At 65.8% G+C, this 922,746-nt stretch carries 751 protein-coding genes, 6 tRNA genes, 2 other RNA genes and 4 pseudogenes (1 of these 763 only partly in view); 395 read left to right on the top strand and 368 right to left on the bottom strand.

Annotated features, from left to right (window positions below):
* Positions 1-74: 74 nt before the first annotated feature.
* From BLU04_RS05900 to BLU04_RS05890, 3 genes are all read left to right on the top strand, one after another.
* A complete protein-coding gene (locus BLU04_RS05900; RefSeq protein WP_093283430.1) occupies positions 75-6,164 on the top strand; it encodes a DUF3857 and transglutaminase domain-containing protein in 6,090 nt (2,029 codons plus the stop codon).
* Positions 6,165-6,572: 408 nt separating this feature from the next.
* The gene (locus BLU04_RS05895) at positions 6,573-9,257 is read left to right on the top strand and encodes a glucosidase (RefSeq protein WP_093283427.1); all 2,685 of its coding nucleotides are present in this window, start codon (positions 6,573-6,575) and stop codon (positions 9,255-9,257) included.
* A gap of 395 nt (positions 9,258-9,652) precedes the next feature.
* Positions 9,653-10,828 carry an HD domain-containing phosphohydrolase gene (locus BLU04_RS05890; protein WP_162274646.1) on the top strand — a complete coding sequence of 392 codons (1,176 nt, stop codon included), beginning with the start codon at positions 9,653-9,655 and terminating at the stop codon, positions 10,826-10,828.
* A 4-nt stretch (positions 10,829-10,832) separates the two neighbouring features.
* On the opposite strand, the gene BLU04_RS05885 is transcribed toward BLU04_RS05890, so the two are convergent.
* Positions 10,833-13,211, bottom strand: coding sequence for a PAS domain S-box protein (locus tag BLU04_RS05885; RefSeq protein WP_093283422.1), 2,379 nt, complete (start codon positions 13,209-13,211; stop codon positions 10,833-10,835).
* An 85-nt stretch (positions 13,212-13,296) separates the two neighbouring features.
* On the opposite strand from BLU04_RS05885, the gene BLU04_RS16325 reads away from it, so the two are divergent.
* Positions 13,297-13,449, top strand: coding sequence for a hypothetical protein (locus tag BLU04_RS16325; protein ID WP_157895154.1), 153 nt, complete (start codon positions 13,297-13,299; stop codon positions 13,447-13,449).
* 18 nt (positions 13,450-13,467) lie between these two features.
* Entirely contained in the window at positions 13,468-13,659 is a 192-nt protein-coding gene (locus BLU04_RS05880; protein WP_093283420.1) for a hypothetical protein, read from the top strand.
* Positions 13,660-13,686: 27 nt separating this feature from the next.
* On the opposite strand, the gene BLU04_RS05875 is transcribed toward BLU04_RS05880, so the two are convergent.
* From BLU04_RS05875 to BLU04_RS05850, 7 genes are read right to left on the bottom strand one after another with little or no spacing between them, the layout of a single operon-like run.
* The gene (locus BLU04_RS05875) at positions 13,687-15,135 is read right to left on the bottom strand and encodes a glycoside hydrolase family 130 protein (RefSeq protein WP_093283417.1); all 1,449 of its coding nucleotides are present in this window, start codon (positions 15,133-15,135) and stop codon (positions 13,687-13,689) included.
* On the bottom strand, positions 15,132-17,468 hold the full coding sequence (locus BLU04_RS05870) for a glycosyltransferase family 4 protein (protein ID WP_093283415.1): 2,337 nt from the start codon (positions 17,466-17,468) through the stop codon (positions 15,132-15,134). The genes BLU04_RS05875 and BLU04_RS05870 overlap by 4 nt, the downstream gene beginning before the upstream one ends.
* Before the next feature lie 6 nt (positions 17,469-17,474).
* On the bottom strand, positions 17,475-17,699 hold the full coding sequence (locus BLU04_RS05865; protein WP_093283412.1) for a hypothetical protein: 225 nt from the start codon (positions 17,697-17,699) through the stop codon (positions 17,475-17,477).
* 4 nt (positions 17,700-17,703) lie between these two features.
* Positions 17,704-17,919, bottom strand: coding sequence for a hypothetical protein (locus BLU04_RS05860; RefSeq protein WP_093283409.1), 216 nt, complete (start codon positions 17,917-17,919; stop codon positions 17,704-17,706).
* 8 nt (positions 17,920-17,927) lie between these two features.
* Positions 17,928-18,065 carry a lmo0937 family membrane protein gene (locus tag BLU04_RS16320; RefSeq protein WP_157895153.1) on the bottom strand — a complete coding sequence of 46 codons (138 nt, stop codon included), beginning with the start codon at positions 18,063-18,065 and terminating at the stop codon, positions 17,928-17,930.
* 8 nt (positions 18,066-18,073) lie between these two features.
* A complete protein-coding gene (locus BLU04_RS05855; RefSeq protein WP_093283406.1) occupies positions 18,074-18,721 on the bottom strand; it encodes a hypothetical protein in 648 nt (215 codons plus the stop codon).
* Positions 18,714-18,914, bottom strand: a complete 201-nt coding sequence (locus BLU04_RS05850) for a hypothetical protein (protein WP_093283403.1) — start codon at positions 18,912-18,914, stop codon at positions 18,714-18,716. Before BLU04_RS05850 ends, BLU04_RS05855 begins: the two co-directional genes overlap by 8 nt.
* Before the next feature lie 158 nt (positions 18,915-19,072).
* On the opposite strand from BLU04_RS05850, the gene BLU04_RS05845 reads away from it, so the two are divergent.
* From BLU04_RS05845 to BLU04_RS05825, 5 genes are read left to right on the top strand one after another with little or no spacing between them, the layout of a single operon-like run.
* Positions 19,073-19,333, top strand: a complete 261-nt coding sequence (locus BLU04_RS05845) for a hypothetical protein (protein ID WP_157895152.1) — start codon at positions 19,073-19,075, stop codon at positions 19,331-19,333.
* Entirely contained in the window at positions 19,330-20,268 is a 939-nt protein-coding gene (locus BLU04_RS05840) for a sensor histidine kinase (RefSeq protein WP_093283398.1), read from the top strand. Before BLU04_RS05845 ends, BLU04_RS05840 begins: the two co-directional genes overlap by 4 nt.
* Positions 20,269-20,285: 17 nt before the next feature.
* Positions 20,286-20,963 carry a response regulator transcription factor gene (locus BLU04_RS05835; protein WP_093283396.1) on the top strand — a complete coding sequence of 226 codons (678 nt, stop codon included), beginning with the start codon at positions 20,286-20,288 and terminating at the stop codon, positions 20,961-20,963.
* 30 nt (positions 20,964-20,993) lie between these two features.
* A complete protein-coding gene (locus BLU04_RS05830; RefSeq protein ID WP_093283393.1) occupies positions 20,994-22,550 on the top strand; it encodes a PAS domain-containing protein in 1,557 nt (518 codons plus the stop codon).
* On the top strand, positions 22,547-22,990 hold the full coding sequence (locus tag BLU04_RS05825) for a response regulator (protein WP_093283390.1): 444 nt from the start codon (positions 22,547-22,549) through the stop codon (positions 22,988-22,990). Before BLU04_RS05830 ends, BLU04_RS05825 begins: the two co-directional genes overlap by 4 nt.
* An 18-nt stretch (positions 22,991-23,008) precedes the next feature.
* On the opposite strand, the gene BLU04_RS05820 is transcribed toward BLU04_RS05825, so the two are convergent.
* A complete protein-coding gene (locus BLU04_RS05820) occupies positions 23,009-23,242 on the bottom strand; it encodes a hypothetical protein (protein ID WP_157895151.1) in 234 nt (77 codons plus the stop codon).
* 94 nt (positions 23,243-23,336) lie between these two features.
* Here BLU04_RS05820 and BLU04_RS05815 point away from each other — a divergent pair, with 94 nt between their 5' ends.
* From BLU04_RS05815 to BLU04_RS05740, 16 genes are all read left to right on the top strand, one after another.
* The gene (locus BLU04_RS05815; RefSeq protein WP_093283385.1) at positions 23,337-25,112 is read left to right on the top strand and encodes a fumarate reductase/succinate dehydrogenase flavoprotein subunit; all 1,776 of its coding nucleotides are present in this window, start codon (positions 23,337-23,339) and stop codon (positions 25,110-25,112) included.
* A 155-nt stretch (positions 25,113-25,267) separates the two neighbouring features.
* Positions 25,268-25,438 carry a 4Fe-4S binding protein gene (locus BLU04_RS17225; protein ID WP_093288483.1) on the top strand — a complete coding sequence of 57 codons (171 nt, stop codon included), beginning with the start codon at positions 25,268-25,270 and terminating at the stop codon, positions 25,436-25,438.
* 3 nt (positions 25,439-25,441) lie between these two features.
* Complete coding sequence (locus BLU04_RS05805) at positions 25,442-26,389, top strand: HEAT repeat domain-containing protein (protein WP_093283383.1); 948 nt, start codon at positions 25,442-25,444, stop codon at positions 26,387-26,389.
* Positions 26,390-26,480: 91 nt separating this feature from the next.
* Positions 26,481-27,446: an aliphatic sulfonate ABC transporter substrate-binding protein gene (locus BLU04_RS05800; RefSeq protein ID WP_093283380.1), complete on the top strand. Its 966-nt coding sequence runs from the start codon at positions 26,481-26,483 to the stop codon at positions 27,444-27,446.
* Positions 27,447-27,474: 28 nt separating this feature from the next.
* Positions 27,475-28,476 (top strand): aliphatic sulfonate ABC transporter substrate-binding protein, encoded by a 1,002-nt coding sequence (locus BLU04_RS05795; protein ID WP_093283378.1) that lies wholly within the window; start codon positions 27,475-27,477, stop codon positions 28,474-28,476.
* A gap of 18 nt (positions 28,477-28,494) precedes the next feature.
* A complete protein-coding gene (locus BLU04_RS05790; RefSeq protein WP_093283375.1) occupies positions 28,495-29,346 on the top strand; it encodes an ABC transporter permease in 852 nt (283 codons plus the stop codon).
* Positions 29,347-29,352: 6 nt separating this feature from the next.
* A complete protein-coding gene (locus tag BLU04_RS05785) occupies positions 29,353-30,129 on the top strand; it encodes an ABC transporter ATP-binding protein (RefSeq protein ID WP_093283373.1) in 777 nt (258 codons plus the stop codon).
* Positions 30,113-31,000, top strand: coding sequence for an ABC transporter permease subunit (locus tag BLU04_RS05780; protein ID WP_093283370.1), 888 nt, complete (start codon positions 30,113-30,115; stop codon positions 30,998-31,000). The genes BLU04_RS05785 and BLU04_RS05780 overlap by 17 nt, the downstream gene beginning before the upstream one ends.
* A gap of 24 nt (positions 31,001-31,024) precedes the next feature.
* Positions 31,025-32,203, top strand: a complete 1,179-nt coding sequence (locus BLU04_RS05775) for an LLM class flavin-dependent oxidoreductase (protein ID WP_093283367.1) — start codon at positions 31,025-31,027, stop codon at positions 32,201-32,203.
* Positions 32,204-32,221: 18 nt separating this feature from the next.
* Complete coding sequence (locus tag BLU04_RS05770; protein ID WP_093283365.1) at positions 32,222-33,418, top strand: acyl-CoA dehydrogenase family protein; 1,197 nt, start codon at positions 32,222-32,224, stop codon at positions 33,416-33,418.
* Between the two features lie 130 nt (positions 33,419-33,548).
* Entirely contained in the window at positions 33,549-34,547 is a 999-nt protein-coding gene (locus tag BLU04_RS05765) for a GlxA family transcriptional regulator (protein WP_093283362.1), read from the top strand.
* 65 nt (positions 34,548-34,612) lie between these two features.
* Complete coding sequence (locus tag BLU04_RS05760; protein ID WP_093283360.1) at positions 34,613-35,263, top strand: HD domain-containing protein; 651 nt, start codon at positions 34,613-34,615, stop codon at positions 35,261-35,263.
* A 65-nt stretch (positions 35,264-35,328) separates the two neighbouring features.
* Positions 35,329-36,285 (top strand): aldo/keto reductase, encoded by a 957-nt coding sequence (locus tag BLU04_RS05755; RefSeq protein WP_093288480.1) that lies wholly within the window; start codon positions 35,329-35,331, stop codon positions 36,283-36,285.
* A gap of 29 nt (positions 36,286-36,314) precedes the next feature.
* The gene (locus BLU04_RS05750; protein ID WP_093283357.1) at positions 36,315-38,354 is read left to right on the top strand and encodes an FUSC family protein; all 2,040 of its coding nucleotides are present in this window, start codon (positions 36,315-36,317) and stop codon (positions 38,352-38,354) included.
* The gene (locus BLU04_RS05745) at positions 38,344-38,538 is read left to right on the top strand and encodes a DUF1656 domain-containing protein (protein ID WP_093283355.1); all 195 of its coding nucleotides are present in this window, start codon (positions 38,344-38,346) and stop codon (positions 38,536-38,538) included. Before BLU04_RS05750 ends, BLU04_RS05745 begins: the two co-directional genes overlap by 11 nt.
* Positions 38,535-39,425 carry an HlyD family secretion protein gene (locus BLU04_RS05740; RefSeq protein WP_197673042.1) on the top strand — a complete coding sequence of 297 codons (891 nt, stop codon included), beginning with the start codon at positions 38,535-38,537 and terminating at the stop codon, positions 39,423-39,425. The genes BLU04_RS05745 and BLU04_RS05740 overlap by 4 nt, the downstream gene beginning before the upstream one ends.
* Positions 39,426-39,438: 13 nt before the next feature.
* Here BLU04_RS05740 and BLU04_RS05735 read toward each other — a convergent pair whose 3' ends face one another.
* Both BLU04_RS05735 and BLU04_RS17095 read right to left on the bottom strand, forming a co-directional pair.
* Positions 39,439-39,846: a response regulator gene (locus BLU04_RS05735; RefSeq protein ID WP_093283352.1), complete on the bottom strand. Its 408-nt coding sequence runs from the start codon at positions 39,844-39,846 to the stop codon at positions 39,439-39,441.
* A 6-nt stretch (positions 39,847-39,852) separates the two neighbouring features.
* Entirely contained in the window at positions 39,853-39,984 is a 132-nt protein-coding gene (locus tag BLU04_RS17095; protein ID WP_255360058.1) for a hypothetical protein, read from the bottom strand.
* A gap of 269 nt (positions 39,985-40,253) precedes the next feature.
* Here BLU04_RS17095 and BLU04_RS05730 point away from each other — a divergent pair, with 269 nt between their 5' ends.
* The 6 genes from BLU04_RS05730 to BLU04_RS05705 all read left to right on the top strand — a co-directional run bounded on the left by BLU04_RS05730 (position 40,254) and on the right by BLU04_RS05705 (position 46,142).
* Positions 40,254-42,929 (top strand): ATP-binding protein, encoded by a 2,676-nt coding sequence (locus BLU04_RS05730; RefSeq protein WP_157895150.1) that lies wholly within the window; start codon positions 40,254-40,256, stop codon positions 42,927-42,929.
* The gene (locus BLU04_RS05725) at positions 42,926-43,348 is read left to right on the top strand and encodes a response regulator (protein ID WP_093283347.1); all 423 of its coding nucleotides are present in this window, start codon (positions 42,926-42,928) and stop codon (positions 43,346-43,348) included. The genes BLU04_RS05730 and BLU04_RS05725 overlap by 4 nt, the downstream gene beginning before the upstream one ends.
* On the top strand, positions 43,345-43,710 hold the full coding sequence (locus tag BLU04_RS05720) for a response regulator (RefSeq protein ID WP_093283344.1): 366 nt from the start codon (positions 43,345-43,347) through the stop codon (positions 43,708-43,710). Before BLU04_RS05725 ends, BLU04_RS05720 begins: the two co-directional genes overlap by 4 nt.
* Positions 43,711-43,749: 39 nt before the next feature.
* On the top strand, positions 43,750-44,382 hold the full coding sequence (locus BLU04_RS05715; protein ID WP_197673041.1) for a response regulator transcription factor: 633 nt from the start codon (positions 43,750-43,752) through the stop codon (positions 44,380-44,382).
* Between the two features lie 45 nt (positions 44,383-44,427).
* The gene (locus tag BLU04_RS05710; protein ID WP_093283341.1) at positions 44,428-44,889 is read left to right on the top strand and encodes a hypothetical protein; all 462 of its coding nucleotides are present in this window, start codon (positions 44,428-44,430) and stop codon (positions 44,887-44,889) included.
* Positions 44,890-44,969: 80 nt separating this feature from the next.
* Entirely contained in the window at positions 44,970-46,142 is a 1,173-nt protein-coding gene (locus tag BLU04_RS05705) for a hypothetical protein (protein WP_093283338.1), read from the top strand.
* 226 nt (positions 46,143-46,368) lie between these two features.
* Here the strand turns inward: BLU04_RS05705 and BLU04_RS05700 are convergent.
* Positions 46,369-46,441: transfer RNA gene (locus BLU04_RS05700), tRNA-Ala, on the bottom strand.
* A 159-nt stretch (positions 46,442-46,600) separates the two neighbouring features.
* Between BLU04_RS05700 and BLU04_RS05695 the strand changes: the two genes are divergently transcribed.
* The 12 genes from BLU04_RS05695 (at position 46,601) to BLU04_RS05645 (ending at position 58,230) form a co-directional block, all read left to right on the top strand.
* Positions 46,601-47,701 (top strand): transglutaminase-like domain-containing protein, encoded by a 1,101-nt coding sequence (locus BLU04_RS05695; RefSeq protein WP_157895149.1) that lies wholly within the window; start codon positions 46,601-46,603, stop codon positions 47,699-47,701.
* A gap of 15 nt (positions 47,702-47,716) precedes the next feature.
* Positions 47,717-49,513, top strand: coding sequence for a tetratricopeptide repeat protein (locus tag BLU04_RS05690; RefSeq protein WP_093283333.1), 1,797 nt, complete (start codon positions 47,717-47,719; stop codon positions 49,511-49,513).
* Positions 49,510-51,780 (top strand): tetratricopeptide repeat protein, encoded by a 2,271-nt coding sequence (locus tag BLU04_RS05685; RefSeq protein WP_093283331.1) that lies wholly within the window; start codon positions 49,510-49,512, stop codon positions 51,778-51,780. Before BLU04_RS05690 ends, BLU04_RS05685 begins: the two co-directional genes overlap by 4 nt.
* 109 nt (positions 51,781-51,889) lie before the next feature.
* Positions 51,890-52,159, top strand: a complete 270-nt coding sequence (locus BLU04_RS05680) for a hypothetical protein (RefSeq protein WP_093283328.1) — start codon at positions 51,890-51,892, stop codon at positions 52,157-52,159.
* Between the two features lie 95 nt (positions 52,160-52,254).
* Complete coding sequence (locus BLU04_RS16920; protein ID WP_231964902.1) at positions 52,255-53,136, top strand: fumarate hydratase; 882 nt, start codon at positions 52,255-52,257, stop codon at positions 53,134-53,136.
* Between the two features lie 19 nt (positions 53,137-53,155).
* Positions 53,156-53,755 carry a FumA C-terminus/TtdB family hydratase beta subunit gene (locus tag BLU04_RS16915; RefSeq protein ID WP_231964901.1) on the top strand — a complete coding sequence of 200 codons (600 nt, stop codon included), beginning with the start codon at positions 53,156-53,158 and terminating at the stop codon, positions 53,753-53,755.
* Between the two features lie 14 nt (positions 53,756-53,769).
* A complete protein-coding gene (locus tag BLU04_RS05670) occupies positions 53,770-55,119 on the top strand; it encodes a hypothetical protein (RefSeq protein ID WP_093283325.1) in 1,350 nt (449 codons plus the stop codon).
* A 43-nt stretch (positions 55,120-55,162) separates the two neighbouring features.
* On the top strand, positions 55,163-55,879 hold the full coding sequence (locus BLU04_RS05665; RefSeq protein ID WP_093283323.1) for a radical SAM protein: 717 nt from the start codon (positions 55,163-55,165) through the stop codon (positions 55,877-55,879).
* Entirely contained in the window at positions 55,879-56,325 is a 447-nt protein-coding gene (locus tag BLU04_RS05660) for a hypothetical protein (protein ID WP_093283321.1), read from the top strand. The genes BLU04_RS05665 and BLU04_RS05660 overlap by 1 nt, the downstream gene beginning before the upstream one ends.
* Positions 56,322-57,074, top strand: a complete 753-nt coding sequence (locus tag BLU04_RS05655) for a 2-phosphosulfolactate phosphatase (protein WP_093283319.1) — start codon at positions 56,322-56,324, stop codon at positions 57,072-57,074. Before BLU04_RS05660 ends, BLU04_RS05655 begins: the two co-directional genes overlap by 4 nt.
* Entirely contained in the window at positions 57,071-57,763 is a 693-nt protein-coding gene (gene trmB / locus BLU04_RS05650) for a tRNA (guanosine(46)-N7)-methyltransferase TrmB (RefSeq protein WP_093283316.1), read from the top strand. The genes BLU04_RS05655 and trmB overlap by 4 nt, the downstream gene beginning before the upstream one ends.
* Entirely contained in the window at positions 57,760-58,230 is a 471-nt protein-coding gene (locus BLU04_RS05645; RefSeq protein WP_093283314.1) for an HAD hydrolase family protein, read from the top strand. Before trmB ends, BLU04_RS05645 begins: the two co-directional genes overlap by 4 nt.
* 9 nt (positions 58,231-58,239) lie before the next feature.
* On the opposite strand, the gene BLU04_RS05640 is transcribed toward BLU04_RS05645, so the two are convergent.
* The gene (locus BLU04_RS05640; protein WP_157895147.1) at positions 58,240-60,006 is read right to left on the bottom strand and encodes a right-handed parallel beta-helix repeat-containing protein; all 1,767 of its coding nucleotides are present in this window, start codon (positions 60,004-60,006) and stop codon (positions 58,240-58,242) included.
* Between the two features lie 135 nt (positions 60,007-60,141).
* On the opposite strand from BLU04_RS05640, the gene BLU04_RS05635 reads away from it, so the two are divergent.
* From BLU04_RS05635 to BLU04_RS05615, 5 genes are read left to right on the top strand one after another with little or no spacing between them, the layout of a single operon-like run.
* On the top strand, positions 60,142-60,951 hold the full coding sequence (locus BLU04_RS05635; protein ID WP_093283309.1) for a histidinol-phosphatase HisJ family protein: 810 nt from the start codon (positions 60,142-60,144) through the stop codon (positions 60,949-60,951).
* 21 nt (positions 60,952-60,972) lie between these two features.
* Positions 60,973-61,539: a hypothetical protein gene (locus tag BLU04_RS05630; protein ID WP_093283306.1), complete on the top strand. Its 567-nt coding sequence runs from the start codon at positions 60,973-60,975 to the stop codon at positions 61,537-61,539.
* Between the two features lie 50 nt (positions 61,540-61,589).
* A complete protein-coding gene (locus tag BLU04_RS05625) occupies positions 61,590-62,489 on the top strand; it encodes a ParA family protein (RefSeq protein WP_093283304.1) in 900 nt (299 codons plus the stop codon).
* Positions 62,490-62,499: 10 nt separating this feature from the next.
* Positions 62,500-63,123, top strand: a complete 624-nt coding sequence (locus tag BLU04_RS05620) for a hypothetical protein (RefSeq protein ID WP_093283301.1) — start codon at positions 62,500-62,502, stop codon at positions 63,121-63,123.
* Positions 63,107-63,589, top strand: coding sequence for an endonuclease NucS domain-containing protein (locus tag BLU04_RS05615; protein WP_093283299.1), 483 nt, complete (start codon positions 63,107-63,109; stop codon positions 63,587-63,589). Before BLU04_RS05620 ends, BLU04_RS05615 begins: the two co-directional genes overlap by 17 nt.
* A gap of 16 nt (positions 63,590-63,605) precedes the next feature.
* Here the strand turns inward: BLU04_RS05615 and lpxA are convergent, their stop codons facing one another.
* Entirely contained in the window at positions 63,606-64,376 is a 771-nt protein-coding gene (lpxA, locus tag BLU04_RS05610; protein ID WP_093283296.1) for an acyl-ACP--UDP-N-acetylglucosamine O-acyltransferase, read from the bottom strand.
* A 40-nt stretch (positions 64,377-64,416) separates the two neighbouring features.
* Entirely contained in the window at positions 64,417-65,733 is a 1,317-nt protein-coding gene (locus BLU04_RS05605) for a bifunctional UDP-3-O-[3-hydroxymyristoyl] N-acetylglucosamine deacetylase/3-hydroxyacyl-ACP dehydratase (RefSeq protein WP_093283294.1), read from the bottom strand.
* 57 nt (positions 65,734-65,790) lie between these two features.
* On the opposite strand from BLU04_RS05605, the gene BLU04_RS05600 reads away from it, so the two are divergent.
* The 8 genes from BLU04_RS05600 to BLU04_RS05565 all read left to right on the top strand — a co-directional run bounded on the left by BLU04_RS05600 (position 65,791) and on the right by BLU04_RS05565 (position 71,627).
* Complete coding sequence (locus tag BLU04_RS05600; RefSeq protein WP_093283292.1) at positions 65,791-66,636, top strand: ABC transporter ATP-binding protein; 846 nt, start codon at positions 65,791-65,793, stop codon at positions 66,634-66,636.
* Positions 66,637-66,640: 4 nt separating this feature from the next.
* Positions 66,641-67,465, top strand: coding sequence for an ATP-binding cassette domain-containing protein (locus BLU04_RS05595; RefSeq protein ID WP_093283290.1), 825 nt, complete (start codon positions 66,641-66,643; stop codon positions 67,463-67,465).
* A gap of 4 nt (positions 67,466-67,469) precedes the next feature.
* Positions 67,470-68,420, top strand: a complete 951-nt coding sequence (locus BLU04_RS05590; RefSeq protein ID WP_093283288.1) for a class I SAM-dependent methyltransferase — start codon at positions 67,470-67,472, stop codon at positions 68,418-68,420.
* 82 nt (positions 68,421-68,502) lie between these two features.
* A complete protein-coding gene (locus tag BLU04_RS05585; protein WP_093283285.1) occupies positions 68,503-69,036 on the top strand; it encodes a cyclic nucleotide-binding domain-containing protein in 534 nt (177 codons plus the stop codon).
* 120 nt (positions 69,037-69,156) lie between these two features.
* A complete protein-coding gene (locus BLU04_RS05580; protein ID WP_157895146.1) occupies positions 69,157-69,663 on the top strand; it encodes a cyclic nucleotide-binding domain-containing protein in 507 nt (168 codons plus the stop codon).
* Between the two features lie 24 nt (positions 69,664-69,687).
* Complete coding sequence (locus BLU04_RS05575; RefSeq protein ID WP_093283280.1) at positions 69,688-70,626, top strand: permease; 939 nt, start codon at positions 69,688-69,690, stop codon at positions 70,624-70,626.
* Entirely contained in the window at positions 70,611-71,360 is a 750-nt protein-coding gene (locus BLU04_RS05570) for a hypothetical protein (RefSeq protein WP_093283278.1), read from the top strand. Before BLU04_RS05575 ends, BLU04_RS05570 begins: the two co-directional genes overlap by 16 nt.
* Before the next feature lie 9 nt (positions 71,361-71,369).
* Entirely contained in the window at positions 71,370-71,627 is a 258-nt protein-coding gene (locus BLU04_RS05565) for a hypothetical protein (RefSeq protein WP_093283275.1), read from the top strand.
* Positions 71,628-71,927: 300 nt separating this feature from the next.
* Here the strand turns inward: BLU04_RS05565 and dcd are convergent, their stop codons facing one another.
* On the bottom strand, positions 71,928-72,497 hold the full coding sequence (gene dcd / locus BLU04_RS05560) for a dCTP deaminase (RefSeq protein ID WP_093283272.1): 570 nt from the start codon (positions 72,495-72,497) through the stop codon (positions 71,928-71,930).
* A gap of 162 nt (positions 72,498-72,659) precedes the next feature.
* Here dcd and BLU04_RS05555 point away from each other — a divergent pair, with 162 nt between their 5' ends.
* Positions 72,660-73,283 (top strand): hypothetical protein, encoded by a 624-nt coding sequence (locus BLU04_RS05555; protein WP_093283270.1) that lies wholly within the window; start codon positions 72,660-72,662, stop codon positions 73,281-73,283.
* 36 nt (positions 73,284-73,319) lie between these two features.
* On the opposite strand, the gene BLU04_RS05550 is transcribed toward BLU04_RS05555, so the two are convergent.
* Positions 73,320-74,492 carry a DnaJ domain-containing protein gene (locus BLU04_RS05550; RefSeq protein ID WP_093283267.1) on the bottom strand — a complete coding sequence of 391 codons (1,173 nt, stop codon included), beginning with the start codon at positions 74,490-74,492 and terminating at the stop codon, positions 73,320-73,322.
* 121 nt (positions 74,493-74,613) lie between these two features.
* Here BLU04_RS05550 and pheT point away from each other — a divergent pair, with 121 nt between their 5' ends.
* From pheT to BLU04_RS05535, 3 genes are all read left to right on the top strand, one after another.
* Positions 74,614-76,932, top strand: a complete 2,319-nt coding sequence (pheT, locus tag BLU04_RS05545; RefSeq protein ID WP_162274645.1) for a phenylalanine--tRNA ligase subunit beta — start codon at positions 74,614-74,616, stop codon at positions 76,930-76,932.
* 74 nt (positions 76,933-77,006) lie between these two features.
* A non-coding RNA gene (gene ssrS, locus BLU04_RS05540) (6S RNA) lies at positions 77,007-77,189 on the top strand.
* A 16-nt stretch (positions 77,190-77,205) separates the two neighbouring features.
* On the top strand, positions 77,206-78,582 hold the full coding sequence (locus tag BLU04_RS05535) for a mechanosensitive ion channel domain-containing protein (RefSeq protein ID WP_093283262.1): 1,377 nt from the start codon (positions 77,206-77,208) through the stop codon (positions 78,580-78,582).
* A 552-nt stretch (positions 78,583-79,134) separates the two neighbouring features.
* Here the strand turns inward: BLU04_RS05535 and BLU04_RS05530 are convergent.
* The 3 genes from BLU04_RS05530 to BLU04_RS05520 all read right to left on the bottom strand — a co-directional run bounded on the left by BLU04_RS05530 (position 79,135) and on the right by BLU04_RS05520 (position 82,359).
* Positions 79,135-80,457: a hypothetical protein gene (locus tag BLU04_RS05530; protein ID WP_093283260.1), complete on the bottom strand. Its 1,323-nt coding sequence runs from the start codon at positions 80,455-80,457 to the stop codon at positions 79,135-79,137.
* 163 nt (positions 80,458-80,620) lie between these two features.
* Positions 80,621-81,133, bottom strand: a complete 513-nt coding sequence (locus BLU04_RS05525) for a response regulator transcription factor (protein WP_157895145.1) — start codon at positions 81,131-81,133, stop codon at positions 80,621-80,623.
* Between the two features lie 248 nt (positions 81,134-81,381).
* Entirely contained in the window at positions 81,382-82,359 is a 978-nt protein-coding gene (locus BLU04_RS05520) for a deoxyhypusine synthase family protein (protein WP_093283257.1), read from the bottom strand.
* A gap of 166 nt (positions 82,360-82,525) precedes the next feature.
* On the opposite strand from BLU04_RS05520, the gene BLU04_RS05515 reads away from it, so the two are divergent.
* Entirely contained in the window at positions 82,526-83,008 is a 483-nt protein-coding gene (locus tag BLU04_RS05515; protein WP_093283255.1) for a septal ring lytic transglycosylase RlpA family protein, read from the top strand.
* Positions 83,009-83,012: 4 nt separating this feature from the next.
* Here the strand turns inward: BLU04_RS05515 and BLU04_RS05510 are convergent, their stop codons facing one another.
* Positions 83,013-85,064: an O-antigen ligase family protein gene (locus tag BLU04_RS05510; RefSeq protein WP_093283253.1), complete on the bottom strand. Its 2,052-nt coding sequence runs from the start codon at positions 85,062-85,064 to the stop codon at positions 83,013-83,015.
* Between the two features lie 122 nt (positions 85,065-85,186).
* Between BLU04_RS05510 and rnpB the strand changes: the two genes are divergently transcribed.
* Positions 85,187-85,639: RNase P RNA component class A (rnpB, locus tag BLU04_RS05505), an RNA gene on the top strand.
* A 22-nt stretch (positions 85,640-85,661) separates the two neighbouring features.
* Here the strand turns inward: rnpB and BLU04_RS05500 are convergent.
* The 10 genes from BLU04_RS05500 to BLU04_RS05455 form a co-directional block, all read right to left on the bottom strand.
* Positions 85,662-86,303 carry a cytochrome c gene (locus BLU04_RS05500; protein WP_093283250.1) on the bottom strand — a complete coding sequence of 214 codons (642 nt, stop codon included), beginning with the start codon at positions 86,301-86,303 and terminating at the stop codon, positions 85,662-85,664.
* A complete protein-coding gene (locus tag BLU04_RS05495) occupies positions 86,300-86,791 on the bottom strand; it encodes a hypothetical protein (protein WP_093283248.1) in 492 nt (163 codons plus the stop codon). Before BLU04_RS05495 ends, BLU04_RS05500 begins: the two co-directional genes overlap by 4 nt.
* Positions 86,788-87,828, bottom strand: coding sequence for a hypothetical protein (locus tag BLU04_RS05490; RefSeq protein WP_157895144.1), 1,041 nt, complete (start codon positions 87,826-87,828; stop codon positions 86,788-86,790). Before BLU04_RS05490 ends, BLU04_RS05495 begins: the two co-directional genes overlap by 4 nt.
* Positions 87,829-87,927: 99 nt before the next feature.
* The gene (locus BLU04_RS05485; RefSeq protein ID WP_093283243.1) at positions 87,928-88,359 is read right to left on the bottom strand and encodes a hypothetical protein; all 432 of its coding nucleotides are present in this window, start codon (positions 88,357-88,359) and stop codon (positions 87,928-87,930) included.
* A gap of 74 nt (positions 88,360-88,433) precedes the next feature.
* On the bottom strand, positions 88,434-88,766 hold the full coding sequence (locus BLU04_RS05480; protein WP_093283240.1) for a tetratricopeptide repeat protein: 333 nt from the start codon (positions 88,764-88,766) through the stop codon (positions 88,434-88,436).
* A gap of 6 nt (positions 88,767-88,772) precedes the next feature.
* On the bottom strand, positions 88,773-90,311 hold the full coding sequence (gene cobA / locus BLU04_RS05475; protein ID WP_093283238.1) for a uroporphyrinogen-III C-methyltransferase: 1,539 nt from the start codon (positions 90,309-90,311) through the stop codon (positions 88,773-88,775).
* The gene (gene hemC, locus BLU04_RS05470; protein ID WP_093283235.1) at positions 90,308-91,237 is read right to left on the bottom strand and encodes a hydroxymethylbilane synthase; all 930 of its coding nucleotides are present in this window, start codon (positions 91,235-91,237) and stop codon (positions 90,308-90,310) included. The genes cobA and hemC overlap by 4 nt, the downstream gene beginning before the upstream one ends.
* 18 nt (positions 91,238-91,255) lie before the next feature.
* Positions 91,256-92,455: a glutamyl-tRNA reductase gene (hemA, locus tag BLU04_RS05465; protein ID WP_093283233.1), complete on the bottom strand. Its 1,200-nt coding sequence runs from the start codon at positions 92,453-92,455 to the stop codon at positions 91,256-91,258.
* A complete protein-coding gene (ccsA, locus tag BLU04_RS05460) occupies positions 92,452-93,261 on the bottom strand; it encodes a cytochrome c biogenesis protein CcsA (protein ID WP_093283230.1) in 810 nt (269 codons plus the stop codon). Before ccsA ends, hemA begins: the two co-directional genes overlap by 4 nt.
* Before the next feature lie 20 nt (positions 93,262-93,281).
* Positions 93,282-93,749 (bottom strand): GatB/YqeY domain-containing protein, encoded by a 468-nt coding sequence (locus tag BLU04_RS05455; RefSeq protein WP_093283227.1) that lies wholly within the window; start codon positions 93,747-93,749, stop codon positions 93,282-93,284.
* A gap of 137 nt (positions 93,750-93,886) precedes the next feature.
* On the opposite strand from BLU04_RS05455, the gene BLU04_RS05450 reads away from it, so the two are divergent.
* Positions 93,887-95,464 (top strand): hypothetical protein, encoded by a 1,578-nt coding sequence (locus tag BLU04_RS05450; protein WP_093283225.1) that lies wholly within the window; start codon positions 93,887-93,889, stop codon positions 95,462-95,464.
* Positions 95,465-95,743: 279 nt separating this feature from the next.
* Here BLU04_RS05450 and BLU04_RS05445 read toward each other — a convergent pair whose 3' ends face one another.
* The 6 genes from BLU04_RS05445 to BLU04_RS05420 are packed head-to-tail and all read right to left on the bottom strand — an operon-like array spanning position 95,744 to position 100,416.
* A complete protein-coding gene (locus BLU04_RS05445; protein WP_093283222.1) occupies positions 95,744-96,556 on the bottom strand; it encodes an ABC-2 family transporter protein in 813 nt (270 codons plus the stop codon).
* 14 nt (positions 96,557-96,570) lie between these two features.
* Entirely contained in the window at positions 96,571-97,419 is an 849-nt protein-coding gene (locus BLU04_RS05440) for an ABC-2 family transporter protein (RefSeq protein WP_157895143.1), read from the bottom strand.
* A gap of 2 nt (positions 97,420-97,421) precedes the next feature.
* A complete protein-coding gene (locus BLU04_RS05435) occupies positions 97,422-97,784 on the bottom strand; it encodes a dihydroneopterin aldolase (protein ID WP_093288472.1) in 363 nt (120 codons plus the stop codon).
* On the bottom strand, positions 97,747-98,820 hold the full coding sequence (locus BLU04_RS05430; RefSeq protein ID WP_093283216.1) for an NUDIX domain-containing protein: 1,074 nt from the start codon (positions 98,818-98,820) through the stop codon (positions 97,747-97,749). Before BLU04_RS05430 ends, BLU04_RS05435 begins: the two co-directional genes overlap by 38 nt.
* A gap of 24 nt (positions 98,821-98,844) precedes the next feature.
* The gene (locus BLU04_RS05425; protein ID WP_093283214.1) at positions 98,845-99,312 is read right to left on the bottom strand and encodes a L,D-transpeptidase; all 468 of its coding nucleotides are present in this window, start codon (positions 99,310-99,312) and stop codon (positions 98,845-98,847) included.
* Between the two features lie 12 nt (positions 99,313-99,324).
* Entirely contained in the window at positions 99,325-100,416 is a 1,092-nt protein-coding gene (locus BLU04_RS05420) for a TIGR00730 family Rossman fold protein (protein ID WP_093283212.1), read from the bottom strand.
* Between the two features lie 133 nt (positions 100,417-100,549).
* Here BLU04_RS05420 and BLU04_RS05415 point away from each other — a divergent pair, with 133 nt between their 5' ends.
* From BLU04_RS05415 to BLU04_RS05400, 4 genes are all read left to right on the top strand, one after another.
* Positions 100,550-102,406 (top strand): bifunctional homocysteine S-methyltransferase/methylenetetrahydrofolate reductase, encoded by a 1,857-nt coding sequence (locus BLU04_RS05415; protein WP_231964900.1) that lies wholly within the window; start codon positions 100,550-100,552, stop codon positions 102,404-102,406.
* Between the two features lie 88 nt (positions 102,407-102,494).
* Complete coding sequence (locus BLU04_RS05410) at positions 102,495-103,544, top strand: DUF2157 domain-containing protein (RefSeq protein WP_093283209.1); 1,050 nt, start codon at positions 102,495-102,497, stop codon at positions 103,542-103,544.
* Complete coding sequence (locus tag BLU04_RS05405) at positions 103,541-104,641, top strand: DUF4401 domain-containing protein (RefSeq protein ID WP_157895142.1); 1,101 nt, start codon at positions 103,541-103,543, stop codon at positions 104,639-104,641. Before BLU04_RS05410 ends, BLU04_RS05405 begins: the two co-directional genes overlap by 4 nt.
* A gap of 19 nt (positions 104,642-104,660) precedes the next feature.
* On the top strand, positions 104,661-105,140 hold the full coding sequence (locus BLU04_RS05400; protein ID WP_093283207.1) for a GDYXXLXY domain-containing protein: 480 nt from the start codon (positions 104,661-104,663) through the stop codon (positions 105,138-105,140).
* Positions 105,141-105,166: 26 nt separating this feature from the next.
* Here BLU04_RS05400 and BLU04_RS05395 read toward each other — a convergent pair whose 3' ends face one another.
* The 3 genes from BLU04_RS05395 to ppk1 form a co-directional block, all read right to left on the bottom strand.
* Positions 105,167-106,195: a hypothetical protein gene (locus tag BLU04_RS05395; RefSeq protein ID WP_093283205.1), complete on the bottom strand. Its 1,029-nt coding sequence runs from the start codon at positions 106,193-106,195 to the stop codon at positions 105,167-105,169.
* Between the two features lie 23 nt (positions 106,196-106,218).
* A complete protein-coding gene (locus BLU04_RS05390) occupies positions 106,219-107,280 on the bottom strand; it encodes a hypothetical protein (RefSeq protein WP_093283203.1) in 1,062 nt (353 codons plus the stop codon).
* Between the two features lie 109 nt (positions 107,281-107,389).
* On the bottom strand, positions 107,390-109,684 hold the full coding sequence (gene ppk1 / locus BLU04_RS05385) for a polyphosphate kinase 1 (protein ID WP_093283200.1): 2,295 nt from the start codon (positions 109,682-109,684) through the stop codon (positions 107,390-107,392).
* 371 nt (positions 109,685-110,055) lie between these two features.
* Between ppk1 and BLU04_RS05380 the strand changes: the two genes are divergently transcribed.
* Positions 110,056-110,568, top strand: a complete 513-nt coding sequence (locus BLU04_RS05380; protein ID WP_093283196.1) for a hypothetical protein — start codon at positions 110,056-110,058, stop codon at positions 110,566-110,568.
* 281 nt (positions 110,569-110,849) lie between these two features.
* Here BLU04_RS05380 and BLU04_RS05375 read toward each other — a convergent pair whose 3' ends face one another.
* The 3 genes from BLU04_RS05375 to BLU04_RS05365 are packed head-to-tail and all read right to left on the bottom strand — an operon-like array spanning position 110,850 to position 112,649.
* Positions 110,850-111,263, bottom strand: coding sequence for a hypothetical protein (locus tag BLU04_RS05375; protein WP_093283193.1), 414 nt, complete (start codon positions 111,261-111,263; stop codon positions 110,850-110,852).
* A complete protein-coding gene (locus BLU04_RS05370) occupies positions 111,260-111,676 on the bottom strand; it encodes a phosphoribosyl-AMP cyclohydrolase (protein WP_093283189.1) in 417 nt (138 codons plus the stop codon). The genes BLU04_RS05375 and BLU04_RS05370 overlap by 4 nt, the downstream gene beginning before the upstream one ends.
* A 13-nt stretch (positions 111,677-111,689) precedes the next feature.
* On the bottom strand, positions 111,690-112,649 hold the full coding sequence (locus BLU04_RS05365) for an NAD-dependent epimerase/dehydratase family protein (protein ID WP_093283186.1): 960 nt from the start codon (positions 112,647-112,649) through the stop codon (positions 111,690-111,692).
* Between the two features lie 99 nt (positions 112,650-112,748).
* On the opposite strand from BLU04_RS05365, the gene BLU04_RS05360 reads away from it, so the two are divergent.
* The gene (locus BLU04_RS05360; protein WP_093283183.1) at positions 112,749-113,315 is read left to right on the top strand and encodes a hypothetical protein; all 567 of its coding nucleotides are present in this window, start codon (positions 112,749-112,751) and stop codon (positions 113,313-113,315) included.
* Positions 113,316-113,331: 16 nt separating this feature from the next.
* Here the strand turns inward: BLU04_RS05360 and BLU04_RS05355 are convergent, their stop codons facing one another.
* Both BLU04_RS05355 and BLU04_RS05350 read right to left on the bottom strand, forming a co-directional pair.
* Positions 113,332-114,327: an aldo/keto reductase gene (locus BLU04_RS05355; protein WP_093283181.1), complete on the bottom strand. Its 996-nt coding sequence runs from the start codon at positions 114,325-114,327 to the stop codon at positions 113,332-113,334.
* Between the two features lie 32 nt (positions 114,328-114,359).
* Entirely contained in the window at positions 114,360-115,166 is an 807-nt protein-coding gene (locus tag BLU04_RS05350) for a hypothetical protein (protein ID WP_093283178.1), read from the bottom strand.
* Between the two features lie 163 nt (positions 115,167-115,329).
* Here BLU04_RS05350 and BLU04_RS05345 point away from each other — a divergent pair, with 163 nt between their 5' ends.
* Together BLU04_RS05345 and BLU04_RS05340 are read left to right on the top strand one after the other, a co-directional pair.
* Positions 115,330-115,836: a DUF5069 domain-containing protein gene (locus BLU04_RS05345; protein WP_093283175.1), complete on the top strand. Its 507-nt coding sequence runs from the start codon at positions 115,330-115,332 to the stop codon at positions 115,834-115,836.
* The gene (locus BLU04_RS05340) at positions 115,833-116,105 is read left to right on the top strand and encodes a hypothetical protein (protein WP_093283173.1); all 273 of its coding nucleotides are present in this window, start codon (positions 115,833-115,835) and stop codon (positions 116,103-116,105) included. The genes BLU04_RS05345 and BLU04_RS05340 overlap by 4 nt, the downstream gene beginning before the upstream one ends.
* Before the next feature lie 11 nt (positions 116,106-116,116).
* Here BLU04_RS05340 and BLU04_RS05335 read toward each other — a convergent pair whose 3' ends face one another.
* The gene (locus BLU04_RS05335; RefSeq protein WP_157895141.1) at positions 116,117-117,259 is read right to left on the bottom strand and encodes a serine/threonine protein kinase; all 1,143 of its coding nucleotides are present in this window, start codon (positions 117,257-117,259) and stop codon (positions 116,117-116,119) included.
* Positions 117,260-117,446: 187 nt separating this feature from the next.
* Here BLU04_RS05335 and BLU04_RS05330 point away from each other — a divergent pair, with 187 nt between their 5' ends.
* The 12 genes from BLU04_RS05330 to BLU04_RS05275 all read left to right on the top strand — a co-directional run bounded on the left by BLU04_RS05330 (position 117,447) and on the right by BLU04_RS05275 (position 129,237).
* Positions 117,447-119,438 carry a hypothetical protein gene (locus tag BLU04_RS05330; RefSeq protein WP_093283167.1) on the top strand — a complete coding sequence of 664 codons (1,992 nt, stop codon included), beginning with the start codon at positions 117,447-117,449 and terminating at the stop codon, positions 119,436-119,438.
* 48 nt (positions 119,439-119,486) lie between these two features.
* Positions 119,487-119,888, top strand: coding sequence for a hypothetical protein (locus BLU04_RS05325; protein ID WP_093283165.1), 402 nt, complete (start codon positions 119,487-119,489; stop codon positions 119,886-119,888).
* Between the two features lie 131 nt (positions 119,889-120,019).
* Positions 120,020-121,111 (top strand): ATP-binding cassette domain-containing protein, encoded by a 1,092-nt coding sequence (locus BLU04_RS05320; protein ID WP_093283163.1) that lies wholly within the window; start codon positions 120,020-120,022, stop codon positions 121,109-121,111.
* Positions 121,112-121,120: 9 nt separating this feature from the next.
* Positions 121,121-121,942, top strand: a complete 822-nt coding sequence (locus BLU04_RS05315) for an ABC transporter permease (protein ID WP_093283161.1) — start codon at positions 121,121-121,123, stop codon at positions 121,940-121,942.
* A gap of 8 nt (positions 121,943-121,950) precedes the next feature.
* On the top strand, positions 121,951-122,619 hold the full coding sequence (locus BLU04_RS05310) for an SCO family protein (RefSeq protein ID WP_093283158.1): 669 nt from the start codon (positions 121,951-121,953) through the stop codon (positions 122,617-122,619).
* A 19-nt stretch (positions 122,620-122,638) separates the two neighbouring features.
* Entirely contained in the window at positions 122,639-123,199 is a 561-nt protein-coding gene (locus tag BLU04_RS05305) for a DUF420 domain-containing protein (protein ID WP_093283156.1), read from the top strand.
* Complete coding sequence (locus BLU04_RS05300; RefSeq protein ID WP_093283154.1) at positions 123,196-123,444, top strand: hypothetical protein; 249 nt, start codon at positions 123,196-123,198, stop codon at positions 123,442-123,444. The genes BLU04_RS05305 and BLU04_RS05300 overlap by 4 nt, the downstream gene beginning before the upstream one ends.
* Positions 123,445-123,450: 6 nt before the next feature.
* A complete protein-coding gene (locus tag BLU04_RS05295; protein ID WP_093283152.1) occupies positions 123,451-125,052 on the top strand; it encodes a sodium/solute symporter in 1,602 nt (533 codons plus the stop codon).
* Between the two features lie 54 nt (positions 125,053-125,106).
* A complete protein-coding gene (gene gltX / locus BLU04_RS05290) occupies positions 125,107-126,456 on the top strand; it encodes a glutamate--tRNA ligase (RefSeq protein WP_093283149.1) in 1,350 nt (449 codons plus the stop codon).
* Positions 126,457-126,464: 8 nt separating this feature from the next.
* Entirely contained in the window at positions 126,465-127,046 is a 582-nt protein-coding gene (locus tag BLU04_RS05285) for a CDP-alcohol phosphatidyltransferase family protein (RefSeq protein WP_093283147.1), read from the top strand.
* A 2-nt stretch (positions 127,047-127,048) separates the two neighbouring features.
* Positions 127,049-128,491, top strand: coding sequence for a ribosome biogenesis GTPase Der (gene der, locus BLU04_RS05280; RefSeq protein WP_093283145.1), 1,443 nt, complete (start codon positions 127,049-127,051; stop codon positions 128,489-128,491).
* Between the two features lie 17 nt (positions 128,492-128,508).
* Positions 128,509-129,237 (top strand): CPBP family intramembrane glutamic endopeptidase, encoded by a 729-nt coding sequence (locus tag BLU04_RS05275; RefSeq protein ID WP_093283142.1) that lies wholly within the window; start codon positions 128,509-128,511, stop codon positions 129,235-129,237.
* Here BLU04_RS05275 and BLU04_RS05270 read toward each other — a convergent pair.
* On the bottom strand, positions 129,200-130,129 hold the full coding sequence (locus tag BLU04_RS05270) for a 2-dehydropantoate 2-reductase (RefSeq protein WP_093283140.1): 930 nt from the start codon (positions 130,127-130,129) through the stop codon (positions 129,200-129,202). The genes BLU04_RS05275 and BLU04_RS05270 overlap by 38 nt on opposite strands.
* A gap of 88 nt (positions 130,130-130,217) precedes the next feature.
* Between BLU04_RS05270 and BLU04_RS05265 the strand changes: the two genes are divergently transcribed.
* From BLU04_RS05265 to allE, 3 genes are read left to right on the top strand one after another with little or no spacing between them, the layout of a single operon-like run.
* Complete coding sequence (locus tag BLU04_RS05265; protein ID WP_093283138.1) at positions 130,218-131,222, top strand: hypothetical protein; 1,005 nt, start codon at positions 130,218-130,220, stop codon at positions 131,220-131,222.
* 30 nt (positions 131,223-131,252) lie between these two features.
* A complete protein-coding gene (locus tag BLU04_RS05260) occupies positions 131,253-132,632 on the top strand; it encodes a hypothetical protein (protein WP_093283136.1) in 1,380 nt (459 codons plus the stop codon).
* Between the two features lie 29 nt (positions 132,633-132,661).
* Positions 132,662-133,414, top strand: coding sequence for a (S)-ureidoglycine aminohydrolase (gene allE, locus BLU04_RS05255; RefSeq protein ID WP_093283133.1), 753 nt, complete (start codon positions 132,662-132,664; stop codon positions 133,412-133,414).
* 88 nt (positions 133,415-133,502) lie between these two features.
* Here allE and BLU04_RS05250 read toward each other — a convergent pair whose 3' ends face one another.
* The 3 genes from BLU04_RS05250 to BLU04_RS05240 all read right to left on the bottom strand — a co-directional run bounded on the left by BLU04_RS05250 (position 133,503) and on the right by BLU04_RS05240 (position 137,511).
* On the bottom strand, positions 133,503-135,044 hold the full coding sequence (locus tag BLU04_RS05250; protein ID WP_093283130.1) for a methyl-accepting chemotaxis protein: 1,542 nt from the start codon (positions 135,042-135,044) through the stop codon (positions 133,503-133,505).
* A 134-nt stretch (positions 135,045-135,178) separates the two neighbouring features.
* Positions 135,179-135,805, bottom strand: coding sequence for a class I SAM-dependent methyltransferase (locus BLU04_RS05245; RefSeq protein ID WP_197673040.1), 627 nt, complete (start codon positions 135,803-135,805; stop codon positions 135,179-135,181).
* 20 nt (positions 135,806-135,825) lie between these two features.
* Complete coding sequence (locus tag BLU04_RS05240) at positions 135,826-137,511, bottom strand: FAD-dependent oxidoreductase (protein ID WP_162274644.1); 1,686 nt, start codon at positions 137,509-137,511, stop codon at positions 135,826-135,828.
* A gap of 96 nt (positions 137,512-137,607) precedes the next feature.
* Here BLU04_RS05240 and BLU04_RS05235 point away from each other — a divergent pair, with 96 nt between their 5' ends.
* The 5 genes from BLU04_RS05235 to BLU04_RS16315 all read left to right on the top strand — a co-directional run bounded on the left by BLU04_RS05235 (position 137,608) and on the right by BLU04_RS16315 (position 144,562).
* Complete coding sequence (locus BLU04_RS05235; RefSeq protein ID WP_093283125.1) at positions 137,608-139,497, top strand: sialate O-acetylesterase; 1,890 nt, start codon at positions 137,608-137,610, stop codon at positions 139,495-139,497.
* 76 nt (positions 139,498-139,573) lie between these two features.
* Positions 139,574-140,548, top strand: coding sequence for an Ada metal-binding domain-containing protein (locus BLU04_RS05230; protein ID WP_162274643.1), 975 nt, complete (start codon positions 139,574-139,576; stop codon positions 140,546-140,548).
* A 309-nt stretch (positions 140,549-140,857) separates the two neighbouring features.
* Positions 140,858-141,574, top strand: coding sequence for a hypothetical protein (locus tag BLU04_RS05225; RefSeq protein ID WP_093283121.1), 717 nt, complete (start codon positions 140,858-140,860; stop codon positions 141,572-141,574).
* Between the two features lie 678 nt (positions 141,575-142,252).
* Entirely contained in the window at positions 142,253-144,385 is a 2,133-nt protein-coding gene (locus BLU04_RS05220) for a PEP-CTERM sorting domain-containing protein (RefSeq protein WP_093283118.1), read from the top strand.
* 27 nt (positions 144,386-144,412) lie between these two features.
* Positions 144,413-144,562 carry a hypothetical protein gene (locus BLU04_RS16315; RefSeq protein ID WP_157895139.1) on the top strand — a complete coding sequence of 50 codons (150 nt, stop codon included), beginning with the start codon at positions 144,413-144,415 and terminating at the stop codon, positions 144,560-144,562.
* 72 nt (positions 144,563-144,634) lie between these two features.
* On the opposite strand, the gene BLU04_RS05215 is transcribed toward BLU04_RS16315, so the two are convergent.
* Both BLU04_RS05215 and BLU04_RS05210 read right to left on the bottom strand, forming a co-directional pair.
* Positions 144,635-146,803, bottom strand: coding sequence for a glutamine synthetase III (locus BLU04_RS05215; protein ID WP_093283115.1), 2,169 nt, complete (start codon positions 146,801-146,803; stop codon positions 144,635-144,637).
* 206 nt (positions 146,804-147,009) lie between these two features.
* Entirely contained in the window at positions 147,010-147,354 is a 345-nt protein-coding gene (locus tag BLU04_RS05210; protein WP_093283112.1) for a P-II family nitrogen regulator, read from the bottom strand.
* 472 nt (positions 147,355-147,826) lie between these two features.
* On the opposite strand from BLU04_RS05210, the gene BLU04_RS05205 reads away from it, so the two are divergent.
* From BLU04_RS05205 to BLU04_RS05195, 3 genes are read left to right on the top strand one after another with little or no spacing between them, the layout of a single operon-like run.
* Positions 147,827-148,918, top strand: coding sequence for a phosphate acyltransferase (locus tag BLU04_RS05205; protein ID WP_093283110.1), 1,092 nt, complete (start codon positions 147,827-147,829; stop codon positions 148,916-148,918).
* A 34-nt stretch (positions 148,919-148,952) separates the two neighbouring features.
* Entirely contained in the window at positions 148,953-149,663 is a 711-nt protein-coding gene (locus tag BLU04_RS05200; protein ID WP_197673039.1) for an alpha/beta hydrolase, read from the top strand.
* Positions 149,664-149,711: 48 nt separating this feature from the next.
* The gene (locus tag BLU04_RS05195) at positions 149,712-150,038 is read left to right on the top strand and encodes a zinc ribbon domain-containing protein YjdM (RefSeq protein WP_093283107.1); all 327 of its coding nucleotides are present in this window, start codon (positions 149,712-149,714) and stop codon (positions 150,036-150,038) included.
* A gap of 21 nt (positions 150,039-150,059) precedes the next feature.
* Here the strand turns inward: BLU04_RS05195 and BLU04_RS05190 are convergent, their stop codons facing one another.
* Positions 150,060-151,976 carry a penicillin-binding transpeptidase domain-containing protein gene (locus BLU04_RS05190; protein ID WP_093283106.1) on the bottom strand — a complete coding sequence of 639 codons (1,917 nt, stop codon included), beginning with the start codon at positions 151,974-151,976 and terminating at the stop codon, positions 150,060-150,062.
* 121 nt (positions 151,977-152,097) lie between these two features.
* Here BLU04_RS05190 and BLU04_RS05185 point away from each other — a divergent pair, with 121 nt between their 5' ends.
* On the top strand, positions 152,098-154,398 hold the full coding sequence (locus BLU04_RS05185; RefSeq protein ID WP_093283103.1) for a Tex family protein: 2,301 nt from the start codon (positions 152,098-152,100) through the stop codon (positions 154,396-154,398).
* Here the strand turns inward: BLU04_RS05185 and BLU04_RS05180 are convergent.
* The 5 genes from BLU04_RS05180 to BLU04_RS05160 form a co-directional block, all read right to left on the bottom strand.
* Positions 154,395-155,993, bottom strand: a complete 1,599-nt coding sequence (locus BLU04_RS05180; RefSeq protein WP_093283100.1) for a PEP-CTERM sorting domain-containing protein — start codon at positions 155,991-155,993, stop codon at positions 154,395-154,397. The two genes, BLU04_RS05185 and BLU04_RS05180, sit on opposite strands and share 4 nt — an antisense overlap.
* A gap of 181 nt (positions 155,994-156,174) precedes the next feature.
* The gene (locus BLU04_RS05175) at positions 156,175-156,726 is read right to left on the bottom strand and encodes a hypothetical protein (RefSeq protein WP_093283097.1); all 552 of its coding nucleotides are present in this window, start codon (positions 156,724-156,726) and stop codon (positions 156,175-156,177) included.
* Positions 156,727-156,795: 69 nt separating this feature from the next.
* Positions 156,796-157,185, bottom strand: a complete 390-nt coding sequence (locus BLU04_RS05170) for a hypothetical protein (protein WP_093283094.1) — start codon at positions 157,183-157,185, stop codon at positions 156,796-156,798.
* 81 nt (positions 157,186-157,266) lie between these two features.
* Positions 157,267-158,985 (bottom strand): methyl-accepting chemotaxis protein, encoded by a 1,719-nt coding sequence (locus BLU04_RS05165; protein WP_197673038.1) that lies wholly within the window; start codon positions 158,983-158,985, stop codon positions 157,267-157,269.
* Positions 158,986-159,038: 53 nt separating this feature from the next.
* Positions 159,039-160,223, bottom strand: coding sequence for a HAMP domain-containing sensor histidine kinase (locus BLU04_RS05160; RefSeq protein ID WP_093283084.1), 1,185 nt, complete (start codon positions 160,221-160,223; stop codon positions 159,039-159,041).
* Positions 160,224-160,423: 200 nt separating this feature from the next.
* Here BLU04_RS05160 and BLU04_RS05155 point away from each other — a divergent pair, with 200 nt between their 5' ends.
* Positions 160,424-161,989, top strand: coding sequence for a sigma-54 dependent transcriptional regulator (locus BLU04_RS05155; protein WP_093283081.1), 1,566 nt, complete (start codon positions 160,424-160,426; stop codon positions 161,987-161,989).
* Positions 161,990-162,366: 377 nt separating this feature from the next.
* On the opposite strand, the gene BLU04_RS05150 is transcribed toward BLU04_RS05155, so the two are convergent.
* From BLU04_RS05150 to BLU04_RS05105, 10 genes are all read right to left on the bottom strand, one after another.
* Entirely contained in the window at positions 162,367-164,583 is a 2,217-nt protein-coding gene (locus BLU04_RS05150; protein WP_157895138.1) for an adenylate/guanylate cyclase domain-containing protein, read from the bottom strand.
* Between the two features lie 13 nt (positions 164,584-164,596).
* Positions 164,597-165,268 carry a molybdenum cofactor guanylyltransferase gene (locus tag BLU04_RS05145; protein ID WP_093283075.1) on the bottom strand — a complete coding sequence of 224 codons (672 nt, stop codon included), beginning with the start codon at positions 165,266-165,268 and terminating at the stop codon, positions 164,597-164,599.
* On the bottom strand, positions 165,265-165,762 hold the full coding sequence (locus BLU04_RS05140) for an MOSC domain-containing protein (protein ID WP_197673037.1): 498 nt from the start codon (positions 165,760-165,762) through the stop codon (positions 165,265-165,267). Before BLU04_RS05140 ends, BLU04_RS05145 begins: the two co-directional genes overlap by 4 nt.
* Before the next feature lie 45 nt (positions 165,763-165,807).
* The gene (locus BLU04_RS05135) at positions 165,808-166,173 is read right to left on the bottom strand and encodes a hypothetical protein (RefSeq protein ID WP_093283070.1); all 366 of its coding nucleotides are present in this window, start codon (positions 166,171-166,173) and stop codon (positions 165,808-165,810) included.
* A 30-nt stretch (positions 166,174-166,203) separates the two neighbouring features.
* Positions 166,204-167,955 (bottom strand): methyl-accepting chemotaxis protein, encoded by a 1,752-nt coding sequence (locus BLU04_RS05130; RefSeq protein ID WP_093283067.1) that lies wholly within the window; start codon positions 167,953-167,955, stop codon positions 166,204-166,206.
* Positions 167,956-168,077: 122 nt separating this feature from the next.
* Positions 168,078-170,351: a molybdopterin oxidoreductase family protein gene (locus BLU04_RS05125; protein WP_093283064.1), complete on the bottom strand. Its 2,274-nt coding sequence runs from the start codon at positions 170,349-170,351 to the stop codon at positions 168,078-168,080.
* 23 nt (positions 170,352-170,374) lie between these two features.
* A complete protein-coding gene (locus BLU04_RS05120; protein ID WP_093283062.1) occupies positions 170,375-172,174 on the bottom strand; it encodes a DmsC/YnfH family molybdoenzyme membrane anchor subunit in 1,800 nt (599 codons plus the stop codon).
* A gap of 10 nt (positions 172,175-172,184) precedes the next feature.
* A complete protein-coding gene (locus tag BLU04_RS05115) occupies positions 172,185-173,924 on the bottom strand; it encodes a NirA family protein (protein WP_093283060.1) in 1,740 nt (579 codons plus the stop codon).
* Between the two features lie 6 nt (positions 173,925-173,930).
* Entirely contained in the window at positions 173,931-175,655 is a 1,725-nt protein-coding gene (locus BLU04_RS05110) for a sulfite reductase subunit alpha (protein ID WP_093283059.1), read from the bottom strand.
* A gap of 29 nt (positions 175,656-175,684) precedes the next feature.
* Positions 175,685-176,863 carry a CmpA/NrtA family ABC transporter substrate-binding protein gene (locus tag BLU04_RS05105; RefSeq protein ID WP_162274642.1) on the bottom strand — a complete coding sequence of 393 codons (1,179 nt, stop codon included), beginning with the start codon at positions 176,861-176,863 and terminating at the stop codon, positions 175,685-175,687.
* Positions 176,864-177,066: 203 nt separating this feature from the next.
* Here BLU04_RS05105 and BLU04_RS05100 point away from each other — a divergent pair, with 203 nt between their 5' ends.
* Entirely contained in the window at positions 177,067-177,975 is a 909-nt protein-coding gene (locus tag BLU04_RS05100; protein ID WP_093283055.1) for a LysR family transcriptional regulator, read from the top strand.
* A gap of 44 nt (positions 177,976-178,019) precedes the next feature.
* Entirely contained in the window at positions 178,020-178,550 is a 531-nt protein-coding gene (locus BLU04_RS05095; RefSeq protein ID WP_093283053.1) for a hypothetical protein, read from the top strand.
* 304 nt (positions 178,551-178,854) lie between these two features.
* Here BLU04_RS05095 and glmS read toward each other — a convergent pair whose 3' ends face one another.
* Entirely contained in the window at positions 178,855-180,696 is a 1,842-nt protein-coding gene (gene glmS / locus BLU04_RS05090) for a glutamine--fructose-6-phosphate transaminase (isomerizing) (RefSeq protein WP_093283051.1), read from the bottom strand.
* A 149-nt stretch (positions 180,697-180,845) separates the two neighbouring features.
* Between glmS and BLU04_RS05085 the strand changes: the two genes are divergently transcribed.
* Together BLU04_RS05085 and amrB are read left to right on the top strand one after the other, a co-directional pair.
* Positions 180,846-182,153, top strand: a complete 1,308-nt coding sequence (locus BLU04_RS05085) for a glucose-1-phosphate adenylyltransferase (protein WP_093283050.1) — start codon at positions 180,846-180,848, stop codon at positions 182,151-182,153.
* A gap of 288 nt (positions 182,154-182,441) precedes the next feature.
* Positions 182,442-183,419, top strand: a complete 978-nt coding sequence (amrB, locus tag BLU04_RS05080) for an AmmeMemoRadiSam system protein B (protein WP_157895137.1) — start codon at positions 182,442-182,444, stop codon at positions 183,417-183,419.
* On the opposite strand, the gene BLU04_RS05075 is transcribed toward amrB, so the two are convergent.
* The 8 genes from BLU04_RS05075 to BLU04_RS05040 form a co-directional block, all read right to left on the bottom strand.
* Positions 183,397-183,843, bottom strand: a complete 447-nt coding sequence (locus BLU04_RS05075; RefSeq protein ID WP_093283045.1) for a response regulator — start codon at positions 183,841-183,843, stop codon at positions 183,397-183,399. The genes amrB and BLU04_RS05075 overlap by 23 nt on opposite strands.
* A gap of 7 nt (positions 183,844-183,850) precedes the next feature.
* Positions 183,851-185,572 carry a GAF domain-containing sensor histidine kinase gene (locus BLU04_RS05070; RefSeq protein ID WP_093283043.1) on the bottom strand — a complete coding sequence of 574 codons (1,722 nt, stop codon included), beginning with the start codon at positions 185,570-185,572 and terminating at the stop codon, positions 183,851-183,853.
* Entirely contained in the window at positions 185,569-186,504 is a 936-nt protein-coding gene (locus tag BLU04_RS05065; protein WP_093283040.1) for a CheR family methyltransferase, read from the bottom strand. Before BLU04_RS05065 ends, BLU04_RS05070 begins: the two co-directional genes overlap by 4 nt.
* A gap of 130 nt (positions 186,505-186,634) precedes the next feature.
* Positions 186,635-187,606 carry an HlyD family secretion protein gene (locus tag BLU04_RS05060; RefSeq protein WP_093283038.1) on the bottom strand — a complete coding sequence of 324 codons (972 nt, stop codon included), beginning with the start codon at positions 187,604-187,606 and terminating at the stop codon, positions 186,635-186,637.
* A 6-nt stretch (positions 187,607-187,612) separates the two neighbouring features.
* The gene (locus BLU04_RS05055) at positions 187,613-187,804 is read right to left on the bottom strand and encodes a DUF1656 domain-containing protein (RefSeq protein WP_093283036.1); all 192 of its coding nucleotides are present in this window, start codon (positions 187,802-187,804) and stop codon (positions 187,613-187,615) included.
* The gene (locus BLU04_RS05050) at positions 187,801-189,903 is read right to left on the bottom strand and encodes an FUSC family protein (protein ID WP_093283033.1); all 2,103 of its coding nucleotides are present in this window, start codon (positions 189,901-189,903) and stop codon (positions 187,801-187,803) included. The genes BLU04_RS05055 and BLU04_RS05050 overlap by 4 nt, the downstream gene beginning before the upstream one ends.
* 302 nt (positions 189,904-190,205) lie before the next feature.
* Positions 190,206-190,574 carry a response regulator gene (locus BLU04_RS05045; protein ID WP_093283029.1) on the bottom strand — a complete coding sequence of 123 codons (369 nt, stop codon included), beginning with the start codon at positions 190,572-190,574 and terminating at the stop codon, positions 190,206-190,208.
* Complete coding sequence (locus BLU04_RS05040; RefSeq protein WP_162274641.1) at positions 190,571-193,039, bottom strand: ATP-binding protein; 2,469 nt, start codon at positions 193,037-193,039, stop codon at positions 190,571-190,573. Before BLU04_RS05040 ends, BLU04_RS05045 begins: the two co-directional genes overlap by 4 nt.
* A gap of 220 nt (positions 193,040-193,259) precedes the next feature.
* Here BLU04_RS05040 and BLU04_RS05035 point away from each other — a divergent pair, with 220 nt between their 5' ends.
* Positions 193,260-194,066 (top strand): sulfite exporter TauE/SafE family protein, encoded by an 807-nt coding sequence (locus BLU04_RS05035; RefSeq protein ID WP_093283023.1) that lies wholly within the window; start codon positions 193,260-193,262, stop codon positions 194,064-194,066.
* Positions 194,067-194,327: 261 nt separating this feature from the next.
* Here BLU04_RS05035 and BLU04_RS05030 read toward each other — a convergent pair whose 3' ends face one another.
* Entirely contained in the window at positions 194,328-195,035 is a 708-nt protein-coding gene (locus BLU04_RS05030) for a DJ-1/PfpI family protein (RefSeq protein ID WP_093283020.1), read from the bottom strand.
* 21 nt (positions 195,036-195,056) lie between these two features.
* Positions 195,057-196,037, bottom strand: a complete 981-nt coding sequence (locus BLU04_RS05025; protein ID WP_093283018.1) for a tartrate-resistant acid phosphatase type 5 family protein — start codon at positions 196,035-196,037, stop codon at positions 195,057-195,059.
* A gap of 172 nt (positions 196,038-196,209) precedes the next feature.
* On the opposite strand from BLU04_RS05025, the gene BLU04_RS05020 reads away from it, so the two are divergent.
* Complete coding sequence (locus BLU04_RS05020; RefSeq protein ID WP_093283015.1) at positions 196,210-198,162, top strand: GYF domain-containing protein; 1,953 nt, start codon at positions 196,210-196,212, stop codon at positions 198,160-198,162.
* A gap of 19 nt (positions 198,163-198,181) precedes the next feature.
* Here the strand turns inward: BLU04_RS05020 and BLU04_RS05015 are convergent, their stop codons facing one another.
* From BLU04_RS05015 to vccB (BLU04_RS04990), 6 genes are all read right to left on the bottom strand, one after another.
* A complete protein-coding gene (locus BLU04_RS05015) occupies positions 198,182-199,606 on the bottom strand; it encodes an MFS transporter (RefSeq protein ID WP_093283013.1) in 1,425 nt (474 codons plus the stop codon).
* Between the two features lie 39 nt (positions 199,607-199,645).
* Positions 199,646-201,055 carry an FAD-dependent oxidoreductase gene (locus BLU04_RS05010; RefSeq protein ID WP_093283010.1) on the bottom strand — a complete coding sequence of 470 codons (1,410 nt, stop codon included), beginning with the start codon at positions 201,053-201,055 and terminating at the stop codon, positions 199,646-199,648.
* 108 nt (positions 201,056-201,163) lie between these two features.
* The gene (vccD, locus tag BLU04_RS05005) at positions 201,164-201,805 is read right to left on the bottom strand and encodes a Verru_Chthon cassette protein D (RefSeq protein WP_157895136.1); all 642 of its coding nucleotides are present in this window, start codon (positions 201,803-201,805) and stop codon (positions 201,164-201,166) included.
* 34 nt (positions 201,806-201,839) lie between these two features.
* A complete protein-coding gene (vccA, locus tag BLU04_RS05000) occupies positions 201,840-204,593 on the bottom strand; it encodes a Verru_Chthon cassette protein A (protein ID WP_255360068.1) in 2,754 nt (917 codons plus the stop codon).
* A gap of 394 nt (positions 204,594-204,987) precedes the next feature.
* The gene (locus BLU04_RS04995) at positions 204,988-206,037 is read right to left on the bottom strand and encodes a hypothetical protein (protein ID WP_093283003.1); all 1,050 of its coding nucleotides are present in this window, start codon (positions 206,035-206,037) and stop codon (positions 204,988-204,990) included.
* A 7-nt stretch (positions 206,038-206,044) separates the two neighbouring features.
* Positions 206,045-206,488, bottom strand: a complete 444-nt coding sequence (vccB, locus tag BLU04_RS04990; RefSeq protein ID WP_093282999.1) for a Verru_Chthon cassette protein B — start codon at positions 206,486-206,488, stop codon at positions 206,045-206,047.
* Between the two features lie 159 nt (positions 206,489-206,647).
* On the opposite strand from vccB (BLU04_RS04990), the gene BLU04_RS04985 reads away from it, so the two are divergent.
* On the top strand, positions 206,648-208,921 hold the full coding sequence (locus BLU04_RS04985) for a sugar-binding protein (protein ID WP_093282996.1): 2,274 nt from the start codon (positions 206,648-206,650) through the stop codon (positions 208,919-208,921).
* 38 nt (positions 208,922-208,959) lie between these two features.
* Positions 208,960-210,348: a GH1 family beta-glucosidase gene (locus BLU04_RS04980; protein ID WP_093282994.1), complete on the top strand. Its 1,389-nt coding sequence runs from the start codon at positions 208,960-208,962 to the stop codon at positions 210,346-210,348.
* A 266-nt stretch (positions 210,349-210,614) separates the two neighbouring features.
* On the opposite strand, the gene BLU04_RS04975 is transcribed toward BLU04_RS04980, so the two are convergent.
* From BLU04_RS04975 to BLU04_RS04965, 3 genes are all read right to left on the bottom strand, one after another.
* Entirely contained in the window at positions 210,615-211,754 is a 1,140-nt protein-coding gene (locus BLU04_RS04975) for a glycosyl hydrolase (protein ID WP_093282991.1), read from the bottom strand.
* Positions 211,755-211,856: 102 nt separating this feature from the next.
* A complete protein-coding gene (locus BLU04_RS04970; RefSeq protein ID WP_093282988.1) occupies positions 211,857-212,687 on the bottom strand; it encodes a PEP-CTERM sorting domain-containing protein in 831 nt (276 codons plus the stop codon).
* Positions 212,688-212,805: 118 nt separating this feature from the next.
* A complete protein-coding gene (locus BLU04_RS04965) occupies positions 212,806-213,663 on the bottom strand; it encodes a helix-turn-helix domain-containing protein (protein WP_093282985.1) in 858 nt (285 codons plus the stop codon).
* Between the two features lie 121 nt (positions 213,664-213,784).
* Here BLU04_RS04965 and BLU04_RS04960 point away from each other — a divergent pair, with 121 nt between their 5' ends.
* Together BLU04_RS04960 and BLU04_RS04955 are read left to right on the top strand one after the other, a co-directional pair.
* Positions 213,785-214,945: a LacI family DNA-binding transcriptional regulator gene (locus BLU04_RS04960; protein WP_162274640.1), complete on the top strand. Its 1,161-nt coding sequence runs from the start codon at positions 213,785-213,787 to the stop codon at positions 214,943-214,945.
* A gap of 5 nt (positions 214,946-214,950) precedes the next feature.
* The gene (locus BLU04_RS04955) at positions 214,951-215,625 is read left to right on the top strand and encodes a hypothetical protein (protein ID WP_093282979.1); all 675 of its coding nucleotides are present in this window, start codon (positions 214,951-214,953) and stop codon (positions 215,623-215,625) included.
* 29 nt (positions 215,626-215,654) lie between these two features.
* On the opposite strand, the gene BLU04_RS04950 is transcribed toward BLU04_RS04955, so the two are convergent.
* Positions 215,655-217,652: an alpha-amylase family protein gene (locus tag BLU04_RS04950; RefSeq protein WP_093282977.1), complete on the bottom strand. Its 1,998-nt coding sequence runs from the start codon at positions 217,650-217,652 to the stop codon at positions 215,655-215,657.
* A 73-nt stretch (positions 217,653-217,725) separates the two neighbouring features.
* Here BLU04_RS04950 and BLU04_RS04945 point away from each other — a divergent pair, with 73 nt between their 5' ends.
* The 3 genes from BLU04_RS04945 (at position 217,726) to BLU04_RS04935 (ending at position 220,243) form a co-directional block, all read left to right on the top strand.
* On the top strand, positions 217,726-218,586 hold the full coding sequence (locus BLU04_RS04945; RefSeq protein ID WP_093282974.1) for an AraC family transcriptional regulator: 861 nt from the start codon (positions 217,726-217,728) through the stop codon (positions 218,584-218,586).
* 98 nt (positions 218,587-218,684) lie between these two features.
* The gene (locus BLU04_RS04940; protein WP_197673036.1) at positions 218,685-219,413 is read left to right on the top strand and encodes a D-lyxose/D-mannose family sugar isomerase; all 729 of its coding nucleotides are present in this window, start codon (positions 218,685-218,687) and stop codon (positions 219,411-219,413) included.
* Positions 219,414-219,520: 107 nt separating this feature from the next.
* Complete coding sequence (locus BLU04_RS04935) at positions 219,521-220,243, top strand: GntR family transcriptional regulator (RefSeq protein WP_093282969.1); 723 nt, start codon at positions 219,521-219,523, stop codon at positions 220,241-220,243.
* Positions 220,244-220,275: 32 nt separating this feature from the next.
* On the opposite strand, the gene BLU04_RS04930 is transcribed toward BLU04_RS04935, so the two are convergent.
* The 6 genes from BLU04_RS04930 to BLU04_RS04905 all read right to left on the bottom strand — a co-directional run bounded on the left by BLU04_RS04930 (position 220,276) and on the right by BLU04_RS04905 (position 232,201).
* Complete coding sequence (locus BLU04_RS04930; protein ID WP_093282966.1) at positions 220,276-223,002, bottom strand: hypothetical protein; 2,727 nt, start codon at positions 223,000-223,002, stop codon at positions 220,276-220,278.
* Between the two features lie 180 nt (positions 223,003-223,182).
* Positions 223,183-224,277 (bottom strand): LacI family DNA-binding transcriptional regulator, encoded by a 1,095-nt coding sequence (locus BLU04_RS04925; protein ID WP_093282963.1) that lies wholly within the window; start codon positions 224,275-224,277, stop codon positions 223,183-223,185.
* Positions 224,278-224,349: 72 nt separating this feature from the next.
* Positions 224,350-225,042: a hypothetical protein gene (locus tag BLU04_RS04920; protein ID WP_093282961.1), complete on the bottom strand. Its 693-nt coding sequence runs from the start codon at positions 225,040-225,042 to the stop codon at positions 224,350-224,352.
* Between the two features lie 15 nt (positions 225,043-225,057).
* On the bottom strand, positions 225,058-227,187 hold the full coding sequence (locus tag BLU04_RS04915) for an alpha-L-arabinofuranosidase (RefSeq protein WP_157895134.1): 2,130 nt from the start codon (positions 227,185-227,187) through the stop codon (positions 225,058-225,060).
* A 46-nt stretch (positions 227,188-227,233) separates the two neighbouring features.
* Positions 227,234-228,745 carry a PEP-CTERM sorting domain-containing protein gene (locus BLU04_RS04910; protein ID WP_157895133.1) on the bottom strand — a complete coding sequence of 504 codons (1,512 nt, stop codon included), beginning with the start codon at positions 228,743-228,745 and terminating at the stop codon, positions 227,234-227,236.
* Between the two features lie 198 nt (positions 228,746-228,943).
* On the bottom strand, positions 228,944-232,201 hold the full coding sequence (locus tag BLU04_RS04905; protein WP_093282953.1) for a glycoside hydrolase family 2 TIM barrel-domain containing protein: 3,258 nt from the start codon (positions 232,199-232,201) through the stop codon (positions 228,944-228,946).
* 153 nt (positions 232,202-232,354) lie between these two features.
* Here BLU04_RS04905 and BLU04_RS17220 point away from each other — a divergent pair.
* From BLU04_RS17220 to BLU04_RS04875, 7 genes and pseudogenes are all read left to right on the top strand, one after another.
* Positions 232,355-232,441, top strand: a pseudogene (locus BLU04_RS17220) (prepilin-type N-terminal cleavage/methylation domain-containing protein); the annotation flags it as partial.
* Between the two features lie 15 nt (positions 232,442-232,456).
* Entirely contained in the window at positions 232,457-232,996 is a 540-nt protein-coding gene (locus tag BLU04_RS04900) for a hypothetical protein (protein ID WP_231964898.1), read from the top strand.
* Positions 232,993-233,451: a hypothetical protein gene (locus tag BLU04_RS04895; protein ID WP_093282947.1), complete on the top strand. Its 459-nt coding sequence runs from the start codon at positions 232,993-232,995 to the stop codon at positions 233,449-233,451. The genes BLU04_RS04900 and BLU04_RS04895 overlap by 4 nt, the downstream gene beginning before the upstream one ends.
* Positions 233,452-233,485: 34 nt before the next feature.
* Positions 233,486-234,280, top strand: coding sequence for a prepilin-type N-terminal cleavage/methylation domain-containing protein (locus BLU04_RS04890; protein WP_093282945.1), 795 nt, complete (start codon positions 233,486-233,488; stop codon positions 234,278-234,280).
* Complete coding sequence (locus BLU04_RS04885; RefSeq protein WP_093282942.1) at positions 234,270-237,449, top strand: hypothetical protein; 3,180 nt, start codon at positions 234,270-234,272, stop codon at positions 237,447-237,449. Before BLU04_RS04890 ends, BLU04_RS04885 begins: the two co-directional genes overlap by 11 nt.
* A 5-nt stretch (positions 237,450-237,454) precedes the next feature.
* Positions 237,455-238,894, top strand: a complete 1,440-nt coding sequence (locus tag BLU04_RS04880; RefSeq protein WP_093282938.1) for an MFS transporter — start codon at positions 237,455-237,457, stop codon at positions 238,892-238,894.
* Positions 238,895-239,001: 107 nt separating this feature from the next.
* On the top strand, positions 239,002-240,288 hold the full coding sequence (locus tag BLU04_RS04875) for a sialidase family protein (RefSeq protein WP_093282936.1): 1,287 nt from the start codon (positions 239,002-239,004) through the stop codon (positions 240,286-240,288).
* A 28-nt stretch (positions 240,289-240,316) separates the two neighbouring features.
* Here the strand turns inward: BLU04_RS04875 and BLU04_RS04870 are convergent, their stop codons facing one another.
* Together BLU04_RS04870 and BLU04_RS04865 are read right to left on the bottom strand one after the other, a co-directional pair.
* Positions 240,317-247,150: a filamentous hemagglutinin N-terminal domain-containing protein gene (locus BLU04_RS04870; RefSeq protein WP_162274638.1), complete on the bottom strand. Its 6,834-nt coding sequence runs from the start codon at positions 247,148-247,150 to the stop codon at positions 240,317-240,319.
* 194 nt (positions 247,151-247,344) lie between these two features.
* Positions 247,345-248,232, bottom strand: coding sequence for a ribokinase (locus BLU04_RS04865; RefSeq protein WP_093282931.1), 888 nt, complete (start codon positions 248,230-248,232; stop codon positions 247,345-247,347).
* 288 nt (positions 248,233-248,520) lie between these two features.
* On the opposite strand from BLU04_RS04865, the gene BLU04_RS04860 reads away from it, so the two are divergent.
* Together BLU04_RS04860 and BLU04_RS04855 are read left to right on the top strand one after the other, a co-directional pair.
* Positions 248,521-249,978, top strand: a complete 1,458-nt coding sequence (locus BLU04_RS04860) for an MBOAT family O-acyltransferase (protein ID WP_093282928.1) — start codon at positions 248,521-248,523, stop codon at positions 249,976-249,978.
* On the top strand, positions 249,978-251,015 hold the full coding sequence (locus BLU04_RS04855; RefSeq protein ID WP_157895132.1) for a hypothetical protein: 1,038 nt from the start codon (positions 249,978-249,980) through the stop codon (positions 251,013-251,015). The genes BLU04_RS04860 and BLU04_RS04855 overlap by 1 nt, the downstream gene beginning before the upstream one ends.
* Positions 251,016-251,066: 51 nt before the next feature.
* Here BLU04_RS04855 and BLU04_RS04850 read toward each other — a convergent pair whose 3' ends face one another.
* From BLU04_RS04850 to BLU04_RS04825, 6 genes are read right to left on the bottom strand one after another with little or no spacing between them, the layout of a single operon-like run.
* On the bottom strand, positions 251,067-252,125 hold the full coding sequence (locus BLU04_RS04850; RefSeq protein WP_093282923.1) for a transketolase C-terminal domain-containing protein: 1,059 nt from the start codon (positions 252,123-252,125) through the stop codon (positions 251,067-251,069).
* 1 nt (position 252,126) lies between these two features.
* Positions 252,127-253,101 (bottom strand): thiamine pyrophosphate-dependent dehydrogenase E1 component subunit alpha, encoded by a 975-nt coding sequence (locus BLU04_RS04845; protein WP_093282920.1) that lies wholly within the window; start codon positions 253,099-253,101, stop codon positions 252,127-252,129.
* Between the two features lie 11 nt (positions 253,102-253,112).
* Entirely contained in the window at positions 253,113-254,057 is a 945-nt protein-coding gene (locus BLU04_RS04840; RefSeq protein ID WP_093282918.1) for an SDR family oxidoreductase, read from the bottom strand.
* Between the two features lie 25 nt (positions 254,058-254,082).
* Positions 254,083-255,627, bottom strand: coding sequence for an adenylyltransferase/cytidyltransferase family protein (locus BLU04_RS04835; protein ID WP_093282915.1), 1,545 nt, complete (start codon positions 255,625-255,627; stop codon positions 254,083-254,085).
* A 17-nt stretch (positions 255,628-255,644) separates the two neighbouring features.
* Positions 255,645-256,646, bottom strand: a complete 1,002-nt coding sequence (locus tag BLU04_RS04830) for a GDP-mannose 4,6-dehydratase (protein ID WP_093282913.1) — start codon at positions 256,644-256,646, stop codon at positions 255,645-255,647.
* Complete coding sequence (locus BLU04_RS04825) at positions 256,643-257,182, bottom strand: SIS domain-containing protein (RefSeq protein WP_197673032.1); 540 nt, start codon at positions 257,180-257,182, stop codon at positions 256,643-256,645. The genes BLU04_RS04830 and BLU04_RS04825 overlap by 4 nt, the downstream gene beginning before the upstream one ends.
* A gap of 167 nt (positions 257,183-257,349) precedes the next feature.
* Between BLU04_RS04825 and BLU04_RS04820 the strand changes: the two genes are divergently transcribed.
* The 3 genes from BLU04_RS04820 to BLU04_RS04810 all read left to right on the top strand — a co-directional run bounded on the left by BLU04_RS04820 (position 257,350) and on the right by BLU04_RS04810 (position 261,753).
* A complete protein-coding gene (locus tag BLU04_RS04820; RefSeq protein WP_162274637.1) occupies positions 257,350-258,939 on the top strand; it encodes a TIGR04372 family glycosyltransferase in 1,590 nt (529 codons plus the stop codon).
* Positions 258,940-259,010: 71 nt separating this feature from the next.
* Positions 259,011-260,819, top strand: a complete 1,809-nt coding sequence (locus tag BLU04_RS04815; RefSeq protein WP_093282906.1) for a thiamine pyrophosphate-binding protein — start codon at positions 259,011-259,013, stop codon at positions 260,817-260,819.
* Between the two features lie 73 nt (positions 260,820-260,892).
* The gene (locus BLU04_RS04810) at positions 260,893-261,753 is read left to right on the top strand and encodes an FkbM family methyltransferase (protein ID WP_093282904.1); all 861 of its coding nucleotides are present in this window, start codon (positions 260,893-260,895) and stop codon (positions 261,751-261,753) included.
* Between the two features lie 13 nt (positions 261,754-261,766).
* Here the strand turns inward: BLU04_RS04810 and BLU04_RS04805 are convergent, their stop codons facing one another.
* The 15 genes from BLU04_RS04805 to BLU04_RS04740 all read right to left on the bottom strand — a co-directional run bounded on the left by BLU04_RS04805 (position 261,767) and on the right by BLU04_RS04740 (position 279,461).
* Positions 261,767-262,750 (bottom strand): glycosyltransferase family A protein, encoded by a 984-nt coding sequence (locus BLU04_RS04805; protein WP_093282901.1) that lies wholly within the window; start codon positions 262,748-262,750, stop codon positions 261,767-261,769.
* A gap of 20 nt (positions 262,751-262,770) precedes the next feature.
* Positions 262,771-264,477: a TIGR04372 family glycosyltransferase gene (locus tag BLU04_RS04800; RefSeq protein ID WP_093282898.1), complete on the bottom strand. Its 1,707-nt coding sequence runs from the start codon at positions 264,475-264,477 to the stop codon at positions 262,771-262,773.
* 37 nt (positions 264,478-264,514) lie between these two features.
* Positions 264,515-265,549, bottom strand: coding sequence for a zinc-binding dehydrogenase (locus BLU04_RS04795; RefSeq protein WP_093282894.1), 1,035 nt, complete (start codon positions 265,547-265,549; stop codon positions 264,515-264,517).
* 101 nt (positions 265,550-265,650) lie between these two features.
* A complete protein-coding gene (locus BLU04_RS04790) occupies positions 265,651-266,304 on the bottom strand; it encodes a class I SAM-dependent methyltransferase (protein WP_093282891.1) in 654 nt (217 codons plus the stop codon).
* A gap of 35 nt (positions 266,305-266,339) precedes the next feature.
* Entirely contained in the window at positions 266,340-267,059 is a 720-nt protein-coding gene (locus BLU04_RS04785) for an ATP-binding cassette domain-containing protein (protein WP_093282888.1), read from the bottom strand.
* A 23-nt stretch (positions 267,060-267,082) separates the two neighbouring features.
* Complete coding sequence (locus tag BLU04_RS04780; RefSeq protein WP_157895131.1) at positions 267,083-267,835, bottom strand: ABC transporter permease; 753 nt, start codon at positions 267,833-267,835, stop codon at positions 267,083-267,085.
* Positions 267,836-268,086: 251 nt separating this feature from the next.
* Positions 268,087-268,887 (bottom strand): SDR family oxidoreductase, encoded by an 801-nt coding sequence (locus tag BLU04_RS04775; protein WP_093282882.1) that lies wholly within the window; start codon positions 268,885-268,887, stop codon positions 268,087-268,089.
* Positions 268,884-269,717: an SDR family NAD(P)-dependent oxidoreductase gene (locus tag BLU04_RS04770; protein WP_093282879.1), complete on the bottom strand. Its 834-nt coding sequence runs from the start codon at positions 269,715-269,717 to the stop codon at positions 268,884-268,886. The genes BLU04_RS04775 and BLU04_RS04770 overlap by 4 nt, the downstream gene beginning before the upstream one ends.
* A complete protein-coding gene (locus BLU04_RS16310; RefSeq protein WP_157895130.1) occupies positions 269,714-270,634 on the bottom strand; it encodes a hypothetical protein in 921 nt (306 codons plus the stop codon). The genes BLU04_RS04770 and BLU04_RS16310 overlap by 4 nt, the downstream gene beginning before the upstream one ends.
* Positions 270,635-270,646: 12 nt before the next feature.
* On the bottom strand, positions 270,647-271,417 hold the full coding sequence (locus tag BLU04_RS04765; protein WP_093282877.1) for an SDR family oxidoreductase: 771 nt from the start codon (positions 271,415-271,417) through the stop codon (positions 270,647-270,649).
* Positions 271,418-271,455: 38 nt separating this feature from the next.
* Positions 271,456-273,081 carry a TIGR04372 family glycosyltransferase gene (locus BLU04_RS04760; protein ID WP_093282874.1) on the bottom strand — a complete coding sequence of 542 codons (1,626 nt, stop codon included), beginning with the start codon at positions 273,079-273,081 and terminating at the stop codon, positions 271,456-271,458.
* The gene (locus tag BLU04_RS04755; RefSeq protein WP_093282872.1) at positions 273,074-273,892 is read right to left on the bottom strand and encodes an SDR family oxidoreductase; all 819 of its coding nucleotides are present in this window, start codon (positions 273,890-273,892) and stop codon (positions 273,074-273,076) included. The genes BLU04_RS04760 and BLU04_RS04755 overlap by 8 nt, the downstream gene beginning before the upstream one ends.
* A gap of 307 nt (positions 273,893-274,199) precedes the next feature.
* Positions 274,200-275,897 (bottom strand): TIGR04372 family glycosyltransferase, encoded by a 1,698-nt coding sequence (locus BLU04_RS04750; protein WP_093282870.1) that lies wholly within the window; start codon positions 275,895-275,897, stop codon positions 274,200-274,202.
* A 168-nt stretch (positions 275,898-276,065) separates the two neighbouring features.
* Positions 276,066-277,601 carry a TIGR04372 family glycosyltransferase gene (locus tag BLU04_RS04745; protein WP_093282867.1) on the bottom strand — a complete coding sequence of 512 codons (1,536 nt, stop codon included), beginning with the start codon at positions 277,599-277,601 and terminating at the stop codon, positions 276,066-276,068.
* 969 nt (positions 277,602-278,570) lie between these two features.
* Complete coding sequence (locus BLU04_RS04740; RefSeq protein WP_093282864.1) at positions 278,571-279,461, bottom strand: AraC family transcriptional regulator; 891 nt, start codon at positions 279,459-279,461, stop codon at positions 278,571-278,573.
* Positions 279,462-279,514: 53 nt separating this feature from the next.
* On the opposite strand from BLU04_RS04740, the gene BLU04_RS04735 reads away from it, so the two are divergent.
* The 3 genes from BLU04_RS04735 (at position 279,515) to BLU04_RS04725 (ending at position 285,334) form a co-directional block, all read left to right on the top strand.
* Positions 279,515-280,933 carry an ADP-ribosylglycohydrolase family protein gene (locus BLU04_RS04735; RefSeq protein ID WP_093282862.1) on the top strand — a complete coding sequence of 473 codons (1,419 nt, stop codon included), beginning with the start codon at positions 279,515-279,517 and terminating at the stop codon, positions 280,931-280,933.
* Positions 280,934-281,006: 73 nt separating this feature from the next.
* Positions 281,007-283,133 carry a glycoside hydrolase family 65 protein gene (locus BLU04_RS04730; protein ID WP_162274636.1) on the top strand — a complete coding sequence of 709 codons (2,127 nt, stop codon included), beginning with the start codon at positions 281,007-281,009 and terminating at the stop codon, positions 283,131-283,133.
* Positions 283,130-285,334, top strand: coding sequence for a hypothetical protein (locus tag BLU04_RS04725; protein ID WP_093282857.1), 2,205 nt, complete (start codon positions 283,130-283,132; stop codon positions 285,332-285,334). Before BLU04_RS04730 ends, BLU04_RS04725 begins: the two co-directional genes overlap by 4 nt.
* A 12-nt stretch (positions 285,335-285,346) precedes the next feature.
* Here BLU04_RS04725 and BLU04_RS04720 read toward each other — a convergent pair whose 3' ends face one another.
* The 4 genes from BLU04_RS04720 to BLU04_RS04705 form a co-directional block, all read right to left on the bottom strand.
* Positions 285,347-287,269 carry a hypothetical protein gene (locus tag BLU04_RS04720; RefSeq protein WP_197673030.1) on the bottom strand — a complete coding sequence of 641 codons (1,923 nt, stop codon included), beginning with the start codon at positions 287,267-287,269 and terminating at the stop codon, positions 285,347-285,349.
* 71 nt (positions 287,270-287,340) lie between these two features.
* Positions 287,341-288,411 (bottom strand): hypothetical protein, encoded by a 1,071-nt coding sequence (locus tag BLU04_RS04715; RefSeq protein ID WP_093282851.1) that lies wholly within the window; start codon positions 288,409-288,411, stop codon positions 287,341-287,343.
* 13 nt (positions 288,412-288,424) lie between these two features.
* Positions 288,425-292,012, bottom strand: coding sequence for a hypothetical protein (locus BLU04_RS04710; protein ID WP_157895129.1), 3,588 nt, complete (start codon positions 292,010-292,012; stop codon positions 288,425-288,427).
* A 104-nt stretch (positions 292,013-292,116) separates the two neighbouring features.
* Positions 292,117-295,875, bottom strand: a complete 3,759-nt coding sequence (locus BLU04_RS04705; RefSeq protein ID WP_162274635.1) for a hypothetical protein — start codon at positions 295,873-295,875, stop codon at positions 292,117-292,119.
* A gap of 369 nt (positions 295,876-296,244) precedes the next feature.
* Here BLU04_RS04705 and BLU04_RS04700 point away from each other — a divergent pair, with 369 nt between their 5' ends.
* A complete protein-coding gene (locus BLU04_RS04700; RefSeq protein WP_162274634.1) occupies positions 296,245-297,273 on the top strand; it encodes a LacI family DNA-binding transcriptional regulator in 1,029 nt (342 codons plus the stop codon).
* 32 nt (positions 297,274-297,305) lie between these two features.
* Here the strand turns inward: BLU04_RS04700 and BLU04_RS04695 are convergent, their stop codons facing one another.
* The 4 genes from BLU04_RS04695 to BLU04_RS04680 all read right to left on the bottom strand — a co-directional run bounded on the left by BLU04_RS04695 (position 297,306) and on the right by BLU04_RS04680 (position 303,281).
* Positions 297,306-298,136, bottom strand: coding sequence for a sugar phosphate isomerase/epimerase family protein (locus BLU04_RS04695; protein ID WP_093282842.1), 831 nt, complete (start codon positions 298,134-298,136; stop codon positions 297,306-297,308).
* Positions 298,137-298,166: 30 nt separating this feature from the next.
* Entirely contained in the window at positions 298,167-299,204 is a 1,038-nt protein-coding gene (locus BLU04_RS04690) for a Gfo/Idh/MocA family oxidoreductase (protein ID WP_162274633.1), read from the bottom strand.
* Positions 299,205-299,376: 172 nt separating this feature from the next.
* Positions 299,377-302,409 carry a hypothetical protein gene (locus BLU04_RS04685; protein ID WP_093282835.1) on the bottom strand — a complete coding sequence of 1,011 codons (3,033 nt, stop codon included), beginning with the start codon at positions 302,407-302,409 and terminating at the stop codon, positions 299,377-299,379.
* A 14-nt stretch (positions 302,410-302,423) separates the two neighbouring features.
* A complete protein-coding gene (locus tag BLU04_RS04680; protein ID WP_157895127.1) occupies positions 302,424-303,281 on the bottom strand; it encodes a carbohydrate-binding family 9-like protein in 858 nt (285 codons plus the stop codon).
* A gap of 220 nt (positions 303,282-303,501) precedes the next feature.
* Between BLU04_RS04680 and BLU04_RS04675 the strand changes: the two genes are divergently transcribed.
* Positions 303,502-306,261 (top strand): PEP-CTERM sorting domain-containing protein, encoded by a 2,760-nt coding sequence (locus BLU04_RS04675; protein ID WP_093282830.1) that lies wholly within the window; start codon positions 303,502-303,504, stop codon positions 306,259-306,261.
* A 9-nt stretch (positions 306,262-306,270) separates the two neighbouring features.
* Positions 306,271-308,319 carry a hypothetical protein gene (locus tag BLU04_RS04670; RefSeq protein ID WP_157895126.1) on the top strand — a complete coding sequence of 683 codons (2,049 nt, stop codon included), beginning with the start codon at positions 306,271-306,273 and terminating at the stop codon, positions 308,317-308,319.
* Between the two features lie 39 nt (positions 308,320-308,358).
* On the opposite strand, the gene BLU04_RS04665 is transcribed toward BLU04_RS04670, so the two are convergent.
* Genes BLU04_RS04665 through BLU04_RS04655 form a run of 3 tightly spaced genes read right to left on the bottom strand, consistent with a single transcriptional unit; the run spans position 308,359 to position 312,782 of the window.
* Positions 308,359-310,107, bottom strand: coding sequence for a sialate O-acetylesterase (locus BLU04_RS04665; RefSeq protein ID WP_093282825.1), 1,749 nt, complete (start codon positions 310,105-310,107; stop codon positions 308,359-308,361).
* Between the two features lie 12 nt (positions 310,108-310,119).
* On the bottom strand, positions 310,120-312,303 hold the full coding sequence (locus BLU04_RS04660; protein ID WP_093282823.1) for a secretin N-terminal domain-containing protein: 2,184 nt from the start codon (positions 312,301-312,303) through the stop codon (positions 310,120-310,122).
* Positions 312,300-312,782 carry a hypothetical protein gene (locus tag BLU04_RS04655; protein WP_093282820.1) on the bottom strand — a complete coding sequence of 161 codons (483 nt, stop codon included), beginning with the start codon at positions 312,780-312,782 and terminating at the stop codon, positions 312,300-312,302. Before BLU04_RS04655 ends, BLU04_RS04660 begins: the two co-directional genes overlap by 4 nt.
* Positions 312,783-313,096: 314 nt before the next feature.
* On the opposite strand from BLU04_RS04655, the gene BLU04_RS04650 reads away from it, so the two are divergent.
* From BLU04_RS04650 to BLU04_RS04630, 5 genes are all read left to right on the top strand, one after another.
* Positions 313,097-316,399 (top strand): hypothetical protein, encoded by a 3,303-nt coding sequence (locus BLU04_RS04650; protein WP_162274632.1) that lies wholly within the window; start codon positions 313,097-313,099, stop codon positions 316,397-316,399.
* 382 nt (positions 316,400-316,781) lie between these two features.
* The gene (locus BLU04_RS04645; RefSeq protein WP_157895124.1) at positions 316,782-317,243 is read left to right on the top strand and encodes a hypothetical protein; all 462 of its coding nucleotides are present in this window, start codon (positions 316,782-316,784) and stop codon (positions 317,241-317,243) included.
* On the top strand, positions 317,240-318,070 hold the full coding sequence (locus BLU04_RS04640; protein ID WP_093282813.1) for a hypothetical protein: 831 nt from the start codon (positions 317,240-317,242) through the stop codon (positions 318,068-318,070). The genes BLU04_RS04645 and BLU04_RS04640 overlap by 4 nt, the downstream gene beginning before the upstream one ends.
* An 88-nt stretch (positions 318,071-318,158) precedes the next feature.
* A complete protein-coding gene (locus BLU04_RS04635) occupies positions 318,159-321,383 on the top strand; it encodes a hypothetical protein (RefSeq protein ID WP_093282811.1) in 3,225 nt (1,074 codons plus the stop codon).
* On the top strand, positions 321,373-322,113 hold the full coding sequence (locus BLU04_RS04630) for a hypothetical protein (protein WP_093282809.1): 741 nt from the start codon (positions 321,373-321,375) through the stop codon (positions 322,111-322,113). Before BLU04_RS04635 ends, BLU04_RS04630 begins: the two co-directional genes overlap by 11 nt.
* 520 nt (positions 322,114-322,633) lie before the next feature.
* On the opposite strand, the gene xylB is transcribed toward BLU04_RS04630, so the two are convergent.
* The 3 genes from xylB to BLU04_RS16305 are packed head-to-tail and all read right to left on the bottom strand — an operon-like array spanning position 322,634 to position 325,675.
* Entirely contained in the window at positions 322,634-324,112 is a 1,479-nt protein-coding gene (xylB, locus tag BLU04_RS04625) for a xylulokinase (RefSeq protein ID WP_093282806.1), read from the bottom strand.
* 18 nt (positions 324,113-324,130) lie between these two features.
* The gene (gene xylA, locus BLU04_RS04620; RefSeq protein WP_093282804.1) at positions 324,131-325,456 is read right to left on the bottom strand and encodes a xylose isomerase; all 1,326 of its coding nucleotides are present in this window, start codon (positions 325,454-325,456) and stop codon (positions 324,131-324,133) included.
* A 15-nt stretch (positions 325,457-325,471) separates the two neighbouring features.
* Positions 325,472-325,675 carry a hypothetical protein gene (locus BLU04_RS16305; protein ID WP_157895123.1) on the bottom strand — a complete coding sequence of 68 codons (204 nt, stop codon included), beginning with the start codon at positions 325,673-325,675 and terminating at the stop codon, positions 325,472-325,474.
* Between the two features lie 48 nt (positions 325,676-325,723).
* Here BLU04_RS16305 and BLU04_RS04615 point away from each other — a divergent pair, with 48 nt between their 5' ends.
* Entirely contained in the window at positions 325,724-326,362 is a 639-nt protein-coding gene (locus BLU04_RS04615; protein WP_157895122.1) for an AraC family transcriptional regulator, read from the top strand.
* Here the strand turns inward: BLU04_RS04615 and BLU04_RS16910 are convergent.
* The 6 genes and pseudogenes from BLU04_RS16910 to BLU04_RS04585 all read right to left on the bottom strand — a co-directional run bounded on the left by BLU04_RS16910 (position 326,348) and on the right by BLU04_RS04585 (position 332,240).
* Positions 326,348-327,031 (bottom strand): GDSL-type esterase/lipase family protein, encoded by a 684-nt coding sequence (locus tag BLU04_RS16910; protein WP_255360067.1) that lies wholly within the window; start codon positions 327,029-327,031, stop codon positions 326,348-326,350. The genes BLU04_RS04615 and BLU04_RS16910 overlap by 15 nt on opposite strands.
* Before the next feature lie 54 nt (positions 327,032-327,085).
* Positions 327,086-327,390 (bottom strand): annotated as a pseudogene (locus BLU04_RS16905) (sialate O-acetylesterase); the annotation flags it as partial.
* A gap of 612 nt (positions 327,391-328,002) precedes the next feature.
* Positions 328,003-329,196: a sn-glycerol-3-phosphate ABC transporter ATP-binding protein UgpC gene (gene ugpC / locus BLU04_RS04600; RefSeq protein WP_093282793.1), complete on the bottom strand. Its 1,194-nt coding sequence runs from the start codon at positions 329,194-329,196 to the stop codon at positions 328,003-328,005.
* A 55-nt stretch (positions 329,197-329,251) separates the two neighbouring features.
* Positions 329,252-329,911 carry a ThuA domain-containing protein gene (locus BLU04_RS04595; protein ID WP_093282791.1) on the bottom strand — a complete coding sequence of 220 codons (660 nt, stop codon included), beginning with the start codon at positions 329,909-329,911 and terminating at the stop codon, positions 329,252-329,254.
* Between the two features lie 4 nt (positions 329,912-329,915).
* A complete protein-coding gene (locus BLU04_RS04590; RefSeq protein ID WP_093282788.1) occupies positions 329,916-331,031 on the bottom strand; it encodes a Gfo/Idh/MocA family oxidoreductase in 1,116 nt (371 codons plus the stop codon).
* Between the two features lie 99 nt (positions 331,032-331,130).
* Complete coding sequence (locus BLU04_RS04585) at positions 331,131-332,240, bottom strand: GntR family transcriptional regulator (RefSeq protein WP_162274631.1); 1,110 nt, start codon at positions 332,238-332,240, stop codon at positions 331,131-331,133.
* 406 nt (positions 332,241-332,646) lie between these two features.
* Between BLU04_RS04585 and BLU04_RS04580 the strand changes: the two genes are divergently transcribed.
* The 5 genes from BLU04_RS04580 to BLU04_RS04560 are packed head-to-tail and all read left to right on the top strand — an operon-like array spanning position 332,647 to position 339,591.
* A complete protein-coding gene (locus BLU04_RS04580) occupies positions 332,647-333,960 on the top strand; it encodes an extracellular solute-binding protein (protein WP_157895120.1) in 1,314 nt (437 codons plus the stop codon).
* Positions 333,957-334,856, top strand: coding sequence for a sugar ABC transporter permease (locus BLU04_RS04575; protein WP_093282782.1), 900 nt, complete (start codon positions 333,957-333,959; stop codon positions 334,854-334,856). Before BLU04_RS04580 ends, BLU04_RS04575 begins: the two co-directional genes overlap by 4 nt.
* Positions 334,853-335,674 carry a carbohydrate ABC transporter permease gene (locus BLU04_RS04570; RefSeq protein ID WP_093282780.1) on the top strand — a complete coding sequence of 274 codons (822 nt, stop codon included), beginning with the start codon at positions 334,853-334,855 and terminating at the stop codon, positions 335,672-335,674. Before BLU04_RS04575 ends, BLU04_RS04570 begins: the two co-directional genes overlap by 4 nt.
* Positions 335,675-335,687: 13 nt before the next feature.
* A complete protein-coding gene (locus BLU04_RS04565; protein ID WP_093282777.1) occupies positions 335,688-337,637 on the top strand; it encodes a hypothetical protein in 1,950 nt (649 codons plus the stop codon).
* A gap of 22 nt (positions 337,638-337,659) precedes the next feature.
* Complete coding sequence (locus BLU04_RS04560) at positions 337,660-339,591, top strand: hypothetical protein (protein ID WP_093282775.1); 1,932 nt, start codon at positions 337,660-337,662, stop codon at positions 339,589-339,591.
* Between the two features lie 254 nt (positions 339,592-339,845).
* On the opposite strand, the gene BLU04_RS04555 is transcribed toward BLU04_RS04560, so the two are convergent.
* From BLU04_RS04555 to BLU04_RS04530, 6 genes are read right to left on the bottom strand one after another with little or no spacing between them, the layout of a single operon-like run.
* Positions 339,846-340,520: a hypothetical protein gene (locus tag BLU04_RS04555; protein WP_093282773.1), complete on the bottom strand. Its 675-nt coding sequence runs from the start codon at positions 340,518-340,520 to the stop codon at positions 339,846-339,848.
* Positions 340,513-343,881 carry a hypothetical protein gene (locus BLU04_RS04550; RefSeq protein ID WP_093282771.1) on the bottom strand — a complete coding sequence of 1,123 codons (3,369 nt, stop codon included), beginning with the start codon at positions 343,879-343,881 and terminating at the stop codon, positions 340,513-340,515. Before BLU04_RS04550 ends, BLU04_RS04555 begins: the two co-directional genes overlap by 8 nt.
* Complete coding sequence (locus tag BLU04_RS04545; RefSeq protein WP_157895119.1) at positions 343,878-344,762, bottom strand: type II secretion system protein; 885 nt, start codon at positions 344,760-344,762, stop codon at positions 343,878-343,880. Before BLU04_RS04545 ends, BLU04_RS04550 begins: the two co-directional genes overlap by 4 nt.
* A gap of 8 nt (positions 344,763-344,770) precedes the next feature.
* Positions 344,771-345,289 carry a hypothetical protein gene (locus BLU04_RS04540; RefSeq protein ID WP_157895118.1) on the bottom strand — a complete coding sequence of 173 codons (519 nt, stop codon included), beginning with the start codon at positions 345,287-345,289 and terminating at the stop codon, positions 344,771-344,773.
* Positions 345,286-346,044 (bottom strand): prepilin-type N-terminal cleavage/methylation domain-containing protein, encoded by a 759-nt coding sequence (locus tag BLU04_RS04535; protein ID WP_093282763.1) that lies wholly within the window; start codon positions 346,042-346,044, stop codon positions 345,286-345,288. Before BLU04_RS04535 ends, BLU04_RS04540 begins: the two co-directional genes overlap by 4 nt.
* Entirely contained in the window at positions 346,037-348,241 is a 2,205-nt protein-coding gene (locus tag BLU04_RS04530; RefSeq protein WP_162274630.1) for a PEP-CTERM sorting domain-containing protein, read from the bottom strand. The genes BLU04_RS04535 and BLU04_RS04530 overlap by 8 nt, the downstream gene beginning before the upstream one ends.
* A gap of 391 nt (positions 348,242-348,632) precedes the next feature.
* Here BLU04_RS04530 and BLU04_RS04525 point away from each other — a divergent pair, with 391 nt between their 5' ends.
* The gene (locus BLU04_RS04525) at positions 348,633-349,796 is read left to right on the top strand and encodes a LacI family DNA-binding transcriptional regulator (protein ID WP_093282758.1); all 1,164 of its coding nucleotides are present in this window, start codon (positions 348,633-348,635) and stop codon (positions 349,794-349,796) included.
* Between the two features lie 50 nt (positions 349,797-349,846).
* Here the strand turns inward: BLU04_RS04525 and BLU04_RS17215 are convergent.
* A pseudogene (locus BLU04_RS17215) lies at positions 349,847-350,082 on the bottom strand (hypothetical protein); the annotation flags it as partial.
* An 8-nt stretch (positions 350,083-350,090) separates the two neighbouring features.
* Positions 350,091-350,162, bottom strand: a tRNA-Gly gene (locus BLU04_RS04515).
* Between the two features lie 96 nt (positions 350,163-350,258).
* Between BLU04_RS04515 and ruvC the strand changes: the two genes are divergently transcribed.
* From ruvC to BLU04_RS04480, 7 genes are all read left to right on the top strand, one after another.
* On the top strand, positions 350,259-350,768 hold the full coding sequence (gene ruvC / locus BLU04_RS04510) for a crossover junction endodeoxyribonuclease RuvC (protein ID WP_093288457.1): 510 nt from the start codon (positions 350,259-350,261) through the stop codon (positions 350,766-350,768).
* A gap of 22 nt (positions 350,769-350,790) precedes the next feature.
* Positions 350,791-351,390 carry a Holliday junction branch migration protein RuvA gene (gene ruvA, locus BLU04_RS04505; RefSeq protein WP_093282756.1) on the top strand — a complete coding sequence of 200 codons (600 nt, stop codon included), beginning with the start codon at positions 350,791-350,793 and terminating at the stop codon, positions 351,388-351,390.
* 19 nt (positions 351,391-351,409) lie between these two features.
* On the top strand, positions 351,410-352,414 hold the full coding sequence (ruvB, locus tag BLU04_RS04500) for a Holliday junction branch migration DNA helicase RuvB (protein ID WP_093282754.1): 1,005 nt from the start codon (positions 351,410-351,412) through the stop codon (positions 352,412-352,414).
* 22 nt (positions 352,415-352,436) lie between these two features.
* Positions 352,437-353,552, top strand: coding sequence for a winged helix DNA-binding domain-containing protein (locus BLU04_RS04495; protein WP_093282751.1), 1,116 nt, complete (start codon positions 352,437-352,439; stop codon positions 353,550-353,552).
* A gap of 24 nt (positions 353,553-353,576) precedes the next feature.
* Positions 353,577-353,885 (top strand): PLDc N-terminal domain-containing protein, encoded by a 309-nt coding sequence (locus tag BLU04_RS04490; protein ID WP_157895117.1) that lies wholly within the window; start codon positions 353,577-353,579, stop codon positions 353,883-353,885.
* 32 nt (positions 353,886-353,917) lie between these two features.
* On the top strand, positions 353,918-354,337 hold the full coding sequence (locus BLU04_RS04485; protein WP_093282746.1) for a secondary thiamine-phosphate synthase enzyme YjbQ: 420 nt from the start codon (positions 353,918-353,920) through the stop codon (positions 354,335-354,337).
* A 72-nt stretch (positions 354,338-354,409) separates the two neighbouring features.
* Positions 354,410-355,402 (top strand): LLM class flavin-dependent oxidoreductase, encoded by a 993-nt coding sequence (locus BLU04_RS04480; RefSeq protein ID WP_093282744.1) that lies wholly within the window; start codon positions 354,410-354,412, stop codon positions 355,400-355,402.
* Positions 355,403-355,419: 17 nt separating this feature from the next.
* On the opposite strand, the gene BLU04_RS04475 is transcribed toward BLU04_RS04480, so the two are convergent.
* Positions 355,420-355,926 carry a LytTR family DNA-binding domain-containing protein gene (locus tag BLU04_RS04475; RefSeq protein ID WP_093282741.1) on the bottom strand — a complete coding sequence of 169 codons (507 nt, stop codon included), beginning with the start codon at positions 355,924-355,926 and terminating at the stop codon, positions 355,420-355,422.
* A 185-nt stretch (positions 355,927-356,111) separates the two neighbouring features.
* Here BLU04_RS04475 and BLU04_RS04470 point away from each other — a divergent pair, with 185 nt between their 5' ends.
* Complete coding sequence (locus BLU04_RS04470; protein WP_093282739.1) at positions 356,112-356,786, top strand: response regulator transcription factor; 675 nt, start codon at positions 356,112-356,114, stop codon at positions 356,784-356,786.
* Here BLU04_RS04470 and BLU04_RS04465 read toward each other — a convergent pair.
* Positions 356,767-358,095, bottom strand: coding sequence for a HAMP domain-containing sensor histidine kinase (locus BLU04_RS04465; protein WP_093282736.1), 1,329 nt, complete (start codon positions 358,093-358,095; stop codon positions 356,767-356,769). The two genes, BLU04_RS04470 and BLU04_RS04465, sit on opposite strands and share 20 nt — an antisense overlap.
* 14 nt (positions 358,096-358,109) lie before the next feature.
* On the bottom strand, positions 358,110-360,308 hold the full coding sequence (locus BLU04_RS04460) for a TonB-dependent receptor (protein ID WP_093282734.1): 2,199 nt from the start codon (positions 360,306-360,308) through the stop codon (positions 358,110-358,112).
* 237 nt (positions 360,309-360,545) lie between these two features.
* Here BLU04_RS04460 and BLU04_RS04455 point away from each other — a divergent pair, with 237 nt between their 5' ends.
* Positions 360,546-363,749: a hypothetical protein gene (locus BLU04_RS04455; RefSeq protein WP_093282731.1), complete on the top strand. Its 3,204-nt coding sequence runs from the start codon at positions 360,546-360,548 to the stop codon at positions 363,747-363,749.
* 72 nt (positions 363,750-363,821) lie between these two features.
* On the opposite strand, the gene ilvC is transcribed toward BLU04_RS04455, so the two are convergent.
* Together ilvC and ilvN are read right to left on the bottom strand one after the other, a co-directional pair.
* Positions 363,822-364,847: a ketol-acid reductoisomerase gene (gene ilvC / locus BLU04_RS04450; protein WP_093282729.1), complete on the bottom strand. Its 1,026-nt coding sequence runs from the start codon at positions 364,845-364,847 to the stop codon at positions 363,822-363,824.
* Between the two features lie 39 nt (positions 364,848-364,886).
* Positions 364,887-365,381 carry an acetolactate synthase small subunit gene (ilvN, locus tag BLU04_RS04445; protein WP_093282727.1) on the bottom strand — a complete coding sequence of 165 codons (495 nt, stop codon included), beginning with the start codon at positions 365,379-365,381 and terminating at the stop codon, positions 364,887-364,889.
* A 304-nt stretch (positions 365,382-365,685) separates the two neighbouring features.
* On the opposite strand from ilvN, the gene BLU04_RS04440 reads away from it, so the two are divergent.
* Complete coding sequence (locus BLU04_RS04440) at positions 365,686-366,210, top strand: hypothetical protein (RefSeq protein WP_157895116.1); 525 nt, start codon at positions 365,686-365,688, stop codon at positions 366,208-366,210.
* A 352-nt stretch (positions 366,211-366,562) separates the two neighbouring features.
* Here BLU04_RS04440 and BLU04_RS04435 read toward each other — a convergent pair whose 3' ends face one another.
* The gene (locus BLU04_RS04435) at positions 366,563-368,251 is read right to left on the bottom strand and encodes a putative manganese-dependent inorganic diphosphatase (RefSeq protein WP_093282722.1); all 1,689 of its coding nucleotides are present in this window, start codon (positions 368,249-368,251) and stop codon (positions 366,563-366,565) included.
* 63 nt (positions 368,252-368,314) lie between these two features.
* Here BLU04_RS04435 and BLU04_RS04430 point away from each other — a divergent pair, with 63 nt between their 5' ends.
* Positions 368,315-368,887, top strand: a complete 573-nt coding sequence (locus tag BLU04_RS04430; protein WP_197673028.1) for an MgtC/SapB family protein — start codon at positions 368,315-368,317, stop codon at positions 368,885-368,887.
* Between the two features lie 44 nt (positions 368,888-368,931).
* On the opposite strand, the gene BLU04_RS04425 is transcribed toward BLU04_RS04430, so the two are convergent.
* Positions 368,932-369,906: a polysaccharide deacetylase family protein gene (locus tag BLU04_RS04425; RefSeq protein WP_093282720.1), complete on the bottom strand. Its 975-nt coding sequence runs from the start codon at positions 369,904-369,906 to the stop codon at positions 368,932-368,934.
* 56 nt (positions 369,907-369,962) lie between these two features.
* Here BLU04_RS04425 and BLU04_RS04420 point away from each other — a divergent pair, with 56 nt between their 5' ends.
* From BLU04_RS04420 to aroE, 6 genes are all read left to right on the top strand, one after another.
* Positions 369,963-370,241, top strand: a complete 279-nt coding sequence (locus tag BLU04_RS04420) for an acylphosphatase (protein ID WP_093282718.1) — start codon at positions 369,963-369,965, stop codon at positions 370,239-370,241.
* Between the two features lie 18 nt (positions 370,242-370,259).
* A complete protein-coding gene (locus BLU04_RS04415; RefSeq protein ID WP_093282716.1) occupies positions 370,260-371,165 on the top strand; it encodes an ABC transporter ATP-binding protein in 906 nt (301 codons plus the stop codon).
* The gene (locus BLU04_RS04410) at positions 371,162-372,049 is read left to right on the top strand and encodes an ABC transporter permease subunit (RefSeq protein ID WP_093282713.1); all 888 of its coding nucleotides are present in this window, start codon (positions 371,162-371,164) and stop codon (positions 372,047-372,049) included. Before BLU04_RS04415 ends, BLU04_RS04410 begins: the two co-directional genes overlap by 4 nt.
* Before the next feature lie 16 nt (positions 372,050-372,065).
* Positions 372,066-372,923 (top strand): hypothetical protein, encoded by an 858-nt coding sequence (locus BLU04_RS04405; protein ID WP_093282711.1) that lies wholly within the window; start codon positions 372,066-372,068, stop codon positions 372,921-372,923.
* Between the two features lie 484 nt (positions 372,924-373,407).
* A complete protein-coding gene (locus BLU04_RS04400) occupies positions 373,408-374,328 on the top strand; it encodes an HDOD domain-containing protein (RefSeq protein ID WP_157895115.1) in 921 nt (306 codons plus the stop codon).
* A 572-nt stretch (positions 374,329-374,900) separates the two neighbouring features.
* The gene (gene aroE / locus BLU04_RS04395) at positions 374,901-375,869 is read left to right on the top strand and encodes a shikimate dehydrogenase (protein WP_093282706.1); all 969 of its coding nucleotides are present in this window, start codon (positions 374,901-374,903) and stop codon (positions 375,867-375,869) included.
* A 24-nt stretch (positions 375,870-375,893) separates the two neighbouring features.
* Here aroE and dnaA read toward each other — a convergent pair whose 3' ends face one another.
* From dnaA to BLU04_RS04360, 8 genes are all read right to left on the bottom strand, one after another.
* Positions 375,894-377,426, bottom strand: coding sequence for a chromosomal replication initiator protein DnaA (gene dnaA, locus BLU04_RS04390; protein WP_231964897.1), 1,533 nt, complete (start codon positions 377,424-377,426; stop codon positions 375,894-375,896).
* A 30-nt stretch (positions 377,427-377,456) separates the two neighbouring features.
* Complete coding sequence (locus tag BLU04_RS16300) at positions 377,457-377,831, bottom strand: hypothetical protein (RefSeq protein WP_157895114.1); 375 nt, start codon at positions 377,829-377,831, stop codon at positions 377,457-377,459.
* A 249-nt stretch (positions 377,832-378,080) separates the two neighbouring features.
* Positions 378,081-378,329 (bottom strand): hypothetical protein, encoded by a 249-nt coding sequence (locus tag BLU04_RS04385; RefSeq protein WP_093282703.1) that lies wholly within the window; start codon positions 378,327-378,329, stop codon positions 378,081-378,083.
* Between the two features lie 19 nt (positions 378,330-378,348).
* Entirely contained in the window at positions 378,349-379,743 is a 1,395-nt protein-coding gene (locus tag BLU04_RS04380; protein ID WP_093282701.1) for a putative sulfate exporter family transporter, read from the bottom strand.
* 40 nt (positions 379,744-379,783) lie between these two features.
* Entirely contained in the window at positions 379,784-380,572 is a 789-nt protein-coding gene (locus BLU04_RS04375; RefSeq protein WP_093282698.1) for an ATP-binding cassette domain-containing protein, read from the bottom strand.
* Complete coding sequence (locus tag BLU04_RS04370; protein WP_093282697.1) at positions 380,569-381,420, bottom strand: ABC transporter permease subunit; 852 nt, start codon at positions 381,418-381,420, stop codon at positions 380,569-380,571. The genes BLU04_RS04375 and BLU04_RS04370 overlap by 4 nt, the downstream gene beginning before the upstream one ends.
* A gap of 18 nt (positions 381,421-381,438) precedes the next feature.
* A complete protein-coding gene (ssuD, locus tag BLU04_RS04365; protein ID WP_093282694.1) occupies positions 381,439-382,644 on the bottom strand; it encodes an FMNH2-dependent alkanesulfonate monooxygenase in 1,206 nt (401 codons plus the stop codon).
* 43 nt (positions 382,645-382,687) lie between these two features.
* Complete coding sequence (locus BLU04_RS04360) at positions 382,688-383,590, bottom strand: aliphatic sulfonate ABC transporter substrate-binding protein (RefSeq protein ID WP_157895113.1); 903 nt, start codon at positions 383,588-383,590, stop codon at positions 382,688-382,690.
* An 861-nt stretch (positions 383,591-384,451) separates the two neighbouring features.
* Between BLU04_RS04360 and BLU04_RS04355 the strand changes: the two genes are divergently transcribed.
* Together BLU04_RS04355 and recQ are read left to right on the top strand one after the other, a co-directional pair.
* The gene (locus tag BLU04_RS04355) at positions 384,452-385,444 is read left to right on the top strand and encodes a biotin--[acetyl-CoA-carboxylase] ligase (protein WP_162274629.1); all 993 of its coding nucleotides are present in this window, start codon (positions 384,452-384,454) and stop codon (positions 385,442-385,444) included.
* A gap of 75 nt (positions 385,445-385,519) precedes the next feature.
* Complete coding sequence (gene recQ / locus BLU04_RS04350) at positions 385,520-387,370, top strand: DNA helicase RecQ (RefSeq protein WP_093282688.1); 1,851 nt, start codon at positions 385,520-385,522, stop codon at positions 387,368-387,370.
* A gap of 276 nt (positions 387,371-387,646) precedes the next feature.
* On the opposite strand, the gene BLU04_RS04345 is transcribed toward recQ, so the two are convergent.
* The 3 genes from BLU04_RS04345 to BLU04_RS04335 are packed head-to-tail and all read right to left on the bottom strand — an operon-like array spanning position 387,647 to position 389,924.
* Complete coding sequence (locus BLU04_RS04345; protein ID WP_093282685.1) at positions 387,647-388,693, bottom strand: TonB family protein; 1,047 nt, start codon at positions 388,691-388,693, stop codon at positions 387,647-387,649.
* 7 nt (positions 388,694-388,700) lie between these two features.
* Positions 388,701-389,132: a biopolymer transporter ExbD gene (locus BLU04_RS04340; protein WP_093282683.1), complete on the bottom strand. Its 432-nt coding sequence runs from the start codon at positions 389,130-389,132 to the stop codon at positions 388,701-388,703.
* Positions 389,133-389,156: 24 nt separating this feature from the next.
* A complete protein-coding gene (locus BLU04_RS04335) occupies positions 389,157-389,924 on the bottom strand; it encodes a MotA/TolQ/ExbB proton channel family protein (protein WP_093282680.1) in 768 nt (255 codons plus the stop codon).
* Positions 389,925-390,011: 87 nt separating this feature from the next.
* On the opposite strand from BLU04_RS04335, the gene BLU04_RS04330 reads away from it, so the two are divergent.
* On the top strand, positions 390,012-390,869 hold the full coding sequence (locus BLU04_RS04330; RefSeq protein WP_093282678.1) for a hypothetical protein: 858 nt from the start codon (positions 390,012-390,014) through the stop codon (positions 390,867-390,869).
* Positions 390,870-390,912: 43 nt separating this feature from the next.
* A complete protein-coding gene (locus BLU04_RS04325) occupies positions 390,913-392,130 on the top strand; it encodes a J domain-containing protein (RefSeq protein ID WP_093282675.1) in 1,218 nt (405 codons plus the stop codon).
* 311 nt (positions 392,131-392,441) lie between these two features.
* Here the strand turns inward: BLU04_RS04325 and dusB are convergent, their stop codons facing one another.
* The 4 genes from dusB to BLU04_RS04305 form a co-directional block, all read right to left on the bottom strand.
* Positions 392,442-393,620 carry a tRNA dihydrouridine synthase DusB gene (gene dusB / locus BLU04_RS04320; protein ID WP_093282673.1) on the bottom strand — a complete coding sequence of 393 codons (1,179 nt, stop codon included), beginning with the start codon at positions 393,618-393,620 and terminating at the stop codon, positions 392,442-392,444.
* Positions 393,621-393,628: 8 nt separating this feature from the next.
* On the bottom strand, positions 393,629-394,435 hold the full coding sequence (locus BLU04_RS04315; RefSeq protein WP_093282670.1) for a TIGR00282 family metallophosphoesterase: 807 nt from the start codon (positions 394,433-394,435) through the stop codon (positions 393,629-393,631).
* Positions 394,436-394,504: 69 nt separating this feature from the next.
* On the bottom strand, positions 394,505-394,894 hold the full coding sequence (locus BLU04_RS04310) for an ankyrin repeat domain-containing protein (RefSeq protein WP_093282668.1): 390 nt from the start codon (positions 394,892-394,894) through the stop codon (positions 394,505-394,507).
* 7 nt (positions 394,895-394,901) lie between these two features.
* Positions 394,902-396,287 carry a replication-associated recombination protein A gene (locus BLU04_RS04305; protein WP_093282665.1) on the bottom strand — a complete coding sequence of 462 codons (1,386 nt, stop codon included), beginning with the start codon at positions 396,285-396,287 and terminating at the stop codon, positions 394,902-394,904.
* Positions 396,288-396,563: 276 nt separating this feature from the next.
* Here BLU04_RS04305 and BLU04_RS16295 point away from each other — a divergent pair, with 276 nt between their 5' ends.
* Positions 396,564-396,878 carry a hypothetical protein gene (locus BLU04_RS16295; RefSeq protein ID WP_157895112.1) on the top strand — a complete coding sequence of 105 codons (315 nt, stop codon included), beginning with the start codon at positions 396,564-396,566 and terminating at the stop codon, positions 396,876-396,878.
* A 159-nt stretch (positions 396,879-397,037) separates the two neighbouring features.
* On the opposite strand, the gene BLU04_RS04295 is transcribed toward BLU04_RS16295, so the two are convergent.
* From BLU04_RS04295 to BLU04_RS04280, 4 genes are all read right to left on the bottom strand, one after another.
* Positions 397,038-397,652 carry an NUDIX hydrolase gene (locus BLU04_RS04295; RefSeq protein ID WP_093282661.1) on the bottom strand — a complete coding sequence of 205 codons (615 nt, stop codon included), beginning with the start codon at positions 397,650-397,652 and terminating at the stop codon, positions 397,038-397,040.
* Between the two features lie 476 nt (positions 397,653-398,128).
* Positions 398,129-399,814 (bottom strand): DUF4173 domain-containing protein, encoded by a 1,686-nt coding sequence (locus BLU04_RS04290; RefSeq protein ID WP_093282659.1) that lies wholly within the window; start codon positions 399,812-399,814, stop codon positions 398,129-398,131.
* Positions 399,815-399,875: 61 nt separating this feature from the next.
* A complete protein-coding gene (locus tag BLU04_RS04285; RefSeq protein WP_093282656.1) occupies positions 399,876-400,178 on the bottom strand; it encodes a transcriptional regulator in 303 nt (100 codons plus the stop codon).
* Positions 400,168-400,863: a hypothetical protein gene (locus BLU04_RS04280; RefSeq protein WP_093282654.1), complete on the bottom strand. Its 696-nt coding sequence runs from the start codon at positions 400,861-400,863 to the stop codon at positions 400,168-400,170. Before BLU04_RS04280 ends, BLU04_RS04285 begins: the two co-directional genes overlap by 11 nt.
* A 454-nt stretch (positions 400,864-401,317) precedes the next feature.
* Between BLU04_RS04280 and BLU04_RS04275 the strand changes: the two genes are divergently transcribed.
* The 6 genes from BLU04_RS04275 to dnaN all read left to right on the top strand — a co-directional run bounded on the left by BLU04_RS04275 (position 401,318) and on the right by dnaN (position 410,211).
* On the top strand, positions 401,318-402,148 hold the full coding sequence (locus tag BLU04_RS04275; protein ID WP_093288450.1) for an alpha/beta hydrolase: 831 nt from the start codon (positions 401,318-401,320) through the stop codon (positions 402,146-402,148).
* Between the two features lie 83 nt (positions 402,149-402,231).
* Positions 402,232-404,106, top strand: a complete 1,875-nt coding sequence (gene mnmG / locus BLU04_RS04270; RefSeq protein WP_093282651.1) for a tRNA uridine-5-carboxymethylaminomethyl(34) synthesis enzyme MnmG — start codon at positions 402,232-402,234, stop codon at positions 404,104-404,106.
* Between the two features lie 70 nt (positions 404,107-404,176).
* Positions 404,177-404,791: a DUF2062 domain-containing protein gene (locus tag BLU04_RS04265; protein WP_093282649.1), complete on the top strand. Its 615-nt coding sequence runs from the start codon at positions 404,177-404,179 to the stop codon at positions 404,789-404,791.
* Positions 404,792-404,840: 49 nt separating this feature from the next.
* Positions 404,841-406,694: an ATP-binding cassette domain-containing protein gene (locus tag BLU04_RS04260; protein WP_093282647.1), complete on the top strand. Its 1,854-nt coding sequence runs from the start codon at positions 404,841-404,843 to the stop codon at positions 406,692-406,694.
* Positions 406,695-406,849: 155 nt separating this feature from the next.
* The gene (locus BLU04_RS16805; RefSeq protein WP_093282645.1) at positions 406,850-408,343 is read left to right on the top strand and encodes a PAS domain-containing protein; all 1,494 of its coding nucleotides are present in this window, start codon (positions 406,850-406,852) and stop codon (positions 408,341-408,343) included.
* Between the two features lie 773 nt (positions 408,344-409,116).
* A complete protein-coding gene (gene dnaN, locus BLU04_RS04250; RefSeq protein WP_093282642.1) occupies positions 409,117-410,211 on the top strand; it encodes a DNA polymerase III subunit beta in 1,095 nt (364 codons plus the stop codon).
* Between the two features lie 1,339 nt (positions 410,212-411,550).
* On the opposite strand, the gene BLU04_RS04240 is transcribed toward dnaN, so the two are convergent.
* Both BLU04_RS04240 and BLU04_RS04235 read right to left on the bottom strand, forming a co-directional pair.
* Positions 411,551-412,702 (bottom strand): TniB family NTP-binding protein, encoded by a 1,152-nt coding sequence (locus BLU04_RS04240; protein ID WP_093282637.1) that lies wholly within the window; start codon positions 412,700-412,702, stop codon positions 411,551-411,553.
* A 2-nt stretch (positions 412,703-412,704) separates the two neighbouring features.
* The gene (locus tag BLU04_RS04235) at positions 412,705-415,377 is read right to left on the bottom strand and encodes a Mu transposase C-terminal domain-containing protein (RefSeq protein WP_093282635.1); all 2,673 of its coding nucleotides are present in this window, start codon (positions 415,375-415,377) and stop codon (positions 412,705-412,707) included.
* 518 nt (positions 415,378-415,895) lie between these two features.
* Here BLU04_RS04235 and BLU04_RS04230 point away from each other — a divergent pair.
* Entirely contained in the window at positions 415,896-416,423 is a 528-nt protein-coding gene (locus BLU04_RS04230) for a hypothetical protein (protein ID WP_157895111.1), read from the top strand.
* A gap of 74 nt (positions 416,424-416,497) precedes the next feature.
* Complete coding sequence (locus tag BLU04_RS16285; RefSeq protein WP_162274628.1) at positions 416,498-417,061, top strand: hypothetical protein; 564 nt, start codon at positions 416,498-416,500, stop codon at positions 417,059-417,061.
* Here the strand turns inward: BLU04_RS16285 and BLU04_RS04225 are convergent.
* On the bottom strand, positions 417,058-417,816 hold the full coding sequence (locus tag BLU04_RS04225) for a metallophosphoesterase family protein (RefSeq protein ID WP_157895109.1): 759 nt from the start codon (positions 417,814-417,816) through the stop codon (positions 417,058-417,060). The genes BLU04_RS16285 and BLU04_RS04225 overlap by 4 nt on opposite strands.
* Before the next feature lie 283 nt (positions 417,817-418,099).
* Positions 418,100-418,447, bottom strand: a complete 348-nt coding sequence (locus tag BLU04_RS04220; RefSeq protein ID WP_093282628.1) for a hypothetical protein — start codon at positions 418,445-418,447, stop codon at positions 418,100-418,102.
* A gap of 636 nt (positions 418,448-419,083) precedes the next feature.
* On the opposite strand from BLU04_RS04220, the gene BLU04_RS04210 reads away from it, so the two are divergent.
* The 5 genes from BLU04_RS04210 to BLU04_RS04185 all read left to right on the top strand — a co-directional run bounded on the left by BLU04_RS04210 (position 419,084) and on the right by BLU04_RS04185 (position 428,841).
* On the top strand, positions 419,084-419,866 hold the full coding sequence (locus BLU04_RS04210; RefSeq protein ID WP_197673026.1) for a hypothetical protein: 783 nt from the start codon (positions 419,084-419,086) through the stop codon (positions 419,864-419,866).
* A 181-nt stretch (positions 419,867-420,047) separates the two neighbouring features.
* Positions 420,048-426,329 carry a hypothetical protein gene (locus BLU04_RS04200; RefSeq protein ID WP_157895107.1) on the top strand — a complete coding sequence of 2,094 codons (6,282 nt, stop codon included), beginning with the start codon at positions 420,048-420,050 and terminating at the stop codon, positions 426,327-426,329.
* 5 nt (positions 426,330-426,334) lie between these two features.
* Positions 426,335-426,673 carry a hypothetical protein gene (locus BLU04_RS04195; protein WP_093282616.1) on the top strand — a complete coding sequence of 113 codons (339 nt, stop codon included), beginning with the start codon at positions 426,335-426,337 and terminating at the stop codon, positions 426,671-426,673.
* A complete protein-coding gene (locus BLU04_RS04190) occupies positions 426,663-428,318 on the top strand; it encodes a hypothetical protein (RefSeq protein ID WP_157895106.1) in 1,656 nt (551 codons plus the stop codon). The genes BLU04_RS04195 and BLU04_RS04190 overlap by 11 nt, the downstream gene beginning before the upstream one ends.
* A 175-nt stretch (positions 428,319-428,493) precedes the next feature.
* Positions 428,494-428,841, top strand: coding sequence for a hypothetical protein (locus BLU04_RS04185; protein WP_093282611.1), 348 nt, complete (start codon positions 428,494-428,496; stop codon positions 428,839-428,841).
* Between the two features lie 258 nt (positions 428,842-429,099).
* Here BLU04_RS04185 and BLU04_RS16280 read toward each other — a convergent pair whose 3' ends face one another.
* Entirely contained in the window at positions 429,100-429,519 is a 420-nt protein-coding gene (locus BLU04_RS16280; protein ID WP_157895105.1) for a hypothetical protein, read from the bottom strand.
* Positions 429,520-429,607: 88 nt separating this feature from the next.
* Between BLU04_RS16280 and BLU04_RS04180 the strand changes: the two genes are divergently transcribed.
* The 5 genes from BLU04_RS04180 to BLU04_RS04160 all read left to right on the top strand — a co-directional run bounded on the left by BLU04_RS04180 (position 429,608) and on the right by BLU04_RS04160 (position 437,556).
* Positions 429,608-430,828, top strand: a complete 1,221-nt coding sequence (locus BLU04_RS04180; RefSeq protein ID WP_093282608.1) for a beta-ketoacyl-[acyl-carrier-protein] synthase family protein — start codon at positions 429,608-429,610, stop codon at positions 430,826-430,828.
* On the top strand, positions 430,825-433,305 hold the full coding sequence (locus BLU04_RS04175) for an ATP-binding protein (RefSeq protein WP_093282606.1): 2,481 nt from the start codon (positions 430,825-430,827) through the stop codon (positions 433,303-433,305). Before BLU04_RS04180 ends, BLU04_RS04175 begins: the two co-directional genes overlap by 4 nt.
* 101 nt (positions 433,306-433,406) lie before the next feature.
* Positions 433,407-434,927, top strand: a complete 1,521-nt coding sequence (locus tag BLU04_RS04170) for a hypothetical protein (RefSeq protein ID WP_093282603.1) — start codon at positions 433,407-433,409, stop codon at positions 434,925-434,927.
* A 23-nt stretch (positions 434,928-434,950) separates the two neighbouring features.
* Entirely contained in the window at positions 434,951-436,276 is a 1,326-nt protein-coding gene (locus BLU04_RS04165) for a sigma-54 dependent transcriptional regulator (RefSeq protein WP_157895104.1), read from the top strand.
* 11 nt (positions 436,277-436,287) lie between these two features.
* Positions 436,288-437,556, top strand: coding sequence for a phenylacetate--CoA ligase family protein (locus BLU04_RS04160; protein ID WP_157895103.1), 1,269 nt, complete (start codon positions 436,288-436,290; stop codon positions 437,554-437,556).
* Positions 437,557-437,567: 11 nt separating this feature from the next.
* Here the strand turns inward: BLU04_RS04160 and BLU04_RS04155 are convergent, their stop codons facing one another.
* Positions 437,568-437,888: a DUF3574 domain-containing protein gene (locus tag BLU04_RS04155; protein WP_093282595.1), complete on the bottom strand. Its 321-nt coding sequence runs from the start codon at positions 437,886-437,888 to the stop codon at positions 437,568-437,570.
* Between the two features lie 150 nt (positions 437,889-438,038).
* Between BLU04_RS04155 and BLU04_RS04150 the strand changes: the two genes are divergently transcribed.
* Positions 438,039-440,021 (top strand): TonB-dependent receptor plug domain-containing protein, encoded by a 1,983-nt coding sequence (locus BLU04_RS04150; protein WP_162274627.1) that lies wholly within the window; start codon positions 438,039-438,041, stop codon positions 440,019-440,021.
* 153 nt (positions 440,022-440,174) lie between these two features.
* Here BLU04_RS04150 and BLU04_RS04145 read toward each other — a convergent pair whose 3' ends face one another.
* Both BLU04_RS04145 and BLU04_RS04140 read right to left on the bottom strand, forming a co-directional pair.
* Entirely contained in the window at positions 440,175-440,639 is a 465-nt protein-coding gene (locus BLU04_RS04145) for a tetratricopeptide repeat protein (RefSeq protein WP_157895102.1), read from the bottom strand.
* A 447-nt stretch (positions 440,640-441,086) separates the two neighbouring features.
* On the bottom strand, positions 441,087-442,106 hold the full coding sequence (locus BLU04_RS04140) for a sensor histidine kinase (RefSeq protein WP_093282588.1): 1,020 nt from the start codon (positions 442,104-442,106) through the stop codon (positions 441,087-441,089).
* A 261-nt stretch (positions 442,107-442,367) separates the two neighbouring features.
* Between BLU04_RS04140 and BLU04_RS04135 the strand changes: the two genes are divergently transcribed.
* Genes BLU04_RS04135 through BLU04_RS04120 form a run of 4 tightly spaced genes read left to right on the top strand, consistent with a single transcriptional unit; the run spans position 442,368 to position 447,786 of the window.
* Positions 442,368-443,021, top strand: coding sequence for a prepilin-type N-terminal cleavage/methylation domain-containing protein (locus BLU04_RS04135; RefSeq protein WP_093282586.1), 654 nt, complete (start codon positions 442,368-442,370; stop codon positions 443,019-443,021).
* A 12-nt stretch (positions 443,022-443,033) separates the two neighbouring features.
* The gene (locus BLU04_RS04130; protein ID WP_093282583.1) at positions 443,034-443,582 is read left to right on the top strand and encodes a prepilin-type N-terminal cleavage/methylation domain-containing protein; all 549 of its coding nucleotides are present in this window, start codon (positions 443,034-443,036) and stop codon (positions 443,580-443,582) included.
* Entirely contained in the window at positions 443,579-444,529 is a 951-nt protein-coding gene (locus BLU04_RS04125) for a hypothetical protein (protein ID WP_093282582.1), read from the top strand. Before BLU04_RS04130 ends, BLU04_RS04125 begins: the two co-directional genes overlap by 4 nt.
* Positions 444,526-447,786: a hypothetical protein gene (locus tag BLU04_RS04120; RefSeq protein WP_093282579.1), complete on the top strand. Its 3,261-nt coding sequence runs from the start codon at positions 444,526-444,528 to the stop codon at positions 447,784-447,786. The genes BLU04_RS04125 and BLU04_RS04120 overlap by 4 nt, the downstream gene beginning before the upstream one ends.
* Here BLU04_RS04120 and BLU04_RS04115 read toward each other — a convergent pair.
* Positions 447,776-448,864, bottom strand: a complete 1,089-nt coding sequence (locus BLU04_RS04115) for a LacI family DNA-binding transcriptional regulator (RefSeq protein ID WP_157895101.1) — start codon at positions 448,862-448,864, stop codon at positions 447,776-447,778. The genes BLU04_RS04120 and BLU04_RS04115 overlap by 11 nt on opposite strands.
* Before the next feature lie 120 nt (positions 448,865-448,984).
* Between BLU04_RS04115 and BLU04_RS04110 the strand changes: the two genes are divergently transcribed.
* The 9 genes from BLU04_RS04110 to BLU04_RS04070 are packed head-to-tail and all read left to right on the top strand — an operon-like array spanning position 448,985 to position 466,359.
* Positions 448,985-449,983 (top strand): hydroxyacid dehydrogenase, encoded by a 999-nt coding sequence (locus BLU04_RS04110; protein WP_093282574.1) that lies wholly within the window; start codon positions 448,985-448,987, stop codon positions 449,981-449,983.
* Positions 449,984-449,995: 12 nt separating this feature from the next.
* Complete coding sequence (locus BLU04_RS04105) at positions 449,996-452,224, top strand: heparinase II/III family protein (RefSeq protein WP_093282572.1); 2,229 nt, start codon at positions 449,996-449,998, stop codon at positions 452,222-452,224.
* A gap of 19 nt (positions 452,225-452,243) precedes the next feature.
* Positions 452,244-454,484, top strand: a complete 2,241-nt coding sequence (locus BLU04_RS04100; protein WP_157895100.1) for a PEP-CTERM sorting domain-containing protein — start codon at positions 452,244-452,246, stop codon at positions 454,482-454,484.
* Positions 454,481-457,219 carry a carbohydrate binding domain-containing protein gene (locus BLU04_RS04095; protein WP_093282567.1) on the top strand — a complete coding sequence of 913 codons (2,739 nt, stop codon included), beginning with the start codon at positions 454,481-454,483 and terminating at the stop codon, positions 457,217-457,219. Before BLU04_RS04100 ends, BLU04_RS04095 begins: the two co-directional genes overlap by 4 nt.
* 28 nt (positions 457,220-457,247) lie before the next feature.
* Positions 457,248-459,872: a carbohydrate binding domain-containing protein gene (locus tag BLU04_RS04090; RefSeq protein ID WP_093282564.1), complete on the top strand. Its 2,625-nt coding sequence runs from the start codon at positions 457,248-457,250 to the stop codon at positions 459,870-459,872.
* Between the two features lie 16 nt (positions 459,873-459,888).
* Positions 459,889-461,298 (top strand): MFS transporter, encoded by a 1,410-nt coding sequence (locus BLU04_RS04085; protein WP_093282562.1) that lies wholly within the window; start codon positions 459,889-459,891, stop codon positions 461,296-461,298.
* Positions 461,299-461,304: 6 nt separating this feature from the next.
* Complete coding sequence (locus BLU04_RS04080) at positions 461,305-462,678, top strand: alpha-L-fucosidase (protein WP_093282559.1); 1,374 nt, start codon at positions 461,305-461,307, stop codon at positions 462,676-462,678.
* 2 nt (positions 462,679-462,680) lie between these two features.
* On the top strand, positions 462,681-463,955 hold the full coding sequence (locus BLU04_RS04075; RefSeq protein ID WP_093282556.1) for an SGNH/GDSL hydrolase family protein: 1,275 nt from the start codon (positions 462,681-462,683) through the stop codon (positions 463,953-463,955).
* A 58-nt stretch (positions 463,956-464,013) separates the two neighbouring features.
* Complete coding sequence (locus BLU04_RS04070) at positions 464,014-466,359, top strand: family 78 glycoside hydrolase catalytic domain (protein ID WP_093282554.1); 2,346 nt, start codon at positions 464,014-464,016, stop codon at positions 466,357-466,359.
* Positions 466,360-466,363: 4 nt separating this feature from the next.
* Here BLU04_RS04070 and BLU04_RS04065 read toward each other — a convergent pair whose 3' ends face one another.
* Positions 466,364-468,547 (bottom strand): beta-galactosidase, encoded by a 2,184-nt coding sequence (locus tag BLU04_RS04065; protein ID WP_093282550.1) that lies wholly within the window; start codon positions 468,545-468,547, stop codon positions 466,364-466,366.
* A gap of 125 nt (positions 468,548-468,672) precedes the next feature.
* Between BLU04_RS04065 and BLU04_RS04060 the strand changes: the two genes are divergently transcribed.
* The 8 genes from BLU04_RS04060 to BLU04_RS04030 all read left to right on the top strand — a co-directional run bounded on the left by BLU04_RS04060 (position 468,673) and on the right by BLU04_RS04030 (position 481,715).
* Positions 468,673-469,968 carry an ROK family transcriptional regulator gene (locus BLU04_RS04060; RefSeq protein WP_093282548.1) on the top strand — a complete coding sequence of 432 codons (1,296 nt, stop codon included), beginning with the start codon at positions 468,673-468,675 and terminating at the stop codon, positions 469,966-469,968.
* 537 nt (positions 469,969-470,505) lie between these two features.
* The gene (locus tag BLU04_RS16275; protein WP_157895099.1) at positions 470,506-472,887 is read left to right on the top strand and encodes a hypothetical protein; all 2,382 of its coding nucleotides are present in this window, start codon (positions 470,506-470,508) and stop codon (positions 472,885-472,887) included.
* Positions 472,888-472,900: 13 nt separating this feature from the next.
* On the top strand, positions 472,901-473,395 hold the full coding sequence (vccB, locus tag BLU04_RS04055; RefSeq protein WP_157895098.1) for a Verru_Chthon cassette protein B: 495 nt from the start codon (positions 472,901-472,903) through the stop codon (positions 473,393-473,395).
* 24 nt (positions 473,396-473,419) lie between these two features.
* Positions 473,420-474,373 (top strand): hypothetical protein, encoded by a 954-nt coding sequence (locus BLU04_RS04050; protein WP_093282544.1) that lies wholly within the window; start codon positions 473,420-473,422, stop codon positions 474,371-474,373.
* A 17-nt stretch (positions 474,374-474,390) separates the two neighbouring features.
* On the top strand, positions 474,391-474,975 hold the full coding sequence (gene vccD / locus BLU04_RS04045; RefSeq protein WP_157895097.1) for a Verru_Chthon cassette protein D: 585 nt from the start codon (positions 474,391-474,393) through the stop codon (positions 474,973-474,975).
* Complete coding sequence (gene vccA, locus BLU04_RS04040; RefSeq protein WP_093282539.1) at positions 474,972-478,508, top strand: Verru_Chthon cassette protein A; 3,537 nt, start codon at positions 474,972-474,974, stop codon at positions 478,506-478,508. Before vccD (BLU04_RS04045) ends, vccA (BLU04_RS04040) begins: the two co-directional genes overlap by 4 nt.
* Before the next feature lie 25 nt (positions 478,509-478,533).
* On the top strand, positions 478,534-481,107 hold the full coding sequence (locus BLU04_RS04035) for an MFS transporter (protein ID WP_093282536.1): 2,574 nt from the start codon (positions 478,534-478,536) through the stop codon (positions 481,105-481,107).
* Between the two features lie 5 nt (positions 481,108-481,112).
* Positions 481,113-481,715, top strand: a complete 603-nt coding sequence (locus BLU04_RS04030) for a DUF3592 domain-containing protein (protein WP_157895096.1) — start codon at positions 481,113-481,115, stop codon at positions 481,713-481,715.
* A 3-nt stretch (positions 481,716-481,718) separates the two neighbouring features.
* On the opposite strand, the gene BLU04_RS04025 is transcribed toward BLU04_RS04030, so the two are convergent.
* Together BLU04_RS04025 and BLU04_RS04020 are read right to left on the bottom strand one after the other, a co-directional pair.
* Complete coding sequence (locus BLU04_RS04025) at positions 481,719-482,546, bottom strand: polysaccharide deacetylase family protein (protein ID WP_093282531.1); 828 nt, start codon at positions 482,544-482,546, stop codon at positions 481,719-481,721.
* A 14-nt stretch (positions 482,547-482,560) separates the two neighbouring features.
* Entirely contained in the window at positions 482,561-483,415 is an 855-nt protein-coding gene (locus BLU04_RS04020) for a PEP-CTERM sorting domain-containing protein (RefSeq protein ID WP_093282529.1), read from the bottom strand.
* 174 nt (positions 483,416-483,589) lie between these two features.
* Between BLU04_RS04020 and BLU04_RS04015 the strand changes: the two genes are divergently transcribed.
* The 4 genes from BLU04_RS04015 to BLU04_RS04000 all read left to right on the top strand — a co-directional run bounded on the left by BLU04_RS04015 (position 483,590) and on the right by BLU04_RS04000 (position 491,266).
* A complete protein-coding gene (locus BLU04_RS04015) occupies positions 483,590-486,487 on the top strand; it encodes a hypothetical protein (protein WP_157895094.1) in 2,898 nt (965 codons plus the stop codon).
* Positions 486,488-487,166: 679 nt separating this feature from the next.
* Complete coding sequence (locus tag BLU04_RS04010; RefSeq protein ID WP_157895093.1) at positions 487,167-488,495, top strand: acetylxylan esterase; 1,329 nt, start codon at positions 487,167-487,169, stop codon at positions 488,493-488,495.
* Positions 488,496-488,523: 28 nt separating this feature from the next.
* Entirely contained in the window at positions 488,524-489,909 is a 1,386-nt protein-coding gene (locus BLU04_RS04005) for an acetylxylan esterase (RefSeq protein ID WP_093282521.1), read from the top strand.
* A 127-nt stretch (positions 489,910-490,036) separates the two neighbouring features.
* Positions 490,037-491,266 (top strand): argininosuccinate synthase, encoded by a 1,230-nt coding sequence (locus BLU04_RS04000; protein ID WP_093282519.1) that lies wholly within the window; start codon positions 490,037-490,039, stop codon positions 491,264-491,266.
* Positions 491,267-491,541: 275 nt separating this feature from the next.
* Here the strand turns inward: BLU04_RS04000 and BLU04_RS03995 are convergent, their stop codons facing one another.
* Positions 491,542-492,231 (bottom strand): HAD family hydrolase, encoded by a 690-nt coding sequence (locus tag BLU04_RS03995; protein ID WP_093282516.1) that lies wholly within the window; start codon positions 492,229-492,231, stop codon positions 491,542-491,544.
* Between the two features lie 237 nt (positions 492,232-492,468).
* Between BLU04_RS03995 and BLU04_RS03990 the strand changes: the two genes are divergently transcribed.
* The 3 genes and pseudogenes from BLU04_RS03990 to eutC form a co-directional block, all read left to right on the top strand.
* The gene (locus BLU04_RS03990) at positions 492,469-494,514 is read left to right on the top strand and encodes a PHP domain-containing protein (RefSeq protein ID WP_093282514.1); all 2,046 of its coding nucleotides are present in this window, start codon (positions 492,469-492,471) and stop codon (positions 494,512-494,514) included.
* A gap of 101 nt (positions 494,515-494,615) precedes the next feature.
* Positions 494,616-496,001, top strand: a complete 1,386-nt coding sequence (locus BLU04_RS03985) for an ethanolamine ammonia-lyase subunit EutB (RefSeq protein WP_093282511.1) — start codon at positions 494,616-494,618, stop codon at positions 495,999-496,001.
* A 55-nt stretch (positions 496,002-496,056) separates the two neighbouring features.
* Positions 496,057-496,770: pseudogene (gene eutC / locus BLU04_RS03980) on the top strand (ethanolamine ammonia-lyase subunit EutC); the annotation flags it as partial.
* A 36-nt stretch (positions 496,771-496,806) separates the two neighbouring features.
* Here eutC and BLU04_RS03975 read toward each other — a convergent pair.
* Entirely contained in the window at positions 496,807-497,700 is an 894-nt protein-coding gene (locus tag BLU04_RS03975) for a hypothetical protein (protein ID WP_093282506.1), read from the bottom strand.
* 107 nt (positions 497,701-497,807) lie between these two features.
* Here BLU04_RS03975 and BLU04_RS03970 point away from each other — a divergent pair, with 107 nt between their 5' ends.
* Together BLU04_RS03970 and BLU04_RS03965 are read left to right on the top strand one after the other, a co-directional pair.
* Positions 497,808-498,668, top strand: coding sequence for a helix-turn-helix domain-containing protein (locus BLU04_RS03970; protein ID WP_157895091.1), 861 nt, complete (start codon positions 497,808-497,810; stop codon positions 498,666-498,668).
* 116 nt (positions 498,669-498,784) lie between these two features.
* Positions 498,785-500,257, top strand: coding sequence for an FAD/NAD(P)-binding protein (locus tag BLU04_RS03965; protein ID WP_093282501.1), 1,473 nt, complete (start codon positions 498,785-498,787; stop codon positions 500,255-500,257).
* Positions 500,258-500,259: 2 nt separating this feature from the next.
* Here the strand turns inward: BLU04_RS03965 and BLU04_RS16270 are convergent, their stop codons facing one another.
* The gene (locus BLU04_RS16270; RefSeq protein WP_255360057.1) at positions 500,260-501,735 is read right to left on the bottom strand and encodes a glycosyltransferase; all 1,476 of its coding nucleotides are present in this window, start codon (positions 501,733-501,735) and stop codon (positions 500,260-500,262) included.
* A 60-nt stretch (positions 501,736-501,795) separates the two neighbouring features.
* Between BLU04_RS16270 and BLU04_RS03950 the strand changes: the two genes are divergently transcribed.
* The 6 genes from BLU04_RS03950 (at position 501,796) to BLU04_RS03925 (ending at position 507,784) form a co-directional block, all read left to right on the top strand.
* Positions 501,796-502,866 (top strand): 5'-3' exonuclease H3TH domain-containing protein, encoded by a 1,071-nt coding sequence (locus BLU04_RS03950; RefSeq protein WP_093282497.1) that lies wholly within the window; start codon positions 501,796-501,798, stop codon positions 502,864-502,866.
* Entirely contained in the window at positions 502,863-503,648 is a 786-nt protein-coding gene (locus tag BLU04_RS03945) for a sulfite exporter TauE/SafE family protein (protein WP_093282494.1), read from the top strand. The genes BLU04_RS03950 and BLU04_RS03945 overlap by 4 nt, the downstream gene beginning before the upstream one ends.
* Positions 503,649-503,753: 105 nt before the next feature.
* Positions 503,754-504,965, top strand: coding sequence for an acyltransferase (locus tag BLU04_RS03940; protein ID WP_093282492.1), 1,212 nt, complete (start codon positions 503,754-503,756; stop codon positions 504,963-504,965).
* Entirely contained in the window at positions 504,962-506,299 is a 1,338-nt protein-coding gene (locus BLU04_RS03935) for an alkaline phosphatase (RefSeq protein WP_093282489.1), read from the top strand. Before BLU04_RS03940 ends, BLU04_RS03935 begins: the two co-directional genes overlap by 4 nt.
* 9 nt (positions 506,300-506,308) lie before the next feature.
* Complete coding sequence (gene rsmA / locus BLU04_RS03930; protein ID WP_093282487.1) at positions 506,309-507,118, top strand: 16S rRNA (adenine(1518)-N(6)/adenine(1519)-N(6))-dimethyltransferase RsmA; 810 nt, start codon at positions 506,309-506,311, stop codon at positions 507,116-507,118.
* Between the two features lie 18 nt (positions 507,119-507,136).
* Positions 507,137-507,784 carry an SGNH/GDSL hydrolase family protein gene (locus BLU04_RS03925; protein WP_093282484.1) on the top strand — a complete coding sequence of 216 codons (648 nt, stop codon included), beginning with the start codon at positions 507,137-507,139 and terminating at the stop codon, positions 507,782-507,784.
* Positions 507,785-508,325: 541 nt separating this feature from the next.
* Here BLU04_RS03925 and BLU04_RS03920 read toward each other — a convergent pair.
* Positions 508,326-509,444 carry an LptF/LptG family permease gene (locus BLU04_RS03920; RefSeq protein ID WP_093282482.1) on the bottom strand — a complete coding sequence of 373 codons (1,119 nt, stop codon included), beginning with the start codon at positions 509,442-509,444 and terminating at the stop codon, positions 508,326-508,328.
* A 66-nt stretch (positions 509,445-509,510) separates the two neighbouring features.
* Positions 509,511-511,028: a glycosyltransferase family 2 protein gene (locus BLU04_RS16800; protein ID WP_197673024.1), complete on the bottom strand. Its 1,518-nt coding sequence runs from the start codon at positions 511,026-511,028 to the stop codon at positions 509,511-509,513.
* A gap of 113 nt (positions 511,029-511,141) precedes the next feature.
* Here BLU04_RS16800 and BLU04_RS03910 point away from each other — a divergent pair, with 113 nt between their 5' ends.
* The gene (locus BLU04_RS03910; protein WP_093282479.1) at positions 511,142-512,833 is read left to right on the top strand and encodes an AarF/ABC1/UbiB kinase family protein; all 1,692 of its coding nucleotides are present in this window, start codon (positions 511,142-511,144) and stop codon (positions 512,831-512,833) included.
* 20 nt (positions 512,834-512,853) lie between these two features.
* On the opposite strand, the gene BLU04_RS03905 is transcribed toward BLU04_RS03910, so the two are convergent.
* Complete coding sequence (locus tag BLU04_RS03905; protein ID WP_093282478.1) at positions 512,854-513,372, bottom strand: hypothetical protein; 519 nt, start codon at positions 513,370-513,372, stop codon at positions 512,854-512,856.
* A 371-nt stretch (positions 513,373-513,743) separates the two neighbouring features.
* Between BLU04_RS03905 and BLU04_RS03900 the strand changes: the two genes are divergently transcribed.
* The 3 genes from BLU04_RS03900 to BLU04_RS03890 all read left to right on the top strand — a co-directional run bounded on the left by BLU04_RS03900 (position 513,744) and on the right by BLU04_RS03890 (position 518,035).
* The gene (locus BLU04_RS03900) at positions 513,744-516,098 is read left to right on the top strand and encodes a TonB-dependent siderophore receptor (RefSeq protein ID WP_093282476.1); all 2,355 of its coding nucleotides are present in this window, start codon (positions 513,744-513,746) and stop codon (positions 516,096-516,098) included.
* Positions 516,099-516,104: 6 nt separating this feature from the next.
* Complete coding sequence (locus BLU04_RS03895; protein WP_093282473.1) at positions 516,105-516,797, top strand: Fe2+-dependent dioxygenase; 693 nt, start codon at positions 516,105-516,107, stop codon at positions 516,795-516,797.
* A gap of 122 nt (positions 516,798-516,919) precedes the next feature.
* Positions 516,920-518,035 carry a PepSY-associated TM helix domain-containing protein gene (locus tag BLU04_RS03890; protein ID WP_093282471.1) on the top strand — a complete coding sequence of 372 codons (1,116 nt, stop codon included), beginning with the start codon at positions 516,920-516,922 and terminating at the stop codon, positions 518,033-518,035.
* On the opposite strand, the gene BLU04_RS03885 is transcribed toward BLU04_RS03890, so the two are convergent.
* From BLU04_RS03885 to BLU04_RS03870, 4 genes are all read right to left on the bottom strand, one after another.
* On the bottom strand, positions 517,959-519,356 hold the full coding sequence (locus BLU04_RS03885) for a glycosyltransferase family 39 protein (RefSeq protein ID WP_093282467.1): 1,398 nt from the start codon (positions 519,354-519,356) through the stop codon (positions 517,959-517,961). The genes BLU04_RS03890 and BLU04_RS03885 overlap by 77 nt on opposite strands.
* A 67-nt stretch (positions 519,357-519,423) precedes the next feature.
* A complete protein-coding gene (locus tag BLU04_RS03880) occupies positions 519,424-520,203 on the bottom strand; it encodes an energy transducer TonB (protein ID WP_093282464.1) in 780 nt (259 codons plus the stop codon).
* A 54-nt stretch (positions 520,204-520,257) separates the two neighbouring features.
* Positions 520,258-520,674, bottom strand: coding sequence for a biopolymer transporter ExbD (locus BLU04_RS03875; protein WP_093282462.1), 417 nt, complete (start codon positions 520,672-520,674; stop codon positions 520,258-520,260).
* A gap of 25 nt (positions 520,675-520,699) precedes the next feature.
* Positions 520,700-521,338 (bottom strand): MotA/TolQ/ExbB proton channel family protein, encoded by a 639-nt coding sequence (locus BLU04_RS03870; RefSeq protein WP_093282459.1) that lies wholly within the window; start codon positions 521,336-521,338, stop codon positions 520,700-520,702.
* Between the two features lie 302 nt (positions 521,339-521,640).
* Between BLU04_RS03870 and BLU04_RS03865 the strand changes: the two genes are divergently transcribed.
* Positions 521,641-522,801 (top strand): putative zinc-binding metallopeptidase, encoded by a 1,161-nt coding sequence (locus tag BLU04_RS03865; RefSeq protein WP_093282456.1) that lies wholly within the window; start codon positions 521,641-521,643, stop codon positions 522,799-522,801.
* A gap of 9 nt (positions 522,802-522,810) precedes the next feature.
* On the opposite strand, the gene BLU04_RS03860 is transcribed toward BLU04_RS03865, so the two are convergent.
* The 10 genes from BLU04_RS03860 to BLU04_RS03815 all read right to left on the bottom strand — a co-directional run bounded on the left by BLU04_RS03860 (position 522,811) and on the right by BLU04_RS03815 (position 537,887).
* Positions 522,811-523,803, bottom strand: coding sequence for a glycosyltransferase family 9 protein (locus tag BLU04_RS03860; RefSeq protein ID WP_093282454.1), 993 nt, complete (start codon positions 523,801-523,803; stop codon positions 522,811-522,813).
* A 29-nt stretch (positions 523,804-523,832) separates the two neighbouring features.
* Positions 523,833-524,678, bottom strand: coding sequence for a metallophosphoesterase family protein (locus tag BLU04_RS03855; RefSeq protein ID WP_093282451.1), 846 nt, complete (start codon positions 524,676-524,678; stop codon positions 523,833-523,835).
* Positions 524,679-524,760: 82 nt separating this feature from the next.
* The gene (locus tag BLU04_RS03850; protein WP_093282448.1) at positions 524,761-527,946 is read right to left on the bottom strand and encodes an efflux RND transporter permease subunit; all 3,186 of its coding nucleotides are present in this window, start codon (positions 527,944-527,946) and stop codon (positions 524,761-524,763) included.
* Between the two features lie 90 nt (positions 527,947-528,036).
* Entirely contained in the window at positions 528,037-529,362 is a 1,326-nt protein-coding gene (locus BLU04_RS03845; RefSeq protein ID WP_093282445.1) for an efflux RND transporter periplasmic adaptor subunit, read from the bottom strand.
* A gap of 25 nt (positions 529,363-529,387) precedes the next feature.
* Positions 529,388-530,956 carry an efflux transporter outer membrane subunit gene (locus BLU04_RS03840; RefSeq protein ID WP_231964895.1) on the bottom strand — a complete coding sequence of 523 codons (1,569 nt, stop codon included), beginning with the start codon at positions 530,954-530,956 and terminating at the stop codon, positions 529,388-529,390.
* 44 nt (positions 530,957-531,000) lie between these two features.
* Positions 531,001-531,201: a hypothetical protein gene (locus BLU04_RS03835; RefSeq protein ID WP_093282443.1), complete on the bottom strand. Its 201-nt coding sequence runs from the start codon at positions 531,199-531,201 to the stop codon at positions 531,001-531,003.
* 77 nt (positions 531,202-531,278) lie between these two features.
* Positions 531,279-531,905, bottom strand: coding sequence for a TetR/AcrR family transcriptional regulator (locus BLU04_RS03830; RefSeq protein WP_093282440.1), 627 nt, complete (start codon positions 531,903-531,905; stop codon positions 531,279-531,281).
* Between the two features lie 611 nt (positions 531,906-532,516).
* Positions 532,517-534,769 (bottom strand): ATP-binding protein, encoded by a 2,253-nt coding sequence (locus tag BLU04_RS03825; RefSeq protein ID WP_093282438.1) that lies wholly within the window; start codon positions 534,767-534,769, stop codon positions 532,517-532,519.
* 407 nt (positions 534,770-535,176) lie between these two features.
* Positions 535,177-536,499: a (Fe-S)-binding protein gene (locus tag BLU04_RS03820; RefSeq protein ID WP_093282435.1), complete on the bottom strand. Its 1,323-nt coding sequence runs from the start codon at positions 536,497-536,499 to the stop codon at positions 535,177-535,179.
* The gene (locus BLU04_RS03815; RefSeq protein ID WP_093282433.1) at positions 536,496-537,887 is read right to left on the bottom strand and encodes an FAD-linked oxidase C-terminal domain-containing protein; all 1,392 of its coding nucleotides are present in this window, start codon (positions 537,885-537,887) and stop codon (positions 536,496-536,498) included. Before BLU04_RS03815 ends, BLU04_RS03820 begins: the two co-directional genes overlap by 4 nt.
* 145 nt (positions 537,888-538,032) lie before the next feature.
* On the opposite strand from BLU04_RS03815, the gene cls reads away from it, so the two are divergent.
* Both cls and BLU04_RS03805 read left to right on the top strand, forming a co-directional pair.
* Positions 538,033-539,538: a cardiolipin synthase gene (cls, locus tag BLU04_RS03810; RefSeq protein WP_093282430.1), complete on the top strand. Its 1,506-nt coding sequence runs from the start codon at positions 538,033-538,035 to the stop codon at positions 539,536-539,538.
* 64 nt (positions 539,539-539,602) lie between these two features.
* Entirely contained in the window at positions 539,603-540,430 is an 828-nt protein-coding gene (locus tag BLU04_RS03805; protein ID WP_093282427.1) for an AraC family transcriptional regulator, read from the top strand.
* Positions 540,431-540,466: 36 nt separating this feature from the next.
* On the opposite strand, the gene BLU04_RS03800 is transcribed toward BLU04_RS03805, so the two are convergent.
* Complete coding sequence (locus tag BLU04_RS03800; protein WP_093282425.1) at positions 540,467-541,813, bottom strand: GH1 family beta-glucosidase; 1,347 nt, start codon at positions 541,811-541,813, stop codon at positions 540,467-540,469.
* A 147-nt stretch (positions 541,814-541,960) separates the two neighbouring features.
* Between BLU04_RS03800 and BLU04_RS03795 the strand changes: the two genes are divergently transcribed.
* From BLU04_RS03795 to BLU04_RS03765, 7 genes are all read left to right on the top strand, one after another.
* Entirely contained in the window at positions 541,961-542,797 is an 837-nt protein-coding gene (locus BLU04_RS03795) for a prepilin-type N-terminal cleavage/methylation domain-containing protein (RefSeq protein ID WP_157895089.1), read from the top strand.
* Positions 542,798-542,845: 48 nt separating this feature from the next.
* Entirely contained in the window at positions 542,846-543,838 is a 993-nt protein-coding gene (locus BLU04_RS03790; protein ID WP_093282420.1) for a hydroxyacid dehydrogenase, read from the top strand.
* A gap of 72 nt (positions 543,839-543,910) precedes the next feature.
* Positions 543,911-544,948: a quinone-dependent dihydroorotate dehydrogenase gene (locus BLU04_RS03785; protein ID WP_093282417.1), complete on the top strand. Its 1,038-nt coding sequence runs from the start codon at positions 543,911-543,913 to the stop codon at positions 544,946-544,948.
* Positions 544,949-545,284: 336 nt separating this feature from the next.
* Positions 545,285-545,674, top strand: a complete 390-nt coding sequence (locus tag BLU04_RS03780; RefSeq protein ID WP_093282415.1) for a GntR family transcriptional regulator — start codon at positions 545,285-545,287, stop codon at positions 545,672-545,674.
* A gap of 31 nt (positions 545,675-545,705) precedes the next feature.
* Positions 545,706-546,683, top strand: coding sequence for an ABC transporter ATP-binding protein (locus BLU04_RS03775; RefSeq protein ID WP_093282412.1), 978 nt, complete (start codon positions 545,706-545,708; stop codon positions 546,681-546,683).
* A gap of 11 nt (positions 546,684-546,694) precedes the next feature.
* The gene (locus BLU04_RS03770; RefSeq protein WP_093282408.1) at positions 546,695-548,731 is read left to right on the top strand and encodes a hypothetical protein; all 2,037 of its coding nucleotides are present in this window, start codon (positions 546,695-546,697) and stop codon (positions 548,729-548,731) included.
* 39 nt (positions 548,732-548,770) lie between these two features.
* Positions 548,771-550,843 (top strand): hypothetical protein, encoded by a 2,073-nt coding sequence (locus tag BLU04_RS03765; RefSeq protein ID WP_157895087.1) that lies wholly within the window; start codon positions 548,771-548,773, stop codon positions 550,841-550,843.
* Positions 550,844-550,988: 145 nt separating this feature from the next.
* On the opposite strand, the gene BLU04_RS03760 is transcribed toward BLU04_RS03765, so the two are convergent.
* The gene (locus BLU04_RS03760; protein ID WP_093282403.1) at positions 550,989-551,309 is read right to left on the bottom strand and encodes a Rieske 2Fe-2S domain-containing protein; all 321 of its coding nucleotides are present in this window, start codon (positions 551,307-551,309) and stop codon (positions 550,989-550,991) included.
* A 106-nt stretch (positions 551,310-551,415) separates the two neighbouring features.
* On the opposite strand from BLU04_RS03760, the gene BLU04_RS03755 reads away from it, so the two are divergent.
* The 3 genes from BLU04_RS03755 (at position 551,416) to BLU04_RS03745 (ending at position 553,941) form a co-directional block, all read left to right on the top strand.
* Positions 551,416-552,333: an HAD hydrolase family protein gene (locus BLU04_RS03755; RefSeq protein ID WP_157895086.1), complete on the top strand. Its 918-nt coding sequence runs from the start codon at positions 551,416-551,418 to the stop codon at positions 552,331-552,333.
* A 54-nt stretch (positions 552,334-552,387) separates the two neighbouring features.
* Complete coding sequence (locus BLU04_RS03750) at positions 552,388-552,978, top strand: hypothetical protein (protein ID WP_093282398.1); 591 nt, start codon at positions 552,388-552,390, stop codon at positions 552,976-552,978.
* A 96-nt stretch (positions 552,979-553,074) separates the two neighbouring features.
* Positions 553,075-553,941, top strand: coding sequence for an A24 family peptidase (locus BLU04_RS03745; protein WP_093282396.1), 867 nt, complete (start codon positions 553,075-553,077; stop codon positions 553,939-553,941).
* Between the two features lie 303 nt (positions 553,942-554,244).
* Here the strand turns inward: BLU04_RS03745 and dxs are convergent, their stop codons facing one another.
* Positions 554,245-556,143: a 1-deoxy-D-xylulose-5-phosphate synthase gene (dxs, locus tag BLU04_RS03740; protein ID WP_093282394.1), complete on the bottom strand. Its 1,899-nt coding sequence runs from the start codon at positions 556,141-556,143 to the stop codon at positions 554,245-554,247.
* 160 nt (positions 556,144-556,303) lie between these two features.
* Between dxs and BLU04_RS03735 the strand changes: the two genes are divergently transcribed.
* Positions 556,304-556,903: a TlpA disulfide reductase family protein gene (locus BLU04_RS03735; RefSeq protein ID WP_093282391.1), complete on the top strand. Its 600-nt coding sequence runs from the start codon at positions 556,304-556,306 to the stop codon at positions 556,901-556,903.
* Between the two features lie 30 nt (positions 556,904-556,933).
* Here BLU04_RS03735 and dnaB read toward each other — a convergent pair whose 3' ends face one another.
* Entirely contained in the window at positions 556,934-558,427 is a 1,494-nt protein-coding gene (gene dnaB / locus BLU04_RS03730; protein WP_093282389.1) for a replicative DNA helicase, read from the bottom strand.
* A 441-nt stretch (positions 558,428-558,868) separates the two neighbouring features.
* Here dnaB and BLU04_RS03725 point away from each other — a divergent pair, with 441 nt between their 5' ends.
* Genes BLU04_RS03725 through BLU04_RS03715 form a run of 3 tightly spaced genes read left to right on the top strand, consistent with a single transcriptional unit; the run spans position 558,869 to position 560,696 of the window.
* Positions 558,869-559,609, top strand: a complete 741-nt coding sequence (locus BLU04_RS03725) for an RNA polymerase sigma factor (RefSeq protein WP_093282386.1) — start codon at positions 558,869-558,871, stop codon at positions 559,607-559,609.
* Entirely contained in the window at positions 559,599-559,895 is a 297-nt protein-coding gene (locus BLU04_RS03720) for a hypothetical protein (RefSeq protein ID WP_093282383.1), read from the top strand. Before BLU04_RS03725 ends, BLU04_RS03720 begins: the two co-directional genes overlap by 11 nt.
* Positions 559,896-559,922: 27 nt before the next feature.
* Positions 559,923-560,696 carry a hypothetical protein gene (locus BLU04_RS03715; protein WP_093282381.1) on the top strand — a complete coding sequence of 258 codons (774 nt, stop codon included), beginning with the start codon at positions 559,923-559,925 and terminating at the stop codon, positions 560,694-560,696.
* 43 nt (positions 560,697-560,739) lie between these two features.
* On the opposite strand, the gene BLU04_RS03710 is transcribed toward BLU04_RS03715, so the two are convergent.
* Positions 560,740-561,759, bottom strand: coding sequence for a Gfo/Idh/MocA family oxidoreductase (locus BLU04_RS03710; protein ID WP_197673022.1), 1,020 nt, complete (start codon positions 561,757-561,759; stop codon positions 560,740-560,742).
* Between the two features lie 112 nt (positions 561,760-561,871).
* Here BLU04_RS03710 and BLU04_RS03705 point away from each other — a divergent pair, with 112 nt between their 5' ends.
* The 4 genes from BLU04_RS03705 to BLU04_RS03690 all read left to right on the top strand — a co-directional run bounded on the left by BLU04_RS03705 (position 561,872) and on the right by BLU04_RS03690 (position 566,053).
* A complete protein-coding gene (locus BLU04_RS03705) occupies positions 561,872-562,933 on the top strand; it encodes a sugar phosphate nucleotidyltransferase (RefSeq protein ID WP_093282376.1) in 1,062 nt (353 codons plus the stop codon).
* Between the two features lie 146 nt (positions 562,934-563,079).
* On the top strand, positions 563,080-564,096 hold the full coding sequence (locus BLU04_RS03700) for a helix-turn-helix domain-containing protein (RefSeq protein WP_093282373.1): 1,017 nt from the start codon (positions 563,080-563,082) through the stop codon (positions 564,094-564,096).
* A gap of 92 nt (positions 564,097-564,188) precedes the next feature.
* A complete protein-coding gene (locus BLU04_RS03695) occupies positions 564,189-564,989 on the top strand; it encodes a hypothetical protein (RefSeq protein ID WP_093282370.1) in 801 nt (266 codons plus the stop codon).
* An 8-nt stretch (positions 564,990-564,997) separates the two neighbouring features.
* Positions 564,998-566,053: a tetratricopeptide repeat protein gene (locus BLU04_RS03690; protein ID WP_157895084.1), complete on the top strand. Its 1,056-nt coding sequence runs from the start codon at positions 564,998-565,000 to the stop codon at positions 566,051-566,053.
* Between the two features lie 310 nt (positions 566,054-566,363).
* On the opposite strand, the gene BLU04_RS03685 is transcribed toward BLU04_RS03690, so the two are convergent.
* A complete protein-coding gene (locus tag BLU04_RS03685; protein WP_157895082.1) occupies positions 566,364-567,014 on the bottom strand; it encodes a lytic transglycosylase domain-containing protein in 651 nt (216 codons plus the stop codon).
* A gap of 229 nt (positions 567,015-567,243) precedes the next feature.
* Here BLU04_RS03685 and BLU04_RS03680 point away from each other — a divergent pair, with 229 nt between their 5' ends.
* Positions 567,244-567,807 (top strand): DUF1003 domain-containing protein, encoded by a 564-nt coding sequence (locus BLU04_RS03680; RefSeq protein ID WP_093282363.1) that lies wholly within the window; start codon positions 567,244-567,246, stop codon positions 567,805-567,807.
* A gap of 7 nt (positions 567,808-567,814) precedes the next feature.
* On the opposite strand, the gene metE is transcribed toward BLU04_RS03680, so the two are convergent.
* Positions 567,815-570,211, bottom strand: a complete 2,397-nt coding sequence (gene metE, locus BLU04_RS03675) for a 5-methyltetrahydropteroyltriglutamate--homocysteine S-methyltransferase (RefSeq protein WP_093282360.1) — start codon at positions 570,209-570,211, stop codon at positions 567,815-567,817.
* A gap of 88 nt (positions 570,212-570,299) precedes the next feature.
* On the opposite strand from metE, the gene BLU04_RS03670 reads away from it, so the two are divergent.
* The 5 genes from BLU04_RS03670 to BLU04_RS03650 are packed head-to-tail and all read left to right on the top strand — an operon-like array spanning position 570,300 to position 573,670.
* Positions 570,300-571,211 carry a LysR family transcriptional regulator gene (locus tag BLU04_RS03670; RefSeq protein WP_093282358.1) on the top strand — a complete coding sequence of 304 codons (912 nt, stop codon included), beginning with the start codon at positions 570,300-570,302 and terminating at the stop codon, positions 571,209-571,211.
* A gap of 11 nt (positions 571,212-571,222) precedes the next feature.
* Positions 571,223-571,792, top strand: coding sequence for a YdcF family protein (locus tag BLU04_RS03665; protein ID WP_093282355.1), 570 nt, complete (start codon positions 571,223-571,225; stop codon positions 571,790-571,792).
* Positions 571,793-571,819: 27 nt separating this feature from the next.
* Positions 571,820-572,806: a VTT domain-containing protein gene (locus BLU04_RS03660; protein WP_093282352.1), complete on the top strand. Its 987-nt coding sequence runs from the start codon at positions 571,820-571,822 to the stop codon at positions 572,804-572,806.
* A gap of 24 nt (positions 572,807-572,830) precedes the next feature.
* Positions 572,831-573,286, top strand: a complete 456-nt coding sequence (locus BLU04_RS03655; protein ID WP_157895081.1) for a hypothetical protein — start codon at positions 572,831-572,833, stop codon at positions 573,284-573,286.
* A gap of 24 nt (positions 573,287-573,310) precedes the next feature.
* Positions 573,311-573,670 (top strand): hypothetical protein, encoded by a 360-nt coding sequence (locus BLU04_RS03650; protein ID WP_093282347.1) that lies wholly within the window; start codon positions 573,311-573,313, stop codon positions 573,668-573,670.
* A 276-nt stretch (positions 573,671-573,946) separates the two neighbouring features.
* On the opposite strand, the gene BLU04_RS03645 is transcribed toward BLU04_RS03650, so the two are convergent.
* The 3 genes from BLU04_RS03645 to BLU04_RS03635 all read right to left on the bottom strand — a co-directional run bounded on the left by BLU04_RS03645 (position 573,947) and on the right by BLU04_RS03635 (position 578,482).
* Positions 573,947-575,026 (bottom strand): acyltransferase, encoded by a 1,080-nt coding sequence (locus tag BLU04_RS03645; RefSeq protein WP_093282344.1) that lies wholly within the window; start codon positions 575,024-575,026, stop codon positions 573,947-573,949.
* Positions 575,019-576,773, bottom strand: a complete 1,755-nt coding sequence (locus BLU04_RS03640) for a hypothetical protein (RefSeq protein ID WP_093282341.1) — start codon at positions 576,771-576,773, stop codon at positions 575,019-575,021. The genes BLU04_RS03645 and BLU04_RS03640 overlap by 8 nt, the downstream gene beginning before the upstream one ends.
* A gap of 356 nt (positions 576,774-577,129) precedes the next feature.
* On the bottom strand, positions 577,130-578,482 hold the full coding sequence (locus BLU04_RS03635) for a methyl-accepting chemotaxis protein (RefSeq protein WP_162274625.1): 1,353 nt from the start codon (positions 578,480-578,482) through the stop codon (positions 577,130-577,132).
* A gap of 195 nt (positions 578,483-578,677) precedes the next feature.
* Here BLU04_RS03635 and crcB point away from each other — a divergent pair, with 195 nt between their 5' ends.
* Both crcB and BLU04_RS03625 read left to right on the top strand, forming a co-directional pair.
* The gene (gene crcB / locus BLU04_RS03630; RefSeq protein ID WP_093288445.1) at positions 578,678-579,082 is read left to right on the top strand and encodes a fluoride efflux transporter CrcB; all 405 of its coding nucleotides are present in this window, start codon (positions 578,678-578,680) and stop codon (positions 579,080-579,082) included.
* A 22-nt stretch (positions 579,083-579,104) separates the two neighbouring features.
* Entirely contained in the window at positions 579,105-579,998 is an 894-nt protein-coding gene (locus tag BLU04_RS03625) for a folate-binding protein YgfZ (RefSeq protein ID WP_093282336.1), read from the top strand.
* A gap of 68 nt (positions 579,999-580,066) precedes the next feature.
* Here BLU04_RS03625 and BLU04_RS03620 read toward each other — a convergent pair whose 3' ends face one another.
* Positions 580,067-581,578 (bottom strand): inorganic phosphate transporter, encoded by a 1,512-nt coding sequence (locus BLU04_RS03620; protein WP_093282334.1) that lies wholly within the window; start codon positions 581,576-581,578, stop codon positions 580,067-580,069.
* Positions 581,579-581,689: 111 nt separating this feature from the next.
* Positions 581,690-583,981 (bottom strand): primosomal protein N', encoded by a 2,292-nt coding sequence (gene priA, locus BLU04_RS03615; RefSeq protein WP_162274624.1) that lies wholly within the window; start codon positions 583,979-583,981, stop codon positions 581,690-581,692.
* Positions 583,982-584,045: 64 nt separating this feature from the next.
* Between priA and BLU04_RS03610 the strand changes: the two genes are divergently transcribed.
* Positions 584,046-584,696, top strand: a complete 651-nt coding sequence (locus BLU04_RS03610) for a LysE family translocator (RefSeq protein ID WP_093288442.1) — start codon at positions 584,046-584,048, stop codon at positions 584,694-584,696.
* Positions 584,697-584,712: 16 nt separating this feature from the next.
* Here BLU04_RS03610 and BLU04_RS03605 read toward each other — a convergent pair whose 3' ends face one another.
* Positions 584,713-585,240, bottom strand: a complete 528-nt coding sequence (locus BLU04_RS03605) for a cupin domain-containing protein (protein WP_197673019.1) — start codon at positions 585,238-585,240, stop codon at positions 584,713-584,715.
* Positions 585,241-585,325: 85 nt separating this feature from the next.
* Between BLU04_RS03605 and BLU04_RS03600 the strand changes: the two genes are divergently transcribed.
* Positions 585,326-586,726, top strand: a complete 1,401-nt coding sequence (locus BLU04_RS03600) for an MBL fold metallo-hydrolase (RefSeq protein WP_093282329.1) — start codon at positions 585,326-585,328, stop codon at positions 586,724-586,726.
* 7 nt (positions 586,727-586,733) lie between these two features.
* Here the strand turns inward: BLU04_RS03600 and ribF are convergent, their stop codons facing one another.
* The 3 genes from ribF to BLU04_RS03585 form a co-directional block, all read right to left on the bottom strand.
* Positions 586,734-587,690 carry a riboflavin biosynthesis protein RibF gene (gene ribF / locus BLU04_RS03595; protein ID WP_093282326.1) on the bottom strand — a complete coding sequence of 319 codons (957 nt, stop codon included), beginning with the start codon at positions 587,688-587,690 and terminating at the stop codon, positions 586,734-586,736.
* Positions 587,691-587,720: 30 nt separating this feature from the next.
* A complete protein-coding gene (gene truB / locus BLU04_RS03590) occupies positions 587,721-588,434 on the bottom strand; it encodes a tRNA pseudouridine(55) synthase TruB (RefSeq protein ID WP_093282323.1) in 714 nt (237 codons plus the stop codon).
* A gap of 98 nt (positions 588,435-588,532) precedes the next feature.
* Entirely contained in the window at positions 588,533-589,510 is a 978-nt protein-coding gene (locus BLU04_RS03585; protein ID WP_093282321.1) for a bifunctional oligoribonuclease/PAP phosphatase NrnA, read from the bottom strand.
* Positions 589,511-589,629: 119 nt separating this feature from the next.
* Between BLU04_RS03585 and BLU04_RS03580 the strand changes: the two genes are divergently transcribed.
* Positions 589,630-590,139 carry a hypothetical protein gene (locus BLU04_RS03580; RefSeq protein ID WP_093282318.1) on the top strand — a complete coding sequence of 170 codons (510 nt, stop codon included), beginning with the start codon at positions 589,630-589,632 and terminating at the stop codon, positions 590,137-590,139.
* A gap of 106 nt (positions 590,140-590,245) precedes the next feature.
* Here the strand turns inward: BLU04_RS03580 and BLU04_RS03575 are convergent, their stop codons facing one another.
* Entirely contained in the window at positions 590,246-591,349 is a 1,104-nt protein-coding gene (locus BLU04_RS03575) for a hybrid sensor histidine kinase/response regulator (RefSeq protein WP_093282316.1), read from the bottom strand.
* 179 nt (positions 591,350-591,528) lie between these two features.
* Between BLU04_RS03575 and BLU04_RS03570 the strand changes: the two genes are divergently transcribed.
* The 6 genes from BLU04_RS03570 (at position 591,529) to BLU04_RS03545 (ending at position 604,459) form a co-directional block, all read left to right on the top strand.
* Positions 591,529-593,757, top strand: coding sequence for an ATP-binding protein (locus tag BLU04_RS03570; protein WP_093282313.1), 2,229 nt, complete (start codon positions 591,529-591,531; stop codon positions 593,755-593,757).
* Positions 593,754-594,197, top strand: a complete 444-nt coding sequence (locus BLU04_RS03565) for a response regulator (RefSeq protein ID WP_093282312.1) — start codon at positions 593,754-593,756, stop codon at positions 594,195-594,197. Before BLU04_RS03570 ends, BLU04_RS03565 begins: the two co-directional genes overlap by 4 nt.
* 80 nt (positions 594,198-594,277) lie before the next feature.
* Complete coding sequence (locus BLU04_RS03560) at positions 594,278-595,873, top strand: YifB family Mg chelatase-like AAA ATPase (protein ID WP_093282309.1); 1,596 nt, start codon at positions 594,278-594,280, stop codon at positions 595,871-595,873.
* Positions 595,874-596,009: 136 nt separating this feature from the next.
* Positions 596,010-602,465, top strand: a complete 6,456-nt coding sequence (locus BLU04_RS03555; RefSeq protein WP_162274623.1) for a filamentous hemagglutinin N-terminal domain-containing protein — start codon at positions 596,010-596,012, stop codon at positions 602,463-602,465.
* A gap of 49 nt (positions 602,466-602,514) precedes the next feature.
* Positions 602,515-603,909 carry a hypothetical protein gene (locus tag BLU04_RS03550; protein WP_157895079.1) on the top strand — a complete coding sequence of 465 codons (1,395 nt, stop codon included), beginning with the start codon at positions 602,515-602,517 and terminating at the stop codon, positions 603,907-603,909.
* A gap of 43 nt (positions 603,910-603,952) precedes the next feature.
* Entirely contained in the window at positions 603,953-604,459 is a 507-nt protein-coding gene (locus BLU04_RS03545; RefSeq protein WP_093282301.1) for a carboxymuconolactone decarboxylase family protein, read from the top strand.
* 3 nt (positions 604,460-604,462) lie between these two features.
* Here BLU04_RS03545 and BLU04_RS03540 read toward each other — a convergent pair whose 3' ends face one another.
* Entirely contained in the window at positions 604,463-605,224 is a 762-nt protein-coding gene (locus BLU04_RS03540; RefSeq protein WP_093282298.1) for a dienelactone hydrolase family protein, read from the bottom strand.
* Between the two features lie 112 nt (positions 605,225-605,336).
* On the opposite strand from BLU04_RS03540, the gene BLU04_RS03535 reads away from it, so the two are divergent.
* From BLU04_RS03535 to BLU04_RS03520, 4 genes are all read left to right on the top strand, one after another.
* Positions 605,337-606,338: an aldo/keto reductase gene (locus tag BLU04_RS03535; protein ID WP_093282296.1), complete on the top strand. Its 1,002-nt coding sequence runs from the start codon at positions 605,337-605,339 to the stop codon at positions 606,336-606,338.
* Between the two features lie 62 nt (positions 606,339-606,400).
* Complete coding sequence (locus BLU04_RS03530) at positions 606,401-607,837, top strand: CHASE2 domain-containing protein (protein WP_093282293.1); 1,437 nt, start codon at positions 606,401-606,403, stop codon at positions 607,835-607,837.
* A 24-nt stretch (positions 607,838-607,861) separates the two neighbouring features.
* Positions 607,862-610,357 (top strand): DUF5703 domain-containing protein, encoded by a 2,496-nt coding sequence (locus tag BLU04_RS03525; RefSeq protein WP_093282290.1) that lies wholly within the window; start codon positions 607,862-607,864, stop codon positions 610,355-610,357.
* Positions 610,358-610,367: 10 nt separating this feature from the next.
* Positions 610,368-610,937, top strand: a complete 570-nt coding sequence (locus BLU04_RS03520; RefSeq protein WP_093282288.1) for a 3'-5' exonuclease — start codon at positions 610,368-610,370, stop codon at positions 610,935-610,937.
* 12 nt (positions 610,938-610,949) lie between these two features.
* On the opposite strand, the gene BLU04_RS17090 is transcribed toward BLU04_RS03520, so the two are convergent.
* From BLU04_RS17090 to BLU04_RS03505, 3 genes are all read right to left on the bottom strand, one after another.
* Entirely contained in the window at positions 610,950-613,055 is a 2,106-nt protein-coding gene (locus tag BLU04_RS17090; RefSeq protein WP_093282285.1) for a DUF4349 domain-containing protein, read from the bottom strand.
* On the bottom strand, positions 613,052-613,582 hold the full coding sequence (locus BLU04_RS03510; protein WP_093282283.1) for a sigma-70 family RNA polymerase sigma factor: 531 nt from the start codon (positions 613,580-613,582) through the stop codon (positions 613,052-613,054). Before BLU04_RS03510 ends, BLU04_RS17090 begins: the two co-directional genes overlap by 4 nt.
* Before the next feature lie 77 nt (positions 613,583-613,659).
* Positions 613,660-614,244, bottom strand: a complete 585-nt coding sequence (locus BLU04_RS03505; RefSeq protein WP_093282280.1) for a DNA-3-methyladenine glycosylase I — start codon at positions 614,242-614,244, stop codon at positions 613,660-613,662.
* 166 nt (positions 614,245-614,410) lie between these two features.
* Here BLU04_RS03505 and BLU04_RS03500 point away from each other — a divergent pair, with 166 nt between their 5' ends.
* From BLU04_RS03500 to BLU04_RS03490, 3 genes are all read left to right on the top strand, one after another.
* Positions 614,411-615,835, top strand: coding sequence for an FAD-dependent oxidoreductase (locus BLU04_RS03500; protein ID WP_093282277.1), 1,425 nt, complete (start codon positions 614,411-614,413; stop codon positions 615,833-615,835).
* Between the two features lie 103 nt (positions 615,836-615,938).
* A complete protein-coding gene (locus BLU04_RS03495) occupies positions 615,939-616,517 on the top strand; it encodes an MEDS domain-containing protein (protein WP_093282274.1) in 579 nt (192 codons plus the stop codon).
* Between the two features lie 75 nt (positions 616,518-616,592).
* A complete protein-coding gene (locus BLU04_RS03490) occupies positions 616,593-617,297 on the top strand; it encodes an amino acid racemase (protein ID WP_093282272.1) in 705 nt (234 codons plus the stop codon).
* A 20-nt stretch (positions 617,298-617,317) separates the two neighbouring features.
* Here BLU04_RS03490 and BLU04_RS03485 read toward each other — a convergent pair whose 3' ends face one another.
* The 3 genes from BLU04_RS03485 to BLU04_RS03475 form a co-directional block, all read right to left on the bottom strand.
* Complete coding sequence (locus tag BLU04_RS03485) at positions 617,318-619,576, bottom strand: SulP family inorganic anion transporter (RefSeq protein WP_093282269.1); 2,259 nt, start codon at positions 619,574-619,576, stop codon at positions 617,318-617,320.
* A gap of 721 nt (positions 619,577-620,297) precedes the next feature.
* Entirely contained in the window at positions 620,298-621,014 is a 717-nt protein-coding gene (locus tag BLU04_RS03480) for a DUF4272 domain-containing protein (RefSeq protein ID WP_093282267.1), read from the bottom strand.
* Positions 621,015-621,295: 281 nt separating this feature from the next.
* A tRNA-Ser gene (locus tag BLU04_RS03475) sits at positions 621,296-621,382 on the bottom strand.
* A 132-nt stretch (positions 621,383-621,514) separates the two neighbouring features.
* Between BLU04_RS03475 and BLU04_RS03470 the strand changes: the two genes are divergently transcribed.
* From BLU04_RS03470 to BLU04_RS03450, 5 genes are all read left to right on the top strand, one after another.
* Positions 621,515-622,054 (top strand): MarR family transcriptional regulator, encoded by a 540-nt coding sequence (locus BLU04_RS03470; protein ID WP_093282264.1) that lies wholly within the window; start codon positions 621,515-621,517, stop codon positions 622,052-622,054.
* Positions 622,055-622,141: 87 nt separating this feature from the next.
* Entirely contained in the window at positions 622,142-622,519 is a 378-nt protein-coding gene (locus BLU04_RS03465) for a hypothetical protein (RefSeq protein WP_093282260.1), read from the top strand.
* Positions 622,520-622,558: 39 nt separating this feature from the next.
* Positions 622,559-623,938: an MBOAT family protein gene (locus BLU04_RS03460; protein ID WP_093282257.1), complete on the top strand. Its 1,380-nt coding sequence runs from the start codon at positions 622,559-622,561 to the stop codon at positions 623,936-623,938.
* A gap of 32 nt (positions 623,939-623,970) precedes the next feature.
* Positions 623,971-624,942, top strand: coding sequence for a TIGR01777 family oxidoreductase (locus BLU04_RS03455; RefSeq protein WP_093282254.1), 972 nt, complete (start codon positions 623,971-623,973; stop codon positions 624,940-624,942).
* A 22-nt stretch (positions 624,943-624,964) separates the two neighbouring features.
* Positions 624,965-625,453, top strand: coding sequence for an SRPBCC family protein (locus BLU04_RS03450; protein ID WP_093282251.1), 489 nt, complete (start codon positions 624,965-624,967; stop codon positions 625,451-625,453).
* Between the two features lie 3 nt (positions 625,454-625,456).
* Here the strand turns inward: BLU04_RS03450 and BLU04_RS03445 are convergent, their stop codons facing one another.
* From BLU04_RS03445 to BLU04_RS03435, 3 genes are read right to left on the bottom strand one after another with little or no spacing between them, the layout of a single operon-like run.
* Positions 625,457-625,873, bottom strand: coding sequence for a cyclic nucleotide-binding domain-containing protein (locus BLU04_RS03445; protein WP_093282249.1), 417 nt, complete (start codon positions 625,871-625,873; stop codon positions 625,457-625,459).
* 9 nt (positions 625,874-625,882) lie between these two features.
* Positions 625,883-628,828 (bottom strand): Npt1/Npt2 family nucleotide transporter, encoded by a 2,946-nt coding sequence (locus BLU04_RS03440; RefSeq protein ID WP_093282246.1) that lies wholly within the window; start codon positions 628,826-628,828, stop codon positions 625,883-625,885.
* A 10-nt stretch (positions 628,829-628,838) separates the two neighbouring features.
* Positions 628,839-629,657 (bottom strand): transporter substrate-binding domain-containing protein, encoded by an 819-nt coding sequence (locus BLU04_RS03435; protein WP_093282244.1) that lies wholly within the window; start codon positions 629,655-629,657, stop codon positions 628,839-628,841.
* A 466-nt stretch (positions 629,658-630,123) separates the two neighbouring features.
* Here BLU04_RS03435 and BLU04_RS03430 point away from each other — a divergent pair, with 466 nt between their 5' ends.
* Both BLU04_RS03430 and BLU04_RS03425 read left to right on the top strand, forming a co-directional pair.
* Entirely contained in the window at positions 630,124-630,639 is a 516-nt protein-coding gene (locus BLU04_RS03430) for a hypothetical protein (RefSeq protein WP_093282241.1), read from the top strand.
* Between the two features lie 34 nt (positions 630,640-630,673).
* On the top strand, positions 630,674-631,192 hold the full coding sequence (locus tag BLU04_RS03425; RefSeq protein ID WP_093282239.1) for a hypothetical protein: 519 nt from the start codon (positions 630,674-630,676) through the stop codon (positions 631,190-631,192).
* Here BLU04_RS03425 and BLU04_RS03420 read toward each other — a convergent pair.
* Positions 631,164-631,895 (bottom strand): CPBP family glutamic-type intramembrane protease, encoded by a 732-nt coding sequence (locus BLU04_RS03420; protein WP_093282237.1) that lies wholly within the window; start codon positions 631,893-631,895, stop codon positions 631,164-631,166. The genes BLU04_RS03425 and BLU04_RS03420 overlap by 29 nt on opposite strands.
* A gap of 11 nt (positions 631,896-631,906) precedes the next feature.
* Positions 631,907-634,426: a U32 family peptidase gene (locus BLU04_RS03415; protein ID WP_093282234.1), complete on the bottom strand. Its 2,520-nt coding sequence runs from the start codon at positions 634,424-634,426 to the stop codon at positions 631,907-631,909.
* A 117-nt stretch (positions 634,427-634,543) separates the two neighbouring features.
* On the opposite strand from BLU04_RS03415, the gene BLU04_RS03410 reads away from it, so the two are divergent.
* From BLU04_RS03410 to BLU04_RS03400, 3 genes are all read left to right on the top strand, one after another.
* On the top strand, positions 634,544-634,870 hold the full coding sequence (locus BLU04_RS03410; RefSeq protein WP_093282231.1) for a hypothetical protein: 327 nt from the start codon (positions 634,544-634,546) through the stop codon (positions 634,868-634,870).
* Positions 634,871-635,063: 193 nt separating this feature from the next.
* Entirely contained in the window at positions 635,064-637,589 is a 2,526-nt protein-coding gene (locus tag BLU04_RS03405; RefSeq protein ID WP_157895077.1) for a chemotaxis protein CheA, read from the top strand.
* Positions 637,590-637,683: 94 nt separating this feature from the next.
* On the top strand, positions 637,684-638,979 hold the full coding sequence (locus BLU04_RS03400; protein WP_157895076.1) for a DUF1343 domain-containing protein: 1,296 nt from the start codon (positions 637,684-637,686) through the stop codon (positions 638,977-638,979).
* A gap of 8 nt (positions 638,980-638,987) precedes the next feature.
* Here the strand turns inward: BLU04_RS03400 and BLU04_RS16265 are convergent, their stop codons facing one another.
* Together BLU04_RS16265 and BLU04_RS03395 are read right to left on the bottom strand one after the other, a co-directional pair.
* Positions 638,988-639,485, bottom strand: coding sequence for a hypothetical protein (locus BLU04_RS16265; RefSeq protein ID WP_157895075.1), 498 nt, complete (start codon positions 639,483-639,485; stop codon positions 638,988-638,990).
* A 239-nt stretch (positions 639,486-639,724) separates the two neighbouring features.
* Entirely contained in the window at positions 639,725-641,032 is a 1,308-nt protein-coding gene (locus tag BLU04_RS03395; protein ID WP_157895073.1) for an outer membrane protein transport protein, read from the bottom strand.
* 204 nt (positions 641,033-641,236) lie between these two features.
* Here BLU04_RS03395 and gyrA point away from each other — a divergent pair, with 204 nt between their 5' ends.
* The 3 genes from gyrA (at position 641,237) to BLU04_RS03380 (ending at position 645,967) form a co-directional block, all read left to right on the top strand.
* Positions 641,237-643,888, top strand: coding sequence for a DNA gyrase subunit A (gyrA, locus tag BLU04_RS03390; RefSeq protein WP_093282221.1), 2,652 nt, complete (start codon positions 641,237-641,239; stop codon positions 643,886-643,888).
* Between the two features lie 37 nt (positions 643,889-643,925).
* The gene (locus tag BLU04_RS03385; RefSeq protein WP_093282219.1) at positions 643,926-645,179 is read left to right on the top strand and encodes an HD domain-containing phosphohydrolase; all 1,254 of its coding nucleotides are present in this window, start codon (positions 643,926-643,928) and stop codon (positions 645,177-645,179) included.
* A 95-nt stretch (positions 645,180-645,274) separates the two neighbouring features.
* A complete protein-coding gene (locus tag BLU04_RS03380) occupies positions 645,275-645,967 on the top strand; it encodes a lipid-binding SYLF domain-containing protein (RefSeq protein WP_093282216.1) in 693 nt (230 codons plus the stop codon).
* Between the two features lie 4 nt (positions 645,968-645,971).
* Here BLU04_RS03380 and BLU04_RS03375 read toward each other — a convergent pair whose 3' ends face one another.
* The 3 genes from BLU04_RS03375 to lpdA are packed head-to-tail and all read right to left on the bottom strand — an operon-like array spanning position 645,972 to position 649,521.
* A complete protein-coding gene (locus tag BLU04_RS03375; protein ID WP_093282214.1) occupies positions 645,972-647,321 on the bottom strand; it encodes a hypothetical protein in 1,350 nt (449 codons plus the stop codon).
* Between the two features lie 21 nt (positions 647,322-647,342).
* On the bottom strand, positions 647,343-648,089 hold the full coding sequence (locus BLU04_RS03370) for a hypothetical protein (protein ID WP_093282211.1): 747 nt from the start codon (positions 648,087-648,089) through the stop codon (positions 647,343-647,345).
* Positions 648,090-648,117: 28 nt separating this feature from the next.
* Positions 648,118-649,521, bottom strand: coding sequence for a dihydrolipoyl dehydrogenase (lpdA, locus tag BLU04_RS03365; protein WP_093282209.1), 1,404 nt, complete (start codon positions 649,519-649,521; stop codon positions 648,118-648,120).
* A 616-nt stretch (positions 649,522-650,137) separates the two neighbouring features.
* Between lpdA and BLU04_RS03360 the strand changes: the two genes are divergently transcribed.
* The 8 genes from BLU04_RS03360 to BLU04_RS03325 all read left to right on the top strand — a co-directional run bounded on the left by BLU04_RS03360 (position 650,138) and on the right by BLU04_RS03325 (position 658,142).
* Positions 650,138-650,887: a hypothetical protein gene (locus BLU04_RS03360; protein WP_093282206.1), complete on the top strand. Its 750-nt coding sequence runs from the start codon at positions 650,138-650,140 to the stop codon at positions 650,885-650,887.
* Positions 650,888-651,019: 132 nt separating this feature from the next.
* Complete coding sequence (locus BLU04_RS03355; RefSeq protein ID WP_093282203.1) at positions 651,020-651,868, top strand: MotA/TolQ/ExbB proton channel family protein; 849 nt, start codon at positions 651,020-651,022, stop codon at positions 651,866-651,868.
* Positions 651,869-651,908: 40 nt separating this feature from the next.
* Positions 651,909-652,403 (top strand): biopolymer transporter ExbD, encoded by a 495-nt coding sequence (locus BLU04_RS03350; protein ID WP_093282201.1) that lies wholly within the window; start codon positions 651,909-651,911, stop codon positions 652,401-652,403.
* A gap of 3 nt (positions 652,404-652,406) precedes the next feature.
* Positions 652,407-652,823 (top strand): biopolymer transporter ExbD, encoded by a 417-nt coding sequence (locus tag BLU04_RS03345; RefSeq protein ID WP_093282198.1) that lies wholly within the window; start codon positions 652,407-652,409, stop codon positions 652,821-652,823.
* A 21-nt stretch (positions 652,824-652,844) separates the two neighbouring features.
* Positions 652,845-654,191 carry a DUF4159 domain-containing protein gene (locus BLU04_RS03340; protein WP_093282195.1) on the top strand — a complete coding sequence of 449 codons (1,347 nt, stop codon included), beginning with the start codon at positions 652,845-652,847 and terminating at the stop codon, positions 654,189-654,191.
* Complete coding sequence (locus tag BLU04_RS03335; protein ID WP_093282193.1) at positions 654,191-655,981, top strand: VCBS repeat-containing protein; 1,791 nt, start codon at positions 654,191-654,193, stop codon at positions 655,979-655,981. Before BLU04_RS03340 ends, BLU04_RS03335 begins: the two co-directional genes overlap by 1 nt.
* A gap of 114 nt (positions 655,982-656,095) precedes the next feature.
* Complete coding sequence (locus BLU04_RS03330) at positions 656,096-657,568, top strand: sigma-54 dependent transcriptional regulator (protein WP_093282190.1); 1,473 nt, start codon at positions 656,096-656,098, stop codon at positions 657,566-657,568.
* 10 nt (positions 657,569-657,578) lie between these two features.
* Positions 657,579-658,142, top strand: a complete 564-nt coding sequence (locus tag BLU04_RS03325; RefSeq protein ID WP_093282187.1) for a hypothetical protein — start codon at positions 657,579-657,581, stop codon at positions 658,140-658,142.
* Positions 658,143-658,162: 20 nt separating this feature from the next.
* On the opposite strand, the gene BLU04_RS03320 is transcribed toward BLU04_RS03325, so the two are convergent.
* Positions 658,163-659,032 (bottom strand): phosphoribosylaminoimidazolesuccinocarboxamide synthase, encoded by an 870-nt coding sequence (locus tag BLU04_RS03320; protein ID WP_093282184.1) that lies wholly within the window; start codon positions 659,030-659,032, stop codon positions 658,163-658,165.
* Positions 659,033-659,213: 181 nt separating this feature from the next.
* Here BLU04_RS03320 and BLU04_RS16260 point away from each other — a divergent pair, with 181 nt between their 5' ends.
* From BLU04_RS16260 to BLU04_RS16255, 6 genes are all read left to right on the top strand, one after another.
* Complete coding sequence (locus tag BLU04_RS16260) at positions 659,214-660,134, top strand: LysM domain-containing protein (RefSeq protein WP_157895072.1); 921 nt, start codon at positions 659,214-659,216, stop codon at positions 660,132-660,134.
* A 10-nt stretch (positions 660,135-660,144) separates the two neighbouring features.
* Positions 660,145-660,888: a hypothetical protein gene (locus BLU04_RS03310; protein WP_231964894.1), complete on the top strand. Its 744-nt coding sequence runs from the start codon at positions 660,145-660,147 to the stop codon at positions 660,886-660,888.
* Positions 660,889-660,913: 25 nt separating this feature from the next.
* The gene (locus BLU04_RS03305) at positions 660,914-661,237 is read left to right on the top strand and encodes a hypothetical protein (RefSeq protein ID WP_093282182.1); all 324 of its coding nucleotides are present in this window, start codon (positions 660,914-660,916) and stop codon (positions 661,235-661,237) included.
* A 12-nt stretch (positions 661,238-661,249) separates the two neighbouring features.
* Positions 661,250-662,176 (top strand): AraC family transcriptional regulator, encoded by a 927-nt coding sequence (locus tag BLU04_RS03300; RefSeq protein WP_093282179.1) that lies wholly within the window; start codon positions 661,250-661,252, stop codon positions 662,174-662,176.
* 50 nt (positions 662,177-662,226) lie between these two features.
* Positions 662,227-663,504 (top strand): MFS transporter, encoded by a 1,278-nt coding sequence (locus BLU04_RS03295; protein WP_093282177.1) that lies wholly within the window; start codon positions 662,227-662,229, stop codon positions 663,502-663,504.
* A 524-nt stretch (positions 663,505-664,028) separates the two neighbouring features.
* Positions 664,029-664,694 (top strand): hypothetical protein, encoded by a 666-nt coding sequence (locus tag BLU04_RS16255; RefSeq protein WP_157895070.1) that lies wholly within the window; start codon positions 664,029-664,031, stop codon positions 664,692-664,694.
* Positions 664,695-664,780: 86 nt separating this feature from the next.
* Here the strand turns inward: BLU04_RS16255 and BLU04_RS03290 are convergent, their stop codons facing one another.
* Genes BLU04_RS03290 through BLU04_RS03280 form a run of 3 tightly spaced genes read right to left on the bottom strand, consistent with a single transcriptional unit; the run spans position 664,781 to position 666,528 of the window.
* Positions 664,781-665,155: a cytochrome c gene (locus tag BLU04_RS03290; RefSeq protein ID WP_093282174.1), complete on the bottom strand. Its 375-nt coding sequence runs from the start codon at positions 665,153-665,155 to the stop codon at positions 664,781-664,783.
* Between the two features lie 4 nt (positions 665,156-665,159).
* Complete coding sequence (locus tag BLU04_RS03285) at positions 665,160-665,573, bottom strand: DUF2231 domain-containing protein (protein ID WP_093282172.1); 414 nt, start codon at positions 665,571-665,573, stop codon at positions 665,160-665,162.
* Between the two features lie 4 nt (positions 665,574-665,577).
* Complete coding sequence (locus BLU04_RS03280; RefSeq protein ID WP_093282169.1) at positions 665,578-666,528, bottom strand: metallophosphoesterase; 951 nt, start codon at positions 666,526-666,528, stop codon at positions 665,578-665,580.
* 161 nt (positions 666,529-666,689) lie between these two features.
* Between BLU04_RS03280 and BLU04_RS03275 the strand changes: the two genes are divergently transcribed.
* The 6 genes from BLU04_RS03275 to BLU04_RS03250 all read left to right on the top strand — a co-directional run bounded on the left by BLU04_RS03275 (position 666,690) and on the right by BLU04_RS03250 (position 672,048).
* Positions 666,690-667,235, top strand: a complete 546-nt coding sequence (locus BLU04_RS03275; protein WP_093282167.1) for a sigma-70 family RNA polymerase sigma factor — start codon at positions 666,690-666,692, stop codon at positions 667,233-667,235.
* A complete protein-coding gene (locus tag BLU04_RS03270) occupies positions 667,232-668,032 on the top strand; it encodes an anti-sigma factor (RefSeq protein ID WP_093282164.1) in 801 nt (266 codons plus the stop codon). Before BLU04_RS03275 ends, BLU04_RS03270 begins: the two co-directional genes overlap by 4 nt.
* Positions 668,033-668,126: 94 nt before the next feature.
* Positions 668,127-670,142, top strand: coding sequence for a transketolase (tkt, locus tag BLU04_RS03265; protein ID WP_093282161.1), 2,016 nt, complete (start codon positions 668,127-668,129; stop codon positions 670,140-670,142).
* Between the two features lie 115 nt (positions 670,143-670,257).
* Positions 670,258-670,617: an Hpt domain-containing protein gene (locus tag BLU04_RS03260; protein WP_093282159.1), complete on the top strand. Its 360-nt coding sequence runs from the start codon at positions 670,258-670,260 to the stop codon at positions 670,615-670,617.
* 76 nt (positions 670,618-670,693) lie between these two features.
* Positions 670,694-670,768 (top strand) — tRNA-Asn (locus BLU04_RS03255).
* Positions 670,769-670,968: 200 nt separating this feature from the next.
* Positions 670,969-672,048 (top strand): tyrosine-type recombinase/integrase, encoded by a 1,080-nt coding sequence (locus BLU04_RS03250; RefSeq protein ID WP_093282156.1) that lies wholly within the window; start codon positions 670,969-670,971, stop codon positions 672,046-672,048.
* A 9-nt stretch (positions 672,049-672,057) separates the two neighbouring features.
* On the opposite strand, the gene arsB is transcribed toward BLU04_RS03250, so the two are convergent.
* From arsB to trxB, 6 genes are read right to left on the bottom strand one after another with little or no spacing between them, the layout of a single operon-like run.
* Positions 672,058-673,134 (bottom strand): ACR3 family arsenite efflux transporter, encoded by a 1,077-nt coding sequence (gene arsB, locus BLU04_RS03245; protein ID WP_093282154.1) that lies wholly within the window; start codon positions 673,132-673,134, stop codon positions 672,058-672,060.
* 8 nt (positions 673,135-673,142) lie between these two features.
* The gene (locus tag BLU04_RS03240; RefSeq protein WP_093282151.1) at positions 673,143-673,646 is read right to left on the bottom strand and encodes a DUF6428 family protein; all 504 of its coding nucleotides are present in this window, start codon (positions 673,644-673,646) and stop codon (positions 673,143-673,145) included.
* A gap of 26 nt (positions 673,647-673,672) precedes the next feature.
* Complete coding sequence (locus tag BLU04_RS03235) at positions 673,673-674,110, bottom strand: arsenate reductase ArsC (protein ID WP_093282150.1); 438 nt, start codon at positions 674,108-674,110, stop codon at positions 673,673-673,675.
* Positions 674,107-674,334 (bottom strand): hypothetical protein, encoded by a 228-nt coding sequence (locus tag BLU04_RS17210; RefSeq protein WP_093282147.1) that lies wholly within the window; start codon positions 674,332-674,334, stop codon positions 674,107-674,109. The genes BLU04_RS03235 and BLU04_RS17210 overlap by 4 nt, the downstream gene beginning before the upstream one ends.
* A 60-nt stretch (positions 674,335-674,394) precedes the next feature.
* A complete protein-coding gene (locus BLU04_RS03225) occupies positions 674,395-674,910 on the bottom strand; it encodes an arsenate reductase ArsC (RefSeq protein ID WP_093282144.1) in 516 nt (171 codons plus the stop codon).
* A gap of 15 nt (positions 674,911-674,925) precedes the next feature.
* Positions 674,926-675,855, bottom strand: coding sequence for a thioredoxin-disulfide reductase (gene trxB, locus BLU04_RS03220; protein WP_093282142.1), 930 nt, complete (start codon positions 675,853-675,855; stop codon positions 674,926-674,928).
* A 104-nt stretch (positions 675,856-675,959) separates the two neighbouring features.
* Here trxB and BLU04_RS03215 point away from each other — a divergent pair, with 104 nt between their 5' ends.
* Positions 675,960-676,304 carry a metalloregulator ArsR/SmtB family transcription factor gene (locus BLU04_RS03215; protein WP_157895068.1) on the top strand — a complete coding sequence of 115 codons (345 nt, stop codon included), beginning with the start codon at positions 675,960-675,962 and terminating at the stop codon, positions 676,302-676,304.
* Between the two features lie 17 nt (positions 676,305-676,321).
* On the opposite strand, the gene cadR is transcribed toward BLU04_RS03215, so the two are convergent.
* Positions 676,322-676,753 (bottom strand): Cd(II)/Pb(II)-responsive transcriptional regulator, encoded by a 432-nt coding sequence (cadR, locus tag BLU04_RS03210; protein ID WP_093282136.1) that lies wholly within the window; start codon positions 676,751-676,753, stop codon positions 676,322-676,324.
* Positions 676,754-676,838: 85 nt separating this feature from the next.
* Between cadR and BLU04_RS03205 the strand changes: the two genes are divergently transcribed.
* From BLU04_RS03205 to BLU04_RS03175, 7 genes are all read left to right on the top strand, one after another.
* Positions 676,839-679,118: a cation-translocating P-type ATPase gene (locus tag BLU04_RS03205; protein WP_197673017.1), complete on the top strand. Its 2,280-nt coding sequence runs from the start codon at positions 676,839-676,841 to the stop codon at positions 679,116-679,118.
* Between the two features lie 47 nt (positions 679,119-679,165).
* Positions 679,166-679,480: a hypothetical protein gene (locus BLU04_RS03200; protein WP_093282134.1), complete on the top strand. Its 315-nt coding sequence runs from the start codon at positions 679,166-679,168 to the stop codon at positions 679,478-679,480.
* A 115-nt stretch (positions 679,481-679,595) separates the two neighbouring features.
* The gene (locus BLU04_RS03195; protein ID WP_093282131.1) at positions 679,596-680,054 is read left to right on the top strand and encodes a hypothetical protein; all 459 of its coding nucleotides are present in this window, start codon (positions 679,596-679,598) and stop codon (positions 680,052-680,054) included.
* Positions 680,055-680,139: 85 nt separating this feature from the next.
* Positions 680,140-681,330 carry a TolC family protein gene (locus BLU04_RS03190; RefSeq protein WP_162274622.1) on the top strand — a complete coding sequence of 397 codons (1,191 nt, stop codon included), beginning with the start codon at positions 680,140-680,142 and terminating at the stop codon, positions 681,328-681,330.
* Positions 681,327-682,103 carry a hypothetical protein gene (locus BLU04_RS03185; RefSeq protein ID WP_093282126.1) on the top strand — a complete coding sequence of 259 codons (777 nt, stop codon included), beginning with the start codon at positions 681,327-681,329 and terminating at the stop codon, positions 682,101-682,103. The genes BLU04_RS03190 and BLU04_RS03185 overlap by 4 nt, the downstream gene beginning before the upstream one ends.
* 4 nt (positions 682,104-682,107) lie before the next feature.
* Positions 682,108-685,257, top strand: a complete 3,150-nt coding sequence (locus tag BLU04_RS03180; RefSeq protein WP_093282123.1) for a CusA/CzcA family heavy metal efflux RND transporter — start codon at positions 682,108-682,110, stop codon at positions 685,255-685,257.
* Positions 685,258-685,292: 35 nt separating this feature from the next.
* Entirely contained in the window at positions 685,293-686,057 is a 765-nt protein-coding gene (locus tag BLU04_RS03175; protein WP_093282120.1) for a hypothetical protein, read from the top strand.
* Between the two features lie 25 nt (positions 686,058-686,082).
* Here the strand turns inward: BLU04_RS03175 and BLU04_RS03170 are convergent, their stop codons facing one another.
* Genes BLU04_RS03170 through BLU04_RS03155 form a run of 4 tightly spaced genes read right to left on the bottom strand, consistent with a single transcriptional unit; the run spans position 686,083 to position 687,935 of the window.
* Complete coding sequence (locus tag BLU04_RS03170; protein ID WP_093282118.1) at positions 686,083-686,667, bottom strand: RNA polymerase sigma factor; 585 nt, start codon at positions 686,665-686,667, stop codon at positions 686,083-686,085.
* 13 nt (positions 686,668-686,680) lie between these two features.
* Positions 686,681-687,121, bottom strand: a complete 441-nt coding sequence (locus tag BLU04_RS03165) for a periplasmic heavy metal sensor (protein WP_093282115.1) — start codon at positions 687,119-687,121, stop codon at positions 686,681-686,683.
* A 1-nt stretch (position 687,122) separates the two neighbouring features.
* Complete coding sequence (locus BLU04_RS03160) at positions 687,123-687,446, bottom strand: hypothetical protein (protein WP_093282113.1); 324 nt, start codon at positions 687,444-687,446, stop codon at positions 687,123-687,125.
* 48 nt (positions 687,447-687,494) lie between these two features.
* On the bottom strand, positions 687,495-687,935 hold the full coding sequence (locus tag BLU04_RS03155) for a hypothetical protein (RefSeq protein WP_093282110.1): 441 nt from the start codon (positions 687,933-687,935) through the stop codon (positions 687,495-687,497).
* A gap of 138 nt (positions 687,936-688,073) precedes the next feature.
* Between BLU04_RS03155 and BLU04_RS03150 the strand changes: the two genes are divergently transcribed.
* The 6 genes from BLU04_RS03150 to BLU04_RS03130 are packed head-to-tail and all read left to right on the top strand — an operon-like array spanning position 688,074 to position 694,725.
* Entirely contained in the window at positions 688,074-688,472 is a 399-nt protein-coding gene (locus tag BLU04_RS03150) for a hypothetical protein (protein ID WP_093282107.1), read from the top strand.
* A 19-nt stretch (positions 688,473-688,491) separates the two neighbouring features.
* Positions 688,492-688,983: a DUF2231 domain-containing protein gene (locus BLU04_RS16730; RefSeq protein WP_162274621.1), complete on the top strand. Its 492-nt coding sequence runs from the start codon at positions 688,492-688,494 to the stop codon at positions 688,981-688,983.
* Complete coding sequence (locus BLU04_RS03145; protein WP_162274620.1) at positions 688,980-690,440, top strand: TolC family protein; 1,461 nt, start codon at positions 688,980-688,982, stop codon at positions 690,438-690,440. The genes BLU04_RS16730 and BLU04_RS03145 overlap by 4 nt, the downstream gene beginning before the upstream one ends.
* Positions 690,441-690,449: 9 nt before the next feature.
* Entirely contained in the window at positions 690,450-691,721 is a 1,272-nt protein-coding gene (locus tag BLU04_RS03140; RefSeq protein WP_093282102.1) for a copper oxidase, read from the top strand.
* Between the two features lie 57 nt (positions 691,722-691,778).
* Positions 691,779-692,339: a hypothetical protein gene (locus BLU04_RS03135; RefSeq protein WP_093282099.1), complete on the top strand. Its 561-nt coding sequence runs from the start codon at positions 691,779-691,781 to the stop codon at positions 692,337-692,339.
* Between the two features lie 49 nt (positions 692,340-692,388).
* Complete coding sequence (locus BLU04_RS03130; RefSeq protein ID WP_093282096.1) at positions 692,389-694,725, top strand: copper-translocating P-type ATPase; 2,337 nt, start codon at positions 692,389-692,391, stop codon at positions 694,723-694,725.
* Here BLU04_RS03130 and BLU04_RS03125 read toward each other — a convergent pair.
* Entirely contained in the window at positions 694,722-696,071 is a 1,350-nt protein-coding gene (locus tag BLU04_RS03125) for a carbohydrate porin (protein ID WP_157895066.1), read from the bottom strand. The two genes, BLU04_RS03130 and BLU04_RS03125, sit on opposite strands and share 4 nt — an antisense overlap.
* A gap of 168 nt (positions 696,072-696,239) precedes the next feature.
* Between BLU04_RS03125 and BLU04_RS03120 the strand changes: the two genes are divergently transcribed.
* The 8 genes from BLU04_RS03120 to BLU04_RS03090 all read left to right on the top strand — a co-directional run bounded on the left by BLU04_RS03120 (position 696,240) and on the right by BLU04_RS03090 (position 703,820).
* Complete coding sequence (locus tag BLU04_RS03120; protein ID WP_093282091.1) at positions 696,240-696,593, top strand: hypothetical protein; 354 nt, start codon at positions 696,240-696,242, stop codon at positions 696,591-696,593.
* 181 nt (positions 696,594-696,774) lie between these two features.
* The gene (locus tag BLU04_RS03115) at positions 696,775-697,173 is read left to right on the top strand and encodes a hypothetical protein (protein WP_093282088.1); all 399 of its coding nucleotides are present in this window, start codon (positions 696,775-696,777) and stop codon (positions 697,171-697,173) included.
* A 131-nt stretch (positions 697,174-697,304) separates the two neighbouring features.
* Positions 697,305-697,610 (top strand): hypothetical protein, encoded by a 306-nt coding sequence (locus BLU04_RS16250; protein ID WP_157895065.1) that lies wholly within the window; start codon positions 697,305-697,307, stop codon positions 697,608-697,610.
* A 2-nt stretch (positions 697,611-697,612) separates the two neighbouring features.
* Complete coding sequence (locus BLU04_RS03110; protein ID WP_157895064.1) at positions 697,613-698,083, top strand: periplasmic heavy metal sensor; 471 nt, start codon at positions 697,613-697,615, stop codon at positions 698,081-698,083.
* Positions 698,084-698,086: 3 nt separating this feature from the next.
* Positions 698,087-698,698: an RNA polymerase sigma factor gene (locus BLU04_RS03105; RefSeq protein WP_093282083.1), complete on the top strand. Its 612-nt coding sequence runs from the start codon at positions 698,087-698,089 to the stop codon at positions 698,696-698,698.
* A 20-nt stretch (positions 698,699-698,718) separates the two neighbouring features.
* Positions 698,719-699,108: a hypothetical protein gene (locus tag BLU04_RS03100; protein WP_093282081.1), complete on the top strand. Its 390-nt coding sequence runs from the start codon at positions 698,719-698,721 to the stop codon at positions 699,106-699,108.
* 172 nt (positions 699,109-699,280) lie between these two features.
* Positions 699,281-700,660 carry an efflux RND transporter periplasmic adaptor subunit gene (locus tag BLU04_RS03095; RefSeq protein WP_157895063.1) on the top strand — a complete coding sequence of 460 codons (1,380 nt, stop codon included), beginning with the start codon at positions 699,281-699,283 and terminating at the stop codon, positions 700,658-700,660.
* Positions 700,661-700,673: 13 nt separating this feature from the next.
* Positions 700,674-703,820, top strand: a complete 3,147-nt coding sequence (locus BLU04_RS03090; RefSeq protein WP_093282076.1) for a CusA/CzcA family heavy metal efflux RND transporter — start codon at positions 700,674-700,676, stop codon at positions 703,818-703,820.
* Positions 703,821-704,624: 804 nt separating this feature from the next.
* Here BLU04_RS03090 and BLU04_RS03085 read toward each other — a convergent pair.
* From BLU04_RS03085 to BLU04_RS03065, 5 genes are all read right to left on the bottom strand, one after another.
* Positions 704,625-705,050, bottom strand: coding sequence for a hypothetical protein (locus BLU04_RS03085; RefSeq protein ID WP_093282073.1), 426 nt, complete (start codon positions 705,048-705,050; stop codon positions 704,625-704,627).
* 75 nt (positions 705,051-705,125) lie between these two features.
* A complete protein-coding gene (locus BLU04_RS03080) occupies positions 705,126-705,359 on the bottom strand; it encodes a hypothetical protein (RefSeq protein WP_093282071.1) in 234 nt (77 codons plus the stop codon).
* Between the two features lie 20 nt (positions 705,360-705,379).
* Positions 705,380-705,958: a hypothetical protein gene (locus BLU04_RS03075; RefSeq protein ID WP_093282069.1), complete on the bottom strand. Its 579-nt coding sequence runs from the start codon at positions 705,956-705,958 to the stop codon at positions 705,380-705,382.
* Complete coding sequence (locus BLU04_RS03070) at positions 705,955-706,773, bottom strand: TrbI/VirB10 family protein (RefSeq protein ID WP_157895062.1); 819 nt, start codon at positions 706,771-706,773, stop codon at positions 705,955-705,957. Before BLU04_RS03070 ends, BLU04_RS03075 begins: the two co-directional genes overlap by 4 nt.
* Positions 706,774-707,046: 273 nt before the next feature.
* Positions 707,047-707,433 carry a hypothetical protein gene (locus BLU04_RS03065; protein WP_093282064.1) on the bottom strand — a complete coding sequence of 129 codons (387 nt, stop codon included), beginning with the start codon at positions 707,431-707,433 and terminating at the stop codon, positions 707,047-707,049.
* Between the two features lie 73 nt (positions 707,434-707,506).
* Between BLU04_RS03065 and BLU04_RS03060 the strand changes: the two genes are divergently transcribed.
* Positions 707,507-707,794 carry a hypothetical protein gene (locus tag BLU04_RS03060; RefSeq protein ID WP_157895061.1) on the top strand — a complete coding sequence of 96 codons (288 nt, stop codon included), beginning with the start codon at positions 707,507-707,509 and terminating at the stop codon, positions 707,792-707,794.
* 4 nt (positions 707,795-707,798) lie between these two features.
* Here the strand turns inward: BLU04_RS03060 and BLU04_RS03055 are convergent, their stop codons facing one another.
* Genes BLU04_RS03055 through BLU04_RS03015 form a run of 9 tightly spaced genes read right to left on the bottom strand, consistent with a single transcriptional unit; the run spans position 707,799 to position 715,587 of the window.
* Positions 707,799-708,695 carry a hypothetical protein gene (locus BLU04_RS03055; protein ID WP_157895060.1) on the bottom strand — a complete coding sequence of 299 codons (897 nt, stop codon included), beginning with the start codon at positions 708,693-708,695 and terminating at the stop codon, positions 707,799-707,801.
* Positions 708,674-709,327, bottom strand: a complete 654-nt coding sequence (locus BLU04_RS03050) for a hypothetical protein (RefSeq protein WP_093282055.1) — start codon at positions 709,325-709,327, stop codon at positions 708,674-708,676. Before BLU04_RS03050 ends, BLU04_RS03055 begins: the two co-directional genes overlap by 22 nt.
* 1 nt (position 709,328) lies before the next feature.
* Positions 709,329-710,441, bottom strand: a complete 1,113-nt coding sequence (locus tag BLU04_RS03045; protein WP_093282052.1) for a hypothetical protein — start codon at positions 710,439-710,441, stop codon at positions 709,329-709,331.
* 9 nt (positions 710,442-710,450) lie between these two features.
* The gene (locus BLU04_RS03040; RefSeq protein ID WP_093282050.1) at positions 710,451-711,251 is read right to left on the bottom strand and encodes a hypothetical protein; all 801 of its coding nucleotides are present in this window, start codon (positions 711,249-711,251) and stop codon (positions 710,451-710,453) included.
* A 3-nt stretch (positions 711,252-711,254) separates the two neighbouring features.
* The gene (locus tag BLU04_RS03035) at positions 711,255-711,533 is read right to left on the bottom strand and encodes a hypothetical protein (protein WP_157895059.1); all 279 of its coding nucleotides are present in this window, start codon (positions 711,531-711,533) and stop codon (positions 711,255-711,257) included.
* The gene (locus BLU04_RS03030) at positions 711,523-712,344 is read right to left on the bottom strand and encodes a hypothetical protein (RefSeq protein WP_093282044.1); all 822 of its coding nucleotides are present in this window, start codon (positions 712,342-712,344) and stop codon (positions 711,523-711,525) included. Before BLU04_RS03030 ends, BLU04_RS03035 begins: the two co-directional genes overlap by 11 nt.
* Complete coding sequence (locus BLU04_RS03025) at positions 712,341-714,962, bottom strand: hypothetical protein (RefSeq protein ID WP_093282042.1); 2,622 nt, start codon at positions 714,960-714,962, stop codon at positions 712,341-712,343. The genes BLU04_RS03030 and BLU04_RS03025 overlap by 4 nt, the downstream gene beginning before the upstream one ends.
* Positions 714,959-715,303 (bottom strand): hypothetical protein, encoded by a 345-nt coding sequence (locus BLU04_RS03020; RefSeq protein ID WP_093282039.1) that lies wholly within the window; start codon positions 715,301-715,303, stop codon positions 714,959-714,961. Before BLU04_RS03020 ends, BLU04_RS03025 begins: the two co-directional genes overlap by 4 nt.
* On the bottom strand, positions 715,303-715,587 hold the full coding sequence (locus BLU04_RS03015) for a hypothetical protein (protein WP_157895058.1): 285 nt from the start codon (positions 715,585-715,587) through the stop codon (positions 715,303-715,305). The genes BLU04_RS03020 and BLU04_RS03015 overlap by 1 nt, the downstream gene beginning before the upstream one ends.
* Before the next feature lie 133 nt (positions 715,588-715,720).
* On the opposite strand from BLU04_RS03015, the gene BLU04_RS03010 reads away from it, so the two are divergent.
* A complete protein-coding gene (locus tag BLU04_RS03010) occupies positions 715,721-716,620 on the top strand; it encodes an AAA family ATPase (protein WP_162274619.1) in 900 nt (299 codons plus the stop codon).
* A 52-nt stretch (positions 716,621-716,672) separates the two neighbouring features.
* Positions 716,673-717,272: a hypothetical protein gene (locus BLU04_RS03005; RefSeq protein ID WP_093282032.1), complete on the top strand. Its 600-nt coding sequence runs from the start codon at positions 716,673-716,675 to the stop codon at positions 717,270-717,272.
* A 15-nt stretch (positions 717,273-717,287) separates the two neighbouring features.
* On the opposite strand, the gene BLU04_RS16245 is transcribed toward BLU04_RS03005, so the two are convergent.
* Genes BLU04_RS16245 through mobF form a run of 3 tightly spaced genes read right to left on the bottom strand, consistent with a single transcriptional unit; the run spans position 717,288 to position 720,728 of the window.
* A complete protein-coding gene (locus BLU04_RS16245) occupies positions 717,288-717,641 on the bottom strand; it encodes a hypothetical protein (protein ID WP_157895057.1) in 354 nt (117 codons plus the stop codon).
* Positions 717,642-717,688: 47 nt separating this feature from the next.
* Positions 717,689-718,054, bottom strand: a complete 366-nt coding sequence (locus BLU04_RS03000) for a hypothetical protein (protein ID WP_157895056.1) — start codon at positions 718,052-718,054, stop codon at positions 717,689-717,691.
* Complete coding sequence (mobF, locus tag BLU04_RS02995) at positions 718,044-720,728, bottom strand: MobF family relaxase (RefSeq protein WP_093282027.1); 2,685 nt, start codon at positions 720,726-720,728, stop codon at positions 718,044-718,046. Before mobF ends, BLU04_RS03000 begins: the two co-directional genes overlap by 11 nt.
* A 454-nt stretch (positions 720,729-721,182) precedes the next feature.
* Between mobF and BLU04_RS16240 the strand changes: the two genes are divergently transcribed.
* The 6 genes from BLU04_RS16240 (at position 721,183) to BLU04_RS02975 (ending at position 729,377) form a co-directional block, all read left to right on the top strand.
* On the top strand, positions 721,183-721,557 hold the full coding sequence (locus BLU04_RS16240; RefSeq protein ID WP_157895055.1) for a hypothetical protein: 375 nt from the start codon (positions 721,183-721,185) through the stop codon (positions 721,555-721,557).
* Between the two features lie 20 nt (positions 721,558-721,577).
* Positions 721,578-722,279 carry a division plane positioning ATPase MipZ gene (locus tag BLU04_RS02990; RefSeq protein ID WP_197673015.1) on the top strand — a complete coding sequence of 234 codons (702 nt, stop codon included), beginning with the start codon at positions 721,578-721,580 and terminating at the stop codon, positions 722,277-722,279.
* Complete coding sequence (locus tag BLU04_RS02985; protein WP_093282021.1) at positions 722,276-722,776, top strand: hypothetical protein; 501 nt, start codon at positions 722,276-722,278, stop codon at positions 722,774-722,776. Before BLU04_RS02990 ends, BLU04_RS02985 begins: the two co-directional genes overlap by 4 nt.
* Positions 722,746-724,218, top strand: coding sequence for a TraM recognition domain-containing protein (locus BLU04_RS02980; RefSeq protein ID WP_157895054.1), 1,473 nt, complete (start codon positions 722,746-722,748; stop codon positions 724,216-724,218). The genes BLU04_RS02985 and BLU04_RS02980 overlap by 31 nt, the downstream gene beginning before the upstream one ends.
* An 81-nt stretch (positions 724,219-724,299) precedes the next feature.
* Entirely contained in the window at positions 724,300-724,563 is a 264-nt protein-coding gene (locus BLU04_RS16235) for a TnpV protein (RefSeq protein ID WP_157895053.1), read from the top strand.
* On the top strand, positions 724,509-729,377 hold the full coding sequence (locus BLU04_RS02975; protein ID WP_157895052.1) for a DEAD/DEAH box helicase family protein: 4,869 nt from the start codon (positions 724,509-724,511) through the stop codon (positions 729,375-729,377). The genes BLU04_RS16235 and BLU04_RS02975 overlap by 55 nt, the downstream gene beginning before the upstream one ends.
* Before the next feature lie 10 nt (positions 729,378-729,387).
* Here BLU04_RS02975 and BLU04_RS02970 read toward each other — a convergent pair whose 3' ends face one another.
* Positions 729,388-730,203 (bottom strand): hypothetical protein, encoded by an 816-nt coding sequence (locus tag BLU04_RS02970; protein ID WP_157895051.1) that lies wholly within the window; start codon positions 730,201-730,203, stop codon positions 729,388-729,390.
* A gap of 100 nt (positions 730,204-730,303) precedes the next feature.
* On the opposite strand from BLU04_RS02970, the gene BLU04_RS02965 reads away from it, so the two are divergent.
* Positions 730,304-731,035: a hypothetical protein gene (locus BLU04_RS02965; RefSeq protein ID WP_093282011.1), complete on the top strand. Its 732-nt coding sequence runs from the start codon at positions 730,304-730,306 to the stop codon at positions 731,033-731,035.
* On the opposite strand, the gene BLU04_RS02960 is transcribed toward BLU04_RS02965, so the two are convergent.
* Both BLU04_RS02960 and BLU04_RS02955 read right to left on the bottom strand, forming a co-directional pair.
* Entirely contained in the window at positions 731,022-731,846 is an 825-nt protein-coding gene (locus tag BLU04_RS02960; RefSeq protein WP_093282008.1) for a TIR domain-containing protein, read from the bottom strand. The two genes, BLU04_RS02965 and BLU04_RS02960, sit on opposite strands and share 14 nt — an antisense overlap.
* A gap of 493 nt (positions 731,847-732,339) precedes the next feature.
* Positions 732,340-733,101: a DUF3800 domain-containing protein gene (locus BLU04_RS02955; RefSeq protein WP_093282006.1), complete on the bottom strand. Its 762-nt coding sequence runs from the start codon at positions 733,099-733,101 to the stop codon at positions 732,340-732,342.
* A 583-nt stretch (positions 733,102-733,684) separates the two neighbouring features.
* On the opposite strand from BLU04_RS02955, the gene BLU04_RS02950 reads away from it, so the two are divergent.
* Genes BLU04_RS02950 through BLU04_RS02940 form a run of 3 tightly spaced genes read left to right on the top strand, consistent with a single transcriptional unit; the run spans position 733,685 to position 735,886 of the window.
* On the top strand, positions 733,685-734,377 hold the full coding sequence (locus BLU04_RS02950) for a transporter substrate-binding domain-containing protein (protein WP_093288428.1): 693 nt from the start codon (positions 733,685-733,687) through the stop codon (positions 734,375-734,377).
* Positions 734,378-734,381: 4 nt separating this feature from the next.
* The gene (locus BLU04_RS02945) at positions 734,382-735,149 is read left to right on the top strand and encodes an amino acid ABC transporter permease (protein ID WP_093288425.1); all 768 of its coding nucleotides are present in this window, start codon (positions 734,382-734,384) and stop codon (positions 735,147-735,149) included.
* Between the two features lie 8 nt (positions 735,150-735,157).
* Complete coding sequence (locus BLU04_RS02940) at positions 735,158-735,886, top strand: amino acid ABC transporter ATP-binding protein (RefSeq protein WP_093282003.1); 729 nt, start codon at positions 735,158-735,160, stop codon at positions 735,884-735,886.
* 29 nt (positions 735,887-735,915) lie between these two features.
* On the opposite strand, the gene BLU04_RS02935 is transcribed toward BLU04_RS02940, so the two are convergent.
* From BLU04_RS02935 to BLU04_RS02905, 7 genes are all read right to left on the bottom strand, one after another.
* Complete coding sequence (locus BLU04_RS02935) at positions 735,916-737,610, bottom strand: YHYH protein (protein ID WP_093282000.1); 1,695 nt, start codon at positions 737,608-737,610, stop codon at positions 735,916-735,918.
* A 597-nt stretch (positions 737,611-738,207) separates the two neighbouring features.
* Positions 738,208-738,696 (bottom strand): cyclic pyranopterin monophosphate synthase MoaC, encoded by a 489-nt coding sequence (moaC, locus tag BLU04_RS02930; protein ID WP_093281998.1) that lies wholly within the window; start codon positions 738,694-738,696, stop codon positions 738,208-738,210.
* Between the two features lie 3 nt (positions 738,697-738,699).
* Positions 738,700-739,980, bottom strand: coding sequence for a hypothetical protein (locus BLU04_RS02925; protein ID WP_157895050.1), 1,281 nt, complete (start codon positions 739,978-739,980; stop codon positions 738,700-738,702).
* A gap of 120 nt (positions 739,981-740,100) precedes the next feature.
* A complete protein-coding gene (gene glpX, locus BLU04_RS02920; RefSeq protein ID WP_093281993.1) occupies positions 740,101-741,174 on the bottom strand; it encodes a class II fructose-bisphosphatase in 1,074 nt (357 codons plus the stop codon).
* A gap of 71 nt (positions 741,175-741,245) precedes the next feature.
* On the bottom strand, positions 741,246-742,979 hold the full coding sequence (locus BLU04_RS02915; RefSeq protein WP_093281991.1) for a M56 family metallopeptidase: 1,734 nt from the start codon (positions 742,977-742,979) through the stop codon (positions 741,246-741,248).
* 3 nt (positions 742,980-742,982) lie between these two features.
* Positions 742,983-743,393 (bottom strand): BlaI/MecI/CopY family transcriptional regulator, encoded by a 411-nt coding sequence (locus tag BLU04_RS02910; RefSeq protein WP_093281988.1) that lies wholly within the window; start codon positions 743,391-743,393, stop codon positions 742,983-742,985.
* A gap of 78 nt (positions 743,394-743,471) precedes the next feature.
* Positions 743,472-745,610, bottom strand: a complete 2,139-nt coding sequence (locus BLU04_RS02905; protein WP_093281986.1) for a hypothetical protein — start codon at positions 745,608-745,610, stop codon at positions 743,472-743,474.
* A 102-nt stretch (positions 745,611-745,712) separates the two neighbouring features.
* Here BLU04_RS02905 and BLU04_RS02900 point away from each other — a divergent pair, with 102 nt between their 5' ends.
* On the top strand, positions 745,713-746,324 hold the full coding sequence (locus BLU04_RS02900) for an ATP-dependent Clp protease proteolytic subunit (RefSeq protein WP_093281983.1): 612 nt from the start codon (positions 745,713-745,715) through the stop codon (positions 746,322-746,324).
* A gap of 102 nt (positions 746,325-746,426) precedes the next feature.
* Here the strand turns inward: BLU04_RS02900 and BLU04_RS02895 are convergent, their stop codons facing one another.
* A complete protein-coding gene (locus BLU04_RS02895; RefSeq protein WP_157895049.1) occupies positions 746,427-746,831 on the bottom strand; it encodes a polymer-forming cytoskeletal protein in 405 nt (134 codons plus the stop codon).
* Positions 746,832-747,126: 295 nt separating this feature from the next.
* Between BLU04_RS02895 and BLU04_RS02890 the strand changes: the two genes are divergently transcribed.
* Positions 747,127-747,447, top strand: a complete 321-nt coding sequence (locus BLU04_RS02890) for a hypothetical protein (protein ID WP_093281978.1) — start codon at positions 747,127-747,129, stop codon at positions 747,445-747,447.
* Positions 747,448-747,559: 112 nt separating this feature from the next.
* Positions 747,560-748,534, top strand: coding sequence for a DUF6268 family outer membrane beta-barrel protein (locus BLU04_RS02885; protein ID WP_093281976.1), 975 nt, complete (start codon positions 747,560-747,562; stop codon positions 748,532-748,534).
* A gap of 425 nt (positions 748,535-748,959) precedes the next feature.
* Here BLU04_RS02885 and tsf read toward each other — a convergent pair whose 3' ends face one another.
* Complete coding sequence (gene tsf, locus BLU04_RS02880; RefSeq protein ID WP_093281973.1) at positions 748,960-749,604, bottom strand: translation elongation factor Ts; 645 nt, start codon at positions 749,602-749,604, stop codon at positions 748,960-748,962.
* 93 nt (positions 749,605-749,697) lie between these two features.
* Positions 749,698-750,465, bottom strand: coding sequence for a 30S ribosomal protein S2 (gene rpsB / locus BLU04_RS02875; protein WP_093281971.1), 768 nt, complete (start codon positions 750,463-750,465; stop codon positions 749,698-749,700).
* Positions 750,466-750,903: 438 nt separating this feature from the next.
* Here rpsB and BLU04_RS02870 point away from each other — a divergent pair, with 438 nt between their 5' ends.
* From BLU04_RS02870 to BLU04_RS02835, 8 genes are all read left to right on the top strand, one after another.
* Complete coding sequence (locus BLU04_RS02870) at positions 750,904-751,689, top strand: hypothetical protein (RefSeq protein WP_157895048.1); 786 nt, start codon at positions 750,904-750,906, stop codon at positions 751,687-751,689.
* A 4-nt stretch (positions 751,690-751,693) separates the two neighbouring features.
* On the top strand, positions 751,694-752,302 hold the full coding sequence (locus tag BLU04_RS02865) for a chromate transporter (protein ID WP_093281966.1): 609 nt from the start codon (positions 751,694-751,696) through the stop codon (positions 752,300-752,302).
* Entirely contained in the window at positions 752,299-752,826 is a 528-nt protein-coding gene (locus tag BLU04_RS02860) for a chromate transporter (RefSeq protein WP_093281963.1), read from the top strand. The genes BLU04_RS02865 and BLU04_RS02860 overlap by 4 nt, the downstream gene beginning before the upstream one ends.
* Positions 752,827-753,300: 474 nt before the next feature.
* Positions 753,301-754,650, top strand: coding sequence for a TolC family protein (locus BLU04_RS02855; RefSeq protein ID WP_157895047.1), 1,350 nt, complete (start codon positions 753,301-753,303; stop codon positions 754,648-754,650).
* A gap of 34 nt (positions 754,651-754,684) precedes the next feature.
* Positions 754,685-755,707, top strand: a complete 1,023-nt coding sequence (locus tag BLU04_RS02850; RefSeq protein ID WP_093281957.1) for an HlyD family efflux transporter periplasmic adaptor subunit — start codon at positions 754,685-754,687, stop codon at positions 755,705-755,707.
* 14 nt (positions 755,708-755,721) lie between these two features.
* Positions 755,722-757,716: an ABC transporter permease gene (locus BLU04_RS02845; RefSeq protein ID WP_093281955.1), complete on the top strand. Its 1,995-nt coding sequence runs from the start codon at positions 755,722-755,724 to the stop codon at positions 757,714-757,716.
* A gap of 56 nt (positions 757,717-757,772) precedes the next feature.
* The gene (locus BLU04_RS02840) at positions 757,773-758,534 is read left to right on the top strand and encodes a sugar phosphate isomerase/epimerase (protein ID WP_093281952.1); all 762 of its coding nucleotides are present in this window, start codon (positions 757,773-757,775) and stop codon (positions 758,532-758,534) included.
* A 68-nt stretch (positions 758,535-758,602) separates the two neighbouring features.
* A complete protein-coding gene (locus BLU04_RS02835) occupies positions 758,603-759,223 on the top strand; it encodes an FMN-dependent NADH-azoreductase (RefSeq protein ID WP_093281950.1) in 621 nt (206 codons plus the stop codon).
* A gap of 37 nt (positions 759,224-759,260) precedes the next feature.
* On the opposite strand, the gene BLU04_RS02830 is transcribed toward BLU04_RS02835, so the two are convergent.
* Both BLU04_RS02830 and BLU04_RS02825 read right to left on the bottom strand, forming a co-directional pair.
* On the bottom strand, positions 759,261-760,070 hold the full coding sequence (locus BLU04_RS02830; RefSeq protein WP_162274618.1) for a LytTR family DNA-binding domain-containing protein: 810 nt from the start codon (positions 760,068-760,070) through the stop codon (positions 759,261-759,263).
* Positions 760,067-761,266: a histidine kinase gene (locus BLU04_RS02825; protein ID WP_157895046.1), complete on the bottom strand. Its 1,200-nt coding sequence runs from the start codon at positions 761,264-761,266 to the stop codon at positions 760,067-760,069. The genes BLU04_RS02830 and BLU04_RS02825 overlap by 4 nt, the downstream gene beginning before the upstream one ends.
* A gap of 175 nt (positions 761,267-761,441) precedes the next feature.
* Between BLU04_RS02825 and BLU04_RS02820 the strand changes: the two genes are divergently transcribed.
* Together BLU04_RS02820 and BLU04_RS02815 are read left to right on the top strand one after the other, a co-directional pair.
* A complete protein-coding gene (locus BLU04_RS02820) occupies positions 761,442-761,630 on the top strand; it encodes a hypothetical protein (RefSeq protein WP_093281943.1) in 189 nt (62 codons plus the stop codon).
* Positions 761,631-761,674: 44 nt separating this feature from the next.
* Entirely contained in the window at positions 761,675-762,790 is a 1,116-nt protein-coding gene (locus BLU04_RS02815) for a hypothetical protein (protein ID WP_093281941.1), read from the top strand.
* Positions 762,791-762,799: 9 nt separating this feature from the next.
* Here the strand turns inward: BLU04_RS02815 and BLU04_RS02810 are convergent, their stop codons facing one another.
* Entirely contained in the window at positions 762,800-763,753 is a 954-nt protein-coding gene (locus BLU04_RS02810; RefSeq protein ID WP_093281938.1) for an HDOD domain-containing protein, read from the bottom strand.
* 323 nt (positions 763,754-764,076) lie between these two features.
* On the opposite strand from BLU04_RS02810, the gene BLU04_RS02805 reads away from it, so the two are divergent.
* Positions 764,077-765,231 carry an acyltransferase gene (locus BLU04_RS02805; RefSeq protein ID WP_093281937.1) on the top strand — a complete coding sequence of 385 codons (1,155 nt, stop codon included), beginning with the start codon at positions 764,077-764,079 and terminating at the stop codon, positions 765,229-765,231.
* Between the two features lie 10 nt (positions 765,232-765,241).
* On the opposite strand, the gene BLU04_RS02800 is transcribed toward BLU04_RS02805, so the two are convergent.
* From BLU04_RS02800 to BLU04_RS02790, 3 genes are all read right to left on the bottom strand, one after another.
* Positions 765,242-766,807 carry an SDR family oxidoreductase gene (locus BLU04_RS02800; RefSeq protein WP_093281935.1) on the bottom strand — a complete coding sequence of 522 codons (1,566 nt, stop codon included), beginning with the start codon at positions 766,805-766,807 and terminating at the stop codon, positions 765,242-765,244.
* A gap of 94 nt (positions 766,808-766,901) precedes the next feature.
* Positions 766,902-767,891, bottom strand: coding sequence for an HDOD domain-containing protein (locus tag BLU04_RS02795; RefSeq protein ID WP_093281933.1), 990 nt, complete (start codon positions 767,889-767,891; stop codon positions 766,902-766,904).
* A 140-nt stretch (positions 767,892-768,031) separates the two neighbouring features.
* The gene (locus tag BLU04_RS02790) at positions 768,032-770,071 is read right to left on the bottom strand and encodes a DUF2339 domain-containing protein (RefSeq protein WP_093281930.1); all 2,040 of its coding nucleotides are present in this window, start codon (positions 770,069-770,071) and stop codon (positions 768,032-768,034) included.
* A gap of 89 nt (positions 770,072-770,160) precedes the next feature.
* Here BLU04_RS02790 and BLU04_RS02785 point away from each other — a divergent pair, with 89 nt between their 5' ends.
* Positions 770,161-771,051, top strand: a complete 891-nt coding sequence (locus tag BLU04_RS02785; protein WP_093281928.1) for a LysR family transcriptional regulator — start codon at positions 770,161-770,163, stop codon at positions 771,049-771,051.
* Here BLU04_RS02785 and BLU04_RS02780 read toward each other — a convergent pair.
* On the bottom strand, positions 771,026-771,421 hold the full coding sequence (locus tag BLU04_RS02780) for a cupin domain-containing protein (RefSeq protein ID WP_093281925.1): 396 nt from the start codon (positions 771,419-771,421) through the stop codon (positions 771,026-771,028). The two genes, BLU04_RS02785 and BLU04_RS02780, sit on opposite strands and share 26 nt — an antisense overlap.
* Positions 771,422-771,818: 397 nt before the next feature.
* Between BLU04_RS02780 and BLU04_RS02775 the strand changes: the two genes are divergently transcribed.
* The 6 genes from BLU04_RS02775 to BLU04_RS02750 all read left to right on the top strand — a co-directional run bounded on the left by BLU04_RS02775 (position 771,819) and on the right by BLU04_RS02750 (position 779,520).
* Positions 771,819-772,514 carry a histidine phosphatase family protein gene (locus BLU04_RS02775; protein ID WP_093281923.1) on the top strand — a complete coding sequence of 232 codons (696 nt, stop codon included), beginning with the start codon at positions 771,819-771,821 and terminating at the stop codon, positions 772,512-772,514.
* A gap of 160 nt (positions 772,515-772,674) precedes the next feature.
* Positions 772,675-776,370, top strand: a complete 3,696-nt coding sequence (locus BLU04_RS02770; RefSeq protein ID WP_093281920.1) for a response regulator — start codon at positions 772,675-772,677, stop codon at positions 776,368-776,370.
* 78 nt (positions 776,371-776,448) lie between these two features.
* Complete coding sequence (locus BLU04_RS02765; protein WP_093288422.1) at positions 776,449-777,297, top strand: protein-glutamate O-methyltransferase CheR; 849 nt, start codon at positions 776,449-776,451, stop codon at positions 777,295-777,297.
* The gene (locus BLU04_RS02760; protein ID WP_093281918.1) at positions 777,294-777,875 is read left to right on the top strand and encodes a chemotaxis protein CheB; all 582 of its coding nucleotides are present in this window, start codon (positions 777,294-777,296) and stop codon (positions 777,873-777,875) included. Before BLU04_RS02765 ends, BLU04_RS02760 begins: the two co-directional genes overlap by 4 nt.
* Positions 777,872-779,059 carry an ATP-binding protein gene (locus tag BLU04_RS02755; RefSeq protein ID WP_093281915.1) on the top strand — a complete coding sequence of 396 codons (1,188 nt, stop codon included), beginning with the start codon at positions 777,872-777,874 and terminating at the stop codon, positions 779,057-779,059. Before BLU04_RS02760 ends, BLU04_RS02755 begins: the two co-directional genes overlap by 4 nt.
* 17 nt (positions 779,060-779,076) lie before the next feature.
* Positions 779,077-779,520 (top strand): response regulator, encoded by a 444-nt coding sequence (locus tag BLU04_RS02750; protein ID WP_093281912.1) that lies wholly within the window; start codon positions 779,077-779,079, stop codon positions 779,518-779,520.
* A gap of 171 nt (positions 779,521-779,691) precedes the next feature.
* On the opposite strand, the gene BLU04_RS02745 is transcribed toward BLU04_RS02750, so the two are convergent.
* Positions 779,692-780,288: a ferritin-like domain-containing protein gene (locus BLU04_RS02745; RefSeq protein ID WP_093281910.1), complete on the bottom strand. Its 597-nt coding sequence runs from the start codon at positions 780,286-780,288 to the stop codon at positions 779,692-779,694.
* A gap of 80 nt (positions 780,289-780,368) precedes the next feature.
* Complete coding sequence (locus BLU04_RS02740; protein ID WP_093281907.1) at positions 780,369-782,351, bottom strand: phospho-sugar mutase; 1,983 nt, start codon at positions 782,349-782,351, stop codon at positions 780,369-780,371.
* 61 nt (positions 782,352-782,412) lie between these two features.
* On the opposite strand from BLU04_RS02740, the gene BLU04_RS02735 reads away from it, so the two are divergent.
* The 3 genes from BLU04_RS02735 (at position 782,413) to BLU04_RS02720 (ending at position 786,416) form a co-directional block, all read left to right on the top strand.
* Positions 782,413-782,997, top strand: coding sequence for a nitroreductase (locus BLU04_RS02735; RefSeq protein WP_093281904.1), 585 nt, complete (start codon positions 782,413-782,415; stop codon positions 782,995-782,997).
* 8 nt (positions 782,998-783,005) lie between these two features.
* A complete protein-coding gene (locus BLU04_RS02730; RefSeq protein ID WP_093281900.1) occupies positions 783,006-784,286 on the top strand; it encodes a DUF1566 domain-containing protein in 1,281 nt (426 codons plus the stop codon).
* 516 nt (positions 784,287-784,802) lie between these two features.
* Complete coding sequence (locus tag BLU04_RS02720; protein ID WP_197673011.1) at positions 784,803-786,416, top strand: methyl-accepting chemotaxis protein; 1,614 nt, start codon at positions 784,803-784,805, stop codon at positions 786,414-786,416.
* A 12-nt stretch (positions 786,417-786,428) separates the two neighbouring features.
* Here BLU04_RS02720 and BLU04_RS02715 read toward each other — a convergent pair whose 3' ends face one another.
* Entirely contained in the window at positions 786,429-787,655 is a 1,227-nt protein-coding gene (locus tag BLU04_RS02715) for an MFS transporter (RefSeq protein ID WP_093281895.1), read from the bottom strand.
* 18 nt (positions 787,656-787,673) lie between these two features.
* Positions 787,674-788,705 carry an aldo/keto reductase gene (locus BLU04_RS02710; protein WP_093281892.1) on the bottom strand — a complete coding sequence of 344 codons (1,032 nt, stop codon included), beginning with the start codon at positions 788,703-788,705 and terminating at the stop codon, positions 787,674-787,676.
* Between the two features lie 202 nt (positions 788,706-788,907).
* On the opposite strand from BLU04_RS02710, the gene BLU04_RS02705 reads away from it, so the two are divergent.
* Positions 788,908-789,207: a helix-turn-helix domain-containing protein gene (locus BLU04_RS02705; RefSeq protein WP_231964893.1), complete on the top strand. Its 300-nt coding sequence runs from the start codon at positions 788,908-788,910 to the stop codon at positions 789,205-789,207.
* Positions 789,208-789,212: 5 nt separating this feature from the next.
* Complete coding sequence (locus tag BLU04_RS02700; RefSeq protein ID WP_093281887.1) at positions 789,213-789,986, top strand: penicillin-binding transpeptidase domain-containing protein; 774 nt, start codon at positions 789,213-789,215, stop codon at positions 789,984-789,986.
* 267 nt (positions 789,987-790,253) lie between these two features.
* Here the strand turns inward: BLU04_RS02700 and BLU04_RS02695 are convergent, their stop codons facing one another.
* The 3 genes from BLU04_RS02695 to BLU04_RS02685 all read right to left on the bottom strand — a co-directional run bounded on the left by BLU04_RS02695 (position 790,254) and on the right by BLU04_RS02685 (position 793,955).
* Positions 790,254-791,621, bottom strand: coding sequence for a CCA tRNA nucleotidyltransferase (locus BLU04_RS02695; protein WP_231964892.1), 1,368 nt, complete (start codon positions 791,619-791,621; stop codon positions 790,254-790,256).
* Between the two features lie 15 nt (positions 791,622-791,636).
* Positions 791,637-792,680 carry a lysylphosphatidylglycerol synthase transmembrane domain-containing protein gene (locus tag BLU04_RS02690; RefSeq protein ID WP_093281885.1) on the bottom strand — a complete coding sequence of 348 codons (1,044 nt, stop codon included), beginning with the start codon at positions 792,678-792,680 and terminating at the stop codon, positions 791,637-791,639.
* 75 nt (positions 792,681-792,755) lie between these two features.
* Positions 792,756-793,955, bottom strand: a complete 1,200-nt coding sequence (locus tag BLU04_RS02685) for an ankyrin repeat domain-containing protein (protein ID WP_093281882.1) — start codon at positions 793,953-793,955, stop codon at positions 792,756-792,758.
* Positions 793,956-794,315: 360 nt separating this feature from the next.
* On the opposite strand from BLU04_RS02685, the gene rpsU reads away from it, so the two are divergent.
* Positions 794,316-794,534: a 30S ribosomal protein S21 gene (rpsU, locus tag BLU04_RS02680; protein ID WP_093281879.1), complete on the top strand. Its 219-nt coding sequence runs from the start codon at positions 794,316-794,318 to the stop codon at positions 794,532-794,534.
* 93 nt (positions 794,535-794,627) lie between these two features.
* Here the strand turns inward: rpsU and BLU04_RS02675 are convergent, their stop codons facing one another.
* Positions 794,628-795,170, bottom strand: a complete 543-nt coding sequence (locus tag BLU04_RS02675; RefSeq protein WP_173862562.1) for a hypothetical protein — start codon at positions 795,168-795,170, stop codon at positions 794,628-794,630.
* 54 nt (positions 795,171-795,224) lie between these two features.
* Positions 795,225-795,578 (bottom strand): BON domain-containing protein, encoded by a 354-nt coding sequence (locus BLU04_RS02670; RefSeq protein ID WP_093281874.1) that lies wholly within the window; start codon positions 795,576-795,578, stop codon positions 795,225-795,227.
* A 215-nt stretch (positions 795,579-795,793) separates the two neighbouring features.
* On the opposite strand from BLU04_RS02670, the gene BLU04_RS02665 reads away from it, so the two are divergent.
* Positions 795,794-796,801 (top strand): sugar phosphate isomerase/epimerase, encoded by a 1,008-nt coding sequence (locus tag BLU04_RS02665; RefSeq protein ID WP_157895045.1) that lies wholly within the window; start codon positions 795,794-795,796, stop codon positions 796,799-796,801.
* 589 nt (positions 796,802-797,390) lie between these two features.
* Here BLU04_RS02665 and BLU04_RS02660 read toward each other — a convergent pair.
* From BLU04_RS02660 to BLU04_RS02630, 7 genes are all read right to left on the bottom strand, one after another.
* On the bottom strand, positions 797,391-797,798 hold the full coding sequence (locus BLU04_RS02660) for an EVE domain-containing protein (protein WP_093281870.1): 408 nt from the start codon (positions 797,796-797,798) through the stop codon (positions 797,391-797,393).
* 6 nt (positions 797,799-797,804) lie between these two features.
* Positions 797,805-798,296, bottom strand: a complete 492-nt coding sequence (locus BLU04_RS02655; protein WP_093281868.1) for a YajQ family cyclic di-GMP-binding protein — start codon at positions 798,294-798,296, stop codon at positions 797,805-797,807.
* Between the two features lie 33 nt (positions 798,297-798,329).
* Positions 798,330-798,584 (bottom strand): translation initiation factor IF-1, encoded by a 255-nt coding sequence (gene infA / locus BLU04_RS02650; protein WP_343124801.1) that lies wholly within the window; start codon positions 798,582-798,584, stop codon positions 798,330-798,332.
* A gap of 81 nt (positions 798,585-798,665) precedes the next feature.
* Positions 798,666-799,331 (bottom strand): hypothetical protein, encoded by a 666-nt coding sequence (locus BLU04_RS02645; RefSeq protein ID WP_093281864.1) that lies wholly within the window; start codon positions 799,329-799,331, stop codon positions 798,666-798,668.
* A 10-nt stretch (positions 799,332-799,341) separates the two neighbouring features.
* A complete protein-coding gene (locus BLU04_RS02640; protein ID WP_093281861.1) occupies positions 799,342-799,890 on the bottom strand; it encodes a DUF6580 family putative transport protein in 549 nt (182 codons plus the stop codon).
* A 99-nt stretch (positions 799,891-799,989) separates the two neighbouring features.
* Positions 799,990-800,886, bottom strand: a complete 897-nt coding sequence (locus tag BLU04_RS02635; protein WP_093281858.1) for a transglutaminase family protein — start codon at positions 800,884-800,886, stop codon at positions 799,990-799,992.
* A 60-nt stretch (positions 800,887-800,946) separates the two neighbouring features.
* Positions 800,947-801,843, bottom strand: coding sequence for an AraC family transcriptional regulator (locus BLU04_RS02630; protein WP_093281856.1), 897 nt, complete (start codon positions 801,841-801,843; stop codon positions 800,947-800,949).
* Between the two features lie 123 nt (positions 801,844-801,966).
* On the opposite strand from BLU04_RS02630, the gene BLU04_RS02625 reads away from it, so the two are divergent.
* Positions 801,967-805,125: a glycoside hydrolase family 2 TIM barrel-domain containing protein gene (locus tag BLU04_RS02625; RefSeq protein ID WP_093281853.1), complete on the top strand. Its 3,159-nt coding sequence runs from the start codon at positions 801,967-801,969 to the stop codon at positions 805,123-805,125.
* A gap of 250 nt (positions 805,126-805,375) precedes the next feature.
* Here BLU04_RS02625 and BLU04_RS02620 read toward each other — a convergent pair whose 3' ends face one another.
* The 8 genes from BLU04_RS02620 to BLU04_RS02585 form a co-directional block, all read right to left on the bottom strand.
* On the bottom strand, positions 805,376-806,329 hold the full coding sequence (locus tag BLU04_RS02620) for a hypothetical protein (RefSeq protein WP_093281850.1): 954 nt from the start codon (positions 806,327-806,329) through the stop codon (positions 805,376-805,378).
* Positions 806,330-806,352: 23 nt separating this feature from the next.
* On the bottom strand, positions 806,353-807,099 hold the full coding sequence (locus BLU04_RS02615; protein WP_093281847.1) for a hypothetical protein: 747 nt from the start codon (positions 807,097-807,099) through the stop codon (positions 806,353-806,355).
* Between the two features lie 54 nt (positions 807,100-807,153).
* Positions 807,154-807,564 (bottom strand): hypothetical protein, encoded by a 411-nt coding sequence (locus BLU04_RS02610; RefSeq protein WP_093281845.1) that lies wholly within the window; start codon positions 807,562-807,564, stop codon positions 807,154-807,156.
* Complete coding sequence (locus BLU04_RS02605; protein ID WP_093281842.1) at positions 807,561-807,854, bottom strand: DnaJ domain-containing protein; 294 nt, start codon at positions 807,852-807,854, stop codon at positions 807,561-807,563. The genes BLU04_RS02610 and BLU04_RS02605 overlap by 4 nt, the downstream gene beginning before the upstream one ends.
* A gap of 101 nt (positions 807,855-807,955) precedes the next feature.
* The gene (locus tag BLU04_RS02600; protein WP_093281839.1) at positions 807,956-809,695 is read right to left on the bottom strand and encodes an ABC transporter ATP-binding protein; all 1,740 of its coding nucleotides are present in this window, start codon (positions 809,693-809,695) and stop codon (positions 807,956-807,958) included.
* Positions 809,696-809,844: 149 nt separating this feature from the next.
* Positions 809,845-811,830, bottom strand: a complete 1,986-nt coding sequence (gene acs / locus BLU04_RS02595) for an acetate--CoA ligase (protein WP_093281836.1) — start codon at positions 811,828-811,830, stop codon at positions 809,845-809,847.
* 426 nt (positions 811,831-812,256) lie between these two features.
* Positions 812,257-812,598: an STAS domain-containing protein gene (locus BLU04_RS02590; protein WP_093281833.1), complete on the bottom strand. Its 342-nt coding sequence runs from the start codon at positions 812,596-812,598 to the stop codon at positions 812,257-812,259.
* Between the two features lies 1 nt (position 812,599).
* On the bottom strand, positions 812,600-814,240 hold the full coding sequence (locus BLU04_RS02585) for a response regulator (RefSeq protein ID WP_093281830.1): 1,641 nt from the start codon (positions 814,238-814,240) through the stop codon (positions 812,600-812,602).
* A 166-nt stretch (positions 814,241-814,406) separates the two neighbouring features.
* Between BLU04_RS02585 and BLU04_RS02580 the strand changes: the two genes are divergently transcribed.
* Positions 814,407-815,294: a hypothetical protein gene (locus BLU04_RS02580; protein ID WP_093281829.1), complete on the top strand. Its 888-nt coding sequence runs from the start codon at positions 814,407-814,409 to the stop codon at positions 815,292-815,294.
* 298 nt (positions 815,295-815,592) lie between these two features.
* Here BLU04_RS02580 and BLU04_RS02575 read toward each other — a convergent pair whose 3' ends face one another.
* Positions 815,593-816,288, bottom strand: coding sequence for a class I SAM-dependent methyltransferase (locus BLU04_RS02575; RefSeq protein WP_093281826.1), 696 nt, complete (start codon positions 816,286-816,288; stop codon positions 815,593-815,595).
* 107 nt (positions 816,289-816,395) lie between these two features.
* On the opposite strand from BLU04_RS02575, the gene BLU04_RS02570 reads away from it, so the two are divergent.
* Positions 816,396-817,136 carry a PHP domain-containing protein gene (locus tag BLU04_RS02570; protein ID WP_093281824.1) on the top strand — a complete coding sequence of 247 codons (741 nt, stop codon included), beginning with the start codon at positions 816,396-816,398 and terminating at the stop codon, positions 817,134-817,136.
* Between the two features lie 23 nt (positions 817,137-817,159).
* A complete protein-coding gene (locus BLU04_RS02565) occupies positions 817,160-818,431 on the top strand; it encodes a glycosyltransferase (RefSeq protein WP_093281821.1) in 1,272 nt (423 codons plus the stop codon).
* Here BLU04_RS02565 and BLU04_RS02560 read toward each other — a convergent pair.
* Positions 818,410-819,141, bottom strand: a complete 732-nt coding sequence (locus BLU04_RS02560; protein ID WP_093281819.1) for an LrgB family protein — start codon at positions 819,139-819,141, stop codon at positions 818,410-818,412. The two genes, BLU04_RS02565 and BLU04_RS02560, sit on opposite strands and share 22 nt — an antisense overlap.
* A complete protein-coding gene (locus BLU04_RS02555) occupies positions 819,138-819,584 on the bottom strand; it encodes a CidA/LrgA family protein (protein WP_157895044.1) in 447 nt (148 codons plus the stop codon). The genes BLU04_RS02560 and BLU04_RS02555 overlap by 4 nt, the downstream gene beginning before the upstream one ends.
* A gap of 97 nt (positions 819,585-819,681) precedes the next feature.
* On the opposite strand from BLU04_RS02555, the gene BLU04_RS02550 reads away from it, so the two are divergent.
* The 3 genes from BLU04_RS02550 to BLU04_RS02540 all read left to right on the top strand — a co-directional run bounded on the left by BLU04_RS02550 (position 819,682) and on the right by BLU04_RS02540 (position 821,244).
* Positions 819,682-820,623: a LysR family transcriptional regulator gene (locus BLU04_RS02550; protein WP_093281814.1), complete on the top strand. Its 942-nt coding sequence runs from the start codon at positions 819,682-819,684 to the stop codon at positions 820,621-820,623.
* 13 nt (positions 820,624-820,636) lie between these two features.
* Positions 820,637-821,131 carry a molybdopterin adenylyltransferase gene (gene mog, locus BLU04_RS02545; RefSeq protein ID WP_093281811.1) on the top strand — a complete coding sequence of 165 codons (495 nt, stop codon included), beginning with the start codon at positions 820,637-820,639 and terminating at the stop codon, positions 821,129-821,131.
* Between the two features lie 39 nt (positions 821,132-821,170).
* Positions 821,171-821,244 (top strand) — tRNA-Gly (locus BLU04_RS02540).
* A gap of 91 nt (positions 821,245-821,335) precedes the next feature.
* Here BLU04_RS02540 and BLU04_RS02535 read toward each other — a convergent pair.
* The 8 genes from BLU04_RS02535 to BLU04_RS02510 all read right to left on the bottom strand — a co-directional run bounded on the left by BLU04_RS02535 (position 821,336) and on the right by BLU04_RS02510 (position 835,737).
* The gene (locus BLU04_RS02535) at positions 821,336-824,311 is read right to left on the bottom strand and encodes a hypothetical protein (RefSeq protein WP_093281808.1); all 2,976 of its coding nucleotides are present in this window, start codon (positions 824,309-824,311) and stop codon (positions 821,336-821,338) included.
* Positions 824,308-825,459 carry an acyltransferase gene (locus tag BLU04_RS02530; protein WP_093281806.1) on the bottom strand — a complete coding sequence of 384 codons (1,152 nt, stop codon included), beginning with the start codon at positions 825,457-825,459 and terminating at the stop codon, positions 824,308-824,310. The genes BLU04_RS02535 and BLU04_RS02530 overlap by 4 nt, the downstream gene beginning before the upstream one ends.
* 4 nt (positions 825,460-825,463) lie before the next feature.
* Positions 825,464-826,834, bottom strand: a complete 1,371-nt coding sequence (locus BLU04_RS16230; RefSeq protein ID WP_157895043.1) for a glycine-rich domain-containing protein — start codon at positions 826,832-826,834, stop codon at positions 825,464-825,466.
* Positions 826,835-827,358: 524 nt separating this feature from the next.
* A complete protein-coding gene (locus BLU04_RS16890) occupies positions 827,359-827,640 on the bottom strand; it encodes a hypothetical protein (protein WP_231964891.1) in 282 nt (93 codons plus the stop codon).
* Between the two features lie 134 nt (positions 827,641-827,774).
* Positions 827,775-828,077: a hypothetical protein gene (locus BLU04_RS16225; protein WP_157895042.1), complete on the bottom strand. Its 303-nt coding sequence runs from the start codon at positions 828,075-828,077 to the stop codon at positions 827,775-827,777.
* Between the two features lie 12 nt (positions 828,078-828,089).
* Positions 828,090-834,200, bottom strand: a complete 6,111-nt coding sequence (locus BLU04_RS02520) for an RHS repeat-associated core domain-containing protein (protein ID WP_093281801.1) — start codon at positions 834,198-834,200, stop codon at positions 828,090-828,092.
* Between the two features lie 254 nt (positions 834,201-834,454).
* The gene (locus BLU04_RS02515) at positions 834,455-835,246 is read right to left on the bottom strand and encodes a hypothetical protein (RefSeq protein ID WP_157895041.1); all 792 of its coding nucleotides are present in this window, start codon (positions 835,244-835,246) and stop codon (positions 834,455-834,457) included.
* 200 nt (positions 835,247-835,446) lie between these two features.
* On the bottom strand, positions 835,447-835,737 hold the full coding sequence (locus BLU04_RS02510) for a hypothetical protein (protein ID WP_093281797.1): 291 nt from the start codon (positions 835,735-835,737) through the stop codon (positions 835,447-835,449).
* 359 nt (positions 835,738-836,096) lie between these two features.
* Between BLU04_RS02510 and BLU04_RS17085 the strand changes: the two genes are divergently transcribed.
* Positions 836,097-836,594, top strand: a complete 498-nt coding sequence (locus BLU04_RS17085; protein ID WP_093288413.1) for a methylated-DNA--[protein]-cysteine S-methyltransferase — start codon at positions 836,097-836,099, stop codon at positions 836,592-836,594.
* Here the strand turns inward: BLU04_RS17085 and BLU04_RS02500 are convergent.
* Positions 836,591-837,565: a nucleoside hydrolase gene (locus BLU04_RS02500; RefSeq protein WP_093281794.1), complete on the bottom strand. Its 975-nt coding sequence runs from the start codon at positions 837,563-837,565 to the stop codon at positions 836,591-836,593. The two genes, BLU04_RS17085 and BLU04_RS02500, sit on opposite strands and share 4 nt — an antisense overlap.
* Positions 837,566-837,710: 145 nt before the next feature.
* A complete protein-coding gene (locus BLU04_RS02495) occupies positions 837,711-839,102 on the bottom strand; it encodes a hypothetical protein (RefSeq protein WP_093281792.1) in 1,392 nt (463 codons plus the stop codon).
* 97 nt (positions 839,103-839,199) lie between these two features.
* Here BLU04_RS02495 and BLU04_RS02490 point away from each other — a divergent pair, with 97 nt between their 5' ends.
* On the top strand, positions 839,200-840,174 hold the full coding sequence (locus BLU04_RS02490; RefSeq protein WP_093281789.1) for a LacI family DNA-binding transcriptional regulator: 975 nt from the start codon (positions 839,200-839,202) through the stop codon (positions 840,172-840,174).
* Positions 840,175-840,187: 13 nt separating this feature from the next.
* Here BLU04_RS02490 and BLU04_RS02485 read toward each other — a convergent pair whose 3' ends face one another.
* On the bottom strand, positions 840,188-844,243 hold the full coding sequence (locus BLU04_RS02485; RefSeq protein WP_093281786.1) for an AAA family ATPase: 4,056 nt from the start codon (positions 844,241-844,243) through the stop codon (positions 840,188-840,190).
* Positions 844,244-844,535: 292 nt separating this feature from the next.
* Here BLU04_RS02485 and BLU04_RS02480 point away from each other — a divergent pair, with 292 nt between their 5' ends.
* The gene (locus BLU04_RS02480) at positions 844,536-845,699 is read left to right on the top strand and encodes an acyltransferase (protein ID WP_093281784.1); all 1,164 of its coding nucleotides are present in this window, start codon (positions 844,536-844,538) and stop codon (positions 845,697-845,699) included.
* A 17-nt stretch (positions 845,700-845,716) separates the two neighbouring features.
* On the opposite strand, the gene BLU04_RS02475 is transcribed toward BLU04_RS02480, so the two are convergent.
* Positions 845,717-846,331: an XRE family transcriptional regulator gene (locus tag BLU04_RS02475; RefSeq protein ID WP_162274617.1), complete on the bottom strand. Its 615-nt coding sequence runs from the start codon at positions 846,329-846,331 to the stop codon at positions 845,717-845,719.
* Positions 846,332-846,414: 83 nt separating this feature from the next.
* Positions 846,415-847,611, bottom strand: a complete 1,197-nt coding sequence (locus BLU04_RS02470; protein WP_093281778.1) for a M20 family metallopeptidase — start codon at positions 847,609-847,611, stop codon at positions 846,415-846,417.
* A gap of 101 nt (positions 847,612-847,712) precedes the next feature.
* Between BLU04_RS02470 and BLU04_RS02465 the strand changes: the two genes are divergently transcribed.
* Positions 847,713-848,504, top strand: coding sequence for a GNAT family protein (locus BLU04_RS02465; RefSeq protein ID WP_093281776.1), 792 nt, complete (start codon positions 847,713-847,715; stop codon positions 848,502-848,504).
* A 610-nt stretch (positions 848,505-849,114) separates the two neighbouring features.
* Here the strand turns inward: BLU04_RS02465 and BLU04_RS02460 are convergent.
* The 5 genes from BLU04_RS02460 to BLU04_RS16220 form a co-directional block, all read right to left on the bottom strand.
* Entirely contained in the window at positions 849,115-849,537 is a 423-nt protein-coding gene (locus BLU04_RS02460; RefSeq protein WP_093281773.1) for a SufE family protein, read from the bottom strand.
* A 29-nt stretch (positions 849,538-849,566) separates the two neighbouring features.
* Positions 849,567-849,875 carry a hypothetical protein gene (locus BLU04_RS02455; protein ID WP_093281771.1) on the bottom strand — a complete coding sequence of 103 codons (309 nt, stop codon included), beginning with the start codon at positions 849,873-849,875 and terminating at the stop codon, positions 849,567-849,569.
* Positions 849,876-849,959: 84 nt separating this feature from the next.
* Positions 849,960-850,412, bottom strand: a complete 453-nt coding sequence (locus tag BLU04_RS02450) for a hypothetical protein (protein WP_197673009.1) — start codon at positions 850,410-850,412, stop codon at positions 849,960-849,962.
* Positions 850,413-850,433: 21 nt separating this feature from the next.
* The gene (gene hpnH, locus BLU04_RS02445; RefSeq protein WP_093281768.1) at positions 850,434-851,528 is read right to left on the bottom strand and encodes an adenosyl-hopene transferase HpnH; all 1,095 of its coding nucleotides are present in this window, start codon (positions 851,526-851,528) and stop codon (positions 850,434-850,436) included.
* Between the two features lie 496 nt (positions 851,529-852,024).
* Positions 852,025-852,459, bottom strand: a complete 435-nt coding sequence (locus tag BLU04_RS16220; protein WP_157895040.1) for a hypothetical protein — start codon at positions 852,457-852,459, stop codon at positions 852,025-852,027.
* Positions 852,460-852,699: 240 nt separating this feature from the next.
* Here BLU04_RS16220 and BLU04_RS17145 point away from each other — a divergent pair, with 240 nt between their 5' ends.
* Positions 852,700-854,502 carry a DEAD/DEAH box helicase gene (locus BLU04_RS17145; RefSeq protein WP_093281765.1) on the top strand — a complete coding sequence of 601 codons (1,803 nt, stop codon included), beginning with the start codon at positions 852,700-852,702 and terminating at the stop codon, positions 854,500-854,502.
* A gap of 58 nt (positions 854,503-854,560) precedes the next feature.
* Here the strand turns inward: BLU04_RS17145 and BLU04_RS02435 are convergent, their stop codons facing one another.
* The 6 genes from BLU04_RS02435 to BLU04_RS02410 all read right to left on the bottom strand — a co-directional run bounded on the left by BLU04_RS02435 (position 854,561) and on the right by BLU04_RS02410 (position 863,253).
* Positions 854,561-854,887 (bottom strand): nicotinamide mononucleotide transporter, encoded by a 327-nt coding sequence (locus tag BLU04_RS02435; protein ID WP_093281763.1) that lies wholly within the window; start codon positions 854,885-854,887, stop codon positions 854,561-854,563.
* Between the two features lie 83 nt (positions 854,888-854,970).
* Positions 854,971-855,954, bottom strand: coding sequence for a hypothetical protein (locus BLU04_RS02430; RefSeq protein ID WP_093281760.1), 984 nt, complete (start codon positions 855,952-855,954; stop codon positions 854,971-854,973).
* Positions 855,955-856,399: 445 nt separating this feature from the next.
* Positions 856,400-858,256 (bottom strand): ABC transporter ATP-binding protein, encoded by a 1,857-nt coding sequence (locus tag BLU04_RS02425; RefSeq protein ID WP_093281758.1) that lies wholly within the window; start codon positions 858,254-858,256, stop codon positions 856,400-856,402.
* A gap of 19 nt (positions 858,257-858,275) precedes the next feature.
* Complete coding sequence (locus tag BLU04_RS02420) at positions 858,276-861,008, bottom strand: glycosyltransferase (protein ID WP_093281755.1); 2,733 nt, start codon at positions 861,006-861,008, stop codon at positions 858,276-858,278.
* Between the two features lie 754 nt (positions 861,009-861,762).
* Positions 861,763-862,650, bottom strand: a complete 888-nt coding sequence (locus BLU04_RS02415; protein WP_093281753.1) for a formyltransferase family protein — start codon at positions 862,648-862,650, stop codon at positions 861,763-861,765.
* 57 nt (positions 862,651-862,707) lie between these two features.
* Positions 862,708-863,253, bottom strand: a complete 546-nt coding sequence (locus BLU04_RS02410) for an NUDIX domain-containing protein (protein ID WP_093281751.1) — start codon at positions 863,251-863,253, stop codon at positions 862,708-862,710.
* Positions 863,254-863,299: 46 nt separating this feature from the next.
* On the opposite strand from BLU04_RS02410, the gene BLU04_RS02405 reads away from it, so the two are divergent.
* On the top strand, positions 863,300-864,025 hold the full coding sequence (locus BLU04_RS02405; RefSeq protein ID WP_093281749.1) for a hypothetical protein: 726 nt from the start codon (positions 863,300-863,302) through the stop codon (positions 864,023-864,025).
* Between the two features lie 27 nt (positions 864,026-864,052).
* On the opposite strand, the gene BLU04_RS02400 is transcribed toward BLU04_RS02405, so the two are convergent.
* Positions 864,053-865,495 (bottom strand): dihydrolipoyl dehydrogenase, encoded by a 1,443-nt coding sequence (locus BLU04_RS02400; protein ID WP_093288410.1) that lies wholly within the window; start codon positions 865,493-865,495, stop codon positions 864,053-864,055.
* Positions 865,496-865,583: 88 nt separating this feature from the next.
* Here BLU04_RS02400 and BLU04_RS02395 point away from each other — a divergent pair, with 88 nt between their 5' ends.
* Positions 865,584-866,447 (top strand): aldo/keto reductase, encoded by an 864-nt coding sequence (locus BLU04_RS02395; protein WP_093281746.1) that lies wholly within the window; start codon positions 865,584-865,586, stop codon positions 866,445-866,447.
* A 709-nt stretch (positions 866,448-867,156) separates the two neighbouring features.
* Here BLU04_RS02395 and BLU04_RS02390 read toward each other — a convergent pair.
* The 10 genes from BLU04_RS02390 to vccB (BLU04_RS02345) all read right to left on the bottom strand — a co-directional run bounded on the left by BLU04_RS02390 (position 867,157) and on the right by vccB (BLU04_RS02345) (position 886,507).
* Complete coding sequence (locus BLU04_RS02390; protein ID WP_093281744.1) at positions 867,157-869,355, bottom strand: sialidase; 2,199 nt, start codon at positions 869,353-869,355, stop codon at positions 867,157-867,159.
* A 15-nt stretch (positions 869,356-869,370) separates the two neighbouring features.
* Complete coding sequence (locus BLU04_RS02385) at positions 869,371-872,493, bottom strand: glycoside hydrolase family 38 C-terminal domain-containing protein (RefSeq protein WP_093281741.1); 3,123 nt, start codon at positions 872,491-872,493, stop codon at positions 869,371-869,373.
* Positions 872,494-872,562: 69 nt separating this feature from the next.
* Entirely contained in the window at positions 872,563-874,116 is a 1,554-nt protein-coding gene (locus tag BLU04_RS02380) for a tannase/feruloyl esterase family alpha/beta hydrolase (protein ID WP_093281739.1), read from the bottom strand.
* 7 nt (positions 874,117-874,123) lie between these two features.
* Positions 874,124-875,491: an MFS transporter gene (locus BLU04_RS02375; protein WP_093281736.1), complete on the bottom strand. Its 1,368-nt coding sequence runs from the start codon at positions 875,489-875,491 to the stop codon at positions 874,124-874,126.
* A gap of 90 nt (positions 875,492-875,581) precedes the next feature.
* The gene (locus BLU04_RS02370; protein WP_162274616.1) at positions 875,582-879,199 is read right to left on the bottom strand and encodes a glycoside hydrolase family 2 TIM barrel-domain containing protein; all 3,618 of its coding nucleotides are present in this window, start codon (positions 879,197-879,199) and stop codon (positions 875,582-875,584) included.
* Positions 879,200-879,314: 115 nt separating this feature from the next.
* A complete protein-coding gene (locus BLU04_RS02365; protein WP_093281731.1) occupies positions 879,315-880,445 on the bottom strand; it encodes a cellulase family glycosylhydrolase in 1,131 nt (376 codons plus the stop codon).
* Between the two features lie 236 nt (positions 880,446-880,681).
* Positions 880,682-881,308 (bottom strand): Verru_Chthon cassette protein D, encoded by a 627-nt coding sequence (gene vccD / locus BLU04_RS02360; protein ID WP_093281728.1) that lies wholly within the window; start codon positions 881,306-881,308, stop codon positions 880,682-880,684.
* The gene (gene vccA / locus BLU04_RS02355) at positions 881,305-885,021 is read right to left on the bottom strand and encodes a Verru_Chthon cassette protein A (protein WP_093281725.1); all 3,717 of its coding nucleotides are present in this window, start codon (positions 885,019-885,021) and stop codon (positions 881,305-881,307) included. Before vccA (BLU04_RS02355) ends, vccD (BLU04_RS02360) begins: the two co-directional genes overlap by 4 nt.
* Positions 885,018-886,040, bottom strand: a complete 1,023-nt coding sequence (vccC, locus tag BLU04_RS02350) for a Verru_Chthon cassette protein C (protein ID WP_093281723.1) — start codon at positions 886,038-886,040, stop codon at positions 885,018-885,020. Before vccC ends, vccA (BLU04_RS02355) begins: the two co-directional genes overlap by 4 nt.
* Positions 886,041-886,048: 8 nt before the next feature.
* A complete protein-coding gene (gene vccB, locus BLU04_RS02345) occupies positions 886,049-886,507 on the bottom strand; it encodes a Verru_Chthon cassette protein B (RefSeq protein WP_255360055.1) in 459 nt (152 codons plus the stop codon).
* Between the two features lie 97 nt (positions 886,508-886,604).
* On the opposite strand from vccB (BLU04_RS02345), the gene BLU04_RS02340 reads away from it, so the two are divergent.
* The 3 genes from BLU04_RS02340 to BLU04_RS02330 all read left to right on the top strand — a co-directional run bounded on the left by BLU04_RS02340 (position 886,605) and on the right by BLU04_RS02330 (position 892,168).
* Positions 886,605-887,681, top strand: a complete 1,077-nt coding sequence (locus tag BLU04_RS02340; RefSeq protein WP_093281718.1) for a LacI family DNA-binding transcriptional regulator — start codon at positions 886,605-886,607, stop codon at positions 887,679-887,681.
* Between the two features lie 77 nt (positions 887,682-887,758).
* On the top strand, positions 887,759-890,077 hold the full coding sequence (locus BLU04_RS02335) for a glycoside hydrolase family 5 protein (protein WP_093281715.1): 2,319 nt from the start codon (positions 887,759-887,761) through the stop codon (positions 890,075-890,077).
* Between the two features lie 222 nt (positions 890,078-890,299).
* On the top strand, positions 890,300-892,168 hold the full coding sequence (locus BLU04_RS02330; protein ID WP_162274614.1) for an autotransporter-associated beta strand repeat-containing protein: 1,869 nt from the start codon (positions 890,300-890,302) through the stop codon (positions 892,166-892,168).
* 407 nt (positions 892,169-892,575) lie between these two features.
* Here the strand turns inward: BLU04_RS02330 and BLU04_RS02325 are convergent.
* Positions 892,576-892,649 (bottom strand) — tRNA-Arg (locus BLU04_RS02325).
* A gap of 90 nt (positions 892,650-892,739) precedes the next feature.
* Between BLU04_RS02325 and BLU04_RS02320 the strand changes: the two genes are divergently transcribed.
* Entirely contained in the window at positions 892,740-893,306 is a 567-nt protein-coding gene (locus tag BLU04_RS02320) for a hypothetical protein (RefSeq protein WP_157895038.1), read from the top strand.
* Between the two features lie 6 nt (positions 893,307-893,312).
* Here BLU04_RS02320 and BLU04_RS17140 read toward each other — a convergent pair whose 3' ends face one another.
* The 4 genes from BLU04_RS17140 to BLU04_RS02300 all read right to left on the bottom strand — a co-directional run bounded on the left by BLU04_RS17140 (position 893,313) and on the right by BLU04_RS02300 (position 897,009).
* Positions 893,313-894,062, bottom strand: a complete 750-nt coding sequence (locus BLU04_RS17140) for a choice-of-anchor R domain-containing protein (protein ID WP_093281709.1) — start codon at positions 894,060-894,062, stop codon at positions 893,313-893,315.
* A 43-nt stretch (positions 894,063-894,105) separates the two neighbouring features.
* Positions 894,106-895,071 (bottom strand): helix-turn-helix domain-containing protein, encoded by a 966-nt coding sequence (locus tag BLU04_RS02310; RefSeq protein ID WP_093281707.1) that lies wholly within the window; start codon positions 895,069-895,071, stop codon positions 894,106-894,108.
* Between the two features lie 111 nt (positions 895,072-895,182).
* Positions 895,183-896,193: a hypothetical protein gene (locus tag BLU04_RS02305; protein WP_093281706.1), complete on the bottom strand. Its 1,011-nt coding sequence runs from the start codon at positions 896,191-896,193 to the stop codon at positions 895,183-895,185.
* Between the two features lie 63 nt (positions 896,194-896,256).
* A complete protein-coding gene (locus BLU04_RS02300; protein ID WP_093281703.1) occupies positions 896,257-897,009 on the bottom strand; it encodes a hypothetical protein in 753 nt (250 codons plus the stop codon).
* Between the two features lie 89 nt (positions 897,010-897,098).
* On the opposite strand from BLU04_RS02300, the gene BLU04_RS02295 reads away from it, so the two are divergent.
* The gene (locus BLU04_RS02295) at positions 897,099-898,430 is read left to right on the top strand and encodes a hypothetical protein (RefSeq protein ID WP_093281700.1); all 1,332 of its coding nucleotides are present in this window, start codon (positions 897,099-897,101) and stop codon (positions 898,428-898,430) included.
* Between the two features lie 7 nt (positions 898,431-898,437).
* On the opposite strand, the gene BLU04_RS02290 is transcribed toward BLU04_RS02295, so the two are convergent.
* Positions 898,438-899,526: an alkene reductase gene (locus BLU04_RS02290; protein ID WP_093281698.1), complete on the bottom strand. Its 1,089-nt coding sequence runs from the start codon at positions 899,524-899,526 to the stop codon at positions 898,438-898,440.
* A gap of 124 nt (positions 899,527-899,650) precedes the next feature.
* Between BLU04_RS02290 and BLU04_RS02285 the strand changes: the two genes are divergently transcribed.
* Complete coding sequence (locus BLU04_RS02285) at positions 899,651-900,211, top strand: glutathione peroxidase (RefSeq protein ID WP_093281695.1); 561 nt, start codon at positions 899,651-899,653, stop codon at positions 900,209-900,211.
* A 41-nt stretch (positions 900,212-900,252) separates the two neighbouring features.
* Here BLU04_RS02285 and BLU04_RS02280 read toward each other — a convergent pair whose 3' ends face one another.
* Both BLU04_RS02280 and BLU04_RS02275 read right to left on the bottom strand, forming a co-directional pair.
* On the bottom strand, positions 900,253-900,483 hold the full coding sequence (locus tag BLU04_RS02280) for a helix-turn-helix transcriptional regulator (protein ID WP_093281693.1): 231 nt from the start codon (positions 900,481-900,483) through the stop codon (positions 900,253-900,255).
* A 177-nt stretch (positions 900,484-900,660) separates the two neighbouring features.
* Positions 900,661-901,332 carry a gamma-glutamyl-gamma-aminobutyrate hydrolase family protein gene (locus tag BLU04_RS02275; protein ID WP_093281690.1) on the bottom strand — a complete coding sequence of 224 codons (672 nt, stop codon included), beginning with the start codon at positions 901,330-901,332 and terminating at the stop codon, positions 900,661-900,663.
* A gap of 127 nt (positions 901,333-901,459) precedes the next feature.
* On the opposite strand from BLU04_RS02275, the gene BLU04_RS02270 reads away from it, so the two are divergent.
* The 4 genes from BLU04_RS02270 (at position 901,460) to BLU04_RS02255 (ending at position 903,885) form a co-directional block, all read left to right on the top strand.
* Positions 901,460-901,846 (top strand): DUF2237 domain-containing protein, encoded by a 387-nt coding sequence (locus tag BLU04_RS02270; protein WP_093281687.1) that lies wholly within the window; start codon positions 901,460-901,462, stop codon positions 901,844-901,846.
* Between the two features lie 9 nt (positions 901,847-901,855).
* Positions 901,856-902,575: a DUF1345 domain-containing protein gene (locus BLU04_RS02265; protein ID WP_093281685.1), complete on the top strand. Its 720-nt coding sequence runs from the start codon at positions 901,856-901,858 to the stop codon at positions 902,573-902,575.
* A gap of 77 nt (positions 902,576-902,652) precedes the next feature.
* Positions 902,653-903,096, top strand: coding sequence for a MarR family winged helix-turn-helix transcriptional regulator (locus tag BLU04_RS02260; RefSeq protein ID WP_197673005.1), 444 nt, complete (start codon positions 902,653-902,655; stop codon positions 903,094-903,096).
* A gap of 42 nt (positions 903,097-903,138) precedes the next feature.
* Positions 903,139-903,885: a glucose 1-dehydrogenase gene (locus tag BLU04_RS02255; protein WP_093281684.1), complete on the top strand. Its 747-nt coding sequence runs from the start codon at positions 903,139-903,141 to the stop codon at positions 903,883-903,885.
* Between the two features lie 15 nt (positions 903,886-903,900).
* Here BLU04_RS02255 and BLU04_RS02250 read toward each other — a convergent pair whose 3' ends face one another.
* Positions 903,901-904,563 carry a DNA-3-methyladenine glycosylase gene (locus BLU04_RS02250; protein WP_093281682.1) on the bottom strand — a complete coding sequence of 221 codons (663 nt, stop codon included), beginning with the start codon at positions 904,561-904,563 and terminating at the stop codon, positions 903,901-903,903.
* 85 nt (positions 904,564-904,648) lie between these two features.
* On the opposite strand from BLU04_RS02250, the gene BLU04_RS02245 reads away from it, so the two are divergent.
* On the top strand, positions 904,649-905,542 hold the full coding sequence (locus tag BLU04_RS02245) for an NlpC/P60 family protein (protein WP_093281680.1): 894 nt from the start codon (positions 904,649-904,651) through the stop codon (positions 905,540-905,542).
* A 217-nt stretch (positions 905,543-905,759) separates the two neighbouring features.
* Here the strand turns inward: BLU04_RS02245 and BLU04_RS02240 are convergent, their stop codons facing one another.
* On the bottom strand, positions 905,760-906,317 hold the full coding sequence (locus tag BLU04_RS02240) for a hypothetical protein (protein ID WP_093281677.1): 558 nt from the start codon (positions 906,315-906,317) through the stop codon (positions 905,760-905,762).
* Between the two features lie 397 nt (positions 906,318-906,714).
* Here BLU04_RS02240 and BLU04_RS02235 point away from each other — a divergent pair, with 397 nt between their 5' ends.
* The 4 genes from BLU04_RS02235 to BLU04_RS02220 are packed head-to-tail and all read left to right on the top strand — an operon-like array spanning position 906,715 to position 908,066.
* A complete protein-coding gene (locus BLU04_RS02235) occupies positions 906,715-906,867 on the top strand; it encodes a DUF3309 family protein (protein ID WP_093281675.1) in 153 nt (50 codons plus the stop codon).
* Positions 906,868-906,911: 44 nt separating this feature from the next.
* Positions 906,912-907,229: an outer membrane protein assembly factor BamE gene (gene bamE, locus BLU04_RS02230; RefSeq protein WP_093281673.1), complete on the top strand. Its 318-nt coding sequence runs from the start codon at positions 906,912-906,914 to the stop codon at positions 907,227-907,229.
* A gap of 51 nt (positions 907,230-907,280) precedes the next feature.
* On the top strand, positions 907,281-907,781 hold the full coding sequence (locus BLU04_RS02225; protein WP_093281670.1) for a hypothetical protein: 501 nt from the start codon (positions 907,281-907,283) through the stop codon (positions 907,779-907,781).
* Between the two features lie 51 nt (positions 907,782-907,832).
* The gene (locus tag BLU04_RS02220) at positions 907,833-908,066 is read left to right on the top strand and encodes a YXWGXW repeat-containing protein (RefSeq protein ID WP_093281668.1); all 234 of its coding nucleotides are present in this window, start codon (positions 907,833-907,835) and stop codon (positions 908,064-908,066) included.
* Between the two features lie 65 nt (positions 908,067-908,131).
* Here the strand turns inward: BLU04_RS02220 and BLU04_RS02215 are convergent, their stop codons facing one another.
* Together BLU04_RS02215 and rnr are read right to left on the bottom strand one after the other, a co-directional pair.
* Positions 908,132-909,646: a SulP family inorganic anion transporter gene (locus tag BLU04_RS02215; protein ID WP_093281665.1), complete on the bottom strand. Its 1,515-nt coding sequence runs from the start codon at positions 909,644-909,646 to the stop codon at positions 908,132-908,134.
* A gap of 363 nt (positions 909,647-910,009) precedes the next feature.
* The gene (rnr, locus tag BLU04_RS02210) at positions 910,010-912,145 is read right to left on the bottom strand and encodes a ribonuclease R (RefSeq protein WP_093281663.1); all 2,136 of its coding nucleotides are present in this window, start codon (positions 912,143-912,145) and stop codon (positions 910,010-910,012) included.
* 106 nt (positions 912,146-912,251) lie between these two features.
* Between rnr and BLU04_RS02205 the strand changes: the two genes are divergently transcribed.
* Complete coding sequence (locus tag BLU04_RS02205; protein ID WP_093281661.1) at positions 912,252-913,520, top strand: hypothetical protein; 1,269 nt, start codon at positions 912,252-912,254, stop codon at positions 913,518-913,520.
* Here the strand turns inward: BLU04_RS02205 and BLU04_RS02200 are convergent.
* From BLU04_RS02200 to BLU04_RS02190, 3 genes are read right to left on the bottom strand one after another with little or no spacing between them, the layout of a single operon-like run.
* Positions 913,517-913,861 (bottom strand): hypothetical protein, encoded by a 345-nt coding sequence (locus BLU04_RS02200; RefSeq protein WP_093281659.1) that lies wholly within the window; start codon positions 913,859-913,861, stop codon positions 913,517-913,519. The genes BLU04_RS02205 and BLU04_RS02200 overlap by 4 nt on opposite strands.
* 55 nt (positions 913,862-913,916) lie before the next feature.
* On the bottom strand, positions 913,917-914,204 hold the full coding sequence (locus BLU04_RS02195; protein ID WP_093281657.1) for a VF530 family protein: 288 nt from the start codon (positions 914,202-914,204) through the stop codon (positions 913,917-913,919).
* A gap of 28 nt (positions 914,205-914,232) precedes the next feature.
* Positions 914,233-920,283, bottom strand: a complete 6,051-nt coding sequence (locus tag BLU04_RS02190; RefSeq protein WP_093281654.1) for a filamentous hemagglutinin N-terminal domain-containing protein — start codon at positions 920,281-920,283, stop codon at positions 914,233-914,235.
* Between the two features lie 239 nt (positions 920,284-920,522).
* Here BLU04_RS02190 and BLU04_RS02185 point away from each other — a divergent pair, with 239 nt between their 5' ends.
* The 3 genes in view from BLU04_RS02185 to BLU04_RS02175 are tightly spaced (at most 37 nt apart) and all read left to right on the top strand, a layout consistent with a single transcriptional unit that may run on beyond the window.
* A complete protein-coding gene (locus tag BLU04_RS02185; RefSeq protein WP_157895037.1) occupies positions 920,523-920,999 on the top strand; it encodes a hypothetical protein in 477 nt (158 codons plus the stop codon).
* Positions 920,968-921,816 carry a prepilin-type N-terminal cleavage/methylation domain-containing protein gene (locus BLU04_RS02180; RefSeq protein WP_093281649.1) on the top strand — a complete coding sequence of 283 codons (849 nt, stop codon included), beginning with the start codon at positions 920,968-920,970 and terminating at the stop codon, positions 921,814-921,816. Before BLU04_RS02185 ends, BLU04_RS02180 begins: the two co-directional genes overlap by 32 nt.
* A 37-nt stretch (positions 921,817-921,853) precedes the next feature.
* Positions 921,854-922,746 carry the beginning of a hypothetical protein gene (locus BLU04_RS02175; RefSeq protein WP_093281647.1) on the top strand. The gene runs 2,539 nt beyond the window's last position, so the window shows 893 of its 3,432 coding nt (coding positions 1-893); its start codon is at positions 921,854-921,856; its stop codon lies beyond the right edge, outside the window.

The following is a 922,746-nucleotide window of genomic DNA, read 5'->3' as shown; positions in this document are numbered from 1 at the left end:
AAATATCGCATTTTAAGTGGACTCGTTTGTGATACGTATTTAGGCTGTCGGCCTCCGTGTTTGCATTTTTTCGAATGGCTCCGAAAAAAGAGCGTGTTCCCGTCAGTTTTCTTTGTCAGGGAGTGATTTTAGCGGGAGCTCTTCTTGCCACAGGGTTACTCCTGGCCGATGAACCACCGCCGAGTTCCCCTCCCCCTGCCATCTATAAGGACAGTCTGACCAAGCTCCTGACACCGCTGGAAAAAGTCCTGGAAAGCGGCAGTCGCATGGACCACGGCGACGCCGATGCCACGGTCCTCCTCGAGGAGGTTCTCACCTACGTCAACGAAGACGGGAGCCGGGTCTCGGCCTACCACTCGGTCTATAAAGCATGGAACGACGCAGGAGCCAAGGCGATCGCCCAAGGCAGCTTCACGTACAAGAAAAAATTCCAACGCGCTTATCTCGTCTCCGCTCAGACGATCCAGCCGGATAAGATGCGGACTGCGGTGACAAGTGACGCTGTTTTTGTGAAGACGCCGCAAAACGAAATAGCCGACTCGATTTACAACGACCAACTCGATCTCGTCACGGTCTACTCGAACATCAAGCCAGGCAGCATCACGGAGAGCCTCATCGTTCTCGAGGATACGGAGCCAAGGATTCCCGGGGAATACTCCCAGACCTTCACGTGGAAGGGATCGTGGCCGGAATACCTGCAACGCCTCGTCGTCGATCTGCCGTCGACGTACTCCAAGCGGCTCACCATCACGAACCTGGGGCAAGCGATTCCCACCCCTGCCAAGGTCGAAGCGGGAGCGGGACGACAGCAATTGACGTGGGAAAAGCTTGAGACCGCAGCCGATCCCTGGTCGGAAACCCGGGCTCCCTCTTATCAGATCGGACCGACGCTCTGGCTCTCCACGCTGAAGGATTGGGATACTTTCGCCGCTTGGTATGAAGACCTTACCAGGAACACCGTCACCCTCAATGCCGCCCTGAAGGGCAAGATCGACGAATGGACCCGGACGGCGAAGGAACCCGGTGAGATTCTCGGCATCCTCTACGGACACGTGGCGCAGGACATTCGCTACACGGCCTTCGAACTCGATCAATCGGACTTCCGCCCCCACGACCCCATGGATGTTTGGAATCGGCAGTATGGGGATTGTAAGGATAAGGCCAACCTTCTCCGGGCCATGTTGGCATACAAGGGCATTCCGGCGTGGCTCACCCTCCTCACGACCGAACACTCCGGGCTCATCAATAAAGCCAGCCCCGATTACCGCCACTTCAACCACTGCATCCTGGCTGCCCAAGTGGGAAAGGAAACCGTCTTCTGCGATCCCACGATCACCTATGGGACCCCGGGCCTACTCAGCGGAAGCGAATCGGATCGCGATGTCCTCGTGGTAAAAAAAGGCAAAGCGGCTTGGATTCGCACGCCCCCCTTCCGCGACGCCGCCGTGACGTATTCCTTCGATCTGAAGCTGCGCCCCGACGGGGATCTCGCCGGATGGATCAAGGTCGACGCGGCGGGATATTATCGTGCCAGCTACCGGGAATACTACGGCGGGCTGCCCAAGGACCAACTCCTCTCGCGAATCCAGGAAACGGTTCAGGGATTCTTTCCCCGCGCCACGGTTGCCGACGTGGAACTGCTCGGGGAATCCTCGCCGAAGAACGCCCCGGACTCTTTCTCTCTCCGGGCCTACATGACGTTGGGAGGCGTCGGCAACACGGGGGACGAAGCGAGCAGCCTGCGATTCCCCTCCCCCGACTCCCTGCTGCCCGACCTGAAAGACTACAAAACCCGCCGCAACACGACCTTCCTCTGGCCCGACTCCCAGCGCATCACGTGCCGCATTGAACTCCTCCCCGGTTCGGAAGCCGGACGGCTGGGCGATCCCCTTCTCTCCCGCTCTCCCGGTTTCACCTTCCAGTCCTCGTGGTCCACCAAGGAGGGAGTCCTGACCGGCAACTGCAAGGTGACTCTGGAAAAAAGCCTCTTCCAGCCCGAGGAACTGCGCTCGCTGGGCGACATGGCTGGCAATCTTCGAAATTGGGCCGCCAAGCCGCTCGCGCTGAGCAAGGTAAAGGGAGACGTCCCCGGCATCCCGGCGCAGACCGATGCGGAACTAGCGACAAGCCTCCCGCTGATGCCGACCGGAGAGGGGCAACTGACCCTGATCGATTCGGAGTTTCCGGACGACGGCAATGTCGTCGCACGCCGGGCCGCCCTAGAGAGAATCCCCGCCATATTTCCCACCGACAAAAAGACCATCGCCATCGCCTCCATCAAGCTGGCAATCCTAGAATACAACGTCGAAAACTGGGACGGCGTCCTTTCCCGCCTGAAGCCAGCACTGGAAGCCAACCGAGCCGCGCTCGATCCTACCACGATCGCCTGGGCCGAATACCTCCAGGCGACGGCTCTCCTCGGCCTGGGCAAAAAGGAGGAGGCCCTCGCCCTCTTCCAGGGCATCTCCGAAAACAACACCGTCTCCTCGGGACGTCGCGGTTGGGCCATCTACAAGACGGCCACCATCCTGGCCGACACGGCCTCGCCCAAGGCCGCCCTGGACTATGCCGACAAGGGCCTCCTCCTGGAAAGCGACGCCGCCCCCTCGCTCTACGCTTTCTACGCCCTCACGGCATTAAACCAGGGCGACGGACCAAGGCTGAAGGACCGGCTCTCCGTGCTGATTGCCTCAAAATCGGAAAGCATCCAAAATACTCTTCTCGAGGTGACCTCCACCTCCCGAAAGTTCGTCAATGCGGGCGAAGAGAAAAAAAGCCTCGAACTCCTGACCCTTCTCGATTCCCTCGCCACTCCGGACCAGAATGGAGGCCCACTCGGAAAAGCTCTCAAAAAGGCCCGCGAAGATGCCGAATCTGCCTCCCATCATCTAGCACTCCAGGCCGGGCTGAAAGAGCTTCTCGCCAATTCGCCCGATATTGTCGCCTTCGAAAAGAAGCAGCCCTCCTTCTCCTCCATTGCCGAGGCAAAGAAGGCCATGGCCCAGCACGATGAGAGTGGCGAGCCCGACGATGCGTTGGGCTGCGCCGTCCGTTTGGCCACCTCCTACCCGCCCGATGGCGATTTCACGGAGTATCTCTGGAACTGCGCCAGCGACGCCGAGTGGAGCCTCCGTTACGCCCCTTCCCCGGCGAAGGAATCCTTCTTCCTCGGCCTGGTGAAGCTCGCCGACGCGCTACCACACTCGAGCGAGGTCTACGTCGACATCGAAATCCTTCACGCCAAAGTGCTCGAAAAGAAGAACCTCCTCGCCGAGGCCGGAGACCTCTATGCCACCCTGACCCAAATCGACGGCACCCCCGACGGCTTTCGAGGTCCCCTCGCGCTGAAAAGCGGCGTCAACTGGGAATCCCGGGGGAATTACGAGAAGGCCCTCGCCTGCTATCAGACCGCCGAGCCCTGGGCGGATCGCCAGACCTCGGCCCAGGAGGCACTGCTCCGCGCCACCTTTATCCGTTTCGACGACGGCAACAAGGCCGAGGCCCTTCGCCTCCTCCGGCTTCTGAAGGCAGCAAACAAGAAGAACCTCCTTAAATCGGGAGAACAAGTGAAGAACGTCCTCGCCGGCCTCCAAGATTCCTACGATAGCCCTTCCTTCTGGAACAATTGGAACGCCTGGTGGCCTCAATGGCAGAAGCTGGAAGCCTTCGCAGGGCTGGAACCGCTCACGGATCGCAAGGTCGTCCCCATCATCCCGAGCCTGACAAGCCTGGGAAAAAGCCTCGGTGAAGCCAAGCGCAACAAAGACACCAAGCAGGCCTTCACCCTCCTCCGCCAGTTGGCCTATGCCGCCCGATTTTACCCTAATGCGGCCCTTGAATTCGTTGGCGTCTTCGGCACGGCGGAAGATCTTCTTCCCGATCACGCCAATGATCTCCGTCTCCTTGCCATCTCCATCCTCACCCCCTTCTCCCCGCAGGATACCAAGGACCGCCAGATCCGCGCCCTTCACCTCATAGCGAACTACGTCGACGCCAATCAGGGCGACAAGGCCCTCGACCTTATGGCAAAGGAATGGAGTCCGAGTCTCGACGACAACACGAAACTCACGCTGGCCATCCACCGTGTTTGGGGGCTCGCCGCGCTACAGCAACATCGGGATCTCGATAAAGTGACCACGGTGCTGGAACAGGACATCAAGGCCTCCCCGAAGGCTGACACCAGCTCTACCGTCACCATCCTCACCGATCTTTACCTGGCCCTCGGCAGGCAGTCTGACGCAACGAGCGCGCTCGATGCCTGCATTGCCAACCCGGCCACAGGGGCCAAGACACAGCAAGAGCTGAAAGAGCGACTGGAAAATCTCCGCAACACCTCGCTCGCATCGAAGCAGCTGGCCGACGGAGCCGCCGCATGGCTCAAAGATCACAAACCATCCTGGTGGGACTATGCGGAACCGAAATCGCCTGATGACCCCCGGCTACTTCGCCTCGATCAGATCCTCGACCGCTCCCAGGAGGAGTTCCAGCCCGCCGAATGGGTCAAGGCCGCCTTCCTCGCCCCCTCCGTCCCAGCACTGACGGCAAACACCCAGCAGCAGGCCCTCCTCAAGGGATTCAGCCAACTCTTGAGCGTGTGCAAATCGCAAGCCGACGCGAATGCCTTGGCGCAATCCATTCTCGACAACCCCTCCTTCCCCAAGCCCGTCAAAGCGGACTTCCTCTATGATTTCCTCTGGGATGCCTACACGAACTGGCACCCTGAAGTCTTCGAGCACTTTCGGAAATCGCCCAGCTACGAGACCATGACTCCGGCGCAGCAGACGAAGATCGAGCGGATCGTCGCCTACATGAAGACGGACAAGTCTTCTCCTGCTGCCTTGAGGGGCTATATCCAAAAGCAGGCAGAGGGGCCGATGGACGCGCTCTCTCTGGATCTCGTCCAAAACGCCCTTTTCTACATTCTGCAATCGCTCGATCTCGATTCGGCCCAGGCCATCTACCAAGCCGCCGCTTCCTACACCCTCACCGCCGATGCCGGACAAACCAAACCCGAGTTTCAACTCAAACTCCTGAAGCAGATCAACCTCACTAAGCCCTACGCGCCCATTATCACCACCCTGCGGAAAGAGTGCCTCGCGTGGCGCGCTCCATCGAGCATCTCCAAACCGCCGACCTTCGACCAGCGACGCGACTTCGGTAATTTCAACGACCTGAGTCAGGAGGATGCCATAGCCTTCCGGCTTTATTTGATAAAATCAGCTCAAGATCCCGTAGATCTCGAGTTCTGGGAGGACCTCTTCAGCGACCTGTCCCATAGCGATGCGGGAGGCAAGGCGGTCCTCCGCCTCCTCCAAGCCGGCCTCCAGAGCACCGAGGATGACGACTTTACGTCCTATCTCGTTTCCGCCGGCGACTATGCCCTCGATATCGACAATACCGAGACTCGCCAAAAATTCCTCGATATTGTCAAACCCTACCGAAATGCGGCCAAATTCCCCCAAACCGTCGAACGGCTCAGCCTCATCGACGCCCAAATCGCCCTGCGCTCGGGAAATCCCATCAACCTCGAGTTCGCTCTCGCCAACCTCGCCGATCCCTACAACATCAACAAAGCCAATCGCCTTCGAATCCGTTCCTACCTTCAAACAAAGAACACGGCCAAGCTCAAGAAGACCCTCGCTGCCCTCTCCTCCGATCAGATGACCTCGTCCCAGCTTAACGAGGAAATCCTACCCGCCCTCGAACTGGTCGGCATGAGAGACGAGGCCGCGTTGACTCGCGATGTGCTCGCTCGCAATTTCTACCAGGATATCCTGAGAGCCTGGTTCAGCCCCCAGGGTGCCTTACTAAACACCGTCGAAAGCGACCTGTCCGGGCTCGGGACACCCGAAAAAATTCCGGACGCCTTCACCGGCTTCATGGAAACGAAAATCGCCCGACAACGATCGCTTCTGCGCTATAAACTTTCCAAGGCCTACTTCGAAAAAAACTGGGCCAAGGCTGCCGATGCCGGGACCGCCTACGTGCAGTCCAACCCCACGTTTTACACCGCCTACTGGTTTCTAGGACGAAGCCTCGCCGAGCTCGGCAGGAAAGAAGAGGCCATCAAGGCCCTGAATGTTTATTGTCGTTATTCCCTCAACGAAGTCAGGTATCCCGATGCCAAGCTCCTTTTGGAAACATTGAGCGAGCCCCAAAAGTAAGCCCTCCTTTTCCACATCCCGGACGGTGTCGCTCCACCTTCGAAGAGAACCCAAAGGAAGATTCCTCCCAGAGCTCTCGAAAACTCTAAGTCGCTCGGCGGCAGGAAAAGAAAGCACCTCAAACATCTGCCCCTGTTCGCGCACAACTCAAATTCAGCCCCCTCGTCACCGACCCATGCGCTTCAATCACCCTTTTGAACGAAGCAGAAAAGGGATCAGTCAACAATTCTTGACCAAAAAACTCTAGCGATCGAAGGGAGGATTTGTCAGAAATGATTGACTGATCCTTGTTATCAGGACATCCAAACAACCGTCCATTGACCACTGCGGCGGAGGCTTATCCCACCCTGCAAGGGCGTCCTCGACCTCGCCGCCGATCGGGGTTAGCATCGGACACTTTCCCCACGCATGTCCTGCCCCACGCCGACCACCGCCGAACATGCCCGCCTCAGTGAGAACCGGGCCCGCACCCGTTACTGGAAACGCTGGGGGCCCTACCTCAGCGACCGCCAATGGGCGACCGTGCGGGAGGATTACTCCGCCGACGGCAACACCTGGACCTCCTTCCCCCACGAGCAGGCGCGAAGCCGCGCCTACCGCTGGGGCGAGGACGGCCTCTTCGGGATCAGCGACAGCAAGAGCCGCCTCTGCTTCGCCCTCGCCCTCTGGAACGGGAACGACCCGATCCTGAAGGAGCGCCTCTTCGGCCTCACCGGGCCCGAGGGGAACCATGGGGAGGACGTGAAGGAGGCCTACTTCCACCTCGACGCGACGCCGACCCACTCCTACCTGAAGGCGCTCTACAAATACCCGCACGCGGCCTTTCCCTACGACCACCTCGTCCAGGAGAACGCGAAACGCGATCTCCGCCAGCCGGAATACGAGCTCGAGGACACCGGGATCTTCGACGAAGGGCGCTATCACGACGTCGTCATCGAGTACGCGAAGGACGGCCCCGAGGATATCGTGATCCGGATCACCGCGACGAACCGGGGACCGGAGAAAGCCGTCCTCCACCTCCTGCCGACGCTCTGGTTTCGCAACACGTGGGCGTGGGGGAACCGCCACGAGAAGACCGGCACGAAGCCCGTGCTGAAGCTCGAAAACCTCGGCCCCGGGCCGAACTTCATTTCGGCCCGCCACGAGCAGCTGGGCCTGTTCCATCTCGCCTACGAGGAGGGCGAGCCGCTCTTCACGGAGAACGAGACGAACGCCGAACGCCTCTGGAAGACGCCGAACGTCGGCCCCTTCGTGAAGGACGCCCTCCATCGCGCCGTCGTCAACGCGGAAGCCAACTCCGTGAATCCCGACAGGACGGGGACGAAGTGCGCCATCCACACCGTCATCGAGGTCGAGCCGGGCGTCTCGAAGACAGTGCGGCTCCGCCTGCGCCTGGTGCCGGAGGGTTCCGCACCCGTGCCTTCCGATCCCTTCGCCGACTTCGACGCGCTCTTCCAGGCCCGCAAGGACGAGGCCGACGCGTTCTACAACGTGATCCTTCCCGAATCGATGCCCGCCGAGGAGCGGAACGTCGCCCGCCAGGGCTATGCCGGGCTGATCTGGAGCAAGCAGTTCTACCACTACATCGTCGAGGACTGGATCGAGGGCGATCCGGCGACCCCGACGCTGCCGTCCCCGCCGCCGGGACGCGGCGAGATCCGCAACGGCACCTGGGGCCACCTCTACAGCGAGGACATCCTCTCGATGCCCGACAAGTGGGAGTACCCGTGGTTCGCCGCGTGGGACACCGCCTTCCACATGATCCCGATGGCCCGAATCGATCCCGAGTTCGCCAAGCGCCAGCTCCTCCTCTTCCTGCGCGAGTGGTACATGCACCCGAACGGCCAGCTCCCCGCGTACGAGTTCTCCTTCAGCGACGTGAACCCGCCCGTCCACGCCTGGGCCGTCTGGCGCGTCTACAAGATGACGGGCGAGCGCGGCGAGCGGGACCGCGCCTTCCTCGAGGCCGCCTTCCAGAAGCTCCTCCTGAACTTCACCTGGTGGGTGAACCGGAAGGACACGCTGGGGAACAACCTCTTCTCGGGCGGCTTCCTCGGCCTCGACAACATCGGCGTCTTCGACCGCTCGAAGCCGCTTCCCGGCGACGGCTTCCTGGAGCAGGCCGACGGCACCGCGTGGATGGGGTTCTACTGCCTCACGATGCTCTCGATGGCGCTCGAACTCGCGCAGGAGAACCCGGTCTACCAGGACATGGCCTCGAAGTTCTTCGAGCACTTCATCGCGATCACCGACGCGATCAACACCATCGGCGGCACCGGCCTCTGGGACGAGGCCGACGGCTTCTTCTACGACGTCCTCCAATACGAGGGCCAGGGGACGCCGCTCCGCACCCGCTCCCTCGTCGGCCTCCTCCCGCTCATCGCCGTCGAGGTGCTCGAGATGGAGCAGATCGAGAAACTCCCCGGCTTCGCCCGGCGGATGGCGTGGTTCCTCAACGACCGGAAAGACCTCCCGGGCCGGATCGCCTGCTGCGTCCCCGACACGAACAAGGGCCTCCGCCTCCTCTCCCTCTCCTCGCGGGAACGGATGAAGCGCGTCGCCCGCTACGTCCTCGACGAGACCGAGTTCCTCTCCGAGCACGGCCTCCGCTCCGTCTCCAAGGCCCACCTCGCGAAGCCCTACGTCCTGAAGCAGGGCGACGCCGAATACACCGTCGGCTACGAGCCGGGCGAGGGGACGACGCGCCTCTTCGGCGGCAACTCGAACTGGCGCGGTCCGGTCTGGTTCCCCATCAACTTCCTCCTCGTCGAGGCGATGGAACGGTACCACCACTTCTACGGCGACGAGGTGAAGGTCGAGTGCCCCGCGGGCTCGGGAAAACGGATGACGCTGAAGGAAGCGTCGCGGGAGATCTCGCGGCGGCTGACGGGACTCTTCCTCCCCGACGCCGCCGGAAATCGGCCCTGCCACGGCGGAGCGCACCGCTTCGCGAGCGACCCCCATTGGAAAGACCTCGTCCTCTTCCACGAGTACTTCCACGGCGATACCGGAAAGGGCCTGGGCGCCAGCCACCAGACGGGATGGACCGCGCTGACGGTGAAGCTGCTGGAGTCGCAGTTCGAGCGGGGCTAGAGCCTGTCATGCACTTTGGAAAGCCCGCGCCGGAGGGGCTGCGCCCCTCTCCCCTAGGCGTGCGACGCCGAAGCGTGCCTGAATGGCCCGTGAGGCGGCGCAGAACGACGGGGAAGGGGTGTGGAACCCCGGCCCGAAGGGTTGCTCCTAAAACGGTCTCCCTCGGCGTTGCTCGCTCCTCGCGTGCCATTCAGGCATGCAGCGTCGCTCGCGTCTTGATGGAGGCCGTTTTAGGAGCAACGCGGGCTTTCCAAAGTGCATGACAGGCTCTAGACGGCGGCAATGCCGTCAGGACGGGATGCCGGGCCGTCGTCCAGGCGCGGGCGGCATCCAAGGTAGGGTTATCCCCCATGGGAAAAGGCGGGGCGAAGGCGCAGTCTCGTTCCTTTAATCCCATGAGTGAAAAAGTCCTCTTCGTCGACGACGATCCCAACACGCTGGTGGTCTATCAGCGCTTTCTGCAGCGGAAGTTCGAGGTCGAGGTGGCGGGCGGCGCGGAGGAGGCGCTGGCGCTCATCGGGAAAGGGGCATCCTACGCGGTGATCGTCGCCGACATGGAGATGCCCGGCATGTCGGGGACCGAGTTCCTCGAAAAGACGCGCCTCTCGTCGCCGGACACGGTGCGGATGATGCTGACGGGGAGCATCGACCCGCAGACCGCCATCGAGGCGATCAACAAGGGGAGCGTCTACCGCTTCCTCTCCAAGCCCTGTCCCGCCGATGTCTTCGCCCTCGCCATCGAGGAGGCGCTGAAGCAATACCGGCTGGTGACCGCGGAGCGGGAGCTCCTGGAGCAGACCCTCGCGGGGAGCATCAAGGTGCTCGTCGACATGCTGGCGCTGGTCGAGCCGGCGGCCTTCGTCGTGGGCGAGCGGGTCCGCGACTACCTGCGGGACTTCGGCACCGCGCGCCGTTCCCCCGATGCGTGGACCTTCGAGGTCGCCGCCCTCCTCAGCCAGATCCGCTTCATCGCCCTCCCCTCCGAGGTGACGGAGAAAGTGCGGAAGGGAAAGCCCCTCGACGTCAACGAGAGCGAGATGATGGCCCGGGCGACCGGGGCGAGCCACGATCTGATCCGCAACATTCCCCGCCTCCAGCTCGTCGCCGAGATCGTCCTTTCCCAGCAAAAGAACTACGACGGCTCCGGCTATCCCCAGGACGGCGCGTCGGAAACGGCGATCCCCTACGGCGCGCGGCTGCTGAAGATTTTCTCCGAGATCGTCGATTGGGAAAACCGGGGAGGCTCCCTGCGGGAGGCCTTGGCCCACATGGAGGGGAACCCGGGCCAGTTCGATCCGGCGCTGGTCGTCGAGGTCCTGGAACGCTTCAGGATCGACCCCTCCGACACGCCGACCGGCGCGAAGGAGATCCGGGAGGTCGCCCTGGCCGACCTGGCGATCGGGCAGATCCTGATGGCCAGCATCATGACTTCGGCGGGCCTCGTCGTCCTGGCGGGAGGGAGCAAGATCACCCGCCTCCTCCTCGAGCGGGTCCGGAACTTCGCCGCGATCCAGCGGCTGGTGGAGCCCTTCCGCATCGAGGTGAAGCGCCCGCCCATGCCCACGCCTTAAATTTTCAAACCTTGTCGAGGATCGTCCGCAGGGTCTTCAGCAGGGTCTCGGCCGTGTAGGGCTTCATCAGGAAGTGCTTCGTCCCCCCATTGTTCGCATTCAGGCCGCTCGTCGCGATGATCCTCACCGCCGGGTTGATCCGGGTGAGCGCCTGGATCGTCGCCGGGCCGTTCATGATCGGCATCATCATGTCGGTGAGGACGACGGCGATCTCGTTCTTGTGCTCGGCGTAGACCGCGACGGCGTCGGCCCCGTTCGTCGCCGTGAGGACGCGGTAGCCGAAGGAGAGGAGGGTCCTGCTGGTGATGCTGAGGATCGCCGCCTCATCGTCGACCACGAGGATCATCTCGCCGTTCCCCTTCGGAAGCGTCACCTCCTCCGGCTGCTCTGGAGTCACCACGGAGGAGGCCTCCATGGCGGGGAGGTAGACCTTGAACGTCGTCCCGTTGCCGGGCTCGCTGTAGACGGTGATCATCCCGCCGTGGCTCTTCACGACGCCCATGACGGTCGAGAGGCCGAGGCCGGTCCCCTTGTTGAGTTCCTTCGTGGTGAAGAAGGGCTCGAAGATCTTGTCGAGGACGTCGGGGGGCATCCCCATCCCGGAGTCGGTCACGTTGATGTGGACGTAGCGTCCCGCCTTCGTCTGGGTGTTCGTCCCCGCGTATTGCTCGTCGAGGAGGCAGTTCTCGACGCCGATGGTGAGGCTGCCGCCGTTCGGCATCGCGTCGCGGGCGTTCACGCAGAGGTTCAGGAGGATCTGGTGGATCTGGGTCGGATCGCCGAGGATCGTCCACGTGTCGTTGGGGACGGAGAAGAGCAGGCGGATGTCCTTCGGGAAGGTGTCCTTGATGATGCTCTCGAGGTCCTTCAGCAGATGCTTCGGCTGGACCTCGATCCGCTGGCCCTCCAGGCCCCGCGCGAACGAGAGGACCTGCCGCACGATGTCGGCCCCGCGCTTGGCGCTGACCTCGATGGTTTCGAGGATGTCCTTCCGGTCCTTTTCGTCGGAAGTGAATTTCAACGTGTCGATCGAGAGCATGATCGGCGCGAGGATGTTGTTGAGGTCGTGGGCGATCCCCCCGGCCAGCGTGCCGATGCTCTCCATCCGCTGGGCACGGAGGAACTGGTGCTCCAGCTTCTTGCGCTCGGTGATGTCCCGATAGGCCCAGATCCGGCCGTAGCGGTCGCCTTCCTTGCCCCGGACGGGGGCCGAGTAGCGGTCGAAGACCTTGCCGTTGTTGAGCTCCAGCTCGTCCCGGCTGATCTCGTCGGGATGGGCCGAAAGGTAGGCGACGCTCTCGGCGAATTGCCGGGGATTCTTGACCTGGCTCGTCACCCAGTCGAGACGCCGCCGGTTGTCGACCTCGTCGGCGAATTCCTGGGGAATGTTCCACAGGTCGATCATCTGCTGGTTCTGGAGAATGATCGTCCCCTCGCTGTCGACGATCACGATGCCGTCGAGCGACGAATTCACCTGCGCCTCGAAGAAGGCCGTCTTCCAGAGCAGCTGCGCCTCGTTCCGCTTCCCCTCGGTGATGTCGCGCTCGATGGCGGAGAAATGGGTGCACCGCCCCGTGCCGTCGAAGATGGGGACCAGGTCGATATCGAGCCAATATTCGGTCCCGTCCTTGCCGTAATTGATGATCTGGCGGCGGATCGGCTGCCGATCCCGCATCGCCTGATGGATCTCTTTCAGGATCAGGGGATCGGTCCGCTCCCCGTTGAGGAACCGGGGGCTCCGGCCCAGCGTCTCGGCCGACGTGTAGCCGGTGATCCGCTCGAACGCCTCGTTCACGAAGACGATCCGGGGGCCTGGCTCGTCGAGCGGGTCGGCCTCGATCACGATGAAGATGTCGTTCAGGTTGGAGACGCAGGTGTTCAGCAGGGCCTGCCACTGCTCCGACTTCTTCCGGTCGGTGATGTCGCGGATGCTGCACTGGATCACCTTTTCGCTCCCCGCCTGGTAGACGTTGCTGACGAACTCGACGGCGATGTGGCGGCCGTCCTTGGTCTCCAGCGGCAGATCCTCGTAGCGGACGTAGCCGTGCTGCTGCAGGCGCTCCAGCATCGCCTGGTTCGACTCGATGTCCTTGAACGGGCTCAGTTCCCCGACGGTCTTGCCGACCATCTCGCTGTGGGAGAAGCCGAGGAGCTTGAAGAGGAACGGATTCACGTCATTGATCCGCCCCGTCTCGACGTCGAGGATCAGGATGCCGTCCTTCGCCGCCTCGAAGAGACGCCGGTAGCTGAGCTCCGAAACCCGGAGCGCCTCGTTGCCCGTGGCGTTCTCCCGTTGGAGGTCGTTCGGGGTCGTCCTGATTCTCGTACCGTGCGGCTCCAACTCCGGGGTTGTTTCAGAAGAAGCGATTTGATTCGGGGTCATTTGTGCACTCTATCGGGAACGGAAGCCCGTTCCATGGGGTGTACACCCCATGGCCAAAAAGCGCCGGTTGCCATACCGTGCTTCCATGAAAACATTTTTGAAGAGAGTCCTCCTGCTGGCGCTCGTCGGCTTCCCCTTCGTCGCACTCGCCACTCCCGCCCGGGCCGATGTCGGCGTCGGGATCCGCTTCGGCTCGGGGCATCACCACCACCATCATCATCGCCACTACCGCCACTAACCGGGACCGGATTCGACTATGATGCCCCAACAGACCATCCACCAGCTTCTCCACGGAGAAGCCGCGCTCCCGGAGGACGCCGACGCCGGCGACTCCCTTCGCGATCCCTCGCGGGAAGAGCTGTTCCTCGCCCTCCAGAAGGGATCGGAGGAAAGCCGGACCGCCCGCAAACGGGCCGTCGAGCAGGCCACTTCGATTGTCCCGATTTGATCGACCTTCGTCCAAGCCGTTGAGCGGCTAACCCTCGACGGGCCGCATCGCCGCCAAGAGCTCCTCGAGCGGAACGGTGGCGAACGAGGTCGCCGAGTCGGACATCGCGTAGGGGACGATCACCCGTCTCGCGTGGAGCATCGCGCCGCAGCTGTAGACGACGTTCGGCACGTACCCCTCGCGCTCGCTTTCGTCGGGGCTGAGGAGCGGCTCCGACAGGCGGGCCAAGACGCGGGAGGGGTCGTCGCGGTCGAGGAGGAAGGCCCCGAGGGAATACTTCCGCATCGCCCCGACGCCGTGGCTGATCACCAGCCAGCCCGCCCCGGTCTCGATCGGGGAGCCGCAATTGCCGATCTGGAGGAATTCCCACGGGTAGGCCGGCTTCAGCAGGAGGGTCTTCGTGTACCAGAAATGGAGGTCGTCCGAGTACATGAGATAAAGATTCTCCCCGTCCTGCCGGGAGAGCATGGCGTAGCGTCCGCCGATCTTCCGGGGGAAGAGGGCCATCCCCTTGTTCTGGACCTCGGGACCGTTGAGCGTGCTGATCCGGAAGCGGCGAAAGTCGTCGGTCTCGAGCAGTTGCGGCACGGCGACGCGCCCGTCATAGGCGGTGTAGGTGGCGACGTAGGAGGCGCTCCCGTCGTCGCCGACGAACCGGACAAAGCGGGCGTCCTCGATGCCGTTCGACTCGTTCGGCGCGACGGGAAAGATCACCCGCTCGGTCAGCGGCTGGTCGGCGCCGTAGACGACCTCATAGTTCGCCTCGGCGAGGTTGAGCATGCGGACGACGCGGGGATCGAGCAGGGAAAGGTCGGCCAGGACGATCTGTTCCTTCAACTGCGCGAGGGTGAAGTCCTCCGGCAGGACGGCGAGGAGCGTGCGGGCCAAGTCGTCTGAAGTGGCCGGATTGCCCAACTCCTGAAGCTTCTTGAGGAAGAGCTTCTTCTCGTAGGAGGCGTTAAGCACGTGCTCCGGGGCGGTGACGAAGCGCGAGGGCTCGTCGACCCGGATCGTCCCCTCCTCGTCGACGGTGCCGGTCCGGAACGTGATCGAGGAGATATGCCCCTCCCCGGTCGCGCGGAGGCTCAGGACAAATCGGATCGTCCCTTCGGCCATCCCCGTTTGATCGGGATGGGGAACGATGGAGGGATTGAAGAGGGCCGCCGCCTCGAGGGAATACTCGTGGGTGAAGTAGGCTCCCAGCAGAAGCCTCCGCTCCTCGGCCAGGGGCTGATCGCTCGGCAGGAAGGGCCGGATGGCCGCGAAACGCTGGAGGAAGTAATCGCGGAGGCGCTGGTGCCGGGAGCCGAATTCGGCTTCCACCCGCGCCAGATCGTCGGCCGTCTCCTGCGGGGAGAGCGCAAGGACGCGGGCGATGATCCGCAGCGATCTCTGATTGCCGCCCGGACGGAAGGGACGGAAGAGGACCCGGGCCGCGTTCGGCCTCAAGACCAGTCCGGTACGGGTGACTTTCATGAAGGTGTCGAAAGGATGAGCGCCGCGACGGGAACCGGCACGGGCGGAAGCGGCAACGGTTCGTGGAAAGCCTTGAGGTTGTTCTCCAGGAGCTTCATCTCGCTGAGGGAGATGAGATAGGAGAGCGTCGATTCGGCCCCCCGGTTCTGGTTCACCCGATCGATGTGGAGGCCGTCGCAGCAGGCCCCGGTCTTCGGATCGCAGAGGGCGAGGCCGAGATCGTTCCGGCCCAGGAACCACTCGAAGGCGATCCGCGCCTCCCGATGCCAGGCCGGATCGTTGGTCGAGCGATAGGCCTCCAGGCAGGCGGATATCGTGGCGAGCGCCTCGACCGGCTGCTGGTCGAAGAGCGCCGGCTTCCCGCCGCGCTTGTAGAAGCCCTCGGAACCGATCGGACGGAAATGGGCCATCTGGCCAGGCGATTTCTGGACGTCGACGAGCCAGCGGAGCGACTTCAGCCCGATCTCGAAGGCCTTCGGGTTGTCGGCCCACCGCCCGCTCAGGATCAAGACCTGCGACAACCGCGCATTGTCGTAGGAAACCGTGTCCTCGAACCAGCCCCACTTCTCGGAGGCGTTCGCCTCATAGAGGTCGATCAGCCGCTGCGTCAGGACGTCGCGGATCTGGGCCGCCATCCGGTCCCCGTTCAGGCGGCGGAAATACTCGTAGATGCCGAGCAGGGCGAAGGCCCACGTCCGGGGCGAGGTGGTGTCGAGCAGGGGCGGCAGCGCCCGCTCGAACAGCTGCGCCGCCCACGATTGGAGATCGCTCCGTCTCGACCGCCCGACGCAGGTGCCCAGCGCCCAGAGCGCCCGGCCCTGGCTGTCCTCGGAACCGGAGGCTTCAAGCCACTTCCGATCGTAGCTCATGAAATTGCGGAACCGTCGCGCCCCGGGATCGAAGGCGTACTGCATGAAGCTGGCGTAGGTGTCGGTCAGCCGCCGCACCTCGGGGAGGTCGAGCTCCAGCTCCTCCAGCATCAGCGTCGCGATGAGGGCCCGCGCGTTGTCGTCGGTGCAATAGCCGTGGGCGTAGTCGGGCAGGGAATAGATCGCGTGCTGAAGGAGGCCGGTCGAATCGGACATCGCCGCGAGGTGGTCGAGCCGGAGCGCCGGAAGTTCCAGCCGCTTCTCGTCGAGCGTCCGGACGCCCATGCGCCGGATCGGCTGGCTCGTCGGATGGCTCCGCGCCCGCTCGAACGAGGCCATGTAACGATGGGCCGCGCGTTCCCAGATCATCCCGCGCCCCTCGACGTAGGCGGCCTTCCGCATGGCGTGGCGGCGCTTGTCGTCCCGGAGGAGGGCGACGACCTCCCGCGCGATCGCCTCCGAATCGGCGAACGGCACGAGGACACCCTTTCCGTCGGCCAGCAGCTCTTCCGCGTGCCAATAGGGCGTCGAGATGACGGCCTTCCCTCCGCCGTAGGCGTAGGCGAGGGTTCCCGAGGTGATCTGGGCCGGGTTGAGGTAGGGCGTGATGTAGAGATCGGCGACGCCCAGGAAATCGGTCAGCTCGTCGAGCTCGACGAAGCGGTTGTAGAAGCTGACGTGGCGCGTGATGCCGAGGTCGGCGGCCAGCCGCTCCAGGCTGAGGCGGTAGATCTCGCCGTGATCGCGGACCAGGTTCGGATGGGTCGCGCCGAGGACGATGTAGACCAGGTTGGGAAATTGCCTCACCACCTCGGGCAGGGCGCGGAGGACGTATTCGATCCCCTTGTTCGGCGAGAGGAGGCCGAAGGTGAGGAGGACCTGCTTCCCCTCGACCTGGAATTGGTCCTTCAGGAAGTTGGGGTCGGTGAACGGCATGTCGGGAATGCCGTGGGGGATCAGGTCGATCTTCTTTTCGGGGACGTCGTAGATCTCCCTCAACATGCGGCGGCCCCGCTCGCTCATCACGACAAGGCGCGAGGAGAGGAGGGCCAGCTCCTGGAGCACCCGCCGCTGCTCGGCGCTCGGCTTTTCGAGGACGGTGTGGAGCGTCGTCACGACGGGGATGCGGAGATCGCGCAGCAGGGCGAGGATGAAGCTCCCGGCGGGGCCGCCGAAGATCCCGTACTCGTGCTGGAGGCAGACGACGTCGGTCCCGCTGAAGTTCAGGTATTCGGCGGTGCGGATGTAGGAATCGAGGTCGTTCTCGGAGAACTCGAAACGGACCTCGGGCCCGTAGTCATAGCCCTCGGCGCGGTCGCTGACCGGCGCGACGAAGCAATCGATCGCGGGATACCCGGCCGCCACCGCCCCGCGCAGGTCGTGGGTGAAGGTGGCGATGCCGCACTTGCGGGGGAAATAATCGCCCAGGAAGGCGATCTTCTTGATCTCGGGAATGGCACCCATGAAAACTCAGGAACGGGCCGCGCGGGCGCCCGCCCGATAGATCGGCTTGACGAAGGAGTCGGCCTGGAATCCGGCGGGGCCTTCCCACGGCACGTAGCCGCCCTTCCCGTCCTTGTCCTCGACGAAGTCGCCGATCCGGACGATTTCCTTCCCCTTCAGGAGACGGAGACGCTTGGGGGTCGCCGCCTTGGGGGCGTCGACATAGTCGCAATGGCTGCTGGTGCTGCTCATTGGATTAGGACTGCCTCGGTTTCACGAGGAGAAGAATGATCCCGCCGACGAGGGCGAAGGCCCCCGCGATGGGCGGGACGAAGTGGCTGTCGGTCGTCTCGATGTGGATGCCAATGAAGTCGACCGGCTTGCCCGGCGTCGTGAAGGAGAGGCCCGAATAGGCGAGCACGACCACGCCGAAGGTGATGAGAAGGAGGGAAACGATGGTTTTGAGATTCATGGAGGGGGTTAGGAACGGATGAGGTTGAGGAGAATGATGAGGACCGCGAGGACGAGCAGGATGTGGACGAACGAGCCCATCGTGCGGCCGGTGACGAGGCCGAGCACCCAGAGGACGATGAGAACGAGGGCGATGGTGTAGAGCATGCGGCTTTTCAGTTGGGACGGTGAAGCATCCGGTTGGCCGCCTTGACAGGCGGGGGAAGATCGTCGGGCACATCGAGCATCGGGGTGATCCCCTTGATGGGACGCCTCACCACCCGGCGGACGGCCTCCTCCGCCAGCGGGCCTTCCCGGCTCGCCCCCTTCATCGCCCCGGCGGCGGCCGTCGCCGCGGCGACCTCGACGCGGACGCCGAGCTCCTTCGCGCTGTCGATCGCCCCCTCGACGAGGCCGACGGTCGCCGCCTCCATGTCGCCGCCGACGCGGGCGATGTCGCGGATCGCAACGCGGGCGGTGAGGCGGATCGTGTCGAGCGCCTTGTCGTCCCCCAGGCCCTCCCGATGGACTCCCTTCATGGCCCGCGAGACGCCGATCATGACGCCCCGCGTCACGTGGCCGAGGTCGGCCCCCACATGGACGGCTGCCTCGATCGCCCCCGCCGTGACGTCGGCCACGACGTCGCTCACCGCCTGCGCCGTCCGGCCCGTCTCCTCGATCACCGAGGCGACGAGTTCCGTCACCGTCTCGACGGTGGCGTCGAGCGCGTTCCCCGTCCCCTGGATCGCGGCGGCGATCCGGGTTTTCATCGTTTCGGCCCGTCCGGCGGCCTTTTCGACCTTTTCGACGGGGAGCCTATTCATGGGAGATACCCGTTCCGTCGACCATCAGGCTGTGGGTCGAGCTTTTCCCGAGGCGGCCTTTGGCCCGGCCATCCGGAAGTCCCCCGCCGCCCGGTCGATGCGAGGCCTCCGCCGCATAGAGCGCCGAACCGGTCAGGGGCAGGGAACAGGCCGAGGCCAGGAAGGCGAAGGAGCGGAAGGAAGGGAATTTCATAGGGAGTGGATCGACCCTGCCTTCCCGGCTTACCCGCCGCCATGGGGTCTAACCCTACTGGGGTGTTCACCCCATAGCCGCGGGACGGCTCTTGCCCGAGGATCGGCGGGATGCCGGACATCAAACGCCCCCAGTCCCCCCTCCACCCAAAGGAGTCCTTGCAATTGCCTGCGGGATTGCGAGAACTGACGCGTCGGACGTTGCTGGAGCAGGAACGGGATCGCCGGGCGATCAGCCTCAGGCTTCAGGACAACATCGCGCAAACCCTCCTCGGCGTCCACGTCCAGATCCTCCTCCTACAAAAGGAAGCCCGAAGCCAGACCGTCAGGCTGGAGAAGGACATCGCCGAAACCCTGCAGTGGCTCACCCGGGCGACCCCCCTGTTGGCTCGGAGAAAGCGGCCCCGAAAAGACGCATGAAAACCCGCCCCGCCCAATCCCCGCCGTCACCCGATGGCCTGCCCCGCCCCTCTCCCCACGCCAAGGAAACGACCGCCCAGTTGAAAAGGCTCATCGCCTCGCTCCGCCATAGCACCGTCGAGCTGGCCGCCTCCAACCTGGAGCTGAGCCGAGAAATCACCCAACGAAAGAAGGCCGAAAAGGCCCTGAAGAGAAGCGAACTCCATTACGCCCAACTCCTGGCGCAATCCGACCTCCAGCAGCAGAAACTCCGGCATCTCTCCCGCCAGATCCTTTCCGCCCAGGAAGAAGAGCGTAAGAAAATCAGCCGCGAGCTCCACGACGTCATCGCCCAGACCCTCGCGGGCATCACCATCCGGCTGGCCGCGCTCAAGAAGGAGGCCAAGCTCAAGACCCGGAGCCTCGATCTCAACATCGCCCGCACCCAGCGCCTCGTCGAAAAATCGGTCAACCTCGTCCAGCAATTCGCCCGCGAGCTCCGTCCCGCCGTCCTCGACGACCTCGGGCTGATCCCCGCCCTCCATTCCTTCATGAAAGCCTTCACCGCGCGGACCGGCGTCCACACCCGCCTGACCGCCTCCGCCGGCATCGAGCGCCTCGACACGACCCGCCGCACCGCCCTCTTCCGCATCGCCCAGGAGGCCCTCACCAACGTCGCCCGCCACGCCCGCGCCAGCCGGGTCGAGATCACCCTCCGCGAACTCCCGAACTCCGTCTCCATGACCGTCCAGGACGACGGCATCTCCTTTCAAACCAAAGAAACGGGCCCCTCCCGGGGGCGCAAGCGGCTGGGGCTCCTCGGCATGCGCGAGCGGGTCGAAATGGTCGGCGGGAGCTTCGACGTCGAGTCCTCCCCGGGCAAGGGAACCACCCTCACCGCCCACATCCCGCTCGGCAAGGCCAAGCCAGCCAAAAGCACGCCTGCCGCGCCGTAAAAAAAGTCACCACGCCCATGAAACCGATCACCGTCCTACTGGCCGACGACCATACCATCGTCCGCGAAGGCTTCCGCGCCATCCTCGGCCTCGAGACCGACATCGAAGTCGTCGGCGAGGCCCAGGAAGGGCGCAAGGCCATCGCCCTCGCGAAGAAGCTCCTTCCCGACGTCATCCTCATGGACGTCGCCATGCCCCTCCTCAACGGCCTCGAGGCGACCCGCCAGCTGGCCAGGGAACTGCCCGCCGTCAAGATCCTCATCCTTTCTGCCCACAGCGACGACGCCTACGTCCAGAACGCCCTCGCCGCCGGGGCCAGGGGCTTCCTGCTCAAGCAGACCTCCTCTCACGACGTCTGCCGCGCCATCCGCGAAGTCCACAAGGGAAACCTCTTCTTCAGCCCCACCCTTTCCCGGCGCTTCAATCCCCTCCAGCCGCCCCCGCACGACCGCTCCGGCCTGCCCAACAAAAAAGCCGCCAGCCTCACCTCGCGCGAAATGGAGGTCCTCCAGCTCATCGCCGAGGGCAAGGCGAACAAGGAGACCGCCGCCGAGCTCGGCATCGGCATCAAGACCGTCGAGAAGCACCGCGGCCACCTCATGGAAAAGCTCCGCATCCACGACACCGCCGGCCTCACCCGCTACGCCATCGGCGCCGGAATCATCGAGAGCAGCGTCCAGGTCACGATCCTCTGATCTCCCCGCCATGAACGCCCCCCTCTGTTCGTGAAAGCATCCCTCCCCACCCCGGCCCCCTCCTCGGTCTTCGAAAAGCCGGAGTACGCCCGCGCCGTCATCGAGAACAGCCCCGACTGCGTGAACCTCCTCGACCGGGACGGCCACCTCCTCGCCATGAACGGGCCGGGAATGGACAACATCGAGATCGACAACTTCGAGCCCTACGAGGGCAAGCGGTGGTCCGACCTCTGGCCCGAGGCGGGCCGCCCCTCCGTCGAGAAGGCGCTCGCCGCCGCCCTCGACGGCCAGCCCGTCCGCTTCCAGGGCTTCTGCCCCACCGCCAAGGGATCGCCCCGCTGGTGGGACGTGATCGTCACCCCCGTCCGGCAGCCCGACGGCCGGGTCGAACAGCTCCTCTCCGTCTCGCGCGACATCACCCACCATCGGGCCGCCGAGGAAAAAACCCGCCAAAGCGAGGAGCAGCTCCAGGCGCTCACCCAGGCCTCGCCCGATCTCGTCTCCATCTTCTCGACCGACGGCCATTGCGAGTTCTGCAACGAGCGGTGGTCGGAGTTCTCCGGCCTCTCCATCGCCCACGGCGTCGATTTCAGCGGGGGCGACCTCGTCCACGCCGAAGACCGCGCCCGCATGGCCGAACAATGGGCCCAATGCCTCCGGACCGGCTCCCCCCTGGAGAGCGAAGTCCGGCTGCGCCGCTTCGACGGCGTCTACCGCTGGTTCCTCTCGCGGATCCTTCCCGCCCGGAACGAGGCCGGCGACATCGTCAAATGGTACGGGGCCAGCTCCGACATCACCGCCCAGCGGGAAACCACCCAGGCCCTGGCCAAGATGAACGCCACCCAATCCCAGCTCCTCGAGGAACGGGTCGCCCAGCGGACGGCCCAGCTCCAGAAGATGGTCGAGGAACTGGAGCTGCTGTCCTACAGCCTCTCCCACGACCTGCGCCAGCCCCTCCGGGCCATGCAGCAATACAGCCAGATCCTGATCGAGGACTACGCCAGGAAACTCGACGCGACCGGGGAACAATACCTCCAGCAGATCATCCGGGCCACCACCCGGATGGACCGGCTGATCCAGGACGTCCTCACCTACGCCCAGCTTTCGCGGGCCAGCATCGCCCTCGACACGGTCGACGTCGACACCCTCACGCACGACATCATCGCCCAATACCCCCTCTTCAAGGAACCCCACGCCTCCGTCACCGTCGAGGGGATCCTGATGCCCGTCATGGCCTCCGGCTCCCTCCTCACCCAGATCATCTCGAACCTCCTGGGAAACGCGGTGAAATTCATCGCCGCCGGGATCAAGCCGAGGGTGACCATCTTCACGGAAAAGAGGGAGGCCCTGGTCCGCATCCACATCCGGGACAACGGCATCGGCATCAAGCCCGAGAATCTGGAAACGATCTGGAAAATGTTCGAGCGCCTCCACGTCGCCAAGGAATACGAGGGGACCGGCATCGGCCTCTCCATCGTCCGCAAGTCGTCCGAACTCATGGGCGGCCGCGCCGGAGTCGAGTCGATCCCCGGAGAGGGCAGCACTTTCTGGATCGACCTCCCCAGAGCCAAAGGCATCAGCACATGAAATCAATCCTCCTCGTCGAAGACAGCCCCGAAGACATTTTCTTCATGCAGCGCGCCCTGAAAAAGGCCGGCGTCTTGAATCCCCTTCAGATCGCCGAAGACGGACAAAAGGCGATGGATTACCTGAACGGCTCCGGCCTCTACGGCAACCGGCTCGTCTACCCCCTCCCCGGCCTCGTCCTCCTCGATCTCAAGATCCCCTTCGTGAAGGGCCTCGAAGTCCTCAAATGGATCCGCAGCCAGGCCGACCTGGCCCAGATGATCGTCATCGTCTTCACCTCCTCGGGCCTCGACAACGACATCACCCACGCCTACTCCCTGGGAGCGAACTCCTACTCGATCAAGCCCTCGGCCTCCGAAAAGCTGGCCGAGTTCAGCAAGGCCTTGAAAGACTACTGGCTCCAGCACGACCTCGCCTGCCTCAGCCCCGTCGAGAAATAGGGCGAAAGCGTTCCTCCCTTAATGGAGGGGCCGGGCAGGGCCGGGACCGGGAACCGCGCCGAACCAGTTCCGGAGGCGATCGGCGTCCCGTTTGGAAAACTGCTCGGCGTGGCGGAGGAGCCACTCCTGTTGCTCCTCCGTATCGCGGGCTTTCAAGGCGGCGACCGCCCCCGGCCAGAGCGAGACCGTGCCCGTCCTCCCCTCCATGGCGAGAAGAGGGATGGAACCGTTTTCTTGAATCAAGAGAGTCATAGGAGATTATTCTTATGTATAATTTACAAGAGAGAACAGCAAGCCAAATCAAAAACTATAGACAAAATCTATAGTTATAGTATTCCATTATGGAATGTCCGATTTAGAACTCCAGGTCGATGTCCTCGTCATCGGCGGCGGCACCGCCGGGTGCGTCGCCGCGATCAAGGCGAAGGAAGCCCTGCCGGAGGGTTCCGTTCTGCTGCTCGAGAAGGCGAACGTGAAGCGGAGCGGCGCGATCGCCTTCGGCATGGACGGGGTGAACAACGCCGTCATCCCCGGCCACGCGACGCCGGAGCAATATGTCCGCGAGATCACCCTCGCCAACGACGGGATCGTCCCCCAGCGGGCGATCCTCGCCTACGCGCAGCAGAGCTTCGGGATGATCCAGGAGCTGGAGGCCTGGGGCGTGAAGTTCCAGAAGACGGCGGCGGGCGATTACGACGTGAAGAAGGTCCACCCGAAGGGGAGCTACGTCCTCCCGATGCCCGAGGGGTACGACATCAAGAAGATCCTCACCCGCGTCCTCCGCCGCACCGGGGTGAAGACCGAGAACCGGATCATGGCGACCCGCGTCCTCGTCCACGAGGGCCGCGCCGTCGGCGCCCTCGGCTTCAACGTGCGGACGGGCGGGTTCGTCGTCATCCGGGCGAAGGCGGTGATCCTCTGCTGCGGCTCGTGCGGCCGCCTCGGCCTCCCCGCCTCGGGCTACCTCATGGGGACCTACGAGAACCCGAGCAACGCCGGGGACGGCTACGCGATGGCCTACCACGCGGGGGCCGAGCTCACGAACATCGAGTGCTTCCAGATCAACCCCCTCATCAAGGATTACAACGGCCCGGCCTGCGCCTACGTCAGCGGCCCCTACGGCGGCCACACGGTCAACGCGAAGGGCCACCGCTTCATGCTCTCCGACTATTGGAGCGGCCAGATGATGCTCGAATTCTACAAGGAACTGAACGGGCCCAACGGGCCGGTCTTCCTGAAGATGAACCACCTCGCGCCGGAGACGGTGACCGAGATCGAGCAGATTCTCCACGCCACGGAGCGCCCCAGCCGGGGCCGCTTCCACGCGGGGCGGGGCGTCCACTACGGGGAGAAGCCGGTCGAGATGGCCGTCTCGGAGATCGGCCTCTGCAGCGGCCACAGCGCCTCGGGCGTCTGGGTGAACGAGTTCGGCGAGACGACGGTCCCCGGCCTCTACGCCGCCGGGGACATGGCCTCCGTCCCGCACGGCTACATGCTCGGCGCGTTCACGTTCGGCAAGATCAGCGCCGGGAGCGCCGTCGCCTATGTCGCGGACAAGGGCCACGCCCCCGCCGACACCGCCCTCGCCGCGCAGATCGAGGCCGAGCGGACCCGCGTCCTCGCCCCGCTCTCCCGCCCCGACGGCATCCAGCCCCACCTCGTCGAATACAAGCTCCGCCGCCGGGTGAACGATTACCTCCAGCCGCCGAAGGCCTCCTACCGGATCGAGCAGGGCCTCGCCTACTTCGAGCAGGCCCGCGAGGACCTCGAGCAGATCGGCGCGGCCCACCCGCACGACCTCATGCGGGCGCAGGAATGCTCCTTCATCCGCGACTGCGCCGAGATGGCCGCCCGCGCCTCCCTCTACCGGACCGAAAGCCGCTGGGGCCTCTACCATTACCGGCAGGACTTCCCCGAGCGCGACGACGCGAACTGGTTCGTCCACGTCAACGTGAAGAAGGGCCAGGACGGCGCGATGAGCCTCTTCAAGCGCCCCGTCGAGCCCTACGTCGTCCCCATCGAGGAGGCCGAACAGGAATTCTACCGCAACCTCCGCATCCGGGAGACCGTCCCCCTCGGCCAGGAACCCTCCGCCGCCGCGCCCGAACCCGCCCTCGCATGAGCACGCCCCCCACCGAAAAGACGCCGCCCCAGAAGGTCGCCGGGAAACTGAAGTTCGCCTCCGAGCGCGAGGCCGCCTTCGTCGCCCGCGAGACGCCGAACCGGCAGACGACCCGGGAGTTCGACGTCCCCGTCGTCGTCGACGAGGCGAAGTGCATCACCGGCTGCCATATCTGCGTCGAGTCGTGCCCCGTCGACTGCCTCGCCATCGACCTCCAGAAGGGCAAGTCCCACATGAAGTTCGACGAATGCTGGTACTGCCTCGCCTGCGAGGCCGACTGCCCGACGAACGCCATCACCGTCAAGATCCCCTACCTGATCCGCTGAGCCGTGAGCCTCTCCACCCTCCCCATTTCCGACCGCCTCCGCAGCCCCGACACCGCCACGCGCCGCCTCGCCCTCGCCGGGATCGAGGACGAGCTCGACGACGTCGTCGCCGCCGACCTTGTCCCCCTCCTCCGCGACGCCGACGTCACGATCCGGAAGCTCGCCGCCGGGGCGCTCGAGGAACTCGGCGACGCCGCCGCGATCCCCGGCCTGATCGAGGCCGCGGGCGACGCCGACGAGGAAGTCGCCCTCGCGGCGGGCGGCGCGCTGCGGGAATTCCGCTCCGCCGACGCCTTCCTCCCCCTCCTCTCCGGCCTCGGCCACCGGGCCGCCCCGGCGCGGGCCGGCGTCCTCGTCGCCCTCCGCCACTTCCCCCTCGCCGGGAAGGGAGCCGCGCTCCAGGCCATCGCCCACCTCGTCGGGGACGCCGCACCCGACGTCCGCCGCGAAGCCGTCATCACCCTCACCCACTCGCGGGACGCCGCCGTCCTCCCCGCGCTCCGCCAGGCGCTGGCCGACGCCGACGCCGAGGTCCGGCGGATCGCCGTCGGGGCCGTCGCCTTCTTCTCCGCGCCGAGCGCCGTCCCCGACCTCGTCGCGGCGCTGAAGGACGCCGATTGGCAGGTCCGCCGCGAGGCCGCCATCGCCCTCGGCCGCTTCCCCGCCACCGAGAGCGCCATCGCGCTCCTCGAACTCCTCCGCGACCCTTTCTGGCAGGTCGCCAAGGAAGCCCTCTCCTCGCTCGGGAAGCTGAAGGCCCCCGCCGCCCGGCAGCTCATCCCCTTCCTCCGCCATCCGGTCACCGACGTCCGCATCGCCGCCGCCCACGCCCTGGGCGAGATCGGCAACGGCAGCCCGGCCACCGCCGCCGCGCTCGAGGACGCCCAGGCCGACATCGATACCGGCGTCCAGAAGGCGGCCCGCGCCGCCCTGGCGAAGCTCGCCTCCTAATGTTTTCCGAACCACCACCACCCACTCCTTCCTCGTCCCGATCTGGTCTACTAAACGCCTAGAGATATAGATCCAAACCAACCCCAAAAAAATGATCCGCACCCGCCTCTTCAAGCACTTCGCCGCCGCGCTCCTCCTCGCCGTCGGCGCCTCCTCCGTCCACGCCGAAACGCTCCCCTCCTCGCTCAAGATCGGCTTCCAGAAATACGGCACCTTCCCGATCCTCAAGGCCCGGGGCGACTTCGAGAAGCGCCTCGCCGCCCTCGGCGTGAAGGTCGAGTGGGTCCAGTTCCCCGCCGGGGTCCCGATCCTCGAGGCCCTCAACGCGAACAGCGTCCAGCTCGGCGAGACCGGCGAGGCCCCGCCCGTCTTCGCCCAGGCGGCCGGCGTCCCTCTCGTCTACGTCGCCTACGAGCCGAAGAACTCGACCAGCGAGGCGATCCTCGTCCCGAAGAACTCCCCCATCAGGACCGTCGCCGATCTCAAGGGGAAGAAGGTCGCCGTCACGAAGGGCTCGAACGCGAACTACTTCCTCGCGAAGGCGCTCGAGGGAGCCGGCCTGAAGTACTCGGACATCACCCCCGTCTACCTCATCCCCGGCGACGGCCTCGCCGCCCTCGGCAGCGGCGCGGTCGACGCCTACTCCGTCTGGGAGCCCTACCAGACCGTCGCCACCCGCTCCCACGACGCCCGCGAGCTCCTCAACGGCGAGAAGACGATCGCGAACTACGAATACTTCCTCGCCCGCCGCGACTTCGCCGAGACCTCGCCGAAGATCCTCGCGATCCTCAAGGAGGAGACGAACAAGGCCGACGCGTGGGCCCTCCAGAACCCCCGCGCCGTCGCCGAGCTCCTCGCCCCCGAGTTGAAGGTCGATGCCGACACCCTCGAGGTCGTCGCGAAGAAGCAGGCCCGGGGCCTCCAGGATCCCGACGACACCGTCCTCGCCTACCAGCAGAGCCTCGCCGACACCTTCCTCTCCATCGGGCTGATCTCGAAGCCGATCGCGGTGAAGGACGCCTTCCTCGGCAAGACCGCGACGACGGCGGCGAAGTAATCCGGACCCACCCACCCGCCTTATCCTCATGAAACGCATCACCCTCTCCACCCTCCGCACGGTCGCCCTCGCCCTCGTCGGCTCGCTCGCCTTCTCCTCCCACGCGAAGGCCGCGCCCGCTTCGACCGAAACAAAGCTCGAAACCCTCAACCTCGACTTCGCCTATTACAACCCCGTCAGCCTCGTCCTGAAACGGAACGGCTGGATCGAGAAGGAATTCGCCGCCGACGGGACGAAGGTCTCCTGGAACCAGAGCCTCGGCAGCAACAAGGCCCTCGAGTTCCTCCGGGCGAAGAGCCTCGACTTCGGCTCGACCGCCGGGGCCGCCGCCTTCCTCGGCCGGGCCAACGGGAATCCGATCCGCGCCGTCTACGTCTACTCGAAGCCCGAGTGGACCGCCCTCGTCACCCGGCCCGAAACCGGCATCAGGACCGTCGCCGATCTCAAGGGGAAAAAAGTCGCCGTCACGAAGGGAACCGATCCCCACATCTTCCTCCTCCGCGCCCTCGCCACGGCGGGCCTCACGGAGAAGGACATCGTCGAGGTGCCGCTCCAGCACAGCGACGGGAAGAACGCCCTCATCAAGGGCGACGTCGACGCCTGGTCGGGCCTCGATCCCTTCATCGGTCAGGTCGAGGTCGAGAAGGGCTACCCGCTCTTCTACCGGAACCCCGACTTCAACAGCTATGGCTTCCTCAACGTCCGCGAGGAATTCGCCAGGGAGCATCCCGCCGCGGTGAAGCGGGTCCTCGCCGTCTACGACAAGACCCGCCTCTGGGTCGTCGCCCATCCCGACGAGGCCCGGCAGATCCTCGCCGAGGAGGCGAAGCTCGCCCCCGAGGTCGCCGCCAAGGTCTGGAGCCGGATCGACTTCTCCAACGGGACGATCGGCCAGCCCCAGATCGAGACGATCAAGGCCTCGGCCTCCGTCCTGAAGCAGAGCGGTGTCATCCCCGCCGAGACCGACGTCGAGAAGACCGTCGCCGACCTCGTCGATCCCGCCTTCCTGCCGAAGGTCGCCGCCAACTAAAAGTCGCCGCCTCCTCCCATGACCGCGGTCGCGCCCTCCCTCCGTCCCTTCCCGGCTTCCCCGCCGGGGAAGCGGGGGGAGGAGCGCGCCCGGGTCGTCCGCCCCCCGCGCGAGGAACGATGGCGCGGACTCGTCGTCCCCGCCCTCCTCCTCCTCGGCTGGGAAGCCGCCGCCCGGAGCCGCCTCCTCGATCCCAGCCTCTTCCCCTCGCCCGAAGCCGTCTGGGCCGAAGGCGCCCGCCTCGCCGCCTCCGGGGAATTGCGGGACCACCTCGCCGCCACCTTCTCCCGCGTCCTCTCGGGCTTCGCCCTCGGCGCGGCCGCCGCCACGCTCCTCGGCTCCCTCGCCGGCTTCTCCCGCTCCCTCCGCGCCTTCCTCGACCCGACGCTCCAGGCCGTCCGCAACGTCCCCTCGATGGCGTGGGTCCCCCTCTTCCTCCTCTGGTTCGGCATCGCCGAGACCGGCAAGCTCGCCCTCATCGCCCTCGGCGCCTTCTTCCCCATCTACCTGAATCTCATGGAAGGGGTCCGCGCCGTCGACCGGAAGCTCGTCGAGGCCGGGCGCACCCACGGCTTCTCCGGCCTCGCCCTTCTCCGGTCCGTCCACGTCCCGGCGGCGCTTCCCGCCTACCTCGTCGGCCTGCGGCAGGGCCTCGCCCTCGCGTGGATGTTCGTCGTCGCCGCCGAGATCATGGGAGCCAGCCGGGGCCTCGGCTTCCTCCTCATCGACGGGGAGACGACGGGCCGCCCGGCCACCCTCCTCGCCAGCTTCCTCCTCTTCGCCGCCTGCGGCAAGGGGACCGACGCCCTCCTCGCCCGCGCCTCCACCCGCCTCCTCCGGTGGCAGGACACCCATTCCGAAAAACGCTGATCCGCCATGCTCGAACTCCATTCCCTCTCCCGCCGCTTCGGCTCCGGCGACACCCGCGCCGGCCTCGGCACCGTCAGCCTCCGGATCGACGAGGGCGAGATCGTCGCCCTCATCGGGCCGAGCGGCTGCGGCAAGAGCACCCTCCTCCGCCTCCTCGCCGGGCTGGAGGAACCCTCGACCGGGAGGGCCCTCTGGCGCGGCCACGAAATCACCCGCACCCGGCCCCGGCACGGGGAGATCGGCGTCGTCTTCCAGGAGCCCCGCCTCCTGCCGTGGTTCACCGTCCGCCAGAACGTCCGCTTCGGCCTCGGGCCGAAACCGCAGCCCGGGGAGGAACCCCTCGTCGACGAAGTCCTCGAACGGGTCGGCCTCACCCGCTTCGCCGCGGCGATGCCGAAGGAACTCTCCGGCGGCATGGCCCAGCGCGTCGGCATCGCCCGCGCCCTCGTCTCCCGCCCCTCCCTCGTCCTCCTCGACGAGCCCTTCAGCGCCCTCGACGCCCTGAACCGGCTCCGCCTCCAGAACCACTTCCTCACCCTCTGGGAGGGAACGGGGCGGACCCTCCTCCTCGTCACCCACGACATCGACGAGGCGCTCCTCTTCGCCAGCCGCATCCTCGTCCTCAGCGGCAGCCCCGGCGAGATCGTCGCCGACTACCGCATCGCCCTCCCCCGCCCCCGCGTCCGGACCGACGCCTCCTTCCAGCATTGGAAGGAGCGGCTCCTCGCCGACCTCGGCCTCGCCGAGGTCCATCCCTTCGCCGACCATGTCCCTCTCATTTGACCTTGCCGCCCCGGTCGCCCTGGCTTCCTCGCCGCCGTCGCGCGAGGAACAACCCCGCCGCGCCCCCTTCGCGTTCTCGCGCTTTTTCCACGACCCCGCGTGGAGCCGCTGGACCGCCTGGACCCTCCCCGCCCTCGTCCTCGTCGCGTGGGAGATCCTCGCCCGCGCCGGCCTCATCTCCTCGCGCCTCCTCCCGCCCCCCAGCGCCGTCCTCGCGTCGGCCTGGACGCTGACCCTCTCGGGCGAGCTGGGGAACGACATTCTCGTCAGCTCCCTCCGCGCCTTCGCCGGATTTGCGATCGGGGCCTCCGTCGGCTTCGCCCTCGGCATCGCCTCCGGCTTCTTCCGCTCCGCCGAGGTCCTCCTCGACACGCCGCTCCAGATGGTGCGGAACATCCCCCTCCTCGCCCTCGTCCCCCTCGTCATCATCTGGTTCGGCGTCGGCGAGACCGCGAAGGTCTTCCTCGTCGCCGTCAGCGTCTTCTTCCCGCTCTATCTGAACACCTGCCACGGCATCCGCTCCGTCGATCCCGCCCTCGTCGAGATGGCCGGGGTCTACGGGGCGACCCGCGCCTCCCTCCTGCGCGACGTCCTCCTGCGGGGCGCCCTCCCCTCGATCCTCCTCGGCGTCCGCTACGCCCTCGGATACATGTGGCTCTTCCTCGTCGTCTCGGAAACCCTCTCCGCCACCTCCGGCATCGGCTACCTCGCCATGGACGCCCGGGAAATGGTGAGAACCGACATCGTCCTCGTCAGCATCGGCCTCTACGCCCTCCTCGGCAAAGCCTCGGACAGCGTCGCCCGCGCCATCGAGCGCCGCTTCGCCTCCTGGCATGCCTCCGTCCAATCGGAGAAGCGCCGCACCCGCTAGATTTCCACCACCCACACCACCACCATGAGCCTTCAATTCCATTGGTTCCTCCCCACCTACGGGGACAGCCGTTACATCGTCGGCGGCGGCCACGGCCTCCCCGCCGGAGTCGCCGGAGGAGCGCGTCCGGCCAACCTCGACTACCTCGGCCAGATCGCCCGGAGCGCCGAGCAGCTCGGCTACGTCGGCGCCCTCACCCCCACCGGGGCCTGGTGCGAGGACGCCTTCATCGTCGACGCCATGCTCGCCTCGGTCACCAAGACCTTCAAATTCCTCGTCGCCGTCCGCCCCGGCCTCATCTCCCCCACCCTCGCCGCGCAGATGGCCGCCACCTTCCAGCGCCACTCGGACAACCGCCTCCTCCTCAACGTCGTCGTCGGCGGGGAGCCCGTCGAGCAGCGCGCCTATGCCGACTTCTCCGACAAATCGGAACGTTACGAGCGGGCCGACGAATTCCTCCAGATCGTCCGCGCCCTGTGGGAGCGGCCCGACGTGAACTTCCAGGGCCGGTTCTACCAGGTCGAGAACGCCACCCTCCCCTACCGGCCCGACGTCATCCCGCCCCTCTACATCGGCGGCTCCTCCGCCGGGGCCGGTCCCGTCACCGCCCGCCACATCGACAGCTACCTCACCTGGGGCGAGCCGACTCCCGCCGTCGCGAAGAAGATCGAGTGGATCCGCGGCCTCGCCGCCGCCGAGGGTCGCCGCGTCCGCTTCGGCATCCGCCTCCACGTCATCAGCCGGGACACCCCGGAAGCCGCCTGGGCCGAGGCGAGCCGCCTCCTCTCCGCCATCGATCCCGAGACGATCCGCCAGGTCCAGGCGGGCCTCGCCCGGAGCGAGGGCGAAGGGCAGAGACGGATGCTCGCCCTCCACAACGGCTCGACCGCCAACCTCGAGATCGAGCCGAACCTCTGGGCCGGCTTCGGCCTCGTCCGGGGCGGCTGCGGGACCGCCCTCGTCGGGAGCCACGCCGAGATCGCCGCGAAGATCAAGGCCTACGCCGCGCTCGGCATCGAGGAATTCGTCCTCTCCGGCGTCCCCCACCTCGAAGAAGCCTACTGGTTCGCCGAGGGCGTCCTGCCCCTCCTCCAAAAGGAAGGCCTCTGGAGCCACCCGCAAGGCCCCGCCGCCGCCTCCTGCGTCCCGAACGAAATCCCCTTCGCCGCCTCGACCAGCCGGAAGCTGGCGAGCGCGAGCTGACCCGCCCATGACCCCTCCATGAGCCGACTCCCTCCCCTCTCGACCGCCGAGACCCGCTCCGCCGCCGTCGGCGCCCTCGCCGAAACCTTCGCCCGGACCGCCGCCGAGCGCGACCGCCTCGGCGGCACCGCCCAGGCGGAGCGCGATCTCCTCCGCGCCAGCGGCCTCCTCACCCTCGCCATCCCCGAGGCCCTCGGCGGACAGGGAGCCCCGTGGCCCGAGATCCTCGGCCACGTCCGCCGCTTCGCCGCCGTCGACGGCTCCCTCGCCCACCTCTTCGGCTTCCAGCACCTCCTCCTCGCCACCGTCGCCCTCTTCGGCAGCGAGGCCCAGCAGGAGTCGTTCTTCCGCCGCACCGTCGAGGGCCGCTGGTTCTGGGGCAACGCCCTCAACCCGCTCGATCCCGGCACCCTCGCCTCGGCGACCGAAGGCGGACGCAGGATCAACGGCAGGAAGAGCTTCAGCTCCGGCTCCGTCGACGCCGACGCTCTCGTTGTCTCCGCCTCCGACGAGGCCCACGGGGGCAAGCTCCTCGTCGGCGTCCTTCCCCTGGCCGAGCGCCGCGACGGCGTCCGCGTCCTCGCCGACTGGGACGCCTTCGGCCAGCGCCAGACCGACAGCGGCGCCGTCCTCTTCGAGAACGTCCTCCTCCGCGACGACGAGATCCTCCGCACCCCCGGCCCCCTCGGCGACATCCGCGCCACCCTGCGTCCCCTCCTCGCCCAATCGATCCTCGTCCACGTCTACCTCGGCCTCGCCGAGGGCGCCTTCGCCGAAGCCCTCCCCCTCGCCTCGGCGGCGACGCGCCCCTGGCTCGCCTCCGGCGTCGAGCGCCCCCAGGACGACCCCTATCTCCTGGCCCGCCACGGCGAGATCGCCCTCGCCCTCCGCTCGGCGGCCCTCCTCGCCGAAGCCGCCGCCCGCTCCCTCCGGCACACCTGGGAAAAGGGAGAAAACCTCACCGAAGCGGAACGGGGCGAAGCCGCCCTCGACATCGCCGCCGCCAAGATCGCCACGACCCGCGCCGCTCTCGACATCCCCTCCAAAATCTTCGACCTCGTCGGAGCCAAGGCCGCCGTCCACGCCGCCCGCCTCGACCGCTTCTGGCGCAACGCCCGCCTCCACACCCTCCACGACCCGATCGACTACAAGGTCCGGGAACTCGGCGTCCATGCCCTCCTCGGCACCCATCCGAAGCCGACCTTTTACTCCTGATCCCGCGGGCGGCCCTGTTGGAAGACACTTCCTGCCGAGAAACTGCGACACCCCGAACGGCTGCGCCGGATGCGCGGCGATTCTGCGCCGGGGCGCTTGACGTTTCCGGCCGGGCTCCGATCCTAGCGGCATGGCCGTCTCCTCCGGAACCAAGCGGATCGTCTTCTTCGGTCTTCCCCCCGTCCGGGAGATCGACCTGATCGGGGCGATCGACGTCTTCGCGACGGCCAACCAGCTCGCGGGCGGGAAACCCCTCTACGAACTCAAGGTGATCGCCGCCGAGCCGGTCCGGGGGAAACGGATCGCGGGGATGTTCGGCCTCTCCCTCTCGTGCGACGGCGATTACCGCGCCTTCCGGGGGGAGATCGACACCCTCCTCGTCCCCGGCGGACGGGGCGTGGAGGAACGGAAGGCCGCCCCCGCCGCGATCGCCTGGCTGCGGAAGGCGGCTTCGCGCAGCCGCCGCGTCGGGTCGATCTGCACCGGCACCTTCCTGCTGGCCCAGGCCGGGCTCCTCGACGGGAAGCGGGCGGCGACCCACTGGGCCTTCGCCGCCGACCTGGCGAAGCGTTACCCGAAGGTCGGCGTCGACCCCGAGCCGATCTGGATCCAGGACGGCAACTACTACACCTCGGCGGGCGTCACCTCGGGGATCGATCTTTCGCTCGCCCTTCTCGAGGAGGACCACGGGGCAGCCCTCGCCCTCGACGTCGCCCGGATGATGGTCGTCTTCCTGAAGCGGCCCGGGAACCAGGCCCAGTTCAGCGTCTCCCTCGCCGCGCAGAAGACGGAGAGCAAGCCTCTTCATGAGCTCCGCGTCTGGATGGCGGAGCATCTCTCCGCCGATCTCTCCGTCGAGGCCCTGGCCCGGCGCGTGGCGATGAGCCCGCGCAACTTCCAGCGCGTCTTCGCCGGGGAGGCGGGCAAGCCGGTCGCCCGCTACGTCGAGGAACTGCGGATCGAGGCCGCGCGCCGCCACCTCGAGCGGACGACGCAGAGCCTCGACGAGATCGCCGGGCGCTGCGGCTTCAAGTGCGCCGACACGATGGGCCGCGCCTTCGTCCGCTCGCTCCACGCCACGCCCGGCGAATACCGCAGCCGGTTCCGTTCCTCCGGGATCGGCAAATAGGCATGGCACGAATCGTCGGCACGATGGCATAGGGGATCGACCGGGGGCGGGACCATGATGGTCCCATGAGCATCAGCACCACCTCGATCGCCGGCATCCGCATCCCCGACAGCAAACTGGCCCGCGAGGCCACCGAACTGGTCCGCGACACCGAGTCGCCCCTCCTCTTCCACCACTCGACCCGGGTCTACCTCTGGGGGGCCCTCGCCGGGGCCCGCCGGAAGCTGAAGTTCCATCCGGAGCTCCTCTACATCGGCGCGATGTTCCACGACATCGGGCTGACCCCGCAGTATCGCAGCGGGACCGAGCGGTTCGAGGTCGACGGGGCGAACGCGGCCCAGGACTTCCTGCGGCGGCACGGGATCGACCAGCCCCTGATCGACATCGTCTGGGACGCCATCGCCCTCCACACCACGCCGGGCATTCCGAAGCACAAGAAACCGGAGGTCGCCCTCGTCACCGCCGGGGTCGAGATGGATGTCCTCGGCCTCGGCTACCTCGACGTCCCCGACGCGCAGCGGGAGGCCGTCGTCGCCGCCCATCCCCGGGGCGACCACTTCAAGGAACAGATCATCCACGCCTTCAACGAAGGCTTCCGCCACAAGCCCGAAACGACGTTCGGCACCGTGAACGACGATGTCCTCGCCCTCCACGACCCCGCGTTCAAGCGGGCCAACTTCTGCAGCATCATCCTGAACTCGGCCTGGCGCGAATAGCGCCGGGGATCAAACCGATGGACCCCTGGCCGCCGCTCCTCTTCAAACCCCGCATCAAGGAATTCATGAACATCGATCCGACATGGGAACCCCCCATCGACCTCCGCCTCGCCACACTCCCCCTCGCCTCGGGGGCCGGGGCGATCCCCGCCCTCGGCTTCGGGACGCTGATCGTCGGCCCCGCCGAGACCCGGCGGGCGACCGCCGATGCCTTGCGGGCCGGATTCCGCCACCTCGACTGCGCCGAACGGTACCGGAACGAGCGCGAGGTCGGCGAGGCGCTCCGGGCCGGGTTCGAGAGCGGGGCAATGACCCGCGAGGAGGTCTTCCTCACCACGAAGCTGTGGAATACCAATCACCGGCCCGAGCGGGTCGAACCGGCGTTCGATGCCAGCTGTGCCCGGCTGGGGGTCGATTACATCGACCTCTATCTGGCCCACACGCCGTTCGCCTTCGCGCCCGGAGCCGAGATGGACCCGCGCGACGAAGAGGGCAGGATCGTCTACGACGACGGCGTCACCCTTCTCGAAACTTGGCGGGCGATGGAACGCCTCGTCGATCAGGGCAAGTGCCGGGCGATCGGCCTCTCCGACGTCACCCTCGAAACGCTGATTCCCCTCTACGAGGCCGCGCGGATCAAGCCCGCCGTGATCCAGGTCGAGTCCCACCCCTATTTGCCCCAGACGGAGCTGCTCGAATTCTGCCATGCGAAGGGGATCGTCTTCCTCGCCTTTGCGCCCCTCGGCCACGGCATCCGGCCCGGCCCCCTCGACGACCCGGTGATCGTCGCCCTCGCCCGGGAGTATTGGCTGACCCCCGCCCAGGTCCTCCTCGCCTGGGGCATCCAGCGCGGCACGGCGATCCTCACCACCCCGAAGAGCCCCGCACGGGCCCGCGAGAGCCGCGCGCTCCTCCCCCTTCCCCAATCGGCGCTCGACGAGATCGACGCGATTCCGACGCGGATCCGCCTCAACTCGGTGGTGGAGACCGGCGTTCCCGGCTTCATCGCCCGGGGCCGCTGAGCGCCGCGAACGATCCGAACGGAACGGCCATGATCCACCTCACTCCAGCACGACGCGAGGCGTTCGCCTTCGGGCTCCGCAGCTGGCTGGCCTGCGTCCTCGCGCTTTATCTGGCGTTCCTGCTGCAGATCGACGAGCCGCTGTGGGCGGCCCTGACGGTCTGGCAGGTGATCCAGCCCGCACCGGGCATGGCGATCTCGAAGGGGTTCTACCGGATGGTCGGCGTCGTGATCGGGGCCCTCATGGGGATAGTCCTGATCGCCCTCTTCTCCCAGACGCCCGAACTCTTCATCGTGGCGTTGGCGCTCTGGGTCGGCGCCTGCACCGTCGCCGCCTCGCTGCTCACCCGCTTCCGCGGCTTTGCCGGCGTCTCGGCCGGGTTCATGACGGCCCTGGTCGGTCTGGGGGCCTATCACGCGCCGGAGAAGGTCTTCGATATCGCGATGGCCCGGGGTGCGGCGACCCTCATCGGGATCGCCTGCTCCCTCCTGGTGACGACTCTCTTCGCCCCCCGGCGGGCCCAGGCCGCGCTCATCCAATCGCTCCGCCAGGCGATCTCCGACACGGCCCGCCGCGCCGCCTTTCCGCTGGAAGGCGCGTTGGCCGACCGCTTCGCCCTGGGACCGTCGCTGGCCGGATCGCTGGTCGGACTCGAGCCCGTGATCGAGTTCGCCGCGCAGGAATCGGCGCGCGGGCGGCAGAGCGCCGGCCCGGCCCGCCGCCTCGTGGCCGACCTCTTCGCGGTCCTCACCGCGAAGCGGGCGCTGGAGGAATACCTGGGCCGCGTCGGCCTGGGCCGGGATGCCGGGAGCATCGCCCTCTACCGCGAAGGGATGGCGCTGCTCGATCAGGTGCCCGCGATGATGGCGGCGGGGAAGGAGGCCGAGCTCCTCGAGAAGACCCGCGCCTATCACCGGCGGGTGCGCGAGGCGGCGAGGGCGACCTCCTCCCCCCGGATCGACGACCGCTTGGCCGACCTCGCCGCCCACCTGGAACGGGCGCTGACCCTCTGCCTCGCCCTCCAGGACGAATCGCGATCGGCTCCCCCTTCGGATCGGGCTTTCCGCCTCCACTTCCACCGCGACCGCCAGGCCGCCGCGATCAACGGCGCGCGCTCCTTCCTCGCCGTCCTTCTCGCCGGGGCCTTTTGGATCGGGAGCCAATGGTCGGCGGGGCCCTTCCTGATCATTCCGATCGTCATGGTCTGCAGCATCTTCGTCTCGGCCCCCTATCCCGAGGCGGCGGCGCTGAATTTCATGAAGGGGGCCGCCTGCGGCATCGGAGCGGCCTACCTCTGCACCTATCACTTCCTCGCGGGGACCGGCGACTTCGCCCTCTTCGCCGCCTCGGAGGCGCTCTTCCTGATCCCCGCCGCGATGATCCAGCTCAACCCCCGCCGCACCGCCTTCGGCCTGGCCTACGGCATCTTCTTCTTCCTCGTCGGGGAGCCGTCCAATGCGATGACGTTCAACCCGGCGGCCTTCTTCAACAGCGCGCTCGCCATCCTGACCGGGGCGCTCGTCGCCACCCTGGCCTTCCGGCTCTTCATGCCGCCCGACCCGCGGCGCGCCCGCCGCCACGTGGTTTCCCGCATGCGGAGCGGCCTGAAGGAAATGGCGGAGCAGGAACCGATCCCCGCCCACTCCGAGTGGCAGACGCGGAACTTCGACCGGGTCTATCGCCTTTGCGATCCCGCAAACCCCTCGGCGATCCGGGGGAGCCAGGCCCGCGAATGGTACGAGGGCGGCCTGGCGACGGTTCACGCGGGCAACGAGGTGCTGCGGCTGCGCCACCTCCTCCGCGAGGGCGCGTTGCCCGAGCGGGCGGCAACGCTCGGGCGCTCCCTCCTGCGCGCCGTCGCCGACATCGCGGCCGAACCCGAGGCCGTCTCTCCCGCCATCCGGAGGACAACCGCCGCCTTGGCCGCCATGACGCCGCCGACGGAAAACCCCGGAGCCTGGGACCGCCTCCTGGCCGTCGCGGACGAACTCGAGGCGTTCTTCGCGGCCCACTCCCGCTTTTTGAACCCGGAACGGAAGCCGATGAACGAAAGGATCTATGGAACATGAAATCAACCTCGCGGGCCTCTACGTCTCGCCCTTCGTCGTCGTGCTCGCGCTCGGCGCGGCGGCGTTCCTGCCGCTGCGCGCCCTCCTCGACGCCCTTCAATTCGACCGATACGTCTGGCATCGGCCCCTCGCCGAGGCCTGCCTCTTCGTCATCACCCTGGGCCTGCTGGCCCTCATTCTATGAACCTCATGAAACCGATCGACTTCCACTCCGAGACGACGAAACGTTACGCCCGCACGGGCCTCATCGTCGTGCTGGCGGCGCTCTCCGGCTGGGCGCTCTGGTATCACTACCAGCTCGCGCCGTGGACCCGCAACGGACGGGTGCGCGTCCAGGTCGCCAACGTCGCCCCCGAGATCGGCGGTAAAATCGTCGGGATCATGGTCCGCGACAACCAGCGCGTGAAGAAGGGCGATCCGCTTTTCGCCCTCTGCGACGACGACTACCGCTTCGCCCTCGCGCAGGCCGAGGCCCAGGTCGAGGCGACCGGAGCCGAAATGGAGGTGCAGAGGGAGAACGCCGCCCGCCGGGAAAGAATCGGCCCGATGGCCGTCTCCCAGGAGGAGATCGAGACGGCCTCCAGCGCGGCCGTCCGCGCCCATGCCGCCCACGCCGCCGCCGTCGCGGCCCGCGATCAGGCCCGGCTCAACCTCGACCGGACGGTGATCTCCGCGCCGGTCGACGGCTACGTCACCAACCTCGCGATGCGGATCGGCGACTTCGCCCGCCCGGGCGAGATCAAGGTGAGCCTCGTCGACGAGCATTCCTTCTGGATCTCCGCCTACTTCGAGGAGACGAAGCTCCCCCGCATCCACGAGGGCAATCGGGTGCGGATCCGGCTCATGGGCGTCGGCCCCGAACTCGAAGGGAAGGTCGACAGCATCTCGCGCGGCATCGCCGACGCCAACACCGCCACGGGAGCGCAGAACCTCCCCGCCGTCGATCCCGTCTTCACCTGGGTCCGCCTCGCCCAGCGGATCCCGGTGCGGATCGAGATCGGCGAGGTGCCGGAGGGCGTCGTCCTCGCCGCCGGGCAAACGTGCACCGTGGTGGTCCGGCCTTCCCGGTAAGCGCCCTTGCGGCTTACGAATTCAGGCCGACCGCCGAATATTCGGCGAACCGCCGCTGCTGCTCGCAGGCGACGGTGATCAGGCTGGCGAAGGTGCGGGTATCGAACGGCTTCACGACATAGGCCGCGAAGCAGGCGCGGGTCTCGCTCCGCAGGGGGAAATGGTCGGGATGGGCGGTCAGGGCGATGACGGGGACATGGGCCGTCGCGGAGTGCCTGCCGAGGCACCGGGCCAGCGTGACGCCGTCGGCGTCGGGGAGATCGAGGTCGGTGACGATGGCCTCGGGAGCGAGGCCGCCCGAGATCATCCGCATCGCCTCGTCGGCCCGATCGGCACGGGAGACCTCGTGCCCGCTCCCCTCGAGAACGAAGCGGAGAAGCTTGGCGTCCAATTCCCGGTCTTCGACGATAAGGATCTTCATGGCCGTTCAGCGTGCCGCCACCATCGTGGCCGTCGTCGCCTTCGCCTGCCCGGCCTGGGCCGAATGAGGGTGGAGGCGATCGTGTTGCGAGGAGATCACGATCAACATCCCCACGGCGAATAAAATGCGTCTCGTCATACTCCCATCATGGAGAAACAGGAGGCGGCCCGGTATCGGACGGCCCCGCTAAATGAAGTAGGACATGTCTGACCACCCTTCCGGATGCCACCTAGGTGAGGCAACTTAGGTCGTGTCAACGAACCCCGGCGGGGCGCGTTGGGGTTCGTTGACACGACCTAGGCCTGGGTATTTTCATGCCCCGCCCTTCCGCGATTAGTGTTGCCTCTCCCCGGCCCCTCCGCTTTCCTTTTTTCAGGGGATCAGCGTCCTTTCCTCTCCTTCACCCAATGGAACAGTCCCGTCCGCTGCCCTTTTACTCCGGGGTGTTCTGGATCACCCCGGCCATCCTCCTTTTCGGCACCCTCACGGCGTTGCTGGGAGGCGCCACCGTCGTCCAGTGGCTCCGCCACGAGACCTTCCTCCTCCATATCGGGCCGGGAAACCCGATCCTCGTCCTCCACTTCAACTCGGCCCTCTGCTTTTTCCTCGGCGGCCTCGCCCTGATCGCCTTCGGCATCGAGTGGCGCCGCCTCGCCCTGGTCCTCGGGGGCGTCACCTTCGCCCTCAGCGGGGCGACCCTCGTCGAATACTTCGCCAACGTCGACCTCGGCATCGACCAGGCCGTCGTCCGCGCCTACATCACCTCGAATTTCGCCCACCCCGGGCGGATGTCGGAGATCACCTCGACGAATTGGTTCCTCCTCAGCCTCGTCATCTTCATCGAGGCCCTCGCCCGGCCCGGCGGCTGGCGGTTCGTCGCCACCTGCTTCCTCTCCTCCCTCGTCCTCGCCAACAACGGCATGGCCCTCGTCGGCTACTGGATCGGCCTCCCCGACTCCTACACGTGGGGGATCTTCCACCGCGTCACCCTCCAGACCGCCGTCTGCTTCTGCTGCCTCGGCTTCGGCTTCGTCCTCCACACGCTGCGGAACGTCCCCATGGGAGGGCGGAAGGACGCCCGGGGGCTCCCCCTCGCGGCGGGGCTCGGCGTCTTCACCGCCTCCCTCATCCTGTGGCAGGTCCTCCTCGCGGGGAACCGGTGGCAGGTCTTGAACGACATGGACGCCGTCCGCACCACCCTCGGTGCGCAGATGATCGAGCAGATCGACTCCCGCGTCCGCGCCCTGGAGCGGATGGGCAAGCGGGTCGAGGTCCGGCCCGGCGGGATGACCTTCGGGGAGTGGCAGACCGACGCCCTCTTCTACATCGAGCATGAGCGGGTCTTCCGCGGCATCGCCCGGACCCGGGCCGACGGCCATGTGATGTGGTGGGTCCACGACGAGAGCGGCCTCGAGCCGAAACCCGGCGGCACCCTCGGCGACCCCGTCTTCCAGAAGGAGGCGATGGACCGCGCCGAGGGCGGCGGCGGCACCGTCGCCAGCCGGATCGACCAGATCGGCGACGCCACTTCGGGAAGCCGCCCGATCGAGGGTTTCGTCACCTGGTTCCCCATCTACAAGAACGGCCGGCTCGACGGCTTCATCGCGGGCTGCTTCGACGCCCGCCAGCTCCTCGCCCGGATCGACGTCGGCAACGGCCTCGGCAAGTTCTCCTTCCGGGTCCGCGAGGGGGACCACGTCCTCTACAGCCGGGGCGATTTCGACCAGGAACCCTACCGCCAGACCTTCCCCCTCGATTACCTCAACCTCGGCTGGCAGATCGACATCGAGCCCGGCCCGCTCCTCCTGGCCCGGGAGAACTCCCACCTCGCCTACCTCATCCTGATCCTCGGCCTCCTCTTCTCCGGGGCGCTGAGCATGGCCGTCTCCAGCTACCAGAAGGCGCGGAGGCAGACCCGGGCCGTCCGCGCCATCGAGACCATCCTGCGCGAAAGCGAGGAACGCTACCGTCTCCTGGTCTCGAACGTCCAGGATTACGCCATCTACCCCCTCGGCCCCGACGGCCGGATCGCGGGATGGAACACCGGTGCCGAGCGGCTCCACGGCTACAAGGCCGACGAGGTCCTCGGCCAGGACGTCTACTTCTTCTACCCGCCCGACGAGATCCCCCGGGACCGGCCCGATCCGATCCGCACCGCGCGCGAGGAGGGCCGCAACGCCGAGGAAGGCTGGCGGATCCGCAAGGACGGCACCCGCTTCTGGGCCAACGTCACCATCACCGCCCTGCGGAACGAGGCCGGGGAGATCTTCGGCTTTTCCAAGATCACGCGCGACCTCACCAAGCAGAAGGAAACCACGGCCCTCCTCGCCCAGCGGAACGCCGCCCTCGAGATCGCCATGGCCCGCGTCGAGGAAGTCAGCCGGCTGAAGAGCGAATTCCTCTCGAACATGTCCCACGAGCTGCGGACCCCCCTGAACAGCGTCATCGGCTTCTCCGAGTTCCTCCGGGACCAGAAACCGGGCCCCCTCAACGCCGACCAGCGGGAGTACCTCGACGACGTCCTGAAGAGCGCCCACTACCTCCTCCAGCTCATCAACGACCTCCTCGACCTCGCCAAGATCGAGGCCGGACGGATGGAACTCCTGCTGGAGAGCTTCTCCCTCCGCGCCCACGCCGAGGAGGTCGTCTCCCAGATGCGGCCCCTGCTGGAGAAAAAGGGCCTCCACTTCGTCTCCCGCCTCGAGGTCGAGACCGTCGTCCTCGACCCCAAGAAGATCCGCCAGATCCTCAACAACCTCCTCTCCAACGCGATCAAGTTCACCCACGCCGAGGGAAAGATCGAGCTCGCCATCGTCCCCGCCGGGGAGAACCAGATCGAGATCATCGTCCGGGACACCGGCATCGGCATCAAGGAAGAGGACTTCGACCGCCTCTTCGGCGAGTTCCAGCAGCTCGATTCGGGCGTTTCCCGCCGCTACCAGGGGAGCGGACTAGGGCTGGCGCTCACGAAAAAACTCGTTACACTCCATGGGGGGGCCATCCGGGTGGAAAGCGTCTTTTCGATGGGTAGCACCTTTATCGTCACCCTGCCAAAACACGCCGTCACCTCACCTTCCTCATGAGCGCCGCCCACGTCCTAGTCGTCGAAGACAACGAGATGAACTTCAAGCTGGCCCAGCGCCTCCTGGAGATCGAGGGCTACCGCGTCTCCCACGCCCCCGACGCCGAGAGCGCCCTCGTCCAGATCCGGGAACAGATCCCCGACCTCATCGCCCTCGACATCCAGCTCCCCGAGATGGACGGCTTCACCTTCGCCGAGATCATCAAGAAGGACGCGGCGACCCGGGACATCCCCATCCTCGCCCTCTCCGCCCACGCCATGCAGGAAGACGTCCTGCGGGCCAAGGCCATCGGCATCGACGGCTACATCACGAAGCCGATCGACACCCGGAAATTCCCCGAGCAGGTCGCCTCCTGCCTCGCGAAGCGGAAAAAAGCATCGGAAGCCGCCTCCGAAAATCCCGCCCCCCCCGCGCCATGACCATCCTCCTCATCGAGGACGAGGAAGGCGACCTCAAGCTCGTCACCCGCATCCTGGCCCACGAGGGCCATCGGATCATCGGCGTCCACAGCGCCGAGGAGGCCATCGACCTCCTCGATGCCGACCGGGAACACCCCGAAGTCATCCTCACCGACCTCCGGCTCCCCCGGATGGACGGCGTCACCCTCGCCCGCCACCTCAAGGCCGACCCGAAGACCGCCGCCATCCCCGTCGCCGCCATGAGCTCCCACATCGAGTCCTACACCGTCGCCGAGATGATCGCCGCCGGCTTCGCCCTCATCCTGCCGAAGCCCCTCAGCGGCCGCACCCTCCCCCAGCAGCTCGTCGCCCTCCTCGCCTGATCCCCTTTCCCAAAAAAACGCCCCCCCCTGGAGCCCCCCATGTCCGAACCCATCCCCGTCCTCATCGTCGATGACCTCGAACCGAACCGGAAACTCCTCAAAGTCCTCCTCAAGGCCGAGGGCTACCCCGTCCTCGAGGCCGAGAACGGCACCCAGGCCCTCGAACTCCTCCGCTCCACCCCCGGTCCCCTCGTCGGCCTCATCGACTGGGAGATGCCCGGGCCGACCGGCGTCGAAGTCTGCGCCGAGATCAAGAAGGAGAAAGACAAGCTCCCCCCCCGCTTCCTCATCCTCCTCACCGTCCGCGACGCCCGGCAAGACATCGTCACCGGCCTGAAATCGGGCGTGAACGATTACGTCACGAAGCCCTTCGACCAGTCGGAGCTCCTCGCCCGCATCGCCATCGGCATGGAGATGGTCACCCTCCAGACCACCCTCGCCCAGCGCGTCGACGAGCTCCAGCACGCCATGGCCGAGATCAAGCAGCTCAACGGCCTCGTCCCCATCTGCTCCTACTGCAAGAAAATCCGCGACGACAAGAACTACTGGCACCAGCTGGAACGCTACATCTCGAGCAAGACCGACGCGAAGTTCAGCCACGGCATCTGCCCCGACTGCTACGAGACCGTCGTGAAGAAGGAACTCGAAGAGATGGAGAAGGGCGAGTTCTAACACCCCCCCTTGCTGGGAGGAGCCCGAAGCGATATAGTGGAACGCATGCACCGCCCCTCCCATTCGATTCCTTGGGCGCTGTGGTACGCCTTCCTGGCCGTTCTCTGCGGCTCCCTCCTGCAGGTCCTCCTCGCCTTCCCCGAGTTCAACTCCGCCCACGTCCGCCCGCGCGATCCCGAGGATCTCGTCCCCCCTGTCCTCCTGCTCCGGCTCTTCGCCATCGCCCCGTTCTGGCTCGTCGTCCTCTGGCCCCTCCACGCCTTCGTCTCGAAGCGGGCGTGGATCTGGAACGGCTTCCTCGCCGTTCCCCTCGCCCTTGCCTTCAGCGCCGCCCTCGTCGTCCTGCTGAAGCGGTTCAACCCGGTCTACGAATCGTCGCTGAACTACTCGAACCTCCTCCTCCCCTTCACCCTCGGCATCAGCGGAGGCACATGGCTCGCCGCCTGCCTCCTCCAGGGCCGCCGCCTGAAGAAACGGCGCTGGGACGCCGGAGCCGCCCCGCATTAGCGCATTGGTTTAACGAAATCAAAGAGACCGGAAACGCCCCGGGGCTTGATTTCAAGGGCTTCGCGGGGCATCAACGGAAGATGGCCATTCAGGTTTCGTCCTCCGGCAAAACGGGCATCGTTTTCCTCCTTTTCTTCGCCCTGCTCTGGAACGGCATCTGGATCACCACCGTCGTTAAAAAACAGAGCCACCTCATGGAGGGAGGTCCGCAGAACCTTCTCTTTCTCCTCTTCCCCCTCATCGGGATCGGCATCGTCGTCTTCCTGATCCGGACGATTGGAAGCGCCCTGCGCCATGGAAAGACCCGCTTTGAATCCGAGGAGGAAATTCCCGCCTTCACCCTCGGTGCCCCGTTGAAAGGGACGATCCGCTTTGACCGACCGCAGCCCTCACCCCCCTCCTCCAGCCGGGGCTATTCCTACCTCTTGACCCTTTCCTGCACGGAGAGTTCGGGAAGCGGCAAAGACCGGAGCACCACAACCGTCTGGACCAGCAGGCACCCCGCCACCGCCCTCCCCGACGGCACGATCCCGGTCTCCTTCCTCATGCCCGGGGAGAACGAGATCATGAGCCGCTACGGCCAATCGGGAGGCAATATCGCGTGGACAATCTCCGTCGCCGACGAGGCGAAATCGTTCTTCGCCTTCAGCGCCTCCTATTCCGTCCCCGTCGCCCCAAGGGAACTCACCCCCATGGAGCAAAGCGCGACCGAGACGGCCCGGATCGCCCACCGGAAAGAGGTCGAGGCCTACCGGCCCCCCGCCACCTCCCGCATCGTCGTCCGAGCCAGCGGGATCGAAGGGACCGAGTTCTATTTCCCCGCCGGATTGAATGCGAAGATGGCCCCCTTCCTCGGCGTCATGATCCTCGTCTTCGGAGGCGTGGCCTTCCTCATCTGGAAAAAAAGCAATGCTCCCTTCTTCTTCCCCCTGATCTTCGGCCTCGTCGCCGTGATCCTCGTTTACAGCCTCGCCCAAACCCTCTTCGGCACGATTCGGACCGTCGCGGGACCGGAGGGTCTGGTTGTCACCCGCTCGCTGCTGGGGTGGACCCGGACGAAGCGGATCGCGGCGGCGGGGATCACCCGCTTCAAGACCGCCGTCCTGATGACCTCGGGAGGAAAGGCCTATCACACGATCCAGGCGGTCTGCGGGGAGAAGACAGTCAATTTGAGCCCGAATCTGGGGGATCTGCTGGAGGCGGAGGCGTTGGCGGGGCAGATCGGGAAGTGCGTGGGGGGGGAACGCGCGTAGCGTAACTCATCCTTGGATGCGCCATTTAACGCCAAGGGGATTGGCCTCCCGGCCCTGCAAATTAGTTGAGCCCCTTTTTTGTTGGAGTCGCTGCCGCGACGGCAGTCGAACCGGGGTCGCCTTTTCTGCTGAAAAAGCGGCGGTGGGATGGTCGGCTCTTCGCCGCCGGGGAGAACTTTCTTGCGCGTTTCGCGCAAGGGGCTCGAATCCCCTAGGCTCCACGCCGTGGAGCCTAGGGGATTCGAACCCCTGACCTCCTCAATGCCATTGAGGCGCTCTACCAACTGAGCTAAGACCCCTTCACGTAGCGGGACTCTCTTGAATAGCGGTTTTCGATGTTCGGGCAAGCGATTTTCGCCTGCTCTCTTTGTTTTTTCGTTTTTGGCGATTCATCCCCAGGCTTGCCCCGGAGATTCAACGGTGGTTTTCTTGAAACCGCTCTCTTTGCCTCTCTCCTTATGAAACCGGCCCCCCGCCGCATCCCCGACCTGGGCACGCCCCCCTCTTCCTCTCCCTCGCCCGGCCAGGGAGGGCCGGGGGGACCGAATGCCGCGATCCTGAAGCTCCTGGGGGACGACGACACCTCGATGGTCCACCTCGTGATGGAGCAGCTCCTCGCCGACAGCAAGACGGCGCTCCCCCGGATCGAGACGCTCCTCCACGAGGCCGATGCCGCCGACGCCTCGGGGCAGGCGGCGAAGGAACTGCGCCGCGCCCTGCGCGAGCTGCGCGGGCAGGAACGCTTCGAGGCGCTCCGGCTCCGCTGCGCCCGGATCGTGACGCTGGAGGAGTTCGAGGAGTTCTGCTGGCACGTCGCCCTCTGCGGCAATCCCGCCGACCCGACGGCGACGGTCGACACCGCCCGCTCCCGCCTCGACGCCTGGGCCGCCCAGGTCCGCGAGCAATTGCGGCCGCAGACGAAGGCCGCCTCGCCCCTCTCCCAGCTGGAGGCCCTCCGCACCATCCTCGCGGAGGAGGGGGGGCTGCGCGGGAACGCCGACAATTATTACGACCCGAAGAACAGCTTCCTCGACCGGGTGATCCTCTCGGGCCGGGGGATCCCGATCTCGCTGACCGCCGTCTACCTGCTCGTCGGCCGCCGCGCGGGGATCCTCGTGGAGCCGATCGGGATGCCGGGCCATTTCCTCGCCCGGATCGGGACGCTCTACCTCGATCCCTTCCACGAGGGCCTCGCCGTCGACGGGGAAGCCCTCCGGGAGATGGTCCGCCGGAGCGCCTCGGCCGCCGACGCCCCGGAGGAGGCCCGCCATGCCCTCCGCGCCCTCGCCCACCCGATGCCCCTCGCCCTCATGGCGCGGCGGATGGTGGTGAACCTTGTGAACATCTACGAGGAGCGCGAGGAAGAAGCGGCGACCGAGGCCCGCTGGCGGCAGGTCCTCCGCTGGATCGAGGAGGGGATCGATCCCTCCCTGCGGAGCCAGGAACACGACCGGCCCGGCAGCCGCGGCCACCTCGACGAGGACGGGAACCAGACGGAGAGCGAGAACGATTCCGACGACGACGACGGCGATGATAAGGAAGAAGGGGACATGCTATGACGGGGATCGGCCATCGTGACGCCGCCTGATTCCGGCCTTCCCGTCGGTTCGGATCGCCCCTCCCCTCCCCTCTGGGCCTTCGTCCTCGGGCTGGCGGCGCTGACCTTCGTCGCCTACCTCCGCGCCCTCGGCTGCGGCTTCACGAACTTCGACGACGACCTCTACGTCACCGCGAACCCGCGCGTCCTCGCGGGGCTCAGCCTCGACGGGATCGGCTGGGCCTTCGGCGGCTGGTACGGCGGCTTCTGGCAGCCGCTGGTCTGGATCTCGTACATGCTCAACGTCGCCCGGGACGCCGCCGGGCATCTCGACCCGTTCCCCTTCCACCTCACCAACGTCCTCCTCCACGTCGGGAACACCGTCCTCCTCTTTCTTCTCCTCCGCTCCCTAACGAAGGGGAAGGCACTGTGGCGGAGCGCCCTCGTCGCCGCCCTCTTCGCCCTCCACCCGCTCCACGTCGAGTCGGTCGCCTGGATCGCCGAGCGGAAGGATGTCCTCAGCACCTTCTTCTGGTTCGCCGCGATGTGGGCCTACACCGCCTATGCCCGGGCGGGGCGGCGGCGCTGGCACTGGTACGGCCTCACCGCCCTCCTCTTCGCCCTCGGCCTCATGGCGAAGCCGATGCTCGTCACCTTCCCCTTCGTCCTCCTCCTCCTCGATTTCTGGCCGTTGAACCGGCTGCCGCTCGACCTCCGCGTCCTCGGCCGCCGCATCGCCGAGAAGCTCCCGTTCCTCCTCCTTTCAATCGCCGCCGCCGCCCTCGCCTTCCAGGCCGTCGCCGCCTACGGCGAGGTCCGGGCCGACGTCCCCTTCGGCGACCGCCTCGCCAACGCCCTCCTCAGCTACGCGGGCTACCTGCGGAAGGCCCTCTGGCCCGACGACCTCATCGCCTTCTACCTCCTCCCCTCGACCTTCCCCGTCTGGGGCGTCCTCGGCTCCTTCTTCCTCCTCGCCGCGATCACCGGCCTCGTCCTCTCCCCGCCCCTGCTCCGGGGCCGCCCGTGGCTCGCCGTCGGATGGCTCTGGTTCCTCGGCACCCTCGTCCCCGTCATCGGCATCGTGAAGAGCGGCTACTACGCCATGGCGGACCGGTACACCTACGTCCCCCTCGTCGGCCTCTTCGTCATCGCCGCGTGGGAGCTGGCCGCCTTCGCCCGGCTCTCCTCCCGCTCCCGGTGGCAGCACCTCGTCGCCGTCGTCGCCGCCTCCCTGCTCCTTCCTCTCCTCCTCGCCCTCTCGGTCATCCAGATCGGGCAATGGCAGAGCAGCGTCACCCTCTTCACCCGGATGCTGGAGGTGGGGCCGGACCACTCCCTCGCCCACTTCAACCTCGCCACCGGCCTCCTCGAGCAGGGCGACCTCGCCGGGGCCGAGTACCACTTCCGCCGCTGCCTCGCCCTGCGGCCCGACTACGCCGACGCCCGCAACCTCCTCGCCCAGACCCTCCTCCGGCTGGGACGGCCCGAGCCCGCCCTCCGCGAGGCCCAGATCGCCAGCCGCCTCGCCCCGCGGAACTTCGACACCCACCACACCGTCGCCGTGGCGCTGAACGCCCTGGGCCGCCGCGACGAGGCGATCGTCGAATTCCGCAACGCGACCCTCCTCGCCCCCGGCTACCCGGCCCCCCACCGGAACCTCGCCCTCCTCCTCCGCCAGGCGGGCCGGACCGCCGAGGCCCGCGCCGAGTTCGAGGCCGCCCTCCGCATCGACCCCCGCGACGAAGGCTCCCGCCGCGCCCTGCAGGAGATGGCGTTGCCATTGCCCCCCTCTTCGCCTAAGCCAGATTCCAAGCCCCCGACCGTCCACCGATGAAAAAGAAGAAGATTTCCGCAGCCGCCAAGCCCGCCCCGTCCATTCCCCCCGGAAACCCGGTCGAGCTCTCTTCCTCCGCCGCCACGGCCACGGCGGTCCTCCCCCCCTCGCGCTTCAGCCCGACGCAGGTCGCCATCGGCCTGGCCCTCCTCACCTTCCTTGTCTACTTCCGCGCCATCTGCAACGGGTGGACGAACTTCGACGACAACGTCTACGTCACCGAGAACCCCGACACCCTCCGGGGGCTGACGTGGGAGAACATCGTCTGGGCCTTCAGCACCTGGCACGCCGCCTTCTGGCAGCCCCTCGTCTGGCTCTCCTACCAGGCCGAGGTCTCCCTCTTCGGGACCAACCCCCATTTCTACCACTTCACCAACGTCTTCTGGCACGTCCTCGACACCGTCCTCCTCTTCTTCCTCATCCGCACCCTCACCGGCACCCTCTGGCGGAGCGCCTTCGTCGCCGCCCTCTTCGCCCTCCACCCGCTCCACGTCGAGTCGGTCGCCTGGATCACCGAGCGGAAGGACGTCCTCAGCGCCGGCTTCTTCTTCGCCTCGATCCTCACCTACGCCCTCTACGCCCGGGCGAAGAAAGGGGAGCGGACCGGCCTCTACCTCGGCACCCTCGGCCTCTTCGTCCTCGGCCTCATGGCGAAGCCGATGCTCGTCACCTTCCCCCTCGTCCTCCTCCTCCTCGACTTCTGGCCGCTGAAGCGCCTCTCCCTCGCCTCCTTCCTCCTCGCCGTCGCCACCATCGTCGTCCCCGCCCTCGGCATCGGCATCGCCGTCACCTTCCCCCTCGACGCAGGCGGCATCCTCGGCCTGCCGCTGATCCCCCTCGGCCTCGCCATTCCCTTCTTCAACCGGAGCGTCCGCCGCCCCCTCCTCGACAAGGTCCCCTTCATCCTCCTCGCCACCGTCGCCGCCTTCGTCGCCGTCCACGCCGTCGCCGACTACAACGACCTCCGCCCCCTCTCCGCCTATCCCCTCGACATGCGGATCAAGAACTCGATCGAGAGCTACTGCGCCTACCTCGGCAACCTCTTCTGGCCCTCCGACCTCATCGCCTTCTACATCTACCCGACCGTCTTCCCCCTCTACGTCGTCCTCCCGGAGGCCCTCCTCCTGATCGGCATCACCGTCGTCGCCTTCCGCGAGGCGCTCCGGGAGCGCCGTCCCTGGCTCCTCGCCGGGTGGTTCTGGTTCCTCGGCACCCTCGTCCCCGTCATCGGCATCGTGAAGACCGGCTCCTTCGCCCGCGCCGACCGCTACACCTACATCCCCCTCGTCGGCCTCTTCATCATCGTCGCCTGGGGCCTCGCCGAAATCGCGGGGAGCGACGCCCGGCGGCGGAAGATCGCCGCGTGGGCGGCCTCGGCGATCGTCGCCCTCCTCTCCCTCCTCACCTTCGTCCAGATCGGGCAATGGGAGGGGACCATCCCCCTCTTCACCCGGATGATCGCCATCGGCGGGACCGAGAACGCCCTCGCCCAATACAACCTCGGCCTCGGCTACTACGACGCCCAGAAGCAGGAGCCGAACCCGGAGAAGGCCCGCCTCCTCCTCCAGCAGGCCGAGGGCCGCTTCCGCGAGGCCTTCCGCATCCGGCCCGACTACTGCCAGGCCCACAACAACCTCGGCATCGTCCTCATGCTCCTCGGCCGGAACGACGAGTCGTTCCAGAACTTCGAGATCGCCGCCCGCCTCGACCCGACCCACGTCCCCGCCCTCGACAATTTCGGCCACGGCCTCGTCGAGCGGGGCCGCTACGCCGAGGCCATCGCCGTCCTCAGCCGCGCCCTCGCCCTCGCCCCGAACGACACCCGGGCCCACTTCTCCATCGGGGACGCCTACGCCCTCAGCAACCGCCCCGCCGAGGCGATCCCCCACCTCGCCTACTTCCTCGCCGTCAACCCCGGCAACCTGGAGGCCCGCCGGAAACTCGGCCTCCTCTACTCCCAGACCGGGAATGCCGCCGGGGCGGCGGAGCAGTTCGGCATCGTCGTCTCCCAGAACCCCGGCGACGCCCTGATGCGGAACAACTACGGCTTCCTCCTCCTCCGCGCGGGCCAGACCGCCGAGGCCGAGGCCCAGATCCGCGAGGCCATCCGCCTCCAGTCGGCCATGCCCGAGGCCCACAACAACCTCGGCATCGTCCTGAACGCCCAGGGCCGGAAGGCCGAGGCGGCGGTCGAGTTCCGCGAGGCCATCCGCCTCCGCCCCGATTACGCCGACGCGAAGGAGAACCTCGCCCGGGCGACGAAATAAAGATTTCCCCGATTTCCCTAAAGTCGGCGCGCGGAACGCCGATGATAGTTCCAGCATGGATGCTATCAACCGCCGCAGGCTCGAATTGGAAGGATACCTTGATCTGGAAATGTGGGACGAAGTCCAGCTCCTGATCGAGGAATTCGTCGACGCAATCCCCGACAACCCCGTCGTTCTGGGCGTCCTCGCGACGTTCGGCATCGGGGTTGAATTCATCGGCGATGCGTGCCACGACGCCTCCTTCCCGGCCCGCCGGCTGCCGGTTGCCCATGTCACCGCCGCGCTCCTACCGGAAGAGGGATCTTCCCGCGCATCGGTGACGGCGACGCCGGCCCCCTCCGTCCTCCGGACGGAGTCTCCCGTGCCCCACACCGCGTAACGAACCCGCCACCCTCCCCCCCTGGGGGGCCGGGAGGGTGTTTGCAAGGCGTTTGCGAACTTGAACCGGCGCGGCGAAAGGCCGATAGTCGATCCATGCCCTCGCTCCGCGAATCCCTGATCGAACTCATCCGGCGCACCTCCACCGAGGTCCCCGACGACGTCAACCGCGTCCTCGTCCGCTCCCTCGAGGAAGAGGAAAAGCAGACCACCGCCGAGTACGCCCTCCAGATCATCCAGAAGAACATCGAGCTGGCGAAGAACAAGTCCCAGCCCCTCTGCCAGGACACCGGCGCCGTCATCTTCTACGTCCACATCCCCGTCGGCTTCCGCGAGAAGACCTTCGTCGACGAGGCCCGCCTCGCCGTCACCGAGGCGACGAAAAAGGGCTACCTCCGGCAGAACTCGGTCGACTCCCTCACCGGGAAGAACGACGGCACCAACGTCGGCCCCGGCGCCCCCTACTTCTACATCCACCAGTGGGGCCGCCCCGAGATCGAGGTGAAGCTCGTCCTCAAGGGCGGCGGCTGCGAGAACGTCGGCGCGCAATACTCCCTCCCCGACGAGCGGATCGACGCCAACCGCGACCTCGACGGCTGCCGCAAGGCGATCCTCGACGCCGTCATCCAGGCCCAGGGCAAGGGCTGCGGCCCCGGCGTCCTCGGCGTCACCATCGGGGGCGACCGCTCCACCGGCTACGCCCTCAGCAAGGAGCAGTTCCTCCGCAAGCTCGACGACGCGAACCCCGAGCCGAAGCTCGCCGCCCTCGAGGCGGAAATCGTCGAGACCGCGAACCGCCTCGGCATCGGGCCGATGGGCTTCGGCGGGAAGACAACCCTCCTCGGCTGCAAGATCGCCACCGCGAACCGCGTCCCCGCCTCCTACTTCGTCAGCGTCAGCTACATGTGCTGGGCCTTCCGCCGCCAGGGCGTGATCCTGAACCCGGACGGAACGAACATCGAGGAGTGGCTCTATTAACCCCCCACGGACCGAAGCCATGAAAAACCTCACCATCCCCCTCTCCGAGGAAACGACCCGCTCCCTGAAGGTCGGCGACCTCGTCTCCCTCACCGGGACGCTCTACACCGGCCGCGACGCCGTCCACAAATACCTCCACGAGGGCGGCGCGCTCCCCCCCGAGGTCCGCTTCAAGGACGGCGTCCTCTACCACTGCGGCCCCGTCATCCTGAAAGACGGCACCGGCCCCATCGGCTACCGCTGCTCCGCCGCCGGCCCCACCACCTCGACCCGCGAGGAGCCCTATCAGTACCAGGTCATCCGCGACTTCGGCCTCCGCGCCGTCATCGGCAAAGGGGGCATGGGGGAGAAGACCGCCGCCGCCTGCAAGGAATACGGCTGCGTCTACCTCCACGCCATCGGCGGCGCCGCCCAGGTCTACGCCGAGGCGATCAAGCAGGTCACCGGCGTCTACTTCCAGCAGGAATTCGGCAGCCCCGAGGCCATCTGGGAATTCCAGGTCGAGGGCTTCGTCGCCACCGTGACCATCGACGCCCACGGCAACTCCCTCCACCGCGACATCGAAGCCAGCTCGACCGCGAAGCTCGCCGAGATCCAGGCGAAGGCAGCCAAACACTAAGCCCGAGCGCGACGATGAAAATCCACGCTCTCTCTCCCTTCATCGTCCTCGGGCTCCTTTCGGCCCTTTTTCCGGGTTCCGGCCATGCTGAAACGGCGCCGCCCTCTCCGCAGGCCCTCCTCGAGCAGGCCGTCGCCGATTTCCCTCCCGATAGCGCCTACCACATGGGACCGTTCGGAGGGAATTTCCGCCTCGCCGCCCCACCCGAAAAAAAGAATATCGACGGCATCGGCACTGCTTGGAGGGCCGATTACGTCCAGACCCTCCTGGCACCGAAAAACGTTTCGCAACGAGCCACTCCCATACCCGATCCCGCCTCCCTCAACGAGGCCCAACGTCACGAGGCCTTCGATCAAACCGACAATCACGTCATCCTCTGGATCGTCCCCGACAGCACCCTCTCCGACGCAAAAAAGATCGAAACCGCGCTGCCGCCCGGCGGCCCCTGCGCCGCGCCTATCGAGACGGCGCTGATCGGCCAAAAGAAAGGCTATGTCTGGTACGCCCAAGCTCCCGCGTCGGTTTGGATTACGCTTCAACAAAAGGGTTTTGAAAACGGAGACGATCCCTTCGCCGCCGCCGTTCATGACGTCATCTTCTCCCGCGAGTCCGATTACCGGTATGCCGGACGATTTCGCTCCCTCTCGTTCCAATTCCTGGAAGAGAGCGGTATCAAAGCCTTTCCCGCCCTCCGGGACATGGCCGAGAAGCAGAGGGATAAAATCGGCGAAAACGATCTCTACTGGCTCTTTTCCATCGCAGGCAAGATACCAAAACCCGAAGTCACCGCCTGGCTGCTCGAAAAAGCGCGTTCCGACGATCCGGCCATCGCCCGCCACGCTTTGGGAGGCCTCCTGGGCGTTCTTCGTCCCGAAGCCGAACCCCTCTACCTCGACGCCCTGCGTCGGGGAGAACCGGCCCAGGGCTTCCTGTACGGACTTCGAGCCCTCGCAAGTTCCCACCTCGCCGAGGCTTACTCCTTAGTCCGGGTGCGAAATCTGAATAAACCCACAGCGCTTCAGGATAATACATTCTCGGACTACCGCGAGGCCGTTCTCGGGCCGAAAGCCGACAAAGGCTGGACCAATCCGCCCGAGCTCGCCGGAGCCGAAAAGGCGATCCGAGAAGGACTCGCCGAAAAGAACACCGAAAAGATCGAGCAAGGCCGCACCGCCGTCCTGGCCTGGCCCGACGGGGACGCCGCCCAATTGACCGCCCTCAACCTGATCATCGCGATAGGAAAGGGAAACTTTCAGGGACGGGAGCAACAGCGGCTCGGCTATGCCATACTGAGCGAGCTCCGGGTCCGGAACGGCGAAACCGCCGTCTCTCTTCCCCCCGAACTCGCACCAAAACAGCCCTGAGAAGCGATTTGAGTCCTCCGCCATTCGCGAGTAGGGTTTCCTGATGTCTTCCGACGCCCTCCCCGACCTCTCCGGCCTGAACCTCACGATCAACGAGGTCTTCCACAGCATCCAGGGGGAGAGCACCTTCGCGGGGCGGCCCTGCCTCTTCATCCGCCTCACCGCCTGCGACCTCCGCTGCACCTACTGCGATACCGAGTACGCCTTCTACGAGGGGAACAAGCGCCCCGTCGCCGACCTCCTCGCCGAGGCGCTGGCCCATCCCTGCCAGCTCGTCGAGGTGACCGGCGGCGAGCCCCTGCTGCAGAAGAACGTCCATCCGCTGATGACCGCCCTCTGCGACGCCGGGAAGACCGTCCTCCTCGAGACAAGCGGCGCGCACGACATCGGCCCCGTCGATTTCCGCGTCCACCGGATCATGGACCTGAAATGCCCGTCGAGCGGCGAGAGCGGCCGAAATCTCGCCGCCAACCGCCCCCTCCTCACCGCGCGGGACGAGGTCAAGTTCGTCGCCGGGACCGAGGAGGATTGCCTCTGGGCGCTGGCGCAGATCCGCGACGGGCTGAAGGAAAACGGCGGCGACGGCTGGCCGCAGCGCGTCGCGGCGATCCTCTTCTCCCCCGTCTTCGGGAAGATCGACCTCCGCTTCCTCGCCGACACCCTCCTCGCCGCGCCCTTCCCCTCCGCCGTCGCCGAGAAAATCCGACTCCAGGTCCAGCTCCACAAGCTGATCTGGGAGCCGACCGCCCGGGGAGTCTGATGCCCGACGAGCTGCCGCCTCCGTCGCCCACCCCCGCTCCCGCCCCGGCTGCGGCATCCCAGCCGGAGGCGGAAACAAAGGCGGAGGCGGCAGCCCCGCCCCATCCGCCTCCCCTCGATCTCGAGGCCCTCCTCCCGATGCCGCAGGGAAAGGGCCTCGGCCACGTCGCCGACAAGTGGCGGCTCCCGCCCGGCCCGGTCAACACCTTCCTGATCCTCCTCTCCATCGTCGGGATGATCGGCCTTTCCCCCTCCCTCTTCCGCTTCGCCCTCGCCCCCGCGCCCGAGGACGGGACGGTCACCTCCCTCTTCCCGTACGGCATCCTGCTGCGGCTCATCCTCTTCCTCGCCTGCCTCGGCTTCTTCTGCGGCGCGGCGGGATTCCGCTTCGCCCACTGGCTCGCCGGAAAGATCACCGACCTCATCTTCGGGACCCACGACGGATGACGCCCCCGCTCCTCCTCCACACCCCGGGCCAGATCGCCGCCTTCGCCCGGAGCGGGGCCGCCCGGGGCCGCCGCTGCATCGTCATCGACCAGCTCCGCGCCACCTCGACCATCGTCACCGCCCTCGCCCACGGCGCGCGCCGCGTCCTCGCCGTCGCCTCCCTCGAGGAGGCCCGGCAAATCAAGGCAAGCCTTCCCGACGCCCTCCTCGCCGGGGAGCGGGGCGGCCTCCCGCCGGAGGGCTTCGATCTCGGGAACTCCCCCCGCGCCTTCACCGTGGAGCGGGTCACCGGCCGCGACATCCTCCTCACCACCACGAACGGGACCCTGGCCCTCCTCGCCTGCCGGGGCGCGGCCGCCATCCATCCCCTCTCCCTCCTCAACCTCGCCGCCGTCGCCGACCAGATCGCGGGCCATCCCGAGCTTCCGCTGGCCCTCCTCTGCGCCGGAACGGGCGAGGGCTACGCCCTCGAGGACGGCCTCGTCGCCGCCGCGCTCCTCGCCCTCCTCAGCCTCGATCCCGCGTTCGAGAGCCATCCCGCCGCCGCACCGTTCCGCGCCTGGGGCGTTTCCGCCGCCCTCCTCCGCCGCACCGCCAACGGGCGGAACCTCGTCCGGATCGGGCTGGAGGAAGACATCGCCTTCACCGCGCGGCGGGACCATTTTCCGATTGTACCGGAAGGGCGGATCGGCGAAGTTGGGACCGGCGACGGCACTGTGACCGCCGTCGAAATCACGCCCCCCTCATGAGCTCCGAAACGTCCGAGCCTCCCCTTCCGAAACCGGCCAAGGCCGATCCCGACGCCGGGCTCCTGAAGCCCGACATCCTCCGTCCCTTCGACTGGAAGGAACTCTTCGGCAACGACCACCCCGTCGCGCTCGACCTCGGCGCCGGGGACGGCGGCTTCGCCCTCGCCTACGCCCAGGCCCGGCCCGACCTCAACGTCCTCGCCGTGGAGCGCCTCCTCGGCCGCGCGCGAAAGATCGCCCGCCGCGCCGCCCGCCAGAACGTGACGAACCTCCGCGTCCTCCGCCTGGAGACCCGCTACGTCATGGAGCGGATGTGCCCCTTCGCCAGCGTCGAGGAGATCCACATCCTCTTCCCCGACCCGTGGCCGAAACGCCGCCACTGGAAGAACCGCATCCTCCAGACCGATTTCCTCGAGATCGCCGCCCGCGCCCTCCCCGCCGGGGGCCTCTTCCGCTTCGTCACCGATCACCCCGGCTACAGCGAATGGGCCGCCGAGGTCTTCGCGAGCACCTCCCTCCTCGGCCCCCTGCCGAACGCCGCCGAGCAGAACACCCGCTATCCCCACACCGACTTCGAGGCGATGTTCCGCGCCGAGGGGAAGCCGATCCACGCCCACCTCTACGAGCGCCGCCTCGCCTCGTCGGCCTCGGCCCAGATCGCCGGGGAAGCCCCCCTCCCTCCCTCATGATCCGCCTCGACATCCCCGGCTTCCGCCGCCTCGCGCTCGACCACCTCGTCCTCGATTACAACGGCACCCTCGCCGTCGACGGCGTCCTGATCGACGGCGTCGCCGAGGCGCTCCGCGACCTCTCCGCCACCCTTTCGATCCGCGTCCTCACCGCCGACACCTTCGGCCTCGCCGCGCAGCAATTGGAGGGCCTCCCCGTGACGCTCGACATCCTCCCCCTGGAAAACCAGCAGGAGGCGAAGTGGGAGCGCCTCATCGGCTACGGCGGGCTGAACTGCGTCGCCATCGGCAACGGCCGGAACGACCAGAAGATGCTCCGCGCCGCCGGGATCGGCATCGCGCTGATCCAGCGGGAAGGCGGGGCCGCCGAGACCGTCGCCGCCGCCCACCTCGTCTCCACCTCGATCCTCGACGCCCTCGACCTCCTCGGAAATCCGAAGCGCCTGATCGCGACCCTGCGGAGCTGAGTTTCTACTCTAGGGTTTCACCTCGAATTTTCCCGTGGGGCTCCCCTGCACGAGGGCCTTCGCGTCGAGGAAGGGGCCGGAATTCAAGACCACGTTGTCCTGCACCGTCACCCCGTCGCTCTCGGTGATCCAGTAGAGCGCCTTCTCGGGGACGCCGACATATTTCCCCCGGTCGGAGGGATGGCGCATCGGATTGACGAAGCGGTTCCCCCGGAACGCGACCCCCTGCGCCGAGGCGACGACGACGTTCGGCCCGTCGATGTTCTCGAACGTGTTCCCCTCGACCGCGATGTTCCGGTGGCCTCCGGGGAGGGGCGCATAGCGGCCCTTCCTCCATTCCGCGATCGTCAGCGCCCCCGCCTCGAACCAGCCGTTCTGCCCGGCGACGCAGACATCGCGGATCGTGTTGTTCCGCAGCGTCACGTTGCGGGAATAATCGGACTGGGGCCACGACTCCATCTCGGGCGCGAGGGCGATCCCCGCCATCGTCGTCCCCTCGACAAGGCACTCCTCGACGAGGCCGTCGGGCGCGTTGAGGAGCATGCCGCGCGCCCGGTTGTTCCGGATCGCGCACTTCCGCACCACGTACCCGCCGCCCGCCGCGCTCCCGTTGATCGCCAGCCAGCCGAGGCGGGGCGGGCGGGCGGGCGGCGCGGTGAGGGTGATGTTCAGGTAGACGATGTCGGCAGCGTCCTGGAAGGTGGAGAACGGCGCCGGGATCGGCTGCCGGGGCGTGTAGCCGGAAAGCTTCCCCACCGAGGCGATCGTCCCCTCGGCTCCGAGGGCCCCCGCCTCATCGTAGAAGTGGAGGACATCCCCGGGCCGCCCCGCGATGCCGAAGGCCGCATCCCCCTGCCGCACCGCGAGGACGACCGAACTCCCTCCGCCCCCCATGACCAGCGTCTGTCCCCCGTGGATCGGGACGCCGTCGTCGTCCATGTGGGAGAAGGCGCACCCCTCCAGCGTCGGCCCCTTGCGGACGCTGTTGCTGTGGAAGGCGTCGGCGTTCGAGGCGAGGAGCGGGATCTCGGTCGCCCCCGTCGGGGCCGGGCCGCGCTCGACGGTGTAGCGATAGAAATTCCCGCCCTCCCCGGCATATTCCGAGACGCAGAACCCCGACGCGCTCTGGAACGTCATCCCCTCGAGCCGCATCTTCCGGTCGTTCTGGAGGAAGAGATCGGGCGCGATGTTCCCCCGCCACGCGACGGGATCGCCGACCGCGATCGGATACCCGGCCCGGAGCGCCTCCTTCAACGTGAAGCGGTAGACCCCTTCGGAAACCGGCTCGAAGGAGGCGAAGTCGAGGTCGTCGGCCCCGCGCTTCCATTCCCGCGTCGCCGGATCGAAGAGATCGAGCCAGCCGCTCCCCGAGGCGAAGTAATAGGACGCATCGCTCAGGTCGGCGGGATAGCCCGCCGCGATGCGGACATCGACGGTCAGCCGGTCCTTGCCGATCGCCGTGACGGAGCCCTGCGAGGAGGGCGTCGGATCATGCCGCACCGTTCCGCCCCGCAGCGTCACCCCGTCGCAATCGTCGAACCGCGCCCATCCCGTCACTCGGTCGCCGCAGAGGAACGTCGCCCCCGTCATCACGATCTCGACGTTCTTCAGCCCCTTGAAATAGAGCGACGCCTCGGCGTCGGCGGCGCGGCTGCGGAGGTGATAGGTGCCGGGCGGGATCGTCACCTTGGCGGAGCCCTTGAGCACCGCGTCGGCGATCAGCCGCTGCAGCATCGCCCCGTCGTCGGGAGCGGAGGAGGCACCCCAAGCTCCCAAGGCACCCAGCCCCCATCCACCCAGAAGGCATCCCGCCAAAATCACGCGCCGCATGCCTCCTCATACCCCTTTCCCTGGCCCAAGGCGAGTTTGAGGATTGAGGCGCTCCCCCGGGAGGGCTAACGTCATCCCGTCATGGCCGCCACCTTCCCCCTCCTTACCGATTATCACGTCCACACCCCCCTCTGCGGCCATGCCGAAGGGATGCCCCTCGAGTACGTCGCCGCCGCCCGCGCCGCCGGCCTCGCCGAGATCGGCTTCTCCGACCACAACCCGATGCCGACCCAGTTCGACGACTGGCGCATGGCCCCCGACCAGCTCCCCCTCTACCTCTCGATGATCGACGAGGCCCGGCGGGCGACCCCCGACCTGCCGATCCGCCTCGGCCTCGAGTGCGACTTCATCCCCGGCTACGAGGACCACCTCCGCCGCCAGGCCGAGGCCGCCGATTGGGACTACCTCATCGGCTCCGTCCACTACATCGCCCCCGGCTGGGACGTCGACAACCCCGTCCACCTGAAGCGCTTCACCGAGCGGCCCGTCGACGAGATCTGGGATCTCTACTTCCAGGCCTACGCCCAGATGGCCCGCTCCGGCCTCTTCGACTTCCTCGCCCATCCCGACCTCGTGAAGAAATTCGGCCACCGCCCCGCGGGCGACCTCTCCCGCTTCTACGTCGAGACCCTCGACGCCATCGCCGCCAGCGGCGTCGCCATCGAGCTGAACACCGCCGGCCTCCGCAAGGAAGTAAAGGAAATCTACCCCAGCCGCCAATTCCTCGAACTCGCCTTCGAGCGCGGCATCCCCGTCCTCATCAACTCCGACTCCCACAAGCCCTCCGAGATCGCCCACGCCTTCGGCGAGGCCCTCACCCTCGTGAAGGAGGTCGGCTACACGAGCGTCGTCCGGTTCGAGAAACGGAAACGGATCGCCGTGGCGATCTAGCGCAATTAGCCAATCAGGCGCATGCACCCTCTCATTCGCGCCTTTCTGGAATGGGCTTATTCCGATCGCTTCGTCACGTTCCAAAGCGCCTATTCGTTAGATGAATCAGTCCGCCGACTTCAGGACCGGGTAAAGCCGGAGGGGCTTTCCTCGCTTTTCAAGGAAGGCATCATCGGTTGGGTAAAGCCTCGCACGGTTCGACTTCGTCGACGCATTCCTCCTTTTCCCGACAATAGCATCACGATTTTCGTGGGTCGTTTCGAAAAAGACGAAACGGGCGTCTTTTTAAAGGGCCGCTTCACAACCTTCCTTTTGATCCGTCTCTTCGGCACACTCTGGTTGAGCTTCGCGGCACTCTGGACGCTGCTAGCCGTCTTGGTAGCCAGCAAAATGCATCGAGACTTGGCTCCCACATCTCAAGTCATTGTGCCTCCTCTTATGGGAGTCTTCATGTGCCTGATAGGCACCCTCTTTTTCCGTTTCGGATGGAAAGCCTCTCAAAAAGAGATACTGAAGCTCTCCAGCCCTATTCAGGAAGCCCTCAGCGGCCCGTCATCCCGAAGGATCGACGCGACGGCCCCGCGCTAACCATCTAGGCAATCGACACCACCCCCCTTTTGGGCTACGCTCGCCGCACCATGCGCGCGAAGACCATCGCCTTCATCAATTTCAAGGGCGGCGTGGGGAAGACCGCCACCGTCGTCAACCTCGGTGCGACGATCGCGAAATACCACGGGAAAAAAGTCCTCATCGTCGACCTCGACCCCCAGTGCAACTCGAGCCTCTGGCTCCTCGATCCCGAGGTCTGGCGCGAGCACGTGAGCGACCTCACCCGCTCCGCCTACCAGATCTTCGACGACCACATCGTCGGCACCCATCACTTCGATTTCGAGAAGGCAGTCCTGCGCGGCGTCCCCTACTCGAAGGACGGCGGCTTCTCGATGCTCTCCCATCTCGATCTCCTCCCCGGTTCCGTCGAGCTCCTCCGGCTGGAGGACCGCCTCCACCAGAACCGGACCGCCCCCTACTTCAAATACCTCCACCAGACCCTCCGGCCCTACCAGAACGACTACGATTATATCTTCCTCGACTGCGCGCCGAACCTCTACTCGATCACGAAGAACGCCCTCTTCGCCGCCGACTACTGCGTCGTCCCCTACGTGCCGGACTACCTCTCCCTCTCCGGCTTCGGCATCCTCGCCGACGAGGTGGAGAAATTCTACGAGAGCGTCAGCGGCCACCTGCAGGGCCGGAAGCGGCCGAAGATCGCCGCCCTCATCGTCAGCCACTACCGAAAGATCGGGGATGTCTTCAAGCACGCCGTCAATGAGCTGGAGCAGATGGCCATCGCCCTCCGCGCTTCCGATCAGATCCATCGGAAAACCGTCATCCTCGAACCCTACATCCGGCACGACGTGAAGGTCGCCGAATCGACCAGCGAACACCTTCCCGTCGTCCTCCACGCCCCCTCCTCCATCGGCTCCCAGGATTACGCCGATCTCGCCGTCAACTTCCTGAACCACTTCGAGAACCTTTGACCGACACCCCATGAGCTACAGCGAACTCTCCGAACGCCTCTCCGCCCTCGCCATCACCGTTCGGGAACACCAGAACCGTCTCGAGGGCAAGCCCCTCGCGACCTCGGCCCGGAAGCTCAACACCGCCCTCGCGAACTTCGAGAAAGTCCTCCACGACTTCTTCGACGGCAACGGCCCCGGCATCCGCGAGCTGACCGACCTCCTGAAATCGCCCCAGGCGAGGAACCACCTCAAAGGCCCCGGCCTGAAGATCGCCTTCCGCGACCTCCTCGACAAACCGCTCCCCGAGGGAACCCCGGCCCGGGCCAAGGCGATCTTCCTCGAGAAAATCGCCAAAAAGGAGAAGGGCGAGGAAGCCGTCGCCTACCTCCGGGAATTCTTCCTCAAGGCCGCCGCGCCCGCCTCGATTCCGAAGGAAAAGGAGGCCTTGCAGAAGGAATTCGTCCGCCTGGGCGGCCTCGACGACACCGACCTCGAGCTCGAATTCGAAAAGCGGTGGAAAAAGCTTACCGACCTCAAGAAGCTCGCCACCGCCAACGGCATCACCATCACAGCAAAGACCTCGAAGGAACGGCTGATCGACCATATCGTCCACTACGCCCGCCGCGCCCACAGCAATGTCGGCCCTCGTTAGCGCAGGCTCCTTTCGCCGTCGCCTGCTCGAACGGACAATCGAGGACGTCCTCTTCGCCTATCCCTACCTCGTCTCTCCCGGCCTATCCCGGCCCGAACGGCAGGAAGTCCTGGGCAAGAACTCCCGCAGCGACCTCGCCTTCTACGAGGGAAAGCAGGCGACCGTCGTCGAGATCAAGCGGAACGCGGCGGGCCTCCCCGCCCTCCGCCAGCTGGAGCGCTACGTAAAGGAAAAGACCCGGCAGGGCTTCGAGGCGAAGGGCATCCTCGTCGCCGCCTCCTTTACTCCGTCGACGCTGAAAGCCGCCGCGAAGTCGAAAGGCCGCCTCGCTTGCCGCCGCCTCCACGATGAGGTGCCGGTCGAGATCACGATTTGCAAGAAATGCCGCAAGGCCCGCGACCGCCGCATCGCCGCCTGCCCCGACGACAAGAGCCGCGAGACGCTGGGAACGCCAGGCCGGGCTTAGAGCTTAACCCCACTCCCTAGCGAATGACCCCACGCTCCGAAGCGCGGATGAAGGCGAGGAGATTCTTGATCTCGTCGGTCGGCTCGCATTCGGACTCGATCCGGGCGAGGGCCTGGGTGGTGTTCAGGCTTTCGTCGCAGAGGAGGCGGTGAGCCTTGCGGAGGATACGGACGCTCTCCTCGGAGAAGCCGCTCCGCTGGAGGCCGACGGCGTTGAGGGAGCGGACCTCCGCCGGGTTCCCGTCGGTGATGAAGTAGGGGAGGGCGTCCTGGACGATCTTCGTGCACCCGCCGAGCATCGCGTGGCGGCCGATGCGGCAGAACTGGTGGATCGCCGTCACCCCGCCGATGACGACGTGGTCCTCGACGGTGACGTGGCCGCCGAGAGTGGCGTTGTTCGAGAAGATGCAGTGGTTCCCCACCTTCACGTCGTGGGCGAAGTGGCAGTAGGCAAGGAAGACGTTGTCGTCGCCGATCACCGTCGCGCCGCCGGGGGCGGTGGCGCGATTGGCGGTGACGAATTCGCGGAAGGTGTTCCGCGCGCCGATCTTCAGGTAGGTCGGCTCATCCTTGTATTTGAGGTCCTGGGTCCGCTCGCCGATGGAGACGAAGGAATAGAAGACATTGTCGGGACCGATCTCGGTCTTCCCGGTGAGGGAGGCGTGGTGGCCGACGCGGCAGCGGTCCCCGAGGACGACCTCGGAGCCGATGACGGCGTAGGCGCCGACCTCGACGCCGACGCCGAGGCGGGCCCCCGGCTCGACGACGGCGGTGGGATGGATGGCCATGACTCTGATGCTTCCTTGCGTCCTGCGATTGGAGAGGAAACTAGCCGTCGATCAGGGCGAAGACCATCTCGGCCTCGCTGACGACCTGGCCGTTGACGAGGCACTGGCCGCGCGCCTTGCCGATCTTCGAGCGGGACTTCGTCAGCTCGACCTCGATATGGAGAACGTCGCCGGGCATGACGGGGCGGCGGAACTTCGCCTTGTCGACGCTCATGAAGTAGCCGAGGCGGCCCGCATTCTCCGCCTGGCGGAGCATGAGGATGCTGGCGACCTGGGCCATCGCCTCGACCTGGAGGACGCCGGGCATGACGGGGTGGCCGGGGAAGTGGCCCTGGAAGAAGGGCTCGTTGATCGTGACGCTTTTCTGGCCGACGGCCTTGTTTTCCCCGTCGAAGCCGAGGATCCGGTCGACCATGAGGAAGGGGTAGCGGTGGGGGAGGATCTTCATCACCCCGTTGATGTCGAGGCCGCCCTCGCCGGAGGGGATGTTCTCCACCGGCATGAGCTGGGAGAGGTAGTTGCGATACTGCTTCCAGATCGCCTTCGCGAGCTCGACGTTGAGGCCGTGGCTCGGCTTCGAGGCGACGATGTGGGCCTTCAGCCGCTTCGGGAAGAGGGTGAGGTCGCCGACGATGTCGAAGATCTTGTGCCGGACGAATTCGTCCGGGTAACGGAGCGGCTCCTTGCTGATAATGGAGTCGCCCTTGATGACGATGGCGTTGTCGAGGCTGCCGCCCTTGATCAGGCCCTTGTCGAGGAGGGGCTGGACTTCCTCGTGGAAGACGAAGGTGCGGGCGCGGCCGAGGTCGCGGGAGAAGTGGGCCGTGTCTTCCTTCCAGTGGAGGAACTGGGTGTGGCTGCCGGTGTGATTGGCGTTCGTGCAGGTGACCTGGAAGGTGTCCGAAGGCCAGGCGGCCATGTGGGCGCCGTCCTTCCCCTCGACGCAGACCGGCTCGCGCAGCTCGTAGAAGGAGACCTTCGCCTCCTGTTCCTCGATCCCGGCCTCGGCGATCGCGTTGACGAAGAGGGAACCGCTGCCGTCGCCGATGGGGGCCTCGTTGGCGTCGAGCTCGATCACCGCGTTGTCGATCCCGTTCCCGCGCAGGGAGGCGAGGACGTGCTCGACGGTGTGGATCTTGACGTTCCCCTCGCCGAGGGTGGTGGCCCGCTCGGTCGTCTTCACGCCGTCGATGTGGACGGGGACGGTCGGCTCGTCGGGGAGGTCGACCCGCTTGAAAACGTAGCCCGTGTCGGGGGCGGCCGGCTTCAGGGTCAACGTGACCTTGTTTCCCGTGTGCAGGGCGGTTCCCTGCACCGTCACGTCCTTCTTCAATGTCTTCTGATTCACCGGCGGCATCGGGGGATTAGAAAAGGTTTGGCGAGGTTTGGCAAGCGGGTATCTTTCTCTCCAGCAATGGCCGACTTCCACGACCTCCTCCGCGTCGAAAACCTGACCGTCGATTTCGCGTCGGAAGGGCGGTCCCACCGCGCCGTCGACGGCGTCTCCTTCACCATCCCCTCCTCGAAGACCGTCGCCGTCGTCGGGGAGAGCGGGAGCGGGAAGAGCGTCACGGCCCTCGCCCTCACCCGCCTCCTCCCCGCCTCGGCGAAGATCGGCGGCAGCCTCGCCTTCGAGGGGCGGAACGTCCTCACCGCCTCGCCCGAGGAGCTCCGCCGCCTGCGCGGGGGCCAGATCGCCTACGTCTTCCAGGAGCCTTCCACCTCCCTGAACCCCGTCTTCACCATCGGGGAGCAGATCGCCGAGGCGATCTCCCTCCACCGCCGGGGCCTCTCGCGGAAGCAGGTCGCCGAGGAGGTCGTCGCCTCCCTCGCCCGCGTCGGCATCCGCGATCCCGAGACCCGCCACCGCGATTATCCCCACCAGCTCAGCGGCGGGATGCAACAGCGGGCGATGATCGCCATGGCCCTCGCCTGCCAGCCGAAGCTCCTCATCGCCGACGAGCCGACGACCGCCCTCGACGTCACGATCCAGGCCCAGATCATTGACCTCCTGCGCGACCTCAAGGCGAGCCTCAACATGTCGATCCTCCTGATCACCCACAACTTCGGCATCGTGAAGGGCTTTGCCGACGAGGTCGTCGTCATGTTCCGGGGGAAGATCGTCGAGCACGGGCCGACCGCCGAGGTCCTCGAAAACCCGCAGCACCCCTACACGAAGGCCCTCATCGCCTGCGTCCCCCGCCTGGGCCAGAAGCGGGAACGGCTCGTCACCATCGACCACTCGACCCTCTCCTCCTGATTCCATGAGCGCGCCCCTCCTCCCCGCCGACGACAAGCCGCTCCTCGAGGTCGTCGGCCTCAGCGTCCGCTATCCCGTCCGGGGGACGGGCTTCTTCGGGCGCGGAGCCTCGACCTTCACCGCCGTCGACAACGTCTCCTTCCGCGTCCACAAGGGCGAGACCGTCGGCCTCGTCGGCGAGAGCGGGAGCGGGAAGAGCACCATCGGCCGCGCCATCGTTGGCCTCGCCCCCATCGCCCGGGACCAGGGGGAGATCCTTTACAAGGGCACCCCCATCGCGAACCTCCCGCCGCGGAAGTTCCTCCCCTTCCGCAAGAAGATCCAGATGGTCTTCCAGGACCCGATCAACTCCCTCAACCCCCGCCACACCGTCTTCCAGATCGTCGGCGAGGCGCTCGAGATCCACTTCCCCGCGATGAAATACGGGCAGCGCCGGGAGCGCGTCGCCGACCTCCTGCTCCAGGTCGGCCTCAACACCGACCACCTCGACCGCTACCCCCACCAGTTCAGCGGCGGCCAGCGGCAGCGCATCGGCATCGCCCGCGCCCTCGCCGTCGAGCCCGACCTCATCATCTGCGACGAGCCCGTGAGCGCCCTCGACGTCTCGGTCCAGGCCCAGATCGTGAACCTCCTCGCCGACCTCCAGGACCGCCTCGGCCTCGCCTACCTCTTCATCGCGCACGACCTCGCCGTCGTCGAGCACCTCAGCGACACCGTCCTCGTCATGAACCGGGGGAAGATCGTCGAGGCCGCCGATGCCGAGACCCTCTACCGCGACCCGCAGAACGAGTACACGAAGCGCCTCCTGGCCGCCGTCCCTTCTCTCTAGTTTTTTGAACACACCTCCCGACTATCTCGACAGCGAAGGCTGGCTGCGCCCCGAAATCCTCGCCACCCTCGACGCCGAGGGGACCGACATCCACCGCCTCTGCACCCCCCTCGGCGCGCCCGAATCATGGGTCGAGCGGTACGGCAACGACCTCCTCATCTGCTCCCGCGACCAGGGCGAGGGCGACGCCCTCCTCGCCGCCTTCCGCCGCCACCGGGACGAGTACGTCGACCACGGCTTCGCCGTCGCCCGGATCTTCCTGAAGCCCCTCCGCCAGCGGCCCGACAACACCCCCTTCGCCCTCCTCGACGGCGACGCCGCCGCCAGCCGCGTCACCACCTGCCGGGAGCTCGGCCTCCGCTACAAGATCGACCTCGGCGCGGGCTACTCGACCGGCCTCTTCATGGACCAGAGGGCGAACCGCCAGTTCCTTCGCTCCCTCAAACCGAAGCGGCTCCTCAACCTCTTCTCCTACACCTGCGCCTTCAGCCTCGCGGCGGCGGCCGAAGGGGCCGAGACGGTGAGCGTCGACGTCGCGAAGAAGGCCCTCGATTGGGGCAAGGAGAACTTCGCCCTGAACCAGATCGCCGGGACGAACAAGTTCTACGCCGACGACGTCCGGGACGTCCTCCGCCGCCAGCAGGCCCGGGGCGAGACCTACGACGCCATCGTCCTCGATCCCCCCACCTTCGCCCGGAACAAGCAGGGCAAGGTCTTCCGCATCGAGGACGAGCTCGCATCGCTCATCGAGGCCGCCCTTCCCCTCCTCGCCGCCGACGGCTACCTCCTCCTCTCGACCAACTGCGAGACCCTCCCCGCCGAGGCGCTGATCGCCACCGCCCTCGACGCCGGGCGGAAGAGCCGCCGCCCCGTCGCCCCCGTCCCGGCCCTTCCGCCCCAGGGAGACATCCCCGACGGCCACGGCGCGCAGACGGCCTGGGTCCGCCGGGAGTGATCGGGCAATCCTCGATCAATTTTTTTTTGAAAGTGCCGATATAGGGTATAGTAGTTTCTACCTACCCCCCACTCCCCCCCCCATGAAGGAAACCCCCTTTCTCGACAAAGAAGAAGCCTCGACGATCTCGACGCTCCGCCAGGTCTCCTTCTTCAGCCACCTGGAAGACCGCCACATCCGGGAGATCTTCAAGATGAGCCGCCTGCGGCAGTTCGATCCGGGCGAGGTCGTCATCCCCGAGGGGGTCTACGACACCTACGTCTACGTCCTCCTGACCGGCGAAGTCGAGGTGCGGAAGAACAACGCCTCGATCACCCGCCTCCACAAGACGGGCGACATCTTCGGCGAGCTGGCGATCATCAACTACGAGCCCCGCTCCGCCAGCGTCTTCGCGATGGCGAAGACCTCATGCCTCGCCATCGACGCCGCCTTCCTCGACAGCCTCCTCCCCCACGACCGGGACACGATCTACGCCGTGGTCTACAAGATGTTCGCCGAAATCGTCGCCAACCGCCTCCGTGCCACCAGCACCGAACTGGCGGCGACCCGCGAGGAAGTCATTTTCCTCCGCGCCCAACTCGCTCAATACCAACGCCAGCACGAAGCGTTGAAGTAGGAAAGGGACGGCTTCCCCGCCAACCGGACGAGATACATTATATAATGTAGTTCTTGAGTTAACGGGGAAACGGGTTTAGGCATAATAGGCATAGGAAACGCTTCACCTTGGTTCCCTGCCGTGAAAGAAACCCCCGTTCTTGAATCGCCGAGCTCGATCATCGAGACCCTGAAGCAGGTCTCCTTCTTCCCGTCGCTGGAGGACCATCAGATCATCGAGATCTTCCGCCAGAGCCGCGTCCGGAACTTCGACGCCGGGGAGACCGTCATCCCCGAGGGGGCCTACGACACCTTCATCTACATCCTCCTCACCGGGATGGTCGAGGTGCTGAAGCAGGGCCACCTCCTCGCCAGCCTCACCCGGACGGGCGACATCTTCGGCGAACTGGCGATCCTGAACTGCGAGTCCCGCTCGGCCAGCGTCGTCACCCTCTCGAAGACGAGCTGCCTCGCCATCGACGCGACGTTCCTCGAGAACCTCCCCCCGAGCGACCGCGACCCGGTCTACGCCATCGTCTACCGGACCTTCGCCGAGATGGTCTCCCACCGCCTCCGGACCACGAGCGACGCCCTCGCCGAGACCCGGATGGAAGTCGCCCGCCTGCGCGACGATCTCGCCAAGCGGTGAGGCGGCAGGCATAGTCGCCCCCGCGTGACCGTCTGGTTCTCCTTCCCCGATTTCTTCCTCTCCTTCGCCGCCCTGCTGCTGGAGGGGATCCCCTTCCTCCTCCTCGGCGCCCTCGCCTCCCTGGCGGTCGAGCTCTTCCTCCCCGCCTCGTGGCTCCGCGCCCTCCTCCGCCTCGGCCCCCGCGCCGGGATCGCCGTCGGCTGCGCCGCCGGGTTTGTCTTCCCCCTCTGCGAGTGCGGCGCGCTCCCCGTCGTCCTCCGCCTCGTCCGCAAGGGAGTGCCGCTGCGGACCGCCGCCGCCTACCTCTTCGCCGCCCCGCTCGCCAATCCCTTCAGCATCGCCAGCACCTGGCTTGCCTTCCGCACGCAGGAACCGTGGAAGATCGTCCTCCTGCGCCTCGGCATGGGCCTCCTCCTCGTCCTGATCCTCGTCCTCTGGATCGGCAGGCAAAAGAGCGGCGAGGTCCTCCGCCCCGGCCTGGGGGAGGAACCCGAAGCGCCTGAAACGCCCCCCCTCCCGGAGAGCGAGCCCCTCGCCGCCTGGCAGCGCCGCCTCCGCGCCGCCCTCGGTCCGGCGATCGACGATTTCCTCTCCGTCGCCCTCTACCTCGTCCTCGGCGCCGCCGTCGCCTCCTTCCTCAACACGAGCGTGAACCGGGAATGGCTCGCGGCCCTTGCGGGGAACCGGTGGCTCGCCCCCGTCGCCACCGTCGGGCTGGCGCAGCTCCTCTCCGTCTGCAGCACCACCGACGCCTTCCTCGCCGCCGCCCTTCCCCAGTTCCCCCTTCCCGCCCTCATCGCCTTCCTCGTCGCCGGGCCGCTCTTCGACCTGAAGCTCCTCTGGGTCTACCAGGCCCTCTTCACCCGCCGGGTCGTCTTCGGCATCTGGCTCCGCGTCACCGCTGGCGCCATCGCGCTGGGCTGGCTATATTCCCTCTACTCCTCTCTATGGCCCCGCTCCTGATTTTCCTCCGCCGGATGTTCCTCCCCCTCGTCCTCGGGACGCTCGGGACGGGGCTCCTCCACGCGTGGCTCTCCGGGCAGGTGACGACCCTCCTCCATCCGCTCCTCCATCCCCTCGTCGCCGGGGGCGGGATCGTCCTCCTCCTCGCCGCCTTCCTTTTCCTTCTCTTTCCCCTTCCGCCCCGCCCGTGGTGGAAGTCGGGACGGGACGCCCTCCTCGCCGCCGCCCTCGTCCTCGCCCTCGCGGCGGCCCCCGGCTCCTTCTCCTCCCTCGCGCTGGCGAACCGCGCCTCCGCCGATCCCGGGGCCGTCCTGCGCGGCAAGGCCGAGGCCGACGACGAGCCCTTCGCCTGGAAGCCCGATTCGACCGGCGCGATCCCCCTCGAAGTCACCGACCTCTTCATGGCCGTCGGCCTCCCGAAAAGCGTCGCCGCCTTGGAGGGAAAGAAAGTACGCCTCATCGGCCAGGCGACGCCGGGGGCGGGATCGGGCCAGTCAGACGGCTCCTTCCGTCTCGTCCGTTTCCTCATGTTCTGCTGCGCCGCCGACGCCCAGCCCCTCGCCATGTCGGTGCGGGGAGCCGAGCCCGAAGGGCTGGCGAACATGGGCTGGGCCGAGGCCGTCGGCACCGTCCACTACGAGGATTCCAAGGTCACCCCCGGCAAACAGGAACCGGTCCTCCTCCTCGAAACGGCCAAGGCGATCCCGGAGCCGAAGGAACGCTTCCTCTACTGAATTGACGTCATGCTCGATCCGATCCTTCTTCCGCTCCTCCGTTGTCCCGAGACGCGGCAAACCCTGACACTCTGCGCGGGGAGCGAAAGCCCCCTGGCCCCGGCCATCGCGGCGGGCGGCGTGGTAAATCGGGGCGGCAAGGTCGTGAACGCGCTCCCGGAGGCTTTCCTCGTGCGGGAGGATGGGACGGTCGCCTATCCGGTGCGGGGGGGGATTCCCCTGCTTTTGGTGGAGGAGGGGGTGGTGGTGAAGGCGCTGGAGGGTTAGGGGAAAGGGGGCGCGGGGGAGGGGCGGCCCTTCGGGGCTGGCGCGGTCGATCCTGTACAGGTGGATGTAACCCGCTTTATAGCCCAAGAGGGGCTTCGCCCCTCCTCGAACCTCCCCTTCGGAGGGCCTTAGCTAGGCGGACGCGCTTTGGCGGCGCCTCGTGTCCGAACTGGATTAAAATCCGCTGCTTCCTGGAGCGCCCGAGGGTACGTACTGAAGGGGTAGCAGTACCAAGACGCCCTGACTCCTATTGGGAGACGGCTCTATGGGAGAGTGGCCGCTTCGGCTCTCCCGCCCCCCCTACATCCGCGGGATCGTGATCCCCTGCTGCTTCATGTATTTCCCGCCGCGGTCGGCGTAGGAGACTTCGCAGAGTTCGTTCGCCTCGAAGAAGAGGACCTGGGCCAGGCCTTCGTTCGCGTAGATCTTCGCGGGGAGCGGGGTCGTGTTCGAGATTTCGAGGGTGACGTGGCCTTCCCATTCGGGCTCGAAGGGGGTGACGTTCACGATGACGCCGCAGCGGGCGTAGGTCGACTTCCCGAGGCAGACGGTGAGGACGTTGCGCGGGATGCGGAAGTACTCGACCGAGCGGGCGAGGGCGAAGGAGTTCGGCGGGACGACGCAGACGGGGGCCTTGATGTCGACGAAGGAGCGTTCGTCGAAGGCCTTCGGGTCGACGATCGAGTTGAAGACGTTGGTGAAGACCTTGAATTCGTCCGAGACCCGGAGGTCGTAGCCGTAGCTCGAGATGCCGTAGCTGATGACGCGCGTGCCATCGGCCCCGTGGCGCACCTGACCCTCGGCGAAGGGCTCAATCATCCCTTTTTCGAGCGCCATCTTCCGAATCCAACTGTCTGCATGGATACCCATGGGAGAGAACTAACCGGAAATCCCCGGGAAGAGGAATCCAAAATGAGTCCGGAAACGGAATTCTTTTCGGACGTGATCCTTTCACATCGCGACTGGAGAACCGCTTGAATTTGTTCCGCGTCCGTCACGGGATTGGCACGGTTCCGGCTTAACGTTAATGCGATGAAGGAACCCGCCCTCCCATCGGCCGCCCTCGGTTCGCCCGGCTCCTTTCCGGAGCTCCTGGCCCAGGCGGGATCGTCCCCCGCTTCCGAGGCGTCCCTCTACGCGCGGATCCCCGCCGAGGCGCGCCACGCCATCGAGGCGGCGACCGGGTATTGGGAGCTGGGGATGAGCGTCGAGACGCTCCGGGAAATCCGCCTCCTCGCCGGATCGCCCGATCCCGAGGTCGCCGCCGTGGCGACGGAGCCCCACGTCCAGCGCTTCCTCCTCCTCGCCTTCATGGACCTCGGCCTCTGGGCCTCGGCGCTCTCCGTCGCCGACGCCCTCGACGCGGTCGCCCGGATCGAGGCCGACTTCGCCGACATCCCGCTGAAGGCCGCCTTCTGCCTTCACGAGCTGGGCCGGACCCACGACGCGCGCCAGCGACTCTACGAGGCCCCCGCCGCCGCCCGCGACACCGCCCTCTACCACTACGACCTCGCCTGCTACGAGTGCCGCCTCGGCCGCCTCGCCCCGGCGACGCAGCACCTCGCCGAGGCCCTGCGCCGGGACGCGAGCCTCCGCTCGATCCTCGACGAGGACGCGAACCTCGCGCCGATCCGCCATCTGGTGGTGAAGTCGTAAAGAAAAGGAGTCGGCAAAGGGCGGGGCAGCCTCCCCTCACTCCCACCGGGCGACGACCGTTCCCGTCTCGGCCTCGAAGAGGGCGATGCCCTCCTTCAGCGCGGCCTTTTCCTCTTCGGAACGGATCCCGTCCCCGGAGACGGCGATCAGCGCCTCGATCTCCCGCTCCCGCTCGACGACCTCGTGGGAACGCCGCTTCGTGTCGTGCCGGGCGAGGCGTTCCTCCTCCGTGAGGCCCTGCGAGAGGAGCCGCCGGACGACGTTCGCCTGGTCCCGGGAGAGCGTCGGGAAGACCGGGAGCACCTTGATATGGAGATCGCCCGCCGGGGCCTTGCCGAAGGCGGGGAGGCCCCGGCCCCGGAGGACGAGCTTCCGGCCGATGTCGAAGCCGGGCGTCATCTTCACCCGCAACGGGCCGCCCGGGGCGTCGGCGAGGACGATGTCACCGCAGGAGAGGATCTCCAGGACGTCGACATCGGCATAGACGAGGAGGTCGTTCCCCGAGACCAGCCAGGCCCCCTCGGTGCGGACCTCGAAGGAAACGGAGAGATCGCCCCGGGTCCGCCCGTCGGGGCCGACGGCGCCGAGGCCCCGGAACTTCACCCGCATCCCGGGCCGGACCCCGGCGGGGACCATGCAGGCGACGCGACGCCCGCCGCCGACCTCGACCTCCCACCGCCCGCCGAGGACCGCGACGGCGAGGGGGATCGTCTCCTTCGCTTCCAGATTTGGGTTTTGGCCTGGGCTTTTCTGCCGCGGGGCTGGGGGAGCGGAGGCGGGCGCAGGGGCCGGAGTGGGAGCCGGGGCGGGAGGAGGCGGGGCCGCCGCCCGGACGGGGGCGGGCGCGGGTACGGGCGGAGGAGAAGAGGCGGGGGCCGCGGCGGCCTTTTCCTTCTCCTTCGGCTTGCGGACCGGCGGCGCGGGAGCCGGGCTCTTGCGGGCGGGGCCGCGCCCGAGGCTCGCCAGCCATTTCTTCATCCGGCGGGAGGAATCGTAATCGGCCTTTTTCTCGGCGTCGCCCAGGACCTCGTAGGCGGCGCGGACCTCGTTGAACTTCTCGGTGGCGAGGGCGGCCTCGCCCGGGTCGCCGAGGTTGCGGTCGGGATGATAGCGGAGGGCGAGGCGGCGGAAGGCCCCCTTGATCTCGTCCGCCGTCGCCTTCGGCGGGACGGAAAGAACGTCGTAATAATCCGGTATCTCGCTAGGCATAGGACGCGGCGCCGGGATGATCGCCGAAAAGCCCCCGCGGCGCCATTCCGAAATCGCCCCCTCCGGACGGCTCTCTTGCTCTTGCCCTCCCCTTCCCGTACCGCTTGAATGGGCGGCTCCTATGAAGTTCTCCCTCCGCTGGCTCCGGGACCATCTCGACTACACCGGCACCCTCGACGCCCTCCTCGAACGCCTCACCTCGGCGGGGATCGAAGTCGAAGGCGTGGAGAAGCACGGCATGGACGACCCGAACCTCGTCGTCGCCGAGGTGATCAGCTACGTCCCCCATCCCAACGCCGACCGCCTCCGCCTCTGCCAGGTCCGCCATGCGGGCAAGGGCGGCGAGGAGACCCGCCAGATCGTCTGCGGCGCGAAGAACTTCGAGGCCGGGGACCGCGTCGTCCTCGCCCTCCCCGGCGTCGACTTCGGCGGCGGCTTCGTCATCAAGGAGAGCAAGCTCCGCGGTGAGCTCTCCCAGGGCATGATGTGCTCGGCGAAGGAACTCGGCCTGGCCGCCGACGCCGACGGCCTCCTCATCCTCCCGAAGGAGACCCCCTTCGGCCCCCTCTCCGCCGTCCTTCCCGCCGACACCTTCATCGACGTCGAGATCACCCCGAACCGCCCCGACCTCCTCTCCTACCAGGGCCTCGCGTGGGAGCTCTCCGCCCTCGGCCTCGGCACGTGGCGGCCGAAGGAGACCATCGCCCTCTCCTCCGTCGCCCAGCCGACCCACGACTGGAAAATCGACCTCCAGGCCCCCGACCTCGGCCCTCGCTACACCCTCGCGATCCTCGAGAACGTGAAGGTCGGCCCCAGCCCCGCCTGGTTGAAGGAAAAGATCGAGGCGACCGGCCACCGCTCCATCAACAACGTCGTCGACATCACGAACTACATCCTCTGGGAAACGGGCCAGCCGCTCCACGCCTTCGACGCCGCGAAGCTCGCCGGGAAGACCATCGAGGTCCGCCGCGCCCGCAAGGGGGAGACCCTCCTCGCCCTCGACGACAAGACCTACACCCTCAACGAGAACGACCTCGTCATCGCCGACGCCGAGCGCCCCCACGCCCTCGCCGGGGTCATCGGCGGGAAGGATTCCGCCGTCACCGAGGCGACGACGACCGTCGCCCTCGAGGCCGCCTGGTTCGACCCCGCCTCGGTCCGCCGCAGCGGCCGCCGCCTCGGCATCCTCACCGACTCGGCCTACCGCTTCGAGCGCCGCGTCGACGCCTACCGCATCCCCGAGGCCCGCATCCGCGCCCTCGTCCTGCTCGAGGAACTGGCCGACGCCGAACTGATCCAGGCCCCGATCGACGCCGGGCAGGCCCCCGCGAAGCGCGCGCCGATCACCCTCCGCCCGGAACGCGTCGCCGCCGTCCTCGGCGCCCCGATCACCCTCGACGAGATCACCGCCGTCCTGAAGCCCCTCGGCCTCCGCTACAAGGGGGACAACATCTGGACCTCCCCGCCCTACCGCCACGACCTCGAGACCGAGATCGACCTCATCGAGGAAGTCGCCCGCGTCCGGGGCCTCGCCAACCTCCCGGGCCGCGTCCGCCACGGCTGGGCGGCGGAGAGCGCCGCCGACCGCGCCTGGGACAAGGCCCTCCTCCTCCGCCGCTCCCTCGCGGCGCGGGGCTGGCAGGAGATCCTCACCGAGGCGATGGCCGCGCGCGAAGCGATCGGCAATCCCGACGCGGAACTCCTCGCCCTCGGCAACCCGCTCAACGCCCAGTTCACCCACCTCCGCCCCGCGCTGAAGGACGGCCTCGCCGCCATCGCCGGCGGGAACGTCGCCCGGGGGAACCTCTCCCTCCGCCTCTTCGAGGTCGGCAAGGTCTACCGCCGGGAGGGCGGCCAGGTCGTCGAGGAGATGCGCCTCGGCGTCCTCCAGCTCGGCCCCGTCGACGCCCTCGAATGGGCCGCCGCCGAACGGGCCAGCGACTTCTACGACGTGAAGGGCCTCGCCGACTACCTCGAAGGCGACCTCGGTATTCCCGCCGCGGCCCGCCTCGAGCTCGCCCCCCTCGACCCCGCGACGGCGAAGCGGCACGACCTCAAGGCGAAGGCCTTCTATGTCGAGTACCGGCTCGACGGCTGGCTGGCCGCCTCCGACGCTCCCGCCCTCTTCACCGGCCTCCCCCAGTTCCCCGGCGTCCGCCGCGACGTCGCCCTCGTCGTCCCCTCGGCGACGCCCCAGGCGGAACTCGCCGCCGCGCTGGAGAAAGCTGCGCGGGAAGCGGCGGGAAGCGCCCTCCAGAAAGTCGCCCTCTTCGACCTCTTCGAGGACTCGAAGGGGGAGAAGCTGGCCGCCGGGAAGAAGTCCCTCGCCTACGCCCTCACCTACCGCCTCCCCGACCGGACGCTGACCGACAAGGAGGTCAACGGCTGGCAGGAAAAGATTCTCGCCGCGGTGAAGGGCCTCGGCTACGATCTCCGGTAGGTTCGGCCCCTTCTGTTCTCTGCCAGTCCCGCCCCCTTTTCGTCCTCCTCCCTCCGCGGGAGGAGGCGAGCCCCTTTACCCTGCGGTGTTCGTGCTTGGGATGCATGTCCCTCCTCCGATAATCATGATTGTAAAGAAGCAACCGCGCGATTGATTCGACGTCGGGCCTTCACTGGAAGGCGGAAGCTCAATGCAGCCGCTTCACCTGTACATAAACTGGTCGAAGGACCCCATCCACACGGCATTGCGGGGTAATTCATTTTCCGCCCACCCATGTCCTCCCTCCACCTCTCCTCCGTCGTCGAATGCGCCACCGCCCTCGTCGCGGCCCTCCTCTTCGGCCTCCTCTGGCGGAGCGTCCGCCGCCGGGGGCCGCAGCCCGCCGGCGCCTCCCGCTACCAGGCGGCGGCGGCGACCCTCACCCGCCTCTCCCTCCGGCGCGACCTCCTCCGCGCCGCCGCCCCGCCGCTCCAGTTCTGCGCGTGGTACTTCTGCCTCTACTTCGCCCTCCCCCTCTTCGTCCACGTCCTGAAGCATCCCGGCTTCGCCGCCGCGCTGGAGCAGGCCCGCCTTCCCTTCTGGCACCTCGGCCTCCTCGGCGGCCTCTTCTGGTTCCTCTACCGCTGCGTCGACGCCGTCGAGACCCGCCTCGCCGCGATCGCCGCCGCCACGTCGAGCCGCTTCGACGAACACCTCTTCCCCGTCCTCGCCCTCGCCCTCCGCGTCTTCATCCCCATCGGCGGCTTCGCCTCCCTGCTGGAGACCCTCCACTACTCCCTCTCCCTCGGGACCGACGCCCTCCACGCGATCTGGCGCGGCTTCGCCATCGTCGTGATCGTCGGCCTCGCCGCCGTCTCCCACGCCCTCCTTCAGGGGATCGAAAAGGCGATCCTCGCCGGCCTCGACCTCGACCCCGACCTGACCGGGACCGACAGCCGGAGCATGGAGAAGCTGGGCGACGACCGCGCCACCGCCACCCGCATCGGGATCCTGCGGAAGTGCGCCATCGTCCTGAACATCCTCATCGCCCTCGCCGCCATCCTCATGCTCTTCCCCGAGGCGCGGCAGATCGGGACCTCCCTCCTCGCCTCGGCCGGGATCGTCGGCATCCTCATCGGCTTCGCCGCCCAGCGGACCCTCGGCACCCTCTTCGCCGGGATCCAGCTCGCCCTCTCCCAGCCGGTCCGCCTCGGCGACTCGGTCGCCGTCGAGGGGGAGAGCGGCGTCATCGAGGCGATCACCCTCACCCACGTCACGATCCGCACCGGCGACGGGCGGGGACGGCTGATCCTCCCCATCTCGTCGTTCCTGGAGCGCCCCTTCCGTAACCTCACCTCGACGACCCCTTCCGTCGTCCAGCAGGTGAAGATCCGGGTCGATTTCACCCTCCCCGTCGCCGCCCTCCGGGACGAGACCCGGCAATGGATCGCGACCCATCGCCTGTGGGACCGGGAGACCTTCTCCCTCACCGTCACCGACGCCGACGCGGGCTCGATGGAACTGCGGCTCCTCGCCAGCGCCGCCACCCTCGCCGATTCCTCGGTCCTCCAGCTCGAGGCGCGGGAATGGCTCCTGGCACAGGTGGTGGCGCGTTATCCCGAGTGTCTGCCGAAGGTGCGGGATCGGACGGAGACGTCGGGGAAGGGTTAGGACGTTTTTCGGAAAGGGGGCGCGGGGGGAAGGGCAGCCCTTCGGGACCGGGTACATTTCCCTGTACAGGTGGATGTGACCCGCGCGTTTGAACGAACGGAGGGGCACGCCCCTCCGGACCCTCCTGTCTGATGGGCCTTGGTGTAGATGGGGCGTAATCCTAAAGGCCTATCTTCCATACGCCCACTCTACTCCGCTGGATCTAACCCCCTTGAGGGCCGAGCCATGGGAAGGAGCATCCAAGGATGCAGGCCTATCTCCTCGGTGCTGACCCCTGAAGACCTCTCTCCCATACTCTTTTCTTCCGATAGGAGTTTGGGCGTATTGGTACCGCTACCCCTTCAGTACGTACCCTCGGGCGTACTGGAACCATCCGATTTTAATCCAGTGAGGAGACGAGGCGCCGCCAAAGCGCGTCCGCCTAGCTAAGGCCCTCCGAAGGGGAGGTCACGGAGGGGCGAAGCCCCTCTGTGGCGTTAAAGCGGATCGCCTCCACCTGTACAGGATCGACCCCGCCAGCCCCAACGGGCGCTCCCCAACCCGCGCCCCCCCCTAATCCACCGCCGTATACGCCCCCATCCGCCGAGCAAACAACGACGGCTCGATCACCCACAGCGTCCGGTTCGCCTCCAAGTCCGGAACAATCTTGTTCAGCCGTCCCTCCGTGAGGATGACGCCGCGATTCGCCAACGGCATGACACCCGGGCCGGGGCGCTGGCCCCGGGAGGCGATCGTCTCGTTGAGGATATCCCCGGGGGAGGCGGTGATGGCGGCCTTCACCTGGAGCGCGGCGGGGGCGATGTGGAAATTGTAGGCGACGAAGGAATTCGGGAACTTCAGCACGCGGGTGAAATCGCCCTGCCCCGCCTCCTCCATCCAATGGGGCCGGGGGAGGACGACGGGCTGGCAGAGGATCGTCGAGGAGGGGCCGTAGCCGGTCTCGTAATGGGCGCGATAGGTCGCCTGGACGGCGATCAGGTATTGGTTGATCCCGGCCATGAGGGCGCCGTCCTCCTTCGCCTGCCGCTGGAGGGTCCACCGGCAGAGATTCTCCGCCCCGGTGCGGCTGAAGTGGAAGAGGACGTCGAACCAGAGATTGTTGACCGGCCAGAAGATCCCCTGCCAGCCGACGAATTCCGACCACTCCGGCACCTGCCCGTCGACCGCGTCGGCATCGATCACATCGTGGAAGCAGGTCTCCTCCGAGGCCCCCTGGTCGATGAGGACCTGCCGGGCGACGGCCTCCATCTGCCGGACGACGATGGGGGCCTCCCCTCCGGCGAGGCGGGCCTTTTTCGGCTGCGCCGCCGCGGGGGCCGGGGCCTCCGCCGAGGTGACGAGGGAGGTCTGCCGGTTCTCGGCGGGCGGCTCCTGTTCCTGGACCAGGGCGGCGGCGGCGGCAGTCGCCTCGCGGACTTCCTGTTCCGCCGTGGTGAGGACCGAGGCGGCGGTCGCCTTCTCCTCCATCGCCACGCGGTGCATCTTCGCCAGGACCGAGAGGCGCTGCCCGGCGCGGCAGGCGTTGAGGAATTCGACCGGATCGATGTTCTTCCGCAGGACGGCGTCGGCCCCGGCGTTGAAGGCGAGGATCGCCCCGGCGGCGTTCGTTTCCTCGACGAGGACGGTGAGGTAGGTCTCGACCGGGGCCGTCGTCCGGGAGCGGCAGGTGCGGTAGATCGTCTCGAGGGAGAGCCCCTCCCAGCTGCTGTCGGCGACGACGAGGTCGACCCCTTCCGGGGTGCCGAGGAGGGCAAGGACCGCGTCCTGCGTCTCGGCGACGAGGCACTTCGCCTGGACCGTCTTCAGGAGATTCTCGGTGACGAGGCGGACCTGGGTATCCTGGGTGGCGATCAAGACGCGGAACGGAAGGTGCATGGTTCTTTAAACGGGAGAGAGCACAACGAGCAACAAGCGGCCGCAGGTCAAATGTCGCCCCGTTGAACCGTACAACCGAATCAGCAAGACTTATGCCTGTTCAACGAAAACACTCGGGCAATGACCCGAATTTCCAAAAAGAGGAAGAAAAAAACAGGCGATGCTAGACGTGGAGGCCGATGAGTTCCCCGGCCGCGGAAAAACGCATCGGAGCCGACGCCGGTTCGGGGAGAGCGGAGGCCGGGGCCGGTGCGGGGAGGGGCTCGGAGAGCGCCCGGTTGCTCCGGGTGAGGCGGGTGAGGTGCTGGCCGGTGCGGCAGGCATTGAGGAATTCGAGCGGGCGGATCGGCTGGCGGAGGACGGTGTCGGCCCCGTCGTTGAAGGCCCCGATCACCTGGGTCGAGTTTCCGCTGGGGAGGATCACCATGAGGTGGGTCTCCGAAAGGGTCTTCGAGCGGGAGCGGCAGGCGAGGTGGATGCCGTGGATCGAGAGGAATTCCCACGCGCCGTCGACGACGACCATGTCGAATCCCTCGGGGGTCTTCAGGTAGGAATGGATGCTCTCCTCGGTGTCGGCGTGGACGAAGCGGGCGCGGACGGCCTTCAGCAGGCCTTCGAGCATCAACCGGGTGTGGAGATCCTGTGTCGCAATCAAAACCCTGAAAACCTCATTCATGATTGGAAAGGGCGGGCCGCCGCCGCGCAGTTCATTGTTAACGTTAAATCACCGACTTTGGCAGAGGTAGAGTTTTATAAAATAAAACGCAATGAATTTCTCTCATCCTCCAATCAAAGAGATTCACACTGTAAAACAAACAAAACGGCGAAGGAAAATCCTTCGCCGTCTTGGTCCAATTACAGTGATGAATCGACCCGGAATCGCGGATCAATCGGGACGAAAACCGCCCCCGGAGCGACCCCGAATTACCAGCCGAGGACGTATCCGAAGATAAGGGGCGCGACGATCGAGGCGTCCGATTCGATGATGTACTTCGGCGTGTCGATGCCGAGCTTGCCCCAGGTGATCTTCTCGTTCGGGACGGCGCCGGAGTAGGAGCCGTAGCTCGTCGTCGAGTCGCTGATCTGGCAGAAGTAGCCCCAGAGCGGAACCTCGGGACGCTGGAGATCCTGGTGGAGCATCGGGACGACGCAGATGGGGAAGTCGCCCGCGATGCCGCCGCCGATCTGGAAGAAGCCGATGGAGCTCTTCGAGGCGGTCTTCGTGTACCAGTCGGCGAGGAACATCATGTATTCGATGCCGGTGCGGACGGTGTGGACGTTCTTGATGTCGCCGCTGATGACGTGGCCGGCGTACATGTTCCCGAGGGTCGAGTCCTCCCAGCCGGGGACGATCATCGGGATGTTCGCCTGGGCGGCGGCGAGGAGCCAGCTGTTCTTCGGATCGATCTGGTAATACTGCTCCAGCGCGCCGGAGAGGAGGATCTTCCAGAAGAACTCGTGGGGGAAGAACTGCTGCCCGGCCTGGTCGGCCTTCGTCCATTCGGCGAGGATCGCGCCCTCGATGCGGCGCATCGCCTCCATCTCCGGGATGCAGGTGTCGGTGACGCGGTTCATGTGCTTCTCGAGCAGCGCCTGCTCGTCCTGCGGCGTCAGGTCGCGGTAGTTCGGGACGCGGATGTAGTGGTCGTGGGCGACGAGGTTGAAGACGTCCTCCTCGAGGTTCGCCCCGGTGCAGCAGATCGCCTGGACCTTGCCCTGGCGGATCATCTCGGCGAGGGAGAGGCCGAGCTCGGCGGTGCTCATCGCGCCGGCGAGGGTCATGAACATCACGCCGCCGTCGGCGAGGTGCTTGTTGTAGCCGATGGCGGCGTCCCGCAGCGCGGCGGCGTTGAAGTGACGGTAGTGGTGGTCGATGAAAGAGGTGATGGGCTTGGCCGACATGATCCCCCAGTAGATACGGGGCGGGAAGAATCTTGGCAAGCGCGGGCCGGTTACAATCGGAAGGCACCGGGAAGGCAGGGAAGGAGGGGTCGACTTGGTCCCTTGACTTGATTCCCCTACGGAGCGATCTTAACCAACCCCGCTTTATCCCCTCACCGGTCACCCCATGAAACTTCCCTTCCTCCCCTCCGCCCTGATCGTCGCCACCCTGATCTCCCTCCCCTTCCTCGGGTGCTCCTCGACCAGCGGGAACGTGACGGCGTCGTGGTACGGGAAGGAAAACCACCAGGGCCCCACGGCCAGCGGGGAGCGCTTCGACATGTACGGCTACACCGCCGCCCATCGCACCCTCCCGATGGGGACGATCCTCTCGGTCCGCAACCCGAAGAACGGCAAGACCGTCCGGGTGACGGTCACCGACCGCGGCCCCTTCGTCTCGGGCCGCGACATCGATCTCTCCTACGGCGCGGCGAAGGAACTCGGCATCATCCAGTCGGGCGTCGCCGACCTCTCGATCACGAAGGTCGGCTACGACGAACGCTATGCGAAATATTGGAAGAAGGGCCACGCGCCGACCGTGACCGCGGCGGCTTCCTCGGCCCCGGCCGATTCGGCCGCCGTCCCCTCGGCGGTCTCCGACAAGAATTGACCCCTTACTTCGCGGGGTCGGCCTCTTCGGGGACCGCGCCCTTCTCCTCCGCCGTCGGCGCGGGGGCGACGGGAGTCGAGGTCGGCGTCGCCGCCGGTGCGGGCGGGACGGGGGCCTGGGCGGCCATCTGCAGCCGGTATTGGGCGAACTGCTTCTGATAGGCGAAGGCCGTCTCCTGCCCGTAGGGGCAATTCCGGCCCGTCTCGAATTCCTTTTCGGCCCGGACGAAGTTCTTCATTCCCCCGCGCCGCCAGAAATGGAGGCCGAGGTAGGCGTGATAAAACCCGTTGTAAGGCCGCCGCGCGATCGCCTTTGAGTAGGCGATGTAGGCCTCGTCGAAGCGTCCCATCTCGTCGTAGGTCAGGCCGAGGCGGACCAGGAGGCCGTCGTCGTAGGGATTGAGGGCGATCGCGCCGAGGTAGGCGGTGACGGCCTTCTGCGCGAGGTCCATCCGGTCCTTCTCGTCGGCCTGCTTCACCGCCTCGGCCCGGCAATAGTCGCCGAGCAGCGCCTGCGCCTCCCAGGCCCGGGGATCGAAGCGGAGCGCCTCGGTGAGGGCGATCTCGGCCTCGGGGAAGATCGCCTCGCCCTTCTGCGCATCGATGCGGAAGAAAGGATAATATCCCCGCGCGGTCTCGGTGAGGCGGGCGACGAAGAAGCAGGAGAGGAAGACCCCCGCGACGGCGGCGATCTTCGCCGTCCGCTTCGCCCACTTCCCCTCGTAGGAGACCGCCGCCTCCCCGCCGTTCGCCCGCAGGGCGAGGCCCGCGAGGGTCAGCCCCGCGAGGGCGTCGACGGGGATGTGGAAGTTGAAGTCGAGCGTCTCGTGGAGCATCAGCGCCGTCCACGAGGCGAGGCCCGCGCCGAGCAGCGCCCGGCGGCCCCACGACCCGCTCCGCCGCGACCGGACCCGGAGCCACATCGCCGCCACCACGGCATTGGCGAAGCCGAAGGCGAGGAGGAAACCGACAAAGCCGTAATCGCTCCACGTGTTGAGGTAGTCGTCGTGGGGGTAGATCGCCAGCGTGCTGTAGAGGGCGTCCTGGTAGCGGGGATGGAGGAAGGCGAAGGTGCCGGGACCGGAGCCGAACCAGAAGTAGTCGCAGATGATCCGCCAGGCGTCGTGCGCCAGGACGATGCGGATATAGCCGTCGAGGGACTGGTTCCCGCCGAGGGTCGAGAGATGGGCGGTCATCTCCGAGAGGCGGCCCTGGACGTCGGGGGAGATGAGCGCCCAGGCGCCCGCGAGGAGGAGGAGCCCGCCGACCGCGATCCACGCCCCCTTCGCCGGAATCTTCCCGTTCTTCACGCAGAAGATCGCGAAGACGACGAAGCCCGCGAAGAACCCGATCCAGCTCCCCCGGGAGAGGGAGAACGCGACGCCGAAGGCCATCGTCACCGCCGCCAGCAGGAGGAGGAGCTTCGGGAGCCGGTGCTCCTGCGGCAGGAAAAAAGCGAGGGCGAGGGCGGAGAAGGTCCCCATGTAGAGGAAGGCCCCGTAATGGTTCGGGCAGCCGAAGGAGCCGAGGAAGCGGGGATAGTAATGGATGTTGAGGGTCTCCCCCCAGACCTTGAAATCGGGATTGAAGGAAAGCCAGATGGAGAAGAGGGCCTCGGCGAAGGCGATCCCCGTGAGGCCCCAGAGGATGATCAGCCCGTGGCCGGAGCGGACCAGGCCGTAGCGCGCCGTCCAGAAGACGATGCCGCCGGAGAGGATCGTCATCCACTCGATCCTCGCCGTGTACTCGATCGGGGCCGTGGCGTAGCGGATCGTCGCGTAGGCGAGGAAGAGGAAGGCGAGGGCGTCGATCACGTCGGGCCGCACCAGCCGCCCGATGCCGAGCCCCGGCCCGGCGGCGATCCGGCCGAACTGGAGCAGGATCAGCCCCGCCGCGAGGCCGAACATCGGGAGGAGGATCCAGGTCCGCGCCCCGCCGAGGACCGTGACGCCGACGGCCAGGAGGAGGACGATCAGCGCCGCGCCGACGACCGAGCCCGGGGCCAGCTTGGCGGCGCGGGGTTTCGCGAAGGGGGATACGACGACGTCGGGCTCCATGGAAGAACGCGAGCGTAGCGGGAAGAGCGGGGGAAGGACAAGCGCGGGCGGGCCCGATGACGATAACCTTTTTAAACCGTTTTAAACCTTTTTCCGCCCCCGTCCTTCTGCCATGCTCTCCAGGCGTCCGGACGGTCGTCGCTCGGGAGGGTCACTCCTTCCGGGAGGAAAGTCCGAACATCGTCAGGCAGCGTGCCGCCGGAAGACAGCGGAGCCGTTCACGCGCAAGCGGAGCGGCATGGAAAGTGTCACAGAAAAGAAGACCACCGGGAGGGGAGACCCTTCCGGAAAGGGTGAAAAGGCGGGGTAAGAGCCCACCCTTCCCCCGGCAACGGCGGGAAGCGATAAACCCCACGCGATGCAAGGCCGAACAGGGACCGATCCCAGGATCGCCTGATCCGATTCCCCTCGCAAGAGGGAGATCCGGTTCCGGGTTAGGCCGCACCACGGTCACTGATCGGGGCCGCCGGTCGTTCCGCAAGAAACGACGGCGGCAGAGAAATGACGGCCCAAGGGACGGCAGGCGCATCGGCCTCCGCCCGGGACAGAATTCGGCTTAGGTCCGGACGCACGATGCACTATGTCAGGCATCCCTCTTCACGGAGGGGTGCCTGACTCTTTTTTGGGGGCGACGGGAAGAGGGCCCTGCGGCAACGCCTCCGCGGGATGCTGCAGCAGCGCCGGGATCGTCCACGGTCCCCGCCGCGCCCCGGCGTCCGAGGCCGCCCTCGCCGCCGCGACCCCTTCCGGGGCGATCGGCGGCGCGGCGTTCCCCCACTCCTGCCGGATGTAGGTCAGGACCGCCGCCAGCTTCGCGTCGTCGAAATAGCCCTTCCACGGCACCATCGCCCCGTTGCACTGCGGCGCGCCCGCCACCCGCACCGGCCCGACGAGGCCGTCGAGGACGATCCACGCGAGGTGGTTCTCCCCGAAGCCCTCCTTCGAGAGGACGATCTCCGATCCCGCCAGCGGCGGATATTGCCCCGGCAGGCCCCGCCCCTCCGCGCCGTGGCAGGCGAGGCAGTTCCGGCGGTAGAGCTTCTTCCCCATCGCCACCGGATCGGCCTCGCCGCCCGCGTCGCCTGCCGCGGCGAAGGTCGCGTTCTCGTCGACCGTCGCGCCGTCGAACCCGCCGTTGTAGAGGAAGAGATAGCTCAGCGCCCACAGCCCCGCGATCCCGGCGAGGAGGGTCAGCCAGCGCGGGGCGGAGGGAGGAACAGGAGGAGAAAGATCGCTCACGGCCTCGCTCCCCTCTCATCCTTTTTCTCCGACTGGAGAAGCCACGCTGCCAGCCGCTCCGGGGAAGACGTCCCGTCCGGCGGCATCGCGTGATGGCCGGAGAGAAACCGCGCCAACGCCTCCGGCGTATAGCGCCCGGAGAGATGGCTCAGGTCGGGACCGATCCGGGAAAGGCCGACGACGCCGTCCGCGCCCTCCGGCGGGATGCCGAGCCGGGCCCAGGCGACCGGCCCCGTCCGCTCCGTCTCCCACCCGTAGGCAATGTCGGCGGGACCGACCTGCCGCGTGTGGCAGACGAAGCAGCCCTGCCATCGGTAGAGCGACTTGGCGATCACGTCCCCCTCCGCCTCGACGATCTGGCCGTCGCGGAGTTCGGGATGCTTCGGAACCAACTCGGCCATCTGCGCGGACGGCCATTGCACCAGCCCGCACCACGAAAAGAGCGTCGCGGCGGCGAGGAGGCCGAAGAAGGCGAGCCGCCCGTTCATTTCGCCCTCCTCTCAAAAAATCCCCACCCGTAGACGATCAGCGCGGTCCCCATCGCTCCCCACCCGATCAGCCGCATCCAAAGCAACGGTTTCAACAAGCTGCCGACCGCCGCGAACGGGACCGCCCGATCGGTGAAGGCCAAAGCCTGCAGGATGCCGCCAGCCAGCCCGCCCCCGATCAGGAAAACGAAGCCGCCCGCATAGAGCCAGAACGCCGCGCGATGCGCCCGGACGGGACGGGCGAAGTAGCCGAGGAACGCCATCGCGCCCAGCCCCGGCACCGCGATGTCATCGACCGCCGCGTCAAAGAGGGTCAGATGGAGATGCGCGCCGAGACCCCGGAAGGAGCCGATCCAGACCAGCGCCAGCCACAGCGGAAACGCCAGGGCCGCGGCCAGCAGGAAGCCGCCCCCCGCCCCATGGCGAATCCGGTCCCAGCCCCCGTCCCGGAAGAGCGCGGCCAGCACCACGCACCACGCCACCCCGGCGAGGGCCAGCAGCAGGACGGCGGCGACCCCCGCCGTCCCGACCCACGCCGGGACCGGCCCCGAGGCGACCCGGGCCGCCCCGGCCCAGCCGCCGAACAGAACCAGGATCCAAAACCCGAATCGGGCCGCCCCCTCCTCCGGCAGCCCGCCCCGCCCCGCCCGCTCCGGCAACGCGCGACACAGGGCCGCGAGCGAGAGCGGAGCCATCCACAGGAATAGCAGCCCGGAGGCGGTCCACGCCGCGCCCGAGGGGAGGGCTGCGCCGCCCGGGAGGACCACCCAAAGGATCAGGAAAAAGAATCCCGCCGAGGCATAACGCTCCGCGACCGTCCGGGGCGAGAGAAGCGGCCCGATCCCGCCGCCGGCAAAGGCCGCCCACCCGGCGCAGAAGCCGCCCGCCACCAGGATCAACCGATGGATGCGGACGGCGGTCCATCCGAAACCGCCTTCCCCTCCCCATCCCACGACCGCCGCCGAGACCTCGACGGCGGAGAGCGCCCCCAGGAACAAACCGAGCCAGGCCAGGAAAAGAAGGAGGCGTTTCTTCACGGATTAAAAAACAAAAAGGGCGCACGGCATATATACCGTGCGCCCCCTTACTTTAAAACGAATTTAAAACAGGTGCGGCGAAATTACTTTCCGCGTTTCCTATTTACCGCTGAGGACATACTTCCCGTCGGCCAGCTTCTTCGCGACCTTCTTCCCCGTCGTGTAGAACCAGCTGTTCAGGTTGTTCGGCTTCGAGCCGACCTCGGCGGCGAGTTCCTTGATCGTGAGGCCCGCGGCCCCGGCGACCTTCAGTGCCTCGACGACCTGGGCCTTGAGGTAGCCCGGCTTCGAGCCCTTCTTCGGGCCGCGCTTCTTGCCGGTCGCCGTGGAGCCCTTGGCCTTGCCCTTGCTCCCGACGGGACGGCCCCGGCGCCTGCCCCCGGCGACGCCGCCGCCGATGTTCTCGAGCTTGGCCTCGACGGCCTGCAGTTCGGCCTCGAGCTTCTTGAATTCGCCCTGGAGCTTTTCCTTCAGCGCGACGAGTTTCGAGAGTTCCCCGAGCTGGGCGCTGGTCAATTGCGAGATCTTCATGAGGTTTATCTATTCCTCAAAATCGCGAAAACGCAATTAAAATGAACAAATAACCTGAATTTAATGGGGCTACTTTAATCCAATTTAATCTTCCCACCCCACGAGATCACCTTCGCCTTCGCGGCGGCGGCCTCGGCCTCCTCGATCCTGTTTTCCTTCACGTAGGCGAGGGAGAGGCTCGTCCAGGTCATCTGGTCGTTCGGGTCGAGGGCCGAGGCGCGGAGGCCCGCCTCGATGGCCCCGGCGTAGTTGCCCTGCTTGTAGCGGGCCATCGTGAGGGCGTGCCACGCCTCGTGGTCGTCGGGGGCGATTCCGATCGCGGCGGCGTAGGCGGCCTCGGCGGCGGCGAGATCGCCGACGGCGAGGGCGCCGTTCCCCTCGTCCAACCATTCATCCTTGGTCTTCATTTCAATTTAGCGGGCGGCGGAAATCAGGGCGTCGACCAGTCCCGACAGGGTCTGCTCCTTCGCCTCGATATCGACGGTGTAGCCGAGGCGGCGGAGCGCCTCGCTGGTGACGGGACCGATGCTGGCGATCCGGGGGCCGGGAGTGGAAGGATGGGCGAGGCCGAGCCGGTGCCAGCTCTCCGCCGCGCTCGCGCTCGCGAAGGTGATCCACGACGCCCCTTCCTCGGCGAAACGCTTCCGCGTCCCCTTCCGGTCCCGGTCCCCGGTCTCGGGAACGGTGCGGTAGAGCGTCCACTCGGACACCTCGCCGCCCCGGGCGCGGAGGGAATCGGGAAGGACCTCGCCCGCGAGGTCGGCGCGGGCGAAGCAGAACCGCTTCCCCTTCACCTCGCCGTCGGCGAAGGCCGCGGCCAGCCCCTCGGCGGTGAAGACCTTCGGCTGGAGGGCGATGCCGAGCGCCCGAGCGCCGACCTTCGCCGCCGTGCCGGGGCCGACGACGGCGATCTTCACCGCGCCGAGGGCGCGGATGTCCCCGTGCCGCTCGAGGAAGCGGTCGAAGAAGAGGTCGGCGGCGTTCGGGCTGGTGAGGAGGAGCCAGTCGAAGCGGTTGGCGAAGTCGCTCCACGCCGCCTCGTCCTCGGCGGGGACGGGAAGGGGCTCCAGCCGGATCGTCGGGATCTCGAGGACGTCGGCCCCCAGCTCGCGGAGCCGCGCGGAGAGCGCCCCGGCCTGGGTCCGCGTCCGGGTGACGACGATCCGTTGCCCGAAGAGGGGCCGCGCGCCGACCCAGTCGAGCTCGGCCCGGAGCGAGACGACGCCGCCGATGAGGGTGACGGCAGGGGCCTTGAAGCCCCGCGCCTCGGCCTCGTCGGCGAGGGTGGCGAGGGTCGCCGTCAGGGTCTCCTGCTTCGCCCACGTCCCCCAGCGGACGAGGGCGGCGGGCGTGGCGGGATCGGCCCCGTGGGCGAGGAGCGATCCGGTCACGGCGCGGAGCCGCTCGACCCCCATGAGGACGACCTTCGTCCCCTGGAAGCGGGCGAGGGCCGCCCAATCGATCGCCGAATTTTCCTTCGTCGGATCCTCATGCCCGGTGAGGACGGTGAAGCCGGAGGCGAAATCGCGATGGGTGATCGGGATCCCCGCGTAGGCCGGGGCGGCGATGGCCGAGGTGATGCCGGGGACGACCTCGAAGGCGAGGCCGGCGGCGACGAGTTCCTGCGCCTCCTCCCCGCCCCGGCCGAAGACGAACGGATCGCCCCCCTTCAGCCGGACGACAGTGAGGCCCGCCCGGGTCTTCTCGACGATCAGGGCGTTGATCTGGTCCTGGGTGAGGGTGTGGTTCCCGCCGCTTTTTCCGGCATAGAGGATCTCCGCGTCGGGGCGGGCGTGGTCGAGGTGCTCCGGGTTGCAGAGGTAATCGTAGATGACGACGTCGGCGCGGGCGATGAGGTCGCGGCCCCGGAGGGTGAGGAGCCCGGGATCGCCCGGACCGGCCCCGACGAGGTAGGCGATGCCCTTGGAGTTGGCAGAACGGCTCTGGCTCATTCGACCGCCTCCAGGAGTTCGCGGCCCAGCGCGCGGCCCAGCGCCTCGGCTTCGTCCGCCGCCCCTTCGACGAAACCGCTGAAGGCGGGGCGATCCTCTTTTTTCCAGACGATGCCGTCGAGGCGGAAGCGTCCGGCCTCGATCCGCGCGTAGGCCCCGAGGGGGGCGCGGCAGCCGCCGCCGAGGGCGGAGAGGAAGGCCCGCTCGGCAGTGACGGCGGCCCGGGTCGGCGCGTCGTCGAGGGCGGCGGCGATGGCCGCGGCCCCGGCGTCCCCGGCGCGGATCTGGAACGCGAGGGCGCCCTGCCCCGGCGCGGGGAGGAAGAGATCGGGCGGGAGCGTCACGCGATGGAGTGCCATCCCGGCGAGGTCGGGGGCGAGGCGGTCGAGTCCGGCGGCGGCGAGGACGATGGCCGACCAGCCGTCGTTTTCCCGGAGCCTGCGGAGCCGGGTATCGATGTTACCCCGCAGCGGGACGACGCGGAGATCGGGGCGGAGGTGGAGGAGGAGGGCCGTCCGCCGGGGGCTGCCCGTGGCGACGGTCGCGCCGTGCGGCAGGGTGTCGAACCCCCCGGAGCCGGTCCCCTTCAGGACGAGGACGTCGGCCCCGTCGCCCCTCGCCGGGATCGCGCCGAGGACGAGCCCCTGGGGCCCCTCGACCGGCATGTCCTTGAGGCTGTGGACGGCGGCGTCGATGGTCCCGGCGAGGAGAGCCTCCTCGATTTCCTTCGTGAAAAGGCCCTTCTCCAAAGGGAGAGGCGAGGAAGCCCCCGCGTCGCGCGCGGCGGAGAGGTCGTCCCCCCGCGTGCGGAGGATCGAGAGCTCGAAGACGCGCTCCGGGAACAGCGCGGCGAGGCGGGCGCGCAACTGGCCGCACTGGGCGAGGGCGAGGGCGCTACCCCGGGTGCCGATGAGGAAAGGTTTCATGAGCGGAAGAAAGAAAGGCTAGGCGGCGCTGTAGTTTCCGCTCCCGGCATCGGGGAGATCGGAGGAGGACGGCTTGATCTTGTCTTTGGCCTGGGCCTGGGCGTCGGCCAGGGAAGAGGCCAGGGAGGCCTCCCAGGCGAGGAGCTTCTCCACGTGGGGGGCGAGGATCCCCTCGCAGCGGACGATCTCGGCGCTCCGCTCCCGCTGGTTCGTCCGGGCGATCGCCTCGAGGTCGTCGATGTCGTAGAGGTAGACGTCGGGGAGGTGGGTGACGGAGGGCTCGATGTCGCGCGGCACGGCGAGGTCGATGAGGAAGAGGGGCCGCCCGCCCCGGCGGCGGCGGACCTGGTCGATCCGCTCCCGCGTCAGGACGTAGTGGGGGGCCGAGGTCGAGCTGACGACGATGTCGGCCTGCTCGACCCGCGCCTCGAAGGCGTCCCAATGGATCGCCTCGCCGCCCAGCTCGGCGGCCAGCGCCTCGGCCTTCTCGTAGGTCCGGTTCGCGACGAGGAGGAAGCCCGCGCCCCGGCCCTGGAGGGAGCGGGCGGTCCGCTCGCTCGTCGCTCCCGCGCCGAGGACCATCACCGTCTTCCCCGCGAGGCTGCCGAAGAGCCGCTCCGCCAGCTCGACGGCGACGGAGCCCACCGAAACGCTGCCGCGGGTGATCTGGGTCTTCGAGCGGACTTCCTTCGCCGCCGAGAACGAGGCCTGGAAGAGGCGGTGGAGGCGCTTCCCCGTCGCGCCCGATCCGGCGGCGACGCGGTAGGCCTCCTTCACCTGGCCGAAGATCTCGGTCTCGCCGACGACCATCGATTCGAGGCCCGAGGCGAGACGGAAGAGCCGCTCGATCGAGGCCCGCCCCGAGAGCCGGAAGGAATGGGCGGCGAAATCGCCCGCGAGGGCCGCCCGCACCGGCTCCTCCAGCTCCGCATGGAACGAGGCGAGGAACGAGGCCCACGCATCGCCGACGCCCCCGGCGGCGGCCTCCTCCGCTGGATGGCCGACGCCGAAGAACTCGACCCGGTTGCAGGTCGAGAGGAGGACGGCCTCCTCCAGGCCGAGGTTCTCCCGCAGGCGGACGAGGGCCTGGGGCAGCGCCTCGTCCCGGAACGCGGCCCGTTCCCGGACGGCGACGGGGGCCTCCTTGAAGGAGAGGCCGCCGCAGACGAAGGTCGGGGGGCGGGAGGGATCGGGGCGGGGCTCCGGTGCCGGGGTCATGAGGAAAACCGGTGGGCGTGGCTCAGGGAGTTGATCCCCCAGAACGTGAGCAGGATGAAGACGTAGCTCCCGACGGAGCACCACGCGACGCGGCGCGCGCCGAAGCCGAAGAGGCGGGGGGAGAGGACGAGGTGGAGGTAGAGGACCCAGACGCCCGCCGACCAGACGATCTTCACCCAGTCGATCCCCCCGGCGCGGGTCACCGCGATCCCGGCGACGAGGCCGAGGGTGAGGAGCGCGAAGCCCCAGACGAGGACCCGCCGCTGGATCCGGGCGAGGTCGCCCATCGCGGGGAGGCGGTAGAACCATTGCCGCAGCTGGTGGTCCTTCAGCTGCCGTTCCTGGACGAGGTAGAGGGCCGAGGCGACGGCCCCGATGCCGAGGGCTCCGTAGGCGAGGAGGCTGAACGAGGCGTGGAGCTCCAGCGGCCAGCCGAGGTCGGGCAGCTCCCGGGGGACGTCGCTCGGGACGGCGACGATGAAGGCGAAGACCCCCGTGGCGGCGGCGACGGGGGCGGTGAAGGCCCCGAGGACCGAGACGCGGTAGGCGGTCCCGATGACGAGGTAGGTGAGGAGGAGCGACCAGTCGAGAAAGGCGAGGGTCTCGAAGAGGTTCGTGAGCGGGCAGTGGCCGATCCGCTTCCCCCGCTCCGAGAGGAAGACCGACATCGCCAGCCAGGCGAGGAGGAGGAGGGCGTTGTTCCAGCGCGTGTGCTGGGAGCGCCCCGCGCCGAAGGCATAGGCCGACCAGCCCGCGCTGACCAGGGCCAGCACGGTGCCGAGAGCGAACCAGAGCCGGTCTTCCATGGGGAGGGTACGCTGGGGGATTAGGGAAGGAGTTTCTGGACGAGCTGGCTCAGCGTCTTCCCGTCGACCCGGCCCGCCGCCTTCGCCTGCGCCGCCTTGATCACCTGGCCCATCTGGGCCTTGCCCGTCGCGCCGACCTCGGCGATCGAGGCCTTCACGATCTCCTCCAGCTCGGCGGGGGAGAGGGGGGTGGGGAGGTATTCGTCGAGGATCGCGATCTCGGCCTGCTCCTTCGCGGCGAGTTCCGGGCGGCCGCCGCTCTCGAACCCGGCGACGGCGTCCTGCCGCTTCTTGACCTCCTTGCGGAGGACCGTCGTCACGTCGGCATCAGTCGGGACGGCCGAGGCCGAGGCCCCGGCGTTCTCGATGGCGGCGTATTTGATCGCCGATTTCAGCATGCGGAGGACGGAGAGGCGCTCCGCGGCACGGGCGAGCATCGCCTTCTTCAAATCGTCGTCGATCCGGGCCATCAAAGAGGGGGAACTCATAGGGAGGAACAGGATAGGCCCAATCGCCGCTTCAGGCAAGGCCCACCCTAAGGCGTTCCGGAGGGGCAATTCCTCCTTGCCCGGGGCCCTCCTCCCTGCTCGATTGGAGCGCCCCGGATAAGCCCCATCCCCAGACTATGACCCCCCCCTCCCCCCTCCGCGACGCCGCGCGGAAACTGGCCAACCCCGACCTCCTGATCTGGCTCCTCCTCGCCGTCGGGATCGTCCTCCGCGTGAAGGAATACGCCTGCGGCCGTTCCCTCTGGCTCGACGAGGCGATGCTGGCGAACAACATCGCCGACCGCTCCTTCCTCGGCCTCTTCCATCCCCTCGACAACGACCAGGTCGCCCCCATCGGACTCCTCCTCACCTTCAAGGCGGCCTTCCTCCTCTTCGGGCAGACCGACTACGCCCTCCGCACCGTCCCCCTCCTTTCGGGCATCGCCGTCCTCTTCCTCGGCCGGGCGGCCCTCCGGCTGCTCTGCCCCTCCCCTTCGTGGCCCGCCGTCTTCGGCATGGCCCTCTTCGCCCTGAACCGGCAGCTCAACTTCTTCTCCGTCGAGTTCAAGCAGTACGAGACCGACGCCGTCGCCTCCCTCCTCCTCTTCCTCCTCCTCGCGCTCCACGGCGAGGGGCGGCTCCGCTTCCGTTGGCTCGTCCTCGCCGGAGCCCTCGCGCTCCTCTTCTCCCATCCCGCCCTTTTCTCCCTCGCGGCGATCGGCGGCACCCTCCTCCTCGCGGCGTGGCGGGAGAAATCGGTGCCGCTCTTCCGGCGGGCCCTCGCCGCCGGGGCCGTCTGGATCGCCGTCGAGGGGCTGAACTATTTCTTCCTCCTCCGGAACGCGAAGAAGAACGACTTCCTCCAGAATTTCTGGGCCTCCTCCTTCATGCCCGGCCTCGGCGCCGGGCTCTGGGCGAACCTCGCCTGGATCGGCCACACCGCCTGCCATCTCTTCGACTACACCTGGATCTGGCAGATCGGCATGCCCCATCCCGTCACCCTCGTCGGCCTCGTCCTGATCGGCCTCTTCATGCTCGCCGGATTCCCCGTCCTCTTCCGGCGGGACTGGCGGCTGGGAAGCTTCCTCGTCCTCCTGATCGTCGCCGCCCTCGCCGGGGCGGGGGCGCGGCTCTATCCGCTTTCCGTCCGGATGCTCCTCTTCCTGATCCCGTTCATGTGCCTCCTCCCGGCCCTCGGCCTGGCGCTGGCGATCCGCACCTTCGCCCTCCGCCCGGCCGTCGTCGCGATCCTGGTCGTCGTCCCGCTCATCGCGCCGACGACCCGCGCCGCGAAGCACTACACCCATCCGCGCCTCTTCCAGGAAGTGAAGGTGACCGAGCGGCTTCTCCAGTCCCGCTACCGACCCGGCGACCTCGTCCTCGTCGACCGAAGCGGCGAGCACGCCTACCGCTTCTACGCGCGGCAACTCGGCTTCCATCCCGTCCCTCCCGCCGTCTACACCGATTGGGACCCGGACCAGGTCTACCCCCCCATCGTCCCCTACCTCCGGGAACACCGCCCCGCGGGCCGGATCTGGCTCATCGCGGGCGTCATCTGCGGCCTCGGCGGCCCGGGCGAGGCGGCGACCCTCGACGTCAACCCGGCAAAGCTCTTCCCGAAAAAAGCGGCCGACCTGATCGAGATCGACAGCCACGACGAGGCCGATGAGACCGATCTGTATCTCTTCCACATGAAGAATCCGGACGGCCGTTAGAGCCTTTCTTTCGGACATCCCCAGTGATCCCGAAGGGATCAAAGAAGGTAGCCGGGGGTTGAGGGCAAAGCCCGACACCCCTGGAATAACCGACGAGAGGGATTCGACCCCGCAGGGGTCGCAGGAAGCCGCCGAGGCGCGCCCCGCCTCCCTCAAAGGAACGGGCCAGCCCGATGACGGGGCGGCTCCTTTCCGCTCTTGAATCCGGGGGTGTCGCGTCGCTCAACCCCCGGCTAATTTCTTCGACCCTTTCAGGGTCGAAGAGACGGCCGCCGCCCCTCAAGACGACGCGCTCGTATATCGCCGCAACCCGAAGTGGAAAAACCACGAGGCCGCCAGACAGAGTACCCCCGTCCCCGCCACCAGCCACGCCGTCGCGCCGAGGGGAATCCCCTTTCCCGCCAGCATCCGCACGGGAAGATTCGCCACCAGCAGGACCGGGATCGCCCAGGTGAAGAGCCGGAGGAAGACCCCTTTGAAGGCCTCGCGCGGCTGCCGAGCGATGTTGAAGAGTTGGTAATAGACCCCGATGAAGCCCCGCGCGTTCGTCACCCAAAACGCGGGCGTCACGAGGAGGAGCATGATCGCCCAATGGAACGCGACGCCAAGGACGACGAAGCCCGCCGCGGCGGCGAGGCCCCCGGCGGTGATCCCGACCCCGAGGTGGCCCAGCGCCCAGACCGAGACCGCCGCGCCGAGGAGCGAGTTGAGGATCGAGCCGACGTCCCACTGCCGGATCGAGACGAGGAAGAGAATCGGCGCGGGCCGCAGCAGGAGGAAGTCGAGCTTCCCCTCCCGGATCAGGTCGGGGAACTGGAGGAAGTTGACCATGAAGAAGGTCTGGAAGAGCTGCTGCACCAGCTGGCTCAGGCCGACGAGGAGGACCATCTCCCACTGCGTCCATCCGGCGATCGCGTCGACGTGGAGGTAGAGGACCCGGATGAAGACGAGCTGGAGGACGAACCAGCAGACCTCGACGGCGATCCAGATGATGAAGTTCCCCCGGAACATCATCTCCCGCGCGAGGGAATACTTCCCCTGCGCGAGCCAGATGGCGAGGAGGTGCCGGAGTTTGGAGAGCAGGGCGAGCATAAGCTTGGGTTTCCTTAGCCGCCCACCGCCGTATACCGCTTCAGCCCGCGCTTCCAGATGAAGGCGGCGAGCGTCAGCGCCGCGCCGATCCAGAAGGCCTGGAGCGCGAAGCCCTTCCAGAGCGCCGCCCCCTCGACGTGGCCGAGGAGGACCGAGACGGGGAACCAATATTGGCTGGCGAAGGGGGAGCAGATGGCGAGGGTCCGCCACGGCTCGGGGAGGAGGTCGATGGGGAAGATGTGGCCGCCGACGAGGAACTCGAGCGAGAAGAGGATGAAGACGATCCCGCCGACCTCCAGCAGCCAGAAGGCGAGGAGCCCGGTCATGAACGAGACCGCGAACTGGAGGACCGCCGAGCCGCAGAAGGCGACGAGGGCGGGCAGGAGGGTCCGGTGGAGCGGCACGTCGACGAAGACCTCGCGGAAGTACCAGAGGATCGCCGCCAGCGGCAGGGCGGCGAAGAGGAGATGGGCCGCCCGCGAGGAGACGAAGAGGAGGAAGCGGTAGGCCCCGTAGTTGAGCGGGCGGAGGAGGATCTGGCTGATCTTCCCGTCGCGGATGTCGGCGGCGATCTGGAAGTCGTCCTCGGTCGGCGCGAAGCCGTTGTCGAGGATCAGGAGGGCGAAGTAATAGGCCATCATCGAGGCCCACGAATAGCCGCCGAGGGTCCCCTTCCCCTGGTAGACCGCCCCCCAGACGAACCAGGTGACGATGAGCGGCAGGAGGCTGGAGAAGACGCGGAGGAAGAAGCCCCAGCGGTAGATCAGCGCGCTCTGGAAGCCGAGCGCGAAGATCCCGCGCCACCCCCGGAGGAGGCCGCGCAGGGGCGGGACGGCAAGGGAGGGAGCCAGCGTTTCGGGCATGGTCATTCCTTCCGCCGCACGATGCGGACGCTGGTCGAGTCGGCCCCGGGGAGGACGAACTTGTCGATCTGGAGCGTCAGGCCGACGATCCCGGGGAGGGCGAAGAGGGCCGTCGCCGTCTCCTCGGCCAATGTCTCCAGCAGGCGGCGGGGACGCGACGCGGCGACGGCGCGGATCATCTGGGCCGCGCCGCTGTAGTCGACGGTGTTCTCGATGTCGTCGCCCGCCGCGGCGGCGGCGATGGCGCCGGGCGCGGGCTCGATCTCGACGGAGAAGACGACCTCCTGCTCCCGCGCCCGCTCCTCGTCGTAGAGGCCGATGAAGGTGCTAACGCGCAAACGCGAGATCAGGATGCGATCGGACATGGTTCAATAAGGCCCGGCTGGGGCCGTTCAGGTTGAGGGAGAGGGCCTCCCCGGGCTTCACCCAGCGGAAGCGGTCGGCCTCCTCGTTGAGCGTCACCGCGTCGGAGGCCCCGGGAGGGAGCGCCGCCGTGTAGGTGAGGAGGAGGAAATGGGCCTTCCTGAAGAACTCGGGCGGGTAGAGGCAGTCCTGGACCCCGGCGAAGCGGATCTCGGCGAGGTCGAGCCCCGTCTCCTCGCGGACCTCGCGGCGGACGGCGTCGAGGGCGGTCTCGCCCCCCTTGATCTTGCCGCCGGGGATGCCCCAGCAGTGGCTCCACTTGTAGGTCTCGATCATCAGCACCTCGCCCCGCGCGTTGTAGATCAGCGCGCCGACGGTCGGGACGGGCGGGGCCGCATGGGCGTCGGTCCGGTTCTGCTCGAGCCACTGGCGGACTTGGTGGAGGTTCTGGAAGAGGAGGTCGGGATTGCTCGCCTTGAGCTTCGCGAGGGAGTCGTAGCCGGTCAGCACGGCGCAGCTCGTCACGCCGCCGTGGCGGGCGGTCTCGATGTCGTGCTGCATGTCGCCGACGAAGAGGGTCTCCGCCGGATCGAGGCCGTGCTCGGCGAGGAGGACGGTGATCGTCTTCCGCTTGTCGAGGGCGCGGGTGTAGGCCTGCGTGAAGCAGTCGGCGATGCCGAGGCGGGCGCTCTGGACGGCGAAGTGGTCCGCATGGATCGTGCTGAGAAGGAAGACGGGCATCTTCCGGCCGTGCGCGTAGTCGAGGAAATCGCGGGCGAAGGGGAGGAGCGGGATCTCCTCCTGGATGTGGCGGAAGGCCTCGTGATAGTCGAGTTCCAGCTCCTCCATCGTCGCGTCCGGGAGGTGATCCTTGTAAAACTCGGCGTAGGGAAGGCGGAATTTCTCCCGGAACTCGTCCCGGCTGAAGGCGGGCTTCCCCCGCTTCTCGAAGAGGGCATTGGTCGCCGTCAGCACCGGCGGGAAGTCGTCGACCAGGGTGCCCGACCAGTCGAGGATGAGGTTCTTGATGACGGCCATGAGGGGAAGGAGAAGCTACCTCCCCTACCCGACAATATCAACCTCGGTTCCGACCGCGACGCGGTCGAACAACGCGATCATCTCGGCGTTGCACAGCCGGATGCAGCCGTGGGAGGCGGGGGTGCCGATCCGGTCTTCCCGGTTCGTCCCGTGGAAATAGACGTAGCGGCCCTTCGTGTTCGCGTTCGCCGGATCGAGGCCCTCGAGCCAGAGGATGCGGGTGAGGACCCAATCGACTTCCTGGAGCGGGGCCTCGGGCGTCCAGACCTCGCCGGTCGGCTTCCGCCCGACGAAGCGGGTGCCGAGGGGCTCCCCGTCGCCGATCTTCTCGGCGACGCGGAAGCGGCCCCGGGGGGTCTTGTTGCTCCCCTCCTCTTCCCCGAGCCCGAAGAGCGAGGTGCTGACGGGGGCCGACCAGAGGACCGTCGCCCCCTTCAGCAGGTCGACGCGCTGCGCGGCGACGTCGACGCGGAGCCTGCGGGGGGTGTTCATCGGAGGGAGCGGTTAGAACTCGTTCAGCCGGTCGATCAACTGGCGGAAACGGCCCCAGGCCTTGCGGTCGAAGGTAAGGCAGAGGCGGGGCAGGTCGGCGATCGCCTTGTCGTGGGCCTCCTCAGGGAAGACGGCGCAGGCGCGAAGATCGTCGTCGGTATGGAGGATGTCGGCGAAGTCGTCGCGGAGCCGCTTCAGCGCCCCCTCCGGGACCTCGCGGCGGAGGCGGATCACCGTCTGCGTCCCGATGCCCCGGTAGGAATGGAAGTTGTAATAGAACGCCTCAATCTCCTTGCGGGCGACGTTGAGGTCGTCGGTGAACTTGAAGAGGTGGAAATCGGACTCGGAGATGAGACCGTCGCGGAGGAGGTGCTCCCGGAGGTATTTCTCGAAGGTCCGCCAGAAGTTGCCGCCCGGCGCGTCGACGAAGACGACGGGGCGGATCACCGCCTTGCCGGTCTGCATGAGGGTGATCGCCTCGAAGCCCTCGTCCATCGTCCCGAAGCCGCCCGGGAAGAGGACGATGGCGTGGGCCTCCTTCACGAAGTTCAGCTTCCGCGTGAAGAAGTAGTGGAAGTTGATCAGCTTCGAGTCGCCGTAGATCGTCGCGTTCGCCTTCTGCTCGAACGGCAGGGCGATGTTCAGCCCGAAGCTGTTCTCGCGCCCCGCCCCCTCATGGGCCGCGCCCATGATGCCGTCGCCGCCGCCGGTGATCGTCATGTAGCCGTGCTTCGTCATCATCTCGCCGAAGTCGCGGGCCGCCCGGTATTCCCGCGCCCGCGTCGGCGTCCGGGCCGAGCCGAAGACGACGACCTTTTTCCGGTCCCTGTATTGGGAGAAAATCTTGCTCGCGTAGCGGAGCTCCTTCAGCGACTGGTTGAAGAGGTAGCGGTCGGCCGGCGTCGTCTCCTGCTGCGCGATCCGATAGACCGAGACAACCATCTCGAAGTATTCCTTGCAGGCCGGATCGAGGCCCGTCTCGGCCAGGAAGGCCTTGATCTTCGCATCGAGGCCCGCATCGCCGGTCCCGTAGGGAGCGCGGACCGAACCTTCATTCAACACATTCGTCACCAGATCGGCTTTACTCTCAATTCCGGCAGGCATGGGGAGACCCATCGTATCCGATCGGCCGGGATTTAGCAATTGGGTGTCATTACACAGATGACCCCAAAAATTCCCCTCCGCACCGCCTTGTCTATTCTCCCGGCAAACCCTTAACTCATCAGCAGATCTCCCCATGGCACACTCGAAAATGAACCTGTTGGACGAACTCGAAGAACGGATCCTCGTCGGCGACGGCGCGACCGGCAGCTACCTCCACGCCCTCGGCGTCCCCGCCGGGGCCTGCCTCGAGGAGGCGAACCTGAGCCAGCCCGACCTCGTCACGAAGGTCTACGACGATTACATCGCCGCCGGGGCCCGCGTCGTCGAGACGAACAGCTTCGGCGCGAACCGCCTCCGCCTCGCCCGCTACGGCCTCGACGGCAAGGTGAGCGAGATCAACTGGAAGGCCGCCCGCCTCCTCGCCGACGCGGCGAAGGGGAAGAACGTCTACGTCGGCGGCTCGGTCAGCCCGCTCCAGGTCCGCCCCACCGATCCCGTCCTCACCGACGACGACCGCCGCTCCCTCTACCGGGAGCAGATCGGCGCCCTCCTCGACGGCGGCTGCCATCTCCTCTTCCTCGAGACCTTCACCGAGCTTTCCGAGCTCCTCCTCGCCCTCGACGTCTTCCAGAACCTCTCCAACGTCCCCGTCGTCACCTCCCTCGGCATCTCCGAGGAGGGCCGCCTCGGCAGCGGCGAGGACTTCCAGACCGCCTTCCGCGCCCTCCGCAAGGCGGGGGCCGACATCGTCGGCGTCAACGGCACGTGCGGCGTCCAAGCCTCACTGAGCCTCTTCGACCGCCTCGAGCTCGGCATCGACGACGTCGCCGCCGCCTACCCGAACGCGGGGAAGCCCGAGTTCTACGAGGGCCGCTTCAACTACTCGGCGAGCCCGGAGTACTTCGCCGCCAACGCCCCCCTCTTCGTCGAGCGCGGCGTCCGCCTCCTCGGCGGCGACTACGGCACCAGCCCCGCCCACACCGCCGCCCTCGCCGCCGCCGTCGCCGACCTGAAGCCCCGGAAAGGCGGGAAGCCGGCCCGCCCCCTCCGCGTCTCGACCGTCGAGGCCAAGCCCCAGCCCCTCGCGCCGCAGGCCCCCGTCGAGGATTCCCTCCTCGAGCGGCTGAAGACGAAGCCGGTCACGATCGTCGAGCTCGATTCCCCCAAGACCCTCTCCATGGAGAAGTTCATGGAGGGAGCCCGCTCCCTCGATGCCGCCGGGGCCGACGCGATCACGCTGGCCGACAATTCCCTCGCCATCCTCCGCGTCAGCAACCTCGCCGCCGCCGTCCTGATCCGGCGGGAACTGAAGGCGATCCCCCTCCTCCACCTCGCCTGCCGGGACCGGAACCTCCTCGGCCTCCAGTCGGAGGTCATGGGCCTCGGCGCGCTCGGCTTCCGCCACCTCCTCGCCATCACGGGCGATCCGGCGAAGTTCGGCGACCATCCCGGCGCGACCTCGGTCTACGACCTCAACTCGATCGGCCTCCTGAAGCTCCTCGAAGGGATGAACCGGGGCGTCAACGCCGTCGGCAAGGACCTGAAGGGGAAGACCGACTTCGTCATCGGCTGCGCCTTCAACCCGAACGCGAAGAACTTCGACAGCCAGGTGAAGAAACTCGAGTCGAAGGTGAAGGCCGGGGCCCAATACGTGATGACCCAGCCGGTCTTCGACGCCGCGCTGGTGAAGAAGACCGTCGCCGCCGTCTCGGCGCTCGGCGTTCCCGTCTTCGTCGGCCTCATGCCGCTCCTCAACGCGCGGAACGCCGAGTTCCTCCACAACGAGGTTCCCGGCATCGTGATCCCCGACGCCGTCCGCGAGCAGTTCCGCCACGCGGCCGACGACAAGGCCGCCGCCGAGTGCGGCCACCGCTTCGCCGCCGGGATTCGCGACGAGATCCGCGCCCACGCGAACGGGACCGCCGGCGGCCTCTACCTCATCACCCCGTTCCTCCGGTACGAGGCGAGCGTCCGGCTGATGCAGGGATAGATGGAAGTCCCACCATCATCGATCGAATCGATGATGGCTTAAAATTTATCGATTCGATCATTTCCGCCTGATCGAGTATTCCTCGGACATGGCAATCGACGATTCCCCTTCCGCGGGCAACCGCACCCCGGCCGCTTCGGCCACTTCAGCGACCTCGGGCCGCTTCCGCGCATGGCGGTCCGAGGGGATCGTCCTCGTCGACGACGCCGAGCTCACCGCCCTCGAAAAAGGCCTGGTCGAGGCCCTTCCGTGGGAGCGGTGGGCGACCCGCCTGCTCGCCGGGATCGCGACGCTCCTCCTCCTCTGCGGGATCGTCCTCTTCTTCGCCTACAATTGGCACGCCCTCCCCGCGCGGGAGAAGTTCCTCGTCATCGGCGCGGGGTGGGTCCTCTGCCTGACCGGCGCGGGCTGGCTCGACACGCGGACGTGGGCCGGGGAGCTCTCCCTCCTCGGCGCGGCGGTCCTCACCGGGGTCTTCCTCGCCGTCTTCGGCCAGGTCTACCAGACCGGGGCCGACAGCTATCAGCTCTTCCTCGGCTGGGCGGCCCTCCTTCTTCCCCTCGCCGCGTGGGGCCGGAGCGCCGCGTTGTGGCTCCTCTGGCTCGTCCTCCTCAACGTCACCCTGGTCGCCGGATGGAACCAGACCCTCTTCCCCTCGGCCTGGAACAGGGCCGACCACCTCCTGCTGTGGGACGTTGCGCTCAACGGCACGGCGCTCCTCCTCGTCGAGGCGGGCCGCTGCTTCGCCCTGCCGTGGCTTCGTCGGGAATGGTTCCGCCTCGCGATCGTCGCGGCGGTCACCTTTACCCTCACGGCGGCGATGTCGTCCTTCATCCTCGAGGAGTGGGTGAGCGACCTTTACGGCACGCGATGGACGCCCTGGCTCTGGCTCGCCTTCGTCGCAGCCGGCTTTCCCTATTACCGCCTCGTCGCGGGAAGCCTCCCCGCCCTCGCGCTCCTGACGCTGGGCTTCTGCTCGGTGGTCCTCGTCGGGTTCGCCCACCTCCTGCTCCGGGGCAGCGGCGACCACACCGGAGCCTTCCTCGTCCTCGGCATCGCGACGCTCGGCCTCTTCGGGGCCGCCGTCTGGGGGTTGAGGGTCGTGGCCCGCCGGATGCGCGCGGAGGCACTTTCATGAAGACCGATACATTGACGCAAACGCTGGTCGCGACGGGACAACTCGGAACGGAGACGGCGGAACGGATCACCCTCGCCGCCGTCCGGGAGACAGCGCAGGAACCTTCGCCGTGGTACTTCCAGGCGTTGACCGCCGGGGGGGCGTGGGTCGCCTCGCTCTTCTTCCTCGGTTTTCTCGTCGGCCTCTTCGCCTCGTCGTGGGAACAGAACATCGGCCCTCTCACCGTCATCGGCCTCGTCCTCATCGGGACGGCGACCTTCGCGCGGGGACGGATCGCCGGGTTCTTCCTCGAACAGGTCTGCCTCGCCGTCAGCATGACGGGCCACCTCCTCGTCCTCATCAGCCTTGGGATGGAGTTCCAGCGCCAGCACCTCCCCCACGTGGCAACCCTGTTGGCCCTCGTCGCCGCCACGCTGGCCGCCGTCGACTACTTCCTCTACCGGGACGGATGCCACCGGTTCCTCTCCTCGCTCGTCGCCCTCCTCTTCGGCATCGCCGCGCTCTACGACCTGACCGGACGCCACTGGCTCGACGCCGCGACGCGCAATCCCCCCTTCGACCGGGGCCTCGTCCTCTACATGGCGCTCCACCTCGCGCTCCTCGGGGCGATCTTCGTCCGGCGGACCGCGATCGCCTGGCGTCCCCTCGGCTACGCGGCGGCGCTCTCCCTGGTGGCGATGCCGTTCGCCTACAACCTGGCTCTCTTCGGCCCGACCCGCGCGAAGGAAGCCTCGATCCTCCCGGGCCTCCTCTTCCTCGCGGCGCTCCTCGCACTCGGCTGGACGCTGCTGGGGCGAAGGGCGGCGTGGCAGCGGGACCGCCGCACCGTGATCGTCGCCGGGCTCTTCACCGTCGCGCTCGGGGCGATCGCGCCGCCGCCCCTCCTCCTCGCCCTCGGCCTGATCGTGCTGGGCTACGCCCGCCAGGACCGCTTCTTCGAGTACGGCGGCCTCCTCTTCCTCGGCTACTCCCTCTTCGTCTATTACTACATGCTGACGGCGAGCCTCGCCTCGAAGTCGCTGATCCTCTGCGCCAGCGGGGCGGTCCTCTTCCTCGCCCTCGCCGTCCTCAAGAAAACGGTCTGGAACCGCCGCTGAAATGAAAAATCCCCCTCCCATGAGAAGCATCGTCCTCGTCCTGATCGCCCTGGCCATGGCCGCCACCGGCTTCGCCCTCGTCCGCCAAAAGGAGGCGCTGCTCGCCCGGGGAACCCCCGTCCTGCTCCGCCTCGCCCCCGTCGATCCCCGCTCCCTGATGCAGGGCGATTACATGGCCCTCAACTACGAGGCGAGCACGGCGGCGCTCGCTCAAAATCAAGGCGCCCTGGCCGAAAACGGCTTCCTCGTCCTGGCGCAGGCCGGGGACGGCACCGCCACCTTCGTCCGGGTCGACGACGGAACCCCCCTGGCCGAGGGCGAGATCCGGCTCCGGTACCGCGAGCGGGGATTTCGCGTCCGGCTCGGCGCCGAGTCGTTCTTCTTCCAGGAAGGAGAGGGCCAGCGTTATGCCGCCGCGCGCTACGGCGAGCTGCGGGTCGCCCCCTCGGGCGAAAGCGTCCTGGTCGGCCTCCGCGACGAGGCGCTGAAACCGCTCTAAGATCGAGCCTATTCGGTTTATTAGGCCTATCCGCCCTTGACCAAGGGCTTCAGCCGGGCGATCTCCGCCCGCAGCGCCTCGTTCTCCGCATAGAGCGGGGCGGCCAGGGTGCGGAGGCGGAGGTCGATCTCCTCGTGGGCCTGCTTCAGCCGCGCCTCGGCCTCCCGGCGCTCCCGCTCGATCCGGTCGAGCGTCGCCGCGTCCCTCCACGTCAGGAAGGCGAAGAGGGTCGAGAAAAGGATGATCAGGCAAGCCGCGCCGAACTCGGGCGAGAACCAGCCCCCCTTCGCCGCCCACAGCCGGAGCGCGCCGAGGAGGATCGGCAGGCCGACGGCGACGGGGAGGAGCCGCCGCGCGCTCGAACCCCCGGCGGTCGTCCCCGAGAGGAGCCGCACCATCCCGCCCTCGGCCTGGGCCAGCATCACCCCCAGCGCCAGCAGCGCGAAGCAGAGCGACGTGTGGAGGGCCATCGCGGAACGTCCGGCCAGGCGGTAGAGGGAATACTGCCCGTAGAGGTAGCCGATGAGGGAGATCGTCGCGATGCCGAGCAGGGCGAGGCTGAAGCCCTGCGCCCAGGCGGAGAACCGCCCGCCCCGGCGGGATTCGAGCAGGGCGAGGGCGAGGCCGCCCAGGAGGAAGGCGGCCGCCGTGTTGGGGGAGAGGTGGTTCCCGGCCTTCACGTTGTTCCCGAGCACCTGGGCACGGAACAGGATCTCGTCGATGTGGAACTCCCAGCCGAGGGCGTAATCGAGAAGCTTCACGACCCCGACAAGGAGGACGAAGCCCGCGAGGGCCCTCCCGAGGAGCGATCCCTTCCCCTCCTCGGAAAAGCGGCACAGGACGATCCCGGCGGCGACGAAGGCGAGGGCCGTCAGCGGATTCATCGCGCCGAACGACGGGCTGATCCGCTTCAGGAAATCGTCCTCGTAGATCCAGCCGATCAGGACGGCGATGGCCGAGACGACGATGAGGAGGCCGCAGACCCGCGCCGCCTCCTTCAGCCGGGAGAGGCGGCGGGAGGCGAGGACTTCGGCCTCGCTCGGGGTGGTGTACATGGATGGCGGTTAAAAAAGGGAGATCAGGAACGCTCGCGCTCGGCGTCGGCCTGGGACGGGGTCCGGGACTTGAGGCGGGCGACCTCCGCCTTCAGATCGTCGTTGACGGCGTAGAGCGGGGCGGCCATTTCGCGGAGGCGGAGGTCGATCTCCTCGTAGGCCTGCCTCAGCCGCCCCTCGGCTTCGCGCTTTTCCCGGTCCATCCGGTCGAGCAGCACCGCGTCCTTCCAGACCAGGAAGGCGAAGATGGCCGAGGAAACGACGATCAGGAGGGCGACGCCGAACTCGCCCGAGAACCAGCCCCGCGCCACCCCCCACAGGCGGAACGCGCCGAGGAGGACCGGCAGGCCGAAGGCGACGGGCATCCACCGGCGCGCGCTGGCGCTGCCGCTCGTCGGGCCGGTGAGGAGCCGCGCCAACCCCGCGTCGGCCTGGGCCAGCATCACCCCCAGCGAGATCAGGCAGAAGCCGAGCGCCGTGTGGAAGGCCATCGGGGTCCGGCCCGCGATGCGGTAGAGGGCGTGCTCCCCGTAGAGGTAGCCGATGAGGGAGACCGCCGAGATGCAGAAGAGGACGACGCAGAGGTTCTGCGTCGCGAGGGAGAACCGCGCCCGGGTCGCCTGGAGCCGCCACAGCGCGAGGCCGGCGAGGACGAAGTTGATCGCCGTGTTCGGCGCGATCTGGTTCCCCGTCGTCAGGCGGTCGTGCCGGAGCTGGTCGTGGAAGAGGACCTGGTCGAAATGGAAATCCCAGCCGAGGGCGTAATCGACGAGCTTCAACCCGCCGACGCCGACCAGGCAGAGCGCGAAGCCTCGTCCCCAGACCGGGGCCGCCTCCTCCTCCCGCAGGGTGCAGAGGATCAGGCCGGCGAGGACGAAGCAGAGCGCCGTCACCGGGTTCATCGTGACGAGGCCGGGGCTGAAACGCTTCAGCATGTCGTCCTCGTAGATCCAGCCGACGAGGACCGTCACCGCAAGGAGGATCAGGAAGAGGCCGCTCAGTTTCGAGGCTTCCCGCAGGCGGGCGAGAAGGCGGAGATCGAGGGGGACGGGAGTGGCGGAACGGTCGCGTTCGGTCGTTTGCATGGTCCTGTGGGAAAAGAGGTTGCTAAGGCTGCGAAGCCCCCCTGAAGGCCATCATGACACGAACGAGCCGGGACGTCCATTCCAACGGAATGGGCGCGAAGACCTCCTCTTACCGCTTCTTCCGGGAAACGGCCTTGCGGGCGGCGGGCTTGGCTGCCGCCTTCTTCGCCTTGGCCGGGGCCTTCGCCGACGGCTTGACGCTCTTCTTCACCGCCGGCTTGGCCGGCTTCTCGGGGGCGAGGGCCGGGACGATCCGGATTCCCTTCGCTTCCCGTTTCTCGTCCTGGCGGGCCTTCTGCTGGCGGCGGGCCAGCTCGCGGAAGGTGAGCTGGGCCTGGGTCGGCTTCTTGCCCGGTTCCGGCTGGCGGCGGCGGTGGGTGCCGTCGGGGAGGAGTTCCCGGGACTTCACCCGGTCGGAGAGGTAGGCGGGGAGGATCTCGGTCTCGATCCGGCGGGCCAGGGCGGGGTCGAGGATCGGGAAGACGACCTCGATGCGGCGGCGGAGGTTGCGCGGCATCCAGTCGGCGCTGCCGAGGTAGATCTGCGGCTTGCCGGGACCGTCGCCGTTGGCGAAGGAGAAGATGCGGCTGTGCTCGAGGAAGCGGCCGATGACGCTGAAGACCCGGATGTTCTCGCTGACACCCGGGATGCCGGGGCGGAGGCAACAGATGCCGCGGACGATCAGGTCGATCTTCACCCCGGCGGTCGAGGCCTCGTAGAGGAGGCGGATCAGCTCGTCGTCGACCAGGGAGTTCATCTTCGCGACGATCTTCGCCGGCTTCCCGGCGCGGGCCGCCTCGATCTCGGCGTGGATCTTCTCCTTCAGCTGGAAGAGGAGGGAGAATGGGGCGACGAGGAGATGCTGGATCCCCTCGAAGCGGCAGAGGCCGGTGAGGACGTTGAAGAGCGTGGCCACCTCGCGGGTCAGCGCGGGGCGGGAGGTGAAGAGGCTGAGGTCGGTGTAGAACCGGGCGGTGCCGGGATGGTAGTTGCCGGTGCCGAGGTGGGTGTAGAACCGGATCCGGTCCTCGTCCCGCCGTACGACGTGGAGGAGCTTGCAGTGGGTCTTCAGGCCGACGAGGCCGTAGACGACGTGGACGCCCGCCTCCTCCAGCTGGCGCGCCCAGCTGATGTTGTTCGCCTCGTCGAAGCGGGCCTTCAGCTCGACGAGGACGGTGACCTGCTTGCCGTTCTCGGAGGCGCGGATGAGGGCGGCGACGATGGGGGAATTGCCGCTCGTCCGGTAGAGGGTCATCTTGATCGCGAGGACGCGGCTGTCGACGGCGGCCGCCTCGACGAAGTCGACGACGGGGGCGAAGCTCTCGTAGGGATGGTGGAGGAGGATGTCCTTCCGCCGGATCTGGTCGAAGAGGGAGAGGGCGGGATCGATCTCGACGGAGGGGATCGGCGTCCACGGGCGGTCCCGCAGGTGGGCGAATTCCTCGAGGCCGCGCAGCGGGATGAGGTGGAGGAAATTGATCGGCCCGGAATGGCGGTAGATGTCCTCCGGCGCGAGCTGGAGGGAGCGCATCAGGAATTTCTCGATCTCGGGCGGGCAATCGTCGCGGACCTCGAGGCGGACGGCGTTGCCGCGGTTCCGCTTCCGCAGCTCCTCCTCGATGGTGTGGAGGAGGTTTTCGGCCTCTTCCTCGTCGATGTAGAGGTCGCTGTTCCGGGTGATCCGGAAGGGGCAGACCGAGGTGACCTCGTCGCCCGGGAAGAGCTCCGCGATGAAGTAGGCGATGAGGGAGCCGAGGAGGAGGAAGCTCCGTTCCTTCGAGTCGGAGCCCTCCTTGCGCGGCAGCTCGATCAGGCGGTCGAGGGTCCGGGGGAGCTGGACGATGGCGTGCGATTCCCGGCCCCCGTCCTGGCGGCGGTGGAGGGTCGCGATCAGGTTGTGGCTCTTGTTGAGCAGGTGGGGGAAGGGATGGCTGGAGTCGACGGCGAGCGGCGTCAGCACCGGGAGGACTTCCTCGCGGAAGTAATGGCGGGCCCAGTCCTTGTCCTTCGGCGGGAGGTGGGCGATGTGGGGAAGGTGGATGCCGGCCTTCTCCAGGCCGGGCTGGAGCTCCTCGTTCCAGAGGCGGGACTGGTCGTCGACGAGGCGGAGGGTCCGCTCGCGGATCGCCTTGAAGCCGGAGCGGGGCGTCGCGCCGTCGATCGTCTCGTCGACCGATTCGCTCTCGATCTGCTGCTTGATCCCGGCGACGCGGACCTCGAAGAACTCGTCGAGATTCGAGCTGACGATGCAGAGGAAGTGAAGCCGTTCGAGGAGCGGCTGGGAGGGATCCTGGGCCTCCTCCAGGACGCGCTGGTTGAAATCGAGCCAGCTCAATTCGCGGTTGCTGAAATATTCCGGGCAGGAGAAAGAGGGGAGGCGGGAGGGGGTCACAGAGGCCGCCATGATGCCTCGGGAGGGGGGGCGGGACAACGCTCAAATTGTTACAGGGCTGTGACAATCAGGGGGGAGGGGCCGCGAAGGGGGCGGTGAACACTCCTTCGGGACCGGGCAGATAACCCTGTACAGCTGGAGGCCATCTGCACGTGTTTTAAGACGCAAGAGGGGCTTCGCCCCTCCTGGACCTCCCCGCCTGATAGGCCTGAACTGTTCTAGCCGTACCGCATTAGGCCGTCCGCTTCGGGTAGAAAGGGTCCGCTAGTGCCCCTGTCCGCTTGGGAGGAATCACGCGTCCGAGTGCGGGCGGAACCGAAGCGGTCAGCCTTCCATATTACCCTTTCCATTTCCTAAGCCTTCCTCAAAATCCCTTCACCTTTATGAGCCGCTACGCCCTTCTCTCCCTGCTCGCTCTCGCCTTGGTTTTTCTTCCCGTCCTGCCCGCCTCAGCGACGGCCTTCCGGGTGGAGAGCCCCGACAAGAACACCATCGGGATCGGCGGCGACATCACGAACCGCGTGATCCGTTATGATCCGAAACGGAAGGAGCTGAACGCTTCCCTCACCATCGACTACAGCCGCTACGCCACGTCAGGTGGCCTCACGAAGGAGGATCTCTTCTTCACCTTTCCGAAGGTCGCCTTCGACCCCGTGACGAAGATCCTCTCCGTCGTTCCTCCCTCGGGCGGCGAGGCGGTGCCGATCGGCGAGTGGAAGGAGGGGAGCCTCGGCGGCCATGCCGTCCTCCTCTATGAGACCTCGGTCTTCGTCACCAGCCGGGATCGGACGGCGATCCGGCTCTTTCTCGATGTCGATACGGAACGGACGGCCGAGGCGATGAAGAAGAAGGCCGCGGTGGAGGAGTCGCAGCCGGTTGAGGAGAAGTTGAAGTAGCGGGGGGGTGTCCTTGGGGCTAGGGGCGGGGCGGCCCTTCGGGACCTGCGCGGTCGACCCGGTACAGCTGGAGGCGATCCGCTTTATAGCCCAAGAGGGGCTTCGCCCCTCCTCGAACCTCCCCTTCGGAGGGCCTCAACTAGGCGGACGCGTTTCCCCTGCGCCTCGTCTCCGAACTGTTTTAAAATCGGCTGCTTCCTGGAGCGCCCGAGGGTACGAGCGATAGGGGGAGACGGGGCCAAGACGCCCTGACTCCTATTGGGAGAGGGAGCGTCTCGACTTTACTTCGCCCACTGTGCCGCTTCGGTCCGGATGGCGGCGTCTCCCTCGGCGGTGAGGAGGGGACGCAGTTCCGCGATCTCCGCTCCCGATTCGCGGAGGACTCTCGCCAGTCGCGCCACGCCGTCTTGCGGCGGGATGGCGTCGGAGAGGATCGAGGCGGCGACCATCCGGGCGTAGTGCCGCAACGCCTCTTCCTTCGTCATGCGGACGGGGACGATCGCGGAAAGGACCGCTTCAAACAGGCGCGGAGCCTCGTCCATTTCGGCGTCGGGCAGGCCGCCCAGGTCGAGGAGGGCCTGGGACTGGTAGCCGCGCTCCAGCGCGTCGATCGCGATGTCGGGCAGGGCCTCGGCGGGGAGGAGGCCGAGGGTCCAGAGGGCCTCGGTCGATTTCAGGAAGAAATCGGCGCTCACGATTGCGGCGCGGGGGCGAGGCCGTCGGCGGTGAGGACGCGGTAGAAGCAGCCGGGACGGGTATGCCCCGCGGCGTCCTTCGTGTGGCAGACGCCGCCGCGCCGGGGGCGGACGAGGAAGAGGAGGCTGTTCTGCTCGCAGTTCACCCGGACCTCGGCGAGGTCGAGGGTGTCGCCCGAGGTCGCGCCCTTGATCCAAAGCTCCTTCCGGGAGGTGCTCCAGAACGTGGCGACCTTCGTGGCGAGGGTCGCCCGCAACGCCTCGTCGTTGACGTAGGCGATGATGAGGACTTCCTTCGTGTCGGCGTTCTGGACGACCGTCGGGATGACGTCGGTCCCGCAGGCGGCGACTTTCTTCAGCTTCGCAAAGTCGAGCGACAGCGCGGAGCCCTCTTCGAGTTCGCGATGATCCATGGCGTCTCTTTCCTTAGGCGGGGACGAGCCAGCCGCTCTTGAAGTAATCGGCGATGCCGCTCTCCAGCGTGAAGGAGGGCTTGTAGCCGATGGCCGCCGTGGTCTCCTTCAGGTCGGCCTCGGTGTGGGGCTGGTAGAAGGGGAAGGGGCAGTCGAAGTATTCGGTCTTCACGTCGGTCTTCAGCGTGGCGTTGAGGATCGTGATGATGTCGTTGAAGGGGCGGGCCTCGCCGGAGCCGAGGTTGAAGACGCGGCGGGGGAATTTCTTCGCGTCGAAGGCCCCCTCGATCTGCTTCGTGGCGGCGAGGATCGTCCCCTCGACGATGTCGTCGACGTAGACGAAGTCGCGCTTCTGCTCGCCGTACTTGAAGATGCGGGGGCTCTTCCCGGCGCGGATCTGCTGGGCGAGGTGGTAGATCATGCTCGCGGGCTGCCCCTTGTGGGTCTCGCGCGGGCCGTAGACGTTGAAGTAGCGGACGCCGATCACCTTCTGCGAGGGGAAGTCGGCGGCGTAGCGGGCGGCGAGGTTCTCCAGCTGCACCTTGGTGAAGGCGTAGACGTTGGCGGGCCGGAGCGGGGCGTCGACGTGGTTGATGCCGCCGCCGATCCCGTACGTCGCCGCCGAGGAGGCGTAGACGAGGGCGGCCTTTTCCCCGGCGAAGTGGTTCAGGATGGAGCGCCAGCTCTCGACGTTGTCGTGGGTCTGGCGGTACTGGTCGTGGTCGGTCGTGTCGGTGATCGAGGCGAGGTGGAAGAAGGCGTCGACCTCGGAGGCGTCGATGTAGTAACCCAGGTCGACGTCGACGAGGTTCGCCGCGATGACGTCGCCCCGGAAGCCCTCGAGGTTCTTGAAGGAGGCCGACCGGAAATCGTCGATGACCGTGATGCGGGCCGAGGGGTAACGCCGCTGCAGCGTGAGCGTCAGGTTCGATCCGATGAAGCCGGCCCCGCCGGTGACGACAATGTTTTCCATAGAGTGAAGGGAGGGCATCGTGCCGCCTCCCGCCCCGCTGGGCGAGCCAAAAAAGAACTTCCGGTCGGCGGGACCGGGTGTACAATCGGGGAAGTCCGCATGCATCGCGCCGCCCTTCTCCCCGTCGTCCCCTTCGCGGCTCTTACCGTGACTCTTTTTGCGGCTCTTTTCGGGGGCGTCGTGCGGGCCGAGGCGCGGATCGGCGACACCCCGATGCAGATCGCGGCCCGCTACGGCACCGGGAAGGTCGCCGGGGAGCAGCTCCTCTACACCGTCACCCTGAAGGGCGTCTCCTACCAGGACCAGATCTTCTTCGACGCGAAGGGGCTGGTCTCGATGGAGATCTTCTCCCGGAAGAATCCCGCCGCCGACGCCACCTCGACGCCTCCCGCGGACGGCGGCGACGATGCCGCGACGACGAGCGGCCCCATCGTGCGGAGCGAATTGGCCGAGCTGACCCAGGCCGACTTCGACCTCCTGCTGGCCGAGGAGGAAGGCAGCGTCCCGTGGCGGAGCCTGACCTCGACCTCCGAGCAGCAGACGTGGCTCTCCGGGAACAACCGCGCCCTCGCCCGCTACCAGGCGTCGAACCGCCTCTTCCTCTTCCTGAGCCCCAACGCGAGGCCCTTCATCCCCGCGGGGGCGACGAAGACGGAGAAGAAGTAGCGGACGTCAGGACTGCTCAGTCCTTCCCCTTGTACCAATTGCCCCGCGTCCAGGCGTGGGACCGCAGCCTCTGCGCCAGCGCGTCGGAAAGGGGCGGCTGGCTGCCGACGACGCAGTTCATCTCGGCCTGCCGGACGCTGCGGATGCCGGGAATCACCGTCGAGACGGCCTCGGGCTTCAGCGCGAATTTCAGGGCCGCCGTCGCCAGGTCGGGCTCCTCGTCGCCGACCTCGGCCCGGATCTTCTCGACCCGCCGCACGGTCCGCGCGAGCCGGTCCCCGGCGAAGTAGCCCTGCCGGAATTCCCCCTCGGCGAAGGTCGTCTCCTCGGTGAATTTCCCCGTGAGGGAGCCCTCGTCGAAGGCGACCCGGACGATGACGCCGACGCCGTGCTCCCGCGCCACGGGGAGGAACTCCGCCGCGGGCTCCTGCTGGAAGATATTGTAGATGACCTGCACCGCATCGAGGAGGCCTTCCTTCATCGGATCGATCAGGGAATTCTGGTCGTGCTCCGGCGTGCTGACGCCGGTGCCGAGGAGCTTCCCCTCCTTCTGCAGCGCCCGGAGGACGTGGAGCGCCGCCGGGTTCCGGTTCCAGGCCCGCGTCCACGTGTGGATCTGGAGCAGGTCGATCGCCTCGACGCCGAGGTCCCGCAGGCTCCGCTCGACCCCGGCCCGGAGGTGGGCCTCGGAGAGGCGGTCGTCGATCCGGTCGTAGGGGGACGGAGGCCAGGCCCCGGGGGAGGGAGGGACCTTCGTCGCCACGTAGATCCGTTCGCCGGGATGCGCGGCCCGCCGCTCCCGCAGGACGCGGCCGATGATCCGCTCGCTCCGCCCGTCGCCGTAGCCCTGCGCGGTGTCGATGAAATTGCATCCGAGGTCGAGGGCCTGGTGGAGGGCGCGGACCGACTCGTCGTCGTCCTGCCCGCCCCACGCGGAGCCGCCGATGGCCCATGCGCCGAAGCCGATTTCCGAGACCTGCCAACCGAGGCGACCGAAGGTGCGATGATTCATGAAAGCAAAAGAAAAAGGCGCGCGGCCCCTATTTAGACCGATTCGCGGTCGGCCTGCTCCAGCCGGTTACGGAACGTGTCGGGGGAGCGGAAGAGCCGGGGGATCGCCGCTTCGGCCCGCTCGGCCAGCTCGCCGCGCTGGCGGCCGAGGCCGGCCTGGAGGAAGACGGCGAGCTCGAAGAGGGGCTTCAGGTCGGCCTGCCGCTTTTTCTCCCACTCCTCGTCGGTGCCGGAGAAGGCGGGGACGGAGCTCTCGAAATCGATCAGGAAGATCCCGATGGGGGCGGTGCAGACGACGATGTTGTGGAGCTCCAGGTCGCCGTGGATGAAGCGGCGGGCGTGGAGCCGCTCCACCTGCTGGAAGGCCCCCTCGGCGAGCCGCCAGAGGCCGATCAGCGAGGCGGGCGGCGTCTCCCGCGCGATGCCGAGGCACCGCTCGGGCGGCTCGACGTCGGTGAAGGGGGAGAAGCGGGAGAGCGACTTCCCGGGGAAGAAGGGGAGCCGGAGGTCGTGGGTGCCGTGGCCGATCGGTGGCGGCGTCCCGAGGATCTCGGCGGCGATGCGGGCGTTCTCGTACTCCGCCGCCGGATCGGGATGGAAGCTGAGGGGATGGTAGGTCTTCAGGAAGTGGACCGGGTAGGTCCACGCCGCCGCGTGGGCCTCCCGCGTCTTCCGCCCGGCGAGGATCAGCTCCGCGCGGAGGAGCTCCCGCCCGTCGGGCGCGTTCTTCCGCATGATCGTGTGGAGGGGGAAGTCGTTCTCCTGCGGCTTCCCGACGAGGTAATGGACGGCCTCGGCGATGTCGATCCGGTGAAGGGGGGAGAGGGCGACGAAAGGCACGGGGCGTCCACCATGGCACATTCCCGCGCCGAAGTCGATTCCGGCCCTGACCCTAAATCTCCGGGCCCGGGGTAGCGGACTCGGTTTTATGCAGTATGTTTAACTAATACAGAGAACGAGAGCCGGTCCCGCGCCGGAACAACGAGAGAAAGGAACCGATCCCATGACTATCCCACTCATCGCCCCCAACCTGACGAAGCAGCCGCCGCACAGCCCGCGCGAACGCCTGGCCGGATTCGTCATCGCCCGCCGCACCCTCGACAAATGCCGCGCCGACCTCGCCGGGATGGCCGGCGAATACCATTACGATTGCCCCCTCGACCGGATGCTCTTCAGCTTCAAGGGAATCGACGGAAAGCAATTCCGCGAAGCCGTCCGCAAGGCGAAGAGCGACGAGGAGGTCGGCTCCTGGCTCGTCGCCAACGGCAAGCCGCGCACGCCGCTCGAGATCAAGGAATGGTCCGACCACGTCGAGGCCTCCCGCCCGATCGAGAACCCGAAGCGCCGCCAGGACTTCAGCGACGAGTGCGAGAAGCTCGGCCTCGATCCGGGCGAGACGACGCTCTTCGACTGGCTGGAGGCCGACGACCGGGCGAGCTTCAAGGCCTTCCGGGGCTTCAAGCCCTTTCAGCCGAAAGGAACCCTCCGCCGCCTGATCTTCAATTCATGAAAAACAACCCCCTGAGCAAGGCCGATCGGGACCCCAGCATCATCACCGGTTCCGAAGGCGAGCCGGCGACCCACCCGCAGGCCGACGCCGAGAGCTGGCATTCGTTCCCCGGGGAGACCGGGACGCAGACGCCGAAGGTCCATCCCGAGGACGAGGACGACGAGGGCCGGAGCGAGAGCGCCCGCCTCGTCGAGGAGGGGGTCGACCGGGCCGAGGAAGACCAGATGCGCCGGGCCAGCCGCTCCGCGACGCGGGACGGCTCGCTCTAGCGTCTCCCGACCTAGGCGGCGGCCCGCATGAGGTCGACCTGCTCCCGCAGGTCGGCCACCTGCTCCGTCCAGTAGGACTCGGTGCCGAAGTGCTCGAACCGGCGCGGGAACGCTGGGTCGATCCACCGCTTCGCGATCCACGCGCTGAAGTGGATGTAGCGGAGCGCCCGGAGCGGCTCGATGAGGCGGAGGGTCGCCCGGTCGAAGTCGCGCATCTCCCCGTAGCCGCGCAGCAGGTGTTCCCGCCGCTCGACGGCGTCGTCGTCCCGCCCCGGGACGATGAGCCAGATGTCCTGCACCGGCGGGCCGACGACCATGTCGTCGAAGTCGACCCAGAACGGCCCGTCGTGGGGCGGGCTATCGGCCCAGAGGAGGTTGCCGAGGTGGCAATCGCCGTGGATCCGCTGGAGGGCGGCGTCGGCGAAGAGCTCCTCCGCCCGGCCGCAGATCTCCTCGGCGGCGAGGACGTAGGGTTCCTCGAGCCGCTCCGGGATCGCCTCGGTCTCCAGGAGGTAGTCGAGGTTCATGTAGCCGTAGACCTCGGGCGTCAGCCGGAGGCGGTGGGGCGCGGCGGCATCGGGACCGGAGGCGCCGACGTTGTGCATCCGGCCGAGCTGCCGCCCGACGCGGACGAGCTGCTCCTCGCTCATCTCGTCGGGATGCCGCCCGCCGACCTTCGGGAAGACGGTGAAGAAAAGATTCTCGGCCCCCGGCACCGAGGCGAGAGTCCCGGTCGCCCCGCCCCGGCCCTTTCCCGCGAAGGGGAGGGGCGCGACGACGGGAACCTCGGCCTCCTGGAGGTCGAGGAGGAAGCGGTGCTCCTCCTCGATCTGGACCTGGCTCCAGCGGCCCGGGCGGTAAAACTTCAGGATGCGCGATTTCTCGCTCCGGCTCTTGAGGGCGGCCTCGTCGGCCACCTCGATCTCGACCTCCCAGACCCGGTTTTCCATGCTGTTCATCTGCATCATCCGCCCCGTGCAGCGGACGCCGGTCAGTTCCGCCGCCGCCAGGATCCGGTCGGGGGTCAGGTCGTAGAAAAACTCGGTCTCCCGGTCGCCCCACGCGGAGGCGGCGTGCTCCGTCACGGCGACGGGGGCGCCCTTGGCTTTGGCGCCTGATTTCGCCTTCGGCTTGGCCGGGGCGGCTTTCGGCACTTTATCCGCCTTGGCCTTGGCCGGGGATTTTTTCGGTTTTTCTGACACAGCTATCACCAGACGCCCGCGCACCCCCCTTGTCAATGAGCAAGGGAGGGAGCCCCGGCCGGCCGGACCGACGCCGGAGTTGTAAACGGTTGTCGGAACGGGGTAAAACGGGCCTCCGCTTTCCGCCCCTTTTTCTCTCATGCCCCTCCTGCTCTTCCTCGACCGCCATCCCCTCCTCCATTGGACGCTCGGGATCGGCCTCCTCGCGGTGGCCGGTTGCCTCACGGCGGTCGCCTTCCTCCCGCGCGCGCGGCGCGGCGCGGCGGGGCATCCGCTCCTCTTCGCCCTCGTCCTCCTCCCGGCCCTCTTCGTGATCCGCTACCCGACGTTCTTCGTCCCCGTCCCGCTGAATACCGACGAGGCGCTCTTCCTGAGCGAGGCCCAGACCTACCTCCAGGTCCCCCACGCCCTCCCGTGGCGCGATGTCGACGGCGAGTCGGGCGGCCCCCTCTCAGCCCTCCTCCTCCTCTGGCCCGCCTTGCTTCACCTTCCCGTCGCCGTCGGCTATCCGGCGGCCCGCTTCGCAGGCCTCCTTTGCGAGGGAGGCTTCATCCTCTTCCTCTGGCTCGCCGCGCGGCGGATCGGCGGGGAGCGGACGGGACGGGCGACGGCGCTTCCCTTCCTCCTCTTCTTCTCCCTCACCTCCCACGTCGAGTGGATCCACTACAGCAGCGAGCATCTCTCGCTCCCCCTCTTCGGAGCGGCCCTCTGGCTCCTCGCCCGGGTGGGGAAGGGGAAGACGGCCGGGTGGGAGCCCTTCCCCCTCGGCCTCGCGCTGGGGCTGATCCCGTTCTCGAAATTGCAGGGCGCGCCCCTCGTCCTCTTCCTTGCGCTCACCGCCTGCGCCCTCTTCCGGGGCCGCCCGCGCGCCGCGCTCCTCCGCTTCCTCGGCGGCCTCCTCCTTCCCGCCGCCGCCTGCCTCGCCTTCCTCCTCGCCACCGGGAGCTTCGGCGACTTCTGGATCTCCTACATCCTCTACGCCGTCGACTTCACCCAGAAGGTCCCGTGGAGCGAGAAGCTCTCGATCGGCCTCGATTTCCTCTTCAATCCCCGCCTCCCCCTCTCGGTCCTCACCGCCGTCGTCGGGGCCGCCGCGCTCGGCTTCCTGCCCCGCCTTTCCCGCGCCCTTCTTCTTCCCGCTCTCCCCGCCCTCACCCTCTGGGCCGTCGGCCTCCTTCTCGCCGCCGTCGTCGCGACGATCGCCCCGGGGCTCTCCTTCCTCCACTACACCCTCTACCTCTTCCCCGGCTTCGCCGCGCTCCTCGCCGTCGCCTGGCGCGTCGCCCCGCGCCGCCTCGCCGCCTGGAGGCGTGGAAAAACGGCGCTCCTCCCGCTCCTCCTGATCGTCGTCCCCGCCCTCGTCTGGAGCATCGTCCTGGCCCTCACCGGGCGGGATAACGCCGCCGTCCTCCCTCCCCCCGCGATCGCGTGGAAAATCGGGGAAGTCGCCCTCAGCCTCTTCTTCCTCGGCCTCTTCCTGCCCCGGCGGGGAGCCCCGGCCCGTCTCTGCCAGGCGCTCCTCCTCCTCTTCCTCGTCGCCACGTGGATCGACGCCCGGTTCCGCCACTTCCAGTTCCTCTTCTTCGCCGCCGGGGCGGTCCTCCTCGTCCGGGAATGGGTCGTCGGCGGGAGGCTCCGCCGGGCCGCGCAGCTTCCCCTTCCCTTCGTCCTCCTCCTCGTCCTTCCCCTCGTCTTCCTCCTCCATTACGCCAACCACTACCGGGGAACCGTCGCCGCCAGCCTCGTCCGGGCCGGGGCGCCCTCCCCCCTCGCCGCCCTCCTCCGCGCCGAGGCCCGCCCCGGGGACCGCCTCGCGATCTGGGGCTGGGGGCCGGAGATCGCCGTCGAGAGCGGCCTCCCCCTCGGGACGCGGGAGCCGGAGACCCACATCGCCGTGAAGCCGGGCCCCCGGCAGGAGGCCTACCGCGCCCGCTTCCTCGGCGACCTCGAACGGAACCGGCCCCGCTTCTTCCTCGACTCGACCGGCCCGGCAAACTTCTTTTACTCCGACCGGCAACGCTTCGGCCCCGAGACCTTCCCCGCCCTCGACCGCCACCTCGCCGCGCAGTACCGGCTGCGGGAGGAGATCGGCGGCATGCGCCTCTACGTCCGTTTACCGAGTGCTCCCTAGGTAGCCCCCTTGGTTGACAGAGAGGGGACGCCGGGGGAAAATCGATCCATGATCTCGGCCATCACGACACGGACGTCGGAGACCCAGGCGGCCTTCGCATCGAACAACATCGAGTTCCAGCAATCGATCTCCTCCCAGCGGGCGAAGGAATCGAACCAGATCCCGACGCGGATCGCCGAGGTCCAGAAATCGAGCGCCACCCAGACGGCGACCTCGACCGACACGATTCTCTCCGCCAATCAGACGGCGGAAGTCAGCGACCTCATCGCGACGAGCAGCGTCTCCTCGCCGGAGCAGACCGTCGAGACCGCCTCCCAGAGCGGCTCGAACCTCGCCACCGACCAGGCCCCGACGAGCGACAGCCTCATCGGCGCGTCGACCTACAATTCCCAGGGCCAGATCCACGCCGTCCATTCCGGGACCGGCCACATCTTCTCCGCCGCGGCCTGACCCTCCCGGCCCCCGGGCGTGCGACAAAACGCCGCAGCCCGCCGGGGCCGCGCCGTGCCGTTTGCCCTCCTCCCCTGTTTGACAACCGCACCCGGTTGTCCGAACATCGCGGCCTCCCCCCTCCGAGGCCCATGTCATCCCTTCCCATCCCCGCCCATCCGATCCTCTCCTGCACGGGAGTCGGCTATACCTTCAAAAGCCGGGGCGGGCGGCGCGCCCTCGACGACGTTTCCTTCTCCGTCGGCAAGGGGGAGATCTTCGGCGTCCTCGGGCCGAACGGCAGCGGCAAGACGACCCTCTTCCGCCTCCTCTCGACCCTCGTCCCCCTCGCCGAGGGGAGCGTCCGCCTCGCCGGATGCGACTATCCGGCCGAGATGGCCCGCGCCCGCCGCCACTTTGGCATCGTCTTCCAGTCCCCCAGCCTCGACAAGAAGCTGACCGTCGAGGAAAACCTCCAGGCCCACGGCCACCTCTACGGCCTCCACGGCGCCGAGCTGCGGGAGCGGATCGGCTCCCTGCTGGAACGCTTCTCCCTCGCCGCCCGGCGGAAGGATATCGTGGAGACCCTCTCCGGCGGCCTCCAACGGCGCGTCGAGGTCGCGAAGAGCCTCGTCCCCCGCCCCGCCCTCCTCATCCTCGACGAGCCGAGCACCGGCCTCGATCCCGTCGCCCGCCGCGAATTATGGGACTACCTCCGCGCCCTCCGCCGGAGCGAGGGCCTCACCCTCCTCATGACGACCCACTTCCTCGACGAGGCCGAGTGGTGCGACCGCCTCCTCGTCCTCGACCGGGGCCGCCGCGTCGCCCTCGACACCCCCGAGGCGCTGAAGCGTTCCGTCAGCGGCACCATCCTCACCCTCCGCACGAAGGGGCCGGAACCCCTCGCCGCCGCCCTCCTGGAGCGGATCGCCCGCGAGTTCCGCGTCGCCCCCCTCCTCCGCGACGAGGAGACCCTCGAGCTGGAGCTTCCCCCCTCCGCCTCCCCCGAGGCCGAGCGCGACCTCCTCAACGGCCTCCTCCGCCGCTACCGGGACGAGATCGCCGGCCTCACCCTCGCCGCCCCCTCGCTCGAGAACGTCTTCGCCCGCCTCACCGGCCGGAACTTCAACGCGGCGGAAGGCGAGAGCCCGACCCAAACCCCCTCGACCACGCTCCCCTCCCCTGCCGATCCGACCCCCGCAGCCGACGCCCCCCCTGCGGCGATCCCCCCGAACGCCGACTAACCTCCCGCCATGTTCACCCATCCCTTCCTCCTCGCCGTCGGCACCCTCACCCGCCGGGAAATCGTCCGCTTCCTGCGGCAGCGGAACCGCGTCATCGGGGCCGTCGCCACGCCCCTCCTCTTCTGGTTCATGATCGGCTCCGGCGTCGGCTCTTCCTTCAGCGGCGGGGGCGGGGTCCGCGCCGTCTCCGACGCCTCGGCGACGAACACCGCCGCCTACCTCCACTACTTCTTTCCCGGCACCCTCCTCCTCATCGTCCTCTTCACCGCCATCTTCTCGACCATCTCGATCATCGAGGACCGGCGGGAAGGCTTCCTCCAGGGCGTCCTCGTCTCCCCCATCCCCCGCTCCGCCTTCGTCCTGGCGAAGCTCCTCGGCGGCACCCTCCTCGCCTTCGGCCAGAGCCTCCTCATCTACCTCGTCGCCCTGAACTTCGGCCTCCCCTTCTCGGTCCCCGCCTTCCTCCTCTTCACCGGGACCATCTTCGTCCTCGGCCTCGCCCTCACCGCCCTCGGCTACCTCATCGCCTGGCCCCTCGACTCGACGCAGGGCTTCCACGCCATCATGAACCTCTTCCTCATGCCCCTCTGGTTCCTCTCCGGCGCCCTCTTCCCCCTCTCCGGCTCGGCGAAGTGGCTCCACTGCCTCGGCGCGGCCAATCCCCTCACCTACGGCCTCGCCCTCATCCGCCAGTCGCTCGAGCCCGCCCTCGCCCGCCCTCCCGGCAGCCCCGATCCCCTCCTCTCCGGCGGCGTCACCCTCGCCTTCGCCGTCGTCCTGACGTGGGCCTCGATCGAGATGACGAAGCGGCTCGCCGTCCGGAATCCCTAGAGCCTGTTATGGCCGCCCCCTCTCCCGCCCTGCTCCGCAACATCCGCCTCGCCTCGGTCGTCCTCCTCTTCGTCCTCGCCGTCCTCTGGTACTTCCGCGTCCAGGTGGAGAAGCAGCAGGCCGCTGCGGGGACGCCCCTGCCGAAGCTCGGCCACATCGACCCCTTCACCCTCACCGGGGCCGACAGCCAACCCTTCGACTCCGCCGCCCTGAAGGGGAAAATCTGGGCCGCCCAATTCTTCTTCACCGACTGCGGCGGCCCCTGCCCCGCCGTCACCCAGAACCTGATCCAGCTCCAGGGGATGCTCGGCAACGCGCAGAACGTGAAGATCGTCGCCCTTTCGATCGACCCCGAGAACGACACGCCGGAAAAGCTCCGCGCCTACGCCGCCCTCCATCACGCCGATCCCGCCCGCTGGATCTTCCTCACCGCCTCGGGCCTCCCCGACGCCGAGGCCCTGACGCATGAGATCGTCATGAAGCGCCTCCTCATCGGCTTCCAGAAAAACACCGAGCCCGGCGCGACCGCCGCCACCCGGATGATCCACAGCACGAAAGTCGTCCTCGTCGACGGCGCCGGGTCCGTCCGGGGCTACTACGAGGGCCTCGACGAGGAGACGCCCGCGAAGCTCCTGGCCGACGTCGCCGCGCTGATGCGCGAGGAAAAAATCAAATAGCCCCCGCCCTCCCCCGACCATGCAAGAGACCACCCCCCTCCCGATCAACGAAGCAAAGACCCCGCCCGCCCTCATCGTCGGCGTCCTCGCCGTCAGCGTCGTCGCCGCCCTCTTCCTCTTCTGGCTCGTCTACTTCCACCCCCCCGCCGACGCCGACGGCACCGAGCTCGTCTTCCTCCCCACCCTCAACGCGATCCTGAACAGCCTCGCCGCCGTCGCCCTCGTCGTCGGCTTCGTGAAGATCAAGGCGGGGAAGATCGCCGCCCACCGCGCCGCCATGCTCTCCGCCTTCGTCTTCTCCTCCCTCTTCCTCGTCAGCTACATCCTGAACCACCACCTCCACGGGGACGCGATCTTCCAGGGGCAGGGCGGCATCCGGCGGGTCTACTTCCCGATCCTCATCACCCACATCCTCCTCTCCGTCGTCGCCCTCCCGATGATCCTCATCACCTTCTTCCTCTCCCTCACCGGCCGCTTCCCCACGCACAAGAAGCTCGCCCGCTGGACCTTCCCCGTCTGGCTCTACGTCTCGGTCACCGGGGTCGTCGTCGTCGCGATGCTGAAGATCTATAATCGATGAAAAAGCTCTTCCTGCTCCTGACCCTCCTGCCGCTGATCGCGGCCTCCGCCCACGCCTGCCCGGGGTGCAAGGAAGGGGTCACCCTCGGCACCGAGGCGGGTCAGCCCGCCACCGTCCTCGCCGGCTTCTCCCTCAGCGTCATGGTCCTCCTCGCCGCCGTCTCCGGCGTCGGCGTCGTCCTCTGGCGGACCGTCCTGAAGGCCGTCCGCGAGAGCGAGGCGGCCTGGAAGCAGAAATCGGAATAACCCCGCATGGCCATCGACCTCCTCGTCGTCGTCCTCTACTTCGCCGCCATCCTCACGATCGGCCTGAAGAAGGGAGCGGGAGAGTCGACCCTCGAAGGCTACGCCCTCGGGAACCGCTCGATCCCGTGGTGGGCCATCCTCGCCTCGATCCTCGCCTCGGAGATCAGCGCCGCCACCTTCCTCGGCGCGCCGGGCGAGGGCTACGCCCTGCGGAACTACACCTACCTCCAGCTCGCCATCGGGACCATCCTCGCCCGCTTCATCGTCGGCAGCGTCTTCGTCCCGGCCTACTACCGCCATGGCGTCGTCTCGATCTACGAGTTCCTCGAGAAGCGGTTCGGCCCCGCCAGCCGCACCGCCGCCTCCCTCGTCTTCCTCGTCACCCGCGCGCTCGCCAGCGGCACCCGCCTCTACGTCGCCGCCATCCTCGTCGTCCTCTCAATCGAGATCTTCATGGGCCGCATCCCGACGGCGGGCGAGGAACTCGCCATCTACGCCCTCTCCGTCGTCGTCATCGTCGCCCTCACCGCCCTCTACACCGCCGTCGGCGGCATCAAGGCCGTCATCTGGACCGACTTCATCCAGGCCGGCGTCCTCGTCGCCGCCCTCGCGGGAACCCTCTCGGTCCTCCTCTCGAAGATCCCCGGCGGCTGGCACGGCGCCCGCGCCCTCCTCACCGCCCCCGGCGACCTCACCCTCTTCGCCTCCGGCCTCGTCCCCGGCGCGGGCCTCTGGGGCAACATCGTCGCCGTCCTCGGGAGCGAGTACACCCTCTTCGCCGCGATCATCGGCTCCACCTTCATCACCCTCGCCACCCACGGTACCGACCAGGACGCCGTCCAGCGGATGCTGACCGGCAAGGACGCCAAGGAAAGCCGCCGCGCCGTCATCCTCTCCGGCCTCATCGACGCCCCCATCGTCCTCGCCTTCCTCACCATCGGCATCCTCCTCTGGGCCTTCTACCAGACCCATCCCGACCCGAACCTCCCGAGGAAGAACGCCCACGTCTTCGCCTACTTCATCCTCACCCAGCTCCCCGCCGGGCTCCGCGGCCTCCTCGTCGCCGCCCTCCTCGCCACCGCGATGGGCTCCCTCAGCACCGCCCTGAACGCCCTCGCCACCAGCTTCTGCCGCGACTTCTGGTTCCGCATCCACCCGGGGACCGAAGCCCGCCAGCTCCTTGTCGCCCGCCTCGCCACCGTCGGCTTCGCCTTCGCCCTCACCGTCATCGGGGCCGCCACCGCCTACGCCGTCGTCCGCTTCCCCGGCACCCGAATCCTGCCCATCGTCCTCGGCATCTTCGGCTACACCTACGGCTCCCTCCTCGGCGTCTTCCTCCTCGGCCTCTTCACCACGACGCGCGGCAACGACCGGGGCAACCTCTGGGCGATGCTCGTCGGCTTCCTCACCGTCGCCGTCCTCAGCGGCCTCCCCGAGGACATCGTCACCCTCTGCGGCGGCACCGCCCCGCACCGGCCCGCCTGGCTTCCCCTCATCGAATTCCCCTGGCGCGTCTTCTTCGGCACCCTCGCCACCGTCGCCGTCGGCCTCTGCTTCCGCACCCGCCAGACCGTGATCGACGCCATGCCCCGGCCCGGGTCCCCCTGATCGGCCCTGATTTTGGGGCTGGCGCGGCCTCTCCCGGCCCGCTAAACCTCACCGATGACCGCCGTCAGCTCCCCCGTCCGCGTCCGCTTCGCCCCCTCCCCCACCGGCCTCCTCCACATCGGCGGGGCGCGGACCGCCCTGTTCAACTGGCTCTACGCCCGCCACACGGGCGGGAAGCTCATCCTCCGCATCGAGGACACCGACGCCGCCCGGAACACCCCCGAGGCCGTCGCGATCATCTTCGAGGGGCTGAAGTGGCTCGGCCTCAACTGGGACGAGGGTCCCAGCCCCGCGAACGACGGCACCTCCATCGGCGACCACGGCCCCTACTTCCAGAGCCAGCGTGGCGCGATCTACAAGAAATACGTCGACCGCCTCCTCGCCGAAGGGAAGGCCTACGAGCACGAGGGCGCGGTGAAGTTCCGCACCCCGAAGACCCCCATCACCGTCCCCGATGCCATCTGCGGCGACGTGACGTTCGACCGGACGATGGACCCCGACCTCGTCATCCAGCGCAAGGACGGCTCGCCCGTCTTCCACCTCGTCAACGTCGTCGACGACCTCGAGATGAAGATCACCCACGTCATCCGCGGCGAGGACCACCTCTCCAACACCCCGAAGCACCTCGCCCTCTTCGAGGCCTTCGGCGCGACGCCCCCGACCTACGCCCACATCCCCCTCATCCTGAACACGAACGGCTCCAAGATGAGCAAGCGCGACGAGGGCGCCTCCATCGGCGAGTACATCGAGAACGGCTACCTCCCCGAGGCTGTCCGGAACTTCCTCTGCCTCCTCGGCTGGTCGCCGAAGGAAAACCGCGAGGTCGTCCCGATCGAGGAAGTCGTCGAGAAATTCGACCTTCCCCAGGTCAACCGGAGCAACGCCCGCTTCGACATCAACAAGCTCTACTGGATCACCGGCGAATACATGCGCGCCGCCACGCTCGACCGCCTCGCCGAGCTCGCCGTCCCCGCGCTGAAGAAGCAGGGCGTCATCGGCGACGACTACGACGCCGCCTACCTCCGCTCCGCCCTCGCCATCGTCCAGGAGAAGGTGAAGCTCGGGAAGGAACTCGGCGACTGGCTCTCCTACTTCTTCAAGGAAGACTTCGCCTACGATCCCGCCGCCGTCGCCAAGGTCTTCACCCCCGAGGGGCTCGAGAACCTCAAGACCCTCCGCGCCGCCCTCGCGGGAGCCGAGACCTTCACCGCCGCCGCGCTCGAGGAGAGCTTCAAGACCCTCGCCGCCGCGCAGGGGAAGAAGATCGGGGCCTACATCCACCCGATCCGCCTCGCCGTCTCGGGCCGCTCCGTCGGGCCGAGCCTCTACCACCTCCTCGAAGTCCTCGGCAAGGACCGGACCCTCGCCCGCGCCGACCGCGCGTTGGCGCAGTTCCCCGGCTAGGAAATCCCATGACCTGGGCCAACCGCATCACGATCTTCCGGATCGTCCTCATCCCGATCTTCCTCGGGACGTTGCTCTACTACTCCGCTTCGGAGCGCCACGGCGCGCCGGACGAGAGGTTGCGCTGGCTCGCGTTCGGGATCTTCCTCGTCGCGGCGATCTCCGACGGCGTCGACGGCTACCTCGCCCGCCACTGCAACCAGCGGACGAAGCTCGGGGCCGTCCTCGATCCCACCGCCGACAAGCTCCTCGCCTTCACCGCCCTCCTCTCCCTCAGCCTCATCCCCTTCCAGGGCATCCCCACCTTCCCCCTCTGGTTCCCCCTCCTCGTCATCAGCCGGGACGTCATCCTCGCCGTCGGGGCCTTCCTCCTCCACTACTTCCACCACACCGTCGAGGTCCGTCCCCACTGGACGGGCAAAGTCTCGACCGTCTTCGTCTTCGCCGCCATCTGCGCCGTCCTGCTGAACCTCCCCTGGGTCAACATCCTCTGCTGGATCGGCGGCCTCTTCACCCTCGCCTCCACCGTCTTCTACGTCCGCGACGGCATCGCCCAGTTCAACGCCGGGGACCACTCGAAACCCCACTAATCATGCCTCCCTCCATTTCACGCACCGTCGCCATCGTCGGCCGCCCCAACGTCGGCAAATCGGCGATCTTCAACCGGATCACCGGGAAGCAGATCTCCCTCGTCCACGACCAGCCCGGCGTGACGCGGGACCGCATCTCCCACGCCTGCCGCCACGCGGGCCACGGCTTCGAGCTCCTCGACACCGGCGGCATCGGCCTCGGCGACAAGGAAGGCTTCGCCGAGGCGATCGAGCACGAGGTCAGCATCGCCCTCGCCACCGCGCAGGACATCCTCTTCGTCGTCGACGGCCGCGACGGCCTCACCCCCCTCGACCAGGAGATCGCCAAGCGCCTCCGCACGAAGACCGGGAAGAAGGGCGTGAAGAAGAAGGCCGGGGACGAGAGCGAGAACGCCCCCGCCGTCGCGAACCGCCGCGTCATCCTCGTCGTGAACAAGCTCGACGTCCCCGAGCTCGAGGACCGCATCGAGGACTTCCGCAAGCTCGGCTTCCCCGACGTCGTCGCCCTCTCCGCCGCCCACGGCCTCGGCCTCGGCGACCTCATGGAGATCCTCGTCGAGCCCTGGGGCGAGGGCGACGCCGAGGAGCCGGCACGCCTCTCCCGCGCCGAGCAGCCGATCCGCCTCGCCTTCCTCGGGCGGCCCAACGTCGGCAAATCGTCGATGGTCAACGCCCTCCTCGAAGACTCCCGCACCATCGTCAGCCCCGTCTCCGGCACCACCCGCGACGCCATCGACGTCCCCTTCACCTGGCGGAACCGCGCCTTCACCCTCATCGACACCGCCGGGATGCGGCAGAACCGCAAGGTCCGCGACCCCCTCGAGACGAAGATGACCGGCCGCAGCGTCCACGTCATCAACCGCGCCAACGTCTGCGTCCTCGTCCTCGACGCCATGGAGGGCGTCTCCATGCAGGACAAGAAGATCGGCGGCCTCATCGACGACGCGATGCGCCCGGTCATGATCGTCGTCAACAAGTGGGACCTCGTCCGCGAGCAGGGCGACGCCACGCGGAAGAAGGAGTTCGAGTTCATCGAGAACATCAAGCAGGACCTCTTCTTCCTCGAGCACGCCCCCATCCTCTTCACCAGCGCGAAGACCGGCGAGCGGGTCGAGTCGATCCTCAAGACCATCGAGAAGATCGAGAAGAACCGGCGCAACAAGATCAGCACCTCCGAACTGAACGACCTCCTCCAGAAGGCCCAGGAAAAATACGCCCCGCCCCTCGTCAACAACCGCCGCTTCAAGATCTACTACGCCACCCACCAGATCGACGAGACCCAGCCCCACCCGACGCCGACCATCCTCGCCTTCATCAACAGCTTCTCCCTCCTCACCCCCGCCTACCGCCGCTACATCGAGCTGAAGCTCCGCGAGAAATTCCCCCTCGAAGGCTGCCCCGTCCGCTGGGTCTGGAAGGAAAAGCAGCCGATGAAGCCGAAGTAGGCGGCAGGCGCAAAGCCATGCAGCCCCGTTCCCCCATCCTCCGGGACTCGCTGCTGATCGTCCTCGCCTACATGGCGGTCCGCTGCGGGGTCTACGCCGTCCTTCCCGTCCATACCGATGCCGAATGGTCCCGGCGCGACCTCTTCATGTGCCTGCCCCGGCTCGCGACCTTCGCCGCGCTGGCGCGGTGCAATCGGCATCGCTGGGGGAATGCGGTTCCCTTCGATTTCGTCGTTCGAGGACGGGGGCTGCTCCTTCCGGCCCTCCTGCTCGTCGGCGCGGAAGTTCTCCGCACCTTCCTCTTCGCGGGCGGAAATCCGTGGCCGTGGGGCCTCGCCCTCGTCGGGATCGCCGCGACGGTCCCTGTCGTCCTTTTCGAGGAATACGCCTTTCGTGGCGGCCTGCACCAGGGCCTCGTCGCCCGCTTCGGGACTGCCACCGCGCTTTTTCTAGGGGCGGCGCTCTTCACCCTCTTTCATATCCAAGCCCCGGCCGTCGTCGGCTGGCCCGCGATCTTTCTCTTCGGCCTGACATGGGCGGGGCTCCGGCAGCGGGGCCTCGGCCTCGGGTGGACCGCCCTGATTCACTTTATTGTCGATAGCCTTTACTTTGCGCGGGGCGTTTTCCCTCCGTTTTGGAGCGGGGCGAATGGGGTTTATCTATTCCTGCTGTTGGTCGGGGCGGCGCTCGCGTGGCCGAGGGGTTCCCTCACTCCTCGCGCCCCTCGGCCAGCTTCACCAGCGTGAAGAGCGCGTGGTTCACCGGGGTCGGGACGCCGAGTTCGCTCCCCCGGCGCGCGATGAAGCCGTTCAACACGTCGATCTCGGTCGGCTTCCTTCGCTTCAAATCCTGCGCCGTCGAGGAAAACGCCCCGCCGATCTGGGCGGTCAGTTCCAGCGTCGCCGCGAGGGCGGCCTTTTCCTCCCCCATGCGGGGCAGCACCACCCCCATCGCCCGCGCGACGGCCAGCACCTCGCCGATGACGGCCGCGACCAGCTCGACCGCCCCCGCATCGCCGTTGATCCGGCCATACCGCGCCTGGCCGAGGGCGGAGACCGCGTTCAGGGCGCAGTTGCAGATGAATTTCTCCCACAGCTCCCCCTCGATGTTGGCGCTGATCCGGCACGGCACTCCGGCCCGCTCGAAGAGGAGGGCGAGCCGCCGCGTCGTTTCGGTCTCCGGCCCGATCACCAGATCGCCCCGGCCCGCATGCTTCACCCGACCCGGTTCGGGCACCGACGCCGCGATATAGACGACGGCGGGCAGCGCCGCGATCCCCGCCGCGGCGAGGCACTCGACGTTATCGACCCCGTTCTGGAGGCTGAGGACGACCGCCTCCGGCGAGAGCAAGGGAGCGATCTCACGCGCGATCGCGGCGGTGTCGGTCGCCTTCACGCAGAAGAGAACCAGGTCGGCCCCGCGGACGGCGCCCAGCTCCAGCGAAGCTTCGACGGGGACCGCTTCCTGGAAAGAGAGCGCGTCGAGAAAGAGCCCGCGGGCCTCCACCGCGTCGACGAACGGCTCCCGCCCGATCATGACGACGGACGCCCCCGCCCTTGCCAAAAGACCGCCGTAATAGCCGCCGACGGCTCCCGCCCCGACCACCGCGATGCGCGGCCTGTTCTCGCCTCCGTTCATTCCCTATCGATAGCCTTGACCTCCGGAAGAAAAAATCCTTTCTTCCCGCTCTTTTCAAAGCGTTCCTTTTCGCCAAACTGCCATAGCAATGTCCTCCCCGTCCCCGACCGACTTCCCCTACCACGGCCCCCGCGCTCCGCTGGCCAGCCTGACGGGGAGCCCGCTCTGGTCGATGCCGATCGATGCCGTCGTCGCCGCCTTCGTCGCGCGCGGGTGGACCCATCGCGGCGGGGAGCGCGTCGAGACGCCCTACGGCCTCGGCCCCGAGGTCCACGCCTTCGACGTTCCGCAGGCCGACGGCACGCTCCGCCCCTTCCTCTGGATCCCTTCCTACGGCGACATCGTCGGCGAGGAGACCCAGTCGGAAACCACGCTCCGCCGCGTCTTCTGGATCTTGTGGAAGGCGGGGGTGAAGGCCGCCGTCGTCGGCGGCAACTCGGGCGTCTGCGAGGCGCGGCCCGATTCCGACCCGAATGCGATCCAGCCGGGCGATCTCGTCTTCCCGTGGAGCTACCGGACCCACCAGGAGCACCGCGGCCTCCCCGGCACCCCCTACGCCGCGCCGTGGCCCCGGCACAACCTCTTCCTCGACGCCCCCTTCTGTCCCGGCCTCGCCGCCCAGCTCCTCCCCCTCGCGCAGGCCTACGAGGCGAAGGGGACCATCCGCAAGATCCACACCCCGGAGACCGTCCGCGCCGCCCTCGTCCAGGTCGAGACCGTCACCTTCGAGACCGACTTCGACATCCTCATGTGGCGGGCCTTGAACAAGACCATCTCCGACCTCGAGCCCGCGAAGCCCCCCGTCGCCACCCTCCACGGCGATTGCGTCAACCCGCTCCTCGCCCGTTTCCTCGGCATCCACCTCCTCTACTACCACCTCGTCTGCAACCACGCCCAGGGCCTCGGCACGGGGAACATCCACGACACCCTCACCACCCTCTTCCTCGACGCCTACCCCGCGATGGTCGTCGACCTCGAGGGAGAACTCGCCGAGACCCTCGTCCTTCCCTCCCGGCCCGAAGCGTGCCGGTGCGTCTCCGGCCTCATCGCAAACCCTCCCATCTTCGTCGAGGCGATGAGCGGCTCCCGATAGGGAAAAAAGAGAAAAAGGGGCAAGGAGGCCATGACCGAAGCCGATCTTCTCATCCGGGGCGGGTACGTCGCCCTGCCCGGGCCCGACTGCCGGATGGCCCGCGTCGACATCGCCGTCGCCGACGGGAAGATCGTCGCCCTCGGCCCCGGCCTCGAGCTTGCCGCCGCCTTCCTCCTCGAAGCCTCGGGCCTCGTCCTCCTCCCCGGCGTCGTCGACCCCGCCGTCCGCTTCCTCCCCGCCCAGGCCGAGACCCGGATCACGGCCCCGGGCGAGATCGGCGCCCCCTTCGCCGCTGGGGGCGGCACCCTCTACGCCGACCTCCCCGGCGGTCGGAACCTCCCCCTCTACGATCCCGAGGGCCTCGCGCGGAAGAAGGCGTTCCTCCTCGCCCACTCGCGGACCGATTTCGCCCTCTGGGCCGGGATCAGCGGCACCGCCGTCCACTTCGGCAAGATGGAGGCCCTCCGCGACGCCGGGATCGTCGGCTTCCACGCCTCCCTCGCCCCCGCCGAGCGGGACGGCGCGCCGCCCGTCGCCCATCCCCTCCTCCTCCGCGCGATGAAGGAGGCGGCCCGCCTCGGCCTCCCCGTCCACCTCCACACCGAATCGGGCGTCCCGGAGCTACCCGCCGCCAACAACGGCCTCGGCGGCCCCCGCTCCCTCTTCCTCGAAAGCCATCCCCCGAGGGCCGAGGACGAGGCCGTCCGCATCGCCCTCGACCTCGCCGGGGAGGCCGGATGCGCCCTCTTCCTCTCTCCCCTCACTCTCGTGGAGTCGCTCGCCCGGATCGAGGCCGCCCGGGCCGCCCACCCCGAGCTCCGCGTCACCACGGGGAGCGCCGCCCACCACCTCCTCTTCTCCGAGGAAGACGGGGCCGCCGCCGCCCATTCCCCCCTCGGCCAGAAATTCACCCGCGCCCGCCCCCTGCCGCCGCTCCGATCCGATCCCGTCCGCGCCGCCCTCTTCGCCGCCGCCGCCTCCCATCCGAGCCCGATCGACCTCCTCCTCTCCGGCCACGCCGAGGCCCACGGCATGCGGACCGCCCAGCACGCCCACGCCGCCCTCCTCACCCGGCCCGACCTCGCCTCCGAGACCGGTCCCGGCCGCGCCCGCCTCGCCTCCCGCCTCGGCCCCGACGCCGCCGCCTTCCTCGGCCTCGCCGACCGCAAGGGCGGCATCGCCCTCGGGAAAGACGCCGACCTCCTCTTCCTCGATCTCGAGGAATCGCACCGGGTCGGCATGGGGGCCGGGGAATGCCTCTACGCGGAGCGGGAAAGCCTCTACGCCGGGCAGGTCGTCGGGGGGAGGATCGTCCGCGTCCTCCAGCGGGGCCGCACCCTTTTCGCCAATGGCCGGATGGCGAAGATTGTCAAAGAGGGCGAAGTCTGCTTCATTCCTCGGCAAGGTTAACCGGTTTCCCGCCGCACCCTCCCTCCTCCATGGCCCAACTCCTCGGACACACCCGCACCCGGGTCACCAGCCGCCACGCCCTCATCACGCAGGACACGCTGAACTTCCTCCCCGCTGTCGGCCTCGTGAAGTCGCGCCTCGCCACCCTCCTCTCCTCCGGCCTCGGCTCGAAGTTCTTCTCCGGCCTCCTCCTCTTCGAGGCCGACGGCGCGGCGACCCTCCCCGAGAGCGGCACCGAGACCTTCCTCTACGTCCTCGCCGGCGGCTGCACGGTCGACGCCGGTCCCGCGCAGGTGAAGCGGATCGCCCCCGGCGGCTACCTCTACATCCCCGCCCACCACTCCTGCATCCTCTCCGGGGCCGAGGCCGAGACCCAGATCCTCATCGTCCAGAAAGCCTACCGCGCCCTCCCCGACATCTTCTCCCCCCGGATGATCGTGGGCCGCGGCGGCCAGGTGCAACCCCAGCCCTACCAGGGCGATCCCGACACCCGCATCCAGCCCTTCCTCCCCGACGAGCCCGGCTTCGACATGGCCGTGGCCCTCTTCACCTTCCAGCCCGGCGCCAGCTTCCCCGGCGCGGGCGTCCACGGCGCCGAGCACGGCCTCTTCTTCCTTCAGGGACAGGGCATCTGCCGCCTCGACGACTCGTGGTACCCGGTGAAGGACGGCGACGCCGTCTGGGCCGCCCCCCTCTGCCCCCAATGGTTCGTCGCGACGGGAAAGACCCCCGCCCAGTTCCTCCTCTTCCGGGAGTCGAACCGGATGCCCGAGGTGGTCTAGGGCCGATCTCCCATACGCCCATTCTCCTCCGCTGGATCTAACCTCCTTGAGGCACCATGGCCTGGGGGGAGACGGGGAGCTGAAACGGTTATGAGGCAACGACCATCTCGCCCTCTTTTTTCGCTCCATTCACCAAGCGGCCCAGCATCCCGACGGCCGCGCGCAATTCGTGGGCCTGGGCGTTGAGCTCCTCGGCGGCCCCGGCGCTCTCCTCGGCTCCGGCGGCGTTGTTCTGGGTGATCTTGTCCATCTGCGAGACCGTCTCGTTGATCTGCTGCAGCCCCGTCGTCTGCTCGCGGGATGCCGTCGCGATGGTCCCGATCAGCCCGTCGACCTCGCGGACCTTGCCGACGATCTCCTCGAGGCTCGACCGCACCGTCCGGCTCTTCGTCGTGATCTCGGCGACCTGCGCGGTGACCCGCTCGTTCACCTCGACGCCGCGCGCGCTCCGCGCCATCGAGACCTCGATCATCCGCGCCGTCTCCTTCGCCGCCTCGGCGCTCCGCCTCGCCAGGGAGCGGACCTCGTCGGCGACGATCGAAAAACCGGCCCCGGCCTCGCCCGCCCGGGCCGCCTCGACGGCGGCGTTCAGGGCGAGGATGTTCGTCTGGAACGCGATCTCGTCGATCGTCTTGATGATCTTCGAGACATCGTTGCTCGAGGCCCGGATATCGGCGATGGCGCTTCCCATCTCGACGCTGGCTTCCGAGATGGAGGCGGTCGCCTTCTCCATCTCGGAGGTCCGCGCCGCGCCTTCCTCGGCGGCGGCGCGGGCGTTGGCCGAAAGGACGCTCGCCTGCGCGGCCCCCTCGGCATTCCGCTTCGTCATGGTCCCGACCTCCTCGAGCGAGGCGCTCGTCTCCTCCAGGGAAGCCGCCTGCTCGCTCGCCCCCTCGGCGAGCGTCTGGCTCGACGACGAGACCTGATGGGCCGCCGAGACGATCTCGTGGGAGCCCGTCGCGAGGATCTCGGAGACCTCCCGCAACGCCGCGTTCAATGAATGGGAGATCCCCAGCGCGAGGCCCAGCCCCACGACCAGCGCGAAGGCCGAAACGACGACGAGGATCGTATGCCCCGTCCCGATCAGCTCATGGCTGTGGTTGGTGAAATCGCGGCTCTGCTCCAGCTGGTGCTGGAACATCTGTTCGATCTTCCCGCCGAGGGCGACCCGCAGCGGGACGACCTCGCGGAGGTTCAGCTCGAAGGCCTCGGCCTTCCTCCCCTCGCGGCTCAGGGCCAGCACCTTCTCCCGTCCCGCATTGTAGGTAAGGCGGGCCGCGTCGTATTCGGCCAGGTCGCTTTTTTCCTGCGCGGTGAGGTACGTTTTGCCGAACTCGGCTTCCAGCGCCTCGCCCCGCTCCTTGATGTCGGCCAGCTTCTTCTCCTGCACCGCCATCATCTCGGGCGTCGGCGAAAGGAGGTGGGTCAGGACCGCCGCCACCCGTTCCCCCTGCAGCGCCTCAAGCTTCGCCACGAAGACCAGGCCGGGGATCGCGTCGTCGCTCACGTCGCTCACCGATTCCTTCACGTGATGGAAGACCTTGAAGGAGGCCGCGGCCAGCAGCACGAGGAGAAGCAGCACGATCGAGAAGCCGATCACGATGCGCTTTTGGATAGTCCAATGTTTCATGAACCCCAGCGTGACACTCCCGGAGGCCCGCACAAACCGGGAGAGAGGTAACGCTGGTGAAATAAGTAAACATCGGCCACCGGGGAGGGGCGATTGCCTAGGACCAATCCTCACCCACAGCCGAAGCTGTCGGCCTATTCCGGCGCCGGATTGTCGGGGATGACGAGGGGCCGCCGCATGGCAAGGTGGAGACCCTTGCCGACGGGGAGGGTGACGCAATCGAAGTGGCCGCTCTCCTCGACGCACTCGAGGTAGCCCGCGATCTCGTGGGGGTGGGAGAGAACGTTGTCGGCGAGGAGGAGGGCGTCGGGGGTCAGGCGGGGCAGGAGGCTCGCGAACTGGTCCTTCGCCGTCACCCGGTCGGCGTCGAAGAAGACGCAGTCGAAGGTCCCTTCGAGCTCGGCGACCACCGGCGTCGCCTCGCCCTGGAGGAGGGTGACCCAGCGGGAAAGCCCGGCCTTCTTCAGATTGTGCGCCGCTTGGGCGCTCTTCTCCGCGTGGCGTTCGATCGAGATCAGCTCTCCTTCCTCCTGCTGCGCGATGGCCGAGGCGAGCCAGATCGTCGAGAAGCCGTTCGAGGTCCCGATCTCGAGGATGCGGCGGCGGCGGGCGAGGCGGACGGCGACGAAGAGGGTCTCCGCCGTCGGCCACTCGAGGTTGAGCCGCTTCCGGGCGTGGGCCGTCTCGGCGGTGTCGTGGGTCGCGCCTTCCTGCGCCATCGCCCGCAGGACGGTTTCGACTTGGGGGGGCAGGGAAATCATCGGGGCTCCTTGGTTCTGCTTTAGCAGGGGGTCTGTTCGGGCGGCTCTTCCTGGGCGGCGAGCATCAGGTTGACGTTCTGGCCCATCCGCACCGTCATGATCTCCTCGATCTGGCGGCTGAGGCCGGGGAGGCTCGAGAGGATCTCGTGGAAGGCCTCGCGGCCGACGACGACGACGTCGAGCGCCGTCTCCGCCTTCACCTCGGCGATGCGGGGCCGGTTGCGGAGCAGGGCGACCTCGCCGAACATGTCGCCCTTCGCCAGCGTCGCCAGCTTCCGCCCCTCGCGGATGACCGAGGCCTCCCCCTTCGCGATGAAGTAGACCTTGTCGCCGATGTCGCCGACGCCGAAGACCTTCTCCCCCGCCTGGAAGTGCTGCCGGTGGACCGACTCCTTGTGGAAGATGCGGAGCTGGGTGATGTCCCGGGGCAGGAAGGCGTCGAGGACCCAGTCGACGAAGAGGCGGATCTGCCCGCTGAAGCCGGGGAACTTCGAGAGGTAGACGGCGCGCCACATGAGCCACGCGGGGAGGCCGGTGACGTGGACGCCGAAGATCTCGACGACCGCCTTGTGCCGCCCGAGGGAGCCCATCTTGCCGAGGCCGGTGAACTTGAAGACCTGCTTCGGCGTCCCGCGCATCGAGGCGATGATGTTGTCGGCGCAGGTCTTCGCCTGCCGCAGGGCGTGCTGGGCGGTGGGCGGGGAGAACTGCCCGTCGACCTGCATCACCATCGCGCAGTCGCCGAGGGCCCAGACGCCGGGGAAGCCGGGGACCTCCATCCCGGTGTCGACCCGGATGCGGCCCTTCTCCTGCGGCAGCGGCAGGGAGGCGAGGATCGGGGGCGGCCCGGCGGGGACCGTCGCCACGGTGGTCCGCGTGGGGATCAACTCGGACTGCTTCGTCTTCACGTCCTCGACGGTGACGGCGTCGGCGCTCACTTCCTTCAGGCTCGCGCCGAGGCGGACGTCGACGCCCCGCTTCCTCAGCAGGTGATCGGCGAAGCCGCTGAGCTTCTCGGTCAACTCGGGGAGGATCCGGCCGCCGCGCTGGAGGAGGATGAGCTTCAGGTCTTCCTCGCAAATATTGTGGTAGGAACGGACGGCCTCGCGGAGGAAGTCGTTCATTTCGGCGATGCACTCGACGCCGGAGAAGCCGCCGCCCGCGACGACGAAGGTGAGGAGGGCGCGCCGGACCGCCGGATCGGACTCGTCCTCGGCGGCCTCGAGCGCGCCGACGAGCTGGTTCCGCAGGCAGAGGGCGTCGCCGAGGTACTTGAAGGGGAGGGCGTGCTCGGCCATGCCGGGAATCAGGCCGTAGTCGAGGCGGGTCCCCATCGCGATGACGAGGTGGTCGTAGTGGAGCGTCAGCGGGACGGGACGGGCCCCCGCGCCGAGGCGGACGGTCTTGTGGACGACGTCGATGGCCTCGATCTCGCGCGTGTGGAGCCGCGCCTCGCGGGCCAGCCGCCGGATCGGGCTGATGACGTGGTTCACCTCGACGGAGCCGGAGACGACCTCCGGGAGGAGGGGGTGGAAGACGATGTAGTTGTCCCGGCTGACGAGGACGATCTCGGTCGCCTCCCGTTCGGCGGCGGTCATCCCCTGCTCCAGGTGGACCGCGGCGTAGACGCCGCCGAAGCCGCCGCCCAGGATCACGATCCGCTTTTTACCCGCCGCCGCCGTCGCCGTTGTCGTCGTGGTTGTCATGCCGTGCCTGCTTATATAAGCCGACTCCCCCCGTCTGTCCACCCCGCGGAAAAGATGGAGGCTTTCCATTGTCACCGATTCGTCTATTTTCCCCCGATGCATCTCCTCCACGGCCTCGCCTCCGGACAAGTCCTCCAACGCCTCGGGAAGAAAGGGGCCTCCGCCGCGCTCTCCGGCACCGTCCCCGCCCCGGTCTCCGGCACGGTCACCGCGACGATTTCATCGAAGAACAAAGACCTCCCCGGCTGGAGCGCCCGCGCCGTCGGCCAGGCGCGGAAGGGGGCCTTCGCCGCCCGCCTCGCCGGGATCCCGGCGGGCGGCCCCTACCGGCTGGAGCTCCGGGTCTCGGGCACCGACGAAGCCGTCGTCGTCCCCGCCTTCTTCGTCGGCGACGTCTGGATCCTCGCCGGGCAGAGCAACATGGAGGGCATCTCCAACCGCGAAGGGGCCGCCCGTCCCCATCCCCTCATCCAGGCCTTCTCGATGCGCCGCGTCTGGCGCCAGGCCGCCGAGCCGCTCCACATCATCCCCGAGTCGCCCGACACGAGCCACGCCGCGACGCAGTGCACGCCGCAGCAGGGCGAGATCCTGCGCCGCAACACCCCGAAGGGGGTCGGCCCCGGCCTTCACTTCGCCCACGAGATGGTGAAGCGGTCGGGATCGGTCCCGCAGGCGCTGATCTGCACCGCCCACGGCGGGACCTCGATGACCCAGTGGGACCCGGCGAAGAAGGGGCTGAAGGGCGGCTCCCTCTACGGCTCGATGCTCCTCTCCGTCCGCGCCACCGGCCAGCCCGTCGCCGGGGTCCTCTGGTACCAGGGGGAGAGCGACGCCGATCCCGCCGCCGCCGCCCTCTACCGGGACCGGATGAGGAAACTCGTCGCCGCCTCCCGCCGCGACCTCCGCCAACCCCGCCTCCCGTGGGTCGTCGTCCAGATCGGCCGCGTCTTCGGCCATCGCCCGGCCGAGACGATCCCCGCGTGGAACCGGATCCAGGAAGAACAGCGCCGCCTCCCCGCGGCGATCGCCCACCTGGAGACCGTCCCCGCCGTCGACCTCCCCCTCGACGACCCGATCCACATCGGCGCGGCGGGCCAGCCCCGCCTCGCCCTCCGCCTGGCGCGGGCGGCCGACCGCCTCGTCCACGGCAACCGCAAGGAAGCGCCGATGCCCCGCCTGAAGGCGATCGGGAAGCCTCAGCACGACAAGAAGACCGCCGGGATCGTCCTCGACGTCCATTTCGAGAACGTCGTCGGGGGCCTCCGCTCCCACGGCGAGCCCGACGGCTTCGCCCTCGTCGATGCCGAGGGAAAGAAGATCGACGAGATCTTCCGCGTCTCCCTCGACGGCGCGACGGCCCGCCTCCGCCTCCAGAAGACGCCCCTCTCCGGGACCCGCCTCTCCTACGGCCACGGGGTGACGCCGAACTGCACGATCGCCGACGCCCGGGATTGCGCCCTCCCGGTCTTCGGGCCGCTCCACTTCATGAAGCCCTCGGCCGACCTCCCCTTCGTCGTCCGGTGGCGGAAGAGCGGGATTCTCCCGATCTCCAAGCCGCTCGGGAAAATCACCCCGCCCGACATGGCGAAGCTGAAGACGACCGTCCAGGATTACGGGGCCTCCTGGCTCCCCGGCTTCATCAACGAACACGCCGTGTGGGACGGCAACAAGGGCCACGCCCACTTCGCCGCCCGGATCGACCTCCCCGAGGCGATGCGCCTCGAGGCGCTCCTCGGCTACGACGGCCCCTTCCGCCTCTGGATCGACGGAAAGCCGTCCTTCACCGACCTCAAGGGAACGAACCCCTGCGTCGCCGACGAGAGCAAGAAGATCGTCCGCCTCGCCAAGGGCCGCCACACCCTCCACGTCGCCATGGACCTCAACGACGGCCGGGCCTGGGGCTTCTTCGTCCGCTTCCGCCGCATCGACCTCCCCCCCGCCCGGATTCTCTCCGGAGACTACGCCCGGCCCGTCTATTCCGTCTGAGGAACGGCTTGAAGAGGGAATGAAAAAGCGGGAATCGGGAGGCGGCGCGGCGCGGAAAGGGATACCTTTCCCCACCGTGAAAGGCCCGCCTCCCCATTCCCGAAAAAATCCCTACGCCACCGACGCGGCCCGGTGGGCCGCCGTCGTCGGGAAGGAGCGGGCCGCCGACGGCCTCTTCTGGTTCTCCGTCGCCACCACCGGCATCTATTGCCGCCCCTCGTGCGCCTCCCGCCCCGCGCTCCGCCGGAACGTCGCCTTCCACGCCTCGCCCGGGGCGGCGGAGGCCGCCGGGTTCCGCCCGTGCAAGCGGTGCCGCCCCGCAGCGGGGGAACCCTCCCTCGTCGCGCTCCGCGCCGACGCCGTCACGCGGAGCTGCCGCCGGATCGAGGCCGCCCTCCGGGCCGGGACCACGCCGCCCCGCCTCGCCGACCTCGCCCGTGAAGTCGGCCTCAGCCCCCACCACTTCCACCGCCTTTTCAAGTCCGCCCTCGGCCTCACCCCGAAGGACTACGCCGCCGCCAGCCGCGACCGCCGCCTTCGGCAAGCCCTCTCCCCCGCCGGAACCGACGCCACGACGACCACCGTCACCGAGGCGCTCCACGCCGCCGGGTTCAACGCCGCCAGCCGCTTCTACGCGGCCGCCCCCCGCGCCCTCGGCATGAGTCCCGCCCGCTTCCGCGACGGCGGCAGCGGGATGCGGATCGGCTTCGCCCATGCCGCCACTCCCTTCGGCCCCTTCCTCGCGGCGCGGGTCGAGGCGGCCCGGGGCCTTTGCTTCGCCTCCCTCGGCACCTCGCCCGCCGCGATCGAACGCGCTCTCCGCGCCGCCTTTCCCCGCGCCGCGCGGATCGCCGCCGACGGGGCCTTCGGCAAGATCGTCGCCCGCGCCGTCTCCCTCGTCTCCCTCGAAGCAGACGCGACGCCCTCCCGGAGCCTCTTCGCCGCCCTCCCGCCCGATCTCCAGGCCACCGCCTTCCAATGCCGCGTCGGGGAAATCGTCCGCCAGGACGAAAGCGGAAGGATGAGAAAGACGCCCCCCGTTTCTACCTAGTTCCCGACGGAAAACCCACCCAGGCCGCCCGCTCTTCGCCCACTCCTCCGCAGAGGACGGAAGGGCGGCGCATCAAGGCCACAAAAGGAACGAGGCCTCCCCGGCCCTTCTTTTCCGAGACCCGGACGGACCTCCCCGTGTAGGACATTTTAGACATCGTCCCCGAGTCTTCGTCCGACATTTCTTTCCGGCTTCGTCCGATACCGTCCCCCCTCCCCCGTACGTTACGGTACCCCCATGACGCAACACATTCCGCCCTTCGACACCCGTCCCCTGCGGGCTGCGGCGGGGGGAATGAGGAAGGAAAATATGAAGACACTCATGAAATCGGTTTGGTTCTCGCTGAAGCACCTGCTTCTCGTCCTCATCGCTTGCACCGCCTCCGCGGCCTTCGCCGCCACCGACGGCGACGCGGCCCCTTCTCAGGCTGCGGCTGCGGCGTCGACTTCCACGTCCTCCGGCAGCGGCTCCACCCAGTTCACGACCCGGACCATTCCCGAGAAGACGCCCGATACCGGCGCGCCGGAGCTCTTCTCCCTCCGGCTGGTCCAGGAGAGCCTCGTGATCGCCGACATGAACCACAAGGACCTCGCCACGATCGTCCCCGAGACGATCGCCACCCTCGTCCGCGTCGGCCCTTACGCCTTCACGATCACCTACGGCCGCAATCCCTCCGGCGACCTGATCGCGATCCTGACCGCCGACCTCGCCAACCCGAAGGGACTCAGCTTCAGCGTCAATGGCCGCCACATCGAACTCGGCGCCAGCACCTCCCAGGCGATGGCCTCGATCACGATCATCCTCTCCAGCGTCACGAAGCTCGAGGAACGGGAAACCGACGACCTCCCGACCATCACCCCCCTCTCCGCGAACGATCCGGTGCAGAATCTCGACGTCTCGAAAATCGGCACCTCCTACACGCCCCCCGCGGCGCTTCCCGGTTCCCCCGTCCCCCCCTTCACGCCGTTCTCCCCGTTCAAGAAAGTCGCGATCAATCTGAATCCGCTGGCAACGACGCCGTTCTAAGGTCGGCGTTAGAGGAAAGGGATCGCGGGGGAGGGGCAGCCCTTCGGGACCGGGTACATCTCCCTGTGCAGCTGGATGCGATCCGCGCGTTTGAACGAACGGGGGCACGCCCTCCGGACCCTCTTGTCTGATAGGCCGTGGTGTAGATATTGCGCAATCCAAGAGGCCTATCTCCCATACGCCCGCTCTGCTCCGCTGGATCTAACCTCCTTGAGGGCCAAACCATGAGAAGGAGCATCCAAGGAGCAGGCCTATCTCCTCGGTGCTGAACCCCTGAAGACATCTCTCCCATAGACCTCTCCCGATAGGAGTCAGGGCGTATGGGTACCGTCTACCCCTTCAGTACGTACCCTCGGGCGTACCGGCACCATCCGATTTTAATCCAGTGAGGAGATAAGGCGCAGGGGGAAACGCGTCCGCCTAGTTAAGGCCCTCAGAACAGGAGGTCACGGAGGGGCGAAGCCCCTCTGTGGGGTTAAAGCGGGTTACATCCAGCTGTACAGGGTCGACCCCGCAAGTCCCGAAGGGCGCTCCCCAACCCGCGCCCCCCTCACCCCCCCTAAGCAATCCTACGCCCCCCGCGTAGGACGAAGACTGTCGGACAGTAGGATAAATGAGACGCCCATTTTCAGCCCCCGTCCGATACCGGAGAGCCGCGCGATTTCATAACCTGGAAACATGAAGACCGCCCCCCACCTTATGAAGACCCAGCACGCCTTCCGTAAGCTCACGACCCGCACGATGATCGCCCTCTGCGGTCTCTTCCTCCTCGCGAGCACCGCGAAGTCCCACGGCACCTCCTCCACCTGGTCCTTCCTCGGGAACGGCAACTGGAGCACCGGCACCAACTGGAACAACCTCACCTCGCCCTCGACCGCCGCCGACAGCGCCACGATGAACGCCCTCGTCCTCGGCTACACCGTCAACTACGACACCGGCGCCACCGGCAACCTCGGCACCCTCACGATGGCGAACGCCTCGCTCACCACGATGGTCCTGAACCTCCAGAAGAGCCTGGCCCTGACCACCGGCGGCAGCATGGCCGGCACCCTCCTCGGCGGCACGACGCAGATCCAGCTCAACGGCAACACGACCTTCACGCTGAACACCGGGTCCAACTTCATGATCGGCGCGAACACGAACACCGTCGTCGGCGGCACCTACATCCTGGCGAACAGCGGCTACACCGGCACCGGCGTCCAGGTCAACGGCAACCTCACCTTCGAGACCGCGAACACGGTCTCGAACATCCTCGGCCTCACGATCAACGCCCCCGTCTCCCTCGGCGCGGGCGGCGCGATCAAGGTCGACAGCGAGGCCTCGGGCGGCACCCTCGCGATCATCGCGGGGAACTTCACCTCCTCGGCCAGCGCGAACACCGTCGCGGCGACCAGCTCCAACGGCAACGCCACCGCGGGGGCGCTCCTCTTCCAGGGCGCGACGGTGAACATCGGCGCGGGGACGGCCTTCAGCGGCTTCTCCGACGGGACCAGCAGCCTCTCCAACGGGACGAACGGCGTCTACTTCAACCAGACCTCGACCGGGACCCAGACCATCGCCCTCGGCGCGGTCACCGGCTTCGGCCTCCGCAACAGCTCCTCCGGCGGGACGATGACCGCCCTCGTCTCCACCACCGCGACGGCGAACTCGGTCGCCAACGCCGTCGATACCTTCACCTTCTCCTCCACCGCCTCCGGGGACAACACGATCCTGAAGCTCGGCAGCAACATGAACTTCGCGGGCGGCACCTACACCACCCCGTTCTTCTACAGCCTGCAGAACAACATGACGGCGACCGTCGACCTCAACGGCTACACCTACGACGCCACGGCGGGCAACGCGGCGACCACCTTCTCCCCCACCGGCACCACGGCGTCGACCTCCTCCTACGTCGCCATCACGAACTCGGGGACCAGCTCCCTGGCCGGCGGCAACGGCGTCTTCAAGGCGGCGGCCTTCAACCTCGGCGGCGGGGCCGACGTCGGCGTCGGCAGCGGGGTGATCCTCCAGGCGACGGCGACCGGCGGCGTCAACGACCTCGGCAACAAGGACGCCTCCGCCACCACCACGATCAACTCGGGCAGCACCTTCTATTACAGCGGCTCCGGCACGGCGACGCTGAAGTCGACGAACAACCGGGCCGTCGGCAACGTCCTCGTCGGCAACGGCACCCTCGCCTCGACCCTCCAGCTCGGCTCGACGGTCACCGTCGCGGGGACCCTGACCCCCAACGCCAACGCGACCCTCGACCTCAACGGCAACAGCCTCGTCCTGACCGGCGCGGCCAGCCTCTCCGGCTCCGGCACCTACACGAACAGCAGCGCCTCCAGCACCGCGAGCATCACCTTCGCCGCCGGGGCGACGGGCGGCCTCGCCCCGGGCGGCACCGGCACCGCGGGCAGCCTCTCCTTCACCGCCGCGACGCAGCCGCTCACCATCAAGCTCGCGAACTCGACCACCACCATCGACCTCCTCAGCCCCGCCCTCGGCGCGGGCACCTACGACACGATCAACCTCAGCAACACGACGCTCGACCTCACCGGCGGCGCGATCAACCTGAACTTCGGCGCGGGGACCTACAACGGCTCGATCCAGCTCTTCAGCCTCGCCAACGGCGCCACGATCACCGGCTCCCTCGGCAGCCTCACCAGCAACCTGGGCGGGGCCGAGATCCTCTCCCTCAGCTCGACCGGCCTCCTCACCTTCGCCGCCGTCCCCGAGCCCTCCACGGTGATCCTGATGTGCGGCGGCCTCCTCTTCCTCGGCGGCGTCTGCCGCCGCGCCCGCAAGCTCTCCGCGAGCCTCCTCTAATCCCCAACCTCCAACCCAAAGAAATCCATGCGCCTCCTTCCCCACCTCTGCCGGGCCTTGCTCTCCGGCCTCTTCCCCCGCCGCCGCGCCCTCCAACCCGTCCGGACCCCCTCCTCCCGCCGCGAAGGCTCCCGCCCCGCAGCGCCCGTCCGCCGCCCCAGCCGCATGCGGCATTGAAACCACGCTTCCTCCCGGGACACAAAAAAACCGCCCCCCTTTCGGGGAGCGGTTTTTTCGGTTCCGGGATCCTTACTTGATGAAGAGGATTTCCTGGAAGGTCGGCAGGGGCCAGAGGTCGTCGGCGACGATCCCTTCGAGCTTGTCGGCCGCCTCGCGGGTCTTGAGCATCGCGGGGATGATCTTGTCCTTGGCGTACTTCGCGTGGTCGAGGGTCGTTCCTTCGGCCTCGTGGCTGTGCGCCTCGCAGAGTTCCTTGATGCCCGCGCCCAGCTCCTTGATCAGCTCGGCGGTCTTTTCCGCCGGGCAGGAGGGGAAGTCGACACCGATGGCCTTCGCCTTGGCGATCGACTCGGAGACCTCACCGAGGTGGCGCAGCGCGGCGGGGAAGATCTGGGTCTTGGCGATCTCCAGGGTGAGGAGCGCCTCGACGTTGATCGTCTTCACATACTGCTCGAGCGCGATTTCCTGGCGGCTTTCGAGCTCTTCCTTGGTGAGGATGCCGTACTTCTCGAAGGCGGCGACGGTGCTCGGCAGCGTGTAGGCGGGGAGCGCCTCGACGGAGGTCTTGAGGTTCGGGAGGCCGCGGCCTTCCGCTTCCTTGTGCCATTCCTCGGAGTAGCCGTTGCCGTTGAAGATCACCTTGCCGTGCTCGACGATGATGCTCTGGAGGAGCTTCTGGAGGGTGGCGGTGAACTTGTCGGGGCCGGCCTTCTCGAGCTCGGTGGCGATGTAGTCGATCGATTCGGCGACGATCACGTTCAGGACGAGGATCGCGGCGCCGATCGACTGGCTGGAGCCGACGGCGCGGAACTCGAACTTGTTGCCGGTGAAGGCGAACGGGCTGGTGCGGTTACGATCGCCCGCGTCCTTCGGGAGCGGGGGCAGGACGTCGACGCCGATCTGGAGCGTGGTCTTCGACTTGCTGGTCTTGGCTTCGCCAGCCTTGATCTGCTCGAAGACGTCGGCGAGCTGGTCGCCGAGGTAGACGGAGATGATCGCGGGGGGCGCCTCGTTGGCCCCGAGGCGGTGGTCGTTGCCCGCGGAGGCGACGACGGCGCGGAGGAGCTTCGAGTGGATGCTGACGGCGCGGATGACGGCCGTGGCGAAGGCCAGGAACTGGGCGTTCGCGTGGGGGGTGTCGCCGGGCTCGAGGAGGTTGCCCTGGGTCGAGTTGCCGAAGGAGAAGTTCAGGTGCTTGCCGCTGCCGTTGACGCCCTTGAAGGGCTTCTCGTGCAGGAGGGCGGCGAGGCCGTGCTTCTCGGCGACCGACTTCAGCAGGGTCATCGTGGTCTGCTGGTGGTCGGCGGCGAGGTTCGACGACTCATAGACGGGCGCGATCTCGAACTGCCCGGGCGCGACCTCGTTGTGGCGGGTCTTGATCGGGATGCCGAGCTTGTAGAGCTCGCGCTCCCAGTCGTGCATGAAGGCGAGGACGCGGGGAGGGATCGAGCCGAAGTAGTGGTCCTCGAATTCCTGGCCCTTCGGGGGCTTGGCGCCGAAGAGGGCGCGGCCGGCGAGGTGGAGGTCGGGACGGGCGTAGTAGAAGTTCCGGTCGATGAGGAAGTATTCCTGCTCGGGACCGGCGCTGCTGGCGACGTAGCTGATCTTGTCGTGTCCGAAGAGCTTCAGGAGGCGCTTGGCCTGCTTGTCGATCGCCTGCATGCCGCGGAGGAGCGGGGTCTTGTGGTCGAGGAGGTGGCCGGTCCACGAGACGAAGGCCGTCGGGATGCAGAGGGTGACGCCGTTCTGGTTCTCGAGGAGGTAGGCGGGGCTCGTCACGTCCCAGGCGGTGTAGCCGCGGGCGTGGGAGGTGCCGCGGAGGCCGCCGTTCGGGAAGCTGGAGGCGTCGGGTTCGCCCTGGATCAGGGTCTTCCCGGCGAACTCGGTGATGGCGGCGGCGACGCCGTCGGGGGAGAGGAAGGCGTCATGCTTCTCGGCGCTGAGGCCGGTGAGGGGGTAGAAGACGTGGGCGTAGTGCGTGGCGCCCTTCGACTCGGCCCAATCCTTCATCGCGGAGGCGACGACGTCGGCGATGGAACCGTCCAGCTTCGCGCCGCTCTCGATCGTGGCGATGAGGGCCTTGTAGACGGGCTTCGGCAGCCGCTGCTTCATCACGGCGGGGCTGAAGACGTTCGTGCCGTAGATTTCGGTCACGGGCGTTTTGTAGTCGATCGGAGCCGGGCTTTTGAACTCGGTCACCGCTTTGATCGCCGCTTGGCGGGAGGTGCTGGCACTCATGGATAGTGGATGCTGTGGGTTTGTTTTTGTTTTTCGGCCCGCCGTCCCGGGAAGATTCTTCCGGGGATAACGGACCAAGAGGGATGGGTGGGAGGGGGTGAGGAAGCGGTGGGCCGGGGAGGGGCGGCATCCGGGGATGCGTCCCGTCCCCCCAGCCTCGTCCGCTTGGGGGATTCAAAGGGGGGCGGCCCCCCTTTGAAGCTTGCTCAGACCGCTTTTTCTCCCGATTCTTCGGTGCGGATGCGGATGGCGCCCTCGACGGGCGAGACGAAGATCTTGCCGTCGCCGATCTTGCCGGTCTTCGCGGCGCCGATGATGGCCTGGACGGCCTTTTCGGCGAGGTCGGTCGGGATGACGACTTCGACCTTCACCTTGGGCAGGAAGTCGACGGTGTACTCGCTGCCGCGGTAAATTTCAGTGTGGCCCTTCTGGCGGCCGAACCCCTTGACTTCGGTGACGGTGAGGCCGGCAATACCGAGATCGGTCAATGCCTCCTTCACCTCTTCGAGCTTGAAGGGTTTGATGATTGCTTCGATTTTAACCAGGGCCATGTGTTCTTTCTCCAGTGTTCTTTAAGACTGTGTTGTGACTGTTTTTCGGGGCTTGCGCTGCGTTTTCTCAGGCGTCAGATGGCGGAATCCCCTCCCGACCAATCGGGATTCCCCCCATGGACAAAGACGAAGAAACGCTTCCCAAAGGGCTTTTGCAACCCGTTTTTCTCGGTGCCGCAAAAAACCCGGGAAGCCCTTCGGAAGGCCGACTTAACGTCGTACTTCCTTCGCATCTCCCTTCGTCAAGGTCCCCGCTATTCCGGGACATCTGTGCCTTAAGCAGAAAGAAAAGCAACTGGCGTGCCATGCGGCGGCCTCCCCTCCCCCTCGGGGATGAATTTTTTACCTGAGAGTATGAATAAAAGAGCGAGATGTTTTCATTTCCTTACCCATCAAGGAGTTCCCCAATTGCCGGAGGGCGGGATGGGAAAACGCTCGTTTCTCCCCGGCCTCCCCCTATAATAAGGGGACCATGAACCTCCTCGAAACGGTCTTCAAGAAGGTCCAGAACCATCCGAAGCGGATTGTCTTCCCCGACGGGAACGAAGTCCGCGTCCTGAAGGCGGCCGAGGAGTTCGTCTTCAACAAGTTGGGCATCGCGATCCTTCTGGGCGACCGCGAGGAGATCCTCGCCACGGCGAAGGAGGCGAACGTCTCCCTCCACCGCATCCTCATCATCAATCCCCGCGAGGCCGACGACGTCCCCGTCTTCCTGAAGTACCTGACGACGATGCCCCGGTACAAGTCGATGGCGCAGGCCGAGGCCCTCCGCATCGTCACGACGCCGAACTACTTCGCCGCCCTCATGATCCAGCACGGCCAGGCCGACGGCCTGGTCGGCGGCCTCCAGGCGAGCTCCGGCAGCCTCCTCCGCCCCCTCTTCCAGATCATCAAGACCCTGCCCGACGTGAAGTCGATCTGCGGCTGCATGGTCCTCGAAGTCCCGAAGTCGCCCTACGGCGACGAGGGGCTCTTCTGCTTCGGCGATTGCGCCGTCATCCCGAAGCCCTCCCCGGAGCAGCTCGCCTCGATCGCCATCGAGGCGGGGAAGCTGATGCGCCAGCTCACCGGCATTCCGCCCCGCGTCGCGATGCTCTCCTACTCGACGAAGGGAAGCGCCCAGACGGAGGACGTCGAGCGGGTCGTCGCCGGGACCGCCCTCGCCCGCCAATACCTGATGGAGAAGAACCTCGACATCGAGGTCGACGGCGAGATGCAGGCCGACGCCGCGATCGTCCCCGAGGTCGCCGAGTTCAAGGGCGTCTCCGGCCCCGTCGCGGGCAAGGCGAACGTCCTCGTCTTCCCCGACCTCGCCAGCGGGAGCATCGCCGCGAAGCTGGTGGAGCGCCTCGCCAAGGCGAGCGCCTTCGGCCAGCTGCTGCTCGGCCTCGACAAGCCCGCCGCCGAGGTCAGCCGCGGCGCGACGACGCGGGACATCCTCGGCGTCGCCGCCATCGTCGCCCTCCAGGCCATCGCCTACCGCAAGCTCTACCCGGAGCAGGGTGCCCGCTACGTCGCGACCGAGGAGACCGAATCGGTCGCGGTCAGCGCGCCCGAGCTCTAGGGCCCGGCCCTCCACCCTTTCCAGGGACTTTCCCATGATCCTCGACGGAAGCCTGGGCGTCGTCCTCGTCCCCGGCTTCATGGCCGACGCGACGCTGTGGCGCGATGTCGAGGCCGACCTCTCCGTCGTCGGCCCCATGATCCACGGAGACCTCGGCAAGGAGGCGACCCTCGACGGCATGGCCCGGCGGATCGTCGAGGAAAGCCCCGCACGGTTCCTCCTCGTCGGCTTTTCCATGGGCGGGTACGTCGCCCGCGAGGTCGCCCGCCTCGTCCCGGAGCGGGTCGCCGCCCTCGTCCTGATCGCCACCTCGGCCCGGCCTGATTCCCCCGCGCAGGTGGAGCGGAACGCGGCGGCCTCCGGCACCCTCTTCGCGCCGAACTTCGCCGGCCTGAGCCGCGCCGCCATCGCCTCCTCCCTCCATCCGGAGCGGGACGACGACGAGTCCCACATTGAGCGGATCCGCGAGATGGGCGTCCGGCTCGGGCACAAGGTCTTCCAGCGCCAGTCGCGCCTCGACCGGGGCGACGACCGAGGACGGCTCCGCGAGATCGGCTGCCCGACCCTCGTGATCGCCGCCGCCCAGGACCGCCTCCGCACCCGCGAGGAGGCGAGCGAACTCCGCCAGCTGATCCCCGGCGCCGCCCTCCGCGTCATCGAGGAGAGCGGCCACATGATCCCGATCGAGCAGCCCCGGAAACTCGCCGAGACAATCGTCGAATGGCTCCGGGGGGTGCCGGGATAGAGGGCGGCCTTTCCAAAACGTCTGGCAGGCCCTAGGCTCCCCTCCTCTATGAGCCACCCCGCCTGCCCGATGTGTGAGATGACCGAAGTCCTCGATCATGCCGAGCGTTGGGAGTGTGTGACCTGCGGGCATGAATGGCCGCGCGAGGAGGCAGCGGCGGCGGGTCGCGTCGTGAAGGACGCCCACGGGACCGTCCTTGCCGACGGCGACATCGTCGCCCTGATCAAGGATCTGAAGCTGAAGGGTTCCTCCCAGGTCCTCAAGGGCGGGACGAAGACGAAGGGCATCCGCCTCGTCGACGGCGATCACGAGATCTCGTGCAAGATCGACGGCATCGCCATGGGCCTGAAGGCCTGCTTCGTGAAGAAAGTCTGACAGCCTAAACGACCTGCCGCCTTATTGCGGGCGGGGCGCGCCGTCGTTCTGCGTCGTATCGGGCACCGCCCCGATCGGCACCGCCCGCTTCGCGTAAACAACGCTGAAGACCTGGTTGATCAGCGGCGCCGCCGCGTCGGCCCCCCAGAGGCTCTCCTTCTTGCTCCCCTCGACCATGACGACGAAGGCGTATTGGGGATTGTCCGAGGGAACGTAACCCATGAACCAGGCGATCTGGCGGGGTTCCTCCTTGGTCCCCACCTGTGCCGTCCCGGTCTTCCCGGAGAGGCGGGTGCCGTCGGGGAGGGCCTTCACCCCGGTCCCGATTTCGGTGACGGCCTGCATGGCGCTCTTCAGCGTCTTCCAGTCGGCGGCGGGAAGGGGGAAGACCGGCTCGGGCTTCGGCGGGAATTCCTGGACCGGATGGCCCGCGCCGTCCTCGATCGCCGAGACAAGGCGGGGCTCGAAGGCCGCCCCCTCGTTCGCGATCAGCTCGGCCAGGTGGGCGATCTGGATCGGCGTCATCAGGACGTCGCCCTGGCCGATGGCGGTGTTCGTCACGTCGCCGGGGCCGAAGCTCCGCTGGTGGTTGGCCAGGACGTAGGCCTCGTCGGGCATCCGGCCCGGGGCGTCGCCGAGGACGAAGCCGGTGGGGCGGCCGATGCCGAGTTCCTTCGCCGTGCTGACGAGATTGTCCCGGCCGACCATCAGGCCGAGGCGGAAGAAGTAGATGTTGATCGAGTGGGCGAGGGCCTCCCGGTAGGCGTAGGTGCCGACCTCGTCGGGGATGTGGTACTCGACGTTGCCGACCTTGTAGGTCCCGTTCGTCGTGAACTTGTCGTTCGGGTCGAGGACCCCCGCCCGGAGCGCGGCGAGGGAGGTGACGAGCTTGAAGGTCGAGCCGGGGGGCTGCTGCTGGAAGGTGACGCGGTTCAGCAGGGGCCGGGCCGGGTCCTCGCTCAGGCGGCTCCAGAGCTCGGGGGAGACGGCGGGGAGGAAGGCGTTCGGATCGTAGCCGGGCCGGCTCACCGAGGCGACGACGTCGCCGGTACGGGCGTCGAGGATGATCATCGCGCCGCGCGGGACCGCCTTCATCGTGCTCTCGGCCTCCTGCTGGATGCGGGTGCGGAGGGTGGTGCGGACGGTGTTCCCCGCCGTCGGCGGGACGGGGATCGTCGTGCTCTGGGGAAGGCCGTCGGCGGTGGTGCGGATCGTCATCCTCCCGTCGGTGCCGCGCAGCGCGGTGTTGAACGCCTCCTCGAGGCCGGAGCCGCCCTTGTAGTCGCTGTAGCCGACCTCGCCCTGGTGGTAGGGGCCGCGGCTCCGCGCCTGAGTCCGCTTCACCGTGCCGACGAGGTGGACGCCGAGGTCCCCCATCGGATAGCTCCGCCGCCACGTGTCCTGGAGGGCGAAGCCCGCCTGGGCGAGGCCGCTGGCCGGGAACGCCGCGATCTGCTGCGGGGTGAGGCTTTCCGAGACGATAATCGGCTGGAAGCGGCGGTAGGCATAGAGCTTCTGGAGGACGTCGTCGGTGAGGGCCGCCGGGGGCGGCGTCCCGAGCCATTGGGCGGCGCGGGCGATTTCGGGCTGCGCCCAGGCGGAGGCCGCCTCGGCGGTCGAGACGAGGCTGAGCGAGGGCCAGGCGAGGACGAGGTTCTGCGTCGCCACCGTCGAGGCGAGGAGATCGCCCTCCGAGGTGACGATGTTTCCCCGGAGCGCCGGGAGGCGGTATTCGATGATCCGGGGGATCGGGTTGGGCGTGTCGGCGTCGCGCGCGGGGGAAGGAGCGGGAACGGAGGCCGGGGCCGCAGCCGCAGCCGAAATCGGACTCGGATCGGGCGCGGCGGACTGGGATTGGGCAAGGCCGGGAAGGGCGAAAATCAGCCCGACGACGGAGGCCCTTGCGGCACGGCGTAGAGTCGGGACGGGGAAAGGCATGCGATACTCTCCCTCCTAAGGGCCTTTTGCGCAAATCAGGGGAATCGGGTGAACCGGGTCAGCCCGCCCGATAGGGCTGGTACTTCCCGCCCCCGCTTGATAAAAACGAGGCTCCTTTTTCATGAACGAACTTTATATCAAGAAGATCGCCGAAGAGCTGAAGGTTCAGCCCCGGCAGGTGTTGGCGACGGCCCAGCTTTTCGCCGAGGGGGCGACGGTTCCCTTCATCGCCCGCTACCGCAAGGAAGTCACCGGCACCCTCGACGAGGTCGCGATCACGACGATCCGCGACCGGCTGATCAGCCTCGCCGAGGTCGACCAGCGGCGCGAGGCGATCGTGAAGTCGCTGACCGAGCGGAACCTCCTCACCGACGCGCTGAAGGAGGCGGTCGCCGCAGCCGACTCGCTGACCCGCCTGGAGGACATCTACCAGCCCTACCGACCGAAGCGCCGGACGAAGGCAACCATCGCGAAGGAACAGGGGCTCGAGCCCCTCGCCCTCCTCCTCTTCGCGCAGCAGCCGACGACCGACCCGCTGGCCGAGGCGGCGGCCTTCGTCGATGCCGAGAAGGGCGTGGCGACCGCCGAGGCCGCGCTGGCCGGGGCGCGGGACATCCTCGCCGAGCAGGTCAGCGACGACCCGACGGCCCGCGCCCAACTCCGCGAGCTCTACGAGAAGCAGGGCATCGTGAAGTCGAAGGTGATGTTCGAGAAGGAGGAGGCCGGGGCGAAGTTCAAGGATTACTTCGACTGGAGCGAGCCCCTCGCCAAGGTACCGAGCCACCGCCTCCTCGCCATGCGGCGGGGCGAGGCCGAGGAATTCCTCCTCATGCGGATCACCGTCGCCGAGGAGGAGGCCCTCCGCCTCCTGGAGCCGCTCTTCGTCAAGGGGAGCGGCCCCGCCGCCGAGCAGGTGCGGATGGCGGTGCAGGACAGCTACAAGCGGCTCCTCATGTTCGCCATCGAGGGGCAGATGCGGCTCGACTCGAAGAAGAAGGCCGACGCCGAGGCGATCCGGGTCTTCGCCGAGAACCTGCGCGAACTCCTCCTCTCCTCGCCGCTGGGGCGGAAGAGCGTCCTGGCGATCGACCCCGGGTTCCGCACCGGCTGCAAGATCGTCTGCCTCGACCGGCAGGGGAAGCTCCTCCATCACGACGTCGTCTACCCGACCGCCTCCTCCGCCGGGGAACGGCGCGACGCCGCCGAGGCGCTGCTGAGCATGATCCGGAAGTACGAGATCGAGGCGATCGCCATCGGCAACGGCACCGCGGGCCGGGAGACCGAGACCTTCGTGAAGCTCCTGAAGCTGACGATCCCCATCGTCATGGTGAACGAGAGCGGCGCGTCGATCTACTCCGCCTCCGACGTGGCGCGGGAGGAATTCCCGACCCACGACCTCACCGTCCGGGGCGCGGTCTCGATCGGGCGGCGGCTGATGGACCCGCTCGCCGAGCTGGTGAAGCTCGACCCGAAGTCGATCGGCGTCGGCCAATACCAGCACGACGTCGACCAGCCCGCGCTGAAGCGGAGCCTCGACGACGTCGTGGTGAGCTGCGTGAACGGCGTCGGCGTCGAGCTGAACACCGCGAGCAAGCAGCTCCTCACCTACGTCTCCGGCCTCGGCCCGACCCTCGCGGGGAGCATCGTCGCCCACCGCGACGCGAACGGGCCGTTCAAGTCCCGCGCCGAGCTGAAGAAGGTCGAGCGCCTCGGGCCAAAGGCCTTCGAGCAGGCGGCGGGCTTCCTCCGCATCCGCGAGGGGGAGCACCCCCTCGACGCCAGCGCCGTCCACCCGGAACGTTACGACCTCGTCGACGCGATGGCGAAGGACCTCGGCTGCTCGGTCTCCGACCTGATGCGCGACGCCGGGCTCCGCCGGAAGCTCGACCTCTCCCGCTACGCGACCGAGGCCGTCGGCCTCCCGACGCTCAACGACATCGTCGCCGAGCTCGCGAAACCGGGCCGCGACCCGCGACAGCAATTCGAGGTCTTCGCCTTCGAGGCGGGGGTCGAGAAGATCGAGGATCTCAAGCCGGGGATGAAGCTCCCCGGCATCGTGACGAACGTCACCGCCTTCGGCGCCTTCGTCGACATCGGCGTCCACCAGGACGGCCTGATCCACGTGAGCCAGCTCGCTGACCACTTCGTCCGGGACGCCTCCGAGGTCGTGAAGGTGCAGCAGAAAGTCATGGTCACCGTCACCGACGTCGACCTGCCCCGGAAGCGGATCGCCCTCTCGATGAAGGCCGCCCCGCTGATCGGGGCAGCCGCGACGGGGAAGAGCTCCCCCGGCGGCCCGCGCCCCGCCCCGACCGGCGGTCAGGGACGCGACGGAGGCCGCCCGGGTTCGGGCTTCGGCAGCGGAGGCCGTTCCACGGGGAACGACTGGTTCACCGAGGCCCTCTCGAAGGGAAAGCGTTAGACCGAGGCGGCCAGGCCGCCCGCCTTCCGCCGCGCCACCCGGGCGACGGCGAGGCTGCCCAGCCCGAGAAGCACCCACGTCGACGGCTCCGGCACGGCGACGGCGGTCAGCGTGACGGCGTTGTTGAGGTAGCTGATCTGGAAGAGATTGCTGCCGAGGGTGAAGGTCGAGCCCTCGGCGAGGCCCTGGAAGGTGCCCGAAACGCTCGCCGCGCTGAGGAGGGTGAACTTGGTCCCCAGCGTGAGGGCGCTGTTCCCGAGGTCGGAGCCGCTGAGGAGGGCGAGGCCGGAGCCGAGGGAGGCCGCGCCGGTCACCTTCAGCAAGTCGATCGTCTTCGTGGTGCTGTTGAGCTCGAAGCGGAGGGTCGAGTTCGTGCCGAAGGCCAGCGTCGTGGCGAAGACCATCGTCCCGATCGTCGTCGAGCCGTCGCCGGTCGAGCCCGCGTCGACGATCGAGGTGCCGAGGCCGCCGCCGATCGTCGTCGCCCCGTTGATCTTCCCGGTGGTGCTCCCGTCGCCGGTGCCGGTGAGGACGGCGTTCACTCCGGTATCGGCGATGATCTTGGTCGCCCCGGTCGAGGCGATGAGGCCGGTCACCTGGAGGGTGCCGTTCTTCACGGTCGTCGTCCCGGTATAGGCCGTGGTGCTGGTCGCCGACCATTGCATGATCCCCGCGCCGGTCTTCGTGATCCCCGTCGTCGAGGCGGCCTTGAAGGCGGAGCTGAAGTTGAGATCGGACCCGGTGGTCGTCCCCCGCTCGACGTTGAAGGTCAGCGCCGAGGTCGTGTCGATCTCGGCGGAGAAGACCGACTGGACGCTGTCCGCGTGGACGTTGATCGTGGTCGCGGTTCCCGCGTAGAGCCCGTAACCGGCGGAACCCTTCACCGTCCCCCCGGTGATGTCGAAGGTGCCGTTGATCGTCGTGTTGCCGAGATTGACGATGCCGCCTTCGTTGACGGTGAGGCCGTTGATCGAGTTCTGATGGTAACTGCTGCCGTCGGTCAGGGTGCCGCCGTTGTTGACCGTGACCGTGGCGTTGACGAAGGAGGTGCCGTTGGGGGTGAGCCAGACCCCTCCCTGGTTGATCACCATGGTGCCGGAATAATTGGTGCTGCTGTAGTTCCCGATATCGAGGGTCCCCAAGCCGACTTTGGTGATTACGCCACTCCCGGTCATCGAGGTCTGAAAGATGAGCGAGTCCAAATAACCGGTGTCGACGGTCGTCGCCGAGTTGAAGACGAGGCTCGTATTGAAGGAAGTGCCGTTGACCGTATTTTCGATCGTGGCCGTCCCCGTCGACGATTGGAAGGTGATGGTCCCGCCGGCGGCGAAGAAGGGGATTCCGTTGGTGATGCGGATACCGCCAAGGGTCACCGTGCCCACGTTGATGGTCTGGGTCCCGGTCCCGCCGTAGGCGAAGAGCGCGGTATCGTCGACGCCGTTCGGAACGGCGTTCTGGTACCAATTGGCAGCGTCGGACCAGTTGAAGGTGCCGGTCGTGGTGGTGTTGTACCAGATCCCGTCGGTCGCCCGGGCGGGAATGGCCAGGGCCAGGAGAGCGGCGAGGGGGAGGAGCTTTCGGGCGAGATGCTTCATAGGGAGGGAAGGGTTGGGCGAACTCTTTGCCGACAAGTTGTGATTTCAACATACGCCTTTTAGCTCGCGTACCGTGACGAGGAACCGGGACCGGTTCCGGAAACACATCCGTTTGTCTAAACATTGCTCCGGGCACGGGGGAGCCGGGAAGGGGAAGGGGCCGGGAATCGCCCGCGCAGGGCTATTCCGCGAGGAGGAGGGCGGCGATCTGCCGGACCCGGCCCGCGCTCTCGGGGGTCGGGTTGGCGGTCTCGACGTGGCGGAGGCGGCCCTTCTTGTCGTAGACGAGGACCTGGGTCCGGTCCCGGGGGATGCCGAAGCCGTGGGTGATCGCGCCCGTCTCGTCGAGCAGGAGGAGGGGGCGCGCTTTGGGGGCGAATTCCTTCTTCATCTCGTCCCGGGCCATGCCGGAGAGGCCCGACTGGGCCATGTCCTCGATCAGGGCGAATTTGACCGCGCGGGGGAGGCGGGTCGCCCCCTCCTCGGCAAGGAACTTCGCCCACTTTTTCTGGCGGCCTCCCTGGCTGAGATCGGGAACGGAGAAGATCACGACGACGACATACCCCTTCACGTCGGCCGAGAAATGGCGGCCCCCGGCGGGATCCTTCAACGTCTGGTCGCCCATTTCCCGCGCATAGTCGCCCGGCGGGATCGTCATCAGGGGGGACGGCTCCGCCGCGCGGAGGAAGAAGGGCGCGAGGCAGAGGAGAAGGACCGGGAGGCGTGCCGTCATTTCCTCAGGATAGCCGACCGGAGGGGAGAGACAACCTATTCGGGATTGGAAGGCGACCGCCTCCCGGCCTTACAGCAACCCTTCCTGCTCCAGCTCCGTCAGCCGTCCGTCCTCGTAATCGGGAACGATTTCGGCGAGGCCGGGGAGGTCGAGGAGGAGGTCGAGGGGGAGGGAGAGATCGGGATGGGGGAGGGCGCTGGTCTCGATGGCGCGTCGGCCCATCGTGAGGTAGACCCAGGCGAAATCGGGGGCCTGGAGGACGCGGAACTGGAGGGAATCGGACCCGTACATGACGTCCTTCGGCTCCTTCACCGAGAGGGTGAATCCGGTCCCCGCGCCGGTGTGGGGGGCGACCTGCTCGACGGCGTCGAAGCGGGTGAGCCAGGAGGCGACGCACGCACCGACGGTTTCCTTGTCGAAGGGGGTCTTGAAGATGGCGACGTATCCTTGGCTGATCATGGCGGGAGCGAAAACTAACGCGCCCGCCCTGCGATTGCAAGGCGGGCGCGATGAGCCCGGGCCCGGTGATCTCTCTTCCGATCAGCTCCCGGCCTCGGCCTTGAAGGCGGTCTGCCGCCGGAGGTTCCGGCCGCCGCTGATCGCGTGGGTGGGGATGAGGGAGGCGACCCCGGTCCGCTCCCGCTCGAAGCGGAGGGAATGATTCTGATGATGGCGGCGCTCCTCGTCGTTCATCGGGATGCCCCGGATGGCCGAGGCGGAAGAGGAGGCGACGACTTCGGCACCGGCCTTCTTCGCCCCGTCGACCAGGAGGACGAGGGTGCGGACGGCGTTCTGGAGCTCGACCGACTGGCCGCTCAGTTCCTCGGCGGCGCTCGCCGATTCCTCGGCGGCGGCGGCGGTCTTCTGGGTGACGCCGTCGATCTCGGCGACGGCGGTCCCGATCTGGCTCAGCCCCTCGCTCTGCTCGCGGGAGGCGTTGTCGATCTGGGCGACGAGGGCGTCGACCTCGCGGGCGCCGGTCTCGATCTTCGAGAGGCTCTCGCTCACCGACTGGGCGGTGCGGGCGATCTCGGCGATCCCGGCCTCGACGCGGGCGTTGGCTTCGACGCCGCGGTGGCTCTGCTCGACGGAGACCTCGATCTTGCGGGCGGTCTCCTTCGCGGCCTCGGCGCTCCGCTGGGCGAGGGAGCGGACTTCCTCGGCGACGACGGCGAACCCGGCCCCGGCTTCCCCGGCGCGGGCCGCCTCGACGGCGGCGTTCAGGGCGAGGATGTTCGTCTGGAACGCGATCTCGTCGATCGTCTTGATGATCTTCGAGACGTCGTCGCTCGACGTCTTGATGCCGCTGATGGTCGAGGCCATGGCGGCGCTCGCCTCGCGGATGGTCTCCATCGCCTTGCTCAGCTCGGCGGTGCGGGCGGCGCCCTCGGCGGCGGCGGCGCGGTTCTCCCCGGAGAGGGTGCGGGCGGTGCGGGCGCCGTCGGCGTTCCGCTTCGTCATGCTGCCGATCTCCTCGACGGAGGCGCTGGTCTCCTCGAGGGAGGCGGCCTGCTGGCTCGCCCCGGCGGCGAGGGCCTGGCTGGCCGAGGCGACCTGCCCGGCGGCGGAGGCCACCTGGGAGGCCCCGGCGTGGAGGGTGTCGGAAACGGCGCGGAGGACGCGGGAGATGGAGCGGACGTTCGTCACGGAGAGGACGATGCCGAGGGCGATGGCGGCGCTGCCGACGCCGACGATCCACTCGACGAGGGTGGCGACGAGGGCCTTCAGCTTCGCGCCGCGCTGGGAGGCCTGGTCGGCGTTGAACTGGAGGAGGGCGATACCGGCGTTCTGGTAGGCGAGGCCGGCGGGGCCGACGCGGGTCTCGAGGAGCTCGAGCCCGGCCTCGCGATTGGTCGCGACGGTGTCGAGGTATTGCTGCTTGGCGGCCTTGTAGGTGTCGCGGGTCGCCTGGAGGGCGTCGAAGTTCTTCTTGTCGGCGGCATCGAAGATGGTCCCCTGGTAGTCCTTCACGGCCTGGCTGACGGTGACGCCGACGCTGTCGATCTCCGCCTTGATGGCGGTGATCTCCTCGGGGCTCTTCGCGAGGGCGATCTTGTGGAGGAGGGTGTCGGTCCGCAGCCGTCCGTTGACGATCTTCTGCGCGGTGAGGACGCCGGGGATCGAGTCCTCGGAGAGGCTGAGGCCGAGCTGCTTCAGGTTCAGGATTCCCTCGACGGCGAAGAGGGAGATGCCCGCGATGACGAGGCACAGCAGGGCGGAATTGAGGGCGATGCGTTGGGTCAGGGTCCAGTTTTTCATGGTGGGGGATTTTGCGGTTTGGGGGGTGGGGGGTGGGACGGAGCGGAAGGAAATCAGTTGGAGCCGGGAAGGCCGCCCTCGCAGGCGCGCGGCCCGCCGAGGGGGAGGAGGACGACGAAGCGGCTGCCGACGCCGGAGAGGCTCTGGCATTCGATCCGACCGCCGTGCCGCTCCACGAGGAGCTTCACGCCGAAGAGGCCGACGCCGTTCCCGGCGATGTGGCGATGGCGGGTCGAGCGGAAGAAGGGCTGGTAGAGCCGCTCGATCTCGTCGGCCGGGATGCCGCTCCCCGTGTCGGCGACCTCGAAGCGGAGGTGGCCGCTGCCGAACTCGGCGGTGAGGGTGACGGGGTTCCCTTCGGGGGAATACTTGAAGGCGTTGGAGAGGAGGTTGCAGATCACCTGCTCGACGAGGGTCGGATCGATCCACGCGTGGTCGGTGGGATCGGCCTCGATGTTGCAGAGGGCGCCCCGGCCGACGCCGTCGACGCCGAGGGCGTGGCGGAGGGCGCGGCGGCAGAGGTCGGCGACGTTCGTCCGCCGGAGCTGGAGGGGGATGTCGTCGCCCGGATCGCGGGCCATCAGGACGAGGCGCTCGACCATCCGGGTCATGCTCTCGACGGCGCCCTGGAGGGCGTCGATGGGGAGGGCGTCGTGGGTTTTCTTCTCGGGATCGAGGGCGAGCATGTCGAGGCCGAGGCGGAAGGTGGTGAGGGGGCCGCCGAGGTCGTGGGCGATGAGGGAGACGAAGTCCTTCTGGCGGCGGAGGCGGCCCTGGCACGCCTCCCGGTAGTTCTGGGCGCGGCCGAGGCGGCTGGCGATGGCGTCGAGGAGGGTCTTCCGGTCGATCGGCTTCTTGAGGAAGTCGTCGGCACCGAGGGCCATCGCCTCGCGGACCTTCTCCTCGCCGGAGAGGCCGGTGAGGAAGATGACGGGAGTCGCGGCGAGCTTCGGCGTCGAGCGGACGTAGCGGAGGAGGTTCCAGCCGTCGAGGCCGCCCATCTCGATGTCGGAAAGGATGAGGTCGGGGGTCGCCTCCTTCAGGAAATCGACGGCGTTCACCCCGTCTTCGGCGACGACGACACGGTAGCCGACCTTGCGAAGCATCTCGGAGAAAGCGCGGGCGAGGTCGGGCTCGTTTTCGACCAGGAGGATCTGGGCGGCGAGCTTGCGGATTTCCCGGGCGATGGCGGGGGGCGTGGTGCGCGGGCCGTGAGAGGGGGTCGACAAATCGTTCATATTCGCAAGAGAGTGTTCATCTTTCGTGCCAAGATTCGGATATAGTCATATCAAGCTTGTAATCAGCATGTTGTGATTTTCGTCCATTTCTTGTGATTGCATCGTTTGAACGAAAGCGATACTTTTTAGGCCGGGTCGTCGCTCGATCGTCGATTTAAAATGTGCCGCGAGGCACCTCACCAGGAAGGGTTCCATCCACCATGCAACGCACCTCCAGTGCCGGTTCCATCCTGCTGGTCGAGGACGAGCCCGATTTCGCCGCCAGCGTCACCCGCGTCCTCGTCGCCGCGGGGTATGAGGTCCGCGTCGTCAGCTCGGTCGCCGAGGCCCAGTCGACACTCCGACGCCGCGATCCCGACGTGATCCTGAGCGACGTCCACCTCCCCGACGGCAACGGCCTCGACCTCCTGAAGGCCGTCCGCGCCCGCGACCCCCTCCGCCCGATCCTCCTGATGACGGCCTCGGGCAGCGTCGACCTCGCCGTCGAGGCGACGGTCCACGGCGCCTTCGATTACCTCCTGAAGCCGGTCGAGCGGACCCAGCTCCTCGAGGCCGTCGGCAAGGCGATGGCGAGCCGGGCCATGTCGAAGGAGGCCGTCGCCCTGCCGACGGAGAAGATCCGCAAGGACGATTCCCCCATCGTCGGCAGCAGCCCGGCGATGCTCCGGCTCTTCAAGGAAGTGGGCCGCGTCGCCCGGCAGCCGGTCCCGGTCCTCCTCCTCGGCGAGACGGGGACGGGCAAGGAGCTGATCGCCCGCGCCCTCTACCGCTACAGCGGCCTGAAGAACCAGCCCTTCGTCCCGATCAACTGCGCGGCGATCCCCGAGACGCTGATCGAGAGCGAGCTCTTCGGCCACGAGAAAGGGGCCTTCACCGGGGCGCAGGCGCGGCGCATCGGCCGCTTCCAGCAGGCCAGCGGCGGCATGCTCTTCCTCGACGAGATCGGGGAGCTCCCCCTCCCGATGCAGGCGAAGCTCCTCCGCGTCCTCCAGGAAAAGGAGATCCAGCCCCTCGGCGGCAACGCCGCGGTGAAGATCAACGTCCGCATCGTCGCCGCCACCCACCGGAACCTGGAGGAGGAGGTCGCCGCCGGGCGCTTCCGGGAAGACCTCTACTTCCGCATCAACATCGCCCCCCTCTATCTCCCCCCGCTGCGCGAGCGCCGGGAGGATATCCCCGAGCTCGTCGCCTTCTTCCTCCGCCGCCAGGCCGAGGAGGCCGGGCAGCCCGTCCACCGCGTCGCCCCCGAGGCCCTCGCCTGGCTGCGCGACCGCCCCTGGCCCGGGAACGTCCGCGAGCTGGAGAACACCGTGAAGCGGGCCGCCCTCTTCGTCCACGGCGGCGTCCTCGGCGTCGACGCCCTCCTCGACGCGGTGCGGCGAAACGCCCGTCCCTCGGACGAGGAGAGGGGCGCGGGAAGGATCGCGCCGTTCCCCCAATTCCCCGTCTCCGAGGCGCTCGACGTGGCCGCCCTTCCCCTCGCGGCCACCGAGCCCCAGGAGAGAGGCGGCCTCGACGCCCTCGTCGAGCACCTCCTCGACCGGCACCTGAAACCGAAGCGGGCCGGAGCCTCGGCCCCCCCCGCGCCCCTCCTCGCCCAGGTCGAGCGCGAGGTCATCCTCCGCGTCCTGAAGCGGGTGAAGAACAACAAGACCCGCGCCGCCGAAATTCTCGGCATCAATCGGAAGACCCTGCGCGAAAAACTGACACTCCATCACATCGCCGAAGAAACCGACGAGACGACGGAAGCGGCGGAGCGGACTTAGGGGGAAACACCAGGGAGAGGAAACTGCTCCTTGGATGCTTCTTCCTTGCGCATCGCGTTCTTGAAGGCCATGAGGCGGGGCAGCCCTTCGGGGCTTGCGCGGTCGACCCTGTACAGCTGGAGGCGACCCGCTTTATAGCCACAGAGGGGCTTCGCCCCTCCGTGACCTCCCCTTCTGAGGGCCTGAACTAGGCGAACGCGCTTCCCCCGCGCCTTGTCTCCTCACTGGATTAAAATCCGCTGCTTCCTGGAGCGTCGGAGGGTACGTATTGCAGGGAGAGACGGGGCCAATACGCCCAGACTCCTATTGGGAGACAGCTCTATGGGAAAAGCATCCTTGGGATAATCACGCGTCCCAGTGCTTGCGAAGCCGAGACCTTACTTCGCGTCGAAGACCTGAACACCGTCCCAGCCGGATTCAGGCGGGGTCTTCAGGTAACGACGGCACCGCTCGGCGAGGAAACGGGAGGGACCGTCGTTTTCACTCCCCTCCAACAGGCCGAGCGCCCCGGCGAAGTCGCCTCGCTGATAGGTGTCGAACGCCTTCTCGTACCGCGCCACGGCGGCAGGGATCTCCATCCCGATCTCTCCCAACAGCTCGAAAATCGCCACGCCCTCCGCCTTCCCTTTGACGGCGACCCGGTCGAGACGGCGGAAGAGGAAGGCTTCCCGCACGCCGGGCGAGTTCCACACGGCCTCGCTCACGACGATCGCGGTGCCGTAGTGCCGGTTGAGGCTTTCGAGCCGGGAGGCGAGGTTCACGCCGTCGCCGATGGCGGTGTAGTTGAAGCGGTCGGCGGCGCCGAAGTGGCCGACGGAGGCGGCGCAGCGGTGGAGGCCGAGGCGGGTCTCGAAGCGGGGGAGTCCCTCGTCGCGCCAGCCGGGCGAATCGTAGAGCCGCCCCAATGCCTCGCGGCAGCGGAGGGCGGCGCGGCAGGCGCGGACGGGATGGTCGGCGAGGGGCTCCGGCGCGTTCCAGAACGCCATCACGGCGTCCCCGATGTATTTGTCGATGGTCCCCGCCTCCCCCTGGATCGCCTGCGCCATCGCGTCGAGGTAGCGGCCGAGGACGACGGCGAGCCGATCGGGGGGCGTCGCCTCGGAGAAGACGGTGAAATCGCGGATGTCGGTGAAGAGGAGGGAGAGATCGGCGGTCTCGCCGCCGAGGACCGGCTCCCGCCCGTCCCGGTAGAGGCGGCGGACCAGGTCGACGGGAACGTACTTCCCCATGGCCCGCATCGCCGTCTTCGCCCGCTCGAGCCCGGCGAGGACCTCGCCGATGTCGGAGAGCGCGGAACGGTTCCGGGAGGGGGCGAAGTCGAAGGCGTTCATCCGCGCCGTCTCGGCGGTGATGAGGCCGTGGGCGCGGCCGACGCCGCGCAGGACGAGGAAGCCGACGACGATGATCGCCGCGATGAGGGCGAGGGAGACGCCGAGGAGCCGGTGGCGGAGGTCGATCAGCGGCCCGAGGTAGCTGTCCCGGGGGGCCATGACGCCGACGATCCAATCCTGGGTCCCGGGCAGGGCGCGGAAGGTGCAGAGGAAGACCTGGCCGTGGGAAAGGACGGGGAGCGGCGCGGTGGCGTGGGTCGCGGCGGCCCCTCCCCCGGTCCCCGGCTTGCCGATGGTCGGGAGGACGGGCGAGGCGAGGGCGGCCCGGACCTCGTCGGGCAGGGAGGCGACGGCGAGGCGGAGGTCGCCGCCGCCGACTTCGGCGATCTTCCCCTCGGTATCGAAGCTCGCCGCGATGAGGCGGCCCTGCTCGTCGCAGAGGAAGACCGTCGGCGCGCCCATCCGCCGGGGTTCGAGCCCCGAGCCCTCGAGCGTCACCGCCTGGGAGATCCGCTCCTTGAGGAGGCCGACGCGGAGGACCCCGGCGAATTTTCCGCCCTCCGACATCGCCTTCATGAAGCTCAGCTCGACGCGACGCTCGGCCTCGGGGAGGGCGTCGTCGAGCTGCGACCAGTGGAGGTCGGTCGAGAGGATGCCCTGCCCCTGCCCTTCGGAGGCGGGGGTCTGGAAGGTGAGGTTGTCGGTCGGATCGACGGCCTGGAAGGCATCGGGCCGGGGCGTCCAGGTGCGGGAACCGATCTCGGTGACCACCGATTCGGAGACGAAACGCTTCTTCTCCCGGTCGAACCAGATTTTCCGGCAGACGATCCGGTCTTCGCCGAATTTCGACCGGAAGACCGAGATCTCCGTCGCCGTGCCGGGGACGAGGAGCCGGTTCCCCTCCTTGTCGAACCCGGTGCCGGTGCCGACCGTCGTCGCCGAGGTGAAGCTGACCTCGGAAAGGCTCTCGTCGGCGAGGAGGAGGGAGAGGAGGGCCGAGCGGACCGAGGCCGTTTCGCCGACCCGGACGAGGCCCTGGTTCATCCCCTTCTCGAACAGGGAGACGGCCGACGGGGCCTGCCCGAGGTAATCGGTGATCCCCTTCGCCGCCTCGTGGGCGACCTGGCTCTGGAATTGCTCGGCGCTCCGCAGCAGCGTCGTCTCGGAGACCGAAAGGATCTGCCAGAACAGGACCGCGAGCCCCGCGACGAGGCCGAACAGGCTGAGGAGGAAGAGCCTCCGAAGGGTGAGGGTGAAACGCATCGGCGGGGAGACCTTAGCCGACGATGGAGCGCCCTTCCAGATTTTCCAGGCTTTCCCAATCGCTCTTCCGGTTGACGTTGAGGAAGAGCCCCTCGTCCTCGGCCCGCACCGGGAGCGGAACGAGCTTTCCCGTCTCGATCCCGCGCCGGGCGAGGCGGTGGAGCGCGGCGTCATGTCCCGCCAGCTGCTCGCCGATCTCGGGCAGAAGGGCGACGGGCCAGAGCGCGGCGAGCGGCTCCAGCCGCCCCCCGGCCAGCTCGGGAATCACGCCGGGTCCTTGCTGCGTTTGAGCCTGGGCTTGGGCTTGGGCCTGCAGGAGAAGGGGCCGGAGCCACGCCGCCGTCATCCGGGGCATGTCGATCGCCAGGGCGAGGAGGAACGGGAGCCCCGCCGCCTCGGCGCGGGTGAGCGCCGCGAGGAGGCCGCCGAGGGGGCCGCGATCGAGGTGGGAGGGAAGATCGGGGACGACCTCGACGTCGGGGGCCGGGGGTTCTCCCCGTTCCCGCGTCGAAAGGAAGAGGCGGGCGGGCGCGGGATCGAGGGAACGGAGGGTCCCGAGCTGGAGGTCGAGGAAGGTGCGGCCCCGCCACGCCAGGCCCGCCTTGTCCTCCCCCATCCGGGTCGATCGCCCGCCGACGAAGAGGGCGGCGGCGTAGGCGAAGGAGGGGCCCGGAGTCTCGCTCATGCCGTGGGGATCGGGGCCGGAGCCGGGAGGGCGGCGGTCAGCGTGCCGTCGGTGACGATGGCCGCACGCAACCCACCCCGACAGCCGGGGGTGAGGTAGGCCTCGGCGCCCGGCTTCAGCGCGTGATCCATCCAGGAACAGGGGAGGCAGGGCGCGGTGCCCCGGAAGCGGACGCCCTGGACCTCGAACTCGGCCCCGACGAGGGCGTCGAGGTCGGCCCCGGCGACAACGATGTTCCGGCGCATCAGGCCCGGATCGGTCGTTGCCTCGGACAGGCCGAGTTCCCGGCAGAGCGCGAGGAAGGTCTCCTCCGAAAGGAAGGTGACCTGGCCCTTGTAGTTCTCCTTGAAGTCGAAGAAACGGTCCCCCCGGATGCCCCGCCCGGCGACACACTCGACCTGGCCGACGGCGACCGTCGCATGGGTGCCGGGAGCCTGGCCGTAGTGGCCGAAGAAATTATGGCCGGGGGAGAGGTAGAGGCGGCGGACGATCACGATCCTATTCTACCCCTGTTTTCTCTCTAAGGAAAATTGGAAAGATCAGGCCGGATCGGCATGACGGCGCGGGGCCGGAGGACGCGCCAGATGGCGGGCGAGGGAGGGGCGGCCCGAGCCGGAGCCGGGGCTCCGGCGCAGTTCGGCGTCGATGAGGCTGCCGACGAGGCAGCCGAGCTTGCCCGCCATGTCGCGCAGCTCGTTCGCCTGGGACTGGAGGTCCCGGACCTCGGTCGCCACCTGGCCGCGGAGGGCGATGATGTCGGCCTGGAAGGCGATCTCGTCGATGTCCCGGACGATCTCGGCCATGACGTTGTCGGCGGCCCGGACATCATCCATCGTCCGGGCGATCTCCCCGAAGGTGAGCGGCGGGGGAGCCGGGGCGGCCGGGAGACGGTTGGGTGTTTTCATCGGAGGGAGGGCGAAAGATTCGGGCCCGGCTTAGCTCTCGTTGCCGGCTCCCTTGAAGGCACCGACGTTCTTCCGCGCGGCGGCGGGGATCGTCTGGACAATCCGGGAGATCACCGGCGTCGAGGGTCGGGAGCGGGGGAGCGGAATCGGATCGGCTTCCCCTGCGAAGTGGAAGGGAGCCGAAGCGGCGGCAGGCCGTGCGGGACGGCGGGAAGAGGGGGAGGCGGAGTGGGTCGCGGAGCGGCCGACGAGCTGGTTCAGCTTCTCGGTGATCGAGCGGAGTTCCTCGGCCTGGGCGTTGAGCTCCTCGGCGGCGCTCGCCGTCTCCTCGGCCCCGGCGGCGTTCGATTGGGTGACCTTGTCCATGCTCGTGACGGCGTGGGAAATCTGGGAGATCCCCTTGCTCTGCTCGTCGGAGGAAAGCGCGATCGAGTCGTTGAGGCGGTCGACTTCCTGCACCTGCTTCAGGATCCCCTCGAGGCGGGCGTCGAGGCGCTCCGCCGCCGTCCCCAGCTGGGAGACCTGGGCGAAGACCTTCCCGGTGATCTCGACCCCCTGGGCGCTCTTCGTGATCGAGTTCTCGATGAGGCGGGCGGTCTCCTTCGCGGCCTCGGCGCTCCGCTGGGCGAGGGAGCGGACTTCCTCGGCGACGACGGCGAACCCGGCCCCGGCTTCCCCGGCGCGGGCCGCCTCGACGGCAGCGTTCAGGGCGAGGATGTTCGTCTGGAAGGCGATCTCGTCGATCGTCTTGATGATCTTGGCGATGTCGTCGCTCGACTTCTTGATCTCGCCCATGGCGACGTTCATGTCGCCGCCCGCGCTCTGAATGTCGGCCATCACGGTGCTCATCTCGCGCATGTCGGCGGAGCCCGACTGGACGCTCTGGAGGGATTTCCGCGCATTGTCGCGGGCGCTGACGGCGCTCTCGCTGTTCTGGCGGCTGAGGCTGCTGAGCTCCTCGAGGGAGGCGCTCGTCTGCTCCAGGGCCGAGGCCTGCTGGCTCGCCCCGTCGGCGAGGACGTGGCTGCTGGAGGAGACCTCGCCCGAGGCGGAGGAGACCTGGGTCGAGCTGTTTCCGAGGACCCCGGCGATGTCGTTCAGGGCGCGGTTCGTCCCCCGGACGATGGCGACGGCGACGCCGACGCCGATCAGGGTGGTGAAGAGGACGACGCCGAGGATGACCGCCGTCAGGAGGGACATCTTCTGGGAGAAGTTGGCGCCGTGCTCGGTGAGGGAATCGGTGTTGTTCTGGTTGAGGGGGCCGAAGGTCGCGCTGTAGTCGTTGAAGGCGAGGCGGAGCGCGCCGTTGTAGAGGGCCGTGGCCCCGGCCGTGTCGTGAGCCTCGGCGAGGGCGAAGAGCTGCTGGCGGAGCTCGACGTAGCGGGCGCGCTTTTCCTTGAAGGCGTTCCAGACCTTGAAGTCCTCGTCGCTGGAGAGGGTCGTCTCGTACCATGCGGCGTCCTTCTTGATGGCGGCGGCGTTCGCCTCGATCTGGGCGCGGATCTTCTGCTCGGCCTCGGGGGTCGTCGCGGCAAGGAGGTCGGCGAGGAGGAGGTGGTTCCGGTAATTCTTGTCGGAGATGTCGAGGATCGTCGCGACGCTGGGGGCGTCGCAGTTCACGATGCCGGAGGGGATCTTCCCGTCGAAGCCGTCGATCTCGTGCCGGATGCTGTGGAGGCCGAGGAAGACGACGACGCCGAGGGCGGCGTTGAGGAGGATGACCGAGACGAAGCCGGTGAGGACGCGCTTGCCGATGGACCAGTTCTTGAAATTCAAATTCATGGGAGGGGCGGGGTGGGATGGTTTTCCCGAGTCTCCCGTACCGGACCCGATCGCAGAATAGGCGAAAGGCCGATTCGGCTGTCGGATTTGTCCTACAGCCCCGCCCCTTGTAGCCCCGGCCTTCAGAGGACTTCGAGTCGGACCGCGGCGGCCTTGTAGGACGGCTGGCGGGAGTGGGGGTCGAAAGCGGGGAACGTGAGGAGATTCGTCTCCGCGTAATGCATCGGCAGAAAGACGTGGCCCGGCGGCACCGAGGCGGTGACGTAGGCGGCGGCGACGACGCTCCCACGGCGCGAGACGATGCGGACCGAATCCCGGGGGCCGAGGCCGAGCCGCCGCGCGTCGTCGGGATGGACCTCGGCGTAGATCGCCCCGGGGCGGAGCTTCCGCAGGACGGCTGATTTCTCGGTCCGGGAACCGGTGTGCCATTGGGCCGAGCTCCCCCGCCCGGTGAGGAGGAGGAAGGGATACTCGGCATCGGGCCTCTCGGGCATCGGGCGGGGGGCGGCGTAGACGAAGAGGGCCTTTCCGTTCGGGCGGGGGAAGCGGTTTTCCCCCCTCTCGAAGAGTCGCCGTTCGCGCGCGGGCTCTCCCTCTTCCTCTCCCTTTTGCGACGCCGCCCAGGGCCACTGGATGCCGCCCGCTTCGTCGAGGTGACGGTAGGGGTCGCCCTTCCCCTCCCCGATGCCGCTGAAGTCGCAGGGCCGCCCGGCGGAGAGCCGCTGCAGGAGGCGGAAGACCGCCTCGGGGGTCGTCCATGCGCGGAAGAGCTCGCCGCAGCCCCGGCCCCACGCCTCGGCGAGGAGGCGGACGATGCGGAAATCGGAAAGGGCCGCGCCCGGGGCGGGGGAGACGGCCTTCGAGTGGCCGATCCGCCGCTCGGAATTGATGAAGGTCCCCTCCTTCTCCCCCCATCCGGCGGCGGGGAGGTAGAGGTGGGCGAGCCGCGCCGTCTCGGTCGTCGGGTAGAGGTCCTGGACGACGAGAAAATCGAGCTTCGCCAGCGTCTTCGCGATCGTCTTGCTCCCGATCCACGAATGGGCGGTGTTCGTCGCGACAATCCAGAGGCCCTTGATCGTTCCGGCCTCGATCCCCTCGACGATCTGGTCGTAGGCGAGGGAGTTCTCCGAGGGAATCCGTTCCTCGGGAATCCCGGTGATCCGCGCCACCTCGGCGCGGTGGGCGGCGTTCCGGAAATCGCGCCCGCCGAGGAGCCCCGTCGTGTTCGAGAAGAGGCGGGAGCCCATCGCGTTGCATTGGCCGGTGATCGAGTTCGCCCCGGTCCCGGGCTTCCCGATGTTCCCCGTGAGGAGGGCGAGGTTGATCAGCGCCTGGGCGGTCCGCGTCGCCTCGTGGCCCTGGTTCACCCCCATGGTCCACCAGAAGGAGACCCGCTTCCCGCTCCCCTTCCCGATCAGCGCCGCGAGGGTGCGCAGGGTCTCGACGGGGAGGCCGGTCCCGGCGGCGACGGCCTCGGCGGCGTAGGCGGGATCGGCGAGGAAGGCGGCGAAGTCGTCGAACCCCTCGGTGTGGGCGGCGACGAAGGGGGCATCGACTCCCCCTCCCTCGACCACGAGGCGGGCGAGGCCGTGGAAGAGGAGGAGGTCGGACTTCGGCCGGATCGCCAGGTGGCTCAAGGCGGGATCGGGGGAGAGCGCCGCCGCCGCCGTCGCCGTCTCGGTCCGCCGGGGATCGACGACGATGACCTGGACGCCCCGCCGGTTCCGGACGATCCGCTGCCAGAGGATCGGGTGGGCGATGCAGAGGTTGGAGCCGACGAGGAAGAGGACGTCGGTCTCCTCGAAGTCGGCATAGGTGAAGGGGGGCGCGTCGAAGCCGAACGATTCCTTGTAGGCGGCGACGGCGGTCGCCATGCATTGTCGGGTGTTGCCGTCGCCGTGGCGGAACCCCATGCCGAACTTCGCCACCGCGCCGAGGAGGGCGAGCTCCTCGGTGAAGATCTGCCCGGTGCCGAGCCACGCGAGGGAATCGGGGCCGTGCCGGTCGGCGACGGCCTGGAAGCGGTCGGCGAAGAGCCGCGCCGCCGCCTCCCAGCCGACGGGGGCGAAGCGGCCCGGCGCAGATCCAGTTTGGACGAGGGGCGTCGTCCCCCGGTCGGGGGCGGCGAGCGGGGCGAGGGCCTCCCATCCCTTCGGGCAGGCCATGCCGAGGTTCACCGGATAATCGGCGGCGGGGGTGAGGTTGACGGCCCGGCCCCCCTTCATGTGGATGTTCAGGCCGCACCCGGTCGAGCAGAAGCCGCAGACCGAGGTGACGAGGGCGTCGGGCCGGAGCCGCTCGGGGACGTGGCCGAGGCCGAAGTCGCCGGGGCGGAGGACGAGGTCGCGGGTCAGCGGGCCGTCCCACGCGCGGAGGGGAGGAAGGGGGGAGGTCATGGCGCGGGCGTCGTCCTCGGTTCTCAATTTTCAAAATGGCCCGGCATCTTCGGCGCGGCGCACGAGGCGAAGAAGAGGTAACGCTCCGCCAGCTCGCCGACGAGGAGGAGGAAGGCCGCCGCGATCGCGAGCGGCAGCGCCGTGGCTGTCCCAGGCATGTCGACGGCGAGGCAGAAGGGAAGGATGACGCCCCCGAGGAAGCCGCTGACGACCCTCACGCGGAGGAAGGGCCGGAGCGGCCCGATGAGGAGGAGGGCGGTCTTCTGGAGCGGCGTGTGGCGGGAGAGCTCCCGCTCCTCCGCGTCGAAGCCGGGACGGATGAAGAGGAGCGCCTCGCCGACGATCTTCACGAAGGCGAGGACGAGGAGGAGGACGTAGGCCGCTGCGGCGAGGCGGTCCGAGGCCCGCTCCAGCACGAGGATCGGGACCGTCCCGGCCAGGCCGAGGAGGAGGGTGGTGCCGTAGAAGCGGAAGGCCGTCCGGCCCCGGCCCCACGCCTCGCGCCGGGTGTCGGCGTAGATCATGACCGAGGTCCAGACGGCGGGAAGGCCGACGGCGAGGAGGAGCGCCGCGAGGGCGACGACGAAGGGGCAGAGGAAGACCGCGCCCGCGTCGACGAGGTCGAAGGCGCGGAGCGCCGCCTCGCTCCCGCCGAACCAGGTGATCGCGTGGACGACGGGATCGACGAGCGCGGAGGGAAGGAGGCCGTGGGCGAGGGGCTCCATCAGGGTCAGGGCGAGGTCGGCGACGAGGAGAGCGGCGAAGAGGCCGAAGGCGGCGATCTCCCGGCTCAGCCACGAGGTGCGGAGGCCGAGGAAGGCGCGCCAGGCCCCGAGGGGGCGGCCGAGGTGGAGGATGCTGGAGCCGATCCCGGCGAGGCCGAGGAGGGCGGCGAGCGCGACGAGGGGCGGGTGGACCGCGGCGAAGGTCGGCGTGAGGAGCCGGAGGCCGAGGTCGGCGGCGAGGAGGCCGACCGAGGCCTGGGTGAGGACGAGCATCGCGACGAGCGGCGGATGGCCGGGCTCGGGCCGGAGGCGGTGGGCGTCGGCGGGATGGAGGGTGGCGGGGGCGGTCCGCATGGAGAGATAGCGCGTGGAAGGGAGAGTGATGCCGGGGTCGGGGGACCCGGAAAGAAACTCCCCCCGGCGCGCCCGTTCGGCGACCTCCCCCTTGCGGACCACGGTAATCGTGATCGCTTCGTTGGGGCAAGCCTGAACGCAGGCGGGGGCCTCGTCGGCGGCGAGCCGGGACGCGCACATGTCGCACTTCCGCACGATGCCCCGCTTCGGCGAGTACTTCGGGACGTCGTAGGGGCATTTCAGGACGCAGTACTGGCAGCCGATGCACTGGTCGTCGAGGTGGCGGACAATGCCGGTCCGGGCGTCCTTCTCGTAGGCGAGGACGGGGCAGCCGCTGAGGCAGCCGGGCTCGACGCAATGGTGGCAGGCGGTCGTGATCGTCTGCTGGAAGGGCTGGCGGTCGATCTCCCCGATGCCGTGGATCAGGCCGACGGAGCGCCAGGTCTCCTCCTCTTCCTTGTCGAGGCCGTTCAGGCTGTGGCAGGCCGAGACGCATCCCTTGCAGCCGGAGCAGGCGTCGAGATCGACGGAGAAGGCGTACTGCTCCCCTTCCCCCGGCGGCGCGGCGGGGAGGAGGGCGCGGTAGTGGCCCTCCAGCGCCGGCCCCCTCCCCGCCGCGTGGCGGGCGTGCCGCTCGGAAAAGCGGTCCACGGCGGAGAGATCGCGCTGCTCGGCGAGGAGGAGGTCGACGAGGGTGGCGTGGCCTCCGTCGTTCCCTTCGTCGTGATGGAGCAGATCGAGCATGGCCGCGCTCCTATTCCTCGTTCGAGGAAATCGCCTGGAGGGTGTTGAGGTCGTGGCGGCGGGTGAAGTCGCGGAAGGCCTCGCCCGGGTTCCGGCGGCGGAGGTAACCCTTCAGCACCTTCTCCAGCGTCGGGCCGAGGTCGCCGAAGGCGACGCCGGTGAAGAGCTGGCGGCCCAGCTCGCGGTGGGCCCCGAAGCCGCCGCCGACGAAGACGTGGTAGCCGTCGACGCTCTCGCCGCCGATCTTCACCTTCGTCCCCAGGAGGCCGATGTCCCCCATGTAGTGCTGGGCGCACGAGTTGGGGCAGCCGGTGAGGTGGATGTTGACGGGAAGGTCGAGGGTGACCCGCTTGTCGAGGTAATCGGCGAGGGCGAGGGCGTCGCGCTTCGTCGGGGCCTGGGCGAACTTGCAGTAGGCGCTTCCCGTGCAGGCGACGAGGCCGCCGCGCAGGAGCGATTGCTCGGTCGGGAAGCCGACGTGCCTGAGGAGCTTCCGGACGGTCGGGACATAGGCCTCGGAGACGTGCGGGAGAAGGAAGTTCTGCCAGACGGTGAGGCGGACCTCGCCGGAGCCGTATTGGTCGGCGAGGTCGGCGAGCTTGACCAATTGGTCGGCGGTGACCTGGCCGACGGGGACCGAGGCGCCGAGGTAGAAGAGGCCGGGCTGCTTCTGCCGATGGGCGCCGAGGTGGGGATGGGGCGCGCGGTCGGCCTCCCCTTCCTGGCCGGGATAGCGGAGTTCCCCTGCGGCGAGCGGGGCGCGGCGCAGCGTCCTCCCGAGGAGCTTCTCCCCCTCGGCGACGTAGCGGGCGAGGGCGTCGGGGCCCCACGCCTCGAGGAGGTGCTTCAGCCGCGCCTTCTTCCGGTCGGTCCGGTTGCCGTGGGCGATGTAGACGCGGGTGAGGGCGGCGACGACCTGGTTCAGCTCCGCCGGGGGGACGACGATGCCCAAATCACGCGCGAAGCTCCTGTGCCCCGTCGCCCCGCCGACGGCGAGGCGGAAGAGGATCTCGTCGCCGACGCGGACCGCCTTCGCGCCGATGTCGTTCGTGTCCTCGACGGTGCTGACGCGGCCGCCGCCGTCGTAGGCGATGTTGAACTTGCGCGGCAGGTCGTAGAAGGCGGGGTCGTGGAGGAAGATCTGCCCGAGCTCGAGGCAGAGGGGCATCACGTCGATCAGCTCCCCGGGATCGAACCCGGAGGTCGGGCTGGCGGTGAGGTTGCGGATGTTGTCGGCCCCGGAGCCCCGCGTGTGGAGGCCGATCGCCTGGATGCGGCGGAGGAACTCGGGCGCGTCCTTCGGCGCGATGAGCCGCATCTGGAGGTTGGCCCGGGTGGTGACCTGGAGGTAGCCGGTGGTGAGGTCCTTCGCGATCCGGGCGAGTTCGCGGAGCTGGAAGCCCTTCAGCACGCCGCCGGGGATGCGGAGGCGGGCCATGTAGGCCTCCTTCATCGGGGTGAGGAAGAAGAGGCCGTGCCACTTGAAGCGGAAGAGGTCTTCCTTGTCGGGGGCCTTGTTGTGGGCGGCGTAGTCGAGGAGGAGGGAGTGGGAGTCGAGGGGATGGAGTTCCCGCTTGATCCGCTCCTCGGCGATCAGGTCGGAAAGGTCGGCCTGCTTTTCCCCGACGGGAGCGGGCTCGACGTCGCCGAAGCGGACGCCGCGCGAGGCGAGGCCGCTGAAGAAGCCGTCGAGGTAGGTCTTCTGCTCGTCGTTGAGGGTCTCGCCGTTGATCTGTTGGAGCGGGTTCATGGGGAATCAATAGACATCGCGCTGGTAGCGCTTCGTTTCCTTGAGGGAGCGGACGTAGGCGGCGGCGGCCTCGGGCGTCATCCCGCCCGCCCTCTCGGCGACTTGGTGGAGCGCCGCGTCGACGTCCTTCGCCATCCGCGAGGCATCGCCGCAGACGTAGAAGTGGGCCCCCTCCTGGAGCCACGCCCAGAGCGCGGCGGCCTCCTCGGCCATCCGGGTCTGGACGTAGATCTTCTCCTCCTGGTCGCGGGAGAAGGCGGTGGAGAGGCGGGTGAGGTGGCCCGAGGCCTGCATCGCCTCCAGCTCGTCGCGGTAATAGAAATCGGTCGCCGCCCGCTGGTCGCCGAAGAAGAGCCAGTTCTTCCCCTTCGCGCCTGTCGCGAGCCGCTCGTGGAGGAAGGCGCGGAACGGGGCGATGCCGGTGCCGGGGCCGACCATGATGACCGGGACGGCGCCGTCGGCGGGCGGACGGAAGCCGTGCGAGGTCTGGACGAAGACGGGAACGCTCTCCCCGGCGAGATCGGCCAGGAAGGTCGAGCAGACGCCCTTCCGCGCCCGCCCGTGGGAGTGGTGGCGGACGACGCCGACGGTGAGGTGGACGGTCCCGTCCTTCTCGAGGTGGGCCTTCGGGCTCGACGAGATCGAATAAAGCCGGGGGGCCATCTTTTTCAGCAGGGCAAGAAGGCCCGCCGCATCGGGCCGGAGGGCGGGCGTCGCGGCGAGGAGGTCGTAGACCTCGCGGCCCCAGAGCCAGTCGCGGAGGGCCTCTTTCCGCTCCGGCGCGAGGAGGTCGCGGAGTTCCGCGTTGGTCTCCCCCGCCTTGGCGAGGAGGTCGGCGGAAGGCTTCGTGATGTCGTAACCGGTGCGGAGGGTCTCGCGGAGGGCGGCGTCGCCCGCGAGGCCGAGGAGCGCGAGGAGGTCGTCGACGAGGGCGGGGCAGTTGGAGGGAAGGACGCCGAGCGCGTCGCCCGCCTCGTAGGCGAGGCCGGAGCCCGCGAGGGAGATCTCGACATGGCGCGTCTCCTTCCCGGAGCCCTCGGCATTGAGCTTCCGGTTCGCCACGAGGCGGGCGGGGAAGGGACGGCTCTTCGACCAACCCGCCTCGTCCTGCGCCGGTTCCCCGGGAGCCTCCGCCGCCGGGGAGGAAGGCGAGCCGAGGACCGCGAAGGCCCCGCCGATCCATTCCCTCGCCTTGCCTTCGTAATCGGCGTCGCAATCGGCGCGGGCGTGGAGCCGCTTCGCGCCGAGGACGGCGAGGCGGTCGTCGATCTTCTTCCCGGCGGCGCAGAACTCGGGGTAATTCGTGTCGCCGAGGGCGAGGACGGCGTAGTCGAGGTGGGCGAGGGCGGCGGCGGCCCCTTCGGTCTGGAGCCAGGTCCAGAAGGCCTGGGCGTTGTCGGGCATCTCGCCGTCGCCGTAGGTGCTCATCACGACGAGGAGGCGGCTCTGCCTCGTCCAATCGATCTTCGCGTGATCGTCGGCGGCGACGACCTCGGGAGCCCAGCCCCGTCCCTTCGCCTCCCTGCCGATCTTCTTCGCCAGCGCCTCGGCGGTCCCGGTCTGGCTGCCGTAGAGGATCGCGAGGGGGAGGGACGGCGGGGGAAGAGCCGCTTCCCCACCCTCGCCCGGGACGGCGACCGTCGCGCAGAGCCCCGCCAGGTAGCCGTTGAGCCAGAGCCGCTGGTCGGGGCGGAAGGGAGCGTTTTCCGGGATGAAGGGGACGGTTTTCATCGGCTGGGAGAGGACGGCGGCGGGGAGAACTAGACGGCCAGCTCGGTCTTCAGCTCCTTCGGCAACGCGCCGAGGGCCTCGTGATAGATGTCGCCGCGGAAGCACTGGGTGCTGATCCCGGGGAGGTGGGGGCGGGCCGAGATCTGGTTCAGGCGGGCGAGGAGCCACGCCGCCTTGCTCCCGCTCGGCTCGTTGATCGCGCGGCCGAAGAAGTGGTAGAGCGCCGTCCGGGGGAGGCCCGATCCGCCCTTCCCGATGTCGAAGGAGCCGGAGAAGCTGTGCCGGAGCGCCAGGATCGAGGCGTTGACGTAGCGGGGCTGGGCGAGGGTCTCGAAGACCCGCTCCCGGTGCTCCGGCATGTCGCAGATGCGGCACGCCTCGAGGAGGGCGAGGATCAGGGCCTGGTGCTCGGCGGCGCGGCTGTCGGCGAATTCCTCCCGCACCATCAGGATCTTGTCCGGGTGGTCGGGGGCGATCTCGGCGCCGAGGGCGGCGCACCAGCCGAGGCCATCGGCGATCGCCGTCGAGGGCCACGGCCCGGCGACGCAGTAGCCGTCGAGATGGCCCAGGCGGAGATTGTCGGTCATCTGCGGCGGCGGGACGACGGCGATCTGGACGTCCCGGTCGAGGTCGATCCGGTGGGTCTTCAGCCAGAGGCGGAGGAGGAAATGGTGGGAGGAGTAATAGAAGGGAACGCCGAGGACGAGGGGCGGGCCCGAACGCTCCTTCAGATAGGCGCGCAGCGTCTCGCCGTCCTCGACCCCCGCGCGGCGGAGGGCGGTCGAGAGGACGATGGCGTTGCCGTTCAGGCTGAGGACGAGGCCGGTGACGCACGGCATCGCGATCGAGCCGAGGCCGAGCGTCGTCGAGAGGGTCATCGGGGCGCAGGCGTGGGCGGCGTCGAGCTCCCGGTAGATGAGCTTGTCCCGGATCGTCGCCCAGCCCGGCTCGCGGGAGAGCTCGACCCGCAGGCCGTACTTCTCGTAGAGGCCGAGTTCCTTCGCCATGATGATCGGCGCGGCGTCGCAGAGCGGGACGAAGCCGATGCGGAGCGCGGGAGAGAGCGGGCGGCTCACCCCGGCCGAGGCGGCGACCGACGCCTGGATCGAGAGCGAGAGCGCCGGTTTCTTCTTCTTGTCCGGCGCGGGCGGGACGGCGGGGCTCGACTTCGGGGGGAGATTCGCGGGGCTGTTTTTGCGCTCTTTCATGAATGGGCTTCTGCAAGGGGTACAAGCGTTTTCGATGCCTGATCGTTTCCGTTTTTCATAAAAACCATTCATTCTATTTCTCTTTGGCATTCCTTTTTTTCATTGTTTTCCGGGCAAAAAAGGTCGAACTTCGGAGCCGGTGCCGGAGGATCGTCCCGCACCCCTTTCGAGTCCCCTAGAGTCGCCCCCCACGTTCCCCCCCCATGTCCGCCCCCCTCGATAGCCGTCAGATCCGCGCCTTCGTCACCCTCGCCCGCACCGGGTCGTTCACCCGCACGGGACGGGAGCTCCACCTTTCCCAATCGGCGGTCAGCCACTCCCTGAAGGCGCTGGAGGAAGACCTGGCCTGCCGCCTCTTCGAGCGGACCGGACGGAGCGTCCGCCTCACCCCGGCGGGGGAGGAACTCCTCGTCCATGCCGACAAGATCGTCGCCGAGATGGCCGTCGCGCGGGAGCGCCTCGGGCAGCTCAACCGGTGGGGCCACGGACGGATCCAGGTCGGCGTCACGACGACGGCCTGCCAGTACATCCTTCCGGGCGTCCTCCGCGAGTTCAAGGAGAGCTTCCCCCACTGCGCCGTCCAGATCGAGCCGGGGGACACCTCCGCCCTCCTCGACCTCCTGCGCGAGGGCCGCGTCGACTTCGCCATCGGCCTCGAGCCCCGGGACAAGACCGCCGTCGAGTTCCGCCCTCTCTTCGTCGACGAGCTCGTCTGCGCCGTCAGCTCCCTCCATCCGTGGGCCAAGCTCGGCCACCTCGACCGCGAGACCCTCCACGAGCAGCGTTTCATCCTCTACTCCAAGAACAGCTACGTCATCGCCGCCATCGAGGAATACTTCCGCGCCGAGAAGATGTCCCTCCCCGTCTCGATGGAACTCGGCAGCGTCGAGGCCATCAAGGAGCTGGTGAAGCTCGGCCTCGGCGTCAGCATCCTCGCCCCCTGGGCCATCCGGAAGGAACTGGAGGAGGGCTCCCTCGTCGCCATCCCCCTCGGGAAAAAGAAGCTCCGCCGCCAGTGGGGCATCCTCCTCCGCAAGAGCCAGCGCCTCAGCCTCGCCCACGAGACCTTCATCGGCCTCTGCAAGACCGTCACCGAGAACTTCGGTACTTGATCGGGACCCGTACCGGGGCGATGGTGGGGAACCCGCCCCCCTCCATGGACACCCTGACCCCGAACACCGATCCCGAAAGCCGGACCCGCTCCCGCCTCATCCTCGTCGGCTTCCTCGTCGCCTTCGTCGCCGTCATCGGCGGCTCCCTCTGGATCATGCCCCGCCAGATCGAGCGGGCGCGGATGGCCATCACCGTCTCGACCGCGAAGACCCTCTACACCGCCATCGCCACCGCCGGCACCGACCGCACCCCCGGCGGCATCGGCTACCCCGCCGAGAGCGGCGCGAAGACCACCCACGACTACCTCACCGCCCTCCAGGACAAGGGCTACATCAACATCAAGGACTACCCCCTCCTCTTCGGCCTCGTCCTCGCGAACACCTCCGAGGCCGACCCCCGCGACACCGTCCTCTTCGTCTCCCGCGCCGGGTACGTCCGCTACGTCCTCGGGAAACAGAAAAAACTCTCCCCCACCTACTTCGTCTACCACCTCGACGGCACCGTCGAGACCTTCCCCATCGACGTCCCCCTCACCCACCTCCCGACGCGGACCCCGACGTTTCTGGAGCCGTAAGAGAGGGCGCAATCACGTGTCCGAGTGCTCGCGGAACCGAAGGATCACCCTCCCATCGATACATCTCCCAATAGGAGTCTGGGCGCAGGGGTCCCGTCTACCCCCGCAATCCGTACCCTCGGACGCTCCGGGAAGCAGCGGATTTTAATCCAGTTAGGAGATGAGGCGCAGGGGGAACGCGTACGCCGAGTTAAGGCCCTTAGGAGGGGAGGTCACGGAGGGGCGAAGCCCCTCTGTGGCGTTAAAGCGGATCGCCTCCAGCTGTACAGGGTTGACCGCGCAGGTCCCGAAGGGCCGCTCCCCCCTACTCCACCGTAACACTCTTCGCCAAATTCCTAGGCTTATCGACATCGCGCCCCAGCAAGACGGCGCAGTGGTAGGCGAAGAGCTGGAGGGGGATGGAGGCGAGGATGGGCTGGAGGATCTCGGGGGCGTCGGGGATGTAGAGGACGTCGTCGGCGAGGGTGCCGATCTGGGTGTCGCCCTCGGTGGCGACGGCGATGACGGGGCCCTTGCGGGCCTTGATTTCCTGGAGGGTGCTGGCGTTCTTGTCGTAGACGGAGTCCTTCGGGCAGATGAGGACGGTGGGGGTCTCCTCGTCGATGAGGGCGATGATGCCGTGCTTGAGCTCGGCGGCGGGGTAGCCCTCGGCGTTGATGTAGGTGATCTCCTTCATCTTCAGCGCCCCTTCCATGGCGACGGGGACGTGGTGGAGGCGGCCCAGGAAGATCATGCTGCGGACCTTGTGGTATTTCTCGGCGACTTTCTTGATGGCGTCGTTCTGGGCGAGGAGTTTCTCGACGAGGCCGGGAAGGGCCTCGATGCCGTCGATGAGTTCCTGGCCCTGCGCGGCGGAGAGGTAGCGCATCCGCCCCAGCAGCAGGGCAATGAGGGTGAAGATCATGACCTGGCTGGTGAACGACTTCGTCGCGGCGACGCCGATCTCGGGGCCGGCGTGCATGTAGACGCCGCCGTCGCTCTCGCGGGGCATGGTGCTGCCGACGCGGTTGCAGATGCCGAGGGCGCGGTAGCCCTTGCGCTGGGCCTCGCGGAGGGCGCCGAGGGTGTCGAGGGTCTCGCCGGACTGGCTGACGGCGAAGACGAGGGTGCGGGGGTCCATCGGGGTGTTCCGGTAGCGGAACTCGCTGGCGTATTCGACCTCGACGGGGAGGTTGGCGAGGGTCTCGATGAGGTATTCGCCGACGAGGCCGGAGTGGCGGGCGGTGCCGCAGCCGACGATGACGATGCGCTCGATGCGGCGCAGTTCCTCGGAGGTCATGCGGAGGCCGCCGAGCTTCACGGTGGAGGCCTCGCGGTCGAGGCGGCCGCGGAAGGCGTCGCGGAGGGCCTGGGGCTGGTCGAAGACTTCCTTCAGCATGTAGTGGGGGAAGGAGCCGAGCTCGGAGATGGCCTCGGAGGCCTCGACCTGCTTCACGATGAAGTCGGCGTCGCCGCCGTCGATGGTGGTGACGGCGTGGGTGTCGGCCGTGATGGTGGCGATGTCGCCGTCCTTCAGCTCGATGACCTGCCCGGCGTGGCCGCCGATGGCCATGACGTCGCTGGTGAAGAAGTGGCCGTCCTTGGCGATGCCGATGAGGAGGGGGCTGCCGCGCCGCGCGCCGACGAGGAGGCCGGGATGGTCCTGGTGGAGGACGGCGATGCCGTAGGTGCCGGAGACTTCGCGCAGGGCGGCGCGGACGGCCTTCAGGAGGCGGTCGGGCTCGTTGCAGGCGTCGTAGTAGTGGCCGATGAGGTGGGCGAGGATCTCGGTGTCGGTCTCGGACTTGAAGGTGTGGCCGAGGGCGGTGAGGCGGTGCTTGAGCGCGAGGTAGTTCTCGACGACGCCGTTGTGGACGATGGCGAGGCGGCCCGATTGGTCGGTGTGGGGATGGGCGTTGGCGTCGCTGGCGGCGCCGTGGGTGGCCCAGCGGGTGTGGCTGATGCCGATTTTCCCGCCGATGGGGGTGGAGGAAAGGTGGGTGGCGAGGGCCTGGACGTGGCCCTTCTTTTTGGCGATCTTCAGGACGCCGTGGTCGAGGGTGGCGATCCCGCTCGAATCGTACCCCCGGTATTCCAGACGCCGAAGGCCGTCAAGGAGAAGGGGTTGCGCTTCTTTTTCGCCGAGGTAAGCAACAATGCCGCACATGAGGGGGCTAGCTTATGAGCCGTTTCCGCCCCGATGCAAGGTTCTCTTGCACGATTGTCCCCGATAATCGCACGGCGACCATCCTTATATGTTGCGTCGCTTGCGTTGACTATTTGACGATGTTTTCTTTATGATGAACTGTACCTTTTATGGATTCTCTTCCCTGCGCGACGGTGGCCTCACGTGATGTTCTGGCGATTATCATGGGAGGCGGCGCGGGAACCCGGCTCTTCCCGTTGACGAAGGACCGCTCGAAGCCGGCGGTGCCGCTCGCCGGGAAGTATCGCCTGGTCGATATCCCGATCAGCCTCTGCATCAACTCGGGTTTTCACCGTATCTTCGTCCTGACGCAGTTCAACAGCAGCTCCCTCCACCGGCACATCCAGCAGAGCTACCGCTTCGACGACTACTCCGGGGGCTTCGTCGAGATCATGGCGGCGCAGCAGACCCCGAAGGGGGCGACGTGGTACCAGGGGACGGCCGACGCGGTGCGGCAGAACCTCCGCCACTTCGAGAACCACGCCCACGACCTCGTCCTGATCCTCTCCGGCGACCAGCTCTTCCGGATGGATTTCCGCCGCCTGATCGACCAGCACGTCCGCTCCAAGGCCGACGTGACGGTCGCCGCGATCCCCGTCGGGCGGAGTGACGCGACCGGCTTCGGCATCCTCGAGATCGACCAGTCGAGCAAGATCACCCGCTTCGTCGAGAAGCCGAAGGACCCCGTCGTCCTCGACCAGCTCCGCCTCAGCGACGAGTTCCTGCGGAAGAACAACACCCCCTCGAACGATCCCCTCTACCTCGCCTCGATGGGCATCTACGTCTTCAACCGGAGCGTCCTGAAGGAGGCGCTGGCCGGGACCGAGACCGACTTCGGCAAGGACATCATCCCGACGCTGATCAAGAGCCACCGGGTCCAGTCCCACCTCTACCAGGGCTACTGGGAGGACATCGGGACGATCAAGGCGTTCTTCGACGCGAACCTCGACCTCTGCGAGGCGGTCCCGAAGTTCAACTTCTACGATTCCCTCTCCCCGATCTACACCCACGCCCGCTACCTCCCGGCGACGAAGATCTCGAACAGCAAGATCGACCGCGCCGTGATCGGCGACGGCTCGATCATCCTCGACGCCACGGTGGAGCGGTGCCTCATCGGCATCCGGAGCCGGATCAACAACGGCGCGGTGGTGAAGAACTGCATCATCATGGGACAGGACTTCTACGAGGAGGAGCCGCAGGCCGCCGAGAGCGTGTCGAAGGGGCTGCCGCGCGTCGGCATCGGCTACAACACGAAGATCGAGCGCGCGATCATCGACAAGAACGCCCGCATCGGCGACAACGTCGTGATCTCCCCCGAGGGAAAGCCGACGAACTTCGACGCGGAGAACTACTACATCCGCGACGGCATCGTCGTCATCCCGAAGGACGCTGTCATCCCCCACGGGGCGGTGATCTGATCAGGGGGTCGCGAAGAGGGCGGTGGGCACTCCTTCGGGATCGGGCAGAGACCCGGTACAGCTGGAGGCGCTCCGCACGGGTTAGACGACGCAAGAGGGGCTTCGCCCCTCCTGGACCTCCCCGTCAGATAGGCCTGAACTGTTCGGAGCGGTGCCGCATTAGGCTGTCCGCTTCGGGTAGAGCATGTCCGCTAGTTCCCTTGTCCGCTTGGGAGGAACCACCCGTCCCAGTGCTGGCGGAACCGAAGCGGCTTGTCTCACTCGACGAAGAAGGCACGATCATTTCTGGTGAGCACTTCCCAGCGCAATCCCCTCCTCCTTTCCGCGCGATGTGCCGGGGTCTGTTATCCGCGCCAGGCCGACGCGTGTCTTGAATATTTCCGCTCCTTCTTCGCCCATCCCGGCGGCGAGGAGGGCCTGGCACCGTGGGAGCCCGACGCGGAGGCCTCCCTCCCCGCGCCCCGGCTGATCGTCACCCCCCATATCGATTTCCGCGTCAGCGGGCGGGCCTACGGCCATGCCTTCGCGCCGTGGGTGCGGCGGCCCGCCGAGGCCGATTGCTACGTGATCGTCGGCGTCGGCCACCGGGCGGGGCTGCCGTGGAGCCTCGACGGGCGCGACTACGCGACGCCCCTCGGCACGATCCCGACGGCGGTCCCGGAACTCCTCGGGATCGTCGCCCACACCCAGCAGTCGGGGCCGCCCCTGCCGCTCGGCGAGGCGGCGGCCCACGTCGGCGAGCATTCGATCGAGTTCCCCCTCGTCCTCCTCCAGGCGCTGCGGAAGCTGCGCGGGATCGACCGTCCCTTCTCGTTCATCCCGGTCCTCTGCGGGGGGATGTTTCCCGAGGTCGCGGCGGGGCTCCCCCCGGCTCCCGGCTCCTCCGCCGACCGGCTGGCCGACGCGCTCCGCCACCTCCTCGGAACTCTCGGGCCGGGGCGGAAGGTCCAGGTGATCGTCAGCATCGACGGCTGCCACATCGGCCCCCGTTTCGACCACGCCTACCGCGTCGGCCCCGGGCGGCTCCGCGCCTGCGCGGCGTGGGAGGAGGAGCTGTGGCAGACGGTGGAGCAGGGCGACCTGGCCGCCTTCTTCGCCCACCTGGGGAAGGACCGGAACGCCCGTTACTTCGACGGCGTCGGGGCGCTGACGCTGATGATGAAAGTCTTCGGCCCCGGCCTCCGGCTCCGGCGGACCCATTACGAGCAGTGGCACACCGAGGCCGACGCCTCGGCGGTCACCTTCACGAGCGGCTGGGCGGAGTGACCGGGGGCGCCGCGTCGGCCTTCGGCTTCAGCCATTGCCGCACGATCTCCTCCGCCAGGCCGACGAAGTGGGCGAGGGACATCGGCTTCAGGGCGTAATCGTCGGCCCCCAGGTCCTTCGCGCGGACCCGGTCCTCGATCCGGCCCGAGGAGGAGAAGATGAGGACGGGGAGATGGCGGAGGCGCTCCTGGTTGCGGATCCAGATCAGGACGTCGAAGCCGGAGACGGTCGGCAGGTTGAGGTCGAGGAGGATCAGCGCGGGGGGCCGTCCGGCCCGCGCGGCCTCCCGCAGGTAATCGATCGCCTTCTGCCCGTCGTCGAGGACGTGGAGGCGCTCGTCGGCCCCGACCTTCTTGAAGGCGAGGCGCATGAAGACGACGTCGTCGGGCTCGTCCTCGACGTACAAGACAAAGGGATTCTCCATATCGCGCCTACGCTTCCGCCCGGCTCAGCTCGATCCAGAAGAGGCTTCCCTCGCCCGGCTTCGACTCGACGCCGACCTTGCCGCCCATCCGCTCGACGACTTTCCGCACCAGCGCCAGGCCGACGCCGGTCCCCTCGTACTCGCGGCTGCCGCGGTGGAACATGCCGAAGATCTTCGGGATCATCTCGGGCGCGATGCCGATGCCGTTGTCGGCGAACCGGAGCCGGACGGTCCCCTCCGTCTCGCCCGGCCCGGCGTCGACCCGGATCTCGGGGAAGCGGTCCTTGATGACGAATTTCGCCCCGTTCGCCAGGAGGTTGGAGAAGCACTGGGTGAGGCCCGCCGCGTTCGCCCGGACGGCGGGGAGCGGCCCCCCGATCGTCACCTTCAGCCGCATGGGGTGGAACTCGGGATAGGATTCGATCATCTCGCGCAGGAGGCGGGCGGGATCGATCGCCTCGAGGATCAGCTCCTCGCGGACGGCCTTGTTGTAGCTGAGGGCGTCGGTGATCAGCCGGTCCATCCGGCTGGCGGCGGTGATGATCCGGCCCAGGTAATCGTTCCGGTCCTGCTGGGTGAGGCCCTCGGCCTCGCAGAGGATCTCGGAGAATCCCTGCATCGCGCGGAGCGGGGCGCGCATGTCGTGGGTGATGGTGTAGGAGAAGTGTTCCAGCTCCTCGACGAGCTCGTGGAGCTTCGCCGTGCGGACCCGCACCAGCGTCTCGAGGCCCGTGTTCGCCCGGGAGAGCTCCTCGTGGAGCCGGACGATCTCGAGGATCAGGGAGGACTGGGCCGCGACCCACTCGATGACGCGGAACTGGTCGGAGGTCCACGGGCGGGGCGAGGAGGAGAAGAACTTCACCGCGCCGATCGGCCTGCCGTGGCTGTGGAGCGGGGCGGCGAGGATCGAGCGCGCCCCGGCGCTCTGGAGCCGGAGGTCGGGGCGGTCGGCGAGGTCGGCGACGAAGGCGACGCGGTTCTCTTCCATCACGACGGCGGCGAAGGAATGGGCGTAGGGGATCGGGTCCTCGGGGATCGGGTCGCCGGCGTGGGCGCGGACGATCAGCTGGTCGCCGACCTTCTCGATGATCGCCGCCGTCGCCGCCGCGCCGTCGAGGATGCCGAGGGCCGAGTCGCAGATCCGCTTCAGCACGGCGAGGTCCCCCTCGGGCGTGGTGAGGGACTGGAGGAGCATGTGGAGCATCGCCTCCCGCCGCTCCAGCTGGGTCGCGAAGGTCTGGAGTTCCTCGCCCTGCTGCTGCATCTCCTCGTTCTGCTGGGCCAGCTCCTCGCTCTGGGTGTGCATCTCCTCGTTTTGGCTGCTGATCTCCTCCTCGCGGGCGACGAGCTCCTCGTTCGCCCGCCGGAGGACGGCGGTCTGGGCGATCATCTTGTGGAGGACCGCGCCGATGATGACGAGGTTCGCCATCTGCATCGCCCACTGGATCCAGTCGTTCGTGTCGACGGGGGCGAGGATGACCCAGGTCTTGTAGGTGCTCATCGCCGCGAAGGCCGCGGCCATCGCCCAGAGCAGGCGGCGGTCCTTGTGCCAGAGGCAGAGGAGCATCGGCAGGGCGTAGGTCAGGGAGACCGACCGGTACTCGAAGAGGTAGAGCCGGATGTACCCCATCAGGCCGACGGTGACGACGAAGAGGGCGATCGAGATCGCGTCGGCCCGCGTGAACCGGGCGGAGGAGGCGGAAGCGGCAACGGGAGCGGGAGCGATCATGGACGGATTCCTTTGCGATAGAGGGAGGGGGCGATTTTCTGGAGCGCCAAATGGGGCGGCGGGATCTCGGCCTTGCCGGTGACGAGGAAGCCGCCGGGATTCAGCTGGGCGTGGAGCGCCGTCCACGCGGCGGTCGCGGCGGCGTCGGTGAGGTAGATGGAGACGTTGCGGAAGAGGATGAGGTCCCATGACTCGTCCCGGCGGGGATGGAGGGCGTTCCCGATCCGCCATTCGAGCCGCCGCGCGATCTCGTCGCGGACCCGGAAGCGGTTCTCTTTCCCGACGAAGAAGCGGTCCCGGACGGCGGGCTCGAGCGGGGCGACTTCCCGCGCCTCGTAGATCCCCCGGCGGGCCCGCTCGACCGCCTCGCTCCGGCGATCGATGCCGACGAGGCGGCCGGCGTCGGAGAGCGCCCCGAGCTCGTGAAGGAGGAAGGCGACCGAATAGAGCTCCTGCCCGTCGGAAGCGCCGACGCTGCAGACGCCGATCCCGGATCGGTCGGCCCGATCGGCACAATCGTCCAAAAGCGCGGGAAGGGCGAGGTCCCGCAGGGCGTCGAAGACGGGGCGGTCGCGGAAGAAGCCGCTCATCCCGATCAGGACCGCGCCGAGGGCCTTCGGGGCGAGGTCGGGACGGCGGACGAGGAGCGCCCGGGCATCGGCCCCCGAGGGAACCCGGAGCTGCCTCAGGCAGGCGGCGAGCCGCCGCTGGAGCGCCGGGGCGCGGTAGGCGGCGGCCTCGAGGTCGAAGCGTTCGAGGAGCCAGATCAGGAAGGGATCGGCCTCGACCTCAGCCTGCTCCCGGCGGCGGGAGACCAGCGCCGCACCGGAAGTCCACCGTGCCCGCCGACGGCCCGGCGCGGCGGTGTCGATAGCGGCGCCATCGACACCGCCATCGACACCAAGGAAGCAGATGTGGGAGAGGTCCTGCACGGAGGGTCATCATCAGGGAAACCGCCGAGGATAACAAGTCCGCAGCAGGGTGCGGCACCAGTTGGCTACACCCGGCGACTTTCCGGCCCGGCCTCGTCGACGACCTGGCCGTCGGGAGAAGGGGATTCCCCTACTTCCCGCCTTCGTCCGCCGGGGGCGGGGAAGGAGGAAGGGGCCGCCGCCATTCGTCGACCGTCAGCGTGCAGGTGAGGCCCGAGACGATGCGGACCCCCTCGGGGACGCGGTCGATCGCGATCCGCACCGGGATGCGCTGGGCGAGGCGGACCCAGGTGAAGACCGGGTTCACGTTGGCGAGGCCCTCGGAGGCGGGGGCGGCGTTGAGGTCGGTGATGCCCCGGCTGACGCCTTCCACGTGGCCGTCGAGGCCGGGGCCGCCCTGCATGAGATGGATCGCGACCCGGGCGCGGTCCCGGATGCGGCGGAGCTTCGTTTCCTCGAAGTAGCCGACGACGTAGAAGGAATCGCTGTCGACGATCGAGAGCTGCGGCGCGCCCGCCGGGGCGAAGTCGCCCGGGCGGAGGGTGAGGTTCGTCACGTAGCCGTTGACGGGGGAGACAAGGACGGAACGCTCCATGTTGAGCCGAGCGACGCCCCGGTCGGCGACCGCCTGGTCGTAGGCGGCGGAGGCCATGTCGGCGAGGGCCTGGTAGGTCTGCATCTCGTCCTGGGAGATCGCCTTCGCCTGGGCCTGGGAGAGCTCGACGCGGCGGCGGGCCTGGGAATCCTTCGTCTTGAAGTCGGCCTCGCGGAGCGCCACCGCCGCCTCGGCCTGGGCCAGCGCGAGCTGGAAGCGGGCGGGATCGACGACGAAGAGGACGTCGCCCTTGTGGACGAACTGATTGTCGGCGACCCGGACCTCGGCGACGGTGCCGGAGACCTCGGGGGCGACCTTCACCACCTCGGCCCGGACCCGCCCGTCGCGGGTCCACGGGGAGAGCATGTAATGGTTCCACAACACCCAGAGGGAGAGCGCGGCGAGGGCGACGACGGCCCCCGTCCGGCAGCGGCGGCGTTGCGGCTCGTCGAGGCGGCTCCAGAAAAGCTCCGCCTTGGCCTTCCACGTATTCCAGAGTGCTTTCATGCGATGTTAAAAAAGAAGGACGATGACGGTGAGGAGGATGATGAAGACGGAGAGCTTGAAGAGCGAGGGATGCCAGACCCGGCGCTCGATGTCGCGCAGGAAAAGGGAGCGGGTCCCGAGGTAGAGGGCGATCGCCGCCACGAGGTAGCCGACGATGGGGGCGAGGAAGACGCCGCCGATGTTCCATTCTTTCATCATGACCGGACTCCCGTCATAGCCTCTTGCCGCACCCGATGGAAGACTTCCTCCTGGTCGGCCAGCAGGAGCCAGATCCCCTCCAGGGAGGCCGCGGTGCGGACGCGGAAGAGTTTCTCCCGGCTCCCGTTCTCCGCCGGGGGGAGCCCCTCCAGCAGGAACGCGGCGACGCGGCGCGCCCCCTCCGCCGCCTCCCCGGCATCGGTGCCGAGATGGCGGAGACGGTCGAGGGCCCCGTCGATCGCCTCCCGCCAGCGCGGCGCCGCCTCTTCCTCCGCTCCCGCTGCCGCAAGATGGCGGAGGTCGATCACCGAGGCCCCGATCTGAAGGGCGGCGAAGGCGCTGTCGAGGACGCGGGTCTCCTCCTCCCGGGTCTCCAGGTGGGGCATCGACTCGAGGAGGCGGTGGTAGGTCCGGCTTTCCCAGACGGCCCGCGAGGGGAGGTCCCGATTCCGGGCCGAGGCGAGGGCCTCGACCTCTCCGCAGACGTTGCGGATGCAGCGGCCCGCGCGGCGGCGCGGATCGGGGCTGCGGAGGAGGAGGGCGCAGACCCAGGCGAAGAGGATGCCCGCCGCCGTCGCGAAGGCGTTCTCCAGGAAGCCGCCGAAGTCGTAGCTCATCGGGTTGCGCGGCGCGGTCAGCGTCATGATCAGCGTCAGGAAGATCGTCCCGATCCCGGCGACGGTCGGCGCGGTCGAGCTCATCGCGAGCGCCCCGACGGCGACGGGGAGCCCCAGGATCACGGCGAGGGGGACGAAGCCCTCGACCTTCGCCATCAGGCCGAAGAGGAGGAGGCCGCAGATCGGCACCGCGATCAGCGTCCCGATGAAGAAGGCGCGGACGAAGGCCTCGGGCGTCTTCTGGACCCAGGCGAGGCAGCAGGCGATGATGGTCATCGTCACCATCGTCGCGCCCGACGACCACGCCGTCGCGATCCAGAAACCGCCGGAGAGGAGGACCGCCGCCATGCCGTAGACGCCGGTGCGGATCGCTCCGGGGAGGTCCCGGTGGAAGTCGAGCCCGGCTCGGAGCGCCGGATCGATGGCCCGGCCGGAGCGCCAGTCGGCCCAGGCCTCGGCGGCGGTCTGGAGCGCTTCCAGGGTCTCCCGCAGCCGGTGGATGAAGATCGGAAGGGCGGGCGTCGCCCCCTCCTCGCGCGCCCGGAAGGCGAGGGCGACGAGGCGCTCCCGCGCCGGGCCGTAATCGGGGAGCGGCCCGCCCTCGGCGAAGTGGGCGAGGTCGAGCGCCGCCGCCTCGGCCTCCTCCAGCGCCGTCGTCGCCCGCGCCGAGGCGGCGGCCTGCTCCCCGGCCGGAAGCTGGCGGAGGTGGTGGAGGGAAAAGAGGACGCCGCCGAGGCCGGTCACCGCGTGGAGGAGGGCGGCGGCGACGCCGAAGAGCTCTTCCCTCTGGTTCCGCACCCGCTCCGATTCCGAGGCGGCGAAGGTGACGAGCGAGTCGAGCTTCAGCACCTCCCCGGCGAGGCTCCGGCGGCGGGGCTTGAGCCCCGTCATCACGTCGCCCTCGCGGAGTTCCCCGAGGAGCGCCGCCGCCTCGCCGAAGAGCCAGCGGACGCGGAGCTCCATGTTCCGCGAGGCCCCGCCCGGCTTGAGGAGGCCCGCGACGAGCGCCGCCGAGGCGATCCCGACGAAGATCGCCGCCCCGCGGGCCATCGCGATGTCGAACGTCTGGAGGGGGCTCTGCGGGACGACGGCGAGGGCGATGATCGCCGTGCTGTACCCGGCCAGGATCGCGCCGTAGGAGGCGAAGTTCCGCAGGAGGCTGGCGACCCCGAGGCAGAGGCCGACCCAGAGGGCGAGGGCGAGGAGGAAGAGCTCCGGCGTCTGGGCGAAGAGCCCCGCCAACGCCACCGAGACGGCCCCGCCGACCACCGTCCCGGCGAGGCGGTAGAGACTCTTCGAGACGATCTGGCCGTAGACCGGATTGGCGACGATCAACGCCGTCGTCGCCGCCCAATAGGGGCTCTCCAACTGGAGGGCGTAGGCCGCGTAGAGCGCGCCGACGGCGGACAATGCGGTCCGCGCGGCGAAGCCGTAGGCTCCGGGGATGGGTTGGAAGAGGAAGGCGGGCCGGCCCGGGGGCATGGGGGGAGGGTAGGGGGGATTGGGGGGTTGGGCAAGGGTGGGGGCGGGGCTGGAGCCGGGGGGCCGGGCGGCCCTTCGGGGCTTGCGGGGTCGACCCTGTACAGCTGGAGGCGACCCGCTTTATAGCCCAAGAGGGGCTTTGCCCCTCCTCGAACCTCCCCTTCGGAGGGCCTGATCTAGGCGGACGCGCTTGGGCGGCGCCTCGTCTCCGAACTGGATTAAAATCGGATGGTTCCGGTACGCCCGAGGGTACGGGTGCGGGGGGAGACAGGGCCAATACGCCCGGACTCCTATGTGCGGGCTCACTTTCCGCAGACTGAGGCGACGGTTTGGGCTAGGGAGCGGGTGTTAATCGGTTTTACCACGTAGGAGGCGAAGCACGTTTTGCTTGCCCGGGTGTCGGGGAAGTAATCGGGGTAGGCGGTGACGGCGATGACGGGGATCGTCCGGGTCTCCGGTTTCCGGTGAAGCATCTGGGTCATCGTCACGCCGTCCATCCCGGGCAGGTCGAGGTCGGTCACGATCACGTCGGGTTGCTTCTCCACGGCCAGCGCGAGGGCCTCCTCGGCGCTCCGGGCGCGGAGGACGGTGTAGCCGCCGCGCTCGAAGACCGAACGGATCAGCTTCGCGTCGGCGTCCTGGTTCTCGACGATGAGGATGGTGAGGCTCATGAGGTCGGATTTTCCCCCTTCATAACCCGGGGCAGGGTGACAATAAAGGAACTTCCCCGGCCAAAAACGCTTTCCACGGTAATCGTCCCGCCCTGCATCTCGACGATCTTCCGGGTGAGGGCGAGGCCGAGGCCGGTCCCCTGGTAGGAGCGGGAATAGCTGTCGTCGAGCTGCTCGAATTCCCGGAAAAGCCGGGGGACGTTCTCGGGGCGGATGCCGATCCCGGTGTCGCGGACGACGAGGGTGAAGCGGTCGTCCCCGGCGAGGGCGATCCCGATGTCGACGCACCCGTCGGCAGGGGTGAACTTCACCGCGTTCGAGAGGAGGTTGTAGAGGACCTGCCGGAATTTCCGGGGATCGAGGGTCACCTTATCGAGGCCGGGGGCGATCGACGAGGTGAGTTCGATCCGCTTCTTGCGGACGATCGGATAGACGACGGAGCGGACCCGCTCGATCGCCTCGGGGAGGGAGAAGGTCTCGGGCGCGAGGTCGATCTTCCCCGACTCGACCTTCGCCAGGTCGAGGACGTCGTTGATCAGCTGGAGGAGGTGGTTGCTGCTCGTGAGGATGTCCCCCAGATACTCCCTCTGCTCCTCGTTCACCTCGCCGGGGAGGCCGTCGACGAGGAGTTCCGAGAAGCCGATGATGCAGTTGAGCGGCGTCCGCAGCTCGTGCGACATGTTCGCGAGGAAGCGGTTCTTCGCCGCCGCCGCGTTCTCCAGCTCGACGTTCTTCTCGTGGAGGGCGAGTTCCATCCGCTTCCGCTCGGTGACGTCGATGTTCACCCCGATGAGGTTGGTGACGTTGCCCGCGGCGTCGAGGCGGACCGCCTCGGCCATGTAGATGTGGCGGACGGTGCCGTCGGGGAGGCGGATGCGGAACTCGGTGTCGCCCCGGCCCTTCTCCTCGATCACCCGGCGCATCCCGGCCATGGTCGCGTCGAGGTCCTCGGGGACGACCCGGCTCGCCCATTCGTCCCGGTCGAGGGGCATCCCCTCGCGCTCCGGGCAGCCGTAGATCGCGAACATCCGCCTGTCCCACATGACGCGCCGCGTCCGGAGGTCGAGGTCCCAGACGCCGGTCTGGGAGGCGTCGGCGGCGAGGGCGAACCGCTCCGAGACGGTCCGCAGCGCGTCCTCGGTCTGGCGGCGGCGGCGCGCCTCGCGGTCGGTGAGGGCGTGGGCCAGCACCAGCAGCGCCGCCGCCATCGCGCAGCCGAAGAGGAGGAGGTGGACCGTCTGCTGGAAGTGGCCCTCGCCCTCCGTCCGCCGCTCGACGAGGAGGCGGTTTTCCTCGTCGGTGAAGAGCTTCATGTCGGCCAGGAACCGGTTGATCGCGTGGAAGCCGACGCCGTCCGACTCGAGGCGGACGATCCCGGAGATCCCCTCCCGGTCCCGGACCGCGATCATCCGCTTCGCGTAGGCGATCATCTCGGCCAGCTCGCCGGGGATCGGCGCGAGGCGCTGCAATTGGCCGGGGTTGTCCCCCACCAGCAGGGTGAGCTTCCCCAGGTGCTCCTCGGCGTGTTCCGCCCCCTGCAGGTAGATTTCCTGGAGGGCGGGCTGCCCGGTGAGGGCGTAGCCCCGCATGCCGCGCTGGATGTCGAAGATGTCGGCCCGGAAGGTCTGGGCGACGGTGAGGACCTCGTTGCTGTGGCGGCGGATCTTGAACGAATCCTGCAGCTGCGCGAAGCCGGTGGCGCAGATCAGCGCGATCATCGCCATCAGCGTCAGCGAGCCCGTCGCCGGGAGCCACCGGATAAAGTCGTGGCCGATCCGCCGCGCGCCCCGGCCCGCCCAGACGAGGAGGCCGCCGCTGCAGAGGAAGAGCGCCAGCGTGGCGTAGCCCGACATCCGGGCGTAGACGCCCCAGCCGGTCGTCGGCTTGATCCCGAAGAGATAGCCGACGAGGCTCATGCTGACGACAACCCCGACGATGCAGCTCAGGATGCCGACGGTGGCGTAGCGCCGGGGCGACAGGCTGGAGATAGGCCGACCGCAGAGGCCGAGGGCGGCGCCGAGAAGGACGAAGCAGACGGCGGTGAGGAGGGACATCCGGTCGGGAAAGAGCTCGCCCGGGAGGTCGGGGGCGTCGAAGACCGCGCGGTCGATTCCGAAGTCCCGGCCCAAGAGGTATTCGAGCGCCGAGAGCGCCCCGATCCCGACGACGAGCCAGCCGAGCCAGCCGACCCACGGGGCGGGGCGGCCGTCGCGCCGCAGCCCGAGGAACGCGAGCGCCGCGCCGCAGAAGCCGAGGCAGAGCGCCGTGTTGTACTTCATCGGGGCCAGCGGGAACCGGTGGAAGATCCCCTCGCCCGAGGCATGCCAGGCGGCCAGGAAGAAGAGGCCGATGACGAGGCTTGCCACACCGCCGCCGAAGGGGATCCACCGCTTGGCCTCCTCCCGCAGCCGCGCCATGCGCGCCGAGGGGAGCCAGGTGGAAAGGGAAGAGGGGATCGGTTTCATTCGCAGTGTCACGTTCCGATGTCTCCCTTGAGTCGATATCGATTGATTCTCCATTCTCGCAAAAATCCCCCCGATCGGACACCTTTTTCCCCCGTCTGATCAGAATTACCCATCTTCAACCGGGGGAATCCCGGCACGCCATGCGCCTCCCCTTTTTTCCCGGAGGGATTGCCTCGCGGGAAGCGGCTGGCAGGATCGCCTACGCTACACCGTCTTTTGCATGATCGCTTCCGGTTTTTCCCTTTTCCTCGCGCAGGCGGCCTCTTCCGACGTTCCCGACCACTTCGCCTGGGGCGCGGGGACGTGGGCCCTCGCCGCCGCGGGGGCGCTCTTCATCGGCTTGAACAAAGGGGGGTTGCCCGGCATCGGGATCTTCACCGCGATCCTCTTCGCCCTCCTCCTCCCGGCGAAGGTCTCGACCGGCTTCGTCCTGCCGCTCCTCATCGTCGGCGACATCGGGGCCTGTCTCTTCCTCTTCCGGCACGACGCCCGGTGGGACCTCATCCGCCGCCTCCTCCCGCCGACCCTCCTCGGCGTCGTCCTCGGCTTCCTCCTGATGGACCGGATTCCCGAGACCCTCTACCGGCCCCTCATCGGCTGGCTCACCCTCGGCCTCGCCGCCCTCCAGCTGATCCGGGACAACACCGGCAACCGCCTCGACCAGGTCGTCGCCTCCCATCATTACGGGCGCGGGATGGGCGTCCTCACCGGGGTCACCACCATGCTGGCGAACGCCGCCGGGCCGGTCTCGACGCTCTACTTCCTCAGCCTCCGGCTCCCGAAATGGGAGATGGTGGGGAGCATCGCGTGGCTCTTCCTCATCACCAATCTCTGCAAGGTCCCGTTCAGCGCGAAGATGGGCCTCATCACCGGCCACTCCCTCCTCTTCGCCGCCGCCCTCGCCCCCCTCGTCGCCCTCGGCCTCTGGCTGGGCCGCCGCATCGCGGCAAAGATCCCGCAGAAGGCCTTCGAGCAGGGGGCGCTATGGCTCTCCGTGCTCGCAGCGCTGAAGCTGCTGTGGAGATAAGGACCCGAACTCCCCCCAGCCCACGGACGCGTGATTCCTCCCAAGCGCCGCGGGGAACTAGCGGATAGTGGTCACATCACGTGGTACCACTTTAAGAGAAACAGTTGTCCAGTTCAGGCCTATCAGAGGGGGAGGTGCAGGAGGGGCGCAGCCCCTCTTGCATCTTTAAACGCGCGGATTACACCCACCTGTACCGGGTCTGTACCCAGTCCCGAAGGGCACTCTCCTCCACTTCGCGAACCCTTTGAATACCGCCTCACCCTAAACCGCCACGCCGAGCCGCTTGGCGATTCGCTCCGCGATCTCCCGCCGCTCCGCGATGATTCCGGCCATCGCGGTGCGGTAGTGCTCGACGATCTCGGGCGGGGCCTCGGAGGGGGTGCCGCTGCGGAAGGGGGGCTGCGGGGAGTAGGCCATCCCGAGCTGGATCCCCTTCGCCACCCGCTCCCCGCGCAGGAGGGCGGCGACCTGGAGCCCGGCGTCGATCCCCGCCGTGATCCCGGCGGCGCTGACGACCGCGCCGTCGATGACGGTCCGCTCGTCGACGGGGATCGCGCCGTAATATTTCAGGGTGTCGAGGAAGGCCCAATGGGTCGTCGCCCGGACGCCCTTCAGCAGCCCCGCCGCGCCGAGGAGGAGGGCGCCGGTGCAGACGGTGAAGACGTACTTCGCCCCCGCCGCCTGACGCCGGATGAAGTCGAGGGTCTCCTCGTCCTCCATGAGGGCGTTCTGGCCGGGGCCGCCGGGGAGGAGGAGGATGTCGGCGGGCGGGGCCGAGGCGTAGGAGCAGTTCGGCGTGAGGATGAAGCCCCGGCTGTCGGCCACCGGCTCGCCGGTCTTCCCGACGATGTGGAAGGTCGACTGGGGGAGCCGGGCGAGGACGCCGAAGGGGCCGGTGAAGTCGAGCTGCTCGATCTTGGGGAAGACGAGGCCGACGATGGTCAGGGGATCGGGGGGATGTTGGGACATAAGGAGGGGTGGAGAGGGAGGTCAGGCCGGGACGATCCGGGGGAGGACGGCGCGGTAGATCGTCTTCCCGTGGAGGTCGACGTAGGCGAGGCAGAGGGTCTCCGCCGTGAGCGCGACCGAGGCGAAGCCGGAGACTTTCTCGGCGAAGAGCGATTCCTTCGTCCTCTCGACGTCGCGCACCGTCGAGCCGCCGCCCGAGACGAAGTGCTCGATCCCCTCGGAGGAAAGGTGCTGGAGGTCGTGGTCGTGGCCGCAGAAGTAGGCGCGGACGCCCCCCTCCCGGAAGACGGGGAGGAGCCGCGCGCGGACGTCGAGCTGGTCGGTGTCGTGGAGGCCGCCGGAGTAGAGCGGATGGTGGCCGACGACGATCTTCCACGCCGCGTCCGACTTCCGCAGCGCCTCCCGGAGCCACGCGACCTGGGCGTCGACGTCCTGCCCGCGCGTGTTGGTCCCGAGGCGGAGGTGGGTCGAGCCGTGGTAGTCCCGGATCATCGGACTCGTGTCGACGAAGAAGAAATCGGCCCGGGCCTTCCCCGCCGGGTCGAGGGGGAAGCCTTGGACGTAGTAACGTCGGGGCATCCGCCAGCGTCCGTTCCGCAGGCCGTAGGCGATCTCGGCCTCGGGCTCCGTATGGTAGTCGTGGTTCCCGAGGATCGCGTACCACGGCACCTGGAGGGAGGGGGCGGCGTAGACCTTCTCGAACGAGGTCTGCCACTGGGGATCGTCGGCCGAGGCAACGCCGTCCTCGTAGAAGTTGTCGCCGAGGGCGAAGACGCAGCGGACCGGCTCCCGCGCCGCCAGCTCCCCCATCCGGAGGGCGACGGCGGCCTGGCTCGGCTCCCCTCCCCGGCCCCAATCGCCGACGGCGAAGAAGCGGAAGGCCGTTTCCGCAGGGGAAGAGACCGGCGCTTCGGCGGCGAAGGCGGGAAGATGGGGCAGGACGGTCCCGGCGGCGGTGGCGACGAAGAGCGTGCGGACGAAAGCGCGTCGGGTCGTCTCCATCCCCCCACTGTAGCCCTATCGGTCAATCGAAGCAATGGGGAGGAAGGAGATCGGCCGGAACCGATTCAAACCGCCTTTCTCCCCTTAAAACTCCCCCACAGTTCTTGTTTACGAGTCTGGTTTTTACTGTTTTAATTGCAGGAATCGCCGGAATCGAACCCTACGGAAGTTCATGAATATCTACGTCGCCAAAAAAGGCCAGCACACCGGACCCTTTACCCCTGATCAACTCAACGACCAGCTCGCCTCCGGGACGCTCAAGCCGACGGCGAAGGCCTGGCACGAAGGGCTGTCCGAGTGGGTTCCCGTGGTGAAGATTGCCGGGGTAACCGCCCCGAAGGCCGGTACCGCCGCCATCCCGGTCTCGACTCCCGCAGCCGCAACCGCTCCGGTTCCCGCGCCCGCCCCGGCCCCCCTCGTGCCGAAGCCGCCCGGCATTCCCGGCGTCCCTGCCGCTCCCATCGCCCCCGGCGCGCCGAAGCCTCCCGCGCCCCCCGCCCCGCCGACGGCGGGGATTCCGACGGCGAAGCCCCTTCCCCCCGGCGTCACCCTGACCCCGGCCCCGGCGAAACCGCTTCCTCCCGGCCTCGCCTCCGCCACCTCGGCCCCGAAGGTTCCCGCCCCCACGGCGGCGATCCCCGTCCCCCCGAAAGCGGCGGCACCCATGCCTCCCACCCCGGCCCCGGCGCCCGCACCGGCGGCCCCGCTCCCGCCGCCCCTGGCGGCAGCCCCGGCGCCCGCTTCCGCTCCGGCTCCGATTGCGGCTCCCGCCCCCGCCCCCATCGCCGCCGCTCCCGCCGCGCCGGCCGCCGTCCCCGCGGAAACGATCCAGCTGAAGAGCGAGCTCACCGCCCTCCACACCGAGACGACGAAGTTCAAGGCCGAGGCCGAAAGCGCGAAGACCGAACTGGGCCGCGTCCGGGCCGAGACCGACACGGTCAAGGCCGAGGCGGGCAAGCTGAAGGTCGAGGTCGACACCATCAAGGCCGAGATCGACAAGCACAAGGCCGAGGCCGAACGCCAGAAAGAGGAAGCCGCGCGCCAGAAGGGCGAGACCGACAAGCTCCGCCTCCGCCTGACCGAGGTCGAGGCGAAGCACGAGGAGCTGGCCAAGGAAAAGGAGCGGATCGGCGTCGACCTCGCCGGGGCGACCGAGAAGGCCAAGCTCCTGGAGGCCGACTTCCTCAAGGCGAAGGCCCGCGCCGAGGAGTCCGAGAAGGACGCCGCCACCGCGAAGGGGACCCTCGCCGCCGCCGAAAGCGAAATCGAGAGCGTCAAGGCGAAGACCGGCGCCATCGAGGCGCAGCTCGCCAAGACCGTCCAGGAAAAGGCCGCCCTCGGCGACGAGATCCGCCAGCTTTCCGTCCGCCTCGGCGAGGCCAACGCGGAGCTCGACAAGTCCCGCGCCAAGATCAACGACCTCCAGAAGACCATTTCCGACAACGTCGAGGCCCACCAGCGGGCGACGGCGCTCCTCGACGAGCAGATCAAGCGCGGCCAGGAAAAGGCCGTCTCCCTCGGCGCCGACCTCGACCAGCACCGCGAGAAGATCGCCTCCCTCCAGGGGCAGCTCTCCGCCGCCACCGAGGCCGCCACGAAGGAAAAGACCGCCCTCAGCGACGAGAACCGCCTCCTGAAGAACAGCCTCACCGACATGGTGACCGATTCCTCCAAGTTCCGGGCGAAGATCACCGAGCTCGAGACGAAGCTCGAGGACGCCGTCCAGTCGAACGTCGCCGAGCAGAAGGCGTGGACGCGCGAGCAGAAGGCCCTCAAGAGCCGCCTCGAATTCGCCGTCACCGACGCCGACCAGCTCCGCGCGAAGGTCTCGACCCTCCAGGGGGACATCGCCGACGTCAGCCAGGCCGCCACCGACGCCCACAAGGAGCTCTCCGGCCAGAATAAGACCCTCAAGACCCGCCTCGTCAGCGTCACCACCCTCATCGCCGACCTCTCCGAAGTCCTCACCGTCAAGGACATCAACGACATCCCCCTCCGCCTCCGCCGCGCCGTCGACGAGACCGCCGAGGGAGCCGAGGGCGAAGAGGGTGCCGCCGAAGGCGAGGAAGGCTACGCCGAAGGCGAATACGCCGCCGAAGAGGCCGCGCCCGAAGAGCAGGCGTAAGCCGCCCCCCTCGTCGGAATCAGAGCGTGCCGCGCCGGCGTTCCAGCTCGGCGCGGACTTCGCCCATCCGTTGGCGCGTCAGGGGATACTTCCAGATGAAGAGGAGGGAGACCCCCCACAGGAGGACGGGCAGGGTGAGATAGAGCCACCGCATCCGCTGGAGGACCTCGCCCGGCTGCTCGGCCCAGGCCGCGTGGAAGCCGGAGAGCTGGATGAGGAGGCCGCCGAGCCCCGCCGCGCCGGTGAGGGCCGCCTTCATGAACCACGAGTAAAAGGCGTTGAGCGAGCCCTCGCGCCGCCGCGCGCTGTGCAGCTCGTCGTAGTCGGAGACGTCGCCCTTCATCGAGGGGAGGAAGAGCCAGACCGCCGAGATGACCATCGAGCTGAAGACGCCGGGGACGAGCTGGAGATAGGGCAGCCCGGGACGGAGGCAGAGAAGGTTGAGGAGGTGGCCCGCCATGCTTCCCGAGAGGAGGATCGCCAGGACGGTCTTCTTGTCGAGCCGCTCGCTCACCCACGTCCAGAAGGGGATGGCCAGAATGCCGGTGAGGAAGGTGACGCTCGAGATCCACCCGCCGACGACCGAGGCGTGGGCCAGCTTCCCGCCGTTGACGTAATAGATGTTGATGTACTGGCCGAGGGTCCCCGCCGCGCCGCTGCCGAGGACGAGGAAGAAGGAGATGCCGATGAGGAGCCAGAGGGGGCCGCAGCGGGCCGATTCCCGGACGCTCTGGAGGAAGGGGTCCTTCGCCTGGTGCCGCGTCTCGGCGAGGTAATAACGCTCCTTCACGAAGAGGGCGGGGACGATCCCGGCGAGGAGGATCGCCGCCGCGATATAGCCGCTGCAGGAGCGGACGCCGTTCACGATGTCGGGCTTCCCCGTGGCCGGATCGGCGAACCAGGCGGAGGTGACGAGGGCGAGGGCCCAGCCCGCGAGGAGGCCCGAGAACTTGCTGAAGAGGGACATCCAGGCGGTCAGCCGGGTCCGCTCGTCGTAGTTCGGGGTCAGCTCCAGCTGGAGGCTGTAGTAGGGCATCGACCACGCGCTGAAGCCGGTATAGAAGGCCATGCCGACGACGATGAGGAAGGCGATCCTCCCGTGCTCGCCGAGGCCCTCGGGGAGCCGCCAGATGAAGAGGGAGAGGGCGGCGGTGGCGACCGAGCCGACGACCATGAAGGGGCGGCGGCGGCCCCAGCGGGTCCGTGCGTTGTCGGAGAAATTCCCCATCACCGGATCGACGAAGGCGTCCCAGCCGCGCAGCACCATGAGGACCACGCCGAGGAGGGCCGGGCTGATCCCGAGGCCGATGTTGAAGTAGGGGAGCCAGAGAACCGAGGTGATGAGCCCGGTCGAGAAGAAGTCCATCGTCCCGCCCGCGCTGAACATGATTTTCTGCAGCAGCGGAATCCGGTCGCCCGGCGGGATCTCGGGGGAGGAAGACATCAAGGAAGGACGAAGGGAAACACGGAACCGGGGCCGGGCTTAAACGGCCGCCCCGACTTCAGCCCCGGCCAAACTTTCGACCTCCGAGGGGAGGGGCGGGAGATAGGCCCCGGCGCGGCGGAGCCGCTCCCGGAGGGCGCCGACATCGACCTGCCGGACGCGCCCCTCGCGGAGCCGGGCCGCCTCGGCGGCGGCGGCCCCCGCCGCCTCGCCCATGGCGAGGCAGACCGGCATGACGCGGACGCTCCCCTGGACGATCTGCTCGCACGAGATGGAGCGGCCCGCGACGAGGACGTTCTCCAGCCCCTGCGGGACGAGGGAACGGTAGGGGATGCCGTGGGACTCGCCCTTGCCGTAGCGGAGGCAGTTCGCGTCCCAGTTCTCGTGCTCCTCGGGATTGAGGGCGATCTCGTCCTTCGCCCAATGGACGTCGATGAAGTAGGCGTTGCGGCAGATCTCGTCGTCGAAGGCGCGGCGGGCGACGTAGTCGTCGAGCGTCAGCTCGTAGTCGCCGACGATGCGGCGGGTCTCCCGGATCCCCATGAGGGAGCCGGTGTTCGCCAGGAAGGCGTTGCCGAAGGCGGCGGGGAAGAACTCGGCGAGGGCGTCGCGGAATTGCGCGGCCATCCGCCGCCCCTGGACGAGGGCGCGGGAGACGGTCTCGGGCCGGGTGCCGTCGACGTCCCAGAGATGGCCCGCGTTGAAGCCGACGGTGTCGGGCCCGATGAGGGAGACGCAGATGTGGGCGTCGGGGATGAGGGGATATTTCCCCGATTTGAGGATCGCGAAGATCGGGCTCTCCGGGTTCGAGGCGTGGAGGGCGGGGCCTTGCTGCAGGGCCGCGATATCGACGTTGGAGAGGGAGAAGCAGTGGGTGGCGGGCATCAGCTTCTTCCCCTTCGCGTCGCCCTTGTGGAACGGGACGCCGCCCCAGGCGCAGAGGTCGGCGTCGCCCGTGGCGTCGATGTAGACCTTGGCGCGGAGGGCGGTGAGGCCCCCCTTGTTCGCGACGACGAGGGCGTCGATCTTCTCCCCCTTCCGCTCCACCGAGGCGAGCATCGTGTTGAAGCGGACCTCGGCCCCCGCCTCGGTGACGAGCTCGTCGTAGATGCGCTTCAGCCGCTCCGGGTCGATGGGGACCCAGTTGACATCGTCCTGCTTGGAATAGGGGAGGCCCCGCTTGCTCGCCTCGAAGACCTTCCCGGCGATGCCGCGATAGACGATCCGCTCGCCGTCGCCGAAGGGAGTCCACGCGGGGACGAGGGCCGAGGTGCCCATGCCGCCGAGGCTCCCCGTCGCCTCGAGGAGGAGCGTCTTCGCTCCGTCGCGGGCCGCCGCCGCCGCCGCCGCGCACCCGGCGGGACCGCCCCCGGCGACGATGACATCCCAGGCCCCCTCCAGCGGGATGGGGCGGGCCGGAAGCGAATAGGAGAACGGGGCGGCAGACATGGTTCCAGTGTGCGCCCCCCCGCCGCCCCGGAGCGAGATCAAGGAGCGTCGGAATTTTCGCAAAAGGTTGTCAATTCCGCGCATGGAGACGGCGGAAGTTCGATTCCCCTACGGCGAGTAGGTGAACACCCGCCCCGTCAGCGGATCGATCTGCACCGTGACGAAATTCGCCGGGAGGTTCCCCTCCCGGATCGGCGCGTGATCGAGGACGAGGGTCAGGAAGACGTTCGTCGAGCCCAGCCCCTGGAGCGAGCCGTCCGGGGCGAAGAAGAGCGAGGTGTAGCGGTAGTTCAGCCCGACCTCGGGAAGCCGGAAGGTCCCGCCCGCGGCCCCCTGGAGGAGGGGCGACGCCGTCGGGTCGGGGCTTCCCTTCGCGGGCCGGGGAAAGAAGGCGACCTTGTCGAGGACGTTGGTCGTCGCGCCGTCGATGGTGAAGAGCTGCATCGCCCGGAAGGTCGACGGGCCGGCCTGCGCCAGCTCGCCGTAGCCGGGGAGCTCGTAGAAGCGGACCTCGACGCCGAGGCCCCGGGACAGGGCGGTCTGGCGGGCGAGGTTGAGCTCGGCGACGACAATCTGCTTCGACGAGGCGAGGCTCGAGGCCGCCTGGGCCGAATGGAAGGCGGGGAGGGAGAAGAAGGCGAGAAGGCTGACCAGGGCGACGACGACCATCACCTCGACGAGGGAAAAGGCCGTCGCGGCAGCGCCGCCGAAAAAGCGAGGGGCACCTGATTGGCGTGGCCTGGGAGGCAAGGCGCGGGAAGGGCGGGCGAGGCAGGGCATGAGGCTATTGGGGGAACGATTTCGCCTCGACGATGCGGAAGCGGTAGAACTGGCTCAGCGGGGTCTTCACCGCCGTGTTGGTGTAGTCGGGGATCTGCTTGTTGGCCGGATCGACGTACCGCTCGACGACGCGGGAGCCGCGATACTCGGCGGTGACGGTGTCGACCCCCTCGCGCCACTTCGCCGGGTCGGCGGAGGCCCCGGCGGCCTGCTTCAGCGCCTGGACGCGGAGGTGGACGGTGAAGGTGTTCGATTTCGTGGTGAGGCGCGGATAGAGGTCGGCGTAGGGCTTCTCCCGGCTGTTGTCGCCGGTGAGGGCGTGGTTCTCCCAGTAGGTCTGCATCGTGGTGCCGCCGTAGGCCGCGCCGGTGTCGTTCGGGACGAGGTCGAGGGCGCAGATCTCGCTCGCGGAACGGAAGAGGTCGTTCGCGGCGAAGCGGGCCTGGAAGCCCTTCAGCGTCTCGTCGGCGTTGATGTCGAAGCGGAAGTCGGAAACGGTGTATTTCCGGACCGCGCCCGCGGTGTAGAGCTGCTTGTAGACGGCGAGGTCGACGACGCCCGGCCCGAGGCCCGCGTACTTGTTCGCGACGGCGAGCATCCGCTCCGACTTCAGCACGGCCCGGACGCCGGTGTCCCGGTTGATGTAGGTGAAGGGGAGGATCTGGTAGTTCATGTTGACCCGCCCGTCGGTGGAGAGGGGCTCCGTGATGGCGTAGGGCTCGATGACGGGCATCGTGAAGAGGTCGAGGAGGAGGTGGTCCATCGGGGCCTGCGCTCCCTTGTGCTTTCCCGTCGGGTCCCGATGGAACAGGAGGGTCTGCCATGGCTGGGGCGCGTTGCCGACGGCGCTCGCGATCACCCCGGTCGGCAGGGAGCCGAACATGACCGCCGAGGGCATCAGCCGGTTCGCCGAGAAGAAGCGGGTCCCGTCGACGAGGTTCGTCCGGACGTTGTTCGGGAAGTAGGAGGGGCTGTCGTTCGTCGCCTCGTCGGGCCGGTTGATGTAGGCCCCGTCGGGGACGTTGCCCGTGCCGTTGTCCCAGTCGCCGGGAGGATTCCCGGTCGTGAAGGAAGCCGTGCTCCCCGCGGTGGAGCCGTTGAGGCCGGGCGGCGTCCCGTCCGGGGTGATGGAGACGGTCCAGCCCGGCTTCGCCCCGCTGTAGGTCGGCTTGTTCGTGTTGTTGTAGCGGCGCGGGGGGAGGGAGGAGGGGTTGGCGACGTTGCTGCTGTTGGCGTAGCCGGTGGCGGAGACGGGGGCGAGGAGGCCGATGGAGGCGCCGTTGTAGTCGGTGCCGTCGGGCTCCTTGAAGCTGTGGGCCTGCGCCTGCTTGCCCCAATCGGGGTGGGCGACGAAGAGCTGCGAGCCCTCGGCGGCGGAGACGGTCTGCAGGCCCGCGACGAGGCGGTAATCGCCCGAAGGGCTTTGGATGGTCTGGAGGACGTCGTTCTGGGTGAAGGTGAAGATGTCGCCGCGCGGATCGCCGCCGAAGCTCGACTGGCTGAGGCGGGAGCTCATCTCGTTCGGGTAGTAGTTGACGCCCGACATCTGGAACGACGTCTGCACGGGGATCGTGGTGGGGATCTCGGCGGCCAGGCTCGGGACCGGGAAATCGCCCGCCGGGAAGGTGAGGTTGATCGTCTGGACGATGGTCGAGGTCCCCGCGAGGTTCGAGGAAAGATCGACCTTCACCGTCCCGCCCTTGAAGTGGATCACGCCGCCGTTCGCCGCGTCGGGGAATTCGGTGAGATGGGTCGAGTCGAGCTTCGTGACGAGGGGGCTCCCGCTCCCGCCGTAGGGATAGAAGCGGAGGAGGCGGAAGCCGAGGGTGCCGCCCCAATAGCGCATCACGGCGGAGGTGCCGGAATTGCCCGCCGCGTTCAGGGTGCCGGAGCCGAACATCGACCCGTAGTCCCAGGTCAGGTTCGGGGTCACGGCGAGGTTGACGTCGGTGTAGAGGCCGGGATAGCCCTGGCCGGGATCGAAGAGCTGGAAGACGAGGGCCGCCTGGACGCGGATCTTGCCCGTGGCGGGCGCGGCCCAGGTCGCGGCGGTGGTGAGGTGCTTCGGGTCCTCGGCGGCGATGAAGAAGAGGCCGGCCTTCGCGAGGGTGGGGAAGCGGCCGAAGCCCTTCGTGTCGGTCTTGGAATCGTAGGTCGGGACGACCTGGCCGGAGGCGGCGGCCGGCGGCCTGGGGGTGAAGGTCTTGAAGGAGCCGGTGGTCCCCTTCGAGGTGTCGCAGAGGTTGACGCAGCGGATGTAGTCGAAGATCTCGGTGAGGATCTGGTCGATCTCGGTCCCCTTGGTGTTCGAGGCGCTGTATTTGTCGGAGAGCTTGCCGACGAAGCCGGGGATCGACTTGCCGCAGAGGAAGCGGAGGTAGCCCAGGACGGAGCGGTTCTGGTCGAGGTCGAGCTCGTTCGGGCTCTTCCAGTCGGAACGGGTGAAGTAGTAGGGGACCTGGTTGACGGTCGCCGCGTTGGCGACGAGGCGGTCGAAAGGGGTCCGGCTGTCGTCGTCGGTGGCGTGGGGAGCCACTGGACGGGGAACGGGGCGCGGTTGACGATGGCGGCGGCGGGATCGACGGGGGGCGCGGTGACCTTGAACCCGGCGGGGGCGATGTTCGACCCTCCCGTGGGGAAGGTGTAGGCCCCGGTCGAATCCTTCACGAGGGCGCCGTCGAGGATCGGGTAGCGGTCGATCCCGCCGATGTGGACGGGGGCGTTGAGGTCGGTGTAGTAGGCGGTGTCGGCGTACCAGTTCTTCATCGCCTGGAGATCGGCGGCGGGATCGACCGCGCCGGTGCCGACCATCGCGGCGGCGGAGTAGAGCTTGTAATATTTGACGAGGGAACCGGCGGTGTCGTAGGTGCGGACCATCCCGGGCTGGCTCGCCCAGGCGAGGTCGTTCCCCTTCGCGTCGACTCCCCGCGTGGCGTCGACGAGCTCGGCCTCGAGGAGGTTCACCGCCGTCTGGGAGAGGAGGGCGACGCGGCCGCCCTCGGCGTAGGTGGCCGAGCTCCGCATCTCCGACCCGCCGCCGGAGAGGAAGGCGAGGATCAGCGCCGCGATGAAGACGAGGCTTCCCAGCACGACGAGGAGGGCGACCCCGCGCGGCGGCTTCCGGCCTCCCTGCGAAAACGGTCCGTTCATGTTCAGCCGCTCCATTTGGCCCCCTGGATGACCACTTTGGAACGGAAAAAGCGGTGGGTCAACGGAATGCGGTTCCCGGCGCGGTTCCCGTCGGCGGCGTTGAGGATGGCGTCGAGGGCGGCGATGTCGGCCTCGAGGGTGGCCGGGGTCTTGAAGAGGAGGTTCTGCCCCAGCTCGGGCGCATGGCCGGTGGTGCAGACCTTCTGCGCGGAGACCTCGTCGATCGCCGCCATGAAGACCTCGACGACGGGGGGGAGCTGGTTCTGGTAGGCGGAGGCGGCCGAGGAACTGCGGGAATCGTAGTCGTAACCGCTCGAGACCGAGGTGGCCGCCGAGGTGCTGGTCGCCCCCATCCCGCCCTCCGTCGGATTCTCCGGGACGATGACGAGGGCGACGACGTTGGCGGCGAACTGGCGGGAATCGGCGAGGGCGAGCGCGATCCACTTCTTGTCGGCGGGATGGGCGTAGATCGCGAGGGACTCCGAGGGCTGGAGGACCTGGTGGAGGCGGAAGCGGTAGGGATTCGAGCGGGCGCCGAGGATCGTGTCGAGGAAGGCCGGGCGGAGGGAGTTGCGGGAGTAGTCGAGGTAGAATCCGCAGACGTTGAGGAGGCCGTTGAGCGGGGCGTCGGCGCTGTCCGAGGTGTAGCCGAGCGGGGCCTGGAAGAAGACGGCGTGGCCGAGCTGCCCGGCCACCCCCGTCGCCGCGGCGCTGCCGGAGACGAATTGGAGGTCGGAGGCGCGGCCGTAACCGGTGGGGACGGAGCCGCCGTAGGTGACCTCGCTGTAGGTGTTCAGCGTCGCCCCGGAAAGGGCGCGGGTCACCGCCTCGAAGGCGGCGCGGGCGTCCTGGAACGACTCGATGCGGGCGACGGAGGAGGTCCAGGCGCGGCTCGTCGCGTTGATGATCCCGAGGATGAGGACCATGATGATCAGGAGGACCCCCATCCCGACCATCACCTCGACGAGGGTGAAGGCCGACCGGAGGGGGCGGGGAGGAAGGCCGGGATGACGCGACGCCCGCAGACGCGCGTCCCGGCGGGGACCCGTCATGGAAAGGCTACTGCCCATTGTTCGCGACGAGGACGGTGTAATGGCGGACCTGTCCGGGACTGGCCGTGCTGGTGATGTCGATGGTGGCGAGGGTGCCCGCCGCCGTGTCGAGGGTTTCGGCCCCCTTCACATTGCTCAATCCGTTGCGAAAGGAAAGGGAGGCCGTGTAGACGCGGCCCGAGGCCGAGGTGACGGGGAGGCCCTGGACGTCGTAGAAATAGTCGACGGGGGCGAGGTCGCTGTATTTCTTCAGGCCGAGGTCGGCGGTGATGCCCTGGACGATCTGGGCCTCGACGGTCAGCTTCATCGCCTTCTGGAAGGAGCCGAGGCCGACGGGGATGAGCGCCAGGAGGCTGACCATCGCGAAGCTCACGATCCCGAGCGAGAGGGCGACCTCGATGAGGCTGAAGCCCCGCTCGGTAAAACGAAAACCTTTCGCGCGATTCGACATGATTGCAATTATTGCCAAACCGGGGGGCCTTTGCGAATCCCGACCCGTTTGACAGTCAACCTAAAAACACTCAAGGCAGCACCAGGGAAAACCCCCCGTTTGACTGTCCACCCACCCGGCCTTGGATTTCGACCCGAAACCTGCGAGAGTGGACCGTCCATGCAAGCGTCCGCACGCCCCGCGTCTCCCCTCTCTCCGCTCCGGCGCGGCCTCGGCGCGGCCCTTCTCCTCGCTTCGCCCTTTTTCCCGCTCCTCCCCGCCCGCGCCGCGCTCGACGCCTTCGGCCAGCCCGTTGCGGGCGCCTGGCCGGGGAAGGTCGCGACCGAGGCCGAGCTCCGCGCCGACATCGGGGCCGACCGCGCCTATCACGACGCCCTCGCCTCCCGCGCCCGCCCGACCCTCGACGCCTTCGGCGGCCTGCCCGGGAGCGGCGCGAAGCTCGGCCTCGCCGCCAACGGCTTCTTCCACACGGAGAAAAAGGGGAACCGCTGGCTCCTCGTCGATCCGCTGGGGAACGCCTACTTCCACCTCGGCGTCTGCGGCGTCGCCATCGGCGACACCTACACCGTGACGAAGGGCCGCGAGGGCGACTTCGCGTGGCTCCCCCCGGCCGACGGAGCCGATCGCTACCCGTCGGCCTGGCGCGAGGGCAACCCCGGCGTCTTCTCCTTCTACCTCGCCAACGAGATCCGCAAGTTCGACCACCCCCACGATCCCGCCGAGTTCGAGGTGCGGATGATCGACTGGCTCCGCCAGTGGGGCTTCAACGCGATCGGCGCGTTCTCCCCGCTTCCTCCCGCCGTCCAGGCGCAGGCGATGCCCTACGTCGCCCACCTCCCGCTCGATCCCGGCACGGCGGGCATCCCCGCCCTCCCCGGCATCCCGGGCGCGTGGGATCCCTTCGAGGCGGCGAACCGGGAACGGATCGACCGCTCCTTCGCGAAGTCGGTCGCCGCGCGGAGGGACGATCCCCTCCTCGTCGGCTGGTTCCTCGCGAACGAGCCGCTCTACGAGGACCTCCCGAAGGTCATCCCCGCGCTGAAGGCCGACCACGCCTGCAAGCGGGAACTCGTCGCCTTCCTGCGGGAGAAGTACGGAACCCTCGCCGCCTTCAACGCCGCGTGGGGGATGGCAGCCCCCTCGTTCGACGCCCTCGGCGACACCGCCCTCCCCGCCTCGACCCGCGCCGCCTTCGACGACCTTCACGCCTTCACGGGCCGCTTCGAGGAGGCCTACTACCGCCTCGTCGCCGAGACGTTCCACCGGTACGACAGCCGCCACCTCCTCCTCGGCAGCCGCTTCCAGCCCGGGACGATCAACGACGAGCAACTCTGCCGGATCGCCGGGAAGTACGTCGACGTGATGTCGTTCAACTACTACACCGACGCCGTCGACGGCGACCTGCTGAAGCGGATCGCCGGGTGGGCCGGGAAGCCGCTCCTGCTGAGCGAATTCTACTGGGCCTCCGACGCCGACTCGGGCCTCTCCGGCGGCCGCTCCGTCTCAAGCCAGCGGGAGCGCGGCCTCGCCTACCGGAACTACGTCGAGCAGGCCGCCGCGCTCGGCTGCGTCGTCGGGGTCGAATGGTTCCAGCTGATCGACGAGGCGGCCTCGGGCCGCTGGTTCGAGGGGCCCGGCGGCGAGCGGGCGAACTGCGGCCTCCTCGGCGTCACCGGCCGCCCCTACAAGGAGGCCCTCGCCCCCATGATCGAGACGAACGACGCGATCTACGCCGTCTGGCTCGACGGGAAGAAACCGTTCGCCTTCGACAACCCGCGCTTCTCGACCGCGGGAGGCGACACCAAGACGACGACCGCCCCCCGCGCCACCGGTCCCGTCCGCGTCGACGGGACGACGAAAAACTGGCCCGGCATCCCGCCCGAGATCGTCCCCGCGAGCCGCCTCGTCCAGGGCGTCGTCGTGAACGGCCAGACCTTCGCCGCCACCTTCAAGCTCTGCTGGGACGACGCGAACCTCTATCTCCTCGCCGACGTGACCGACCCGACGCCGATGCGGAACGGCTACGGCCAGAAAGGGGCCGCGCTCTGGCTCGGCGACGGCCTCGAGATCTTCCTCGGCACCGAGGAGGTCGGCGCGGGCGGCCCCCTCCGCTTCACCGACCGCCACCTCCTCGTCGGCGCGACGGGGCCGGGGAAGGCCGCCGTCCACTTCGCGGGCCGGACGGCGGAGCAGCAGACCCCCGTCGAGGCCGTCGTCGTCCCGGGCGGGAGCGGCTGCACCATCGAGGCGGCGATCCCGTGGGCCGCCCTCGGCCTCGCCTCCCCGCCCCGGCCCGGCATCGAATTCCGCTTCGACCTCGGCGTCAACGACAGCGCCGACGGCAGGAACCGCCGCGCCCAGCTCATGTGGAACGGCACCGACAAGAACTCCGGCGACCGCACCCGCTGGGGCCGACTGAAACTCCTTCCCTGATCCTCCTCGATTTTCCCAAACCACCCACCCCGCCAGACATGACCTCCCCCTCCTCTCCCTTCCCTCCCGACTTCACCTGGGGCGCCGCCGCCGCCGCCTATCAGATCGAGGGCGCGTGGAACGAGGACGGCAAGGGGCCCTCGATCTGGGACGCCTTCTCCCGCGAGCCGGGCAAGACCTACCTCGGCCACACCGGCGAGGTCGCCTGCGACCACTACCGCCGCTACCCCGAGGACGTCGCACTGATGAAGGAGATCGGCCTCCAGTCCTACCGCCTCTCGGTGAGCTGGCCCCGCGTCCTCCCGCAGGGGAAGGGCGCGGCCAACGAGAAGGGCCTCGCCTTCTACGACCGCCTCGTCGACACGATCCTCGACGCCGGGATCACGCCGTGGGTCACCCTCTTCCATTGGGACTACCCCCTCGCCCTCCACGAGCAGGGCGGCTGGCTCAACCCCGACAGCCCGAAGTGGATGGGCGACTTCGCCGCCCTCGTCGCCGCCCGCCTCGGCGACCGCGTCGCCCACTGGATGACCCTAAACGAGCCCCAGTGCTTCCTCAATCTCGGCTACAGCTCGGCCAACCACGCCCCCGGCTACCGCTACGCGCTCCCCCGCCTCGGCAAGGCCTACCGCCACGTCCTTCTCGGCCACGGCGCGGCGGTCGACGCGATCCGCGCCCACAGCCCCCGGGGGGCCGCGTCGAAGATCGGCCTCGCCCTCCACGGCAGCGCCCGCATGCCGCTCGACGAGACGAACCCCGCCGACATCGAGGCGGCGCGGAAGAACTACTTCGACCTCATCCCCGGCGCGTTCTGGGGCCAGAGCGTCTGGGCCGATCCGCTCTACCTCGGCAAGGAGCCCGAAGGAGTCGCCGCCGTCTACGGCCCCGACTGGCCCGGCCTCTCCGACGCCGACCTCCGGGCGATCGCCCGCCCGATCGACTTCATCGGGATCAACTGCTACGGCGGGAGCTACGTGAAGGCGGGGGAAAACGGCAAGCCGGAGGAGATCCCCTACGCCGACGGCAGCGCCACCGGCCAACTCGACTGGCTCCAGGTCACCCCCGACGCCCTCTATTGGACGGCGCGGTTCCAGACGGAGCGGTACGGCCAGGGACAGATCCCCTTCGTCGTCACCGAGAACGGCATCTGCAACCTCGACTGGCCCTCCCTCGACGGCAAAGTCCACGACCCCCAGCGGATCGACTTCCTCCACCGCTACCTCCAGGGCCTCAAGCGGGCGGCCTTCGAAGGGATCCCCCTCGGCGGCTACTTCGAGTGGTCGATCCTCGACAACTTCGAGTGGGCCGAAGGCTACAAGGCCCGCTTCGGACTGATCCACGTCGACTACGCCACGCAGAAGCGGACCGTGAAAGACTCCGGCTACTGGTACCGAGACGTGATCCGCAGCCACGGAGCCACCCTTTAACCGCCCCCCCTCCTTCTCCCAATGGGAGTCTGGGCGTATGGGTTCCGTCTCCCCCCGCAATCCGTACCCTCGGACGTACCGGAACCATCCAATTTTAATCCAGTGAAGAGACGAGGCGCCGCCAAAGCGCGTCCGCCTAGCTAAGGCCCTCCGAAGGGGAGGTTCGAGGAGGGGCGAAGCCCCTCTTGGGCTATAAAGCGGATCGCCTCCACCTGTACAGGGCCGACCCCGCAAGTCCCGAAGGGCCGCTCCCCCCCCGCTCCCCCCTACTGCCCCGGCAGCGCAAACAACTCCACATACTTCGCCGCCGCCAGCGGGAACTGGGTCTTCTTGTCGTTGTTCGGATTCGGGCAAAGCTGGTGGTCCCCGTCGGGCGCGCCCACGTCGAAGTAGCAGTGGAAGAAGACGTTGTTCGCCGGGTCGTGGATGAAGCGGAACATCTGCTCGATGAAGTAGGCGTTGTCCATGCCGCCGTGCTTGTCCTGGCGCTGGCAGACGCCCCACTCGGGGATGGCGAGGGGCTTGCCGTGGTCGGCGGCGAATTTCTTCCAGTACGGGAGGCCCATCTTCCCGAGGCTGTTCGTCGTGGTCTCCCACGTCTTCTGCTGCCGCGCCGCGAGGGTCGCCGCGTCGGCCCCTTCGGGGAAGGGATAGGTCTCCTTCTGCCACGACTGGTCGTAGACGTCGACGCCGACGTAGTCGACCACGTCGTCGCCGGGCCACGCCTTCTCCGGGGAGTAGGGCCACCACGGCTCCATCGCCGGGTTCCAGCAGAACTTCAGGTTCTCCGCGCCGGGGACGGCCCGCATCGTCGTGACGATCTGCTTGAAGTAGGCGGCGAAGTTGAGCGCCTCGGGCTCCTTCTGCGCGCGCCACTGGTACCAGCCGCCGTTGAATTCCCAGCCAAGGCGGAGGATCGTGTCGCCCAGGTGCTGCTTCACCAGGTTCTCGGCGAGGTGCTGGAAGTAGACATTGTATGTTCCCTTCGCCCCCTCGGCGAGGGAGACGGCGACGCCCGCGCCGGGACCCGCCTTCGGCCCCTTGCCGTCCCACGGTCCGACGAGGAGCGGGACGCTGAGGACGAGGCGGCGGCCCGCCTGCTTCTGCACCCAACCCTTCCACGTGCCGAGCTGCCATTCCTGGCCCTCGACCTTGTCCCACGATTCGCTCGGCATGAAGTCCTCGGCCCACATCACCTTCCGGTTCAGCCACGGCCCGTAGGCGTCGTAGAGCCCCTTGCCGACGCCGCCCTGGCCCCAGCGGTAGACGGCGAAGTAGGGCGGCGCCGTGTTGTCGTTGACCGGGAGGAGGCCGCCTGCCGCCGGAGCGGGGGCCGCCTCCTGCGCCCGCGCCGGGACGGCGAGGAGGAAGAGGGAAAGGAGGGGGAGAAGGCGGCGGAGGTGCATCGGGTGGGGGGAGGTTATCACAAGGCTAGCATCGACGGGAGAGGCCCCCGCAAATCACCCTGGGGTGGACAGTCAATCAAACGAGAGTCGGCCCGCGCCTTTCTAGGCGCGGACGGCGCGGCGGCGCGCCCTCCACAGCAGCAGCCCGCCGCCGAGGAAGAGAAGGGCCCAGGTCGAGGGCTCCGGCACGGCGAGGGCGGTGCCGTTGAGCTGGACGTTGTCGATGGCGAAGCTGCCCTGAGTCGTCTTGAAATCGAGCTCTTCTTGAATGTAGAAGGTCGAAAGATTGTCGAGCGTGCCGGGCAGGGCGAGGGTCAACGTCCCGTAACTCGAATTCAAGCCGATCGATCCGCTGGGCGTGATCGAAGTCCACGTCGTCCCATCGGTGCTGTAGGACCACGCGATAGTGCTAAGGAAGCTCGTCGAATTGAAGCTGAGCCGTTCCGACGCCGTGAACGTCAACGAGGTGTAACCGGTGCTGGTCAGGGAGAAGGTCAGCTTATCGACATCGTTGTTGATCGAATTCACGATGAGAAGGGAGCTGCCCGTCGTATCGCCCGTGTACGTATTCGTGGGCGTGGCGCCGACATACGCACCCCAAGCAGGCGCAGAGCTGGTCGATCCGCCATAGGTTCCCAACACATTGCTGAGATTAAGGCTTCCGGTGGTGAAGATCGCTCCATTGGCGCTGTTGCTCGACAGGGTCTTGGCGTTCACGTCGTAGAGTTCGCCATTGCCGCCCGAGGTAGAGAAGAGGCCGATATTGGGAGCGCTGTAGGCGCGGCTGACATTATTGAAATCCCAGTACTCGAGGAGCACCGCCCGGGCGGGGAGCGCCGAGGCCGCCCAGCAGGCGGCGAGGAAGAGGGGGAGGAAGGCCCGGGAGCGAAGGAAACGAGGGCTTCCGAAGGCCGAGACGGGGGACGTTTGCATTACCCCACTTTAACCTTTAGGCGTAGGTACTCCATTCGGGACGGTTGCCCCTTTTAAGCAAAGAGTGTCGAAATCCGGTCACCACCGAGTAGCATCCCCCAGACTACCAAGGGGGATCCTACCCATCGCCCCGCCGCACCGCCGTGGGGGAGGAGCCGGTCCGCTGGCGGAACCAGGCGGAGAAATGGGGGAGGGACTTGAAGCCGAGCTCGTAGGCGATCTCCTTCACCGGGCGGCTGCGGTGGATCTGGACGAGGGCGTTGTCGAGGCGGCGCTTCTCGAGGTAGCGGCGCGGCGTCAGGCCGAAGTGGCGGAGGAAAAGCCGGTTCAGCTGGCTGATGCTGAGGCCCGCCCTCGCCGCGAGGTCGCCCTCCCGGCACGGCAGGGCGAAGGAGGCGTGGTCGAGGTATTCGACGATCCCGAGGACGCGCGGGTCGATCGAGCCCATCTGCGACGGCTTCACTCCCAGCCCTTCCATGACGCGGCAATAGACCTCGAACCACGCCGCGAAGTGGCGGCGGAGGCGGCAATCGACGGCGAGCGAGGCGGGCCGGTAGCGGAGGTCCTGGCGCGCGCCGGGGAACTCCTTCCCCACCAGCCGTTCGAGCCTGCGGGAGTGGACCTCCAGTTGCGGGAACCGCGCCGAGGGGAAGACGAGCGCCGTCTTCCAGTCGAAGAGCGGCTTCCCGCCCGGCCAGTGGAGGTTGAGGTGGATCGAGAGGATGTGGGTGCCGGGGGCGAAGGTCTGGCGGCGCGGCCCCTGCCGGGGCAGGACCCAATCGCCCGGCTTCGCCTCGGCCCGCCCGTCGGCGCGGACGGTGACCCCGCCGCTGCGGATCAGGAAGATCGACTGCCCGTAGTGGGGGGAGCTCTCCTCCAGGTAGGCCGCCTCGACCGGACCGTCGTAGACCCAGGCCAGCTCGACCCGGAGGCGGGACCAGTCCTCGAGCTGGAGTTGATAGAACGACGAACTCACTCCCTCCCTTCATAGTCCCTTTCCGGGACGATGACAATGGGGCGCTCCGCCGGTCCCGGGGCGGACCTGCCGTTTGCCCCTTGAACCGGCGGCCCGGAATCGGGCATGCTCCCCCCCGCCCGTGAGAGCGACCCCCACCATCCGTCAACTGGCCGCGCTGGCGGGCGTCTCCCGGACCACCGTCTCCCTCAGCCTGCGGAACCATCCCAGCATCCCCGCCCTGACGCGGGAACGGATCAAGAAGCTGGCCGAGAGGCAGGGCTACCGGACCGACCCCCTCGTCGCCACCCTCATGAACCAGCTGCGGACCTCGCGCAGCCGCCGCACCGCCGAGAAACTCGTCTACCTCACCTTCTGGCCGCAGCGCGAGGGATGGCGCGTCTCGCCGAACGACGTCGCCTTCTTCGAGGGGGCCTCGGCCCGCGCCTCCCACCTCGGCTACGACCTGGAGCACCTCTGGGCCCGCGAGCCGCGGCTGACCGCCGAGCGCCTCGGGAACATCCTCTACACGCGGGGCATCCGGGGCCTCGTCCTCGCCCCCCTCCTCCGGCCGCAGGGCCATTTCTCCCTCGACTGGTCCCGCTTCGCCGCCGCCGCCATCAGCTACACCATCGTCCGGCCCCAGCTCCATCGCACCACCCATTCCCACTACAACGGGATGGGGATGACGCTCCACCGGCTGAAGCAGCTCGGCTACCGGCGCATCGGCTACGCCAACGTCGCCGGGCAGGAAAACCGAGTCAGCCACGCCTGGCTCGCCGCCTACTACGTCCACCACCATACCCTCCCCGCAGCCGAGCGGATCCCGCCCTTCACCGCCGAGGAATGGAACCGGAAGGCCTTCGCCGAGTGGGTCCGCCGCCACCGGCCCGACGCCGTCATCGGCAACCAGGTGGAGCCCCTCGCCCTCCTGCGCGACGCCGCCCTCCGCCTCCCCGCCGGGATCGGCTACGCCTGCCTCGACCTTCCCCTCACGCCCGGCACCGAGGCGCTCGCCGGGATCGACCAGCAGCCGCGCTCCGTCGCCGCCGCCGCCGTCGACCTCGTCGTCACCCAGCTCCAGAACAACGAATTCGGCCTCCCCGCCGAGGCCAAGACCGTCCAGCTCGACGGCGCCTGGCGCGACGGCCCGACCCTCCCCCGCCTCCTGCCGCCGCCCGGGCAAAAAAACAAGCGGACCGCCAAGAACAAGACGCAGGTCAAACCGGGGACCGCCGGCCCCGCCTCCTTGACTGTCTCGCGACGAAAAACTCCCTCCTCCTCCGCCCCCGCCTCATCCTAGGGGCGATGCGCTTTCTGCTCCTCATCCCGCTTCTCCTCGCCACCGGCACCCTCCGCGCCGACGAGGCCCTCTCCCTCTCCGCGCTGAATCCCGACCCGCGCGTCGACCACCTCTCCATCGGCATCCACATCAAGGCCCCCGGCTTCGGCGAACTCGTCCTCGAGCTCCCCCAGATCGTCCCGGAGGCCGACGGCCCGTGGGAAAACCCGATCCGCGCCCGGCTCGTCTCCGACGCCGCCACCCTCACCGTCCCCTATCCGTGCGGGGCGACCTTCCGCTATGCCCTGGAAAAGGAAGGGACCCTCGTCTGCACCTACGCCGGGATGCCCGCCACGGCGCGCGGCCTCTGGTTCCCGATGATGATCCCCGTCGTCCCCTTCCGCGACGGCGGGCGCTACGCCTTCAACGCCTCCCCGGGTTCGGAAACCGTCCTCAAGCCTTTCCCCCGCGAACCCGGCGGCAAATTCATCGAGACCCGGCAACCCGGCCCCTTCCTCCTCGTCACCCCCGCCGGGGCCCGTCTCTCCCTCGCCGCCCCCTCGGAGACGCAGGGCCTCACCGATTTCCGCAGCGCCTCCTGGGCCGCCTTCTCCTGGACCTTCTCCTACCTCCTGGCCCCCCATCCCGGCAGCGGCACCTTCACCCTTCACATCGCCTCGACCCCCGCACCGGCGCCTTAGAGTCTGGTCTGCACTTTGGGCGGCAGCCCTCAAAAGAAACGCGGCACGGAAAGGAGCAGGCGGCCTTTTTTCGCGGGCAGCAGAAACGCCCCGTCGTCGCCGCGCGGCAGCGGGAGGCTGGTCTCGAAATCGACGACTTCCTTCGCCGTCGGCGGGAGCCGCAGCCGTTCCCCGGCGAAGGAAGAGCGCTCCTCGATCATGTCGATGTCGAGGGCCTTCCGCGTCGGGATGTAGTGGAGGAGCGTGAGGAGGAGGTCGCGGCCCCGGCGGCGGGGAACCGCGAGGACCGTCGACGGCAGGCCCGCGCCGAAGGGGGCGGGCCCGATGAGGCGGGCGATCGCCTCCAGGCAGCCGTCGCGCACCGCGATGTTCCCCGACTGGCGATACTCGCGGAAGACCGGGTCGGCGAAGTAGGCGAAGTGCTTTCCGCCGACGACGGCGGGATGGGCGTCGGCCTGCGCCCGGGGCGGCGTCTGGAAGTGGGAGGAGAAGGTGAGGTCGGTCCGCTTGAAATAAGGAAGGACCCGCTCGACCCAGATCGTCGCCCCCTTTCCGGCGACGATGTTTTCCCCCGGCAGGTAGACGACCCGCTCGCTCCGGGCCAGGGCCGGGGAGAAGGCCGCCTTCGTCCGCCAATAAGTCGGGTAGAGCTCGACGGTCCCGGTCCGCCGCAGCGCCGCGCCGGGAACCCCGCACGTGCCGTCGGCGGCGAAACCGCTCCGGCCGGAGAAGACGATTTTCCCGCCCCGGGCGACGAAGGCCGCGAGGCGCTTCCGCAACGCGGGGGTGAAGACGACCGAGTCGGGGAGGAGGACGAGGGCCACGCTGGAATCGAGCTTCCCCGCGTCGTCGAGGACGACGGCGTCGTAATGGGCCTCCTCGCAGATCTGGACCGCCCCCTCGAGCGCCTTGTCGGTCTCGTCGCCCGGGAGAGCGGGATGGCCGGGGGCGACGATGCCGACGCGGGGCAGCGGGACCGAGCCCGCGTAGAACGGCTCCGCCTTCTCGCACGCGGCGTAGACGGCACCAATGAGGTCGTAGGCCCCCGCGTCGGGCGTGCCGCGCGGCGGGAGCTGGTCGCCGACCGAGTTCGCCCCGCCGAGGGCCTGGGAGCGGAAGCATTCGTACTCGAGCGCCGGGAGCGGCTTCAGCCCGCCGAAGTCGCCCCACATCTTCTGGAACCGGCCCGTCATCCCGAGCCACGGCTTCCCCCAGCTGCCGAAGGCCCGCGCGAGGCGGGGGAAGTGCTGGTAGCCCCAGAAGCCCGAGGGGAGCGACTCGAGCTCCCAATGGCTCTGGAGGGCGTGTCGGGAGCGGACGCCGAAGCGGGAGTCGGTGAAGATCGGGTTCGTCGAGTTGTAGAAGAGCGTCGCCTCCCTGTTCAGCCCCCGGATCAGCTTCGTGAAGCGCCCGCAGAAGGCGGCCTGGGCGAGGCTCTCGAAGCGGACCTGGGTCTCCCGGTCGTCGGCAAGGAGGCCGTGCTTCGCCCGGAACGTCCGGCTCGCCTCGCTCCAGCACGACCGCCCGTCGAAGAAGAGGATGTCGAAGAAAAGGCCGTCGACCTCGTATCCCGCCAGCAACTCGCGGACGTGGGCCTCGATGTAGTCCTGGTAATCGGGATGAAGGAAGTTGTTGTACCGCCATCCGCCGGGATGGGGCGGGAGGTTCGGGTCGGCGTTCCCGCAGCGGGCGAAGGTCCCGTCGGCCCGCATCTGCCGCCACTCGGGATGCTTGTCGGCCACATCCTCTTCCCAGGCGACGGTCGTGTAGACCGGCGCGCGGATCCCCTCGCGGTGGAGCGCCTCGATCATCTCGCCGAGGAGGTCGCGACCTCCGAGGGCGGGATGGATCGTCCCGACCTTCGTCGGGTAATAGGACTGGCCGTGATGGCATTTCGCGAAGACCGTCACGCTGTCGACGTGGGCCTCCCGGAACGTCTTCGCGAAGGCGCGGGCGTCGAACTCCGAAGCGACGTCGGGGATAAAGGGCGAGGTGTGGAAATCGAGGTGGACCTGGCGTTGACGCATGGGATCAAGCCTGCCGAACGCACTCCCATTTGAGTATGGCTAGGGGAGCCCGATTTATGTATTTTTACGACTTATGGAAACCGGCGCTCTCCCCGTCAGCCTCGCCGACGGCCTTCTCCGCCACTTCCGGATCGAGGTGGTGGAATCCAAGCGGATGGAGATCGGCGCGCTCTGGCGTTACGATCTGCAAAGCCCGTTCTGGCGTCTTTATGCACATCAACGCTCCGGGGCTTCAGTCACCTGCGCGGGCCGCGCCTTCCCGCTCCTCCCCGGACGGATCCACCTGATCCCCTCCTGGGTCCGCTTCCAGACCGGGACCACCCGGCCGGTCCTCCAGGATTTCCTCCACTTCTACGTCACCGGATTCCCCCCCTCCCTCATTCGCCGCCTCTTCGACCGGCCCCTCCTCCTCCCCGCCGACGGCGCGATCGATCCCCTCTGCCGCCGCTGGCAGGCGGGCCTCGGCGGCAACGGGGAGAAGGAGCTCGGCTTCACCGGCCTCGCCTGGGCGAGCGCCCTCGCCCACGCCGCGACGGCGATGGCGATGGAGTCCCTTTCGGCCGACGACCGGGAAGCCTCCCTTCGCGCCCTCGCCGGATCGATCGACATCGGCCCCGCCCTGGAGGCCATCGACCGCTCGCTCGCCTCCCCTCCGGACAATCCCGTACTGGCCCGCCTCTGCGACATGAGCACCGACCACTTCATCCGCCGCTTCCGGGGCGCCGTCGGCATGACTCCCGCCCAATACGGCATCGAGCGGCGGATCTCGATCGCCGCCCGCCGCCTGACCTCCGAAGGAAAGACCATCGACGCCGTCGCCGAGGAAACCGGCTTCACCGACCGCTTCCACTTCTCCCGCACCTTCAAGGCCCGCCTGGGCCTCTCCCCCGCCGCCTACCGCAAGATCCAGCGCCGCGCCAGCGCCGCGGGGTAGGGCGATCGACACTGGGGGAGGGGCGCGGAGGGATGGGACTGCCGCAGGCAGCTTACTCTCCTCTTGAATTTGATCGATCAAATCGATATCATCCTTTAATGACTCCATCCGGCACCCTTTCCCGCTCGCTGGTGAACCACTCGGTCGAGGTTGCCCGGGCGGTCCTCGCCGCACTGCACATCCCGCTTCCCCCCTTTGCCGACTGGAGCGTCGACCAGTGGGACGGGGCCGCCGGGGCCAAGGCGGCCGAGATCCGCGACTGCATGCTCGGCTGGGATGTCACCGACTTCGGCAGCGGCCGCTTCTCGGAGATCGGCCGGTGCCTCTTCACTCTCCGCAACGGCAGGCCGAGCGATCCGCGCTATCCCAAATCGTATGCCGAGAAGCTGCTGATCGAGCCGGAGGGACAAAAATCGCCGATGCATTACCACCGCTCGAAGCGGGAAGACATCATCAATCGGGGCGGGGGCGACGTCATCATCGTCCTCCGGCCCGTCGGCCCGGGAGAGCGGCCCGGCGACGGCCCGCTGACCGTCCAGATCGACGGCTTCTCCCACGCCAGGCCGGCGGGCGAGGAGATCCGCATCCGTCCCGGCGAAAGCCTGAGCATCCCGCCCCGGACGTTCCACCAATTCTGGGCCGCCGAGGGAAGCGGCACCCCGATCGCCGGCGGGCGCTATGCCGTCAGCAGCGAGGTATCCTCGGTCTGCGACGACTGGAACGACAACGTCTTCGCCGATCCCTGGGCCTGCCGGTTTCCCACCCTCCTCGAGGACGCGCCGCGCACCTGCTACCTCTGCCACGAGTACCCGACCCCCCGCTCCTGAGAGGAAGCGGGGCTTCGCGGGTAGCGGATGGGTGTTTTGATCGATCTCATTTATTTGATTTCACCAAAACACGTTCCCGGTTAGAACGGCTGGAGCCGTTCTTCCCCATGAATTTAAAGCCCGAAGGTGCCGAATTTGAGTTTGAAACCCAGGCGGTCCGCCTCTTCCGGAACCTCGAATTCGAGATCCTGAGCGGCAAGCTGCCGCCCGGGACGCGCCTCGTCCGCCGCGAGTTGACCCAGCGGTTCCACCTGAGCCAGGCGACGGTTTCCGAAGCCCTGTGGCGGCTGGAGACCGACGGCCTCGCCGAGAGCGCCCCCATGTACGGCACGCGGGTGACCCGCGTCACCCCGCAGCGCCTGACCGACGAATCGATCCTCCGGGAGGCGCTGGAATGCCAGGTGGCCCGCATCGTCTCGCGGAAAATCAAGGCCTCCGACCTTCCCCGGCTGGAGGCGCTGGCCGACCGGGTCGACGCGCTCCTGCGGAAGGCCGGGACCTACTCCCGCGCCGACATGGAGGTCCACCAGGAATTCCACCTCGCCGTGGCCCGCCTCAGCGAATCACGCCTTCTTATCCGGGAAGTGGAACGTCTCTGGCGCCGCCACTTCATGTTCTTCACCTGGGTCAGCGGCAAGCTGTGGCCGAGCCCGGCCCACTGGCACCGGAAGCTCCTCGACGCCCTCATGAGCGGCGATCCCGACAAGGCCGAACGGACGACGCGCGACCACGTCCGCTACGGCGCCAAGCACCAGCAGGAGCTGCTCGACAAGGCGGCCGCGATCGAAGTCGTCGACAAGCGGGACCGGCGGCCGGCCAGGAAGGCCTGATCCAGCGACGGGCACCCGGTCCCGGCTGCCCCCTAAGGCAGGACCTTGATGTAATCGATGGAGAAGACGTCGCTCGCCGAGGCGCCGATGTCGATGGGATCGAAACGGAGCCGCCGGATGGCGCTCGCCCCGGTCCAGCCCGGCACCGTCGACATGTCGAACGTGTAGACGTGGTAGGCCCCGTCGTTGACGAGGGCGGTCGAGGCCGCCTGGGACTTCGCCTGGCTCATCGTCCCGTCGCTATTGGAGGTGAAGTAGATCCGGGCGGCGGTTCCCGAGGAGACGGTCTGCATCCGCACCTCGACGTGGCGGTAGGTGGCGGTGGGGATGTTGTAACCGTCGGCCGAGATGATCGACGGGTCGGCCCCCCCGGAGTAGCCCTTGAGGTAGCCGCCCTGCTGGTCGAGGCTGGAGACCTGGAAGTTCGCCATCCAACCCTCGGTGTCGGGATAGATCGAGTCGAAGGCCCAGGTCCGGCCCGTCCAGGCACGGGAGTAGAGGATATTCATCCGCGCCTTCTGCGTGGCCGTCGGCACCACGTTGGTCACCGTCGAGGCGGGGAGGAAGACGCTGCGGATTCCGTTGAGGTAGCCGAAGCCGTCGGTGGCGCCGTAGCCGAGCAGGGCCGTCGGGGCGATGTAGTGGCCCTCGCCGAATTCGTTCCAATTGTCGAAGAGGACCATCTTCCCTCCCGCCGCCGTCGCGGAGGCGCTGGAGATGCTGGGGGCGAAGGTGTTCTTCATCCACCCGTTCATCGTCGTGAAATCGGCGGGGCTGATGTAACCGGGGCCGGTCTGGTCCCACGCCTCGCCGCTGCGCCCCTGCGAGGAGACGCCGATCGGGTAGATCGCATGGGGCGTGGCGGACGCCCCGGCGGTCTTCTGGCTCGTCAACGCGCTTTGGATCGTCGTGATGTTGTTGGAGATCCAGGCGTAGGTGTAGCAGGCGTCGAATCCGGCCGCGCTCAGCTGGCTCAGGATGGCGGTGTTCGCGTCGCCGCAACGGGCCAGGAGGATCGCGCCGCTGTACCCGGCGGCCGAAATCTGGGTCCGCAGGAAATTGGTTTCGGCCAGCGCCGTCGCCGTCCCCAGGCCGTTGACCCAGTCGGTGGCGTTCCCGAAGGCGACCACCGCCTTGTTGTCGATCCGCATGTAGCGGGGATCGCGGAAATAATACTCGACCCAGTAAGGGACGATCGCGTTCTGGAACGCCGCCGTGGTCGTCGCGCCGGAAAGGGAGAAATCGGCGATGGCGAACTGCACGTTGCCGGTGTTCTTCGCGTAGAAATAGCCCTCGTGGATCGCGCCCTGGGTCGACTCGAAGGTCGGCTGCTTGATCGGATCGCCGTTCGTGCTCCCGTACCAGCAGTCCATGAAGAAATCGACGCCGGCCTCGGACATCCACTTCAGCTCCCAATCCATCACCTCGCTGTTCCCCTCGTCGTAGAAGCCGAGGGCCGGATCGTGATTCGGATACCGGTAGATCCAGTCCCAGCCGAGGTGCTGCCCGTTCCGCCATCCGGCAAAGAAGGTCTGCATCCCGACCTTGAGGGAGCCGTGGGAGATCGGCGCGACGTCGGGCACGTAGTCGGCGGCCCGTTCCTGGAAAGGATAGAGGAGGACGTCGTCGATCCACATCGTCCCCATCCCCGACATCGAGGTGCCGAAGGCCATGCTGCTGAGGTTGCCGCCGGAATAGCCGATCGTGGTGCGGTATTTCCCGTTGATGTAGACATCGGCCAGGTCGGTCGCGGGATCGAGGACCACGCGGACCACGTACCAGACGTTCGCCACGTAGTTGCTCCATACCGTCGTCGTCGAGGACGTCGTCGAGTAACAGGCGATGTTCCCCCCCGAGGTGGTGAGCGTCACGCCGCCCGAGCTCCCGTTGCGGAGATACATGATCACCCCGTCGACCTTCGCCGGCAGGAGGAACTTGTACTCCCACGCCAGTTTCGAGCCGTTCGGCGTGAAGCTGTAATTGAGGGTCGCCATCGCCGTCGTCGAGGTGTCGTCCATGCGGAAGCCCATCGGCTGCTTGGGATTCGGGATCGGCGTGCGGGTGGAGAGCAGCTGCGGGCTGCAGAGGCCGCCCGCCGTCGTGGCTCCCCAGCCGCTGGGGGTAATCCCGGCGGTGGCGCACGTGAAGCGTTCGTTGACGATGTACCCCTTCGTGACGGTCACGAAGTAGAGCTGCTGTTCGCCGAGGCCCGCGGGCGTTTCGATGTAGACGGAATCGACCTGGCTCACCGTGTTCCTCATGGCGACCGGCATCCCCGCCGCCCGCGCGCCGTTCACCGTAACGTCGAAGCCGTGAGTCGCCGGATAGAGCGTCGCCCGGACGGCGTAGTTCGTCTGCGCCGCATAGTTCGCGACGAGGGCGGTGAAGCCGCCCGTCGAAGTCTCGTAGCCGAACGCCCCGCCCGAGGTCTTGAAGACAACGGCGTTGGTATCCCCGGAGCGGATCGCCCAGATATTCCCGTCGATCTTGGCCTGGAGATTGAAGCAGAACTCGAGCGTGATCGACCCCGTCGCCTGCGGAATGAAGCTCTTCCTCATCTTGAGGGCGCCGCCGAGGCTGGCGTACTTCCAGTAGACCGAGGAGATCGTCCCTCCCGTCGAGTCGATGTCCCAATCGGAGACCTTGTCGTCTCCCGTCGAGGGATTCCCGAAGTAGGCGAATTGCTCGTCGACGAGATAACCGACGTTCAGCGGCCCGCCCTGCGTCGCCCGCAGGGAGGTGGTTCCGCACAGAAGCACCAGGGGAAGAAAAAGAAGAACCCGCCCATTCGAGATAAAATGGGCTCGAATGTTACCCATAAAACCGGCAGATAGCTTCATATATTGGAGTGGTTGTAATTATTTAAATTTAGGAATAAAAAAGCCCGAAGAATCCCCCCGGCCTTTGATGCATCCTTTTTGGGAATCTCGAATCTCGAACTAGGCGCTCTCGCGCACCACCACGTGTCCCTTGATCCGCTCGATCGGAATCGGCTGCGGAATCCCCCGCACCACTTCGTCGAGCCGCTCGAAGGCGCGGCGGCCGATCGCCTCATACGGAATATGGTAGGTGGTCAGGGGAATTTCCCCGGGGTCCTGGGCGAAGTCGTCGACCCCGACCACCTTCAGATCGTGCGGGACGCGGAGGCCGTTCTTCTTGGCTACGCGAAGGAGCGCCCGCGCCAGAAGGTCGAAGCTGCAGACCACGCCCTCCAGCCCGCGGCATCCCTTGAGATAGGCCTCGGCCAGCCGCGTCGGCTCGGCGAAGGCGTCCTCGAAATTCGGATGCATCGTCGTCGGGAGGTTCACCAGGGAGGGATCGACGGGGAGCCCCGCGTTTTCCATCGCGAACTGGTACCCCATCAACGCGCCGACGGCCCGGCCCGGCCCGAAGAAGCCGATCCGCTTGAGCCCCTTGCCGATCAGGTAATCGGTCATCATCCGTCCGGCGTCGAAATCGTCGGAGATCACCGCGGGCAGGTCGATTCCCGGCATGCTGATGCAGGCGAGGACGATCGGCACCTGGGAGCGGCCCAGGATCTGCAGGACGTTGATCTGGTCCTCCGGCGTCCCGCACCCGGCCAACGAGTAAAGGACGACGCCCTTCACGTCGAATTCCTTGAGCCGGGTGATCATCTCGGCTTCCTTGCGGAAATCGGTCCCCGTCGTCAGGGTCACCATGCGGCGCGACGCCTGATGGGCGGCCCCGGAAAATCCGCTCACCGTCTTCGCGATGCCTTCGTGCCGGTCACTCGGGAAGACGAAGGCGAAGGCGTTCAGCTCGAGCAGGGCGGCACCCCGCTGCGAATTGGAACGGATCACGCGCGTTCCCGTCCGGGTGCGCCGCTCGACCAGACCCTCATGGGCCAGTCGGGTAATGGCCCGACTCACCGTGAACCGGCTGCAGCCCAATTCCTCGGCCAACTCCACTTCGGGCGGAATCTTGCCGTTGACCGGCCACACACCCTGAAGAATGCGATCTTCAAGGATCTTGAAGATTTCGTCCAATTTGGTTGTCGATTGAAGGGGAGCCATAATTCGATCACAAATTACCACATTAGACTGCCGAATAAAAGGGGTTCCGGTCGGGCAAAGCCTCTAAGAGTTCTAGGGTGTCGTGAGGACGACATCGTCGATGTTCCGCTGGTCCGGGTTCATGCCGTAACCGGAGAGCCCCGCCACGGCGATGCTGGAGACGAATCCCTTTTTCTCGAGATTCGCGCTGCTGACAACCTTCTCCCCGTTGACCCACATCGAAACCGTATTGTTCTTCCGGTGGTACTCGACCTTCAGCCGGTTCCAGCCGCCCGGCGAGAAGCCGGTGGCGTCGCCGCCCTGGATTTGCTGCGTGGTGGCGACCCCTTCCCTGCCCGGATTGTAGAGGCACTGATAGTGCCCCTTCCCGTCGAGGACGAGGTAGACGCCCAGCGGCCAGTTGATATTCACGTTCATGGCATCGAGGGTTCCCTTCGCCCCCATGCCGACCCCGATCCACCGGTTCGGGTCCTTCGCGTCGGGATGGACCCGCGCCTCGATCGCCACGTTCTCCGCTTCGGCAGTCACCGGCAACCGGAGGAGGAAGGCCTGCTCGTCGCGCACTCCCACCGCGCCATCTCCGTCGTCCTGTTTCAGGATCCGGACGTTCGGCGTCGCCTCCCAGCTCGACTCGCCGGTCTCGGTCGCCGCCCCGTCGAGGGCGTTCCGGGACTCCTTGTTGAAGCCGTCCTGCACCGTCGTCTCGGCACGGGCCAGGGCAAGGGTGAGGCCGAGGAAAAGCGAGGCGCAACGGAGTCGTTTCATGGCTTTGCTTCCCGATTATTTCCTGGCCCCGTCGGCTTTCTCGAATTCGAGCGCGGTCATCGAATGGGCGGGGAAGGTCATCGCGACGGCCTCGCCGTCGACCGGCGCGGCCTCGCCGACCTTCGTGTCGCGGACACCGTCGATCGCCCCAAGCGAGGGTCCGTTGACCTCCCAGCGGAGGACGCGGGCGGCGGCGAAACCCTTCACCCGCACCTCGGTCGCGATCGGCTTGTTCTCGCTCTTGTTGAAGACCATCACATAGAGCCGGTCGCCGCCCTTGGAGAGGCTGGCCGAGCTGGTGAGGAGGTCGTAGGCGGGGAAAGTCGCCTTCGTCATGGCGCGGAGCTTCATGTTGCGGACCTCCAGATGGCCCGAGATGACCTTCGCCCCCGACTCGAACCGGAGGACGATCTGGACTCCCGGCGCGTCCTTGAGCCCCCGGAGGGTGCCCGAGATCTCCTTCCACTCCGGACCGTTGATCCCGGTGATCGTGATCGCGCTGTGCGATTTCCCCCAACCCCGGTCGTCGCCCAGGCCCATCGCGATGGGCGCGTCGGCGCTCCCCGGACCGGGGACGAAACGGGCCTCGCAGGAGAGCGTGTAGTCGGCGCCGTCGGGGCCGACTTCGCCCGGCTTCCTGTAGTGGCCGATGCAGGGGTAATGGTTCCCGGTGATCTGGTCGAAGTCGACCTTCAGCACGCCGTCGGGCGTCATCTCGCCTTTCAGCTTCGGATCGTCGAGGGCGCCGAGATCGATCTCCGACGCGACGGGAATGTCGGCGATCAGGAGGGGGGGACGGAAGTCGGTTCCCCGCGAGGGAGAGACCCCGCCCATCCCGTCGACCTCCATCTTCGGCCCGTCGACCGTCGTCTTCACGAGGTCGGCGCCGAAGTGCTGGCCCCACAGCCGGAAGAGCCGGAAGGCGGCGAGATCCTTCGTCTGATAATCGGGGGTCGTCTTGAAATCGATGCGGATCGAGCCGAAGTAGCCGTTGAACATCTGCCAGAAATTCGCCATCGCGATGTTGTTCTCCGGCAGGAGGAGGAGGCGGATGACGTCGGCGGCGATCAGCCCGCCCGCGAGGGTGAAGCGGTAGGGCTTCGGCTTGTCGCCGCCCAGGGAGTTGTTGAACTCGGTGATCGCCAGGGGGACGTTCCGCCCGCATTCGAGAAGGATTTTCTCCCGGTAGCGGTCGAGGGTGTTCTGGTAGGCGCGGGTGGTCGAAAAGCCCGTGAGATAGGCCTGCCGCTCATTGTCGTCGTTGATCGTCACGCCGGAGCCGCCGAGGTACATGTGGGCGACGATGAAGTCGGCCTTCTTTCCCGCCGTCCGGTAGACGATCTTGTTCCACTCCGACTCGGGCGGCGCGCCGGTCGCCGAGAGGATGCCGATCTTGATCGTCGGATCGACGGCCCGCATCGCCGCCATGCAATCGACGGCATACTTCGCATAGCCGTCGGGCGTGTATTGCCGCCGGGGGACGACGTCGTGGTTGCCGTGGTCGGACTCGTTCCCCAGCTCGAACCACTTCACCTTGTAGGGCTCGGCATGGCCCCATTCCTTCCGCTTCATCGCCCAGGGATGGTCGGGCGTCGCGGGGGCGTTGAGGTATTCGACAAGGTCGGCGGCAAAGCGGGGCATCTCCTCGGCGGGGAGGACATAGTCGCTGACCATCATGAGGGGCTCGATGTTCAGCTCGTTGCAGACCTGGAGATACTCGTCGACGCCGAACTGCCAGTCGCCGCGCTTGTCGCGCGGGCCGACCGCCTTGCGCCAGTCGAAGTTGTGGACCAGACACCCTCCGGGATAGCGGAGCATGCTGATCCCGATCTCGCGCGCCTTCCCGAGGATCACCTCGGAGGGCTTCCCCTCGTTCGGGAGCCATAGGCCGTCGCCCCGGTAGATCTTGTCCTTCACGGTGGGGCCGAAGATCCCCGCCGAATCGGCCGCCTCGATGTTGTGGCCGAAGACCAGCCGGTTCACCGGCCCGAGCACCTGCGAGGCGTCGACCTCGAGCGAGCCCGTCAACGGCTGGGCATCCTCGGCCCGGGCGTCGCCGCCCATGCCGCCCAGGGAGAAGAGGAACGGGAGGACCGCCCCCAGAAAAGCCGACCACCGCATGCGGGAGGATCCCCGCCGAGCCATTGCCGTCATAGAAAAAATCATCTCGTAAAAAATCCCGGATCGAGCCTCAGGCCGCGCACCGCGCCGGCCGCCGCCGCAGCAGGAGGAAGGCCGCCATCCCCGCGCCCATCAAGACTAGCGGGGCGGGCTCCGGCACCGCAACCACCTGGAGATTGACCACCCCCGCCGTCGAGGTATCGACGGTGTAGGCGTAACCGGCGGGCGACGTCCCGACGGTCAGGGTGTTGTCCGTCAGGGTTCCCGAATAGCTGAAGAGCTCGTAGGTCCCCGCGCCGAAACCGCTCCCGGCCGTGAGGCTCAGCGTTCCGCCGAGGATGAGGTTGCCGGTGACTGCGACGAGGTCGCTCGCGCTTCCGAGGTCGAATTTCAGGGTCGATCCCGTGTTGAGCGCGAGGCCGCCGCCGAGCGTCAGCGTCCCGGTGAGGCTCGTTCCCGACGCGTCCATGTCGCCCGCCGAAAGGATGCCCCCGCTCGCCACCGTCACCGCCCCGGAGACCGTCCCGTTGCCGCCGAGCACCGCCGCCGAGGCGACGCTGACCGCGCCGGTGCCGCTCAGGGTGCCGTTGACCAGCAGGGTCCCCGCCGAGACCGTCGTGATGCCGAGGTAGGTGTTGTTCGTCCCCGAGATCGCGACGATCCCCGCCCCGGTCTTGGTCACCGCGTCGGAGCTGTTGCCCGCCGTCGAGGTCGTCTCGTGCCTGATGCCGCCGGTGAAGTTCACGCGCCCCCCGCTCGCCGCCGTGAGGGTGACGCCCATGCCCGCGGTCCCCGCCGCGGTGCTCGTCCCGAGGCTGATCGCCCCGCTGTAGGTAGAAATGTCGGCAGTCGAGCCGCCGAGGGTGTAGACGGCGCCGTTCGTGTTCGTGATGACCCGGATGTTGTTCCCGATGGTGTAGGCCCCGGAGACCAGGATGGAGGAACTCGACTGCCCGGAAAGGCCGAGGCTGACGCTTCCCTTGCCGAACGCGCCGCCCGTCGTCGTCGAGGAGCTCGTCCCGGCGACGACATTGCCGTTCCAGATGTTGATCGTGTTTCCGATGGTGCTCGCGCCGCTGAGGACGACCGTGCCGCCCGCCGCATTGATCGCGAAGTTCCCCGCGGTGATGCCGCCGGTGAGGGCCCCGCTGACCGTCAGCGTCTTTCCGCCCCCCGCGGTGAGGGTGAAATTGTTTCCCGAGATCGCCACGTTCCCGCTGACGGTCATGTTCGCCCCCGTCGCGGCGAATCCGCCCGAGGCGACCGACATGCTCGCGGCGATCGTCTGCACGCTGGCCGAACTGTTCGTGACATTGACCCCCCCCGTCCCGGTGAGGCTGAGCGTATTTCCGCTGAGAGTGAAGGCCGAGGCTCCGCTAAGGAAGGTCAGGCTCTGGGCCGAGAACGGGGTGTCGATGTTGATGGCCGTCTGCGACGATCCGCCGATCTGGAGGACCGTCGTCACGGCGCTGGTCGGCGCGACGCCGGAAGCCCAGTTCAACGCCGTCGAGAAGTTCCCGTCGGTCCCGCCGCCGTTCCAGACCGATTGCGCCGAGGCGGTTGCCCCGCTGAAGCCAATCACGCTCCATAGGCCGAGAGCGAATAGACCGGTTAAAAGGCGTGACCTCCTAAAGAATGAGGCAGGACGAGAAGGAATAAACCAATTGATATACATAAACTTATGATTTATCTGCATTTCAAATCGCCAGACTCCCGTTTGCCCGTGGAAATCTGTTTTAACCATCTTTATAGCAAATAGACTGTTTATTCAATAGTTTTCTTAATGGTAAGTGTGATTTTGTGATTTCCTCCCTCCGCCGGCCTCGACGGCGAAGGGAATCAGCCGGTAACGCCAGAGAAAACGACCGGGTTGGATCGTGTAAGGGGGGAGCGTGTCGGGACCGCACGAATGGGTGCCGAGGCCCCGCTGCTTCCAATCGAGGTTGAGGATCGTCTCGGGCCGGGGCCGGAGGTCGTAGGTGTGGAGGGCGGCGTAAAGGTCGTGGGCGGTGAAGTGGCTCGCCGAGAACTCGAGCGGGTCCCCGGAAACCGCCTCGACGCGGAGACCGACCGTCCCGTTCCCGAGGGAAAGCCAGCGAACATCGGCATGGTTCCCGTGTTCCTGCGGCATGATGTAGGGGACGTACTGCGCCGTCACCGTGCTTTCGTGAAGATCGACAAGGGCCGACCGCTTCCGGTCGGCGTAGCTCTCGTCCGGACCGCGACCGAGCCACCGGAGCTCCTCCCAGCCCGCGGCGAACCGAAGCACGACGCCGAGCCGGGGAAGATCGGGAACCTGCGGGGAGACCGTGAACCGGTTCTCGATCGAGAGCGTCCCGTCGGGAGCGAGCGTGCAGTCCTGCCGGAGGACGACGGCCCGGGGAGAGGCGGCGCATGAGGCGATCTGTTCCAGCGTCACCGTCACCGCGCCCGGGGTGCCGCCTTTCCCTCCCCGCCGTACGCGGGCGGGGGACGCGGAAACGACCGCCCCGTCGAGGCCCATGGCGCGCCACTTGGAGAGGGGCCGCCAGGCCTCGTGGGTCCAGCCCTTGATCCCGTCGTTGTCGGTCGGCCCCCGCCAAACCTGGAGCTCGGGCCCGGCGAGGAGGAGCTCCCGACCCTGCCAGGCGAACGAGGCGATCCGCCCGTCGACGATCGCGAGCCGGACGATCTCGTTCCCGATCTTGATCGGGTCCGCGTTCGGATTCCGTTTCCGTTCCTGCACCACCCGGAGCGGCGACGGCGCGAAGGGGCGAGAACGGCGGACGGGGCGGGGCGGCGGCGCGAAGGCCCGTGCCGGAAGGGCGATCTGGTCCCAGCCGACGCGGTGACCCGCCGGAGCCCAGACGGTGGCGCGAGCGAGCTCGAAGCCGACGTGGAGGAACGCCTCCGCGCCGGGAGGAAGCGCGATGGCCCCCAATCGGAGCGGCAGCCGGACCGTTCCCTCCCGCCCCGCCGCGATCCTCAGGACGGGCAGCCTTCCCCCCGCCCAGACGACACCGTCGATCTTCAGCTCCCACGATCCGCGCAGATCGCCGAGGTCGGCGAAGTCCCGCGCGTTGGAGAGGCGGAGCGCCGCCCGCTTCGCGTCGAAGGCGAGCGCCTTCGCGGGCCGCGCCAGGTATTGGAATTCCCGGGCGGCGGGATGGGGCTTGCGGTCGGGCCAGACGAGGCCGTCGCAGACGAAGTTGAGGTCGTTGGGCGTGTCGCCGAAGTCGCCGCCGTAGGCCCAGTATTCCTTGCCGTCGGCGGTCTTCTGCTTCAGGCCGTGGTCGATCCACTCCCAGATGAAGCCGCCCTGGAGACCGGGATATTTCTCGAACGCGTCCCAGTAGTCGGCGAGGGATCCGTTGCTGTTCCCCATCGCGTGGGAGTACTCGCAGAGGATGAGGGGGCGGGTCCGGTCGGGATGGTCCCGGTCGGTCGCCCACTCGACGATCTGGTCGATCGTGGCGTACATCGGGCAGACGATGTCGGTGACGCGGTAGCCCCCGTCGTACCGCTTCTTCGGCATCAGGGCCTCGGGAAGCCACGGCCAGATTCCCGGCTCGTAATGGAGCGGGCGGGTCGGATCGTAACCCCGGATCCAGCCCGCCATCGCATCGTGGTTCGGGCCGTAGCCGCTCTCGTTGCCGAGGGACCAGAGGATGACGGAGGGATGGTTCTTGTCCCGCTCGACCATCCGGACGGCGCGGTCTAGGAAGGCCCCGGCGTAGCGCCGGTCCCGGCAGAGCTGGTGGAGAAAAGCGTGCGTCTCGAGGTTCGCCTCGTCGATGACGTAGAGCCCGAGCTCGTCGCAGAGGTCGAGCCAATGGGGATCGTTCGGGTAATGGGAAGTGCGGACGGCGTTGACGTTGAGCCGCTTCATCGCGACGGCGTCGAGGCGGAGGGTCTCGCGGTCGAGGGCCTTCCCCTTCGTGTCGTGGTGGTCGTGCCGGTTCACTCCCTTGATGAGGACGCGCCTGCCGTTGACGAGGAGCATCCGGTCCCGGACCTCGACGGTGCGGAAGCCGACACGGACCGAGGTCGCCTCGATCTCCTTCCCGACGGGATCGAGCAGCGTCGCCACGGCCCGGTAGAGGGCGGGCCGCTCCGCCGACCAGGCGGCGACGCACGGCACCGCCACGTCGAAGTCGGCCTGGAGGCGGCCGTATTCGAGCGTGCTCCCCGTCGGCACCGGCGCTTCCAGGGGCTTGCGGAAGAGGGCCTTCCCCTTGGGGTCGAAGAGTTGGAGCCGCACCTTCCATCCCGGGCGGGGAAAGAGCGCATTGCCGGGCGTGAAGCCGACCTTCGCGGTCAACTGCAGCCGCCCGTCCCGGTAGCCGTTTTCGAGCCCGCCCCGGGCGAAGAGATCGGCGAGGTGGACCGGCCCCGTCGCATGGAGATAGACCTCCCGGTGAAGTCCTCCCATCCACCACTGGTCCTGATCCTCCAAAAACGTCGCGTCCGACCACTTCACGACGACGGCGACGACCTCGTTCTCCCCGCCGAAGGCCACGTGGGGGGTGAGGTCGAATTCGGAGGGAAGCCGCGAGTCCTTCCCCATCCCGACAGGCCGCCCGTTCACGTAGACATAAAGGACGCTCTCGGCCCCGCCGAAGTGGATCACCACCCGCCGGCCCTCCCATTCCCTGGGGACGGTGAAGGTCGTCGCGTAGATCCCGGTCGGGTTCGCCTCGGGGACCATCGGCGGCTCCTCCGGAAACGGCATCTGGACGTTCGTGTAATGGGGATGTCCGTGGCCCTGCATCGTCCAGTTCCCCGGCACCTCGATCGTCTCCCAGCCGGAGCGGTCGGTCCCCGCGGCGAGGTCCGCGGGGGTGACCTCGGCGGGTTTCGCCGCCATGCGGAAGCGCCAGCGCCCATTCAGGAGGCGGAACCAGGGGGAGGCCTCGCGGCTCCCTTCCCGCGCCGCCGCCGCCGTCAGGAAACGGTAGAGCGTCGCCCCCATCGGGAGCCGGTTGAGGGAAAGGCACTCGGGGTTGAGGAAGGTGGGGAGGCACCCTTCGCGGTCGAGGAAAAGGAGGTTGGAGCTCATGGATGGAAAGGGATAAGGGGAAGAATGGAACGGCTTGCGATTGCGATTTAGCGTGCCTATGCTAAAAAGATTGTTTAATTATGATTTAAAAATCAATTGAGATTTTTAGACCTTTAAATAAGATCGCCATTGGATCTTTCAGTTCCCACGCCAATGAAACCTTCGACCCGAGCCTGCCGTTGCGCTTTCACTCTGGTTGAACTTCTAGTTGTGATAGGTATCATTGCCATTTTAGCGGCGGCAGCCTTTCCCTCGATGACCGGCCTCAGTCGCTCCTCGGAAATCAATCGCGCCGTGAACGGCCTGCCGTTGCTCCTCGACGAATCGCGCTCCTATGCCATGTCCCACAACACCTACGTCTGGGTCGGCTTCAGCGAGGACCTCGCGGCCCACCGGCTGACCGTCGCCCTCATGGCGGGGACGACCGGCCAGTCCGACGACCTCGACACGGGGAACCTCGTCCCGATCGCCCAGCTCCATGCCTACGACCATTTCGCGCTCCGCACGACGGGGGGGTTGGCGGCGCAGCTCTCCGGCATGGCGGCGAACGGGGACGACCTCGCCGGCTCCGCCTTCCCCTCCTTCCAGCGCAAGGCGGGGGCCGAGACCGTCACCTTCGCCAAGGTCCTCCGCTTCGGTCCCCAGGGCGAGGCGGCGATCAAGCCGACCGGCGGCGCCTCCCACTGGATCGAGATCGGCCTCCAGCCGACGCGGGACGGAAGCACGAATGAACGCGACATCGCCGTCCTCCAGGTGGCGACCCTCACCGGACAGGTCCAGATTTTCCGCCGATGAGACCCGCGCCCTCCCGCCCCTCCCCGGCCTTCTCCCTCATCGAGGTTCTCTTCGCCCTCGGCATCGCCACCCTCGCGGTGGTCGCCATCCTCGCCCTCCTCCCCGCCGGCCTCCAGTCGACCCGCGATTCCCTCCAGGAAAGCGAGGCGCTGAACATCCTGAGCGAGTTGATCGCCGACCGGAAGGCGACTCCCCTGACGGCCGCTTCGGCCCTCTACGCCCTTCCCGCGCTCACGAACGCCATGGCCCCCGTCTCCGCCTCCTTCGGGGTGAGGGACGATCACCGGACGACGGCCCGCTTCGAGCAGGCCCGCTGGCGGGTCTCCTACACTTTCACGCCGCCGCCGAAGGGAACCCTGCAGCCCTACCTCGCCCGCTTCCGCATCAGCTGGCCCGCCGCCAGCACGGCCAACGCCGAATCGGTGGAGGGCATCGCTTCCTTCCCCCAGCCCTAGACCGACCTGCCGATCCGGGCCCGACCCCACCGCCATGCTCCTTCCTTCTCCCCTCCACCGAAGCGCCGTCGGCTTCAGCCTGCTGGAGCTGCTGGTCTCGGTCACCGTCCTCTCGATCCTCGTGATGATCCTCGCGCAGGTCATCACCCTCACGGGCCAGGCGATCGGGATCAACACGAAGAAACTCGACGGGGCGGGCCAGGCCCGCATCTTCTTCAACCGCCTCGCCGCCGACCTCGCCGCGCGGCCCCAGCGCGCCGACCTCGGCATGACGTGGACGAAGGCGGCGGGAAACGACGCGATCCGCTTCTACAGCGCCGTCGGCGGCTACAGCGGCGCGCGCAACGTCTCGCTCATCGGCTACCGGATCCAGGAGGCGGCCCCCGGACGGCTCTTCCAGCTGGAGCGCGGGGCGACGGGGGCCGACTGGCTGGCCGGGGGAAGCCATCCCCTCTTCCTCACCCAGGCATTGGCCTCGCCGAACGCCGAAGATTACGAGGTCCTCTCCCAGGGCGTCCTACGGCTCGAATTTTCCTACCTCCTCAACACCGCCTCGCCCGCCACCCGCGTGAGCCTCGCCGCCGCGAGCGATTACAGCGACGTCGGCGCGGTGATCGTCGCCATCGCGGTCCTCGACGCGAAGAGCCGCCTCCTCCTTTCTCCGGCGCAGCTCGGCGCCCTCTCCCGCGCCCTCTCCGACAGCGTCGCGGGGGAGGAGCCGATCGCCACGTGGAGCGCCCAGATCCTCCGCGCCGACTTCGCCCCCGGCGTCCCGAAGCAGGCCATCCAGGGCCTCCATCTCTACCAGCACCTCTTCAATGTCCCCTGACCTCCCCGGCCGCCGCCCCGCCCGCGCCGCCGCCGCGACGGAGACGGGAAGCGCCCTCATCATCACCCTCGCGATCCTCGTCCTGATCACGGCGATCCTCCTCGCCTTCTTCAGCCAGAGCGCCCTCAACCGGCAGATCTCCTTCTCCAGCGCCGGCCAGTTCCGTGCCGACCTCGTCGCCCGCGCCGCCCTCGAGACGATCGACGGCGACCTGCGGACCGAGATCGTCTCCGGCTCCCAATCGACCGCCGCCGGGACCGCCACCCTCTACCTCCCCGCCACCCCCGCCGCGGGGCTCCCGTGCCGGGTCAACGACCAGGGCTTCGCGAACCTGGTGAAGCAAAGCACCGCCGGGCTTCCCTCCTGGAGCGGCGCCGCCTACACCGGCTCCCCCGCCCCCGTCCGCGCCGCCGCGAACAACAGCACCCGGACGGCGGCGGCGGGCGGACGCTTCATCGGCGCGAACCGCTGGAACAAGGCGGGCCTCCTCGGCGATCCCGGAACGGGGACGACCCCGGCGCTCCCCTCCGGCTACACGCCGCCCGACTGGATCGTCGTCACCCGGGGCGGAACAGTCACGAACGCCGTCACCGCCCTCCCCACACTCCAGGCCCTTGCCGACGCCGCCCCCTCGAACCCCCAATGCGCCATCGGCCGCTTCGCCTACGCGATCTACGACGAGGGCGGCCTCCTCGACGCGAATGTCGCGGGCTTCCCCGCCTCCCTCAACAACACCGACTTCGCGACGACGCGGGGCCTCCTCCCCCAGGTCGATCTCTCGACCCTTCCCGGCGTGAAGAACGCGGGCTCCTTCGTCACGTGGCGCAATCCGACGACCGCCGCCACCGCCGCCGCCTACACGAACTCGGTCGCCGCCGCGACGACCGGCTTCGTCAAGGTCGCGAGCGGGGACCAGGCCCTCGTCGGACGACAGGACCTGATCGACTACGTGAAGGCGAATCCCGGCCTGATCGGGACCGCCGCCCTTCCCTACCTCGGCACCGCCTCACGCGACGTCGACGGCCCCGCCTTCCTCCCCGATCCGGCCCGGCCCGCCCGGAACGACATCACCAATCCCAACGTCCTGAAAATCCGGGTGACCCAGGCCTTCCGCCGGTCCGACAATACCGACGCGGTCGTCGGGGAGCCGCTGCTCAAGCACCGATTCCCCCTCTCCCGGCTCGCCCTCTTCGCCGACCCCGCGGGAAACGCCGCGCTGCTCCAGAAATATTTCTCCATGCAGCAGCGGGCCGACGGCCAGTGGGATTACCTCGACCCCGACGTCCCGACGCCGACCCCGACGACCACCCTCCCGACGATCAAGACCCTCGACCAGATCTCGGGCCGGGAGCCGACGTTCTGGGAAGTCCTCCAGGCGGGGATCTATGCCGGATCGCTCGGCGCCACGAACGGGAACTTCAACGGCCTCCCCACGACCCAGGACGGGAGCGCCACCCGCCAGCTCCTCGCCATCGGCCTCAACCTCATCGACCAGTACGACAGCGACGACACCCCCACCGTCCTCCGCCTCGGCGGGACAACCCCAGCCCAGCTCACCGACCTCTCGATCACCGGCGTCGAGAACCTCCCCTACATCGCCTGGTTCGCCCAGGACCATTTCCGCGACCAGATCTCGGTGCTCGCGCCGAACACCAACGCCTACATCGACGGCTACCTCTTCTTCACCCTGTGGAATCCCCATCGCAACGCCGCCTCGGCGCTTCCCGGCCAATTCCACATCCGCTTCAACGGCAAGACCTCGATCACCGCCTACAACACCGCCATCCCGCTCACGCTCACGAGCCCGACACTCACCCACCTCAACACCGTCCTCGCCTTCCAGACGACTACGGCCCGGACCTTCAAGGACATCGACGCCCTCCACACGACCGACGCCGTCCTCGCCTCGTGCAGCGACATGGCGAAGTTCCCCTATCCCGCCGTCGCGGGCGTCGTCCGCGAGGTCGGCCTCTTCATCGGCCAGGTGACGATGCCAAAGCTTCCGGAGTTCCCCACCTCGGGCAATTACATCGCCAACACGTTCCCGACCCCCGTGACCATGGTGCTGGAGAAGCAGGTCGGCGCGAATTGGATCCCCTATCAGATCATCCCGAACTTCAACGTCACGGCGAACAACACCGGACTCAACTTCGCCAGCGTGAGCAACCAGCTCAACCTCGCCAACGGCTTCACGAACAACGGCAGCGCGGCCCTCATCTCGATGACCCATCCCGATCCGCGCTCCAGTCGCTTCGGCTTCTTCCTCGGTGCCACCTTCAACATGCTTTCCAACAGCATGAACCTCGTGAACAGCGCTTCGGGGGTTCCCTTCAACTACAACGCGATTCCGACCTTCAACACAACCGGGGCCACCTCAATTCCCCTCGCCGACTACGCCTACAATGTCTCCTCCTCCCTCGCCTCCAGCCATTACGCCGATCCCGACGCTGCGATCCGCAAGGCCGATGCGAATCCCGCCACCACCGCCAGCCACACTGTCTACAGCCCCTTCGGCATCCCCCTCGCCGGGGCGACGAACGACGCCCGCCCCGTCGTCCTGAACCGGCCCTTCCGTTCCGTCGCCGAGATGGGGTACGCCTTCCGGGACACACCCTGGAAGTCGCTCAATTTCTCCTCGCAGGACAGCGCCGACGGCGGCCTCCTCGACCTTTTCTGCGTGAACGAGAACACCGAGGCCCTCCGCGCCGGAGTCGTCAGCCTGAACAGCGCCAGCCAGCCCGTCCTCGCAACCATCCTGACCAACGCCTACCGCGATCCGTCCGTCGCCGGAGGGACGCCCCTTCTCGCCTCCGATGCCACGACCCTCGCCCAGGCGATCCGCACGCAGCTCGGCCCCGTCACCAATCCAACCCTCGTCGTCCGCGGCGCCGCCGACCTCCCCCTCCTGGCCGACAAGATCGCCGCCTCGCTGCCCGACCGCTTCAAGTTCAAGCGCGAGGCCTTCACCCGCTCCTTCGCCGACATCGCCAACGGGCGGACGTGGAATCTCCTCGTCGACGTCATCGCCCAGTCGGGCCGCTACGGAAGCAACGCGAAAACGCTCAACGACTTCATCGTCGACGGGGAACGCCGCTATTGGCTCCACGTCGCGATCGATCGCTACACCGGCAAAGTCGTCTCCCAATTCCTCGAACCGGTCGCCAATTAAATGAAATGCACCTGACTCCCTCGCAGAGCCCCGGAAAGATTCCAGAAAAAGACCGCGTCCCTTTCTGGCAAAAGGTCGCCTACGGCCTCGGCGGCCCCGTGGAGGGGACCGCGATCTGGATTCCGCAGGGCAACCTGACGCCGGTCTTCAACATCGCCCTCGGCCTGAATCCCGCACTCCTCGGCATCGTCCTGATGTGCTGGCGGATCTGGGACGCGGCGGCCGACCAGGTGATGGGGAATTTCTCCGACAACGCGCGGACGCGCTGGGGACGGCGGAAACCGTTCATCGTCCTCGGCGCGATCCTCACCGCGCTCACGATGCCGGTCATCTGGTGGATGCCCCACGGCCTCCCCGAATGGCAGATGTTCGCGTGGCTCCTCCTCGGTGGCATCCTCTTCTACAGCTGCTTCTCGATCTGGGCCATGCCCTACTACAGCCTCCAGCTGGAGATGTCCCCCGACTACAACGAGCGGACGAACATCACCGCCTACCGCGCCTACGCCCAGCAATTCCTCCAGCTCGCGGGCGGCTGGATCCTCGCCCTCGCCTCGCTGCCGATCTTCAGCCGCCTTCCCGGCGGGGCACCCGACCTCGCCAACGGCATGCGCTACATCAGCCTCGGCCTCGCCGCGTTGACCCTCGTCCTCGGTGTCCTCCCCGGCCTCTTCGTGCGGGAGCGCTACTATGCGAAGGAGGCCAGTCGGCAGCCGAAGGAACCGCTCTGGCAGGGGTTGAAGCAGACCCTCTCCACCCGGCCCTTCCTCTGGATCATCACCATCGTCTTCACGAAGACCTTCGGCTTCGGCCTTATCGGCACCCTCGGCTTCTACCTCAACGCCTATTACGCCTGTGGCGGGGACCTCCACCTGGCGACGAAGATCGGCGGCGTCATCGCCACGGCCCTCTTCGCGCCGAACCTCCTGGCGATCCCCCTCTGCACCTGGATCGCGAATCGCTGGGACAAGAAGACCCTCCTCTACATCACGGTCCTCAGCGGCCTCTGCGGCTCCCTCTCCGTCTCGGTCTTCGTCACCCCCGCCCATCCGTGGCTCCAGGTGATCCCGCCCCTCCTCATGGGACCGGTCGGGATCGGCCTCTGGCTCGTCGTCCCTTCGATGCAGGCCGACGTCGCCGACTACGACGAGTGGATGGGCGGCAAGCGTCGCGAGGGGAGCTTCTCCGCCGTCTTCTCATGGACTCTCAAGGCGACCACCGCCCTCTCGGGCGGGCTGAGCGGGGTGCTTCTCGTCCTCTGCGGCTTCAAGAGCGGCCCCCACGCCGCGCAGGACCCCCACGTCCTCGCCACCCTAAAGCTCTTCTACATCGGCACCCCTCTCCTCTTCCTCATCGTCTCCCTTTTCGCGATCTCCCGCTATCCCCTCACGCGGGAGAAAGTGGCCGAGATCCGTGCCGCCCTTGAAGCGCGGCGTGGCGTCATCTGATCCGTTTTCCGCCGCTCAATCCGTCGCTCTCTTTCCAACGTCACCGTCGCTTTTTTCTTCTCCTTTATTTTGATCGATCATATTATTCAACCCCGCCACCCCCACCGATGCACACCCCCTCCGCCTCCCTCGACCTGAACATCGAAGTCCTCCGCACCCAGCCCGATTACATCGCCTATCTTCCCGACAGCACCGATCGGGCGACGGGCCAGACCGGCAATGAACACTTCCTCGTCGAGCCCCTTCCCGGCGGCGGCCTCTTCGCCGTCTGGACCCAGAGCAGCCACGAGGGCGAGCCCGACCAGCACATCGTTTTCGCCACCTCCCACGACGGGGGCCGAACGTGGTCGGCCCCGGCCACCATCGCCGGGCCGGATGAGGCGAAGAAGCAGGGGATGACGAGCTGGGGCTTTCCGCTAGTCTCGAAATCGGGCCGCATCTACGTCCTCTACAGCCGCCACATCGGGGTCAACGATATCTTCACCCACACCACCGGCCTCATGGCCTGCATCTACAGCGACGACCTCGGGAAGAGCTGGAGCGCCGAGACGATCCTCCCCATGCCCCGCTCCTCGTGGGACAACCCCGACCCCGCCGTCCCCGCGAACTGGATCGTCTGGCAGAAGCCAGTCCGCCTCTCGACCGGCCAGCACTTCACCGGCGTCACCCGCTGGGTCAGCCCCCAGGTCCACCGCCCCACACCGCGCAGCGAGTGGTGGGCCGAGGCGACCGTCGTGGAGTTCCTCCGCTTCGAGAACGTCGACGACGATCCCGCACCGCAGGATCTCTCGCTCACCTGGCTCTGCCAGAACGAGAACGCCCTCCAGATCGGCCTCCTCGGCCATCCAGATCTTTCCGTGATCCAGGAGCCGAGCTGGGTCGAGCTTCCCGATCAGCGCCTCTTCTGCGTCATGCGGACCACCCTCGGCAGCCCCTACTACACGGTCTCCGCCGACGAAGGAGAGACCTGGACGCGCCCCGAGCCGCTCCGGCAATACGACGACGGCCCGATCCTTCCCCACCCCTGCAGCCCCTGCCCCATCTACCCCCTCGATTCCTCAAACTTCATCTTCCTCTACCACAACCACGACGGGAACTTCCTCCACTACACCCCGGCGCAGACCTCCGACCATCGCCGCCCCATCTGCCTGGCGCGGGCCGAGTTCCGCCCCGGTGCACGCCAACCGCTCTGGTTCTCGGAACCGTGGTTCTTCATGGATAACGGCGGCATCCCCATCCTCCGCACCGACCTCGCCATGTACGCCAGCACCACCCGGACCGACGACGGCCTCATCCTCTGGTACCCCGAGCGGAAGTTCTTCCTCCTCGGAAAAAAGATCCCCGAGAAAATGGTCAAGGCCCTCGCCGTCAAAGAAATCCCGGCCCGCGACTAGCGGCCGCACCACGTCGGGCAGGCGCGGACTAATGGCCGGAGATGGCCTGGTTCAGGTCGTTCCGAACGTTCCACGAGAGGGCGCGGATGAGCTGCGGCGGGGGCGGGAGGTTCGCCGCGCCGATCCCGGCCGCGCTGATGATCGAGGAGCTCCCCGCCGTGATGACGCTTTCCTTGCCGCCGCCCTGGCCGGCGCCGCCGTCCCGCCCGGCGTTGTTGCCGAGCGTCGCGCCCTTCTTGTCCCGGTTCGAGGCGGTCGATTTGCCGCTGCCGGCGCCGGAGGAGGAGCTTCCCGCCGCGCTCGTGCTCGCCTGATCGGGATCGCTCTGGGACGGGACGGGATCGGTGGGCGCGGTCGCGTCGGTCTTGATGAGGGTGCTGCTGGTGGCGTTCGTCGACGAGTTGGCGGCATTGGAGGACTGGAGGGTCGGATCGGTCTTCGTGATGACCTGGGGGATGGCGGCCGAGGTCGCCGCCGAGCTGGCGCTCGAGCTCGTGTCGGCCCCGGTGCTCGTGCTGGCGCTGACGGAGGCCCCGAAGCCCGAGGCGATCGTCACGGAGGAATCGCCGGTGGAGACGGTGGTCGAGGCGGTGCCGAGACTCCCCGAGATCGTGAGCGTCGTGACGCTTCCGTCGACGCTGATCGAGTTGGCGCTCGAGGTGGTGTTCAGCGTCGTCGTCCCGTTGGAGCTGACGGCGTTGACCCCGGCCACCTGGGAGCCGGTGCTCCGGTAGACCAGCTGGATCTGGCCGCCGGTCGATGCCGCCAGGGAGACGGTGCCCCCGAGGAGGTTGCCCGTGTTGGTGAGGACGACGCTCCCGGCCGTCGCCGCGAGGGTCACGTTCCCGGTGACCAGGAGGGCGCTCGTCTGGGTGATGTTCCCGGAGAAGTGGCCCGTCAGATCGCCCTGGACGGTCCCGCCGAGGGCGGTCGCGCCCGATCCGGTCAAATCGACGACGCCCTGGGTGCCGCTCAACGAGACGGCGGTGACGGCGAGGCTCGACATCGTGATGTTGCCCGTGCCGGAGAGGGTCATCGTCCCGCCGTTGTCGGTGACCGCCATGATCGAGACGATGGCGCTCGACGAGCCCGAGGCGGTGCTGGAGACGCCGGTGATCGCCAGCGCATAGGCCGCCGAGGCGCTCGACTGGATCGAACCGGTGCCGTAGAGATGGACTCCCTCGGAATTCCCCCCCGAAGCGGCACCGCCGGTCCCGGAGATCGAGAGGCCGCCCGAGCCGACGTAGATCGGGTTCTGGTCGTAGGGATATTGCGCGATGAGGACGCCGGTCGAATTGCCCCCCGCCGCCGCGCCGGCGCCCGAGAACGTGATCGAGCCGGAGCCCGCCGTCATGGGGCCGCCCCCCATCCAGAAGCCGGTCGAATCGCCGACGGTCGCCGTCCCCGCCGTCCCGCGGATGACGATGTTCCCCGCCCCCGTCGAGGTGATCGCGTTGTGGAGGAACCAGACGCCCGTGGAGCCGTTCACCGACGCGCCGCCGGTCCCGGAGATCGAGAGCTGGCCGCCCGCGACCGAGAAATTCGTGATGTCGGAACTGACGCCCTGGCTCGAACCCGCCGACTGGCCGCCCACGCCGGTGATCTCGATGCCGCCCGAGCCGAGCGCGGCGAGGGAGCTGGGGTTCACCCCGCTGTCGATGAAGACGACACCGCTCGAATAGGCGGAGGTCCCAGTGACGACGTCGCCCGTGCCGAAGAGCGTGATCGAGCCGGTGCCGCTCGTCTGGAACTTGCCGCCCCGCACGCCGATGCCCATCGAGCCGCCCCCGGCCGCCGTGCCGCCGGTGCCGGAGAGCGCGAGCGCCCCGCCGGTGGTCTGGAAGTTCATCGTGTTGGCGCTGTCGATGTAGATGCCGTAGGAGCCGTTGCCCGCGCCGCCCGTGCCGAAGACCTCGATCGCGCCGGAGGCGGCGGAGAACGTGTTGGCCACACCGCTGTTCGTCGCGACGCCGTAGGAGGTGCCGCTCGCCGCCGAACCGCCCGTCCCGGTGATCGTGATCGCGCCCGTCCCGGTGGTCCCGACGGCGATGCCGTTGAAATCAATGCCCCAGGAGGCGCCGGTGGTCGCCGCGTCGCCGGTGCCGGAGAGGACGATGTTGCTCCCGGTGCCCTGAACGGAATCGCTATTGAAGCCGAGGCCGTAGGAGGCCGCGCCGCCGCTGCCGCCCGCGCCGGAGATCGAGATCGTCCCGCCCGACGTGCTCGAGACCGTCATCTGCTGGCTCGTCAAGCCGACGGAGGAATGGGAGGCCGTGCTCCCGGTGCCGGAGAGCGTGATCGCGCCGGAGGCCGAGGTGATCGTCTTCGCCGTCCCGTCGTTCAGGCCGATGCCGACGGAATCGTAGCCGGCCGCCGAGGCGGTGCCGACGATTTTGACCGCGGCACTCCCGGTCGCCTGCACGGTGGAGGAGCCGACGAAGACGCCGTAGGAATCGCTGCCCGTCGAGGTCGAGCCGTAACCGGAGACCGCGATCGTCCCGCCCGATGCCGAGACCGTCGAGCCGCCGAGCGAGACGCCGTAGGAGGTGCCGCCCGAAACCGAGCCGCCCGTCCCCGAGATCGTGACCCCGCCCCCCGCCGCCGAAACCGCCGAGGTCGAGGCGATCTGGACGCCGTAGGAGTTGACCGACGAGCCGCCGCCCGTCCCCTCGAGCGTGATCAGCCCGCCGCCGGTCGCCTGGACCGTCGAGGCCGAGATCGAGAGGCCCCACGCGCCGGAGCTGCCGCCCGCGCCCGAGAGGCCGTTGACGTGGAGCGCGCCGTCGGCGGTGCGGAGCGTCGACGTGGCGATCTTCACGCCGTAGTCGTTGTCCTGCCCGTAGGAGTTGGTCCCGTCGCCGGTCACGGTCACCGTCCCGGTGCCGGAGGCCGCGATCGTGCTTGCGGAGATCGAGACGGCGGTGGCGCTGTGGCCGCCCTGGGTCGCCGCCGTCCCGGCGATCGAGACCGCCCCGGCGAGCGTGGTGATCGTCGAGGAGGAGATCGAGACGCCGACGCTGTCGAAGCCGGGCGGCGTCCCGCCGTGGATCGTCACCCCCGTCGCCGCCGCGATCGTCGAGCCCGAGATCGAGACGCCGCCCGCATTCGCCGTCATCGAGACCGAGCCCGATCCGGCAAGGGTCGAGCCGCTCATCGCGATCCCGCCGCCGGTCGAGGTGAAGGCGAGGTTCACCGCGCTCGTCCCGCCGTTCCCGTTCACGGCGAGGTTGCCGATGGTGATCGCGCCGCCCGCGTTGAAGGTCAGGGAGGCCGGGGAGGCCGTTGTGTTGTCGAGGGTCAGGCCGACGGTCGTCCCGCCGCTGTCGATGCCGAGTTTGATCACGCCCGTCGCGTTGAACGTCACGTCGCGGCTCCCCGCGGAGGAGAAGACGAAGGAGCCGGTCCAGTAGATGTCGGTGGCGGTGATCGTCACCGCGCCCGCGTTCGTCCCGAGGCCGGAGGAGAGGGTCCCGTTGCCGATCGCCGTCGCCGTGTTCGTCGCGTCGGAACTCGTCCCGGAGAAGGAGACGCCGCCGTAGGAGGTCGCGAAGGAGCCGCTCGTGACGACGATCGTCGCCCCGCTGTTGTTCAGCGTCGTCCCGTTGAGGTTGACGGCGCTTCCGGTGAGGGTATCGCCCGCGGAGAGGTTGATGGCCCCCGTGGCGACGAGGGAAAGGCTGCCCCCGGCGGTGAGGGTGTCGTTCGTCAGCGTGATATTGCCCGCGGTCGCCGTGAGGGTGACGGTGCCGCTCGTCGAGATGAACGTCGCGTTCGCGAGGGCGATCCCCGCATCGGTGTAGGCGATGTTCCCCGAGGTCGAGAGGACATTGAGGCCGGTGAAGCCCGCGCCGTAGACCGAGGCGAGGCTGGCGCTGGCGACGTAGACCGTCGAGGTCGACGCCGCGCCGGAGGAGCCGAGATTGATGTCGCCGCCGCCCGACTGCCTCAGCGTCAGGATGCCGGTTCCCGTGAAGGAGGTGTTCGACGCGAGGGAGAGCGCCCCGTCGGCCGTGATCGTCACCGCGCCGGAGCCGAGGGCGATCGTCGAGGCGGTGACGTTCACCCCGTTCGGGCTGCTGGCCGCCGCGCTGTAGCCGGTGATCGAGGTCGAGCCGCCCGAGTTGCTGAGGGCGAGGGTGTTCGCGTAGAGGCCGACGCTGCTGCCGGTGCTGGTGCCGCTGCCGGAGAGGGTGAGGCTGCCGGTGCCGGTCTGCCGGACCTGCGAGCCCCCCGCCAGGTAGAGGCCGTAGCCGAGGCCCGCGCCGGAAAGCCCCAGCGCGCCGCCGGCCGTCTGGGCCAGGCTCGCCCCGGTCAGCACGATGCCGACCGAAGAGCCTCCGGCGGTGGAGGCCGTCCCCTGAAGGTTCATCGAGCCGGTTCCCGTCGCCGTGAATTTCCCCGAGGACGAATAGATCCCGTAGGAACTGCCCGACGAGGCCGAACCGGCCGTGCCGGTGAGGGAACCGCTTCCCGAAACCGTCGTCACCGTCGAATTGGAGACGGAGAGGCCGTAGGAATTGCCGGTCGAGGCGGTGCCGGCCGTGCCGTTGATCGTGATGTTGCCCGAGGTCGTCGCCGCCGTCGAAGTCGAGAGGGAGACGCCGTAGGAGCTGGTCCCCACCGCCGCATTGCCCGTGATCGTGATGCTGCCCGAATCGGCCTTCGCGTTGAAGACGGACAGCGAGACGCCGTAGGTGGTCGTCGAGACCGCGCCCGTTCCCGAAAGGACGATGCCGCCCGTGCCGCTCGCCGTCGCCCCGACGCTCACCAGGGAGACCCCGTACCCCGTGCTGCCCGCCGTGCCGCCGGTGCCGTTGACGGTGATGTTCCCGGAGGCCGAAAGCGTCGCGCTCGATCCATAGACGCCGTAACTGTTGTAGACGCCGCTGATCGTGTTCCCGCCGGTGCCGTTGATCGTGATGCTGCCGGAGGAGGTCAGGGCGAAGCTGCCCAAGTTGACCCCATACGTCACCGCGGAAGCCGAATCGGCCGTGCCGCTCAACGTGATCCCCTGGCCCGCGGAAAGGGGGCTGCCGACCGAAAGACCGGTCGCCCCGCCGACGCCGGCCAGGTTGATCGTCCCCGTCTCGGTGATGGGGCCGCCGACGGTGAGACCGCCGGAGGTGGTCGAGGCGGAGAAGTTGGCCCCCGAGACCAGGAGCCCGGTGAGGGAGCTTGCCGCCCCCGCCGTGACGTTGATCGAGCCGGTCCCCGTCTGGAGCGTGGTCGACGTGACGGTCACGCCTCCCCCGGCGGTCATCGCGAGGTTGAAATTGCCGGTCCAGGAAACCCCGCCCGATCCGCCGTTGACGATGATGCTGCCGTTGGCCGCCGTCAGGGTGAGGGTGTGGCCCCCCGTGATCCCCGTCATGAAGGAACTCCCGGCGCTGGCCCCGCCGACCTGGATATCGGAACCGGAGATGATCTCGACGCTGTTGCTCTGGAGGGCCGACTTGAGCGAGGCGCTGCCGATGATGTTGCCGATGCCGCCGCCGCTCAGGCTGAAGTCGAAGCTCAGCGGGCCGAGGCTGATGGTGAAGGTGCCCGCGTCGCCGATGTAGACGATGCTCGGGTCGAGGAGCCACGTGCCGCCGCCGGTGTCGACCGTGCCGAGGGCCTGCAGATCGATCTCGCCGCTGGTCTCGACCCAGCCGCCGCTGCCGCCGCCCGCACCCTTCGCGGTGATGTTCCCGTAGAAGCGGGTGGTGTCGTTGGCCCAGACGGTGACCTGGCCGCCGTCGCCAAGGACGAGGGCGTCGGCGCTGATCGTGGTGTCGCTCCCGACGTAGGTGCTGATGGCGTTGTAGACGGTGCTGTCGCCGGTCCCGTGGGGGCTGCCGCCGATGTGGATGACGCCGCCGCCCGCAGGGCCGCTCGCGGTGACGCTCCCGGTGCCGTAGAGGGCGACGTAGTCGCCGCTCAGTTCGACGAGGCCGCCTTTGCCGCTGGTGGCGCTGGCGTCGACGGTGCCGTTGACGAGGGTGGTGCCGCCCGATCCGCTCTGGACTTTGATGGTGCCGCCGCTGCCGTCGGCGTTCTTGGCGGCGAGGGTGCCGCTGCTGCTGAGGGTGCCTCCCGCGGCGCTGAGGTGGATGACGCCGTTCTTGGCCGTGGCTCCGGTGGCGCGGACGACGCCGGTGTTGTTGATGGCGAGGCTGTAGAGGTTGCCGGTGGCTTTGAGGTCGGCCTGGACGGCGTTGATGAGGCCGCTGTTGTTGATGCCGGTGCCGGCTCCGCTGCTGAGGCTGCCGCTCCCGACGCGGACGAGGCCGCCTTCGGGGACGCCGGTGGTCAGATAAAGTTCGTCGGTTGCGTAGACGCCGACGAGGCCGCCTTTGCCCGCGACTTCGCTGGCGTTGACGGTGCCCTGGTTGTCGATGTGTTTGGCGATGAGGTAGACATCTCCGCCGACGGCGTTGATGGTGCCGAGGTTGGTGATGGCGGCGGTGCTATTGCCGACGAAGTGCATCGCGCCGCTCCCGTTGTTGGCGATGAAGTCGGCGTTGTTGATGTCGAGGGTGCTCGCCATGAACCCGGCGGTGTTGACGATGCCGGTGGCGCCGATCATGACGCCGTTGGGGTTGATGAGGAAGACTTTGCCGTTGGAACTCAACGTGCCGTAGATCTGGGAAAGGTTGGTCCCGACGACGCGGTTGAGGACGGTGCTGTTGGCGTCGCTCTGGATGAATTTGGTCAACTCCCCAGCCCCGATGCTGAAGTCTTGCCAGTTGATGACGGCTCCGTTGCTGTTGACGACGGTCAAGGTGTTGCCGCTGCTGCTGATGTTCGCGCTGCCGCTCACGACGTCGCCCCCGGTGGGGTTCGCCCGTAGCTCCCACGGGGTGACGCTGAGGCCCACCATGATCCCCAACAAAAAGATACCAGCCAGCCGTCCCCGCGGGGCCTCTTGTATCGCGCTTCCCTTCATGAAATCCCTTTTCCTCTTAAGCAGGCGTTAAACACCTATCGGAGATAGAGAAGCAGGTCTTTTCCTGAAGGCAAAACTCTTATGCCTTCTGAGTAATTTTCCCGAGAACGGCCCCCCCGGGGGTCCCCCTATGCCCGCTCACCCAACTCGCCCCGCCGGGGAATCGAATCGAAGGCCCCGCGACGGGTCACGCCGAGGGCGGCGGCGCGGCAGGCGAGGCCGAGCGCCTCGGCGGGCTCCTTCCCCTCCATCGCCGCGGCCAGGAGATAGCCGATGAAGGTATCCCCGGCGGCCGTGGTATCGACCGGGACGACGCGGGGCGAGGCCGCCCGGAGTTCTTCCCCCGCCGGAGTGAGGCAGAGAACCCCCTCGGCCCCGAGCGTCAGGACCACCCAGGCGCGGGGGCAGAGCTGCCGCAGCCGCCGCAGCATCGCCCCGGGCTCGCTCTCGCCCGAGAGCTCCTCCCCCTCGGTCTCGTTGACGATCAGCCAATCGACCAGCTCCAGCGGATAGGCCTTCACCGCCTCGGTCATCGGCGCGGGATTCAGGCAGATCGTGAGGCCGAGCGCCGCCGCCACCCCGATCGCCTCCGGGACCGACGACGTTTCGTTCTGCGTCAGGAACCAATCCCCCTTCGCGGCCCCCTCGAAGAACGAGGGGAAGAACTCCGCCGTCACGCCGTGGTTCGCCCCCGCGAAAAGGACGATGGCATTCTCCCCCGCATCGCTGACCTGGATGAGGGCATGCCCCGCCGGAAGGGCGCTGGGGAGGAGACCCGCAATGTCGATCCCCTCGGCGGCCAGGGCCTCCCGCAGCCAGGCCGCCTCGGCCCCGTACGTGCCGAGATGCCGAACCGCAGCCCCCGCCCGCGCCAGGGCGACCGATTGGTTGAACCCCTTCCCGCCCGCGCCCTTGGCATACCCGCCACTCGCCAGCGTCTCCCCCGGACGGACGAAGTGGGGAACCTGATAGACATGATCGATATTGATCGAGCCAAGATTGAAAATCCGTTTCATGAGCGTGAAACCCCCAGCCTAGGCCGCGCCGCCGCGGGAAATCCACCGAGAAAAGTTTTTGAAAGAAGGTTAAAATAAAATCCTCCACTTCGCCCCCCACCCTGCGGGCCGTGAGAGTAAACGGATTCGATGTTGGCCGACTGCGGTAATATGTCGGCATGCTGCGGCTATTGGCACCCTATTTGATACCGCCGCAAGAGGCATGAACATCCGCTATCCTCTCTTATTTCCTTGACCGATCCGTAACCGGGCCCGCATACAGGTGCGTCTTTTTCCTTATTGGAAGTTATGGTTTACACCGAGGTCTTTTTTGTCCTTCTTTTTCTCGCGCTCTGGCTCGGGACCATGTTGCTGCGTCCTTGGCCGGCCCTCAAAGAATGGCTCCTGATCGGATTCAGCCTCTTTGTCATCGCTACATGGGGTTATTACGATCTGATCCTTTTCCTGATCATTCTTTTGGTCAACTTCGGCGGCGCTATTGCTTTGTCCAAATCAAGCCGGAGCGCCTCCAAAAAGTGGTTGGGAGCTCTGATCGGCTTCGATCTCCTGGTTCTGGCACTATTCAAATATGCTGATTTTTTCAGCGATAACCTTGGAAGCATTTCGGGGCTGACCTTTCCTAAATTTCCGTTGGGAATTCCGCTCGCGATCTCCTTCTATACCTTCCATCTCATCAGCTACCTGGTCGATCTTCAGGCCGGGCGGGTGAAGCTGGCCTCCTTTCGGGAATACCTTTTCTACCTCAGCTTTTTCCCCCATGTCATCGCGGGGCCCATCGTGCGGGCATGGCAGCTGATGCCCCAGATCGGGAAGATCCGCCGCATCCGGGGCAATCTGGCGATGGGCCTCCATTATATGGTGATCGGGTTTTTCCTTAAGGCCGTTGCCGCCAACAATATCGCGCAGGGGATCGATCCTATCTGGGAAGGAATCTCGCCCCTGTCGACCGTCGATTACTGGCTCCTTCCTTTTCTTTATTACTGCCAGATCTACGGGGATTTCGCCGGATACTCCCTGATGGCGCTTGGCATGGCTCGCCTGCTGGGTTATCGCCTGCCCCCCAACTTCCGGGCGCCGATGCTGGCTGGAACCCTTCGGGAGTTCTGGCAGCGGTGGCACATCACCTTGTCCCGATGGCTGCGGGATTATCTCTATATTCCCTTGGGCGGCAATCGCACCTCTAAAATACGCAGCGCCTTAAACGTCCTGATCACCATGATATTGGGAGGATTGTGGCATGGAGCGGGATGGGGCTTTATTATCTGGGGTTTTCTGCACGGAATAGGATTGGCGGCGGAACGCCTTGCAGGGCGCTGGAGCTGGGGATTGCTGGCCTGGAAAATTCCAGGAGGATTCAGCCTCGCTTGGACGCGCCTTCGGACTGCTGATGCAAGTTCGGGCCGATCGCACGAGAGCTTGATGATCTTCCCCGGATGGATCGTCGCCCAGATATGGATTCTGATCGCCTGGATTTTCTTCCGGTGCCCCGATCTTTCAACCTCATTTCATTTCCTCAAAGGCATGGTCCATTATTCCGGCCACCATTGGTACTTGGTGCACTTGAACATCGCGTTCCCCTTATTGGCTTCGCTGCCGGTCCTGGCACATCAGTTCGCCCCGTCGTTCCTGCGGCTCGTCCCCCGACGGCATCTCGGACTATCCCTGGGCGTTCTCACCGGGCTGGTGCTCCTGCTGAATATCGTGATCGTCTCGCCGGCCAAGACATTCATTTACTTTCGATTCTGATGCTTACCCGATCCATTCGTTCGTTTTGGGTGGGGCTGCTTGCGACGCTGATCGGCGCTTCCCTCCTGCTTCATTCCTGGTGGAATCCGAAGGAAAGACATCTTCCCGCACCGCCTCCCTTCCTCCCGATTTCCTCCAGTACCTATCTGAGTTCCGCAAACGACGGTGAATTAGCCCATTGCCTCTTACTCTACGGTCTTTTCGGAACGGGGAAGCGAATGAGAGACGCCGACCTTCTCTTGCTTGGCACTTCCCATGTCGCCATGGGGCTGTCGGCTGAAATTCTGTCCCGACGGATGTCGGCTGCCTTGGGACGTCCTTTCCGAGTTTATAACGCCGGCCTCGGCCATGCTGAGCGATGGGCATTCATTTCGCAGGTCATTCAGCACAATCAGATCGAAAACCAGAAAATCCTGTTCGACCTTTATGGCATTCGAGGCGATGGAATGAGTCCTTGGGCTGAGGTGGTTAGATCAGGGAATGCTCTGAAAAGCACCGTGCTGGCGGGCAATGTCTGGTCTGGCTACATGGAAAAATGGCTCTTCTATCGTTTCGTTCCACATATTTCCATTGCCCAGCACTATGCCCAAAATCCGAGGTCGGATATTCTTTTCTACCCCATGCAGTTTCTCGATGACGCGTATTGGTTTCGCAATTTGGAAACAGGAGACACTTCTGCTTTTTGGTCTCCAACATCGGGGATGATCTACTCCACTGCTGCGCCGCCGATTCCAAATATTCCGAATTCATTGGTAGACGCCGCTTTCTTGGAGCCGGTAATCAGGCAAAATCATTTGACCCCCTTTCTGACGTTGATCCCATTTCTGGGATTCAATTCGCAGGAAGCAGCCTTAGAAGCCCATGCCGTGGGTCATCCCTTCATTTTTCTGAATGGAAATGGAATGGGCTATTGGGATGGAGGAACCCATCTTGATTCCGCCTCCCGGGATATCGTGACGGAAAGGCTTTTTCTCCAGATGCAGGCGGAAAAGCTCGATTCACCCCTCGTATTTCCCGTTCGTAAAAAGGCGAAATGATTCGTTTGCGGCAGAGCAAGCCGCATTCATTCGTGCCAGCGACCGTTTTTCCTAGAACGGGCCTTGGAAGGCTTTGTCGGGGACGTCGAGAAAGGTGCCTTCGGGGATGGCGAAGGAGGCAGAATCGGCCTGCTGGCCGAACTGCGCCAGGACGGCGGCGACGATATGGGGGGTTCGAGGATAGTAGTGGTTGGAAAGGGCAGGACTCGTCGGCGACGGAAAATCGGGGGAGGAAACGCGTGCGGGCTTGGCTTTGAAGAGTTCCAACCCTTCCTCCACGAGACTGGAGATGATTTCGGCACCGATACCGAAGGAGTGAGTTCCGGTATCGGCGACGACGAGGCGGCCTGTTTTCCTGACGGAGGCGAGGATGCCTTGCCGATCGAGGGGCGCGATGGCGCGGAGGTCGAGGACCTCGGCTTCGATGCCACGGGCGGCAAGGAGATCGGCGGAGCGAAGGGCTTCGAGTACCATGTAGCTCGTGGCGACGAGAGTGACATCCTTTCCCTCCCGGGCGATGCGGACGGGACCGATGGGGACGCGGTAAAGGCCTTCGGGAACGGGGCCGGTGACGGCGTGGAGCCATCGATGTTCCAGGTAGACGACGGGATTGTTGTCTTCGAGAGCCGAAATCAGCATTCCCTTGGCGTCGTGGGGCGTCGTGGGCATGATGACCCGGAGCCCCGGAATGTGGGCAAACCATGCCTGCAGGCTCTGGGAGTGCTGTGGGCCCTGGCCCCAGCCCCGGCCCAGGATCATGCGCACCACGAGCGGGATGCTCTTGCGCCCACCGAACATGTAGTGCCATTTGGCCGCCTGGTTCGCGAGCTGCTCCATCGTCAGCGTGGCGAAATCGACGCGCTGATGGGTGAGGATCGGGCGCAATCCGGAGAGGGCGCTGCCGATGGCGATTCCCGTCATGGCATTTTCGGCGCAGGGCATATCCATGACTCGGGACTCGCCGTATTTTTCGACAAGGCCGAGCGTGGTTCCGAAAAGGCCCTTAGGATCGGGAACCCCGAGGCCGACGATGTAGACGTTGGGATCGGCGGCCAGGGCCAGGTCAGTCCCCTCTAGAAGCGCCTGGGCGTAGGAAAGGATGCGGCTCATGCTAGTGGAAGGGTATGGGAGCGGCGTAAAGATGCCGCGCGATGGTCTCGGGGTTCGGGAAGGGGCTGGCTTTGGCGAAGGCGACGGCATCTTCGATCTCATTCCGAAGGGCTGCTTCCTCTTCCGTGGTGAGAAGGATGGCGGTGCCGTATTCGCGTTCCATCCGGGCGACAGGGCATTTCTCTTTCCAGGCGAGGTATTCGGCCTCGGTGCGGTATCCGATGTGGTTGTCGTAACCGGGGCCGCAATGTTCCCGCCAGCGGTAGGTGAGGAATTCGATGAAGATGGGACCCTGGCCCGCGCGGGCTTTGGCGACAGCCTCGGTCATGAGGGCGTGGGCACCGAGGAGATCGTTCCCGTCGGCCTGAAGGGCGGAGACACCGTGGCCTTGGGCCTGGTGAAAAACCTCGCGGTGGGCGGGCTGCCTCACGCGCATGGGCGAGTAGACGGAGTAGAGGTTGTTCTCGCAGACGAAGACGATGGGGAGCTTGTGAAGCGAGGCGAAATTCATGCTCTCGTGGAAGACACCCTCCTCAGTCGCCCCCTCTCCGAAAAAGGTGAGAGTGACGCGGTCCTCTTTCCGGCGCTGGATGGCGAAGGCGGTGCCGACGGCGATCGGGATCGTGCTGCCAACGATAGGGACCGCACCCAGGAAACCGGCGTCGAGATCGATCAAATGCATGGAGCCGCCGCGGCCGGAGCAACAGCCGGTCTCGCGACCGTACATTTCCGCGAACATGGCCCGCAGGTTGCCGCCCTTGGCTAGATAGTGGGCGTGCGAGCGATGGCCGCTCATCGCATAATCCGTTTGCCGCACCGCCGCACCGGCGGCCACGGCGACGGATTCCTGCCCGATGCTCAGATGGACGGGGCAGCGCATCTGCTGTTCCGCATAGAGCTCGGCGATGGTTTCCTCGACACGCCGGATGCGCACCATCCGGCGATAGAGGTCCTTGGCCAGCGATGTCGGGGTCATGGGACGGAAGATCAGGAAAGGTTGGTCAGCTTCTTCATCGTCTTGATGTTGAAGTAGCGGTCTTCCATCCGGAGGTTTCCGTCGCGGAAAGCGGCGATAACCTCGGCGATGCCGTCGGCGACGGTATACTTCGGCTCGAATCCCGTGGAGAGAAGCTTTTTCGAGCTGAGACGGTAGGATCGAGGATCATTCGATTCGCTCACCACGATTTCACACGGGACACGATCCTTTACCCGGTTGGCAATATCGAGAATGGAGATGTTCTCGAACCCGGCATTGTAGATGCCGGGGGCCTTCGCACCGTTGGCAAGGAAATGGTGGTAGACGCGAACCATATCCCGGATGTGGATGTTGGGTCGGGTCTGATCGCCACCCAAAACAGTGATCTTTCCGCTGGCGAGAGCCTGCATTGTAAGCATGTTCACCGCGACATCGAGGCGCATCCGCGGGGAATAGCCACAAACGGTTGCGGGACGGACGATATTGACGAGGATTTTATCGGCGTAGCTCAGGAGCACGCGCTCGCTGACCATCTTGGTCTTGTTATAGTCGGAGATCGGGACAAGGGAGAGGTCTTCCGTCACTTCCGGCTCTTCTTTCACGCCGTAGACGCTACCGGAGCTGGCAAAGACGAACTGCCGGACGCCGTGGGCGATCGCCTTTTCGACAAGCTGCATCGTGGCGAGGGCGTTGACCTCCCAATTGAGTTTAGAATTGAGATCGCTGCAGGGATCGTTGGCGACGTTGGCCAGATGAAGGATGCTTTCGATACCATCCATGGGAACACGGTCGATATCGCGGATGTCACCCTGGATGACCGTCAATTTCGGGTGAGGCTCGAGATGGTTGCCGAACCATTGGATATCGTAAACAGTGATGTCGTGGCCTGCCTTGAGGAGGCTTTGCGCAAGGGGGGTGCCGATGTAGCCGCACCCTCCGGTCAGGAGAATTTTCATAGGGAGTAGACGAAGCGTGTATGGATTAAAGATTGAGAAGGGACATCCCGCTCTTGAGGAGCCCTTGCTTTGAAATGGGTTCGGTATTGCCGACAATGCGGACGGCCTGGGCTCCCGCGAGCTGACCCAGAAAGGTGGTGAAAGCGATGGGGAGCTCGAGCTTGGCTCCAAGCGCGGCCACGGCGAAAAAGGCGTCGCCCGCACCCACGGTATCGACGATCCTCGATTCCAAAGGCAGGAGGGTACAAGGGCTGCGATCCTTCGCCACGCCGATCGTCTCGACACCGCCTCGCGTCAACCAGGCCTGTGCGGAATCAAATCGGGCGAGCAAGGCTTTGATTTCGACGGAATGATTCACGTGCTTCCGGGCCACGGAGAGCATGAGTTCCTGATCGTCGAGGGAGAAGCAGTCGGCTCGCCGATACTGATTGGAGATGATGTTGAACCCGTGGTTGTTGCTGTTTGTTTGGCAATTGAGGGCGAGATAGGGTGCCTTCGCCTCGACGAGACGTCGCATTTCGTCCTGCATGAGTCCGTGGCCGAAATCCGTGACAACGACGAGGTCGTAATCGCCGATGATCGCCTCGAGGGATCGGAGGATCTCTTCTTGCACTTTGGCCTGAGGAGGATCGGCATCGATGAAGTTGACGCTGAAAAGCTTGTTCAGTTCTTTTCCTTCGCCTGCAGTTTCAACAAAACGTTGCTTCACGATGGTCTGAAAGGAAGGAGTGCGAATGAGGCGGTCATTCGCCTTGTCGACGTAAAGCGCCAAATTCGCATTAATCCATGGCTCCGTACCGACGAGGCTGAGAAGATCGACTTTTTCGGTAAATTGGCGGATATGCCGGTAGACGGCCAGGGCGCCTCCGGTCTGGGTTTCCTCGGAGAGGAGGCGGGAGGAAAGAATCCGGTTCTTGGAGGTGAGGCCCTGGACTTTGACGTAGGAGTAGCGGTCGTAGATCACATCCCCCACGATCAGGACCTTTAGCCGGGAGAAGGAGTCGACGATTTCGCGAAAGCGATCGGGACTGAACTCTTTGGCCAATCCGGCGCAATATTCCCGCACACCCTGCGGGACGGGGGCAAAGTGGGCGTTAATGAGTTTGGTGGAACTGAAAACGATCGATCCGAGGTAACGCACTTCACCACCGTAGGCTTCGACGGTACGGAGATCTTCGTGGATATTGCCGGTGACATCGTTGTCGGGGTTTGCATATTCGACCCCCTTGCAGTAAATCGCCGGCTTCACGCACTCGATGGCCTTGAGCGCCGTGGGATGGGGAATAAGGACAACATAATCGACGCATGCGAGGGCCGCGAGACTTTTGCCACGAAGGAGATCGTTAAAGAAGGGCCGCCCGGGTCCCTTGTTCACGAAATGTTCGGCCGTCACGGTGACGACGAGAATATCTCCCAGTTCACGGGCTTCTTCCAGATGATAGATATGGCCCGGATGAATCAGGTCGAAGGTCCCATGGCACTGCACGATTCTCTTGCCTTGGAGGCGGAGGGCGTCGAAAGCGTCGGAAGCCGTCTCGTAGGGGAGAATTTTGGCTTGGGTGGAGGTCACGGAGCGAGCGAGTTAAACTAGGGTTTGTGAATGTAATTCGACGGCTGATCGCGCAGCGCAGGAAGATAACGATCAACCCAGGCGACCATCTCGTCGATCCCGGGCTCCAGGTCGACCTGCTCTTGCCAGCCCAGTTCGGTGCGGGCGCGCGTGGCGTCGAGAAGGTAGGCGGCATCTTTGCCGGGGCGGTCGCCGACGACTTCGACGACCTCCTCGAACGTCGTCCCCATTCTTTGGCAAATGAGGGCGACGAGGTCGCGGATGGAGATGAAGCGTTTGGTGGAAAGGTGATAGGACTGGCCGGGAATGCCGTCTGCCAGGACCCGGTAGGTCCCTTCGGAGACGTCGCGCAGATGGATGAAGGAGCGTACCGAGTGTCCGCCGCCGTGGAGTTGCAACTTCCGCCCGAGGCGGATGAAGAGCATCGTGCGGGGGATGATGCGGTAGAGCTGTTGGCCAGGACCGTAAACGTTTGCGGCGCGAGTGTAAACGACGGGGAATCTGTAGTTCTTGAAAAAGGTCTGCAGGTGCAGGTCGCATGCGGCGCGGGAGGCGGCGTAAGGCGTGCTTGGATTGAAGGGGGCATCCTCCGTCACGTTGCCGCTGCAGGAGCCGTAGACTTCAGGAGTCGAGATATGGACGTATTTCTTGAGGAAATCGAAACGCCGCAATTTCTCGTGCAGTCGAACGTTCGCGACAACATTGGTCTGGTACCAATGGTCGGGATGAAGCCAGCTTTCGGCCACCATGCTTTGCGCGGCGAAGTTCACCACATAGGCAGCCTCGACGGCTTTGATTTCGGCGGCGATCCGGTCAACATCGTGGTTGAGGTCGAGCTGGAGGAAACGGAACGCTTCCGAAACGGCACGGCCCGACATCTTGTAAGGAAGGAGCGCCTCGACGGGCTCGGGGGAACGGCTCATACCGATGACGGACTCGCCCTTTTTCAGAAGGTAATCGACAAAACTGGCGCCGGAAATCGAGTTGCTGCCGATGACGACGACGGGAGGGGGGGTCATAAAGAAGGAACGGGGTGTGCGAGAAGGGATTGGACGAGAGCGTGGCAAACGATCATCTGAAAGTCTTCAGCTATCTGCATGTCATGAACCGCGATGTGGATGGGAAGATCGGCCAAGGCCTTCGCCTTGCCCCCGTCGAACCCGACGATGGCGTAGCTTTTGAGACCCAAGGATTTGGCAGAATCGAGGACGGCGAGGATATTGGAGGAATTGCCGCTCCCGGAAAGGGTCACGAGAAGATCTCCCCGGCGGGCGAACGTTGCCAGCTGATGGGAGAAAATTTGATCGTAGCCGATGTCGTTGGCCAGGCAGGTGGTGACGGCTTCATTACCGTTGAGGGAATGAATGCGGATGCCGCGGGCCGTCCCCTTTTTGGCGATAGGATAGAGGAAATCGTTTCCCCAATGGACGGCATTGGCCGCGCTGCCGCCATTGCCACAGATGAAAATCTGGCGATCCTCCTGCCATGCAGCATGAAAATCGGAGGCCATTTGAGAGACAGGCTCCCAATCGAACGCCCCCAGCGCGACGCTCAAACGGGCTCCATAGGAAGAAAGGGGGCCGAGAAATGAGGTATTGTCTGACATCCGTCTACATGGCTATATGTCTAAAATCCTTTAAACAACAAAAAAACTGAACTATTTCAATTTTGAGGGTGGCAGGTAAAGACTGTTTTTCGGAATCGTCAATAAAAACGATCCCGGTGAAATACAGATTTACCCGGCTCTTGCCTAGCTTCATGCGCATCCCCTTACCACCTCTTTACATTCCGGTCCTGAAGCGGATGCGCCGCTGGATTTACGAATCTCTCTACGAGAGCCAGGATGAAGCGCTAGTGGCCATGAAAAGCCACGCTTTCCTCTTTTTTCCCAGAAATTACGGACATGCGAAGGGCATTTTCCTGAAACTTGTCGAGATGGGAGCCTTGAAGCGGGCGAAGGGGCAGCTAAAGAAAATCGAAAAAAACTTCAAAGGATTGCTCGGAGAGGTCGAGTTGGCCTATCTCTACGAGCATCTGAGCGTCCATTATCGCGGCGTTCGATCCCTGTGCGCAATTGAGGATTTGTATCGGGATCGTCTGAAGAGGGAACCGGAATGCATGTGGGCAAGGCGAGAGCTTGCCGGCGTCCATTTCCGGTTGGGGGATGTCCCCGGCGCGATTGCCGTCGTAACAGAGCAACGTTTGCTCCGCGATCACCTGGCAGGCCGCCTTGGGTACGATACGGAACGGACTCGTTATTTCGGATCGTTCTACACTCTGGCGATCGGACACATTGCTCTTTTGGGTTTCTATGCCCAGCAGCAAGAACTTCAAGGCCCCGAAGGAAGACGAAATCGGCTTGCGATTGACCCGAAGCGCGTCGCGAACGCATGCTTGCTCAGTTACGTGGAGCCCTTTTTCGATCTCGTTACCGAGGAGGAAACGGAGTTGCAGGAGGTGATCGCCGCCCTGGAAGATCCGCACCTGCTCTTGCACGGCGGCGGGAATCGTTGGGATTTTTTCTATGATGGCTTACCGCAAATAGGCAGGGAGTGGGAAAGGCGAGGGAATGGCCCCTTCCTAACCCTGCGTGAAGAACATACGAAGGACGGGGAAAAGCGGCTGAGGGAAATGGGGCTTCCGGAAGGCGCTTGGTTCGTCGTTCTCCATGTGAGGGAAACACGGCTGGGGGAAGTCCGCAATGCGAAGGTCGCCGATTATCTGCCGGCCATTCGGGAGATCACCCGGCGGGGGGGATGGGTCATCCGGATGGGAGATCGAACCATGACTCCCTTGCCGCCGATGGAACAAGTGTTGGATTACGCTCACGATACCCGCAAATCGGACAGCCTCGATATTTTCCTTTTGGGTGCATGTCGTTTTTTCCTGGGAACGAATTCGGGGCCGTCTATTGCAGCCAAGCTTTTCGGGAAGAGGATTGTGTTCACCAATTTTGCGCCACTCTTCTGCAATGCCTTTGGAACGCCCGATACGTGGATTCCCATTCTTTTTCGAGACACAAAAGATCAACGCCTCCTGACGTTGCGCGAGATGGCCCACTCCCCCTTGGTCTACGCAGAATATCCAGCTGCCATTCCCGGATATTCCGTTGAAGTTGTTCCCAATACTCCCGAAGAGATCTTCGACGCGGTCGTCGAAATGTTTGGTGTTTTGGAGAGCGAACAGGAAACTTTTTCGGTCGGGCTTTCCGAAAGGATTCGATTTGATGCTCTGTGCCGCGAGCTGGGAATCAACCTCCACGCTCCTCCCTCCTCACGATTTCTTGCGCGGCACGCAAAATGGTTGGACTAATGAATGGAGCCTGCCCATCTTCCCTTTCTCTTTTTTAGAGAGGAAACTTACTCTTAACGAAAAATCGTTCGATGAAACTTTCCGATTATGTCGTTGATTTCCTAGCTCGCAAAGGGGTGACGCTGGTTTTTGGAATGTCGGGAGGAGCATTGGTGCATCTCTTTGATTCCACGGCACGACGAGAGGGCATCGATTATGTCTGCTCCCAGCATGAGCAGAGTGCCGCAATGTCGGCCGATGGCTATGCCCGCGTGACGGGACGACTCGGCGTCGCGATGACAACGAGCGGCCCCGGGGCGACGAATCTTCTGACTGGAACATGCTGCTCCTACTACGACTCGGTGCCGACCCTCATGCTCACGGGACAGGTGGCCACCCACCGGCTCAAGGGAAATCGACCCATTCGACAGTTTGGTTTCCAGGAAACGGACATCCTCTCGATCTTCGGAACGGTAACCAAGCTCGCCGTTCAGATCCGCGATCCGAAAACGATCCGTTATCATTTGGAAAAAGCCTACTACACGGCCTTCGAGGGAAGACCGGGGCCTGTCTTGATCGATCTTCCTGACGATCTCCAACGGGCCGAAGTCGATCCCGAAACCCTCGAAGGTTTTACTCCGCCCGAGACGTTTTTGGCCGTTTCGAGCAAAGATTTGGAGGAACTGCGGAGCGATCTGGAAAAAGCGGAACGCCCCCTCCTTATCCTGGGGGGCGGCCTTTCAACACCGAGAGTCGGTCCGGAATTACTTCAGCTCATCGAACGGATCGGCGTGCCGGTGCTGGTGACTTGGGCGGGGCTCGACCTCATTCCCCGCGCACATCCGTTGTGGGTGGGGCCGTTCGGGGTTTATGCCCCCAGGGTGGGAAATTACGCGGTGCAGAATGCCGACTTCCTTCTCGCGATCGGCACCCGCCTCTCGCAGAACGTGACAGGAGGCATTCTTTCGGCGTTCGCGCCCGGGGCGAAAATCACCATGGTCGATGCCGATGCCGGGGAAATGGATAAATTCGACGGCCGAGGCATCGTGATCTCCCAGCGCATCCAGGCCAGAGCCGGAGATTTCCTGCGCGATGCCGGGACCTTTTTCAAGGCATGGTCGTCGCCCGGCTGGAATGCCTGGCGGGAAAAAATCGTCCATTGGCGACAAGTCTTGCCACACGATCGTCCCGCGCCTCCGGCCTCTGGGACGGGATATGTTGACGCCTATCGCTTTATTGAGTCGCTTTCCTCCGTCGTTCCCGAAGGGGAAGCCCTTTTCGTCGACACGGGGGGAAACCTGACGTGGACCTGCAACGGGTTTGAGGTGCGTTCCGGGCAGCGGCTCATTTCGGCGTGGAATAATACGCCGATGGGGTACTCCCTTCCCGCAGCCATCGGAGCGGCGGCTTTCGATCCCACGCGTCCCGTGACATGCATCATCGGTGACGGCGGATTGATGATCTGTCTCGGCGAACTGGCGACCGTGGTGAAGCATCGTCTGCCGATTCGCGTCATTCTTTTCAATAATCACGGGCATGGCATCCAAAAACAGACGCTGGAGACGTGGCTCGAAGGGCGTTATGAGGGAGTGCACCCCGAATCGGGACTCGCGTTCCCCGAATTCCCCGAGGTAGCCAAGGCCTTTGGCTTCCAGGTCGTGACCATCTCCGACTCGATCGACATGGAGGAGCAACTTCGTGGGGCGTATGCCACGAAGGGACCGGTTTTCATCAACGTCGAGATCAATCCGAGTCAAAAACTTTACCCGGTCTTGAAGTTCGGCGCCGCGCTCGAAAATCAGCTTCCCGCAATGAGCCCTGAAGCGATCGCGAACGAGATGATCCTTCCTCCCAATAGAATTGCCAGCCAACCTCACAGTACGGGGACACCGGGGGTCTAGTTAGACCCAGCGGGTGTTTCTTCTTGCTACAAGTCAATAGTCCTACTTACCTTCTCCTCTTTACTTATCTTGTATGAAACAATCCCCTGCGCTCGATGCCTTGCTCAATAGCTTGCAGACGGTTCCCGCTTTTCATGCCTCCACCACGCCACTTTACTCTTTCTATAAGACGGTCGCACTGGCCGAGACAAAACCTCTGTTTAGCGAAGGTCAATCGGAGTCGGTCTCTTTTGGACCTTTTGGAGAGATTTTCCTACCCTATTTCAAAATGGGGGCTATTGACACAGTCGATCTCTTCGGTCTCGATGAACTGATCATCTTCGCCTACTACTGGGCTAATCGCGCCCGCTACAAAAAGGCTCTCGATATCGGGGCCAACATGGGGCTCCACTCGATCCTTCTCGATCGTTGCGGCATTGCGACGACGGCATTCGAGCCCGATCCGATTCACTTCAAGAAACTGATTTCCAATTTGAAGTTGAATCAGGCGACGCAGGTGACGCCTATCGAAAAGGCTATATCGACGCAATCGGGAGAGACTGAATTCATCCGCGTGAAAGGGAACACCACCAGCAGCCACATTGCCGGCGCGAAAGAAAATCCCTATGGCGAACTGGATCGTTTCCCGGTGAAGATCGAGGCTATCGCCGCGATCATCGAAGGGATCGACCTGATCAAGATGGATGCCGAGGGACACGAAAAAGAAATCCTCCTCGGCATCCCCCCAGCGGCTTGGGACCGTCTTGACGCGCTGGTCGAAATCAACGACGTGGCAAATGCCCATGCGGTATTTGACCATTTCCAACGGCTGGGAGTCCACCTGTTCGCCCAAAAATTGAACTGGGCTCCCGTAACCACTGCCGCAGAGATGCCGATTGGCCATCGCGGCGGCACTCTCTGCATCACGCGCAAACCCCACTTGAACTGGGAGTAATCGGGAGTCGAGGTTATTTCTTTTTCGGACGCATCCGGGAGAGATCGAAAGCCGAGGGTGCGGTGCGAGGAGCCCCGCCTTCTCTTAGGGTGCGGACTATTCCACGCCCCATCTTGAAAGTGCGTAGGAGAGGTTCCAAGAGGAAACCCAAGTAGCGGCCGCTTAACAGGCGCCACCGCCGCGGGTCGGTCAGGAGATGTCGAGCCATGGGATAGCCGAGAAGCGCAAGGAGACCGCTTTGGGCGAACGCCTCCCGTACCGGACGCGAAGAAGGAAGAAGGAGGTAATCGATCAAGGCGACGAGGGACTCATCGTGTTGTGCTTTCTGACGAGTGCCGGTTCCGGAATAAGAACTGGCGTGCGTCCGCATGACGGCAAGCGGTTGCGCCACCCAGCAAATCCCATGACGGAATGCCAATTCATAAAGGGCGAGCCAATCGCAGTGCCACCGCAGTTTTTCCCGATACCCGCCAATCTTAAGAAGAGCGTCAGTCCGAAAGAGGCTCGCATGCCCGGCGAGATCGAGGCATCCCCGCCGAGCGTAGACGAGGCACTCTTCGGGAGAGAGATAGGTGTTGTGTTGCGGCATCTGGAGTCCCCCCACGTATTGTTCCTCGGTCTCCTCGTCCCACCAAACGGCTTGACCGCAACAAAGAGGGGCATAGGGATGGGCTTCCAGAAGAGACATTGCTTGCTCAAAGAATCCCGGAAGGACGAGATCGTCGCTCGACGCACTGTAGAGGTAATCGCTCCGCGTTTGGCTTAAGAGCGAAGTGGCGTTGGCCAGCACCCCCCGATTCGTTGGATTCCTCGAACCCTGGATCAGGGGATAGCGTTGCCGAAGAGCTTCGATTAACGGCCACGTACCATCGCTGGAGGCGTCGTCGACGAGAAGAAACTCGTCGGGAAGGCGGGATTGGGTAAGAATAGCCTCGACCATAGCCTCTAGATATCGGGCATGGTTATAGACCGGAGTGAGAACGGAGAGGGATGACATGTCTATCGGGCTGTGAAGGATTACTGAAGCAAATCGCAGTGGCGCTCAAGAAATGCTCTGCCAATACGAGGGCCTTGATAGCCGCCTTGAGAGAGGCTTATTTCGACAAAACGGGCAAAACGTCTTTCGTCTGCCTCGTCTTCAACCCATTTCCCATCGAGGCGATCGAGCATCTCTTCGGTAATTTCTCGAATTTCTTCGGGAGTATTTTCTTCGATAGAGAGATCATTCTTTTGCAGGGCGTACTCCGATTCCATATGCCCAAGGGGGTAGCGCAGGACACGGGAGAACGGGATTTTTTGGCGGGATGCCTTGTCCTTTAAAATTTTGAAACAGATCAAATTATTATCGTTTCCCGGCCTTTCTCCATAGGGACTCCAATTCACATAGACACACGGAACCCCGAAAATGGGGGGGACGCAAGATATGCCCGAATCGGATCCAACAAAGAAACGACCAGCTCCGAGAAGGAACACATCCATCCAGTCGCTTTTCATGTCCGATAGGGCATAATCAATGACTCCACGCATGGGGGGAAGGGGGGTCATCGTCGAATTGCCCAGGCGCACGATCCAGCCTCCGCGGTCGATGATTGCCTGCATCGCTAGAAGATAGTGCGCAGGATCGCTATTCCTCAGGGATCGGGTCTGGAGGGTGTCCTCGCTCCGAAATCCTGCTTGGCGGATGTGAAGGGCGACAAACCACGCGTTCCTTGGCATGCCGATTTTTTCGAGCGCAGCCCATCCCTTGCGGACATGATTGTCCTTAAGCTTCAAGAGAGAGAGGAGACCCCGTTTTTTCCATTCCTCGTGTGCAAGGGCTCGAGCATGGGAGTAAGACAGCACGCTGCCATCAAGCAGGGATGTGCCCATGATGGAAAGTTCGAGGAGGCTGAAGGCGCTCTTTCTGCGCCGGAATTCGGATTCATCGATAATAACATCGATGTGATCACGCCAGTAATCGAGAAAGCAAGGATTTGAAACGGCGGAAACATCTTTCAGAAGAAGGACCGGTTTGATCGTATTCTGGATGCAACCGATTTTTTGGAGCTTGAGATAATTGTCGATGAAAGTGATATGACCTATATTGCGCACCCAATCGACACCCAAGTACCTGATGAAGTGCCTTTTGCCATAAAGACATTGGCGAAATTTTTCCTTGGTTTGCTCGATTTTCAAACAAAATGCCAAAGCCTCATCGCGGTGGCATTCCAAGACGAATTCATGCGCCTTGTTCTCCAAAGCAGCGATGAATCGGGTTGCCCGTTGTCGGCAGAAAAATCGCGTTATAAAGCGGGGCAGGGACACCTCCATGAGGCGAAGGATGCCGGCATGCCGCGATGCCCCCAGAGTCATGGGGGTGCAGGATTTGAAGGCGAGGGTCAGTTCCTGCTCCAAATCGGGAGGCAACTCGGGATGACTGTGCCAGATTTCAAAAAGAAACAACACCAGGGGAGCATAACTGGGAGTGAGTCGGAGTGCCTTGCGAGTGTAGGAAAGCGCCTGGGCAAAGTTTCCATTTTGGAGATGGAGAGCGGCAATTTTGCGAAGAGGCTCGACCCATCGCGGCTGGAGTGCCGCAGCGATGCGAAACTGTCTGAGGGCGATGAAAACGTCACCTTCTTTGACGCTTTGATTGGCTGCGCAATGATATCGATACGCGGAAACGAAGAACGGCTTTTTTCTCCGCCATCGTCCATGGACTAGATACTTGATCCAATAAAACATTCTTCGAGATAGAGGGAGAATCGCGTGAGGCAGAGTACTAAAAATCGATCATCGCATGGATAACCTCGCCGGAGCGCATGCGGGCGATGCCTTCGTTGACTTCTTCGAGGCGAAAGCGATGGGAGACAAAACCGGAAGGATCGAAGATCCCGCCTTCGATCATCCGCAGGTAGCGGGGAATGTCGATCGAGGGCTGGCTGGCACCGCCGTGAGAACCAGTCAAGAGCTTGCCAAAATGGAGAGGAAGGGTATTCAAGGCGAGCTTTCGATCAAAGCGCATGACGCCGAAAATGACGCAACGGCCCTTGGAGGCAGTGAGACCAAATGCCTTCTCGAGCACCTCGGGATTGCCTGTTCCGTCGATGACGACGTCGGGAGAGCGGCCTTTGAGGATTTCCCGAACGGCCGCCGTGAAATCAATTCCGCCGGAAACATCGATCACGTGAGTGGCTCCATAGCGGTGGGCGACCTCCAGCTTGTGCGCGTGGAGATCGACCGCGACGATGGGATAGGCCCCGGCCAGCTTGGCACCGAGGATGGCACCCAGCCCGATGCCACCGGCACCGACAATGACAACCGATTCGCCGATTTTGACCTGGGCATCATTCGTCACCACGCCGAAGCCGGTGGTGAGCGTATCGGCCAGGAGCGCCGCGATATCGAAGGAAACCCAGGAAGGAATCGGGGTGAGGCGGTTTTCCGAAACGACGGCGTAGCGGTTGAAGGTAGTGACATAGCCGCCGTTGGTCTTGACACCGTTCCAGTCGTAGACAGGGGCGCGAGATTGGATACCGACGCCCTCCCGCCAATGGAGGACAACGTGATCGCCAGGTTTCACATGCGTCACCTCCGGCCCGATTTCGAGGACGACGCCTCCGCCCTCGTGCCCAAGGAGATGGGGCAGGTAACGGTCAGGACCTTTGACTCCGTCGATTTCGCCTATTTGGGAGCCGCAAATGCGGCTGACCTTGAGCTCGACCAAAACATGTCCGTAACTGAGGGAAGGAAGCGTAACTTCGTCGAGGATGAGAGGTTTTTGCTGCTCAACGAGAATGGCGGCAGGCGTTTTCATGGAACATGAAGAAGGGGTGTTTTTGAGGTCGCTTCAAAATTAGTTCGGAAAGGGTGCAAAGGAGACAGAGAAAAGGGAGACCGTGATTTCGTCCGCCCCCCCTAGGCCATGAACCACCCGCTGTCTCCGGTGTAGCCGACTTCGGCGAAGAGCGCGTGCCAATCGGAAACGGACATATAGGTTTCGGCCGTCAAAATCCAATCGAGGAGACGTTGATGCTCTTCTTCAGTATTCCAGGCATCGACGGTGATGTAGGCGTGGCCACGACTCACACGCTCGATTTCTCGGAGCGATTGCTTGCACTTTTCCAGAGGCAGATTATGGATCGAGTTGATGGAGACCACGAGATCAAAGGAATTGTCCGCGTAGGGGAGGTTTTCAGCGGAGCCGATGTCGATGAATTCGCCCATGCCGTCGTGGGCGTTTTCCTTCGCGTAGACGGAAACGTCGAGACCTCGGACGGTGGCTTCTGAGAGAACCTGCTTGAAATCGCTCATCAAAAAGCCCTTGGCGCAGCCAACGTCGAGGATGCGGGCATTCGAGGGGAGATGGTAGTGATCGACCATACGGCGCGCGACGGGGAGCCACCGCCCATCGTAGCGGTACCCGCCATAGCCGTGCTTTCGTTCGCCGTCGAAAAAATTACGGTCGAAACGCTTGGCTATTTCCCGATCGGCGTCCGTCTTTTGCTCCGCACGGGCGGCGAGATTGCGTTTGGTTTGGGGCAGGGTGTCGAGGAGATTGATATCGGCCATGAAAATAAGGCGTTGGGGCTTGAATAGTGAATGAATTAGGCCACCGTCGGCTTTTCGCCGGTATGCATGAAGTGTTCGTAGTGGGCCGCCACGACTTTGGGAGGACCTTCGATGACGGAGACGCCTTGGTCGATCCAGACAGCGTGGGTCGCCAATCCCGCAATCATGTGGGGATCATGGGAGATCAGGACGACGGAGAGGTCCGATTGGATTTTATCCAGGAGGATTTTGGACGATTTTTCGGCAAAACGGATATCGCCGACCCCCATCACTTCATCGAGAAGGAGGATATCCGGATTGACTTCCATGGCGGTGGCAAACGCCAGGCGGGCCCCCATTCCCGAGGAGTAGGTATAAAAGGGTTGATCGATGAAGGAGCCGAGTTCGGAGAACTCGATGATCCGATCCATTCGCTTTTCGATCGTTCGACGATGCAGCCCGAAGAGCATGCCGCTCAGGATGGCGTTTTCCCTGCCAGTCAGGACGCCTTCAAAACCCAGACCCAAGCTGAGGAGAGAGATACGCATGCCGTGCTTGCGGTAGACCGTTCCCCGATCCTGCTCGATGATGCCGGCGAGAAGGCGCATGAGCGTGCTTTTACCCGATCCGTTCGATCCGATGACACCCAGCGTCTGTCCCTTGTGGAGGCGAAACGAAACATCTTTCAACGCCCAGTGCTCCCGTTTGCCCTCAATGGGCCTTTTCAGGTTGTACTTGAGCCCAACGTGATCCAATTCAATCAGGACTTCGGACATGGGGGGAGAAGGATTCACGGTGATTACATCGGCAGCTTGGTAATTTTCCGATCAACATGTTTTAGGAAAGCGACACCCAAGACACACGCGATAAGGGGGAGGATCATGGCTTTGCCGAGAATATCCCAACGAGGCCAATGGCCGTCGACGAGGATAGTGCGAAACGCTTCAATCATCGCTGCAATGGGATTGAGATAGAACCACGGCTCGATGCTGTCAGGAATGCGTTCCCTTCCATAGAAGACGCCGGACAACCACATTAGGACCCCCAAGACCGTGCTCAAAACCGTCTTTCCGTCCTGAAAATAGGGAATAAGGCCGGCCAAAGGCATGCTCACGAAAACGATGATCGTATATTGGATCAGGAAAAGAAACGGCAATGCCAGATAGGCCCAAGAAATTGGCGCGTGGTGCCACCAGAGCAGGGGCAGCAAAACCAAAAGGGAGAAGAGGAATTTCCAGGAAACATTGGTGATCGAGATGAATGGAAAAAGGGCCTTTGGAAGCCATATTTGCTGCATGAGTCCGCTATGGGCAAGAATACTGTTGGCCCCCGCCTGGATTCCGCCGGAAAACCACCCGTAAACGGCCATGCCTATATACAGGAAAACGACGAAATTTTCGGTCCTGTTCTTGAGAATATAGACAAAGATGAAGTAGAAAACGGCCGTATTGATGACCGGTTCGAGAACCCACCAAATGCACCCGAGATAAGTCTTGTCGATTTCCGACTTGAGATTGGCGTAGGTCTTGTAAAGGACGATGTTGAGGTACAAGAAAAACGGGATCAAGTAGCGACTGCGAAATGAGAGGGTGGATTTCAGAGCAATTCTCCTTCGAGTGAAAAAGTGAGGACCAAGGTCTTGCCGCGCAATTCAATACACCTCTCTCTCGGTGAGAGTGCGTAACTTTGGCATGAAATGAATCGGATCAAGAATTCAGCCTACCAAGGTGAGGAGTGGTTTCAAGCTCTTGACGTAAAAACCCGAAGTTTCAACCGTCCGGCTAGCTCCAATGAGCGGGAAACTCAAAAGGAGCGCATTTTTCCACCATTAACATGGAAGATCGACCCCGTGATCCATGAGGCTTCTTCAGAAGCAAGAAAGGCGGCTGTATTGGCAATGTCATTTCCCGAGCCGATTTGTCCCAGGGGGATTTTCGCCATCTCTTGCCGTTCGATTATGGCGGCGGTTTTTTCGAGCGAAACACCTCGACTCTCGGAAAGCCGACGGATGTTTTCCTCCCAAGACTCGCTGTAAACAGTGCCCGGACAAATGGCGTTCACCAGGATTTTTTCGGGGGCAAGGTAGTTGGCGAGATACTTCGTCAAATTGAGCATGGCGGCCTTCGTCGTCGTATAGTGAGGATTATAGGCTCCCGGCTCCACGGCGGAAATCGAGGAGATGTTGAGAATCCTGCGGCGTGGCGATTGGCGCAGGTGAGGAAGGACTGCTCGCGTGAAAAAGACGGAGCTCATGACGTTGAGCTCAAAAGTATTTTTCCAATCGTCGTCCGTCGCTTCTTCGAAATTCGCATAACGCGACGGACCGCCAACATTATTGATCAAGACATCGACGCCTCCGGCCTGAGCGGCGAAGTGACTGACCATTTGCTGGACGGACGCCCCATCGGTTGCGTCACCTGGAAGGGCAAAAGCCGTGCCTCCTTCTCGGCCAATGTCTACGATGATTTCATTTAGGAGCCCTTGGCGGCGTCCGCTCAGGCCGACAGCGGCACCGAGGCATGCGAATTTTCGGGCAATCGCCAGGCCGATTCCGGCGCTGGCCCCCGTAACGAGGACGCGGACGCCTTCGTATGATCTATTCATGACGCAAGGATGGAATTCCGATGCTCGTCATAGGCATGGAGAAGGGCCCATTGCTCCACCTGGCTTGAGCCGCCATCCACAGAGAGGCATTGTCCGGTGACAAATCGAGATTGGGGGGAAGCAAGGAAAAGGACGGCTTGGGCGACATCATCGGCAGACCCCACTCCCCGCAAGGGATGGGCAAACTCAGCAATGCCGCGATAAGCAGCGTTCCCATCTTCGGCATAGCGGCTTTGGTATTCGTCTTGAACGATGAATCCGGGGGCGACGGCATTGACACGAATTTTGGAAGGGCCGGCATTTACCGCAAGATAGCGCGTCATTTGCAACACCCCCGCCTTGGCGATGTGATAGGCCGGGGCTTCGTGACTGCTGAGCATGGCGGTTACAGAGGCAATGTTGATGATGGAGCCTCCTCCGTGAGCGGGCATGCGGCGAATAGCCTCTTGAGCGACAAAAAAAGCGGCGCGCAGAGAAACGGAAAAAAGTTCGTCCCAAGTTTCAGGCGTTTCCGTTAGCATGCTAGTGCGTTTGCCCGCACGAGCGTTGTTCACCAAAATATCAAGACGTCCCCGGTTTTTGTAGACACCCTCGATGAGTTGGATCGGGGACTCCTTTCGACTCAGGTCGATCTCCATCATGGAACAGGAGACGCCGAGGACGGCAAGTTCCGCCACCGCATTCAACGCGGCTTCGCTATTGTTATCGCAGATCACGACATGGGCACCGTGCCGTCCAAGACAGCGCGCAATATTCAGGCCAATGCCCCGAGCGGAACCCGTTACTACGGCGACGTTTTCCGCGAGGGTTTTGGAGGGATTTTGATTCATTGCCACAGACTTTGAAAGAGGAGTTCGAGGAGGTGAGCATCCTCAAAAACTCGATACATATTTTGATGAGGGGAGGCGAAGGGGGGACGATTGAAATGCTTGTATTCGCGGAGCATTTCTTCCACGTGATGGTGGGGATTCTTGAAAATAAGATAGGGTTTTGATCCACATAAAGCCATGTTGCAAGGTCCCGTCGCCATGCCCAAAAAGGCATCAGCCGCTCGAATCACTGCGAGATCTCTTCCCAAATTGAGTCCGTATTCTGCCAAGACGACGACGTTGGAAAGCGTCGAAAACGAGACGGGAAGGGATTCGTTTCCCACGAGAACGAATAAAAAGGGGTGCCCTACATAGCGTTGAAAAAAGGCCCCCCAAGCGTGGAAATCGGCATTGCTGAGAGGATCTTGAAAACTATTTTTTAAGTGGACGGCGATGATTTTACGATCCCGATCCTGCTTTGTGAGCACGGCTTGAGCTTGTCCGGCACAGAATTGGGTCGGATTCAACCAAGGAGGCGTGGAAAGAGAAGGCAACAGAGAGGCAAGATAGTCAATTCGACCATCACCAAGGTAGGCATCATCCAAGGGCCATCCGAAACCCGACAGATCCAAGGGTCGGGAGCCCTTTTCTTCGGTGATTTCAATGCAAACCCGATCGAATCCAGCAAAATAAAAGGGAAGCCGTAGGAGGCTTCCAAAGGGAAAATCGCTTTCCTGGCATAATCCCCCAGCTTCCCCACATGCCAAGGTCAAGGGGGCTTCTCGCAACCAAAATTCGTTACTGCCACGAAAAACGATTTTCTCAATAGAGGCGGAGCAGTTTTGTGCGAAAGCCACCGTTTCTTGAAGAAACAGAAGGCCGCCTCCCAGGGAGAATCGCGAGCGATTCAAATTCCAAAAACCGGAGATAGGCTTCATGATCAATCCTTTCTACTCGCCAAAATAACTTCGGCCTTGGCCTCCATCGATGGGGATGATGGAACCAACGCAGAACGAGGCATGTTCGGAGCAGAAAAAGGCAACGGCTTTGGCGATCTCGTCCGGTTGGCCAAGACGGCCGATGGCCATCCTTTGCTCAAGATATTTTTCGAGGTGTCCAGAATTGACCGTGTCCCAGTAGCCGTTTTTGGTCCAAACTGCCCCGGGCAAAATAGCCACCACGATGACACCATCTTTGGCCACCATTCGACCCATGCTTCGCGTGTAGGCGTTCAAAGCGGCTTTGGCGGCGCAATAGGGAATCGGCCCATGACTTTCCATAGACGAGATCGAGGAGACATGAATAACACGTCCCCACTTTCGTTCCTTCATGAGGGGCAGATAGTGGTGATTGAGTTCGATGGAGACATCGAAATTCAGGCGAAACACCTTTTTCCAATCAGCGATCTTACAGAAGGGATCAGTAATATCGAGAGTCCCTCCCACGTTATGGATCAGGATGTCAAAAACAGGCCACCCAGCCGAACTCAGGCTGTGAATGAGGCGGGGAATGCTATCTTCGGAAGCCAAATCTTGTACGAGACCGATATGGCGCACGCCCAAGGGCTGGAGTTCTTCGCGTAAAGAATCCATGTCTTGGGCGCTCCTGGCGACGAATGCAACATGGACTCCCTCCTCGGCCAGGGCCAAGGCAATGGCTCTTCCGAGACCGCGGCTTGCTCCGGTGATCAATGCGGTTTTATGTCTGATGTTGAGATCCATATCGGTGTGTGTCTCGTGGCATTCGGTTGGGCAAAGGATTACCGCAAAAGAGATTCGTAGCGACGTAAAAATGCTCCGCCGACGCGGGCGGCTCCATAAGATTGTTGGGTGCGGGCGATTGTTTGAAAACGCTGCTGCCGTTCATCGGCCTGCGTGTCCTCAAAAGCACGGCCTTCCAGGAAATCGAGCATCTCTTCGGCCACCTCGGTGATTTCTTCGGGAGAATTGTCGATGATGCGATATGCCCTTTTCTTGAAAAGGAGATGCGATTCCCAGTACCCGACTGGCGGTCCGAGAAGCTCTTGAAAAAGCAGATTTTCGCCAGTGGTTTCGTTTTGGATTAATTTGGGGATCCAGAGATTTTTGCTTTTCCATGGACGCATAGCGCACGGGATCCAATTAGTTAGCACGCAAGGGACGTCGAAGAGATCTGGAATAACTGAGATTCCAGAATCGACCCCCATGAAGAAGCGGCATTCAGCGCAAAGAAAGAGATCCATCCAGTCCGATTTCATCCCAGAATGAGGATAATCAATGATCAAGCCGTAGAGCTCTTTCGGAAGCTCCCTTCCGTCGCCAAGCCATATGACATGCCCACCGCGGCTTCGGATAAGGCGAATGGCTTTCTCATACGTTTCGATATCGGCGTTGCGGACGCTGACTGAATCGGGCTCGTTATAGTAAATACCCGTGCGGACATGCAATGTGACGAACCAGGATTCCCCCTTTTTGATTCCCCAAGAGGCTAAATTATCCCACCCCCGGCTCTGATGATTGTGGTCCAATTCAAAGAGTCTGGGCAGCTTCGCATCCTCCCATTCCCGATTGACTCGATCAAGCATCTCGTGCAGCAAAATGCAAGAACCGTCCTTCAGGCTGAAAAAATTCACATATTGCTGAGTGTAAGGAAGAATATCCCTAAGGTTGTTGATAAAGCCAGGATCGGTGACGACTGAAATGTGAGGCTCCAGATAAGGAATGAGCGCGGGACAGGCTATTTGGGAAGATGATGCCAGCAGGACATGGTTTTTATCCTCAATAAAATCGAGTTTTCTCAGTTTAATCAATCCGTCCAGCAAGCCCAGATGACCGATCCGGGTGGCCCACTGATCGGCAGCAAGGAAAGTGAGATCGAGCTTATCCAATTGGCGCTCTTCCTTTTTTTGTGCCATTTCCTTTTGAGCATTGCGAAACGCTTCCCGGGCCTTGGAGAAGTGGCCGAGCATGAAATAGTTGCACCCCATTTTGTAATATAGAGGAGCCTTAAAAGGGCTGTTTTCAAGAACCAGAGGAAAGCATTTCTCCATTTCATCGGTTCTTCCAAAGTAAATCGCTATATCGCCGCAGAAGACTAGCTTGTCGTCTCGTGGATTTTCATCGCATTCCTTCTTGAGCAACACCAAGCCCTGCTCGATTTTCGGCGCATTGTCCTGGGAAAGGAAAAAAAGAATCGCGCTTGAGAGTGAATCAAAGCCCGGGCTCTCAGAATCAAGGATGTAAGAGTACCATCGTTCCGCCTCCTTCAGCTGCTTGCCCTCCAAGCAACGATCGCCCAAAGCCTTGGCCTCATGTGGAGAAATCACGCTTGAATGTCGAGGTCGCCGAAATTTGGGAAAACAGGAAGCAATCCAGGTCTTCAATTGATTGAAAAACAGGTCAACCATCGTGTCTTCTTAACTTAAATTTATTGAGGTCTTGGGAAAGCTCGAAAATCAGCCGGTCTCCACCATCGCGCCATGCGTCATGTACGATAGAAAAATTGCGACCACCAGTGAGCGCTCTTTTTTGAGAGAGCGCCCACTTAATGCATTGATGGATATCGTCAAAAGAAGTTCCCTTGGCACCCTTTTGCAGGAACTGGAGAGTCCGCTCATAATTATCCCCCGAAGAACACCTGGCATGGAGGGTTTGATTATGTATTTTTGTCTTCACCCAGCCCGTTCCGAAGATGGCGACGTGGAGATCGGGACATTCGTCGTCCAGCAACTCGCACATTTTCAGGAGCAAAATTTTTCCCGCGCAATAGGAAGAATAGTTTGTGAACGCATTATTGATACCCCCACCCACGAAAAATACGGCTTTGGCGATTTCCGACTTCTTACGCAAGGGGTAGATCGCGTGAAGGATGCGCAGTTGCCGGACTGAATTGATCAAAATCGAGTCTTCCCACGCGTCGGGATTGGAATTTAAAAAAGGGGCGATCGGGGAGAGCTGTCCGGCACTGCTGATGAAGGTCGTCCATTTCCACCCCAATTCTTTGTAAGCAGCGGCAAAACATGCGATCGAAGGCTTGGATTTGAGATCGCATCGAAAAAGAGCCACATCTTTCCGGCCCTTGAACAGATCGAGATTCGATTTTCCTCGATAGGTTCCAACTACTCGCCATCCCTCGGCCAGATAACGCAGTGCAAGCTGGGCGCCGATGTCGCTCGATATGGACAGGATAAGCAGGGTCGGTTTCTGGGGGGATGCCATGACGAGGATAGATAGGGATCTATTGAGGTAGGTTAGCGTAAGTATTTCCTAGCCTGCAATATCCCAATATCCGAGCTTTTTCTGTGATGTCCATATGGCACTACCCCAACGCTAAATCGCCATCGTCTTCAGGCCTGATAACATAGCAAACAGAGAATTTTCTCCCTCCGAGTATCGGTCGAGATCGGCAGCAATTGCTCACAACGTCTCGCCATACCGTAAAAATCTTGGTTTCCCACACGTTCACAGAGTTCCCGATCGGTTTAGAATTTTGTAGGCTATCGCATCACTGTCGGGGGGGAGAGCGTTATGGGTCGAAATTTAAAGGATGCGGTTTCTGACTGAAATCGAGAATCTGAGGATGCCTTTGCAAGAAGCAGTCGCCAAGAACGCCCAGCCCCATGCTACCGTTGGCTTCAGCAATATCTTGGAATTTTTGCTGCCGAGTCGTCCTTTTTGAGGATGTCCCTCCGAAATTTTCGAGTAGATCGAGCATCTCCACCGTTACCTCAAGGATCTCTTCGGAAGAGTTGGCCATCAATTCGATATCCGCCGCACGAAGATGGGCGGGAGATTCCAGAATATCGACGGGCTCTTGCAGCATTTCCTCAAGTGTCAGAAAACGGTTTTCCTTGATGTTCCGCATGAGCTTAGGAATAAAAATCTGGTTTGAATACCAAGGTCTGGCTCGAAGGGGGTGCCAATCGACAAGCACGGTGGGGACGCCAAAAATCGCGGAAGCGAGCCCCAGTTCGGAATTACCGCCGATGTAGCATCGGCAATGAGCGCAGAGAAAAACGTCCATTTCGGAGGATTTTACTCGATTAAAATTATAATCTATTAAATGATCCGAATCCGCGTAGGCTGGCATTCTTGAATCCCCGAACCGAATAATCCACCCTCCGCGTCGCCGCACCTCATCGATGATTTTTTGATCGGATTGGACGACATTATTCCGAGAGCCGCCCTCCCCTTCCTTCGGGAAATTCTCCTCGCGAATATGAAGGCAGACGTACCATGCGTTTTCTGGAAGACCCATCCGCTTCAATTTTTCGATGCCTATGGCACGATCCATCTCGCTCAATTGCAGAAGGGGTTTGTTCCCTTGCTTTTCCCAGAGGATTTGGGCGCGAGCCGCAGCATCAACGATGGATCTGATCTCACCGCCGGTTTCAATGACGTGAAAGGGCTCCCGTAGGAGAAGGCTCGGGGCCTGAAGCGAGAGTATGGATCGGGGATCTTGAATCCATTTGATGTGTTTTGAAAAATAGCCGAGAAGATGAGGATTCGAGATATCCTGAACTCGTTCAACAAGAATCGAGTTTTGATTGTCCCGCAATCCGAGCAATCCCATCTTGACGTAAGAATCCAACAAACCGATGAGCCCAATGCGTTGAACCCAGGGACTGTTGGAAAGAATTTTGACGTCCAGCCTATCGGCACCCACGTGACGAGCGATGGCACCTTGAACGGCCAAACCGGTCGCCCAACAGGCGGTTGCTTTTTGGAGGCTTCCACCGAGATATAAGGCGTTGCCGAGTTGATTATACAGGGAGAGAAAATCAGATTCCTTCGCGAGCCAACGGCTTTTTATTGCTTCCCATTGGGTTGCGGAAATCCCTTGGGCGACCGCGAAAAAGGGGGTGCTTCCGGAACGCGAATCGCCAAGACCCCATTTACGAAGTGTCTCTACGAAGTAGTGCGCCGCAACCGGAAAATGGCCGCGTCGGACATGATACTGAGCAAGCTGCTGGAACTCCTGGGCTGAGAGAAAAGAGGGCACCCACTTAGCCAACAAGGTATAATACCTTCTTCGTAGATAAAAAGCCCGGAGAAGAAGGTTCAGAAAAATAAAGCGTGGCGCGGGATTCGCCTTTTTCCAGGCACGATATTTGGCGAGATTCTGGAGGCTTTTTTCCGACAGTAAGCCGGGGGCGAGAACACCGCATGCCTTGATATAAGTCCAGTAGCAGACGCTTTTTAAAAAAGGAGGTAGCAAGTTCATGCGTCGAAAACGAAAAATTCGATGAATAGATGGCTGAGCACTACATGGATGCCGTGGGATTTCTGAACAGGCCAATAATAACGATATCGCTCAAGAGACATCCACAAAACCTTCCCGCCATATAGAGTAGTATTTTATTGCAATTCGTCTCTACATTAAGGACTGCCACTATCCATTTTTAACAAGAAGCCGATGTCTCTCAAGAAAAGCCGTCGAGACTTTCTCCAAGCCAAAATATCCGTTTGGATCGATTTGTTCGTTAAAACGGCGCTGCAAATCGGGATCCTGTCGAACAGAGGATGGATCGAGCATCTCCAATACGGCATCGAGGATCTCGTCCTCCGTATTATCGATCAATTGGATGCCAAGCTCCTGAAGAGTGGCCGTGTTCTCGAGATACGCAAGCGGAGGCCGGATCATTTCACTTAATGGAACATGTCCTCCGCTCAGTTTTGTCATCAATTTCGGCATGTAAGTACAGCAGGCGTACCAAGGCCTTACTGTCAGCGGATAGCAGTTCGTGACCAGGATTGGCGTACCGAATATGGCCGCTACGCAGCAGGGGCCGCTATTGGTGCATAGAAAAAAGCGCGATTTGACCGGAAGAAATACATCGAGTGCCTGCGATTTATCGGGTGAAAAAGCATAATCAATGACCCTTTCCATCCTCGGTAAAGGTTTCATCAGGGGATCTCCCAACCGAATGACCCAGCCCCCCATTTCGGTTATCTTTTTAATCGCTTTGATATAGGTTTCTATATTGGAATTCCGGGCATCCCTTCCTTTTCCATCACCATGAAATCCGCCCTCGCGCACATGCAACGCTACATACCAATCGCTGGATTTAAGCCCGCTTTTCGCAAGGTAGTCTCTTCCGGTTGATTCATGCTCCGAACTGAGTGTGAGCAAGGGAGGATGCCCTTTGGCCAGCCATTCTCGTTCCATCTTGCCGCATAAGAAAAAAGGAGTATCGGCTTCGCCGTTGGTCAACTCCAGACGGCCAAGTTTCTTCTTGAGGAGACGGTATTTTGAATAAAATTCCCGCGCTTCTTCCGTATGCACATGCATGGGAAGATATTTCTCCCAGTAGCGAAGCAATTCTTTGTTCGCGACGGGAGCTTCCGGCTCGATCACGATCTCCAGTGTTTTTTCGGGCAACAATCCCAATATCTTAGCTTTTACAAAAATATCGATATGGGCGATATGTCCGATTCGGACGGTCCAATCATGATCGAGAATTGCCAAGTCATCTAAAGGCAACCCGAAATATTTCGCATACGATCTCCGAATCAGATGCTCGATCTTCCACTGCGCTGAGGCCTCTTGCATGTGCCCCGCAACAAATGATTTCGATGCTTCGGCCTCGATATGACCGATCAGTTCCATAGCGGATAGTTCTGGCAGCGACGGAAATGCGGAGGACTGAAGAATTTCCGATGGCGTATAATTTATTTTTTTATGAAAAAGATCTCTTACCGCTGATGATTCCTTCTTGTTCCCAATTGCCGTAAGGCAATCCGCCAGCCTCGGATAGGCCGGATAGAATTCGGGATCGATTCCAATACTGTTTTTGTATAACCAAATCGCGTTGTCGTATTTCTTATGAGATTGAAAATATTTTCCTAGCGACCAAGACATTTTTCGCGTCAACAAAGACGGCACCATCCAAAAAATGAATCTGCTTATGCCTGTATAAATGGTCATATTTTTGAAATCCTTAATTTGATGACTGCCTTGCTGAGCGTCTTCGCATCTACACACTGTCGAGAATCCATATTTAGCCTCAAACTTAACGCACTAAAAAGGATGTGAGGCATTAACAGAGAGATCGTCAAGATCTATAGCGCGGAGCGAAGTGTAGGCTGCATATCCAAGACTGGGCCTCCCGATCAACATGATGAAGATGTTTCAGGCCCCAAAAACCGCTTCCAAAGGGGTTCTCGTTTATAACGTAAGCCGAACGGTTTCAAGATGTCGATGATGCGGCTTGCTACAAACATACGAAGAAATGATCGAGAGCTTCTCCCGGCTCCCAACCTCTTCACCTCCTCGATGTCTTCTGGCCCGAGCTCCTCGTTGTGACCCCCTCTCTATTCTGGCGGGCTGAAGAAGTCCGAGCCGGCTTCCTAGGAAGCCACGTAGCTCTGATCGACGCCATGCCGCTTCCAGCTCCAGAGAAGCGGAACATGCAAACAACCGAACGACGCGCAATGCGATTCTCAGAGAAAATTGAAACACTGCCTGACTACCCGGGAAGCAATGACGCTTTAGCTAGAGCTCGATGCGACTCTAGGGCTTAGGATATCAGGAAGCTCGGGAGTATGGAGCTTTTAAAACACGATTTAAAGCCGCCGAAAATCCACTTGTACTCTGTAAAAGGCTGCTAAGATGGCCTTTGAAAGGAACGCATGACCCATTTGGGGTGCTGATGCGTAACCTCTTGAAATCCAAGTAGGATAAGAGGGGAGACGGCAGAGAAAATTGGAGCGGGTGAAGGGGTTCGAACCCGCTTGAATGGTGGCTCCAGCGCTTTCCAGGCTTCTCGACCATTGATATTCAAGGGTTCCTCGGACGCAGATATTTCCGGGTCGTCTGGAGTTCTCAAAAATCTTTCAGATTTGTTTCACATCTCGGCGAGGCTCAGCATGCGGATTCCCAAAAATCGATACCGATTCAACGCTCGTCCGTCTTCCGACGCCAAACGCGCGGGCTGGTCCCGAGGCGGGCGCGGAAGGCGCGGTGAAGGCTCGATACCGATTCAAAGCCCGTCTCAAGGCTGATTTCGAGGACCGACTGCGTCGTCCCCCGCAGCAGGGCCGCCGCCATCCGGACACGGAGGTCGTGGAGGTAGGCCAGCGGGGAACAGCCCATCCCCGCCCGGAAGACGCGGCGAAACTGCGGCTCGCTCAGACCGCAACGCTTCGCCAGGGCGCTCATCCGCAGAGGCTCGGCGTAGTCGCAGGCCATCTTCTGCAGGGCGGGGGCGAGGCGCGCATAATCAGGCGGGAGACCGAGGCCCCGCTTGCCTCCGCCTCGCGAATGAGAGCCGAGCCGCCCGGCCCGCACCAGGATCTCCAGCACAAGCGCGCGCAGGAGAACCGACCGGCCCGGCGACCTGGATGACAATTCCGTCACCAGACGATCGACCGCGCACGCGAGTTCCGGATGCCGGAGGGCCGAGAAGACATCGGGAAAATCGGGGCCGTGGAAGGCGGCGGTATCGAGCCAGAGGGGATCGACGGAGCCCGGCGCGGCCAGGCGGGCCGGATCAAGGTAGATCCACGACCATCGGCTCCGGGTCCCCGGCGCGCTCCGCGCCAGATGGGGCTCGCCGGGAGCGATGACCACCGCATCTCCGGCTTCGAAGGTCCGGACCTTGTCGGAAATCATGAAAATGCCGTGGCCCGAGTGGCAGAATCCCAACTCGAGGCAGCGATGGAAGTGGAGAAAGGTGATGGGACGGTCGCTGAGCTCGTCCCGGGCGTGGAGATGGATCGGCTCCCGCGCCTCGAGGGGAATGGGGAAAAATTCGATCTGAAGCGGTAATGATCGTTTCTGCTTCATTTTTGCCGATTATTGCAACGAATAACGCGACAACAATCCCCAATATCGAACTCATGTCCGGCTGGGCCCCCCTCAAAAAACTCGTCGAAGAAGAATTCTCCCAATCCCTCGAGGAAGGAAAGGAGCGGGTGGCGGTGGAGGCACTCCGCGCCGCGTGGAAGGAAACCGAAGACGAGGAGACGCTGTGCGCCATTCACGGCCGCCTCCTCGCCCTCCCGATCCGTCCCGACTTTCCGTTCACCGAACCGGACGACCTCGCGGCGATCCGCGCCCTCCGTTCGGGAGAGGTTTCCCGCCTCGCGCCGATTCCCGACGATGCCGTCCTTCTCGACAAGCTCCACGGCGCGTGGCTCGGCCGGTGCGCCGGCTGCGCCCTCGGCAAGCCGGTGGAGATACTGGGGCTGGGTGAGAAATTGGAATCGGGCGGCGAACCCGATCTCGGACTTCAATCGTGGCAGCGGATCAAGGGCTACCTGACCTCCATTTCTGCCGACGAATGGCCCCTCCGGGACTATTTCCCCGCGAGCTCGCCCGTCGGGAAAGCCAGCTGTCTCCCCTCCACCCGTGAGCACATCGCCTTCATGGAATCGGACGACGACATCCGCTACACCGTCTTGGGCCAGCGCATTCTGCTGGAACGGGGGCGTGACTTCGGTTCCGCCCACGTCGCCGGTTTCTGGCTCAACCATCTCCCCTACAGCCACGTCTGCACTGCCGAGACCCAGGCCTACCGGAACATGGTTCTCCGCTACGATTCCTTCCGAAACATCCCCGATATCCCTCGGGGACGGATCCTCGATGCCGAAACCGACTGGAGCTGGATCGCCCACCACCTGAATCCCTACCGCGAATGGATCGGCGCCCAGATCCGCGTCGATTCCTACGGCTACGCCGCCCCGGGCGATCCCCGGCTCGCCGCGGAGTTCGCCTGGCGCGACGCCCGGATCAGCCACGTGAAGAACGGGCTCTACGGCGCGATGTTCTGCGCGGCGATGATCGCCGCCGCCTTCGCCACCGACGACGTCCGCGCCATCGTCGCGGCGGGTCTGGGCGAGATTCCCCGCACATCCCGCCTCCACGCGGAACTTCTCCAGGTCGTCGCGATCTGCGACCGCCACGGAAACGACTTCGCCCGTTTCGAGGAGGTCTTCGCCGAGGTCCACTCGTTGCTGGGCCACTACCATGCCGTCCATACCAACAACAATGCGGCCCTCTGCGTCGTCGCCCTCCTGCTGGGCGGGGGCGATTTCCACCGGGGCATCACCCTGGCCGTCATGGGCGGCTGGGACACCGATTGCAACGGGGCCACTGTGGGCTCCGTGGTGGGGGCGCTCTGCGGGGCCCGCCGGGCTCCTTCGCACTGGATCGACCGACTGAATGACACCCTCCGCTCCGCGATCATCGGCTACGACCCGGTCTCCATCGCCGAATGCGCCCGACGCAGCCTCGACGTCGTCCACCTCCTGGGCTGATCCCTTCAAACACATTCTGCTTGTATGCAGATTGGTTTGTGTCAAAGTCATTTGCTGCTCCGCTAGTTCTCTTATGTCTTCTCGTGAATTCGATCCCGGGCGGTTAGCTGCTGATTGGCTTGAAAAGCAACCCGCTTCGGGCGACCCCTGGATTCTGGAGACGACTGATCCCACCGATCCCGGCCATCGAGACGCTCTCCTCGGCAACGGATTTCTCGGGCAACGCTTCGACCGGTCGGGAGAGGCGAGCCGGAACGCCTCAGGCCCCTATCCGGTTCCCGGGGGATGCCTGATCCACGGACTCTGGGATGATCTGGCCCTGATGCCCCCGCCCCGCTGGGCCAGCCTCGCCCTCCAAGAAGGCGAGACCACCTTCGCTCCCGGCGTTGGGGAATGGAAGAATTACCGACAACGACTCGACCTCCGCACCGGCGTCCTCGAGACAGAACTCGATTGGAAAAACGGCGGCCGCGAAACCCACATCACGACGACCGCCTACGTCAGCCGGACCCGCCCGCAGGTCTGCTTCCTTGAGCGAACCCTCGTGACGAATTACAGCGGGACGGTCCGGATGACGGACGCCCTCGACGGCACGTTCATCGACGATGCCCGTGATTGGCGCTTCACTCCGGGCGAGACATCGGACGCGCCGCTCTCGATCCAGCTCCGCATGGGACCGCGCGATCGACAGATCGCTGTTCTCTCGCGTTTGAGCCTTGAGGGAATCGCGGCGGAAACCCTCGCCGTGGAACGTCGCCAAACCGCAAGGTCGATCGAGCGGACGCTCGTCTTCCCCGTCGAAGCGGGTCGCATTTATCGGGTGACGAAGATCGTCGCCCTCGTCACCGATGCCGAGGCTCCCGCGCCATGGCCCCACGCCTGGGCGTTGGCCGAAGGGGCCCTTTCCGACCTGCCCACCCTTCGGCGGGAGCACGATGCCGCGTGGGCCGCGCTGTGGGAGCACCGGATCGAGGTCCCCCATCCCGGCCTCCAGAAGCTCCTCAACGCGACCCTCTACTCCTTCTATGCCCAGCTCCGCGCCGGAGGCCTGGCGAGCCTGGGGCCGACCGGACTCTCCGCGAACTGCTGGGGCGGCCATGCCTTCTGGGATAGCGATCTGTGGATGTTCCCCGGCCTCTGCCTCCTCCAGCCCGAGCTCGCCCGCGGCTTCGCCGCCTATCGCGCCGCCACCCTCGACGGCGCCCGCCGGAACGCCCGGGCCCATGGCCGCGCCGGAGCCCAGTTCGCGTGGGAGAGCGCCGAGTTCGGCGACGAGGCCATTCCCCACCTTGTCTACCATCACCAGCACCACGTGAACAGCGACGTGGCCCTGGCCCAGTGGTGGTTCTGGAAGATCTCGGGAGACGACGCCTTTTTCCGCGGGAAAGGTTCCGAGATCGTCGTCGAATCGGCCCGCTTCTGGGCCGACCGCGTTTTCCACAATCGGGAAAAGGACCGCTACGAGATCCGCGGCGTCTGCTGCGCCGACGAATTCGCCGAGATCCAGGACAACAACGCCTACACCAACTACAGCGCGGTGAAGACCCTCGAATTGGCCGCCGCCGTATTGGCGGCCCGAGGCGAGGCCGTCCCGCCGTCATGGCGCGGCATCATCGCGAAAATGTGGATCCCCTTCGACATCGCGAATCAGCGTTACATCGAATACGAAGGCTACGACGGCCAGACCATCAAGCAGGCCGACGCGGCCCTCCTCATCTACCCCTACGAGATGCCGATGTCCGACACCGTCCGGGCGAACACCGTCGATTACTATCGGGCGAAATACCCTCCCGCCAGCATCATGATGGGCACGGCCTTCGACGGCATCGTCGACTGTCAGCTGGGCCGGGCCGAATCGGGTTGGGCCTCGCTCGAAAAGCTCCTCCCCCACTTCCGCGAACCCTACCTCCTCGCCAGCGAAAGCCCCTCGAACGAAGTCCTCTCCTTTGCCACCGGCCTAGGCGGATTGCTCCAGTTGGTGATGATGGGATTCGGCGGCATCCGCATCCGGGAGGACGGCCTGCAGGTCGAGCCCGCACTGCCCCGCGCCCTGCCCTGGATGAGGTTGAAGGGCCTCTGCTACGGCGGGGTCTTCCTCGACCTCGAGCTGAAAAACAATCACGTCCGCATCCTCGATCCGGGCATCGAGACCCCCTTCCGCATCGAGCGGGCCGACGGGACCCCCTGGCCCTCCTCATGAATCCGCCCGCCTCCCCCGCACCCGAAGGGACGTTCCAGCCCATCGGCAACGCCACCCGCGTCGAGTTCCTCGGCGAGGGCCGCCGCTTCCTCGGATTGGGCCGTGTCACCATCGAAGGCGTCGCCATGCGCTCGCCCGCGCTCCCCATCCTCCCCGAGCTTCGCAGCCCCGACGCGATCCGCCTCGGAGATTTCCAGGTCGAGGCGTCCGGCCCCACGGAGGAAGGCGGCTTCCGCCTGAGCCTCGGCGCGTCCCGCGCGGACGACGGCCCCATGGAGTGGATGCTCCACGCCGTCCGCCCGCGCTATCGCCGCGGGGCCTGGTCCCAGCCCCCGCGCCGCGCCGAAAACACCGCGCTCGACCTCGAACTTCGGCCCGCCGAGATCGTCCTGGATGGCGACCGGGGCGTCGGCTTTTCCTATCGCTACCACTACAAGAGCGACGCCATCGCCCTCTACAAAATCCTCGACCGGGCGACCTGGGAACCGGGCGGGGCCATCGAGGGCAACGCATTCTGGCTGCGCAACGCGTTCTCCCCCTCGATCCAGCGTTTCCATTCCCCCCAGGACGCCTACTGCACCGAGTGGTTCCTGCCCTCCGCCGTCAACCCGAACATCTTTGAATTCCTCCCGTTCCAGACCGCCCTCTGCGGCTTCACCTTCACCGCGGGGGAGGAGGGCGTCCTCGTCACCTGGGTGCCGGTCGCGTCCCATGTCCGGGCGCTCTTCGAGAAGCCCCGGGGCGCAAGCCACCTCGCCCATCTTTACGAGCTTTGCGGCGACCTCTCCCTCGCCTTCTCCACGGCTCCGATCGAAGTCCTCTGGTTCCCGGGAAAAAGGAACCCCGTCGAACAGCTGAACTTATACGAACGCGTCCGCGCGCTGGTTTCGGAAACCCTCCACGCCGACGCGGGGCTCCGCATCGAGCGGGCCGCCAGCTACGGCGTCATGGAAGAGTGGGGCAACGCCGACCTCCGGCATTACGCCGCCAAGGGCCTGCCCCGGCTGAAGCAGGCCGGGGTCCGTACGATCTTCCTGGCCAACCATTTCGAGAATAACATGAACGTCTTCGGCGTCAGCAACATGTGCTGCACCGCCGACCTGAAGGTCGCCCCCGGCGTCGGCGAGGAGAACCTCGCCGCCTTCTGCCGGGAGGCGCGGGAGGCGGACGCGTCGGTCGAGATGTGGGGCAACACCGCCCTCTCCACCCTCGCCCTGATGGCCCACGCGCGCAACGGGCGGGAAGAGCGCCTCCGCTTTCCCCGGACCGGGCCGACACTTTTCGACGCCCTCGACGACGCGGCCGATCCGTGGGTGCGCAATCCCTCGAACGCCATCGAGGCCGATCACTACACACCGGTCTTCGCCGTCATGAACCTCCGCGACGAGACCGTCCGCCGCGTCTGGCTGGAACGGTGGCGCGACGCCCGGGAACGGCTCGGCCTCGGGGGGATCTTCCTCGACAGCAGCTTCAACATGTCGAGCGACAAGTTCCATTGGATCGCCCGCCCCGCGTCGGCCCGCCACGGGGCGACGGCCGACCAGACGCAGCTCCTCGGCCACTCCCGGCCGGAGCGGGAACCCCTCCCCGCGATCCTCTCCCAATACCGCGCCCACCTCTCCCTCATGGCCGAGATGCAACGGATGGGATACGTCTACTGCGGGGAAGACATCGGCGTCTTCGGCGTCCACCGCGCTTCGGGTCCCCTCTCCAACCTCGTCGCCAGCCTTCCCCTGTGGGTCGACTGCCTGCCCGACTTCGATCCCGTCGAAATCGCCCGCCTCGGGGCCGACCCCGAGGGCTTCTTCTTCCGCGCCCTCGCCTACCGGGTCGTGTGGAAACTCCAGTGGGATCCGCAGGCCGATCGCTTGACCTGGATCCAGGGAAAGGCAGGGGAGGCCGCCTACGCGCCCACCGAAGGGCAGCTGGCCCGACTCCGCGCCTACAACGTCGTCCAACCCCACATGGAGCGGCGCCGGGTCCTGCGGGACGAATGCGGCGTCGTCTATCACGGCGACGGGAAAACCGTCGTCTGGACCTTCGCCCCCGCAAGGCTCGCCCTCTCGGAAGCGGACGGGGCCGACGCCGGGAAAGAAGTCCTGACCGGGCGCGCGCTGGAAGCGGGGCCGGTCGAGGCGGCGGCGTGGAGCGTCTACCTCTTCGACGGCATCCGGAACGTCGAGGTTCTCGGGACTCCCTAGCGACGACCCGGCCTAAACAGCCCGTTCGTCGAGGTTCTGGTGATTCTTCACCGTGCCGTCGTCGAGGGGGTTGTTCCGCTCGAGCCGGAAGCGCCGGAAGAAATCGCGGATGCCGCGCACCCCGCCCCAGGTGAACCAGATGCCGGTGACCACGGCGAAGAAGATGGGGAAGCCGAGCCCCACCACGTGCCAGAAGGAACCCCAGAACGCGGCGGGCCACGGCGCGATGTAATTCCAGATCGTCCCCACGACGAAGAGGACGGAAAAGAGGGAGCTCCAGGCAAAGAGAGCCCCGGCGATCCACTTGTCACCGAGGGAGAAATTCTCGTCGAAGCCGATGAGGCGCGAAAGCCCCAACGGCTTCCTCGCGGCGACGGCGACGATCTCGTGGCCGGGCTCCGGCGCCTTCGCGTAGGCACCGCGATGGAGGAGGCGGTCCATGTTGAAGTCCTCCCGGTGGGTCAATAGCGAAACGATGACGTAAAGGCTCATCGCGATGAGGCAGGTGCCGAACGAAATCTGCGCCCCGTTGAGCGGGCAATGGGCGTCGAGATGCCGCCACACGATCCCGGAAACCGCGAGGGTCGATCCCACGAAGAGCGCCGTCCACGCGCCCGCCGTCGTCCCCTTCTTCCAATAGAGGCCCCCGATGATCGCCGCCCCGACGCCGCCGACGTAGATCGCGCAAGTCAGCGCCCACCACATCGCGATGTAATCGACCTGCCGGTAGAACGCCCCGAAGAGAAAGGCGAAGAGGGCGACGCCGATGATCGAACAACGAAGCGCGCGGAGGTGCTGCTTCGGGCCGAACGGCTTCTTCCGCAACGGGACGAGGACGTCCTGGACGAAGATCCCGCCCCAGGAGTGAAGGTGGGTGGCGTCCCCGCCGAAGACTCCCATGAGGAAGATCGCGCAGAGGACCCCCTTGATTCCGATGGGAAGAAGATGCGCGACCGAGATCGTCATCCGCATCTGGTTTTGGACGTGCGGATCGGAGATCTTCCCGACCTCATTCTCGACTGCGGCGGCCCCCGCGGCGAAGTGCGGATGCGCCAGGTAGGTCATCGCGCAGATTCCGAGAAGCGTGATCACCGCCCCCTTCCCCATCGCCCGCCAAAAGCCGAGGAGGTTTCCCATGCGGGCCTCGTGGGGCGAGAGCGCGGCGCCCTGGTAGCCCGCCGCATTCTGCCACGCCATCGTCCCGTAGATGCCGCCGACCATGCCCATGAGGACGTACCAGACGTTGAAGTCCTTCACCCCGCTCGAATCGAACGGGTTGAGGAACGATTGGCCCGGCGGCTGGGCCTGGAGGACGGTGAGGATCTGGGACCAATCGAACGTCACCAGCAGAGTCGCGATCAGGACGATGTAAAGGACCTGCACGATGATCCCTTCCAGGCAGTTCACCATCAGCACCGTGACCAGCCCCCCGGAGAGGGCCGTGAAGAGGGAGATGGAGAGGAAGAGCCCCATGATGAGGACATAGGTCGGCACCGTCATCCACAGGTAATGGACGTGCTCCGGGAAGCCCCAAAAGTAGGCGAGGCATCGCGCGCCGACGGCGGGGATGATCCCGAAATTGAGGATCCCCGCGAAGAAGCCGAGGAAGCCGGTGAAGAGACGGAACGACTTGCTGTAACGCAGTTCGAAGAACTGGGCCAGCGTCATCGCCCGCGTCTCCCGGAACCGGTAGACGACGAACCCGGCGATGCCGACGATCAACCCGATGGGACCGGCGAGCCAGCCCCACCATCCCATCGCGAAGCCCGAATGGGAAAGAACCTCGAAGCTGGCGACGAAGACGACCGCTCCGGCCTGCAACTCCCCGCCTGCGATGGAGAGGAGGTAGCGGTCGGCCAGCCGTCCGCCCGACATGAACTCGGCCACGCCCCGGACCCGCTTCCGGCAATAGAGGCCGACAAGCAAGACGAGCAAAATGGGAAAAGACGTCAGGATCCAATCAAGAGGGGTCATAGGAAGAGGGCGGATAGGAGAGGTTCAACACATCAATGGGCAAGGGCGGCGACTTGGGCCGTGGCGGCGGGAGGAAGGCTGGAGACGATCACGTAGCGGCCCGCGGGGACGAGGAGGGTCTTCCCGTAGGAACGGTCGACGGTCTCCGACCGGTCGACCGGCCAGGGGACTTCCCATCCCTCGCCGTCGGCGGACGGCAGGCGGGCGGCTTTTTCGGTTTCGGCCATCCGCTTGGCGGCGGCGGAAGCCTCCTCGGCGGAGCCGAATTCGAGGATCTGGACGGCATTGCCGTAGGCCTTCCGCTGGACGCCCCCGAACCAGCGGATGATCGGCTTTTCCTCAAGGATGCCCGCGGCGAGGTACTTGTAGCGCCACATCCGGGAGGGCGCGGCGCCTCCCACGGCGAGGACGGCCCGGTATTCATTCTCCGGGATCTGGTTCCATCCCGCCAGGAAGGCGGCGGCGCTCCCGGCCTCGAGAGTCTGCGGCAGGGCGAAGGGGGCGGGCTCGACCGAGGGATCGCGGTCGATCAGCGTCGTCTCGGGGCGGGTGAACGATCCCGCCGCGACCACGCCGTTGATCATCCCCTGCTCGAAGGCCGCCAGCGCGGCCAGGACCCCCGCCTCGCTCGTCCCCGTGATCTTCACCAGCACCGTGTCCTCCGGCGCGGAGCGGATGCGATGGCTGTGTAGAAAGGGATTGCGGTCGGACTCGACCCAGCCCACGTCCCCGTTCAGCGTCCCGATGCCGAGGGAGGTGAACTCCCGCTTCCCCTCGTCGAGCGAAGCCGTGAAGCCCGCGGTCTTCTCGAGCAGCGGATCCTGGGACCGGAGACCGATGACGACGAGGTGGCTGTGGGCGGCGGTATCGTAGGCCTTGGGAACGAGGAGCTCCTCGCTTCCCTTTGCCGAGATCTCCCCCGCCTCCCCTGCCAGCTTCAACGCCTGGAGGAGGGGCGCTTTCCCGGCCCGGGGAATAAAATCGGCCGTCGCCCGCTGCAACGCGGGCGTCGCCCCTGCCGCCGTGCAGACGAGGATCGGCCGGGGCGTGGCCGCCCAGCCTCCCGCCGTGAGCCAGGCCGCGGCGAGGAGCCAAAAGGGCAAGAAGGCCAGCCGCTTATTTTTCAAACGAGAACTCCACCTGGTTGGCCCAATGCTCCACCCAGTCGGGATGGAAGGCATAGGCATTCTTGCGGGAGACGCTCCGATCCATCGCCAGCTCCATCGCCGGTCCCTTGTCGTCGTTGACCCGGTAAGAGAAGCAAGCCGTCTTTCCGGCATCGATCGCCTTCTTGACCAGCGGCATCTCGCTCCACGGGATTGCGCACTCGACGAACCGGGAATTGCCGTCGCGCCAGATCCGGAGCTGGGCGTTCTTCACCGGCCCGTCGAAGGGGCTGGCGGGCTGGCGCGGATAGAAATGCTTCCGCGGCATCCCGGGAACCAGGCAGCGCCAGACCTCGGTGCCGCCGCCGTATTTTTCGGCCACCTGGTTGAGGGCGTATTCGTAGTCGGTGTCGGGCGCGGGAACGAATCCGGCGGGCACTCCCGGCGCGGCGGCGATGTTCGCCTCTTTTTTGTCGGCAGGGACGACGTTGAAAGCGATCTGGACGTTGTCGAACTTCGGCACGCTGCCAAACGGCAGGTCGGGATTCTTCCGATAGGAATAACGGCGGACGCCCTCGGGCCAGGCGTGCTCGACCTTGGCCACGACTTCGGGCAGGGCGACCACGGCGTAATCCGGATAGCGGGGCCCCTTCGGATCGCCGACGATCTGGAAGCCGTCCCGTCCATATCGGCCCTGCCAGGAAGCGCCGCTCGTGATGTCGATCCCGACGAACTCGGCGTCGGTCGGCGTCTTCGGCATCCCGCCCCCGGTCTCCGGATCGAAGAAGAGGCCGCTGACCGTCGCGGGCAGCCAGCTCATCCGGCTCCGGATGACGAGGCGGACCTTGCCCGCAATCCGGAACGTGGCGTAGGTTCCCGGCCCCGAATCGGTGATGGTCGTCTCGGCAAGCTTCCGGCCCGTGGCGGCGTCCTGGACCTCGACGACGGTCCGGCGGCGTCCGTTCATGTATTCGTCGGAATCGACAAAGTAGAGCGTGAGACGGCGGAAGGTTCCCTCCGGCACGGCGAGGTCGACGGCGAAGGCTTCCGCCACGCTCGACCACGCGGTGACACTCTTTTCCTTCGAGTCGGGCAGGAACAGCGCCGCGGGGAGACGGGTGGGGGCGTTCCACTCCTGGTCCTTCTTGAGGAGCGTCTTGCTCCGGTCGTACTCGAGGGAAACCGCCGGGTAGAAGTAATCGTCGTCGTTCCGCTTCTCGTAACGGAGGGCTCCGGAAGAGGGGCTGTCGTCGGCGATCTTCGCGGCGAAGTAGAAGTTCTTCTCGTCGTAGGCGAGGTAGGAGGTGGCGAAGCCCGACTTCTGCGAGACGTCGAACTTCGCGAAGGGCAGCCATGCCGATTCCATCAGCGTGGGCCCCTGATCGCCCTTCGCCTGGACCGGTTCGGGAAGGACTCCCTTCCAATCGTCGAGGCTCCCGTCGACGCGGATCGTCCGCTTCGCGAACTGGTTCACGTGGAGGTTTTCCCGCAGGACGGCGAACCCGTCGGCGGGCGAGGCCGCGTCGAAGCGGAAGGCGAGGGGATAGGTGTTGTCGGGACGTTCCGCGCCGGGCAGGACGGGGATCTCGACCTCTTTCACCTCGTTGGGGCCGAAGGAGAGCGAGGCGGGGGCGTCGAGCTTGAGGTCGCCGAGGGAAACGGCGAGATTTCCCGTGATCGGGCGGTTCACGATATTCGTCAGGGTCAGCCGCAGCGTCCCCTTCCCCGTCACCCGGGAGAGGAGATCGTGGGCGACGACTATGAGGGGCTGGTAGCCTTCGACGCGCCCGTCGGCGATCGCCTTCGTCAGCCGGGCGAACGAGCCCGCGGCGCCGGTCGTCCGGAGGAAGAAGCCCCGCCAATCTAGGGGGACCATGAGGACGTCGCCCGTCGGGGGGACGACGTTGCCGTAGAAATCGTAGAGGACGAATTCCTTCGCCGGATTGCGGAGCGTGAGGGTTCCCCCGCTCAGCAGACCGGGCGCGGCCAGCTTCTTCTCCAGGCCGGCCCGCTCGGGAGAACCGGCGGGGAGGGCGGCGAGGGCCTGGCGGAGGGCTTCCTTTTCCCTCACTTCGGCGAGGCCCTTCGCGCCCCGGTTCGCGAGAATGTCGCCGAACTGCTCGCGCAGGTCCCCGACGACGACGACGGTTCCGTCGTCGGGCTTCTCGACGTCGCCCTCCTTGAGCCCGTCGAAGACCATCACCCAGGGAAGCCCGTTTTGGAAGAGCATCTTCCGGAAATCGCGCTCGCCCAGGAAGTGCTGCGCCGCCGCCACCGCGACGGCGGGAGGCCAGACGGTGTAGGTCTCGATCTCGCGCTGCGACTTGTCCGGGAGGGTCACTTTCCTTTTCACCTGCGTGGTGATGTTCCCCCCGTAAATGCCCATCGCCCGGTCATACCCGGCAGCCCGGTCGGCGGCGATCACGGCGGCGACCCGGTCCGGCGTGTTGGCGACCCAGCTCTCGGTATCCCAGATGCGGACGCGGCCGTTGGGGCTCTTCCGGTCGATCCATTTCCGGAAGAGGGAGGGCGATGTGAGGCCCTGGTAGTGGATCGAGCAGACGTCGAGCCACTTCAGCATCGTGTCGGTCCCGTCGGGGAAGAGCTTGTCGAAGGTGTTCGAGGAGGAATCGCATCCGGCGATGAGGATCTGGGCACCGGCGGCGCGCGCCTCCTCGACGCCCTGGGCCATCGCGGTGAAGATCTCCCGGTAGCGGAGCGTGTCGGCGCCCCAGCCCGAGATCGAGCTCCCCTCCCACGGCTCGTTCCAGAGCAGCATCGAGGTCACCGGCCCCCGCGGCCAGCCCTGCCGTTTCCCGATGTCGGCGACGAACTTCCGGAAGTCGGGGTCGTCCTGCGGCATCCAGCAGTAGTCCTGTTTCGTGTCGAGCATGACGTTGTTCTCGTCGAGGTGGGGGCGGCCCCGTCCCAGGGGCTGCAGGGCGGGTCCGGACCAGAACATGAGCATCACGGTGATGTTCTTGTCCGCATAGGCGCGGAGGGTCGCGTCGAGCTTCGCCATCGCGGCGGGGTAGTTCGGGTCGCTCGTCGGGACGTAGGCGACGCCCATGCGGATCGCCTGCACGCCGAGGCCGTGGAGCACCGGGATGCCGATGTCGTCGAGGGAAAGCTTCGGGTACTGGATCTTCGCGGGAACGGGGGCGAAGGCGCGGACGCAGGAGGTCGCGAAACGCCGCCCGCCGCCCGCGGTGCCGAGGTCGGCGACGAAGGCGTAGGCGCCGAAGGTCTCCGGCAGGGCCGGATGGATCTCGATGACCTGGGACCCCTTCGCGGGCAGGCTCACCCGGAGCGGCAGCGCGGGAAGGTCGGCTATCTTGTAGACGTCCGATTGCCAGATGTCCCCGGAGATGCTCCGGGTTCCGTATGCGATGACGTCCAGTTTCCCCTCGGCCTCGATGGGCCGGTCGAGGTTGTTGGAAAAGAGGAATCGGAGCGTCGGCTGGACACCGGGCGGCACGATGTTCCCGTCAGGATCGCTTTCGATGAGGGTGACGTCGTAGGCATAGGGGGCGGTGCGCTGGTTGACGACGACGTTGAAGACCTCGGAATAGTGGAGCATCGTGTCGCCCGATTTCATTTGCGCGGAGAGCGGAAGCGGAAGCACTCCGAGAAGGAGGAGACAGACGGGGAGCAGGCAAATTCGATTCGGGATTTTCATAAGAAAAGGGAAGATTCGGGAGATCAGGAGGAAGGGATGATCTGGAGCATCCGCCCGTCGTTCCCGGCGCAGGGAACACGGAAGCGGAGGGTGCCCTGCGCGGCGTCCCACTGGGCCGGGACGACGACGCCCCGGTCGTGGTCGATCACGCGGAACGCCGTCCCCTTGAAGGAAGGATCGAGGAGGGACGGACGAACGCCCACCTCGGCGAGGACCGCATCGTCCCGCTGGCTGCCGAGGAGGAGGAAGAGGCTTCCGTTCGCGGCGAAGGGAGTGACGGTGAGTCCCGGCGTGAGGGAGAGCGGCTGGTCGGCGGCCTTCAGGCAGAGGGCGGCGAGGAGGGCCGACTCGGCCCCGTCGATCGAGGCGACCGGCTTCGGGCAGAAGAGGGTCGGACCGGCACCCGACCGGCGGCGCAGGTAGGCAAACGGCCTCCCTGCGGCGTCGGGGACCACCTCGGTCCCGTCCACCGCCGTCCACCCGCCCTCGGTCCGCCTCACGCCGAAGAAAGCCTCGGCCTCCCGATGTCCGGCCCGGCCCTCGCTCCCGACGGCGACGATCGGCGCCCCCGCCTTGTTCAGCCGCTCCAGCTCGGCGATCTCCCACGGATCGGTGTCGAAGCCGTCGACCACGAGGAGGGGCTGGGTGCCGTTCCATTTCCGCAGCGTGTGGGTGCTGGCGACGAAGCCGAAGGGAACCCCGTTCCGCACGAGTCGGTGATAGGCCTCGCCCGCCGTGGCGTCGAGCTGGCCGTATTGCTTGGCCGCGTAAAGGCCGAAGCCGAGGTACCCCGCCTCCGCCCCCATCCGGTTTTCCTGCAACTGCCAGGAGACGACGAGACCGAAGCCAACCGCTTTTTCCGGCCGGGTCCAGATCATCTCGTTCTCGACCCGGTTGAACGCGTCCCAATCGGCCATCGTGTTCTTCACCCCGTAGCCGCCCTGGAGGGAGAAGCCGTACACGGTGTAGGGCCGGTAGGTTCCGTCCGAGGTGATCCGCCCCATCCAGTAGGTGGCATACCATTGGCGGCGCGACGGCTCGGCGTCGCCGCTCGGAGCGAACCACGTCGGGTTCGCCAGGGAGCCGCTGATCCAGCCCCACTGGCCGTAGGCTCCCGATTCGAGATCGGGATTCGCCGCGACGAGGCCGAAGCGGTAGCCGAGGCTCTTGTAGAGGTCCTCGTCGTGAAGATCCCAGAACAAGTCGGTCCCGACGGAGTTGCCCGTCTTGGCGAGCGCGGAGCCGAGGTCGCCGCCCGCGAGGGGGAAGCTGCCGTGGGTCTCGGTCGTCATCCGGATTCCCGCCCGGGCGAAGCGCTCCTGGGAACGGAGCAGCGCGTCGGAGTAGGTCGCCAGCTCGAAACGTTGGAACGCGTCGGCGTGATGGGAGGTGACGTCGTCGCAGAGCTCGGCCTTCGTCCGGCCCTGGAGGCCCGGCTTCCCGGCGGCCCGCAATGACTGATCGAAGCGGACGAGGTCGTCCCACGAGAAGGCGGCGCCGATCGGGACGCCGTTCCAGCGGTCGGAGAGCCCGATGTGGATCGAGGTCTTCCCTTTCCACGGCCCGGAGGCGAACTTCGCGAGGAGCCCGTCGGTCATCCAATCCCAGACGGGGCGTCCCGAGGGGAAACTGCGCCACGGATCGGTGTAGTGGCTGATGCCCGCCGAGGAGAGGAAGAACCGGCCGGCGCTGTCGCGCGGGCGGGACCCCATCTCCACCAGATCGTTCTGCCACGCCCACGGCTGGTCGTCGGGCCCGCCCCAGCCCTGCGTGTCGTCCAGGGTGCCGAGGCCGAATTCGTCTCCGACGAGGAAGCCGGGGGAGCAGAGCATCCCCGCCTCCGCTTCGCCGAGGGTGGAGCGGGCGAGGAGATGCGGGACGTCGGGCGGAATGAAGAGGAAGGGGAAATCGGTCGCGACCGGAGCGCCGCCGTCGTCGGGAACAAACTCCCCGTGGACCGCCACCTGCCCGTAGCGGTCGAGGGTCGGCAGCTCGACCGTGAGCGCGGTTTCCGCCGCGGCGTCGAGGAAGAGCGTCTTTTCCAGAAGCGTCTTCACCGTTCCGGCGGAGAGGTCGCGGACGGTGACGGTCAGCTTTCCCTTCACCGACGGGGGGAGATTCCGGTCGGGCCAGCCGTAGAGCTCCCATTCGCCGAGGGCGCAATTGAACGTCCCTCCCTGGAGAGCCCGGGGCTCGAGGTTTGCCTTCGCGTCGAGCCCGGAAACGGTGAGGACGCAGGCCGACGCGACGACGGGAGGGAAGCTGTCCTCGCGTCGCCCCGAGACGTAGACCGCGGGATCGACGGAGGCGAGGGAGAGAAGCTTCTCCCCGCCCGGCACCTCGGCGGCGAGGGCGTAGCGGGGGGGATTGGCGCGGTCCCAACCGCGGTACGGCGTCTGCGCCGAAAGGGCCTGCCGCGCCACGGTCACCGGCGCGGGCCAGGCCAGGCGAATCTTCTGGGCCTCCGCGCTGCGGCCCGCCCAATAGCCGGTGACGGGAAGTTTTCCCCGCACGCTCTCGTAGCTGTAGCTCCCGTCGTTCAGCCCCTGCGCGGAGACATTCTCCGGCCAGGCCAGATCGGTCGCCACGGCCAGCGGGGCGATGTTGTGAAAGCCGTTGCCAAACCGGATGGAAAGCTTCGGCCTCTCGCCGCAGAAGGCAAAGGAACGGCCGAGGGGCATCCCATTCCCGCTAAGGAAATTGTTCCCACCCGCCATCCAGTGATCCTTCTCGGGAAACGCCCGCACATCCTCCCCCTGCACGGAGAGCGTCAGGGCGGGGGTGCAATCGACGAGGCCCGAGACCACCGAGACGACCTTCTGCCGGTCGAGGCCGGAAAGGCCCGCGTCGATCCGGCGAAACGGAGCCGCGTCGGCGGCGGGAGAGGCGGCGGCGATCTCCCGCTCGGGAGCCGCCGCGCTTTCGGGCACCGCGACCTGGACCGTCTTCCCGGCGGGGACCGAAACCTCGATCGAGACACTGTTCATCAGCTCCCGCGAGAAATTGCGGACCTTGCAGAAAAGGACCCCGTTGAAGGCGGAGGCGGTGCCGTTCGTCACTTCCACGGCCAGGGATCCCGACGCCTGCCACGCCGGGATCGCCACCGTCACCCCGTCGGCCTCGGCGGCGGACGCGGGCAGCGGGCGGGGCCGCGCCTCGTCAAGCAGGGCCCCGACGAATGCGCCGTAGCCCGGCCACGCCGCGAGGCCGGGCGCGTAGAGATCCCCCGCGAAGACGAAGACCCGGCCCGGGCCGTAACGGCCCTCCACGAGGAGCGGGAGGAGGCCGTCCCGGTCCCCCGCGAGGAGCAGGCGCCAATCGGTATTGACGAGGGGCTTGCCCAGGCGTTCCCACTCGTAACGGTGCTGCCCCCCCTCCATCGTCGAATAGGGGAGGTGAAGATCGTAGCGCCCCGGGAGCTGGAAGCCGGGAGTGCGCAATGCGGAGGCGAGCCGGGCCGGAGCCCCGGCCGGAACCGTGCCGCCCGTGCTGAGGCGGAGGTGCCGCTCGGCCTGCGCCGCCCAGAGCGTCACCGGCATCAGCGTCTCGAACGCCTCCAAATCGCCCGTCCGGCCCGACATCAGAAAGACGACACTGCCGCCTTTCCCCAGCAGGCGCTTCATCTTCTCCAACGTCTCCGGGGCCGCTTTGGCGAGCGGGTTGCCCGCCGGATCATAGAACAGGATATCGGCCTCCTCCGGGAGGGTCCGGGCCGGACCGCCGACCGCCCCCGCAGCATGGAGCGCCTGAAGGAATTCCGGGCCGGGGTTTCCCCCGATCAAGGCCAACGAATCCCCCCCCAGAGCCTGGTGGGTCATCAAAAGCATCAAACCCAGCATCGCCGGTCGAATTAAAAAGAACCCTGGGTTTTTCATCTGCAACTAAGCACAGAAATTGCGCGAAAGTTTTTATGAAAGCGATCTCTTTTTTACTCTTTTTCTAATCTTCATCCCCCTTTCCAATCCTAAAACTTCTCTAGATCAACGCGCTTTGCAATGTGCATATAAGCATAACTCATTCAAACTATTTCAAAAATGGACGCTCCTCCCACTTTTCGATATGGTAAAGTGAATGCTGCTTTTATGTTAACCCCTGATAATCCTTATCTTACTCTGGCGGCAGATGAGCTTAAGCAGCCGCTTCATGCCAAGGTGCGGCAGATTCTGCGCGAGCGAATCCTGAACGGATTCGAACACGGCCAGCGTTTCCACTCGGAACGGGAGCTGATCGAAAAGCTCGCCGTTTCCCAGCCGACGATCCGGCGCGCCTTGAACGACCTGGTGGCCGAGGGCTACCTCCTGCCCGAACCCCGCCGCGGCTTCTTCGTCCAGCGCAAGACCGAGACCCGCCATGTCGGCTTCATCCTCCCCGAGCTGAGCCGCAACAGCCTGGGCATCGAATACACCGTCTGCCGGGAGCAGGGATGCCTCCTCGATCCCCACTACCTCCATCGGAACGACCGCCTCAACGACCTCATCCGGTCGATCAAATACCCGCCCAGCCAGGAGCGGCTCCTGATCGCCGGCCTCACGGTCGACCTGACCCTCGCCCTCAGCTCCCACCTCCGCATGGAAGGGTACCAGCACATCGTCCTCGGGCCGAAAATCCCCGGCCTCGCCTGCGGCACGATCATGCCCGATTACGAAACCGAGGTCGACCAGGTGATCGATCACCTGACCGGGCTCGGCCACGAGCGCATTCTCTTCATGGTGAACGAGCCCGAAATCCTTCTCATCACCAGTCTTCGCTCCCAGCTCGTCCACCGCAAGATCGAAGAACGGGGTCTGCGCCACGCCCGCGTCGTCTCGTGCCAGACCCAGAACTGGGACAGTTCCTACGATGCCGCCTACCGGAAAGCCGACGAGATCTTCGGCCCGGGCAGCGACCGCCGCGAATGGCCCACCGCCGTCGCGCCCCTCTCCGGCGTCGGGGCCTGGGCCGTCCTGCGGTACGCGATGCGCCATGGCATCCGGGTACCCGAAGACATTTCCCTCCTCTCCTTCGACGCCATCGAGAACGCCGACATTCTTCCCGTGCCCCTGACCGAAATGACCTTCTCTCCCCAGGAACGGATCGAAAAGGCGATCACCCTGCTTTGGGGGCCCGATGCCGACAAGGTCGACGTGCGCATGACGCCGAAGCTCGTCGTCCGCGAGAGTACGGCCGCTCCCCGCGGCTAGAGACGGTTCTCACTTGGGGGGCAGAACCGGCTCTAGGATCGCGGCAGCACGCGGGCGCGGAGTTCCCGCAGGAACGCCCCATCCCGGCGCGCCGTCTCCCACGGGTCATGGCGGCCTCCGTGTCCGGCATGTTCCACCGAGAGCGTGAGGGAATCTCCCCGCCCCCGCTCCACGATCGCGCGGACCACCGGCTCCCAATCGAATCCCCCTTCATCGAGAAAAGTCAGTTCCCCCTCGCCGAGCCCCGTCGTCCAGTTGTGGATATGAATGTGGGTCGTCATCGGCGCGAGGGCGGCGAGGCTCGTCTCCCACGGCTCGCCGAGGAGCGGCAACTGGAGGTTGATCGTCAGATTCGGCCTTGCCACCCCGTCGAGGAGCCGTCGGGCCGACGGGGAATCCTCCATCAGACTTCCTTCATGGCATTCCAGGCAAAATTCGAGAGGAGGAACCCCGGCCGAGCCCCGGTCGCAAAACGCACGGAGAGAGCTCGTGGCCGCCTCCCATTGCCCGGGGCTCGCCTCCGCACCTCCGACCACCCCCTCGCCCCAGGGGGGGCCGGTGAAGACGCGAATCCGGGAACAGCCGACGATCCGCGCGGCCCGGGAAAAGGCGTCGAGCTCGAGGCGGCTCTTTTCCAGCGCCGCCGCACCGTGGACGAAATCGAAATAAGGGCAGAGCTGCAAACACCGAAGGCCCGAGGCCGCGAGCGCCTTCGCCCACCGCTCCGCCCCCCAACGCCACAGCGCCTCCGGCCAGAGCTCGACGCCGTCGAAGCCGGCTTCCCGGAGCCGGGAAAGCCCCTCCTCGGGAGGAAGTTCGCCGAATATCCAGCAGAAACCGAGGTCGATGCGGGGGGGAGGCATGCGGAGGCGATCGGCGATCTCTTCCCGCGGCTAAAGTCGAATCACGCCGGCACCCGCATGCTGGCTGCGACGGAGGGCGTCCAGGATGCGGACGCTGTCGACGAGGCGGACGGCATAGGCGGCGTCGATCCCCCGTCCGGCCTCGATCGCGTCGGCGAGCGCCCCCCATTGATAGCTGCCGGACATCTCTTCGACCCGGGTCGCTTCGATCACCTGCCGCCCCTTGGTCCCGCGCTGGACGAGGCACAGCTCGGCCCCCTCGCCGCGCGGCTCGTGCAGGCGGAGGCCGCCGACGTTCCGGTAGATCGTCCCGTTCTCGAAATGGAGGGAGAGGCTGTTCTGGTACCGGTCGCCGTCGTCGATGCAGAACGAGGCCGCGATGTGGCCGAGGGCCCGGTTCGGGTAGCGGACCATCATCTGCGCGTTGTCGGCCGTCGGCCTCCCGGTGCGGAGGCGGGAGGTCATCACCTGGATTTCCTCGGGCAGGCCGAAGAGGCATCCGAGATCGTTGAGCAGGTAGATCCCGAGGCGGAAGAGGGGCGCCGTGGGGCAGAGTTCCGGATCGTCCATCCAGGAGCCGTCGGCCTCCTCGCAGTAATTGGCCCAGACGGCGGCGTGGATCGAGACCGGCCTGCCCAGATCGTGGACCTCCCGCCACCGCTCGATGATGCGAAGATCTTCGGGGAGAATGGCGGGGGGGGAATTCAGGTGGATCACCCGTCCCAGCTCCCGGGCCTCGGCCAGGACCGACTCCGCCTCGGCGACGTCGAGCTCGAAGGGCTTCGTCGTCATCACGTCCTTGCCCGCGCGGATGATGCGCCGCAACAGCTGCGCCCGCCCCGCAGGCTGCGTGAAGAGGCCGACCACGCCGATCTCGTCGTCTTCGAGGAGAGCGTCGAGCGAGGTGTGGGCCGGGACCCCCCACTTCGCCCCTTCCTCGGCGGCGAAGGCGGGATTCACGTCGCAGACCCCTCCAAGAGTAAAGCGGGACTGGGTGGCCCCCTCCGACATCAACCGCAGAATGTGACTCCCGAACCGGAGACCGACGATCCCGATCCGATGAGTCATGGTGGAGGGGGGCGCGGGAGAGAAGGTGTTCATATGCTTATATCTCTTGCGATACCGGTTTAAATCAGAACCAGTCTCGATTCCTATCCAGAAAGCCATTTTGCTTATAAGCAAAATAATTGGGTTGCTGCCAAATGGCAAGTCTAATTGAAATCGCCCCTCTTCCCACCCGTCACGGCCGCTTTAACGGAGCCAGCAGTCGGCTCGGATCAAGGACGACCGGAGCTCCCTCTCCTGCCGAGAGAGACCGGACCGTCAAGCGGTCCTCGGTCCATGCGACGACGGCTTTCCCGATCCGCGTCTCCCGCCCTTCGGAGAGGATTTCGATCTCGGGAGGCGGCTCCCCCGCCGCCCGCGCGGCAACCAGGAAGAGCGACCAGGGGCCGGTCACCCCGACGTAGTCGACCGAGGTCGTCGCCTCCTCGACGCCTACCTTGGGATCGCGCGAACGATCGCCGGAGCACTGGGGCGGAGCCACGGGGAGGAGCGGAATCAGGCGCAACTCGACTCCGTCGCCGAAGAGGGCGCGCACGCCGCCTTCCTCGTCGGTCCCGACCTCCGGAAGGGCGACATGGAAGCGAAGGACATGCGGCTGCCGCGCATCGAGGTAATCGGCGACCAGGTAGGTGTCGGGCGCCAGCTCGATCACCGCCCGAAGCTCCCACAGCGACCGGAGGACCGGCTGGGGTCCCAGGTTCGACGGCCACGTCATGTGAAGCGGAATGCCCGCCACGGCGTAGGGGAACGGGGCCGCCGCCGCCGCAGTCTCCACGATCCAGCCCCGGTTGCAGCGCCAGAGGAAGTGCAGGGGATCGACCCCCTGGGCCACCGGGCGCGAGTGGCCCGCCGCCGCGACCTTCCGCTCGCCCCGCTCCTGCGGGCGGCCGAAGGCCGAGTCGACGAGGAGGGCGTGACCCTTGGCGAAGAACTGGAGGCTCCCCTCGTCGTTGTGATGGTGGGCCCACGCCGTCCCGCTCCGCAGCGCGAGGAGCGTCTCGACGCCCGCCGCGTCCCGCCCCCGGAAGAAGTAGCCGAGCCCCTCGACCGGGCCGTTCCCCCAGGGCGGCGCCTCGGTCCCGATCGCCTCGACCGAGGCGGGCGCGGCCCCGTTCTCGACCGCGAGCCAGGCGAGCTGCCGCGCCAGTCCGGGGGCGTGGGGCAGGAGGGCGCGGGCGTATTCGGCGTAGACGTGGCGGTAGTGGCCGCGCTCCGCGCCGTGGTCGCCGAGCGCCAGGAGGTGGCGCCGCCCGCCCGCCTCGGCATGCCGGGGCGTGACCTGGACGAGCGCCGCCGCGACCATCCGCTGCATCGCGGGATCGGCGAAGAAATCGCCCGCGCCGTCCTCCCGCCGCCGCAGCAGGAGGGGGAGAAGCGTGTGGAGGACGTGCTGGTAATAGGTGTGGCTCTCCTCCCAGAGGCCGCTCTTCGGATAGAGGTGATAGCGGAGTTGCTGCGCCCACTGGCCGATGAAGCGTTCCCGCCACCCCGCCGCCTCGGGATGGAGGGGGAAGGCCTGGGCCGCGAAGCCGAAGACGGCGATCACGTCAGTGTAGAAATTCTGGTTCGCCATCCCCGCGAGGGTCGGCTCGGTCGTCTCAAGGGCTCCCATCGGGGCCATCGTCGCCGGGCCGATGTAATAATTCTCCGATGCGTTGAGGTAGGAGAGGAAGGCGAAGCGGGCGCGCCACCGCGCGAGCGTCGCCCCGTCGACGAGGCCGCGCCGGGCGAGGTCCTCCAGGCGGAACATCTCGGGACCGATCTTCCGCCCCACCACGCAGTTCGAATAGGCCGAGCCCGAGCCCTCCCAGAATCCGTGGACGCGGGCCGCGAGGTAATCGTCGAGCTGACGGAGCCGCTCCGGATCGCCCTCCGGGGCCGGGGGCTGGTGGAGCTGGGCGAGGGCGAGGGCGCGCCGCCGTCCCTCGTGTTCCCCACCGGAGGAGAACCCCTCCTCGACCGGCCACGCGAACGTCATGCCGAGCTGGGCCTGGAGCGGGAGGAGCCCGTATTGCGTGTGGATCCGGCGCAGGCGTCCCTGCTGGGCGCGATAGGCGGCGCGGTCGGGCACTTCCTCGAAATGGCCGAGGGCCACGGAACACCCCTCCACCCCCAGCGTCGACGCCCCCTCCCGCCCGGGAGCCAGCGCCGCCCCCGTCGAGGGGACGAGCGCGAAGGAGCGCCGCCCCCGCCGCAGCCAGCCCTCGACCGAGAAATGGGGCGCGCAGACACTCTCGCCGCGCGCCGGGATCCGCTCCGGGCCGGGGAAGGAATCGGCCTTCACATCGAAGGGAAGGCGGCGCGTCGCCCCGTCGTCCGCCTCCCAGCGGCGGCTCCACGCCTCGAGGTGATTCAGCGCGTTGCCGTTCCACGAGCCGCCCTCCAGCGTCACCCAGCCGAGCGCGTCGCCCTGCGGGAAGTGGAGCGCGAAGCCGTCGGACAGATCGTGGAGCTGAGAGAACTGGTTCCACGCCCAGAGACGCGCGTGGCGGAGGTCGTAATGGAAATGGATCTCCTTCACCGTCGCGCCCGCCGTCGAGTCGAGGAGGCTCAGGCGCTCGGGCAGGTCGGCCCCGGAAAAGTCCCAGACCAGCTGGTCGGCCGCGCCGCCATGGAACTGCTCGTCGAACCGGAGGAAGTCGGAGGGCGCGTCGGCCGTCGCCGTCAGCTCGTAGACCCCGCCGCCGCCGAACTCGGCGCGGTAGCGGCAGACCGCGCGCAGCGGCCCGGCCTCCAGCCACTCGGCCCGCGCGGCGACGAGCGGCTGCGCCGTGTCGAAGAACGTCCTGCCGCGCCACGCCCCCGCCCCCTGCCGGACACGGGCCACCGGCCCCGGAGCGAAGGAACCCGCCTCCCTCGGCCCCGCCTCGCCGCCCGAGAACTCGATCTCCCACCGCCCGTTCCCCGCCGTCCATCCCGCGATGGAGACCGCCGCGCCGATTTCTTCCACCGCCTCGGTCGCTTCCAGGGAGAGACACTCCCCCTCGCCGAGCGCCAGGCGAAGGTAACCGCGTCCCGCCTCCCGCCGCGAGGCCTGGACGGGGAAGAGCCGCCCCGTGACCCCGTCGCGCAGGAAAAAGAGCGCCGGGCTGCCGTCGGGAATCGGCACCTCGATCACCTGCTCCTCGTGCGCGATGCCGACCTCCTCGCGGAAGACGAGCCGGTAGGGCAAGGTGTAAACGGAGAGCAGCGGGAGGGAGGAGGTCATGAGAGGAGGAGATATTAGGGAAGAAGATCGAGGAAGCCGAAGGCGGCGGGGGAGCGGTGGGGATTGCCGTAGGTGACCGGGGCCCAATCGAGGAAAACCAGATAGCGCGATCCCTCCGCGCCGGGAGCCGACCAAAGGGCGCGGAGGAACTCGGCGCGGAGCGTCATCGGCTCGAACTTCGTCTTTCCGAGCCGTTTCAGGAGCGATGCCGCAGGCAGGGCGAGGTCGACGATCCACTCCGTCTCCCCCCCGGCTCCGCTCCCGTCGCGGCGCGAGGCGGCATTGCGCAATCCGGTCAGCTCCCACCCGCGGAAGATCCAGACATCGCGCCCGAACAGGTCGTCGCGCAGGCGGAGCGTGGGGCCGGACTGCGGCTCCCCCGTGCAGAGGAAGAGCTGCTGGAAGAGATCGTTGTTCACGTTGGCCTGCAACTCGATCCACTGGCGGGCGTCCCCGGCGGGATCGATGAACATCTCGACGGCGTCGCCCTTGTAAAGAAGCGCATTCCGGCCCCGTTCCGGCGTGTAGGGCATCCCTCCCCGGCAGAGGAATCTCACGTACAACCATTCGGCATCCCAGAGCAGCCGGATCTCCGTCGCCGAGGCAGGGACGGGCAAGGCGGCGTCTTTCCCTTCCCGCAGGCTCGGGGAGAGGGAAACGATGGAGGCCGCGCCGTTCCAGGCGGGATCGGCGGGGTCGGCATCGACCTTGGGAATCGCCGCGGCGTGAGGCACCCCGATGCGCGGACGGGGCGCGGCATTGACGATCTCGGCGCGGAGAGGAAGGGCGAGGAGCAGCAAGAGGGCGATCCCGCCAAGGCTCAGGAGAACTCCTCTCCCTTGCATCGTCCGCGCCTGGTCTCTTCGATTCATCGGTTCGCCTATCTGCATATATGCATTTTCTTCAAAAGACAAGCTCTTCGGAAAATCGTGGAAAAATAGGCATTCCTCGCTTATTTCTCTCTTTAATAGATCATAAAATGCTTATTATAAGTAAATTATAAAACATTGTACTTACTCATAATGTACTTGCAAAAGAACTGAAAAATGCGAATGTGATTTAATGAGTATAAGCAGAATGAACGGAACAAGCATGTCCATCTCTCGCCCCCTGCGCCGCACTCACCTTCTTTCGTTCGCCACCCTGGCCCTTTGCCTCGGAAGCGGCCTTCCTGCTTGGTCCCAATGGATCGGCACCGCCAACAACACCAATTACGAGACGACCACCAACTGGCAAGGGGGCGCCATCAACGACACCTTCGGCACCGCCGGATGGGCGAGCACGGGGGCGACCACGCAGACCCTCACCTTCGCGCTCGGGGCCACCACGATCACCGCCTCGGCGACCGCCCTGAACAACATGGCCGTGGGGCAGACGGTCGGCAGCGGGACCAGCGCCTTCTCGACCGCCACCACCGTCGCCTCGGCCTTCACGACGGGGACGACAAGCATCGCCCTGACCTCCACCACCGGCATGGCCGTCGGCCAGGTGATCACCGGCACCGGCATCGCGTCGGGGACGACCATCACCGCGATCAGCGGCACCACCGTCACGCTGAGCACCGCGACCACGGGTGCCAGCAACACCGGCTCCTACACCGCCCTCGACGTCATCACGGCCATCGACAAGGTGGGCGGCACCTTCACCGTCAACGGCGCGACGACCGCCGCCGGGACCAATGCGAGCGTCGCCTTCAACGCCCTGAACGACTCCTGGAAAATCCTCATCACGGCGAACCGGACCCTCCCCGGCAACTTCACCTACAACAGTGCCGATCCCGCCGACGTCGGCTTCGTCCCCAACAGCAACCTCACCTGGACCTTCGCCTCCGCCACCCCGACGATCAGCGTCGCCATGGGCGGAACCGGCGTCAGCCGCGGCTTGACCATTGGCTCGGGAAGCCGCTACTTCACGATGAATTTCGCGGGTTCGGGCAGCAACGGCGACGTCACCTTCGCGGTCGATTCGGGCATGAGCCCGCTCGGCAATGCCGCGAGCATCGACATTCTCTCCTTCTCGGCCGGGATGACCGGCATCCACAACCTCACCAAGACCGGCGGCGGCACCGCGATCATCAACCCGGGGACGACGGCCCAGGTCGCCACCGTCACCGGCTCGGTCACGATCAACGGCGGCATTCTTCGCCTCCTCAACACCACGAGCGGCGTCGGCGTCACCGACATCTCCTCCGGCACCGCCACGCCTGTTTCCTATTCCGTCTACGGACGGGGCTCGGTCCTCGAGCTCTCTCAGACCATCAATTCGACCAACATCATCGAAAGCACCGCGCCCATCGCCCTCTACGGAGGCGCGCTCGGCACCAGCTCCAAATACGCCCAATCCCTCGGCGTCGTCACCCTGGGCGACGGGCGCAACGTGATCGGCAATTACACCTACAACGCCCCCAACACCCTCACGCTCGCCTCCCTCGTCCGCCAGAACGACGCCACGGTGAACCTCTTGGGCAGCGCCTACACCAACATGACCCTCGGCGGCGGCAACAACATCCTCGTCGCCAACGACGCGAATATCCTCGCGTCCCTCTCCGGAGGCGGCGCCTCCTCCGGGCTCGCCACCAGCATCGTCCCTTGGGCGAGCGGCACGCCAGTCGGCTCGGCCTGGTCCTCCTCCGGCTTCCAGAACACCGATCTCACCGCGTGGGTCGGCCAGGAACTCGTCACCTACACCACGGCGGGCGGCTTCCGCACCCTCACCGTCGGGACCGGCGTCGGGACGGCCTCCACCGGGGATTACTACAATGCCAATACGTCGGCCCTCTTCAACGGCCTCGGCACCTCGACCTACAACGTCAACCTCACCTCGAGCGCGACCGTCACCGCGGACGAGACGATCAACGCCCTCCGCATCGGCAACAGCGAAACGGTCACGATCGGCTTCGGGTCGACCCTCAACATCACGAGCGGCGCCCTCTTCAACGCCGGGAACAACTCCACCACCATCACCGGCGGCACGATCAACACCGGAAACGCCGCCCTGATCGTCTCCGGCGGCGGCACCGGCGTGAACGGACTGACGATCGCCTCCACGATCGCCAACACGATCACCGACCAGAGCAAGGTCGGCCTCATCGTCGCGGCCAGCGGCACGACGGCGAACACCGGCGGCGTGACCCTCAGCGGCACGAACACCTACGGCGGCTACACCCTCGTCCAGGGGAACGCCGTCATCGCCAGCTCCGGCGCCCTCAACTCCGCCGCCGCCCTCCGCATCGACAACGGCGGCTACGCCACCGTCGCCGCCGGGATCACCGCGCAGGTGACGGCCCTCACCGGCACCGGCACCCTCCAGTTTGCCACCGCCTCCAACGCCAACCAGCTCAACCTCGGCGGCGGCACCGGCGCGAACAACACCGTGACGGTGAACAGCGGCGGCCTGATCGGCGCGGGCGACCCGACCGGGGCGACCCAGGCCGGGACCCTCACCCTCGGCTCCAACGTGAACAACCTCACCTTCAACGTCGGATCGACCTTTGCCGTCGATCTCTCCAGCGCGACGACCTTCGACCAGATCGTCGCCGCCGCCTCGGGTACGAATACCCTCACCCTCAACGGCGGCACGATCCGGCTCACCCTCGGCACCGGCTACACCCCGACGGTCGGCCAGACCTGGCTCATCACCAACGGCTTCACGCTCGAAAGCGGCTCGCTCTCCAACATGCTGCTCTACTCGACCGACGGCGACATCTACTCGCTTTCGCTCGCCGGCCTCAACAACGCCGACCTCCTGGTGACCCTGGTCGCCGTTCCCGAGCCCTCGCTTCTCTGGCTCCTCGTCCTCGGCGGCGGCGTCCTTCTCGCCGCCCGCCGCCGCGCCGCGGTCCGGACGGCTTAAGCGTCGTTCATGGAAACGTCGCATCGGGACGACGCCATCCGGGCGGGGGACATCCGCCGCACGACGTGGCCCGCCCCGGGGGAAAAGAGGCTCCCGCTTTATCAAGGGAGCGGCCGTTCCGGAGCCTGCTGGAATGCCTGGGGATTGATGGACTCCCCGGGCGACGCCCCCCCCGACAGGCCGAACGGGCAGCTGACCGTCTGGAGCCACGCGGACTATTGGCATCGAGGACCCTTCGGCCTCGATGCCTGGCTTCACCTCGGCTGGCTGGGATGGGCCGGAAATCCTCCCGCCGTCCCCCGGCGCTACGAACAGATTCTCTCCCTCCTCGACGGATGCCTCACGACGCATGCCGAGGGACCCCAGGGAAGCCATACCCTCCGCTCCTATTTCGATCCCGGCCAGCCCGACCTCCTGACGATCGAGATCGATTACGATTTTCCCGCCGGATTTCCCTCCCTCCGCTTCGAACCGCTCCTGGAGCAGAAGCGCGGCTATGCCGGACCCCTCTCGGGGAGCGCCCGCCACCTCGAGGAAGCGAGTCACTTCCATCTCCTCCGGCTTGAGGTCGGAACGGCGCGGAGCCATGTGGCGCTCCGCCTCTTCGATCTCGAGGGGACCGCTTCCCTGGCGGCCGATTCCCGGGGCGTCGGCATTCATTTTTCCTCCCGCAAGGGACGCCACCTCCTCGTCCTGGGAGCCGCGGGCGTCGACCGGGGAGCTTCATTGCAGGAGACGCTCTTCGCGATCGATCCCGAGCAACGGCGGGCCGAGGCGGCCCGTCATTGGCTGAAGCGGTGGGGAGCCGGGCGTCTCCGCGTCCCCGATCCCGATGCCCAGGCCCTTTGGGCCCGCTCCCACTTTTACCTCCTCTCCTCCTACGGCCCCGACCTCCGCGCTCCCGCCCCTCCGATGGGTTGGACCGGCGCGGCGTGGCCGTACGGCTTCCCGCAGGATCTCTCCTACGTCCATCCCGCCCTGCTCCGCCTCGGCCACCTCGACATCGCCCGGGCCTGGGTCGAATTCTACGCCCGCACCCTTCCCTCGATGCAGGAGGCGACCCGCCGCATCTACGGCGCGGAGGGCGCGATGTGGGCCTGGGAATACCCGATCGGGGAGACCTCCCGCATCCTGGCCGACGGCTCCCCCAACGCCTACCAATACGAAATCCACAACGCCGCCTACCCGGCCCGCATGGCGTACGAAACCGCGCTTCACCTGAATGACCCGGCGTGGTCCCGGCAGGTCGCCTGGGAGGTGGTGCGGGAATCGGCCCGCTTCTATGCCTCGGCTCTGCGCCTTGCCGGAGACGGCCTGTGGGATCTCCGCGTCACCCCCTCCATGGGGCAGGACGAGCTCGATCACGCGGGCGGAGGGAATTACCTCTGCTCCCTCTTCAGCGCCCGCTACACGCTCCAGGCCGCCTTGCGCCTCGCCGCCTGCCTTCGAGTCGAGGACGGGGAAATCCGGCTTTGGCGCCGCATCCTGGCCGACGGGCTCCCCTTCGCGCGCTTGCTCGATCCCGCCACCGGGCTCTACGCCACGCGGGAGGGCATCGACGCCGCGAGCCACCTGGGACGCCAGAAGCATCCCGTCCAATTGAATCCCCTCTTCTGCCTTCCCCTCGGCGAGGTCGACGGCCCGACTCGGATCGCGGCCCGGAGGCGGCGCGATCTTTGCGTCGGCCTCGGCACCCGCTCCTCGCAGGGATGGACGGTCAACGCGTGCGGCCTGGCCGCCGTCCACGCGGGCGATGGCGCGGGTTTCCTTTCCGATCTCCGGCTCGCGGCGTCCGACCTCAACATCGACCCCGAGTGGATTCAGATCTACGAATGCGCCTCGGCGCACAAGCCCTACTTCATCACCAGCCACGGCCTCTACCTCCAGGCGATCCAGGACGCCCTGGTCAGCGATTTCTTCGGCACCCCCCGATTCGGCGCGGCCTGCCCCCCGGAATGGCGCGAGGCCTCCTTCGAGGGGCTCCGCACTTCCGACGGCCGCGTCTGGAGCGGCACGCGATCGGAGGGACACTGGACCGCCATCGATGAAAGCCTCTAAAAGGTTCTCCCCGGAAAACAACCGAACCGCGCGCCGCGGTCATTTGCCGGGAAGCGGGAGCGCGTCGGTGCGGAACGGGGCGGCGGGGTAACCCTCCTTGTTGTAAAGATTGCACTCCGGACTGTTGGCCCAGGCGTAGCGGACCGCGACGGGAACCGGAACGCCGTCGGACGAGACGACGACCGTATCGCCGTCGATCCTCGCGGAGGCTTCCACGAACCGGTTGTCGTCACCCGCGATGGAGAATCCCTTGAGCACCGTCGGCGGTACCGCGGGAGGCGCCTGCCGCTGGGCGGCGTAGAAGGGAGCGGGCGGGTTGGCGAGGGCGAGGCCGGCACCGAGACTCGCCTTGTCGAACCCGATCCGGATGGCGCTCCCTTCGACGTTCGCATTCCTGTAAACTGGGCCGGTGTACGGCCCTTCCGGCTCCCCGTAAGCCACGTGACGGGCCAGACCGGCGGCCCGCCTCCCCACGTCGGCCTTGTCTCCCGGATGGAGGTTCCGCGCGTCCCCCACGTCGATGGTGACGACGCAGCCGACGGAGGGAAGGATGGCGGCGGCATGGGCCTGGGACTCGCGCATCACGGCCCAGTTCGCGTCGGCAGGCTGGGCGGGACGGGCGTCGAAGTTCGGGAGCTGGACCACGAGGAACGGGAAATCCCCCCCGCCCCAGCGGGCGCGCCAGTCGCGGATCAAGGCGGGAAGCTCGACGCGGTAGAGAAGGGGTTCGTCGCTGTTCGATTCGCCCTGGTACCAGAGGACCCCCTTGATCGCGCAGGGGATCAGCGGGGCGATCATGCCGTTGAAGAGGGCGCTCGAATTGCTGTTGTCATGGGCCATGTCGCGCGGCGGCTTCGGGGGCTTGGGCTCGATCGGGCGGGGCGGGGCGGGTTCCCCCTTGGCGGAGGCCTCCTTCGCCGCGGCCTGCCACTGCCGCATCGTTTCGGGATAGGCGTCGAGGGCCGCCTTGTTCTCCTGGGTCCATTTTTCAAGTGCCGCCTTGTACTCGGGAAGGGCGACGGTCTCGTAGGCCTCCTTGATCTGGGCGTAGTTGTCCCGGAAGTTCGCGCCCGCCTTGGCCGCGCCCGCCTTCTCGGGCAGCGACTGGAGCATCTCGAGGCTGGTCCACGCTTGAATGCGGGTCCCGCCCCAATAGGTCCCGATGATGCCGACGGGCTGCCTGGTGAAGGCGCGGAGTTCCCGTCCGAAGTAGTAGCCGATGGCCGAGAATCCCCCCCACTCCCCTGTCTTTCCCAGTGTTTCGGGCGTGCAGACCTGCCACGTCGCCAGGAGGGGGAAGTTCGGCGGGGCCGGGCCGATCTCTCTCTCGACCTGGGGAGAAACCCGTTTCGGAACGGAGAAGAGGCGGAGTCCGGGATCGGCGGCGGGAGCCAGGTCGGCGGGCACGGGGGTCATGGTGATGCCGAATTCCATGTTCGATTGGCCGGAACAGACCCAGACGTCGCCGACGAGGACATCGTGGAAGGCGAGGGTGTTTCCCCCCGCGACGACGAGGTCGATCGGCTGCTCCGAGGCGGGAAGCCGGTCGAGAGTGGCGATCCACTTCCCGTCGGGCCCGGCCGTCGCCCGCGCCGTGACGGCGGCAGGGCCCGCTCCGGCGGTGACGGTGACGGCCTCGCCCGGTTCGGCGGTTCCCCAGACGGGAACGTCCGCCCCGCGCTGGAGGACCATGTGATCGCCAAAGAGCGCGGGCATCCTCACCTCGGCGAAGGCGGGGGCAAGGGGCGGCAGGAGGGCGAGGAGGAGAAGGCGGAAGAGAAAGATCACGGGAGGTGTCGGTCAATGGGTGAGGGATTCGAGCGCGGTCGACTTGCCGGTGACGGCGGAGGCGGGCTTGGCGGCATAACGTTCAGCGGCCTCGCCGAGGGTGGCGCGGCTTTTTTCCTCGGCCTGGGCGCGGGCCAGATCCTCGTCGGTCTCGACGACGGTCGGCTGGATGAGGATGACGAGCTCGTCGCGCTCCCGGTTCTTGGTATCGCTGCGGAAGAGGGCGCCGAGGAAAGGGATGTCCTTCAGCAGCGGGACGCCCGAGCGGCTCGCCTGGTCGGAGTCCTTGATCAGTCCGCCGAGGATGACGGTACTCCGGTTGGGCGTCGTCACGGTCGTCTCGAGGGCGTCCTTCGAGATGATCGGGACCGTGTTGCCCGAGATCGTCGAGCTTCCGGAGATGGTGCTGTTCTGCTGGGAGATCCGGAGCGTCACCTCGCGCTCCGAATTGATGAGGGGGATCACCTCGAGCAGGAGCTCGACGTCCTTGTACTCGATGGTCGAGGACTGCGCGACGTTGTTGGCCGTGGCCGAGTCGAGGGAGCTGAGGGTGCTTTGCGGAATGGGCACCTGCTGGCCGGACGAGATCGACGCCTTCTTGTTGTTCGCGGTGTAGACGGAGGGACGGGAGAGGATGGTGAAGCGGCCGGTGCTTTCGAGCGCCTTGACGTAGGCGTTGAGCGTATTGCCGACGGCGCCGTAGAAAGCGAGCCCCGTCCCGGCGGGGAAGGCGAGGGCCGCGGCGAGGGACCGGGGATCGGAGCGGGCGGCGAGGGTGCTGTTTTGCGACGAAGCGGCGGCGCCCACGTTGCCCGAAAGGGAGTGAAAATTCTGCAGGAGATCGACGCTCAACTCGGAGGAATTCGTGAGGCTGAGCTTGCCGACGACCGTGGCGAGATAGACCTGCCTCGGGCGGATGTCGAGGTTGTCGATGATCGTGCGCGCGCGAGAGACGCTGTCCGGCGGGCCGAAGACGAGGAGGGTGTTGGTCTTGTTGTCGGCGATGAGGCGGGTTTTTCCGACGGTGATTTCCTGCGGGGGCTGCTCGTCCGCCTGCTCGTCGAGACGCTCCTGCATGCCGGTGGGGGAGGAGCCGGGACGGCTCGCCGGACCGGGAACCGGCTTGGCGCCGGCGGCCTTGCCCCCGGCCTCGGCGATGCCGGAGACCTCGTCCTTCGACTCGACGAGGAACCGCTGCAGGACAGTCAGGACATCGAGGGCGGAGACGTACTTGAGGGAGCGGATGTAGGGAGCTTCGATCTCGACGCTCTGGTCGAACTGCTCGATGAGCTCCTTGATGAGAGGAAAGTTGGCCGGGCGGGTGATGACCAGGATGCGGTTCGTCCGCCCGTCGGCGACGAGCTGGACATCGCCGAGGACCAGGAGGTTGCCGCCGTGAAGGCCGGCATTGGGCTGGCCCTGCGCGGGTGGGGATCCGGCCGCGGAGGCCGCCTTTTTCTGGGCTTCGAGAAGCTTGTTCAGCGTGTCGGCCACCTTTTCGGCGTCGGCCCGGCGGAGGGGGACGAATTCCTTGGTCAGTTTCGGCGGGGGGATCTCGATGGGCGGGACATCGATCAGGTCCTTCAGCTTCAGGATCTCGCGGAGAACCGGGCTGCTCTCGGTGACGACGAGGGCCTGGGCACCGGCCACCTGGACGATCGCACCGTAGGAATGGGGCGTGAGGTGGGCCTGGAGGATGGCGGAGGCGTCGGCGGGAGTGACGAAGCGGAGCGGGAGGTAGAGACTGACGACCTGATCCCCCTCGGGCAGGTCGGAGGCGGAGGCGAGGACGGGGATTCCCTCGCTGCGCGGGGATTTTCCGCCTCCGCCGTTCACGACTTTCACGGTTCCGTCCGTTCCGGGAACGAGCGCGTAGCCGTTGAGAAGGAGAGCACTTTCAATGAGGCGGATCGCCTGGCCTTTCGTGAGCTTCCTGCCCGAAGTGATCGTGAGATTCGGGCCGGAGAGGTTCGCATCCCGCACCAGCGTTTTCCCGGTCAAGGCCTCATAGGTGGAGAGGATGTCGTTGATCGGCGCGTTGGGCAACTGGATGTCGACGACGGCCCCCTCGTCCTGGGCCTTCCAGGCCGGGCCTTCGCGCTCCGGCGAGGCCGATGCGCCCGGCGCGAGAGCCGGGGCGAGGAAGAGGGCCACGAGAGCCCCCGCCAGGCCGAGGCCGGGAAAGGAGCGTTTCATCGGGAAGGGGCGTCGCCGGACGGGACGAAGGGAGGGCTGACGAGGGAGACCTGGGCGAAGACGGTCGGAGGCGGCGGGGAAGCGGCGGACGCAGGGTCGGCCGACGCCGCGACCAGGACGGCATCGGGGTCGAACTTCACGGTTACGATTTCTTCCGCGACCTTGACGCGGACGCTCGTATGAAGGAGATCGGGGCCGCCGTCGATCGAGCAGAGCGCCAGGCCGTCGCTATTCGGCGTCTCGGTAACGACGAGGTGTTTCTGAGTCTGCCGATCGACGAGGAAGACGAGGGAATGATCGCCGCTTCGCAGATAACCGGAAAGAGCCCATTCGGAGGAAGGACCCTCGTCCGGGGGTTGGGAAGGGGGGGAAAAGGGGGCGCGCCTCCAGATTGCCTGATATCTTTCAGGCGGGATCGCCGAAGGGAGAACCTGCCTGTCCGGGAGGACCTGCCCGAAGAGGGGTGCTCCGCCCAGCACGAGGCAAACAATAGAGATAAGAGAGCATGGTTTCGGTTTCATACCCGCATTTATTTCATGATAATAAGCAGATTTTTTTCTCTCAACGGATCAACAAAAAAATCGAGAAGATGGATTGCCTTCGTGAAAAGCCGGAAACGCATCCCATCTTCACTTATAATACGCTAAAGAGACGAAATTAGAATGATTAATTAAAAGGCCCTGAAGAATTTCTCTAAATGTTTTTTGTTGCAATCCAATCTCATTTTTGCTGCTTATATGTACAATTATTACGACCGAAGAGTCGGATAAAAAAGCCACTTCAAGGAGGAAAGATGAAGATTCCCATGCGTGCCCTGATCGTTCTCGTAACCCTTTTCAATGTCGTTCTTCCGCGAGCGGAGGCGGCCTTGCCCGCCGGGTGGAGCGACCAGGACATCGGCACCGTGACCACGGCGGGAAGCGCCAGCTACAGCGGCGGCGTCTTCACCGTCAGCGGAAGCGGGGCCGACATCAACGGGAACGCCGACGCCTTCCATTACGCCTATCAAAGCGTCACGGGCAACTTCACCTTCATCACCCGGGTCACGGGGAACTCCGGAACGAACGTCAACACCGGAGCCCCCGACGGCATCATGATCCGGGAGGCCCTGACGGCGGGCGCGCGCGAGGAGATGATCTACGTGCAGCCCGGCGGCCCCTCGGTCTACTCCCAGTCCCGCGTCGTCTCGGGAGGGGGGACGTCGCGCCTCAACGCCTACTCCCCGTCGGGCTATCCCCTGTGGCTGAAGCTCCAGCGGGACGGGGACATGATCGCCCTCTTCTTCTCCACCGACGGCGCGACCTGGACTCCGGCCATCGGCTGCAACCGGGCGCTGCCCAACCTCGCCGCGACGGTCTGCATCGGCCTCACGGCGACCTCCCGCAGCACCAGCGGCTTCAACACGGTGACCTACGACAACGTCTCCCTCGCCCCCCTCGTCATCAGCACGGAGACCTCGTGGCTCGGCAACACCTATGCGGGCGGCCAGCGGTGCGTCCAATACCACGGGGAAGGCCTCGGGGTGAACCCGGCGACCGGAGCCCTCTTCGTGAACGGGTCGAGCGAGGACGTGGCCACGACGTTCTACGACACCAACGGCAATTGGACGGCGGCGGCGAACGGGTCCCACTTCAACGGCTCCAACTCCGTCGTCTGGGACAGCGCCAACAGCTACGTCTGGGTGGCGCAGGCCCCCTTCTCCACCAATGCGGGGCGCGGCGGCGTGGCCTACTACAAGCCCGACGGGACCTTCGTCGGCTCCGTCCTCACGACGAGCACGACGGGGCCGACGATCACCGGCGTGGCCATCTCCGGCGGCAACCTCTACGCCATCGACTCGGTCAACACCCTCAACGCCACGACGGGCGTGGTCACGGTCCACGTCATCAGCCTGAGCAGCAAGACGGAGACCCCCGCGCTCAATTTCAATATCCCGGCCGGGGCCCACGACATGGCTGCCGATTCCTCCGGCAACCTGTGGATCGTCTTCACGGGAGCGACGCCGCGGATCGGCCACTACACCACGGCCGGAGCCCTCCTCGGCAACCTGACCCTGACCGGCGCGGGCAATCCCGGCCTGGCCGATCCGAAGGGGATCGCCATCGATCCCTCGGGCAACATCTACGTGGCCGACAACGGGGTGAACCAGCAGATCCAGGTCTTCACCTCGGGCGGGGCCTTCCTGCGGAGCTTCGGCGCCCAGTACGGGGTCTACAGCACCGTCAACGGGACCGTCGCCGGGCAGGTCAATCCCGGCAAGCTCGACCACCCCAGGGGGATCGCCATCGACGGCAGCGGCAATCTCTACGTGGCCTGCAACGGCCCGGACACGATCTGGTACGCGGATGCCTACGGCCACGGATCCTCGGGGCTGGTGCTGCGGAAGTACAATTCGACCACCACCGCCAGCGCCGCGACTCTCCTGTGGGAACGCCTGGGGACGGAGGGCGTCGACTGCGCCGCCGCCGACCCGACCACCGACGGCGTCGACGTCTATACGAAGAACCACCACTACACCATGGACTACAGCAAGGCCCAGGGCCTGGGCTGGACCCTCAAGGGAACGCTGGTCAACAACTTCGCCTATCCCGGCGATGCCCGCCTCTCCCGCACGCGCTCCCTGGGCGGCGCGGCGGTGCGGGTCATCAATGGAAAGAAGTACCTCGTCTCGGAGGATCCCCAGGGATCGACACTCCACGTCTTCCGCTTCCAAAGCGGCAGCGAAGTGACCGTGCCTTACGCCTCCTTCATCCGGGAGACCAATCGGGGCGGCACGCCGAACACCCTCTCCATCTGGGTCGATTCCAATCTCGACGGACAGGCCAACACCGGCGACGTCCAAGACACCGCCGGACTTCCCCTCGGCGTCCCCTCCGGGGAGATCTTCGATTGGAGCATCGACGACAACGGCGACGTCTGGACGATCGGCGGGCAGAACAACAACGTCGGCGGCGTGCAGCAGGCGGCCAAGATCTGGCGCTTCAAGATGACCCTCGACGCCAACGGCAACCCAACGTGGTCGAGCGCCAACAACACCCAATACGCCCTCCCCGCCGAATTCACCGCCCCCTACGTCCTCCGCGTCCATTACGTCCCCGCGACCGACACGATGTACCTCGGCGGCTACACGACGACCCACCCCCGGCCCACCGGCCAGAGCTGGGGCTACGCCGGGACGGAACTCATCCGTTACAACAACTGGGGCGCCACGCGGACGATCGCCTACCGGATCGTCCTCCCCTTCCCCCAGCCGGGCGGCGCGGGGACCGCGTCGAGCGACGGGGTAAGGGCCTTCGACGTGAAGGGCAACCTCCTCGCCGCGACGGTCTGGGGGGGCTCCCTCGCCAGTCATCCGACCTACCTCTACAACGCCACGACGGGCTCCTCCGTCGCCGTGCTGACCCCGGGGCCGGAGGTCGGCAACGCCTCGGGCAATATCGACATCAATAACGCCGTCACCGTCCACCAGAGGGCCAACGGGGAGTACCTCATCTTCGTCGAGGAAGACGAGGAGGAGAAATGCCTCATTTACCGTTGGAATCCCTGGACGGCGGATACCGTGGGGACGGTGCCGGTCGCGGGCACCACGAGCTACAACGCCTCCACGGGCACCTTCACGCTCACCGGCTCCGGCCTCGGCTGCCGCACCACCGCCGACGCCTTCTATTACGTCCACCGGGGGATGACGGGGGATGGCACCCTCATCGCGCAATTGAACACTCTCACGTGCAGCGTCCAGAACGCCTACTCGGGGATCATGATGCGCGATTCCATGGCGACGAACGCCATGTTCATCGACGGCGTCGGCACCACCCTCCTCGACAATCGGCGCATCGCCCAATACCGGACCGCCACGGGAGCCGCCCTCGGGACGTACTCCCTCGTCGCCGGACCGCCGACCTGGTACAAGCTGGTGCGGGCGGGAAACGTCTTCACCACTTCCTGCGGAACGGACGGGACGACCTGGACCCTGATGAGCAGCCAGACGATCCCGATGGGAGCGGAGACGATCATCGGCTTCCCTGTCGCCTCGAACAGCAACAGCTCGGCCGTGGCCACCACGACGATCGGCAACGTGCAGATCGTGGGGCATTGATGAGGCTTGCGGGAGGGACCGACCTGTCCTGCAGCGACAGGAGTCCCTCCCGAACTCTTCTCTGAAGCCTCAGGAGAAGTCTAGCGGGTGCTTGCGAAGAATGATCGAAATCATTTAGCTTATAAGCAGAAGTTATGACTTTGGAGATTTTCAAAATTTAAAGATAAAATTTGAGAAATATCGATTCTTATAATATACTTGTATGCAGATTTCGATGGCCATAAGCTTGGTTTGGATAAATGAAAGATTTTCCTCACAATCCCGTTGGCTCGCCTTTCGAGCGCGGAAAGATTGATCGTCAACACGCTCAACGCTACATTGAGGGACAATGGACGTCCGATGCGATCAGGCATCCCGGAGTTCCGGTTCAAGTCGAACTCCCATGAATCCATCCCGTCGCCCTTCCTCCGCCCCGGCTTTCTTCATGGTCGAGATCATGATGTCCCTGGGCGTCCTCGCTTTCGCGATCCTGATGCTGATCGCACTCATCCCCCTCGGCTTGAGGACGAACAGCGATACGCGGCAGGAATCGACTTCGGTGAACATCATCGGGACGATGATCGCCGACTGGAAAGCCGTCGGCCTCACAACGAACCAGACCCCCGTTTTCAAGCTCCCCGCCCTTAGCCCGGGCAAGGTCGTGAGCGACGTCCTCTGGGTCGGGGCCGACGGAGCCATTGCCAACAAGGCCGACAGCCGCTACCGGGTCGCCTACCGCGTCACCCCGCCCTCGTCCTCCAGCTCGTTCGCCCCCTACTACGTGGCGGTGACGGTTTCCTGGCCTGCCCAGGCGGCGACACCGAACGGCAAAGTGGAGGCGACGGCGGCGCTCCCCTCGCGATGAAGGAACGGCGACCTCTCCGCACGGAGGCGACGGCCTCGTTCACCCTCCTCGAAGTATTGGTGGCCACCTCGGCGCTCGTCGTGATCATGCTCCTCGCCGTCCAGGTGATGACGGCGACCTCCCGGGCGACGCTCGGCGACAGCCGCCGCATCGACGCCCTCTCCCAGGCCCGGCAGGCACTCGATCTCTTCGGCCTCGACTGGAACGCCCGCCTGGCCCGGCCCGACGTCGCCGTGAACATCCTCAAGCAGCCCGGCAACGACGCCATCTCCTTCCTCAGCCAAGTCACGGCCCTCTCCAGCACCCGGCAGGTGACGGCGATCGGCTACCGGGTCAATCCGTCGGTGCCGGAGGCGCATGACGATTTCCGCCTGGAGCGCGCGGCATACGGATGCAATTGGACGGGGGACAACGCCGTCTCGTTTCCGCTGGCCACCGTTCCCGCCATCCCCGCCACCCGCTACCAGGCCCTGGCCCAAGGCGTCATCCGTTTCGAGATCTGCGTCCTCTCTCCGCCGGGATCGAGCAAGGCGGGCCTCCTCGCCAATCCCTCCCCGAATCCCGTCACCACCCTCACCAACCTGACGGCCGTCCTCGTCTCCGTCGCGGTGATCGACGACACCGCGCGGCGGCAGGCCACCTCCGCCCAGCTCCAGGCCCTCGTCAAAGCGCTCCCCGACCCCACCGACGGAGCCCCCGACCCCGGGGTGCTATGGGATTCGGCCCTGAATCGTTCCGGATTCGCCGAGGGTGCCGGAATCCCACTCTTCCTGGCGCAGTCGGTCCGGGTGGCGGAGCGGTATTTTTATGTCACTCTCGCCCAATAGACCTTGCAGGCCCCTCCGGCACCCGGGGCCCGCTCCCCGTTCCGGGGCGACGGAGGCTTGGCATCGATGCGGCCGCGCCGACCGGTCGATGGCGCTCGTCCTCGTCCTCTCCCTGCTGGCGCTCGTCTCGGTCCTCATCATGTCGTTTTTCGGCCAGGCGGCGGCGAATCGCCAGATTTCCTTCGCCAGCTCGGGACAGGAACGGGCCGATCTCCTGGCGGTCACCGCCTTGCAGACCATCCTCGGCGACCTTCGGGACGAGATCCGCGCCGGATCGACCGAAACCGCGGGGACGGCGGGAACGCCGGTCTATCTCCCGACGACCAACCTGAACATGCTCCCTCAGGCGGTGGTCGCGGCCGGCCTCACCAACCTGATCAAGGAAAGCCTCGGCGGAAGCAACCTCTGGTCGGGCGCGCGCTACCAGTTTGCCGGCCCGATCCGCTCCTACGTCGGAGACAGCTCCCTGAACCCCTCCGTCAACGGCCGCTACATTTCCCTCGCCCGCTGGCAGCGCCCCTCCCTGCTGACGTCCGCGGAAAACGCCCTCATGCGTGCGCCGGACTGGGTTCCCGTCACCCGCCAGGGACCGTTGACCAACGCGCCGGCCGTTCCCTTCGGCTCCCTCACCAACAGCACCGCGGGCAACTCCAGCTACGTCGTCGGGCGCTACGCCTACACCGTCTACGACATCGGCGGCCTCCTCGACGCCAACGTGGCGGGCTACGGCTCCCAAACCCCGCTCACCGCCTCCGACATCGCCCGCAAGGGATCCCTCGCCACGGTACCCCTCGTCGGGATCGGCAACCTGACGCAGGCCCAGGTCGATGCCCTCGTGAAGTGGCGCACCTCGGGCGTGGTCACCAATTACAGCTCCTACCTCATCCAGCTCGGGTCGACGAACGGCTTCATCACCCCGGCCCCCGGAAACCAGGCCTTCCTCAGCCGGCAAGACCTGATCCACTACGCCGTCGCCAACGGCATCACCAACGCGCTTCCCTTCCTCACCAGCTTCTCCCGCGAGAAAAACTCCCCGAGCTGGAAACCGGCCAAACCCACCGACAGCACGATCGACTACGCCTCCCTGGCGGAGACCTCCTCCGCGGCGAACCGGGACCTGGCCAACCTCCGCGCCACCGACGGCACCGCCCTCATCCAGAGCCGCTTCGACCTCGACCGCCTCGCCTGGCTCACCTTCAAGGGGCCGAGCGCCAATCTCCCCGTCGCCGATCCCCTCTACAACGCCACCGGCACCGACACGAACATCAAGAAATACTTCGGCCTCGTCTGGGACACCACCGCCTACAGCCCGACGACCGAGCACGGCGAACAATGGGTCTACACCTCGCCCGACGGCGCCGGCCTCACCCCCTCCATGATCCTGACCCTCCAGCAGGTCGCGACGAAGAAACGGCAGCCCGACTTCTTCGAGCTCCTCAAGGCGGGCATCCTCAGCGGCTCCCTCGGCCTCTGCTCCGACGGCGAAAAAAACGCCATCACCGTCGCCTGGGGGGCCGACAGCACCGCCCTCCACTTCCGGGTCGACACCGCCGTCCCCGCGCAACCCTACAACCAGGTGCCCGACTACCAGGTCTTCAACATCGCCGCCAACATCCTCGGCCAATACAGCTCCGACAACTATCCGAGCTTCATCCTCACTCCCGGGGGAAACGCCATCGGACAAAAGAGCCTCCCCTACAAATACGCCCACGGGAACGACGTCTACCGGCCTCCGGTGGGCACCACCCTCTTCGGAGGCAACCCCTATCGTGCCGACGGCTATTTCTGGCTCCGCTTCCTGATATGGAACCCCACCCGCAACGCCGCCCTCGCCCCTCCGGCGACCGGGCCGACCAGCTTCCGCGTCATCCCCGTACGGGGAAAATCCTACGGATGCTTCTGGGGCCTCGTCAATGCGCCCACGGCCCGGGACTTCTCGCAGGAAACAGCGACCCTCTCCTTCCCCTCCTCCACCGCCTTCATCGACCCCCAACCCCTCACGGGAAACAACACGACGGCGGCGAGCGACAACGTCTACGGCCCCGACATCGGCCGCCATACCGACGGAACGAGAGACATGTGCGGCATCTTCCTGGGAAAACATACCGCGCCGGACTCCCAGGTCCCCGAGAGCGCGCCCCTCATCACCGCCAACCCGAACCTCACGAACAGCATTCCCAACAACCCCCAGATCCCGATGAAACCCGGCCAGATGGCCGCCCCCTCCCCATTCGACATCCGCTACCAATACCTGGACTGGAAGAACCGCTGGCGCAGCTACCAGATCGACTACAACACCTTCATGGTGCGAGGCGTCGCCGCGTCCCTCCGCCCCTACACGAGCACCGCCACCCTGGGGCAGTTCGTCTACGCCTCACCCGATCCGCGAGACCGCCGCCTGGGGCCGACCGACAGCCATTCCGATAGCGATAACAGCGTCGACGCGACCAATTCCTTCCGCTACGACGCCTCCCACTACCGGTCGAGCAACATCTACCTCTATACCCCCTCAAGCCGGTTCCACAATATTAACGGGACCTATGCCCGCTACGCGGCCTATGCCGACAACCAGGTCAGTTTGCTCAGCGATTATTATTCCGACCCCGACGGCGTCATCCGCCCCGGCGACGCCGGGGGCCGCGGGCCGCTCCCCCTCGCCGTCAACGCCACGGCCGGCGCCTCCCGCCCCCTCATCCTCAACGCTCCCTTCCACAGCTCCGCCGACCTGGGATACACCTACCGAGACCTGCCGTGGAAGTCCCTCGACTTCTGCACCGCCCTCAGCGCCGACACCGGCCTCCTCGACCTCTTCGAGTTGCGCGGCGGCGGCACCAACTCCATCCCGATCGCCGCCGGGCGGGTGAACCTGAACTCGGCCCCGAAGACCGTCCTCCAGGCACTCTTGAAAGGCGCGGCGGTCGACTACGGCCCCGACCTCAAGACCGTCGGAACCACCCTCTCCTCTTCCGACGTCACCACCCTCGTCAACGCCCTCCGCCCCGTCGGAGGCCCGAATCCGGTCTTCCTCAACAAGGCCGACCTCGTCGGCTTCTTCTCCACGAACATGCCCCCCGCCTACACCATCAAAGCCCAGCGGGAAGCCGGGGTCCGCGCCATGAACGACGTCGTCTCCACCCGCACCTGGAACCTCCTCATCGACGTCGTCGCCCAGTCGGGCCGCTATCCCACCGGCGCTTCCGGCGTCGGCAAATTCCTCGTCGAGGGGGAAAAACATTACTGGCTCCAGGTGGCGATCGATCGCTTCACCGGAGAAATCGTCTCGCAGCAGGCGGAGGCCGTCTATGAAGACTAGGGCGAAATGGATCGGCTTCCTTCGCCTCAGCCTGGCCCTATGCCTCGGCCCGGCGGGAAGCGAGGCGCAGGAGTTCCAGGGAAAAACCGTGAGGGAAGGCGGAGACGCGCCCTCCATCCCCTTCACCGCCCCCGAGACGCTGGCGTACACCGTCCGCTTTTCCTACTCCCAACCCTTGGCCGCTCCCTCCACCCCCGAAGAAAAAGCGGCCTTCGACTTCATGCAGAGCCATGATCCGCGCATCAAGGAACTCCGGGTCGAAAAGAGCGGCGAACTCCGGCATGACAGCCGCATTTGGAACGAAGAGAAGTCATTCCGGGACGAGGTCTGGTACGTCGGTACGGAGCGTTTCCAAAACATGGGGGACGCCGTGGGCATCCGCGCCTCACCCGCATCCGGCGACGCGCGAAAGCCTTTCCCCGAAATCGCCTGGATCGGGAAATCGACCTTCTTCGGCACCATCGGAACAACCCCTGCCGAACGCGTCGACGTCTACCGCATGCAGTTCGACGGCGCGCCCTCCGGATTCGATCCGTTTCAATTCATGGGCGAAGAAGTCACCGTCTACATCGGCAACGCCAGCGGCCTCCCGCTCGGAATAAAGACCTCCCGATACACCGCCACCTACACCTACCACACAGCCCCCGCCAGCCTCGACCTGCCCGGCGAGTTCCGGCAAGCAGTGGCAACCTATCAGGATCGCGCCAAAAAAGCGGCCTTGCCGCCCTGATTGAGACGATCAACCCCTCCGGAGCTAAGAGGGGAGACGGTAAGTCGATCCATCCAACGTGAACGTCGATATAGTATCGACGTTCGTTTTGGGGACTGATTCAGAGGAATGGCAACATCACCTTCAAAAACATTGTTCCAACTGTTCCAAACTGTTCCAAACTGTTCCAAACTGTTCCAAACTGTTCCAAACTGTTCCAAAACCTAATAGGACCGTAGGGGTGATGCGCCGACGCCGAGGCGGCGACCATCTTCGGATTATTGCATATTCGCACTCGCCCGATGGGCGCCAAGCCGTTCCTTCTCTTCGTTTTTTCAGCCCTCGAATCGACCAGCGTTCTCAATCGCGGGATTCAAGCTGTTTCGTGGATAGATGCCGGCTTTACACCACTCACGGCGACCATGTCCGCTGCCGAAGACGCCAGTCCCGTGCTAGGACTCGAACCTAGCTGACCTCAGAGTAAATGGCCGATTTCGGTTTTTTGGTCACTTTTTTGGGCGAGGATCTAAGACTAAAGGCGTCAGAGGAATTTGCGTTCGGACAAAGTCCGGGTCAGTGCCGTGTGGCGTTCAAGGAGGGCGACATAGTCGAAAGCGTTCGAGGGGTGATGAACCTCACCCGCATTGACCTTGGCCAGCCGCTCCGATGCCATGGAAAGAGCCTCGCCGGTGACTAGGCTGGCCGCCTGGATGGCAGCACCCAAGGCAGCGCCTTCGGCGCTCTCCATCGTGACGACGGGAGTGCCGAAGACGTCGGCGCAGAGTTGACGCCAGACGGCGCTCTTACTTCCGCCTCCGGTCAAACGGATCTCCGACGGGGTGATCCCGAGAGCGCGAAGCCGAGCCAGCCCGTAGGCCATCCCGAGAGTCGCCCCCTCGATCATGGCGCGAGCGATCCGGGGAGGAGTCAGGTTAGTCGCCGTCATTCCGTGAAGGACGCCCGAGCCGGACGGAAGGTTCGGCGTCCGTTCCCCCTGGAGATAGGGAAGGAAGAGGAGACCATAGGCCCCCGGAGGAACCGAGGCCACGGCATTGGAAAATTCCTCGTGATCCCATTGGAAGAGGTTCCGGGCGGCTTCAGTGACACCCGTGACGTTCATCGTGCAAAGCAGCGGCAGCCAGCCGTCGGCACTGTCGCAGAAGGCGGCAATCTCACCGGTCGGATCGACGACAGGGGCATCCGCCCGGGCGTAAAGCGTCCCCGACGTGCCGAGGCTGGCCGTCACGCACCCGGCGCGAACGTTGCCGGTCCCCAGCGCGCCCATCATGTTGTCTCCGCCCCCGGAACTGACCCGAACGCCGGACTTCAAACCCCATTTCGAGGCAAGTTCCGGCCGCAGCTCCCCCACCCCAACAAGGGAGGAGGCGACGGGGGGAAGCGCCTCGATCAACGCGGGATCGATGAAGTCGACAACGGGGTAGGCCCAATCCCGACGGCGCACGTCGAAAAGAGCCGTTCCCGAAGCGTCGCCATATTCCATCAAGAGCTTCCCGGTCAGATGCCAATTGAGGTAGTCGTGCGGGAGAGCGACGTGGCGAAGGCGGAGGAAGTTCTCCGGCTCATGGCGCTTCAACCAGAGTATCTTCGGGGCAGTAAAGCCGGGGAGAACGTCGTTGCCAAGCAACTCGATGAGACCCGTCGTCCCGCCGAACTCGGCGCGGAAGAGGTCGCACTCTTCGGCGGTCGAGGTGTCGCACCAGAGCTTCGCGGGGCGGATGACCCGGAACTCCCGGTCGAGGGGAACGAGGCCGTGCTGCTGGCCCGAGACGCCGATCCCTGCGACCTCGCCCTTCCGGGCGCCCAACTTCGCGATCACCTCGGCGACCGTGGCGTCGAGCGCCTTCACCCAGTCGGCGGGATGCTGCTCCGCGTGGCCGTGGGGCAGGCCCGCGACAAGGTCGGTCGCCGCCGAGGCCGTCGCGAGGACGGTCCCGGTCTCCCCGTCGAGCGCGATGGTCTTCGTGCTCTGGGTGCCGCAGTCAATGCCGAGGAAGATCATGGAGCGGGATTCGAGATCTTAGTGGAGGTAGGTGTTGAGCAGGTTTTCGAGGTATTCCTGCTTGCCGCTCCTCGGCTTCGGCTCGCCGAGCTTGCCGAGCACGAGTTTCTCCAGTTCCGCAAAGCCGACCTTCTTCTTCTCGATCTCCTTGCCGTAGCCCGAATCGAACGAAGCATAACGATCGGCGACGAACTGCTCGAACTTCCCTTCCTTGAGGATCGTCCGGGCCGTCTTGAAAGCGAGGGCGTAGGCATCCATCCCGCCGATGTGGGCGATGAAGAGATCCTCCGCGTCGATCGACTCGCGGCGGAGCTTCGCGTCGAAGTTGAAGCCGCCCGAGCCGAGGCCGCCCGCCTTGAGGATCGAGACCATCGCGAGGGTCAGCTCCTTCACGTCGGTGTTGAACTGGTCCGTGTCCCAGCCGAGGAGGAGGTCCCCGGCGTTCGCGTCGATCGAGCCGAGGGCCTTCGCCGAGGCCGCAACCTCGATCTCGTGCTGGAAGCTGTGCCCGGCGAGGGTGGCGTGGTTCGTCTCGATATTGAACTTGAAGTGCTTCTCGAGGCCGTAGGTCCGGAGGAAGGCGATGCCGCTCGCCACGTCGAAGTCGTACTGGTGCTTCGTCGGCTCCTTCGGCTTCGGCTCGATGAGGAACTGGCCCTTGAAGCCGATTTCCTTCGCGTAGTCGACCGCCATGTGGAGGAAGGCGGCGAGGTGGTCCTGCTCGCGCTTCAGGTTCGTATTGAGGAGGGTCTGGTATCCCTCCCGTCCGCCCCAGAAGACGTAGTTCTCTCCGCCCAGCTCGACGGTGGCCTCCATCGCCTTCTTCACCTGCGCCGCGGCGTAGGCGAAGACGTGGGCGTCGGGGTTCGTCGAGGCGCCGCACATGTAGCGGGGGTTCGAGAAGAGGTTCGCAGTACCCCAGAGAAGCTTCACGCCCGTCGCCTTCTGGAGCTGCTTCGCGTGGGCGACGATCGCGGCCAGATTGCGGTTCGATTCGGCGAGGGTCTTCCCCTCGGGCGCGATGTCGCGGTCGTGGAAGGCCCAGAACGGCGCCCGGATCTTCGTGAAGAACTCGAAGGCAGCGTCCATCCGGACCTTCGCGACGGAGACGGGATCCCTTCCAGCCTCCCACGGGCGGACGATGGGGCCGGGACCAAAGGGATCGGCGCCCGTGCCCCGGAAGGCGTGCCAGTAGGCAATCGAGAAGCGCATGTGCTCCTCAAGAGTCTTCCCGTCGAAGCTTTCCTGGGGGTTGTAGTGGCGGAAAGCGAGCGGATTGCGGCTCTGCGGTCCTTCGTAGGCGGCGGCGGGAACGGAGAAGTAAGGCTTGCGATTTTTTTTCATAAGATCGATGGTTGATCAAGTAATGCCTAATCTATCCATCTTCCGCCCATAGAATTCTTTTCCATATTTATGGATTTTTTCGTCAAACATCTCGCCCCCTTCCCACGTCACTTCCCGACCGATCTTCAGGTTCTGAATATTGGCGATATTCGGGGGAAAGACCACTGGGTCGGGCGTACGTTCAGCACCTGCAACTTTTCCTTTATTCTCCAAGGCCATGGCGAATTCGAGCGGAAGGGAAAGACTTGGAAGGTCGAGGCGCCGTGCGTGATCACCCAATGGCCGGGCGAGAAACCGAACTACGGCCCCCTTCCCCTCGATGCCACCTGGGATGAGATCTACTTCCTCTACGACGCCCGAACCGTCCCGCAGCTTCGAAAGCGGGGTTTCTTCTCCGACCCCCGCCCCGTCTGGCCGATCACCAACCTCGAGGGTGTTCTGGCCACGCTTGAGGAACTCCGTTCCCTCATCCGTCTTCCCGACCCGGCAAGCGTCGTCGACCGGATCGATCGCATCTGCGAGCGGATGATCCTGGAGAGCTTGGCTCCTCCCCCGGGCCGGGGGGACGACGGAGACACCCAAGCCATTGTCCAAATCGAAGCTGCCTTGCGCGCCCATCCCGAGAAGGATTACGATTTCGACGCGTTGGCCCGGGCCAACGGCCTCTCCCCCTCAACCTTGCGTCGCCAGTGGAGCGCTCTTTACGCGCTTCCTCCGAACCAGCACCTCATCAAGCTCCGTCTGGCCAAGGCTCGGCGGCTTCTCGTCGAATCGGATGCGCGCATCGGGGAGATCGCTCAGCGGGTCGGCTTCGCCGACGTCCTCTATTTCTCTCGCCGCTTTCGTCTCATGACGGGTCTCTCCGCCTCCGATTACCGGAAGCGATATCGGCTACGGCCGCTTTAACGCTTCGTTAGGGGGCGGCGGAACATCTCCGACGAACTCTTTGCCGACGATTGCCCGATAGACGTTTCGAGCCAAGAGGCCCGCCCCTTCCTTGTTGGGATGCAGATGATCGGGGAAGAGTTCATCCCGGCCCTTCGTGACCGCGTGGTTATCGATTACCGTAAGGCCGGTTTCTTGCCCCACAGCGTCGATCATGGGAAGCACTTCCAGCAGCGTCTCCTCCGTATCGCCGTGGCTACCGGGACCCGAGATGTAGGGCGGGCGGCAAAGATAGATGCGCGGCTTCGTCTCCAATGTCTCAAAGCGGGCGATCAATGCCCGGTAATCAGCCACGAAGTCATCCCTGAATTTCCAGTTCTGAACTTTGGTGTCGTTCGTGCCAAGTTGGATCACGACGACGTCGGGATTGAAAGCAAGCGCCTGTTGAAGGTTGGCTGTGGCGGCATACGGGTAGTCACTCTTTCTGAGAAGGGACTTCCCCGGATTTCCAAAATTGCCGACTTCCCACTCCCGCCCAAGCATTCGCCCCAATTGCGCCGGATAGGCCATGGAACTATTCCCCGCGCCCACCCCAGCGGTAATGCTGTCGCCCACGCAAGCGATCCTTGTCCTTTTGGGTTCGTTTGAGGACGCCAACGTCGGGGTTCCTCCCGACTGCAACGAAAGCATCGCGCCTGCAAAGCGCTCTCCCATCTGGCGCTGCGCATCCACATTGAAATGGAGATGGTCGCCTTTGTGGGCCAGCCCCTGGGAATCGGCGAATCCCATCCGGGGAAGCTCCGAAGGAATCGTCTTCAACGCGGTGCGAACGGTTTCCACATCGCTCCCCTGGACGAACTCGCCGAGTTGCCCCACGACGATGGGCAGATCCGGCGAACCCAAGTCGGCCCGCAAGTCGTGGAACATCGTTTTCAGCCGGTTGTGGTGGTGCTCGCCGACTTGGAATTGTTGCTGTCCGATTCGCCCTGATGCCAAAGCACGCCCTTGAGGACGCCCCCTGATTGAATGGCTATCTTCGCCCTCTTCACCGCGTTTTCGTATAGATCGGCGCCTTTGACCCAGCGACTCAACGGCGTGCCGCCGAGCCGTCCACGAAATAGACATGCTGGTTCGTACTGGAGAGCTTGCTCAGATAGAGGCGTAAGTATTTTTGAAGCAACTCATGCTTCACTGCCGACCATACTTTGATTTCGGAGCGGAACGCTCGAACATCCATACGTCTTAATTAGAATTATTGTCCCCCGCGAAATCTCTGCTTATACTTCTGAATAAAAGATGCCAAGGGAATTTTTATGCCTTGGAAAGTCGAAGTGTCCGTTGCCTATCTCATTGAAAAGGTCAATCGATGGCTTAAAGCGCTTCAAACGAGCCTTTTAATTCTATCAATCTGAAAAAAATCTTTCAGATTTTTCAGATTTGAAGCACAGAATCAGCTCAACCCCTTGATTAAGAGGGAGCGGGTGAAGGGAATCGAACCCGGTTGCGGGTTTACTCAGGTCGCCTCCAGATTATCTGATCCTTGATATTGAAGAGTTCCTTCCGACGTAGGGATCCTGTGTCGTCTGGAATCCTCAAAAATCTTTCAGATTTTTCAGATTTTGCCTTCGCCAGCGGCAGAACGATAGCCCTGCCTAGCATTTTCAGACGATCAAGCGGGCTGCGGCCTGCCAGAGATCGCGGTCGAACTCTCCGTTCGCTTTCCGGAAGCGCTCTTTGTCGTGGTTCTCGAAGAAGTGGGCGTTCTTCATGTTGGCGGAGAGGTCGATTTTTTTACCGATTTCCTCCCGGAAGGTGCGCTGCGAGCGGGCGATCAAGGGATGCGAGCCGGTATTGAGGTAGATGAAGGTTTCGGCTCCCATGGGCTCGACTACATCGATCGTGGCTTGAAAGACCTGATCGGGATCGGCACCGGCGAGTGCGCCCTTGTCCTCCAGATCCTCGGGGCGGATGCCGAAGAGGACGGGCTTCCCGAGATGGGAGGCCAGCTTGCGGGCTTGCCCGTCGGGCAGGGCCAGACGGACGGGCGCGCGCCCCTCGGGCGCGGTTTCGCGGAAGAAGAGTTTTCCCGCGCCCTCCTCGATCGTCCCTTCGATGAAGTTCATCGGGGGGCTGCCGATGAATCCGGCGACGAAGGCGTTGCTGGGGTTATTGTAGATCTCGAGCGGCTCGGCGACCTGCTGGATGCGGCCGTCCTTCATGACGACGATGCGATCCCCCATCGTCATGGCCTCGACCTGGTCGTGGGTGACGTAGATCATCGTGCTGGCAAGGCGGGTGTGGAGCTTCGAGATCTCGGTCCGCATCTGGACGCGCATCTTGGCGTCGAGGTTGGAAAGGGGCTCGTCGAAAAGGAAGGCCCGGGGCTTCCGGACGATGGCCCGCCCCACCGCGACCCGCTGGCGCTGCCCGCCCGAGAGGGCCTTGGGCTTTCGCTCCAGCATCTCGTCGGAGAGGCCGAGGATCGAGGCGGCTTCCCCGACGCGCGCGTTGATCTCGGCCTTGGGGTAGCCGCGCAGTTCGAGACCGAAGGCCATGTTGCGGCGGACGGTCATGTGGGGGTAGAGGGCGTAGTTCTGGAAGACCATGGCGATGTCCCGGTCTTTCGGCGGGACGTCGTTGATTTTCCGGTCATCGATGTAAATCCCGCCCCGGGAGATTTCCTCCAGTCCCGCGACCATGCGGAGGGTGGTCGATTTGCCGCAACCGCTCGGGCCAACGAGGACGATGAATTCCCGGTCCTCGATGGTAAGGTTGACGTCGTCGACCGCGACGACTTCGCGGCCTTTCTCGCCGATATAGGTCTTGTAGACGCCTTCAAGGACTACTTTTGCCATGATATTTTTCGATGATCCCGAAAAGGGAAGACTGCGTTGATCGGACTGCCGCCCCTCAGCGGGCGGCCCAAACGAGGCCGCGGGTGAGGAGTTCCCGGACTTCGGGAACGAGGAAAAGCGAGGGTTCGTGTCCCACGGAAAAATAAAAGACGCGTCCCCGGCCAAACTTCCGCTTCCAGGCGACCGGCATGACGGTGCCGTTGACCCAGGGCGCGCCGACGGTTTGGAAGACCGTGGTGGCGACGACCTCGTTGCCGGGATCGACGTGCATGTAATATTGCTCGGAATGGAGCGTGAAGTCGGCCAGCCCTTCCGTGAGCGGATCGCCGTTCCGGACGAGGTTCACCACGTAGTCTTTGTGGTTGTCGGGGTGAGCGACGAACTGCCCGCCGACCATGAACTGATAGCCGGTCTGGCCGCGAAAGGCGTCGCCCATCCCTCCATGGAATCCGCCCAGGCCGACGCCGCTCCCGACCGCTTCGAGGAGGGCCTTTTCCTGCGGTTCCGCGAGCGTCCCCATCGTCCAATTTGGAACGATGAGATCGAAGGTTTTCAGCCGTTCGTCGTCGCCGAAGACGGCGAGGGCGGTCGCGTTCTCGACCTCGAAGCCGGACCGCCGCAGGAACCCTTCGACGACGAGGGAGGTCTCGGCGGGCTTGTGCCCGTCCCACCCGCCCGAAACGATCAACGCCTTCTTTCCGCTTTTTCCACTCATAAAGTTAGTGCAGCTGTCCCGCCTTGAGGCCGGCAGGCAGGGCCTGCGGCTGCCTGCAGGTCGACTTGAGGACGATCTTCTTTCCCAGCCGCGCCGAGGTGTGGAACGCCTCCATCGCCTCCACCACGTGGAGGCCCATCCCCCCGTCGGCGCGGTGGGGGCGTCCGCGATGGATCGCGTCGGCCATGTCGGCCAGCCCGATCCCCCGGCCGACCTCGCCGCTGTGGGTAAGCGGGATGCTCTCCCATTCGGTCCGTCCCTTGCGGAGCAGGAGGACCTCGCCGTCGAAGGTGTTGGGATCGGGGCATTGGAGCGTCCCTTCCGTCCCGTAGATTTCGAGGAGGGGCATGTGATGGCCATGGACGTCGAAGCTCATCGTGAGCGTCGCCGTCGCGCCCTTCGCGAATTCGACGATGCCGGTGAGGTGGGTCGGCACATCGACCTTGATCTTTTTTCCCGCGAGCGGCTGGCTGGTGATGACACGTTCCTTAAAGGTCTTTTTGGCCGACGACTGCACTTCCTTGACCGGCCCGAGCATGGTGACGAGCGCCGTCAGGTAGTAGGGACCCATGTCGAAGATCGGCCCTCCGCCGGCCTTGTAGTAAAATTCAGGGCTGGGATGCCAGAGCTCGTGTCCGGGGCTCAGCAGGTTGGCGGTGGCGGCGAAGGGGCGTCCGATGGCACCGTCGTCGATCAGCTTCCGGCAGGTCTGAATGCCGCCGCCCAGGACGGTATCGGGAGCGCATCCGAGGCGGAGCTTCCTCTTTCCGGCTTCGCGCACGATGCAGAGGCCTTCCTGGTACGTCAGGGAAAACGGTTTTTCACAATACGCGTGCTTGCCCGCTTTCAGGATCGCCAGGTTCACGGCAGCATGGGTGGCTGGAAGGGTCAGGTTCAGCACCAGATCGATCCCGGGATCGGCGAGGAGTTCCCCGGTCGTACACCCCCGCGCGATGCCGTGTTCCGCCGCCTTCGCGCGGGCCCGCGCCAGATCGAGGTCAGCGCAGGCGACGATCCGGATGAAGTCGGGAAACTGCCGCAGGTGCTGGAAGTAATTATTGGAGATGTTGCCGCAACCGATGATGCCGATGCGGAAGGGGAGGGAGAGGCGCTTGGGCATAATAAAGAGAGTGAATACGATTATTTATATTTTAGAATATTTCAAAAGCAGAAGGGAGCGTCTCCCTGTCGGATGGGCTGATTGCTTTTTTCGGTCGGCTTAGGGTTGGATCGGGATCAATACCGGTGCCAGCTTCCGGACCTGTGGTTCGGCGGGGAGCTTGTTCTCCACCCGCTCCAACAGAAGCCGGACCAGCTCCTCGCCCAATTCGTAATTCCGCTTGTCGATCGTGACGACGGGAGGCTCGGGGCAAAACTCGGGATGGACGCGGGCGATCTCGCCGTAGAAGTTGTCGTAACCCGCGACGGGGAAACCTTGCGCCACGCCGAGGGCGCGACAGGCGGCCTTGATCTCAAGCGCCTGGCTGTCGTTCGTCGCCACGATGGCGTCGACCGAGCGCTGGGGGACGAAGAACGGCGCGAGGCATCCGGCGAAGTATTGGGAGCGGACGCGGAAATCGGCCTGGACGTCGGGAAGACCGACCGGCGACATCTCGTCCCAGAACGTGGGGAGCGGCTCGACTCCAGCCTCGCGCATGGCGCGGATGTACCCGGCCTCGCGCTCTAGGATCCAGGGGAAGCGGAGGACGGGGAGGACGCAGAGGATGCGGCGGTGCCCTTGTTGCAGCAGCCACCGGGTGACTTCGTACTCGCCCTGCTCGTGGTCGGAAATCACTCGGTCGCACTCGGCGACGCCGTCGTAGCTGCCTCCGAGGACAAACGGGACCCCGGCCCGGCGGAAGGCCGCCACGAACTCGGGGAAAATCGAGACGTCGTAATGAAGCTCGGGCAGGACGACGCCGAGCGGTCTCTGGAGAAGGAATTGGTCGAGCTGTTCCCTGCCGAATTTGTGGGGATGGAGGACCATCGTGTGATAGCCCGCGGCCCGGACCGCGCCGATCGCGCCATGCCCGATGTACCGCAGGTAGCCGGGCTGGGGCGCGCCCGCGGCGATCTTCGGCGGCATCGTCACGGGCGTCTCCGGCGTCGCAACGACGGCGATGGTCCCCGAGAGAAAGGAAGGTGCCTGCCGGTTGACGATCACCCGCATCCGCTTGCCGCGGTTGTCGACCATCCCCTCCTCTTCCAGAACGCGGACGGCCCGCTGGATCGTCGCGAGACCGACTCCGAGTTCGGAGGCCAATTGCCGTTCGGAGGGAAGGAGGGTTCCTTCTTTCAGGGTACCGTTGCGGATCCACTCCTGGAGCATACGCAAAGCCCTGGCACGGGGCGCTTCACTCCAACGGGGTTGGGAAGAGGAATTCATTTAAGTTCTATTATGGATAAATAACACCAGAAGGCTCTTTTCGTCAATATTATTAACATAATGACCCAATTTTGGGTTATCCGATTTCATTCTGTGTTGCACATCAAACTCCTCTGAATAAGCGACCCTCTCTTTTCTTTTCTCCAAGACCTTGATTTAATTATTGCATTGACTACATGTTCAAAAAGTAATTATATATTGATGCAATTTTGAGTCAAATTCGATCAACTCGATTTTCTTTCACTTTCCGTTGAAAAAATTCTTTCTCCTTTACGGACTCGCCTTGGGGGTTCTTTTGATCGGATTGCATCTCACCGATCCAGCCCGCAACCCGGGCTCGGAGACCTGCTTGGTCTGGGCTACCGACGACAACCCCGCCCGCGTCGAGCAGATGACGCTCTTCCGCCAGTGGTATCGGGATCACTACCACGCGCTGATCGATATCCGCATCGACCCGTCGAACGCCCATCCCGAGAAAGTCATCGTCCAGTCGGTCGCGGGCACGGGGCCTGACCTCTTCGATTACGAGGGTCCGACGGGCCTGCAAGGTTCGGGGACGACCGGCCTCCAGGGGTTCGTCGAGAGCGGCGTGATCCTCGACGTGACGGAGGCCGCCGCGGTGGGGAACTTCGGACCCGCCCGTTTCTGGCCTGCGGCGCGTTCCTCGATCGAGTATCTGGGACGGCAATACGGCGTCCCGGACAACGTCTTCACCAACCTCGTCCTCGCCGACGCCGACCGCATGGAGGCGTTGAAGATCGCCCCGCCCGCGGCCGGATGGAAGTGGAACGACCTGGTCGCCCTCGGCCATCGCCTCGAGGAAAAGAAGGAGGGCCGGATCGTCCGCTACGGGCTCCTCCACATTTCGTGGATCGACCTGGTCTTCCAGAACGGCGGGGCGTTCTTCGACGCGGCGGGCACCCGGCCGGCGTTCGACACCCCCGAAACCGTCGAGGCGCTCCGCTTCTTCCGCGACCTCCAACGCAAGGAGCACCTCATGCCCTCGGCCGCCGAAGCCGCGAGCATGGCGACCGCCGGGGGGTTCGGCCTCGCGGAGCTGAACCAGTTCGTCGCGGGCAAAAGCGCCATGCTCGCCTTCGGACGCCACGGCTACATCGTCATCAACCAGGTCAACGCGGAGGTGAATCCCCCGCACCGCATCGTCCCCCTGCCGGTCCTCACGCAGCGGCGCGCCACGAGCTTCGCCACGAGCCGGGCGACGGGGATCAACCGCCGGAGCGCCCACGTGGCGGAGGCCCTCCGCTTCCTCGAGTTCCTGGCCAGCCGCGAGTTCAACGAGCAGGTGAACCGCTCCTCCGATTGCGTCGGCGCGGTCCCGGAATACCTCTCCCGTCCCGGTGCTCTCTCGGGCAACCGTCCTCCCATCGCGGGCTGCGACGATCCGATCTGGATCGACGCCCTCTCCCGGGCGACCCCGCTGCCGTGCAGCCGCTTCGTTCCGGGGGCCGTCCTCAACCGGATCATCAAGGAGGAAATCGACCGTTTCCAAAGCGATCTCCAGAGCCCCGAGGAGACCGCCCGCAACGTCGACCGCCGCCTCGCGGCCGCGATCGACGAAACCCTCGCGACCCATCCGTCCCTCCGCGCCCAATGGGAGCGGGAGACGCATGAAGAACGCGGTCCCACTCCCCCTGCGCCATGAAAAAGGACACTCTCCTCACCGCCCTTCCCTTCCTCCTGCCGAATCTCCTGGGGTTCTTCCTCTTCACCCTCGGCCCCGTCGCGGTCTCCCTCGGCATGGCCTTCACCGACTGGGACCTGACGCGCAACAACGCCCTCTCCGGCGTCCCGATCTCCTGGGTCGGCATCGACAACTTCAAGCGGCTCCTCTCGGGAGCGGAGGCGGTCCCGTTCTGGCATTACCTGGGGAACACGCTTTTCCTCATGCTCGGGCTCCCCGTCTCGATCGTCGGCAGCCTCGTGCTGGCGCTCTGCCTCGATCGCCATGCGCCGCTGCGGACGTTCTTCCGCACCGTCTACTACCTCCCCAGCATCACCGCGGGGGTGGCGCTCCTCCTGCTGTGGAAGGCCCTCCTCCGTCCGGAGGGAGGCCTCGTGAACCAGGTGCTCCACGCCGTCGGGCTGCCGGAACCGGCGTGGCTCGCCAGCGTCGTCTGGGCGAAGCCCGCTCTGATGCTGATCACGATCTGGGGAGCCATCGGCGGGAGCAACATGATCCTTTTCCTCGCCGGCCTTTCCCAGATCCCCGAGGAACTGCGGGAGGCCGCCGTCATCGACGGGGCCAACGGCTGGCAGCGGTTCCGCCACGTGACGTGGCCCCAGCTCGCCCCCGTCACCTTCTTCATCGTGATCCTCTCGATGATCGGCGGCCTGCAAGGGGGCTTCGAGCAGGCGCAGATCCTCACGCAGGGAGGCCCGGCGGGGAGCACCACGACGCTCAGCTATTTCATCTACCAAAAGGGATTCCAGGAATTCCAACTCGGCCTGGCCAGCGCGATCGCCTGGGTCCTCTTCCTCATCGTCTTCTCCTGCACCGCCCTCCAATGGAAATTCGGCAACCCCTCGCCTGACGCGTGAAAAAGCACTCCCTTCCACTCCGCTTCCTTCTCCTCCTCGCCCTCGCGGCGGTGGGGGTCACCATGCTCGCCCCCTTCGTCTGGCAGGTCGGCACCAGCCTTAAGCCGCTCTCCGAGCTCGACAACGGCTCCTTCTGGCCCCGCCACTGGCGTCCCGACAATTACCGGCAGGTCCTCGACCAGATTCCCTACGTCCGCTATTACCTCAACAGCCTCGTGGTCGCCGCCTCGGTCACCCTGCTCCAGGTCCTCACCAGCGCCACGGCGGGCTACGCCTTCTCCCGCCTCCATTGGCGGGGCCGCGACAAGGTCTTCCTCGCCTACCTCGCCACGATGATGGTCCCCGGGGTGGTGACCCTCATTCCGAACTTCGCGCTGATGTGGAAGCTCCACCTCTACGACACCTACGCGGGCCTCATCCTTCCCAGCGCGTTCGGCGCGTTCGGAACCTTCCTGATCCGCCAGTTCATGCTCGGCATCCCCGCGAGCCTCAACGAATCGGCGCGGATCGACGGCGCGACCGAATGGCAGACGTTCTGGGAGATCATCTTTCCGCTCGCCCGGCCAGCCCTGGCGACCCTCGCGATCTTCACCTTCATGGGGAACTACAGCTCATTCCTCTGGCCGCTGATCATGGTGAAGGGCGAAGGCCTCCGCACGCTGCCGCTCGGCCTGATGTTCTTCGACAGTAGCCACGGAGTGCAGACCAATCTGCTGATGGCCGCCTCGGCCATGGCCATCGTCCCCCTCGTCATCGTCTTCCTCCTTTTCCAACGCCAGATCATCGCCGGCCTCCAGTCGGGCGCGGTGAAAGGCTAACCCCTACCCTCTTATGAAACCGATCCGCCTCCTTGTTTCCGTCGCCCTCGTCCTCGTTTCCGCCGCACGCCTCGCCGGAGCGGAGGAGAGCCATCTTCAGGACGGCCGCTTCCTCACCGGGCCGGTCCTCTGGCGGATCGGGACCGAGGATGGTTCCGCCGCCGAGTTCACCGGGAAAACGGTCCCCACCGAGTTCACCATTCCCGGCGACTGGAGCACCCGGACGGTCTGGCCCGAGTGGAAGGGCTCCGCCGACAGGAATTCCAACTGGACCTCCGACATTTCCTACAGCCTCGACAAGGTTCCGGCAGGCGGGGCCGTCTTCGCCTTCAAGCCGTACAAGGCGAGCCCCTTCGTCCCCGAACTGGCGATCTTCTCCAACGGCCTCCCCTGCGGCATCATCCAGATCGGCGGGGCGACCTATCCGGGCATCGGCGCGAAAGGCCCCAACGACCGGCGCTTCGCCCGCGAGCACCAGATCTACATTCCCCGGGAATTCCTCGTCGAAGGGAAGAACACCCTCACCGTCCAGCGCCTCGGCCATCCCTACCAGCGGGGCTTCTACCTCTGGCTCGATTTCTCCATCGACTACATGCGGCTCAACGCCCTCGACAAGATCCCCGACGAGCCGGTCCACAGCAATTTCGTCAAAATCGGCTACTCCGAAGGGCAATTTCCCGTGAATCCCAAGACCATCGCCACCGCGCAGGCCGGGCATGAATGGATGGGCGTCGCCTACTCGAACAATCCCGAGCGGGGACCCTTCTTCAACGAGCTCGTCGGCATCCAGAAACCAGCCGACCGGCTGGCCTACATGCAGAAGCTCAAGGAGCTGAACATGGAGGTCATCATGATGGGCTGGGGCTGCGGACGGACGACGAATGCCCAGATCGTCGACGGCAAGCTCCCCGAGGATGCGACCACCTACATCACGAACCTCTTCCGCGACTACGGCACCTACATGCGCTACTACGAGATCTGCAACGAGCCGTGCATGAGGATCGGCAAGACCTCTTACGACTACTGCGTGGCCGTCGCCAACCTGGTCAATAAAATCAAGCCCGACACTGTGATCCTCAATCCTCCGAGCTACACCTTCGGCGGCGGCTACGGCGACCCCGTCAATTGGGACAACGCCGAGGGCCGCGACCGCCGCCGCGCGCTCGACGCCCTCTGCTCCACGCTCAACGGCCATTCCTTCGCCCAATCCTACATGAACGCCAACGGCGGCGGCTCCTTTATCGAGACCGTCGACACCTACGGCAAGTGGACCGACAACGTCGCCGAGCTTCCCAACGGGTTCCCGAAGCCCTTCGTCACGACCGAAATGGGATCGGCCACCTGCCACTGGGACCTCAACGAGATCCCGACCAACCGCTACGCCTCGATCGAGGACCGCAACATCCGCGCCCACATCGGCTTCGCCGACGTCTTCCTGGTCGCCGATCTCTGGAACAACGGCGTGATGTACAACTACCTCAAGGGCACCCCCGACGATCTCTCCACCTGGCAGGCCGCCCCCTGCTCCGACGGCAAGGACGACCGGGGCGGCGTCGACACCGAAAACCGGGTGAAGGTCCTGCGGCGGTTCACCCTCGCCTACGCCACCCACGGGCGGCCCCTCCCCTACACCTATTCCAATCCCGAGGCGGTGAAGAACGAGCTCGTCTACTTCCGCGCCGTCGACACCTCCGCCCTTCCTCCGATCCCGGGCAGCGGCGCAACCTCGAAGAAGCTGCTGCTGAACTTCGTCAACTTCAACGAGCAGAAGTCCTACACCGTCGCCGTCAGGGTGACGATGCCCAAGGCCGGTTCCTACGCGGGGGTCCGCTACGGGTCGGAAACCAGCTACACGGCGGCCCGCACCGAGGTGACGCTCGACGCCAAGCCCGAGCTCGACCTCTCCGTCGACCTCGGCCCCGGCGAATCGGTCCAATACATCCTCGAACCGGTGGGAGCCTGACGCAGGCCCTCGTCCTTCTTCCATGAAGCCGATCCGCATTCTCGCCTCCGCCCTCGCCCTCTGCGCGGGGCTGGGGGCGCCCTCCTCCCTGCACGCGGAGGAAGGCCGCCTCCTATGGCGTCTGGGGGCGGAGGACGGCTCTTCCGCCGAATTCACCGGCACCTCGATCCCTTCCGCCTTCGCCATCCCCGAAAACTGGGCGACGCGCACCTCCTGGCCGGAGTGGGCCGCCGCCTCGGACAAACGCTCCGACTGGACCTGCGACCTCTCCTACACCCTTGATGCCGTCCCAAAGGGCGGAGCGCTCTTCGCCTTCAAGCCCGTCACCGCGAGCCCTTACGTCCCCGAATTGGCCGTCTTCTCCAACGGCTTCCCCTGCGGCATCATCCAGGTGGGAGGCGCCTCCTATCCCGGCATCGGCGTCAAGGCGCAGGAGCCGAAAGACCGGCGCTTCGCCCGCGAGCACCGGATCTACATCCCCCGGGAATTCCTCGTCGAAGGGAAGAACACCCTCCGCGTCCAGCGCCTCGGCCATCCCTACAACCGGAATCTCTTCCTCTTCATCGACTTCACGATCGATTACCTCCGCCTCTCCGCCCTCGACAAGATTCCCGACGAACCCCTCCACGGGAATCTGATCCACCTCGGCTATTCCGAAGGCCAGTTCGACATCAATCCCCAGACCATCGCCACCGCCCAGCCGGGACACGAGTGGATGGGGGTCGCCTACTCAAACAATCCCGAACGCGCGACCTTCTGGGACGCCGTCCGGAGCCGCCAGTCCCCCGCCGACCAGTCCTCCTACCTCCAAAAGCTCAAGGAGCTGAACATGGCCGTGATTCTCAACGGCTGGGGCTGCGACCGCACCACCGACGCGCAGATCGTCGACGGCCAGCTGCCCGAAAACGCGAAGACCTACCTCAGCAACCTGCTCCGGACCTACGGATCGATGGTCCAATATTACGAAATCTGCAACGAGCCGACGCAGAACATCACCAAGGCCTCCTACCAATACTGTCTGGCCGTGGCCCGCTACGTCCTGGCGAACAAGCCGGCGACGCTCGTCCTCATCCCTCCCGGCTACAGCTTCGGTGGCGGCTGGGGCGATCCGAAGAACTGGGACGGCACCGCCGAGGGGCGGGAGAACCGGCGCGCGCTCGATGCCCTCTGCGGGGCCTACAACGGCCACTCCTTCGGCCAGTCCTACCTGAACTCGGCCCGGGGAGGCTCGCTCATCGAGAATATCGACACCCACGGGACGCTCCGGGACGGCGTGGCCGAGGTTCCGAACGGATTCGACAAACCGTTCATCACCACCGAAATGGGCGCGGCCACCTCCCTTTGGGATTTGCAGGAAATCGGGACGAACCGCTACGCCTCGAGCCTCGACCGGAACCTGCGCGCCCACATCGCCTTCGCCGACCTCTTCTGCGCCGCCGACCTCTGGAGGAACGGCGTGGCGTACAACTACCTGACCGGAACGCCGGACGACCCCGCCACGTGGCAGGCCGCCCCCTGCTCCGACGGGAAGGACCCGCGCGGCGGCCCCGACTCCGAGACCCGGGTGAAGGTGCTGCGCCGCCTCGCCCTCGCCTACTCGACCCACGGGCGGCCCCTTCCCTACGTCTACGCCGATCCCGAGGCCGCGCGGAACCAGCTGGTCTACTTCCGGGCGGTCGACACCTCGGCGCTCGCCCCGCTCCCGGGAAGCGGAGCGACGTCCCGGAAGATCCTGCTCAGCTTCGTGAACTTCGACGAGCAGAAGCCGCACGACCTCGCCGTCCGCGTCACACTCCCCTTCGCGGGAAAATGCACGGCGGTGCGCTACGGGCCAGAACCTTCCTACACCGCCGCGCGGAGCGAGGTGTCGCTCGACCCCAAGCCCGAGCTCGAACTAAGCGTGAAGCTCGGACCAGGCGAGGCGGCTGAGTACATCGTCGAGCCCCCCGCATAAAGCCGCTTCGGTTCCGCCAGCACGAGGACGCGTGATTCCTCCCAAGCGGACAAGGGAACTAGCGGAGTACAGCCCTCCGAAGGAGCATCGCCTTTAGATAGCGATAACTGTTCCCCCTACCGTACTCTTACGGGGAGGTTCAAGGAGGGGCGAAGCCCGCTCCTTGGCGTTAAAGCGGATCGCCTCCAGCTGTACAGGCAAGCGAAGCGATTCTACCCTGCCCCGAAGGGGATACCCTCCCCTTCGCGCCCCCCCTATTGCGGCGGCTGCGGGATCTTCAGCGGGTTCAGATCGTCCTGGAATTTCCGATAGACCCCGGCAAAGCGCGGCGGGAGAACCGGCGGCGACGAGGGTGGCGGGAGATACTGGAACCGATACGTCCGCACGCCGTCATCGAAGAACGCGATGAGCCGCGTATCGACGGCAATCCACGCCTCCTCCGCAGCTCCTTCCGCCCCGCCGTTTGCCGCCGCCCGTCCATAGACGAAGCACGGCTGTCCGTTGAGTTTATCCCTCCGCAGGTACGTCCCCGTCCCCACCCAGCTCTGGTCGAGGAACGCCTCCCTCAGGATCAGTGCCGCCATCGCGGTATGGGCGGGATCGATCAGGGACAGCGTATGGGTTTGCGGGTCTTCCTTCATCCAGATACCGTTGACTTGCCAGTTTTCAGTCTGGCCGCCGTCGCTCCATTTGTTGCTCTCCCGGCGGACGCCTCCCGACTGGACGACTTGCCGTTCCCGCAGCGACGGGGGAGCTCCCTCGGACGGCGGTGCCTTGTCCTGAACAGTGATGCTCCACGCGGCCGTCTCGCCGGGGGAGACGATGTAGGGCGGCATCGGCCGGTCGCCCCCGTCGGCCGCCAAGACCGATGTCCCGCACCACAACCATGCCGCCCCGGCGATCCCCGCCACGATCCGCTTCCTATTCATTGACCGGCTCCAGGCTGCGGCTGACCACTTGCCCGGTGTGGCGATCGAGGGCGATGTGGAGCCAGTAATGGCGCTGCCCGTCGACGACGAATTGGTCGAGCGAGGTCGCCGTCTTGGGGAATTTCCCGTTCTGCGCGATGACGTCGATGAGGAGGTTCCAGGTCCGGGTGTCGGCGGCATCGGCGAGCGCCCGCACGATGGCGGTGCGCTGCGCCGCGATCCGGTTGTCAGAGGCGGTCGACAGCGCGAGGCGCGGATAGGTCGCGGCGGGGAAGCGGGTGTCGGTCTCGAGCGACGAAGTGAACCGGCTCACGAGATCGGCGCGGTTGAAGAGGGGCGTGGCCGAGGTGACGGCCCTCAGCGACGCTGCGAGCGACGACGCCTCGCCCGTGGCAACGGTGGTGGTGGCGCTCTCGCTCTTGAGCGCGCCGCTGAGCAGGGCCTGGAGGACGAGCGGCTGGCGGGTGTTGAGGTTCACCCGTCCCTCGACGATCAGGCCGTCCTCGACGCTGAAAGCGTCGAGGAACCCGGCGTCGCCGCTTTCCGGGGTGAAGAAATCGACGTCCTTCCACGGTAGGTCGCGGAAGCAGTAGCCGAGTTCGCCCACGCTGCGGAACGGGCGGTGGAGCATCACGGGGCGGCTGGCGGTATTCCCGGTGAGGAGGGGAAGGCCGTCGTTGATGTTCACCTGGGCGAAGGCGCCGTTGGCGCGGCGGACAATGCCGTCCGGATCGGGATAGTAGGCGTTGCGCCCGACACCGGCGGTAGAGGTGATCCGGTTTTCCTCGAACATCCCCTGCACGTTGATGTTGCCATTGTTCTGGAAGCTGCCGACCGAGGGGTTCGCGGGGTAAACGTAGGCGAACGAGGTGGGAGCCGTGGTCACCGGGGCCCAGACATCGAGGATATCGCCCGATGCGAGCCCCCACGTGGCACGGATCGTCCGGTTGATCACCCCCCCTGTCGTGTTGTAGGTCTGGTAGCCCTGACTCCCGCCGAAGCGGTCGGTCCGGGGATCGCTGCGCTGGACGTAGAAAAACCAGTTGTATTGGGTCGCGGGCGTGGTGATGTCGACGATAGAGCCTCCCCGGCTCGCGTTCGCCTGCTTCTTCATGACGCTGTAGGTCATCCATTTGTTGAAATTGGGATGCCAGTATTGCAGGAAGAAATTGACGCTGCCCACGGGCTGGATCACACCGCGATTGTAACGCTGCGTCGCGGGCGCGCTGGTGTTGTACTGAGTCGGCGAGGCGACGTCGCCCCCCCAGATGCCGATAATCGGGCGTCCCGTTACGGAGACGGGGGTCGGCCCATTGAGGTCGTTGATCGAGGCGGAGGTCGTCATGTTGCGAGGCTCGCTCGAGGTGGCGTTGGACTGCATCAACAGCGTCGGCTCGGTGGGATTGAGGGTGAACTCGACGCCGGGATTCGGGGCGAGGTCGGTGATCGGGCCCGAGACGGTGATGGGAACGGTGGCCGTCCCGGAGACGCTCACCTGGGCGGAACCCGTGGCAACGAAGCGAAACTTCGCCGGGGAAGGGCCGGTGGCCGTCGCGCTCTGGTAGGGGTTCCAGATCTCGGGCGTGTACCAGCCGCCCGCCTGGGTCGGATCGCTGCCATAGCGGTAGACGCAAAAGAAGACCCGGGGCAGGTAGGGAAGATCCTCGACGCCGTAGATGTCGATGGGGGCGAGGGGACCGATCGACGTCTGAATGTCGATGGGGCAGCGGTCGGGACGGGCTTCGTCGAGAATGTTCGCCCCGATCTGAAGCACTTGGTAGGCGGCCGTGCTGTCGTAGCTCTGGGTATTCCCCGAGGTCCCGCCCGTCGTCGCCCCGCCGACGGGGCCGCCGTCCTTGCCGATCGATCCGCTCAAGATCACCGCCTGGAGAAGCTCGAAGAAATCGGGCTCCCGCCCCGCCGCCGCCACCTGATCCAGCGTCTTCAGCGTGGTGGCGGGGCTCCCGGCCGAACCGTCCGGCGAGGTGTAGATCCATACTTTCTGGGTGTCGTCCCACACCAGACCGAAGTGGCGCTGGATCGCGGCGGCAGCGTTGGGAACCGCCGGATTCGGTCCCTGCCAGGTGATCCATCCCATCCGGCCTAGGCAGAAGCGCTGCTGGATGACCGGGGACCCCGCCTCCACCGTCCGCGTCGAGAGGGTGCCGTCGAGGGCGTACGTGGTCAGCGTCGCCTTGCTCGGGAACCGGGCGTTGGGGAGGAAGCGGTTGACCGAAGTGGCGAGGTTGGCGTTGCTCTTGTAGGCGTTGGCCGCGTTTCCGCCAAGGCTCGACGCGTCGTAGGCGGGCATCCAGCCGGGGGCGTTCCAGCTCGCGTTTCCGACGGCGGCGTATTGAAGGGCATCGAGCGAAAAGCCGTTGCTGAGGAAGAATTGGATCAGCGCCTGGCGGCTGACGAACATCTGGTCGGTCCGTCCCTGCCAGAGGTTCGTCGAGACCTGGGTGAAGGCGACGCCGTTCGTCGAGATGCCGTCGACATACCGCGTCGCCGCCGCAGCGTTGAAGGAGAAGCCGGAAGCCAGCGTCCCCGAAGGCTGGGCGGTCGCGTAATTCCGCCAGCCGACCAGTTTGTCGATCTGCGGCTGCGTCAGGCCGATCTGCACCAGATCGGCGAAGGCGGCCCCCCCCTTCCTTCCTCCCTGCACGGCAGTGAGGCCCGTCGGCGTCCCCGCCACGTTGAGATCGAGGAGCCCTCCCTCGTCGTAGACGGCGTAGGCGAAACGGCCGATCGCGGAGGAGGAAGGGGCGCTCAAGGCCTTCGGCCCCCCGCTGGTGACGAAGACCCAGTCCGGAGGACGGAACGCCGAAATCGGATCGGTCCCCGCCTTGGTCGGCTTTCCTCCGTAGAGGCCCGGATCGCGCGGCAGGAGGTAGTGGCGGTTCCATTGGGCGAGCGCGATGCTCCGGCCGTTGAGCGAGACATTCGTCGACGACAGCGCCGAGGCCTGGCTGGAGACCATCGGCGACGCCACACCGGCGTCGAGACGGGAGCTGACCCGAATCAGGTTCGGCACCGGATCGGGCGAGCCCAGGGGATTGCCGAAACGGGCGGGGAGGACGGCGGCGGCCGTCGACGGCGCATAGACGGGCACCCCCGAGACGGTGGTTACGGTGGAGCCGTTGACCATTTCCTGCTTGAGGCCGCCGATCACGATGTCGATGGCGCTGAGCGCCAGGTGGTCGGCCTTGCTGGCGCTCAGGCTGCTGTCGGAAAGTTTAGTCCCCGCCGAGGAGCGGACCATCGCCGCGACGATGAGGCCGCTCAGCAGGGCGACGAAGCAGAGCACGATGACCAGGGCGATCCCGGAATCGCAGGTGCGGCGCTTCAGGAGATGCCTCATTGTATCTCTCCCGCGGGAGTCACCTGGAAGAAGCGCCGGTAGACGCGGATGCCTTCGGCGGCGGCGTGGGGAATCGGCGCGGCGGAGACCGCCTTGCGCCACAGGACCTCGAGGTCCCCGGGCTTCATTGAAGCGGAAAAATCGGGCATCCGGAGGACCAGCGCGTTGAGCTGGTCGTCGTTCAGCAACGCGCGGCCCCGCGGATCGGCGATGGCGAGGGTGACGCCGATCGCCACCACGTCGGCCAGCCCGTTGACCGTCTTGTGTCCCAGCGAGGCGTCCCACGGCAGGGCACTCGGCGCCCCCTTCTTCAGGACGTAATCGTACTCCATGCGGAACACGTCAGGGCCGATCACCTCGTAGGCGGCGTCGGAAGTGGTGGCGCTCACGGCGGCGGGCCAGGTCGCCGCGAGAGTGGCGGGAAGAAAGACCATCGGCGGCTCCCCCGCCGACGCGCCGTTCCACAGGAGGCCCTTCCCCATCCGTTGCAGGCTGCGGCCGGGGCCGATCCGGTAGGCGATCACCGAGACGGTGCTCTGCCACGCGGGCGACGCGGCGTAGCCGGAGGCCTCGCTGTAGAAGGCGGCCTGGTCGTTTCCCGGCTGGGGGAGGGCGTCGTTTTTCAGGTAATAGTCGATGTCGCCCCTTCTTAGGATGCGCGAGAAGTCGAGCGCCATGCGGTCGAAGACCTCCCGCGCCTCGGCGTCGGCGTGGAGATTGCGCTCGCCCCTTCCGGCGACATCGGAGGCGTTGCGGAAAAGCTGGGAAAGGAAAACCACCATCAGGATCAGGACCACCATCGCCACCAGCACCTCGACCAGCGTGAACGCAGTCCTTCCGATCCCGGCTCCGCCCTTCGGGTGGCTGTGGCAGAACGGCATGGCGGGGCTCAGTTGCAATCGAGCGCCAGAAACGACTCGACCGATCCGAACGCCCGCGTTGCGGCCGCCGAAGCGGGCCACGTCACTTTCAGGTCGGCCAGCGTCGCCCCTCGTGAGGCCGCATTGGGCAGGAACGTCACCGTGACCAGGTAGCGGGCGTCGGGGGAGAAGGTGCTGGAACAGCTTCCGTCCCCCGTGAAATAGAGGAGGACCGGGCCGGAGGACGAGAGCATCGGGGCGGAAGGCAGCTTGATGCCGTATTGCAGCGAGGTCTCCCCCCCGCCCGCCGTCCTCGACGCGAGGGAGGCCGAACGGAGATCGGAGACGACCGCCGAAAGGATGCCGTTGGCAGCGGTCTGGCTCTTCGAGTTCAAGTCGAGCTTCGAGCTCAGGGCGAGCAGCCCCATCATCGCGACGCAGCAAAACGCCGTGATGCCGAGGGCGAGCACCGTCTCGACGAGGGAAAAGCCGCCGCTGCGGCGATGGCCGGAGGAACGGGCGAAGCGAGGCAAGGGAGGGGGTTTCATCGGCGGTAAATGCGGACGGCACCGGTGAGGCCCGCGACGTGGACCGCCGCCAGGTCGGAAGAGGCGGCGTCGACCGCATTGCCGTGGGCCGGCTTCAGCCCGATCTCCGTGATGGGCTGGAAACCGGCGGTGTCGTTATTAATCTTCATCTCTCCCGCGGGATTGAATTGGAGGCTTTTCACGAACGTGTACTGGGGAGCGCCGGAAAGGGGGTAGGGAAAGGAAGTCGCCGAGGGAGCGGCGGGAAGGGTGTCGCCGATGCGGGAGCCGGAGACGGCGGGCCGCGCCTCGAACGTCTTCCCCTGGTCTGAGCTGGTGCCCGTGCCGTCAGGGTAAACCGTCAGGTGGGCCGCGATGCGGAGGAGCGGGTTCACTTGCAGGAGGCGGTCGGGATTCAGCGGGGCGGGGCGGGCCGCGTCATAGATCTTCGTCCCGTCGCGCGACGCCACTACGGAGACGACGATGCGACCGACGCCGGGGCGCGCAGGCTTCGCCGAAGGGGCTGCCCCGTCCTCCTCGAAGAGCCCTAGCCAGACGTACGTGTCGGCCCCGATGGCATAGGCCCGGGCCTGCTCGATGGCGCCGCCCATGGCGGCCAGATCGGACGTGAAGCGGCCCGCCGAGACGAGCGTCCGGACGGAGGGAACCGCGAAGAGCGTCACGAGCGCCACGAGCGCGATGACGACCATGAGCTCGACGAGGGAAAATCCTCCGCGCCCCAGGCCCGCCGCCCCCTTGATCGCATCGTCACTCATGGTTGGGAGAAGAAAGCCGCCGTCCGGGAAGGCGGCAGAGAGCCAGAATCAAAAGACCCATCAGGCCGAGCATCCACGTCGACGGCTCCGGAACCGCGACCAACGTGAGGATCAGACTGTTCCCCACGATAGACAGGGAGTAGCCCGAAGTCACCGAGGAAAAGCTGCCGGTAATGCCGCCGCTGGCGTCCATGATGTCGTAAGTGCTGCCGACCGCCCCAGTGTATCCGTTCAGGCTGGAAATGACAATGGATCCTCCGTTGATGACAACGCTGCCGTTGATCACGCTCACCAGATCGTTTTGCGTCGCTGAGGCGATGTCGACGTTGAAGATCGAGCCGACGTCGAAGACGAGATTGGTCACCGCAACAGTCCCCACCGTCCCGCCCAGGATCAGCGTCCCCGCCTGGAGACTGCCGGAGGGATCGCCCGGCGAGAGAATGCCGCCGCTGTTGATCTCGACAGCCTGATTCGTCCCGTTGGCCCCGCCGACGGTGAACTTGTTCGTCGCGCCGACGATGATCGTTCCGATGCCCGAGAGGGAGGCGACCTGCTGGGAGACGCTACCCGAGTTGTTCAGGAGCACCCCCGCCCCGCCGAGGTAGAGAGCGGTGCTGGTGGGCAGGGCGTTGGTTGCCCCGATGATCACCTTGCCCGCATTGATGTACGTGCCGCCGGTGTAAGTCGAGAGGCCGGTCAGCGTCGTCGCATTGGTGCCGTAGGCGGAGAGGACGAGGCCGCCGCTGCCCGTGAACACGCTGCTCACCGTACCCTGGAGGTCATACGCGTACCCGGTCCGGCTCCCGAAATCGATGGTCCCGCCGATGATGCCGGAAGTGAAGCTTCCGATGGCCTCGACCAGGACGCCGCTCGTCAGTGTCAGCGTCTTGCCGGTCAAGGTCAGCGAGGCTCCGCTCCCCGCCAGATAGAGGGCGTTCGCCGTCGCCGAAGCCCCCAGCGTCGTGGTGGTGGTCAGCATCACATTATCGGTCGCGTTCGCGCCGAGCGCCGTCGCATACTCGCTGCTGGCGAGGACCCGGAAACCGCCCGCGGAGGTGTAGGTGACCAATCCGCCGTCGGCCCGGTAATCGTGGACGATCGAGAGATTCCCCTCGCTGTCGGCGGCAGCCCACGGGACGATGCTGATCGTCGTGGTCCCCGCCGTCCCGCCGCCGCCGACCAGCGCGGCAGTCACGTTCGAGTCATTCCCGGACGCGATCATCACCTGGTCGTTCCCCCCGCCGAGGAGCCCCGTCGTCGAGGTCCCCCCCGCGAAGATCAGGGTGCTTTTATTCGCCTGCGTGAGAGAGGCAAGGGTGAGGGTGACACTCTGCGACGCATTGACCGGCACGACGCCCAGCACATTGAGCCCGGCGACCAACGAGACGCTGCCGACCGCCTGGGAGACGGCGGCGGAGCTGTTCCCCTTCACCACCAGCGCGCCGCCGTCGAGGGTGATCGGCGCGGTGGAGGAGAGGCGGTTGTTATTCACCGCCGCCGAGTTGTCGAGGATCACCTCCCCCCATTCGCCCAGATAGTTGGCCGTCGTCGAGGGGACGCTGTTGATCGCCAGGCCGGAGATGCCGGTCATCGCGCCGTTGGCCGTCGCCAGGGTGAGGAGCCCCTGGTTGACCGTGACCGATCCCGTGAGCGTCGAGGAGTTGCTATTGAGCGTCAGCCCGCCGATGCCGGTTTTGAGGAGATTCCCGTTGGAAAGCGTTCCGTAGACGGCCAGCGTGTCCGCACTCGTCTGCCCGGCCGCCGTGGCGGGATTGATATTGAACGTCCGCGTCGCCCCGCCCAGATCGAGATTGATCGCCGAGGTGCTGTTGCCGAGCGTGACCGTCAGGTTGCTGCTGCTGCCGCCCACGCTTTGATAGACGTCGCCGTTCAGTGTGAGCGTGTAACCCGTACCCGTCGCAGGGAGAATCGTCAGCGCGAAGGCGTCCCCGTAGCTGAACGTCAGGCCGCTCACCGTCCGGCTCGCGCTGACCTTCACCGTCTGGTTCAGGCCCAGGTTGTTGGAGAAGACATCGTTGATGACGCCGCCGTTCCAATTGGCCGTGGTTTCATAGAGAAGACCGCTCGAGGTCCCGGTCCATTGCGCCAGCGCCGATCCGCTTCCGGCCACGCAAAACAGCGCGACCCACCCCAGTTTCCGTGCGGAGAGAGAACGAAAGAGTGATCTTTTTTTCATAAAAGAGAATGGAAGCAACCGCTGTTTGAGCGACTCGAATGCTCTACTCGAATCAGCGCTCACCTCGCCATTATCCGCTAATAGCGCGAAAAAGTCAATTTTTGATTCAATTTCAACTTATAATTCAAATTAATCTATAAATGACTCAACGTACTTGTTTATGATTAATATAGATGAATTTATTTACTCGCCTTTCCGAATCCTTCTTATATAAGGAGTAACAGCCTAAAAAAGGACTCTTCCCGTTATCATTTACAGTAAAGATCAAAAAAGGTATTCAAGCGTTTTTCATTTGAAAATCTCACCCCACCATGCTTCTTTAGAAGGAAAATTGTAGTTTGACCCAAATAATTTTATTTTGGGTCATTTTAATTATCTTCTCTGACACCCCATGCATCTCGATCCCCTTTCCAACACCCCGGGCGATTGGAAAGAAGCCCCCAGGGCCAGGGCCTTGCGGCTGCTCCAAAGTTGGATCAAGACAGGAGAACTAGGCCGGGGAACCCTCCTGCCGTCCGAACGCCAGCTGGCCATCCGCCTTGGCGTCAGCGTGGCGACGACCCAGCGCGCCCTCTCCCTCCTGGAACAGGAAGGGCTCCTCGTCCGAAAAGACCGTCATACCCGCCGGGTCGCCGAAGCGGCCATTGATTCCTCGGTCCTCTCCCACACCATCCTCATCTTCACCGGCACCGAACCCAATTCCGACATTGATCCCCACTCCGGCTTCATCAAGGACATTGGACATGGCGCCCTCAAGGCAATCGGCGACGCCTCCCTTCACGCGATGGTCCTCCACCCCGGCCAGATGACCTCCATCGACTTCGCCCAGCTGCTCCAACATCGTCCGATGGGCGTCCTCGTCTCCGATCTCGAGGCCTACGACCGGCTCCTCTTCCCCGAATTGATTCGCGCCATGACCCAGGCCTCCGTTCCCTTCGTGGTCTTCGGCGAACACGGCTTTGCCCCCGTCCACGACCAGATCCTCACCGACCATGAAACGGGAGAGTACGAGATCGTCCGGTGGCTCGTGAACCGGGGACGCCGCCGCCTTCTCTGCGTCTTCCCCGACACCCGCCCGGAACTCGCGGCAGCCCGCTACGGCGGCTATTGCCGGGCCATGGCCGAAGCTGGATTGGAAGCGCTGCCCATGGTCCGCGACGAGATGAACGACCTGGTCCAGGAATCGACACCGGCAGTGTTCCGGGTCCGTACCGCCTACTTCCGCGGGCTCCTCGCCCCTCTCCTGAAAGACTCCGACATCGACGCCATCCTCGCCATCAACGACCGCCAGGCCTTCGAAATCGGAGCCGCCTGCCGCTCCCTCGGACACCTCGAAGGCGACCGCCTCCTCGTGGCGGGCTACGACAATTTCTACCGCGAGGCCAACCCTTGGGAGCGCGACCTCTTCCCCGCCGTCCCCGCCGCCACCGTCGATAAGCGCAACTACGACATCGGCCTCGCCCTCGTCCAGCTCCTCCTCGAACGGATCGAAGGCCGCCTCCCGCAAGAATCCCAGGTCCGCAAAGTCTCCCCCGTCTTCCTCCCCCTCCGCTAGCTGGAGCCGGCGCTACGTTCCCAAATATAAGCTTCACTCCGCTCAGGAGCTGTTCGATAGAGCCTACGGATAGCCATGACGGTGGTTTTCCCTGCCCCTGTAGCCAGCTTGAGAGCCAACCGCATGATCTCGGGATTGGCGTCGTGGTTGGCTAGTGCCAGATGGTTTAGGAACTTTTCCCCCGCCTTGCCGAAGTGGGGGGGGCAACCTCGGTCAGCCAAATAGCAGTCTCTACGGCTTCGATCTGGCAGAAGAAGGGGCCACAGATTCGGCTCAACCTCTTGATGAAGAGGGAGCGGGTGAAGGGGTTCGAACCCTCGACATCGACCTTGGCAAGGTCGCACTCTACCACTGAGTTACACCCGCATTGCCCGGAAGGGGTTGCCATTAGAGGGAAACGGGGCACCCCTTGCAAGAGAAAAATGGGTGTACTTTTTCGCGCCTGTTCCGGCAGTCTCGGGCATGCGTGTTCTTGGGATTGATCCGGCTCTCCGTAATACGGGGTATGGCCTGATCGATACTCGCGCGGCGGCTCCGGGGTCGGGGCGCGCGGGGGGGATGGTTGCTTTCGGGGTGATCCGGACGGGGAAGGAGGCGCTGCCTTCGGAGTGTCTCCGGCTGATTGCGGCGGGGCTGCGGGAGGTGATCGCGCTCCACAAGCCCGATGTGGCGGCGGTGGAGGGGATTATTTTCGTCCAGAGCCACCGGACGGCGATCACGATGGGGGCGGCGCGGGGGGCGGCGCTGGTGGCCCTTGCGGAGGCGGGGGTGCCGGTCTATGAATATGCGCCGACGCGGGTGAAGGCGGCGGCGACGGGCGGGGGCGGGGCGAAGAAGGCGCAGGTGGGGTTCATGATGCGGGCGCTCCTGGGGCTTTCGGAGAATCCCCCGGCCGATGCGGCGGACGCGCTGGCGATCGCGCTGACGCATGCGCAGACGAAGCCGGGGCTGACGACGGGGACGCGGCTTTAATTTCCATTCTCATTTTTTCACGATGATTGCTTATTTGAACGGGACGCTGGTGGCCTCGCTGCCGACGCAGGCGGTGGTGGAGGTGGGCGGGGTGGGGTATGAGGTGCTGATTCCGCTGGGGACGTTCGAGCGGCTTCCGGCGCCGCCGGCGCCGGTGCGGCTGCTGACGCATCTGCAGGTGCGGGAGGATGCCCATGTGCTCTACGGGTTCGCGACGGACGAGGAGCGCGATTTGTTCCGGCTGCTGATCACGCATGTGAGCGGGATCGGGCCGAAGTCGGCGCTGGCGATTCTCAGCGGGACGTCTCCGGCGCAGTTCCGCGCGGCGGTGGTGGCGAATGACCTGGCGGTGCTGGGGAAGATCAAGGGGGTGGGGAAGAAGACGGCGGAGCGGGTGGTGGTGGAGCTGCGGGACAAGGTGGGGGTCTCGGCGGCGTGGGAGGCGGCGAGTGCGCGGCACACGCAATCGCCGGCGGAGCAGCAGCTGAACGACGCGGTGCTGGCGCTGGTGGCGCTGGGCTACACGCAGGCGGCGGCGGCGAAGGCGCTGACGGCGGTGCGGACGAAGTTCCCGGGGGCGGACACGGAGACCTTGATCCGCGAGACGCTGCGGGCATTCTAGCCTTTTCATTTTTATCCTTATGGCCGATCCGAATCTCCTCGCCGCCGATCCCGGTTTTGAGCTGACGCTCCGTCCGCCCGCGCTCGACGATTTCGCGGGGCAGGGGCGGATCCGGGAGCGGATCCTGGTGCTGATCGAGGCGGCGAAGGGGCGCGGGGAGCCGCTGGAGCATCTGCTGTTCAGCGGCCCGCCGGGGCTGGGGAAGACGACGCTGGCGAATATCCTGGCGCGGGAGATGGGGGCGAACCTGAAGTGCACGTCGGGCCCGGTGATCGACAAGGCGGGCGATCTGGCGGGGCTGCTGACGTCGCTGGAGAAGGGGGACATCCTGTTCATCGACGAGATCCATCGGCTGAACAAGACGATCGAGGAGTATCTCTACCCGGCGATGGAGGATTTCCGGATCGATATCATCATCGACCAGGGGCCGAATGCGCGGAGTGTCCGCCTGAATCTGCCGAAGTTCACGCTGGTGGGGGCGACGACGCGGGCGGGGATGCTGAGCGCGCCGCTGCGGAGCCGCTTCGGGCTGGTGAACCGGCTCGATTACTACACGGCGGAGGAGCTTTCGGGGATCGTGGCCCGCTCGGCGCGGCTGCTGAATGTGGAGATGGACGCGGAGGGGGCGACGGAGGTGGCGCGCCGCTCGCGGGGGACGCCGCGGATCGCGAACAATCTGCTGCGCTGGGTGCGGGACTTCGCGGCGGTGCGGAACGCGGGGCGGGTCGACAAGGCGACGGCCGACGCGGCGCTCCACATGCTCGACATCGACGACGACGGGCTCGACGAGATGGACAAGAAGCTGCTGGAGGCGCTGGTCCACAAGTTCGGCGGCGGGCCGGTCGGGGTCTCGTCGCTGGCGGTGGCGGTGGGGGAGGAGTCGGGGACGCTCGAGGAGGTCCATGAGCCGTACCTGATCCTGGAGGGGTTCCTGAAGCGGACGCCGCAGGGCCGCGTGGCGACGCCGAAGACCTACCAGAAGCTCGGCGTGACGCCGACGCGGAAGCAGCAGGATCTGTTTTAGGCGCGCACGCCTTCCCCGGGCCATGACTCCGCAAGAGATCATCCGCCTCCGTCTCGCCAGCCAGCAGTTGGCGGCCTCCGTTTGCACGAAGCCCGAGGAGGTCGTCGCCCGGCTCGGCGCGATGCAGGCGCAGGAACACGGCAGCGCGAAGTGGGCGATCGGGGCGCGCCTGCAGAGAGCGGGGGCGGGGGCGACCGAAGCCGCTATCGACGGGGCCGTCGCGCGCCGCGCGATCGTCCGCAGCTGGCCGATGCGAGGGACGATCCATTATGTCGCCGCCGCCGATCTCCGCTGGATGCTGGCCCTCCTCACGCCGCGGATCCTCGCCGGGACGGCGGAGCGGCAGAAGCGGCTGGAATTGGACGCCGCGGTCTTCGCGCAGACGCGGAAACGGTTCTCGAAGTGGCTGAAGGGCGGGGCGACGCTGGCCCGCACGGCGCTCCTCGCCGCCCTCGACCAGGACGGCATCCCGACGGCGCAGAATCGGGGATATCACATTCTCTGGCGTCACGCCCAGGAGGGGTTGATCTGCTTCGGCCCTCATGAAGGGAAGGAGCCGACCTTCGCCCTCCTCGACGATTGGATCCCGCTTTCCAAAAGCCGCGCCCTGGAGGGAGAGGCGGCGTTGGAGGAGCTGGCCCACCGCTATTTCACCGGCCACGGCCCGGCGACGCTCGACGACTTCGTCTGGTGGTCGGGGCTGAAGGTCTCCGATGCGCGGAGGGCGATCGCGCGGGCGGAGAAGCGGCTGGCGCGGATCGATGGGGAGCAGGCGGAGGGCAGGCTGACTTACTGGATGGCGCCCGAAGCGGCGACGGGAAAGGCGACGAGGCCCCCCGAAATCCAGTTCCTGCCCGCCTTCGACGAGTACCTCCTCGGCTACCGGAACCGCGAGGCCCAACTCGATGCGGCCCATGCGCCGAAGATCGTTCCGGGCGGCAACGGCATTTTTCTCCCGATGCTCCTGGCGCAGGGGCGGATCGTGGGGACGTGGAAAAAGGCGGTGAAGAAAAAAGGGGTGACGGTGACCGCGCTCCCCTTTGTCCCGTTCCCCCCGGCCGCCCGGAAAAAGGCCGCCGAGGCGGTGGAGGCCTATGGGCGATTCCTCGGTCTTCCTATCACGCTTTCGATCGGATAGGCTCCATTGAGCCCCATGACTTTCATGCCCTCCCTCAATCTCTCCTTCAGCTCGCTTTCATCCCTCAACGACCTCTGGCCGGTCATGCTCTTCTGGGCCATTCTTTTCGTTGGTACGCTGGTCGAGCTTCTCCGTCGCCGGGGCTTCGATCCCGTCACCCGGTTGACGTGGGTCGTCATCGTGGTCTTCGTTCCGGTCGTCGGCCTCTTCTTGTACTGGCTGGTTCCCAAAGATTTCTCCGAGCCTCTTGAGAAAGCGGCTCCCAAAAAGGCTTCTCCCTCGAATTCCCTCGCAGGGACTCCGTGGGAAAACGATCCGGGTCATACGCTCTAACGCTCTAGGATTCGGGAATCCCGCGCCGCCCCATGAAATCCCACCGCAAGGAACTCTGGTTCGAGGTGCCGCAGCGGCGGGCCTACCTCAACATCACGCCGCAGGTGGAGGCGGCGCTGCGGGAGAGCGGGATCAAGGAGGGGCTTTGTCTCGTGAATGCGATGCATATCAGCGCCTCGGTCTTCATCAACGACGATGAGCGCGGGCTCCACGGCGATTTCGAGAAGTGGCTCGAACGCCTCGCGCCGGAGAAGCCCCACTCCCAGTACCGCCACAACGAGACGGGGGAGGACAATGCCGACGCCCACCTGAAGCGTTCGATCATGGGCCGGGAGACCGTGGTGGCGGTGACGGCGGGGAGGCTCGACTTCGGGCCGTGGGAGCAGATTTTCTATGCCGAGTTCGACGGGCTGCGGAAGAAGCGGGTGCTGGTGAAGATCATCGGGGACTAGGCGCGGACGGAGGGGACCGCCGATTTGGCCCCGTTCCTTTCCTGCGGTATAGTGTCCCCTCAGTCTTCCCCCATGATTCCCTTTTCCGTCCTCGATCTTTCTCCCGTCGCCCAGGGCTCGACCCCGGCGGAGGCGCTGTGGAATTCCCTCGACCTGGCCCGCCATGCGGAGCTCCTCGGCTACCATCGCTATTGGCTGGCGGAACACCACGGGATGCCGGGCATCGCGAGCGCGGCGACCGCCGTCGTCATCGGCCACGTGGCGGCCGGGACGAAGACGATCCGGGTCGGCTCCGGCGGGATCATGTTGCCGAACCATTCCCCCCTCGTGATCGCGGAGCAGTTCGGCACCCTCGCCTCGCTCTATCCCGGCCGGATCGACCTCGGCCTCGGCCGCGCCCCGGGCTCCGACCTGGCGACGGCCCGCGCCCTCCGCCGCAATCCGCTGACCGATGCCGACACGTTCCCCGCCGATGTCCGGGAACTCCAGGCGTTCCTCGGCCCGGCGCAGCCGGGGGCGGCGGTCCAGGCGGTCCCGGGCGCGGGGACCGGCGTCCCGCTCTGGCTGCTGGGATCGAGCCTCTACAGCGCCCAGCTGGCGGCGATCCTCGGGCTTCCCTTCGCCTTCGCCTCCCACTTCGCCCCCGCCGCCCTCCTCCGGGCGCTGGAGCTCTACCGCCATCACTTCCAGCCGTCGGCGCAGCTGGCGAAGCCGTACGTGATGATCGCGGCGAATGTCTTCGCCGCCGAGACCGACGCCGAGGCGCGGCGGCAGTTCTCGTCGGTCCAGCAGGCGTTCGCCAACCTCCGGCGCGGCGCGCCCGGGCCGGTGCCGACGCCGGTCGACGACATCGACGCCCTCCTCTCCCCGGCGGAACGGGCGCAGGTCGACGAGGCCCTCGCCTATTCCGCCGTCGGCACGGCGGAGCGGGTCGCCGAGGACCTCGGCCTCATCCTCGCGGAGACGCGGCCCGACGAGCTGCTGATCGCCGGCCACTTCCACGACCACATGGCCCGCCGCCGTTCCTTCGAGATCGTCGCGCAGGTGCGGGACGGGATGAAGTAAGGGCGAAGAAGGGCGGCTCAGGCGGCGAGGGAGAGCGCCTCTTCCCGGCGGACGCGCCTCTGCCGGTCGAGGTCGAAGCGGAGCCGCTTTCCCCCCACGCGCCCGAGCCGGACGGGGGAGGGAACGGCGGCGACGTGGAGGAGCGTCTGCTCCGGGGAGAAGCTCTCGACCCTGGCGATGTGGACGCGGTTCACGAGGATGCTCCGGTCGAGACGGAGGAAGAGGAGCGAAGGGAGGATATCCTGCCACGCTCCGATGGCCCGGGTGAGGAAGAACTTTTCGCCGGAGTGGAGATGGACGTGGGTGTAGTTGCCCTCGGCGACGATGAGGCTGATCGCCTCGACGGGGACGACGTGGTGGTTCCCCCCCTCGCGGAGGACGATGGTGGCGGCGGGAGGGGCGAGGGGCGTGGCGGCGCGCCCGACCGTTTCCTGCGGGGCGACGGAAAGGACCAGGAAGCGGGGAGGGCGACCCCGTCGCACCCCGGCCCCGACCTTCCCGCGATGGGGAGGACGCTTGCTCATGGATTGATCCTTCCCGGGAGGGCCGCTCTCCCGCAACCCAGGAAAGTGCGTAGGGAAATTGCCTACGCAGGGGGTTGAGGGGGAGCGAAGTTATTGGGAGCGCGTTTGGAACCGAGGTGGTTTGAGGGTCGATCGGTTCCAGCTCTCTCTTGCCGAGGGCTCGGAATCCGGTCATCGTTTCCGCGATGTCCGAGGCCTCTCCCTCCTCCCCCTGCCGCGTCCTGATCGTCGACGACCATCCGGTCGTCCGGCTCGGCGTGACGCTTTCCCTGGAGGCGGCTGCCGAGGAATTCGTCCTTTGCGGCGAGGCGGCGACGCCGGGGGAGGCGCTCGACCTGGTCGAGCGGCTCCGGCCCGATGCCGCCGTCGTCGATCTCCACCTCGGAGGGCGGGACGGCTTCGACCTGATCGACGACCTGACGGCGCTCCACCCGCCGCTCCGCATCGTCGTCTACACGGCGATGGAGGAGCGGCTCTACGTGCGGCGGGCGCTGCGGGCGGGGGCGCGGGGGTACCTGATGAAGGGATGCGATCCGGCGCTGCTCGTCCCGGCGCTGCGGACGGTCGTCTCCGGGGGCCTCGCCGTCAGCGAGGCGGCGTGGAAGGACGCCGCCCCGGGGGCGGAGGAACCGGCCTCGATCGACGCCCTCTCGAACCGGGAGCTCCAGGTCTTCCGGCTGATCGGCCTCGGCGGCGCGCCCGCCGCGATCGCGGAGAAGATGGGCCTGAGCGTGAAGACCGTCGGCTCCTACCGGGAGCGGATCAAGTCGAAGCTCCGCCTCGCCGACGGCATCGACCTCGACCAGGCCGCCTACGAGTTCGTCCGCCGGAGCAAGGAGATCATCCCTCCGGCAAGGTAACGACGAGGACGGTCCCCCCCGCGCTCCCTTCCTCGGCCCGCAGGGAGCCGCCCTGCGCCAGGAGGAAGTCCCGGCACAGCCGGAGGCCGAGGCCGAAGCCCCGCTCGCCCGTCCCGTCGCCGCCGCTCCCCCAGTGGGCCGCCGCGCCCTCCCCGTTTTCGAGGATCCGCCGCACCGTGGCCGCGCCCGATGCGAAACCGGCCCGATCGACGCCGTTGCCGAGCCCCGTATCGGCGACGGCGATCTCCCAGCAGCGCGTTTCCCCCGCACCGACGCCGGACTGCGCCCCGATCGAGACGGTCCCGCCGGGCGCGGTGAATTTCAACGCGTTCGAGACGAGGTTCCGGAGGACGGCCTGGAGCCGCCCGGCGTCGGCGCGGACGGCGATCCCGGGGGCGACGCCGTTGCGGACGGCGATCCCCTTTTCCCGCGCCACGGCGGCGAAGAGCGCGAGGGTCTCGTCGACCGCCGGGGCGAGGGCGACGCGCTCCAGCCGGATCTCGTGGAAGGCCATCTGGCTCGACGCCCACCGGAGGATGCTCTCCATCGAGGCGTGGAGGCGGTGGATGTCGTCCCGGAGGATTCCCTGGATCGACTCGAACCGCTCCGGCGTGAGGCGGCCCGCGACGAGGTGGTCGACCGATTCCTTCAGCCGGATCACCGGTCCCCGCAGGTCGTGGGAGACGAGGGCGAAGAGCGTCTCCTTCGCCTCGTTGGCCCGGTCGAGGTCGCGGTTCTTCCGTTCGACGAGGGCGCGGTAGTCGTCGCTCACCCGGCGGAAGACTTCGCAGTAGACGAAGAGCGTGGCGACGCCGATGACGACATTGGTGATGTACCTCCCCTGCGAGACCCCGGCATTGCGGAAGAACTCGAAATGGGCGCCGAGGATGACGACATAGCCGATCCCACCGAGGAAGACCCAGCAGAAGCGCCAGAAGCCGGAATCCATCAGGAAGATCATGAGGAGGCCGAAGCAGAGGAAATTCACCTCGAGGCCGTTGCGGGTCAGCCACGCCTGGAGGGCCGAGACCGTCATCCCGATGACGGCCAGGCCGACGAGCGCCGGACGCCACAATCCCCGCGACAGGAGCCAGAGCCCGGCGGCCCCGGTGACGGTCATCGTCACGTTGTAGGGAAGAAGATGGTGGTTCCGCTGGAGGTAATTGACCGTGGCGAGGATCGCCGAGAAGAGGGTGATCACGAGGGCCACGCTGTTGAGGACGTGGAATTTCTTCCGCAGCCCGAAGTCCATCTCCTCGCGGATGCCGAGGGAGATGAGGCGGAGCCAGAAGCCGGGGCGGGTCGTCATTCGTGCCCCCGATGTTAAAACGAGACGACGAAGCCGCCAAGGAATTCCCGCCCCGGCGCGCTCGACCCGAGGCCCCCGGCGGTCGCCTTCGGGAGGATGCCCGAGTTCGCCCGGTTCAGGCCGAGGGAGGCGGGATCGTAATCGCGGTCGAGGAGGTTGTTGATCCCGAAGAAGAGGCTCAGGGAGGCGGTGACCTCGTAGCTCTGCCGCATGTTGAGGACCCACCAGGACGGGACCTGGGAGATGAGGTGGCTGTCGGCGGTGTAGCCCTCGGAGGCGGCGCTCTCGTAGCTCGGGCCGGACCAGACGGCGTACCAGTCGCTGCTCCACTTCCCGATCTTCCCGCCGCGGAGGCCGAGGGTCGCCTGGTAGTCGTCGATCTTCAACATGTGGGAATCGCTCAGTGCGTAGGGGACCCCCTCGCCGTCGAACTGGAAGAGCTTGCTCCCCGTGGCGTAGGGCTCCAGCCGGTAGCCGGCCCACTTGCCGAGGCGGGCGAGGTCGTAGGAGAACGCCGCCTCGAGGCCGCTGATCTTCTCCCGGTCGATGTTGCGCCACGTGTAGACGAGGGGGGTCGCCGTCGGGAGGGAGACGACGCTGTTGTGGATCGTGTTGCGGAAGTAGGCGAGGTCGGCGGAGAGCGGCCCCTCCTCGCCGTGGACGCCGTATTCCGAGGTGAGGCTGTATTCGTCCTTGAGGTTCGGGTTGCCCGACACGGTGAAGCCGTTCCCCTGCTGCGTCGCGGAGTGGAGCTCCCCGGGGGTGACGGCGCGGAAGCCGGTGCCGACGCTCGCCCGGAGCTTCCATCCCTTCCGCACCTCGTAGGCCGAGGCGACGCGGTAGGTCCCCGAACCGGCGTTCCGCGCCGCCGAGTCGAAGGAGGCGGTCTGGTACTCGGTGCCGAGGAGCTTCGCGTTCGTGAACTGGAAGCGGCCCCCCGCCTGGAGGACGAGGCGGTCGTCGAGGAACCGCTGGGCGTCCTCGGCGTAGACGGCGGCCATGTAGCTCTCGTTGTTGTACTCGGTCGGCGGGAGGTTGACGGCGGGGGCGAAGGGATTCGCCGCCGGGTAGCCGGGGGCGGCGACGCGGGAGCGGGTGTTCTCGAGCCAGCCGTGCTCGAGGTCGACGCCGGCGAGGAGGGTGTTCGATTCGGTCGGCTCGACGGTGAAGGCGATCTTGTCCCCGGCGAGGTTCTGTGTCCGCGCGTCGCGGTCCCGGAGGACGCCCGGCGTGCCGTAGTAGCCGGCCCCGGAGGCGGCGAGGCCGATGAAGGGATTCTGCGGCCAGTCGAAGATGTCGACGTCCTGGACGTAATAGAAATGGTCCGACCAGCGGAGCCCGCCCCCCGTCGCCGCCCCGGTGTAGATCGCGTCGACCGAGGTGTTCATCCGCGTGTCGGTGTCGGTGAGGCTGTAGGTGAGGCCGGGGTGGCCCGCGTCGTAGACGCCGTCGTGGCGGACGATCACCTCGATCCGGTTCGCGCCGGTCGCGTCGAGGTCGTAGCCGAGGGTGAGGTTCAGGTTCCCCCGGTCGTAGGCGGTGTTCGGCATCGTCCCGGCGCTCCCGGAACCCGAGGTGTAGTTCCCGCTCGTCGAGCCGGTTGCCGAGACGTACCAGTCGAAGGCTTTCTCCTTCCCGCCGCTCTCGATCTGGCCGGTGTAGCGGTCGAAGGAGCCGAAGGTTCCCGTCACCCGGTTGCCCGGGGCCGTCGTCCCGTCCTTCGTGACGAGGTTGACGACGCCCCCCATCGAGGCCGTGCTGTCGTAGGCGACCGAGGCGGGCCCGCGCGAGACCTCGACCCGCGCCGCGTCCTCGGTGGAGAGCTTCCCGATGTTCGCCGTCCCCGCGCGCCGCCCGTTGACGAGGACCGGGATCTGGCTGACGTCGTCCCAGCCCTGCGCGGCGGTCAGCGCCCCCCGGATGTTGAAGAGGGTATGGCCCGGCGAGTAATTGACCGAGAAGCCGAAAGAATTCTGGCTCAGCAGGTCGGTGAGGTTGAAGGGGCGGATCGTCTCGATGGCGGCCTGGTCGTAGACCGCGGCGGTACCGGTCCCCGCGCTCCCGCCCGGGGCGGCGCCGGTCACCGTGACGACGGGAAGGGGAACGGCGGCGGCCTCTTCCCCCCGCGCCTCCCGGGACGAAAGCGCGCCGAGACCGAGCCCCCACCCCAGGAGGGAGAGCGGCAGCAGTCGGAGAGCGGATTTTCGACCCATAGGAGAACGCCCGATCCTCCCGGGACGGGGGGAGCGCGTCAACCCGCAAGGGGACCGCCTCCCCCGCCTTTCGACGGCTCATTCCGCCCTCATTTGGATCACTCGTCCCGGTCGCTAGTTTTTAACGGTAAGCAAATATAAAGTTGCGTTTCCACTAATTAATAAACTAAATTTATAAACTAGCGCGTCACCCGCGCCCCGTCGGACCACCTTCCACCCCACCCCCGGAGACCCCAGATGAATAGGAACCCCTCGCGACTCACCCCCCGCCCCGTCGGCCTGCCCGGCCTCACCCTCCTCCTGCTCTTCCTGCTTCTCCTGCAATGGACGGTCGCCCCGGCCCCCGCGCAGACCTGGAACATCCTCGACACCCACCCCGGCACGGTCACCGGGAGCGCCCTCGACCTCTCCCGGATGAACGACGCCCCCGCGGGCAAGTACGGCTGGGCGACGATTGACGCCGACGGCGACATCCTCTTCGAGGGGAACCCGAACGCGAAGGTCCGCTTCTACGGCGCGAACATCCCGACCTTCATGACCCACCCGCAGGTCGACGCCCTCACCGACCGCCTCGCCGCCATGGGATACAACGTCGCCCGCATCATGGGCCACGACATCATGGAAAGCTGGCAGCAGGGCATCTTCCAGACGCCGACCTCGACCGACCCGACCCTCCTCGCCTTCAACACCGCCTCCCTCGAGCAGCTCGACTACCTCTTCGCCAGCCTGAAGAAGAAGGGGATCTACGTGCAGATGGACCTCTTCACCAGTTTCCAGTTCTCGAGCATCCCCTCCCTCAACGCCTACGGGCAGTCCCCGGGCTTCCTCTTTCCCTTCCTCGATGACGCCTACTACCTCTGGCAGAAGGAGACCGAGATGTACCTCTCCCACGTCAACCAATACACCCACGTGGCGCTGAAGGACGATCCGATGGTGATCGGCATGTGCCCGTGGAACGAGGCCCTCCTCCCGAACCTCGCCAAGCCGAACTCGACCCTCTCCCCCCTCCTCCTCACCCAATTCAACACCTTCCTCACCGGGAAGGGCCGGGCGACCGTCTCCGCCTTCCCGATCACCACGACCACCGACTACTGGAGCCTCCCCAGCTCCTCGACCACCGATTCCCTCACCGAGTTCTACACGGAGAAGACCGTCGCCGTGTACAACCGGATGAAGCAATACCTCCAGAACACCCTCCAGGTGAAGTGCCTCGTCGACGGGCTGAACTACCTCCACAGCCCCCTCACGAATTACTGGCGGAACCAGGTCACCGACGCCTACGACATGCACCTCTACTACCAGTGGGACATCGGGACCGTCACCCCCGGCTCCGGGAACTACGTCTACAACCCGACCTCCTACCCGATGCTCAGCGACACCTTCGCCACCGGGAAATACGTCGGCTCCTATCCCTACCTCTCCCTGAACCAGGAATACCTGAAGCCGGTCTTCCTCACCGAATTCCACGACGTCTTCCCCAACCCGGGCCGCGACCAGGCCGCCCTCTTCGCCTCGACGATCGGGGCCTTCCAGGGCTGGGACGACATCAACCACTTCTGCTTCCAGCGGCCCGACGACGGCCTCACCGACTTCCGGGTCGGGGCCTTCAACGAATTCAGCATGGCCGCCGATCCGATCGTCCTCATGTCGGAGTACCAGGGCGTCCTCGCCTTCCGGGCCAGCCAGCTGAAGCAGGCCCCGCCCCGCTTCGTCATCGTGCGGGACAAGTCGGCCTGCGGGAAGAAGGGCGACTCCCGCTGGGAGAACGCCGGCATGGCGAACCTCGGCTACCTCTCCTACATGTACAACACCGTGACGGTCTACGTCGACGCCCCGACCGTCCCCGTCGCGGTTTACAAGATCAGCGCCTCGACCTCCCAGGCGAGCGTCGCCAGCGGCATCCTCCCCTCGGCGAACCTCGTCCCGATCACCTCGACGCTCACGAGCCTCCAGGCGGCCCAGAAATGCATCGACGCCCTCAGCGCCACCGATCCCGTCGAGAACGCGATCAAGACGATGCAGCAGGCCGGGCTCAACCAGAACAAGCTCGTCTCCGAGACCGGCGAGATCGTCTTCGACCTCACGAACCGCTGCTACACCGTCAACTCCCCCCGGATGATCGCCGCCGCCGGGACGCTGAACGGGGCCGCCTTCGCCTTCAGCAACGCCCAGGCCTCGGCGACCACCACCATCGCGAAGGGCACCCTCTTCGCCGCGAGCCTCGACGGGCAGCCGATGGCCTCCAGCGGCCGCCTCGTCGTCATCAACACCACCGACGCGAAGTTCACCGGCTCGCAGAACGTCGCGCTGAACGACGGGCCCGGCAACTACAGCTACACCGTCCCCGCCGGGACCGTCTCCTCGACGACGCCGAACCTCCTCCTCTACACCACGGGGGACTTCCAGCTCGCCACCACCCTCAGCCCCGCCTCCTTCACCGCCTACCGGATCGGGATGAACGGCGCCCGCCTCGGGACCCTTCCCATCGTGACGACGGGGAACCAGCTCTCGGTGAACTTCGACACCGGGAGCGGCTTCGCCTTCGAGCTGATCGCCAACCCGATCCCCAGCCCCGCCCTCTCCACCACCGCCACCGTGAAAGTGATCGTCGACAACGACAGCGCCAACAACGGCCCCAACGCCTCGGTCTCGCGGAGCGGCAGCTGGTCGACGTCGAGCAGCCTCCCCAACTACTACGCGACGAACTACCACTACGCCGTGAGCACCGGCGGCGGCGCCAACACGACGCGGTGGACCCCGACCCTCCCGCAGGAAGGGAACTACCAGGTCTATTACCGGATCCCCGACGGCAACTCGGCCCGCGCCACCAACGCCCTCCTCACCGTCCATTACGCGGACGGCACCCGGGCGACGCGGATCAACGAGCAGCCGGTCCCCGGCGGCAACTGGATCCTCATGGGGACCTACCACTTCCTCCCCGGCTCCACCGGCTACGTCGAGCTGAGCGACGCCGGGACGACGAGCGGCACCTACCTCATCGCCGACGCCGTCGCCTTCGTCCTCCCCGCCTCGATCGTCGTCGACAACACCGCCGCCACCCAGACCGGCACCTGGACCGCCTCGACGACCAACACCGGCTACTACGGGACGAACTACCTCTACACCACCAGCGGCACCGGCAGCGCCAAGCTCCGCTGGACCCCGACCATTACCACGGCGGGCCGCTACAACGTCTACTGCCGCCTCCCGAACGGCGACGCCACGCGGCTGAGCGCGGCCAACTTCACCGTCGCCTACACCGGCGGCCAAACCCAGTCGGTCCCCGTCAACGAGCAGCCCGCCCAGGGCGGCAACTGGGTCCTCCTCGGCACCTACTCCTTCGCCGCCGGAACCACCGGCTACGTCGAGCTGAACAACAGCGGCACCGAGCCCTTCGTCATCGGCGACGCCATCGCCTTCATCGCGGCCGACACGCCGTGAGGAGGGGGAAAAAGACAAAAAAGGCGGCAGGATTTCTCCTGCCGCCTTTTTTGAAGAGCGAGGGTCCGGCGCTTAGTAAGCGGCCTGGGAGCCCTTGATGTTCTTCGACTGCATCCAGGGCATGATCGCCCGGAGCTTTTCGCCGGTCTTTTCGATCGGGTGCTTGGCGCCGTCGTTCAGGAGCTTCTGGTACTTCTTCTTGCCGCCCTTGGCCTCGGCGATCCACTGCTTGGCGAACTTGCCGTTCTGGATCTCGGTGAGGACCTTCTTCATCTCGGCCTTCACGGCCTTGTTGACGATGCGGGGCCCGATGATCACGTCGCCCCACTTGGCGGTCTCGGAGATCGAGAAGCGCATGCCGCTGATGCCCGACTCGTGGATGAGGTCGACGAGGAGCTTCAGCTCGTGGAGGCACTCGAAGTAGGCCATCTCGGGCTGGTAGCCGGCCTCGACGAGGGTCTCGTAGCCGGCCTTGATGAGGGCCGAGGTGCCGCCGCAGAGGACGGCCTGCTCGCCGAAGAGGTCGGTCTCGGTCTCTTCCTTGAAGGTCGTCTCGATGACGCCGCCGCGGGTGCCGCCGATGCCCTTGGCCCACGCGAGCGCGGTGGCCTTGGCCTTCTTGGAGGGGTTCTGGTAGATGCCGATGAGGGAGGGAACGCCCTTGCCCTCGGTGTACTGGCGGCGGACGAGGTGGCCGGGGCCCTTCGGCGCGACGAGGATGACGTCGACGTCCTTCGGGGGGACGACGGTCTTGAAGTGGATGGCGAAGCCGTGGGAGAAGAGGAGGGTCTTGCCCTTGGTGAGGTTCGGGGCGATCTCGCTCTTGTAGACGGAGGGGATGGTGAGGTCGGGGACGGCGACGAAGATGACGTCGGCCTTCTTCACCGCCTCGGCGACGGAGTAGACCTTGAAGCCGCGCTTCTTGGCGACCTCGATCGACTTGCTGCCCTTGTAGAGGCCGATGATGACGTTGACGCCGCTCTCCTTGAGGTTGAGCGCGTGGGCGTGGCCTTGGGAGCCGAAGCCGATGACGGCGGCGGTCTTGCCGCTGAGGTGCTTCAGGTCGGCGTCCTTGTCCTTGTAGATTTTGGCGGGCATGTCTTTCTCTTTCTTCGTTGGTGTTGGGGTAAAAGGGGCCTAGTCCTGCGCCGCGTCGGTCTGCTCGCGCGGGAGGGCGATCTTGCCGGTGCGGGTGAGGTCGATGGTGCCGAAGTGGTCCATCAGGCTGATGAACTTCGTGATCTTGCTCTCGTTGCCGGTCAGCTCGATCGTGAGGTTCTTCGGCTGCACGTCGACGATCTTCGCGCGGAAGATGTCGCAGATCTGGAGCACCTCGGCGCGGGTCTTCGCGCCGACCTTCACCTTCATGAGGATCAGCTCGCGGTCGATGTACTCGCCGTCACGGAAGTCCTGCACCTCGATGACGTCGACGAGCTTGTTCAGCTGCTTCGTCACCTGGTCGAGGGTCTTGTCGTCGCCCATCACCACGAGGGTGAGGCGGGAGATGCTCTCGTCGTGCGTCGGGCCGACGTTGAGCGTGTCGATATTGTAGCCCCGGCCGCTGAACATCGCGGTGATCCGCGTGAGGACGCCGAACTTGTTTTCGACAAGGACGCTGATGGTGTGGCGCATGGGCTGGTTTTTCGTTGGTTCCCCTCCCGGGGCGAAATCAGGGAAATCGCCGAAAAGAAGGGAAGGGTGAGGGTAAAATCCTGACCACGCGGGTCAAGAACTTTCCAGTTCAGGCCGGTTTTGGGGCCGTTTCGGGGGGTAGTTTTGGATGGAAGTTGCGTAAAAAGAAATCTGTGTATCGAAAAATCCAAAAATCGATAATCCTCGTAATCAGGAGTTTATATCAGTGTGTAGGAAAAGACTTACATAATCTTTTCCTATTCTTCTCTCGATTGGCACGAACTTTGTTTCCTATAGTCACAACATGAAGACTCTGTCCAACACGATGGCGGTGCTCCTCCTCGGCGGAATGATCGCGATGACTTCGGCGATCTCGGCCCTGGCGGGAGTGAGCGAAAAGACACAGGCCGCCGAAAAGACCTTCGACGACGGCTGGGAAATCGCCGCCGCGCTCGACGTCCACGGCAAGGGCGGCTGGACCACCTGCGGGGTCTTCGCGAAGGATCTCCAGCACCGCTTCACCCTCGCCGGGGGCGAGAGCCACATCGTCGTCTACGATTGGACCGACGCGGCGGGCTTCGGCCAGCGCCACGCGCTCTTCGTCTACCGGGACACGACGGGCCGCTACTGGGGCATCGACAACCGCCACGCGCAGCCGAAGTGGCTCGCCGGGACGACGCCCGCCGCCTGGGTCGATTTCTGGGAACCCGACAAGAAGAGCATCCACCTCGTCGCCGACGTGAGCAACCCGAAGCTCGCCGGCCGCAGCGCCGACAAGAGCCGCTACGACCGCCTCAGCGCCGAGACGATGGTCGCGTCGAACAAGTAAGCGTCGCCGGTCTTCATCGAAAAGGCGGCGGGAGCAATCCCGCCGCCCTTTTTGTTTTTGCGGGGAAAGGGGCCGCGAAGTGGAGGGGAGCGCCCTTCGGGACTGGGTACAGACCCTGTACAGGGGGATGTAATCCGCGCGTTTAAAGATGCAAGAGGGGCTGCGCCCCTCCTGCACCTCCCCCTCTGATAGGCCTGAACTGTTGGGAGCGTTATCGATCAGGCCATGTTTCCCGGGTAGCGCGTGTCCGCTAGTTCCCCGCAGCGTATGGGAGGAACCACGCGTCCGTGGGCCGGGGAAACTCGGGTGCTATCTCAGGGAAGAGAGATGGCCGCCCCTCTCCCGCGATCCCCTACTTCACCCCCGCCCGGGCCTTCCGCCAGACGTTGATCAGTTCGGGGAGGAGCTGTTTCTTCCGGCTGACGACGCCGGGGCATTCGTAGAGGTTCTCCTCCAGCTTCGCGTAGCCGATCGCGCCGACGATGGCCTCGACGCCGGAGACGAGGAGGACGCTGTCATGTTTCGTGATGTCGGTGACGAGGACGCAGGTGAGGTCGAGCTTCGCCGCCGCGCGGTAGTCGTCGAGGGCGGCCTGGAGCTCGGCCTTCCGTTCCCAGAACTTGTCGAGGCTCTGCTCCTCGATCTGGGCGACGCCGCTCCTCCAGCCCGCTTCCTCGAATTCCTTGCAGTCGGCCTTGATCGCCTTCGCCGCCGGGAGGGTGGCGAGGAGGGAGCCGGTGGCGAAGAAGGCGTCGGAGAATTCCTTCAGGCTCCGGCCCGCGATCTTCTCGAGCTTCGGCAGGAGGGCCCGCTCGGCGTCGGTCGTCGTCGGGGAGGTGAGGAAGAGGGTGTCGGAGATGACGCCGGCGGCGAGGGCGAGGGCGATGCCGGGGGTCGGCTCGATCCCGGCCTCGGCGAAGAACCGGGCGACGAGGGTGCAGGTGGAGCCGACCGGCTCGTTGATGAAGCGGATCGGGTTCTGGGTGGCGAGGCCGCCGCCGAGGCGGTGGTGGTCGATCACCTCGACGATCTCGGCGGCCTCCTGCGCGCCGCGCACCGTCTGGCTCCACTCATTGTGGTCGACGAGGACGAGGCGCTCGCGGGGGGGATCGATGAGGTCGTCCTTCGCGAAGAAGCCGACGACCTTCCCGGCACCGTCGACGACGGGGAAGAGGTCGTGGGCGTTCCCCTCGACCGATTTCAGGAGGTCGGCGACGAAGGTCGTCTCGGGGAAGCTGGGGGTCTCCTTCTCCAGCGCCTTGCCGACGGGCTTCGAGCACTTCACCCGGATGATCGTCGTCGCGGTGTCGTCGGGGCCGACGAGGACGGCGATCTCCTTCCTCTTCGCCTCGGCGAGGAGCTCCGGCGAGAGGCGGGTGCCGCCGGTGAGGACGAGGGCGCGGACGCCGAGGTCGATGGCGACCTTCTGGATGTCGGGCCGGTCCCCGGCGATGACGAGGAGGCGGGCGATGTCGTAGTCCTTCAGCCGCTCGCGGAAGTGGTCGACGGTGAGGGCGGCGGCGGAGAGGTGGAATTTCTCCTCGGCGTCGATGCGGACCTCGTTGAGGAAGACGGCCTTCCCCTCGGCGAGGCCGAGGCTGTGCGCGATGCGGGCGAGGTTCGTCTCGATCCGGCGGGCCTCGTCGGCCCGTTCCCCGGCGGCGGGGGGGAGGAGGAGGTCGCCGAGCTTGAAGAGGGAGACCATCCCGGCGAGGCCGCCCGAGGCGTCGACGACGGGGAGGCTGCGGCGGTCGGCGGCCCGCATCAGGTCGAAGGCGGCGAGGAAGGTGTCGTCGGTCTTCGGGAGCTTCACGTTCCGGTGGGCGATCCGGCCCGCCGTGGGGCGGACGTCGGCGAGGAGCTTCGGCTCGGGGAGGGCGGCCTCCTTCAGGACGAAGGCGATCCGCTCCCCGATGTCGCCGCAGCGGGCCGCCTCGGCGTCGGCGATCCGCCCCGTGCGGCGGAGGAAGTCGGCGTAGGCGATGGCGGAGCAGATCGCGTCGGTGTCGGGATTGAGATGGCCAATGACGTAGGTGGGCATGGAGGGCGGAAAAGGTTAGGAGGGAGAGGATAGGTTTGGGCGGGCCCCCTTTTCAAAGCCTTTTTGAACTCTCATTGGGCCTGCGGGAGCGCCGGAACGATTGACTTCCGGGCGCGACCGGACCTGAATGCCGGGGTGAACACGAACTACGGATTGCCGGAGTTGGGCGCGGGGGAGATCGTCCTCCGCCTGGGGATGGCGACGCTGCTGGGGGGCCTCGTCGGCCTGAACCGGGAGCTGAAGAACAAGCCCGCCGGGCTCCGCACCCACGCCGTCGTCGCGCTCGGCTCGGGGCTCGCCGCCCTGTTGGCGCTGAGGCAGCTCGGCGACGCCCCCTTCGACGGCAACGGCCTCTCCCGCGTGATGCAGGGGATCCTGACCGGCATCGGTTTCCTCGGCGCGGGGGTGATCCTCCGCTCCGAAAGCGGCAAGCACGTCCACGGCCTGACGACGGCGGCGACGATCTGGCTCGTCTCGATGCTCGGCGTCGGATGCGGGATGGGATACTGGCTCCCGATCGGGGTGGCGGCGGGGCTTGCGTTCGTCGTCCTGCTGATCGGCGGGACGATCGAGAAGGGCGTCCATCGCCGCTTCAAGCCGAAGCCCCCCGAGCCCGGGGATGACCCGAGCCTATAGACCTATAAGATGGCGGACGGCGGGGCGGCTCTCCCCGGGGTCGCCTACGTCGCCGTCGGGAACGGGTTCCCCACGACGGGCGCGGCGGCGGGGGTCGGGACCTTCACGGCAGGCTCGCCGGTCGGCACCCCCTCGGGGAGGGGGGCGGCGGCGGGGGTGTTCGGCGGGAGCGCCCCGGAAGGGTAGCCGTAGGGGAGGCCGAAGAGGCCGGTCATCGTCGTGAATTCAAAGCCGCGCTCGATCAGCCCGTCGAGGATGCGCGGGAGGGCGTCGGCGGTCTGGCTGTGGAGGTCGTGCATCAGGACGACGGAGCCGGGCCGGGCCTCGGAAAGGATCGTCTGGGCGATCTTGTCGACGCCGGGCTGGGACCAGTCCCGGGGATCGACCGACCAGAGGGCGACGCCGAGGCCGCGCGAGGCGGCCTGGACGCCCTGGTCGTGCCGGAAGGCGCCGTAGGGGGGGCGGAACCAGACGGGGATGCGGCCCGTGGCGGCCTCGATCAGCTCCTGGGTCTTCGAGAGCTCGTAGGCGAGGCGGTCGTCGGAGAGCTTGTTGCACTGCGGATGGGTGAGGGAATGGTTCGCGACCTCGTGGCCGGCGTCGGCGACGGCGCGGGACATGCCGGGCTCCGCCTCGACGCGGATGCCGATCTGGAAGAAGGTGGCGAGGATGTTCCGCTTCTCGAGCTCGGCGAGGACGCGCTGGGTGACCTTGTTGTTCGGGCCGTCGTCGAAGCTGAGGGCCATGCGGCGGCCGAAGCCGGGGCCGCTGTTCACCCAATGGGCGCCGCCCATGTTCTGGGCCCCTTTGTCGAGGGGGAGCGCCCGCATCACCTTTTCCCCGTCGATCACCTCGGAGGTGACGGCGGCCGGGGAAGCGGAGGCCGGGGAAGCGGAGGCCGAGGAGGCCGCAGGGCTCTGCGCGAGGGCGCGGCCGAGGCCCATCCCGAGGGCGCCGAGGCCGTAGCCCCCGGCGGCGAGGCCGAGGTTGCGGAGAAAGGTTTTCCGTGAAATTTCCATTCGAGCCCCCTAGGCTAGCAAATCGCCCCGGCTTCCGCCATGGGACATTTTGAAAGATGAAAAAACGGCTCACCGCCCACTTTGAAGGCCGCGTCCAGGGAGTCGGCTTCCGCCTCAACGCCTGCCGGACCGCCGCCGGATACGAGGTGACCGGCACCGTCCGCAACCTCGACGACGGCCGGGTCGAGCTCGTCGCCGAGGGGGAGGAGGCCGAACTCCAGGCCTTCCTCGAAGGGATCGCCGAGAGCCCGCTCGGGAACTACGTCCGCGCCCGGGAAGAGGCGTGGGAGGAACCGGGGACGCCGGCCTTCAAGTCGTTCCGCATCGTCGACTAGCGCCTCCTTGATCCCGCGATGAGCTCCCCCGCCGCCCTCACCCTCCGACGCCTCTCGAAGACCTACCGCCTCCCGTGGAAGCGGGCGCGGCTCCGCGCCCTCGACGCCCTCGACCTCGACATCGCTCCCGGCGAGGTCTTCGGCCTGCTGGGACCGAACGGCTCCGGGAAGAGCACGACGCTGAAGCTGATCCTCGGCCTCGCCCGGCCCGATGGGAGTGCGGACGCCGCCGCGGGAGGGAGCGCCCTCGTCTTCGGCCATCCGGCGGGGTCGGAGGCGGCGCGGCGGCGGATCGGCTTCATGCCGGAGGAGCCCCGCTTCTACCGCTTCCTCAACGGGGCCGAGCTGCTCCGCTTCCACGGCGCGCTGGCCGGGCTCTCCGGCGCGGCGCTCGAAAAACGGATCGCCGAGATGCTCGCCCTCGTCGGGCTGGACGAGGCGGGGCGGGACCGCCCCCTCTCCTCCTACTCGAAGGGGATGCTCCAGCGGATCGGCCTCGCCCAGGCCCTCCTCCACGATCCCGACCTCGTGATCCTCGACGAGCCGACGGCGGGGGTCGACCCCCTCGGCGCGCGCGAGATCCGCGCCCTCGTCGGCCGGCTGAAGGCGGCGGGGAAGACGGTCCTCTTCTCGACCCACCTCCTGACCGAGGCCGAGGCCCTCGCCGACCGCGTCGCGATCCTCCACCGGGGACGGAAGATCCTCGAGGGGACGCCCGCCGCGCTCCTCTCCCTCCCCGGGGCGACCGACATCGCCGTCCGCGGCGGGCGGTCCCTGGCCGAGGCCGACCGCGAGGCCGTCGCCGCCCTGCTCCGGGAGCGGGACGCCGGGGAGGCCACCTTCCGCGCCGCGCGGCTCCCGCTCGAGGAGGTCTTCGTCCGGGCCGTCGAGGCCGAGGCGCGCCAGAAAGGAACCACGCCATGACCGCCTCCTTCTTCCTCCGCCATCTCCGTCCCGTCTGGGCCATCGCGCGGAACACCTGCCTGGAGGCCTTCCGCCAGAAGGTCCTCAACCTCCTCCTCCTCTTCTCCCTCGTCGCCATCGGGAGCGCGAATCTCTTCACCAACTTCACCTACGACGAGCAGCTGAAGTTCCTGAAGGATTTCTCCTTCGGCGCGATGACCGTCTTCGGCACCCTCATCGCCGTGATGGGGACGGCGCAGACCGTCCAGGGGGAGATCGAGAGCCGCACGCTCCAGACGATCCTCATCCGCCCCGTCGGGCGCGGGACCTTCCTGCTGGGGAAGTTCGCCGGGATCGCCCTCGTCCTCGCCGCCGCCTTCGCCCTGATGACGACGGTCTTCGCGGGCGTCCTGATCGGGAAGGAACGCTCCCTCGTCGCGGCGGAGCGGGCCTCCGTCGCCCCGGGCCATCCCCTCGACGAGGCGACGGCCCAGCGGATCGCCGCGATCGAGAAGCAGTGCCTCGATCCCCAGCTCGGCAAGGCCCTCCTCCTCACGGCGGCGAAGACCCTCTTCGTCACCGGCTTCGCCCTCCTCTTCGCCACCGTCTCGACCTCGACGATCTTCACCGTCTCGACGACCCTCCTCGTCTACCTCGTCGGCCACCTGGAGGGGATCGCCCGCGAGGCGTGGACGGCGGGCGGCGGCACCTGGCTCCAGAAGGCCTTCCTCGGCGCGGTCTCGGTCGCCGTCCCCGACTTCGGCTCCTACGGCATCCTCGACGACGTCCTCGCCGGGACCGCCGTCCCGTGGGGCCACGTCCTCTCCCTCCTCGGCTACACCGCCGTCTATCTCCTCATCCTCCTCGGCGCGGCCCGGCTCCTCTTCGAGGCGCGGGAGCTCTGATCCCTTTTGGAATTTCATGAGCGGCCCCTCCGCCCTTCTCCGCCGTCCCGCCGCCGCGATCGCCCTCGCCCTCGCGGGGCTGCTCGCCTGGGGCCTCGTGAAGGGCGCGTGGGAAACCCGCCTCGCGCGCGAGGGGACCGTCCTCCGCTTCGGCGCGTTCTCTCCCTCCGACTCCGCCTCGGCCTCGGCTTTCGCGCACGGCGCGGGATGGAACGGCCTCAGCCAGGGCGCGTTGATCGGCCTCCTCGGCGGCCTCCGCGCCGTCGTTGCCAACGGCATCTGGATCGGCATCCCCGACGCCTGGACGGAGCAGGAATGGTACCGCGTCGCCTCCGACATCGACCTCGTCACCACCCTCCAGCCCCGTTCCGTCTCCTTCTGGAACGACGGCTCCTGGTACCTCGGCTGGAACGCGAGCCAGCGGACGCTCGAAAACCTGAAGGAGCCGAGCGCCGCCCGCCGCCGCCTCGACGCCCGTTTCTGGGCGAGGCGAGGCGAGGCCCTCCTCCTCAGGGGGATCGAGGCGAACCCGGAGCGGTACGAGCTCTGGCTCCAGCTCGGCCAGCTCCGCGACCAGCGCCTCCACGATTACGCCGGGGCCGCCGCCGCGTGGCGCGAGGCTTGGAAGCGGCCCGGCTCCCCGCGCTACCTGGAGCGGTTCGTCGGGTTCGAGCTCGAAAAGGGAGCCTGCTGGCCCGAGGCCTACGCCTGGTGGAAAACGCTCTGGCTCTCGACGACCGATCACACCGATCCGAAACGGTTCTGGGACAAGATCGCGCAGCGGATCCATTCTCTCGAAGAACGGCTGAACGTGCCGGAGGAGGAACGGGTTTTTCCGAAGGCGGGGGGGCGGGGTGAGCTTTCTTGGGGGTAGGGGGGCGGGGCGCTTTGGGGCTGTGGGGGCGGGGCGGCCCTTCGGGACTTGCGCGGTCGACCTTGTACAGCTGGAGGCGATCCGCTTTATAGCCCAAGAGGGGCTTTGCCCCTCCTCGAACCTCCCCTTCGGAGGGCCTGAACTAGGCGGACGCGTTTCCCCCTGCGCCTCGTCTCCGAACTGTTTTAAAATCGGCTGCTTCCCGGAGCGCCCGAAGGTACGAGCGATAGGGGGAGACGGGGCCAATACGCCTAGACTCCTATTGGGAGACGGCTCTATGGGAGAGGAGCGCTTGGAGAAGGGGGCGATTATGGCGAAAAGTTACTATCGCCATAATTCAATCTAAGGCGGATTAGGATTGTCAGGCGGGTCGACTTTGGTAAATTTTGGCAGGGCGTCTTCTGGGTCGCCCGTTTGGCTCCCTCTATTGCCGTAGACTATGTTTCAAAAACCGGTTCCGGGCACCTCCCTTCCCCTCCCTTCGTTGGCCGCGTTCCTCCCGACGCCGCAGGGGGAGGCGCCCGCCGATCTCGCGCTGCGGAAGCTCGTCGCCCTGCTCGAGCGGGACGGCGAAGTCCTCCCCGCCGCGGGGTCGCCGCTGGGGCTCCTCTGGAAGGCGCTCCATCAGGGTGACGAATCGTCGGTCGAAGAATGCGCGAAGATCATCTCGATCGATCCGGCGCTGACGAATTGGATCTTCCGGCTCGCGAATTCGGCGGCCATCGGCGGCCGGGCGGCGACGATCCACGAGGCGGTCCTCTTCCTCGGCCTCCTCCGCGTCCGGCAGGTGGCGATCGGCGCGGGGGTGCTCGACAAGTTCGCCGCGTTCCAGCTCCCCCCCGCGTGGTCCCAGTTCTGGCTGCGGAATCTCTTCATCGCCCGCGTCGTCGACCACCTCGCGGCCCACTACTTCAAGACCGACGGGAGCGAGTACCTCGCCGGGCTCCTCCACGATTCGAGCTGGCTCTTCCTGGCGACCCACTTCCCCGACGAGTTCGCGGCGATCCTCACCGCGCCCGGCTCCCGCCTCGACGCCGAGGTCCGCCATTTCTCGGTGAACCACGCCCATCTCTCCGCCGCCCTCTGCCTCCGCTCCCATCTCCCGCTGCGGGTGATCGACGCGGTGCTCCATCACCCGCAGCCGCAGCTCCTCGATCCGACCCACGTCGGCCGCCTCCACGAGAGCGCCCTCTTCCTCTCGGTCCTCCTCCACCTCAGCGCTCGGATCGCCGACGCCTGCCAGATCAACCGGATCAAGCGGACGCCGGTGACGTTCGAGCAGATCGCCGGGAGCGCCGAGGCGAAGTGGCTCGCCCACTTCGGCCCCGCTCCCGATTTCGTCCGCATTGCGACGTCGGAGCTGCCGATTGCGGAGGAGGTGCATGCGATGTTTTTTGAGGGGTGATGGGTGGGGCGGCCCGTTGGGGCTGGCGGGGGCGACCCTGTACAGCTGGAGGCGATCCGCTTTATAGCCCAAGAGGGGCTCTGCCCCTCCTCGAACCTCCCCTTCGGAGAGCCTTAGCTAGGCGGACGCGCTTTGGCGGCGCCCCGTCTCCGAACTGTTTTAAAATCGGCTGCTTCCTGGAGCGCCCGAGGGTACGAGCTATAAGGGGAGACGGAGCCAATACGCCCAAACTCCTATCGGGAGAAAAGCGTATGGGAGAGGGACGCTTGAAAGAATGGCCGCTTCGGTTTTGCCCGCACTCGGACGCGTGATTCCTCCCAAGCGGACAGGGGCACTAGCGGACCCTTTCTACCCGAAGCGGACGGCCTAATGCGGTACGGCTAGAACAGTTCAGGCCTATCAGACGGGGAGGTCCAGGAGGGGCGAAGCCCCTCTTGCGTCTTAAAACACGTGCAGGTGGCCTCCAGCTGTACAGGGTTATCTGCCCGGTCCCGAAGGAGCATCCACCGCTCCCCTTCGCGCTCCCCCACCGCCCCCTTGCCTTCTCTCCCCCTCCCGCCTATTCCTAACCGATGGCTGCCGATTCTCCCGTTTTCACCCTCGCCACTCTGCCGCGCCCGGAGACGGGGGAGAAGCTCTATGCCGTGATCGGCGATCCGGTCGCCCACTCGCTCTCGCCCCAGATGCACAATGCGGCGTTCGCCGCCCTCGGCCTCGCCTCGCGCTATCTCCGGATCCGCCTCGCCCCCGACGAACTGGAGGCAGGGGTCGCGAAGATGCGGGACTACGGCTACGCCGGATGGAATGTGACGGTGCCGCACAAGACGGCGCTCTTCGGCCTCGTCGACCAGACGATGCCGTTCGCCGAGCAGGCCGGGGCGGTGAACACCGTCGACGTCCACGGGGAGCTCCTCGTCGGCGAGAGCACCGACGGCCTCGGCTGGTGCGCCGCGATGGAGGAGACCTTCGGCCTCCGCCTGGGCGGCCAGCGGATCGTCCTGGTCGGCGCGGGGGGCTCGGCCCAGACGCTCGCCCTCTTCCTCGCCGCGACCCAGCGGGTCTCCCTCACGATCGTGAACCGGACGGCGGCGCGGGCCCGCGAGATCGCGGCGAAGATCGCCGCCCTCGGCCATTGCGGCGCGCCCGGCCACGGGGCCGCGGCGTGCGCCGTCGCCGAGAGCCCGGAGGAGATCGCCCTCGCCCTCGCCGGGGCCGACCTGATCGTCAACACGACCTCCCTCGGCCTGAAGGCCGACGATGCCGCCCCGGTCACCCTTCCCGCCGACCTGACCGGGAAGTACGCCTACGACCTGATCTACAACCCGGCCGAGACCGCCTTCCTCCGCGCCGCGAAGGCGGCGGGGGCGCGGACGGCGAACGGGCTGGGGATGCTCCTCTGGCAGGGGGTCTTCGCGTTCGAGATCTGGCATCCGAAGCTCGCCCCCGCCGACCACGTGAAGGCGCTCCCCGCGATGCGGCGGGCGCTGGAGGCGGCGACGGGACAGGCGCTGCCGTCCCGGCAGGCCTCGGTCAGCCAGTAGGCACTGGCCATTGGCCGCTGGCCGCTAGCCGACGAGCTTGTTCAGCAGCTGCTCGACCTGCTGGCCGAGCTTCGTGTCGGCCTTCATCCGGGCCTCGACGGTCTTCTGGGCGTGGAGCACCGTGCCGTGGTCGCGCCCGCCGAAGGCTTCCCCGATCTCGGCGAGCGAGTTCGAGGTGAGGCGGCGCGAGAGATACATGGCGATCATCCGGGGATTGGCGATGCTGGCCGGGCGGCGCTTGCTCGTCATGTCGGCGAGGCGGATGTCGAAGGTCTCGGCGACCTTCCGCTGGATCACGTCGATCGAGACGGTGGCGGGCGACTCGTGCTGGAGGAGGTCCTTCAGCAGGGCCTCGACCTGGGGGAGGGCGATGGCGAGGCCGCTCTGGGAGTGGAGCGAGGCGTAGGCGGCGACGCGGGTCAGCGCCCCCTCGAGGCGGCGGACGTTGGTCTTGATCCGTTCGGCGATGTAGACGAGGACCTCGTCGGGCAGGGCGACGCGCATCGCCTCGACCTTCGTCCGGAGGATCGCCAGGCGGGTCTCGATGCCGGGGGTCTGGATCTCCAGCGTGAGGCCCGACTCGAAGCGGGAGCTGAGCCGCTTCTCGAGGTTCGCGATCTCGGAGGGGGGCGCGTCGCTGGTGAGGACGATCTGCTTGCTCCCGTCGAAGAGGGCGTTGAAGGTGTGGAAGAATTCCTCCTGGGAGCGGTCTTTCCCGGCGAGGAACTGGATGTCGTCGATCAGGAGGACGTCGACCTGGCGGTAACGCTTGCGGAAGCGGGAGAGGTCGCCCTGCTGGATGGCCGAGATGAAGTCGTTGGTGAACTGCTCCGAGGTGACGTACTTCACCTTGTAGTGGGTCGGCCCCTTCTTCTTCATCAGGTGGTTCCCGATGGCCTGCATCAGGTGGGTCTTGCCGAGGCCGACCCGACCGTGGATGAAAAGGGGGTTGAAGCTCCGGGCCGGGGCGTCGGCGACGGCGCGGGCGTGGACCGCCGCGAACTGGTTGTCGGGGCCGACGACGAAGGCGTCGAACGTGTTCCGGGGATTGAGCCCCGTCGCCTCGACGGAGGAGCGTTCCGGGGCCGTCAGGGTGAGGGCCGGAGCGTCGAAGGAGGGGCCGACGGCGGCCAGGGACGAAGGCGAGGGGGTCGGCTGGGCCGGGGCCGGGAAGAAATCGCCCTGGACGGGGGAAGCCTCGGTGGGAGCGGCGGCGAGGGGGAGCGCCGCGCCGGGGGCATGGGCACCGGCCTGGGGAGGCAGGGCGGCCACGGGCTGCGTTTTAAACGCCACCTGGACCGTTTTCCGGCCGAGGAGCTGGGCCAGGACGCCGCGGAGCTGGGGAAGGTAGTTTTCCTCGATCCAGAACGCGTAGATCGTATTCGTCGCGACGAGGGTCAGGACGGGGGCCTTCTTGCCCGATCCCTCGGTGAGCCCCTCGACCTGGAGGGGGAGGAACCACCGCGCCACCGCATCGGGCGAAACGATCTTCTGGAGCTCGTCGCAGACGCGGCTCCATAACTCGTTGAGAGGGATGGCAGGGAGAGACTTGTTCACAACTTGTTCTGGAGGCGGGAGCCGCTCTTTTTAGCCCAAAACCGCGCCACCCTTCGTGGCGGGTCCAAAAAGGAGCGTGTCGCAAGTTGCAGTTTGGGAGGAATTTACGCCGATTTCCATGCTGGCGGAAACGGAAGGAATCGAATCGTGACGGAAAGATGACGCCGCCGTGACGGGCGCGGGGAGAATAACCTCGTAGTTATTCACAACGCCGGTTTTGATATCGGAATGCGTGAAAACCATCCCGTCCGTCGCGGAAAGGGCTTCGCGCGAGGCGGGGCGGGCCAGCCGTCCGAAGCGGCGGGGGCGGGACGAGAGAAACCGGGGCGGGGCGGGAAATTCCAGGTCTTCCGAAAGGAGCCCGGAAGCCGGGGAGGGAGCGGAAAATGAGGAGGAGAGGAACATGGAGGCGGATGGTGAACCTAAAAATCCGCACGGGTACCCGCAAGACAAAACCCCCGATTTGACACATCTTTTTTTCACGAAAACCGCTTGACCCAAAGAGAGACGCGCGGGGGCATGGGTACGCGGGTTACCGGGCGGGTACAAAGCAGAGGATTACGGGTACAGCCCCATTCCACAAGGGTACGGCATCAGGCGCAAAAAGGGGCACATTTATGTCGTACGTAAAAAGTCCGGGGTGAGTAGTTGTACTTATGGGGTGGTGGGGGTCGCCGGGGCGGCCGGCCGCCCCGGTGCCGCGCTCCGTTCCGCGAACTTCCCGCACCGGTCCCAGGCCGCGAGGTAGTACCCGTGCAGCGCGCAGAGGCCGTCCTGCGCACGGACCGAGCCGAAGCCGGAGCTCATCGTGGCGAGGCCCGGCATCGCCTCCTCCATCGCGGCGGGGGCGTTCGCGAAGTGGACGCAGTTCCCGCAGCGGACGGGGAGCGGCGGGACGGCCATGGCGTTTTCCCGGCGGCGCTTAGTGATTCAGCGTCGCCCAGTAATTCCCGAAGACGACGACCGAGAGGAGGTACCCGAGGACGAGGTTCACGACGACGCCCGCCGTGAAGGCCCAGAAGGGCCGTCCGCCGGCCGGGGCGAGGTCGCGGAAGCGGGTGGTGAGGCCGATGCTGAGGAAGCAGAAGGTGAAGGCCCACGTGCGGAGGCCGATCAGCGGGGCGACGAGGGCGGGCTTCACGGCCTTGTTGAACTCGCCGAGGGAGTGGCCCTGCGCGGCGAGGGTGATCAGCGCCGAGGCGATGAGGAAGCCGATGACGAACTTCGGGAAGCGCCACCAGATCTGCCCGACCTCGGGACGGCGGCCCGAGTCGTCCCGCTCCCACCAGTAGATCGAGACGGTCGAGAGGACGAGGGCCCAGATGCCAATCCAGAGGTCGCGGCCGATGACCTTGATGAGGGTGTAGGACCAGACGGCCTGGTCGGCGGTGCCGGTGATGCCGCTCCCGGGCCCGGCGTGCTCGACCATGCCGCCGTAGGCCTGAACGGCGGCGAAGCCGGCCGCGTCGGCGAATTCCGAGGTGCCGATCCACGCGCCCGCCGTCCCGGTGGGGAGGTGGAGCGCCTTCGCGGCGAAGGGCAGGACGAAGATGAGGACGATGGCCCAGAGGACGACGAGGGTGATGGCGATCGGGGGCTGTTCCTTCCTCGCCCGGACCGCGCCGGAGACGGCGATGGCGGCGGAGACGCCGCAGACCGCGCCGCCCGCGCCGAGGATGGCGGCGAGGCGGCGGTCGAGGCCGAGCTTCTTCCCGACGAGGTAGATGGTGAAGAAGGTGGCGAGGGAGACGATCGAGGCCTGGAGGAGGGCCGTCGGCCCCGCCCAGAGGATGAGGGTGAAGGGAAGGCCCGCGCCGAGGAGGACGATGCCGGTCTTCACGTAGAACTCGACCCGGAACCCGGCGTGGAGCGCCTTCGGGAGGGTGAAGGCGTTCGAGAGGAAGAGGCCGAGGAGGAGGGCGAGGAGCGGCGGCTCGATGCTGTACTTGCTCGCCTGGTCCCACGCGCCGATCGCGAAGACGAGGAGCGAGAGGAGGTAGACGAGGAGGAACGAGGGAAGGAACTGGCGCAGGGAGTAGCCGAGGGCCTTCGCGGCGAGGCCGAAGAGGGCGGCGAAGAGGGCGAACTCGGCGACGTAGCGGGCGGCGTTCGCGGCGATCTGCGCGTCGAGCTGGGCGAGGGTCGACCACTTCGCGGGGGCGACGGCGATCCAGCCGAGCGCCGTCGATCCGGCGTTGAAGAGGAGATAGGCGGCGACGACGAAGGCGAGGCCGATCCAGACGGCCCACCAGTCTTCCTTCTGCCAAAGTTCTTTCCAGCCGCCCTCCGCGGGGCGTGATTCGGGTGCGGTGCTCATAGTGGGTTCGTTTGAAAAAGGGAACGGGATCTTAGCGTGCTTAGACGCTGAACGCAAAGCCTGCCTTCGCCTCCTCGCGATGCATGACGGCGTCGAGGATCTCGGCCTTCAGCTCGGAGAAGACCGGATTCGTCCGGAGGCGCGGACGGGAGAGGGCGACCTTCCGGTCGAGGACGATCCGGCCCACCTCGAGGAGGAGGACCCGGTCGGCGAGGGCGACGGCCTCCTCGACGTCGTGGGTGATGAAGACCGAGGTGAAGCGCTGCTCCGCCCAGAGGCCCTCGATGAGGCCCTGCATGTCGAGCCGCGTGAGGGCGTCGAGCGCGCCGAGGGGCTCGTCGAAGAGCATGAGGCGGGGCTGGCGGATCAGGGCGCGGGCCAGGGCGACCCGCTGGCGCTGACCGCCGGAGAGGAGGGCGGGCCATTCCCCGCTCTTGGCGTCGAGGCCGACGTGGCGGAGCATCGCCTCGGCGGTCTCCTTCCATCCCTTCGTCCCGTCGAGGCCGAGGCCGACGTTGTCGACGACCCGCTTCCACGGGAGGAGGCGCGAGTCCTGGAAGAGGACCAGCGTGTCCCGGTTCGACGGCCCGTTGAGGCCGATGGGCCTGCCGTCGGCGAGGAGGGTCCCCGCGTCGGGCGTGTCGAGGCCGGAGAGGAGGCGGAGGAGGGTGCTCTTCCCCGAGCCGCTCTTCCCGACGATGGCGAGGAATTCCCCCGGCTCCGCGGTGAACGAGAGGTCGTGGAGGACGGTGTTCGCGCCGAACCGCTTCGTGACGTGGGAGACCTCGAGGCGGAGGCCGTTGGGGGAAGAAGGGGAAGGGGCGCTCATGCGGTCTTGGGTTGGGCCGAAAGCTTGGCCTGGGTCGGGTGCCAGCGAAGGAGCCGCCGCTCCAGGAGGCGGACGAGGCTGTCGGCGATCTTGCCGAGGAGGGCGTAGAGGAGGATGCCGAGGAGGATGACGTCGGTCTGGAGGAATTCCCGCGCGTTCATCGACATGTAGCCGATGCCGGAGCTCGACGCGACGGTCTCCGCGACGATGAGGGTGAGCCACATCAGGCCGAGGGAGAAGCGGATGCCGTTGAGGATCGAGGGGAGCGCCCCGGGGAAGATGATGTGGCGGAAGAGCTGCCACCGGGTGAGGCCGTAGATGCGGCCCATCTGGACGAGGTCGGGATCGATCGAGCGGATGCCGTGGAAGGTGTTCAGGTAGATCGGGAAGAAGACGCCGAGGGCGACGAGGAAGACCTTCGTCGACTCGCCGATGCCGAACCAGAGGATGACGAGCGGCATGAGGGCGAGGTGGGGGACGTTCCGCACCATCTGGATCGTCGTGTCGAGGAGCTCCTCGCCGACGCGGAAGAGGCCGTTGAGGAGGCCGAGGCCGAAGCCGATCGCGCCGCCGAGGGCGAAGCCCGCGAGGGCCCGCTCCGTGCTGATCGTGAGGTCGCGGACCAGCTCGCCGTTCTGCCAGAGCCGGACGACCGCGTTGACGACGCCCTCGGGGGTCGGGAAAAGATTCGTGTGGAAGAGGCCGAAGCGGAACCCGAGATCCCACGCGACGAGGAGGAGGGCCGGGACGAACCACTGCCGCCCCTCCCGCGAGCGGAGCCAGGCGGGCCAGGCCGGGCGGAGACGTCCGGGAGCGGCGGCGGGCGAGGGGTGGAGGGGCTGGTGCATGGGCATCGGCGCGATGAACTAGCGGGCCGCCGCCGCCTCGGGGCGAAACTCGTGGGCGACGATCTCCCCCGCGCCCGGGTCCTGCGCGTCGGGATCGGGGATCGCCGGGCGGCGGACGGGGAGGAGGGGGAAGAGGAGCTCGGCGACGCGGTAGGCCTCGTCGAGGTGGGGGTAGCCGGAGAGGATGAAGGTGTCGATGCCGAGGGCGCGGTATTCCTCGATCCGGTCGGCGACCTGGCGCGCGCTCCCGACGAGGGCGGTCCCGGCCCCGGCGCGGACGAGGCCGACGCCGGCCCAGAGGTTCGGGCTGATCTCGAGATCGGCGCGGGCCTTCGAGAGCCCGTTTTTGCCGTTTCCGCCGCTCAGCTCGAGCTGCCGCTTCTGCCCCGCCGAATCGAGGCGGGAAAGGGTCTCCCGCGCCTTCGCGAGGGTCGCCTCGTCGAGGCGGGAGAGGAGCGCGTCGGCGGCGGCCCACGCCTCCGCCTCGGTCTCGCGGACGATGACGTGGAGGCGGATGCCGAAGCGCAAAGGCCGGTCGCTTTTGCGGCCCTGCTTCGCCGCCGCCGCGCGGGCGAGGGCGATCTTCTCCGCGACCTGCGCGGGCGGCTCCCCCCAGGTGAGGTAGACGTCGACGTGCTTCGCTGCGATCTCGAGCGCCGTGGGGGAGGAGCCGCCGAAGTAAAGCGCCGGATAGGGTTTCTGGCTCGGCGGGAAGACGATCTTCCCGCCCCGGACCTCGATGTGCTTCCCGGCGTAGTCGACCGTCTCGCCCGCCATTTCCCGGCGCCAGACGTCGAGGAACTCGTCGGTGATCTCGTAGCGCGTGTCGTGGGCGTGGAAGAGGCCGTCGCCCGCCATCTCGACGGGATCGCCGCCGGTGACGATGTTCAGCAGGAGGCGGCCCTGCGAGAGGCGATCGAACGTCGCCGCCATCCGCGCGCCGAGCGAGGGCGGGACAAGGCCGGGCCGGAGCGCGACGAGGAAGCGGAGCCGCCGCGTCGCCGCAATCAGCGACGAGGCGACGACCCACGCGTCCTCGCAGGAGCGCCCCGTCGGCAGCAGCACCCCGCCGAAGCCGAGCGCGTCGGCGGCCTGCGCCACCTGCGTGAGGTAGGCGTGGTCGATCCGCCGCCCCCCCGCGCCGCTCCCCCCGCCGAGGTAGCGGCCGTCGCCGTGGGTCGGGATGAACCAGAAGAGATCGAGGGCGGAGGAGGAGGTCGACATGGCCTTGGGTGGTGGTGCAGGCGGAAGAGGCGGGGCAGAGCGGCTACTTCGCCGGAGCCCAGACGTAGTCGCCGATCTTCACCGGCTTCTTGATGATCCCCTGGGCGAAGAAGAGATCGGCGGCCTCCTGCTGCGAGGCGATGGCCGCGGCGTCGATCGGATAGGCGCCGTACCGCTCCTTCCGCTTCTCGAAGAGGCGGGCGACCTCGATCGGGAGGCCGAGCTGCTGGGCGTAGAGCTGCGCCGTCTTCTCGTGATCCTGCCCGACGCGGGCGGCGAAGGCGTTCGCCTCGGCGAAGATCGCCGGGAGGAGCTTCTTCCCGTCGCCGTCGAGGAAGGCCGTCGAGGCGAAGTAGAAGCCGTAGAAGGGGACGAGGCCCTCGCCGTCGACGATCAGCTTCCCGTGGCTGCCGACCTCGGCGGCGGAGAAGAACGGGTCCCAGATCGCCCACGCGTCGACCGAGCCGCTGTCGAAGGCGACCCGCGCCTCGGGCGGCTGGAGGTAGACCGGCGTCACGTCGGCAAGGGCGAGGCCCCCCTTCTGGAGCGCCTTCGCGAGGAAGAAGTGGGCGCTGGAGCCCTGCGCCCAGGCGACCTTCTTCCCCTTCAGCTGCGCGACCGAGGTGATCGTCGAGTTCTTCGGGACGAGGATGCCGACGCTGTGGGGGCTGGCGTGGAGGTAGCCGACATAGCGGATCGGCGCGTCGGCGGCCTGGGCGAAGATGCCGGGAGCGTCGCCGACCTCGCCGAAGTCGAGCGACCCGCCCGCCAGCGCCGCCAGGAGCGGCGGCCCCGAGGTGAACTCCTTCCACTCGACCTTCACCCCCTCCTTCGCCAACGCCTTCTCGAACGTCCCATCGGCCTTCTGGGCAAAAAGCGTGCTCGATTTCTGATAGCCGACGCGAAGAACCGTCTCACTCCACCCCTGAGCCGTAGTCAGAGCCAAAAGACCGAGGGCGAGGAAAGAGGATGGTTTAAAGAAAAAGCGAATCATGATAATGTCTATAGGATATATAGATTTATAGTGCAAGTGTTTTTGTTGAGCAGGGGGTGCCGGCGGATCCGATGCGGCCATTCTTCCAGGCGCTTCTCTCCCATACGCTTCTCTCCTGATGGGAGTCAGGGCGTATGGGTACCGTCTCCCCCTTCAGTACGTACCCTCGGGCGTACTGGAACCATCCGATTTTAATCCAGTGAGGAGATAAGGCGCAGGGGGAAACGCGTCCGCCTAGTTGAGGCCCTCAGAACAGGAGGTCACGGAGGGGCGGAGCCCCTCTGTGGGGTTAAAGCGGGTTACCTCCAGCTGTACCGGGTTGACCGCGCAGGTCCCGAAGGGCTGCCCCGCTCCGTGGTGCTACCCAGCGTGGATCTCCCATGCGCTCCGTGTCCCATACGCTTCATCTCCCAAGCGCCCCTCTCCCATGCGCTTGGCAAACGGAACGCTTGGGAGATAGGGCGCACGGGGAAAGGGATCGCGGAACGGGAACCGCCCTTCGGGGCTTGCGCGGTCAACCCTGTTACAGCTGGATGTAACCCGCTTTATAGCCCAAGAGGGGCTTCGCCCCTCCTCGAACCTCCCCTTCGGAGGGCCTTAGCTAGGCGGACGCGCTTTGGCGGCGCCTCGTCTCCGAACTGGATTAAAATCGGATGGTTCCGGTACGCCCGAGGGTACGAGCGATAGGGAGAGACGGGGCCAATGCGCCCAGACTCCCATCGGGAGAGAAACGTATGGCAGAGAAATCCGCTGCCCTGTCCCTCCATTCCACTCTCGCTCTCCCTCTTCCCCACCGCTACAACTTCCCTCGACATGCCTGCCTCGAACCTCGACGTCGAAATCCTCCGCGCGCTCCTCGCCGACCGGGCGACGCCGCTTTCGGGGGAAGTGCTGGCCGAGCGGTGCGGGGTGAGCCGGACGGCGATCTGGAAGCACATCGCCTCGCTCCAGGAACTCGGCTATCCCATCGCCTCGCTGCCGCACCAGGGCTACCGGATGGAGGAGGGGCTGCCCGACCTGCTCGTCGCCGACGAGCTCGCGGCGCGGCTGCCGGTCGCGGCGAAAGGCCGGATCGACTGGCGCGCGGTCGTCTTCCGCGAGACCCAGTCGACGAACGACCTTGCCCTCCGCGAGGCCCAGGGCGGCGCGGCGGCGGGCCTCGTCATCGCGGCCGAACGGCAGACGAAGGGGCGCGGACGGCAGGGACGGAAGTGGCATTCCAAGAGCGGGGAGGGCCTCTGGTTCTCCCTCCTCCTCCGCCCGGGCTGGCCCCTCGGCCACGTGGCGCGGCTGACCATCGTCGCCGCGCTGGCCGCCGCCGAGGCGATCGACTCGCTCCTCCCCGCCGAGGCCGGGAAGATCGAGATCAAGTGGCCGAACGATCTCTTCCACGAGGGGAAGAAACTCGGCGGGATCCTCACCGAGATCCAGGCCGACGCCGAGGCGATCGTCTTCGCCGTCGTCGGCATCGGGATCAACTGCCGCCAGACCCGCTCCGATTTCCCCGACGACATCGCCGAGATCGCCACCTCGCTGAAGCTGATCGCCGGGGAGGGCGCGCCCCGCCGCATCGACCTCCTCGCCGCCCTCCTCCTCCAGCTGGAGAAGCGGCTCGCCGATCCCTTCGAGGAAGTCCGCGAGGCGTGGGCCTCCCGCTGCTTCTCGCTCGGCCGGATGGTCTCCGTCCGTACGCCGGGCGGGACGATCCAGGGCCACGCCGTCGGCCTCGACGCGGGCGGGGCGTTACTGCTCCGCCGCGAGGGAGGCCGCGTCGAGGCGGTCACGGCGGGCGACGTCCTGGTGTAGCGCTTCCGTAGCCTGCCTTCGCCCCCCTTTCGCCTTGTACCGGGGGGGCCGCTCTGGGAAAGTGGAGCGTTCCCCATGTCTTCCGCCGCCTCCATCGCCCCGACCCCCCACACGATCCTGAAGGAGGTCTTCGGCTACGACACGTTCCGCCCGCTGCAGGAAGAGATCGTCGGGGAGATCCTCGCCGGGCGCGACGCCTTCGCGCTGCTGCCGACGGGCGGCGGGAAATCGCTCTGCTTCCAGCTCCCCGCGCTCCTCCTGCCGGGACTCACCGTCGTCATCTCCCCCCTCATCGCGCTGATGAAGGACCAGGTCGATTCCCTCGTCGCCTCGGGCGTCGCCGCCACCTACCTCAACTCGACCCTCGACGGCGACGAGGCCCGCGCCCGCTTCCGCGCCCTCCACAAGGGCGAGGTGAAGCTCCTCTACATCGCGCCGGAGCGGCTCGTCCTCCCCGGCATGCTGGAAAACCTCGCCGAGTGGAACGTCTCCCTCCTCGCCGTCGACGAGGCCCACTGCATCAGCGAGTGGGGCCACGACTTCCGCCCCGAATACCGCCGCATCGCCGAGCTGCGCGACCGCTTCCCCGGCGTCCCCGTCCTCGCCCTCACCGCCACGGCGACCGAGCGGGTCCGCGCCGACATCTCCCGCCAGCTCCGCCTCGACGGCGCGCGCCACTTCGTCGCCAGCTTCAACCGGCCCAATCTCACCTACCGCGTCTCGCCGAAGGCCGGGGCCTACGCCACCCTCCTCCGCTTCCTCGCCGGGCGGCGGGGCGAGGCCGGGATCATCTACTGCCAGAGCCGCAAGGCGACGGAGGAGGTCGCCGGGAAGCTCGAGAAGGACGGCATCAGCGCCGTCCCCTACCACGCGGGCCTGAACCCCGCGACGCGGGCGAAGAACCAGGAGCTCTTCCTCCGCGACGAGGTCCGCGTCGTCTGCGCCACCATCGCCTTCGGCATGGGGATCAACAAGCCGAACGTCCGCTTCGTCGTCCACTACGACCTCCCGAAGAACGTCGAGGGCTACTACCAGGAGACGGGCCGCGCCGGGCGCGACGGCCTCCCCGCCGAGTGCCTCCTCCTTTTCAGCGCGGGCGACGCGATCAAGCAGCGCAACTTCATCGACGAGAAGACCGATCCCGACGAGCGGAAGGCCGCCCACGCCCAGCTCCGCCAGATGATCGACTACGCCGAGGACGACGGCTGCCGCCGCCGCGCCCTCCTCGGCTACTTCGCCGAGAAATGGGAAGGCGAATGCCAGGCGTGCGACAACTGCAACGAGCCGCGCGAGAGCTACGACGCGACCGTCCCCGCGCAGAAATTCCTCTCCACCGTCTTCCGCGTCCGGCAGTCGGGGGGCTTCGGCGTCGGCCTCACCCACCTCGCCGAGATCCTCACCGGCGGCAAGGGCGAGAAGCTCCTCCGCTGGGGCCACGACCAGCTCAGCACCTACGGCATCGGCAAAGACCTCCCCCGCGCCGAGTGGCAGGAGATCGGCCGCCAGCTCATCCGCGCCGGGTTCGCCCGCCAGACCGAGGGGGAGATCTCGGTCGTCGAGCTGACCGAGGCCGGGCGGACCGTCCTCCGGGACCGGACCCCGATCCGCCTCGTGAAGCCCGTCGCCGCCTCGGCCCGCGCCATGGCGGAAAAGGAAGGCCGCGCCCCCCGCGCCGCCTCCGCCGCCGGGGCCATCGCCTGCGACGAGCAGCTCTTCCAGCGCCTCCGTACCCTCCGCAAGGAACTGGCCGACCAGCGGAACGTCCCGGCTTACGTCATCTTCTCCGACGTTACCCTCCGCCTCATGGCGCGGGACCTGCCGTTCAGCCTCGAGGAGATCGGCCAGATCGGGGGGGTGGGGCAGAAGAAGCTGGCGGAATTCGGCGAGGCGTTTTTGGAGTCGATTCGGACGTATCGGAATGATTGAGGGGGGCGGGGAGCGGGGCGGCCCTTCGGGACTTGCGCGGTCGACCCTGTACAGCTGGAGGCGACCCGCTTTATAGCCCAAGAGGGGCTCCGCCCCTCCTGGAACCTCCTGTTCTGAGAGCCTTAACTAGGCGGACGCGTTTCCCCCTGCGCCTTATCTCCTCACTGGATTAAAATCGGATGGTTCCGGTACGCCCGAGGGTACGTACTGAAGGGGTAGACGGTACCCATACGCCCAGACTCCTATCGGGAGAGGAGCGCTTTGCTACTTCTTCTCCTAATCCAGCAACCTGAATGCGATGGTCACGCTGTCGGCGATGTCGGCGGGCTTCGGCTTCGAGAGGCGGTTGACGCGGCGGGCGGCGGCGAGGGCTGATTGGTCGAAGGCGGTGTTGCCGGAGCTCCGCTCGATGGAGGAACCGGTGATCCGGCCGTCGTCGGCGAGGGTGACGCGGATGATGGTGGCATAGCCCTTGCCGGAGAGATCGACGGGCTGGTCCCAGGCGCGGTACATCTCGTCCCGGATGAGGCCGTAGTACCAGCTTCCGTTGCCGCCCCCTCCCCCGCCGCCGGCGGGGCCGACGGTGACGGGGGCCGTCGCGCCCGAGCCCTGGAGGGCCTTGCTGAGCTGGTCGGAGACGCCCGATGCCTTCAGCCCCGGGCCGTTCCCCGAGGCGGCGGCGGGACGCGAGGGTGCCGTGGTCGGGGCCTGGGCCGCAGCCTGCGACGGGGCGGACGGGCGGGTGACGGGGGTGAGGCTGACCTGCGGCTTGTGCTCGGCGGGTTTGACCGGCTTGGGCGTCTTCTCCGCTTTTTCCGTCTTCTCCGGTTTCTCGGGCGGGATCGGCTTTTCGGCCTTGGCCGGTTCCGGTTTCGGCTTGGTTTCAGCCTTGGGCTCGACCTTTTTCGGTTCGGGCTTGGGCGTCTTCGGGATCACGATGTCGCTCGGGGCGTCGACGGCGGGGGTGGGCGTCGGCGTCGGATCGGGGGTCGGAGCCGGAGGCGCGGGGGTCTCGGGCGTCGGGTCGGGCTGGGGTTGAGGCGGGGTCGGGGTCGGCGGCGGGACCGAGGCCGGGGCGGGATCAGGCGCGGCGGGGGCGCTGCCGCGCGGCTGCGCGACGGGGGGAAGGGGGATGAATTCCATGACCGGCCCGGGCGGGGGCTCGACCGGTTTCGTCGCCGCGCGCTGGAGGAGGAAGGCGAGGAGGACGACGACGTGGGCGACGGCGACCCAGAGGAGGGCGCGGCGGAAGGGGAGCGGGCCGCCCGGGGGCGGCTTCGGCGCGGGAGCGGCGGGGCGGGGGGCGCGAACGATTTGGTTCACGACGGGATCAGTGGCGGGGGGAGGCCTCGTCGAGGTGGGTCAGCCCGAGGCGGGTGATGTTCGCCCGCTGGAGGGCATCGAAGACGTCGACGAGGGTCTGGTAGCGGAGGTCGCGGTCGGCCCGGATGATGACGGCGACCTTGGGATCGGCCTGGTGGAGTTTCTCCAGGTCGCGGCGGAGGGCGTCGACGGTGACGATCTTCCCGCCGAAGTGGATGACCCCCTTCTTGTCGACCTCGACGGTCTTCACGTCGGGCTTCTCGTCGGTCGCCTTCGTGGGGGTCGCGGTGGGGAGGTTGATCTCGATGTTCCCCTCCATGAGGGGCGTCGTGATGATGAAGATGATGAGGAGGGTGAACGCGAGGTCGAGCATCGGCGTGACGTTCAGCTCCGCCATCGTCGAATGGGAGTTGCTTTGCGTGTAGCGTTTGAGGGCCATGGCGATGCGCGGGAGTGAATCCCCTTACTCCCGATCGGCCCTCGCGGCGAACGACTCCCCGGCCGCGTAGCGGTGGCCGAAGGAGGCGGCGAGCTCGGCGGCGAAGTTGTCCATCTCGACGGTGAGGCTGCGGATCGTCGAGACGAGGTAGTTGTAGCCGAACATCGCGGGGATCGCGACGAGGAGGCCGGTGACGGTGGTGATGAGGGCGCCGGAGACGCCCGGGGCCATCGCGGCGAGGCTCGCCTTGCCCGCCTCGGCGATGTCGCTGAAGGTGTCCATGACGCCCCAGACGGTGCCGAGGAGGCCGAGGAAGGGGCCGCCGCTGACGGCGGTGGCGAGGAAGATCATCCGGGCGTCGAGCTGGAGCCCGCGGACGCCGACCTCCCGGCCGAGGGCCGACTCGACGGCGCTGAAGGCGGTCGGCGAGAGGGGCGGGGCCGAGGCGAGGCGCTGGACGGTCATCTCGTCGATCTCGGCGGAGCCGGTGAGGTGGTAGCAGAGCTCGCGGCACCCGGCGCGGTAGACCTCGTAGATGGGGGAGCCGTGGAAGGTCTCGCGGGAGAGGAAGACCTGGAGGGGCTTGCGGCTCGCCCGGAATTTCGCGAGGAAGCGGGCGGTCTGCTTCTTCGCCAGCCGGATCTCGCTCCACTTCGAGGCGATGACCGACCAGCTGACCAGGGAGGCGATGAGGAGCGTGCCGATGACGAAGCGCCCCGCGGGGGTCGAGTGCTCGAAAGCAAAGAGAAGCCCGCCCGCCGCAAAAAAATTGACCATCAAGGAAGAACCCATACTCTGTATCAGTTTGGGATCGAACGCGGGGGGCGTCAAATCTTGAACGCTTGTAATTAGCCCAATAGCCCAGGCTCCTCTTTTCTCATGGTTCCGCACCTTTTCCTCTGCCTCGCGCTCGTCTGCCTCGGGGTGGGGCTCCTCCAGTTCCGTCCCGTGGCGGCCCGGAAGATCGGCTTCCTCGTCCTCTGGCTGAGCACCGGCGTCCTCGTCTGGGCCCTCTCCGGGGCCTGGTGGGCGGGCCTCGCGGGGCTCCTCCTCTGGATCGTCTTCCCCCTGTGGGAGCTGATCTCGGTCCTCCGCCGCCTCCAGATCCCCCGCGTCCGCCGCCTCGAGGACGCCTTCACCCCCGTGGGAAGCGGGGCCTTCCCCGACCTCGAGGCGTTGACCGGGGAGATGGAGGCCCTCGGCTTCCGCCACGTCGGCGATTGCGACCTCCTCCCCGCCCCCCAGCGCCAATTCTTCCGCCTCTTCGACCGCGAGGACGGCCTCCACCAGGCCTTCGTCGGCTGGATCGGGGAGAACGGCGGCAACGGGGAAAGCGCGGGCGGGTTCCACTTCGCCGCCTTCCTCTCGCAGGAGGGGGGCCGGGGCCATGGCCGGTATTGGATGACGTGGAACTATCCCCTCAGCTACGGCCTGAAGACCCCGCCCCGCCTCACCCTCCACCGGGCGCTCCGCTGCCCGACGCTCGAGGACCTCTTCGACGAGCACGGCGAACTCCTCCGGCTGAACGGGGTGGAGGCCGCCGCCGCCGCGCTCCTCCCCGCCGTCGGCCTCGAGCCGGTCCGCCGCCGCCTCGAGACGGTGCTGGCGCGGCAACTCCACTACAACGTCCAGGTCGGCGTCCTGACGCGCGAAGGCGTCGGCGACGGGTTCCGCTATTCCTGGCGGGGCGCCTTCCGCGTCGCCGGAGAAGTTTTCCGGGATTTGGCCCGGTTATAGCTTATTTGCAGTCGATACCTTCCCCCCCGATTCCGCGAGTGACATGACTGCCTTCCGTTCCCGATACCTGAAACAAAGCGGCCGCCCGGCGCGCCCCAGCAGCGTCCTCGCCTCCCCGGCGGCGGCGATCCTCCTCCACGCCCGCTTCGGCCCCCTCGTCCTCCTCGACGCCGGCCCGATCCGCGCCGAGGCCCGGAAGAAGTACAAGCAGGCCCGGGACCGCTTCGCCGAGCTCCAGCGCCTCGCCGCCCGCTTCCACCAGGAGGACAAGCCGAAGTACGAGCAGTGGCTCCAGGCGAACTTCGGCCCCCTCGTCGCCGAGCTGCGGAGCGCCCGCGCCGAGGTCAACCGCCTCCGCGACCTCATCTTCGAGGTCGAGACCCGGACCTGGCTCAACAGCCAGAGCAGCGCCGCCGCCTACCGCGATATCCTGGAGCGCGAGCTGAAGCGCCGCGCCGAGGAGCAGGCGAAGGAAGGGGAGAAAGACCCCGACGAGCCCGAACCCGAGCCCGAGGAGGCCGAGGCCTCCGCCGGCGACGGCGACGAGGAAGGGCAGTCCTCCTCCGGCGGCCGCCGCGGCCCGAAGCTCCCCGCCGAAAAGGAAGCTCGGTTGAAAAGCGCCTACCGCGCCCTCGTCCGCCGCCTCCACCCCGATCACAACGCCGAAGTCACCCCCCTCATGCGGGAGCGGTGGCACGCCGCCCAGCACGCCTACCAGGCGGGCGACCTCGAGCTCCTCGAATCGATCGAGACCCTCTGCCTCGGCGACGAGGAGGACGAGACCGCGCTCCTGAAGGGGCAGGACATCCCCGTCTCCCACATCCTCGACCGCGCCGCCCGCCTCGGCACCTCGATCCACCGGCAGACGCAGAAGGTGATGCACCTGAAGAAGGATCCCGGCTGGGCCTTCTCCACCTTCGTCGATTCCGAGGAACGGCTCGACCGCCTCCACCGCCACACCGCGAAGACCCTCCCGAACCAGATCCAGCACGCCCGCGCCGAAGTCGCCGACCTCGAGGCGAAAGTCGCCCAATGGCAGCACGACGCGGAACGCTTCTACCCCGGCTTCAAGGAAGCGCACGGGAAGGAAACGACGGGAAGAAAAGAGAAAGAGCCCAAACCGAAAAAAGCCCCCGCCCACCCCGAAGCGGAAGAGCCCAAGGGCAAGAAGAGCGCGAAGCCAAAGCCGAAGACGGCTCCTGCTACCGCCAAGGCAAAACCCGAGACAGCAGCCAAAGCAAAGAGCAAGACGGCGCGGTAGGGGAAGCCGCCACCTCCTTCGGAAGGCGATACTCTCCCAAGCAGTCCTCTCCCATAGAGCCCTCTCCCAATAGGAGTCAGGGCGTCTTGGTACTGCTCCCCCTTCAGTACGTACCCTCGGACGCTCGGGAAGCAGCGGATTTTAATCCAGTTAGGAGACGAGGCGCCGCCCAAGCGCGTCCGCCTAGCCAAGGCCCTCCGAAGGGGAGGTTCCAGGAGGGGCAAAGCCCCTCTTGGGCTATAAAGCGGGTCGCCTCCAGCTGTACAGGGTCGACCCCGCCAGCCCCAACGGGCCGCCCCACCCCCCACCCCCTACCACCACTCCTGCGGCCCCGACGGCACCGGAATCGCCGTCCGATTCGCCGCCTCGGGATTATCGGCGGCATCGCTCCCCAGCGGAATGCGGGAGAAATTCTCCGCCATCGGCGGCGGCGCGAATTTCGCCTGGAGGGTGACGCCGTCGGCGTCGAGGAATGGGGCGCGCCACGCGAGGTACTCCCCGAGGATCGCGTCGTACTCGGCGCGGTCGTTCAGCCGCACCACCCGCTTGTTGAAGAAGGCGCTCGGGCCGAAGCGTTTCGTGTACCACGGGGCGACCTTGCGGAAGAGGCGGCAGCCGTGGGCCTCGCCGAAGACCTCGACCATGAGGTCGAGGTGGCGCGTCATCACCCGGACCCGCTCCCCGAACGAGGCCTCGGGCGGGATCGTCCCCGTCGCCAGGTAGGCGCGGATGCGGGAGAAGAGCCACGGATCGTAGAACGCGCCGCGCCCGATCGAGACGCCCGCGCATCCCGTCTCCTCGAGCATCGCCCGCGCGGCCTGGGGCGTCGTCACGTCGCCGTTCCCGATCACCGGGATCGACTTCACCGCCTCGACGACGGCGCGGATGCCGGGGAGGTTCACCGTCCCGTCGAAGCCCTGCGCCCGGGTCCGCCCGTGGATCATGATCGCGGCGGCCCCGGCCTCCTCCAGCGCCCGGGCCAGCTCGGGCGCGGTGAGGTTCGCGTCGTCCCAGCCGAGGCGCATCTTGCAGGTCACCGGGACGCCGACGGCCTTCACCATCCCGGCGACGAGGGCGGCGGTGCGGGCCGTCTCGGTCATCATCGCGGAGCCGCCGCCGACCTTGCAGACCTTGCGGACGGGGCATCCCATGTTGATGTCGATGAGGGCCGCCCCCTGCTGCTCGACGAACTTCGCCGCCTCGACCATCTCCTCCGGGACCGAGCCGAAGAGCTGGACCGAGAGGGGCCGGTCCTCGGGGCGGCTGGCGATGAGCTGCAGGGCCTTCGGGTTCCGCTCGACGAGGGAGCGGGCGTTGACGAGGTCGGTGACACAGAGGCCGACCCCGCCGAAGCCGCCGAATTTCTCCCGCCCCAGTTCGCGGATGACGAGGCGGAAGGGCAGGTTCGTATACCCCGCCAGCGGCGCGAGGATCAGGTTCCCGTCGAGCCGGACGGAGCCAATCTGGAGATCGGCGCCGAGGGTCGTCATAGGCAGGGTTACTTCGCCTCCGCGACGGCCTGCGCGGAGACCTTCGCCTGGAAGCGCTCGATCCGCAGGGCGCGGCCCGTCTCTTCGTCGATCTCGACGAAGAGGCCGTCGGCCTGGAGGCCCTGGGTGGCGAGGGGGAACTTGCTCGGCATGAGGGTGACGAATTTCTGGATGACCGGCGCGACCTCGCGGCCGATGACGCCGTCGTGCGCGCCGGTGAACCCGGCGTCGGTCAGGTAGGCGGTGCCGCCGGGGAGGATCGTCTCGTCGGCGGTCTGGACGTGGGTGTGGGTGCCGACGACGACGCTCGCCTGGCCGTCGATGTGGCGGCCGAAGGCGATCTTCTCCGAGGTCGCCTCGGCGTGGAAGTCGACGAGGATGCACGGCGTCTCGCGGCGGAGGCCCTCGAGGAGCGGCTTGATCATGAGGAACGGATTGTCGACGTCGGGCCCCATGAAGGTGCGGCCCAGCGCGTTGATGACGGCGAGCTTCTTGCCGTTCCCCTGGACGATGACCCAGCCCTGGCCGGGCGTCCCGGGCGGGTAGTTCATCGGGCGGATGAGCCGGGGCTCCTGCGCGAAGAAGCCGAAGATTTCCTTCTGGTCCCACGTGTGGTCGCCGAGGGTGACGGCGTCGGCCCCGGCCCGCATGAGGTCGTAGGCGAGGCGCGGGGTGATGCCGTGGCCGCCGGCGGCGTTCTCCCCGTTCACGACGACGATGTCGGGCGCGTACTGCTCCTTGAGGCGGGGGATGGCGACGCGGAGGGCGTCGCGGCCCGGCTCGCCGACCACATCGCCTAGGAAGATGACTTTCATGGGAGGCGGCTATTCTTCCCGCCTTTGCCGCCGGAGGGCGAGAAAGAAATCGGCGCGGAGCGACGCACCCTATGCCTCGCGGGGCTGGCAGTACTGGAGGTACTCCGAGACGGCGTGGTGTCCCTGCCGCCGCGCGTAGACCTCCGCCGGGACCTGCCAGAGCCCGGCGCAGCGCGTCACGTCGGCCCCGTGCGCGACCAGGAGCTTCACGATGGAAAAATGGCCGTGGAAGGCGGCGGCGCTCAGCGGCGTGGGAAAGGTGTTCTTCGCGTCCTGGACATCGGGATCGGCCCCGGCGTCGAGAAGGATGCGGGCGGCTTCCAGGTTCCCGCGATGGGCGGCGTGGGTGAGGGCCGAGAAGCCCTCTTCGTCCGTGTCGTCGAGGCCCTCCCCCGACGCGGCGAGTGTCTTCAAGGCGTCCCAATCCTTCCCGAGAACGGCGGCGATCAAGGGATGCATGACGACGTTATTCTTCCCGTCTTTGCTTCTTCAGGTCGAGCCAGTAATCGAGCCGCTCCTTCACGATCTTTTCGTATCCGCGTCCCGTCGGCGTGTAGAAGGTGCCGGGGGCGACGCCGAACTCGGTCCCGGAGATCGCCCCCTCGTAATCGTGGCTGTACTGGTAGCCCTTGCCGTGGCCGAGGGCCTCGGCCCCCTTGTAATGGGCGTCGCGGAGGGCCTTCGGGATCGCGACGGTGCTCTCGGTCTTCACCGCCTCCATCGCGGCGTTGAGGGCCATGTAGGCGGCGTTGCTCTTCGGCGCGGTGGCGAGGTAGACCGTCGCCTCGGCGAGGGGGATGCGGCCCTCGGGCATGCCGAGCGACTCGAAGGCCTGCTGCGCCGCGACGGCGACCGAGATCGCGCGCGGGTCGGCCATCCCGATGTCCTCGGCGGAAAGGATGACGAGCCGCCGCGCGATGAAGCGGGGGTCCTCCCCGGCGACGAGCATCTTCGCGAGCCAATAGATCGCGCTGTCGGGGTCGCTGCCGCGGACCGACTTGATGAAGGCGGAGATCGTGTCGTAGTGGCCGTCCTCGTCCTTGTCGTAGACGGGGACCTTCCGCTGGACGCAGGCCTCGATCGCGGCGAGGTCGACGACGATGCGGCCCGCCTTCTCCCCCGTCTTGAGCGGCGGCGTGCTGAGGGCGGCGAGTTCGAGGGCGTTCAGCAGCCGCCGCGCGTCGCCCTCGGAGACGTGGATCAGGTGGGCGCGGGCGGCGGGATCGAGGTCGATGGGGAGGGTGCCGAGGCCCCGCTCCTTGTCGGTCAGGGCGCGGTCGATCAGGACGGAGAGGGTCTCCTCCGGGAGCGGCTCCAGCGCGAAGACCTGGGAGCGGGAGACGAGCGGCCCGTTCACGTAGAAGGAAGGATTGTGGGTCGTCGCCCCGATGAGGCAGACCGCGCCGCTCTCGACGTCGGGGAGGAGGACGTCCTGCTGCGATTTGTTGAAGCGGTGGATCTCGTCGATGAAGAGGAGGGTCCGCGTCCCGCCCTGCCGGAAGCGGAGATCGGCGGCGGCGAGGGCCTGCCGCAACGTCGCGACGGTCGCCTCGACGGCGTTCAACCGCTCGAAGCGGCTTTGCGTCGACGCCGCGATGGCCTCCGCGAGGGAGGTCTTCCCGACGCCGGGCGGGCCGAAGAGGAGGATCGAGGTGAGGCGATCGGCCTCGATCAGGCGGCGGAGCGGCTTGCCGGGACCGAGGAGATGTTCCTGCCCGTGGACCTCGTCGAGCGTCCGGGGCCGGAGCCGCGCCGCGAGGGGAGCCCGGGGATTCGCCCGCCGCTCGTCCGCCGCCTTCTGGCTGCGCGCCGAGGAGGAAGAGGGGGAATCGGGAACGGAGAAGAGATCCACGCGGGAAAACTACCGCCTCGAGATAAGCGGTGCAAGCGGCGGAACCATTCAGGAACCGGCGTCGGGCTTGCGGGCCGGGGGAAGAACAAGGGGGCGCCGAAGATGAGGCCCCTCGTCCCCGCCTCTCCAGAACGCCTCGCATTCAGGGAAAAGCCGCTCAATCCGGCGAACGACCGCGGGGTAACCGCGGGGCCCGAAAAGGACGAAAAGTTTCCGGGGTCGGAACCAGCCGAAAGAATACCGTGACGGAACCAAGGCGGCCTGCCGTGTGCCTTCTTGCAGACGGATGGAGAACTTCGCCCTTCCGTATTTGTCGAATTGGAGCCGCAGGAGATCAGTCCGTCCGCCGTCTTCCCGGACGAAGTAATAAAGCAACGGGTTCCGGTCGGGCCGCTCTTCCCCGGTGAGCCGGTGGAATCCCCGGGCGGCCAGGAACGGATCGAGACGGAGTTGGATTTCCTTCAGAAGTTTTTGTTTCGGCGTCGCCTTCTTGCGCGCCCCATAATTCACCCCGGCGTCGATGATAACCGCGAGGAGCAGGAGGCCGAACGCGGCCTGGACATGAGGGATCTGCAGCAGGAGATAGCCTAGGCCCCGGATTGCGGCACCGAACAAGATCACGATCAGCAAAAGGAAGAGTATCCAGCATCCCCGCCAGAGCCCCGGCGGGACCCGGAAGAAAAGAAACCCATCCGAGACGAACTTCGGCAAGCGAGGAGGGGGACTCTGGGGATGATCCATGGAGGCGGATTAGGACTGGAAGAACGTCGGAATCGAACCCTCTTCCCGGAGGCGGAAGCCGCGCTCGATTTCCTCGGCCGTGATCCGTTCCAGGTCGAGGTCGTCGGGGAGGGCCTCGCGGCGGAAGTAGCGGGCGTCGAGGACTTCGGGACCGGCGGCGACGGGCGTGTCGTCGAGGGGGTGGCAGAGGAAGTAGAGCTTGTAGACCGACCAGGCGATCGGCAGGTGGCCCGCCCGGTCCCGGTCGAGGACCGCCGAGAGCTGCTCCACCTCGATCTCGATGCCCGCCTCCTCGCGGCATTCCTTGCGGGCGTTCTCCGCCGGGGTCAGGTTCACGTCGGCCCAGCCGCCGGGGGCCGACCAGCGGCCCGTCGCCCTCTCGCGGACGAGGAGGATTTCCCCGCCCCGGATCACCAGGGCGCGGACGTCGACCTTCGGCGTCGGATACCCCTCCCCGGAAGGCCAGGCGAAGTCGGCCTTGCCCGGGAGCGCCTGCACCAGTTCCGAGGCGAGGCCGCGCAATTGCTCGAACCGTTCCCGGTCATGGAAATCGCGGCTGTAGGCGAGCCCCGCCTGGGAGATCGCGGCCAGTTCGCGGGAGATTTCAAGAAGGGTACGCGCCATGGCCTGCCATCCAAGCAGAACGGAGGAGGAAAAAAGGCAAAAAAAAGAGGCGCCCCGACCGGGGCGCCCTCTTTTTTTCAACAAAGGAGAAGAAACAAACGCTGCTGCTAACAAAGGGATAGATACCGCAACCGCCGTTTCGTTCAAAAAAAGGTACGGTCTTCTGAATCTTTTTCGTAATAGGGCCTTTTCTAGGGTATTTGCCCTATATTTCTGTCCTCTTCCTCCGCACTAGGACGCGTAGTTCCTCCCAAGCGCTGCGGGGAACTAGCGGACGGTGGCCATATCACGAGGTGCCGCCTGAAGAGAAACAGTTTTTCCAGTTCAGGCCTATCAGAGGGGGAGGTGCAGGAGGGGCGCAGCCCCTCTTGCATCTTTAAAAACGCGCGGGTGGCCTCCAGCTGTACAGGGTCTCTGCCCGGTCCCGAAGGAGCACCCCCCGCCAACCCGCGCCCCCTCCCGAAGAGAGATCCATCCTAAGGACGGCTAGGAAGAACCATCTCCCCCGACCCGGGCCCCGAAGCACCCTCCTGAAGCAGCGCCGGACCCGGAGGAAGGAAATCGAGAAAAACCCGATTCCTCGCCGCCCTCCCCTGCCACAACCGCCAATCCTTCCGCCCCGCCTCGGTATCGAACCGCGCCCGGGCCTGCTCCAGCGCGCGCCGCGCCTGGTCGGCGGCTGCCGGGTGGGCGCGGGCGCTTTCAGCCACGCGGCGGAGCGGTTCCCATCCGCCCGAACCGACGTTGGCGAGGTAGCCGACGTCGAGGGGGGCGGACGCTCCCGGATCGGCCTCCCACCGGGCGACGTTGTACCGGGCGGCGATCCCGCCGAAGTCGAGGAACTGGACGCCGTAGAAAAGGACGAAGGCCGCCGTGGCGCACCCGCCGAGGAGCCACGCCGCCGATTTCTCCCGGGCGATCTTCACCGTCAGGAGGGCGAATCCCGCCGCGACGAGGAGGAGGAAGGCGAGGAGGCTGAGCCGCGTGTCGGTCAGCCCGTAGGCGTCGGTGTAGAGCTTCAGCCGGAGAACGACGCTCGCCAGGAGGAAGAGATTCTGCGCGATCCAGCCGTAGGCGAGGAGCCGGACGGCCCTCCCCGCCGTCCGCGCCGGGGCGCGGTTGAAGAGGAGGGCGAGGACGACGCCGGTGAGGAGCGTGGTGCAGATGAGGAGGCCGGTCCCGGCATGGACGAACTGCGCCGCGTTCACCCCTTCCGGGATCGCCTGCCGGAGCCAGAGGTAGCGGAGGTCGATCGCGTTCGCGGCGAGGAAGAGGGCGTTCAGCGTGCCGAGGATGGCGAGCGCGCGGAGGTCGCTCGTCCGCGCCGCCGCCGGGGACGGGGCGTCGGCGAAGCGGTGGAGCCGCGTCGTCCAGCCCCAGCCGAAATAGCACGAGCCCCGCCGCCGCGCCGGAGCGAGGAGGGGGAGGACGACGATCCCCGCGGCGAACCAGCCGAAGAGCCGGGCCGCCGAGAGGTCGAAGCCCGTCACCCATTTCCAAAGCGCGCCGAAGCCATGGCCGAACCACCATCCCAGCACCGCATTCCCCGTCCCCAGGAAGAAGGCGAAGAGCAGGGCGAGCGCCGCCGCCGGAAGGAAGACCGAGGCGAGGCGGAAGAAGCGGCGGCGGAGGCCCGGCTTCCCCTCCCCGGCGGCGGCGCGGGAGGCGAAGCAGGCATGGAGAAAATCGCCCCCGACGATCACGGGCCGCAGCGGCGCGCCGACGTAGGCTGCGGTCTGCGCCAGCACCTGCTGCCAGAAATAGCCCGGCCCGGCGAAGAACGTCGCCCCGGCGAGCCCGAAGAGGAGGACGGCGAGGACGCAAAAATTCGTGAACGAGCAATCGAAGACCGCCGCCCCCACCGCTCCCGCGAAGAGCGGGGGGAGCCAAAGCGGCATCGCCCGCCGGTTTTCCGCAGGCCGCACCCAGAGGATCAACCCGGCCAGCACGGCAAAGAAGCAGCCGAAGCCGGTCCCCGGCACGAGCAAGGGCTCCCCCAACGAACCCGTAACCAGAAAATCGGAGGCCGCGACCGCCATCACCAGCGCGGCCACCACCCGGCCCGAGCGCAGGGTTGAATACGAGGAGGCGGGAGCCGAGGAAGCCGGTGTCACGGCAGGCATCCCGGTGGGAGCGGAGGCGGTGGGAGTCAGGATATTCATGCGCGGTTTTTCAGGTTAACTTTGTGTGGCAAAGTGTGTGGAGACGAAGAAGAAGCGCGGGTCAGAGGCCCCGCGTCTGCCGGATGATTTGTTCGAGCAGATCGATGTATTCCTTGAAGTGGGTGCGGCCCTTTTCGGTGAGGGCGTACCGCGTGAGGGGGCGGTCGGTCACCTCCTTCGTGATCGCCACGTATCCGGCCTGGTGGAGGGTACGGAGATGGGTCACGAGGTTGCCGTCGCTCATCTTCAGCTCGGCCTTGAGGTCGGCGAAGGGCCAATCGGACCGCGCGGGCGCGGCGAGGAGCGAAAGGATCGCGAGACGGCTCTTCTCGTGGATCGTCTTGTCGAGGCGGTCAAAGTCCATGGGGCGGTTCCTCCTTCCCCGGCCCGTTCTTCCGCTCCAGCAGAGGGACGATCAGCGCGTAGCCGAGGTGGTAGCCGCCGAAGGTGAGGGCCATGAGGGCGGAGGGATGGACCGGCAGGTGGGCGCGGAGCCAGGAATCGGGAGCATAAACCGTCAGGGAGCCGACGATCAGCAGCCAGAGCAGCGGCGTCAGCAGGAACAGCCCGCCGAGCACGACGATGGAACGCGGCGCGAAATGCTGCGTGGCGAGGAGGCCGAGGCCGTAGAATAAAATCCAGATCAGCGCGAGCAGGAACGGCACCGCCGCCGCCGCCGCGCGCCCCAGGGGGAAGAACCCCAGGGCGAGGGTGAAGAATCCGGCACAGAAAAAGGAGGGGAAGAGGCTCCGGCCCGCCGTCCAGTATCCGGGCGAAAACGTCGCCCGTCCGGTCTGCCGCGCCTCGCGGGTGAGGAAGAAGAGATTCCCCGCGACGGTGAGCGCGAGGACGACGATCCAAAGGCCGAGGAACGTGTGGCGCCCCTGCGGGTTTTCCAAATCCCAACCCCGCGAGACCAGCCAGGCCCCGACACTCAGAAACCCGCCCCACGCCGCGCCGGGAACCGAAACCGTCCGGTAAAGGGTCGAGCGTTCCATGAGGGAACGGATGAGATTCAGGTTCTCCTCGGCAGTCCGTGAGTCAGTCATGATGTTGGTACTTTGTATCACAAAGTTGGTGGGGGGCAAGGGGATTTTTTTTGGGGGGGGGCTTAGGAGATGCACGGTGGGGGGCGCTAGGGGGTGGGGCGGCCCTTCGGGACCTGCGCGGTCAACCCTGTACAGCTGGAGGTAACCCGCTTTAACGCCACAGAGGGGCTTCGCCCCTCCGTGACCTCCTGTTCTGAGGGCCTCAACTAGGCGGACGCGTTTCCCCCTGCGCCTCGTCTCCGAACTGGATTAAAATCGGATGGTTCCAGTACGCCCGAGGGTACGTACTGAAGGGGGAGCGGTACCCATACGCCCTGACTCCTATCGGGAGAGAAGCGTATGGGAGAGGGGCGTTTGGAAGATCGGCGCTTGGGATACCACGGTGTTCTTACTGCTATGATCCCCCTCTCCTATTGACTTGCCTCTTGCCCCCTTCCGGCGTTATCCCTCGAAGATGGCCTCTCTCACTGCCCCTTTTCCCATCTGGACGACGGTTCCCGGCTCTCTGGGTTCCGGTGATCTTCATGAACCGAAGCTGACTCCCTTCCCGGCTTGGGGGGGAAAACGGGCTGATGGGGCGGCCCATCCGGCGTTCCTCGTTCTCCCGGGGGGCGGCTACGGCACTCACGCGGGGCATGAGGGGCAGGGTTATGCGGAGTGGTTCGCCCGGAACGGGATCTCGGCCTTCGTCCTCAATTACCGCCTCGGCTCGACGGGGTATCGCCATCCGGCGATGCTCGACGACGCGGCCCGGGCGCTCCGCACGCTCCGCGCGAACGCCGCCGCCCTCGGCATCGATCCCGGCAAGATCGGCGTGATCGGCTCCTCGGCGGGCGGCCACCTCGCCTCGACCCTCCTCACGAAATGGACCGCCGGGGACGCGACGGCCGCCGATCCGGTCGAGCGGGTCTCCTCCCGTCCCGATGTCGGCATCCTCTGCTACCCGGTCATCTCCTTCGTCGAATCGTTCACCCACGTCGGCTCCCGGACGAACCTCCTCGGCCCCGATGCGCCCGAATCGCTCTGGCGCGAGCTGAGCGCGGAAAAGCAGGTCACCCCCCGGACCCCGCCGACCTTCCTCTGGCACACGGTCGAGGACGCCCCCGTCCCGGTCGAGAACAGCATCGCCTTCGCTTCGGCCCTCCGGGCGCAGGGAGTCCCCTTCGCGCTCCACGTCTATGAAAAGGGCGCACACGGGCTCGGGCTGGCGAACCACGCCTGGGCCCCGCAGGCGCTCCGCTGGCTCGCGACGCGGTGGCCGCTCTTCCCCTGGCTCGACGGCTAAAGGCTGTTCTGCAGGGAACGGCACGGGGTGGCCTTGCCTCGCCTCCCGCTTTCGGATAAGCTGACCGGCTTTCCCCGAAGCCCATGATCTATCCCACCCATTACGACGTCGCGGTTGTCGGCGCCGGCCACGGGGGGGTCGAGGCGGCGCTGGCGGCGGCCCGGATGGGGTGCCGGACGCTCCTCCTGACGATGAACCTCGACACCGTCGGGCAGATGTCGTGCAACCCGGCGATCGGCGGCCTCGCGAAGGGCCACCTCGTCCGGGAGATCGACGCCCTCGGCGGGGAGATGGGGCTCAATGCCGACGCGACGGGAATCCAGTTCCGGATGCTTAACGCAGGTAAAGGACCTTCGGTCCGCGCCCCCCGGACCCAGTGCGACAAGAAGGCCTACCAATTCCGGGCGAAGGCGACGATCGAGCATCAACCGAACCTCGACCTGAAGCAGGGCCACATCGCCGACCTCGTGGTCGAGAATGACCGGATCACCGGAATCGTGACCCAGCTTGGCGTGACTTATCGCGCCCGCACCGTCGTCGTCACCACCGGGACTTTCCTCCAGGGGCTCCTCCACGTCGGGTTGAAGAACCAGGCCGGGGGCCGGATGGGCGACGGGGCGAGCGGCTTCTCCGATGCCCTCCGCCGCCTCGGCTTCGAGTTGGGCCGCCTGAAGACCGGGACCCCTCCCCGCCTCAACGGCCCGTCGATCGACTTCTCGAAGATGGCCCCCCAGCACGGCGACGTCCCCGCACCTCTCTTCTCTTACCTCCCCGAATCGATCGAGAAGGGAAAGAACGACCTCTTCACCCTCAATTATTGGTCGAACGGAATGTTCCACGTGGAACAATTGCCGTGCTGGATCACCCACACGACCGAGCAGACCCACGAGATCATCCGGGCCAACCTCGACAAGTCGCCGATGTATTGCGGGGTGATCGAGGGGGTCGGCCCCCGCTACTGCCCCTCGATCGAGGACAAGGTCGTCCGCTTCGCCGACAAGGACCGGCACCAGATCTTCCTCGAGCCGGAGGGGCTCCATACCGGGGAGTATTACATCAACGGCTGCTCGACCAGCCTCCCCTTCGAGGTCCAATACGCCTTCATCCGTTCGATCCCCGGGCTCGAGAACGCCGAGATCGTCCGGCCCGGCTACGCCGTCGAGTATGACTTCTGCCAGCCGACCCAGCTTCACTCCTCCTTCGAGACGAAGCGGGTCGAGGGGCTCTTCTTCGCCGGACAGCTGAACGGGACCTCGGGCTACGAGGAGGCGGCGGCCCAGGGCCTCTACGCCGGGATCAACGCCGCGCGGAAGGCCCAGGGGAAGCCGCCGATGCTCCTCGGACGGGACCAGGCCTATATCGGGGTCCTCGTCGACGACCTCGTCACGAAGGGGACGACCGAGCCCTACCGGATGTTCACCTCCCGGGCCGAGCACCGCCTCCTCCTCCGGCAGGACAACGCCGACCTCCGGCTGACCGAGATCGGGGCCGAGATCGGCCTCGCCTCCCCCCGCCGCGTCGAGAAGCTCCGCGAGAAGCGCGCCCGGATCGAGAGCGCCCGGGCCGAGCTCGCCGCGACGAAGCTCGACCGCGACGGCCTGAACCAGCCCCTCTCCGTCTGGCTGAAGCGGCCCGACTACGACTGGAGCCACCTCCCCGAGGCCTTCCGCTCGATCCCCGACGACGTCGCCGTCCAGATCGAGACCGAGATCAAGTATGCCGGGTATATCGACCGGGAGCGGCTCCAGATCGAGAAGGCCCGGGCGAGCGAGGAAAAGGAGATCCCGGCCTGGCTCGACTACGACGCGATCCAGGGGTTGAAGACCGAGGCCCGGGCGAAGCTGAAGGCGATCGCCCCCCGGACCTTCGGCCAGGCGGCCCGCATGAGTGGGATCAACCCAAGTGATATTGCTTTGCTCCTTGTCTGGACAAAGCGGGGGCCTACAGGTAAAGCTTGAACCCCCCTCATCGGGGTTATTGTTCCACGTGGAACAATAAGTCGGTCTCCCTTTTCCTTCCGATTTTCGCATGAAAACCAAAGTGATCTCCTGGATCAAGGGGAAGCTCCACCTCGTCGCCACCCAGAAGGGGAGCAAGCACGCCATCGCCCTCGGCATCGCCATCGGGTTTTTCTGGGGCTTCACCCCCCTCTTCGGGCTGAAGACCCTCTGCTCCTTCCTCACCGCCTGGGTCACCCGCGCGAACAAGATCGCCGCCCTCGTCGCCGTCACCCTCCACGATCTCTTCCTCCCGATCTATCCCCTCTTCCTCATGGCGGGATATCACCTCGGGAACTTCCTCCTCCACCGCCATAACGTCGCCCATCCGAAGCTGGTGAAGCAGGTCCGCCTCCCCGTCGTCGAGGCCCCCGAGGATTGGTGGGAAGACCTGGGCGTCACCCTCCATTACCTCTCCGAGGTCGGCCACAATTTCTATCATCACCTCATCATCCTCCTGAAGTCGCTCTATCCGATGCTCGTCGGCACCTCGATCCTTTCCCTCCCCCTCTGCGTCATCACCTACTTCGCCACCCTCCGCCTCCTGAACTGGTACGAGCGGCGGCAGCGTGAAAAGGCCCGTCTCCTCGCCGACGGGGGGGTCAGCTTCGACGTCACCGGGAAACACGGCCACGACGAATCCTGAGTCCTTCCCCCTTTTCACCCTCCCCACGGCCCACCGGCCCCCCCTCCCCATGCCCTTCCTCCAACTCCGCGGCGTCACCCTCAAATACGACGCCAACCCCCTCCTCAACGCCGCCGACTTCCAGATCGACGCGGGCGAGCGGGTCTGTCTCCTCGGCCGCAACGGCGCGGGGAAGACGAGCCTCATGCGCCTCCTCACCGGCGAGGAGACCCCGAACAGCGGCGAGGTGATCCGGCAGGCCGGGACGTGGACGACGCGCCTCGACCAGGAAGTCCCCGGCAATCTCTCCGGCTCCGTGATCGACATGATCCGCAGCGGCCTCCATCCCGACATCGAGACCCACGGCCACGAGGAACAGTGGGAGACCGACGTCCGCCTCGAAGACCTGATGACCGACATGGGCCTCATCACCTACACCGACGCCCCCTTCGGCTCCCTCTCCGGCGGTCTGAAGCGGCGCGTCCTCCTGGCGAAGGCCCTCGCCGGCCAGCCCGACCTCCTCCTCCTCGACGAGCCGACGAACCACCTCGACCTCGCCTCGATCCTCTGGCTCGAGGAATTCCTCCTGAAGGCGAAGCCGACCCTCTTCTTCGTCACCCACGACCGCTCCTTCCTCCGGAAGCTCGCCACCCGGATCGTCGAGCTCGACCGGGGCAAGATCTCGAGCTGGGCCTGCAATTACGACGAGTACCTCATCCGCAAGGCCGCGTGGCTCGAGGCCGAGGAAAAGCAGTGGGCCACCTTCGACAAGAAGCTGGCGCTGGAGGAGGCGTGGATCCGCCAGGGCGTGAAGGCCCGCCGCACCCGCAACGAGGGCCGCGTCCGTTCCCTCGAGGCGATGCGCGTCGAGCGGAGCCAGCGCCGCGAGCGCCAGGGAACCGCGAAGATCGAGGTCTCCACCGGCTCCCTCTCCGGCCAGAAGGTCATCGAGGCGAAGGATATCTCCTTCAGCTACCCGAACGGCAACGGCGAACCGATCGTCGCGAACCTCACCACCACCCTCTGGCGCGGCGACAAGATCGGCCTCATCGGGCCGAACGGCGGCGGCAAGACGACCCTGCTGAAGCTCCTCCTCGGGAAGCTCGCCCCCGACTCGGGCGAGGTGAAGCTCGGGACCAATCTCCAGATCGTCTACCTCGACCAGCTCCGCGACCAGATCGACGACGCGAAGACCGTCGCCCAGAACGTCGCCGGCGATGCCGAGACCGTCCAGTTCCAGGGCCGCGCGAAGCACATCCACAGCTACCTCTCCGACTTCCTCTTCCACCCCGACCGCATCCGGATGCCCGCGAAGCGGCTCTCCGGCGGCGAGCGGAACCGGCTCCTCCTGGCCCGGCTCTTCCTCCAGCCCGCGAACGTCCTCGTCATGGACGAGCCGACGAACGACCTCGACGCCGAGACGCTCGAACTCCTCGAGGAGCTCCTCGTCCAGTTCGAGGGGACGCTGATCCTCGTCTCCCACGACCGCGCCTTCCTCGACAACGTCGTCACCGGGACCCTCGTCCTCGAGGGCGGCGGCCGCGTCGGCGAGTACATCGGCGGCTATGCCGATTGGCTGAAGCAGAGCGCCGCCGAGAAAGAGGCGACCGCCAACCTCACCGTCACCTCGAAGGCGACTTCCAAGACCGCCGCCATTCCCGTTCCGAAGGGGAAGGAGGCGAAGATGCTGAACAAGGAGAAGCGCGAGCTCGAGGAACTCCCCGCCCAGCTCGAAGCCTACGAGGTCGAGCAGGCCGCCCTCGCCGCGAAACTCGCCGATCCCGCCCTTTACCAGCAGGACCCGACGGGCAAAGCCTTTTCCGCCGTCCAAGCCGAGTTGACCGCCCTCGAAGCCCGCATCGCGACCGCCTTTTCCCGTTGGGAAGAGCTCGAAGCCAAACGCGCGGCCTTGGAGGCCGTTTAGAGGCGTTTTGATCGGCGGCAAGGGGGCTATACCCTCTTTTTCGGTCCCGACCCCCTCCGGGGTGTGTCGGCATTCACACAAGATCCCATCCAAGCCGATATTAGTATCAATAATGGTGGACATTTATTTACTTTTTATAGTATTCTCTATCGCGAATGGAGACATTGGTAAACCGGACGACAGCCGACCGCTCCCATCCCGGATTCCCCCGTTGCCGCGGCCTCGTTCTCGCCCACGACCGCCAGGCCGCCCAATCCCACCTCGCCCGGATCGACACCGTCGCTTCCCACGAAGGCCGCTCCCACGAGTGGCATTGGGTCTCCCTCGCCTCCCTCCTCCCTTTATTGCAATCGACCGGCGGCCCCCTTCCCCGCCTCCTGGCGTTCGAGCCCGAAACCCCGGCTCCCGCGGAATCGGCTGACGCCCCCGATCATCCGATCCCGCCCGACCTCATCCTCTGCCTCGACGACGATACCCTCGGCCTCACCGGCCGCCTCGCCCTCCTGCGGCTGATCCGCGAATACCTCCCCGACGTCCCGCTCCTCCTCCTCGTCCGGAAGATCGAGGCCGAGGACGCCGTCGAGGCCCTCCGCGCCGGGGCGACCGATCTCCTCGCCCAGCGGGACTGGGCCGCCCTCCCCCTCCTCGTCGACCGCGCCCTCCGCCGCGCCTCGCAGCAGGCCCATGCGCGGGCCACCGTCCGCCTCTCCGGGCAGGCGCAGGAAACGCTGTGGCAGGCCCGCCTCGAGCGCGAGCGCGACGGCGAGCTCCGCCGCCTCCGCGCCTCGGAGGAAAAATACCGGTCCCTCTTCGACCACGCGCCGATCCCCCTCGCCGCCGTCCAAAGCGCGACCGGCACCCTCCTCCTTGTGAACCGCGCCCTCGTCGCCCTCCTCCATCCGGCGGCCGTCCCGCCCAATCCTTCTCCGGCGAATCCCGGCGGCGAGGCCCTTCCCGTTCCCTTCGTCGGCCGCCATCTCTCCGCCCTTTTTCCGCCCGAGGCGGAGGCCGAGGCCGACCGCCTCCTCCTCCGGCTCCGCGAGGAAGGCGGGATCGTCGAAGGCCGTTATTTTCTGCGGCAGGAAGCGGCTCATTTGGAGACATCCCCTTCATCCGCGCCGACCCCCGCCGACCATCGCCCGCCGCTCCCCGTCGATCTCCACGCCGCGCCGATCCCGTGGGGCCAGAGCGGCGCCGTCGTCCTCGCCTTCCGCAACGCCGCGCTGCGGGAGGAAACCGGCGCGGGCGCGGCCCTCGCCTACTTCGCCCTCGATCGCCTCGGTGAACGAAGCCGAGGCCGGGGCCAGACAATGGGCGTCACGGCAGGCGGCGAATGGGTGATGTGGACCGACGGCGAAGGCCATCTCCTCCATGCAAACCGGCCCTTCTGCGAGGCCCTCAGCCGCCCCCTCACCCTCCTGCGCGGACGCCACATCAGCGAGATCGCCCCCGCCCTCGGCCACGCCGCCTGGTCCCTCCACCGGACCGAGGCGCGGGACTACGGCACGTTTCAGATCGAGACCACCTTCCAGACCCGCGATGGAACCCTCCTCAGCGCCGAGGCGACCGCCCACGCCCTCTCCCTCGGAGGGCGGGAATATCATTGCTTCATCGGATGGGGAGCCCCGGGGGAGAGCCCGACCCCATGAAGGGATACGGACGGGGAAGGCGCAACGGGAAAAAGGGAACGAAGCCGACGCGCACGGAAGGGATGCCGCTGATCCTCTCCGCAGCGGAATGGGCGCGCAGGGAAAAGGAGGCGGAACGGGAGAAATTGCGGGAGAGACCGGTTTTGATCTGGCGGCCGGGGTAGGGACGCTTGGGGGATGAGGCGTATGGGAGATATACGCTGGGAGGCGCCACGGAGCGGGGCGGCCCTTCGGGACCTGCGCGGTCGACCCGGTACAGCTGGAGGTAACCCGCTTTATAGCCACAGAGGGGCTTCGCCCCTCCGTGACCTCCTGTTCTGAGGGCCTCAACTAGGCGGACGCGTTTCCCCCTGCGCCTTATCTCCTCACTGGATTAAAATCGGATGGTTCCGGTACGCCCGAGGGTACGTACTGTAGGGGGAGCAGTACCCATGCGGCCTGACTCCTATCGGCGAAGCCTCGGCGTCTCTCTTCCTCCAACACTCTGCGGGTAACCTTCCAACAACTTTCCAACATCTCCCCTCCTTCCTCCAATAACCCATTTTACCCTCCGATTTCCTCTTCCCTCTTCGCTATTCGCTTGAAAGTTTCTCACATCCTGTAAGATTCCTAATCCCATCGTTGTAAGCTCTTTGACTCTCCTTTCTCGTGTTATTCGCACCTAGAAGAAGATGAAGAAAACGAAACGAACTTTTTTCAAATAACAGAGCCGAGCCCGAGACCCATCCCCGAAATCGACCGATCCCAACACACCAAACCGAGTCACCCCCATCATGAAGTGCATCATCAGCAAGGAAGCCCTCCTTAACGGTCTCCAGGCCGTCCAGAACGTCGTCACCAACCGGACGACCCTCCCCATCCTCTCCAACGCCTTGCTGAAGGTCGAGAACGGCAAGCTGACCGTCTCCGCCACCGACCTCGACGTCGGCATCCGCGCCGTCGTCGACGCCACCGTCGAGAAAGCCGGCGGCACCACCCTCCCCGCCCGCCGCCTCTTCTCCATCGCCAAGGAACTCCCCGCCTCCGAGATCACCATCGAGGTCGACTCCAAGCAGAACGCCCTCATCCGTTCCGGCGCCTCCTTCTTCCGCATCATGGGCCTCCCCGAGGAAGAATATCCCGCCTTCCCCAAGACCGACGGCGCCAAGGTCTTCAAGCTCACCCAGGGCACCTTCAAGGAGATGCTGAAGAAGACCTCCTACGCCATGTCCCAGGACGAGAGCCGCTACGTCCTCAACGGCGTCCTCCTCTCCTTCAAGGAAGGCAAGCTCACCGTCGTCGCCACCGACGGCCGCCGCCTCGCCCTCATCGAGCAGGAACTCGAATTCCCTCCCGGCAACGAAGGCGACGTCATCCTCCCCACCAAGGCCGTCAACGAGCTCCAGCGCGTCCTCGGCGGCGACGAGCCCCTGACCCTCTCCCTCTCCGAGAACCAGATCGTCTTCGACCTCGGCAACGTCGTCATCTTCTCCAAACTCATCGACGGCAAGTATCCCAACTACCGCCAGGTCATCCCCGCCGAGGCCAAGGACCGCATCGTCCTCGACCGCGACGTCCTCCTCAGCGCCGTCCATCGCGTCTCCCTCCTCGCCAACGACAAGTCGACCTCGATCAAGCTCGCCTTCTCGAAGAACAACCTCGAGATCAGCTCGAACACCCCCGACGTCGGCGAAGCAAAGGAAACCCTCTCCATCGCCTACACCGGCAAGGACTTCACCATCGCCTTCAACCCCTACTTCCTCATGGACCCGTTGAAGAACATCGAGAGCGACGAGATCTTCTTCGACTTCATCGACGAACTCAGCCCCGGCGTCATCAAGTACCAGAAGCCCTTCCTGTACGTGATCATGCCGATGCGGACGGCCTAGTCCTCCCGTCATCTTGTCAGAAAAAGCATAACTTGCGAAAAATCCGCAGGTTATGCTTCAAAACAGCATCGTGCGTTTTATACTTAAAGCGCAGAAGATTCTGAAGATCAGGAGTTAAGAGAAATTGCGGAAACCGATTTTTCGCTCGAACGGCTGTTTTTAAGCCTCCTAAAAATAGCTCAGCCATAAGGCGAGAGTTTTTGCCGAGAGGGTTATAAAAGACGCGGTGCCGTCTCCACGACTTTTGGAATGCGCCACGCGTAACGATTGCCAGACCGTCTCAGCAGTTCGGAGCACTCTTCCGGAAAATGGCGCAACAGCGTCGTCCGCGATCTCCCCAAGCGAAGCGAGGCCTCTCGAAGGGAGGGGCATCCTTCATCGATGAGTTGCTCAAGACATTGCCGAAGGAGTGGATCACTCTCGACCAAAAGCCGCTGCGCCTGCTTCCAAAGGCCTTTTCTCGGGCTTGCCGGAGTCCAGGTGTCCGGATCTCCTGTTAGAAGAGATGGAACGCTGACACGAAGGACAAACGAAACCCGGCACAAAAACTCCAAAGGCAACGTCTTGTTGCGGGAACGCAGCAAGGCAAAACGGTTGTCGGAAACTCCCAGCATTCGGGTGATTTCTCCCTGCGACCAAGTAGGCAGAGCATTCCGGATTCCTTCGCCGATGAGTGCCGGTGAATTCATTCGCATCGGTTTTTCTAGCGCGACTAAGCTTCCCACGGCTTTTGCCACGTGGGCGTCCCATTCGGAAAGATCCCGAGACTGCTTGGGAGAAAAAGCGATTCCTTGCCGACACTGGGGACAGATTTCGAGAGACGATCCCAGATTCAGCCGTGGTGGAGAGTGTCCGCAAAATGGGCAGTGCTCTTCCAAAGGAAGCTGGTGAACCGAACACATTTGCACAGGGCGCAGCGTCCACAGCAGCCTTTCATAAGGCTTCTCTCGCAGACATTCCGGACACCACGCTCGACGATGACGAAGCAGGCCCAAACGGGAGAGACAACCAAACCAACGTTCCAGCGATAACGAGGAAAGATCATAGATCCCCGTTGTCTGGGCGAGAGGTGGAAGGATTCTGCCTGGGACATTCAGCACATTGCACCGAACCCGCCATCGGCCACTCTTTCCTGCTGCGGCGTACCTGCCTTCTTCATGGGGGAGCACCTGCAGGAGCAGAGTTCGAACGCTCACCCGATGAGCTCGAGCCAATCGAGTCAGCCAACCGGCGAAACTCTCCACTTCTGGCGTTCCAATTCCGAATGGAACCAGCCGAAAGAGAGATGTTCGCGGAGGAATGTCGAGGGGTAGCTCGTCGAACGGGATCTCCTCATCGATCATAAAGCCTGAGGCATGCCGACTGGATCACGCGTGGGGTTACGTTGACCTGGTTTGCGAGGGAAGCCCGAAGCTTTCTTGGCGGCAATTTCACGAACCGGAACTTCCATTTGCAGAGAACTCCGAAGACGCTGTGCTGCGGCGTCTTCCGCCTTCTTCTCGAAAAGAGATTCCCCTTGAAGGATTTCACGCAGGATGGCTTCGCACTTCCTGGCATCGAGAGCGGATCTCCGCAGATGGCTTTCAGTCACGGTGGCGGCTTTTTCCGAGATCGCCATGTTCACGGCTCGCACGAGGGTCTCCTTGAGCATGCCGATGCAACCGAGCGATCTCTCGAAGAGAAAATCCCGATGCCGCATCAAGTCCGGGAGAGCTTCGGTCGGAATCTTCGCCGTGAAGGTTGCCAACACCCGGTCAAAGCAGGCCAGTTCTTCAGGAACGTGGAATCGGTATCGTGGGAAGTGGATCGTCGTTGAGCGACGTCCGAGTTGTCCGTTCATCTCATGCTGGATCAATAGCGAATAGGTCCCGAAAAGAATGATCGGCACTTTGCATTCGTCGGCCAACGTCTTCAGGACGTCGAGCTGGCTTTGGAGGTGTTCACCGCTCCCTGTCTTGAGGATATGTTGCGCCTCATCCACGAAAAGTGCGCGTGGACGCCGTTGCAGCAGAACCTCGCAGACCGCCTCGCGGAGGCCAGCAGCCGTATCTGCCTTTGCCATTTGGCGGAAAAGCGGTCGACCATCCAGAAACTCGATCGGTATCTTCTGCTGAGCCGCGATCTCTCGACAGCCGGCCAATACGCGGAGATAGAACAACCGCCAATTGAAAGCGTGGTTTTCCGAAGGGCAGGCGGTAACGATGACCGACGGAATCCGCGAAGGATCCGCAAGCAGCTCGTCTCCGAGTTCGAGCTCGATCTTCCGTCGAGCTGACCTCAAAAGAGTCGATTTGCCCGCACCGGTCGGTCCGATCCCGATCCCTAGCCTCCCGCAGTCGGGGGTGCGGATGATCCCCATGATGGTTTTGAACGCATTATCGAGGTGGTTGTGTTTTGTCTTGAAGGCAAAGAAGGCCTCGCGTCGCTCCACAGCCGATTTCGTATAGTCGATCCTGGCCGGAAGATTCTCAGAGGTATCAGTCGTATTCATGGTCAAAGCTCTTCGTAAGGTTCGATGAAAGGTCGGGCTGGTGGAGTTTCGGGAGCCGAATTCCGATCGGAAGAATCAACGGGTGCATTCATAGAGGACACTACGGAGGCCTCCGAACTCGGCGCCTCGACGGGCAGTATCTGGATCATCGTATCGGCTTCTTCGAGAACCCCGGCCAAGGCGCGATCCCTGCGCCGTTGTAAGAGGACTTCGTGATCGCTGGTTTCTTTGAGAAACGCTCCCAACTTGTTCATATTCAGCGTCCGACTCTTGGCATGCTCTCCCAACCTCTGCCGATAGGCGATGGAGGCGAGACGGAGTTCTTTCTCGGAGGTTCCGGTCGTGATCGACCAATCCCAGGAGCGACAAAGAACCCACTGCGTTTTGACGTAAGCGTAGGCCGTCGAAAGATCCAGCGGATCGTAACGGACGGAGATTTTCTTTCCGTGCGCCTCGGCACCGCGAAACAAGTCGTTCCAATAGCGGACGTAGCCGACCTGTACGCCTTTGGTGGGATGGACCTTGCAGGATCCCCGGGGAGCTCCCGGTAACGTCAGGATTCGGAAGCCTTCGTCGTAAGGGATAAGTTGCCTCTGAACGAATCCCCGTGACGCACCTTCCTTCATTCCGGCCACGAAGGCTTCCCGAGGGGACCGCAGAAGAGTCGTGTGCGAAAGGCAGTCGTAGACGTTGAAAAAATATTCTTCGAGTCGGCAGAAGAGTTCTCGCAGGGTCCAGACGGCGAGCCGCTTGGGATCGGTTTGCTTCGTTACCGTGCGGGAGCGCTTCGTCAGCTTGGTATTCCCACGAAGGTTATGGAAGAACTGCGTCGTTGTGGTTCCGAAAAGCCGCTCCAACACCGCTCCAAAACGCGGTTGGGCCGGAGGCCGCACTTTCTTGTGGCATTCCATCATGGCGAGGAGTCCTTCGAAATAGCCCGATTTGAATTCAGGGCCACCATCGAGAACGATGAATTTGGGAATGCGCCCATGCCGCGCCACGCAATGGCGAATCACAAGCATGCAGGAACGGTAGGAAGGAGGATCGAAGGTCAGGACGAAAGCCAGCACCCGGCGAGAGTAGGCATCGATCAAGACTGTCAACCAAGCTCGACCGAGACATTGCCCGGTCTCTTCATCGACCGCCTCGAGATCGATTTCCGTGTGATCCACATGGCCGATATGGAAGGGGGCGTCGCCGTGGCGTGACGAAAGATCCAGCGTGTCATACGAGAACTCCTTTGTCGCGTAGGCTCCGCGGTGTCCTTCCCGGCTTTTCTTCTGGTTATGGCCGGAGCGAACTTTGATGGCGGCGCGGAAGGTCGGATCGCTGGGCGGCTTGATGCCCTTTTCTATACAGTGATTTCGAAAGAGAAGATAAACGGCATGGGCGCTTTTGGCCGTGAGGGTTTCGAAGTGATCCTTGATGAAATTTTGCATCTCCTCGTAGAGATAGGCGGGGAGCTTCTTTTTGCGATTGCCACGCAAGTGCTGCTTGCCGGCCAAGCCAAGCGCACTCGAGCCATGGGTCATCGCGGATTCTCTTTGCGCCGCCTTCCATCGGTAAAGGGTACTCGGCGCCAACTTGGCCTTGATCTCGCCCGACAGAATTTTTTGGCGCGCGGTGATCCTCTCCAGATCGGTAGGACTCAGGTTCTTGAGCAGCTTGGCCTGGCTCGATGGCGCAGGGGATGGCTCGGAGCTAATGGGTTTAATACGACCTTTCACCACCAACCCAGAAAAAGCGTCTTCCCGGATTTCCTGAATCGAGCCGTCCAAAGCTTCGAGCGAAACGAGCCCGTTGTGTGCATTTACGATACGGTGCTTGGTGCCATTCCATTCGATCATGTTTCCTGGTTCCACCCGGATCAAATTGATGCCAGGGAGGGGAGTGGCGCTGCTCGTCCAAGATCGCGCCTGCCTGACGGAAACGAACACCTGCGCATCTTGGGTGTGGCTAAGACGATGGCTGAAGAGATCGACGTAGAGACATTGGGTTGCGATGAGCCGGAACATGTCCTCTCGGGCACACTCCAGAACATCCATTAGATCTCGAAGCGCGATGCCGGGATGATCGCCCACCAAACATTGGGCTTGGAGAATCAACGCGGAGGCGCATTTTTCCGAACGATAGCGACTCAAGAGTTCCAGGTTGCCGGCGAGGGTCGGATTGACGTCGTTGTCGGTCACCAATACGAAGTCGAGACCAAGCGGCTTCGCGTAAGTCACGGCCGGAGGACAAGTCCACCGCCCGTCCCTGTCTTTGGATATGCGAGCAGGGGCTTTGAGGCAGATTTCTTCCAGCTTCGATGAGGGCTTGGCCTCAATCCATCCGGCCCAGTGGCGCTTCAGGACGAAGAAGTCGGGTACCGAATTGAAGCCGATCTTCCGCCCGTCCGGCCTGGTGTACGAGAACGGGATCGCTTCGGGCTGATCGTAGTATTCGAGGACATCGTCATCGTATTCCAAGAGATGGATCAGGGGCAGCTCGAGGGTGTGGCTCTCGAACTGGATGGTCACCCCCATCTTGGAGGAACTGAAGGTTCCAGAGACGTTTCCTCCGGAGCTATTCACCCGCCGTGACGGCGGACTGGTGCGGATACGTTCAACAACGGCTCTCCCGGCAGGGGAAAGGTTCTGGGCAACGGCCCATGCTTCAAACTCGATCGGTGTCATGCAGGTTCTCCTCAAGAAAGCCACGAGACAAAGCGTGGACCTCCTTGATTACTAAAGGTTTGACTAAGGGGGCGGGGAGAAGTAGGCTGCGATCAGATAGTTTGCCCACCGGCTCCGCCCGGTTGAAAAAGGCCCCGAGCTCCAACTCGGGGTTCTTTTTTTGTCGCGATCAAATCCTCACGGACGGGGGTGCGCGACCATCGGCCATTAAAAGAGCAGTCATAGTGTTCAGGTTCGGCTCCGCGTTTCGTTCATGCGGAACACTACGACGACCTTACGAAGGGGCTTTTCTCTGGGGCAAGATTAGGACGCCTCCACTTCTGCAACAAAAGTGAGGGCTGATATCGGTTGACCTTCGTTCTGAGGGAGCGCCGATTTCAAGGCTATGAAGGTACGTGCCGGATTCGGGCCTTCCTCTCACGAAATTCTGGATCAGCCTACCCCGTTTCTTACGGCGGCGGCTGGCTATCGCCGCCGTCCTCTTGGGGAAGCCGAACAGTGCGGTTATCCAGGAGGCAATGGAGTTCTATCTGGCCGCCCTCCCCGAGTTGTATGAGCGCCGCCTGCGGGAAGCGGTTTTGGCCTATATGCGAGAGGAGCTAGAAAAAGAGGGAAAGCGTTCGGAGTCGGAACCTTTCGAAACCTTGATGGAGAAGATGCATCTCTCCGAAGCCATTTTGATCTCTCTGAATCAAAAGCGATGGGGCATGCATAAGTCCGACTACGCGCATCCCATAGAGCTCTTCTTCCATCCAGAAACCCGGAATCGAAGCCAAACCTTTTGGCGGGTACTTGAGGCCAATGGAGAGCAATCGATGAGAGCCTTGGCAATTTCCCGAGATCTAACACGGCGAGAGGCATGGAAGCTACTGAACGAAGAAAGAGATGAGATTCTGGATCTGGTCGCTGTGTTAAATCGTCTTCGCCTCGTCTACGAGAATGTGGATCTCTTCAACATAGAAGCTCGAGAACGACTCGTAACTTTAGCGACCCAAGAAAATCAGCGAGAGGCTGAACGGATAAGACGCCTTCGAAGAGCTCGCTAAATCGAGAACTAAACGAACAGATGGAGAACTGGAAGGGAACATCGAGGGTGCGTCGGCCAGGCTATAATAGAGAAATGACTTTTTCTCATTTTATGGTTTTTTGCCCCTTGGTTCTAATCTCTTGTTTTGTCTTAATCTGGATTTTAAGTAAATCTAGGCGAATGAATTCTCCAAAAATGGATTTGGGTGGCAGACGCTTTCCTTTGCATGATTTACCCACATGGGAGGATTTTGAAAAATATGTGATCAATCACACGGAATACGGAAAGAATTCTGATGGCGGTCAAATTGATCCAATTCAAAATCCCATGATGATCGGATTGTTCCTTACGACGGAAGAAAAAGGAGTTTTTGAAGCTCCCTGTATTACATTGCTGAGAGTCATTGCCACTAAAGAGTACAAAGAACATGTTTCATCAGTCCTGGGTGGCTTAGAAAAATACGACCTACTCATATATGGCTTGGGAAAGGTGGGAAAAGAAACCGCTCTGCAGCTTCTTCCATTTGTTTCAGAGGATATAAAAAATAATCTTTTGCCAAAACCAATGCGTCCTTCTCCATTTGTTAGCAGGCGAGAGCAGAATGATGAGGTTCCTGGTGATTACTACCTCTTGGCGCTCGGCTATCCATTGGCTTAGAGGGTTGTTGGAGAATCGGTGGGCATTGTCGACAGAAAAGTCGGCTGCCTGGACGAGCCTTCAAAAATTGCGACAGTAAGACGGCCACTCATAAAGGCTCCTGTGTCCACGTTCACGGCAGATCGGTTTGCCACAGGGCCATCCCAGACAATCGTGTGACCGTGAACCACCAAGCGCCCTGTTAGGTCCTGTACCGGGCCGCAATACCACAAGAGATCATCAGCGGACCACGATCCAATCTCTGACGTCGGCCCAACTCCAGCATGGGTGAAGAGTCGGATTCCGTCCGAATGAAAGAGAGGCATCTTTTCCAAGAAATCTCTCAATGTTCGAAGACTGATCGTGAAGGCGTCGTAATCTCGAGTATACAGTTTCGCTACCGAAAATTTCCCTTCCGATATTTTGGTTTTATCAGCCATGTATGAGGTTAGTTCGTCGATCAACATGAGTTCGTGATTGCCTTTCAGAATCACCACTTCGTCAAAGTCTTTTCGAAGCTTTTTGGAACGGAGAATATCGATGACTCGAGCTTCATCGGGGCCACGATCAACGTAGTCCCCCAGGAAAACGATTTTGGCAGAACCATGGATCTGCTTTCGATGGGTGAGGATCATAAAGAGAAGCTCTTTCAAGAGATCAGCTCGACCGTGAATGTCCCCGACAGCATATGTCACGGCGGGAATGGAAGAAAACGGCACAAGGGATGGATGGGTGCTGCCTAGTATGGGTGGCATTCGAACGATTTTCGCATTCACGGGTTGTCTCGAAAATGGCAGCGACACACGAACGACAGAATCTTCGCGCGATATATGCTTGGAACATCGGGAGAGGTTGAAAGGCAGAGGTGCCAGTTCTTCGGAAGGACTGTCCGGTGTCTAAGCGCAATATACAGATCTACTACATGCCGGCCTTATCATTGGATTAGTAAAAGAAGCCCATTTTACTAAAAGAGGCTATTTTACTGCCCCGTAAAAAGGGCCTTTCCAGTAAAACTGCACATGGCCTGGGAGCGTGAAGACCGGTGCTATCCCTTGGCGTCTACTGCTTAATCAACAAGGCGTGTGCTCCACCTGGAAAGAAATCGATCTTCGAGGGGCTTTGGATTTCGCCAACGACCTTTCCCTGCCAAACGATTTCCTTATCCGAAATCGTATAGATCATGATGAACGAAGGTCGGTCAGCGGGCCAAGAGAGGCGTCTTACTTTCAAAGTGGTGTTTCCCTCGAAAGAGATTCTGAAACCTGCCGTATCACCGGTGTCCACTCCGCCGACGTAAACTCCAGACAAGTGCTTTGTCCCACTGATATCAAAGTCACATCCCTGCAAAGACATTCCAATCCAGGTGGCAGAGAGGATCGCGACAGAGATTTTGACGAGTTTTCTCATAGAGCCTTGAGCAGCGTCACTGCTTATATCTTTCGTAGAGGTCGACGGAAACGCCGTCAAGAATTACCATCTATTGGATGGTTCTTGACGGAATAGGGATCGCCATCCTTGGAGGGCGTGGCATCCAGTGCGCCTTACAAACATCTCGGCAGAAACCTAAAGCGCCTTCGTACGGCCTTAAAGGTCACGCAGGAAAAGGCAGCCGAGAAGGTGGGCGTGAGTCTGAAATATTGGCAAGCCCTAGAGGCTGGATCAAAGGCCCCTGCATTTTCCACATTGTCTCGGATTCGCAAAACGTTGGGCACCTCGTGGGAAGAGCTTTGTCGCGACTGTTAACGACCGCCCCTAGGTCGGGATCGATTAAGGCATTACGGATCAAAGTCAGGGCCCGTTGGTCGGTCAAAAAGATCTAGATCAGCCGTAAGCGACCAATACCATTGTCGTTAAACGAATCTAGATAAAGTGGGGATGCGGGAGGGCATGTCGCAGATGGTGCCTCGCTTGGCTAGGAACTCCCTTATTCTAGCCTTACACTCCGTCTTCTCTTAGGATTCACGTATGAGTGCGCTTACGCGAAGCTGAAGAAAGAGACCTCCGATCGAGATCGTAGAAAAAAGCCAGTGAAAGATGCCACTCATGAGCGGCTCACGACAAGTGCCTTTGGCCTGTTCGTTTACAAATAAGAAACTAATGAATGCCACAAGCAAAGCGCGAGTATTGATTATTACTCGATGCGACGAACTAATTTTGGAAGGAAAAGCTTTTGTCGAATCCATTCGAGTTATCCCTCCTCATACGCGGGGCAACGTTCACATAAGCTACACCAGCTACGATTGGGATTCTCAACGTCTGGCACGGTGGAAGACTAACTGTCTGACGTTGTTCGACCCTTTCGTAAAATCAGATTCGAAGTTTGGTCAACAAATTGACATTTTTTCTAAAGCCGGGGGGAAAAAGCCGGAAGTACAATACTCTCTAGGCATTTTAGAGGCATTTCGTGATGACTTGGAAAAAGGGTTTCTCGATAGCATCTTTCTAAAAATCGAAGCTGAAGTGGCGGCCGACTACATGGGACAAGCCGAATCGCTTTTGCGAGGAACGCAAACCAGCTCAGTTGACCACGTGCCTGCAGCGGTATTGGCGGGTGCCGTATTGGAGAAAGGTCTACGAACCCTCTGTGGCCAACAGCAACCGCCGCTAGAAATTATTAAGTCTAATGGAGAGCCGAAGACGCTCGGGCCGCTTATCGATGATTTAAAGACGAGTGGAGCGTTTAATGAGCTCAAAGCTAAACAGCTTCGTGCCTGGGCTGACATTCGGAATAAAGCAGCCCATGGCGAATTCGATCAGTTCAAAAAGACGGATGTTGAGCAGATGATTCAGGGAGTAACCAATTTTTTAGCCGACTATCTCGCATAGATGAGCGAGCGATTTCGAAAGTGACTTAGGTCATTATGAAATAGATTTCTGCGTACAGTGATTCCCCCTATTGATGACTCAGCGAGCCATGGAACATTCAGGATCTTTTCCCGGAGGAGTCAGGGAATCTCAAGCAGGCCACGACTTTCACTTCCTATGGGCGGCACGACGAATCGTGCAAATGCTGATCCCGAAGAGTCAGCTGCGTCGCGTCATCATGGAGGGAGTCTCACGTGAACAGTCCTCTCAAGACTCGAAAGGTCACTATCTAGCCGTTGATCTCACGAGCTATTTCGGAGGAGATACCATCCAGACGGCCGACCGAATTGTCATCGAACAGCTCAAATACAGCACCCGGCATCCCACTATCCCGTGGACTGCCGCGCGCCTCTGTGAGTCGTCCAAAGGGCCCAGCCTCATTGCGGGGCTTGCGAGGGCGTATCAAGGCCTTTGCGAGAAGCATTCCTCCGAGGCATTGAATGCCAAAATAAGCCTTCGCCTGGTAAGCAATCAGCCGATTTCCCCCGAAGTGCTTGAGACCTTAACCCGTCTTCAGATTCACCTGCGAAACGGAAAGACTCTTCAAGCCTTTTCCCGGAAGGCTGACGCTTCCGCCAAGGACCTCCTTACCCGATTCAAAAAGGCGACCAAATTCAAAGGCTCTCTATTTACGTCCTTTGTGACTCATCTCGACCTTTCCCACTGCGGAGAAGAGTCTAGGGAGCTGCAACGCATTAAGCTGATCCAAGAGGTTGGCGCAACCGGGATCAGCAGCCCGGGTGACGCGGTGTCCGCGTTGACCTCTCTGGTTAGAAAGCAGGCTCTCCCCGATACAGTTGGCCAACTCGGTTTGGGTTTGAATGAAGTGTTGGCCTGCCTGGGGGTTGGTTCTCTCGACCACTTGTTTCCCGAACCTCCGGTTTTTTCTTTCCCTAAGGCCCTCATTGAATCCAGCGATGCCAAGCGGTTGGCCGAAGTGGTCCTCGCGTCCAGCAGCGGCCGCGTCCTCGCGCACGCCGGAGCGGGAGTGGGAAAAACGACGACTGCTTTATCCCTGTGCAAACATCTTCCAGAAGGATCGTGTGTTGTCGTCTACGATTGCTTTGGCGGAGGGGATTGCCATTTCGGTTCTGTCCGCCATTTGGCGAAAGGATGCCTCCCCCAAATCACCAACGAGATCGCGGTGAAATGCGGAATGCCATTTCAGCTCCTGTCCTCCGATGACGTTGCCCGTGAACGTCACCTCAAGCGCCTCGTCGAAGATGTTTCCCGCGTCTTTCAGCAGGAAGGGGCATGGCTTGTTCTGGTTATCGACGCTGCCGACAACGCATTTGAAATGGCTCGAAAAGAAGGGTCTTCGTTCTTTTTGGAACGACTCTGGGGGCTTTCTCTCCCGCCACATTGCGCTCTGATTGTCACCAGCCGCACTCATCGCTGCGCCGGGCTAAAACCGCCCGCTGGAACCCACGAACTTCTCCTGGAGGGTTTCGATCTTCAGGCATCATCCCAAAACCTTCGGAATCGCTATCCACTCGCCACGGACGAGCAGTGCCAGACCTTCCACACCAAAACGGGGGGAAATCCGCGAGTCCAGTTCTATTACCTTACCAGTAAACCTGCTGCTCCCACGATCGTCGATGCGCTGCGACGTCGTCCCGAAAGCACCCTGCCCGTTCTTCTGGAGCGTGTCCGCAGAACCTCCGAAGATCTCTTCTCGGATCTATACAACGATTTTTCTTCTCACTTCGCCTCTGACGTCCAGGAAAAGACCAGTCTTCTTATTGCCCTATCTCGACCAGCTCCCTTGGAAATCCTTTCTAAAGCATGGAGGCTTTCTATGCAGGAGACGAAGGCTGCGTGCCAGGCTCTTTCTCCAGGAATTCATATCGAGAACGATTCTCTTTGCTTCCGGGACGAAGACTTTGATGTATGGCTTAATGGAAAAGTCACCGAAGAATCGCTCGCCATAGCGCACGGCATCCTAGCGGAATGCCTCCTCGAACGGTTGGAGACTGATGTCTTCAGTGCGGTTTCGATCGCGGATCATCTTTATCAGGCTAACCGCCATCGCGACTTGATCGACTTAGCCGTTCAGCGGCCAATCTCCTTGTGCATTCAGGACGTAATCAAACGTCTAAGCGTGGCTCGTCGACGGCTGAAACTGGCCCTGCAGAGTGCGGGGCATCTCGACGATGCTGAAAATGCGTTGCGCCTTCTCCTGCTCTCGACCGACTTCATTCGATCAGACGCCTCGTTAAAAGCTGCCATTGCCGAACATCCCGAGCTCGCCTCCCGATACGGCGATCCCGATGTCGTGGCCGAGCTTTTTCGGCAACTCAAAGATGGCCCTCTCTATGGTCCCGCCTGTTGGCGACTTGCGGCAGTGCAGGCGAGAGAAGAAAATCGTCGGGAAGAGGCCGTCACCCTATTTGATCAGGGGAAAGCGTGGTTGAACGTTCGCTCAGTAATGATCCAGGAAACGAAGATGTCCTCGGAAAGGTCATTATGGAATATCACGACCGACGACATCGCGTTCGAACTGGAGGCCGTTTATTTCTTGTACGGCGAAAAGGCTGTCGTCCAGCGGCTGAAAAGATGGAAACCGATTCGGATATGGCCGGAGTTGACTCAAAAACTCGCGTGCCGACTGGCAAAGAGCGAGCTTCCCTCCCGACTATGTGGCCACTTGGAAGTCTTGGATCTCCCCGCCTGGGCTAGGATCATCGTCTTGGCGGAAATCTGGGATCAAGGAGGCATTCCGGAAAAAACGCTGGTTCAGCGAACTCTGCGTGACTTACAACAGACTCCCATTGGCAAGAGGCGTCGTGAGCATCTCGCCAAGAACATCGTTTCCTTTGGCGAGCTAGCACTCTATTCGGGTGAAACTCCGGAATTGATCCTGTGGCTTTTTGAACGTTTCCCTCAACCCTTTCCAAAAGCTTCTCCCGTTTCTCACATCCATCGATCGGACTGGGATCTTCCGCTACGGGTTCATTGCTTGCAAAGCGTCATTCGAGGATCCGACATCACTCTGAAGTCGATAACTCCTCCGGTTACCGAACGGGAGGAAAGAGGATGGGAGTCCTATCACCTGGAAGAATTCTCTTCGACTCTCGAAGCCTACGCTCGCCGAGCGGCCGTGATCCATACGCTCTCTTCTGTTGAGAAAATCCTGCCTGAACTCCGCAAGGATCTCCAAAAGCGGCGCGGGCACGCTAAGCAGAGGTGGTTCAAGACGGACACCACCTTTTTCGAGTGGATCAAGCTTTCGACGCAAGCCCTATTGTTTTGCCAAGGCGACGCCTCGTCCTTCTTTGACGAGATAAGCGACGCGAGCGAGGCGCTCGTACAGGCAGGAGCCTCTCATGCGAATTTATTGTTGGCGGAACAGCTACGTGTGTCTTCCGCCTATGGCCTCGTCACGGAACGATTGATCGAAAAAGCGGTGGAGGTGATCTCCCGCACCCCGGCTCCTGCAGCTGAACGTCGTAGCAATCTGTTGCGTTGTGCCGCAGCGACACTGAAACCCGAGACAGGTGAGGCGTATTATCGACGAGCTCTCGCTTCGACGAGTTCTCTCGATGACGATTCCATCCCGATTCTCAAGCTGACGTCGGTCATAGGGCAGATTTTGGCCAAAGCCATCTTGCCCTCAGAGGCGACCCAAAGTGCGGTGCGTTTGGTAGATATTTTGGAACAACAGGTCCCGTTCGTTTCCGACTCATCCTCACTACCAAAACGAGAATTTATCCGAACCATTTCGCTGTTGGACTTTCCCTTGGGCTTGGCGACCGCCGCCCGGTGGGACGATGAGGGGCTTCATTGGATAGGTGATGGGATTTTTGGCCTAGTGGATGCGGCGATCGATTTGGACCTATTAGAATGGGATGGGATTCTCGCCTTACTCAATTTTGCCCTTCCACATGATTCTCAATATCGAGTCTACTTGCGACTATTGGATCGACTTTATGAGCAGGGATCAGGGAAACGTTCGGAGTTGATCCGGCTGATCGAGAGAATCAGCCTGAGTATTCGTCGCGATATTCCGCTATCCGAGAGAAAGATGCATGCCGATGCGATCATCACCTGGGCGAAGGAGCATCATCTTGCCGAGCAAAGAGAAATCATCGAGTTAGAAAAGTTTGCCGCATTCCTGTCGTCGTTGGAAAGTAATCAGGGAGGAGGATATTCCTCGGTTTCATTAAAGACGGAGGCCAAATCATTCCCCATTGTACAGGAAGCGATGGCGAACGATTTTTCGGGGCTGTCCGACGCCCTAAGTGCAGCGTGGCGTTCCCGTCATAAAGATGGCGTGGATCATCTGATACAGGAGATCGCCAGAGAGCTTCTCGCCAATCAGCGTCCTGCGTTCTTGGAAGCGCTAGTCCAAGATCCCGACAACATCGTTATCCACAGGGAGATCGCCAAGTCGTTTATGAGTCTTCTGCGACAATGGCGACACACCCCTGAAGTCGAGGCATGGGCTCCCCAGGGAGTTTTCCGTTTCATAGCGTCGCATCTCCCCGCCCTGACTCGATACGAAGCGGAATGGAGCACTTCTATTCAAGACGTAGAGGAAATTCTTGCCGCCGACGTCTGTCAGGGAAGAGAGACTCAATTACTGATCTCCGCCGCGGCGCAGAACAGTGATTCTTTGTCCGTTGTCGAAGTGATCAACGTCGCCCATGTCCTAGCCAAACGGTTAAATTCCACGGCGATCCTGGCCGTTTTCCAATGGTGGATGACCCGTTTAGAAGGGAAGTTGGCACAGGAAAAGGCAAAGCCACTTGCCAAGCCTCCTTTGGCACCCCCAGCCCATTTGAACGAGGCATTGGCCTTGTTCCTATGGAGCTTTTTAGGCCATTCGGAAAAAAAGATTAGATGGCAGGCACTTCATTCTGCGAGGTCTTTGATTCGCGCGAAGCAAGGCTCTGATCTCCTAGGTGCGCTGGTCGAAAAGCTGCCCTCCAAAGAGGCTGGAGCCTTTCGCTCTCCTCGTTTGGAGTTCTTCTGGATGTCGGCCCGCATGTGGCTACTGCTCTTCCTGCGGCACATAGCAGAAGATGACATGCGACGCGTGGCTTCTCATGGCACTAAGATAGTCAAAGTGGCGTTGGATCCGGAATTCCCCCATGTCTTCGTTCGACAGGTTGCTAAGGAGATTCTCGAAAAATTGGCTAGTGAAGGATTTTGGAATGGATCAAGCGAGGAATTGGAGAGGGTAAGTGGCCTCCATGAACCGAAGTCCTGCCTTCTCAGACCGGAATGGCAGGCGCTTTCCGAGCGGGAAGAGTCAGCTAAAAAAGGCCGCTTTTCCTTCAGCGAGATGGATACGGTGCCATACTGGTTTTCTCCTGCCGGGCGGGTCTTCGGAAAATGGCCTGAAGAATTCTGTAGACTGGCCGAGAAATGGATTTGTGATAGATGGGGCTATTCCGACAAAGATTGGTGGTCGGATCCGCGTGAACTGTCATCCGATAGCGACTGGATGAAGCGATCCAATGACCATGGGCAGGAGCCCGAAATTGAAACGACGAGGGTCTATTTGGAATATCATGCGCTCATGTGCGTCATGGGAGAGCTAATAGATCGAGAACCCCTGCTCATTGAATCTTACGAGCGCGAGTCGATCGTGAATCCATTTCAGTCCTGGGTGAATCTTGAAATAGGATCGCCCCAAACGCATTTTCAATGGGTATCCGATTTTCGAAGCCCGACGCCGCTCAAACCCGAATATTGGCGTCAGTTTCCAGAAATGGAGAGGTGGTTTTCTCCAACGGATGAGGAATTTGAAGAATTGGCCGGAGTTCGAAAGGGCATGCCCAGAGAATGGATCACGTTGTCAGGTTATGCTGGAATCGCCGACCATCGTCGACAGGGAAACAATGATGTCCGGGCAGTCATGATCCCTGAAGATCAGATTGCTATCTTAGGCGCGGCGCTAATCTCTAAAAGACGTCCACGACCGCTTTCCCTCGCCGAACTCCTCAATGGATATTCCCGGGAGGAGCAACGACGCTTAGGAGTGACCTTCCTGCCATGGGCGGAAGAGGTCGATGGCGATGCCGAGTGGCAGCATACCGACCCCCGACGGAAGGGAATAAATCTTGGATTTTCTGTCTTCAACAAAGCGATGTGCCAACTCCTGGGATTGACTCCCAACTCCTTGCGCACCTCCTTCACTCTGGCGAATGGTAGCGAAGCTGCCCGAATGATCGTCTGGGGAGAGAAAAAAGAGAACGACTCTGATAGCTCTGCCGGTCGCCATTTTGAAGTTCGTGCCGACTTGATCGGCCATCTCCTGAAAAAGAAGAGGCATGCCCTGTTCATCGAAGCGACCATAAGCCGAAATTATAACTCTGCCTATCGATCGACCAAAGAAGACCGTCCGTACGATCTTGGAACCTCAAAATATTACATCGTCCGGTCCAATGGATCCGTCGAGTCCTTGGAACGGAGCTAAGATTTATGTCCACCCGCCTGCGATTAAGCACGTTGACGTACCTGGGATTCGAACTCAACGCCGCGTTGGAGCAAGGGCACCTTCACAGCATTTCCGTCGAGGATGTCCAGTTGGGCTTGCAAGAAGGAACGTTAATTTCCAATCTTCAGGCACGCTTAGAGGATGCTGTCGACCTCAGTTTGCTCTTAGGCAAAGACCAAGAACGACCGCTCCTAGAAGCCCTTTGCGAAGCGAACGAGGCGTTTGTCGGGCGCGCTGAGCGAAAAGCTGGCGTTCGTTTCAGTGGGTTATGCGTGCTCAACACTCTTATCCTTGAGGTGATACAGCGTTCATTTGGAAAATAAGAACGAATATATTTTAAATGACGATGAGCCTAATTGTTCGTTGAAAAGAAGTCTTTCCGCTCCGCCGTCCTTGGAGTCCGACGAGCGGATTGGTTCTTCGGCGATCCGGCACGACTTCGAGGCAATCGCGTATCGCCTGAGGTGGAGAGAATGGACCTTCCGCTCGAAGGAGTTTAATCCGCGAACCTATATCCCGAAGCGCGTGTTCCGCTGCCATTCGCATCCCAACCCATTCAGGGGAAAGATGCTCAGGGGCAACACAGTCCACGGCACACCGTTCGCCGTCGAGGCGCTCTACTATTTCTCGCGGGAAGCCTCCAGCGGGAGGTACAGCTTTTTGACGGCGTTCAAATACAAGAAAGAGCCGTGGGTCTCGGTCGACTATCGGGTGCAACGATCCGCCGATCTCAAAGACGTGGGCTTCGGCGCGCCCACACCGCTCGGCCTGGCGATTGATAGGCTGTGCGGGATGCTCGATAGCGAAGGGAAAATTCTGGCCCATTCCCAAGATATCAGGGCAAGCCTGTACGAATGCCCGATGACGCTAGGCAACGTAGACGAAGCGGAGACGTGGATGATCTCTGATCTGGTCAAGACGCCCGAGGGTTATCGCTGCAAGATGGCGCAACTGCCGAAAACCAAGCCTTGGTGCTTTGTTATGACGCGGATGGCAAAGGCTGTTGATCGGCAGAAGATCCTTAAAAGTATTGGGAAATTCAACTGCGCCCAGCCCCAATTATTGGCCACCCACTTGGAAGGAAAGCATTCAGTCGGCGTAGACTCTTCGAAAGGCATCTTCAAAACGCTATGGAACACGAGTCGGCATCAAACTCTTTCGGTCGGATTGCTGGTAAGGCAGTTGATCCGAATCTATCCCAATCCGCAATGCGTCGGGTGCCGGCTCGTGGCAAGGATGGCGGCGAGGGGTTCGGCTGCCCTCGCCCTGAAGGACGAATCGGCTTCGCCGTATTCCAAAATCGCGGTCGTTTCCGGAAAACAATTGGAGCGGGCAAAGCGATCCTTGATGCTTATCGGGGGGGAAGTTGATCTGAGCCTGAATGCCCTGGGATGCCTGCTGGATACACCGAATACCCGCTTGTTTTCGTTGTTCGTGCACGAATGCCATCGGTATAAATACAAATGGCGGGCCAACGCGGGCTGCCTCGGAGTAATCGAAATGTGCCATGCCATTGGGCATATTCTGAAATGCGATCCCTCCAGGGTCGAAAATCGTCTCATCGAGATGATCGGCGCCCTTCACCCCAAGAAGCAGCGGAAGATGCTCAGAATCATTTCCCGGAAACACAGTGAGCCGCGCTTCCCCATCAAGATCACCGAACCGGTTTTTGCGAACGCGTCGGGTGACGTCCATTGCTTTCTATCTTCGGTGGGAATCCTCTTGTCCGTTCTCGACTACCTGCCCGATCCGGTGAAAAGAAGGCCGACAAAGATCGAAGAATGGTGGGGATGGAATTGGCGGACATTCGAAAAGTCCAAGCTGATCCTGAGAAGTGCCTGGTGTGCGCTCCATTGGAAAGTCTTGGTCTTTAGGAGGCTGAAACTGGCGATCCACTGGGTGAAGCTGGGAAGAGAGGCCGGGCTTCACGAAAAATGGACGGGTGAACTGATTCGGTATCGAGGCTAGTAAGTGACATGGTTATCGATAGTTAGCACTGCATACTTCCTAAATGGCCTGAGCTCCTTCCCCCCTGTTAGGCGTCCTCGTCGCTTCCCAAACCGGAGTCTCCGCAGGCTGACTTGTCACGAGGTACTCCTTTTAGGAGATTGTCGTGAAGGAGTCTTCGGGCTACAACTTCGGCATGACTATCATCGAGAAGTGGTTGGCGGTCGAAGCCGTCGTGGTAATCGCGGTGCGTCTAGGTCAGTTCGCCCGTGATAGATGGAACGAGCAATGGGGGCGTAATGTGGGCATCGCTACGGGTGTATTCGTCGCCGTTGGGCTTGGCGTTATTTTGTTTGCTCCTCCCACTATTCCAGACCTGAATCAGCAGAACTTTGATGGCCCCGCCTATCCTTGGCTGGATCGTACTCTCGACAATGTGGGGACGGCGCTAGCTGTGACAGGCCTCGCCATCGTCCCCACCCTCTATCTCTCCGGAGAAGGTGTCGGAAGCTGGCTTCGGCGTCGGATGCGCGGATACGAGTAGGTCGTCCGACCCGAAGATGAGCAAAAAGACGCGCTTTATGCTTCTAAACGGTGATCGAGTCCCCAAGGTCGCATGACAACGGGGCTGCGGTCAGAGCGGAGCGCGCATCGTACCTTGGTGATCGAGACGTCCAGTTTGATCTAAGCGAGAGCAGCGGTTTTCTAGGTACCGTTCATCGTTAAAGGCGATGTGCAGATGAGCCGCATGCAAGCCTCATCGTTGGATTAATACTCTAGTAAACCGTGCAGAGGCGAGAGGTCAGATCTGCGGATCATCGACGATCTTTGAGGCTTTTTTGAAAGCTTTGCGACGCCTTTCTCGGAGTCTTATTTCCTCAACAATCAAGGGAACTTGATTCGCATCCGTATCGATCAGCTCAAACATTCCCTGAATGCATTGAGATGCAATCACCTCGGGATCACGAAGAAGGACTCGCGATAATTCTTCCAAACGCTGGCTTAACTCCATAGGCACCGCATTTTTAAGACCTTTTCGAATCAGATCCACGCAGGCTTTTGATTTATCTTGATAGGCCCCTTGGTCTACGAGTTTTTGGATTGCGAGCTCGATGTCAGCAGGACACCAAAATCCGATCTTCTCTTTTCTCCAGCATCCATTCATTGATGCCTCTTCATGCTCCAAATCCTCTCTTGAAGTAGATGTACTGGCCTCTCTCATTGCAAAAGCGTAACGTATGAGCACACGAAGTGAAACCCCTTCATGCAAGTCTTTTGTTAAACATTAATTTTCCACGAAAATCGGCCTAATGTATAGAAAGCGAAGGGTTGTCATCACAGGCGTGGGGGCTGTAGCGCCAAAAGCCATTGGAGTTGAGCAGTTTTGGTCTAACTTAATTTTAGGCCATAGTGCGATCGACTACATCAAGTCCTTTGATGTTTCGACACTCAAATGTAAAATTGGCGGAGAGGTAGGGAAAATCGATACCAGCGAATATTTTGATTCGAGCATCAAAATAAATCGCTACGGGAAGAACGCGCTCTTTGGACTCGTGTCTTCGGTCATGGCCCTCAGATCCTCGCGTCTCGAGCTAGATGGAAAACTCCGCGCCAATCTATCCTTGGTTATGGGCGTCACTGGAGGCCCCTTAGACATCATGATGAAGCATGTCCCGCGGTCATCGCCCTCTCCTCTATTCATTCCTGCGGGAACAGCGAACTCGGTCTGCACCGTGATCTCAGAATACTTTGGATTGCACGCCCGCTCTCTGACCACTTCCACAGCCTGCGCTGCAGGCTTGGACGCAATGGGCATCGCTTATCAACGCATTCGCAGCGGTGAAGAAGAGATTATCCTGGCTGGTGGATCCGACTCCACTATCGCCTTTCATCCTTTTGCGGATCTAGAAGCCTGCGGAATGCTGACCGACCGCAATGATCCCCCGGAGAAAGCCAGTCGGCCTTTCGACCTCAAACGCGATCGAGGATTGGCTTCCGAAGGAGCGGGCGTATGCATTTTTGAAGAGCTTAAGCATGCTAAGGCACGCAAAGCTCCGATCTACGCAGAGGTGATTGGCTGTCGCTCCAACCTCGATCCGCATGATGGAGAGCACGGATCAGGTTTGGTCGAATCGATGCAAGGAGCCATGGATGACGGAAGTATCAGTACCCATCGCGTCCAATACATCAATGCCCATGGGCCTAGTGATCGAAACATGGATCGTGTCGAAAGTGATGCCATCAAGAAGGTTTTTGGCCAGCATGCTCGGAAGGTGATGATCTCCTCGATCAAGGGGGTGACCGGCAATCCTTTCGCTGCTGGAGGAGCGCTTCAAATGGTGGCCTCTGCCTTAACGATAGACCGTAAAATGGTTCATCCCACCGCCAACTACGAAATCCCGGATCCAATCTGCGACCTCGATTTTGTGCCGGGAGCCGCTCGCAAAGTTTCAATCGACACTATGCTTGTGAACTCTCATGGAATGGGAGGCGGTAATTGTACGATTGCACTTGCTCGCTTTAAGGAATGAGTCTCGCCTCCTACTTGGTCAGCGCTGCGTTTCTTCTGAATCTGGTTCTGGCCTTCTCGGTTGCCTCGCGCGGAATCAAACGCCCGACCAATCAAGCCTTCCTTTTCCTAAGCGTCTGTATCGCAACATGGCTCTCCTGCGTCTGGATAGGGTTGCAGCAGACCATCCCAGAAAAAATCGAGCCGTGGATTCGCATCTGTACGGTCAGCGGCCTATTCATGCCCCTGTCTCTTTACATCCTTTGCGATGCGATTATCACTCAACTTCCTCTTTGGACTGTCCTGCGTCGGAACGTCGCGTGGTCTCTTTTTATCATTGGTGGTACCACCCTCGCCTTCACTCGGTTCTTCTTAATTTCGGTCACGGCTCCCTATTCCGCCGACGGTTTTATCAACATTGCGACCCCTAACTACGGGCCTGGCTTCCTGCTTTACTCGGTCGCCCACGTTTCCATCTTCATCTTCACGGTGATCCGAGGGATCCGAATTAGAAAAAGGCTCAGAGGCATCACTCAAGTGGAACTGGATTACGCCTTGCTCGGCGTACTCGTCTTCAACGGACTAGCCATGACTTCCGCTGGCATTGCTCCCCTATTTCTAAAAAACTCCCAAGTCATCCAGCTCCCTCCACTTTGGGTCCTTATCCTTGATCTGATCATCGCGTACGGGATTTCAACACGGAGATTGCTTGGTATTAGCACGCTAGCTCGCCTGCTGGCTTCCTATACGCTTTGGATCATCTATCTAAGCGCTTTGTATGCTCTTACGTGGTGGACAACGAAGGCGGCTTTCAATTTTCTTACGTTCGATAATCTATTCCTTGCGCATCTGATCCCGACAATTGTTGTCACCTTGTCGATGGCTCCAGCGAAGAGCATTTCTCAGAAAGTCATTCACAAGCTGTTTGTGAATCCGGGAAACATCGACTTGAAAAAGGGCCTTCAGCTGCTTGGAAACCTTTCGCTTGAGACACGTTCAATCGAGGAATTTTCCCTCAGGTCGCTGCAAACTATGGCCTCGATTGCCGGCACCGACACAGGCTCGATACACTTCTTCTGCCAGCCAACCACCTGCCACATCGGGGAATCTCTACCTCCATCCGAAGAGCTGCTTTCGAATCTGAGATCGTTCATCTCACGGTCACCTCAGAATGGGCGCCCAATCGCTGTTCACATGCTACCTCGGCAGTTGAATTCAGATGACCCCATGCTACGGGATATCGGCACTCTCCAGGCAGCCCTCATCATAGGCATTTTTTCAGAGTCTACGCCCGTCGGGATTATTCTGCTGGGGGAGAGGCTCACCGGCAAATTCTACGATCAAGAAGACGTCGACTCACTTCAGCTGCTTGCGAATCATTTGACATCGGGACTCTCGATCATTCGGCTCTACTCGGAGCTCTCGCAAAACAGCTTATATCAAAGCACCGTACTGGATCAGCTTATCGATGGCATCATTTCCTCGGATTCAGATGGGCGCATCACAGTTTTGAACCGTGAATCCAAGAGGATCATGGGAGATCTCTTGCCAAAAGAAGGCGCTCATATTCGCACGCTGCCAAAACCCATCGGAGAACTTTTCGAAGGAGTCCTTACGACGGGCGACGAAATTGGAAATAAAGAGATTCTCTTCAATCGATCAGACCGGCCGATTCCTATCCGCATCGCCTGCCGAAGACTTACAAATGAACAGGGGAAAGTTCTTGGCGCTTCCCTGATTTGTCACGATCTCTCGGAAATCAAACTTTTGGAGCGCCACCTTTTACAAGCAGATCGCATGGCAAGTTTGGGAAATTTGTCAGCCAGTGTCGCCCACGAGATCAAAAATCCTCTGGTTGCCATGAAAACGTTTGTCCAGCTCCTACCGGAACGATTTCACGACAAAAACTTCCTCGCTCATTTTTCGACTATCATTGGCAAGGAGATCAATCGCATCGACGGGATCGTGAATCAGCTCTTAGTTTGGGCAAAACCAGCAGCTCAGAAAACTGAGATGCTCGATATCAGTGAGGTGGTCAGTTCGATGTTGGCGCTGTATCGACTCGAAATCACCAAAAACCGAATTCACGTTAAACTCAATCTCCCTCAAGGGCCTCTTTTAGTTTTAGGGCGGCGGCAGGGCATTCAGCAGGCCCTTTCCAACCTTATACTCAATGCTATCCAAGCTATGAAAGACGGAGGGCATTTGACGCTCACCGCTGAATCTGTTGATCACTTTGATGGAACAGGGATGATCGGCCATGATTCCAGATTAGAGGATCCCTCCCCAGAGATCGTTATCGTTACCGTGCAAGATACAGGTGATGGAATACCGCCTGAAATCATTCCCAAACTGTTTCAACCCTTCATCACCTCTAAGTCAGATGGCAATGGCCTAGGTCTCTCGATCGTTCGAGAAATCATACAAGCCCACCACGCCGCGATATTCATCGAAACCGTGGCTGGCAAGGGAACTAGTTTCAAATTGGTTTTTTGTTAAACTAATTCTCTCTTTTCGTACACCCTTGCTTTTCACTCCTTGGCCCCACATATTTGTAGGAAACTTACAAATTTGTAAGTCCGAAAGGGGTTTTGCAATCTATGTACGATTTTATTCCGTCCACCAATCGCCAGCATTGCATTTTATGCAGTGACGACCCTGAGTTTGTGGATAACCTGACGGGTTATCTAAGTGACCTGTTGGCCTTTTGGCCTGCAGAGACCTCACAAGAAGCCTTCACCAGGCTAGAAAAACGGAATCACTGTATCGCCATTGTGGATCTACATCTGGATGGGGCCGTTCCGCTCATCACAGCCCTGGCCAGACGGAAGCCGGGATGCCTGACAATCGCGATCGGTTCTCCCCAATCTTTTCCTTTCAGAGAAGCTAGCACGCAAGGCATCTATGCCGTCTTCGATTCCAATGCACCTAGTTCCTCCCTCCAAGCCCTCATTGAACAAGCCACCCGCCATCTCGAGCTCATTGCGGACAATTATGCTCTCACGCAGCAAGTGAACGAGCTGAAGAACAAAATTCCTGCCCTTGCGATCAACGCGGGTCAGCACACTTTGCCCTTTCAGAAGATTCCCATGATTGCGGACGTCTTCGGTAAACTACAGCGCCCCTTCGATGTTCTCGACGACGCCCTCGAAGAACTCACCACGCACTTTCTCTCTACCAGCGTGGGTATCTTCACTCTTCGTGGAGAAGACTACGCACTGAGAGCAGGACTTCGTTGCTCTGAAGAGGCCTGGCAGACTGCATTTTCTCATAACAATGTTTTCGTCCGATGGTTAAAGACACACGGGCAACTCATCAGTAGCAAGCTCCTGAGCAACATCGAGCAAACGGAAAATAGACTGGTTTTAGCCCAGACTCTTGAAGCACTGGGGGCTGACATTGTCATTCCTATTACAGCTCACTCCTCATTGCTTGGATGGCTCTTTCTAGGAGCCAAAGCCAACGGGGATTCCTACGACAGAAATGATCACCAAAAACTGCTTAAGGTGAGCGATCAAGTGGCGCGGATTCTCGAAGGTCTTATCCAGTTCACCGAGAATACGAAACAACAGCACATTTTGGCAGGGATGGCTGATGCAGTTCCCTCGGGACTACTTTTAATTGATTCAAACCACACCGTAAGCTGGGCTAATGGTGAGGCTAAAAGGATTTTGAAGCTCGATAACGCAAAGCCTGGAGCCCGTAAATCAATTGATTCCATTCATTCAGGCGTGGCCGACGTGGCGCGACGCGCAAGCGAAAGCAACGGGCGACTGGTCGGCGTTGAATACCACGATCCTAATGGATTTCATCTCGAGATCACAGCCCGCCATCTTGAAACCCGTGGCGATGAGATCGGCACAATGGTCCTCATCGAAGAAACCCCTCAACGCATCGGCACCCAGATCATTCATCAGTCACCAAAAGATCTTCAACATCCTTCCAATGATCTTGCCTTCAGAATCAAGAACGCCCTTTCCACAATCAAAAGCTTCAGTCAGCTTATCGCCGAGAAAAAGGGCGATCCAGAGTTCCTTGCAAGCTTCAGCGTTTTAGTGGATTCCGAAATCGAAACCTTGCTTGAGCTTTCCAAGAAACTTCCCGAACACGCTGACGTTTAGGCGGGACCGCTGTTTTGCCCTCCATGCGAAATATTCTGTGTGTCGATGACGACTCGGGGACCAGGGAATCGATCAAAGCTGTTTTGGAAGATCGCTACAACGTGTTCTTGGCGGGTGACGTCAAAGAAGCGCGAGAAATCCTACGTAAAGGAAGTTTCGACATCATTCTTCTAGATCAGGCATTACCAGAAATCAGTGGGTTAACTTTTTTAGAGGAACTTAAAAATTTGATACCGGGGATTCCGGTATTAATGATCACGGCCGTTAGCTTGGAGAATACTCTTGCCGAAGCATTACGCCTAGGTGCTGTGGGATTGATTGCTAAGCCATTCGATATCCACGAACTTCGACATCTTGTTCAGCAATCCATCGCTGCTTCAAGAGAACCGCGCGCCCAAGCCATCTTACAAAAAGGAGAAGAGGAGGTTTTCCCTGTTCGAAGCCCAATAGGTATCTCCGCTCCTTTTCAAAAGATGCTGCGAATTGCCAACGAACTAGCCAAAGACAACGTTCCCATTTTTATCTCAGGGGAGAAGGGCGTCGGGAAGGAGCTCATCGCTCGACACATTCACGCGCTAGGACCACGATCTTCAGAACCATTTTACACAGTTCGGTGCCGTCAACATTCAGAAGAGAGCTTAGTTCGGGAATTATTCGGCGTAACAACCCCCGATCACATTCCAAGCAAAGGGGCCGTCGATTTGGCTGGATCGGGCTGTCTCTATCTAGATGGTGGAGAGGTTATTTCTCGTGCACTCAAAGAAAGAATATTCAGCTCTCTGAGCGCTCAAGAAAACGGGCCCTTATGCCGTGCTCGAGTGATTATCAGCTCAAACAATTTTAACGATTACTTAAAGAATTCTCCCAATTCTAACACTGAAGACCTTAACGCCCATCACCTCCAAATACCTCCTCTGCGAGAAAGGCGCGAAGATCTGCCGCTCCTAGCTTACCACTTCGTCCACGAATTTCGCCACAATCTACAATCTGGAATTTCCGCCATCGGGTCAGAGGCCATCCAATTCATGAAGATGTATTCGTGGCCCGGCAACGTTCGCGAACTTCGCAATGTGATCGAGCGGGCCTGCTTGGTTTACAGCACCGAAAAGGAACTCCAACCTGCGCATCTTCCCAAGGAAATATCCTTAGCGTTACCTGCCACGATTATTCAAACAGGTCTCACCTACGAGCAAATGGTCGATGATTTTGAAAGAGCTATCATCGTCCATACGTTGGAGCGAACTTCGGGCAACATCACCAAAGCAGCTGAGCTCTTGGGAACAACGATTCGTGTAGTGTCTTACCGGATTAACACGCTCAATCTCAAGAAATACACGAACGGAAAATAAGGAGAAAACAGATGAAAGTCTTTCCGATAGAGGAGATCTTCGAGGCAGCACGAACCAAAGCGCCCTTCTACAAGAAACTTTATTCCGCGCTCCCGGACTACTCGTCTTTAGATGTTCTACCAATCGTAGATCCAACATCCTTTTGGAATGCACATCGTGAGAACCGTCAAAACATCCTCACAGCCCCTTTAGTTGGCGGTCTTGTTCTCAACAGTGGTGGCACCAGTGGGAATCCGAAATTCTCGTACGTGACACGTTCCGAGTACTCTTCCTGCATGGAGGTGTCCGCTATGGCCTTTACGTCGGCCGGCTTGGTCGATGGCCATCGGGTTATGAATCTCTTTCCGTCTGGGGATCTGTATGCCGCCTTTCTAACAGCGACTTATTCCCTGGAGAAAATGATGCCTGACACGCTCCACTTCCCAATGGGGTTCTTGTCGTCTGATGAATTCGTCGGGCAAATTATGGCCGACTTCCAAATAACCGCGGTCGCTGGCATGCCGTCCAGACTGTATAAGCTTTTCTTGTCTCTTCTCGAGCAAAACGTAAACGTCGAACTCGACCTTATCCTTTTTGCTGGAGAGCCATTTTTCCCAGATCAAATTCGGCTTATTCAAAAACTCTTTCCCAAAGCGAAAATTCGCCCTTTAGGGTACGGAAGCGTTGATGGAGGAATTCTTGGCTTCTCCGATTTCACCTGCCTCATGGGCGAATACCGCCCTTTTAGTGACCATCTCGTTTTTGAGATCGTTGATGATAATGGGAAAGTCATCAATGAACCGGACATTTCCGGCCATATTGTCATCACCAATCTTCTTCGCAAGCTGATGCCCATCATCAGATATCCTACGGGAGATCGAGCTGCCTGGATTGAATCGTCCGGAGTAAAATATCGCAAATTTCGACTTCTGGGACGGGGAAATGAATCTGCTCGGATAGCAGATCTAAACATCTATCCTTCAGATATTTTAAATGCGGCCAATCGCGGCCAAAGCCACACATTCTCTCGAGTTCAGCTTGTTGTGAAACGCTTCTCTGAACGAGATCAACTCACTGTCTTGTTTGTGGCGGAAGAACCTCCGGTAGATGAAAAGACCATTGTGGCACACATTCATAGCGCCCTTCACACTGCTCAGCCCGTTTTGGCCAAAATGATCGCTGCTGGATTGATTGCACCGATCGAAATCAAGATCGGCCAGACCAAGGATCTGATAGTGAATCAGAAAACAGGGAAAGCATTGAGCATTGCGGATTTGAGGATGGCCGTCCAAACGAAGTAGTCCTGCTGTTCTTAGAAGGAAACTTCTACTTCTTGTTCGACTTTTAATACGGACTCGCAAGGATAGCGGTCTTTCCAAGTCGAACGGATCTCCTCGATCTTTTCGCGATCGCGAGGCGTGGATTCATGGATGATAACAACGACCTTCAACTTCAGATTCTGATGCTTCCCCAGATGACGATTGAACCACTGCCCGCTTCCAGGAAGAACGGTAATGCCTTTTGGGAAGCGACTAGTGACAATCTCGCTTAGGAACAATTCCCACGCCTCTTCAGATAGCTCTGATCTCTCATCTCCAACCGCAATATATAACTCTGTCTTGATTTGTCTCACAGCAGTTTAGGGAATCAAATTCTATAAACTCGTTGATCACCGAGCGAGAAAAAAGGCCCCTCACTCTTGTTTTTCATGAAGGCTCCACGAACAAGATATGGGACGTTTACTATCCCTTCTTGGACGCTCCCGCTCTTTGCATTCGTGCCCATGGCAGCCATGGGGGTAGATACCACCACAGGGCCACTTACTCGTGGCGTGCCTGATACGATCCTTCAGCCCACCGTCGTAACAGCACAGCCGGATTCAGATCTTGGAGGAGAGACTTTGAGTTCGTTGCAACTCAGAGATTTGAACGTGACGTCAGCTCAAGATCTCACCGCTCTCAGTCCAAACGTGACTTCATTGGACGGAGGAGCTCATTCATTCAATAGCATCATGGGATCGCGAGGCCTCATGAACTCTCTGTACTTCACTGACCCCACGCTGGTTCTTTATGTTGACGATGTCCCTTTCACCAATTCGTATGCTAATCACCTGAACTCGGACTCCATCGCAACTCTTAACATCCTCAAGGGTCCTCAAGGATCCTCGTTCGGTCATAATGGCTCTGCAGGTGTCATCGAAGTAAAACAAGTCCAACCCACCGATTTCTGGACGGCGACCTCCAACAATGAGTATGGAAGCCATGAGCACTACAAGACATTCGAACAAGTAAGCGGCCCTCTCTCCAAAGATGTCTCTTTTCTTGCGTCCACTCGATACGAACAACGCGATGGCTACCTCAAGAACGTCACCCTGAACACTCACCCTGATGGGCAACAAGACCTTCAAGGGCGGGTAGCGCTACGATGGCAGCCAACAACTCGACTCTCCTTCGATTTGAATCTGGAACAAGAGGAAGGACACGACGGCGTTCAGCGTTTTGTTCCCCTGAGTGGTCCAAGGTATCAGATTGCCACCCAGGTTGACGGCAAAAACGATATTCAATCGAATCTACAATCACTGAAGACAACTTATGATGCTGAAGAGTTCCAAGTGCTCTTCATCACAAGCCATCGTCTTTTTGATCTGAGCCCTAACCGAACAGATCTTGGTTTCGGAGGCTCTCCCATTCTCTCAGAGATCGACATTCAGAATAACCAATACGTCCAAGAGCTTCGTATTCGCTCTAAGAATATCGACTCCTTCCACTGGTTTGCCGGCGTCTCATATGAACACGTCACGATAGAGCCAAATACAGCCCAAGTATTCTCTGGCGGCGTCAGCACTTTTTCCAGAACACATCAAACAAACAACGGATACGCAAGTTTCGGCCAAATCGAATTTTGCCGTTTAGAAAAACTTACTATCCAAGTCGGAGGGCGGATTGAATTGGACGAACGTTCTGGAAATCGCGCTTACGTTGACACCTCAGGCAATCGTTTCTTTGATCGTCAAGATAGACAGTATTTGAATGCTGCCACCACGATCAACGGCACTTACACCATCAGCGATCATCACTCGATTTTGGCATCCAGCGGCCTAACATTCCGTCCTGGAAGCTTTGCTCCATTTGCGGGAGCCACAACTTTAGAACCATACGGCTCGGAGAAGACATGGGCCAACTCTATTGGATGGCAGGTGAACGCCTTGGAAAAACGGCTCACATCGACCGTGTCTGCTTTTTGGAACAAGACCTACGACTACCAATTGGAACGCTATACGTTTCCGTTGGTTGATGTCGTTAATATTCCTGCAGTCTCTTCCAGAGGCATAGAGTGGAATCTGGAAGGCAAGCCACTCAAAGAACTAACACTCCAAGCTGGAGTAGGCTTCACTCTCGCTACTTTTGACAGCTATCATGATGGTGTCACAGGTCAAAGCTATGCCAGAAATCGCGTGCCTTACGTCCCTGAGGAAACTTTCCTTTTAGGAGCCACATATCGGCACTCCACAGGATGGATGATGCACGTTGATTATCGTGGAATAGGTCAGACTTATTTCGAACAGAGCAACAATCCTCTCTACGAACAGCCTGCATACGGCCTACTCGCAGCAAAAATCGGTTATGAGACCAAACACTGGAGCCTGTACGTTTATGGAGAAAATCTCGCTGAAACCCGATACGCAACGTTGATCGATTCCGGCCTTCAGACCCAAGTTCCCGGGGATCCTCGAACCGTAGGCATTGGACTCGATCTAAGCTGGTAATACAGGCTCGTCTAATTGGACTAACGCCAGCACATAAAATTTGTACTATGGCTTCTCACAATAGCTTTATGACTTTTTCTATCTTGGCTAGTGACTCAATCGAAGTGTTCTTTTCTCCCAATCGAGGATGGACTTACGTTATCGTAAAGAAGCTTAATCAACCATCGGAGCGAGCTCCGAGTCGGTGAGGGCTTTTTCTCGAAGCTTTGGATCAAGCTGAATGGCTCGCTGCAGATGCTCTTTAGCCTCATCAAGCATGCCCATCCAACTCTCGTGGAGAGCTAGCTCGAAATGGATCACGGAATAGTTTGGATACCGTTTGATTGCTGTCCGAAGGTCCCTGAGAGTTGCTTCGAGGCCATCGACGTGCCGTACTGCATAGGCATAACCGATCCAGTTTTCGGGTTTCTCGGGCTGCATTTTGATGAGATGTGTTGCCACTGTCTTCATCAATTCAACGGCATCAAGCTCCTGATAGACCCGCATTCGCCATCCCAAGATGGTAAGATCGGTTATTAGTTCCGCAGGGAGGTTATCGATGGTCTCGTTCGCCTCTTCCCACATTCCTAGTTCGACATAGCCGAGAATCTCATGACGACAACGATCAAGTTCACTCATACCAACGGTCTAACCCGCATAGTACATCTCGTCGAGCGACCATTCCCACCTGAATCCTCTCTCTCGTTATAGAGCAAAATAGAGAACGAGATGAAAACAAGCCCTACTGCGCGACAGCTAAGATAATAGCAGTAGCTGACGGAGTTCGTCGGCATCCCGAGATCTAGAAATTCTCGGTTTATGCTTCAAATCGGCAAAGCCGCGCAAATTATACTTAAAACGACCACGCGCCGAGATCGTCCCCTCTGAAGGGGATGTCGCAAGTTATGCTTTAGACGAGGTGCAGGAATTCCTTTTTTGGACACATCTGTCAAAAAAAGCATAACTTGAACCGAGGGTTCGGGTAATGCTTCAAAACGCCTTGTCTCGTTTGCGCGTCAAACGGGCAAGGCGTTTTGATTTGAGCCTCCGGATCGCAAATGGCCCGGAACCGAGAGGGCTCGGGCCTTAATCGCCCGCCGTCGGCCAATGGAACCAGACGAGGAAAAGATCGTCCTGGAGCCGGGCCCCGAAGTAACCCCCGTCCCGCGCGGTATCGAAGTCGGCCAAGCCATAGGCCTGGGCGCAGAAGTCGGCGCAGATGCGGAGGCCCAGGCCGTTGCCTCCGGTGGTGAAGCCGCCCCGCAGGAGCTCGTCGACGCGGTCGCCGAACCGATCCCGCAGTGTGGAGGCGTGTTCCGGGGCGATGCGGTTGGCGATCACGAAGCGGACATTTTCGGGATTTTCGACCGAGGGAGTCGGCACCATGGCCAGGAGGACGCGGCCGTCGGCGGTGAAGCGGGCGGCGTTGTTCATCAGGTTGTAGATGATTCGGTCGAGCGTGCTGAATTCGAGGCACGACTCGCAGATCACGCCGGCGTAGCGGCAGAGGACGTCGACCGTGGCCCGGTGATCCTCGCCGCAGAACGGCGCCTTCGTCCATTTCTCGGCAAGGAGCCCGATGGCGTGGTCCTGGCGGGAGGAGTCGGCCGCATAGCGCTCGAGATCGAGATCGGCGACGCAGTTCCGCATGATCTTGAGGTGGTCGCGGACGAGGAAGAAAGCCTGCTGGGCGTCCTCGGGGCGGGGTTCCGCGATCTCCATGAGTTGGAGGCGCAGGGAGAGCGACTGGAAGGCGCCGCCGCGCAAGTCGTGGAGGACGCGGCGAAGCCGGTCTGTTCCGGGGCGGGCCAGAGTCTCTTTCCCGAGCTGGCGGAGGGGGCCGACGAAGGCGGACCAGTCTTCTTCCTTCAGGTAGCGCAAGATCGCCTCGAGGCAGAGAAGGGGATCGCCGTAAACCGGCTTGAGCCGCTCGAAGAGCGCGAGGAGCGTGGCGTAGAGCGAACGGAGCTGCGCGGCGTCGCCTGCGGCGAAGTCGGACAGGCTCGTCCGTTCGTCCTCGGCTTGATAGCGGTCGATCCGGTACGAGGGCAGGTCGGCGGGGGCGAGGCCGTCGATTTCGGCGGGGGTCAGAAGGGGGTTCGACATAAGGGGCAAGGCGAGGGCGAACAGGGGAGACAGGTGACTTTACCCCTCGTCATCCCCCTTGTCGCTAAGCATCAGCAGTGTCTCCCGGAATCCCTCCTTCGTTTGAAGGGAAGGAACTGAGGATTTCAAATGTTTGAATAGAATGGGGATGGCCAAAGCGGGAGGCTGTGTCATCATGAATGACGACTCTTGCAATCACGGGGTTCGGGCTCCGGAAATTCCCGTGAGAGGAGATCCCTGACAACCCCCCCAACCAATCCCATGCGTCCTCTTTCCCCGAAACCGCCGCGCGGCTTTTCGCTCGTCGAGCTGCTGGTCGTCGTCGCGATCATGGGGACGATGATGGCGCTTTCCGGGCCGGTGGTGACGGCGCTCTCGGGGTCCGGCTCGGTGAACAAGGCGATCATCGATCTTTCCCGGACCCTGGAGCAGGCGCGGGCCTACGCGATGGCGAACGGCACCTACGTGCGGGTCGGCTTCGGCGAGATCACCCGGGCCTCGGGGAACAGCGGCCCCTCCTTCGTGGTGCTCTGCCTCTACTCGAACGACGGGACCCTCGCCGCCGCCGACGGCGGCGCGATGGCGACGGCGGCGAAATGGCCCTACGTCACCCGGCCCCTCGTCCTCGACAACTTCCATGCGAACGACGCCCTCGGGACGGCCTCGGACACGCTCCCCCGCGATACCGACATCCCCCACTTCGTCCGGCAGGTGAACGGGCTCGGCGCGGTCCGGTTCAACGCGTGCATCCAGTTCGGCCCCTCCGGCGTCGCCCGCGTCCAGACCGATTCCCCGGCCCGGTTCATCAAGGTGGCGCTCGACCGCCCGGCCCCGATGGACGGCAAGAATCCCTTCGTCATCCGGGTCGGCGGGATGACGGGGGCGATCACCGTCCTCCGCAAGGAAAACCTCTGACCGGTGGGAGGCATGGCGCGTGTGAAGCGGGTCCGCGACGGCTTCAGCCTCATCGAGGTGGTGATCGCGCTGGCGGTGATCTCCTTCGCGCTCCTCTCGACGCTGGCGCTCCTTCCGATGGGATTGAAGACGAACCGGATCTCGTCCGAGGAGACGCGCGCCGTCTTCATCCTCACCGAGCTCGAGGCCGACCTCCGCAATACCCATCCGGCGGCCAACGGCGGGAAGTCCCGCCACTTCGGCCTCGCGCTCCCCTACATGGTCGACGCCAACGGACGGGTGGTGCCGAACACCGGCCTCGCGACGAACACCGTCTCCTCGCGCTATTCCACCGGCCTCGACGACCGGGAGCAGCCGCGCGACCTCGCGGCGCTCCCCGCCTCGCCCTACCAGGTCTCGGTCCTCTACACCCGGGTCCCCGCCGCCGGAGCGCACGCGCCGGTCGAGGCGCGGCTCGTCGTCGGCTGGCCGTCCCAGGCCGCGACCGACCCCGCCCTGCTGACCTCGCCGACCCACGTCTCGGGCTTCGCCGAGAGTTACGTCTCCTTCCCCGCCCCGTGAAAAAGCCGGCCACCCATCCCCGGGCCTTCACCCTCGTCGAGCTCCTGCCCGCGATGGTCCTCCTGACGCTCCTCGGGTTCATCATCGCGCAGATGACGGGGGCGACCTCGCGGACGACGCGGCTGAGCAACCAGCTCGTCGACACCGCCTCCCAGGCCCGCCTCGTCTTCGGCTGCCTGGAGGGCGACATCGCCGGGCTCGTGAAGCGGCCCGACGTTCCCTTCGAGGCGCGGAATGCCGCCCTCGGTGCGGTGCCTCTCCTCCGCTTCGTCTCGGGGAGCCCCGCCGCCGGGTCGCGCCTCGGCTCGGCGGCGAACCGGGGGATCTCGATCCTCGCCTACGAGGTCGCGGCCCACGCCGACAACCAGAACCGTCCCTGCCTGCTCCGGGCCGGGAAGGCGGTGCCGTGGGCGATGACCGGCTATTTCGGCCTCACCGACCTCGGCCTCCCGCTCTCCTTCTCCGGCGCGGGATTCCCCTCGTCGCTCCTGCCGCAGTCCGCCGACTTCGACGTCCTCGCTCCCGGCGTCCTCCGGCTCGTCATCGGTTTCCAACTCTACCCCGACAACCAACCCGTCACCCTCCAGGACGGCACGACGTTGCCGAAGGCGCAGGGGCAGGTCGTCTACAGCCCGCCCGTCCGCACGGCCTACGCCTATCGCGGGACCTCCTCGGTCCAGGTCGTCGATCTCTCGCGGGTCGCCGCCCTCGTTGCCGGGGTCGCCGTCGTCGATGTCACCAGCCTCCGCCTCCTCGACGCCGACCAGGCGACCGCGCTCGGCTCCGCCTTCGGCGTGCCCGCGACCGACGTCCTTCCCGTCGCCGCCTGGGAGGCGCAGGCGATGTCTCCGACGACCCTGCCCGGATCAGTCCCCCTGGCGGCGCGGCAATCGCTCCGCGTCTTCCAGCATTTCTTCCCCGTCACTCCCTTCGCCTCCCGGCTGTGAGAACGCGCGCCTCCACGCCCCGCTTTCTTCCTCCTCCCCGCAGCGCCCGCGGGGTCGCCCTGCTGGTCACGCTCTGCGCCGTCGTCCTCCTCACGATCCTCGTCCTCGCCTTCTTCTCCAATTCCCTCCTCAACCGGCAGATCTCCTATTCCAACACGAACGTCCTGAAGGCCGACCAGCTCGCCCGCGCCTCGCTCGAGATCGTCACCGGCGAACTCCGCGAGGAGATCGCCGACACCGCCTACTCGCAGTCGGCGAACGGCGGCAACGCCTCCTACCCCGTCTTCTACCGCCCCTCGACTCCCGCCGACGCCGTGCCGAAGAAGGTCGGGATCGTCGGGACCTCGACGACGAACCTCGTCAAGGTCTCGACCCCCGGCGGCGCCCTCGACCCGAGCCCCTCGGGACGGAAGCTCGGCTCCGCCGTCTCGATCGGCACGGCGAGCCGCAACGGCCGCCTCATCTCCGCCGCGCGGTGGTTCGGCTCGGGCGGGCCCGGCCTTGGCGCCAACGATGTTCTCCCCACCTGGGCCTACGTCACGCGGCACGGCGTCCAGACCCCCTCCCTCGCCGAGGCCGCGAATCCAGCGGCGGCGGGCTATGTGCTCGGCCGCTTCGCCTACACCGTCTACGATACCGGCGGCCTGCCCGACGCGAATGTCGCGGGCTATCCCGCGGCGGCGGCGGCGGCGGCCCCGTTCAAGTCGTCGGCCGCCTTCGCCGACATCGGCACCGCCCTCGGCATCGCCAACCTCGCCGCCTGGCGCAACGGCGCGACCGGGGGCGACGCGAACACCTTCTCCGAATGGGCCGCCGGACTGCCCCGCACGACCGGGACGACCAACACGGTCGCCCTCGCCGCCTCGGCCTCGGGCCACCTCGCCACGGTCGCGGGGGACAACGTCTTCTTCTCCCGCCACGATCTCCTCCTGGCCGCCCAGAATTCGGTCGCGAAGCTGACCCCCGCGCAGGCGGGCGCGCTGACCCATTTCTCCCGCTCCTTCAACGGCCCTTCGTGGACCCCCGCCGTCGTCGCCGGTGCGAACGTCGACCTCAACGCCGCCCGCTTTCCCCAGGCGAAGACCGTCACCCATTACGACGATACCGGCTTCGCCTCGACCTACCCCGTCCTCCCGGGCGATCCGCTCCTCCAGCGCCGCTTTTCCCTCGCGAAGGTCGGCTGGATCACGGCGTCGGGAGCGCGGGCGGGGATCTCGGCCGCCGCGATCCAGGCGTGCTTCGGGCTGGTCTGGAACCCCACCCTCTTCCGCTGGGATTACGCGGGGGCCTCGGGGACGGCGCTCCAGCAGGTCGAGACCCTGGCCCAGGCCGCGGCGGAAAACCGGGAGCCGAATTTCTTCGAGCTGCTGAAGGCGGGCCTCGTCGACGGGTCGATCGGGAAGGCGAGCACGAACACGACGCTCGCCCAGATCGACCAGCGGAACTGGGAGGCGAACAAGGACCTCCAGGCCTTCCAGATCGGGGCCAACATCATCGACTGCGCCGGGCCCGACAACTTCCCGACGCCGATCGCCTTCACGGGGAGCCTCCCCGCGACGGGAGCGGCGACCCTCGTCGTCCACGGCGTGAAGGACCTGCCCTACCTCTACGGCGTGATCTCGAGCTACTTCTCGAACCGCTCCTACGACACCGCCACCACGGAGCGGATCGACTACCTCCACCTCGTCCTCGTCCCGGAGCTCCTCAATCCCCACGTCGGGGCGATCGCGGCGACCTCGGGCCCGGCCAACATCCGGATCCGCATCGCCAGCGGGACCCTCACCAGCGCCACCTCGGGGTCGGCGGTCGGCGGCCCGCTCTCCCACACCGGTCTCCTCCTCGATCTCAGCGTCCGCCCCCCGATCGTCATTCCCGCCGCCTCCTTCGAGAACTACCGGTCGGCGATGAAGCCGGTGCGGAACGGCGAGGCGGGCGTCGCCACGACCCTCTCCACGCTCCTCGGCTCGGGCCTCGTCTCCTCGGCCTATTCCGACATCAACGCCTTCCTCTTCTACACCTACACCGGGCTTCCCGCCGTCTATCCGACCATCGGCTGGATCCCCCGCACCGTCTTCAACAACCTCCTCCTCGTCATGGAATACCAGGACGCCTCCGGGAACTGGATCGTCTACGACACCCTCGCCGGGAACGACGCCCTGCGGACGGCGGCGGGGGGAACGGGCCTCGGCGGGACCGCCGACTTCTCCCCGTCGATGACCTCGGCGGCGGCCGGCCCCGCCGTCGTCCGCAACGACCTCCTGAACAGCTCCGGCTGGTTCAAGATCGACCCGCGCACCACCCGCTTCGGCGGCCTCAACTCGAACCGCGTCTCCCCCCTCGTCGTCTCGCCGATCTCGGGCGGCGGCGCGAGTCCCGCGACCCCCTTCAACGGCCTCACCAGCTACCCGCCCTTCGGCACCGGCGCGCAGATCGCCGGGGCCAACATGTTCCCCGGCGCGTGGCTGCTCGGGGTGAAGACCGGGTGGACCGCCGCGGCCTACGCCGCCAACGTCGCCGATCCCGACGGTACGGTACGGCCCGCCGACGGGTGGCTCGGCGCGGCGGCGAATTTCTTCGCGGGGATCGCGACGACGACCGCCGCGACGGGCCGCCCCCTCATCCTCCACCGGCCCTACCGCGCCGTCGGCGAACTCGGCTACGTCTTCCGGGGGAGCCCGTGGAAGACCCTCAGCTTCTTCGACGACACGAGCGGCGACGGGGCGCTCCTCGATCTCTTCTCCGTCTCCGACGAGCCGCCGGTAGTCGCGGGCCGCGTCGCGCTGAACAGCGCGCAGAGCGCGGTGCAGCAGTCCCTGCTCGGCGGCGCGGCCCTCTCCTACGACGGGACGCTCCCGCTGACCACCGCGCAGGGCGCGGCGATCGCCACGGCCTATCACGCCTACGCGTTCGGGTCGGCCGCCTCGCTCTCGGCGGGGACGGCGATGCCGGTCAATCCGTCGCAGCTCCCCCTCTTCATGAGCTCCCCCGCGCTGACGGCGGCCTATCCCCCCGCGACGACGCCGATCAAGTACCAGCGGGAGGCCGTCGCCCGCGCCCTCGCCTCGGGAACCCAGACCCGGACGTGGAACCTCCTCGTCGACGTGGTCGCCCAGGTCGGCCGCTTCCCGACGGGGACCGCGCCGTCCTCCCTCGCCGATTTCGTCGTCGAGGGGGAGAAGCGGTACTGGCTCTCGATCGCCATCGACCGCTACACGGGGAAAGTCCTCGACCAGCAGCTCGAGCCGGTCAACGAGTAACGGGCGTATTTTCCGTCGCCGCCGCCGTCGCCGTCTTCATGGCCGGTTCGGGCAGGGGCCGCACCGTCGCCCCCGGATAGAATTCCCCCTGCACCATGAAGTAGCGGGGATTGGGCGAGATGCCGTTCACCTGCTGGTGGATCAGCGTGATGAGCGATTCGATGGCGTGGGTGACGCAGAGCTCGATCTTGTGGTCGAAGCCCGCGGAGTCGGCCCGGTCGATCGGATTGAACGGGCTCCGGTCGAGGAGGGAGAAGCCGAGGTCGCCGGGGAGCCGCACCCCCGCCGCCTCGAGGCAGTCGCGCTGCTCGTTGTAGGAGATGACGCAGTCGAGGCGCTCCGCGCGGATCCATTTCCTCAGCGTCGCGGCGCTCGGCATCACTTCGGTGAGGAGGCGCGGGGGCTGTTTGTCCGGGTGGGTCGCCTGGTCGTGGAGGTAGGCGCCGTGGTAGAAGCCCGAGGTGCGGAGGTTGACGGCGTCCATCAGGTGGAGGCCGATCCGCCGGTATCCCCGCTGCCGCAGCGCCTCGAGGTGATGGCTCATGTTGTGGGACTGGTGGGAGATCGCGCGGTGGAAGGCGGGCGCCGAGACCGAGTGGCCGACGGCGATCACGGCGAGGTCGCTCCAGTCGGCCCCGGTGCCGAGGACCTTCCCCGGCGTCTCCCACGGGGCGATGAGGACGCCCCGGATGTTCCGGCTCCGCCAGATCGACTTCAGCCGCTCCAGCGTCATCCCGCGCTGGCCGAGGCAGAAGACCTCGAGGTTGTATCCCAGCCGCATCGCCCGCTCCCGGGCGAGCTCGTAGACCGGCTTGTGGCTCGCGTACTTCTTCTCCAGCGGAAGGTCGACGAGGTAGGCGATCTCGCTCTGGAGGGGGGCCGGGCGGCGGGCGTTCCGGTAGGCGCAGAGGGCCGACATCATCGCGTCGGGGGAATAGCCCATCTCGAGCGCCAGCGCCTGCAGCTGTTCCCGCGTCGCCGGGAGGAGGCGCGGGTCGTTTCGCAGGGCGAGGGAAACCGTCGAGACATGGACCCCGGCCCGCGCCGCGATGTCCTTCAGGGTGATGCGCGTTGCCACATTCAAATGTTTGAACGTCGTACCGCTGGTGTCAAGACCGCTTTGGTTGCATAGATGGTGATCGCCACCGAACGCGACGAAAACAGCCGTTCTCCCCCTTTCCAAAACCCTTCCCATCCGATGAAAATCAAGGCGCTCTTCCTCCTCGAGGAGGAATATTGGCACCAGGTCTACGGACCCGAGGAGCGGAAGCGGCTCGAGGGCTGGACGGCGATCCCGATCCCCCTGCGGACGGCCCGGATGCTCGCCGACGATCCCGCCGACCCGGCCCTGGCCGAGGCCGAGGTGATCTTCTCCGGCTGGGGGATGCCCCGCTGCGACGAGGCCTTCCTCGCCGCCGCGCCGAACCTCAAGGCGATCTTCTACGCGGCGGGGAGCGTCCGCCACTTCGTCACCGACGCCCTCTGGCGGCGGGAGATCGTCGTCAGCTCGACCAACGCGGCCCTCGCCGTCACCGTCGCCGAGTTCACCCTCGGCCAGGTCCTCCTCAGCCTGAAGTCGCTCTGGCGGCACACCGCCGAGGCCCGCGCCACGCGCCGGATGATCCGCCGCCCCTTCTCCGGCATCTACGGCAGCGTCGTCGGCGTGATCGGGGTCGGGGCCGTGGCGCGCCGCCTGATCGGCCTCCTCCGCCATTTCCAGCTCCGCCTCGTCGCCTACGATCCCTTCCTCTCCGTCGAGGCCGCGCGGGAACTCGGCGTCGAGCTCGTGTCGCTGGAGGAACTCTTCGAGGTCGCCGACGTCGCCTCCCTCCACGCGCCATGGCTCCCCGAGACCGAGGGGATGATCCGGGGCCATCATTTTTCCCGGATGAAGGCGGGCGCGACGTTCATCAACACGGCGCGCGGCCCGGTCGTGAACGAGGACGAGATGATCGAGGTCCTCGCCCGCCGCCCCGACCTCTACGCCCTCCTCGACGTCACCGCCCACGAGCCCGCGCCGCCCGAGTCCCCCCTCTATTCGCTGCCGAACGTCCTCCTCACCCCCCACATCGCCGGGACCCTCGGGAACGAATGCCGCCGCCTCGGCGCGATGGCCGTCGAGGAATTCGGCCGCTACCTCCGGCGGGAGCCCCTCCAGGGCCGCGTACGCGAGGAGATGATGTCGCTGATTTCCTGATACGCTCCGTCCATGAACGCCTTCAACCCCGGCCCCACTCCCGTTCCCTCCGTCTCCCGCTTCTCGCAGATGCGGCATCCCTTCGTCTCGACGACGCCGGGGCAGCGCCCGGAGGTGCTGAGGAACGTCGACGATCCCCTCTGGAACCGCTTCCTCGGGGAGGCGGAGCGCCACTTCGCCGAGGTGGGCGGGCTCCGTCCCCCGGTGTTCCCGATGCTCTGCCACGACGGCGACCTCGACGAGGTGATGGCGACCGTCGTCCTCGCCTACGTCCGGGAGGACCGCGCCCTCTGGCACCGCGTCGGCGATTGGCTCCGGGCGCTCCTCGCCCATTACCGGACCGTCGCCCCGCAGTGGAAGGCGAACCTCGAGATGATCCCGCGCGGCATCAAGCCGCCGACGGCGAACCAGGACAACCTCGCCCAGTTCTTCGACAGCTTCACCCGGGGCTGCAACTACTTCACCGAGGGCGGCCTCATGATCGCCTTCCTCCACCTCTACGACATGCTCGAGGCCCACGCGCCCGACGAGCTCGCGGCGGCGGAGAAGGCCCTGCTGGAAGACCTCCTCGCCGACTACGCCGTCCGCTACGCCTTCAACGAGGAGGCCCTGAAGTACAGCAACCGGGGCCTCTGGGCGAACAACGGCGTCCTCGCCTCCGCCCTCGCGACGCGCGATCCCGAGCGGGCGAAGCTCCTCCTGGAGCAGTCGTGGCGGCGCTACCGGGAGTACCGCTCCACCTTCTTCGACGACGGTTCCCAGCACGAGGGCTCGATGGGCTACCAGGTGATGTCGGTCGAGGGGATCTTCTACTACGCGCTGACGGCGTCGCAGGTCTTCCCCGACCGCGACCTCTACGGCGCGACCGAGCCCGACGAGCAGGCCTCCCTCTACCTTGGCTACCCCGGCTACGTCGACCTCGCCCGGGCCTACTACCGGACGGCGATCCCCGGGCCGTACGAGCGGAACATCCCGCGCGGCTCCTCCGAGTCGGTCCCCCTCGACCTCTCCTCCTGCTTCCTCCACGCCTACGCCCTCAGCGGCGATCCCGAGCTCGGCTGGTTCATCCGCCGCCGCGCCGGGGAGGTCAACCGGCGGTGCCTCACGCCGATGAAGGTGACGCCCGCGATGGTCCTCGGCCTCGGCCTCTACGAGCCGCTCAAGAGCTTCTGGGTCTATCGCCCCGTCACCGAGGCGAAGGTCCCCCGCCGCCGCCTCGACGTCATGGCCGACTACGGCGCCGTCTTCAGCCGGAGCGGCTGGGACGCGGCGGCCTCGTGCGTCACGGCCCGCTTCGGCTATGCCGGGACCGGGAAGGGGCACAACGACCACGGCCACGTTACCCTCTCCGTCGCGGGCGTCGACGTCCTCGTCGATCCCTTCCCCCGCATCGGCCCGAAGGGACACGACTCGAGCCTCTTCCATAACACCGTCGCCCTCGACAACGCCGAGGCCGACCCCGTCGTCGGGACGCTCCACGCGCGGAACGAGGCCGAGGGGGCCGACGCCTTCCTCGTCTTCAACTCGGGCGGCGTGCTCCCGAAGCGGATCTTCCTCCACGACCCGCGCGAGGACGCGAACCGCTGGTTCCTGAACCAGCCGGTCACGCCCGGCCACCTTCATCGCCGCGCGGTCGTCCACGCCTATGGGCATGCCCTCGTCCTCGCCGACCTAGTGGAGCGCCCCGCGTCGTCGTCCGCCCATCCGCGCATCGACTGGTTCTTCCACTCGGCGCTCGCCCCCGCCGATTACGTCGAGGGAGCCCCGCTCGACCGGGAGGCCTACGCCGTGCGCCGGAAGAACATCGTCGATCCCGGCGCGCCGCTCGAGGTGGCGACGCAGGGGAAGCGGACCGCCCCCGTCGGCGCGTGGACCCGGATCGAATGGAGCAAGGGAGCGGCCCGCGCCGTCCTCCACCTCCAGCCGCTCGACGCGCCGCTCGAGCTCTCCTTCGGCCACCACCGGATCGCCGGGACGCCGGGCTGGGACCAGACGCTGAAGGACGGAGAGGAGAACTGGTTCCTCCGCGCCCGGCAGGCAGGCCCCGCCCTCCGGGGCCGCGTCGTCTGGGCGTGGAGCTGGGGCACCGCGGCGGCGGACGACGCGCCTCCCGCGCTGGAGAGGCTCCCCGACGGCGGGCTGAAGCTGACGATCGGGGACGGCATCACCGGGGAGATCGATTCCGGTTTTTCTCGACTGAAGATGACAACCAAGGCGGCCGGGCCAACGCCCCCCGCTTGATCGAACGAACGCAATGCCTATGAAGACGCAACGCAAAACGTATCGCACCATGCATCGGACGGGGCTCCGGCTTTCCGTCCTCCTCGCCCTCGCCGTCTCGACCGTCCTCTCCAGCCCGGGCCAGGCCCAGACCACCTGGACCGGCACTGCCAGCAGCGGCTGGAGCACCGCCTCGAACTGGAGCAACGGCGTGCCGCTGACCGACGGTTCCGAGGCCGTCACGATCACGGGGACGACCTCGGCGATGACCTCGACCATCGATGCGGCCTGGAGCGCGACGGGGGCGGTCTCCGGCCTCACCCTGAACCCGAGCACGGCGGCGCTGACCGTCACGGCGGGCACCGGCGTCACCTCCTTCACGATCGGCGCGGGCGGCATCACCGTCGGGGCCTCGGGCGTGACGACGACGCTCAGCGCCCCCCTCCTTCTCTCGGCCAGCCAGACGTGGAACATCGGGACCGGCTCGACCTTCGCGATCGGCGGCGCCTCGTTCAGCTACGGCTCCGGCGTCACGATGACGAAGAGCGGATCGGGCACCCTCACCCTGAACAGCTCGAGCCCGACGATGAGCGGCGGCGTGGTCCTGAACCAGGGGACCATCGGCTTCGGCCTCACGGGCGGCTCGGCGGGGCAGCTCATCCAGCAGTTCGGCACGGCGGCGTTCACCTGGCAGAACAACGGGCAGACGAACCTCCAGCTCGGGGCCTTCGGCAACATCAACACGAACAGCACCTTTTCCAACAACATTCAGTTCTACGACCAGGGGAGCGGCGGCGGCCTCTACAGCCTGCTGACCGGGAGCATCGCCTCCGGGACGACGCTGACCTTCGGCGGCACGTGGAGCAGTGCCAACTCGACCAGCGCCACGGGGGCGATCGCGCAGCAGATCCTCCTGAACACCTCGGGGACTGTCCCGAACAGTTTCACCAGCGGCACGGCGGTGATCACGGGGAACAACAGCGGCCTCACCTCCACCTCGAAGGTCGTCATCCGCGAGGGCCTCTGGGTCCTCGGCAACGCGAACGCCTTCGGGACGAACAACAACCTCGCCGTCCAGATCGGCGAGACCTCGAGCTCGGCCCCCGGCCTCGCCGCCCTCCTCGCGACGAACGGGAACAACGTGACCGGCACCCTCTCGACGATCTTCAACAACACCGCCGTCGCGGGAGCCGCCGAGTTCGGCCTCTCCGGGACCGGCTCGGTGACTTTCTCCGGGAACCTCGGGCTGCAGAAGGGGGCGAGCAACGGGATGGCCCCGGTCGTCTTCCTCAACGCCGGGACGAACGGCATCGCGAACTTCACCGGCGTCATCTCTGACAGCGGCTCGAACACCCTCACCTCGGCGGTCGTCGCCCGGGGCGGCGGCAAGGTCGGCCTCGGCGGCGCGAACACCTACGCCGGGGGAACCACCGTCGGCGGCGGCACCGCCCTCGTCGTCACGAACACCGCCGGGAGCGGCGTCGGTACCGGGGCCGTCAATGTCGGCACGGCAGCGGTCACGCTCACCGGCGCGGGTACCACCGCGTCGAGCGTCGCCGTGACGGTGACCAGCACCGCCGGGCTCATGATCGGGCAGACCGTCACCGGGACCGGCATCCCGGCGGGGACGACGATCCTCTCGATCAACACCGGGACCAACACGGTCAACCTCTCCCAGAAGGCGACGGCGACGGGGACCGTCACCCTCTCCGTGGCGGCCGAGACCGGCATCCTCGGTGGCAGCGGCATCATCGCGCCGACGGGGACAAACGGGATCACCGTCCTCTCGGGATCGAGCGTCTATCCCGGCGTCGGCGGGACGGCGGTCCAGACGCTGACCCTCAACGGCGGCTCGACGACCGGGACGCTCCTGACGATGCAGGGCGGCGCGAGCTTCACCTTCAACCTCGGCGCGGGGAACACGAGCGACGCGATCAAGCTCTTCAACTACGTCTCGGGCGACCTGGCGCTGAACGGCAACGCGCTCAACTTCTCGAACGCCCAGGCGGGGACCTTCACCCTCTTTCAGTTCTATTCCGACGCCGGGACGACGCTGACCGCCGACAGCCTCTCCAGCGGCCTGGTGCTGGGGACCGGCCTCACCGGCTACACCGCCACGCTGAACTACGACGCGAATGACATCTCGCTGACCCTCGTCGCGGTGCCGGAGCCCTCCCGGGCGCTTCTCCTTCTCTTCGCAGGAGGCCTCTTTGCCGTCGCCCGGGAGCGGCGCTCCTCCTCCCTCTCCCTTTCCGCCTCGAACCAAAACCAAACCACATGAATCCGAATCCGACGATGAACCGCCGAGGGGCATTTCTCTCCATGCTCCTTGCGGGAATCGCCTCGTTCGCCTTGGGCGGTCGGGGCGAGGCGCAGACGACCTGGACGGCGACGACCAGCAGCGGCTGGAGCACCGCCTCGAACTGGAGCAACGGCGTACCGCTGACCGACGGTTCCGAGGCCGTGACGATCACCGGCGGGACGGCGGCCCTGACCTCGACCATCGATTCCGCCTGGAGCGCGACGGGCTCGATCTCGGGGCTGACGATCAACCCGAACACGGCGGCCGTCACCCTCGCGACGGGCACGGGCGTCACCGCCTTCACGATCGGCGCGGGCGGCGTCACCATCGGGGCCTCCAGCCAGACAGTGAAGATCACCGCCCCGCTCACCCTCTCGGCGAGCCAGACCTGGAACGTCGGGACGGGATCGACCCTCCAATCGACCGGCACCGCCTTCAACGCCGGCTCCGGCGTCACGCTGACCAAGACCGGGGCCGGTTCGCTCCAGTTCACGACGGCGACCGCCATCAACGGCAACCTCACCGTGAACCAGGGCACCGTCCAGCTCGGCATCGTCTCGGGCACGCTCGCCTCGTTCGGCACGGGGACCGTCCTGATGCAGAACAACGGGGCGACGACGCTCCAGCTCGGCATCGCCACCGGGACGATGACGGCGAACAGCACCTTCTCGAACAACATCACCTTCGCCGACCAGGGGACGGGCGGCGGGACCTTCACCCTCGGCACCGGCGCGGTCGGCGCGGGGAAGACCCTCACGCTTTCCGGGAACCTCGCCAGCTCGGGGACGCTCGCGCAGAAGATCGTCCTGAACGGCGCGGGGACGAACGGCGTCGCCAACATCTTCTCCGCCGGGACGGTCGTCCTCTCGGGCGACAACAGCGGCCTGGCGAGCACCGCCGGGGTCGCCGTGAAGGAGGGGATCTGGGTCCTCGACAGCAACAACGCCCTCGGGACGAACAACGGCCTCGCCGTCGCCGTCGGCGACTACTCGAACTCGGTCACCGGCCTCGCCGCCCTGCTGGCGACGAGCGGCCACAACGTCACCGCCGCCCTCGCCACCGCGACGAACAATTCCTCGACCAGCCACCTCGCCGAATTCGGCATCTCGGGAACGGGCAGCGTGACCTTCAGCGGCAACCTCCAGATGGTGACGTCGAACAGCTCCAACCCCTCGATCCCGATGGTCTACCTCGCCGCGGCCTCGGGCGGGACGGCGAACTTCAGCGGCGTTATCTCCGACACCAGCGCGGCCTCCACCTACAAGTCGGCCGTCATCGCCACGGGCGGGGGCCGGGTCGTCGAGAGCGGCGCGAACACCTACGGCGGCGGGACCTACGTCTACGGCGGCACCGCCCTCGTCGCCCAGAACACCAGCGGCAGTGCTTCGGGCACGGGGGCCGTCACGGTCGGCGCGACCGCCGTCACCCTCACCGGGGCGACGACCACCGCGAACAACGCGAGCGTGACGGTGACCAGCGTCGCCGGACTCGCCGTCGGCCAGACGGTCTCGGGGACGGGCATCGTCGCCGGGAGCGTCATCATCGGGATCAACGCGACGACGAAGGTTGTCACCCTCTCCGTACGGGCGACCGCGACCGGAACCGCCGACCTGACGGCGGCGGGCGAGACCGGCATCCTCGGCGGCACCGGCATCTTCGCGCCGGGCGGGACCAACGGCATCACCGTCCTCTCCGGCTCGAGCATCTATCCGGGCGTCGGCGGCTCGGCGGTGCAGACGCTGACGATGAACGGCCTCCAGAGCGGCGGGACGCTGCTGACGATGCAGACCGGTTCGACCTTCACCTTCAACCTCGGCGCGTCGAACACGAGCGACACCCTGAAGTTCATCAACTACGGCATCGGCGACCTGGTGCTGAACAGCAACGCGCTCAACTTCTCGAACGCCCAGGAAGGGACCTTCACCCTCTTCCAGTTCTACAGCAACGCCGGGACGACGCTGACCGCCGACGGCCTCACCAGCGGCCTGGTGCTGGGGACCGGCCTTACCGGCTACACCGCCACGTTGAACTACGACGCGAGCGATATCTCGCTGACCCTCGTCGCGGTCGCGGTGCCGGAGCCGTCGACCTGGCTGCTGCTGGTGCTTTCGGGCGGATTCCTCTTCGCGGCGGCGCGGCGGCGGTCGGTCATGACGGCGGCGGCCTGCTCCCTCGCGGCGGCCGCCCTCCTCTCGGGCGGCGCGCTCTCCCAGGCCCGGGCCGACGATCGGGCGGAAGCGCCGAACCTCCTTATCAATCCCGGCTTCGAGGAGCCGAAGAAGGCGGGCTGGATCGACAACAACTGGGCGAAGCTCGAAGCCGAGTATGCCTTCGACGACCAGGTCTTCCATGCGGGCCGCTATTCCAAGAGGATGACCCTGAAGGAGGCCTCCGCGGGCAACGAGCTGCAGGAAGGCCAATGGCCGCTCGACCTCAAGGGCGGGACGACCTATCGGGTGAAGTATTGGATCAAGGGATCGGCGACCGGGAACGGCAAGGTCGACGTGACGATCCGGGACGCCGGGGCGCCCTACGCGACCTACGGCACCTCCTCCCTCGCGACGACCGAGGAGTGGAAGGAAGGGACGTTCGACTTCACCGTCCCCGCCGTCTTCGAGGACAAGAAGGTCGGCCTCTACATCAGCTTCCGGAACGCCATGACAATCTGGATCGACGATGCCAGTCTGACCGTCGTCTCCCCGGCCTCGAATTGATTTCCGATTTCGCCTTTCCGTTTCTTTCATGACGCCTTTCCGTCGTTCGCTCTTTCCTTTCTTCCTCCTCGTCCTGCTCTCCGGCGGGGTCCTGGCTCTCCCGGCCCGGTCCGAGGAGGCGAACCTGATGGCCAATCCCGGTTTCGAGGAGGCCGACTCGACGGCCTGGCGGGAGAACAACTGGGGGAAGCTCGACGCCGAATATGCCCTCGACCCGGAGAATCCCCATGCGGGCCGGTTCTCGAAGCGGGTCACGCTCCGCAAGACCGGCCCTGCCGATCTCCAGTGGACCCAGTTCCCGCTCGAGATCAAGGCCGCCGGTTCCTACCGGGTCCGTTTCTGGCTCCGGGGCCGGAGCAACACCGGCGCGGTCCGGATGAGCATCCGGAAGATGGCCCCGCCCTACACCAACGCCCTCAGCTACGAGGTCTCCCCCTCGGAGGATTGGAAGGAATACGTCTTCGACTTCACCCTTCCCCAGTCCTTCGACACGAAGATGGCGGGCATCGTCTTCTCGATCCACGACGAGACGACGTTCTGGCTCGACGACGTGAGCATGACGCCGCTCCCCGCCGTCTCCGAGGAGCCCGCCGTTTCCGGGAACCGGATTCCGAACGGTTCCTTCGAGCTCGGCCGCGACGGCTGGACGGGGACGTTCCGCGAGCGGCGGGGCATGGCCGACGCGATGGCCGCGCAGGAGGCGAACGTCGGGGCCGAGTTCGCCCCGGTGAAGGCCGCCGACGCGCCGCAAGGGAAGCGGGTCCTCCGCTTCGAGGTTAGGGAGGGGGCGCGGGCGATGCTCACCACCGGCTACTTCCCCCTCCGCTACGGCCATCCGGCGACGATCGGCTTCTGGATGAAGGCCGACGCCCCCGACCGGAAGCTCCTCGTCCACCTCGCCAACGGCCTCTTCCCGAACATCGCCTGGCAGGGGAAGGAGTTCACGAGTCCCGACGCCGAATGGCACCGCTACACCTTCCCCGTCCTCCCGCAGCCCGAGTTCGGCGGACGGTATTGCCTCGAGATGGCGACCGCCGACGCCGCCGTCTACCAGCTCGACGACGTGACGGCGACCGAGGACGACCTCCCCGCCGCCGCGCCCGTCGTCTTCCAGGCCGGGAGCGAGCCCGCGCCGGGGAACGATCCGGCCAGCCTCTTCGACAAGGGGGAGAAGGCCGCCTTCCTCCTCCACGTCCTCAGCGACAAGGCGCGGACCCTTACCGTCCATGTCGTCGACGCCTGGGGACGGGAGATCAAGACGTTCCCCGTCGCCGTTCCCGCCGCGCCGACCGAGGCCGCCGACATCCCCCTCGTGTTGCCGACCGCCCTCTACGGCGGCTTCAAGTGCGTGGTCGACGATCCCCTCGGAGGACCGCTCCCCGCCGCCGAGATCATCTACGCGGTCCTTCCCCCCGTGAAGGCGGCCTCGGAGGTGAAGGAGCCGTTCTTCGGCACCCACGCCGACCTCACCCCCTACAATCTCCACATCGCCTCGCGGGCCGGGTTCCGCCTCCTCCGCCTCTGGCCCCCGCTCATCACGATCTGGGCCGCCGTCGAGCCGACGCCCGGGAACTGGAGCTTCGAGACGCGCGGCCTCGAGCGGGCGACGAAGATGGGCTTCCGCTTCCTCGGCATGCTCGGTAGTACCCCGGCCTCCGAGGCCGATGCGCCGACTCCCGCCGACGCCGCGAAGAGCAACTGGTTCGACAACTGGCCGCCGAAGGACTGGGACGCTTGGCGCGGCTACATCGGCAGATCGCTCAAGGCTTACGGCCCCTACATCAAGGAATGGGAAGTCTGGAACGAGCCCGACGGCGGCGGCTTCCTCCGCATCCCCGCCGGGAAGAGCCGCCCGCAGGTCTACGTCGACATCGTGAAGAACGCCTTCCCTGCCTTCCCGCCCGCGACCGAGGCCCGCTTCAGCGGCGGCGTCGTCACGACGCTCTCCCGGCCCTTCACGAGGGAGATCCTCGACCTCGGCGTCGCCTCCTGCCTCGACGCCTACTCGACCCACTATTACGAGATGAGCCTCGGCATCGGGCCGGAGGAGAACCAGCTCTTCCTCGACCGCCTCGCCGAGGTCCGTGCGCAGAAGGGGCGTTCCGGGAAGCCGCTCGACGTCCTCGTCACCGAGTTCAGCGCCGACAAGATCAAGTCGTGGCTCGACGGGGCCTGCCTGCCCGGCAACGGGATGACCGTCGCCGAGGGGGCCGCGCTGCTGACCCGGACGACGATCGCCCTGAAGGCCCTTGGCATCAAGGAAGCCTACCAGTACGCCGGCTTCGCCCAGCCCTCGGGCCGGATCGCCTACCGGGACGGCTTCGCCGACTACATCGAGGTCAACGGCGCGCCCCGCCCCGCCCTCGCCGCGCAGGCGGCGATGGCCCACTTCCTCGAGGAGGCGAGCGCGGCGGGGCTGGTCCAAGTCCAGCTCGAGGCAGGCGGGGGCAAGGCGACGGTCGCCTCGTTCCTCCTCGCGGGGCGGAAGACCGACGTCGTCTGGGCGAAGAAGCCGGTGAAGCTCGGCGAGATCGCCGCCGTCCCCTTCGCGGGACGGAGCGGCTATGACATGATGGGGAATCCCGTCGCGCTTTCGACCGATCTCCCGGTCGGCCCCGATCCGCTCTACCTCGTCCAGGAAGCGAAGCACTAAGAGAGCGAGCCTCCCCGTGGAACCGACCGCCCCGCCCCCGCTCCGCGCGCCCGTCCCCGCCGCCGTCACGCCGCGGCTTTATCGCGCGGGGACCCTCCGCTACACGGCGGGCGGGCTCGCCGTCCTTTCGATCTGGCTTCTGTGGGGCGATTTCGCCTTCACGTTCTTCGAGAATATCTTCGGCCGGTTCATGCCGTTTTATCTCAAGGACCTCCACGCCTCGAACGCCCTCATCGGCGTCATGACGGGGAGTTTCGCGGGACTCGTGAACATTCTCTTCCTCCCCAATCTCAGCCGGTGGAGCGACAATCATCGCGGTCCCCTCGGGCGGCGGATCCCGTTCCTCTACGTCGTCACCCCGCTCGCCGTCGCGGCCCTCGTCGGGATCGGCTTCGTCCCCGAGATCGCCGGGTGGCTCCACCGGCACCTCTTCTTCCACGTCGCTCCCTCGGTCACCGAGGCGGCGGTCTTCCTGCCGCTCCTCTGCGTCCTCGTCGTCTCGTTCCACTTCTTCAACATGGTCCTGGTGAACGCCTACAACTGGCTCCTCCGCGACGTCGTCCCGCAGGAGATGATGGCCCGCTTCCTCTCGTGCTTCCGCATCGTCGGGTCGGCCAGCACCTTCGCCTTCCTCTGGTGGGTCTTCCCCCACATGATGGCCCACCGGAAGGAAGTCTTCCTCGGCGTCGGCCTCTTCTACCTCGCCGCCTTCCTCCTCATGTGCCGCAACGTGAGGGAGGGGGAGTACCCCCCGCCGCCCGCGAAGGAAGACCGGCCCGGCCTCGCGGCGTCGTTCGGCCTCTATTTCCGCGAGTGCCTCCGGCTCCCGATCTACCGGAATTTCTTCATCGGCTACGTCCTCGCCAGCATGGCGCTCGGCTGCGCCGGCCCCTTCGCCGCGCTCTTCACGCGGGAGACGCTCGGGCTCGACATGGAGACCATGGGGAAGCTCTTCGCCTGGGGCGGGGTCCCCGCCCTCGTCCTCTATTATCCGACGGGTGCGCTCTGCGACCGCCTCGGCCCGCTGCGGGTGACGTTGTGGGCGATGGCGGGCGTCGCCGCGGTCTCGGTGATCGGTTTTTATTACGTCGTCAGCCCGAGGAGTTTCCTCGCCTACAGCCTCGTCCTGACGATCCCCGCCGTCGGCTGGGGGATCGGGGCGCTCTCGGCGACGATGAAGCTCTTCCCGCAGGAAAAATTCGGCCAGTTCTACTCCGGCATCAACGTCTTCAGTTGCGGCGCGATGATCGTCGGCAACTACGCCATCGGGAAGTTCATGGATCTCGTCGGGAGCAATTACCGGATGACCTTCCTGTGGACCGCCGCGCTCCTCGTCGTCGCGCTCTACCCGATGGCCCTCGTCTACCGCGATTGGAAGCGGTACGGCGGCCCCCACGCCTACGTCGCTCCCCTTCCCACCCCCTAAATTCCCATGTCGACCCCCAGTCCCGATCCGACCCTCTCCGCCGAAGTCGCCGCCCAGCACGCGCAGATCGGCAATGTCCGCAAGGAGGCCGACGCCGCCTTCGCCGTCAACGGCCATCCCGACGCGGCGTGGTTCGGCCCCGGCGGCCTCGGCCTCTTCCTCCATTGGGGGATCTCCGCCGTCGAGGGCGAGGGCGACCTTTCCTGGCCGATGATGGCGCGGGAGCCCGGGGCGGCGGCGACGAGCCTCGCGCGTTATGGCTTCGCCTCGGTGCAGAAGGGCTACACCCCCGCCCGCTACTGGGAGCAGGCCGCCCGATTCACTGCGGAGAACTACGACCCGGGCAAGTGGCTCGCGGCGGCGAAGGCGGCGGGCGCGCGCTACGCCGTCCTCACCACGCGGCACCACGATGGCTACGCCCTGTGGCCGAGCGCCCACGGCGAACTCGGCACCGCCACCCACCTCGGCGGGCGCGACCTCGTCGCCCCCTTCGTCGCCGCCTGCCGCGAGCACGGCCTCAAGGTCGGCCTCTACTATTCCCCGCCCGACTGGCATTGGAACCGGCACCACATGTCGTTCCGCTACGGCGGCGCGAAGCCCGACCTTGGGCTCCATCACGAGGCCGTCGAGCTTCCCGTCCTCGCCCCCGCCGAGGCGGCGGAGCGGCTCGCCGCCTTCCGGCGCCATCTCAAGGGACAGGTCGAGGAACTCCTCACCCGCTACGGCAAGATCGACCTGATCTGGTTCGATGGCGCGGGCCAGGACGCCTTCACCCTCGACTGGCTCCGCGAGCTCCAGCCCGGGATCGTCGTCAACGAGCGGGCCCACGGCTACGGCGATTTCTCGACCCACGAATGCCGCTTCCCCGCGCAACGGCCCGGCGGGTGGTGGGAGTACTGCCACGTCTGGGCCGACGGCGGCTGGGCCTACCTCAATCACGAGACCTACAAGCCGATGGGCTGGTTCCTCGGCGAACTGGCCCGCGCCCGCTCGTGGGGCGGCAACTTCCTCCCGAGCGCGGGCCCCGACGCGAAGGGCGAGCTCCCGCAGGTCTATTACGACCGGATGAGGCAGCTCGCCGCGTGGATGGAACACAGCGGCGTCTCGCTGGGAGACGTTGAGCCGGGGCCGTGGCCCGAGCGGAGCAACGTCCCGATCACCCGGAAAGGGAGCGTCTGGTACGCCCACTTCGATTGGGTCCACGATCAGCCCGCCCTCATCGAGGGCGTCCGCCGCCCCGCCTTCGCCACCTTGTTGCGGGACGGAAAGGCCGTTCCCTTCGAGTGGCGGGAGAACCGCCTCACCGTGACGATCCCCCCCGATCGCCGCACGACCCTCCTCGACGTCGTCGAGATCCGCTGGGACACCTTCCAAGAATAATCATGAAATCGCCCGTCCTCGCCGGTCTCCTCGTCCTTTCCAGCCTGGCCGCCGCCGCCCACGCCGCCTTCCTCATCCAGCCGAACGACGTCGTCGCGCTCTGCGGCGACTCGATCACCGAGCAGCGGCTCTACACCGTCTACGTCGAGGATTACCTCCTCATGTGCCAGCCGACCGAAGGCCAGCGCATCCTCCAGCAGGGCTGGGGCGGCGAGCGGGTGCCCGCGTTCCTCGAGCGGCTGAAGACCGACGTCTTCCCCTTCAAGCCGACCGTCGTCACGACCTGCTACGGGATGAACGACGGCAGCTACGTCCCGCTGCGGACCGAACTCCTCGAGACCTACCGGGCCTCGCTGACCGACACCGTCGACGCGCTGAGGAAGGGCGGCGTCCGCGAGATCGTCCTCGGCACGCCGGGGTGCGTCGATCCGGCGACGTTCCGCAAGCAGGCTTCCGCCGCCGAATACAACGAGACCCTCCGTGTCTTCGGCGAGGCCGCCCGCGACGTGGCGGAGAAGACCGGCGTCCATTTCGCCGACCTCCACACGCCGATGATGGACGCGATGACGAAGTCGAAGGCCTTTTTCGGCAAGGACTACGGCTTCATCGGCACCGACGGCATCCACCCGAGCTTCAACGGCCAGTTCCTCATGGCCCAGGCGATGCTGCAGGGCCTCGGCTGCGACGGGGCGATCGGGACGATCACCCTCGACCTCGCGTCGAACCGGGCCGAGGGGACGCCCGGCCAGAAAATCGTCTCCGCCGCCTCCGGGACCGTCGAGGTCGAGAGCACCCGGTACCCTTTCTGCCTCGAGGGGACCGCGGGCAAGCCCGAGCCGAGCCCCGCCGCGATCGTGGCCTTCACCTCGTTCACCGACGACCTGAACCGCTACCTCCTGGTCGTGAAAGGCCTGCCGGGAACCAAGGGCAAGGTCACGTGGAGCAGCCCCGACAAGACGGTCTCCCTCTCGCAGGAGTTCGCCGTCGCCGACCTCGAGAAAGGGGTCAACCTCGCCGCCCTCGCGGGGCGGAATCCCTTCACCGCCACCTTCAACAAAGTCAACGAGGCGGTGCGGACGCAGCAGCTCAACGAGGTCTACGTGGTGAAATCGTTCCTCCACAATTTCCTCCAGTTCAAGCAGCTCGCCCCCGGCAGGAACGCCGAATGGGACGGGATGGCCGCCGCCGTCATGGAACGGGACAACGCCCTCTACGCCGCCGCCGCCGCCCTCGTCGTCCCCGTCCGCCACACGATCCAGGTCGAGGCCGTGCCTTAGAAGCAGGCGACTTTCGAGAATTATTGCGGGGCATGCTACGCTCTCCTTTTCCCGTTCCATGAACCAAGATTCCCCGTTCCCGGGTTCGCGCTGGATCTGGCCGCTCAGTGCCCATTGGGATATCGTCAATAGCTACGCGCTTTTCCGCAGGACGTTCGCGCTGGCGGCGATTCCGGCCAGGGCACCACTCTTCATCACGGCCGACCAGTCGTACCGGCTCTTCGTCAACGGCGTCCTGGTTTGCCGGGGGCCGGCGCGGGGTTTCCAGGGACGGTGGCCCTACGACGAGGTCGATCTCCGGCCCTATTTGAGGAAAGGGCGGAATGTCCTCGCCGTCCGTGCGCACCAGCCGGGCCGCAGCACGTTTCAATACAGGACAGAGGGGACGGCCGGGCTCCTCGTCGCGGGCCGGTGGGGGAAGCTCGACCTCGCGAGCGGCCGGAACTGGAAGGCGATCCGCCAGGAGAGCGTGAGCCGGGACACGGTCCCGTGCAGCGTCCAGCTCTTCAACCAGGAACATATCGATCTCCGCGAGGAAGCGGGAGATTGGACGGCGGTCGATTTCGACGATGCCGCCTGGGGAGTTTTCGAGGACTTCGTCTGGAACTGCGGCCCGTGGTTCTCCCTCGAACCGCGCGACATTCCCCCTCTGGAAGAAAAGGAGATTCCCGTCGGCCGCCTGATCGGCCTCGGCGAGGGGATCTCCGCAGCAGGCTATGCGCGGGTCCGCGACGTCGTGGCGCTGCGCCATCAGGAGGATCGGTCCCATCGTCCGGCGGGAACGGCAGCAATGGCGTCGGCTTCCCTCCTTCGCGTGGAGGCCTCCGCCCCGGGCCGCTTCCGCAGCTACCTCATCGATTTCGGACGGACGGTGGTCGGTTCCTTCATCTACGAGATCGCGGGCACGCAGGGCGGGGAGATTGTCGACACCTACTATGCCGAGACGATCGAGGAGGCGACGCTGACCCCCGACCTGGTGATGCCGACCCATTCCCGCACGGCCCTCGGCGACCGCCTCGTTTGCCGGAAGGGGGATGCCTCGCACACGTTCTATCACCTCAACGGTTTCCGCTACGTCACGATCACCGTGCGGGACGCCCTCGCCGATTTCGCCCTCGGCCTCCGCTTTCGCCGGGTCGGCTATCCGCTCGAACGGAAGGGCGCGTTCGCCAGTTCCGATCCCGACCTGGAGCGGATCTGGGAGACGTGCGCGTGGACGCAGCAATGCTGCTCCCTCGACGCCTACGTCGACACGCCGTGGCGGGAGCAGGCGCAGTGGTGGGGCGACGCCCGGGTCCAGGCGTGGAACACCTTCCACCTCGACGGGGACGCCCGCCTCTTCCGCCGGGGGATCGCCCAGCTCGCCGGGCAGACGACGCCCGACGGCCTCACCTACGGCCACGCGCCGACGATCGCCCACACCTGCATCCTTCCCGATTTCACCCTCATCTGGATGCTCACGCTGTGGGACCACTATTGGCAGACCGGCGCCACGGAGGCCTTCGCCGCCCACCAGGAGACGCTGCGGCGGGCGCTCGATTATTTCCGCTCCAAGACCGACCCGAAGAGCGGCCTGATCACCTACGACGACCGCTACTGGCTCTTCCTCGACTGGACCGACCTCTTCAAGGACGGCGCTCCCGCCGTCTACAACCTCTGGCTCCTGATCGCGCTCGAGAAAATGGCGGCACTGTACCGCGCGAGCCGTCATCCCGTAGAGGCCGTTTTCCTCGAGGCGTGGGCGAAGAAGCTGCGGGCTGCCCTCGGCCGCCTGATCGACCGGAAGGGGTTGCTCCGCGACGGGATCGACCGCAAGGGCCGGATCGTCGCCGGGACGAGCATCCATTCCCAGACCCTCGCCCTCATGGCGGGCCTGAAGGGCGTCGACGCCGCGAGGGCGCTCGACACCGTGCTGCTCCCCTACCTGCGCGGCGAGACGAAGCCGAAGGCGACGCCGTCCGCGTATTGGATCACCTACCTCTTCACCCTCGTCGCCGAGCGGGGCCGCGGGGAGGAGATCATGCCGTTCCTGAAGCGGTTCTGGCTCCCGATGGCCGACCACGGGACGACGTGGGAGAACTTCGCGCCGCGCCGGGGGGACGAGAGCTTTTCCCACGCCTGGTCGGCCCATCCGCTCTATCATCTCATGCAGACCGTCGGGGGGATCGTCCAGACCGCGCCGGGCTGGAAGGAGATCGCCTTCCGGCCCCTCTTCCACGGCGGGCACGGCGGGGCCGTCGTCCCCTCGCCGCGCGGGCCGATCCGGGGGGAATGGAAGAAAGAGGGGACCACCGTGACTGTCACGCTCCACCTCCCGCCCGGCGTCCGGGCGCGGGTCTCCCTCCCCGGGCGGAAGCCGTTCCTGGCGACCGGGAAGAAGAGGTGGACCGTCCCTGCTGCCTGAAAGATTACGAGGCGGCGGTGGCGAGGGCCGCCTTCGCGGGATGCGGAGGCCGGTGGACGCCGTTCGCGTGGGCCTCGTGCGGGACGGCGGCGACGCGGAGGACGGTGCTGCCGTAGGCCGGGAGGTGGAGGGGGCCGGCGATGGCGTTCCGGGTGATCTCGTCGACGAAGTGGCCGGAGGAGGGGAGGGGGACGGTGACCTCGTGGGGGGTGAAATTGAGGAGGAACCGGTAGTCGCCGCCCTCGGTGCTCCGTTTCTGGACGTTGACGCCGGGGGGGAGGGGGAGGGACCAGTTCGATTCGATGCCCGAGGCGGCGACAAGGCTGCCGAGGAAGTCGCCGATGAAGGCGGCCTCGGCGCGGAAGGCGACGTGGAAGGCGCGGCCTTGGCCGAAGCGGTTCTCCGTGAGGCACGGTTCCCCGGCGTAGAATTCGGCCCCGTAGACGGCGAGGGGGAGGGCCGTATCGAGGTGGATCCGCTCGCAGATGTCGCGGGCGCGGTATCCTTCCTGGAGGTGGAGAGGGACTTCTCCACTTCCTCCGTTTTGGACCGGACGGACGGGGACGGTCTGGCCGTCGTAGAGGGCGTCGGTCTCCTCGATCCAGAGGCCGAGGAGCTCGCGGAGCGGGCCGGGGAGGCCGCCGGTGAAGACGAGGTCGTCCTCGTCGACGAGGCCGGTGCAGTGGGTCGTGACGAGGGTGCCGCCCTGGCGGACGAAGGCCTTCGCCCGGTCGGCGAAGCCGGGGCGGAGGAGGTAGAGCATCGGCGCGACGACGAGCTTGTAGCCGTCGAGCGGGCAGGTCTGGTCGATGCAGTCGACCGAGACGGAGCGGTCCCAGAAGGCGCGGTGATACCGCATGACCTCGTCGAGGTAGTCCTTCCGGTCGTTCCGCATCCCCTGCGATTGGTTGAGGGCCCAGCGGTTGGGCGAATCGCAGAGGACGGCGGCCTCGGCGCGGACGCGGCTCCCGCGGACAGCGTCGAGGCGGGAGAGGGCCTCGCCGAGGGCGGCGACCTCGCCGAAGACGCGGGTCTGCTCGCCGCCGTGATGGTCGACGACGGCCCCGTGGAATTTCTCCGCGGAGCCCCGGCTCTTGCGCCATTGGAAATACTGGACCGAGTCGGCCCCGTGGGCGACGGCCTGGAGCGAGGCGAGGCGGTGCATGCCGGGCCGCTTCAGCTTGTTCACCGGCTGCCAGTTCACCTGGCTGGGGGTGCTCTCCATGAGGAGGAACGGCTCGCTCCCCCGCATGGAGCGGATGAGGTCGTGGTGGAAGGCGGTGTCGGCGGCGACGTCGGCCTCGGAGGCGGGGTCGCGGTGCCACTTCGGATAGCTGTCCCAGCTGACGATGTCGACGTGGCGGGCGAAGGAGAAGTAGTCGAGCTCGACGTACGTGTCCATGAAGTTGGTCGTCGCCGGGGTCAGGCGGTCGTGCGCGCGGATCGCGGCGACCTCGGCGTCGTAGAAGGAGATCGTCTGGTCGGAGATGAACCGCTTCCACGCGAGGACCTGGCCGTGGAGGAGGGTTTCCCCGCGCGGCGACGGGGCCGAGATCTGCTCCCACGCGGTGTAGCGGTGGCTCCAGAAGGACGACCACCACGCGGCGTTCAGCCGGTCGAGGGTGTCGTAGCGCTGGCGGAGCCAGCCCCGGAAGGCCTCCTGGCAGAGGTCGCAATGGCAGTCGCCGCTGTACTCGTTCGAGATATGCCAGAGGATCACCGAGTCCCGCGCGCCGTAGCGCTCGGCCAGGCGGCCGTTGATCGCGGCGACCTTCTCCCGGTAGACCGGCGAGGTGAAGCAATGGTTGTGGCGCTGGCCGTAGAGGTTGCGGATGCCCTGGTCGTTCACCCGGAGGACCTCCGGGTACCGCTGCGCCAGCCACGGGGGCCGCGCGCCGCTGGGGGTCGCCAGCATGATCGAGACGCCGTTCTTCTCCAGCAGCCCGATGATGCGGTCGAGCCAGGCGAATTCGTAGCGGCCCTCCTCGGGCTCCAGGTGGGACCAGGCGAAGATGCCGAGGGAGACGACGTTCACCCCCGCCTTCCGCATCAGCCGGACGTCCTCCTCCCAGACCTCGGGCGCCCACTGCTCCGGGTTGTAATCGCCGCCGTGGAGGAAATGGCGGGGCGCGATCTTCCAGGGGAGGGGGCTCTTGCGGGCGTCGGGACGGGGGTGCGAGGACGGCATGAAGGGAAGTCTACCATATTATAAACTTTGTTTACAATATTTTGTATTTTGGAATCGCAAAGGGGCCGCAAACGGGAAAAACTGGCGCCCGTGCCCGGTCCCCATCCGGGCCGCCCTCCCACTCCATGAACGATACGCAGACCGCGCTGATCCAGCTTCTCCGGGAAAACGGCAAGATGTCCCGCAACCAGCTTTCGGAGATGCTCGGGATCTCCCTCATGGGGGTCTCGAAGGCGCTTTCCGGCATGGCGCGGAACCACCTGATCGTCCTGCGGAAGAACCCGAACGGCGGGCCGGGCCGCCCCTCGGAGACGGTCGAGGTCGGGGCCGAGGGCGGGTACAGCCTCGGGATCAACGTCAACCACTTCGGCGTCGAGGCGACGCTCGTCGACCTCCGGAACAAGGTCGTCTTCTTCGGGCAGATCCCCTTTTCGTTCCGCGCCCTCTCCCTCCCGCCGGTCGTCGGCGACATGGCTCCCGTCTTCGCCCTGATCGGGAAGGCGCTGGCGGCGGTCCCCCGGAAGAAGCTCGTCGCCGTCGGCCTCGGCGTCAGCGGCGATTTCGATTTCACAACCGGCCAGGTGCTGAAGGCCTACGACTTCATCTCCCCCGGCCAGGCCGACGCCTTCCGCCGCTTCCTCTCCGAGGAGACCGGCCTCCCCGTCTCCCTCGTCCACGACACCGAGTCCGGCCTCATCGCGGAGCGGTGGTCGAACCCCGACCTCCCCCCCCGGCCGACGCTCCTCTCGATCTCCGACCGCCTCGGCATGAGCCTCATGTTCGACGGGCGGCTCTTCCGGGGCTCCCCCTCGTGGCGGCGGTGGCTCGGCCACGCGCCGGTCCCCTCGTCGAGCGAGCCGGTTCCCAACTACCTCCCCGGCCCCCTCGCGGCGACGGCGCTGAGCACGGCCTGGACCGACCTGCTGCAGGGGATCAAGTACGGCCACCGCCCCCCCGTCGTCCCCGACGTCTGGCGGCGGGAAATGGACGAGTTCTACGCGCTCTTCGAGCAGAACGACCCCCGGTGCCGGAAGATCGTCGAGCAGGGGATGAAGGACCTCGCCGTCGTCGTCCGCAACCTCTGCATCCTCATCCCCTTCGACGGGATCATCGTCCACGGTTGGATTCCCGAGATCCTCGAGATGGCGATCGACGCGATCCGGCAATCGCTCCGCGAGGGGAGCGAGGCCCACGGCCACACCCTCGTCGAGATGAAGCCCCCCGTCTACGCCGCCACCCTCCGGGAGCGGACCGAGGGGGCGGGCGCCGCGCTTTTCGCGATGGACGAGCTCTTCAGCAGCAAGATGATCACGCGGGGATGGAAGCGGGAGACCGCGAAGCCGAAACCGAAGCGGAAGCCGATCAAGCAGGCGGGGCGGAAGCCGCAGGCGGGATCGAAAGGGGTCGCGAAGCGGCGGTGAGCGCCCTTCGGGACTGGGTACAGACCCTGTACAGCTGGAGGCGCTCCTCTCCCGATAGGAGTCTAGGCGTATTGGCCCGTCTCTCCCTACAGCACGTACCCTCGGGCGTTAAGGGAAGCAGCGGATTTTAATCCAGTTCGGAGACGGGGCGCCGCCAAAGCGCGTCCGCCTAGTTCAGGCCCTCCGAAGGGGAGGTTCGAGGAGGGGCGAAGCCCCTCTTGGGCTATAAAGTGGGTCGCCTCCAGCTGTACAGGGTTGACCGCGCGAGTCCCGAAGGGCGGTTCCCGGTCCGCGATCCCTTTCCCCGTGCGCCTCATCTCCCAAGCGCTCCTCTCCCATGCGCTTGGGAGATGAGGCGTATAGGAGGCGAAGCCCCTCTGTGGCGTTAAAGCGGGTTACATCCAGCTGTACCAGGTCGACCCCGCAGGCCCCGAAGGGCCGCCCTTCTCTCACCCCTCAACTCAATTTATAAACTTTATTTATTATTTGAATTCGCCTGCGCGATGTTGTAATTAATAACAATTGAAAACGCTTTCCTTGCCGATCTTCCGTGCGCCGGGGAGAGGGAGTGAATCCCGGTCGGCTCGCCGCATCCTGTTCCTTCTGATCCTCGCCCTGTTCAGCCACTCCGCCGCCCCCCTCCGGGCCGAGTCCGAAACCACCGAAATCCCGCCCGCCGCCGGAACCCCCGCGGCGACGATCACCGCGGGCAAGGAATGGAAGAAGATCGCGCTCGACGATCTGCCGCCGAAGGCCGGATCGGCCCTCGATTTCTCCCGCCGCCTCGGCACCGAGCCGGCGGGGAGCAAGGGACGGGTGATAGCTTTGCCCGACGGGCGGCTCGCCTTCGCGGAGGCCCCGACCGTCCCCGTCCGCTTCTTCGGTTGCACCGTCGCCGTCAACCTCTCCGTCCCGCGCGATCCCGAAGGGATCGAAGACTACGCCGAGGCGATCCGGCGTCAGGGATATAATGTAGTCCGCATCAACTTCCTCGATACCGACCTGGGGGGAGGAAAGTGGGAAGCCCCGATGCCGACCGCCGATTTCCTCGCCGACTTCGACGCTCAGGCCGCCGCCGGGTCGCCCCCCTTCCGGCCCGACGTCCTCGACCGGTTCGAGCGGTTCGTCGCCGCGCTGAAAAAACGGGGCATCTATATCAATTTGGATGCGATGACGTCGTGGGTCGGATATTATCCGGTCAATCCGTGGGCGCCCTCCCAAGCCGGGGTGACCAATATGGGTGCCAATCTGTTTGATCCGAACGGCACGGGGCGGGTGCATTGGCACAACTGCGTGAAAGCCCTCCTCACCCGCGTCAATCCCTACACCCACACCACGCTGGCGGAGGATCCGCAGGTGATGGACATCCTGGGGCATAACGAGATCAACTTCAATTTCTGGTACAACGACTGGCAGAAGAAATACGGCCGGGTCCTCCTCCCCGCCTGGCGGGAGTTTCTCCAGAACCGCTACAAGAGCGTCGCCGCGTGGCGGGCCGAGTGGGGCTCCGCCGGCATTCCCTCCGACCTCGCGGGCCTCGAGGAAGCGCCGCTCTTCAGCCGCGAGGACCTGATGCAGAAAGGCCCCCGGAGCCGGATCGTCGGCGAGTTCCTCGAGCCGATCGAGGCGAACCTCGCCGAGTGGTTCGAGGGGGAGCTCCGCTCCTTCGGCTATACCGGCCTCTTCAGCCTCTACGACATGCTCTACAACCTCCGCATCTACCTGCCGAGGGCGAAGCTGGGGCTCGTCTCGATGCACTCCTACCACGACCACCCGCAGTTCCGCCCCCAGGAGGTGCTGGAGAACAACAACACGAGCTCCTTCGCCGACAGCCTCAACTGGTGGCGCGGGATGATCGGCTGCCGCATCGCCGGGAAGCCCCTCGCGATCACCGAATACGGGCACGTCTACTGGAACCGCTACCGCTACGAGGAGGGCCTCGCCGTCGGGGCCTACGGCGCGTTCCAGGACCTCTCCTCCCTCCACGTCCATTCGGAACCGGTCGAGATGAAGGGGCGCGGCCTCGCGCCGTTCCGGCCCGGCTCCGATCCGATCGGGCGGGCCTCGCAGGTCGTCACCGGGATCCTCTTCATGGACCAGGCGATCACCCCGGCGGCCCACCGGGTCGACGTCACCCTCACGCGGGAGCAGATGCTCACCTTCTCCGAGTCGAACTTCCCCGGCGAGCTCACCCGGATCTCCCTCCTCACCGGCTTCGGGACCGAGCCCGAGGGGACCGTCCCGGCGGTCCCGGCCCAGCTCACGATCCCGTTCAAGTGGGGCGCGGGGACGAAGAGCGACTCGATCTTCGCCGCCTCGGTCGTCGAGACCGGGAAGGGGAGCTTCCCCGAATACGTCTCCCTCCTGCGGACGAAGGGGATCCTCCCGAGCGAAAACCGGACCGCGCCGGAGCGCAACCAGTACGAGAGCGAGGGCGGCCAGATCTTCCTCGACGCGAACGAGAAATGCCTCGTCGTGAACACCCCCCGCGTCTCGGGCGTCGCCGCCGTCACCGTCGGCCACCCGATCGACGCGGGGGCGCTCACCGTCGAGTCGGCGACCATCAGCGCCTCCCTCACCGCCGCCTCGCTCGACGCGGAGCCCCTCGCCACGGCCCACCGCATCCTCGTCGTCGTCGCCACCGACGCCCACAACGACGGCGACAAGTTCGCCGCCCCCGACCAGAAGAAGCTCCTCGCCGCCGGGAAGAAGGGGGCGCTGCTCCGGACGGGCGAGTTCGTCGTCACGCTGAAGCGGGCCGACACCGCCCCGGCGCTCCACGCGTGGACCCTCTCGATGAATGGCACGCGGCGCGACCCCCTCAGCGTCGACCGCGTCCCGGGCGGCGTCCGGCTCACGCTCGAATCGGCCGAGTGGGCCTCGGGGCCGACTCCCTTCGTCGAGCTCGCGGAGGAATAGGGAGGAAAACCATATGCACCCCGGACCGCTCCATCGCCCCGCCCGCTCCCGCCCCGGTCGCGCCTTTAGCTTAGTCGAGGTCCTCCTCGCGCTCGGCGTCGTCGCGATCGGCTTCATCGGGGTGATCGGGCTGATGCCGGTCGGGCTGAAGACGATGCGCCAGGCGACGACCCTCACCGTCCAGAGCCTCATCCTCCAGCAGGTCGTCGGGAGCGCCGAGGCCTCCCCATTCACGAAGCTCGCCGCGAAGTTCAACAACGCGAAGTTCTACTTCGACGACGAGGGCGGCATCCAGGACGGCCAGGACGGGAAGACCCGCTACTGGGTCACGACGATCGTCAAGGACCCGACCTATCCGGGCAGCGACAAGGTCGTCGCGGCCGCCCCCCTCTCGCAGGCCCTGCAGATGGTGCGGATCGAGATGATCCACTCCCCCGTCATGCCGACGCCGGGGAGCGCCCTGACGACGAACGTCTTCTTCATCCAGGTCGCCTGTTCGGAGAAATAAGCCCGGTCCAGCCCAAGCATCGCCATGAAATCGTCTCCTCCCCGGAACGCCTTCACCCTCCTCGAGATCCTCGTGGCGACGTCGGTGCTGATCCTCATGCTGACGCTCACCCTCCAGATCGTGAACCAGTCGGCCCGCATCTGGTCCCGTTCCTCGGACAAGATGGAGTCGTTCCAGGGCGCGCGGAACGGCTTCGGCCTGATCACCCGGACCCTCAGCCAGGCAACCCTCAACGCCTACCTCGATTACGACAGCGCCACCTCCCCCCAGTATTACGTCCGCCGCTCCGCGCTCGGCTTCTACGCCGGGCCCGCCGGGGAGAACCGGAACCCCGGCACGCCCGGGAGCGGCCAGTGCGTCTTCTTCCAGTTCCCCGGCGGCTACGCCCTCTCCGACAGCTACGCGGCGCTCGACACCCTCCTCAACGGCTGCGGCTACTACGTCTCCTTCAGCCGCGATCCCGGGCTCCCCTCCCACATCCCGCTCGCGAAGGCCCCCTACCGCTACCGCCTCATGCAGCTCCTCGTGCCGACGGAGAAGAACGCCGTCGACTCCGCCCACCCCAACGCCTGGTACGCCGCCACGGGCGTCGCCGCCTCGGTCCTCGCCGACAACGTCATCGCCCTCGTCCTCCGCCCCCAGGACCCCTCGGCGGCCGCGCCGAACCTCACCGCCGATTACCTCTACGACAGCACCCTCGGCGTCGCCACCTATCCCCAGCCGGTCACCTCGAACCAGCTCCCGCCCGTCCTCATGGTCACCCTCATCGCGATCAGCGAGTCGTCGGCCCGCCGCCTCGACACCGGCTCCGGCCAGCCCCCGGCGGCGATCGCCGCTGCGCTGGCGGGGCGCTTCCGCAACACGGCCCAGTACACCGCCGACCTCGCCGCCGTCGGGCAGGCGCTGAACGCGCAGCACATCGCCTACGAGGTCTTCTCCGGCGCGGTCCCGCTCCGCGAATCGAAGTGGAGCAAATGAAGAAAGAAAAACGTGGCATGAAGAACTCCCTCCCCCCCTCCCCGCGCGGCTTCAGCCTGATCGAGGTCCTCGTCGTCCTCGCCATCGTCTCGCTCGTCGCCGTCGCCTCGATGCCCTCGCTGACGACGCTCATCCTCGGCAGCGCGCTGAACCGCGCCGGGCAGTCGGTCGCCGGGGAACTCTCGCTCGCGCGGCAGGAGGCGATGACGAGGAACTGCGAGATCGAGGTCCGCTTCTACCGGATCGCCAGCCTCTGGACCGCCGTCCAGATCTGGCGCGTGACGACGGGGGACAACGGCGACACCTTCGCCCCCGTCCGCCCGCCCCTCTTCCTCCCCTCGGGCATCATCATGAGCGAGCCCCTCTCCCCCCTCATCGCCTCCGACACCGCCGTCAACGGCCAGGCGACGCTCCCCGTCCGGATCGCCGCCTCCTACCGGGGCTTCCGCTTCCGGCCCACCGGCTCGGCCTCGGCCCCCGTGACCGACGCGAACAACTACGTCACCCTCCAGGAAGCCCACGCGCAGGGCTCCCCGCCCGCCAATTACTGCACCCTCCAGGTCAGCCCGCTGAGCGGCAACGTCGCCATCTACCGGCCATGAAAACGAACTCCCTCCTCCGCCCCCGCCGCTCCGGCTTCGCCCTGCTGCTGGTCCTCGGCATGCTCGTCCTCATCGTCGGGCTCTCGGTCGGCTTCCTCATGAAGTCGACCTCGGCCCTGCAGAGCGCCTCGGGCTACGGGGCCTCGGTCTCGGCCCGGAACCTCGCCTACACCGCCGTCGGCCTCGTCCAGGGGCAGATCAACCTCGCCACCGGGCAGGGGACGAGCGTCGCGTGGGTCTCCCAGCCGGGGATGGTGCGGACCTACGACAACGCCGGGACGCTCCGCAACGCCTACAAGCTCTATTCGGCGGCGAACATGATCGACACGAAGGTCTCGATTACCGGCGGCGTCTCGGCCGACGCCCCGGCGGCGAGCTGGAAGGACAACCCCGCCCTCTGGACCGACCTCAACGCCCCCGTCCAGACCCGGACCGGGAAGGTCTACCCGATCCTCGACGGGAACGTCGGCACCGGGGGGAACCTGAAGCCCGAGGGCTATTCCCTCGGCGCGGCCCCCGGGGCCTCCTCCTGGCAGCCGGTGCCGATGCCGGTCCGGTGGCTCTACGTCCTCCAGGACGGGACCTTCGTCGCCGCCGCCGGGAGCGGCAACGAGGCGACCGTCGCCGGGGCGACGGCGGCGAACCCCGTCGTCGGGCGGATCGCCTTCTGGACCGACGACGAGACCTGCAAGGTCAACATCAACACGGCCTCCGAGGGGATGTTCTGGAACACGCCCCATTTCTACAGCAACTTCCAGCGCTACCTCGGCCAGTACCAGCCCGCGCAGGGCGAATACCAGCGTTACCCCGGCCATCCCGCCACGACCTGCCTCTCCTCGGTCTTCACCACCCTCAGCGCCGACAACATCTACGCCCTCACCCCCCGCGTCTCCCCCGGCGGATCGAGCGGGGCGACGACGGTCGCCACCGGGCCGGTCGCGAAGAAATCCCAGCGGCTCTACGCCTCGGTCGACGAGCTCGCCTTCGATCCCTCCTTCGACTCGTCGCGGACCGCCACGCCGAAGCTGAAGGCGAGCGACATCGCCCAGGCCCATTTCTTCGCCACGGCCTCGAGCCGCGCGCCCGAGCTCAACCTCTTCAACCTCCCCCGCATCGCCTGCTGGCCCCTCTACGCGGGGCTCGCCACCGGGAAGGTCACCTCCCTCGACAAGCTCATCGCGTTCTGTTCCTCGACCGGCAACGGCGCGGCCTCCTATCCCTACTACTTCCAGCGGCAGCGCTACGACAGCCCGACGAACGACATCGGCCTGGCGCGGAACGGGACCCTCTACAACTACCTGCGGGCGCTGACCAGCCAGGCCGTCCCCGGCTTCGGCGGCCTCTTCTCGGCGAAGTACGGGGCCGACCGCGACCAGATCCTCACCGAGATCTTCGACTACATCCGGACGACGAACCTCTACGACCTGAACCTCGCCACCGGGGGGCAGTTCACCCCCGCCTCGACCCCGCTCCCCGGCTCGGGCCACGGGTGGGTCGCGCCGACGCAGTACACCACGGCGGGCGGGATCCCGACGCAGGGCTTCGGCCGCTTCTACACCCTCTCGGCCCTCACCATCGGCTTCGCGTGCAGCAACGATCCGTCCGTCACGACCGTCCCGGCCAACACGACGCCCTATGCCTCCCCCGCCCTCACTCCCGCCGTGGCCGGGGAACGCTATGTCCAGGCGATCCTGATCCCGAACTTCTTCTCCCCGATGCTCGGCTTCACCTCGATGATCCCCGACATGCAGGTGAACATCAAAGGACTCCTGGCGCTCAGGCTGAACGGCCAGCAGCTCTTCACCGCCGATTCCTACGACCAACGCTACAACGTGACGACGGCGAGCGTGAACAACGGGCTGACGGTCGGAGGACACGCCACCTGGCGCAACTTCGACAACGGCGCGCCGCTCTATCCCTTCGTGAGTTCCCACATCAAGGTCACGGTTCCCGCGAACGGCCTCATGGCCTTCACCGGCGGCCAGCTCACGGTGACGATCACCGAGGGCGCGGGGGGCCCCGTCCTCCAGACGCTGAACATCAACCTGCCGAGCAGCGATCCCGCCGGGGGCTTCCCGATCCCGAAGCTGGTCGACCAGAAATTCGGCGCGCCCGACATGAGCTACTGGTGGGGCTTCGGGGGCAAGGCGTGGAACGAGAACAAGCGGCTCCTGCTCTCCTACGGGAGCGGCTATTCGCCCGGGAATTACGCCACGCCGAGCTGCGGTTCCCCCCTGGTCGACAACTACGACGTCGTGCGGTCGGTCCAGCCCGCCCACGGCGATTTCCGCCTCGTGGCGGCGCAGCAGAACGTCCCGACGACGGTCTTCGCGAAGCATCCCTACTACGACACGACGACGACGAAGTGGGCGGCCAACCTCTTCGAGGCCTACTCGACCTACAGCAGCCAGGGTTTCGATCCGGGCCGGACGCAGAACTCGTGGGGGAGCTATTTCAGCACGATCCCCGCCTCCTCCTACTTCTGGGCCAACGTCTCGCCCGACATCCCCGCCGGGGCGACCGTGGCGAACACGCCCGAGTCGACCGGCGACTACGACAGCGGCTTCCCCTACATTCCCGACGGTCCCTACATCAACAAGCCCGACGAGGGGACCAAGGCGCTCGGCGGCGCGAATGTCCCCTACTTCGACACGCCGTGGAACGCCTCCGACCCGGTGACCTCGACCTTCGCCTTCCCCAACCGGCAGATGCCCTCGCCCGGGATGTTCGGCTCCCTCCCGACGGGGGTGAAGGCGAACGTGCCGTGGCGGACCCTCCTCTTCCGCCCGCAGCCGACCCACTTCGGCGCGACCTCGCCGACCGACCACCTCCTCCTCGACCTCTTCTGGATGCCGGTCGTCGATCCCTACGCGATCAGCGACCGCTTCTCGACCGCCGGGAAGATCAACATGAACTACCAGATCCTCCCCTTCACCTACATCGAGCGGTCGACCGGGATCAACGCCCTCCTGAAATCGGAGCTGGTCACCGCCGTCCCGAACACCGGCCTCTACAAGGCGAAGGGCGGGAACAGCACGATGGGGGCGCAAACCATCGACTACCCGATCGACGCGACCGAGACGCTGACCCAGTTCAAGGCGAAGTTCCAGGGGGGCGACATCTTCCGCTCGGCGAGCGAGATCTGCGACCTCCACATCGTCCCCGTCACGATCCCCGCGACGACGGTGAACCTCATGAAGACGACCTTCTGGACGGCGAACCAGATCACGGGGGAAAACCTGCGGGAGCGGATCTACACGACCCTCTATCCCCGCCTCACGACGAAGTCGAACACCTACACCGTCCACTTCCGCGCCCAGTCGCTGAAGAAGAACGTCGGCTCCCTTCCGGGGACGTGGCGGGAGGGCGTCGACCAGATCACCGGCGAATACCGGGGTTCGGCGACGATCGAGCGGTTCATCGACGCGAACAACGCCTCGATCCCCGACTACGGCACGAACCCGAACGCCACCCCCTCCCTCGACACCTTCTACCGGTGGCGCATCGTCCACGACCACCAGTTCGCGCCTTGAGCCCGGGTCTTCCTGCCGTCTTCCCATGATCGTCACCTGCAAAAAGGAAGTCCCCGCCCGCTGGATCTTCTTCGCCGTCCTCCCCTGGGGCGCCTTCGCCTTCGTCGGCTCGGCGGCGGGGGCCGCCTTCCTCTTCTCGCTGAAGAAATTCGTCGAGAACCCGGCGGGCCTCACCTTCATCCTCAGCCTGCCGAGCTTCATCTCCCTCGTCACCTACCCCCTCGTCAGCTTCACCTCGGACCGGATCTGGACCCGCTTCGGGCGGCGGAAGCCGTTCGTCATCGCCTCGTGGACCGGCATCGTCACTGCGCTGGTCCTGATGCCGCTGATGCCGAATTTCTGGGCCCTCCTCGCCGTCTACATGTTCTACAGCCTCTCGAGCGACCTGAACGCGACCCTCGACGCGCTGAAGCTCGAGATCATCCCGCCCCACGAGCGGGGCCGGGCGACGGGGATGATGTCGTGGTTCCAGAACCTCGCCGGGATCGTCTTCTACTTCATCGCCCTCGGGCGGTTCGACGACGTCCGCTTCATGTGGGGCGTCCCCCTCTTCGGGGAGCGGGTGATCTACTGGTCGGCGGCGCTGCTGCTGGCGGTCCTCTTCCTCCTCATCACGCTCGGGGTGAAGGAACTCGACCAGAAGAGCCCGCTGCGCGGGGAGAGGATCACCCCCCGGACCTTCGTCCGCGGCCTCCTCGATCCCGAGTTGCGGCCGATCTACCTCCTCGTCTTCAGCATCTCGGCGCTCAACGCCGGCCTCGGGCCGCTCGGCAACCTCCTCTACACCGACCAGTGGAGCTACACGAAGCAGCAGCTCGGGATCAACATCGCCGTCGGCGGCGTGATCAACATCTTCATCATCGGCCTCCTCACCCTCTTCGCCGACAAGCTCAACCGGATGAAGGCCTATCAGACCCTCATCTTCATCTCCCTTTCGATCAACGTCTGCTATTACTGCTACGTCAATTTCGTCCTCCCGGACAAGCATCCCTCCCTCGTCGAGATCATCGTCTTCGGCGAGAGCGGGTGCATCGTCGGCCTCCTGATGATGATGGTCTACGTCCCGCTGGTCTACGACTACGTCCGGCGGAACAAGCTCGGCACCTACGCGGCGGGGGCGGGGATGGTCGGGCGGCTCACCGGCCTCCTCACGCTGAACGGCGTCGGCCTCTTCGTCTGGGGTTATGCCACGCTCTTCCAGCCGCCCGCCGGGGAGATGACCCGGGTGGTGCTGCGGGAGGAGGTGACGAAGCCCGAGCTGCTCGCCTCCCTCCGCGCCCCGGGCACGGCCTGGACGCGGCCCTCGGACGGCGCTCCCGTCCCCCCGGCGGAGATCACCGCCGAGGCCTGGCAGGCGAACGGCACCTTCACCGACCGGGGCCGGACGTGGGAGATCCGGTGCCGCGACAAGGCGAGCGCCGCCCTCGACGAGGAGAGGAAGAAGCTCGCCGCGACGCAGTCGGAGCGGCTCGCCTCGCGGAAGATGCTCGAGGATCGCGCGGCGGTCCTCCGAGGGAAGGGGGACCTCGGCAAGGCCGGACGGATCGAGGCCGACGCCGCCGGGCGGCGGGCCGAGACCGACCGGCTGGCGGCGGAGATCGGCGCGATCGACGCGACCCTCGCCGCCCGGTGCGAGGCCTTCCGGGGCGAGGTCGATCGGGTCCTCGCCGGACGGATCCTGGAGGAGGGCGAGGCCCTCCGCGAGGCGGCGACGGCCGACGCCCTCCTCGTCGAGGTTCCCGTCGGCAGGCGGCCCGAGGGCGAGGTGGTGGAGGCGATGGCCCGCGACCTCCGCCGGGAGCTGCCGGAGACGATCGACCTCCGCCCCGTGAAGCGGGAGAACGGCTACGCCTTCGCGCTGAGCGTCGGTTCCCGGAAGGGGTCCGAAGCCGAGGCCATGGCGCTGGCGCGGCGGGCCGAGGAGGCCCTCCTCCGCGTCGCCGGGGCGCGGGCTCCCGGCCTCTTCGGCCCCGCGGGCGCTGGCATGCCGCCGTTCACCTTCTCCCACCAGACGGCCCTGACCCTCCGCGTGGCGACGGTCGAGACCCCGACCGACACCTACGTCTCCCCGATCACCCGGATCGTCAACCCGTTCCTCTCCCTCTTCCACGAGGTCGGGAATCCCCGGCGGAAGCTCGATGCGATCGGGCGGTCCCTCCGGCTTGGGGCAGCCGGTGGCAACGGCGGCGGTCATTTGCGGATCGATCCCGGGACCGAGGCGCGGACGATCGAGGTGACGACCCTCCTGCCCTCCTCCTCCGTCCTCCAGGAGAGGGAGGCCGTCCCTAATGTCGACGACGCCATCGGCCGCCGCCTGGCGGCGGGGATCGGCACGGGGGCGCTGGCCCAGCCCGGGCTCCTCGCCCAGTCCCGCCGCTTCTACGACCGGCTCGAGGAAGCGGCGGCGACGCAGAAGCTGACCCTCGTCCGCCCCCGCCTCGCCTCGGCCTACGCGCCGATGCGGTATGATTACATGAGCGGCTATATCTGGATGTTCCTGCTCAGCTCCCTCGGCATCACGATGACCTTCGTCTTCCGGGGGATCGAGCGCCGGGGAGGCATCCGCAAGCGGGGCGTCGAGGAGGAACACGCATCATGAATCCGTTGAATCCATTGACTCCGCAAGACGCCCCGACCCCCGCGCCCGGGGTCTATGTGCCCGGGTACGCGCGGGCGAAGCTCGGGATGATCGCGGCGGGGCTCCTCCTGATGGGGCTCGGCTTCTCCCAGTTCGCCGAGCCGCTGCGGCTCCTCCTCTTCGGGGAGCGGGCGCGGGCCGAGGCGGTCCGCGTCGTGAAGACGAAGGAGGGCCTCCCCGACCAGGTGCTGGAGAGCGACCGGCAGGTGACCGCCGCGCTCGAGCCCCGCGACCGGAGCTACACGTTCTGGAACGAATTCCGCTTTGCGGACGGGCAGGGGAGTTCCTTCGAGGTCCGCGCCCCCGTCGGGAGCCAGCTGAAGCCGCTCTACCCCCTCATCGACGAGGAGGGCCTCCCGACGACCGACCTCGTCGTCTACGACCGGGCCCACCCGGAGCGGAGTGCCTTCCCGATGATCGTCAGCACGTGGTTCGCCCCCGGGATGCTCTTCGTCATTGGGACGCTCTGCGCCTTCATCGGGTCGTTCCTCTTCTATTGGGCGAAGAAGCCGATCGAGCTGCCCCGGCTGCCGCCGACGGCTCCGGCGACCTCGACCGAAAAAGATTAAAGCCTAGAACGAAACCCGCGCCCCGGGGGCGATTTCCCGGCGTTCCCCGCCCCACGTGATCCAGAGCGGCAGGGCGGAGGGATTCTCGACCTGTGTCCCGTCGACGGTGGTGCGGAGGCCCCGGAGGGCGCGGAGGTAGTTGGCGATCTCGACGTTCGTGGCGCGCCAGACGCCCTTCCCCTTCCGGGCAGCCTCGACGGCGATCCGCTCGCCGAAGCGTTCCATCAGGTCCCAGTTCCCGTCGTTCGGGAATTCGTAGCTGTGGCCCCAGACGTAGAGGAGCCGGAGCTCCTGCCCGTCCTGGGCGAAAAAGGTCTCGGTCCGCGCGAGGAGGTCGTCATTGTGATGGCAGGTCGGATGCCAGAGGAGGAGGTTCTCCGGGACGCCGTACCACCCGTGGGAGGCGGTGGTCCGCGCATAGTCGATCCCGAAGTGGGGAAGGGCGGCGACGACCTCCGGGCTGTGGTAGCCGAAGGGATAGGACATCCCCCGGACGGGATAGCCCGCGAGGGCCTCGAGCGCGCGGCGGTCGGCGACGATCTCCCGCGCCAGCTCGTCCGGGGGAATCGTGGGGAGGCGGGGATGGGTCACCGAGTGGGCCGAGATCTCGTGCCCGGCGAAGAGCGCGGCGACCTCGTCGGCATGAAGCTGCCCCTCGCGCCCGAGCTTGCCCGAATTGAGGTGGAACGTCCCCTTCAGCCCGTGGCGGTTGAGGAGGGCGACGAGGTCCCGGTCGGCGACGACCCCGTCGTCGTAACTCACCGTCACGGCGTGGGAGAGGCCTCCGGGGAAGAGATTGAAGCGGATCGAGGGGACGCGCGGGGCGGACATCGGGAGGAGGACGCTCAGCCGGTTTGGCCCACCCGCCGGTTCCGGCGGACGACGACGATCCCCGCCGCCGCGCCGAGGAGGAGCAGGGCGTTCGTTCCCGGCTCCGGCACGGCGAGGGTGGTGGAGTAGACCGAGAACGAATCGACCGAGAGGTAGGCGGTGCTGGCGTCGTTGGGATTGTCGATGAAGAGGCCGAAGGCGGTGACGTTCCCGCTGAGGCTGGTGCTCGCGGCGGTCGAGAGGTTGAAGGCGCCGCTGGCCGTCACCGCGCCCGTGTTCGTCGGGGCGGCACCCGAGGAGAGGACGAGCCAGTTCGAGGCCGTCGTATTGTAGGTGAAGTTTTCGAGCGTGACGGCGCCCAGGGAGGTGTAGGAGGCCTGGCTGACGTACCAGACGTTGCCGACCTGGACGAGGACGTGGACCGCCTGGGAAATGTCGGTCGAGTTCCGCTGGTACCAGGAGAAGGAATAGGTGTTCGCCGTCGGATCGAGGGTCAGCGAGGTGGTGTAAAGCGAGGTGGCGTATTTCCCGGCCGTATTGGTCGTCATGAGGCCGTAATAACCATAGTTCTGCTGGTAGTAGGTGGTGGCGGAGCCGCCGGTCGCGGCACCGAAGTTGACGTCGGTCGCGAGCCCGACTGAGTTATTGCCTCGAAGGCTGTAATTGTCGGCGGCGAGGCTGTTCCCGGTCGTCGTGTAGACGTCGGTCCAGTCGATCCCCTGGGCGGCGAGGGTATTCAATCCGCTCCCCCCGTAGGCGAAGACCTGCCGGTAGAGGAGCGTCTGCGCCTGCGCGTTTTCCACTCCCCAGGTTGCCAGCAGGAACGACACCACGAAGCCGAGACGAAGCAATGCACGGGAGGTCTTCATTTTAATAAACTTTGTTTACAAACTGCCGGTTTGCCGATTGAATGTCAAGGCAACAATGTCTTCCCAAGCGCATTCCCCATCGATTCGTTCTCGGTCTAAGCCGGTCCCCGGAGTAGGGTCGGGCCGGGGCGGCCGTGGGCGCTTTTCTCCCGTTTATTCTCAAAACAGATGCATGTGAAACCACTCGAACGATCGCGGCGCGGCCTCCCTCTCCTCGGAATCGCCGCCTGGCTGGCGGTCGGCTGGGGAGCCGACCTGCGGGCGGCGGAGATCCCGCTCGACCTCGCCCCGGTCGCGAACATGGGATTCCGCGACGAGGTCGCCGGGGACGGCCAGGGAGGCTGGGCCGACCAGGGGCCGGAGAACGACTTCGCCGCGTTCGACGTGGCGCGGAAAGAATTCGGGGGCGTCCCGTTCCGGATCGTCGATCCGGCGAAGAACGGCGGCAAGGCGATCGTCACCTTCCGGGGATCGGGGATCAGCGGGAAGATCGCCCTCGGCGAGGTCGTCGTGAAACCGGGAAGCGCGACCGAGACCGCGGCGGCCTATCTCTACGTCCTCCACACCCTCTGCTACGCCAGCGCGGTTCCGGACGATCCGGTCGGGACGATCGCGGTCCGGTTCAAGGGCGGCGAGACGAGGGAATTCCCCGTCCTCACGCGGCGGGACGTCGGCGACTGGTGGCATCCCCCGGCGCTCCCGAACGGGGCGGTGGCCTACAGCCGCTTCAACGGCAACGCGACGGTCGGCGTCTACCTCTCGCAGTTCAAGATCGCCGACGCCCCGAGGGAGGTCGAGTCGGTCACCTTCCGCACGGCGGGGAAGGCCGTCTGGATCGTCGTCGGCGCGACGCTCTCGACCGAGGCCCATTCCCTCCCGGCGGAGAAGCACTTCATCGCGCGGGAATCGGCCGAGTGGAAGGCCGCCGACATGGCCGACATCGTCGCCGAGCCGGGAAGCGCCCTCGACCTCAGCCAGGCGATCCCGACCGAGCCGGTCGGCACCCATGGCCGGGTGATCGTCAACAAGGCGGGCGACTTCGCCTTCGAGCAGCAGCCCGACAAGGGCATCGTCTTCTGGCCGACCACGTCGTTCTTCGCGAACCCCGGGACGCCCGGCGTCGAGGTGGGCGGCAAGGAAGGGGTGAAGCGGTTCGTCGAGGCGATCCGGCGGCAGGGCTACAACATGGTCCGCGTCCACTTCCACGACTACTACCTCATGGCCGACGCGAAGGCCGACCTCGAGTTCAACGAGGAACACCTCGACCTCTTCGACTACTACATCGCCTGCCTGAAGGAGAACGGGATCTACGTCTGCATGGACGGCATGTCGACCGACTCGGGCTTCCGCAAGGGGAGCGGGTGGGCCTACAAGGGGCCGAGCCTGAAGCGGGAGGTGATCTCGACCGACGAGGGGCGCGAGCACTACCGCGCCGGGGTGGCGAAGCTCCTGACCCACCTCAACCCCTACACGAAGACCCGGCTCGTCGACGACCCGATCGTCGTCGTCATCAACTTCCTCAACGAGGTCGAGTTCTATTCCTTCGGCGGGATCCCCGCCCCGATGCTGGGCGAATGGCAGGCCTGGCTGAGGCAGCGTTACCACGGCGATCCCGCCGCCCTCGCCAGGGCGTGGAACGCGCCGGCCAAGTTCCGCGAGGGGATGACGTTCGACGACGTTCCCCTCTTCGCCCCCGCCGCCCAGTGGGGGGCCGATCCCTACAGCGTCGACGCCGGGCTCTTCCTCGTCGCCGTCGAGGCGCGGACCAACGCGTGGTTCGAGAAGACCCTCCGCGACATCGGCTACCGCGGCCTCCTCGGCGCGTGGGACATGGGGAAGCAGTACCGGAACATCGTCTCCCGGGCCGCCTTCCCGGTCGTCACGATGCACAATTACTACGCCCACCCCTCCGACTTCATCAAGGAAGGGTCCCACGTCGAGCAGGAGAGCTCCATCGCCACGGCGGGGCAGTATTGGCGCGCCTGCGCCGGGACGCGCTTCGCCGACCGCCCCTTCCTCGTCACCGAGTACGGCCACGTCTTCTGGAGCGCCAGCCGCTACGAGGAGGGGCTCCTCTTCGGCGGCTACTCGGCCCTCCAGGGCTTCCAGGGAACGATGGCCCATTGCGCCTCGGTCGCCCTCCGGAAGCACGCCCGCATCGTCCCCTTCGACGTCGGGGCCGATCCCGTCGCCCGGGCGAACCAGGTGATGAGCGCCTTCCTCCTCGGCCGGGGCGACGTCGCGCCCTCGCGGCGGACCGTCGAGCTCCGTTTCGACGACCGCTACCTCGAGGCCGGGGCCGGGCTGAACCTCTCCGCGGGGCCGGGGACCCTCCTCTCGCTCATCTGCCGGTTCGGCACCCGCTACGACGGCACGCTGGCCAAGACCCAGGCCTACGGGGAAAGGCCGAAGCCGATCGCCGTCATCAACGCCTCGGGCGGCTCGCAGGTCTCGATGACCGAACACACGATGGACGTCGTCGAGAAGGGCGGCGCCGACGAGAAGGCGGGGGCCCTCGTCGCCACGCTGAAGGAACAGGGGCTCCTCCCGAAGGAAAACCTCAGCGACCCCGCGAAGGGAATCTACCAGAGCGACACCGGCGAGCTCCTCATGGAGACGAAGCGGAACACCCTCACCGTCGTCACCCCCCGCTTCGAGGGGATCGCCACCGACAAGCCCGACCGGCGCGCCCTCGGGACCGTGCGGGGCGTCGAGTCGACCGTCCCCGCCTCGGTCGCCGTGATCTCCCTCGACGGCCTCCCCCTCGCGAAGAGCGGCCGGATGCTCCTCGTCTACAACACCGACGCGCTGAACTCCGGCATGGAGCTCTCCGAAGACCACGGCACCCTCTTCAACCTCGGCCAGGGGCCGACGCTGATCCGCACCGGCGTCGTGAAGGTCGCCGTCGGGAACGAGGCCGCCGCGGGCCTCCAGGCCTGGGCCCTCGGCTTCGACGGGAAGCGTCGGGAGAAGATCCCGTGCGCCGTCGAGAACGGGGAACTCCGCCTCGTCGTCGACACGGCCCGCCTGGAAAAAGGACCGACGCCGTTCTTCGAGATCGCGCGGAAATAGGGGTTGGGAAAGGGGTCGCGGGGGAGGGGCAGCCCTTCGGGACCGGGTACATGGCCCTGTACAGCTGGAGGCCGGACGCGCGTTTAGAGATGCAAGATGGGGTTGCCTCCCGGCCATGCGAGTTAGTTTCCCCTGAGAACGAGTGTCGCTAACGCGACGGCATTGCGCCCCTCCTGCACCTCCCCCTCTGATAGGCCGTGGTGTAGATGAGGCGCGACCCAAGAGGCCTATTTCCCATAAGCCCACTCTACTCCGCTGGATCTAACCTCCTTGAGGGCCGAGCCATGGGAAGGAGCATCCAAGGATGCAGGCCTATCTCCTCGGTGCTGAACCCCTGAAGACATCTCTCCCATAGAGCCGTCTCCCAATAGGAGTCTGGGCGTATGGGTACTGCTACCCCTTCCGTACGTACCCTCGGGCGTACTGGAACCATCCGATTTTAATCCAGTTCGGAGACAAGGCGCCGCCAAAGCGCGTCCGCCTAGCTAAGGCCCTCCGAAGGGGAGGTTCGAGGAGGGGCGAAGCCCCTCTTGGGCTATAAAGCGGATCGCCTCCAGCTGTACAGGGTCGACCGCGCCAGCCCCGAAGGGCCGCCCTGCCCCCGGCATCCAAAGACCCCCATACTAAAGCTAGCACACTTTTTTTCGTTCCCCCCTGCACGCCGATGGTAGCGTCGGGAATGGGTCTCTTCACGCGCCTCGCCTCGCTTCTTTTCTTCGTCTCGCCGCTCTTCGCCGCCGATCCCGTCCTCACCGTGCTCCCCGATCATCCGACCGGCGTCTATGCGCTCGGCGAGAAGGTGACGTGGACGGTCGACGTGAAGTCGGGAGAGCGGGCGGGCTTCAACGCCGTCGCCTACGCGGTGAGGAAGGACGGGGCCGACAAGGTCGCCGAGGGGACGGTCGACCTCTCCGCCGGACCGGCGACGATCACCGCCTCCCGCGACGAGCCGGGCGTCCTCCTCGCCATTTTCCCCAATCCCGACAAGACGAAGCCGCAGGCCCTCGGCGTCGGCGGGGCGGTCTACGCGCCGGAGAAGATCGGCCCGTCGCTCCCCGCGCCCGACGATTTCGACGCCTTCTGGGACGCGAAGCTGAAGGACCTCGCCGCCGTCCCGATCAATCCCGTCGTCGAGAAGGGCTCCCTCGACGGGGTGAAGAACACCGAGGGCCTCGACTACTACAAGGTGACCCTCGACAATATCAACGGTACCCACGTCCAGGGCCACCTCGCCCGGCCGACGGCGGGGGAGAAATTCCCCGCGATGCTCATGGTCCAGTTCGCCGGGGTCTATCCGCTCGACAAGGCCCAGCTCCTCGCCCAGGCGCGGCCCGGCTGGCTCGTCCTCAACATCCAGGCCCACGACGCCCCCGCCGACGGGACCGTCGCCTTCTTCGAGGAGCTGAAGAACGGGGCGCTGAAGAATTACATCTACCAGGGGAGCGACGACCGGGAGACCTCCTACTTCCTCCGCATGCTCCTCGGCGACGTCCGCGCGGCGGAATACCTCGCCTCGCGCCCCGACTGGGACGGGAAGACCCTCGTCGTCACCGGCACCTCCCAGGGCGGCCTCCAGTCGTTCGCCGCCGCCGCGCTCGATCCGAAGATCACCCACCTGATGACCCTCGTCCCCGCCGGGTGCGATGTCTACGGCCCCCTCGCCACGCCCGCCCGCGCCTTCGGCTGGCCCTACTGGCTCTCCAACTGGGGACCGAGGGACCGCGACCCGGAGAAGGTGAAGAAGACCGCCGGGTACTTCGATCCCGTCTACTTCGCCCACCGCATCACCTGCCCCGCCCTCGTCGCCCCCGGCCTGATCGACGACACGGCGCGGCCCGCCGGCATCCTCGCCGCCTTCAACGCGCTCCAGGGGCCGAAGGAGCTGGTCCTCCTCCCGCTCGCCGACCATCACGGCACCGGCGGCTCGCAGGGGGCCTACTTCACCCGTTTCAACGCCTGGAAGAGCGCCATCCAGCGCGGCGAGCCGCTTCCCCTTCCCGCCCATTAATGTATTTAATCCTCACGCCCTCCTTTCCATGATTCCCCTCCCGCGTTCTCTCCGCCTCGCCGCCCTCCTGCTCCTCCCCGCCCTCCCGGCCTTCGCCGCCGAGCCGCCGCCCCCCATCCCAACGGCGGCCCCCGCCTCCGAGGCCGGGGTGCTCCTCTCCGTCGTCCCCGATCATGCGAACGGCCTCTACGCCCTCGGCGAGAAGGTGACCTGGACCGTCGACGTGAAGTCGGGAAGCCGCGCCACCCTCACCGCCCTCCCCTACGTCATCCGGCAGAACGGCCAGCCCGAGGTTGGCCACGGGACCCTCGATCTCTCCGCCGGTCCCGCCACGATGACCGGCACCCTCGCCGAGCCCGGCGCCCTCCTCGCCGTCATCTCCTCGGCCGACGCGGCGGTGAAAAAGCCCCTCGGCCTCGGCGGGGCCGTGATCGCCGCCGACCAGATCGGCCCCGTCCTCCCCGCGCCGGACGATTTCGACGCCTTCTGGGACGGGAAGCTGAAGGAGATCGCCGCCATTCCGGCGAACCCCGTCTTGGAGAAGGTCGAGGGCCTCCCCAACGCCGACGGGGTCGATTACTACAAGGTGACCCTCGACAACATCAACGGCACCCACGTCCGGGGGCAGCTCGCCCGCCCGACGACGGGGGAGAAATTCCCCGCGATGCTCGTCGTCCAATGGGCCGGCGTCTATCCCCTCGACAAGAACTGGGTCCTCGCGCCGGCGCGCGAAGGGTACCTCGTCCTCAACATCGAGGCCCACGACATCCCGATCGACGAGCCCGCCGCCTTCTATGCCGACCTCGGCAAGGGCGCCCTCAACGGCTACACCGCCATCGGCGAGGAAGACCGGGAGACCTCCTACTTCCTCCGCATGTTCCTCGGCGACGTCCAGGCCGTCCAATACCTCGCCTCGCGCCCCGACTGGGACGGCCGCGTCCTCATCGTCACCGGCGGCTCCCAGGGCGGCCTCCAGTCGTTCGCCACCGCCGCCCTCTGCCCGAAGGTCACCCACATGATGACGTGGGTCACCGCCGGGTGCGACGTCTACGCCCCCCTCGCCACGCCGCCGCGCGCCGCCAGCTGGCCCAGCTGGCTCAGCATCTGGGGCGGCCCCGCCGCGCGCGGGCACGACGTCGAGAAGGTGAAGAAGACCGCCGGGTATTTCGACCCGATCTACTTCGCCCACCGCATCACCTGCCCCGCCCTCGTCGCCCCCGGCCTGATCGACGAGACCGCCCGGCCCACCGGCATCTTCGCCGCCTTCAATGCCCTCGCCTCCCCCGTGAAGGAACTCGTCCCCCTTCCCCTCACCGGCCACAACAGCGGCAGCCAGCAGGCCTACCACTCCCGCGCCGCCGTCTGGCGGACCGCCCTCAAGAAAAACGAGCCGATCCCGCCCGCCGCGCCCTGAGGCGGGGTCGCGGGGGAGGGGCCTCGGTGACGAACAGGTGAAATCCCCTCTCGCCGGGGCGGCCCCCGAAGAAAGCCCTCGCCTTCCGGCCCGTCGCGCGTAAAAAAGAGATTCTCATTTTACCTATATGAAAATCGTCGTCGCGTACTCGGGAGGGCTTGATACCTCGATCATCCTCAAGTGGCTGAAGGAAACCTACTCGGCCGAAATCATCGCCTTCTGCGCCGACATCGGCCAGGAGGAGGAACTCGCCGGGCTCGACAAGAAGGCTCTCTCCACCGGCGCGTCGAAATGCTACATCGACGACCTCACCGAGGAATTCGCCACCGACTTCATCTTCCCCATGCTCCGCGCCGGGGCGCTCTATGAAGGCCAGTACTTCCTCGGCACCAGCATCGCCCGCCCCCTCATCGCGAAGCGCCTCGTCGACATCGCCCGCATCGAGGGCGCCCAGGCCATCGCCCACGGCGCGACCGGCAAGGGGAACGACCAGGTCCGCTTCGAGCTGACCGCCGCCGCCCTCGCTCCCGACCTGAAGTGCATCGCCCCCTGGCGCGAGTGGAAGTTCCAAGGCCGCAGCGACCTCATCGCCTACGCGAAGAAGAACGGCATCCCCGTCCCCGTCACCGCGAAGAAGCCCTACTCCACCGACCGCAACCTCCTCCACATCTCCTTCGAGAGCGGCATCCTCGAAGATCCGTGGGTCGAGCCCCCGCGCGACATGTTCAAGCTCTCCGTCTCGCCCGAGCTCGCGCCGAACAAGGCCGAATACGTCGAGCTCGACTACGTGAAGGGCGATTGCGTCGCCGTCAACGGCAAGGCCCTGAAGCCCGCCGACGTCCTCCGCACGCTGAACAAGCTCGGCGGCAAGCACGGCATCGGCCGCGTCGACCTCGTCGAGAACCGCTTCGTCGGCATGAAGTCGCGCGGCGTCTACGAGACCCCCGGCGGCACCATCCTCAGCCACGCCCACCGGCAGGTCGAGACCCTCACCCTCGACCGCGAGGTCATGCACCTCCGCGACTCCCTCATCCCGAAGTACTCGACCCTCGTCTACAACGGTTTCTGGTTCGCCCCCGAGCGGGAGTTCCTCCAGGCCGCCGTCGACCAGAGCCAGGAGAACGTCACCGGCACGGTCCGCCTGAAGCTCTACAAGGGGAACATCATCACCGCGGGCCGCAAGAGCCCCGTCTCCCTCTACAACCCCCACATCGCGACGATGGAAGCCGACGCCGGAGCCTACAACCAGGCCGACGCGACTGGCTTCATCCGCCTCAACGGGCTGCGCCTTCGGACGCGGGCGGCTGTGTTGGCCGCCACGAAGGGGAAGAAGAAGGCCCCGGCGAAGAAGAAGTAGGGGCGGAAAGGGGTCGCGGGGGAGGAGGCGGCCCTTCGGGACCGGGTACATAGCCCTGTACAGGTGGAGGCGATCCGCGCGTTTGAACGAACGGAGGGGCACGCCCCTCCGGACCCTCCTGTCTGATAGGCCGTGGTGTAGATAAGGCGCAACCCTAAAGGCTATCTCCCATACGCTCGCTCTACTCCGCTGGATCTAACCTCCTTGAGGGCCGAGGCCTGGGAAGGAGCATCCAAGGAGCAGTCCCATCTCCCCGGTGCTGAAGGCGGCCTTCCCTACTGCTTGCCCGTCTCGACGACCTGGAAGAAGGCGGGGAGGTCGGAGAGGTCGTCGAAGTAGGCCGTCGGCTCGTGCTGGAGGAGTTCTTCCTTCGTGAAGCTTCCCGTCGCCACGGCGATCGAGTTCGCGCCGATGATTTTGGCGCAGGCGATGTCGTGGGGGGTGTCGCCGATGATGAAGACATCGCCGGGGAGGAAGTCCTTCCCGTGGCGGTCTTTCGCCCGCTGCAGCGCGTAGGGCCCGAGGTCGTTGCGGATGTGGCTGTCGTCGGCGAAGGCGCCGAACTCGAAGTAATGCCAGACCGAGTAATGGTCGAGCTTCAGCCGTGCCCCCTTCACGAGGTTCCCGGTCAGGAGGCCCTGGGCGATATCCTTCCGCTTCTTCACCGCCTCGAGGGCGGCGAGGACGCCGGGGAGGAGGCGGCCGTTCTTCGCCCGGGGCAGCTCGGCGGAGAGGTGCTTCAGGTAACACTCGGTGAAGGCATGGAGGCTCTCCGAGGTGACGGGATGGCCGTAGTGGTCGAGGATCTGGCGGGCGATGAAGAGGTCGGTCCGGCCCTTGTAGTCGATGGCCCCGAGGGAGCCTTCGGCGCCGGTCTTTTCCTTGATCGCCTTCAGGAGGGCGACTTCTCCCGCCTTGCCGGTGCAGACCAATGTACCGTCGATGTCCCAAAGGAGAAGTTTCATGCGAAGCGTAAAAAGTTTCTAGCGGAACGGAGCGTGCCTTTCGGTCCCGGCAAAGTCACGGATTTTTTGGCCCTCCATTTGGCCCCCCGAAAGGGACACAAAACGGGCCCGGAAACGGGGTCGGCCAAGGCCTTTTTTCCTCCTCTTCCCTCCCTCCCCTGCCCCGGCCTCCGACACGCAAACGTTACACAAACAATCTGTACCCCCGGCCCGGAAACGGCTAAGGAACAGGGCGTCGTGAAACGGATTCTCATCTTCACCGCGGGCTTCGGCGAGGGCCACAACACCGCCGCGCGGTGCGTCCAGGAGGGGATCGAGCACCTCGCGGGCGACGAGGCCCACGTCGAGATCGTCGACCTCTTCGAGGCCTGCTACGGCCGGGTGAACGAGTTCGTCCGCAAGGGCTACCTCACCGCGATCAACAAGACGCCGCTGCTGTGGCAGGGCATCTACACCCTCCTCGACAAGACGCCGCTGGTCCAGGCGAACCTCGCCACGATGGCCCGGATGCGGAAGGCGATGGAGGCCCTCTTCGACGAGGTGCAGCCCGACGCCGTCGTCTCGACCTACCCGATCTACAATTTCCTCATCGAGGAGATCTTCCGCACCCGCGAGGGCCGTCCGCGGAACTTCGCCCAGATCACCGTCGTCACCGACTCGATCAGCGTGAACTCCCTCTGGTACCGCTGCCCCAGCGACGCCTTCATCGTCCCGAACGAGGAGACCGCCGAGGTGATGCGCCAGGTCGGCGTCGCGCCGGAGCGCCTCCACGTCCTCGGCTTCCCCGTCCGCCTCGCCTTCACCGACGAGCAGCGGGCCGAGGAGGGGATCGGGCCGCTGCCCGACCTCGCCGCCGGGGCCGCCCCGCGCATCCTCTACATCATCAACTCGGGCAAGAAGAAGGCCGGGAAGATCATCGCCCGCCTCCTCGAGCGGCCGAACTGGGAAGTCACCGTCACCGTCGGCCGGGACCAGAAACTCCAGCGGGAGATCGCCGCCCAGGTCGAGGAAGCGGGCGCGTCGGGCCGCATCACCGTCCTCGGCTGGACGAACCGGATGGCCGAGCTGATGCTCACCCACCACGTCCTCGTCAGCAAGGCGGGCGGGGCGACCGTCCAGGAAGCCGTCGCCGCCCGGATCCCGATGCTGGTGAACCAGGTCGTCCCCGGGCAGGAGGAGGGGAACTACGAATTGCTGAAGCGGAACCACGCCGGGATGCTCGCCGAGAGCCCGAAGGAAATCGCCGCGTGGCTCGACCGCCTCTTCGAGAACGAAGGCCGCCTCTGCAACCTCTGGCGCGAGAACCTCCGCCCCATCAGCCGTCCCGACAGCGCCCTCCAGGCCGCCCGCTTCATCCTCGAGGCCGCCGCCCCGCAGAGCCTCCCCCCCGCCGACTCCGGCTCCGCCTTCCGGCAGGCCGCCCAGCGGCAGGAGGCGAAGCAGAAATCGTCGAAGACCCCGCCCGCCTCGGAAAAGCGGCTCCTCCTCTGCGACTTCCACACCCACACGACCTACTCCGACGGGAAGCTCACCGTCGGCGAGCTGGTCGACCTCTACGGCCAGCGCGGCTTCGACTGCCTCTGCGTCACCGACCACCTCATCGATCCCGCCCGCGTCATCGGCAAGGTCTGCCAGTGGACCGGCCTCGTCCTTTCCCCCGCCCAGGTTCCCGAATACTTCGAGACGCTGGAGAAGGAAAAGAAGCGGGCGTGGAAGAAGTACGGCATGATCCTCATGGCCGGGATCGAGTTCAACAAGGACGGCCTCACCGCGAAGTCGTCGGCCCACCTCCTCGGCATCGACCTCAAGGCCCCGATCGACCCGACCCTCGACCTCAAGGCGCTCATCGCCGAGATCCACGCGCAGGGCGGCCTCGCCGTCGCGTCCCATCCCCACAAGTTCCAGAGCGAGTGGGGCCGGAACACGCTCTACCTGTGGGAACACCAGGACGAATTCGCGCCCCTCCTCGACGCATGGGAGATCGCCAACCGCGACGACCTCTACACCCCCGTCGGGCTGAAGCGGCTCCCCTTCCTCGCGAACAGCGATTTCCACAAGCCGAAGCACCTCCATTCGTGGAAGACCCTCCTCTGCTGCGAGAAGGACCCCGAGGCGATCAAGCAGTGCATCCGCGAAAACCGCGACGTCGCGTTGACCCTCTACCGCGACCACCGCTTCGCCGCAAACCTCCTCCCCGCCGACCTGCGGCGTCCCGCCGTGACGACCCCCGAAGGAGTCGCAGTCCCGCCTGCCGCGGTGTTTCCGTTCCCGCAGGCGGCGTAGTTCCTGACTCCCATCGGGAGCTATGCCGCCCTGGGGGAACAGTCACCACAATGTAACGCTCCCTGGCCTCTTCGCGGCACGCTTCCCGCTCCACTGCATCCATGCCCCCCTGGTCGTGCTCCGTCGGCGCCCGCCGCTACGGCTTCGATTCGCTCCGCGAGTTGATGGCGAAGGCGACGCCGTTCCGCTCCGGCGACGCGCTGGCCGGGGTCGCGGCCGCGAGCGCCGAGGAGCGGGTCGCCGCCCAGCTCTGCCTCGCCGAGGTCCCGCTCCAGCGCTTCCTCGACGATCCCCTCGTTCCCTACGAGGACGATGACGTCACCCGGCTCATCGTCGACACCCACGACCGCGCCGCCTTCGCGCCCGTCGCGGGCCTCACCGTCGGCGCGTTCCGCGACTGGCTGCTCCGCTACGAAACCGACGGGGCGGCGCTGGAGGCGCTCGCGCCCGGCCTCACGCCCGAGATGGCGGCGGCGGTCTCGAAGCTCATGGGGAACCAGGACCTCATCCTGGCGGCGCAGAAGCGGCGCGTCGTCACCGCCTTCCGCGGGACCCTCGGCCTGCCGGGGCGGCTCTCCGTCCGGCTTCAGCCCAATCACCCGACCGACGATCCCCAGGCCATCGCCGCCTCGATCCTCGACGGCCTCCTCTACGGCTGCGGCGACGCCGTCATCGGCATCAACCCCGCCACCGACAGCGTCGGCTCCCTCGACCGGCTCCTCCGCCTCCTCGACGAGGTCATCGCCCGCTACCAGATCCCGACCCAGTCGTGCGTCCTCGCCCACGTGACGACGCAGATGGAGGCCCTGCGCCTCGGCGCGCCGCTCGACCTCATGTTCCAGTCGATCGCCGGGACCGAGGCGGCGAACCGGAGCTTCGGCGTCACCCTCTCCCTCCTCGCCGAGGCCGACGAGGCGGCCCGCTCCCTCCGGCGCGGGACGGTCGGCGACAACGTCATGTACTTCGAGACCGGCCAGGGCTCGGCCCTCTCCGCCGGGGCCCACCACGGCGTCGACCAGCAGACCCTCGAAGTCCGGGCCTACGCCGTCGCCCGGAAATTCAAGCCGCTCCTCGTCAACACCGTCGTCGGCTTCATCGGCCCCGAATATCTCTACGACGGGAAGCAGATCATCCGGGCCGGACTGGAAGACCATTTCTGCGGGAAGCTCCTCGGCCTCCCGATGGGCGTCGACGTCTGCTACACGAACCACGCCGAGGCCGACCAGGACGACATGGATACCCTGCTGACGCTCCTCGGCGTCGCCGGGTGCAACTACATCATGGGCGTCCCCGGGGCCGACGACATCATGCTCGGCTACCAGTCGACTTCCTTCCACGACAGCCACTACCTCCGCCAGGCCCTCGGGCTGCGGCCCGCGCCCGAGTTCGAGGCGTGGCTCGAGACCATGCGGATCGCGACCGTCGAGGGCCGCCACCTCCTCCCCGTCGCGGGCGACCATCCCTTCCTCCTCCATGGAAACGCCTGACCTCGTCCCGCCCGCCCCCGAAGGCCGGGACCGGTGATTCGGCCTCCGCCGCTTCACCCAGGCCCGCATCGCCCTCGGGCGGACGGGGGGAAGCCTGCGCACCGAGGCCGTCGTCGACTTCCGCCTCGGCCACGCCCGCGCACGCGACGCCGTCCACGCCCGCTTCGTTCCCGCCACGGTGGCCGAGGCCTTGGAACAAGCGGGGATCGAGAGCTTCCCCGTCGCCACCGAGGCCGCCGACCGCCGGACCTACCTGGCGCGGCCCGATCTCGGGCGGCGTCTCGATGGGGCGTCGCGCGACGCGCTGCGGGAGCGGAGCGGAACGTGGGGCCGCCGCGATCTCCTCGTCCTCGTCTCCGACGGCCTCTCCGCCCTCGCGGCGGAACGGCAGGCCGTCCCCGTCCTGGCCCGGCTCTTTCCCTTGCTGCAAGGCGCGGGATGGACGCTCTACCCCGTCCTCATCGTCCCCTTCGGAAGAGTGAAGCTGCAGGACGAGGCCGGGGAACTCCTCGGCGCGCGCCAATCGGTGATGCTGCTCGGGGAGCGCCCCGGCTTCAGCTCCATCGACAGCCTCGGCGCCTACCTCACCTTCGGCCCCGGCGCAGCCCGGACCGACGCCGACCGCAACTGCCTCTCCAACATCCGCCCCGAGGGCCTCCCCCCGGCGCAGGCGGCGGCGAAGCTCGCCGCCCTCCTCGCGGCCTCGGCGGAACGGAAGGTCAGCGGCGTCGCGCTGAAGGATTTGGAGGAGCCCTCCTTGGAGGGGTGAGAAAGGAGGTCCCGAAGGGCCGCCTTTTTTGCACCCTTAGGCTTCAACCCGCCGCGCCCGCGCCCGGACGAAGAGGGCCGCGCCGAGGGCTCCGATCAGGAGCTCCCAGACGGGCGGCTCCGGCACGGCGAGGGCGGTTCCGAGGACCTGGACGTTATCGAGGGCGAAGTTGGCCGTGGTGCCGTTGCCGGTTTCGTTCAGGACGAGTTTCAGATAGACGGCGCTTTTGTTGTCGAGGACGGTGCTGAAGGTGTCGGAGATGTCGAAGTAGCCGCCGCCGAGGGTGAGGGTGCCGGTCTGGGTCGGCGTAACGGTGGTGAAGGTGACGTTGTCGTAGCTGTAGGCCCAGGTGAGGGAGGTGAGGGCGGAGCCGCCGGTGCGGCCGGCGTAGCTCAGCGAGATGCCCTGGTAGCCCTGCGTGTCGAGGGAGAAGACGAGGCTGCTGGTGACGGGGGCTGCGGTCGTCGAGGAAAGGACGAGGAAGGCCGCGCCCTGCTGGGTCGAGGTGTCGCCCGCGTAGAGGTTGGAATTCTGGCCGCTGCCGAGATTGGTCGAGGCGTCGTTGAAGGCGCCCCACTGGGAGTAGGTATTCGTGTGGCCCCCGTTGATGTAGCCGGTGACGCCGGTGAAATCGATGTAGGTCGAGGTGTAGAGGGCCCCGTTGGCGGTGTTGCTCGAGAGGCGGTTGTTGGTCGTGTTGAAGACCTCGCCGAAACCGGCGTTGGTGGTGGCGAAGGAGCCGGTCAGCGAGCCCGAGTAGTTCGTCGCGGTGTTGTTGAAATCCCAATAGGAGAGGAGCGTGGTCGCCGCCATGCCCCGCGTGGCCGGAAGGAGGAGGGCGAGCGCGCTCAAGGCCATGGCGAAGGCCAGACGGGAGGGGGAAGCGGGACGAGGCGGTGTCATCGGATTTTCCTGGCAGGGGGTTTTCATAAATTTTGATTATTATGAATTTCTGAAAATCGACTATGGGGTTGGAAATCATTGATTACCAATTAATGCGATTGCAGAATTTTATCAAAAAGTGTTACTTTTTGGATATGCCTCTTCCGGTCCGCACCGATCCGCTGGAGAACTGGAATGACCTGCGGGTCCAGTTGGCCTGGGCCTACTCGGGGCCGACGGCCTACCCCCGGACGACGCTCCCCACCTCGCTCGTCTCCTCCTGGCTGCTGTCGCGGGGGGAGGTGACGCTGATCTACGGCGCGGAGCGGAAGACCTACGGCCCGGGCGCATGGATCTTTCCCCGGGAGGGCGAGGGGCGGCACGATTTCAGCGACGACGCCTCGCTCCTTTCGGTCCGCTTCGGCGCGCACTGGCCGACGGGGGAAGCGCTCTTCGACCGGAGCCGGACGATCTGTTTTCCGGCGGGGGAGGCGCCCCGGCTCGCCCGGCTCGGGGAGCGGCTCGCCCGGTTCGTCAGCCGGACCTTCCCGGGGACGACCCTCGACCTCGTCCGGGTCAGCAGTCCGTCGCCGGAACGGTACTTCGAGATGCAGCGGCTCCTTTACGGCTGGGTCCTCGAATACACCCTGGCGATGAAGCGGCAGGGGCTCCGGCCGAACACGATCGGGCAGCTCGACGACCGGGTCCGCCGCGCCGTCCACCTGATGGAGAACCAGCCCCTCAGCCTCCCCCTGCGGGAGCGCGATCTCTCCCACGCCCTCGGCATCAGCACGGGGCAGCTGAACCGTCTCTTCCTCCGCGACCTCGGCACGACGCCCGCCGACTATTGGGAACGGAAGCGGAGCCAGGCCGCCCACCTCGCGATCACCGAGAGCAACCGGAGCATGAAGTCGATCGCGTATGATCTTGGCTTTGGGTCGCTTTCGCACTTTTCCTCGTGGGTGAGGAAGAAATTGGGGAAATCGCCGCGCCAACTGCGCAAGGAAATGGAGTAAGGGAGGACCAAGAGAGAGCTAGACAGTCCTATTATTATACTATATTAGAATTATATTCTGAGGCGTGAGGAAAACGACTCCGACCTAAGCTACCTTTACCCGAAGGGTTTTGTCCTATGAGTCTCTCGACCCCCTCTTCCCTCGCCAATCCGTTCTTCGACGTCGCCATCCTCGGGGCCGGATTTTCGGGGACCTTGACGGCGATCCATCTCCTGCGGGCGCAGAGGGAGGGGGAGGCCACCGCGACGCCGCTCCGCATCGCCCTGATCGATTCGAGCGGTTCCTTCGGACCCGGGATCGCCTACGGGCGGGGCGCGAACGAAGGGCTCCTCAACGTCGGCGCGGCGAACATGGGGGCCTTCCCCGACGCTCCCGGCGATTTCCTCCGCTGGGTCGAGGAGCGGAAGCCGGAGCTCCGGGACGAGTACGCGGCGGCGGGGACGCCCCTCGCCTCGGCATTCCTCCCCCGGCGGCACTACGGCGACTATCTGGAGGAACTCCTCCGCACGGCGCGGCAGGCGGGGCCCCATACGATCGAGACGATCATGGGGCGCGCGCTCGACCTCGTCCCGATGCCCGACGGGACCCTCTCCGTCTTCCTCAACCAGGGCCGCTTCCTCTATGCGGCGAAAGTCGTCCTCGCCCTCGGCAATTTTTCCCCGCCGCCCCCCGTCTTCGGCGGCGGCGATCATGAGAGCTACCAGGCCGATCCCCGCTACCTCTCCCAGCCGTGGAGGCCGAACACCGTCGAGCGCCTCCGGGAAACGGGCGACGTCCTGATCCTCGGCTCCGGCCTCACCTGCCTCGATTTCCTCGCCGCCCTCGCGCGGAAGAAGACCTCCGGGACGATCCACGTCCTCTCCCGCCGGGGCCTCTTCCCGCTCCCCCACCCGCCCGCCTCGGTCCCGTTCCGGAACGCGGGGCCGGTCGAGGGGGGGACCCTGCGGCAGGTCGTCCGCGCCGTCCGGCGGAAGATCAAGGAAGGGGCCTTCTGGCGCGACGTGATCGATTCCCTCCGGCCCCAGTCGCAGGCGCTCTGGCAGCAGTTCTCCCTCGACGACCGCCGCCGCTTCCTCCGCCATCTGCGCCCCTACTGGGAGACCGTCCGCCACCGGGCCCCCGCCGACGTCATCGCGCTGAAGGACCGGCTGCGGGACGAGGGCCGCCTCGTCTGCCATCGGGGCCGCCTCGCCTTCATCGAGCCCGCCGAGGAGGGCCTCGACGTCGTCTTCCAGAAGCGGGGCGGCGGCGAGACCGTCCGCCTCCGCGTCGGCTACGTCGCGAACGGGACCGGCCTGGCGACCGACTGCCTCCGCACCGGCGACGCGCTGGTCCGGAGCCTCCTCGACCGGGGCCTCGCCCGGCCCGACGGCCTCCACCTCGGCCTCGACGCCGACGCGGCGGGCCGCCTCCTCCCCGCGCGGGGCGAGCCGCGCCACGAGATCTACGCCCTCGGCTCGATCCGGCGCGGGACGCTCTGGGAGACGACCGCCGTCCGGGAATTGCGCGAGCAGGCCGCCGCCATCGCCGCGCGGGTCCGCGGGGCCGAGGCGCCCCGCGCTTCGGCGGCGCTCCCGTTCGATATCTAGAGCTAGCGCCCCGATCCCGAAGGCGTGTTCATCGCTTCCGGCGCCGCCCCTCCCCGGACCCTCCCGCCGCCGAATTCCTTTTCGAGCGCGAGGGCGGCGGTGAGGGCGCCGTTTTCCTTCGCGATGGTCGCGGCCAGGAGGCGGGCGCGGGCGGGGGCGGGGCCGGCGAGGAGCTTGGCGAAGGTCCGCCGGAAGACGGGGCCGGTCCGGCTCTCCCTCGGGACGACGAGGGCGGTGCCGGTGTGGGCGAGGAGGGCGGCGTTGCCGGGCTGGTCGAAGGCGTAGGGGCAGGCGACGACGGGGACCCCGGCGCGGAGGCCGGCCGCGAGGGTCCCGATCCCGCACTGGTGGGCCACGGCGGCGCAGCGGGGGAAGATCGCGGCGTGGGAAAGGTAGGGGATGGCGAGGACGTTCGGCGGGAGGGGCGGGAGCGAGGCGCGATTTTTTTCGAGCCCGGTCAGGAGGATCGCCCGGTGGCCGGTCCCCGCGACGGCGGCGACGGCGGCCTGGTAGAAGGCGCCGGGCTGGTGGATCGCCGTCGTCCCGAGGGTGAAGAGCCACGGCTTCGGCCCGGCCCGGGGATCGAGGAAGGCCTCGACTTCGGGAGGGAGGGAGGCGGGGGCCTTGCCGGCCCCGCTTCCCTCGTCGCCGGCCTCGTCGTTGAAGCAGAATCCGGTGACGACGTGCTGCGGCCCCCATTCGGGCGGGCGGGCGGCGAGGGCCTCGCTGTAGAGGTGGAGGACGAGGCGGGACGACCAGCCGGCCCACATGGCGTTCGCCTTCGGGGGGAGCCCCGCGCGGCGGCGGAAGCCGTCGGCGACGGGATCGAGGAGCCGCCCGACCTGCCAGCGGCCGATCCCCCAGAACAGGCGCTGGACGGCCCGCCCGAGGGGGCCGGTCCAGGCGGGGAGGGGGGCGTGGGCGAAGCCGCTCGGCATCGCCGAGGCCGAGGGGTAGAGGCCGGGGGCGAGGCAGACGGTGGCGTAGGGGATGCCGGTCCGCTCGTGGAGGAGCTCGACGGGGAAGGCGAGGTGGTGGGCGACGATGAGGTCGTAGCCGCCGGCGGCGACCTCCCGCTCGAGCGAGGCCGCGAGGTCGTACCAGAGGGGGACGAGGACCCCCTCGACGAGCCGCCGGAAGCAGCGGAGGCCGCCCTGGGCGGTGGAGAAGAGCTCGGGATCGGTGCTGAGGGGATGGTTGTGCTCCTCCCACGCGAGGCCGGAGGCGAAGCCGAGCCCGGCCCGTTCGGTCCGCTCGCGCCAGGCGGCGTCGCCCAGCAGCGTCACGGCGTGGCCCCGCCGTTTCAGCTCCCGACCCAAGGAAAGGAACGGAAAGAAATCCCCCGACGAACCCCATGTGACCAGCAAAACGCGCACAGCGAACCACCCTAGACGCGGTCGGAGAATGGATGAAAGTCCGATCTCGTTCCCGATCAAAAATTTAACGAAAAGTGAGCGGGCGAAGGCCGATTCATCCATTCCGCCGGACGCTCGTACCTTTGACATCGCCGGGACCGCGTCCGATACTCCGATTCTCCCATGCGGCTCCTCCTTGTCGACGGACATTACTACGCCTACCGCTCGTTCTACGCGATCCGGCATCTCACGAATTCGCGCGGGGAGCCGACGAACGCCCTCTACGGCCTCGCGAAGGCGCTGAAGCGGATGATCGCCGAGCTGCGGCCCGATGCCGCCGCCTTCATCCTCGACGGCGGCCTCGACGCGCGGATCGAGCTGCAGCCCGACTACAAGGCGAACCGGAGCGAGACACCGCCCGATCTCCTCGCCCAGTTCGACCACCTCGGCGACGTCGCCCGGGTCCTCGGCTTCACCCCGATCTGCGTCGACGGGGAGGAGGCCGACGACCTGATCGCCAGCTACGCGCGGGAGGCTTCGCGGCGGGGCGTCGAGGTCGTCATCGCGACGAACGACAAGGACATCATGCAGCTCGTCGGCCCCGGGCGGGAGCCGGGCCACGGCGCGATCACGATCTACCAGCCGGTGACCGGCGGCGGGGTCGCGGGAGCGCCCGATTTCGCCCTCCTCGACGCCGCCGCCGTCTTCGACAAATGGGGCGTCCCCCCGGAGCGGATCGGCGACCTGCTGACCCTCACCGGCGATGCGGTCGACAACATCCCGGGCGTCCCCGGCGTCGGCCCGAAGACGGCGGCGACCCTCATCACGCAGCACGGCACGCTCGACCTCCTGCTGGCCCTCCTCGACGCCGATCCCGACGGGGCCTCGCCCGGGCTGAAGGCCAAGATCAAGTCGGACAAGCTCCGCGCCGCCCTCTGCGCCGCCCACCGGAGCGGCCACCTCGCCCGCAACCGGGTCATGGTCTCCCTCCGGGACGCCCTCGCCCTCCCCGTCCCGCTCGACGGGCTCGCCCTCCGTCCCGACTTCGCCGCACAGGCCGCCCTCTTCGCCCGGTTCGAGTTCAAGACCTTCCAGCGCGAGGCCGAGGCGCGGCTTCTTGTCCCCGGGGCCGCTCCGTCCGCGCTCCCCGCCTCCCCGGCCCCGCTTCCGCCACCTGCGCCTGCCGCGCCTGCCGTGCCTTTCGCTCCCCCTTCTTCCAAAGGCCCCCTCGTCCAGGGCGATTTCCTCCTGTGACGCTCCTCTCCCTCCCGCCCCAGCACTTCGCCGTCCTCCTCCTCGCGGGCTTCGCCGCGGGCGGGGTCAACGCGATCGCCGGGGGCGGGACGATCCTCTCGTTCCCGGCGCTCCTCTTCACCGGCAGCGATCCGATCCGGGCCAACGCCACCAGCACCCTCGCCCTCATCGTCGGGATGATCGGGAGCGTCTACGGGTACCGGAACCACTTCGCCGCCGTCGGGGAATGGTTGCGGAAGCTGATCCCCGTCAGCCTCCTCGGCGGCCTCCTCGGCGCGTTGCTGCTGACCCACACCTCCTCCGCCGCCTTCGAGCGGTGCGTCCCCTTCCTCCTCCTCTTCGCCACCGTCCTCTTCATGGCGCAGGGCGCGATCGCCGCGCGGCTCCCCGGCGGCCGGGACAGGGCGTCCACGGCAACGGCGGGCCCGGTCTTCGCCGCGATCGCGCTCCAGTTCTTCACCTCGATCTACGGCGGCTACTTCGGCGCGGGGATCGGCATCCTGATGCTCGCCACGCTGAGCCTCAGCGGGATGCGGGACATCAACCACATGAGCGCGGTGAAGACCGCCCTCGGCGGCCTCATCAACGTCGTCGCCGCCCTCTATTTCATCGCCTGCGGCCTCATCGATTGGGAGCGGATGGCCGTCCTCGCCCTCGGCGCGATCCCCGGCTACTACCTCGGCTCCCTCTTCACCCAGCGCATCTCCGCGACGACCGTGCGCCGGGTGATCTGCGCGCTCGGCCTCGCCATCGCGGCGTACTTCTTCGTGAAGAAATTCTGATCCGGTTCCGAGGCGGCATGCGGCGGCCTCCCGGTGGACGAAGGAGCACTTTGGGTCACCCCCGCTCTTTTCAAATCACAAGGACAGGTTCTAGGATCGGGTCCGATGTCCCCCTCCGGCTTCCAGATCGAACCCCTGGCTCCCGCACCCGGGGCCGGGGCGGCGGGGGAGCGGAACGAGGCGCTCGACGGGTTGCGCGGCGTGGCGGCGCTGATCGTCGTCCTCCATCATTTCAACATGCTCTGGATCGCCTGCGGGAGGCCGCCTTGGGCCGGGTTCCTGCTGGAGAAGACGCCGCTCGCGCTCCTCGTCTCGGGAGAGGCCTCGGTCATCCTCTTCTTCGTCCTGAGCGGATTCGTCCTCGCCCTGCCGTGGGTGGGGGGAAGGCCGGAGCGGTACGGCGTCTTCGCGGTGAAGCGGATCTGCCGGATCTGGCTTCCCTACCTCGTCGCCCTCGGCCTCGGGGTCTGGGGAAACAGCCGCTTCCACGGCCTCGCGGGGATCTCCCCCTGGTTCGAGAGCATGTGGGCCGGGCCGGTCGATCCGGGGCTCGTCGCGCGGCACATCCTCTTCCTCGGCACCTATCCCAATCGCGTCTTCGACATGGTGTTCTGGAGCCTGCGGATCGAGATGCAGATCTCGCTGATCTTCCCCTTCCTCTGCGCGGGCCTCCTCCTCCTGGCCCCCCGGCTCGCGCTCCTGGCCGTGGCGCTGGGAGGCGGGGCGGCGCTCTTCGTCGCGCTCCTCCCCCATCATTTCTTCACGCCGGTCTACATCGTCATGTTCCTGGCCGGGATCGCCCTCGCTCGGCACCGGGCCGGGATCGCGGCGGCGGTGAACGGCCTTTCGGCGGTGGCCTGGGCGGGGTGGCTCCTCTTCTCGCTCGGGCTTTACCTGGTCCCCGACCTCAGCGGGGCCCTCAACACGCCCGGGCTGATGGGGGCGGCGAATCTCGCGACGCTGCTCGGCGCGGCGGGCCTCATCGCGGCGGTGCTGGGGCGGAACGGCCTCGAGGCGTGGCTCCGCACGGCGGTCCCGCTCTTCCTCGGCCGGATCTCCTACAGCCTCTACCTCCTCCACGCGATCGTCCTCTACGTCCTCGTCTACCTCCTGGTCGGGAAGGTCCCGGTGGGGGCGCTCTTCGTTCCCTTCCTCGGCCTCTCGCTGCTGGCGGCGCTTCTTTTCTACCGCGTGATCGACAAACCGGCGATCGACCTCGGGCGGCGGCTGGCGCAGCGCCTCTCGCCGCCCCGGGTTGACCAATCCGCCGCTTGCACCGCGAGGCGGGCACCCTTAGAGTCCCCCTCACATATATGAAATGGTGGGTCGGACTCCTCGCGCTCTTGTTGATTCTCTTCTTCGGCCTCATCGGGGTCTTCTACGTCCGCACCTTCGTGGCGCACCGGGCCGACGGGATCATCGTCATCGTCGCCAACGGCCTTGATTCCTCCCTCCTGAACAAGGCCCGCCACCAGGCCGCCGCCCGGGGCCAGACGCTGAACATCGACGCCCTCAGCAACGTCGCCATCGTCGACGTCCAGGGCCTCGACCAGCCGGTCCCCGACGAGGCCTCGGCCAGCACCGCCCTCGCCTCGGGCCGCCGCGTCCGCAACGGCCTCGTCGGCGTCACCGCCGACGCCACCCACCTCGACTCCCTCATCTACGCCGCGCAGAAGGCGGGCCGCTCCACCGGCCTCGTCACGAACCGCGAGCTGACCCGCGCCACCCCCCTCGCCTTCTACGGGCGGACCCCCGGCCAGCCCGCCTACGAGGCGCGGAGCGCCGCCGAGCTGATCGACACCTCGGGGATCGACGTCATCCTCGGCGGCGGGGCCGACTACTTCACCCCCGCCACCCTCGCGAACGAGCGGGGCCGCACCGACGGCCGCGACCTCGTCGCCGACGCCGCCGGGAAGGGCTACACCCTCGTCCGCACCGGGGCCGACCTCGACCGGATCCCGACGTGGCGGACGCGGCAGCTCCTCGGCCTCTTCGCCCCGGGCGACTTCACCTTCGGCCCCTTCCACCGCGGCGCGACGACCGAGCCGAGCCTCTCCTCGATGGCCGCCACCGCGATCAAGTGCCTCCAGTACAACGTCAGCGGCTACCTCCTCGTCATCGAGGACGGCCTGATCGGGAAGGCCGCGCGGAACAACTGGACCGACGTCGCCCTCGACGAGGTCTTCGCCCTCGACGCCGCCGTCGGCACCACCCGCTCCTACGCCGGGAAGCAGGCCCTGATTCTCGTCACCTCGAACTTCAGCCTCGGCAGCCTCGACACCGCCCGCGAGGACCTCGCCCTCCCGCCGCCCCCCGTCCCGGCGGCGACGGCGGCCGGCGCCCTCGTCCCCCCCGCGGTCCCGACCTCGGAGACCGTCGAGCAGGGGAGCGGCTACGAGTGGCTGGCCGGCCCCGGCGGCGTCCCGAAGACCGATGCCGACAAGGCCTGGCTCCGCGCCCAATACGCGAGCGGCCTCTTCTCCCCGAATCCCGCCGACCTCCACCATCCCGCCCCCGCCGTCCGCTTCGCCCGCCATGCCGACCTCACCGCCGGTCCCGCCTGGATCGCCGCCGGGGGCGTCGGCGCGGAACGCTTCTCCGGGTTCATCCCGAACGAGAAGATCTTCAGCCTCGTCCAGGACCTGTTTTAATCCTTCTTAATGACGCTGACCGAAATCCGCCGCCTGCTCGACGAGCGGGGCATGCGCCCCCTCGCGCGCTTCGGGCAGAACTTCCTCCACGACCAGAACCTCGCGAAGGCGATCGTCCTCGAGGCGATCGGGGAGCTCTACCCCGCCGGGCCGGTCCTCGAGGTCGGCCCCGGCCTCGGGGCGTTGACCGAGCTCATCCTCGACGCGGGCCTCGAGCTCACCGCCCTCGAGATCGACCGGGGCCTCGCCGCCCTCCTCCGGGAACGCCTCGGCGCGAAGCCCGGCTTCACCCTCGTCGAGGGCGACGCGCTCGAGACCCTCGCCGATCCCGCCTTCCGGGAAAGCGCGGGCGGGCGGCCCCGCCTCTTCCTCGGGAACCTCCCCTACAACATCTCGACGCCCCTCCTCGCCGCCGTCCTCGCCCTCCCCCGGCCGCCGCAGCGGATCGTCATGACGCTGCAGAAGGAAGTCGCCCAGCGCCTCGCGGCGAAGCACGGCACCTCCGACTACGGCGCGATCACCATCCACATCCAGAGCGGCTACGCCGTCCGCCTCGTCCGCGTCCTCCCGCCCTCGGTCTTCTATCCCGTCCCCGAGGTCGATTCGGCCGTCGTCCGCCTCGACCGCCTCGCCGCGCCCCTCGTCCCCGAGGAGGAGAGCGCCGCCTTCCACGCTTTCGTGCGGAAAGGCTTCTCCCAGCGGCGGAAGAAACTTTCCAACACCCTCGGCATCGCCGATTCCCGCCGCCCGGAGGAACTCTCCGTTCCCGAGTGGGTCGCCGCGTGGAACCAATACAAAGAAATCACCCCCAACCCCTAACCTCCACCCTCCTAAGCCATGCTCCTCGCCCCCCGCTCCAAATTCCTCCTCATCGGCGACTCGGTCACCGACGCCGAACGGACCCGCCCCGTCGGCGAAGGCCTCTTCAACGCCTACGGCAAAGGCTACGTCGCGAACGTCGAGGCCCTCCTCTCCGCGACGATCCCCGACCACGCCATCCGCGTCGTCAACATGGGGTGCGGCGGCCACACCGTCCTCGATTTGAAAAAGCGGTGGCAGACCGACGTCCTCGACCTGAAGCCCGACTGGCTCTCCATCGCCATCGGGATCAACGACGTCTGGCGCCAGTTCGACATGCCCCTCATCACCGAGGCCGCCGTCGCGCTCGAGACCTACGCCGCGACCCTCGAAGAACTCGTCGTCCAGACGAAGCCGACGTTGAAGGGCCTGATCCTCATGACCCCCTACCTCATCGAGCCGATCAAGACCGACCTCATGCGCGCCCGGATGGACCAGTACGGGGCCGTCGTCCGCGACCTCGCCGCGAAGCACGGCGCCGTCTTCGTCGATCTCCAGGCCGCCTTCGACGACGCGCTGACGAACCGCCACTCCTCCAGCCTCGCCTGGGACCGCATCCACCCGAACGCGGCGGGCCACATGGTCATCGCGCGGGCGCTGTTGAAGGCCATCGGCTATCAGTGGTAGGGGGGGCGCGGGGTGGGGAGCGCCCTTCGGGGCTGGCGCGGTCAACCCTGTACAGCTGGAGGCGAGCCGCTTTAACGCCACAGAGGGGCTTCGCCCCTCCGTGACCTCCTGTTCTGAGGGCCTTAGCTAGGCGGACGCGTTTCCCCCTGCGCCTCGTCTCCGAACTGGATTAAAATCGGATGGTTCCAGTACGCCCGAGGGTACGTACTGAAGGGGTAGCGGTACCCATACGCCTAGACTCCTATCGGGAGAGAAGCGTATGGGAAAGATATCCTCAGGGATTCGGCATCGAGGAGATAGGCCTGCTTCTTGGATGCTCCTTCCCATGGCTCGGCCCTCAAGGGGGTTAGATCCAGCGGAGTAGAGTGGGCGTATGGGAGATAGGCCTCTTGGGTTGCGCCTCATCGACACCACGGCCTATCAGAGGGGGAGGTGCAGGAGGGGCGCAGCCCCCTCTTGCATCTCTAAACGCGCGTCCGGCATCCAGCTGCACAGGGAGATGTACCCGGTCCCGAAGGGCTGCCCCTCCCCCCGCGCCCCCCTACCGCCGGTTCGCCCGGAGCAGGAGCCAGAAGCCGAGCGCCTCGAAGAGGAGGTTCGGCATCCAGATGATCAGTTCCGGCAAAAGATGGGTGCGGGTCTTCAGCGATTCGGCGATGAGGATCACCAGGTAGTAGGCCGCGACGATGGCGAGGGAGAGGACGAGGCCGACGGAGGTCTCCCGCCGCTGCGCCTGGATGGCAAGGGGGATCCCGACGAGGACGAAGGTGAACGAGGCGAGCGAGAGCGCGGCCCGTTTCTGGAACTCGGTGAGGAGGGGGGTCATGTTCGGCGTCCGCAGGATCTGGAGGGGGTCGAAGACGAGGCGGCCGATCTCGCTCAGGGTCATCACGCCGGTGCTCTTGTGCTGCTGGAGGCGGGTGAAGATCGGGGTGAGGGAGATCTCGAGCGGGAGCTGCGCCGCCTTGATCCCGGAGGAGAGGCGATGGAGGTCCTCGGGCGTCGCGGCGTTCCGCTCGTCCTGGCGGGCGTCGTAGAGGTTGAGGAGGATCCGGTCGTTCGCGAGGTCGGGGACGATCTCGGCGCGGGCGGCCCGGATCGAGCGGAGCGGGCGCGATTGCTCGTCGATCTGCCAGATGTGGACGTCGCGGAACTGGGCCCCCTCGCGCTCGCCGACGTAGAGGCGGAAGCCGTCGAACTCGTTGATGACCCGCCCGGCGGTGAAGAGGCTGAGGGGGTCGCTCCGGAGGATCTCGGCGAAGTTCTCCTTGAACATCTGGCGGCTCTTCGGCGCGAGGGAGGCGTTGATCCAGAAGCTGAGGGTGCTGGCGAAGAGGGCGAGGACGATGACCGGCGCGATGATCGGCGCGAGGCCGATGCCGCTCGCCTTCATCACGGTCAGCTCCTGTTCGCGCGACATCCGCCCGAAGACGAGGAGGACGCCGAGGAGGAGGCCCCAGGGGAGGGTGAAGGTGAGGACGAAGGGGATGAGGAGGACGACGAGTTTCGCGATGACGAAGAACGAGATTTCGCGGTTGAGGAGGAGCGCGAAGACGTCGCGGAAGACGTTCGCCAGCAGGAGGAAGAACGTCAGGACGAACGTCGTCACCAGGGAGACCCCGAGGAGCTCGCGATAGAGATGACGGTAGAGAGTGCGCATGACGACCGAAGAGGGGCTTATTTAAGGCGAGCGCGGCCCCCAAGTCGATTGGGGATTTGCGGCATCCTAGCCGCAGAGCCGGACCAGCGCGCGGCGGTAGAACGCCCCGAAGGCCCCCGGCTTCAGCTCCTCTTCCAGGGAGAGGGGGAGGGCGAGGTCGAGCCAGCGGATCGTGGTGTACCGCTCGGCGGCCAGCCGGGCGAGGGCGAGGTTCTCGGCGGCGCGCTCGTGGTTGACGAAGCGGCGGTTGAGCCAGAAGCGGGTGACGAGGGAGAGGAGGTGGCCGGGGCCGCCGGGGGTGAGGCGCTTCAGCGCGGCGGCGGTGAGGCTGTCGACGCGGCGGACGGTCTCGAGGTCGGCGGCTTCCCCGCCGGGCGCGCCGAGGGCGTCGAGGCCGGCGCGGAGGCCGAGGACGCCGGTGGAGAGGTTGTCGGGGAGGACGATCCGGCCGGGCCGCCGCTGCTCGGCGCGCCAGAAGATGGGGAGGAGCTGGGGGTGCCAGATCGATTGGGGCGGGGCGGTCTTGCCCTCCTCCTCGGGGCCGTCGATGACGGCGGCGAGCCAGCGCCAGGCGCGGAGGGCGGGGGCGGCGTCGACGGGGATCGCCTGGAAGAAGTCGACGGTGGTGAAGTCGAACCCGATGCCGACGAGGCGCTGGGCCTGCTTCCAGACGTTGCTCCACTCCTCGCGCCGGACGGCGCCCTGGGTGAGGTGGAGGACGGAGCGGACGTGGGTCGGCCGGTGGGAGAGCATCTCGACGGCGGCCCCTTCGCCCGAGGAGAAATCGGCCGAGGCGGCGAAGTGGTTCAGCGCGTTGCAGAGGGCGTGGGACCAGAGGACCGCCTCGGGGCCGTCGTACTTTTCCTCCGAGGTGAATTGCCGCCGCCGCTGCCACTCGCGGCGGAAGAGCTCGTCCTCGCCGACGATGAGGAGGGCCATGAGGGTCTCGGAGAAGTGGCGGAGGGTCCGCCGCTCCTCCGCCGGGCGGAGGGCGAGGCGCTCCAGCAGGCCGATCCCCTTGCGCCGCCGCGTCTCGGGGGTCCACTGGTAGCCGTGGTGGAGGAGTTCCCCGCGGAGGTTGGCGTAGGGGGGGAGGTAGTTCGGGGTGGGGTGGACGATGCCGTGGAAGGCGTAGTCCGGCGCGGCCCGCCCGATGCGGAAGAGGCGGCTCCGGCTCGCCGCGCCGTGGAGGTAGACGTTGCGGAGGACGAAGCTGAGGGCGTTCGGGATCTCCGTCGAGTCGGGGGGCTCGAGGGCGTCGATCCGGTTCAGTTCGCGGACGATTTCCCGGCGCAGCTCGGGGGAGACCTCCTCGTCGGCGTCGATCTGGAAAAGCCAGCGGCCCGAGGCGCGGGCGATGGAGACGTTCCGGGCGTCGGCCTCGACGCCGTTCCACGGGAAGAAGTGGACGGCGGCCCCGGCCTCCCGGGCGATCTCGACGGTCCGGTCGGTCGATCCGGTGTCGACGACGACGACCTCGTCGGCCAATCCGGCGAGGCTGGCGAGGCAGCGGGGGAGGTTCGCCTCCTCGTTTTTCACGATCAGGATGGCGGAGAGGCGGGGTTGGGCGGGGGCGTCACTCATGAAACCGGAACCGCTGGAATACCATGCCCGGGCGGGATTGTCGATTTTCCCCCGCCGGGTTTCCCAATCCCGTGCTAAGGTGGGGGTGGGACCCTGTCCCAAGCCCAAACCCTATGTTCCTCCAACGTTTCCTCAAGATCGGCGCCGCCTACCAGCAGGCGAAGCGCCTCCGCCACGTCGCCGCTGTCCTCCTCAAATACGGCTACGGCGACCTCGCCCGGCACCTCCCCCTCCCCCGGGCCGACCGGCTTCCCTTCCGCCGCGTCCGGGTGACGCAGAAAGCCGTCCAGCGGATGACCCCGGCGGAGCGGGTCCGCCGGGTCTGCGAGGAACTGGGGCCGACCTTCGTGAAGCTCGGCCAGCTCGCCGCCGCCCGCACCCGCGTCCTCCCGCCCGAATACATCGCCGAGCTGGCGAAGCTCCAGGACCAGGCCTCCCCCCTGCCCTATGCCGACATCGTCGCCATCCTGAACGAGGAGCTTCCCCTTCCGCCGGAACAGGTCTTCGCCGCGATCGAGGAGACGCCCCTCGCCTCGGCCTCGATCGCCCAGGTCCACCGCGCCCGCCTCCTCACCGGGGAGGAGGTGGTGCTGAAGGTGCAGCGGCCCGGGATCGTCGAGACCGTCGAGGAGGACTTCGCGATCCTCCGCCACCTCGCCGAGCTGGCCGAGGTCCACCTGCCCGGCTGGCGGCTCCACCGCCCCGTGGCGCTGATCGACGAGCTGATCGAGAGCCTGCGGAAGGAGATGGACTTCACCTGCGAGGCGGCCCACCTGGAGCGTTTCGCCTGGCAGTTCCGCGAGGAGGCCGGGCTCCACGTCCCCGTCCTCTACCGGGACTTCACCACTCCGCGCCTCCTGGTCCTCGAATACATCGACGGGATCAAGGTCTCCGACCACGCCGCCCTCCAGGCCGTCGGCATCGATTGCCGCGTCCTCAGCGTCCGCATCGCCGACCTCGTCATGAAGCAGGTCTTCGAGTTCGGCTTCTTCCACGCCGATCCCCACCCGGGCAACCTCCACATCCTCCCCGACCAGCGGATCTGCTTCCTCGACTTCGGGATGATGGGCTTCCTCGACCTCCGGACCCGCGAGGCCTTCGTCGACTTCGTCTGGGCCATCGCCCGCCACAACGAGGCGAGCGCGGCGACCGCCCTCCTGAAGCTGACCGAGAACCAGGCCGAGCCGGTTCGCGGCCCCTTCGAGGCCGACGTCGCCGAGTTCATGCACGCCCACTTCTACCGCCCGGCGGGGGAGCTCCGCTTCGCCTCGGTCGTCTCCCAGCTCTCCCACCTGGCGACGAAGCATGGCCTCCGCCTCCCCTCGAACCTCGTCCTGATGCTGAAGGCGATCAGCGTGATGGAGCAGCTGGTCCGGGAGCTCAACCCCGAGTACGACCTCATCCTCCACGCCCAGCCCTTCATGAAGCGGACCCGCCTCGGCCGCCTCCGCCCGCGACGCATGATCCTCGGGGCGCTCGAGTTCGCCCAGGAGATGACCGAGGTCGCCCGCGACCTCCCGCAGGAGCTCCGCCGCTTCGCCACCCAGGTGAAGGGGGGCCACATGCGGATCAAGTTCCACCACGAGGGCCTCGAGCCGGCGGCCCACGCCTTCGAGCGGGCGGTGAACCGCCTCTCCTTCGCCGTCGTCGTCGCCGCCCTCGTCATCGGCTCCTCGCTGATCATCCACGCGAAGGTCCCGCCGCTGTGGGGCGACGTCTCGGCCCTCGGCCTCTTCGGCTACCTCCTGGCGGGGTTCCTCGGGTTCTGGATGCTCGTCGGCATCCTGCGGCACGGGAAGATGTAGGAGGTCCGGCCCCACTGGCCCTACTGGGTCGGCTGGTCGAGGGAACGTTGGGCCGTCAGGCGGTCGTAGCGGCTCTTGTCGGCGGTGCGCCCCGCGAGCTTCGGGTGGTTCACGTCGGCGACGAGGTGGAGGCTGACCTTGTCGGGCTCCCAGCTGGCGACCCACTCGGCGGGGGTCGTCCCGGCGAGCCACAGGGGCTCCAGATGGCGGTTGTCGATCCCCCAGTAATGGCCCTGGGCGTCGCGGAAGACGAAGAGCGCGTGGCGGTCGCCGAAGCCCGCCGAGTCGGTCCAATCGTAGACGATGATGTGGCTCTCGCCCCCGGCGAGGGTGAAGCGGCGCTGGAGGTCGAGGGCGAAGACCCCGCAGGTCGTCCACCCTCCCTTGCCCTTCACGTCGAGGGCGCTCGCCATCTCCCAGCCGTCGTCGACCTGCTTTTCGAGCTTCTCGGTTCCGTCGGCCGCCACGATCGCCTTGGTCGAGAAGGTCATCACCGTGGCAGTGAGGAAAAGGACCGTGATCATCTTGAACGTCGTCATAGGCGAGTGAGTCGAATCACGCGCCGTGCCAACGCGGCAAAAAGGGAGGAGGCGCGGGAATCGGGATTTTCATAACCTGCTGAATTCAAAAAGGATAAAAATCGGTGAGGGAGTGGACTTTTCTTTTTGCGGTCTCCGGACGGGGCTCCAAATCGAGCCGCTCGGGCCCCGTGTCCTGACACGGTTTTGATCGCGCTGGTCAAGTTCTGATCAGCTTCAAGGGCTCCCCGTTTTCGGAAAGCTTTATCCGGCGGGCTTCGACTTGTTCTCGCCTCCGTACCCTTGCCGGACGACAACAATCCGGCGCGTTCTCATGACAAGCCGCAGAAAGCGGGCTCCCTTTTTGACTGCTAGCAAAGACGGACCAATTTATGAAGAGATCCCATCCCGAGCAGCTTGTTCCCGGTGTCCGTCCCCTGGCCCGCGGCGTTTCCTCCCCGATCCGCTACGGCCGGATCTCGATGATGGCCCTCGTCAACGCGATCATGATCGCCGGGGCCGCCGGGGCGAAGGCCGAGACCCCCTCGGCCTCCTCCTCCGCCTCGACCTCGGCCCCGGGCAACACCGCCGACACCGGCACCGCCACGAAGACGAAGAAGGAAGACGCCGCCCTGGACGAGGTCGTCGTCACCGCGAAGACGAAGAGCGACTACCAGACCGACAAGCTTTCCTCCGGCAAATACACCGAGCCCCTCCGCGACGTCCCCCAGACGGTGACGATCGTCCCGAAGGAAGTGATGCAGGACCAGAACGCCTCGTCGCTCCGCCAGGTGCTCCAGAACGTCCCCGGCGTCACGATGCAGGCCGGTGAGGGTGGCAATCTCTCGGGCGACAACATCAACATCCGCGGCTTCAACGCCCGCAACGACATCTTCGTCGACGGCATGCGCGACAGCGGCGTCTACAACCGCGATCCCTTCAACCTCGAACAGGTCGAAGTCATCAAGGGCCCCGGCTCGACGGTGAGCGGCCACGGCTCGACCGGCGGCTCCCTCAACATGGTGACGAAGACCCCGGAGCAGGAGAATTACTACTCCGCGAACGTGGGCCTCGGTACCGACGAGTACACCCGCGAGACGATGGACATCAACCAGCAGATGAAGACCCCCGCCTTCGCCGAGAACATCAGCGATATCGCCTTCCGCCTCAACGGGGTCTACCAGTACAACCAGTTCGCCAACCTCAACACGGTCTACAACAACCACTGGGCCATCGCTCCCTCGGCCACGTTCAAGATCGGGCCCGACACGAAGCTGACCTTCTCCTACCTCCACCAGCAGGAATCGAACCTCACCGGCTACGGCATCCCGACGGTCTCCAACGGCTATTCCTTCGCCGCCAACCCGACCTACCATAGCTACTTCGGCCAGCCCGCGCCCTATCGCTACAGCAGCTTCTTCGGCTACTCGAACAACGATCACGAGAACACCTGGACCGACATCCCCACGTTCAAGATCGAGCACACCTTCGACGACGACCTGAAGATGTCGAACACGAGCCGCTACGACCGCACCTACCGCGATTCCGTCGTCAGCTCGCCCCGGTTCGAGAACGTCGGCAATGGCATCACCCCGACGGCGACGACGCCCCTCACCGCCGGGCAGGTCGCCCGCGAGTCGAAGGGTCGCCACCAGCTCGACGACCTCATCGCGAACGCGACCGAGATCACCCAGCGTTTCAAGACCTGGGACCTCGACCACACCTTCGTCGGCACCGTCGAATTCAGCCGCGAGCAGGAGAACAACCGCACGGCGAACGGCGTCCCGGAATCGACCCTCTCCGGCGACAACTACCCCTACATCCTGAACTATGGAGACGAGACGCTGGCCCGGGCCTACACCTCGGCCTTCTCCCTCTTCGACACGATCAAGTTCGACGAGCATTGGGAAACGAGCCTCGGCATGCGGTTCGACCACATCCAGTCCGATTCCCAGACCCTCGGCTACATCACGCCCACGGGCGCGGGCCATTTCTACCGGACCGACGATCTGCCGAGCTGGCGCGCCGCCCTCGTCTACAAGCCGGTGAAGAGCGGCAGCTTCTACGCGGGCTACGGCACCTCGTTCAACTCCTCGATCCAGGGGACGGCCAACGGCAACAGCGCCGCCGGCCTCACCAGCGGCACCTCGCTCCTCGAGCCCGAGGCCGACGAGACCTACGAGATCGGGACGAAGTGGGACGTGCTGAAGGACAAGCTCTCCCTCACCACCTCCCTCTTCCGGACGAACAAGACCAACGCCCGCATCACCGATCCGACGACCTCCATCGCCTACAGCCTCTCCGGCATGCAACGCGTCCAGGGCGTCGAAGTCGGCGCGACGGGGAGCATCACCGAAGAGTGGAAGGTCTTCGCCGGTTACACCTACATGGAGAGCAAGGTCATCTCCGCGAACTACGCGAACCTCCAGAGCATCGGCAAGCGCCTCCCGAACACGCCCGACCAATCGGCCTCCGTCTGGACGACCTACGATCTGCCGAAGGGCTTCACGATCGGCAGTGGCGCGCAGTTCATGGATCGTCGCTTCGAGAACACGAACAACATCAACAGCGAGCCCGGCTACTGGAAGCAGGACGCGATGCTCTCCTACAAGCTGAACCAGAACATCACGATGCAGCTCAACGTGACGAACCTCTGGGACGTCGAATACATCGACCGGATCGGCGGCAGCCAGAGCGTCCCCGGCGCGGGCCGCAGCGTTGTCTTCAGCACGAACTTCAAGTATTAAGCGTCGATGCTCTTCCCCATCGCCGATGTCCTGAATCCCGAGCAGGTCGCCGCCGCCCGCGAGGCCCTCGCCAAGGCCGAGTGGATCGACGGCAAGGCGACCGCCGGGTACCAGTCGGCGAAGGCGAAGGACAACATGCAGCTCCCCCAGGATCATCCCGTCGCCCGTCAGGTCGGCGAGATGATCCTGGCCGCCCTGGGCCGGAACCCGCTCTTCATGGCGGCGGCGCTCCCCCTCCACGTCTACCCGCCGATGTTCAACCGCTATTCGGGCGGGCAGCAGTTCGGCACCCATGTCGACAACGCGATCCGGCAGATCCCCGGGACGGGCCACCGCGTCCGCACCGACCTCTCCGCGACGCTCTTCTTCGCCGGTCCCGAAGAGTACGACGGGGGCGAGCTGGTGATCGAGGACACCTACGGGCCGAAGGCGGTGAAGCTCCCCGCCGGGCACATGATCCTCTATCCGGCGACGAGCCTCCACTACGTCCGCCCCGTCACGCGGGGGGCGCGGCTCTGCTCGTTCTTCTGGATCCAGAGCATGATCCGCGACGACGGGAAGCGCGCCATCCTCTTCGACCTCGACCAGGGGATCCAGCGCCTCGCCCGGGACCTCCCGGGGAACGAGGCCGCCGAGGCCTCGACGGTCCAGCTGACCGGGGTCTACCACAACCTCCTCCGGCAATGGGCCGAGATGTAGGGGGAGGCCTCTTTCCCGCTCCCTTTTCCTTTTCTTTCAAAAGGCCCTTCCGGAAGGAAGGGCTTTTGTCGTAACATCGACCTTTTTCGATCGTCTTGCCCTCAACGTCTTTTCACCCTCCCATGCGCCTCTTCCTCCTCCGCTTCCACCTCATCGTCGGCCTCGTCGCCGGGCTCCTCATCCTTCTCATCGGGGGGACCGGCCTCATCCTCGCCGTTCAGCCCGCCCTCGACGCCTATCAGGAGCGGCACCTGACGAAGGTGGCGGTCCCCGCCACCGAGGCCGAGCGCGAGGAGCAGCGCCTCCCGCTCAATACCCTTGCCGCGAAGGCCGAGGAGACGTTCGAGCGGAAGCCGAATTCACTCACCGTCCGCAACGATCCCGCCGCCGCCGTCGCCTTCGGCCTCGGCCAGGAGCGGACCCTCTGGCTCAATCCCTACACCGGCGAGGTCCTCGGGGAGAGCCCGAAGGCGGGGCAGCAGTTCTTCCGCACCGTCGAGAACCTCCACCGCTGGCTCGCCCTCACGGGGAAGGGCCACGACCTTGGGCTGAAGATCGTCCTCGGCGCGACGGCGTGTTATTTCCTCCTCCTCGTCAGCGGCCTCTTCATGTGGGACCGCCGCTTCCTCAAGGACAAGAGCAACCCGCGCCGCTGGCACAAGGAATTCGGCTTCCTCGCCTCGCCCCTCCTCCTCGTCTCGGTCGTCACCGGCCTCGTCATGGCGGTCAACGGCGTCTTCCTGAACGGCGGGGGCGGGCCGGGCATGGGCGGACGGGGCGGCTTTGGCGGCGGGCGCAACGGCGGCGAGCATCAGGAGCACCGCCCCCCCGTCGATTACGACGCCCTCCTCGCGACCACCGTCGCGAAGGTCCCGGCCTGGCGGCAGATCAGCTTCCGCGCGCCGCGCGGGCGCGGCATGCCGTCGGGGACGATCACGGCGACGATCGAGGAGGACCGCTGGATTCCCCACGCCAGCTCGCGCCTCACCCTCCCGCTCGATCCCGCCTCGGAGACGCCCGCGCAGTTCGAGTCCTACGACGAGACGCCCCTGTGGCGGAAGACGCTCGGGCTGAGCCGCACCGTCCACGTCGGCCAATACGGCGGCTGGCTCGGGCTGGCGGTGACGGTCGTCGTCGCCGTCGCCACGATCGTCCTCGTCCTTACGGGGTTCGTCCTGGCCTGGAAGCGCCTCCGCCCCAAAAATCGATCAGGAGCCGTCCCATCTCCGCGTGGGTGACGGGGCGCTCGGAGGAGAGGAGATCCTTCCGCGCGAGGTAGACGAGGCTGACGTTCGCGACGGCGAGGAAGACCGCCACCGCGAGCGTCAACGCGAGCAGCCATCTCTTTTTTCCCGAAGGGGTCCTCTCCGCGGCCCGGTCGAGCAGGAAGCCGAAGCCGACCATCAGCGGGAGGATCGCCCCCTCGAAGGCGCGGAGCCCGAACGAGGCGCCGAAGAACCAGCACGACCACGCGCCGTTGACGATCCACAGCGCCGCGCACGAGAGGAGCCAGCACCGGGGCGCGGCGGAGGCCTGCCGCCAGGCCAGCCAGCCGAGCCCCGCCGTCCCGAGGAGGAGGAGGGGATTCCAATAGTAGAGCCCGTGGAACGGGGAGAAGAGGACCGCGCCCCAATGGGGGTGGCTCCAGTCGAACGATTCGTTCCCGTAGGAAGGCATCAGCCACGTCCCGAAGACCGCCTTCCACGCCGCCATCTGGAGGGCGACGCAGAGGGCGAAGGGGAGGAGCGCGAGGAGCGGCCCCATCGGGTTTTTCCTCACGTGGCGAACCAGGACCAGCGCCGGATGGAGGAGCAGGACGACGGCCTGATACCGGGAGACGACGGCGAGCCCCGCTCCCGCGCCGAGGAGGAGCCAGAGCGCGGGGGAAGGACGGCGTCCTTCCTCCGTTTCCTCGATCTTCAATGCCGCCCAGGTCGCGAGCGCGAAGCAGAAGAAGACGAAGCCGTGGGCCATCGTCGTCGCGCTCGCCTGATAGTAGACGAGGAAGGAGCCGAGCCAGAGGAGGAGGACGCCGGGGAGCGCCCGGGCGCGGGAGACGAAGCGGAGGGCGATCCGCCAGGCGAGGGCGAGGCTGGCGAGGGCGTAGGCGAGCTGGCCGAGGAAGAGCGCCGTCTGGTAGGCCGCGCCGTAGCCGTCGAGGGGGAGGCCGAGGAGGCGCGAGGCCCCGGAGCCGAGGAGGTACCAGGGGACCGCGCCGAGCGCCCAGCCGATCCCGTATTTGTTCGGGAGGAGCCCCGTCGGCGTCCGCTCCGAGGAGAGGACGAGGCTCCGGAGGTCGTCGGGCATCGTCGCGCATTCGGCGACGTCCCGGGCGAGGTCGACGTCGTGGCGGACCATCGCCCCCCGGAGCCAGAAGTAATAGTAGCTGTTGTCGCACCCGGAGATCGCCGACTTGAAGGCCTTCCCCGGCTTCGGGAAGAGGCAGGCGATCCGGTCGACGAAGAAGAAGAGGAAAACCCCCGCGACGGCGGCAACGAGGAGCGGCGTCCCCCAGCGGGAGAAGCGGGAAGGACGGGAAGGGGAACCGGAAGCGGCCATCGGTGCAACGATGGCGCGCGCGGGGCGGGGACTCAAATCAATTGAGCGCCCCGGCGGGAGCGCGGAATCAGCTGTCGAGGCGGAACCGGACCGGGACGCTGACGCGGGACTTCACCGGGGTGCCGCCTTCCATCGCGGGGCGGAAGCGCCAGTTGCGAACGGCGGAGACGGCGGCCGAGTCGAGGTCGGAATAGCCGCTGCTCCCCGCGACGTCGATGTTCTCCGGGCGGCCTTCCTCGTTGACGATCACCATCAGGCGGACGAGGCCCTGCTGCCGGGCGCGGCGGGCGCTCTCCGGGTAGGTCGGCGGGGGGTTGCGGAGGTAGTCGGGCTTCACGTCGCGGATCGCCCCGGCCTCGGAGTGGACGGTGGTCGCCGCCTTGCCCGGCTTCGGGGAGCTGCCGTCGCCCTTCTCGGGCTGCGGGGGCTGGGGCGGCTCGGGCTTCACCTCGGGCTTCGGCGGCTCGACCTTCACGACGATCGGATCGGGCTCGGGATCGAGGACGTCGGGCGGCTGGACGACGGGGGTCTCCACCTGCTCCTGGACCGTCTCCTTCGGCGCGGCGACGAGGTCGAGCTCGAGGCTGTTCTTCCCCGCGTCGATGGCGAAGACCGCCTGCTCCCGGTGGCCGAAGGGGCCGACGCAGATGACGATGACGTGGACGAGGGCCGAGAGGCACCACGGCAGCCAGACCCACATCGACGGCTTCCGGTCCCCCGCCGCGACGAAGGCGGGAAGGGACGACGAGGCCCCCTCGCCCGCCACCAGGGCGCGGACGACCCGGACGGAACCGGAAGCGGAGCCGGGACGGGAGGACGGGGCAGTCGCGGGGAGGGTGGCGTTCATGGGGGTGGGAAGCGGGGAAGGGTTGGGGGCTTCGTTCGGTTCTTCGCTTGGAAATTACTTGGGATTCTTGCCGGTCTCGAAGGCGACTTTGGTGATGCCGGAGGAGCGGACGGCGTCGAGGACGGCGATCGCCTTGCCGAAGAGGGCCTTCTCGTCGCCGTGGATGAAGATGCGGGGGGAATCCTCGGTCTTCTTCAGCGCGTCGAGGCGGGCGGGGAGGGCCTCGATCGCGACGGCCTCCTTGTTCCAGTAGATCGTCCCGTCCTCCTTCACCGTGAGGGCGACTTCCTCGTGCCGTTCCTGCGGGGCGGCGGTGACCGCCTTCGGGAGGTTGACGGGGATCGCGTGGTTCTCCACGAGGGTCAGGGAGACCATCATGAAGGTGGCCAGGAGGAAGAACATCACGTCGATGAACGGGATGATCTCCAGCCGGGGCCGGGACTTCGCGCGGGGTGAGACGAGGCGGGCCATGGAGTCCGGTCTTGAATCTGGAGGCTTAGACGCCGACGCCGTCGCGGGCGGCGGCGGTCGCCTGCTGGCGGGTGACGAGGAGCTCCAGCCGGGTCATCGCCGACTCGAACTCGCGGCGGACTTTCTCCAGCCGGGCGTTGAGGTAATTGAGCGGGATCAGCGCGAGGATCGCGACGCCGAGGCCGAAGGTGACGGCGATGAGGCACTCCGAGACGCCGCCGGTGAGGGCCGCCGTCTTCCCGGCGAGGTCTTCGCCGCCGACGAGGTTGAAGGCGCGCATCATGCCGGTGACCGTCCCGAGGAGGCCGAGGAGCGGCCCGAGGGTGACGGCGGTGTCGAGGACGACGAGGCCCCGGTTGTGCCGGTCGAGCTCGGCCTGGGAGGCCTCGATCATCGCCTCGGTGAGGGAGGCGTCCCGGTGGGCGAGGCCCTGCGAGAGGACGATCGCGATCCGGTCCGAATTGGCGGGGAGCTCGAGCGCCGCCTCGTCGATCCGGCCGTGCTCGACGAGGGAGAAGATCCGGCGGACCTCGTTGAGGTCGCGGTAGCGGGCTTCCTTCACGAGGAAGAGAATCCGTTCGACGACCACGCCGACGGTGACGAAAGAGAGGATGAGGATCGGCCACATGATCGGGCCGCCTTTGACGAAGAGTTCGATAAGCATAAAACGGAAAGGGATAAGGCTTTTTAAGTACTATCGGCCCCCTCCTTTCCTCGCTAACGCCCCCTTGCCCTCGGATAGCTTCGGATTGCGCTCCTTTGCGGGAGAATGAAGAGCCCCGGACAACTTCTTTTTCATGCAATTTGCAATATCGAGAAAAAAACTCAGGCGGGCTGCCCGAAAGCGGGAGGCCTCCCGGAGCACGCCGGAGGGTGATTTCTCAGAGTAAATCGGGGAAACCGCCCGCCTTGGCCCGCCTTCTGCATCCCTGAGGGAGAACCCCTGTCCCCCGAGCTCCCCTTTCGATGAAAACGTACCATTGTGTCTGCGGCCAACTCGTCTTCTTCGAGAACGTCCGGTGCGTCAGTTGCCAGCGGGAACTCGGGTTCCTTCCCGATCTCCTCTGCCAGAGCCCGATCGAGGCGGCCCCGGGCCAGGGTCCGGGAACGCGCCCGAACCTCTTCGTCGCCACCGCGCCCGCCGCGAAGGGGCGGCTCTATCGCAAGTGCCAGAATTACTCCCGCGAGGTCGCCTGCAACTGGATGATCCCCGAGGAGGAGGGGGCCGAGCCGTTCTGCACCTCGTGCCGCCTCGACGAGACGATCCCCGATCTCTCCACCGAGCAGAACCGGACCCTCTGGCGGCTGATCGAGGCCGCCAAGCGCCGCCTCGTCTACACCCTGATCAAGCTCGACCTCCCGTTGCTGAACCGGATCGACGACCCGCGCCAGGGGCTCTCCTTCCGCTTCCTCGCCGACGCCCCCGGGATGCCGGTCCTCACCGGCCACGAGGACGGGATCATCACGCTGAACATCGCCGAGGCCGACGACGGCGAGCGGGAGCGGCGGCGGCTCTCGATGCAGGAGCCCTACCGCACTCTCCTCGGCCATTTCCGGCACGAGATCGGCCATTATTATTGGGACCGGCTCGTCGCGGGGACGAAGTACCTGAAACCGTTCCGCGCCCTCTTCGGCGACGAGCGGGCCGACTACAACCAGGCCCTCCAGAATTACTACGCCACCGGCACGCTGCCGAACTGGCAGGAGTCGTACATCAGCGCCTACGCCACCGCCCACCCGTGGGAGGATTGGGCCGAGAGCTGGGCCCATTACCTCCACATCCAGGACACGCTCGAGGTCGCGATGAACTACGGCCTCGCCGACAAGCGGATGGCGCTCGAGACGCCGGGGGCTCCCCCTTCCGACGATCGCGCGGCCTCGAAGTCCTTCGAGGAAAAGATCGCCGCCTGGTCGGAGCTCTCCATCGCCCTCAACAGCATCAACCGGAGCATGGGGCTGAAGGACATCTATCCCTTCGTCCTCTCGACCCAGGTCGTCGAGAAACTCCGCTTCGTCTCCGAAGTGATCGCCGGCCGTTCCGTCGAGATCGCCGTCGCCCGCACGGAGACGCCGGCCCCCATCCCCGCCGGCCCGTCGGCCAGCCCGAGCGTCGTGGCCGGAGTCTAGGCGGATGCGCTAAGGCGCGGCGACCCGCTCGGGAATCGCCTTCAGCAGCCCGGCGACGCGGGCCGGGGTGATCTCGGTCAGGCACCCCATCGGGATCGCCTGGGGGCAGGTGCGCCGCATGCAGGGGGCGCACGGCGTGTGGAAGGTCTCCACCTGGACGTGGGGGCCGATGGGCCGCGTCTTCCGCCAGTCGGTCGCGCCGAAGAGGGCGACGGTCGGCGTCCCGAGGGCCGCGGCGAGGTGGGCGGGGCCCGAGTCGGTGCTCAGCACGGCGCGGGCGTTCTTCAGCACCGCCATGAGTTGCGGGAGCGGGAGGCGGCCCCGGAGGTCGTGGAGGTTCCCCGTCGACGAATAGAGCGGGAACCACGGCCCCTCCCCGATCACGGCGAAGGGGATCTCCGGCATCGAATCGATCAGCGTCTGGTAGTAGCGCCACGGCCAGAGCTTCGTCCGCCAGCGGGAATGGGGATGGAGGACGACGTAGCGCCCCGCCTCCAGCCCCGCGATGGCGAGGGGCGGCGGGTTCAGCGCGAAGGCGAAGGGATCGGGCGGGATGCCGAAGTGGCGGAGGAATTCGAGGTACTTCTCCTGCGCCGGGGGGGGCGGCTCGAGGATCGTCTCGGTGTAGAAGAAGGTCGAGCCCTCCCGCGCCGTGGCGAGGCCGACGCGGACCGGCGCGCCCGAGAGCCACGTGAGGAGGCCGCTGCGGAAGAGCCCCTGGAGGTCGAGGACCATGTCGAATTTCTCCGCGCGGAGCTGCTCGACCCAGCGCCAGAGGCGGGGCCAGTTCCCCGGCTTCATGAACTTCTTCGGGAGGACGATGAGGCGGTCGATCGCGTGGTGGTCCCGGAGGAGGGGCTCGTAGAGGTCGAAGGTGAGCCAGCCGATCTCGGCGTCGGGCCACGCCTGCCGGAGGCCGACGGCGACGGGAAGGGCCTGGACGATGTCGCCGAAGGAACTCGGCTTCACGATCAGGATCTTCTTTTTCGCGGCGGCGTGCATGGCGGGAAAGGGGAAAGGGAAAAAGAGAATCAGCGGCCCCGCTCGAGGCGGGAGGCGAGTTCCTCGGGCAGCCCGGCAAGGATGATCTTGCGCTGCGTCAGCGCGAGGTCGTAGGGGATGCGGCGGAGTTCGAGGACGCCGGTCCGGGTGTCGAAGAGGGCGTAGGAGGCGCGGGGATCGCCGTCGCGGGGCTGGCCGACGCTCCCGATGTTGACGAAGTAGCGGCGGCCCCCGGCGGAGGCCGGTTCCGCCTCGGCGACGCTCCCCTCGGTGATCGCGGAGAGGGCGCCGATCTCGAACGAGGCGCTCGCCTCGGGTTCCCGCGCGTCGTGCCGGAGGTCGACGCGGTGGTAGCAGTAGGTCTCGACCTTCCCCTTTTCCTCGGCGACGAAGAAGTGGGGGACGTGGGTGTGGCCGAAGAAGCCGATGCGGGTCTTCTGCCACGAGAGGCTGACCTGGGCGTCGAGCGCGGTGAAGACATAGGCCCACGAATCGGGCCGGGCGAAGGTCGAGTGGACGAGGGAGAAGTCGCCGAGGGGGCCGGTGCTCCGGATCGTCTTGTGGAGGGGAAGCTTGCGGAGCCATTCCTTCTGCGCCTCGTCGAGCGCGTTGCGGGAATAGCGGAGGCCCTCGGCGGCGAGGGGGGCGAAGTCCTCGGGCTCGGCCGCGCGGGCGGCCTCGTGGTCGTGGTTGCCGCGCACCGTCGTCGCCGCCGCCTCGACGATCCGCTCGACGCAGGCGGAGGGATCGGCGTTGTACCCGACGATGTCGCCCAGGCAGAGGACGCGCCCCGCCCCGGAACGCTCGGCGTCGGCCAGGACCGCTTCGAGGGCTTCGAGGTTGGAGTGGATGTCTCCCAGAAGGGCGTACTTCATCAGAGGGGGATTTAAGGGCCCGCCGGGGAAATAGACAAGCCCCCCCTCAAGCCCCCCGCCCCCCGGCGGGGGGCCTCCCTCCTCAATGATGATGGACCGAGGCCAATTCCTGCGGGACCGCCTTCTCCCGGGTGAACTTCTTCTCGAGCAGGCGGAACAGGACGTAGAACACGGGGGTCAGGAAGAGCCCGAAGACCGTCACGCCGAGCATGCCGGAGAAGACCGCCACGCCCATCGCGTGCCGCATCTCGGCGCCCGGCCCCTCGGAGAGGACGAGCGGGACGACGCCCATGATGAAGGCGAACGAGGTCATCAGGATCGGGCGGAGCCGGAGGCGGGCGGCCTCGATGGCGGCGTCGACGGTCTTCCGGCCCGCCGTCTCCAGCTCCCGCGCGAACTCGACGATGAGGATCGCGTTCTTGCACGCCAATCCGGCCAGCACGAAGAGGCCGATCTGGGTGAAGATGTTGTTGTCCCCGTGCGAAATCCAGACCCCGACGATCGCCGAGAAGAGGCAGAGCGGGATGATGAGGATGACGGCGAGCGGGAGGAAGAGGCTCTCGTACTTCGCCGCCAGCACCAGGAAGACGAGGAGGGCGCAGACCGGGAAGACGAGCATCGCGGTGTTCCCGGCGAGGATCTGCTGGTAGGTCAACTCCGTCCACTCGTAGCCCATGCCCGCGGGAAGGGTCTCCTTCAGGATCTTCACGATGGCGTTCTGCGCCTGGCCGCTGGAGAAGCCGGGGGCGGCCCCGCCGTTCAGGTCGGCGGAACGGAAGCCGTTGTAACGCATCGCGCTCTCCGGCCCCGTCGTGTCGGTGACGCGGACCATCGAGCCGAGCGGGACCATCTTCCCCTCGGCGTTGCGGGTCTTCAGCCGGAGGATGTCGTCGGGCTGGGAACGGAATTCCTTGTCGGCCTGCGCGATCACCTGGTAGGTGCGGCCGAATTTGTTGAAATCGTTCACGTAGAGGGAGCCGAGGTAGATCTGCATCGTGTCGAAGACGTCCTGCACGTCGACGCCGAGCTGCATCGCCTTCGTCCGGTCGACGTCGACGTAGAGCTGCGGGACGTTGACCTTGTAGCTGCTGAAGACGCCCGCCAGTTCGGGCGTCTGCATCGCCTTCCCCTGCACCTGCTGCATCGCCGCGTTGAGGGCGTCGTAGCCGAGGTCGGTCCGGTCCTCGACCTGGAGCTTGAAGCCGCCGATGGTGCCCAGGCCCTGGACGGGGGGCGGCGGGAAGATGGCGATGAAGGCGTCCTTCACCCCGTTGAACTTGCCCTGGAGGCTGTGGGCGATCGCCCCGCCGGACAGGGCGCCCTTGCCGCCGTTGCGCTCCTCGAACGGCTTCAGCGTCACGAAGACGATGCCGGCGCTCGAGCTGTTGATGAAGCCGTTGATCGAGAGGCCGGGGAAGGCGACGGCGCTCTCGACGCCCGGCTCCTTCAGCGCGATCTCCGACATCTCGCGGATCACCTTCTCGGTCCGCTCCAGGTTCGCGCCGTCGGGGAGCTGGGCGAAGCTGACGAGGTATTGCTTGTCCTGCGAGGGGACGAAGCCGGGGGGGACGATCTGGAAGGCGTAGTAGGCCCCGACGAGGAGGAGGAGGTAGATGCCGACCGAGGCGGTCTTCCGCCCGACGATGCCGCCGACGCCGGTGCCGTAGCGTTCCGAGCTGCGGGTGAAGAAGCGGTTGAAGAGGCCGAAGAAGGGGCCGAAGACCTTGTCGATCGCCTTGGTGAGGGGATCCTTCGGCGCGTCGTGGCTCTTCAGCAGGATCGCCGCGAGGGCGGGGCTGAGGGTGAGGGAATTGAACGCCGAGATGATCGTCGAGAAGGCGATGGTCAGCGCGAACTGCCGGTAGAACTGCCCGGTGAGGCCGCTGATGAAGGCGATCGGGACGAAGACGGCGCAGAGGACGAGGGTGATCGCGATGATCGGGCTCGTCACCTCGCTCATGGCGCGGTTCGTCGCCTCGCGCGGGGAGTGGCCGTCGTGGATGTTCCGCTCGACGTTCTCGACGACGACGATCGCGTCGTCGACGACGATGCCGATGGCGAGGACGAGGCCGAAGAGGGAGAGCGCGTTGATCGAGCCGCCGAAGGCGTGCATGATCGCGAAGGTGCCGACGATCGAGACCGGCACCGCCAGCAGCGGGATGATCGAGGCGCGCCACGTCTGGAGGAAGAGGATGACGACGATGACGACCATGACGAGCGCCTCCAGCAGGGTGTGGATGACGGCCTTGATCGAGCCGCGGACGAAGACCGTCGGGTCGTAGACGATCGAGTAGTCGACGCCCTCGGGGAAGTTCTTCTTCAGTTCCTCCATCGTGGCGCGGACGTGGTCGGAGATCTCGATGGCGTTGGAGCCGGGGGACTGGAAGATCGGGATGGCGACGGCGGGCTTGTTGTCGAGGAGGGAGCGGAGGCCGAACTCGGAGGCCTCGACCTCGATGCGGGAGATGTCCTTCAGCCGGGTGACGACGCCGCCCTCGCTCCGCTTCACGATCATCTCGCCGAACTGTTCCGGGTCCTGCAGGCGGCCCTGGGTGTTGACGGGGAGCTGGAGCTCGACGCCCTTGTCGTAGGGCGGGCCGCCGATGACGCCGACGGAGGCCTGGACGTTCTGGCGGCGGATCTGCCCGACGACTTCCTGCGCGGTGAGGCCGACGGCGGCGACCTTCTCCGGGTTCAGCCAGATGCGCATGGCGTAGTCGCCGGAGCCGAAGAGCTGCACCTGGCCGACGCCCTGGATCTTCGCGAGCTGGTCCTTCACGTTCAGCGTGGCGTAGTTCCGCAGGTAGAGCATGTCGTAGCGTTCGTTCGGCGACTTCAGGTGGACGACCATGGTGAGGTCGGGGGAGCTCTTGATCGTCGTGACGCCGAGGCGCTGGGTGACCTCGGGGAGGCGGGGGAGGGCCTGGTTCACCCGGTTCTGGACGAGCTGGGTGGCGAGGTTGGCGTCGGTGCCGAGCTTGAAGGTGATGGTGAGCGTGAGGCGGCCGTCGGTCGAGGCCTGGGAGAACATGTAGAGCATGTCCTCGACGCCGTTGATCTGCTCCTCGAGCGGCGTGGCGACGGTCTCGGCGATCGTCTTCGGGTTCGCGCCGGGGAACTGCGCGTTCACGACGACGGAGGGCGGCGCGACCTCGGGGTATTCCGAGATCGGGAGCTGGAAGAGGGAGATGAGCCCCGCCAGGAAGATGGTGAAGGAGATGACGCCCGCGAAGATCGGGCGGTCGATGAAGAATTTGGAGAGGTTCATGGGACGGGAAGGAAAGTGGGGGCGCTGGACATGGTGGGGGTGTGCAGCGCCCCTGGGGAGCGCTTTCGGGAACTTTTTTGCTTGGATTGGTTAGCGGGCCGCCTCGGTCGTGACGCTGGTCTGGATGGCGACGGCGTTCGCCGAGGGGGTCAGCTCCTGCGCGGTGACGACGGCGTCGGGACGGACGCGCTGGACGCCGTCGACGATCACCCGGTCGCCGGGCTGGAGGCCCTTCTCGACGATCCGCATCTCGCGGACGCTCTTGCCGAGCTGGATCTCGCGGTAGGCGACGTGGTTCTGCTCGTTCACCACGAAGACGAACTTCTTGCTCTGGTCGGAGCTGATCGCCCGCTCGTGGATGAGGATCGCCGTCCGGTCCTTGCCGCTGGCGAGGCGGACCGAGACGAACATGCCGGGGACGAGGGTCATGTCGGCGTTGGCGAACTTCGCCCGCGCCCGGATCGTCCCGGAGGCGGCGTCGAGGCGGTTGTCGAAGCTCTCGATGAAGCCGTCATAGGTGTGGGTCGTGTCGCCGGGGGTGATCAGCTGGACGGGGATGAGCTGCTCCTGCGCGTTGCCGTTGGCGGCGGTGCGGATCGTCTCGAGGTAGGTCTGCTCGTCGACCTCGAAGTCGGCGTAGATGCCGTTCTCCGAGACGATCGAGGTGAGGAGCGGCGCGCCCGGGCCCTGCTGGACGAGGTTGCCGACGGTGATCTCGGCCCGGCTGACGCGGCCCGTGATCGGGGCCTTCACGTAGGCGTGGTCGAAGTCGACGTTGGCGGTCTTCAGCTGCGCCTCGGCCGAGGCGAGGGTCGAGGAGGCGACGCGGAAGGCGTTCTCGGCCTGGTCGGCCTCCTGCTGCGTCACGGCGTGGACCTTGATGAGGGCGAGGGCGCGCTCGCGGTCGGACTGGGCGAGCTGGAGCGCCGACTTCGCCGAGGCGACGGCGGCGTCGGCCCGCGCCACGGCGGCCTCGTAGGGACGGGGATCGATGACGAGGAGGACGTCCCCGGCCTTCACGGCCTGGCCGTCGGTGAAGCGGATCTCGGTGATCCGGCCGCTGACCTCGGGGCGGATCTCGGCGAAGTCGACGGCGTGGAGGCGGCCGGAGAAATCGTTCCAGACGCGCATCTTCTGCTCGGTCACCGTCTCGACGACGACGGAGACGGGAGGCATCCCGGCGGGAGCCCCGGCGGCGGCGGCCTTGGGCGCGGACGGGGAGCCCGCGAAGGCGAGGTAGAGTCCGGCGGAGAGGCCGAGGAGGCCGACGGCACCGATGCCGGTGAGGAGGAAGCGGGAGTTCGATTTCTTCATGGGGGTGGCGGGTTCGGAGAGTTTCGGGCGGAGCGGGGCGTGGCCGTTCTGGGGAAGCGGCGGGAACGTGGAGGCGGAGGCGTGGGTGTCGGACGTGATCATGGCGGGAGGATTTTCGGTAAGGGGTTTAGCGGTCGGCCTGGGCGACGGTGGTGGAGGCCGGGTTGGAGGAAGGTTCGGAAGGGGTCGTCGAAGCGGTGGCCGGCGTGGTCGCGAGGGCCGACTCGCTCCAGCCGCCGCCGAGCGCCTTGATCAGGCGGACGCTGGCGACGTAACGCTGGCCGAGGGTCTGGATCGCGGCCCGCTGGGTGTCGAGGGCGCTCCGCTCGGAGTCGATCACGTCGAGGTAGGTCGCGCTGCCGTTCCGGTAGCGGAGGTCGGAGAGGGTCGACGACCGCTGCGAGGCGGTGACGGCGCTCGCCTCGGCCTCGGCCTGGCCCGAGAGGTTCCGGAGGCCGGAGAGGCTGTCCTCCACTTCCTTGAAGGAGGTGAGGACCTGCTGGCGGTAGAGGGCGACGGTCTCGTCGTAGGCGGCGTGGGCGCGGTTGAGGTTCGCCGTGTTCCGGCCGCCCTCGAAGATCGGGAGGGAGAGGCTCGGCCCGACCGACCACATCCGGCTCGACCAGTTCACGAGGGAGCCGAGGTCGACGCTCTGGAACCCGGCGGCCCCGGTGAGCTTCACCGTGGGGAAGAAGGCCGCCTTGGCGACGCCGACCTGGGCGTTGGCGGCGGCCATCTGGCGCTCGGCCTCGGCGACGTCGGGACGGCGCTCGAGGAGTTCCGAGGGGACGCCGGTCGGGATCGCGGGGGGGAGGCCCAGCTTGTCCAGGGGGGCGGCGGCGAGCTTGAACGACTCGACCGACTTCCCCGTCAGGACGGCGAGGCCGTGCTCCAGCTCGGCGCGGTTCTGCCGGACGGCGAAGAGGGCGGCCTTCGCCGTGGCGTATTCGGTCTCGGCCCGGGCGACGTCGAGGTCGTTGCTCGCCCCGGCCTGGAAGCGGGCCTTGATGAGGTCGAGGCTCTGGCGGCGGAGATCGATCGCCGATTCGAGGATCGCGATCTCGCCGTCGGCGGCGCGGAGGGTGAAGTAATCCTGCGCCACCTCGGCGTGGAGGGCGAGGCGGACGCTCTCGAAGTCGGCGACCGAGGCCTGGTAGGAGGCGGTCGAGGCCTCGATCGAGCGGCGGACGCGACCCCAGAGGTCGACCTCGTAGTTGAGATCGCCCTGCGCGGTGGCGACGTTCGACTGGAGGCCGGGCGCGGTCGTCGACTTGTTGTCGGGGAGGCGGTAGATCGAGCCCGAGGGGTTGAAATCGACCGTCGGGAGGAGCTGCGACTTCGCCACCTTCGTCAGGGCGCGGGCCTGGTCGACGCGGGAGACGGCGGCCTTCAGGTTCTGGTTGCTCGCCGCGGCCTGCGCCTCGAGGTCGTTCAGGGCGGGGTCGTTGAAGACCGTCCACCACGTCCCCTTCGCGAGGGCGTCGGCGGGGGCCGCTTCCTTCGCGGGGGCCGCGCCCTCGGTGAAGGCGGCGGGGGTCTGGACCTCGGGGCCGAGGTCGGCGCGCTTGTAATCGGGACCGACGGAGCAGCCGGAGAGGAGCAGGGCGAGGATGGCGAGAAGCCCGATCAGCATCGGGATCGGGAGGAGGCCTTCCTCGTCCCGGAGGTCGGAGGGGTAGTGGGAATCGGTATTCATGGCGGGGGTCCGTGAAGGTTCGGGGGTTATGAATCGCTCAATCGTTATTCGATCCAGCGGCTGGCCTGCGACCGGGGCCGCACGATGATCGGGGCCCAGGCGAAGGTCCCTTCGGGGAGGGTCGAGAGCCGGGGCGAGAGGCTGTTTTCCGTCTGCGTCCGAGTCCGGTTCAGGGTGAAGGCGGCGGCGGCGGCGATGTGGTCTTGCAGCCGGTTGGCGAAGGTCTTGGGAGTGCGCTTGTTCATGGGGGGTTCTCCTTAAATGGTATTGGAAGTGATTGATAGACCGGTTGGTTTAGTAACAGGGCAAAAAAAAGGGGGTTTTAGACGGTGGCGGGGGCGGGCTGCGATACCTTCAGGCCGAGGATCCGGAACATCCCGGGGCGGAGGCGCTGAAGGGCGGCGGGATCGTTCTCGATCTTCGCCTGGGTCAGGAGGCCGACGGTGAAGTCGTATACCTGGCGGGCGATCATCTTCGGGTCCTCGTCCTTCGCGATCAGCCCCTCGGACTGGAGGGCGGAGATCGAGGCAGTCGTATACCGGAGCATCTTCTCGCACATCAGGTCGAGGGCGGACCGGATCTTCTCGTCCTGGGTGCTGACCTCGCAGCCGACCGACGTTCCGGGGCAGCCGCACATCTTGCCGAATTCCTCGTACTTGGCCGTCTGATCCTTCACGATGAAGGCGCAGAAGTTCTCAAACTGTTCCACGGGAGGAACCTGGGCCGAGAAGATCGTGTCGAGGATCGGGCGCTTATGCTTCGTCCAGTATTCCTCGAAGGCGGCGACCGCGAGGTCGGCCTTGGAAGGGAAGGCGAAGTAGAAGCTTCCCTTCGTGACACCGGCCTTCTTGCAGATGTCATCGACGCCGACCGAGCCGTAGCTCTGTTCCCAGAGGAGCTGCATGGCCACATCGAGGAGCTTCTGCTTGGTATCGCCTTCTCGTTTCATAGGCCGAACTTACTAGACCGGTCGGTATGTTTCAAGATGTTTTTTTGAAAAAGGTGATTTTACTCTGAGGAATAGGGGTCGCGGGGGAAGGAGCAGCCCTTCGGGACGGGGTACATTTCCCTGTACAGGTGGATGTAACCCGCGCGTTTGAACGAACGGAGGGGCACGCCCCTCCGGACCCTCCTGTCTGATAGGCCGTGGTGTAGATAGAGCGCAACCCAAGAGGCCTATCTCCCATAAGCCCACTCTACTCCGCTGGATCTAACCCCCTTGAGGGCCGAGCCATGGGAAGGAACATCCAAGGATGCAGGCCTATCTCCTCGGTGCTGAACCCCTGAAGATATCTCTCACATACGCTTCTCTACCGATAGGAGTCTAGGCGTATTGGTACCGCTACCCCTTCAGTACGTACCCTCGGACGCTGGGGAAGCAGCGGATTTTAATCCAGTGAGGAGACGAGGCGCCGACAAAGCGCGTCCGCCTAGTTCAGGCCCTCAGAACAGGAGGTCACGGAGGGGCGAAGCCCCTCTGTGGCTATAAAGCGGATTGCCTCCAGCTGTACAGGGGCGACCCCGCCAGCCCCGAAGGGCGCTCCCCAACCCGCGCCCCCCCTAAGGCTGCAGAATCGGCAACCGCCGCACCTGCTCCGAAAGAATATCAGCCGTAAACGGTTTCGGCACCACCGGCCGCCCCGAGCCGGAGAGCGCCGCGCCGGTCTCGCCGCCGCCGTCATGGCCGGTGACGAAGAGGAAGTTCGGCGTCAGCGCGGGGCGGTTCTCCAGCACCCAGCGGAAGAGGTCGACGCCGTTCATCCGGGGCATCAGGACGTCGCTGACAACGAGGTCGTAGGTCCCTTCCTCGAGCTTCGCCACCGCCTCGATGCCGTTCGCGGCCCGCTCGACGAGGCAGTTGAAGCGCCGCTTCAGCACTTCCCCGACGAAGCCGCCGACGAAGGCCTCGTCGTCGACGACGAGGGCCCGCCGCCGGGGCGGCGCGGGGGCGGGAGGGAGGGGGACGATCGGGGAGACCGGCTTGCCGTTCTCGGAGGGAAGGGGGAGGGCCTGGGACGGGGCGGGCTCCGGCGCGGCGTGGACGGGGAGGGAGAGGGTGAAGAGCGCGCCGTTTCCCATGGCGCCGGAGAGGTTCTCCGCCTGGAGCTCCCCCCGGTGGCTCTTCGCGATCGCCTGGCAGACGCTCAGGCCGAGGCCGCTCCCCTTGTCCTGAGATTTCGTCGTGAAGAAGGGGTCGAAGATGCGGGTGAGGATCTCGGGCGGGATGCCGCTTCCCGTGTCGGCGATGCGGAGGCGGCACTGCTCCCCGCCTTCGCCGACCTCGATGCGGACGCGGAGTTCGCGCTTCATCGATTTCTCCATCGCGTCGACCGCGTTGATCACGAGGTTGATCACGATCTGCTTGATCTGGCCGGGGTCGGCGAGGATCGGGACGGGATGGGCGGGGAGTTCCAGGCGGACGGTGGTCTGCATCTCGCGGATGCGGAACTGGAGGAAGGCGACGGCCTCGGAGACGAGCTGGACGAGGTCGCACGGGACGGCCTCCTCCCGGGTGGGACGGCAGAACTGGAGGAGCTGCCGGACGATGGCCGCCGACTCGTTCGCGCTCTGGAAGATGACCTCGGCGTGGCCGATCCGGTCGGCCTCGTCGAGGTCGGCGGCGCGGAGGAGGTCGGCGAAGCCGAGGATCGGGAGGAGCTTGTTGTTGAGCTCGTGGGCGATTCCCCCGGCGAGGGAATCGAGGAAGGTCTCCTTTTCCTTCTGGAGCGATTTGCGGAGGAAGAGGCGCTCCTGGGTGATGTCGAGGAGGGAGGCGCAGATCTGGCCCGTCTCCTCGATCCAGCGGAGGCTGGCGGAAAGGAGGCGGACGGGGGCCTCGGCGCGGGGGGAGGCCCCGTTGGAGGGCGGCGGCGGGCCGGCCTTCAGGCGGAGTTCGAGGGCGCTGCGGCCCCGGCGCTCCGCCTCGTCGAGGGCGTCGAAGAGGCGGTTCCGGTCGCGGGCCTCGACGGCGTCGGCGAGGCTCGGCCCCGTCTCGGACGGAAACTCGAAGCCGTTCCCCAGCGCGGCGAGCCAGCCGGAGAGGGTCGGGTTCAGCGCCTCGATCCGGCCCGCGGTGTCGAGGAGGGCGACGCCCGCCGCGTTGTTCTCCAGCAGGATGCGGGAGCGGGCCTGGACCTGCCGCAGCTCGGTGATGGAGCGGAAGAGGATCTGGTTGCCCTCGGTCAGCTCCCGGCGCTGGCGGGCGAGGTCGTCCATCTGCTCCCGGACGAGCATCGACTGGACCCGGGCGAGGGTCTGGACGCCGATCGAGCCGAGGAAGAGGCCCCCCGCGTCGACGAGGATGACGTCGTGGTGGAACTCCTCGCCGAGGCGGCCGAGGCTCTGGTTCAGGATGTCGCGGATCGGCTCCTCCTCGCCGACGACGAGGTGGCGCGGCATGAGGTGGCGGGAGATCGGCTGCTTCGCGTAGAGGGCGAAGCCGTACCGCGCGCCGAGGAGGAACCCGATCTGCCCGCGCGAGCAGAGGCCGAGGGGCCGCCCCGTGCCGTCGATGACGGGGAGGTAGGCGATGCGGGAATCCTGGAAGAGGCCGTAGACCTCCTCGACGGGCGTCGTCTCGATCACCGAGTGGACCGAGTCGATGAGGGTGTGCGGGTGGATCGCGTCGACCGAGTGGAGGGAGGAGGCGGGGCGGCGCTTGGTTTCCTCGCCCCCGATCTCGTCGATCTCGAGGCCGGGGAGAAAAGGGCGGGCCGCCCGGACGGAGGTGGGGGCCGAGGGGGCGGGGGAAGGGAGAGCGGCGGTACCGGTCCTGTCGAGGAGATCGGGAGAAAGGCGGCGATCAACGGACATGGGCAAAAGCCTCGCCGGGGATTGTGTCAAACGGGTGGCGGTCGGGAAAAATGGTGGCGTACGGGGGGGCGTTCAGAGCGGGTGTTGCGCTTGGAGTGGAACCTCGCAAAGGCCCTGACCCTGAAAGGGTCGCAGCCATTAGCCGGGGGTTGAGCGGAGCGACACCCCCGGGATCGGATCGAAAAGAAACGCGCTCCGCAGAAGAGTCTTTTCCCCGCATCATTCCTGCCGGAGCGCATCTCGGAAAGAGAACGACGGGAGACCGCCCCGGCCAACCTCCTGAATAGGCGATCTCGGTTTCGGGGCGGGATTTTTCGCCTCTTTTACCGGGGGTGTCGCTCCGCTCAACCCCCGGCTAATGGCTGGCATCCCTCCGGGATGCCTTCCAAGTGCCACATCAGACAGGGTTAGGAGACCGCACCAATTTTCTCCGCCCGATAGGCCCGCGCGAGGAGGGTGATCGGATGGGCGACCTCGGTCGGCTGCCCCGCCGCCGCCAGGCCGTTCGCAATCTGGAGGTGGCAGCCGGGATTCGCGGTGGCGACGGTTGCGGCTCCGGTCTTCGCGATGTGGCCGATCTTCCGCGTCTGCAACTGGGCCGCCGTCTCGGGTTGGGTGATGTTGTAGATCCCCGCGCTGCCGCAGCACCAGGTCGATTCGGGCAGCTCGACGAGGTCGACGCCGGGGAGGGCGCGGAGGATGTCGCGCGGTTGTTTCGTGATCTTCTGGCCGTGGCAGAGGTGGCAGGCCTCGTGGTAGGTGATCCGGCACGGCTCCGGGTCGGTCCCTCCGGCCGGCTTGCGGAAGCCGATCTCGCCGAGCCATTGGTGGATGTCCTTCAGCTTCCGGTCCCACAGCTTCGCCCGGGCGGCGTAGGCGGGGTCGTCGGCCAGCAGCCGCCCGTAGGTCTTGAGGTGGGAGCCGCAGCCCGCCGCGTTCGTGATGACGGCGTCGAGGCGCTCGACGTCGAAGGAATCGATCAGGCGGCGGGCGAGGACGCCGGCGGTCTCCAGCTCCCCGTTGTGGGCGTGGAGGGAGCCGCAGCAGGCCTGGATCGGCGGGGTGATCACCTCGCAGCCGTTGGCGAGGAGGACGTCGGCGGTGTCGCGGTTGATGTCGGAGAAGAGGATGTCCTGGACGCAGCCGGTGAGGAGGCCGACGCGGTATTGCCTCGCCCCCGCCGCCGGCGTCTCGACCGGCGCGATGAGGTCGGGCGAGAACTTGGCGCACGCCGTCGGGGTCTGCGCCTCGAGGCCCCGGAAATTTCCCGGCAGGAGGCGGTTCAGCCGCAGGGCGCGGAAGGCCTTTTGCATCCCCGAGGCCTGGTAGAAACGGAGCCCCCGCCCGACGAGGCGCAACAGCCGGGGCCGGGTGAAGAGGCCCTTGAGGATCGCATTCCGGATGAGCGACCGCTTCGGGCTGGCGAGAACGCCGGAGTGCTCGACCTCGGCGCGGGCGGTCTCGAAGAGCTGGCCGTAATCGACCCCGGCGGGGCAGGCCGTCTCGCAGGCGAGGCAGCCGAGGCAATAGTACATCTCGTCGCCGAAGGCCTCGGTCGCGTCGAGCCGCCCGTCGGCGATCGCCCGCATGAGGGAGATGCGCCCGCGGGGGCTGTTCCGCTCCTGTTTCGTGAGGTCGTAGGTGGGGCAGGTGGGGAGGCACATGCCGCAGTGCATGCACTGCTGCAGGACGGCGTAATCGAGGGTCTTCAGCGAGGCGTGTTCGCTCATTTCGCCTCCGCCGGGTTGAAGATCTTGCCGGGGTTCAGGATGCCCCGGGGGTCGAAGGCCTTCTTGATCCGGCGCATGACGTCGAGGTTCAGCTCGCCGAGGGCGCCCTTGAGGAAGTCCTTCTTCGCGAGGCCGACGCCGTGCTCGCCGGTGATCGTGCCGCCGAGGGCGACGGCGTAGTCGAAGATCTCCCGCATCGCCGTCTCGACGCGATGCATCTCCTCGTGGTTCCGCTCGTTCGTGAGGAAGGTCGGATGGAGGTTGCCGTCGCCCATGTGGCCGAAGGTGCCGACCTTCAGGTTGTGCCGTGCCGCGCATTCCTGGATGAAGCGGACCATCTTCGCCAGCTCGCTGCGGGGGACGGTGGCGTCCTCGAGAATCGTCGTCGGCGCGACGCGGGCGAGGGCGGAGAAGGCGGAGCGGCGGGCGGTGGCGAGGGCGGTCGCCTCGGCGGCGGTGGCGGCGATGCGGACCGAGCTCGCGCCGTTCGCCGTGGCGAGGGCGGCCATCTGCTCCGCCTCCTCGGCGACGGCGGCGGGATGGCCGTCGGTCTCCATGAGGAGGACGGCGTCGGCGTCGCGGGGGAGGCCCACCTTGGCGAAGTCCTCGACGCAGTTGATCGTGACCCGGTCGAGGAATTCGAGGGTGCACGGGATGATCCGGTTCGAGACGATGGCCGAGACCGTCGAGGCGGCATCCTCCATCCGGGGATAGACGGCGAGGAGGGTCTTCCGCGCGGCGGGCTTCGGGATCAGCTTCAGCGTCACCTGCGTGATGATGCCGAGGGTCCCCTCGGAGCCGATGAAGAGGTCGCGGAGGGTGTACCCGGCGACGTCCTTCACGCACTTGTTGCCGGTATGGAGGACCTCCCCCGAGGGGAGGACGACCTCGAGGGCCATGACGTAGTCCTTCGTGACGCCGTATTTCAAGCCGCGCAGGCCGCCCGAGTTCTCGGCGACGTTGCCGCCGATGGTCGAGATCTTCATCGAGCCCGGATCGGGCGGATAGAAGAGGCCGACCGCCTCGGCCGCCTCGGCGATCTTCAGCGTCACGGCCCCGGCCTCGGCGGTGAGGGTGAGGTTGTGGCGGTCGACCTCGACGATGCGGTCCATCTTCGCGAGGCAGAGGACGAGCGAGCCGGGGACGGGAATGCTCCCGCCGCTGAGGCCGGTGCCGGAGCCCCGCGTGACGAGGGGCAGATTTTCCTCCGCCGCGAAGCGGACCACGGCGACGACTTCGGCGGTGGTCTTCGGAAAGAGGACCGCCTCGGGCATCTGCTGCAGCGTCGCCGTGCCGTCGAAGGAATAGGGGATCAGGTCTTCCTTTTCCTTCAGGAAGGGGATCGTCGGGAGACGATGTTCAAGCTTGGCAAACAGCGCGGAATTCATCGGGAGCGACTATGGCACGATGTCCCCGAAGGGGCGATGGAATATGCTTCGGGAGGCGTTAAAAAAGGGGTTTTAGAAATAGCTGAACAGCGCGGGAGGCGCTCTCTCCCGCTTGCTTTCGGGACGCGATGTGGGAACGTTTGCGATGACTTGGCACCTGTTCTGGATCGGGAGCTATGTCGTGAGCCTGGGCGTCGTTCCCTTCATCCTCCTCGCGAACAAGCGCCCCGCCGCCACCCTCGCCTGGATCTGGGCGGTCCTCCTCTTTCCCTACCTCGGCCCCTTCGTCTATTTCCTCCTCGGCAGCGAGCGGATGAACCGCCGCCGCTTCCGCCGGCGCGTCCTCGAATGGCGGCGCTCCCCGAAGCGGCTCCGGTCGAAGGGGCGGCAGGGCGGCCCGCTCTCCGCGGAACAGGCCGAGGGGCAGGCGCTGGCCGCCGCCGTCGCCGCCGCGACTCCCGCGCCCGATCCGGCGTGGCGCCTCGTCGAGACTCTTTCGGCGATCAACGGGCAGACGATCAGCGGGGCCGACGAGGTCACCCTCCTCGTCGACGGCGCGGCCTATTACGACGCGCTGGAGAAGGCGATCCGGGCGGCCCGCCGGACGATCCACGTCGAATGCTACATCTGGCGCGAGGACGGGGCGGGGGACCGCTTCCGGCGGCTCCTCGTCGAGGCGGCGCGGCGCGGTGTCCGGGTCCGGCTCCTCCTCGACGAGATGGGCTGCTCCCACCTCTACCGCCGCTACTTCCGGGAACTGATCGAGGCGGGCGGGAGCTTCTCCTGGTTCGGGAACGTCCATCCGCTCCGCAACCGGTGGACCTTCGGCCTGCGGAACCATCGCAAGCTCCAGATCATCGACGGCGCGAGGGCCTTCGTCGGCGGGATGAACATCGGGCGGGAATATCTCGGGCAGGAGCCGTGCTTCGGCGCGTGGAGCGATATCCAGGTCGAGGTGACCGGGCCGGTGGTCGCCGGGCTGGAGAACACCTTCGCCGACGACTGGTACTTCGCGACCGACGAGAAGATCCCGCTGGAGGCGCCCCCGGCCGCCGCCGTGACGGCCCCGGAATCGGCTGCGGCGACGGGCGGCGACCGGGTGCCGACGCCGGTCCTGATCCTCGAGGACGGCCCCGACGACAAGGCCGATCCGCTCGCCCTCTCCGTCCTCGCGCTGATCAACCAATCGCAGCGGCGGCTCTGGCTGGCGACGGCCTACTTCGTCCCCCTCTTCGCCCACCTCGACGCGCTGAAGCTCGCGGCGATCCGGGGCGTCGACGTCCGGCTCCTCGTCTCGGCCCGGTCGGACAACCGCGCCGTCGTCGAGGTGAGCCGCTCCTACTACGAGGAGCTCCTCGCCTACGGCGTCCGGATCTTCGAGTTCGACCGGGGCGTCAACCACGGCAAGGCGATGGTCGTCGACGGCCATTGGGTGACCGTCGGCTCGGCCAACTTCGACAACCGCTCGATGCACCTCAACTTCGAGCTCAACCTCGCCTTCTACTCCCCGGCGGTGGTCGAGGAGATGGCGCTCCTGCTGAGCGGCTACTACCTCCAGTCGACGGAGATCGAGCTGGCGACGTTCGTCCGCCGCCCCTTCTGGAATCGGCTGAAGGAATCGACCTGCCGCCTGTTGGGGCCGACGCTTTAGGAGCCGGGACGGCAGAAACGGATCGCGTTCCGCCGCGCGGGATGGCACTCTGGTTTGTGTTTTTATGAGCGGCGAAAATTCCCTGGTCCGGCGGCTGAACGATCCGTGCGGCCGCCTGGCCTGCGGGCCGGAGTGGAGCCGGACGCGGGAGAATTCCCTCTTCCTCGCCGACCTGGAGCTCTGGTTCGTCTGGAAGGGGCGGGGATGGATGCGGAGCCGGGACCGGGAGTTCCTTCTCCTTCCGGGCTTCTGCGCCCTGATGCGTCCGGGCGGGATCTACGACGCCGGGCACGACGAGGCCCATCCGCTCGGGATCACCTACATCCACTTCGACGTGGCGGAGGAAGGGGGGCGGAAGAGGGTCTGGGAGGAGTGGCCCGAGTTCTTCGAGGTCGACGACCTGGACTTTTACGATTCCGCGACGCGGCGCATCGTCCAGCTCGCCAGCTCGCCGCAGTCGGCCCCCGCCGCGGCGGCGCTGCTGAACGGGGTGGTGCGCGATCTCCTCCGCCTCGCCCCCCTGCCGGTCTCGCCCGGGACGCCGGTCCCCGTCGCGGAGCGGCATCGCCGGGAGGTCTCCCGGCTCGTCGCCACGCTCCACGCCGCGCCGGAGCGGCTCCCCTCGGTCGCCGAGATGGCGGGGCGGCTCCACCTCAGCCCGGCCCATTTCAGCCGGGTCTTCAAGGCGGTCACCCAGTGCAGCCCGATCGACTACCTCGTCGAGATGCGGCTCTCCCAGGCCCGCCACCTCCTCACCGAGACGAGCCTCTCGGTCGGCGAGATCGCGGAGCGGCTCGACTACGCCGACCTCTTTTTCTTCAGCCGCCAGTTCAAGCAGAAGATCGGCGTCTCCCCGCTCGCCTACCGGCGCGGGACGTGGAAGGGGAAGTGAGGGCGATGCCGATGCTGATGCCGATGCCGAGGGGCCCTAGACCAGCCGGTTTTCCTTCATCACCTGGGCGTACCACTTCGCGCTGAGCTTCGGCGTCCGCTTCTGGGTCTTGAAGTCGACGTGGATGATGCCGAAGCGGCGGGTGTAGCCGTCCTGCCACTCGTAGTTGTCCATGAACGACCAGAGGAAGTAGCCCCGGACGGGGACGCCGTCGCCGATGGCGCGGTGGAGCTCGCCGAGGTAGTTCCGGACGAGGTCGCGGCGGTGGAGGTCGTGGACCTCGCCGTCGACGAGGGGCTCGTCGTCGTAGCCGCAGCCGTTCTCGGTGATGTAGATGTGCTTCGCGCCGTAGACCTCGTGGGCGAAGCGGGTGCCCCAGTAGAGGACCTGCGGGGTGATGTAGAGCCAGGGGCAGCTGGTGCGGGGGAAGTCGGGCGGGTAGGGGAGGGTCTCCGGCTTGCCGCCCTTGCCGGCGCGGACGAAGGGGCCGGTGTAGATGTTGAGGCCGAGGAAGTCGGTCGGGAGGCTGATGAGGTCGAAGTCGCCCTTCCGCACCTCGGGCCGGTCGGCCCCGGCCTGCTTCAGGTAGGCGGGGGAGTAGGAGCCGCGGTGGATCGGGTCGAGGAGGCGGAGGCTGGCCCCGGCGTAGACCTTCCGCGCGGCGGCGATGTCGGCGGGGGTCTCGGTGACGGGGATCGGGCAGAGGGGATTGTCGGTGATGCCGACGCGGGCGCCCTTGCCGCCGTGCTGCCGCACGGCCCGGACGGCGAGGCCGTGGCAGACGATGGCGTGGTGGTAGATCTGGTTCATCACCTTCGTCGTCTCCTTCGTGCCGGGGGCCTTGTCGCCGCCGTCGTAGCCGAGGGAGGTGAAGCAGAAGACCTCGTTGAGGGTGATCCAGTTCTTCACCCGGTCGCCCAGGGCCTTCACGACGGCCTCGGCGTAGGGGCCGAAGGCGTCGCAGACGACGCGGGAGCGCCAGCCGCCGCGGTCCTCGAGGGACTGCGGGAGGTCCCAATGGAAGAGGGTGACCCACGGGGTGATCCCCTCCTTCAGCATGGCGTCGATGAGGCGGCTGTAGAATTCGAGGCCCTTCGGGTTCACCGCGCCGTCGCCGTTCGGGTAGACGCGGGGCCAGGCGATCGAGAGGCGGTAGTGCTTCACGCCGAGCTTCCGCATCAGCGCGAAGTCGTGCTTGTAGAGGTGGTAGTGGTCGCAGGCGACGTCGAGGGTGTCCCCGTTGAGGACCTTGCCGGGGACGCGGGAGTAGCGGTCCCAGATCGATTCCCCCTTGCCGTCCTCGAAGGCGGCCCCCTCGATTTGCGGGGCCGCGGTGGCGACGCCCCAGACGAAGTTTTTCGGGAAGCGGAGATCGTTTTTCATGGGTGGCGGGGAGAGGAGGTTAAATATCGGCTTGGATTCCCCGCATCGGTAGCCTAAAATAAGTTCTCAAGCAACCGTATCTTGGGTTGGTATTCCTTTATTAACCCGATGCCGGTCCCCGCTTCTTTCTCCGCTTCCCTTTCCCCCATGCCTGCTTCCTCCCTGTCCTCCTCGCGCCCCTCCCGCTTCCACTCCTTCCGCCGCTCCGCCCAGCACGGCTTCACCCTGGTCGAGCTGATGCTCGTCATCGGGATCATCGTGATCCTCGGGGCGCTCGCGATCCCGGCGATGGGGCTGAACGGCTCGCAGAAATTCAGCCAGAACCTGAGCCAGCTCGTCGGCGTCCTGGAGCAGGCCCGCTCTTCCGCCGTGGCGCAGAACACCTACGTCTGGGTCGTCCTCTATCCCCACGACCCCTCCGACCTCAACCCGCCCGACAACAGCGGCGAGGCGCTCCACGTCGCCACCTTCGCCTCGAACGACGGGAGCAATCCCTTCCCCTCAACCGGCTCCGGCTGGGGCGGCAGCGTCACCTTCGCCGCGGGGGAGACGACGGCGACGGCCGCCGGGGGGACGACGATCAAGACCCTCTTCCGCCTCGCCTCGTTCAAGCAGCTCGCCCTCCGCACCGAGGGCTACTTCACCCAGGGCAGCGGCGACGGCCAGATCGCCTCCCTCCCGACGAACATGCCGAGCCCCCTCATCGGCCCCGCCTCGACCCCCGTCTTCGAGATCACCGTCCGCGGCCTCGGCAATCCCCCGCTCCGGCTCCCCTCCGGCATCCCCCCCGGCGGGCGGACGGCGCAGGCGCTCTCCGTCATCCTCTTCACCCCCAGCGGCGCGGCCCGCGTCAGCGACAGCCCGATCGATTCGATCTGGCTCGACTTCCAGCGGGTGAAGGGCAAGGGCGTCGTCGACGAGAAGGACATCGCCTGCATCCGCATCAGCGGCCTCACCGGCCTCAGCACGCTCTTCCGCAAGTAGGGGAGCGGGGCCTTGCCTTGCGCGGCGGCAGGCCCTAATTTCGGCGCGATGAAAACGCCGGGGCTGATTCTTTGCGACGAGACATTCTGGGACGACGCCTACGGCCCCGTCGAGCGGGCCCGCCTGGAGGCCCTCCTCCCGACCCCCCTCCGCTTCTTCACGAAGGAGACGATCCTCGACCATCCCCGCGAACTGGCCGAGGCCGAGGTCATCCTCTCCTGCTGGGGCATGCCGCCCTGCGACGCGGCCTTCCTCGCGAAGGCCCCGAAGCTGAAGGCCGTCTTCTACGCGGCGGGAAGCATCCGCCCCTTCGTCGACGACGCGCTCTGGCAGCGGGACATCGTCGTCAGCTCGTCGAACAGCGCCCTCTCCGTCACCGTCGCCGAGTATGCCCTCGCCCAGATCGTCCTCAGCCTGAAGGCGATGTGGCGGCATGCCGCCGACACCCGCGCCGCCCGCGTCCCGCTCCGCCACACCCCGCCCGGCACCTACGACAGCGTCGTCGGCCTCGTCTCGATCGGCGCGATCGCCCGGCACCTCCTCACCCTCATGCGGCCCTTCCACTTCCGCGTCGTCGCCTACGATCCGTTTCTTTCCGACGAGGCGGCGCGGGAGCTCGGGATCGAGCTCGTCACCCTCGACGAGCTCTTCGAGATCTCCCACGTCGTCTCCCTCCACACCCCGTGGCTGAAGGAGACCGAGGGGATGATCCGCGGCTCCCACTTCGACCGGATGCGCGAGGGGGCGACCTTCATCAACACCGCGCGGGGCGCCGTGGTGAACGAGGCCGAGATGATCGGGGCGCTCCGCCGCCGCCCCGACCTCTACGCCCTCCTCGACGTCACCTGGCCCGAGCCCGCCCCCTCCGACTCCCCCCTCTACGACCTCCCGAACGTCATCCTCACGCCCCACATCGCCGGGGCGATCGGGACCGAGTGCCGCCGCCTCGGCGCGATGGCCGTCGATGAGCTCGAACGCTTCCTGAAGGGAAAGCCGCTGGTCGGGCAGGTCCGCGAGGACATGATGGCGACCATTGCCTAAGGGAGTCAGACGGGGGGGCGGGCCGACGGCGGCAGCTTGCCATTTCCCCGCACCCTACTAAAAAGGGGGGCCATGTCTTTCGCCGCCTCCTGCTCCTCCTCGCTCTACAAGGGCGTCGTCCGTCCCGCGCTCTTCCGCTTCCCGCCGGAGACGGTCCACCATTGGGCGATGGCGGCGATGGCGAACGGGGCGGTCGCCGCGGGCCTCGGCCTCCTCCACCGCCGCCCCTTCCCGGGCCTCGCCCGGACCCTCTGGGGCCTCACCTTCCCGAATCCGATCGGCGTCGCCGCCGGGTTCGACAAGGACGCCCTCGCGCTGATGGCGTGGGAGCAGCTCGGCTTCGGCTACCTCGAGCTCGGCACCGTCACCCGCCACGCGCAGCCCGGGAACCCGACGCCCCGCATCTTCCGCATCCCCGAGTCGAAGGCCCTCATCAACCGGATGGGCTTCCCGAACGCCGGGGCGGCGGCGATGGCGGCCCGCCTCGGGAAATCGCGCGACGCCGGGAAGTGGCCCGCGATCCCCGTCGGCATCAACATCGGCAAGTCGAAGGTCACGCCGCTCGAGGAGGCCGGGAGCGATTACGTCGAGAGCTTCCGCGTCCTGCGGGAATTCGCCGACTACGTCGTCGTCAACGTCAGCTCCCCGAACACCCCCGGCCTCCGCAGCCTCCAGAGCCGGGACCAGCTCCTGAGCATCCTCGGCCCGCTGCAGGAGGAAAACGGCAAGGGCAGGCGGAAGCCGATCGCCGTCAAGATCGCCCCCGACCTCCGCGAGGAGGAACTCGGCCCGATCCTCGACGCCATCGTCGAGGCGGGGTGCGACGGCGTGGTGGCGACGAACACGACGGTGAACAAGAGCGCCGTCCCGCTGAAGGAAGAGGGCGGCCTCAGCGGCCTCCCCCTGCGCCAGCGGAGCACCGAGGTCGTCTCCCTCGTCGCGCGGCACCTCGCCGGACGGCTTCCGGTCATCGGCGTCGGCGGCATCGCCACGGCTGCCGACGCGCGGGAGAAATTCGCCGCAGGGGCGACGCTTCTCCAGGCGTATACGGGCTTTATTTATGAGGGTCCTGCCTTTGCGCGGAATCTTTGCGAGGGGTTGGCGGGGTGAGCGGGTTTTGGGGTGCCGTCTTCTCAGAGCGCCCTTCGGGGCTGGCGGGGTCGACCCTGTACAGCTGGATGTAACCCGCTTTATAGCCCAAGAGGGGCTTCGCCCCTCCTCGAACCTCCCCTTCTGAAGGCCTTGGCTTGGCGGACGCGCTTGGGCGGCGCCTTATTTCCTCACTGGATTAAAATCGGATGGTTCCGGTACGCCCGAGGGTACGTACTGAAGGGGGAGCGGTACCAATACGCCTAGACTCCTATTGGGAGAGCAATGCTTTTCTGTTGACTGAACTGCCTTAACTGTATTAAAGTGATTAATACAGTTTTCGTACATCAGAAACGTATGTCTTGGCCGCTGAATATCACCACCGATAGCGATCTGCCGATTTATCGGCAGGTCTACAATCAGGTGCGGCGGGCGGTCCTGACGGGGGCGCGGGCGGAGGGGGAGACGTTGCCGAGTGTCCGGGCCTTGGCGGAACACCTGATCGTCAACCCGAACACGATCGCCCGGGCCTACCAGGAGCTGACCCGGGACGGGCTGATCGAGGCGCGTCCGGGAAAGGGCTATTACATCGCGCGGCCGAAGTGCCTCCTTTCCGACGCCGAGCGCCAGCGCCGCTGCGCCGAGGCGGCCGACCTCCTCCTCGACGAGGCGGTCTTCCTCGATTTCACGCCCTCCCAGGTCGACGCGCTGCTGAAGAAGGCGTGGAAGCGTTTCGAGAAACCGTAGCCGATTCCCCAACCCCCACCGCATCCCTGTCATGGCCCCGAACCCGAACGAAAGCGAAAACGTCCTTGTCCTCCGCCAGCTCACGAAGCATTTCCCGGGCAAGCCGAAGCCGACGGTCGACCGCCTCGACCTCGTCGTCCCGAAGGGGGCGATCTACGGCTTCCTCGGCCGGAACGGCGCGGGGAAGAGTACGACGATCCGGATGCTCCTCGGCCTGGTCGAGCCGACGCGGGGCTCGGCCGAGATCCTCGGCCACCCGTGCGACGCGCTGACGCCCGAGGTCCGCGCCCGGATCGGCTACCTGCCGGAGGGGCACCACGTCTACGGCTGGATGACCGTCGCCGAGTGCGGGAAGTTCCAGTCGGCCTTCTTCCCGCAGTGGAATTGGAAGATTTTCAACGCGGTCGTCGACCACTTCCGCCTCACGCCGAAAATGGCGTCGGGCTCCCTCTCCCGGGGGCAGCGGGCCGGGCTCTGCCTGGCGATGACCCTCGCGCCGGAGCCGGAGCTCCTGATCCTCGACGATCCCGCCCTCGGCCTCGATCCGGTGGCGCGGCGGAGCCTCCTCGAATCGATGCTCTACGTGACCCGCCGCTCCGACCGGACGATCCTCTTCTCCTCCCACCTCCTCTCCGACGTGGAGCGGGTGGCCGACCGGATCGTGATCCTCGACGAGGGGACGCTCCGCGCGAACTGCACCGTCGAGACCTTCCGCGAGCGGATCCGCCAATACGCCCTCCGCTTCCCCGAGGGGATCGCCGCCCCGGCGAACCTCGCCCACCCGACGCTGCTCCAGAGCTTCCGCACCGAGCGCAACCTCGTCCTCACCCTCGCCAACGCGGGCGAGGCGGAGCGCCAATGGCTCGCCACCCTCGGCGCGGAGCGGATCGAGGAGCGGCCCCTCGGCATGGAGGAGGCCTTCATCGCCTACGTCGGCGACCGGGGGGAGAAGACGTTCTTCCTCGATGGAATCAGCGGAATCGAAGGACTCAGCCCTTCCATCGCCTAACCTTCTTTTCTATGCGCACCCTTTTCTGGAAAGAGATCCGGCAGAACCTTGTCTGGGCCGTGCTGCTTTTGGCCGGGCTCGGCGCCGCCCTCGCCTGGGCCGTCAGCCAGAATCCCTCGACGGGGAACGGCCAGGGGGTGACGACCCATCTTCCCTGCGGTGCGTCGTTCCTGCTGGTGACGACGTTCGGATTTCCGCTCGCCGCCTTTCTTCTCGCCCTCCTCCAGACGGTGCCGGAGCAATCGCCCGACCGCTGGGCCCTCCTCATCCATCGCCCTCTCACGCGGGCCGGAATCTTCGGCGGCAAGGTGGCGGCGGGGCTCTCCCTCTACTTCACGGTCACCCTCGTCCCCTTTTTTCTCGCGGCGTGGTGGACGGCGGTGCCAGGGCATCTCGCTGCTCCCTTCACTCTGGCGATGCTGATTCCCGGGGGGTGCGATGTCGCCGTCGGCGTCGTGACCTATTTTGCGGGTCTCCTCTTTTTCCTCCGACGGGCGCAATGGGCGGGGACGAAGATCGCGCCGCTCCTCGTGCCGGTCGCCTTGGCGCTGTTGCTCCGGGACGGGTGGCTCTCGCCCCTCGCTTGCGTGGCGACGGCCTTCGCCTGCGGCTCCCTCGTATGGGCGGCGCGGCGGAGTTTCCTTGATTATCGCCTCGACCGGTCTCCGACGACCGGCTCGCGGATGATCGTGGCCGCGCTCCTCGTTCCCGGTCTTCTCCTCGGGGTCGCGTTCGTGCAATGGATCGGGGGGATCGTCGGCGGATGGGGCGAGAAGGGGGAGGGGAGGTTCGAGGAGATCGCCACCGTCAACTTCGACGGGACGCCGTTGATCTGGCATCTTTCCGTGGTCGGCGGGCAGGAAACGGGACTCGAAGTGCGCGATTTCGCGGGCAATCCAATCCCTTTCGCATCGGGCGCGAAGCGTCCGGCGAGCCCTTGGGAAAGCGCCTTGCCGATGAAGGATTTCGTCCAGTTTTCCAACAGAGGTCTTTCCGTAAGCCGCTATCGACAGCCTTCCTCCTACGTCGAAGCCGATCAGGATTCCCTCAACGCCTCGGAGGGGCCGACGTGGTATTACGTCGCCGCCCGGGGCCGATACGAGGCCTTCGCCCGGACCGACCGGAAACCGGCGGGCCTCCTCGATCCCCACGGCTTCGTCCCTTCGGGCTCGCCCGAGCCGGTGCGGAAGGCGGCCGGAGACGAGGTGACGCTGGCGACCCAAATCTGGGGCACCCATCCCTGCCGTCTCTACCGCGACGGCCTCTATCTCTTCGATCCGCGCGGGCGGACGGCGACGCGCCTCGCGGGGAGCGAAGCGTCCGCGACAGCGACGCGGGCGCAGGGGGCCGCCTACTTCCGCATCGGTGGTGAGAATCCCGTCACGCCGTTGGCAGAGAGCCCTGAGACGGCCCTCGTTCTGTTTGAAGACCACGTGGCCGTCGTTCCCCTCGATGCGGATGCCACGGCACTGAAAAAGATCACGCTGCCGTTCGTCCCCTTCCCGGCACTGAAAAAGGGAGGAATACGGTTGATCGAAGTGGGCGCGCTGCCCGATGGGAAAAATTGGCGCTGGTTCCTCATCGAATATGCGGCCTCCGACGCCACCTCGGCCGATCCTTTCCTGGCGACGGCGCACTTCGTCGCCTACGACTCCCAAGGCCAGGTGATCGACCGGAAAGACGCGACGCTGCGGGAGAGCCCGGAGAAGGGGCCGAGCCGGTTCGCAAAGACTCTCGCGGCGGCGATCCGTCCGGCACTCGAAACGATCTTCCCTCCGCTGGGAAGCGGTGATCGCTTGTCGCGTGCGTCGCAGCTTTGGGAAAACGGCGTCTCTCTACTCTCTTCCGTCCTCGCCTTTTTCTTCTTCTTCGCTTGGAGGGGAAAGGCGGTGTCTCTGCGGCTCACCGTCGCGGGGGCGGCCCTCCTTCTCCTCTTCGGTCCGCTGTGGGTCGTCGCCCTCGCGTTGACCGGTCCGCGCCATGCCGCGTTCCCCACACCGGCCTCCGACCGGCCTTCGGTCCCGGATCGGCGGGAAATTTTCGCCTGATTCTTTCAGGAACTCTTTCACGAAAGATACCCCAGCCTCATGAAAACCCTGTTTTGGAAAGAGTGGAGAGAGAATGTCCGTTGGGCCTGCCTCGGCATGGCCCTCTTCGGTGCCGCACTCGCCTATGTCCTCCACGAGTTGATCAGCCCGCTGAATCCCTATGATCATCCGGAGTATGAGTCGCTCTGCGCCCCTCTCTTCCTCACGGTGACGATGTGGGGCGGGATCGTCGGCGGATTCCTTCTCGGCCTTCTCCAGACGTTGCCGGAACGGGCCGCCGACCGGTGGGCCTTTCTCGTCCATCGTCCGATGACGGCGGGATCGATCTTCGCGGGCAAGGCGGCGGCGGGCCTCGCCCTCTACCTGCTGGCCACGGTCCCGCCGTTCCTCGCTGCCGTGGCGTGGGTGGCGGTGCCGGGGAATATCCGGAGTCCCTTCGTTCCCGCGACGATGACGCCGGGGGCGATCGACCTCGCCTGCGGGATCGCGTGGTATTTCGCCGGGATGCTCGTCGGGCTCCGCGAGGTCCGCTGGTGGGGGACGCGGCTCCTTCCCGTCGCCGCCGCGTGGCTCGTCACCTGGCACGCGCAGGAACGGTGGGAGGCGGGCCGCGTCGTCGGCTACGTCGCCTACGTCGGCGCCGCCCTCGCCCTCGCGGCCTGGGCGGTGACGACGACGAGCGGCGGGCTGCGGCGGCTCCCGCGCACAGGCCGTCTCGGCCTCTTTGTCACGGCGGCGCTCGGCGGCTACGCGCTCCTCTCCCAGGGCGGCGGCCTCCTCCTTCCGGCGCTTCTCGATCCGAAGGAACCGCGCGGCATCTATCGCCGCTACGAGATCACCCGCGACGGACGGCCCTTCCTCCGCACCGACGACCGGAACGCCGGGAAGATCACCTACACCGACCTCACCGGTCAGACCCTCGTTGAGCCCCGGCTCTCCGCCTGGGATTTCTCCTTTCATTACTTCGCCGAGGACAGCCAGCTCACCTCCGAACTCCGTCGTCCCGGGACGCTCCCCCACAATCAGGCTTATCGCTCCATCCAGCACTACATGGAGGGAGGCCGGAGCGGGAGCGAGCTCGGGTCCGACGGGAGGCCGCTCCCCGAATGGTTTTATCTGCCCGGGGAACGGGCGCTGGTCGGCTATGGTTACGTCCATCGCCGCCCCCTCGTCCGCCTCGGCGGGAGTGTCGGCGCGGACGGAAGCGCCGTGGCTCCCTTCCCCGAGGCGGCGTTCACTTTCCAGGGCGACGGCCTTGCCTTCCCTCATGCCGCCTTTGCCTTCGATCAGAAAACGGGAACGTTGACCCCGCTCCGCGATCCGAGGGCGGTGCAAGGCCAGAGCCCGCGCGAAATCTACGACCTCTCCACAGTCTCGAATATCCTGGTTCCGAAGGGTCCCGGCCATCCGGAGCAACGGGGGAGCTTCTACGCCGTGACGCTGGCCGACGAGATCCTCTTCTACGACGCCGAGGGCACCCTCCTCGCCCGGACGCCCCATCTTCACGATCCGAAGGTCTACGGCGCGATCCGGGCGATCAAGGTGGATGGCACCGGCACCGGTTTCTTCCTCACCTACTGGCCGCCGCGCAATTGGGAGCATCGCCTTCCCGGTTACCTCGATCGCCTCGACGCCCAGGGGCGGCTCCTTTCCGAGGAAGTCCTCCCCTACGCCCCGAACCAGGATCCGCCGAAGACGTGGTGGGTCCGGAACCGCGACCTCCTCCCGCCCTTCCTCGGTGTGGCGTGGAAGTGGACGAACAACTACGCCCATGCCCGCCTCGATCGCGCCGCCGGCCGGGAAACGGTCGAGACGGCGTGGTGGGGGAAGATCGTCCAGAACCCGGAGAGGGAAAAGGCCTTCCTCCTGCGGAGCGCGACGGGCGGGGCCGCCGTCCTTCTCCTCGGCCTCCTCTGGCTCACCCTCGCCGGGCAGCCCGGGGGATGGCGGAACCGCGTCGCGTGGGGGTTCGGCCTCTTCTGGTTCGGCCCGGGGGCGCTTTTCGCCCTCCCGGTCCTCGCGCCGTGGCCGGTGCGGCGGACGGCTGCCGCACCCGTCCCGGCGGACCGGGTCGCGATCTTCGAGCCGGTGGAAGAACCGCTCTCCCGCTAGCGGCCACCCCGCGTGGGCAAAGAAAAAGGCACCTCCGACCGGATGGTGCCTTGTTCTTTAAAAGGAGTGTAAAACGTAAAGCTTACAGAGGGATAGATGCCGCAGCGGGGGTTTCGTTCAAAAAAAGTTCCGATTTTCTTCAAAATCAGAGATCGATTCCCACAACTCCTTCGTTTTCAATGACTTCAAACGTCCTGATTTTTTGTCCCGGGATGTTCGTACAGTGGCCCGTGCGGAGGTCGAAGGTCCATTGATGCCAGGGGCAGGCGATTTTTTCGCCGTCGAGCCATCCCTCGCTCATCGGTCCGGCGCGATGGGGGCAATGGTCGTCGAGGGCGAAGAGCCCGGCCTCGGTCCGCGCCAGGGCGATCCTCACCACGGCCCCCCCTTCCCCGGCGATCTCGCAGAGCCGGGTCTGGCCGACGGGGGGGAGTTCTTCGCGGGAACAGAGGCGCGTCCAGGCCATGGTCCCGTTACGTTGCGCTTCCCCCCTGCCGATGGCAAGCGGCCTGCTCTATTGGCATGCGAGCCCGGAGCAGGTAGAACCCTTCTTTGCCCCGAACCCGAACCGAATGACCGATACGCCCGCCTCCTTCCTGCAGCCCGTCCGCCTCGTGAGCACCGACCTCGACGGGACGCTGATCGATTTCCGACCGAACATCCCGGCCGACGCCGTCTTCTTCGACCGGATCGAGACCGCGCGGAGCCGGGCCCGGGGCGGGGAGCCGTTCCTCTGGACGATGAACACCGGGCGCTGGTGGCAGAGCCTCTCGGTCGAGATGATGGTCCGCAACTTCCCCCTGATGCCCGATTGGGTCATCCTCACCGAGCGGGAGATCTACCGCATCCACAACGGGCGGGCGCTCGGCGAGTACGGCTGGAACCGCCGCTGCGCCGAGGTCCACCGGGAGCTCTTCGCCTCGGCCGAGCCCTTCTGGAAGGAACTGCGCGATTTCATCGAGAGCCAGACCGGGGCCGAGCTGCTCCCCGATCCCGGCTCTCCCGTCGCCCTCCGCTCCCGGACCGATCACGAGGCCGACCGGATCTCCCAGTTCGCCGAGACCCGCCTCGCCGCCTGGCCCGGCCTCTCCATCGTCCGCAACGGCGTCTACATGCGCTTCTGCCACTCCGACTACGACAAGGGGAGCTGCCTCCGCTACCTCCAGGAAATCGTCGGCGTCCCCCCCTCGGCGACCCTCGCCGCGGGCGACCATTACAACGACCTCCCGATGCTCACCCGCCGCAGCGCCCATTGGCTCGTCTGCCCCGGGAACGCCATCGAGCCAGTCCGCTCCGTCGTCCTCGCCCAGGGCGGCTACACCGCCGGGCTCCCCTTCGCCTCCGGCGTCGTCGAGGGCTGGGACGCCCTCTTGGTCCAGGCCGGGGCCGAGCCGCTGGCTCCGGTCCCGGCCTCCGTCCCGGTCGCGGAAGAGGAGGCGATCGCCGCCGCCGCCACGGGTGCTGGCGTCGAGGGTGCCGACCCGGAGTAGCTCCTCCCGGCTTGACGCTGCCTGGGGAACCCTTATAACCCCAAAGTAGCACTTATGAAACCTCTCTGCGCGGCGCTCCTCCTCACCCTCTCCTCCGCTCTGGCCCTCCAGGCGGCGATGATCGAGAACGGCGATTTCGCCAAGGGGCGCGACCGCTGGTCGGGCGCGGGCGACGTGATCCAGGTCGACGCCGAGGGCAACAAGATCGCGCCCGTCGAGAATCCCCCCGGCTACGCCCTCGAGGTGACGATCCACGCGAGCGATTGGACGATCGTCGAGCAGCGGCTCAACACCGCCCGGACCCCCGAGGAGACCAAGGAACTCCACATCTCCTTCGAGGTGCAGGCCATGCCCGACTACGCCCCCCTCGAAACGTCGCCGACCTACACGGGCGGCGAGGTCGCCGAGTGGAAGACGACCCACTGGCATTACCGCACCCCCGCCGTCGTCTTCCCGAAGGCCCCCCTCGTCGTCCGGCTCAGCGACAACTTCCTGTGCTATGCCCCGCAGACCGTCCCCTCCGACGGCGCGTGGCGGACGATCAAGGTCAACTACGAGATGTTGAAGAACAAGGACCACACCCTGACCTTCATGTTCCCTCCCGGCACCGGGACCATCCACGTCCGCAACGTCCAGCAGAATTGAGGGGGCAATAGGGGCGGCTCGGGGAGCCGGCGCGTCCGCACCAATCTCCTTGGAACCGGCGGCGTCGGGGGCTATACCCTTTAGGCAAAATCGCCCATGCCCTCCCTTTCCGATCTTCTCCCCGCGCTCTTCCCGCAAGAGCTCGCCCCCCTCTTCCTCGTCGGCCTCGCCCTCGCCGGGGCCTGCATCGGTTCCTTCCTCAACGTCTGCATCTACCGGATCCCCCTCGGCCTCTCCGTCGTCACCCCCGGCTCCCATTGCCACGCCTGCGGGCGGGCGATCCCCGGCTGGTGGAACATCCCCGTCGTCAGTTGGCTCCTCCTGCGGGGTCGGGCGAAGTGCTGCGGCGTCCGCATCGACGCCCGCTACGCCGTCGTCGAGGCCGCCATGGGGATCGCCTTCCCCCTTCTCTTCCTCCGCTTCCCCCCCCTCCTCGCCGCCGTCTACGCCCTCTTCGTCTCCGGCCTCCTCGTTGCCAGCCTCATCGACATCGACCACTTCATCATCCCCGACCGGCTCTCCATCGGCGGCGCCCTTGTCGGCCTCGGCCTTGGGGCGCTGGTCCCGACGCTCCACGGCGCCGAACTCGCGGGGAAGCCGTGGGCCGGATTCAACCACGCCCTCGGCGGGGCCTTCCTCGGCGGCTTCCTCCTGTGGGTCGTCGTCGTCGTCGGATCGAAGGCGCTGAAGAAAGAGGCCATGGGCCTCGGCGACGTGAAGCTCCTCGCCGGGATCGGCGCCTTCCTCGGCTGGGAAGCCGTCCTCTTCGTCATCGTCCTCTCCTCCTTCCTCGGCTCCTTCTTCGGCGGCGCGATGCTCCTCCTGCGGAAGCAGGTCTGGGGCTCGCGCATTCCCTACGGCCCCTTCCTCGCCCTCGCCGCCGTCGTCTGGCTCTTCGGCGGGGGGACGCTGTGGCGGCTCCTCTTCCAGTGGTGGCGGCAAGGGATGGCCGGGGTGTTGTAAGGGGCCGCGGGGGAGGGGCAGCCCTTCGGGACCGGGTACATCTCCCTGTACAGGTGGATGTAACCCGCGCGTTTAGAGATGCAAGAGGGGCTGCGCCCCTCCTGCACCGCCCCCTCTGATAGGCCGTGGTGTAGATAGAGCGCAATCCTAAAGGCTAATCTGCCCTACGCCCGCTCTACTCCGCTGGATCTAACCTCTATGAGGGCCGAGCCATGGGAAGTGGCATCCAGAGGCAATCCTATCTCCTCACGAAAAAGGCCGCCCCGAAAGGGGCGGCCTTTTTGCCGAAGCAGCCCGCGTCGCCTAGGCGACGGCGGCGGCGCTCTTCTTCGAGAGGAGCGGGAGGACGCGCTCCAGGGCGGCGGCGGCGGTGAGGCCGTACTTCGCCTTGAGGGCGTCGGGCTTGCCGTGTTCGATGAACTGGTCGGGCCAGCCGACGCGGACGACGGGGGTCTTCAGGCCGAGGAGGCTCAGCGATTCGAGGACGATGCTGCCGAAGCCGCCCGCGAGGACGTGGTCCTCGAGGGTGACGATCGCCTCGGCGCCGCGGGCGAAGAACTCGAGCGTGCCGAGGTCGAACGGCTTCACGGTGCGGGGGTTGATGACGGCGGCGGAGTGGCCCTGCTTCTCGAGCTCGGCGGCGAGCTCGTTGGCGACGGGGAGCATTTGGCCGAGGCCGAAGATGGCGACCTTCTGGCCGTGCTTGACGACCTCGGACTTCGCGATCGGGATGAGCTGGGGATGGTCCTTCACCTTGACGCCCGGCCCGAGGCCGCGGGGGTAGCGGATGGCGCTCGGCCCGGGGTGGTGCATGGCGGTGAACATCATGTCGGCGAGCTCGTCCTCGTTGGTCGGGTGGAAGAGGACCATGTTCGGGACGCTGCGGAGGTAGGAGATGTCGAAGAGGCCGTGGTGGGTCGGGCCGTCGTCGCCGGAGAGGCTGCCGCGGTCCATGCAGAAGACGACGGGGAGGTTCTGGAGGCAGACGTCGTGGACGATCTGGTCGAAGGCGCGCTGGAGGAAGGTCGAGTAGATCGCGCAGAACGGCTTGAAGCCCTTCGTGGCGAGGCCCGAGGCGAAGAGGACGCCGTGTTCCTCGGCGATGCCGACGTCGAAGTAGCGGTCCGGGTGTTTCGGCTGGAAGCGGTCGAGGCAGGTGCCGTTGGGCATCGCCGCGGTGATGGCGACGACGTTCTTGTTGATGTCGGCGAGGTGGGAGAGGGTGTCGGCGAAGACCTCGGAGTAGGTCCGCTGGCCGGCCGAGGCGGTCTCGCCGGTCTCGACGTTGTAGGGGGCGACGCCGTGGAATTTCTTCTTCTTGTCGATGGCGGGGTCGAAGCCCTTCCCCTTCTTCGTGAGGACGTGGAGGACGACGGGGTGGTCGAGGGTCTTCAGGAACTCGAAGGTCTGGATGAGGAGCTTCGTGTCGTGGCCGTCGATCGGGCCGTAGTAGTGGAAGCCGAGTTCCTCGAAGATGACGTTGGGGAGGACGAGGCCCTTGATCCCCTCCTCGATCTTGTGGACGAAGCGGAGGGCGTTGTCCTTGCCGATGGTCCGCTCGCCGAGCCAGGAGATGAAGCTCTCGGCCTTCTCGTGGAGGTGGGAGTACTTCGGGTTCGTGACGATCTTGTTGAAGTAGTCGGCGATGGCGCCGACGTTCTTGTCGATCGACCATTCGTTGTCGTTGAGGACGCAGATGAGGCCCTTGGCGTGGGACTTCGCGTTGTTCATCGCCTCGTAGGTGATGCCGCAGGTGAAGGCGGCGTCGCCGCAGAGGGCGACGACGTGTTCCTTCGTCCCGCGCATGTCGCGCGCCGTCGCCATGCCGAGGGCGGCGGAGAGGGCGGTGCCGGCGTGGCCCGCGCCGAAGGAATCGTGCTCGCTCTCCTCGCGGAGCATGAAGCCGTTGAGGCCGCCGGGCTGGCGGATGGTGTGGAAGCGGTCGCGGCGGCCGGTGAGGAGCTTGTGGACGTAGGCCTGGTGGCTGACGTCGAAGACGAAGTTGTCCTGCGGGGTATTGAAGACGTAGTGGAGGGCGAGGGTGAGCTCGACGACGCCGAGGTTCGGCCCGAGGTGGCCGCCGGTCTTGGAAAGCGTCGTAATCAGTTCCTGACGAATCTCTTCGGCAAGGGGGGTGAGCTGGTCGACGCTCAGTTTTTTGAGGTCGACAGGGGAGGAAATCGCGTTCAGGAGGGTGCCCATAGGATTGGTACGGAAGGTGGTGAGACGAAAACGGTATGCATGCGGGGCGGAAATGGCAAGGACGGGAATCGGTTAAGGTTAGCGAAGATGAATGATTCCGATCTGTTCCTGAAAGGGTTCTCTTTCCGGCAGGTCGAAAAGCGTGCTAGCGTTTAACGACATGACACCGGTTCGTTCCCTTCTGCCGCTTCTGCTGGCGGCCCTCCTCCCTCTCACCGCCTGCTCGAAGGGGGCCGACGGCGCGGCCCCGGCCCCGGTGAAGCTCGCCCCGGGCGCGAAGCGGACGGCGGCCCCGGCCTGGACCCTCCCCGGCGTCGGGCCGATGGCGAAGCCGGTTTCCCTCGCCGATTACAAGGGGAAGATCGTCGTGCTGAATTTCTGGGGGACGTGGTGCCCGCCGTGCCTCGCGGAGATGCCCGAATTCGCCGCCGCGCAGAAGGCCTATGCCGACAAGGGGGTCCAGTTCATCGGCCTCTCCCTCGACGCGGTGAATCCCCTCCAAGGCGACCTCGACCAGGTCCCCCGGATGGCGAAGACGGCGGGGGTGACCTACCCCATCGCCCTCGCGACGCAGCGGGTCCTCGATCTCTACGGGGGCGTCGAGGTCATCCCGACGACGTTCTTCATCGATGCCGAGGGCCGCATCGCCCTCTACGCGACCGGCATGCTGGAAGGGAGCGACCTGAACCGCGCCCTCGCGGCGCTGCTGAAGGACCGGGACCAGGCCCAGGCCGGGACCGCCGCGCCCGCGAAGAAGTAAGGGGGGCGCGTCCCCCCCCCCGACTCCGCCCTACTCCTCGTCGTTCCCGTCGCCGCCGCCCTGCGGGGAGGCGTGGGAGCGGGACTCGTGGCGGACGGGGTCCTCGAAGCGGGTGTAGGCGGGGTTGAAGCGGACGTCGAGTTTCCCCGTCGGGCCGCTTCGCTGCTTCGCGATGATGAGGGAATAGTTCCGCGTCGCCGAGGGGGCGGCGTCCTCCTCCTGCTCCTGCCGATGGAGCATGAGGACCATGTCGGCGTCCTGCTCGATCGCGCCCGATTCGCGGAGGTTGTGGAGCGCGGGCTCGGTCTTCCCTTCCTCCGCGCGCCGGTTCAGCTGGGCGAGGACGATGATCGGGATGCCGAGGTCCTTCGCGAGGCCCTTGATGCCGCGCGAGATCTCGGCGACCTCGTTCTGCCGGTTCTCCTTCGCCTGGGCCGATTCGGAGTGGAGGAGCTGGAGGTAGTCGATGACGAGGAGGTCGATGTCGTACCGCTGCTTCATCCGCCGCGCCTTGCCCCGGAGCTGGTTGATCGTGAGGTGGGAGGAATCGTCGAGGTAGAGGGGCCACTGCTTCATGTCCTCCGACATCTGCCGCAGGCCGCTCATCTCGAACTCGTCGATGTCGCCCGTGCGGATCTTCTTCAGGTCGAACCCGGCGACCGAGGCCATGAGACGGAGGATGAGCTGGGCGTTCGTCATTTCGAGCGAGAAGAAGCCGACGCCGTAGCCGGGCTTCACCCAGGCGTCGCGCTTCTCGTCGTAGCGTTCCTTCATCGCGTAGCGGGCGAAGCTGAGGGCGAGCGCCGTCTTGCCGACGCCCGGACGGGCGGCGAGGACGACCATGTCGCCCGGCTGCCACCCCGTCGTCATCTGGTCGAGCTGGGTGAAGCCCGTCGGGATGCCGGTCATCTTCCCCTGCCGGGCGCGGAACCGCTCGATCATGTCGAGGGCCTTCGCCAGCTCCTCCTTCGCCGGGACGGTGCTCTGCGTGAGGCCGAGGTCGGTGACCTTGAAGACCTCGGTCTCCGCCCGGTCGAGGATCCCCTCGACGGCGTGGGGCTGGTCGGAGATCTCCTGGACGATGTTGATGCAGGCCTGCTGGAGGTGGCGGAGGAGGCTCTTGTCCTTCACCAGCTTGATGTAGGTCCCCACGTTCAGGTGGGAGACGAGGGAGGAAACCATCCCGACGAGGCTCCCGGGGCTCCCCGCGATCTCGTCGAGCTTCCGGTCGACGAGGTACTGGTGGACCGTCGTGATGTCGATCGCGTGCTGGCGGCTGTGGAGTTCCTTCAGCGCCTCGAAGATCTCCTGGTGGGAGGGAACGAAGAAGTCATTCCGGATGACGTTCTTCTCCAGCACCTGGTACATGACCACGTCGGGATGGCTGAGCATCGCGCCGAGGACGGCCTGCTCCGCCTCGGTCGAATAGAGCGGCGTGGCGAGGTCGTCGGCATTGACCGAGGCGCCGAGGGGAGGGGGAGGGGTCGGCTTGCCCTTGCCGCCTTTGGAAAATTGCTGAGCCATAAAAGAAGGGCGATATTGGGCGGTTTTGGGATGGGCGCAAGTCTTTCTTCTGGAGGGACTTGGGGGTGCTGAAGGTGAAGAACTTGTGAATAGTGGTGAGTAAGTGGGGTGGGGGCGGCCCTTTGGGGCTGGCGGGGGCGACCCTGTACAGGTGGAGGTAACCCGCTTTATAGCCCAAGAGGGGCTTCGCCCCTCCTCGAACCTCCCCCTCTGAGGGCCTTAGCTAGGCGGACGCGCTTGGGCGGCGCCTTATTTCCGAACTGGATTAAAATCGGCTGCTTCCCGAGCGTCCGAGGGTACGGATTGCGGGGGGAGATGGGACCAAGACGCCTAGACTCCTATTGGGAGAAGGCCGCTTCGGTTCTGTCCCCTAGTCCGCCCTCGCCACTGGCGTGACATTTGGTGTAACCTCCTCTCGGGTCGGGCGGTCATGCCGATCAGATGAACACGGGCTTTGCCGCCAACCCTGCTTGGGATGAACTCTACACATTCCTCTCGGCCTTCGACGGGGTCGCGGCCCAGCGCGCCTCCCAGACCCGCGTCCGTCCCGCCCCCTTCCAACGCCCGCATCCCATGATGGACGACGCCCACGGCAAGACGACCGATGCCAAGCTCGACGCCGAAGCCGCCCAGGCCAAGGAGCTGGAAGACCTCGTCGTCCGCGCCCGCCGCGGCGAGGGCGCGGCCCAGGAGGCCCTCATCGCCGCCTACCGCCGCCGCCTCGGCGGATTCATCTACGGCATGCTCGGCGATTCCTCCCACGTCGACGACCTCACCCAGACCGTCTTCGTCCGCATCTTCCTCTCCCTCGACCGCCTCCGCGAGACGGCCCGCTTCGAGGCGTGGCTCTTCAAGGCCGCCCGCAACGCCTGCCTCAGCCACCTCCGGCGCGAGCGGTTCCGCCGCCTCTTCTCCCCCCTTTCCGACCGGCACGAGGAAGTCGCCGCCCAGACCCCCGCCGTCGACCAGGAGCCGAGCGACGACCTCCTCCTCCTCCGCGCCGCGCTGAAGACCCTCCCCGCGCGGGACCGCGCCCTCCTTCTCCTTGTGCAGGACCGGGAAACCGGTTACGAAGAAATCGCAGCCGGCTACGGCATCACGGTGGGGGCGCTGAAGACCCGCGTCCACCGCGCCAAGGCCCTGCTGAAGCTCAGAATCGAAAGGACGCGACATGAACCCTAATCCCGACTCCCCCTCCGGCCGCCTGCCCTGGCAGGAACTCGAACTCCAGGCCGCGCCCGCCTTCGCGCCGAACCTCGCCGCCCGCATCCTCGCCGAAACCGCCCGGCTCCGCGCCGAGGCCGTCACCGCCCGGGAAAACGCCCGCGTCATGGTCATGTCGGCCTTCGCCCTCTCCCTCGTCCTCCTCGGCTACGTCGAGTTCAACGGCTGGAGCGCCTCCTCGACCGCCAACGCCCGCGTCGACGAATGGAAGGGCCTCGCCCAGTGGGTCGAGACCCTGGAATAGCTTCCTTCAACCCCGCCCCTCCCTTTCGTGAAAACCCGGCTCCCCCTCATCCTCGGCAGCGTCGCCATCCTCCTCGTCGGGGTCGCGCTCGGCTGGTGGATCACCCTCCACCTCCCGCCGCCCCTCCTCCCTCCCGTGCCGTGGACCGGCCCCGGCGCGCCTCCCCGGCCCGGCGACGCGGCACGGGACGATCGCGACAAGGATAAGGACAAGAACCGCCGCCCCGCGCCCACGGCCGAGCAGATCGCCAAGCTCCGGGCCGAGATGGCCGAGATCGAGCCCGAACTGGCCGCCTTCCAGAAGGACTACCTCGCCCTCACCAAGGACTACGACGACCGCTTCGCCGCCCTCCTCACCGACGAGCAGAAGAAGCTCCGCGAGCAGATGCGCGGCCCCGGCGGCGGCGGCTCCGGCGGCGTCGACTGGATCGCCGAATTCCACGGCCTCGCCGAGAACCGCCTGGGGCCCCAGGCGCAGCAGGCCCAGCCCGCCCCCTTCGGCGCGGCCCCCGGCGCGGCGGGGGACAACGACGGGCGGACCCGCCGCCGGCAGCAGGAGCGCCTCTTCCGCGCCCTCCTCCACATCGTGATGTACGAGCCCTTCCTCCGCCTCACCGCCGACTCCTTCCACCTCACCCCGGAGCAGACCGCCGCCACCGAGAAGCTGATGGAAGCGCGCCGCGTCGCCTTCCTGAAACTCGCCGATACCCATCCCCTGCCCTTCGACCGGCTCTTCCTCTCCCTGCGGAACCTCGGCTTCCTCCCGCCGCCGCCCGCGCTGCCCGCCCCGGCGAAGCCGTAGGGCCGGGGGATCGCGGGGGGGAGGGACGCTCCCCCCCGCGCCCCTATCCTTCGTCCGCCTCGTACCGCAGCGGCCACTCTTTCCGGATCGCATCGATCATCCCCATGATCTCGAGCGATTCCCGGTGGGTCATCACGGGGCTCTCGATCTCCCCGGCGGCGAGGCAGCGGAGGACTTCCCGCAGCATCGGCTCGTAGCCGTTGTGGCCGTGGGGGAGCGGGCTCTCGAAGCGCAAGGGCTCCCGCTCCTGCCGGTGGAGCGTCGCCTCGGCGGGGCCGAAGAATTGGGGCAGGGTGATGCTCCCCGTCGTCCCGTAGATCTCGGCCCCCGATCCGACGAGGGCCCGGAGGCTGCAGGTCAGCTGCGCCTGGGCCCCGCCCGGATAGTGGAGGAGGATCGAGGCCTGCTCGTCGACGCCGGTCTCGCCGATGTGGACGGCGCTCTGGATCGAGAGCGGCGCGGTGCCGAAGAGCATCGCCGCGTAGGAGACCGGATAGATGCCGATGTCGAGGAGGGCGCCGCCGCCCAGCGCCTTGTTCAGGAGCCGCCCGTCGGGGTTCCGCGCCACGGGGAAGCCGAACCGGGCCTGGAGGAGGCGGACCTCGCCGATCTCCCCGGCGGCGATCCACTCCCGGACCCGGAGGGTCGCGGGGAGGAAGCGGGTCCACATCGCCTCCATCAGGAAGCGCCGTCGCCCCTGCGCCTCGGCGACCAGTTCCCCGGCCTCCCGCGCGTTCATCGTCAGCGGCTTCTCGCAGAGGACGGCCTTCCCCGCCCGGAGCGCGGCGAGGGCGTTGGCCGCATGGGCCGGATGGGGGGTGCCGACGTAGACGGCGTCGATCTCCGGGTCGGCGAAGAGGGCCTCGTAGGAGGCGTGGGCGGTGAGCTTCCCCGCGCCGGGGACCTCGGCGGCGTGCCAGCGGGCGAAGCCGTCGGCCCCTTCCCGGCTGCGGGAGGCGACGGCGGCGAGGCGGGTCGCGACGCCCTGGCGTTCGAGCGAGCCGACGGCCTGCGCCAACGTCCGGCAGATGGCCCCGGTTCCGATAAAGCCCCAGCGAATCATGGCGGGCATCTTACCCGCGCTCCCCGCTCCCGCCACAAAATTTCCTCCGGTTCCCCGCGCGCGGCTCTTGTCATCATCGGCGGCCCCGTCCTAAAATGGCCCCCTCACGCCTATGGACGACCGCTTCTACATCTGCATCCTCGCCGGGGGAACTGGCGAGCGTTTCTGGCCGATCAGCCGGAAGGACAAGCCGAAGCACCTCGTCACCCTCTTCGGCGAAACGACGCTGCTGGAGCAGGCCGTCCGCCGCGCCCAGGCCGTCGTCCCGAAGGAGCGGATCTTCGTCCTCACGAACCAGGACCAGCTCGACGAGACCCGCCGCGTCCTCCCTTTCCTCCCGCCCGACCAGATCGAGGCCGAGCCCGAGAAGCGGGACACCGCCCCCGCCTGCGCCCTGGCGACCGCGCTGGCCCGCTCGCAGAATCCCCGGGCCGTCGTCGCCGTCGCCCCGGCCGACGCGCTGATCCACGACGGGGAGACCTACGCGAGGCAATTGACGGAGGCCCTCGCCGTCGCCGCCGCCGGGGACGCCTTCGTCACCCTCGCCGTCCACCCGATCTATCCGGCCACCGGCTTCGGCTACCTCGAGCTCGGCGACGACGTCCACGCCGGGACGAAGGGCTTCCACCCCGTCGTCCGCTTCGTCGAGAAGCCGAGCGAGGAGAAGGCGCGGGAGTACCTCGCCACGGGCCGCTACGGCTGGAACGCCGGGATCTTCGCCTGGTCGGCCGACTACTTCATCCAGGAGGCGGGCCGCCTCGTCCCGGAACTCGCCGAGTTCGTCCGGAACTACCCCGCCCCGGGCGGCGACCGCGAGGTCTACCTCTCCCGCCGCTTCCCGTTCCTCCCGAAGATCTCGGTCGACTACGCCCTCATGGAAAAGGCGAGCCGCGTCCTCACCACGTGGGCGAAGTTCGACTGGGACGACGTCGGCGCGTGGACGGCGCTCCCCGCCCACTTCGGCCGCAACGGCGACGGGAACACCCTCCAGGGGAAGGCCATCGTCGTCGAGGGGGGGAACAACATCGTCATCTCGACGGGCCGCACCATCGCCCTCTACGGCGCGAGCGACCTCATCGTCGTCGAGACCCCCGACGCCATCCTCGTCTGCCCCCGCAGCAAGGCCCAGGGCGTGAAGCAACTCCAGGATTTCCTCCCCGACGCGGTGAAATAGCGGCGGGCCGGAAGAGGCGCTGGTACCCTCCCCAGGCGGCCTTGGTACGGACGGCGGATTCGGCGGTTTCTTTTTGAGCGGCGGCGCGGCACACTGTACCCAGGTTCCATTCACAGGGTCTGTTTTCCACAGACACTGCCCCTCCGATGCCCGCCAAGCCTTCCGCCCGCCCGAAAGCGCCCGCGCCGTTGCCGTCGGCTGCGCTTCCGCCTCCGTCCTCGACGCGCCCTCTTCTGGCCCGGGCGATCCGGCTGTTGGAGGAGGGAGGACCGCTCCGGGTCAACTTCGACGACCTCAGCGGCATCACCCTCGATTACCCGGAGCTGGCCCTCCCCGCGCCGAACGACCGCCATGCCTGCGCCTTCTGCACCTTCGCGAAGCAGTTCCCCGACGACCGCCTCAGCGGGGCCCACACCGATTGCTCCCTCAACAAGCGGGCGACGAACGAGATCGCCCTCCGCCGGGCGAAGGGCTTCGAGGGGCTCTGCCACCTCGGCGTCTTCGACATCGTCGAGCCCCTCGTCTACCACGGCGGCGTCCTCGGCGTCTTCTATTACGGGCAGGTCGCCATCCGGGAGTGGAAGGCCGCCTCCCTCGCCCGCATCGCCCGCTACTGCCGCCGCCGGGGCCTCGCCCCCGGCCCCTTCCGCGCCGCGTACGAGAGGCTCCCCGTCCTCTCCCTCGCCGAGGCGGAGCCGCACCGGGAACGGCTGAAGACCGTCGTCGCGATGATCGCCCTCTGCTGCGAGGCCCTCGCCCTGCCGACGGAGCGTTATCATTCGGGCCCGCTCGCCGTCCGCTGGCGGGACTTCGAGGTGATGCCCGTCCTCATCCGGCAGGTGGAGGCCTACGTCTACCGCCACCTCGACCAGCCCTGCCGCGTCATCGACCTGGCCCGCCACTTCCGCTGCAACGCGAACTACCTGGGGGCGACCTTCAAGAAATGCATGGGCTGCGAGATCGGCGATTACGTCAATCTCATCCGCGTGAAGCGGGCGAAGCGCCTTCTCCCGTCCCCCCGCCTCAGCATCGGGGAGGTCGCCTACAAGTGCGGGTTCACCGATCCGAGCTACTTCGGGAAGGTCTTCCGCCGCATCACCTCGCAGACCCCGGCCCAGTTCCGCGCGGCGAGCCGAGGGGGGGCGATTGTCGAGATTCCCTGACTTTTAAGGAGAGAATCTGTGGTAATTACCAGAATCGCCTCACTTGGGTAATAACGGAGGAGCCCCGTTTGGGGATACGATGGGGTCCTCCCATGAAAGCCTTCAAACTTCTTTCCCTGGCCTTTTCTTTGGCGACGGCCGTCGTCTTCTCTTCTTCGGCGGCGACGTTGATTGATTACAACATGGGGACCGCTTCATTCACCGGGATCGGCCTCTATGCCGGATATGTCTCCGCTCCCGGGACGGTCATTCCCGGAGTCAACGGCACCTCCACGGTGACTGCCGTCAACTACACGGCCTCTTCGCTGAGCATCGGCCAGCTCTACGGCGTCGGGTCGAGCAGCAAGGGCTTGCCTCCCTTATCCCTCTACTTCTCCACTGCTAATTCAACGACCGGCATCGTCAACGAATTCTCCACCGCCACCCAGGCGGACGCCATCACCGGACAGGATTATCTCGCCTTCACTGTCACTCCCTCTTCCGGGTACGCCATCAACGTGTCGACCCTCACCTTCGAGTATGAGCGGGACGGTACCAGCGGCGTCTCCACGGCGGCGTCGAACTGGTTCCTCATGTCGAGCGCCGACAACTTCACCACCGCGTTGGCCAGCGGTACAATGCCCACGGTCCAGAGTGCGGGCGTCTACAACTTCAGCTTGGTCACGGCGACCCTCTCCGGCAACTCCGCCCTTCAGAACGTCACCTCCTCGACGACCTTTGAGCTTTATTTCTACGGCAGTTCCCCCACCGGCACCGATGGCTTCCGCCTCGACGAAATCACCCTGACCGGGGCCGTCGTCGCCGTCCCCGAAGTGCCGGTCTGGGCGTTGGCCCTCCTCGGCCTGCCGTTCCTCTTCCTCGTCGTCCGCCGCCGCCGTGCATTGACGGTCTAGAGGCCGAATTGAAAGCGCGCCGCCTCATCCGCCTCGGCGGCGACGCGCTTAAAAGTGTTTTGATTCCCGTCCCGATCCGTGGAGAATGGGCGGCGATGCGCTTCTTTCGGAGTCTTTTGCTTCCCCTCGTGCTCGGGCTTTCCTCGACCCTCCCGCTGCCCGCCCGGGCCGACGACGAGCTCCCGCCCGAGATCGCGAAGCTCCTCCACGACGCCGAGGGCAAGCGGCGCGAGGCGATGAACGCCCGCTTCGCCCCGATCCTCTCCGACCTCGGCCAGCACGGCGACGGCCGCTCCTTCTACCTCCAGGCCGTCCAGCAGGTCCAGTTCGACAAGACCGCGCTGGCAGCCAAGGAGGCGCAGGACAAGGAGAAGGCGGTCGCCGAGGGAAGGGCCGACCGCGCCAAGGACAAGGAGAAGGCGAGCGACGGCCCGCAGAAGGCCTTCAGCGACTGGAAGATCAAATACAAGGACCTCCTCGACGACCCCCGCCTCGGCCCCGCCGCCGACATCTACGTCCTCTACCTCCGCGGCCAGATCCAATATGCGAAGGGGGACGCGAAGGCCGCCGCCGCCGTCTTCGACACCCTCATGGACGCCGTCCGCTCCGGCCCGCCGACCCTCACCGCCTATCCCCTCTTCAAAGACAGCCTCACCTCCTCGATCTTCTTCAAGTACTACGACCTCGAGGAAGGCTACTTCAACGACAAGGGCGGCTACTACGGGAGCCCGGCCGACGTCGAGAAGCTCTTCACCGCGATGGTCGAGCCGTGGTACGAGGACGAGTCGCCCGCCGCCCTCGCGGGCGAATGGGACGCCGCCATCGCCGCCATCGGCCAGGCCGCCCAGGCCGATCCGAAGACCGCCGACAACTTCCCCGTCGTCGACAATCCCCGCCTCCTCGTCCTGAAGGCCGACTCCCTCATGAAGGTCGGAAAAAAGACCGAGGCGATCGAGACGCTGAAAGTCGTCATCCAGAAATTCCCGGCCTACCCGCAATACAAGGAAGTGACCGACAAGCTGGTCCAGTGGGTCACCGGGAAGACCGCCCCGGCGAAGAGCTAGGCCCGCCCTCGGACTCGACCTCGACCCTGAAGGGGTCGAAGCCATTAGCCGGGGGTCGAGCGCAGCGACACCCCCGGTAGAAAGAGACAAAAAAACTCGCCCCGAAACGCCGCTCGCCTTTTTAGGAGACCTGCCCGGGCGGTCCTCCCGTCATTCTGTCTTCGAGGTGCGCTCCGGCTGGTGTGATGAGGGAAAAAGCCCTTTTGCGGCGCGCTCTTTCTTTCGATCCGATTCCGGGGGTGTCGCTGCGCTCGACCCCCGGCTAATGGCTGGCATCCCTCCGGGATGCTACCCCGATGCCCGATCTAGCCTAGAGCGCCTTCGCCGCGCTGCCGACGAGCGTCGGCTGGTCGCTCTTCTTCGTCAGCCGGTCCCAGTAGAGGAGCCACGGCGGGCGGAAATAGTTCCGCTGGTAGGCCTCGTACTTCACCAGGATCGCGTCGACGTAGCGGCGGGTCGAGGGGAAGCCGATCCGGTCGTGGAGGGCGGCGGCGTCGGTCGGCGCGGCGGGGTCGACCCACTTCAGCACGTTGCTCCGGCCCGCGTTGTACTCGGCGAGGGCGAAGACCTCGGCGTTCTCGACCCCCTCCCAGTGCTTCAGCATCCGGGCGAAATACCACGTCCCGATCTCGATGTTCACCTTCGGGTCGAAGAGGGCGTCGGGATCGACCGGATCGACCTGCCGGACCCGGGCCCATTCCGCCGCCACGCCGGGCGTCAGCTGCATGAGGCCCCGCTCCCGGTTCAGTCCCCGGACGCGGGGCTGGAAGCGGCTCTCCCGCCAGATGATCGCCCGGATGAGGAGCGGATCGATGTTGTTCTCCAGCGCCGCGGGGCCGATGTATTGGTCGAACTGGGTCTGCCGCGCGATCGAGCGGAGCTGCCACGCCCACGCCGCCGCGCCGAGGCCCCCCCCGAGGAGGGCGACGATCAGGGCGACGATGAAGAGGCGGAGGCGCATGGGGTGAAAAAAGGCGAAGCCAAATGTTCGCGAAAAACGGGCGCTCCGCAAGTCTCCCGACATTTCCCTCCCCCCTCCCTCCTCCGGCACGTGAATGTAACCCAAAAGGGGATCGACAACGGGGCGGGCCGGAGTATCGCTTAGGAAGATTCCGAAAGATCCTGAAACGACTCTCAACCAACTCCTTATCCGCCCCCCGCCTCCCCAACCCCCCACCCGGAGAAACCCCATGTCCCTCATCCCTTCGCCCGCTCCCGCCGCCCCCCACGCCCACGATAATCATCATCACCCCCACCATCCCCGGCACCACGTCCGGTTCCATCTTCCCCACTTCCACCTCCAGAACGCCTTCGGGAACGATTGGTTCGCGCTGAAGGCCGAGGCCTTCGCCCGCTTCTTCGGGACGCCGGTCTTCCTCATCGCGCAGACCGTCGTCGTCTTCGCGTGGATGGTGCTGAACATCGTGGGGGTCTTCCACTTCGACGCCTACCCCTTCATCCTGCTGAACCTCGCCTTCAGTCTCCAGGCCGCCTACGCCGCCCCGCTCATCCTCCTCGCCCAGACTCGGCAGGCCGACCGCGACAAGGCCCACGCCGAGGCCGACGCGCAGCACCGCGAGGCCCTCGCCAAGGCGAGCGAGGAACGGCAGATGGTCTCGGCGACGCAGACCGCCCAGCTCGTCGAGCTCGTCAGCCAGAACAACGAGATGACCGAGCTGATCCGCAACCTCAGCCAGCGCATCGAGGCGCTGACGATCGAGATGCACGGCCGGGTGCTGCCGGGAGGGAAGTAGGCCCTCCCTACACCCCCGCCCGGAGCCGCTTCGCCGTCTCGACGAGGTTCTTCAGCGCGGGCTTCACCTCGGCCCAGGCGCGGGTCTTCAGGCCGCAGTCGGGGTTGACCCAGAGGTTGCGGGGCGGGAGGACGGCCTTCGCCTTTTCCATCAGCCGCTCCATCTCGCCGGTCTCGGGGATGCGGGGGGAGTGGATGTCGTAGACGCCCGGCCCGATCTCGTTCGGGTAATTGAAGTTCGCGAAGGCGCCGAGGAGTTCCATGTTCGACCGCGAGGTCTCGATGGTGATGACGTCGGCGTCGAGGTCGGCGACGGCCTGGATGATGTCGTTGAACTCGGCATAGCACATGTGGGTGTGGATCTGGGTCTCGTCGCGGACGCCCGAGGCGGAGAGGCGGAAGGCCTCGACGGCCCAGGCGAGGTAGGCGGCCCAGTCGGCGCGGCGGAGGGGTAGGCCCTCGCGGATCGCCGGCTCGTCGATCTGGATGGCGGCGAGGCCGACGCGCTCGAGGTCGACGACCTCGTCGCGGATGGCGAGGGCGATCTGTCGCGCCGTCGCGGAGCGGGGCTGGTCGTTGCGGACGAAGCTCCACTGGAGGATGGTGACGGGGCCGGTGAGCATCCCCTTCATCGGACGGCGGGTGAGGGTCTGGGCGTAGGCCGACCAGCGGACGGTCATCGGACGGGGACGGCTGACGTCGCCGAAGAGGATGGGGGGCTTCACGCAGCGGGAGCCGTAGCTCTGGACCCAGCCGTTCGCGGTGAAGGCGAACCCTTCGAGCTGCTCGCCGAAGTACTCGACCATGTCGTTCCGCTCGAACTCGCCGTGGACCGGCATGTCGATCCCGATCTCGTCCTGGAAGGCGACGCACGCGGCGATCTCCTTTTCGAGGAAGGCCTCGTAGGACGACTCGGAGAGGGTCCCCTTCTTCCACTGCGCGCGGGCGGCGCGGACCTCGGCGGTCTGCGGGAAGGAGCCGATGGTGGTGGTGGGGAAGGCGGGGAGGCCGAGCTTCGCCCGCTGGAGCTTCTGCCGCTCGCGGAAGAGGGAGACGCGGCGGGCGTCGGAGGGGGTGACGGCGGCGAGGCGGCGGGCGACGGCGGCGTTGTGGATGCGGGGGCTGGCGCGGCGGGCGGCCTGGGCGGCGCGGTTCGCCTCGAGCGCGGCGGGATCGCCGGTGCCGAGGAGGAAGGAGCGGAGGGCGGCCAATTCGTCGAGCTTCTCCTCGGCGAAGGCGAGCCAGCTCTTCAGTTCGGGATCGAGCGAGGGGGAGGTCTCGTTCCTCAGCGTGACGGGGCTGTGGAGGAGGGAGCACGAGGGGGCGAGCCAGAGGTTGCCTTCGCCGACGGCGGCCCACGCCTTGCGGAGGACGGCGAGGGATGCGTCGAAGTCGTTCTTCCAGATGTTCCGCCCGTCGACGATGCCGAGGGAGAGGATCTTCCCCTTCGCCTGTTCCTTGAAGGCGGCGAGGAAGGCGTCGATTTCCTCTTCGCCCCGGACGGCGTCGTAATGGAAGGCGTTGGCGGGGAGGGCGAGGAAGTCGGCGAGGTTGTCGCGGAGGGGGCCGAAGTAGGAGGCGACGAGGAGCTTGAGGCCGTGCGCGGCGGCGGCCTTCGCGAGGCGGGCATGGGCGCCCTTCAGCGCGGCCTTCTGGGCGGCGGAGAGATCGAGGGCCGTGATCGGCTCGTCGATCTGGATCCACGTCGCGCCGAGTTTCGCGAGGCGGGCGAGGACTTCCTCGTAGACGGCGACGAGGCCGTCGAGGAGGGAAAGGCGGTCGAACGTCGGGTTCGCCGCGTCCTGGACCTTGCCGAGGGCAAGGTAGGTGACGGGGCCGATGAGGACCGGCTTCCCGGCGATGCCCTGGGCCTTCGCCTCCTCGAAGTCGTTGAAGAGCTTCTCGGAGGAAAGGGCGAAGCGGGTGCCGGAATGGAATTCGGGGACGATGTAGTGGTAGTTCGTGTCGAACCACTTCGTCATCTCGCAGGCGTGCCGGGTCGCGGCGGGGGCGCCGTGGTCGTGGCCGCAGCCGCACGTTTCCCTGCCCTCGCTCTTTTCGGTCTTTTCGCCGCGCGAGCCGCGGGCCATGAGGAAGAAGGTGTCGGAGCCGACCGGCTCCCCGGCCCGGTGCGAGTAGGCGAACCGGGGCGGGACGTTGCCGACGAGGCAGGAGAGCTCGAGCATCGAGTCGTAGAAGGAGAAGTCGCCGACGGGGACGAGGTCGAGGCCCGCGTTCTTCTGCACGCGCCAATGGTCGGCGCGGAGGGCGCGGCCCGCCGCCTCGAGGTCGGCGAGCGGGCTCTTGCCGTTCCAGTAGGCCTCGACGGCCTTCTTCAATTCCCGGTGGGCCCCGATGCGGGGATGGCCGAGGGAGTGGACGACGATGCAGGGGGACGGGTTCATGCCTTCCACTCTCCCAAACTCTTCATCATTCTCCTAACGCATCGTTTTTTCTTTCATCATTCAAAATTCTTATGATCATGGCGGGACCATGATCGAGCTGCGCCACTTCCACACGTTGATCGCCCTGGCCGAGACGGGGAATCTCTCCAAGGCGGCGAGGCGGGTCCACCTTTCCCAGCCCGCCGCCTCGCACCAGATCCGCGCGGTGGAGAGCCACTACGGCGTCGAGGTCTTCGAGCGGAAGAGCGATCCCCTCCGCCTCACCGCCGCGGGGCGGCTCCTCGTCGAGCTCGCCTACGACGTCTCGAAGCGAGTCCGCGACGGCGAGCGCGACCTCGCCCGGATCGCGCAGGGCCAGGCGGGGCGGCTCCGCATCGCCGTCGAGTGCCATTCGTGCTTCGACTGGCTGATGCCGTCGATGGACGCCTTCCGAGAGCATTGGCCGCAGGTCGAGATGGACCTCGTCTCCGGCTTCCACGCCGATCCCGTCGGCCTCCTGAACGAGAACCGCGCCGACCTCGTCATCGTCTCCCACACGCAGAAGCGCGAGGGCGTCGTCTTCCATCCCCTCTTCGGCTACGAGATGCTCGCCATCCTCGGGAAGCACCACCCCCTCACGCGGAAGCCCTACCTCACGGCGAAGGATTTCAAGAACGAGACCCTCGTCACCTACCCGATCCCCGACGACCGCCTCGACCTCGTCCGCGAGGTGCTGATCCCCGCGAAGGTCGATCCCGTCCGGCGGAAGACCGAGCTGACCGTCGCGATCCTCCAGCTCGTCGCCAGCGGCCAGGGCGTCGCGGCGCTGCCGGGGTGGACGATCCAGCCCTACCTCGACAAGAAGTACGTCGTCGGCAAACAGATCGGCAAATCGGGCCTCCAGAGCCGCCTCTACACGGCGACGACCCTCGAGGGGGCGAAGCTCGCCTACATGGAGGAGTTCCTGCGGATCATGCGGGAGATCAGTTTTGCGACGTTGCAGGGGATCGAGGGGCTTTAGCCTTCAAAGCAATGAAACGTGTATTGCGGATCACGGCCTGGGCGGGCGCGCTCTATCTCGCGGCGATGGCTCTCCTCGCGTGGGATGGTTCCCGTGAGCGGCTGGGTTCGGCCGACGTGATCCTGGTCCTCGGCTCGGGCGGGGTGAATGCGGACGGGACGTTGACGCTGCGCGAGCGGGCGCGGCTCGACCGGGCGCTCCTCGCGGCGGCGGAGCAGCCCCGTGCCGTCGTGCTCGCCAGCGGGGCCTCGGAGATCCACGGGCAGAGCGAGGCGGCGGGGATGGCCTCCTATCTCGCCGCCCACGGCCTCCCGCTCGCCCGCATCGTCCCCGATCCGGCCGGGGCGACGACGTGGGATTCGGCCCGCAACACGGCGGCGTTCCTCCGGGACCGCGATTTGCGGGGTGTCGTCGTCGTCACCGAATATTTTCACCTCTCCCGCGTCCGCCTCGCCCTGGGACGCTTCGGCGTCGCTCCGGTCTTCTCCGCCCCGGCCTTCTGCGTCCGCTGGGGCGACTTCCGGGCCGTCGCCCGCGAGGTGGGCGGCTGGGCGGCCTACCGTTTCCGGCCCTTGCCCTGAGCGGCGATCGGCCGTATCGTCGCGGCCATGGAATCGGCGACGCACTCTTGGTGGAACCTCGGTTACTACGGCATCTTCGCCTGCGTCTTCGCGGAGCAGATCGGCCTGCCGATCCCGGCGCTCCCCCTCCTCGTCGCCGCCGGGGCGCTGATCGCCTCGCACGAGCTCAATCTCTGGGCCAGCCTCCTGACGGCGGTCGGCGCCGCCGTCCTCGCCGACGTGATCTGGTACGCCATCGGCCGGGCGAAGGGGGCGACGGTGCTGAACCTGATGTGCCGCATCTCGTGGAAGCCCGATACCTGCATCAGCAAGACGAAGGTGATCTTCTCCAACCATGGGACGAAGATGCTCGTCTTCGCGAAGTTCATCCCCGGCCTCAGCTCGCTGACGCCGCCGATGGCCGGGCTCTCCCGCATCCCGTGGGGACGCTTCCTCTTCTACGACGCGCTCGGGGCGCTGATCTGGGCGATGCTTCCCCTCGTCGCCGGGTCGTACATCGAGCAGGCGCTCTCGATCATCGTCACCCACGCCGCCCGCCTGAAGGGCGATTGGCCGTGGGCCTGCGCCGCGGTGATCGCCGGGGTCCTGGCCTGGCGTTACCGGAACCGGCGGCGCTACGTGGCGGAACTGAACCGGGGCCGCGCGAAGGGGATCGCCGTCGCCGACCTCAAGGCCCGCCTCGACCGGGGCGAGCCGATCACCGTCCTCGACGCCCGCGACGCGACGACGATGACCGCCGAGTCGGTCCTGATCCCGGCCGCCGTCTGGATCCCCTACGTGCGGCTCCCCTCCCGCCTCGCCGCATTGCCCCTCGACAAACCCCTCGTCGTCTACTGCGACTGTCCCGAGGACCAGACCGCCGTCGCGATGGCCGACTACCTCACCACGCAGGGCGCGAGGGAGGCCCGGCCCCTCCTCGGCGGGATCGACGCCTGGCGGGCGCAAGGGTGGCCGACCGAGCCGTGGCGGGCCGAGGCGGAAGCAGCCGATAACGCCGCCGCCCTTTCGGTCTGAGCGATTCGGCGTTAGATTGACCCCATGTCCGTGCTTATGTCCGATTGGCTCCGCACCCACGGCCGCGATCTGCTGAAGTGGCTGGTCCTCGACAAGGCCTCCCTCCACGTCGTTAACCACGGCAGCCCCCTCCCGCTCGGCTGGCCCTTCCCCCATTCCTTCGGGGGCATCGTCCCCTACGGCGCGACGCTGACCCGGCTCGAGGTGCGGAAGCTCGCCGCCGACCGCCGCCGGGTCACGCTCGAAATCGAGCTGGAGGGGGAGACCCGCCCGGTGACGGTGACGCTCGACTACCGGATCGACCGACACGACCGCCCCGCCGTCCGGCTCTTCGTCGAGCGGGTCGAGGCCTCCCGGCCCTGGTTCCAGAAATTGCTCGAACGGGGCGTCGCCGATTTCCTTCCCGACGGCTACCGCATCCCCTCCCGCCTCCTCAGCCACGGCGTCCCCGAAGTCCTCGATTACCTCGACCTCCTTTAACCCCCCGCCCTGCCCCTCCCGCCCATGAACCGCACCTTGAAATCGATCCTCGTCTCCGTCGGCCAACTCGGGCCGATCCTCGAGAAACTCGAACCGTCGATCACCGCCGCCATTCCGATCCTCGTCGAGACGCTGATCGACAAGGCGGTCCAGAAATTGACGGGCGGCCATCCGCGCAAGGACCGCCTCGACCACGCCATCGCGACGATCGCCGAGCTGCGGGAAGACCATCAGCACCTGCACAAGATGGTGCTCGAATTGCGGGAGCATCAGCGCCGGACCGACCGGACGGTCCGACGGCTTCTCTTCCTCGCGCTCGCGGGGCTCGTTATCGGCGTGGGTGCGCTCGGATGGGTCGCGTGGCTGGCGTGGCGTCGCGGATAAGGGGTCGCGAAGGGAGCGGTGGGTGCTCCTTCGGGACCGGGTACACACCCTGTACAGCTGGAGGCCATCCGCACGTGTTTTAAGACGCAAGAGGGGCTTGCCTCCCGGCCATGCCAGTTAATCTCCCCTAAGAAACGAGTGTCGCTAACGCGACGGCATTCTGCCCCTCCTGGACCTCCCCGTCTGATAGGCCTGAACTTGGATGGCGCGCTACCGATCGGGCCAAGTTTTCCAGGTAGAACGGGTCCGCTAGATCCCTTGTCCGCTTGGGAGGAATCACGCGTCCGAGTGCGGGGGAGCCGAGGGCGTCTCTTTTTGTGTCCCCATCCTCCCCGCCAGCCGGTGGCAAGGCGCTTCGACCAGGCGGTAGAAGACGAACGCCATCCCCGTCGCGCCGGCCAGCGCGGCGAGGAAGACGGGGAAGCCCCATGCCTCGCCGGGGCCGAGGAGGAAGCGGAGGGCGATGAGGATCTTTCCCCCCACCGGAAGGTGGACGAGGAAGAACGAATAGGAGATCGCCCCGATGAAGAGGAGGGGGGCGAGGACGGGCGGGAGATGGTCTTCCCGGTGCCACGTGCCGCACTTCGCGAAGGCCGCGATGGCGAGGCCGGTGAGGAGGGCCGCCGTCGCCTCCGGCCCGCTCCGGTCCCAGAGCCAGAGCCCGGCGAGGAGGAGGGCGAGCCGCCGCCAGCCGATCCGCCCCTCGGTGAAGCAAAAGACGGCGAAGCCGACCGCGAAACGGGGAAGGTATTGCGGCAGGTGGAACGCATCGCCCGGTTCCCCCGCGACGCGGGCGAGGAGGAGGAGCGCCCCGAAGGTCGCCATCCCGACGGCGAGCCGCCGGTGGGCGAGGAGGGGGAAGATGAAGGCGATCAGCGCGTAATATTCGAGCTCGACGAGGAGCGACCAGAAGACCGGGTTGTCCGACGGGAAGTGGAGGTAGGCGGCGCTCTGCGCCAGGCTCCCCCACGTGTCGACCTGGGGCAGGCCGAGGGCATGCCGCCACGGCCATGTGATCGCGAGCGTGAGCGCGAGGGCGGCGAGGTACGGCGGATGGATGCGGAGGAACCGCTTCGCGGCGAAGACCTGCAGCGGGCCGAAGTTCCCGGGGCCGAGGGAATAGCCGCTCCGGGCGAGGCTGTAGGGGATGACGTAGCCCGAGATGACGAAGAAGACCTCGACGCCGAGCTTCCCGTAATCGGCGCAGAACTGGGCCGTCCCCGCCGAGAAGGCGCGGCCGAAGTGGGCCGTCGCCACCATCAGCACCGCCACGGCCCGCAGGAGGTCGATCGAGGCGAGGCGGGGGAGCGGGAGCGAGTGAGGGTCGCCGGGGTGCTGGAGCGGAGGCTTAGTCATTCCTCCGGAAGACGATGAACGTCTGGTCGCACTCGAGGTAGCCCTTCCCGTAGATCCGGGCGGCGGCGATCTCGGCCCCGGCGTCGAAGGTCTTCACCGCATGGTAGGCGGGGAGGAGGGCGGCATCGTCGCCGTTGAGCATCGTCACCTCGGCGGGCCGGAGGACGAGCCACGTCGGCTTCAGCGCCCCGATGAGGACGGCCCAGTTGTCCGTGTGGAGGCGGCGGCGGAGGGCGACGACCTCCGGGGCGGAGAGGCCGGGGAAGTCGACCATCTTCAGCTGGGAATAGTAGCCGATGTAGCCGAGGGGCTCGAGGAAGACGGTCTCCGACGGCGACTGCGCGTTCTCCTTCAGCCAATGGCCGATCGGCGTGCGGACGCCGAGCTCGATGGCGTGCTGCTGCACGCGGAGCTGGGCGCTGGCGGCGGCGAAGAGGAAGAGCTGCGCGCCGATGCCGACGGCAGCCGCCGCGCACCACGTGAGGCGGCGGGTCAGCCCCGTCCGGTAGTAGAGGTCGATCACGCCGAGGAGGAGCGAGAGGTAGCCGAGCCACGCCCCCGTCGGGAGGTACCACGGCGAGGCGTGGGGCATGTAGCAGTAGTAGGCCGCGACGATGAGGAAGGCCGCCGCCGCCGCCCGCGTCGTCCGCGCCATCCCGGGGAGGACCAGCGGCAGCCCGCCGAGGATGACGAGGGCCCACGCCCAGCACCGCGCTGCCTCGGGCCAGCCTCCCGCCTGGACGTAGATCGGGGCGTAGATGAGGCCGAGGGCGTCGAAGTGGAGCCGGTTCAGGTGGGCGAGCTGGAGGAAGGAGCGGTGGGCGGGGGCCTCGGGCCCGCCGGTGGGGGCCATCGTCGGGGAGGAGACCGGTGCGGAGGTCGAGGCGGGGACGGAAAGAGCGGGGGCGGGGGCTGGGGCCGGGGCCTCGACGGCGACGGGAGTCGCCTCATGCTTGCCCGCCAGTTTTTCGAGGAACGACCAGTGGAGGTTGACTCCCTTCGCCGCGATGGTGTTCGAGACGGGGGTCCCGTAGTAGGCCCACGAGCCGATGAACCACGGCAGGTAGATCGCCACGGCGAGGCCGAGGGCGAGGGCGTATTGCCGGAGGAGCCAGAGCCGCCCGCCCGCCCGCCCCGCCGCGATCCCGCTGCCGAAGAGGAGGACCGCCGCTGCCGGGGCGCCGCCGTAGATGAAGCCGTCGGGACGGCTCCACATGATCCCGGCCCACGAGAGGCCGATCCAGAGCCACGGGCGGCCGCTGCGGGCGGGGACGGTCAGCGCCCAGCAGGAGAAGAGGAGGAAGGCGAGGAGGAAGCCGTTTTCCATCCCGTTCGTGTCGAAGGCCGCCGTCTTCGCGTCGAGGGCGACGAGGAGGAGGCCGATCCAGAGGGGGACGCGCGGGACGCCGTGATGGCGGAGCATCCGGTAGAGGAAGACCCCCGCGACGCCGAGCGCCGAGGCCGAGATCAGGCGGAAGAGCCAGAGGGCGGCGTCATCGTGGGTCGTCCCCGTCACGACGCTGCAGAGCGCGGGAAGGAGGACGCCGAGGGGCGAGGTGAAGGTCTGGACCCGCTCCCCCTGCTGGAAGACGAGGCCGTGGCCGGTCGCCAGGTTCTGGCTGCTGCGGTAGGTGATGTAGTAATCCTCCCAGACATTCCCCGTGTAGAGGGCGAAGAGGAGGGGAAGAAGGGCAAAGAGGAAGAACGCGCCCCAGGCGCCCCGGCGATGGCCGTCGGCGGAAATCATGCCGGGAGGATAAGGGGGAGACGAGGCGGGTGACAAGGACGGAGCGTATCGCTTGGGTTCCGCCCGCACTCGGACGCGTCGCTCCTCCCAAGCGGACAGGGGAACTAGCGGACGCGCTCTACCCGAAGCGGACGGCCTAATGCGGTGCGGCCAGAACAGTTCAGGCCTATCAGACGGGGACTGCCGTCGCGGTAGCGACACTCGTTCCTCAGGGGAAACTAACTTGCAGGGCCGGGAGGCAAGTCCAGGAGGGGCGAAGCCCCTCTTGCGTCGTCTAACCCGTGCGGATCGCCTCCAGCTGTACAGGGTCTCTGCCCGGTCCCGAAGGAGCATTCACCGCCCCCCTTCGCGACCCCTTAAATCAACTGCGTCAGATCAATATCGACAGCCAAAACCCCGACGATCTCCTCGTCCTCGGAAAGGATCGGGACCGAGACGGTGAAGCAGAATCGATCCGAGGCCGAGGAGCGGTAGATGTCAGAAAGCGACAAGGCCTGCCGCTCCATCGGCTGGCGGAACCACTCCCGCTGGGACCAATCGCTGCCGAAGCCCTTGCTCGTCCCGAGGTCGCTCTTCTTTGCGATGTTCCCGGTGACCTGCCGCCCCGAGGCGTCGGTGACGTAGAGGAGCTCGATGAAGCGGTTCCGCTCGGCGGCGAGGGCCATCGCCTCCTCCTGCCGGTGGCGGACCATCGAGCGGAGGGCGGGGTCCTGCGCCAGCCGGGCGACGAGGTCCCGGGGCCGGGTATGGGCGGGGAGATGGAACGCGCCGAGGGAGACGATGAGGGCGTCGCTCCCCTCGCGGGCGCGGTTCGCCATCTCCTTCAGCCGGGCCGCCCCCTCGGTCTGGAGGCGGGCCTCCCCGGCGATCCCCGCGATGTCCCGCACGACCTCGGAGACCTCCCCGTTCTGCTGCCGGACCCGCTCGACGATCCCCTCCATCACGCCGGTGAGGGAAAGGGCGTTCGCCCCCGTGTTCGCCGCCGTGATGTCGTGAGCCTGGGCCCGGGCCGTGCTGCCGTCGCCCTGCTTCCCGACGGCCTGGACGGCGGTGCCGATCCGCGTTTCGAGGTCGTGGAGGACGTCGCGGATCTGGGTCGTCGCCTCGGCGGCGTCGGCGGCCAGCTTCTGCACCTCCTGGGCGACGACGGCGAAGGCGCGGCCCGCCTGCCCGGCCCGCGCCGCCTCGACGCTGGCGTTGAGGGAAAGGAGCTTCGTCTGCCCCGCGACGCGCTGGACGCGGTCGACGACCTTCTCGATCTGCTTCGAGCGGGCGTCGAGGTCGGCCATGATCCCGGCGACGTCGGCGGTCGAGACGAGGGCCTCCTGGAGGCGGCCGGCGATCGCGTGGAGCTGCTCCGCCATGTGCCGGGCCGATTCGGCGATGTGGGCGGCGCGCTCCTCCTGCGTCTTCGCCGCCCCCTCCAGCTGTGCGGAGAAATCGAAGAGCGGCGGGACGTTCCCGTAGAGGCGGACCCCGCTGCGGAGCGCCCCGGTGAGGGTCTCGGCGAGGTTCTCGAGGATCTGGTTCAGCGTCGCGGCGATCTCGCCGCCCGACTCGAGGCGGGCATTGAGGTCCCATTCCCCCGCGGCGATCCGGCGGAGGGTATCGAGATCGGCCTCGGAGAGAGCCGGTTCGGAAAAGAGGGCGGAAGCTTGGGAAGAGGGAGCCAGACGGCGGCGGAGGGCGGAATGAGGAGTTAAAGACATGGCGAAACAATTACCAAATAAGAAATAAACCCGGTTAAGCGACCCCTTTCCAAGAAGCATTTTTGAGGCCATGAGGGCGATCACTTTTGCCTCAGGTGAATCCTTCAGGAAGGGGGGGCGCGGCCATGATCTCCGCTTGCCAAAGAAGGGCAGTCGGCTGAAACTTCGGCTTCTCTCTGACTCATGACCCCCTGGATGACTTACCTCGCCGTCGCTCTCGGCGGCGCCATCGGCTCCGTGGCCCGCTTCGGCGTGGCGCAATGGGTGACCGCCCGCTTCGGCGTGCCGGGGAATTTTCCCCAGGTCTTCGCCCTCGGGACGCTCCTGATCAACGTTTCGGGCTCCTTCCTGATCGGTTTCCTCGCCGCCGTCCTCACCGCCGCCGAAGGGGGGGCCGCCTCGCCCCACTTCCGCGCCTTCCTGATGACCGGGATCTGCGGCGGCTACACCACGTTCTCCTCCTTCAGCCTCCAGACGATGGAGCTGGCGAAGCTCGGCCACGTCGCGCAGGCGGGGACGAACTGCCTCCTCTCCCTCGTCCTCTGCCTCGCCGCCGTCTGGCTCGGCCACGCGGCGGGGATGATGCTTCAATCGAAATGAACGAAATCAGAACCGGCCCGGCATGAAGCCTCCCTTTTCCCTTCCCTTCTTCGCCCTCCCCGCCCGCGCCCTCTGGCGGGTGACCGGGGAGGACCGCGTCCGCTACCTCAACGGGCAGACGACGCGCGACCTCACCCTCCTCCAGCCCGGCCAGAGCGTCTACGGCGCGGTGCTGACGGGGAAGGGGAAGATCGTCGGCGATCTCTTCCTCTCCGCGACCGACGACGCCCTCTACCTCGACGCCGATCTCTCCCTCCGGGAAACGCTCCGCGAGCGGCTCGAGAAATTCCTCATCGCCGACGACGTGACGATCGACGACGTGACCGGCCAATTCGCCCTCAGCCGCCTCCAGGGCGACGGCCTTTCCGGCTTCGCGTCGAAGCCGAAGGAAGGGGAGACCCTCGCCCCCGTCGCCTTCGTCAGCCAACGCTTCGGCGTCGAGGGGGTCGACCACTGGATTCCTCTTTCCCGCTCCTTCCCCGTCCCCTTCCCCGCCCTCCCCGAGGCCGAGGCGGCGGACCTCGTCGACCGCCTCGAGATCGAGCACGGCATCGCCCGCTGGGGGATCGAGATCGACGCCGAGACCCTCCCGCAGGAAGTCGCCTTCGACCTCGCCGGACGGGGCCTCGTCTACGACAAGGGCTGCTACGTCGGCCAGGAGACCGTCGCCCGCATCCGGAGCATCGGCCACGTCAACCGCCGCCTCGTCCGGCTCGAGCAGACCGGCGGCCCCGTCGACCGGTCGCCCGCCCCCCTCTTCGCCGCCCCGGGCGAAGAGGCGGGCCGCCTCACCCGCCTCGCCCCCTTCCCCGACGGCAAAGTCCGCGCCCTCGGCTTCCTCAAGCGCAAATTCCTCGAAACCCCGCCCGAGCTGAAGACCGAAGCCGACGGCCGGACCTTCCGCGTCGTTTCCTGACGCTTCCTCTGCGGACACAAAAAAGGCGGCGGGAAAAATCCCGCCGCCTTTTCAATTCCGATCCCGCCCTACTTCACGCCGACGAAGTGGAAGAGGACATAGAGGACGCCCGAGAAGAGCGTCGCGCCGAGGAAGATGCAGACGGGGAGCGTCAGCACCCAGGCGAGGAGGATGTTCCGCAGCGTCTTGCCCTGCACGCCGGAGCCGTTCGCCGCCATCGTCCCCGCGATGCCGGAGGAAAGGACGTGGGTCGTGCTGACGGGGAGGCCGTAGTTCGACGCGAGGCCGATGGTGCTCCACGCGACGAGCTCGGCGGCGGCGCCCTGGCCGTAGGTCAGGTGGGCCTTGCCGATCTTCTCGCCGACGGTGACGACGATCCGCTTCCAGCCGATCATCGTGCCGAGGCCGAGCGCGAGCGCGACGGCGATCTTCACCCAGTCGGGGATGTACTTTGTGACCGCGTCGCCCTGCTTCTTGAAGCCGGTGAGGGCCTTCTGCGCCTCGGGGGAGAGGTCGTCGAGCTTCTTGCCCTTGTCGAGCTTCCCGGTCACCTCGTCGACGAGGTAGATGCGGGTGCGGAGCGTGCGGCGCTCCTCGGTGGCGAAGGTGTCGAACGTCGTCTTGCCCTCGAGGGCGGTCGCGATCGTGGCGCTCTCGAAGGAGAGGGCGGCGTAGGTCTTGTCGCTCTTCTTGACCTTGCCCTTGAGGAGGCCGCCGAGCTCGGCCTCGGCCTCGTCGTCGGTCATCGTCGCGGCGGCGTCGCCGACTTTCTCGTGGAGGGCGACGACGTTCATCTGGGCCTGGGCCGCGAGGGCGGCGACGGTCTGCGGGCTGGTGCCGGCCTTCAGCGCGAAGGCTCCGGGGACGAGGCCGATCAGGATCAGCATGAGGAGGCCCATCCCCTTCTGGCCGTCATTGCTGCCGTGGGCGAAGCTGACGCCGGTGCAGGTGAGGACGAGGAGGGCGCGGATGCCGAGCGGGGGCTTCTCGCCTTCCTTCGGGGCGGCGTAGAGGGCGGGGATCTTGATGATCGCCTTGGAGAGGAGGAGGAGGAGGCCCGCCGCGCAGAAGCCGAAGAGCGGGGAGATGATCAGGACCATGCCGACTTCCTGGGCCTTCGCCCAGTTGACGCCCTCGCCGAAGTGGAGGCCGTTGCTCATCCCGGGGAACGCCGAGTAGGCGAGGCCGACGCCGATGATCGAGCCGATCATCGTGTGGGAGCTGGAGGCGGGGAGGCCGAACCACCACGTGCCGAGGTTCCAGACGATCGCCGAGAGGAGGATCGCGAAGACCATCGCGAAGCCCGGCCACGAGCCGACGTGGGTGACGAGGTCGACCGGCAGGAGCGCCAGGATGCCGAAGGCGACGGCCCCCGTCGACGTCATGACGCCGATGAGGTTCCAGACGCCCGACCAGATGACGGCGGGCACCGGCTTCAGCGACTTCGTGTAGATGACCGTGGCGACGGCGTTGGCCGTGTCATGGAAGCCGTTGATGAACTCGAAACCGAGCGCGAGGCCGAGCGCGAGCAGTAAAAAGAAGGCCGATCCGAATGTGAGCGTTTCTCCCCAAAGGTGCATGGTGTGTGGTGTTTCTCGAATGATTAAGGTTGAGCCCAAGACCCAAGCCGACCGCTATGTCGCCTCCGCGTACACTGTGTGACAATCGTGTGGCGGAGGGAGGGCTCCCCCCTACCCGACCATCAACGGATCGACGTCGACGGAGGTCTTCACCTCCTCTTCCCAGGCCGGGTCGGCGAGGAGGGCGGTGAGGAAGCGGGCGGCTTCGGGGACGCGGGTGGTCAGCAACAACTGGTTGAAGCGGAACAACCCGTCGATCCGGACGATCGAGGCGGGGGCGACTTCCTGGGCTTCGCCGAGCTTCGCGCCGTTGGCCCCGACGGCCTGGAAGCCTTCGGCGATTTTCCTGCCGATCTGCTCGGCGACGAAGCGGGTCTTCTCCTCGCTCTTCCCTTTCCACCGGACGAGGATGGCGCGGCGGTAGGGGGGGTAGCCGAGGGCCTTGCGGAACTCGAGCTCCTGCTCGGCGAAGCCGTCGTAATCGTGGTGCCGCGCGTACTGGATCGCGGGGTGGAACGGGGTCCGGGTCTGGATGAAGACCTCGCCCTTCGTCTCGGCGCGGCCCGCGCGGCCCGCCACCTGCATGAGCTGCTGGAAGACCCGCTCCCCGGCGCGGAAGTCGGGGATCTGGAGCGCCCCGTCGACGTTGATGACGCCGACGCAGGTGACCTTCGGGAAGTCGAGGCCCTTGGCGATCATCTGGGTCCCCACGAGGATGTCGACCTCCCCGGCGGCGAACGCGGCGAGGGCCTGGTGGTGGACGTCCTTCCCGCGCATCGAGTCGGAGTCCATCCGGAGGATGCGGGCCTTCGGGAAGGCCTGCTCGACGGCTTCCTCGATCTTCTGGGTTCCCTGCCCGCCGTAGCGGTAGCCGGGGGCGGCGCAGGCGGGGCAGCGGGAGGGGACCGCCGCGACGTGGTCGCAGAGGTGGCAGCGGAGCCGCGCGTCGGAGCGGTGGAAGGTGAGGGAGAGGCTGCAGTGGGGGCACATCTCGACGTGGCCGCATTCGGGGCACTGGAGGGTCGTCGAATGGCCGCGGCGGTTGAGGTAGAGGAGGGTCTGCTCGTGCCGTTCGAGCCGCTTCTCGACGGCCTCGCGGAGGCGGGGCGTGATGGCGGCGGAGGGCGGGGGTTCCCCGTCCTTCGGCTTGCCCTTCTGCCGGAGGTCGATGACGTGGACGAGGGGCATGGGGCGCTCGGCGACGCGGGCGGGGAGGCGGACCATCCGGTATTTCCCCTGCTCCGCGCCGGCGTTGTGGAAGGTCTCGAGCGAGGGCGTCGCCGAGCCGAGGACGATGGGGATCCCCTCGAGGTGGGCCCGCATCACGGCGAGGTCGCGCCCGTGGTAGTAGGGGGCCTCCTCCTGCTTGTAGGAACCTTCGTGCTCCTCGTCGACGACGATGAGGCCGAGGTCTTCCGCCGGGGCGAAGATCGCCGAGCGGGCCCCGATGACGATCCGGGCGCGGCCCTCCCGGATCTGCCGCCACTGGTCGTACCGTTCGCCTCGTGACAAGCCGCTGTGGAGGACGGCGACGCGGACTTTCTTCCCGAGGAAGCGGGCGCGGAACCGCTCGACGGCCTGCGGGGTCAGCGCGATCTCGGGGACGATCATGAGGGCGCTCTTCCCGGCGTCGAGGACGGCGGCGATGGCGCGGAGGTAGACCTCGGTCTTGCCGCTCCCGGTGACGCCGTGGAGGAGGATCGGGCGGGGTTTTTCGGCCGTCCCGTGCTTCGCCCCCTCCTCGGCGATCATCGCCAGGGCGGCGGCCTGCGCCGCGTTCGGCTCGTGCTCGGCGCCGACGGGATCGGGGAGGCGGAGGAAGGGATCGCGTTCCCTCTCGGCGTTCTCGATCGAGACGAAGCCCCGGTCGCGGAGGCCCTGCCAGACGGCCCGCCCGATGCCGCTCTCGCCGCAGAGGTCGCCGAGCCAGCCGGGGCCTTTTTCCCGGAGCCAGCGCCACGCCTCGAGCTGCTTCTTCGCCTTGCCGAGGGCGAGCTCGACCGTCTCGTCGCCGACGTCGGGCCGGACCGCGACCCAGAGGCGGACCAGCGCCCCGGCCTCGGCCCGGACCGGCTCCGGGAGGATGCAGCGGAGGGCGAGGGCGAGGGGGGCGCAGTAATAGTCGGCCATCCACCGCGCGAGAGCGAAGAGCGAGGGCGGGACGACGGGGGTCTCCCCGACGAGGCCGGTGATCGCGCGGATCTTCGCGTAGCCGGTCCGGGCGAGCGTCTCGATGACGATGCCCGAGGTCTCCGCGTTGCGGAGGGGCATGCGGACCCGCATCCCCACGCCGACCCGCCCGCGCAGCGCGTCGGGGACGGCGTAGTCGTAGGCCCGGTCGCGGGAATTCTCCGGGACGACGCGGACGTAGGCGCAGTCGTCGGAGAAGAGGCCGGGTTCCATGAGCGGGCCAGCATGGCTTGAATTTCGGGCGATCTCAAGGCACGATCCTCCCCTTTCCCCTCCCATGCTCGGCATCCATCACTTCGGGCTCTTCGCCGGGGCGGTCGTCCTGATCGCCCTCACGCCGGGGCCCGACACGCTCTACATCCTCGGACGGACCCTCGCGCAGGGGAAACGGGGCGGGCTCCTCTCCGTCGCCGGGATCACCCTCGGCTGCCTGACCCACACGGTGGCGGCGGCGGCCGGCCTCTCGGCCCTCATTTACGCCTCGGCGGTCGCCTTCACGGGGGTGAAGCTCCTCGGCGCGGCTTATCTCGCCTACCTTGGTTGGCGGCTGCTGCGGGCGCGGTCCGGATCGTTTCGAGGCGGGGGCGCAGTGGAGGGCCTGCCGCCCCTTCCGGCCCGGCGGATCTTCCTCCAGGGATATCTGACGAACGTGCTGAATCCGAAGGTCGCCCTCTTCTTCCTCGCTTTCCTTCCCCAGTTCCTCGATCCGGCGGCGTCCGAGGCGGCTCACCTGAGCGCCTGGGCTTTCCTCATGCTGGGGCTGCTTTTCACCGTGATCGGCAATCTCTGGAATCTCGCCCTCGTCGCCGGGGCCGCGCCGTTCGTCCGGATGATCGGCCGCCACCCGGGGCTCGAGGCCGGGATCGATCGGGTGACCGGCGCGGTCTTCGTCGCCCTCGGCCTGCGGCTGGCGTGGGCGTCGCGCTGAACTTTCCGGGCCCTCCCTAACCGTGCCGCCAGAGGGCGATGAGGGGGCCTTCGTCGCCGTAGACCGGGTCGGAGGAGGGGAAGGGGACGCGGGCGATCCGGGCGAGGACCGCCTCGGCGGGAGGGCCGTCGCTCTCCCGGCAGAGGTTCCACCGCTGGCCGGGCGGGTAGGCCCCGACGACGACGAAATCGTCGCTCGCCTCGACGCGGCGGTGGCCCGTCCCGGCGGGGAGGACGACGACGTCGCCCGCCTTGAACCGGACGAGCCGCCCGCCCGGCCCGCCGAGCATCAGCCAGGCCGAGCCCGAGACGACGCCGAGGACCTCGTGGGCGTTGGAGTGGTAGTGGTGGAAGTCGTAGATGCCGCCCCGCCATTGCGCGGGCCAGCCGTGGAGGCCGAAGGCCCCCTCGAAGCCGATGGCATGCTCGATCCCGTCGGAGGGGATCGCGTCGTGGTAGAAGAGGACGGGGAGGCGGGGATTGTTCGGCACCCAGCCGAGCGGCCCCAGGCGGATCACCTCGGGCATGATGTTGACGGCATTCATGGAAGGAATCGGATACTATAACCCGATTTCGCCGGGTACCAAATGAGGCATCGCAATCGGCTCCCTTTCGCGCTAGGCTGAAGCCATGAAGCTGACCCCCTACGGGGCGGCCCGGATGACGACGGGCTCCCGACATCTTCTCGAAGTGGGGGGCGCGCGCGTCCTCCTCGATTGCGGCCTCGCCGAAGGGAAGCGCGAGGCGAGCCGGGCGCGGAACGCCTCGTTCCCCTTCGATCCCGCCTCGCTCGACGCCGTCATCCTCTCCCACGCCCACATCGACCACAGCGGGAACCTGCCGAACCTGGTCCGCCACGGCTTCGCCGGGAACATCTACGCCACCCCGGCGACGCGCGACCTCTGCGGCATCATGCTCCAGGACTCGGCGAAGATCCAGCACGGCGACGCCGCCTACGTGAACAAGAAGCGGGCGAAGCAGGGCCTCCCGCCCGTCGAGCCGCTCTACTCCCGCGAGGACGCGGAGCGGACGATGTCCCAGTTCGTCTCGATCGACTACCGCCGCCGCTTCCCCGTCGTCGACGGCGTGCGGGCGACCTTCCACGACGCGGGCCACATGCTCGGCTCGGCGCAGGTCGCCCTCGACCTCTCCGAGGCGGGACGCCAGGCCCGGCTCCTCTTCAGCGGCGACGTCGGACGGGGCCACGGGACGAGCGAGATCCTCCGCGATCCCGAGCCGGTCGACGGCGTCGACGTCCTCCTCATGGAGAGCACCTACGGTGACCGCCTTCACGAGGCGACCGACTCGGCCTCCGACTTCCTCTGCTCCGTCGTGAACCGGACGCGGGAGCGGGGCGGGAAGGTCCTCATCCCCTCCTTCGCCGTCGGCCGGGCGCAGGGCGTCGTTCTCGCGCTCCACAAGCTGCGCGACATCGACTGCTATCCCGCCCTCCCGATCTTCGTCGACAGCCCGCTGAGCGTGAACGCGACCGAGGTCTTCCGGCTCCACCCGGAGTGCTTCAACGCCGACCTCTACGAATACCTCCAGAAGAACAAGAACCCCTTCGGCTGGGGCGACATCCGCTACATCCGCGAGGTCGAGCAGTCCCGGGAGCTGAACACCTTCCCCGGCTCGGCGATCATCATCTCGGCCTCGGGGATGTGCGAGGCGGGGCGGATCCTCCACCACCTGCGGAACCACATCGGCGACGCGCGGAACACCGTCCTCTTCGTCGGCTACTGCGCGGAGAACACCCTCGGCGCCCAGCTGCTGCGGGGGGAGAAGCGGGTCCGCATCTTCGGCGAGGAATTCGACGTCCGCGCCGAGATCGTGAAGATCGACGCCTACAGCGGCCACGCCGACCGGGACGAGCTCCTGGCCTACGCCTCCCGCGTCGGCGGGACGAAGCGGAAGATCGCCCTCGTCCACGGCGAGGAGCACGCCGGGCTCGCCTTCCAGAAATCGCTCCAGGCCGCCTACCCGGGAAGCGAGGTCGTCCTCCCGCACGAGGGCGACGCGATCGAGTTCTAGGCCGAGGTTAGAACAACGCCGAATCGGCCATCGTCCGCGCCGTCGCCACGTCGGCCCCGATCTGGGCGATGAGGGCCTCGACGGAGCTGAACTTCCGCTCGTCGCGCAGGAAGCGGAAGGCGTCGATCTTCAGCGTCGCGCCGTAGAGATCCTTCTTGAAGTCGAGGAGGTGGACCTCGAGGTGGGTCTGGGTGTCGGGGCCGAAGGTGGGGTTGGAGCCGTGGTTGGCGACGGCGCGGTGGCTCTCCCCGTTCACCGTCACCCGGCAGGCGTAGACGCCCGGCGGGGGGAGGAGCTGGGCGATGCCGCCGACGTTCGCCGTCGGGAAGCCGATGCCGGAGCCGCGCCCCGCGCCGTGGCCGACGAGGCCCTCGATGTCGTACTCCCGCCCCAGCATCGCCGCGGTTTCGGCGAAGTCCCGCTGCCGGATCGCCTCGCGGACGCGGGTGCTGCTGATGGGGCTGCCGCCGTGGAGGACAGCGGGGACGGGGAAGGCGCGGAAGGGGAAGCCGTGGGTGGCGTTGAACCCGGCGATGAGGGCGGCGTCGCCCCGGCGGCCCTGGCCGAATTTCCAGTCGGGGCCGGAGGCGATCCGCCGGAGGTTCGGGAAGATGCGGACGATCTCCTCGAGGAAACGCTCGGCGGGGAGGTGCTGCAGCGCCTCGTTGAAGGCGATGGTGAGGACGGCGTCGACGCGGCTGAGGGTCCCGCCGCGGGAATCGAGGAGGAGGGCGGTCCGCTGCGCGGCGGTGCTGAGGCGGGAGGGGGCCTTCTCCGGCGCCATGTGGACCATCGGATGGGGATCGAAGGTGAGGGCAGCGGTCTGGCCGTGCGCCCCCTCGCCGCCGCCGTGCCGCGCCTCGGCGAGGATGGCGCGGTGGCCGAGGTGGACCCCGTCGAAGACGCCGACGGCGAGCCCCGTGACCCCGGGCATCGGGGGCGCCTGAAGGAGGGGGATGGCCATGGCGGAAGGGCGTCGTCGCGGGAGGGCGCGTTACTGCCGCCGCAGCCGGGAGATTTCCGGGAGGCTCAGGACGTGGCGGGAGAGTTCCTGGACGCCGGGGAGGGCGTCGAGGGTCTCCCACGAGACGGCGCGGTCGAGGGAGAAGTTCCCCGACCGGAGGCGGCTCAGCGCGGTGAGGTGGGCGCCGCAGCCGAGGTCGGCCCCGATGTCGTGGCAATAGGTGCGGACGTAGAAGCCCTTGCTGCAGGTGATCTCGAAGGCGATCTCGGGGAGGGCGAGCTCGGTGATCCGGTGGGAGTAGACGTGGACGAGGCGGGGCTCCCGCTCGACGGTCTTCCCGGCGCGGGCCAGCTTGTAGAGGGGGACGCCGTCCTTCTTCACGGCGGAGACCATCGGCGGCGTCTGGTAGAAATCGCCCTGGTATTTGGCGAAGGCGGCGGCGATCTGCTCCGGGGTGAACGGGGGGACTTCTTTCGTTTCCAGGGGGGCGCCCTGGGCGTCCTGGGAGTCGGTGGTGACGCCGAGCTTCATGCGGCCCGCGTAGACCTTGTCCTCGGCCATGAGGAGGTCCTGGATCTTCGTCGCCTTGCCGATGCCGATCATGAGGAGGCCGGTGGCGGCGGGATCGAGGGTGCCGCAGTGGCCGACCTTCTTCAGGCCGAATTTGCGCCGCACGCGGTCGACCATGTCGTGGGAGGTCGGGCCGTTGGGCTTGTCGAGAAGGAGGACGCCGTCGAGTTCCATGAAAGAGTGGGGGGGGAGAGTTAAGGGGGGATCGGGTGTGCCGCGCCGAGGGCGTCGCGGAAGGAAGGGAAGGCATCCCTCCCGCCTCGCGGCGTGCTTCAGCCGCCGTGGGCGGCCAGCGCCTCGCCGATCTGCCGGAGGAGGAGGGCCTCCAGCTCGTCGGGAGGCAGGGAGGAGCGGATGCCCGCGGCCAGCCGGTGGCCGCCGCCGCCGAGGCCGCCGGCGATGGCGTTGACGTCGACGGTGCCGCGGGAGCGGAGGCTGACGCGGGTCTTTCCCCCCTCCATCTCCTCCAGCATGAAGGCGACCTCGACGCTGCCGACGACCTGGAGCTGCTCCAGGAAGTTCTCGACCTCGTCGGTCCGCGCGCCGCTCTTCGCGTACATCTCCCGCGTGAGGCGGTAGTGGGCGACGCGGTTCCCGTGGGTGAACTTCGTGACGCCGAGGACCTCCCGCTTCAGGTTGAAGCTCTCGACCGAGGTCGACTGGTAGAAGCGCTGGGCGATTGCCGTCGGGTCGGCCCCGCGCGAGACGAGCCCGGCGGCGACCTCGAAGGTGTGGGCCGTGGTGTGGCGGTATTGGAAAGAGCCGGTGTCGGTCATGAGGCCGACGTAGAGATTCGTCGCCGCCTCGGGCGGGCAGGGGAGCCCGGCGGCCTCGATGAGGTCGTAGAGGATCTGGGCGCAGGCGGGGCTTTCCGCATCGATCAGGTTGATGCGGCCGAAGCCGGGGTTGCTCTGGTGATGGTCGATGTTGACGTCGGGCTGGCGGTTCCAGCCGACGAAGGTCTCCCCGAGGCGCTCCTGGGTCGAGGTGTCGACGGCGATGATCGCGACGTCGGGCCCGGGGGCGGCGGCGGGCGTCTTCTCGATGCACTCCTTGCCGGGGAGGAAATGGTAGTTCCAGAGGAGGCCGTCCTCGTTGTAGACCGAGACCTCCTTCCCGAACGCCTTCAGGCTGAGGGCGAGGCCGAGGGCCGACCCGTAGGCATCCCCGTCCGGGCGGATGTGGGAGAGGATGCAAAAGCGATCCCGCTCGGCGAGGAGGGCTCGGAAATGATCGAGGTGGGGCTGCATGAAGGGACGAAGGGTAACGGCGGGAAAAAGGGTAGCGGAAAGAGTGCAGGCCTGTTTTCAGGAAAGCAAGGCGGGACATCGCGCTTGTCTCCCCCCGAAAGGAGTCTTAACCTCCTTCCATGTCGCAGCCGCCCGCCTCCCCTCTCCCGGAAAAGACCCCGGCGATCCCGGCCTCCCCGTCCCCGACGGAGGGAAAGCCCGCACCCAAGCTGGAAACGAAGCTCGAAACCGAGCCCGCCACGAAGGCGGAAGCGAAGGCCGGAGCCGTCCCGCCCGCCCCGAGCCTTTCCTCGGCCGTCCCCCTTTCCCCTCCCCCCTCGCCCTCCCATACCGTCATCCACGCGGAGACGAAGCCGGTGGTCAAGATGCCCCCGCCGAAGGTCGTCGCCGTCCCCCGGGTCACGGCGATCCGGATGGAATCGCAGCGCGGCTTCCGCTGGGGACGGCTGGCCGAGGCCTTCGTCTTCGCCCTCCTCGCGGGCGGCGCCAGCTATTACGTCGCGCAGCAGCTCTTCGCCGGGGAGGAACAGGTCGTCACCCAGCCCGTCGGCCCCGTCGCCGCCCTCCTGACCACCGACGGGGCGGCCGCCCCCGCGATCCAGTCGACCGCGCCGACGGTGGGGCAATAGGCGAAGTTGAAGGGGTAGGGGGCGGAGAACGCTCCTTCGGGAGCGGGAACGGCCCCTCCTCCCACGGCCCCGGATCGAGTTTCCCGCCGGGGTTCGTTAACGCGACCTAGAGATCGATAATCATCCGGGTCCCGCGGCCGGAGCGGCCCTCGCAGACGGAGATGGTCCCGCCGTGGGCCTCGATCGCGGTGCGGCAGAAGGCGAGGCCGAGGCCGATCTGCGGGACTTCCCGCTTCACCTGCCCGATCTCGAATTTCTCGAAGATCTTTTCCCGGAGCGCCTCGGGGATCCCGGTTCCCTCGTCCTCGATCTCGATGCGGAAGCGGCCCCCGGGAACCCCCTCGCTGCCGCCGAGGCAATGGAGGCCGATCTCGACCCGGCCGCCGGGCGGCGAGAACTTGATGGCGTTGGAGAGGATGTTGTCGATCACGCGGAGGACGAGGTTTCGGTCGCACTCGCACACGGGGGGATGGGCGTCCCCGTCTTCGCCCGAGCGGGTGACCTGGAGGTTCAGCTTCCGGCGGCGGACGAGGGGGGCGGCGTGGCCCGCGGCCTCGGCGATGAGGGCGGCGAGGTCGTACTCGGCGAGGTCGAGGTGGAGCTTCCCCTGGTCGATCTTCGCGAGCAGGAGCATGTCGTGGGCCATGTCGCGGAGGCGGCGGGTGCTGTTCTTGATCGTGGTGAGGCTCTCGACCTGGTCGGCGCGGGGATCGCAGGCGAGGAGGTCGTCCGTCTCGATGACGATCGTCGCCAGCGGGTTGCCGATGTCGTGGATCACGATGTTGGCGAAGTCCTCGCGGAGCCGCATCGCCTCGCGGAGGAGATCGTAGTGGGCCCGGATGCGGAGCATGGAGCGGATCCGCGCCCGGAGGACGGGGGCGGAGATCCCCTTGTCGAGGAAGTCGTCGGCCCCGGCGTCGACGCAGCGGGTGAGGTAGGCCTCGTCGTCGATCCCGGTGAGGAGGATGACGGGGATGTCCCGGGTCTGGGGATCGGCCTTCAGCTGCTTGCAAAGCTCGATGCCGGAGACCTTCGGCATCATGAGGTCGCTGAGGACGACGTGGGGGCGGCCCTCCCGGATCTGGTCGAAGGCCTTCTCGCTGTCGTCGAGGTAGCGGAGCTCGTAGCCCTCGCCGCGCAGGAGGAGGGCGATCATCTCGAAGCAGAACGGATCGTCGTCGATGACGTAAAGGCGGGGGGTGGAATCCATAGGAGCCAGCGGGGGGGACGACCGGGGGGACGCTCCCCGACTTTATCGCGGCGGAGGGGAGAAGGTAAAGGGGGAACCGGCGTTGCGGGCTCCGATATAGAACCGATTGCCCGGGAAGGGGCTCTGTGTCAGAGTGCGCTCAAAAGAGCCCGCTAGAGCCCTCGTTTTCCGACCCCACGATGAAGCCCTCCTTCCCCCTTTCCGGCTTCGTCGCCCGCCTGGCGTTCACCCGGCTGGAGCGGGTGCTCCTGGTTCTCATCGCCCTCGGCCTCGCCGTCAGCCTCACCCTCCACGCGGTCTGCCGCAGCCCCTTCGTCGACCTGGTCGCCGACAATGCCCGGTGGACCTTCGAGATCCTCGCCGGCCTCCTCGTCCTCGTCCTCCGTCGTCGGTCCTCGCAGGGGGAGCACGCGGGAACGGCGGGGGGAGCGCCTTCGCCCCGGAGCTTTTCCTGGTTCATCGTCGGGGCGGCGGGCTATGCGGCGGGGCAGCTCGTCTGGGTGTTCGGCCTCCTCACGGGGACCCTCCATTTTCCCGGCCTCTCCGACCTCTTCTTCCCCCTCCTTCCCCTCTCCCTCCTGATCGCCCTCGCCCCGGCCCTCGACATCGGCCTGGAGGGGAAGAAGCGCCGCGCCGTCTGGCTCGACATGACCGGCCTCGGCCTCATGGCCGCCACCCTGATCGTCGCCCTCTATCTTCCGAACCGGGGGATCTGGGGAAACGGCACCCTCTTCGTCGTCGGCCTCTATCCGGTCCTCTTCCTCACCGCCTTCGGCATGATCGGGCTGATCGTCCTCGTCCGCCGGATCGACATCGCCGGGAGCCCCCTCCTCGCCCTCCTCGGCATGGGCGGCCTCTCCTTCACCTGGCTGAAGTGGAATCTCGACTTCCTCCAGGGCGTGCCGACGACGGGCGGGCTCCTCTCCTACCTCTTCTCCCTCAGCCACACCCTCCTCTTCTACGGCCTCGCCACCGTCCGGGGGCGGATCGTGACGAAGGGGCCCTACGTCCGGTGGCTCGACCGCCTCCATCGCCTCCTGCCCCTCCTCTTCGTCCTCGCGGCGGGGGTCGGCGTCGTCTACGGGGCGCGGCGCTTCGAGGCGGAGGGGGAGCGGTCGATCGTCGGCATCGCCGTCTACATCGGGTCGGCCGCGATGGTCCTCTGCGCGATGTTCCGGCAGATCGTCCTCCTCTACGAGCAGGACCAGGAACTCGCCGCCGAATACCGCCTCCGCGAGCGGGACATCGCGTTCCGCGCGGTCTTCGAGAACAGCAGCGACCTCCTCTTCTCGCTCCGGGTCGAGGCCGGCGGCGATTTCCGCTACACCGCCATCAACCCCTCCGGCGCGGCGATGGGGGACATCGAGGTGGAACGCTTCATCGGGAGCCGCCCCCGGGATTATTTCCCCGGGGAGAAGGGGCTCCGCTTCGAGGCGAACTACCGGCGGTGCGTCGCGGCGGGGCAGCCGGTCACCTACGAGCAGACGGCGAAGAGCTCCTCCGGCAGCATCGTCTTCGAGACGACCCTCGTCCCGGTCCTCGACGCCGGCGGGGCGGTGGTCCAGATCGTCGGCATCTCCCGGAACATCACCGCGCAGAAGTCGACGCTGGAGGCGATGCGCTCCCTCAACACCCAGCTGGAGCAGCGCATCGGCGAGCGGACCGAGGAACTCGAGGCCGCCTACCGGGAGATGGAAGCCTTCAGCTACTCGGTCTCCCACGACCTCCGCAACCCGCTGCGCGGGATCAACGGCTTCTGCCGGGCCCTGATCGAGGACTACGGGTCCCTCCTCCCCGCCGAGGGCCACCGCTACCTCGACCGCGTCCAGGACGCCAGCCGCCGGATGGGCCAGATCATCGACGACCTCCTCGCCCTCTCCCGCATCTCCCGCTGCGCCATCGCCCAGACCGACGAGGTCGACCTCAGCGCCATCGCCGTCCGGATCTCCGACACCCTCCGCGCCTCCTCCCCGGGCCGGGCCGCCACCGCCACCTTCTCCATCTCCCTCGGCCTCCTCGCCCGGTGCGACCGCCGCCTCATCGAAAACGTCCTGGAGAACCTCCTCGGCAACGCCTGGAAATACACGGGCCGCCACCCCACCGCCCGGATCGAGTTCGGGAGCCTCCTCCAGGGCGGGCGTCCCGTCTACTACGTCCGGGACGACGGCGCGGGGTTCGACATGCGCTTCCGGGACAAACTCTTCCAGAACTTCCAGCGCCTCCATTCCCAGGCCGAGTTCGAGGGGACCGGCGTCGGCCTCGCCATCGTCGCCCGCATCATCAAGCGGCACGGAGGCCGGATCTGGGCCGAATCGGCCGTCGAGGAGGGGGCGACCTTCTTCTTTACGCTCGGCGAGGAGCCCCGGCCCGTGGTAACCTCGCCCGCGCCCGCCGCCCCCCTCCCATGAACTGCACCGCCCCGATCCTCCTCGTCGAAGACAGCCAGGACGACGTCGATCTCACCCTGCGGGCCTTCCGCAAGCAGAACGTCGCGAACCCCGTCGTCGTCGTCCGCGACGGCGTCGAGGCCCTCGACTACCTCCACGGCAGGGAAGGGAGCGAGCCCGGGGCGCTCCCCCTCCTCGTCCTCCTCGACATCAACCTCCCCCGCCTCGGCGGCATCGAGGTCCTCCGCCGCCTCCGCGCCCATGCCCGGACCTCCCTCCTCAACGTCGTCGTCCTCACCTCGTCGAAGGAAGACGAGGACGTCGTCGCCAGCTACGAGCTCCGCGCCAACAGCTACATCCGCAAGCCGGTCGATTTCGACCAGTTCGTCGACGTCATCGGCCATCTCGGCCTCTACTGGCTCCTCCTGAACCAGCCCCCGCCCGTTCCGGCGCAGTCCTGAGCTTTCCCCCCCGGCCCGCCGGGAGGCGATGTGCTTAAAAGGTGCTTTCCGTAGCCCGAACAATCGGTACCGTTCCTCCCGTGCTGGCACGGATTTTTTCGGCTTCGGTTTGGGGTGTCGAGGCGCTCGGCGTCGAGGTCGAGGTCAACAACACCTGGGGCGATTACGACACGAAGGTCGTCGGCCTCCCCGACGCCGCCGTCCGCGAGAGCTGCCACCGCGTCTACACCGCCCTCCAGAACAGCGGCTTCAAGAACCCCCTCGGCCGCACCACGATCAACCTCGCCCCCGCCGACATCCGCAAGGAAGGCCCCAGCTTCGACCTCCCCATGGCCCTCGGCCTCCTCGCCGCCACCGACCAGCTCCGCGACGGCAAGGGCCAGGCCGCCGATCCCGCCGACAAGTCGCTCGACCGCTTCCTCATCGTCGGGGAACTCGCCCTCTCCGGCGAGGTCCGCCAGGTCCGGGGCGTCCTCCCCATCGCACTGGAAGCGAAAAAGCAGGGTCGCCTGGCCCTCATCGTCCCCCACGCCAACGCCGCCGAGGCCGCCCTCGTCCCCGGCCTCCGCGTCTTCCCCGTCTCGACCCTCCGCGAGGCCGCCGAGATCGTCGGCGACGCCCCTGCCCGCCTCGCCGCCCTTCCCCCCAATCCCGAACCCCGCGGCGACGAGCCCGCCTTCCAGCCGGTCGACGGCGAATGGCACGACCTCGACTTCGCCGACGTGAAGGGCCAGGAAAGCGTCAAGCGGGCCATCGAGATCGCCGTCGCCGGAGGCCATAACCTCCTCATGATCGGGCCGCCCGGCAGCGGCAAGTCGATGCTCGCGAAGCGGATTCCCTCCCTCTTCCCCCCGCTCACCCTCGACGAGGCGATCGAGGCGACGAAGATCCACAGCGTCGCCGGGCTCCTCCCCGCCGGGCAGCCCATCGTCCGGCGGCGCGCCTTCCGCGCCCCCCACCACACCATCTCCGACGTCGGCCTCGTCGGCGGCACCGCCAACCTCTCCCCCGGCGAGGTCACCCTCGCCCACCACGGCGTCCTCTTCCTCGACGAGCTCCCCGAGTTCAAGCGGACCGCCCTCGAGGTCCTGCGGCAGCCCCTGGAGGACGCCACCGTCACCATCAGCCGCGCCGCCGGGACGATGACCTTCCCCGCCCAGTTCATGCTCGTCGCCGCGATGAACCCGACGCCGACCGGCGGCTTCGACGACGCCCGCCTCGGCAAGTGCACCCCCGCCGCGATCCAGAAATACCTGAACAAGGTCTCCGGCCCCCTCCTCGACCGGATCGACATCCACATCGAGGTCCCCGCCGTGAAGCGCGAGACCCTCATGAACCCCGGCCCCGCCGAGTCGTCCGACGCCATCCGCCACCGCATCGTCGCCGCCCGCCAGCGCCAGCGCGCCCGCTTCGCGAAATCGAAGGGGAAAAGGAAGACCCTCTGCAACGCCCGGATGACCCCGAAGGAAATCCGCGAGCACTGCGTCCTCGACGAATCGGCCGGCCTCCTCCTCACCGCCGCCCTCGACGACCTCAGGCTCAGCGCCCGCGCCTACGACCGCATCCTGAAAGTCGCCCGCACCATCGCCGACCTCGCCGATGCCGACCACATCGGCGAAGCCGAGATCGCCGAAGCCGTCCAATTCCGCTCCCTCGATCGGCAGGTCTGGGGCTGATTTTTGATCATCGCGGAAGCGCGCGGCCCGCTTTCAGAAGAAGGTTGCCGAAGGGCTTTTTTATGCTAATTCGCAATACGCGGAGCACATTCATTGTCGAATGTGTAACAAAATATCACTTAGCCGGAATCCCACGATGCAATCCGTCGATCAATCGATTACCTTCCAGAAGCGCGCAGCGCAGCGGTCCTTTTCAGCCCTCTTTTTGTTGGGGATCATGGTGGGCCTCAGCGTCACCCCATGGGAACTGCGAGCGAACCCCACCGGGGGCGACGTCGTCAGTGGCACGGCCAACATCAGCAGCAGCGGCAACACATTGACCGTCGTCAACAGCAACGGAGCCGTCATCAACTGGCAAGACTTCAGCATCGGGGCTGGGGAATTGACCAAATTCATCCAGAGCGACGCCAACAGCACCGTCCTCAACCGCGTCGTCGGGACCAACCTCTCCCAGATCTACGGCACGTTGAGTTCCAACGGCAAAGTCTTCCTCATCAACCCCAACGGCGTCATGATCGGCGCCACCGGCATCGTCAACACCGCCGGGTTCATGGCGAGCACCCTCGACATCAACAACGCCGACTTCATCGCCAACAACGGGAGCGGAGCGATGCACTTCGTCGGCAATAGCACCGCCGCCATCACCAACCTCGGCACCATCAACGCCGTCGGCGGAGATGTTTACCTCATCGCCAAACACATCGACAACCAGGGCACCGTCAACGCCAGCGAAGTCGCGGGCAAAGGCGGCCTCGTCGGCGTCTACGCAACCGACGAACTTTATCTGACCACCGGCGTCCCCGAAGGCGGCCTCGTCCGCGTCGGGAGCGGCAGCCTGAGCAGTGGAGCCGGCACCGGCATCAACAACAGCGGCCTCATCAACGCCGTCCAGGCCGACCTCAAAGCCACCGGCAACCTCTACAGCCTCGCCATCAACAACACCGGAGTTATCCGTGCGACGGGCGCGAGCGTGAAGAGCGGCGTCGTCCACCTCGGCGTCCTCGGCGGCGGCGGCAAGATCGTGAACAGCGGCCTCGTCGACGCCAGCGGGACGACGGGCGGCGGGGGAATCGACCTGCTTTCCGACGACGACATCGACGTGACCTCGACCGGTCGCCTCGTCGCCGATGCCACCGTCTCGGGCCGGGGCGGTTCGGTGAAGATCGTCTCGGGCGGCACGACCACCTTCGACGGCGCCCTCTCGGCCAAAGGCGCGGGGGATGGAAAGGGCGGCCAAGCCGAGATCTCGGGCGGGAATCTGCGCGTCACCGGCTACGCCGACCTGAGCGGCCCCGGCGGCAACGGCGATCTCCTCTTCGATCCCGGCTCGATCACCATCATTCACAGCGGCACCGGCGACAACACGAACACCTTCCTCGACAGCTACCTCAACACCCAGCTCGGCAGCGCCAACGTCACCCTCGCCACCTCGGGCGCGACGAACAGCGCCGCCCAGACCCTCACGCTCAACTCCGACGCCGCCCTCTCCTGGACCAGCGCGAGCACCCTCACCCTCAACGCCGGAAGCGACATCGCCCTCAACGGCTCGATCAGCGCGAGCAGCGGCGGCCTCGTCCTCAACTCCGGCGGCACGATCACCGCGCCCGGTTCGGTCACGGTGAAGAACTTCACGCTTACTTCGGGGAACTGGGTGCAGAATGCCGCCACGCTGCCGACCTTCAGCGCGGTCGATTTCCGCATCAACGGGGGGAGCTTCCTCCGTGTCGTGAGCGGAAGCGGTACCAGCGCCAGCCCCTACCAGGTGGCGGACGTCTACGGCCTGCAGGGGATCGGCTCCAGCAGCACATTCCTCGCCGCGAATTGGAAGCTCGCCAATAACATCGATGCCTCGGGGACGAGTGGGTGGAATGCGGGAGCGGGCTTCAATCCCATCGGCTACACCGGAACGGCAACCAACGGATTCAGCGGGACATTCGATGGCAACAACGACGTCATCGACTTCTTGAATATCAATCGTCCTTCGGCGAATCAGGTTGGATTGTTTTCCGTCCTTAACGGAGGAACCGTTCAAAACCTGGGGCTCACCAACGACGTCATCGTTGGCGGGACCAACGTTGGCGGCATCGTCGGCTTGGCCAATCCCGGCTACATCTCGAATGTCTTTAACACCGGCACAGTGACGGGTAATGACGGTGTGGGCGGCATCGCTGGATCACTCTGGAGCACCAGCGTGATCAACGGTGCATACAATACCGGAAATATTAGCGGCACTGGTACTGATTTTGAGGATTGTGTAGGCGGTATCGTCGGATGGACCGAGGCCACGGTGATGAACGCTTTTAACACCGGAAACATCAGTCAACCTTCATCCTACGGGACTGGCGGCATCGCTGGCTACATTAGCAATGTTTCTTATTCCCCCTCTTTGGCCCACTTGGTCGAGAATGTCTACAATACCGGCACAATCACTGGTCTCGGAGATGTAGGCGGCGTCGTCGGCTCTAAAATCGGCTACGTCTACAATGCTTATACTTCGACAGGTACAGTAGTCGGCACTGACTATGGTTATGGAGGCAGTGGAGCCGTTCTGACTTCTGCACAAATGTTGCAGCAATCGAACTTCACCGGTTTCGATTTCACTAACACTTGGCAGATTCTCAATGGAGTCACCGCTCCTTTGCTTCGCTCCAGTTCCATCATCATTTCTGGCGTCGCTTATAGCGATGCAGGAATTACCAATGTCGGATCGGGCATTTCGGTTTCCCTCTATAATAACGGTGCCCTGACCACTCTGACTACCGGCACGGGAGGGACTTACAATTATGTTCAAAACGGCGTTCTCGGCGGCGGCGGGGCCTTTTTGCTAACTGACAATGCCAGTATCAAAGGCGTAACAGTTTCAACAACTGGAGGTACGTTGAATATCTGGGGAAATACAGTAACAACGGTCTCCGCTAGCAACAGCTTGCTGTCTCAATCAAATTCATCCGGGCAGACCAGCCTTTATTCTGCTTCGGGCAACAATATTACCACTGCTTCGGGTGTCAGTTTTCTTTCTAACGGTTCCTACATTCTCGATGGAAATTTGACCGCCTCGGGATCGGGAACAATTGCCTTCAACGGCACTGTCACCCTGCCCGGCAATGCCAGCGTCTCGGCCGCGAGCTCGATCAGTTTCTCTAGCGCGATTAATGCCGTCGGCTACACGCCCACTATCATCAGCACTTCGGGAACGGTGTCTCTCTCCTCCGTCATGGCGGCGGGGCTGAACGTGGGCGGTGCTTCCCTCTCTCTGAGCGCCGGAACCATCGCAACGACGGGCAGCGGCGGCCTCTCCCTGACCGGATCGGCGGCAATCACGGGAGCCGTCACCTTGAACTCCGCCTCGACGCTTTCCATCACCGGAGCAACGATTGCTGGAACGGGCTCCCTGACCTTGAGTTCGTCGGGGAACATAACCATCGCCTCCTCAATCTCCGGATCGAGCGGGAGCCTGAACATCGCGGCAGGGAGCGGGACAATTTCCGATTCAGGCTCCGTGACGGTGAAGAACTTCACGCTCACGAGCGGGAACTGGGTGCAGAATACGGGGACTCTCCCGACTTTCAGCGCGAATAATTTTACAATCAATGGCGGGAGCTTCCTTCGCGTCTTGAGCGGAAGCGGAACAACAGGGAGTCCTTACCAAGTCGCCGATGTGTACGGCCTGCAGGGCATTGGATCGAGCAGTGCGTTCCTTGCTGCAAATTGGAAAATGGCGAATAATATCGATGCCAGCGGGACGACAAGTTGGAACGGCGGGGCTGGATTCAATCCGATCGGCAATAGTACCACGGGCTTCAGCGGCCTCTTTGAGGGGGATGGCCACAGCATCACCGGCTTGACGGTCAATAATTACGGCATCGCCAACTCCGGCCTCTTCGGTGTCGTCACGTCGATGGGGACCCTTGAAAATGTGGCTATGCTGGGTGGATCGTTCGGGAGCTATCTCAATGCGGGTGCCTTGGTGGGTATCAACAACGGCTTGATCCAGAATGTCTACTCCACTGGAACGGTCAACGTCTCTGGCACCAGTAATATTCAGGCAGGCGGCATTGCAGGAACGAATAACGGCACCATTCAGCAGAGCTATGCCACCGGCAATATCAGTGGTGGCGTAGGGGGCAATGTTTCCGTCGGTGGCTTGGTTGGCTGGAATACCGGTACGGTTCAAAATAGCTATGCCACCGGCAACGTCGTCGGCACCGGCAATGCCAGTTCCGGCGGCTTGGTCGGATCGAGTATCGGCCTGGTGCGGACCAGCTACGCAACCGGGAGCGTTAGTGGTTATTACGCTGTCGGCGGCCTCGTCGGGAACACCGGCATTGGCAGCGTGATTGCCGATAGCTATTGGGATACTACAACTCAGGGGGTAAGTGGCATCGGCAACAACGTGGGGACGGCGACTAACATCGTCAGCCTCACTTCAACGCAATTCCTTCAACAGTCGAATTTCAGCGCCCTCGATTTCGTCAACACTTGGCAGATGGTCAACGGAGTGACGGCACCGCTGCTAAGAATGCTGTCGGTCATTGCATCGGGAACGGCTTATAGCGATGCGGGAATCACTCCGCTGAGTTCCGGCGTCACCATTAGCGCTTATAACAACGGCATGCTGCTAGGGACCACGACGACAGGCGCTGGCGGAACCTACCAATACATTTCCAACGGATTCACCAGTGGGGAAATTCTATTAACCGATGGGGGGACCTCAGCTGGAGCAACCGTTGCATCCCAAGGAACAGGCCTTAATATTTGGGGCAATACCGTCACCGCCGTCGGGGGAAGCAACAGCCTCATGGGCCAGGCGAACCCTTCTGGACAAACCAGTCTTTACAGCGTCTCGGGAAGCAACGTCACCGTCGCCTCGGGCGTCAACTTCGTCAGCACCGGCGGCTTCACGCTCAATGGAAACTTGACCACAAGCGGCACCGGATCGATCACCCTCGGGGGAACCACCGCGGTGAGCGGGGGCAACTACACTGCCACGGCTGGAAATACCCTGACCGCAGGAGACATCGCCCTTGGCTCGAATACGCTCACCCTCGTTTCAGGTGGAAACATGGCCCTCAACGGCTCCGTCTCCGGTACCACCGGGAATGGATTGATCGTCAACTCGGGCGGCACCATCAGTGACACGGGCGCGATCTCGGTCGGCCACTTCACTCTGGCGGGCGGGAGCTGGGTCCAGAACAGCGCCACCTTGCCGGGCTTCAGCGCGGGGAACTTCACGATCAGCGGCGGCAGCTTCCTCCGCGTCGTCAGCGGCAGCGGCACCTCCGCCAGTCCCTATCAGGTTGCCGATGTCTACGGCCTCCAAGGCGTCGGGTCGACCAGCACCCTGCGGACCGCGAAGTGGGCCCTCGCCAACGACATCGACGCCAGCAGTACGAGCGGTTGGAATTCCGGCGCGGGCTTCGTCTCGATCGGCCAGGGGACGGGGGCTGCCGGATTCAATGGAACCCTCGACGGCAACGGGCATGCGATTACCGGGCTCTCCATCAGCAACACCACTGCGACCTATGTGGGACTCGTCGGTTACAATGAGAGCGGCGGCAGCGTGAAGAACCTCGCGGTCGGCGGTACGATCGTGGGCGGCGACAACGCCAATGTCGGCGTGGTAGGAGAGAACTATGGTTCTATCAGTGCCGTCACCTCGACGGCGGCCGTGACCGGCGGAAACTTCACCTCGACGGGCGGCCTCGTCGGCTCGATCGACGGCAGCGGGAGCGTGACCAACTCCCATGCCACCGGAAACGTCGTGGCCGGGACCAACAGCACTGCGGGCGGCCTTGTCGGCTATAACGATGGTACGGTCAGCGGCTCTTACTCCACCGGATCGGTGACGGGCGGCAACGAGACGGCGACGGGCGGCCTGATCGGCATCAACGACCATGCGGTGGCGACGTCTTACGCCACGGGAACCGTCGTCGGCGGGAACGACACCAATATCGGCGGTCTCGTCGGTTACAATTTCGGCTCCATCGCGACCTCGCATGCAACGGGGTCGGTCAGCGGCGGCACCGACAGCTCGATCGGCGGATTGTCTGGCGATGCCGAAACCTCCAGTTCGATCACCGGCTCCTACGCCACCGGCGGGGTCTCGGGCCAGAGCTCGAGCACGGTCGGCGGCCTCGTCGGGTTTAACGCGGGTACTCTCGGCACCTCCTATGCCACGGGATCGGTCACAGGAACGGACAGTACGACGGTGGGCGGCCTTCTGGGCATCAATCGGGGCGCGGTGACCGCGACCTACGCGACGGGCTCCGCCTCGGGCGGGACGAGCAGCACGGTCGGCGGCCTGATCGGCAACAGCACGAAGGGGTCGATCACGGCCTCCTATTCGACCGGGGCCGTTTCCGGAGCGACATTGGGCGGTTTGTTGGGCGCAAAAGCCTCTTCCGTGACGGTGACCGCCAGCTATTGGGATGTCACTACCTCGGGCTATGGCACCTCGGGCCAGAGCCAGCGCGGCGCCGTAGGCGAAACCACATCCTGGCTCCAGCTCCAGGCGAATTATCCCGCTTCGTGGAATTTCACGACCATCTGGACGACGCAGGGCAATGCCGCGTTGCCGACCTTCCAGCCGTAGTCCTGACTGGAATTGAGGCCTTGGGTCAAAGTCGATCACGCCTTTATCTATGGCCTCGAATTCATCTCTTCCCGAACCCTCCCGGTTGGCCGCGTTGTGGACCGCGTTCTGGGGGAAGCCTCTCGATGGGTGGACTTATTTCTGGCAGGGGTTTGTCCTGGTTGCGCTGAAGTACAACCTCGACCGGCTTATCGCGCACTCTTGCTTCCATCGGGATTGGTATGCCTGGAACTATGTCTCTCCGGGCGGGGTGGGGACGGGGGGTGATTCGGGGTTTTATCTTTTCCTGCTGCTGACTTCGCTTCCGTTCCTCGCGGTCGGGATCGTCCTCACGCTGCGCCGCCTCCGCACGGTGGACATGCCGGCGGTGTTCTGCTGCCTCTTCTTCGTGCCGGTGGTGAATCTCCTCTTTTTCATCACGCTGAGCCTGCTGCGGAACCGGCCCGCGCCGGTCCCGCCTCCCTCGGCGGCTCCGGCCACGGAGGCCAAGCCCTCGGCCTGGGACCGGGAGGCGGTCGTGAGCGCGTGCGGGAGCATCGCGATTGTGGGCCCCATTGGGGCGCTGCTGGTGGTGATCGGGGTGAAGGTGGCCCAGGATTACGGCTGGGGCCTTTTCGTCGGCCTGCCCTTTGCGCTCGGGATGACCTCGGTCCTGCTCTACGCGCGGCAGCGTCCCCGTCCGTTGGGGATGTGCCTGACCGTGGCGCTTCTTCCGTTGCTCTTTGTCGGGATCACCCTCCTGGTGATCGCGATCGAGGGGGTCGTCTGCCTCCTCATGGCGTCGCCCATCGCGGTGGTGCTGGCGTGGTTCGGCGGGTTCGTCGGCCATACGATCCAGGATTCGCGCCATGCGGCCCGCTCCCGCCTGCCGGTGGCGCTCCTCCTCGCCTCGATGCCGCTCTTCATGGGGATGGAGGGCGCGGCGCACTTGGAGCCGCCCCTCCTCAGCGTCACCTCGGCGGTCGAGATCGACGCCTCGCCGGAGAAGGTCTGGCCGAACGTCGTCGCCTTTTCCCCGATTTCCGAGAAGCGGGAATGGCTCTTCCGGACGGGGATTGCCTACCCGACCCATGCCGTGATCGACGGGGAGGGGGTCGGGGCGGTCCGCCACTGCGTCTTCTCGACCGGGGAATTCGTCGAGCCGATCGAGGTCTGGGACGCGCCCCGGCGGCTGCGGTTCTCCGTCGCCGCCCAGCCGGAGCCGCTGGAGGAGCTGAGTCCCTATCCTCACATCCATCCGGCCCACCTGCACGGCTACATGGAATCGGAGGAGGGGGAGCTGCGGCTCGTCCCGCTTCCCGGCGGGCGGACGCGGCTGGAGGGGACGACCTGGTACCGGAACCGCATCTGGCCCGTCGCCTACTGGCAGCTCTGGACCGACTTCATCATCCACCGCATCCACCTCCGCGTCCTGGATCACATCAAGGCGCTCGCCGAGGCGTAGCCTTTGCAAAGTGCGGGAGAGGCCCTAGGGTGGGTTCCTCTTTATGAAATACGAATCCCACGCCGCCCCCCGCCTGAATTACAAGAATGCCGCCCCCGAGGGGGTCCAGGCCCTCGGCGGCCTCTCCGGCTATGCGGCGAAGAACGTCCCGGCGAAGCTCCGCGCGCTGGTCGAGCTGCGGGTCTCGCAGATCAACGGCTGCGCCTATTGCATCAACCTCCACGCCGAGGAGGCCCGCGCGGCGGGCGAGGCCCAGCAGCGCCTCGACGTCCTCTCCATCTGGAACGAGACGACCTTCTTCAGCGACTCGGAGCGCGCCGCCCTGGCCTGGGCCGAGGAGGTGACGCTGCTCGGGGAGAACGCCGCTTCGGACGAGCTCTACGAGGAGATGCTGGAACATTTCTCCGAGAAGGAACTCGTCGACCTCACGCTGGTCATCGTCGCGATGAACGCGTGGAACCGCCTTTCGATCACGTTCCGGAACCGGGTTCCGCTGCGGAAGGCGAAGCCGCAGGCGCCGGAGACGACGCCTCCCGCCCCGCAGAACTAAAGCCTAGGCGTAGGCCGGGACGGAGAGCTTCCGCTTGAAGAGCTCCAGCGTCAGCTCCCAGCCGAGGCGGGAGACGGCCGCGTCGTAGCGGGGGCCTTCGTCGCGGGAGAAGGCGTGGGCGGCGTTGAACTCGTGCCACTGGAAGTGGCGCTCCTTCTCGGTCAGCGTCTCGTAGATCTTGCGGCGGCCCTCCAGCGGGACGTGGGGGTCCTGGCGGCCCCAGATCAGGAGGAGTTCGGCCTCGATCTCGCCGCTCCGGGCGAGGGTGTCGTCCTGCTGGCCCTTGCCGAGGTCGGCAGTGTGGAGGTTCGTCGGGTAGAAGCAGGCCGTCGCCGCCACGCGGGGATAGAGGGCGGCGCGGAAGGCGAGGTGGCCGCCGAGGCAGAAGCCGAGGGTGCCGACGCCCTGCCACGGATAGCCTCTCTCCCGGCTCACGATCCATTCGATCAGTTCCCGCGCGTCGGCGTCGAAGGCGGGGACCGGCTTCTCGAACTTGAGGAAATTCCCCCGTTCGGCCCCGGCCTGGTCGTAGGCGAGGACGGCGCCGGGGACTTCGTACTCATGGTAGACCTCGGGCGCGAAGACCTCGAAGCCCTCCCCGGCGAGCTTCGCCGCCAGCCGCCGGATCGGGCCGGTGACCTGGAAGATCTCCGAATAGAGGATCACCGCCGGGCAGCGGTTCCCCCCGGCGGGGACGAAGTGATGGACCCGCATCGGTCCGGTCGGCGTCGGCAGGTCGAAGAAGGCGGGCTCGTTCAGAGTCATATCGGGAAAAGATAACCCAAACCGGGCGGAAAGGCCATGGCCGCGCGCGTTTACCCCGGTTTCGCTCCCCGGCGGTTGAAATGCGGGGGGGAGGGCTTAAGGTACGGATTCCATGAACACCCTCCGCCTCGGCACCTCCGGCCTCGTCGTCTCCCGCCTCGCCCTCGGCTGCATGACCTACGGCCTCCCGGAGCGGGGGAACCATCCGTGGACCCTCCCCGAGGAGGAGAGCCGTCCCTTCATCAAGCGGGCCCTCGACCTCGGCATCAATTTCTTCGACACGGCGAACGCCTATTCCGACGGGACGAGCGAGGAGATCGTCGGCCGGGCGCTGCGGGACTACGCGCAGCGGGACGAGATCGTCGTCGCCACGAAGGCCTACCACCCGTGGCGGGACCGGCCCAACACGGGCGGCCTCTCCCGCAAGGCCCTCTTCGCCGCCGTCGACGACAGCCTGCGGCGGCTCGGCACCGATTACATCGACCTCTACCAGATCCACCGCTGGGACCCGCACACGCCGATCGAGGAGACGATGGAGGCCCTCCACGACATCGTGAAATCGGGCCGCGTCCGCTACCTCGGGGCCTCGTCGATGCGGGCCTGGCAGTTCGCGAAGGCGCTCCACGTCGCCGAGTGGCGGGGGTGGACCCGCTTCATCTCGATGCAGCCCCATTACAACCTCATCTACCGCGAGGAGGAGCGGGAGATGTTCGGCCTCTGCCGGGACGAGGGGATCGGCGTGATCCCGTGGAGCCCCCTCGCCCGGGGGAAGCTCGCCCGGCCCGCGCCGGAGCCCGCGCGGCCCGGCGCGGAATCGCCCGCGACGGCGCGGGACGGCTCCGACCTCGTCAGCCGCCGCCTCTACGACAAGACCGCCGAGGCCGACCGGGCCGTCGTCGAGGCGGTCGGCCGGATCGCCGCCGCGCGGGGCCTCCCCCCGGCGCAGGTCGCCCTGGCGTGGGTCCTCCGGAACCCCGTCGTCACCGCCCCGATCATCGGCGCGTCGAAGCCCCGCCATCTGGAGGACGCCGTGGCGGCCCTCGAGCTCGTCCTCACCCCTGAGGAGGCCGCCGCCCTGGAGGCCCCCTACGTCGCCCACGACGCCGTGATCTAAGGAAAAACCGCTCTTGCACATCGCGATTGTCTAATCCTTTCCGGCTGCCTAAACCCTACTCCATGGACAAGACGCCTTCGGCCCCCACGGATGGGGCCCTGCGATTTCCGGCGTTGGGTCTCACGGGCCGCCTCGACCTGAAGCGGGCGCGGATCGCCGCCGGCTTCGGCCTCGTCTGGGCCGTCCTCGTCAGCTTTTTCCACTTCGGCGGGTTCTTCGACGCCGCCGAGGAGCGCCTCGTCGACTGGGAGACGACCTGGATCGCCTCCGCCCCGGCCCAGTCTGACAAGGACGCCTACGCCCTCCTCTCCATCGACCGCGTGCCGAGCGACCGCCCCTGGCCGTGGCCCCGGCTCGACTACGCCATCCTCCTCCGCGGCCTCCTCCCGGAACATCCCCGGAGCGTCGTCTTCGAGATGCTGATGCACGACGAGGACCCCCGCTACACCGCCTTCGATGACACCTTCGCCTCCCTCATCCGCCGCTGCGGCACCGGGGCCGTCGTCCTCGCCGCCGCCGCCCTCCAGACCGACGCGAAGACCCCGCCGCCCGAGAATGCCCTGGCGCTCTCCCTCGCCCTCCCTTCCTCCTCCGATCCCAAGGCGGACCTGAAACCCGACGCGGAACCCAATCCGAAGGCCAATCCCGACAAGGCGATGCCGACCCGCTACGGCTCCCTGTTCTGGCCGGTGCCGACCTTCTCCGAAGGGGCCTTCGTCGGGGTGACGAACCTCGGCCCCGACACCGACGGCGTCCTCCGCCACGTCCCGCTCTTCTTCCGCGTCCGCGACAAGATCCTCCCCTCCCTCGCCCTCGCCGCCGCCGCCTCCCGGATCGGGGCCGACCTCGCGCGGAGCGAGGTCCGGCCCGGCCATGAGGTGATCCTCCGGGACGGGAACGGGAAGACCCTTCGTCGCGTCCCGATCGACGCCTCGGGCTCCCTCCGCCTCCGCCTCCGCAGCCCCGGCCTCCCCGTCCTCCGCATCGGCAACGACGACTTCGTCCTCGGCGCCGACCAGGTCGAGCGCGGGATCCGGCCCGACGCCGTCCCGATGGCCTCCCTCGCCGGGCGGCAGGTCTGGATCGCCGCCACCGATCCCTCCGTCGCGAAGCCGCTCCAGACCCCGGGCGGCCTCCGCGCCCCCGTCGAGGTCGCGATGGCCGCCTCGGCCCAGATCGTCCGGGGCGATTTCCTCCACCCGATCCCGAAGGCCCTCGCCTCGCTCCTCTTCCTCGTCACCGGCGGCGTCCTCGCCTATGCGGCGCGGCGCTTCCACTTCGGCCGGGCCCTCCTCCTGATCGGGACGACCCTCGCCTCGATCACCCTGGTCTCCCTCGCCGCCGTCGCGCTGGCCAACGTCGTCTTCCCGCTCATCGCCCTCGCCGTCCTCGGCACCGGCGTCATCCTCTCCGGCCTCGCCGCCGGGGCGTGGGAGAGCGAGGGGGAGATCGCCTCCCGTCAGCACGATCCGTTGCCGCAAGAGATCGATTCACCCTAATCGCCTGTCTTCCTGGGGAACACGATGCGGCAGCCGGTCCTTTCACTCCTTCTCGTCGCCTTGGGCATTGTGGGTGCCGGAGCGCAAGCCCAGCCCGCCCCCGGAGCCTACGACGTCACGTGGGATAGCGTGGCCTGGAAGAACTCCGCCGCGAAGCCGTGGCTCGGCTCGATGCCCCTCGGCAACGGCGACCTCGGCCTCAACGTCTGGGTCGAGGAAAACGGCGACCTCGTCTTCCTCATCGGCAAGACCGACGCGTGGAGCGAGAACGGCGAACTCCTGAAACTGGGGCGCGTCCGCCTCCACCTCGCCGCCTCCCCGCTTGTCGCGAAGTCGTTCCGGCAGGTGCTGAAGCCCGAGGAGGGGGCCGTCGAGGTCTACTCCCCCGCCGACGCGCCCCGCCCCCTCTATCGCGTCTGGGTCGACGCGAACCACCCCGTCGCCCACGTCGAGGTCCGCACCGCCTCCGGCAAGGCGACCGGGGCGCAGGCCGACCTCGAGCTCTGGCGGAACGAACCCCGCGAGGTCCGCCGCGTCAAGGGCCGGGAACGAGACAACGTCGAGTTCAACGACGGCTTCCGCGAGCTTCGCGATACCCCCGGCAGCCTCGTCACCGTCGATCCCGATACCGTCCTCCCCGCGAAACCGGGCGGCGACCGGATCGCCTGGTGCCATCACAACGGGCGGAGCCTCTACCCAGCCCTCCTCGCCAATCAGCATCTCGAATCGCTCCTGCCGAAATACCCCGACCCGCTCCTGAACCGGACCTTCGGCGCGGTCCTCGAAGGACCGGGCTTCGTCGCCTCCGGGGACCGGACGTTGAAGCTGATGAAGGAGAGCGCCGCCTTCCGCCTCGATCTCTACGCCCTCGCCACCACCGCCCCCGACGTCGAGGCTTGGGCCGACGATGCGGGCGTCCTCGCCGATACTCTTTCCGGCCTCGACATCGAGGCGGCCCGCCTCGCCCACCGCAATTGGTGGCGCGCGTTCTGGGGCCGAAGCTGGATCGTCGTCGACGGGAACGACCTGCCCGGAGGCGATCCGACCGACGGCGAGATGGCCCGCGCCGTCACCCAGAGCTACGCGATGCAACGGTGGATGACCGCCGGAAGCGGCCGCTCCGTCGCCGCGATGCCGATCCCGTTCAACGGCGCGATCTTCACCGTCGGCAAGGAAACGCCGAAGGAAAAATACGACCCCGCCAAAGGCGACACCGGGAATCCCGACTTCCGCACCGGAGGCGGCAACATTCCGTTCCAGAACACCCGCCACATTTACTGGCCGATGCTCGCCTCGGGGGACTACGACCTCATGCGCCCCTTCTTCCGTCGTTATCGGGAGAACCTCGCGCTGTTGACCGAGCGGACCCGTCTCTACGACAAGCACGCGGGCGCGGCCTTCCCCGAGACCGGCTTCTTCTGGGGCCTGCCGAACGATGCCGACTTCGGCATCGGGAACAAGGAGGCCGTTCTCCAGAACCTCGCGATCCGGTACGAGATTCAGGGCGGCCTGGAGCTGACGGCGATGATGCTCGATTACTACGACGCCACGCAGGACACCGATTTTCTGGTCAACACCCTCCTCCCCCTCGCCGACGGCGTCGCCGCCTATTACGATCAACATTGGCAGCGGGGTGGGGATGGAAAAATCGTCTTCAGCCCTGCGCAATCGCTGACCACCTATCAATCGCCCAGCGGAAAGGATGTCGTCAACCCGCTCCCCGACATCGCCGGATTGATGGCCGTCCTCCCCCGCCTCATCGCCCTGCCGCCCGGAACGGCAACGGCGGCGCAGCGGACCGCGTGGAAGAAGACCCTCGCCGATCTCCCTCCCCTCCCGCGCGGCAAGACGGGAACGGGACGGAACAACACGCCCGACAAGGTGCCGATCCCCTCGACGACGCAGAAAGACGACGGCGCGCCGATCCTCCTCCCCGCGCAGGTCTACGGCACCGAGAAAAATGTCGAGAACCCCGAGGAATACGCGATCTTCCCCTACCGCCTCTTCGGCGTCGGCCTCCCCGAGATCGACCTCGGGCTGAACACCTTCCGCGCCCGGAACTTCACCGACAGCACCGGCTGGGCTTGGGACGGCATCGTCGCCGCCTGCCTCGGCCTGAGCGACGACGCGAAGCGCGAGGCAATCCGCAACTTCGCCGAGGACCGGAACCCCGACACCGGCCACGGGCCGAACTACCCCGGCCTCAGCGCCTTCAGCCGCGAGGCGCGCTTCAAGTGGTTCTGGAAGCCGGGCCCGAGCTCCGGCCCCGGGAACGGCACCGAGCCCGCCCTGGACAACGGCGGCGTCGGCCAGAGCATCCTCCAATCGATGCTCCTCCAGCAGCGCGGCGAAAAGATCGTCCTCTTCCCCGCGTGGCCGAAGGAATGGAACGTCTCCTTCAAGCTCCACGCGGCGCGGAACACGACCGTCGAGGGCGTGCTGAAGAACGGCAAACTCGAACGGCTGACCGTGACGCCGCCCGAACGGCGCGGCGACGTGATCGTGCGGGAAGCGCAGTAGAGGCGGAATAATGGACACGGTGATTTTCGACCTGGAGACGACGGGGCTCTCTCCCGTCCGCGACGAGATCATTCAGATCGCCGGGATGCGGATGCGAACGGGGCAGGTGCTGGAGAGCGAGACCTTCTCGACTTTCGTCCGTCCGCGCCAGCCGATCTCCGGCTTCATCTCTTCCTACACCGGGATCACGAATCATCACGTGCGCGAGGCCCCCGGCGCGGCGGAAGCCCTCCGCGCTTTTTCCGAGTTCGTCGGCGGGGCGGTCCTCATCGCCCACAACGGACGGCGGTTCGACATGCCGTTCCTTCGCGAGAGTTGCGCCCGCGAAGGGCTGGAGACGCGGCCCGTCGGCTTCTTCGACTCGATCGATTTTTCCAAGCGCGTATGGGGCGGGCGGGGCGGCCACGGCCTCGACGCGGTGATGGCCCGCCTCAATCTGAAAGCCGATGGGGAGCGCCGCCACGACGCCCGGAGCGACGTCCGCATCCTGGCCGAGGCGGTGCGCCGGATGTGGTCGCAGTTCTGCCCCGAGTGCCGCACCAGCCCCGTCCCGCAGGGGACCGGGGTGCTGGCGCGGTAGTTGGTCCTTCCCTTACTTCTTCCGTTTCCGGGCGAGCCAGACGATCCCGCCGACCAGCGCCGCCACGGCGACCCACGGGGCGAGGAAGGCGAGGGCGACCCCGATCATCCGGAGGCTCCAGCCGAGGGCGGCGGCTCCCTGGGCCAGGGTGTTCCGCAGGACGGCCCAGGGGGCGTTGGCGTCGGGGACGATGGCGGCTTCGCTCTGGAGGGTGAGGGCGATCTCGGCGGTCGCGGTCTGCTTGCTGCCGCCGGCATGGGCTTCCGCCGTCTTCGTGTCGTGGCGCTCTTCGGTGAAGCGGACGATCTTTCCTTCGCCCCGGAGGCGGGCGAGGAGGGCCGGATAGCGTTCGAGCGGGAGGCGGAGGCGGAGGGTCGCCTCGGTGCGGCCGTCGTCGCTCCGGGTGAAGCCCGAGTCGCGGACGGTCGCGCCGAAGGAGGCGGCCTCCCCGCGGAGCGCGGCGGCTTTCCCCTCGACGGCGTCGCCGGGGAGCCCGAGGACGAGGTCGGTCTGCTGGATCGGGTCGGCCTCGGAGACGAGGCGGACCTCGAAGCGGATGGGGGCGTCGGCGTCGGTCGTCTCGTCGGTCCGGGTGAAGGCGGTGACGGGGCCGAGGGTCCGCAGGGCGGCCTCGGCGGCCACGGCCTGGGCGGCGGGGGCGCGGACGGCGAGGGTCGCCTCGGCGGTCGTGGCGGGGGCGCCCTCGGTCCCGTCCTGCTGGAGTCGGGCGGAGAGGAACTCGGCCTGGGGGGCCTGGGCGGCGAGGACGGCCTTCGCCTGGTCGACGGCGGCGGGGACGTTCCCGTCGGCGACGATGAGGGTGAGGGCGAGGACGGCCCGGTCGGGGACGGCGGAGTGGGCGAGGTCGCGCTCGCGGAGGGCGATCGTGACGGTGGCGTAGCGGACGAGGGCGTCGTCGAGGCGGATCTCGGCCTCCATCGTCTCGATCTCGCTGCGGACGCGGCCCAGCTCGCGCTCGACCTGGAGGAGGTCGCCGACCTTGCCGTCCTTCTCCGCGATCATCTTCACGAGGCGGGCCTCCATGGCGCGGTTGTTCGCGATGCGGGCCGTCGTGTCGGCGTAGGCCTTCGAGATGTCGTCGGCGTCGGTCGTCCGGCTCTTCACCTCGCCGAGGGCGGCGATCCGGTCGAGGAAGGCGTCGAGGTTCTCGGGCAGGACCTTCACGACGAGGGTGCCGGAGATCTTGCCGTTCGCGCCCCGCGCCTGGCTCTGCGTGTCGATGAGGCCGCCCGCCGCCTTCGCCGCCGCGTCGATCCCGGCCAAAGCGGGAGCGAAGGCGGCGGTTTCCATCTCGACATGGCTGCGGCGGATGATTTTCCTCGCCACGTCGGAGGCGGGGGCGGGAGCCGGGGCCGCCATGGCACCAGCAAAAGCGGGAGAGGCCGGGGAGGCTTCGGAGGCGGCGGAAGCCCAGACGTTGCCGACGGGGTGGGCGATGGCGATCTTGGCGGCGCTGACAGCGAACCGCCCTCCTGTTGCGATCCGGGTCGAGGAGTCGAAGGGAGCGAACGCCGGAGAGTCGGGTGCCGCGCTGCCGCCGGCATCGGGCAAGTCGCCGATGTCGCCCGATCTGGAAGAGGGCCGGGCCGGGGTCGGGGCGTAGCTCTGCGCATCCGAGGCATACTCTTTCTTCGCCAACCCATACGGGACGCGCGAGCGGAAGACCGGCCCCCCTTCCGGGATCGGCTCCTGCGTCAACACTGCCCCGGTTACGACGAGGGCCGCGAGTCCGGCGACAGCCCCGCCGTAGCGGAAGGCGGGAACGCGGAAGGCGCGGCTGATCCCGGCCATGAGGTAGGAGAGATTCCAGCGGGAAGAAGGAGCGGACGTGATTTCCTCTTCCAGTTCCGTCGCTTCCTCGCGGAAGCGGGTGAGGAGGCGCTCTTCAAAGGCGGCGTCGGGACGGCGGGGTTCGAGGGTCGCTTTCAGGTGTTGGCTCATGGCGTGGTGTTCGGTGGCGATGCGGCGGCAGGCGGGGCAGGCGGCGAGGTGAAGGTCGAGGGCCTTCTTCTCTTCGGAAGGGAGGGCGTCGGCCTCGGCCAGCGCCAGCCAGTCGTCGATCCGTTGGTGGAGTTCTCGTTCGGAGGGGGTGCTCATGGCAGGAGGGAGGGAAGGAGGGCGGCTTGCAAGCGCAGGGTTTGCATGGCCCGGCCCAGGAGGCCGCGCAGGGCCCCGTGGCTGATGCCCATGTGGAGGGCGATGGCGGCGTAATCCATCCCTTCCATGAAACGGAGGGTGACGGCGATGCGGTGGGCCTCGGGGAGGGCGGCGAGGAGGCCGTCGACCTGGGCCGTCCGCTCCCGGGTTTCGAGGGCGGCGGAGGGCGTCGTCCCGCGCACGTCGGCATGGGTCTCCTCGGCATCGTCGGGAAGGGGACTTTGGCGGCGGCTCCGGCGGAGGCGGTCGATGGCGGCGTTCCGGGCCAGCGCGGCGAGCCAGGCGGGGAGTTTCTCCGGCTCGGGAAAGCGGCGGCCTTCGAGCTGCGTCCGGTAGGCCTTGAGGAAGGTCTCCTGCACCACGTCCTCGGCCTCGGTTCCGTCCTGGAGGACGGCGTAGGCGATCGCATGGAGGCGACGTCCGTGCTCCCGGATCACGGTTTCAAAGGCAGAGGCGGAAGCGTCCATTCAAGAGGAGAAACGAACCGGATCGAAAATCGGCGCGCTCTTTTTTCGGAAAAATGGAAAAAGACCCTGCCCCGCCCTTATTTCCCCCGGCGGGAAAAGCAAAAGCAATCGACCGAGTGGTCGTTCACGACGCCGACCGCCTGGAGGTAAGCGTAGAGGATCGTCGAGCCGACGAAGGTCATCCCCCGCTTCTTCAGATCCTTCGAGAGCGCGTCCGACTCGGGCGAGGTCACCGTCGGAGTGCTTCCCGCCTGCCGCGCCGTCACGCGGGGCTTCCCGCCGACGCAGTTCCACAGGTAGGCGTCGAAGGAGCCGAACTCCTTCTGGATCGCGAGGAAGGCGACGGCGTTCTTCCGCGCGGAAACGATCTTCAGCCGCAGCCGGATGATCCCCGGATCGTCCATCAGCGCCTCCAGTTCGGCGTCGGTCATCTTCGCCACCTTTTTCGGGTCGAACTGGCGGAACGCCTTCCGGTAGCCCTCGCGCCGCTTCAGGATCGTCTCCCAGCTCAGCCCGGCCTGCGCTCCCTCGAGGATCAGCATCTCGAAGAGGAGCCGGTCGTCGTGGACCGGGACGCCCCATTCGGTGTCGTGGTAGGCGACGTAGTGGGGCTTGTCGAGGGGGACCCAGGCGCAGCGGGGCTTGGCGGGGGAGGGGATCATGGGGGGGGAAGGTCCCCAGGCTGGCCCGCGTCGGGGCCGAAGTAAATCATCGGCTTTCCGGGGCCGGTTCCGGCGTCGGGGAATGGTGGAAAAGTGAAACTTTTCAACCAATAACTGAAACCTGAAAGCATCGAGTAACCCGCTCTTAAGGAGGAAGATAGTGGGCATGAGTTTCCGCGCGACGCCGAAGACGATTTCCCTCGCCCCCCGCTCCGTTCCCCTCGACGACCGCTGGGACGTCATCGTCGTCGGGGGCGGCCCCGCCGGATGCGCCGCCGCCATCGCCTCGGCCCGCGAAGGGGCGCGGACCCTCCTCGTCGAATCGTCGGGCGCCCTCGGCGGGGCCGGGACCACCGCCCTCGTCCCCGCCTGGTGTCCCTTTTCCGACAAGGAGAAGGTGATCTACCGGGGCATCGCCGAAAAGGTCTTCCGCGCGGCGAAGGAAGGGCTCGCCCACGTGAAGGAGAAGGACCTCGACTGGGTTCCCATCGACGCCGAGCGGCTGAAGCGGGTCTACGACCACCTCGTCACCTCTTCCGGCGCGGAGATCCTCTTCCACACCGTCCTCTCCGACGTCGTCCTGGCCGGGGGCGGGGACCCGGCCGACGGCGTCGTCTCCCACCTCGTCGTCTCGAACAAGGCGGGCCTCTCCGCCCTCCGCGCGAAGGTCTACGTCGATTGCACCGGCGACGCCGACCTCGCCGCCTGGGCCGGGGCCGAGTTCCAGCAGGGCGACCGCGACGGCACCGTCCAGCCCGCCACCCATTGCTTCATCCTCGCGAACGTCGACGAGGAGGCCTACTTCTCCGGCCCCGGCCTCTTCGCCACGAACAAGGAGAGCCCGATCCATGCGATCCTCAAGTCGGGCCGCTATCCCCTGATCCCCGACACCCACCTCTGCCAGAACCTCATCGGTCCCGGCACTGTCGGCTTCAACGCGGGCCACCTCTGGAACGTCGACAGCACCGATCCCGCCTCGGTCTCCCGCGCCCTGGTCCTGGGCCGGAAGATGGCCGCCTCCTACCGCGACGCCCTCGCCGAGTTCGCCCCCGCCGCCTTCGGCAACGCCCACCTCGTCACCACCGGCGCCGCCGTCGGCATCCGCGAGAGCCGCCGCATCGTCGGCGACTACTGCCTGACCCTCGACGACTACGCCGCCCGCCGCTCCTTCGACGACGAGATCTGCCGGAACTGCTACTTCATCGACCTCCACTTCACCCGCGAGGAGGCCGCCTCCCTCGACGTCACCGAGGTCAACGTCGAGACCCGCTTCGCCCACTACGGCCCCGGCGAGTCGCACGGCATCCCCTACCGCTGCCTCACCCCCGCCGGCCTGCGGAACGTCCTCGTCGCGGGCCGGTCGATCTCGTGCGAGCGGATCGTCCACGGCAGCATCCGCGTCATGCCGGTCTGCCTCGCCATGGGCGAGGCCGCCGGGATGGCGGCGGCCCTGGCGGGGGAACGCTTCGATTCCGACGTCCACGCCGTCGACACCGAGGCGCTGCGCGACCGGCTGCGGAGCGAAGGCGTCTACCTGCCCCTGCCCGGGCCCCGCCCGCAGAAGGAGCCTGAGCCGGTCTTGGCGCGGTGAGGAGGCTGATAAGTTACCCTGTTTAAGACGGTAATGAGGCAAAGTCGGGGTTGATTCCCGGAGGAAATGGGCCGAAAATAGGGAAACCGGCCTTCCTCCCGCCATGGAATGCACTTCGCGCCATCACTGCCTCGTCTACGAGGGGTCCCCCGCCCTGCAGCTTCCCGCCCTGACGGCGACGATCCAGCGGCGGCTGAACGAGGGCTACCGGTGCCTTTATCTCAACAGCAAGCCGATGGTGATGGGGATTCGTTCGAGCCTCGCGGCCCTCGGCGTCGACGTCGCCGCCGAGGTCCAGCGGGGCCGCCTCGTCCTCTCCTCGGACTCGTGCGTCTCCGCCGACGGCGTCTTCGACGTGACGGGGATGCTCGGCCTCCTGGAGGAGACGCTCGATCGGGCCTTGCGGGACGGCTACAAGGGCCTCTGGGCGAGCGGCGACATGACGTGGGAATTCGGCTCCGAAAAGAACTTCGAGAAGCTCGTCGAATACGAGCACCGGCTCGAGGAGATTTTCAGCCGGCGGCCCGAGTTGATGGGGATCTGCCAGTACCATCGGGACACGCTCCCCGCCGAGGTCATCCAGCAGGCCCGGGCGGTCCACCGCTCCCTCTACGTCAACGAGACGCTCTCCCTCTTCAATCCCGATTACCGGTGCGAAACGCTGCCGGTCTTCAAGAGTTGAGCTGAGCTGATCGGGGCCGGGGCGCTACCCGATGCTTTTGCTGTCCATCCCGGCGGGTTTGGGCCATTTTGCGGCATGACCAATCGCACCCTCGGCGTGCTCGGGGGGATGGGCCCCCTGGCGAGTGCCCATTTCATGAGCCGCCTCACCCTGCTCACCCCCGCCGCCACCGACCAGGAACATATCCCCGCCGTCCTCTGGTCCGATCCCCGCGTGCCGGACCGGACCCAGGCGCGTTCCGGCGGCCCCGATCCGCTGCCGCTCCTGCTGCGCGGCGTCGCCGGTCTCCAGGCGGCGGGCTGCGGCGCGATCGCCATCCCGTGCAACACCGCCCACGGCTGGTATCGGGAAATGGCCGCCGCCACGCCGCTCCCGATCCTCCACATTGTCGACGCCACCGCCGAGGCCCTGCGTCGCGTCGCCCCGAGCGGGACCGTCGGCGTGATGGGGACGGCGGGGACCTTGGCGATGCGGCTCTATCAGGATCGGTTGGGGGAACTGGGCTGGAACGTGATCACGCCCGACGAGGCGGAGACCGCCCGCCTGGTCTCGCCCGCCATCGCCTCGGTGAAGGCCAACCGCCTCGCGGAATCGTACGCCCCGCTCGCCGAGACCGCCGAGCTGCTCGCCTCCCGGGGAGCCCTCGCCGTGGTGCTGGGCTGCACCGAAATCCCGCTCGGCATCCAGGCGGGGCCGCACCACGACATCGCCGTCCCGCTGATCGACACCATCGACGCGCTGGCGCTGGCGGCGATCCGCTGGGCGAAGCCCGCCGCCTGAGCGGGGCCGGGGCCGCTCCCCTATTCGAGCGCCGCCTGGAGCGCCCGGTTCGTATAGGTCATCCGGTCGGCGAGGAAGCGGCTCATGTAATGGTGGAACACGAGGGCCGCGCCGGGCTCCTCCGCCTCCATCCGCCTCAGCCCCTCGTCGGTGAGGCGGCGCAGGGTGCAGGCGGTCTCGGCGCGGACCGTCGCCCCGCGGGCGGAGTGGAGGTAGAAGCCGAGTTCCCCGACCACCGTTCCCTTCAGCAGGCTCCGCAGGCGGATCACCCGCCCGTCGCCCAGCTCGAGCTCGACGCGCACCCGGCCCTCCTCGACGAAGTAAAGTTCCCGCGACGGCTCGCCCTGGCGGAAGAGCGGCTCCCCGGCCGAGACGCCGACCCGTTCCAGGTACCGGTCGAGCCGCGTCGGGTTCGAGTCGGCGGGCCAGTGCCGCTGCAGGTAGAGGAGGAGCGGGACGTCCTCCTCGCGGACCTCGATGCCCGATCCGAGGCGGACCTCGTTCAGGATCTCGTCCTCGCACCATTCGAGGCCGTGGTCCCGGTCGGGGAAGAGGCGGGCGCCGTCGGCGTTCAGGAGGCCGCCCGCCTCGATCTGGGCGCGGAGCCGCGCCGAGGCCGGGGAGACGACCAGGACGAGGCGGAAGCCCCGCTTCGCCCCCAGCTTCCGCATCTTCACGAGGCTGAGGAGGGCCGAGGAGTCGAGGCCGGTGACCTGCCCCAGGTCGAGGAGGACGAAGCGGAGCGGCTCCTCGCCGGGCAGGGCGAGGCGGTCCCGCGCCGTGTCGTAGAGCTTGTTCGCGCTGCCGAAGAAGATGAAGCCCTGGAGCTTCAGGATGAGGAGCCCCCGCCCCTTCTCCTGGAGGAGATGGGTGTCGGCCTCGGCGCGGTCGACGTTGCTCCGCTGCTCGGCCCCCGTCAGGCGGCGGGCCACCACGCTCACCCGGCCATAGCCGACGATGAAGAGCGCCGACGCGGCGACGATCCCCACCGCGATCCCCTGCAGGTAGCCGACCGTCCCGATCACGATCAGGATGAGCAGCATCACGCCGTAGTCGGCCGCCGGGAGCTGCCGCCGCCCGTCGACGATCCATTCCATCAGCATCGAGAGGCCGAGGTAGAGGAGGAAGCCGCCGAGGACGAACTTCGGGATGTAGGAAAGGAACGCCGTGCCGCAGAGGAGGATCGCCCCGCAGCAGGCCGCGTAGACCAGCCCGGTCAGCCGGTTGGAGGCCCCGAAACTCAGCGGGAGCCGGGTGAGGCTGAGGCCGAGGAACCCCGGGGACGATCCGGCGACGCCCCCCGCGAGGTTGACCCATCCGGCGACGCGGAGCTCCGCGTTCAGGTCGATCTCCCGGTCGGCGGTCAGCTCGATGGCGGTGATGTTGAGCAGCAGGGAGATCACGGCGGTGAGGAGGAGCGCGGAGAGGAAGCCGCCCTGCGCCGCGACGACCTCCCAGTGGACGCCGCGCGCCGCGAAGAGGCCGTGCAGCTCCGTCACCGGCACCGAGGGGAGGCTCTTCAGCAGCCAGCCCGTCTCCCGCATGTGGGCCAGCGGCAGGTGGAGCAGCGCGACCGCGAGGTAAAAGAGGCCGACGCCGACCGCCAGCAGCGTCGGGACGGCGAGGACGTGGGGCCGCCACCGGAGGACCGCCCACAGGACGGTGCCGAAGAGGAGGCCCGGAACCCACAGCGCCGCCGTCTCCGGGCGGCCCAGGGCCGGGAGCGAGGCCAGCGCGAGGGTGCTCCCCGTCATCACCCGGAACGATCCCGAGAAGAGGAGCCAGCCCGACCCCGCCAGGAACCCGCCGACCACCGGATAGGGAATGAAGCGGATCAGGTTGCCGAGGCCGAACCGGCCCAGGAGGTAGAAGGCGAGGCCGGTGAGGAGGGAGGCGATGGCGATCGTCGCGAGGACCGTCCGGGCGATGTCGTCGGGCGACGCCGCCCCGTGCAGCGTCGCCGTCATGCCGACCGCCATCAGGCCGAGGATCGGGAAGAAGCGATCCTGGGGAACCGTGATGCTCCCGGGAAAGGCGCTGAGGAGCGCCGTGCCGCCGCCGAGCAGAAGCGCACCGAGCAGGAAAAGGCTGACCCCATAGGGAATCCACCCCGAAAGCTCCCCGCCGAACACCAGTGCGGCGAAGGAAACCCCCATGACCGAGGCCATCATCGCGACGATCATCCCCGAGATGAGCGACGGGGCGACCGGCGCATGGCCCACCTCGGACCACAACGCGCCCAGGCGGAGGGAGAGGGCGGCGAACAGGGAGGGGCGCATGGGTGGGGGGGATTATTTACGAGCGGGGGGGGAGACGCAAGGGTGGGGTGGGGGCCGAGAATAACGGCACTCGATTCTACAAGAGAACCCAAAGGGTTGCGTTGATCCCGAAGAACAGGAGGAAAACGGCTTTATCGATTCTTTGGATGTGGCCGTTTCCGGGAAAATGGCGACCGCAGAACATCATGGGGCCCCCACAGCTTCGGCATTGGCGAGTATTGTGTGCATGACGCACCGACTGCAGCAGGCCGATAAGCCAGCCTGCGGCGAAGAGAGTAAGAGTCTCTCCGGCGAAGATCCCCACTCCATTATACCAAGAGAGGTTCCAAGGTGGACTCGCCAAAATAAACGAGAGGGGGAGTGATGCGACGATGGTCGCAATGGCATGAAGACGGGAGAGCATCGGGGCAGACAGGGAATGGACGTGCCCGCATTGGCGGCATGAGTATTCGGAAATGACATGCGGGAACCAAAGGCTTTTTTTGGGGGAAGTGTTCATCGCGGCAGCCGCTTAGGTCGGTTTTGTCTTCGGTTGTTCGGGTGCGATGGGCTGCTGGCGGGCTAGGGAACGTCCTTCGCGTGGGGAGTGGGATTGCGGCCCCGACCTCCCGGCCCGCCATCCGATAATCGCCTCCGGCTGTCAGGAGCCTTTATTGTCCGAACGCCCGAACACATTAATTCCCGGACGGATGCTCCAACTCGCTGAACGAAGCCGAACTATCTATGTATCCGTCGTCACTTCGTAAAAATCTTCCGAGGCATAACCAGTCAGCCAATTTGAAGCCCGGTGCCTCTCTTGTGTAATGCTCAAGACTGTGCGCCACGTAACTTCCTGTGCTTGTGTTATCGGAACGCCACCAAGAGACAGGTCTTTTTCCAAAAACTGAAGCCCATATTTCGCGACTGGCTCTCCCCAAGCCTTACGAGCTAACGACTCAAAATCATATTTCTGTTTATTGATTGAAAAACTGCGAAGTCGCCAATGCAAATTGTAAATGAACTCGTTGTAATCACCTAGCTCGTCAGGGGAAAGCAATGCGGGATTATTCAAGATTGTTTCCCCAGCAGGTTGAAGAAAGCCGAGGCCGTTTGCCACCCCGGCAGGGTCACATTGCTTGTCAAACAAGGGCAAATCAGCCTTTCCAAGTGACCAAGCTAATACGGCGACAGCTTCACTGAGCCAACTCGCGTTATTCTTGTCTCGACTGGAAAGGCTCCCTAACGGGGCTTGCAGCAACGCTCTCTCCCACTCGCTCAAATCGTCGTCCAGACCTAAGGAGATTAGCCAATTGAGACAGTCTTTTGCAATAGGCACTGCCTCTTCCGGTTTTTCATTTTCAGCGAAACCACGACAGGCGATAGCGGATAGGATCAACGCTCGGCGAGCCACCCTCTCTGCGCATGGTGGAGGAGGCTCGATGTATTCTTGATCTTCCATGTCTCTTTACAGTTTTATCCAAAATTTTAGCGCACCACAATGAAACACAAACTCCCAGACGAACGGGCAACGTTCGGTCATTTAAGCCCTATTTCGTTCGGAGAATAGGGCGTTCGGCCATTTGGGTATTAAGGGGCGCGGACACTCCGGCTTTTTGGGACTCTCTGTCCGCGCGGAGCGCCGGACAGAGTGGGATTGCGGCCCCGACCTCCCGGCCCGCCATCCGATAATCGCCTCCGGCTTTTTTAGCTTTCTCTGCCTTGCGGCCCGTAGGGCCGCTGCGGACAGAGTGGGATTCGAACCCACGGTGCCTTTGCAGGCACGGCAGTTTTCAAGACTGCAGCCATAAACCACTCGGCCATCTGTCCCAGTTTTACCGGTCGCGCGGGCTTCACGCTATCAGACTCCGGCGCGGGGAGTCGAGAGGAGAGGGTTCCGATTCGGGGCCGGGAGGAAAACAGATGATTGACAAAATTGTATTTTCAGAATATATTGAAAATATGAGCGAGAAACCCGCCGAGACCGAGGCCCTGAAGAAGGCCCGCGACGAGTTCATCTCCCATTGGGGGACGATGGGGAGCGCCTGGGGGATCAACCGGACGATGGCCCAGATCCACGCCCTCCTGATGGTCAGCGAGCGGCCCCTGACGACCGACGAGGTGATGGCCGAGCTGGAGATCAGCCGGGGCAACGCCCACCAGAACCTCCACGAGCTGATCGACTGGGGCCTGGTCCGCAGCGTGATCGTGAAGGGGGAGCGGAAGGATTACTACGAGTCGGAGAAGGATGTCTGGAAGATGTTCTGCACGATCGCCCGGAACCGGAAGCGGCGGGAGATCGAGCCGGTCCTCGGCGTCCTGCGCGAGTGCGAGGCGCAGACGCGCTCCCTGAAGGGGGAGAAGGCGGCGACGTTCAACAGGCAGGTGAAGGCGCTCGGGGAATTCGTCGGGCTCGCCGACTCGATGATGGAGCGGATCTCCCGTTCGGAGCAAAGCGCCCTGATGCCCGTCGCCCTGAAGTTCCTCGGGAAGAAAATCTGAAGAAACCGGAGCGCTCTTTTTTTAGGCTTAATTTTCATTAATTTTCGAAAATATAGAAATAATAAAACAATAAACCCGATCCAACCGATGAACCCCACCACCCTCCTCTACCTCATCTACCTCGCGATCAGCCTCCTCCTCACCGTCGGCGTCGCCCACACGCTGAAGAAGAACGGACGGGTCTTCCTCGTCGATTGCTTCGACGGCCGGGAGGATCTGGCCGATTCGATCAACCAGCTGCTGGTGGTCGGCTTCTACCTCATCAATCTCGGTTTCGTGACGTTCGCGCTGAAGACGACGGCGGAGATCCCCGACACGCAGCAGGTGATCGAGGTGCTGAGCGTGAAGGTGGGACAGGTCCTCCTGGTTCTCGGCGCGATGCATTTCGGCAATTTCTGGACCCTCTCGCGGATGCGCCGGAAGCACGCCCTCGCGAAGATCCCTCCCGCGCCCGACCTCGGCTAGTCCCGCTCCCGCGCGGAAACCTTCAACTCTCCTCCCCCCATGATCTTCCTCTCCGCCCTCGCCGCCGCTTGGTTCCTCCTGGTCGCCGCCCTCTACCTCCTTCCCGGCACGGCGCTGCGCCGGGCGGCGGGCTGGTTCTTTCCGCTCGCGGGCTGGGCGGCGGGGATCGGGTGCGGGGCGGCGCTGGCGCCCTGGCAGCGGCTGATCGTCGCCTCGGCGGCGATGCTCTACCTGCTGAAGGGCTCGGTCCTCTTCCGTTATCCCCGGGACCGGATCGCGGCGTTCCCGAAGACGGGCCTGTTCGTCTACCTGACGCTGTGGCCGGGCATCGATGCTGCGCCCTTCGAAAGGCGGGTGGCGGCCGAGCTGCCGGAGGGGGAGAGTGCCCGCTTTTTCCAGGGATACCGGACGATGCTCGGCGGCTTGGTCTTGGCGCTTCTCCTTGCCCTCTTGGAGCCTGCGCTGCCGCCCGCCGTCGTCGCCTGGGCGGGGCTCCTCGCGATTCTGCTGGCGGTCCATCGCGGCTATGCGGAGATCCTGGCTTACCTGATGCGGGCGGCGGGCTGGCCGGTCGCTCCGCTCTTCGACCACCCCTTCCGCAGCGCCTCGCTCCACGATTTCTGGAGCCGCCGCTGGAATCTCGCCTTTGTCCAGCTGGGGAGGATCCTCCTTTTCCCGACGCTCCGGCGGAAGCTTGGGGCGGCGGGGTCGATCGCGGCCATCTTCGTTCTCTCCGGGCTGCTCCACGAGAGCGCCCTCAGCTATCCCGCCGGAGGGGGGTGGGGCGGGCCGTTCTGCTATTTCGTCCTGCAGGGAATCCTGGTGCTGGCGGAGCGCGGCGCGCTGCGGATCGAGGCGAGGTGGCCGGCCCCGGCGCGGAGGGTCTGGACCTGGTTCTGGCTCCTGGCCCCGGCCCCGCTCCTCTTCCACGGGCCGTTCATGGAGGCCCTGATCCTTCCGCTCTATCACCACCTCCACCTCGCGCTCGCGGCCCGGCCTGTCGGCTGGTATCTGAACCTTGCGCTGTGGCTCGCCACCGTCGGCCATCTCTTCGCGATTGCGGCCGGGGTCCAGCTTCCCTGGCGGCTGCAGTGGAAGAGGGACTTCGCGAAGCTCGAGCCTTTCAACCGGAAGATCTTCGTGACCTACTACGGCACGATCGGGCTGACGATCGTCAGTTTCTTCCTGCTGACCGCCGTGCTCCATGCGGAGATGCTCGCGGGAGGGAAGAGCGCGCTGGCGCTCACCGGATTCATCGCCGTCTTCTGGACGATGCGCCTCACCGTCGATTTCTTTTACTTCGACCACCGGGACTGGCCCAAGGGTCCCCAGTTCGTGATCGGCCATACCCTCCTCACCAGCCTCTTCATCGCCATGGCCGGAACCTTCTGGGCTTTGGTCCTGCGGCATCTCGTCTGATCCCGATCTCCATTTCAAATCCAAAACGCATCATGAAAATCGTCATTCCCGGAGGGACCGGCCAGGTCGGCACCCTCCTTGCCCGCGCCTTCCATCGGGACGGCCATGAAGTCGTCGTCCTCAGCCGCCGGGCGGGGCCGCCCGCCGCCGTTCCGTGGCGCGTGGTGCCGTGGGACGGGCGGACGGCGGGGGGCTGGGAGGCGGAACTGGAGGGGGCCGACGCGGTGATCAACCTCGCGGGGCGGAGTGTGAATTGCCGCTATACGGCGGCGAACCGGAAGGAGATCGTCGACTCCCGCCTCGACTCGACGCGGGTCCTCGGCGAGGCGATTGTCCGCGCGGCGCGACCGCCGCGTGTCTGGCTCCAGGCCAGCACGGCGACGATCTACGCCCATCGTTACGACGCGGCGAACGACGAGGAGGGCCTCCTGGGAGGCGACGAGCCGGGAGCGCCCGAGACCTGGAACTTCAGCATCGCGGTGGCGACGGCGTGGGAAAAGACGGCGCTGGCGGCGCTGGCCGGGGTCCCCCTCCCGGCGACCCGCCTCGTCCTCCTCCGCTCGGCGATCGTGATGACGCCGGGGGCGGGCGGCCCGTTCGACCTCCTGCGGCGGCTCGTCCGCCTCGGCCTCGGGGGCCGGTCGGGCGACGGGCGGCAATATGTCTCGTGGATCCACGGGGACGATTTCGTCCGCGCCGTCTCCTGGCTGATCGGCAACGGGGCGATCTCGGGCCACATCAACCTGGCCGCGCCCCATCCGCTGCCGAACGGGGCCTTCATGGCGGGGCTCCGCCGCGCCGCGCGGATTCCCGGCGGCTTCGGCCTTCCGACCCCGGGCTGGCTGCTGGAGATCGCCGCGTTCTTCCTGCGGACCGAGACCGAGCTGATCCTGAAGAGCCGCCGCGTGGTCCCGGCCCGGCTCCTCCGGGAAGGCTTTGCCTTCCGGTTTCCCCAGTGGGGCGAGGCCGCCCGCGACCTGTGCCAGACCGAGGGAGAACGCTGATCCACATTGAATTCCGACTCTTATGCCCCTCATTATCGTCACTCATTTCATCCAGGCCCCGCCGGAGCGGGTCTTCGATCTCGCTCTCAGCGTCGACCTCCATGCCGAGGCCGCCTACCCGGCGCAGGCCACGGCGATCGCCGGGGTCACCCGGGGGCTTCTCGGTCCCGGCGACGCGGTGACGTGGCGGGCGCGGCAGTTCGGCCTCTCCCAGACGCTGACCAGCCGGATCACCGCCTTCGCCCGGCCCGGGCATTTCCGGGATTCGATGGTGGAGGGTCCGTTCCGACGCTTCGACCACGATCATTTCTTCACCGCGCGGGACGGCGGGACCGTCGTCGAGGACCGTTTCGATTTCACGACGCCCTGCGGCTGGCTGGGATCGCTCGCGGATGCCCTGTTCCTGCGCGCCCACATGCGCAGGTTGATCGCGGCCCAGGCGGCGGCGGTCCGGAAGGCCGCCGAGAACGACGGGGGCGACGGCTGGAGGCGTTACCTCGGGGAGAGGTGACCCCTACCGCTTCCCGGCGTCGCGGAGGCGGCGGCAGAGGACGGCGATGATGTCGCGGGCGACTTCGGCGTGGTCGGCGAGGAGTTCGTAGAGGGCCTCGTTGCCGATCTCGAAGAGGAGGGCCCCGGCGTCGTCGGCGGTCGCGGAGGCGGAGCGGGGCTCGGGGTCGAGGGCGGCGAGCTCGCCGAAGACCTGCCGCGCGCCGAGGCGGGCGAGGAGGTGGTCCCCCTTGTGGATGCGGACGGCCCCGAGGGCGATGACGTAGAGGCAGGTCCCTTCCTCGCCCTCGGCGAAGATCGGCGCGCCGGGGGCGAACTCCCGCTCCCGCGCCGTCTCGGCGAGGGCGACGAGCATCTCCTCCGGGACGCCGGAGAAGACGCTGGCCGACTTCAGCAGCATCACTTTTTCAATCGTCAGCATGGTCGCGGGTCAATGGCCGGGGGTGGGGGCGAGGGCGAGGATGCGGCCTTCGGCCCAGCGGGCGGTCTCGCGGACGAAGGCTTCCTCCTCTTCATCCTCCACGGAAGCGCGGAGGGCGGGAAGCGCCGATTTCAGGGTCCCGGCGCGGGGTTGGGCGTGGGCGCTCCCGCCGAGGGCGTAGAGGGCGCAGGCCCGGGTCCAGGGAAGGATCTCGCTGCGGGGGGCGGCGATCAGGTCGAGGAGGAGGGCGGCGGGATCGCCCTTGTTGGTGGGGGAGGCGGGGGCGGGATCGAAGAGGGGGAGGACGACGCCTTTCGCCTCGGCGGGGAGGAGGGTGTCGAGGAGTTCGAGGGCCTTGGCGCGGCGGCGGGAGGCGGCGAGGGAGAGGGCGGGCGAGGGGGAGGCCGCTCCCGGACGGGCCCGTTCGCCGACGAGGACGGTCTCCAGCGCGCGGAGTTCCCGGCCCCCCGGGAAGAGGGAGAGGAGGCGGAGGATCTGGAGGCGGGCTTCGCGGGCCTCGCGCTCGAGGGCCTCGCGGAGCGGGGGATGGGCGGCGAGGAGGCGGGCGAGGTGGTCGAACCCGGCGGCTTCCCCGGCTTCCTCCGTCAGGCGGGCGAGCCAGGCGGCACGGTCCCGGCGCGGGACGGTCCAGCCGGTCTGCGCGAGGGCGCGGAGCCGTTCCTGCCGGAGGACCTTGTCCTCGTCGTCGGGAGCGGAGAGGAGGGCCTCCCGGGCGTGGTCCCAGGCTGTTGTGCCCGCCTCGGCGCGGCCGAGGAGCCGGAGGGCGACGCGGCGGGCCGAGGCGGGGAAGGTCTCGGCCCCGTTCGCGACGACGCCGAGGGGGCCGACCGCCGCGGGGCCGCAGGCGTGGAGGGCGGCGGCGGCGGCCGGGCGGAAGGGGCGCTCCCGGAGGGCGGCGAGGAGGGGCGAGACGAGTTCCTCCCCGGCGAGGGGAAGGGCGGCGCGGAGCGCGGCGAGGCGGACGCTCTCGTCGGGATCGAAGAGGAGGGGGAGGAGGGCGGTGCGCCAACTGAGAGGATCGGAACGGGTTTCGGCTCCGAGGCGGGTGAGGACGGCGATCCCCTCGAGGCGGTCGCTCGCGGTTCCCGATCGGAGGAGCCCGGCCAGCCGTTCGTCGGCCCAGGCGTCGGGTCCGGACTCGACGCCCCCTTCCTCCGGCGCGGGAGCGGACCGGGCGAGGAAGGCGGCGAGCACTTCCCGGCGGGTCTCCCCGTCGCAGCCGGGGAAACGGGCCTGCGCGAAGCGGAGGGCCTCCGCATGGCCGAGGCGGATCGCCGCGCCGAGTGCCGCCCGGGCGATGCGGGCCTCGGCCGCGCCGCCCGGGATCCAGAGGGCCCGCAGCGGCGCTTCCCAGGGCGCGGGGGAGCGGGTTCCCGTCCGCCCGATGCGTTCGATCGCCCAGAGCCGGACTTCCTCCGCCTCGTGCCGGAGGGCGGCGGCGAGGAGCTGCGGCCATTCGGGGCGGTCGGCCCGTTCGAGGAGGTCGAGGGCGTGGAGGACGGCGCCGGGATCGGCGCTCCCCGCCATTTTCAGGAGGAGGGCGACCGAGGCGTCGTCGAGGGTCAGGGCGGTCCCGGAGAGCCGCCGCCGGGTCAGCGCCCGGGCCAGCCGCCGCCCGTATTCGCCGCCCATCTTCCGGGCGACGACGATCCAGCCGACGAGGAAGAGGGCGAGGAGGCCGCAGAGCCACGCGGGAGGGACGGCCCACGCGACGGTGAGGAGCAGGAGGAGCCCCCCCGCGAGGCCCGCCCCGGCGGGATCGATCACCGACTCGGCCCGCGCCTGGAACACGAACTGTTCGTCCTCGGGAAGGGGCTGGTAGAGAATGCGGAAGGCGGGGCCGAGGAGGGCGGCGCGGAAGACCTCGTCGGCGAGCTTCGCCGCGATGATGAGCCAGAAGAAGCCGCCGCCCGTCCCGAAGAGGGAGAGCGCCCCGACCGCCCCCGAGACGGCGAAGCCGCAGGCCCACGGCAGGACGGCGAGGGCGGCGGCGAGGCCGAAGCGGCTGAGGATCGTCCCGGAGAGGAAGAGGCTGAGGACGAGCTGCCCGACGCCGACCCAGGCGGAGAAGCGGCCCATGAAGGCGGCGAGGTTCTCCTCGGTGTGGAACATCGCGTCGAGGCGGTCGAAGTAGAGGAAGTCGGTGAAGAAGAAGGCGAAGTTCGAGAGGACCGAGAGGAAGAGGAAGAGCCGCAGGTAGCGGTCCTCCGCGAGGGAGCGCCAGAGACCGCCGCCGCCCCCGCCTTCCTCCGGCGCGGCGGCTTCGCTCTTCCCCGGCCTGACGTGGGGGGAGGAGGGGCCGGCGGCGAATTTCTCCGGGAAGGCCCGGAGGATGCCGAGGAGGACGGCCAGCCCTGCCGCGAGGGCCGCCGCCGAGACGGAGAAGAGGCCGGGGACGCCGCCCCAGCGGGCGAGGGCCGGGACGGCGAGGCCCGCGGCGATGTTCGCCGCGATCCCCCCGGCGGCGACGAAGCCGAAGAGCCGCTTCCCCTGCCGGACGTCGAAGAGGCGGCTCGCCGTCCCCCAGACGACGATGTTGAGGAAGTTGAAGGCGATCTCCTTCCACAGCATCGCGGCGCAGGCGAGGGCCGGGTGGCGGACGGCGAGGGCAGCCCCCAGCGCGACGCCGAGGGCCACGGCGAGCGTCCCCGGGAGGAGCCGCTGTGCCCCCATCCCGGGCCGGGCGGCGAGCCTCACGTAGAGGGTCCCGAAGGCGACCCCCGCCAGCGCCCCGCCGAGGTAGATGAAGGGAAGGCGGGCCGCGCCGAACTCCGAGAGGAAGGCGGTCCCCGCCGCCGTGTCGAAGCAGACCGCCGCCGCGCCCCGGCAGAAGAAGAGGGCCGTCAACGCCGCCAGCATCGCCCCCTCGCCCGGCGCCAGCCGAAGGCGGAGCCGGGCGGAGAAGAGGGAGAGGGAGGAGGCGGCGGACTTCACGGCGGGGCCGCTATTGCGCGGCGGCGGCCGTCGCCCAGTCGGTCACCCCGTATTTGGCGAGGATCTTGCCGAGGCGGCCGTCGGCGCGCATCGCGGCGACGCCCTCGGAGAGCTGGGCGGCGAGCTCCGGCGCGTTGAGGAAGAGCGGGGAGAAGGCGACGTAGAGGTCGGTCGACGCCTTCAGCGGCCCGGCCTCGACGAGCCGGTCGGCCCTGTCGTAGCTCTTGAGGAAGTATTGGACGACGTTCTTGTCCTCGACGAAGGTCGTGATCCGCTTGTCGAGGAGGGCGGTGGCGAGGGCGGTCAGCGGGCTGTTGTCGCTGAGGACGGGGAAGATCTTCTTCACGTCGCCCCGGTTCTTCGTGATGTAGGCGCCGACCTCGGGGTTGTATTTGTAGTCGGCGATGATGCCGAGGACGATCTTGTCGAGGCTCCCGGCCCCGGCGTACTTCCAGTCGCTCTCGATGCCGACGTAGAACATCCCCTGCGCCCGGCCTTCCTCGATCTTCGGGAAGAGGAGGTCGGGGGCGTCGATCTTGCTCAGGCCGACGATGCCGGTGATCCGCCCTTCCTTCGCGTGGTGGAGGACGGCGTTCCAGGAGGTCGACTGGTAGACGACGTTATAGCCCTTCGCCTCGAAGACCGCCTTCACGATGTCGACCATGAAACCGGTCTCCCCCTTTTCCGAGTCCCCCGTGTAGGGCATGTAGGGATCGGCCTCGAAGGTCAGCGTGTCGGCGGCATGCGTCCGGGAGGCCGGGCCGCCGAGGAGAACCAGGGCCAGGCCCAGGACAAGGAGCGGCGTCGCGGAGGAGAAGAGGGGGCGCATGACGTCGGGATCGTAACGGTCGCTGTGTAAAAGACAATCCTGGGGTGGGGCGGCCCGTTGGGGCTTGCGGGGTCGACCCGGTACAGCTGGAGGTAACCCGCTTTATAGCCCAAGAGGGGCTTCGCCCCTCCTGGAACCTCCTGTTCTGAGGGCCTGAACTAGGCGGACGCGCTTTGGCGGCGCCTTGTCTCCGAACTGTTTTAAAATCCGCTGCTTCCGGGGGCGTCCGAGGGTACGTACTGAAGGGGGAGCAGTACCAATACGCCCAGACTCCTATCGGGAGAGAAGCGTCTGGAAGAATAGCCGCTTCGGGTCCGCCCGCACTCGGACGCGTGGTTCCTCCCCCTGTACAGGGTCTGTACCCCGTCCCGAAGGGCGCTCACCTTCTCTTCGCGACCCCTTGAATTAGCCCAGCCCGATCGCCGAGGCGTGACGCTTTTTCAATCGGTGATACGATCCCGTCGCCATGCGCCTTTCCCTTTCCCTCGCTGTCGTGCTCTTCGCCTTTTCCTGCGCCGGTTTTGGCCAGACTCCCGCCCCGGCGGCGGAAGAGCCGCTGGTCCATTTCCAGTCCGATCTGGTCGCCGATCCCGGTTACGACATCGAGGTGACCGAGGAGAAGCGGGAGGGGAACACCTCGACCCTCCTGGCGATCCACCGGAAGGGCGATCCGCGCGGTTCCCTCGTCATGGGGACGAAGGCGATCTACCAGATCGCGAAGGCCCGCCATGCGGCCTACTTCATCACCCTCAAGGAAAAGATGCGCCCCGACGGGAACTGGTCCCTCGTCGTCGGCTTCCCCGACAACGACCACCCCAACGTCGAGACCGATTTCCCTGTTCCCTACAGCAAGAAGAACCTCTCCGGGAAGACGCGCGTCTGCTTCAGCGTCGCGGAGTGCGCGGTGCTGTTTGAACCCAAAGCCGAGCCCAAGGCCGCCGACGCTCCCGCTGCGACTGCCGAGGCCGTCCCCTCCAGGTAGCCGCCCCCCTTGTGCGGCGTGCTACAGTGGGTCCATGCGCCGCCTCGTTCTTCTTCTCGTCTGGCTCGGCACCGCTCTCGTTCCCGCCTCGTTCGGTCAGAGCATCGACGGCCCGCTTGTCCGCTTCGACTCGACGAAATGGCCGGGGACCGATCCCGCCTTCGACATCAAGGTGAACGAGCTGGAGCGCAACGAGACGACCCATACCTCGAAGGTCCAGGTCATCCGCAAGAAGGGCGGCCCGACCGGGTCGGCCCTCATCTCGACGAAGGGCATCTACGAGATCGCGAAGGCGCGGCACGCCGCCTATTTCGTCACGCTGAAGTCGTGGACCGACCCCGACGGGAGCTGGATGAGCATCGTCGGCTTCCCCGCGGAAAAGAACCCCGATTTCAAGACGGCCTTCGGCGAGCCCTATTCCGAAACGCAGGAGGACGGCGGCAAGCGGATCACGATGAGCGTCGCCGACGCCGCCCGGGTCTTCGAGGGGGACAACACCCTCGGGCAGGTCGTCATTCCCGTCCCTACCAAAGCACCCACTTCGCAGCCGTGACGGCGTCGAGGGCGGCGAGGAGGTGGCAGACGATCGAGGCGAGGAGGACGCCCGCGAAGTTCCGCGAGGCGAGGAACCAGATGCCGAGGATCAGCGCGGCGGCGATTTCCGGCCCGCACGCCGTGGGGCGAAAGAGGGCGAAGGCGACGGTGCTGGCGAGGAAGGAGAACGGGGTGAAGGAGGCGAGCGGGACGGAGAGGAAATCGCGCGCGATCAGCCGCCGCATCAGCCAGCCCCGGATCGCCATCTCGGCGACGAGCGGGAGGACGATCCCCGCGCCGAGGAGCCGGAAGGCGGCCTCCCCCCGGGCGACGGCCCCCGCCCCGAAAATGTAATAGGGATTGAACGGCTCCCCGACGTTCCCCGGCAGCGCGAGGCCGTGGGGCGGCATCGGCCAGACGGTCTGGACGACGGCCCACGCGGCGAAGGCGAGGAGCCCCGCGCCGAAGCTGAACATCGGCCGGAAGACCCCCGCCCCGCTTCCCGCGAGGGGGACGCCGAGGCGCGAGGCCTGGAAGCCGAGGGCGATGAGGACGGCGAAGACCTGGATCGGATAGACGACGTAGACGGCGAGCGGGTGGATCGCCAGCAGCGGGGTGAAGGCGAGCCAGAGGAGGGCGGGGAAGAGGACGGGGAAGGCGGGATGGGCGACGGCCCGGCCGTAGGGGGAGGAAAGCGGGGAATCGGAAGGGGAGGCGCTCATGGAGGCCCCCATTATCCCAGCACCGTCAAGGTCCCGCTGGTGACGCCGAGCTGGTCGGCGACGCGGAGCTCGGCGATGAGGGAGGAGGCCGTCGTCCCGCCGTCGAGGAGGCGGCGGTAGGTCTCGTAGATGCGGCGGGCGGAGGGGCCGTCCTCGTGGAGGAGCTCCAGCCGGAAGCGCCCGGCCCCGGCGGCGCGGAAGGGGGCCACGTAGGCGGCCCCGCTCTGCGCCCGGCCATGGAAGACGGTGTTCCGGCAGCCGACGTCGGCGACGACGGGGTGGACCATGCCGACCCGGTCCTTCAGCGCCACGCGGTGCCGGTCGCACGGGCGGCCGCAGTCGGTGTGGTCCTTCCCCTCGGAGAGGAAGGCGGCGAAGACGCAATGCTCCATATGGAACATCGGCATGTGCTGGTGGAGGACGATCTCGAACCACGCGGGCGGGGCCGAGCGGAGGAGGTCCTCGACCTGCCGCGCGTTGAGGTCGTAGGAGATCGCGACGGTTTCGAGCCCCAGCCCCGACTCGGGCCGCATGAGGATCTGCGCGGTGAGGGCGTTGGCGACGTTGAGGGAGAAGTCGCCGCACTTCCGCAGCGGGGAGGTCTTGAAATAGTCGAGCGCGCCGAGGTTGCGGATCAGGACGCCGTCGGGGGCGGCGTTCTCGATCAGCTTGAAGAAGCCCTGCTCCGCCGCCTTCTGGATGCGGGGGGTGGCGAGCCAGATTTCGGCCTGGCTGCTGTTCTCCTGGGCCTCGCGGACGAGGGCGACGGCCTCCTTGTAGCGGCGGATGTCCTCGAAATCGGCGTAGATCCGGGGGGCCTGATCGGAGGCGAGGAGGGCCGCGATCTGGTCGAGGGTGCGGCAGAGGACCGAGAGGGTAGCGGGAGCGGGATCGGCCTTCCCCGGCACCGGCGGGAGGAGCCGCCGCAAGGCGGGGACGCCGGGCGCGGGCGCGGCGGGCTTCGCCTTGCCCTCGGCCGCCTTCTCCAGCGCCGCGACGGCCTCGCGGCGGAGGCGGTTCAATTCGCTGACGGGGAGGATCGTCTCCCCTTCGAGGGCGGAGTGGACCGCGCCGAGGACGAAGGGCGTCTCGCCGAGGCGGCCCAAGGGGTCGCGCAATCCGGCCTCGGTGAGGGGGCGGTTCCGGGCGGTGTCGAGGGGGACGGCGGAGAGGAGGACGACCTTGGCGGGGGTTCCATCGAGCGTCGCTTCGAGGCGGAGCGGCTCCCCGGCGCGGCCCGAGACGGCGAAGGAGACGGAGCGCCGCTCGCGCTTCGGCTCGGGGTCGCGGGCGAAGGTCTTCTGGAGGGCGGCGTCGAGGCGGGGGTCGTCGGTCTGGTAGACGGCGTCGCCGGGGCGGAGGCGGGCGGTGTCGATCCGGCCCTGCTCGAAGGCGAGGTGGTTCCCCCGCGCCCCGGCCGCCGTCCAGATGCGGCCCCCCTGCTGCCGGTTCTGGTCGCCGCCCGAGTCGAAGAGGAGGCCGTCGCCGGGGCGGAGCGGCTCGCCCGTCCACTCGACCTCGACGCTTCCGTCGGGCCGCGTCTTCCGCACGTGGGCGACGAGGGGGCCGCGCTTGTTCGAGTAGCGGGCGTGGACGAGCTGCTGGTGGTTCACGCCGTGCATCCAGCCGGAGAAGAGGCCGCGCGAGAAGGTCAGCTCCAGCTTCCGGTAATCGGCCTCGGTGACGGCCTCTTCCCGATGCTCCAGCGCGGCGTCGATCGCCTTCCGGTAGACCTGGCAGACGGCGGCGACGTATTCGGGTGCCTTCAGGCGGCCCTCGATCTTGAAGCTCGCGACGCCGAGCTCGATCAGCTTCGGCACCTCGGCGACGGCGGCGAGGTCCTGCGGGGAGAGGAGGTAGGCCTTGTCGCCGAGCTCCTTCACCGCGCCGTCGACGACCAGGCCGTAGGGGAGGCGGCAGGCCTGGGCGCACTCGCCCCGGTTCGCGCTCCGCTGGCCGAGGGACTCACTGGTCAGGCACTGGCCGGAGTAGGCGACGCAGAGGGCGCCGTGGACGAAGACTTCGAGCGGCGGCAGCCCCTCGTTGGCCTCGTCCTGGAAGCGGGCCATGTCCCGCATCGAGATTTCCCGCGCCAGGACGACGCGGGTGACGCCGAGGGTGGAGGCGAAGCGGGCCCCCTCGGGCGAGGTGATCGTCATCTGGGTCGAGGCGTGGATCTCGACGTCGGGGGCGACGGCCCGGGCGAGCTCGACGAGGCCGAGGTCCTGGACGATGATCGCGTCGACCCGCGCCGCCTGGAGGGCGAGGAGGAACTGCTCCGCGTCGGCCAGCTCCGAGGGGAAGACGAGGGTGTTCATCGTCACGTAGGCCCGGAGGCCCCGCGCGTGGAGCCACTCGACCGCCGCGGGGAGTTCCTCCAGCGTGAAGTTGTCGGCCCGGAGGCGGGCGTTGAACCGGGGGAGGCCGAAGAAGACCGCGTCGGCCCCGTTCGCCGCCGCCGCGCGGGCGCACTCCCAGTTCCCGGCGGGGGCCAGGAGCTCGGGACGGAGGCGGGGGGCGGGAGTCGGCATGGGACTGGGCACTCTATCTTCTTCTCCCTGAGGAATCAATGAGGCAATCCCCGCCGGAAAAACGGGCTACACTTACCGGTGGCCAACGGCCCCGAAGTACGTTACGCTTCCCTTGTCATGCCGACGATCTCCCCCTTCGTCAGTGGGTTCTCCCACGCCCCCGCGGCGCATAGCATCACCTCGGTCAACGCCGCCATCTCGACCGACCAGGTCCACCGGGGCAAGCCCCAGAGCATCTCCCAGGAAGCCTCGGCCCGGGCGGCCTCCAACGCGGCCAAGGCCGACGTCGCCCGCGAGACCATCCAGCGGCAGGCCGCGCCGACCTCGACCCCCGTCCCCACCACCGCCCAGCCCCATCCGCAGACGACTTCCTACAATGCCAAGGGGGAGGTTCAGGCGATCGAGCAGGCGCAGACGGGGCGGCGGTTCCACGCGGAGGCGTAAAACGCTTCCGAGGGGCGAAGCCCCTCCCATCTCCCTCCCGACGGGCTGGAGGGCGACCGCTGGAGCCGGGGAGGCCTTGGTCCCCCTTCCGCAGCGGAACGCCTAAATCTACTCATGCGTGTACAAAACCATTGGCTAAAGGTTTGAGGCCCGTATATAAATCGGGTCCGGGAGACCCTCTCTTATCACACTTATGGAAGGAACCGCATCAGCCTCCACCCCGGAGTCGTTGGATTACGCGAAGATCGACCGTCTTCTCGAAAAGACCGAGAAGGAGTTCTCCTTCCTTAAAGTCGGGGAGGACGGCGGCCAGCTTCCGATCCGCGACCTCTTCGCCACCCTCCGCGACGTCGCCGAGTCCGAGGCGGGCTTCTACGCCATCCATCTCTGCGCCGCCCACGCCACGGCGAAGGTCGAGGCCGTCCTCGACACCCTCGGCAACTGGACCGAGGCCGACCTCGCCGAGATCCGCAAGGCGCTCGACGAGCTCAAGGAACTCCGCAAGGACCCCTTCCGCCACTTCGAGCTCCCCCCCGTCGACTACACGAAGATCGACGACGCCCTCGTCCACCTCGAGTCGGAGCTGAAGCTCGCCGAGCCCGGCACCGACGGCGGCCAGCTCCCGATCCGCGACCTCTTCTCCAAGCTCCGCGACAAGACCGGGGGCAACCCCGCCCTGAAGTCGCTCCACGAGGCGGCGATCTTCGCCACCGATTACGTCGAGCGGGTCCTCGAGGGCCTCGCCTCCTGGACCGAGCCGGAGCTCTCCGCCCTCCGCGGCCTCCTCGCCCAGGCGAAGGCCCTCCGGGCCGATTCCGCCCTCCCTTTCGAGGCCCCCGAGGCCGTCGCTCCCCCCGCCTCCTTCGCAGGCAAAGAAATCCCCCCCACCCCCGCGCCCATGCCCACGACCGCCCCCGCCCCCGCTCCGACGGCCGCCGCCGAGGAGCTGGTCCTCACCTTCGACCTCGAGTCCGACGGCGAGATGCTGAAGGAATTCATCGTCGAGTCCTACGAGCACCTCACGAACATCGAGAACGGCGTCCTCGAGCTGGAGGAGAACCCCCAGAACAAGGAGACCCTGAACTCGATCTTCCGGGCGTTCCACACCTTCAAGGGGAGCTCCGGCTTCCTGAACCTCGTCCCCATCAACAAGTCGGCGCACGAGCTGGAGAACCTCCTCGACCTCGCCCGGCAGGACAAGCTCGCCGTCACCACCCCCGTCATCAACATCATCCTTGAAGGCGGCGACGTGCTGAAGCAGTTCGTCGTCGAGATGCAGGCCCAGATCGACGGGAAGAAGAAGGTCGAGCCGATCCTCATCCCGACCTCGGCCCTCATCGTCCGCGTCAAGGCGATCGCCCGGGGCGAGGTTCCCGCCTCGGCCGTCCCCGCGCCCGCCGCCAAGGCCGCACCGGTCGCTTCGGCCAGCGCCGCCGCCGATCACGACCACGACGAGGACGACCACCACGCCCCCGCGCCCGCCGCCCTCACCACGAAGCAGGTCGCCCAGGCGAAGGCGAACGCCGCCGCCGGCCCCGCCACCGAGGGGAAGATGGCCTTCGTCAAGGTCGACACCACGAAGCTCGACGCCCTCTTCGACCTCGTCGGCGAGATGGTCATCGCCCAGTCCCTCGTCGCGCAGGACCCCGACGTGAAGCTCGTCACCAGCCAGCGCCTCTCGCGGAACATCTCCCACCTCTCCCGCATCACCGACGAGCTCCAGAAGACCGCCATGTCGATGCGGATGGTCCCGATCCGGGGCACCTTCCAGAAGATGAACCGCGTCGTCCGCGACATCAGCGCGAAGATCGGCAAGCAGATCGACTTCGTCATCAGCGGCGAGGACACCGAGCTCGACCGCACCATCGTCGAGGAAATCAGCGACCCGCTCCTCCACATGGTCCGGAACTCGGTCGACCACGGCGTCGAGACCCCCGAGGTCCGCGTCGCCAAGGGGAAGCCCCCGCAGGGCCTCGTCGAGCTCCGCGCCTTCCACGAGGGCGGCAACATCGTCATCCAGCTCATCGACAACGGCGCGGGCCTCAACACCGAGCGCATCCTCCGCAAGGCCAAGGAAAACGGCATCATCGCCCCCGACGCCGAGCCGACCGAGCAGGAGATCTTCCACCTCATCTTCGCCCCCGGCTTCTCCACCGCCGACGTGGTGAGCGACATCTCGGGCCGCGGCGTCGGCATGGACGTCGTCCGCCGGAACATCGAGAAGCTCCGCGGCAAGATCGACATCCAGTCGACGAAGGACAAGGGCTCCACCTTCACGATCTACCTCCCCCTCACCCTCGCCATCATCGAGGGCCTCATCGTCCGTGTCGGGAAGCAGCGTTACATCCTCCCGACCCTCTCGGTCCGGGAATCGCTCCGCGTCACCCCGGAGATGGTCTCGACGCTCCACGAGACGAACGAGATGGTCAACGTCCGCGGCTCGATCTTCCCCCTCGTCCGCCTCCACGAGCTCTTCAAGGTCCCCGACGCGATCCAGGAGGCGACCGAGGGGATCGTCGTCATGATCGAGGCCGGGCACGACCAGGCCGCCCTCTTCGTCGACGACCTCATCGGCAAGCAGGAAGTCGTCATCAAGAGCCTCGGCGAGCAGTTCAAGAGCGTGAAGTCGCTCGCCGGCGCGGCGATCCTCGGCGACGGCACCGTCGGCCTCATCCTCGACGCCGCCTCGCTGATCCATCACGGCGAGAAAAAGAAGTAAGAAGAATCCGGAAAGGGAGTCCGGGGCAGGGGTTCTTCCTCACGTAAGCCCCGGGATTGACGCCCGGTACCCGGGGTCGGTACATTGGGGCACGGTGCGAAGCTTCCCCTCAGTCCTGGCCCTGCTTCTCCTCCCCTTCCTCCCCCTGCGCGCCGCACCGCCGGGGGGCGTTCCGCCCCCGGTCCCGGCTCCAGTCCCGGCTCCGGCTCCCAAACCGGCCTCCACCCCCGCCGAGGTTTCCGGTCCCCGGATCTCCCTCGGCATCGACGTCATCGAGAAGGACCAGTTCCGGCTCTTCCAGGGGAAGCGGATCGGCCTCGTCACGAACCAGACCGGCGTCGACGGCCTCGGGCGGAAGACCCGCGTCGTCCTGAAGAACGCGCCCGGCGTGAAGCTCGTCCGCCTCTACGCGCCGGAGCACGGCATCGACGGCGTCATCCTCGCCGGGAAATATGTCCGCTCCCGCGACGACGACCTCACCGGCCTCCCCGTCTACTCCCTCTACGACGACACGCGGAAGCCGACCCCCGAGATGCTGAAGGGCCTCGACATGCTCGTCTACGACATGCAGGACATCGGCGCCCGCAGCTACACCTACATCAGCACGATGATCAAGTGCATGGAGGCCTGCGCCGAGAACAACGTCGAGTTCGTCGTCCTCGACCGGCCCAATCCCCTCGGCGGGCGGCGCGTCGAGGGGCCGCCCGTCGAGACCCGCTGGATGTCGTTCGTCGGCCAGATCCCGACCCCCTACGTCCACGGCCTCACCGTCGGCGAGGCCGCCCGGATGGGCAACGATCTCGGCTGGACGAGCCGCAAGTGCCGCCGCCTCACCATCGTCCCGATGGTCGGCTGGAAGCGCGACATGACGTGGCAGGACACCGGATTGAAGTGGGTCCAGACCTCGCCGAACATCCCCTTTGCCACCTCGCCCCTCTACTACGTCATCACCGGAATCGTCGGCAGCCTGAACGGCGTGAACATCGGCGTCGGCACGCCGACCCCCTTCCAGATCCTCTACGCGCCCGGCCTCCCCGCCCCGGCCCTCGCCGCGAAGATCAACGGGATGAAGGCCGCCGGGATGACCGCCGAGGCCGTCCCGAACGCGAAGATCGGCTGGCCCGGCCTCGTCCTCCGGGTCAATCCCCACACCGAGGGGAACCTCTGCCTCCTCGCCGTCTACCTCCTCCGCGAGGCCTCCCGCAGCAGCGACCTCTTCGAGAAATCGCCCTCCATGGCACTCAACCTTTTTTACAAGGTCTACGGCAGCGCCAGCATCCGCGACAAGATCCAGGACCAGCGCCTGTCGGCGGGGGAAATCGCCTCCGCCTGGCAGCCGAACGTGAGCCGGTTTCGCGAAGTGCGGGCTCCTTATTTGATGTATCAGTAGGAGAAGGCTTAGTTTTCGGATTTAGGCTCCATTGTTATGTTGGAGGGTTGCATGGGATGAGAAGCAATAATTTTTACGATTAAGTGAGCTTCACTCAGATCTCTTCCCGAAACGGTGTAGGAGGATTTTGTCGCGTCGATTGCTGCGCTACTTCCGCCAAAGGCCTGAAAATGGGGATTCAAAGCTTTTATGTAATGAGTTGCGTTTTCAAATGGTTCGGAAAATGACAGCGCTACCTTGTAAGGATCAATATTTTCAGTGGCTGCTTCTGAACCAAATTCAAAAATAGTTACAGCCAATCCATTTGCATCGGCCTCTTGAGAAGTGTTGAGGAGTCGTAAGCCATTTCTCGGGAGATGTTGAACAATGATATCGCGTCCAGCTTGGATGGTGCCTGGTGAGTTATTGGCCGAAATGGTGGTGTTTTTGTCTCTTTCCTTCTGGGCTAGAACTCGAAGCTCGTTTGCTTTTTTGAATTCAAGAAAAGGGGGTATGAGAAAAAACAAGAATACAAAAATAGGTTTTACAATAAATTTTCTCCACTGCTTTAATTTATTGATCCACCGAGATTTTTTTTCCTCTGGAATTAAAAAAAATACAAATGATAGTGTAAACGCCGACAGCGATTCCGTATGTTCCAGCCCAAAGTGCTAAAGCATCTTCTAAGGAGCGCCCCCAAAATTTGATAAATTCATCGATCATATCCATACATGAATGTTGGATTGAAAAAGTGCATTTAGAATAGCTAAAATTTTACCGTCGTCGTCAACGCCACCGTATGCGCCTCCACCGTCGTTGAGCTATACGAATAATCCCCCGACCGCAGCGCACTATTCCCCACCGTCTGCGTCGCGGGCAGATCATACTGATATGCGAGATCGATCTGGAGCTGCTTCCACTGATACCCCAGGCCGGTCGTCAGCGTGTGTTCGAGGATGCCCGCCGTGAGGGGGGAGAGGGTTGAGGCGGGGACGGGGCTGTTGCCGTAGCAGTAGCCGCCGCGGAGGGTCAGCTTCTCCGTGAGGTTGTATTCGACGCCCGCCCGGTAGACGAACTGGCTGTCCCAGTTGAGCGGGACGTTCTCGCTGAAGCTCGATCCGAGCGCCCCGTTCACCGTGGCGTTGTTCCCGTTCTTGAAGGTGAGGGGGAGGGAATCGAAGGCGCTCGCCCAATCGATCCAGTCCATCTGGAGGGCGAGACGCCATTTCGGGAGGAATTTCCACGAGACCCCGGCGCGGACTTCCTGCGGGAGCTTCGTGTCGGCGGTCGCGTCGTAGTGGAAGGGGAGGGAGCCGGGGGCCTGGCCGAACTGCTGGCTTGGGTCGCCCGTCGCGTCGCCGGTCGAGTGGATCTTCGTCTTGCTCTCGTAGGAGAGGCCGAACTGGAGGTCGGGCGTGGCGCGGTAGAGCATCCCGACCTGGGCGTTCCAGCCGAGGCCCGAGGTGCGGAGGTCGAGGAGGGTCTTCGCGCCGTTGAGGCCGCTGTTCGCGGGGCCGCCCGCGCCGGGCTGGAGGTTCTGGAAGGTGTAGGGGGCGACGAGCCGGTTCTCGTTGTAGATCAGGCCGACGCTCGCGCCGACGGAGAAGGCCGAGGTGATCTTCCCCGCCGCGCCGAGGGCGGAGCGGAGGCTGGTGATCGACGACTTGTCCTCCGTGTTCCCGTAGGAGGTCGTCCCGGCGAGGCCGCCGGGGGGGTCGTTGTAATGCCAGGTGCCGCCCAGCTCGGCTTCGGGGACGAGGGAGAGGCCGACGACGAAGGGGAGGGACCCCGCCGGGGTGCCGAACGCGAACTCGGGCGCGCCCATCGGCGTCATGTCGAGGTTGCCGCTCGAGATGCCGGGCTTGTTGAAATGGCCCTGGGCCATGCCGCCGACCCCGCCGAGGTTGAGCGTCGGCGCGGTGAGGTCGGCGAGGCCCGCCGGGTTCACCCCCATCGCGCCGAGGGGATCGGAGGCCCACGCCACGTCGGCCCCGCCCATGCCCATCGAGCGGGCCCCGACGCCATTGCCATAGACGCCGCCCGCGTGGACGGGAGTCAGGGACGCGGGGAGCACGCCCAAAGCGCCTAAAACGCCGAAAATCAACGAAAAGCGACGGAAGCGCGACGGCCCGGATTTTTGTTTCACGCCGGGAGGGTGGGGGGTCGGCCCTCTCTCTAACAAGCCCTTTTCGAGTCCACCGGGAGAGCATCCCCGCGCCGACATTCTTTGCTTCCCCCCCGCGCCGGGGCATGTTCCAATAACGGGCTTAATCCACTTATGGCCGACGAACCCGTTCCCCCCACTCCCGCGCCCTCCTCGGGCAGCGGTTCCCTCTTTGCCCAGGGCGAGAAATTCCAGCGCATCAACGTCTCCGAAGAGATGCGGAGCTGCTTCCTCGACTACTCGATGTCGGTCATCGTCTCCCGCGCCCTGCCCGACGTCCGCGACGGGTTGAAGCCCTCCCAGCGCCGCATCCTCTACACGATGGGCGAGCTCAACCTCACCCCGACCCGGAAGCACCTGAAGTCGGCGAAGATCGTCGGCGACACGATGGGTAACTACCATCCGCACGGCGACCAGGCCATCTACCCGACCCTCGTCCACATGGCCCAGCCGTGGGCGATCCGCGAGCCCCTCATCGACAGCCAGGGGAACTTCGGCTCCATCGAGGGCGATCCGCCGGCGTCGATGCGGTATACCGAAGCCCGCCTCACCCACCTCGGCATCGCGCTGATGGAGGACCTCGACCGCGACACCGTCGACTTCGTCCCGAACTACGACGAGCGCCTCACCGAGCCCGTCGTCCTCCCCGCCGCCTTCCCGAACCTCCTCGTCAACGGCTCGACCGGCATCGCCGTCGGCATGGCGACGAACATGCCGCCCCACAACTTCGGCGAGGTCGTCGAGGCGATCTGCCTGGTGATCGACAAGCCCGAGGTCTCCATCGAAGGGCTGATGAAGGTCATGAAGGGCCCCGACTTCCCCCTCGGCGCCCAGATCCTCGGCCAGGAAGGGATCAAGAACTACTTCCACACCGGCCGCGGCAGCGTGAAGGTCCGCGCCAAGGTCCACACCGAGGAGCAGAAGGGCGGCCGCACCGTCCTCATCGTCGACGAGATCCCCTTCAACGTGAACCGGGCGACCCTCGTCGAGAAGATCGGCGACCTCGTCCGCGACAAGACGGTGCCGGAGATCTCCGACATCCGCGACGAGTCGGACGAGAACACCCGCGTCGTCATCGAGATCAAGCGGGACGCCGTCCCGAAGGTCGTCCTCAACAAGCTCTTCAAGCTCACCTCCCTCGAGAGCTCCTTCTCCGTCAACGCGCTCGCCATCGACCGCGGCAAGCCGAAGACGCTGAACCTGAAGGAGATGATCAACTGCTACGTGGAGCATCGCCGCGAGGTCATCCTCCGCCGCACCCGCTTCGAGCTGCGCAAGGCCGAGGACCGGGCCGAGCTCCTCGAGGGCTACCTCATCGCCCAGTCGAACCTCGACGAGTTCATCCGCATCATCCGCGAGTCGAAGAACCGCGAAGAGGCGAAGCACAAGCTCGAGGACTTCAAGTTCCCCCGCGCCACCGTCGAGAAATGGGGCATCAAGATCCGCGACGAGCGCCGCCTCCGCGACGGCAACTACCTCCTCACCGAGCGCCAGATCGACGCCGTCCTCGACCTCCGCCTCTACCAGCTCACCGGACTGGAACGGGACAAGATCACGAAGGAATACAACGAGCTCCTCGAGCGGATCAGCGACCTCATCGACATCCTCTCGAAGGAAATCCGCGTCCTCACGATCATCAAGAAGGAGCTCCGCGCCCTAAAGGACAAGCACGCCACCGAGCGCCGCACTGAGATCGTCCCCGACGAGGGCGAGATGCTCCTCGAGGACCTCATCGCCAACGAGGGCGTCATCATCACGCTGACCCACAAGGGCCTCATCAAGCGGACCAACATCAACAGCTACCGCTCCCAGCGGCGCGGCGGCCGGGGCGTCATCGGCCACGCCGCCTCCGAGGAGAACCGGAACGAGGAGGGCGACTTCGTCGAGCACCTCTTCACCGCCTCCACGCACGACTACCTCATGTTCTTCACGAACACGGGCCGCGTCTACGTCGAGCGCGTCTACGAGATCCCCGAGATGGGCCGCGCGTCCAAGGGCAAGAGCATCGCGAACCTCCTCGAGCTGAAGTCGGACGAGAGCGTCGCCGCGATGATCCGCATCGAGTCCCGCCGCAGCAGCAAGAACGAGGACATCACCTGGGAGTCCGAGGACTACCTCTTCTTCGCCACGAAGCAGGGGACCGTCAAGCGGACGAAGCTCTCCGACTTCGCCAACTACCGCAAGGGCGGCATCATCGCCATCGGGATCGACCCCGCCGACAAGGACCTCCTCATGTCGGTCGTCCTCACCGACGGGAAGAAGGAAGTCGTCCTCATCACCAAGACCGGGATGAGCATCCGCTTCGACGAGAATGACGTCCGCTTCATGGGCCGTCCCGCCTCGGGCGTGAAGGGGATCACCCTCGAGAAGGGCGACGAAGTCGTCGCCACCGCCCTCGTCGACCCGAACTCGACCCTCCTCGTCGCCGGCGAGAACGGCATCGGGAAGCGGACCGAGTTCACCGAATACCGCCAGCAGTCGCGCGGCGGCAAGGGGATCATCACGATGAAGACGACCGAGAAGACCGGCCAGGTCGCCGGGGCCCTCACCGTCACCGGCGAGACCGAGATCATGCTCATCACCGAGAAGGGCCTCATGGTCCGCACCTCGTCGAAGGACATCCGCGAGACCGGCCGCAACGCCCAGGGCGTGAAGCTGATCAACCTCGAAGCCGGGGACAAGCTCCTCGCCATCGCCCCCGTCATCTCGGAAAAGAACGAGAGCGCCGAGGACGGCGAGGCCGAGCAGCCGAACCTCGACGGCTAGGCCGGCCGACTTCAGCCCAGTCAGGGAAGGAACCCCGATGCAACCCGAACCCGATCTCGCCGCCCTCTTTTCCGGCGGGGGATCGTCGCCATCGGGGACGCCTTCCCTGCCCCCCGGGGCGAAGCTGGCCGCCATGCCGACGCGGCCCCAGGGCGGCCGCCGCCGGAGCCTCTTCGTCGCCGACGACGATCCCGGCATCCTCAAGGTCGCCGAGGTCCTGCTGGGCCGCTTCTACGAGGTCACCGCGTTCAGCTCCGGCGAGGCCGCCCTCGCCGCCATCGAGGCCGGTGCCAGGCCCGACGTCCTCCTGAGCGACCAGCGGATGGGCGCCCTCAGCGGCACCGACCTCATCGCGAAGGTCTCCGAGCTCCTGCCGAGCACCGTCTGCGCCATCATGACCGGCTACGGCGAGATCCGGGAAATCATCACCGGCATCTCCAAGGGCCAGATCCATCTCTACATCTCGAAGCCGTGGCAGCCCGGCGAGCTCGTCCAGATGATCCGGCTCTGCTTCCAGCACCGGGACCTCCTCCAGGAAAACCGCGTCGCCTCCGGCGAGGCCGAGGAACAGGGCGACGTCCTCACCGAGATCCGGGGCGACCTCACCGGCGTCAACCGCGACTTCTTCCTCCTCCACCAGAAAGCCCGCGCCACCCTCATCGCCACCGCCCGCGTCCTCGGCACCCTCCTCTCCGGCAACGGCGGCCACTACCACGACAACCACGCCGACGCCGTCGCCCGCATCTCCGTCGCCGTCGCCGACGCCATCGGCTACCGCGGCGAGGCCCGCACCGAGATCGAGCTCGCCGCCCTCCTCCACGACATCGGCAAGGCCGAGCTCCGCGAGGAAATCCGCGTCGCCGATCCCGAGACCCTCCGCGGGGCCGCCCTCTCCGAGTACGAATCCCACGTCGCCCGGGGCGTCGCGATGCTCCAGCGGATCAACCGCTTCGGCCGCGTCTGGGAGATCGTCTCCCAGCACCACGAGCAGGGGGACGGCACCGGCTTCCCGAACCGCCTCCCCCTCCGCCTCATCCTGCGCGAGGCCCAGATCATCTCCCTCGCCGACGCCTACCACAACCTCACCAGCCGCCTCTCCCCGGCCGAATGGGCGAAGCGCAAGGCCGGGATCGACCTTCCCCGCAGCCTCATGGACATCGCCGAGCGCCAGCAGCAGGCCGCCCCGTGGTTCGCCACCCACGCCCACCTCTACGACCCCATCGTCTACCGCGCCTTCCTCGACGTCGCCGCCTCCGGCAAGGTCCCCGGCTTCAAGATGATCGTCGAGTAGGGCGACGCGATAGGACGACGCGTTCGGGGAGCGGGGCGGACCCCTTTTTCACCGCCCCCATTTGCGCATCGGCGGGTCTGCCTTACGTTGGTACCATGAAAGCCAACTTTTTGAAGCTTGCCGTCCTCGGCTCCCTTGCCTGCCTCTGCGTCCAATTCACCCCCGGCCTCAAGGCCGCCGACCTGGAGGAGCGGATCCACACCGCCACCGCCGTCCTCGCGCAGAAGCAGCATTCGAGCGACCCGATCCCCAATGACCTCCTCGCCCAGGCGAAGGGCGTCGCCATCTTCGATCTGACCAAGGCCGGGATCGGCATCGGGGGCGTCGGCGGCGAGGGGATCGTCGTCACCCGCCGGGCGACGACCTTGTCCCATTTCTGGACCGCCCCCGTCGCCTTCAACATCGGCGGCGGCAGCGTCGGCGCGCAGCTCGGCTTCACCCAGGCGAAGTACATCGTCGTCCTGAACACCGACGATGCCGTCCAGCGTTTCCTCGGCCACGGCAAGCTCGAGTGGAACGCCACGGCGACCGGGACCGCCGGCTCGACCAGCGCGACGGAGCGGGTCACGACCGACGAGCTCTCCCATCGCGAGGTCGTGATCTACAAGGAAGACAGCGAGGGCGTCTTCGGCGGGGCGACGCTCGGCGGCGCCACGATCAAGCGGAAGAACGAGATCAACCGCGACGCCTACGGCTCCGGCTACCGCCAGGAAGACCTCCTCAACGGCAAGGTCAAGGCCCCGAAGTCGGCCGACCGCCTCTACCAGCTCCTCGACGGGAAGGCGTAATAATCTAAGGAAGCTTCAGCCAAAGATAAACCGGGGAGGGGCCGAGGCGGCCGCTCCAGCCGCTCGCCGAGGCGATGATCGCATCCTCGTCGGGCGGCGCGCCGGCGCCGAGCGGCATCGTCTCGAGGCGGGCGACGCGGGCGCCTTCGGGGAGGTCGAGATTCACGATGACCTTCGCGAGATCGCGTTCGGCCGGGGAGCCGCCGAGCCACGCGACCCAGATCGGCTCCTTCGGCTTGTCCGGGTTCACGTACTCGAAGACGTGGAGGCCGTCCTCTTTTCGATCTTTTACCACGCGGGAAAAGCGATAATCGCCCAGCGTCGCGTAGAGATGGGCGACGGCGTGGTAGGCGGGCTTCGGGACGAAGTTCCGCGTGATGCCGGAGGAGGCGTGGAAGCTCGGCTCGTCGCGGTCGTCGTAATAGTAGAGGTAGGCGCGGTCGACGCCGAGGGAGGAGAAGAGGAGGAAGGAGCGGACGAGCCACCGGGCCTGCTCGGTCTCGGTGGAGGAGACCCATTTCTCGAACGTGCCGGGCTCCGGCTTCTTCGTCCCGGCGTCGTATCCGAATTCGGTGACCCACACTTCCTTCCCCGGCGCGTGGGCGTCGCGCCAGGCGGTCATCTCGGTGACGGCCCGGAGGTAGGGGATGCCGGGGGTTTCGGGGGCGACGCGACGCCATGTCGGCCAGCCCTCGATCATCGAATAGGTGTGGACGTTGAGGACGTCGTAGAGGTCGCCGAGGCCGTCGAAGGTGGCGACGCTTTGGGAATAGGGATCGGGCTTCCCGGGCGAGGCCGAGGCGGCGGCGGTGACGATCTTCAGTTTCGGATCGCCCGCGCGGAGGCCCCGCGCCATCGCCTCGAAGAGTTTCCGGTAGGCGGGGAGATCCCATTTCTCGGGCTCGTTCCCGATCTCGGCCGAGGTGACGAGGTTGCGCGTGGAGGGGCCGAAGGCGCGGGCGAAGGCCTCGCCGTAGGCCCGTGCGTCGGCCTCGGGGCTCTTCCACTTCGCCTGCGGGATCGACTCGAACTGGAGCGAGGCATCGATGGTGAAGCCCTCTTTTTTCCAACTCCCGTAGAGGTCGGCCCAGTTCACCCGGTTGGTCCGGGCGACGGGGAAGTCGGGAGGACGGGAGGTGTCGTCGCCGATGTCCCACCCGGTCGGATGATAGTTGCGGACGAGGCCGCAGACGGGGCGGTAGAGCGCGGGGCGGAATGTGAAGTGGCCGTTGATCCCCATGAAATCGCGCATCAACGGCGCGAGCTTCGGCGGGGGCGGAGACGTGACGTCGTCGGCTTCCGTTGAGCCGAGGAGGAAGCCGAAGGCGAGGAGGGTGGAGAGGATCCGCTGCATGGGCGGGTCGCTCCCCGGGTGTTAGGCGAGCGGATGGGAGGAAACTTCCTCGTCCTCGGCCCGATCCGACGAGGGGTTGCCCTCGGCATCGGAAGCCGCGAGGGTCTCCGGGGTTTCCGCCGCTTCCGTCGCGGGAAGGGGAGTTTCCTCGGCGGCGACGGCTTCGGCGGGAGTCTCGGCAGGAATCTCCGCAGGAACCTCCACGGCAGGAGCGGGCGCGGGTCCGGCGAGGAGGTTCATGACCTCGGTCTGGACGCGGGTCATCTCGTCGAGGCGCATCGGCGGGTTCGGGATGATCCACGTCTCGCCGCTCGGCGTGTGCTCGTAGATGAGGCAGGGGATCCCCTCGATCTCGCGGCGGTCGAGTTCCTTCAACATCCGCTTCCGCTCCAGCATCAGCGCGAGGATGTAGCAGGCGTTGTTGTGGGCCGGGTTGCGCTCCGAGAGGAGGCGGCGGAGGAGGCTCTCGGCGTTGTCCTTCGTCAGGGTCTCGTTGATGCCGTGGAGGGCGGTGGCGGCCTGGGGGCGGGGCTTATAGAGGGAGCGCCACGAGGAGAGGAGCTCCATCCCTTTCTCGTCGAGGGGATTGATGAGGTTCCCCTGCGTCGGGATCGGCCATTCCCCGGCGGCGTAGTCGAGGCGCTTCCACTCGCCCTTCCGGTCCTGGAGGAGGACGGTGACGACCTTGTCCCCCTCGGCGAACGGCTTCCCCGTCGCCGCGCAGGCGTGCGCGGGGCTCTGGATATTCCATTCGGAGGGGAGGAGCATGGCGGGCCGGAGGGAGGACGGTTGAAGACTAAATGTGGATCGGGTGGCCCTGGGCGGCGAGGGTCGCCTCGGCGATCATCTCGCTCAGCGTCGGATGGGCGTGGATCGTCGAGTGGATCTCGTCGACCGTTGCCTCGAGCGTCATCGCGAGGCCGAGCTCGGCGATGAGCTCGGTCGCCTCGCTGCCGATGATGTGGGCGCCGAGGATCTCCCCGTGCGGCTCGGCGACGATCAGCTTCACGAAGCCCTCGGGCTCCCCGACGGCGACGGCGCGGCCGCTGGCGACGTAGGGGAACTTGCCGACCTTGTACTTGAGGCCCTTTTCCTTCGCCTTCTTCTCGGTGAGGCCGATGCTGGCGACCTGGGGGCTGCAGTAGGTGCAGCCGGGGAAGAGCTCGACCTTCTTCGGCTTCTTGCCGGGGACGAAGATCCCCTCGACGGCCTCGACGGCCTCGTGGGAGGCGACGTGGGCGAGCCAGGGCGGCCCGACGATGTCGCCCGCGCCGTAGACGCCCGGGATCGAGGTCTGGTAGCTGCCGTTGGTCTTGAGGAAGCCGCGGTCGAGCTCCGGGGCGACGCCGGCGGCGAAGAGGCCCTCGGTGTTCGCCTGGACGCCGATGGCGACGAGGAGGGTGTCGGCCTCGTAAGTCGAGGTCGCCGTCCCGGCCTCGCCGGTGGCGGAGGAGGTGGTGATCTTGACGCCCGTCGCCGTCACCTCGGTCTTCTCGACCTTGGTGTTCGTGAGGACCTCGATGCCGTTCTTCACGAAGGTCCGGCCGAGGAGGCGGGAGACTTCCTCGTCCTCGATGGGGAGGATGTTCGGCATCATCTCGACGAGGGTGACCTTCGTCCCGAAGGCGTTCAGGAAGTGGGCGAACTCGACGCCGATCGCGCCCGCGCCGAGGATGATGATCGACTTCGGCTGCTCCTTGATCGCGAGGATCTCGCGGCTGGAGAAGATCTTCTTCCCGTCGGGCTTCAGCCCGGGGAGGGCCTTCGGCGTGCAGCCGGTGGCGAGGAGGATGTTCTTCGCCTCGAGGGTCTGCTTCGTCCCGTCGGCGGCGGTGACGATGACTTTCTTGTCGGGGGTGATCTGGCCGCGGCCGACGAGGTAGTCGACCTTCTTGCTGCGGAAGAGGCTCTCGATCCCCTTGGCCATCTGGTCGGAGACGCCCCGGCTGCGGGCCATGACCTTGGCGAAATCGAACTCGATCTTGCCGATCTTGAAGCCGAATTCCTCGGCCCGCTTCGCCTGGTGGTAGAAGTCGGCGCTCTTCAGGAGGGCCTTCGTCGGGATGCAGCCCCAGTTGAGGCAGGTGCCTCCGGCGCGCTCGACTTCGACGCAGGCGACTTTCTTGCCGAGCTGCGCGGCGCGGATCGCACCGACATATCCGGCGGGACCGCCGCCGATGACTACCAGATCGTAACTCATGGGGATAAGGATGGGGAAGGGGATGGGGTTCTTTGGAAGGAGGCTAGCTTAGGGGGTGTGGGGCGGTTTGGGAAGTCTGGGTTGTGGGGGGGATCGCGGACTGGGGATGCCCTTCGGGACTTGCGCGGTCAACCCTGTACAGCTGGAGGCGATCCGCTTTATAGCCCAAGAGGGGCTTTGCCCCTCCTGGAACCTCCCCTTCGGAGGGCCTTAACTAGGCGGACGCGCTTGGGCGGCGCCTCGTCTTCTCACTGGATTAAAATCGGATGGTTCCGGTACGCCCGAGGGTACGGATTGCGGGGGGAGAGGGGACCCATATGGCCAGACTCCTTGTTGGGAGAGGGAGGGCTTGGGAAACAGAAAAAGACACAAGCCAGACGTTCAGCCCTATCTAAGGTTACAAAATCATCAAAAATCGCTTCCTCTCTGAAGGTTCTCCTTAAAATGTTTAGACAAGCAATTGAAACTCGCCCTTGCAATGCAAGGCGTGATTGCTAATAATAGGTCCCCTCGGTGAGATTTTAAGTGTTTGGCTGTACGAACTCCCTCGCGAACCACTTAACTTCGTAACCTGCTCTTCGCTCGCATGATTTTTTCATCCTTCTTTTCATCTGAAATGGATCAGGCGGTCGTCCGCGTGGGGAAGGGATGCCTCATCGTCGCGCTCGCCTTCGGCTTCCTCCTGCCCGGCTTTCTTCGGGCTGACGATACGCTTTACAAAAAGGACGGCTCCCTGTTGACCGGGGAAATCACCCAGTTCCAGGGCGGCAACATCATGCTGAAGCTTCCGGCGGGGGTCATCGGCGTCCCCGTCGCCGACGTGGCGCGGATCGACATGACCGTCCCCGCCGCGATGGCGGCGACGGAAAAGGCCTCCCCCGACCTCGTCCAGAGCACGCTCCAGCCCCTCGTCGACCAATACAAGGGGCTTCCCGTCCCCTGGGTGCCGATGGCCATGGCCCGCCTCGCCGACGCCGCCCAGCAGAAGGGCGACACGGCGAAGACTGCCGCCATCTACGCCGACCTCGCCTCCCTCTACAGCGGTCCCGAATCCCCCATCGCGGCGAAGATCGCCCTTGCCCGTTACGCGTTGATCCAGAAGAAGGTCGACGAGGCCCTCGCCCTCCTCCAGCCGATCGTCGCCGAGGTGAAGAAGGCCCCCGGCTCGGCCGCCGCCGCCGATTCCCTCGGCTCCCTCTTCCTCCTGAACGGCGAGGTGCTCGAGGCGAAGGGCGATACCGCCGCCGCCTACGAGTCCTATCTCACGACCGTCACCCTTTTCAACCAGAACGAGGCCAGCGTGAAGGCGGCGCAGCAGAAGATCGCCAGCCTGACCGGGGCGACGCCCGCCCTGCAGGTTCCCTAGTGAGAGAGGGAACCGCTCCGAGTGACTCACTCCCTTTCGTGTGGCCCAAATCGCTTTACAGTGCTGACGTAATTCTTTAGATAGACTAATAGTTTCGATCATTTTAATAGCCCAGAGCCTAGACCCAAAACCATGATGAACCGCCTCTCCCTCCGCCACCTCCTCTTCCTCCTCGTCCTCGCCGTCGGCGTCGTCGGGTTGCTCGAACTCTCCGCTCCCGCCCTCCACGCGCAGGAAGCCGCGGCCACCGCGGGGGACACGATCGCGCCGAAGGCGGTGGCCTCTGACAAGACCCTGATGCACGTCATCACCCACTCCGGCTTCGCCGTCTGGATCTGCGCCATCCTCTCCATCGTCGTCACCGGCTTCATCATCGAGGGCTTCCTGAAGCTCCGCTTCGAGGCCCTCGCCCCGAAGGCCCAGCTCGCCCGCCTCCAGGAGCTGATCAGCTACGGCTCCTATCAGGAAGCCTGGCAGTTCTGCGAGGAGAACCGCTCCTTCCTCGCCCGCGTCGTCGGCGTCGCGCTGGAGCGGATCGGCCGCGGCCACGAGGCCGTCACCCACGCCCTCGACGAGGTCTCCTCCCAGCAGGCCGTCATGCTGAAGGCGAACATGAACTACCTCTCCGTCATCGGCGTCGTCACCCCGATGATCGGGCTGACGGGTACCGTCATCGGCATGATCAGCGCCTTCAACTCCCTCGGCGCGTCGGGCATCGGCGATCCCTCCGGCCTCGCGGCGGCGATCGGCGAGGTGCTGACCTCGACGGCGGCGGGCCTCATCGTCGCCATCCCGGGCTTCCTCTTCTTCTACGTCTTCAAGAACAAGGCGCAGACGGCGATCATGATGGCCGACTTCGCCATCTACCGCCTCTTCGAGAACATCCCCTACGAGCACGTCGCCGGGATGGTCGTCGGCCAGCCCGGCGGCGGCGCCTTCGAGAACGGCGGCGAGGTCGGCGGCGAAGTCGTCTCCGCCTGACCCTTCCCGCGCAACCTTCCCTCCCCGCGTCGTCCCTCCCATGGCCAAGCTCCGCAAGAAACGGGTGAACCGCGCCCTCCAGGACGACGGCGGCGAGCCCGAGTTCCAGGTCGCGCCGATGGCCGACCTCCTCTTCGTCCTCCTCGTCTTCTTCATGAGCATCACCACGGTCGAAGTCCTCCGGACCGACAAGAACGTGAAGCTCCCCGTCGCGAAGGACAGCAAGGAGAACAAGCAGAAGGGCCACCAGGTCGTCATCAACGTCCGCTGGGACATCGTCGCGAAGACCGGCTCCATGTACATCGACGACCAGACCGTCCCCGACACCGCCGCTCTCACCTCCTACCTGCAGGGGAAGGTCTCGGCCGATCCCGTCCTCCGCGTCCTCCTGCGGGCCGACAAGTCGGTCGAGTACGCCTACGTCGCCGACCTCATGCGGGCCTGCGGCCAGGCCGGGATTTCCAACGTCACCTTCGCGGTGCTGAGCGGCGAACAGCCCGGCCAGCAGAAGGCCCAACCCGCGGGAGGCGGCTAGGCCATGGCGAGCGGCGGCGGCGAGGAAGGCGAGTTCGGGCTGCAGATCGCGCCCCTGCTCGATCTTCTCTTCGTCCTTCTCCTCTTCTTCATGGTCACGGCCTCCCAGCAGGTGAAGGAGACCGAGCTCGGCATCAAGCTCCCCTCCCAGGGGAGCAGCCCCGGGACGCCCGACACCCCGATCACCCTCGGCATCGACGTCGGCGGCCAGGTTTCCTTCAACCAGACGCCGATCGACGCGCCGAAGAACCACGACCTGCCCGAGCTGAAGCAGAAGCTCTCCGACGCGATCAAGCAGTTCGGCGAGAAGCAGGCCGTCATCATCGCCCCCAATCCCCACGCCCTCGAGGAACGGGTCATCGACGTCCTCAACGCCTGCAGCGCCGCCGGGGTGAAGAACATCTCCTTCGGCTCTTCCTAGCGCGCCCCTTCCCTCCCTTTCATGAGCACCGGACTCGATCCCCACACGAAACCCGTCCTCGCCGACCTCAAGGCGGGCGAGCGGAAGAAGACGTGGTGGGAGAAGCTACTCCGCAATCCCTACGTCGTCGTCGCCGGGCTCCTCCACCTCCTCCTCCTCCTGATCTTCGGCAGCAGCGTCCTCTTCCCCGGCGGCAAGGGGCCGAAGGGCGACTTCGAGGCCTCCGACGTCTCCCAGGGCCCGCCCGCCGCGCCGCCGCCGCCCCCCGCCCCCGTCACCCCGCCGACTGAGACCCCGCCCGTCCCGACCGAGACGACGCCGACCCCCCACGACCCGATCAGCGCCCTCACGAACGACCCGAGCGCCTTCACCGTCCCCGTCACGATCGCCGTCCCGACGATCGCGCCGCCGACCACCGCGCAGCAGAACGTCGCGGCCCCGAGCACGCCGCGGAACACGAACAGCTTCGCCTCCCGCGCCTCGGCGATCCGCGCCACCGTCGGCACGTGGGGCGAGGACGGGAAGAGCGGCCCGCAGGGGAAGGGGCAGAACCTCCGCGCGAAGTTCTCCTGCTACCTCGCGAAGGCCTCGACCCTCAACCCCGCCGACTACCACGACGTCGTCGACGGGAAGATCGTCCGCGGGCCGATCATCAACCTCCTCACGATGATCAACGCGTGGAGCGGCAACCGCATCCAGGCCTCCCTCACGCCGACGCCGATCGACCTCTCGACCGACGAGATCTTCCGGATCAAGCCGCCCTTCGTCTATTTCGCCGGCTTCGCCGACTTCGTCCTCACCGAGAAGGAAGTCGCCACCCTCCGCCGCTACCTCATCGAGGGCGGCGCCGTCTGGGGGGACAACGGCCTCGCCGGGTACGGCTCCCGCTTCGACATCGCCTTCCGCCGGGAGATGAAGCGCGTCATCCCCGACCCCGACAAGCAGTTCGAGCCGATCCCCCTCGACCATCCGATCTTCAAGGGCCGCGACGCCTACTACCAGCTCGACGCCGTCCCGGCGGGGATGAACTTCCGCAACGAGGCCCTGGAGATGCTCCAGATCGACGACTGCATCGCCATCCTCTACACGCCGAACAATTACACCGACATGATGAACATGGCGTTCAGGCCCCCCATCAAGCCGCCCGGCGGGGGGAACAAGCTCGACGGCTGGCAGCACAACATCGCGGGGGACAAGAAGGGGATCGTCAGCCAGCGGCAGAACTACATGCTGTCCAACCAGAGCAGCGTCATCTTCGCCCCCTACCGGAATTGGACCATCGACGCGTCGGAGAAATCGTTCCAGCTCGGGACGAACATCGTCGCCCACCTCCTCACCCGGTTTCAGGAAAAACTCAACAACCTGTGATGCTGTCCTTCCTTCGCGCCCCGGCGTCCCTCCTTCTGCTCCCGCTTCTCCTCGGCGCGGCGCTTCTTCCGCTTTCGCTGCGGGCCGACGACGCGCCCGTCAAGAGCCTGATCCCGGAGCGGAGCCTCGACGAGGTCCGTTCCGGGGTCCAGTTCTGGGCCTCGGGCGCGAACACCCTCGGAGAGCCGACCGGGCGGCAGGGCGGCGGCCCCGTCGTCGACTCGAAGGGAAAGTTGACCTTCAAGATGTTCCCCCCCGCCGTCCGCTTCGCCGATATCGACGGGGACGGCCTCCTCGACCTCGTGATGTCCGACGCCCAGGGCGGTCTCTGGATCTATTACAACCGCGGGACCAAGACCGATGCGAAGTTCGACGCCGGCATCCCGATCCCGATCGACCTCGGCGGCTCTCCCCTCGCGTTCGACATCACCCCGCCCGACGCCGGCGGCCTCCGTACTTTCTTCTTCGGCAACGGATTGGGGGAACTCTTCCGGGTCCGGATGATGGAGAACTCGGCGATCCCCCGCTTCGAGGCGACGCAGAACCTCGACGCCGTCGCCATTCCCACCAGCGCCAAGGGCCTCTGGTGCGCCTACCTCGCCCCCGCCCTCGCGCAGTGGATTCCCGGCTCGGAGAACGCCGACCTCCTCGTCGGCGACGGCACCTACGCCGCCGACAACATCTACTACCTCAAGAACACCGGAAGCAACGCCCGTCCCCAGTTCGCCGAGCGGGTCCTCCTCCTCCGGGGCGAGGGGCGGGAGCAGCTCTCCGTCTGCTCCTATGACTGGAACGGCGACAAGAAGCCCGACCTCTTCGTCGGCGACCGCGAGGGCCACCTCCTCCTCTACCTCAACGACACCGCCGAGGGCGCGACGCAGCCGAAGTTCAAGGAACCGATCTTCCTCAAGCTGAACGGCAAGGAAACCGGCTGGGGCTCCCTCGTCCGCGCGACGATCGGCGACCTCGACGGCAACGGCAAGCCGGTCATCCTCTTCAGCTCGGCCTCCGACTCCGACGTCACCCGGACCAACCCCGTCCGCATCGCCCGCAACACCGGAACCGTCGCCGAGCCGAAGTTCGACAAGGTCGATGCCGTGAAGATCGCCCCTCCCGGCGTCGCCACCATGGAGCCGGTGCGGTGGAACTGGCTCCGGTATTACGGCATTCCCAGCGTCCCGCCCGCCTCGTCGTTCTTCGTCCTCCAGTCGGTGAGCGCCGAACCGGCCGAGGCCGCGATGTACGAGAAGGATTTCGAGATGCCGGCCGGGACGAAATCGAAGCACGCGCTGAAGTTCTCCTTCGTCCCCCAGCCGAAGGGGACCGTCTCCGATGCCTACATCTTCGAGGAACAGGCGCGGGAAAAGAACCGGGAAATCCCCATCTTCGAGCTCAACCTCTACACCTGGAAGATCTGCTACATCCCGAACGGCACCGGCTTCGGCGGGAGCGACACCGATTACCTGATGCTCACCCCCGATACCAACTACGAGCTCCATTTCTGGGCCAAGGGCGACCGCTTCGACAAGGTCACCGTCGGGGTCGTCACCAAGCTCCATAACGAGGAGGGCTTCGACGTCTTTCCCCCCCTCGTCACGAGCCGGGAAATCAACCTCGGGTCGAGCTGGTCCGAATACCGGATTCCGCTCCGGGTCCGCCCCGGCGACACGACGAAGGAAGGAATGGATCTGCGGGACCATAAGGCAAGCGATCTCCAGTGCCGCCTCCAATGGTCGCTCCACGGACGGGGTACTTTTTACCTCGCCGAGCCGACGGTGGTGAAAAAATAGCCGCTTCCGATTTCCTGCCCGAGTTCCTGTTCGGGCGCTTTTTCCCCTCGTCGGAAAAAAATACCGCAATAGAGATCGACTTTTTTACGTTTTCTTCTTAAGAAGCAGAACGTTATGCAGTTCGAACGCGTCATCGTTGTCGACGACGATCCCCTGATCCGGCGGCTCATCGTCGGCCATCTGCAGAAACAGAATCTCCCCGTCCTCGGCGTCGTCAACTGCCAGCAGGCCATCGAGGCCCAGCAGAAGGAACCGGCCGACCTGATGATCATCGACCTCCTCCTTCCCGACGGGAACGGGCTGGAGGTGATGCAGGCGGTGAAGAAACTCGGCCCCGTCGAGTGCATCATCGTCACCAGCTTCGGCAGCATCGAGTCGGCCGTCGACGCGATGAAGATGGGAGCGGCCAACTACCTCCTGAAGCCCTTCACCTTGGCCCAGTTCGACATGGCGCTCTCCCAGCTCCTCGAGCAGCGGAAGCTCCGGGAAGAGAACGACTATCTCAAGGAGCAGCTCGCCGCCGAGACCTCGACCGGGGAACTCCTCTACACCAGCACCGAGATGGCCGAGGTCGAGAAGCTGATCAAGCGCGTCGGCCCGACCAACGCCACCGTCCTCATCGAGGGCGAGAGCGGGACGGGGAAGGAACTTGTCGCCCGCGCCATCCACCAGCACAGCCAGCGGGCCAACGCCCCCTACATCAAGGTGAACTGCGCCGCCGTCCCGGAGAACCTCCTGGAGAGCGAGTTCTTCGGCCACGAGAAGGGCTCCTTCACCGGGGCCAGCAGCCGCCGCGAGGGCCGCTTCGAGCTCGCCAACGGCGGGACCCTCCTCCTCGACGAGGTCACCGAGATCTCCCTCGGCCTCCAGGCGAAGCTCCTCCGCGTGCTGCAGGAAAAGGAATTCGAGCGCGTCGGCGGGAACCGGACGATCCGCGTCGACGTCCGCATCCTCGCCACGACGAACCGCGACATCGAGCGGAGCATCGCCGCGGGCGACTTCCGCCAGGATCTCTACTTCCGCCTCAACGTCGTCCCCGTGAAGCTCCCCGCCCTCCGCGAGCGGGCGGGCGAGGTCGAGTACCTGCTGAAGAGCTTCCTCGACCGCCTCGCCAAGAAATACAACAAGCCGACGCCGATCGTCAGCGAGGAGGCCCTCCGCCAGCTTTCCGAATACCACTGGCCGGGCAACGTCCGCGAGCTGCAGAACTACGCCGAGCGCGCCGTCATCCTCGCCGAGGAAAATCGCGCCCTCGAATTCCACGACTTCATCTCCTCCCGCCCCGGCGGCGGCGCCGGGATCGGGGCGAAGGCGGGAGCCGGCGCGGGCGGTGCCGTCGTCGGCTCGGTCGGGGCGGGCGTCCCCGCGCCGAACGCCGTCGCCCCCGTCATGGCCGAGGGCGAAGTCCTGACCGTCGAGGAAATGGAAAAGCGGCTCATCGGCAACGCCCTGAAGAAGACCAAGGGCAACCGGAACGAGGCGGCCCGCCTCCTCGGCATCAATGTCCGCACCCTCCGGAACAAGCTGAACCAATACCAGCAGGAACTCGGCCTCGGCGCGGAACTGACCGGCGAGGACGCGGAGTAAATCCCACCCCATGTCCCCCGAACACGACCACGTCGCCGCCAATTACCGCTACATCGCCGCCTACAACGAGGTGACGGCGCGGGTCGCCCAACGGCAGCAGTCGCTGGTCTTTTACTCGACGCTCGTCTTCGGCCTGCTGGCGGCCCTCCTCGGGACCCGGCGGCCCGACGGGACGGCGAGCACGGCCTCGTTCTGGATTCTCTACGGCTTCGCCATCGCCTCGGCGTGCCTCACGCTCCTCAACTTCAAGTACGAGCTGACGATCGCCAACCTGCGGCGCTTCCTCTCGGAGCTGGAGAGCCTGAACAATCCCGGCCTCGTCCTCCCGAGCTTCAACCTCCAGCCCCAGTGGGCGAAGGGCGCCAACGCCGGGCGGCGGTTCCACGATTACACCAGCGCCCTCCTGATCGCGGCGGGGAACGGCGTCGCCCTCGGGCTCCTCTTCGCGAACTCGGCCTCGGAGGTTTTTTGGCACGCCCCGGCGGTCTGGATCACCGGCCTCACCGCCGTGGCGGCGATCGTCGCTCACCTGCGGCTGGCGGCGCTGAGCTACAAGCCGCTCAACGTGAGCTGAACGCGACGCCTGCCGTACCCTTACCGCGTCAGCCGCTCCAGCGCCTCGCGGTACTTTGCGAGGGTGCCCTCGATCACTTCCTGCGGGAGGAACGGCCCGGGGGGGCGCTTGTCCCAGTCGAGGGTCTCGAGGTAATCGCGGACGTACTGCTTGTCGAAGCTCGGCTGCGGGCCGCCCGGTTGATACTGGTCGGCGGGCCAGAAGCGGGAGCTGTCGGGCGTCAGCGCCTCGTCGATGAGGATTACTTGGTCGTCCGGGGTGAGGCCGAACTCGAACTTCGTGTCGGCGATGATGATGCCCCGCGCGGCGGCGTAGGCGGCGGCCTTCGTGTAGAGCGTGAGGGTGAGGTCGCGGAGCTGCTCGTAGCGGGCGTCGCCGAGGATGTTCCGCGCGGCGGCCTCGTCGATGTTCTCGTCGTGGCCGTGGTCGGCCTTCGTCGAGGGGGTGAAGAGCGGGTAGGGAAGCTGCGCCGATTCGAGGAGCCCCTGCGGGACGACGTAGCCGCCGACGGTGCCGCGCGCCTGATATTCCTTCCAGCCGGAGCCGGAGACGTAGCCGCGGGCGATGCACTCCACCGGGACGACGCGGCAGCGCCGGGCGCGGACGAGGCGGCCCTCCCACTCGGGCAGGAAGATCCCCTCCGGGAGGTCGTAGGAGAGGACGTGGTTCGGGACGATGTCGGAGAGGAGCTCGAACCAATGGCGGGAGAGCTGTGTGAGGAGGCGGCCCTTGTCGGGGATGAGGGAGGGGAGGATGACGTCGAAGGCCGAGAGGCGGTCGCTGGCGACGATCCACAGTTCCTCGCGCCACGCGTAGAGGTCGCGGACCTTGCCGCTGCGGAGGCGTTCGATGCCGTGGGATTCGAGGATGAGGGGATCGGGATTGGGCATGGGAAGCGGCGATTGTGAGGGAAAAAGACCCCCGATGGCAATGCGCCGTGCAAGGTCGTGCAAAATAAGGGTCCTCTCCAGGCCCGCGCAGGCCGCGCCCGGGGCCTCCCGCCGTCCCCCCGTTCTGTTCCGCCTTGCGCCCGCCGCTTCGGGTGGTACTATACGTGATCCTCATCGACTTATGACGCCCACCCCTTTCCCCCGCCGCCCTTTCTCCCTCTTCCTCTCCCTCGGCGCCGCCCTCGGGCTCGTTTTCCTCGCCGCCGGTTGCCAGAAGGATGAGAAGACCGCCTCGGCCGAGGACGACACCAATCCCCATTTCCACGCCGCCACCCTCCAGATCCAGCAGCAGAACTTCGCCGAGGCGGCGAAGGAATACGAGGCGGCCCTCCGCGCCAATCCCGCCGTCACCGAGGCCCACTACGAACTCGGCCTCCTCTACGGCGACCACCTCGGCCAGCCCATCGCCGCCCTCTACCACTTCAACCAATACCTCCTCGACCGCCCGAACGGCGACAACTCCCAGCAGGCCCAGGCCCGCCTGAACGCCGCCGCCGTCGGCTTCGCCGCCACGGTGCCGAACTCCCCGATCCAGAACGCCGAGGTCTTCGCCAAGCTCCAGAAGGACAACCAGGACCTCCAGCATTCCCTCGGCGCCGCGAACCAGCGGGTGAACGAGCTCCTCTCGAAGCTCGCCTCCTCGGTGAAGTCCGAGTCCGGTCCTGCCCCTGACGCCTCCTCCACCTCGGTCCCCGCGCTGAAGGACGCCACCTCGGTCGCCACCGCCGAGAGCACCGCCACCTCGGCAGCGGCGGCGGCCGCGCCCGCCGAGCCGGCCCCCCGCGCCGTAGCCGTCACGCCCTCCGTCTCCCCCGCCCCCATCGTCGGGAACCCGGCGGCCGCGCCCGCCCCCGTGACCTCGCCGACCGCCGCGGGCGGCCAGCCCTACACCATCGTCAGCGGCGACACCCTCTGGAAGATCGCGAAGCAGTTCTACCCCGGCCACGTCGCCGACGGCATCGCCAAGATCAAGGCCGCCAACACCGACGTCCTAGCCGAGGGGAAGCCGCTGAAGATCGGCACCCAGATCCGCATTCCCTAAATCCCGCGCCATGAGCCAAGCCTTCGATCCCCAGGACGAGCTGATCCCCTCCGCCGCCCCCCGGGCCAGCCGCCCCATCGGCGCCTCCAGCTCGGCCGGTTCGGCCCTCTCGGTCGACGACCTCAACCTGAAGGTCCAGCAGGCCGAGGAAGTCCTCCTCGACCTCGAACGCCGCCGCGAGCAGATCGAGCGGCAGAAGCGCCAGCTCGAGGAGATCCGCCGGAAGCAGTACGAGTTCGAGGGCGGTCAGCGCGAGTCGGTGGAGCAGCTCCGCCGCGGCGTCGTCCTCCTCGACCAGCACGAGTTCGACCTCAAGCGCGAGTGCGAGGAAGTCGCCCTCATCCGCGACTCCTTCGCCGCCCACCTGCGCCAGCTCGAGTCGATCCTCCCGCAGAACTGGAACCCCGCTGACCTCGAGGACGAGCTGACCCGCGCCCTCGCCACCGTCGACCAGGCCCGCATCGCCTACAACCAGTCCCAGGTCCGCCTTGAGGCCCTCCGCCGCCTCTCGACCAGCGGCGGGAAGAACGCGCGCAACGAGGCGGCCCACGATGCGGCGGCGGCCGCCGCCGCCGTCGCCGAGGGCGAGGAAGCCTACGCCCTCAACGTCGAGACCGGCCACGGGGCGGGCCAGGGGATCGGCTTCTGGGGCAAGGTCGGCAGCGGCTTCGCCTACAGCCTGCCCCTCCTCGTCGGCCTCTTCCTCCTGATGCTCCTCTGGCTCGCCGCCAACTCCCCGGCCGGGGCGAAGTAGTTTTCCTCCTTCCCCCCCTCATCCTATGGCGCGGTCGAACTCCCCGGGCGATCCGTTCGAGCAACGGCAACGCGCCCTCGCCGAAGAGGAAAAGCGCCTCGCCGAGGAGACGGAGCGCCTCCGCCGCGGCATGGCCGAGAAGGCCGAGCGGACCGCCGCCGAGGCCCGCACCCTCCGCATCCGCGAGGAGAACCCCGCCCTCGCCGCCCTTTCCGAGAAGGCCGAGGACGAGCGGGAAGCCCCCGTCCTCCGCCACAGCGCCATGCGCCGCCGGGACCGCGCCCGGTTCTTCCTCGTCTTCGGCGCCCTCATCGTCGCGATCCTCTGGCTCGTCCACGTCCTCGGTTGAGAAGGGGGACCCATGGGTACCCGCACCGGCACGGGCAAAGGTAGATCGATCCCCGTCTACCAGCTGGGCGAATACCGCCGCCCCCAGCTCAGCCCCGACGGCGTCCACGTCTGCACCCTCGCCGAGTCGTTCGCCCACTACTACCAGCGGCGGCATCCCCACGTTCATCCCTTCTTCCAGGTCTTCTTCGCCAGCGGCGCGGGCCGCTTCATGCACGACTTCCGCGACTATGCGATCCGGGGTCCCGTCCTCGCCTTCGTCAGCCCCGGCCAGGTCCACGCGATGAGCCTGACGCCGCAGCTGCGCGGCCTCTTCGTCTCCTTCACCCCCGATTTCTTCGACCAGGCCGCGCCGCCGCCCAGCCGCCTTCCCGACTTCCCCTTCTTCTACGCCGCCGGCGTCGATCCTTTCCTTCGCTTAAAGGGAGGCGATGCCGCCCGCTTCCGCGCCCTCTTCGCCGAGTTGAAGCGGGAATTCGATTCGGGCCTTCCCGGTGCGGGGCCGGTGATGCGGGCCCTGCTGGAGATCATCTTCACCCGCGCCGCCCGGCTCTATCCCGCCTCGTCCTCCTCCCCTTCCTCCTCCCTCTCCCGGCCCGCGCGGCTGGCGCGGGAATTCCTCCTCGCCGTCGAGCGCCGCTTTGCCGAACCAGTGACGCTTGCCGCCTATGCCGCCCTTCTCCAGGTCACGCCGAACCATCTGAACGACACCCTCCGCCGCGAGACCGGCCAGGCCGCCGGGGAATGGGTCCGCCAGCGCCGCCTCCTCGAGGCGAAGCGGCTCCTCCTCCACTCCGACCTCGACGCCGCCGAGATCGGCTACCGCCTCGGCTTCGCCGATCCCTCCTACTTCGGCCGCTTCTTCCTCCGCGGGGAAGGGGCGTCGCCTTCCGCCTTTCGTCAAAAAATCCGAGAAAAATACCAGAGGCGGGCCGCCTAGTGCCAAGGAGCCCCGTTGCGCCGGGGGCGGCCCCGCGCGATAAAGGAACGATGCAAAGAGACGTTCCCACAGTCCAGCCCCGGGGCAGCGAAGACGCACCCCAGCCCGCCGCCGCCGATGCGGTCTCCTCTTCCTCCCTCCCCGCGCGGGGCCAGCAGGCCGTCCTCGCCATCCTCGTCGCCCTCAGCTTCTCCCACCTCCTCAACGACGCCATCCAGGCCCTCCTTCCCTCCGTCTATCCCCTGCTGAAGGATTCCTTCGGCCTCAACTTCACCCAGATCGGCCTCATCACCTTCACCTTCCAGATGACCGGCTCGGTCTTCCAGCCCCTCGTCGGCCTCTACACCGACCGCCATCCGAAGCCCTACTCCCTCGCCCTCGGCATGACCATCACCCTCGGCGGGCTCGTCTTCCTCGCCTACGCGCCCAGCTACCCCGCCGTCATCGCCGCCGCCGCCCTCGTCGGCCTCGGCTCGGCCATCTTCCATCCCGAGTCGTCCCGCATGGCCCGCCTCGCCTCGGGCGGGCGGCACGGCTTCGCCCAGTCCCTCTTCCAGGTCGGGGGGAACGCCGGGTCGGCCCTCGGGCCGCTCCTCGCCGCCCTCATCGTCGTCCCCTACGGCCAGCGCCACATCCTCTGGTTTTCCCTCGCCGCCCTCGCCGGGATCGTGATCCTCATGCGCGTCGGCACGTGGTACCGGGGCCGCCTCGCCGAGGGCCTCGCGAAGGCCGTGCAGCGCGGCACGGAGCGCCCCCCGCTCCCCCGCCGCACCGTCGTCCTCTCCCTCGGCATCCTGCTGACCCTCGTCTTCTCGAAGTACTTCTACCTCGTCTCGATGACCAGCTACTACACCTTCTACCTCATGGGGAAATTCAACGTCTCCGTGCAGGACTCCCAGTTCCTCCTCTTCGCCTTCCTCGGCGCGGTGGCGGCGGGGACCATCATCGGCGGCCCCGTCGGCGACCGCTTCGGGCGGAAGTGGGTCATCTGGGCCTCGATCGTCGGCATGGCCCCCTTCTCCCTCCTCCTCCCCCACGTCGGCCTCGTCGGGACGGCGATCCTCTCCGTCCTCATCGGCCTCGTGATGGCCTCGGCCTTCTCGGCCATCCTCGTCTACGCCACGGAGCTGGTCCCCGGCCGCGTCGGCCTCATCGCCGGGCTCTTCTTCGGCTTCGCCTTCGGCATGGCCGGGATCGGCGCGGCGGTGCTGGGGAAACTCGCCGACCGGACGAGCATCGACTTCGTCTACCAGGTCTGCGCCTTCCTCCCCCTCATCGGCCTCCTCACCGGCTTCCTCCCCGACATCGAGGGGAAGAAGCGGGACTGAGGCGACGGCTCCACGGGCAGCCGATTCCGCTCGGAATCGGCTATGCCTGTGGCAAGATTTGGGCTACACTGGGTGCGAATGCGGCATGGGAAGAGCGAATGTGTGATGTGTAGAGCTGACACCAATGTTCCAATGCTTTGCAGGAGGAGTATTGGGATTTGTTCCTGATCGTAGTTACGCGACTCATGATTATGACGTATTAACAGAGGTAGTAAGGACTCAAAAAGAAATGGGCCTTTCTCCAAACCGACAATGGGTCCTTACGGGGACTTTTACGAAAGAGCCTCTTCATCTTAAAAAGATTTCCAACAAATTTTACTCTGTAGCAATCGATTATGATGGCCCAGGATTTCGCGCAACGGTTGGAAATGAAAAGCGCTGCCAATGAGCCAGCAAGTCAAGCGTTACAAAAGGAAGGAGCTCCTCTTGGGAAAAGGAGCAATCGCTGTGGCTGAAATCTGTCAAGAATTGATGCCTGACCCCTTTTCCCGCACCAATAAGGTTAAAATCGATTGGCCCTAGTCATGAGAAAAATATTTCTATTAATAGTGTTTTTGGCCGTACATCTTCCGGTTTTAGCGCAAGATAGAAATGGCGCCGTTCAGGGTCTCAATGATTTTTTGGCTAAATTCGGTGATGTCTTGGATGTCTATTTTACAATCGAAAATAAATATGAAAATGGAAAATTCGCCATTCCTTCCGTTGTTAATATTGATGGAGTGCGGGATTTGTCGGGATCCGGTGGATCTTTCGATTTAAAAGAAATTTCCGAGCTTCTTCCGATGGCGGATATTTCGCCGAGTGCTTCTAACAAGAAAGTAATTCATATCATTGCTCGGGGTTTAGGGAGGGGCGAGGACTATGAAATGAATGGGGTGGTTCCAAACTTTAAGTATAAAGGACCTATTATGGGTATGGTTAAGGCTCTCGGATTGCCTACTCTTGTTGCTGCTTCTGGATACTCCATGACGGAAAATGCCACTGACAGTAAAGGAAACGTTATTTCGGTGGGATTCGATTTCGGTACGCCGATAGAAGTCACGGGGAATAACATCTCTGTGCGTGAGCTTCTTTCAAAGGCAATTCCATCGCGTGGATATAAGAGGGTTGCTTGGATTTCTACGCGTTATGATGCTAGTGGGGAGAGGGCTGAGCGTTGTGAGGTCCGATTCCGAGGAGTGCTTCCCTAGGATAAAAATTTTAAGAATTGATGCCTGACCCCTTTTCCTGACCCCTTTTCGTTAGCATCGGTGTCAGGTCTACACTTTTATCCATTTCACTGCGCAGGCAGCGTCCGCAGGTAAGCGACCAGCGCGTCGATCTCCGCCGTTCCATACTTCTTCCGGAACGGCGGCATTTCTCCCTTGATCCCGTTGCGGATCACCCCGGCGATCCGGGCGTGGCTGAGGCGGAGGCCGCGCAGGTCGGCCCCGCCGTCCTCGCCTTCGCCGTCGGCCTCGGTGCCGTGACAGTGGAGGCAGCTTTGGGCGTAGAAGCGTTTCCCGGCGGCGACCTGCTGGGCGAGGTCGGGGGCGGGAAGGGGAGGCCCGCCCGTTCCCGGGGCGAGGCACCGGGCCAGGAACCAAGCGCCGCCCAACGCGGCGACCGAAACGAGAAGGGCGGTGCGGAAGGGGGTAGGGAAAGGCGTCATGGCCTCACCCGTTGACGATCATCTCCCCGCCCCAATATCCGGCGAGGGAGATCAGTACGGCTGCCGCCATCAGCACGGCGATATAGAGCCGCTCTCCCGTTTCCCCTTTGAATCGCCAGACCGCGAGACCGACGATCAGCGCGAAGGAAGGCCAGACGAAGAGATGGTGCCAGCGAAGGAGATCGTGCCCCATCGTCTCCCCGTGCGTCATGACGAGCCCGGAGAGGACGGCGGGAACCGTCCCCAACGCTGCGGCGACGATGCAATAGAACCCGGTCGCCCGCAGCCCCTCGCGCCGGGGCCCTTCCGCCAGACGGAGCGCCACCCCCTCGCACACCGCCGCGACCAGGGTCAGGGCGATGGGGAAGTGGGCGCTCGCCCCATGGAGCTTCGGCCAAAGGAGCGGATCGAGGTGCATCGGACTACGCCAACGTCGAATCGACAATGGCCAAATGGCTATCGGTCTCCACGTAGGAAACCCGGGTCAGCCCCAGCATCCCCCGGAGCTGCTCCGCCGGGACGACCATCGGCCCCGGCTTCGGCGCGCTCCCCGGCGCGGGCTGGGGGAAGGCCGTGGAGCGGGCGGTGTGGAACGTCATGTTCCCCTCGATCTTCTGCATCGCCTGGTGGATGTGGCCGTTGAGGACCGTCACTGAGCCGAAGCGCTTCAGCAGCGCGAGGGCCTGCGCCCCGTCGGTCGTCCCCCAGCCCCACTGGGCGTAGACTTCCCAGAGCGGGATGTGGGCGAAGACGACGATCGGCGTGCTCGTCGCCAATCCGGCGAGGTCCTTCTTCAGCCAGTCGAGCTGGTCGGCCCCGAGGATGCCCATGCCGCCCTCGGTGTCGTTGAAGACGTTGACGAGGCCGATGAAATGGACCCCCTTCTGGTCGAAGCTGTACCAGCCGTTCCCCTGGGTCCCCTTGCCGAAGCGTTGAAGGTATTGCGCCCCCTTGTCGTTGAGGATGTCGTGTTCCCCGGGGACGTAGAAGACCTGGGAGGCCTTCGCCCCCTTCAGGACCTGGTCGACGGTGTCGAACTGCTCGTCGGCGGCGAGGTGGGTCAGGTCGCCCGTGTGGAGGATGAAGTCGGGCGTCTTCGGCAGCGTGTTGATCCGCTTCACCGTCTCCTGGAAGGTGCCGAGGACGTTCTGGTTCGCCGGCTTGTTGAAGCCGACGTGGGTGTCGCTGATCTGGACGAAATTCAATTCGGCCGTCGCCGCCGCCGCGCTGTTCGCGCCGAAGACGGCGGAGGAGAGGATGCCGCCGTTGATCGACCAGACGAGGCCGGTGCCGGTCCAGGCCATGCACTTGAGGAAGCCGCGCCGGTCGACGCCGTCCTTGCTGATGTCGTGAATGAGGTCGTTTTTGTCCATAAGAGGGGGATCGGTTGGGGTTGAGGTCGGGTCATCGGGCGGAAGAACGCCCTCTGTACGGAATCAACCCCGGCACCGGCCCGTTTATTCCCGAAAAGATCCCAAAAAAGAATTTCCCCCCCCGCCGGGAATAAAACGGGGGGCCGCGTGTCTCAGTACCAATGGAAGGCGGCATCGAAATCTCCGGGGAACGCTTCGAGGAACGGTTCCTCCCCCATTGCGATGCCGCCCACAACCTGGCCCGGTGGCTGATGCGGAACGACCGTGACGCCGAGGACGCCGTCCAGGAAAGCTATCTGCGCGCCTACAAGGCCTTCGCCCGGTTCCGGGGCGGGGATCCCCGGGCGTGCAAGGCCTGGTTCCTCACCATCGTCCGCCATGTCTGTTACACCTCCCTCCGCAAACGGCACCGCCACGACGCCGAAGAACCGTTCGACGAGGAGCTCCACCAGCCCGAGGCCGAAGGCGAGGGGGACGCCGCCCTCTGGCGGGCCGCCCGCGCCGATCTCCTGCGGCAGGCCCTCGAGAAACTCCCTCCCGAATTCCGCGAGATGATCGTCCTCTGCGATATCGAGGGCCTCGGCTACAAGGAAATCGCCGTCGTCGCCGACCTCCCCATCGGCACCGTCATGTCCCGCCTCTCCCGCGCCCGGGGGAAACTCCGCGCCGAGGCCCTCGCCCTCCTCAAACAGGAGGCCCTCCGATGACGTGCCACGCCGCCCTCCCCCTCCTCGACAGTTACCTCGACGGCGAACTCGACCTCACCGCCAGCCTCGCCGTCGAGGCCCACCTCGCCGCCTGTCCCGCCTGCCGCGCCGAACGGGAGAGCCGCGCCGCCTTCCGCGCCGCCCTGCGGGAACAGCTCCCCGCCCACCCCGCGCCGCCCCGCCTGAAAGCCGCGATCCGGGCGCAATCGAGGGGCGTCCGGCCTTCCCTTCCCGGGTGGCAGGCCCTCTTCGTCCGGGCGTGGAGCCTCCCCCTCTCCGGCGCGTGGGCCTCCGCTTGCGCCGCCCTCCTCATCGTCGTGGCCACCCTCCTTCTCCTCCCCGGCGGGCGGGACCGCCTCGTCGACGAGGCCATCGCCGACCACACCCGCTCCCTCCTCGCCGACCACCTCACCGACGTCGCCTCCACCGACCAGCACACCGTCAAGCCGTGGTTCGCCGGGAAGCTCGACTACTCCCCCGCCGTCATCGATCCCGCCTCCGTCGGCTACCCCCTCGTCGGCGGCCGCCTCGATTTCCTGAACCAGCGCACCGTCGCCGCCCTCGTCTACCAGCGGCGCAAGCACGCCATCAACCTCTTCATCTGGCCCGCCGCCTCCAGCCCCCTCCGCCGCGCCTTCGTCAAAAAGAACGGCTACCACACCTACGGCTGGTCCCAGGAAGGGATGAACTACCTCGCCGTCTCCGAACTCGCCAAGGGGGAATTCCTCGAATTCGTCAAACAGATCGAGGAACGGGAGCGGGCGGCGGAGATGAGCCCCGTTCATGGGACGCCGTAGCCGGACTGTTCTGTAAAGCGCGAAAGGGCCTCGACACCCCGCATCCCCCTGTTCTACCGTGAGGCCTCCTCAACCTTAGCTGAACACCCCACTTATGGCCGATACCTTCCAGACCGCCTCCGCCGAAGTCCTCACGGCGAACACGATCCGCACCCTGACCCTCGACGCCGTCGAGGCCGCGAAGTCGGGCCACCCCGGCCTCCCCATGGGCTGCGCCGAATTCGCCACCGTCCTCTGGACGAAGTTCCTGAAGATCGACCCGACGAACCCCAAGTGGCCCAACCGCGACCGCTTCGTCCTCTCCGCCGGCCACGGCTCCATGCTCGTCTACAGCCTCCTCCACCTCGCGGGCTTCGAGTCGGTCCCCCTGGAAGAGATCAAGAAATTCCGCCAGCTCCACAGCCGCACCCCCGGCCACCCCGAGTCGTTCGAGACCGAGGGCGTCGAAGTCACCACCGGGCCCCTCGGCGCCGGCACCGCCAACTCCGTCGGCCTCGCCATGGGCCAGAAGCACAACGCCGCCGTCTACAACGACGCCTCCTTCAAGGTCAGCGACCACAAGGTCTACACCATCGTCTCCGACGGCGACCTCCAGGAAGGCGTCTCCCACGAGGCCGCCGCGTTGGCGGGCCACCTCGGCCTCGACAACCTCATCTGGTTCTACGATGACAACAACGTCTCCATCGAAGGCCACAACGACATCGCCTACAGCGACATCGTTCCCCTCCGCTTCAAGGGCTATAACTGGCACGTCATCGAGATCGACGGCAACGACTGGGCCCAGATCGACAAGGCCCTGACCGAGGCCAACGCCACCGTCGGCAAGCCGACCATCATCATCGGCAAGACCGTCATCGGCAAGGGCTCCCCCAAGATGGCCGGGACCCACAAGGCCCACTCCGACGCCTTCGGCCCCGAGGAAGTCGCCGCCACCAAGAAAAACCTCGGCTTCGATCCCGAGCAGTTCTTCGTCGTCCCCGACAAGGTCAAGGCCCTCTTCGCCGAGAAGCGCCAGGTCTGGGCCGCCCAGCGCGCCGAGTGGGAAAAAGGCTTCGGTGAATACGCGAAGCGCAACGCCGAGAAGGCCAAGACCTTCCAGGACGCCCTCGCCAAGAACCTCCCCGCCGACCTCGAAGCGGCCCTCCCGAAGTTCCCCGCCGGCAAGCCCGCCGCCACCCGCAACGCCGGCGGTGACGTCCTCGCCGCCCTCTTCCCCAAAGTCCCGTGGCTCATCGGCGGCAGCGCCGACCTCGCCCCCTCCACCAAGACCCTCGTGAAGGCCTTCGGCTCCTTCCAGAAGACCAGCTACGAAGGCCGCAACCTCCACTTCGGCATCCGCGAGCACGGCATGGGCGGCATCGTCGCCGGCCTCGCCTACTACGGCGGCTTCCTCCCCTACGGCTCCACCTTCTTCGTCTTCACCGACTACATGCGGCCGCCCATCCGGCTCTCCGCCCTGTCCAAGATCCAGAGCCTCTTCGTCTTCACCCACGACTCCGTCTTCGTCGGCGAGGACGGCCCCACCCACGAGCCCGTCGAGCATCTCGCCACCCTGCGCGCCATCCCCAACAGCACCGTCATCCGGCCCGCCGACGCCAACGAGACCTCCTACGCCTGGCTCGCCGCCCTCCAGAACAAGACCGGCCCCACCAGCATCATCCTCAGCCGCCAGAACCTCCCCGTCTACGACCGTAGCGAGGCCACCGGCATCGCCTGCGCCTCCAACGTCCTCAAGGGCGGCTACGTCTTCTGGGAAAGCAAGAAGGGGAACACCCCCGAAGTCATCCTCATCGCCACCGGCTCCGAGCTCGAGCAGGCCTTCGAGGCCGGGAAGAAACTCGGCGAAGAAGGCAAGGCTGTCCGCGTCGTCTCCCTCCCCTCGTGGGAACTCTTCGAGAAACAGGGCGAAGCCTACAAGGAAAGCGTCCTCCCCAAGGCCGTCACCAAGCGCGTCGCCGTCGAGGCCGGCATCAAGCTCGGCTGGGAACGCTACATCGGCGACGCGGGCAAGTTCGTCGGCGTCGAGCGCTTCGGCGCCTCCGGCCCCGCCCCCCAGATCGCCAAGGAACTCGGCCTCACCACCGAGAACGTCCTCGCCCACGCCCGCTAAGGCCCGTCCGGCTCCCAAGAACCGATCTCTCTCCCGGGAGATCGGTTTTTTGTTTTCCCCCTCCGTCGAAACACCGATTGCACCCGGGCCGCGAACCTTCTATTTTCAGATCACTATGGGTACTGCCACCCTCATCGATTGGACCCAGCTCGACCTCATCCGCCGCGAATGCGGCAGCGAGGCCGCCCTCATCTTCGCCGACCTCGTCGGCGAATTCGACGGCCAGTTCCAGAACTTCACCAAGCTCGTCGAGATCGGCGACCCCACCGGCGTCTCCCGCCTCGCCCACCAGATCAAGGGCTCCACCTCCTCCTTCGGCTTCCTCGCCTTCGCCCACCTCATGCGTGACATCGAGGCCCGCACCAAGTCCGGCGGCCCCGTCCCCACCCCCGAAGAACTCGCCACCGCCCGCCAGCTCTTCAACGACAGCGTCGCCCTCATCCACCAAGAGCGCCCCGACCTCAACCCCGCCTAACCGAGAAGTACGAAAAGATCGTACTTAGGGGTTGAAACCGGCTGCAGGCATTTGCTACCTTCCCCCTCCCTGCCATTCCGGAGTAGCTCAGTGGTAGAGCGGTCGGCTGTTAACCGATTGGTCGTAGGTTCGAGCCCTACCTCCGGAGCCATTTGCTTAGTTCTTGATGCGCAAATGGAACTGACTTCGATTTAGGCTCGTGGGCCCAACTTGGGCCCAGTTTTGGGCCTGACCGCCCCGATAGTGATGTGATTCGGATGAGCCGTGCTCAACGGTCTTGAATCCGGTTACAGCTCGCTAAGGGAAGTTGCCCGAACGCCGGTAGTCTCGTTCTCGAAACGGAGACCACCGATGAAAGATCGTTACCGGATTTTCCGCCGCAATGGCGGAACCTACTACGCCCGGGATACCGTCACGATGAAGAAGGAGAGCTTGGGCACCCAAGACCTTTCACAGGCCCGCCGCCTCATCGCGGCGAAAAACCAAGCCGTTGAGCAACCCTCGCTCAACAAGAGCATGGCCAAAGCCTATCTCTCGGCCACCTCGCCCGAGTTCACGCAACGGACATGGACGGATGTGATGGAGATGTACGTCAAGTCGGGGGTCGAATCGACCCGCGACCGCAAGGAACGCGCCTTCCGAAGCCGTCCCTTTGCCATGCTGCGTCCGGTGAAGATCATTGAAACGGAGGCGATTCATCTCTTCACCGTTTTGGAACACAAGAAGGCGGGAAATTCGACATACCACTACCTGAAGCGTCTTCACAATTTCGCTCTACATCTAGGATGGCTTCTAGCCCCGGTTATGGCCGAGGCTGCTTGGCCCACGATGCGGAGGAAGAAATTTGAGGCGATCCCGGAGGACGAGCATCAGCGGATCATCGAGCGGGAAAACAATCCGGAGCGGCGGCTGTTTTATCAGCTCCTATGGGAGACAGGCGGTTCTCAGACCGACATTGCCACCTTGAGTTGGAAGAACGTCGATCTAGAAAACCGGCAGATCACCTTTTCCCGTAGGAAGCTGGAAGGGAAGGGAGACGGATTGGGCGGCGGGGCGAGTTGCCTGTATATCGGCTCCAAACTGCAAACCATTTTGGATCAGCTCCCGCAGACGGGGTACTTCTTCCCGATCATTCGACAGGAAGAGCCAAAGCATCGCGCTGCTGAGTTCAAACGCCGTTGCCGGACGCTCAAGATTGAGAGTCGGGTGCTTCATTCTTACCGCTATGCGTGGGCCCAGCGCGCCCGTGCGGCAGGGATGCCGGAACGGGACGCGATGAATCACCTTGGACACAAATCGCGGGCCATCCATGCCGCGTATGGCAGGGGTGCGTTAACTGCCACCCTCCCTATCGAGCATTACGAAACGGAAAAGGCCAAAAAGATCATCGAATTCCAAATGCAGCCAGTATTGGCTGAATCGGTTCGATGAAATGAACTTTTAAGAAGCCTTCTCTTCGTACCACTTCTTCGATCCGATGCACGCGCGGCAGACCGAAAGCATCACCGGCACCTCGACCAGGACACCGACCACCGTTGCCAGGGCGGCGGGGGATTTTGGGCCGAAGAGGGTGATTGCCACGGCGACCGCCAGCTCGAAAAAGTTGCTGGCTCCGATGAGGGCTCCCGGCGTTGCCACGTTGTGTTTCACGCCGAAGAAGCGCATCAACCAATAGGTCAGGCCCGCATTGAAGTAGACCTGGATCAGAATGGGAATGGCGAGCAGGAAGACTGCTGTCCAGTGATCGAGAATGTTCTGAGCCTGGAAAGCGAAGATCAGCACTAGGGTGGCCAACAGCGCCACGATTGTGACAGGCCGGAATTTTGGAAGGAAATCTCCTTCAAACCAAGGCAGCCCTTTGGTTCGAATCAGAACGCTCCGGCTGAACCAACCGGAAACGAGGGGGATGACGATGAAGACGATTACCGAAATCAACAGAACGTTGCTGGGGATGTGTACCCCGGTGACGCCGACGAGGAGCATCACAATCGGCGCGAAGGCGAAGACCATAATGAGATCGTTGATGGCGACCTGAGCCAGGGTGTAATGCCCGTCGCCGTCCGTCAGGTAGCTCCAGACGAAGACCATTGCCGTGCAGGGGGCGGCGGCGAGGATGATGAGCCCGGCGATGTAGTTCTTCGCAGTTTCGGAATCCATCCATCCAGCGCCGACAAAGACCTTCTGTAAGAAGAGCCAGCCGAGTAACGCCATGCTGAAGGGCTTCACGATCCAGTTGACAAAGAGAGTGATGAAAAGCCCTTTCGGCTTGGTGAAGACTCCGCCCAAACCTCCGAAGTCGATCTTCAGCATCATGGGGTAGATCATGAGCCAGATCAGAACGGCGATAGCGACGTTGACGTGGGAGCCGGCCCCGAATTCAAACTCGGAGAGTCGAGTTGTCAGGCCGGGACAGAGGAGGCCCAAGGCCATGCCGATGACCATGCAGGCCAGCACCCAGACCGATAGGTACCGCTCGAAGAAGTCGAGCTGCTTAACCGATGTATTGGAGGTCGTCATGGAATGACCTAGCAGCACTTGGTTCCCGAACAGCAGGAGCCGCTCTCTTCCTTCGCGTCAGCCGGGGCCTCTTCCGGGCGAGCGCAGGAGCTACCCCGCTCCTCCAGCTTGCATTGCAGCACCGGGGGACGAAGGGAGACGACGACTGCATCCGTCTCGACCGCGATCTTGTCGATATGGAAGACGACCGGAGGGAATTCCTCGTTGCCGTATTCGATCCGCAGTTCCGTATCGAGATCGACGGCAATGAGCTTCGAGACCTTCTCCAGAATGCCCGTCACCTTCCCCGTCGCCATCGCCCGCTCCGAATCGGGATCATCGGAAAGCCAGAGCTGGAAGATCGTCTCTTTCCAGTGGTGGGCCATTCCGCCGCAGTCGACCGTCTCGAACGTCGCCGTCTTCACCTCGGAGACATGATAGGAAGGATGAACGACGGTCTTCTGGTGATCGAGGAAGCGGAGGAGCTTCGTCGGGTGTTCGGCAATGAGTTGGACGAATTCGGAGGTTTTCATGGGTATAGGAGTGACGGGGTTGAGGGTTAGGCTTTCAGAGCATCGCGCCGACCATCGGCATAGGCTTCAAAGAGACGGCGAATTTCATCGCGGACTCGACGGAAGACAGCGAGGACTTCCTCGTCGGTTCCTTCGGCGTGGGCGGGGTCGTCGAAGCCGTAGTGGTGGCGGCTGACCTGTCCGGGAAACATGGGACACGCCTGATCGGCATTCCCGCAGACGGTAATGACGATGTCCACCTTCTTGTCCAAGAACTCGTTCATGCTCTTGGAGGAGTGGCCGGAGATGTCGATGCCGATTTCCTGCATGACCTGAATCGCCTTCGGGTGGACGTACCCGGCAGGCTTCGACCCGGCGCTGTGAACGTCGAAGAGATCCCCGGCGTAGTTGCGGAGAATACCTTCGGCGAGGTGGCTGCGGCAGGAATTGCCGGTGCAGAGGATAAGGACGGAGGGCTTGTTCATGGAGTGGGAGGGGATTTAAGTGAGAACCAACGTTTCAAGGCAACGAGCGTCCAGACGCCCTCGACTAGTCCAAAGGGCCATGCCCCCTGTAAAAAGCCGTAGATGGACGACATGAGACACGAGACCGCAAAGGCCAACACGAACCAATGCGAGCGATGCTCCAAGGCATAGAAGAGGAGCATCAAGGAGACCGACACGAAGCCGTAGAGGGAGAGGATGGTCATACTTCACAGTGATGCCTTTCCCTGTCGGCGAGTCGAATAAAAAGGAAAGCAGCACGGTCATCAAGTAGGCATGGTGGAGTTGAGGGTTTCTTTGGAGCCGATGTCCTTGGTCAGTTCGACCAGCCGGAGCCGGTCGAGCTTTTCAAAGGGCAGACAGCAAAGGAGTTCGATACGGCGCTGAATCTGGAAGGCGACTTTTGTGAAGTTGGCGAGGATTTCATCCTCGGTCCCCACGAAGGAGGCGGGGTCAGGCGAGCCCCAGTGGGCAATAATCGGCTGACCGGGCCAGACCGGGCACGACTCGCGGGCATTGTCGCAGACCGTGATGACGAAATCGAAATGCACGTTCCTGAATTCGTCCCAGCCTTTGCTCCGAGCGGAGGAGGCGTCGATCTTATAAATCTCGCTCAGGACGCGAAGGGTGTAGGGGTTCACCTTCCCTTTGGGGTTCGCCCCGGCGCTGTACGACTCGAACCGGCCTTGGCCGATCCGCTTGATGAGGAATTCTCCGAAAACGCTCCGAGCGGTGTTCCCGGTGCAGAGGAAGAGAATCTTGAAGGGCTTGCTGGTATCCATGGCGTTCTCCTTGGTTTAGGTGGTGGAGCGGGAAAGAAAGCGTTCGGCGTCGATGGCGGCGGCGCACCCCATCCCTGCGGCGGTGATCGCCTGCCGGTAGACGTGATCGGCGCAGTCACCTGCCGCGAAGACGCCTTCGATGTTGGTTCGGCTTCCGGCCTTCAAATCGACGTAGCCCGCTTCGGTTAGGTCAATCTGGCCCTTGAAGAGCTGGGTGTTGGGGACGTGGCCGATGGCGACGAAGACCCCTGCGCAGTCGAGGATGCGGCTCTCCCCCGTCACGGTGTCCTTGAGGCGGACGCCGGTAACGCTTTTCTCGCCGAGAACTTCCTCCACGGCGGCGTTCCAGACGGGCTTAATCTTGGGATTGGAAAGTACCCTGTCGGCCATGATCTTGGAAGCCCGTAGGGTATCCCGGCGGTGGACGAGGTAGACGATGGAACCGAATCGCGTCAGGTAGGTGGCCTCCTCACAGGCCGAGTCACCCCCGCCCACCACGACGAGAGGCTTGTCGCGGAAGAGAGGGAGTGCGCCGTCACAGGTGGCGCAGTAGGTGACGCCCTTGTTTTCGAACTCATGTTCGCCGGGAATGCCGAGGTGCCGGTGGCCCGCTCCGGTCGAGATAACGACTGTCTTGGCCTCGATCACTTCCCCATCGACGGTGATTTTGAAGGGGCGCTGGGAGAAATCGACCTGATCGACAACGCTCATGTACTGCACCTTGGTGCCGAATCGTTTGGCCTGTTCCTGAAGGGCCGCCATCAGGTCGTTGCCATCCACGCCCTGGGGAAAGCCGGGGTAGTTCTCAACAATGGAGGTGGTCGTCAGGAGACCGCCGGGTTGTTGGCCGGTGACAAGAAGGGGTTTCATGTTCGAGCGGGCGGCATAGATGGCAGCCGTCCACCCGGCAGGGCCGGAACCGATAATGACAAGATTTTCAGGCATAGGGCCTATTAATACATATGCGCTTTTACGCATGAATGTCAAACGTGCAACAATCTCGCGTCTACGGAATTGACTTCGAGGGGGAGGAGGAGAATCGTAGGGCCATGCCCGATCTCGAATCCTTCGCCCGTCAGCAGAAGGCCCTGGGTGATCCCTCCCGCCTTCGGATTATTCGCATCCTAAAGGAACAGTCCCTGTGTGTTTGCGAGATTATGGCCGTTCTGGAACTTCCCCAGTACGCGGTCTCTCGGCACCTTGGCATACTACGGCAAGCGGGACTCGTGCAAGGATGGCGGGAGGGGACATGGATGCACTACCGGCTGGCCGAGAAGCTGCCGGAGGCGTGGCTGGAGGCTTTGGACGCCCTCTGCAAGGTGTGGGACATTGACAAGCAGCTTCAACGGGACATGAAACGGTTTGAGAAGCAGTGTCAGGCAGGTTGCGCCTGATTCTTGCTAGATTGCCTTCATCCTAAGTGAGAAGAAGCCACTGCCTTTCCCTTCACCCGCATCGAGGAAATGCCTTTGACGATCCCGCACTCCTTCACCCGGCGCTTGCTTTCGCACTGCTTTCTCAGCGAGGTCAACTGCTCCTTCAGGCCCTGCAATTCCTTGATCCGAATCTCGACGTGGGAGATATGCTCGTCGATCAGGTGGTTGACCGAATCGCAGTCCTTCTCCGGCTTTTCCATCAGCGCCAGCAGGGACTGAACCTCCTCCTGGGACATATCTAGCGAGCGGCAGTTGCGGATGAAGCGGAGCCGGTCCAGGTGGCGCTGGCTGTAGAGCCGGTAGTTGTTCCCGGTGCGGTCCGTCTTCGGTAGGAGGCCCGCCTTCTCATAATAGCGGATGGTTTCGACCGTGCATTGCGCGGCTTCGGCGAGTTCTCCGATCTTCATATTTTTGGGAGGGGCTTGACCCTGAAGTAGCTTCAGGGTGTTTACTCAACGTAACTCAAAAACGATCCTTTGCATCCCTTTTCCCATGAAACCCCATTCCCACGATCACGACCACGGCGATCACTCCCACGACGAACACGACCATTCCCACAAGGAGAAGGGCGACTGCTGCGGCCACGATCATGACCACGGCAAGCCGGACGCGAAGCCGCAGAGCATCGCCCTGAACGCCGAGTCAAAGGGCAATCTCGAAACGACCCTCCGCGTCGCCGGGATGGACTGTGCCGACGAGGTGGAGGCGTTGGAGCAGGTCTTCCGTCCCGTGAAAGGCATCCGGGAGGTGAAGGTCAACCTCATGGGGGGCAAGGTCACCCTGCGCCACGACGAGACGGTTTCTCCCGACGACCTGATCCAGCTCGTCGCCAAGGCGGGCCTGAAAGGAAGCCGAGACGACGCCCCGGGGGAAGAAGAGGATGTGGACAGTCTGAAGCGCCAGCGGCAGATCGCTGTCGGGATCTCCGGCGTCACGACGGGGTTGGGCCTCCTCATGGGGTGGATGAAGCTCGGCCCCGCCTGGGCTGCCGACATTCCTTTCGCCATCGCCATCGTCTCGGGCGGTTGGTTCGTGGTCCCCAAGGCGATCCGAGCGGTCTCCCGCTTCTCCCTCGACATGAACGTCCTGATGACGGTCGCCGTCGCCGGGGCGCTGGCGATCCACCAGTGGTCGGAAGGGGCGGCGGTCGCCTTCCTCTTCGCCCTCTCCGAATTGCTGGAGGCGTTCAGCCTCACCCGCGCCCGGAAGGCGGTCCAGTCCCTGATGAAGCTGACCCCCGAGGTGGCCCTCCTCAAGAAGGGCGATTCCTTCGAGGAGGTTCCCGTTGCCGAGGTCGAAACCGGCTCGACTATCCTCGTGAAGTCGGGCCAGCGCATTCCCCTCGACGGCAAGGTCGTCCGGGGCGAATCTTCCGTCGATCAGGCCCCCATCACCGGGGAGTCGATGCCGGTCGCCAAAAAGACCGGCGACGAGGTCTACGCCGGGACCATCAACGGGGACGGCTCCCTCGAAATCGAGACGACCAAGGCTTACAGCGACACGACCCTCTCCAAGATCATCCATCTGGTCGAGGAAGCGCAGTCGCAGAAGGCCCCCTCCCAGCGGTTCGTCGATCAGTTCGCCCGGTATTACACGCCCGCCGTCATGGTCGCTGCCTTTCTTGTGATCCTGATTCCCCCGCTGGCCTTCGGCGGGGAGTGGATGACCTGGATCTACCGGGGCCTCGTGCTGCTCGTGATCGCCTGTCCCTGCGCCCTCGTCATCTCGACGCCGGTCTCCGTCGTCTCCGGCCTGACGGCCATGGCGCGGCGGGGCGTCCTCATCAAGGGCGGGGCGGTCCTGGAAGCCGTGGGCCGCCTGAAGGCCCTGGCGGTCGATAAGACCGGCACCATCACCGAGGGAAAGCCCCGGGTGACGGAGATCGTCCGTTGGAAGGCCGACGACGAGAACCAGATCGTCCGCATCGCCGCCGCCATCGACACCCACTCGGAACACCCCCTCGCCAAGGCAGTCGTCTCCTACGCCAACGAGAAGAAGATTGCCTTCCCCAAGGCCGAGCAATACCAGTCCAAGAGCGGGCGCGGGGCCGAGGCGACGGTGGAGGGCCATCGCTACTTCGTCGGGAACCACCGCTTCACCCACGAGTTGGGCGTCTGCACCCCCGACCTGGAAAAGAAGCTCTCCGAGATTGAGGCCGATGCCCAATCGGTTGTCATCGTCGGCCATCGTCCCCACGATGGTTGTCCGGGAGAAGTCCTGGGCATCCTTGCTGTGGGCGACGCCATCCGGGCGAACGCCCGCGAAGCCATCGCGGCTCTGCACAAGGCGGGGATCGAAAAGGTGGTCATGCTCAGCGGCGACAACCAGCGCACCGCCTCCGCCATCGCCGAAAAGGCGGGGATCGACGAGGCGCACGGCGACCTCCTTCCCGATCAGAAGGTGGAGAACGTGAAAAAGCTCATCGGCTCCCACGGCTTCGTCGGCATGGTCGGCGACGGCGTGAACGACGCCCCCGCCATGGCGACGGCGACGGTCGGGATCGCCATGGGCGCGGCGGGGACGGACACGGCCATCGAGACCGCCGACATGGCGTTGATGCAGGACGACCTGACCAAGGTGGCCGACGCGATCCGGCTGGGCCGTCGCACCGTCGGCGTCATCAAGTTCAACATCGGCTTCGCCCTGGCCTTGAAGGCAGTCTTTTTGGCCATGGCAGTGACCGGACATGCCAGTCTTTGGCTCGCGATCCTCGCCGACACGGGGGCGACGCTCCTCGTCGTGATGAACGCCATGCGGCTTTTGCGGCCGTAAGCACCGCCCGGATTGACATTTCGCCGCCCCGGCTTAACCGTACCCCTATGAACCGCCACCTCGCCCGCCTGCTTCCGATGCTGGCGTTGCTGCTGTTGGCGGTCTTCGTCTGCCAAGTAGGCTTTATTGCGACAGAGCAGGCCGGATTGGTCTGCTGTCATGACGATGCCGGAGATGTTTGCCAACAGAAGGACGACCATGGCCATTGCTGTTCCCATGCACACCCGTCCTTGTTCCGGGTTTCCTCTCCGATTTCGATTAATGGTCCTTTGCTGTCCCACCAGCAAACCTTCCCCTGGGGCAAGGCGCTGGCTCCCGAGGAGCCTTGCTACGCCATCGACCAGCCGCCGAAGCTGTCCTGATTCCCGAGGGGGTTTCCCCCTCGTCTCCTGACCCTCGCCCATCCCTTTCGGGATCGGGCATCGCGTCTCAACCATGCCGTACGCCTCGTGCGTTCCGGCTACCTGGAATCAGAATATGTCTCTCTCTTTCGCAAAACATCTGTCTCAGAAGATTTCCCTCGGCCTCTTCGCCGTGGCCTTCGCCTTCGTCTTCCTGTCGGGAAGCAGCCCCACGCTGAACGCCAAAACCACCGAACCCGCCCTGCACGTCCGCATCATCGAGGACAAGACGCGGCGGGTCCTCTCGACCGAAGCGGAGCCCTACAAGGGCCAAATCTACGTCCGGGGCATGGTGCGCCGGGACAGTGGGGGTTCTCCGGCCAGCCACGTCCATGTCGAGTGGCTGAACAAGGCCGGGACGGTGGTCGCGATGAAAACCGGAGCTGTCCTGTTTTCGGGAACCCCGGCCCTGTCGCCGAGGGGGCCTTATTCGGTCTCCTTCGCGCCCTCCGAGGTGCGCGGAGCCGAGGCGGTCCGGGTGGTCTACCACGGCTACCCGCACGCCTACTGTAAGAAGTCGGACACGCGATCCTAATTCGGAGTATTCGATGAGGAAGATCACAGTGGTTGGAGCATTTCTGCTCCTTTTGAACACAGTCGGCTGGGCCGAGACACCACCCGTGTCATACACGGTTGAGGAGCTGGTGGCGCAGGGCTTCGCGCGGAACGCCGAGATGAAATACTACGAGGCAGAAGTCGCCGCCTCCAAAGGAGAGCGTACGAAGGTGGGCTTGTGGAAGAACCCCGAGTTTACCGGGGAATACGGCCAACGGCGCGTGACGAACGGCGAGTCCGGCTCCCTCGCGGACGGATTCACCCGCAGCGCGTCCCTCTCTCAGACCTTTGAGTTCCCGGGCAAGGGTTCCCTGCGGAAGGCCATCGCCAACAAGGAAATCGAAATCGCCGAGCTGGGTCTACGGCAGTTTCGCTTGGCACTGGCCGGGCAGATCCGCTCCCTCGCCTACCAATACCTCGCCGCCTCCGAGCAGGCGGAGGCCGCCGGGGAGGTCGAGGAGCGGAGCACGGCCTTGGTCAAACTGTTGGGCGAGCGGTCCTCCGCCGGAACGCAGCAATTCCTCGAACTCCGGATCATCCAGGGGAGCCTGATCGAATTGCAGAAGGGTGTTCGGGAAGCCACGCGCCAACGGGACGAAGCGGCCCTGGAGTTGAACCGGCTGCTGGGCCTTCCAGCCAGCCAGCCGTTGCGGATCAAGACGCCACTCTCCCTCCCTTCCTTGACGCTGGACCGAGATACCCTCGTCCTGCAAGGACTCGCGGGCAACCTATTGCTGAAGACGCGGATCGTCGAACTGGAAAAGGCGGTTCGTAGTGTCTCCGCCGCCAAACTCGACATCGCTCCGAACTTCGCGGTGGGGCCGTTCTTCAGCCAAGACCGGGCTGGTGACAACGAGGAGAACGTTGGCATCGGTTTCTCGACCACCCTGCCGCTCTGGGACTGGAATCAGGGGAACATCGCAGCGGCGAAAGCAAAGCGGGAGCAGGCCGACGCGCTGCTCCTCGACGCGCGCCGCAAGACCGAAGCCGAGATCCTGCGTCGGCTTCGCTCCTACGAGCTGGTTCAAAAGCAACTTGCCAAGACGCCGGAAGGGATCGTCTCCGAATTGCGCGAAGCCGCCGCGCTGGCCGACCGCCAGTATCGGACCGGCGTCATCGGCATCCAACTCTTTCTGGAAACGCAGCGGGGGTATCTGTCGGTACAACAATCCCGCAACGAGGCGGTCTTGAGCGCATGGAGCGACATCCTCGACATCGAACTGCTTACCGGCCACGCCGAAGGAGAACTGAAATGAAGATCACCCCGTATTGGCTCGGATTGGCATTGGCGGCGATGCTGGTCGCGGGTTGCGACAAACCGGTTTCCGAGAAGCCGAAGTCCGTCGCGGAGGGAAAAAATGCGGAGGCCCCCACCTCGGAAGGCTCGGACGAACCCTCTTACGAGGACGGCAAAGGCTTACTCCTAGGCGAGCGCTCCCGCGCCGCCATCGGCCTCGCCTTCGTCGCGGTGGGAAAGCAGGCCTTTCAGCCGAGCCTTTCCGTGACGGCCCAGGTTTATCGTGCCGCAACGGAACCGTCGTTGCGGTACGGCGGAGAAAAGGCCGGGTTTGCCTACCTGACGGCAACGCTTCCCTCGGACACCCTGACCGGCCTGAAGCCCGGGTTGGTCGCCCGTTTCAAAGGCGAGCCGAGGGAAGGCGTCCTCTGGAAGATCGATACCACGCAAAACGCCGTCACGGGCAAGAGCGAGATGCTGATCGAGGTGCCGGACCCCGCTGGCCGCTTGGCGGTCGGAGCATTCGTCCCCTCCGAAATCGAATCGGCGGCCTCCCGACCCGAAGGCCTGAGCATCCCGGCCACCGCTGTTCTGAAGACAGCGACGGGAACCTTCGCTTACGTGAAGAACGGCGACCGCCTTTTGCGCCAACCGATCCAGGTCGGCACCGCATCGGGAGTGGCCGTCGAAGTCACCGAAGGCCTCCAGGAAGGAACCACCGTGGCGGCCAAATCCGTCGAAACTCTCTACCTCATCGAACTCCGCGCCACCAAGAGCGGCGCAGGCGAATAATCCCATGATTTCCAAGATTCTCGAATTCTCCATGCGTCAGCGGGTCTTTGTCCTGCTGGCGACCGTCGCCCTCCTCGGCGCGGGCCTTTGGTCCGCGTCCCAGCTGCCCATCGATGCCGTTCCCGACATCACCAACATCCAGGTCCAGATCAACAGTTCTGTCAAGGGGTTCGCCCCCGAGGAAATCGAAAAACTGGTCACATTCCCGCTCGAAACGTCGATGTCGGGTATCCCCGGCATGGTCGAGATGCGGTCGCTATCAAAATTCGGCCTCTCCCAGTTAACCCTGGTCTTCGAGGACGGAACCGACATCTACCGGGCTCGTCAGCTCGTCAGCGAGCGGATGCTCGGAGCGTCGGAAGATCTTCCCCGGGGCGTTGCCCCGGAACTGGCCCCGATCACCACGGGCCTGGGAGAAATCTTCTACTATATCGTCGATTACAAAGACGGCTTTGCCGGGAAACCGGAAACCCGTGAGCAGCAGTTGATGGAGTTGAACCAGCTCCATGACTACGTCATCAAGCCCAAGCTGCGGACGGTCCAAGGCATCGCCGAGGTCAATTCCCAGGGAGGCTACGAAAAGCAGGTGGTAATCCAAGCGCGACCCGACCGCCTCTTCTCCACCGGCGTCACCTTCAGTGAGATCGCCGATGTGGTGAAGGAAAATGTCGAGAACGCCGGAGGAGGAGCGGTCGAGATCGGCGGGGAGCAGATTGCCATCCGGGCCGATGGGCGGGTCAAGAACGTCGAGGAAATCGGCAATCTTCCGGTGAAGTTCCGGGCCGGGGCGACACCGTTGAAGATCAAGGACGTGGCCGAGGTCGGAATCGGAACGAGCCTCCGAACCGGCAGCGCCACCTCTAACGGGAAGGAATCGGTCCTGGGGGCGACGCTCATGCTCACGGGCGAGAACAGCCGGGTCGTCGCCAAGCGGGTCGCGGCGAAGTTGAAGGACATCGAGAAGACCCTCCCCGAAGGCGTCGAAATCCGCACTGTCTACGACCGGACCGAACTCGTCGACCGGACCGTGGCGACCGTGGAGCGGAACCTCTTCGAGGGAGCCGTCCTCGTGGTCGTCGGATTGCTCCTGCTCCTGGGGAACTGGCGGGCTGCGCTGATCGTCTCCGTGGCGATCCCGCTCTCCTTCCTGTTTGCCATCAGCGGGATGGTGCAGACGAGAATCTCGGGAAACCTGATGAGCCTCGGAGCCATCGACTTCGGCCTCATCATCGACGGTGCTGTCGTCATCGTAGAGAACATCGTCCGCCGTCTGGCCGAGCGCCAGCACGAGTTGAAGCGGGTACTCTCGACCGAAGAGCGGATGCACACGATCCTGTCCGCATCCAAGGAAGTTGGATCGCCGACCTTCTTCGGCGTCCTCATCATCACCATCGTCTACATCCCGATCCTTTCCCTGACCGGAGTGGAGGGGAAAATGTTCAAGCCGATGGCCGAGACGGTGATCTTCGCGCTCGGCGGTGCGTTGTTGCTGGCCCTGACGCTCATGCCCGTCCTCTGTTCCTTCATCCTGAAGGGCCGCATCAGCGAAGGGGACAATCTCGCGATCCGGTGGCTGAAGGCGCTCTACCGTCCAGCGCTCGACTTCGCGATTCGTCGTCGCTGGGTGGTCATGGGGGGCGCCTTGGCGGTCTTCGCCCTTTCGTTGGTCGTCTTCTTCCGTCTCGGTGCCGTCTTTGTCCCTCGGCTCGACGAGGGCTCGATAACGGCAAACATCATCCGGCCCACCAGTATCAGCCTCACTGCTGCACTGGCGATGCAGGAGCGGACCGAGCAGGTGCTGCGGGAAAAGTTCCCCGAAGTGACCCGCACCTTCTCCCGCATCGGCACCGCCGAAGTAGCGACCGACCCCATGGGTATCAACGTCGCCGACATGTACATTTTCTACAAGCCGCAGTCGGAATGGAGGAAGGTGGACGGTCGTCGGATCGGGAAGGAGGATCTCACCAATCTTATGGAGAAAGAGCTTCAGGTGGAGGTTCCCGGGCAATCCCTCCTGTTTTCGCAGCCCATCGAAATGCGGTTCAACGAGATTCTGGAGGGTACGCGCGCCGACATCTCGGTGAAGATTTTCGGGACTGATTATGACGAGATCGAGCGCATCGCCGGGGAAACCCGAAGCATTCTGGAAAAGGTGCCGGGAGCCGCCGACGTCGAGTTCGATGCCCTAGGCCGCGCCCCCCTCCTCCAGATCAACCTGAACCGGGAGGCGTCCTCCCGTTACAACCTCCATGCAAAGGAGATCAACGAGGTCGTGACCACCGCGCTCGCCGGGGAGGAGGCGGGAAAGCTGATTGAGGGAAACCAGCGCATCCCCATTGTGGTTCGGATGCCGGAGGAATCGAGGAAGGACCGCTCCGTCATCAACTCTCTTCCGGTCCGCACCGCCGAGGGTGGCTATCTGGCCCTCGGGCAGGTGGCGACCCTTAGCGTCGACGACAAGGTCAACGCGATCACCCGCGAGTTCGGCCAGCGCCGCGCCGCCATCATGGTGAACCTGCGGGGTCGGGATGTGGAGGGTTTCGTCCGTGAGGCGGAGCAGAAGGTGAAGGAGCAGGTCAAATTGCAGCCCGGCTACACCATCGAGTTCGGCGGGGCCTTCAAGAACCTCCAGGAGGCCCGGGCGAGGCTCGCCGTCATCGTCCCCGTCGCGCTGCTGGTGATCTTTGTCCTGATTTTCATGGCATTCGGAAGCCTCCGGCAGGCGTTGTTGGTCTACAGCGGCATTCCCCTCGCGGTGACCGGCGGTATCTTCGCTCTCTGGATCTTCGGGCTCCCTTTCAGCATCAGCGCGGGCGTGGGCTTCATCGCCTTGTCGGGGGTCGCCGTCCTCAACGGCGTAATGATGGTCAGTTACTTCAATCAACTTCGAGAAAAGGGCCGCACTGTCGAAGAAGCTGTGCGCGAAGGGGCGATGACCCGCCTCCGGTCCGTTGTTCTGACAGCTGTGGTCCCCAACCTCGGCTTCCTGCCGATGGCCTTCGGCCATGGTGCCGGGGCCGAGGTGCAGCGTCCCCTGGCGACAGTCGTCATCGGCGGTATCGTCAGTGCCACATTCCTGACGTTGCTTCTGTTGCCGTCACTCTATGTTTGGGTGGAGGGAAGGACGAAAAAAGATATCGTGTCGTCACAGTAGGGTGAGACCGATTTGAGAGCGAAAAAGAGCCGATCATGAAAACGTGCAGTCTTATCTTTTCCTCTCTGCTCGTCTCTCTGCCCCTCCACGCCCAGACCTTTGAACCCGTTCCCTCTTCGCCCAGACAGGAATTGGAACAGCCCATTTTTGCGTTCGAGGGGAAAGTGCTTCAGGTAATCGAAGGAGGGAAAGGAGTTCTGGTTAAGGAGGGAGAAGGAACTGCCTTGCTGCTGGGATGTTCCGGCATCCTAACGAGTGGCGATGTGTGGCAGGGATGGATCTATAAAGCCACTAGCCTTTACCATTATCAAAAGGCAAAGGACGAGGAGTGTGCCGTGCCTATCTATGTGTCGACCGGCGAACCAGCAACCAAAGAGATTTCCAAAGAGGGAAAGGTGCTGAAAGACAAAGGCTATGCTGCGGGTTCTCACCATGCTCTTTTTATCGAAACAAAAACGGCCCTGCTCGAATCGACGGAACGTGCTGATGCTGAGAAATTCGGTGTCAGCCTGAGCGAGTACTACGTCATGGCCAAATCGCAAGGAAAGCTTACGGACGTTCAATTGGAGGCGCTCGTTTCTCTCTTTTATCAGATCTGGTTGGATCGGGAGGCCCATGATCGGGAGGCATACGCCGGTCTCAGCCAATCCAATATCGGGGAAGCGACGGCGCTTTACCTCATGCTCGCCAAGAGAAACGCAGGTCTCGATCGTATTAAGGCTATAATGGGAGAGGCATCTCCAAAAATCGCCGCGTCCTTCAAAAACACGCCATCGGCAGGTGCTGGGACGTTACGTTGAATAACGATGAACATTCCGGGGATGCTTAAAAGTGTTTTTCCAAACACTTCAAAAGCAGTTTACGGGCTCGATGCACTTTGACCTCGATCGCTTTGGCCGTTAGCCCTAGCCGATTCCCGGCTTCCTCTTGAGAAAGACCTTCCATGACGGCAAGCAAGAATGGGGCCTTCAGCCCATGGGGAAGTCCGTTAATCGCATCCTGCAAGGCCCTCATCTTCTCGCTCTGTTGAGCTAGAACGGCGGGATCGGGAATGGAGGAGGGGAGTTCATGTTCCCCCCTCGCTTCCACTTCCTCAGGCGTTCTCGACAGGGAATCGGTTTGGCGGGTCTGTCGATAAGCTTTTGTTCGCACGCGATCCCGGCAAAGGTTGAGCGCGATCTGAAACAGCCAAGTTGAAAACAAGGCGGAAGGGCGAAACTTCCCGATGCTGAAGTAAGCTCGAACGAACGTGTCCTGCGCCACTTCCCGAGCATCGGCCTCGTTACCGACATACCGGAAGACGAATCGAAAAACCGCCTCCCGATGGCGCTCCATCAACGCGTCTAGCGCCTGAACTTCGCCCCGCTGTAGGGCCTCGACCAAAGGGAGGTCGGGATCGGGATGCGCCATAGAAGGGCGACGCTTACTGCTGACGACGAAGTCCCTCGGCGGTCAAGGCCAACAGCATTTTATACTGCTCCGGCGTCAGGACCGACTTCATCTCGAAGACATGATCGAGAGTCGCCTTTTGAAGATCGCCCATCGCCATGTGAATCTTTTCCACGGCGTCCCCGACGCGGGGGGAGTCCGCCTGATCGGCGACGATGGCGTCGGCCAGTTCCGTATTGGCGATGCGGATTAGCTCGGCGTAGTGACGCCGCTTTTCCGCAAAGCGGGCTTCGATGGGATCGAGTTGCTTGTCTTGTTCCTTCGTCAGTTTCAGTCGTTCATGAATCACCGCGTGGAGGCCCATCGCAGGTTCAGTTCGATAATTCTTGGTATAGCGCCCCACAATGAAGCAACTTCCGGCGGCAATCAAAGATACCAAGACCAACAAGAGGACAAAAGAGACAATGCGTTGCATCCTAGTGCTCCATCAAGGTTGCGAGCATTCCCGGTGCGTGAGCACTGAAGACGCTCAGCTCCGTCGTCGGAGCGGAACGGCTTTCCTTCAGCAAGACCCCCGAGAACAGGCCGAAGGCCACGGCTAGGGCGAACGAGGCAAGAATCGGCTGGGGACGCAAAAGCGCGGCAATCCATCCATCCCAAAGAGACCACACCGAAGACGGCGCTTCAGCTTTACGCTGGCGAATCGCCCGCCAGACGGCGTCGTTGAAACGGGGATCAAGCGGCGGGACCGGTTGGCGGGCAAGATCACCAACGAGGCAGTCGAATTCTTCAGCCTTCATGCGTGTAACCATAAAACTTTTCTCGGTTCTGTAAATGGGCGCTACTGCTTAGTGAACGTGTCCGTCGGTATGGCAAACCACGACCACACTCGCCGCTCCCTCCGGGAGCTTGTCGATGAGAGAACCATAATGAAGATAATCGCGGCCTCCCTCCCGAGGAGGATAGTTCAGAATATAGGTGTTCAAGTTCTCCGGTTTGTCCCAAAGGATTTTACCCTTGGCGTTCAAAACCTCGATGTGGACGTGGGCCGAGGGACTTACCCAAGACTGCCTCGCCGTCTTGGAGAGATAACCCGAAACCCACACCCCTCCCTTATAGGGGGCGAGAAACACCCGCTCGACATGGAGAATCCGGCTGTCTTTGGAAGCGGTCGAAAGAGGAACGGCTTCCGCCGATGCGACGCCTAGGGAGATAGCGCCTGTCAGGAGGATTGCTCCCGTAACCCGACAAAACCGCCTGGCAATTCCGGGAAAAGAGAGCGTCTTCATACTCTATCAAACGAAATCGAGAGGCCGATCCCTCAAAAAATCGTTTCCCATGAAAAAAGATTGAGGGATGTCCCTACGGATTTCGTTTCACCTCACGAACCCGGAAAGATCCCGGCAAAACCAGAAACCTTTATCAACATGAAGAAAACGACCTTTGGAATGCTCCTCGGACTGATGGCCTTCGCCGCCATGGCCCTCACGGCACCGACCGCTAAAGCGGAAGATTACACTCCCGCCCAGATGCAGCAGATCGAGGAGATGAAGAAAACCTACCCCCTCACGACCTGCCCCATCTCCGGCGACAAGCTGGAGGGCGGAGAAATGGGCAAACCGATCGACTACCTCTACACCGCCAAGGATGCCAGCGGCAAGGAGACGACCCGTCTCGTTCGCTTCTGCTGCCCTTCTTGCGTGCGGAAGTTCAAGAAAGACCCTGCACCCACCCTGAAGGTTCTCGACGATGCCGCCGCCAAGAAAGCCTCCGGGGCTGCGTCGGCCCCCGCCCCTACGGCCATGGGCGGTGCCAAAGGAATGTAAGAATCCCGGAACCGCGCTCGTGCCTTTCCTTGCCCAGATCGCCGAGACGGCTTCCCCGACCGGAAGCGCCCATGCCGGAGGAGTTGTCCTCCACTGGCTGGGCGTTTTCCATCCGGTCGTTGTTCACTTTCCCATCGCCCTGCTCCTCTTGGCGGCACTGCTGGAAGCAGTCGCCGCCTTGAGGGGCTCTTCGGAAAAGCTGACGTTCTCGATTCGATTGACTCTGGGTTTGGGTGCGGTCGCCGCCCTCGTTGCGGCGGGCTTTGGCTGGGCCGATGCCTTTGGCATGGGTTTTGAGGCAGAGCTTAAACCGATCCTCGCTTGGCATCGATGGCTGGGGACGGGTGTTGCCCTGGGCTCCTGCGTTGCTTGGGTCTTGCAGTGCCGGATGATGCAAACCGGACAAGAAGTTTATCTCTACCGCGTGGTCCTCTGGCTAGTCGCGCTCGCCACGGCAGTCGTCGGTCACTTGGGCGGAACTTTGGTTTACGGATTGGATTACTACCCATGACACTGATTTCTTTTCGTTTCATTTCCCTGGTTTCAGCGGCCGGAGCCCTCACGCTCGCTGGGTGCGCGTCGGTTGACCCCAAAGCCTCTTTCGACACCGTTCAGGGAACGATACAGGATCGCACAGGCCATCGGATTGCTTGGAACCGGGGCACCCCCGAGGACCAGGAGGCCGTCAAATCGGTTCAAGCCCTACTCTCCAAGCCGCTGACCGCCGACGCGGCGGTGCAGGTGGCCTTGCTGAACAACCCCTCCCTGCAAGCGTCCTACGAAGAACTGGGCATCTCCCAGGCCGATCTCGTGCAGGCGGGCCTTCTCAAGAACCCGAGCTTCAGCGCCTTGGTGCGCTTCCCCAGTACACCACCCCTCGGGGCTGACCAGGAATTCTCCGTCGCCCAGGATTTTCTCGATCTCTTTATCCTCCCGCTACGAAAGCGGATAGCGAAACTTCAACTGGAGGAGACCGAACTTCGCGTCGGCAACGAAGTCCTGATGTTGTCCACTGAGGTGAAGGAAGCCTTCTACACCGTGCAGGCCCAGGAACAACTCGTGCAGCGCCTCGGCTTGATCGACGACATCAACAACACCGCCGTCGAGCTTGCGACCAAACAGCACGAGGCAGGGAATCTCAGCGACCTCGACCTTGAAAACCAGCGGGCCACCCATGCCGAAAGTCAGGCCGAGTTGGCCGAGGCTCGTATCGAGGCCGTTCAGAACCGCGAGGCATTGAACCGTCTTCTGGGATGGACGGAGGATCTTTCCGTATGGACCGTTTCGGCCCAGCTTCCGGCCATTCCCTCCAATCCCGTCTCGGCTGAGGCACTAGAAAAACGCGCTCTGGCCCAGCGACTCGACGTCGCTGCCGCCCGGAAGCGGGTCGAGATATTGCAAAAGGCTCTCGGGGTAAAGGAAGACACCCGCTTCTTCCCCGGTGGCATCACCCTCGGCGTCGATACCGAAAAGAATCCCGACCGCTCTCGCTATACCGGTCCTTCCATCGACATCGAACTGCCGATCTTCGATCAAGGACAGGCCGACGTGGCGAAATTGCAGGCCCAGTTGCGTCAGGCCCAGGCTCAGCTCGGGGCATTGATCGTCAATGTCCGCTCGGAGATCCGGGAGGCCCGCTCCACCGTCGAGGCCCGGCGTAATCTCGCGGAACACTATCGCGGCACGCTCCTCCCACAGCGGGTGAACATTCTCAAGCTCTCCCAGCAGGAGTACAATTTCATGCTCAAGGGAAGCTACGATCTCCTACTGGCCAAACAGCACGAAGTCGAAGCGGAGCGGGGGTATATCCGAACATGGCGCGATTATTGGACTTCGCGGGCCGCCTTGGAAAAGGCCGTGGGCGGCTTCCTGCCCGTCGATACCTCCGAAGCAAAGCCGATGCCGATGACCTCTCCCAAATCCGATGAGTCCGCTCCCTCCATGGCTCCCATGGAGATGAACCACTAGCAAACGCCTATGAACCTTTCCCGCCGCCAGCTCCTCGCCGCCACGGGCCTAACCGCCCTCACGACGACCTTCTTTGGAAAAGCCCAATCGGCTCTCGCCGCGATCTCGGGAACGGAGCCGACGCCGCCCCCGCCGTCCGGCAACGGCTCCTACACTCCCGTCGTGACGCCGAACGGCACGACCCTGCCGTGGACGATGAAGGATGGGGTGAAGGAATTTCGCCTCGTCGCCGAGCCGGTGAAGCGGGAATTCGCCCCCGGCATGATTGTCAACTGCTGGGGTTACAACGGCCAGACGCCGGGGCCGACCATCGAGGCTGTCGAGGGCGATCGTATCCGCATCTTCGTCACGAACAAACTCAACGAGCCGACTTCCGTCCACTGGCATGGCATCTTTCTGCCGAATGGGATGGATGGCGTCTCCGGTTTGACTCAAAAGTCCATCGAGCCGGACGAGACCTACGTTTACGAGTTCACCCTACGACAACATGGCACCTACATGTACCACCCCCACTCGGACGAGATGGTGCAGATGGCCGTCGGTATGATGGGCTTCTTCATCATTCACCCGAAGGGCGGCGAGGAGACCAAGATTGACCGCGACTTCGCCCTCTTCCTCATGGAGTGGGCAGTCGATCCCGGCACCGCTACACCGAGGGCGAGCGTGATGACCGATTTCAACACCTTCACTTTCAACAGCCGCGCTTACCCCGGCACTGATCCCCTGATCGTGAAGCTGGGACAGCGGGTGCGCATCCGGGTCGCCAACCTCAGCATGGACAGTCACCCCATCCACATCCATGGCCACCGTTACTGGGTGACCCAGACCGATGGCGGCCAGATCCCGAAGACAGCGTGGTGGCCCGAGACAAGCGTCAACGTTCCGCCCGGCACGACACGGACCATGGAGTTCGTCGCCGATAATCCGGGCGATTGGGCGTTCCATTGCCACAAGAGCCACCACACGATGAACGCGATGGCTCACGACATCCCGAATCTCCTCGGCGTCGAACAGGATTCGGTAACGAAGAAGATCAAGAAGCTCGTTCCCGGCTACATGGAAATGGGAACGGACGGGATGGGCGAAATGGGTGAGATGCAGATGAAAGGCCCCAAGAATACCCTAGCTATGATGACCGGCACCGGTCCTTTCGGGCCTGTCGAGATGGGAGGAATGTTCACTGTCGTCAAGATTCGTGAAAACCTTGCGAGCTATGACGATCCCGGCTGGTACAAGAATCCCGCCGGGACCATGGCCAAAAGAATCGAAAACAATTCTTAGTTCTCTTCCTCATTTTCAACGCTCTTCAGCTCAGTCGAATCGAGAGTTCTTGTTTTTATGAATAATAAGGGCTTTCTAGAGCTGGGCACAAAACACATACCGATCACTTATTCGTCAGCGGAAGAGCTTGATGCGCGAATCGTCGAGCTTTCCGCGCTGTTTATCGCGACCTTCAGCACTCCTCCAAGGAACGAGGCTTGGACAGGCCAGCAAGCGAGCGATTTTATTCTGCGACATTTTTTGGTTGGAGGCTGGTGTTCATGCATTCTCGGGGCAAAGAAGGAAGTTTTGGCCTTCAGCCTGCAAGTGCCTTGGGAGAATTGGCGGCTGATTGTCGGGGCTATTGATGTTGAGTCGGCAACGGCTCCAATCCTTTATTTGTCAACGATAGCGACAGCTATTAAATCGAGAAACCGAGGGTGCGCTTCCAGCCTCCTGATTTCCGACGGACAGAAAGCCAAGGCATCGGGATACAACTGCATCGTCGCCCGCGCAAGGGCAGACGTCCCCGAGGTGAACGGCTTGCTGAAAAAGGTCGGCTTTGTCGGGTTTGGAAAGCATTTCGGCAGCATGGGAGGCGTTGCGGCGGAGAGAGTGCTATACTTAAAGCTTATCTAGCGTTGGCGTTATCAGGCCTCGGCAAAGCGAGGCTGTGTAAAAAATCAATATGAACGAAGGCCACCATCACGACAACGGAACAGTCCATAAACATTCCTGTTGTTCCCACAAAGAACAGGACTCGCCGACCACGCATGCCTCCGCCATTGGAAAAAGATATTTTTGCCCAATGTGCGAGGGCGTCGAATCGGATCAGCCTGGAGCCTGTCCGAAGTGTGGCATGGCCCTGGAAAGAAACCCGGCTTTCCACCCCACATCGGGATCGACCTACACCTGTCCCATGCATCCGCAGATACGGCAAGATCATCCAGGAGAATGTCCAATTTGCGGCATGGCCTTGGAGCCCGAAGCCGCTCATTCCGGTGACAAAGAGGAAGAAAACGCCGAACTGGACGACATGACCCACCGGTTCTGGATCGCCGCTGCCCTGAGTCTTCCCATCCTCGTCCTATCGATGGGACAAGGATTACCTTTGATTCGCGATATTTCCGCCTCCCTTTCGATTTGGATTCAAGGAACTCTCAGCACGCCCGTCGTTTTGTGGGCGGGCGCTCCCTTCTTTGCGCGAGCTTGGCGTTCCTTGCTCCATCGTAGCATGAATATGTTCACGTTGATCTCCCTCGGAATAGGGACAGCTTATGGGTTCAGTGTTTTTGTGACGCTCTTTCCACATCTCCTTCCCGAATCCTTCCGGCACGGCGATATGCTTCCTGTCTATTTCGAGGCGGCGGCAGTGATCACCGCGCTGGTTCTCCTGGGACAGGTTCTCGAATTGCGGGCTCGCTCAGGCACAGGCAAGGCAATCCAAGCACTCCTCGGATTGGCTCCGAAGACCGCGCATCGCCTTCAGAACGGTGTCCAGCAGGATGTCCCTCTCGACCAGATCGTCATCGGCGACCTTTTGTGCGTGAAGCCCGGCGAAAAGATCCCGGTCGACGGCCGGATCACTGAAGGAAAGACCTCGATTGACGAATCGATGATCACCGGAGAGCCGATGCCCGTGGCAAAAGAGGTCGGAGAATCGGTCGTCGCGGGAACGATCAACGGCAACGGCAGCATTGTCATGCACGCCGAGAAAGTGGGCGGGGAAACTCTTCTCGCCCAGATCGTTCAGATGGTTTCCCAGGCGCAGCGTAGCCGAGCACCCATTCAACGGCTCGCCGATATGGTGTCGAGCTGGTTCGTGCCAGCCGTGATCTTGCTCGCGGTGGTTACGTTTGTCGTTTGGATGGTTTGGGGGCCGATCCCAGCTCTGGGTTATGCTCTGGTGAATGCTGTCGCAGTTTTGATCATTGCATGTCCCTGTGCGCTCGGCCTTGCCACCCCCATGTCGATCATGGTGGCCGTAGGACGGGGGGCGCATGCCGGTATTTTGATCAAAAACGCGGAGGCTCTGGAAATGCTGGAGAAGGTCGATACGCTGGTAATCGATAAGACTGGCACTCTCACTGAAGGCAAACCGACCGTGACAGCAATACATCCCGCTTCCGGTTTTGACGAGGCGACTGTGTTGCGCTCCTCCGCTGCGCTGGAGAACCGCAGCGAACACCCCTTGGCCTCTGCCATCGTGAAGGCGGCGCAGGAGAGATTCCTCTCTTGGGCACAACCGGAGAGCTTTGACTCGATTACTGGGGGCGGTGTGCGCGGACGGTGGGAGGGGAAGGAAATCTTGGTGGGCAAGCCCGCCCTGCTCGAAGAGAAGGGCATTGCCATTTCCTACGTGGCCTCCGACGTAAAGAAACTCGCCGAATCGGGAAACACCGTCATCGCCGTCGGCATCGACGGAAAGGTGGCTGGACTTATCGCCTTGAGCGATCCGATCAAGCAAACCACCCCCGAGGCAATCAAGGCGCTCCATCGAATGGGTCTGCGGATCGTGATGCTGACGGGAGACAACCAGCAAACCGCCGAACGGATCGGCAAAACGCTTGGAATCGACGAGGTAATCGGTGGAGCCGTTCCCCAGGCAAAATATGACCGGATCGTGGAATTGAAGAAAGCAGGGAAGACGGTGGTTATGGCCGGGGACGGCATCAACGACGCCCCTGCCTTGGCGGCGGCGCACGTCGGAATCGCCATGGGAACCGGCACCGACGTTGCCATGCACAGTGCCGGAATCACGCTGGTCAAGGGCGACCTCCGAGGCATCGTGAAAGCCATTGCGCTGAGTCGCGCTACCATGCGCAATATCCGACAGAATCTTCTCTTCGCGTTCCTCTACAACGGACTCGGAATCCCGATAGCTGCCGGGGTGCTTTACCCTGCATTCGGGCTATTGCTGAGTCCCATGATCGCCAGCGTCGCCATGAGCCTGAGTTCGGTCTCGGTAATCGGCAATGCCTTGCGGCTGCAAAGCTCTGCCCCGGAAAACGCCGGGATTTCCTAAAACACCACCGAGGTTCGAAGGCCGAGAATCGCCGCATCGCGCGACCCGTTGACCGCGCTCGGTGTGAAGATGTACTGAAAATCAGGCTGGATCGTCCACCACGGCGCAATCTGAAACTTGTAAGTCGCCTCGATGACGGTTTCGGCTGTCATTGTCGAGGCGGCCCCGTTTGCCGCCTGATTGAAGGCCGAATAAGGGCCGCTGATGAATGAGCGCGCCAACCCTATCCCGGCCACATCATTGTCCCGCCGCGGCACGAAGCCGATCAGATTTAATCCCATATCAATGTAGGGATTCACGACGTTGATGTCCGAGGGCGCATAGCCGCCTCGGGCGAACACGGAAAGAATCTTGCTCTCCTCCTTCCAAACCTGCTGATCAATGACGGCATAGATACCAAAATCGGGTCCCTGTTCGTCGAGCAGCCCCCCGTTGAGGGCGCTGTCGGCCTGAGAACTCCAAGTGTGGAACTGACCGGTATGGACAAAAGAACCGATCTTGTAGGCTCCGGCAAGACCCTTGTCATCCTGACCCTGATTGAGGAGATAGCCCACTTCATTTATGATGAAGACTCCCGTCTTGCCGCTGATCCGGAAATCGAGACCGTTCACGTTCTGGGTGGCTGAACCAGGATTACCGCTGAAAACGGCTCCTTGATAATAAAGACTCGGATTGGGTTGGACGCGAAGCCTGACGCCGGGAGCAGCGATTGGATAGATCGGGAGGCCGTAGGGATCGTTTGCCGAAAGAAGGGGAAGAGTGCCAAAGTCGCTATCGATGAAAACGGACGAGGAGGAGGAAGTGAAAAATTCAGAGTCGGCCGCGATCCATCCGACCTTTATCGTTGCGTTCTGCCTGCAAAACGGCTGTTGGTACCAAAGCTCCTGAATGTGAGGCGTATTGTAGGCGCTGATGTTGCTGAGGGTGGCGATGTCGCCAACATCGGTCCGGTCAAGATTTGGCCCGAAGGCGTAGAGGAAGTTCGTATGGAAGATGCCTCCGCCATGCCAGCCGGTCAGCTTCGCCGTATCTACATCGAGAAGAAGGGAGAAGAGTCCATTGCCCACGTTCCCTTTCCGGATTCCGCCATGGATGTTTCCGAAGTCCTCACCTACCAGAGAAGGCGCAACGGTGACGCCCCGGTCGGCAAGCTTCGGACGCAGGCTGCCCCAATTCCCGGTAAGAGTGTTCCCTTCCCAGATCGATTTGGGGATCGAGTCAGAAGATCGGGTCGCCGTAACAGGCGGGGAAGAATCGGTTGGCGAATTTTCACTCGCAAAAAGAGTGCATTCTGAGCCGCAAAGAAGGCTCCAAAAAATAGCTGATGCACCAAGAATGTTTTTCACGGATGGAGTGTGCTTGGGTGCCACAGAAGGCCTGAAAGACTTTGGAGAAGAAGGCTCTGCCGTCAATCGCTCAAGTGTTACGAGTTTTAGGCGAGGGTTTTCCTCTTCCCCGGTGTTTATCCTAATGTGAGGCGGTTTCCTTAACCCCCGCCTCCACTAGGAGTAAAAATGAAGAAGATCAATCAGTGGACTTTGGCGGCGGTGGCTTTCGGAATCATCGCCCTGTCCCAAGTGCAGGCGTCAGCGGCGGAGACGACCAAGGGCACCCGGCTCGGAAGCGACCTGAATATCCCGACCTCCGTGCAGCCCCAGACGGTCTCCCCCCGCTGCGCCGCTATGGCGCTGACATCCGAAAACCGGACTCGGAGCCTCGACAGCAAGGGCCACACGACGATCACGGAATCGGGCGCGGCCTTCGCGAGCAAGGACTGCAAGACGGGGCTCCATCGCGATAGTGGCAAGCAGGTCTCGACCACGACCAGTTGCCCCAGTATGGCCCTGGCGAACTGCAACGTCCGCTAGTTCGTCCAAGCTTGAGACCTAAAGCTTGAAACTTAAAAACGAGCCGCCCGGAGGTGAAAAACACGGGCGGCTTTGTTTTTTTGAAAAAACTTTGAAAAAGTTCGAGGGTTTAAGCTGTGGCCGGTGTTTTTCGTTCTGAACCGGCACGTTTTTAACCCCGTGCCCCTACCGAAAGGATAAAATGATGAAGAACTGGACTGTAATGACACTGTGGATTCTGGCTTTAGGCGCGATCGGCTTTTCGCCCTTGAGCGCCACGGCGGCCACCAGCGCCGAAGACCAGAAGACGATCGATCAGCTTGTCAAAACCTATCCCCTGGACACCTGCCCCGTTTCCGGGAGCAAGCTGGGGCAGATGGGGCCGCCGGTCGATTATCTCTACAAGACGAAGGTGGACGGGAAGGACTCCGTCCGGTTGGTCCGCTTCTGTTGCCCGGCTTGTCCGGCCAAGTTTGCCGCCGCTCCCGAAAAGTATTTGCCGATTATCGACGCCGCGATGAAGAAGAACCCCGCTCCGGCTCCCGGCGTGAAGACTTCCCAATCTTCGGGCTGCGCGATGGGGAGCGGCTGTTCCATGTAGGGAATCGTTGAAGGGTACCCTCGCTTGGCGGCGCGTCTTGGGCTAAAGACAAGCAGGGTGCCCAAAGAAATGAGGCATCCATCCACACGGAGACTTAAATCATGAAAAAAAACCAACCTCTGAGCGATCTCTTGAAGACCTGGCAACCCTCCACCGAATTGCCCCGGGACTTTCAGGCGGAAGTCTGGGATCGCATCGCGGTGCGGGAGGAAAACCGTCAGGCCCAATGGTGGAATCGTGCCGCCCTCTGGCTGGCCGAGGGGTGGCGGCAGCCGCGCTTTGCGGTTTCCGTGGCGGGAGTGGTGCTGGTGACCGCCCTATTGGCGGGGCAGATCCAGTCCCAGGTCGCGAGTTCCCGCGAGTGGGACCGGCTGGGGACGAGCTACGCCCTCTCCATCGATCCTTACGCCAAGGCGCAGATGAAGCTGAGGCCCTGACGATGAAGCGGCTCTTCGTATTAGCCCTGCTCCTGGGGATGGCCGTCATGGTGGTCTGGTCGATCAGTTATCGGCTGGGCATGCATCCTACCCGCTCCCTGGTCGAGTCCCGGGATGCGGAGCTGGAATGGCTGCGCCACGAGTTCAAGCTGGACGACCGACAGTTCGCCGAGATCAAGCGTCTTCACGGGGCCTACGACCCCGAGTGTGACGCCTTATGCCAGCGGATGATCAAGGCCCAAACGAATTTTGAGGAGCTTGTCGGCAAGAACCAATCCCTCACGCCGGAACTTGCCCAAGCTCTCAGGGAAGTCGCTCAAGTGCGAGAGGCGTGCCAAACGGCCATGCTGCAAGAGATTTACCGCGAAGGCCAGGTCATGAATCCCGACCAGCGGCAACGCTACTTGAAAGTCATGGAACCCCATGTCTTGCGGCCTGAGTCGCGGAATTCCGAAACGCCTCTTCTCCCCTGAGCCATGGTGCCGGAACTCGAAGACGCAGACAACGCGGCCATGCGGCGCCTGAGCGAAGGCGACGACTTGGCGTTGAAGGAGATCATGGACCGCTGGCAGCGACCGATGACCCATTATCTTTTCCGGCATCTCGGGCGGGAGCATGACGCTGTCTCCCTGGCCCAAGAGACCTTCGTGCGGGTCTACGAACAGCGCGGGCGCTACAAGCCCACGGGAAAATTTGCTACTTGGCTCTTCACTATCGCGACCAATCTCTGCCGCAACCATGTCCGCTGGCAGGTCCGGCACCCGACGGTTCCCCTGGGGGTCGAGGCCGACGGGGAAGACTCGCCACGGCAGGAGCCGGTCGATCCGGGGGCGACCCCCTCCGAGACGGTCCTTGCCCGCGAAAAGGCAGCGGCTGTCCAAACCGCGATCACCTTACTGCCTGAAGACCTACGGACTGCCGTTCTCCTGTTCGAATACGAAAATCTCGGCCACGAGGAAATCGCACGGGTTCAGGAATGTAGCGCCAAGGCCGTGGAGATGCGCCTGTATCGGGCCCGGCAGCTTTTGCGGGACCGGCTAAGGGCATTTTTCGGGCCGGATGAAAAATCGGGCAACAAGGGCATTTGAACACTGGTCCGAAAGCTGCTATGAACCCCTTGATGCCTTGGCGCACCTCACTTTCCTCCGTCTGGATCAAGGGACTGATGCTCTCCGCGTCGGCCCTTCTGTTGCTGACGATCCTGACATCGGGCTATTCCCTGGGCATGTGTTCCATGGCCAAGGCTTGCCACGGGGAATGCTGTCCCTGCTCGCAGGGTATGTGCATCGCCGATACGACGGAACATCAGGTCGTGATCGAGCCGGGCATGGTGCCTTCGCTCCGGGTGGACTTCCTTTCTCTCTTTGCGGCGGTGCCCTGGCATGCTCCGGCTCTGACCGTTAGCTTGCCGCATCGGTATGAGGTGGGTCTTCTGGCCGATCCCGGTCGATTCCCAAGCGGCCCTTCGCGCCCGCAATTGAGCGTCTGGCTCATTTGATTCCCCCCGCCTCCCGATAGGAAGGCCTTCCGTTTATCTCCTTTGCAGGACGCCGTCATGGTGGCGGGTCCGCTGCGGGTCAAAACGGTTCTGCGCCTTCCCTCTCCAAGGAGATCCACTCGGTCTCCCTTCCACTTCAACCGTCGATCACGTTATGAACCCCCCATTTTCCATGAATCAATCCGATAGCCAGCCCGCACCTCCCTTACCGAGGCGCCGATTCCTTGCCGGTGCCGCCGGTGCCGTCGGCACTCTTCTTTTCTTCGGCTGCACGAAGGCCGGAGAAGGATCGGCCAAGAAAGATCCGAACGTCGACTACTACACCTGCACAATGCACCCCAGCGTCCGTTCGCAGGACCCGAAGGGGAAGTGCCCGATCTGTGGCATGGATTTGGTGCCGGTCCTGAAGAGCGGAGCCAGCGCCGTCGCAGGGACAGCGGCAGCCGCCGCACCGGAAACCAACGCCTTCGATATTCCGCCGGAACGGCTCCAGGCCATCGGCGTGAGTTCCGGGGTCGTGGCGAAGCAGGAAATACAGCGTCCCCTGAGCGCTCCGGCCAAAGTGGGCATCGATGAGGCCGGGGTGCGGGACGTCAACGTCAAGAGCGGCGGTTATATCGTCAAGCTCTACGCCGGTTACGTCGGCAAACCCGTCATCGAAGGCCAGCCCTTGATGACGGTGTTGGTCGAGGGATGGATCGACGCTCAACTCGACTACATCAAGGCCTACCGATCCTACGCCCGGACCTCGGACGGTGGCATGAACAACACGAACAGCCGCCTTGTCTTCGAGCAGATCGAGCGGATGAGGAAGGGACTGCGTGTCTGGGATCTTTCCGAATCTCAGATTTCCGATCTGGAAAAGTTCGCCGTGCAGATGTCGGAAACCGACCTGCGTTCCGGCAAGGGTCTCAAGGGCACCTTCGACGTCCTTTCCCCGGTCAGCGGTCACGTCATGGAAAAGACCTCGACCGAAGGGATGCGTTTCGAGGCGGGGCAATCCCTCCTGAAGGTCGTCGATCTTTCCACGGTGTGGGTCCAGGCCGATTTCTCCGAAGATCAGGTGCGCTACGTCAGCCCGGGCCAGGACTTCCGGATTCGGTTCCCTGCCTTTCCCGAGGAGGCCATCACCGCCAAGGTCGACTTCATCAATCCCCATCTCATGGAAGAGACCCGGCGGCAAACGGTCCGTTTCATCCTTCCGAATCCGGGCCACCGGTTCAGCCCCGGCATGTACGCCACGGTCGAGGGGAGCCAGGCGCTCGGCACGAAGCTCGCGGTGCCCGCGAGCGCGGTGATCCCGACGGGCCGACGCTATGTCGTCTTCCTCGACCATGGAGGCGGCAAGCTCGAGCCCCGCTTCGCCGATCTCGGGGAAAAGTTCGGAGACTTCTACGAAGTCCTTTCCGGGCTGTCCGAGAACGACCGGGTCGTCACCAGCGCAAACTTCCTGATCGACGCCGAAAGCCGGGTGCAGGGAGCCCTCAAGACCTGGGGCGAGCGGCAGTCTTCCGATGCGATGCCTGACGCTGCCGGGGCGATGAAACCGTAACGGAAAGAACGTTATGATCGAAAAAATCACCGATTGGAGCGGTAGGAACCGCTTCCTCATCTGCATCCTGGTCTTCTTGGGAGCGGTTTGGGGCGTTACGGCTCTCCGTCACACCGCCCTCGACGCGATTCCCGACCTCTCCGACGCCCAGGTCATCATCTACACCGATTGGGAGGGCCGCAGCCCCTCGCTCGTCGAGGACCAGATCACCTATCCGATCTCCAGCCGTTTCATCTCGGCACCGAAGGTCAAGTTCGTCCGGGGCGAATCGATGTTCGGCAAATCGTTCGTCTACGTCATCTTCGAGGACGGGACCGACATCTACTGGGCCCGTTCCCGGGTCATCGAATACCTCAACTCGGTGCGCGGCTCCCTTCCTGAGGGAGTGAATCCGACGATCGGTCCCGACGCCACCGGTGTCGGCTGGGTCTACGAATACGCCCTGGTCGACGAAAGCGGCCACAGTAACCTCGCCCAACTTCGCAGCTTCCAGGATTGGACCCTCCGTTACGCGCTCGCGAGCGTGAAGGGAGTCTCCGAGGTCGCCACGGTCGGCGGCTTCGTGAAGGAATATCAGGTCAACCTCGATCCGAACAAACTCCTTTCCTACCACGTCTCCCTCAACGACGTCATGGACGCCGTCCGCAAGAGCAACCAGGACGTGGGAGGCAAGACCCTCGAAGTCTCGACGACCGAATATTACGTCCGAGGCCGGGGCTACCTGAAATCGACCCGGGACATCGAGAAGATCGCGGTGAAGACCGATGCGGGAGGAACGCCCATTCTCGTCAGCCAACTCGGTACGGTGACTCTCGGCCCCGATCTTCGTTATGGTGCGGCTGAACTAGACGGGAAAGGCGAGACCGTCGGCGGCGTCATCGTCATGCGTTACGGAGAAAATGCCCTCCGGGTGATCGACGGAGTGAAGGAAAAGCTGAAGCAGCTGGAACCCTCCTTCCCTCCGGGACTCAAGATCGTCCCGGTCTACGACCGCTCGAAGATCATTCACCGTTCGGTCGATACCCTGCGGGAGAAGCTGCTGGAGGAGAGTATCATCGTCAGCCTCGTCTGCATTGTCTTCCTTTGGCACTTCCGCAGCGCCCTGGTGGCGATCATCATGCTCCCGCTGGCGATCCTCCTTTCGTTCGTTCCCTTCCAGCATCTCCATCTTACGGCGAACATCATGTCGCTCGGCGGCATCGCCATCGCGATCGGCGCCATGGTCGATGCGGCGATCATCATGATCGAGAACGCCCACAAGTTCCTGGAGCGGGCCAGGGAGGAGAATCACGGGAAAGAACTGACCAACAGCCAGCGGGTCGAAGCTATTCTGGCGGCTGCCCGATTGGTGGGCCGCCCGCTCTTCTTTTCGCTCTTGGTGATTACCGTCTCGTTTGTCCCCGTCTTTTCGTTGGAAGAGCAGGCAGGACGTCTCTTCAAGCCCTTGGCCTATACGAAGACCTTCGCCATGTTCTTCGCCGCGCTCCTCTCCATCACCCTCGTGCCGGTCCTGATGGTCTGGTTCATTCGTGGCAAGATCACCCCCGAGGCGGAGAATCCGGTGAACCGCTTCCTGATCTGGATCTACCGGCCTTTGGTCGATTGGGTTCTCCGTTTCCGCAAGACGACCATTCTCCTGTCGGTGATCGCCCTGGCTTTGACGATCATTCCGGTGATGAAGCTCGGTTCCGAGTTCATGCCTCCTCTCAACGAAGGAGATCTTCTTTACATGCCGACCGCTATTCCCGGCATCGCTATCGACGAGGCCATCAAGGTGTTGCAGGGGCAGGACCGCATCCTGAAAAGCTTCCCCGAGGTCGAGACCGTCTTCGGGAAGGCGGGGCAGGCCGAAACCTCGACCGATCCCGCCCCCCTCTCGATGTTCGAGACAACGGTGCAGCTCAAGCCCAAGGAGGAATGGCGCAAGGGAATGACCTGGGACAAGCTCGTCGAGGAAATCAACCAGAAGACCAAGACCCCCGGCATGGCGAACGTCTTCTGGATGCCGATCCAGACCCGGACCCAGATGCTGACGACCGGGTTCCGCTCCAACCTCGGCATCAAGGTATTTGGAAAGGATCTCGACGGGATCAACCGCGTCAGCACCGACATCGAGAAGGCTCTCAGCGATCTTCCCGATACGAGAAGCGTCTTTGCCGAAAGAACGACGGGAGGGCGCTATCTCGACATCACGACCGACCGGGACGCCATCGCCCGTTACGGCTTGAAAATCGAGGACGTGAACACCGTGGTCGAGTCGGCCATCGGCGGCAATACGGTTTCCCAAACCGTCGAGGGACGGGAACGATACCCGATCAGCGTCCGGTTCGCCCGGGACTTCCGCGACAACGTGGAGGCTATCAAGCAGATTCCCGTAGCGACCCCCTCCGGCGCTCAAGTCCCCTTGTCGACGCTGGCGCAGATCACCTTCGAGAGCGGCCCTCCAGAGGTGAGAAGTGAAAACGGCCAGCTTGTCGGCTTTGTCTTTGTCGATACGACGGCCACCGACATCGACGGCTATGTCAAAGCCGCCGTGCATCGCATCGGCGAAAGGGTGTCGTTCTCGCCCGGCTATTACATTGAATGGGCCGGATCGTTCCAGTCCCTCCAGCAGGCGAAGCAGACGCTGCTCTTCGTTGTCCCGATGACCCTGCTCATCATCTTCGTCCTGATCTATCTGAACACACGTTCGGCAGCGCAGACCTGCATCGTCCTGCTGTCGGTCCCCTTTTCATTGATTGGGGCCTTCTGGCTGATCTACCTGCTGGATTACAACCTAAGCGTCGCGGTCTGGGTCGGCCTCATTGCCCTGGCCGGGATCGACGCCGAGACCGGTGTGGTGATGCTCCTCTATCTCGATCAAGCCTATGACGAGCGGAAGGCGCGAGGGCAGATGAATTCGATGGCCGATCTCTTTGCCGCCGTAAAGGAAGGAGCCGTGCAACGCATCCGCCCGAAGATGATGACGGTCTGCGCGATTCTCTTCGGCCTGTTGCCGATCCTCTGGAGCGTCGGGACCGGAGCCGACGTGATGAAGCGCATCGCTGTGCCGATGGTTGGCGGCGTCATCACCTCGGCGGTTTTGAATTTGCTGCTTTATCCGGTGATTTATGTGCTTTGGAAAGGCAGAGAAATCACACCAAAAAATCCGCATGCCTAAAAAATAACCAAGTAAAAATTACTTCAATGGTTCTTATGAATTCTTCGGCGATTTTTGGTTTTCCAATGAGTGACGATCGCATTGGAAGCCTTTGCAAGCCAAATGGGATTTTCTCGAAGAACGTCTATTTCAGAGACTGAGAAATATTTACAACCATTCGCCGCAGGAGTACCCAATGGTTTAAGTAACTTGGCCGCCATCAACACCGGTATCTCATGGGGAAGAAATCCAAGAAACCAAGCGGTTTCTTCCGCATTCAGACGGGCAGGGGACCGTCTCAAGTTCAAAAACTGCTGCCTTTCGGGGTGCATAGCAGGGTAGTATAATATTGTCTATTTAATGGGATAAATAACTTTATGGTATTACCAAGTAATACCCTAAATATAATTCCCGATGGGAACGTTTATGTTATTATGTTCTCCATGCTCCCAGTCAATCCAACTTCCGTTAAATATCCGCCTGAGATGCGGAATCGTGCGAAGAGAGATGCTGACCTTATTGGATATACTTTCGGAAAATATGTCCGCGAATGTATGGCTATGGTCGATAAGATGATCGAATCCGACATCTTGGAATGGCCGCAGTTGGTTCAAATCCTCAAAGTGGCGCGCAGTCGCGACGTGCGGGATCAGGGGCCGCCAGCCAACAATGACCCACTTCCTAATAGGAGTCCAAACGGAGGGTAAAAAGGGGGAATGCAAATAAAATCCCATATTCATAAACTCCATGAAGCCAAAAATCGAGAGTGGCTTCCCATCCAAGGAAATATGAACCGCCCCGGACTTCCGGGGCGGTTCTTTCGTTTCAGGCCGCGAGACTCGCCTGGACTCCCTGTGACGGGGAAAAGTCGAGGCGACCGCGCATCTTCACGGCCTCGTTCACGAACGCGATCTCCTTGTAGATCGGATTCACGTCCTTGATCCGGGCCTCGATCTTCTCCCGCATACCGGGGTTCTGATCGATCCACTGCTTCACCTGGGGCATCTGCTTCTCGACGAGACGCATCTGATCCTCGTACTTGTTCAGCTTGGCGAGCATGATCGTCCGCACGGCCCGTTCCGGATCTTCCCGAACCAGTTTGCGATAGTATTCCGTCGCCTTCTGGTTCTCCTCCATGAACGAGGTCAGCTTCTGATCGACCTTCTCATTAATCCGGGGAGCGCGGCCTTCCGCCTCCTCGGGAGCCTCTCCCGCCGGGGAAGAGGGCTGATTCTTCAACTTCAATGCCATATCGGCCTCCTGGGTTGGATGCGCCTGGCCATTTCTTTAGCGTGTGGGCCGGGACGCCTTTCTCACACGAATCGTTCAGTTCTGAAAATCGGGTGATACTTCGCTGGGGATCGGAACTCCCACGATGCTGCGGAGGGCCAGGTCGAAGTGGCCGACCATCTCCTCGGCCGTCATCGAGGAAAGCGCCATTACCATGAGGGTGCGGGCGTCCGGGGAGCGCCCCAGCGGGGCGAGATGCGTGGTCAGTTTTTCGGCGGCCACAAAGTATTCGCGGGCCACGTCGTCCGGTATGGGCAGGGTGATGATCATAGAGGGGTCTTTGAGATGAGTTAATGCCACAGCTCCCACCACGCCTTCCGGGGGGGCGGAGTCTTGTCGGCTTGGGTTTTCAGGACATCGAGCTGGGCTTGCTGGTCGGCCACCTGACGCCGCAACGCCTCGTTCGCGGCGGCAGCGGCCTGAGCCTTGTCGGCCTCGGTCTTCATCCGATCGATTTCCTGCGAAAGCCGGTCGTTCTGTTCCGCCGTTGCCTGAAGAAGCTGGTTCTGTTGCTGGATCTTCTGTTCCAGTTCCCCGCTCAGGGCTGCTGTCTGCTTCGCCGGATCGGCGACCGCTACGGTCGGCCCGAGGGGGACGGCGGTCGGGGCGTTGGGATTGAGATTCCAGCGAGGAGGCTGCTCGGCTCGGTAGATCGTGTGGGCCTCGTGAAGGACGTAGGGATTGTTCGGGTCTTCATAACGGCCCACGGGGTAGGCCTTCAGGGCTTCGCTATACCGGACATTCTCCGTGTCCTGAAGGTCGAGCGCGGTTCCTGCGACCTGATTCTCCCGAATGGGGACCGTTGTTTCGGTGGGGGTGGTGCTGCACCCGGCCAGCGCGACCAGGGGGAGGGAATAGAGCCATTTCATGGGGTGGGGGATTTCGTGGGTGAATGGGTCAAGGACTCGGCCTTGTGAGCCTTCTCCTGATCGAGGGTCTGCATGACGTAGAGATAGAATTGCTTCCCGGCAGGCACCCGGACGTAAAAGCCGTTCTGCTTGATCGAATCGGCGATTTGCTGGGCGTATTGGTTCAGGACGGCACTGGTGCCCTGGAGGGCTGCGTTCTTCGGAGAATCGAGAGGGCTTTGTTGGTATCCGCCCGTCATCGGATTGAAGATGTTCTGGTTGTCCTGAAGCCCGCCCGCCGCTGCACTCAGGAAGGTGGCTGCGAACAATTTGATCTCCGCCCAGTTGTCGCTCTTGATGAGATCGCCCCGAAGGCCGGCGGAGCCGTCGGTGATGGCCCAGCGTCCGTTGGCGTAGTCCCGTTCCATATCGAGAGCGAGTCCGCTGACGACCAGTTCGGCCCCGTTGAGCTGATCGGTCGTCCGCCAGACGATGTACCACTGGTTGTCGCTGGCGATCCGCTCGCGGGAACGATCGGTGCGGGCTTTGCCGTGGACTTCGGCCCCTGCCGGGATGACGAGCCGCCCGTTGTGATAGACGTCCTCGGTGACAAAACCGATGATCGGCGTCTCAATCTTGGCCGAGTCGATCGTAATGACCGTCTCGCAGGGAATGAGTCGCCCGTAGGGGGCATAGGTGTCCGAGACCTCCGCCCCGTCTGGGCCGCCATCGTAAAGGGTGATCGGGAGGCGGGCAGGTGGCTTAGGAGCGGCTTTGGAGACTCCGGGAAGGCTCAGTATGTCGGGAAGCTTCAGGGGCGTTCCTTCTCGGTTCACCGTGATGGGATGATCCTGTGCCGCTGCTTCCTTCGCTGGGAGTGTCGGAGTCGATGCGGAGGTAGCCGCGGAGGTTCGCAACCCGTAATAGAGTCCCCCGGCCACCGTCACCACGGCGGCGAAAGCGACAAACTGACCGGTCTTCGTCTGGAAGAAGTCGAGAAATTGGCGGGCGCTGATCACGCCTCCATTCCATCACGGAACGAACTTTTCCCTCAGCGTGCGGCAGGCGAGTAAAAGAGGATTCAGGCGAGCAGTGGGCTTGCGCGGAATCTAGGTGCCGTTTTGCCCTCGTCGCTGGCGCAAGCGGACTTCCTCGATCAGCAGGGGAATCGTCGCCTCGGGGCCGTCGAGCATTTCGAGGATGCCCTCGACGCAGAGGCGCACGATGGCTTCAGGCGTCCGATCCAGATCGGTGGATAGGTGGTCGAGACGTTTGCGGAGGGGTGGCGGTATAAGCGTATCGTCGCGGAGCGCCTTCCGCAGCAGACCGACGATGGCCTTGGATTGATCGGCGTAGGTGCCGTTTTCTACGAGGGCCAGGATACTTTCCTGAACGTCCGCCGGAGCCCAGAAACCTGCCTTGGCCTTAACGAAGGGCTTTTTTCGGGTAGAGGGATCTCCGATTGGTAAGGACTCAGTACCGATGCTCGTTTTCATGGCGTCCAGGGGAAATGGTCTTTGATGTTCTTCCGAGGAACATATTTGGACGTCAAGTCGGCTAAGTCAAGATGTGCTTCAGAAGAGCAAATCCATTTCAAGGAAGAGCCCGAAACGGGAACGGACCCGCGCTCGGGACGGAAAACAGAACGTGATCGGGGCGAAAGTCCGGGCGATCCGCCTCAAATTGACTCCCAAGGCGTCCCTGGAAGACATCGCAGGGCGGCTGGCATCGCAGGGCGTCCTTCTCAGCCGCAGCTCGATCAACAAGATCGAATTGCGTCAGCGGACGGTCAACGACGTCGAAATCATTGCCCTGGCCCGCGCCTTGCGGGTCAAGGTGGCCGAGTTATTCGAGTAGGGGCCTACTTTGTCGCCGCGTCCAACGTGACGGGTGAGGGAGCGCGGGTCACGATGACATTGAACGGATTATCGACTGCGAGGTTGTTCCTTCCTCCGTCCGGCGAGCCCGTCACCGCAAAATAAGCCAGCGAGACGCTGGGCTCGATCTTCTGCGTTTTCGGATCGATCCGCCCCGGAGGCAACACGCCTGAAGCGTCGGGGAGCGAAGTGTAATAGACATTCGTTCCCACCCGTACCGCCAACGTCTGAGGCAGGTAGCAGATTTCCTTATCGCTAGTGTTGTAGAGCAGGAGCTTGAAAATCAGTGTGTCCTCCGGGTCAAACCGGAACACCTCCGCGATCTCGACCTCGAAATCCTTGTACAACATCCGGCGATGGGGCTGTGCCGTGTCGATCTGAGGCAACGCCTCGGGATATTGGCCCTGAATGAGATGATACGCCTTCGCTCGGTCGAGTAGTCCCAGCAGCTTCGTCGGGCCGACTCCCTCCCGCTGTCCCAACTCCGGGCGGGGATCGGTCAGCTGATAGAACGTCACTGCATTGAACGGATGGGGATCGGTCTGGAACGTCAGGACATAGGTGTGTTTGTTCCAGATGACGTTGAGGTGTCCCGTCGCCGCCTCCTGCAACGCCCGAACCGAAAAGTAATACCGTCCCTTCGTGTAATTGAGGAAGACCGGTGCTGAGGCTTCCGGGTCGGTCGTGATCCCGGCCCCTTCCAATGCCGTCAGGGCACTAGGAAACATGATCGTGGTCGGCTCGTCCCTCGAAATGAGGATGGTGTACACCGTCCGGTCATCGAGCGGGAATTGCTTGATCGCCCGGAAGTCGGGCCGGGTATCGGCCCAGACTGAGGTGACGAAGACACACAGCAGAATCAAAGCAGATCGAATTTCCATACAGCGAGGGGGAAGCGACCGTTGGCGGTCAGGTTGGGGTTACGGACGAGGGTGAAGCGGACTTTGAATGCCGGGGCCTCGGGAAACGGCTGGCCGTTGAAGACACCGACGCGAGGGAGCTGCCCTGTCACTTCGACCAGGACGAGATCGTTCCGTGTTTGGAGAATGTCGATTTTCTGAATTTCGACTTTCTGATGGATCTGTTTCGCTGAAAACTCGGCGGCTTGGGCGCTTCGTAATGCCTTCGCTTTTTCCAAGGCATCGGGCAGGTACATCTTCTCCAACAGGTCGGGATAATCGTATCCGGTCGGGTTCTTCTGAAAGAGGGCGAGGCAGGCGAGAATCGCTTGGGAGGTATGAAGCTGGGTGGCATCCTCGAAATTGAGGAGCGGCGAGACGTGAAACGTCCCTGCCTCGTCGAGGATCACGACCCGCTCCCGTGTCCGGTAGGCGGCAATCACTAGATAAGGTTCCACCAATGCGGCAAAAAGAGCGCAGACGGCCACGGCGAACCACATCCGGGCGGCCCAGCCGTGATCGGAAAAGAGACGGACGACCGTAGGAGCGGGACGAGATTGCCGAGGGGGAAGCCCGGCGGGGACGTGGGTGGTGCGGAGGGTATCGGCATTCATCTCAGTAGGAGATCGCAAGCGGGATCTGGTTCAGTTGTTTGACGGCGAGGGCGAAACGGTCGAGAGAAGGATCGGAGGAAGGTGGTGGCTTCTGCGGTTTCACCGGCGCGGATAAGGGCATGAGGGCCGCCTGTTGTGTTGTCCCGAGTTGCGGGGGCATCCCAGATCCAGCCGGTGTTGGGGAAGGCGGTGTCGGTGGCGAGGAGGACGGTCCGTTGCTCGATCCCGGGGTTCCGGGCGACGACGGGCCGGAGGAGGAAGGAGCCGCACCGAGCTTCCCGGACAACAGTCTACTGATGCCTCCCGCCGCCATGCCTAATTCAATCGACTTTCCGACCGACGACGAAAGTGGCGTTCCCGAACAAAAGAGCAACTGCATCACAATCGGCACGGCGAGACTCCCCAGGATGAGCCAGACGGCGGTAATGCATCCGAGGAGAAGCGTGGCCGGAGTGAACTTCGTCGCCGCGCCGTAGGCCAGGGCAAGGGCGCTTCCCGCCGAAATTGGGCCCGTCAGAATCGAATACCCCACCAGATCGACCACGGCGAACCCGATGGGCCAGGCCAGGATCGCCAGCGTCTGTTGGACGTACCGCATCCCCAGCCCCTTCGTGCTTTCCATCGAGAAGAGCGAAAGGGCGATGGGGAGGAACATATAGCAAAGACATTCCATGACGAACTGCCCGATCATCATGGGGAGCTGCACCATTCCCCCGATGCAGACGACGAGCCAACCAAGGGCGAATTGGACCGCCTTCATCAACGAATTCCCAATATCGAGCCAGTTGAAACCGTTGTCGGGCGGTTTGATGAGCTTCATCAGGGCCGAACTGGTCGAAGTAGGGTCGTCGGCAAACTGCGAGCGGATGAGGACGGCGATATTCCAAAACTCGTCCCGAGCCGCGTTGAACCAGACCGGCAGGGTAGCAATAAGACCGCAGAGGACCGCCGCCGTGATGATCGGCTTCATCAGCCCGACGACGTTGCCGTGGCTGGTGCGGGAGGCCCGGACGATGATCGAGGCGGTCAGGACGAAAAAGCAGACGAACCGGAGATCGGTGCTGATCTGCTCCGCCATCGGCTGGAGCGTCGGGACGAAGTCGCTGATTTCCACGGGAAGCTCCTATTTGAAATCCTTCCGGCTGGCGTGGACGTTCCCCTGCCATTTGGAATAGTTGTCGAGCGACACCGACATTTCCTGATCGGCCGACTGGTTCGCGGCGTCGGCTTTCATCTGCCGGTCGTTCCGATTGGAAATGTCCTGAGTGACGAGCTGGGCCTGGGCCGTCCCTTGCTGGTTGTTGAGATCGGCGATCTGCCCGTCGATGGCAGCGACCTTTGCCTGCAATTTCTGGACTTCGGACTGGTTGGTAGAGGACTGGATCTGGGCGAGGGTCGCCGCCTTATCCCGCTGAAGCTGGGTGATTCGGGCCTGGGTGTCGCCGATGACGCTCGTGACATTTTGCGTCTGCTGCTGGATAGCTGCGAACGGCTTGAAAAGATCACCGTTGGCCTGGAAGTCGAACCCGCTGGGGGTCTGAAGGCTGGTGCTGGTGAAGAGGCCACCCGAGGTATTCGTCAACGCCTGGACGCCACTGGCCGTCTGATTGAGAGTCGAGGAAAGCTGGCCCACCGAGGAGGTCAGATTGCTGTCCCCGAGGAGATTGAGGTTCATGCTCCCCGCCGCCGCCAACGGATCACCGATGAAGTTCTTCATCGTCTGAATCTGTTGGATCTGCTGATTGAACTGATCGATCTGGGTGTTGAGGGCCTGGATCGACTTCGCCCATTGGGCCATGTCATCCGAGTGGGCGAGCTGGGCGATAGGATCGGAAACGATGGAGACGGAATATTGGGCACGGGCCGAAGAAACACCTTCCAAAGCGAGGACGGCACCCACAGCCAAAATTGTGAATAACTTCATGGGTTAGTTTTCGATACGGAGGTATTCGGTGGTCGGAACGGTGGTGACACCGTTGGTCGTCGTTCCCCCGGTCGTGAAGGTGTAGTACGACACTCTTGGCTGGGGTTTCGTCTGGAGGGCCTTCTGCTGATTCTGGATGATCCAATATTGCTGCTTCACGGCATCGGAACGGCCCAGGTTGTAATCGGCTGCGCCGTCCTTGGAGGGACCATAGGTCGGTTGGGAGGCGCAACCGCCCAAGCCGCAGGCGGCGACGAGTAAGAGAAGGAGCTTATTTCGCATGGGTGTAAGAGGGTTTCGGGGTGGAAGTCGTGGGCGAGGAGGGACTGTCAAAGAGCGTGTAGAGGCCGACGCCAAGGGCTCCCGCTCCGAGCCCCGTCGCGCCATAAAGGAGATAGGTGTTAAGGGTCGATTTCTTGACCGACGTCGAGCTGACCGTCGTCACCCGATCGGAAAGGGAATTGATCTGCGATTGAAGGGTCTGAGTCGTCGTCGCGGAAACCTGCTTCAATACCGTGAGCTGGGAGGTCAGTGCGTCGATCTGGCTCTGGAGATCGGAACTGCCCGTTTGCACGGTGTTCTGAAGTGCGTTCAAATTCGTCTCCAACGTGGCGATTCGATCCTGAAGCGTGGTGTTGAGGGTCGACAGAGAGGCGATGGCGGAGGTGTTCTGGGCGGTCTGATCCTGAAGGCTCGAAATGGCGGCGTTGATTTGATCGAGCGCCGCCTGGGAGGCCGTTGCATCGTCGGGAATGAAAACGCCGTTGTAGCTGTCCCCTCCTTGGCTGCTGTGCCCTTGGATGTAATAAGTTCCGGCTTGGGAAAGATAGACGACGGCAGTGATGGGGCGGCCCGAGGTGATGTTTGACCCGATGTCAAATTGGGCTCCCCCCATCCCTGCCCCGTTCGCTGCATTGATCACCTGAAAGCCCCAGGAAGAGGAGTCGTCGTTCTTGATGCCATAAACGATGGCAAGCCCCGGTACCGTCGTCGTGAAGCTCACCCCGTCGCCCCCGGCAAACGTGATCATCGAATCGGCATGGGCGAGGACGGGCAAAACCAAAAGGACGAGTAGGCGGAGAAGGTATTTCATACGGCGAGGAGGTGGGGTTCAGGTTCGGGAGCGGAAATATTCCGGATCGTCCCGCACGTCGCGGGTTGCGTCGTCGGGGAGTAGTAGCAGACAGAGGAGAACTTCTGACCGGGGGCCTGCTGTTCCGGCAGGGGGTAGTTCTGAATCGATTCGACCGTCACCTCGGGAAGATGGATGTCCTGGGAAATGTCCTCCAGGTCGGAGCGGTCAAATTGGCGCATGAGGAAGAACTGCTTGCTGTTTCCCATCACCACGGGCCGAATGCGCGTTCCCTTGAACTTGCTGTACTGTTGAACGATCGAAATAGTCCAGCAGTTGAACTTCCGAAGTTGGGCATAGCTTTCGGCGACGATTTTCTCGCCCCCCGGCACGTCGAGGAACCGGGCCACTTCCTCGAAGATGATCCGCTTCCAGAGATGTCGGGGCAGGGTGATGATGTGCTGGCGGGTGAAACCGGAGATGAGGAGTCCCGCCGCTGTCTTCAGTTCGACGGCTTGTTCGGGAATGTATCCCAACTCGAAGTGGGCAACCTTGCCCGTGAGGGAGGTATTCGTCTTCCCGTCGAAGAGCTTTCCGTATTGGCCGCTGGCGGTCCACGCGGTCAGGAGCGTGGCGAGATGGTCGATATCCTCCTTCCGGTGTTCGGGGAACCGGGAGAAGTACATCAGGTCGATCAGCGCCGAATGGGTGGGATAGTCCTCGGGACGGAACGCGCTGTATCCCGCCGCCATGACGAGGCGTTCCGTATCGGGCTCCTTGATGAAACGGGTGATCTCCGATTCGGAGACCCCGGCAACGAAAGACTGCGCTTCGTCGTCATTGGTTGCCGTCCGATCGCGGAGTTCCGCGAAGGCTTCGAGGAAGGTGCTTCCCGTCTCCATCTTTTCCCGCCGCCAACGGTGGACGGCGCACGCCTGACGCTGGATCTGGGGCAAGAGATCGGAATGCTTCCCCGTCCATTCCGCAAAGGTGTCGATGTAAAGTTGGTTGATGTATTGACCGATCTGGGCCTGCCGAAGCTGTTGCTTTTCGGAATCGGAAGATTCTCCGATCATCCGGGAAACGAGCGCCACTGCCGTTGCCAGATGGAGCTGGGTGAGTGGGAGGGCCTGGGTGTCGAGGTAGTTGAGAGTGAGTTCCCCGTCCGGGTGGACGATGATCGGCGACTGGTCGAGGCTTTCGGTAAATCGCTTGTAGGAAAGCCCTTCTTCGACGATGACGTTGTAATCGAAGTAGAGCTGGGTCTGCGCCAGAAGGTCGTCCATGAAGTAGGATTTCCCCGCGCCGGTCATGCCGAGGAGGACGGCGTGCTGGGGCGTCCCGCCCAGGAAGGTGCGGACACCGACGAGATTTCCGTTTGTGCCGTCGTAGAGTGCCTCGGCTTCCTTCAGATGGGCCGTGAAGGTCGATGAGAGCGGCAACATATCGGCCAGATAGCGGTCCTCGGCGTAGAGATTCCGATGCCGATAGCTGCTTCCCGTCCAGCCGGGCCAAGTGGCAAAGAAGAGGCGTTTCGCGGTCGAGGAAAGGGCCGTTTCATAAAGCTGGGCCCCATTCATATTCTGAACGGCGTTCCTCACCGCAGCGCACTTCGCATGGAGGTCGGTCTCCGTGCGATCCCAGACCCGGATCAAGTATTGAACGTCGAACGGGAACGCGAACCCCTGCGCCAGGGAGTCGATCTTCCGCTCCTTCTTCTTCAGGGCGACGGCGATGGACTGCTTTCGCTCCGACTCGAAATCGCCCCGGAGGCGATCCATCGCCTTTTCCTCCTTGCCGATTTCCTGCCGGACAGGGATCGGTTCGATGTTGATCGTGAGTTGGTAATCGAGGAAGGGGAGGCCGGTGAGACGGTGAATGATTCCCGGATAGGTTTTCTGAGGCCACCGCTTGAGGGAGAAGATATTGTGGTAGTGGCCGTCGAGATAGAACCCGGTCTTCTCGCTGATGCCGACGCCATCCCCGTTCCAGCAGAGTTCCTGAATCGAGAGATCGGGGTGGTACAATTCCTCGGGACGGAGATCGAGACTGTCGGCCAAGGTCGGGTTGAGAAAACGAAGGGTGTAGGAGAAATGGTCGAGGTCGGACATGGGCCGCAGCGTCGTCCCGTTCCCGAAGACTGTTCCCAAGGTGGAGCCCAGTTCTCCGAAATCGTTACGGAGCTGCTTCAGCGTGCTGGCGTAGTAATCGGACAGGGCCGCCCGGTTCTTCAACGCGCCGGAATAGCTGTCGATGTCCTGAGAAATGAAGAGAACCAACTGTTCCCGACGCAGGGTGCGGTTCAGCATCCGCTGCCAGTAGCGGGTGAACCGCTCGTTGCGGACGCGGCGCACGTAGGGATCGGCGGTCTTCGCCGTCTCCTCGTAATACCGGGTCAACTCGGCCCGGTAGTCGGAATTACACGTCCATTGGATCTGCGCCCGCTGGCGCGGCCCAAGCGTGGCGAGGAAGATGCGGATCTTATCCTGAAACTCGTTCAGGAGGGAGATCGAGGCGTTGTGGAGGTCGGGCGGTTCCAGCACGAACCCCTTGCTGGCGGTCGAGCCGGTTTCCAAATTCCCGTAAAGGATCAGGTCTTCCGCGAAATGCCCATTGGGCGCTTTGTCGTGGCCTTTCACGAGAGGGGTCTCCGGTGGAGGGTTTGGCCGCGTTGGACGAGCGAGAAGCCCCGCCCGTTGATCCAGAGATCGAACAAGTCGAGGTCGTAACCGGGGGGCTTACTCTGCTTGAGGAGGAGGACGTAGGCGAGCGTTCCCGAAAACGGAACGGCGGCGATCAGGGCGCTGGCAAGCCAGTTCACATGGAACGCTGCGAAGAGGACGAGGAGGACGCCAATCGAGAGCGTTGCCGAGGCCACGACCGGAAGGAACAGGTTTCCGTCGAGGCCCCAGACCGAGCCGCCCGAATCGTCGGCGGCATTGGTATCGGTCAGCCGGAGGTGGGGATGGGTGCCACTCATCAGAACGTGGGGGTGAGGGCACCGCCGCTCAGGCCGAAGATGGCGAAGAGGGCGCCCATGATGGAGGCGGCGGCGGCGATGATGATTCCGGCGATGATCCCGGCCTTGCCGTCGGGATCGCCCTTGCCGATGGCGTTGGCCCCGCCCCAGATCTTCACGACGCCCCAGATGAACCCGAACATGAACATGATCCCGAGGGCCATGTTGAAGCCCTGGCGGAGCTGGCTGGTGCTGCCGGTCGACTGGGCCAGGAAAACCGAAGTGGTGAGAAGGTTGATCGTCACGCTTTCCACTTCATCACGAAAAGCAGCTTCCCCCTCAGCGAGCAGCGGGCGGATAGAAGCGGGTTGAAACGAGCAGTGAGAGATGCCTGTCGATGAGCCGAAAAACCGCGAAAAGCGGCCTTATTTTCGGCCCATGAAAACCACTTCAAACATCGACAAGCTACGGAATCTCGACGCTTACCTGCGGAACAACATCCGGGGACAGGCTCATGTTCTTCCCCGCGTGCAGTCCGTTCTCAAACGAGGGGAACTGGGGCTGGCCCATCCGAATCGGCCCAAGGGATCGTTCCTCTTCGTTGGGCCGACGGGCGTAGGGAAGACGGAAATTACCGTGTGCTTTTCCGATTTCCTCTTTGGGCCGGGCCATTGCCATCGCTTCGATATGTCGGAGTTTCAGAACCAATCCTCCGTGGGGCTCTTATTGGGGCAGAGCGAGACGGAAATCGGGATGCTGGGGCGGGCGTTGGCCAAGGCCGACCGGGGGACGCTTCTTTTCGATGAAATGGAAAAGGCACATCCCTTGGTGCTGGATCTCTTCCTGCAAATCCTCGATGCGGGGCGTATCACCTTGGCAACAGGCGAGACGAGGAGCCTCAACGGCTACTACATCGTTTTCACGTCGAACATCGGGGCCGCCGAGGCGATGCGGATGGAGCATTCGGCACTGGCGACTATCGAGCGAACGGTATTGCGCCGCGTCGATCAAACGCTGCGGCCCGAACTGGTGGCTCGCATCAGTGAGAAGGTGGTCTTTACGCGACTGACGTTTCAGGTGCAGCGGGAGATCTGCGAATTGATGGTGAGTCGGGAGGTGGAGCGATTGGCGAAGATGGGATTCCATTTCACCATCGAGGAGTCGGCCTTGGAGTTCCTGGTCCGCGAGGGCTATCACCGGACGCTGGGGGCGAGACCGATGCGGAATGCTGTGGAACGCCATTTGCAGGACGCCCTCACGGAGACTCTATTGGCCGAGTGCAATACCGCCAGGCGCATCGTCGCCGACCGGGCTCGGGGACGACTGCAATTTGAATAGAAGCGAATCAAAGAGAGCGCGACGGGTGAGGGAGGGTGTGCTTCCATCGGGAATGTTCCCCAACCGAAAGCAATATCGGAGATGGACTCTTCCCGCCCGGCAAGGATGCCTGAGCCTGCTGCTGGCGCTTATCGGCTTCCCCGCCGTGGTCATCGGCTATTTCCAAATGTTCGGCAACGACCAGATCAGCAAGAAGATCCTGGCGGGGCTGGAGGCACAGGTGCGGCCCGACATCGACCTGCATGGTCTGGAAACCAAAGACCTGATCAATACCGGCCCCACACTTATGGGTGTTTTCGTCAACAACCGCGACGCCTTTGCCGATGACTTCCACTGGGCCGTGATCGCGGGGGATGGAAAAACAAAGGTTCCCTTCGATCTTCCGCCCTTTAAGGGGGTGAAGTACAGTTTCAGGCCCGGCAAGACCTTGGAGCTACCGCTCTGTCTCCTCAGCGAGTTCACCAAATTCCTGCCGCCCGCTTATTCGGCGACGACGCTTCGCGCTGTCTATACTCAGGAGGAGATGTGCGATACCACGATCCGCCATGCGTCGGGAACCAGTGTTCCCGTGGTCGTGACCTACTCCTACAAGTCGCCTATGGGAGAACAACTCAACGGGATGCACCTTTTGTATTTCTGCGTCTCCGACTAAGAGCCCCCGTAAAGGCTAGGCTGCGGCGTAGGTCGCCGGAGCCACCTTCTTCGCCTGCTTTTTTCCCGTCCCGTAAAACCAAGCGGAGACGCTGGCTTTGTCCCGTTTCAGCTTCTTGGCGATGGCGTCGATATGGACGCCCTTGCTGTCGGCGGCCTTGAGAAGGGGAAGGATGCCTTCTCCCAACGAGCGGCGCTTGTTCCGGCGAGTCCGCTTCTTTCGTTTCGTGACGGCACTATTTCCGCGCCGGGAGCCGAACGATTCCAGTTTGGCAAACACTGCCTCCAAGTCGGCTTTTAATTGATTGCGCTTGTGGTGAAGGGCGATGAAGGCCGACAGGTCGCGGGATGAGAGGTCGGTTAATCTCATAACGATAATCTAGGTGTAGGGTTGGTTGGGGTAAATGAGAAAGGGGCCTAGCGGCTTCCCTCCTCGATCTGAATGGAAAGAATGCAGGGGCGTTGTCCGGAAGCCTCCGGCCCCTCCTGACGAACCGTCTGGAGGCGTGTTTCATCGAGTGCGTCTATGAGCCGCTTCAAGCCGTGGCCGGTGATAGTCACGAGATCCGGCCCCGCGATGAGAAAGATTGTCTCGGGTGGCCCCGGCTTCCATCGCCACTTCACGATGACGCGATAGGCATAGGAAGTGATGTCCTCCGGCTCCCGTGAGAAGCGCAGGGCGTCGAGGGGAGTGGAGGGAGGGACGATGGTGCCCCACGCCCCCTCCAAGGCATTCTCCGAGGGTGTGGCGATTTTTTGGGAAGTCTTTCCTTTAAGCGACATAGCCGATTCTCTGTTTCGTTGTCTGCTGGGTAACTCGCCGTTGACGCAGAGCCTGGAACGCTTCTGCCGCCTCGACGATCTTCTCGAAAATCTTCCAGCGCCGGAAATGCGATTGCTTCAGTTCCAACGCCAATTGCCGTTCGGCGGGCGTGGCCATCGCTTCGCGCGCTTCCTTCCGGTCGGAGGTGTAAACTATCTGGGTCAGCCGGAATCTAGAATTACTGACGTAAGCCTGCTTCAGGTTCGCTGCCTTCAATGCTTCGTCGGTCATCATCAAAAGTCCTCGATCGACGGTCTTCCCTTGGGCGGCATGAGAAGTCGTAGCGTAGCCGTGGGCAAACTGACGGAAAAATAAAGGGAGCGTTCGTCCATCTTTCAATCGGAGAGAGCCATCGACTCCGAACCCAGCCACTTCGACAATGTCGCCATTCTTCAAGCCGGAAGGCTTGTCGTTGGCCCGGATGAGGAGCTTTTCTCCCAAGGCGACGGAAACCTCCCGGTCCAGGCCCGGCTCGAATCCGGTGATTTGCCCTGGGTTGAAGACGAAGCGTTCCCCGTTGGGGCGGGATACGATGATGCGTCGGTCGATGCGTTCCACGAAACGGAGGAGTTCCCCTTTCTCGAAAACCGCCGCCTTCCGATAGAACTGAAGCACGTCGCCGGGTTGATAATTCCGGGCATCCTTCTTCTCCGCTTTCGTCCACTGGAAGGGAACGAATGCGGTCAACGTCCGATCCTCGCCTTGCAGGAATCCCTCCTCCCTGAGCCGGGTTCGCACCACGCGGCTGAATTGATGGATGTCCGACCAGACCGGGGAAACGGCCAAGCACGAGTGTCCCCGCTGGAGGGTCTTCACGTAATCCTCGGCGGCCTGGGCGAAGAGGAGCGCCGGTTCTCGAATCTGCCGGACCGCTCCGAGCGATTCGAGCTGCTTGAAGGCGTCATACGGCTTCCGCCGGGCGAAGAGTTCGACCGCCTTGCGGTACCCGGGATCGCGTTGCCGGTGAATTTCGGTCAAGGTGGCGAGGTCGATTCCGCCGTATTTCTGCAAAGCGCGGAAGGCATCCCCGGCTTCGACGGAGCCGTGTTGCTTGATGTCCCCCACTAGGAGGAGCCGGTTGCCGTTTCGTTCGGCCAGAGCGCAAAGGGCGTGCATCTGCCGGGTCGAGATCAAGCCCGCCTCGTCCACGAGGATCGTCCTTCCCCGGACTTTCTCTTGCAGGGACGAGTTGACCAGCAGCTGTTGCAAGGTGTCGGCATCGGAAACGAGTTCTTGCCGCAGTATTGCGGCAGCGCCGGAGGACGGGGCGCAGGCGAAGGGGCGCTCTCCGCCCTGCTCGATCCCTCGGACCACTTCCTTGAGGACGGTCGTCTTCCCGGTTCCGGCGTCCCCCTCCAATCCCATGACCCGGTCCCGGCAGTTCAGGATGAAGGCGACCGCGTTGCGCTGCTCGGTCGAGAGCGAAGGGGATAGGTCGGAGACGTCGCCCATCCGAGGGCAACGGTTCCGACCTCGCCGAGCCCAGCCGACGCACTCCCGTTCCAGCCGGAGCATATTGCGGGAGGTGATGCGGCTTCCTTCCCGGAGGAGGTCGCCGGTGGCGATCCGATCCTTCAGAATGATCTTGAAGGCGTCGAGTTCGACATAGCCCCGGCCTTGGACGAGGGCTTCCCGGAGCAATATCCGTTCGTCAGTCACCGACACCCGCTCGAAAAGGTGAGCCTCGGCTTCGGTGAACGCCTGTTCTGGTGAGATGGCAACGGCCCGTTTCGGAATGCCATCGGCACTGGCAATTGCCGCCTTGACCAAGCTCACCGTTTCCCCGGCCTCCTCTCGCCACCGTTGGCGCAGAATCGTGGAATCGACGTGCTGCTTGGAGGCGCGGCTCCGCGAGGCGATTCCTTGCAAGCCGTCCTGGCTCGTGACACCGAGGGATTCGGCCATTGCCTCGATGGCCTCGCGGCGCTTGCTGAATTGCTGGCGCAGTTCCGGGGGTATTCCCCGGACGTGGAAGCCGATGGGTCGGGTTTTCTCCAATTCGTAACCCGCCTCCCGCATTCGCTGGGCCAGCTTGGCGTAGCAGACCTCCCGGAAATAACCCTGATGCGTGAAGTAGCCGAGGGGTTGAACACTCTTCCAGCGGGCTTCCGTCGGATCGTATGTCACGTTCATGATGCAGACGTGGGTATGAAGCTGGGGATCGAGGCTCCGGCTGGCGTCGTGCGTCACGACGGCGGCGACCATGTTGCTGGTCTCGTGATCCTCATCCTGCCCTCGCTTGCGAAGGCGAGTCGCCGTCGTTGCCTCGATTTCGCGGAGCGTATCGCGCACCGCCTCCTCCCACCATCCGGCGATCCGGTCGTCTCCGCCCACCATGTAGGCCAGCGAAACGTCCTTGGGAGCCGAGATCTGACCGAAGTAGCAGACGCGCCGGTCGGCTCCCTTGTTCCGCGCTCCGAGAAGTTTACCCGTCACGGGATGCTTCCCGTCGCAGAGACGGGCGAAGTGTTCTGGATCGACCTGACCGGAAAGCCCGAGCCTTACCGCGCCTTTCCCGTACCAGATCATTTCCGATTGGCCATGCTGGGTCAGGTAGTCGCCCTTCGCCATGTGCTGGGCGAAGTAATTCAGCGCGCCGAGCTTGTTGCGGCAGGGTCGATCAAAACGGACCATGCCTCATTCCTAATCCAAGAAGGGAGGCTCTGTCCAAAAAGAGAAGGTGTTACCTGGTATTACCTTTTGAAAATGCCTTTCCGAAAGAGCATTCGCCTGGACCTAGGAGTTTAGGAGAAGTGACACGCCACCCCTAACGAAGTTAGGCCAGAGGCCATTGCGGGCCGTTCTTTCGTGATTCATCATCGTTTCATGGTAGCTCCGCGATGGTACGGCTTCGTTCGTGATGGTTCCGGTATGGCGCCGTGCTGCTCATCAGCTCGAACTGGCCTCGCCCTTCATTGTCGTTTCATGGCGTCATGGTCGGGCAATGCCCGTTTTCTCCTATTTCATCGCCTCATCGTCATCGTGCCATAATCGCTCTTTCGTGATGCCTCGGCGGACGCATGGGTAATACCAAGTAACACCAGCGGGACTTGGAAATCAGTCCGTGGTTTGTGGTTTATAGGGTGGCGTGAGCACGCCAACCGACATTCATGCCGTTCTGCTGGAATCGGCGAAACAATACCAGCACAGCGTCACGCCCCAGGCCGTCCTGGAACCTTATAAGGAGGCCATTCTCCTGCTGCGGGCAAAATACGCCAGCTACGAGAAAATCACCGAGACGTTGACAGCGCATGGCGTTCAAGTCTCCGGCGCGACAGTGCGAAAGTTCTGCCGCCGTTATCATGCCGAGATGCGTCGGCTCCGCACCGCGCTCGATGTCGAGCGCCGTGCTGCTGTCGCAGCGCAGAAACCTTCTCCCGACGCTCCGCCGTCACCCGAGCGTCCACCATTGACTTCCGAGATCGGCAAACGCGGCCCCCGCATCGCCCGAGATGAATTATGACGACCCACCCTGATACACTCATGCCCACCAAACGCCTGATCCTTTGCCCGCAGGACAAAGGCGGGATCGGAAAGAGCTTCATCGCCACCCTCCTCTACGACTTCCTCGTCGAGCGCGGCGTCAAAGTGAAGACCTTCGACCTCGACCACGCCAACAGCACCTTCCAGCGGTATGTTCCCGAGGCCGAGTTCATCGACACCGACGTCGACGCCGACAAACTGGCCGTCCTCGACCGGTTGGTGAGCGCCTTGGAGACGGTCGATACTGTCCTGGTCGATAACCGGGCGGCGGGCGGCACGAAGGTACTCCGCTACATCGAAGACAGTCGCCTGACCGAGCTTCAGAAGGAACTGGCGTTCGAGCTGGTCTTCGTGGTCGTCGCCATCGACGACAAGGACGCCATCTCTCAGGCCGCCGACGTGCTGGAGGCGTACGGGGAGCGGGTGAAATGGCTCATCGCCCGGAACTTCCGCGATTCGGTCGAGCTGACGATGTGGGACGGGGCGCAGACCCGGAAGAAGCTGAAGGCGGCGGGAGCGGTCGAGATTGACGTGCCGTGCCTCGCCGAAATGACGAAGAACCGGCTCCAGATGCTCAATCTCACCGTGGGCCGAGGGAGAACCGCCACGAAACTTCATCTTCTCGACCGCTCCAGGTGCGTCCGGTTCCACACCTTCATGGAGGAACAGTTCACCCAGGCGGCATCCCACCTCCTCGCATGAAGGCTCCCGGTGAGTTGGCCTACCCCGACACGCTGCCGGACGACCTCAAGGTCATCCTGGCGGCGCAGAAGGTGCCGTCCGACGACCCTCTCCTCGCCGTTCTGGCGTGGCATTGGGGACGAATCAACCAGAGCAACGATGCCCTCCAGGAAACCGGCATGGTGCTGAAAGTCGCCTTGGACGAGCGAATCAAGGTAATCGCCGGTTCTGTCAAAGCGTTGGAGGAGGTGGCTCGTCACCTGGACGTGATGAACGGCCTTTTGTCCGAAAAGCCCTCAGTCCTCGGCAAACAGATCGAGGCTGAGTTGACCCGGCATATCGGGAGCGCTCTCTCGGCCACACAAGGCATCGCAGGCGTCCTCTCCTCTCTTTTTCAGAAAACCGAAGGTTCGTTCCGCCGCCTCCATCGGGAGCGGTTCGCAGCGGCCTTCCTCTCGGGCCTCGCCAGCGGGGCCCTACTCATCCCGTGGACCTACTCCCATTTCTTTTCGCATTGACGACGACGGCGTTGGCGTTGGGGATCGAACTCCAGCCGGGGCCGCTCCATTACGTTTCTTGGCTCTTCGCGGTGCCGGTCGGCTGGTTCGTCTACGGCGCATTCCGTCCTGGGAAGGAGAGCCGGTACGTCCTCACCCTCGGCGGCGTCCGCTGGAACGAGGCCGACTTCTGCCGGGGTTGGGAAATCGACGGGCGAACTGGCTCCGGGAAGACGGCGAGTGGCGTGGTCCCGATCCTCCACGCGCTGAAGAGGAACCGTCCCGGCATGGGCATCCTCGCCCTCGACACGAAGGGCGACCTGAGCGAACCCATCGAGGCCGTGGCCGACGATCTGGGATGCCGAGCCGACCTGCGGCAGTTGGAGGTCCGTCCCGACAACGCTCCCCCCGGTTGGAAGCCGCCCTACACCCTCAATTTCCTAGGAGATCCCTCCCTGCCCGCCTCGACCTACGCGAAGCTCCTGGTCGATGTCGCCACGGCGGCGGGACAGAAAGGTGGGCAGACCTTCTTCAAGAACGCCGCCCAGGTCGCCATTCAGAACGGGATGAGCCTCCTGGCGGCCCTCGACGTGCCGGTGACGATTGAGAACTGCTACCGCCTCGTCATGGACATGGCCGAGCTGGAAGCGCGGATCGGGGAACTGGAGAAGATGCCGGGTCCGTTGCGCGATCCGCTGCTCGACTACTTCCGCGAGTTCAAGGCCCAGCCGAAGGAACAGTTGGGTGGGGTCCGCTCCACGGTCTTCAACTATCTCCAGCCGTACACGGTGTCCGACATCGCCGAGGTCTTCTGCCCCACGGAGCCGACTTTCGACCTCGCCGAAATCGACCTGGGGCGGCTGGTTAGCGTGAAGATCCCGCAGAAGTACCAGACCGAGAAGCGGTACGTCAGCTTGATGCTGAAGGCGCTGTACTACCTGCACGCTTTGCGGCGGTATGACCTCTCTGGCGGGGAGCGGGCGCGGAAGAACCTGATCGTCGGTGTCTTCGACGAGGCCCAGGAGTCGGTCCTTCTGAGCGAGGACGGGATTTCCGATTACAACGTGGTCGACAAGATCCGGGGCGCCCGCGCCACGGCGATCTTCTCGACGCAATCCCCCACCTCGTACATCCCGCCGATGGGAGGCCGGGACAAGGCCGACGTTTTCCGGCTTAATTTGGGGAACAAGATCCACTTCACCGCCGCCGACAAGGACGCCTCGGAGATGATCGCCGAATCCATCGGCAAGCGGACGATCAAGAAGAGGACATGGAGCAGCGGCTCGGGGAAGCGGAGCGTCAGTTGGACCGACGAGGACCAGTACCTCATCAAGCCCCACGTTCTGCGGCGTCTGCCGAAGCACGTTGCCATCATCAAGCATTGCGAGCAACGGTATCGCTGGGTACGGCTGCCGCCCTCTCCTTTCACCAAGCCGAAGGTGGCTGATGTTTCACGGAACTGAACAGATGAGACCCCATGCCCACGCCGGAAAAATCGCCCTCTGGGGCTGACCAACTCGATCTTTTCGATTATATTCCTCGCCATGACCACGACGCTGACCCAATACGGCCGGATGGCCGAAGCCCACTGGCGGGAGCACCTGCCGAACAAGGTCCGGGAACTGGAAACGGCGGGAACGCTGGAGGAGGCGCTTCTCGACGCGGAGGAGAGGACGAAGGACGAGATGTACACCCTGACGCGGCACATGATCGGCAAGCAGGGGATGACGGTGGAACAGGCCCACGCCGCCGCGTGGGAGATCGTCCGCATTCGGTATATCCTCCTTCCGCCGGAAGCGGCGACGTAATCCGCAACGCCGCAAACCATCGGATCACCGCCGCCGCCAAGATCGGAACCGGGGGGCCGAAGCAGCGGTTCAAGCAGAACGTCGCCGCCATTGAGACGCTGCGGCGGATCGAGGTGGAGAACCGGCCTGCCACGCCTGAGGAAAAGGCGGTTCTCGTCAAGTATGTCGGCTGGGGTGGGTTGCCCCAAGTCTTCTCTCCCGTCCCCGAATGGCGGAAGGAGAACGAGCAGCTTTCCTCGCTGTTGACGGACGAGGAATTCGACGCGGCGCGGGGCTCGACCCTCAACGCCCACTACACTGCTCCCGGCGTCGTCCGCGCGATGTACGCCGCTGTCGAGCGGCTGGGCTTCGGGGGTGGACGCATCCTGGAACCGGCCTGCGGTCTGGGCCACTTCCTTGGCCTGATGCCGGAAACGATGGCGGCCCAGTCACCCGTCACCGGAATTGAGTTGGATTCGATCACGGCGCGGCTCGCGCAAAAGCTCTATCCTGACGCCGACATCCGGCACACCGGCTACGAGAAAGCCCAGCTCGCCGACGGGTTCTATGACTTGGCGATTTCTAACGTCCCGTTTGGCGACTACCAGCCTTACGACAAACGCTTCAAGGCGTACAAGTTCAATATCCATGACTATTTCTTCGCGGCGACAGTGGAGCGGATTCGGCCCGGAGGATTGATCTGTTTCATCACCTCGAAGGGAACCCTCGACAAGAAGCATTCCCTCTTGCGGCGGCACGTCGCCAAGCAGGCCGACTTGGCGGCGGCGATCCGGCTTCCGAACACTGCCTTCAAGGAGAACGCCAACACCGAGGTCACGACCGACATCGTGATCCTGCGGAAACGGCTGCCGGGTCAGGCCCCCTCGGGCCCGGCGTGGCAGGAGAGCGTCGAGTACCAGAACGTCAAGGGGGAGAGAATGCTCCTCAACGAGTATTTCGCCGCTCGGCCCGAGCAGATGTTGGGGACGATGGCACTGGAGGGAACGATGTACGGTTCCCATGAACCGGCCCTGGTTTCGGACGGGCGGGATTTGGAGGCGGCGTTGGCCGAGGCGGTGGGCCGGTTGCCCGAAGGCATCTATCAGGCGGCGCGGCGGAAGGAAGCCGCCCGCGAGCCGATCCGGGTGCCCGCGCCCGGCGACATCAAACCGCACGCCTTCGCCTTGATCGAAACCGACCGGGGCACGCGGATCGGGATTCGGGAAGGAGCCGAAGTGGTGATCCTGGAGGGACTCTCGGCGGACGCTTCCCGCCGTATTCGGGGAATGGTCCGGTTGCGGAACGCGGTGCGGGCCTGCCTTCACGCTCAGGTCGAGGACGCCCCGGAATCGGAGATCGTCCGCACGCGGGAATGGCTCAACCAGGAGTATGATCGGTTCCATTCCCGGTTCGGGCCGGTGTCGGAGCGGATGAATGCCCGTGCCTTTTCGGGCGATCCCGATTTGCCCCTTCTTCTCTCCCTGGAGCAGTTCGATGAAATCAAGCGGTCGGCGAAGAAGACGGCCATCTTCCGAGAACGGACGATCCAGCGGCAGAAGCCCGCAGAAGCAGCGGGAACGGCGAAAGAGGCGTTGCTCATCTCGCTCAACGAGAACGGCAAGGTTGACCTGGCCCACATGAGCTGGTTGCTGAAGCGGCCGGTGGAGGAATTCTTGCCCGAATTGAAGGGCGTCGTCTTTCTCGACCCGCAGACCGACGCCTGGGAGCCGGAAGATGCTTACCTGTCGGGAAACATTCGGGAAAAGCTGGCTGTCGCTGAGGCGGCGGCGGTGAGCGATCCCAGGTATGCTGAGAACGTCGTGGCGCTGAAGGCGGTCCAGCCAGAGGACTTGAAGCCGACCGAGATCGAGGCGCGGCTCGGGTCGGCGTGGATACCCTCCGACGACATCCAGGGGTTTGCCCACGATTTGCTGAAGCTCGATCCCGGCACGGTGAAGATCCGGCACGCGCCGGAGTTGGGAGCCTGGACAGTCCAGGCCGACTATAGCGCGACCAGTTCGGTGGCGAACGTCACCGAATGGGGGATGGCACGGTATTCGGCGCTCCATCTAATCGAGGACGCCCTGAACCTGCGGACGCCCACGGTCTACGATCCTGGCCCGGAGAAGGACACCCGCGTCATCAACCCCGCCGCGACCGAGGCGGCACGGGAAATGCAGCAGCGGATTAAGGAACGGTTCACCCAATGGATTTGGGAGGACGATGCCCGGCGGGAACGGTTGGCCCGGCAATACAATGACGAGTACAACAACGTCCGCATTCGGACGTTCGACGGGAACCACCTCACGTTGCCGGGGGTAAGTCCGTTGATTCAGTTGCGGTCCCACCAAAAGGCGGCGGTGTGGCGTATCCTCCAGACGCCGAACAGTCTCCTGGCCCATGTCGTCGGGGCCGGGAAGACTTACACGATGGTCGCGGCGGGAATGGAGTCGAAACGGCTGGGGCTGGCCCAGAAGCCGATGTTCGTGGTGCCGAACCATATGTTGGGGCAGTTCTCGTCCGAATTGCTGACGCTCTATCCTGGCGCGAATGTCTTGGCGGCGGGAAAGGACGATTTCGAAACGGCGAAGCGGCAGGAGCTTTTTTCCCGGATCGCTACCGGGAACTGGGACGCGGTGATCGTCACTCATTCCGGTTTCGAGCGCATTCCGATGGCGCGGGAGGTGCAGGAGCGGTTCATCAAGGAGCAGATCGACGAACTGGAAATGGCGATTCTCCGGCAGAAGGCCGACAAGAGCTTTGCCCGGATGGTGAAGGAATTGGAGCGGGCGAAAAAGAGGTTGGAGGGCCGTTTGGAAACGCTGGCCGCCGAGGAGAAAAAGGACAACACCCTGACGTTCGAGGAGTTGGGGGTGGATCGGCTCTTTGTGGACGAGGCGCACTATTTCAAGAATCTCTTCTACGTTACGAAGATGACCCGCGTGGCGGGGTTGCCGCAAACATCCTCGCAACGGGCGTTCGATATGTTCCTGAAGGTCCGCCACCTTCAGGCGTTGAACGGAGGCGGGGGTGTCGTCTTCGCCACGGGGACGCCGGTGACGAACACGATGGCCGAGATGTTCACGATGCAGCGGTACTTGCAGCATCTCGACCTGTCCCGGCAGGGGTTGCAACATTTTGATTCGTGGGCGGCGACGTTCGGGGAGCCGGTGACGGCAATGGAGTTGTCGCCGGATGGCGCGGGGTATCGGCTCAATACCCGGTTCGCCCGGTTCGTGAATGTCCCTGAGCTGATGCAGCAGTTTCGGCAGATGGCCGACATCCAGACGGCGGAAATGCTGGAGTTGCCGGTGCCGAAGCTGTTCCAGGGGAGACCGCAAATCGTCAGCGCCCCGGCGACGCCCGCGTTGAGGGCCTATGTCGCCTCGTTGGTGAAGCGGGCTGAGAAGCTGCGGATGGGGAATGTCGATCCCTCCATCGACAATATGCTCAAGATCACTGGGGACGGACGGAAAGCCGCGCTCGACTTACGGTTGGTCGGGGCCGGGAAGGATCACCCCGAAAGCAAGCTCTCCCTGGCGGCGAAGGAGATCTTCTCGATCTGGGAGGGAACGAAGGAGGAGCGGTTGGCGCAGCTGGTCTTTTGTGACCTCTCGACGCCGCAGCCGGGAGGGTTGCGGGTCTTTTCGGCCTACGAGGACTTGCGGGACAAGCTGGTGCGGATGGGGGTTCCCGCCGAGGAGATCGCTTTCATCCAGGATTACGAGGCCGATGCGGCGAAGAGCGCCTTGTTCAAGCGTGTGCGTTCTGGCCAAGTCCGGGTCTTACTGGGCAGCACGCAGAAGATGGGGACGGGAACGAACGTCCAGGAACGACTGATCGCGCTGCATCACTTGGATGCCCCGTGGCGGCCCGCCGATATCGAGCAGCGGGAGGGACGTATTCTCCGGCAGGGAAACCGGAATACCGAGGTGAAGATTTTCCGGTACGTCACCGAGGGATCGTTCGATGCCTATATGTGGGGCGTCCTGGAGACGAAGGCCAAGTTCATCGGACAGATCATGACGAAGCAAAGCCATGTGCGGAAAATCGAGGACTTGGATTCCCCGGCGTTGACCTACGCGGAGGTGAAAGCGATTGCCTCGGGAAATCCGCTGGTGCTGGAGAAGGCGAAGGTGGATGCCGAGGTGATGCGGCTGACACGGCTTCGGGCGCAACATCGGGAAGGGTTGTTCGTCACGCGGAACGCGATCCGACAGGCGCAGCAGGATGTTCCCCGGTTGGAGGAGAAGATCGGGTCTTTGGTGGTCGATTTGGCGGCTCGGCAGAATACCAAGGGGGACGCTTTCGTCATGAAGATCGAGGGGCGGAACTACACCCAGCGGGAGATGGCGGGGGAGACGTTGAACCGGCTGGCGCAGAAGCATCTCCTCTCGGAGAAGACGGTCGAAATCGGGGCCTTCGCAGGGTTCACACTCCAGATTTGGCCGGATCGGTCGAAGGAAGTGATCGTTCGGGGGAAGAATGCGTATGCGGCGACCGTCTCAGAGTCACCCTTGGGGACCATCAGCTCCTTGGAATACATGGTCCGCTCGATGGATGAGCGCGCCCAGGATTACCGAAAAGAGCTGGAGACGACGCAGAAGCGGATCGTGGAACTACGGCCCCATGCCGACAAGCCGTTCGAGCATGAAGAGAAATTGCAGGGGCTGGTGAAGCGCCAGCAGGAGATCATGGACGCACTCGATTTGGAGAAGAATCAGGCGTCGAACAGGTTGGATGCGGAGGTGCTGCCGGTGGTGGAGGAAGCGGTGCGGGTGGAGGAAGGAGAAGCCATAGTTGAAAGGAGGGGAATAGGAGTGGCGGTCTCCTAGCCGTACTCGCTCAGGTCATTCCCAATTCGGTAAAAACGTCATTTGGAACGAGTGTCACTCCTTCGATTTGGATCTTTCTAGGGGAGCCTTTCTGCTCGATCTTTGCTCCGATGGCGAACGCCATCCGCAAGGTCGGGCGTTTTGTAGTTATTTCCTCCGTTAATTTGGAATAGAACTGTGCCGCTTCAGTCAATTCCGGGAAAAATAGTTTCACCACGAACGCTCTATAATCCTGAAGAAGTCGAACATGGAATTCTTGTAGCAATTCAACAAGGTTCAGTTCCCCCATTTCGGCGGTCAATTTCGATCTTTCCCATCCATCAGGGTCTTTCAATAGGGATTTGGCATTACACCCGATCCGAAGGGTGACAGAGGTCTTCGACACTTGCCGATTATATTGACCTATGCCCAAAGCGTAGTGTTGGACGTAGTTTCGGAAATCGAGGAAAAAAGCGAATGCCCAACTTCCCTTGAGAAGCTTTTCCTCAAACTCTGAAAATTCCTTCTTCTTAGTCTCGTCCTTTTTGAATCGTTGTCGGAATGAAACGGTAAAATGCTTCTGAACCGTGTAGGCACACGTCAGATAATTAAGCAGCAGCCTATCGAGGTGCAGCCATTCGACATCATCATCTGACCTCTTTGCGCTCAAGAGCGATTGAATGTGCTCCTGCCATTCATCATAATTGATCTGCAACATTCGGAATAGCCTAAGACGGTTTCGGGCCTCGATAAAAATGGGCTTGAAACGTTCGTGAGACTGTAATTCTTCCGGGGTAAGATCCCGGGCTTCATAATAGTCGCTTGGGCCAGATCCTATTAATTTCATGTCGTTGCTTGGTTGTGCCCTTATAATTTCCGCGAAAGGGAATGGAAAGGCGGTTTGGCCTTGGTTTCAGCGGAAGTCCGTCCAGCCTTTGGTATAAGCTATGGCGAAGCCCCCCTTTTCCTTCAAGGAAGCTCTTTTGGCCGAAGCGTTCTTCGGCGTGCAAAACGAAAAGGCCCGATGGGAGTGTTACCACTTTGCCATTGCCGTAAAGCCGTGGCTCCCCGTCTTTGAAAAGGAGTGGGGACCGCTGGTGTCGCAACATCACCTTTCCAACCCCGACGACCCACCCGACGTTCTGGCCACATTCACGACAGGGAATGCGGGATTTGAGATCACCGAGCTTTATCCGAAGGGAATCCGTAAATTTTTCGCGGTGGTGGACAAGATTCCAGGAAGCCGGGATGCGTTCCTGACCGTTCCGGGCCTGTCTGGACCGAATTTCCCCGATGAGCGGGGCAATGCCTTTTCCGACAAAGAGGCCATCAAGGATTATGCGTTGGGAGCGGCAGCCTCGCCAGGAAACGAAACCGGAGGCTGGGTAGCCGTTAGCGGTGAGAACGCCGCCTGGAACGATGCGATGTGGGCCGCGTTTGTCAGGAAGGCAACTGCCTCCGGCGGCAAGGAGAACGCCCATATTGTCATTATTGTTCCGCCTGTTCTTTTCTGGGACACGGACGCACTGGCGAGGGACATCGAGCGGAGAATGAGGGAGGAGGCAACCCGTCTTCCGGCGTTGATTCTCCACCGCGAAGCCAATTCTCGGAGTTTTTCCAGCTATCTTCTGCGGCAGGGCCAGCCGATGGAGAAGGCCACCGAGGCTACCGCCCGGTGACGGAAGGATGACGCAGTTTGCGGACGATCAACTCGCCCAACTCCTGCGGCGTCTTGTCCTTCAGGGAGACGTATTTGACGGTGGGAAGGACGTTCGGAACCTCGGTGTTATCGAAACGGGCGGGGAGGATGTACTCCTTGTCTTCGGCGATAGCGCGGGCGACGGCGGAACGGCGTTCCAGGATAGTCCAAATCTTCTTTACGTACCATTTCGAGATGAACATCACGCAGTAGGCGCTGCTGTTGCGGTAGACCCACTCGAAATGCTCGGCGAGGTTTTTGCCCCACAGATTAGCTTCGTCGTAGGTGTCGTAGAAGACGTGGATGCCTTCGGCGATAAGGTAGTCGGCAGTGGCTTGGACATATTCGCGGTCCTCGCCCGCGAAGGAGAGGACGACGTCGTAGCGGCTTTGCAGCCGCTTGAGGAGGGCGGCGGGAAGGTCTCCATCTTTGATGGCCCAATGGGTCCGGTTTTCCTCCCAATGGCCCATGCTAAGGTGACGGGAAAATTCAAGGATGTCGGCACGGGTGAAACGACCCTTTTCGGTGAAGCGGAAGGTGACGTGCTGGCCGGTGACGTGGATGTTGCGAAGGGTGCCGTAACGGACGATTTCGCGGGAGGCTTCGGGACCACCTTCATACATGAGGAGGGCGGGGGCTTCTTCCAGGAGCTTGAGGGTCTTCGGTTTTTCGAGGGAGACGGCCTGGGCCTCTGCGCCGTCGGTGTATTCTTTGAAACGGTCGGCATCCATCCGCATGACCTGATCGGTTTCCCAGGCGGTCGGGTCGTAAGCGATGAGGAGGCTGAACATGGGATGAAAGGGTATTCTCCCGTGCGAGGTGACGCAATTCGGGAGTGGAGGTTCAACGGAGCCGATGAGCCAATGCTGAACCGGGTGAGCAACGTACGGGGTGTTGTCGAAACCAAGACACCCCCCGCAACCGCCGCGCCGCCCCGCTGCGGGGCGTCACGGCGGTTGCTTGGCCCGGTTCCAGTTAGAACGCCCGCCCGACCTCCCCATCGGTAAGGAGAGGTCGGTCGGTCGGGCGTTGGATGGGGGGCCCTCAATCGCCGGGCGGGCTGGCGCTCATTGCCGCGCCCGGGCTAGAGAGAGTGAGAGGGACAGCAGACCGGCGCTGCCGGTCTTGACGAGGCTTGGTCCTTTGGGGTTTGCTGATGCCGAGCAGGAAAGAAGCACCGCGATAGCTCTTGCGTGGTGGGAAAAGATGTGCGACCTTCCTGCCGGACTGGGAATTCTCGGTCGATGGGCAACGTCTGGTATATCCGGAGTTGCCCATTTTCTTTTACGGGAACACTTTCCAGCCGCTGACTCGTCCGCTCTGGTAAATCTTCCCCTTTACCAGATCGAAAGCCTGATTGGATTGATCGGGTTTGAGGATGCTGCGTGCTGCCGGATGGGCGCACAGGTCGGCAAGTTGAATGCCCGCCACGTTCTCGTATTTGCTGCAAAAGGAAATGGGGGAGGCGATCTTCTGGAACCGCTCTCGGGCGTTGTATTGGGTTCCTTCAGTCATCAGTTGGTAAAAGGCCGCCTTGAGGGAGTCATCTTCCTGCTTCCCTCGGGCTTCGGCGATCACTGGAAGGTTGCTTTCCCCCTGGCCTTCGAGGAAGTGGAGGACACGCTCGAAGGTGTAGGTCAGCGCGATGTCGTAGGGGTTGCGGGCCTTGTCGCTGTACCGGGAGAGGTGGGCATCTTTCCGAATGCAGGTAATGAACAGGGTGAAGTGGAGCTTCGACACGGTGGCACTGAGTTCCTGCAAAAATCGTTGCCGCTTGGCAGGGACCTGAAGGAAGGAATAGGCCCCCGTCGCCTTGCGGATCTCCCGGCTGTGCAGATTGATGCCCTCGTGATCCCAAAACTGGAGCTTCAGGCGGGCAAAGGCCGGAATCAGCTCCTCGACGTAGTGGCTCCGTTCGACGATCACGGTGGAGAGGAGAAAGAGCGGGAAATCCTTGTCGATCTTGGTCAGGGAATGATCTCCGCATTCATCGAAAAAGGCGATGAAGCGCGATTCCCCCATCACGTCATGAGTCGGATCGGCCATCTTTCTGTACTAACCGCCTCCGAAGGCGTCGCCAATTCTTTGTGTGCGGCCGGGACATAATCGAGCGCCCAAATTCTTTCACGGGCTGCGAAAGAATTGGGCCCAAAACTGGGCCCACCTGTCCGGTAGGTTCAGCCCTACCTCCGGAGGTGGCGGTCGGAATTGGGCCCAAATTTGGGCCTGGAAGTTCACGAAAGTAGGAGGCGAGTTAAAACAAGTTTAGCTTGATTGACAACGACTTGTGATGTAAAGTATTGACGTAGAACGATACGCTTCGGTCGAGCCCTACCTCCGGAGCCATTTTTCCCTGCTCTTCTCTGAGTATTGGCGGGCCTTCCCGGTCTTTTGCGGTCATATTTCTCGTGACCTTTTCGTGCCCCAGCTTTTAAGGCTCGGGCTTGCTTTTTCTCGATGGAATCACGGCCTTGCTTGGGGGAGGGGGTTGGGGCAGCGTGAGGGCATTAGAACTGTGACCTGCCTATCCCGTTTTCTTCTGGTTCCGGTGCTGCTCCTCTTCGGGTTGGGCTGGGCGGGGTGTGGGCGGCATCAGGGGGAGGACGGTCCCCGTCCGCTGGTGGTGGGGATGGAGTTGGGGTATCCGCCGTTTGAGATGACCGATGCGGGGGGGAAGCCTTCGGGGGTGAGTGTTGATCTGGCGCGGGCGTTGGGGGAGGCGCTGCATCGGCCGGTGCGGATCGAGAATATCGGGTTCGATGGGCTGATCCCGGCGCTCCAGACGGGGAAGATCGATCTCATCATTTCGTCGATGACGGCGACGCCGGAGCGGGCGCGGGCGATTGCGTTTTCCGATCCTTATCTGCACACGGGGCTCGCGCTTTTGGCGGGGCGGAACGGGCCGTTGGCCGGGCCGGGCGATCTGGCGAAGCCGGGGCTTCGCATTGCGGTGAAGAACGGGACGACGGGGCAGCTTTATGCGCGGGATCATCTGCCCGGCGTCCGCGTCCTGGTCTTTGACAGCGAGGATGCGGCGGTGCTCGAGGTGACGCAGGGGAAGGCCGATGCGTTCATCTATGACCAGATGTCGATCCTGGCCCATGCGCTGCGCCATCCGGAGACGACGCGGCCTTTCCTCCAGCCGCTGCGGGAGGAGGCGTGGGCGATCGGGCTCCGCCGGGGCGACGACGCGCTGCGGGAGGAGGTGAATGGCTTCCTGCGGGACTTCCGCGTGGGCGGGGGCTTCGACGCGCTGGGGGAGCGGTATCTCGCGGCGCAGAAGGCGGCTTTCGCGCGCCTCGGCGTTCCCTTTGTTTTTTGAGGCGATGAAAACGGAAACGGCTTCTTCCCCTTCCTGCCTGCGCCGGGCCTTGAGCTGGCTCCTGGTCTTCGCGGTGCTGAGCCTCGGCTTCACCCTCGCCTTCGGGAGCCTCCGCTATCAATGGCATTGGGAGGCGGTGTGGGAATATCGGGCGAAGTTCCTTTCGGGCTGGCTGGTGACGGTGGCCCTCTCGCTCGGCGCCTTGGCAGGGAGTGTCGTCCTCGGGATGGGGGCGGCGCTGCTGCGGCGCGCGCCGGTCTTGCCGCTGCGGCAGGCGGCGCGGGTCTATGTGGAGGCGGTGCGGGGGACGCCGCTGCTGGTCCAGATTTTGATTCTCTACTACATCGTCGGCGATGCGCTCGGCCTGCAGAACCGGTATCTGGCGGGGGTGGTCATCCTCTCGCTCTTCGGCGGGGCCTACGTGGGGGAGATCGTCCGGGCGGGGATCGAGGGGATCGGGGCGTCGCAGTTCGAGACGGCGCGGGCGCTCGGCTTCACGACGGCCCAGACCTACCGGTATGTGGTCTTGCCCCAGGCGCTGCGCCACATGCTGCCGTCGCTCGCGGGGCAGTTCGTCTCCCTGGTGAAGGATTCGTCGCTGCTGTCGCTGATCGCGGTCGACGAGTTCACGCAGAATGCGCGGCAGGTGAATGCCTTCACCTACAGCACGCTGGAGGCGTACCTCCCGCTCGCCGTCGGCTACCTGATCCTCACGCTCCCGCTCTCGCTCTGGACGCAGAGCCTGGAGAAGCGGTTCCAATACGAAACCTGAGCGGAAGCATGAACCTCGAACTGCGCGGTCTCACGAAGACGTTCCACGGGGAGCCGGTCCTCCGCGACGTGACGCTGGCGTCCTCGGCCCGGTGCCTCGCGCTGATCGGCCCTTCGGGCGGGGGGAAATCGACCCTGCTCCGGATCATCGCGGGGCTGGAACGGCCGAGCGGCGGCGAGGTGCGGTGGAACGGGACGCCGATCCCGCGGGACGAGGCGGGGCTCCGGGAGCATCGCCGCCACCTCGGCGTCGTCTTCCAGGCCTCGAATCTCTTCCCCCATCTTTCCGCGCTGGAGAACCTGACGCTGCCGCTGGAGAAAGTCCACGGCCTCACCCCCGCCGACGCGCGGGAACGGGCGCTGGGCCTCCTCGCCCGGTTCCGGCTCGAGGCCCATGCGGGGAAGCGGCCCGCCGCGCTCTCCGGCGGCCAGCGCCAGCGGGTCGCCCTCGTCCGCGCGGTGGCGGCCCAGCCGAAGGCGATCCTCCTCGACGAGCCGACCTCGGCGCTCGATCCCGAGATGACGGTCGAGGTCCTCGACATGATCGGGGAACTGCGGGCCGAAGGTTGCGACCTGATTGTCGTGACCCATGCGATGGGCTTCGCCCGGCAGGTGGCCGACGAGGTCGCCTTCCTCGCCGAGGGGCGGATCGTCGAGGCGGGGCCGGCGGCGCCGTTCTTCGACGCGCCGCAGAGTCCGGTCTGCCGGGCCTTCCTCGAGAAGGTGCTGAAGTATTGAGGGACGAGGGAGGCGGAAGCCGCCGCCTCCTACCACGGCGGGGGAGGCGGGGGACGCTCGCCGTTCGGGCCCGGGCCCGGACCCGGGCCTGGGCCCGGCCCCATCCCGCCGGGGCCGAAGGAAGGGGGCCCGCCTCCGCCCGCGCCCGGTTCCCGCCCCCGGCCCTGCCCGCCGCCCCCGCCGGGCGGCCCGGACATGACGTTGCTCTTCTCCACCTTCGCGAAGTAGCCGCCGAGGAGGTAGGGGAATTTCCCCGGCGTGACGTGGTAGTGCCAGCCGCGCGCCTCGTCGTAGTGGGCGTTGAAGTCGTTGAGGGGATTGTCCGAGAGGTCCTTCGCCATGACGCCCGCCGCCTCGTAGGGGCCGTAGACGGGGAGCCCGTCGAAGGCGAAGCCGATCACCTCGGAGTGGCCGTCGCCCTTGTCGACGAAGGCGGTGTTCACGCAGATCGGATACTTGTGATAGTGGTATTGGTTGTCCTGGTTCGGATGGCCGCAGCAGCGGTCCATGAAGGAGGTGGCGTCGGTCATCCCGGCGTCGAAGGGATTGAAGAAGACGACGCCGTTCACCGCCACGCCGGTCGGCCCCATCGGGAGGGCCATGTTCCCGTCGTTCGCCGTCATCGCCTTCGCCTGGGGATCGGGCTTCGGGTCGAGGGGGAGGCGGAAGGTCTCATCCTGCTCCTGGATCGAGCTGGGATTGCCGCGCCAGTTCCCGCTGATTTCGGGGAATTGCGCCGTCGGATGGTTCGGCAGGTTCTTCGAGTGGAGGGTGAGGAAGCCGTCGCCCTTGAAGGTGATCGTCACGTTGTCGGGGACGGGCCGTTCCTCGGTGGCGGTGTTCCCCGCCCGATCCTTCCAGCCGACGCGGAGGGACGATTCCATCGCCCCGGCGAAGGGGGCGACGAGGCGGTCGCTCTGGTAGAGGAGGCGGTCGGCATTCTCGGCGGTGACCGTCAGCGGCAGGGCGATTTTCTCCCCGGCCTCGGCCCGGTAATACCACCGCCCGCCGAGGGGGGTGAGCGTCGCCGGATCGGCGGGGGAGGCCGAGGGGAGGCCCGCCTTGGCCTTGTCCTGGACCACGGCGGGATCGACCCGCCCGGTCCGCGACTCGGGCCGCTGGACGAGGGAGAAATGGTCGATCTGGAAGGCGGCGTTCCGCCCGGAGGAGGAGGCCGCGCCGTCCCGGTAGGCGACGGAGAGGCGGACGGTGTCGACCTCCGCAAAGGGGATCATCTCCTCGAAGGCGTAGGTCCGCCAGACGGCGGCCCCGCCCTTGCCGTGGTTGCCGTTCGCGGCGAAGTCGCGGCGGTCGGCGACGATCTCTCGGTAGATCGCCTTCACGGCGCCGTCGCGCGATTCGGTCCCGTCCTTCGCGAAGAACTCGATCCGCATCTCGAGGGCCTCGCTTCCGAGGACGAAGCCCTCCTCGGCCAAGCCGCGGAAGGAGAAGGTGAGCCACTTCCCCTTCGCCGGGACGAGGCCGTGGACGGTCTGGGCGACGGAGCCGCCGTCCCGCGCGTTGCCGGGGAAGAAGATGCCGCGCGTGCCCGTCTCGAGGTCGTTGCCGGTCTTGCCCCAGGCGGCGGCCCCCGTCAGCTCATAGTCGGCGGGGCCGGAGGGAGCGGAGCCGCTCTCGAACCCCGGATTCCGGATGAGGTTGGCCTCGCGCGCGAGGAGGGGAAGGGGCAGGAGGAGGATGCCAAGAAGGAAGATCCGGCGCATGGGGGGGAGTTAACCGCATGGGACGCCGGGGGGCGAGCTTGTTGGGACGAAGTCGGGGGAAATGGGGATGGGAGGGGTCGCGGGTTGGGGAGCGCCCGTTGGGGCTGGCGCGGTCAACCCTGTACAGCTGGAGGCGATCCGCTTTAACGCCACAGAGGGGCTCCGCCCCTCCGTGACCTCCTGTTCTGAGGGCCTTAGCTAGGCGGACGCGCTTTGGCGGCGCCTCATCTCCGAACTGGATTAAAATCGGATGGTTCCAGTACGCCCGAGGGTACGTACTGAAGGGGTAGCGGTACCAATACGCCTAGACTCCTATCGGGAGGGAAGCGTATGGGAGAGATATCTTCAGGGGTTCAGCACCGAGGAGATAGGCCTGCTCCATGGATGCTCCTTCCCATGGCTCGGCCCTCATAGAGGTTAGATCCAGCGGAGTAGAGTGGGCGTATGGGAGATAGGCCTCTTGGATTGCGCCCTATCTACACCACGGCCTATCAGACAGGAGGGTCCGGAGGGGCGTGCCCCTCCGTTCGTTCAAACGCGCGGATCGCCTCCAGCTGTACAGGGCCATGTACCCGGCCCCGAAGGGCTGCTTCCCCCTTACCACTTCGTCTTCTCGGCGACGAAGATCCCCTCGATCACCATGGTCTGGTCGACGGCCTTGCACATGTCGTAGAGGGCGAGGGCGGCGGCGCTGACGGCGACGAGGGCTTCCATCTCGACGCCGGTCTTCCCCGTCGTCTCGGCGGCGGCGACGATGCGGACGCCCTTCGCGGTGACCTCGAACTCGACGGCGACCTCGTGGAGGGGGAGCGGATGGCAGAGGGGAATCCACTCGCTCGTCCGCTTTGCCGCCTGGATGCCCGCGATCTGGGCGACGGTGAGGACGTCGCCCTTCGGCAGGGCTTGGGCCTTCAGCAGTTTCAGCGTCGCGGGGCTGAGGGCGATGAAGCCTTCGGCGACGGCGCGGCGGCGCTGGTCGGGCTTCGCGGCGACGTTGACCATCCGGGCGCGGCCCTGGGTGTCGAGGTGGGAGAAGGCCTTGCCCTTGGCCTTGGCCGGGGCGTTTGATTTCTTCGGGGCGGGCATGAGTTAGGGAGCGGTGGCCGCGCCTTTGGGCGGCAGGGGGAAGACGGTGCGGAGGAGGGCGGCGGGCTCGGAACGCTCGTCCTGGAGGACGTTGTCGTAGGTGAGGCGGAAGACGTAGCCGTGGTAGGCGGGGACGCCCTTCGGGTTGGCCGCCTCGGCGGCGGAGAGGGGACGCTTCCGATAGACGGCGCGGAGGACTTCGGTCCGGCCGTCCTGCCAGGTGGCGTGGCTGTTCTCGAAGGCGACCTCGATCTTCGCCGAGGTCGGGGAGAGGGCACCGTCGAGGAGGCGGTCGTAGAAGAAGAGCTTGATGCCGACCTTGCCGGGATCGATTCCGGCGCGCATCGCGCAGACGATCGGGATGCGGACGACGAAGCCGGTGCCGTCCTCGGCGGCGACCTTCGTCGGCGTTAGGACGGTGAAGAACTTCCCGCCTTCGGGGAGAGGAAGCGGCTGGGAGGCGGTCGGAGCCGGGGCCGAAGTGGCACTGGCATCGGCGGCGGGGGCGTCCGTTGCGGCAGGGGCCGCGGGAGCCGGGGCCGTCGGGACGGGGGACGAAGGTGCTTCGGCGGCGGGCGGGGCTGGAGACGTCGGCGCGGGAGTCGAGGCGATGAGGGAGGAGGAAGTCGAGGCGGGGGAGGCGGCGGGCGGGGCGGTATCGCCCGCGGGACGGTTGGCGAGGGAGGCGAGGTGGACCTTGGCCTGATCGGCGAGGGGACCGGCGGCGGCCCCGAGGTCGGCGATCCGCTTCCAGTAGGTCGCGGCCCGGGCGAAGTCCCGTTCCGATTCGGCGAGCTCGGCCTGGTAGCAGAGGACGCGGAGGTCCTTCGGGGAGATCGTCTCGGCCTCCAGGAGGGCGGAGCGGGCGAGATCGGTCTCGCCCTGCTGCATGTAGTTGTATCCCTCGCGGACGAGCTCGTCGACCCGGAGGGCCGGATCGACGGGGACGGCGATCCGGGCGGGGCCGAGGCTCGGCTTGAGGGGGTTGAGCGGGACGGCGGGCGTCGCGGGGGGGGGCGTCGCCGGGGCCGGGGCGGGACTATTCTCGATCTTCTGCCGTTCCCGCTGCACCTCGGGGGAGCGGGTGTCGATCGCGATCTGGTGGCGGAACCACGGGATCGTGAAGAAGAAGGCGGCCTGGACGACGAAGACGGCGAGGACCAGGTAGATGGCGACTTTGTAGGTCTTCGGCCTCACCCGTTTCGTCTGCCCGTAGGGGGCGCGCCCTCCGCCGGGAAGGGTCCCCTCTTCGGGATCGGGTTGACGGGGGGGGCGGTCGGACACAGGGGGGATATCCTCGCACACCCGTCCCGCCCCGGCAAGTGCGGGAGAGCGATTCGGCATGAACCCCTTACAGGGGGGATCGGCCTCCCGTCCGGCCTGGTCCTGAATGCCGATTGGCTCCTAGAGCCGGTGTTCGGAATGGGAGCTGCGGAGGCGGATCGTCTTCGAGCCGAGGTTGTGGCGGGTGTCGATCCGGCGGACGGTCTGGCTCCGGGCGCGCATGAGGATCGAGTGGGTCTCGGCATACTCCCCGGTCAGGCGGACGCCGGGGAGGCCGGGGCAATCGCTGATCGCGGTGGCGCAGAACATGATGTTCCGCCCCTTGGCGAGGTCGGCGGAGGTGTAGACGCGGTCGAGGGGTTCCTTCCAGCCGGAGGCCTCGATCGAGGCCCGTTCCTCGGCGTCCCTCGGCCACATCTGCGCCTGGATATCGCCGCCGAGGCAGCGGAGGGCGGCGGCGGCGAGGACCGCCTCGGGGGAGCCGCCGGTGCCGACGTAGAGATCGATCTCGGGATTCGGGAGGGAGGGGGCGATGGCGCCGCCGATGTCGCCGTCGCCGATCATGCGGAGGGCGCAGCCGACCTCGCGGATCTCCGCGATGAGGGCGGCGTGGCGGGGCCGGTCGAGGACGCAGACGACGACGTCCTGGACCCGCTTCCGCAGGGCCTTCGCGACGATGGCGAGGGTCTCGTCGATCGGGCTCAGGAGGTTCAGCGTCTCGATGCCCATCTTCTCCGCGTAACGCTTCACCTGCGGGCCGTAGGCCAGCTTCTTCATGTAGAAGGAGGGAATGTCCATCAGCGCCTGGTCGATCCCCGGCTCGGGCGAGGCGGCGGCGATGACGGAGAGGGAGCCGGGCATCCCCTTGGAGAGATTGGTCGTGCCGTCGATCGGGTCGATGGCGATGTCGAACTTCGGCGTGCCGGGGAGCCACCTGCCGAGCTGCTCCCCCTTGAAGAGGCCGGGGGCGTTGTCCTTGATCCCCTCGCCGATGACGACCTCGGCGCAGATGTTCATGAGGTCGAACATGCCGCGCACGGCGTCGCTCGCCGCGCCGTCGGCCAGCTCCTTCTGCCCGCGGCCGAGCCACGGGAGGACGTTCAGCGCCGCCGCCTCGGTGGCGCGGATGAAATCGAATTCGATGAGCCGCTCGATGTCGAGGTAGCGGTCTTCCATGGCCTGATGATTCGGCATCGCCCCATTCGATCAAGTGTCATATCGGATAACAAGTGGAATGGAGCGGATAGGTAAAAGGAGGGGTGCGTCTAGGGGTTGGCGGAAAGGGCGGTCTTCTCGAGGCGGGCGGAGAGGAAAAGATAGCGGACATATTTTGCCGAGACGGCGATGGAACTCCCGGAGGACGCGCCATCGTCCTTCTTCTCGGCCCCGGTCCAGATGGGTTGCCCGGCGGTGTTGGCACCCGGAAGGAGGATGGCGATCCTGCCGCCGTCCCGCACTGTCTCGTAAAAGGCGTCGCTGGTCTCGACGAAGGAGGCCATCAGGGGCCCCTTCTCGAAATAGGGAGGCCTGGCGGCCTGGCTTTGGGTGAATCCGATGAAGTTGCAGAGGTGAAACATTCCCTGAAGGACGATCTCGTTCCCGTTGAGGAGCGGCGTGAGGTCGATGGTGACGCCGATTTCCTTGTGGTCGAAGTCCCGCGGCGTGGGCGGCACGACGGCGATCGCTTTTCCCTTGGCGTCCCAGGCCTTCTCTTCGGCCGGATTCATGTAGGTGGGGTAGTAAATCCGGCGTGTCACCGCGATTTCCATCTTGGTCCCCGTCTTCGCCCGGAGAGTCGGGGCCGACAGGACATTCACCCCTTTGATCGAAACGAGGTTGGCAGGGTCCCCCTGGCGCACTGCGGCAGCGCATGCCTCGCGATGCGCGTCGTAGGTCGCCTCGTCCATTTCGATGACCTCCGATTCGATCGAGATCGAAGGCCCGGGCCGGGCCGCTTCCGAGGCTTGCGGCGGCGGGGCGGTTGGAGGGGGCTGGGCCGAAAGCCGGGCGGTCGCGACAAAAAAGCCGAGGGAAAAGAACCCGTACAAGGCCCCCAGGGTGACGATCCAGCCCGCCGGGGTGCGGCGCAGGTTGGGCGCGAGGATCGCCCGGAGGCGGCCTTCGATGGGTCCCGACGAGGCCATCGCCACGGCGGGGAGCGGGGCGGCGGCGGTCGTGGTTTGGCGGACCGTGGCGATCAGGACGGCGGCGTAGTCGCTGGGGAGAAAGGAATGGGCGGAAAGGACGGCGTCGTCGCAGGCCCGTTCCCGTTCCCGGCGGAGGCGGAGGGAGGCGATCCAGAGGAGCGGCTGCCACCAATAGAAGGCCTGCAGGAGGCCGAGGAGCGGCTGGACGAGGTGGTCGCCCCGGCGATGGTGGCCCGCCTCGTGGGCGAGGACGATGGCGAGGCGTTCGGCGGTCCACGACGGGGCCGCGGCGGGGAGGAGGATGACGGCGGGGAACGCCCCCGCGAGGAGCGGGACGGGAACCGCGTCCGAAAGGAGGACGGGCAGGCCGTCGTAGGCGGGATGGAGGGCGAAGGGCCGGGCGGCCCGCCCGATCCGCCGCAACGAGGCCATCCCCCGGCCGAGGCGGGCCAGGCAGAAAAGAACGCCGCCGCCCCAGACGGCGAAAAGAAGGGCGGTGCCGGAAGGACGGACGGGAGAGATCTTTTGGGAAGCCGGGCGGAAGGCGGGGGCCGATGCCGTGGAGGCAACAGAGGAACCAGAGGGAGGAGCGGCGGGAGAGACGGAATGCGAAAGAGCCGGGACCGCCGCGACGGCGACTTTCACCGGGATCGTCTTCTTCGGGGCCCACAACACCACGGGCGGGAGCAAAACGAGCACGGCGAGGGCGCAGAGAAGGGTGCGGTGCCGTTCCGCCGCCGAGGCCTTGACGCCCGTGGCGACGAAGAACAGGGCGATGCCGAGGATCAGGGTCGAGCCGAGAGCGATCTCGACGGCGGGATTTTGCAGCAGGGAGAGGAGGAGGGGGTTCATCGGTCAGCGTCCTTTCTTTTTGGCTTCGGCGATCATCCGGGAGAGGCGGTCGAGTTCGGCGGGATCGAGCTGCCGTTCGTCCTCGTTGAGGAGGGCGGCGACGAGCTCCTCGCGCGAGCCCCGGAAGAGGGTGTCGAGGAGGCGGCGGAGGATCGATTGGCGCGCCTCGTCGCCCGGCATCGCGGCGCGGTAGAGGTAGCGCGGGCCCTCTTCCTCGTGGGTCAGGAGTCCCTTCTTTTCCATGACGCTGAGGAGGGCGCGGACGGCGGAGTAACCGGGGGCGGAGGGGAGGCGCTCCCGGATGTCGGCTGCCGTCGCCCCGCCGAGGGGGAGGAGGATCTCGATCACCTGCCGCTCGCGGCGGCTCAGGCGTTGTTCCCAGGCGGGGGCGCTTTTCTTCGGGCGGGGCGGCATATGCTGTTTTTTCAGCATCATGCTGGAAAACCAGCATGCACGCAAGCGGAATCGGATCTGGGGCCAGGCTCTGAGGCCCTAATGACCGTGGGAGGTGCCGTGGGAATCGCCCGCCCCCTTCGGCGGCGGGAGGAGGAATTCCCGGGGATGCCGGACGAAGCGCCGCCCCGTCTCGACGAGGAGCGCCACGATGTCGCCGGTCCGGAGGCCATAGGCCCGGGCCGCGGTGAAGAGCGAGAGGAGGAAGCTGACGCCGAGGTTGAGGACGAACATCGAGGCGATGCCCGAGAGCGCCAGCAGAAACCAGCCCTGGTGGAACCAGTGATGCTGGAGCGAGGAGCAGGCGAGCGCGAGCTGCCCCGTCGAGAGGGTGACGTGGCGGACGTCGAGCGGGAGGCCGAGGAAGCTCCCGATGACGGGCGTCATGCCGAGGAGGAATCCGAGCGAGATGTTCGTCCCCCAGCCGCCGATGTTCTCGGAAAAGACGACGCTCCACCGGGCGAGGCGCTCCCGGCCCAGCCGGTCCCGGAGGCGGTGCTCCCGGATCGCCTGGGGGAGGCGATGGTAGACGGCGAAGTTGTCGACCCAGCCCCCGATGAGGCTGGCGAGCCAGAGGATGACGCCGGTGAGGGCGGCGTAGAAGAGGGTGCCGCTGTTGAGCGGGCTGAGGGTGTGGAAGACGTGGTCGGCGGTCTCCTGGGAGAGGTAGGTGTGGCCGGTGCAGAAGAGCCAGAGGAAGCTGAAGGCGACGGCCCCGACGGTGACGACGAGGATGTTCCCGAGGGCGGCGGCGATCTGGGTCCGCACCAGCCGGGCGATGAAGGCGGCGATGGCGTCGTTCCGCTCCTGCAGTCGCTTCCGTTCGCGTTCCCTCCCCCGCGCGGGCTCGCGATCCTCGCCGTGGCCCCGGAGGATCTCGGCGAGGTGGGCGGCGGTCATCGCGGGCTGCTTCGTGGCGAGGACGAAGTTGAAAGTCTGGAGGAGGACGAAGCTGACCGCGTAGTTCAGCCCGGAGAGGAAGCCGATGACGAAGAGGGGGAGCGAGAGATGGGTGATCACCATCTTCAGCGCCGCGGTGAAGGTCGTCAGCGCCCCGCCCCCGGCGGCGGCCCGCCACATCGACCAATACTCGGCCCGGTTCTCGGCGACGTAATGGCGTCCGGTGATGCCGGAACGCTCGACGATCTTCCGGTGGAGGAGGCTCATGCTCGACGCGACGAGGAGGGTGACGCTGGCGTCGTGCCGGGCGGCGCTGGCGAGGTCGCAGAAGAGGACGTGGATCGCGTGGGAGTGGACCGGGTTGCGGACCGGCCCGTCGGGGGAGTCGGTCATCGGGGCCGAGGTCATGATGTCGGCCATGATCTCCATCCGCCCGAGCGCCTGCTCGATCACGGCGACGCCGAAGACGATCTCGACGCTGACGCCCGAGGTCTCCAGCCGCCGGTTCACCGTCGCCAGCGCCTGGCGGCAGGCGGCGGCCTCCTTCCGCCACAGCTCGGCATAGCGGTGGATGTCGGCCCCCGTCCGCCGGGCGCTCCACCGGAGGACCAGTTCCTCCGAGGCGGCGGGGAGGCGGTAGAAGGGGGAGTCGGCGACGCCGCCCGGACGCGGGCCCTCCGTGCTCCGGGCACGGAGGTCGGCGGCGAGGCCGTGGGCCTGGGCCTTCGCCGCGAGGAGGCGGAAGCCGTCGGCGAAGGCGGCGCGGAGGCCCCGGTCGATGCTCGGGTGGTCGATCGGGAAGACGAGGAGGATGAAGCGGTGGAAGAGGGCGGGGTCCATCCGGCGGAAGCTCTCCGGCGCGGCGTTGTCCCGGAACTGCCGGACCAGGAGGCGGCCCAGGTCGTGGTCGTCCCGGGGCTCGGGAAGGATCACGCGGACGAGGCGGTCCCACAGCTCGGGGAAGAGCCCCCGGGCGCTCGGCATCCCCGATTCGGCGAAGAGATTCGCCCCCTCGGTCTCGTCGAAGATCCGGGCCAGCGCCGTCTGGAGGCGGAGGCGGACCTCGGGCAGCGATTCGAGGAGGTCGAGGAGGGCCTCGAGCCGATCCCATTCCTGCTCCCCGCCGTCGCGCACCCAGTCGACGATCTCGAGCCAGGCGTCGAGGCGGTCCCCGAGGGAGGCGGCCTCGGCCAGCGTGTCGAAGTGCTTCACGAAGGCCAGCCCGTCGGCGGCATGGAGTTCATGCCGGGAGAAGACGGCCAGGATCTGGGGGAGCATTGCGCGGGAAGAATCGTCCAGAAGAGAGGAAAGCGCAAGGGGGGAGGGGTGCGAAGAAGATCGCCTTGTCTCCGGCCAAAACACGCCTAAAGTCAAATAACGATGCGCTACGACCACGACGAAGAGGAAGAAGAAGGCAAGGAGAAGAAGTCCGAGAAGGAAGCCTCCTTCCGCTCGAAGATCGAGGAAAAGATCTTCAACACCCGCACCGTGATGATCTACGGCGGGATCGACATGAAGAAGGCCCAGGACGTCACCGAGAAGCTGATCGCCCTCTCCGCCGTCTCCGACGACCCGATCAAGGTCTTCATCAACTCCCCCGGCGGCCACGTCGAGTCGGGCGACACCATCTACGACATGATCCGCGCGGTGAAGCCCCGCGTCATCGTCATCGGCACCGGCTGGGTCGCCAGCGCCGGCGCCCTCATCTTCTCAGCCCCGGACGACGTCCAGAACCGCGTCGCCCTGCCGAACACCCGCTTCATGCTCCACCAGCCGAGCGGCGGCGTCGGCGGCCAGGCCTCCGACATCAGCATCGAGGCGCAGGAAATCCTCAAGATGCGCCTCCGCCTGAACGAAGGCTTCGCCCGCCAGACCGGCCAGACCCTCGAAAAGATCGAGCACGACACCGACCGCAACTTCTGGATGTCGGCCGAGGAAGCCAAGGCCTACGGCCTGGTCGGACGGATCGTCCGGTCGATCGCCGATATTTAGGGCGGTCGGGAGGAGGCGGGCCCGCCCCGGTTCCGCTCTCCCCTCCCAACAAAAAACCCCGCCATGAGGCGGGGTTTTTTGTGGTGATGCAGGTTTTGGACCTTAGGCCTTGGGAGCCGCCTTGGCGGCGTCGGCGCCGAGCTTCGAGAACATCTGGGAGAAGTCGGGCTTCTCGTCGGAGCGGGTGGCGAGGTTCTCGGAACGACCGACGAAGAGGGCGCCCTCCTCGATGAGGAACTTCCCGGCGCGGACGTCGCCGTAGACCTGGGCCTTGCCGCGGAGCTCGAGGCGGCCGGAAGCGATGATGTTTCCCTGGACCTTGCCGTAGATGACGATGTCCTGGCCGTGGACTTCGGCCTTCACCATCGCCGATTCGCCGATGGTCAGGAGGCCGTTGTCGGCCTCGATCGACCCTTCCAGCTTGCCGTTGAGGTCGAGGTCCCCGTGGAAGCCGAGGGTTCCCTTGAATTCAGTCTCGGCGGTGAGGATGGTCTTCTCGGTTTTCATGGAGGGTGCGGTGCGGGAGGTGGGTTTGGAAAGGGATTCTTCCTTGTAGGGGGAGACAACGGAGGTCTCCCACGGAGCGGGTTCCTTCGAGGCCGTTTCGGTTTTCTTGGAAGTGAAGATCACGATGGCCGTACCATTCCCCTTCTTGAGGGCCACTGTCTAGTACATTTTTCCCGACGCGATTGCGTTTTTTGCCAATCGTCGGAAGGGTGGCGCAGAAGGGGTTCCGTCAGACCGCCTCCTATCGCCTTGACAGGGGTGGGGGGGTACGCCAAGACTGCGCGCCGCGCTTTTTATGGTGCATCACATCTGCCAGCTTCAAACCTACGACCGGGTCAACCCCGAAGCGATCGAAACGATCATGGTCGAAACCCGTATCCGTCTACTGAAGATCCCCGAGGTCAGCAACCTCCGCGTGGGCAAGCGGATCGACAAGGTCCACAACCCGTTCACCCTCTTCTTCTCCTACGACGTCGACAACATGGAGAAGCTCCGGCAGGTCCACGACAGCGCCGTCTACATCCAGTTCCAGCGCCAGATCATCGAGCCCAACGTCTCGTGGGTCGACGCCCGGAACTATGAGATGGAGCCCGGCAAGGACGTCGCCTACTCCTAGGCTTCCCCTCCTTGCGGGGAAGTCTTGAGCGGAATTCCTTGCGCCTCCTGAAAAAATCAGGTTGCGTACGCTTCAATCGGGTTAATATTCGTTCTCCATCTTTCTTTTCACCATGCGCCTCACTCCCCTCCTCCTCGGCACGCTGACCTGCGGCCTCCTTTCTTCGGCCTCGCTCTTCGCCGCCGATACCGCCTCGTCCGACGAGTTCGGGAAGTATGCGATCCATGACGCCCCGAAGGACGGGACGCCCCGGGTCCAGGAGGCCTCCCGCAACGACGTCGGGCAGGAGCTCGAAGTCAGCGGCCTCCACGCCTTCGCCTCGCAGGCGAAGCACGGGGACGACGGCTTCGGCTACGTCTCCGAGACGAGCAGCCACTTCAAGTACGTGGCGGTCCCGAAGATCAACGACGATCTCTTCCTCCGCTTCGGCCTCGAGTGGGACCGGTTCGACTTCGGCACGGGCGGCCTCCACCCGAACTTCGGCATCCCCTCGACGCTCGAGAGCGAGGCCGTCGTCGTCGGCGTCGACTGGAAGGCGAGCGACCAGTGGCTCATCCGCGCCGAGGCGGCCCCCGGCTTCTACGGCACCTCGGAGAACATCGGCTACGAGTCGATGTCGGTCCCCGTCACCGTCGGCGCCGTCTACCTGAAGAGCGACGACGTCCAGTATGTCTACGGCTTCCTCTTCGATCCCCGCGGGCAATACCCCGTCCTCCCCGCCATGGGCCTCCGCTGGCGGATGAGCGAGAAGTGGGTCCTGAACGGCGTCCTGCCGAAACCCCGCCTCGAATACTCCCTCAACAACAAGACGACCCTCTACGCGGGCGCGGCGATCGACAGCGGCACCTTCCGCGTCAATCCCGGCACCGGCAGCAGCACGGGCCGTCCCGGCCTCGGCGGCGCGCGGGTCGGCTACACCGAGGTCGGCCTCGGGGCCGGCGCCTCGTGGAAGTTCCTCCCCGGCTGGGCCCTCGAAGCGGACGCGGGCTACCTCGTCTACCGCGAGTTCAATTACTTCAACGCCAACGCCAACTTCCAACCCGAGCCCGCTCCCTACGTCAGCCTGAGCGTCGGGGCGAAGTTCTAGGGGGCCGCGAAGAGGGCGGTCGCTACCGCGCGGCAGTCCCCCTCTGATAGGCCTGAACTGGAAAACTGGCGTCCGAGTGCTAGCGGAACCAAAGCGGCCGTCTTCCAAACGCACCTCTCCCATAGAGCCCTCTCCCGATAGGAGTCTGGGCGTATTGGTACCGCTCCCCCTTCAGTACGTACCCTCGGGCGTACCGGAAGCATCCGATTTTAATCCAGTTCAGAGACGAGGCGCAGGGGGAAACGCGTCCGCCTAGCTAAGGCCCTCAGAACAGGAGGTCACGGAGGGGCGAAGCCCCTCTGTGGCTATAAAGCGGGTTACATCCAGCTGTACAGGGTCGACCGCGCAGGTCCCGAAGGGCCGCAACGCAACAAAAAAGCCGGCCTCCCTCACGGGAGCCCGGCTTTTCGCGGAGACAGAGTCGCTTAAGCAGCCGCAACTTCCGCAGCGGGCTCTTCCGCCGGCACCAGCGGCGTCAGGCTCTCGCCGAGCTGGAAGCGGACGAAGCGGCGGAGGACGATGTTCTCGCCGAGTTCGGAGATCTTCGAGGCGATGTGATCCTTGATGGTGATCTTGTCGTCCTTGATGAAGGGCTGCTCGAGGAGGACGACGGTGGAGAAGAACTTGTCGAGGCGGCCGGTGACGATCTTCTCGACGACCTGCGGGGGCTTGTCCTTGATCTGGGCGGAGACGATGTCCTTCTCCTTCTCGACTTCGGCGGCGGGGACTTCCTCGCGGCGGACGAAGCGGGGGCTGGCGGCGGCGATCTGGAGGGTGAGGTCCTTCACGAGGCCCTTGAAGCTGTCGGTGCGGGCGACGAAGTCGGTCTCGCAGTTGAGCTCGATGAGGACGCCGACCTTGTCGCCGGCGTGGATGTAGGAGGCGATGACGCCGTCGTTGGCGTCGCGGTTCCCCTTCTTGGCGGCGGAGGCGACGCCCTTCTTGCGGAGCCAGATTTCGGCGGCGGCGAGGTCGCCCTTGGTTTCGACGAGGGCCTTCTTGCAGTCCATCATGGCGGCGCTGGTGGCGTCGCGGAGCTGCTTGACGAGGGCGGGAGAGATTTCGCTCATGGTGATAGTGTGGTTCTTGGTTTTAAAGTCGGAAATCCGCCCGACCGGTTCGATGCCGGAGGGGCGGATGTTCTGGAAGTCTTCGGCGGAGGACTAGGCCGAGACGCCCGTGAGGGTGTCGTCGGTGACGGAGGCCGCCTGCTTGTCGCCGCTGCCGCCCTTGGGCGAGAAGTCGCCGCGCTGGGCCTTGCCCTCGATGATCGCCTCGCTGAGGCCGTCGAGGAGGACCTTGATCGAGCGGATCGCGTCGTCGTTGCCCGCGATGGGGTAATCGGCGAGGTCGGGATCGGCGTTCGTGTCGACGATGGCGATGACGGGGATCTTCAGGCGGCGGGCCTCGACGACGGCGATGTTCTCGTGGACGAGGTCGACGATGACGACGGCGCCCGGGGGCTTGTCGATGTCCTTGAGGCCGTCAAGGTTCTTGTGAAGGCGGGCGTTCTCGCGCTTGAGGGCGGCGAGTTCCTTCTTCGGGATCTTGTCGAAGCCGCCCTTGGCCTCGAGGTCGTCGATGAAGCGCATGCGCGCGACCGACTTCTTGATCGTGGTGAGATTGGTGAGGGTGCCGCCGAGCCAGCGCTCCGCGACGTAGCCGGAGCCGCTGCGGGTGGCGAGCTCGATGACGACCTGCTGGGCCTGCTTCTTGCAGCCGACGAAGAGGGTCTTCTCGCCCTTCGCGGAGATGCCGCGGAGGAAGTTCGCCGCGTTCTCGATCTGCTGCGCCGACTTCGTGATGTCGATCACGTAGATGCCGTTGCGCGCCTCGAAGATATAGGGCTTCATCTTCGGGTTCCAACGCTGCGTGCGGTGTCCGAAATGTACACCCGCGTCCAACAAGTCTTTAATGTCTACTTTGGCCATAATCCTTCACAACTTTTAAGTTAGAGTGATCCGTGAGGCGAGCGGCCGGGACGTCGTTGTGTTCTTTGCAACGTGATCCCTTGATTCAGGGGTCGGCGCAGGACTCAGAGGACAGACTGGCTGTCCAAGCGTGCTCCGGCTTCCCGCCTTCGGATTCTTTTCCCCCCGGTTCTTCAGAACAAAGGGGAAGTGCAACAGTAGAGGCCTCCCCTCCTTTGACAAGCAGAAATTTCCCCCGCGCGACTTTTGCCCCCTCCGTACGGTTCGCCTCCCTGTACCTTTCCTGGGACGTACAGTCATTCTTGTAAAGGTTTTCCCGTAAATATCGTATTGACAGGGCTTACCGAAGAGTTACGATGGGCGTCATCTAAGTTTTCCCCCCAAACGGAGCCCATGTCATTCTCCCCGGCCACCCGAGTTTTTACACTTTCCCGCGCAATGGGCGTGCGGGCCGGGATCTCGACTCTTTTTCTCTCCGCTTTTTACGCGCTTTGCGTTTTTTCCCCGAGCCCCGTTGCGGCGGCCGAGGCGACCGATCCCGATTCCGGCCTGACCAAGGCGAAGCCGAAGGCGGCCTACCCGTGGAAGAAGAACATCGTCACCACGAACTTCTGGATCGGCCAGGGGTCGAGCAGCTATAGCGACACGACGAACTCGGCGAGCGCCTGGGACGAGAAGTGGACGAAGAACTACGGCGGCGTCGACGACCCGACCCGGCACGAGGGATTCGTCCCGAAGAAATTCGCCGCCACGCAGAATCCCTTCTACGTCGCCCTCCCCTTCAACGACGTCGTCTACCCCGAGTTGGCGAAGAAGTATTGCCCCTGGTACAAGACGCCCGGCGCCGACAACCGCTACATCTCGCAGTGCAAGGGGAAGTGGATCCAGATCATGAACCGGAACGGCAAGTCGGCCTACGCCCAGTGGCAGGACGTCGGCCCCATCCGGACCGACATGGCCTCCTACGTCTTCGGCGATGCCCGCCCGAAGGAATTCAACGGAGCCGGTCTCGATGTCTCCCCCGCCGTCGCCGCCTACCTCGGCCTCACCGGCCTCGACAAGACCCATTGGCGCTTCGTCGACGACTCCGAAGTGCCGAGCGGCCCCTGGCTGACCTACGGCGAGGAGGCGATCATCTACGCCGCGCTGAAGCAGAAGGAGCGGGAGCTGGCCGACGGCTGGCGTCCCGGCAAGAAAGTCGCCTCGATCGAGGCCCAGCGTTAGGCCCATGGCCGACCCGGTCGCGCCCGCGCCTTCGTCTCCTCTTGCCTCCCCGCCCGCGCCCACCTGCGCCGCCCTCTTCCGGGGCTTTCTCCTTCTCAGCCTGATGAGCTTCGGCGGGACGCTGCCCCTCGCCCATCGCGTCCTCGTCGAGGAACGGCGCTGGCTGACGGGGGCCGAGTTCGTCGACCTCCTCGGCCTCTGCCAGTTCCTGCCCGGCGGGAACATCGTCAATCTCTCCGCCGCCATCGGCTTCCGCTTCCGGGGCGTACGCGGGGCGGCGGCCTCCCTCCTGGGGCTGCTGGCCGTTCCCTCCCTCATCGCAATCGGCTTCGCGACGGTCTATGCGCACTACAAGGACGATCCCCGCGTCCGTCACCTCTTCGCCGGCCTCGCGGCCGCGGCGGCGGGGCTCCTCGTCTCGATGGCGGTGAAACTCGCCCGGCCCCTGCGGGGGAAGCCGCCGGCGATCGGCGTCGCCCTCATCGGCCTCATGGCCCTCGCGGTCTTCCGCTTCCCCCTCGCCGCGACGCTCCCGGCGCTGATCCCCCTCGGCATCGCGGCGGCGTGGTGGCGGGAAAGAAAAGAGACGGGGAAAGGCCTCCCCACCCCATGACGGCCCTCCTCGGTTCTCTCGCGCTCCTCTTCGGCCACCTCGGCCTCCTCGCCTTCGGCGGCGGGAATACGATCCTGCCCGAGATGGAGCGGCAGGTCGTCGACGTCCATCACTGGATGACGGCCCACGATTTCGGCGCCCTCTTCGCCCTCGCCCAGACCGCGCCGGGGCCGAACATGATGATCGTCGTCCTGGTCGGCTGGAGTGTCGCGGGAGGCCCCGGGGCTCTCGTCGCCGCGCTCGCCGCCTTCATCCCGACGGCGGCCCTCGCCCTTGCCACCCTCCATCTGTGGCACCGCTTCCGCGACCGCCCCTGGCGGCGGCGGGTCCAGGAGGGCCTCGTCCCCGTCACCGTCGGCTTCGTCGCCGCCAGCGCCGTCCTGATCGTGAAGGGAGCGGCGACCAGCCCGGGTTTTGCGTTCATTACCGGAGTCAGCGCGTTGCTCGCGGTGAAAACGAAGGTTCATCCGCTCGTGCTGCTGGCGTTCGGGGCGGGGGTGGGGTGGTTTGGGGTGGGGCGGTGAGGGGTTTTGCGGGGAGGGGCGGCCCGTTGGGGCTGGCGGGGTCGACCCGGTACAGCTGGAGGCGATCCGCTTTATAGCCCAAGAGGGGCTTTGCCCCTCCTGGAACCTCCCCTTCGGAGGGCCTGAACTAGGCGGACGCGCTTTGGCGGCGCCTCGTCTCCTCACTGGATTAAATCGGCTGCTTCCCTGAGCGTCCGAGGGTACGAGCGATAGGGGGAGACGGGGCCAAGACGCCCAGACTCCTATTGGGAGATGTATCGATGGAAGCGTGCCTCTCTCCGAAGGAGCCGAGCCTTGGGCTGGAGGTAGCCGTTTCCCCTACCGTACTCTTATGGAAGAGGTTCAAGGCGGGGTGATGGCCTGCGTGATAGCGCAACTCCTCCCCCCCATAAAAACTGCCCGAGGGCGCTTTCGTCTTCCAATGGGGCGTTTAATTGAGTAACACCTCTTTTCCGGAGTGAATGTATGAATGTAATGCGGAAGGAGACTCTCTTCCTCGCAATGGGGTTGGCGGTCCTCTTTTCTCTTTCCTCCTCTCTCTTCTCGGAAGAAACGCCTCCTGCGGCCTCGCCTGCCTCGGCGGTCTCCGCGCCTGCCGCGACGTCTTCCTCTCTCACGTGGGCCGATTGCATCCGCCTTGCCGCGCAGAACAGCACCGATCTCCAGGCGGCCCGCGAGGCGGTGCTCAATAGCGATGCGGTGCGGCGCGGGGCCTACTCGACGCTCTACCCGCAGATGCGGATCTCCTTCGGCGACAACCGGAGTTATGTCGGTCCCGGTCCTTCCTCGACGCAGAATTACGCGACGGCCTACCAGGAGCAGCTTTCCCTCACGCAGACGATCTTCGACGGCTTCGCGACGAAGGGAAACATCGAGCAGGGGAAGGCCCAGCTCGCCCTTGCCTTCGCGAATCTCAACGCGCAGAAGGCGGCGACGAGCTACAGCCTGAAGAGCTCCTTTGCCCAGCTGCTCTACGCCCAGGAGCTCCTCGACATCAGCGACGACGTGATCGAGATCCGCAAGAGCGCCGCCCTCCTCGTCCAGCGGCTCTACGAGGGGGGCCAGGAAGACAAGGGGGCGATGCTGCTCAGCCAGGCCAATTACGACAAGTCGGTGAACGACCTCGAGCAGGCCCGCCGCGTCTACGTCCTCTCCGGGCGGCAGCTCGGCACCGCCATCGGGAAGATCCTCCCCGCCCCGGTCACCGCCTCGGGGGAGCTCCTCACCACCGCGCCTCCCTCCGAGGGGCCCGACGGGAAGCAGCCCGAGTTCGACAAGCTGGCGGTGACGACGCCCGCCTACTACCAGCAGAAGGCCTCCGTCGATGCCGCCGCCGCCGGGATCACCCAGGCGACGAGCGGCTGGTATCCGACGATCACCGCCGGGGTCAGCGGGGGGCGGACGGGGAGCGATTTCCCCGCCGAGGTCAACGGCTGGTCGGCGGGGCTCAACGCCTCCTACCCGATCTTCAACGGCGGGCAGACCTACTTCAACGTGAAGGCGGCGACGGCCTCCTTCCGGCAGACCCTCGCCCTCCTCGCCTCGGGGACGAACCAGGCGGCGATGACCCTCGCGCAGAGCTACACGAACTTCCTCAACGCGCGGGACAACGTCCGCATCCAGCAGGAGATCCTCGACGCGAACGTCCTCCGCTACCGCATCGCCGAGGCCCGCTACAAGAACGGCCTCATGACTTTCCAGGATTTCAACTCCATCGTCGACACCTACGTCGGCCAGAAGAAGAGCGCCCTCGCCGCCCGGCGGGACGCCGTCCTCTCCGAGGCCTCGTGGGAGCAGGCGCGCGGCCTCGGCGCGATTCCCTAGACCCATCCCCCCCTCCATCGTTCCTCTCCCTCCCATGAATCTTCCCTCCCCCCTTGCCCGGCTCCGCGCGATCCCGTGGAAAAACCCGCTCGTCCTCGCGGCGGTCGGGGGCGTCGTCCTCATCGCGGCGGTCGTCCTCTTCTTCCTCTTCCGTCCGGGCGGCCTCGTCTCCGGCGGCGAGGCCTACGAGTACCTCCAGGCGGGGCGCGCGCCGATGAGGGTCACCCTACGCGAGGGGGCGATCATCCAGCCGGAGCACCGGCTCAACGTCACGCCGCCGATCGCGGGCCGGATCGACTCGGTCGCCGTCCTCAACGGCGACCTCGTGAAGCAGGGGCAGATCCTGGGCTGGATCAGCTCGACGAACCGGGCTGCCCTCATGGACGCGGCGCGGGCGGCGGGGGGCAAGGAGATCGCGTTCTGGGACGACGTCTTCAAGCCCGCTCCCCTCATCGCCCCCCTCGACGGGCGGATCATCTCGACGGCCGTCGTCCCCGGCCAGGTCGTCCAGGCGGCGCAGGCCGTCTTCACGATGTCCGACCACCTCATCGTCCAGTCGAACGTCGACGAGACCGACCTGAAGAGCGTCTGGGTCGGGCAGGAGGTCGAGATCACGTTCGACAGCTTCCCCGACATGGTGCTGAAGGGGACCGTCCACGACATCGCCTACGACGCGACCATCGTGAACAACGTCACGACCTACCTCGTGAACATCTTCCTCACCGAGACGCCGACCCTCATCCGGAGCGGCGTCAGCGCCAACGTCTTCCTCATCGTCTCCGACCGCAAGGACGTCCTCCAGGTCCCGACCGACGCGCTGACGCCCGAGAACGAGGTCCTCGTCGTCCCCGGCAAGGGGGAGACCCCGATCCTCCGCAAGATCGAGGTCGGCGCGACGAACGGGCAGTTCACCGAAGTCGTCTCCGGCCTCGACGAGGGCGATTGGATCGCCCGCCGCGCCTTCGCCCTGCAGCGGGCCAAGAAGGGCGGCTTCTCCTTCCTCGCGCCCGGCGGAAAGAAGAAGGACCAGGACAAGGACAAAGACAAGAAGAAGTAGGCTCCCGCCCGCCCATGATCGTCCTCGAAAACGTCTGCAAATCGTACCTCATGGGGGAGACCGTCGTCTCGGCCCTGAAGGGGGTTTCGTTGACGATCGGGGAGGGGGAATTCGTCTCGATCATCGGGACCTCGGGCTCGGGCAAGTCGACCCTCCTCCAGATCCTCGGCCTCCTCGACCGCCCCAGCGAGGGCGTCCTCCGCATCGCGGGGAAGGACACGGCGGGGCTCTCCGACGACGATCTCTCCCGCCTCCGCTCGGAGACCATCGGCTTCGTCTTCCAGCAGTTCCACCTCCTGAAGCGGATCACCGCCGAGGAGAACGTCGCCCTCCCCCTCATCTACGCCAAGGGCGGCCAGGGCCAGCGGCCGCCCGCCGATCCGAACGTCCTCCTCGACCACGTCGGCATCGGCCACCGGGGCCACCACAAGCCGAACGAGCTCTCCGGCGGCCAGCAGCAGCGCGTCGCCATCGCCCGCGCCCTCGTCCGCCGCCCGACCCTCATCCTCGCCGACGAGCCGACGGGGAACCTCGACTCGAAGAGCGGGGCCGAGATCATGGCCCTCTTCCGCGCCCTCCACGCCGAGGGGCTCACCATCATCCTCGTCACCCACGAGCCCTCGATCGCCGCGATGGCCGACCGGACGATCCGGATGCACGACGGCCTCATGGTCGAGGATGTCCGCCGCCCGGCCTCCACTCCCGCCGGTCCGCCCGCCGCCTCCGTCGCCGGGGCGATCGCCCCCGCCGCCCCGGCCGACGCGCCGCCCCAGCTCCACCGCTGGCACCTCTTCTTCACCGGCCTCCAGCAGGCCTTCCGCAGCCTCTGGGGAAACAAGCTCCGGGCCGCCCTCTCCGCCCTCGGCATCATCATCGGCGTCGGCGCGGTCATCGTCATGCTCGCCCTCGGGAACGCGGCGCAGAACTCGGTCGGCCAGCAGATCGCCACCCTCGGCTCGAACCGCCTCACCGTCTTCGCGAACCCGCAGCAGACCGGCGGCGTCCGCATGGCTCCCGGGGCCGTCACCCGGATGACCCTCGCCGAGATGTACGAGATCCAGAAACGGATCCCGACGATCACCGCCGTCACCGGCGGCGTCAGCGGGAACGTCCAGGCCGTCTACGGCTCGAACAACGTCTTCACCTCGGCCCGGGGCGCGATGCCCGGCTATCAGGAGATCTTCAACGCGAAGCCGACCTACGGCCGCTTCTTCACCGAGGACGAGTGCCTCCAGCGGGCCCGCGTCGCCCTCCTCGGGACCACCGTCCTCGCCGGCCTCTTCGGGACCGACGGGAAGCGGAACCCGGTCGGGGAGACGATCCTCATCAACCACATCCCCTTTCGCGTCATCGGCGTCCTCCCGCCGAAGGGGGCCGACGGGTCGAACGATCTCGACGACCGGATCGTCCTCCCGCTGCAGACGGCGATGTTCCGCGTCCTGGGCCGCCGCTACGTCGACTGGATCGACACGACGACGGCCTCCCCCGACGACCTCGAGGAGGCCCAGCACGAGCTGACGGAACTGACACGGGAGTGGCCCCACATCCCCGGCGTCCTCAGCGACAGCTACCGCGTCATCGACATGTCGGGCGTCGCCCAGACGCTGCGGGCGGTGACGAACACCCTCTCGGCGATGCTCGCCAGCGTCGCCGCGATCTCCCTCGTCGTCGGCGGCATCGGCATCATGAACACGATGCTCATCACCGTCACCGAGCGGACCCGGGAGATCGGCCTCCGCAAGGCCCTCGGCGCGCGGGGCCGCGACATCCGGCTCCAGTTCCTGATCGAGTCGGTCGCCCTCTGCCTCATCGGCGGCGGCCTCGGCATCGCGGCGGGGACCGGCGTCACCCTCATCGTCGGCTACTTCCAGGGCGCCCTCCTCATCCCCACCTTCCTCTCGATCTTCCTCTCGTGCGGCTTCTCCGTCGGCGTCGGCGTCGGCTTCGGCTACTGGCCCGCGGTCCGCGCCGCGCGGCTCGACCCGATCACGGCCCTCCGGCAGGAGTAGGAGCCATCGACCCTTTCGACCGGAAACCGCAGAAAACCCGAACCCCCAAAAACACCATGACCTCCCCTCTCGCCCACCCCCTCGGCCTCCAGCTTTGGAGCCTCCGCCGCGAATGCGAAACCGACGCGGAGGGAACCCTGCGGCAGGTCCGCGCCCTCGGCTTCGACGGGATCGAAACCGCCGGGACCTACGGCTGGCCGCTCGAAAAATGGCGCGCCCTCCTCGCCGAGACCGGCCTCCAGGTCATCGGGGCCCACCTCGGCGATCTCTTCGAGAACCTCTCCGAGCAGATGGCCTTCCAGGGCGCGCTCGGGAACCGCCGCTACGTCGTACCGTGGCTCGACGAGAAGGAGCGGTCGCCCGAGGGCTATCGCAAGCTGGCGGAGCGGCTGAACCGCGCCGGGGCGACGCTCCGCTCCCACGGGGCCGAGCTCTACTACCACAACCACGATTTCGAGTTCGCCGATCTCGGCACGGGCGACGGCCTGACCGGCTACGACATCCTCCTGAAGGAGACCGATCCGGCGGCGGTCCGCTTCGAGGTCGACACCTTCTGGGTCGCCCGCGTCGGGAAGGACCCGCTCGCCTTCCTCCGGCAGAACGCCGACCGGATCGGCCTCGTCCATGCGAAGCAGATCCGCCTCGCCGAGAAGGTCGAGGTGCGGGCCGACCTCGGCGACATCGACTTCGTCCCCATCGTCGCCCTCGCCCGGGAAAAGGGCTGGCCGGTCGTCTTCGAGTACGAGGGCGAAGGGGCCATCGAGATCTGCCGCGCCGGGGCCGCCCACCTGCGCCGCTGCGCTGCGGCGGGGGTCTAAAGGAGGAGGAAGCGCGGCCTGGACGATGGGTGTTGACTTAACAACATATGTTGTTTAATGGTGGGGCAATGAGCACCCTCCTTCACATCGATGCCAGCCCGCGCGGCGAACGTTCCATCACCCGCAGCCTCACCCACGACTTCGTCGCGGCGTGGAAAGCCGCCCATCCGGGCGAGAAGGTGATTTCCCGCGACCTCGGCCACCAGCCCCCGCCCTTCGTCGACGAGGCGTGGATCGCCGCCGCCTTCGCCCCGGAGCCGACCGCCGCCGACACGGCCGCCCTCGCGTTCTCGAGCGAGCTGATCGCCGAGATCCATGCCGCCGACCGCTACGTCTTCGGCATCCCGATGTACAACCTCTCGATCCCCGCCGTCTTCAAGGCGTGGATCGACCAGATCGTCCGCGTCGGCCGGACCTTCGGCTTCGGGGCGAACGGCCTCGAGGGGCTCGTGAAGGGGAAGAAGGTGACGATCATCACCGCGAGCGGGAGCGTCTTCCGCGCCGGGACCCCGTACGCCGCCTACAACTTCCAGGAGCCCTACCTCCGCGGCATCCTCGGCTTCATCGGGATCACCGACGTCGAGTTCATCGTCGCCGACGGCGTCAACGACGTGAACTACGGCAAGATCGACCGCACCGCCTACCTCGCCCCGATCCGGGAACAGGTCGCCGCGGCGGCGAAGGCCTAGGCCTCGGACTGGGCTTTTTCGCGCCCTTCCTTCCGCCCTACTGGAGCCGCTCCTGCAGCTGCTCCAGCGGGGCGGTGAGGGTCACCTTCTCCCCGTTCGCGAGGAGGAGGAGCGAGGGGCTCTTCCCCTCGGTGCGGATCTCGCGCAGGTGGGCGAGGTGGATGAGGGCCGAACGGCTGGCGCGGAAGAACCGCGCCGGATCGAGCCGCGCCTCGAGGCTCACCATCGTCTCCCGGAGAAGGAGCTTCCGCCCGTCGGCGCAGCAGACCTCGATGTAATTCCCCTCGGCGAGGAAGCAGACGATTTCCTCCATCGGGACGACGGCGATCCGGGGGCCGTCCTTCACGGTGAGGCGCTGGGGGTAGGCGGCCTTCTCTTTCTTCTCGCCCTCCTCCGGCGGCGCGGGGAGGGCCTGGAGGAGGCGGTCGAGCTGCCTCGCCATCTCCCCCTGCTTCCTCGCGGCGACGAGGGCGCGGACCCGGGCGAGGCTCTCGCCGAGGCGCTGCTTGGAAAACGGCTTCAGCAGGTAATCGACCGCGTGGGCCTCGAAGGCGCGGACGGCGTATTCGTCGAACGCGGTGACGAAGACCGTGAGCGGGCGGAACTCGGCCGGGAGCGAGCGGAGGACCGTGAAGCCGTCGAGGCCCGGCATGCGGATGTCGAGGAAGAGGAGGTCGGGCCGGTGGTTCACGACGGCCTCGATCGCCTCCTCGCCGTCCTGGCAGAGGGCGGCGACCTCGATCCCCGGCTCCCCCTCGAGGAAGCGTTTCAACCGGAGCCGCGCCGGTTCCTCGTCGTCGACGATCACGATCTTGAGCGGGGCGGAATGGGAATCGGAGGAACTCATAGGGCGGAGACGACGGGGATCTCGATCCGAGCGGTAATGCCGCCGAAGCGGTTCGGCAGGAGGTCGAAGCGGACGGGGAGGCCCGGGTAGGAGGCCTCCAGGCGGGTGCGGACGTTCTCGATGCCGATGCCGTGCCCGCTCCGCGAGCGGGGGCCGAGGTCGGCGCCGCTGTCCTCGATCTCGACGACGAGGCGTTCCTCGATCCGGCTGGCGCGGAAGCGGATCACCGCCTCGCCGGGACATTCCTCCACGGCGTACTTCACCGCGTTCTCGAGGAGGGGCTGGAGGATCAGCGGCGGGACGGCGCAGGAGAGGGTCTCCGCCGGGATCTCCTCCTCGACGCGGAGCCGCCTGCCGTGGCGGATCTTCTGGATGCCGAGGTAATCGCGGGCGAGCTGCGCCTCCTGCCGGAGCGGGATGCGGGTCTTGTTCCGGGTGTCGAGGGCGGCGCGGAGGAGGTTGCCGAGGCTCAGGACGATCTCCTCCGCCTGGTCGGGCGCGGTGTGGATCTGCTCCGCGAGGACGTTGAGGGTGTTGAAGAGGAAGTGGGGGTGGAGCTGGGCGCGGAGGGCGTCGAGCCGCGCCTGGGAGAGCTGCTGTTCGAGCTCGGCGGTCCGCTGCTCCCGGCGGAGGGCGCGACGGTGGGAGGCGAGGACCGAGACGAGGAGGAGCGAGGCGACGTAGAGCGGGACCGAGATCGGGACGCCCTGGAGGAAGTGGTCCATCACGACCCGGTCGACCCGGGTGGGGCGGCCGATGTTCGTGCCGTCGGCGGCGTACTGATCCTCCTGCGGCGGGGGCGGCCGATGCTCGGCGTGGGGCGGCTTCGGCAGGATGTGGATCATCAGCCATCCGGCGGCGAACATCAGCGCGACGCAGACGGCGAGGTGGCCGCCGAGGAAGAGGAGCCACTGCCCCGGTCCCGAGCCCTTCCCGAAGCGGGGCGGCAGGAGGTGGGCGGCGGCGAGCATCGCCGGGCTGACGATCATCCACGGGAGCCAGAGGATCAGCGAGCCCCGGAAGGCCCCGGCCCACGAGGCGCTGAAAAAGAAGACGGGCGGCGCGGCGAAGAGGACGAGGAGGAGGAGCCAGAAGACGACGAAGGCGGCCCCGGCGACGGCGAGGACGGAGGGGGGCTCCGGAACGGTCCCCGCAGGCGAGGGACCGGTTCCGGCAGGAGGGAAATCGTCGCGCATCGTGGAGGCCAATCTCTCCCTTCGGCGCGGCCGGAACAAGCCGATTTTCGGGGCGGGAGGGCGCTTTTTTCGCCCCTGCCCGGCCCGTCCCCCGTTTTCCGGTTTTCGTCCCTTCGCGGCCCGATTTCGTCCCCCCCGCCTCGAAGGCGGAGGGAATCGGGCTCATCGTGCCGCCATGAACACGTCGCTTCCGACCGCCGCCGCCCTTCCGGTCCTTCCGGCTCTCTCTCCCCGCGTCGTCCGCAACCTGCCCCGCGCCTTTTCCGCCGCGTTCGAGACGCCGGAGCGGGGGAAGGAAGAGGGCGCCTCGCTCGGCGAACTCCTCTCCGTCCTGAAGGAGCTTCACCTCGCGCTCTCCCACTAGAGCCTGTGATGTCTGTGATGCCTGCGCTGAATCCCGAGAGTCGCATGGAGTCCGAGTCCGAGGCCGGTGCCGGGGTCGTCTCCGTGGTGCTCGCTCCTCCCTTCGACGGGGAGTGGAAGGTGGTCCCGGGCCGGAAGGGGGAGAAGGGGCTCGGCTTCGAGGCGATCTGGCCCCGGCCCTGCGGCGTCCCGGTCTACGCCCCGGCGGCGGGGCGGATCGCGGGGGTCCTCCCCCTCGACGAGACGGGCGAGGCCGGGACCGTCGCGCTCCTCCTCGACCTCCCCCTCGGACGCCGGGTCCGCCTCTTCCCGTTCCGGCGACGCGATCTGGCGGTCGAGCGGGGGGCCTCGGTGAAGGGCGGGGAACTCCTCGGCCACCTCCGCTCCTTCCGTCCCCGCCTCGTGATGTGGATGGAGGAGGAGCGGGAGGGCCGGTGGAACGCCGTCCCGTTCCGGATGGGCGGCTATCGGAGCCATCGCCGGGGGGAGGGAGAGCCGGGGACGAAGACGAACGAGGCCTGGCACTATCACGAGGAAGGGTGCCCGGCCCCCGGCGACCTTCTTTCCAATTGTGCGCGGACGGCCTGGATGGAGGCCTGCTTCCGTCCCGCGCCGGGGGGCCCCCCGCCCCTCTACGCGTTCCACACCTCGGAGGGGACATGGCGGGAGGCGCTCGATTTCCATCGGTGCGGCGGAGGGGACTCGCTCTGGATCTCCCGCTCGAAGCACGGCGCGGCCTCGCTCCGGTTCCGGCTGAGAAAGGGGTGCTTCCAGCCCCTCCGCTTCGAGGAAGGACGGCTGGGGACCCGTGCGAGTCTCCCCGCGCTCCTCTGGCAGGCGGGACCCGTTCCGCTCCATCCCCTTCAGGGGATGCGGTGGGCGGCGGGGCTGCCGTTCCCTCCCGCGCCGCCGCTCCCCGTCGGGACCGGCCCGCTCCGCCTTCTCCTCCCCTTTCTTCCGAAGCGGCCCCATGAGGGCGCGTCGACGGCCTCGGCGGAAATCGTCTTCGCGAACCGGATGACGGAGACCTTCAAGATCCGCCGCTTCCTCCCGGCCCAGCCCGATTTCCTCCTCGAGCTGACCTTCAGCGCGAGGCAGGGCCTGGTCGAGGGCGTGCTGAAGGGCGGCTCCTCCTGGAGCCACATCCAGCGGGTGAGCTGACGGCGATCCTTATTCCCCCGCCTGGAAGAGCTGCCCGACGCGGCGGACCTGCTGGAGCTCCTCCTGCGCGATGGCGTTGAGCTCGGGATGGCGGCCGAAGGAGGCGATCCAGATCGCGCGCGGGGAGTGGAGGACGTCCTCCATCTTCCGGTTGCCGCCGACGCGGTCGGTGGCCGAGGGGAAGCCGCAGGCGTCGGCGATCTCGTCGGTGAGCTGGAGGAGGACGCCGAGGAAGGGGCCGTTGTAGCGGAGGTTCGTGATTTTGGTCTTGTCCGGGAGGGTCGCGTCGTGGTGCCGGGCGACGGCATCGACGACGTGGGGCGGGAGGCCGGAGCGGACGCACATGGCGGCGGAGATCGCCGCATGGGTAGTGCCGAAGACCTCCTTTTCGAGCGGGAAGAGGGCGTCCGACTGGTCGAAGAAGACTCCGTATTCCCGCTTGAAGAAGGTGACGACCGTCGGCCACGAGGCGTCGTGGAGGAGGCCGGCGAGGTATTCGGTCCCGTCGACGGGATGGTAGTAGGAGGCGAGCCGCTCGACCATCCGGGCGACGAAGAGGTTCCGCTCCCAGAACGGGATCCAGTCCCCGCCGAGTCGGTTCGCGTTCATCCGGCGGAGGACCTCGACGCCGAAGAGGACGCGGAGGCGGGCGAGGCCGAGGAACATCACGGCGTAGGGGATCGTGAAGTGGCGGCTGCCGAGGGCGGCGATGTTCGCGGCCCGGAGGACGAGGTGGGTGAGGGCCGCGTCGGTCGAGATGATGTCGTTGCAGCGGTCGAGGGAGACGTCGTCGCGGTAAAGCTGGCGGCCCAGATTACTGAGGGCCGAGTCGGCGGCGGGAAGGACATCGCCTTCCGTCTGGACGAAGCGGAGAAGGCGCTGTTCGAGATCGTTGGGAACCGCTCCGTCGGGGAAGAGACGGTTCTGGATCGTGGCGGCCTGTTCTAGGGTGATGGTGCTCATGGGTCCTCCTTATGGGTGGCTGCGGCATCCCGGGAAATCCCTCCCTGCGCCGCGCGGACCCTCATGATCCGCTTATAACGGTAACCTACGTCGATGGAATTCGCAAAACATTAACTCCCTTTTTCTACCTAGACCCAGGGGGGTAGAGGGGCCGTTTACCAATCGGTCGACCGGTAATCCTTCAGGAACTTGCCCCAGATGTGGGTGCCGGTGTTGATCTTGACGGATCGACGATTTCGGATTTCCCGGATCCATTCGAGCTAGGTTTACGGATTTTATATATTCAAGGCTCTTTTAGCTTATGTATAAAAGAGGCACCCATAATGACCCCTTCCACTCTCCGCGCCGACTCCCATTACCGTTCCGTGGACGGCCTTCGGGGTGTGGCGATTCTCCTGGTGGTCTTTAATCATCTTCTCGCCTTTCGGAGCTGCACGCATGGGGTCCTCTTCGCTCCCGCTCTCTTGCTTCGGAGCGGATGGATGGGAGTCGATATCTTCTTCGTACTGTCCGGCCTGCTGATCAGCCGGCCCTTTCTCAAGGCGAAGATCGAAGGGCGCTCGGTAGGGCTGAAAGGCTATGCCGTGCGGCGCGTTTTCAAAATCATTCCTCCCTGCTATCTGGCGATCGCGTTGGCGGCCGCCTCGGCCTGTCTCATGGGAAATGGAGGCGATCTGTTTCGTCGCATCTCCCAGGAAGCCTTTTTCTATTACACGATAGCCCCGACTGAAAACCCGCTCCTCGCCGTTCTTTGGACGCTCGGTGTCGAGGCTTGGTTCTATCTTTTGCTTCCCCTCGCCTTTTTTCTATGTCGCAGGCTGACCGTCGCGCAAACCGTCTCGGCGCTCCTCCTCGGATTCTGGCTTTTTGCTCCCGCCGTAAAAATCCTCTCCCTGAAATTTTCCCTGCCAAGCGGCTCATGGCTGGGAACTCTCTCCTTCTTTCAATACTTCGCCTGGGGAATCGCTTTCGCCTATCTTGATCTTTCGGTTCCCTCAAAGACGCTCAAGAAGCATGCCGACCTTCTTTTTTGCATCGGTGTCGCCGGACTTTCCGCTCTTATTGTGGGCTTTGGATATGCCGGCCTCGCTGTCGAGGTCGAGAAGTATGAGTCTGTGATCAAGGCTTACACCACCTCATTTTGGTTCCCTCCGGCCATCGGCCTATCGTGCTTTTTCCTTCTTTTTTCCTCTCTCGGTTCAGGGCGTCCTTGGCATGCTTTTTTGAATTCCTGGACGATGGTCGGCTTGGGGGTGGTCAGCTACGAATGGTATTTGCTGCACACCATTTTCTCTTATGCAGGTCATGCCTCCAGCAGTGTGTTCCGCTTTTTAATTTACAGCGTCATCCCGGGTTTCGGCAGCTTGGGGTTGGCCGTCCTGGTCTATCGCTATTATTCCCTGCCGATTTTGAATGCAGCAAAAAGGTCGCTGTGCCCGCCTGTCCCGTTTCAGTTCCCCCCACCGCCTGAAATATAGCTTCGGCCGTTTACCAATCGGTCGACCGATAATCCTTCAGGAACTTGCCCCAGATGTGGGTGCCGGTGTTGATCCCGTCGATGATCGGGTCGACGATCCGGGCCGCGCCGTCGACGATGTCGAGGGGAGGGTGGAAGCGGTGTTCCTGGGTCTTCCGCTCGGCGATCTGGACGGGGTCCTCGTCGGTCACCCAGCCGGTGTCGACGGCGTTCATGTGGATGCCGTCGGCGTGGTAATCGGCGGCGGCGGTGCGGGTCATCATGTTCAGGGCCGCCTTCGCCATGTTGGTGTGGGGATGGCGGGTGGTCTTGAACTTCCGGTAGAACTGCCCCTCGACGGCGGAGACGTTGACGATGTGCTTGTCCCGGCCCGGGGTGCGGAGCATCAGCGGCTTCAGCCGGGCGTTGAGGATGAAGGGGGCGATGGCGTTGATGAGCTGCACCTCGAGGAGCTCGACCGAGGGGACCTCGGCCATCATGAGCCGCCACGAGTTCTTTTCCCGGAGGTCGACCTGCTGGAGGTCCTGGTCGAGGCGGCCCTGGGGGAAGAGGTCCTTCTGCGCGGCGAGTTCCTCCGGCAGGAGCGAGACCTGGGAGAGGGCCGCCGCGTGGGTGATCCCCGCGAGGGGCGAGGAGGCGGGGGAGGACGTCCCCGCTCCGACGGTTCCGGCGGCTCCCTGGCCTTCGGGAAGCATGTGGTAGCCGCGCAATCCCTCGTAGGTGCCGAGGAGCTTGCGGGTCGCCTCGGGGAGGTCGTGGAGGGGGCCGTTCTCCCGGGCCATCATGTGCTCGTAGAAGTCGGGCGGGCGGCGGACGGTCTGGCAGGCGTTGTTGACGATGAAGTCGAGGCGCGCGTGGTTCGCCGTCATGTGGCGGCAGAAGGCCTCGACGCTCGGCGTGTGGCGGAGGTCGAGGCCGATGATCTCGAGCCGGTGGCCCCATTCGGCGAAGTCGGGCTCCGCGGCGTAGCGGACCGCCGAGTCGCGCGGGAAGCGGGTGGTGACGACGAGGTGGACCCCGGCGCGGAGGAGCTTGATCCCGGCCTGGTAGCCGATCTTCACCCGGCCCCCGGTGAGGAGGGCGACGCGGCCCCGGAGGTCGGCGCTCTCGGTCCGCTTCAGCCAGTTCAGCTCGGCGCACGCGGGGCAGAGCTGGTCGTAGAAATGGTGGAGGGTCGAGTAGTCCTTCTTGCAGATGTAGCAGTTCTGCGGCTCGACGACTTCGCGGAATTCGAGCGCCGGATCGCCGGTCACCTCGTGCTGCTCGAAGGCGAGGGGGGGGTAGACATTGGGGGTGACGAAGACGGCCTCGCGGCGGAGCTTGCGGATGCCGGTCTGGTGGAGCTTCGACTGGTCGCGCTCGATCTTCTCCGCCTTGCGCTGGCGGGCCTTCGCCCGGACCAGCTGCCGCCGCTCGCCGACGTCGGGGCAGAAGACGTCGCCCGCCGCCTGGAGGAACCGGTTCCGTTCCTCGTCGGAAAGCTGGCTCAGCACGGCGCGGTTCGCCGCCGCCTTTTCGAGGACCGCGGCGGCGGCTTTCAATTCTTCCAGCGTGGGGGAGGCGGACGAGAGGGACATGGCGGCGGGGGGAGAGCCGGGCAGGTTCGCAGTCTTTCCGCCGGAAATCAATCCATCCCCGCGCTTCTACCGCGGGTGCAGGCCCAGGCTTGGCCTAGGACGCCTGGAGGAGGAGGCCGACCTTGCGGACCTGGAGGAGCTCGTCCTGGGCCATCGTGTTCAGGTCGGGATGCCAGCCGAAGGCGTTGATCCAGGCGACCCGGGGGGAGGCGAGGACGTCGTCCATCGTCTTCCCGTCGTCGCTCCCGGCGGGGCGGTCGGAGGGGAAGCCGCAGGCGTCGGCGATGTCGTCGGTGAGCTGGAGGAGGACGCCGAGGAAGGGGCCGTTGTAGCGGAGGTTCGTGATCGTCGCCCTCTCGGGCAGGGCCGCGTCGTGATGCCGGGCGATGGCCTCGACGACGTGGACGGGGAGGCCGGAGCGGACGCACATCGCGGCGGAGATCGCCGCGTGGGAGGTGCCGAAGAGGGTCTTCTCCAGCGGGAAGAGGGCGTCGGCGCGGTCGAAGAAGATCGAGTATTCCTTGCGGAAGAAGGTGACGACCGTCGGCCACGAGGCGTCGTGGAGGAGGCCGGCCAGATACTCGGTCCCGTCGATCGGATGGTAGTAGGAGGCGAGCCGCTCGAGGAGGCGGGCCGAGAAGAGGCTCCGTTCCCAGAACGGGACCCAATCGGCGGAGAGGCGGTCCCCGTTCATCCGGCGGAGGACCTCGACGCCGAAGAGGACGCGGAGGCGGGCGAGGCCGAGGAACATCACGGCGTAGGGGATCGTGAACTTGCGGCTGCCGAGGGCGGCGATGTTCGCCGCGCGGAGGACGAGGTGGGTGAGGGAGGCGTCGGTCGCGATGATGTCGATGCAGCGGTCGAGGGCGACCTCGTCCCGGTAAAGCTGGCGGCCGAGCTGGCCGAGGGCCGACTCGGCGGCGGGGAGGACATCGCCCTCCCTCTCGATGAAGCGGAGGAGGCGCGCCTCGAGGTCGGTCTCGACCGCGCCCTGTCCTTGCGGGTAGAGCCGCCGACGGATCTCGGCCGTCTTTTCCAGGTTTTTCGGGTTCGTCGGATTCGCTGAATTCGGGGTGGGGCGCATGGTCTTTTCCTCCTTTCGAGGAGGAAAAGATGGAGGGTTCCGATTTGTTTGCAAGTCAATCTTTCACAACGAATTACGCAAAACAAAATCTCCCGGTTATGTGATGAAAATGTGTAAAAAAGGGTTTGGGAACCTCCCTTTTAGAGCCATTTCCGGAACGTCTCCTGATAGCGGTTGTAGACGAAGCCGAGGGCGAGGAGGAGTCCGCCGAGGCCGAGGAAGGTGAGGATGCGGCTGAGGGTGCCGAGTTCCCAGACATCGACGCAGAGGACCCGGCCCAGGGCGAGGGCGAGGAGGACGAGGCCCGCCCAGCGGGCGAGGCGCTCCCGGCAGAGGAGGCCGAGGGCGAAGTAGGTCCCGGCGATCCCGGCCCAGACGAGGGTCATCGACCACTCGGGCTGGCGCAGGTCGGCCACGTCGCCGAGGAAGAGCGCGCCGCCCGCCAACGCGAGGGAGAGCCAGAGGCCCTGCCCCTCGCGGGAAAGGAAGGCGGAAGGCACGCGGCGGATCGCCGCCTGCTCCAGGGCGAAGAGGGCGGCCAGCGCGAGGCCGTTCGCCCAGAAGGTCCGCTCCGCTTCGCCGTAGACGAAGACGAAGAGGGCGGCGGCGAGGCCCCAGAAGACCATCGCCACCCAGTTCACGAAGCGGGCGGGCCGTCCGAACTGGAAGGCGTAGACCGCCGCGCCGCTGGCGGCGAGGACCCAGAACTGGTGGTCGACGGGAACCCGCTTCCAGATCCAGAACAGGTAGAGGAACGCGGCGAGGACGGCGAAGTGGGCCGCGCCCCAGTCGTCTTCCTCCGCCTCCTTGCGGAGCCGGGCGAGGCACCCGGCCTCCCCGGCGAAGAGGGCCATGAGGAGGAGCGGCGTGGTGTCCGAGGGCGCGAGATCGAGCGCCCATCCGATCGCGGCCCAGAAGAAAGCGGCGAGGGCCGCGAGGTGGGAGAGGGCGCGGAGCGGGGCGTGATAGCGCCAGACGGAACCGGAGAGGAGGAGCGCCCCCTCGATGCCGAGGAGCAGCGCGCCGTCGGTCCCGTGCCAGCGGCTGATCCAGCCGAGGGTGGCGACGAGGAGGCCCTGGATGAAGAAGGCCGTTTCCTGCGCCGCCTCGCCGGGGCGGAGGGCGCGGGAGAGGAAGGCGGTGGCGGCAAGGAGGAGGCCGAAGCCGATGGCGAAGGGCGGAAAGGCGGCGTCGAACGAGGCGCTTCCGCTCCCCGGCAGCGTCAGGGCGCCGAGGAGGAGGAAGAGGGCGTTGTTCAACGTCAGGAACGTGAGGCGCTCCGCCGCTCCCCAGGCCGCCATCCGGGGCCACGGGGAGAGGAGGCCGAGGGTGAAGACGAGCCAGTCGCCGGAGAGAAAGAGGAGATCGCCCGTCGCGTGGCCCGATCCCGCCGAGGCCAGGGCAATCGCATGGAGGCTGTACGTCCCCGCGAGGGCGGCGTAGGAGGCCGACTTCCAGCCGTAGCGGAGGGTGAGGAAGATCGCCGCGCCGCTCAGGATGAGGTTGGAGACGTGGGTGTAGGCGGGGTCGGGCCCGAGGAACGAGGTGTAGTAGGCGAGGGCGACCGCCGCGACGCCGAGCGTCTCCGCCCGCCGCCAGCAGGCGACGCCGATGATGACGGCGGCCCAGGCGAGGAGCACGAGGTTCGAGGCGAGGCCGCCCTCGATCCAGCGGAGTTCGGTCACGTAATGGGAGGCGTAGAGCGCGTAGTAGCCGCCCGCGAGGCCCCCCGCCGCCAAGACCCGCCCGTAATAGCGGAGGGTCTCCCGGCTCTTCTCGAGCCAGAGCCCGAGGCCGCCGAGCGCGAGGCTCGCCGCGAAGAGCGCCGCCGCCCGGCCCAGCGGGGTGACGTAGGCGACGAGATGCTGGTAGGTGAAGCTCGCCAGGAAGACGAGGCCGGTCAGCAACATCCCGATCCCGATCCGGACGAGCCAGACCCGGCCGAGGTGGAGCTCGAACGGATCGCTTTCTTTCGGTGCAGGCTGGGGTGTCGGCGTGGGCGCGTCGGTAAAGGCAGGAGCCGGGGGAAGAACCGGAACAGCCTCATAGGAGGCGGCGATCGGCTCCCCTTCCTCCGCGCGTTCCCGGGCCAGGGACTCGATCCGCATCCCGAGGGTGTCGACCTGGAGGCGGAGCCGGTGCTGTTCGTCGCGGAGTGCATCAATGCGGGGATCATTCATGGCGTGGGGGGGCGGGTTTTTTCTTTTTATAGGCGAAGAATGGGGGATTTACCTAATCGATAATTTTTTGTAGTACATCGATCGAATCAATGAACCTTCACCACCTCGAACTCTTCTACTACGTCGCGAAGGCGGGAGGGATCTCCCGCGCCTGCGCCGTCATCCCCTACGGGGTCCAGCAGCCGGCGGTCAGCGCCCAGATCCTCACGCTGGAGAAGGAACTCGGCCTCGTCCTGTTCCAGCGGAAGCCGTTCCACCTCACCCCGGCGGGCGGGCGGCTCTTCGCCGAGATCGCGCCGTTCTTCGAGCGGGTCGCCGACCTCGGCCCCGTCCTGCGCGGGGAGTTCTCCCACCAGCTCCGCCTCGTCGCCCTCGGGGAGGTGCTGAAGGACCACATGCCCGAGCTGCTGCAGGCCCTCATGCGCCGTTTCCCCGGCCTCAAGGCCCGGCTCTACGAGCGGAACCAGGCGGAGGCGATCGCCCTCCTCGACGAGGGCGAGGCCGACCTCGCCGTGACAGTCCGCGAGACCTCGCTCCCCGAGCGCTTCGCCTCCCGCGACCTCATCCGCCTGCCGATGGTCCTCCTCGTCCCGCCCTCATTCGCGCGGGTGAAGCGGGCCGAGGCGTTCTGGACGGGCGAGGCGCGGGCCCCCCTCGTGGCCCTCCCCGGCAACGAGATCCTGACGCGGCACTTCGCCGCCGAGCTCCTCCGCCGGGGGGCCTCCTGGCCGACGGCGATCGAGGCGAACGGCGTCGAGCTGGTCGCCAATTACGTGTCGCACGGCATGGGGGTCGGCCTCTCCGTCCGGGTGCCGCAGGCGAAGCTGCCGCCGGGAGTCCGCGTCCTTCCGCTGAAGGATTTCCCCGACATCGTCGTCGCCGCGTTCTGGCGCGGGACGCTGCGGGAGCCGTCCGTCACTTTCCTCGACCTCCTCACGAAGCGGGCGGAAGTCTTCAGCCGCCGTATTGCGCGTCGCTGACTTTTTCGAGCCAGTCGACCGGCTTGCCGTCGAGATGTTCCTGGATCGCGATATGGGTGAGGGCGGTCGTCGCCGTCGCGCCGTGCCAATGCTTCTCGCCCGGCGGGAACCAGACGACGTCGCCGGGGCGGAGGGTCTCGACGGGGCCGCCCCACCGCTGCGCCTGGCCGCAGCCCGCGGTCACGATCAGGGTTTGGCCGAGGGGATGGGTGTGCCAGGCCGTCCGGGCGCCGGGCTCGAAGGTGACGCTGGCGCCGATCACCCGCGCCGGGGCCGGGGCCTGGAAGAGGGGATCGATCCGGACGGTGCCGGTGAAGTAATCGGCGGGGCCTGGGGTGGAGGGGCGGGAGCCGGGAGGGTGGATGTCCATGGGGGGATTATAGCAGGGGGGACAAGGGGGCGCGAAGTTATGGAGAGCGCCCTTCGGGACGGGGTACAGACCCTGTACAGGTGGAGGCCGGACGCGCGTTTAAAGATGCAAGAGGGGTTGCCCCCCGGCCATGCGAGTTAGTTTCCCCTGAGAACGAGTGTCGCTATCGCGACGGCATTGCGCCCCTCCTGCACTTGCCTCCCGGCCCTGCAAGTTAGTCTCCCCTGGGAAACGAGTGTCGCTACCGCGACGGCAGTCCCCCTCTGATAGGCCTGAACTATTTGGAGCGGTACCGCATTAGGCCGTCCGCTTCGGGTAGAGCGCGTCCGCTAGATCCCCTGTCCGCTTGGGAGGAACTACGCTTCCAAAGGCTGGGAGAAAGGGTGTAAAATAGTGCATGTCTTCCGAATTCACCCGTATCTATCTCATTCGCCACGGAGCTACTCGTCTTGCTGCCGAGGATCGTTTTGCCGGATCGATCAATGTTCCGCTCTCCGATGAGGGGCGGGGGCAGGTGGCCCGGTTGGCGCGGCGGCTTTCGGGGGAGAAGATCACCCGCGTCTACGCCTCGCCCCTCGACCGGACGATGGAGACGGCCCGCATCCTCGCCGCTCCCCACGCCCTCCCCGTCGAGCCGCGCGACGGCCTGCGCGAGATCTCCCACGGCCGCTGGGAGGAGCTGACGCGGAAGGAGGTCGACGAACGCTTCCCGGAAGAGGCCGCCGAGTGGGAGAAGGACCCCTTCACCTTCGCTCCCGAAGGGGGCGAGAGCGGGCTCCAGGTGACGGCCCGCGCCCTTCCGGCCCTCATCGAGATCGTCCGCTCGAATCCCGGCGGGCGGGTCATCGTCGCCTCCCACAAGGCGACGATCCGCCTCCTCCTGAGCACCCTCCTCGGCTTCGATCCGCGACGCTACCGGGACAACCTCGACCAAAGCCCCGCCGCCCTGAACGTCGTCGACTTCAAGGACGCCACGCGCGCCCGCCTCACCCTCTTCAACGACACCTCCCACTACACCGAGACGGGGCTGGCGATCCCCGCTGTCCCGGCGAACCGCCTCTCCGCCTGGTGGGGCGAGACCGGCGGAGCGTAAGCCTCCCTCCCCGGGCGAGCGGCTTTTTTCACCCGTTTTTTTGCGTAAAAACGGGAATGCGGTAGAGTAAGCGCCTTCGGTGGAGAAAGACTTGACGGTTTTCCTTCAACTCCTAAAGCATTGACCTTATTAACCGCCCTATTTTAGTCGTTTCTCTGACATGATGAACCTATCGATCGGCCAGAAAATCGCGCTCGGCTTCTCGGCCGCCATGAGCGCCCTCATCCTGATCGGGATGACCCTTTACTGGAACCTCCGCCAGGTGGAGGAAGACGCGGGGTGGGTCACCCACACCCTCCAGGTCGAGAAGGAGCTCGATGGGACGATGCTCGACCTGATGAAGGCCGAGAACCGGGCCCAGGCCTACCTGAACACGCCCGATCCCGCCTTCAAGGAGAGCGTCGAAAAGGCCCGGGGCGATCTCCACTCCCGCATCCGCACCCTGCGCACCCTGACGAGCGACAATCCCCACCAGGTTGCCCGCCTCGACCAATTCGAGCCGCTGACCTCCGCCCGTCTCGACGGCCTCCTCCAGTTGACCCGGCTCCACGACCTGAAGGTGGCCGCCTCCGATCCCCGGATGGACGTCGTGGCCAGGGAAAGCAAGACGATGTCGGAGCAGCTCGACAGCCTCGTCGCCGAGATGAGTCAGGAAGAGGAAAACCTCCTGGCCCAGCGGCAGGCCCGCGCCGCGGCGACCGAAACCCTGACCTTCAACGTCATCACCTACGGGACCCTGCTCGCCTTCGTCCTCGTCGGCATCGCCGGCTGGCTCGTCTCGCGGAGCATCACGAATCCCCTCCGCCTCCTCGGCCTCGGCGCGTCGAAGATCGGCGGCGGCGACTACGGCCACCGCGTCAACGTCAACACGAAGGACGAGGTCGGCGACCTCGCCGGATTGTTCAACCGGATGGCGATCCAGGTCGAGGAACGCCAGCGGATCCTCGGCGACAAGGATTGGCTCAAGACCGGGCTGACGAAGTTCTCCCAGGTCTTCCAGGGCCAGCGCGACGTCGAGGCCGTCTGCCAGAAAGTCCTCGCCGAACTGGCCGCGCTCCTCGATGCCCGCCACCTCGTCCTCTACCTCGCCGAGGCGGCTCCCGAGGGGGAGGGCGACGGCGGCCTCCGGTTCCAGGCCGGCTACGCCCACGACAACCCGGCCCCCCGCCTGCGGAAGGGGCAGGGCCTCGCCGGCCAGGCGGCGGTCGACCGGCGGCGCGTCGTCCTCGACCCGATCCCCGAAAACTACCTGAAGATCAACTCGGTCCTCGGCGAGGCAAAGCCCCGGCAGATCGTCGTCCAGCCCGCCGTCTACGAGGGGCGGACGAAGGCGGTGATCGAGTTGGCGACCCTCCATCCGCTGACCCCCGTCCAGCTCGATTTCCTCGACCAGTTCGCCGAGAGCTTCGGCGTCGTCCTCAACCTGATCGAGGCGATGACCCGGACCGAGGCGCTGCTGAAGGAATCGCAGGCCCTTTCCCTCGACCTGAAGCGGAACCAGGAGGAATTGAGCGAGAAGAACATGGCGCTGGAGGAGCAGACCGAGCGCCTCCAGGCCTCCGAGATGCAGCTCCAGGAACAGCAGGAAGAGCTCAAGCAGACGAACGAGGAGCTCGAGCAGACCAACGAGGAGATGCAGCAGACCAACGAGGAGATGGAGGAGAAGGTCAACCTCCTGGCCGAGCAGAAGAAGCAGATGGAGAAGATCAACCGCGAGATCGAGCAGGCCCGCGAGTCGATCGAGGAGAAGGCCCAGGAACTGGCCCAGACCTCGAAGTACAAGTCGGACTTCCTCGCGAACATGTCGCACGAGCTCCGCACGCCGCTCAACAGCCTCCTGATCCTCTCGAAGATGCTCGCCGACAACGGCGGCGAGAACCTGACCGAGAAGCAGGTCCAGTACGCGAAGACGATCCACTCCTCCGGCAACGACCTCCTCCAGCTGATCAACGACATCCTCGACCTCTCGAAGATCGAGTCGGGGATGGTCGAGCTCGAGATCGTCGACATGCCCCTCGCCGACCTCCAACGCTTCGTCGAGCACACCTTCCGGCACGTCGCCGAGTCGAAGGGCCTCGCCTTCCGCGCGGAGATCGCCCCCGGCGCGCCGGAGACGATCCGCACCGACGTCCGGCGGCTGGAGCAGATCGTCAAGAACCTCCTTTCCAACGCCTTCAAGTTCACCCCGCACGGCTCCGTCGACCTCGTCATCGGCCCGGTCGAGGGCGGCTGGCGCGTCCCGAACGAGCGGCTCGACCGGGTCGGCACGGTCGTCGGCTTCACGGTGAAGGACACCGGCATCGGCGTCTCCGAGGAGAAGCAGCAGATGATCTTCGAGGCGTTCCGCCAGGGCGAGGCGGGGACGAACCGGAAGTACGGCGGCACCGGCCTCGGCCTCTCCATCAGCCGGGAACTGGCGTGGCAGCTCGGCGGCTCGCTCGAGCTGAAGAGCGCCCCCGAAGCGGGCAGCGCCTTCACCCTCTACCTCCCGCTCGCCGGCCCGGCGGAGCTGAAGGTCCCCCTCTCCCCCGCGCCCCGCGAGCGGCGCGCCGCGGCGAGCCAGGCGTCTCCGTCGTCGGCCCATTCCGCCCAGACCGGGTCGCAGGAGGCGGCCGGAAGCGCCCCGAACGCGCTGAGCCTCCCCTCCGACGTCGAGGATGATCGCGGCAACCTCGCGCCCGGCGACCGCATCCTCCTCATCATCGAGGACGACCGCAACTTCGCCTCGATCATGGTCGACTTCGCGCGGGAGAAGAACTTCAAGGCCGTCGTCGCCCCCTCGGTCGAGCAGGGCATCGCGATGGCCCGGCAGGTCGTCCCGACGGCGATCACCCTCGACCTCCACCTCCCCGACAGCGAGGGCTGGATCGTCCTCGACCAGCTCAAGCACGACCCGAAGACCCGCCACATCCCGATCCACATCATCTCCGTCGACGAGGGCCGGGAGCGGAGCCTCCGCCTCGGCGCGGTCTCCTATTCCCAGAAGCCCGTCACGCGGGAGCTCCTCCAGGCGGCCTTCAGCCGGACCCTCGACTTCGTCGAGCGGCCCGTGAAGAACCTCCTCATCGTCGAGGACAACGAGACGCAGCGGCAGAGCATGGTCGAGCTGATCGGCAACGGCGACGTGAAGACCACGGCGGTCGGCACCGCCGCCGAGGCCTTCAAGGCGCTCGACGCGGTCCACTTCGACTGCATGGTGATCGACCTCGGCCTCCCCGACATGGCGGGGATCGACTTCATCCGCCAGGTGCAGGAGAAGTACGGCGCCGCCGCCCCGCCCGTCATCGTCTACACCGGGAAGGAGCTGACGCGGAAGGAGGAGACCGACCTGCGCCGCGTCGCCGAGTCGATCGTCATCAAGAACGTCCGCTCGCCCGAGCGGCTCCTCGACGAAACCGCCCTCTTCCTCCACCGCGTCCAGACCCGCCTCCCCGAGGCCGCCCGCCACATGATCGAGCAGGTGCAGAAGAACGACTCCGTCATCGCGGGCCGCAAGGTTCTCGTCGTCGACGACGACGTGCGGAACATCTTCGCCCTCACCTCGGCGCTCGAGGCGGCGAAGATGGTGGTGAAGTACGCCGAGAGCGGCCAGGAGGGCATCGACATCCTTGCGGCCGATCCCGAGACCGAGATCGTCCTCATGGACGTGATGATGCCGGGGATGGACGGCTTCGAGGCGATCCGCCGGATCCGCAAGATGGAGCGGTTCCGCCGCATCCCGATCATCTCGGTCACCGCCAAGGCGATGCCCGGGGACCGCGAGAAGTGCCTCCAGGCGGGAGCCTCCGACTACATCACCAAGCCGGTCGACATCGAGAAACTCAAGTCGCTCCTGCGGGTCTGGCTCTATCGGTAGGGAGCCTCGTCGCCGATTGTCCGCCGCCCCCCGATGATCTGCCTTGCGCCGCCCCCCGATTGCGTCGACGTTCTCCCCATGAAAACGGCCTCCTCCTCCCCGGAGATCAGCCTCGACCCCGAGCTCCCGATCCTGCGGGCCCTCGTGGCGACGATCTACGAGCAGTCGGGCTACGACTTCCGGGACTACGCCTTCTCCTCGCTGAAGCGGCGGGCGAAGCGGCAGGCCTTCATGGAGGGGGAGATCACGCTGGCCGAGCTGCGGGCCCGGGTCGCCGCCGATCCCGCCGCCCTGGGCCGCCTCGTGGTGGCGCTCACCGTCCACGTCACCGCCATGTTCCGGGACCCGCAGTTCCACCTCCTCTTCCGCCAGCAGGTCGTCCCGATCCTGAAGACCTATCCCTTTCTCCGCTTCTGGGTCGCCGGGTGCTCGACGGGGGAGGAGGTCTACTCCCTCGCCATCCTCCTCCACGAGGAGGGGCTCTACGACCGGTGCCGCATCTACGCCACCGACATCAGCGACGTCGTGATCGAGCGCGCCCGTTCGGGCATCTTCCCCCTCTCCTCGATGCAGGAATACACCCGCAACTACCAGGCCGCGGGCGGGAAGGAGGAGTTCGTCGACTACTACACGGCCGACAGCGAGTACGCGATCTTCCGCCCCTTCCTCCGGGACAACGTCGTCTTCGCCGCCCACAACCTCGCCTCCGACGCCTCGTTCAACGAGTTCCACGTCATCTCCTGCCGCAACGTGATGATCTATTTCAACCGCACCCTGCAGGACCGCGTCCACACGCTCTTCACCGAGAGCCTGGCGACCCTCGGCTACCTGGGGCTGGGGCGGAGCGAGAGCCTCCGCTTCTCCTCCCAGGAGGACTGCTACGAGCCTGTCTCCACGAAGGAACGGCTTTACCGGAAGATCGCATGATCGTCATCGGCGGATCCCTGGGAGGCATGAAGGCGGTGATGGAGGTCCTGCGGGGCCTGCCGGCGACGTTCCCCGGGACGATCGCGGTCGTCCTCCACCGGCAGAAGGAGGACAACGAGACCCTCCTCGAGGTCCTGAGGACCGGCGTCGCCCTCCCCGTCGACGAGGTGGTCGACAAGGAGCCGATCCCCCGCCCGCCCGCGCGGGGCCGCGTCTGGCTCGCCCCGGCGAATTACCACCTGCTGGTCGAGGAAGAGCACCTCAGCCTCTCGACCGACGAGGCGGTCAACTTCGCCCGGCCCTCGATCGACGTCCTCTTCGAGTCGGCCGCCGACGCCTACGGGCCGGGGGTCATCGGCGTCGTCCTGACCGGCGCGAGTTCCGACGGGGCGCGCGGCGCGGCGGCCATCGAGCGGCGCGGTGGCATCGTGATCGTCGAGGACCCCGCCACCGCCCGCTGCCCGATCATGCCCGACGCCGCGCTCCGCGCCGTGAAGGCGGCCCTCGTCCGCCCGATCGGGGAGATCGCCGCGCTGCTGGTCGAGCTGACCATGGCCCGGCAGGAGGGAACCCCGTGAAGGGCGAGCCCCGGGTCAACATCCTCATCGTCGACGACGAGGAATCGAACCTCCTCGCCCTCGAAGTCACGTTGGAGGCCCTCGGCCAGAACGTGATCCGGGCCGATTCCGGCGAGGCCGCGCTGCGGCAGGTGCTGAACCAGGACTTCGCCGTCATCCTCCTCGACGTCCAGATGGCGGGGATGAACGGCATCGAGACGGCGACGCTGATCCGCGAGCGGGAGCGGTCGCGCCACATCCCGATCATCTTCCTGACCGGCATGGTCAAGACCGACGAGATGATGTTCAAGGGGTACTCGGCCGGGGCGGTCGACTACCTCATGAAGCCGATCCTGACCGACGTGCTCTGCGCCAAGGTCGAGGTCTTCATCGAGCTCGCCCAGGCCCGGATCCGCCTCCAGGAGCAGGTCGAGGAGCGGACCCGCGCCGCCTCGGAGATCTCCAAGCTCAACGCCGAGCTGGAGCAGAAGAACACGGCGCTCCTCGAGCGGACGGCGAAGCTCCAGGAAACCGTCACCGAGCTCGAAAGCTATTCCTACAGCATCTCCCACGACATGCGCGCGCCGCTCCGCGCGATGCAGGGCTACGCCGACATCCTGACCCAGGAGGCCTGCGACGGCCTCACCCCCGAGCACCAGGCCTACCTCAAGAAGATCAGCTCCGGCGCCCGCCGCCTCGACAGCCTGATCCAGGACATCCTGAATTACAGCCGCCTCTCGAGCGGCCCGCTCCCGCTCCAGCCGGTCGACCTCGACCGGCTGATCCGCGACATCATCGAGCAATATCCGGGGATGCAGGTCGCCGACGCCGCGATCCGGATCGAGGGCGAGCTGCCGCCGGTCCGGGGCAACGAGGCGAGTCTCACGCAGTGCATCGCGAACCTCCTCGGCAACGCGATCAAGTTCACCCCTCCCGACCGGAAGCCGGAGGTCGCGATCCGGGCGGAGCGCGAGGGGAACGACGTCGTCGTCTGGTTCGCCGACAACGGCATCGGCATCGCCCCGCGCGACCTGGAGCGGATCTTCGGCATCTTCGTGAAGGTCCACTCGCCCGAGACCTACGCGGGGACCGGCATCGGCCTCAGCATCGTCAGGAAAGCCGCCGAGCGGATGGGCGGCAAGATCGGCGTCGAATCGGAACTCGGAAAGGGAAGCCGCTTTTGGCTTCGCCTTCCCCGGGCATAAAGGCGTAAGGTACACGTATGAAGCATATCCTCGTGGTCGAAGACACCGAAGATGATGTCTTTTTCCTCAAGCGGGCGCTCAAGGCCGCCGGGATCACCATCCCGGTCCAGGTCGCCGTCGACGGCCAGCAGGCCCTCGACTACCTTTCCTACTCCGGCGCCTACGCCGACCGGGAACGCTATCCCTTGCCCTTCCTCGTCCTCCTCGACCTGAAGCTCCCCTACATCATGGGCTTCGATGTCCTCCGGTGGATCCGCCAGCAGCCGCCGCTCGCCGACGTGAAGGTCGTCGTCCTCTCCTCCTCCCAGCAGGAGGCCGACATCCAGATGGCCCGGACGCTCGGCTGCAATTCCTATCTCGTGAAGCCGGTCACCGCGGAGAAGCTCGCCTCCCTGATGCAGAGCCTGGAGGAAGGCCGCGTCGACGCCTTCCTTTCTCCGTCGGCCTCTCAAAATGCTTAACAGGCTTAGGGCCCATCTGCATTCATCGGGGGACGCGGTGTTTCTAAAGGTTCTCCCTCGTTGGGTTTCGCTCCTTGAGGGCGTTCAGGCCGCATCGCGTCCCCGTGCCATTCAGGCACGCCTAGGAGCTTAGCTCCTCCGGCGCGGCCTGGTCCTGAATGTCGATTGGTCTTAGACGGGAGCTTTAAAGGAAACCTTCTTGGCGAGGCGGCGGGCGGTGCGGACGAAGGTTTTTTTCGTCGGCGACTTCCCGAGCGCGGCATCTTCCTTGGCGCTCTTCACGGCGAGGGCGAGGGCGGGCTTGTTCGCCGCGGCGAGTTTCTTGTCGGTCGCCGCCTCTTCCTTCAGCGTCGCGGAGAGGGTCGCCGCCGCCGTCTTCAATCCGAGGGCCTGGGCGAGGGCGATGGCACTGGTGTAGGCGGCGATCTCGTAATGTTCCACCCGCTGCGCCGCCGCGATGAGGAGGAGATCCTTCGCCTCGGGCGTCGCCTCCTCGTCGATGGCGTCCTGCCCTTCCTCGACGAGGCCGGCGGTCGCCGCGCACTTCTTGCCCGTCGGCTTCTCGTCGAGGGCGGCGCAGATCGTTTCGATCCGGGAGACGTGCTTTTTCGTCTGTTCGAGGTGGAGGAGGAATCCCTTCCTGAGCGCGGGCGCGGAGGCGGCTTTCGCGAGCTTCGGCAGGGCCTTGGTGATCTGGGTCTCGGCGCTGTAGAGATCCTTCAGCTGGTCGACGAGGACTTGGCGGACGGTGGCGATGGTGTCGGACATGGGTAAGCCTACACCCATGTCCCGGTTCCGCAAACGGGCGGCGGCATTCTTCCGCCGCCCGAGGCGCGACGCGTGGGGCGTCAGACTCCCTCGACCCGCTTCTTCACGTCGGCCTGGACCTCTTCCCACCAGGCGTCGAGGGCGGCGCGGCGTTCCTTCTTCAGGGCGGCGAGGGCGGGAGCGTCGGCGGCCTTGCCGTTGGCGAAGAAGTAGAACTTGATCTTCGGCTCGGTGCCGGAGCCGCGGACGGCCATGCGGCCGCCGTCGGAGAGATGGAAGATCAGCATGGTCTCCTTCGGGATCGGATTGCCGTCGACGTCCTTGAAATCCTGCTTCCCGAAGTCGTCGACGCGGATCACCTGGTGGCCGAGGAAGGCGACGGGCGGCGTGGCGCGGTAGGAGGCGAGGAGGGCCTGGATCTGGGCCGCGCCCTTGGCTCCCTCGAAAGTGAGGGTGCCGAGCTTTTCCGTGTAGTAGCCGAAGCGGAGGTAGATGGCGTCGAGGTAGTCGAGGAGGGTCTGCCCCTTGCTCTTCGCCCAGGCGGCGGCCTCGGCGAGCATGAGGGAGGCGGCGTTGCCGTCCTTGTCCCGGACGTAGTCGCCGCCGGAGTAGCCGTAGCTTTCCTCCCCGCCGAAGAGGAAGAAGGTCCCCTTCTCCAGCTGGAGGGCGCGGCGCCGGGCGAAGGGGAGGGCGTCGTAATCCTTCGCGCCGGTCGCCTGCTCGTACTGGCGGAGTTTCTCGCCGATGTACTTGAAACCGGTGAGGGTCTCGACGTGCTTGATGCCGTAGGCCTCGGCCATCGCCTTCTGGAGGTCGGTGGTGACGAAGGTCTTGATGAGGGCGGCGCGGCCCTTGTTCGCCGGGGTGAGGATGCCCTGGGCGAAGAGGCGGTCGATCCGGTAGAAGGCGAGGATCGAGCCGATCATGTTCCCGGTGATGACCTGGTATTCCCCCTGCGCGTCGCGGATGGCGGCGCCCATCCGGTCGTCGTCGGGATCGGTGGCGATGACGAGGTCGGCCGATTCGGCGCGGGCCTGGGCGATGGCGAGGGCGAGGGCGGCGCTCTCCTCGGGATTCGGCGACTTCACGGTGGGGAAGCGGCCGTCGCCCTGGCGCTGGGCGTCGACGACGGTGTAGTGGAGGCCGACCTCGTCGAAGAGCGGGGGGATGATCTTGATCCCGGTGCCGTGGAGGGAGGTGTAGACGATCTTCAGGTTGTGGGCCTTGGCGAAGATCTCCGGCTCGATGACGAGGGCGGTCTTCAGCGCCTCGATGTAGTCGTCGTCGGCCTCGGGGCCGAGGATCGTGAGGGTGCCGAGCTGCGGCGCGCCGATCTCCGAGGCGGCGAGCTGGCCCGAGGCGAGGGCGTTGACCTCGGCGATGACCCCGGAGGCGTCGGGCTCGACGAGCTGCGCGCCGTCCTGGAAGTAGGCCTTGAAGCCGTTGTCCGGGGGCGGGTTGTGGCTCGCCGAGATGACGATGCCGGCCTGCGCCTTGTAGTGGCGGACGGAGAAGGAGAGCTGCGGGGTGGAGCGTTCCTCGGCGAAGAGGAGGACGTCGTGGCCGAGGTAGCGGAGCTTCTCGGCGGCGAGTTCGGCGAAGGAGCGGGAGTAGTGGCGCGTGTCGTGGGCGATGACGACCTTGCTCGTCTTCCCGGGAAAGGCCTTCCGCAGGTAGAGGCCGAGGCCGAGGGCGGCGCGGCCGAGGTTGGCCCGGTTCATGACGTTGGTGCCGGTGCCGGGATGTTCGGGCGGGGCGGCGGTGACGGCGTCGGGGCCGCCGCTCCCCTGCTCGGCCTTCGTCACTTTCTTGCAGATCGTCCGGCCCCGGATGCCGCCGGTGCCGAAGGCGAGGGCCTTGAAGAAGCGGTCGTTCAGCTCGGCCCATTCCTTCGCGGCGACGAGCTCGCCGACCGAGGCGAGGTCGACCCCGGTGCTCTCCGGCGACTGGACGACGCGGACGATGTTCTCGACGGTCGAGGCGAGGAGGGAGCCCTCCTTCTGCGCGGCGGCGAGGGGTTCCTGGATGGAGGAGAGAAGGGAGGTGGCGGTGGGGGTGGCCATGGTGGGTACGGGATAGCCGATTTTCTTGGGCTGGGGAAGGGTCTTCTGCCATGATTTGACGATGACTCCCGCGAGCCCGCCCTACCGTACCCGGCGCACCGTCAAGCCCCCCCAGATGGACCCTTCCCGCGAGGTTTCGGAAGCGCTTCTGCGGGAAATCCTTGAGGACGCCCATTGGGCCCCGACCCACGGGCTGACGCAGCCGTGGCGGTTTCACGTGTTCGCGGGCGCGGCCCGGGCGCGGCTGGCCGAGGGGCTGGTCTCGATCCACGACCGGATCGTTCCCGAATCGCCCGCGAAGGCGGAGAAGCGGGAGAAGATGCGGGGCGCGGCGCTGACGGCCCCGGTCGCGGTGGCCGTCCTCGCCTACGTCGAGCCCGAGGCGACGCGGAAGATTTCCGAACGGGAGGAGATCGAGGCGGCCGCGTGCGCGGTCCAGAACCTGATGCTCTCCGCCCACGGCCACGGCCTCGGCTCCTTCTGGGCGACGCCCCCGGCGGCCTGCGCGCCCGAGTTCGCGGCGTGGCTGGGGCTCGACGCCCATCACCTCCCCCTCGGGATGGTCTACCTCGGCTATCCGAAGCCGGGGATCGCGGCAACCTCGGCGCGGGTCCCCCTCGACGAGCGGGTGACATTCCATCGCTGACCGGCCCCATGAAAACCTCGCTCGCCCTCGCCGGAATCGCCTGGTTCGCCTGCGGCCTGGCGCAGGGGGCGGTGCCCTATCCCGTCGTCGATACGGGGCAGACGGAATGCTACGACGCCCAGGCCGCGATCGCGCCGCCGGAACGGGAGGAGCGGTTCTACGGGCAGGACGCCCAATACCGGCGCAACTCCCCGGCCTACGTCGACAACAAGGACGGGACGGTCACCGACGCGGTGACCGGCCTGATGTGGCAGAAGACGCCGGGCCGGAAGATGACGTGGGACGAGGCGGCGGCCTCGGTCGCCGCGTTCGACAAGCAGGCCCTCGGCGGCTATGCCGATTGGCGGCTGCCGACGGTCAAGGAACTCGATTCGATCCTCCTCTTCGTCGGGATTGAGCCGAAGCCGGGGGCGACCTCCGCGGTCGGCGCGAAGCCGTTCCTCGATCCCCGTTTCTTCGACCTCTCCTACGGCGACGTGCTGAAGGGGGAGAAGATCGGCGAGGCCCCGTTCTGGTCGGCGACGCCCTATGCGGCGACGACGATGGAGGGCCGCCGGACGGCCTTCGGGATCGACTTCGCGACGGGCCGCCTCCAGGGCTACGGCGTCGATCCCTCTGGACCGCCGCCGGGCAAGGGCGGCTATGACCCGAACGGGATGGGGATCGCGGCGCGGGAACTGGCGAAGAAGGCCTTCGTCCGCTACGTCCGCGGCAATCCCGGCTACGGGACGAACCGCTTCGTCGACAACCAGGACGGGACGGTGAGCGACCTCGCCACCGGTCTGATGTGGCAGAAGGGCGACAGCGGCAAGGCGATGGGCTGGGAGGCGGCCCTGCAATATGCGGAGACCCTCTCCCTCCACGGCCTCGTCCGGTGGCGGCTGCCGAGCGCGAAGGAGCTGCAAAGCCTCGTCGATTACACCCGCGCCCCCGACGTCGCCGATCCGGCCGACCATGCCGGGGCGGCGATCGACCCGCTCTTCGACGTCAGTCCGGTCCTGAACGAGGCGGGAAATCCCGATTTCCCCGCCTACTGGACGAGCACGACGCGGACGATCCAGACGGCGGCCGGACCGCGCTCCGATGCGGCCCTCACCGTCGCCTTCGGACGCGCCCTCGGCTACGTCGGCAAGCCGCCCGGCTCGACGACGAATCTCCGCCTCCTCGACGTCGACGGGGCCGGGAGCCGACGGGCCGATCCGAAGGAAGGGGACCCGGCCAAGTTGCCGAAGGGAATGGCCTTGCAACGGATCGAAAACTACGTCCGCTGCGTCCGCGATCTGCGGTGAGCCGTCTGGCTCTGGGATGCGGGGCCGGAAGATTTTGCAAATGCGTTTAACGCCAGGAGGCCGATGGAATCGGTCTTCGGGGATGGCGGGGTACGTTGTTTTCTTAGGGTTGCAATGTGTGGAAAACAACACAGTTCAAGATGAGTGTCATTCGGTTACATGAAGAGCTGGGCTTTGCAAAAGCGGATTGTTTTCGGCTTCTCGATCGTGCTGTTCCTCTTGGTCTTTCTCGCAGGGGCCTCGTTCCAGCTTCTCCTCGGCATCCGGGCCGCGAAGAGCCGGTCCGCCAGAGTCTCGATGAATCGTCGGCAAGGTGCGGCAGGCGACCCCGCTCCCGATCGTGATCGCGTGACAGGGTGACTGGTCGGGAAGTGATCAGCGGGTGATCAGGGATTGATCATCGGGGCGGGCTGAGGGGATAAGAGTTCGGCTGCTCGGAGCCCTATATCTACTCAGCTTCCAGAGTAGGGCGTCGCGCGGGGATCGATGTGGCATGGGCGATGCGACTCTCCAGTCATGAAAAACTGGACCCTACAAAAACGGATCGCCTTCGGCTTCTCGGTCGTGCTGCTCCTCCTCGTGTTCTTGGCGGGTGCTTCGTTCAACCTTCTCCTCAACATCAAGTCGTCGGTCCACAAGGTGGATGACGACGCTATTCCCGGCTTGGTCTTTGTGGCGAAGATCGAGGCGCTGCAAGGGGAACGGGTGGCGGCGGTGCTGACCCATCTCCTCTTGCCGACGCCGGAATTGATGGCGGTCCAGGACAAGAAGCTGATCGATATCAAGGAACGGGGCGAGGCGTTGGAAGCTGAATTCGCCAAAACCTCCCTGAGCTACGAAGAGAGGAAAGACCTGGCCGAATATGACGCGGCCCGGCGCATCTACAATGCGGGACGGGAAAAGGTCTTGGAATTGAGCCGGGCCGAGAAGAAGGCCGAGGCCTTTGAATTGAATGTTCGAGAGGTGATTCCGTTGAGGATCGCCCTGGGAGTGAAAATCCAGCAGATGTTCGATCACCAGCTCGCGCAGAGTCATGCGTATTCCGAGACAAGTAATCGCCTGATCGCCTCCGGTCTCCAAATCCTCCTCGGCGTTTCCCTCCTCGCCCTGGTGGCGGGGATCACCCTGGCAGTCGTGATTTCCCGTTCGCTGAATGCGGCGCTCTGTGAGGTCTCGCAGATGCTGGAGCACGGCTCGCACGAGATCGTCTCGGCGGCGGGGCAGGTCTCCTCCGGGAGCCAGATGATGGCCGAGCGGGCGAGCCAGCAGGCCGCCTCCCTCGAGGAGACGAGCGCCTCCCTCGAGGAGGTCGGCAGCATGACGAAGCGCAACGCCGAGGGCGCGGTCCAGGCGCAGCATCTTTCCGGCGAGGCCCGCGCCGCCGCCGAGGACGGCGTCGTCCGCACCGCCGAGATGGAGAAGGCGACGACCTCGATCGAGGCCGCGAGCGTCGAGATGGCGGCGGCGATCTCCGATATCCAGAAGTCGAGCGGAGACGTCTCGAAGATCATCAAGACGATCGACGAAATCGCGTTCCAGACGAACATCCTGGCCCTGAACGCCGCCGTCGAGGCGGCCCGCGCCGGGGAATCGGGCGCCGGGTTCGCCGTCGTCGCCGAGGAGGTCCGCTCCCTCGCGAAGCGAAGCGCCGACGCGGCGAAGGAGACCGCCCGGATGATCGAGGAATCGGTCACCCGGAGCGAGCGCGGCGTCGCAGTCAACGAGCGGGTCACGGCGCAGGTCGCCGAGATCGCCGCGAAGAGCCGGACGGTCCGCGAGAGCCTCGAGGGGATCGTCGGCAAGGTGCGGCAGGTCGACACCCTGATCGGGACGATCGCGACGGCCTCGAAGGAGCAGACCGCCGGCATCGACCAGATCAATTTCGCGGTCTCCCAGATGGACCAGGTCACGCAGGGCAACGCCGCCGGGGCCGAGGAGAGCGCCGCCGCCGCCGAGGAGCTGAGCGCCCAATCGACCGAGCTCCGCTCCGCCGTCGGCATCCTCACCCGCCTGGTCGGCGGCCACGCGGAAGCGACGGGCGTGGCGATTCCGGGGTCGATCCCGATGGCCGCCGCCCAGCCCGTCCGCCCCGTCCGGCCCGCGCTGCGGACGGCGTTCCGTTCGGAGTAGGGGGATCCTTCCCTAATCGAGGCAGCCCGACGCCCGAATAACCGGTGCCGCGGCGCGGGGGCTCTCGATCCGGAGGAACGCCAGCGTGATCGCCGCCCCGGCCAGCGCGGGAATGATCGCCACCCACGGGATCGCGGCGAGCGGGTGGCCGTGGTCGAGGACCGCCCCGCCGAGGGCCGCGCCGAGGGCGTTGCCGAAGTTGAAGGCGCCGATGTTGAGGGTCGAGGCGAGGTTGCCTCCGCCCGCCTCGGCCGCCTTGTTCACGACGCGGGCCTGGAGCATGGTGCAGACCGCGAACGACAGGAATCCCCAGAGGCAGAGGAGCGGGATCGCGGTGAGGACGTTCCGGCCTCCCGCGCCGAAGAGCGCCAGCCCGCCGACGAGGGCGAGGAAGGCCCCGAGGAGCGAGGGGAGGAGCCGCCAATCGGCGAGGCGGGCCCCGGCGAGGTTCCCCGCCGTGATCCCGACGCCGCAGAGGAGCAACACCCAGCCGACGTGGCCCGGGGCGATCCCGGTGACCTCGCGGAGGTAGGGCGCGATGTAGGTGAAGAGGGCGAACATGCTCGTCGAGGCGAGGACGCTGGTGACGAGCGCGGAGAGGACGGCGGGGAGCCGGAGGCTCGCCACCTCGCCCTTCCAGCCCTCCCCCTTTTCCCGCGCGAGGTGGGGAACCCAGAGGGCGACGGCGGCGCAGGCGACGAGGCCGATGGCGGCGACGGCCCAGAACGTCGCCCGCCATCCCTCGGCCTGGCCGAGGAGGGTGCCGAGGGGGACGCCGACGATGTTCGCGATGGTGAGGCCGCTGAACATGAGGGCGATGGCCTGGCCCCGCTTCTCCGGCGCGGCGAGGTCGGCGGCGACGACGGCCCCGATGCCGAAGAACGAGGCGTGGCAGAGCGAGGTGACGATCCGCGCCGCCATGAGGAGGCGGTAGTCGGAGGCGACGGCGCAGGCGACGTTCCCGAGGATGAAGAGGAGCATGAGGCTCGCCAGCGTCCCCTTCTTCGGGAGGCGGAGGGAACTCGCCGCCAGCACCAGGAGCGGCCCCCCGAGGGCGACGCCCATCGCGTAGGCCGAGATCAGCGTCCCGGCCTTCGGGATCGAGATGCGGAGGTCGTCGGCGACCTCGGGAAGGAGGCCCATGATGACGAACTCGGTCGTCCCGATGCCGAAGGCGGCGGCGGCGAGGGCGAAGAGGGCGAGGCCGGTGTGGACCGGCTTGCGGGGGCTGGCGGACATGGCTGGTTGGAGGGAGGGTTAGACCGCCTTGGGGTTGCGCTCGGTGAAGAAGTGCTGGTGCCAGTAGGGATAGGGCGCGGGGAGGACGCTCGCTTCGTCGAGCCTCGCGACCTGCTCCTTCGTGAGGTTCCAGCCGACGGCCCCGAGGTTCTGGCGGAGCTGTTCCTCGTTGCGCGCGCCGACGATGACGGTGCTGACGGTCGGACGCTGGAGGAGCCAGTTCAGGGCGATCTGCGGGACGCTCTTCCCGGTCTCGGCGCTCAGCGCCTCGAGGGCGTCGGTGACCTTGTATAGGTATTCGTTGTCGACCTGCGGCCCCTTCGAGTTGGAGAGGTCGGACTTGAGGCGGCTCGTCTCGGGGAGCGGCTTGTTCCGGCCCACCTTGCCGGTGAGGCGGCCCCAGCCGAGGGGGCTCCAGACGACGGCGCCGACTTTCTGGTCGAGGCCGAGGGGCATCAGCTCGTGCTCGTAATCCCGCCCGATGAGGGAGTAGTAGGTCTGGTTCGCGACGTAGCGGGACCACCCGTATCGATCGGAAACGGCGAACGACTTCATCAGGTGCCAGCCGGAGAAGTTCGAGACGCCGAGGTAGCGGATCTTCCCCGCTTTCACGAGGCCGTCGAGGGTCGAGAGGGTCTCCTCGACCGGCGTCGAGGCGTCGAAGCCGTGGAGCTGGTAGAGGTCGATGTAATCGGTGCCGAGCCGTTTCAGGCTTCCCTCGACGGCGCGAATCAGGTGGTGGCGGGAGGAGCCGACGTCGTTGATGCCGTCGCCCGCGCGGAAGGTCCCCTTGGTCGAGATCAGGACCTGGTCGCGGCGGCCCGCGACGGCCTTCCCGAGGATCGACTCGGCGGCGCCGTCGGAATAGATGTCGGCCGAGTCGAAGAGGTTCAGCCCGGCTTCGAGGCAGATGTCGACGAGGCGGGTCGCCTCGGCCACGTCGCTCTGCCCCCAGGTCTGGAAGAATTCGTTGGTGCCGCCGAAGGTGCCGGTGCCGAAGCTGAGGACGGGGACGCGGAGGCCGGAGCCGCCGAGGTGTCTGTATTCCATGGTGATCCTTTGGGTTTGGGGGTGGGTCGGGTTTCGATGGGGTGCTGCTGTTAGTTCATTAAAATTGAACCATTGAACCAATCCGCTGTCAAGCCTTGCGGCGGGGGGCGGGATAGGATACCGTACTTTCATCAGACCGCACCACCATCCCAAAATCGAGAGCGTCACCGTCGCGAGCATCCTCCATGCCCTCGCCGATCCGGTGCGCTTCGCCATCGTCCGCGAGCTGGTGAACCACGGGGAGAAGATGAACTGCTCCGAGACGGTCTCCCGCGCGCTCGGGCAGGAGAAGGGGGAAGGCAAGGAAAAGCGGAAGCGGCTGATGCCGAAATCGACCACCTCTCTCCACTTCCGCATCCTCCGCGAAGCCGGCCTCATCCGCAGCGAGCGGAACGGCGTCGATTGCGACAACTCCCTCCGCACCTCCGAGTTGGAGAAACGGTTCCCCGGCCTGGTCCGCGCCATCCTCCGCGCCTACGCGCAGGAACGGGCCGAGGAGTAGTCCCCATGCTGCTTTCGCTGGTTTGCGCCGCCGCGTTGGCGTCCCCTTTTTCTCCCGCCACCCCGTTTTCGGTCGATAACGGATTTGCGGGGCGCGAGGGCGCGTTCGTCCTGATCGATTGCGCCACGGGGGAGACGCTCCGCCATGATCCGGCCGCCTGCGCGCGGAAGTTGCCGCCCTGCTCGACGTTCAAGATCTGGAACTCGATCATCGGCCTCGAAGAGGGGATCATCACCGAAGCCGACGCCCCGTTCTGGAGATGGGACGGCGTGCCCCGCTCGAACGAGGCGTGGAACCAGGACCAGACGGTGCGGAGCGCCTTCGCCCTCTCGTGCGTCCCGGCCTATCAGCATCTCGCGCGGAAGATCGGCAAGGAGAGGATGGCCGCCTGGCTGGCGAAGATCGGCTACGGGGACCAGGACATGTCGTCGGGCCTCGACCAATTCTGGCTTCCGAAGGCGGGAGTGAAGCCGCTTTTCATCTCCGCCGACGAGCAGGCCGCGCGGATGGCCGACGTGGTGACGGGACGGCTGCCGCTGAAGGAACACACGCGGCGGGTGCTGGCGCAGATCATGACCGTGAAGGCGAACTTCTACGGGAAGACGGGAAGCACGGTGCAGGGGTATCAGGGGACCAAGGCGCTGGGGTGGTTCGTGGGTTATGTGGAGTCGGGTGGGAAGACGTATGCGTTTGCGTGCATGCTGCGCGGGGAGGGGGTGTTGGGGACGGATGCGCGCGAGGTGACGGAGCGGATTTTGCGGGAGAATGGGTTGTTGTAGGGGGGGCGTGTCTTTTGGAGTGCCCTTTGGGGCTGGCGGGGTCGACCCTGTACAGGTGGAGGCGATCCGCTTTATAGCCCAAGAGGGGCTTTGCCCCTCCTGGAACCTCCCCTTCGGAGGGCCTTAGCTAGGCGGACGTGCTTTGGCGGCGCCTCGTCTCCGAACTGGATTAAAATCGGATGGTTCCGGTACGCCCGAGGGTACGTATTGCGGGGGGAGACGGTACCCATACGCCCTGACTCCTATCGGGAGAGGGGCGCTTGGGGGCTAGCTGTTTCCGAGCAGGTGTTTTGCCAGTGCTAGCGCCTCTTCCTTGCTCGCGATCTTCCCGTCGAGCTGGGCTTCGCGGATCTGGCGGACCAATTGGCCCAGGCGTCTTCCCTCGGTCAGGCCGGTTGCTTCCATGAGGTCGTGGCCGGTGACCAACGGATCGGGGTCGATCGATTCGGCGGGGAGGGTCGCCAGCTTTTCCTGCAGCAGGCGGTAGATGTCGAGGTGGCCGTGGCTCGAGGTGCAGTCGAGGCGGTGGAGTTCCATCTCGGTCTCGAAGGTGGGGCGGGCGAGGAAACGCTTCAGCGTGGAGAGCCGCATGTTCGGAACGTCCTTGAAGGCCATGTGATTGGCGACGCAGGCGACGACGGCCTCGAGGGCCTCGTTGCTGTAGCGGAGCCGCTTCATCACCTTCTCGGTCATCCGCGCGCCGACGCTCTCGTGGCCGTTGAAGCGGATGCGGCCCGTCTCGTCGACGGCGAAGGTCGGGGGCTTCCCGATGTCGTGGAAGAGGACTGACAGGGCGAGCGGCAGCGGCGCGTTCCTCAGCCCGGAGAGCATGAGGCGGGTGTGGACGAAGACGTCGCCCTCGGGGTGGAACTGCGGCGGCTGCTCGACGCCGTGGAGGGCGGCGAGCTCCGGGAGGACGACGGCGAGGAGGCCCGATTGGTCGAGGAGGTCGAGGCCGCGCGCCGGATCGGGGCCGGTCCAGATCTTGTCGAGCTCGTCGCGGATCCGCTCCGGGCTGACGACGGCGATTTCCCCCGCGGCCTCGCGCACGGCCTCCCAGGTCTTCGCCTCGATTTCGAAGCCGAGGGTGACGGCGAAGCGGACGGCGCGGAGGAGGCGGAGCTTGTCCTCGGCGAAGCGGGCGCGGGGTTCGCCGATGGCGCGGATGAGTTTCTTCGCGAGGTCGGCCTGTCCCCCGACGTAGTCGATGACGCGGTCGGCGGCGGGATCGCTCGCCGGGTCGCAGAAGAGGCCGTTGACGGTGAAGTCCCGCCGCTGGGCGTCTTCCTCGGCGGTGACGAAGCGGACGCCGGTCGGCCTCCTCCCGTCGACGTAGTCGAGGTCCTGGCGGAAGGTGGCGACCTCGACCTGGCAGCCCCGCTCGAGGACGCAGATGACGCCGAAGGCCTTGCCGACGAGGCCGGTGGTGCGGGGGAAGAGGGACTGGACTTTCTCGGGCGGGGCGTCGGTGGCGACGTCGTAATCGTGCGGGACGCGGCCCAGGAGGCGGTCCCGGACGCAGCCCCCGGCGAAGTAGGCGATGTGGCCCGCCTGCTGGAGCCGCCCGACGACGGCGCGGGAGGCTGCCTCCAGGGGAAGCGTCGGGGCGCCGGCGCTGTCGGGAGAAGGGCTCACGCGCGGGGGGCGGCGCTAAGGCGCGGCGGTTTCCTCCGCCTGGGCGGCGGCCTGCGCTTCCTTGGCGTCCTTCAGGACGGAGTGGTCGGGCGTCCGGTAGCGGAGATGGAAGATGCCGCCGACGAGGCTCCAGCCGAGGGTGAGGCTCCAGCCGAGGACCGAGGCGGCGATCGCTCCCTCCCGGGGAATGAGGCACGGGGCCAAGCCGAGGAAGAGGATGAAGAGGCCCTCGCGGACGCCGAGCCCGGCGATGGTGACGGGGATGGCGATGAGGACGTAGACGAGGCCGGTGACGGTGATGGCGAGGAGGAGGGGGACGGCGAGGTGGAGGGCCTGGAAGACGCAGTATTGGGCGTAGAGGTTGAGGCCGTGGCTGAGGAAGGAGATGAGGAGGGTCTCGACGTTCGCGCGGGGGCTCTTGATGTTCTTGCGGAGGGCCTCGGAGAGCTTCTCCACCTTGTCGTGGAAGGGGACCTTCTTCTCCCAGGCGCTGAAGTTCGAGAAGCGCATGAGCCACGGGAAGGCGCGGGCGACGACGAAGAGCCCGGCGATGGCGGCGGCGATGAGGTAGAAGGTGAGGACGGCCTTCTTCGCGGCGTGGTTCTGGAGGAGGTAGGCCCGGTGGGTGAGGGTGAGGGCGAGGGTGAGGGCGACGAGGGCGATGAGGCCGATGATGCGGTCGGCGAGGACGGAGAAGCCGGCCCCCGATTTCCGGTTCGGCGCGGCCTGGGTAATGTAGAAGATCTTCACCACGTCGCCGCCGGTGGTGCCGAGGAGGAAGGCGTTGAAGAACTGGCCGATCATCGTGAGGTCGAGGACGCGGCGCATCCCGGGGGCGATGTCCTGGACGCGGAGGAGGATCTTCCACCGCCACGCGGTGAGGAAGATGGCGACGCCCATGAGGACGAAGCCGAGGAGGAGCCAGAGGGGATCGGCCCCGGCGATGCGGGAACCGAGGTCGGCCCAATTGATCTTGAAGGCGAGGTAAGCCAGGATCCCCCCGGAGATCAGGAGGCGGACGGCGAGGCCGAGCCGTTGGCGGAGAAGGGCGGAATCCATCGGGACAGGGTAGAGAATCCGCGTCGTTTGGCAAGGCAGCCTGAGGGGGGTCTTCCCGCGGGGCCGGCTTCCCCTTTACAACCGGCGGATGAAATCGACCAGCGCCTCGACCTGGCGGGAGTTGTGGACGCCGCTGCGGCTCATGGCGGCGAAGACTTGCGACTGGCCGTCCTTGTCGACTTCGGTGTGGAGGGCGTAGTCGATTTCGTGAAGGGCCTTGAGGAAGGGCTGGAGGAGGGTCATCTCGGTCGTCGCGAGGACGAGCCAGTAGATCGCGTTGTGGCCCTGCGGATCGCGGTCCTTCGCGCCGAGCTTTGCGGCGAGGAGGGGCGCGGCGAGGTCGAACCGCTTCTTCGCGAGCGCCAGCAGGAAGGGGGCCTGCTCCGCGGGGAGCGAGACCGACCACGTGCCGCCGCCGCCCTCGAGGACCTCCTTCAGCACGCGGAGGCTCCCCTTCCGCACGGCGTTGACGAGGTCCTTGCGGAAGGTCTCCCCCGTGGGCCGCACCGCGCCCTGCGGCAGGGGGGCGACGGGGACCGGCGTGGCGACGAGTGCGTTCCAGTCGACCCGCTCCTCCAGGTGGCGGACGAAGGCGAGGTCGCCCCGGACCTTCGCCAACTCGACGGCGGTGAGGCCGCCGTAGTCGGGGATGAGGGGATTCGCGCCGTGGTCGAGGAGGAGGGTGGCGATCGGGTTGTATTCCTGGAGGCGGGTGATGGCGACCTGGAGGGGCGTCCGCCCGATGAAGTCGATGGCGTTGACGTTGGCCCCGGCGTCGAGGAACTGCTCGACGTTCAGCGTCTGGCCGTTGGCGACGGCGGCGTGGAGGGGCGTGGAGCCGTCGGGGCTCGCCACGCTCGGGTTGCCCCGGACGCAGAGGAGGGGGATGAGGCTGTCGATGGTCCGCGTGATGGCGGCGGCGCGCATGATGGTGCCGTGGACGGTGTGCGGGGCGTTCGGGTCGGCGCCGCATTCGAGGAGGTGCTCCAGCACCAGCGTGGCGTGCATGTCCATCGCCTCCTCGAGGGGATGCTTCTCCCCGCGAAGGCTGAGGCGGTCCATGGAGAAGCCGAGGTCGCGGAGCGGGGTGATGCAGTTCCGCGCGTTGTTGCGGATCGCCCAGGTGAGGAGGTCGTCTCCGCGGATGACCATCGCCGTCGGGAGGATCGGCAGGGCCCGGGCGATGGTGGTCAGCCGTTCGGGATTATCCTCGCGAATGACTTCCAGCAGGCTGTCAGAGAAACTTTCGGCCGAAGCCCGGATGGCGGAAGACATGGATGGAGGAAGAAGATGAAATAGGGAAAAGGAAGAGAGATGGGTCGGATGAACCCCGATTCATCCATTATCAAACCCGATTGGCCGTCCCGGCACAAAAGTTATCGCCCCTCATAATTCCCCGATTGCGTCGTACAGATAAAACAGATTGAGGAGCGGTGCCAATGAAAAGGGCCTCCATCACACGTATTAAGTATATTCCGGCAATGGCCTAGGTAGAAACAACCAGTTCCCTGCTTTTTTCCCTCTCGGGAGCGAGTACTTGACTCTTTCCCCGTACCTCTTGCAAGGTACGCCCCCCTCTACACCGGGACACCAACCCGTTCCGGTGGAGGAAGAAAGAAGCGAGGTGAATTAACAATGACCGAAGTCCGCATCAAAAAAGGCGAATCGATCGACAAGGCGCTCCGGCGTCTGAAGAAGAAGCTCGACCGTGAAGGCACTCTCCGCGAGGCCCGCACCCGTCGTACCTTCGAGAACACCACCGAGAAGAAGAAGCGCAAGGCCCGCGAGGCCCGCTTGAACTTCTGGGGCGCGTTCAACCTGAACCGTCCCTCGTCGACGGCCCCGATCGCTTAATCGCATCCGGTCCAGGCGAACGACTGTTCACCTCCCAAAAAACCCGGCCTCTCGCGCAAGCGAGGGCCGGGTTTTTCTTTGGGAGGGGCGATTTTAGGAAAGGACCTTTTCCTTCTTGGAGACCGATTCCTCGTCGCGGACGGCGATGTCCTTCGCGCCGAGTTCCTCGAAGATCTTCTTCGCCCGCTTCGTCTCGTCGCGGTTCTCCGAGTGGACAGAGATCAGGATGCTCCCCGACTTGATCTTTTCCTCATACTGGCGCGCTTCGTACTCGGGGATGCCGAGGCCGATGAGGCCGCCGGCGACGCCGCCCGCTGTGGCACCGACCGCCGCGCCGCTGAGGGCGGCCAGGATCGGCCCCGCCGCGATCAGCGGGCCGACGCCGGGAATGGCGAGCGATCCGATGCCGACGAGCCAGCCCAGGACGCCGCCGACCACGCCGCCGGAGACGGCCCCGGTCGCCGCGCCTTCGGGCGCCTTGGTGTGCTTTTCATGGGCGAAGTCGCGGGTCCCCGCCTTGTCGGAGAAGAGGACCGAGATGTCGTTGTAGGAGAAGTTGTCGGCCTTGAGGCGGTCGACGATGGCTTCGGCCTGGGGATAGGTGTCGACGAGGGCGTAAACGGACGATTTGGACATAATGGTGGATGGGTATGGGGTTGGTTGAGGAGAGGGAATGGCTTTCGGCTTCGGCTATTTGACTTCGAGGCCGTTGTCGACGTTCGCCTTGCCCGCGATTTTGGCCGCGTGATGGGCGACGCGCTTTTTCTCGGCCGCGCTGTCGACGACGCCGCGCAGCGTGACCTTGCCCTGGTTCGTGATGATTTTCACATTCTGGGCGTCGGTCGAGAGGCGGGTGTCCTTGGTCAGGGCCCAGCGGATCTTCGCCGTCAGCTCGACGTCGCTTTGCGCGTTCGACTGGTCGGCGGCGGTGGTCGTCTGGTTCCGGTTGTTGGCGCTGTTGGCCGGATCGTTCGTCGAGGCGGTATCGGCCATGCAGAGGGTCGCCGCCAGGCCGAGCGCGCCGAGAGTGAAGATGTATTTCATGTCACGAGGAGGGGCGCAGCGCCCGTGCCAGCGGCGGCCCGCCCGCCGTTACTCCTTGGGCGGGAAAGGGAATCGGAAAAATGCGCCGGAAAATCGGGCGAAACGAAAACAGGCATTTCGCATTGCACCGCCCGCTTTCCCCGGGATTTTGCATTCCCGGCGGGCGGAGGCGGCGCAGGATTGATCTGCCGCCTCGCTCCCGGCATCCTCTCCCCATGCCCTCCCCCGCCCTTTCCACCGCATGGAACGCCTCCAAGCATCGGGACGGGAAGGCGATGCTCGCGGAGGCCGCCTCCCTCGGCTTCGCCCGGGTCGAGCTCGGCCACGCCGTCCGCTACAGCCTCTGCCCCGGCATCCTCGACGCCGTCCGCGAGGGGATCGCCGCCATCTCCTCGGTCCACAATTTCTGCCCCGTGCCGCTCGAGGTTTCCCGGCCCTCGCCGAACGCCTTCGAGTTCAGCGACCCGCGCGCGCGGCAGCGGGCCCTCGCCGTCCAATACACGCTGGAGACGCTCGACTTCGCCTGCCGCGTCGGCGCTCCCGCCGTCGTCCTCCACCTGGGCCGCGTCGAGCGCGATCCCCGGCACGGCATCTCCCGGAAGCTGGCCGATCTCTGGGACGAAGGGCGCTTCCTGAAGCGCGACTACACGCGGGCGAAGCTCTCCGCCGTCGTCGCCCGGCGGAAGGCCTTCGACGCCGTCTACGGCCGCGTCCGGCCCTGCCTGGAGACCGTCGTCGCCGCCGCGCGGGAGCGGGGATTGCGGCTCGGCTTCGAGTGCCGCGAGGATTACGGCGAGTTCCCCGACGAGCTCGAAATGGAACAGTGCCTCGCCGATTTCCCGCCCGAGGTCGTCGGCTACTGGCACGACTTCGGCCACGCCCAGCGGAAGGCCTACCTCGGTTGGCACGACCACGCGGAGACCCTCGCCCGCCGCCGCCCCCGCCTCCTCGGCTGCCACATCCACGACTGCACCCCGCCCGACCACGACCACCGCCCCCTGTTGCCCGAAGGAACGGCAATCGACTTCCCCCGGTTGATCCCCCTGCTGCCCGAAAGCTGCATCGAAGTCCTCGAACTCTCCCCCCGGACGAAGGTCGAGGACGTGGTGAAAAGCCGCCTCACCTGGGAAGCCCTGCGGACGCATCATTCTTCCCAAGCGGCCCTCTCCCTATCGCACGTACCCTCGGGCGCTCAGGGAAGCAGCGGATTTTTATCCAGTTAGGAGACGAGGCGCCGCCAAAGCGCGTCCGCCTAGTTGAGGCCCTCCGAAGGGGAGGTTCGAGGAGGGGCGAAGCCCCTCTTGGGCTATAAAGCGGATCGCCTCCAGCTGTACCGGGTTGACCGCGCAAGTCCCGAAGGGCGGTTCCCGTTCCGCGATCCCTTTCCCCGTGCGCCTTGTCTCCCAAGCGTTCCGTTTGCCAAGCGCATGGGAGAGGAACGCTTGGGAGATAAGGCGTATGGGACACGAAACGCATGGGAGAAGAACGCTTGGAAGATGAGGCGTAGGGATACAGAGCGCCTGGGAGACCCACGCTGGGTAACGCCACCGAGCGGGGCAGCCCTTCGGGACCTGCGCGGTCAACCCTGTACAGCTGGAGGCGACCCGCTTTATAGCCCAAGAGGGGCTCCGCCCCTCCTCGAACCTCCCCTTCGGAGGGCCTTAACTAGGCGGACGCGCTTTGGCGGCGCCTTGTCTCCGAACTGGATTAAAATCCGCTGCTTCCCTGAGCGCCCGAGGGTACGAGCGATAGGGAGAGACGGGGCCAATACGCCCTGACTCCTATCGGGAAAAAAAGCCCCTGCGCGACCCCTCAAATTCCGCCGAGCTTCGCCAACCGATCCGCTTCCTTCTCCGTCAACGGCACCACGGAGAGGCGGCTCTGCCTCACGAGCGCGATCTCTTTCAGCAACGGATCGCCTTTGATCGCTTCCAGCGTGACCGGCTCGGGGAGGGCCTTCCCCGCCTTGAGGGTGACGCACGACCAATCTCCCTCGGTCGCCGTCGTGTCGGGGTGGGCTTCGCGGGCCACGGTGGCGAGGCCGACGACGCGCTTTTCCTCGACCGAATGGTAGTAGAAGACGCGGTCGCCCTTCTTCATGGCGCGGAGGTTGTTCCGCGCCTGGAAATTGCGGACGCCGGTCCACTCGGTCTCCTTCTCCTTCTGGAAGGTGGCGAAGGCGTAGGCCGTCGGCTCCTGCTTGACCAACCAAGAGGCCATGGCGGTCTAGTCGCGGAAGTTCTTGAACCCGATGGCGACGGGGAAGTCGTCGACCCCGGCGCGGAGGGCGGCCATCACTTCCTGGAGGTCGTCCCGGTTCTTGCCGGTGACGCGGACGTCGGTCCCCTGGATCTGGGCCTGGATCTTGAGCTTCGTCGCCTTCGCGGCGGCGACGATGATCTTCGCGGTGTCGCCCTCGAAGCCCTGCTTGATCACGAGGGTCTGGGAGGCCTTGCCGGTGGAGGAGATGTCGGGCTCCTTCTGCTCGATGTTCTTCAGGCTGACGCCGCGCTTGGCGAGCTTGCCGAGGACGATCTCGGCGAGGGCCTTCAACTTGAAGGCGTTGACGGCGCGGAGCTTGATGTCGTTCTTTTCCTGGACGATCTCGGCACCGGCGTCCTTGAAGTCGAAGCGGGTGGTGATTTCCTTGTTGGCCTGGTTGAGGGCGTTCTGCACCTCGTCCTGGTTGACTTCGGAGACGACGTCGAAGGACGGCATGGCGGAAAGGGGGGAGGGACTCGGGTCGCGGCCCTAGCGGCGGCGATGCTGCGGGCGGCGGCGGGGGAGGCTGCCGTCGACGGGACGATCGAGGCGGAAGAGGATGCGCGCCTTGTCGAGGTCGTGGGGGGACATCTCGAGCTTCACGCGGTCGCCATGGGTGAGGCGGACGAAGTGCTTCCGCATCTTGCCGGAAATGTGGGCGAGGACGACGTGGCCGTTGTCCAACTCGACGCGGAACATGGTGCCGGGAAGGATCGTGGTGATCTTTCCTTCAACTTCAATCATGGTATCGAGCGACATAGGGGACAGGGCTTTTCGGTTCTTTCCGGTATTGGAAAGTAAAGTATGCCCTCTTTCGGGGAGGCGTCAAGTCCCTGCGCGGGAGGGGAAAGCGACGGGCCGGGCGAAACCGGGGCCGTCGACGACGAGGGTGTGATACTCGCCCTCCTCGCCGCAAAGGTCGAGGGGCGGGGCGAGGCGGGGATCGGCGCGGATCGCCTTCAGGGCCTCGACGGCGGCGGCGTCGAGCGGGCGGCCGTGCCACTCCGGGGTGAACCACGGGGCCTTCACGTGGGAGAAGCGGACCTCGAACCGGGCGGCGAGGAGGGCGCGGAGCAGGGCTTCCCGGTCGCGCCCCCAGAGGGGGCGACGGAGGACGGGGGCGGGACGGCCCGCCTCGCGCAGGGCGCGGCACCGCGCCTCGATCCAGTTCGGCTGGCCGCCGACCTCGGCGATGTCGCCGGTGATGACGGTCGCGATCCCTTCCCCGCGCAGGGCGTGCAGGGCTTCCTCGTAGCGGGCGGCGTAGTCGGTCCCCTCGATGGGGACCACACGGTGGGGAAGGCCGAGGGAGGCCGCCTGGGCGGCGAGGACGGGGAGGGGATGGGCGAGGAACTCCCCTTCCGGCGGGGCGAAGGTGACCAGGAGGGAGACGGCGTCCGCGTCAGCTTGGCCCGCCTGCCGCGCTGCACGTGCTTCATGAAGGGCGAGGACCGAGTCCTTCCCCCCGGTCCAGAGCACGGCCGCCGACATGGGGGAAGCCCTAGGCCGCGACGGGCCGCGGCTCGCGGAGCCCCTCGAAGCGGCGCTCGGCGAGGGCGAAGCCGCCGAAGAGGACGGCGGAGAAGAAGAGGGTGCCGAGGAGGCCGTTGCGATAGAAGGGAATCGCGGCGGCGTAGCAGTCGGCGAGGCCCGTGGCGGTGTGCGGGTAGATGCCGCCGACGGCCCAGACGCCGAGGTTCGTCACGCCGAAGAAGAGGACCGAGGCGAGGACGCCGGTCCCGGCGATGGCGAGGGCGTTCGACCGGCCCCGCAGGAGGAAGCCGAGGACGACGGTGAGGGCGAAGGCGGCGTAGACGATGGGGAGGATCGTCAGGGCGAGGGCGAGGTTGGGGGAGCGGAGGTTCAGGACGAGGTCGCTGAGGGCCATCGCGGCGAGGGGGACGAGGAAGGCCATCCGCCGGTCGGCGAAGCGGGCCCCGGCGAAGAGGGCGATGGCGGCGACGGGGGTGAAGTTGGCGGGATGGGGGATCACCCGCAGCGCGGCGGCGGCGAGGACGAGGGAGGCGAGGAAGGTGAAGCGGGGGTTCATGGCGGGAATGGGGAAGGCCTGGGGCCGGGCTTCAGCATGGCAGGCCCCGGGGGGCGCGTCAATTCGGAGCGCGGCGGGCAAGGCCTCCCGGGGGCGGCTTCAGCGCCGCACGAGGAGGTCGCCGTCGAGGCGCTTGCTCAGGTCGATCGGATCGCCGACCGAGACTTCGTTCGGGTTCACCTGGTAGGCCCAGACGTTGAACCACGCCAGGATGGCCTGGCCGTAGCAGGTGGAGAAGGCGCCGTCGACGGCGTCGAGGCCCTGGGCGACCTTGATGCGGCCGATCCGGGGCTCGTTGAACCGGGCGTCGAAGGTGCACCACCGGCCGCCGAGGTAGACCTCGAAGTAGGCGTGGTAATCCATCGGGGTGCCGGGGTCGATGTGGCCGATGTCGGGGAGGTGGCCGACGATGTAGCGGGCCGGCATGTTGAAGGCGCGGCAGAGGGCGATCCCGGTGTGGGCGAAGTCCCGGCAGACGCCGAAGCGTTGCGCGATGACTTCCGAGGCGGAGATGTTCGGGCTCCCCCCGCCCCAGCGGTACTCGATGTTCGCGTGGAGCCAGTTGCAGATCGCGTAGACCCGGTCGATCCCGTTCGGGGTCTGGCCGAACTGCTGCCAGGCGAAGTCGAGGAGCTTGTCCGAGTCGCAATAGCGGCTCGGGAGGATGTAGCGGAGGACGTCGGTAGGGAGCTGGTCGACGGGGAGGGCGAACCACTGGTGGCCGAGGTTGTCGGGCTCCGGGGAGATGTCGACGAGGGCGTCGTGGCTGACGGTGTTTTCCCCCGGCTGCATGATGGTGCGGCAGGCGAGGTTCCCGTGGATGTCGTTGTACTCCTGGGTGGCGACGCCGGGGCTGACGGAGAAGCGCTCCTGCCGGATGAATTGATTCTCATCCCGCCAGGGCCGGAGGACGAGGATCATCGGCGTCGGCAACGCGCATTGATAGCGGATGGAGCAGCCGACCCGGACGGTGAGTTTGGGAGGCAAGAGATTCATGCCTGCGATGAAAAGGACTGATGGGACACACCGGAACCTAAACCCAAAACGGGGACCTTCCTAACGATTTCTTGCGGGGGGTGGGGGGAGCCCTTCGCGAATCTTTTGCGAAGAACGCCCCTTCCCCGGGGTCCGCGCCCGGAGCGAGCGGAACGTCTTGCACAGGTGGGGCGCGTCGGCGAAGCCGGTGAGGGCGGCGACTTCCTTGACCGAGAGGTCGGAGGCGGCGAGGAGCGCCTCGGCCTTGTCGACGCGGGCGCGGCGGAGGAAGGCGCGCGGGGAGGTGCCGTAGCGGCGGCGGAAGAGGGTCGAGAAATGGGCGGGGGAGAGGGAGTGGAAGGTGGCGACCTGGGCGATCGTCAGCCGCGAGGTCAGGTTCTCCCGGAGGGTGTGGGCCGCCGCCTCGACGCAGCGGAGCTGGCGCGGGTTGAGCCCCGATGCCTCTCCGCTCCCGGCTTCGTTCCCGCCGGCGGGGTGCCCTCCCTCGGCCTCGTTTCCGGTCTCCGCCTGCCGGGCCGTAAGGAGGAGCAGCGTCTGGATCGCCAGGCGGATGCGGGGGCCGTTCCCGGGGCGGCTGTGTTCCCGGTAGATGGCGCGGCATGCCTGGGCGATTTCGGCGGCATCGTCGCGGAGGGCGACGGGGCGCCCCATCCACGCGGGCGGCGGGGCGGGGCAATCGAAGCCGATCCAGGCGATCCGGGCCTCCTGCCCGGCGGCGATCTCTTCTCCATGCCACGCCTCGGGCGGGAGGAGGATCGCCTCTCCCGCGGAGACGACTGTCCGCGTCCGCGCGCCCGACCGGGGGCCGAGCCGCCACGTGCAGGTGCCGCTCAGGACGAGGCCGATCTCGTAGAAGGAATGGCGGTGCCAATAGAAGGTGCGGGCCGAGGAATAGCGGCTCTCCGCCGCCAACCGGATCTGAATATCGCCTTCCCAGAATTGTATTTTTCCAGGCATTTATTCCATTTTTTTATCAAAATCTAAAAAAGAGACAATAAATACCCCAGGCCGACCCGAAAGGCCGCTTGCCTCCCGGTGCCGGTGCGCGGAGATTAGGAGCCAATCCCATTGTCGCCCCCCATGCTACACTCCTTCCCGCTTCCCTCCGTCCGCACCTACCTCTCGCCCGAGACTGTCTCGGTCAACCGGCTCCCGATGCGGGCGACGCTCTACCCCTATCCCGACGTCGCCGGGGCGAAGCGCAACGACCGCGTCGCCTCGCCGTGGTTCCGCCTCCTCAATGGCCCGTGGCGCTTCCGCCTCGCGGCGAAGCCCGAGGAGGTGACGCTGGAGGATCTCTCCGCCGGGCTCGACCGCTCCGGCTGGGCCGAGGTCGCGGTTCCCGGGAACTGGACGATGCAGGGCTACGACAAGCCCCATTACACCAACGTCCAGATGCCCTTCAGCGACGAGCCGCCCTTCGTCCCCGAGGCGAACCCGACCGGCATCTACGCCACGACCTTCGACGTCCCCGCCGCGTGGGACGGCCGCCGGATCGTGATTCACTTCGGCGGGGCCGAGAGCGTCCTCTACGTCTACGTGAACGGCCAGGCCGTCGGCATGGGCAAGGATTCCCGCCTTCCCTCCGAGTTCGACATCACCCCCTTCGTCGCCGCCGGGGAGCCGAACGAGGTCGTCGCCGTCGTCGTGAAGTGGTCGGATGCCACCTTCATCGAGGATCAGGACCAATGGTGGATGGGCGGCCTCCACCGCGAGGTCTATCTCTACGCCACCTCCCCGGTTTACCTCGCCGACCTCTTCGTCACGCCTGGCCTCGAGAACGGCTATCGCGACGGCCGCCTGAAGGCGCGGGCGACGGTCGGCTTCCCCGGCCAGCCCGAGGCCGGATGGAGCGTCGAGGCGGTCCTCTTCGACCCGAAGGGGAAAGCCGTGCTGAAGAAGCCGCTCCTCTCCCCCGTCCCCCTCGGCCATCCCTCGCACGCCCACCGCGTCGCCGCCTCCTTCGACCTCGCCGTGAAGGACGTCCTCGCCTGGTCGGCCGAGGTGCCGCACCTCTACCGCCTCGTCGTCACGCTGAAGGACAAGGCCGGAAAGGCGATCGAATCGACCTCGGCCCGCGTCGGCTTCCGCACCGTCGAGGTCCGGGACCGGATGCTCCTCGTCAACGGCAGGCGCGTCCTCATCAAGGGAGTGAACCGGCACGACCACCACGACACGAAGGGGAAGGCCCTCGACCGCGAGACCCTCCGCCTCGACGCCGTCACGATGAAGCAGTTCAGCTTCAACGCCGTCCGCACCTCCCACTACCCGAACGATCCCCATTGGCTCGACCTCTGCGACGAGCTCGGCCTCTACGTCATCGACGAGGCGAACCTCGAGGCCCACGCCTTCTACCACACGATGAACCAGGACCGGCGCTACGCCGGGGCCTTCCTCGACCGCGCCGTCCGGATGGTCGAGCGGGACAAGAACCATCCCTCCGTCATCCTCTGGTCCCTCGGCAACGAGAGCGGCCACGGGCCGAACCACGACGCCATGGCGGGCTGGATCCGGGGGTTTGACCCGAGCCGCCCCCTCCACTACGAGCCGGGTGTCTGCCCCCAGAGCCCCGAGGCCGAGCACGGACGGAAGCGTTACGACCTCGGCTACCGCGTCACCGACATCGTCTGCCCGATGTACCACAAGATCGAAGACATGATCGAGTGGGCGACCGACAAGGATCACCCCGACCAGACCCGCCCCTATATCCTCTGCGAGTACTCCCATGCGATGGGGAACAGCAACGGCTCCCTCGCCGACTACTGGGACGCGTTCGAGAAATACCCCGGCCTCCAGGGTGGCTTCATCTGGGAATGGATCGACCATGGCCTGAAGCAGAAGACCGCCGACGGCAAGGACTACTGGGCCTACGGCGGCGACTTCGGCGACACGCCGAACGACCTCAACTTTGTCTGCGACGGCCTCGTCTGGCCCGATCGGAAGCCCCATCCCGCCGTCGCCGAGTTCCGCTACCTCGCCCAACCCGCGAAGGCTGTCGCGTTCAACCCGAAGACCGGCATCCTCCAGATCAAGAACAAGCTCGATTTCGCCACCCTCGCCGCGATCCGCGGTTTCTGGGAAGTGAAGGTTGACGGCGTTGTGAAGGCGAAGGGGAAGCTTCCCGTGCTGAAGACCGCGCCGCAGAAGACCGAGGCGATCAAGCTGAAGCTCCCCGCCCTGAAGCTCGAGCCCGGCCAGGAAGCCTTCCTCCACCTCCGCTTCGAGAGCGCCGTGAAGACCGCGTGGTGCGCCGCCGGCCACCTCCTCGGCTGGGAACAGTTCGCCCTCCCCGCGCCGAAGGCCAAGGCCAAAGTCGTAAAGGCGGCCCAGGGCAAGACCTCACCCCTCGTCCTCACGAAGAGCGCCGACCGGATCGTCGTGGAGAACGCCCTCGTCCACCTCTCCGTCGAGGCGGGCCGGATCGTCGCCTTCCGCGTGAAGGGGAAGGAGCTCCTCCTCGCCGGACCCGAGCTCCAGATCTGGCGCGGCCCGACCGACAATGACGGCATCAAGGGCTGGACCCACGAGGCGTGGCGGACGCTCGGCAAATGGCGGGCCGCCGGGCTCGACAAGACCGAGATCGTCGCCGCTCCCGCGACGGCGAAGAAGAACGCCGACGGCACCGTCACCGTCGCCCTCGTCCACACGGCGCAATGCGCCGCCTCGGCGAAGGCCGTCGTCCTGAAGCACAGCTACACCCTCGCCCCCGACGGGACGCTGGCGGCGGAGAATGTCTTCACCGTCGAAAAGAACAAGGAGAACACCTTTGCCGACCTCCCCCGTCTCGGCGTCACCCTCACCCTCCCGGCCGGGTTCGAGGCGCTGGAATGGTTCGGCCGCGGTCCGTGGGAGAATTATGCGGACCGGAAACGGTCCGCCCTCGTCGACCGCCATGCCTCGACCGTCACCGGGCAATACGTCCCTTACGTCATGCCGCAGGAACACGGGAACCACACCGATGTCCGCTGGCTGACCCTCGGGAACCGGAACGGCGCCCTCCTCGCCGTCGAGGCTGCGCCGGGAGGCCCGCTCGAATTCTCGGCGAGCCACTACACCGCCCACGACCTCTACGCTGCCCTCCACACCCACGAACTCGAAGCCAAGGCCCGTCCCGAGACGATCCTGAACCTCGACTTCAAACAGCGCGGCCTCGGCACCCAATCGTGCGGCCCGGAGACCCTCCCGCAGTATCAGATCGGCACGGGGACGTTCCGTTGGAATTACGTGCTGAAGGGGTAAAGCCCCGGGGGGAGAGGATTGCTCCTCGGATGCTCCTTCCCAGGCCTCGGCCCTCAAGGAGGTTAGATTCAGCGGAGTAGAGCGGACTGATGGGAGAGATGCCTCTTGGATAGGGCCTTATCTACATCACGGCCTATCCGAGGGGGAGGTGCAGGAGGGGCGCAGCCCCCTCTTGCATCTCTAAACGCGCGGGTTGCATCCACCTGTACAGGGAGATGTACCCCGTCCCGAAGGGCCGCCCTTCCCCCCGCTACCCCAGGACGTCGTAATAATAGATCCCCGTGATCGAGTCGATGGTCTCGACCATGTCGGTCTTGGCGCTCAGGGCGGGGGGGCCTTTCTTCAGGACTTCGGCGAACCACTTGCCGTCGCCGAGGCCGGGGAGGAGGGTTTCGGGGATCGTGGCGAGGAGGGTGTCGTAGCGCTTCGCGGCGGCTTTCTTCCACGCGGCGGGGGCGGCGGTGTATTTCTTCCGCACGGCCAGGAAGTCGGCCTTGCGGAGCTGGATCGCCTTCTCCCGGCCGGCGCCGAAGCCGAGGTCGGCGGCGTGGCGGAAGAGGAGGGTGTTGATCACGATGTCGGCCGAGTCGGCCTCCTCGATCGGCGGATAGAGCGAGGTGAGCGGGCGGCTCTCGTTGAGGAGCCGGGCGACGAGCCACCGCATCAGCCGGTCCTCGGCCTGCTTCTGGTGGGCGACGTCGCGGTCGTGGACGTAGGACGCATAGCCGGTCCAGCGGTCCTTCGTCCGCGCGCCCGCGAACTTCAGCAGCATGTCGCGGACGGCCGCCGTCGGCTTGTCGTTCTCGAAGACGTAGTTGTAGTTCGCGCCCGGGCCGTCTTTGTCCTGGTGGACCAGGTCGACGAGGCCGATTGCCTTCCCGACGAGGTCGGCGAAGCCGTGGGAGGCGACGTACTGCGCCCACGCCTCGGGATCGGTCTCCCCCTTCGTCGAGGCGGCGACGGCGAGGGAGAGGATGCCGAGGACGATCTCCAACGCCTTGCGGATCGACTCGACGTTCTGGAAGCCGACGAATTTCTTCGCGGCGTCCTTCACGATGTCGCGCAGCTCCTCCTTGCGGAGGGCGGCGAGGGTGACCGGGATCAGCCCCGCCTTGAAGGCGTGGTCGAGGGCCACAGTGACCGGGAGGCCGGTCTCGCGCGTCGCCAGGGCGTTCGCGTTCGGGGAGGAAGGCTTGGTGGGCAAGGGAGGGCGGGAAGCGGTGATTTTCAGAAGCGGTCGAAGACGCCGGGGGCCTTCTTCTCCTCGGGATTCGCCTCGACGATCTTCGCGGCGCGGTCGGAGAGGGTCTGGAGGGCGCGCATCAGGAAGGCTTCCGATTCCTTGGTCTCGGCGAGGACTTCGTCCTCCTCGCCCGGGCCCTCGCCGTGCTTGGTGAGGAGGCCGAGGATCGCCCGCTTCAGCTTGTCGAACTCGGCGGCGGAGTGGTGGTGGATCTCGGCGTAGAGTTCCTGCCAGGTCCCCTGCTGCGCGGCGCTCGGCTCGAATTCGGTGAAGAACTCCGGGCATTCGGTCTCGTAGAGGGGGAGGGCGGTGATGAGGTTCCGCGAGAGGGTGTTCTTCAGCAGCCCGTCGAGGAGGGCGGCCTTCTGCGGGGCGTCGGCGAGGAGGACGACGGGGAGGAGCCGGTCGCTGATGTCGCGCCGGAGGGAGACGAGGACGTTGATCGTCGATCCCTTCAGCGAGCCCCACTCGCCGCCGATCCGCTCCAGGACGCCGAGGAGCTGCTCGGCGGTGATGAAGTGGGTGGCGATGGAGGGCTTCGTGTAGTCGGAGGCGCTGAGGATCTGGCTGACCTCGCCGGGGGTCAGCTCCCCGACGATCACGGCCAGCTGCTCGTCGCCGTGGTCGGCCCCGATGGTGGCCAGGGCGGTCTCGGTCGCCTTCGCGCCCGACGATTTCAGGACGGTGCGGATGTAGAGGGCGCTGGCGTTGGGATTGGCGGGATCGCTCATGGGAAGGGGGGCTTCGGGGTGGGGTGAGGGGGCTGCGGGAATTCCTGGGACCCTCTATTTGAGGGCTTTCTTGATCGTCTCGTTCTTGCGGCCCATCGAGGCGAGGACGACGGCGGCGAGGGCGGCGTCGGGATGGTTCTTCTCCAGGAAGATCCAGACGGGGACGGCGCTCTTCTCCATGGTGACGCCGCCCGATTGGCGCAGCGCGGCGAGGGCCGTCGGCGAGGGGAGGATGTCGAAGTCCTTCAGCTCCGGCCCCTCGGTGAAGCGGATGAAGCCGAGGAAGCCGATGGCGGCGTAGTAGGGGTTCGTGCCGAGGGTCTCGGCGTCGATCGAGGGGACGCTGCGGAGGAGTTCCTCGCGCTCGCGGAGGAACTCGCGGCGGGCCATGTTCTCGGTCTTCTCGCGGGCGAAGTAGCTGCCGACGTATTCGACCATCTGGTCGAACTGCTCTTGATAATTCATTCGTGCGTGGGGTGGGGGGGCTGCTGGAATTGGCTGAAGTAGTCCTCGATGACCGTCATCGCGACCTCGTCGAGGTTCGTGACGAGGGCGACGCTCTGGCTCTCGTCGTAGGCCTTCTTCTTCGCGGCGTCGCCGAGGATGCCGTAGGCCTCGTTGATCGCGAGGAAGAGGGCCGGATCGCCGTTCTTGTCCGGGTGATGGGCATTGGCCAGGCGGCGGTAGGCCGACTTGATCTCCGCCTCGGTGGCGGTGCGGGGAAGGCCGAGATGCTTGTAATAGTCTTTGGACATGGGCGGGAACAGCGGGGTGAACTTTTACCACACTCCCCCGAAATCCCTACAGATATAATTGCGGGGGGAATGGAGCGGGGCGGAAAGCGGCGGGGAAGGCGCTAATGGACCGCTTCCAGGTCGGCGAAGGTCCCGATCCGGACGATCCGCCCCTTTTCGAGGAAGACGATCCGGTTCGCGTGCCGCAGCGTCCCGGAGCGATGGGCGATGACGAAGGTCGTCCGCCCCTTCATCAGCCGCTCCAGGGCCTGCTGGACCAGGGCCTCGCCCTCGATGTCGAGGGCGCTCGTCGCCTCGTCGAGGATCAGGACGCGCGGGTTCCGCAGGAGGGCCCGGGCGATGGAGAGCCGCTGCCGCTGCCCGCCGCTCAGCTGGATGCCGCCCGCGCCGAGGAGGGTGTCGAGGCCCTTCGGGAGGTCGGCGACGAAGCCGGAGGCGTTGGCGGCGCGGACGGCCTCCTGGAGCGCCGCGTCGGTGACGTCGGGGGTGCCGTAGACGATGTTCTCCCGGACCGTGCCGTCGAAGAGGATCGTCTGCTGGCTGACGACGGCGAGGTGGCGGCGGAAGGTCCGGAAATCGATCCCGGCCATGTCGACGCCGTCGAGGACGATCCGCCCCTCGGTCGGCCGGTGGAAGCCGGTGACGAGGCTGGCGAGGGTCGACTTCCCGGAACCGCTGGGGCCGACGATGCCGACGGTCTCCCCGGGGGCGATCTCGAGGGTGATGCCGTCGAGGGCGGGGGCCGGCTTCTCCTCGCCGCCGCGGTAATGGAAGCCGACACCCTCGAAGCGGAAGGCCCCCTTCACGGCGGCGACGGCGACCTTCCCGCGATTCTCCTCGATGTCGGGGCACTGGACGATCTCGCCGATGCTCTCCAGCGCGTCGAAGCCCCGGGTGAGGATCGGCAGGAGGTTCACCAGGCCGAGGACCGAGTTCATGATCGTGGCGAAGTAGCCCGCGAGGAGGGCGATGTCCCCCGGCGAGAGGTGGACGACGCCCCGGATGGCGAGGTAGGCGGCGAGGGAGATGCCGCTGAGGTTGCAGAGCATGAGGACGACCCACATCGAGGCGCCGAAGAACGCCGTGATCCGGTCGAAGGAGCGGGCGACGGCCCGGACGGCCTGGAAGCGGGTGGTCGCCTTGGCGATCTCGGTCTCCTCGACGGCGTGGGCGCGGGTGATCGGGATCATCGAGATCATCCCGATGACCATCGAGTTCATCGCCTCCAGCTCCCGCCGCATCGCCGCGTTGTGGGACTGGAGGCGGGCCGAGACGAGGCGGCGCGTGACCAGGATGATCGGGACGCAGAGCATGAAGACGGGGACGAAGAGGGGCATCCGGACCGCGGTCACGGCGATGGCGACGACGATGCTGATGATCGAGCCGAGGAAGCCGTCGGCCATCGCCCGGACGAGCTGCTCCACCGACTCGATGTCCCGCAGCACCTTCGTCTGGAGGACGCCGCTCTCGATGCTGCTGTGGTAGCCGATGGAGAGGGTCTGGAAGCGGCGGACGAGGGCGGAGCGGAGCCGGATCTCGACGTTGCGGATCGAGCGGCTCAGGTGGTCGGCCCAGAGGACGTGGGTGAGGATGTTCTGGACGACGGCGACGGCGCCGACCGTGATGTTGATCCAGAGGGAGGCCGCCGCCTTCGGCCCGGGATGGGCGACGATGTCGATGATGTTCGCCGTGACGATCGGGAGGATCCAGATCGCGCTCGCCTTGACGACGTAGAGGCAGATGACGAGGAGGACGGAGCGGCGCTCGGGCCAATAGAGGCGGACAAGGGTCCGCCAGGGATGGGCGCTCTGGAACTCGTTTTCGATCGGGTCGATTTGCATGGTGTCGCCGACGAAGCGGCAACGGGGAGTGACTGTATCAGAACCTGGGGGGGACTCAAGGGGGGGCTTGGGGAAAAAGGGAGCCCCTCTCGCGGCACAAAAACCCCCGGCTCCGAAGAGCCGGGGGTTTTTGGCGCAAGGAAGAGGACTTAGTCCTCGATCCCCTTCAGCTTCGCCAGGACGGTGAGGTCTTCCAGCGTCGTGACGTCGCCCTTGATCTCGTCGCCGGCGGCGACCTGCCGGAGGAGGCGGCGCATGATCTTGCCGCTGCGGGTCTTCGGGAGGGCGTCGGCGAATCGGATCTCGTCGGGCTTCGCGATGGGGCCGATCTCCTTGGCGACGTGCTTGCGGAGCTGCTCGGCGACCTCGGGGGAGGAGGCGTTGCCGCCCTTGAGGGTGACGAAGGCGACGACGGCCTGGCCCTTCAGCTCGTCGGGGCGGCCGACGACGGCGGCCTCGGCGACGAGGGGGTGGCTGACGAGGGAGCTCTCCACCTCGGAGGTGCCGAGGCGGTGGCCCGCGACGTTCAGGACGTCGTCGATGCGGCCGATGATCCAGAAGTAGCCGTCCTTGTCCTTGTGCGCGCCGTCGCCGGTCGTGTACGCGCCCTTGATGTCGCCCCAGTAGGCGTCCTTGTAGCGCTGGTCGTCGCCGTAGACGGTGCGGAGCATCGAGGGCCACGGCTGGCGGAGGATGAGCTTGCCCGCGCCGACCTTCACTTCCTTGCCGTTGTCGTCGACGATCGCGGCATCGACGCCGAAGAACGGGAGGCCCGCGCCGCCCGGCTTCATGTCGAGGCCGGGGAGGGTGAGGATCATGTGGGAGCCGGTCTCCGTCTGCCACCAGGTGTCGACGATGGGGCACCGCTTGCCGCCGATCTTGTCGTGGTACCAGACCCAGGCCTCGGGATTGATCGGCTCGCCGACGCTGCCGAGGATGCGGAGGGAGGAGAGGTCGTGCTTCGCGGGCCAGTGGTCGCCCCACTTGATGAAGGAGCGGATCGCCGTCGGCGCGGTGTAGAGGATGTTCACCTTGTGCTTCGCGATCAGCTCCCAGAACCGGTCGGGGTTCGGCTGGTTCGGCGCGCCCTCGTACATGAAGGTGGTGCCGCCGTTGGCGAGGATGCCGTAGGTGACGTAGCTGTGGCCGGTGATCCAGCCGATGTCGGCGGTGCAGAAGAAGATGTCGGCGGGGCGGAGGTCGAAGGCGTACTTCGTCGTCAGCTGCGCGCCGAGGAGGTAGCCCGCGCTGGTGTGGAGGATCCCCTTCGGCTTCCCGGTGCTGCCGCTGGTGTAGAGGATGAAGAGGGGGTGCTCGCTGTCGAAGCCGACGGCGGGGCAGACGTCGGAGACCTTCGCCGTCTCCTCGTGGATCCAGAGGTCGCGCCCGGCCTCGACCGTGACGGGCTGGCCGGTGCGGCGGACGACGAGGACGGTCTTCACGCCGGGGGCGCCGCCGTTGGCGAGGGCCTTGTCGACGTTCTCCTTCAGCGGGACGACCGCGCCGCGGCGGTAGCCGCCGTCGGCGGTGATGATGAGCTTCGCGCCCGAGTCGTTGCTCCGGTCCTTCAGCGATTCGGAGCTGAAGCCGCCGAAGACGACGTTGTGGACCGCGCCGATGCGGGCGCAGGCGAGCATGGCGACGATCGCCTCGGGGATCATCGGGAGGTAGATGACGACGCGGTCCCCGGCGGCGATGCCGTGTTTCTTCAGGACGTTGGCGAAGAGGCAGACCTGGCGGTGAAGCTGCTGGTAGGTGAGGGTGACGACTTCGCCGGGCTCGCCTTCCCAGATGATCGCGGCCTGGTTGCGGCGGGGGGTCTCGAGGTGGCGGTCGACGCAGTTGGCGGCGACGTTGATCTTGCCGCCGGTGAACCACTTCGCATGGGGGCTCTTCCACTCGAGGACTTTCTTGAACGGCTTCACCCACGCGAGGTTCTTCGCCTGATTCTTCCAGAAGCTCTCGGGATTCGAGAGGGACTGCTTGTGGAGCTTCTTGTAGGCGGCGAGGTCCTTGATCAGCGTCTCCCCGAGGTGCTTGCGGGAGGGCTTGAAAACGCGCGTTTCTTTCAGAACGGAATCGATGGCGATAACGTCTTTTTTCGCCGTGGCGGGAGCTTTTTTAGCGGTGGGCATAGGGTAAATCAGGGGGAAGAGAGATACTGTCCTTATCAATGTTGAGGCCGTACTTCAAGTGCGATAAGTGCGATGGCCGCATTTGAGAGGGAAGAGGCGAAACTCGGACGCGCCTCATCTGCCAAGCGCCCCTCTCCCAATAGGAGTCTGGGCGTATTGCCCCCGTCTCTCCCTATCGCACGTACCCTCGGGCGCTCCGGGAAGCAGCGGATTTTAATTCAGTTCGGAGACGAGGCGCCGCCCAAGCGCGTCCGCCTAGTTCAGGCCCTCAGAACAGGAGGTCACGGAGGGGCGAAGCCCCTCTGTGGCTATAAAGCGGGTCGCCTCCAGCTGTACAGGGTTGACCGCGCAAGTCCCGAAGGGCTCTCCGAAAGACGGCGCTGAGGACGCGTTGTTCTCCCAAGCGTCTCTCTCCCAAGCGCCCCCCTACGCCTCGACCAGTTCGATCTCCATGTACTTCTCCAGCCGGGTGAAGAGGAAAGTCCGGTGGATTGTCGGGCTGGTGATCCGGGCGGCGATCTTCGCGGGGTGGGCCTGGGCCTTCTTGATGAGGCTGACGATGATGTTGAGGCCCATCGAGTCGATGAGCTTCGCCTGGGTGAGGTCGAGGAGGAGGAGGGTCCAGGTTCCCTTTTTCACCTCGTCGCTGGTGAGGATGCTGTCGAGCCCGGCGACGATCTTGTCGAAGGTGGTGCTCAGGAGGTCGTTGCCGATCTCGATGCGGAGGGTCTTCGTCTCGGCGTCGAGGGTGTGGACGATGGAGGCCATGTCAGGGTGTGGGGTCGATGTCGAAGTCGAGGATGAGGATAGCCCCCTGGCGTTCCATGGTCATTCGGTCGCACAAAAGGCGGACCATGCTCAAGCCTAGATGCTTTTCCCGCAATTGATCAAGCTCTTCGATGCGGCGGTGGATGTCGAAGTTGTGGCCGGCACCGGTGTCCTCCACCCGGAGGCGGAGGCGGCCCCCCTCGCGGGCGGGGGAGAGGGGGGCGGAGGCCGCGCCGGAAGCGGCGGCGGGGGGCCGGGGCTGCCAGGCGATGTGGAGGGAGCTGAGGCTCTCCTTCCGCCCCTGGGAGCCGTGTTTCATGGCGTTGAGGACCATTTCCCGGCAGCAGAGGAGGATGTCCCCGAGGCGGCCCTTGGGGAGGGTGCCGAGGGCAAGGGCGAGGCTCCGTTCCCACCGTTTCTGGAGGAGGTCGATGTCGGCGGCGCGGTCCCCGGCGTGGTGCTCCAGGAGGAGAGGGAAGAAGGGATCGGCGATGTCGGGGGGGGAGGTGCGGAGGATGAGGATGTCGTCGTGGCCCCGGCGGATCAGCTCCTTGTTCTCGACCTCGAGCTTCGGGTTGAGGAGGCGGTGGAGGAGGCAGCGGGGGTCGACGTCGAGGGCCTCGGCGAGGTCCTCCAGGCCGTCGCTGTAGAGGCAGAGGCTGTGGAGGGCGGGATCGCCGGCGGGGGTGTCGAGGGGGAGGCGGGTCTCGTTCGGGTCGAGGGCGTCGAACCAGCCGAGGGGCGGGCGGAGGTCGGCGATCGAGGTCAGCCGCCCGGCGGCGTCGCTCCACGTGGCGGGGGGGAAGCCGTAGTTGTGGAGGAGGTATTCCCGCCGCTTCGGATCGGTGACGAGGAAGGTGCAGGCGAGGGAGAAGCCGACGCCGATGCCGTCGCTGGCCGGGCGGCTCCACTCGCGGAGCAGCATGTCGTTGAAGGTGTGGGCGATTTCCTTGATCGGCGTCCCCTGGGCGGCGAGGGCGCGGACGACGCCCTGGAAGTAGGCGGAGACGAAGCCCGCCTTGAGGTCGTGCCCGGAGACGTCGCCGCAGAAGAAGACGTGCCGCCCGTCGTCGGTCGGGATGTGGGTGGAGAAGTCGCCGCCGACGTCGCTCCGCGTGTGGATGACGATCTCGGCCGGGGGCCGCCCGTGCTGCTCGGGGGAGTAGGCGGGGCCGAGGAGGTGGCTCTGGAGGCGGCTGACCTCGCGGATCGCCTCCTCGTTCGACCGCGCGCGGCGGCGCTCCGTCGTCGTCTCCGCCGCGGCGCGGATCGACTTGCCGAGCTGCTCGCGGGAGACCGGCTTCTCGAGGAAATCGACGGCCCCGCCGCGGAGGCTGGCGGCGATGAGCGATTTCTCCCCCTCGGCGGTGACGACGATGGTCGCCAGCGTGTCGTCCCGGTCCTGGATCCACTGGAGGAGGTCGAGGCCGCTGACGCCGGGCATGCGGTAGTCGGTGATGACGCAGTCGAGGCCCGCGGTCCCGCGCTCCTGCATGAACTGCTGGGCGGCCCGCCCGCCGACGGCGGTATGGGCCTCGCACCCGATCTTCGTCAGGTTGCGGGAAAAGAGGAGGAGCGTCGGCTCGTCGTCGTCGACGACGAGGACGACGGGCCGGGGGAGGGCGGAGGGCGTGTCGGGCATGGACGGGACGGTCTCGGGGGGACTCGGAGGACGCGTGATGGCGAGGTTGAGATCGGTAGGCGGTCCCCCCCGGGACTCCCCTATTGTTCCTCCCGACGCGAAAAAAGCGAGTCTTCCGTTTGCGCTTTCCTGCGGAGGGGGAAAGCCTTAGGATCGCCCTCACCCCATGCGTCCTTCCCTCCGCGCCGTTCCGCTCCTCGGGTCCCTCCTTCCCCTGCTCCTTCTGAGCCTCGCCTTCTTCGCCGCGGCGGGGACGGCCCGCGCCCAGCTGAAGCTCGGCGTCGAGACGGAGCGGATGAATTACCTCCTCTACGAGGCGATCCCCCTCCGGCTGACCATCGAGAACGCCGCCGGGTTCGATCTCTCCTTCGCCGACGCCGGGGAGAAGCCGTGGCTCTCCTTCTACATCACGCGGGAGGACGGCTCCGTCGTCGCCCCGGACCGGAAGGCCGCCCGGGAGCCCCTCCTCCTCGCCGCCGGAAAGCGGACGACGCTGGCGATCGACCTCACGCCGCTCTACGCGATGCGGGCGACGGGTCGGTACAAGGTCCAGGCCGTCATCGATCTCGCCGACCGGGAGTACCTCTCCAGCCCCCTCTTCATCACCCTCGTCCCCGGGCAGACGGTGTGGCGGGAGCGGCGTCCGGTCGAGGGCTCCATGCGGACCTATTCCCTCGTCCGCTTCGCCCCGACGATGAAGAACACCGACCTCTACCTCCGCGTCGAGGACGAGGCGCTGAACACCGTCTACGCCAACATCCTCCTCGGCGAGATCGTCGATCTGGAGACCCCCGTGACGAAGTTCGACAACCAGGGCCATCTCCACATCCTGAGCCTCGCCGGGAGCTCCCTTTACCGCTACAGCCGCGCGGGCGTCGACGGGAACATCGAGGCCCAGGCCAGCTACTATTCCCTCAACGAGAGCCAGCCCCACCTCGAAAGCGCCTCCGACGGCGCGATCTACGTCTCCGGCGGGCGCGAGGAAAACCCCTCGATCCGGCGGACGCGGCTCTCCGACGGACAGTCAAAAGTCCAGAAGCCAGCCGCGCAGTAGGCTGAATCCCCTTCGGTTCCCCGGCCCCCGGACGCGTGATTCGTCCCAAGCGTTCCTCTCCCGATAGGAGTCTGGGCGTATGGGTACTGCTCCCCCTTCAGTACGTACCCTCGGGCGTACCGGAACCATCCGATTTTAATCCAGTTAGGAGACGAGGCGCCGCCAAAACGCGTCCGCCTAGCTAAGGCCCTCCGAAGGGGAGGTTCGAGGAGGGGCAAAGCCCCTCTTGGGCTATAAAGCGGGTCGCCTCCAGCTGTACAGGGTCGACCGCGCAAGCCCCGAAGGGCAGCTCCCCCCCCTACTTCCGCCCCCGATGCAGCGCCACAATCCCCCCCGTAAGATTCCGCCACCCCGCCTCCGCAAAGCCGCATTCCTTCAGCAACGCCGCCAACCGAGACTGGCTCGGAAACGCCCGGATCGAGTCCCCGAGGTAGGTATAAGCCTCCCTCGGCGCACCGACAGCCGCGGCCAAAGTCGGCAGGAAATGGCGGAGATAAAAGAAATAAAACGGCGCGAAGACCGGCCACGGATGGGAAAATTCCAAGATGTAAAGCACCCCTCCCGGCGCGAGTACCCGCCCGATCTCCCGCAGCCCCGCAGCCCGGTCCTCCAGATTCCGAAAACCGAAGGCGATCGTCACCGCATCGAAGCTCCCATCGGCAAAGGGGAGTCGAAGACCATCAGCGAGAACGAGAGGACCGATCCCCTTTTTCCGCGCCTCCTCCAGCATCGGAAGGCAGAAGTCGGCACCCAGGCTCACGCCGGAATCGGCCAGCGCCCCATCCTCCCGGAGGGCGCGGAGGACGTCCCCGCTCCCCGTCGCCAGGTCGAGGAGGCGGGCCGGTTTCTGCCGCGCCACCTCCCGGGTCAGCGCCCGCCGCCAGGCCTTGTCCCGGCCGCCGCTCAGGAGGCGATTGAGGAAATCGTACCGGGGGGCGACGCGGTTGAACATCGCCTGGACTTTCGTCCGTTCCTGCTGGGGGGCTGTGGTCATCGGGAGGGAAGGGGGGACACGTGTCGGGCCTGTCGCGGGGTTTTAACACGGGGAAGTGCGTTTTGCACTTTGTATCCGGGCCGGGAGGCGTTTAAAATGGGGGGGCCGTGATCCTGAACCTCGACCTCCACGCCCACTCCCGCTTCTCCTCCGACGGTGTCTCCGAGCCGGAAGAGATGGTCGCCGTCGCGAAGGCGCGGGGTCTCCACGGCTTCGCGATCACCGATCACAACACCAGCGCCTGCGTTGAATACTTCGAGTCGAAGGGCCTCCTCCGCGCCGACGGGGAGCCGGTCGACGGCTTCCTCATCATCCCGGGGCAGGAGATCTCGACCCGGGAGGGCCACCTCCTTGCCCTCGGCATCCGCCTCCCCGACCTGAAGGGGATCCCCGCGGCCGAGGCCGTCGAGCTGATCCACAAGCAGGGCGGCATCGCGATCCCGCCCCACCCCTATGATTCCTTCCGCGCCGGGATCCGGGAGTCGGTCCTCGACACCCTCCCCTTCGACGCCCTGGAGGTCTTCAACGCCGCCACCACCTTCCGCCGCTGGAACCAGCAGGCCTTCGACTACGCCGAGCGGCGCGGCCTCCCGATGACGGCGGCGAGCGATTCCCACCACGTCGAGGCCCTCGGGGTCTCCTACTCGATCCTCGATGCCGAGACCTTCAACGTCGCCGGGGTCCTGAAGGCCGTCGTGAAGCATCCCCGCCTCCAGCAGCGTTACCTCACGCGGAAGGAAGCGCTGCGGAAGACCTTCAACAACGTCTTCCGCTTCGGCGCGCGGAAGAAGGCGAAAGCGAAGGCCGAAGCCCAAGCCACCGCCGCGGCCTCCATCCCCCGGGCCTAGCCCCCGCCGGGGCCCAGACCATCATGCCGGGCCGGGTTCTCTTCCTCGAATCGCATCACGGCGTCGAGCGCCTCTTCACCCGGGGCCTCCGTTCCGGCGTCCGTGCGGTCGGGAAGGAACCGGTCGTCCTCTTCCTCCGCGACGAGGCCGGGCAGCCCCGCCCCGTCGAGGCCCTCCGGGGGGAGATCGCCGCCGCCGCCCCGGAACGGATTGCCTTCCTGATGGACACCCCCCTTGCGTGGCCCGGGCTGTGGTACGACGCCCGCCTGCGGGAGATCCCGAAGGCGGCGCTGTGGTACGACGACTTCTACCGCTGCCCCGCCACCATGGCCCCCGAGGGGGTGGCGATCTGGAAGCGGTGGCACGAGGAGGCCCGCGTCGCCGTTTTCTTCCACGACGGCTGGTGGCGCGGGGAGTGGGAACGGCACGCCCGATTCCCCGCCCTGCCGACTGACCTCTCCGCCGACGCCGCCTTCGTCGAGGGGGGGATGGCGACGGAAGCGGAGGCGCTCTATCCCGAGCTGGCCGACCACGCCGTCTTCCTCGGAACCGTCCCCGCACGGGCGGCGCTCGAGGCGAAGCTCGCCTCCTTCCCGCCCCCCGTCGTCGAGTGGATCGCCGCCTCGACCGCCGCGATGGAGGAGGCCGCCTGGCCCTTCCCCGCCTACGCCCTCGCCGATGCCGTCGCCGCCGCCCTTCCGCCGAAACGGAAGCTGATCCTCGACCGCTGGCTCGCCACGCCGTCGGCCCTCGCCCTGGCCCGGTACGAAATCTGGCGCTGGGGGAAACGGGTCGCCCGCCTCCGGGGCCTCCGCGCCCTGGCGCAACGGGTCCCCGTCGCCGTCCTGAGCGGCCACCGGACCGAGGTCTTCGCCCGCGAGGAGGAACTGCGCCGGGAACTCGGAACGGGGGTCGCTTTTCGGGAGACGACCGACATTCCCGCCGCCCGCTGGCCCGCCCTCTTCCGCGCCGGGGCCCTCCAGGTCCAATGGCTCGACCCGCAGAGCATCGAGTCGGGCGCGCCCTTCCGGATGTTCGAGACGGCGGCGGCGGGCGTTCCCCTCCTCACCGACGGACGCCCCGGCTATCCCGCCCTCTTCGCCCCGGAGCGGGAGATGTTCTACGCCGCTGACGAGGCCGCGCTGGCCGACCGAGCTATGCTATTGATGAGGGATCGGGAGGCGCTGTGCGAGACCGGGCGGCGGGCGCGGGAGGCGTTCCTCGCGCGCCATACGTGGGGGGAGCGCTGGCGGGCGATCGAGGCGGCCTCGGATCAGCTCCGCGCCAGGACGTAGAGCGTCGCCCCCGCCACATTCAATAGCCCGGCGAAAATCATCACCAGCCCCGCGATCGCCGCCGCCTCGTCTCCCCGTTCCCGCGCCCGGGCCACCCCCGCGCCATGGGCTCCCATCCCCAGCATCGCCCCCGAGGTGAAGGAGCAGCTGACCGAGCGCAGGCCGAGGCCGAACCCGGCGGCCAGCTTCGACCGGAGCGGCAGCCATTGGAGGAACCCTTCGCCGATCGCCGCGCCGAAGAGTCCCGTCGCCGCCGTCAGGGAGGCGGTCAATTCCGGGATGCCGCCGAGCCGCTCCGAGACGGCGAGCGCGAAGGGCGTCGTCACCGAGCGGGGGAGGAGGCTCGCCTCGATCTCGGGCGGGAGGTGGAGGAGATGGGCCAGCGCCCACCCGCTGCCGAGCGAGGCGAGGCTTCCCGCGACGACGCCCGCCGCGATCGTCCGGCCGTGATGCCGGATCAGCGCCCGCTGCCGGTAGACCGGGAGGGCGAAGGCGACCGTCGCCGGGCCGAGGAGGAAGACGAACCAGTGGGCCCCGCGCAGGTATTCCGGGTAGGGCGTCCGGGAGAGGAAGAGGAGGAGGCCGCAGAGGAGCCACGTCACCAGGAGCGGGGCCGTCCACCAGCGCCGGTGCCGTCGATAGAGCCGGAGCGCGGCGACGTAAAACGCCAGCGTGATCCCGATCCAGAGAAGCGGGACGACGACGTTCATGAGGAAGGGGCCGGCGGTTCCGTCCGCGCCCGACCGAGGCTGAGGTCGATGACGAGGGCCGTCGTCGCCATCACGAGGAGGGTCCCGACGACGACGGCGAGGAGGAGCTTCAGTCCGAGCGGGCCGAGGAGCTCCGGCCTGCCGATCAGGGAGACCATCGCGGGGACGAAGAACAGCGTGAGGTGGTTCAGCAGCCCCGACGCCCCCTTCTGGAACCAGCGCGGGGAGAGCCACCGCTGCCGGAGGCAGAAAATCACGAGGAAGAACCCGACGACGCCGGGAGGGAGCGGGATGCGGAGCGCCGTCGCCAGGAGCTGGCTCCCCGCCCAGATCGCCGTGAGGAAGCCGACCTGCAATGCCGCGCTCTGCCGGTAGCCGAGCGAGGCCAGCCGGAGCAGCCGGGGCATCCGGAACGGAGGGGGAGGATCGGAAGCGGGCTTCATCGAAGGAAAAGGATGCCTCCCGAATCGGAATTCCAGAAATGAATTGATGGAATAATCGAGATTCCAAAACGGAATGAAATGCCCCAGATTGCACGGCATGGAAATCCGGCACGTGCGGGCGTTGAAGGAGGTCGTCGAACAGGGCGGCTTCTCCAAGGCGGCCAAGACCCTCGGAGCGACCCAGTCGACCGTCAGCAAGGCCGTCGCCCAGCTCGAGCACGATTGCGGCTCCCCCCTCCTCGACCGGAGCGCCCGGTCGGGACGGCCCCGCCTTACCGCCGCCGGGGAGGTCGTCTACCGGCGCGGCCTCGCCCTCCTGCGGGAGCAGGAGGGGCTGCGCGGCGACCTCGACGCCCTGAACGGCCTCCGCCGGGGCCACCTCGACCTCGGCATCCCGCCCCTCGGCAGCGGCACCCTCTTCGCCGGGGCCATCGCCGAATACCGCCGCCGCCATCCCGGCATCGAGATCCGGCTGAAGGAAGCGGGCGGGCGGTGGCTCGAGGAAAAAGTCGTCGCCGGGGAGCTCGAACTCGGCGTCACCCTGCCGCCCCTCCTGAAGGGATGCGCCTGGAGGGAAATCCACCGGGAGCCCCTCATGGCCCTCCTTCCCCCCGGCTTCGCCTGGCCGAAGGGAAAGCCGATCCGGCTGAAAGACCTCGCCGGGCAGCCCTTCGTCCTCTTCGAGGAAGGCTTCTCCCTCAACGCCGTCATCGAGAGCGCCTGCCGCAAGCGCGGCTTCTCCCCCGCCGAGGCCGCCCGCAGCGCCCAGCCCGATTTCATCATCGCCCTCGTCGCCGCCGGGCTCGGCGTCGGGATACTCCCCCGCCTCGTCGTCGAAGTCCGCCGCCTCCTTCCCATCCGCGCCATCCCCCTCGCCGACGCCGACCTCGGCTGGACCCCCGGCCTCATCTGGCGCCGGGGCCGCCCCCTCTCCCCCGCCGCCCGCGCCTGGACCGGCCTCCTGCGGGAAACCTTCCCCGCCTTCCGGCTCGGCAAAAATAACCGTGGCGGCCCTGGCGACCAGCCCCCCTCCTTGTGATAGAGTCATCCCCATGAAAATCGGCCGCATCACCCTCAGCGACCGGGCCTCCTCCGGCCTCTACGAAGACCAGAGCGGTCCCGAGATCGAGCGCGTCATCTCCGCGTGCTTCGACGAGCCCGTCGACTTCGTCCGCGTCCTCATGCCCGACGACCTCCCCGGCCTCACCGCCCTCCTGAAGCGGCTGGCCGACGACGAGCGCCTTCCCCTCGTCGTCACCACCGGCGGCACCGGCCCCGCCCCCCGCGACATCACCCCCGAGGCGACCCGCGCCGTCCTCGAAAAAGAGCTCCCCGGCTTCGGCGAGCTCATGCGCCGCCATTCCTACGACATCGCCCGCGTCCCCACCGCCCTCCTCTCCCGCGCCACCGCCGGCATCCGAGGCGGCACCCTCATCGTCAACCTCCCCGGCAAACCCCGGGCCATCGGGGAGTGCCTCCCCCCCCTCCTCCCGGCCATCGCCGAGTGCCTGGAACATATTTCTGGATTCCGCCCCAAACTTCGGTAAGATCCCATCTCGCTTCCTTCCTCCGAAGGACCGGCGCACGCGGGTGTGGTTCAATGGTAGAATATGGCCTTCCCAAGGCTGAGACGAGGGTTCGATTCCCTTCACCCGCTCCACTTTCCTCGAAAGTGGAGAAAGTTCATTTTCGAGCTTATTTAGAGGACGCTGGCTCTTTAAAAGATCACGAAGCCCATTCTCATCGCCTGCTCAAAACCCTCTCTGGACCGTGATCTGGTAGGCCCAATAGCTATAGTTCGTGATGACCACGATGCTGCCGCCGGTCTTGTAGACCGTCTTCCATGCCTGATTGGCCATCGTGGAGAACCCGATGGTCTTGCTGGTCCACGTCAAAGGGACGGGAACGTAATCGGGCGAGGGATTGTATCCTCCCCATCCCGTGACGATGTCTCCGGCCACATAGCTCTGGTCCGCCGTCAGGCATTTCAAGGAAAGGAGCGGATTGCTTAACAGGTTGGTGCCAATGTTGTGGTTGTAGGAAACCGCCGCCGACAACCCCGGCAGGGTGGGGATGAAACCCGTGCTGTACTTCCCCTGATAAGCATAGGTCACAATCGACGACACGGTCGAGGCCCCTGTGGTCGCCTCACCGACGTAGACGCGGTTCACCGCGGCAAACGTGGGATTGACCCCCGACGAAGCCGACGCTGCGGCGATCCGTTTCAACGTATAAAACGAGATATCGAACCAATCGGAGGCGTACCCCGCCGCTGTGACGTCGGCGAGCGCGGTCGGGACCGAGTAGGTCGTTCCGTTGGGATGCTGGCAGTAGGGGAGGAACTCGAATCCTTGCGCATTGCCCGTAAGCCACGTATTCGTCCCCGTCGGGTTGTTGAATCCGACGTATCCCGTGTTGATCCTGCAAATCCGGGAGGTCGAGGTAATCGTCTGATCCGCCACGCCGTTAATGTAGAGAACGTATTTCCCCGCCACCGAATCGAAGGTCAGTTCCACAAAATACCATGTCCCCGTGGTCATCGTGATCGATCCCGCAGTGGAGTTGGCGATATCCCATGAGGAGTTGTTGCTGGAAAGATTGAGCTGAGTCTTGCCCGAGGAAGAAACAAGAACGGCTGCCCCTAAATTGTTTGCCGAATTGCAGAATTGGAAGAGTCCTTGTGGCGATGCCAACGAACCCATTTTAAACCATCCCCGCAGCGCCCACCCTCCCACCCCCAAGGTGGTGAAGCTGGTGGAGGACATGCGAGAGGAACTGCCGTTGAACACGCCGACCTGCGTTCCCGCGATCTGCGGGGACGCGCCGGTGAATGTCACCGAGGCATTCGTCCAGGCATTCCCGAAATCATCCGTGCTCTTGTTGTTGAGGGAGAGCGCCGTCTGCGCCGTCGGATTGTAGGCGTAGCCGTATTGGGGCGGGGCCAAGGTCGCGTAGGGCGAGAGGCTCCCGACACCCGTCCGGGTGATGGCGAGGAAGGAGAGATTATTCGCAGGCAAGGCAGACCAGTAAGTCGCCTGATCCGCTGTGATCTGCTCCACGTAATCGACATTGCCCGAGCTGCCGAATCCCGACGCGAAGGCGAGCGTCAGAGGATCGCTTCCCGCATTCGTCGTCACCCCCGGCTGGAATCCGGAGCCCGTCGTGAGGCAGTTCCCCTGCCCCGTCGCATTCACCGCACCGGAAAGGGCCGTCTGCCGCACCGGCACCTGGACGGAGGTTCCCCCGCCCGAGGCCGCCCAGACCGCGTTGGCTCCCGCGCCGTTCGTCGTCAACACCTGGCCCGCCGTCCCGGGGGCCAGCACACTCCATCCCGACGCCGTCCGCTGCAGGACATTCCCCTGCGCTGACCCGAAGGCTGTGTCCATCGCCGCCGAAAGAATGCTGAAGATATCCGAAGCCACAATCGTCCGGGCCACTGCCGTGCCGCTCGTTCCTGCCGGGGAGGCGATGAAGGCCCCCGTCGCCATGGTCGGGGCGGTGATCGCCAGCGTCCCGCTTCCCGTCACTGGAGAGCCTGAAACCGTACCGAGGACCGAGGGGATCGAAAGACCGACACTCGTCACCGTGCCTGAGCCCGCAGTCGTCCCCGGCACCCAAGCCGTTCCGTTCCAGACCGGTACCTCCCCGCTTGATGCGCCACTCGACGCCAAGCCGGAAAGAGGGATCCCTGTCAGACCGGAGCCGGAGCCAGAGAAGGTGCCGGCCGAGAGAGCGCCGGAAAAGGCGGCGTCCTTATAAAAGGACATGAATCCAGTCGTTCTGCTGATTCGTAGGTTACTGCCCGTCGGGCCTGCAAGTTGAAAATCGGTGTCCGCCCCGGAAAAGAAGGTCCAGTAACTGGTTCCGGCAGTCCCGAGTTGGAGATACGAATCGGTATCCCCACTAATAATTTTCAAACTCGCCTCTCCGGTCGCAGGAGTAATGTTGAGCGATCCACTCAGCGTTCCCCCGGAAAGAGGAAGATAACCCGTAATATCGGATTGAAGCGCCACCGTTCCCGTCGCATTCGGCAGCGTCAGCGTATTCCCTGTACCCAGTGCGATCGTTCCTCCACCGTTGCTCAGGTTAATCGATCCGCCGGGGTAGGAGGATCCTCCTCGCAGGTTAAGCTCTCCACCATGAGCCCCGGCCACGGAGCCGCCGTCCGTTACGACCGCGCCGCCATGCGTATCCGCCGCACTGCCTCCACCCATGGAGATGTCCCCGGAATAGGCGCTGGTTCCATGATAGGTTCCGCCTCGCAGGTCGATCCGCCCGGCCCGACTATAGCCGGGGCCTTTGTTGTAAAAGACGAGATATCCGGCGTCCTCGCCTTGATTATTGTTGGGGAAGCGGAGGATCGGTTCGTTGTCGAAATTCCACGCGCCGGGATTACCCGTGGCATAGTCGGTCATCCAAATCATGAAATTCTGCGCCGATCTCGTCCCCACTCCGCCTCCGGGGTTCACGGTGATCTTTGGGCAGCCAGTGGGCGAAACCGACGGCGTGCCTGTATACCCTGCAATGGCCACGGCACCGACCGAATCGAGCTGCACCAGTTGATTCGCCGCATTGAACGTATTCCCCTGCAGCGTCACGTCGGTGCTCAGGCGCGCATCGGGGACGGTGCCGGTCGTCAGGTTCGAGGCGTTGAGGGCGGTTAATTCCTCTCCGATGCCGGAGAAATAGCCTTGGATCAGCGTGTTGCCGTTGAGGTCGATGTTCATGTCGGGTCGTTTCTGGGTTGAGGGATGGGGAAGGGTCGCGCGGTTGATGAGGTCAAAAATCGTTTTTCAAAGAAGAAATAAGAGAAGTGAGCGGCGATCAGGGTGAGCGCCACGGCAGCCGCAAATAAAACCGCATTGAGCGGATCCAATAAAACATCGATCCCTTTCACATCCGGGCGGGAGGGGGACCACTTCAAAAAGAAATGAACGATGGGAAAGTGGTAGATATAAATCCCGTAGGAAATCACTCCCACATAACGAAGCCCGGGCGAAAGGAGCCAGCGATCCCACGGCTTCGCTTCGATCACGAAGGCCATGAAAGAAGCCAGGAAGAGAGCGAGGATCGAATAGCCCCACAAATATTCGTGAGACAAAACCATCCCATCGGGATATCCCAGATTCTTCACTCCGATCTCCACCCCCAGCAACCCGTGCCGCCATGCTTCCAGCGTGACAAATATCCCTCCCAGTCCCGTCAGCGCCGCGCAAAGGGCCAGCACCTTCCTCGAGCCGAATCCTTTTCTGATCCCGGGATCGGTGAGCAGCACTCCGTAAGAAAAAGCCTCGATATAAGTGAAGGAGCTAAACATAACAGCTCCTGCAATGCGGCCCTCGGACCAGCCCCACGAGGTCAACACTGCCCACGTTCCGATCCGCGCGACCATTCCCAGCGGGATCAGGATGATTGCCATTTTCAACAGATTTTTCCTCGATAAAAACCAGGCGCAGAGGCCCCATAGAATATAGAACTGCCATTCCACGCTCAAACTCCAGAAGTGCCCGTAATCGCCTGCCACTCCGAAAATCGCACGATAATTGAAGGTCATCGTGGCCAAATAGATCAGATCGTTCGCGACCTTGAAAAACACGCCAGAGGCCAGGGAAACGCCCACGACGAGGGCGAAGAACAGAAAATAAAGAGGAAGCAGCCTCAAGCTCCTCCGCTTCAGGAACGAGCTATAGTAGGAGATAAAGGAGGGATGCCTATCCTTCGCCTCGATCAAAAGAGAGGTGACGAGGTAGCTGGAAAGAACAAAAAAGAAGCTGACCCCGATCCAGCCGAAAGGAATAGCCCGCTTCCAATGGTAGCTGACGATTGCCAACGCTGCGATGCCTCGCAGAGAATCGAGGCGCGGGTTGTGTTCCATTTGCTCAATATTCAATGAGGATCAGGCCGTCCCCTCCTGCGACCGAGGAACCGGCTGAGGTATTGCCGGAAAACCCGGCGCTTCCTCCGCCATATCCCGAAGGGGCTCCGTTTCCTCTCCCGCAGTTCGTGTACGAAGCTCCATTACCAAATCCCGCGCCGGGATTGCCGCCGCCCGTGGAAAAGTACGTTGCTCCAAAAATCGCATAGCCTCCCGTTTGTCCATTGAGCCCCAATGCGCTCGTCATCGATCCCACGTAAGTCCCGCCGCCCGAACCCGCATCGCCCACGAAATTGCCCGCGCCTCCGCCCCCGGCGATCAGGCCCCCGAAGGTCGTATCGCCCCCATTATTTCCATCGATAGTCGTCACCGTCGAAGAACAGGTCACCCCGGCTCCGCCCGTTCCCACCGCATAAGTGAAGGATGTCCCGGGCGCGAGGCTCTTGAAGAGGGCGATGACAGCGCCCCCGCCCCCCCCGCCTCCGCCCCCGTAAAAATATTGGGCTGAACCGCTTCCTCCCCCGCCGATACACGTCACCTTAAAGGAGGTCACTCCGGAGGGAATCGTCCACGTCCCCGACCCGGAAAGCCGGATCATGTCGTGAGGGAAGGCATCCGAGGTCAGCGCCACCGTCCCCGTCGTATTCGGCAGGGTTAGCGTGGCTCCGGTGCCTAGCTGGATAGTTCCCGCGCCATCCTTGAGATTGATACTGCCGCCGGGATAGGTCGTTCCGCCGGAAATATCAATCGTTCCTCCATTGGTCCCGGCAGCCGATCCTCCGTAAAAATTAATAATTCCCCCGTGAGCGTTGACTCCCGATCCTCCCGTTCCGTTGATATTTCCTGCCCACGCTCCGGCGGCATTTCCACCTTTTAGGCCGATGCTTCCTCCTGCTGCGTTAGGGAAATCGTTGCCGGAGAAATCGATATTTCCCGCATGCCTTCCCGAAGTCGGATGGCCGAATCCGACAATCAAACCATAGACGCCATCGGGATTTCCATTCTTGGGGAACTGCATCGCTCCATTGGCATAAAAGGAGAAAAGCGCCGTTTCCGCCGGATGATCGTAATCGGGAGAAATCGCAATATTGAACCCTCCCCAATAGGGATCATCCATATTGGCCGAGAGCTTCACAAAATCCAATAGAGGCACCCCTCCTCCCGCGTCAGGGAAAGGAATCATCGCATCAGGCCCGAATTGGACCAATTTCGACGCCTCGTTGAACGTATTCCCCTGCAGCGTCACATCGGCGCCGAGACGCGCATCGGGGACGGTGCCGGTCGTCAGGTTCGAGGCGTTGAGGGCGGTCAATTCCTCTCCGATGCCGGAGAAATAGCCTTGGATCAGCGTGTTGCCGTTGAGGTCGATGTTCATGGGTGGGTTTGGGTGGAGGCGTGGAAAGAGTCGGTCAGGGAATCTTAGGGAGCGGGTTAACGTCGCGAGGGGGCGGAAAGAAGATCGGGGAGAGCCAAAGGAGTCGCGTTTCTAACTCGGTTGTGCCGCAGGGTTGGTGAAAGAGCCCCTTGAAAGGATTCCTGCGAAGTTGACGAGGACCAGTACGGGATGGAGGGGGGGCGTGTGCTGAAGCGTTCCAAAGATAAGTGAAAGCCGACCCCGTCACTGACCGGGCCGTAAGTAGCGAGTAGCTTCGATGGAACCGAGTGTCGCAAATGGTTGGCATGCCGCTCGCTATTGGTTGCCGCTATGCGTAGAGGTGAGCATGTGTAGCAGCTACTCTCCCTTGCCTTTGCTCAGAAGCGCCAGATGAATGCTCGCAAGTAAGAGTCCAGCGCAGTTAAGAAAGGGAATTAGAGTTTTCAAGCCACTTTGGCTCACATGAAGGCCAATCAAGGCAAAAAACAGTAGCTGGTAGGCGATGATAAAGACTCGGCTATTTTTCACTGACAATCTCCACATTTGATTTTTCCTTTTTTGGAGCAGATTTGATTGGTGCAATAAATCGCGGCCTGCAAATAAAGACCTGCAATATATCCAGCCGATAAAGCGCCTCCGCCCTGGCCGGCGGTGCCCGCAATCCCCTTAGCAAGGCTTAACAGGGTAAATCCAAGGCCAGCGGCGGCTTGCCCCCAACCAGGTGGCAAGTATGGAGCCACATAAGCATCCATACATGCGTTTGCGCTTCCGTCTCCATCGAGTTCCCATTGCGGTTTGTGTTCCAAGCAACATTCCGAACCATTACCGGGAGTAGAGCCTCTGAGCCCCATAGGATCGACCAATACGAGAGGGTTGTCTCCACAGTACTCGTAAAGGTTGATCCTGCCTGCTGTCCCAATCGGGTCTCTCGATAAGAACCTTATTGCGCGGGGCCTACGCCGTCGCTTCCGTATTCAAGCGTGATATTTGCATTATCTCCCGGTTCAAATTGATAGACAGTCAAATTGGGGAAACCTGAATCTGCGATGAGATTTCTCATAGAACTCAAAGCCGATAGAAGCGCCTGAAAGGGATCGATTCCGGTGGACGATCCCTCTGGGCATATGTGAGGAAGACACCAGCGACATTCCCAGCGCTCGTCATTTATTTTTTCTATCGAAACGATTTTGATGATCTCAGCATCTTTTCGATCACCCCAATCATAAGTAACTTCTCTGTACATAATACTCCGTTATTAAGCCACTCTAGGATCGCGTGTGGGGGGATAGGTTGGATTGGAAGGGTATCTCGCGTTGCAGTCTCGCAGATCCGTATCGTACCTATTCTTGCACCCCGCATAGCATCGTGCCTTTGCTTTTTTATCGCAGATAGGCTCACAACTTTTGTCGCAAGCATCTCTCACTTGTTGAGCCGTATTTTGGCAATCCTTTCGCTTTTGGTAATTTGGATCCGTATCGGGTGATGGAGGAACATTTGGGTAGTCGGGTGGCAGAGGGAAGACAGGGATCGGTGGAGGCAAAATATACGGTTTGGGTATAATAAGCGAAGGTGCCGTCGCATACTCACCGTCAAAATCCACCCGAGTAACTGGATTTCCCCCCACATACTCATACAAATTGATTCCGCCTACGACACCCAGCGGGTCGGGGGTTAAGAACCTCCCCGCCATCGGAGAGTAATATCGCGCCCGATAATAGTAAATCTGACTCTCCGGATCAAACTGCCTCCCCGTAAAGATCGTCGTATTGATCGGATTGTTCGTGGGCTCGTCGTCATCGGTGAACCACTGCCCGTCGAAGCTCGATCTCCAGTAGCATAGGGTGATGCCGTAGGCATCGGTGTCGTAGACCTCGGCGATGGAGTTGTCGTCGGTTTTGACGAGGGCCGTGCTTCGGTAAAGGAGGTCGGAGAGGAGGCGATAGACGTTGGTCGGGGTGGCCATGACCATGAGTTCATCGACGTATTGCCCCCAGAAGTAGATCTTCGTCCAATCGCCCGGCGCGGCGGCATTCCGGTCCTCGATGATCTGCTGCCCGTCGTAGAGATAGGTGGTCGTTTCCGCCGGGATGTCCCCGGTCAATCCACCCAGGCCGGCGCCGAGGTCGGCGATGGCTTTCTGGATGCGCCGCCCCAGGGCGTCGTAGACGTACGTTGCCAGAGTGGCCCCGCCGGAGGCTTTACCGACGATGATCAACCGGTTGAACGCATCCCACTGGTAGGTGCGGACGCCGTCGTTGGCGGTGTTGCCGTTCCCCTGGATGCCGTCGGTGTTGTTCCCGTGGTCGTAGGTGAAGGGGGTGTTCGTGACGGTGGCCCCGGTGGTGGCCCGGACCTGGGTGATTTCGTTGACGTAGTTGTGCTGGCGGACTTCTTTGGTGAGGGTGGTGGTGGCGGCGTAGCCGTCGAGGGTCCAGTCGGTTTTCTTCCAATTGCCGAGGCCGTCGAGGTCGTAGGTCCGGTTCCGCTCGCTGCCGGGGAGGAGGAGGGGGGTGGCGATGCTGGCCCCGGGTCCGGCGCGGTAGGGGAAGATGGCCGACGACAGCACGCCGCGCTGGTATTGCCGGAGGCGGTTGGCGGAGTCGTACCCGGTCTGCCAGGTCCCGTTATCGGCGACGGGCTGGTAGAGGCTGCTCCGGCTCTCGGCGTGCAAAGCGCGCTCGTACATCTTGTTCCCGGCGCGGTCGTGGCTGGCGGTGAAGCCGACGAGGGCGGTGGTGTCGGCGTAGGCACCGGAGCCGTCCAATCCCCCGGTCAGGTAGCGTTTGGTGATCATCCGGCCCGCGCCGTCGTAGCCGAGGCGGTCGCTCGATTGATCGCCCCAAGCGGGGGTGGGCCATCCGGTCTGGATGGCGGAGCGGGTGCGGTCGTTGTTCAGCTGGGTGGCGATGAGGCTGGTGCCGCCCCAGCGGGTCTCGGCGATGCGGCTGGGGCCGAAGAATTCCCAGCTCACGGTGTCGAGGGTGCCGGAGGCCCCGGTGGTGACGAGGGCGTTGCGCCGGTAGAGGAGGTCGTAGCCGTTGCCGAAGCTGTTGGTCCCGGAAGGGTAGACAACAACGGCGGGGACGAGGGAGAACCAGCTGTTATGGGTGGTGTAGCGGGTCTGGCCTCCGTAGGCCTGCTTTTCCTCAAGGACGTGGCCGAGGGAGTCGTAGATGAAGTCGACTTCGGCGCTGGTGCTTACGACGGTGTCGATGGCCTGGGTGTTCCGGCCCAGGCCGTCGTATTGGAAGGTCTGGGCGGTGGTGCCGAGGACGCCGGTGGCGAGGGTGATGGCGACGGCGGTGCGGCGGCCCAAGGCATCGACGGTGAAGGCGAAGGCGCTCCCGTTCTCGTCGGTGTAGCCGGTCAAATCCCCCGCGAGGTTGTAGGCGTTGGTCGAGAGGGAGCCGTCGGCGAGGGTCTTGGTGACCTGGCGGTCGAGGAGGTCGTAGCGGTAGACGGTGGCGGCGTCGCGGTCGTCGAGGAGCTCGGCGAGGCGGCTGTTGGCGTCGTAGACGTAGCCGGTGCGGATGTTGCCGCCCCCGGCGGGGAGGAAGCTCTGGTTGGCCTCGGGGGGATTGCTTCCCTGCCCGGCCTGGCGCAGTTGCTGGAGGGTCTCGACGAGGCGGGAGGCGCCGTCGTATTCGGAGAGGACGACGTTCTGCTTCGGATCGACGGCGGAGACGAGGTTGCCCCGGCTGTCGTAGCCTGAAAGGCTGAAGAGGGTGCTGGGGAGGCCCTGCCAGGGGCAGCAGAGGCCGAGGTTGGCGGTGAGCTGGCCATCGGCCCCCTGGCCGCCCTGGACGACGGGGCGGTTCAGGGAATCGTACCAGGTGAAGGTGGTGAAGGTTTCGTTCGGGACTGTCGGCAATGTGATGGTGCAGACCTCTACGGAGGTGGAGCGGACGGGGTTGCCGTTGCCATCGTACTGGATGGCGGTTTGGTTGCCGAGGGGATCGGTGGAGAGGAGGCGGCGGTTGGCTCCGTCGTAGGCGTAGCTGGTCTGGGCGGTGTTGTCGGTCAACGTGGCAGCGGCTCGGCCGGTGGCGTCGTAGACGGTGCGGGTGAGGACGTAGCTGCTTCCTCCGCTGGTGAGGGTGGCACTGCCGGTGTGGTTGTTCGCGGTGGAGTTGGCGGCGAGGCCGCCGCCTGCCTGAGCGACATCGCGGCCGGAGCCGAGAGTGGCGCCGGTGGCGAGGAAAACATCCTGCTGCCGCTCGTAGGTGCGGGAGGCCTCGTCGTAGCGGAGGACGGTGTTGGAGAGGGGGGTGTTGCCGGTGCCGGTGCGGTCGGTGGGCGTGGCTCCGCCGATGGTTCCTTGTTTCTGCTGGGCGACGAGGTTGGCGGCGGGGTCGTAGGTGTTGTTGGTGAGGCCGCCGACGGCGTCGGTGGTTTTCACGAGGCGGTCGAAGCCGTCGTAGGTGTTCTGGACGGTCCAATCGCCGGTGGCGACGAGCTGGGAGCCGCTGCCGAAGGCGTTCATGATATAGGCCGTGAGGGCGGTGCCGGTGCCGCCCCGGTTGACGGGGGCGATGACGTTGACGAGGTTTCCGTTGCCGTCGTAGGAATTGACGGTGACGGCCCCGGGATGCGTCGCCGGATCGGCGGGATCGTAGCCGACGCGCTCGGCGATGCGGAGGTTCCGCTCGTCGTAATCGTACTCGACGGTGTTGCCTGCGGGCTTGGTGATTTGGACGAGGTTCTGGTTGGCGTCGTAGGCGTATCTCGTGAGGAGGCTGGCGGGGGTGGAGCCGGTGGCGTCGATGTCTTCCTCGATCTTGTTGTCGAGGAGGTCGTAGGCCATGAGGTTGCTGAACCAGCCGGGGCGGAGGGCGCCGCCGGGGCCGGAGGTCATGGGGACGTGGGCGGTGGCGCCGCTGCCGGTGGGGCTGAAGTGGCCGTAGCCGGAGGAGGTGGGGTCGATGGAGTCGTAGAGGGGCTGGCGGTCCTCGGTGTCGACGCGGATGACGTTGCGGTTCGCGTCGTAGTAGGTCTCGACGCGGAAGGCGTAGGGCTCCGGGCTGGTGGTGCGGTAGATGGCGCCGAGTTCGTTCCGGTCGTAGACGGTGGTGAAGCCGCGGGGGTCGGTCTCGTTGAGGGCGTTGCCCATGGCGTCGTAGGCGCAGGTGGCGCAGCCGCTGCTTCCCTCGTAGCGGGTGATGAGGTCCTGATAAATGCCGGGGGTGTTCGTCCGGGGGATGAGGCCGGAGGTGAAGGCGACGAGGTCGGCGGAGGCGCCGAGGAGGCTCATGACCTGGTCGGGGTCGGCGTCGACGTGGACTTCGCGGACGAGGCCGTACTGCCGGGTGGTGAGGCCGGGGGCGATGTTGAGGCCGTCGCCGTCGGGATCGTTCTCGGGATAGCGGACGGTGACGGTGAGGTTCCCCTCGGGATCGGTGGCGGTGGTGGTCTGGCCGCGGAGGTTGACGGTGAAGAGCTCGACCCGGTTCTGGGTGGTGCCGCCGACGAGGAGGACAGGGGGATGGACGGTGCGGAGGACGTTGCCGAGGAGGGGGGCGGCGGGGAGGCCGCTGGAGGCGCCGTCGCCGGTGCCGTCGCCGTTGATGTCGCCGAGGTTCAGGGGGAAGCCGCCGGGCAGGCCTCCGGTACCGTCGGTGGCTTTCATCTGGGTATCGACGTAGGTGATGAGGGCGGCGATCTGCGTGGCGTCGAGGCCGAGGAGGGCCTGGAGGCCGGCATTGCCGGTGACGGTGGCGAGCTGGTTCTTCTGGTAGTCGAAGGTCTGGATCGTGGCGTAGCGGCTGCGGTCGCTATTGGTCGGCGTGGTGCCGCCGTTCTGCGGGGTGAAGTAGGTGCTGCTCCCGTCGATGGGATTGCCCCGCTCCTCGATGGTTGCGCAGAGCTGGTTGAAGAGGGGATCGTAGAAGTAGCGCTTGGTGAGTTCCGTCTGGCCGTTGCTGCCGGAGCGGTGGGGGATGCCGAGGGTATTGCCGGGGAGGCGGGTCTCGCTCAGCAGGAGGCCGCGCCGCGCGACGTAAGGGGAGGAGAAGCCGGGGATGACCCCTGTTTCATAAGTGTAGGCGACGCTGTTCCCTTCGGGGTAGACGATGAGTGAAGGCTGGTTCTGGGCTGTGAACTTCGTCCAGGTGACGTAGGGGGAGGCGTTGGGCGGCAGGGTGGGGGGCGTGATTTCGAGGCTGTTCTTGCCGCGATTGGTCTGCACCTCGAGGCGAGAGGTCGTCCAATAGGCGTTGAAATCGTAGATCGTGAGATTGCCGTTACGATCGGTGTGGGTGGTACGGCTGGTGATCGGCGCCGAGGGATCGATCAGATTCGAGGGAAGATCGGTGGTGGTGTAATTGAAAAGCGCCGTCCCTCCGACTCCGTTCTGCGGATCGCCGACGGTCTCGGTGAGAACCTTGCCGTAGGTATCGACGTTGGTGGGATCCTGGCCGTAGGTAACCTGGTAGCGTGGCGTGGCATTTTGATAGACCGCTTGGACATTGACGGTGCGTGTCTCGACGTCGAGGTAAGGCTGAGTCTGGTTCGGATACCAAATCCGGATCAGATCGTCCCGACGTTCCGGATCGGCGTTGCCTGAGTCGTACTGGAAGACATAGGCGGTGCCACCGGGAAAGGTATTGCCGGGTGCCGCCTTCAGGATCGAGGGAGTGACGACGGCCACGAGGCGGGAGCCCGAATCGTACTGGAAGTCGAGTTGGCGACCGAGGAAATCGGTGATCTGCTTGAGACGCCCCGCCCCTGGTGTTCCGCTATCGTGGTAGGTGTAGGTGATGACCCTCTCGTAAGCGTCGGTGACGCTGAGGAGTTGCGGGACATAGTGCCCGCTCAAATCATAAAAGAAGCTCCACGAAAGAGTTTGGCTGTTGCCGTATCGATCGACCATGCTGAAGGGACACCCTTCTGTGCCATAATACAATCCCATGAATTTCGTGACTGACCCGTCCGACGCCGTCAGTGTGAATACCTCATCCGCATAGGTCAGGACCCCGCCCGTATTGTTGCCGGCGGGGGAGGAATAGGTTCCGTCTCCGTTATCGATGAAGATCGCCCGGGTAAGTTGGTTGGTGACCAGCTGCATGTTGGTCAAGCCCTCGACCGTCGAGAGTCGTTCCAGGTGCAGGTATTGGGGGTAGGCGAAGTTTTTTCCCAAGATGCTGTCGATCGCGTAGTTCGATTTGTAATTCAAACCGAAGCTCCAGCTTCCCGAACCGACGCCGCTCAACGAGAGCAGCTCCTGCTCGAAAACGAAGCGGCCGGTGGCGAGCTCGACGGAGTTCGAGGTGGCATCGCTCGCGGGACAGCAGTTCTGGCCGCTGGGATCGTCGCAGGGACACTTGCACGGCTGGCACGGATCGGGAATGAACTCGATCTCCAGCGCCATGGGGTCGAAACAATTGGGGCCATAATTGTAGTATCGGAAGTTCCTGGGTGCCGTGCCGGGATCAAGATGGTTAGTCTCCGTAACGTCGCCATACCAGGCGACGGCACCCGTGCTGGTATTGATCAGCCTCCAACTGATGTTTTTGTAAGAAGCAGGAGCTTTGTATGTTTGTTGAAAGAATCCCCCCAAATCGACCCAGTTGGGATCTTCGTCACTTACGGAAAACAGAGACAAAACCTTGTATTCAGACATAATTAGCGATGGGTAATTTGAAGCGAGGAAGGGGAAAGGGTGTATTGACCGTGACGCAGTTCCCGGTTTTCCTTGCCTGCGAGTTTGTGGGCAAAAACCACGGTTTCCCCATGGACGGTCGATTTGTATAGATTCCCTTCCGAACAAAGATCCCAGGTTTGCTGCGTGGTCAAATCATGCAGGGCGGTCCGGTAGTTCCGCGCCTTGTCCACGCCTGTGATAAGAAGCTTCTGCGGCTCCTCCGAGAGAAAGGTAACGCGGGAAATTCCTTGAAAATCGGTCGTCACGCGCAAGATTTTCCCCGATTCCTTTTCGAGGAGTTCCAGTTCGTTTCCCTTGCCGCGACAAATATGCACGGCACTGACAAAACCGTAGAGCGCTGTTTGATTTGAAATAGGGCGGGCAGGCTCCAATTCCTCCAAGGTCGGGCCTGAAGATGTGTAAAGCCGGTAGTGGAGCGTGCCATCGGACGGCGTTCCGCTGATGAACGACAGGAAAATTTTCCCATTCTCCCGATAGATCGCCGGGCTGCATTCGATGGCGGCGACGGGAAGTCCGGTCTGAATTGATCGGGCATGGCCGTTTTTCCACGCGCAGAACGCCAATTTCCAGGGCCTGTAGAGGAAGCTCCGATTTGTCGGCACCCGGTCAGCTTCCTTCGGGAAGGAAGCTCCCTGTCCGAATGTTTTCTCGATGAAATTGTCCGCGCGACAAAAGACAAGCGTCTCGCCATCGAGAAACGGCATGTGGGTAGCCATTTTTGAATCCGGGAAGACGGGCTGATGTGAATTCATAATTTTTCTTTAAATCCTTATCTTTCAAATCGTCACCGGGTGATCCGGCGCCCCCGGCAGCCGCCGCAACCTCGCTGTTCCTCGCGGCGTGTGTCGATTCGGAGCCGTTCCCGTAGGAGCTTCTCTCGTTGGGAAGGTATAAATGGTTCCTCTTGTGGCCTCAGAGAGGGTGTGGTGTGAGATTCTTTTTTCATCGCCAACTAGTTGCCCGCTTTGCCCGATCGAAGAACGAACCAGAAGAGCGCGGGGATCATGAGGCAGCCGGTCCAAAGCCACGGTTCGCGATACCAACTCCACCACAGGGCCGACATGGCCAGCCCGCACCAAAAGCCGGAGCAGATATAGCAATCGAGGACGCCCCTGGCTTTCTCGGGGAGGAGGGGGCGAAGAACTTTCTCGCGAAGCCAACTGCCGGGGCCGTCTTCCGGCCAGACAAGCAAGATCGTCAATCCCGCAGCGGAGAGGAGATAAGCGATGAGAGTGGCGAGCATCTTTGCTTTCGCTGATAACGCGGGGCACTATGTGCCACTGCCTGGTGCGGTTACAAGATTTTAAGTTTTTGTTCAACGGCCGCTATTGTCTGTGTGTGGGGGAGCGAGCTCTTTCTGCCACATTGCCTTGTTTTGCAGGTCAGTCGGTCGTTCTGGCGATCCAGGTGATCGAGGAAATGCGGCTCCCGGGCGATAGGGTGCAAGTCTTTTTGAATGGGGGAGGGGAGGGTTTCAAAACGTTTTCCATTTTCCGGAAGCGGGCGAATCAAAAAGCAAGAATCGGGATGCTCCGGACGGCGAGGGGGAGTATCGTGGACGCGTTGTTTATCCGAACTTTCACCCGAACCATTTCTCCCGATATGAGCTATTCATTTACCTGGATCGATTCCCCCGTGGGGCGGCTGAAGCTGGTGGCCAGCGGCAAGGGGTTGGCGGCGATTCTTTGGGAGGAGGACAATCCGAAGCGGGTGCGGCTGGAGCCGTTGACGGAGGCGTCGCGCGCTGCCCTTCCTCCGGTTCTGCAGGCGACGGCGCGGCAATTGGAGGAATATTTCGCGGGGAAGAGGAAGGCGTTTTCCCTCGCCTTCGATCCGGTCGGGACGCCGTTCCAGCGGCGGGTGTGGGAGGCGCTTTCGGAGATTCCGTTCGGGGAGATCCGGAGCTACGGCGAGATCGCGGCCCGGATCGGCCGCCCGACGGCTTCGCGGGCGGTCGGCGCGGCGAACGGGCGGAATCCGCTCTCGATCGTCGTCCCATGCCACCGGGTGATCGGTGCTTCGGGGAAGCTGACCGGATTTGCCGGAGGGCTGCGCAACAAGGAGATCCTCCTTTCGCTGGAGGGGCGGACGTTGCTCTAGGATTGGGGCCGGGTCAGCCGCTCGACGAGGAGTTTCTCGAATGCCTGGATGGCACTCGGGTCGTTCCACTCGGTGGCGACGGAGAGGGTCGGTCCGCTCGGATCGATGACGGTCATGCCTTTGTCGGTCACCGCGATGGGGAGCGACTCGAGCTTCATCCCGGCGTGGGAGAAGGCGAGGTAGACGGCGACGGTGTCGAAGAGGACGGTGCTCCGCGTCGCGGCTTCGTCCTTGTGGCCCTTGGCCCAGCCGGGCGGGTGGGCGGACCAGGTCCGGTAGTCGCCGATGATCTCCCGGGCGACGGGATCGGCGCTGGCGTGGACGGTCCGGTAGGCCTCGCCGTCGAGGCGGACGAGGCCGCAGGTGTCGAGGGGGGTGATGAGGGTGTTCTGCCACGGCGCGCCGAGGACGGCCCGGGTGCAGTCGACGAAGGCGCAGGCGTTCGCCTCGACGCACGGCTCCTTGTTCCCGGCGTAGCCGAGGCGGACGCTGCCGAACATGCCGACGAATCGGGCCTTGCGGGCGATCTCGGGCTGGCGCCTCAGCGCCTCGGCGAGGTTGATGGGGGAGGCGATGCAGATCACGGTGATTGGGGTCGGCGAGGCCATGATGAGGTCGATGAGGGCCTGGACGCCGTCCCGGTGGACGGTTCCGGCGTAGCTGTCGAGCTGGTAGTCGCCGAGGAGGGTGGCCTCGGAGGTGTCCGGTTCGACGCCGCTGGGATGGCCGGGGACTTCGATCCCGACGCCGACGGGGATGTCGGTCCGCCCGGCGGCGGTCAGGAACCGCGCCAGGAGGGAGGCCCGGTAGGTGCCCCGCCCGAATTCGCCGAGGGCGAGCTTCAGGTCGAGCTCGGGGCTGCGGAGGAGGAGGCCGAGGGCCCAGGTGTCGTCGATGTCGCCGCCGATGTCGGTATCGAGGATGACGGGAATGGGCGTGGGCGTGGCGGGAACGTCGGAGGCTGGAATCATGGGGTCAGGGGGGTGACTGAAAAAGGGTCGCTTCCCCCGACGCGGGCGGCGAGGAGAAGTTGATTCTAGCTATATAATGGCCCGTACGCACGACATCCCGGCCTGCCGAGAAATCGGCAGCCGGGATGCGGTGGGAAAGACCGGCCTAGGAGTAATGGAACTGCGCCGTCGCGGTGCAATCCGCCTCGGGAACGATCCGCACCCAATGGGCGGAGAACCCCTCGGGGAACGCGTGGAAGACGTAGCCCTCGGCGTTCGTTTCCAGCGCGGCGTAGGTGTGGTAGCTGCCGTCGCCGCGGAAATCGACCTCGACGCGGAAGGCCTTCTTCCCGCCGCCCTCGACGGTGAGGTGGAGGCACTTCTTGTCGAAGCCGGTCATCAGGTAGCAGTCGGACGGTTTCCCCGCCGTGACGGCGTCCTTCCACCACGGGCCGCCCCAGCCGGCCGGCTTGCCCTGGTTCCAGAGGTCCTCGGTCCGGCCCATCCAGATGCCCGACTGGGGCTCGGCGCAGAGGACGTTGCCGCCGCCGTCGGCGCTGGCGTTGTCCATGCCGATCACCAGCATCCCCTTCCAGCTGCAGAAGTCGCCGTGGACCGAGAGGTGGGTCGAGATCGGGCGGACGCCCCAGATGCGGTTGCCGTAGGCCCAGGGGGAGAGTTCGTAGAACATGCCGTGGTGGTCGAGGAGGAGCCGCTCGTGCTCGATGGAGCGGATGCGGGGCCACTCGGTCTGCCACTTGTGGTCCCAGCAATGGGAGGCCTTCGGGAGGCGGTAGGTGGTCCAGAGGCCGTCGGCGGCGGTGTAGACCTTGAGGATCGCCGAGGCGCGGTCCCAGCCGTTGGCGAAGATCGTGTTGCCGAAGTGGCCGAGGCCGCCGAGGCCGATGAAGGGCTTGTGCTCGAGGACGGTCCACTTCTTCCCGTCGAACTCGGCGAGGTTCCCCTCGGTCCGCTTGCCGAGGAAGTCCCCTTCCTCGTAGTCGTTGTTCACCACGACGAGGCGGCCGCAGCCGGTGTAGCAATCCTTGAAGTGGCAGCTCCCCTCGCCCGGGGTGCCGAATTCCTTCGTGAGGTCGAAGAGGTGGCGGACGGCGAGGGTGTGGACGTTCAGCTCGAAGAGCTCCCCCTCCATGCCGAGCATGTAGACGAGGTTGTCGGGGTCGGAGAGGTGGGTGGCGGTACCGCAGAGGCGGATGTTGTCGAGCTCGTGGACGGTGCGGACGCGGTGTTCGGTGTCGATCACGTGGGGCCCGATGATCAGCTGGCTGGAGGGGGCGTGGACGTAGCGGTTGGCGTAGGTGCCGTCGACGGCGGCGGGATGGAGGGACATGGAGAAGTCCCCGTCGATCACCCGCAGGCCGGTGCCGGTGCCGCTGTCCTTGCGGTGGGAGGAGTAGTTCAGGACGTAGAGCTTCCCGTTCCACGGCATGAGGCAGCCGACGCCGATTTCCGACCGGGGCGGGCCGAAATCGGCGATTTGGGCAAAGGAGGGGACGACGCCGCTGACCGACTTCGGGAAGGAGGAGGGAGTGCTCATGGTTTGGAGGGGTTGAAGGATGGGGCAGCGTGGTCTTTTTGCCGGGTCGGGGCAATCGGGGATTGATGTTCACAGTTACATGGCCCATTCTGCGGCCATGCCCCCTTCGACGCCGAGGCCGACGCTGCGGGACGTCGCGCGGATCGCCGGGGTCAGCCACGTCACCGTCTCCCGCGTGGTGCGCGGTTCCCGGGCCGTCGTCCCGGAGACGGCCCGGCGGGTCCGCGCGGCGATCGCGAAGCTCGGCTACCAGCCCGATCCGGTCCTCTCCTCCCTAGCCGCCTACCGCTCCGCCCGCCACCCGGCGCGGCGGACGGGGAGCGTCCTCGCCTTCCTCGACCGGGACGGCACCCCCTACAGCCGGATCGTCCAGCGGGGCGTCGAGGGCGAGGCGGCCCGCCTCGGCTACCGGGTGGAGCGGTTCCCGTTGTTCTCCTCGCCGGGCGAGGCGGCGCAGCGGCGGCTCAGCCGCCTGCTCTACCAGCGCGGCGTGTGCGGCCTCCTCTTCGGCCCCTCGGACGGGGCGTGGACCCTCGCGGGGTGGGAGTGGGAACGCTTCGCGGCGGTCTCCCTCGGCGCGCTCCAGCACCTGCCCGCGATGGACACGGTGGCGATGGATTACTTCCAGGGGGCCTTCGACGGGGCCGAGGCGCTGTGGCAGGCGGGCTGCCGCCGGATCGGCCTCGTGCTGGAGAGCCATCTGGAGACCCGCTCCGGCCACCGCTGGATCGGCGGGTACAAGGGATGGCTCGTGGCGCGCGGCCTCCCCTTCCTCCACGCCGATTGGGGGAAGGACGGGACGAAGCTGAAGGCGTGGGCGCGGCGGCACCGGATCGACGGCGTGCTGACGATCGATTCGGCGGTCTGGAACGCGCTGAGGCCGCAGGAGGTGCGGATGGTTTTCCTGAACGGCTTCGATTGCCCGGCCGGGGTCCCCCACCTCGCCCTCGATCCCGAGGCGATCGGCATCGAAGGGGTCCGCCGCCTCCATCCGCTCCTGCTGCGGCAGGAATTCGGCCTCCCGGAGCAGCCGAAAATGACGGCGCTTCAGGCGTTTTTGAAGGAGGGCTGAAGATCCCTTCCGGTCAGTTCGAGAGGGCCACGTCGTCTCCGGCGTTGTCGCCGAGACCGGTGGTCGCCGTCTCGCCCTCGCTCCGTTCGCCGGTCGGAATGCGGCTGGAGGCGGGGACGGATTCGGCGGCGGAGGCCTCGGCCTTCGCCTCGACGGCGGCGGCCTTGTCGGGGGACATCTCGCCGTCGGGGGTCAGCTTCACCGACATGAGGCGGGAGACGCCGCGCTCCTGCATGGTGACGCCGAAGATCGCGTCGGCGACGCCGATGGTCCGCTTGTTGTGGGTGATGACGACGAACTGGGAGTGCTCGGTGAAGCGCTGCACCATCTTGATGAACCGGTTGATGTTCGATTCGTCGAGCGGCGCATCCATTTCGTCGAGGACGCAGAAGGGGCTCGGCTTCACCATGTAGATGGAGAAGAGGAGCGCCACGGCGGTCATCGTCTTTTCTCCGCCGGAGAGGAGGGTGATGCTCTGCGGCTGCTTGCCGGGGGGCTTCGCGACGATCTCGATGCCGCATTCGAGCGGGTCGTTCTCGTCGACGAGCTTGAGCTCGGCCTTGCCGCCGCCGAAGAGCTCGGTGAAGATCTGCTGGAAGTTGATCTTCACCTGCTCGAAGGTCGTCTCGAAGAGCTTCTGGGTGGTCTGGTTGATCTCGTTGATCGCGAGGAGGAGCTGTTCCTTGCCGTTCTTGAGGTCGGCTTCCTGCGTCTCGAGGAAGGTGAGGCGCTGCTGCAGTTCCTCGAACTCGGCGATCGCCTCGATGTTGACGGGGCCCATGCCCTCGATCTTCTCGCGCTTCTCGGCGACCTGCGCCTCGACGACGCTCCAGTCGGCGACCGAGGCCTGCTCCTCGTCGGTGAGGGGGGGCTGTTCCGCGAGGGCGAGCTGGTAGGTCTGGGTGACCCGCTCGACGAGGTGTTCCAGGCCGATGCGGCGCTCGGTGAGCTTGATCTCGCTGGCGGTCTGGTCGTTCTGGATCTCGCCGAGCTTGCGGCGCTCGATGCGGAGGGCCTCCTCGCGCTCGGTGATTTTTTCCTGCTGGGCGGCCTTGGCGGAGAGGATTTCCTGGAGGGCGGCGCTCTTCTCGGAGAAGACGGCGGCGACGAATTCCTTCTCCTCGCGGGCGAGGCCGATCTCGCTCTCGGCCTGGGCGATGCGGGAGGCGTAGTCGTCGGCCTCGCGGCTCCGGGTCGCGGTCAGCTCGCGGAGTTCGGCGAGGCGGTGGCGGACGCCGTCGCGCTGCTGGAGGGCGGCCTGGTGCTGCTGGACGAGCCCGGCGACGCCGATCTGGCTGGTGACGAGGACCTGCTGGGCGGCCGATTCCTCGGCCTCCAGGGCGGTGACTTCCTCGCCGAGAGCGGCGACGTCGTCCTCGACCTGGCGGATCTGGGCCTCGCCCTCGGCGACGGCGGCCTCGATGCCCTGGCGGCGGGCCTCGTCGCCCCCGATCTGCTCGACGATGCGGGCGGCCTCCTGGCCGGCGCGCTCACGGGCGGCCTCGAGGTCGAGGACGGTGCGGCCGAGGGTTTCCTGGGTGTGACGGCGGGTCGCCATCGCGATCTCGGCATCGCGGACGCCCTGCTGGGCCTCGGAGACGTGGCGCTGGGCTTCGGCAACGTGGCTCTGCGCCTCGGCGACATGGCCCTGGGCCTCGGCGACGTGGCTCTGCGCCTCGACGACGCCGGTGCGGGCGGCCTCGACGACCTCCTGCGCCTCGCGGATGCCCTGCTGGGCGGCGACGACGGCGGCCTGGGCCTCCTCGACGGAGGCGCGGGCGTGGTCGACGGCGGCGGCGGCCTCGCCGACGCGGGCGGCGCCCTGCTCGGCGGCGGCGAGGGCGGCCTGGGCCTCTTCCTCGAAGGCGGCGCGTTCGGTGCGGCGGGTGAAGACGGCGAGGGCCGCTTCCTCCCCGCCCGCCTTGCCCGCGCGGACGAGGCCGGAGCGGGTCAGGAGGGTGCCGTCACGGGTGGCGACGAGGGCCTGCGGGAGGCGGGCCTTCAGGTCCCACGCGGCGGCGAGGGAATCGACGATGTGGGCCTCGGAGAGGAGCGACTCGACGAGCGGGGCGACGAGCGGGTTCGTGACCCGGAGAGCGCGGAGGGCCGACGTCTCCTCGCCCGCGCCGACGTGGCCGCTGCGGGGGAGGGAGACGGGGGCGAGGACGACCTGGCCCTTGCCGGTTTCGCGCGCCTTGGCGAGGAGTTCCTCGGCCCCGGCGCGGTCATCGACGACGAGGGCGTTGACGGCCTCGCCGAGGAGGAGGGTGACGGCCTCGGCGTTCTCGGGGGAGACGTCGAGGTGATCGACGAGGGTCCCCTCGATGCGGGACTGGATCTCGCCCTTCACCTTGCAGGCGAGGAGGTGCTGGGTGGCGGGGGGCGAACCGGCGTGGGAGGCCTCGAGCTGCTTCAGCGCCTCGACCTTCGCGGCGATCCGCTCGTGGGCGGAGAGGAGGTCGCGGTGCTCGCGCTCGACGGCGCGGAGGGCTTCCTCGGCGGCGCGGACGTCGTGGCGGCGGGCGGCGACGGCCTCTTCCCGTCCGGCGACGACCTGCTGGGCCTCGGCGATTCCGGCGCGGCGTTCCTCGACGGCCTGCTGGGCGGCGACGACCCCCTCGCGGCAGGCGGCGACGGCGGCCTCGCGCTCGGCGACGAGGGATTGGCGCTCCGCGACGACCGACTGGCGCTCGGCGACGGCAGCCTGGGCGGCGGCGAGGACCGCTCCGGCCTCGGCGATCTCGGACTCCTGGGCGACGCGGCGCTCCTCGGCCTCGTTGCGGCGGAGGGCGAGGCCGTCCTGCTCCGCGCGGAGGGACTCGATGCGGAGGAGGAGGTTGCGGTGCTGGGCCTCGAGGGCGATGAGCTGGTTGCGCTGGCCGACGAGGGCGCTCTGGAGGCGGCCGAGGTCGTGGCGGCGGGTGTCGCGCTCGTTCTCCTTGTCGGCGACGCGGTCGGCGACGGCGCGGACGGCCTCTTCCTTCTCGCGGTGCTGGGCCTCGGCGGCGGAGCGGATCTCGGCGGCCGACGAAATCTGGGTCTCGAGGGCGGCGAGCTGCTCCTCCTGGATGCGGATCTTCTCGGCGGTCCCGGCGAGCTCGATCCGGGCGTTCTCGCGGAGGAGGGAGAATTCCTCGACGCGGGCGGCGTTCGTGTTCTCGCGCTGGACGGCCCGTTCCCCGGACATGCGGGCCTCGTTCAGCGCCTCGCGGACCTGGACGGCCTCTCCCTCGATCCCCTCGAGTTCCTCGCGGAAGCGGCCTAGGGCGGCGTCCTCCTCCTCGACGGCGGCGACGAGGGTGCGGTGGGCGTCGCGGGTCGAGTCGGCGCGCTCGGCGAGGAAGGTGATATCCTCGACGAGGCGGGCGTATTCGCGGCGGGCGTACTTGAGCTCGAGGTCGCGGAGCTCGGCGAAGAGCTCCTGGTAACGGCGGGCCTTGGCGGCCTGGCGCTGGAGGGAGCCGATCTGGCGGCGGACCTCGCCGACGACGTCGTCGAGGCGGATCAGGTTCGCCTCGGTCTGCTCCAGCTTCCGCATCGCCTCCTTCTTCTGGCTCTTGAAGCGGGTGATCCCGGCGGCTTCCTCGAAGACGGCGCGGCGGTCCTCGGGACGGGCGGAGAGGATCTGGTCGATCTTGCCCTGCTCCATGATGGAGTAGGCGGTCCGGCCGACGCCGGTGTCCATGAAGAGCTGGTGGATGTCGCGGAGGCGGCAGAGGCTCTTGTTGATCTCGTATTCGCTCGATCCGTCGCGGAAGAGGCGGCGGGTGATGGTGACCTCGTTGTATTCGGTCCCGAGTTCCTTCTCGCAGTCGCCGAAGGTGAGGGAGACCTCGGCCATGCCGAGGGGCTTCCGCTTCTCGGAGCCGTTGAAGATGACGTCGGACATCTGGCCGCCGCGGAGGGCCTTGGCCGACTGCTCGCCGAGGACCCAGCGGATCGAGTCGAGGACGTTGCTCTTGCCGCACCCGTTCGGCCCGACGATGGCGGTGACCCCGGGGTGGAACTGAACCACCGTTTTATCCGCGAACGATTTAAACCCCACCACGTTCAGTGCCTTGAGATACATAACGAGGGGGAACCTACCTAGGTACCGGCGACCCCTTCAAGGCAAAATACGCTATTAGTAGGGGCATAAGAGAGAAAAAGCCCTATGCATGGTGTAATTTGTTTGTCGTACGGATTAGTTCTTTCATGTTAATTTTATGGGTATTGTACTGGTACGGAGGGAGATTCTTTCGTGAAGGGGAAATGTACGGGGGGATGTACAGTTCGGGGTCGGGGCGGCGGATTGACACCGCCTGCGCTCATTTCTATGGTGACCCCGGTTTTTGGCGAGAGGCCCTCGCCGCCCGTCCTTCATGACCTATCAACCCCGGCTCGATTCCTGGCGGACGATCGCCGTCCTGGCCGTGATGGGGCAACATTGGGGCGAGACGATCGTCTGCGGCTGGATCGGCGTCCTCCTCTTCTTCGTCCTCTCCGGCTTCCTCATCACCTCGCTCCTCCGGCAGCGGAAGCGGAAGGGGATCGACCGCTCGATGGGCTCCTTCGTCGGCGGGTTCCTCGGGCGGCGCGTCCTCCGGCTCTTCCCGCCCTACTTCCTCCTGGTCGCGATTTTCGCCGCCTGCTGGCTCCTCTTCCGCCGTCCGCCGGAGTTCCGCGCCCAGTGGCCCTACCTGTTGAGCTTCACCTCGAATTTCTGGCACATCGGCCTCGAGAGCGGATCGATGTGGTTCGGCCATCTGTGGAGCCTCGCCGTCGAATGGCAGATCTACATCGCCTGGACGGCGCTGGTCTGGTGGCTGCCCGAGGAGGCGTTCCCCTGGATCGGGGGATTGCTCCTCCTCCTCGTCCCGCTCTTCCGGATCGGGGCGGCGTTCCTCTTCGCCCGGCAGGGGCGGGACATGGCGTTCGTCACGCTCTGGCTCTACCACCAGCCGGTGAATTACCTCGACGCCTTCGCGATGGGATCGCTGCTGACCTGGCCCAAGGTGCTGCACTTCTTCCAGCGCCGCGCCGTCTTCCTCGCCCTCGGCATTCTCGCGGCCTTGGGCGGCCTCCTCGTGATCGCGTTGAATTGGCGCGACTCGGCGGGGCCGCTGCACGTCGGCGCGCTGCTGAAGGCCTCGGGCCTCGGCTATCCGGTCCACATGGGGCGGCACGGGGAATTCCTCTGGGGCTACTCCCTCCTCGCGGCGCTCGGGGCGTGCGCCCTGGCGCAGACGATGGGCGGGGCTCCGTGGACCCGCTTCACCGATTGGCGGATGCTCCAATACGGCGGGAAAATCTCCTACGGGGTCTACGTCTACCATCTTCCCCTCGGCGTCCTGATCCTCGGCGCGCTCCACCGGCTGGTGCCGCTGGGGACGCCGGGCTACGCGCTGTTCGGCCTCCTCTTCCTCGCCGTCGACATCGCGGTCGTCTTCACGATTGCCGCCTATTCCTATTCCCTCTACGAGATCCGGTTCCACAAGGCGAAGAGCCCCGTGTCGAGTCCCGTCGCGGTTTCGGCGGCGGGTTAGAGCCTGTCTCGCGACGGTCAGGGATTGCTGATCAGGCTCAGGAACTCGATCGGCGGGCCGTAGACGGCGGAGGGGCCGTGCTCGATCGTCCCGTCGAAGAAGAGGGAATCGCCGGGGCCGAGGTGGTAGATCTGCTCCCCGTGGCGGTAGTCCATCTTTCCCTTCAGCATGAAGAGGAACTCGTGGCCCGGATGGCGGAAGCTGTTCTTCGCGGGATCGATCACCTTCTCGTCGATCCGCATGAGATAGGGCTCGAAGTCTTTCTGGAAGGGAAGGCCGAAGGCGAGCGACTCGTAGCTGTGGCCGATCTTCGAGCCGCGCCCGGCGATCGATTTCCGCTCCGCCCGCCGCACCAGCGCGGCGCGGGGCTGGGCGGGATGGGCGCTCTGGAAGAAGCTGCCGGGCTCGACGGAAAGGGCGGCGGCGATCCGCGTGAGGGTGGAGACCGGGGAGGATACCTTGCCGTTCTCGATCTTCGAGAGCTGGCCTTTCGTCAGCTTCACCTCGATGGCGAGCTGGTCGAGGGTGATGTCCCGTTCGAGGCGCAGGGCGCGGATGCGGCGGCCAATCTGGAGCTCAATGGGGTCCGTTTCCGTGACAGGGAGAGCGGGAACCTTGGGCAGTTTGGTCATACGGGTGCGCATGAAATACACTCAAACACGGCATCGGGCAATACCGTTGCGGCCCAAGCGGTTGCAATTTTTACCCGGCTGGACTAAAGGAGATCGGTCAAATACCTGAGAAGGGCGGCCGCCCCGGCGTCGAGATCACGGAGGGCGATGTATTCGTCCCGGGTGTGGGCCTGGGCGATCGTCCCCGGGCCGAAGGCGACGGCGGGGAGGCCCGCGCCGTCGAAGATCGCGGCGTCGCAGAACCACGGGACGCCGCCCGGGGGCTTCGGCTTCCCGCCGGTGACCGCCGCCGAGGCTTGCCGCAGCGCCGTGATCAGGGGCTGGGCCGGATCGGTGGCGAGGCCGGGGCAGCCGCGCAGTTTCTCGACCCGGACGCCGGGGGCGGCGGCCTTCACGATCCGCTTCGCGAGGGCGAGGACGGCCGGGTGGGAGAGGGCCGGGGTGGTCCGGCAATCGACCTCGACGACGCACGCGTCGGGGACGATGTTGACCTTGGAGCCGCCCCGGATCGTCCCGATGTTCAGCGTCGGGAGGCCGAGGAGGGGGTGGCGGTATTTCTCCGCGCGGAGGGCCGGGATCAGCTGCTTGCGGATGGCGACGAGGGCCGGGGCCATGAGGTCGATGGCGTTGCGGCCCCGCTCCGGCGTCGAGGCGTGGCAGGCCTTCCCCGCCGCCGTGAGGGTGAGCCAGAGGGCCCCCTTGTGGGCGGTGACGACGCGGAGGCCGGTCGGCTCCCCGACGATGACGAGGTCGGGCCGTTCCGCCGCCGGGATCGGATGGGCGACGAGGGCCTTCGCCCCCTCGTTCCCCGCTTCCTCGCCCATGAGGCCGACGAAGAGGATCTCGACATCGCCGTTCTTCCCGCCCGCCTTCCACCACGCCGCGATGGCGTGGAGCATCGCGGCCATCGGCCCCTTCGTGTCGCTCGCGCCCCGGCCGTAGAGGCGGGGCTGGCGGCCCTTGGAAATCACCGGATCGAAGGGGGCGACGGTCATCCCGGCGACGCTGACGGTGTCGGTATGGGGGGCGAACCAGATGCGGTGGCGGGGCCGTTGGCCCGGCTTCAACCCCTTCGGACGCCAGCGGGCGACGAGGTTCGGGCGGTCGGGGAGGACCGGCATCAGCGCCGCCTCGGCCCCGTGGCGCTCCGTCCAGCCGAGGAGGAACTCGGCCATCTTCTGCTCGTTGACGTGGGGGGTGCCGGGATCGCCCGTCGGATTCACGCTCGGGATCGCCACCATGTCCCGGAGCAGCGCGTGGAGAGGGGGAAGGGAGGCCATGCCCCGCACCGTACCCCACGTCGCGGGACGATGTCCACGATTTTGGGTCGCTCACTTCGCCCTAGGGCCGCGTCCGATTTCATGATACATAAGGGGCGAACATGTCCTCCCCCCTGAACGACCTGGGCCAGCCGATCGGCGTGCCGCTGCCCGGATGGAGACCCGCCGCCCTGCCGTGGCGGGAACCGCTGGAGGGGCGCTTCTGCCGCCTCGAAACCGTCCGGCCCTCCGACCATGCCGCCCCCCTCTTCGCCGCGAACGCGAAGGACCGCGAGGGACGGATGTGGACCTACCTTCCCTACGGCCCCTTCCCGACGCTCGAAGCGTACCGGGCCTGGATGGAGGCCGCCTGCCGCGGAGCCGATCCCCTCTTCTACGTCATCCTGGAGCGGCCGAAGGAAGCCGCCCAAAATGGAACGGCCCCCGCCGGCGCGGCGGAAGCCAAGCCGAAGGCCGGAGGCCTTCCCCTCGGCCTCGCCTCCTACATGCGGATCGCCCCCGAGGTCGGCGTCATCGAAGTCGGCCAGCTCGCCTTCTCCCCCGCCCTCCAGCAGACCCCCGCCGCCACCGAGGCGCTCTACCTCCTCATCGGCCACGTCTTCGCCCTCGGCTACCGCCGCTGCGAATGGAAGTGCGACGCGCTCAACGACCCCTCGCGCCGCGCCGCCCGCCGCCTCGGATTCTCCTACGAGGGGACCTTCCGCCAATCGGCCGTGGTGAAGGGCCGGAACCGGGACACCGCCTGGTTCTCGATCCTCGACACCGAGTGGCCCGTCCTCGAAGCCTCCTTCCGGCGGTGGCTGGCGCCCGAAAACTTCGAGGCCGACGGGACGCAGCGGGAAAGCCTCTCCCGCCTCACCGCCCCGCTCCTGCGGGGACCGCGGGCCGAGTAGGGGCTTGGGATTAATCGACTTCAGGGGGCGCGAGGGGGGCGGTGAGACCCCTTCGGGGCAGGGTAGAATCGCTGCGCTTGCCTGTACAGCTGGAGGCGATCCGCTTTAACGCCAAGGAGCGGGCTTGCCTCCCGGCCCGGCAAGCTAGTTTCCCCTTACGAGTAGTTGCGCTATCGCGCAGGCTGTCGCCCCTCCTTGAACCTCTCCCGTAAGAGGCGGTAGGGGGAACGGTTCCTTCCATCTAAAGGCAATGCTCCTTCGGAGAGTTGTACTCCGCTAGATCTAACGCGCTTGGGAGGAATCACGCGTCCGAGTGCTGGCGGAGCCGAAGCGGCCATTCTTCCAAGCGCTCCTCTCCCAATAGGAGTCTGGGCGTATTGATACCGTCTACCCCCGCAGTACGTACCCTCGGACGCCCCGGAACCATCCGATTTTAATCCAGTTAGAAGACGAGGCGCAGGGGGAAACGCGTCCGCCTAGTTCAGGCCCTCCGAACAGGAGGTCACGGAGGGGCGAAGCCCCTCTGTGGCTATAAAGCGGATTACCTCCACTGTACAGCGTTGATCCCGCAAGCCCCGAAGGGCCGCCTCCGCCCCGCGACCTCTTTTCCCTACACCCCATCCTTCGCCAGCTGCTCGACGGCGAAGGCCTTGATCCGGGAGCGGAGGCTCGAGAGGCCGCTCCGGCGGTTCGGCGTGAGGAGCTGCGGGACGCCCGCCTCGGCGAGGAAGTCGAGCTCCTGGGCGGCGATGTCGGCGGGGGTCTCGCCGCCGTAGAAGGTGCAGACCATCGCGGCGATCCCCTTCACGATCTGGGCGTCGGCATCCATGCGGAAGTGGCACCGCCCGTCGCGGTATTCCGGGAGGAGCCAGAGGCGGGACATGCAGCCGGGAAGGAGAAGATCGTCGCTCTTCTCGGCGTCGGGGAGGGCCGGGAAGCGGCGGCCCATGGAGAGGAGATAGGTCAGCCGCTCCTCGCCGTCGGGGAGGGACTGGAAGGCGTCGATCAGGGCATCGCGTTTTTCCTGGAGCATCGGTCGGGGTTCCTTGCTTCGCGTGCGGCTCAGGCCGCGCGGCGATCGTGCTCGGCCAGCATCCGGCGCGCCTCGCGGAGTTCCTCGTCGGTGGCGCGGTGGCGCGGGTGGTAGCGCTCCATGATGGCGACCAGTTCCTCCAGCACCTCGCGGGAGGGCGGCGTCTTGTGGTCCCAGAGATCGAGGCCCTGGTCCTTGCGGCCCGACTTGCCGACGGTGTGGGTGCGGCCCGTCTTCTCCCGGGTCGAGATCTCGAATTTCTTGCCGAAGTAGATGACGCGCACCTCGTACTTCGTCCCGTCGTCGCGCTTGGCGCTCCAGTTGAGGTCTCGACGCATGGGGTGAAGTGGCTTGGGTGGGCTAAAAAAAGAACCCCTTCGGACGCGCTTCGCGTCGGAAGGGGGATCTTCGGAAGGGATCGGCTAGACGATTCCCTGCTGGCGCATTTCCTCTTCGACGCGGCGCGATTCCTCGACCCGCTCGTTGTGCTTCTTCGCCTTCCAGGCGAGGTAGGACTTGCCGTCGGCGGGGTCCTTGCCGGTGAAGGTGATGCCGACGATGTCGACGTAGGGGAGGACGCGGGGCGTCTCCTCGCCCTTCACGAAGAGCTGCACCTGGGGGGGCTTGCTGTTCGGGGTGCGGTTGAAGAGGAAGCACTCCAGCGCCTCGCCGTTGCTCAGGCGGAGGGTGACGTCGCCCCGGTAATCGAAGGCGGCGTCGATCCCGTCGCGGCGGTCCTGGTCACCCGTGAAGGTGTACTCGGCGCCGTGGAGGCTCTGGTGGCCGGGGGCGGCGGGGGTGGAGAGGGCGGGAGACTCGGCGAGGTTCGCCTGCTTGGCGGCGTGCATCGCTCCGGTATCGACGGCGTTCGGCATGACTTCGTGCGTTGGGGAGGGTTAGTGGAGGGCGGGCTCGGCGACCTGCGCGGGGGCGGAGGGCGGCGCGGGGGGCGCGCTGTGGCCGGGGCTCCCCTTCTTCGCGAGGGAGATGCCGAAGGTCGCCTTGATCGTCCGGCCGAGGCCGGCGAGGGAACCGAAGGTGTCGTCGACCGAGGTCGGCTCGTATCCGCAGTGGACCATGCAGTCGGCGCACTTCTCGTTGCCGCTCTTGTGGCCGTAGTTCTCCCACTTCGTCGTCTCGATCAGCTCCTTGAAGGTGCTGACGTAGCCTTCCTGGAGGAGGTAGCAGGGACGCTGCCAGCCGAAGACGTTGTACGTCGGGTTGCCCCAGGGCGTGCACTCGTAATCGATGTTCCCCTGGAGGAACTCGAGGAAGAGGGGGGAGAGGTTGAAGCGCCAGCTCTTCTTCTTGTTCTCGAGGATCGAGCGGAAGAGGGCCTTCGTCTTGTCGCGGTGGAGGAAGTGCTCCTGGTCGGGGGCCTTCTGGTAGCTGTAGCCGGGGGAGAGCATCATCCCCTCGACGCCGAGCTTCATCATCTCGTCGAAGAAGGCGCGGACGCGCTCGGGGTTCGCCCCGTCGAAGAGGGTCGTGTTCGTCGTGACGCGGAAGCCGCGTTTCACCGCTTCCTTGATCCCCTCGAGGGCCGTCTCGTAGACGCCGTCGCGGCAGACCGCCTCGTCGTGGTCTTCCTTGCCGCCGTCCATGTGGACGGAGAAGGTCAGGTACTTCGAGGGGGTGAAGAGGTCGATCTTCTTCTTGAGCAGGATCGCGTTCGTGCAGAGATAGATGTACTTCTTGCGCTTCACGAGGCCGGCGACGATCTGGTCGATCTCGTTATGGATGAGGGGCTCGCCGCCGGGGATGGAGACCATCGGGGCGCCGCACTCGTCGGCCGCGGCCCAGCACTGCTCGGGCGTTAAACGCTTATCGAGAATGTGGGCAGGATACTGGATCTTGCCACAGCCCGCGCAGGCGAGGTTGCAACGGAAAAGGGGTTCGAGCATCATGACCAGCGGGTAACGCTTGTTGCCCTTGATCTTCTGGCCGAGGACGTAACTGGCGACCGTCCACGCTTGCGAAATAGGAACCATAGTGACCGATCAAAGTATAGACCCCCCAATTTTTGTCAATCCTTGCGGGGAAACGGTTTAATACTCACTCTACTAAAGAAAAATCGCATGGGGGAAACCGTAGTTTCCCCCATGCGAAATTTCTTGTTTCTTAATCCGTCATCAGACTTTCACCAACATCCGGAAAAATCGTGCCCGCTTAGGGTAGATTCTAGTGCCGGTATTCGGATCTGTCTTCCACGGCCGGAAAATCCACTTATATCCGGGCGGCGCTTCATCAGAATTACGTTCCATATAGAACTCCTGTGATGAACCTCGATTGACAGAACTTAGGTCAAAGAGTACCCTTCCGGTAGAGCAATGACCGCAGCTTCTTCATCGAAGTTCGGTTTCTTTCAAGTTGCCTCCCGGAGCGGGTGGGTTCATTCCGCTAAGTTTGCCCCACCCGTTCCGGTTCATTTGTCGCGCAGCGCCTAACCGACTCGGCTTTCTTCGGGGGCGCTTTCTTTTATTGGCTTCATAAAGTTGGTTTAGGCGCTGGAGGTAAAGCATCGAATTTAGCGCCGAATTTAGCGCCCGTTCCTTTGGTAACGGCACCTTGCTTCCAAAGGCGATTCGCAAGCGTATAGACGGTCGTCCTTTTGACCTCGTTAGGATTAATGCCGTACTGATACAGCTTTCCGAGAATGTCTTCGATCGTAAGCGGCTCTTGAACTCCATGATCGCGAATGACCATGGCTACTGTTTTGCTGAGGCTGGGAAATAAGGGAAGTCCAGCCGCACCCTCACGCCATGATCCCTTGCCCTCTCCATTGAGACGAGGAGAGAAAATTTCATTTGCTCCTTCAATTTTGGCTTTAAGAACAGAAATTTGTTCCTTTGTTAACTTAAGCTTTTCCTCGAGATGGCGGAGCTCTTCTTTCCACATAGGGCGGAGATCGAGTACGTCCATACTAAGTGTAAGAATCTCATAAGAGAACATGCAAGTCAAACTCTAACATACAAAGCCAATAAAACCGCCATGTGTGTTTTTACGCATAAACAGTAAATGATGGTGTTCTGTATGTTACGGGGTTATTCACAAAAAAACCGCACAGCCTAACACTTGCTGCGTACAGCTGTGAATGAGCGGCGATGTACGAAGCACGTTATTAAGTGTGGTGAAACGAACTCCGAGAGAGTATAAGACCCGATGCAGAAGAAACCTTTCTCCGAACTCGGCCTTTCCCCCGAAGTACTCAAGGCCGTGGCTCAGATGGGCTTTGAGGAGGCCTCCCACATCCAGTCGCAGGCCATTCCCCCCCTCCTTTCGGGCTCCGACGTCGTCGGCCAGTCCCAGACCGGTTCGGGCAAGACCGCCGCCTTCGCCATCCCGGCGATCGAGTGCGTCGACGTCACGCTCCGCGCCCCCCAGGTTCTCATCCTCTGCCCGACGCGCGAGCTCGCCGTCCAGGTCGCCGAAGAGGTCGCGAAGCTCTCCGCCTTCAAGAAGGGGGTCCGCGAACTCCCCATCTACGGCGGCCAGTCCTATGACCGCCAGCTGAAGGGCCTCCAGAATGGCGCCCAGATCATCATCGGCACTCCCGGCCGCGTCATGGACCACCTGGAGCGCGGCACGCTGAAGCTCGCCCAGATCAAGATGGTGATCCTCGACGAGGCCGACCGGATGCTCGACATGGGCTTCGTCGACGACATCCGGACGATCCTTTCCAAGGCCCCCGTCGAGCGGCAGACCGTCTTCTTCTCCGCCACCATGCCGAAGGTGATCCAGGGCCTCATCAAGACCTTCACGAAGAACCCCGTCCAGGTCGCCATCGAGGCCCAGGCCCGGACGATGCCCGCCATCGACCAGGTCTACTACGAGGTCGACCGCCGCGCGAAGGTCGACGTCCTCTGCCGCCTGATCGACCTCCACGACATCAAGCTCGGCATCATCTTCTGCGCGACGAAGATGATGGTCGACGACCTCACGGAGCACCTCATCGCCCGGGGCTACCAGGCCGACAAGATGCACGGCGACATGACCCAGGCGATGCGTGAGCGCGTCATCAACAAGTTCCGCCGGAAGAACCTCGAGTTCCTCATCGCCACCGACGTCGCCGCGCGCGGCATCGACGTCGACGACGTCGAGGTCGTCTTCAACTACGACCTCCCGAACGACGGCGAGGACTACATCCACCGCATCGGCCGCACGGGCCGCGCGGGGCGCAGCGGCAAGGCGATCACCTTTGTCGCCGGGCGCGAGATCTACAAGATGGAGAACATCATCCGCTTCACCCAGAGCAAGGTGCGGCGGGAGAAGGTGCCGTCCGAGGAGGAAGTCGAGGCGAAGCGCGCCAACGCCTTCTCCGACCTCATTCGCAAGACCCTCGACGAGGGGAAGTACGACAAGCAGGAAGCCCTCATCGGCCGCCTCCTCGACCAGGGCCACTCGGCGACCGACCTCGCCGCCGTCCTTCTCCACCTCCTCCAGAAGGACGAGGCGAAACCGGCCGCGACCCCCGCGCCCGCCGACAAGTTCTCCTCCCGCGACGACCGCCCCGCGCGGGGCGGCGACCGCTTCGACCGCGGCGACCGGCCCCAGCGGAGCTTCGACCGGCCCGCCCCCGCGTACGGCGACCGGGCGGAACGTCCCCGCTTCGACAAATTTGAAAAGCCCGCCCGTTCGGAGCGCGCCCCCCGCGGGGCGGCCTTCGACCGGCCCGAGCGCGAGGAGGGAGCCCACTCCCACGAGGCCGGGATGACCCGCCTCATCCTCGGCGCGGGGAAAGACCACGACATCCGCCCCGGCGACCTCCTCGGCGTCATCGTCGGCACCACGAAGCTCCCGAAGGAGACCGTCGGCGTCATCCGCCTCATGCCGAAGCAGTCGTTCGTCGACGTGGCCGAAGATCACGCCGACGCCATCGTCGACAAGCTGAGCGGGATCACGTTCAAGGGCCGGAAGCTCTGGATCAAGCGCGCGGTGCAGGGCAAGGGCGGGGCGGTCGAGTAGGTCGCTTTAGCTCCTAGAGCCGGGGGAGAGCGTTCGCGCTCTCTCGGGGAACGGAGGCTTACCGCGTCGCCTCTGCCGGAAGGGCGGGGGCTGGGGCGGGTTTCTGCGAGGGCTGGAGCGCCCGCTTTTCGGCGGCTTCGAGCAATTCCTTCAGGCGTTCGTCCCGTTTCCAGAGGAAATAGCCGACGACGTTCATCAGGATGTAGATCGATTGCTGCGCCAGGAGCGAGGCGTGGCCGCCCGCGAACGCCGAGGCGAACCATCCCGCGTCGGCGACCAGGAAGAAGAGGAAGCAGACCGCGCGATGGCGGATGCAGAGCCAGAACCCGACGAGGGAAAGGAGCGTGGCGCTCCATTCGATGAGGGTGACGGTGAAGGGGGACATGGGAAGCTCCGGGGAAAAGGGGAGGAGTACGCTACCCTGCCGCCCTTTCCTTGGCGAGGCCGATCTCGCCGCCCCGCGCCCCCTTACTTCCCCGCGTCCCCCTTCATGTACTTCACCGCTTCCTTCACTTCCTTGAGGAAGAGGGAGGTCACGGCCATTCCTTCCATCCCGCCGCCCGATTCGGCGACGGAGGAGGAGGCGACGAGGTCGTCTTCCCAGACGAGCGAGCCCGCCTTGCCGTCGACGGTGAAGGGCCAGAATTCGTAGAGGGTCGCGGAGACGTTGTAGGAGCCACTGACGTAGTAATCGACGTCGATCAACTGCCAGCTCCCCTCGCTCCCGGGGCTGGCGACGGAGGCGCCGAGGGTGAGGACGCCGTGCCGTTCGGCGGTCAGGAATTCCCAGTGGCGGAAGAGATTCGCGGCGGCTCCCTCGCCCTTGTTCCCGAAGAGGCCGGAGGCGCGGAAAACGGGGCTCATTTCCTGGCGGATCTTGGGGTTGTCGGTCAGCAGCGCCCGCAGCTCGTCGATGGGGGAGACGCTTTTCCCTCCCATCTCGTACGGCGGGGTGGCGAAGAGCTCGGCCTCGCGCGAGGCGAGGATGGCGCGCCAGCCCTGGGCGGGATCGGCGCTCTGGGCGAGCGCCTCGGCTTCCTTGCGGCTGAGGTTGAGGTCGCCCGATTCGGCGGCGGAGGTCGCCTTGCGGCTTTTGTCGGCGAGCCACTTCTGCGGGGAGCTGTCGGGGCTCAGGGTGAGGGAGGAATAGCCGCCCTGTCCGCCCGAGGCGAAGACGCCGAGGGAGGAATGGGGGACGGGGTTCCAGTTCTGGACATACTTGGCCGCCGCCTCGGGGGCGAAGGGAAGCCAATAGCAGGTCTGGACCGAGGCGCCCTTGGAGAATCCGAGGGCGGGCGAGGCGTGGCCGAGGACGGTGTCGGCACCGATCGAATTCGGCTGGAGCGAGGTGAAGACCGAGAATTTATCCAACGCCGCGAACGGATCGACCGCGGAGGCGAGGGGTGCGGAAAGGAGGAGCGTCAGTGCGAGGCGGAAGAAGGTCGGGTTCACGTGAGGGAAGAGTAGCGTACCTTTTGCGATTTGGCGAATGAGGGGGGCGGAAAAGGATGGTTACTGGATGTCGGGAAGCGGGGCGGCCCTTCGGGGCTTGCGGGGTCGATCCTGTACAGCTGGAGGCGACCCGCTTTATAGCCCAAGAGGGGCTTGCCTCCCGGCCATGCCAGTTAGTGTCCCCTGAGGAACGAGTGTCGCTACCGCGACGGCATTCTGCCCCTCCTGGAACTTGTCTCCCAACCCTGCAAGTTAGTTTCCCCTTTACGAGGTATTGCGCTATCGCGCAGGCAGTCCCCTTCTGAGCGCCTGAACTAGGCGGACGCGATTGGTGGCGCCTCGTCTCCTAACTGGATTAAAATCGGATGGTTCCGGTACGCCCGAGGGTACGTACTGCGGGGGAGACGGGACCAATACGCCTAGATTCCTATTAATCCGCGGTGCGCTACGCGCCGTAATTTCCCTTCGACCACAGGTTGGCGTAGCAGCCGCCCTTGGCCAGCAGCTCGGCACCGCTCCCGGACTCGACGAGGACGCCCTGGTCCATCACGTAGATCTTGTCGGCGTAGTGGTGGACGGTGTTCAGGCGGTGGGTGACGATGAGGGTGGTCTGGATCCGCATGAGGCGGCGGAGGGTGTCCATGACTTCCGATTCGGTCGCGACGTCGAGGGCGCTCGTCGGCTCGTCGAGGAGTAATATGGGAGCTCCCTTGAGGAAGGCGCGGGCGATGCCGATCCGCTGGCGCTGGCCGCCGGAGAGGCGGACGCCCCGCTCGCCGACGGGCGTCTGGTAGCCCTGCGGGAGGCGGAGGATGAAGTCGTGGGCTTGGGCCTGGACGGCGGCGCGGCGGATCTCCTCGGGCTTCGCGCCGAGGCGGCCGTAGGCGATGTTCTCCTCGATGGTGCCGGAGAGGAGGAGGGTGTCCTGGAGGACGATGGCGATGTTCTCGCGGACCGATTTTTTCTGGTACTTCCGGATGTCGTGGCCGTCGAGGAGGATCCGGCCCGCCGTCGGGTCGTAGAAGCGGGGGATCATCGAGAGGACGGTCGTCTTCCCCGCGCCGGTCCCGCCGACGATGGCGACGGTCTGCCCGGGGACGATGTCGAGGGAGAGATCCTTCACGATCGTCTCCTCGTCCTTCTCGTAGCCGAAGGAGACGTGGTCGAAGGTGATCCGCCCGTCGATCGGCGGGAGGGCGGGGGCGCCGGGGGTCTCCGGGACGGTGTCCTCGGTGTCCATCACCTCGAAGACGCGCTGCATGCCGGCGGCGGCCCCTTCCATCGACCACGCCGTGTAGCTGAGCTGCTCGAGGGGCTGGTAGAGGTTGGTGAGGTAGGTGAGGAAGACCCAGAGGTTGCCGATGTCGAGGCGTTCCTGGAGGACGTGGGTGACGCCGAGGTAGAGGACGAGGGCGGTGCCGAGGGAGGTGACGAGGCCGACGATGAGGCTGGAGAGGGTGCTGGTGAGGGTGAGGCGGAGGTTCGCCCCGTAGCTGTGCTCGGCCTCGCGGGCGAACTGCTTCACCTCGTATTCCTCCCGGCCGAAGGCGTGGACGACGCGGATGGCGGAGAGGCCCTCGGTGGCGGCGGCGAGGACGTCGCTCTCCTCCTGCTGGAGGGTGTCGCTCTCCTTGCGGATGCGGACGGCGAAGAAGGAGATCGTGAGCCAGAGCAGGGGGACGACGGCGAGGGAGCAGTAGGCGAGGGTCCGGTCGACGTAGAACATGACGACGAAGGTGCCGACGAGGGTGATGACCGAGCTGAGGACGGTGGTGAAGCCCCGGTTGAAGAGGGTCTGGATCGCCTGGGAATCGTAGGCGACGCGGAAGGTCGAGTCGCCGCTCCGCCGCCGCTCGTGGAAGTGGAGGGGGAGGTGCTGGAGGAAGGCGTAGAGCCGGGTGCGGAGGTGGAGGAGGGCCTTGAGGCCGATCTCGACGAGGATGTAGTTGTTCCCGACGTTGAAGATGCCCTGGAGGAGGTAGATGACGATGACGCTCCCCGCGGCCCACAGCGTGGCGTGGGCGACCGACATCTTGATCCCCCAGAAGACGATGTCGGGGACGGGGCCGTTCTTCGCCGCCGAGGCGACGGGGATGACGGTGTCGATCATCCACTTCACCGGCCACGGCTTGAGGAGATTCAGGCCGATCGTGACGAGGAGGAGGGCCAGCGCGACGCCGATCTGGCCCAGGTAGGGCCGGTAGAAGCGGATGGCCCGGAGGTAGACCGAGGAGGTCCCTGCGGACGGTTCTTTCGTGCTCATGCGGTCGGCGTCGGACGATTTCTGCGTGCGGTAATCCATGAGGTCCCCGGGGTCCCGGTCACGCTTGCGGGGGTTGGGGCGAGACGACCGTTTCGGCCTGCGGCTCCGCGCCCGTCGGAGGCTCGGACGAGGGCTTCGCCTTCTCCTTGTCCTTCTTCCCGGTCTTCACGCTTTGGAGCCCGGCGTGGACGGCGGCGACGTGGACCAGCTCGGCGACGCGGTGGCGAAGGCGGAGGCCGTTCGCGAACCAGATGCCGAAGTGGCCCAGCAGCACGGCGCAGACGAGGCCGAAGGGGATCTCGTTGAAGGCCCCGCTGTCGAGCGCCTCGACGACGCCGTGGAAAGCGTTGACGAAGGGGAGCTCCTTCACCTGGGTCAGGCTGAAGACGAGGCCGAGGATGACGAGGACGATCCAGACGATGTTCGAGAACATGCTCCCGACGAGGAAGTTCCCGACCCGCGTCAGGCGGCGGCCGTGGGGGTAGATCTCGGTGATCGTCCGGAGGCGGATGTTCCACCAGCGGCTGGCGAAGATGTGGATGTCCCAGTCGGTCCACCCCGTGTCGAGGGTGTAGTTCCACCCCTCGGCGTCGAGGAGCTTCTCGATCTCGGCGAGGAGGTCGGTCCGCTCCTTGCCGCTCTCGCTCCAGAAGGTGAGATGGCCGGCGGAGAGGAGGCTGCTGGAGGCGTGGGGGAGGCTCTCCGGCGTCGCGATGACGGCCTCGGGGGTCCGCTTCCCGCGCAGCCAGGTGAAGTGCCGCGCCCGGCCCCGCGCCAGAGGCTGCATGATGGCGAGGTAGAAGAGGAGGAGGCGGGTGCGGATCGAGTCGAACTTCGGCTCGATGCGGGCCCGCGTCATGTAGGAGAGGCCGTTGAGCATCGTGAGGCCGAAGAGGATCAGCGGCACCAGCCGGAGGAACGGCAGCGGGAGGGAGAGGAGGAGGATCAGCGTCGAGAACGAGACCCATTCGAGGCTCCCGAAGAGGCCGAGGTAGGGGTTCTCCCCCTTCGGGTAGACGCACTGGAAGAACCCGGTGCCGAAGATCCCGTGGTAGACGAGGGGCTGGCTGAAGAACGGATCGAGGCGGACCTGCGTGTAGACGCGCCCGTGCCAGATCGCCGAGCCGGTCGAGCCGAAGTAATTCAGGTGCTTGTACCGGAGCATCGCCTCGGCCTCGCCGTAGCCGCGCTGCTGGCCGAAGTAGGCGTCGACGGTGAAGCGGCGGTAGTGCCAGACGATCGCCGAGGGGGAGAAGCCGATCTGGTGGCCGAGCTGCATGATCCGCCAGCAGACGTCGACGTCGTCGCCCGCCTTGCGGTACTGCGGGTCGAAGCCGCCGATCTCCTCGAGGGACCATTTCCAGTAGGCCATGTTGCAGCCGGGGACGTGCTCCGCGACGGTGTCGGTGAGGAGGACGTGGCTGGGGGAGCCGGGGGCCGAGGCGACGGTCGCCTGGATCCAGTCGGTCGCGGGGGGGGAGATGTTCGGCCCGCCGACGGCGGCGAACCCGCCCGCGTCGAGCGCCTGGACGAGGAAGTAGAGCCAGTCCTTGTCGACCATGCAGTCCGAGTCGGTGAAGGCGACGATCTCCCCCGTCGAGGCGTGGATGCCGACGTTGCGGGCGACGGAGAGCCCCTTGTTCACCTGGACGATGTTCCGCACGTCCGGGAACGCGCGCATGATCTCCTGCGTGTCGTCCTTCGAGCCGTCGTCGACGAAGATCACCTCGTAGTCGGGATAGTCGAGCTTGCCGAGCGAGGTCAGGCAGTCCCGGAGCGTCTTCGCCCCGTTGTAGGAGCAGACGACGACGGAGACGCGGGGCATCCGCGGGAGCGGGAACCGCTCGTAGAGGGGCCGGTCGGGATTGGCCAGGTAGGGCTGGAGGGCGTGGTAGGCCGCCTTCGGGCGGCGTTCCTTCGTCACGATGCCGAAGGCCCAGTCCTCCACGTCGACGCCGTCGGTGAACCACTCGTCAGTCCACGAGAAGATGATCGTCCCGGCGAGGCCCGCCTGGAAGACCGTCGTCACGTGGGTCTTCAGCAGCTCCGCCTGCTCCTCCTCGGGATGGCGGATCGTGTCCATGCCGAACTCGGAGAGGATCAACGGCTTTTCCCCCGCGAGGTTCTGGAGGCGGCCCAGGTAGTTCGAGAGGATCTTCTTGTCGTGGAGGTAGACGTTGTAGCTGAGGAAATCGACGTTCGCCGGGAGGATGTACTCGGTCGGCGGGAAGTTCGCGTAGGCCGCCAGCGCGCCGGGATCGTGCTTCTTCACCAGGGCGACCATCGAGTCGAGGAAGGCCTCCATCTTGCGCGGCCCGTACCAGCGGACGAGGTCGGGCGGGATCTCGTTGTCGATGAAGTAGCCCATGATCGCCGGGTGCCCCGCGTTCGCCTTCACCGCCTCGGCGAGGTTCTCCCGCGTCTGGTGGAGGACCTCGGCGTCGTCGAGGAAGAGGACCCGCTTCACCCACGGGATCGTCACCATCACCCGGATGCGGCGCGAGGCGGCGATGTCGAGGAACCACTTCGGCGGCGTGTGGTAGATGCGGATCGTGTTGATCCCGAGCGGGGCCATCAGGTCGAAATCGCGGAAGACCTCGTCGGCCGTCGGGAAGCAGGGCAGCCCCTCGCCGCGCGGGCGGAACGGCCCGTAGGTCACCCCCTGGAGGACATACTTGCGGTCCCCCTCGAAGAAGAACTTCGCCCGGACCTCGATACGGGGGAGCGTGGGGAAGGCGGGAACAGTGCAGCCTTCGGACTCGAAGGGAGTGGGGGACGGGGACGAACTCATGGGCAGGGCCTCTACTTAAGAGGGCGTACTGGAAAAAACAACACCCTTTCGGGGGGCGCGGGGGAGGGGCAGCCCTTCGGGACGGGGTACATCTCCCTGTACAGCTGGATGCCGGACGCGCGTTTAGAGATGCAAGAGGGGGTTGCCTCCCGGCCATGCGAGTTAGTTTCCCCTGAGAACGAGTGTCGCTAACGCGACGGCATTGCGCCCCTCCTGCACCTCCCCCTCTGATAGGCCGTGGTGTAAATAAAGCGCGAACCTAAAGGCTAATCTCTCATGCGCTCACTCTACTCCGCTGGATCTAACCTCTATGAGGGCCGAGCCATGGGAAGGAGCATCCAAGGATGCAGGCCCATCTCCTCGGTGCTGAACCCCTGAAGATATCTCTCCCATACGCTTCTCTCCCGATAGGAGTCTGGGCGTATTGGTACTGCTACCCCTTCAATACGTACCCTCGGGCGTACTGGAACCATCCGATTTTAATCCAGTTAGGAGACGAGGCGCAGGGGGAAACGCGTCCGCCTAGTTGAGGCCCTCAGAACAGGAGGTCACGGAGGGGCGGAGCCCCTCTGTGGCGTTAAAGCGGATCGCCTCCAGCTGTACAGGGTCGACCGCGCAAGTCCCGAAGGGCACCCCCCAACCCGCGCCCCCCCTACCCCGTCTTCTGCCCCACAAAGCCCAGACACCCAGCGAGTGTCTCGCCCAAATCGGCGGCGCCCATCACGGGGCTGACGCGTTGGACCGTGGCCATGGCCTACTCCGCGCTATGCACCCGGCCCCAGTAGATATCGAGTTTCCTCGTGAGGAAGAGCTTCACCCCGGCGAGGAGGCATTTCGTCTCCAGTAGCTGTCCCTTGCGGACGATCTCCGAGAGCGGTTCCCCGATGCCGACAGTGGCGGCTTCCTGGGCGAGGATCGGTCCTTCGTCGAGTTGGGGGGTGGCGAAGTGGGCGGTGACGCCGAAGACTTTCACGCCCTTCTCGAAGGCCTGCCGGTAGGCGTTCGCGCCGGGGAAGGCGGGGAGGAGGGAGGGGTGGATGTTGATGATCTTGTTCTTCCACCGCCAGACGAAGTCGGGGGAGAGGATCTTCATGAAGCGGGCGAGGACGAGGAACTGGGCGCCGTAGGAATCGAGGAGGCGGCGGATTTCGGCCTCGGCCTTGGCGCGGTCCTTGTAGTCGACGAGGTGGAAGGGGAGGCCCGCCTTCTTGGCGAGGGGCTCGAGGTCGGGCCGGTTCCCGATGACGACGACGGGGCGGCAGGGAAGGGTCTTCTTCGTCTTCTTTCCCTTCGTCTTGCCGAGGCCGGTGGCGGCGAGGAGGCCTTCGAGGATGTGCGGCTCCTTCGTGACGAGGATCGCCATCTTCGGCTCGCCGGGGGTCTCGAAGCGGAGGGTCGCCTCCATGTGGACGGCCTCGGCCTCGCGCAGCAGGACGGCGCGGGCGGCCTCGGGGTTGACCTTCTTTTTGTCCCACGAGGCGAGGACGGTCATGCTGAAGCGGCCCCGGGCGACCTGCTCCTCCAGGCCCTCGATGTTCGCGCCGAGCTGGAAGAAGAGCTGGGTGAAGCGGGCGATGATCCCCTTCCGGTCGGGGCCGATGAGGGTGAGGCTCGAATAGAGAATGCCTTTGGAGGAAGCCATAATAGTGGAGGAGGGAGGGGCTATCTTTTCCCGAATCGCCTGCCGGAGGCAAGCCAATCAGGCTTGGGCGGAAGGGAACCGGTCCCGAACCCGGCCCCAGATGTGGCGGAAGGCGGGGGAGAATTCGCGCGGGGCGGCCTCGATCCGGGCGTCGATCTCGGCGGGGGGGAAGAAGCGGCCGTCGGTAATTTCTTCCGGGCAGAGGACAAAAGGCCCGTCGTGGCGGCCCCGGTAGACCTGGACGAATTCGTTCGCCGTTCCCGGGTTCGCCTCGATCTTCTCGATCGGAAGGAGGGTGGCGAGGGTCATGACGACGCCGAGTTCCTCGACGAGTTCGCGCACGGCGGCGACGTCGTAGGTCTCGCCCGAGTCGACGTGGCCGCTGCACGAGGAGTCCCAGCAGTCGGGGTTCATGTCCTTCGCCGGGGAGCGCCGCTGGAGGAAGACCTCGCCCTTCCCGTTGTAGAGGAGGAGGTGGACGGCGCGGTGGCGGAGCCCCTCGCGGTGGATCACGGAGCGCCGTTCCCGCCCGATCACGGCGTCGTTCTCGTCGACGAGGTCGAAGATGTCCTCGGGCTTTTGCTGGGGGGTGGGGAAGGTCATGAAAGCGGTGGTAAAGCGTTGGCATTGATTATGCTCCAAGAGATTCATGGTGCAAGCTCCCCGCCTTCCCCAGTTGACCGAATGCGATGTCGATTTCCTGACCCGCACGCTGGCGGGCGATCCCGGCTCTCCGGCGGCGAACGCGCTGCTCCGCCTCCTGGCCGACGAGGAGGAGTGCGAGCGCCTCCTCGACGAGCCGCTGATCTACGAGGCCTTCGTCGAGAAGCCCGCCGCCATCGGCCTTTCCACGGCGTTCTATTTCCACGTCCTCGTCCGGCGCGCGCTGCTGCGCCGGGGCTTCGACGCCCCGGCCGACCGGGAGCTCGGCGGCTACGTCGCCGCCGTCCTCGCCGCCTTCGTGCGGCGGGAGCACCTCGACGAGGTCCTGGAGGGGGAGGCCCGGCCCGCGAAGGGGGCGCGGAGCCTCGGCTACCTCAGCGACCTCCTCGCCGCCGCCGAGCAGGCCCCGGCGGGCCGCGCCTTCCACCGGCGGCTGAACCTCGCCGACTTCGCCCTCTTCCAGAGCGGCGTCTTCAAGGAGACGTTGGAGGCGCGGGAACGGCGGCGGGGCGCCCCGGCGGTCGGCTTCTACGAGGCCGTCGGGAGCGCCGGGTACCGGGCCGCCGCCCAATGCCCCGAGGCGGCGCGGATGCGGCGGCGGCCCCTCTTCGACCGCCTCGGCGAGGCCTTCCATGACGTCCGCCTCGCGCTGAACGAGATGACCGAGCGGAGCCTCCACTTCGAGGTCTTCCCCGCCCTCCCGGAGAGTTAGAAAACCGAAAACGAACGCATGGAAGCGTTACCCTACCTTTTTCACCTTTGCCGCTGCAGCCTGCACCATGTCGGCGATTTCCTCCGCCGGATAGGTGATGATCTCCGCTAGCGTCGGGTGGTAGTGGGGCATCGCGGCCAGCTCCGCCGCCGTCGCGCCGAAGTGGAGCAGCGGGACCAGCTCGTGGATCAGGTCGGAGGCGTGGGGGCCGACGTATTGCCCGCCGAGGAGCTTCCCCTTCCGGTCGGCGACGAGTTTCACCACGCCGTGCTCGGCTCCCATGATGTTCGCCTTCCCGTGGTCGTTGAAGGGATAGGAGGCGACGAGGCAATCGATTCCCTTCGCGCGGGCCTCCTTCTCCGTCATCCCCGCGCGGGCCGCCTCGGGCTCGGTGAAGACGATCTCGAGCGGGATCGGGTCGGCGTAGGGAAGGGTCTTTTTCGAGCCGAGGGCCAGGACCGCCGCGTTCTTCGCCGCGATCTCCCCCTGTGCGATCGCGGAGTGGACGACCTCGTGGAGTCCCGCCGCGTCGCCCGCCGCGAAGATGTGGGCCGCCTTCGTCCGCAGCCCCCGCTTGGCGTCGACGGCGATCTTCCCGCCCTCGCCGAGGGGGATGCCCGCCGCCGGGAGATTCAGCGAGGCGAGCGCCGGACGGCGGCCCAGGGCGTTGAGGAGAAGGTCGGCAGTCACGCGCGCCTTCTTTCCGTCCTGCTCGAAGCGGACCTCGGTCTTCGTTCCTTTCTTGGCGACCGAGAGGAGCTTCGTCCCGGTGCGGAGATCGATCCCGCCGTCGCGGAACGCCCGCTCCACCTCGGCGGCGGTGTCGGCGTCGAACGACTTCAGGATCTGCGGGCTCCGCTGGAGGACCGTCACCTTCGTCCCGAGGTGGGCGTAGAATTGGGCGAACTCGACCCCGACCGCCCCCGCGCCGAGGACGATCAGCGACTTCGGGAGGGGGGCGAGTTTCAGCGCGTCGTCGCTCGTCAGGTAGCCCGTCTCCTCCAGGCCGGGGACCGGCACCGAGGCGACGACGGAGCCGGTCGCGATGATGAAGGCCTTGCCCGTGATCTTCTTCCCGTTCACCTCGACGGTGCGGGGATCGACGAAGCGGGCCATGCCCCGGATCAGGGTGAATTTCCCTTTCTCCAACTGGCCGACGCGGTAGTCGGCGAATCCGGCGATCAGCTGGTCCTTCCGCTTCAGGATCGCCTTCAGGTCGGGGGCGAGGGGCTTCACCCGGAGGCCGAACTCGCCCGCGCGTTTGATCTCGTTCCAGCGGTGGGCCGATTCGAGGAGCGCCTTCGTCGGCATGCAGCCCCGCAGGATGCAGAGCCCGCCGAGGTCCTTCGCCCCGTCGATCACCGCGACCTTCACCCCCAGCCCCGCCGCCGTCCGCGCCGCCGCATACCCGGCGCTCCCCCCGCCGAGGATGACGACGTCGAACGAGGAGGGGGAGGAAGAGGCTTTCATGGCGAGAGAGAATAGCATAGGTCGGCGACTTCACCCACTCCCTTTGCGGGCGGCTTGCCGGAATGCCGATTGGCCCTAGAATAGGGGGATGAATTCCTCCTCCCCAGTCGTCGCCGGCGGAACGTTCACCCTCGGCGGCGATATGCCGGTCCACCGCTTCGGCTTCGGCGCGATGCGGATCACCGGCGAGGGGATCTGGAACTATCCGAAGGACCGCGAGGCGGCGAAGCGCGTGCTGCGCCGGACCGTCGAGCTGGGGATCGACTTCATCGACACTGCCGATTCCTACGGCCCCGAAGTCAGCGAAGTCCTCATCGCCGAGGCCCTCCATCCCTATCCCGCCGGACTGGTCATCGCCACCAAGGGCGGATTGACTCGCTCCGGCCCCGGCCAGTGGGCCCCCGTCGGACGACCCGAATACCTCCGCCAATGCGTCGAGCTGAGCCTGCGCCGCCTCCGCCTCGAACGGATCGACCTCTATCAACTCCACCGGATCGACCCCCAGGTGCCGGTCGAGGAAACGCTCGGCGCGCTGAAGGAATTGCAGCAGGCCGGGAAGATCCGCCACATCGGCCTCTCCGAGGTGACGGTGGAGGAGATCGAGCGGGCGCAGAAGACCGTCCCCATCGTCAGCGTCCAGAATCTCTACAACCTCGGCGACCGCAAGCACGAGGACGTCGTCGACTGGTGCGAAAAGAAAGGCGTCGGTTTCATCCCGTGGTTCCCCATCGCCGGGGGCGATCTGGTGAAGCCGGGCGGGAAGCTCGACCAGGCGGCGCAGCGGCACGGCGCGACGATCGGCCAATTGGCCCTCGCGTGGCTGCTCCAGCGCTCCCCCGCGATGCTCCCGATCCCGGGAACCTCCTCGCTCGCCCATCTGGAAGAGAACGTCGCCGCCGTCGCCCTCCGCCTCTCCCCCGCCGAGTGGGCCGAAATCGAGCAGGGCAAGTAACCGCCGGCACCGGTGCTGGCGGTTGCGGTTGTGTTTGCGGCGGCTTGAGGGAGCCGGATGAGCCTTACTCGTAATTTGGCCAGGCATTCACCCATAATCTGGCATTCTCTTCTCTGAGGGTCAAAAACGAATCTTGCCTGCTTTAAGGCATAACGTGGCCGAGAGTATCAAAATCAACCCATAATGTGACCTGAGTCCGCAGCTTGATTCCGATTTTCCACTCGCGCCTGCCATGAGAAGAGAGGGAATGGCCTCGCACAGTTATCAGGATCCAAGCCCGGTTGGCTAGTTTGATCCCAGCCGTCACTTATGTCATTGGCGACATCCACGGACGCCTAGAGTTGCCCAGTTTCCTGCGGATGAAAATAGATCGAATACGAGGGGGATCGTCGATTGTATCGATCGGAAGGGGGACTAGGTTTTCCACCACGCGCTCACCGTTCTTTTCCCCAAACCAAATCGCTTCGCTGTTGCCGCAGACGTTTCGGCTGTTTCTTTGGCTCCTATCATTTGCCTGTGGGATTCGTCAAAGCGGCACTGCATATGCCGACCGTCCGAATGGATGTCTCGTTTCAGGACAATCGGTCGATATAGGGCGTCGACATGATGCATATTCAAGGGTTCTCAGACGCAGATATTCCTGGATCGTGTGGAGTTCTCAAAAATCTTTCAGATTTGGGATGCGTCGTATCCGTCGGGCAAAGGAAGTTCAGGGATTGGACTGCTCTTTGAGCGCGCCGTAGGCGAAACCGGCCTGGGCGAAGCCGAGGTAGACTTTGCCGAAGACTTCCTTGTCCCCGTCGATCGAGTTGACCCACTCGAAGAGGCCGAGGGGGTAGTCGCAGATCTTGTCCCAGGTGGCTCCCGTGTCGGTGGAGCGGTAGATGCCGGTGACGCCGCCGCGGATGGCGTCGACGTAGAGCGTCGGGTAGCCATCCTCGGTCTGCGCCTTGCCGAAGCCGATGGTCATGCAACGCTGGAAGCCGGGAAGGGCCTCCCACTTGGCACCGCCGTCGGTCGAGTGCCACAGGCCGCCGCCCGACTCCTCGGCGAACCAGAGGTCACCGCCGTGGCCCGGCACCGCCTTGAGGAGCGCGTTGGTCCGTCCGGGGCAGGACGGTCCGCCGACCTTGGCATAGTGCGCTCCCCCGTCGGTCGAGCGGTAGACGCCGTCACTCGTCGTGTAGAGATAGAACGTATCGGGTAGGACGCGGTCGGCGCAGATCGGCCGCTGGCCCGAATGGATCGGGGACATCCCCGTCGCCTTCAGCTCGCCGCAATCGGATTGCTGCCACGTCGCACCCCGGTCGGCGGTGTAGAACGGGAGCTTGGTGAACGCGGGACACCAGGCGATGTGGTCGGGAGTGTTCGCGGAGACGGCGACGATGCCGTAATCGAGGCCGGGAGGGAGGGTCTTGTTCTCGGCGGCGGGGAACCGCTTCCACGTCAGCCCGCCGTCGGTCGAGTAGCCCGCCTGTCTCGGCATCGGGCCGAAGTTGAGGTTGTTCCGGAAAAGGGCGGCGATGAATTTCGGATCGGCGGGGCACCAGTCGATCGACCAGCACGCCATGAAGTAGGGCAGCGCCCGTTTTGCGGTGTACACATCGGGATCGCTGAAATAGAAGACGCCCGCGTCCCACACCGCGCCGACCGGCTTGCCCCCGGGCGGGGCGACGATCTCACGGGCGCAGACTTCCTCGATTCCCGCGCTCTCGGCCTGCCAGGGGATCTGGACTGCGGCGAGGTCCTTCGCCCACCAGACGCCGAAGCCCTCCGCAAACCAGAGTTTGCCCCGGTCGAACGGATCGAAGGCGAGTTCGCCGACGCTCAGCCAGTAGTTCTCCTGCTTGCCGAGCCACTCGATCTTCGCGCTCTCGAGCCGGAAGAAATGGTAGGTCCACGTTGCGCCCTGGTCGGTCGAGAGGAAGCACTTGCCGCCGTTCTCCATGGCGAGGAGATGATGGGCGTCGAACGGGTCGACGGCGATGTCGACATAGGATTGGCTTCCGCCGTTCGGCGGGGGCGGGGTGATGTTCGTCCACTCCCCGGCGACGTTGAGCTTCCAGACCGAGCCGACGGCTCCCTTGTCGTTGTCGCAGGCGACGAAGTAGGTGCGGTCCGGGCCGATCTTCGCGTTGCGGACCTTCACTCCGGGACCAGGGGTGCCGGTAGCCGAGGCCGCGATGTTCGTCCACGTGGCACCCGCGTCGGCGCTCTTGAAAATGCCCGCCTCCTCGACGGTGACGTAGAGGACGCTCGTTTTCACGGTCTCCCCCTTCGCCGGGAGAGTGGCGCTCCCCTTGTCGAAGACGACGGTGTTGACGCCGTGGGGCAGCTTGCCCGCCGGGATCGCGGCCACCTTGCTCCACGTGGCTCCGCCGTCGGGAGTGAGCCAGAGACCGTTCGCGATCGAGGCGTAGTAGACGATGTCGCTGTTGTTCGGGTCGACGGCGAGCCGCTCCCCCTCCTGCCTCCCCTCGCCGTTCGAGTCCATCGCGAGATCGTGGGTTCCGAACGTCGTCGCTTTCCAGGTCTCACCCCGGTCGGCGCTCCGGAAGACCTGCTTGGAGAAGGCCATGTAGGCGACGTTCGGGTCCTTCGGCGCGCTCACGAGGCTGTCGACGCCCGAGTACTTGCCGTACTCGACGTATTCCTTCGGCATGCTCGAGGAGGTGACGACCTGCTTCCACGTCGAGGTCTCGGCGTTCCACCGATAGCCGCCCGAGACGTCGGTGCGGATGTAGATCAGGTTCTTCTCCGTGGGACTGATATCCATGCCGACGACCCAGCCGCCCCCGCCGACCTTCATCGGCTTCCAATCGTAGCTCGCGGAGAGATCGGTGCCGCGGAGGGTATCAAAGCCACAGCAGCAGAAGAGGAGTCCCGAAAGGAAGAAGGAGCGATTCATGAGTGGAAACTTCGGCTAAGGCGGAGAAGACGCCGCGATAACCCGAATAGTTTTGATCTCGAAGGGACGGAACGCAAGGGGAACCAAGTCGTTGGCGAAGGGTATTTCTTCGAGGTCTTCCTCCAACAGGTTCGTCGCCAGAACGCGGGCGGGGCGGGCGGGGAATTCCAACGTTCCCCGGCCGGCGCAGCCCTCGGCCTCGTAGAAGCGGACGATATGGCCCCGGCCATCGGCGGCAGGCTTCACCGCCTCGACGACGACGTGCGGCAGGTCGAGGAGGAAGAGGGATGGCGCGGCAGGGGCGTTCCCCGATGAAAGGGGGACGTTGAATTCGTAGGCGGGCCGGATGACGGCCTCCGCGGAGAAAGCTCCCCTGTGCGGCAGCAGCGCGTAGCGGAACCGGTGGCGGCCCTTGTCGCCCCGGGGATCGGGATGGCAGCCGCCCTTCATGAGGGTGAGGTGCAGCTCGGCCCCCTCCGTGGAAAGGCCGTATTTCCCGTCGTTGAGCAGGGCGACGCCGTAGCGCGTCTCCGAGACGGCGGTCCACTTGTGCTGGCAGACCTCGAACATCGCCCGTTCATGGCTGGTGTTCCTGACCGTGGGACGGACGGCGTGGCCGAATTGAATCTCGTGGCGCGCCGAGCCAGCCCGGAGGTTCAGGGGAAAGGCGGCCTTCAGGAGAGTATGGGGGGAATCCCATTCCACTTCGGTGTCGAAGTCGATTTGAGGCGTGTCGGCGCGGAAGATCATGTCCTGGCGGAGGCGCGAGCGTTGGTCGATCCGGTATTCGCTCCGAAGGCGGAACTCCAGGGGGCCGTCGGCGACGACCTCGCGCCGGACCAGCCGGGTCTGGAGCGCCATCTTGAGCTTTTGATCCTCGTCGATGTCCCAGTTGTCCCACGACTCGGGGACGTCCTCCCCGGCCAGGAAGGCGTTGAGCGGAAGGCCGCTTCCCCGCAGCTCGCGTCCCGCCGCCTTGTCGAAGAGGGAGTCGAGATAGCCTTGGGCGTCGAATCGCGCCGTGAAAAAAGGCGTTTCGAGAACCTCGCCCCGGTAGCGGAACGGCGACGGCCCCCCGGCAGGCGAAACCACGGCAACGGAGACCGATCCCAGGGGCGGCACTTCGACGCCCGAAACGACGGCCTCCTCGACATCGTCCAGGTCGCGCACGATCTGCGCGACGATGCCGGGGCCCGCCGGGGCGGTTCCGGGGCTCAGCCCCCGCACGCGCAGCGGTCCCTTGCGCGGCCAAGAGAGGCTGTTCCACAGCGTGACGCGATCGGCCCCCGGAGCGCCGATCAATCGTCGCCCCAGGGAGATCGCGCCTTCCACCACTTCCTCCAATTCACCGATCGCCCGGTCGTGGACCTGGGGAATCGACGTGCCGGGCAGGATATCGTGGAATTGATTCACGAGGAGGAGATCCCAGAGCGCGGCCAATTCAGGGGCCTCCTTCCGCCGCGCCACCGCCAGGAACTCGGCTTCGCGGAGCGCGAGTTCGGCGCGGCGATTGCCCCGCTTGATGCGATGGATCTGGGTCAGCGTCCCGCGGTGCCCCTCGAAGTAGAGTTCGCCGTCGTGAACAGGGATCTTGCGCGAGGTTTCCTCGAGCTCCTGCATGAAGCGGCTGACCGTGACGTGTTCCGCCTTGGGGCATCCCTCGGTGTCCCGGCAGCGGCGGGCCATCTCGATCATCTCGTATTGCGGGCCGCCGCCGCCGTCGCCGAACCCGTAGGAGATGAGGCGGCGGTCGTTGACTTCCTTGTGCTGGACGTAGTTGGCGGTCTTCCGGAAATCGCCCGGTCCGCCGCCGTGGATTTTCGCCACGAGCGTCGCCGGGTCGGGCCAGCAATGGATGTCGTTGAAATGGACAAGGACATCGGAACCGTCGAGTCCGCGCCAGCGGAACGTGTCGTAGGGAAACGTGTTCGTGTCGTTCCAGGTCAGCTTCGTCGTAAGGAAATAGCGGAGGCCGCAGCCCCGCAGGATCTGGGGAAGGGCGGCGCTATAGCCGAAGGTGTCGGGAAGCCAGAACGTGTCGGGCCGGTAACCGAAATGCTCCCGGGTGTAGGCGATGCCCCGGAGGAACTGCCGGATCATCGATTCACCCGACGTCAGGTTGCAGTCGCACTCGATCCACATCCCTCCCAGCGGTTCCCACCGTCCCTCGGCGATCCGCCGCTGCATGCCCGCGAAGATTTCGGGGTAATGAAGCCGCATCATCTCGGCATGGTACGGCGAGCTCTGGGCGAAGAGATATTCGGGATACTGCTCCATCAGGCTGAGGACGTTGGAGTACGTGCGGGCGCACTTCCGGATCGTCTCGCTGATGGGCCACGTCCAGGCGGTGTCCATGTGAGAGTGGCCGATCAGGCCCGCGCGCGGCGCGGACGGGGCATTGGGAACGGCCAGCAGGGCCACCATGATCGATCGCGCCTCGCCCAGGGGAGGGCGCCATGCCGTTTCGTCCCGGTCGCCCGGATGCTGGTAAACGAGGCGGAAGATCGCCTCCAGCCCGTTCTGGATCTTCGCGCGCCGGAAGCTGTCGTCCGGCAAGGCTTCCGCGAGTTGGACCAAGGCCCGAAGATCAAAGACGAAATCCTTCACGTCGTCCCGGCGGGCAAGCAGCTCGACGCCCCGGAAGATCCGCCGGAACCGGGAGGGATAGTCCACCTGCTTCTCCCAGTCGTCAAAGGGCTGAGTGCCGCAGACGGGGTGCCCGGCATAGCTTTCGAGGGAGATCTCGTAACCCCGTCCAGGCTGCGGGTTCGCGTCGAGCAAAAGCGTGTGATGGCCGCCGCGCGCCGCGGCCTCGGTGGCGTGGGCGAAGAGGCCGCGGGGCCGTCCGTCGACCCAGAGAAGGGTTTCCACCCCGTCGGTGTGCGCCCGAATATAGACCGGGACTCCGGCTTCGGCATCAGGAACGACCGCCGTTCCCCGGAACCACGCATTTCCCCATGGTTCGCCCCAGACGAAGCCCTTCTCAATCGGGGTCCAGCCGGAGGGAGGAACGGTCCGGAAATGTTCACAGGTTTCCTGGGCCTCGACCGGGATTTCCCCCCAGGAGCGGAAAATGAGAGCTTCGTAGGTGCCGACAAGGCGGCGTACTTTGGCAAGGAGTTTGGGAGAAATAAGCATGGGAGGGTTTCGAAGGTTTCGAGCTGATTCGCAGCCGATGATTTGGTTTCAGAGCAGGTTTATCACCTGTTATTCCGCCGCCGGTGGCCTGAACCGTTCCGCAATCCGCTCCACCCCGCCGCGCGGCCCATCGATCGCCTTGTAGGCGGAAGCCGCCTCATCCCAAGCCGCCTTCGCGGGATAGGGATAGATGGGGACGTCGATCTCCGTCTTGCCGTCGACGATACGCCGGGCGCGGATCTCCCCGGGCGCGACGCCTTTCTCCCGCCATTGGATGACGAGCTCGAGCAGGTTCGGCAGGTTATTCAACGGCCCGGTCCGGTGGGTCAGGCCGGGGATGATGAAATAGCGGAAGAACGCCTGCACCTTCGGGAGGTCCCCGCCGAATCGCTCGACGACCCGCTCGTAGTAGTCGAGCGTGGCGGTGTAGGGAACGCACGAGTCGGCCGCGCCCGAGGCCATGAGGAGCTTGCCGCCCCGGGCCGCGAAGGGTGCCAGGTCGAGGCTCTCCGCGTTGAGGTAGGGGCCGAGCGCGGCGGTGTAGGTATCGATGTCTTTCCCGAAGTCGATCGTCCCCAAATCCTTGTCTTTCCCGAAGACCCACTTGAAGAGGTAGAGATTCCCGTGGGAGAGGGCATCGAGAGGACTGCCGAAGGGAACCCCGTCGAAGATGCGCTCGCCCGTCGTGGTGCTTCGCGGCCCGTCAAAGAGTTTCCGGAGCGCCGCCGCGTGCGCCGGAGTGAGGGAGGGATCCTTCTGCATCGCCAACTGGATAACGGCCTCGATGTCCTTCCCGTCGCACCGGGGATCGGAGACCATTTTCCCGGCGAGGGCCGGGACCTCCCGGGACGCCATGTATTCGACACCCGCGTCGATGACGTTTTTCTCCTGGGAGGGCGTGAAGGGGCACTTGGCGAGGATCTGATCGTTCCAGAGGAAATAGGCGTGGAGAGGCGTCCGGCAGTGCGCGGGGACGCTCCCGACGATGCCGTCGTAATCCTCGGGATAGCGCTGGGCTTCCTGAAGCGACTGCTGGCCGCCCGTGGAGCGGCCGTTGAAGTAGGCGTAATCTGGCCCCCTGCCGTAATAAGCTTTGACGACCTGCCTGGCGACGACCGTCATCAGATGAGTGGCCCGGAAGCCGAAATCCTTCCAGACCTCGGGATTCCCGATCCCGGAGTCCGCATTCGGGGAGGTTCCCATGTCTGTCGTCGCCACAGCGTAGCCACCGGCGAGGGGGCCTGCCAAGCTCCCCAGGGGGATGCCCCCGGCGGCCCCGCCGTTGCCCTGTCCCAGCAGGCGCCCGTTCCATTTCCCGGCGTCGGGCAGCCAGATCTCGACCCTGATGTTCGATCCTTTGGCCGGATTGAGGACGATCTTCACGACAGTCCGGGAAGGAAGACGATCGAGGGTCTTGCCGTCCGGGAGCGTCACCGTGGGGGCATCCTCGTGGGTCGCCTCCACCACAGTCCCGGCGTCGAGAGCCAACGCCTTGATCGCGGCGATTCCCGCGTCCTCCGGCGTCTCCGCGAAAACGGCGGTCCCCGCTGCGGCGGTGAGGATCGTGCTTAGGAACGCGGCCTGCCACGGGACCGAACAACGGCGAAACGCTTTGAAATGCATAGAAAGTCTAAGAATGGGATGCCTTCGGAGGGAAAACCACTTCCGGCAAGGGAGGGACGTAATTGTCGGGGCCTCCGTGCTGTTTCCAGTAGCGGTAGACGAGGGACATGGGGTAAATCGCCAAGGCAAAGAGGACGGCGCTCCATAGGAAGGTCATCCGGTAGTCTCCGTGGACAAGGTCGATGAATCGGCCGATGGCGTAGTTTCCGACGATGAGGGCGCCGCAGCCGAAGACGTTCGAGGCGGAGGAGAACTGGCCGAATTTTTCCTTGGGGAAGAGCTTCATCATGGCGGCGTAGGAGCCGAGCGTCCACCCCACGGTCGGAAGCGCCCAGACGACGGTATAGATCAGGTAGCTCCTTTGTCCGTGAACCAGGAACAGGGCCAGGAGGGAGACCAGTACGAGGACGACCAGGGCGAGGAGCGCCACGCGCAGGGCTCCGAAACGGTCGCACAACCACCCCATGGGGAAATAGACCGCGGCGGAAGCGGCGGCCCCCCAGGCCAACAGCTTTCCCATGGAATCCATATCGAAGCCGAGCGTCTCCCGGGCGAAGAGAATCGCGAAGGGTCCCGCGCAGGCCGTCGCCAGGACTCCCAAAACGCTGGCGGCGAAGAAATGGCGATAGATCGGAAAACGGAGGCATTCCTTGAAATAAGGAAGGAAGGATTGCAGAAGGCCGGGGCGCGCCTTTCCGGGAGCCATCTCGGGATAGGTACCTTCCCGAACCTTGGCGCACATCAGCAGGAACGCCGCGAGATAGAAGAGGCCGATCCCGGCGAAGATGCCCTTCCGGTGGGCTTCCATATGGGGAAAGACGATCCAGAGGAAGCAGAAGGTGCTCGCGGTGCCGACGATGCGGAACCACGACAGGAAGCGGGCCATCAGCTCCTGCGGGACCACGTCGCGCAGGAGCCAGCCGTAGGCGTTGACCAGCACCATGTTGAAGAAATGGAAGGAGACGACGAAGACGCAGAGGAGAGAGAGGACCACCGTCGTTTCGGAAGCGACCGCCGCAAGGCGGCCCGGAGCATGGGCCTGGAGCCACGCGGCGATCTCCGGGGCAAATCCCACCCCGACGAGGGAGGCGACGGTGAGCGGGGCGACCGCGAGCAGGAAAGGAATCCGCCTGCCGAAGCGGCCGCGATGGCGGTCGCTCCACTGGCTGATCTGGGGAAGGAAAAGGATGTTCACAATCCCGGCGAAACTTCCCGTCATGATGCCGATCAAGGCGTTCGAGGCATGAAGGTCCTTGAGATAAAGCGGCATGAAGCGGCTGAAGATGCTTTCGAAGAAGACGAAGGCGAAGTCTCCCCCCAGCAGCCAGAGGGCCAAGACGAGCAGCCCGCGCCGCGTGTAGCGAAGCGTGCCCACATGGTAGGGCTCCTCCGGCGGAAGCGCCGGAGCTCCGTGCGGAGGCGGCTCCAACGACGCAGTTGAGGAGGGGTTCACGGCTCGTTTCGGTCAGCGGGCGGCGAAAGCCGGTTGTTTCTTCGCCATCGCGGCGGCGATCCGCGCCAAACGGACGATGCCGTTGTTCAAGAGACGGGCGGCGACCGGCTCGTCCCGGCCAGCCTCGAGGTTCATCTCGCTGGCGATGAGGAAACCCCGTCCCAGGCGGGCTTCGAGGAGGGGAACGCCGTTGTGGAGGAGAACCTCCTCGGGGCGTTGGAGGTAGTTGTGAAAGTCGCAGAACTCGGCGAGAGGGGAGGCCTCCGGCGCGTTGCCGTCCATTTCGTAGACCCCGATGCAGGCGAGGGCCTCCGCCGCGCCTCCCTCGAACCAGGCGAGGTCGAGGGGCTCGATCTCCTCGAAGAGGACCGATTCCGGTTGTTTGAAATTCACGATTTCTCCGTCGACTTTGCGGTATCCTTTGACGACCTCGGGCATGAACTCCGCCATTTTTTCCCCCGCATGGGAAAGGAAGAGCAGGCCTCCCTCCTCGACAAACCTCCGCAAGTCGCCCAACTCCGAGACTCCCAGATCTGCGGCGTCGGCAACGATTACCTCGGCCGACATGGCTTCCGAGAGCAGCGAGGCCGCAGTGAAGGAATCGGCGGGAAGGAGCGGCGCCAGGACGCCTTGGGGGTCGTAGAGACTGACACGGGCCGGGAAGGCCCCGGCCGGATGAGTCCACTCGCGCGAGGCGACAGTGAAATCGTAGGCGTTCTCGGCAAGCGTCCGACCTTCGACCGAAAGCCGAAGGAGGATACGGCCATCGACCCGGGGAGTCCCGAGGACCGCGGGCGCGACGATCTCGACGTCGACCCAATGGTTGGAATAATAAGGAACGGCAGGCACGAGGATGCCGTCCCGCGAAAGAATCTTCCCGCTTCGGTCGACGAAGCTCCATTCCAGCCGGGAGGCGGGGAGCCCTTCCATGGTTTCGGAGTCATTCACGACGCAGACACGCCGACGCAAACGGGCCCCTGCGTAACAGCGGCTCCCGAGATGCTCGAGGCTGAGGAGGATCGGCTGGAGCGCGGCACGGAGAGCGTGATAGGGGGCCCACGGCGTCACCGTCGCGGCGTCGTGGACGTTGCGGAACCACGTGAGATAGGCGAAGTGGAGGGCTCCCGCGGCGTTGTCCCGGTTCGTGCGGCGGATGGCCTCGCCCGTCTGCCGGGTGGTGAGGGCGTGCCGCGCGAGGAAATGGGCGGGATCGTTGTGCTCGAACGCATAGTCGCCGACCAGGGCCTGCGGCGTCTGGTGATTGAACAGGTAGAAGCGGACGGGGAGGCCGTCGTCGTTGCGCGGGTAGCCCGAGGAAAGTTCCTGGCAGATGAAGGGACGGTCCGGCGACGACGAGCGCGCCGCGAACTCCCCCTTCCACGCGGTGGTGAAGGAAGGATGATACCAACTGTAATATTCGTGGATGTCGTCGACGTCCCCGTCGTCGAAGCCGTTCGGCTCGACGATGTTCCGGTAGTCCTCGATATGGGCGCCCCGGACATAACCCGAATCGGCGACGACGGGGCGGGTGGGATCGAGTTCGCGCATCCGCTTGATCATCCGGGAGACGATGGCCCACTTGCGCTGGAGCCGTTCTTTGTTTTCCTTATCGAAGATGTAGAACTTCATCTCGTTGTTCACCGTCCAGAGGACGACGGAGGGATGGTTCCGGAAGCGCTTCACGAGGGAGGCGAAATCGTCTTCCCAGGCTTGCAGCAGGGCGTCGGCCGGAGGTTCTCCGTTGAGCATCAGCCACGGCCAGATTCCCTCGAAAGAGACGGCGAGGCCGTGGCGGTCGGCGGCGCAGGCCCACGCCTTCGTGAGGGGTGCCACGTGGAAGCGGGTGGCCCGCACGTTGCCCTCGACGGCGAGGCGCGTGAAGGTGTCGGCCAGCTTCTCGTCGTTGGGACCGAGCGCGTGGGGGAAATGGTTGGCCCCGCGAAGCCAGTAGGGCTTGCCGTTGAGCAGGAAGCGGTTCTTCTCGGTGGTGAACGTGCGGAATCCGAATTCGACGCGATAGCGGTCGATGCTTTTTCCGGCACGCATCAGTTCGACGGTCACCTCGTACAGCTCGGGATCGTGCGGGAACCAAAGGCGAGGCGCGAGGATCGGCGTCGTGATCCGGATCTGCGCCTCACCCGTGGAGGGAACGTCCGCCCGGCCCGCGTTTTCGTCGGCGAAGAGAAGCGCGCCGTCTTTGCGACGATGGATGGCGTAGGCTACCTGCACCGTCTCGGCGGAGTCGCCTCCGTTGGCCACCGTGACGTCGAATAAGGCTCCGTCCAAGCGGGGCTGGACGAAGATGTCGTCGATCGAAACCGGATCGGTGACGAGGAGCCTCACCGACTGCCAGATGCCGCCGGGATCGAACTGGTACATGTCGGCGGGCAGGGAGAGGAGCATCTTCTCGGTGACTTCGACCGACTCGGCCAAGCCGACCACGCGGCCGCTCGTCGTCTCGCCTGTCTTCAGGCTCCGCAGGACCTGAACCGCGATGACGTTCTTTCCCGGACGGATCGCTCGGGAAATGTCGCAGAGCACCTCGCCGAACATGCCGACATGGCCGCCGACCCGGATGCCGTTCACCCAGATCTCGGAAACCTTCGCGATCGCATCAAAACAAAGCTCCACCTTGCGGACGGCGAGCCCCGCAGGAAGATCGACATGGTGCCGATACCACCCGGCCTGCGTCTCCCGCCACGGGAAAGTATAGCCGTCGAGCCGCGCCATCTCGGCCAGATAGGCTCTTTCGCTGACGCCCTTGGTTTGAGAAAGACCGGAGAGGTGGGGAAACGCGTGTTCGCCGTGGAGCCATGCGAGGCAGGGAGTCCAGAGATTGGGGACGGGAAGCAGGTGCCAACCCGAATCGTCCGCATCGATCCCGACGGGCTGCGCCTCGTCGTCGAGTTCCTGTCCAGGCGCGAAAAGCCACTCCCCGTCGAGGGAGATCTCGGTCCGGCCTTCTCCCACGGAAGCGATCCGCGCACCGCGATACGCGGCACGCTGTCGGCGGCGCTGCCGTTCCCGCCCCAAAGGTTCCGACTCCTTCGCAGCGATCCGACCCCCGGCCCCCGCGACAAGGACCTTTCCAATCTCCGGCGGCGCATACACGGCGGGAAGATAGCCGCCTCCCAGGACCACCGCCCCCTCGGTCCATCCCCCGTCATCGTCGATCACGTCGATGCGGGCCTCCGCTTCATCACCGAGGAAAACGCGGATGCGGTTCCTCTCCAGAACCACGCGCAGGCGATACCAGATCCCGGGCTCGGGATGGAACCCGAGAGGCGCGATCCCGAGGAACCGGGATCCACCGTTCGATCCGTAGCGGGCGAGGTAGAGCTGATCGTTATTCCCCCCGCGCAGCGCAACGACGTAGCGGTGGTGGCGGTCCTTCGCGCGAAAACCCGCCCAGATCTGGACTTCCGCAACCTCCTTCGGCGCGCAGACCCGGAAGACGATTTCGCCGTCCCCGTGGTCATGGTCCGCGACGCAGAATCCTTCCGACATCTCGACTCCTTCGCTTCGTTCGAGAACCTCGATCCGGCCGCACCGATGCCAGTTTCCGGGCAGCGGAGGCAAAGCGGACGGCTTGGGGAAGAGCAGGTCGGGAAAGAAGGGCTGGGCTTTCATCGGTAGGAGGGAGGGAATGAAATGAGGATGGAGCCGAGGAAGAGGCATTCACAAACCCCTATCCGCGCACTCCGTTGCGCCAACCGCATCGGGTGGGCGCGGGACAGGAGTTCGCTTATTTGGATGCAGCGGCGTCCGGGACCGCCTTGCCCTTGGTCGGCATCGGCGAGGCCATGATCCGAGCAACGGGAGGCCACAGATCGCTGTAGGCGCATGAATCGAACTGCTTCGGCGGCCCGAACCCGACCTTGTCGGTCTCGTTGTAGGAATTGCGGGGATTGTCCTGGAGCACCTTGAGCGCCCAGATCATCCATCCGACGCGCTCCTGCGCGAACAGGGCCAGGAGCCCGGCCTCGTGCTCGCGGCAGACCGTCTCGCTCTTGTTCCAATGCGTCGCGCCGAATTCGGTGCAGAGGACGGGCACCTGGTGCGCGTCGCGGAACGTCGTGATGCTCTTCTGAACTTTCCAGGGATAGTCGTCCTGGGGATAGTCGTGGAAGGAGAAGGCGACATTGTTGTACGGGCTGTCGACCGTGGACGCCACCGGCCCCCACGTCGGTTCCATCGTGCGGGAGTGGGACCAATCGCAGTTGCCGAGGATGACAATGTGACGGGTGTCGACGGCGCGGATCGCCTTGAGGGCGCGGGTGAGTTTTTCCCTCGCCTCTTCGGGGGCAATGCCGTGGGGCTCGTTCATCACCTCGTAGCCGAGGACGTAGGGCTCGTCGCGGTAGCGCTGGGCGACCTTGGCCCACCCGTCGGTCCATTGCTGCATCTCCTCCTCGTTCCAGGGGACCGTCTTCTGTTTCCCGCGGGCGTTGAGTTCGTCGATCTGGGAGCTGAGGTACTCGTGGTCGTCAAGGATGACGTAGATGCCGTTCCGGCGCGCCGATTGGACGACGGGATCGACGAAGTCGCGGAGATGCTGATCGATGTCGATCGGCTTGTCCTTGCGGCCGTTGAAGAGCCGGACGTAGAAACAGAGGCGGACCGTGTTGAGGCTATGCGCCTTGCAGAACTTCATCACCTCGTCGTCCTGCGCCCGGATGATGACGTCGCGGCAGTAGCCGATCCCGACGGGAACGAAGGGGCGCTCGCCGCCGTCGCTGGTCGGCGAGGTCACGATATTCGGGCCCTTTACCTTCAGCCACAGAGCGTCGTCCGGCGTGGGCGCATCGGCACGGAGAAGGGAGACACCCAGGAACAGGGAGAGGGCAGAAACGCCGAAAAGGGAAAAACGCAACATGAGAGGAAACCGAAGATAGGGAGATTTATATCAGGCGGGGCGAAAACGGCGAGCGAAGCATCCGGTGGGAGGGAGAACGGCCGAAATCAACGGCGGCGCGGCCATCCTTGGCCTGAGCAAAGGGAAAGCCTGAATGAGGACGAACGAAGGGAGGGTTTTCATCGCGATTTTCACACTACGGAGCGCACACGAAACAACCAAACCCTCCATCACGCACGCCGTTGCGCAACCCCATTTCAGGGACGAAGCGTCACCGCCTTCCCGCTCGTCGGGTCGAGCTGGATCGTCAAAAAATCGGCGGGCAGACCTTCGACGACGGTGGGCGCATTTTCCGAAACGACGGTCAGGAACCATTTTTGAGTGATGTCCAGGTTGGTGTCGCCCGACGGGCGGAATCGAAAGGAGAGATACTGATAGCCGACCCCGACGCCGGGCAGCTTCACACCTGTTGTCGCCCCGTCCAGCGGCTGGCCCGGAAGGGAAAGGAGCGAGGTCGTGCTCGGGGATTCCGTCAGGATGATCGATTTGGAAAAGAAAAGAATGCGGGTCGTCGGAACGGCTCCCGTATCCTCGATGCGGAAGAGCTGGAAGGCCCGGTAATGACGCCCCCCCTCGCCGTCAGGCCCCGGCAGGAAATAGAACCGCACTTCGATCGGACGGTTCTGCAGCAACGCGGACTGCCGCGCCAGCTGGAGGTTGTTGGCGATGGCCGATCCTGTCGCCGTCAAACCCCGGCCTCCCATCATCTGCCTGACTGCCGGAACGGCAAGGAAAGCCACCGTGACGATGATGGCCAGGACGACCATCACCTCGATCAGGCTGAAACCGCGCGGGGAAGAGGAGCGGGAGGCTGGGGCTTTCATGGATTGAAGACGGAAGCCTGCCCGACGCGGAATTTGTAATAGGACTCCAGGGAACCTGTCTGAGGCTGGCTGGCGAAATCGGGCAGGGCCGCATTCGTCGTGTCGAGATAGCGCTCGAGGACGACGGAACCCCGCTCCTCGCCGAGGACCACGTCCTTGTCGTTCTCCCACAGGGCGGGCGCGCTCCCGCCCCGCTTCTTCAGCGCCTGGACGAAGTAATGGACCTGATAGCTATTCGACTTCGTCGTCAACCGGGAATAGAGGTCGGCATAGGGCCGCTCCCGCACGTTGTCCCCGGTCAGCCCGTGGGCCGTCCAGAATGCCGTGGCGGCGGCATCGCTGGTCCACGACTGGTTCGAGGGGACAAAGTAGAGGTCGCAGATTTCCGTAGCGGAGCGGAAGATGTCGCCGTTCGCGAAGCGGGCCGCGAAACCCCGCAGGCTGCCATCGACGTCGCTCAGGTTCAGTCCCGTCCGGGGCGATGGGAAGGTCGTCACGCTCTTGTAGTTCTTTCCCGCCGTGGTGAGGACGGCGGCCATCTGCTCCGACTTCATCGCAGCGCGGACGGCGGTGCTCCGCGTGATGTAGGTGTAGGGGACGATCTGGTAGTTCATGTTGATCTTGCCGGTGGTCGAGAGGCGCTCGCTGATGGCGAACGGCTCGACCTGGGGCATGGTGAACAAGTCCATGATCAGATGATCCTTCGGCGCGGTCGCGTTGGCCGGGTGCGTGGGCTGGGGGCGGAAGAGAAGGGTCTTCCAGGGGATTCCCGCCTTGACGCCGGTCGGCAGCGATCCGAAGACGCCGGGGGACGGAAGAATGCGGTTCGGCGTGAAGAAATTGGGCAGGCCGACCGTGCTCCACGAGGAGAAGTAGGGAACGGGCGTGGCGGTGTTCCCCTCGTCCGGCTTGTTCGCGTAGGGGCCGTCGGAGACGCCGGGAACGGCCGTGTCCCAGTCCCCGTTGGCGGCGGCGGCGCTGACGTCGCCCGGCACGTGGGGCAGGTAGGCAGGGGCGGCCCCGCTGACGAGGGTGGCCGTCCTGTTCATTCCCACGATGGCCCACCCGGCGGCCTCGATGAAGGAGTGGGCAAGCTTCGTGGCGGCCGTGGTGTCGTCGTAGTTGAGGTTCTTCTGGTAGTACTTCGTCGTGTCGACCGAGGCTTGGCCGGCGACGAGTCGCAGGTCCCCCGAGAGCGGCACCAGCGTCCGCACCACGTCGGAGGAGGGATTGGTCGCCAGGTTGATGGTGTAGCCGGTGTAGGGATTCGCCGTTGGGTAAGACGACTCGTAGTAACGCCAGGAGGAGGGCAGCGTCGCCGGATTCGCCCGGATGAAGCTGCCGCTGTAGTTCAGGGTGCTGCTGCCCGGGTTGGCGTTGGCCAGCGCCACCCGTTTGTCGAAGCCCCACCAGTTCGCCGCCGCGGCCGTGGTCTCGTCGAGGCCGGTCACGATGAGGTCGGGGGCCGCGATGCCATTGGCGGCGGGGAAGGTGAGCTGCAGCGTCTGGACCAGCGTCCGCGTCCCGCCGTTGCCGTCGACGTAGAGTTTCACCGTGATCCCGCTGCCGCTGAAGCTCACGGTGTTCCCGGTGATCGTGAAGGGATTGCTGACGAAGGGATAGCGGACGGTGCTCGCGGGATTGCTCCAGCCGTTGACCCGGTCGTTGCCGCCGTTCTTGTTATGGGCCACGACGTAGCGGAAGCCGTTCTCCCCGCCGGCGACGGTCGTCTTGTAGACGCCGACGCCGGAGACGGGGCTCAGGAGCGTGCCGTTGGACGAGGTGGCGAAGGGGCGCTGCCCGTTGATCACGAAATTCTCAAGCCCCGAGATCTCGATGTCGAAGTCGCCGTCGAGCGGCTCCCAGCCGGGCATGACGGAGGAGACCTCGAAGATCAGCGCGGCCTGGAGGCGTTTGGACCCGGCGAGAAGGGTCACCTTGGCCCCTAAGTAGGTGTCGGCCAACGTCGGATTCGCAGGGAAGAGGGTTGCGGGCGTGGCCGGGGAGACGTAATTGGTGCCGACGGCCTTGCCGCCGGAGTTAAGCGATGCCGATACAGCCAGGTTGCTCGCCGTTTTCGGATCCAGGGCGGAGTTGGGATCCGTCGAGGCGACGCCATTCCCGTCGGCGGTGCAGATCAGGTGGAGGCCGATCTCCGAGAGGGAATAATAGCGCCCCATCCCCATCGTGGAACCGATCTGGATCGGAGCGACCTGCCCGTGGCCGGGCGTGGTATATCCCACCTTGGTCAGGTTCCGGGGCCGCGTGTATTGGTAAAACGACGTGAGCGAGACGGGCGTGCCGAGGTTGTCGTCGAAGAGGTTCGTGCAGCGGATGTAGTCGAAGATCTCCGTCAGGATCTGGTCGCGGTCGTCGCCGTACTTCTTGAGAAAATTCCCGCCGAAGCCGGGTATCTCCCGCGCCGTCAGGTTCTGGAGATAGGAATAGAGCTGCTGGTTGCGCGGGATGGTCTGGTAGTCGTCCGTCGGGCTGTCGGCGTTTTTCCGCTGGAAATAGAATATCTGGTTCGCCGCCGCGCCGAGGGTGGAGCAGAAGGCCGAGAGGCGATCGTAGGCGGTGGCGTAGGGAGTCGTCGGGTTCGTGGCGAGAGCGGCGTGGACCGGCCAGATGGAGATACGCGGCAGGCCGAAGAGATTCAGCTCCGGAGCCCGGCTCGACGTCGTGAGGAAGAAGCGGGTCTTTTCCAACTGCGAGGGAGTGAGCTTGGGTTGGGCCTTCCGCGAAGTGGCGGCAAAGGCGAAATCGTCGACGGTGGCATAGAGACGGTCGGTATCGGGCACGAGCGGTGCCGTGGGAGCCTGGGTCCCCCCGTTGGAACCTCCTCCGACGATCCGGGGAGTCCAGGAGTATAAGGTGGCGGTGTCGGCGGCGAGGGAGGGGAACACCGTGCTGAGGCACACTCCGGCGGGGTGGCCGGGATAACGCTGGAACTCCCCGTTGGCGGGCTGGTAGCTGGCCAGGGCCCGGTCGGCGGGGCCCTCAAAGCGGGGCGTGTCCCAAGCGATGCCCTCGCTGGCCGTGTTGACGTTCACCTTGCAGGTTTCGTCGTCGGTCCAGAAGGCGATGCGCCCGACGATCGGATTCTCCTGCGTGGCACCGGTCACGGTCGCCGTCGTCCCGTTGCCCGAAGCGGAAGCGAATGTCCCGTCCTGGAGGAGGTAGAGCCATTTGGCGGGCATGGGCAGGGGGCTCGAGGAGGTCGCTCCGGGAGGCATCGCCACGCTGAACCCTTCCACCGCGCCGGAGCCCTGGGCCGCCGCCGGATCGGCGATGGGGTAGACGCCGGAAACCGGCTTGTTCAAGTCGACGAAGAGAGCGGGTTTGTTCTGCCAACCGGTTAGGGCCGTCGCTTCCGACACGGGATTGAATCGCGTGTCGACCATCGTGTCGGAGGAATAAAGTTTGTAGGCCTTGGCCAGTTTGCCCGAGGTGTCGAAGAGACGGATCGCCCCCGGCTGGCTGGCCCAGCTGTCGCCCGCATTTTCCGTGGTCGCGGAGCGGATCTGCGTCATCACGACGTTCACGGCGGCGTCCCTCAGCATCCGTATGCCGTTCTGATCGACGCTGATCTTGGAGTTCTGGAGCTCGGTGGAGACGCTGTTCAGGAAGGCGACGACCAGGAACGACATTAGCAGCAGCGATCCGAGGACGATGAGCAAGGCCGAGCCGCGCCGGGGAAGAAAAGAGTTCATTTGTTCCAGCGTGCCCCCCGCACGGCGACGTCGACGCTGAAGACGGTGAAGTTGAGGTGGCGCGCCGCCAGCGCCGCCTTGACGGTTTCGATATCCCCATCGAGTTGCGCCGAGGATACGAACACGTTGGAGGGATCGAACCCCAAACTGGGAAGCGAAGCGCTCTGCCCCTGAACGCGGGCCATCGACGCCTCGTCGACCGCGATCAACACCACCCGGACGATCGGCGGCAGCTGATTCATCGGATCGGGCTGGGCCCCCGTCGTCCAAGTCATCCGGGAATCGTACTCGAAATTCGGCGCCAGGGAGGAGCCCTTGGTATCGAGGGGAGAGAGGGGGCAAAAGACGCAGGCGACGATGTTTTCCGCGAGCAGCCGGACCGGGGGCGAGGCACCGTTAAGCGGAGCGGTGAACCAGGAATGATCTTGCGCGTCGTACACCGAAAAATTCTCCGTCGGCTGCATGAATTGCATCAGACGGTAGCGCCAACGAGGCGGCGAACGGTGAAGCATGGAGGCAAAAAACCCCGGACGGTCGGCGGCATCGTTGTTGAACTCGAGGTAGAAGCCAACGGTATTCAACGTCGAGTTCAACTGGGAATAGGTGCCGGTCTGCTGCGTGTACCCCAACGGTGCCTGGAAGAAGATCGCCTGGGATATCTGGGGCCGGGGAAGCGAGACGAGCGATTTGCCGCAGACGAATTCCAGCTCGGAGTAACGGCCGTAGACCTGCGGGATGAACGTCGAGGCGTTAGCCGATGTGCGGCGCTGGCGCGCCGCGTTGTAATAGTCGTAGTAGACGTTGAGGGTCGCATTGCCCACGGTGCGGGTGATGGCGTCGAGGGCCAGCCGCGCGCCTTGAAACTCCTCCATCTTCTGGCTGGAGCGTTTCCATACCATCGCGATCTGCCCCGTCATGCCGAAGACGATCACTAGGACCATGCTCAGCACGACGAGGGTCACCAGCACCTCGACGAGGGAAAAGCCCTTTCTCTTCCTGCCCGGTTTTTTCGTCGGCATACCATCGATCAGTTTCCGTTGTTCACGACGACGACCGAATAGATCTGCGTTTTTTCCTTGCCGCTCAGATTGGTGAGGCTGAACCCCAGTTTTTGGGCGTTGGCCGCCGATGCGGTTCCTCCGGGCGCGGCAAAGGCCACCCGGTTGAGGGAAACCTCGAACACCGCGCCGGCGCGGGTGGCGGTGAGCCTCGCTCCCGTGCCGTCGTAGAATCGGGGGAAGCTTTGGGAAAACGCGGAGGCGCTGTTGGTGGCGACGCTGTAATCGAGGAGGCTCGACTCGCTCGACAGCGCCTGGAAGATCAGCGCCTGCGCGTTGAGGTTCATCGCGTGGCGGAAACTCGCCAGCCCCACCGGAACCAGTCCCAGCAAAGGGACCAGGGCGAAGCAAACGATGCCGAGCGCGACGAGGAGCTCGACCAAGCTAAAGGCGCGCCTCCGAGGACGAGAACGAAGAAAAGAATGCATCGTGGAGTTTTGATTTAACTTGATACACCACAAGCGGACAAATATAAGCATACGCACCTCGTTGCGTTAACTCTTTTCGTGATAGGCGATTTTACTTATGGCCAAAGCTACGCCTTCCAAGGTCCCTCCCAATCAGGAAGACGTGGCTCGTGCGGCGCAAGTAGCCCGTTCCACCGTGAGCCGGGCGTTGAAGAACGATCCCTCGATTCCCCAGGCGACCCAGGAACGGATCCGGCGCATCGCGCTCAAGCTCGGCTACCGCCCCGACCCTTTCGTTGCGGCGAACATGCACCGGGTGCGCCGCTCGGAGAAGCGGCGGGTGAAGGCGATGCTGGCTTACCTCACGCCCCTGCCCCTGGCCGAATACGCCCTCCTCGTCCCGTCGCGGCTGCTCATCCACCAGGCGGCGCGGCAGCAGGCCCACGAACTCGGTTTTGAACTCGATCCGGTGCCGCTGGAAGAGAACGGCGTCCGCCTCTCCGCGAGGCGCTGCACCGACATCCTCCGGGCACGAGGCGTCCAGGGAATCATCGTCGCGCCCTTCGAGAATCCCTTCGTCCGGCTCCATCTGGGGTGGGACGAGTTCGCGGTCGCGACCATCGGGTTCTCCCACATCCACCCCAAGTTCTCGCGGGCGGCGAACAACGATTTCTTCAATATTTCCCTGATCCTGCGACGCCTCCACCGCCTCGGATACCATCGTATCGGATTGGCGATCCCCGCCCGGGCCGATCGCTACGCCGAGGGGCTCTTCAGCGCCGCCTTCTGCCTTTATCGCGATCTTCAGCCGCCCCGGAACCGCGTCGAGCGGTTCATTCCCGGCCACCTGAAGGAGTGGACCAAGCAGGCCTTCCTCGCCTGGTACGACGCCCATCAACCCGACGCCATTGTCTGCATCAACGACGAGGTGCGGCTCTGGCTCGAGGAACGGGGGGTGAAGGCGCCCGACCACATCGGTCTGGCCCACCTCGCCTGGGCTGAGAACAAGGGGGATTGGAGCGGCATCCACCAGCGCTATGAGAGGGTGGGAGCCGCCGCCGTCCAGCTCGTGATCGACCAGCTCATGCTCAACGAGCGGGGCGCCCCCGTTTATCCCAAGAGCATCCTGATCGACGGGGAATGGGTGGCGGGCGGGACGGTCCGTCGGATGGCGTTCTCCCAAGCGCGACGCTAACGCGATTAACGCAACATACGCAACGCGGTGCGCTGCGAGATCGTTGCGCGCACCCTCTTTTTTCTTAGGTTCGCCCTATGAAAGCGATTCTGCGCGGCACGATGCTCCTTCTTTCCGTTTCCTCGATTTTGCTGCAGGGAGGCGCGGGGAACGCTTCAGCCGAGCCAATCCTGGCGATCGATTTCGACGCGGGCTCGTCGGGGGCTTCGCCACTCCAGCCCGGCTGGCAAGCCTTCGCGCCCGTTTCCCTCGCGAATCAAACGGGGCCCATCACCGCGACCTATTCCGGGCTCGATCCGGCACTCACCTCGGGCACGGTCGTCGTCTCGATCGCAGCCGGAACCACCACGACCGCGACCGGCGCGCTGACCTCCCGCGACCGATCGCTCATGGAGGATCCCGAATTCCCCCTCTACTACCTCTACCGGGACTTCGTCACGGCAGGCAGCCCGATCACGATCGGGATTTCCGGACTGACGCCCGGGGGCGTCTACCAGATCGGCTACACCGCCTACGACGACTCGAACTCCCGGACGATGACCTTCACGAACTACACCTCGGGAAGCGCCGGGAGTTCCTCCTCGCTCTCCTGGACGGCGCACACCGTCTTCGACGAAAGCACCGATCCCGCCGTGTGCACCAGGACGCTCTCGGTGACCGCCGATGGAACGGGCAAGGCTGTCCTCAGGATCACCTCGGGCGATGGCGGCGCGAGCACGGTCCTCGGCGGGCTCACGATCTCCAAGACGCCCGCCACCTGGCACCTCATCGTCAATCAGACCAACAGCCAGGACTGGACCTCCGCCTACCTCAGCCACTGGAACGCCAACGCCGGCGGCGGCGGCGCATCGCCCACCTCGATCAACGTCGCGGACACCTACGTCAACGACCAGGGCGTCAACCAGCTGCGGGCCCCCGCCTCGACTTCCACCTTCGCGGGCGGTCTCCTCGTCCTCGGCGGCACGGCGCAGCTCACGCTCAAGACCGGCAGCGCCGCTACCAGCACGATCCCCAATTTCCTCTCCACGGGAGGGACCATCGCCCAGGGCGTCGCCTCGATCACGCAGCATCTCAACGTCGGCGATTACGAGGTCGACGGCACCACCTCCCTTTCCGCCGGCAGCGGCCGGGGCATCGCGCTGGCCGTGACGACGCTCCATGGCGACGGAGACCTCTCTGTGAGCGGAGGCGGAACGTTCTCCCTCTCCTTCAACGACGCCTCGGACTACACGGGGACGATCCGCCTCGTTTCGGGCACCTTGAGCGTCCAGAGCCCGCTCGCGACGCAAGGCCCCCTGGTTATCTCCACCGGCGCCCAGGTCGCCCTGAACCAGCCCGTCTATGTCACCGACCTCACGGTCGCGGGGACAGCGTTGTCCGCGGGAGCCTATTCCTACTCCTCCCTCAACGGTTCCTATGCCGCGATCTTCTCGAGTGGCTCCAGCTCGGGAGCCATTTACGTCGGCTCCGCCGCCGCCGCACCCCGGATGGGCGGAGTGAATCTCTCCTGCGCCGAATGGGGTCCCCTCCCCGGTGTCTACGGCACCCAGTATACCTACCCCACCTCCGCCGAATTCGATTACTACCACGGCAAGGGACTCAACCTGATCCGGCTCCCCTTCCTGTGGGAACGCCTCCAGCCGACGTTGAACGCAGCCCTCAACGCCGCCGAGCTCGCGCGAATGGACACCGTCGTCGGTTACGCCCACGCGCGCGGGATGAAGATCATTTTGGACATGCACAACTACGACCGTTACAACGGCAATCTCGTCGGCTTCACGGCTGTTCCCGACAGCGCCTTCCGCGACGTGTGGCGGCGCATCGCCGACCACTACAAGGCCGAGAGCGCCGTGTACGGCTACGACATCATGAACGAGCCCCACGACACCGGCGGCGCGTGGCCCGCCTCGGCGCAGCAGGCCGTCTCGGGCATCCGGGAAGTCGACGCCACCCATTACGTGATGGTGGAAGGGGACAACTGGGCGGGCGCCTACGCATGGGAGACCTCCAACGCGAACCTCGACATCCTCGACCCGGCGGGACGGCTCGTCTACGAGGCCCACTGCTACTTCGATGCCGCCGCGTCGGGCTCGTATTCGGTCTCCTATGACGCCCAGGGCGCCTACCCCACCATCGGCGTCGACCGCGTCCGCCCCTTCGTTCACTGGCTCCAGTTCCATAACTTCCAGGGCTACATCGGCGAAGTGGGCGTCCCCTACAACGACAGCCGCTGGCTCACCTGCCTCTCCAACTTCTACGACTTCGTCGTCGCCAACGGCCTGAGCACCACCTACTGGGCCGGAGGCCCCTCATGGAGCAGCACCGACGGACTGAATTGCGAGCCCGTCGGCGGCGTCGACCGCCCTCAGATGAGCGTCATCCAAAACTACCCGTAAAGAGTTCCCCATACCGCCGCGCGCCTTGAAGCTCCATCCGTCGCAATTTCTTCTTCCATGGGTGAAAAGCTCGTGGTCGAAAGAATGAACGGGACGCCAACCCCACGCAACGGCGTGCGTAGGGAAGGGTTTGAGTGCGGAGGGCTTTGGGAACGAAAATCGCCGTCACCACCAAGTACTCCCATGACATACTCCAACCCTCTCGCCAAAATAGTGGCCGCGATGTCCCTTTTGCTGCTTCCCTTCGCAGCCCCCTTGCAGGCCGCCGTGTATACCGCAGCTGCGGCCGGGAACTGGAGTGTGGGTTCCAACTGGGATACCGGCACCCCGCCCAACGCCATAGGTGCCGTCGCCTCTGCGACGGCGACGGGAACCTATACCCTGACCCAGGATCTGGCATCGGTAACGGTCGGCACCCTTGCCATCTCCGGAAACACGGTGTTCACCGTCAGTACGGGCACCAACACATTGGTGCTCAACCAGGACGGCTCCGGTTCGGGTGTTGCCACCATAGCAAACGCATCCACTTCCACGGGGGCGCGGCTGATCTTCCTCAATAGTCCAGGCAGCGCCCTCCAAATCGCGGATGACCTGCAGATCAAGCAATTGAACGCCAGCAGCACGGCGAACGCCGCCGCGCAAAACTACGCCATCCAGCTCAACCAAAGGCTGGTCGGAACCGGCAGCATCACCGTGAGCAACGTGCTGAACGACCTCAATTACGGCCTGGTCGGCTTTCAGGGCGGGACATCGACTGCCGGAACCTACACAGGCGCCATCACCCTGGCGTCGGGAGCCATGACATGGACCTCCACGACAGCCTTTGGAAGCACCAGCGGGATCACTCTGGGAAGCAGCGGCGGGGGAGACGTCTCGTTCGCCACGGTGCCGGGGACCGGGGTAAACACGGCGACCGTGGCTGCGAACATCACGGTCACGGGAGCAACGGGAGGGACGACGGTCCTCGGTTCGCTTATTACCTCCGGAATCCAGAAATTCACCGGCAATGTGGCTCTGAATCAAAACCTGACGGTGATCAGCCAGATGACCACGGCCGACACCACCGGAGTCGCGCTTTCGGGGATCATTTCTGGAACCGGAGGGCTCCAGATCAATGGAACGGTCAAGGTTTCCACTGCGAACGTCGATACGGCGGGCATCGTCCAGCTATCGGGCAACAACACGTTCACCGGCGATACCCGGGTTTACGCGGGCTCGCTGCTGCTGGGAGCCGCCTCGGGAAACGCTTCCCTCGCGCTTCAGAACAGCACGTTGAATCTGGCCTCCGGCGATACGGGAACCGTCGGCTTCGGGTTGATCAGCACCACGACCATCACCTCGGCCACCTTGGGCGGGCTCGAGGGCTCACGCAACCTGAGCCTGCAAAACATCGCCTCCACGCCGGCGGCGGTGGCCCTGCGTGTCGGAAACAACAATCAAAGCACCACCTATTCCGGCGCGCTGACCGGCTCCGGTTCGCTCACCAAGATCGGAACGGGAACCCTCACCCTCACCGGCGCGAACACCTATGCCGGAACGACGACCGTCAGCGCGGGCACACTCCTCGTCAACGGATCGGGATCCCTCGGGGCGGGAGCGACGACCGTGGCGAGCGGAGCGACCCTCGGAGGCAACGGGACGATCTCCTCGATCGTGACAGTCTCCTCCGGTGCCATTCTCCTGGCGGGAACAGGGGCCTCGGCTTCGGAGACGCTGACGCTTGCCTCCGCCTCCACGATCTCTTCGGGGGCGACGCTCGAGTTCGTCCTCGGTTCGGGTCAGACCCATTCCACACTTGCCTTGGCGAGCGGGTCGAGCCTCGCCTCCGCATTGACGATCACCCTGATCGACCTTGGCGCGACGACGGGAACCTACGACAACATCATCACCGGCGTTGGAACGAGCGGGAATCTCAGCGGATGGACGATCACGAACAGCGGCTATACCGGCACGTTCTCCTACGACGGCCTCGGCAACATCGACCTTACCCTGACCGCCGTCGCCGTTCCCGAGCCCTCGGTCCTCTCCCTCCTCTTTCTCGCAGGCGGTTGCGCCGCCGCCGCCGCGATCCGGCGGCGATGCCCGGCGTGAAATAGTGGCAACCAATAGCGGTCGGCATGCCAACTAGATGCGACAATCGATTTCATTGAGGCTAGTTGATGCTCGCGGCCCAGTCGGCGACGGGATCCCCAGGGCGTCCGGCGCTATCCGATTCATGTGGGATCGCCTTCTCGGGAGGTGCAAGTTCGAAGGGGAGGACGTCCATTGGTCAAGAGAGTTGGAGCACTCATCGGGTCTATCTTTCCGAGGGCTCTTTCTGTGCTTCACCCTTCATTTCACTCAAATTGAGTGCTTCACTGGTCAGTGAAATGCATGAGAGGAAAAGTCTCCAAATTTTTCGCCTCGCTTTACCAAGGCATAAAGTGGCCGCCCCTCAATCCAAGGCATAAAATGGCCAAAGCGGCCAATTAATGGGTTCTGGCCCACCGGACCCGCCGCATGCCCGGCTGGATTCGAACCAGCGACCAGCAGATTAGAAATCTGCTGCTCTATCCAACTGAGCTACGGGCACATGGGGTGGCGGAGGCCGATGATGCCCGATTCCCGGAAGGGCGTCGAACCCATTATTGTTTTGGGCTACAGCCTCCGCTAGGGTGGGGTGATGGGTGTGCGCTGGAAGACGGTGTGGAAGCGGGTTTGGATCGGGAGCGTGGTGCTGGTGGGCGGCGGGATATTGGTTTCCATGTCGTTTCCGTGCATGTGCGAAAACATGCACCGGGCGAACACGCTGAAGACGGTGAGCAACGGCAAACAGATCGCCCTCGTGGCGCTCCATCCCGCGCCGGACGGCAGGCAGCCGCGTTATCCTGCCGATTTTCCACCCGGCACGACGGCGAAGGAGTACGTCTCCTATCTCGTGAAGGAGGGATTCCTGAAGGAGGCCGATTTGAAGATCTTCTCCTGCCCTGGCTTCCGGGCGGCGGGCCGTCTCGACGACTTCTCGGAGAAGACGCTGGCTTTCAAAATTTTCCGCGTATCGGCCGACGATCCTCCCGATACGGTTTTCCTGGTTTCCAGGGAGAAGCGGAGTCCCGGCTCCAAAGCGTTGAAGAAGGACGTGGTGGTGATCTACAAGGCGGGCAACGGGGAGGTCTATCCACCGGCGGAGGCGCTGGAGCCGGTCTTGCAGCATCTCCCCGCGGGCCGCTCCCAGACGCTCCCGCCCTAGGTCGGCCTAGGATTGGGAAGAGGCGTCCGCCGTCTGTTCCCGCCTCCTCCGTGCGGCGAGGGAGAGCGGGATGAGGCCGAGGAGAATGAGGAGATAGAGCGAGGGTTCGGGGACGGCGATGGCGGTGCCGTCGATTTCCATCCAATTGTAATTGCCCGAGGCGGTGGTCCAGGTGGAGGGGCTGGTGTTGGCACCGCTATAGGCGGCGAGGAAGAGGGCGTTGACGCTGGTCGGCTTGATGCTGGGAGAGGTGTTCGGCATGGCCCACGTGAAGCTGGAGCTGCCGCTGTCCCGCACGACGAGGAAGTAGGCGGTGTTGGCGCTCAGGGTGACCGTCGTCGCGGGGTCGAAGGTGTAGGTGGTGAAGCCGGTGGCGGCGTTCGGCGTGGTGTTGCTGGCGATGTAGGTGAAGGCGTTGCCGGGGTCGAGGGTGAGGGTGGCGACGACGGTGGTGCTGACGCTGGTTCCGTTGGCGGCGAAGATCTGGATGCTGGGGAGGTCGGTCGTCGCGTCGCCTGTCATGGCGAGGCGGAGCTTGACCGCAGTGAGGGTGAAGGAGAGGGAGCCGAGCGTGAAGCCGACGGCCTTGCCGCTGGTGCTGGCGATGGAGGAGGAGCTGGCGCTGTTGTTCGAGGTGGAGAAGGCTGGATCGGCCAGGTTGCCGATGACGATGTCGGCATGGAGCGGGGAGGAAGGAATCGCAAGCAGCAGGAGGAGGGCGGCCCAGACTTTCGGAAAGAGGCGTTCTATCTTCATAAGGAAGAAGATGGCGATTGCAATCGAAAGCGGTTAGGCGGAATCAAACGGGGGTCTGGTCTTTTTCAAAGGTTCTCCGGTAGGTCAACGGAGACATTCCTTCGTGTTGGCGGAAGGTTTTCCCAAAGCGGCTGGGGTCGGAGAAGCCGCACTTGTAGCCGACCTCGCTGATGCCGAAGCGGTCGACGCGGAGGAGGTGCTTCGCCCGCTCGATCCGGACGCGGTTCACGTAGTCGTTCAGGCTCATGCCGACGCTCTTGCCGAAGAGGGCGCCGAGGTAGTTCGGATGGCACTGGAAGCGCCGGGCGAGGTCGGAGACGCGGCACGGCTCGCCGTAGTGGCGGCTGACGTGCTCGCCGACGAGGCGGACGAGGGAAGGCTTCTGCGCCAGGATGCGCCAGGTGACCGACTCGTAGTCGATCCGGTAACGCTCGACGGGGACGGCGAGCGATTCGCACAGGAGGTGGATGGTCTCGGCCATCGTCCGCAGCCGTTCCCGGTGGGTGCCGATCTCGGCGCGGGTAATGACGGGGACCCGCTCGAAGGTGGCGAGGAGAGGGGCGGGATCGATCTGCTTCCGTTGGCAATGGCGGGCGATGCGGGCCAGCGATTTCTTCCGCCATTCGCGGACGGAGACCTGCCCGTAGTAGAGGACGCCGAGGAGGACGCCGTGGTGGATCACCGGCTCGACGAGGTCGAGGAGGCCGAGGTGGCAGAGGCCGTGGAAGCCGGTCTGGCGGCGGAGGGCGATCCGGTTGGTCGCCCGCTTGTTCATCGTGCAGTCGGCATAACGCCCGTCGAAGCTCCAGTGGACCGACGATTTCGCCAGCTGGCAGTGGTCGCAGTCGTGGATCTGGCGGGCGACGGGGAGGGTGAGTTCGGGGTAGTCGACGGTGATCCCGGAGAGGTCGTCGAAGCAGATCCGCAATGGGCCGGTGGCTCCCAGGAGGGCGAGGAGACGCTCCAGCAGCGAGGGAGGCGGCGGGGCCGGTTTCGAGGGGGAAATCATGGACGCGGGGACTCAGGGTCGGCAGGCGGGCGCGAGTGCGGGTGCGGCGAGCTTGCCCAAGCTGCGCCGATAAACGCAACGCTGTTTCCAACTCTTCCCGCGCCGCGGCAGTTATTCCGCCAGGGCCTTCAGCGCGGCGCGTTCTTCCGTTCCCAGTGCGGCGGAGTCGGAGGCGAGGGCCGCCGTGATCGCGTCGGCCACGGCTCCGGCCATCTCGGGCGCGGCGGCGAGGTCGGGGGCTTCGGCAAGGAATTCGGCGAGGAAGCGGGGGAGGCTTCGTCCGTAGATCCAGCAGCCGAAGTGGAAGAAGGTCCGGGCCATCGCCTCGAAATCGTTCCGTCCTTTTTCCTTCCACTGCCGCGCGAGGGCGAGGGCCTCGTCGACGGCGTCGGTCGCCTCGGCGACGACGGCGTGGGGGATCGGGCGGGGGGCGGGGAAATCGCGGACGACGAGGCGGCAGAGGGCGTGGCGGGCCTTGAGGGCGACCTCGGCGTGGAGGAGGTCGCTCTGTTCCGCGGGGCGGGCGAGGGCGAGGGCCTCGCGGAGGGCGGCGTAGGCTTCGTCGCTCTCCGTGACCTGGGCTTCCGCGCCGAGACCGGCGAGGGCGCCGGCCAAGTTGGCCAGGGCGCTGGCCCGCAGGAGGGGACGGTCTTCGACGGCGGCGGCAGCCGGGGCGGCGAGGGTGTCGAGCGCGGCCCGGAACATGAGGGCCGCCTCGCGGTCGCGCGGGGGGCTTTGCCGCTGGAGGGCGACGCCCCGGTTGAGCTTCGCGATGGCGAGGCGGCGGGGGTAGAGGGGGTTTTCGCCGAGGGGGAGGGTCTCGAGGAGGGCGAGGGCCTCGTCGTAGGAGTGGACGGCGTCGTTCAGCGCCGGGGCGGTGCCGAGGCGGGCGAAGGCGTCGCCCCGGTTGATCCAGCCCGCGCTCAGGCCGTAGCGGAAGAAGGGGTTTTCCTCCAGCGGCAGAGTCCGGCGGAGGGCGATGGCCCGGTCGAAGCAGCGGATCGCTTCCTCGAGCGCGGCGGGGGAGGTCTCCGGGAGGAGGTCCATCCCGCGGTGCATCCAATCGCTCGCCTCTTGGTTGAGGCGTCGGAAGGTTTCCGTGGCGGATGGGGGCTCGTCCATGAGGGTGCGGGGAGGAGGGGAAGGATGTCCGATTCGGGCCGACCCGTCGAATCGATTCTCTTTTCAGCGAAGCCGCCACGCGCCGGCGTGGTGGATGCGCTCGTGCCGGGACGATTCCTCGCCGAAGGGGCAGACGGTCCAGTCCCATTCCCGGCTCCAGGTCGAGGGAGGGAGGGGGATGCCGAAGAGGAGATCGCTCCGTTTCAGGATGGTGCCGTCGGGGGCGCGCCGGATCATCCCGATGTCGGTGAGGAGGAGGACGGGGCAGGAGTCGGGAAAGCGGCCCAGGGCGTCGAGGTGGGAGACGACGAGGGCGGGACGTCGGTCGGCGTTGGCCTTGCCGAGGGGGAGCTGGGAGAGGACGTTGGCCGAGATGACGAGGCCGATGGCGGGATCGGTTTGCCACGTTTGCCACGCCCCCGAGACAGCGGGGTCGGGGCCGGTGAGGTCGCGGACGAGGTGGACGATCCGGCGGCGGCGGGGATGGAGAAGGGTGCGGAGCCGGACCGGCCAGAGGTGGACGGCGTCGACGAGGAGGACCCGCTCGAAGCGTTCGGCGAGGAGGTCGAGGGGAATGTCGTGGGCGAGGCCCGATCCGAGGACGAGGACGGTCCGGCCCCGCCCGTCCGGCGCGGGATCGGGCAATGTCCCGACGGTTTCCGCGACCGCCGCATGGCATTGCGCGTAGTGGGGTTCCCAGGCGGCGCGGCACCGCCCGGCCCGGGACCAGAGGGCGACGGCGCTCCCGACCCGTCCCCGGAGGCGCGCCCTGAGGGAGGCGGGGGCGGTGAGGTAGTGGAAGGCTTCGGCGAGCATGGCGGCCCCGGATGGTAACCGGGGATTGTCGATTTTGCGAGGGCGATGCTTCCCCTTCGGTCCCGATTCGGCTACGTTGCCGGGCAAGAATGAATCTTTCCTTCCGCGTCGGGTGGCGAGGCGTCCTCTGCGGCGCGGTCGCGGCGATGCTCCTGGCCTCGCTCCTCCCTTCCCTGCGGGCCGACGACGAGGAGGGCGGCGGAAACCCATCGGTGACGCCGGAGCAGCTCAACGCGGCGGCGGGGATCGCCCTCTTCCCCACGGGGCCGACGACCGGGGCGGGCGATGCGGCTGCGGCGACGGCGATGCCGCTGTGGGACGAGGCGTCGGAGATGACGGCGAAGCGGCTCCGGATCCCGCGCGAGTCGATCACGACGACCCAGTCGAGCTACCGGCTCTATCCCTCGGCGGCGTTCCGGCTCTTCGGCGTCCGGCCCTATTCGATCGCGCTCTACGCGAAGGAGGGGAAACCGGGCGAGCTTTCGATCATCTTCGCGAACACGGGCGATTACTTCACCGACGAGGAGAACGTCGGCCCGAAGGGCGGCCCCGCGCCCGAGATGAAGAAGCTCGTCGACGGCTTCCACGAGCGGCTCCGCTCCGACGAGACGACGCTGCGGGCGAACATCACCGCCGTCCTCGGGAAGCCCTCGTTCTCCCGCTACGGCGACCGCGACATGGATTACGAGGTGCTGCGGTGGGTCTGGGGGAGTCATGTCCTCCTCCTGGCGAAGCCGCAGGACAAGTACGTCCTCCTGCGGATCGTCCCGACGAAAAAGGAGGCGAAGGAGGTGCCGAAGTGGGAGGACCGCAAGGCCCAGCTGGCCCAGCGGGTCATCCGGCGGGAGAACGGCGACGTGATCCTCGGGGAGATCCCGATGGTCGACCAGGGGCCGAAGGGCTACTGCGTCCCGGCGACGTGGGAACGCTACCTCCGCTACCTCGACATCCCCGCCGACATGTACGTGCTGGCCCAGTTCGGCGGGACCAGCCTCGGCGGCGGGACCAATCCGGCGGCGCTGGCCGGGGCGGCCCAATCGCTGGCGAGCTCCAACGGATTGCGGATCGACGCCGAGACCCGGCCCTTCATCTTCGCGATGATCCCCGACATGATCGACCGGGGCATCCCCCTCATGTGGTGCTGCCGTGTCTCGGAGAAGAACGACGCGGAGATCGACAAGTTCACCTCCGAGCGGAAGAAGACGGCCTGGGCCGACTGGCTGAAGCTCCTCCAGAACCGGACCCGGCTGAACGCCCCGATCCCCGGCAACGGCCACATGCGGATGATCGTCGGCTACAACAAGGAATCGCAGGAGATCGCGATCTCCGATTCGTGGGGCCTCTGGTTCGAGGAACGGTGGCTCCCCTTCGACCAGGCCCAGCAGATCTCGGAGAACATCCTCTACACGATCCGTTGGTAGCGGGCGATTATCCCAGCGTGGGATAATCGGTGTACCCCTTCTCCTTCCCCGTCCCCTCCGCCCCGCCGGTGAAGTAGAAGGTCTCGGGGACGGGCGCATTCAACGGCGCTCCTCCGATCAGCCGCTTCGGGAGGTCGGGGTTCGCGATGAAGAGCTTGCCGAAGGCGACGGCGTCGGCCTCGCCCGCGTCGATCACGGCCTCGGACTCTTCCGGCGTCAGCTTCTCGTTCACGATGTAGGCGCCGCCGAAGGCCTTCTTCAGGACCGGCCCGAGGCGGGGCTTCTCCCCCTCGATCGATTCCCGGGCGAAGAGGAAGGCGATCTTCCGCTTCCCCGTCTCGCGGGCGACGTGGGTGAAGGTCGCCTCGGGATCGGAGTCGCCCATTCCCTGGGCATCGCCGCGCGGGGCGAGGTGGAGGCCGACCCGGTCGGCGCCCCAGACGGAGATCGCCGCGTCGACGGCCTCGAGCATGAGGCGGGCGCGGTTCTCGACGGGGCCGCCGTAGTCGTCGGTCCGCCGGTTCGACCCGTCCTGGAGGAACTGGTCGAGGAGGTAGCCGTTCGCGCCGTGGATCTCGACGCCGTCGAAGCCCGCGGCCTGGGCGTTCTCGGCCCCCTTCCGGTAGGCGGCGACGATGCCGGGGATCTCCGCGCGGTCGAGGGCGCGGGGCGTGACGAACGGCTTCAGCGGGCGGATGAGGCTGACGTGGCCCGCGGGGGCGACGGCGCTGGGGGCGACGGGGAGCTGCCCGCCGAGGTAGACCGGATCGGAGACCCGGCCGACGTGCCAGAGCTGGAGAAGGATCCGGCCCCCGGCCTCATGGACGGCGCGGGTGACGGCCTTCCATCCCTCGACCTGGGCGGCCGACCAGATGCCGGGCGTGTCGGGATAGCCGACGCCCATCGGATCGATCGAGGTCGCCTCCGAGACGATGAGGCCCGCCGAGGCCCGCTGCCGGTAATACTCGGCCATCAGCGGCGTCGGGACCCGGCCCGCCGCCGACCGGCAGCGGGTAAGGGGGGCCATGACGACGCGGTTCGGAAGCTGCCAGGCGCCGATGCGGACCGGCGTGCCGAGGGGGGAGGGGGTGCTCATGTGGGTTGGTGGAAGAGTATATAGTTCATTAAAATTGAACCATTGAACCGTCCGGCTGTCAAGTTTTGCGGGTGTTGCGTCCGATCCTATGATAGCATCGTTTTTCCACCCCGCCCCTCCCCCCATGAAATCCCTCGCCTTTCTGACCACCCTCCTTCTCCTCATTGGAACGCCCATGACCCACGCCCAGACCCCCGCGCCCGCCCCGGCCGCCTCCTTCTACGACCTCGACACGAAGACCCTCGCAGGCGAGGCCCAGCCGCTCTCCCTCTACAAGGGGAAGGTCTCCCTCGTCGTGAACCTCGCCTCGAAGTGCGGCTTCACCCCGCAGTACACCGGCCTCGAAACCCTCTACGAAAAGTACAAGGACAAGGGGTTCGTCCTCCTCGGTTTCCCCTCGAACGATTTCGGCGGCCAGGAGCCCGGCACCCCGGCGGAGATCCAGACCTTCTGCAGCGCGAAGTACAGCGTCACCTTCCCCCTCTTCGAGAAAGTCGTCACGAAGAAGGGCGACGGCCAGAGCCCGATCTACGTCTTCCTCACCAGCGCCCACGACGCGCCGAAGTGGAACTTCACGAAATACCTGATCGACAAGCAGGGCCACGTCGTCGCCGTCTTCCCGAGCGCGGTGAAGCCCGAGGACCCCGCCCTCGTCTCGGCCCTCGAGGCCGAGCTGGCGAAGTAGAGGCGTTTTTCGTTCAACGGACGAAGGCGTCCGGGCTCGGGCTATCGCCGGAGGAGTTCCCGGACATCGACGCGGAGGATGTCGGCAAGGTGGAGGAGCTCGATGTCGCCGACCCAGCGGCGCTGGCCTTCGATGCGGGCAATCACGTCGCGGCTCACATCCCATTCGGCGCGTTGGCAGCGGGCTGCGAGTTCAGCTTGGGAAAGCCCCATTGCGGTCCGGAGTTTCCGGATTGCGGGACCACAGAGATTGAGTTTTCGGGACGAGGCCATGCCAAATAAGGACTACGCACATGACCTTAGGAATGACGAAAGCTCAAGCTGTGTGACATTCCACACAAAATAAATTTTCAGCATGTTTCCCATCGCATCGGACCACATCGGGCTCCAATCGAGGCGCGATTTTCGAGGAGCAGGGAAGGAGCGGAAATTCCGCGACCGAAGCCGCCGCTAGACCGGGACGGTCTTCGCATTCGCCTTCACCGCCTCGACGAAGGCGTCGAAAAGAGGACGGTAGAGGGGATCGCGCTCGGGATGGTATTGAACCCCGAGGGCGAAGGGGTGGTCGATCAGGCGGACCTGCTCGACGGTGCCGTCGTCCGCATGCCGCGCCTCGACGGAGAGCCCCGCGCCGAGGCGGTCGATCGACTGGTGGTGGGAGCTGTTCACGAAGGGGAAACGGATCGCGACGGGGACCGGGACCGAGGCGTCGGCGACGTAGCGGAGGGGCTGGAGGTTGCCGAGTTTCTGCTCGGGATCGCGGTGGCCCGGGATGTCGAGGTGGAGGGTGCCGCCGAGGGCGACGTTGAGGACCTGGTGTCCCCGGCAGATCGCGAGGATCGGGACGCGGCCCGCCAGCGCCCGCTTCACCGCCTCGAATTCCCAGGCATCCCGCGCCGGATCGGGCTCCTCCACGTGGAGCGGATCGGCGACGGGCTGGCGGAGGAAGGCGGCGGCGATGTCGGAACCGCCGGTGAGGAGGAGGCCGTCGGAGGGGAGAAGCGGGATCTCCCCGCCCGAAAGGGGGCGGGCGTCCTGGAGCGTCACGCCGGAGTACGCCTCGAATACGCGGGCAAAGGGAGCCTCGTCGCATTCGCGGAGCCAGGTGGCGATCATCTTCATCGTGCCGCCAAGGCTAACTCCAAAAGGGAGGGCCGTCCATGGAGGTTTGCGCCCGGTTTTCGGCCCGTCGTCCTCCCTCCGATCGGGGCTTGGCGCGGCGCGGGCCGGTCGCTAGCGTCGTCTTCCCATGGCTCACCCGACTCCCGCCCCCGTCCGGACCAACGTCCTCGGCGGCCCCCTCCAGGCCTGCTGCCACGATCCCGTCACCGGCTTCTACCGGGACGGCTACTGCCGCACCGGCCCCGGCGACATCGGCCTCCACACGGTCTGCATCGAGGCGACCGAGGAGTTCCTCGCCTTCAGCCGCGCCGCCGGGAACGACCTCTCGACCCCCGTCCCCCAGTTCCAGTTCCCCGGCCTCCGCCCGGGCGACCGGTGGTGCCTCTGCGTCACCCGCTGGATGGAAGCCCTCGAGGCGGGCATGGCCCCTGCCGTCCACCTGGAGGCGAGCCACATCTCGGCGCTCGAATTCGTCTCCCTCGAAGACCTCCAAAGCCACGCCGTCCCGGAATAGCCTCCTCCCATGACTCCCGCCACGCCCCGCCATCACTCCCTTCCTTCCCGTATCCGGGGCGTGCTCCGGCACTGGGACGCCCACCACCGGTTCTTTTTCGCCTTCGCCGTGGCGCTCCTGGCGGCGCTGCCCCTTCCCGCTCGGGACGAGGTCGGGCCGATGATCCGGGCGGTGCTCGGCTGGGATCTTTTCGCCTTCGTCACCCTCGTCCTCGCCTGGCTCTCGATCGTCCTCGCCGATCCCTACGAGGTGCGGCGCAACGCGCGGCTCCAGGATGCGAACCGGACCTTCCTCTTCGTCATCGTCATCTCGGCGGCGACGGCGAGCCTCCTCGCCGTCGGCCTCCTGCTGGGGCAGAGCAAGGAGAACCCCCTCGGCGCGGCCAGCCTCGGCGGCCACATCGCCCTCGCGCTGGCGGCGATCTTCCTCTCGTGGGCGCTGATCCACACCCTCTTCACCCTCCGCTACGCCCACTATTACTACAAGGACGCCCGGCAAAAGGCGCGGGAGCACATCAAGGGCGGGATCGACTTCCCGGGGAACGAGCATCCCGATTACCTCGACTTCGCCTACTTCTCCTTCGTCATCGGGATGACGGCGCAGGTCTCCGACGTCACGATCTCCGAGCGTCGCGTCCGGCGCGTCGTCCTGGTCCACGGCCTCATCTCGTTCCTGTTCAATACCGCGATCCTGGCGATCTTCGTGAACATCGTCGCCGGGCTGCTGTAGGGGCTGCCTCTTCTCTCTTCTCCCTCTTCAAAAACAAAAATTTGACGCCGCACCCAAATAGGGGCATATTCCCCTAAATGAAGAACCGCGCGGCGATCCCCGTCCTCCCCTGCCACTGCGCCAGCCTCCGCAAGGCCGCGCGGCATCTCTCCCAGGCCTACGACGAGGCCCTCGCCCCTTCCGGCCTGCGGATCACCCAGTTCTCCCTCCTCGCCGCGATCTCCCTCACCCAGGAGGGGGAGCCGACGCTCCGCGAGCTCGCCGAGACGATGGGGATGGACCGCTCGACCCTCGGCCACAACCTCCGCCCGCTCGAGCGGGAGCACCTCGTCAGCCTGGAGACGGGCCGCGCCGACGCCCGCAGCCGGAGCGTCGTCCTGACGCCGCAGGGACGGGAGAAGCTCAACCAGGCCGCCCCGCTCTGGCGGGCGATGCAGGCCCGCTTCGAGGCCGGTTACGGCAAGGGGCCGAGCGCCTCCCTCCGCGCCTCCCTCCTCCGCGTGGCGGGAATGCCTTTCTGATTTTTGTCCCGCAGAATCAACCCCCAAAGAAAACCACCCCCCATGCCGATCCCTTCCCTCAAGCTCGCCGATAAAACCGCCCTCGTCACCGGAGCCTCGAAAGGCATCGGCGCCGCCATCGCCAAGGCCCTGGCCGCCGAGGGCGCGGCGGTCGTCGTCAATTATGCGTCGAGCCGCGACGCCGCCGACCGCGTCGTCAACGAGATCACCCTCGTCGGCGGCCGGGCCGTCGCCATCCAGGGCGACGTCTCGAAGAAGGCCGACATCGACCGCCTCCTCGTCGAGACGCAGAAAGCCTTCGGCCCGCTCGACATTCTCGTGAACAACGCCGGGATCTACCTTCCCGCGCCCGTCGGCTCGATCACCGAGGAGAACTTCCACCGCCAGTTCGACCTCAACGTCCTCGGCCTCGTCCTCCTCTCGCAGGAGGCGCTCCCCTACTTCCGCGCCGCGGGCGGGAGCATCGTCAACGTCAGCTCCGTCGTCGCCCGGCTCTCCCTCCCCGGCCTCGCGGTCTACAGCGCGACGAAGGCGGCGGTCGACTCGGTCACGCGGACCTTCGCCCGGGAACTCGCCCCGAAGAAGATCCGGGTGAACGCGGTCAACCCCGGCATCATCGCCACCGAGGGAACCCACAGCGCCGGATTCGTCGAGAAGGGGCAGGAAGCCTCGCCCCTCGGCCCCGTCGGCAAGCCCGAGGCGATCGCCTCGATCGTGACCTTCCTCGCCTCCGACGAGGCCCGCTGGATCAACGGGGAGACCCACTTCGCCACGGGCGAGATCCTCTGAATCAAAAGAGAAGCCCTACTCCGTGTCGAGCGAGCGCCAGAGGTACCAGCTCGCCACGGAGCGGTAGGGCTGCCAGCGGCGGGCGTGGCGGACGATCTGCTCCGGCGTCGGATCTTTCCCCTTCGGCTTTCCGTAGAGTTTCTTGAAGGCGAGGCGGATCGCGAAGTCGCCCGTCGGCATCACGTCGGGGCGCCCGAGGTGGGAGATCAGGAGCATCTGGACCGTCCACGGCCCGATGCCCCGCACCTGCGTCAGGCGGGCGATCAGCGCCTCGTCGTCGAGGGCGGCGGCCTCCCTCGGCGTCGGCACTGTGCCGTCGAGGCACTTCGCGTGGAGATCGCGAAGGGCGAGGAGCTTGTTCCGGGAAAGCCCCGCCCCCCGCAGCGCCTCGTCGGTCGCGAGGGCCGTGGCGGCATGGGGCGTCAGCTTCTTTCCCTGCGCCTTGCCCTGTGCCTTCAGGACCGCCTCGACCCGCCCGAGGATCGTCTCGGCAGCCTTGCCGTGGAGCTGTTGGTAGACAATCGCGCGGAGGAGCGCCTCGAAGAGGCTCTTCGCCCGCGTCCGGTTCGGGGCGTAGGGCCCGGCGCGGTCGATCACCGCGGCGAGCCGCGCGTCGGAGGCCCGCAGATGGGCGACGGCGGCGACGGGATCGAAGAGGGGAGCGGGCGGAGTCGGCACGTTGCCAGTCTAACGCGGGGAAGCGGGGCGTCGAAAAAATAACGGAGAAAAAAGCGCGCGGCCCGATCGTGGGGTATGTTGCAGGATGAATTCCCTTCGCCGCGCCTCCTGCTGGGTGCCGGTGGTATGCGGCGGGCTCGCGGTCCTTTTCGTTCCCTTGACGGGAGCGGCCGCCGAAAAGCAGGCGACCCTCGACGCGGCCCAGCTGCCCGAACTCACCTCGCAGCCTCCTCCCGTCCAGAACCTCCTCGCCGACGCCCTCGCCCTCACCGCGCAGGGCCTTTCCTACAAGTACGGTTCGGACGATCCGGCCAACGGCGGGATGGATTGCTCCGGCACCATCGAGTACCTCCTGAAGAAGGAAGGGATCGCCGCCGTCCCCCGTACGGCGAGCGACATCTATGCCTGGGTCCGGCGGCAGGAACTCTTCCAGGCCGTCGTCAGCACGAACCCCGCGAGCTTCGAGCTCGACGGGCTGAAGCCGGGCGACCTCCTCTTCTGGACCGGCACCTACAACATCGACCGCGACCCGCCCGTCACCCACGTCATGATCTACCTCGGCAAGGTCACGGGAAAGGACGGCAAGCCGCAGCGGATCATGTTCGGCGCGAGCGAGGGCCGCTACTACGCGGGCGCGCCCCGGTACGGCGTCAGCGTCTTCGACTTCGACCTCCCCGGCAGCCCCCCTCCGGCCTCCTACGTGAAGGGGACCGCCCGCTTCATCGGCTATTCCCCCGTCCCCGGCCTCCGGCAGGTGAAGGCGAAGGGAAAGGCGAAGAACGAAACGGAGATGGCCCCGCCCGCGCCGACCTTGATGCTGGCCCCTCTTCCCGCCCCGGCCCCGACCGAGGCGGAGACGACCCCGCCGGCTCCCGCCCCCGATGCGCCCGAAGTCTCGGCGACGTCGAAGGCGGCTCCCTCCGCGGCGCCCGCTCCTTCTGCTGACGCCGCGCAGGGCAGCGCGGCTCCGATGCCCTAAGCTAAGTTCCCTCCTCCTTTGCTGCGGGCGGCTCGTCCGTCGATCGGCAGGGGAACTTGGCCTCCTTCCTATCGCTCTTCCTTGAGGTCTTCAGGCAAGGGGAGAAAGTCCTCCCTCTCTCCGCTTCAGGGCAAAAAAAATCCCCCGGGTCCCTCACGATGGAGGAACCCGGGGGCATCGCACCTCGGCGCGATGAGGAACAAAGCGTTAAGTCGATTTAGTAGGCGAACCGGACACCGAGGCGGGCGAGGCCGTAGTTGTTCGTGTCGTCGGCGACCACGTAGCGGGCGTCGGTGAAGATGCCCCAGTTCCGGGTGAAGCGCCATTCGACGCCCACGCCCAGGTCGCCCGTCGCCTGCTCGTCGTTCGTCATGAAGTTCCCGCCCGCGCCGATGAAGGCGTAAGGAGCGATGTGGAGCGACTCGATGGGGTAGCGGGCGATCAGGTTCAGCGTCGCCGAGCTCACGGTGTCGACCGTCGAGCCGCCGTCGAAGCCGCTTCCTTCGAGGCCGAGGCCGATGTAGCGGCTGAAGAAGTAATTCACCCCGGCGCCGCCGCCGCCGCCCGAGTTGATCACCCCGCTCCCGGCGACCGCATAGGCGCCGAAGGCGTCGACCTGCCATTCGTTGGCGCGGAAGTAGGAATAATCGGGTTGGACGTTCTGGGAGAGCAACGAGTGGTGGAAGTCCTTCGGATCGTTGTTGCCGTCTCCGGCAAAGGCCGTGATGGCGCTCAGGGTCAGGACAAGGCTCAGCAGTTTCAATTTCGCATTCATGGTTTTCTCCTATGGGTGGGTAGGCGTCGGGGGGGAATTCTTCCCTCCACCGCCGCCCGGGTTCCTTTTGGAAGAAAGGTGCAGGCACCGTGCCATCGCCCCGTTTCCCCCGTTCCCTTCAGAGGAGGTTCCCGATCATGCAAAACGAGGCGGGCGGTTGTTTGCAAAATGTCGATTCGCCTCATGCAAAATGCGGCCATTCCGCCGGGTACGACAAAAGCGGCCCCTGGCGTGCCACGTGCATTTTGCCCTTTAAAGATGCTGGCACCGAGGGCTTAAGGAAAAAACCGTCCCATTGTGGCATGGCCGAAGCACTCCTAATGGTGACGGTCGATTCACCCAACGAGAAAAGGCCGCCCCCGAAGTCCCCTTAATTCAACGCCAACGAAAGAAACCTATGCGCACCATCCTCCTGATCCTCCTGATCCTCTTCCTCCTCGGGGCCCTCCCGATCTTCCCCTACAGCTCCAGCTGGGGCTACTACCCGAGCGGCGGCCTCGGCCTCCTCCTCCTCATCCTGATCATCCTCGCCGTATTGGGAATCCTCTAGTCCCCGCCTTCGTCCCCAAAACCCCCCATCCCGTTTCCCACATCATGAAAAATCTCCTGAAACTCTCCCTCTGCCTCCTCGCCGTCCTCCCGCTGGCCGCCTGCGACCAGCCGCCCGGCAAGGCGGCCACCTCGATCTTCGGCACCAGCCTCACCCAGGCGAACCTCGACCGCGTCCAGACCGACATGTCTCCCGCGATGGTCAAGAGCATCCTGGGCGAACCCTCGGAGTCGAAGACCGAGGCGATCCCGATCGTCGGCGGCACGCAGACGACTTACATCTACCGGAATAATTCCTCCGAAGTGAAGATCGTCTTCAAGAACGACCAGATGAAGGAAAAGACCGGCTCGTTCGGTTCCTAAAAGAAATTCATCAGAAACAATCCAACCCCCAAACCCCAACCCACCAAAGCCATGAAAATCACCACCACCTACCTCCTCGGCGCGATCCTCGTCGCCGCCAGCGCCAGCTTCGCCCTCGCGCAGGAAACGTCGTCGACCACCACCACGACGACCACCCAGCAGCCTCCCGCCCCGCCCGTCCCCCCGCCGGTGACGACCGTCCAGACCACCACGGTTATCGTGAAGGCCCCGATGACCTTCTACATCCGCAAGGCGGAGAGCGGCGGCCTGAAGGACGGCGACGCCCTCACGGTCCGCGCCAGCGGCAAGGTCTATGACAGCGACGGCGACGTCGTCGGCCACCTCACGAACCTCTCCGGTTCCGACGTCCGCTCCACGCCGGTCCGCGACGAATACAAGATCAAGAGCCCCGGCGGCACCCTGATCGCCTCGACCCGCCCTTCCTCGGCCTACGACAGCGACCGCAAGGTGACCGTCGTCCGCCAGGACAAGCCGGAACCCGTCGCCAGCACCACCACGACGACGACGCGGGAAACCACGGTCACTCCCTAGTCCGGCTCGCGGCAACGGACGCCTGAACCCAACCCCAACCCAAGAACCAAGATGAAGACAACCTCACGCCTCCTGATCCTTCCGATCGTGGCCCTGGCTCTCTGCCTGGTCGGCTTCGCGCCGCAGGCCGAAGCGGGGGTCCATGTCGGCATCGGCATCGGGGTGGGAAGCCCAGGTTACTATGGCCCGAGTCCCTACTACGCCCAACGCGAGTGGGTCCCGGGCTACTGGGTCCGCCACCACCACCATAGCGAGTGGGTCCCCGGCCACTGGGTCTATCGCTAGACCCGGGGCCGACGCCCTCCCGGTGAAAAAAATCCCGCCCTTTTCCAAGGGCGGGATTTTTCGTTTCAGGCGAGCTGGTCGTCGGCGACGCGGTAATGGGGGTCGCCCGCCGGGTCGGTTTCGATGACGCCCTTCCGCGTCAGCAGCTCGCGGCAATCGGGGCTGAGGTGGCGCAGGTGGAGGCGCTTCCCCAGCGCCTCGTACTTCGCCGTCAGGCTGTCGAGCGCCTCGATGGCCGAATGGTCGGCGACGCGGGCGCGGCGGAACTCGATCACGATCTCCTGCGGGTCCTCCTTCGGCGAGAAGAGCTCCTGGAAGCGGGAGGCCGAGGCGAAGAAGAGGGTGCCGGTCAGCTCGTAGACCTTCGTGCCGTCGGCCTCGACGCGGCTCGTCGCGCGGATCTCCTTCGCGTGTTCCCAGGCGAAGACGAGCGCCGAGAGGATCACGCCGAGGATCACCGCGACGGCGAGGTCGGTGAAGATCGTCACCACCGTCACCAGCACCATCACGAGGTAATCGTGGTGCGGTACCTTCCTCCAGATGCGGAGCGAGGCCCAGGCGAAGGTCTTCGCCGAGACGACGAACATCACCCCCACCAGCGCGGCGACCGGGATCCTCTCGATCCACGACGAGGCGAAGAGGACGAAGCCGAGGAGGAGGAGCCCCGCCGTGATGCCGGAGAGGCGGCGCGTCGCCCCCGAGGTCACGTTGATCATGCTCTGGCCGATCAGGGCGCAGCCCCCCATGCTGCCGAAGAATCCGGCGACGACGTTCGCCGCGCCGAGGGCGAGCGATTCCCGGTTCGGGCGGCCCCGCGTCCCGGTGATCTCGTCGATCAGGTTCAATGTCAGCAGCGATTCGATCAGCCCGACGAGGGAGAGGATCACCGCGTAGGGGAGGACGATCCAAAGGGTCGCCAGATTCCACGGCACGGCGGGGAGATGGAACGGCGGGAAGCCGCCCCGGATCGAGGCCATCTCGCCGACCGTCTTCGCCGGGATGCCCGCCACGGCGACGAGGAGGGAGACGAGGACGATGGCCGCGAGCGCCGAGGGGACCGCCTTCGTCACGCGCGGGATGAGGTAGACCAGCGCCACGGTCACGGCGATCAGGCCCGCCATGACGGCCATCTGGTGGGGCGTCATCCAGACCGCCGCGCCCGCCGCGTCGCGCACCTTGAAGTGGCCGAACTGGGCGAGGAAGATCACGATGGCAAGGCCGTTCACGAAGCCGAGCATCACCGGATGGGGAACCATGCGGATGAACTTCCCGAGCCGGAAGAGGGCGAAGAGGATTTGGAGCACCCCCATCACGATCACCGTCGCGAAGAGATATTCGGCCCCGTGCCGGACGACGAGGTCGACCATGACGACCGCCAGCGAGCCCGCCGCCGCCGAAATCATCCCCGGCCGCCCGCCCCAGACCGCCGTGATCAGGCAGACGATGAAGGCCGCATAGAGGCCGACGAGCGGATGAAGATGGGCGACGAAGGCAAAAGCAATCGCCTCCGGCACCAGCGCCAGGGCGACGGTCAGACCGCTGAGGAGATTGTTCTTCGTGTCGGAAAGGGAAGAGCTCATGGAAAAGCTGAAACCCTAGGAAGAGGGACCGGGAAGTCGAGGCTCGATGCAGGGGCCAAGTGGCTTGATCTCCCATAGAGCCGTCTCCCAATAGGAGTCTAGGCGTATTGGCCCCGTCTCTCCCTACAGCTCGTACCCTCGGACGCTCAGGGAAGCAGCGGATTTTAAAACAGTTCGGAGACGAGGCGCAGGGGGAACGCGTCCGCCTAGTTCAGGCCCTCAGAACAGGAGGTCACGGAGGGGCGGAGCCCCTCTGTGGCGTTAAGCGGATCGCCTCCAGCTGTACAGGGTCGACCCCGCAAGCCCCGAAGGGCGTTCCGACGACAGCCCGCAGAACGCGCTTTTTTCCCAAACGTCTCGCCCCTACCCCACCTTCCCCGGCGGCGTCAGCAGCTTCTGCTTCGTCGTTCCGAAGTCGACGAGTCTGCGCCCCAGGTCGACGTTCACGACGTGGACGCCGATGCGCATGCCCGTCCGTACCTTCGCCTTGCTCTTCTCGCCGCGCAGTTCCTGCCGGGCGGCGTCGAAGTCGTAGAAGTCGCCCTGCATCTCGGAGATGCGGACGAAGCCGGTGACGAGGAAGTCGGGGAGCTCGACGAGGAGGCCGCCGCTGCGGACTTCGAGGACGAGGGCGGGGAAGACTTCCTTGGTCGAGGCCTGGGCGCGGAGCGAGAAGAATTCGAGCTTCTTCAGGATGACCGATTCCTTCTCGGCGTCGCTCGCGGTCCGCTCGGTGGCCGAGAGGGCGTCGGCGAGGCCGGGGGGGAGGGGCTGCGGCTTGCCGAAGAGGGCGCGGTGGATGGCGAGGTCGGCGTAGCGGCGGATCGGGGAGGTGAAGTGGGCGTAGTTCTTCTTCGCGAGGCCGAAGTGGCCGAGGGGCTGCTCGGAGTAGACGGCCCGCTTCATCGACTTCAGGAGGTTGGTCTTGATGACCGGCTCCTCGGCCTTCCCGGCGATCCGGTTGAGGAGTTTCTGGATCTCGCCGCGCAGGGTGAGGTCGCCGACCTGGATGCCGAGGGTGAGGACCTGGGCGCGGAAGTCGTTGAGGCGCGCCGGTTCGGGGTTCTCGTGGACGCGGTAGAGGGCGGGGCGGTTCGCCCGGCGGAGTTCCTTCGCGACGAGCTCGTTGGCGAGGAGCATGAATTCCTCGATGAGCTGGTGGGAGGCGTCGTTCTCGACCTTTTCGAGGCGGACCGGCTTCCCCTTCTCGTCGAGGCGGACCTTGACCTCGGTGAATTCGAGGTTGAGCGCGCCGTCGGCGAAGCGGGCCTTGCGGAGGGTCTGGGCCATGGTGCCGAGGACGGTGAGGTGCTTCCCCATGAGGCCGACGGGCTTCTTGATGAGCTTGTAGGCTTCCTGGTAGCTGAAGCGCATCCGGCTGTGGATGACGCCCTGGACGAAGCGGGTGCCGAGCACTTTCCCTCGCGGATCGAGGCGGACGACGACGGTCTTCACGAGGCGGTCGACGTTCGGGCGGAGGGAGCAGAGGCCGTTGCTGAGCTTCTCCGGGAGCATCGGGATGACGCGGTCGACGAGGTAGACGCTGTTGCCGCGCTTCCGCGCCTCGATGTCGAGGGGGCTGCCGGGGCGGACATAATGGGAGACGTCGGCGATGTGGATGGCGACCTCGAGGACGTTGTCGGGGAGGAGGCGGTAGGAGAGGGCGTCGTCGAAGTCCTTCGCGTCGTCGGGGTCGATGGTGAGGACGAAGTCCCGGCGGAAGTCCTCGCGGTCCCTCAGGTCCGATTCCTGGACGGTGTCGGGGATGCGGTCGGCCTCGGCGAGGGCGGCGGCGGGGAATTCCTCGGGCAGCTCGAACTTGCGGATGATCGAGAGGAGGTCGATGCCGGGCTGGTCGGGCGGGCCGAGGACCTCGGTGATCTCGCCCTCGGGGCTTTCCTTCGGGGAGGTCCATTCCTTGAGCTTCACGACGACCTTGTGGCCGAGGGGGATCTTCTGCCGGGGCGGGGCGACGATGATGTCGTGCTGGATGCGGGAGTCGTCCGGGCGGACGTAGTAGGCGACCTTCGCCCGCTCGAACGTCCCGACGAGCTGGGTCCGCGCCCGCTGGAGGATGCGGATGACCTGGCCGCTCAGCTTTTCCGATCCGGCCTTGCGTCCGCCGCCCCCGTTCCGTCCGGACTTCTGCCCGCGCGGGGTGTTGAGGCGGACGAGGACCTGGTCGTGGTGCATGGCGACGCCGATGTCCTCGGCCCCGATGTAGACGTCGGGATGGTCGGGATCGTGGGGGACGACGAAGCCGAAGCCGCGCTCGTTCACGGTGATCCGGCCCGCGACGAGGCCGAGCCGTTCGGGCAGGCAGTAGAGGCCGTTGCGGACGGCGACGAGGCGGCCCCCGTTTTCCTCGGCGTCGAGGAGGGCGAAGAAGGCCGCCGTCTCCTCGTCCCGCACCTTCAGTTTCCGGGCCAGGCCCTTCCGGTCGAGGGGCTGGTATTGGGATTGCCGCATGAGGGCGTAAAGGGGGGCGGCTTCGATCATCCCTCCACTATGGCCTCGTTCCGGAAAAAGTCGATGGCCGCGCCCTCCTTTCGGGCGGAATGGTTCGCTTGAAAAAAGGGGCGGTTCGGCGCAGGGTGGGGCCCTGATGAGCACGGAACATTCCGAAGGTGCCGGCGCGGCGGCGAACGAGGCGATCTTCGGGGCTCCCGGGGCAAGGGAGAGCGGCCTCCGGTCGGCGATCGCGGGCGGCTGCGGCTGGGTGCTCGCGCTCTTCCTCGCCGACGCGGCGCTCTCGATCGTCGCCTCGGCGTTTTCCCTGGCGGGGAGTTCCTTCCTTTCGAGCCTCTCGGGGCTCCTCTCGCTGGTCGCGCTCCTCGCCGCCGCCGTGACCTACGGGCTCTCGGGGCTCACGCCCATGATCCCGAAGCGGCTCGCCTACCCGCTCTTCTTTTTCTACGTGGCGGCCCTGCTGGGGGAGCTGTACCGGATGTGCTGGACCGGCCATCTGGCCTCGGGTTCGGCCTGGTATTATCTGGTTTTCTCCCTCGTCCAGGGGGGGCTCGGCCTCGCCGTGTTGAAGGCGGTGAAGGGAGGCGAGGGGGCTGGGGCGCTCTGGTCGTGGCCGCTCTGCCCGGGGGAGCGGATCACCGGCCAGGCCTTCACGTGGTGGAATCCGGCGTTTTTCCTCGCGGTCAGCGGCCTCCTCGCGGTGGGAGCGGTTCTTTTCACGGTTTTCTGCGCGGGGGTCGGCCTCTCCCGGAGCCCGCTCGGGCCGTTCATGGCGCTTCATCCCGGGGGGCTGACGATGCGGGCGCAGACCTACACGCGGGAGGCTGACGGGAAGCGGATCGATCTTTATCCGATGATCCACGTCGCCGACGCCGTCTTCTACCGGAACGTCCTCGCCGCGATCCCGCCGGAGGAATTGATCCTGACCGAGGGGCTGCAGGACCGGAAGAAGCAGCTCCGCTCGCGCGGCCTCGATTACCGGCACGCGGCGAAGAAGCTCCAGCTCGCCTCGCAGGCCGACGCCTTCGTCCCGCAGACGGCCCGGCAGCAGAACGCCGATGTCGATCTTTCCGACTTCTCCCCGACGAGCATCGTCCTCGTCAACCGGATCAGCGACCTCTTCCAGAACTTCACCGTGGCGAAGATGCGCGGGCTCCAGGTGCCGCCCGCGGAGCTCCAGCAGCTGCTCTACGACATCGACACGCGGCGGAGCGCCCACCTCCTCGCGGTGATCCGGGAGGAACTCCCCGGCACCGACGCGATCGCCGTCCCGTGGGGGGCGATGCACATGGTCGCCGTGGCGCAGGGGCTCCGCGAGGAGGGCTTCGTGCTGAAGGAGACCCGGGAACTGCGTTACCTCGCTTTTCCCTGGGCCTCCTCGGTCGCCGCTAACGCGTCGCGTTAGTGGTGGTGGCCGCCGCCATGGTGGTACCCGCCGCCGTGCCAATGCCCGCCGCCGCCGATGATGACGGTGGGGCCGCCGTAGTAGTAGGGATCGGGCGGGGGCTGGCTATAGGCCCAGTAGCCGGGAATCCAGACCCGCTCCCCGCGATGGATCTCCCAATAGCCGGGAACCCAGTAACGCTGGGCATAATAGGGATTGGGACCGTAGTAGGCGGGGGGGCCGACGCCGATCCCGACGCCGACGTGGACGCCGGCCTGCGCCGCCGGAGAGGAGCCGAGGAAGCAGGCGAGGGCGAGACTTCCCAGGACCAACGGAAGCCTCATCCGTTTGATGGTTTTCATTCCCTAACATACCCCATTTCGGAGGGAAAAGCGAAAGGGATTCCGCGAGCCCGGGTCAAGCGGCGGACTGGCCCCCGTCCGGGGCGGCCGCCTTTTTCTCTCGTTCCCGCTGCTGCTGTTCCTCCCAGACGAGGTCGCGGAAGAGGTCTTCGACCTTGGTCCGCGCCCAGGGGGTCTTCCGCAGGAACTGGAGGCTCGATTTGACGCTCGGGTCGTAGTTGAAGCAGCGGATGGCGATCCGCTTCCCCATCTCCTCCCAGCCGTAGGCCGCGGCCAGCCGCGTCACGATCTGCTCGAGCGTCACCCCGTGGAGGGGATCGTGCGAGGAATGGGCGGAGGGCATGGGCCGCAGGTGTCCTGGTTCTATGGTCCTACTGTCCGAAAATCGCGCCGTGGAGGTCGTTCCGGGAGGCCGGGGAGAGGCCGCGATCGAGCTGCGGGGGGGGCGGCGCTCCGCCTCCGGCGTTGATGCCGTTCGCGCCGATCGCGGCGAGGGTCCCGGGACCCATGACGGTTTCCTTGCCGCCGCCGGGGACGTTGCCGGAGGGCGGCGCGTTGTTGCCGAGGGCGCCGCTCTTCTTGCCGTTGTCGTTCTTGCCGTCGTCGGTGGCCTTGCCGCTCCCCGAATCGCCGCTGCTGCTCTCGACCGCGTCGGGCTTCGTGTCGCTCGTCTTCACGACGGGGGTGGAACTGACGATCGTCGTCGTGCTCGAGGTCGTGTCGGTCGTCAACTTGTTCACGACGGTGACGATGGTCGCCGTCGTCGTTGCGGCAGCCGAGGTCGTCGCCGCGGTGCTGGCCGAAGGGCTGCCGAGGCCCGCGTCGATGACGAGGGAGGGTTGCCCGTTCGAGGCCGCGCTGCTCGTCGCCGTGGAGAGGACGCCGTCCGTGACGGCGACGGTGGCGACGGTGGCGGAGCCGACGGTGATGTCGTTGAGGCCCGTGTTGGCGGCGGTCGTCGCGGTCGCCCCGTTGAAGGTGAGGGTGTAGCCGGCGGTCTGGCCGGCCTTGCTGCCGTAGATGACGTGGAATCCGTAGCTGTAGTAGGGGGCCCGGCTGTTGATGGTGACCGTCCCGCCGAAGACGTTGCCCGTATTGGTGAGGAGGAAGTCGCCGTATTCGCTCACCGTGAGGTTGCCGCCGACCTTGAGGGCGGCGGTCTGGGTCACGGAGGTGGTGGTGGCGAAGGTGGCGTCGAGGTTCCCGGCCACCGAGCCGCCGATCGTGGTGGAGACGGTGTCGGTGAGGGTGACGTTGCCCTGGACGTTGTCGAGGGTGATGGCGGTCGCCCCGGTGAGGCTGAGGGTCGCGGCGCTGGTGCTGCTGCCGCTGAGGGTGACGTTGGCGGCGGTGTCGGAGAGGGTCACGGCACCCCCGGTGTGGTTGTTCACGATCGAGGTGGTGCCGGAGAGGCTCATCGTGACCGCGCCGGTGCCGCTGAGGTTGAGGACGGAGGCGGTGACCGTCGCCCCGCCGGAGGAGCTGATCGCGCCCTTGAGCGTCACGTTGCCGGTGAGGCTGGTGTTGGAAGCGACGTAGATGCCGCCCGTCGAGCCGTCGAGGAGGATGCCGCCGGTGTGGGTGGCGAGGCCGGAAGCCGAGGTGAGCCACGCGCCGCTGGTGGCGGTGCCGAGGGAGAGGAGGGCGTTGTTGGCGGCGAGGATCGTGAGGAGGCCGGTGCCGGTGACGGTCGAACCGGCGAGGTTGACGCCGCCCGTGGCGGTGAGGGTCGCCGCGCCGGTGCCGAGGTTCACGTTGGCGGTGGTGGCGTAGAGGGCGTAGGCGGTGGTCGCGCTCAGGCTGGCGGTCCCGGTCAGGAGGGTCGTCCCGGTGGCGTTGGTGAGGGACGGGGTGCCGAGGGTGGCGGAGATGCCGTAGGAGGTCCCGGCGGAGGCGGCGCCGCCGGCGCCGGTGAGGGTGAGGGTGCCGGCGCTGACCGAGACGGAGGAGGAGTCGAGCGTGACGCCGTAGGAAATCCCCGAGGCCCCGGTCACCGCGCCGCCGCTGCCGTTCAGCGTCAGGGAACCGGTGCCGCTGACCGTGATCGAGCTGGCGACGTCGGAGCCGAAGAGATCGATGCCGAAGGAGGTGCCGGAGGCCCCCGTCGAGGTCGATCCGGTGCCGTTGAGGACGACGTTGCCGGAGGTCGTCGCGGTGGTGCCGTGGACGGAGATGCCGTGGGAGCCGATCGAGGCCCCGTTGGCCTGGCCGCCGGTGCCGGAGAGGTTGAAGCTGCCGCCGCTAGTCGAGGTGAGGGAGGAGTACTCGAATTGGATGCCGTAGGACTGGGTGCCGGAACCGGCGAGGCCGGTGAAGTGCATGGCTCCCGTGGTGGTGGTGAAGGTGCCGGTGTTCGAGTAGATCCCGTAGGAGCGGCCGCTCGTGGTGTTCGACGCATTGCCGGTGCCGTTGACGGTGAGCGTTCCCGCCGCGGTCGAGACGGTCGAGTTCGAGAGCGAGATGCCGTAGGAGCTGCCCGCGGAGGAGGAGCCGCCCGTGCCGGTGAGGGAGACGGAGCCGGTGCCGGAGGCGCTGAGGGTCGAGTTGGTCTGGATCACGAGGCCGTTGGAGCCGTAGTTGCCCCCGGTCACGTTCCCGGCGGTGCCGGTGATCGAGAGGGTCCCGGCGGAGGTCGAGAGCGTCGACGCCGAGATCGAGACGCCGGTGACGCTGTTGGAGCCGCCGCCCGCCCGCGTGCCGTTCAGGGTGAGGTCGGTGGAGGCGGTGATCGTCGAGCCGGAGATCGAGATGCCGCCCGCCGTGGCGGTGAGGGTGAGGGCCGAGGGCGCGGTGATCGTCTCGCCGGTGAGGGTGATCGAGGTGGCGGTGACGGTCGAGGCGGCGCCGACGGTCAGCGTGCCGGAGGAGAGGCGGACGGCGGTGTTCGTCGCGCTGTTGATGTTCCCGTCGAGGGTGTAGACGGAGCCGGTTCCGAGGCCGAAGGTGATGTTCGTGGAGAGGGTGAGGTTGTTCCCCGAGGCGCTGTAGAACACGGAGAGGCCGGAGACCTGGCTGAGCGCGGTGGCGAGGGTGCCGTTGGAGCCGTTGGCGGCGCTGATCGTGAAGCTGTTCAGGTCGAAGCTCCCGCCCGAGGCCCCGGAGACGCTGCCGACGGCGGCGGCGGTCGTCGCGGCGCTGCTGACGACGACGGTCTTGCCGTTGAGGGCGGCGTTGACGATGAGGGTGTATTGCCCGCTGCCGAGGTACCCGGTGGCGTTGGTCTGGGCGGCCCCGTTGGAGTAGACGACGACGGCGCCGAGGCTGCCGAGATCGGTCGCCCCGGAGAGGGCGGTCTGCCATTGGAGGTAGGGATTCGTGACGCCGCTGATGATGTTCCACGCGGTGAGGAAACTTCCGGAATAGTTCGTCGAGACGAGCATCTGGGCCGAGGTGAGGCCGGTGGCGCCGGTGGCGGTGCCGCTGCCGATGCCGGTGCTCAGGGTGCTGGTGTCGGTGTTCCAGTAGTTGTAGGTGACCGTGCCGCCGTTGCGGTTTCCGATGAGGCCGCCGACATAGCTGGTGAGACCGTAGGCGGGGGTGGAGGCGGCGGAGGAGGCGGTGCCGGTGGAGTAGGAGGTCGTGACGGTGCCCCCGATGATGCCGCCGATAAGGCCGCCGACGGAGGCGATATCGCCCGCGACGTCGGTCACGTTGCCCGTGGCGTAACTCGCGCTGAGGGTGCCGTTGTACATCTGGCCGACGAGGCCGCCGCTCCAATTCGTCGAGCCATACGCCGTCGTGTCGGTCACGTTGCCCGTGGCGTAGCTCGCGGTGATGGTGCCGCCGGCGAAGGTGGTGCCGTTGTAGCTCGCCCCGTTGCCCCCGACGAGGCCGCCCGCGAAGTTGTAGTTGTAGGTGGCGCTGTTGCCGACGTTGGGGACGGTGATCGAGACGTTGCCGGTGGCGTAGGTGCGGGTGATCGTCCCGTTGTTGTTGAGGCCGACGAGGCCGCCCGCGAAGTTGTTGTCGCTGGTCCCCGTCTGGGTGCTGGTGAGCGAGACGTTGCCGGTGGCATAGGAATCGGTGATGGTTCCCTGGTTGTTGTAGCTGACGAGGCCGCCCGCCGACGCGGTGACGCCGTCGGCCACCGTGGCGGTGACGGTGCCGGTGGCGTAGGAGGAGGTGATCGAGGCCTGATAGCCGTTGGTCCCGACGAGGCCGCCCGCGTTGTTGCCGGCGGTGACATTCCCCGTCGCGTAGGAATTGCTGATGGTGGCGGTGGTGTTGTTGCTGCCGGAGAGGCCGCCGACGGAGTTGCCGGTGCCGTTGACGGCACCGAGAGCGTAGGACTTGTCGACCGTGTAGTCGTTCTGCCCGACGAGGCCGCCGATGAAGCCGACGCCGGTGACGACGACGTTGGTGTGGGAGCCGGTGATGACGCCGCCGATGTTGTTTTCCCCGACGAGGCCGCCGGTGTAGTTGGTGCCGGTGACGGTGCCGCTCGCGGCGGCGTTGCTGACGGTGCCGCCATTGTTGTAGCCGACGAGGCCGCCGACGTAATTGGTGCCGGTGACGCTGACGTTGGTGAGGGTGATGTTCTCGATCCGGCCCCTGCCGCTGGCGCCGCTGACGTAGCCGAAGAGGCCGACGTAGTTCACGCCCGACTGGTTGACCGTGAGGTTGCTGATCGTGTGGCCGAGGCCGTCGAAGTTCCCGCTGAACCTGTAGGTGTTGTTTCCCATCGAGGTGAAGCCCGAGAGGCCGCTGGCGTCGATGTTGGCGTTGAGGGCGTAGCTGGTCGTGTTCGCTCCGGCATTGACGGCCGTCGCCATCTGCTGGAGCTGGGTGGCGTTGTTCACCAGCATGTAGGCGGTGAAGTTCGAGGCGGCCCCGGTGCTGACGTTGGCGCTGTAGGCGTAGGTGCTGAGGTAGTTCCCCGAGTCGTAATAGACTTTGACCGTCCCGCTGGTGCCGGAGACGCTGATCGTGCCGTCGATGACGACCGCGCCGGCCCCCGTTGCGCCGGTGTCGGCATGGAGAACGACGTTGCCGTTGCCGGTGTTCGCGATGTTCCCCTCAATGATGATGTCGCTCCCCGCGTTGAGAGTGAGGGTGGTGTTGGTGCTCCAGGAGATCGTCGCGCCCGAATCGAGGGTGATGATCTCGGTCTGGCCGTTGGTCGCCGAGGAGGTCGTCAGGGTGACGTTGGCGGTGGAGAGCTGGGTGCCGAGGGCCGAGGCGAGGAAGGTGTTGACCCCGTCGGGGGTGCCGCTGGCGAGGATCTCGATCGAGCCGGGATCGAAGAGGAGGTTGCCGATCCCGCCGTCGCCCCGGAGGTCGGCGAGGCCCCCCCGGACGAGGAGGTTTGCGCCGGAGACCTCGGCGTCGCCGCCGATGCCGGTCGCGCCCGCGCCCTTGGCCTCGATCCGGCCCGAGAAGAGGGTGGTGCCGCCCGCGATGATCGTCACGGTGCCGCCGTCGCCCGCATCGGTGGCGTTCGCCGTGATGAGGCCGGTCGCGTCGATGTCGTCGTCGGTCTTGATGTCGACCTTGCCGCCGCCCGAACCGGCGGCCCCGTCGGCATGGATCTCGCCAGCGGCGACGATCTTCCCACTCCCGCCGAGGACGCCGAGATGGATGACGCCGCTCTTCACGCTCGCGCCCGTCGCACGAACGACGCCGGTGTTGTTGATGGCGAGGCTGTAGAGGTTGCCGGTGGCTTTGAGGTCGGCCTGGACGGCGTTGATGAGGCCGCTGTTGTTGATGCCGGTGCCGGCTCCGCTGCTGAGGCTGCCGCTCCCGACGCGGACGAGGCCGCCTTCGGGGACGCCGGTGGTCAGATAAAGTTCGTCGGTTGCGTAGACGCCGACGAGGCCGCCTTTGCCCGCGACTTCGCTGGCGTTGACGGTGCCCTGGTTGTCGATGTGTTTGGCGATGAGGTAAACATCTCCACCGACGGCGTTGATGGTGCCGAGGTTGGTGATGGCGGCGGTGCTATTGCCGACGAAGTGCATCGCGCCGCTCCCGTTGTTGGCGATGAAGTCGGCGTTGTTGATGTCGAGGGTGCTCGCCATGAACCCGGCGGTGTTGACGATGCCGGTGGCGCCGATCATGACGCCGTTGGGGTTGATGAGGAAGACTTTGCCGTTGGAACTCAACGTGCCGTAGATCTGGGAGAGGTTGGTCCCGACGACGCGGTTGAGGACGGTGCTGTTGGCGTCGCTCTGGATGAATTTGGTCAATTCCCCAGCCCCGATGCTGAAGTCTTGCCAGTTGATGACGGCTCCGTTGCTGTTGACGACGGTCAATGTGTTGCCGCTGCTGCTGATGTTGGCCGTGCCACTGACGACGTCGCCCCCGGTGGGGTTCGCTCGCAGCTCCCATGGAGTCAGGCTCAGGCCGGTCATCAGACCGAGCATCAAGATACCGGCCAGCTGCCCCAACTGGCTCTGCCCGCGAAGGGCCCCCGTGGATTTTTTCATGTACCTTGTACTCTTATAATCAATTAATTGCCGTGGAATGATCCTCAATGTGTACCAAAGCAAAGGGACCGGTAGGAAACAAGTACTTCATTCCGTGAAACATAAGGATATTTAAGGGGCCGCAAGCTTTTCCCGACGTTCCGCTCGCTTCCTAGGTAGGAATGCGTTCTATGCTTAGTATATCGCCGGTCGTGGCAAAAGCGGGCTTTAGAGCAATGATGTACTCGAGTAAAACGACAATGAGCGAAATACGAATCAGAGCGGGCTTCAGCCTGGTCGAGGTGGCGTTGGCCCTCGGGATCTGCTCGTTCGCGCTCATCGCCCTGCTTTCCCTCTTCACCATCGGCCTCCACGACTCGAAGGAGTCGGGGGAAAAGATCGAGGCGGCGAATCTCGCCTCGCTCATCCTCTCGGCCCGGCGGGCCTCTCCCTCGGGGACCAACGGGACGATGTCGACCCTCGCGATTCCCGCCTCGGCGCTCGCCCGCTCCTACGGCGACGCCTATGCCGGGGCCGACAAGTACGTCTCTGCCGACGGCACCCTCACCACCCCGGCGAAGGCCGCCTTCCGCATCCGGTGCAGCGCGGGGACCAACGCCGTGACGGGAACCGGCGTCTCGATGGTTTACCTCCTCCTCAGCTGGCCGCCCCAGGCCGATCCCACCGGCCCCAACGCGAAGACCTATGAATTCTTCAGCTGCATCCCCCTTCCCTGAGTCCCGCCCCGGCGGCCCCGGCCTCCGTCGCGCGCGCCGGGGGAAAGGCGCGGCCGGGTTCACCCTCGTCGAGACCCTCGTCGCCGTCACGATCCTGGCGCTCATCACCACGCTCCTGGCGCAGGTCATGGGCGCGGCCTCCCTCACCAGCCAGGTCGTCCAGCGGCGGATCAACAATTTCACGAAGGCCCGCGCCCTGATCGACCTCTTCTCGCAGGACCTCGCGGCGGGCCTCTACCGGAGCGACCTCGCCTTCTATCCCGCCGGGGGGCAGACCTTGATCGCCTTCTACACGCAGCGCCCCGGCGTCGGCGCGACCGCGACGCGGAACCTCGCCCTCGTCCAATACGCCATCGACACCACCTCGGCGGAGAGCCCCCTCCAGCGGAGCGACCTCGCCATCGGCTGGGACAAGTCCCAGTCAGGCGACGTCTCCTTCGGCGAGGCGACGACCCTCCCGAAGCTCTCCCTCGTGAAGCCGAGCGACACGGCGAACGGCGTCGTCGGCCTCCAGGTCCGCTTCCTCCTCGCCGACGGGACGATCCAGGCGAAGTATGCGAACACGGTCGACAACCCCCTCCGCGCCATCGGCGTGACGATGGCCGTGGTCGACGACGAGAGCCTCAGGAAGATGACCCCCGCGCGGCTCAACGCGCTGCGGGCCGTCTTCGCCTCGACCGCCCCGGCCGACCACGCCGTGAAGGAAGCCTGGCAGGACGCCCTCGGGGCCTCGTTCGACTGGCCCTCCTATCCCGCGACGCTTTCGAGCGGGCTCCTGATCTTCGAGCGTTTCGTCTATGTTTCGCCCGTCTTCTGATCGCCGCCCGCCCCTTCGGAAAAGGGGGCGGCGGGGCATGGCGCTGCTGGTCACCCTCTTCCTCCTCGCGATCCTTTCGGTGATGCTCGTCGCGCTGGTCAGCCGGACCAGCCTCGACCACCAGGCGAGCGCCAACTACACGAAGTCCCTCCGCGCCGAGGAGATCGGCATGGCGGGCCTCGAGATGGTGATCTCCCAGCTCCGCCAGGAGATGGGCAAGGACCAGCTCCCCGACCTCACCTACCCCGCGAAGCCGCTCTACCTCAACGTCACCGCCGCCAACCTCTCCCCCCAGCCCCTCGGGACGAACTCGGCCATGCCGCTCCTCGTCAAGATCAGCACGAACGCGCCGTTCTTCACCGGCAGCCGGGCGAAGGGGACCCTCGTCGCCTCGACGGTGAGCACGGCGACGGCCTCCCTCAACGGCCGCTCCTACGGGATCACCCGGTGGGGCGATCCCCGCCTCGGGACGTTCCCCTCGACGAAGGCGCTCCCGGCGTGGGTCGTCGTCACGCGGGGCGGCCCCACCGACGGGACGCAGGCCCTCTTCGGCTCCGCCGGCGGGACGATCAACAACAGCGCCATCTCCAACACGAACTTCGCCATCGGCCGCTTCGCCTACGCCGTCTACGACACCAGCGGCCTCCTCGACATCACCGTCGCCGGGTATCCGACGAACGCCATCCCCCCGGCGCAGGCGGTGGCGCTGAAGGGGGCCCTCGCCGGGGCCGACGTCTCGGCCATCGGCATCGACCCGAAGACTTTCACCGCCTGGCGCAACGCCGCCTCCGCCGTCTCCGCCGCCTCCTACCTCTCCTACGTCACGAACTTCGCCGCGACGAACGGCTTCCGCAGCATCACCAACGGGGACACCACCTTCCTCAGCCGCCAGGACCTCATCCTCGCGGCGCAGAAGGGGACCGCCGGGCT

Origin of the sequence: Verrucomicrobium sp. GAS474 (assembly GCF_900105685.1) — a bacterium.
GTDB lineage: Bacteria > Verrucomicrobiota > Verrucomicrobiia > Methylacidiphilales > GAS474 > GAS474.
This window is presented reverse-complemented; position numbering and strand designations above follow the sequence as displayed.

Bases quoted from the DNA above. Each gene is read 5' to 3' on its own strand.
- BLU04_RS04380 (WP_093282701.1), bottom strand. From the start codon at position 379,743: ATGAGCACCGCACCCGAATCACGCCCCGCGGAGGGCGGCTGGAAAGAA.
- vccD (WP_157895097.1), top strand. From the start codon at position 474,391: ATGAAGAACTCCCTCCCCCCCTCCCCGCGCGGCTTCAGCCTGATCGAG.
- BLU04_RS02305 (WP_093281706.1), bottom strand. From the start codon at position 896,193: ATGGACGAGCCCCCATCCGCCACGGAAACCTTCCGACGCCTCAACCAA.
- trxB (WP_093282142.1), bottom strand. From the start codon at position 675,855: ATGCCTGAAAATCTTGTCATTATCGGTTCCGGCCCTGCCGGGTGGACG.
- BLU04_RS03775 (WP_093282412.1), top strand. From the start codon at position 545,706: ATGGCCCCGAACCCGAACGAAAGCGAAAACGTCCTTGTCCTCCGCCAG.
- BLU04_RS04985 (WP_093282996.1), top strand. From the start codon at position 206,648: ATGCAAGCGTCCGCACGCCCCGCGTCTCCCCTCTCTCCGCTCCGGCGC.
- BLU04_RS04020 (WP_093282529.1), bottom strand. From the start codon at position 483,415: ATGAAGACCTCCCGTGCATTGCTTCGTCTCGGCTTCGTGGTGTCGTTC.
- BLU04_RS04035 (WP_093282536.1), top strand. From the start codon at position 478,534: ATGATCGTCACCTGCAAAAAGGAAGTCCCCGCCCGCTGGATCTTCTTC.
- BLU04_RS03170 (WP_093282118.1), bottom strand. From the start codon at position 686,667: ATGGCGCATCCCGATCCCGACCTCCCTTTGGTCGAGGCCCTACAGCGG.
- BLU04_RS03295 (WP_093282177.1), top strand. From the start codon at position 662,227: ATGCAAAGAGACGTTCCCACAGTCCAGCCCCGGGGCAGCGAAGACGCA.
- BLU04_RS03580 (WP_093282318.1), top strand. From the start codon at position 589,630: ATGTCGCAGCCGCCCGCCTCCCCTCTCCCGGAAAAGACCCCGGCGATC.
- BLU04_RS05110 (WP_093283059.1), bottom strand. From the start codon at position 175,655: ATGAAAACCGTCCCCTTCATCCCGGAAAACGCTCCCTTCCGCCCCGAC.
- BLU04_RS05045 (WP_093283029.1), bottom strand. From the start codon at position 190,574: ATGAGCCTCACCATCCTCATCGTCGAGAACCAGGACGCCGACGCGAAG.
- BLU04_RS05775 (WP_093283367.1), top strand. From the start codon at position 31,025: ATGAGCCTTCAATTCCATTGGTTCCTCCCCACCTACGGGGACAGCCGT.
- BLU04_RS05405 (WP_157895142.1), top strand. From the start codon at position 103,541: ATGAAGACCGATACATTGACGCAAACGCTGGTCGCGACGGGACAACTC.
- BLU04_RS05425 (WP_093283214.1), bottom strand. From the start codon at position 99,312: ATGAACACCCCCCGCAGGCTCCGCGTCGACGTCGCCGCGCAGCGCGTC.
- BLU04_RS04560 (WP_093282775.1), top strand. From the start codon at position 337,660: ATGAAGCCGATCCGCATTCTCGCCTCCGCCCTCGCCCTCTGCGCGGGG.
- BLU04_RS05730 (WP_157895150.1), top strand. From the start codon at position 40,254: ATGGAACAGTCCCGTCCGCTGCCCTTTTACTCCGGGGTGTTCTGGATC.
- BLU04_RS02450 (WP_197673009.1), bottom strand. From the start codon at position 850,412: ATGCCGAACGCCGTCGATACCGGAGCGATGCACGCCGCCAAGCAGGCG.
- BLU04_RS02670 (WP_093281874.1), bottom strand. From the start codon at position 795,578: ATGAAATACATCTTCACTCTCGGCGCGCTCGGCCTGGCGGCGACCCTC.
- BLU04_RS16305 (WP_157895123.1), bottom strand. From the start codon at position 325,675: ATGGCCTTGGAGAATAAAGGAAAAGTTGCAGGTGCTGAACGTACGCCC.
- glpX (WP_093281993.1), bottom strand. From the start codon at position 741,174: ATGCCGAATCATCAGGCCATGGAAGACCGCTACCTCGACATCGAGCGG.
- BLU04_RS02660 (WP_093281870.1), bottom strand. From the start codon at position 797,798: ATGGCCTCTTGGTTGGTCAAGCAGGAGCCGACGGCCTACGCCTTCGCC.
- moaC (WP_093281998.1), bottom strand. From the start codon at position 738,696: ATGCCCGCCCCGAAGAAATCAAACGCCCCGGCCAAGGCCAAGGGCAAG.
- BLU04_RS03160 (WP_093282113.1), bottom strand. From the start codon at position 687,446: ATGAAGGCTGAAGAATTCGACTGCCTCGTTGGTGATCTTGCCCGCCAA.
- BLU04_RS02490 (WP_093281789.1), top strand. From the start codon at position 839,200: ATGCCCCCTTCGACGCCGAGGCCGACGCTGCGGGACGTCGCGCGGATC.
- BLU04_RS17095 (WP_255360058.1), bottom strand. From the start codon at position 39,984: ATGACGAGACGCATTTTATTCGCCGTGGGGATGTTGATCGTGATCTCC.
- BLU04_RS04975 (WP_093282991.1), bottom strand. From the start codon at position 211,754: ATGCACCTCCGCCGCCTTCTCCCCCTCCTTTCCCTCTTCCTCCTCGCC.
- glmS (WP_093283051.1), bottom strand. From the start codon at position 180,696: ATGTGCGGCATTGTTGCTTACCTCGGCGAAAAAGAAGCGCAACCCCTT.
- BLU04_RS03445 (WP_093282249.1), bottom strand. From the start codon at position 625,873: ATGCTGACGATTGAAAAAGTGATGCTGCTGAAGTCGGCCAGCGTCTTC.
- BLU04_RS04525 (WP_093282758.1), top strand. From the start codon at position 348,633: ATGCATCTCGATCCCCTTTCCAACACCCCGGGCGATTGGAAAGAAGCC.
- BLU04_RS03950 (WP_093282497.1), top strand. From the start codon at position 501,796: ATGCGGCTCCTCCTTGTCGACGGACATTACTACGCCTACCGCTCGTTC.
- BLU04_RS05020 (WP_093283015.1), top strand. From the start codon at position 196,210: ATGAATATCTACGTCGCCAAAAAAGGCCAGCACACCGGACCCTTTACC.
- BLU04_RS02405 (WP_093281749.1), top strand. From the start codon at position 863,300: ATGGTGCAAGCTCCCCGCCTTCCCCAGTTGACCGAATGCGATGTCGAT.
- BLU04_RS02760 (WP_093281918.1), top strand. From the start codon at position 777,294: ATGATCGTCATCGGCGGATCCCTGGGAGGCATGAAGGCGGTGATGGAG.
- BLU04_RS03000 (WP_157895056.1), bottom strand. From the start codon at position 718,054: ATGTCGCTTAAAGGAAAGACTTCCCAAAAAATCGCCACACCCTCGGAG.
- BLU04_RS04090 (WP_093282564.1), top strand. From the start codon at position 457,248: ATGACGCCTTTCCGTCGTTCGCTCTTTCCTTTCTTCCTCCTCGTCCTG.
- BLU04_RS02970 (WP_157895051.1), bottom strand. From the start codon at position 730,203: ATGAAATTAATAGGATCTGGCCCAAGCGACTATTATGAAGCCCGGGAT.
- BLU04_RS02580 (WP_093281829.1), top strand. From the start codon at position 814,407: ATGCGTCCTTCCCTCCGCGCCGTTCCGCTCCTCGGGTCCCTCCTTCCC.
- BLU04_RS02225 (WP_093281670.1), top strand. From the start codon at position 907,281: ATGAAAATCACCACCACCTACCTCCTCGGCGCGATCCTCGTCGCCGCC.
- BLU04_RS02300 (WP_093281703.1), bottom strand. From the start codon at position 897,009: ATGCTCGCCGAAGCCTTCCACTACCTCACCGCCCCCGCCTCCCTCAGG.
- BLU04_RS16920 (WP_231964902.1), top strand. From the start codon at position 52,255: ATGCCCTCGCTCCGCGAATCCCTGATCGAACTCATCCGGCGCACCTCC.
- BLU04_RS05245 (WP_197673040.1), bottom strand. From the start codon at position 135,805: ATGATTTCCCTGCCCCCCCAAGTCGAAACCGTCCTGCGGGCGATGGCG.
- BLU04_RS03080 (WP_093282071.1), bottom strand. From the start codon at position 705,359: ATGATCATCACCCTGCCCATACCGGACGACGTGGCCCGCGAATACTTT.
- BLU04_RS03820 (WP_093282435.1), bottom strand. From the start codon at position 536,499: ATGAGCGAACACGCCTCGCTGAAGACCCTCGATTACGCCGTCCTGCAG.
- BLU04_RS02550 (WP_093281814.1), top strand. From the start codon at position 819,682: ATGGAAATCCGGCACGTGCGGGCGTTGAAGGAGGTCGTCGAACAGGGC.
- infA (WP_343124801.1), bottom strand. From the start codon at position 798,584: ATGATTGAAGTTGAAGGAAAGATCACCACGATCCTTCCCGGCACCATG.
- trmB (WP_093283316.1), top strand. From the start codon at position 57,071: ATGAGCTCCGAAACGTCCGAGCCTCCCCTTCCGAAACCGGCCAAGGCC.
- BLU04_RS03340 (WP_093282195.1), top strand. From the start codon at position 652,845: ATGAGCACCGGACTCGATCCCCACACGAAACCCGTCCTCGCCGACCTC.
- BLU04_RS05390 (WP_093283203.1), bottom strand. From the start codon at position 107,280: ATGCAAACGACCGAACGCGACCGTTCCGCCACTCCCGTCCCCCTCGAT.
- BLU04_RS03920 (WP_093282482.1), bottom strand. From the start codon at position 509,444: ATGCGCACTCTCTACCGTCATCTCTATCGCGAGCTCCTCGGGGTCTCC.
- BLU04_RS02220 (WP_093281668.1), top strand. From the start codon at position 907,833: ATGAAGACAACCTCACGCCTCCTGATCCTTCCGATCGTGGCCCTGGCT.
- BLU04_RS02740 (WP_093281907.1), bottom strand. From the start codon at position 782,351: ATGGCCACCCCCACCGCCACCTCCCTTCTCTCCTCCATCCAGGAACCC.
- BLU04_RS03585 (WP_093282321.1), bottom strand. From the start codon at position 589,510: ATGCAGCCCCACCTCGATCATTTCCGAGCCCTCCTCGCCGAGCGGGAT.
- BLU04_RS04000 (WP_093282519.1), top strand. From the start codon at position 490,037: ATGAAAATCGTCGTCGCGTACTCGGGAGGGCTTGATACCTCGATCATC.
- BLU04_RS05205 (WP_093283110.1), top strand. From the start codon at position 147,827: ATGAACCTCCTCGAAACGGTCTTCAAGAAGGTCCAGAACCATCCGAAG.
- BLU04_RS04340 (WP_093282683.1), bottom strand. From the start codon at position 389,132: ATGGCCCTCAAACGCTACACGCAAAGCAACTCCCATTCGACGATGGCG.
- BLU04_RS04370 (WP_093282697.1), bottom strand. From the start codon at position 381,420: ATGCACCAGCCCCTCCACCCCTCGCCCGCCGCCGCTCCCGGACGTCTC.
- BLU04_RS03975 (WP_093282506.1), bottom strand. From the start codon at position 497,700: ATGAAAACCCCCTGCCAGGAAAATCCGATGACACCGCCTCGTCCCGCT.
- BLU04_RS03925 (WP_093282484.1), top strand. From the start codon at position 507,137: ATGCTCCTCGCCCCCCGCTCCAAATTCCTCCTCATCGGCGACTCGGTC.
- BLU04_RS05355 (WP_093283181.1), bottom strand. From the start codon at position 114,327: ATGAATCATCGCACCTTCGGTCGCCTCGGTTGGCAGGTCTCGGAAATC.
- BLU04_RS02465 (WP_093281776.1), top strand. From the start codon at position 847,713: ATGTCCTCCCCCCTGAACGACCTGGGCCAGCCGATCGGCGTGCCGCTG.
- BLU04_RS02185 (WP_157895037.1), top strand. From the start codon at position 920,523: ATGAGCGAAATACGAATCAGAGCGGGCTTCAGCCTGGTCGAGGTGGCG.
- BLU04_RS05710 (WP_093283341.1), top strand. From the start codon at position 44,428: ATGCACCGCCCCTCCCATTCGATTCCTTGGGCGCTGTGGTACGCCTTC.
- BLU04_RS05705 (WP_093283338.1), top strand. From the start codon at position 44,970: ATGGCCATTCAGGTTTCGTCCTCCGGCAAAACGGGCATCGTTTTCCTC.
- BLU04_RS05150 (WP_157895138.1), bottom strand. From the start codon at position 164,583: ATGCGTTTCACCCTCACCCTTCGGAGGCTCTTCCTCCTCAGCCTGTTC.
- BLU04_RS05315 (WP_093283161.1), top strand. From the start codon at position 121,121: ATGTTCACCCATCCCTTCCTCCTCGCCGTCGGCACCCTCACCCGCCGG.
- BLU04_RS02810 (WP_093281938.1), bottom strand. From the start codon at position 763,753: ATGAGCACCATCACCCTAGAACAGGCCGCCACGATCCAGAACCGTCTC.
- BLU04_RS04200 (WP_157895107.1), top strand. From the start codon at position 420,048: ATGCTGATCCCGAAGAGTCAGCTGCGTCGCGTCATCATGGAGGGAGTC.
- BLU04_RS03635 (WP_162274625.1), bottom strand. From the start codon at position 578,482: ATGTCTTTAACTCCTCATTCCGCCCTCCGCCGCCGTCTGGCTCCCTCT.
- BLU04_RS03705 (WP_093282376.1), top strand. From the start codon at position 561,872: ATGGACGACCGCTTCTACATCTGCATCCTCGCCGGGGGAACTGGCGAG.
- BLU04_RS05160 (WP_093283084.1), bottom strand. From the start codon at position 160,223: ATGAACGATTTGTCGACCCCCTCTCACGGCCCGCGCACCACGCCCCCC.
- BLU04_RS04875 (WP_093282936.1), top strand. From the start codon at position 239,002: ATGCACACCCCCTCCGCCTCCCTCGACCTGAACATCGAAGTCCTCCGC.
- BLU04_RS02255 (WP_093281684.1), top strand. From the start codon at position 903,139: ATGCCGATCCCTTCCCTCAAGCTCGCCGATAAAACCGCCCTCGTCACC.
- ccsA (WP_093283230.1), bottom strand. From the start codon at position 93,261: ATGGAAGACCGGCTCTGGTTCGCTCTCGGCACCGTGCTGGCCCTGGTC.
- BLU04_RS02520 (WP_093281801.1), bottom strand. From the start codon at position 834,200: ATGGCGCTGGAGATCGAGTTCATTCCCGATCCGTGCCAGCCGTGCAAG.
- BLU04_RS03140 (WP_093282102.1), top strand. From the start codon at position 690,450: ATGAACCTTTCCCGCCGCCAGCTCCTCGCCGCCACGGGCCTAACCGCC.
- BLU04_RS03840 (WP_231964895.1), bottom strand. From the start codon at position 530,956: ATGAATACCGATTCCCACTACCCCTCCGACCTCCGGGACGAGGAAGGC.
- rpsU (WP_093281879.1), top strand. From the start codon at position 794,316: ATGACCGAAGTCCGCATCAAAAAAGGCGAATCGATCGACAAGGCGCTC.
- BLU04_RS02510 (WP_093281797.1), bottom strand. From the start codon at position 835,737: ATGCTCGCCACTCTCATCGCTTATCTCCTCTCCGCTGCGGGATTGACG.
- BLU04_RS05780 (WP_093283370.1), top strand. From the start codon at position 30,113: ATGTCCCTCTCATTTGACCTTGCCGCCCCGGTCGCCCTGGCTTCCTCG.
- BLU04_RS02280 (WP_093281693.1), bottom strand. From the start codon at position 900,483: ATGGCCTCGTCCCGAAAACTCAATCTCTGTGGTCCCGCAATCCGGAAA.
- BLU04_RS03115 (WP_093282088.1), top strand. From the start codon at position 696,775: ATGATGAAGAACTGGACTGTAATGACACTGTGGATTCTGGCTTTAGGC.
- acs (WP_093281836.1), bottom strand. From the start codon at position 811,830: ATGCCCACCGCTAAAAAAGCTCCCGCCACGGCGAAAAAAGACGTTATC.
- BLU04_RS02655 (WP_093281868.1), bottom strand. From the start codon at position 798,296: ATGCCGTCCTTCGACGTCGTCTCCGAAGTCAACCAGGACGAGGTGCAG.
- BLU04_RS04260 (WP_093282647.1), top strand. From the start codon at position 404,841: ATGCCCTTCCTCCAACTCCGCGGCGTCACCCTCAAATACGACGCCAAC.
- BLU04_RS03485 (WP_093282269.1), bottom strand. From the start codon at position 619,576: ATGCGCCCCTCCCTGTTCGCCGCCCTCTCCCTCCGCCTGGGCGCGTTG.
- BLU04_RS04575 (WP_093282782.1), top strand. From the start codon at position 333,957: ATGAAAAAGGACACTCTCCTCACCGCCCTTCCCTTCCTCCTGCCGAAT.
- BLU04_RS05145 (WP_093283075.1), bottom strand. From the start codon at position 165,268: ATGAGCGAGACTCCGGGCCCCTCCTTCGCCTACGCCGCCGCCCTCTTC.
- vccB (WP_093282999.1), bottom strand. From the start codon at position 206,488: ATGTCGAATCGCGCGAAAGGTTTTCGTTTTACCGAGCGGGGCTTCAGC.
- BLU04_RS02915 (WP_093281991.1), bottom strand. From the start codon at position 742,979: ATGAACCCCCTCCTCCTCTCCCTGCTGCAAAATCCCGCCGTCGAGATC.
- BLU04_RS02435 (WP_093281763.1), bottom strand. From the start codon at position 854,887: ATGTCCCCCTTCACCGTCACCCTCATCGAATGGAGCGCCACGCTCCTT.
- BLU04_RS05790 (WP_093283375.1), top strand. From the start codon at position 28,495: ATGACCGCGGTCGCGCCCTCCCTCCGTCCCTTCCCGGCTTCCCCGCCG.
- BLU04_RS03770 (WP_093282408.1), top strand. From the start codon at position 546,695: ATGCGCACCCTTTTCTGGAAAGAGATCCGGCAGAACCTTGTCTGGGCC.
- BLU04_RS03855 (WP_093282451.1), bottom strand. From the start codon at position 524,678: ATGAAGTACGCCCTTCTGGGAGACATCCACTCCAACCTCGAAGCCCTC.
- BLU04_RS02320 (WP_157895038.1), top strand. From the start codon at position 892,740: ATGGGTGTGCGCTGGAAGACGGTGTGGAAGCGGGTTTGGATCGGGAGC.
- BLU04_RS02200 (WP_093281659.1), bottom strand. From the start codon at position 913,861: ATGAAAACCATCAAACGGATGAGGCTTCCGTTGGTCCTGGGAAGTCTC.
- BLU04_RS16260 (WP_157895072.1), top strand. From the start codon at position 659,214: ATGACGCCCACCCCTTTCCCCCGCCGCCCTTTCTCCCTCTTCCTCTCC.
- BLU04_RS03215 (WP_157895068.1), top strand. From the start codon at position 675,960: ATGCCCGATCTCGAATCCTTCGCCCGTCAGCAGAAGGCCCTGGGTGAT.
- BLU04_RS04755 (WP_093282872.1), bottom strand. From the start codon at position 273,892: ATGGCATCCCCCCAGAAACCGACCCTGCTTATCCTGTCCATATCGAGC.
- BLU04_RS03940 (WP_093282492.1), top strand. From the start codon at position 503,754: ATGTCCCCCTCCGGCTTCCAGATCGAACCCCTGGCTCCCGCACCCGGG.
- BLU04_RS04785 (WP_093282888.1), bottom strand. From the start codon at position 267,059: ATGTCCGAAGTCCTGATTGAATTGGATCACGTTGGGCTCAAGTACAAC.
- BLU04_RS02750 (WP_093281912.1), top strand. From the start codon at position 779,077: ATGAAGCATATCCTCGTGGTCGAAGACACCGAAGATGATGTCTTTTTC.
- BLU04_RS02715 (WP_093281895.1), bottom strand. From the start codon at position 787,655: ATGTCCGCCAGCCCCCGCAAGCCGGTCCACACCGGCCTCGCCCTCTTC.
- BLU04_RS04175 (WP_093282606.1), top strand. From the start codon at position 430,825: ATGAGTCTCGCCTCCTACTTGGTCAGCGCTGCGTTTCTTCTGAATCTG.
- truB (WP_093282323.1), bottom strand. From the start codon at position 588,434: ATGGAACTCGACGGCGTCCTCCTTCTCGACAAGCCCAACGGCCCGACC.
- BLU04_RS05190 (WP_093283106.1), bottom strand. From the start codon at position 151,976: ATGCCTTTCCCCGTCCCGACTCTACGCCGTGCCGCAAGGGCCTCCGTC.
- BLU04_RS04490 (WP_157895117.1), top strand. From the start codon at position 353,577: ATGCCCTCCCTCAATCTCTCCTTCAGCTCGCTTTCATCCCTCAACGAC.
- BLU04_RS05030 (WP_093283020.1), bottom strand. From the start codon at position 195,035: ATGTCCCAACATCCCCCCGATCCCCTGACCATCGTCGGCCTCGTCTTC.
- BLU04_RS03495 (WP_093282274.1), top strand. From the start codon at position 615,939: ATGGAATGCACTTCGCGCCATCACTGCCTCGTCTACGAGGGGTCCCCC.
- BLU04_RS03490 (WP_093282272.1), top strand. From the start codon at position 616,593: ATGACCAATCGCACCCTCGGCGTGCTCGGGGGGATGGGCCCCCTGGCG.
- BLU04_RS02365 (WP_093281731.1), bottom strand. From the start codon at position 880,445: ATGTTGCGTTTTTCCCTTTTCGGCGTTTCTGCCCTCTCCCTGTTCCTG.
- BLU04_RS04545 (WP_157895119.1), bottom strand. From the start codon at position 344,762: ATGCCGTTCTGCCACAGCCACCCGAAGGGCGGAGCCGGGATCGGAAGG.
- BLU04_RS03040 (WP_093282050.1), bottom strand. From the start codon at position 711,251: ATGAAGTTATTCACAATTTTGGCTGTGGGTGCCGTCCTCGCTTTGGAA.
- BLU04_RS04640 (WP_093282813.1), top strand. From the start codon at position 317,240: ATGAAGGAACGGCGACCTCTCCGCACGGAGGCGACGGCCTCGTTCACC.
- BLU04_RS04735 (WP_093282862.1), top strand. From the start codon at position 279,515: ATGTCCGGCTGGGCCCCCCTCAAAAAACTCGTCGAAGAAGAATTCTCC.
- BLU04_RS05155 (WP_093283081.1), top strand. From the start codon at position 160,424: ATGCAACGCACCTCCAGTGCCGGTTCCATCCTGCTGGTCGAGGACGAG.
- BLU04_RS05655 (WP_093283319.1), top strand. From the start codon at position 56,322: ATGACGCCCCCGCTCCTCCTCCACACCCCGGGCCAGATCGCCGCCTTC.
- dnaB (WP_093282389.1), bottom strand. From the start codon at position 558,427: ATGGCTCAGCAATTTTCCAAAGGCGGCAAGGGCAAGCCGACCCCTCCC.
- BLU04_RS05755 (WP_093288480.1), top strand. From the start codon at position 35,329: ATGAACATCGATCCGACATGGGAACCCCCCATCGACCTCCGCCTCGCC.
- BLU04_RS02855 (WP_157895047.1), top strand. From the start codon at position 753,301: ATGCGGAAGGAGACTCTCTTCCTCGCAATGGGGTTGGCGGTCCTCTTT.
- pheT (WP_162274645.1), top strand. From the start codon at position 74,614: ATGAAGTTCTCCCTCCGCTGGCTCCGGGACCATCTCGACTACACCGGC.
- BLU04_RS04860 (WP_093282928.1), top strand. From the start codon at position 248,521: ATGGTTTACACCGAGGTCTTTTTTGTCCTTCTTTTTCTCGCGCTCTGG.
- BLU04_RS05800 (WP_093283380.1), top strand. From the start codon at position 26,481: ATGATCCGCACCCGCCTCTTCAAGCACTTCGCCGCCGCGCTCCTCCTC.
- BLU04_RS03260 (WP_093282159.1), top strand. From the start codon at position 670,258: ATGGGTACTGCCACCCTCATCGATTGGACCCAGCTCGACCTCATCCGC.
- BLU04_RS05880 (WP_093283420.1), top strand. From the start codon at position 13,468: ATGATGCCCCAACAGACCATCCACCAGCTTCTCCACGGAGAAGCCGCG.
- BLU04_RS05525 (WP_157895145.1), bottom strand. From the start codon at position 81,133: ATGAATGAGGTTTTCAGGGTTTTGATTGCGACACAGGATCTCCACACC.
- BLU04_RS02665 (WP_157895045.1), top strand. From the start codon at position 795,794: ATGCCCTCCCCCGCCCTTTCCACCGCATGGAACGCCTCCAAGCATCGG.
- BLU04_RS02310 (WP_093281707.1), bottom strand. From the start codon at position 895,071: ATGATTTCCCCCTCGAAACCGGCCCCGCCGCCTCCCTCGCTGCTGGAG.
- BLU04_RS03610 (WP_093288442.1), top strand. From the start codon at position 584,046: ATGCTCGGCATCCATCACTTCGGGCTCTTCGCCGGGGCGGTCGTCCTG.
- BLU04_RS04690 (WP_162274633.1), bottom strand. From the start codon at position 299,204: ATGACTCATCGGATCGGGATCGTCGGTCTCCGGTTCGGGAGTCACATT.
- BLU04_RS04230 (WP_157895111.1), top strand. From the start codon at position 415,896: ATGGAGTTCTATCTGGCCGCCCTCCCCGAGTTGTATGAGCGCCGCCTG.
- BLU04_RS16800 (WP_197673024.1), bottom strand. From the start codon at position 511,028: ATGAGTGACGCCCCCGCCCAACCCCGCCTCTCCGCCATCCTGATCGTG.
- BLU04_RS02380 (WP_093281739.1), bottom strand. From the start codon at position 874,116: ATGCATTTCAAAGCGTTTCGCCGTTGTTCGGTCCCGTGGCAGGCCGCG.
- BLU04_RS03935 (WP_093282489.1), top strand. From the start codon at position 504,962: ATGAAATGGTGGGTCGGACTCCTCGCGCTCTTGTTGATTCTCTTCTTC.
- BLU04_RS05480 (WP_093283240.1), bottom strand. From the start codon at position 88,766: ATGAAGACCAAGGATGAATGGTTGGACGAGGGGAACGGCGCCCTCGCC.
- BLU04_RS02610 (WP_093281845.1), bottom strand. From the start codon at position 807,564: ATGAATTATCAAGAGCAGTTCGACCAGATGGTCGAATACGTCGGCAGC.
- BLU04_RS05430 (WP_093283216.1), bottom strand. From the start codon at position 98,820: ATGGCCGTCATCAAGAACCTCATCCTCGACTGGTCGGGCACCCTGGTC.
- BLU04_RS03815 (WP_093282433.1), bottom strand. From the start codon at position 537,887: ATGAATTCCGCGCTGTTTGCCAAGCTTGAACATCGTCTCCCGACGATC.
- BLU04_RS03430 (WP_093282241.1), top strand. From the start codon at position 630,124: ATGCGCCTTTCCCTTTCCCTCGCTGTCGTGCTCTTCGCCTTTTCCTGC.
- BLU04_RS04630 (WP_093282809.1), top strand. From the start codon at position 321,373: ATGAAGACTAGGGCGAAATGGATCGGCTTCCTTCGCCTCAGCCTGGCC.
- BLU04_RS03785 (WP_093282417.1), top strand. From the start codon at position 543,911: ATGTCTTTCGCCGCCTCCTGCTCCTCCTCGCTCTACAAGGGCGTCGTC.
- BLU04_RS02530 (WP_093281806.1), bottom strand. From the start codon at position 825,459: ATGGAACACAACCCGCGCCTCGATTCTCTGCGAGGCATCGCAGCGTTG.
- BLU04_RS03745 (WP_093282396.1), top strand. From the start codon at position 553,075: ATGCCCTCCCTTTCCGATCTTCTCCCCGCGCTCTTCCCGCAAGAGCTC.
- BLU04_RS03700 (WP_093282373.1), top strand. From the start codon at position 563,080: ATGCCCGCCAAGCCTTCCGCCCGCCCGAAAGCGCCCGCGCCGTTGCCG.
- vccA (WP_093281725.1), bottom strand. From the start codon at position 885,021: ATGAACTCTTTTCTTCCCCGGCGCGGCTCGGCCTTGCTCATCGTCCTC.
- dxs (WP_093282394.1), bottom strand. From the start codon at position 556,143: ATGGGCACCCTCCTGAACGCGATTTCCTCCCCTGTCGACCTCAAAAAA.
- BLU04_RS03680 (WP_093282363.1), top strand. From the start codon at position 567,244: ATGTCCCTCATCCCTTCGCCCGCTCCCGCCGCCCCCCACGCCCACGAT.
- BLU04_RS02535 (WP_093281808.1), bottom strand. From the start codon at position 824,311: ATGAACATCGACCTCAACGGCAACACGCTGATCCAAGGCTATTTCTCC.
- BLU04_RS05530 (WP_093283260.1), bottom strand. From the start codon at position 80,457: ATGCACCTTCCGTTCCGCGTCTTGATCGCCACCCAGGATACCCAGGTC.
- xylB (WP_093282806.1), bottom strand. From the start codon at position 324,112: ATGATCTTCCTCGGCATTGACTGCGGCACCCAGAGCACGAAGACCATC.
- BLU04_RS02945 (WP_093288425.1), top strand. From the start codon at position 734,382: ATGAAAACGGAAACGGCTTCTTCCCCTTCCTGCCTGCGCCGGGCCTTG.
- BLU04_RS04005 (WP_093282521.1), top strand. From the start codon at position 488,524: ATGATTCCCCTCCCGCGTTCTCTCCGCCTCGCCGCCCTCCTGCTCCTC.
- BLU04_RS17145 (WP_093281765.1), top strand. From the start codon at position 852,700: ATGCAGAAGAAACCTTTCTCCGAACTCGGCCTTTCCCCCGAAGTACTC.
- BLU04_RS05370 (WP_093283189.1), bottom strand. From the start codon at position 111,676: ATGGATCATCGCGAACTCGAAGAGGGCTCCGCGCTGTCGCTCGACTTT.
- BLU04_RS02820 (WP_093281943.1), top strand. From the start codon at position 761,442: ATGAACACGTCGCTTCCGACCGCCGCCGCCCTTCCGGTCCTTCCGGCT.
- BLU04_RS02285 (WP_093281695.1), top strand. From the start codon at position 899,651: ATGAAATCCCTCGCCTTTCTGACCACCCTCCTTCTCCTCATTGGAACG.
- BLU04_RS03205 (WP_197673017.1), top strand. From the start codon at position 676,839: ATGAAACCCCATTCCCACGATCACGACCACGGCGATCACTCCCACGAC.
- BLU04_RS02330 (WP_162274614.1), top strand. From the start codon at position 890,300: ATGTCCCTTTTGCTGCTTCCCTTCGCAGCCCCCTTGCAGGCCGCCGTG.
- gyrA (WP_093282221.1), top strand. From the start codon at position 641,237: ATGGCCGACGAACCCGTTCCCCCCACTCCCGCGCCCTCCTCGGGCAGC.
- BLU04_RS05855 (WP_093283406.1), bottom strand. From the start codon at position 18,721: ATGAATAGGCTCCCCGTCGAAAAGGTCGAAAAGGCCGCCGGACGGGCC.
- BLU04_RS16270 (WP_255360057.1), bottom strand. From the start codon at position 501,735: ATGGATGAATCGGCCTTCGCCCGCTCACTTTTCGTTAAATTTTTGATC.
- BLU04_RS04410 (WP_093282713.1), top strand. From the start codon at position 371,162: ATGACCGCCTCCTTCTTCCTCCGCCATCTCCGTCCCGTCTGGGCCATC.
- BLU04_RS02885 (WP_093281976.1), top strand. From the start codon at position 747,560: ATGCGCCTCACTCCCCTCCTCCTCGGCACGCTGACCTGCGGCCTCCTT.
- BLU04_RS04325 (WP_093282675.1), top strand. From the start codon at position 390,913: ATGACTGCCTTCCGTTCCCGATACCTGAAACAAAGCGGCCGCCCGGCG.
- recQ (WP_093282688.1), top strand. From the start codon at position 385,520: ATGTCTTCCGCCGCCTCCATCGCCCCGACCCCCCACACGATCCTGAAG.
- BLU04_RS03655 (WP_157895081.1), top strand. From the start codon at position 572,831: ATGTCCGTGCTTATGTCCGATTGGCTCCGCACCCACGGCCGCGATCTG.
- BLU04_RS04995 (WP_093283003.1), bottom strand. From the start codon at position 206,037: ATGACGGGTCCCCGCCGGGACGCGCGTCTGCGGGCGTCGCGTCATCCC.
- BLU04_RS02630 (WP_093281856.1), bottom strand. From the start codon at position 801,843: ATGCCTGGAAAAATACAATTCTGGGAAGGCGATATTCAGATCCGGTTG.
- BLU04_RS17085 (WP_093288413.1), top strand. From the start codon at position 836,097: ATGAGCTATTCATTTACCTGGATCGATTCCCCCGTGGGGCGGCTGAAG.
- BLU04_RS05795 (WP_093283378.1), top strand. From the start codon at position 27,475: ATGAAACGCATCACCCTCTCCACCCTCCGCACGGTCGCCCTCGCCCTC.
- aroE (WP_093282706.1), top strand. From the start codon at position 374,901: ATGGCTGCCGATTCTCCCGTTTTCACCCTCGCCACTCTGCCGCGCCCG.
- BLU04_RS03900 (WP_093282476.1), top strand. From the start codon at position 513,744: ATGAAGAGATCCCATCCCGAGCAGCTTGTTCCCGGTGTCCGTCCCCTG.
- BLU04_RS05890 (WP_162274646.1), top strand. From the start codon at position 9,653: ATGAGTGAAAAAGTCCTCTTCGTCGACGACGATCCCAACACGCTGGTG.
- BLU04_RS03360 (WP_093282206.1), top strand. From the start codon at position 650,138: ATGGATCAGGCGGTCGTCCGCGTGGGGAAGGGATGCCTCATCGTCGCG.
- BLU04_RS02735 (WP_093281904.1), top strand. From the start codon at position 782,413: ATGACTCCCGCGAGCCCGCCCTACCGTACCCGGCGCACCGTCAAGCCC.
- BLU04_RS05420 (WP_093283212.1), bottom strand. From the start codon at position 100,416: ATGCCTGCCGGAATTGAGAGTAAAGCCGATCTGGTGACGAATGTGTTG.
- BLU04_RS03385 (WP_093282219.1), top strand. From the start codon at position 643,926: ATGCAACCCGAACCCGATCTCGCCGCCCTCTTTTCCGGCGGGGGATCG.
- BLU04_RS05600 (WP_093283292.1), top strand. From the start codon at position 65,791: ATGGCCGACTTCCACGACCTCCTCCGCGTCGAAAACCTGACCGTCGAT.
- BLU04_RS05565 (WP_093283275.1), top strand. From the start codon at position 71,370: ATGCTCGATCCGATCCTTCTTCCGCTCCTCCGTTGTCCCGAGACGCGG.
- BLU04_RS05495 (WP_093283248.1), bottom strand. From the start codon at position 86,791: ATGAACGGGCGGCTCGCCTTCTTCGGCCTCCTCGCCGCCGCGACGCTC.
- BLU04_RS05825 (WP_093283390.1), top strand. From the start codon at position 22,547: ATGAAATCAATCCTCCTCGTCGAAGACAGCCCCGAAGACATTTTCTTC.
- BLU04_RS05320 (WP_093283163.1), top strand. From the start codon at position 120,020: ATGTCATCCCTTCCCATCCCCGCCCATCCGATCCTCTCCTGCACGGGA.
- BLU04_RS04435 (WP_093282722.1), bottom strand. From the start codon at position 368,251: ATGCCCACCTACGTCATTGGCCATCTCAATCCCGACACCGACGCGATC.
- BLU04_RS05630 (WP_093283306.1), top strand. From the start codon at position 60,973: ATGCACCCTCTCATTCGCGCCTTTCTGGAATGGGCTTATTCCGATCGC.
- BLU04_RS02395 (WP_093281746.1), top strand. From the start codon at position 865,584: ATGAATTCCTCCTCCCCAGTCGTCGCCGGCGGAACGTTCACCCTCGGC.
- BLU04_RS02900 (WP_093281983.1), top strand. From the start codon at position 745,713: ATGCGCTACGACCACGACGAAGAGGAAGAAGAAGGCAAGGAGAAGAAG.
- ppk1 (WP_093283200.1), bottom strand. From the start codon at position 109,684: ATGGCGGCCTCTGTGACCCCCTCCCGCCTCCCCTCTTTCTCCTGCCCG.
- BLU04_RS02775 (WP_093281923.1), top strand. From the start codon at position 771,819: ATGTCTTCCGAATTCACCCGTATCTATCTCATTCGCCACGGAGCTACT.
- BLU04_RS03375 (WP_093282214.1), bottom strand. From the start codon at position 647,321: ATGCAGCGGATCCTCTCCACCCTCCTCGCCTTCGGCTTCCTCCTCGGC.
- BLU04_RS03850 (WP_093282448.1), bottom strand. From the start codon at position 527,946: ATGAACCTCTCCAAATTCTTCATCGACCGCCCGATCTTCGCGGGCGTC.
- BLU04_RS03555 (WP_162274623.1), top strand. From the start codon at position 596,010: ATGCAATCCGTCGATCAATCGATTACCTTCCAGAAGCGCGCAGCGCAG.
- BLU04_RS02845 (WP_093281955.1), top strand. From the start codon at position 755,722: ATGATCGTCCTCGAAAACGTCTGCAAATCGTACCTCATGGGGGAGACC.
- BLU04_RS04135 (WP_093282586.1), top strand. From the start codon at position 442,368: ATGCGTCCTCTTTCCCCGAAACCGCCGCGCGGCTTTTCGCTCGTCGAG.
- BLU04_RS04405 (WP_093282711.1), top strand. From the start codon at position 372,066: ATGAGCGGCCCCTCCGCCCTTCTCCGCCGTCCCGCCGCCGCGATCGCC.
- BLU04_RS05435 (WP_093288472.1), bottom strand. From the start codon at position 97,784: ATGTCCGATCGCATCCTGATCTCGCGTTTGCGCGTTAGCACCTTCATC.
- BLU04_RS02870 (WP_157895048.1), top strand. From the start codon at position 750,904: ATGGGCGTGCGGGCCGGGATCTCGACTCTTTTTCTCTCCGCTTTTTAC.
- BLU04_RS03865 (WP_093282456.1), top strand. From the start codon at position 521,641: ATGAAAACGTACCATTGTGTCTGCGGCCAACTCGTCTTCTTCGAGAAC.
- BLU04_RS04060 (WP_093282548.1), top strand. From the start codon at position 468,673: ATGAACGATACGCAGACCGCGCTGATCCAGCTTCTCCGGGAAAACGGC.
- cobA (WP_093283238.1), bottom strand. From the start codon at position 90,311: ATGAGCCAGAGCCGTTCTGCCAACTCCAAGGGCATCGCCTACCTCGTC.
- BLU04_RS05440 (WP_157895143.1), bottom strand. From the start codon at position 97,419: ATGCCCGAAACGCTGGCTCCCTCCCTTGCCGTCCCGCCCCTGCGCGGC.
- BLU04_RS02825 (WP_157895046.1), bottom strand. From the start codon at position 761,266: ATGCGCGACGATTTCCCTCCTGCCGGAACCGGTCCCTCGCCTGCGGGG.
- BLU04_RS03765 (WP_157895087.1), top strand. From the start codon at position 548,771: ATGAAAACCCTGTTTTGGAAAGAGTGGAGAGAGAATGTCCGTTGGGCC.
- BLU04_RS04805 (WP_093282901.1), bottom strand. From the start codon at position 262,750: ATGTCATCCCTCTCCGTTCTCACTCCGGTCTATAACCATGCCCGATAT.
- BLU04_RS17210 (WP_093282147.1), bottom strand. From the start codon at position 674,334: ATGACCATCCTCTCCCTCTACGGCTTCGTGTCGGTCTCCTTGATGCTC.
- BLU04_RS05455 (WP_093283227.1), bottom strand. From the start codon at position 93,749: ATGAGTTCCCCCTCTTTGATGGCCCGGATCGACGACGATTTGAAGAAG.
- BLU04_RS04555 (WP_093282773.1), bottom strand. From the start codon at position 340,520: ATGAATAGGAAGCGGATCGTGGCGGGGATCGCCGGGGCGGCATGGTTG.
- BLU04_RS03780 (WP_093282415.1), top strand. From the start codon at position 545,285: ATGTCTTGGCCGCTGAATATCACCACCGATAGCGATCTGCCGATTTAT.
- BLU04_RS03760 (WP_093282403.1), bottom strand. From the start codon at position 551,309: ATGGCCTGGACGCGCCTCTGTTCCCGCGAAGAACTCCCCCCCGTCGGC.
- BLU04_RS05135 (WP_093283070.1), bottom strand. From the start codon at position 166,173: ATGAAAACACCCAACCGTCTCCCGGCCGCCCCGGCTCCCCCGCCGCTC.
- der (WP_093283145.1), top strand. From the start codon at position 127,049: ATGCCTCCCTCCATTTCACGCACCGTCGCCATCGTCGGCCGCCCCAAC.
- vccB (WP_157895098.1), top strand. From the start codon at position 472,901: ATGCACCCCGGACCGCTCCATCGCCCCGCCCGCTCCCGCCCCGGTCGC.
- BLU04_RS04290 (WP_093282659.1), bottom strand. From the start codon at position 399,814: ATGAATATCCTGACTCCCACCGCCTCCGCTCCCACCGGGATGCCTGCC.
- BLU04_RS04330 (WP_093282678.1), top strand. From the start codon at position 390,012: ATGGTTCCGCACCTTTTCCTCTGCCTCGCGCTCGTCTGCCTCGGGGTG.
- BLU04_RS03620 (WP_093282334.1), bottom strand. From the start codon at position 581,578: ATGCACCTTTGGGGAGAAACGCTCACATTCGGATCGGCCTTCTTTTTA.
- BLU04_RS17090 (WP_093282285.1), bottom strand. From the start codon at position 613,055: ATGAGCACCCCCTCCGAACGAGAACTCCACCAACGGATCGACGACTGG.
- mog (WP_093281811.1), top strand. From the start codon at position 820,637: ATGAAAATCGGCCGCATCACCCTCAGCGACCGGGCCTCCTCCGGCCTC.
- gltX (WP_093283149.1), top strand. From the start codon at position 125,107: ATGACCGCCGTCAGCTCCCCCGTCCGCGTCCGCTTCGCCCCCTCCCCC.
- dnaN (WP_093282642.1), top strand. From the start codon at position 409,117: ATGAAGTGCATCATCAGCAAGGAAGCCCTCCTTAACGGTCTCCAGGCC.
- BLU04_RS05535 (WP_093283262.1), top strand. From the start codon at position 77,206: ATGTCCTCCCTCCACCTCTCCTCCGTCGTCGAATGCGCCACCGCCCTC.
- BLU04_RS04660 (WP_093282823.1), bottom strand. From the start codon at position 312,303: ATGAAACGCTCCTTTCCCGGCCTCGGCCTGGCGGGGGCTCTCGTGGCC.
- BLU04_RS03270 (WP_093282164.1), top strand. From the start codon at position 667,232: ATGACGTGCCACGCCGCCCTCCCCCTCCTCGACAGTTACCTCGACGGC.
- BLU04_RS16230 (WP_157895043.1), bottom strand. From the start codon at position 826,834: ATGAACATCGACCTCAACGGCAACACGCTGATCCAAGGCTATTTCTCC.
- BLU04_RS02295 (WP_093281700.1), top strand. From the start codon at position 897,099: ATGAATCTTTCCTTCCGCGTCGGGTGGCGAGGCGTCCTCTGCGGCGCG.
- BLU04_RS04195 (WP_093282616.1), top strand. From the start codon at position 426,335: ATGTCCACCCGCCTGCGATTAAGCACGTTGACGTACCTGGGATTCGAA.
- BLU04_RS03195 (WP_093282131.1), top strand. From the start codon at position 679,596: ATGTCTCTCTCTTTCGCAAAACATCTGTCTCAGAAGATTTCCCTCGGC.
- BLU04_RS04070 (WP_093282554.1), top strand. From the start codon at position 464,014: ATGAACCAAGATTCCCCGTTCCCGGGTTCGCGCTGGATCTGGCCGCTC.
- BLU04_RS04185 (WP_093282611.1), top strand. From the start codon at position 428,494: ATGACTATCATCGAGAAGTGGTTGGCGGTCGAAGCCGTCGTGGTAATC.
- BLU04_RS04455 (WP_093282731.1), top strand. From the start codon at position 360,546: ATGAATAGGAACCCCTCGCGACTCACCCCCCGCCCCGTCGGCCTGCCC.
- rsmA (WP_093282487.1), top strand. From the start codon at position 506,309: ATGACGCTGACCGAAATCCGCCGCCTGCTCGACGAGCGGGGCATGCGC.
- BLU04_RS02615 (WP_093281847.1), bottom strand. From the start codon at position 807,099: ATGAGCGATCCCGCCAATCCCAACGCCAGCGCCCTCTACATCCGCACC.
- BLU04_RS02420 (WP_093281755.1), bottom strand. From the start codon at position 861,008: ATGAGTTCGTCCCCGTCCCCCACTCCCTTCGAGTCCGAAGGCTGCACT.
- BLU04_RS04100 (WP_157895100.1), top strand. From the start codon at position 452,244: ATGAAGACGCAACGCAAAACGTATCGCACCATGCATCGGACGGGGCTC.
- BLU04_RS05695 (WP_157895149.1), top strand. From the start codon at position 46,601: ATGAAACCGGCCCCCCGCCGCATCCCCGACCTGGGCACGCCCCCCTCT.
- BLU04_RS02835 (WP_093281950.1), top strand. From the start codon at position 758,603: ATGAGCACCCTCCTTCACATCGATGCCAGCCCGCGCGGCGAACGTTCC.
- BLU04_RS04550 (WP_093282771.1), bottom strand. From the start codon at position 343,881: ATGAGGCATCTCCTGAAGCGCCGCACCTGCGATTCCGGGATCGCCCTG.
- dusB (WP_093282673.1), bottom strand. From the start codon at position 393,620: ATGACGACCCTCGGCGCCGATCTCCAGATTGGCTCCGTCCGGCTCGAC.
- BLU04_RS05485 (WP_093283243.1), bottom strand. From the start codon at position 88,359: ATGAAGATCTCGCAATTGACCAGCGCCCAGCTCGGGGAACTCTCGAAA.
- BLU04_RS16915 (WP_231964901.1), top strand. From the start codon at position 53,156: ATGAAAAACCTCACCATCCCCCTCTCCGAGGAAACGACCCGCTCCCTG.
- BLU04_RS04385 (WP_093282703.1), bottom strand. From the start codon at position 378,329: ATGGCCGTCCCGCCGCTCCCCGTCCGCTGCGGGAACTGCGTCCACTTC.
- BLU04_RS05300 (WP_093283154.1), top strand. From the start codon at position 123,196: ATGAAAAAGCTCTTCCTGCTCCTGACCCTCCTGCCGCTGATCGCGGCC.
- BLU04_RS02600 (WP_093281839.1), bottom strand. From the start codon at position 809,695: ATGCAAATCGACCCGATCGAAAACGAGTTCCAGAGCGCCCATCCCTGG.
- BLU04_RS03645 (WP_093282344.1), bottom strand. From the start codon at position 575,026: ATGACTAAGCCTCCGCTCCAGCACCCCGGCGACCCTCACTCGCTCCCG.
- BLU04_RS03985 (WP_093282511.1), top strand. From the start codon at position 494,616: ATGCCCCCCTGGTCGTGCTCCGTCGGCGCCCGCCGCTACGGCTTCGAT.
- crcB (WP_093288445.1), top strand. From the start codon at position 578,678: ATGACTTACCTCGCCGTCGCTCTCGGCGGCGCCATCGGCTCCGTGGCC.
- BLU04_RS02180 (WP_093281649.1), top strand. From the start codon at position 920,968: ATGAATTCTTCAGCTGCATCCCCCTTCCCTGAGTCCCGCCCCGGCGGC.
- BLU04_RS02730 (WP_093281900.1), top strand. From the start codon at position 783,006: ATGAAAACCTCGCTCGCCCTCGCCGGAATCGCCTGGTTCGCCTGCGGC.
- BLU04_RS04885 (WP_093282942.1), top strand. From the start codon at position 234,270: ATGTCCCCTGACCTCCCCGGCCGCCGCCCCGCCCGCGCCGCCGCCGCG.
- BLU04_RS03335 (WP_093282193.1), top strand. From the start codon at position 654,191: ATGCTGTCCTTCCTTCGCGCCCCGGCGTCCCTCCTTCTGCTCCCGCTT.
- BLU04_RS04180 (WP_093282608.1), top strand. From the start codon at position 429,608: ATGTATAGAAAGCGAAGGGTTGTCATCACAGGCGTGGGGGCTGTAGCG.
- lpdA (WP_093282209.1), bottom strand. From the start codon at position 649,521: ATGAGTTACGATCTGGTAGTCATCGGCGGCGGTCCCGCCGGATATGTC.
- mobF (WP_093282027.1), bottom strand. From the start codon at position 720,728: ATGGTCCGTTTTGATCGACCCTGCCGCAACAAGCTCGGCGCGCTGAAT.
- BLU04_RS03370 (WP_093282211.1), bottom strand. From the start codon at position 648,089: ATGCTCCTCCCCTCCGAATGGAATATCCAGAGCCCCGCGCACGCCTGC.
- BLU04_RS05680 (WP_093283328.1), top strand. From the start codon at position 51,890: ATGTGGGACGAAGTCCAGCTCCTGATCGAGGAATTCGTCGACGCAATC.
- BLU04_RS03285 (WP_093282172.1), bottom strand. From the start codon at position 665,573: ATGCACCTCGATCCGCTCCTTTGGCCGAAGCTCCATGGGGCGAGCGCC.
- hemC (WP_093283235.1), bottom strand. From the start codon at position 91,237: ATGAAACCTTTCCTCATCGGCACCCGGGGTAGCGCCCTCGCCCTCGCC.
- BLU04_RS02950 (WP_093288428.1), top strand. From the start codon at position 733,685: ATGGAGTTGGGGTATCCGCCGTTTGAGATGACCGATGCGGGGGGGAAG.
- BLU04_RS02840 (WP_093281952.1), top strand. From the start codon at position 757,773: ATGACCTCCCCTCTCGCCCACCCCCTCGGCCTCCAGCTTTGGAGCCTC.
- ilvC (WP_093282729.1), bottom strand. From the start codon at position 364,847: ATGCCCGCCAAAATCTACAAGGACAAGGACGCCGACCTGAAGCACCTC.
- BLU04_RS03235 (WP_093282150.1), bottom strand. From the start codon at position 674,110: ATGAACAAGCCCTCCGTCCTTATCCTCTGCACCGGCAATTCCTGCCGC.
- BLU04_RS04565 (WP_093282777.1), top strand. From the start codon at position 335,688: ATGAAACCGATCCGCCTCCTTGTTTCCGTCGCCCTCGTCCTCGTTTCC.
- ssuD (WP_093282694.1), bottom strand. From the start codon at position 382,644: ATGTCGACCTCCTCCTCCGCCCTCGATCTCTTCTGGTTCATCCCGACC.
- BLU04_RS05520 (WP_093283257.1), bottom strand. From the start codon at position 82,359: ATGTCGGCCAAGCCCATCACCTCTTTCATCGACCACCACTACCGTCAC.
- BLU04_RS05625 (WP_093283304.1), top strand. From the start codon at position 61,590: ATGCGCGCGAAGACCATCGCCTTCATCAATTTCAAGGGCGGCGTGGGG.
- BLU04_RS05285 (WP_093283147.1), top strand. From the start codon at position 126,465: ATGACCTGGGCCAACCGCATCACGATCTTCCGGATCGTCCTCATCCCG.
- BLU04_RS02335 (WP_093281715.1), top strand. From the start codon at position 887,759: ATGAAAGCGATTCTGCGCGGCACGATGCTCCTTCTTTCCGTTTCCTCG.
- BLU04_RS03425 (WP_093282239.1), top strand. From the start codon at position 630,674: ATGCGCCGCCTCGTTCTTCTTCTCGTCTGGCTCGGCACCGCTCTCGTT.
- BLU04_RS04670 (WP_157895126.1), top strand. From the start codon at position 306,271: ATGGAAACGTCGCATCGGGACGACGCCATCCGGGCGGGGGACATCCGC.
- BLU04_RS05745 (WP_093283355.1), top strand. From the start codon at position 38,344: ATGGAACATGAAATCAACCTCGCGGGCCTCTACGTCTCGCCCTTCGTC.
- BLU04_RS05115 (WP_093283060.1), bottom strand. From the start codon at position 173,924: ATGAACCCGCTCCAACAGATCAACGGCGAGACCCTCAACGACGAGCAG.
- BLU04_RS04315 (WP_093282670.1), bottom strand. From the start codon at position 394,435: ATGAAAGTCATCTTCCTAGGCGATGTGGTCGGCGAGCCGGGCCGCGAC.
- BLU04_RS02965 (WP_093282011.1), top strand. From the start codon at position 730,304: ATGGCGAAGCCCCCCTTTTCCTTCAAGGAAGCTCTTTTGGCCGAAGCG.
- BLU04_RS04425 (WP_093282720.1), bottom strand. From the start codon at position 369,906: ATGGAAATTTCACGGAAAACCTTTCTCCGCAACCTCGGCCTCGCCGCC.
- BLU04_RS03310 (WP_231964894.1), top strand. From the start codon at position 660,145: ATGAGCCAAGCCTTCGATCCCCAGGACGAGCTGATCCCCTCCGCCGCC.
- BLU04_RS05835 (WP_093283396.1), top strand. From the start codon at position 20,286: ATGAAACCGATCACCGTCCTACTGGCCGACGACCATACCATCGTCCGC.
- BLU04_RS02905 (WP_093281986.1), bottom strand. From the start codon at position 745,610: ATGCTCCCCCAGATCCTGGCCGTCTTCTCCCGGCATGAACTCCATGCC.
- BLU04_RS16280 (WP_157895105.1), bottom strand. From the start codon at position 429,519: ATGAGAGAGGCCAGTACATCTACTTCAAGAGAGGATTTGGAGCATGAA.
- BLU04_RS04415 (WP_093282716.1), top strand. From the start codon at position 370,260: ATGAGCTCCCCCGCCGCCCTCACCCTCCGACGCCTCTCGAAGACCTAC.
- cls (WP_093282430.1), top strand. From the start codon at position 538,033: ATGACTTGGCACCTGTTCTGGATCGGGAGCTATGTCGTGAGCCTGGGC.
- BLU04_RS05085 (WP_093283050.1), top strand. From the start codon at position 180,846: ATGGATTCTCTTCCCTGCGCGACGGTGGCCTCACGTGATGTTCTGGCG.
- BLU04_RS04105 (WP_093282572.1), top strand. From the start codon at position 449,996: ATGAACGCCTTCAACCCCGGCCCCACTCCCGTTCCCTCCGTCTCCCGC.
- BLU04_RS02800 (WP_093281935.1), bottom strand. From the start codon at position 766,807: ATGTCCCTCTCGTCCGCCTCCCCCACGCTGGAAGAATTGAAAGCCGCC.
- BLU04_RS04770 (WP_093282879.1), bottom strand. From the start codon at position 269,717: ATGAATCAAAATCCCTCCAAAACCCTCGCGGAAAACGTCGCCGTAGTA.
- BLU04_RS05210 (WP_093283112.1), bottom strand. From the start codon at position 147,354: ATGGCCCTGGTTAAAATCGAAGCAATCATCAAACCCTTCAAGCTCGAA.
- BLU04_RS03240 (WP_093282151.1), bottom strand. From the start codon at position 673,646: ATGAAAACCTCCGAATTCGTCCAACTCATTGCCGAACACCCGACGAAG.
- BLU04_RS03435 (WP_093282244.1), bottom strand. From the start codon at position 629,657: ATGCGCCCCCTCTTCTCCTCCGCGACGCCGCTCCTTGTCCTGGGCCTG.
- BLU04_RS04725 (WP_093282857.1), top strand. From the start codon at position 283,130: ATGAATCCGCCCGCCTCCCCCGCACCCGAAGGGACGTTCCAGCCCATC.
- BLU04_RS03035 (WP_157895059.1), bottom strand. From the start codon at position 711,533: ATGCGAAATAAGCTCCTTCTCTTACTCGTCGCCGCCTGCGGCTTGGGC.
- BLU04_RS02265 (WP_093281685.1), top strand. From the start codon at position 901,856: ATGACTCCCGCCACGCCCCGCCATCACTCCCTTCCTTCCCGTATCCGG.
- BLU04_RS03450 (WP_093282251.1), top strand. From the start codon at position 624,965: ATGCCCCTCATTATCGTCACTCATTTCATCCAGGCCCCGCCGGAGCGG.
- BLU04_RS03100 (WP_093282081.1), top strand. From the start codon at position 698,719: ATGAACCCCTTGATGCCTTGGCGCACCTCACTTTCCTCCGTCTGGATC.
- lpxA (WP_093283296.1), bottom strand. From the start codon at position 64,376: ATGGCCATCCATCCCACCGCCGTCGTCGAGCCGGGGGCCCGCCTCGGC.
- ugpC (WP_093282793.1), bottom strand. From the start codon at position 329,196: ATGGCAAAAGTAGTCCTTGAAGGCGTCTACAAGACCTATATCGGCGAG.
- BLU04_RS02480 (WP_093281784.1), top strand. From the start codon at position 844,536: ATGACCTATCAACCCCGGCTCGATTCCTGGCGGACGATCGCCGTCCTG.
- BLU04_RS05235 (WP_093283125.1), top strand. From the start codon at position 137,608: ATGCATCTCCTCCACGGCCTCGCCTCCGGACAAGTCCTCCAACGCCTC.
- BLU04_RS04540 (WP_157895118.1), bottom strand. From the start codon at position 345,289: ATGAAACCCCCTCCCTTGCCTCGCTTCGCCCGTTCCTCCGGCCATCGC.
- BLU04_RS04925 (WP_093282963.1), bottom strand. From the start codon at position 224,277: ATGGCTCCCCTTCAATCGACAACCAAATTGGACGAAATCTTCAAGATC.
- BLU04_RS03875 (WP_093282462.1), bottom strand. From the start codon at position 520,674: ATGGCCCGCCTCGTCTCACCCCGCGCGAAGTCCCGGCCCCGGCTGGAG.
- BLU04_RS02720 (WP_197673011.1), top strand. From the start codon at position 784,803: ATGAAAAACTGGACCCTACAAAAACGGATCGCCTTCGGCTTCTCGGTC.
- BLU04_RS02860 (WP_093281963.1), top strand. From the start codon at position 752,299: ATGACGGCCCTCCTCGGTTCTCTCGCGCTCCTCTTCGGCCACCTCGGC.
- BLU04_RS05635 (WP_093283309.1), top strand. From the start codon at position 60,142: ATGGCCGCCACCTTCCCCCTCCTTACCGATTATCACGTCCACACCCCC.
- BLU04_RS02770 (WP_093281920.1), top strand. From the start codon at position 772,675: ATGATGAACCTATCGATCGGCCAGAAAATCGCGCTCGGCTTCTCGGCC.
- BLU04_RS05840 (WP_093283398.1), top strand. From the start codon at position 19,330: ATGAAAACCCGCCCCGCCCAATCCCCGCCGTCACCCGATGGCCTGCCC.
- BLU04_RS04295 (WP_093282661.1), bottom strand. From the start codon at position 397,652: ATGGCGCGTACCCTTCTTGAAATCTCCCGCGAACTGGCCGCGATCTCC.
- BLU04_RS02565 (WP_093281821.1), top strand. From the start codon at position 817,160: ATGCCGGGCCGGGTTCTCTTCCTCGAATCGCATCACGGCGTCGAGCGC.
- BLU04_RS05550 (WP_093283267.1), bottom strand. From the start codon at position 74,492: ATGCCTAGCGAGATACCGGATTATTACGACGTTCTTTCCGTCCCGCCG.
- BLU04_RS05785 (WP_093283373.1), top strand. From the start codon at position 29,353: ATGCTCGAACTCCATTCCCTCTCCCGCCGCTTCGGCTCCGGCGACACC.
- BLU04_RS02400 (WP_093288410.1), bottom strand. From the start codon at position 865,495: ATGAAAGCCTCTTCCTCCCCCTCCTCGTTCGACGTCGTCATCCTCGGC.
- BLU04_RS03860 (WP_093282454.1), bottom strand. From the start codon at position 523,803: ATGCACGCCGCCGCGAAAAAGAAGATCCTGATCGTGAAGCCGAGTTCC.
- BLU04_RS02785 (WP_093281928.1), top strand. From the start codon at position 770,161: ATGAACCTTCACCACCTCGAACTCTTCTACTACGTCGCGAAGGCGGGA.
- BLU04_RS03280 (WP_093282169.1), bottom strand. From the start codon at position 666,528: ATGGACAAAAACGACCTCATTCACGACATCAGCAAGGACGGCGTCGAC.
- BLU04_RS02190 (WP_093281654.1), bottom strand. From the start codon at position 920,283: ATGAAAAAATCCACGGGGGCCCTTCGCGGGCAGAGCCAGTTGGGGCAG.
- BLU04_RS04025 (WP_093282531.1), bottom strand. From the start codon at position 482,546: ATGTCCGCCCCGCGCGTCCCCTCGATCCGCTTCAATCTCTTCCCCGGA.
- vccA (WP_093282539.1), top strand. From the start codon at position 474,972: ATGAAAACGAACTCCCTCCTCCGCCCCCGCCGCTCCGGCTTCGCCCTG.
- BLU04_RS02805 (WP_093281937.1), top strand. From the start codon at position 764,077: ATGACCCCTTCCACTCTCCGCGCCGACTCCCATTACCGTTCCGTGGAC.
- BLU04_RS02575 (WP_093281826.1), bottom strand. From the start codon at position 816,288: ATGACCACAGCCCCCCAGCAGGAACGGACGAAAGTCCAGGCGATGTTC.
- BLU04_RS02935 (WP_093282000.1), bottom strand. From the start codon at position 737,610: ATGCGCCGGATCTTCCTTCTTGGCATCCTCCTCCTGCCCCTTCCCCTC.
- BLU04_RS04265 (WP_093282649.1), top strand. From the start codon at position 404,177: ATGAAAACCAAAGTGATCTCCTGGATCAAGGGGAAGCTCCACCTCGTC.
- BLU04_RS05310 (WP_093283158.1), top strand. From the start codon at position 121,951: ATGGCCGCCCCCTCTCCCGCCCTGCTCCGCAACATCCGCCTCGCCTCG.
- BLU04_RS03965 (WP_093282501.1), top strand. From the start codon at position 498,785: ATGAGTCTCTCGACCCCCTCTTCCCTCGCCAATCCGTTCTTCGACGTC.
- BLU04_RS04150 (WP_162274627.1), top strand. From the start codon at position 438,039: ATGGCAGCCATGGGGGTAGATACCACCACAGGGCCACTTACTCGTGGC.
- BLU04_RS05095 (WP_093283053.1), top strand. From the start codon at position 178,020: ATGGACACCCTGACCCCGAACACCGATCCCGAAAGCCGGACCCGCTCC.
- BLU04_RS03520 (WP_093282288.1), top strand. From the start codon at position 610,368: ATGGACACGGTGATTTTCGACCTGGAGACGACGGGGCTCTCTCCCGTC.
- BLU04_RS02625 (WP_093281853.1), top strand. From the start codon at position 801,967: ATGCTACACTCCTTCCCGCTTCCCTCCGTCCGCACCTACCTCTCGCCC.
- BLU04_RS03110 (WP_157895064.1), top strand. From the start codon at position 697,613: ATGAAGCGGCTCTTCGTATTAGCCCTGCTCCTGGGGATGGCCGTCATG.
- BLU04_RS04945 (WP_093282974.1), top strand. From the start codon at position 217,726: ATGGAAACCGGCGCTCTCCCCGTCAGCCTCGCCGACGGCCTTCTCCGC.
- BLU04_RS03065 (WP_093282064.1), bottom strand. From the start codon at position 707,433: ATGAAAACGAGCATCGGTACTGAGTCCTTACCAATCGGAGATCCCTCT.
- BLU04_RS03695 (WP_093282370.1), top strand. From the start codon at position 564,189: ATGAAAGCCTTCAAACTTCTTTCCCTGGCCTTTTCTTTGGCGACGGCC.
- BLU04_RS05275 (WP_093283142.1), top strand. From the start codon at position 128,509: ATGCAGCCCCGTTCCCCCATCCTCCGGGACTCGCTGCTGATCGTCCTC.
- BLU04_RS02795 (WP_093281933.1), bottom strand. From the start codon at position 767,891: ATGCGCCCCACCCCGAATTCAGCGAATCCGACGAACCCGAAAAACCTG.
- BLU04_RS03510 (WP_093282283.1), bottom strand. From the start codon at position 613,582: ATGGACGCTTCCGCCTCTGCCTTTGAAACCGTGATCCGGGAGCACGGA.
- BLU04_RS05185 (WP_093283103.1), top strand. From the start codon at position 152,098: ATGAACGAACTTTATATCAAGAAGATCGCCGAAGAGCTGAAGGTTCAG.
- BLU04_RS05330 (WP_093283167.1), top strand. From the start codon at position 117,447: ATGCCCCTCCTGCTCTTCCTCGACCGCCATCCCCTCCTCCATTGGACG.
- BLU04_RS05820 (WP_157895151.1), bottom strand. From the start codon at position 23,242: ATGACTCTCTTGATTCAAGAAAACGGTTCCATCCCTCTTCTCGCCATG.
- BLU04_RS04590 (WP_093282788.1), bottom strand. From the start codon at position 331,031: ATGCCCAAGCGCCTCTCCCTCCCCTTCCGCATCGGCATCATCGGTTGC.
- BLU04_RS05885 (WP_093283422.1), bottom strand. From the start codon at position 13,211: ATGACCCCGAATCAAATCGCTTCTTCTGAAACAACCCCGGAGTTGGAG.
- BLU04_RS02270 (WP_093281687.1), top strand. From the start codon at position 901,460: ATGGCTCACCCGACTCCCGCCCCCGTCCGGACCAACGTCCTCGGCGGC.
- BLU04_RS05760 (WP_093283360.1), top strand. From the start codon at position 34,613: ATGAGCATCAGCACCACCTCGATCGCCGGCATCCGCATCCCCGACAGC.
- BLU04_RS03795 (WP_157895089.1), top strand. From the start codon at position 541,961: ATGCCTGCTTCCTCCCTGTCCTCCTCGCGCCCCTCCCGCTTCCACTCC.
- BLU04_RS04480 (WP_093282744.1), top strand. From the start codon at position 354,410: ATGATTCCCTTTTCCGTCCTCGATCTTTCTCCCGTCGCCCAGGGCTCG.
- bamE (WP_093281673.1), top strand. From the start codon at position 906,912: ATGAAAAATCTCCTGAAACTCTCCCTCTGCCTCCTCGCCGTCCTCCCG.
- BLU04_RS03410 (WP_093282231.1), top strand. From the start codon at position 634,544: ATGCCGACGATCTCCCCCTTCGTCAGTGGGTTCTCCCACGCCCCCGCG.
- BLU04_RS04145 (WP_157895102.1), bottom strand. From the start codon at position 440,639: ATGAGTGAACTTGATCGTTGTCGTCATGAGATTCTCGGCTATGTCGAA.
- BLU04_RS03130 (WP_093282096.1), top strand. From the start codon at position 692,389: ATGAACGAAGGCCACCATCACGACAACGGAACAGTCCATAAACATTCC.
- BLU04_RS03165 (WP_093282115.1), bottom strand. From the start codon at position 687,121: ATGCAACGCATTGTCTCTTTTGTCCTCTTGTTGGTCTTGGTATCTTTG.
- BLU04_RS05070 (WP_093283043.1), bottom strand. From the start codon at position 185,572: ATGATCGCTCCCGCTCCCGTTGCCGCTTCCGCCTCCTCCGCCCGGTTC.
- BLU04_RS04870 (WP_162274638.1), bottom strand. From the start codon at position 247,150: ATGGTGGGCCTCAGCGTCACCCCGTGGGAGCTACGGGCGAACCCCACC.
- BLU04_RS03835 (WP_093282443.1), bottom strand. From the start codon at position 531,201: ATGAACAAGCGCACTCCCAAGACCTTCGCCAACCGGCTGCAAGACCAC.
- BLU04_RS02790 (WP_093281930.1), bottom strand. From the start codon at position 770,071: ATGAATGATCCCCGCATTGATGCACTCCGCGACGAACAGCACCGGCTC.
- BLU04_RS04730 (WP_162274636.1), top strand. From the start codon at position 281,007: ATGTCTTCTCGTGAATTCGATCCCGGGCGGTTAGCTGCTGATTGGCTT.
- BLU04_RS05170 (WP_093283094.1), bottom strand. From the start codon at position 157,185: ATGATCAGCCAAGGATACGTCGCCATCTTCAAGACCCCCTTCGACAAG.
- BLU04_RS04530 (WP_162274630.1), bottom strand. From the start codon at position 348,241: ATGAAAAAAAGATCACTCTTTCGTTCTCTCTCCGCACGGAAACTGGGG.
- BLU04_RS03050 (WP_093282055.1), bottom strand. From the start codon at position 709,327: ATGAATGCCGATACCCTCCGCACCACCCACGTCCCCGCCGGGCTTCCC.
- BLU04_RS02485 (WP_093281786.1), bottom strand. From the start codon at position 844,243: ATGTATCTCAAGGCACTGAACGTGGTGGGGTTTAAATCGTTCGCGGAT.
- BLU04_RS04050 (WP_093282544.1), top strand. From the start codon at position 473,420: ATGAAATCGTCTCCTCCCCGGAACGCCTTCACCCTCCTCGAGATCCTC.
- BLU04_RS02690 (WP_093281885.1), bottom strand. From the start codon at position 792,680: ATGGATTCCGCCCTTCTCCGCCAACGGCTCGGCCTCGCCGTCCGCCTC.
- BLU04_RS05200 (WP_197673039.1), top strand. From the start codon at position 148,953: ATGATCCTCGACGGAAGCCTGGGCGTCGTCCTCGTCCCCGGCTTCATG.
- BLU04_RS02605 (WP_093281842.1), bottom strand. From the start codon at position 807,854: ATGTCCAAAGACTATTACAAGCATCTCGGCCTTCCCCGCACCGCCACC.
- BLU04_RS04810 (WP_093282904.1), top strand. From the start codon at position 260,893: ATGAAACAATCCCCTGCGCTCGATGCCTTGCTCAATAGCTTGCAGACG.
- BLU04_RS05180 (WP_093283100.1), bottom strand. From the start codon at position 155,993: ATGAAGCATCTCGCCCGAAAGCTCCTCCCCCTCGCCGCTCTCCTGGCC.
- BLU04_RS03305 (WP_093282182.1), top strand. From the start codon at position 660,914: ATGGCGCGGTCGAACTCCCCGGGCGATCCGTTCGAGCAACGGCAACGC.
- BLU04_RS04695 (WP_093282842.1), bottom strand. From the start codon at position 298,136: ATGCCTCCCCCCCGCATCGACCTCGGTTTCTGCTGGATATTCGGCGAA.
- BLU04_RS02560 (WP_093281819.1), bottom strand. From the start codon at position 819,141: ATGAACGTCGTCGTCCCGCTTCTCTGGATCGGGATCACGCTGGCGTTT.
- BLU04_RS03625 (WP_093282336.1), top strand. From the start codon at position 579,105: ATGAAGCCTCCCTTTTCCCTTCCCTTCTTCGCCCTCCCCGCCCGCGCC.
- BLU04_RS05060 (WP_093283038.1), bottom strand. From the start codon at position 187,606: ATGAAAGCACTCTGGAATACGTGGAAGGCCAAGGCGGAGCTTTTCTGG.
- BLU04_RS04585 (WP_162274631.1), bottom strand. From the start codon at position 332,240: ATGCTCCAGGAGTGGATCCGCAACGGTACCCTGAAAGAAGGAACCCTC.
- BLU04_RS04635 (WP_093282811.1), top strand. From the start codon at position 318,159: ATGGCGCTCGTCCTCGTCCTCTCCCTGCTGGCGCTCGTCTCGGTCCTC.
- BLU04_RS02260 (WP_197673005.1), top strand. From the start codon at position 902,653: ATGAAGAACCGCGCGGCGATCCCCGTCCTCCCCTGCCACTGCGCCAGC.
- BLU04_RS04890 (WP_093282945.1), top strand. From the start codon at position 233,486: ATGCTCCTTCCTTCTCCCCTCCACCGAAGCGCCGTCGGCTTCAGCCTG.
- BLU04_RS04065 (WP_093282550.1), bottom strand. From the start codon at position 468,547: ATGCCGTCCTCGCACCCCCGTCCCGACGCCCGCAAGAGCCCCCTCCCC.
- BLU04_RS02850 (WP_093281957.1), top strand. From the start codon at position 754,685: ATGAATCTTCCCTCCCCCCTTGCCCGGCTCCGCGCGATCCCGTGGAAA.
- BLU04_RS05270 (WP_093283140.1), bottom strand. From the start codon at position 130,129: ATGAACGGAGGCGAGAACAGGCCGCGCATCGCGGTGGTCGGGGCGGGA.
- BLU04_RS05770 (WP_093283365.1), top strand. From the start codon at position 32,222: ATGAGCCGACTCCCTCCCCTCTCGACCGCCGAGACCCGCTCCGCCGCC.
- BLU04_RS04095 (WP_093282567.1), top strand. From the start codon at position 454,481: ATGAATCCGAATCCGACGATGAACCGCCGAGGGGCATTTCTCTCCATG.
- BLU04_RS05365 (WP_093283186.1), bottom strand. From the start codon at position 112,649: ATGGAAAACATTGTCGTCACCGGCGGGGCCGGCTTCATCGGATCGAAC.
- BLU04_RS03545 (WP_093282301.1), top strand. From the start codon at position 603,953: ATGAAATACGAATCCCACGCCGCCCCCCGCCTGAATTACAAGAATGCC.
- BLU04_RS03010 (WP_162274619.1), top strand. From the start codon at position 715,721: ATGAAAACCACTTCAAACATCGACAAGCTACGGAATCTCGACGCTTAC.
- BLU04_RS02585 (WP_093281830.1), bottom strand. From the start codon at position 814,240: ATGCCCGACACGCCCTCCGCCCTCCCCCGGCCCGTCGTCCTCGTCGTC.
- BLU04_RS05265 (WP_093283138.1), top strand. From the start codon at position 130,218: ATGTCCTCCCCGTCCCCGACCGACTTCCCCTACCACGGCCCCCGCGCT.
- BLU04_RS02455 (WP_093281771.1), bottom strand. From the start codon at position 849,875: ATGCGTCGAGACCTCAACTGGAGCGCCAAGCGCGACGACGGGACGAAG.
- BLU04_RS04880 (WP_093282938.1), top strand. From the start codon at position 237,455: ATGCACCTGACTCCCTCGCAGAGCCCCGGAAAGATTCCAGAAAAAGAC.
- BLU04_RS04830 (WP_093282913.1), bottom strand. From the start codon at position 256,646: ATGACCCCCCCTCCCGTCGTCGTCATCGGCAGCAACTCGATTTCCGGC.
- BLU04_RS04160 (WP_157895103.1), top strand. From the start codon at position 436,288: ATGAAAGTCTTTCCGATAGAGGAGATCTTCGAGGCAGCACGAACCAAA.
- BLU04_RS02555 (WP_157895044.1), bottom strand. From the start codon at position 819,584: ATGAAGCCCGCTTCCGATCCTCCCCCTCCGTTCCGGATGCCCCGGCTG.
- vccD (WP_093281728.1), bottom strand. From the start codon at position 881,308: ATGAAAGCCCCAGCCTCCCGCTCCTCTTCCCCGCGCGGTTTCAGCCTG.
- BLU04_RS03330 (WP_093282190.1), top strand. From the start codon at position 656,096: ATGCAGTTCGAACGCGTCATCGTTGTCGACGACGATCCCCTGATCCGG.
- BLU04_RS03535 (WP_093282296.1), top strand. From the start codon at position 605,337: ATGAACACCCTCCGCCTCGGCACCTCCGGCCTCGTCGTCTCCCGCCTC.
- BLU04_RS05035 (WP_093283023.1), top strand. From the start codon at position 193,260: ATGATCGCTTCCGGTTTTTCCCTTTTCCTCGCGCAGGCGGCCTCTTCC.
- BLU04_RS05195 (WP_093283107.1), top strand. From the start codon at position 149,712: ATGAGCCACCCCGCCTGCCCGATGTGTGAGATGACCGAAGTCCTCGAT.
- BLU04_RS16325 (WP_157895154.1), top strand. From the start codon at position 13,297: ATGAAAACATTTTTGAAGAGAGTCCTCCTGCTGGCGCTCGTCGGCTTC.
- BLU04_RS03735 (WP_093282391.1), top strand. From the start codon at position 556,304: ATGACACCGGTTCGTTCCCTTCTGCCGCTTCTGCTGGCGGCCCTCCTC.
- BLU04_RS16310 (WP_157895130.1), bottom strand. From the start codon at position 270,634: ATGAAGCCTATCTCCGGTTTTTGGAATTTGAATCGCTCGCGATTCTCC.
- BLU04_RS05025 (WP_093283018.1), bottom strand. From the start codon at position 196,037: ATGGAGACGACCCGACGCGCTTTCGTCCGCACGCTCTTCGTCGCCACC.
- BLU04_RS16315 (WP_157895139.1), top strand. From the start codon at position 144,413: ATGCGCCTCCTTCCCCACCTCTGCCGGGCCTTGCTCTCCGGCCTCTTC.
- BLU04_RS05125 (WP_093283064.1), bottom strand. From the start codon at position 170,351: ATGACCTCCCCCCTTCCTCCCCTCCGCGCGTGGGACGGCCCGCTGACC.
- BLU04_RS03605 (WP_197673019.1), bottom strand. From the start codon at position 585,240: ATGAATGCCGTCAACATCATGCCCGAGGTGATCCGCCTGGGGCCGCTC.
- BLU04_RS02385 (WP_093281741.1), bottom strand. From the start codon at position 872,493: ATGCTTATTTCTCCCAAACTCCTTGCCAAAGTACGCCGCCTTGTCGGC.
- BLU04_RS05380 (WP_093283196.1), top strand. From the start codon at position 110,056: ATGAGCCGCTACGCCCTTCTCTCCCTGCTCGCTCTCGCCTTGGTTTTT.
- BLU04_RS02390 (WP_093281744.1), bottom strand. From the start codon at position 869,355: ATGAATCGCTCCTTCTTCCTTTCGGGACTCCTCTTCTGCTGCTGTGGC.
- mnmG (WP_093282651.1), top strand. From the start codon at position 402,232: ATGATCTATCCCACCCATTACGACGTCGCGGTTGTCGGCGCCGGCCAC.
- BLU04_RS03670 (WP_093282358.1), top strand. From the start codon at position 570,300: ATGATCGAGCTGCGCCACTTCCACACGTTGATCGCCCTGGCCGAGACG.
- BLU04_RS04280 (WP_093282654.1), bottom strand. From the start codon at position 400,863: ATGACTGACTCACGGACTGCCGAGGAGAACCTGAATCTCATCCGTTCC.
- BLU04_RS03090 (WP_093282076.1), top strand. From the start codon at position 700,674: ATGATCGAAAAAATCACCGATTGGAGCGGTAGGAACCGCTTCCTCATC.
- BLU04_RS04375 (WP_093282698.1), bottom strand. From the start codon at position 380,572: ATGAGCGCCCCTTCCCCTTCTTCCCCCAACGGCCTCCGCCTCGAGGTC.
- BLU04_RS05860 (WP_093283409.1), bottom strand. From the start codon at position 17,919: ATGAATCTCAAAACCATCGTTTCCCTCCTTCTCATCACCTTCGGCGTG.
- BLU04_RS03020 (WP_093282039.1), bottom strand. From the start codon at position 715,303: ATGAGTGGCACCCATCCCCACCTCCGGCTGACCGATACCAATGCCGCC.
- BLU04_RS03720 (WP_093282383.1), top strand. From the start codon at position 559,599: ATGAACCCTAATCCCGACTCCCCCTCCGGCCGCCTGCCCTGGCAGGAA.
- BLU04_RS05415 (WP_231964900.1), top strand. From the start codon at position 100,550: ATGGCACACTCGAAAATGAACCTGTTGGACGAACTCGAAGAACGGATC.
- BLU04_RS03895 (WP_093282473.1), top strand. From the start codon at position 516,105: ATGCTCTTCCCCATCGCCGATGTCCTGAATCCCGAGCAGGTCGCCGCC.
- BLU04_RS04865 (WP_093282931.1), bottom strand. From the start codon at position 248,232: ATGAAACGGATTTTCAATCTTGGCTCGATCAATATCGATCATGTCTAT.
- BLU04_RS04010 (WP_157895093.1), top strand. From the start codon at position 487,167: ATGGGTCTCTTCACGCGCCTCGCCTCGCTTCTTTTCTTCGTCTCGCCG.
- BLU04_RS03480 (WP_093282267.1), bottom strand. From the start codon at position 621,014: ATGGAAGATCAAGAATACATCGAGCCTCCTCCACCATGCGCAGAGAGG.
- BLU04_RS04675 (WP_093282830.1), top strand. From the start codon at position 303,502: ATGTCCATCTCTCGCCCCCTGCGCCGCACTCACCTTCTTTCGTTCGCC.
- BLU04_RS02745 (WP_093281910.1), bottom strand. From the start codon at position 780,288: ATGTCCGACACCATCGCCACCGTCCGCCAAGTCCTCGTCGACCAGCTG.
- BLU04_RS04685 (WP_093282835.1), bottom strand. From the start codon at position 302,409: ATGACCTCCTCCCTCCCGCTGCTCTCCGTTTACACCTTGCCCTACCGG.
- BLU04_RS02765 (WP_093288422.1), top strand. From the start codon at position 776,449: ATGAAAACGGCCTCCTCCTCCCCGGAGATCAGCCTCGACCCCGAGCTC.
- BLU04_RS02245 (WP_093281680.1), top strand. From the start codon at position 904,649: ATGAATTCCCTTCGCCGCGCCTCCTGCTGGGTGCCGGTGGTATGCGGC.
- BLU04_RS04240 (WP_093282637.1), bottom strand. From the start codon at position 412,702: ATGAATACGACTGATACCTCTGAGAATCTTCCGGCCAGGATCGACTAT.
- BLU04_RS04140 (WP_093282588.1), bottom strand. From the start codon at position 442,106: ATGTCGAACCCCCTTCTGACCCCCGCCGAAATCGACGGCCTCGCCCCC.
- BLU04_RS04905 (WP_093282953.1), bottom strand. From the start codon at position 232,201: ATGAGCTCCAACCTCCTTTTCCTCGACCGCGAAGGGTGCCTCCCCACC.
- BLU04_RS02910 (WP_093281988.1), bottom strand. From the start codon at position 743,393: ATGCCGCCCCGCCCGAAGAAAAGCGCCCCCGCCTGGGAACAACGCCTG.
- BLU04_RS04440 (WP_157895116.1), top strand. From the start codon at position 365,686: ATGAAGACTCTGTCCAACACGATGGCGGTGCTCCTCCTCGGCGGAATG.
- BLU04_RS03970 (WP_157895091.1), top strand. From the start codon at position 497,808: ATGCCTCTTCCGGTCCGCACCGATCCGCTGGAGAACTGGAATGACCTG.
- BLU04_RS02475 (WP_162274617.1), bottom strand. From the start codon at position 846,331: ATGACCAAACTGCCCAAGGTTCCCGCTCTCCCTGTCACGGAAACGGAC.
- BLU04_RS02515 (WP_157895041.1), bottom strand. From the start codon at position 835,246: ATGAATTCACATCAGCCCGTCTTCCCGGATTCAAAAATGGCTACCCAC.
- BLU04_RS02275 (WP_093281690.1), bottom strand. From the start codon at position 901,332: ATGAAGATGATCGCCACCTGGCTCCGCGAATGCGACGAGGCTCCCTTT.
- ruvC (WP_093288457.1), top strand. From the start codon at position 350,259: ATGCGTGTTCTTGGGATTGATCCGGCTCTCCGTAATACGGGGTATGGC.
- BLU04_RS04130 (WP_093282583.1), top strand. From the start codon at position 443,034: ATGGCGCGTGTGAAGCGGGTCCGCGACGGCTTCAGCCTCATCGAGGTG.
- BLU04_RS04470 (WP_093282739.1), top strand. From the start codon at position 356,112: ATGTCCGAGGCCTCTCCCTCCTCCCCCTGCCGCGTCCTGATCGTCGAC.
- BLU04_RS05055 (WP_093283036.1), bottom strand. From the start codon at position 187,804: ATGATGAAAGAATGGAACATCGGCGGCGTCTTCCTCGCCCCCATCGTC.
- BLU04_RS03650 (WP_093282347.1), top strand. From the start codon at position 573,311: ATGAACCGCACCTTGAAATCGATCCTCGTCTCCGTCGGCCAACTCGGG.
- ribF (WP_093282326.1), bottom strand. From the start codon at position 587,690: ATGGCCATCCCCCTCCTTCAGGCGCCCCCGATGCCCGGGGTCACGGGG.
- BLU04_RS03725 (WP_093282386.1), top strand. From the start codon at position 558,869: ATGAACACGGGCTTTGCCGCCAACCCTGCTTGGGATGAACTCTACACA.
- allE (WP_093283133.1), top strand. From the start codon at position 132,662: ATGGCCCAACTCCTCGGACACACCCGCACCCGGGTCACCAGCCGCCAC.
- BLU04_RS04900 (WP_231964898.1), top strand. From the start codon at position 232,457: ATGACCGGCCTCAGTCGCTCCTCGGAAATCAATCGCGCCGTGAACGGC.
- BLU04_RS04170 (WP_093282603.1), top strand. From the start codon at position 433,407: ATGTACGATTTTATTCCGTCCACCAATCGCCAGCATTGCATTTTATGC.
- BLU04_RS04845 (WP_093282920.1), bottom strand. From the start codon at position 253,101: ATGACCCCGACATCGCTGGCCAAGGACCTCTATCGCCGGATGGTGCGC.
- BLU04_RS04285 (WP_093282656.1), bottom strand. From the start codon at position 400,178: ATGGACTTTGACCGCCTCGACAAGACGATCCACGAGAAGAGCCGTCTC.
- BLU04_RS02410 (WP_093281751.1), bottom strand. From the start codon at position 863,253: ATGACCTTCCCCACCCCCCAGCAAAAGCCCGAGGACATCTTCGACCTC.
- BLU04_RS03880 (WP_093282464.1), bottom strand. From the start codon at position 520,203: ATGAACGCCACCCTCCCCGCGACTGCCCCGTCCTCCCGTCCCGGCTCC.
- BLU04_RS03055 (WP_157895060.1), bottom strand. From the start codon at position 708,695: ATGGAAATTCGATCTGCTTTGATTCTGCTGTGTGTCTTCGTCACCTCA.
- BLU04_RS03320 (WP_093282184.1), bottom strand. From the start codon at position 659,032: ATGCCCAATCCCGATCCCCTCATCCTCGAATCCCACGGCATCGAACGC.
- BLU04_RS02460 (WP_093281773.1), bottom strand. From the start codon at position 849,537: ATGCTCCAGGAAAAACGCGATGCCCTGATCGACGCCTTCCAGTCCCTC.
- BLU04_RS02830 (WP_162274618.1), bottom strand. From the start codon at position 760,070: ATGAGTTCCTCCGATTCCCATTCCGCCCCGCTCAAGATCGTGATCGTC.
- BLU04_RS05725 (WP_093283347.1), top strand. From the start codon at position 42,926: ATGAGCGCCGCCCACGTCCTAGTCGTCGAAGACAACGAGATGAACTTC.
- BLU04_RS04840 (WP_093282918.1), bottom strand. From the start codon at position 254,057: ATGAAAATTCTCCTGACCGGAGGGTGCGGCTACATCGGCACCCCCCTT.
- BLU04_RS03575 (WP_093282316.1), bottom strand. From the start codon at position 591,349: ATGGATTCCACCCCCCGCCTTTACGTCATCGACGACGATCCGTTCTGC.
- BLU04_RS02940 (WP_093282003.1), top strand. From the start codon at position 735,158: ATGAACCTCGAACTGCGCGGTCTCACGAAGACGTTCCACGGGGAGCCG.
- BLU04_RS05250 (WP_093283130.1), bottom strand. From the start codon at position 135,044: ATGAAACATTGGACTATCCAAAAGCGCATCGTGATCGGCTTCTCGATC.
- BLU04_RS04310 (WP_093282668.1), bottom strand. From the start codon at position 394,894: ATGCATCCCTTGATCGCCGCCGTTCTCGGGAAGGATTGGGACGCCTTG.
- BLU04_RS03995 (WP_093282516.1), bottom strand. From the start codon at position 492,231: ATGAAACTTCTCCTTTGGGACATCGACGGTACATTGGTCTGCACCGGC.
- BLU04_RS03250 (WP_093282156.1), top strand. From the start codon at position 670,969: ATGAAAGATCGTTACCGGATTTTCCGCCGCAATGGCGGAACCTACTAC.
- BLU04_RS03120 (WP_093282091.1), top strand. From the start codon at position 696,240: ATGAAGAAGATCAATCAGTGGACTTTGGCGGCGGTGGCTTTCGGAATC.
- BLU04_RS02195 (WP_093281657.1), bottom strand. From the start codon at position 914,204: ATGCCCTCCGCCCATTCCTCGCACGATCCCCTCCACGGGGTGACGCTC.
- BLU04_RS02890 (WP_093281978.1), top strand. From the start codon at position 747,127: ATGGTGCATCACATCTGCCAGCTTCAAACCTACGACCGGGTCAACCCC.
- BLU04_RS05050 (WP_093283033.1), bottom strand. From the start codon at position 189,903: ATGCCCCCGGGCCGGCCCGCCTTCCTCTTCCAACCCATCCCCGGAGCC.
- BLU04_RS05240 (WP_162274644.1), bottom strand. From the start codon at position 137,511: ATGACAACCACGACGACAACGGCGACGGCGGCGGCGGGTAAAAAGCGG.
- BLU04_RS03525 (WP_093282290.1), top strand. From the start codon at position 607,862: ATGCGGCAGCCGGTCCTTTCACTCCTTCTCGTCGCCTTGGGCATTGTG.
- BLU04_RS05585 (WP_093283285.1), top strand. From the start codon at position 68,503: ATGAAGGAAACCCCCTTTCTCGACAAAGAAGAAGCCTCGACGATCTCG.
- BLU04_RS04475 (WP_093282741.1), bottom strand. From the start codon at position 355,926: ATGAGCAAGCGTCCTCCCCATCGCGGGAAGGTCGGGGCCGGGGTGCGA.
- BLU04_RS04955 (WP_093282979.1), top strand. From the start codon at position 214,951: ATGCGCTTTCTGCTCCTCATCCCGCTTCTCCTCGCCACCGGCACCCTC.
- metE (WP_093282360.1), bottom strand. From the start codon at position 570,211: ATGAACCCGTCCCCCTGCATCGTCGTCCACTCCCTCGGCCATCCCCGC.
- BLU04_RS02865 (WP_093281966.1), top strand. From the start codon at position 751,694: ATGGCCGACCCGGTCGCGCCCGCGCCTTCGTCTCCTCTTGCCTCCCCG.
- BLU04_RS03660 (WP_093282352.1), top strand. From the start codon at position 571,820: ATGGAATCGGCGACGCACTCTTGGTGGAACCTCGGTTACTACGGCATC.
- xylA (WP_093282804.1), bottom strand. From the start codon at position 325,456: ATGAAAAAAAATCGCAAGCCTTACTTCTCCGTTCCCGCCGCCGCCTAC.
- BLU04_RS03030 (WP_093282044.1), bottom strand. From the start codon at position 712,344: ATGAAATACCTTCTCCGCCTACTCGTCCTTTTGGTTTTGCCCGTCCTC.
- BLU04_RS05615 (WP_093283299.1), top strand. From the start codon at position 63,107: ATGTCGGCCCTCGTTAGCGCAGGCTCCTTTCGCCGTCGCCTGCTCGAA.
- BLU04_RS04760 (WP_093282874.1), bottom strand. From the start codon at position 273,081: ATGGTTGACCTGTTTTTCAATCAATTGAAGACCTGGATTGCTTCCTGT.
- BLU04_RS05305 (WP_093283156.1), top strand. From the start codon at position 122,639: ATGCAAGAGACCACCCCCCTCCCGATCAACGAAGCAAAGACCCCGCCC.
- BLU04_RS05510 (WP_093283253.1), bottom strand. From the start codon at position 85,064: ATGGAGCCCGACGTCGTCGTATCCCCCTTCGCGAAACCCCGCGCCGCC.
- arsB (WP_093282154.1), bottom strand. From the start codon at position 673,134: ATGACGACCTCCAATACATCGGTTAAGCAGCTCGACTTCTTCGAGCGG.
- BLU04_RS16300 (WP_157895114.1), bottom strand. From the start codon at position 377,831: ATGTTCCTCTCCTCCTCATTTTCCGCTCCCTCCCCGGCTTCCGGGCTC.
- BLU04_RS04275 (WP_093288450.1), top strand. From the start codon at position 401,318: ATGGCCTCTCTCACTGCCCCTTTTCCCATCTGGACGACGGTTCCCGGC.
- BLU04_RS05345 (WP_093283175.1), top strand. From the start codon at position 115,330: ATGACTATCCCACTCATCGCCCCCAACCTGACGAAGCAGCCGCCGCAC.
- BLU04_RS03290 (WP_093282174.1), bottom strand. From the start codon at position 665,155: ATGACGCCTTTCCCTACCCCCTTCCGCACCGCCCTTCTCGTTTCGGTC.
- BLU04_RS04110 (WP_093282574.1), top strand. From the start codon at position 448,985: ATGAAAATCAAGGCGCTCTTCCTCCTCGAGGAGGAATATTGGCACCAG.
- BLU04_RS04335 (WP_093282680.1), bottom strand. From the start codon at position 389,924: ATGGGTTCTTCCTTGATGGTCAATTTTTTTGCGGCGGGCGGGCTTCTC.
- BLU04_RS04075 (WP_093282556.1), top strand. From the start codon at position 462,681: ATGAAATCGCCCGTCCTCGCCGGTCTCCTCGTCCTTTCCAGCCTGGCC.
- BLU04_RS02425 (WP_093281758.1), bottom strand. From the start codon at position 858,256: ATGGATTACCGCACGCAGAAATCGTCCGACGCCGACCGCATGAGCACG.
- BLU04_RS04355 (WP_162274629.1), top strand. From the start codon at position 384,452: ATGCCTGCCTCGAACCTCGACGTCGAAATCCTCCGCGCGCTCCTCGCC.
- BLU04_RS03470 (WP_093282264.1), top strand. From the start codon at position 621,515: ATGAGCGAGAAACCCGCCGAGACCGAGGCCCTGAAGAAGGCCCGCGAC.
- BLU04_RS04710 (WP_157895129.1), bottom strand. From the start codon at position 292,012: ATGAAATCGGGCGACACGATGCTCCACTATTCCGAGGTCTTCAACGTC.
- BLU04_RS05815 (WP_093283385.1), top strand. From the start codon at position 23,337: ATGTCCGATTTAGAACTCCAGGTCGATGTCCTCGTCATCGGCGGCGGC.
- BLU04_RS05105 (WP_162274642.1), bottom strand. From the start codon at position 176,863: ATGAAAGAGCGCAAAAACAGCCCCGCGAATCTCCCCCCGAAGTCGAGC.
- vccC (WP_093281723.1), bottom strand. From the start codon at position 886,040: ATGCCGACGAAAAAACCGGGCAGGAAGAGAAAGGGCTTTTCCCTCGTC.
- rpsB (WP_093281971.1), bottom strand. From the start codon at position 750,465: ATGGCCAAAGTAGACATTAAAGACTTGTTGGACGCGGGTGTACATTTC.
- BLU04_RS05715 (WP_197673041.1), top strand. From the start codon at position 43,750: ATGTCCGAACCCATCCCCGTCCTCATCGTCGATGACCTCGAACCGAAC.
- BLU04_RS04765 (WP_093282877.1), bottom strand. From the start codon at position 271,417: ATGGATCTCAACATCAGACATAAAACCGCATTGATCACCGGAGCAAGC.
- BLU04_RS03005 (WP_093282032.1), top strand. From the start codon at position 716,673: ATGTTCCCCAACCGAAAGCAATATCGGAGATGGACTCTTCCCGCCCGG.
- BLU04_RS02470 (WP_093281778.1), bottom strand. From the start codon at position 847,611: ATGGCCTCCCTTCCCCCTCTCCACGCGCTGCTCCGGGACATGGTGGCG.
- BLU04_RS05225 (WP_093283121.1), top strand. From the start codon at position 140,858: ATGAAGACACTCATGAAATCGGTTTGGTTCTCGCTGAAGCACCTGCTT.
- BLU04_RS05875 (WP_093283417.1), bottom strand. From the start codon at position 15,135: ATGAAAGTCACCCGTACCGGACTGGTCTTGAGGCCGAACGCGGCCCGG.
- BLU04_RS05450 (WP_093283225.1), top strand. From the start codon at position 93,887: ATGACCCCCCCCTCCCCCCTCCGCGACGCCGCGCGGAAACTGGCCAAC.
- BLU04_RS03325 (WP_093282187.1), top strand. From the start codon at position 657,579: ATGTCCCCCGAACACGACCACGTCGCCGCCAATTACCGCTACATCGCC.
- BLU04_RS03345 (WP_093282198.1), top strand. From the start codon at position 652,407: ATGGCGAGCGGCGGCGGCGAGGAAGGCGAGTTCGGGCTGCAGATCGCG.
- BLU04_RS02235 (WP_093281675.1), top strand. From the start codon at position 906,715: ATGCGCACCATCCTCCTGATCCTCCTGATCCTCTTCCTCCTCGGGGCC.
- BLU04_RS04680 (WP_157895127.1), bottom strand. From the start codon at position 303,281: ATGAATCGAAGAGACCAGGCGCGGACGATGCAAGGGAGAGGAGTTCTC.
- BLU04_RS16320 (WP_157895153.1), bottom strand. From the start codon at position 18,065: ATGCTCTACACCATCGCCCTCGTTCTCATCGTCCTCTGGGTGCTCGGC.
- ilvN (WP_093282727.1), bottom strand. From the start codon at position 365,381: ATGCGCCACACCATCAGCGTCCTTGTCGAAAACAAGTTCGGCGTCCTC.
- BLU04_RS05130 (WP_093283067.1), bottom strand. From the start codon at position 167,955: ATGAATTTGAATTTCAAGAACTGGTCCATCGGCAAGCGCGTCCTCACC.
- BLU04_RS05010 (WP_093283010.1), bottom strand. From the start codon at position 201,055: ATGTCTGCCGCCCCGTTCTCCTATTCGCTTCCGGCCCGCCCCATCCCG.
- BLU04_RS04790 (WP_093282891.1), bottom strand. From the start codon at position 266,304: ATGGCCGATATCAATCTCCTCGACACCCTGCCCCAAACCAAACGCAAT.
- BLU04_RS05895 (WP_093283427.1), top strand. From the start codon at position 6,573: ATGTCCTGCCCCACGCCGACCACCGCCGAACATGCCCGCCTCAGTGAG.
- BLU04_RS05410 (WP_093283209.1), top strand. From the start codon at position 102,495: ATGGCAATCGACGATTCCCCTTCCGCGGGCAACCGCACCCCGGCCGCT.
- BLU04_RS04855 (WP_157895132.1), top strand. From the start codon at position 249,978: ATGCTTACCCGATCCATTCGTTCGTTTTGGGTGGGGCTGCTTGCGACG.
- BLU04_RS03405 (WP_157895077.1), top strand. From the start codon at position 635,064: ATGGAAGGAACCGCATCAGCCTCCACCCCGGAGTCGTTGGATTACGCG.
- BLU04_RS03275 (WP_093282167.1), top strand. From the start codon at position 666,690: ATGGAAGGCGGCATCGAAATCTCCGGGGAACGCTTCGAGGAACGGTTC.
- BLU04_RS16220 (WP_157895040.1), bottom strand. From the start codon at position 852,459: ATGGACGTACTCGATCTCCGCCCTATGTGGAAAGAAGAGCTCCGCCAT.
- BLU04_RS02955 (WP_093282006.1), bottom strand. From the start codon at position 733,101: ATGGCCGATCCGACTCATGACGTGATGGGGGAATCGCGCTTCATCGCC.
- BLU04_RS02215 (WP_093281665.1), bottom strand. From the start codon at position 909,646: ATGAGCTCTTCCCTTTCCGACACGAAGAACAATCTCCTCAGCGGTCTG.
- ruvA (WP_093282756.1), top strand. From the start codon at position 350,791: ATGATTGCTTATTTGAACGGGACGCTGGTGGCCTCGCTGCCGACGCAG.
- BLU04_RS04220 (WP_093282628.1), bottom strand. From the start codon at position 418,447: ATGAGAAAACTCGTCAAAATCTCTGTCGCGATCCTCTCTGCCACCTGG.
- BLU04_RS05295 (WP_093283152.1), top strand. From the start codon at position 123,451: ATGGCCATCGACCTCCTCGTCGTCGTCCTCTACTTCGCCGCCATCCTC.
- BLU04_RS03095 (WP_157895063.1), top strand. From the start codon at position 699,281: ATGAATCAATCCGATAGCCAGCCCGCACCTCCCTTACCGAGGCGCCGA.
- BLU04_RS16910 (WP_255360067.1), bottom strand. From the start codon at position 327,031: ATGCTTTCGTTGCAGTCGGGAGGAACCCCGACGTTGGCGTCCTCAAAC.
- BLU04_RS02500 (WP_093281794.1), bottom strand. From the start codon at position 837,565: ATGATTCCAGCCTCCGACGTTCCCGCCACGCCCACGCCCATTCCCGTC.
- BLU04_RS05325 (WP_093283165.1), top strand. From the start codon at position 119,487: ATGATCTCGGCCATCACGACACGGACGTCGGAGACCCAGGCGGCCTTC.
- BLU04_RS05570 (WP_093283278.1), top strand. From the start codon at position 70,611: ATGGCCCCGCTCCTGATTTTCCTCCGCCGGATGTTCCTCCCCCTCGTC.
- BLU04_RS05340 (WP_093283173.1), top strand. From the start codon at position 115,833: ATGAAAAACAACCCCCTGAGCAAGGCCGATCGGGACCCCAGCATCATC.
- BLU04_RS04165 (WP_157895104.1), top strand. From the start codon at position 434,951: ATGCGAAATATTCTGTGTGTCGATGACGACTCGGGGACCAGGGAATCG.
- BLU04_RS04465 (WP_093282736.1), bottom strand. From the start codon at position 358,095: ATGACGACCCGCCCCGGCTTCTGGCTCCGCCTCATCTCCCTCGGCATC.
- BLU04_RS04940 (WP_197673036.1), top strand. From the start codon at position 218,685: ATGACTCCATCCGGCACCCTTTCCCGCTCGCTGGTGAACCACTCGGTC.
- BLU04_RS03085 (WP_093282073.1), bottom strand. From the start codon at position 705,050: ATGGCATTGAAGTTGAAGAATCAGCCCTCTTCCCCGGCGGGAGAGGCT.
- BLU04_RS03825 (WP_093282438.1), bottom strand. From the start codon at position 534,769: ATGTCCGTTGATCGCCGCCTTTCTCCCGATCTCCTCGACAGGACCGGT.
- hemA (WP_093283233.1), bottom strand. From the start codon at position 92,455: ATGACCCCGGCACCGGAGCCCCGCCCCGATCCCTCCCGCCCCCCGACC.
- BLU04_RS03890 (WP_093282471.1), top strand. From the start codon at position 516,920: ATGCGCCTCTTCCTCCTCCGCTTCCACCTCATCGTCGGCCTCGTCGCC.
- BLU04_RS03460 (WP_093282257.1), top strand. From the start codon at position 622,559: ATGATCTTCCTCTCCGCCCTCGCCGCCGCTTGGTTCCTCCTGGTCGCC.
- BLU04_RS02685 (WP_093281882.1), bottom strand. From the start codon at position 793,955: ATGTCTTCCGCCATCCGGGCTTCGGCCGAAAGTTTCTCTGACAGCCTG.
- BLU04_RS04915 (WP_157895134.1), bottom strand. From the start codon at position 227,187: ATGGCTCGGCGGGGATCCTCCCGCATGCGGTGGTCGGCTTTTCTGGGG.
- BLU04_RS02340 (WP_093281718.1), top strand. From the start codon at position 886,605: ATGGCCAAAGCTACGCCTTCCAAGGTCCCTCCCAATCAGGAAGACGTG.
- BLU04_RS05360 (WP_093283183.1), top strand. From the start codon at position 112,749: ATGCATCGCGCCGCCCTTCTCCCCGTCGTCCCCTTCGCGGCTCTTACC.
- BLU04_RS02780 (WP_093281925.1), bottom strand. From the start codon at position 771,421: ATGGACATCCACCCTCCCGGCTCCCGCCCCTCCACCCCAGGCCCCGCC.
- BLU04_RS05665 (WP_093283323.1), top strand. From the start codon at position 55,163: ATGTCTTCCGACGCCCTCCCCGACCTCTCCGGCCTGAACCTCACGATC.
- BLU04_RS02590 (WP_093281833.1), bottom strand. From the start codon at position 812,598: ATGGCCTCCATCGTCCACACCCTCGACGCCGAGACGAAGACCCTCCGC.
- BLU04_RS05555 (WP_093283270.1), top strand. From the start codon at position 72,660: ATGAAGGAACCCGCCCTCCCATCGGCCGCCCTCGGTTCGCCCGGCTCC.
- BLU04_RS03225 (WP_093282144.1), bottom strand. From the start codon at position 674,910: ATGGATACCAGCAAGCCCTTCAAGATTCTCTTCCTCTGCACCGGGAAC.
- BLU04_RS05165 (WP_197673038.1), bottom strand. From the start codon at position 158,985: ATGAAAAACTGGACCCTGACCCAACGCATCGCCCTCAATTCCGCCCTG.
- BLU04_RS03180 (WP_093282123.1), top strand. From the start codon at position 682,108: ATGATTTCCAAGATTCTCGAATTCTCCATGCGTCAGCGGGTCTTTGTC.
- BLU04_RS04080 (WP_093282559.1), top strand. From the start codon at position 461,305: ATGTCGACCCCCAGTCCCGATCCGACCCTCTCCGCCGAAGTCGCCGCC.
- rnr (WP_093281663.1), bottom strand. From the start codon at position 912,145: ATGATCGAAGCCGCCCCCCTTTACGCCCTCATGCGGCAATCCCAATAC.
- BLU04_RS03380 (WP_093282216.1), top strand. From the start codon at position 645,275: ATGAAAGCCAACTTTTTGAAGCTTGCCGTCCTCGGCTCCCTTGCCTGC.
- BLU04_RS05215 (WP_093283115.1), bottom strand. From the start codon at position 146,803: ATGAGTGCCAGCACCTCCCGCCAAGCGGCGATCAAAGCGGTGACCGAG.
- BLU04_RS16235 (WP_157895053.1), top strand. From the start codon at position 724,300: ATGACCACGACGCTGACCCAATACGGCCGGATGGCCGAAGCCCACTGG.
- BLU04_RS05865 (WP_093283412.1), bottom strand. From the start codon at position 17,699: ATGAGCAGCACCAGCAGCCATTGCGACTATGTCGACGCCCCCAAGGCG.
- BLU04_RS05765 (WP_093283362.1), top strand. From the start codon at position 33,549: ATGGCCGTCTCCTCCGGAACCAAGCGGATCGTCTTCTTCGGTCTTCCC.
- BLU04_RS03755 (WP_157895086.1), top strand. From the start codon at position 551,416: ATGACCGATACGCCCGCCTCCTTCCTGCAGCCCGTCCGCCTCGTGAGC.
- BLU04_RS03805 (WP_093282427.1), top strand. From the start codon at position 539,603: ATGAGCGGCGAAAATTCCCTGGTCCGGCGGCTGAACGATCCGTGCGGC.
- BLU04_RS02710 (WP_093281892.1), bottom strand. From the start codon at position 788,705: ATGGAATACAGACACCTCGGCGGCTCCGGCCTCCGCGTCCCCGTCCTC.
- hpnH (WP_093281768.1), bottom strand. From the start codon at position 851,528: ATGGTTCCTATTTCGCAAGCGTGGACGGTCGCCAGTTACGTCCTCGGC.
- BLU04_RS04235 (WP_093282635.1), bottom strand. From the start codon at position 415,377: ATGACACCGATCGAGTTTGAAGCATGGGCCGTTGCCCAGAACCTTTCC.
- BLU04_RS04895 (WP_093282947.1), top strand. From the start codon at position 232,993: ATGAGACCCGCGCCCTCCCGCCCCTCCCCGGCCTTCTCCCTCATCGAG.
- BLU04_RS03830 (WP_093282440.1), bottom strand. From the start codon at position 531,905: ATGAAACGAGAAGGCGATACCAAGCAGAAGCTCCTCGATGTGGCCATG.
- vccB (WP_255360055.1), bottom strand. From the start codon at position 886,507: ATGCATTCTTTTCTTCGTTCTCGTCCTCGGAGGCGCGCCTTTAGCTTG.
- BLU04_RS05740 (WP_197673042.1), top strand. From the start codon at position 38,535: ATGAACCTCATGAAACCGATCGACTTCCACTCCGAGACGACGAAACGT.
- BLU04_RS02415 (WP_093281753.1), bottom strand. From the start codon at position 862,650: ATGGCTTCCTCCAAAGGCATTCTCTATTCGAGCCTCACCCTCATCGGC.
- BLU04_RS04750 (WP_093282870.1), bottom strand. From the start codon at position 275,897: ATGAACTTGCTACCTCCTTTTTTAAAAAGCGTCTGCTACTGGACTTAT.
- BLU04_RS03175 (WP_093282120.1), top strand. From the start codon at position 685,293: ATGAAAACGTGCAGTCTTATCTTTTCCTCTCTGCTCGTCTCTCTGCCC.
- BLU04_RS05515 (WP_093283255.1), top strand. From the start codon at position 82,526: ATGAAACTTCCCTTCCTCCCCTCCGCCCTGATCGTCGCCACCCTGATC.
- BLU04_RS05645 (WP_093283314.1), top strand. From the start codon at position 57,760: ATGATCCGCCTCGACATCCCCGGCTTCCGCCGCCTCGCGCTCGACCAC.
- BLU04_RS03845 (WP_093282445.1), bottom strand. From the start codon at position 529,362: ATGATCACGTCCGACACCCACGCCTCCGCCTCCACGTTCCCGCCGCTT.
- BLU04_RS03355 (WP_093282203.1), top strand. From the start codon at position 651,020: ATGATGAACCGCCTCTCCCTCCGCCACCTCCTCTTCCTCCTCGTCCTC.
- BLU04_RS03420 (WP_093282237.1), bottom strand. From the start codon at position 631,895: ATGAGCGCCTCCCCTTCCGATTCCCCGCTTTCCTCCCCCTACGGCCGG.
- BLU04_RS04970 (WP_093282988.1), bottom strand. From the start codon at position 212,687: ATGCAAACGTCCCCCGTCTCGGCCTTCGGAAGCCCTCGTTTCCTTCGC.
- BLU04_RS04775 (WP_093282882.1), bottom strand. From the start codon at position 268,887: ATGAATAGATCATACGAAGGCGTCCGCGTCCTCGTTACGGGGGCCAGC.
- BLU04_RS05605 (WP_093283294.1), bottom strand. From the start codon at position 65,733: ATGCCGCCGGTGAATCAGAAGACATTGAAGAAGGACGTGACGGTGCAG.
- BLU04_RS05670 (WP_093283325.1), top strand. From the start codon at position 53,770: ATGAAAATCCACGCTCTCTCTCCCTTCATCGTCCTCGGGCTCCTTTCG.
- BLU04_RS03155 (WP_093282110.1), bottom strand. From the start codon at position 687,935: ATGAAGACGCTCTCTTTTCCCGGAATTGCCAGGCGGTTTTGTCGGGTT.
- BLU04_RS03540 (WP_093282298.1), bottom strand. From the start codon at position 605,224: ATGACTCTGAACGAGCCCGCCTTCTTCGACCTGCCGACGCCGACCGGA.
- ruvB (WP_093282754.1), top strand. From the start codon at position 351,410: ATGGCCGATCCGAATCTCCTCGCCGCCGATCCCGGTTTTGAGCTGACG.
- BLU04_RS03710 (WP_197673022.1), bottom strand. From the start codon at position 561,759: ATGATTCGCTGGGGCTTTATCGGAACCGGGGCCATCTGCCGGACGTTG.
- BLU04_RS05400 (WP_093283207.1), top strand. From the start codon at position 104,661: ATGAGAAGCATCGTCCTCGTCCTGATCGCCCTGGCCATGGCCGCCACC.
- BLU04_RS03600 (WP_093282329.1), top strand. From the start codon at position 585,326: ATGAAGCTGACCCCCTACGGGGCGGCCCGGATGACGACGGGCTCCCGA.
- BLU04_RS02370 (WP_162274616.1), bottom strand. From the start codon at position 879,199: ATGAAAGCCCAGCCCTTCTTTCCCGACCTGCTCTTCCCCAAGCCGTCC.
- BLU04_RS02640 (WP_093281861.1), bottom strand. From the start codon at position 799,890: ATGAACCCCCGCTTCACCTTCCTCGCCTCCCTCGTCCTCGCCGCCGCC.
- BLU04_RS04535 (WP_093282763.1), bottom strand. From the start codon at position 346,044: ATGAGTGACGATGCGATCAAGGGGGCGGCGGGCCTGGGGCGCGGAGGA.
- BLU04_RS05870 (WP_093283415.1), bottom strand. From the start codon at position 17,468: ATGGGTGCCATTCCCGAGATCAAGAAGATCGCCTTCCTGGGCGATTAT.
- BLU04_RS04650 (WP_162274632.1), top strand. From the start codon at position 313,097: ATGAAGATTCCCATGCGTGCCCTGATCGTTCTCGTAACCCTTTTCAAT.
- BLU04_RS04210 (WP_197673026.1), top strand. From the start codon at position 419,084: ATGAGCGGCTCACGACAAGTGCCTTTGGCCTGTTCGTTTACAAATAAG.
- BLU04_RS02290 (WP_093281698.1), bottom strand. From the start codon at position 899,526: ATGAGCACCCCCTCCCCCCTCGGCACGCCGGTCCGCATCGGCGCCTGG.
- BLU04_RS04950 (WP_093282977.1), bottom strand. From the start codon at position 217,652: ATGCGTCAACGCCAGGTCCACCTCGATTTCCACACCTCGCCCTTTATC.
- BLU04_RS03150 (WP_093282107.1), top strand. From the start codon at position 688,074: ATGAAGAAAACGACCTTTGGAATGCTCCTCGGACTGATGGCCTTCGCC.
- BLU04_RS05040 (WP_162274641.1), bottom strand. From the start codon at position 193,039: ATGAAACCGATCCCCTCTTCCCTTTCCACCTGGCTCCCCTCGGCGCGC.
- BLU04_RS03415 (WP_093282234.1), bottom strand. From the start codon at position 634,426: ATGCCGACTCCCGCCCCCCGCCTCCGTCCCGAGCTCCTGGCCCCCGCC.
- BLU04_RS03500 (WP_093282277.1), top strand. From the start codon at position 614,411: ATGAGTTTCCGCGCGACGCCGAAGACGATTTCCCTCGCCCCCCGCTCC.
- BLU04_RS16805 (WP_093282645.1), top strand. From the start codon at position 406,850: ATGGAGACATTGGTAAACCGGACGACAGCCGACCGCTCCCATCCCGGA.
- BLU04_RS02205 (WP_093281661.1), top strand. From the start codon at position 912,252: ATGAGCACGGAACATTCCGAAGGTGCCGGCGCGGCGGCGAACGAGGCG.
- BLU04_RS05660 (WP_093283321.1), top strand. From the start codon at position 55,879: ATGCCCGACGAGCTGCCGCCTCCGTCGCCCACCCCCGCTCCCGCCCCG.
- tsf (WP_093281973.1), bottom strand. From the start codon at position 749,604: ATGAGCGAAATCTCTCCCGCCCTCGTCAAGCAGCTCCGCGACGCCACC.
- BLU04_RS02985 (WP_093282021.1), top strand. From the start codon at position 722,276: ATGAAGGCTCCCGGTGAGTTGGCCTACCCCGACACGCTGCCGGACGAC.
- BLU04_RS02815 (WP_093281941.1), top strand. From the start codon at position 761,675: ATGGAGTCCGAGTCCGAGGCCGGTGCCGGGGTCGTCTCCGTGGTGCTC.
- BLU04_RS04740 (WP_093282864.1), bottom strand. From the start codon at position 279,461: ATGAAGCAGAAACGATCATTACCGCTTCAGATCGAATTTTTCCCCATT.
- BLU04_RS05075 (WP_093283045.1), bottom strand. From the start codon at position 183,843: ATGGAGAATCCCTTTGTCTTGTACGTCGAGGACGAGCCCGACGACGTC.
- BLU04_RS02645 (WP_093281864.1), bottom strand. From the start codon at position 799,331: ATGTCGGCGGCCGTGCTCTGGACCGGGGGGAAGGACTCGGTCCTCGCC.
- BLU04_RS05100 (WP_093283055.1), top strand. From the start codon at position 177,067: ATGTCCGCCCCCCTCGATAGCCGTCAGATCCGCGCCTTCGTCACCCTC.
- BLU04_RS05120 (WP_093283062.1), bottom strand. From the start codon at position 172,174: ATGCTCGATCTGCTCCATCACGACGAAGGGAACGACGGAGGCCACGCC.
- BLU04_RS05220 (WP_093283118.1), top strand. From the start codon at position 142,253: ATGAAGACCGCCCCCCACCTTATGAAGACCCAGCACGCCTTCCGTAAG.
- BLU04_RS03905 (WP_093282478.1), bottom strand. From the start codon at position 513,372: ATGACGACGTTCAAGATGATCACGGTCCTTTTCCTCACTGCCACGGTG.
- BLU04_RS03135 (WP_093282099.1), top strand. From the start codon at position 691,779: ATGAATAATAAGGGCTTTCTAGAGCTGGGCACAAAACACATACCGATC.
- BLU04_RS03640 (WP_093282341.1), bottom strand. From the start codon at position 576,773: ATGATTTCCGCCGACGGCCATCGCCGGGGCGCCTGGGGCGCGTTCTTC.
- BLU04_RS04800 (WP_093282898.1), bottom strand. From the start codon at position 264,477: ATGTTTTATTGGATCAAGTATCTAGTCCATGGACGATGGCGGAGAAAA.
- BLU04_RS03185 (WP_093282126.1), top strand. From the start codon at position 681,327: ATGAAGATCACCCCGTATTGGCTCGGATTGGCATTGGCGGCGATGCTG.
- BLU04_RS05750 (WP_093283357.1), top strand. From the start codon at position 36,315: ATGATCCACCTCACTCCAGCACGACGCGAGGCGTTCGCCTTCGGGCTC.
- BLU04_RS02675 (WP_173862562.1), bottom strand. From the start codon at position 795,170: ATGTCCAAATCGTCCGTTTACGCCCTCGTCGACACCTATCCCCAGGCC.
- BLU04_RS02960 (WP_093282008.1), bottom strand. From the start codon at position 731,846: ATGTTCAGCCTCCTCATCGCTTACGACCCGACCGCCTGGGAAACCGAT.
- BLU04_RS05685 (WP_093283331.1), top strand. From the start codon at position 49,510: ATGAAAAAGAAGAAGATTTCCGCAGCCGCCAAGCCCGCCCCGTCCATT.
- BLU04_RS02990 (WP_197673015.1), top strand. From the start codon at position 721,578: ATGCCCACCAAACGCCTGATCCTTTGCCCGCAGGACAAAGGCGGGATC.
- BLU04_RS03685 (WP_157895082.1), bottom strand. From the start codon at position 567,014: ATGCGCCTCCGCCTCTTCATCGTCGCCCTGATCGTCGCCCTCCTCGGG.
- BLU04_RS05850 (WP_093283403.1), bottom strand. From the start codon at position 18,914: ATGAAATTCCCTTCCTTCCGCTCCTTCGCCTTCCTGGCCTCGGCCTGT.
- BLU04_RS03570 (WP_093282313.1), top strand. From the start codon at position 591,529: ATGAAGCCCTCCTTCCCCCTTTCCGGCTTCGTCGCCCGCCTGGCGTTC.
- BLU04_RS05900 (WP_093283430.1), top strand. From the start codon at position 75: ATGGCTCCGAAAAAAGAGCGTGTTCCCGTCAGTTTTCTTTGTCAGGGA.
- BLU04_RS05720 (WP_093283344.1), top strand. From the start codon at position 43,345: ATGACCATCCTCCTCATCGAGGACGAGGAAGGCGACCTCAAGCTCGTC.
- BLU04_RS02700 (WP_093281887.1), top strand. From the start codon at position 789,213: ATGCTGCTTTCGCTGGTTTGCGCCGCCGCGTTGGCGTCCCCTTTTTCT.
- BLU04_RS04645 (WP_157895124.1), top strand. From the start codon at position 316,782: ATGAATCCATCCCGTCGCCCTTCCTCCGCCCCGGCTTTCTTCATGGTC.
- BLU04_RS16245 (WP_157895057.1), bottom strand. From the start codon at position 717,641: ATGAGATTAACCGACCTCTCATCCCGCGACCTGTCGGCCTTCATCGCC.
- BLU04_RS04495 (WP_093282751.1), top strand. From the start codon at position 352,437: ATGACTCCGCAAGAGATCATCCGCCTCCGTCTCGCCAGCCAGCAGTTG.
- BLU04_RS04815 (WP_093282906.1), top strand. From the start codon at position 259,011: ATGAAACTTTCCGATTATGTCGTTGATTTCCTAGCTCGCAAAGGGGTG.
- BLU04_RS03105 (WP_093282083.1), top strand. From the start codon at position 698,087: ATGGTGCCGGAACTCGAAGACGCAGACAACGCGGCCATGCGGCGCCTG.
- BLU04_RS04595 (WP_093282791.1), bottom strand. From the start codon at position 329,911: ATGAGTGGAAAAAGCGGAAAGAAGGCGTTGATCGTTTCGGGCGGGTGG.
- BLU04_RS03665 (WP_093282355.1), top strand. From the start codon at position 571,223: ATGAAACGTGTATTGCGGATCACGGCCTGGGCGGGCGCGCTCTATCTC.
- BLU04_RS02895 (WP_157895049.1), bottom strand. From the start codon at position 746,831: ATGAAAACCGAGAAGACCATCCTCACCGCCGAGACTGAATTCAAGGGA.
- BLU04_RS05445 (WP_093283222.1), bottom strand. From the start codon at position 96,556: ATGCTCGCCCTGCTCTCCAAACTCCGGCACCTCCTCGCCATCTGGCTC.
- BLU04_RS16255 (WP_157895070.1), top strand. From the start codon at position 664,029: ATGAGAAAAATATTTCTATTAATAGTGTTTTTGGCCGTACATCTTCCG.
- BLU04_RS05620 (WP_093283301.1), top strand. From the start codon at position 62,500: ATGAGCTACAGCGAACTCTCCGAACGCCTCTCCGCCCTCGCCATCACC.
- BLU04_RS03300 (WP_093282179.1), top strand. From the start codon at position 661,250: ATGGGTACCCGCACCGGCACGGGCAAAGGTAGATCGATCCCCGTCTAC.
- dcd (WP_093283272.1), bottom strand. From the start codon at position 72,497: ATGGGTATCCATGCAGACAGTTGGATTCGGAAGATGGCGCTCGAAAAA.
- BLU04_RS03790 (WP_093282420.1), top strand. From the start codon at position 542,846: ATGAAAACGCCGGGGCTGATTCTTTGCGACGAGACATTCTGGGACGAC.
- BLU04_RS05260 (WP_093283136.1), top strand. From the start codon at position 131,253: ATGACCGAAGCCGATCTTCTCATCCGGGGCGGGTACGTCGCCCTGCCC.
- BLU04_RS05395 (WP_093283205.1), bottom strand. From the start codon at position 106,195: ATGTACACCACCCCGAGCGAGGCCGAAGTCCTCGCCTCCCGCCGCCTC.
- BLU04_RS02635 (WP_093281858.1), bottom strand. From the start codon at position 800,886: ATGAATCTCTTGCCTCCCAAACTCACCGTCCGGGTCGGCTGCTCCATC.
- BLU04_RS03505 (WP_093282280.1), bottom strand. From the start codon at position 614,244: ATGATCCCCTCCCCCGCCAAGCCCCGCTGCGCCTGGGTCCCCCTCGAC.
- BLU04_RS03800 (WP_093282425.1), bottom strand. From the start codon at position 541,813: ATGAAAAACGATCTCCGCTTCCCGAAAAACTTCGTCTGGGGCGTCGCC.
- BLU04_RS04460 (WP_093282734.1), bottom strand. From the start codon at position 360,308: ATGGGTCGAAAATCCGCTCTCCGACTGCTGCCGCTCTCCCTCCTGGGG.
- BLU04_RS03910 (WP_093282479.1), top strand. From the start codon at position 511,142: ATGTTCCTCCAACGTTTCCTCAAGATCGGCGCCGCCTACCAGCAGGCG.
- BLU04_RS03465 (WP_093282260.1), top strand. From the start codon at position 622,142: ATGAACCCCACCACCCTCCTCTACCTCATCTACCTCGCGATCAGCCTC.
- BLU04_RS03750 (WP_093282398.1), top strand. From the start codon at position 552,388: ATGAAACCTCTCTGCGCGGCGCTCCTCCTCACCCTCTCCTCCGCTCTG.
- BLU04_RS05015 (WP_093283013.1), bottom strand. From the start codon at position 199,606: ATGTCTTCCTCCCCCGAGATCCCGCCGGGCGACCGGATTCCGCTGCTG.
- BLU04_RS16225 (WP_157895042.1), bottom strand. From the start codon at position 828,077: ATGTACAGAGAAGTTACTTATGATTGGGGTGATCGAAAAGATGCTGAG.
- BLU04_RS05595 (WP_093283290.1), top strand. From the start codon at position 66,641: ATGAGCGCGCCCCTCCTCCCCGCCGACGACAAGCCGCTCCTCGAGGTC.
- cadR (WP_093282136.1), bottom strand. From the start codon at position 676,753: ATGAAGATCGGAGAACTCGCCGAAGCCGCGCAATGCACGGTCGAAACC.
- BLU04_RS04485 (WP_093282746.1), top strand. From the start codon at position 353,918: ATGAAATCCCACCGCAAGGAACTCTGGTTCGAGGTGCCGCAGCGGCGG.
- BLU04_RS04935 (WP_093282969.1), top strand. From the start codon at position 219,521: ATGAATTTAAAGCCCGAAGGTGCCGAATTTGAGTTTGAAACCCAGGCG.
- BLU04_RS03885 (WP_093282467.1), bottom strand. From the start codon at position 519,356: ATGGCCGCTTCCGGTTCCCCTTCCCGTCCTTCCCGCTTCTCCCGCTGG.
- BLU04_RS04980 (WP_093282994.1), top strand. From the start codon at position 208,960: ATGACCTCCCCCTCCTCTCCCTTCCCTCCCGACTTCACCTGGGGCGCC.
- BLU04_RS03550 (WP_157895079.1), top strand. From the start codon at position 602,515: ATGGCCTCGAATTCATCTCTTCCCGAACCCTCCCGGTTGGCCGCGTTG.
- BLU04_RS03145 (WP_162274620.1), top strand. From the start codon at position 688,980: ATGACACTGATTTCTTTTCGTTTCATTTCCCTGGTTTCAGCGGCCGGA.
- tkt (WP_093282161.1), top strand. From the start codon at position 668,127: ATGGCCGATACCTTCCAGACCGCCTCCGCCGAAGTCCTCACGGCGAAC.
- priA (WP_162274624.1), bottom strand. From the start codon at position 583,981: ATGGAACCCGGCCTCTTCTCCGACGACTGCGCCTACGTCCGCGTCGTC.
- BLU04_RS03455 (WP_093282254.1), top strand. From the start codon at position 623,971: ATGAAAATCGTCATTCCCGGAGGGACCGGCCAGGTCGGCACCCTCCTT.
- BLU04_RS04920 (WP_093282961.1), bottom strand. From the start codon at position 225,042: ATGAAACGACTCCGTTGCGCCTCGCTTTTCCTCGGCCTCACCCTTGCC.
- BLU04_RS04745 (WP_093282867.1), bottom strand. From the start codon at position 277,601: ATGACCATTTATACAGGCATAAGCAGATTCATTTTTTGGATGGTGCCG.
- BLU04_RS16285 (WP_162274628.1), top strand. From the start codon at position 416,498: ATGACTTTTTCTCATTTTATGGTTTTTTGCCCCTTGGTTCTAATCTCT.
- BLU04_RS04420 (WP_093282718.1), top strand. From the start codon at position 369,963: ATGAAAAAACGGCTCACCGCCCACTTTGAAGGCCGCGTCCAGGGAGTC.
- BLU04_RS05735 (WP_093283352.1), bottom strand. From the start codon at position 39,846: ATGAAGATCCTTATCGTCGAAGACCGGGAATTGGACGCCAAGCTTCTC.
- BLU04_RS03200 (WP_093282134.1), top strand. From the start codon at position 679,166: ATGAACCGCCACCTCGCCCGCCTGCTTCCGATGCTGGCGTTGCTGCTG.
- BLU04_RS05175 (WP_093283097.1), bottom strand. From the start codon at position 156,726: ATGACGGCACGCCTCCCGGTCCTTCTCCTCTGCCTCGCGCCCTTCTTC.
- BLU04_RS04850 (WP_093282923.1), bottom strand. From the start codon at position 252,125: ATGAGCCGCATCCTTTCCTACGCCCAGGCGCTTCTAGAGGGGACTGAC.
- BLU04_RS17140 (WP_093281709.1), bottom strand. From the start codon at position 894,062: ATGAAGATAGAACGCCTCTTTCCGAAAGTCTGGGCCGCCCTCCTCCTG.
- BLU04_RS02495 (WP_093281792.1), bottom strand. From the start codon at position 839,102: ATGAGCACTCCCTCCTCCTTCCCGAAGTCGGTCAGCGGCGTCGTCCCC.
- BLU04_RS03565 (WP_093282312.1), top strand. From the start codon at position 593,754: ATGAACTGCACCGCCCCGATCCTCCTCGTCGAAGACAGCCAGGACGAC.
- BLU04_RS03530 (WP_093282293.1), top strand. From the start codon at position 606,401: ATGGACAAGACGCCTTCGGCCCCCACGGATGGGGCCCTGCGATTTCCG.
- BLU04_RS03350 (WP_093282201.1), top strand. From the start codon at position 651,909: ATGGCCAAGCTCCGCAAGAAACGGGTGAACCGCGCCCTCCAGGACGAC.
- BLU04_RS02240 (WP_093281677.1), bottom strand. From the start codon at position 906,317: ATGAATGCGAAATTGAAACTGCTGAGCCTTGTCCTGACCCTGAGCGCC.
- BLU04_RS03075 (WP_093282069.1), bottom strand. From the start codon at position 705,958: ATGAAATGGCTCTATTCCCTCCCCCTGGTCGCGCTGGCCGGGTGCAGC.
- BLU04_RS03870 (WP_093282459.1), bottom strand. From the start codon at position 521,338: ATGCTTATCGAACTCTTCGTCAAAGGCGGCCCGATCATGTGGCCGATC.
- BLU04_RS04795 (WP_093282894.1), bottom strand. From the start codon at position 265,549: ATGAAAACGCCTGCCGCCATTCTCGTTGAGCAGCAAAAACCTCTCATC.